The following is a 922,746-nucleotide window of genomic DNA, read 5'->3' as shown; positions in this document are numbered from 1 at the left end:
ACCGTCGGCATTCACTACGCGCCGTCGCGCGTTCCGCTTTCGCATGAAACGCAGGCGCCTTACGACGCGCTGGCGAAAGTGGTGGCCGACCTGCTGGAAGGCGTATCCGCAGCGCTGCCTGAGTCGGCGCGCGTCGTGGAAATCCCGGTGTGCTATGGCGGGGAACACGGACCGGATCTTGAAGAAGTGGCGCGCTCGTGTGGTCTCGCCACCGACGAAATCATCGCGCTGCACAGTGGCTCGCTGGTGGACGTGATGCTGCTCGGCTTTGCTCCTGGACATCCGTACATCGGCATGTTCGACGAACGCCTGTCGCCGGCCCGGCGCGCGACACCTCGTATGGCGGTTGCTCCCGGTTCCATTGGTCTCGCCAACCGGCAAACCGTCATCTATCCGATGACCCTGCCGGGCGGCTGGAATCTGATCGGCCGGACGCCCTGTCTGATGTTCGATCCGTCGCGCGATACGCCGTGTCTTGTGAACGCAGGCGACCGGATCCGCTTCATGCCGATCACGCCGGCGCAGTTTCAGGCGTATGGGCCGGCGAGCCGGCGTGCAGAGGAGGCGCGATGAGCATCGAGGTCATCAAGCCGGGGGCGTTGAGCACTTTTCAGGATCTCGGCCGCGTCGGCCATCAGCATCTTGGCATTCCGGTCAACGGTGTGATGGATGAACGGGCGCATCGGCTGGCCAATGCACTGGTCGGCAACGCGCCCGTTACGTCGACGCTCGAAATTACGCTGATGGGGCCGACGCTCAGATTTCACGAGAAGGCAACGATTGCGTTCTGTGGCGGCAATCTCGACTGCCAGCTCGACGGACAGCCGCTCTTCAGTCATTGCTCGTTGAATGTGCCGGCAGGCTGCGAGATATCGTTCGGCAATCGCCATGCAGGGCTGCGTACCTACCTCGCCGTGCGCGGCGGCTTCTCGATCGAACCGGTCATGGGCAGCACGAGCACGTTTGCACGCGGCGGTTACGGCGGGCACGCCGGCCGGCCTTTGAAGAAGGGCGACATGCTGTTCACACAGGAAAGCGCGGCGTGCCGTAGCGTCTCGCTCTTTCCTGAAACGGTTTTCGCCGAAGACGTGCTGTTATCGAATGACGCGCCGATCAGGATCACGCCGGGGCGCGAATGGCGATATTTCACGGCGAACGCAAGGCGGGCGCTCGAGCGGGAAACGTACCGGATCACCGCGCAGTCCGACCGCATGGGTTATCGCCTGCAAGGCCCTGGACTCAGTCTCATCGAGCCTCGGGAAATGGCGTCCGAGGCAGTGGGTTTCGGCGCGATACAGGTGCCTGCCGATGGTCAGCCGATCGTCCTGATGGCGGACCGCCAGACGACCGGCGGCTATCCGAAGATCGCGCACGTATGCGCCGTCGACTTGCCGCGCCTCGCCCAACAGATACCCGGCGACACCGTGCGCTTCGAGCTGGTCGATCTGGCAGAGGCGCAGCGCCTTCTTCTGTCCCAGGAGCGTAGCTTCGCGCAACTGGAGCAGCTGTGCCGCGCGTGATCGCGATCTGAGTCGCGGCTTCGATCGCGATTTCATCCGCAACCTCGGCGGGACGTAGTCCATCTTTCATCCTCACAACGGAACGCAAAATGCCCCACGTCCCAACCGCCACCTTTGACGCAGAGATCCCACCCGCATCCCTTTCGACCAAACACGTCGCTCGCAAGGCCGCGACCGCTGCAGCCGTCGGAACCGCGATCGAGTACTACGAATTCGGCGTCTACGGTTACATGGCCGCGGTAATCGGACCGCTGTTCTTCCCGTCGAACGATCCGACCGCAGCGCTGCTCTCGATCCTCGCGATCTTCGGCAGCGCATTCCTCATGCGACCCGTCGGCGGAATCGTGCTGGGACGCCTCGGCGACAAGCTCGGGCGCCGCGCCATCTTGCTAGTGACCGTTATCGGTATGGGTATTGCGACCGCTGTCGTCGGCCTGCTGCCGACCGCGGCGAGCGCGGGTGTCTTCGCTCCGGCTGCGCTTCTGGTCGTGCGTCTCGCGCAGGGATTTTTCTCGGGCGCGGAAGTGACCGGTGCCGCCGCTTATGTCGCTGAATCGGCGCCTCGCGGACGCCGCGGATTTTATGGCGCGTTCACGCCAGTCGGTGTGGCGCTGGGTGGCGCGCTTGCCGCGGCAGTGTGCGGGCTGACTACGGCTGCCATCAGTTCGTCGCAGTTGCACGACTGGGGCTGGCGGATTCCATTCCTTGCGGCTGTTCCGCTTGTGCTGGTGTCGGCCTATGTGCGCAAACGTGTGGAAGAGTCCGTCGCATTCAGGAAGACCCTCGAACACAGCGAGCCGCTGAAAGCGCCGCTCGCGGAAGTGCTTGCGCACCATCGTGCCGCCATGCTGAAAGTGTTCCTGATTTCGTTTGGACAAAACGCCGGCTACTGGGTGGGTTTCGTCTTCATGAACATCTACATGACCACGTACCTGAAGTACGACAAGACGAGCGTCTACTGGATCATGTCGATCGTCAGCATCTCGATGGCTGTGCTGATGCCGGTGTGGGGAGGGCTTTCCGACCGCATTGGACGCTGTCGCGTGCTTGCGGTCGGCTTTACCGGATACATCGTGCTGGTGTTCCCGATGATGATGCTCATGAACCATCAGAATCTCGCTCTCGCCTTCCTCGCGATGTTTATCGTCGCGCTGCCGATGCCGGTCGTTCAATCGGTGGGATATCCGACCTATGCCGAGCAATTCCCGACGCGGGTGCGTTACACCGGGATGGCCTTCAGCTTCAATTTCGGCACCATTCTTGGCGGCGGCGTGACGCCTTACATTGCGACCGCGCTGATCGGAAAGACCGGCAATCTGCTGAGTCCCGCGTTCCTGCTCGTCGGCGCGGCGGCCATCGGTTTGTTGACGCTTGTGAGGACGCGCGAAACGGCGGATTCCTCCTTGCTGTAAAGGCAATCCCGCCGGACGAAGCTCAGTCCAATATCAACTCAATCCAACTTGAAGACCCTGTCATGAACCAGGCCATCAGTGAATCGCCGCAGGGGAGAACCTTGCCCGGCTGGGCATCTACGCCTCGCGGTGCGAGAGCCCGCATTCGCGCCGGCTTTAACGGCAACACGAGCGGTATGGCGCCCGGCTTCGCACAGGGCAACCTCGTGATTCTGCCGCAGTCGTGGGCTGGCGATTTCATCGAGTACTGCTGTGCCAATCCCACGCCTTGTCCGCTCATCGGCATGACCGAGGTGGGGAGCAGTCTTGTTCCGATGCTGGGCGACGACGTCGACCTGCGCACCGACATTCCACGCTATCGGGTCTGGCGCGATGGCGTGCTCGTGGAGGAGCTGGAAGATATCTCTGCGATCTGGCAGGAGGACTTCGTGGGTTTCGTGCTCGGTTGTTCGCTGTCCTTCGAGCACGCTCTGGAATCGGCGGGTTTGCGCGTGCGGCACGTGGACGAAGGCAAGGTCGTTCCGATGTACCGCACCTCCATTCAGACGAAATCCGTGGGCGCTTTTCGCGGACCGATGGTTGTCTCGATGCGGCCGTATACGCCGGTCGAGGCGGCAATTGCCTATGAGGTTTGCCGGCAGTTGCCGGGCGCGCACGGTGCGCCGGTCCATATGGGTGACCCGGCGCTGATCGGGATCGCGAATGTGGACGTGCCCGATGAGGGCGAGCCGACTGAAATCCGCGCGGGAGAGATCCCCGTGTTCTGGGGCTGCGGAGTCACGCCTCAGGCAGCGGCGGTGGAAGCGCGGCCGCCGATATGCATCACTCATGCCCCCGGTTACATGCTGGTTTGCGATGTAAGGACGGAAGGTCTGACGCTGATTCGGTAATATCGGCCCCGCAGCGAGTATCCCGTCGCCGCAACGGCAGACGGGTTTGCCCTGCATTGCAGGATAGCCGCAGTGAACGTCTTTTTTTGTTCTACGCTATAAACGCGACCTTCCGTATCACGGCGATTGGAACAGGGCTCTGAATCTGCTGCGTTCGCAGATGATTCTCACGCATGCTGTCCGATGAACAGTCCAACCCGCCGGCGGTCGATCGTTAATCAAACGAATCATCTGACTACAACCCAGGCAGCCAGGCGTCGTCGCTCTGACGGCGGCGGTAGCTTGGCCCACCCGCCACATGGAGGATGAATATGTCGATTCGATTAGGAGAAGAAGCTCCCGATTTCACCGCCGAAACTACCGAGGGGACGATCCATTTTCACGAATGGATCGGCGACCATTGGGCGATCCTGTTCTCGCATCCAAAGGACTTCACGCCAGTTTGCACCACTGAGCTGGGATACATGGCGGGGCTCAAGCCGGAGTTCGACAAGCGCAACACCAAAGTTATCGGACTCAGCGTGGATCCCGTCAGCGATCACCAGAAATGGGTGAAGGACATCGAAGAAACCCAGGGACACGCAATCAACTACCCGTTGATCGGCGACGCGGATCTGAGCGTCGCGAAGCTCTACGACATGATTCACCCGAACGCGAGCGGCGGCGCGCGCACCGCAGTGGACAACGCGACGGTGCGTTCCGTGTTCCTCATCGGACCCGACAAGAAGGTCAAGGCGATGCTCGTGTATCCGATGAGCGCGGGCCGCAATTTCGACGAGGTGCTGCGTCTGCTAGATTCGCTGCAGCTAAACGCGAAACACACGGTGGCGACGCCGGTAAACTGGAAACCGGGCGAGGACGTCATCATTCCGACATCCGTGTCGGACGATGACGCAAAGAAGAAATATCCACAGGGTTTCAAGACCTTGAAGCCGTATCTGCGGTACGTACAACAACCGCGGTAACGGCCTGACTGAGCGGGGCGGCGAGCGCCGGGCAATTCGGGGCCGGCGCCCGCCGCGCATCCTGCTAATCCTGCTGCTTGCAGGGCGGTTTGGCGGCGCCGGTTGTGCCGCCGTCCTTAAAGGGCTCGCTGGCGCGGGCGACGGAGCGCAATTGTGCTGATTTTCCGGCAATTATTCGACCAGCAATCTTCCACCTACACCTATCTTCTCGCCGATAGCGCAACGGGAGAGGCCGTGCTGATCGATCCGGTATTCGAGCAGGTACGCCGGGATTCGGCACTGATCGACGAGCTTCGACTGCGCCTGCTTTACACAATCGACACCCACGTCCACGCCGATCACGTGACCGGCGCGTGGATGCACAAGCGCCGCACGGGCAGCCACATTGCGATATCGGCCGCGAGCGGCGCAGAGGGCGCGGACCGCTACCTGAGCCACGGCGACAGGTGCGGATTCGGCGCACGCTACCTGACGGTGCGCGCAACGCCTGGTCATACGAATGGATGCATCAGCCTCGTACTCGACGACGAGAGCATGGCGTTTACCGGCGATTGTCTGTTGATCCGCGGAACGGGCCGGACGGATTTTCAGCACGGCGACGCGCGCGCGATGTTCCAGGCTATCCACGAGCAGATTTTCACGCTGCCTGACGCTTGCCTGCTTTACCCGGCCCACGATTATCGCGGTCTGACCGTCACGAGTGCGGGCGAGGAGCGGCGCTTCAATCCGCGACTGGGCGGTGAACTCTGCGAGGAGGATTTCGCCGTCTATATGACGAATCTGCGCTTGCCGCATCCGAGGCAGATCGATGAAGCAGTACCGGCGAACCTGAAATGCGGCGTCGCCGTGAGCGATCCCACGCAAATGGCCGAACCCGGTTGGGCGCCGCTGACGTACACCTTTGCGGGCATCTGGGAAATCGATCCGCAATGGCTCGAGGAAAATCCCGGTTCGGTCCAGATCGTCGACGTGCGCGAGCCCGCCGAGTTCGACGGGCCGCTAGGGCGCATTCCCGAAGCCCGGCTCATATCACTTGGCGAGCTGGCCGGACGCGTCAGCGAGCTCGCGCGGGAGCGCCCGATCGTAACAGTCTGCCGGGCTGGCGGACGTTCAGCGCAAGCCACCGCGATCTTGCGGCAGGCAGGATTCGAGGCCGTCGCCAACCTCGCCGGCGGCATGCTTCGCTGGCGTGCGGAAGGCCGCACCGTCGAGAACGGCAGCATGTAGCCGCCCTTCGCCATATCGGTTTAGCGGTTCGCCGGGATCAGATCGTCCCGAACAGCGCTCGCGGGCGGTCTTTGAGTGTCCCCGTCAAGAGCCGTAGCGCGCTCACCAGTTGATCGCGGCTCGTCGCGCACGCGAGGTTGATCCGCACGCCGTGCTCGATTTCGGACCGGTCGACGGCAAACGCCGACGATGGCATCACCACCACGCCGCGCGCCTTGGCATTCGCGGCGAAATCATCCGCTCGCCAGGGCGGCGGCAACTTGAGCCACACGAACATGCACGCCGGATCGGTCTGCAGCAACGCCTGTGGCAGCAGCTCCCGCGCGAGATCCTGGCGCGCGCGGATTTCGGCGAGCTGCGCGTCCATGATGTGGCGCGCGGTGCCGTCCTCGATCCAGATCGACGCGATCAGCATGGATATCGGCGCGGGCATCCATGCGGTGGTGCGCACGGCCTCCGCGCAGAGCGCGGAACTGTCCGGCGGACTAAGCAGATAGCCGAGCCGCAACCCTGGCGCGAGGATCTTCGAGGTGGCGCCGATATGAAACGTCAGTTCCGGACAAAGGCTTGCGATCGTCGGCAAACGCTGCGACACCAGCGGCCCATAGACGTCGTCCTCGATGATCGCCACGCCATGCCGGCGTGCAATGTCGACAAGCGCCATGCGGCGCTCGAGACTCATCGTCGTGACGGTCGGATTCTGCAGATTCGGCACCGTGAAGATAGCCTTCACCGGCATACGCCGGCATGCGGCTTCGACCGCGTCGGTCAGCAGACCCTCGCGGTCGCTCGGAATGCCGACGATTTCGAACTGGAACACCGGCGCGAGTGCTTTCAGCCCGTAGTAGGTGAGTCGATCGGCGAGGATCACGCCATCCGTGCCGATCAGGCTGTTCAGCACCGCATACAAGCCGTGCTGCGCACCACTTGTCACGACCACGTGATCGGCCGCCGGCGCAAAGCCCGGCGCGGCGATCCAGCGCGCGCCGGCGGCGCGCGCCCATGATGGCCCCTGTGGCGGCTGGTATTCCTGCAGTTGCGGATAGCGCGGATCCTGCGGCAAGTCCGCGAGCGTGCGCGCGAGGCAGGTGAGAAATTCGCCGGTGGCCGGCCGGTTGACGGTCAAATCGATCGCCGCGTTGCTCGCCGCGTGCGCGTGCGCGGGCTCGACGCTCGGCATCGCGCCGCCCGTCACAAGCGAGCCGCGCCGTTTGCTGCCGATGACCAGCCCGCGCAACTGCAATTCTTTGTACGCGCGCGACACCGTCGATACGTTGATGCCCAGCTCAGTCGCGAGTTGCCGCTGTGGCGGCAGACGGCTGCCGGGCGGATAAACGCCGCTGCGAATCTCGTTCTCGATCGAACTGGACACCTCGGCATACGTGGAGCGCTTCGCCCGCGCCGGCGCACCGTTGGCGCGTTGCGCCGCGTCTTTGCCAGAAGCCATAAGTCAGATGTCTCCATACAAAATCGTCTTTGTCCGCAATTTTGCGGATGTGTGCCGATTCTATACCACACAAGTCTGACTGCAAGCCTCAGCCGGCAGGGTTCCTGGTAGATGGCGGCAACGCCGCGACACACCGCAAGGACTGCGCCAATGCCCATCCAGGGAAAATGCCAGGACCACACAAGACGCGTTTTAATTGCACACAAAAAAATATTGTGTGATTCTAGATATCAGAGTTTGTCCGGTGGCGTGTCCTTCGAAGCGCTGCCGGGCAGTGTCCCGGATCCGTCAGCAGGAGTTTTTCGATGCGCTTTCCACAGTCCACCGCACCCGAGGCCAGCCGGCAACTCGGCGCCGCCGCCGCCGGATATCTCGCGCGGATCGGCGCACCAACGCTGCAAGGGCGCAAGTAATGCCGGACATCGCTATCGTCGGAGCGGGATTCATCGGCCTCGCGAGCGCCGCGTCGCTGATGCGCGACGGCCATCGCGTCACGCTGTTCGATCCGTCCGGCGTGGGGCAGGGCGCGTCGTTCGGCAATGCCGGGACGTTTGCGCACTACGCGTGTATTCCAGTGAACAACCCGTCCGTGTTCCGCGATTTGCCGCGCTTCCTGTTGTCGAACGACAGTCCATTCCGGTTGCGTTGGCAGTATCTACCGCAGCTGGCGCCGTGGCTCGCGCGCTTCATGATCAGTTCGCTGCCGCGTCGTTATGAAGCGAGCGCGCATGCACTCGCCGCGCTGCTCGCCCATGCGCAGGACGGTTACGCGTTGCTACTGGCGGATGCGGAGCTGGCGCGTTTCGTACGGCCGCGCGAGTGTCTTTATCTGTATTCGAACGCCGCTTCGTTCGACGCCGCGCGAGCCGCACTCGATCTGCGCCAGAAACTCGGCGTCGCGTTCGACGTGCTTGCCGGTGATGACATCCGCGCGCTCGAACCGTCGCTGGCGCCCATTTTCGAGCGCGGTGTGCTGTTCCGCGATAGCTGGCATTTTTCCGATCCGCATGGCTTTTTGCAGGCGCTTTATGAACGGCTCGCGGGGCAAGGGCTGCAGCTGGAGCGTTCATCCGTCAGCGCAGTGCAGCCGTCTGCCAATGGCGCGAGCCTGACGGTCGACGGTGTCGCACGACGTTTCAGCCACGTCGTGATCGCGACCGGTGCGCGCTCCGCGCAGTTCGCCAAACAATGCGGCGATGCGGTGCCGCTCGACACCGAGCGCGGTTATCACGTGCGCTATCCGGGTGCGCAGCAACTGATCTCACGGCCGGTCGGCTGGGCCGAGCGGGGCTTTTACATGACGCCGATGAGCGACGGGATTCGTGTCGCGGGGACCGTCGAACTCGGCGGCTTCAGCGATACGCGTAATCGCTCGTTGCTCGACCTGCTGACGTTCTCGTCGAAGCGCGCATTGCCCGCGCTCGATCAGCCCGATAACAGTTGGCTCGGCTTTCGCCCGACCTTGCCGGACGGCGTGCCGGTGCTTGGACGTTCACGTGCAAGCGAACGGGTGATTTACGCATTCGGCCACCAGCATCTTGGATTGACGCTAGCCGGAGTGAGCGGGCGTATTGTCGCCGACCTGATCGCGCGGCGTGCGCCGCCGCTCGATCTCGCGCCGTACGCGGCCACGCGTTTTTAGATTTTGCCGGGGGCGTAGCAGCACAGGTTCACGTTTTATCGCAGGCATCGCAGGACGGTTTCGACGCGTCGCGCATCGGACCGGTCGATCAACACAACGCGCGACGTTGACATCTCGCAAGGAGCGCATCATGAATCGCCGCTATTGGCTTTTGAGTCTGGCCGTCTTCGCACTCGGCGCGCACACGCCGTTTTCGTGGGCCGCCGATCCTGAAGTGGTCAAGATTGGATTTGTCGGACCGTTGACCGGCCCGGTTGCTCGCGTCGGCAAAGATTTGCAGTACGGCGCGCAATTGGCGCTCGATGAAGAGAACGCCAGGCATCCCACGGTCGGCGGCAAGCCGGTCAAGTTCGTGCTCGACGTTCAGGATGACCAGGCGGATCCGCGCGTGGCGATTCAGGTCGCGCAGAAACTGGTCGACGACGGCGTGGTCGGCGTGATCGGCCACTACAACTCGGGGTGCAGCATTCCAGCCTCGACGGTCTACCATCAGTCGAATGTCGCGATGATTACGCCGGGTTCGACCAATCCGCAACTGACCAAGCAGGGCTACAAGAACGTGTTTCGCACGATGGGGCATGACGGCATCGGCGGCGTCGTCGCGGGACATTTCGTGGTCGAGCAGATGAAGGCGAAGCGCATCGGCATCATCGACGATCGGACGGCATTCGGGCAAGGACTCGCGGACGCGTTCGAAAAAGGCGCCAAGGAAGCGAACGGCAACATCGTGGATCGCGAATTCACCAACGACAAAGCGGTCGATTTTCGCGCCATCCTGACGACGCTCAAGAGCAAGAACGTCGATCTGATTTTCTTTGGCGGTCTGGATGAACAGGGCGCGATGCTCGTCAAGCAGATGCGCTCGCTCGGCATGCCCGCTCAGTTGTTCGGCGCGGGTGCGTTAAAGAGCAACGCTTTCCTGCAGATTTCCGGCACGGCGGGGGACGGTACGCAGGATCTGGAGCCGGGTCCGGCGCTGGATAAACTGCCTGCCGCGCAGGAGTTCGGCAAGCGTTACAAGGCGCGCTTTAACCAGGATGTCGAACTGTATGCGCCGTTTGCGTATGACGCCGCGCTCGCCATGATCAAGGCGATTCACGGTGCCGATTCGCTCGATCGCGCCAAGATTGTCGATAGTCTTGCGAAGGTCAATGTCACGGGCGTGACGGGCAAGATCACGTTTGATCCGTATGGCGATCTGATCAAGCCGCCTTACACGCTGTTTCAGGTCCAGCAGGGGCAGTGGAAGAGCGTCAAGACGGTGGGGGGGAGTGGCGTCTAGTTTCAGAATTCGGTGCGACTCGACACGATCATTCTCCGCGGCCATGCAGAGCAGAAACCTCCTGGAGGTCGAGGTCGTGTTCGAGCTCGTACAGCCGTTCATCGTTGAGCTGACTGGCGCGATGCATCCGTAGCAACTCCTGCCGCCCAGCGGCGATAGCGGCCAGTACGATGTCTCCGCTCAGCCGGTAGCCATTGCCTCGTTGGCCGTGGGAGGCGGAACTGGCAACAGTGCGCAAAGCAATCCGCCGGTGCCGGGATAGCCGGACACCGGCGGATTGCTGCGACGAGTAAAACAGGGGAAATTAGCGATCGACGCGCTGCTGAAGATGAGCCGGGTAGCGATCGCCTACCACTTTGATCTGCCGCAGTGCAGCTTCGATGGCGGACAAATCCTCAGCCGACAGTTCGACAGCAGCCGCACCGACGTTCTCTTCCAGCCGATGCAGTTTGGTGGTACCCGGAATCGGCACGATCCACGGCTTCTGCGCCAGCAGCCAGCCGATCGCGATCTGCGCCCGCGTGGCGCCCCGGCCGTCGGCGATCTTGCCAAGCACTTCGACGAGGCCCGCGTTGGCCTTGCGGTTTTCCTCGGAGAAGCGCGGCACGATGTTGCGGAAGTCGGTTTTGTCGAACGTGGTGTTCTCGGTGATGGCGCCAGTCAAAAAGCCCTTGCCTAGCGGACTGAACGGCACGAAACCGATGCCCAGTTCCTCCAGAGTCGGCAGCACCGTCTCCTCCGGTTCGCGCCACCACAGCGAATACTCGCTCTGCAGCGCCGCTACCGGCTGCACGGCGTGGGCGCGACGGATCGACTGAGCGCCGGCCTCCGACATGCCGAAGTGCTTGACCTTGCCTTCCCGGATCAGATCCTTGACTGTGCCGGCCACTTCCTCGACAGGCACATTCGGATCGACACGATGCTGGTAGAACAGGTCGATGCGATCGGTCTTCAGGCGCTTCAGCGATGCTTCGGCCACGGCGCGGATACGCTCGGGCCGGCTGTCGAGACCCTGGGTCACGTCGCCGTCCTTGAAGCCGAACTTGGTGGCGATCACCACCTGGTCGCGAAATGGCGCCACGGCCTCGCCGACCAGCTCCTCGTTAAGAAACGGGCCATAGGCCTCGGCGGAGTCGAAGAACGTGACGCCCCGCTCGAAAGCAGTCCGAATCAGTTTGATTCCTTCAGGCTTTTCAGTGGCCGGGCCATAGCCGTAGCTCAAGCCCATACAGCCCAGACCGATTGCCGACACCTCAAGACCGCTGTTTCCAAGTTTGCGCTTTTGCATGACTTTCTCCTTTCGAAATGTCCCGGGCGGATTGTTGCCGTTATCAAGCGTTAAAAAACCCGCCTTTAACTGGAATCCGCGCGTGTGGCATCTGCCGCTGGTAGCGCCCAATACGCACCAGTCGATGTTCAATGCCATCAAGCTTAGGCTGTTGCGCGTTGCTCAACAATCACGCTAAACTTCTACGGGGTGTTGAGATAAATTCAACTATGCTGCGTGTCGGCCTATCCGAATTGACTGCTTTTATCGCTATCGCCGACCAGCGAAGCTTCCGCGCGGCTGCACGCACGCTGGGGGTTTCGCCGTCGGCGCTGAGCCATTCGATGCGGGGTCTGGAGGCGCGGCTGGAGGTGCGGCTGTTTAACCGCACAACGCGATCCGTCGCGCTGACTGAGGCGGGCGAGCAGTTCCTTCGGCGGGTGAGACCGGCAATCGCGGACCTCGAAGAGGCGGTGAATCAGGCGGCGTCAGCGCACGACCGGCCATCGGGCTCGATCCGGATCAGTGCTTCAGAGGCCGCAGTAAGACCGCTCGTCCGCCATGTTCTTCCAGACTTTCTGGCCGCTTACCCGGATATCCACATTGAATTCGTCGTGGACACGCGGCTGGTCGATATCGTGGCCGACGGCTTCGACGCTGGCATACGCGTCTTTGACGACGTACCGCGCGATATGATCGCGATCCGATTTGGATCCGACATGCGTTTTGCCGCGGTCGCGTCACCGGAATATCTCTCGCGTCACGAGCCGCCAAAGGCGCCGCACGACCTTGCGCAACATCGTTGCATTCGCTTCAGATTCGACAGCGGGACCCTCTATCGCTGGGATCTCGAATACCGCGGCAAGAGCGCCAACATAGATGTGGCCGGACCGATGACCCTCGGCAACCTCAATCTCATGATCGAGGCTGCCCTCGCCGGAATCGGCATCGCATGGGTCCCGCAAGAAGAGGTGGCAGAGCATCTCGCGTCGGGTCGGCTGGTCCACTTGCTTTCCGAGTGGAGTCCTTCTTTTCCTGGCTTGTGCCTCTATTACCCGGCTAACCGCCACCCGCCCACCGCGCTAAGGTTGTTCGCACAAGCGGTGCGCGATTGGGCGAACAACCGATAGGCGTACCGGGATCCCATAGTGTTCGCGCTGGGATCTTTAAGGCCGACGTTTTAAACGACTCGTCGCCCTTCAATCGGATATCCGGGATCGGTATAACCCTGTGTTGAAACGTGGCCCGGTGCGACGAGGCTGCCGGCAAGCTTCTCGTCGTCCGCTCCGAACTGCAACTTCAGTGCTTCGACATAGCTGTCCCCGCCCCAAGGCCGCAGGCGGCACCGCGGCGATCGTGCCTGCCTGCTTTGCTCCCACCGGACTCACTCAAGAAGCAGCACTTCCACACCCATCGGCTCCAGGACGAATGGTTGGGCAACGGCGTGACCGGTAAGTGCACTACGGGCACCCACCAGGGGAAGTTGGACCTGGTTCGCTTCCTTCGCGAGGTTAAGCACGAACAACAGACGTTTTCCATTGCCCGACCGAACCGATAATTCCACGCCCGCCGGCAGGTTGTCGACGGCGCCAAGGTCAAGATCCGCTGCGATGTCGCCGATCAGCGTCCGGTAACCATAATCATCCAATACGCTTCCAATGTAGTAGGCCGTGCCGAGCCCATAGGAATTCCGGGTAATGGCGGCGCGCCTAGCGAAGAAGTCCGTTGAATAGACCGCGATCGTTTCGGCCGTCGTCGGAGACAGGATGTCGCACCACTGCGAACAGACCGCTTCCGACTTCCCGCGCAATACCAGACCCTGCTGATCGTTCCCGACCGGGTCATACTCATCGACCATCGCGCCTGCCATATCGCTCAATGCACCCGGCAGTGGCGCAGACAGGCAGACATTGTTCATGTTTTTCACGCCGCTACGGGTGGTGAAAATCACGGTCCCGCCCTGGGTGACGTAATTGCGCAGCTTGTCCACCACCGCTTCATTTTCGAGGAACAGGAACGGCGCTACGACCAGCCTGTAGTGACCCATATCGGCGGTCCAGTTGATCACATCTGTGCCGATGCCCAGCCCGAGGAATGCCTTGTGGAGTTGTTTGAAGTTGGCCAGATAGTCGAATCCGTCCGATTGCGGCTGAATCTTCAGCGCGTTCAATTGCTCGTGCGAAAACAGCATGGCTACGTCGTTGACTACGGTCGTGCCATCCAGCAACGGAGATAACCTCCGTACTTCCTCGCTGAAGCGGACAAACTCCTCGAAGCGGCGTCCGGGCTTGCCGTGATGGTCGTGCAGTCCGTGCCAGAACTGCTCCGCGCCGATGCGGGCAGTACGCCAGCGAAACTGCACAATGGCGTCCGCGCCACGCGCGACGCTCTGCCAGGCGTGGGCGCGAATCATGCCGGGATACGGCATGCGCGACATCGGGTGCCAGCAGCCGGGCGTGCCGCTCAGCTGCTCCATCACCCAGAAGTTCTTCTGCTTGATACCGCGCGTGAGGTCGTGCGTCAGCGCGCCATGATAGACGCGGGCCTTGCTGTCATTCGCGAGGTCGGTGCTCGGATAGTAGTCCACCGACGCGAAGTCCATGCTGTCGAACAGATCGTAGTAGTCGTTGACGACCGGATAGCCCCATAGGTTGTGCGTGATGAACTGTCCGCTACAGTTTTCCCGAATGAGACGGGCCTGGAAGCGGTTGAAATCGGCGACAGAATCCGAACAGAAGCGGTGGTAGTCGAGCAGATAGGACGGGTTCAGATAAGGCGACCCGCCAAGCGGCGTCGTAATCTGGGACCAGTCGCTATATTCGCCGCTCCACACGACCGTGCCCCATTCGCGATTGAGCGTGTCGAGATCGCCGTATTTGCGCTGCACCCAGAGCCGGAAATCGCTATTGGCCGCATCGCTGTGACTGTCATTGCCGATCATTTCGTTGTCGGTCTGCCAGCCGATCACGTGCGGGTTCCTGCCATAGTGCCGGGTCAGCTTTTCTACGATGATTTGCGTGTACCGTCGCAATGATGGGCTGTTATAGCAACGATGCAGGCGCACACCAGGGTACATCGGCTGCCGCTTGTTGTCCAATGGCAGGATGTCGGGACACTTGGCGACGAGCCAGTTCGGCGGCGTTGCCGTCGGCGTGCCAATCACCACCTGAATGCCATATCGTCCCAAGGTATCGATCGCCGCGTCGAGCCATGCGAAGTCGAACTCTCCTTCCTTCGGTTCAAGGCGAGACCAGGCGAATTCCGCGAGACGAACCAGCGTGATGCCCGCTCCCTGCATACGCTGCGCATCTTCTTCCCAGATAGTCGAGTTCCAATGCTCGGGGTAATAGTCGACGCCGACCTTCATAAAGGCTTCCTCAGTGGTGAGAATAGACGCCTGGCGCAATCAGCCAGGCCGGAAACGGAATAGACCGGTCTTCAACCCTTGGTGGCCCCGAACGTTAGACCGGCCACGAAGTGCCTTTGCATGGCAAAGAAGATCAGTATCGATGGCAATGCCGCCAGCAGCGAACCGGCGGAGACGAGGTTCCACGCGGTCGTCCATTGCCCCTGCAGCGCGGCGACGCCAACCGTCAGCGGCGCCGCATGGTCGCCCTGCGTGAGACAAAGTGCCCAGAAGTAGTCGTTCCACACAAACGTGAAGACGAGGACGGCGAGAGCAGCGAGTGCGGGACGTATCAGTGGGAGCACGATTTTGTAAAAGAGCTGCCATTCGTTCGCACCTTCCACGCGAGCCGCTTCGACGAGCTCGTAGGGCAACTCCTTGATGAAATTGCGCAAGAAGAGCGTGCAGAAGCCAGTCTGAAACGACAGGTGAAACAGGATCAGACCGCCGACCGAGTTGAATAGACCAAGCTTCAAGGTCAGGTCGCGAACCGGAATCATCAGCACCTGGATCGGTACGAAGTTGCCGGCCACGAAGGTCACGAGCACCGCTGCGCTGCCCTTGAACGGATACGTGGCGAGCGCGAAGCCCGCCATGGCGGACAGCACGATAGCGCCGACGACCGAAGGGAACGTAATGAGGCAACTGTTCCACGCATAGTGCAGCATCGGCGAGTCGACCAGCACGGTCCGGTAGTTTGTCAGTGCTGCAAATTGATGCGGCCAGCCCCAATAGTTGCCCTGCAACAGTTCATCTGAAGAGCGAACGGACGTGACCAGCACGGCAAGCAAGGGCAGCAGCCACACAGCCAGCGCAATGGGCAGCGAAACCTTGTAAAACGTGCGATTGGCTGGCTTCCAGTGGGCGATCGGTAATGGATACATAGACGCTCCGTGAATCAGTGGTCTGTACGCAACAGGCGGCGCAATTGATAGGCGATGAAAACCAGCATGATCAGGAACAGCACGACCGCGATCGCTGCGGAATAGCCGTAACGGAAATACTTGATCGCCTGGTCGTACATGAAATACGCGAGCACGGTTGAACTGTCGAAGGGGCCACCGCCTGTCATCACGGAGATCAGGTCGAAGCTGCGCAAGGCACCGATGATGGTCAGCGTGATTGCCATGAACGTGGCTGGCCGCAATTGCGGCAGCACCACGTGCCACAGCAGGCTCCAGCCGCGCGCGCCCTCGAGGCGTCCTGCTTCGATCACCTCGGGATTGATCCCCGTCAGGCCCGTGAGAAAGAGAATCATGCAGAACGGAATCTGCACCCAGAGCGCCGCGGCGATGATGCCGAAGGTTGCCATGTGCTCGTTGCCGAGTACCGGAATGCCGTGCCCCACGAGCACCTTCAGCAAACCGAAGGCGGGATCGTAAAACCAGCTGAACACCAGTCCCACCACGACGCCCGGGATCACAAAAGGCGCAAAGAAAAGCGATTTTGCAAGACGAATGCCGCGTACCGCCTGGTTCAGGTAGAGCGCGAAGGCAAGCCCGACGGGCGGTGCGAGCAGCGTCAGGATGAGCCACAGCACGTTATTCCCGAGGGCGGTGTAGAACGTATCCGAGTGAATCAGTTCGCTGTAGTTGGCGAACCCGACAAACGTTGCCGCTCCCATGCCATCCCAGCTGTAGAAGCTGAGCAGGATGCTACGAACGATCGGATAGATGACGTACACCGCGAACATCACGCAGGCGGGCGCGAGAAACAGCAGGGCAGCGCGGCGACGCCGCCGCGCGAGCGGAGACGCAACGATAGATGCAGACATGATTCGGCTCGATAAAGCGCGCATCGAGCGCGCACTCGTTGAAAGCGTATCGCTGCAGCGGAGGCGCAGGCCGCATCCGCTGCGCAGGCTCATTGCTTGTAGATGCGCGTTCGCGTCTCCTCGAGATGCGCGAGTACCTGATCGAGTGTCGACGGATCGCTGATGAAGCGCTGCATGCCCTTCATTCCCTCGTCGGCCATTTCCTTGGTCATGTCCCGGTCGTAGAACTGGGCAATGCCGCCTTTCGTGTTGGACAGGATCTTGAAGCCCGTCTTTGTGAACGGATCGTCGGAAACGCTCGCCTGGTTGTTCGCGGGCAGTGACCCGAATGCCTTGGCCCATCGTCCGTCCATTTCGGGCTTCGACATGAAGGCCAGAAAGCGGCGCGCGTCGACTTTATTCTTCGCCTTGGCGGGAATGTTCAGACAGTCTGCCGAACCGTCCTCCGCCACCTGAATCTTGGGATCCATGAGCGGAAACTGAAAATAACCGACCTTCGGCTTGACGGTGTCGGGCAACGCGCCGGCGATGAAGCTGCCCATCAGCATCATGGCGGCCTGGCCCTGTATCAGCAAAGGCTGAGACGAATCGAGCGTGTACGCGAGCGGGTTGTCGACAAAGTACTTGTTATCGATCAGGACCTTCCAGGCTTCATAGACTTTCTTGACACGCGCATCGGTATAGGGAACCTTGCCGTCCATCAACTGCATGTGGAACGCGTAGCCGTTCAGGCGCAGATCGATGTAGTCGAACCATGCGGCGAGCGTCCATGAATCGCGGCCGCCCACTGCGATGGGCGCAATCCCTGCGGCTTTGAGCTTCTTGCAGGCGTCGAGGAATTCATCCCACGTCCTGGGTTCGCCTTTGATGCCCACTTTGTCGAACAGATCCTTGCGGTAGAACATCCCCCATGAAAAGTAGTCGGTCGGCAACGCGTACTGCTTGCTTCCGTATGACGACGGCTCTTTCAGGGAGACAAGGCTGGCGTTCCAGCCGTTCTTCTGCCAGTCGCCGGACAGGTCTTCCAGCAAACCGCGTTCAACGTAATAGCGCATCCGCTCGCCCTCATGCCATTTGACGATATCTGGCGCCTCCGAAATCAGCCAGCCGGGAAGCTGGACCTTGTACGCCTCCTCCTCGATAAACGCAGCTTTCACGTTGACATCGGGATTTGCCTTCTGGAACTCGGCAATCGCTGTGTCCCAGAAGGCACGTTGATTCGCGCCCTTAAACGCAATATTGACCGTCAGCGTTCCGGCGTGAACCTGCGCGGCAAAGACCAGCGCCGCGCCGAGTAACGACAGGCGGAAAGCACTTTTCATTTTCGTCTCCTTAAATCTTGTTATGCAGCACAAACAGCGAGGCCATCCTGGTTAAAGAGGTGGCATGACGCAGGGTCGATTGCGAGGTGGACCGTTTCGCCGGGGCGGACCGGCGTATTGCCCTGGACCTTGACGAGCAGCGTCGTGCCGTCCGGGTCGTTGCAATGCAGATAGCTTTGCTCGCCAAGCCGTTCGATCAGCGATACCGCGCGCGTCAGGCTCGTCGCGCTCCTTTTCGCCGGGCTTGCCAGTTCTGTGTGGGCCACGGAAACGTGTTCGGGGCGCACGCCTAGCGTGACGGGTTGGCCTGGTTCCAGCCGCCTCGCGACGCTACTGACACGGACGGGTTCCTGCGAGCTGTTGAGGGTGACGGTGACGCTCGCGCCATCGACGTGCCTCACCCTGGCCGGCAGAAAATTCATCTGGGGCGAACCGATGAATCCGGCCACGAAGCGGCTGTTCGGCCGCAGATACAAATCCATCGGGGTGCCGATCTGGGCGATGCTGCCTGATCCGGCTGCGTCCCGGCTGACGTTGAGTAGTACGATCTTGTCGGCCAGCGTCATCGCTTCGACCTGGTCGTGCGTCACGTACACCATACTTGCCGCGCTGAAGCGGCGATGAATCCGCGCGATTTCCACGCGCGTCTGGCCGCGCAAGGTCGCGTCGAGGTTGGATAGAGGTTCATCGAACAGAAACACGCCCGGCTCGCGGACAATCGCGCGTCCAATCGCCACGCGTTGGCGTTGTCCGCCCGACAAGGCTGCCGGCTTGCGATCGAGCAGCGGCTCGAGCTGGAGAATCTTCGCTGCCTCCCGGACTTTGCGATCCACCTCGGATGTCGGCAATTTCTGGAGTTTCAGACCAAAACTCATGTTCTCCGCGACTGTCATGTGCGGAAACAGCGCGTAGCTCTGAAACACCATCGCGACGCCGCGCCTCGCTGGCGCGACCGTGTTGACCACCCGGCCGCCGATCGAAATCTCACCGACGCTTGGGTCTTCGAGCCCGGCGATGATGCGTAGAAGGGTCGATTTTCCGCAGCCGGACGGGCCTAGAAACACGCAAAACTCGTCTTCTGCGATGTCGAGATTGACGTCCCGAAGCACCGGCGGGTTTCCGTCGAATTCCTTCGAGATGCCTCGCAAGGATATGGCAGCCATCACGTCTCCAGATTTTGGTTTAACGTTAAACCAAATCTTCCGAAAAATACGGCCAATGGCCGTTCGGGAGGTCGATCAACGTCTATATGAGACGGAAAGTTAGCAGCGGCAGATTCGCTTGGCAAGCATTTTTTTTCGCCTATGGATAGGGCGACGGCTTCCCGCGTACGTTGGTAACATCGGAGTCTGCGACGAATTTGACGCGTGTGTGGGCGACAGCATAGGAATAGGTCGGGGGGAGAATGTCCAGGCGAGAAGGGTTGATGGCAACGATCAAGGAAGTGGCTGCGCTGGCTGGCGTTACGCCAACAACCGTGTCGAATGTGCTCCGGGGACGTGGGCGTGTTGGAACGGAAACGCGGGAAAGAGTGCTGGACGCGGTGGCCGCGAAAGGTTATCGCCCGAATTTGAACGCGCGCGCGCTCGTGGAGCGGCGCGCGCCAACGCTTGCGCTGATGCTGGGATGTATCACCAATCCGTTTTATCCGGAATTCACCTTGCAGGCTAACAACGCTGCACGCCGTCATGGGCGCTTTCTTCTGGTTTGCAATACGGACTATGAGCCCGACGGCGGGACAGGTTTTCTTGCAGACGTCGCAGGGTCGCTGTCGGATGGGATCCTCGTGGCTAATAACGGTGGTCTTCGTATCGACGAGCTAGCGGCAATCCAGGCCGCGGGTACGCCAGTCGTCATTTCCATCTGGGAGTCTCCTGACATCTCTCCGGGCATCCCTTGCGTCGCATTCGATTCCCGTAAGGCTGGCTTCATTGCAACGGAGCATTTGCTTGAACTGGGGCATCACCGTATCGGCGCTTTGATCGGGAGTGCAAAAAATGGCATTCATGGTGGACGATATGAGGGGTTTCGCGAGGCGCTTCGATCGAGGCGCGTCAAACATGTTCAGGCCGACGCGCGGTTTCTGACGGATTCGTACCAGGGGGGCTTCGACGCCGCTGTAGACCTGCTTAGGTCGCGTCCGGACCTGACCGCATTATTCGTTTCGAACGATTTGCCGGCGCTCGGCGCGCTCAACGCCGCAGCCACGCTTGGCTTGCGCGTTCCCGAGGATCTTTCGATAGTCAGCGTGACCAACATCGAATTGACCAGTCAGTCTCGGCCTGCTCTGACTACTGTTGCAATTCCTACTGCCGAGATGGCTGAGCAGAGCGTTGAACTGCTGATCAAGCTTGGTTCGGGAGCAAAGGACGTTCCGCAAATGATTCGCACGTCGGATCCGGTTCTTGTCAAACGCGCCTCGACAGCGCCAGTGAGGGACCGTTCCTGAATATGAAAATGGATCACCTTCTTGTCCGGCGTCGAGCGTGCCGGTCAGCCGAAACAGTTGAATGACCACTTGTCGCCCGATATCGACTGAGCGCCACCCGTTGCTCGCGGCGCTCGGTGAATCCGGCGTTACCTCCTGCCAGAACGACGACCCGATTGACGGAGGGCGCGCCAGGACCACGTGGCCGGGAGATATCCAAAGCGGCCACTGGCTTCACCGCATGGCTTTCGTCGCGGTAAGGTAGGCGGTGCGCTCAGCGGTGACCAACTGGCGACCCTCGACATGCGCGCGGAAAACCTGTTCGAAGAATTGTCGTTCTTCCGCCGTGAACTGCTCGGCGAGAATCACCCCGAGCGACGGAGCCCAAGGGTGGGGCGACGTGCCGAGCAGCACCTCCCAGGAGGTGACCGCGGAGGGGCGTACATCGATGTGGAATTCCATGTGAATGTCCGCGAATCCAGTATCGAGCGCGAAGCGGACCAGATCGCGTTCACTGTAGTTGGTCAGTGGACTCGCGGAAATCTTTTCCTCTGTATCGGGAAATTGCGCCGCTTTCCAGCGATGCAGAAGGCGGAAGAACGGTTCCTCGGATTCCGGGGGGAGCGTGTCGACGAAGGTCTTTAGAGAGCTTGCCTCGAATGCATCGTCGCGAAGAATAGGTTCAGCAATCGAGATTCGGCCACCCGGTCGCAGAATCCGGTGAAATTCCCGCAAAGCGGCAATCTTGTCGGGTACATAAGCGAGAACAGCCCGCGTCGTGACGGCATCGACCGAGGCGTCGTCAATGCCTTTAAGCGCGTCGGCGGAGCATTGAATGAAGGTGCACTGATCCCGGACATCGCGTTGAACCGCGAGCGCTTCCGCGTGACGAAGCAGGGGTTCTGAAATATCCGCCATGAGCACGCGCAGCGATGGACCGATGCGGTTGATGGCGCGCAAGCCAATCAGGCCATCACCGGAGCCGATGTCCGCGAGCGTCATGCCTGAAGCAAGCCGCGCGCCGTCGAGGACACGATCGGCGTGTTGTTCGAGTTCGGCATGGAGGGCGCGTTCTTGCTCTGGATCATCGGCGTGCCGGGTATGCAGGAGCCAATCGGACCACACATCGGATTGCGAAGGGGAAGCGTTGCTGTTCATTTCTAGTGGGCGCGTTCGTGGTCGGGTCGGAATCCGCTACGGGCGTGTCGCGGAAGGCTGAAGATTGGTGCCTTATTGGCAGGTGCCAGTCTACAGGTACGGTGAGGCGGCTATCGGCGGCTGCGCACGAAATCTAGATTGATTCAGCTTATGAGAACCTGAAGGAAGTCGCGTCATTGAAGAAATAGTTGCTTTTGTATCGGACGGCCATCTATTGCGAAAGATGACTAATCCAATCTGTTTTTTTTATCGCCCGGACAAGCGACGCCAGAGATAGCACAGCCGGGCTTACTTCGACGGGACGATTACCGTCGTCCCGCCGGCATGTCTACCTTGTTGATTTTCCAGAGATTTCGGATTGCAGAAGAATTAGGATTTTCGTTCGTTTTCTGTTGATGCGTATCGAGAGCGCTGGATTGCCTGTTCTCATCTTCCTCCGGTCGACACTTTCGCGCCTTCTTTCGCGTGCGCCTGCCGCATATATTGGTACGCGCGCATCGAGGCCGCTTCCGGTGTGCTTCAAGCAATCCCCGCTGCCAATGGCCACTCACAGCGCCAGCCCCGCGGCAAATCGACGATAACGACAGGAGACAAAGATGCCTGTACTCTGCAACGCAGGATGGGTGACACGAGGCTTGCTGATAGCGACTCGAGTCTTGAGGAATTTGAGGCTCCTTCAGCAGGGCGCCGCCGGCCGATTGTTGGCCGCGCTCGCCGGGGCCGCCGCTCTGATGGTGATGCTTGCCTGGCCGTTGGGCGCAAGCGCTGCCACAGGACTGGCAAACCTCCCGGCGGTCATGCCTGCCATGGACTGCCCGGCGGTAGCGAGCCTGGACTTGAGCGGGGTGACCGACGGCACAGTCACCATTACATCCGCGACGCTGCTCCCTGCGGGGACGAGCGTGGGGAATACCACACTGCCCACGCCCGTTTGCGACGTGAAGGGCAGTATCGGTCCCGGCGCCTCGCTTTTCGAGTTGCAACTGCCAACTCAGGGCTGGACGCAGCGCTATCTGCAGACCGGCTGCGGCGGCCTCTGCGGTAACCTTTCCATCAGTGCGCCGATGGCCACAACGTGTGTACCGGTCACCAACGGACAGATCGCCGTGGCCTCGACCGACATGGGTCACGAAGGGGGTTACGACGGCTCCTGGGCGCTCGACCCCAACGCAAAGATCGATTTCGCCTATCGTGCTGAGCACGCAACCTCGCAGGTGGCCAAGGCGATCATCAACAAGTTTTACGCCCGGCCGGCGAAGTATTCGTACTTCGACGGTTGCTCCGATGGCGGCCGTGAGGCGTTGATGGAGGCCCAGCGCTACCCGGAGGACTTTGACGGCATCGTGGCGGGTGCGCCTGCCAACGACCTCCTTGTGCAGAACACGTTTCATCACGCGTGGCCCGCGGCTGTGAACGTCGATCCGAAGACCGGCGAGTACATCCTGCTGGCGAGCAAGCTGCCGCTAATCCACGCGGCTGTATTGAAGGCGTGCGATAGCATCGATGGTGTCACCGACGGGGTGATCGACGATCCGCGGGCCTGCCACTTCGATCCCATGACGATGCTTTGTGCGAAAGGCCAAGCCGCGTCGACCTGTCTCTCGCAGGCGGAGGCGACTGTCGTGCGCCAGATACACGATGGGGCGACCGATGCGAACGGCACCCATCTCGAGCAGCCCATCTCGCGTGAATGGGGTTCAGAACTGAATTGGAATTTGTTCGTGCCGGATACGGACGCCGGGCCGAGCGGAACCATCGGCTTCGTTTTGCCATTCCTGCGCTACCTCGACTACTTCAACGGCTCCAACCCTGGCGCCACGATTACCGACCTGAAGTTCACGATCGATTCCTTCGTGAAGACGGTGCAGACTTCAAACTATCTCGCGGCAACCGATCCCGACCTGCGTCAATTCGCAAGTCACGGCGGCAAGCTGATCTTGTGGCACGGCCTGGAAGATCAACACATCTCCCCGCAGTCGACGATTCAGTATTACCACGAGATGAGAAACCTCATGGGTCACGAGCGGGCCGAACAGTTTGCCAGGCTTTACCTGTTCCCGGGAGTCGCCCATTGCGGTGGCGGAAACGGGCCGAACGTTTTCGACATACTGACGCCGGTGATGGCGTGGACCGAGACCGGTACGAAGCCGGGCAAGGTGGTGGCGTCGATCGTGGACACCAGCGGTCAGACCACACGTACTCGCCCGGTGTATCCGTATCCGACCGTGGCCCGCTACACCGGCTCCGGCAGCACGGACGACGCAGCGAACTTTGTGCCGTACACGCCGCTAGGCGACCCGCACGTCAATTTGCACTGGGTCGGTGAGTGGCTCTATTCACCGGGCTATGAGGCCTCGTGCCAGGCTCAGGGCTCGCAGCTCGTCTGCAAGGGCGGCAACAACTGGAGCAGTTACCACAAGAGCCAGAGACGCTGGGAAGATAACCCTGATCAGTAGGGAGACGCTCAGCCGAGCTGACTTACGCTCCTGCTACCCGTCCGTCTTGCGAGGCGCGGCGGGTAGCAGGAGGCTTGATTGGCTGGCGGGCAACCCGCGTTTCGAGCATCGTCTGCATTTCGCGCGAGTAACTCCGCGTATCGCCCTTGATGATGCCGTCCGTAGTGAACTCAGATCTCAATCCGCTACCGTGTCAACCCGCGTTGCGCGCCTGATCGCGCGTCGCAACGTTCTTCGCTGACGGCGCTGCGGCGGTCGTGTGCGACGCCACCTCGTTCTGGGCAATGATTTTCGCGATCTCGGCGTCGGCTTGCGCACCATACTGCGCAAATACATCGGTGTGATAGGCCGTCGTGACCGCGGCGCCGAGTTGCGTGCCGGAATCGTCACGGGTATCGGTATCGACCTGCATCGATAGGCCGATACGCAACGGATGCGCTTCGAGTTCATGCTGATCGAGCTGGATACGCACCGGCAGACGTTGGACGATCTTGATCCAGTTGCCCGTGGCGTTCTGCGCCGGCAACACGGCAAAGGCGCTGCCCGTGCCCGCTGAGAAACCCACCACCCGGCCGTGGTATTTGACGCCGGAGCCGTACACGTCGGCCGTCAGCACGACGGGTTGACCGATACGCATATGCCTGAGTTGCCCTTCCTTGAAGTTCGCATCGACCCACACACCGTCGAGCGGCACGATCGCCATCAGCGGCGTACCCGGCGCGACGCGCTGGCCGACCTGCACCGAGCGGCGGGCGACATAACCGGTGACGGGTGCCGGCAACGTGTTGCGTGCGTAGTTCAGATAAGCGTCGCGGACCTTCGAGGCGGCGGCCTGCACATTCGGATGCTGTTCGATCGTCGTGCGGTCGGTCAGTGCGCGATTGGCTTCGGCCTGCTGGCGGGCAGCGTCGAGCGCGGCCTGGGCGACGTTCACCGCATCGCGGGCGTGGGCGATGTCTTCGGCAGACACCGCACCCGTGCCGGCGACGGCCTCGCGCCGGTGCAGATCGTCGTTGGCGCGCGCGAGATCCGCCGCGCGTTGGGCCACCGTTGCCGCATAGAAATTGTTGTTCACGTAAAGGCCGCTGACCTGCCGCACGGTCTGGCCAAGCGTCGCCTCGGCGTTCATCAGCGAGACTTTCGCATCGGCGCCGTCGAGCGTGACGACCGGGTCGCCCTGTTTGACGATCTGCGTGTCGTCCGCGTTGACCGCCACCACGGTGCCGGAGACCTGCGGTGTCAATTGCACCAGATTGCCGTTGACGTAGGCGTCGTCGGTCGACTGGTGATAACGGCCGTACGTGATGTAGTACGCGCTGTAGGCCGCGCCCGCTGCCACCACGGCCATGCCGAGGAACGCGAGCAGCAGCTTGCGCTTGCGTGGCGGGGTCGCTTCCGGCGCGTTGTCTGCGGGTGCGGCCGGTGCGGCGCTGGTGTGCCCGATAACTGCATCGGTGTCCGCCGTCTTGCGGTCGGACGTGTGGGTATCGCTCATTTCAGTTCTCCTGACGGGTGTGCGAACGTGCCGTATCAACGTGCGGCGACGACGGGGCTGGATTGCGCGGCAGCGTCCGCGCGACGGGTTTCATCTTTCGAGGTATCGACATAACCGCCGCCGAGTGCGGAAGCGAGTGCGATCTGCTGGTCGCGGCGGTTCATCTTCAGATCGGCAACGGCCTGATCGGCGTTCAGCGCATTCATGTCGGCATTGAGCACGGTCAGCTGATTGGTAAGACCGGCTTTGTATTGCGTGATCGCCAGTTGGTCGGCGCTGCGAGCGGCGTCTTGCGCGGCTTGCGCATCGACGAGTTGCACATCGCTCGAACGGATTTGCGCGAGTTGCGTGGCAACGTCGGTCAACGCGGTAATCAGCGTCTGGTTGTAACCGGCCACCGCATAGTCGAATTCGGCGTAACGACCCTTCAGTTGTGCGCGCAATTCACCGCCATCGAAGATCGGCAGATGGATCGCGGCGCCCGCCGAACCCGTGCGGCTCGCGGCGGTGAGGAACCGGCCGAACCCGAACGCGTCGAGACCCATGGCCGCGCTCAGGTTGATGTCCGGGTAGAACTCGGCCTTGGCTTCCTTCACCTCGTGCGTGAGCGCATCGACGCGCCAGCGGGCCGCGACGATATCCGGGCGGCGGCTCACCAGATCCGCCGGCAGGTTGTCCGGCAGACGCACTTCGTCGCCCACGCCGAGCGTCGGGCGCGCGATTGTCAGACCACGATCCGGACCTGCGCCGAGCAGCGCGGCCAACTGGTAACGCGTGCTCAGAATGCTGCCGTCGAGGGCCGCGAGACTGGCGCGGCTCGTGGCGAGATTCGCCTGCGCGGTTTTGCGCTCCACTTCCGTGTCGAGTCCGGTCGCGATGCGACCCGCCGTGATGCGGTCGATCTGTTCGCGGCGCGTAACCTCCTGCTGCGCGATGTCGCGCAGCGCATACAGGCGGGCAAACTGGTTGTAGGTACGTGCAATCGACGTATTCAGCGTGAGCTTGACGGCTTCGGCGTCAGCCTGGCTTGCCTCCACCTGCGATACGGCCGCCTTCAGCGCTTCCCGGTTCTTGCCCCACAGGTCGAGGTCGTAGGAAGCGCTCAACAGTCCCTTGTTCTCGGTCTGCCACGAGCCGGCGTAGGGCGGCGGCACGAGCGCGTTGCCGCTGTACTGCTGGCGCGTGAGCGAGTAGTTCGCGTCGACGCGCGGCAGCGTGCTGGCCTTCGCGGTTTCGCTGAACGCCTGCGCTTGGGCGACCCGGGCGCGGGCCTGTTCGAGCGTCGGGCTACCCTTGAGGGCTTCGGCGAGCAGTGCCTTCAACTGCGCGTCACCGAACTGGTTGGCCCAGTCCGCCGCCGGCCAGTGACCGCTTTCGGCCGGCAGGCTCTGCGTGGTTTCGAAGTGCCGCGGCTCGGCCATCTGCTTGTCGCTGTGGATGCCGGCGTAGTTGGCGCAGGCGGAGAGCACGGCGGCGAAGATTACGGACACGCCCAGTTTCATCGCACGGGAGGCGCTGCCGGTTTGAGAAAACTGTTTATTCATTTTCTGACCTATCAGGTAATTGGGCAAAAAAAAGCGGACCTGCTTGACCCGGCTCATTCGCCGATGAACTTGCGAAGCAGGCGACGCAGCTCGTCGAACTCGGCACGGGTGAACTTCTTCAGGCGCGCGTTCAGCACTTGCGGTGCGATTTCCGGAATTCGGACGGCAAGTGCTTCACCCTTTTCCGTCAGCGTTAGATTGACCACGCGGCGATCGTCGACGCTACGCGAACGTTCCAGCAAATCCTTCGTTTCCAGCTTGTCCAGCGTGCGCGTCATGAGCCCCGTGTCTATGCCGAGCAACTTCGACAGTTCGAACGGTGTTGCCGCGACGCCGCGACTGAGTGACAGCACAATGCCCATCTGCTGGCTGCCGATGTCGAGGTCCTTGAGGGCCGCGTCCATCTCCGCCGTAATCATGTTGCGCGCCTGGGTCAGCGTGAGGCCGACGCTATCCGTAAGCATGAAACTTTCCTTCGTGTAGTGGTCCATGGTGCTCTCCTGTTTGTTGATTTTAACAATAGTTGCATAGTCAGATATATTCAAGAAGATTCTTGAACCCCACTCTTCGCGGCGGGTTGTTTTCCCGTCCACCGATCAATGACCGCCGGCGCCTGCTGCGCCCGCGCTCGCGCCCTTGCCGGGCTTCGTCACCCAGATCAGCGGGATGATCACGATGAAGATCACCGCCGACAGCCAGAAGATGTCGTTCAGGCCGAGCATGGTGGCCTGCTGGTTCAGTGACGCTTCGAAAAACGCCAGCGCTTTTGGCGTGGCGGCGTTGAGCGTCGTCTGCAGCGAGGCGATAGCGTCGACGAAATTCGGGTTGTTCACGCTCGTCTGTTCAACCAGTTGGGCGTGATGCAGGATCGTCCGGTTGTTCCAGCCGGTGCTCATCAGCGACGTCCCGACCGCGCCGGCGAACACCCGCACGAAGTTAGACAGGCCCGCGGCCGCGGGAATCTTGTCGGGTGACAGCCCCGACAGGATGATCGCGGTGAGCGGCGTAAAGAAGAGGGCGGTGGGAATGCCTTGCAGCAGCGTCGGCAGCACCAGGGTATAGGGATCGACGCCCGTCGTGTAATGCGAGCGCATGAAGAACACGCCTGCAAAGCCAAGGAAGGCCAGTGTCGCGAGCACCCGCATATCCGACTTCGGCATGATCTTGCCCAGCACCGGCGCGAGGATCACCGCGAAGATACCGAGCGGCGCCGTCACGAGCCCCGCGTCGACCGAGCGGTAGCCGAGAAAGCCCTGAATCCACTGGGGCAGGATCACCAGATTCGCAAAGAACACCGCATACGCCACCGAAATCGCCACTGTGCCGCCCAGGAAATTGCGTTGGGCAAAGAGCCGCAGGTTGACGATCGGCTTTTCCTCGGTCAGCTCCCAGATCAGGAAAAACACGAAGCTGATCAGCGCGAACACGCTCAGCGCCCAGATCACCGGGGAATTGAACCAGTCGAGGTCCTTGCCCTTGTCGAGCATGATCTGCAGCGACGCGACCCACGCGATCAGCGAGATCAGGCCGACCTTGTCTATCGGCAGTTTGCGGGCGGGCGTTTCGCGGTCGCGGTAGACCGCCCAGATCGTCCCGGCGGCGAACAGCCCCACTGGAATGTTGATGTAGAAGATCCACGACCAACTGTAGCTATCGGTAATCCAGCCGCCTAACGCCGGCCCCGCGATCGGCCCGACTGTTGCCGTCATCGCCCACAGCGACAGCGCGCTCGAACTCTTCTCCTTCGGGAACGAGCCGAGCAGCAACGCCTGCGACAGCGGCACGAGTGGGCCGGCCACCGCGCCCTGCACGATGCGGGCGGCGAGCAGCACCGGCAGGGTGGGGGCCATGCCGCACAGCCAGGACGAAAAGACGAACAGCAGGATCGCCCAGACGAAAAGCTTCACCTGTCCCACACGCTGAGTGAGCCAGCCGGTCAGCGGGATCGACACGGCGTTGGCCGCGGCGAACAGCGTGATCACCCACGTGCCTTCGTCGACCGATACGCCGAGATTGCCCGAGATCGTCGGAATCGCCACGTTGGCGATGGACGAATCCAGCACGTTCATAAAAGTGGCCAAGGCCACGGCGAGCGTGCCGAGCACGAATCTCGCACCGGTTAGAGGCGCCGGCGCGCCGGGTTGTGTCGACGGGTTCATCTTGCGTCCTGTAAGTTGATCCAGAGGTCAGCTACCCACTCGCCGGCAGCCGAATTTATCTGATAAGTCAGATAGTTGAGCAAAAAAATAAGCCCATCCCTCAGGGAATCTGCACGACAGTACGCGCAGGCCCCCTGACCTAGGCTGGGTGGACGGCGTGGTTCGTTGCCGGCCGTATTTCTGATGAAACATTATCTGATGATGCAGATATATTCAAGGATTTTTTATGTTGAGGTGTCACGGTTGCGTTGCGGCCCGCCTCGCGGGCGATGAATGGCTGCCGAAGACGCGCGGCGTCGATGCGTATTTCCTCGACCCGGCAGCGGCGTTGGAAAGACCGGACACGGCAGTTCAACCGGTCTTGTCGGCCACGCTGAAATTCCGCGTTCACCCGCCCCACTCATCAAGAGTCGGCAGCCCCGGCCCGCCGGCGTGTAAACTGCTGACTTTTTTGATTCTGGTGGTATGGTGCAAGTCCCACAGCGCACAGCTTTCAGCGGCCCGACGCTCATACGCTTACTTGCGCGCCTGACGGACATCGATGTTGCCGAATCCAGACAATCGCTCTCGGACCGGCTGAGCCAATGGCTCGGCTGGACCGACGCGATCGCGCTGTCCACGGCACTGAACGGCAATCCGCCTGCCGCAGCCTCCGGCGCGCGAGCCAACGGCCACGCCGAAGAGAACGAGTGCGCCCGTGTGCGCACCTCATTGGCGAATGCCATCGCCGGCGATAGCGCGTTCGCCGCCGCCAGGCGGCGCGGGTCCGCGCAAGCGCCCCTGCAGGACGCCCCTGTGGATGCGGCCGTCGACTACGCGGTTTTTCGTCAGCGCTATCTCTCCATGCAGCAGGCGATGGAGACGAGTATCGGCAACCTGCGCGGCCGCCTGCGGGGAATGCTGGCCACCAGGACGCCTGGCATGGCCCGGCTCGCGGCGGTGGATGCCGTGATGGAGCGCGCGCTGAGCGCGCGCGAGCAGAGTCTGCTGGGCGCGGTGCCCGGGTTGCTCGGCGGGCATTTCGAGCGTTTGCGCCAGGCCGGGCTGGAGACGCTGGCCGACGCTCAAGCCTGCGGCGCCGGCACAACGGTCACGCCCAACGCATGGCTGGACGTGTTCCGCAAGGATATGCAGAGCGTGTTGCTCGCCGAATTGGAAGTTCGTTTTCAACCGGTCGAAGGGTTGCTCGCGGCCCTTCGCACCAGCTAACTGGGACGCTATGTCCAGAAATCTTTTGAATCTTGTTGTTTTTGTTGTTGGTCTGGCTGCTGTGTGCTGGATCGGCGCCGGCTACGTCGGCTCGAACCCGCTGGCGCTGGCCGTCACTCTCTTGGTCGGCGCCTGCTACCTGGCGGGCGCGCTCGAGCTGCGACGCTACAGCGAGGCCACTTCCGCCCTGGCGCGTGCTGTCACGGGCCTGTCCGAACCACCGCTCAGCCTGGGCGCCTGGCTCGACCCGTTGCATCCGAGCCTGCGCAATGCGGTGCGCCTGCGCATCGAGGGTGAGCGCGTGGCCTTGGCCGGCCCGGCGATGACGCCGTATCTGGTTGGCTTGCTGGTGTTGCTGGGCATGCTGGGCACGCTGCTCGGCATGGTGGCGACCCTGCGGGGCACCGGCATGGCGCTGGAAAGCGCGACGGACTTGCAGGCTATCCGCGATTCGCTGGCCGCGCCGATCAAGGGGCTGGGATTTGCGTTCGGCACTTCGATTGCGGGCGTTGCCACCTCCGCCATGCTCGGGCTACTTTCCGCGTTGTGCCGGCGCGAGCGGATCCAGGCAGCGCAGATGCTCGACGTGAAGATCGCGACGACATTGCGCATCTATTCGCAGACCCATCAGCGCGAGGAAAGCTTCAAGCTTCTGCAGCGGCAGGCCGACGTGATGCCCACGCTGGTCGACCGGCTGCAGACGATGATGGCGGCTATCGAACAACAGAGCCTGGCCTTGAACGAGCGGCAGATCGCCAGCCAGGACGCCTTCCATGGCAAGACAGAGGCCGCTTACACCCGCCTTGCTTCCTCGGTGGCGCATTCGTTGAAGGAGAGCGTCGCCGAAAGTGCCCGCGTCGCCGGCGCGGCGCTGCAGCCGGTCGTGGAGGCCACGATGGCGGGTCTCGCGCGTGAGACGGCCTCGTTGCACGACACCGTCACGCACGCCGTGCAGCGGCACCTGGATGGGCTGTCGAGCGGCTTCGAGGCGACCACCACGACCGTCGCGGATATCTGGAACCAGGCACTGGCGGGGCACCGGCGATCGAGCGAGGCGCTTGTCCAGGACCTGCGTACCTCGCTGGATCGCTTCACCGAAACCTTCGAGCAACGCTCGGCCGGCCTGCTCGATGGCGTCTCCGTGCGCCTGGAAGCTACGGCGGGCAGTGTGTCGGAGGCGTGGAACCAGGCGCTGACGCGGCAAGAACACGCCGGCGAGAAGCTGGCAAGCCACAACCAGCAAGCCCTGGCGGCCGCTGCGGCGACCTTCGAGCAGCACTCGGCGTCGCTGCTACGCAGCGTGGGCCAGTCGCACGCGGACTGGCAGGCGGAATTGGCTTCGCGCGACGAGCAACGGCTGGCCGCGTGGACCGGGACGCTCGGTTCGATGGCCGCTGCATTGAGCAAGGAATGGGAGCAGGCGGGTACGCGCACCGCGAGCCGCCAGCAGGAAATCTGCGAAACGCTCGCGCAGACCGCACGCGACATATCGGCCCAGACGCAGGCGCACACGAGCAACACGATCGCCGAGATCGACCGGCTCGTGCAAGCTGCTGCGGAGGCCCCGAAGGCCGCGGCGAACCTGCAGGCGGAATTGGCTTCGCGCGACCAGCAACGGCTGGCGGCCTGGACCGAGACGCTCGGTGCAATGGCCGCTACGTTGAGTCGCGAGTGGGAGCAGGCGGGTACACGCACCGCGAGCCGCCAGCAGGAAATCTGCGACACGCTGGCGCAGACCGCACGCGACATATCGGCCCAGACGCAGGCGCACGCCAGCGACACGATCGCCGAGATCTCCCGGCTCGTGCAAGCCGCGTCGGAAGCCCCCCGGGCTGTGGCCGAAGTCGTCGCCGAATTGCGCCAGAAGCTCTCCGACAGCATGGTCCGCGACACCGCGATGCTGGAGGAGCGCAGCCGCCTGCTGGCAACGCTGGAAACCCTGCTCGATGCCGTGAATCATGCCTCCACTGAGCAGCGCTCGGCCGTCGACGCGCTGGTCGCGACATCGGCGGATCTTTTGGATCGCGTCGGCAGGCAGTTCACCGACAAGGTCGAGCTCGAGACCGGGAAGCTGGGCGCTGTTGCCGCGCAGGTCACCGGCAGTGCGGTCGAGGTGGCGAGCCTGGGTGAAGCATTTGGCGTGGCCGTCCAGTTGTTCGGCGAGTCGAACGACAAGCTGGTGGCCCACCTGCAGCGTATCGAAGCCGCGCTGGACAAGTCCCTCGCGCGCAGTGACGAACAGCTTGCCTATTATGTGGCGCAGGCGAGAGAAGTCATCGACCTGAGCATGATGTCGCAGAAGCAGATCGTCGAAGACCTGCAGCAGCTCGCCGGCCAGCGGGCGTCCGCCGGAGCTGAAACGGCATGAGCGAGGAAATCGACGGCGGCGCGGAGACGACTGCGCCGATATGGCCCGTCTTCGGCGACCTGATGTCGGTGCTGCTGGGCGCCTTCATGCTGATCCTGGTGGGCGTCATCGGCGTGCAGCTGGAACTTTCGAGCAGGCTTGCGCAAGAGGTCAAGCAGCGGCAGATGGAAACGCAGCGCCGCAAGACCTTGGAGCAGGCACTGGCAGGGCCGCTGGCAGCGGGCCGGGTGACGCTGGTCAACGGGCGCATCGGCATCAACGGCAGTGTGTTGTTCGCGCTGAACTCCGATCAATTGCAGCCCGAAGGCCGGGAGCTACTGAAGAGCCTGGCCGGCCCTCTGTCCAACTATCTCAAGGCCCGCGACGAAATCCTGATGGTGAGCGGCTTTACCGACGACCGGCAAGTGCGCGACGGCAACCATCGCTTTGCCGACAACTGGGAGCTGTCGGCCCAGCGCGCGTTGACCGTGACCCGTGCGTTGATCGATGCAGGGGTCCCCGCCTCCTCGGTGTTTGCGGCCGCGTTCGGCTCCGGGCAGCCCGTGAGCTCGAATGCCAACGACGAGGGACGGGCCAGGAACCGGCGAGTGGAAATAGCCCCTGTCCCGAGGCCGTCGACCGCGACGGTGAAGCCCCGTGAGTAGTGGCGGTAGTGGCGTGACAAGCGGCGCCCGGGCGAAGCTCGACGCATGGCGCGAGCAGGGCGCCGATCGCCTGGATCCCATCCGCTTTCATTTCATCGAGGCGCTGGACCGGCGGGCGGGCGGCCACAGCGGCGAGGCGCGACGTATCCTGGACGCCAGGCTGTCCAAACTGCTCGACGCCTATGCCGACGCTCTCGAGAGCGCCGCATTCAGGACTCGCGATGCCGGCCGCGAGGCATCGCGAGGCGTGCCCGCTCGCGGAGCGCTTGCCGGACTAGTCGATTACATCGCCAGCCATGCGCCGGCGGATGGCGGCGGGCCCGCAGCGGGTAACGTTGCGGGTAACGTTGCCCCGGCCGTGCCCCGGTCCGCCTCCTACCCGGAACTGGAGATGCTCGATTACTTCAGAGCACTCTCGTCCAAGGTCAGGGCGGAGAGGCAGGTGCGGCAGTCGCTGGAACAAGTGCCCGGGAATGCCGGTCCGCTCAACTCGAGTAGCCTCGTGCACCGGTCGCTCTCGCTGATGCGCGAGCTGTCGCCAGGTTATCTCCAGCAGTTCCTGTCGTACGTCGACGCCTTGTCGTGGATCGAGCAGATGAACGGCGGCGGCGCCTTGGCAAGTAAAGATGCGCCTCGCGCGGGGAGCGCCAGAAAGAGTGCTCGGGGCAAATCACGCTAGCGGCGTGAGTGCGGATCGGTATCGACGCCTGTCTTCGTCGCGTTGAGGGAAACATGGCAGTAGAATGCCCCGAAACACAGGGAGGCTGAGCGATGGCTAAGACGATGAGTGTGAATATCGAACAGTTGCGGCCGTTGCAAGCGACGGTCGGCATGATCGAGGTCGACGCGAAAAGAAAACACCTTTTGGCGATGAATGAAAAGGCTTTGAAAGCGTTCCTGAAAGGCGCGCCTATACCGACGGTGATTGGCAAAAATGACCGTCACTACGTCATCGATCATCACCATCTGGCTCGTGCACTGTGGGATGGAGGGATCACGAAGGCGTTCGCCTCGGTGGCGCAAGACCTGTCGGACCTTCCAGACAACAAGTTCTGGGACACGGTCATCGCGAAGCAGTGGGTTCATCCTTACGATGAGCGCGGCATCCTGCGGGCACTGTCTGCGATCCCGGAAGAGGTCTCAGGGCTCACGGACGACCCCTACCGGAGTCTGGCGGCCTTTGTCCGGGATGCCGGCGGCTATCTGAAAACGCCCGAACCGTTCGCCGAATTCCAGTGGGCAGAGTTCTATCGAACGCGTATTCCTATGTGGACGAACGAACTCCAGTTCAAAGCCGCAGTTGAGCAGGGCGTCCACCTCGCGTGGAGTCCTGACGCACGGACGCTGCCGGGTTTTACGTTGCGAAGCCGGAAATCCAGCTAGTTCCTGGTCAGGGGCGTTAGCCGCGATCCAATGATCGCGGTTCCCGTTGCCTGATTCGCTGACCAATGCTTCGGCATTCTAACGACTCTGATTAAACAGAGCTTGAACGCCTGGCTCCCCGTTTTGCGACTGACCCGACGCTCGTCGTGTCATCCAGCTTGTCATAACGGATGGCGAGATCCATGGACTGACGGAACATGTCGGTCAAGCGATCGCCTCCACTCATCCTCTTTACAAACGTAAGTTTGGTGACCCACCGCCGAGATGGCGGTTGTGCTTTGTTGCATGCGCAACGGCCTTAACTTCGTAAGGTACCCATCACGGTCCATTAACGCCCCGTCGTTAGCATGGCTTCATTCGCTGATCACCATGCCGTCATTCAAAACAAGGATGCAGAAACATGCAACGGGTACGTTCAGGGTTCCGCAAGAAACCACTCACGCAGTTCGTTCTGGCCTCGCTCTGCGCTACCGGCGCACAGCTTTCATTTGCGCAGACTTCAGGGGATCTCGGCTCAGTAGAGAGCACGGCAGTCGCGGCGCCTTCAACCGGCGCCACGGCTTCGGGCAATCCGCAATCGGCGCCGGCTCAGGCGCCGACCCAAGGCTCGCTGAGCGCGACCGAGCCGAAGTCGATCATTAGCCGGCATTACATCGAAAACAGCACGTCGCCGACCGCAAACTATAGCGACATCATCCAGATCGCCCCGAGCGTGTCGAACATCGACCCCAACGGTCCGGGCCTGATGGAATCGCAAAGCCTGTCGATCCGCGGCTTCCAGGACGGTCAGTACAACGTGACCTTCGACGGTATTCCTTTCGGCGATTCGAACGATTTCACGCACCATTCGACGTCGTTTTTCTCGTCACGCAATATCGGTGGCATTGCGGTGGACCGCGGTCCGGGCGACGCGTCGCAAATCGGCTTTGCGACCTTCGGCGGCACGATCGCGGTGCAGTCCGTGGAACCCTCGCTGACGCCGAAATTCACGGTTTTCGGCTCGTACGGCAGCTTCAACACGTGGCTGAGCGGCGCCGAGTTCAACACGGGTGACATGCAGCAGTGGGGCGACGCACGTGCGATCGTCGGCTACAACCATATCGCCAGCGACGGCTATCTGACCAACGCCGCACAGCGCCGCGACAACGTCTTCTTCAAGCTCGAAAAACCGCTAGGCGACAATACGCTGCTCACTTTGTATGCGGACTACAACCGCATCCATCAGAACGTGTCGCTCGGCGCGACGGCCGCGCAGATCCATCAATTCGGCCCGGACTACGGCCTGAGCGGCGATCCGGCGAGCCAGTCGTACTACGGCTATAACTTCGACCGCATCAACACGGACTTCGAGTACATCGACCTGAAGACGAAGCTCGCCGGCTGGAAGCTCGAAAACAAGCTGTACACCTACGCTTACTATCACGACGGCTTCAACGGTCTGGATCCGAACGGCGAAACGCCGAACGGCACCACCTTCGGTCCGAACAACGTGCCCGGCCAGCAGATGGCCAACAACTACCGCGCGTTCGGCGACATCGTGAATGCCGAACGGGAGATCGGGCCGGGCAAGCTGCAACTCGGCGCATGGATCACGCACCAGTCGAATTTCCGCGACAACATGAACGTGGACGATTCGCTGAATTTCGCGCTCGAGCAGCTGAACTTCACGATGCACGACACGTTCCTCACGTTCGAGCCGTTTATCCAGTACGAGTGGCAGTTGCCGCACGGGCTGACCGTGACGCCGGGCGTCAAGTACGTGTCGTTCAATCGCAATATCGACACGCCGCTCGATCAGGGCTCCGGCGCGGCGGTGAACTTCAGCCATACGTGGACAAAGGTGCTGCCGTCGCTGACGCTCCATGAGCAGATCAACCCGAACTGGAGCGCGTACATCCAGTATGCGCAAGGTTTCCTCGCGCCGAACCTCAATGTGTTCTATGTGCAGAATCCGTCCGTTTCCGGCCAGCCCGACCCCGAGCAGACCGATAACTACCAGATCGGCACCACGTACAAGACCGACCGCCTGACGGTGTCGGCCGACCTGTACTACATCAACTTCCGCAATGCGGTGACGAGCCGCGTCGTCGGCGGCAACGCGACATTCTCGAATGCGGGCGGCGCGGTCTACAAGGGCTTCGAATCGGAAGCCACCTTCTATGCCGGACTCGGTTTCAGCCTGTACGGCAACCTGACCTTCAATTCGGCCAAGCAGAAGAACACCAACACGTGGATGCCGAACGCACCGCAATCCACGGCCGCACTGGGCGTGATCTATGAACGCGGTCCGCTTTACGGCTCGCTGATCACCAAGTTTGTCGGCCATCAGTTCGGCGATACCGGCGATACGCAGCCGATCGGCGGTTTCACCGTGACCAATCTCTCCGCCGTCTACACGATCAAGAGCCCGGCCCCGTGGATGCACAACACGCGTATCGGCCTCGAACTCGACAACCTCTTTAACCGCACCAGCATCGACGCGCTCGCCGGCTATACCGCCGCCGCCGGCACGCCGCTGTACTGGACGATTCCCGGCCGCGCGGTTGTCGCCTCGCTGTCCACCGACTTTTAACTGGAGATTGATTCAATGAACGCCGACACCTTGCTGCATCTCGCGAACGATTCCGGCGGCGTGCTGTATGTGATTGCCGCGATGCTGTTCGTCGCGCTGACGATCATCGTCGAACGCTTCTGGTTCCTGCAACGCGTCGCGGCGTGCGGCCATGCCGCGCTCGATCAGGTCGACCGGCTCGACCAGCTCGACGCCGCGACGCTCGGCGGACTCGCGGAGCAATACCGCGACTTGCCGATTGCGCGGATCTTCTCGACGGCAGTGCGTCTTCAGGCCACGCACAATCGCGAAGAACTCGATGCCCGCTTCGAGGAAGTCATCATGCGCGAAGCGCCGCGTATCGACCGCCTGCTGTGGGTGCTCGACACGATCGTCACGCTCGCGCCGCTGCTGGGCCTGTTCGGCACGATCATCGGCATGTTCAACGCGTTCCAGGTGCTGTCGAACCCGGGCAACGCGCCGACTCAAGTGACCGGTGGCGTCGCCGAGGCGCTGATCGCCACCGCGTCGGGGCTCTTCGTCGCGATGATCGGCCTGGTGTTTTTCAACGGCCTGCATAACCGCGTGCGCGCGGTCGTGCATCAACTCGAAACGCTGAAGGCCGCGCTCGTCAACCGGATGGCCGGCGCCTCGCACGAGCACGCGAAAGCCGAGCGCGACGTTCCGCGCGCCGTCGCCGGGAAGCTCGTGTCGCAAGGGGCGTGACGATGAAGTATTTCGAAGCGCGCAAGGCTCGCATCGAGATCATCCCGATGATCGACATCATGTTTTTCCTGCTGGTGTTCTTCATCATGATCACGCTGCACATGATTCCGAATGCCGGCTTGAAGACACAGTTGCCGTCGAGCGCGAGCACGCAGTCGTTGCCGCCCGCGAAAGTGATGGTCACGTTGTCGGACGACGGCGCCGTCTCGGTCGACGGCCGCACGCTGACGCCCGCGCAACTCACGGCGATGCTGTCGGCGCGGCCCGATGCGTCGCATACGGTGGTGACCATTGCAGGGTCGAAGGAGGCGCGGATCCAGAACCTCGTCGGCGTGATGGATGCGTGCCGTGCAGCCGGCGTCTCGCAGATCGCGCTCGCCGCGCAGCCGGTAGCGAAGTGATATGGCGACGATTCCCGCTCACGTCACCCAGCCGGAACGGCGGCGCATCTATCTGGCGGCTGCAATTGCGTTGATTGCCGAGCTGGGTGTGTTCGCCGGCGCGTTTGTCATGTTGACGCACAAGCAGGCGCCGCCACCCGAGCCGCCGGTGACGATGCTGTCGCTCGCGTCTGCTCCGGCTGCGCAGCCGGTTGCGCCGCAGCCTGTTGCATTGCCGCGGCCCCAGCCGCCGGTGCGTCCGGTCACGCCCGTGCATCACGTCGAACATGTCGCGCCGCCGCGCCCGGCGCCGCGTGCTCCGGCGCCGCCCCCGCCGACACCGGCGCCAACGCCGGTCATGCCATCCGCCGCGCCGACCGACGCGCCGCCCACGCCGCCACCGCCACCGCCGGCGCCCGCGGCGGCACCTGCCGCGCCGGCCGCACCCAGTGCGAGCTTCGAGAGCGCGTTGCGCGCGGCGATTCAGGCCGCGTTGCAGTACCCGGAATCGGCGCGCATGGCCGGCATCGCCGGTCGTACGCGGGTTGCTTTTCAGTATCGCGACGGCGTGGTGTCCGACGTGAAGGTCGTCGTCTCGAGCGGTGTCGGCTTGCTGGATCGCGCCGCGCTCGCCGCCGTCAGGGATGCCGCCTGTCCGAAACCCGACCCCGCCTACGCCGGCAAGACCTTATCCGAACAACTGTGGGTTACCTTTAATCTCAACGAACACGAATGAAACAGATTCTTTCCGCCATCACGACTGTCTTCGCGCTTTCCGCCACCGGCACCGCGCTCGCCGCTGCGCTGCCGACCGGCGCACCGGTGCAGCATGTGCTGCTGATCAGCGTCGACGGTTTGCATACCAGCGACCTCGCCAATTTTGTTCAAGCGCATCCCAATAGCGCGTTAGCGAAATTATCGAAGCAAGGCATCGACTACACGAACGCTCACACTGTCGAGCCCGCCGATTCGTTTCCCGGCCTGCTGGCGCTCGTCACCGGCGGCACGCCCGCGGTAACCGGCGTGTATTACGACGACTCATACGATCGCGTGCTCGCCGCGCCGGGCAGCGATTGCAGCCGGCCCGGCACGCGCGTTCGCTACGACGAATCGCTCGACAAGAGCGCCGCCGACGGCCACGATACGATCGACCCGGCGAAGTTGCCGCGCGACCCGCAACACGGCTGCGCGCCGGTCTATCCGCATGCCTTCCTGCGCGTCAACACGATTTTCGAGGCAGTGCGCGAGGCCGGCGGTTATACCGCGTGGACCGACAAGCACCCGACCTACGAACTGGTCGAAGGGCCGTCGGGCCGCGGCGTCGACGATCTGTTCCTGCCGGAAATCGGCGCCAACTACGAAGGTCTCAGCAATGTCGCGACCCGCGAGATCACGGGTTCGCTCGCGCGTACCGAGGATTACGACGACATGAAGGCGCGCGCGGTCGTCAACGAGATCGATGGGATGACGCACGACGGCAGCCAGCACGCGCTCGTGCCGAGCGTGTTCGGCCTGAATCTGCAGGCTGTGAATGTCGCGCAGAAACTCTACGGCTATCGCGACGCGGAAGGCAGTCTGACGCCCGGCGTCGATCGCGCGATCGGACACGCTGACCATCTGATCGGCCAGTTCGTCAGCGAACTCGAGCGGCAGCATCTGGGCGACGACACGCTGGTGATCGTGACCGCCAAGCACGGCAACGGCCCGATCGATCCCGCGCGGCTCAACAAGATCGACGACCGCCGCTTGCAGAAGGTGATCGACGACGCCGCACCGGGCGCGCTCGCGCAACTGACGACCGACCACGGCGCATTGATCTGGCTGCACGACGGGTCGGCTACCGCACGCGTGAGCGCGGCGCTGCGCGCCCACGCGCAGGCGCTGGGCATTGCCGAGGTGCTGGGCGGCGAGCAGCTCGCGCTGCGCTTTCCCGCGCCGTCGCAGGACAGCCGCACGCCGGACATCGTCGTCGTATCGCGCGACGGTGTCATATTCGCGCCACCGAAGGATGGCAAACTCGCCGAGCACGGGGGTTTTCATCACGACGACACCGCGGTGGCGTTGCTGCTCGCCAGTCCGCATCTTGCCGAAGCAGGCCGTCACGTCACCTACCCCGTTTCGACGACCCAGGTCGCGCCGACCATTCTGGCGGCGCTCGGCCTGCCGCCCGCCGCGTTGCAGGCGGTCGCGCAGGAGGGCACGGCGGTGCTGCCGGCCGCGAACTGGGCCCCGGCGCGGCAACTGGCTCAAGATCAGCGAGGAACGCATCCACTTGGCAAGTGAACTGCCGCTTACCCGTCTACGCGGGACAACGCCGCACGTGCTGGTCGTCGAGGACGATCAGCATGTCGGCATGGAAATCACCGCGGTGCTCGAAGACTTCGGTTTCGAGGTCGAGGTCGTGCCGACCGGCCACCACGGTTTCCTGCGCGCGCTGAACGGCGACTTCGACGTGGTGGTGCTCGACCGGATGCTGCCGGATATCGACGGCCTGTCGATCCTGTCGACCTTGCGCAACGTCGGCAAGCGCACGCCGGTGCTGATTCTGAGCGCGCTCGGGGCGGTCGACGAACGCGTGCGGGGCCTGCGCGCCGGCGGCGACGACTACGTCACCAAACCGTTCGACGGGCTCGAACTGACCGCACGCCTGAACGCGCTGCTGCGCCGCCATTCGTCGGTGGCCGAGGCGTCGAGGCTGTGCGTCGGCGACCTCAGCCTCGACCCGGACACGCGCGTGGTCCAGCGTGCCGGCCAGCCACTCGAACTACAACCGCGCGAGTACAGCCTGCTCGAGTACCTGATGCGGCATGCGGGCCAGGTCGTGACGCGCGCGATGCTGTTCGAGTCGGTGTGGAACTATCACTTCAATGCGCAAACGAATGTGGTCGATATGCATATTTCCAATTTGCGCCGCAAGGTCAGTCTCAACGGGCGGTTGCCGGCGATGATCGTGACCGTGCGCAATGCCGGCTACATCATTCATGCAGACAGCTAGCCGCGCTTTGCGGGTGAATTCGCGGACGAATTCACGGGTCAATTTCAGCAGCGTCGGCTGGCTGCTGACTGTGTTCGTCAGTTCGGCGATCGCGCTCTTTGCGCTGCTGTACTGGCTGACGAGCAGCTATCTGCTTCATGAAGTCGACGAGCGGCTGCTCGGCGAGGTTGCGGAATTTCACTCGATTGGCCGGGCCGAAGCCATCTCGAACATTGCTGCGCTGAGCCGGCGCGACGTCGCCAATAGCCGGCCGTATGGCGTGTTCGACGCGAACGGCGCACGGCTCGCCGGCAATGTCGCGGCGTTGCCAAAGGAGCCGGATCGCAAGCCGTTCAACTACACCCAGGCGGTCCGCGACGGCAAGACGGAGATCACCGGCCATTACCGCGGCATCATCGTGCCCACCACGAGCGGCGTGCGGATCGTCGTCGGCCATTCGATCGACGAGATCATCGTCTTCGACCAGACGCTCGTGAAGACGCTGTGCGCCGGCGTGATGCTGACGACCCTGCTGGCCGTGGTCTGCGGCGCCGCGCTCAACCGCATGTCGAACCGGCGCATCCGCGCGATCAGCGAAACCAGCCGTGAAATCATCTCGGGCAAGCTGAACCGGCGTTTGCCGACGCGCGGCACGAGCCACGATCTTGACCGGCTCGCCGCGATCGTCAATACGATGCTCGACGAGATCGAGCGGCTTGTCGAAGAGGTGCGCGGCGTGTGTGGCGCGATTGCGCACGATCTGCGCACGCCGATGACGCACTTGCGCGCGGGACTCGAACGGGCGAGCCGGCGCGCGCGAACGACGGGCGATTACGCCGCCGCGATCGACAGCGCGATCGCGCAATCGGACGTTGTGCTCAACCGCTTCACGGCGCTGCTCAGAATCGCGGAAATCGAGGCGGGCGGGCGTCGCGCAAGCTTCGGACCGGTGTCGCTCGATACCGTCGTGCGCGACGTCGTCGAGCTCTATGAGCCGCTTGCGAATGCGCGGGGACTGTCGGTGTCGATGCAGGCGGCCGTGCCGGTGCACGTGATCGGCGATGTCGATCTGCTGTTCGGCGTGGTCGAAAATCTGCTCGACAATGCGTTGAAATTTACCCCGGCAGGTGGCGCCGTAGCGCTGGAAGTGCGCTGCGACGGGGACGTTGCCACGCTGCAAGTCGCCGACACAGGACCTGGCATCGAAGCCGGCGAACGCGAGGCGGTGTTCCGGCCTTTCTACCGGATTGGCGGCATAAAGGCGCAGGCGACGCCCGGGCACGGACTTGGCCTGAGTCTCGTCGCGGCGATAGCGCATTTACACGGCGCGCAGATTTCGATTGGCGACAACCTGCCGGGTTGCAAAGTGCTATTGGAGTTTGGCGAATATCAACGCTGACTCGCTCGCGAACGCCTTGACAGCGCGCGATCATCGTCTATAGTTCACCATATGGTGAAGTCTCCTGTAAATCAGCTCGATCGTACTTTTTCCGCCCTTGTGGACCCCACACGCAGGGCGATTCTCGCGCGTCTGGAGCAAGAGCCCGGCTTGTCGATCACGGAGATCGCCCGTCCGCTGCCGCTCAAACTCCCTGCGGTCATGAAGCACCTCGACGTGCTGAGCGACGCGGGTCTGGTGTCGCGCACCAAGCGTGGACGAACCGTGTCAGTGGAATTGATCGCAGGCCCAATGGAAGAAGCGATGGCCTGGCTGAAGCGCTACGAGCGGTTCTGGTCCGCCAGCCTCGATCGGCTCACCGACTTTGTGGAGGAGGATGACGAATGATCAAGGAGCAGCCGAGCCTGACCATTATCCGGCGCATCAAGGCGTCGCCGGCGAAGATCTACGCAGCGTGGACCCAGCCCGAACTGATGGCGCGGTGGTGGGGGCCCGACGGTGGGCCGGTGCTCAGCGCCGAAGCCGACCCGCGCGTCGGCGGGCGCTTTCGCGTGGTGTTTCAGACGCTGGACGGCGAAACGCACGATTGCGGCGGCGAGTACAAGGAAGTGGAAGCGGACCGGAAGCTCGTCTTCACCTGGGAGTGGGTCACCATGCCCGAGCGCCGGTCCCTCGTGACGATCAGGCTGCGTCCTGTCGCGGAAGGGACCGAACTCAATTTCACTCATGCCCAGTTCTTCGACGAGGTCGCGCGCGACAACCACTACGTCGGCTGGAACGGCGCGTTCGACAAGCTCGAAGCGTTCCTTGCCGAAGTGAACGGGACCGGTGACGCAAGCGCATAAGAGCGTGTCCCGGCAACACCGCCCGCGGTCCCCTTGTCCACGCCGCAAGATGTGATCTTCAAGTCAGATGCAACTCATGTCGAGGTCGATGATGAAGCTCTATTACGCTGAAACCCTGGCTCCCCGGAAAGCATGCGCCGTCGCCAAATATCTCGGCGTGCCGGTGGAATACGTCTTTGTCGATCTGAGGAAAGGCGAACAGACCGCGCCGGCCTATCTGGCGATCAACCCCAACGGCAAGGTCCCATGCCTGGTGGATGGCGACAAAAGCATCTGGGAGGCCGACGCGATCATCTGCCATCTGGCGCAGCGCGCGGGTTCAAGTCTTTGGCCAGCGGACGCACGCCAGACTGATGTCGTGCGTTGGCTCAGTTGGAATAGTCAGCATTTTTATCGGTATGGCGGATCACTTTACTTCGAACACCTTATCAAGCCGCAGATCGGGCTCGGCGACCCCGACCCGTCAGCGGTAGCGGAGGCGCAGGGCATGTTTCGCAAGTTCGCCGGCGTGCTCAATCAGCATCTCCAGGGCCGCAAGTGGCTGGTCGGCGATGACCTCACGATTGCCGACTTTTCCGTCGCCGTGACCCTTCCCTACGCCAAACGGGCGGCGATGCCTCTGGAAGAATTTCCGGAGGTTCAGCGCTGGCACGAGCAACTCAGCGCAATCGACGCATGGCGGGATCCGTTTCCGGCGAGACAGACCGCAAACGCATGAGTTTCTGCCCAGCTCGTCCTAACCCGCGCTTACTTTGCAAAGGATTGGAACATGGAAACGCACAGTGTTGTGTCACCGGATGAATGGATGAAGGCGCGGGTCGCATTCCTCGCCAAGGAAAAGGAATTGACGCATCGCAAGGACGCGCTGGCCGCCGAGCGGCGCGAACTGCCCTGGATGAAAATTGAAAAGGAATACGTATTCGATGGGCCCGATGGACAGGTCACGCTTTCGGACCTGTTCGACGGACGCAGCCAGCTCTTCATCAAGCACTTCATGATGGGTCCCGGCGTCGAGCACCAGTGCGTCGGGTGTTCGCTCGAGGTGGACCACATCGATCCGCTGCTGCCGCACCTCGAGAACAATGACGTGAGCTATGCCGCCGTGGCGCGGGCGCCAATCGCCGAAATAGAGGCGGTGCGTCAGCGGATGGGATGGCGCTTCCGGTGGGTGTCTTCCTCGCGCAGTGACTTCAACTACGATTTCAATGTTTCGTTCACAGCCGGGCAGGTCGCTTCAGGCAGAGCGCTCTATAACTTTCAGCTGGCACCGGACTGGGCCGCGGGAATGCAGGATCTCTCCGGCGATAGCGTCTTCTTCAGGAATGCGGCTGGCGAGATCTTCCTGACCTATTCGACATTCGGCCGTGGCGGCGAGCAGTTCCTTGGCATTTACGGGCTGCTGGACGTGATGCCGAAGGGCCGCAACGAGAACGGTCCGTTTCACTCGCTGGTCGATTGGGCCCGGCTGCACAACATGTATGGCCAGGGCGGAGTAGTCGAGAACAACGGCCGCTATCATGCCCCGGCGTGCGCCTGCGGCGTTCATACATAGGCTGAGCGATGTGCTGCGCGATCGTTGCGCTGGCGATGATCTTGCCGGGTCGCCTCTGAAGGAGCATGAGGCGCATGGCGTTGCCTACCCCATCGGCCGCACGCCGAACAACCACCCGTGAAGCACGAACGCAAACAAGGCCCATACAACAAGTCCGGAGACGATAACGATGCCGTCGCGTGCCGCGTTTGCCGGTGGATACGTCGTCCCTGCTAGCAGGTCGCGTCTGCGCGCGGCAATGAAATCGATGATGGCCCATAGCAGGAATGCGCCGAACAACACCACTGCTGACAGCGTGCCCGTCGCCAGCAAATGTGCGAAGGCCCACAGCAGCACGGCCAGAACCATCGGATGACCGAGCAGCGTCTTGAAGTGGTTGTTCGGGACATGCGCGGCAGGGAACAGGATGAACGCGACGGCGACCAACGGTATCGCTACGTGCCGCGCCCAGGTCGGCGGCGTCCACACTGACACGGGATGCGCGCGCGCCAATCCGTAGCCCCAGATGATCACCACCAGCCCGATGACAGAAACGATGGAGTAGATCGCCTTCCAGCGTTTCTCGCCAATCCGTGCGATCTGCGCGCTACGCCAGTCGTCGGCGAAGATCCGCACCGAATGCACGCCCAGAAACATCAACAATCCCAGAATCAGTATCGCCATGTCAGAGTCCACCGTGGATCGAGTTCAATTCGGTTTGTCGTAAGCAGGCGGCATATCGCCAACTTTCGCCGCCGGCCGTGAAAGCAGATCGCGATGCAATCACGCATCACAGGCAATCGTGCTTCGTAGCAAGCATAGGTGAAATTTACGCGCAGAGCTTGAGCATGGCATTCGAGCCGGCCATCACAACAGCGACGCAGCGAGCTTCGCGAAAGTGCGCTCATCCGTGCGATCGAAGGAAAGCGGCGTCACCGAGACGCGGCCCGAGGCCACCACAGCCGTTTCGCTATCCGGGTCGTTCGTGCGCGCGCCGCGTTGGAAACGCAGCCAATGGTAGGCCATGCCACGCGGATCGACCTGCGGCAGCACCTCGATATCTTCGACGAGTCCGACGCCTTGCTTCGTCGGCGTGAGCGGGCCGGCAGCCGCCGCGTCGACATCGGGGAAATTGATGTTCAGGCAGGTCGGAACTTCATGTTCGATCGCGAGCAACTGACGGATCACATCCGGCGCAAGCGCACGCGCGGTGTCCCAGCGCACCTTGTCGCGATCGCTGAAAGTCTGGCTCAAGGCGAACGACGGCAGGCCGAGTAACAGGCCCGTCATTGCCGCGCCTACCGTGCCGGAGAACATCGTCTCCACACCGAGATTGCCACCGCGATTGACGCCGGAGAGCACGAGCGTCGGCAGCGCGTCACGCATCAGATGACGCACGCCCATCACGACGCAATCGCCGGGCGTGCCCACGACGCCGAAACGCCGCTCGCCCTGGCGGCTGACCCGCAGCGGTGAATGCAGGCTGATCGAATGCGACGTGCCGCTCTGATCGTGCTCGGGCGCGACCACCCAGACTTCGTGTGCGAGCTCGGCGGCGACGGCTTCGAGCACGGCGAGACCGGGCGCGTCGATACCGTCGTCGTTCGTCAACAGTACGCGCGGCACTTTGGTTTCATAGGCAGACATCGTAGCAAGCTCCTCTCGATGGGTAGGGAAAGTTCCATTATGAAAGCCACCGCGCGGCCAGCGGCATCAGCACCGGCACGACGAACGCAGTGAACACACCGTTCAGGCCCATGCCGAGGCCGGCGAATGCGCCCATTGTCTACCATGCCTTATACACGTGCGTTCGGTAGCCACGAACGCGCTGACTAGACGCCGCTACCGAACAGCGACGTCTGCGTCTCCGGGCGTGGCGATTGCCGTGCCGGTTCCGCCTGCGACTCGTCGTCTTCCGCAGCAGCATTCATTTCCAGCGAAGTCTGTCCGGATTCGAGCGACAGCAGGAATTGTTTGTTCGCCAAGCCGCCGGCGAAGCCCGTCAGATCCCCGGAAGCGCCGATCACGCGATGACAGGGCGCGACGATCGAGAGTGGATTTTTGCCGTTTGCCGCCCCTACCGCCCGCACGGCTTTGACGTCGCCGATCTGCACAGCGATTTCCTTATAGCTGCGCGTTTCGCCGAACGGAATCGTCAACAACGCCTCCCAAACCTTCTTCTGGAAGCCGGTTCCTTCAAAGTCGAGTGCCAGGTCGAACCGGTTTCTCGTACCGGCGAAATATTCGTTCAGCTGCCGCTCGGCTTCGACGAGGATTGGCCGATCATTCGCTTCGACCATCGCATGCAGACGCACCCGGTTTGGTTTGTCGTTCTCCCACAGAATCGCGGTCAAGCGGTCGCCGTGTGCAACGAGCTTCAGCTTGCCGACGGGAGAGTCCATCATCTTGTACGCGTAGGTCATTTTGCTTAACTCCTGGCTAGTTGGCGGCGCAGATGGCGGGCCGCTAACGCGGGTTCGTGAACTCGCCATGAAATAGTGCCGATATTCGATAATTTAAACCACGGATTGTCTGAAGGCGCTTCGGATCTTGCTATTCAATTCCTCGCGTCTGTCTTCAGTGCGTGTTGGGGGGGATGCAATCCCCTTCAATCCATGGCTGTGCGCGCCGCAGATTAGAATCGATACCTTGGGCACGACGCTCAGCGGCAACCCTGACATCTTCTCTACGACTGTGACAAACACACTTGAACAACTGCGGGCCGGACAACTGACGGGGACCCGGCGACTTAAGCTGGCTTGCGGACTGAGCGAATTTCCACGCGAGATTTTCGATCTGTCCGACACGCTGGAAATCCTCGACCTGTCCGGCAATGCGCTTTCGGCGCTGCCCGCAGATTTGCCGCGGCTGAGCAAGCTGCGCATCCTCTTCGCCTCTGACAACCAGTTCGCCGAACTGCCGGAGATTCTGGGGCAATGCTCGCAATTGAGCATGATCGGCTTCAAGGCAAACCGCATACGCGAGGTGTCGGGCAGATCGCTTCCCGCTCAACTGCGTTGGCTGATCCTGACCGACAACGAGATTGAAGCGCTGCCTGCCGAAATCGGCAACTGTACACAGCTACAGAAACTGATGCTCGCCGGTAATCGCTTGCGGACGTTACCCGAGACGTTGGCCGCCTGCTCGCGGCTCGAACTCCTGCGTCTCGCGGCCAACAAGCTAGGCGGGCTGCCCGCGTGGTTGTTGCGGCTGCCGCGGCTTTCCTGGCTTGCGTATGCCGGCAATCCGTTTAGCGTTGCGCTGGAGACCGCAGCGCTGACCGACACGCCGATCGCCGAGATTCGCTGGGGCACGTTGAAACTCGAGGATCAGCTGGGCGAGGGCGCTTCCGGCGTCATTTACCGCGCGGAGTTTATTCGGACTACTGGGAGCACGTTCCAACCCGTTGCAGTCAAGTTGTTCAAAGGCACGGTGACCAGCGATGGTTTGCCGGACTGCGAGATGGCGGCTTGCATCCGTGCCGGCGATCATCCGAATCTGATTCCAGTGATGGGCAAAGTGAAGGACCATCCGACGGGCGCGCACGGGCTTGTGATGGAACTGATCGATCCGGAATTCAGAAACCTTGCCGGGCCGCCGAGCCTCGCGTCGTGCACGCGTGACGTCTACGGTCCGGACACCCGCTTCGATCTGACATCTGCGTTGCGCATTGCATATGGCATCGCTTCGGCAGCTTGCCATTTGCATCAGCAAGGCGTCATGCATGGAGACCTGTATGCCCACAATATTCTGCACTGCGGGCAAGGCCGCGCATTGCTGGGCGATTTCGGCGCGGCAGCTTTTTATGCGCCTGACGATCAAGTGCTTGGGCCCGCGCTTCAGCGGCTCGAAGTTCGGGCGTTTGGTTGTCTGCTCGAGGAATTGATCGATCGATGCGATCTGCGGGAGGAACAGCAGGGCATCGTGGCGAAGCTCCGGAAGCTGAAAGTGGATTGCATGAGCGAGCAAGTGGGCAGCAGGCCGCTGTTCGACGAGATCGCCTCCGGTTTGTCGGCGCTGACGAGTTCGATCTGAATGCGCTAATGCATGGCTCCTTCAGTCGAGTCAGTACAATAAGAAGCGTTTTTATGTGAAGGCGCGGCGACTGTCCGTCAGCCAGGGCCAGGAGGGGAAAAAGCGAATGACACAGAGGATGCGCCGCCGCGTGCTAGTTGCCGGCACGCTTGCAGCGGCCGGCCTGACAGGCGCGGCACGTGTCGATGCGATGCCGGGCGGCAAGTCGATGGTCGCACTCGTGTTGAAGTCTCTCGCTGACCCGTACGCGGTGGCCATGGCGAGCGCCGCGCAGAACTACCAGAAGCACTTCGCGTCGCAGTTCGATCTGACGGTTCGAGGAACGGCAGCGGAAACCGATACTTCCGCCCAGATCCGCATCGTCGATGAAATGGTCAACGCCAGGATGAATGCGATCGTTATCGCACCGACTGATTCGAAAGCGCTGACACTCGTCATCGCGCGGGGAGTCAAAGCCGGCATCATCATGGTCACCATCGACAACGCACTCGATGAAGCATCCCAGGATGCCGCGGGCATCTCCGTACCGTTCGTGGGTCCGAATAACCGGAAGGGCGCGATGGAGGTGGGTAACTATCTGGCGCGCAGACTCAAGGCGGGCGACGAAGTCGGGATCATCGAGGGCATTTCCGCCGACCGCAACGCGCAGCAACGCACGGCCGGCTGCAAAGATGCGATGAACGCGGCAGGCATGAAGATCGTCGCCATCCGGTCCGGTGACTGGGAATACGAAAAAGGCAAAGCGGCCGCGGCCAGGATGTTGAGCGACCATCCGCGAATCCGCGCGCTGTTGTGCGGCAACGACAATATGGCGATGGGAGCGGTCGAGGCGGTGCGCGACGAAGGGCGAACCGGCAGTGTGTACGTCACCGGCTACAACAATAGCGACGCCATCAAACCGTTGCTCGCCGACGGCCGGGTGCTCGCGACCATGAACCAGTTCGCCGACAGGCAGGCCGTGTTCGGCATCGACGTGGCGCTCAAGGCCATCGCCGAAGGGAAAAAGCAGAGCGAATTGTCGCGCTTCATTGAAACTCCGTTGCAACTGGTCGCGAAAGAGAACCTTTGAGCGCTGTCAGCGGGGCGGGCCGTCTGTGTCGCCCGGCTCGATCGAGGGTTGCGCTAACCGGTGCTCGCAATGCTCCCTGTCGGCGATGGCGCCCATGATCAGCTCGGCGATGGTCTTGCCCGATGCATGCCCGGTAGGCTGCACGACGGCGGTCACCGTGTACGGGAACGCAACATCGGCCGGCACGCCGTCGTAGACAATCAACGAGATGTCCGTGCCGATCTTCTTGCCGCTGTCGGCGATGGCCCGGAATGCGCCCGTGCCCGCAATGTTGTTGTCGATCAGCACGGCTGACGGCGGATCGGCGCGGTTCAGCAAGGCGCGCGTTGCTTCGTAGCCTCCCGTCCTGTCAAACGGGCATTCGACTATCAGCGATGCCTCCGGCTCGATATCCGCCGCGCGCAATGCGCTCAGAAACCCCGCGCGCCGTTGCGCCGCAAAGCTGATCGTTTGCGGCGCGCTCACCATGGCGATTCTGCGGTGCCCGAAAGCAATCAGGCGTTGAGCCGCCGCTCGGGCGCCCGCTTCATTGTCGAAGTCGAACCATCCGTACGGCACGGGGCTGTTGGTGCGGCCGTACGCGATAAACGGGAAATTCTGCTCCTGAAGAAAGCGGATCCGCGGATCGTCCATCAGCGTACGCGCCACGATCAGGCCGTCCACCAGCTTGCCGTCGACAAGGCGCCGGTACGTCTCGAGCTCCGCATTCGGCCGCGCCGAGACGATGAAGAGGTCGAGCCCCTTCGCTCCAAGACCTTCCGTCATGCCCGCGACGACTTCGCCAAACCGGGGGTCGCCCAGATCGCCCGCCCCGAACGGATAGATGATGCCCACGGCCTCCGCGCGGCCGGTCGCGAGGCGGCGCGCCGTCGGGTCCGCGTGGTAGCCCAGCTCTTCGGCGGCTTTTCTGACCCGTTCGCGGGTCGCTTCGCTGACATCGTCGTAACCGTTTAGCGCCCGGCTAACGGTCGTTCGCGAAAGACCGAGCGAGTTGGATAGCGTTTTTAAATTCACCTTCACCGTTGCACCCTCGTGAATCCCCCGTTTCCGGCTGCCAGCAAGGCTTGGCACACCGTTTCATGACAAAACACACCGCATGGTACAGCATCGCGCAAACGTTTGACTTCCAAACCGGTTTGACTTAGCATCCAAACCGGTTTTGTTGTGAATGTTTCGAAATATTACACGTTCTCTTCCACTCATAAGGACGCGGCCAAAATGGTATCTGTACGACTCTCACCTGCGGCGTCAGCCCGCACCCGCTTGCGCGCCGGCTTGGTGTCCGGTTCCCTGCTTGCCGTCACGGCGGTGCCCGCACTGGCTCAAACGGCTGCCGGGTTCCCAGCACCGACCCCGCACTCGCAGCAGGCCTATGACCCCGAAAGCAGCTTCACGATGCGCTGGACGCGTGCGGACGTCCGCCAGATCAAGGCGCAATCGCACACCGCGACGGCTGCGGACAAGAATTCGCTGCCGGCATCGCTGACCATGCCGGACATTCCGTCGGACTTTCCGCTGATCAACTCGAACGTCTGGGTGTGGGACACGTGGCCGCTTTCCGACGTCAAGGCGAATAACCTGAGCTTCAAGGGCTGGGAAGTCATCTTCTCGCTGACGGCCGATCCGCACGCGGGCTACTCGTTCGACGACCGTCACGTGCATGCTCGCATCGGCTTCTTCTATCGCCGGGCGGGGATTCCGGCCGCGCTGCGTCCGGCGAACGGCGGCTGGACCTACGGTGGGCACCTGTTCCCGGACGGCGCGAGCGTGAAGGTCTTCGGCACTGCGCCGATGACGCAGAACGCTGAATGGTCGGGCTCCGCGCGGATGCTGAACGGCAACAATGTCAGCCTCTACTACACCGCGCTGTCGTTCAACCGCACGGCTGAGGGCGGCCAGGACATCACGCCGCCGATCGCGATCATCACGCGCACGGACGGGCATATTCACGCCGACGACAAGCATGTGTGGTTCGACGGATTCGACCAGCACGACGCGCTGCTCGAACCGGACGGCAAGCTGTATCAGTCGCGCGATCAGAACGTGTACTACTCGTTCCGCGATCCGTTCGTGTTCGTCGACCCGGCGAATCCGGGCAAGACGTTCATGGTGTTCGAAGGCAACACGGCTGGCCCGCGTGGCGCCCGCACCTGTACCGAGGCCGACCTGGGTTATGCGCCTAACGATCCGTACAAGGAAGACCTCAATGCGGTGATGGATTCCGGCGCGACCTATCAGAAGGCGAACGTCGGTCTTGCGGTGGCCACGAACCAGCAGCTCACGCAGTGGAAGTTCCTGCCGCCGCTGCTGTCGGCCAACTGCGTCAACGATCAGACCGAGCGGCCGCAGATCTACATCAAGGACGGCAAGTACTACCTGTTCACGATCAGTCACCGGCCGACCTATGCAGCCGGCGTCACCGGTCCTGACGGCGTCTACGGTTTCGTCGGCAACGGCATTCGCAGCGACTTCCTGCCGTTGAACAAGGGCAGCGGCCTGGTGCTCGGCAATCCGACCGATCTCGATCAGCCGATCGGCGCGCCTTACGCGCTGGACCCGAATCAGAATCCGCGGGCATTCCAGTCGTACTCGCATTACGTGATGCCGGGCGGCCTCGTCGAATCGTTCATCGACGCGGTGGGTCCGCGCCGTGGCGGCACCTTGTCGCCGACCGTCAAGCTCAATATTCATGGCGACTCGACCGACCTCGACCGCAACTACGGCAAGGGCGGTCTGGGCGGCTACGGCGACATTCCGGCGAACGCCGACGCCAGCCCGGGCAATTCAGGCGGGAACAGCGCTCAATAAGGTGCCGTGCAGTCAAGCAGTCTGACGAAGGCCGGGCGGGTGGCGAGTCGGTTCGTTGCCCGCCCCGGCCGTTCGCCCGTTCGCCCATTCGCCCATGGCATGGCACTGGACGAGCGCCCGATCGTAGCCGTGTCCAACCGGCAAGCGCCAGTAGCGAGAACGCAGCGATGAAAGCCTGGATTCCAGATTTGTCTTCGTACAACGGACCCGCGTATCGCGCGGTGGTGGAGGCGATCGAAACGGCAATTGGATCCGGTCGCCTCAAGCCCGGCGATACCTTGCCTCCGCAACGGATGCTGGCGGACTTCCTCGGCTTGCACGTGAACACCGTCAATCGCGCCATCCGTGAGACGTCGCGCCGTGGCTTGACCGTCGGCAGCAGACGCAGGGGCACCGTCATTCTCAGGCTCTCCGCCTGATCGTTCGTCGACCCGATGAGCATTCATTGACTACGCGCGCGAGGCGTGGCGGTATCCCCGTTCACGCGCGTGCGCAGGTAGGAAAAAGGTAATCCATGTACGACCCGCAACGTCCCTTCATTTCCAAACCGCGCATGCTGACGGCTTGCCTGTTTGCACTGCTGACCGTTTCGGCCACAGCGTACGCTGCGCCATCCGCCCCGCTGGGCGTAGACGCTGCAGGCACCTCGCAATGGCGATCGGCGCTGCACTACACACCGCAACGCAACTGGATGAACGACCCCAACGGACTCGTCTTCTATAAGGGTCTTTATCACCTGTTCTATCAATACAATCCGGATGGAAATTCATGGGGCAACATGTCGTGGGGACATGCCACCAGCCGCGATCTCCTTCACTGGAGCGAGCAGCCTGTCGCCATGCATGTCACTGAAACCGAGGAGATCTTCTCCGGTTCCATCGTCGTGGATGCACACAACACCTCCGGATTGGGCCCGGCGAATTCGTCGCCGTTGATCGCGCTCTATACCAGCGTATACAAGGCCGGGTCCGGACATCAGCCGGGCACTCAGGCGCAATCGCTCGCCTACAGCACGGACGACGGCCGGACGTGGCGCAAATACGCGCACAATCCGGTGCTGACGCTCAACCCGGAATCGCAAAACTTTCGTGATCCGAAGGTTTCCTGGTACGCGCCGGGCGGTTACTGGCTGATGACTACCGTCGTTGCCGATGCACACGTGGTCAAGATGTACCGCTCGAACAATCTCATCGACTGGGATTTCCTCAGCGACTTCAGTCTTCCCGACATTCCTCATCGAGGGACACTCTGGGAGATGCCCGATCTGTTCCCGTTGCCTCTCGATGGAGACAGTCACAAGCAGAAGTGGGTGATGATCGTCAACGTCAATCCGTGGTCGATCGCGGGCGGATCCGGCGCAATGTATTTCGTCGGCGACTTCGACGGCAGGACGTTCACGCCGGAGAACGTGGCGCCGGCAGGTTCGGATCCCGCGCGCTACCAGTGGCTCGACCACGGCGCCGATTACTACGCAGCCGGAACCTTCGCCAATGCGCCGGACGGCAAGGCGGTCACGATCGGCTGGATGAGCAACTGGGACTACGCCGAACGCATACCGACCACACCGTGGAAGGGCGCCACGGCGCTTCCTCGCGAGCTCGCGCTGAAGACAGTCGACGGCATGCCGCGGCTGACATTCGAACCGGTGGAGCAATACGCGTCGCTCGTCAGCGAAGGGCCGGCCACGCGCATAAGAGAACTCAGTGTGTCCTCGTGCGTGGAGGAACTCGCCCCGTTTACCCGAGGCACTGTGCAGAACATCGACGTGACGATCAGCCCGCATTCGGCCCGGCGTGCCGGCCTCATCGTGCGAGGTTCGGCGAATGGCGATGTCGGCACGCGGATCTTCTACGACACCGCCAGCCAGACCTTGACGCTCGACCGTTCGAAGTCAGGCGAAACCGGCTTCTCGACTGCCTTCAGCAAGCAGCACATCGTCAAGCTGCCGCTGATGAACGGGCAGTTGCATCTCACCGTGGTGGTCGACAGGAATTCCGTGGAAGTATTTGCCGACCACGGCCGTACCGTCATCACGGATCTCGTCTTTCCGGCCGCTAACGATAACCGGGTTTCGGTCTTCGCCGACGGCGGCACGGCGACATTTAGCGATATGGCGATTACCAATCTTGTTCCGGCCAATTAGCAGAGTATGCTGGTGACAAACGACTTCTCGTGGGCGGCCAGCCACCGCTCGCTGAGACTTGCGCAGTGAAGCCGGCGCTATGCGTCGAAGAGCGAAGCAAAGCATGAAGCCGGCCGCGGCGCGATAACAACAAACTATATGGAGGCGACACATGTTGATCGGCGTACCGAAGGAAATCAAGAACCATGAATATCGCGTGGGTTTGACGCCGGCGAGCGTGCGCGAATTGACCAGCCGTGGTCATCAGGTGATGGTGCAGTGCGGGGCAGGCGCCGCGATCGGTCTATCCGACGAGGCCTACGCGGCGGCCGGAGCAACGTTGTGTAGTACTGCGGCGGAAATCTTTGCGCAGGCCGGCATGATCGTCAAGGTCAAGGAGCCGCAGCCTGCCGAGTGCGCGATGTTGCGGGCGGGGCAGATCCTCTATACGTACCTGCATCTCGCGCCCGATCCTGTGCAGACCGCCGCATTGGTGAAGTCCGGCGCGGTCTGCATCGCCTACGAGACGATCACCGGTCCGGGCGGCGGGCTGCCGTTGCTCGCGCCCATGAGCGAAGTGGCGGGCCGCATGTCGATCCAGGCCGGAGCGGCGCACCTGGAAAAATCGAAGGGCGGCATCGGCTTGTTGCTCGGCGGCGTGCCGGGTGTTGCACCGGCGCATGTGGTGATCATCGGCGCGGGCGTCGTCGGAACCAATGCCTTGCAGATCGCGGTGGGAATGGGCGCGAAGGTCACGAGTCTCGATACCAACGTGGATCGCCTGCGTCAACTGGATCTGGTTTTCGGCAATCGCATCACGACTCTCTACTCCAATGGCCAGAGTATCGAAGAGTCCGTGCTCGACGCCGACCTCGTGATCGGCGGCGTGCTGATACCGGGGGCGGCGGCGCCCAAGCTCGTGACGCGGAACATGATTGCGGGGATGAAGGCGGGCGCGGTTGTCGTCGACGTGGCGATCGATCAGGGCGGCTGCTTCGAAACTTCGCATCCGACAACGCATGCCAAGCCGACCTATCTGGTCGACGGCGTCGTCCACTATTGCGTGGCGAACATGCCCGGCGCAGTGGCCAGAACCTCCACTTTCGCGCTGAACAATGCCACGATTCGTCACGCGATCTCGCTTGCGGACAAGGGCTGGAAACGTGCGCTCAAGGACGATGCGCATCTGAAAGCCGGCTTGAACGTGTGCGAAGGGCAGGTGACCTACGAAGCGGTCGCAAGGGATCTGAACTACGTGTACGTCGCACCCGACAGCCTGCTAGGCTGAGGCCGGCAGCGATGCCGTGGACACGCGACGCGTGTCCACAGCACGATGATGAGTTGGGGTTGTCCGTTTGGCCTGCGGCTCGTCAGCCTTAAGCAACTGCGTCTGCCTCGCGCACGCGACATGATCGATGCGCGCATCCCTACTGCTTCACCTCGTCGTTTCTGGTTTCGTCTTTAGCCATGCTGTCATGGCTCATTGCGTCTTCCTTCATCGCCTCTTCTTTCATCCCGTCTTTGGCCATGCTGTCGACGCTCGTCGCATCGTGCTCCGTTGCCGTGGTCTCCTGACTCATTGCGTCTTTTGACGCCGGGTCGTTTGACGCGCTATCGGCAGCGAAGGCGCCCGCGCTTGCGAGCGTTACGCAACTCGCGAGAATGATGGCAGTTAGCTTGTTCATGATGTGATCCTTCAGTAATTCAATGGGGAGGCCGGAAATCTCAGGAGCGGCGGGGCGACGGTGCGGACCTCGTCTTGTCCTCAATCCGTTGTAACCCTGGCGCTTTCCAGTGTCCGACGGCCGGGCACTGTTTCCACATTTTTGCCTCGATGGACATGAAGGGAAGTGGGGATTCCCGCCGAACGGCATGGGTAAAAACCCGCCATGCAGGCAATGTGGAACGCTGCACTGCACCAGGCGTTCGATCGCTGTCTCCGGCAAAACCAATCTGAGTACCGTCGCTGGGTTTGCCCTACCGCAAGTGTAGGGGGGTGACCCATCCCAGGCTAAGTCGCTCTTGGTCAGAATCCAGATACGGGCTGATGTAAGAACGTAACCAGCCCGCATTCGCAGTAGAGCATGACGTCCAGCGCGTATCGCGCTGGCTGACCCCTGGGCTGGAGGTCATATGTTCAGTACCCGCGCATTTCTCAGTAGTGTTGCGACACTACTGTTACTGTTGTTCGCCATTCCTTCATTCGCGCAATCGTTCCGGGTGCAATGCCCGCCAACCACGCCGGCGCATCCGACGGCGCTGCTGCCCGGTGCAGGGGAGCCCGCCTACACCGGGCCGTCCTACACCGGACAGACTTCCGTGTCGACAGGCGTCGTCAACGGCGCGATCAAGTGCCAGCAGATCTCGGGCGGCGACGGTTACGCAACGATGGCCAACGGCGTGCAGACCTACCTGTTCGCTTTCGGCCCGTTGTCCGGGCTCGCCGACATCAAGGCGGGTCTTCCCGGCACAGAGTTCGCCTCGGTGTTCAACACCGTCGGCGATCCGAGAACGGACCCGACCTACAACGGCGCGGTCGGCCTCGTTCCCGATCCGGAATCCGTGCCTCCAGGCCAGCTGACCGGCCACGTCGATCCACGGCCGATCATGGATGTCGGCGTGATGAACGGCAACGAGCCGGCACCGACGATGGCGATCGACGAGGACGATGAGTTCTTCCTCACGCTGACGAACGTCGGGATGATCATGCGCCCCGACCTGTTCGAGAGGCACACGGTGCACTTCCACGGCTACCCGAACGCCTCGTCGTTCTATGACGGCGTGCCGGACGCGTCGGTGGCGATCAACATCGGCGCGAGCTTCACGTACTACTACCTCGCACCGGATGCGGGCACCTATTTCTGGCACTGCCACATCACGCCGCCGGAACACCTGCAGATGGGCATGGTCGGCCAGATCTTCGTGCGGCCGCGCCAGAACCGCGTGCCCGGCGGGCAGTCGCTGTACAACTCGCTGGCCGCGCAGCAGCAGGATCTGCGCACGGCGTGCGGCAACGACATTCTGTGCACGACGCCGCTGCCGCCGCAGAACAGCGTGCTCCACGTCAACAACAAGAGCGGCACGCCGACGCTGTACGCGTACAACGACGGCGACGGCTCGACCGCCTACGACGTCGAATACCCGGTGCAGATACACGGTTTCGATCCGAACTTCCACTTCGTGGGCATGACGTTCAATCCGGAGCCGTTCACCGACATGAAGGACAAGTTCTTCATGTTGAACGGACGCAGCTATCCGGACACCGTGAATCCGAACCCGCTCTCCACGCCGGTGGCGGACGGCACGCAGCATTTCTCACAGCCGCTGCCGACGCTGATCAACATTCCGGCCGGCGGCCGTGCGCTGCTGCGCATCTCGGACCTCGACGTCACCGAGTATCAAACTCTGGCGACGCTCGGCATTCCGATGCACGTGGTCGGGATCAATGCCCGCTTGTTGCGCGACATGTCCGGCAACGACATGACCTACAACACGAACTCGATCACGATGGGCGGCGGCGAATCGATGGACGTCATCCTCGACGCCAGCGACACGACGAAGTATCAGCCGGGCGCGATCTATTACCTGTACACGCCGAATCTGGATCACCTGGCGAACGACCAGGAGAATTTTGGCGGCTTGATGACCGAGGTCCATATCTGCCATGCGGTGGATCCGACCACGAAGTCCTGCACCTAGGAGAAGAGCCGTGGCCCACATCACTCACCACACATGGCGCGCGGCGCTCGCGCAGCTTGGACGGCTTGCGCGAGTCGGCGCGGCAACGTTCGCCGCGCTCGTCTGCATGCACGCGCAAGCGGCAGCGCCGGGTATCACAGGGACGCACTTCGATCTGAGCGCCGAGGCAAACCGCATCACCCAACCCGATGGTGCGAGCGTTTACTCGTGGGGCTATGGATGCCGCCTCGCGCCGGCCGGCTTCTCGCCGCCCACGATCGCGGGCGCGACCTGCCCGAGCATGCAGATTCCCGGTCCGACACTGATCGTCAAACAGGGCGACGTCGTCACGGTGACGCTCACCAATAACCTGCCGGCCGCGGCGGGCAACACGTCGATCCTCTTTCCTGGATTTCAGGTCTGCGCCGCGGCGTTGAACCCCGATGGAACCTGTCCGGCTGCGCTCACCGGCGTGCCCGGATTGCTGACGCGCGAAGCCGCCCACGGCGGCACGGTCACGTATAGCTTCGTCGCGGCGTCGCCTGGCACGCACGCGTACTACAGCGGCACGCAGGGCGATCTGCAGATCGAAATGGGCCTGTACGGCGCGATCATTGTTTTGCCGACCTCGGCGCCCGGGACGGTTGCAGTGCCGACGGGTTGCCGCGCGGTGGCGGCAACGCTGCCGGATGGGCAGACGGACTTCCGCAACGCCGCCGCGGCCTATAACCACAACGCGGCCTGTTACGACCGCGAGTATCTGTTCCAGTTCTCCGAAATAGATCCGCGCATCCATACGCAGGCGGAACAGCAGGCTGCGAACGCCTGCACGCAGCCAAACGGTTGCATGAGTGTCGAGACAGAGCCGTATCACCCAGCCTATTTCATGGTCAACGGCCGTTCGATGCCTGACGACATGGATCCGAACTATGCGGTGCAGTATCCGCACCAGCCCTACAACGGCAATCCACACATGCATCCAGGTGAACTGGTGCTGTTGCGGATCGTCGGTACCGGCCGCTGGCAGCATCCGTTCCACGAGCACGGCAATCACGTGCGGGTGCTGGCGCGCGACGGCAACCTGTTGCTGAGCAAGACGGACGCGACCAAGGTGGCCGGCCCCTTGCTGTTCACGACGACCACGACGCCGGGTCTCGCGATGGACGGGATTTTCTACTGGACAGGCAAGGGTCTGAACTGGGACGTCTACGCGCATAAGCCCGGCGACGGCAGTGTCTGCATTCCGGATGCGAACGGCTACTACACGGCAGACCCGCACGCGCCGAACTACTACGAGTGGTGCGCCGATCACAACAAGGCGCTCGAAGCCCATCCGTTCGGCAACGTCGGCAGCGGCGGCCCGGTCACGCTGCCTGACTCGCACGTCCTGACGAACGGCTTCTGGTATGGCGGCAGTCCTTACCTCGGACCGGACGCGACCATACGCGCCACGGCGCCCACCGGGACCACGCCGCCGAGCGGGACGGTCGTGAATCCACCGGGATCCGAAGCAGGTTTCGCATTCATGTGGCACTCGCATAACGAGCGCGAGATCACCACGAACAACATCTTCCCTGGCGGAATGATGATGATGATGCTCGTCGATCCACAGGTTTTCCTGATTGACGAATCCAATTAGAGGCGGGGAGAAGCGCGATGAGATCCACCCAGTTTAAGGCGACCCTCTTCGACGTGTTCAAGGCAGGGGTCACGGCGTGCGTTTTGCTAACGGCCAATGGCGTATCTTTCGCCCAGGTCGTCAATCTGACGGCGAAAGCGGCGACTGCCACGTTGCCCGACGGGCAGGCTGTGCCGATGTGGGGCTACACCTGTACGCCGGCTGCGGTGGCGCCGGCTACTTGTGCAGCGGCGAATCCGGGTGCCGGAGCGAACTGGTCGCCGGTGGTGATTACGGTGCCGCCAGGACCGCTGACGATCAAGCTCACCAATAGCTTGCCCGGCTCGGTGCCGACCTCGCTCGTCATCGCGGGGCAATTGGGCGGCGGATTGGGGACGACAGCGACAAGCATGCCGAGTCCCCCGCATCCGACACAAACCGCGACGACCTGGCCGATTGCGTCCAGCGCGACCGGCGCGACCTTCACGCCGCCCGCGCAAGGCCCTCGTGTCCAGTCGTTTGCAACCGAGGTGGCGACGGGCCAGACAACCTCGCTTACCTGGAACAATCTCAGCCCCGGCACTTATCTGATCGAGTCGGGAACGCATCCGTCGATCCAGGGGCCGATGGGGCTGTACGGCGTGCTGGTGGTGAAGACGCCGGTCGGCGGCAGCGTGAGCTGCCCGGTAGCGTCGCAGACCTATCAGGCCTATCCGAATATCTGCTATGACGCCGATGTGCCGCTCCTGCTGAGCGAAATCGATCCCGTGCAAAACGCTGCTGCCGCTGCGGCGGTGACGACGACGGGCTTCAGCGAAACCCTGGTGTGGTCGGGTCAGCCCGGCGGCTGCGGCGATTCGAAGTCGACGTCGTTCGGCACCTGCTATCCGCCGACGGTGAACTACGAGCCTCGCTACTACCTGATCAACGGTGTCGCCTTCGACCGTACGAACCCCAACGCCTCGGCATTTGCCGTCGCCGCGCCTGCGTCTACTGGCCAGGTGCTCGTGCGCTTCGTGAACGCCGGTCTGCGGATGCACGTTCCGTCGGTGGTGGGCGCGCAAACCGGCACGCCTGCTGTATCCGGTTTCTCGCTGATCGCAGAGGACGGCAATCTGTTGCCCGGCAATGCGCGAGTCCAGTCGGAAGTGTTTCTGGCGGCCGGCAAGACGCAGGACGTGTTGTTGAACGCACCCGCAACGGGCGCATTGGCGCTCCCGGTGTTCGACCGCGAATTGAGCCTGTCCACCAACAATCAGCGCGATGGCGGGATGCAGGGCTACATCAGCGTCAATAGCGGCGCGCTGCCGACCTCGTCAGCTGGCACGCCGAACGCGATCGCCAATCCCGACAAGTACTTCCTCGTCGCGGGCAACACGTTGACGGTGACGGACAAGTCGAAAGGCGTGATCGCCAATGACATCAATGTCTACGGCGTTCAGGTCAAGACCCAGCCTACCGGCGGCGTGCTCACGCTGAACCCGGACGGCACGTTCACCTACGTGCCGAACGCCGGCACGACGTCCGACAGCTTCGTGTATCAGGCGAACGGCAATCCCGCGGTGACGGCGACGGTGACGCTGGCCGCCTGTACCTCCGGTTCGGGCTGTCTGTCCGGTGCGCCGGTGGCCAACAGCGGCAGTTACACGAGCAACATCGCGTCGCGACTGCAGATCGGCGCGCCCGGCGTGCTCGCCAACGCGAGGGATCCGGCCGGGCTTGCGCTCACCGCAACTATGTCGGGCGCCGCGGCCGGCGGGACTGTCACGCTGAATGCCGACGGATCGTTCACCGCCGTACCCACGGCGGCGCCGGTCGGCAATGCGACGGCGAATGTGACGTTCCAGTACAAGGCCGTGAATTCGCAGAACACGTCGAGCGCTGCCGCGACCGTGACGGTGACGTTCAAGGGCGGCAGCGGACTGACCGTCAAGGTGCTGGATGCGCCGAGCACGGCGCCTGGCAAGACCGCGGTTCAGCTTGGCGACTACCGCTGGATCATCGAGGAAGACCGCACCTTCCAGATCGATCCTGCCTGCCAGGTGAACACGACACCGCGTCCGGCTACGTGCCCGCCGCTGCCGGTTCCCAGTCTGGGCGCAAGCTTCCACACCAGCTACATGCCTGTGGTGGCAGCAGGCTGTGTCGGCAAGGTCGCCTGCGAGTCGGGGCAGACGGTGTATGACCCGGCGACCAACTCTCACCTGCCGGCAGTGTGCGACATCGGCGACGGCGTGTGCCGCACGAGCGCTGCGCAACAGGTGCCGGTCGATCCGGCGCAAGTGGCGCTCGATCCGACCAAGCACTATTACATCTCGGTCTTGCCTGGTGATGCAGGCAACAGCTTTGGGAACGGTGCGGGCCTGCCGCAGCCGGTCGATCCAAGCAACCCCACCGGGGCAATGAGACAGTTCGATATCGCCAAGGACTGCCCGTCGGGTCCCGGCGGCGCGGATTTTGCGCCGGGCACGGGCAAGTGCGGCCACACCATGAGCGGTGCGCCGATCGCGCCGGGACAGAAGAGCGTCAACGTGCTGGCGCAACAGACGCCGATGGCGACCGCGAAGGTCTCGGTGTTCGTCTTCGAGGATGACGCCCCGCTCAATGGCGAAGTGGACGTTAGTGGCGGAACCGATGTGTTCGGTACGTCGCGCGAGCCAGGACTCGGCGGCTTTGAAATCAAGCTCTGGGATGACGCGGGCGGCACCGGCGACCCGACCGGACAGATGACTTACGACATGTTCAACATGCCGCTGTCCAATTCCTTGCAGGGGACTATCGATCCGGTCACCGGGCTGAATGCCTGCCCGATTTCGACGTCGACCGACGGTCTCGTCGGCATGGTCCCGACGTGTCCGAAATACGAGTCGGATGGCAAGACGCTGTCGCCGCTCGTCGGCCAGGCCATCATTGCCAATCTGATGCCCGGCCGGTACGGCATCGTCGCGACACCCGCGGCCGATAGAATCGGCAGAGGCGAGGAATGGCTGCAGACGAACACGCTGGACGGACAGAAGGGCCACGACGCTTTCATCAAGGTGGGCGGCCCGGCGTACTTCCAGGAATTCGGCCCGGCGGGTTTTCACGTCGCGATCGGCTTTGCCAATCCGAAAATCATCAATGCCCGCCTGCCGCTCCTCTGCACAGGCGCCGCAGCCGCGACGTGCAACAACGGGCTCAAGGGCAGGGTAACGAACCTGCACTACAGCCGTCCGCCGAACGAGAACCTCTACGGTGCAGGTTCGCGCACCTCGCTGGGTTTCACACAGTGCTACGTGAGCGTCGGCGATCCGGACGGAGAAGATGTCGCCTTCACCAAGTGCAATGCCGACGGAACCTTCAGCTTTAGCGGCCTGCCCCCTGGCACGTACAGAATCACGATCTTCGATCAATGGAACGATCAGATCGTCGATGGGCTCGCGACGGCGGTCAAGCTGGCGGGCGGCCAAACCGCGGACGTCGGGGATCTTTCGGTGCTCCAGTGGCACACGAATCTCTACACCCGGACCTTCATGGACCTGAACGGCTCCGGCGTCTCGCAGCCGAGCTCCCCGGGGCTCGCGCTGGTACCGACCAATGTCCGCTTCCGCGACGGCAGCTTTTCGAATTTCAACAACACCGACCTGAACGGCTATGCGTCGTTTAACGAAGTGTTCCCGCTGTTCAACTGGTACGTCGTCGACACCGATGAGACCCGCTTCAAGCAGACGGGCGTACACGTGGTCTATGACGCAGGCGGCCCACCCGACGGCACGCCTGGCGGGGGCGCCTCGACCATTGCCGCCAACTATGCCAACACGCTGGAATCGGCGACGGCGCACCTGCCGACGAACCTGCGCGTGCCGGGCGCGGTGTATTGCAACGATGCGGACTGCACCGACCGTTCGGGCACGAACCCGTCGACCGGCAGAGTCGATCCGCCGTGGGTGACCACGATGGGCTGGCAGGGCTTCTCCGGCCAGAGTTCCTTCATCGAATTCGGCAAGGCGCAATTTGGCGCGAATGAAAACGGCGGCATCAGGGGCGAAGTCATCTATGCATCGACGCGGCCGTTCGACGATCCGTCGCTGCTGATCCACACGAAGTGGACGCCTGACGTGCCGAACGTCACGGTGAACCTGTATCAGGAGGGCACTGCGGCAGACGGCACCACCAGCCTGACGCTGGTCGACACGACCAGGACCGCCAGCTGGGATGACTGGGCGCAGGGCTTCCGCTCGGACGGCGTGCCGAACATGAACTGTCCGGGACAGGAGACCAGCGACCCGTTCTTCTTCACGCTGAAGGACACCACCCAGTGGCTCGATCCGCAGCATCGTGCGCTACCGGCCCATTCGCAGTTCAAGTGCTACGACGGCATGCACGCGTTCAACCAGCTGCAGCCGGCGCCGTACGACGGCATGTACAAATTCCCCAGCGTAACGGGCAGGAATCCGACCACCGGCAAGCCGACCGCGACGAATTGCTCGATCTGCGTGGCGAATCCTTCTGGCGACGGCACGCAGATGCTGCCTGCCGGCAAGTACGTGGTCGAAGTGATCGTGCCGCCGGGCTACGAACTGGTGAAGGAGGAAGACAAGAACATCCTGATCGGCGACAACTACATCGCGCCGGTAACGCAGCAGTTCGGCGGCATCGGCAACATCTTCATCCTGCCAGACCAGGCTGCGGTGAATTCCACTTATAACCGGAACAATGCGCAGAATCCGACCCAGAATCTCGGATCCAACACGTACTCCCGGAATGAGGGCGACACGGGCAGCATCGAAACCTTCTGGCCTTGCGTCGGCGCGTTGCGAATCGTGCCTGACTTTATCAGCCTGTTCCCGGGCTCGCAGGAAGTCTCGCCGTTCGCGGGCGCCTCGCGGCACCTGTGCGACCGCAAGGAAGTGACGGTGTCGCCCCAGATGACCGTGCTGGCGAAGTTCTGGATCTTCAGTTCGACGCACGTCGCCGCGCACTACACCGGCTTCATGCTGGACGACTTCTCATCGGAGTTCGATCCGTATTCGCCGCAATTCGGCGAAAAGTTCGCGGTGCCGAACGTGCCGATCTCGATGAAGGATTTTGCCGGCAACGAAGTCGCTCGCACCTATTCGGACCAATGGGGCATCTTCAACGGGTTGAACTATTCGACCTGGCAGGTCAACCCGCCGAACCCGACCGGCTATGCGCCGACCATGATGGTCGCCTGCATGAACGACCCGGACTTGCCCGACCCGGCGCATCCTGGCCAGACGATTCGCGATCCCCTGTTCAACCCGGCGTACAGCCAGTTCTGCTACGAGATTCCGTTCATGCCTGGACAGACCCAGTATATGGATACGCCGGTGGTGCCGGTCTCGGCCTTCGCGGAAGGCTACGACCAGCCTGACTGCGCGTACCCGGATGCCACGCCCGCGATCGCCAGCGTCACCGGCGACTCGAGCGGCGGCGGCGCGGGCCCGTGGGTCAGCACGTTCGGCCACACGCTGACGATCAAGGCTCAGGGCAACCAGCAGGTGGTGAACCATGCGTACACGGGCCCGAGCGCGACCACGGCGCCGTTCAACCAGAAGTTCCTCACGCGCCACTATGGCTTCGGTGCGCAACGGGGAACGGTGACGATCGGCGGCATGCCGGCACCCGTGACTTCATGGAGCGATACGCAGATCACGGTGATCGTGCCTCCTTTGCTCGGGTCGCAGTCGAGCTGCACGATCCAGCAACGCGGCGTACTGACGCCTACGATGTGCGGTGAACTCGTCATCACGGCTGGCAACGGCAAGCGCTCGATCGATACGGTCACCGTCACGATCGGCGGCAAGCCGCCGACCTACGTGAACGGTGAGAACGCCACGAACAACGCGATCCAGACCGCCATCGACCAGGCAACCCCGGGCGACATGATCGTCGTCGGCCCGGGTGTCTATAACGAAATGCTGCTCATGTGGAAGCCGGTCCGGCTCCAAGGCGTCGGTGCGACCTCAGTGACGGTCAACGCGAATACGCATCCGTCGGGCAAGATGGACCCGTGGCGCAGGCAGGTTGGCTGTCTGTTCGGCGATGCATTGAACGGCGGCCTGATCTCGGCGAGCAATCCGTACGATCCGAACGGTACCTATTCCTGCTCGACGGCGATGCAACGCAAAGTCGACGGGATCCCGTTCGAACCCATCTCCGGCTGGGACTTCAACCTCAACGGCAATCTCGCTGAACTGCTGATCGAACCGACGCTGATGGGCGCGTATGAAGGCGCGGCAATCACTGTCCTCGGCAAGGGCGTGAAGGACGTGCTGGTGGGCGGCGTGCTGCAACCCGATCCGAACTGCACCGCGAACGGCATCTGCGCGCCGCTCACGAACAGCAACGCGGATTGCACGACGTATTCGAGCAACTTCCTGTGCAATCCGTCGCGGATCGACGGCATGACCTTCACCAACAGCTCGCAAGGCGGCGGCGGGATCTTCCTGCACGGCTGGAACCATTACACGGAGGTCTCGAACAACCGTGTCTTCGCCAACGCAGGGACGCTCACGGGCGGCATCACGGTGGGCCAGGTCGAAACACCCGACGGGACCATTGCCGGAGACGGTGTGACCCAGTTGCCGTTCCAGTTCAATGCGCATGTGAACGTGCACCACAACGCGGTCACCTCGAACGCTTCGTACGGCGACGAAATCAACTCGACCACGCCTTCGTCAGCGGGCGGTGTGACCTTCTGTACAGGTGCCGATTACTATCACTTCAACTACAACTGGATCTGCGGCAACATGAGCAGCGGCGATGGCGGCGGTGTCGCGCACTTCGGCTTCAGCTACAACGGCGACATCTCGCACAACTGGGTGCTGTTCAACCAGAGCAACAACCCGACATTGCCCACCTACGGCGGCGGTGTGATTGCCCAGGGCGTACCGCCTGACGGCACGTTCTGCGAGAACACGACCACGGACGTCGATTGCGCGCCTCAGCTTTCGGACGGCGTAGGCCCCGGCCTCGTGCTCGACGGCAATCTGATCGTCGGCAACACGGCGGAAAGCGGCAAGGGCGGCGGCCTGCGGCTGCAGAACGTCAACGGCACCGATGTGCAACGCAGCCCCAGCAACCAGAACGCGTGGTATCAGGTTCGCGTGATCAACAACATCATTGCGAACAACGTGGCCGGGTGGGCGGGAGGTGGCGTCTCGCTGCAGGATGCGGTGCGGGTGAGCTTCGTCAACAACACGGTCGTCTCCAACGACGCGACAGCGTCGGCAGGCGTGCTCTTTAACACCGCTGCCGCCGCGCAAGCCAACGTTGGGCCGCCGAACTGCACGACGGTGGGGTCGGAAACGACGTGCAATCCGATCACGACGTCGACTTACCAGCCGGCTGGGTTGGAGACCGCGCGCCATACGTCGAACTTCATTGCCGCGTTCACCAACCCGGGTGTGGTGTGCCCGACGGGTCAGCCCAACTGCACGACGTTCTCGAACCCGGTGCTGACCAACAATCTGATCTGGCAAAACCGCACGTTCTATATCACGGTGGGAGGGCCGAATAAGAACATCGCCGGCCTGCAGAACGCGGTCGCGTTGAATCCGTCGTTGAATCAGGCAGGCAAGGCGACGGGCTATTGCGATCCGAATGCGGTCTACTGGGATATCGGCGCGTTCGGCGACACCTCGGCCAGCAGCCGTCAGGCGGGTATGTCGATGAATCCGCAGTATTCGATTCTGACCGACGCGGGCGACTACCCTGGGGCGCATAACAGCAACCTGAATCCAGCGGTAGTGCACCAGTACTGCAACGGTTCGCGTGTGCCGCCGGAAGCGGGCGGGATCGGTATCACGGTGCCCCCGGGCATTTCGGATACGGTTCTTCCGAATCCGCTGTTCACCCTGATGCCGTCGGCGACGCCGGATGAAGGCAACCAGTGGATCAACATGTCGTACGGTCCTCTGTCGCTGTTCAACGAAGCGCTCACGTCGGGCAGCACTGGCTATAACGTCATGCTGGGCAACTACTCGATCAAGTCGGGTTCGCCGGCCATCAACAACGGCACGTCAGCCGGTGCGCCGAATCACGACATCTTCGGCACGCGGCGGCCGCAAGGCGCCGGATACGATATCGGTGCGGTCGAGTTCGTGCAGGCCGGCCTGTTCGGCGGCCTCACGATCGATCCGCTCGCATTGGGGAGCCAATCGGGCGGTCTGCTCGGCCTGTTGCAGGGCGTGGCGTCGACCTTCGGGGGGGCGCCGCTGCTGAATCCGGCGCAAGTGCTGCCGCCGGCCATACCGTGAAGGGGACGCTGCAATGAAACTTCGATCCTCCTCGACGTCGCCGGTAGTGCTGTTCGCGAGCAGCGTATGTCTGGCCGCGACCGTGATTCAAGCGGTCGCGGCCCAGCCGGGCGTACCGGCGGCGTCCACGTTCAGGCACTCGCCGTATTTGCCCGTGAGCATGTCGCAGCACGCGAAGAACTACTACGGGCTGATGAAGGGCATCGACAACCTGAGCGTGCGCCGTACCGCATCGGGCAATCTGATTCGCTTCAGCTATCGCGTGACCGATCCGGTGGCGGCGCACCTGCTCGGCGAGAAGACCGCGACAGCGTATCTGTACGGGGAAGCGAGCCATGTGTTGCTCGAGATTCCGGTCATGGACAAGATCGGCCAGCTGCGCCAGACCGGCCCACTGGAACCCGGTCAGGAATACTGGATGGTGTTTTCCAACAAGGGCAATCCGATCAAGGCGGGGGACCGGGTCGACGTATTCGTCGGCTCGCTCCATATCGACGGACTGATTGTCGAATGATCGCGGGACAGCGATCTGCTACATAAATAGAGGAGGTGGCTCATGACCCGGTTTCTTTTGATTGCGCTCTCCGCAGCCTCTGTGGCGGGTGCTCTGGCATCCGGCCCGGTTGCGTTCGCGGCCTCGACCGCAGGAACGGCCCAGGCCGCGGCGGCGAGTCATCTGAGCGCGGCGCAGATCGTCGAGCGGAACGTCGCGGCACGCGGCGGGCTTCAGGCGTGGCACGCGGTCAATGCAATGACGATGTCGGGGCAGATCGAAGCCGGCGGCAAGAAGAACACTAGGCTGCCGTTCACGATGACGTTGAAGCGGCCGCACAAGAGCCGATTCGAGGTGCGCTTCAACGATCAGACGGCGTTTCAGGTCTACGACGGCGCACAGGGCTGGAAAGTGAGGCCTTTCCTCGGACGCGATGAAGTCGAGCCCTATACGCCTGCGGAGGCCAAATCGGCCGCGGTATCGGCTGAACTGGACGGGCCGCTGATCGACTATGCGAGCAAGGGCTCGCGGGTCGAGGCGCTGGGCATGGAGCAGGTGGAAGGGCATCGCGCGTACGTCCTGAAAGTGACAACGAAAGACAATGCGTCACGTCGTATCTGGATCGACGCAAGCAGCTTTCTTGAACTGAAGATCGACGGCGAACCGCGCAAGCTCGACGGCAAGATGCACGACGTCGCCATCTTCTATCGCGACTACCGGAAAGAAAGTGGTCTCGTCGTGCCGCACACGCTGGAGACCGTTGTCACCGGCGGCAAACAGCCGCACAAGTTGACGATCGAGCATGTCACGGTGAATCCGCCGACGGACGACACCCTGTTTGCGAAACCGCAACTGGCGATGGCCAAAATGCCGAGCCACTAGCCGAACATCCGTGCGAGGTTCACGGCCATGACAAGAATCGTATTGTGGATGCTCGTCGGCTGCCTGACGATGGCGGTGTACGCGAGCGAGCAGATACCGGCGGAGCACGATCTGAGCGCGGACCAGATCGTCGAGAAAAACGTCGCTGCGAGGGGCGGCCTCGACGCATGGCGCAAGATCCAGACGATGGTCTGGGTCGGACACGTGGATAGTGCGAACGCCCCGGCGCAGGATCTGCCGTTCATGCTCGCGCTGAAGCGCCCGAACAAGACACGTTTCGAGATCACCGTGCTTAACCAGAAGGCGATCCGGGTATTCGACGGGCGGCAGGGCTGGAAGCTGAGTCCGAGCGTCATGGGCAGCGGAGATTTTCGGCCGTACACGATGGACGAGTTGAAGTCCGCGCATGACGAGCAGGTTATCGACGGCATGCTGATCGACCATCAGGCGAAGGGCGTCGATGTCACGCTCGACGGTATCGATAAGGTCGACGGACACGATGCCTACCGCCTTGGCGTGAAGCTGCCTTCCGGTGTGACCCGTCATGTGTGGGTCGACGCGCAAAGCTTTCTGGATGTGAAGTACGACCGCCAGGCGCGGGGCGCTCACGGGCCGGTCACAGTGGAAGTGAGGTACAGCGACTACAAGAACGTCGATGGGTTGCAGATACCGTTCACGATCGAAAGCGGCGCAGCCGCTTCCGGCAAGCGCGACAAGCTGACGATCGACAAGTTATCGCTCAATCCACCGCTGGACGACGCGATGTTCACGAGGCCCGCCTCGCAGGGCCACCGCAATTCGGTGTCGCTCGACGCCGGTGCCTCGCCGCCGGTGCTTCGCGCGATGACCCGGCCGACGCCGTAGCCATGGACTGCGCCCGGGTCAGCCAAGCCATCGCGCGGGTACGGCCGCGCGCGGCGCGCACGCTCGTTCAATGCGTGTTGCTCGCTGCGCTGATGGTGCCGGTGGGCAAGGCGAGTTGTGCTCCCGCAGCGCCGCCGGTCACGACAGCGAGCACAGGGGAAGCGATCTTCCAGACTGGCGTGCTCGGTTCGGGCGAACCGCTCGAAGCGATGCACGACGGCGGCGTGAACCTGCGCGGCGCGGCAGCGGCCTGCATGAATTGCCATCGGCGCAGCGGCCTCGGCTCCAGAGAGGGAACGACCAGCATCCCGCCGATCACCGGCCGGTATCTGGTCCATCCTCGCGCGGACAGCCCCGACGATCTCGACATACCCTACATTCCAGGCATGCGCACCAATCGCGAGCCCTACACCGACGCGACGATTGCAAGGGCAATACGCGACGGGGTCGACTCGGAAGGCAAACCGCTCAGCAATCTGATGCCGCAGTACACGCTGAACGACACCGACATGGCGGCGCTGATCGGCTATCTGAAGCATCTCGATCGACGCGCGCCGGCGGGTGTCACGGACACGGTACTGCACTTCGCGACGATCGTTACACCCGATGCGGATCCGGTGAAACGGCGTGGCATGCTCGATGTGCTCAAACAGTACTTCGACGATAAGAACGTGTTTCCGCTTGGCGCGACGCCGCCGCTGCGCTCGTCGCGCAAAATGATGTTCATGGTCAATCGCCGCTGGGAGCTGCACGTGTGGGCGCTGAGCGGTCCGCCGGCGACATGGCATGAACAGTTGAGGCGCTATCTGACGGAGCAGCCGGTGCTTGCGGTGCTGTCGGGACTCGGAGGCAAGAACTGGGCTCCGGTCCACGAGTTCTGCGAGCAGGAGGCTGTGCCGTGTCTCTTTCCCAATGTGGAAGTGCCGGTCGAAACCGACCACGATTTCTATTCCGTGTATTTCTCGAAGGGCGTGCTGCTCGAGGCGGATCTGCTTGCCAGGCGGATTCTCGATGAAGCCGGCAGCAAGCCGGCGCAAGCGGTGAGAAGAGTCTGGCAAGTCTATCGCGCGGGCGACAACGGCCAACAGGGTGCGCAAGCGCTTGCCGCCGTATTGAAGGGCCACGGCATGGCGGTGGCGAACCGCGTTCTTGCGCCGGGCGACAGCGTCGCGCGCGCCATGCATGGCATTTCGCGTGCGGACGTGCTCGTGCTGTGGCTGCGTCCGCCCGACATCGCGGCGCTTGGCCGCCTACCGCCGCCGTCGGACACGGTGTTCATGTCGGGGCTGCTGGGCGGGCTGGATAACACGCCATTGTCAGCGAGCTGGCGCGGCGTCACGCGCCTCGCGTATCCGTTCGACTTGCCGGACGGACGGCGTGTCCGTGTCGACTATGCGTTCGGCTGGTTCTCGATCCGCAAAATTCCGATGGTCGCCCCGCAGGTCCAGGCGGACACCTATCTCGCGTGCGGCCTGCTTGCCGAGACGCTCAGCCATATGGTCGATGCGTTCGGCAGGGAATATCTGATCGAGCGTATCCAGGACATGCTTGAACGCCGCATCCTGACTGGCTACTATCCGCGCCTGACGCTGGCGCCGGGGCAGCGCTTCGCGTCCAAAGGCGGCTATATCGTCCGGTTTTCCGAGCCGGATCGGGTACGGCTCGTCGCCGACGGTGCGTGGATAGTGCCGTAGTTTCGTGAGAACCGCGGGCGCCCATCGAAACGCGATGGACTGGAGCGCCCCCCTACCGCAAGAGTAGGACATTGACCCCTGTCGGACTTCATCGCGCGTTTGCAAAATGAAAGTGTGGCGTGCAGTGAGCAATGTGAACCGCCATTGATGCAGTCCCATGTTTTCATCACTCGTGTTGTAAGGCGGCCGGGAGACGGCGCAGGGGAGACGGCCATGCCAAAGGCTTGTATCGGCAATCAGGCGCTTTATCGTCTGCTTCGCCGCGGCGCGACAGCCGCGCTCGCGGTGCTGTGTCTGTTTCTGGCTTCCACCGCGCACGCGTTGCCCATCTTCGCACGCCAGACGGGGCAAAGTTGTGTGGCGTGTCACGCCGGTGGGCAATTTCCTGAGTTGACGCCCTATGGGCGAATGTTCAAGTTAAATGGTTATACCCTCGGCGAACGCACGATTCCGCTCGCCGTGATGGGAACGGTCGATGCGACCAAGACACGGCACAACAACGACGTTAACGGGAATCCGATTTCTCCCAAAGACGGCAATCTGACCTGGGATGCGGCGAGCATTTTCCTCGCCGGGAAGATCACCGACAAGATCGGCGCATTCGCTCAATATACCTACACGAACTACGATCACCAGAATGGCGACGGCCGGTGGATCGGTAAATGGGCATCGGACAACACCGATGTCCGTTACGTGGAACGGATCATCGGCGAAGCGAGCGACTTCATACTGGGCGTAACGTTGCACAACAATCCGACCGTGCAGGACGTCTTTAACACCGCGCCTGCATGGAGCTACCCCTACCTTTCTTCGTCGACGAGCGCGGTTGGGTCTCCGCAGTTTACGCCTCTCATCGAGGGCGCGTTGGCGCAGCAGGTCGTCGGCATCGGCGGCTACCTGTACTGGAACAAGTTGGTATACGCGGAACTGACCGCGTACAGCACCGCCGACGGAATCTGGTCGTTTCTGAGCCACGGCAGCAAGGCCGGAGACCTGGCCCACCCGCAGACCTATCTGAAAGGCTACAACCCGTATTGGCGCCTTGCGCTGACTCGCGAATGGGGCCCGCATAACATCATGCTGGGGACGTTCGGGTTGCTTGCCGACGTCTATCCCAACGATCCAAACGCTTTCCCGATATTCACGCAGGGTGTGACCCGCTATCGCGATATCGGTGTGGATGCGCAGTATCAGTACCTGCTGGAACCGCATACGATTACCGCACAGGCGCGCTACGTTCACGAGAATATCAGTGATCCGAATAATTTCGTTTTAGGCGACAGCCAGTCGGCAAATCTCAAATCGATGCTGCTGAAAGCGTCGTACATCTATCAGGCCAAGTACGGCGTGAGCCTCGCTTTCTTCAATGTGACGGGCAGCACCGATAGCGTAGCTTACGCCAGCAGCGCGAACTTTTCTCCTGCTACGCAAGGATGGATACCCGAGATCTTCTGGATTCCGGTGCAGAACATCCGGGTCGGCCTGCAATACACGCATTTCACTAAATACCTTGGATCCCGATCCAACTACGACGGTAACGGACGCAACGCGTCGGACAACGACACGCTGTTTGTCTACTTATGGGCCGCGTACTGGTGACATCGACGCCGGTGTTTGCCACTCAAGTCAGTCGTACTTGCCCCTGGAATAAAAGGAAGGTGCCTTGCGTTTTTGCAGTATCGGCGGAAACGAGGGCGTTGAAATACGCACTGATTGCGCTGCGCTTTGTCGCGCAGCCTTTAAGGGCAATAAGCGCAGTTTGGAGGTTCGTGACATGAACAAATTGGCGCAGTTCATCTCTCTTGGGATGTTGCTTGCCGGGTCGGGTTGTCACGACCTGGAACGGTCCAGGGCAGTCGATAACCCGTCTGTCCCCGGAAAGACAATTGCTCTGCAAGTCTGCTCGAACTGTCATGGCGTGAACGGCGTGTCGGTATCGCCGACCTTTCCCAAGCTGGCGGGGCAACGACGGGAATACCTCGTCGATCAACTGACGGACTTCAAGAATCATGCCCGAACCGACCCGAACGCCAAACGATTCATGTGGGGCTTTACCCACTTGAGCGAGGCGCAGATCAACGAGCTCGCTACGTATTTTTCAAGTCAGCACGCGGTTCTGGGTGAAGCCGGCGACCCGGCGCTCATTCACCAGGGGAAAGCGATTTTTGCATCGGGCCTGCCGGACAAGGGCGTCGCGGCATGCGTATCCTGTCACGGCCAGCACGGCGAGGGGAAGGACACGTTTCCTGGTCTGGCTGGGCAGCACGCGGACTATATCGTGAAGCAGCTGATGGTGTTCCAGCGCACCGAAGATAGGCCTCGTGGTGAAATCATGAAGTCGGTCTGCGCCAATATGTCGGAGCAGGACATGCGTGCCGTCGCGGCCTTCCTTGAGGCGTTTCCGCCGGAGACCGAGGCGTCGGTCAGTCCGCCGGCCGGCCCTGAGGCCAGTCAATGAGGAAGCTTGTTTTGTGTATCGCAGCGCTCGTGAGCGCAGCGAGTCGGACGCTTGGCCGTCTGGCCGGTTTGCGTGGCGCGAACGAATCGTGGATGGGCAGCAGCACCTGCAAGAACGTCAGCGTCATCGTTCGGATCGATGCGGTTGAGGGCGTCGCTAACGGTGCGGCGAACAGTTTGTGCTCCGTCCCCCGGCGGGCACTCTTTTTACAATCGGCAGCGCGCGTTTCGGAGCGAATCTTTTCGTAACGGTAAAGACCATGAACCTGCCACGATTGTCTCTTGATGCCGGCGTGCCGGACCCAGCGCCCGCGCCTCAAAAGGACGCCGCGATGACCGCGGCTCAAGCATCGACGCCGCTCGACGAGCGGCCGTTCCTGAAGCGTCTCGGCATGACCGACTGGCTGTTCGCCCTCGCGATGGTCGCGGGCGCGGGCTTCGCGCTGTCGCGCTATCACCCGTTCATGAACTACTACGACAAACTGGTGCTGGTGTGCGCCGTGCCGGTGTTCGTCGTGCTCGGCTGGCGCTGGAAGCCGGTGCGCCCGCTGATGGTGGGCATCGCCGCGCTGTCGCTGTTTGCGATCCAGCTCTATCAGGGCGATCTGACGCGCGCGGATAACGCGTTCTTCCTGAAGTATTTCCTGTCGAGCCAGTCCGCGATTCTGTGGATGAGCGCGCTCTTCGTATTCGCCACGGTGTTCTACTGGATCGGCCTGCTGTCGCGCTCGCCGACTGGCGCCGCGATCGGCTCGAAGATGACCTGGGCCGCGGTGCTGATGGGCTTCGTCGGCCTGATGGTGCGCTGGTATGAGTCGTACCTGATCGGCGCGGACGTCGGCCATATCCCGATCTCGAACCTGTATGAAGTGTTCGTGCTGTTCAGCCTGATCACCGCGCTGTTCTACCTGTACTACGAGCAGCACTACAACACCCGCGCGCTCGGCGCATTCGTGCTGCTGGTGATCGGCGCGGCCGTCGGCTTCCTGATGTGGTACTCGGTCGCGCGCGACGCGCAGCAGATCCAGCCGCTGGTGCCGGCGCTGCAAAGCTGGTGGATGAAGATCCACGTGCCGGCGAACTTCATCGGCTATGGCAGTTTCGCGCTGTCGGCGATGGTCGGCGTCGCGTATCTGATGAAAGAGCGCGGCGTGCTGGCCGATCGCCTGCCGGCACTCGACGTGCTCGACGACGTGATGTACAAGTCGATCGCCGTCGGCTTCGCGTTCTTCACGATCGCGACGATTCTCGGCGCGCTGTGGGCCGCCGAAGCGTGGGGCGGCTACTGGAGCTGGGACCCGAAGGAGACGTGGGCGCTGATCGTCTGGCTGAACTACGCGGCGTGGCTGCATATGCGCCTGATGAAGGGCCTGCGCGGCGCGGTGGCGGCCTGGTGGGCGCTGACCGGCCTGCTGGTGACGACCTTCGCGTTCCTCGGCGTGAACATGTTTCTGTCGGGGCTGCATAGCTACGGCAAGCTGTAAAAAGCGTAGCGCGGCGCTTGCCGCGCCGCTCGACCCGCTCACTCACGAAGGTCTAGCCGCTGGCCGTAAGCAGCCGCCGATAGCGGGAGAGTACGCGCGGAACATATTGGCGCGTCTCGGGCAAGGACGGAATGCGATAGCCGGCTCGAATCACCGCATTCTCTCCGGCGTTGTACGCGGCCAGCGCGAGTTCCATGTCGTCCTTGAAGAGATCGAGCAGAAAGCGCAGATAGCGCGCGCCCGCCAGCACGTTGTCGCGCGGATTGAACATATTGCCACCGGAAAAGCGCCGTGCCGTGTCGGGCATCAACTGCATGAGCCCCTGCGCTCCTTTGTCCGATACCGCGTTCGGGTTGTAGCTGGATTCGACGTCGATCATGGCTCGCAGCAGTTCCGGCTGGACGCGAAACGTGCGACTTGCTTCGTCGATCACATCCGCGAAACGTGCGATATCGATGGTGGCGCTGAACGCGGCATTGGTCCGCTTCGCGCCGCCTGCCGCCGGCGGATCTCCAGCCACGATGACGGTCAATCCCACCTTGCCGGGTGTGTTGGTCAGGACGATCGCGCCGTTGCTGTCGACCGCACCGAATATGTCCGCCTGCGCGACGCCGGCCGACGCCATACCGAGCGTGATCGATACCACTCGTATCGCGTTCATCGACAGGAAAGAAGGGCGCCTGCACATGTTCGATATCCCCTTGCGCTGTCATTGTGGTTCGCGCAAAAGGACGTCGGCAATGGGGCACTCTCCTCCTTTTCAAAGCGCCGCCTGGGGGGCTTTCACCCTGTGTGCAGAAACGTTACATCTGTAATGGATCGTTACGACGTCAGGATCATGCGGCGTTCGCAAGCCGCTTCAAAGAAAGAAAATAATTCCGGTGTAAACGATGGTCAATAGCAGGCACTGTTAATTATTTGCCGATTTACGCGCGAAGCATACTCCATTCGTGTTATTACCAATGTCAGATTCAGCCCGGGAATTATCATTTTTGAAACGTTTTGGGCCGGAATTTCTAATTCGATTTTACTTTTGTAGCGCACAACAACGCTGGGTGCGGGCCGCAGGCCGGTGGCGCGAACCTTGCGGATTAAGGCTGTACGGACGCTAAAGCAGTATTAGCACATGAATATGTTATGTTAAAGAAAGAAATATACAAGGAATTAGAAAGAAATAATTGAAAGAAGAATATTGGCCTGCCAAAAGGCAGCCTTCCGGTTGAGCACTCAACCGGCCATGTCGTACGAGGGGTGGGGATCGTGAATATCAAATATCGCGTACTGGTTGTCGAAGATCACGATCTGCTGCGCAACGGATTGTGTTCCATGCTTTCGGCGCAAGGCGATTACGACGTGGTCGGCGAGGCGAGGGACGGCAAGGAAGCCTGCCATCTCGCGATGACGCTCAACCCCGATCTGATCCTGATGGATCTGTCGATGCGCGGCATGAACGGCATTGACGCCAGCGCGGCGATCAAGCGCCGCTCGCCGCTCGTGCATATCGTCGCGCTCACTGTCCACCAGAACGAGGAGTACGTGCGAGAAGCGCTTCGCGCGGGCGTCGACGGCTATGTGCTGAAAGACGTTTCGTTCGATGAACTGATCGTTGCGATGCGCGCGGTGATGCAGGGGAAAAAGCATCTGAGCGCCGACGTCTACGGCTACATGGTCGACTCGTTCATTACCGGGCGCGAAGCCGTGGCGCCGAAGAAGGCCTGGGACATGCTAACGGCGCGCGAGCGCAGCGTACTGAAGCTGATTGCCGAAGGGCGCACCAACCGGCAGGTCGGCCAGTATCTGAATCTCAGCCCGAAGACGATCGAGAAGTATCGCGCCAGCGTCATGCACAAGCTCGCCATCGAGAATTTGACGGAGCTCGTGCTGGTCGCCATCAGCATGGGCCTGCTGACCTCTCTCGCGACCAAATGCGCCGAGCGCAGTACTGACGATACGCTAGTGCACTTGCCGGCGGCGCACACCGACCCATCGACTGAAGCGGGCAGTATCGCGGAATTGCCGGTGCCCCGGGTGAGCGGATCGGCGGCAGGGTGAGGCGCGGCGCGTCAGAGCGTCCAGCTCGCCGACACGAGCGTTCCGTTGTTGTCGGAGGAGTGAACCGAGAGAAAACCGCCCTGCGATTCGACTCGGTGTTGCATCCCGGTCAGGCCGAGACCGGTCGAACTCACTTCTTTCGAAGAGAGCGGACGCGTGTCGTAGCCGGTTCCGTTATCCTGGATCGTCAGCAACAGACCCGTCTCGATCCGCTGCAGCGCGAGCCGGATTGCGCTCGCGGCCGCATGCTTGACGGCATTGTTCAGCGCTTCCTGCGCGACTCTGAAGATGTCCGCTTTCAGATGCTCCGGCACATCCCGGTCGTCGACGTCGCAGTGAAAGTTCACCACGAGGTGCCCCGCGCCGCGCTCCACGCCCCGGCACAGCGTGTTCAGTGCCGCGGGCAGGCCCAGCCGCTCGAGGGCAAGCGGACGCAGCTCGCCGCATATCTGCCGCATCTCGCCGATGGTCTCGCGTATCTGCAACACGGTGGCGTCCAGCTTCTGCGCAGCGTCTTCGGCTTGTCCGCGGCGCAGACGCATGCGGGCGTCCTCGACCATCAGCTTGATCAGCGTCAGCGCCTGGCCCAGGCCGTCGTGCAGGTCGGCGGCAAGGCGTTGACGTTCCCGTTGCTGACCGATCATCAGATACTTCAGTCGATTGCGTGCCCCTGCCTCGGATGACTGAGCATCGTCCGTAAGCGGCGCATCAGGCGCAAGCGGTTCCTCGAAGAGCGTCAGGCGCGCGCGGTCCTCGTCCTGATTCTCTGCGATCAGTTGTTGATGAAGCATGAGCCGGGCCGGGCGGCCGGTGCGGCCGGCCAGCATCATACTGAACGAATGAAACTCGCGAGCGGGCTCCGCGGACAGATGAGCGGCGAGCGACGCGCGATCGCTCTCGGGCGCCATATCCAGCAGCCGGCGGCCGACCAGCTCGCCGCTGGCATAACCCAGCAGCGCCGCAGCGCTGCGGTTTGCGGACAGGAACAAGCCATCCGGTGACAGGATCGCGAGCGCTGCGCCGCGCGCGTCGGTGACGCCGCCCGCTTGCGGTTCGTCGAGCCGGACCGCGATCCCCAGCTTGCGCATCGCCTCGACGAGGTCGCGCAACTTCAGCTGTCGTCCCTCGGGCTGGCTTGCATGCATGGGGTCCCCCAGCGAGTTAGCTTAAGGAGAACTTAAGCTGCTAACGGATTGTAGGCCTCAGTATGCATACCTGCCAACGGGGCATGTCCGGACGCAAAGGGGGGGACACCCCGCGCGGCAGGTGGCGGGCTTTTCCTCTGGCAGGCATACCCTACTGCGCTTTGGGGGGCTTTATCCAATGACGCGCGAGAGCGGATTCATGAGACTGAACAGACAGGGCGGAGCGCCTGCGGCTACGCATTGGGCGACGCGCCTCGTTTCTTGTTCCGTATCCGGAGACCGCGATGAAGATCAACCGCACATGGATGATAGGCGTATTCGTGCTGGCCGGCACCGGGCTCACCAGCCTCGGCGCAATGGCGGCAACCGCCGAAGACATGGCCGATAGTGCAGCAATGGCGGTACAACATCAAAAGACGATGGCGGATATGCAGCCCGCTGCTGCCGAGGAGGCTGCCGATAGCGCGGCAATGGCGGCACGGCATCGCGAGACGATGGCGGCGCAACCTCACGACACCATGACCGACATGAAGCCGGCACCGGCTAAAGAGGCCGCCGACGGCGCCGCGATGCACATGCACCACCACAACATGACGGCGGGCACGATGCGCTCGACGGTCGAATACACGCTGCCTGCGGTCACATTGGTTCGTGACGACGGCAAGGCCGTCTCTCTGGTCGATGAGTTGAACGACGGCCGCCCGGTCGTCCTGACGTTCATCTACACGACGTGCACGACGATTTGCCCGATGGTCAGCCAGACCTTCGAGGAATTGCAGGGCAAGCTGGGTGTCGATCGTGACAAGGTCCATCTGGTGTCGATCTCGATCGACCCCGAACAGGACACGCCGGCACGCCTGAGAGCGTACGCCGCCCGGTTCGATGCGGGCCCCGAATGGCAGCACTACACCGGCACGGTCGAGGCGAGCATCGCCGCTCAACGCGCCTTCAACGTCTATCGCGGCGACAAGATGAATCACACGCCGGTGGCCTTCTTCCGCGCCGCGCCCGGCAAGCCATGGCTGCGCATCGACGGTCTCGCGACGCCGGCGGAATTGTTGAGCGCCTACCACGAAGTCGTCGCCTCGAACTAGTCGCGTGGGTTCTGGCCGGGAGCGAACAAAGTGGAGAAGAAGTATCGGGTACTGATTGCGGAAGACCAGCATCTTCTGCGCGGCGGCCTCTGCACGATGGTGTCCTCCCTGCCGGATTACGCAAGCGTCGGTGAGGCGACAGATGGACTCGAGGCGTGCTGCCTCGCCGGTACGCTGCGGCCCGATCTGATCCTGATGGATCTCTCGATGCCGTGCATGAACGGCATCGAGGCCATCGCCGTGATCAAACGGCAGACGCCGCAGATACGCATCATTGCGCTCACGATTCACTGCAGCGACGAGTACGTGCGAGCGTCGCTAGCGGCGGGCGCGGATGGCTATGTGATCAAGGATGCCTCGTTCGAAGAACTCGTCAACGAAATGCGTCTTGTGATGCAGGGCAAACGCAACCCGGCTTTCGACGGGCACAGACACCGCAGCGTGCCGCCCGAGTTACTGCCGGGCGTTCCACAACCGACGCAGGTATGGAACACGTTGACCGGCCGGGAACGTGCGGTGCTGCGGCTCGTCGCGGAAGGGCACACCAATCGCCAGGTCGGCGAGTATCTGAAACTCAGCCCGAAGACTATCGAGAAACACCGTGCAAGTCTGATGCGCAAGCTTGGCGTCAAGAATGTCACCGGTCTCGTGCGCATCGCGCTCGACATGGGCGTGCTCGCGCTGCCGAACCACCCAGACGATCTCATCGGCTTCCTCTGAGCAACGCCGGAACTGGAGGGTCTTTCCCCATCCCTTTGGACGGGTCTCCCTACTTCTTGCCGATATCGACCTGAACAAGAATGAATGAAACGGCTTCGGCGGCATCGGAGCGGTGAGTCGATAGAAGGGGAAGAACGTGCGCAACGAATTGTTCTCGATCGGGCCCGCTGTGCGCGTGAGCGCGAGTTGCCGTGCACGCGTTCAACAGGCGCTGCGGCGCAACGGCGGTTTCACGCTGCTCGAACTGCTCGTGGTCATGGTCATCATCGGATTGCTCGCCGGTCTCGTCGCACCGCGCTATTTCGATCAGGTCGGCAAGTCGAACGTCAAGATCGCGCGCGCTCAAATCGACTCGTTGAGCAAGGCGCTCGATCAATACCGGCTCGATATGGGCGCGTATCCGACGACCGAGGAAGGTCTCCAGGCGCTCGTGGTCAAACCGCAGGACGCGACGCACTGGAGCGGCCCGTATCTGCAGAAGGCGGTGCCGCCGGATCCGTGGGATCGCCCGTACCAGTATCGCTCGCCGGGTGAGCATGGCGATTACGACCTGTTCTCGCTCGGTAAGAGTGGTCAGGGCGGCGGCACCGGCGAGAACGCGACCATCGCGTCCTGGTAGTGTGCTGTCAGCAAGGAGAATCGACGTGAAGTACCTGCTGCGCGTCTTCGATACCAGCGGTTCAGTGCAGACGCTTCGCGTCGACTGCGATTCGTCCGCGGCTGCAACCGCGTTCGCGCGTGCGAGAGGCATGCGCGTGGTGTCGGTACGTGCCGATGCGCGAGGGGCGCGCCGCCGCGCGGGCTGGTCCGCGATGCCCGGCTCGCGATTTAACGTCGAACTGTTTGCGCGCGAGCTCGCCGCGTTGCTCGAGGCCGGCGTCGGCGTCGTCGACGCATTGCGCACGCTCGGCGGTAACGAACGCCGCGAAGCGTCGGCCGTGGTGTATCGCGACCTGCTGCGGCAACTCGAAGAAGGGCAGTCGCTGTCCGCGGCGCTCGAACACGCGAGCCATGTGTTTCCTGCGGTGCTGGTGGCGTGCGTGAAAGCCAGCGAACAAACCGGCGGTCTTGCCGACAGCCTGACCCGCTACTCACGCAATAGCGCACTGCTTCACGAACTGCGCGGCCGGGTGGTGTCGGCCGCGATCTACCCATCCGTTCTGCTGCTCGTGGGCGCAGCCGTCGTGCTGTTCCTGCTGGGTTTCGTCGTGCCGCGCTTTGCGACCTTGCTCGAACACAGCGGACGTGAGCTGCCCTTGCTGTCGCAACTGCTGATGGCCTGGGGCGGCATGGTGCATGCCCACGGAGCGGAACTCGCCGCCAGCCTCGCCGCGCTGGCTGTGACGATCGTTCTCGCGTTGCGCCGGGCAGCGGCGCGCAACTGGATCGCCGATCGCATGCTCGCGCTGCCTGGAATCGGCCAGCATTTCCGCGTGTTTCGTCAGTCGCAGTTTTTCCGCACGACCGCCATGCTGGTCGACGGCGGGATCCCCGCCGTGCGCGCCTTCGATCTCGCCCGCGGCCTGGTGAGCCGGGCCGACCAGGTGGCCGTCGCCGCCGCCATGCAACAGGTGCGCAACGGCGCAAAGATGTCCGACGCATTCCAGCAAACCGGCCTCGCCAACGCGATTACCTATCGTCTGCTGACCGTCGCGGAGAAGACCGGCGGACTGGGTCCTGTCCTCGACAGGATTGCCGCGTTTCAGGAGGCGCAGGTGTCGCGCACGATCGATCTGATTTCGCGTTTGATCGAACCCGCGATGATGATTTTCATCGGCGTGGTGATCGGCGGCATTGTCGTGCTGATGTACATGCCGATCTTCGAAATTGCGTCGAGCATCCAGTAGGCCGGCCTTGGGGAATACGCATGGACACGATCAGCGCGACACCGGAAAGCCCCAGCGTTGAGCTGCGCGACGCGCTGCGCGCGCTCGGCGAGCGGCACGGCTCCGGCATTCGCGCGCTGGAGGAATTGATGACGCAGTCAGCGCTCGGCGCCGACGAGATGGTCGTGCAGCTTGCCGAGCAGTTCCGCATGAAATCGATCGGCATGCAGGCGTTGAACCGGCTCGAAGCGGATTTCGATGTGGTTCCGTTCGTCGAGGCGAGCACCCGCTTGTGCGTGTGTTTTCGTCAACCGGATGAAGACGGCGCGCTGCTGTTCGTGATCGCCGATCCGCTCGATGCCCGCACGCGCGGCAGTGTCGAACACCGCATGCGCTCGCGGCCGACCGTGCCGTATAGCTGGGCGCTGGCCAGCGTCGGCGATCTTGCCGCGTGGCTCGCCGTGCGCGAGAAAGACGTGCGGGCGATGGATTCGCTCGCGTTCGACGATCAGGTTCAGCATGCCGCCGACCCGTCCTCGCTCGCGCTGACCTTGCAAGGCATCAGCAGCGACGACAGCGCAGTGGTGCGCCTGCTCAACTCCACCATCTATGACGCGCTGAAGATGATGGCGAGCGACATCCACCTCGAATGCCGCGCGAACGGACTGATGATCAAGTGCCGGGTGGACGGCGTGCTGACCGTGGTCGGCCGTGCCGAAGGCCGCGACGTCGCGGACCAGGTGTTGTCGCGCGTGAAGGTCATTTCCGAACTCGACATCGCCGAGCGGCGCGTGCCGCAGGACGGCCGCTTCAAGGCGGTGTACGCGGGCCGCGAGATCGACTTCCGCGTCTCGATCATGCCGAACCAGTTCGGCGAGGACGCAGTGCTGCGGATCCTCGACCGCTATCAGCTTTCGCAAGCCGCAGGCGGGCTGACGCTCGAGGCACTCGGTTTTCAACAAGACGATACGCGCTTCATGCGCTCGGTCGCGTCCATGCCCTACGGGATGCTACTGGTGACGGGGCCAACGGGCAGCGGTAAAACAACGACGTTGTACGCCATTCTCACCGAGATCAACGACGGCCTCGAAAAGATCGTCACGATCGAAGACCCGGTCGAATATCAACTGGGTGACATCCTGCAGATTCCGGTCAACGAAGCGAAAGGCCTCACGTTCGCGCGCGGACTGCGCTCGATTTTGCGGCACGACCCCGACAAGATCATGGTCGGCGAAATCCGCGATCCGGAGACGGCGCAGATTGCCGTGCAGGCGGCGTTGACCGGCCATCAGGTGTTCACCACGGTGCACGCGAACAACGTGTTCGACGTGATCGGCCGCTTCACCAATATGGACGTCGATCCGTACAGCTTCGTGTCCGCACTGAACGGCGTAATCGCGCAGCGTCTTTTGCGGCAATGCTGCGCGGACTGCGTGGTGGACGACACGGTCGACGCGGACACGCTGGTTCGTTCGGGCATCGATCCGGATACCGCGGGCAGCTACCGCTTTCGCCGCGGCGTCGGCTGCGCGGCGTGCCGCGGCAGCGGATATCGCGGCCGGCGCGCGATTGCGGAAGCGCTGCGGATGAACGATGAGCTGCGGCAACTGCTGTCGGAGCGCGCGCCGCTCGGGCACATCAAGGCAGCGGCGTTTCGGTATGGCATGCAGACGCTTCGCACGGCCGCCGTCGCGCTCGTGATGCGGGGCGAAACGACACTTGAGGAGATCAACCGTGTCACCATGGTTGAATAGTCGGCTAGCCATCGGCGGTTCGCTTGGTTCGATTGCCATCGGCGTCGGTACACGCGAGCTGGTCGTGGGCGCGACGGCGCCTCGCTGGATACGTTTGCAGCGCAAAACTTCCACGCCTGCTGAACCCGCGAGCATTGCGATAGCGGACGAGCAGTGTTTCACCGAAGCGGGCGTACTCGACGCGCTGAAGATCGCGTTGACCGCCGACCCTGCGCCGGCCGGGCAGAAGGGCACGTCAAAGCGCAGCGCACGTATCGTGCTGGACGATTTCTGGGCGAGCCACGCGATCTTGCGCGGCGACTTTCGCACGCTGCGCGCACGCGAAATCGAAGAAGTCGTGCTGGCTCATTTCGCCGATCTGTACGGGATCGATGCCGGGTCGGTGCAGGTGCGTTTTTCGGTGCAGCGCGGCGGCCGCGCGGTGTTTGCCAGTGCAATGTCCCGCACGCTGCACGACGGTATCCATGACGCGGGCGCGGCGGCGCGCGTCGACATCCGGTGCATCAAGCTGGGTCTTCCGGAAATGCTCAATCGTGTCGAAGCCGCTGCCGGCGCCGACGCGGCGATGCTGTTGTTCGTCGCGGATACGCTGCTGCAGGCGGTACTGGTCGAAGACAACCGCTGGGTCGCCTATGACGCGCAGCGCCTCTTTCCCGGCGACGCAAGCGATCCGGAGCGAATCGCGGCGCGGGCCGAGCAGGCGTTCGAACGCCTCGCGAGCCGAACCAGCGGCAAGCGCGAAGACTGCCGGATCCATCTGTACGGCCTCGAGATCGACCCGGCGCCGTTCGAAGGGCGCTTCTTCACGACGCTGCGGCCCGCGCAACCGCCAATGGATACGTCGGTCGCGCATCGTCTAATGGAGGCCGCGCGATGATTCCCCGCCTTCACATTGATTTCGGGCGGCACCGCGCGCTCACTGCACCTGTGGGCGTCGTGCTGTTGTGCGTCGCCAGCTTGCTTCTGCTCGTGTGCTGCGAACGCCTCTGGCATGCATACCGCGAAAACGACCGCGTGCAATCGGAACAGGAAATGCAACGCCATCGGCTATTTGCAAAACATCCGCTCACGGTGCAGCAGACGCCGGCCACCAGACTGGCGGAGAGCCAGAGTCTCGCGGTCCTGCGCGAATTGACGGTGCCTTGGCAAGACCTGCTGTCGATCGTCGAGGACTATCCGGATCACGACGTCGCACTCATCGGTATCGATCAGAGCCCCGCGCAAAGCCAGATCCGCATCACCGCGGAAGCGAAGAACTTCGACGCGATGATCGCGTATCTCAGGTATCTGCAGGCCAGCGTGCTGCTGCGTGAAGCAGTGCTCAACGATCACGTCATCGAGACCAACGTGCCCGGCACGCCGGTGCGCTTCCAGATCACCGCCATCTGGGGAAAATCATGAACCGCGATCAGTTGCAGGACAGGCTGCTCACCCTACGCTTCGAACTGCAGCGCTCCCTTGGGCTGCCCGGCCTGCTAGGCATGCTGTTGCTCGGTGCGGCCGTGGTAGTCGCGGCGGCGATTCCGCGCGTGGAAGGGCAGACGCGTGAACTGAGCGATCCGGCGTCGCTCGCGCAGACTGCAAAGGCCCGTCATGCAACGGCCGAACGGTCCGCGGCCGTGGAAACGGTCGCGCTCAATACGTTGCCCGAACTGTTTCCGGGGTTCGCGCAGAGCGCCGACGACATCGCGACGATCCTCGCCCAGGCCCGTGACAGCAATCTGACGCTCGGCTCGGCAGAGTATCTCGTGACGAACGATACGAGCGCGCATTTCGTCCGCTATCAGATGCTCTTGCCCGTCAAGGATCAGTACGGTTCGATCCGGCGTTTTCTGGCATCCGTGCTCAACAACGTGCCGAACGCGGCGTTGCGCGAAATCCATGTCGAGCGTCCCGCCGTGAACGGCAACGTGCTCGATGCACGCGTGCGCTTCGAACTCATCTATCGGGCAGCGCGGCCATGAAATCCGATCTCGTCAGGCGTGTGTTGCTCACCTTCTGCGGAATCGTTGCCGCTGGATTGAGCTTTCGCGAGCTGGCGCCCGCGATGCAGACGCCGGCGGTGGTTGCGGCCAGTGGCGCACATCGCGATGACGTGCATGCCCGGACGGTCGCCATGCATCGTGAAGGCGCGGCGCATGTGGTAGATGAGGCCAGCGCGGCAAGTGCCGCGAAGGCTGCCAAGGCCGCCAAGGCCGCCAAGGCGGCGCCGACGCCGCGCGACAGGCTCGTCGCGCTGCGTGCGCGGCTGTCTCTGGAGTCGGCGAACAATCCGTTTGTGGCGTCGTCATGGTTGCCGCCACCACCGCCGCCCGTGGAAGCACCGCCCGTTGCGGAGCCCGTAGCGCCGCCCACTGCGCCGCCCGTGCCCTTTACCTACCTCGGCGAGCTGGATGCAAAAGCGGCGAAACCGCAGGTGTTCCTCAGTAGCGGCGACCGCTTGTTGATCGTTTCGCCGGGTGAGGTCGTCGATGGACAGTATCGCGTCGAGTCGATTTCGGAAAACGACGTGGTGCTGACCTATCTGCCGCTGAACGAGAGGCAGGTGCTATCCACGCAAGCGAAGGAAAATAAATGAAAGCCGCATACAACCGGGGTGGAAGCCGCATCGGAGACGGCGGCTCGTCGATACACCTGTCGCCGGACAGACTGTCTCGTGACGATCGTCCCGCTTTCAGCTGGGCCACAAGGAAGCGCTCGGCACTGGCGATCGCGGTCGCGCTCGCCTTCAGCGGGTGCATTAATCCGCCGACCCGGCAGAGCGAGCCGAACAACGCCGAGCTGCAGATCAACTATCTGCGCGATCGCAATCACCAGGCCGATGCGCTGCTCGATGAAGCGGATCAATTGCGCAAGAACTATCAGTTCGATCTGGCCGTCCAGAAGCTCTACGCGGCGAGTCAGATCGATCCGACCAGCGAACGCGGACGCAAGATCGGCGCCGCGCTCGACCAGGATCGCCGCGATCTGGCGACCCTGCAGGAAGCGGACCGGATGATGCAGCGCGGTTCGTACGCGCTGGCGTCGGAACGCATACACCGTGTGCTCGCCCAGAACCCGACCAACGCGATGGCGCTGCAGATGCTCAAGGAAATCGATGATAAGCGCAGGCAGCAACGCTCGGCGAAGGAAGAGAATATTGCCGCGTCTTCGATCATGCGCACGCCGGTTACGCTGCAGTTTCGCGATGCGAATGTGCGCATGGTCTTCGAAGCGTTGTCGCGGACCTCGGGCCTGAATGTCATCTTCGACCGCGATGTCCGCGCCGACCTGAAGACGACGATTTTCGTCACGAACGCGTCGCTGCAGGACACGGTCGACATGATCCTGATGCAGAACCAGCTCGACAAGAAGCAGCTCAACGCGAATACGCTCTTCATCTACCCGGCCACCCCCGCCAAGCAGCTCGAATATCAGGAGCTGAAAGTGCGCACGTTCCAGTTGTCGAACGTCGATGCCAAGCAGATACAGGGGCTGCTGAAGAGCCTGCTGAAGATCAAGGAAGTCGTCATCGACGAGCGTGCCAACACTGTGACGATCCGCGGCACGCCGGACACGGTGCGGGTTGCCGAGGAGATGATCGCGGCGCAGGACCTGCCGGAACCGGAAGTCATGCTCGAAGTGCAGGTGCTGGAAGTGTCCCACGACCGGTTGACCGACCTCGGTATCGCGTGGCCGAATTCGTTCTCGGTGGCGACGCCGTCCACGGCGGACACGTGGGGCGCATTGCATCACCTGCCGATCAACGCGTTGAATGTCAGCGGCCTGTCGGCGACGGCCAACTTCAAGCTCAGCGATACCGACGCGAACCTGCTGGCGAGCCCGCGCATCCGCGCGCGTAACAAAGAAAAGGCGCGGATACTGATCGGCGATAAAGTGCCGGTGATTTCGAGTTCGAGCACACCGAGCACGAGCGGGCCGTCGTACGCGCAGATGATTCAGTACCTCGACGTCGGCATCAAGCTCGAAGTGGAACCGCAGGTCTATCGTGACGGCGATGTCGGCATCAAGCTCAACCTTGAAGTCAGCAACATCACCAAGACGATTTCCAGCAGCAACTCGCAGACGGGTCTCACGTCGCTCGCTTATCAGATCGGCACGCGCAGCGCATCGACGAGTCTGCGGCTAAGAGACGGCGAGAGCCAGATTCTCGGCGGCCTGATTTCGGATCAGGACCGCACGACGGCGGACAAGGTGCCGGGCCTCGGGCAACTGCCCGTGCTCGGACGCCTGTTCTCGGACCACAACGGCGATCACCTGAAGACGGAAATCGTGCTGCAGATCACGCCGCACATCATACGTCCGCAGCTTTCCGCCGACGCGGACACGCAGGAGTTGTGGTCCGGCACCGACGTCAACGTGCACGCCGACCAACTGCGGCTCGATCCGGTGGGCGCCGAAGGGGTTCAACAGCTGCCGGCTCCGGCGGCGCGGACGCCGGGCAACGTCGGCGGCGGCACGACAGGCGCGCCACGCGAACCGCATGCCGGCGCCGCGGGCCCCGGCACAACGGCGCCGCCGGGCAGCGCGTTTGGGCAGTTGCCTCCCGCACCGCGCACGACGCCGCCGCCGGTGCCATACGGCGGCCGGTTCTCGCCGCAGCCGAGTGCGCCCGCAGCGCCCGCTGCGCCACCGGCCGCGGTGCCGGTGCCTGGGGCGGAGCCGAGCGGCGCCGGGGCCGCGCCGGGCGGTGAAGCGAATGCGGCGCCGGCCGCCGCTCAGGCTCAAGCGCCGGCTCCGGCACCCGCTCAAGCACCGGCTCCGCCGTCCGCCTTTCCGCCGTCGAACGTCGTGATGCCGCCGGGCGATATACCGAGCGACAACCCGCTGCGTCCGATTCAGAACGGGTACTGAGCCATGAATGTCCAGCTCGATGCGGTTCGCTTGCGCGTCCGGGGACGCGCCAGTCAGCGTGGCTTCACGCTGATCGAGCTGGTCATTACGCTGGCGCTCGTGGGCATTCTCGCGCTCGCGATCATGCCGTTCTCGGAGCTGATCGTGCAGCGTCAGAAGGAACAGCAACTGAGCGCGGCGCTGCGTGAGATTCGCACCGCACTGGACGCCTATAAGGAAGCGAGCGATACGGGTCTGATCGAAAGGGAGGCCGACGCCTCCGGCTATCCGCCGTCGCTCACCGTGATGGTGACCGGCGTGAAGAACGCAAAAGACCCGAAAGGCGGGCTGCTGATGTTTCTGCGCCGGGTGCCGCGCGATCCGTTTTTCACGGGCGAAGCGGATGTCGCGGCGGAAGACACGTGGAACGTGCGCGCCTTCGGCGAGCCGCCGAACCCGGGCGAGGGCGGTGAAGAGTCTGTCGACAATTCCCGGGCCGGCAAGGATGTTTTCGACGTGACGTCGAAAACCGATCGCGTCGGCATCAACGGCATTCCGTACAAACAGTGGTGACGTGCATCATGAAATCCGTTCACGCGCGCAAAGTTAGTGGCTTCACGTTGATCGAACTGGTCGTCGTGATGGCGATCATCGGACTGCTGCTGACGATCGCCTTGCCCCGTTATATGCACAGCATCGACCGCGGCAAGGAACAGGTGCGTCAGCAGAACGTCGCGGTGATGCGCGACGCCATCGACAAATACTACGGCGATAACGGCCAGTATCCGGAAACGCTCGACGAACTGGTGACGAAGCACTATCTGCGTGCGATTCCAGTCGACCCTGTCAACGGCGATGATAAATGGGCGGCGATTGCGTCGCCGGACGAAAGCAAGACGGGCGTATACGACATCGCGCCGGCGAGTAGCCCGCAGGGGAGCTCCAAAGATCAGGCGGGAGCCGCGCAATGAACGAGGTGGCCTGGCCGATGCATCCGCGTGGGCGCACGGCGCGGCGTGCCGGACAACGACACAGGCAGCGGCTGCGGTTGCGCACCGTCACCACGCGCGAGGACGGACTTGTTCTGCTGGCGCTCCTGATTGCGTTGATGCTGATGTCGATCGCGCTGGCAGGCGCGCTCGACGTGTGGTCGTTGGAACGGCAGCGCGAACAGGAGAGACAGCTACTGTTCGTCGGCGACCAGTACCGGCTGGCGATTCTTCGCTACTACCGCGCAGGACGGGTGCTCCCCGCCTCGATCGACGATCTGCTCGACGACACGCGCTTTCCGACGCCCCTGCATCATCTGCGCCGCGCCTATCCGGATCCGGTCACAGGGAAGAACGACTGGGTCTTCATGCGACAGGGCGATCGCTTCTTCGGCATCTACAGCAGTTCCACCGATGCACCGATCAAGCTGGCGGGATTTCCGCTGCGCGATGAGGACTTCGAAAACCAGAAGACTTATGGCGGCTGGAAGTTTTTCTATTTGCCGCCCATCGTGCGCAACACCTATATGAACAACGGTGCCCTGAGCGCGCCCCCAAAGCCGGAGACCACTTTCAACCCGATGAACAGTACGTTGCCCAGTTTTAACGGGCGTAGTGTGGGCGGCTTGCGATGAGTGGGTCTATGCGATGGCGCAACTGCGCATTCGTTCGGATCAGCTTTCCGATAATGCGGGAGCCGGCGCGTGCGCCGCAGTACCTGACGGCGCGCCACCGCCACCCCCCATCGCATTCCGGTCGCTTCTCGGACTCGTCCCGAACCGCGCGCGATAAGTCCGCGAGAAATGCGATGGCGATTCGAATCCGCAGGCGACGCAAATCGACGTGATCGACATATCGGTCTGTTGCAGCAACTCGCGCGCGCGGCCAAGCCGCAACTGGAGATAGAAATGCGTTGGCGTGTCCTTCAGCGACGCGCAGAACAGCCGCTCCAGTTGCCGCCGTGTCACACCGATTTCCTGCGCGAGTCGATCCGGCGAGAGCGGCTCTTCCATATGCTGCTCCATCACGCTGATCACCTGAATCAGCTTGCGGTTGTGCACGCCGTAGCGCGCGGCAATCTCCATCCGCTGATGATCCGAGCGTTGCCGGATCCGGCTCACGACAAACTGCTCCGACACCGCCGAGGCCAGCGCCGCGCCGTGCTTGCGGCCGATCAGATCGAGCATCATGTCGATCGACGCGGTGCCGCCCGCGCAGGTGATGCGCCGCGCGCCGATTTCGAATAGCTCCTGGCTCGCATCCAACGCTGGGTAACGCTCACGGAATGCCGACAGGGCTTCCCAATGCACGGTCAAACTGTCCGAGCCGCCAAACAGGCCGGCTTCCGCGAGAATAAAGCTGCCGGTATCGATTCCGCCTAGCGTCGCGCCTGCGCGGTCGAGGCGCTTGAGGCAATCGCCCAGCGCGCGCGTATAGCAGGCGAGCGGTTCGAACCCCGCCACGACGAAGAGCGTCTGCGCCGCTTTGACATCGCCGATCGCGGCCTCCGCGTTCATCGAAATGCCGTTGCTGGCCGCCACCGGCGCGCCGTCGAGGCTCAGAATGTGCCAGCGGTAGAGATCGCCGCGAAAGCGGTTCGCGACCCGCAAAGGCTCGACCGCCGACATGAAGCCGAGTGCCGAAAAGCCCGGTAGCAGCAGGAACGAGATATCTTCGGGCATCGTGAGGGGACTCGACAGAGGAAAAACGTAGGCCGGACGTGGGGTTGCCGGACGCCGGGCCTCCGGGCGCCGGGCTTCCCGACGCGGGGTCTTCGGCGAGCGTAACAAGCCGCGCGCGGGCCGGCAAGGCACGCCAAAATTCATCGCGGCGGCTATGCTGCGCTGCATCGCGCGCCATGCTGGTTTTCCCTCATGGTCGCAGGCGGGCAAGAACGGGTCGCTGGCGGACGCTTCGGCGGAAATATGGGGCATTACCTTTACTTCACTCCTGGATTCATTCAGTACCTCGAGCCGTATCACGCATGTCTGGTGGGCCGCCTGTCCGCGGCCTGATTCGAAACACGCTGCAAAAACGTGTCCAAAGGGGGAACGTCATGAAGTTACGCGTCAAAGCCTTGCTTGCCCATCTTGCCCGCCTTGCTTGCGTGGCCGCCGCCGTCACTGCCGTGCCGGCGTTCGCACAAGATCCGGCCGCCTGCCGGGCCGTGCATTTTGCCGATATCGGCTGGACCGACATCACGTCGACTACGGCGCTCGCGTCGACGGTCTTCGAAGGGCTCGGCTATCAGCCGGTCACCACTGTCGCTTCGGTGCCGATCTCGTTCGCGGGCCTGAAGAGCAAACAACTCGACGTGTCGCTCGGCTACTGGTGGCCCGTGCAGGAAAAGGCCATCGCGCCGTTCGTCGACTCAAAATCCATTCAGGTGCTGCAACCGCCGAATCTGACCGGCGCCAAAGCGACCTTCGCCGTGCCGACCTATGAATATGACGCGGGGCTCAAGACGTTCGCCGACATCGCCAAACACCGCGCGGAACTCGACGGCAAGATCTATGGCATCGAGCCGGGCAGCAGCGCGAATGCGGCGATTCAGAAAATGATCGCGAACAATCAGTTCGGCCTCGGCGGTTTCAAGCTGATCGAATCGAGTGAAGCCGGCATGCTGGTGTCGGTGGATCGCGCGATCCGCGAGAAGAAGTGGGTGGTGTTTCTCGGCTGGGAACCGCATCCGATGAACATCCAGATCGACATGAAATATCTGACCGGCAGCGACGGCGTGTTCGGCCCGAACGACGGCGAAGCACGCGTTTATACCCTGACGTCCCCCGACTTTCTGACGCGTTGCCCGAACGCGGGCAAGCTCGTGAGCAATCTGCGTTTTACGACGCAACTGGAAAACGTCGTGATGCAGTCGGTGATGAACAAGGAAAAACCCACCGAGGCCGCCAAAGCGTATCTGAAGAAAAACCCGCAAGTGCTCGATGCATGGCTTGCCGGTGTGAAGACCTATGACGGCAAGGACGGCCTGCCCGCGGTGAAGGCGTATCTCGGTCTCTGAGCGACTTAAGGCCACTGAGGGCCACTGAGCCGCTGAGGCGCTGAGCCGCTGAGGCGAGCCAGCTTCGACACGCGCATTTTCAATTCACAGGATTTAGCACGCATGAATCATGAAGTCATCGTGACCTGCGCGGTTACCGGCGCAGGCGATACGGTCGGCAAGCACCCGGCCATTCCCGTCACGCCGAAGCAGATCGCGGAAGCCGCGATTGAAGCGGCCAAGGCAGGCGCCACGGTCGCCCACTGCCACGTACGCGACCCGAAGACCGGGCGCGGCAGCCGCGATCCGAATTTGTACCGCGAAGTGGTCGACCGGATCCGCTCGTCGGGCACCGACGTGATCATCAATCTCACCGCCGGCATGGGCGGCGACCTGGAGATCGGTCCCGGCGAAGAGCCGATGCGCTTCGGCGCCAACACGGATCTGGTGGGCGGTTTGACGCGGCTGGCACATGTCGAGGAACTGCTGCCGGAAATCTGTACGCTCGATTGCGGCACGCTCAATTTCGGCGACGGCGACTACATCTATGTATCCACGCCCGCGCAATTGCGCGCCGGCGCGAAGCGGATTCAGGAACTCGGTGTGAAGCCGGAGCTGGAAATCTTCGACACGGGACATCTGTGGTTCGCCAGGCAGCTGCTCAAGGAAGGGCTGCTCGATGCGCCGCCGCTGTTTCAGATTTGCCTGGGCATTCCATGGGGCGCGCCCGCCGACACGACGACGATGAAGGCGATGGCCGACAACCTGCCGCCCGGCGCACAGTGGGCCGGCTTCGGCATCGGCCGCATGCAGATGCCGATGGTCGCGCAGGCGATGCTGCTCGGCGGCCACGTGCGTGTCGGCCTCGAAGACAACATCTGGCTCGACAAAGGCGTGCATGCAACGAACGGCACGCTGGTGCAGCGCGCGGTCGAGATCGTCGAGCGGCTCGGCGGACGTGCGCTGACACCCGCGGAAGGACGCAGGAAACTCGGTTTGCCCGCACGTGGCGAGCGGCAGCTGGAACGCCGTGCGGCCGAACAGTACGCCTGAGTCAACACGGTTTCCAACGTGTTTCGCATCTGAAAACCTGAATTTGAAAAACCCTAAGGCAAAGGATCGTCAGCAATGGCAGTAATCGTCGATATCAAAACATTCGCAGCGATCGGGGCGGGCGTGATCGGCAGCGGCTGGGTGGCGCGCGCGCTCGCGCATGGTCTGGATGTGGTCGCCTGGGATCCGGCGCCCGGCGCGGAGAAGCAATTGCGCGAGAACGTCGCGAATGCGTGGCCGGCGCTCGAACGTGTGGGACTTGCAAAAGGCGCTTCGCCAGCGCGCCTGCGTTTCGTCAGCACGATCGAAGCGTGTGTGGCCCAGGCGGATTTCATTCAGGAGAGCGCGCCGGAGCGCGAAGAATTGAAGCTCGCCTTGCACGAGCAGATCAGCCGCGCGGCGAAGCCCGACGCCGTCATTGCATCGTCGACCTCCGGCTTGTTGCCGAGCGATTTCTACGCTCGCGCTGTCAATCCGCAGCGCTGCATCGTCGGGCATCCGTTCAATCCGGTGTATCTACTGCCGCTGGTCGAAGTGCTCGGCGGCGAGCGCACCGCGCCGGAAACGATCGACGCCGCGCTGCACATCTATCGTTCGCTGTCGATGCGGCCGCTGCGGGTACGCAAGGAAGTGCCCGGCTTTATCGCCGACCGTCTGCTCGAAGCGTTGTGGCGCGAGGCCTTGCATCTGGTCAATGAAGGCGTGGCGAGCACCGGCGAAATTGACGACGCGATCCGCTTCGGCGCGGGCATCCGCTGGTCGTTCATGGGCACGTTCCTGACGTATACGCTGGCCGGCGGCGATGCCGGCATGCGCCACTTCATGCAGCAGTTCGGCCCGGCATTGGCATTGCCATGGACTAAACTGGTGGCGCCGACGCTCACCGACGAACTGATCGATCGCGTCGTGGACGGCACCGCCGAACAGGTTGGTCCGCGCTCGATCAAGCAACTCGAGCGTTATCGCGACGACTGCATCACGAGCGTGCTGACGGCGATCAGCGAAGCTAAAGCGCGCCACGGTTTGCATCCGGACGAGTAACGCGTAACGCGTGGCGAAAGAAGCGCACCCTGCATCGGCCGAACCTCGCCGCGGGCCGATGCAGCCTATACGGACGAAGGAAACCATTGCACATGCCGAACAGCATCACGTTGCCCAGCTACCGCGACACAGTGCGCGCCGAATGGGTCGACTACAACGGCCACTTGCGCGACGCGTTCTACATGCTGATCTTCAGCTTCGCCACGGACTTGCTGATCGACCAGATCGGCTTGCCCGACTCCGTGCGCAAAGCGCGCAGCCGCTCGGTCTATACGCTCGAAGCACATATCAACTATCTGCACGAGATCAAGGAGGGCGCGCAGGTCCGCGTCGACATGCGAGTGCTCGCGCACGATGCGAAGCGTTTGCACCTGTACCTTGAAATGTTCGCCGACAACGGCGCCGAACCCGTAGCCGCCGGCGAGCAGATGCTGCTGCATGTGGATACGAGCGGACCGCGTGCGGCGCCGTTCGACCCCGACGTCGAAGCGCGCGTGCGGGCGCTGGCCGACGCGCATGCCGCGCTGCCGCCGGCCAGCTTCGCGGGCCGCGCGATCGGCTTGCCGGTCAAAGCGCCGAAAGGCGAGGGCAAGCATGCTTGAGCCGGCCATCGCCGCGTTCATCGAACGGACTGCGTCGATCTATCCGGCGCATACCGCGCGATTGCCGCCACCTGAGCAGCGCGCGATTTACGACCGCTATGCGGCAGCGTTCACGCCGCCGTTGCCGCCGGATGTGAGCACCGAAGACGCCGTGTTCAAAGCGCGCGCGGGGCATCCGATCAAGCTGCGTCTCTATCGGAATATGAGGAACACGGGAAACACGGGAAACAAGGCAAGCACACACAGCAGCGGCACCGTTTTGTACTTCCACGGCGGCGGCTTCGTCGTTGGATCGTTGGACAGTCATCAACTCGTCACCGCGCGTCTTGCAGCGGATACGGGTCTCGACGTGATCGCGGTCGATTACCGTCTCGCCCCCGAGCACCGCGCGCCTGCCGCGCACGACGATTGTCTGGAAGTCACGCTCGCTGCGCTTGAACGCCGTCTGCCTTTCGCATCGCTACAGAACCAGGATTGCCCGCTGCAACTCGCGGGCGACAGCGCCGGCGGCAATCTCGCCGCCAGCGTCGCGATGCGGTTGCGCGACCGCGGTATTCGGGGCGTAGAAGGGCTCGCACTGATCTATCCGATGCTCGGCATCGAGCCGCAACTGCCCGCGCGTGAGAGCGAAGCGCACGCGCCGATGTTCACGCTCGCCGACGTCCACGCGTTCCGCGATCTCTACTGGGGCAAGCTAACGGACGCCGCATCCGGCGTGCCGCGGCCGGCATGGACCATCCCACTCGACGCAAGCCGCTTCGACAGTCTGCCGCCGACGCTCGCAATCGGCGCCGAACACGATCCGTTACGCGACGATGCGCGCGTCTTCGCCGAGCGCGTCAGCGCGGCAGGCGGCCAGGCCGAGTGGTGGATCGGCATCGGACTCGTGCATGGCTGCTGGCGCGCGCTCGGATCGAGCCCCGGTGTGCAATCGATGCATACCGCGGTGTGCCGCTTCCTGTCCGCACATTCGGGCGCGTAGTCGCTAGAAGGGGTCGCTTCAGAAAACGGAAAATAATGCACGTTAAGCGGGCGACGCCCTTCTGGGTCGGGCTTCGGGCGAGCGGACCGTCCAGGCGATACAGGCCCGAAGCAAGCAGTCCGACGCCGGGCTATTGCCGTATCTTTCGCCTCCTGGCTGGGCACATATCAATCTGACGGGCGATTACGTATGGCGGCAAAGCCAGAAGCTTCAGGCGGGGAAATTCAGGCCACTGCGGCGACTTCCTGAAGCTTGGGTCGCTTGCTTTCCAAGCTGTCCCCGACGCGACCTCATGTCAGCGTTTCTTGATTCGGTCGCGTCGGTCATCACCGCCAGAAGGTAAAAGAACGTAAGGACTGTGAATTATTGTCAACGTTAATCGGAATCAGATTTTCCTCATGGAAATTTTCTTCTGAATCCGTTAGGTTCATCGCAGCGTAATAAAAAGGAATGCTCGTGATGTCCCGTACTGAACAACTCGCCGCGATCGGGCGGATTCAACCTTCCCGCACCACCTTCATTCCACCGTCACGTCCCTGACCCGGCCTGGTTATCCATTGGACGGGCAGACGGCTTTTCCGGCACTGCACGCATCAACCACTCCCGCCATGCTGGCTCCGGAGCGATGAAGCATGGCGGTTGCAATCAGGAGCGCGAGATGAACGACGAAGACGGCCGCGACATGGCGCGGCTCGGTGATATCACCGACCACGGCGGCAAGGTCATCGAGGCGGCCCCCGATCTGAAGCACATGGGCATTTCCGTCGCGCTGGAGGGGCATCTGGTCGAGTGTCCGAAGTGCGGCGGAACCTTTCCCATCATCGCCACCGGCAAGCGCACCCATCGCGGCATCCGCGTCGGCTATTCGTGCATGGCCTGACCCCTGGCGCTGTGACGCTGACCGACTACGATTACACCCGGCCGCGCGCCGATCTTGGTGTGAAGCACGAAGACCCGCGCGATACGGCGTTCGCCCATGCCGGGCATTACGTGTGGGGCGACCATGCGCAGCCGCAGGCGGGCGTGACGGGACTGTCCGGCACACCGAACCAGCCGCGTGACGAGGCGGACATGCTCGCGCGCGTGCGCATGGATGCGCTGCGCTGTCCCGGCTTGCGCGCGACGGGCAAAGGCAACCTGCGCGGCCTGGAAATGGCCCGGACCTTCCATCTCACCCACTATCCGCAGAAGTCGGCCAATCGCGAATACGTGGTGGTGTCGGCCACGCTCGATATCCGCAACCCCGATGAGGCGACCGTGCCGGCCGGCAGCGGCGCACGTTACCAGTGCGTGACGGAGTTCGAGATCCAGCCGGCCAACGCGGTATTCCGCAGCGCGCAGACGCTGGCGAAGCCCACGCGTGCGATGGAAACCGCGATCGTGACGGGACCGGATAATCAGGAAATCTGGACCGATGCGCTGGGACGTGTGAAGGTGCAGTTTCCGTGGGACAGGCAGGGCGGGAACGACCAGAATTCAAGCTGCTGGCTGCGGGTCTCGTCCTCGTGGCAGGGCAACCGCTTCGGCGCGCAGTACGTGCCGCGCATCGGGCACGAGGTCATGGTCGGCTACGTGAACAACGACCCCGACCTGCCGATCATCACGGGCAGCGTGGCCAACGCGTTCAACGAGCCATCCTGGCCCTTGCCGGACAACCATGCGCTGTCCGGCGTCAACAGCAATGAACTGGGCAACACCGGCCAGTCTGGCCGGCTCGCGTTTGACGACACGCAGGGCGAGATCCAGACGCAACTGGCGAGCGACTACGGCGCGTCGCAGCTGAGCCTGGGTTTCCTGCGGCGCATCGTCGGCAAGAAGGGCCGGCAGGACGCGCGCGGCAAGGGCTTTGATCTTCGCACCGACCTGTGGGGCGTGATCCGCGCCGCGATGGGGCTGCTGATCACGACCGAGGCGCGGCGTGATGCGCAGGGGCACGCGAAGGACATGAGCGAGACGGTCGCGCGGCTCACGCAGGCGCGCGATCTTCACGAGAGCCTGACGGGTCTTGCGCAGCGGCATGGCGCGCAGCAGCAGGACGCGGATCAGAGCGAGGTGACGCGGGCGATCAAGGCGCAGAACGATGGCATACGCGGCGGTACGCCGACCGACGACACCCCGTTTCCGGAGCTGCCCGAGCGGCATCTGCTGATCGCGAGTGCCGATGGCACCGAACTGACCACGGCGGGCAGCACGGATATTGCGAGCCAGGAAAACCTTGCTCTCACAACGGGCGGTCATGTCGGCCTCGCGGCGGGCAAATCGTTCTTTGCGACGCTGCGCGAAGGCTTCTCGCTCTTCGTGCATCAGCTCGGCATCAAGCTGATTGCGGCATCGGGCAAGGTGCGCATCGAGGCGCAGAAAGACAACATCGAGATCATCGCGCAGAAGGTCATCGACCTGATGAGCCTGACTGACTCGATCAACCTGAAGGCAGCAAAGGAGATCACCCTTCACGCCGGGGGCACGTATGTGCGGATCAGCGCCGATGAGGGCTACACCGTCTACACGAATGGCGCGCACCGCGTGCATGCCGGTGACCATCAGACGGACAGCGCGCAGACAAAGCCGCTCGTCCTGCCCGAGCTGCCGACAGGGGAAGTGACCAGCGAATGGGTCACGTTCGTGGACCATCGCACGGGCGAGCCGATCGCGGATTTTCCGTACCGGCTCGATGCCGGCAACGGTCACGTGGCCGAAGGCATCACCAATGCCCACGGGCGCACCGGTGAAGTGTGGACGCCGGTCAGCCAGCCCGTGCAGGCGCATATCCCCGATACGTCAGGCACGACCGATACCTATCACGTTCGTCACCTTGACGATGTGGACGGCAACGCATAACGATCACTGTCAATCCAACTCATGGCTGAACCGACCTATCGCCAAGCCGGGCGCTCAAGCACCCGCTCAACCCCCCAGGGAAAGACTATCCCTGTTTTGCCGCCCGAGGATACCGATTACCTCTGCGACCACATCTGCCATTGCAGTTGCAATGCGAAACTGTCCAGTAACGGGCAGGTACTGAAACAGCGCTGCGTGTCGAACAGCATTCGCCGCGAGTGCGACGCCGCGCACCAGGTCTGGAAGTACAAGGGCGAGGTCGGTTACAACATGGTTCCGTACTTCACGCGAGGCCTGCCGCCGATGCCGCTCATGTCGGCCGACGAGCCGGTCCGGCCCAGCGCGTTTCCGCTGGGCGTGGCGATGCGTGACGGCGTGTTCACGACGGGGGACCTGACAGGCAAGCCGCAAAAGGGCCTGCTGCGTATCCCCGACGTGATCATTGTCAGGGACATGCACAACTTCAGCCTGGAGCAGCCGAACATCGAGTTCGTGGTCGAGGTCAAGTTTCCTCCCGATGATTGGAGGGCGGGGCAGCGCGAAGCCTATCAAGCAATAGCGGGCGATCCGCATCGCCTCAAGGAAATGTCGCCAGGCCTGTGCAAATGCAGGCCGTGCGAGCAGCGCGAGAAGCAGCCTGCGACCGTCACGCTGCCGCAGGACCGCACGGCGGAAGACAAGACCCGGCAGTTGCGCGAGATCCGCGAACATAATGCCTACGTGGACGCGCATCCGATGCCGTACCTGTACGACAAATACCGGGAACCGACGCCGCTGGCAGACTACCTCAAGACGGGCGCGAAGGTGCTGGGCGTGATTGCGGTGACCTTCGTGGTCACGGCGGTGGCTCCGGAGGCCCTGCCGCTGCTGCTGGTGGTGGCCCGCACGGCGACGCCGTGAACCTGGCCGGCGCAGCGCCGCTCATTGAGATCAAGGAAACGCAGATGGACCTGTGGACGCAATACCTGAAGTACGAGAACGACTTCATCTATAACGACGCCGACAGTGGCCTGCGCAAGCTGTGCGTGGGGCTGTCGGGCACATTCTATTTCCAGGAGGGCGAGACGCGCGAGAAGCGGATCGCGGTCGCGCAATGTTTCGAGGTGTTCGAGCGGCTGTTCGCGAAGCGCCTGCTGTGGGTGCTGCCCACCGAGGATGTGAGCCGTCGCGCGCTCATGATAGGCGGCAAGAAGAAGATTCCCTCGATCCGAGAATACATCGGAACGATGGACCCGGACGATGAGCTTGACTGGGAGGTTTCTGGTGGACAGTCCACGCACGAAGCTAGTGACTGCTACGTCAGGGCACTCACAGCTCGAAAGTGGATGACAACAGGGACAAGTCCGACGCTATCGTGGTTGAATTTCGCGATGCCAGTCGAGGTGGTGTACGGGCCGGAAGGTCAGCCGAAGCTGTTCACCGACTTCATGCGGTTCTGCTGCGAGCAGTTGCGCCCAAGGCACGGTAGCGCTGGCCTTGCATCGCTGCTTCCAAATCAAAGTGACGAGTCGCTGGCTGACGAATTCGACCTACAGCAACGCTATTTCGGGCTAGACGTGGTATCAGATGGATACGGTTTGCGCACCAAGTTGCAACGCACGCTGAAGGGCATGAACTGGCTGACGTTTTTCGATGAAGATTTTCCGACCACGATCGGCAAGGCGGGCTGGGACACGCTGAGCGGGACACCGGGCGTGCAGGTCTGGAAGGCGGGGCAAACGTACGTGATCCATGCCGGGGACCAGCCGACGCTGGGGCCGGTGCCGGACGGTATCCCGCCGCTGTATAAGGTGGTGAGCGACGTGCTCAAACCGATGCGACTGACACCGATGCCGAGTTTCCACATCGGTTCGATGACCGGCGAGATCCGCTTTAACGGGCGCACGAGCGAGCTGTGGTCGCAACGGTTCGACGCGCCGGGGATCTGGCCACCGTATCCGGACCAGATCGAGTTCAACAAGGTTGATGAGAGCGTGAACGAATATGCCGTCGAGTCGAGCGTGCCGGCCGAGCCGCTGCCGCCCGCTGAGCTGCCGCCGCGCGTGAACATGATCAGCGCGTGGGTGGGGCAGCACTGCCCGCGCAGCGGCGACTGGCACAGCCCTTCCCTTCAAAAGACGGTGTGGATGGAGATGGGCGAGCCGATGCCGGGGCCGGAGTATGACCCGAAGGGCAACGCGGTCGTGTGGTATCTGCGCGATGAGCCGGCGTCATGACTGGCGCGGCACTTCTGATAGCTATGTGGTCACTGCATGGCCGTTGCAGGTTAGGTGGAGTCTAAGGATAACGAATGGAAAGCGATGAGCATGCCCGTCGATCGCAGGATCGCCGTAGCTTCGAATGGCGCGGTAACGCTGCGGGGCTGCGGCCGGGCCAGCCGGAGAAAGCCGGCCGGTTCCGTAAGACGCTCGACAGGGAGGCCGAGGAACAGGACGCGCGCATCCTGTTGCAGAGGCGGATTCATCCCTGCCATCCATGACGGTCACCTACAGGCGTCGGCGTCCTGTCGGGGACGGGTTCCCTGCGACCGACGGCGACCAATCGTGAACGAGAAGTTGTGAACACAGCCGACAGTTTCCGAGTCTCCCCCGTGCTTTGCGCGGCCGCCTGTCCGGACGGCGCCTGAACTATCGAAGGGTCGCCGAGCTTAGTGCTTTATCTTCCGTTTTCTGAAGCGACCTCTAGAAGCGTCGCGCCCGCCACACCTGCCGCCGCGCTACCCGCCGCCTCACGTTCCCTTTTCAGTGCCCACCAGCCTTCCGGCGCCGGAACTACGAATCTCCTGTATGGACGCCGTCTGACGCATCCCCTAGCCTGAGACTCCTGAAGGCGCCCTTCCGGCAGCTGGCTGCTGCGTGGGCGCCGGCATGGCGCGGCAGGGCCGCCCGACTGGGAGAACGACGATGCTCATGGCAATGGATGGAGGCGGCAGCGTCACGCCGACACCACCACCCCCGCCTTCGACTCACGACGTGTCCGCCGCCCAGCAGGCGGTGCAAAAAGCGTTGGGCGACAAGTCGCCCAGCGATGCTTCGGCTTTGCAGGACGCCGTCAGGAAGGCTGAGCAAGCCGACGCGCAGCTGAGCCGCGAAGCGCTCGCGCGCGCGGTGATCCTGATGCAGGCGCAGTACAACGCCGCGCATCAGCAAGCACAGAATGCGCAGGACCCGAAGGTCGATGCGATCACCGAGGCGGCCAGCCAGATCGGTCTCACGCACCAGTTCGACAGCGCCGCGCTGGATGCCGCGGCCAAAGCGCTCAGCGACAGCCCGCTCGTCATCGATAGCAGCACCAGCAACCCGCCGGTCACCGCGGCGAACGCACGCGCGGCGATCCAGAAGGGCCTCGACGGCGGCATGACGCTGACTGAGGCGGTCAACGCGGCGCGCGTGCAACTGGGCGGCAACGAACAGGACGAAACGGCGCTCGACGAAGCGGCGCTGGCGATCAAGGGCGACCAGATCGTCGCCGATCCGAATCACAAGGCCGGCGACGATCCGCTGAAAACCGCCGCGCAGCAACTGGCGGCTCTGAAGATTTTCACCGACCCGGTGCAGCAGGCGGCGCTGAAGGCACTGACGGTCGATGTTAAACCGACCGCCGATCTGCCCGCCGCCGCGCAGCAGGCGCAAAGCGCCTATGCGGCCTTGCAGAAGGACAAGGCGAGCCATGCGTCGGCCCAGCAGATCGCGCAGGACGACGAGGCCTACCATCAGGCGCTCTCCAGCGAACTGAACGCGGCCGCCGGCGAGACCGGCAACGACTGGCGCGGCGATCTGCTGCAGATCGACCGGCGCTGGCAAGCCGAACAGGCGGTAACGGATGCGAATACGGCGAAGGGCGTCGCGGATGCGTCGCCGGGTGCCGATGTGCGCAACGCGCTGAAAGCGACCGAGATCCTCGACGCCGCCGATGCGGCGCACGGTTTCGGCAATCCGGCCGGCAACCTGAAGGCCGTGCAGTCGCTGACGCAAAGTTTGCAGGGTCTCAAGACCGACGATCCGCTGTACACCGAGGTAACCGGCGACGCGCGTACCCAGGCGCTGCAGGCCGCGGCCTTGAAGGACATCGAAGGCGCGCATGGCGGTAAGCTCGACAGCGGGATTGCCACGACCGACGCGAGCCGCCTGCATCCGGCGACCCGCCGCGGCGGCGTGGTGCGGACGGTGTCGATTGCGACGTGGGGCGGCAGCATGGCGCTCGCGGCACACAAGTTCGCCACGCTCGGTGGGTTCGGCAAATGGGGCGCGTTGTTCAACACGATCGGGTTCGGCAGTTCGATCGTCGACGGCTCGCTCGACATCTCCAGCGCCCGGGCGGGCAGTGTGCCGCACGAGGCGACCTCCGGGATCAAGACGCTCTCGGCAAAACTGCTGTCGCCGCTCAGCACCAACCTGTTCGTGGCCGGCTATCTCACCGACGCGGTGTCGACCATCAGTCACGGCGGTTCGCCGTTGACGATCGCGACCGACCTCGCGACCAGTGCGTTCAATGTGGCGCTCGCGAACTATCCGCGTTATGTCGCTAGGGGCGGCGACCACATCTATGTGTTCCGTCCATCGACCGCGGGGAAGCTGCAAACCGGCGATATCCTCGGGTATGCGAAATATTCGGCGGACGGCGGCCTGTACTGGCATGAAGCCGACGGCAAGGGAGGATTCCTGCCCCGCGAAAAAGTGACGGCCGAGTCGCTGACCGTGGCCGGATCGAACGGGAAGTTTCTCGCTAGCGACGCCCATGTCGCGTCGCGCAAGGGACCGGGCGATCTGACCGACAGCCTGCTGGAAAAGACGCGCAGTGCCGGCAAGCCGACCCGCAGCGCGCGCAGCAAGCCGGTGCAACTGACGAATGTGGATACCAGCTTGCCGGCGCGCGCCGCATCGGATTCGAGGTTCCGCAAAAAGCCTGCTGTGCTGCTCGCGCTGGGGATCGGTTCGTTGCTGTCGAGCGTGGTCGGTACGGCCGCGCCGTTGTTCCTGAACCAGAGCGCGGCTACGCCGTCGGACGATAAGAAGAAAAAACCGGGCAGCGGGCCGTCCGGAACAACGCCGACTCCGACCCCCGCGCCGACGCCAACACCCACGCCGACGCCCACGCCTACTCCAACGCCCACGCCCACGCCCACGCCAAGTCTGCGCGTGGTGACGGTCAAGTCCGGCGATACGCTTTGGGACATCGCTGCCGACAACGGCGATACGCTCGCGCAGCTCGAGCCGCCGAACCCGCAGTTCGACTGGGCACTGCTCGACGGCAACCCGTTCACCCCGCGGCAGCCGGGTGAAGGGCGCGATCCGGACCTGATCGTGCCGGGCGATCGGGTGAACGTGCCGCAGCCGCAACACTAGCGCATGGCCTGCGCGTTTCGACCAGCGCCCGTTCCGCCCCACGCGCCGGACGGGCGCCGGAGCGGCGCTGTTTCAATCGTCCGTATCAGCGAACATCCGTAGTTTTATTTTCGTCGCGGAAATGGTCAGATGATGCGTTTCCGCGCGATCCCGGCGGGTGTTGCGCCATTCATCACCAAACCCACTTAATCGAGCCGGTTTTCTTCGTTTGTCCATACGGGGCGCTGGCCATACCCTCTACGCATCGGGCGACATTGTCGTCTCGACCTTGGTGTCTCATCATTCATCCCAGGAGCGGAGCGTAACGCCATGCCCAAGCTGCTATACATCGAGTGTTCGCCGCGCAAGCAGCATTCGGCATCGATCGAAGTGTGCCGGGCGTTTCTCGACACGTATCAAACGGCTCATCCCGACCACGCCGTCCAGACACTCGACATCTGGGCACTGACGTTGCCGGAGTTCGACGGCGATGCGTTGGCTGCGAAATACGCCGGCCTGCGCGGCGACGCGTTGACGCCACAGCAAGCGTCGGCGTGGCGGCAAATCGAAGCGCTTGCCGCGCCGTTTCACGAGGCTGACAAGCTGCTGTTCGGGGTGCCGCTGTGGAATTTCGGCATACCGTACCGCCTCAAGCAGCTGATCGACGTGATCTCGCAGAAGGACGTATTGTTCACGTTCGACGGTGCGGGATTTGCAGGCAAGCTGGCCGGCAAGAAAGCGGCGGTGGTTTACGCGCGTGGACTCGACTACGCGTCGCCGGGGTCTTTCACGCCGGCGCGCGAATACGACTTGCAACGGCCTTACATGGAAATGTGGCTGAAATTTGTCGGCGTGACCGATGTGCATCCGATCGTGGTGGAGAAAACGCTCTTCGGAGCGGACGGCGAGCCGGACCGCACGGCGGCGCTGAGCGCCGCGCGCGCGTTGGCGAGGGATTTTTGATGCGGCGTGCTCGCTGGTTAGCGCGCGGAAAATTAGTTCGGATCGCCAAGGGTTGGCAGCACCGCGTCGCAGATTTCATCGACGGTAGCAGGCTCGGCGCCAGGCGCCGCGAATACCGTGAATTCGACCTTCGGCAACGCCGGCAGTCGCGCCTCACTAGCGAGCGCCCGAAGTCCGTGCCCCAATTGGCCGCGCACGGCCGGCATCACGGCAAACCCGGCCAGTGCGGCGGCGCGCAGACCCGCGCTGCTCGGGCAGACCATCGCAATGCGGCAGCCGACGCCGGCCTGCGCGAGCGCGGTAAGCGCCGCTTCGCGATAGGGGCAGGGTTCGGGAAACAACGCCAGCGGCACCGGCAGCGCGGGGTCGAGCGCAGCGCCCTCGGCGAAGGCCCAGATGAGCGGCTCGCGCCATAGCAGGCGCCCTGGGCGCCCGTCGTGGCAGCGACCGCCGATCACCAGATCCAGGTCGCCTTCGTCCATGGTTTGCAGGAGGTGGGCGGGAATGCCGACCTTGACGTCGAGCGTGACGCCGGTGTGGCTGGTAGCGAAGGTTTGCAGCGCCTGCATCAATGGCGTGGTGACGATGTCCTCGGAGAGCCCGATGCGCACCGGGCCTTGGGGCGACACCCGGGTCAGTTGTGTCAGCGCATCGTGATTGAGGGCCAGGATGGCACGTGCATACCCCATCAGCAGTTCGCCGTCGGACGTCAGCGTGACCGAGCGCGTCGTGCGAAACAGCAGGCTTTTTCCGGCCTGTTCTTCGAGCCGCCGCAGGTGTGCGCTGATCGCGGATTGAGTCAGATGCAAACGGCTCGCTGCGCGCGTGAAGCCGCCTTCCTGAACGACGGTGACGAAAGATCGCAGAAGAACGGTATCAAACATGGTTCGCTCGAAGAGGCCTTTTGGACTCCGGCGATGTTACTTCGTTTTCAATTTACGAGAGTATGGTGAGATCTCTCACGTTCACCGGAGCAGTCAAATGCATGGCTTTTCGGTACCGTCGATCGATAAGGAACGCTACCCGGCCGGCGAGCAGCCCGCCGTAGCGGGCGCGCCGCCGAACGCCGACGGCCCGCCAGAACTGATCTGGCACAAGGACCGCGATCTCGCGGCCGATTCCGCCGCGCGCCGCTCGGGCGCGCAGTCGCATCTGATCCGCGAACTCGCGTCCGCGGCCACGCCGGCGGAGCGCATGCGGCTGTTCGCGGGTTTGCTGCGCATCATCGGCTTCAATACGGTGGCCTACGTGACGCTGCAGGTCGTCAAGGAGCGGGTGGCGCGTGCCTTCATGGTGGAGGGCCTGGTGCCGGCGCAATTTCGCGGCAACTACTTCCACGAACGCTACTTCGAAGTCGATCCGCGACTCGCTATCGGCCGGGTGCATGCGCCACCGGTCGTGTGGGACCTTGGGCAACTGAACAAGGCATGCCGCAGCCGCGGACGCGATCCGCGCGCGAATCGCTTCTTGCAGGAAATGGACGCCGACGGCATGCGCTCGGGCATCATGCTCGGCCTGCCGGTTCCGTCGACCGATCTCCAGGTGATCGTCAGTTTCACGTCGATGAACCCGAAACAGGGATGGATCGACAGCAGCATTCTCGCCCAGACGCTCGGGCTCGGCTTGTCGCTTCATCAGCTCGCCGCCGGATACCGGCGCGCGCTTGCGCAGCAGTCCGTGGCGACAGCGGTGTCGGAAAGGCAGCGGGCGATTCTGCTGTGCATCGCATCCGGTTTGTCGGACAAGCAGATCGCGCTGCGTCTGCATACGAGCGTGCATAACGTCGACTATCACTTGCGGCTGCTGCGCAAAACGTACGGCGTCGGCAATCGTGCTGAACTCGCGTATCTGGCGGGACGTCTGCGGTTGAATTGATGGATGTGGTGGACGCGGGTCCTGTCTCGCCGGGAGGACTTAGTGCGCGGCAAGCGTCGTCACGCTCAGGCAGCGCGTGCACCAGCGGTTGGGATTATCGGCGCAACGCACCGTGATGAATTGCCGCGCGTCCGGCGTCCGGCATTGTTGCCGGACCGGCGCGCTTGAGGACGCCATGTCTTTGCTTGAGGACGTCACGCCTTTCTCTGCGAGGCTTGCGTGCGGAGCGAGTGCCGCCGCGTCCGGCCCGCGTGCCGCTTGCCGCGCATTCGTATAAGCGCCGTCAATTACACGGGCCACATAACCTTCCCGATACCCGGTCGTGAAATTGCCGCTGTAGTAGCAGGAAAACGCGCCGCGCAGGGCGCCTTGCTCATCGCGTGTCTGTCCCGTCGAGCGTGCGAAGCACTGCGCCAGGATCGCACCGCTCGCGCTCAGATTGCGGCACGGCTCGAAAATCGTTTCGATCGTTTCGCCGAAGCGCGGCAGGTTGCGCACGTTGATCTGCCCGAGCCCGAGACTGAAATCGAAGCCGCGCGCCGCGAGCGCATGGGCGGTCGCCACTGCTTCGTCGTAGTTGCGCGGCTGGCGCTTCAGATGGCCGCCGACCACCCCGATCGCATACGGATTGAAACTCGACTCGACGCGCACCACCGCCGCCAGCGTCTGCGTATCGACGTGCGGTGCGCAGGTCTGTGCGAGTTCGGCAAAGCTCGCCGACGTTGCGCCGATCTGCTGCGCGGCGGCGCTGGGCGGCGCTGGGCGGCAGCGCGGCCAGCAGCGCCATGAGCGCCATCCATCCGAACCCGCGCACGGTGCTCATCGCAGCCTCAGCGATACGACAGGATCAAGCCGTGAATCAGCACGGACCAGCCGTCGAGCGTGACGAACAGCAGCAGCTTGAACGGCACGGAAATGGTGGTCGGCGCGATCATCTGCATGCCGAGCGCGAGCAGGACATTGGCTACCACCAGATCGACCACCACGAACACCAGATACAGCACGAAGCCGATCTGGAACGCCTTCATCAACTCGCTCAGCGTAAAGCTCGGCACCAGCACCAGCAGGTCGTCCTGTTGCAGATTCTTCGCGCGCGCCGCGGGCCACACGCTGGTGGCCGAGCGCACGAAGAAGCTGCGTTCGCGCTCCTGCGTGTGCTGCATCATGAAAGTCTCGATCGGCGGCGCGGCGGCGTCGAACAATTGCAGCACGTCCTGCACGTTCATCTGGCTGCCGACCGAGAAATTCTGCTGCTTCAGGTTGTCGCCGATATCCATGCCGACCGGCGCCATGATGTACACCGACAGAATCAGCGCGATGCCGTTCAGCACGATATTCGGCGGCACCTGCTGGATGCCGAGCGCACTGCGCAACAAGCCGAACACGACGACGAGCTTGGTGTAACTCGTCACCATCAACGCCGCGAACGGGGCGATGCCGAGCGCTGCAAGCAGCGCCACCATCGCAACGGGATTCGGCAGATTACCCATCGTGGCGTTCGTCCGTCGTACGCGCGTGCGGTGGCGTTTGCCCTTGCGTTTGCGCGGTTCCCGGCGCGAGTTCCGCGACCCGCACGCCGAGTTTGTTGCCGACCGCGATCAGATGCCCGTGTCCGACCAGCGTGCCGTTCGCGAGAATGCGAATCACGCCCTGGTTCAGCGGCTGATCGAGTTCGAGCACGAAGCCCGGCCGCAACGCCCTGAGCTGCGCGAGCGTCAGCGTGAGGCGTTCGAGCTCGAAGCTCGTCGTGACTTCGAGCGAGTCGAGCTGCAGCGCGTCGGCGGTGGTGTATTCGGCGCGCGTCGCGGTGGCACTGCGCTATACCGGCGCACCGTCGCTGCCGATGGTGGTGGCGCGCGGCGAGGGCGAAGCCGCGCGGAGAATTCGCGCGATCGCGCAGGAACGGCTGCGCCCGGCGGTGGCGAATGCCGGGCTGGCGGAAACCTTGTACGAGCAGGTGGCGCTTGGGCATTTCATCGACCGCGCGCATTTCCGCGAGGTCGCGGAACTGCTGAAGTGGGCGACCGGCGACGACACGTGAGGTGTGACGCGCGACGCGTCACGCACGAGGCAGCCGCGAACCCGGGCGGAGCGCAGCCCGCCGCGATGCTGCTGCACGACTTCAAGCCTTCACGAGGTCGGCAACTGCCCCGCGAGAAACGCCAGCTGGGTGCGGTTGGTCACGCCGCATTTCTGGCGCAGACGCCGCAGATGGTAGTCGACGTTGTGCGCGGTAGTGTGCATGCGCAACGCGATTTCCTTGTCGGACAGCCCGGCCGCCAGAAAGCCGAGAATCCGCATCTGCAGCTCCGACAATTCGGCCGCCGACTCGCGCCGGTTGATCGCCCGCACATACGCCGAAAAGCGCTGATGAATCGACAAACCCAGCGTCAGCGACTGCACCACGACGCTGTCGGTGATCCAGCCGGCGTGCTCGCTCGGCGCAGCGAAGCTGATGATCGAGCGCAGCCGCGTATGGGGAATCGGCAGGCCGAAAATCAGGCCGCTGCGGGTGCCGCCGTCACGCATTTCGTCGAACATCGCGCGCATGCCTGGCGGTGAGCCCGCGCGGCGCCACGTTTCGACGAGCCGCCGCAGATCCCAGACGTGCGGTGTGTTGCCCGCCAGCGCCGCGGCGAAGCGCGGATCGTGCCGGTGATAGCCGGCTTCGAAATAGTGCGGCGCGAGACTCGTCGACAGATAGCTGCGCGGGAAGTACAGCCGTTCCGGGCGGCCTTGCGCGTCGAGCTTCACCGTCAGATAGCCCAGTTCGCTGAAGCCGACGAGGCGCAGCATGCCGCGCACGAGCCGCATCCGCTCGTCGGTATTGCGGGCGGCGCCGAGATCGGCGGCGATATGGGTCTCGCCGCCCAGTTCGTCGCGACGGATCGTGCCCAGCAACTCCGCTTCGTCGTAGTAGAAGATGTCCGGCGTTTCGGCGGCTGGCGCTGCATCCGCCGCCTCGCCTGCCGGCGCCGCGATGGCTGCCGACGGATTGCTGTCGTAGCCGGCCGTCGCCATGCGGCAGACCGCGAGACCCGCGGGCTCGTTTAAAACGTCCATTCCATACGTCATACGCTCGCTCACCCTGTTGTCGTTTGGGACGCACCTCGGCCGCGGCGGATCGTGCCGCCCGATTTCCCGTAGCCAAGTGGTGGTTGCGGCCGTCTGCGTGACAGGGGCCGCGAGCGTACAGCGTCAGTCGCCGAGGATGCAGCCCGCGATATACGCGAGTTGCACCCGGTTCTGCGCGTTATAGATTTTCTTCAGTTGCCGCAAGTGATAGCCGATGATGTGCGCCGACATCGAGAGGGATTCCGCCATCTCACGATCGCTCAGCCCCTGGGTCACGAAACGCAGGATCGAACGCTGCACGTCGTTCAGACTGGCCGCCGTCAGCGACGGCATCAGATTGCGCGCGCGTGCCTCGATGAACGCATGCAGGCCCACGCCGATCGCATACGCTTCGCCGAGCGTGGTGTCGGCAATCCAGCTGCGGCCCGTTTGCGCGCTCGACAGCGTCATGATGCAGTGCTCGAGCGCGTTGCCTGTGGCCAGACCAAAACTCACGCCGCTATGCAGGCCTGCCTGCTTCGCGGCGGCGCTGAAGCGGCGCGCGAAGGTTTCGCAGCGCTCGGCCATCGGCGTCGAAAACATCGACTCCATGTCCCACGCGAACGGCCACTCGAAACGGCATGCGTAGGTCACCCGCGGATCGATCGCGAAGAACTGCTCGCGCCCGTAGCGCTCGGCCCAGCCGGGCGGCGAGTACGTATCGAACCAGGCGGCGCGGCTGACGAATTCGCCGATCCGCACGACGCGGCAATAACAGAGCGAGTCGAACCCCGCGTGCTGGATCGCTTCGCGCATCAGGGCTTGCCGCGCCTCGCTGCCGGGCGCTTCGAGCAGGCTGCGGCCGATGCCGGCCAACCCCTGTCCGCCGGCAGTCAGTGCTGCGTCGGGCGCTGACTGTGCGCCCTCGTGATCGAGTTGGGTGTCGCCGAAGGTGAATAAAGCGGTTTGCTCTTCGCCCGTTTCGCTCATTGAATGGTTTTCCGCTGGAACGCCGTGTTCCCTTTTGCCCGCTCCGCGGGCGCCTCCTGGGCCTGAGCGGAACTGGCCCGCACTCGCGCCGGATACGGGCAATCGAGCGCCAGGGCGTGCGTCAATTCTAAGAGCGAATCAATCCTCCGACAATTGAGGCTCACGTAGTTTTCGCAGTGTGGTGCGTATTCGTCTGACTGAAAACTACGAACCTTCGTGGCGTGGCCTCGGCCCGGTCAGCGCGAAGCGGCGATGTCTTCGCTAGCTGACGTTGAAATGGACGCGGATCTCAAGGCTGCTCTCGACCGGGTGCCCGTCCTGCATCGCCGGGAAGAACCGCCAGCCGCGCAGGGTTTCGATGAGTATCTGGTTGAGCCGTGGATATTGCGTCGGCCGGATGAGTTCGACGGCCGCGGATCCATCGGTATGAATCACAAACCGGGCGGTCGCGACGGTCTGGTACGCCTGCTCGCGAAGATCGTCGGGGACGGCCGGCAGCGGTTGTGCGATGGCGCGTGCTGTCGAATAGCCCGATGTCGACGTAGACGGCCTTTGCGCTTGCGTGCTGTTCGACGGATTCCCAGATAGTGGCAACGGTGGGTTGGCTGCCGCGGCTTCAGCGGTTGCAGCGGATTGAGTGGACGCGGCCAGGTTGGCAGGCGCGCTATTGGGCTTGACCAGCGTCGGTTCGGACTTTGCCGGGGCCGCCTGACTGGTGGGCTGCGTCTGAATGCGCCCGGCCTCGATCGTGGCGTGCGGCTGCGCGGGCATCCTGTGCGGCTCTTGAGCTGCGGGTGCCACAGGCTCCCGTGTGGCAAGCTGCGCTTGGCGAGGTTCCGTTATTTCAACGAGCGTCATCTCCAGCGGCGGCTCAGCAGGGCGCTCGTGCGCCGGGCCTGCGTGCAGGCCGCGACCCAGCAGAACGAGCGCTGTGCCCCACACCGCGCATGCCACTACGACGGCGCTCATGATCCTGAGTTTGCGGTTGTCGGCGCTGGTGACGACGCGTGTCCAGTGTCTATTCACGATGGACTGCGATAAGGAAATGCTCGGCGCCCGCACGGCGGGCCGCCAGCATCGCCTGCACGACCACGCCGTGGCCGCTGCCGTCATCCGCGGCGATCACGACGTCGTGATCCGGACGCAGCGTGCGCCGCACGGCGGCTTCGACCTGATCTGGACGAACCGCTTCGCGGTTGACGAAAATCGCGTTGTGGCGGTCGACGCTCACGGTAGGCGGTCCATCGACCGACAGTTGCTGCGCATGCCCTGACGGCAGGTTCACCTTCACGGCGTCGAGCCGCTGCATGGCGAGCGAAGCCAGCATAAACGTTGCCAGAAGAAAGAACATCACGTCGATCATCGGGATGATTTCGATGCGGCCGCGCTTCGCGGCCCGGGAGCGGCGAAATTTCACGGTCCGTCGCCCTGAGTTTCCGACGCGAGGCGAATCTCGCTGATACGTTCGTTGGCGAACGACTCGAGTTCGTCCATCAGCCTTTCCAGTCTGCGCGAAAAATAGTTGAACGCGAATAGCGAGAACAACGCAACCACGAGGCCGACGGCGGTCGCAACGAGCGACTGGGCGACGCCACCCGTGACGCCGCCCGGATCGACGAGACCGTTTCCGCCGAATAACTGGAACGAATGCATCATGCCGACGATCGTGCCCAGCAAGCCGAGAAGGGGCGCTGCCGTCACGATGGTCTCCAGTACCCAGAAGCCCCTGCTCATATCCCGCTCGATCTCTGCGGCGATAGCCCCGGTTTTCGCCTCGCGGTACCAGGTGGGTGCGCGTGTCTGCTGCGCGAGTGGGGCGCTAAGACGTCTGAATACATTTTCCATCGGTAACGGCTTCAGCCCATCATCGGGTCCGGTGGTGGCCGGCCGTGGATGTGCGTGCGTTCGAGGCGTCCGTGTGAAGCGCAGAAACACATAGGCGCGGTCGATCGCGATCGTGATCGACACAACGGCCAGCGCCGTGAGCGGATAGATGACCCATCCACCGAGTTGCACTGCGTTTAGCAAGTCTGTCCAGTCTTTCATTTCAGCGCCAGTCCGTCATACGTCAGAAGTTTTTGGTGATGCCGGCGTAGACGGCGAAGTGGGGGCCGTATTGCGGCGCCCCGACGCCGATGCCGGAGCCGTCCCGAAGTTCGTACACGCGATTGAATGCATTGACGAGCAGTAGCCGCGCGTCAAATTTGCCAATAAACGGATCGTTGAAATTGAAATGATGGATGACGCCGAGATTGACCTGCGTGTACACCGGCAGGCGATCCGTATTGGCGAAGCCGCTGCGCAGGCCGCTGCCGACGATGCCATCGAAGGTAAAGGTCGTCGTGCCGAGTGCGTAGGCGCCACCGAACGAAGCGGTGACGCGCTGGTCGTGGTCGAGGAAAACGTATTGGCTGCTGATGAACGCCAGTTTGTCGGCGCTGAAATTGAACTGCGCGGAGTCGATGTTCTTGCCTTGAGCGCGGCTGAGGGCAACGTTCACGTAGGCGGAAACGTTGTCCTGTTTGTAGTTTGCCGTGAATTCGACACCGTACACGCGGCCATACTGATAGTTGAACGGCGTGAAAATCAATGCGGTGCCGAACTGGCCTTCGTCGAGCAGGTTGGTCGATTTCTTGTAGTAAGCGTCGACCCCGACCGTGACCGCCGAGCTCAGCCGCTGCGTCACGCCAAGGTCGAAATAGTGACTACGCTCGGGCTGCACCGGATCGTTGCGACCGGAGACCTGCGCGGTCGTGCCGGCATAACGGGCAATGTCCGCATCGGATACCAGCTCGAACGCGGGCGGGGTGAAGTAGCGCGCATAGCCGGCGTGCACGGTGGTCGACGGCGTCAGCGCGTAGACGAGCCCGACTCGCGGACTGAGCTGGCTCGCGCTGACGTACTCATTCATCTTGTCGTAGCGCAGGCCGTAGTTGACGGTCAGCTTGTCAGTCACTTTCCACTCGTCCTGAACGTAGGCGCTATACAGGTAGCCCGTTTTGCTGCTCGAATCCGGAATACTGATGGGCTGGTCGGAAGACTGGTTGCCCGCATCGTCGACTGGAAACACCGTCAGGTTGTTGTCGAATACGGCGTGTTCCTGCTGGAAGAGTATGCCGGCGCGAATCGTATGCTTGTCGTTGAGCCGGTACGTCGAGTCGAATTGCACGCCGTTCGCGCGATCGCTGTGGAAGTCTTTCGACGCCACGCCATTGAACATCAGATCCCCGACCGGATCGGGATTGAACTGGGTACGCGAATATCGGGTGAACAACGCAAGTTGATAGTCGAGCGCTCCGCCGTTCGTCCCCTGCAGCGCGACCACGGCAAACTGGTTGAGCTCCGACTGCGTTTCGTCGAGCTGGCTCGAATCGAAATTCGTATTGCCGTTGAGCGTGAATGCGCTCGGCAAACCGGGCGTGTTGGGGATCTGGAACTGGTTGCTGGTCGTGCCGAACATCAGGCTGATCCGCGTCAACGGATTGATGATGTAGGACATCAATCCAAACGCATCGCCCTGGCGCGTGTGATCGTGCACCGGACTTGCGGCTGAGGTGGGACTTTCTATCCCCAGATTGTTCTCGCCAAGCGAACCGCTGAAGTAGTAGCTGAATGGCCCCTTGCTGCCGAACACATCGCCGCTGGTCCTGATGGTCTGATGGCCGCCGCCGAACACATCGATGGAGCCGCCGTTGCCGGTGTCGCCCGACTTCGTGCGGATATCGACGATACCCGCGGTCCGGTAGCCGTACTGGGCGGGTAGCGCGCCAGTGAGGAGGTTCATCTGATCGATGATCCGGCTGTCCAGCGACTGTCCGAACCCGCTGATGGGTTCGGGAATGATGACGCCATTGATCCGGTACTGCAGGTTCGCGTGGTCGCCGCGCACATGCAACTGGCCGAATGAGTCGCTGGCGACGCCGGGTGCCTGCAGCAGTACCTGGTTCAACGGCGTGTCCGCGCCCGCAGGCAAGGTGTCGATATCGGCCTGGCTGAACCGGTAAACGCTGCTGCCGGTTTCGGGCAACAGTCCGTTGCGCGCGCGGTCGAGGCGCTGGGCGTTGACCTGGACATCGAGTGTGTCGCTCTTCGTCAGCGCGATCGACACCGCGCTATCCTGGCCTGACGTCGTCGTCGCGATGCTGCTGGCGGTTGCAAAACCGGAGGCGCTGACAACGATCGCATAGGTGCCCGGCGCCACATGCGCGACCTGGAAATGCCCGCCCGCGTCGGTTTTCACGTCTGCAACGGACTTCCCGCTTGCATCCTGAAGCGTGACAGTGGCGTTGCTGATTGCCTTGCCCGAGTTGTCGGCGATGGCGCCGGTCACCGCGCTGTCGCCGGACGCCGCGTATGCGTGACCCGCAAAGGCGAACAACAGCAGCACGGCCTGGGAGACAGGATTGCGATTTCTCATTTTGTTGTCTAATTGTTAGATATGCAAACTATACGGTCGGCGTGGATGCCGGATATTGATTGAGTGGGGTGCTTTGAAGCGACCCCGATCATCGCAGCGCTGGGTTGCCGCTGCTGTGCCATGTCTTCGAGCTAGCGCTCGTGCAACGCCCGAAGAAGTGTGAATGTTATATCATAACGTTTTCAATTGAAACCGATTGTTCTTCATTGCCATGAACAAGCTCCCCGTTGCCGTCCTGTCAAGATTTCCTTGCGCGGGCAAGACGCCGCCGCTCAGGCACGTGTTGAAGCACGAAGGCGTTACCCTTCAGCACAGCGGCAACGGTCAGACTTCCAGTCCGCTTATGCGCGTGGCATTCCTGTTGGCAAACTCTCCTTGAGTTTCATTTCCTGGCACGCTAAATTGCGCGCTCGCAGATCTTTGCTGTTGCTCCTGGCGACGCAGCAGATCGTCTGGTTTTGTAACGAATGCGTAAGGATCCCTGATGTCGTATCGGGCAGGGCGCGAAAACGAAGAAACGCATGAGCGGTCGGCCGGACGTCATGGAGTCTCGCTGACTGGCTGGGTTGCGGTGGGACTTGCAGCCGTATTCGGCACGTTGAGCTTTGCGGAAGGCTTGCCGGTCGATCTGCGTTGGTGCGCGGTATTGGCGAGCGCATGCCTGAACGTCTTTGTCGTCGCAATCTGGAGCCCGTTGGCGGCGCGCGCGCAGCTCAAGCGGGCGGAGGCGGGAAGCTGGCGGCAGACTGCGAGGGTCCTGTGGCAAGTTATCCGGCAGGATCAGGATGCCGCGGGATTACATGCCATCGTCCGTTCCATTTGCTGGGAACCTTGGGGCGTGCCCGTATGCGCATGTCTTTCCGCGGCGATTGCCGCGGCGGCTTTCAGGCCGTTTGCCCCCGCCGCGCTAGTTCATGCGATGGTCTCGCCGTCGTTTGTCATTGCCAGCGGCATTGCGGCGCTGATCCTTGCCTTTCTCACCCTCGTCGCAGAACGCTTTTACGCACATGATGCGGATCGCTCGCATGCGCCGGAATCCGCGTCGCTCGCGGGCATGTTGCGCGTGGTGCTTCTGTGCGCGCTCGCTGCTGCCGTGTCGGCGGGGTGGTTTGTCTATTTGCACACGGCGCTCGATCTGGCCGTCCATGCCGTCGCGCTATTCAGTGCGGCAATCGCAATCGAGCTGGCCATCCGCGCGGGACTTCGCTGGTTCTCCGCCCCGCGCGCCGGGGCCAGCGCTGCCCACGTCCCCTCAAGCGTCCTGGCGGGTCTGTTGCGGTATCGTCGCTCGCCGCTTGCGTCGCTTGGCGCTGAGTTGCACACCCGCTACGGGATCGATCTGCGGCAAAACTGGGTGCTGCGGAGTTTCGTGCGCCTGTTGCCCGCAACGATCGCCGCAATGGCTGTGTGCGCGTGGCTGCTGACATCCATCGTCGTGCTGAATCCCGACCAGCGCGCGGTATACGAACGATTCGGCGCGCCGGTCGCGGTCTGGCCGCCCGGCCTCCATGTCGGCATGCCCTGGCCCTTCGGCAAGGTGCGCGTGGTCGACAACGGCGCCGTGCACCAGCTGATCGTCTCGGGCGGCGCGGACAGCAGCAGCATCGCTGCGCCATCGGTATCCGCCGACGGCCCGACGCCGGCGGACCTGAACCGTCTGTGGGACGTCCTGCATCCATGGGAGACGACTCAGGTGATAGCCGGTGCGAGCGGGGACCAGCAGAACTTTCAGATCGTCAACGCCGACGTGCGGCTCGATTACCGCGTGGGCCTGAGCGATGCCGCCGCGCGCGCGGCGCTATACCGGTCCGTCGATCCGGCCAGCACGGTCCGCTCGATCGCGAATCGCGAGGTGGTGCATTACCTCGCGTCACATACGCTGCAGTCATTGCTGGAGACGAGCCAAACCGCGATGGCCGACAGCGTGCGGCACGCTGTGCAACTGCAGCTTGCCCGGCTGGCGAGCGGCATCGAAGTGGTGGCGGTCGTGATCGAAAGCGTGCATCCGCCGGCGGGGGCGGCCGCGGCTTATCACGATGTGCAAGCGGCGCAGATTCGCGCGCAGGGTAGCGTCGCACAAGCGCGCGGCTTTGCGGCAGGCGTGCTCGGCAATGCGCAGCAGCAGTCGCTGGCGAGCGTCACTCAGGCGAGTGCGCGGGCGGGCGACACGCTGTCGTCAGCGCGGGTGCAGCAGATCAATTTCGACGCCGACATGGTGGCATACCGGCTTGGCGGTCCGGCTTTTGCATTCGAGTACTACCTGGGCAAGCTGCAAAAGGGATTGCAAAACGCGCGCATAACAGTGATCGACGATCGGCTCGTCGACGACAGGCGCGCCACGATCGATCTGCGCTCATTCACTGCCGGCGACCTGCCCGGCATCCGGCCCGGCAACTGATGCTTCGGGCATCGCCGAACGACCTTGCGTCGCACGTTAGATAAAGCTGTTTTCAGGGTGACATGATGAGTTTGTTCCATTCGCACCATGATGGCCAAGGGCATCACCATCACGGCGGCCATGCGCATGCGGATCATGGCGAGCCGCCGGAGCGCGGCCCCTTTTACCTGCGCGTGCTGCTCGCCGCGCTGTGTGTGATCGTTGCGATCGCGGTGGCGAGTTTCATTTCGGTGCGTGCGGGCGAAGCGTCGGTCATCACGCGCTTTGGGCAGCCGGTGCGCGTGCTGCTCGAACCGGGTCTCGCATGGCGCCTGCCCGCGCCGATCGAAGCGGCGGTGCCGGTCGACCTGCGCTTGCACACCACCTCGAGCGGCCTGCAGGATGTCGGCACGCGCGATGGCCTGCGCATCATTGTGCAGGCCTACGTCGCGTGGCGCGTGGCGGCGGATCCGAACGACGTGAGCCATTTCGTGCGAGCCGTGGGCAACCAGCCCGACGAAGCAGCCCGGCAAATCCGCTCGCTGCTCGGCTCGGCGTTGCAGACGACGTCGGCCGGTTTCGACCTCTCGTCATTGGTCAACACGGACCCATCCTGGGTGCGGATCTCGGCATTCGAAGACGCATTGCGCAGCCAGATCGACGCACAACTGTATTCGGCCTATGGCGTGCACGTCGTCCAGGTCGGTCTGGAGCGGCTGACGCTTCCCGCCGTGACGCTGGCGGCGACTGTCGGCCGGATGAGCGCCGAACGCGAGACAGTGGCCGCACAACGCACGGCCGACGGCAATCGCGAGGCGGCGCAGATCCGCTCGGATGCGGACCGTGACGCGCGCATTGCGCTGGCCGACGCGAATGTGAAGGCGGCGGAGATCGAAGCCCAGTCTCGCAAGGATGCGGCGGCGATCTACGGCAACAGCTATGCAGGCAATCCCAGGCTGTACACGATGCTGCGCTCGCTCGACACGCTGGATACGGTCGTCAGCGCCAACACGAACCTGATCTTGCGCACGGATGCAGCGCCCTTCCAGGCACTCGTTCAAGGTCCCGTCGACCTGAGGCCGGCGCAGCCGCCGCAGGCCGCGCCGGCCGCATCGTCCGCCTCGTCCACGTCGAAGAAAAGCAGGTCCGCGCGATGAGCACCGGCTCCGGCATGCCGTCGCTCGGCCCAGGCGCACAGGCCGTGCGCCTCTCGTTCTGGTTTGTCGTCGCAGTGGCCGTGCTTGCCGCGTGCGCATGGGCGGGGTCGAACATCCGGCGCATCCCGCCTGATAGCCGCGCGGTCGTATTGCGCTTCGGCGCATTCGTTCGAACCCAGGACGCGGGACTGCTGATTGCCTGGCCCCATCCGTTCGAGTCGGCGCTGCTCGTGCCGGGCAGCGCGCGCGTGCTCGAGCAGCGAATTCAGTCGCTCGAACGCGATCCGCGCGCGCGTGCTGCCGATTCCAATGTGTCGGAAGCAGCGCCTCTCGCGTCACCCGGCGAGGCAGGTGCGCCGGACGGCGGAGCCGAACCTCCGTTGGCGGGCGGCAACCCCATGTTGTCCGATGCGCTGGCCGGGTCCGGCTATGTGCTGACAGGCGACAACGGCGTCCTGCAGTTGCGCGCGACACTGTATTACCGCGTAGTCGATCCCTACGCCTACGTGCTGCAGAAGGACAGGCTCGCTTCAGCGCTCGAGCGGATCGTGTCCGCATCGGCGGTCGAGGTGGCGGCCAAACGCAATCTGGATGCGATTCTCGTAGCGCGGCCCGAGCAGTTGTCGGCGGATCAGCAGGTGGCCGTCAAGCGCGAGCAATTGCGCGGCGATCTCGCGCAGGAAATCGAACGGCATCTGCGGCAGCTCGATGCGCTGCACGCGGGACTCGGCGTCGAAGTCGCGCGTGTCGACGTCGAGGCAGCATTTCCCGCACCGGCCGTCAACGCGTTCAACTCGGTGCTGACGTCGCTGCAGGTGGCCGAGCGGAGCATCGCCGAAGCGCGCACGGCCGCTGAAAGAACGCGCCAGGATGCCCAGCAGGACGCCGACCGGATCGTACAGAACGCGCAAGCGAGCGCGGTCGAACGCGTGTCGAGCGCACAGTCCAGAACCTTGACGATCCAGCAACTGGAAGTGCCATTGCGAACGAACAGCGATCCGGGTTTGCTGGCGCGCGTCTATCGGGACCGCGTTCAGGGCATCCTGTCGAAAGCGGCAGGCGTGGCGACCGTCGATCCTCGCAATACATCGAATCTGATCCTGCCGGGGAACGCCAGATGAGCGCGAATGTCGAGCAAACCATCCCGAGGGGTGACGCGTGGCAGGCCGGTGCGGCAGGCCAGTTGCCTGCGGGGCCGGCAATTGCATTGTCGGCATCCGAGCAGCGGGCGGTGTCGCGGCAAATCGCGCTTGCGCTGCTGGCCGGCGGCCTGCTGGTGTTATCGCTGGCGTGGGGGCACTTCGTCTCGGGTGGAGAGGCGCTTGCGCAGGTACTGGCGGGACTTGCGTCGCTCGTCGTCGCGGGACCGGTGTTCGCCAGCGCGTGGCGAAGCCTGAAGACGCCCAGCCTGCACGGCGTGACCGATCGGCTGATCGCGCTCGCGATGCTGGCGGCGTGGGCAGTGGGGGACATGGCGACGGCCGCCCTGTTGCCGATCGTGATGACGTTTGGGCACGCGCTCGAAGAGCGCAGCGTGCTTGGATCGCAAGAGGCGATCCGGGCGCTCGGCAGGCTGACATCGGGCAAGGTGCGGCGCGTCGGCGCGGACGGTGCAATCGAAGAGGTGCCGTATGAAGCGGTGCGCGCGGGAGATCTGCTCGAAGTAGTGGCCGGCGCGCGGATTCCTGCCGACGGTGTCGTGCAGCATGGCCAGTCCAGTGTCGATAACGGACCGATCACCGGCGAGTCCGTGCCGCTCGACGTGGAGGCGGGAACCGCGGTATTCGGCGGCGCGATGAATCTCGACGGGCCGCTGCGCATCGAGGTCACGCATGCCGGCAAACAGTCGACGCTCGGCAAGATCATCGAACTCATGCAGCGCGCCGAGCAGGTGAAGCCGCCGATTACGCAGATACTCGAACGCTACATGGGCGGTTATCTTTGCCTCGTGCTGCTGATTGCGGCGATCGTGTGGTTCGCATCGTCGAATGCGTCGGCGATGCTGGCCGTCATTGTCGCAGCGTGCCCGTGCGCGCTGGTGCTCGCGGCGCCGTCGACGGCCATCGCCGGCATTGCCGTGGGCGCACGGCACGGCATCCTGTTCAGGAGTGCCGCGTTTCTGGACAAGTTTGCCCAGATCGATTCGCTGGTGATCGACAAGACCGGCACGTTGACCTACGGCGAGTTGCGGGTCGAAAACGTGTTCCTGGAGCCGGGCGCCGATCGGGCGCAGGTGCTCGAACTTGCGGCCCGGCTCGGCGGCAGTAGCGCGCATCCGGTGAGCCGCGCGCTGGTGCGTTACGTGACCGACGCCGAACCGGCTGGATGCGAGCGCGCGCCATTCGAACATACGCGCGAATTACGGGGGCTCGGCATTGTGGGTGAGACGCCGGAAGGTGTGGCGGTGCTCGGCCGCTACGGCTTGCTCACGGAACACGCGCACGCGTTGCCGGAGCCGCCTCGCGCGATCGAAGGACCTTGTGTCGGTCTTGCACTGAACGGCAGGTTCCTCGCATGGTTTGGTTTTGCGGATGCGGTGCGCGCCGAGGCGTGCGGCGCGCTGGCGCAATTGCGGGGTCTGGGACTGACGCGCCAGACCCTTCTGACCGGCGACCGCGAGCCGGTTGCGCGCAAGCTGGCCGCAGAAACCGGCATCGGACTGGTGGTGGCGCAAGCTCTGCCGCACGACAAGCTGGATTACGTCGTGCACGAAATGGCAGCCGGCTACCATCCGTTGGTGGTTGGCGATGGCTTGAACGATGTGCTCGCCATCAAGGCCGGCCCCACCAGTATCGCCATGGGCGAGCGCGGCATCGACATTGCGGTGGCGTCCGCGGATGTCGTGCTGCTCGGCGACGATCTGCGGCGTATCGCGACCTGCGTCCGGCTCGGGCGGCGGTGCCTGCATACCGCGACGATCAACGCGGCGATCGGGCTGAGCTGGACTGTCGGGGTGATCGCGCTTGCCGCGACGGGTGTGCTGAGCGCGGTTTGGGTCGCGCTGTTGCATAACCTCGGCACGTTCATTGTGATTGCCAACGCGGGGCGGCTGCTGCGCATGGACGACGATGCTCGGGTGATCGAGCGTGCGTGAGGTCGATGCCTGAAACCGGCGCCGCCTGCCGAACGTAGCTTACGACTACCACCGGGCCGGTAGAACCGGCAATCATCGGCCGCACGCAATCCACTATAGTTCACACCCAGCGGCCCGAAACCCGGCACCGCGCTCCACCATGCCATGGCAGGCCCTGCCTGCTTGCCATGCGCTCACAGGTTCCGAACCATCCGACCATCCAGGTTCTGCTCGTACGTGCGTTGCGCCCGTTCGTGCGGCTCGATACCGCGCGTAAAAGGCAAGCCGTTGCACACGAGGACTCGTGTTGCGGTTTGTAATTTTTCTCTAAGCCCCCGTAAGACGCATTTCGTTACTGTGGTGGCCGCATACCTAAGCGCACCGATTGCTGTCTTCTGATCGCGTCCGCGCGGCAGTCCAGATTACGTTAAAGCGTTGAACAGAAAACTATGGAAGAAACTTCATCACAGCGGCGTACAGTCAATCGCCCGATCGTTTGCACCCACAACCGATTGCTACCTCTCGTTGTCGCAGCGGTGGTGTTGGCGCTCGGCGGATGCGGCAAGGGATCCTCGGGCGCCCCGCCGTTTGCGATGGGCGGCGCGGCGCAGGTGGCTGAGGTCGGTGTCGTGAGCGTCGTGCCGCAGAAAGTCGTGCAGACCACCGAACTCTCGGGGCGCCTGTCGGCGCTCAAGGTAGCCGACGTCCGGCCGCAGATCAGCGGGATCGTGCTCAAGCGGCTCTTCACCGAAGGTTCGGATGTCAAGGCCGGACAATTGCTGTACCAGATCGATCCAGCCACCTATCAGGCTTCTTATGATCAGGCGAAGGGCACCCTGGCAAACGCGCAGGCCACGCTCGCATCGGCGAAGACAAAGGCCGATCGCTACGTCGAGCTCGTCAAGATCAACGCGGTCAGCAAGCAGGATTACGACGACGCCCTCGCTGCGGTGAACGAGGATCAGGCGACCGTCATCGCCGACCGGGCGTCGCTCGAATCCGCGCGGGTCAATCTGGAATACACGCGCATCAAGGCGCCGATTTCCGGGCGCATCGGCGCGTCGACGGTAACGGAAGGGGCGCTCGTCACGTCCGATCAGACGACGGCGTTGTCGACGATCCAGGCGTTCGACCAGATGTATCTCGACGTCTCGCGTTCGAGCATGGAATGGTTGCGACTGCGTAAGGCGTTCGCGGCCGGCCGATTGCAGAAGATGGGCGAAAACGGTGCGGCCGTGAAACTCGTCATGGAGGACGGCACCGAATACGGACAGACCGGCGTGCTGCAGTTTACCGGTATCACGGCCGATCCCACCACGGGCTCCGTCACATTGCGGATGATTTTTCCGAACCCGGACCAGGCGTTGCTGCCGGGCATGTTCGTGCGTGCGCAACTCAACGAAGGTGAGGATGACAAGACGATTCTCGTGCCTCAGCTTGCCGTGTCGCGTGCATCGAACGGCAACGCAACGGTGTATGTGGTCGACGCCGCCGACAACGCCAAACAGGTGATTGTGCAAGCGGATGCCGCCTATGGCGATCAGTGGATCGTCACGCAAGGACTCAAGGCCGGCGATCGCGTGATCGTCAGCGGCCTGCAAAAAGTGCATGCCGGAGCGCCTGTCAAGATCGCAGCTGATTCTGCGAGCACCGGTGCTTCGGCTGTGTCGGCCGTCGCGACGAAGCAATAGGCGGGGGCGGCATGGCAAGTTTTTTCATTAATAGACCGATTCTCGCGTGGGTGATCGCGATCGTTATCATGCTGATCGGCGCCGCGGCCACGACGACGTTGCCGATCGAGCAGTATCCGACCATCGCACCGCCGTCGGTACAGATCACGGCCACCTACCCGGGCGCTTCGGCCGAGACGGTCGCCGCGACGGTGACGCAGGTGATCGAGCAGAAGCTGAGCGGGATCGACCATCTGCTGTATATGTCGTCGACCAGCAGCTCGGCGGGCCAGGCGTCGATCACGCTGACTTTCCAGCCCGGCACCGATCCGGACATTGCCCAGGTTCAGGTTCAGAACAAGGTGAACCAGGCAACCTCCACGTTGCCTCAAACCGTGCAGGAACAAGGGGTTCAGGTCGCCAAGTCATCGAGCAGTTTTCTGATGATCGTGACCCTGTCGTCGCCGGGCGGCAGCCTGAATTCGATCGATCTTGGCAACCTGATTGCTACCCAGATCGAGGATCCGCTTACGCAGATCAACGGGGTGGGCGACGTCACGTTGTTCGGTGCGCAACACGCGATGCGCATCTGGGTGAATCCGGTGAAGCTGCATAGCTTCGGGCTCCTGACGTCCGATGTCACCACCGCCATTACGAATCAGAACGTTCAGTTATCGGTCGGCCAGCTGGGCGGCGCGCCGTCGACGGATGCGCAGGCGATCAACGCGACCATTTCCGCGGCGAGCCTCCTGACTACCGCGGATCAGTTCGAAAACATCTTGCTGCGGGTCAATAGCAACGGGTCGAAGATTCTGTTGAAAGATGTCGCCCGTGTCGAAGTGGGCGGCGATTCGTATGACACTTCATCGCGCCTGAACGGCAAGCCCGCTGCCGCGCTCGCGGTCAAACTCGCGACCGGCGCGAACGCAATGAACGTGCAGAAGGCGGTCCGGGCCAGGCTCACGGCGCTGCAAGCACAGTTGCCCAAGGACGTCGCGATCGACTATCCGTACGACACCACGCCGTTCGTCAAGATTTCGATCGAAGAGGTGATCAAGACACTGTTCGAAGCGGTGATCCTCGTGTTCCTCGTGATGTACCTGTTCCTGCAGAACATCCGGGCGACACTGATTCCGACGATCGTCGTGCCGGTGGCTTTGCTCGGTACGTTTGCGGTGATGTCGGCGGTCGGTTTCTCGATCAACGTGCTATCGATGTTCGCGATGGTGCTTGCCATCGGCCTGCTCGTCGACGACGCCATTGTCGTGGTCGAAAACGTCGAGCGGATCATGAGCGAGGAAAAACTCGAACCGAAAGAGGCGACTCGCAAGGCAATGAGCCAGATTACTGGGGCACTCGTCGGCGTGACGACGGTGCTGACCGCGGTGTTCATTCCGATGGCGTTCTTCTCCGGTTCGACGGGCGCGATCTACCGGCAATTTTCGATCACGATCGTTGCCGCGATGGTGTTGTCCGTCGTGCTTGCGTTGACGCTCACTCCGGCGCTCTGCGCGACGTTGCTCAAGCGCGCCGATGTCGAGCATCACGAGCGGCGCGGCTTCTTTGGCCGGTTCAACCGGTGGTTCGGCGCCGGCAATCGGCGCTATACGTCAGCGCTGGGCCGCATAGTCGGCAAGCCAGCGCGCTATATGATCGTCTACGCACTGATTGGCGGGGTAGTGGGTCTTTTATACCTGAGCTTGCCGTCATCCTATCTGCCTGACGAGGACCAGGGGATCGTTCTGGTCATGGTTTCCACGCCGGCGGGAACACCTGCATCGCGAACCCTCAAGACGGTCGAGGCGGTGGAAAACTATTTTCTGCACGATGAACCGGCCGTCGAGAAAATGATCACGGTCAATGGTTTCAGCTTCAACGGGCAGGGGCAAAACAATGCATTTGCGTTCGTTTCGCTGAAAGACTGGAGCAAACGGCGGAGCGCCGATCAACAGGCCGCTGCGATCATTCAGCGCGCGAACGCACATTTCGCAAAGAATCGCGACGCGCAAATCTTCGTGATGAACCCCGGCGCCATTCAGGGGCTCAGCAATCAAAGCGGCCTCGACTTCGAGATCGAGGATCGCGCCGGCCAGGGGCACGATAAATTGCTGCAGGCGCGTAACCAGCTCATGGCATTGGCGGCGAAGGATTCGTCGCTGGCGATGATGCGTTCCGCGGGGTTGGAGGACACGCCGCAATTCAAGGTCGATATCGATCGGGAGAAGGCGAGTGCGCTCGGTCTGTCGATTTCCGATGTGGACGACACGCTGCAGACCGCATTTGGTTCGTCCTACGTCAACAACTATATCGACACCGGGCGAGTTCAGAAGGTGTATGTCCAGGCAGACGCGCCATATCGGATGATGCCGGCCGATATCGGCCAGTGGTACGTCAAGGCAAGCTCGTCTTCGTCTTCGTCGGCAAGTTCATCCTCGACGTCGTCCTCGACATCGTCATCGAGCAGCACGACAACGAGCTATGACTCGACGATGGTGCCGTTCTCGGCATTCGCGACAAGCCGATGGACCTTCGGGCCGCCGCAGATCGAGCGCTATAACCGGGCACTCGCGATGGAGATGTCGGCGCAGACCATGCCGGGCGCGAGTACCGGCCAGGCGATGGCCGCGGTCGAAAAGCTTGCGAAGCAATTGCCGGCGGGATTCGGCGTCGAATGGACGGGGCAATCCTTTCAGGAGAAGCAATCGGGATCGCAAGCGACCTATCTGTACGCCATTTCGCTGGTTGTGGTGTTCCTGTGTCTTGCCGGTCTTTATGAAAGCTGGTCGGTGCCGATTGCCGTGATTCTCGTGGTGCCGCTCGGCGTGCTGGGCGCGCTGCTCGGCGCACATATACGCGGCTTGTCCAATGACGTTTACTTCAAGGTAGGTCTGCTCACCACGATCGGGCTTTCGACCAAGAACGCGATCCTGATCGTCGAATTCGCAAAGGAACTGCAGGCCCAAGGGCACAGCATGATCGACGCGATTCTTGAAGCTGCCCACCTGCGTTTGCGGCCAATTCTGATGACGTCGCTCGCATTCGTATTCGGGGTGCTGCCGCTCGTCATCAGCACGGGCGCAGGGTCCGCAGCGCGGCGTGCGATCGGTACCGGCGTCGCGGGCGGGATGATCACCGCGACCGTGCTGGCAATTTTCTTTGTGCCGGTTTTCTTTGTGGTGGTACGGAAGCTTTTCAACGAGCACGGACACGCAGCGGACCAGGATCAAGCGGGTAAGGGTGAAGCATGAAACTAAAAATACTGGGTGTGGTGTGCGCGGTAGCGTTGAGCGCCTGTTCGCTTGATCCGGTTTATCAGCGGCCCGCCGCACCGGTCGATTCGGCGTGGCCGACCGGTGCGGCATACGGAACCGGTGCGGCGCCGGTCAAGGGCGCGGCGGATAACGCACCGCTGGCCGCCGAAATCGGCTGGCGGGAATTCTTCAAGGACCCGCGCCTGCAGCGACTGGTCGAGCTTGCACTCGAGAACAATCGCGATATGCGAGTCGCGGCGCTCAACGTCGCCCAGTACGAGGCGCAATACCGGATTGCCCGCGCCAATCTCGCGCCGGCGATCGACGCATCGGGTTCGTTCACGCGTGAGCGTTCTCAGGGAACGGTGAGCAGCACGAGTAGCGCGAGCGTCGGCATGTCGTCATGGGAAATCGATTTTTTCGGCCGGCTGAGCAGTCTGAAGCGGCAGGCGCTTGAGCAATACCTGTCGACCGATGCGGCGCGCACGAGCACGCAACTCAGCCTGGTGGCGACGGTCGCCACTGACTACCTGCAGCTGTTGTCCGATGAAGCGCTGCTGAAGATCACGACCGATACGGTCAAGGCGGATCAGCAGACTTACGATCTGACGGTGAGCATGATGAACGTCGGCAGCGCTTCAATGCAGGATGTCCAGCAAGCGCGGAATTCTCTGGCGAGTGCACGGTCGAGCCTTGCCTCTTATACGCGGGCCGTTGCGCAGGACCGCAACAATCTCGTCGCTGAAATCGGCTGTCCACTCCCGGGCGATCTGCCGCAGGGCGGTACCTTGCTGGACAACGAGAATCTGCTTGCCGATATCGGGGAGGGCGTGCCCTCCGATCTATTGACCCGGCGTCCCGATATCGTCGAGGCCGAGCATACGCTGAAGGCGGCGAACGCGAATATCGGCGCGGCTCGGGCCGCGTTCTTTCCGAAGATCGAGCTGACGGCGGCAGCGGGTACTTCCAGTAGCAGTCTTTCCGGATTGTTCAAGGCCGGTAGCGGCGCGTGGAGTTTCGCTCCCACGATCTCCGTGCCGATCTTCGACTATGGAAGCAACAAAGCATCGCTCGATGTTGCCAAGGTCGAAAAGGACATCGACGTCGCGGACTACGAAAAGGCGATTCAGACTGCGTTCAAGGACGTCTCGAATGGCCTGGCCGGACGTGCGACGTACGTCGACCAGGTCAACGCCGACCGGGAGTACGTTGTGTCGGCTCAAAACTACTACGACCTGGCGCAGTCGCGTTACCGGAGTGGAACCGACAGTTTCCTCACCTTGCTGGATGCCCAGCGCACGCTGTACACGGCGCAGCAGCAACTGGCGACCGATACGCTGTCGAAGTTGTCGAACCTCGTGACGCTTTACAAGGCGCTCGGCGGCGGATGGACTCAGACGGGTACGTGACTCAATGACACGTAACCAGGCAGGCAATAGCACCAATGCTGATCGCGGTACCCGCCAGCGTCCCTGCGGCGAACGTTTCCAGCGACGTTGCGCAGCCTTGCAGCTGAAGCAGCACGACCAGTGCCGCCGAGATGATGAACCGCCGCATCTATCGATTCCTTTGTCAGACGTGTGGCGCCGCATGGAGTATTGAAGCGCCCATTGTTGTGGGGAGGCAGACCGCTGCCTTCCCGCGTCTGGATGTTCCATCAGCCGGGGTCAGCTTTGCCGTGCAGCGGTCGACAGGATGGCGATCCGCAAACACGTCCAGGATGAGCAGCGATACGTGTTGAATTGTCCGCATTCGACACTGTGTGAATGTCTGGAAAAAACAACGTACATCGCGCAGTCCTTACCAATTATTGGCGGCTCGCGCAGCACAACGACCTTAAGCAATCTTTGAAAATCTTTCGAAGATCACGAACCTGTAACGGAGCGGGCAAGCTCACACGTTGAACTCGCCGACCCGTCCGGGCCGCCCTATCTCTTGTACGACACGGCTCACAGCGCCGGAACGTAGATCGCGCGGATGCATCGACAGGCTGTGCGTGGGACTTCACTCGCGAAACGTGAAACCACCGGTAATCCCGCACGTTGTCAAAAGACGACGGCGCACGATGAATAGTGCGCTTAAATCGATTTGCGGCCGGCGCATGCGTTGCCGGTCCGATTAGCAGTGAATGGCAGAACCCGCAAAGGGTTCGACTATCGTCGCGCCTCTCATTCTGTACAACTTGTTCAGCAATATCAGTTTTCGGAGAATTGCCCATGAAGAAATCGCTCTTCACACTCGCAGCACTCGGCTCGTTTGCCGGTGCCGCCCACGCACAAAACAGCGTGACGCTTTACGGCCTGATCGACGCGGGGATTACCTACACCAGTAATCAGGGCGGTCACAGCAACTTTCAGGAAACGAGTGGCGGAGTCAACGGCAGCCGCTGGGGGCTGCGTGGGTCGGAGGATCTGGGCAGCGGGCTGAAGGCGATCTTCACGCTGGAAAGCGGCTTCAACATTACGAATGGCAGCGCCGGTCAGGGCGGCCGCGAGTTTGGCCGCCAGGCGTTCGTCGGTTTGTCGAGCGATCAGTACGGGGCAGTGACGCTGGGCCGTCAGTATGATTCCGTCGTCGATTATCTCGCACCGCTGTCGCTGACCGGCACGTCGTCGGGCGGCACGCACGCGGCGCATCCGTACGACAACGACAATCTGGATAACTCGTTCCGTATTAGCAATTCGGTCAAGTACCAGAGCGTCAACTACGGAGGACTAAAGTTCAGCGGGTTGTATGGCTTCTCGAATCAGTCGGGCGGCTTTGCGAATAATCGTGCATACAGTCTCGGTGCATCGTATAACTACGGACCGTTGAATGTCGCCGCCGGTTATCTGCAACTCAACAACAGCGGGTCTTCCACTAACACCAGCGGCGCGGTGAGCGACGATTCGACGTTTACCGCCCAGTCCCAGCGAACCTGGGGTGTCGGTGCGAACTACGCGTTCGGGCCGGCGGCGGTGGGGCTGGTGTTCACGCAGACACACCTGGATAGCCTGACGGGCATCGGCGCGTCGGCATCCGGCACGTCGAGTGGGCTTTCGTTGGGCGGTACCGGTGCGCGCTTTAACAACTATGAAGTGAACGCGCGCTACAACCTGACACCGGCCGTGACCCTTTCCGGCGCGTACACGTTCACGGACAGCAGGATCGACGGCGTGAGCCCGAAGTGGAATCAGTTCAGCCTGCAGGCGTCATATGCACTGTCGAAGAAAACCGACGTTTATCTGGAAGGCGTATATCAGCACGTGAGCAACACGGGCGGCAGCGGCATTCACGCGGTGATCAACGGGCTGAGCGCCTCGGATACGAATCAGCAGACGGCCGTTACGGTGGGCATGCGGGTCCGCTTCTGATCGGCACGTCTCAATACGCGGTTCAGCTTTCACAACGAGCGGGTCCGGCAAACGGCCGTTTGCCGGACCCGCCGCGAGCGATTTTCGGCCCACGGAATGGCGGACCCGGCGTCAGTCAACCGGCCTTTCCATCGATGCGTGGTGCAATCAGATAAGGTACGTATTTGACCAAATAGATCAGTAGCGCGGCGGACCAGCACGCCCCCGCCGCGTCGATCCATGCACCTGTCGCGCGATTGGCCACCCAGGGTCCGAAGACACGCAGGACCGCCGCAGCGATCATCAACCCGTAGCTCACTATCTCTGCGCGACCCGCAACGAGTGGACGCCCTGTATGACCCAGCACAGTGCGCGTGATCATCGCGATGATCGCGCATCCCATTGCTCCAACCGTCAGCGCGTGAATCGCAAGGGAGTGTGGCACGGCGCCCATCGCAGCCAACGCGAGCATCACCAGGCCGATCGGAATCCATGCGTAGGCCGCGTGCAGAACCCAGAGAATGGGCCGCGGAAGCACTCGCCACGAATACCAACCTGCGATTCTGATCGCGTGGACAGCGGCTGCGCCGCCGGCGCAGACGGCAATCAGCGTGGCGGGCGCGGCGATCGAGTCTGCAAGTAACGCCGCAATGACAGTGGGCGTTGCGAGCACTTCAACGAACTTCCATCGCTTCACCGAGAATCCGGGAATGGCATTCATCGTGAACATCGGGATCACCCGTCCAGCGATGACGGTCACGAACATGATCGCGAGTCCGGTGGCGGCATACGCCGCACGCAATGCAAGGTCCGGCCGGCCGTGCCACATCCACCAGTGAAAAAGCCCATTCAGCAGCCCGAGCGTTATCAGGGCCACGGGCAGGAACAGGTTGCGGCGATTGCGGGCGGCGATCAACACGCGCAGAAGCACGGCGGCCGCAACCGGCAGGAAGGCGGTATCGAGCAGTGCGGCAACAGGTTGCGGGCCGAACCAGAGCAGCACTCGGCCAGTGGCCCATAGCAACCAGAGCCACGCGAGCGGCGGTCCCCGCAGTGTATCGAGCGAGGTCCACGCCCGCACCGCTGTGAGTAAAAAGCCTACGATGATCGCTGCAGCAAATCCAAAGATCATTTCGTGGGCATGCCACATCATTCCGTTCAACGTCGTCGAACGGCCCGCGACCGGATAACCATGCAGGCCGAGCAGCCAGAGCGCGATGGCGATGGCCCCAAAAGCCGCACCGCCCAGATAGAATGGCCGAAATCCAAGTCGCAAGACCGGCAGACCGTCGGCGTCTCGCAACGACTTCGATGAAGCAGCCTCGCCGATCTTCATCATGCTCCCCAAAAAATTTTGGCGGTTGGCGCAATCAAAGTGCGCGGGCGACCGCATAGGCTGCCGCTTGCACACGCGAACTGAGCTTTAGCTTTCGCAGGATGTGCTGCACATGGATTTTTACGGTCGCTTCGGCAATGTTCAGCGCGCGTGCTATTTCCTTGTTGGTCCTGCCTTGTGTGATATGAGCCAGAATCTCGTCTTCGCGGGCAGACAGGCTATGAATCGGATCCTGATCGGCGGGCGGTTCGTCCACATTTTCTGCGATTTGCATTGACTGAAACGCGCTCACCAGCTTGCCGGTCATCTCGGGGCTGATCACCGGTTCGCCCGCCATCGCTGTCACGATTGCTGCGGCCATCCCGTCGCTGTCGACGGCCGCCACCCAGACCGCACAGCAACGCGAGCCCGAGCATCGTCGGGTACGTGGTGGTGTTGTCCTGCACCGCGAAACCGATACCGATGGCGGGGATCAACAGCGAGGCCGTTGAGATCGCCGTCCAGCGGCGGCCGCCGACGAGCGGCACCATGAACGAGTAGAAGATGCGCAGTGTCGCGCCGCTCAGGGCCGGCGCCGCCGCGAGCCAGAACAGCTGGTTGGTCGAGTACCTGAAGCCGAGCGTCGGCAGGCTCACGGCGACGACACTCCAGACTTGCCAGATTGCGAATGCGAGAAACAACGCAGGGACCGAGATCCACAGGTTGAGTCTGGCAATCGCCTCGCCTTCACGTTCCCAGAACGCCTTGTCTTCAGGCGACCATATCTCAAGCGTGCGGCCTTGCCGCGAGCTTATCGGCCGGGAGTTCATTGCAATTCTCCTGTTGGATGGCCGAGCTGTCCGGTGGCGCCGGTTCGGGGCCGTGTTGCGCACTGTCGCAAGTCCATGACGACGCACGTCATCCAGACCATGAGGGCGATGCAGAACGTCAGCATGGCGACGTCCAGCAGTGGCCAGGCCTGGTCGAAAATGGGGTTTGGCAAATGAGTCATGATGTGGCGCCCGTCGAATCGGTGAGTCCGATTGTGTGCGCCCGGTGTTCGGATGAATATCCGCCGAGTGGGTGCAACACGCGAGGCATTGGAACGATGGCCGTAGGCCTTTCCCTAGTTCTAAAGAACTAGGGCGCTGCTTGATCGTCCTCGAGTTGATATGAATCAATCGAGGCGGCAGCGATGCGAGATCGGGTTGGGCGGTGGTTCTTGCATGATTCATCGCTTGCGCGAGCGCGAGCGACGCATCCCCCAAGGGGACTTCCCGCGGGGCGTGCGTGGCTTCCGCAATCCCGAACGCACGCAGGCTTTCTTATCGAGCTTCGGTCCGATCCGGCTGCACGTCGCGCTCGAGCGACACCTGCTATGCGCCTGGACTGCCGCAGCTATCCGGCTGACCGGGCTCCGGTGCTGCCGGGGCAGCATGTTGCGCGCTTGCGAGCTTGCGGGAGTTCGCATCGTTGCGAAACAGAATCGGCTGTATCCGCGTTCCTCCGGCCGACGCTGCGGCGCGCACCATCTGCACGATCTGCTCGTGCGCCGGCGACTTGTCGCAGACAGGGTCCGCGTTGGCGGCGTCGCCGGTCAGCAGATAGGCCTGACAGCGGCAGCCGCCGAGGTCCTTGGCCTTTTCATCGCAACTGCGGCACGGCTCCTTCATCCAGTCGAAACCGCGAAAGCGGTTGAATGCCGCGCTCTCGTACCAGATCTCGCGCAACGGCATCTTCGTCACGTTCGGGAACGTGAGACCCGGCAGACCGCGCGCGGCATGGCATGGCAGCGCGGCGCCGTCCGGCGCGACGCCGAGGAACACCGCGCCCCAACCGTTCATGCAGCGCTTCGGCCGGTTCTCGAAGTAGTCAGGCACGACGAAAAAGATCTTGCAGCGCTCGCCGCGCGTGCGTCGATAGCGCTCCACCACCGCTTCGGCCGCTTCGAGTTGCTCGCGTGTCGGCAGCAGTTGTGCGAGGTTCGTTTTTGCCCACCCGTAGTATTGGGTATTGGCCAGCTCCAGATACTCGGCGCCCATCGCGAGCGCCATTTCAATGATCTTGTCGACGTGCGGCAGGTTGTAGCGGTGCAGCACGCAGTTGAGCACCATCGGATAGCCATGCTGCTTGATCGATGCCGCCACGCGCAGCTTCAGGTCGAACGTGTGCGTGCTGCTCAGGAAGTCGTTCAATTCTCGCGTCGAATCCTGGAACGACAACTGGACATGGTCGAGGCCAGCGGCCTTCAGGTCGCCGAGCCGTTTGTCGGTCAGGCCGACCCCCGATGTAATCAGGTTGGTGTAAAAACCGAGCTTGCGCGCTTCGCCGACCAGCACGTCGAGGTCGTCGCGCATCAGGGGTTCGCCGCCGGAGAATCCGAGTTGCGCGGCGCCTAGCGCGCGCGCCTCGCGCAGCACGTCGATCCATTGCGCGGTATCGAGTTCGAGGCTGTGCTCGGTGTAGTCGGTCGGGTTGTAGCAGAACGCGCAGTGCAACGGGCAACGGTAGGTGAGCTCTGCAAGCAGCCAGAGCGGCGGGGCGACGCCGTGCGCGGCCTCGGCCTGCTGTTCCTGTGCAACGGGGGGCGAGAGATCGGTCATGGCTTTACTCCAGCCGGCCGCGCGCGTGCGCTTCGGCTACGAAGGCGCGTACTTCGGCGGCGCGCAGGGTGTCGTTCATTGCGGGAAGGCCTTTTCGATCGAATCCAGCATGGTCCACAGGATGTCGAGCTTGAACTGCAGGATCGCGAGGGCCCGTTCCTGCTGGTCGCGCCGTGTGAAATGATCGAGCGTGACAGCGAGGCCGTGCAGGACGTCGCGCTGCGCGAGCGTGATCCGCGCGCGGAAATAGGCGAGGCCAGTCGCGTCGATCCACGGATAGTGCTCCGGCCAGCTAGCGAGGCGGTCGCGGTGAATCTGCGGGGCGAACATTTCGGTGAGCGACGAGCACACCGCTTCCTGCCAAGGCGCGCGACGCGCGAAGTTCACATAGGCATCGACGGCGAAGCGCACACCTGGCGTTACATGCTTGAGCGACCACAGTTCGTCGCGCGTGAGCCCCACGGCGTCGGCGAGGCACGCCCACGCCTCGATGCCGCCTCCCTGATCGCCGTAGCCGTCATGGTCGAGGATGCGCTGCACCCAATGGCGGCGCGTCTCACGGTCCGGACAGTTGGAGAGGATCGCCGCGTCCTTCAGAGGAAGGTTGATCTGATAGTAGAAGCGGCTCGCTACCCAGCCGCGAATCTGTTCGCGCGAGCAGCCGCCGTTATTCATCTTCACGTTGAACGGATGATGGATATGGTAGGCCGTGCCCTTGGCGCGCAACTGCGCTTCGAATTCGTCGCGGCTCCAGGCGGGCTGCGTCTCGCCGGTCTCGCGGACTGGCGCCGTGCCGAAGGTGTCCTGTGCGCTCATCTGGTCTCCACGCTCCGTTTCGCGTTCCGTGATTGAACAGCCGCTGCTCACAATTCGAATGTCATGCCGTCGCTGGCGACTTCGATCCCGTGTTCGGACAGCGCGCGGCGCCCGGGACCGCCCTCGACGAGGATCGGATTCGTATTATTGATGTGGATCAGCACCTTGTGGATGGTCCGGATGCCCGGCGAGTCGAGCACTTCGATCTGCACGCCGGGCAGCGCGGCATGCGTGATCGGCGTGTCGTCGAGCGCGATGCTACGATGGCCGACTCCGCAGTAGTGCGACAGGATCGGTCCGACCGGGAAGCGGGTGCGCAAGTCCTGCCAGACCGCGTCCGTGGTGGGACGCCGCCGCTTGTCGATGAGCCGGGCACCTTGACCTTCATGTTGCCCGACGCGCGTGGCGCATGCCCACATACAAAAGCCCCTGCGTAGAGCACGCGGCGTAAAGCGTAACCCGCCTCAAGGCACCTGCGCGCGACGCGGCGCTATAAGAGATGAAGGAAGCCGGTCGCCCGGCGCTGCCGCGATGGCGGTTCGGTCGTTGAGCGACGAAACCGGCAGTGTTCGCAGCGCCGGCCAGGCAGGCAAACCGGATTGGCGAAAAGTATTCGCAAAGCCGCCATTCGCGGCTCAAGCGGGCTTAACGCGTGGCGATATACATTGTGATTTCGAAACCGAAACGCATATCGGTGTAGCTAGGCGTTGTCCATTGCATGTTCGTACCTCCATTTTTTGGCCTGGACACAATGACATTGCCGCAGTCCGGGTCGCGGCGTCGGCCCCGTTTCGCGCCCAGCCTACGCAAGCTGCATGCCTGGAACGGATCGAAGCACCCGTTGGCGCTTCGGCAGGCATGGCTGCGGCGCGATGCCGACACGCCCGATGATGCGCCTAATCGGGTAGCCGGTAAAGAATTGTGCACACCGCGATTAGACCAATAAAGGCCCCGTTCGCCGCTATACCATCTGGAAAAGAGGGATCGCTTGGCCTACGCTTAAAGAGGCCGGCTTTATGGTGAAAAAGCGTAAAGCGGTGTCCATCCCCCTCAGCCGACCCGCCCTAACCAGGCAATCGACGATTTGAATCCAAACGCGTTCAGATCAAAGCGCATCCGATAGGGTTGTGCCATCCCGTATTCGACGCCGCCCGTGAAGCGGACGATGTCGCATTCGCATGACGAATACCCTAGGCAATTAAAAACCAGGAGACACTCATGCATCCATCCCGCAGTACCTTAACGATTTGTGCCTGCCAGTTTGCGCTGATGCTCGGTGTGTCCGCCGCATTCGGTGCGGACGAGGTGCAAAACGCTGCAACCAGCACGTCGGCGCCGATGCCGGATGTGCTCCGGCCGGTCACGCAGCAGCAACTCGACGCGGCTGGCGGCAGCACAGCCGACTGGCTTCATTCGAACGGGTCTTACTCACAGACGCGCTACTACCCCGGTGCGCAGATCAACAAGACCAACGTGGCAAGACTGAAGCCGGTTTTCATCTTCCAGACTGCCGTCAACGAGTCGATGGAAACGGCACCGATCGTGTCGCACGGCATCATGTTCATTACGACGTCGTTCAACCACGTGTACGCGGTGGACGCGGCGACCGGCAAGGAGTACTGGCATTACAAGCACAAGATGGGACCGATTACGACGTTCTGCTGTGGGCCTAACAACCGCGGCGTGGCGATCTCGGGCGACCGGCTCTTCATGGCAACTTTGGATTCCAGACTAGTCGCGCTGGATGCGAAGACCGGCAAGGTCCTGTGGGCGACCCAGATTGCCGACCCGGAACTCGGCTACTCGGAGACGATGGCGCCCGCCGTCGTCGAAGACAAGGTGCTGATCGGCACCAATGGCGGCGAGTATGGCATTCGCGGGTTTGTTAAAGCATACGACGCGGCGTCTGGAAACTTGTTGTGGACCTTCTACACGATTCCGGACACTGGACAGGAAGGCGTGTGGGCGACCAAAGACGCGACCGGCCGCGACATGAAGCGCGATATCAACGCCGAAAAGCAGCAGCTTGCGGCCAAGGGCGGTGACTTTTACAAGACGCTCGGCGGCGGCGTGTGGATGGCGCCCGCGATCGACCGGGAGTCGCGCACGGTGATTTTCGCGGTCGGCAACCCGTCCCCGGACCTGTATGGAGCGATCCGCCCCGGAGACAATCTCTATACGGATTCGCTCGTCGCGATCGACCTGGATACCGGCAAATACAAATGGCACTACCAGTACATCGCCCATGACGTCTGGGATCTCGACGCAGCGAGTCCGCCGATCCTTGCCAATGTCCGCGACACCAATGGCAAGATGATCCCGGGTGTGCTTGAGGGCGGAAAGACCGGACACGTGTACGTCCACGATCGGCGCACCGGCAAGTTGATCCGTTTCTCGCAAGCGATGATTCCGCAAGAGAACATGTGGACGCTGCCCACCGCCGCCGGCGCGCGGATGTTGCCGGGTGCCAATGGCGGGGTCGAATGGTCCCCGATGGCGTTCGACCCGAAGACGCGCCTCGCGTATGCGGCGAACCTGCACCAGCCGATGACCTATCAGGTTGAAGACGCCGCGTATCCAGGCGGCAGCAAGCTGTGGCTCGGCGGCGCGTTCAAGACGATCCCGTCCGAGGCGCAGTGGGGCAAGCTGGTTGCGGTCAATGTCGACACGGGCAAGGTTGCGTGGTCCTACAAGACTGAGCAGCCGCTGATCGGCGGCGTGCTCGCGACCGCCGGCGACCTCGTCTTCAACGGCGAGGGCAACGGCCTGTTCCGGGCATTCGACGCGTCCACCGGCAAGATGCTGTGGGAATTTCAGTGCGGTGCCGGCGTGAACGCGCCAGCGGTGTCGTACATGGTCCACGGCAAGCAGTACGTTGCCGTTGCCGCCGGCGGCAATACGCAGATCGACTTCAAGCGCGGCAATACGGTCGTTGTATTCGCGTTGCCATGAGCGAGCCCGTGGCGAACGCCGGCAAAGACGCGCGCGCGTGTCTGGGCGCGCGTTGGATCTGGACGATCTTGCTGTTGTGTTGCGTGAGCGCCGGGGGGCTTCCCACCGGCGCGTATGCGGACGCCGCTGCCGGCCATGCCAAGGCGCAGGTATGCGTGGCCTGCCATGGCCCGATGGGCAATTCCACCAACCCGGACTATCCAATTCTGGCCGGACAGACCGCTCGCTACCTCTACCTGGAACTGCAAGACTTCAAGGCGGGACGCCGCAGCGATCCACGCATGTCGCCGATCGTCGCCGGCCTGTCTCGTGACGATATGCTGGATCTGGCCGACTACTTCGCCGCGCGGCGCCCCGAACCGGTGCCGTACAGGGCCGATTCCATGAAAGTCGAAGCAGGGCGCCGCAAGGCGGCGGAGGTGCTGTGCACGATGTGTCATCTGGGCGGGTTCTCCGGGCAGAACGAGATTCCGCGTGTCGCGGGACAGTACGATCGATACATCGTCAAGCAACTGCAGGACTTCCGGGCGCGCCGGCGAACGAACGATGCGGGCAACATGACGAGTGTCAGCAAAGGGCTGTCCGACGAGGACATCGAAAACCTTGCCGCTTACGTCGCCAATCTGCAGTAGCGCAGCGGCGATGTTGCAGTGCCGCACGCAACGGACGTGAGCCGCTAAAGCGGGAGCGAGAGCCATGAGACAAACAACCGGATGGGTAGCGCATGTTGCGCTGCTGGTGGGCGCATACGGAGCCGGTTTACCGGCGGACGCGATGGCCGCCGACGCGACGCTGAACCAGCAATTGCTGGTCGCTGCCAGGAGCGGCGACGAAGTGGCGGTCCGGGCCGCACTGGAAGCCGGCGCGGTAGTGGATTCGCGCAACCGGATCGGCGACACTGCGTTGATCACCGCGTGCAAGAAAGGCCTAGCCGGGATGGCGCAGACCTTGATCGGGCATGGCGCGAACGTCCGCCAGGCCGACGTGTCGGGCGTGACGCCGCTGATGGCCGCGGCTTACGGCGGATACGACGAACTCGTCGCGTTGCTGCTCGCGCACGGCGCCGATCCAACCGCTACCGACCGGGTCGGCAAAACCGCGATGGAGTATGCGGCGGGGCAGGGACACACGGCCGTGGTGCAGCGCTTACTGGATGCCGGCATCGACGTCAACCGCATCTACAAAAACAACCTGACCGCGCTGATGTGGGCCGCAGGCTACGATCATCCTGACACGATCAAGCTGCTGCTTGCGCGCGGCGCCGATCCGGCGCTGCGCGATAACCGCGGGATGACCGCCCAGGACATCGCTGCGCAGACCGGCTCAGATCACGCGGCCGTGCTGTTGTCCGCGCACTAGCGAACCGGTTCGTCATCCTCATCGAGTGCAAGCGACCGACGCGAAATCCGGCGTGCCAAGTGAGGGTTTATCCGCTGGCGCCTCTGACGGAATATTCAGGAATCGCTATCTATACTGGTAGTTGATGTGCAACACCACGTCCGAGGACCGCCACCATGGTCAATTTGACAAGGCGCCAGTTCCTGACGCTCACCGCCACATCGCTGACCGGATCGAGTTTGGCCCTGATGGGCTTCTCGCCGGCACCCGCGTTGGCTGAAGTCCGTCAATACAAACTGTCGCGTACCACTGAAACCCGCAACACCTGCCCGTATTGTTCAGTCGGTTGCGGCATCCTGATGTACGGGCTGGGCGACGGCGCGAAAAACGCCACGGCCAGCATTATTCATATCGAAGGCGACCCGGATCACCCGGTCAATCGCGGCACGTTGTGCCCGAAGGGCGCGAGCCTCATCGACTTCATTCACAGCCAGAGCCGCCTGACGCATCCAGAGTATCGCGCGGCCGGCTCCGACCAGTGGCAGCGCATCTCGTGGGATGACGCGCTCGACCGTGTCGCGAAGCTGATGAAAGAAGACCGCGACGCCAACTTCGTCGAAACCACCGAAGACGGCAAGAAGGTCAATCGCTGGCTGACGACCGGTATGCTGGCCGCGTCGGCGAGCAGCAACGAGGTCGGTTACCTGACGCACAAGGTGGCCCGCAGCATGGGGCTACTGGGTTTCGACAACCAGGCGCGTGTCTGACACGGCCCGACGGTGGCAGGTCTTGCCCCGACGTTTGGCCGTGGAGCGATGACGAACCATTGGGTCGACATCAAGAACGCGGACGTGATTCTGGCAATGGGCGGCAATGCGGCCGAGGCGCACCCGTGCGGTTTCAAGTGGGTCACGGAAGCGAAGGCGCATCGCAAGGCGCGCCTGATCGTGGTCGATCCGCGCTTTACGCGTACGGCATCGGTTGCCGACTATTACGCGCCGATTCGCACCGGGACGGACATCGTGTTCCTGGGCGGGGTGATCAACTATCTGCTCACCAACGACAAGATCCAGCACGAGTATGTGAAGAACTACACGGACTTCCCGTTCATCGTGCGAGAGGACTTTGCATTCAGCGACGGGCTCTATTCGGGCTACGATGCCGCCAGGCACAGCTACCCCGACAAATCGACGTGGGACTATGAGCGTGGCGACGACGGCTTCGTGAAGGTGGACGCGACACTGCAACATCCACGTTGCGTGTACAACCTGATGAAGCAGCACTACGCGCGCTATACGCCGGAGATGGTCGAAAAGACCTGCGGTACACCTAAGGATAAATTCCTGAAGGTGTGCGAGATGCTCGCGACCACGGCCGTGCCGGGCCGCGCCGGCACGATCCTGTATGCACTTGGCTGGACCCAGCATTCGGTCGGATCGCAGATGATCCGTACGGGTGCGATGGTGCAACTCCTGCTTGGCAACATCGGCATCGCGGGCGGCGGGATGAACGCGCTGCGCGGACACTCGAACATCCAGGGGCTGACGGACCTCGGACTGTTGTCGAACCTGCTGCCGGGGTATATGACGCTGCCGTCGCAAGCTGAACAGGACTACGACGCATATATAACGAAGCGCGCGGCGCAGCCATTGCGGCCGAACCAGCTGAGCTACTGGAAGAACTATCGAAGCTTCTTCGTTAGTCTGATGAAAGCGTGGTGGGGCGACACGGCGACGGCTGGGAACAACTGGTGCTTCGACTACCTGCCGAAACTCGACAAGCCATACGATATGTTGCAGGTGTATGAACTGATGAGCCAGGGCAAGATGACTGGCTACATCGCGCAGGGCTTCAATCCGCTTGCTTCCGCGCCGAACAAGGCGAAGATGACCGCCGCTTTTTCGAAGCTGAAGTGGCTCGTGATCATGGACCCGCTCGCCACCGAGACATCGGAGTTCTGGAAGAACCATGGCGAGTTCAACGACGTCGATGCGTCGAAGATCCAGACCGAAGTGTTCCGGCTGCCGACCAGTTGCTTTGCCGAAGAACGCGGCTCGCTCGTCAACTCGGGGCGCGTGCTGCAGTGGCATTGGCAGGGCACTTTGCCGCCCGGCGAAGCGAAGAGCGATCTGGAAATCATGTCGGGGCTGTTCCTGCGCATGCGCAAGATGTACCAGGGGCAGGGCGGCAAGTTTCCGGACCCGATCGTCAATCTGAACTGGCCGTATGCGAATCCCGCAAGCCCAACGCCTGAAGAACTGGCGATGGAATATAGCGGCAAGGCGTTGGCCGACGTGGCCGACCCGAAGGACCCGGCCAAGGTGCTCGTGAAAAGAGGCGATCAGCTGGCGAGCTTTGCGCAACTCAAGGATGACGGCAGCACGTCGAGCGGCTGCTGGATCTTCTGCGGTGCGTGGACGCAGGCGGGCAACCAGATGGCGCGGCGCGACAACGCCGACCCGACGGGCATCGGGCAGACGCTCGGCTGGGCATGGGCGTGGCCGGCAAACCGACGCATTCTGTACAACCGGGCGTCATGCGACGTAAGCGGCAAGCCGTTCGATCCGACCCGCAAGCTGATCGCGTGGAACGGCAAGACCTGGGGCGGCGCTGACATACCGGACTACAAGGTGGACGAACCACCGGAAGCCGGCATGGGGCCGTTCATCATGAACCCGGAAGGGGTCGCGCGTTTCTTTGCGCGCGATGGGATGGCCGAAGGCCCGTTCCCTGAACATTACGAGCCGTTCGAGACGCCGCTTGGCTACAACCCGCTCCATCCGCAAAACGCGCAAGTAACGAGCAACCCGGCGGCTCGCGTGTTTCCGGGCGACCGTGCGGCGTTCGGCAAGGCAGCGGAATTCCCGCATGTCGCGACGAGCTACCGGCTCACCGAACACTTCCATTACTGGACGAAGCACGCGCGGCTCAACGCGATCACTCAGCCGGAGCAGTTCGTCGAGATCGGAGAGGATCTCGCGAAGGAAGTCGGCGTGGCGGCCGGAGACCGGGTGAAGGTGTCGTCGAATCGCGGGCACATGGTTGCGGTGGCGGTGGTTACCAAGCGCATCAAACCTCTGATGATTGACGGCAAGAAGGTGCAGACCGTCGGTATTCCATTGCATTGGGGCTTCAAGGGCCTCGCGAAACCGGGCTATCTGATCAATACGCTTACGCCAGTGGTCGGCGACGGCAATACGCAGACGCCGGAATTCAAGTCCTTCCTCGTGAAAGTCGAGAAAGCCTGACCACGTGAGAGGAGAACACGATGGCACTGCAATCGCTCGATATCAAGCGCGTGTCGGCCACTACGGTGCAGCCGCCGTCGGCGCGCGAGCCGGCCACGGGCAGCGTCGCGAAGCTGATCGACGTCACCAAGTGCATCGGCTGCAAGGCGTGTCAGACCGCGTGCATGGAGTGGAATGACCTGCGCGACGAAATCGGCACGAACACCGGCGTCTACGATAACCCGCCCGACCTGACCGAGCACTCGTGGACGGTGATGCGATTCGCCGAATACGAGAACCCGGATGGCAACCTCGAATGGCTGATCCGCAAGGACGGTTGCATGCATTGCGAAGATCCCGGCTGCCTGAAGGCGTGTCCTTCACCCGGCGCGATCGTCCAGTACACGAATGGCATCGTCGATTTTCATGAGGAAAACTGCATCGGCTGTGGCTATTGCATCACCGGCTGTCCATTTAACATTCCGCGCATCTCGAAGCGGGATCATCGTGTGTATAAATGCACGCTGTGCTCGGATCGCGTCGCGGTGGGCCAGGAGCCAGCGTGCGTGAAGACGTGCCCAACCGGAGCGATCGTGTTCGGCACCAAGGACGACATGAAGCAGCACGCGGCCGAACGCATCGAGGACCTGAAGGAGCGCGGCTTCGAGCATGCGGGCTTGTACGATCCGCCGGGCGTCGGCGGCACGCATGTGATGTACGTGCTGCACCATGCGGACAAACCATCGCTGTACCACGGGCTGCCGGACAATCCGACGATCAGCCCATTGGTCGGTTTGTGGAAGGGCGTGACGAAGCCGCTTGCATTGGGTGCGATGGCGCTTGCGGCGCTCGCGGGGTTTTTCCACTATACGCGCGTCGGCCCGAACGAAGTCACGCAAGACGAGGAGGCCGCTGCCCGCGACGAGGCGCGCCGCCCGAAGGAGGGTTCCGATGAAAGTTGACCAGAATGCGGCAGACGCGAACCGGATTGTTCGCTATACCGCTAACGAGCGCACCAACCACTGGATTACCGCGATCAGTTTCGTGCTGCTCGCGTTGTCCGGGCTCGCGCTGTTTCATCCGTCGATGTTCTGGCTCACCGCGCTTTTCGGCGGCGGACAGTGGACGCGCATCCTGCATCCGTTCGTCGGCGTGGTGATGTTCGTGTCGTTCCTGATTCTTGCGCTGCGCTTCTGGCATCACAACCTGCTCGACAGGAGCGACCTCCAGTGGCTCAGGCAGATCGACGATGTGCTTGCGAATCGCGAAGACAAGTTGCCCGAGGTCGGCCGCTACAACGCCGGACAGAAGCTGCTCTTCTTTCTGATGGTCGCATGCCTGATCTTGCTGCTGCTAAGCGGCATTGTGATCTGGCGACGCTATTTCTCGGACTACTATCCGGTCTCGGTGATACGGCTGGCGGCGTTGATTCATGCGGCAACGGCGTTCGTGCTGATCGTGGGGATCATCGTGCATGTCTATGCGGCGCTGTGGATCAAAGGCTCGATCGGCGCGATGACGCGCGGCACCGTGACGCTCGGCTGGGCGAGGAAGCACCATCCACGCTGGTTCCGTGAGAGCATCAAATAGGGTGACAAATAACGCGAAAGCTGACAAAAAATAAACCAGAAGTTGAGCATCAGATCGGGCGCGCGGTCCGGTGCAGCAGACGCTGAATACACCAAAAGCCTGCAACTATTTGCGGAAAAATGGGCTGCTTGCTATCGCGCGTGTACCGTACGCTTTCGAGGCGGTTTGTTGCGCTTGTACATGCGCGCTTCAGTCGCCAAACATGGCTTTTATGTCGCGTCCCGTCTGCTCGGCTTCCTCGATTAGCCAGTCGAGAAATTGTCTGGTTGCTGGGGAGTCAGCCACAGCCCGCTTCCAGCAAATGAAGTATGGGAACGGCATGGGTAGGGCGATCTTGAACGGCGCAACAAGTTCGTGTCGCTTGATGCTATCAATGGCAAAAAAGCCCTGTCCCAACGAAATGCCTCTTCCCCGAATTGCCGCATCGATTGCCATGCCGGAAACGGAGTAAGTGAGTGGCGTCAACGCCTCGGGCAGAGGCACTCCGACCGCATGCAGCCACTGTCCCCATGTTGGTGGTGACAGGTTTGCCCATCCCCACTCGACGTGAATCAGCGGGTAGCGCAAGATATCCGCCGGTTGCGAGACCGGCTTTTCCGCCTGCAACAGCGAGGGTGAAAACATGGGTGCAACTCTGTCCGTAAAGACGACGTGATAGGGCGTTCCGTCATTCGGTAGGGCCCCATACGTTAGCCGGACGTCAGCACTTCTCGCACCGATACTGGTTTCGTGATCGACGACCTCGACATGAACCTGTACGTGAGGGCAGATGGTGTGCCACGTGTCCAATCTGGAGGCAAGCCAATGGGTCGCGACTGACGGAAATGTCATCAGGGTGAGCCGGCGTCCCGTCTGCGCCTTGAGCGCCGCCTGGGCGCTATGGAAGCACTCGAACCCCCGGGAGATGTGCGAGTGGTACATCTCGCAGAGCGGGGTCGGTCGCAGGCCGGTGTTCTCCCGCTCGAAAAGCGCGACCCCGAGAAACTCTTCGAGGACGCGAATCTGCTGACTAATCGCACCGGGCGTCACGTGAAGCGCCTCTGCGGCCGCCACGACGCCCCCGTAACGAATGACGGCATCGAATATCTGCAAGGCTCGAAGAGGGGGAAGGCGGTTCATGTTGTTGACCTGGCAAATGCCGTGCGAAGCTAGTTTAGCTTACGGTTGCACATCGGCCTTGAACCACTTTTCCGACAGCCGCTTCACGGTACCGTCTGCAAGTGCTTCCGTGATGGCTGCGTCAAATTTTGCTTTCAGATCCGTATCCTGTTTGCGAAACCCAAGACCTTCTCCCGGCCCCCAAATCGCGCCACCGATCTTGGGTCCCGCGATCTGGATTCGAGCGGTTTCCTTGTTGTCGGCAATTCCGGCGTAGTAGGTGACGTCGTCGAAGGCCATGTCGACGCGTCCGTTGACCAGGTCGAGGTCACGTTCGGCCGAGGTCTTGTAGAGGCGTACGGAAGTGATGTCCTTGAAGTTGTCGGTGATGAACCTGGTGTAAACCGTGCCGGATTGAATGCCGATCGATTTCCCTCTCAGTTGATCGCGCAGCGGGGCGATCATGGGTCCGTCGGTTTTGGGGTCGCCAGTCAGCTTGAGGAAAGGAGTTTTTCCTGTCGTGTTCGCCCATCCATGGCCATCTATTGTTGCGAACGCGGCCGGCGTTGCAGCGTAGGGCTTGGAGAAGGCAATGGCCTTTTCGCGATCCGGCGTGATTGCAAGGGCGTCCATCACAACATCGAATTTTCCTGCCTGCAGGCCGGTAATGAGGCCGTCAAAGTCCTGGGCGACTGTTTCGCATTGCAGGTTGACCCGCTTGCACAGATTGTCGATTAATTCCGGTTCGAATCCCGAGATTTTTCCGTTCGGCAAGGTCAGATTCCACGGCGCATAACTGCCTTCCAGGGCAACCTTCACGGTCTTCCATTCCTTTGCTTGAGCGCCGTTTCCTGCCAGTGCCAGCACGCCGAGAAAGGTGACGAGAGAAGCCTTCAGGACGTTTGTGGAATTCATATTCACATTACACCTCCATAGTGTCGAATCAAGGTTGTGCCTGGATTGGAAATACCCGGATCGTCACGCTCCGCGGGATTGCGCGCGCTACCGGCTTCAGCTGTGCAACGTGCCGGCGATGTTTTCCACGATGCTCAGCAAGTCGCCCTGTTCGACGAGCCGGTGGACTCCCATCATGTCCGGATAGAAAAACCGATCGCCTTCTGCAGCCGGGGCGACCTGTCGAATTCGCGCATACACCGCCGCGGTTGCGGGTGATGCGTCGGCTGGATCGAAGAAGTCCAGCGCCTGGGCGGCGGTGAGCAGCTCGATCGCCAGCACGTGCTGCAACTTCTGCGAAGTTGCGTAGGCTTTTCGTGCCGCGTGATAGGCGAAGCTCACGGGGTCTTCCTGGTTGCCGCACGTCGGCACGCTGTCGACGCTTGCTGGTTGAGCGAGGGTGCGCATCTCGCCCAGCAATCCGGCCGCCGTGTACTGAATGATCATGTAACCGCTGTTCAGCCCCGGATCCTTCGCGAGGAACGCGGGCAGTTCGCTGAAGTACGGGTTGACGAGCCGGTCCGTCCGGCGCTCCGAGATCTTCGCGAGCGTGGTCATGGCGATGCAGAGGAGATCGCATGCGATGCCGACGAACGTACCGTCGAAGTTGGCGCCGGATATCGCGGTACCGTCCTCTCCGTCGGGATGGATGACGGGATTGTCGCCGCTCGACCCCGCTTCGTCGAGAATCGCGCCGTACGCGTCATTGATCGCCCGCTTGGACGCCCCATGTACCTGAGCAATGCCGCGAAGGCTGTAGGTGTCCTGGAGTCTGTAGTCGGCAAAGCGATCGCATAGCGCACTTCCGGCCAGCAGCCGCCGGATGTTGTCGGCGGTGTTCCTCTGGTCGACATGTTTCTTGACGGAGTGATACCGGGCATCCAGCGAGCGCGTGGTTGCCTTGAGCGGCTGCAGGGACATCGACGCGGCAATGTCGGCAACCTTCGAAAGCTCGGTCGCGTTGTAAAGCGCCAGCATTCCGATCGCGGTCACTGACGTGGTGCCGTTGGTGAGCGCAAGCCCCTCCTTGCAGCGCAGCGAGTGCGGCTGCAGCCCCGCTCGCTCCAATGCTTCGGCGCCACTCATGCGTTCACCGCGGCAAAAAGCCTCTCCTTCACCGATCAGCACGAGCGCCATATGTGCCTCGGGCGCAAGATAACCGACCGATCCGTCGCCCGGCGCGAACGGCGTGATGTCGTTGTTCAGTAGTCCGGCGATTTGCTGCAGCAATTCGAGGCTGACGCCGGAATAACCCTTGCCGAGGCTGTTCAGCATCATCAGAAGCGTGGCTCGGACAACTTCGCGAGGCAGCGGCTCGCCGACCGAGACGGCATGGGAGCGCACGATATTTCGCTGAAGCTGCTCGGCGTCGTGCGGGCTGATGACGCGTGTCGAATTTGCGCCAAAGCCAGACGTCACGCCATAGACAAGCCGGTTCTGGCTCAGAAAAAGGTCGACCAGGCGGCGCGAATTCAATACGCGCTCGCGATAGACGGGCGAAAACCTTATCTGCGCGCCATGTCTGGCTACGGCAATGAATTGCTCGATCGAAATATCGGATTCCCCGAGCTGAACTTCGGATATCCTGCTTGGTCGGGATTCGATGTGCGCCAAACTCATTCTGAATTTCCTCTGTCGAATGCATGAAATGAAGCGGCCGGAAAATCAGCTTCAAAGCGTGATGTTTGCCGGAGATCATTGCAGGGCAGAGTAGCGTCGGCGGCCTTGGCGCACAAACGATTTGATTTGAGCTTCGTGTTTAGATTTTCTAAAGTCGGATTTTGGTGATTTACCAGAAATTATCGAGATTTCGATTTTTGATCTATGTAAATGTTTTTCTTGAACTGCTGTTACGCAGCGGGCATTTGGCGATTAAACAATGCGAACTTTAGAGGTGGAAGAGGAAGGGGCGTTTGCTTTGTTGCCGACCTTCTCCTGCCCACTTCCAGCAATGGACATGGCGGCCAGATATCCGAACGTCAGTGCGGGCCCGAGTGTAATCCCGGCACCAATGTAGTGTCCGCCCACCGGCGAGTTCATATCGTTGCCGCAAGCGTACAGTCCGGGAATTGGACGGTTGTCGTGATCAAGAACTTCGCCGTGACTTCCGGTCACGAGACCACGGCTTGTACCGAAGTCCCCGGGCATCAGCTTGACAGCGTAAAAGGAGCCTCGCTCAATGGGCCCAAGGCAGGGGTTGGGTGAGTGTGTCGGGTCACCCTTGTAAATGTTGTAGGCGGATGATCCCTTGCCGAAATCTGCATCCACGCCGGTGGCTGCAAACTGGTTGTTGCGCGCGACGCTGCGTTCCAGCCCGCTGCGGTCGACGCCGATCTTGCCAGCAAGTTCAGCCAGCGTCCGGCCGCTGAAGAGGTATCCCGCCTTCTCATAGCGCCGCAGCGACAAACTGCCGGGAAGGATGACGCCAATACCGTACTTTTTTACTGCCGCCGCGTCGGCAATAAGATATGCCGGGATAGCGCCGGCATCGAACATCCCGAGAGTGAAAGCGTGGTACGACGCCGCCTCGTTGGTGAAGCGGTTCCCGTCCTTGCCCACTGCAATGAACCCGGGCTTGGGACGGTCAAGCATGAAGTGCCCCCACAACGTCTTATCGCCCGTCTCGTTCGACAACACGGACATTGGCACATAGAAACCCGTGTCCTCGGAGTTGTGGTCGAGCCGCCCCCCGGCCGACAGACCCAGACGAATACCCTCGCCAACGTTGCTAGGCAGTCCGAGTCCCAGCTCGACTGTGGGCTTGCGTGAGTGTTCCTGGCGCATTTCCTGGCTGCCCGGATACCCCCCGGTCGCAATGACCACGCCCCGGCGAGCGCGGATTCGAAGTGTGCGGCCGTCCCGAACCACTTCTGTGCCGATGACGGTACCGTCATCAATGATCAGCCTGGTGGCGGACGAGCGCAGCCAGATTTCGATCTGCCGAGCCAGTATCGTCTTGTACAGGCGAGCGATGAGAGCATTTCCGCCAACGAGCCGGGTGCCGCGGTGATAGCTCAGCCGATCCACGCCATAGCGGAAAAAGCGCTTTAGCACGTGGAAGAACGACCGAGCTGACTTCGTGAAGGAAAGGAAGTGGAGCAAGTCAACAAGGTCAAGCATCATCCCACCGAACGGTGCGAACGCCGGTAGCGGAGCGCGTAAATTCCTGAAGTGCTGACCAAGCTCGCGAGCGTCGAATTCTACCGGGGCATGGGCGCGACCGAACATGCCTCCCTCCAACTCGGGGTGGTAGTCCGGGTAGTCGACAGCCACTACCTCGAGCGCGGAGTTGCGCAACATGTAGTCGAGCGCAGTTCGGCCTTCCTGGATGTAGGCTTCCTGCAAAGAGCGGTCGACACTCGTACCGACAGTCCGCGCAAAGTATTGCCGCGCTTTATCAAACGAATCTTTGAAGCCAGCGGCCTGCATTGGCGCGCTGTCGACGAACCACATCATGCCCACCGACCACGCGGACGTTCCGCCGACCTGATCGGTCTTTTCAAGAACGAGCGGCTCGAGCCCCTCGTTCTTCGACACGATCGCAGCCGTCATGCCAGCGGCGCCAGCACCCATGATGATGACGTCGACCTCGCGGTCCCAGTTCTCCGTCGTTGCGGTGCCCATGGTGTTTGTCCTGTTTTAAAGAGTCTCTGACGGTCGCACCACACTAGCGTAGTGCGCATTGCGCTGTAGTTAAATAATTCTGTATCGAATCATGCGTAAAAGGATAGATTTATATCGAATAATGCGTTTCGGGGTGAACAATGTCAAGAAATTCCAGGGTATCCCCTGGCAAATCTTGTCGACGCCTCTTGCTACAGGTGCATACGTTTCCCGCCGGAGAACCTCTCGGAATTTCTTGACGCAAATCGTTCTATTGGCGATGATTCGATATAAAACAATAGTGGCGATTGCAGATCGGGACCTGCGTTTTCCGTTCGTCTGCAACGTGCGTGGGCGCAGGCAAACAATGCGTTTTTCAGCAACACGCAGCAACCATGTTGCTGCATGGGACCGGAGTAACCGCTAAAGCGCTAACTCCGGTCGACATAGGAGGAACAATGAGCAAGCTTCAGTTGTCCATCGCCGTAGGCAACTACGACCGGATCAGGCCGTTGGTCGACGGTGAGGTTCAAATCGAGGGTGTGGACCCGGTCTTCATGTTGCAGGATCCCGAGGAGATCTTCTTTCGCGCTTTCAGACACGCGGACTTTGATATTTGCGAACTCTCGCTTAGCAGCTACTCGGTGAAGACTGCTGCGGGGACCTCACCCTACATCGCGGTGCCGGTCTTTCCGTCGAGAGCCTTTCGACACACGTCGATTTATGTGCGCGCGGATAGGGGCATTAACAGCCCGGAAGATCTGAAGGGCAAGCGCATCGGGGTGCCGGAATATCAGTTAACGGCAAATGTCTGGGTACGCCTTTTTCTCGAGGAGGACTACGGTGTAAAGCCTTCTGACGTGACCTGGGTGCGCGGTGGATACGAAGATCCGACAAGGGTGGAGAAAATCTCGTTGAACTTGCCTTCGGACGTCAAACTGGAGAACGCGCCCGAAGGCAGGACGATCTCGAGCCTGCTGGCCGACGGGGCAATCGATGCCGTCATTGGACCGCGAGCGCCTTCATGTTTTGATCGTGGGCATCCCCAGGTCAAGTATCTGTTCGACGATCCGCACAACGCCGCAGCAGACTGGTACGCGCGTACGAAGCTGTTTCCGATCATGCACACGCTTGGCGTCAGGAAGACGCTGGCAGAGAGTCATCCCTGGCTGCCGGGTGCATTAATGAAGGCATTTGAGAAGTCTAAAGCCCTCGCGTTGGCACGGCTGAGCGATACGGCGGCCACCAAAGTTACCCTGCCGTTCGTTGAGGACCAGCTACGTGCCGCTCGCAAACTGATGGGTACGGACTTCTGGTCATACGGCTTTTCGGCGAATGAGCATGCGATTGACCGTTTTCTCGCCCGCCATTTTGCAGAGGGGCTGTCAAGTCGCCGGCTTGAACCGCGTGAGCTATTCCATCCGGCAAGCCTCGAAAGCTTTGCAATCTGAAGGAGAGCCTCTGCCTGTCAATCGGGCAGAGGCTCTGATTCGCATGGGACCGTCAGCAGCAGCGGCCGCGTTAAACATAAGACATCAACACAACAGCGTGCCGAGGTTGACGCTCCCTGTGCGCTCTCTTGTTGCGATGATTTTTTCATGGCCGTCCTTGCGGATCCGCAGTTCGATTGTCGAAGTCTGCTCAGTCAGACCCGAAAACCGGAAATCCCCGAAATGGTCAGTCGTTGTCGTGCGTTCGTCCCCGCCGGCGGAGTCGTGCAGCACAACTTCAACACCCTCCAGGTTTCGCAGATGACCGTCGCCCGTGGCTTCGCAGACGTTGCCTGCTACCAGATGGCTTAGAGCGTCATCGAGATTGCGGTAGAAGACGCGGGGCCTTGTACCAAACTCCGGGTGAATGACCGACAGGTGTTCCTTCTTCACCATTTCTTCCAGTTCTCTGTCTGGCATGTTTAGCGCACGTAGCGCCTTTGTCGGGCAGGCTTGTGCGCAACGCGGTTCTTTCCATCCGGCGTCAAGCAAGTGCGCGTCAAAGTTCCAGTTCTGCGGCACCTGTTCCTGTTCGTTCCATTCAATCATGCCGTAGGGGCACGCCGTCACCAGATCCCGTCGGCCGCGAGACTTCTCCGGGTCAATCACCACGACGCCGTCCGGGCGTTTATAGATTGCCCCATCGGCCGCTGCCTTAACGCATGGAGCGTTGTCGCAGTGATTGCACATCTGCGGAATGTAAGTCACGTCCACCATTGATCCCTCTCCCCGGACGTGGCGTTCGACACGAATCGTATCGAGGCCCTCTGGCGGGTGCGGTGCCGAATAGCCAGGGAACGCGTTGCCGGTGTACTCGTCTTTTGTCGAGATCACGCAGTTTCTGCAATTGATGCAGAGGGAAACGTCCACTACCAGTGCCCAGCCGGTCATGCTGCTTTCTCCATTGTTGCGTCCCATTTCTCTACCTCCACCCAGCAACTGTTGGGAATAATCCCGTCTGCGGTCGGGCTCATCTTTTGCCCTGGAGTCAGGAGGTTGAGACAACCTCCGCGATCGACGATACCTACCGAAGTCGGGATCAGATCGAGTTCGCCGCATGACTCGTTTCCGCGTGCAACGCCCTCCTTGACGAGTTGCGAAACGTCTATAGCGCAGATGACCGACGCCTGGGTGTTGTAGACCCGGACCAGATCGCCTGACCGCAGGCCACGCGCCGAAGCATCTTTGGGACCCATTCGCAGGACCCAGTATCGATAGCCTCCAACGTCCATCCGGTGCTCATTGATCGTGCTGATGTGACTATTCTTCCCATCAGCCTGGGTATGGAAGCTGTAGACCGGGTGATTGGTCACGAGTTGTAGCGGGAACCTTTGCTTCACACCGCTCTGGCGGTTGACATATCGGTTGACTGCCGGCCGCGCGGGATCGATCTGCTCGATACGGCGCAGGCTGGACGGAACAAACTCGAACTTGCCCGATTGCGTTGGAAGTCCCTGGCTGAATCCAGTCGAATACACGCCAGGAAGGGGATTCGCTTCCGGTAAGTCTTTGGTGCGGCCCTCTGCGAACCAGCGCATGTCCACCGGTTGCTTGTCATCGTCCTTGGGAGGCGGCACGACGTGATAGCCCTTCTGCAGAAATTTCTTCCAGGTGGTCTGCCTGGGTAGGTCCGTGGAGTTGAATATCCGCTCGCACCAGGTCAGTTCCGATCCACCGCCTTCCGAGTACATGCCGCCGTAGCCGAGTCTTGTCAGGATCTCCAGGAAAATTTGATAGTCTGACTTGGATTCGCCGAGAGGCTCGATGCATTTGTGCTGCATGATCATCATGCGGTGATTGAGCTGGCTCTGGGCATGCTGGATGTAGCCGCCACTGTTTGCCCACTCGGAAATATCGTCACGCTCGAGCGCGGTGCACGCTGGCAGGATGATGTCTGCGAACTGCGCTTCGTTCTCCATCCATACCGACTGATTGACGACGAATTCGAGCGATGGATGACGATACGCTTCGATCAGTCTGTTCGAGCCCGGAACCGTGCCGAACGAAGACGAGCCGTAGCGGTATAGCATGTGAACCCGCGAATAGCCCGGCTTGGGATAGGAGTATTGGCCGAATTGCCCTTCAATCGAGAAGCCGTCCCACAAGTAGCCATCCGCCGTTCCCTGCGTGATCGCCTCGGCAAACCGTTGGCGAGGGATAGACTGCTTCACCGGATTGATCGTGATGATGTGAGGCATGCGGCAATAGTTGTTGGCCGCGCTCGCGGTGTAGTTCAGGTCGCCCGAGATTCCACCCTCGGCGTAGCCGGGAAAGTAAAAGTTCAGGTCCTGGGGGGCGCCGATCTGAAGATTGCCAAAGTTGATCCCCGGCTTCCCCCATCCCTGCATTGCCATCATCATGACGAGGCTTCGCGTCCATTGGGCCCCCGTCTCGGTGCGGCATGCTCCGCCAAAGCCTGCGCCGAGGCCTCCCGCAGCGAGGTACGTCTTCCTTGACGCCCATAACTTCGCGAGACTGCGGACGTCTTTCGCGGGAATACCGGTTTCAGCTTCTTGCCACTCCGGCGTCTTCGGCGTGCCGTCCTCTTCACCGAGAACATAAGCACGCCATTCGTCGAAACCCGTCGTTTTCGATGCTATGTATTCCTTATCGTAGCTGCCGCTGATCATCCATTCATGCATGATGGCAATGGCCAGCGCCGAATCGGTGCCGGGCCTGATCGGTAGCCATTTTCCACCGAGGAACTGAGCGGACTGCGTCAGGTAGGGGTCGATGTGAACGAACTGCATCCCGAGCTGCTTGGCCCACAAGCGGCGCTCGGTGCCCTCGAACCCGGCGTACACCCCACTGGTCGACTCCGGATCGCTCGACCAGAAGACGATCACCTCCGCGTGTTCAAGACAGTCCACCGTCGTGCCGTAAAAGCTGGGCGTGCCCAGACGTAGACTGTTGCCGTAGTGATGCATGGCACCCCAGTACCAGCCTTCCCAGCTAATCGGGCTCATTTCGACGCGGGTGTATCCAATCAGGTTACCGAAGCGTTGCATAGCGCTTAGGTAGTAGTTGATGTTTCCCCACTGATGGTGGGCACCCGTGGCCATCGCGATAGCACCGGGACCATGCTCCTGCTTCATACGGCGGATTTCGCCTGCGACAATGTCGAGCGCTTCGTCCCAGCGGATACGCTCGTAGCCGGAAATCCCCCGGTTCTGAGGATTGCGTTCACCCTTCGGGTCGAAATCGACCCGCTTCATTGGATAAAGAAGCCGCTTGTCGGAATAAACGAGAGATTTGAGTGAGAGCGCGTGCGGGCTAACGGTTGCACGTCGTGCAGGCGAAAACTGGCGACCCCGTGCGGTGATGGTCCAGCTTGGTCCATCCTCCGCCGTCAGATCAATGGGCGTTGTCCGGATGATCTTGTCGTCCTTGACGAAGACAAAGACCGGCCCTCCATTGGTGAGCGTGACGTAACGGGTGGTCCCATCTTTCATCCGGGTACCCGTGCGCCAGGAGGCCGTCTTCATCGTGTTCACCAGTTGACCGAACCAGACGAGCGCCTGATCACTGCCGCCTTGCGTGATCTTGAAGTTCTTGAGCGCATCAATCAGGAACGCATGATCGGTCGTGGGCGCCAGCATCTGGCGTGCCGTGGCCGCATCCATAAAGACAAGCTCGGCGTCGGGCCGAGGAGTCACGCCCCAGCGCGCCGACACTGTGCCGTTTCTGAAATGCAACTGCCTCCCGAGGCTATTGTCCCGTAGCCGGAGCTGGATCACCCAGTTTCCCGCGCCAAGATGTTCACGCACGGGAGGAAACATGCGTGCCGCCATCCGTAGAGCGGTCGGCATCAACCAGAGTATGAGTACGAGGATGTGTCTTTGCATGGGAATCCTTCCTGAGCTGGCATGCGCCGGTCTCACTCGCCCGTTACACGTCGGTTTTGCGGTACCGCACCATAAAAGGCTCCGCAGATTCAGACGAATGCATCGGTACCTGTTGTATGATCTTCCTCGCGACGGATCATTTGCACAAAGATGATTCCATCCAAGATAGATTTATATCGAATGATGTGGTTCGGGACGAACAAAGTCAAGAATCCCAGGGAATGCCCTGGCGAGATGTATGTGATCGTCATATTTTTTGCCGATCGGCTCCGCGTCCCACTGGCCACCCTTATGTCAAGGAATGAACGAATGCCCAAGTCAAACTCTACTGCGGCCAAAGCAACTAGGGACGTTGCTGTACGACCGGGACCGGGAACGAAAGAATCTTCTGACGTATTTGATGATCGCGGCAGGACTGTGCCGTGGATGGCGCGAACGGTGCACAGGCTCTACGACGCACAAGCGCAGAAGATTCTTGACAGGGAGAACCTCGCTATCGCGTACTGGTATTACCTTCGTGTACTGGCAGAGCGCGGTGAACTGAACCAGCTGGAGCTCAGCAAGCGTGTGGGCATTGCATCCACCACGGCGGTACCTGCGTTGGATAACCTCGAAAAGCGTGGCCTCGTACAACGAACCCGGGACCCAAACGACAGACGAAAGTACTTTGTCACGCTGAAGGCTGAGGGCAAACGGCTGGTAGATGAAATGCTGCCCGAACTCACCGACATGATTTCGGCGTCAATCGACGGGATCACTCAGAGGGATATGCGTATTTTTTGGAAAGTGATGCACCAGATCGAAACAAACCTCACTCTGAAGTCCCAAGACGACACAGTCGTGGATTGAACTGGCGGTAGCGTTGAGGCTTTAAGCGGTGTGCCACTCTTTCATGTGCGGGTCCGCGAAAGCGCGCAGACTTTCCAATGCCATGGCCACCGCCGCGCGATTGACGTTCTCGGCGTGCCAGTAAACCGACACTGAGCCGAAGCCTTCGAGTTGAACCGGCAGAATACGAAGCGCGTTCAACTGCTCGAAGCGAAGCGCGGCCCGATGCGAGGCGACGCCCACCAGATCGGTGTTGTTCAGCAGCGTGAGATTGAGAATCGACGAATTCGATTCGACGCAGTGATTGGGCAGCGTGCGTCCCGCTGCCGCGAGCGCTGTCTCCAGCGCGTTGCGCACGGGCGTGCCCTGCGGCCAGACGATCCACGAATAAGCGAGCACATCGTCCCAGCCGGGCTTTGCCTTTTCCGTTATTGGATGATCAGGCCGTGCGACGAAGTTGATCGGCTCCGTATAGAGCGTCTCGGTCTGCAGCCGTGGATCATCGTACTGCTGACCCGAGCGGCCGACGACGATATCGAGTTCCCCTCGCGCAAGCTGCGGCATAAGCTGATTCATCGTACTTTCGACGAGCCGCACCTGCGCGCGCGGCATGCGTTCGAGAAGCCGCGACACGGCGAGCGGCACCGTGTCCGCCGCCGATACACCCGACGTCCCAATACTGACGAGGCCGCTGCCGCCCGCGCGCAGCGCCTGCATGTCATCACGGGCAATGTCGAGATGCGCTTCGATTCTGCGCGCGTGCTCGATTAGCGCCTCTCCGTACGACGTGGGCCGCAGACCGCGCGCATGCCTCTCGAAGAGGGGCAGGCCGACGTCTTCCTCAAGTTCCTTCAGCCATTTCGACAGCGCCGGCTGCGTCGTGTTGAGCGCGGCTGCCGATTGGCTGAGGTTGCCCGTGCTCGCGAGGCTCAACAGTACCTGCAGATGCCTCAGACGCAGGCGATAAGTCCAGTCCATTGCGCAGACCTTCAGTCACGAGTTTCGCGAATCCCGCTCCGCAGGCATATCCGAAACCGTATGGATTAGATGATTTCACCATTTTACTGGGCATAGCGCTGTCGCATATAAATCATTGTGCGGGATCTATTCAGCCGACGCGACCAGCTAGCGCGTTTGAACCGCGAGACACCACAAAGGAGACGCGAATGACGAGCAACTATCCGGGCGGATCGCGCGCGGCCTATTACGAGCAGATTGCCCAGCAGCGTATGGCCCCACTTTGGGAATCGCTGCACAACCTCGTGCCGAAAGCGCCGCAACCGAAAGCGCAGCCCGCCATCTGGAAGTACGCGCAGGTGCGCGACCTGGTGATGCAGGCGGGTTCCGTAATCAGCGCGGAAGAAGCCGTGCGCCGCGTGCTGGTGCTCGAAAACCCAGGCCTGCCCGGCAAGTCGAGCATGACGCCGAACCTGTACGCCGGACTCCAGTTGATCTTGCCTGGCGAGATCGCGCCCAGCCACCGGCATACGCAATCGGCGCTTCGCTTCATCGTCGAAGGCAAGGGCGCGTGGACGGCCGTCAACGGCGAACGCACGACGATGCATCCGGGCGACTTCATCATCACGCCGTCGTGGACATGGCACGACCACGGCAATCCTTCCGTGAAAGAGGGCGGAGAGCCTGTCGTGTGGCTCGATGGCCTCGATATTCCGCTCGTCGCGCAGATGGACGCCGGTTTCGCCGAGAACTACCCCGAGATGACGCAGCCGGTGTCGCGTCCCGAGGGCGATAGCTTCGCGCGCTTCGGCCACAACATGGTGCCCGTGCGGCATCGCGTGTCAGATCCCACTTCGCCGGTTTTCAGCTACCCGTACGAACGCAGCCGCGAAGCGCTCGACGCGCTGTACCGCAACGGCGAACTCGACGAATGGGACGGCGTGAAGCTGCGCTACGTGAATCCGGCCACGGGCGGCTGGCCGATGCCGACCATTGCGACCTTCATGCAATACCTGCCCGCGGGTTTCAAAGGCCGCACGTATCGCAGCACCGATGCAACCGTGTACTGCGTTGTCGAAGGCAAGGGCACGGTCAAGATCGGCAACGACGAATTCACGTTCGAGCCGCACGACGTGTTCGTCGCGCCGTCGTGGGCGCCCGTGCAACTGGCGGCGTTGGCGGAGAGCGTGCTGTTCAGCTATTCGGATCGTCCCGTGCTCGCCGCGCTGAATCTGCTGCGCGAAGAGCGCAGCTAGACGCATTCCTTTCCTTTCGACGCGCCGCATTGGCGGCGCGTGATCCATCCTTCATCTGTCGAGTCGAACTCATCATGACTTTTGTTTTCCCGCCCGAAGCGCCCGTCGCTGTTCCCGTCGCCAGTAGCGACGCTCAATTCGCTGTGCGCCGCGTCTATTGCGTGGGCCGCAACTATGCAGCGCATGCGCGCGAAATGGGCTTCGATCCCGATCGCGAGCCGCCGTTCTTCTTCTGCAAGCCAGCCGATGCCGTCGTGCCCGTCGCTTACGGTGAAACGCTTGAACTGGCTTACCCGTCGCAGACGCAGAACTACCATTACGAAGCCGAACTCGTTGCTGTGATCGGCAAGAGCGGCTCGGATATCCCGGTCGAACGGGCGCTCGATCACGTATGGGGCTACGCGGTCGGCCTCGACATGACCCGCCGCGATCTGCAGATGAAGATGCGCGAGATGGGCCGTCCGTGGGAGATTGGCAAGGCGTTTGACCGATCGGCGCCGATCGGGCCGATTCATCCAGCAAGCGAGGTCGGTCACGTCGAGAACGCCGGCCTGTGGCTGACCGTCAATGGCGAGACCAAACAGAAGAGCGACGTATCGCATCTGATCTGGTCGGTCGCGGAGACGGTTGCGTATCTGTCGAAGTTCTTCCGCCTCGAACCGGGCGACGTGATTTTCACGGGCACGCCCGAAGGCGTCGGTGCGGTGAAGAAGGGCGACACGATGAAGGTCGGCGTCGAGCGTCTTGGGGAAGTCACGGTGCGTGTGGCCTGAGATACGTAACCTGCATTGATCGGAGGTCTACTCGTGCAACTCCATAGCTTCTTCAACAGCTCGACGTCGTATCGCGTACGCATTGCGCTCACGCTCAAGGGACTCGCGTATGAGACGCTGCCCGTCAACATCCGCGTCGGCGAACATCGCGCAGCGGACTATGTGGCGAACGTGAACCCGTCCGCGTCGGTGCCCGCGCTGATCGATGGCGATTTCAGACTCGGCCAGTCGCTCGCGATCATCGATTACCTCGACCAGAAGTACCCTGAGCCGCGCCTGATTCCGCTAGAACCGGTACTGCGTGCGCGCGTGCTCGAGTTCGCTTCGCTGATTTCTTGCGACATCCATCCGGTTAATAACCTGCGGGTGTTGCGATACCTGGAAACGGAATTCAAGGTCACGCCCCAGCAGAAGAGCGCGTGGTATCGGCACTGGATCGCGCAGGGCATGGCAGGCGTCGAGCGCCTGCTCGAACGCAGCAACGCAGGTCCGTGGTGCTTTGGCGCGCAGCCGACGCTCGCCGACGTGTGCCTGGTGCCACAGATCGCCAACGCGCTGCGCATGGACTGCGATCTGAGTCCGTATGCGCGCAGTCTCGCCGTATATGAACACGCATCGGAACACCCGGCATTCGACGCCGCGCAGCCGCAGCGCCAGCCCGATTACATCGCTTGATTGGAGTAGCCATGAGTGAGACAAATAGCAACGGCCGGCGCGTGCTCGTGATCGGCGGCGGCATTGGTGGCTTGGCCACCGCGCTGGCGCTCGCGCGTCAAGGCATTCGCGTGCAACTGCTCGAGCAGGCCCCTGAGATCGGGGAAATCGGCGCAGGAATCCAGTTGGCCGCCAACGCGTTTAACGCACTCGATGCGCTGGGCGTCGGTGAGGCAGCGCGCAACCGCGCCGTATTCACGGACTACCTGAAATTGATGGATGCGATTGACGCAAAGGAAGTGGTGCGGATCGACGTCGGCGCCCCGTATCGTGCGCGCTTTGGCAATCCGTATGCGGTGATTCATCGTGCCGACATTCACCTGTCGATTCTCGAAGCGGTGAAGGATCATCCGTTGATCCAGTTCCGCACCAACACGCAGGTCTGCGAGCTCGAGCAGAATGCCGCCGGCGTGACTGTCATCGATCAGAACGGCGAGCGCTACCACGCGGATGCCGTGATCGGCTGCGATGGCGTGAAGTCGGCGATACGCAAGGCATTGATCGGCGACGAGCATCGCGTGACAGGGCATGTCGTGTATCGCGCCGTTGTTGAAGTCGAAAACATGCCGGAGGATTTGCAGATCAATGCGCCTGTGGTGTGGGCCGGTCCGCATTGCCACCTCGTGCACTATCCGCTGCGCGGCGGCCGCCAATATAACCTCGTCGTCACGTTCCACAGTCGCGAGAAGGAGGAATGGGGCGTGCGCGAAGGCGGCAAGCAGGAAGTGCTGTCCTACTTCGAAGGCATTCATCCGTTGCCGCATCAGATGCTCGACCGGCCGACTTCATGGAAGCGCTGGGCCACGGCGGACCGGGACCCCGTCGAGCGCTGGAGCTATGGGCGTGCGACGGTGCTCGGTGACGCCGCGCATCCGATGACGCAATATCTGGCGCAAGGCGCCTGCCAGGCGCTCGAAGATGCCGTCACGCTTGGCGCCGCCGTCGCTGCGACGGATGGCGATTTCGAAGCCGCGTTCAAGCTGTACGAGACCGCGCGTATTCCGCGCACGGCGCGCGTGCTGTATTCGGCGCGTGAGATGGGCCGTATCTATCACGCGAAGGGCGTCGAGCGACAGGTTCGGAATTCCCTTTGGGTCGGCCGCACGCAGGAGCAGTTCTACGACGCACTGCAATGGCTGCACGGCTGGCGCGCTGAAGAGTGCCTGAAGAGCGTCATCTGAGACGCGACGGGGTACCAGGCGGCAGGCTGGCTCAACGAAGGACGCGTCCTGTAAGGCGGTGGGACACCGCCCCGAGGACGCGTGGAGTAAAGTGCCTGCACTCCGTCAAGACGTCGGTTAGAACGTGTGCATGATGCCGAAGTAGCCGCCTTGCTGATTGTGGCCCGGCAGCGGTTGGGAATCGGCCGTCTCAACAGGGAAGACTGCGTTTTTGCCGTTGAACATCGCCCCGAGGGTCAGGTAGAGGAAGGTCCGTTTGGACAGGTTGTAGGTGGTGCCGATGGCAGCAAGATTTCCGGTGCCGCCGCCATGATTCACGTTACCGTGATACCAGCCGGCCTGGAAGGCGAGGGCAGCAGTTGCCTGATAAGAGGCACCAACCCACTCTTGCTGGCTCCGCGTCGCCCCATAGGGGTTAAAAGCAGTGGCAACCGTGTCGTGTCCTGACGAGACAAGTTGCTGATAGCCCGCGTAGAACTTCAGCGCATCCCACTGGTAGGTGGCGCCTGCCATGTATTCACGCGACGCGGCGTACAGGTCGGAGAACTTTCCTTTGACGTCGCGGATTTCTTCGTACACTCCGTACGCAGCAAAACTCGCGAGAGTGTACTGTGCGCTCACACTGAACTGACGTCCGCCCCGGAAATTACCTGCCTCGTTGCCAAAACCGTCTTGCACCCTGAAGGAGAAGCCAGCCCAATTAGGCGAATTGTAAGTGACGACGTTCGATCGGGGACCCCACGCTCGCCCGAAGGCAAAGTTGCCAACGCCTATGCCCACCTGTTCCCCTAACGGGTCAATGTACCAACCGGTTTCATCGGTGAGGCTCATAGCCCGTCCGAACCAGATACTTCCATATTTGTCATGGGACAAACCCACGTATGCATCGCGGGTAAAAATCGTGTCAGGCGGAATCTGACCCGTTCCGGAAGTGAAGAGGCTTTCTAGTTTAAAGACAGCGTGCACGCCTCCTCCGAGGTCTTCATCGCCTTTCAGGCCAAACCAGCTGTATCCGTACTGGTTGCTGCCGAACCTGAAATTGTTCTTTGACTGGCCGTTTGGCGTCGCGACGTTCGTGACGAAATCGAGACCCGAGACGACGCGTCCGTACAGGGTTACAGTGCTCTGCGCGTAGGTGTTGCAGACGCCGCACGTCATCAGCGCTGCACATAAAATTATCTTTCTCATTTCGTTATCCTTACCATAAAAAAGAATCTCCAGAAGTTTCCTTATGACCTCTTGCGGGTCTATGCATTCAGCTTGCCAAGTCGGGTTTGTCCGGAAGAGAATGGCGCAAAGCCCGGCTACTACTCTCCACTACGAGTTTTTGCGAAACGTTCTTAGCGCCGTTGGCAGATGGCGAACGGTGGTTGCGAGCAGAATCGCGCACGCCTGTACTAGCAGCTGAACTGCGGGCCCCGCACCAAGTGCCAGCACAAGTTGGCTGAGCTGCGCCATGAACAGCGCCGCGACCGCGCTAGCGATGACGCTGCCTTTTCCTCCAGTGAATGGCGTACCGCCGACAACGACAGCCGCGATGGCCGGAAGCAGATAGTCGTCGCCCGACGTCTGCGACGCGCTACCAATGAATCCGGCGAGGAGCATTCCGGCGGCAGAGAAGCACACCGCAGACGCGACGTAGGCACCAATCCTGTACCGCAGGACCCTCACCCCAGCGGCTTCTGCCGCGCGCGGATTTACACCCACGGCGACAAACCGGCGTCCGATCGCGGTTTTCCGGGTGATGAACCACGCTGTTATCACGAAAGCGAAGGCGAACAGGACATTGGCGGGCAAACCAATGAACTGAGCGTGCGAGATCGTCTGCATGATGGTCGGGACGTTGACTGGAACATTGCCGGTCAACGAACGGACGCCGCCAATGAGAAGCGCGTTGACTGCCAACGTTGCAACCAATGGTGTAATTGCGAACATCGAGACCAATGTTCCATTGACGATTCCAACAATCGCACCCACGCACACGGTGAAGATCACTGCGAGGACGATGGAGTCGAGACCAAATCCGGTGCGGGCCATCACCACGCCGGCAAGCGAGACTATGCCAATTGCTGACATGTCGAGTCCCCGCTGCTGGATGACCAGGGTCTGTCCCGTTGCGACAATTGCGAGGATGCCCGCGAACGGAAGCATGGCCAGAATCGAACCGCGGGTCATGGTGCCTGGCGCGACTACTGAGCTTACGGAGAAGAGAAGTATCAATCCGACCCCGATCCACCAGAACTCACTGAATGCTGGAACCCGAACTGACCTCGACCTCGCGAAAAATGACCGCAAGAGATCCGAAACCACGTCTGCCTGATTGCTCGTGACCTTTCTCATTTCGCCACCGCCATTTCTCTGCTCCTGGAATAAAGGGCGACAGATGCCAGGATCATTCCGCCCAACAGATAGGACTGCCACGAATCTCCAATGTCCAGAAATGACGTGACCACATTGACCTGGATGATGAGAAGAGCACCAAGCAGGGAGCCGACAAAGGACCCGCGTCCGCCAAACAGGCTTGCCCCGCCGATGACGACGGCTGCGATGCTAGCCAGCGTGTAGTTGATGCCTGCGCTCGGGTCGCCGGACCCTACTTGCGCCATCATCGGCACGGCGGCGATGCCAGCGAGGAGCGAGCAGCCCACATACGCGGTGAGCAGCGTTAGAGGTGGGCGCACGCCCGCCATACGAGCCGCTTCGAGCCGTGAGCCCACGCCACGAAACGCGAGGCCGAGCCTGGTCCTGAATAGGGCAAATTCAAGCGTGATGGCGAAAATGACCGCAACGATCGCGATAATCGGTATAAATCCCGCCTGCGTACCAATTGTCTCGACGATCGAATCGGCGATCAGCCCGCCCGGAACGGGGCGTAACAGAAGGGAAACCGCCTGCAAAGCCATGTAAGTCGCCAGCGTTGCGACCATGGGATGCAGTCGGAAGGGACCGACCAGTACCCAGTTCACTAGCCCGACTGCTATCGCGACGAGAAACACAATGACCCATCCCGACAGCTGATGCCCCAAAGTGGCTCCGTCGTTCAGGAAAAAGGACTGTATAACGACCATTAAGCCCATCAGAGGACCGACAGACAGGTCGATACCTCCAACTAGCATAAGCGCCTGCTGCCCGTATGCGACGATGGCCAGCGTCGCCACCAGTGCCAACATCCCGCTCAGGTTTCGCGCGGACAGATAGGTTTCGTTAACATGCGCTGCATAGATACCCAGAGCGCAGACTGCCAGTGCAAGCATGACAAGAGGGGCCCAGTCTCCGGAAGCCCACTTCCAGAATCCCGCAATGCTTGCCGAACCCCTCTCACGCTCAGTGGTCGCGGTAAGCACCGCAGACGTGATGTTGTTCTCGCTGACGGCCGCGTCGCGCAGTTCCTTTACGATGTGTCCGCGAGAGAAAATCAACACGCGGTCGCACAAACCTGCCACTTCCATCGCGTCCGAGGAGACGACGATGACTGCGGTGCCGGTTGCAGCGGCCTGACGAAGCACTTTGTAGATTTCCATCCGGGCGCCAACGTCGACGCCTTGCGTCGGTTCGTCGACGAGGAGGACCTCGGGTTTGCTTGCGAGGACACTCGCCAGGACCAGCTTTTGCTGATTGCCTCCCGACAGAGAGCGGATTGGCGTCTCAACGGACGGCGTCTTGACTGCGAAACCTGCTACTGCCAATCTGGTGCGCTTTGCTTCACTTCTCTGGCTGACCCAGCCCTTGATGGAGTCGAACGGGAGACTGCGGATCGAGAAGTTCTCGCGCACAGATAGTTCACCGAAGATGCCTTCCCTGTGCCGGTCGCCAGGGAGGCAGCGAATACCTGAAGCGGCGGCAGCCTGGGAATTCTGAAGTTTCGCCGGTTTCCCGTTTACGTTGACACTTCCACGGCTTCGGGCCAGACCGGCAAGGGCGCGCATGAACTCGCGCTGTCCATTGCCGTCTATGCCAGCCAGGCCCACGATCTCTCCCTTCCGGACTTGAAGCGATACATCGGTGAAGCCTGCACCGCGCAGCGACACCACATTGAGGACCGTGCCGACGCGGCCATTTCCAGCTTTAGCGGGAAACTCCCGGTCAAGCGCCCGGCCGACGATGAGTTCGACAATCTGCTGCTCACTGAGGCCAGCTGCGTCGTAGGTCCCTTGCCCTTGTCCATCGCGGAGCACGGTAAGACGATTGGCAATTTTTTGTACTTCGCGAATGCGGTGCGAGATATAGACGACTGAACAGCCTGACGCAGCGACTTGACAAATGCGTTCAAAGAGACGATCGACGTCCTCTGCCAGCAGATGTTCTGTCGGTTCATCCAGGACCAGAACCTTAGGTTTGGCGGCGAGTGCTTTTACGATCTCGACAATGAAGCGTTGTTCAGGATTTAAGCTCAAAACGCGCTCGCTCGCGTCAATCGCGACGTCGTCACTCCACTGCCGAAGGAGTTGGTGTGCCCATTCGCTTGTTCGCATAAGCGACGGACGTTGCTCCGCAGGCACGCCGAGGTAAAGATTCTCTGCGACGGTCAGATCGGGCATGAGAGCCGGCTCCTGTCGCACGATCGCCAACCCCAGTCGCCGCGCCTCGTCGGTGTCGCCCTTGATTTCTACGCCATTGATAACGACGCGCCCCTTTTCGGGGACGAGCGCGCCGGACGCGACAGCCATGAGAGTGGACTTACCCGCGCCGTTCTCGCCGACGAGACCGTGGACTTCTCCCGCGAGCACTGAGAACGTGACGTTATCAAGTGCCCGCACACCGGGGAAGATTTTGGTGACGCCGTCAATCTGCAGCAATGTGTTCTGGTCGTTCATGATTTATCTCGAGCGATTACTGCTCAAACACTGCCTTGAGCTTTTCTGGGTGGAGAGCTGAGGAAAGATCGGCATCAGGCGGCGCGCTCGGGTCGCACTTGGGATCGAGGCCCTTGGCGCTGTCGGCGTATGCGAAAGGAAGGATGGCGGGCGACTCGTTGTCTGTCGTGCCTTGATAGGCCGCTACCCCATGTCGCACTGCAAAGCGCACGTATGTCGTCGTGCCGTCGAGCGTGTAGTAGGGAAAGACGGCTCCAGACTTCTTGGCCGACAGGTAATGACAGTTCAGCTCGTTGTCGCTTGCGATCGTCACGATGGCCGGCACTGGAAGATGTGCCTGTTCGAACGCTTTCGCTGCTGCGAGCGCAGTCACCCCATAGTCCGTGACGATGGCGTTAATCTGGGGGTACTGCGCAATGAGGCCCGCCGTGGCCTTTTGTGCGTCCACGGGGTTCCAGTTCGTCACCACGAACTGATTGTTCAGGAGCTTCAGATCTGGGTATTTCTGGAGCCCTGCCTTCAGGCCGTCCATGAAATTTTGCGACGGTGCGGCGCCAGGCGATCCACCCATGAACACCACGTTGCCTTTCTTGAGATTTGCGCCGAGCCAGTCAGCCCAAAGGATGCCGATCTGCTTCGTGTCTCCGACAACGTTGACGACGTAGTCGCGTCCAGCTACTCCCGATATCTGTGCCGAATACGGTACGACTGCTACGCCGGCTTTCATGGCCGCTCGCATGGCCGGGAGTTGCACGGCACCAAAATCCGGCAGCATGATAAGGACGTTGACCCCTTGTGCCACCATGCTGTTGATGTCCGAGTTTGCCTTCTGCGGGTCACCGTTGGCATTGCTGTAGATGACCCGCTTGACGTTCTTGCAACGGCTTAGCTCATCCTTGACCTCGGCAAGGCCCGTTTTGCGCCAGGTATTGCCACCGTATCCGTCAGACACGCCAACAATCATCGGCTTTGTACCGCAGAGCGGGGTGATGTCGCCCTGGCGGTTCGTGAGGGAGTCGTCTGCCGCATGAGCTGCAGTGCAGATCAAACCTGCCGAAGCAAGCAGTCCGATTTTGAGAAGAGACTCCTGGACTCGTTTCTTGCGCGGGTGGATTCGGTCCTGCATTTTTGGCGCTATGGCTTGCCAGACCCGGAACTTATCGAACATGACGATCCTCGAATTGGGTGATGAAGTTGGATTCAATGTTGGTTGAGACGGATACCAGTGCATAGTTGCGCCCGAGCTGGACCCGGCCGGACAGTTGCCCGACCGGCAAACGCGTGCTCGTGCGCGATACGATTCGAGTCGTCCTCCTTGCTGTCATTAATTACGTAGTCCTTTGTTATGTGTATAGTCTGATCAAATCATTCGGACTCGGACTCGTCGGCCGCGGGACAGGTAAGGCTGTCCCGATTGTCACTGCATAATTAATTTGATACAAGATGATGCTATGACAAATCGATTTATATCGAATAATGTGTTTCGGGACGACCAAAGTCAAGAATCCTGGGGAATCTCCCTAGCGATGCAGAGGCGCGCGCCACGTTCTCAAAGCGAAACGGTCGAACCCGTGTTGGCGGATTGTTGACTCACCTGCAACGGAGAGTTGGCAAGATTGGTGCTTACCCTGGTGATTTTTACACTTTAGACTGCACTCAACCGTGGCAGAGAAGCTCCTTTGTAGCGCCACTAACAAAAATCGTTGAGGTACGTCGTTATGAAGTCGTTCACCAGGATGGTCCTTCTTGCTGCCCTTGCTGCAGCACCCGTTGCGTCGTTCGCACAGTCCAGTCAGTCGGTAAGTCGTGCGCAGGTGCGCGCCGAACTGGCGCAGCTGGAGAAAGCTGGCTACGACCCGCACGACTGGGTTCACTACCCCGAGAACATCCAGGCTGCTGAAGCAAAAGTCGCGGTACAGAACGCGACAGCCCAAGCTGCCGTCTCGGGATACGGCGGTGCTGATAACGGAACTTTCCGTTCGGGCACGGCAAGCGGTCTGTAGTATTGGGTGCTAAGGCGCCATTTTCGAAAATCGCGCAATTTGCGGCTGAGTCTTTCCCGCCTGCATCGGTAGGAAGCCTCGGCCGTTTTGTTTTATGTTCGCGCTGTTCAAGGCCCTGATGTGTCCAGCACAGACGTTAGCCTGCTAATCGACGACCGTGTCTTCGTTGGACTTCGCCGAGAGGTTTTGCGCGATCTGATGCAAAACCTCCCAGAAGATGAGCAGCTCGTTAGGGGCCACTCCATCAAAAGAGCCGGAGATCATGTGGATGATCTCCGGCATCATCTCATCGACCAGACGTCTGCCATCGTCAGTGAGGCCGACGTAGTACTTGCGCCGGTCCTTCGGATCGCGAGTCCTCCTCAATAGACCGCGCTTTTCCATGCTGTCCAAAGCGGGTACAGCGGTTGTCGAGGCGATTCCAACGCGCTTGCTCAGTTCCAGTTGATTCAGTTCGCCGCGTTGAGCCAGCACCCGCAGGTAGTACCAATGCGCGATGGACACTTTTTCGCGGTCGAGGATCCTCTGCGCCTGCACGTCGTAGAGCCGATGCAACGTTCGGGTCATCCATGGAACCGTTCTGCCCCGATCGTCGAAGATCTCGGGCGCTTCCTTTTCCGCTGAGCCGCAAACCGGCTCGACGGCATCCAGGGTCGTATCGATTGCGGTGGAGTGGGACTTAACCATTCGCTCATTCCTCGACATGTAGATGGGGTTCGGCGGGTAGCCGGGTCGCCCGGACCAGGGCTGCAGTCAAAGCGTTTCACCCAGGGAATTCCCTGCTGCACTTGACTTTGTTCATTCCAAAACACATCATTCGATATAAATCGATTTTGCTTGGAATCATCGTAACACAAATGATCTGGTTGAGAGAACGGTAGGCCGGTCGCGTGTTATGACTCTGTTCCGAGGCTGGGGCAGCGTTCGCGTCGTTTTGTATTGGAATAGGAGTGCTAACAAGCGGATGGTGCTGGAATTAGTCCGCCAACCCTGTTGGGCCCCTTATTGCCAGCCTGATTGCCGTTGGTTCGGAACCGTTCGAACCCTTACTTCACCACGTATGTCGAGGACTATCATGATCGAAAAACTGCCACTTTGGGAAGCCGTCAAGCGAGAAATGGAGGAGTATCAGTTCCTCGCTGGACCCGAACTGCAGCCCAAATGGGACGTTCCACAAAAGATTGCCATCAACGCGGCTGTGTCTGGCCGCTTTGAAACGACCACGTCACTTGAGGAATACGTGGATGCAGCGTCCAGCGTGATCGAGGCCGGTGCATGTGGCGTTCACATCGACTTTTCATGGATGACCGACAAACAGGGTCGACGCCTTGACCGGGACATTCCACCGGTCGAAGCCTATTCGGCTGTTCTGGAACCGCTCAAGGCGCGTTTTGGCAACGACTTCGTCCCGAACCTGAATGTGCTCCACGGAACGACCTTCGATATGTGCATGAGTCCAGCGCGTGCGGGACTGACTGAGGTAGCGCCGTGCGCTCCGGGTCACCCGGAAGCCTTCATGGTGCCGGCGATCGAGGCGCTCGAGGCCGCTGGTGTCAAACCGGAACTCGCCATCCATAGCTCCGGAGAGATTGAACTCGCGAAACGAAAGCTCATTGATACAGGTATCCTCAAGAAACCTTACAACTGGCTGCTTCTGTACGGACTGCCGTTCAACGTTGGTCGCACCCTGGTGTCGGGAACCTGGGTCAGCAATGCTCAGGACATGACCCGTCACATGTTCCTGATGGTCGATCAGATTCGCCAGATTGACCCAACCTCAGTCATCAGTGTTTGTGCGGCCGGGCGCGCAACTCTGTACATGACGACGCTTGCCACGATGATGGGGTTACACATCCGTATCGGGACGGAAGACACGCCGTGGAAGTACCCGAACAGCGACGAGCATCTCAAGGACAACCTTGAAATATTCAATATGGCGCGTGACATCGCTGGCTTGCTCGGACGCACTCCGGCAACCGCGAACGAGTATCGGGCGCTGGTTGGAAAGCCGACCCGCTAATAACACTTAACAACGGTGGCGCCGCGTTCGCGGCGCCACTTGCAAACGCGACTGTTCGTCCGGCTTTTGCATAAGATGGATCGCAGGGAAGACAGGACTCGCTTGTAGGCAGGGTGAGCAGTGCCTCTAGTGCGGCGACAACAACGCATGCCAGGACGGTCCGACGAGGCACGCCCGTTGTGTGTGTTTGACAGCGAAGGAGATTGACAAATGAGTGATCAGACAAATGGCGGAGAGCCTCCTGTGCAACTGTGGACTCGGGATGGGTTCATGGGCGCAATTTCTGTCGTTACCCGCTCGACATACGCGCCAGACTACCTTTCTGTGGAAGGTCCGCATGCACCGCGACGAGCAGTCCTTGATCGACTGATCCCTGACGATCAGGACGATGCGCAAGCCCTTCCGACAACCGTGGCTACATCCAGGCTGGGTGTCAAGTTGCTTGTGTCCGGTCGCCGCAAGCCAATGCCGCATGTGGTTCGAAATGTCGAAGCAGACGAAATTCATTTCATTCAGTCGGGTCATGTCAAATTCGAAACCGACGTTGGCTGTCTTACGGCCGAGGAAGGTGACTTTGTCTGTATCCCACGTGCGATAGCGTATCGATACGCGCCGACCGGCGACGCCATGCGCAGCATCATCGTCGAAAGCCCGTCAGCCTTGAAACTCTCACCTCCGGCGCCTACAGGAATGGTCAACGTCGCGCGGGACGTGACGTATGCCAAGGTTGATCCCGAAATTCCCGTGGGCGGACCGACAAAACTGATCTTGAAGACCACCGACGGTGAGAACACGGTGTTCACAATGCCGCATGACCCGCTCTCTCTAGGTCTGCAACTGTCGGAGTCGGTTCCCGTGTGGAAGCTGAATCTGAACAAGATTCAGGTTCTCACCTATTTGCCCGAAGGAGGGCCTCCAAGTCCGTTTCTGTCGTCCAGCGCGGGAGACGTGCTGATGTTTAACCTCAGTTCGCGCATCTCGAGTCGACCCCCGATTCATATCAATGCGGATTTCGATGAGGTGATCTGTTATGTGCGCGGACCTGGTATCTGGGGAGGGTGCTCGGAGCCTGGCACGTTGACCTGGGTGCCAAAGGGTGTCATTCACCACGGACCTGCCGAGAACGTTCCGGAGACCTATCAGGCGTGGTTGCTGGAAACGCGTGCGACGCTTCGCTGGACGCCCAAGGCGATTGCGGCCTCGCAGTTGATGGAAACAGGTGAATACGGACCACACCCGAGCGTGAGCAAATGACTCTAGCGCTTGTGCGCCTTGAAGGTGGCGTGCTGTGTGGATTATCAGGAAACCTGACAGGAGACTAGCGTGGAATCGCGACTTCAACAGTTTCTCGACGAGGCAGAGATCAAGCGCGTTCATATCCGCTATTGCCGGGGTATCGACCGGATGGACTGGGATCTCGTGCGCTCGTGTTATCACCCGGATGCGATTGATCGTCACGGGGCCTATAACGGCGGAGTGGAAGGGTTCATTGAATGGGCTGCGGAGTTGTTGCCGGCCTTTGAATGCACACAACACTTTACGGGCAACCAGTACGTGCAGATCGATGGCGACGTGGCGTACGCGGAGCACTATGCGCACGCATTCCACCGGACGAAGCCTGAAGGCGACAAGCCCGCCATGGACTGGGTCGTGAACATCCGGTACGTCGACCGGATGGAACGGCGAAATGGTGAGTGGCGCATCGCCGACCGTGTCGTGGTGCTTGATTCCCAGCGTTTGGACCCAGTCCCCGCCGACCTGGCGCCACTTGAGAACTCCAATGTTGGGCGGCGCGATAAGGATGATCCGTCGTACAAGTACGGGCTCGTCTGAAGTCCTGACGGTCAGAATGAAAGTTACTTAACGGTTTTGAGGAAGCAATGGAAAAACGTTTTCGTGTGGGCATTATCGGTCTGAGTGCCGAGCGTGGTTGGGCCACTACTGCTCATATTCCAGCACTGCGCGCCTTGTCGGATGTGTTTGAAATCGCCGGTGTGGCAAACACCAGTCTGGCGAGTGCGCAGGCCGCCGCCACCGCCTTTGACATTCCACGCGCCTTCGGGAACGTGGCGGAACTCGTCGCGTCTCCAGACATTGATGTCGTGGTTGTAACGGTAAAGGTCCCATACCATAGGGAAGTGGTCGCGGCGGCGCTTGAGGCTGGAAAGAGGGTCTACTGTGAATGGCCGCTTGGAAATGGACTTGCCGAAGCCACTGAACTCGCTCGTCTCGCGAATGAAGCAAAGGTGCTAGCCGTTGTTGGAACTCAAGCGATTGCGTCACCTGAAGTGCAATTCATTCGCAAGCTCGTTGCCGATGGGTACGTCGGAGACGTGTTGTCGTCGACCTATATCAGTGCCGGGGTCAGCTGGGGCGAACGCATCCCGCGCGGTGACGCTTATGCCATGGACTCCAAAAACGGCGCGACCCTGCTTTCGGTCATTGGTGGACATGCCATCGCGGCGGTGCAAAGTGTACTGGGGCCCGTCCGCGAGATTGATGCCGTATTGTCGCGGCGTCGGCAAACCGTGAGCATCGTCGAAACGGGAGAGAGCATCCCGATGAAGACGCCCGATCATGTGATGATTAACGCAGTGCTTCAGTCTGGCGCGCCTCTGTCTTTGCAGCTTCGCGGTGGTTTGCCGCGCGGAACCAGGTTTCTATGGGAGATAAATGGAACCGAAGGGGATCTGTGCATCACCGCAGCGATCGAACAGGTTCCTGTGGTGAACATCTCGCCGCTGCGCGTGGAAGGGGGGCGTAAAGGCCAGGACGGCTACATCGAGCTTGAGATACCGCAATCGTATTGCTTCGGTCTTAAGGATGCCGTAGCTGCCCGAAACGTGGCAGGAATATACCGGCTAATGGCAGACGATCTGCGCCTCGGAACCCACACGGCTCCCAGTTTTGATGATGCGCTCGGACTTCACAAGGTTCTATCCGCGATTGAACAGTCTGATCAGACAGGTCGACGGGTACGAGTCCGTTGATCGGCGCGTTGGTCGTCAACCGGCGTGATATACGCGGCCAGTGCGCCCCCTTCGTAATTGGCGGCAACCATCTTGCATGGGACCGGAGTAGGCGCTATGGGGCTGGAGTAAGCGCTAAAGCGCTAACTCTGGTCGACACAGGAGACAAACGATGAAACGTGCTTCGGTCGTCGACGTCCAGAGATTCATCGACGAGCACCCGTTCGACCGCTTTCAACGACTCATTTTTTTCATGTGCTTCGTGATTGTCATGCTGGATGGGTTCGACACTGCGGCAATCGGTTTCATCGCGCCGTCGTTACTTCATGAATGGCATCTCGCCAAGCCCGACCTCGCACCCGTCCTGGGTGCCGCGCTGTTCGGCCTCGCGTTCGGTGCGCTCGTGTCCGGCCCTTTATCAGACCGGGTTGGACGACGGTCCCTGATGGTCGGGTCCGTGTTCCTCTTCGGTGTTGCCTGTGTCGTGTCCGCGTTCTCGACGAGTATTGGTCAACTGACCGTGCTGCGCTTCATGACGGGCATCGGCCTCGGTGCGGCGATGCCTGGCGCGGTGACAATGATGGACGAGTTCTGCCCGACCCGACGCCGCGCAACTGTGACCAGCCTGATGTGCTGCGGATTCCCACTCGGCGCTGCTTTGGGCGGATTGCTTGCGGCATGGTTGATTCCCCATGCTGGCTGGCGAAGTGTTCTGATGCTGGGCGGGGTCGCACCGATACTTCACAGTGTCCTGCTATTGCTCAAGATGCCAGAATCGGTACGCTTCATGGTTGCAAATGGCAAGCCCGTAGCGCGCATTCGCGCAATTCTGGTGCGCATCTCCGATGAAGCAATCAATGCGCGCGGCTTCGCACTGACCGAGAGCGCGCCGGGAACGGGCGACAACGGGCTCGGCCTTGTGCTGTCGCGTTCATACATCGTCGGTTCATTGATGCTATGGCTCGCGGCCTTCATGGGCCTCCTGATTATCTACGCGTTAATCAACTGGATGCCAATTCTGCTGAAGGATGCAGGCCTGAGCCTGAAGAGCGCGACGCTGATCTCTGCTCTGTTCCCGCTGGGTGGTGTCGGCGCAGTGCTGTGCGGCGCGCTGATGGATCGCTTCAATGCAAATCTCGTGATTGCCGCGTGCTACGCGCTTGCTGCGATCAGCCTCGTTTGTATTGGAGAGACGGCAGGAAGCGTAAGCCTACTCGTGCCAATCGTACTTGTGTCCGGCGTGCTGATGAACACCGCACAAGCCTCAATGAATGCGCTTGCGGCTGCCTTTTATCCGACTGAGGGGCGTGGCACCGGTGTCGCGTGGATGCTCGGCATGGCCCGCTTTGGCGGCATCGCAGGCTCGTTTCTCGTAGCCGAACTCGTACGCTGGCATTTTACGTTTGTCGGTGTCTTCGCGACGATCGCTGTTGCCGGCGCCATCTCGTGTATCGCTTTGCTAGTCAAGCAGCTTGCACCGCCAAACGTCTTCAGAACGGCGCCGGACGGAGTCGGATCGCTGAGTCATTGACCTGCCGGTAGTGGTTGCCTCGCCATACCAGATGGTGCAGGGCATAACACCGGCGGCCGCTCTAGCGCTGCCGGTTCAGACCTTCGAATCCGGCAACGAGCGCATCGAGCAAGTGACGGACGGCCGGAACCATGCCTCGGCGTGTGGGGAAGATCGCATGTACAAGGCCCGGCGTGGTAGCCAGACCTGGCAGCAGGTGCTTCAGGCGGCCGGCCTGAATATCGGCCTCAACCAGCTCCCGGGGCAGCATTGCCACGCCGACGCCTGATATCGCCGCAACCCGAAGGCTGGCCAGGTCGTCGGTCGCCAGGCAGGGCTGATGCACCCATGATGTCGCGCGCCCCTCGACGTCGACCAGGTTCCAGACAAATCGCTCGCTATTGCTGGCCATGGCGAGGGTGGGCCATTCCTTCACGGATTCGATCGAGCTGGGCGCCGGATGGCGCGCCGCCAATTCGGGACTGGCAACCAGAATGTGGATCGACAAGCCCAGCTGGCGGACCGCGAGATCGGTATTCTCCAACGGCGGAAGCCTGACCCGGATGGCAAAGTCCAGGCCTTCCTCGACGACATCCACACGGCGGTTGGTTGCATCCAGCAGGACCCGGACTTCAGGGTTGTCTTGTACGTATCGCGCAATGATCGTGGAGACGCCGGACTCCAGTAAGGCCACGGGGCAGGCGATGCGGACGGTGCCCTGCGGCTTGGAGCGCGTGCGGTCCACGATATCTTTGGCGGCCTTTGCTTCCGCCACCAGCGCAAGGCAATGCTGGTGGAACTGCCGCCCGGTTTCCGTCAACGACAGACTCCGGCTGGTGCGATTGAGCAGGCGGACGCCAAGTTCTTCTTCCAGGGCGCGAATGCGCCGGCTGAGTTTCGACGTCTGCAGGCCGAGGCTGCGCGCGGCCGCCGTGTAGCTTCCATGCTCGACCACCTCTGCGAAGAGCCGAAGATCATTGAGGTCAGTGATTGCGTTCATCGGCAGACTTCAACTCCTTCTGATCGTTCTATTCATGGCAATGATGCGTTCCAATCCAAGATCTATGCGCGAGTTCGTTGCAAATATAGCATTCGTCTCGTCACCTGCACCTGCACCAGCGCCGAATTCGGTCGGTCGCACAGGTGACAAGCGTCGCATTTGCGGTCGCGGGAAACGGAGACGGACATGCTCACACACAGGCGTTGGGAATCATTGGACAGGGCGGAACTTGGCTGGCTGCGCGCGAAATACCATTTCGTGGTCAGCGCCGATGGTAATCCCGAGCATGCAGCGTTGGGTCCCCTGATCGTCTGGAACGATGACGAGATTGCTGCCGGCAGCGGATTTCCCATGCATGGGCATCGTGACATGGAGATCATCACCTATGTGCGCCAGGGCCTGCTCGGGCATCGAGACACCTTGGGATCAGACGGAACGATCCACGCAGGCGAGGTCCAGGTCATGAGCGCCGGCACGGGCATACGCCACACCGAGTTCAACAGGGGCGAGGTGCCGCTCAAGGTTTACCAGATCTGGCTGCTGCCTCGTGAAGCCGGCGGTGAACCCGCATGGGATACGAAGCCGTTTCCAAAAAGCGACCGATCGGGGCGCTTCGTAGTCCTTGCCAGTGGGTTCGCCGGCGATGAAGGTGCGCTTCCTGTTCGCGCCGATGCACGTGTGCTTGGCGCGATGCTAAAAGCAGGCGAAAGCGTTCGGTACGAGTTGGGTCCGGCGCGCCGTGCCTATCTCGTCGTGGCCTCGGGACGCATCGAAGTGAATGGCGAGCCCGTTGCGCCGCTGGACGGCGTGGCGATCACGAAAGTCGCTGCGGCGCAGATTTCTGCTCTTGAAGATTCCGAGCTGGTGATGGTGGACGCCGGCTAATTCCATTTTTTCTACTCCACCTGAACAAACTCATTTCTGGAGATCGTCATGGAACGTTTCAAATTTCTTCCGCTGTTGGGTCGCATCTTGATTGGGGCACCGTTTGTCATGAGCGGGCTGGGCAAACTCGCAGCGTACGCTGCGACGGTTGGCTATATCGCGGCCATGGGTCTGCCCGTGCCGCCACTCGCGTTCGTTGTAGCCGTGCTGACCGAACTGGGCGGCGGCCTGCTGCTGCTGTCGGGCTACAGGGCTCGCGCCGTGTCGCTGGCGATGGCTGTGTTCTGTGTGGTCACGGCGATTTTCTTTCACCACAACTTCGCAGATCAAAACCAGATGATTCACTTCCTCAAGAACGTGATGATGGCCGGTGGTCTCCTGCAGATCACCTACTTCGGTGCCGGCGCGTTCAGCCTGGACGCACGCTCCGGGCGGATCGCTTCGCGTGTTTCGCCTCTGAGCGCGAGCTAAAAAGGCAGACTTGTCGAGGCGATCGCCTGCTTGATCCCGTATGCGATCGTCTCGTCGTGACGTTTCTCTGTTCAATATGAAGAATTCCCGTTTGGCATGTATTGCCTCTGACGAAGTTCTGCAGAAGACGGAGCATTGTTCGATATGCAAACTACAGTCCATACCTCCGGTCCACTGCGGGACGCAAAAGCGATAGTCACGCCGCCGGCCGGCCACAACGTCGCCTGGTTATGTGTTCAACGTGGCGCACTACACATCGCAGACGAACGCATTTCCGACGAGCTTGTCGTGTTTGGCGAGTCCGAAGACGCTTTGGCATTCACAGCCGACGAAGACTCGGCGTTCGTCCTCGGGTCCGCGCTCCCACATCCACACAATCTCGTGCCTGGCTATTACTCGGTTCATACGTCATCAGAGGCTTTGCGTGCGGGGGAAGCCAGGATCAAGGAGATTGGGGCACAACTCCGTCGCCGCGGCCGCACCGGGTAATCTGCCAAAAGCGGTTTCGGCAGGATGCGAAGACTCTATCGGGAATACCTCATGCAAAACGTCCATGTTGGTCGCGCGGCCATTCCGGCCGTCGGCTTTGGCACTTACGGAATGAGTGCCGCCGACGTCTATCGACTCATTCCCGCAGCCCTTCGTGCCGGCTTCCGTCATGTCGACACCGCGCAAATCTACGGTAACGAGGGCGAAATCGGCGACTGCGTCGCCGTGTCCGGCATTCCAAGAAGCGAAATCTTTCTGACGACTAAGGTCTGGGTCAGCAACTACTCAAAGAGATTTTTCGAAGCGTCTGTCAACGAGAGCCTCCGAAAGCTCAAGACAGACTATATCGATCTGCTCTTGCTGCACTGGCCGGGATCGGACGTGTCGCTGGCCGAACAGATCGCAGGACTCAACGCAGTCGCACGCGCCGGCAAGGTCCGGCACATCGGCGTCAGCAATTTCAACCGCGCATTGATGGCGGAATCTATCCGCCTCTCTACGGTTCCTCTCGTGACGAATCAGTTCGAATACCATCCGTATCTGAATCAATCCTTGCTCATCGAAAGCACGCTGCAGGCGGGGCTTGCCGTGACAGGATACTGCGGCATGGCGATTGGCCGTGTCTTCTCGGACCCAACGCTCAAGGAAATCACGGCCCGCCATGACAAAACCATCGCGCAGATCGTCTTGCGGTGGCTTGTTCAACAGCGCGGGATTGTCGCGCTTTCGAGGACCACCCGGATCGATCGACTGGCGCAGAACATAGCGGTATTCGACTTTGAGTTGGATGGCGCGGACATGGCGGCGATACACTCGTTGGCGACGGCAGACAGCCGAATTGTCGATCCGCCCGGACTCGCCCCGCTGTGGGACAGTACGAGCGCTTGACTACATGTGCGCTGGAGTTGATGCCTGGTGCCGTGCACCAGGCGCTGAACAAGACGAAGGGATTGGAGGGTGCCGACAAAGGAGGGACTCGCTCTTCCTCGCGGCGCAAAGCATAAGCACACACGTTTTTGTAATAAACCATAAGCACGTAAAAGCCGGCCAACTTATGCTTTATTCGTCAAAGCCTGTCGAATAAAGCATAACGTGAACAAGTTTAAATAAGAAGCTGAACGGTAGGTTGTGGTTAAATTTCGGTGCTCGCGTGGGTATTTAAACCAGAAATCGATCGAATCTCGCGGAAGTTAACCAAAAAGCGAATTTATTTTCAACGAGCTCTAAGTGTTTGATTATGTGGGAAGGGATGTGCGAGAGATTGGTGGGATAAAACGAAACCTGAACGTCTAATCGCGAGAACCCCTCTAGAAATGTAGCGTGAAGTAGGATTAAGCAGAATTTGGAACGAGAGGCTGACGCCTGTTGAACGGACGGTAGGTTAGGCGTCTAATGTTCGGCCATTGCTGACATTCGATCCTCGTTGATCGTGAGGCAGGTTCGGGTCGCTCTTCTGCCATCCGGATCTCCGTAACCGCGAAGGCGCCGTTGAAAAAGATACAAAGCCCGCTTCAATCGATTTCATGCGCGGGTACTCGCCTGGTGTCTGCTGGTAATCATTATCGACGACTACGACCTCGCCGTAGCCGGTGCCGCGCTACCGTCGATCATGAAGGACATGGGCGTCCAGCAGCGTCACGACGATGCGCGCGCCGCTGGCGTCAATGGGGTGGCCCCGCGCACAGGCCCCGCCGCCGGGCCTCGACCGCTGCACGGATCTTGGAGACAAACTCCTCCCGCGAGATGACTCTGGATCTTCCGGTGCCACGTCTGGCCCAATTTCTTGCGGGTCTCCCCCGCACAGCGGCGTTTACTTCGGCTGCAATCGGATTCCGGCATCGAGCCGGATACACTCACCATTCACATAGCCGTTCTCGACAATGAACTGGGCCAAATGCGCAATCTCATCGGGACGGCCGAGGCGCTTGGGGTACAGCGGGCTGTCAGACAGCGCACGCACGGCATCGCTCGGCAACGAATCGAACATTGGCGTGTGAATCAGCCCGGGAACGATGGTGTTCACCCGGATTCCATAGCGCGACAGATCGCGAGCGATCGGCAACGTCATCGACACGACTCCGCCCTTCGAGGCGCTGTAGGCGGCTTGGCCGATCTGGCCTTCGTAGGCCGCGACCGACGCCGTGTTGATGATCACGCCACGGTCGCCGCTGGCGTCGTCGGGTTCGTTCTTGGCCACCTCCATAGCAGCCAGACGCAACACATTGAACGTACCTACTAGATTTACGTCGATGACCTTCTGGAAATCCGCAAGCGGGAAAGGGCCGTCCTTGCCGATCGTCTTGATGGCATTGGCAATGCCGGCGAAATTGCAGCACACGTGGATGGCACCGAAGATCTTGACCACCGCATTGATGGCCTCTTGAACGCTGGCCTCGTCAGAGACGTTGATTCTCGAATATATGGCGCGAATGCCAAGCTCGCCGACAATTGCCTCGCCGCGCGCGTCATCAAGGTCCATCACCGCGATCTTGGCGCCCAGCGCCGCGAAGCGGCGAACCGTCGCTTCTCCCAGACCGGACGCGCCGCCCGTCACGACAACCACCTTGTTAGCAATATCCATAATTCAGTGTCCCGATCTCCAGAAGTGGCTTGCAATCGCCCGGGAGGCTCTCCCGGCTGAGGGTAAACTTGATGGCACCGTCTCGTCCGCCTGGCTCAGGCACGCTCAAAGATTGCGGCGATACCCTGTCCACCGCCGATGCACAGCGTGACCAGCGCATATCGGCCGCCTGTACGGTGCAGTTCAGCGATCGCCTTTGTGGTGATGATCGCGCCAGTGGCGCCCACGGGGTGACCCAGCGAAATTCCCGAGCCATTCGGGTTGACTTTGGCCGGGTCCAGACCCAGTTCCCGGATCACGGCGCAGGCCTGGGCGGCGAAGGCTTCGTTGGCTTCGATAACATCGATTTCCGACACTTTGAGGCCCGTGCGTTCCAGCACCTTGCGCGTCGCGGGAACAGGCCCGATACCCATGTAGGCAGGCTCCACCCCCGCGTGCGCATATCCCACCAGGCGCGCAAGCGGCTTGAGGCCCAGCGCCATTACGCGTTCACTCGTTGCCAGCACCACGGCGCCAGCGCCGTCGTTGATGCCCGAGGCGTTACCCGCTGTCACCGTGCCGTCCTTTTTGAACGCGGGTTTCATGCCGGCTAGTACCTCCACCGTCGTGTCAGCGCGCACATGTTCGTCGGTATCGAACAGCACTGTGCCCTTCCGGGTCCTTACCTCGACGGGCACAATCTGTCCTTGGAAGCGACCTTCCGCAATAGCCACTGCTGCGCGGCGCTGGCTGTCGGCTGCCAGCGCGTCCTGCTCCTCGCGCGAGATGCGGTAGCGGGCGGCGACGTTCTCGGCGGTAATGCCCATGTGCATCCCATCCCACGGGTCATGCAGGATGCCGATCATATAGTCGATCAACGCCGCGTTGCCCATGCGGGCGCCATGGCGTGCGGCTGTGTCGAGATAGGGCCCGCGGCTCATCGACTCTGACCCGCCGCCGACTGCGATGTCGCAGTCGCCCTGCCCGAGGGCGTGCGCCGCTGAGACGATGGCCTGCAGGCCCGAGCCGCACAGGCGATTCACATTGAACGCCGGGGTTTCGACAGGGCAGCCGGCATCGATGGCCGCCACTCGGCTCAGATAGGCATCTCTGGGATCGGTGGGAATCACGTTTCCCATCACCACATGGCCGACGGCGTCAGGCGCCACGCCACTGCGTTCAATCGCGGCGCGCACGGCGGTCATGGCGAGGTGGGTGTTGGGCACATCCTTGAGGGCGCCGCCAAAGGTGCCAATTGCGGTGCGGGCGGTCCCGACAATGTAGATGTCGCGCTGGGACATGGCTTTTCTCCAGATTGCTTGAATGAATCAGTCAATTGCCACCAAAGTGGGGGGCTTCCCTGGCGTAGAAGGCTTCCACGCCGGCCCTGAAATCCTGCGTGCCCGCGCACCGCTCAAAAGCGGCGGCTTCGGCATTGAGCTAGTCGGGCAGACTGCGGTCGAACGACTCGCGCATCAGGCGCCTCATCGCACCGTAGGCAAGGGTCGGGCCGCACGTCAGATGCTGCGCCAGCACATCAGTCTCGGCCTCGAACCGACCCGCGGGCACGACCCGGTTCGCCAACCCCAGGCGCTCGGCGTCGGCAGCACCGAGGGTGTCGCCCAGCAGCACGAGGCTCAACCCGGCGCCTGCTGTCACACCGTGCACCTGGGCAATCATGAGGGCATTCATGACAATGCCTTCTTGAAGTGCCGGTGTTCCTACCGTCGGCCGCTCCCTCCCTGAACGTAGCCACGTCGCTACTATAGCCTTATGTTACTCATGAGTAAACATAGTACCCGCCAGTATACAGTGGACTTTTTGGTAACATGCTTATGGGGCGCTGACACCGCCAGCCGAGTAGCCCTCCAGTACGTATCGAAGCAATCTCATGGAGACGTTTGCTGACAACTAACCTGCGGTCGACAGTGCGCCGTCTCTGCTAACTAGTCGGCTCACCGGATCAAACTGCAAGCGCTGCCAACGGACCGAAGCAGGCGCTGGCTGAGTCGGCCGGAGTACGCTGCGTTCGGCTCGGCCGGGAACGTATGACAAATAGGAACCAAAAAGTGAGAAATACCGAGCAGGCGTCGCCTTGGCCAAGCCAGACGGAGCGCCAAAGGGAACGGGAAATGAAGCGTGAGGCCGTGCTTCGTACCGCCGCGCAGGTATTCAACGAGAAGGGGTTTCACGCCACCTCTCTTGATGAAGTGGCTGAACGCTTGCACGTCACTAAGCCGACGTTGTATTACTACGCAAAAAGCAAGGACGAAATCTTATTCGAGTGCGTTCGGATTGGATTGGAGATGACGCAGGCGGCAATCAACAGGGTATCCGAGTCGGGGGGGACGGCGGTCCAAAAACTGCAGGCCGCGATGCTCGAGTACGCCAAGATAGTGACCATGGATTTTGGAATGTGTCTCATCCGCGTGGGAGAAGAGGCACTGGTTCCAAAGAGTCGGAAAAGGCTTCGTCACCTGAAGGGAAGTATTGACCGTGAATTTCGTGGTCTCATCGAACAGGCAATCGCCGAAGGGGCATTGGCACCCTGCGATCCGAAAATTGCCGCATTCGTTGTAGCTGGAGCGCTGAGTTGGATCGGCCGCTGGTACCGCCCAGATGGCTCTCTTTCCGCTGACGAAGTTGCCCAACAAGCTGTTGCAACACTCCTAAACGGCCTATACGCTCGCGCCCCAAGCGCGCGCAATTAAAAGCGCGGTGCTCTCGTCAAAAAACCGGTTTCGCCTTGGAGCTTGTCTCGGGCGTACGCAGTGCCGGAGTGCCGTTCCCGATGACGATTCGGACAACCGGCTTGCCCGGCTACTACACCGCCAGCCAGATAGCGCGGTCCGCCGAGTCGCTCGTATTGTCGATGCTGAATGCTTTGACGAAATTCGCCACCGTCGGTTTTCCTGACGACCCAGCTTTGCCAGTGCTCGCGCCCAATGTCGCACACCCACGCAGTTCCATGCCGATCAGGTAACCACGTACTTGGCGAAGTACTCTAGAAACGGAGGCCGCCTGATGGGCCTTGGCGTGAGGCTTCCGGACCCGGTTCGCCTGTGACGGCCTCAATGAGCTTCCATCATGGGCACCCTGATGCCATTGCCCCGTGAGAGCCCCACGTCGTGCGTTATCGTTCCCTCCGCTCACTGGCGGGAGGCTTTCATATCATCCACCTGAACCAAAACGGTTACCGGCCCCCGCTAGCAACCAGTGAACGACGCTGGGCGTTTCTCGAAAAAGGCGTCCAGACAGACTTTGAAGTCGGTGGACGAGGCACACGCCCGGAAAGCTGCCGCCTCAGCATCGAGTTGGGTGCCTAGGTCACTGCCGAACGAGCTACGCATGAGACGCCGCAGATAGCCGAGGGCCTTCGTTGGGCCCTTCGCCAGGCGCTGTGCGAAAGCCTTGACCTCGCTATCTAGATCGGAGGCAGGTACCACGCGATTGACGAGGCCCAAGCGCTCGGCCGCTTCCGCGTCGAAGGTTTCACCGAGCAATGCGATTTCAAGTGCCCGGCGTCACCCTACCATCCGGGGCAGCGCCCAAGATGCACCGGCGTCACAACTGGCACCAATGTTCACGTAGGCCAGGTTGAAGCGCGTACCCTGCGCCGCAAGTACGAAGTCAGCCTGCAGCATGAGGCTCAGTCCTGCCCCGGCGGCAACGCCATGTACCTGTGCGATTATTGGTGCATCCATTGCTGCAAGCACGGTGAGCGCCTCGTGCAATGGGCCTATCAAATCGGCCGCGCCCTGCAGTGGATCGGCCTGCAAGGTCGCAAGGTCACCACCTGCCATGAAGCCCCGGCCCCCGCCACAAAGCACGACAGCACGAACAGACATGTCGTCGGCCAGAGTGCGGATGGAAGAAAGGAGGGCATGCGCCATTGGCACATCGATAGCGTTGAGTGCATTCGGTCTGTTGAAGCGCAGTGTAGCGATGGCGCCATCGCGCTCCAGTAGCAGGGGCGGGGGAGTGGGAATTTTTTTCATATGCAGATCACCTTTACCTGTGTTTGAGAATGTTCATCTATCAAAGCAGAGCGATACTTTGGTTCGGAGTATCCACGACTGCGACATTGTGTCGATGCCGATCAGGTCGGCCAGAGCCAGCGGCCCAATTGGATGATTGTAGGCTCACCGATCTCTTCGGGTAGCCTGAGCCCCTCGCCGAGCACTTGGAACGTCTCGCCGCTCCATGGGTAGACAAGGCGGCCAACGAGACTACTCTTTACGCTAACCGGCTGCTTCCCTATCAACCTGGACAAGACGCCTCTATTAACGCGCGTTGTCTCATGGCTCGTATCCAGGCAAAAAGTTTTCCCATAGTTCCATTACGGCGAACTAAAGGTCTGGGATTCATACTGCTTAGCTGTTAATGCGCCCAGTGAGGGGTATTTGGCCCGTTCGCCAACTGCGTTCGCACGGGGTGACACCCCCTGATGCCACCGCCTTCCTATCGCGCGGCAACGGCCATTCAGAACAAGTGGCGAATACCCACCATCACACCGGTTTGATTCACGCCTGGCAGCGGCGTCGCAGCAGGCGGGATCACCGAGGCGTCGAGCGCGAACGTTCCGTGGCGTTGGTTGAACATACGCCCTGCGGTGACATACGTCGCCGTTTGCTTGGACAAGAAGTACATCGCGCGCGCTGCGATCACGGAGGCTCCCGAGTCGCTACCGCTCACGGTCAAATGGCCGAACTGAGCGTCAAGAGCGATATCGGGACGAAGAAGATAGGTTCCACCGAACCACCAGAAGTTGCTGATTGCGTTGAAAACGGTCGCCGTTTGCGCTCCATGATTGATTCGATGGACAAATCCCGCGCCGATAGTCGAGTTACCAAACATCGCGTAGCCGTCGATGAGGATACGCGTATCGGTTTGCGAGCTACTGGGCAGAGGCGAGCCAGTGCCGCCCCCACCGTAGTTGCGATCGACGGCAGCCGCGACGCTCCACTTTTCCGTCTCATACTGCAACCTGGCAGACATCGCTTTGCAGGCCCGCCAGTCCGTGACCGATTGGGCGCAGCCTCCTGCCGCTGCGGAGGCTACCGTATCGCGGCCGAAGGAATACGTCGCACCCGCAGTCAGCCCAGATGACGTGAAGGTATAGGCTACCGCATTGTCCTTTTGCGAGGCTGCGAAGTAGGTATCCAGATCGAGGGCGCCAAAGACGTTCGGCCCCATCGTGTTGGCCTTCAAAGCCCAGTAGGCTTGTGAATACTGCCGACCGAAGGTTAACGTGCCCCACGGCCCCGAGATTCCGACATAGGCCTGCCTGCCGAAGAGACGCCCCCCTTGATTCAGCGTGCCCTGTGTTGGGGAGAAACCCGACTCCAAGTTGAACACTGCGCGAAGACCACCCCCCAGATCTTCTTTGCCTTGGAAACCCCATCGCGATGGAAGTGATCCCGTGAGCGGTGTCATGTGCACAAAGTTGGACCGCTGGGGACCGACATTCGTCACATACGCGACGCCTGTATCCACGACCCCGTATAGGCTGACAGAACTCTGTGCTTGCGATGTGGTAGACGCACATGCCGCGAGCGATGCGACCCCACACCAAACCAACCGACACCGTGCCAGGTTACTCCTGGGCCGATTCAGCCGTAAACGCATTCACTTGCCTCCATTTTACTAGTACACGTTTGATGGTTGGTAAATGTCTGACATCTGGTTCAAGCATATATAGACCGAAACTTAGCCGTAGTTGGTAAGGCATTACTTCATGGCAATTATTATTTAGGAATACATATCACATATGTTGTTGCTCTCGACCGGCAAGATACTCCGTCGTCAAACGTGAGGGCGATCGGGAAGGTGCGTATCTAGGTCGTACGAGGTATCAGCCTCCATTGGGCGTCACTCCCGTTGCCTTCTGTAATCGTCTGCTCGAGATTCGTGGAGCAACTTCCTTAGCAAAACTAGAGGAGTTTTGACTCGACACCAGTTAGTCTCCTCTGCTTTTCGGACTCGCGCGGGTACCGCCCAAGAAACAGGAAAGTAAAAATGAAAACGGTCGTCGATGCTGCGAGGATTTCAATAGCAAGCTCGTATCCTCCGGTCGGCACCATCCAAATGCGCGTGACAAAGGCTCTTTGCTAGCGATGACTCTTGCGCTGTCTCCTCTCTTAAAATGTTTAACTGATCTTTTAAGTAATTTACAAAGTTCGTTAATTAACGAACAACTTTGGATCGTTATTCTTGACATTAAGATCGCAACATCGATGCCATCCCACCGTTCCAGCAACAGTTCTTAAAAAGTATCTTGGGCATAGCCAGTGCCGAACCACCGGCGTAGGCGGCTCCCATAAAAGTCTCCAGCGTCGCCGCTAACGGCAAGACGCCTGGAAATGAAACCCCGAAACTGCGGCTAGTGCGTCCACGGGCTCCTGTAAAGTGAACGGTGGAGATCCAGTCAGCGAGCGCCGCCCTGGTGAGAGCCGTGCCGGCCATCTGCGCCGCACGGCCACTCGCCTCGAGTGAGGCGGCAAGGTCGCTCTCTAATCTAAATGTCGATCTATGGCTCCCGAGACAAGTCAACAAGTTTTAATACGAGATCCTTGGGAAGCTGACGACTATCGTAGACCGTCGTCAACCGCGAAATGTACCCAGTATTATCCAGCTCGAGGGTGGTGACGCCCACCTTAAGAGCTGAAGAGGGGCCCGCCCGCCATTCAAATCCACCGCCAAGGTCTCCCCCCACTATGTGGCGAAGCTGAGATCCAACTCCGAATGGTGCATCCGGAAGTATGCGATTGAGGTATCCCTCAATCGCCGAACGGCCAACAATCTCCGACCTGAGTGCACGGTCCTCGTAGATTGCGTCGTTGCTGAACAAGGAGGCGGCAGATCTAGCGTCGTCATTTCTGAACGCATCCGCAAGTTGTTGCGCAACGTTCCTTATTTTTTCCGAAGCCATCTCGCCGACAGCGTTTTCTTTGAAGTCTGTGGGAAATTTGTCTGAAGGCGTCCGCAGCTTATTGTATAAATTCGTGTCAAAAGTACTAGCGTCCAAATAATCTATCCATCGAACGATCTTTCCGTCTCTGATGTCAACCACGCCAGTAGCCGGGATTTTGCTGCCGAACCATTCAGGTGTATCCACGAATTCGACAATCGCGCTTTCCGGTCCGCCAACAATACGAATAGGGTACGACACGGCAGCTGGAGGAAGTGTTGCCATATAAGGTACCAAAAAGTCCTTAAACGCCACGAAACTAGGCCATTCATAACCGAGCACCGCATCGCTGTACGTAGCCATGTTGGGCGAAAAAAAACCAAGCAAACCATTGGCATCATGCGAGGTCTTCTCTATGAAGTATGATTTGAAGAAATTTTTGATAGGTGGAGTCGCGTGATCCGCCTGTACTATCGGAGGACTTACGGGTTGCGCTTTTGCCGGCGACAAGAATGTCGTCGTTGAAATGACGGCAGCAATTAGAACATCATAGAACCGTGACATGGAAAGTCTCCTTATGAGTTTTATACAATTTCATTTCCTCGCACGATTTCTCAATTTCAACGCAGATACTGGGAAACGCGAGATCAATTTGCTGCACCTTGCTCAACGTTCGGTCTAAGGTAAGTGCGATGCTCAGCCCTCGTGCGCTCACGCAACTCGAACTGCCCCGCCTTGTCGAAACACAGTCAAATATAAAGCTTTACACTCCTCCAGTGATCTCCGTGCCATGAGTACCTTGGACCGAGTCCTCAGTACTGGCATCGAATGGATGCCATCAATCCAACGTCACTCTCCCTGTCGAAAACTCGATTCGCAGGTTAAGGCTACCTTCATTAACAAGCCATGGCCGAACGGTGAACGAACGAGCGCCATGCTGATGCATGGGATCCGAGGCGGCGATTTCGCGCGCGTGCTCCATGGAGGAGGCACGGATTACGAACATTCCATCGCCGTCCCAGTATTTTTCATCGTCGGTCCATTGAGGCCCGGCGGCGACCAGAATGCCATCACGCTCGATTTTGCATTGATGTTCAAGGTGGGCTGGAAGGTTCTCCATGACCGGACCAATACCGTTGGTCGGCCTCGAAAAGACCACATAAAACTGCTTCTTGAGCATATCCTTGCTGGCTTCAAGAACCTGCTCTCGTGTAACACGCTTCGCTTCCACAATTGTCTCTCCTCTTAATAGGATTACTTAAAAATTTAACAATTCCCCACTTCGACCTATAACTCGGTCTTCTTTGGCTGAGAGGGACCCGCACATGGTGACGCGGCGGAGATGAATGAGACGCGGCACTCGATGTACGTTCCCCGTGTGCTTGAATCGGCGTTCCTGGCGGGCAATCTCTAGGGGGCGGCCGGGGCCGCGAGCGGGGTCACATCTAGTCCGGCTGGCTGCGGAGGTCGACGATGATCTTCCCCGGCGCGTCGGCGCGAAGCGCCTCAAAGGCGTCGATTGCGCTGTCGAGGGTGTAACGGCGTAGCAGGGGCGCGATAAGCAACCGACCGTCGGCCGCGGCCTCCATAGCGCTTGTGACGCACCGTGCATGGGCTTCAGGTTCCTCCAGGCCGCTGTAGCCGCGAAGGGTGATGCACTTGCGGTAGAACTTGAGCGTGTCGATCGTCGTCGGCCCGGCCAGGGCGCCGAAGCTCACGATGCGGCCGCCCACGGCGACGCGCTCCACGGCCACGCTCGTCCAGGCGCCGCCCAGTGGATCTACGATGACGCTGGGGACGATCTCGCCGAGGGCGTCGGTGAGATCGACCGGGTTGCCGGCCACGATGGGCACTCCGCCTGCGCGCCGCACGACCTCGGCCTTGCCAGGGTCGCGGATCTGACCAAGCGCTCGCACGCCGGCGTTCGCCAGCAGCGAGACAAGCATGGCGCCGATGCCGCCGGCGCTCGCGTAAACGAGCACGCAATCGCCAGCCTTGACTTCCGCGAGTTCGAACAGCCGCATGGCAGTGGCGCCGGCGGCGCCGCAGACTGCTGCGTACTCCAGCGGGAGGTCGCGCGGCGCCGGGAAAATAGCCGACTTTGGGACGACGGCACGCTCGGCCGCCACGCCCCAGCGCCGCACTCCCGTTCCGCTTCCGAACACGAGGACCGGTCTACCGTCCACCCAGCCTGAGCCTTCCACGCCCGGAACGTGGGGTGTTGGCGGGCGGAGGCCGCCGACGCCGAGCCACAGTTGGGCGTCCATGGAGTTGAGGCCGGCGTAGGCCATCTCGACTAGAACCTCGTCCGTCCCGGGAACGGGGTTCTCAACTTCGACGACGGCCAAGGGCGCCTGAGGCTGGAGGTACTGGAGCGCTCGCATCATGCAATCTCCGGTTGGCGTTGAAGGTTGAGGATCTGGTTCGTTTCCCGGCGGGTCGCCACGGGCCGGCCGACCTTCTTCGCCAGGGCGACGGCGCGCTCAACGAGCTCGACGTTGGTGGGTGTGTCGGCAGCGCGATAGTCCTCCAGCCCGATCCGCAGATGCCCGCCCCGTTCCATTGCGTATTCCGCAAAGCCGTTCTCGAAGGCGTTGCCCCCGAAGATGCCGACGTTCCAAGGTATGCCCGCGTCTTGAATCATCTCGAGATAGAGGTCAAGCGACGCGCGGGCACCGGGCAGGCCCATCAGCGTACGCGGGCCGCCGAACACAAGGCGGAAGATCGAGCCCTGAGGGATCTTGCCCGCGCGAGCGAAGGCCATGGCCGTCCGCAAGAAGCCGGGCTCGATGCAGCCGATCGAGGCTCCGATCCGGTTCCGGATGCAGAACTCGAACATGTAATGGGCGTCCGAGTTCGTGTTAATGAAGAGTTCGTCCGAAGACCCCGGAAGGCCGTCTTCGCCCAAGAAGGACATGTTGCTGGTGCCCATGTCGATCAGGCCCAGTCGCAGCAGCCCCGCATCCACCAACTCCTGCATATGCTGCGTGCGTGCCTCGATCGTGGTCTCGCCGCCGCCGCCCTGCATGGTCGGATAGAAGATAATGTCGGGATAGCGATCGATAACGGGCGCCCAGGCGTCGATGAGTGGCCTGGAGTCGTGTCGGCCGCTTCCCGGTGCGATCACCGGATCATCCGTGTGGGAGTGGAGGATCGTAGCGCCGGCCGCGACACAGGACAGAGCGTCGGCTGTCACCTCCTGAGGCGTCCGCGGGACGTGCGGCTGCACCTCTCGGGACGTGACGCCGTTGAGACAGACTTCGATGATCACGGGAGGATGGGACGTTGAATACATTGAATTTCTCCAGGTGTTTCCGTCAGATTAAAACCGGTGGCGGGCCGGCGCGAACTTGTTAGCCAGTCGGAGCGCACAGCAGGCGGTGACACTGTGCTCCGCCGTGGCGGAGAGGTGTTTGTTGAAAAGACTCTCACGACGCACGGCGATGTGCTGGATGGAGGAAGCCGACCGGTTCAAGCAAGCGTGCGTTGGCTAATGGCCCCGCGTCAATCGCATCAAAACCGAAGGGCCGGGCAGCTGCGGAGCAGCGTCTTTCGTCTTTGTGTCGTCGCAAGCAACGAGTTACGATTCGGGCGCCGGGCAAGCTTCTCTGTAGCTCCTCTAGCCCACGTGCGAGCGCGCTACCGACATTGCCTTTGCCATATTGGAGATGCCCATTTGAGTTCCTTTTCCAGAGCGCCACGATTGCGAACCATTTTGCACATAAAATATGCCGGCCCTCGGGAGCGTCAGGTTTTCAATTTACAGGCTCTCCGATATCGCAATCAACATGCACTTTATTGATGCGCCGTTTCCTAAAAGTTGATGATCCATGGACACTCTGATGAGCCTTCGAGTCTTCAGTACTGTTGCGGAAGCGAAGGGCTTCGCCGCCGCGGCGGACCGCCTAGGCATCTCGCCAGCGATGACTAGCAAACATGTCATACATTTAGAGGGAAAGCTTGCGACTCGGCTGCTACATCGCACCAGCCGTCATGTCAGCCTGACAGAAGCCGGCGTACTCTATTTTCAACAGGCAAAGGCGCTATTGGACGGGCTGGACGAAGTCGAGGCGGCGATGGCTAATGTTACGGTCGTCCCTAGGGGAACTTTAAGGTTCAGCGCACCCGTATGGTTCGCCAACACGAATTTCGCACGGATGGTCGCCAAGTTTAGTAGTCGATATCCAGACGTCGTCTTTGACATCGATCTCACCGGGAGGATCGCTAATCTCGTCGAAGATGGGCTCGACCTCGCACTTCGAACAGTCGATCCGATGTCGCTGGATCCCAGTCTAGTGGCGCGTCGTCTCGGCGATGTGTCGTTTCAGCTCGCAGCTGCGCCGACTTACCTCGATCGTGTGGGCCGCCCATCGAGAATCAGCGATCTGAATGGCCATGCCTTGCTGCGCTACAACGCGATGCGCGACTATCAGCATGTAATCATTGAAGGGCCGAACGGTCCTGAGACCGTTGGTTTCAGGTCGGTGATGGAAAGCAGCAACGATACTATGCTTCAACTTGCCGCAATTGAGGGGATGGGTATTGTATTTCTGCCCAGATGGATGATTGAGCAAGAGGTTGCGGATGGGCGGCTAGAAATCCTCTTTCCAGAGAGCGCTCAGATAAGAAGAAGCATCTTCGCTGTGTATCCCAGCCAAAAATACTTATCCGCCAAGGTTCGGCTTTTCATCGAATTCCTTGTGGATGGTGCGGGTCTCGGCGGTCCTTTTAGGACCGCCAGGCGCGAATCTCACGGCCCGAGGAGCGATCCCTACAACGACGCCGAATAGATTTACGCAAGCCACAACGACACCGGCATCCAGCGTTGCAAACATGAGGGTAACCATGGATCATTTTCCATTACCTGAGGCGAGCCCATCATGGCATCTCGGAAACCAACGCTGGCTCTCGAACCACCACAATCGGGTCAACGCAAGAAGGGGCTGTCCACCCGGCAACGGATGCGTGAAGCCGCCGTCGAGCTATTCGCGGACCGGCCTTTCGACGATGTGCAGGTCGGTGAGATCGCAGAACGTGCCGGCGTGACCCATGGCCTGATGTTCCACCATTTCGGCACCAAGCGTGGTCTATCTCGATAGCGTTGCATGAAATCTCGCGCCGGCTATTCGAATTGAGCCTTCCCGATCCGAACCTGCTGCCTTACGATCAGATACGGCAGCTTCTTCTCGATCATTTTCAGCTTATGGCGGACAACGAAACATTGTTGCTTGGCTATATGCGCGGCTCAAACGCCATGGCAGCTGACCCCGAGGCATGGGCCGTTTTGGATCGTCATCGCGTCGAAATGGAACGCTGGGCGCTCAAACTGGTCGGCTTCTCTTCGGAATCCCAACCGCTGCGACTGGTGATCCGTGCGGCGGCATCGGGAATGGATCAACTCAGCGTCCGCTGGCTCCAGGAGGGCCGGATCCAAAAGATCGAGGTACTGATCGAGGCCACGATCGAGCTGATCATCGGTGGGTTCCGCGCTGCCACCAAATTCGACCCGACGCTCGATGTCGAGACCGGTATTCGATTGTTGTCGGAACGAGGCAGTTATTCGGACCGAACCAAGCGCGCGGCGAGCCCTACCATAAAGTGGGAGCGGGCGAAATCGGGCTGATCCTTTCCGCTCCGTTGCCTTAAATGGACGTTTGTCGTAGCCGTGATCGCGTCGAGATCACCGATCCGAACGCCGGTGCGAAGCGGTGTGCTCGTTTCAGCGCGGCTAGAAGCCGACGTTATCGCCCCCCTTGAGCGCCAGGATTTGACGCGCCTCGGTCGGGGTCGCCACCTCGAGCGAAAGCGGCTCGAGGATTGAGCGGATCAGCCGCACCTGCTCGGCATTGGACTCGGCGAGCCGCCCCTTGCGGGTGAACAGCGAGTCCTCCAGTCCCACCCGGACATTTCCGCCGTTGATGGCGCCCATGGTGAGGAAGGGCATCTGTTGCCGCCCTGCGGCCATGACCGACCAGCGATAGTCGTCGCCGAACAACTTGTCGGCGATGCGCCTGGCGTGGAACAGGTTCTCGGTATCGGCGCCCTGGCCTCCCAGCAGCCCAAAGATCGACTGCACGAAGAGCGGTGGCGTCACCAGCTTGCGATCGAGAAAATGGGCGAGCGTGTAGAGGTGCCCTGTGTCATAGCACTCGAACTCGAACCTGGTGCCGTGGCGCTGGCCCAGCCGCTCCAGCACCTGCTCGATATCCTTGAACGTGTTGCGAAAGATCCAGTCGCGCGACGATTCGAGATAGGTCGGTTCCCAGTCGTGTTTGAAGGTCTTGTAGCGACCCAGCATCGGGTACATGCCGAAGTTCATCGAGCCCATGTTGAGCGATGCGAGTTCTGGCGACGCGCGTTCCGCGGCCGCCAGCCGATCGTCGAGGCTCATGCCCTGGCCGCCGCCGGTCGTGATATTCACGATCGCGTCGGTCGACTCCTTGATCCGTGGCAGAAACTGCATGAACAACGCCGGGTCCGCCGAGGGCTTGCCGGTATCCGGATCGCGGGCATGGAGATGGAGCACCGACGCTCCGGCCTCCGCTGCCTCGATTGCCTGCGTTGCGATCTCGTCGGGTGTGATCGGCAGATAGGGGCTCATCGACGGAGTGTGGACGGAGCCGGTGATGGCACAGCTGATAATGACCTTGGGCATCTGTTCTCTCTCCTTCAGCGCATCCAGGGGCGTGGCGGCGTCAACAGCGCATCGACCACTGCGCGGGAAAAGGGGGGCGCGCCTTCCGGCAGCGGGCCGGGCGGTCGCAAGGATTCGGGCAGATCGTCGCCCCAGGCCCAAAGCCCGCCGCGGGCGAGCGGGTGTTGACCCGTCGGATAGTCGGCGGTCATGAGATCGCCGTCCGCATAATGCTCCCACTCATCTCCGGCGGGATCCTTCCAATAGTCGAAGAATTGGCTGCCAAGGACATGCCGGCCGGTGCCCCAGGCGTGGGTCCAACCCCGGGCGCGCAGATGTTGCTGGCCCTGTCCGACGGCGTCGATGTCGATCGTCTCGGTCGATACGTGAAGGACCGCGGGCGCGGGGCCGGCGAGGAATGCGAGGCTATGGTGATCGGCAGGCGTGTCACCGCGGTCGAGTCGGAAAAAGCCGAGCGCCGGCGTTCCGTCTGCGACCGTGCAAAGATCCGAGGCGATGAAGCCAAAACGGTGCATGTACCATTCGGCGGTTCGCTGGAAGTCGGGGGTCTGCAGCACGACATGGCCCATCCGCAGCACCGGCGACGGTTCCGCGGACGAGCGTATCGGCGCATTCACGCGCACGTTCCGGTTGGGCGTGTTGATGCTCACGAACGGCGCGCGGATCGGTAGGGGGTCAAGTTCAGCTATCTCAGCCAGCAGATCGACACGCCGCCCGTCCGGATCGGTCAGGCGAACGCGCAACCCGCCGCCGGGACCATCGTTGGGTTCGATCGCCACGCCCTCGATTTGAGCCAGGCGTTTCAGATCGGCGACATCCTTCGCCACTAGCGCGAAGCCGACAAAGCTGTCCTCATCAGCCGGGATCACCTCGACGCAGAACGGTGCTTTCCCATAGCCGCGATAATGGCGGCTCCTGCCGCTCGTCTCCAGCGACACGAAGCCGAAATCGCGCAGGAAGCGGTCCATCGCATCGGGATCGCGCCGGTTGAAGACGACATGAGTCAGCCGATCGGCATGCAGGATCGGATCTTGATGACGGAGCAGGCTGTTCACTGGATGGATCCTCTCATATGGTTCGCGAACATCTCAGACAATGCGGGTTTCTTGGCCGCCGATCAGCTTACCGCTGCGCGTATCGCGCATCGTCAGCCGTAAAACGTCGCCCGGTTGCAGGAAGGTCGTGCGCGCTGTCATCTCAGCCCGAAGCGCGTCGCGACGCGTCTCGTCGGCCATGAGGTGGGCGGCCAGGATGTCGACTACCATAGGCGAACCCTTCGCGAGAACCCCGCCCGGGGTGCCGGTCAGGATCATGTCCCCGGGCGCGAGATCCATGATCTCCGACAGCTGGGTGATCGTCTCGGCGGGACGGAAGATGAGCTGATCGGAGCGCGCCGACTGCCGCTGCGTATTCCCCCAGTCGAGCGTAATCTCGAGTGCGTTCAGCGTCTCCGCCACCTCGTCGGGGTCCAACGCGAGCAGGATGGGACCTGCGGGGCAGAAACCGCGATAGCTCTTGCCCTGAAACCATTGGAGAAAGGACGCCCCGAACATCGTGTCGCGCGCGGAAACGTCGTTGCACAACACGACGCCGGCCACATAGTCGCCAATCGTTTCGTCGGTCACTTTGCAGGCTCCCGTGACCGCGCGCCGCATCACCACGCCTATCTCGACCTCATAGTCGAGCAGCTCCACCTCCCGAGGACGCACGATGTCGGCATAGGGGCCAGTGAGGCTTGAACTCGCCTTCATGAAGAACAGGTTCTGCCGCCGTAGGTGATGACCCGATTCGCCCGAATGCTCGGCATAGTTGAGGCCTTGGCAGACGAGCTGACCATCGCTCGTTACCGGGCTCAGCAGACTAGAGGCTGGCAGCCGGAAAGGAGGTTCCTCATGCACGGTCCCGCTCGACAAGGCATTGAGCAGCTCGCTGGTCTTTTGGGCATTCGTCAGAAGAGGCGCCACCTCGATCGTATCCGACGCGCTGCGAGGCGCATCGCCGACCAGGCGCCCCCAGCGAAAGGATCCGGCATCTTGATAGCGCAATAGGGATTCAGCCATTTTGGGTACTTTCTTCAGATAATTTATGGGTAGGAATACGTATTAGCTGGATCGACCGGGCGTTGACGTATTCATCTCAATGTTCGACGGTTGGGAATTACGGAACAGGAGCGCGCTCAGGTGGGCGTTCGAGGATTCCTCGAGCAACGCTAGTCGCTTGCTCACGGCGACGGGCCGAGATGCTCGCGCAGCGCTGCAGCGGCGTGCGTTGGCTAATGGCCCCGCGTCAATCGCATCAAAACCGAAGGGCCGGGCAGCTGCGGAGCGGCGTCTTTCGCCTTTGTGTCGTCGCAAGCAACGAGTTACGATTCTGGCGCCGGGCAACCTTCTCTGTAGCTCCTCTAGCCCATGTGCGAGCGCGCTACCGACATTGCCTTTGCCATATTGGAGATGCCCATTTGAGTTCCTTTTTCCAGAGCGCCACGATTGCGAACCATTTTGCACATAAAATATGCCGGCCCTCGGGAGCGTCAGGTTTTCAATTTACAGGCTCTCCGATATCGCAATCAACATGCACTTTATTGATGCGCCGTTTCCTAAAAGTTGATGATCCATGGACACTCTGATGAGCCTTCGAGCCTTCTGTACTGTTGCGGAAGCGAAGGGCTTCGCCGCCGCGACGGACCGCCTAGCAGGTTCAGGAAGAACCGCTCCATCACCGAGTTATCCCAATAATTTCCCTTGCGGCTCATGCTGCAAACCACGTGATGCTGCCTGAGCAATGTCTGGTATTCATCGCTCGCGTACTGGCTGCCCCGGACGCCCTTCTAAATGTCAAGTTGGTTCATCATTTTTCTGAACGCAAAGCGGCGCGCTTCAGGGGTGGGAGCGGGTTGCCCACCTGTCCTCCGCAAAAACTCGATCAAGACAGGGCGAGGGTGTTCAGCGGCGCCGCATCGCATATGACATGATGAACACATGATTGCGCTCATCAGGATTGTTGTTCAACTGCTACCCACGCGTTGCGCAAGGTCGTGGAACGTCACCGACTGCAGCTTAAGCAGTCTCAGATGCCCGGTTCGCTGGATGCCCTAAACGAGCAGTTCGAACGCGATGTGGCCACCGCTCTTTCTCGCGCGCCTCGAGCCCGTCTCGAGCGTCTAGCGCTCGCTCCGAAGAAACCTGCCAAGGTCACAATTACGACCCAAGTGTTCCTGCGCAACGCCGATGTAGTTGCTGAGGTCTTGCGCCGAGCGAATGGCGTCTGTGAAATATGCCGCAAGGAAGCACCTTTTATGCGCAGGGACGGAACACCCTATCTCGAAGTCCATCATCGCGTGCAGCTTGCCCTCGGCGGCGAGGATACTACGGAGAATGCCGTGGCTGTATGCCCGAACTGCCATCGCTGGTCTCATTTTGGACCCCCGAGGACTGAATCATAGACCCAATGTTCGTTACTCCGATCAGCGTGAGGACTGCCACCCAGCCCCCGAGCGGTGGCCGATCTGAGTCGGTAGCCATTGGACTCAGTGCGGCCATTTGCAGCCACCGACATACGCCCCCGCACTGACGGTCGGGCGTCGGCTCCGTCTCCGTTGTGGACATTCACGCACCGATCCGGTCGCGGCATCATCGGTTCAAGCTACCCGTGCCCTGCGGGCCTGCCGCATAACGTATCATCAAGGTCGGTAACGGATAGCAAGTCAAATATGAATAAAAATATTGTTGAAGAGCGTGGATATTTTTGGTGGCACGACGAGCCGGTTCCAGAAAATCAGTTCGCACCGGAGAGCTACGTTACTGGCGTGCTCACAGTCCGTGAAGATGGAAGTTCGAGGCTGGAACTTGATACGTCAATGCCTTCCGATATGCATTCAATCGAAAAGCTCGCGTCCGATCTGCAAGGTCAGGGGAAGCCACGCTCAATCTGCGGCATCCTGAAAGGCACCGGCCAGCGTATTTTGCTTGTTGATGCGGTCGGAGACGGAGGCCATTTCCACTCGAATCGGTTCTCCTATGAAAAATATCTTGCATCCTATTGTCTCGTTGGGACGAAGGCGATTCCATGGCAAGCAAATGGGATCAAATTTTCGAGAATGGAAGTCGATCTTGCAGGCTATGAGGACTGGCTCCGCATCGGGTCTATTAGGACCAATCGGACGGTGCGCGCTGTGACTGTAAAACAGCGCACACAGAAGGACGTCTCTTTTAGCCTCAATGATCGAAAGCTTACGTTCCAGTATGAGGTGCTAGGGCCGCACCGCGGAAAGCAGCAGACCCATGAAGTCACGCTCAAGGAGTTTGTGGTTTTGGCGTTTCGCTTCAAAAGAAGTATGCCCATCGAGGACATCCGGTCCGAGTTCCACTTTCTACAGGACCTATTCATCCTTCTGACCGATTCGCACTACGCGCTTGCTTGGCCGACCGTGTCGCCCGCACAAAGCAAGGATATTTACACGGCTTATTTCTTGCGGACCACGAGCGCGGCGCCAGCGCCCGCACATTACAAATGCCCGACCAATTTCATCCAGTTGCGGGAAAGTTTCGGTGCAATTTTCGATACTTGGAGGACGAAGCGCTCAACCTATGGTTCGGGCTTCTATTCGTATCTGAGTACGCGCAGGGATTTTCAACTCTATGTCGAAAACAGATTTTTAAATCTTGTTCTCGGCATGGAATCTCTGCACAGAAAGAAATTTGACGGTGCCAGTTGTTCAGCCGCGCTAGACGAAAAGATCGAGAGAATTATCGGTCAGATTAAACTCTCCCGGGACAAGAGGTGGCTCACCCGGATACTGGAACATGAGAAGGAACCTCGGCTGGAGCAGCGCATCTTTGAGTTGCTTCGCGACTTATCTCTTGGCTTTGAAGAAGAAAGGCTGCGAAGGTTCTCAAAGGCTTGCGCCGCTCGCCGAAATGATCTCTCCCACTTTGGCGGCGAGCGGGTAGGCCGCGTGAAGCCGAATTTTCTTGCAGAGTTGGACATAAGAAGCGACGCGCTTGCTGTTCTCTACCATGTGATCTTGCTGAAAGAGATAGGGATCGACGACGATTGTTTGCGCCAGTGGGTGTTCGAATCGTTCGGCTCCCACGCGAGAAAGCACGCGTTGGTCGCGACGGAGTTGCTAGGCGACGAAGTACTGCAGCCTACCGCTCACCATATCGCACCGGGCCGCGACGCGCAGTAACGGGTCCAGCAAGCATCCGGTGACCTGGAGATCTGATACTGCTGACACGGTGCGTGTCGAACGTCCGTTTAGCCTTGTCAGCTGACGTTACTTCCCCTCGTGTCGAATGTCCGCGCCGGGTCGGGAGTGCGAGTTCACTGATGCAGGATGCTGCCGTCGGGTTGGTCGATGCCACCATCGTCAGCAATCAGCCACATTGCTGACGCAGAACCCAGCCCATCTCAATGACGGCTAAGGCCGAAGGCGACGTACGAAACCATCGGTCGACAACTGTTGGCAGCAAGCGTTGAGGTGCGCATGTCTTCCTGCCTTTATCATCGATGGTTACTTTGATTGCGGAAAACTCCCCTCCACAAACGCGCGCGTCTGCGTGAGGTCCGTCTTCGCATACGCGGCCGTCGTCTGCACCGACGCGTGCCCGAGCAGCTGCTGGGCAACCGGCAGCGGCACCGCATGATCAACGACCAGCGTGCGCGCGTAGCCATGCCGTAGCCAGTGAGTGGACGCCGCGCGCAGCATGGCGAGCGTCACGCTGTCACCGGGCGCGACGCGGTCTTCCGCCGCATGAAAGACCGCCTTGACCTCGTCATAGAGGCCGCTCGCGCCGAGCGCGTCGCGCTTCTCGCTGTGGATGGGCGGCAGCCGTTCGAACGGAGCAGGGGCAGGTGGCAGTCCGCGCGCGAGCCGGTACGCGCGCAGCGGCGGCACGCAGACGGCGGGGAGCGGAATCGCCCGCAGCTTGCCGCCCTTACCGAGGACGTGCAGGGTCCAGTTGCTGTCGGCGTCGACATCCAGCCGTGGCAGTCCCAGGGCTTCGGACCAGACCAGCTCCGCGAGCCGCACCCCGCCGTAGCGGTACAGCGACCAGATGGCGCAGCGACGTGTCCAGACGGGCGGTGTGAGGCCGGTCGGCGCAGGGCCCGCGACGACCGCATCGCACAGCGCGACCACGCGGGCCGGCATGATGCGGGTGGGCATCCAGGCGGCCCGCGCGGCACCGCCCCCGGACAGATCGGCGGCCGGATTCGCGATCAGGTAGCCGGTTCTGAGCCAGTAGCGGAACAGGCTCGACACCACCGCGAGCGCACGGGATGCCACTGCGGCGGACCGCTGGCGCGGCCCACCAGGTTGTGCCCGACGCGCCAGATGATGGATGCCGGGGGGAGTTGCTTCGCCGATGGCAGGACCGTGTTCGACCTCGCGGCGGTACGCGAGCAGGTCGTGACGCGTCAGGTCCGACAGCGGCCCGAGCCGTTCGCGCTCGCACCACGCGATCAGGCGTCGCAGCTCAGCCAGGTACGCGCGCCGCGTGTGCGGCGAGCGGCCGGCGCGATCGCGCAGGAAGAGGATCACCGCCTGGGCATCGTCGGCTACGCCGAGCGTGTTCGTGACCATCGACGGATTGACGAAGCGGCCCGCCCGCGCGAGCCATCCACTGGCGGTAGGGGTGGCACTGGAGACATGGTCGACACGCGCGGCGACGGTGTGAGGCGGTTCGAGCGCCGCGAGCCAGACGGCCGTGGCGGCGGGCGGCACTGCGGCGCTCGCAGGCACCGGCGCGGTTCCGTCAGCGACCTTGTGGAAACGGCGCCGGTGCTGGTGCAGCACGCGTTCGAGGATGGTCCCGGGTGGGGGCGCATCGTCCGCCGCGACAATCCGCAGGCGCCCGCGGTCCCAGTACTCGACGGCGGCCTCGTGCTCAAGCAGCAGCGCGAACACGGCGGGGTGCTCGCGTTTCGCGTCGGCGAGCGACGGACAGCCGCGCTTCAGCCGCGACAGCGTCCAGCGGGTGTAGACCGGGTGGCCGGTCGCGCCCGCGACGTAGTCGAGCGCCGCCTCGATGGAATCCGGCAGCGGTTGCGGTGGCGACACCGCGGTATCGATCCAGTGAGCCGGGTTCATCGCGCCTTTCTCCGCGTTGCGGGGCCAGCCGGGGAGGGCGTCGCCGTCGGAGTCGATGCGGCCGGGGTCCTGCGGTGCCGGACTGGTGCAGGCTTCGCCGGGTGGCGGGTAGTGGCGTGCACGGCCTGCAGCAGGGCGCGATGCTCAGCAGCGACCGTGGCCAGTGCCGCGGCTTCGGCGGCGGCGCGCTGGTGCGCGTTGCGCTCGGCGGCGAGTTCGGTCAGCAACCGGTCACGTAACCCCTCGAGTGCGGCGGCCCGTTGCTGGGCCAGCGTGATCTGGCCGGACAGCCGCTCACGCTCGGCCTGCAGCGCATGCCGCTGGTGTCCGGTTTCCTGCAGCAGCTGCCGGGACAGGCCTTCGTAGCGGGCGTGAACCGCAGCGAACTCGTCTGCATGCATCTGTCTGGTCTGGGCGAGCGTTGCGGTGATAGTGTCCAGTTCCGCCTGCAGGCCCGCTGCAGACGTCCTGAGCGTCTCCGCACGCTCGGTGAGGCTGCGGCAGTCCGCGCGCAGGTTGGCCAGTTCGCTGTCGCGTGCACTCAGCTGCGCCCGCAGTTCGGCAAGTTCGACCCTCAGCATCTCGGTCCGCAACTCGGCGTCCCGCCGCGAGGCGTCCGAGGCTTCCGCGGCCTGCGTCGCTTCATCCCTGAGGCGCGCCACATCGTCGAGTTGAACGGCAACGGCGGCTTGCCAGAGCGCGCGCATCTGCTCGGCGATCGTGTCGGGCAGCCCGGGAATCGCGGCTTGCGCGAGGCCGGCGCGCACCACCTCCGCCTCAATCGTGTTCAGCGCGCGCGAGAGCATCGTCGGGTCGCCGGCACCGAGCCGCGCGCGAAGCTTGCGGACCGAGACGACCTTGCGGAAGCGCTCAGCGGTGGGCGGCGCGTGACCGGGGTCCATCTCCGCCTCGGCGAGCATGGCGAGCACGGTGGTGCGGATCTGGTCGGCGGTGACGGCGGCGGGGCGGCCCATGGTGGTACTCCAGCAGCGGCACGCCAGCGCGCCCGGGCGAAAACGGGTTCGGGCGGGCGCGGGCGGGCCATTCCAGCATAGATTACGCACAGGTCTGACGCCAGAACACCGTTTCTGTGCCGGGAATGGACAGGGTTGCCGTGATAACTGCCCTTATCACCGGCAAACGGCGCCAGGCCGGTACCGGGCCGACCGGGGCCCATCCGGCCGCGTGGTAGCCCGACCCGTCAGGTCCAGGATGCTCTGGTCACCAGGCAGGGTGACCCGTCAGGGTCAGTGGTTTGCGTGAAACCGCTTCCTTAGCTGGCCAGCTAAAGAAGCGGTTTTAGCTAAACAAACCGGCTTTTCAGCAGGGCAGTGTTGCTGGACCGGACGAAGCGGCGGTGGTGGTTGCCAGCATCGAGCTGGCAAGGCCTGGGGTTCCGGCCCGGTCGGAGCTCGCGCATACGGCCAATGGCCCGCGCAGCTGGACTGTCGCGCCGGGGATGGCAACCAGTCCGGCATCGGGCGGCGGGCGCTGGTGTATGCATTGCCGGGCCGCGGCGCGGACCGGCTACGGTTACGTCCCGCCGGTGAGGGCCCGCAGCACGGGGGATCGCTCCTGTCGCGGCTGCGGCTTGCCCAGCGTGATTCCGTGTCGGCAACGAGGCTGCTACGGTCAATTGACACACCGTGTACACGCGAAACGCAGTCGAAATGCGTCTATCGAGCAACGCGTAGCCAGCATCTCCAATTTCCGCAACGCAGCAGAGTTTGTCGGCATCAATCCCGAAATGCGGATACCCAAGTTTTGTCTACTTGATCAGGCAACGTACGTCCCATGCATGTGCCTGGCGGCGTTAATCACGGCTTCACGTCGGTCGAGGGCATCCATCGGAGAGACGGGCTCGCCCTCATGCTCTCCAGTACCAGAGATCCATCCGTTCCGGAAATGAAACCACGCGGCGATCTTCCACGAGTCGGCTACCGGGCCGAGTGCAGCCAGGATGTCCTTGATGACCGGCAGTGGTTGGCACATGGCGTCGAACTGGTAGCCGGCAAAGTATTCCTTGCCGCCGATCGACACGCTGAAGATGTGGCCACGGCGCTTCCAGCCGCTGGCCGGCTGCGCCCTGTTGGCGGGCGGTGCGGCCTGGAGCGCACTGATCTGCCCGGCCGTGAGCCAGTCGCCCCGCGCAAAGACGGCACGCATGGCTTCCTGACGCCAAATGCGCTCTTCGATGAGGGCTGTGACCGGCGCCGAGAGGCCCGTGATCGCGGTGGCAAGATCATCTGCCCGCTTGATAATCGCTTCCTCGAAAGACGTTTTCATCAGAACGGTCGCCGCCAGATTCTCCAAACCTTGTTTCAGGGAAGATACGATGGCCGGATCAGTGCCGGCTGGCAAGCGCAGGCTGAGCACGAGATCCGTCGTCGGGATATCTGTGGTGGATTGGTCATGGGCACGGATCATGGCTGCCTCACTTCATTACGCACAGTCTCTGGTATTCCTTGGGGTACTGTCACTCTGCAGTTCTTCTGCCAGCAGCTCGCGAACACGCTTCATGATCCAGGTGATCTCGGCCGGGGAAATGTCCCACTGTCCCGAGGACACGTTCCGGGTTACATCAGTTTCGATCTTGGAAAGCGTATCGCACGGTGACTGCACCGGATTCCCGGCAAGTTTCCGGCGGGCGTAGGATGCAAGCTGTCCGGCGAGGTCTTCGCATGCATCGTATCGTGTGGATAGCTCTTCAGCGGTCGACCCCGAGATAAGCTGATCACCGGCCCGACGGAGCAAGACTTTCGGCTGGTACCCACCAATGGCGCCCTGGGCGGATTCGCGAGGAAAGTCATCAGGAATGGCGGGAGAATTCATGGGCTCAACCCTCATTACGGGAGTGTGCATGTCGCGATGAAGATATTCGCAGTTATTGCGATGGAAGCCGGGTTTAAAGAAAAAACGACCCATCATATCGATGGCGAGCGGCGCGACATGGAGGACGATGCAGCGCCGGATGTCCTATTCCACGAAACCGGTCAGTCCTTCCTCAAGTCTCGCCATCACCTGGCTGTCGCCGGTGACCAGCACCGGGTCGGCTATGACGAGATGATCGCGTGACCATGCGGGGACCTCCTTCGTCGCGGTCGTCGAGCGCCAGCCATGCGTACGGCCGTCGGCGCATTACATCGGAGCAGACCTGTTTGCCTCGTGGCACCTCCGTGAACCAGTTTGCACCTATATCGCCATGAAAGGTCGCGCCGACGACACGGTCGCGCAGTCGGACGGGTAACCGGCGTGCGACTTTGAAGACGCTGCCGTAGACAACAACCGAGCTTGTCGAGAGGACGAGCCGAACGTCTGAATAGGGCGCCTGGAGTTCGACGAACAATCCGGCACGTTCGCGCACCATACCTCCGGGGGGATGCCACATATGGGCCGATCCCTGGCAGCCGCCAGACGTCTGCCGGATGCAGCACTCCGTCAAGATCCAGGTACAGGACTTGGCCGCCCGTTCACCCGGGCGGCCGCATTGCCACGGAGCACGCGTGTAGGTGCCGTGAAGCGCAAAGGGGCCACCAGCAGCCTTGGTGTGGCCTGAAAGCGTTAAGTATCCTGGCTGGCAGCAACAACGGTAGTGTCAAAGCGCCGCTCGCTTACCAGTTCGGGTGGAGACACAAGATAGCGCCGAATTCGCGTGCATGGCCTCAGCTCACCATGACTGGTCGAATACCATCTCCAGGGTTCGTCGCCTGCGTTTGGCTTGCGCTCCCGCCAGATGCCGGCAACCTGGTAAAGATGGAGGCCGATACCATCAGTGGCGCGATCCAGTACGTAGACGAGGAAGCTGTCTCGCTCGCATTCCGATACCGCCTCGAGCAATACTTCGGGACCAGCTAATAGCCATCCAGCCGGCTGCGAGGCATCACCGCGTCGTTTGTGCGATGCGATCACCAGAAAATTCAGGGGCTCGTCCGTCCACCCGACGCAGTCCCACGCCTGGTAGGGCGTCGCAAGTTGCTGTTTGAACGCGTCACGCTCGGCCCAGGTCGCATCCGTCACTAACATCCATCTTCCTTGAGGTAACTAACTGACATCCTGTCGACTTCCTGTCGTGCAATTCACCCGTCGTCCGTTCCCGCGGGCAACCAGTGCCCGCAACCAGATATCTTCGCTACATGGCCTCCGGCAGTCGTGTCCTGCGCGGGTACGTCTCACACGGGAAATCGCTGATGGTAACAAATGAATACTATAGATTGTAGTTCTTTAGTGTTCGAAATGAGTACATCAGGTCCTTTATGGGAGGACTTGCATGCGCTCCGAGGCCGAGTTCGGCAACGCACTGAAGCGACTTCGCGAAATAGCCAATGTCACGCAGGAAGATTTTGGGCTGATCTCCAGCCGGACGTACATAAGTACGATCGAACGGGGTCTGAAGTCGCCCACACTTGGAAAGATCGAGAAGTTAGCGGGAGTGCTTGGAATTCACCCGCTTACATTGTTGACCGTTGCCTACATGGACCGATTCACTCCGAAAGATATCGATCGGGTGACGAATGTTCTGCGCACACAGTTACTGGAAATCTTCGAAGAAAAGTGACAGTAACAGCGGCGTGTGACCGCGGTGGTTCTAGTTGACAATCTATACCTCTCCGTACTGGAAGTCGTCGAGTCCGCTCCGGCGGTGCTCGCTACTTTGGCCGCCCCGATTCGTCGAGGGCCTGGAGGCGGCGCATGCAGGAGTGCCGCGAGCCGGGCCTATCCCGTGTTCACTTCGCCCGGCCATTTTGGGTACCCATCCGAACTCTGGCTTTACAGCACTCGAAACCTAGCGGGCCGACTCCCTTCGACTGCCGTACAGCTCGACTTTCGATATGGTGCTGAGCTTGTGCCGCTGCGGCATTCCGTTATATGCGACGATGTTGCAATTGCGCTGCGAGAGTGGAGGCACAGATGGGACGGTCACTGATGGAAATGCGCAGTCTGGCTGCGGAGTTTCCCGATGCAACCAAGCGCATGAAGGCCTGCTTGAGGGCAGCAGGGCGTGTCGTGACGGATGAGCAAGTGGTCTGGGCGTGGTCCGAGTATTCGGAAAGCGTATGCGCCAGTTGGTTACTGCTTCCGGAGTCCGATGACGATTTGGTAGCGTTGCTTTTGAAGCATTGGCCGGCATGCGAGCTTCACGCGACAGGCTATATCGCGACGCTGACTGCGGGTGACTTCGGCGGAAGCCCCCAGCTTTCGCTGCCGGAGGAGGTGATTCGCAATATGGGATGGAAATGTGGAGATGAAGTGGAGTTACAGCGGCAAGGCGATAGTCTCGTTGTGCGCGGACATTGAAACCCTTGTCAGAGTTTGCCTACCGCAGCCGCTGGGATCACCACTGAACTCACTCTACGTGACTGGACACGCACTGCCACGCCAGCACGGATGCGTTGTCGAGCCGACGGCAGCTCCCGCCGGTTAGAGGACGTTCGCACAACGTCAGGCATCGACCGAGAAGGGGCACTCTCGGCCGCTCGATGCCTGACAGGCCAGGCTGAATGCGCTCAGTTTTTCGCACCCTGACGGGCCTGACGGATGGCCGCGATAACGCGGGCTATCGACCCCTTCAGTTGCGGACACAATCCCGCGCAGAGAATCAATCACGCCAGCAGGGCCGCGCCGTGCGCCCGCGGGTAGCCAGCGTTCGCGCAACCGGTGCGCCGCGATGCGGCCAGGAAGCCGCACAGCACGCAGGGCACGGGCAGCGATAGGCGCCCGATCGCGGCGGGAGTTTCATCGGACGTTGTCAACGGTGAACACGACTGCGCAGGGCCAGCCTCACGGCGACGTCATGCCCCGCTCATGCTTGGACTTGCTTGGAGAGGCGTGCCGCGCCAGTGGTAGCGGATCCAGTTCGACCGCGCGCCGATTGCGCAACGGTGCGCCGATCGGGTAGATCCTATGAGCAGGAGGCGTCGACGAACTGATACGTAAAATCAGCGTGTCAAGTCCTGTTCAAAGGAGAACATCATGCGCACGGATCAGACATTCATCACCCGCGGTGAAGAAGCAATACTTGCCGTGTCGCTAGAGTTGGCCGGGGCGAAGTGGAAGGTCGCGCTGCATGACGGCCGGCGCGAGACGCCCGCCGTGCACGCCGTCGTGCAGCCACAGGCCGCCGCCCGCGTGCAGGCAGTTCTGGACCTGATCGAACACCACAAAGAGAAGTGGTTGCTGCCTGCGGACGTGCGGGTGGTCGTGAGCTACGAGGCCGGTCAGGATGCCTTCTGGATCTGTCGTGCGCTGCAGGCGCGCGGCATCGAGTGCCATGTCGTCGATCCGGCGAGCATTCCGGTCGAACGCCACAAGCGACGCGCCAAGACCGACAGGCTCGATGTCATCAAGCTGGTGATTAACCTGCGTGCGTGGCTGCGCCGCGAGCGCGACCGAATGCACGTGGTGCATGTACCATCGCCGCAGGATGAGGCGTCCCGCCAGCTAATGCGCGATCGTGGGCAACTGCAAAAGGAAGTGCGGCAGCACCGCGACCGGATGCGCAAACTGCTGGCCACGCTGGGCTGCTGGGACGACGTCTTCCCGGACCCCGGCATGACGGTGGCCGCCATCGACCGGCTTGTCCATCACTCGACGATCTTCGAGCTGAATGTCGAAAGCTATCGGCGCCGCACAGCCAGCGACAAACAGAAGGAGCGACGCCGTCAATTACCCGCTGACAATCCGAACGGAGCGACAACCATGCCCAGCTAAACAGCGACAATCACCTCGGCCGACCGGTCAAGATGTTTGTCGGTAAACCGGACGTCCTGCTTGACGCTGTCCAGGCGAGTGCGTGCATTGCTGGTCGAGATGGCGTGGACCTGGCCGGAATGGTGCCGTCCTTCAGATAGCGCCACAGCGCAATCGCGAGGCGACGTGCGACCGCTACGGTGCGCGCGCCGCGCGGGTCGGCCGCAATCCGGCGACCGGCGCCGAGATCCAGATCCCCGCAGCGAAGACCGTCAAGATCACGGCGGGCAAGGCATTCAAGGATGCACCTGGTAGCATCGGTGGCGAGATGCTGCGACGTGCCGCGGCCCCTTCGATTCGCTGCACATCTATATAGACAGCCGTATGGAAAAGAAACGATCGCGGACCCGGCGCGAAACCTCGTGCCCAACGATCGGTGCGTTACTGCGCTACCGGACGCGCATCGTGCGCGTCATTGCGGAAGCCCGCGGGCAACGCGCGATGATCGAATCGCTCGACACCGCAGGCAGGACCTTTGTGAGCACGGTGAAGTGGGTCAGCCTGCGTGAGCTGGGTAATCAGCTTTTCTGAAGCTGGATATCTTCGCGGGCCGATCGGTCAGTCATTCAGGGATGCCTGCGGATCAGATACCTTGACTCTGTGGCAAGTGCTTGCTCATCCCATCGCACTGGATGCGGAAATTTGCTGCTCGTATACTGGCGCTGACATCGGCAAAGGAAAGAGTATGCGGCGCGTGATTGTCCGGTCGTCTCCAGTTCACGGCAAAGGCGTGTTCGCCATGCAGGCGCTCACGGTGGACGAGCGCGTGCTTGAGTACAAGGGTGAAATCACTTCGTGGCGCAATTGGGCCCTTCGGGCCCGACGCTGACCTTATCCTGCGCCGGGCGGTTGAACAGATTAGTAGCCCTAACAGGGCTTTTCAATCAGCGAGTCCAGTCGTAGAAAAATCGTTCTCACGTAGATCTCGGGCTTCCACTGAGCTTTGGCGAGCTCGGCAATGCCGCCGGAAAGAGAGCCATCTGTTGAGCCGAGGTGTCGTTTTAAAACCTCGGTGAGGTCCGAAGCGATGGTCTGTCGGGCTTCAGCAGTCAGTTCCGGACGTTCGACAAACAGCAGCTCGATTTGTGGCAAGGTCTATTCATCCTCGAGATCAAGAAACGACAAGGCTAGGCTGGTGAACCAAGGAACTGCCTACGCATATGTAACGCGCCGTCTACAACAAGTAGCCCGACAGCGGTCCAGATTGGAAGGTATGTCAGCATTTCGTGCGGCTTTATCCGCTCGCCGACTGCGAGCGCCACAAAAACGATGAGTACCGGCTCAAGATATCCGAGAAGGCCAAACAGGCTGAAGGGTAGCTTGCGACTCGCGAGAATGTAGGACATGAACGCAGCCGCAGTAAGCATTCCCAGTAGCGGTACAAGGACGTAAAGACCGGGCGCGCGCTCGAAGGCTGCACCGACATTGGGATCCTTGAAGATGAAGTAAATCGCCACAGGAAACATGAGGAGCATGTCGAACCAGAGACCGCCGAGATTGTCGGTTCCCAGGTTCTTGCGCAGGGCAAAATAGACCGGGAAACCTGAAGCCACGAAAAGGGCGACCCACGAGAAGTGGCCGACAACGTAAAATTGATGCAGGACGCCTAGCGCGGCGCTTGCCGTAGCCATATTCTGCAGAAGCGAAAGCCTTTCACGGTAAAAGACCCGTCCCACCAGCAGGAGGGTCAAAGGGAGCATGAAATATCCCAACGACAGGTCGAGGCCGCGATCATTGATGGGAGCCCAGAGGAAAAGCCATTGTTGAGAGCCGAGGAGTGCGCTGCTTGCGCAGAGTCCTATTACGAGCTGGGGCTCTTTTCTGATTCGCGCGAACAGAGCCGTGACGTGCCGTGACTCTTTTCCTACCACCATCAGAATCGTGAGGAACGGTAGTGTGAGAAGCATGCGCCAGGCAAAGATCTCTTTCCCATCAAGGGGGGCAAGAAGCGTTGCATAAAAGTAAAGGCCAGCAAAGAGGGTTGATGAAGCTAATGAAGACGCGATACCGAAGTTAAGCAAAACAACACCGTACAAGTTTTGGGAGTACTGGATGAGCCGTTGGAAAACGCACTCAGGAAGCTGAATGGTTCCAGATCGGACCATTTTCAAATTTGGACACCAGCCAGTCCTTGAACGCTACTGTCTTGGCCGGTGAAAAACGTGCAGAGGGCCTTACAAGATAGACCGCTCCCGAGCCATCGAGCTGCCACTCTGGAAGAATCCGGACGAGCTTGCCGCTATTCAGGTCTCGGCTCATGAGCCACTCGCCCGCGCCGAGGATGCCGACTCCGTCGCGTGCCGCGGCCAGCAATGTTTCGCTGTCGTTAGCGGTCAGCGCGCCTTTCGGCACGATTGTTTCATGCAGGTCTCCCTTGACCAGACGCCATTCCGGGAAGGTTGCGAGTCGCGTAAACCTCAGACAGCTGTGCCGGAGGAGGTCCTTGGGGGCGTCAGGCAAACCATGTCGTTCCACGTATTCGGGTGAAGCGCACAGAATACGATGGTGGTCACACAGTTTTCTCGCAATCAACCGGTTGTCACTGAGTTCACCGATTCGGATGGCGGCATCAAAACCCTCTGCGATGATGTCAACGAATCGCTCGCTGTAATCGGCAATGATGGAGACTTGGGGGTGCTTCTCAAGAAACTCAGGCAGCATCGGACCGATCCAGAGGCGTCCCATCGCGGCCGGAAGAGCGAGACGCAGGACGCCTCGAACTTCGGCGGCGCCGGACGAGGCCTCCTGTTCCGCCTCTATGATCGAGCCGATGGCGGACCTTAGGCGCTCGACAAGCTTCACGCCGGCATCCGTCATCCTGACATGCCGTGTAGAGCGCTCGATCAACCGCACACCCAGCCGTTTTTCCATTGCGGCAACCCGCTTCGAAACCACGGTTGGATGACGCTCAAGGTGCCGCCCGGCCGCGACGAAGGAACCTTCGGAAGCGACGGCAAGTAAGGCGGCAATCTCGTCTGTGTGCGTTGTATCGAGCGCTGTTTGATTCATGGTGTCAGAATGATCGCTCCTGCTGACTTACCGTTTTCAAGGTCGGAGTGCGCCGTTACTGCATCTGCCAGCGCGTAAGTACGCCAGATATGTGCCGAAATCGTACCTGCTGCCAGCGCGGACAGAACGTCCTTGGCGCGCTGCTGGTACTCGGCCGCGGTGCTCGTGTGGGCCACGATCGAAGGGCGCGTCAGGAAGAGTGAGCCTTTTGCATTCAACGTCGAGAGTTCCACCGGGCCAGGAGCGCCGCTCGACGCTCCAAACGACACGAGAAGACCGCGCGGTCGCAGACTGTTCAGTGACGCTTCAAAGGAGATCCGGCCAATCGGGTCGTAAACGACGTCGACTTTGCGGCCATCAGTTACCTTTGCCACCTCGTCAGCGAGCGTGGTGGGATTAAAAACAATCACGTGGTCGCAGCCTGCGTTCTTGGCGATCGGAACACTCGCGGGCTTCGATACGACGCCAATGACGGTTGCTCCCAGCGCTTTTGCCCACGGCGCCATAATCTGGCCTACGCCGCCGGCAACACCGTAAAGAAGTACGGTCGCTCCCTGTGCGACTGGAAACGTTGACTTCAGAAGATATTGTGCAGTAATACCCTTGAACAGAACTGCTGCTGCATCTTCGCAGGATACGTTGTCGGGAAGAGGCACGAGTCTTTCGGCAGGGAACAGACGTGCGCTTGCGTATGCGCCAATGGGACCTGTCGCATACGCGACCCGCTGCCCGACCTTGACGTTGTCGACGCCTTCGCCGACTGCGGCGACGCGACCCGCACCCTCAAGCCCCAGCCCGGAAGGTAGCGGGATTCGCACGGCTCCATTTCGCTGAGTGACATCAAGATAGTTCACGCCGATCGCTTCCTGCTCGAGCCAAACCTGACCTGCTGCCGGGTCGGTTTTTTCGCCGCTAATGACTTTCATCACATCTGGCGATCCTGCTTCGGTAATCCTGATTACGCTAATCATCGCGACTCCTGAGTGGACCAGTGGTTTTCCCTACGGAAACCATTCTGATAGCTGCATCAGATAAAAGCAATTATTGTAATTTGCATTTCAATGCTGCATCAGGCGCAGCAATATGAGCTATTTTCGTTGAAATGGTAAAAATTACCAATGAAGAGCGGCCGCCAAAACTGCCAGCGTCTTTGGGGGAAACCCTAGATAGCAAAATGATATCGGTAGTGGATACTACCAAAAACACCAACTCGGTAGCGAGAATTTTAATGGACCCGACTTCGACCTTCTCCGAGTACATCGAGGAAAGCTTCGCCAGACTCACTCCCGCCCAGCAACAGATGGCGCGATACATCCTTGATCACAAGGAGCAGGTTGCTTTCCGCACTGCCAAGCAACTGGCTGAGGACACCGGCCAGAGTGATGCGGCGGTCATCCGCTTTGCGCAGGCGATCGGATACGGCGGGTATATGGCGTTGCGGGAGTCGCTTCGCGAGAGCCTGCTTCAGCGGGTCGGAGAAAGCGGTATCCCCGAGCAAAGCGGACTAAAAAACGAGCAGGAGCTCAAATGCGCCATCTTCGAGACTGACGCTGCTCTTGTTCAGCAGACCGCTCAACGCAATGCCGACGAGACTGTCTCGCATGTTGCGAACATGATCGTTGGCGCGCGGCGCGTCTACATTAGCGCACACGGGACTTCCTACTCCCTCGCCGTTCATCTCGCGATGCAGTTGAATCACTGCATCGGAAAAGGCGAGGTCTTCAACATGGGCAATGGCGACCTAGCCGACCGGCTTCGCGGCGTTGGCAAGGAGGATGTGTTCATCGGGATAGGGTATCTGCGCTACCTGCCGTACACGATAGATCTCATGAAGGCGGCCCGCGATGTGGGTGCGCAGACTGTAGCAATCACCGATCGCGCTTCGTCTCCGCTCGCCGAAATAGCCGACAAAACGCTCTTTGTAGCGCGCTCGGTCAGCTCGCCAGCCTGGTGGTCGCAAGCGGGCACGCTCACCTTGACTAACTGGCTCATTGCACTGGTGCTGGAGCGCGACGCAGCAAATGCAAATGCCCAACTGACGGCTTCCGACGAGCACCTCAAGCAGCTGGGTCATTGGCAGAGCGCTGGCAACGATAAGGACGAGTTTTCGTTGGCGAACCGGGCGAAGCCCAAAAACTGACCGGATAGCAGCATCCGACCATATCAATCAACCTGCAGATTAAGTACTCCTACTGGACAATCATGAAAAAAACCGACCTAATTCGGAATGAAACAAGTTTCACCAGTCGTATTGATCGGCGCATGTTTCTCAAACAAACAGCAGCGGCCGGCGCGGCACTTGCGGCACGTCCGTTGTTTGCCAAGGATGCAGGCCAGGTGGTTGTGCGCGGACTGGGCGGAGCCTATCAGGACGCGATGGACGCGGCGGTCTACAAACCGTTTACCGCTGCGACTGGCATCGAAGTGATCGTACAGCCTTTGACCGCCGGGCAGATCCTCGCGATGGTAGAGGCTGGTCGTGTGCAGGTAGATGTGGCGGATCTTGGTGATCTGCAACTGCTGACGCTCGAAAAAGCCGGCGCACTGGAACCGATCGACTACGACGGCATGAAGCTGACCAATCCGTCCGACCTCCGCGCATCGGTGCGCGGAAGGAACATGGTTGGCAATCTTTATTTCGCGACGGTTGCATCAGCGTCGCTGGCCTGTCCTGCATGATCACGGCGAGCCATCGGCTGAATCTGACACTCTTCGGGCTTCTGACGTATGTCGAGCCCGTGCTGCTTGTTCTGGTGTCGCTTGCTCTCGGCGAGCGGATCGCCCATAACCAGTGGCTCACATACATTTCGATCTGGGTTGCGATCGCGGTGATGGTCGTCGAAGGCGTGTTGAAGTTACGTTACAGGCAGGCGCTATGATCACCTTTCCCCAGCCGGGCGATCATGCAGATAATGAGGCCAGTAGTCGATACGAGTAGCGCGTTGGCGTGTGGAAGTCGCCGGCGCGCGTTCGCAGTCGACAGACGGGCGTGGCGGCTTAGAGCGTCGCGTAGCTACTAACGGGTCCCAATACGCAACCCCAGCAGGCCTGGGATAGCAGCGGCACTTCGCTGAAGGATTCCAGCCTGAATTCCACGCTCTTCGGCTTCTTCGCAGCCGAGAATTCCCCACTGAACAAATCTGCCGCCAACGAAGCGGAACGGTTCAGGTGGCAACGATGGTATCGGTCGGGTACAGAACGGCAATCTGGCCCAGTAGTCTTTCTCGCGCAGGACGAGAGAAGCGAGGCACTGCCCGCCGATGTACGTAGGATTGACCCCATGATTCGAGTAGCCACAGGCGTAGTGCACACCCGATCCGCTGACGGTGCCAATCACCGGAAGGCGGTGAGATGATACGTCCACCCCGGCGCCCCAGATTTTGCGATACCGACATTGGCCAAGCCAAGAAGAAGACGTCGCAGTCCCCGTTCTGCACGTGCCGCCGAAGCGCGATCCGTTCGCAGACCAGTATACGTCGTGCTTCCTCCCTGGCTTATTGGCCCTGAGCCGGATCCCATGAGCACCTGGCCATCGACAGTCTTTCTGAAATAATGGATGAACATGCGGGAGTCAGCGAAGCCTTCCTCTCCCGTCCAGCGCATGTTTTGTAGCTGATCGTCTGTCTGCTCAGTCATGAGCGAATAAGATAAGAATACCGTTACATGCGAATTCAACTCTTTTCGTTTGACCAGCTCAATGTTGGTAGCAAGCACGACGTCCGCAGCGATGATCTCGCCGACCGGCGTCACGATGTGGTTCGGGGTTCCAGTTTCGAGCCCGGTCATTCGCGTCTGTTCGAAGATACGGACGCCTGAGGCTAAAGCGGCCCGACGCAGGGCCCGAGCAAGTCGCACAGGTTGAACCGTTGCTCCCTCGGGATAGAAAACTGCTGCGCGAAACACGGGTGACGTGCAGTACTGCGCTACCTCTTCAGGGGAGAGTAGTCTGGCCCTGTCGGGCTCGCCAAGTCTCACGGCCGCATCGACGCCGGTCTTCAGCTTTGCGTCCTGGTTGCGGGTGGTTGCCACCTTGACGTTTCCCGCCTCGCGCCACCAGACGTCGCGGCCGGGAGCGGTGGCAAATTTCCTGATCGCGTCCTGTGCCCGCGTTCCGGCCCAGGCGATCTGAAGCGCGGCATCGGGACCTAGGTTTGCCGATATACCAGCGAGCGACGCCCAGTACCCGTGGCATTTTCCGCCGTTCTTTCCGCTCGCGCCTGCACCACACACTGCGGCTTCAATCAGTTCGCCTGTTGGATCCGGGGCGCGTTCTTTCAGGAGGGCTGCGGTCCAGAGTCCTGTGAAGCCTCCTCTAACGATAGCCACATCGACGGACATCTTTCCTGCAAGTCGCGGCGTCAATGGGGCATCAGTGTCGGCGGCGAGCGCTTCTGTCAGCCACCACGAAGGATCACCTGAGTAATGCTCGGACGATTTGACGTTGAACGCATAGACCGGACGGAATGGCGCAAAAGACAAAGCGTGAGCGACCTGGCTGGCCGCTATCGGAGACAGTGTCAGACAAATGCCTGCACCTGAATCTCAACGAGGATGTCTTCTCGAGCAAGTCTCGACTCGACGGTGGCGCGGGCTGGCGGGTTCGCGGCGTCGACCGACTCGGTCAACGCAACATTCATCTCATCGAACGAGGCAATATTTTTCAGCCAGATGTTCGCGACTACAATCCTCGTTTTGTCGGTTCCGGCCATGTGCAGATAGGCGTCGATCTGGGAAAGGATGTCGGCGGTCTGCTCAGCGAAGCCGCTGCTGCGATCTTTGGCCGCCAAGCCAGAAAGAAATGCGAAGCCGTTCGTTACGAGGACCTTACTCAAACGACCAGTGACTTTGTGGCGGGTCATCACGACTACCTCAGTTGTTTGATAGCGAAGAAGGCCTGGCGCCGTCGAGATGATCTTAGAAAGAGACTATTTACGTCACGGTCTGGTGCACCCGCTTACATCAAATAGGCTGAAGCGGTTCGCGAAAAAACATCCCGGGAAATAGTCGCGTCTCTGCTCTTCTATGGCGTCTGCGATTCCGAGTGATACGCAGCAAGGTCACTATGCGTTCGGTGGGGCGCTCGCCAAAAACCCTTGATGCAGAACACTCGTGCACCCGGTGCAGCAATCAACTATTCCCCGACGGGCATTAAACAAGCAAACTGCAGAGAAGGGTGGCTGCAAAGCTCTACGACGACGGAAAGGCGGAGCGAACCACTGTCGCAGAGTTCGCGAGCCTGAAGCGGGCCATCGACTACCGGGAAGGTTCTGCATACCAGCGTGCGGTGTAAAGCGCGATTTCCGGGTGATTGAAGGCGTCTTATAGCTTTGCGACGTTTGTAGCAACATTCAGCAGGTCTAGCGCCATTTGATTATGCCCGTCTTGCGACGGGCGGAACCCTACCTACTTCTCCCCGGATGCTTCTGCGTAACGAAAATGTTCTGCCTGATGTGTGCTTTGGCCCGTGGCAAACTTATGGAGAAATCTGCTGCGGACAAAACGCACACCCCCCAACCGGACCTTATGGTTGCCTTGGTCTGATCATGATCGCGAGAGCAGGCGCAGCAGATGTGGCTCCACATCATCTGGATCATGATGTTCTTTATATAGGAGCATCGCGCTACGTCGATAGATGCGGGCACTCCCTGCGCGTGCCGTTGCAGTCTTACAGGAAGCGCGGAGAGAATCACGACATCGATCAATTGCGCATATCTGTCTGGTTGTCAGAATGGACTTCATTCGGGAGAAGAGTTCAACCCTCCGACTGGGCGACGCTGCAGTTATGCGAAAGTCTGGTTATCTTTGAGTATGTAAAGCGATTCGGACGCTATCCAATGCTGAACTAGTCACTGTCTGTTCCACGGTGAAGAGGACCATAATAGGCGGCCGCCGCGGCGCCTGCACCACAGCTCGAGCCACCGGTGTTGCAGTTGGGATTTCATGGGTTGCGGGTTACTCCGTGGTAGGTCGAGACACCGGAGACAAGCATGCCGTATTCGGAGATTGTCTTGCGGGCAACGAAGACTGCCCGCCGGCCTCGTGGATGCATGTGATCGGCGGGCAGTCTTCTGTGGCGGTGGAAGGTGTGACGCATGTGAGGCCAATCGGCGATTTGTGTCCGGCAATCTCCAGATTGTCTTTTTATCGTGATGGGTATCCCGTCTAGCTCGCCGCATGGCGTGTTCTGAGCCCATCTGCGCTCGGAGTCACGAGCCATCTCCGCATCCGGTCAAAGGTGGCGTTGATTATCGGTTCCCACACCACCATCCGTTCCAGTACTGCTTGCGTGACCTCTACAGGGGAGACTTCCCGGTCTTTATAGAGGCGCCTGAGGGTGGTTGCAGAAAGCGCGTGAAGTGAGGTCATGTCGATCCTGGGCTTGTTGAGCAATTTGCGCCCGAGTTGAAGGCGACGCCAGCTCGGGCCACAAATTTTGAAAATGACACGGCGTCGATTTTGAATTTGCTAGCCGATCAGTCGGTAAAGAGACCTAGATGCTCTCAAGAAACCACCCTGCAGTGAAGATCGGTTTTCAGGGAGTTGGTGCGTTTGGCTGGAGCTGGAATCCAAGGGCGGAGGCACGTCGCCTGAGGGCCGCGATGCTGCGCTGCCTTTGCTGTTCCTCGTAGCGCTGCTGCCCCTGGTCGACGAACGCTTCACCGCGGGTGAGCATGAAGTACACCATACGGGCGAGCTTGTGGGCCACCGCGGTGTTGGCGCGCGATTTGTCCGTGCGGGCGCACAGTCGCCGATAGAAGGCGCCGAGGGCCGAGTCGCTTCGCGACAGGCTCATCGCCGCCATTTTCAGCGCCTGCCGGGCGCGGTTGGCAGAGGGGCGGGTGCCTGAAGTCAGGGTCTTGCCGCCGCTGATTTTCGTGGCGGGGCACAGGCGCAGCCACGAACAGAAGTGCTTGACGTTGGCAAAGCGGCTCAGGTCCGGGCCAATCTCGGAGAGGATCGTCATCACGGTTGCCTCGGACAGGCCGTTGATGCGCGTGAGGTCGACGCCCGCCCAGCGCGCGAGCGCGGTACGCGCGTCGAAGCGTGGGGTGTTCTTCTGGCGCTTCTTGTCCGGCCCGACCAGCTCAACGTCGTGACTGCCTAGCGGTAGCAGTAGCGCCTCGATCCTGGCGTCACACTCGAGGATGTGGTGGGCGAGGCTGTCGAACATCGCCAGTGCCTGCCCGAGCACGAACAGGTGTTCCTCACGCCAGTTGCCAGTCAGCGCGCTGATGACGTCATCAGCACTGGCCTTGACGAGTTTACGCCGCCTCTCATGGCAAGCCCAAAGGAGCAGGTTATCAGCTAATATTTACTAGCTTTAGTATACGAAAACCCTGGCTTGTATGTAGCTCCCAGTCTTGTCTCAACTCGGGTCAAAAGGGTGCCACAGAACGTCGATATTGCTTCCCTATAGGCTAGCAAACTGCGGGGGGCTCGCCGCCTACAAGGCGGTGGGGAAAGTCGCCGCCCTCGCATCAAAAGCGTTCAGTGCTCATCTGCAGCATCGACCCTCAACGAATAGTATACGAAAACCATATATGGTATCGTATGCGCTAGCGCATCTGAATCGTTGTTTCGACTAGAAGGAGTGAACCTATGCCTATCGTACGCGTTGAACTGTCACCGGGCCGCACCCACGAGCAAAAGGCGAAGTACGTCGAAGAAGTAACGCGGCTGACGTCAGAAGTATTGAAATGTCCGGTCGAGTCTGTCGATGTGATGTTCATCGAAATTCCACCGACCGACTGGGCCCACGCAGGCAAGTTCTACGCGCAGCCAAAATGATAGTTGTCTCGATCCGAGATCGACTTGTGGCGGAGACCGTCTTCGCGTTGCGATCCCGGCGATCCATGCGGGCTCAGGACGCCTTGATGCCGCGCTGATTGTTGCGGAAATAGCCTTGGACCTCACGTTGCGTCTGCTCAATATGTTTACGCAGCAGACGCACGGCATTTTTCACATCACCTCCCTCGCACGCTTCGAGGATGTTCAGATGTTCGTCGTGCGAGCGATCGTGCTGCGCGGCCATAGTTACACGGAGTCGCAATAGACGGCCCATGTGCTCCTGAACGGAGCGAATGGTTGCGAGCAGGCGCGGACGATCAGACGGCGCGTAGAGTGTTTCATGGAACTGCACGTTCAAATCGCTCCACTCTTCGTTGTTCATGGCCGAGTGGTAAGCTGAAAGCAGTTCGCGCGCCCGAGCGAAGTCCGACGACGCCATATTGGGCACAGCGAGTTCGAGTGCTCGACATTCAAGCGCAAGTCGCATGTCGAGCATTTCGATGTAGTCCATCACCGTAAGAGTCGCAACGACCGCGCCGACGTTTGGCGTGAACTTTACGAGCCCCTCCGACTGAAGTCGCATAAGCGCCTCCCGCACCGGGATCTTGCTCACGCCGAGTTGAGCTGCAACCTCGTCCTGACGAATCGGCGAGCCTTCGGCAAGCTCGCCGTCGAGGATTCGGCGTTTCAGTTCAACGTAGGCGCCTTGAGTAGCGCTCATAGTCTTTTTGAGTACTTTTGTCTGGGCCATGTTCTGCTAGTCCTATCTTTTTCCGCCTTGCTTCGGATGGCGCGTTTCACGCCGCTGGGCAGATGCGACTTCTCACCTGGATACAGCACTGTGGCGGGGGGGATTTCATATACGATAATTATACTATCGGATACGCGTTGCCGTATGCTAGCGTGCGGTCTCTGAATCTGCCTGGCAGCCGGCCGACGGCCGCTAACAAATGGGTGTAGTGATGTGGCGAGCGCTCTAAGGACGCCGCGCGAGGCGCACGCAAATGGACGAAATATCCGCCGCGGAGCGATAGGTGGGTATTTTTGTCAGACATGCATCCCCATCGGAGAACGAGTCGGCGTGGGGAGTGTGCATTTGAACTTCGCAAAAAGCGAAATACGGCGCGCCGGGCTTGGAGGCGCGCCGTCGAGCGTGCGTTCAGCCGTTCACAGGCGGCAGTTGACGTTCGGAAATCATCTTCGTGCGGAGATAAGCCTCCAGCCCCTCTACGCCGCTCTCATGACCGTAGCCAGATTCGTTGACACCGCCGAATGGCGTCTCAACTTCATGCACTGATGTGCTATTGACGCCGATCTGTCCGGCATTCAGAGCCTCGCTTGCTCGCGCGGTCGTCGAACCATCCCGGCTGAACACGTAAGCTGCGAGTCCAAGCGTCAGGGAGTTTGCTCGCGCAACAACTTCGTCAAACGTATCGAAAGGCGAAATGGGGGCGATTGGACCAAACGGTTCCTCTTGCATCACCCGTGCGTGATCCGGGACGTCGCGCAGCACTGTCGGCGCATAGAAGTAGCCCGGGCGCTCAAGCCGCTGCCCGCCAGTCACCACGCGTGCGCCATTCGAGACGGCGTCACGGACCAGCGCATCTATCGTATCGAGGCGGCGCTCGGTAATCATCGGACCTACCTGCACGCCGTCGTCGAGTCCATTGCCAATCACCAGTTGTTTCGTGCGCTCGGCAAACTTGGTGATGAACTGCTCGTATATATTGCGATGAACGTAGAAGCGCGTTGGCGACGTGCAGACCTGTCCGGCGTTGCGGAACTTTGATGCGACCAGCGCGTTGACCGTGTAGTCGATGTCGGCATCCTGAAACACCAACACCGGAGCATGGCCTCCCAGTTCCATGGTGCAACGCTTCAAGGTCTCCGACGCGAGACGCTGCAGGAGCTTGCCGACGGGAGTCGAGCCGGTCAGAGAGACTTTCTTCGGAATCGGCGACCTGATCAGATGTTCCGATATGGGAGCGGGTGATCCAAAAACGATATTAAGTGCGCCGGCCGGCGCGCCTGCATCCTGGAAACAGCGCCCGATCGCAACGGCCGTGCCGGGTGTTTCATCGCTCGGCTTGATAATGATGGTACAGCCAGCGGCCAGGGCAGCACTGACCTTCAGGGCGACGTTGCCGGCAGGAAAGTTCCAGGCCGCGAACCCGAGCGCGGGACCGACGGGCTCTTTGAGCGTCAGCTGGCGAACTCCAGGTGTGCGAGTCGGAATGACGCGCCCATAGGCACGGCGAGCTTCTTCGGCATACCAGCGCACTGCATCGGCGGAAAATTGCACTTCACCGGCCGCCTCATTCAGGGGCTTGCCGTTTTCCTGGGTCAGCGTGCGCGCGATCTCAGATTTCCGTGCCTCCATGAAGTCTGCCGCACGGTTAAGCACTTCATAGCGCTCAACGGCAGTCAGCAGCTTCCACTGTAGGAACGCGCGCTGGGAACTGGCAAGCGCGCGATCGAGATCTGCTGGGCTTGCATTGGGGACGGACGCGATGATTTCGCCTGTCGCAGGGTTGTAAAGCGGAGACGTTTGGCCGTCGCTACCGGCAGTCCATTCGCCGTCGATGAGGAGCTGAAGTTTTTCGGAATACATGGGCAATCTCGCTGAATGGCGCGCGGCGAACATTCACCCGCCGTGCAATGGGTCGATAGGTTGAAGTGGTTATGCGGCGGCCCGCTCAGTCGCGGAGTTATACCAAGGGGCGGCGGAGGGGGCGAGCGGTGTTCGGCCACGCACGTCATCCGCAATCTTCTCTGCCATCATCAAAACACAGGCACTCAGATTGCCCGTGACAATACGGGGCATGATCGATGCATCAGCGACGCGAAGCGCGTCGACGCCCCGCACGAGCCCTCGCGGGTCTACGACTGCGTTGTCGTCCACACCCATTCTGCATGTACCAGACGGGTGATAGGACGTTCCGGTGCTGGACCGCACAAATGCTCTCAACTCGCCGTCCGTCTGCGCGTGTGCGCCCGGTGCGAGCTCTTCGCCGCGGACAGCGTCCCATGCGCTCTGCTTGATAATCCTGCGCGCCAGGCGGATGGCATCAATCATGTCTCTCATGTCGTCGGCTACGGCCAGATGATTGAAGACAATGTCAGGGGCCGCGCCAGGATCACCTGAGCGGAGACGTACATGCCCGCGACTCTTAGGTCGCGACAGATCCAACCAGAACTGAAAGCCTGGAATTGCCACCAGCCGGCCATTCTTCAAGAGGCGCGTGAGCGGCAGGAATTCGAACTGGACGTTCGGATAGTCGAAATGCTCGCTGCTGCGCAGGAAAGCCCCGCTTTCGAAGAAGTTTGTAGTGCCAAGACCGCGCTTGAACAGAATCCAATCCAGACCAAGCTTGACCTGGCCTAGTGGGCCAAGTTGAGAAACGAGTGAATTTTCACGCGTTGTCGCGTACTGAAGATTGACGCCAGGGTGATTTTCGAGATTTTTGCCGATCTGAGGCAGATGGATCTTCACATCGACACTGTGGGTGCGAAGCTCGTTGCCGTCGCCGATGCCGGACAGCATCAGAATTTTTGGCGAATTAAATGCCCCCGCACAAAGAATTACCTCGCGGCTAGCGCGCGCAACCGTACGCTCATCTCTGCGCTGATATTGCACCCCGGTGGCGCGATTGCCTTCGAGCAGGACGCGCTCAACCAATGCGTCGGTCGCTATGTGCAGATTGCTACGCTGGCTCGCTGCATCGAGGTAGCCCCGCGCTGCTGACCAGCGACGACCCTCGTGAATATAGGCCTGCGCGACATGCAGTCCTTCCTGCCGAAAACCATTGTGATCGGGCGTGATTGCGAAGCCAAGCTGCTCACCTGAGCGCATGAAGCACTCGTGGAGCTTGTGGTCGGCCTTGCAGCGGGAGATCCGCATCGGACCATCGCCGCCTCGCCAATCGTCTGCGCCACCGCTGAAACTCTCAAGGCGCCGAAAATAGGGAAGGCAATGTGAATACGACCAGTCGCCGAGTCCATCTGCCGCCCAGCCTTCGTAGTCGAGCGGATTGCCACGGTTATAAATCATCGCGTTGATGGTCGTGCTGCCGCCAATACCGCGACCCCGCTTTTCGTCAATCGAGCGCCCATCCAGATAGGGCTCCGGCCCGGCTTGGTAGTGCCAGTTCAGACGCTTGCTGGCATACGCGAAAGGGAGCGCAGCAGGCATGTCCACGATCAGGGAGCGGTCAGAGCCGCCGGCTTCGATTAGCAGCACCTGCACTGAAGCGTCTTCCGACAGCCTTGAAGCCATCACACAACCCGCCGCACCTGCTCCGACAACGATGTAGTCGTATTCCATTCTCTAACCTTTCAATGGCATTGCCGCCTCCGCCGGACACCTGCGCGGAGCTCTGCTCAGCAGCCTTCCAATTTTGTCGGGCTGTGCTTCTTAAGTGAAGTTATAGTATTCTTATATCCAGAATCGTATACCAAACAAATCTTCGGGGCTACACCGGAGAGCTAAAAATGGCAAGGGTAATCCAAGGACTCAGTGTCACGCATCGCTCCCATCGCTGGTCCGGCAACCGATTAGCTTCGATCGCCGTTGGCAGCGGAGCGTCACTGCTAACGATGCAGTCGGCCGAGGGTTGCGTGCGCTTGTACTTTTGACCCGCTTTGCCGAGGCAGCGGAGACATATCAAGGAGGAACTGCACCAATGTCGGATTCTGGACATTTCAAGAAGACCCTGTCGCTCGTCGATCTCACAATGATCGGTATGGGTACGGTATTTGGCTCCGGCTGGCTATTCGCCGCTAGCCACGTGGCGTCGCTAGCTGGACCAGCGGGGATTTTTTCGTGGGTCATCGCGGCAATAGCCGTGCTCACGTTAGGGGTCGTCTATTGCGAACTTGGAGCGGCGTTGCCCCGTACCGGCGGCGCCATCAGCTATTTGCACATTTCGCACGGACCGCTGATGAGCTACCTCATTGGCATGATTACGGTGATTTATCTGTCCAGCATGGTCGCGATCGAGGTCGTGGCTGCCCGTCAGTATGCTGCTGCCTGGATACCGGCGCTTAGCGTACCGGGAACCGGCAATGCAACGGCGCTCGGGTGGCTCGTGCAGTTTGCCTTTGTCTCGCTGTTCTTCTGGCTGAACTTCTCGAGCGTGAAAACGTTCGCGAGGGCCAACAACATCATCAGCGTTTTTAAGTTCGCAGTACCTGCGCTCATCGTCGTGATGCTGCTCTTTCATTTCAAGGCCGCTAACTTCCACGCTGCGGGATTTGCACCCTCCGGAATGTCGGGCGTTGAAACTGCCGTTTCGTCAGGTGGCGTCATTTTTGCCTTCCTTGGGCTCACGCCAATCGTCTCGGTGGCGAGCGAAGTACGCAACCCTCAACGCACGATTCCATTCGCGCTCGTCTTTTCGATCATATGTTCGGGGGTCATCTATGTCCTGCTTCAGGTTGCGTTTCTTGGCGCGATACCGACCAATCTCCTCGGCAACGGCTGGGCAGCTCTTGGTAAAACGTTCACCCTGCCGTTCCACGACATCGCGCTGCAATTGGGACTGACATGGCTGAGTTTTGTGGTGGTTTTTGATGCCATCATATCGCCGGCAGGTTGCGGGAATATCTTCTTCAATGCTACGCCCCGAGCAATCTATGCATGGGCAAAGTCTGGAACGTTCTTCCGGCTATTCACCCGGGTCGATGCGGAGTCTGGAATTCCGCGTCCAGCTATGTGGCTCGCTTTCGCCCTCTCGATCTTCTGGACCCTGCCGTTTCCCTCGTGGGAGGCAATGATCTCGGTCGTGTCCGCAGCGCTTGTTGTGAGTTACGCCGTTGCACCCGTGTGTGTAGCGGCGCTGCGGAAGAGCTGCCCGGAACTGAACAGGCCGTTCAAGGTAAAGGGGCTGGCTGTATTCGGCCCCCTTTCCTTCGTCGTGGCGACGTTGATTGTCTATTGGTCTGGATGGAGCAATCTCTACTGGCTTTTGGGTGTCCAGATCGTGCTGTACGTGGGCTATCTGTTCGTGATGCGTCGTATGCCCGTCGGCAATCTCAGCATGTTGCAGCAAGTACGGTGCTCACTGTGGCTTGTCGGTTATTACGCTCTCACGTTATTGGCCTCGTATCTGGGACCGTTCGGTGGAATCGGCGTCGTACCGCATCCGTACGATTTCCTCATGGTATGCGCGGTTGCTCTCACAGCCTATTACTGGGGCGCCAATACGGGCGTTCCACGTCAACTTGTTCGTCTCGAGGAAACCCCCGATGACCAAGAGATTGGCAAGCGCGCATCCCGTGGGTTCGCCCACAACTGGTCGTCATAAGCGGAGCCGCCCGTGCGGACGCCGTAATTTTAGGCACCCTTTCCCGTGCCTGATTTTCTGATTTTTTTTGGATCTATTCGAGGTAAATAACCATGCCAGATTTACAAGCGCAGAAATTCGACGTTGTCGTCATAGGCGGCGGCATTCTCGGATCCAGCGTCGCCTATAACCTTCTCGTGCAGGCGCCAGCGATGCGCGTCGCGGTAGTCGAACCGGACCCGACATACGAGTTCGCGTCTGCGCTGCGCTCTTCCGGTGGCTGCCGGGTGCAGTTCTCCTCGCCAGAGAACATCGCCATGTCGCTCTACAGCATTGATTTCATCAAGAATTTCGAGAAAACGATGACGGCTGGCGGCCGTCCTGCGCCGGTGGACTGGGTGCAAGGCGGGTACCTGTTCCTGGTGCCCCCGGAACGGGTCTCGCTGCTTGAGGGAAATGTCGAAATCCAGCGCAAGAATGGAGCGAAAGTCGATCTGCTGTCGCCTAGCGAGCTCAAGGACCGTTTCCCGTCGATCAACATTGAAGACCTCGGCGCCGGTGCACACACGCCGGACGATGGGTGGTGCGATCCCAACGGATTGTTGTGGGGTTTCCGACGTAAAGCGGTGGAGTTGGGCGCCGTCTACATCAAAGATAAAGTGGTGGCCGCCGAAGTCGCCGGGAGCAGCGCAAAGAGCGTCACGCTGGAGAGCGGTGCGACGCTCGCGGCCGACGCTTTTGTCAACTGCGGTGGAGCGTGGTCGGGCGCGATTGCAGAAATGTTCGGCATGGTGCTTCCCATTGTCCCGATGCGCCGGTTCGAACACTACTTTACCTGTGGTAACCCGATTGAACATCTGCCCTACGTTAAAGACCTTAGCCGTCTGGCGTTCCGCTCGGAGGGTAATGGATTTTCCGGCGGTCTCGTCGACAGTAACGAAAAGCGCGGCTTCAACTTTGAGGTGGACCACGACTACTTTGAGAACGTCGTTTGGCCGGCCGTCGCCCATCGCTTCCCGCCGCTCGAAGCTGCAAAGTGCCATCGGACGTGGTCAGGCTTGTATGAGCAGAACGACCTTGATGGCAACCCGGTTATTGGTGCATGGAATTCCCGGCTGGAAAATCTTTACACAGTAGCAGGCTTCTCGGGTCACGGAATGATGCACTCGCCTGCGGCCGGTCGAGGCATTGCAGAATTGATTGTGCACGGAGCATATCAAACCATAGATCTCACGCGGCTTGGCTATGAACGCGTCGAAACGAACACACCTTATCGCGAGGTCGGCATCCTTTGATTCGACTGTCTCAGCGAGTCACCGTCAGCGCTGATGGCTGGCTCGCCCTCCCTTGTCGAATCGATAGCGTAGCCCGGCCTACCTTGCGCACACAGCCCTGCCGGCGAAATGGTCTACGCCGTGCCGATGATATTTCGCAAACGCGAACCTGGGTGAGCGCCTTCCTTGATGCGCCGCAAATCTGGCGGCCATCGCTGGCGCAACCCTAGGGGTCAAAGCATGGCTATGGCTTACCGGTAGGTAAGCCTTGAACGAGATGACCTCATAGTTGAATGATGGTCGACCAAAACGTACTTGATTTAGGAAGAATGCAATGAATGATGTGGTGATTGTCGGTGCCGGAGCAGTGGGCTCCAGCATCGCCTTGTTTTGTAAGCGGCTGGACCCGGCATTGGATGTCACAGTGATTGATCGTGCACCGTTGGGCGCTTTCTCATCAACAGCGACTTCCGGGTCAGGCGGCGCGCGACGCCTTTTTTGCTGCCCGGAAAATATCGCGATGTCCAGCTATAGCATCGAGTTTGTGCAGCAACTCGATTCGCAGGCGGCAGATGATTTGGCGAAAGTAGACTGGCGCGCCCACGGGTATCTGTTTATCGTTCCGCCGGAAGGTTTGAATCTCCTCGAATCTAATCTCGAAGTGCAGCTTCGAATGGGAGTGAATGCGGAGTTACTGACCCCAGAACAGATTGCTATGCGATTCCCGTTGTTACGCGTCGATGATCTCGGTGCTGGCGTGTATTCACCTGAAGACGGTTGGTTTGACGCTCAAAAGTATCATTCGGTTATCGTGCAGCGAGCCCGCGAGACGGGTGTCAAGTTTGTCAAAGATGAAGTGACTGGATTCGAAGAAAACGGGCTGAGCGTAACGGCAGTGCGTCTGGCATCGGGTAACGTGATGTACAGCGATCATTTTGTGAACGCCGCAGGACCTTGGGCGCAGGAAGTCAGCCGCATGGTCGGCATGGCATTGCCTGTCAACCCGATGCGGCGCTTCGAGCACGTATTCACTGCTGACGTAGCGCAGCCGGACATGCCGTATGTAAAGGATTTGAAGGGGCTTGCGATACGTTCCGCCGGTGACGGATTTTCGGGGGGCCTGGTCAGTACCAAGGTGGAGCGCGGCTTCTCGCTGGCAATGGATGCCGAGTGGTTCGATCGCGTGGTGCGGCCGGCCGTAGAGTGGCGATTCCCTGGGATGGGGCGACTCGAACTTGCCAAATCCTGGTCAGGTCTCTACGAGCAATGCGACTTTGACGGTAATGCAATCATCGGCAGGTGGACCAACCGTCGTGAGAATTTCATTGTCGCCGCGGGCTTCTCTGGGCATGGTCTCATGCATGCGCCGGCGGCTGGACTTGCTGTCGCCGAGCTCATCGTAAAGGGGCGCTTCGAGACTCTTGACCTTGAGCGCTTCGGTTACGAACGCGTACAGCGCAACGAGCCGTACCGGGAGCGTGGCATCATTTGACCGGTATATGCGCCTGCCCTGCAAACAAAGCAGGGTGAGGCGCGATCAAAAAGCTCTAGTGGATTCTTGGAGCATCAGTCGTACCTAAGAATCGCGAGATGAGAAACATCAGGTCGCGTTTCCCGACTGTCCATCAACGACGCCGTTGGTTCCTGCAACGCATCTGCATAGCGTGACCTCGTCCCTCTAGCATTACTTCCGACCAGAGCCGTTGATGCGGAGGAGGTGCTTTCGACGCCGTTGGTGCGCTGGGCGGCGTTAAATGCAATATCAGTTTGTTTCATCTGGATTCCTTTTGGTAGGTCGAGGGCTGAATTTTCAAGCTCAATCATTGAGGCTCATGCTGTGTATCCGGTCGCTGGACGACACGTTCCTGCTTAGCACCCGGCGACGGGCGCGTTTTGTAATGCCGATGACCATCAGAACGACCGGTGCTATCAACAGGCCCTCAGCGAGCTCCGGGGCCACCGGTAAATGCAGTTCATGCATGGCGCGAAACGCTGCACCGGCGAGCGACAGTACGTAGTAGGAGATAGCCGCGACCGAAAGTCCTTCGACCGCGTGCTGTAAATGTAGATGATGGCGTGCGGTTCTCTCCATCCCCGCAAGCATGGTCGTAACGTCCTTTTCCTGACTGAGGTTCACGCGTGTGCGCAATAGGTCCACGGCCCGCGCGACGCGTTGCGCAGTTTGTTCATGTCTGTTCCAAACGCTGCGGCACGTCTGCATCGCCGGTGCGAACCGACGCTCCATGAACTCTGCAATGGTTGGCATGCCTTCGATACGTTCTTCACGCAACTCCTGAATCCGAGTGTGAACGAGCGTCTCGTACGCGCGGGAGGCGCTGAAGCGGCTGCCATGACCTGCCAGCGATTCAATGCGAACGGCCAGATGTGTGAGTTCCACGAGCAGTCCGGCATCGTCGGTAAGTGCGCCGGTTTCCTCCATGCGCCGCATAAGCGCTTGCAGCAACGAGTCTATGTCGTCCAGATCGCGAGCCACCTTTCGCGCAACCGGTAACGCGAGCAGTGCCATCATTCGATAGGTTTCGATTTCGTGGATCCGCTGCAGCAGTCGACCACTCTGCGCTTCACGAAAGTCGTCGTCGACAACAAGAAAACGCATGAATCCGTCTGCGCGAACAGTCCAGTCACAAAATACCTTGCCGCCGCCCATCACTCTGCTTCCGACGACGATAGGACCGTCGAACCAGCGAGACAAATCATCGCGTCCGATACCAGCCACACCCGAGGTAAGCAGTTCCATTCGCACAGCGACGATGCGGGTTCCAGCCATCTTCTCTAGCCACGCGCCCGGTAGGGTTGACGAAGTTTCCCCATCGAAATAACCGTTGTGATGTCGCGGAGCGACGAATGTGAAGGTTGAGAACTCGGTATGGCGCTCCCACTTAAGCTGACGGCCGCAGCCTAGCTGTGCCGCGTAGTGCGTGACGCCGTCAGTGGGGCTCGGTATGCCTGCGTTGTGGCACAAGGTTTGGAGCAACGCTTCGTGAAATTGGTTATGCGGGTCGTGCTCAACAAGTACCGCAAAGTGCTCAACCGAGACCGCAGTTGATATTTTGAGAAAAGGCCGTGCGTGCAATTCTCCGGAGAGAGCGCTCCGAAGTGGATGATCCATCTCCGAAATCTCACGGGTGTGCAGGCCAGGTCGCTGTTGCGTCGGCAATTGCATTGGCGTACTTTAAAGTATACGATAGATATAAATAGTAGTCTAATAGACGAGCCCTGTCTGATGTTTTTTTGCGACACCAGAGCGCTCGAGTTTGAACTGGTACAAGTCATGTCCTTGAAGCATCAAGCCGTCCTGCTGGAGCAGTTTGGTCCCCGAGAGTCGATGGAATACGACGTAGTCATCGTCGGGGGCGGCCCTGCGGGCTTGTCAGCAGCAATTCGGCTCAAACAGATGGCGCAGGAAAGGGGCGCCGAGATCGGCGTCTGCGTGCTGGAAAAAGGCTCGGAAGTCGGTGCGCACATCCTGTCGGGCGCGGTGATGGATCCGCGCGCGATCACCGAACTGATCCCGGACTGGAAAGAAATAGGCGCGCCGCTGACGGTGGACGTGACCGAAGACAAGTTCCTCTTCCTGACCGAAACCGGGTCCAAGAGCGTGCCAACCTGGGCGCTGCCAGACAACTTCAAGAACCACGGTAACTACGTGATCAGCCTCGCGAACGTCACGCGCTGGCTGGGTCAGCAGGCCGAAGCACTGGGCGTCGAGATCTTCCCGGGCTTTCCGGCGGCAGAAATTCTTTATAACGACGACTGCTCCGTCAAAGGCGTCGCGACCGGCAATCTGGGGATCGGCAAGAATGGCGAGCCGACCGAGAATTTCCAGCTCGGCATGGAGCTGCACGCAAAGTACACGCTCTTCTGCGAAGGCGCGCGCGGGCACCTCGGCCGTCAACTGAACGACAAGTTCAAGCTGCGCGAAGGCGTCGATCCGCAGGTCTACGGTGTCGGCATCAAGGAACTGTGGGAAATCGATCCGTCGAAGCACAAGCCGGGTCTGGTGATGCATACGGCCGGCTGGCCGCTGGAAAACGACACCTACGGCGGCTCGTTCCTCTATCACATGGACAACAACCAGGTGGTGGTGGGCTTTGTGGTCGGCCTCGGCTACACGAATCCGTATCTGTCGCCGTTCGAGGAATTCCAGCGCTACAAGACGCATCCGGCAATCCGCGCGATTCTGGGAGGCGGCAAGCGGGTGTCGTACGGCGCACGGGCGATCACTGCGGGCGGCCTGCTGTCGCTGCCGAAGCTGGTGTTCCCGGGTGGCGCGCTGGTGGGCGATGATGCGGGCTTCCTGAACGCATCGCGGATCAAGGGTTCGCATGCCGCGATCAAGACCGGCATGCTGGCGGCTGAAGCAGCATTCGATGCCGTGCAGGCAGGCCGCACCAGCGACGAGCTGACGGCCTATCCGGAGTCGTTCAAGACCTCATGGCTGCACACGGAACTGCATCGTGCGCGTAACTTCAAGCAGTGGATGAGCAAGGGCCTGTATCTCGGCACGCTGATGGTCGGCGTCGAGCAGAAGCTGCTGGGCGGGAATGTGCCCTGGACGCTGCATCACCAGCACTGGGATCACGAGATGCTGAAGCCTGCCTCGCAGTGCAAGCCGATTGTGTATCCGAAGCCGGATGGGAAGCTGACATTCGACCGGTTGTCGTCGGTGTTCATTTCGAACACGAACCACCAAGAGAATCAGCCTGCTCATCTGACGCTGAAAGATCCGTCGGTGCCGTTCAATGTGAACTGGCAAACCTATGCCGGGCCGGAAAGCCGCTATTGCCCGGCCGGCGTGTACGAGTTCGTGAAGAACGAGGAAGGTCAGGAACGTCTGCTTATCAACGCGCAGAACTGCGTGCATTGCAAGACCTGCGACATCAAGGACCCAACACAGAACATCGTCTGGGTCACGCCTGAAGGGGGCGACGGTCCGAACTATCCGAACATGTAGTTACGCCCACCGGCCCGTACGCGACGTATCTGATTACAACTGACGCACTACACCGTGCGTCTGCACTCCAAGGCGCAAGCTTGGCTCTGTGTCACTGACTTGCTTGCAGCCTTGCTTCAGCCCTGTCAGATACCCGGTCTGTCGCGTGAATCGAACTCTACGCATAGGTGGATGCTCGCGACGAGGTGACCAGCGCGGAGGAGATCAATCTAAAGGAATTGGACTCCTTCCGCGCTTAGTCCTGATGCCAGTGTGACCTATGCAGATTTTCCGAACTCTTCGCCCATTTCGATTGCTCGCGAATGCGCTGCGAGGGCGCCCTTCACGATTGCCGCTTTGATGCCGGAAGAATCGAACGAATCCAGAGCCGCTGCCGTTGTCCCGCCTTTTGACGTTACCCGTTCACGCAGCACGCTTGCCGGTTCGCTCGATTGTGTCGCCAGCTCAGCAGCGCCGACGAAAGTTGCTTGAGCCAGCTCTCGTGCTTGGGATTCGTCCAGCCCCAACTGAAGGGCAGCATCCTGCAACGCCTCAATGAAATAGAACACGTATGCGGGCCCGCTTCCTGAAATTGCGGTCACTGCGTCAATTTTGCTTTCATCACCGACCCATACCGTCCTTCCGGCACTGTCGAGAACCCGTGTCGCGAGTGTCCGACTGCTTTCATCCACGCCCGCGCTTGCAGCCAGGCCGGTTACGCCTTTTCCGATCAGCGCCGGTGTATTTGGCATGGTGCGAACAATACGGGTGTGGCCCTGAAGCCAGCGAGATAAATCAGCTGACCGGATGCCGGCAACGACACTGATGACCAGCTGATTTGCAGAGATCAGAGGCGCGAGCGATGTTGCGACATCGCGCACGATCTGGGGCTTTACGGCGAGCACGATTGCATCGAAATCAGCAATCCCCGCGTCCGGGGCAGCTGCGGTCGCGATACCCAAAAGCTGGGCGTTGCGTTCACGCACGTCGTCGTTGGGGTCAAACGCGCACAAGTCCGCGTTTGAGACGCCCCGTTTAATAAGTCCGGCAATGAGGGCCGACGCCATATTGCCGCCACCGATGAAAGCAATTTTCATAAGTTGCGCAAGATCCAGATTTAAAAGTTGTTCGTCAGCCTAATGCCGCAAGCAGCTCGGGCACGCAGGTGAACAGATCGTCGACGAGACCGTAGTCCGCGACGCTGAAAATAGGCGCTTCCGGGTCCTTGTTGATCGCCACAATGACCTTCGAGTCTTTCATGCCGGCCAGATGCTGGATCGCACCCGAGATGCCGACCGCCACGTACAGTTGCGGCGCAACGATCTTGCCGGTTTGCCCCACCTGATAGTCGTTCGGCACGAAACCAGCATCGACCGCAGCGCGCGATGCGCCCAGCGCTGCGTTCAGCTTGTCTGCCAGCGGTTCGAGAACCTTCGTGTAGTTCTCGCTACTGCCCAGACCGCGACCACCCGACACAATGGTCTTTGCCGATGTCAATTCCGGGCGGTCCAGCTTCGTAACCTCGCGGCTAACGAATTGCGAAATCCCGACGTCTGCCGGGGCTTCAATCCTCTCGACAGCCGCACCGCCACCTTCGGCGGCAACTGCGTCGAAGCCGGTCGAACGCACAGTGATGACCTTGATGGAATCTTGAGATTGAACCGTCGCGATTGCGTTGCCTGCGTAAATTGGGCGTTCGAACGTGTCGGCGGAATCCACAGCCATGATGTCGCTGATCTGCGCGACGTCGAGCTTCGCGGCGATGCGAGGCGCGACGTTCCTGCCGTAAGCGGTCGCCGGCGCGAGAATGTGGGTGTAGTCCTCCGCGATGTTCAGAACGGTGGCCTCAACGTTCTCTGCAAGACCCGCTTCAAGTTGCGGTGCGTCGGCGAGCAGCACTTTGCTCACGCCTGCAATCTTCGCTGCCGCATCCGCAGCAGCCTGTGCGTTGTGACCCGCGACCAGCACGTGAATATCACCGCCGATCTTCTGAGCCGCTGCAATCGTGTTCAGCGTCGCGGCCTTGATCGACGCGTTGTCGTGTTCTGCAATTACCAGATTCGTCATTTCGTCCGTCTCCGCGTTTTACTTAAAGCACCTTGGCTTCGGTCTTCAGCTTCTCGACCAGCGTCTTCACGTCCGGCACCATCACACCGGCCGAGCGCTTCGGCGGCTCAGCGACTTTCAGCGTCTTCAGGCGCGGCGTGACGTCGATACCCAGGTCTTCCGGCTTGACGATTTCCAGCGGCTTTTTCTTCGCCTTCATGATGTTCGGCAGCGTCACGTAGCGCGGCTCGTTCAGGCGCAGGTCGGTCGTGACCACGGCCGGCAGCGTCAGCGACAGCGTTTCAGCACCACCGTCCACTTCGCGCGACACCGTAGCCTTGCCATCCGCGACGACAACCTTCGAGGCAAACGTCGCTTGCGGCAGATTAGCCAGCGCAGCGAGCATCTGGCCGGTCTGGTTCGAATCGTCGTCGATGGCCTGCTTGCCCAGAATCACGAGCGAAGGCTGTTCCTTGTCGACCAGCGCCTTGAGCAGCTTGGCGACCGCCAGCGGCTGCAGCTCTTCGCCCGACTCGATCAGGATCGCGCGGTCCGCGCCGATTGCCAGCGCCGTGCGCAGCGTTTCCTGCGCTTGCGTGACACCGGCCGACACGGCGATCACTTCAGTCGCCACGCCTGCTTCGCGCAGACGCACGGCTTCTTCAACCGCGATTTCGTCGAACGGATTCATCGACATCTTTACATTGGCTGTTTCCACACCGGTGTTGTCAGCTTTTACGCGTACGCTGACGTTGTAATCAATGACTCTCTTTGCTGCGACCAGTATCTTCATTTCGGGTACCTTGACATGTGATGCCTTTACCAGGGTTCAGTTGACAATTTAGATCGTCATCAAGCGATAGTCATGAGGTTTGCATTGCCGCCGGCAGCGGCAGTGTTGACGCTCACCGAGCGCTCTGTGAGTAGTCGGTCCAGGACGTAGTCGGCTTCGGTTCCACTGCCAAGGTGTGATGGAACTGCTTGAACTGAAAGAATCGGGCCGGGCCGCTTGGCAATTTCTTGTGCCAACGTGATGAGAGTGTCGCTATCGCCTTCAAAAAGGACGGCGTCGCAAGGTGCGTCCACCTGCTTCGTGGTTGCTGCGAAGGACTTCAACGACGAGGGCAACACGGCAAACAGTTCTTCGCCAGCTTTCCCGGAAAACACGCTCCGATTGCCAGTAGCAAGAACCGCGGCGAACTGCTTGAGCGCGCCTGTTCTGGTCGAGGGGATGCAAAGCACTGTGCCGCGGTTATGAAGGCTGAAAGTATTTCGCTCACCTGTGGGGCCTAGGAGCTCGACCGAGGCTCCAACTACAACGTTGTCCAGATATGTGTCACAACGGGCGGCCAAGGCTGGTTCATGCTCCGCGATCAACCAATCGCGCAACGTCGATAATGCATATCGAGCTGCTTCTGTGGATACTGCCCCGTCGCGACCGCCTTTGACAGGCAACATGTCGCCTAACGACTTTGGCAATCCTGCAGGACGCGTGGCCAGCAGACGCTGCAGATACAGCGCGCCACCTGCTTTCGGACCCGTACCTGACAAACCCTCACCACCGAACGGCTGAACCCCCACCACCGCGCCGATCACATTGCGGTTCACGTAGATGTTGCCGACATGCGCGCGGCTGATCACGTGAGCAATCGTTTCGTCGATCCGCGTGTGAATGCCAAGCGTCAGGCCGTAGCCGGTCGTGCGGATCTGTTCGAGCAGCTTGTCCAGCTGGCTGCGGCGGTAACGCACCACATGCAGCACCGGGCCGAACACTTCACGCTTCAATTCGTCGATGCTGGCGAGTTCGATCAGCGTCGGCGGAACAAACGTGCCTTGTCCCGCGCCTTCCGGCACCGGCAGCTGCTCAACCTTGCGGCCTTTCTCGCGCATTGCCGCGACGTGCGCGTCGATACCGCGCTTCGCGTCGAGATCGATCACCGGGCCGACGTCGATCGACAGGCGATCCGGATTGCCCACCGACAGTTCGCGCATCGCGCCAGTCAGCATTTCCAGCGTACGGTCCGCAACATCGTCCTGTAGACAAAGAACGCGCAGCGCGGAACACCGTTGACCGGCGGAATCGAACGACGATTGCAGCACGTCCGCCACCACCTGTTCAGCCAACGCCGACGAGTCGACGATCATCGCGTTCTGGCCGCCGGTTTCGGCGATCAGCGGAATCGGCTTGCCGTCCGGATCGAGACGGCCGGACAACGTCCTGTTGATCAGACGCGCGACTTCGGTCGAACCGGTGAACATCACCGCGCGGGTACGCGGGTCGGCCACCAGCGCCGCGCCGACGGTTTCGCCATCGCCCGGCAGCAGTTGCACCGCGCCTGCCGGCACGCCGGCTTCGCGCAGGATACGCACGGCTTGTGCGGCGATCAGCGGCGTTTGTTCGGCCGGCTTCGCGAGCACGGTGTTGCCCGCAGCCAATGCCGCGGCCACCTGGCCCATGAAAATCGCCAGCGGGAAATTCCACGGGCTGATACACACGACCGGGCCGAGCGGGCGATGCGTGTCATTGGAGAACTCGTCGCGGATCTGCGTCGAGTAATAGCGCAGGAAGTCGATCGCCTCGCGAATTTCCGACACCGCGTTCGGCAGCGACTTGCCGGCTTCACGCACCACCAGACCCATCAGCGTGTGCATCTGCGCTTCGAGCAGGTCGGCGGCACGCGCGAGACAATCGGCGCGCGCATCGACCGGCGTGGCTTGCCAGATCGGCGCGGCGGCCACGGCATGCGCCAGGGCGGCGCTCACGTGTTCCGCCGTGGCCTCGACCACCGTGCCGACCAGATCACGGTGGTCGGCCGGATTGCGCACGTCGCGGGCGGCGCCGATGGCGATTTCGTTGTCTTCGAGCATCGGCGCGGCGCGCCACGGATGATGCGCGCTCACCAGCAGCGCCGACGACAGCGACGCCAGACGATGTTCGTTCGACAGATCGAGGCCCATCGAATTGAGGCGCTCGGCGCCGTACAGATTGCGCGGCAGCGGAATCTTCGCGTGCGGCGCGCCGAGCGGCACGATCTTCGACGCTTCGTCGACCGGGTCGGCGATCAGGTCCTTGATCGCGACGCTTTCATCGGCGATACGGTTCACGAACGACGTGTTCGCGCCGTTTTCCAGCAGACGGCGCACGAGGTAGGCGAGCAGCGTTTCATGCGTGCCGACCGGCGCATACACGCGGCACGGACGGTTCAGCTTGTCGCGGCCGGTGACTTCCTCGTACAGCGGCTCACCCATGCCGTGCAGGCACTGAAACTCGTACTGGCCGGGGTAATAATTGTTGCCCGCGAGGTGATAGATCGCCGACAGCGTGTGTGCGTTGTGCGTCGCGAACTGCGGATAGACCGCGTCGGGCGCGCCGAGCAGCTTCTTCGCGCACGCCAGGTACGATACGTCCGTATAGATCTTGCGCGTGTAGACCGGATAGCCTTCGAGGCCGTCCACTTGCGCGCGCTTGATTTCGGTGTCCCAGTACGCACCCTTCACGAGGCGCACCATGATGCGGTGACGGCTGCGGCGCGCCAGATCGATCAGGTATTCGATCACGAACGGGCAACGCTTCTGATACGCCTGCACCACAAAACCGATGCCGTTCCAGCCGGCCAGTTCAGGATCGAAGCACAGCGCTTCGAGCAGATCGAGCGAGATTTCGAGGCGGTCGGCTTCTTCAGCGTCGATGTTCAGGCCGATGTCATAGCGGCGCGCGAGGATCGCCAAAGAGCGAACACGCGGCAGCAGTTCGCTCATCGTGCGTTCCTGCTGCGAGCGCGAATAGCGTGCGTGCAACGCCGACAGTTTGATCGAGATGCCCGGACCTTCGTAGATGCCACGGCCGCCGGCTGCTTTGCCAATCGCGTGGATCGCCTGTTCGTACGACGCGTAGTAGCGTTGCGCGTCGGCTTCGGTGGTGGCCGCTTCGCCGAGCATGTCGTACGAATAGCGGAAGCCGCGTGCTTCGTACTTGCGGCTATTGGCCAAGGCTTCGGAGATGTTCTCGCCGGTGACGAACTGCTCGCCCATCAGGCGCATCGCCATATCGACGCCCTTCCTGATCAGCGGCTCGCCGCCCTTGCCGATCAGGCGCGTCAATGCCGACGACAGGCCGGTTTCGCTATTGGTCGTCACCAGCTTGCCGGTGATCATCAAGCCCCACGTCGCGGCATTGACAAACAGCGACGGCGCCTGGCCGACGTGCGACTTCCAGTCGCCCTTGCTGATCTTGTCGCGGATCAGCGCATCACGCGTGGCGCGGTCGGGAATACGCAGCAGCGCTTCGGCGAGGCACATCAGCGCGACGCCTTCCTGGCTCGACAGCGAAAACTCGTGGATCAGCCCTTCGACGCCGCCACCCTTGCTCTTGGTGCGCAGCGTTTCGACCAGCTTGCCGGCCATCGTCTGGACGTCGCCCGCGAGGTTCGCCGGCAAACGCGCCTGGCCCAGCAGGAACGGCACGCATTCCGGCTCGGGCCGGCGGTACGCAGCGGTGATCGCCGCACGCAGCACCGATTGCGGTTGCACGTTCTGCGCGAATTCGAGGAAGGGTTGAGAAGCGCCATCCTCTATATGGTCGATGGCTTCCTGCTGCTGTTCAGGCTCGGCGGCTTGTGCGCCAAGGAGTTCCTGCGGCACGACGCCGTTCTCAATCTGCTCGACGTACGAAACCACTGCCTGTTTTATCAACCAGTGCGGTGTTCGTTCGATGCTCGTTGCTGCGCGCTTTAGGCGCGAACGAAGATTGTCGTCAACTTTGACGCCCAAAGTTGTGCCGGGCATAAGCAGTCCCCTGAAGATGGTAGCAAACAAGATAATATATCGTTCGAATCGTATACTATGTGATTGCGGGGTGCAACCTCGTTTCAAAAAGTTGCACCCCCCGCGTAGCGAGTGATCTGTCTGCGCTGGCCCCTTCAACCGACGAAGGAGACCGACTGCATCGACCAGGGGAAGACACGTACAGGCGCGATACGTCTGGAACAGTCTGGGGTTCGATACAGGGAGGAGCCGAACTCGCAGCCAAGCCACGTCTACAAAGGCTTGGAGACGCCACATTCTCGCTTTCTGATCCGATTAACTGGGGAAGATCCCAGGGTTAAATTGTATTTTTGAAACGGTGCGTACCCTAGAAAAAACGGATACTATGCATCATCAGAGTATACGATTTTACATGAATCGGATGCTTCAAAGCGTCCGGTTTTGCGGCTTGGCGGCATCGCAACCCGGTGATGGAGGGGGGGCAAATCGAATTCGACATGACTGCTGCTGAAAACGACGCGTCGCGCATCTTTAACAGTTGCTGGCGACACGTTGCGCACGAAGTTCACGTTGTAAGTGAAGACAAATTAGGTGTTGGTCTATACGCGTGAGTACGCGGAAATCGTCGGAGATGACAATGAAAAAGCAGTCTGGAGTTTGTATTGCTGTCGCAGCTTTGGGGTTGATGACGGCTGTTGGAGCAAGCGCACAAGAGGTCGTGACAATTGGTCTTTCCGCGCCTCTGACCGGTCCGCAGGTAGCCGGCGGAAAGGATGTCGAGAACGGCGCGCGGCTGGCAATTGAAGATCTGAACAAGGAAAACCTGAAGATCGGCGGGAAGGCTGTCACGTTCAAGCTCGCGGCGGTGGATGACCAAGCAGATCCGAAAATCGGCGTCCAAGTCGCGCAGAACCTTGTTGACCGCGGTGTTATCGCCGTTGTAGGACCCTACAATTCGGGCGTAGCGATTCCGGCCTCGCAGATCTATAACGGCGCAAGCATCCCGCTGCTGCCGACCGCTTCGAATCCAGCGTTGACAAAGCAGGGTTTCAAAAACATCTTCCGTATCGGGGCCAGCGATTCGTCGCTTGGCGGCACGATGGCCGATTTCGCTTCGCAAACGCTGAAAGCGAAGACAGCCGTGGTAGTCGATGACCGCACAGCATATGGTCAAGGGGTAGCGGAAGAGTTCGAAAAGACGGCGAAGGCGCGTGGAATCCAGATCGTCGGTCAGGAATTCACCTCATCCCAGGCAACTGACTTCCGCTCGATCCTGACAACTATCAAAGCCAAGAACCCCGACGTGATTTTCTACGGCGGATACGATGCTCAGGGTGCTCCTATGGCCAAGCAGATGCGGGCGCTCGGCGTTCGCGCGAAGCTGCTCGGCGGCGACAGTATCTGTACAGCTGAAATGGGCAAGGTTGCAGGCGATGCCGCCTCGATCGTTTATTGCGCACAAGGCGGTGTTGCCCCGGACAAGACTGCGGAAGGACGCGACTATGTGAAGAGGTATCACGATGCCTACCACACGGATTTGCAGGTGTACGGCGTCAGCTACTACGACGGTGTGAAGCTGCTGGCCGACGCTATGGTGAAGGCTGGTACGACCACCGATAAAGCGAAGCTGATCGCGCAACTCGCGAAGACTAACTACAAGGGAATCGCCGGAACTTACGCGTTTGCCGACAACGGCGAACTGAAAGGTGCTCCGACAACGGTGTACGTAATCCGCAACGGCGCGCCTGTTCCGTACGCTCCTTAAATCTCGTTAATAGCCTCCGTTGCACGTCCATGAAAATCAGTCGTTCTATTTCGACCGTAGAGGTGCATACCAGCGGTGAGCCCTTCCGTATCGTGACGAATGGATTGCCACGGGCGAAAGGTAGCACCATCATGCAGCGCCGCACGTGGATGAAGGAGAATGCCGACGATATTCGCCGCGCGCTCATGTTTGAGCCGCGTGGTCACGTTGACATGTACGGAGGCTACCTGACCGAGCCGGTGTCGCCAAGCGCGGACTTCGGCGTCATATTCGTGCATAACGAAGGTTACAGCGATCACTGCGGACACGGGGTAATCGCGATAGCAACTGTCGCAGTTGAACTCGGGTGGGTCGAGCGCACGGTGCCTGAGACGCGAGTGGGCATTGATGCGCCGTGCGGCTTCATCGAGGCTTTTGTCAGCTACGATGGCGAGCAAGCCGGGCCGGTACGATTTGTGAACGTACCATCCTTTATCTGGAAGCGAGATGTGTCGGTTCTGACGCCATCGTTTGGTATCGTGACAGGCGACATTGCGTATGGCGGGGCGTTCTATTTTTACTTGGACGGCGCGCCTTTCGGTTTGGAGATTCGAGAAGACGCAGTCGAAAAGTTGATCGCGTTCGGGTCCGAAGTGAAGGCAGCAGCCAACGCTGCCTATTCTGTAGTTCACCCGGAAATCCCCGAAATCAACCACATCTATGGAACTGTAATCGCGAATGCTCCGCGACATCCCGGTTCCACTCAAGCGAACTGCATCATCTTCGCAGACCGTGAGGTCGATCGGTCGCCGTCGGGCTCGGGCACGTCGGGGCGGGTCGCACAGCTTTACCTGCGTGGCAAGCTAGCTTTTGGGGAAACGTTCGTCAACGAGTCGATCGTCGGTACGACCTTCAGCGGACGCGTCGTCCGGGCGACGGCAGTCGGCGATATTCCGGCCGTGATCAACGAAATCGAAGGCTACGCGCACATCTGTGGTTTTGCAAACTGGATTATCGACGAGCGGGACCCGCTTGCACACGGCTTCCTCGTCCGATAAGCCGCAACGGTCGGCCTGGCCTCGATGTCCGGTTGACGTGACAAAACCCTGCCACACACTTTGCGGCGCACTAACTTCCCATTCCGCAGCCGTCACGAGCTGCCTATTCGATCGATGATTAGCTAATCGAACAATCGGTACGGCTCGTACCGAGCTGGACAGCTTCTTCATAGGTGACACGGTGGCGCAAGTCAAATTCGAATCCTTGGCCGAGCGATTACAGAACATCCTTGAGAGAGCCGGTTGCTCAACGCGCGTCGCTAGACTGATCGCTACGAATTGCGCGTCCGCGGAACGCGATGGTGCGAAAAGCCACGGGCTCTTCCGGATGCCGGGCTATGTGTCGAGCTTAGTCGGGAACTGGGTCGACGGAAGGGCCGAGCCCATCGTCGACGATGTCGCACCGGGATTCATTCGCATCGACGCGGCTAACGGCTTCGCGGTGTCCGCGTTAGATGCGGGTGCGAAACTGGCGATCGAGAAGGCGAAGCGAAATGGCATTGTCGTCGTCGCGATTCGCAATTCCCATCATCTCGGAGCACTGTCGCTCGACGTCGAGCCATTCGCTGACGTTGGCCTCGTCGCGCTGGCGGTACTCAATTCGATGAAGGGTGTCGTACCGTATGGCGGCAGGTCGGCCGTATTTGGTACGAATCCGATGGCGTTCGCCGCGCCGCGCGCGTCGGCACCACCGTTCGTGTTTGACCAGGCGGTCTCGACCATGGCGCGCGGTGACGTCAGCATCGCGATGAACGAAGGGCGAACGCTAACGTCCGACGTCGGTGTCGACAAGCATGGTCTCCAGACCACCGACCCGGCCGATATTATCGACGGAGGCGCGCTACTGACTTTCGGCGGTCACAAGGGGACGACGCTCGCGCTGATGATTGAGATTTTGTGCGCCGCACTCGTCGGCGGCCAGTTCTCGTACGAGTGCGTGCTGGAAACGATGCCGGGCGCCGCGACGCCGCGAACCGGCCAGACGTTGATCCTGATCGATCCGACCGCCGGCAGCACAGGCCTGCCGCACTTCCAGATCCGCGTCGACGAACTAATGCAGGCCGTGATAGACGCTGGACTGCAGCGTGTTCCAGGCGACAGAAGGTTAATTGCACGGGCTCGTGCGATGGAGGACGGAATCGACGTCAGCAGAGAGGAGTTCGACATGCTTGCGTTGCTGGACAGAGACACCGGAATTCATTGAATCTAAGTTGACTGACGGACCGGTCGATTCTGCGTCACTCGTTGTTCGGTGCGGATGTTCATTGTCTCCGCTGCCCGGGTCGTAGGAATCTGAGATTCCAGATGTGGTTTGGCCGCGAAGATGGGCTTTCTCACATGCGATGAAGTCAACCGGAACATCAGAGGAATCCGGGGGGCGTACGAAACGAAACGTCTATTTCGCGCTGAGGGGTTATCCATCAAGAACGTTTGGATCTGCAACCCGGCGAGGATTCAAATCGACAGCAAATGAGCTAATTGGCTGGCTATAGTGCCTCACCATCCTGCACAACACTGAAATCGGCCTGTGCGATTGCCCCGAAGAACCTACGGAGTCGCAGGGCATCGATGCTTGTCGAGCCGGTACGAGGATGGCTAACTAATTATTGGGGATGCCGTCATGAAGAGCTTTGTTATAAGCAAGACCGCGTTGATATTGTTGACCGTCGCATTCGATGCATCGTCCTTTGCGAAAGCTGAGACGACGCAGATTGTGAAGTTGGGTGCCGTTGCTCCGCTCACCGGGGGCCTGGCGCATCAGGGACGAGACTCGGAGAATGGCGCAAAACTGGCGGTGGACGAAATTAACGCCAAAGGTCTGGTAGTCGGTGGCAATAAGGTGGTTCTCTGGCTTGAGCAAGAAGACGACGCCGCCGATCCCCGAACGGCAACCCAGATTGCGCAGAAGCTCGTTGACGATAAGGTGGTCGCGGTGATTGGTCACCAGACTTCCGGAACATCGATTCCCGCATCTCGGATCTATCGGGATGCGGGAATTGTTCAGATTACACCGGCTTCCACAAATCCGCTTTACACACAGCAGGGATTCAAGACGACATACCGTCTGATTGCAACGGATGCCCAGCAAGCACCCGCTTTGGCAACGTATGCCGCCAAGAACATGAATGCGAAGACCATCGCGATCGTAGATGACGCCACTGCATATGGCCAGGGGCTAGCAGATCAATTCTCGAACAATGTCCAGGCCCTTGGCATCAAGGTGCTTTCACGCGACGCCAGCACTGATAAGACGGTCGATTTCAAAGGAATTCTGACGAAAATAAAGGGCGAGAATCCGGACATCATAATGTATGGCGGAAGTGACGCTGCGGGAGCTCAGTTGGTGAGGCAGGCCGCTCAGCTCGGGTTGCGCGCAAAGGTCCTTTCCGGGGACGGATTGTGTACGGAAAAAATGGGCGAGATGGCCGGAGACGCTTCGAAGAATCTGGTGTGCTCTGAGGCCGGTCTTCCGCTGGAGATGATGCCCGGCGGCGAAGCCTTCAAGAAAAGATATGTACAGAAGTTCAATCAACCGATTCAGAGCTATGCTCCATTCGCGTATGACGCCGTCAATGTGGTTGTCGACGCGATGAAGCGTGCGAACTCCACGGACCCCGCAAGGATCCTCGACGCCATGCAGGCGACGCAGTATAACGGCGTGATCGGCAGGATCGCGTTCGATTCGAAAGGCGACCTCAAGGAGACAGGTATTTCGTTATACCAATTCAAGAATGGAAAGAAGAATCTGCTTCAGGTAGTCAGGATGTAAATCTCAATCGCCCCGGGGATGTTGAGGAAGGACCGCTTCGGCATGGAAACGTGCAATACGCGAGCGGGCCTCCTCGCCATTCCATATCCCGAGCTGATGCGGTAGGCGGGAGAATCCGCAGGAATCGGAATTTTCTCTTCATGGGCTTACCAGCTGGTTGCGCTGCCGATATCGAGCGTCACGTGAACTGAGACTTGACGTGCTACGAGACTTGGCATCCAAGGATCAGGCATGCAACTGTGAGGGCATGTCGGTGACATGTCTTTCTATCGATGGGGCTTTGGGGTTATTTCAAGATTTGACGTTTTGCGCCTGATCTCTTTCGCGATCAGGCGCTCCAATTCATTCGAAGTGGGACGGCGTACTCGCACGGTGCGGACGATCGGGTGCGGTCTCGGCTAGCGGATCGTTTCGACACCGACGGCGATTAGGCGGGTGCACGTGCGATGCGCGGTTTTGGGAACAAGAGCATGCCGGGACCATTTCGTGTCAGCGGACAAGGACGCGACGATGGCATTTAACGATGTTCCAATATCTGCCCGCACGGCGAGTCCATTTTTTGGGTCTGCCGTGAACATGCCGGGACGATCGGACCTTACCGGTTTTTATCTAGTATCCGCAGTGTCGTCGAGACGACGTGATTCCTCGCTTACTCGCGGGCTGCAGCCTTCTGCGGTTGCACGGGCTAAGGAGCATTAAATGGATATCTTCATCCAGCAGGTCCTCAACGGGCTGGTGCTTGGCAGCGTTTACGCCATCATCGCACTGGGCTATACGATGGTTTACGGCATCCTGGGCATCATCAACTTCGCGCACGGCGATGTGTTGATGGTGGGCGCGATGGTTGCGCTTTCAGCCATAGGCGTGCTGCAGAACCACTTCCCCGGCCTCGGCAATGTGCCGACGCTCGTCATCGCGTTGATCATCGCGGCAGTGGTTTGCTCGCTGGTCGGCTACACGATCGAGCGCGTGGCTTACCGGCCGTTGCGCAAGGCACCGCGTCTCGCCCCGCTGATCACCGCGATCGGCGTGTCGATCCTGCTGCAAACCCTCGCGATGATGATCTGGTCGCGCAACCCGCTGCCGTTCCCGCAGCTGTTGCCCACCGACCCGATCAACGTGATCAAGGCCACCGACACGACGCCTGGCGCCGTGATCTCGATGACTGAAATCGTGATCATCGTGGTGGCGTTCCTCGTGATGGGCGGTCTGCTGTTGCTGGTTCACAAGACCAGGCTGGGCCGCGCAATGCGTGCAATCGCTGAGAACCCGGGTGTCGCAAGCCTGATGGGCGTGAACCCGAATTTCGTGATTTCGGCGACCTTCATGATCGGCTCGGCGCTGGCCGCTCTGGCCGGCGTGATGATCGCGTCCGAATACGGCAACGCACACTTCTATATGGGCTTCATCCCGGGTCTGAAGGCCTTTACCGCGGCGGTGCTGGGCGGGATCGGCAACCTCGGCGGGGCAATGGTGGGCGGCGTGCTGCTCGGCCTGATCGAACAGTTGGGCGCCGGCTACATCGGCAACCTGACGGGCGGTGTGTTCGGCAGTAACTACCAGGACGTGTTCGCATTCATCGTGCTGATCGTCGTGCTGGTGTTCCGTCCGTCGGGCCTGCTGGGCGAACGTGTTGCGGATCGAGCATAAGGAGTAGACAGACATGACCTCAATTCAACCGATCGAGCCGTCCACGACGCTCATCCCTGAAAAGAACCTGACAAAGACGCTGACTGTCGGCATCATCACCGCGATCTTCGTGATCGCCGCGCCGATGATCATCGGTGCCGCCGGCGGCAACTACTGGGTCCGCGTGCTCGACTTCGCGATGCTGTATGTGATGCTCGCACTGGGCCTCAATGTGGTGGTCGGCTTCGCCGGCCTGCTGGACCTCGGCTATATCGCGTTCTACGCCATCGGCGCGTACACCGCGGCGCTGCTGAGCTCGCCCCACCTGACCTCGCAGTTCGAGTGGATCGCGCACCTGTTCCCGGGCGGCCTGTATACGCCGATCTGGATCATCGTGCCGATCGCGATGGGGCTGGCCGCGACCTTCGGCGTCCTGCTCGGCGCGCCGACCCTGCGTCTGCGTGGCGACTATCTCGCGATCGTGACCCTGGGCTTCGGGGAAATCGTGCGGATCTTCATGAACAACCTCGACCGTCCGGTGAACATCACCAATGGTCCGAAGGGGATCACGGGGATCGATCCGGTCAACGTCGGTGGTTTCAGCCTCGCGCAAACCCACTCGCTGTTCGGCCTGCAGTTCCCGTCGGTGTACTCGTACTACTACCTGTTCGTGTTGTGCGCGCTGTTCGTGATCTGGACCTGTACGCGTTTGCAGCACTCGCGGATCGGCCGTGCATGGGCCGCTATTCGTGAAGACGAAATCGCCGCCAAGGCAATGGGCATTAACACCCGTAACGTAAAGCTGCTGGCCTTCGCGATGGGCGCGTCGTTCGGCGGCCTGTCGGGTGCGATGTTCGGTTCGTTCCAGGGCTTCGTGTCACCGGAATCGTTCACGTTCTGGGAATCGGTCGTGGTGCTGGCGTGCGTGGTGCTGGGCGGTATGGGCCACATCCCGGGTGTGATTCTCGGTGCGGTGCTGCTCGCCGTGTTCCCGGAATTCCTGCGCTCGACGATGGGCCCGCTGCAGAACGCGATCTTCGGCCATGAAATCGTCGATACCGAAGTGATCCGTCAGTTGCTGTACGGCCTCGCGATGGTCGTGATCATGCTGTACCGCTCGGAAGGCCTGTGGCCGTCGCCGAAGCACGAAGACAAGATTGCGAAACTGGCGAAGCGCAGCGGCAAGAAGCCGGTGCGGGCGTAAGGGACAGGGAGAAAAATATGAGCGATAACATTCGACTGTCCGTCAAGGGCGTGAACAAGCGCTTCGGCGGCCTGCAGGCACTGTCCGATGTCGGCCTGCAGATCAAGTCGGGCCAGATTTACGGCCTGATCGGCCCGAACGGCGCCGGCAAGACGACCTTCTTCAACGTGATCACGGGTCTGTACACGCCGGATTCGGGCGAGTTCAAGCTCGACGGCACGGAGTACACGCCGACCGCCGTCTATCAGGTGGCGAAGGCGGGGATTGTGCGTACGTTCCAGAACATCCGCCTGTTCGGTGGCATGACCGCACTGGAAAACGTGATGGTGGGGCGTCACGTGCGCACGAAGCATGGTCTGATCGGCGCGGTGTTCCAGACGCCGGCCGAGCGCAAGGAAGAGCGCGAGATCAAGGAATGCGCGATCGAACTGCTGGAATACGTCGGCATTGCGCAGTACGCGGACTACACGTCGCGCAATCTGTCGTACGGTCACCAGCGCCGTCTGGAAATCGCCCGCGCACTGGCAACGGATCCGAAGCTGCTCGCGCTGGATGAACCGGCTGCCGGCATGAACGCAACGGAAAAGGTCGAGCTGACCAAGCTGCTCGACAAGATCCGCAGCGACGGCAAGACGATCCTGCTGATCGAGCACGACGTGAAACTGGTGATGGGTCTGTGCAACCAGATGACGGTGCTCGATTACGGCAAGGTGATTGCCCAGGGTCTGCCGCATGACGTGCAGAAGGACCCGAAGGTGATTGAGGCTTATCTGGGTGCGGGGGTCCACTGATGGCTACGGCAATGTTGAAAATCAAGGGCCTGCAGGTCAATTACGGCGGCATTCAGGCAGTCAAGGGCATCGACCTCGAAGTCGCACAGGGCGAACTGGTCACGCTGATCGGCGCGAACGGCGCGGGCAAGACCACGACGATGAAGGCGATCACGGGTCTGAAGCCGTACTCGGCAGGCGACATCGAGTACATGGGCCAGTCGATCAAGGGCATGCCCGCGCACGAGCTGCTCAAGCGCGGACTGGCGATGGTGCCGGAAGGCCGCGGTATTTTCGCGCGCATGTCGATCGTCGAAAACATGCAGATGGGCGCTTATCTGCGTAACGATACGGACGGCATCAAGGCGGACGTCGATCGCATGTTCGGCTTTTTCCCGCGCCTGAAGGAACGGGCGACGCAGTACGCGGGCACGTTGTCGGGCGGCGAGCAGCAGATGCTGGCGATGGCGCGCGCGATCATCAGCAAGCCGAAGCTGCTGTTGCTCGACGAACCGTCGATGGGGCTGTCGCCGATCATGGTGGAGAAGATCTTCGAAGTGGTGCGTGAGATTTCGAAGGAAGGCATCACCGTGATGCTGGTCGAGCAGAACGCGCGGCTCGCGTTGCAGGCGGCGAATCGCGGCTACGTGATGGATTCGGGTCTGGTCACGATGTCCGGCGACGCGAAGCAGATGCTGGATGATCCGAAGGTGCGGGCGGCTTATCTCGGAGAGTAAGCACTGATCTGACCGTTCTTCAGATGATTTCGATCTCGTAACCTTTGGTCGATTCCGTGCTCCGGATATCTTCTGCGCGGCGGTGCTGTCACCATAGAGTCCGGCCGGACGCTAATGGTAGTACCAATATCGAGTCACGCTATACAACCTCTCACTGATTCTGCCGTTCACTGCCATCCTCACCTTGTGCCGATACACAATCAGTTGTTCTTTTTCAAAGAACTCCTAAGCGGGAGGGCACACAGGTGCTTTGACTTCATTCACGACGAATGACGTGTACATTTCCTTGACGCTAGAGCAGCCGTTAATGTGTTGGCGCGCAAACTCGCCAAATGAAGACAGCGTCTCGGTCACAATTGTCAGTTGATAGTCATACTGTCCCGAGATGTTATAGCAGGCTAATACTTCGGAGAGCGGGCGGACTGCGGCCTCGAACGCTCTCATGTGTTCCATGCTCCTCTGAACCAATGTGACCAGAACCAGTGCAGTCACCTCATAGCCAAGTTGCTTCAGATCGACACGTGCGTGATATCCGGTGATTACGCCGAGCGACTCCAGCCGCTTTACCCGGCGCCAGCACGGAGATGTGCTGAGGTTGATTTTTTCCGATAGTTCAGCACTGGAGAGCCTCGCATCCGCCTGCAAAGCGGCAAGAATTTGCTTGTCTAATCGATCCAATGTTGGTACTGGACGATGCATTTCGTAACTCCATGGATGTGAAATGATTTGTCGCGTGTCGGGCATTATTGCGGAGCCAATTTCAGCAAGCAATACCAACTTATTCCGGGTAGCGTACCAACCAATGCAGCCTGAACCAGATGCAGCACCGGACAGGGCAGGGGCGGTACATGCCGATGTAATGGCTGTGTCACACCGGGAGGGGGCGGGAGGAAGTTCTGGGATGCACAGGCTACGCGCCAGCCGGGTCATGCAGTCAACTAGATTCCGGCATAGGTAACATACCGTTCGCCTCCGACCAGGGCGATCGAGCGGCATGGTGCTCCGACCGTTTCGAACATGGGGAGTTACCGCAGATCGGCGGTTCGTGATCATTCAAGATGCTTGATTAGGGGCCAGCAGGGGGATGGCCCGACTTTTACCTTCCCGCGAAAAGCTCGGCAGTCGACAGCCTTGTATCACCTTCGAACGCTGCCAGCACTTGCTGGTCGATCTCATCCAGCGTCGGCATTGAACGATTCGTTTCGCTGTTCCGGTCGTACGAGCAGATTTGTTGCACGCCAGCCAATATTTGGGTACTAAGAACAGCAAGCAATGCCGGACCGTTTCAGTATTCTCTTGGTGATCGCCATGCATTGCGAAAACGAGTCCAATTCCGCGCCTTTGCAGAGGCTAAGTAGCGTGACAGGTAGTGATAGATGCGCAACAAATTTTCAGCTGTTTGTGGATTTGCTGCGATCGAACATAAATAGGAAAGGTTGGTTATATGAACACGTTGGAATCAAAGAGCAATTTTCAGGATATCTTTCCGATTCAACCGCGAGATACCGTCTCCTCTCTGCCAACCTCGCTAATTAGAGAGGTGGCGGATGGGGCCATGAATCGTTCGGACATTCTGCCATTTTGGTTCGGCGAATCCGATCAGGTGACGCCTGACTTCATTCGGGATGCTGCTATCGAATCATTGCGCTCCGGCGAGACCTTCTATCCACAGAATCTTGGTAGGCCCTATCTTCGATCTGCACTATCGTTATACCTTACGCAACTTCATGGGTGCACGATCGATTCAGATCGACTCGCTGTCGTAAGCGGCGGTATTTCCGGGTTGATGCTTACAGCACAGACCATCATAGAGCCCGGTGACAGAGTAGTGGCTATCACTCCACTTTGGCCGAATATAGCCGAGATACCTAGAATCCTAGGCGCGAACGTCACGAGAGTTCCGCTGTCAGTCGTTAACGGTGCATGGGCGCTCGATGTCAACAAATTGATTTCGGAACTTACTGCCGGAACGAAGGTGCTTTTTATAAATTCGCCAAACAACCCAACCGGATGGATGATGACGGAGCGCGATGTCGACGAGATTTTGGCGCATTGTCGGAAACATGGTATTTGGATTGTTTCGGATGACGTATATCAGCGCCTAGCATACGATCAAGCAGTATTCTATGCCCCATCATTTTTGGATCGATATCAAGATGGAGATCGAATAATCTCGGTAAATAGTTTCTCCAAGTCTTGGTTGATGACGGGTTTTCGGGTTGGATGGGTCGTCGCTCCACCGTCGATTGTAAAGGCGCTAACTAAGATTATTGAATACAACACCTGCTGTATCCTTGAGGCGAGCCAAAGAGCCGCACATTCTGCACTGTTGCGTGGAGAAGATACTGTTCAGTCGTTACGTGCCGATTTACGCTCGAATCGAAAGGTCCTCGTCGACGGATTGTGCGAATTGCCGGGCATAGAAGTGCCGGGGGCAGGCGGGGGCATGTATACATTTTTCAAGATTGCGGGGATATCGGATACAACGGCGTTGGCGAGGAATTTGATCGATGTTTCGGGGCTGGGGCTGGCGCCCGGGGCGGCGTTTGGGCCGGAAGGGAGAGGCTGGCTAAGATGGTGCCATGCCGTATCAGGAGTTAAACTGAGGGAGGGGTTATCTCGGATCACTCGCTTCTTTGAGCACAATCGCATTGTGTGAATGACGGTGAGGTCAATTCGATCACTGGAAGGTCAGAAGCGAATAGTGCGCCTCTACAGGCGAGCGAATTAACGACACTTCGACTTGCACCCGGAGCGTCGCCATGACGCTTCGGTCTATCGTCGTCTGGACTGATGCCGAAATTGTCATTTTCTAAGTGCAATCCGGTATTCTCAGGTACGAACTCGAAGTTTAATAAAAATCAAGGATACCTAATATAATGTGACGGAGCCGTCTTTGTCTTGCTTCGACGATTGTTCACCCAGTCTGGAACATCCGCCTGAAGTCACATTTCTCCTGGGCCAGCGTAGCAATGGACGATATTAGTGTGCTTTTTCGGTCGCTTTTCCAGATGGCGGCATACGTTGCCAGCGGCAGGGCAGGGATCACCGTGAGTTCCTGCAGCGCCCCAGAATCGACCATTGGTGCGAGGCACTTCTTGGGCAAATAGCTGATTCCCATGCCCGAGACCGTGAGTCCGATGATGGCAACCACGCTGTTGCTGAACAGGGTGTTCTCATGGTTCACGCCGATTGAGCGGAGCCAACGGTTATAGAGCTGACCTGTTCCCGAGCGGCCATCCTGAGTCAGCAACCGGTGCGCTGCAAGCTCGTGCATGCGAAGCCGATGTGGCTGGCCGACAAGGCCGGGTTTGCACATCCAGACATTCTCGACCACGCCAACGCGTTTCGACAAGAACCGCTGTTCGTTGAACACATCGGGAACGATCATGAGGTCAATCTCGTCGGCAAGGAGCTTGTCGCGAAGCATGACGCTGACTTCGACGTACGGCTCAATAATCACCCGGGGATATTTGGCCTGGATCGCGCTTACCAGACGCGGTAGCCAGGTCATGGCCGTGAGTTCGGTGACCCCAATCCTGACGTGACGCTCCATGACCTCCGGGCGCTGGAACTGTTCGACCGCTGCATCCCGCTGCTCGAGCAGCCGCTTGGCGAGCAAGAACATCTCCTCGCCCTTTTCCGTCAACCGCGCTGAGCGTAACGAGCGATCGAACAAGGGCGTCTCGAACAGCGCTTCCAGCTCTTGCACCCGCTTGGATACCGCCGACTGCGTGGTATGCATCTTGTTCGCGGCGTGCGCGAACCCGCCTAGTTGCACGACCCAAAAGATTGTCTCCAGTTGCTTGAACGTCATCACGGCCAATCCCTCCGAACCCTCATGTATCGCGTCACGGAATGTATATCGATCGTATTTTGTCGCTTTTTTTGATCAAGGTCGAGTACCAGAATAGCTGCAATTCACTGTCGACTCCCGACGGCGACATAGAACGCGATAAGTGCTGCCGCACAGCTTCTCGCTTATCACCCGCTGCCGCCGAGTTTTCGTTGATCTGTTGCGGTGGCGCCTGGGGCGGCACTTTGTTGACTCACTCCCGGGAGCTCCAGCCTTCCCTGCCCGGTATAGCCGCAAGGCTGCTCGGGCCTCTTTCATGGAGATTTATGTATGTTGCTGACTGAAGAAGAATCCCGGATGTTGGTCGGGGACAGGGGTCCTGCAGTGAAAAAAGCCATGGAGATTCTGGTGGCATTGGGCGAGAGCTTCAGTGCCGCAAGGCTTGTTCCGGTCAACAACGTCCATATGGCGGGTTCTTCGGTGGTGGTCGCCGAGGAAGCCGGCACGAAGTTCGTTGAAGATATCCGAAAGCAAGGCGGCACGTTCGTCACCCGAGTCACTACCAATCCGACCGCTGTCGATCCCACTCAGTGGCAGGACATCGGCATTCCCGAATCGGACAGCGTCCTGCAGACCCGGCTGACCGACGCCTATGCGGGGATGGGGGCTAACACGTGCAATACCTGCATCCCTTACTTGGTGGGAAACACCCCGCGGTTTGGCGAGCACATGGCTTGGGGGGAGTCGTCAGCCGTCGTGTTTGCCAACTCTGTTTGCGGCGCCAGGACCAATCGAGAGGGGGGGCCTAGCGGACTTGCCTCGGCCCTCACCGGCCGCACCCCTGAGTATGGTTTCCATCTGAAGGAAAACCGCTACGGCAAATTCCTGATCAAGGTGGAGACGCCTCTCAATGACATGACTGACTATGGAACGCTCGGATATTTCGCCGGCAAGATCGCGGGACAGGATACGCCGGTATTTACAGGCATTCCTACGGATCCGACCTTAGAACAACTGAAAGCCCTGAGCGCTGCCTTGGCGGCTTCCGGCGCTGTGAGTATGTTCCATGCTGTTGGGGTGACGCCCGAGGCTCCTACGCTAGGCGAGGCGTTTGGTGGACGCGAGCCGGAGAAGATTCTCCTTTTCGGTCAGTCAGAGAAGGAACAGGCAGAGGCTGCGCTGAACAAGGAGTCCTCCAGCCATGTGGACTGGATTCTTGTCGGCTGCCCGAATGCTTCGGTGCAGGAGATCCGCGAAGTCGCTGACGCCTTGCAGGGCAGGAAGGTCCATCGGGACGTCTCCCTATGGGTCACGACGGCCGGCGCGATGTATGCCATGGCTGAGCGCATGGGCTATATCCGGACCATTGAGGACGCTGGTGGCATTGTCGTGCGAGAGACCTGTCCGTTCCTGGCCCGCAGCCGGGTCATCGCTCCAAAGAAGGGATATAGAACGCTGACCACCAACTCGGCGAAGATGGCATTTTATGCTCCCGGTCAATTTGGACTCCCTACCCACTATGGGAATCTGGATCGAGTGATGAAAGCAGCAATCAATGGTGTCTGGAGCTGATCAACATGACGGCAAATCAACTTGTCCTGAAGGGGCGCAAAATCGTCACGGGTAAGGCCAGCGGCGAGGCCGTCGTTACCAAGGAAGCCATTAGTTTTAATGGGGGCGTCGATAATTTCACCGGGTTCGTCACCGAGCCCGGGCACGAACTGGAGGGTGTCAATATTGCCGGGAAAGTCCTGGTGTTCCTCACGGGGAAAGGGTCTACGGGTGGATCGTACAAGATTTACGACATGGTATCGCGCGGGACCGCCCCAGCGGCCTTTATCCAGGCGCATCCAGAGCCCATCACCACGATCGGAGCGATTATCGGAAATATCCCGGTCATCGCTGGCCTGAACCAGGATCCGACGCTTGCAATTTCCAGCGGCGATTTTATCGAGATGGATGCGGATGCGGGCATCGTTTTGGTGACCCCTAAACAGCCGCTGCAAGAAGCCGTACTTCCTGTTCCGGCCGTATAGCAACTGCAGATTCGTTGGCGGTGATCCGACGTCGCCTCTTTCACGTCGCTCTCGCCGCCTGCTCGGCAGTGAGCTTCGTATTCCATGCGAGCCATTGATTTTCGAGAAATCTCGCCAGTCTCGATCTGATACGCGGGCAGATCCTGCGGTGATTTCGTCCTTGGTGGAGGTATTGGCATTCGTCGACGAACGAGAGCGAACTGGCAGATAAGCTTTTACCGGTGCGTGGATATGACGCTCGAGGAGAAAAGCAAGCGCGCGCTGCCAGGCGATCGGCTCGCAGTGATCAAGCTCTGGCAATGAAGCGGCCGCAGATGGCTAAGTTGAAAAGCGAGATAAGCAATTAGAAATTTGCAAATCATTAACGGGAAACGAGAGTTTGTCGAATTTGTTAGGAGATTAACGTGAATGGCCAGCCTTCTTTGCTCGGGCGCCTTGCCGCGCTCGACACCAACACCGTCTCAGACGCACTTGATTTCCTCGGCCTCCCGGGCGCCACGCATGGCCTGCGGCCGCTATGGGACTGCCCGAAGATTGTGGGCCGCGCCAGCACCATCCAGCTCGGTCCCAAAACCGATGCGAAGCCCACGGTGCATCTCATTTCGCCGGTGATCGATGCCGTCACCAGCGACGACCGGGTGCTGGTGATCGCTGGCGGCGTAGATGGCATCTCGTGCTGGGGGGACATTCTGGCTAATGCAGCATGCGCCAAGAAGATCAGAGGTTCCGTTATAGACGGGTACAGCCGCGACATCGAGGGCAGCGAGTCGATCGACTATCCCGTCTATGGACGCGGCGTCACCATGATCAGTGCGCGCAATCGCGTGATCCAGACTGGCTCGGGCGAACCGGTGCGGGTCAGGGGCGCGACGGTGCACCAGGACGACTATGTGATCGCCGACCGCTGCGGCGCAGTGTTCGTGGCAGCTGCACGTATCGAGGAGGTGCTCGAACTCGGCGAACGCATCGCACGCCGCCAGGACGGCATGGTCGCCGCCGTGCGCGCAGGCCGCTCGGTCGCCGAAGTCATGCACGACAAGGAGTTCGAAGCCATCAATCAAGGAGACGCGAAGTGAACACATCCGCTATTAGCGCAGAAGACCAGGAACTGGTCGCCCTGTTCGAGGGGCTGGATACGCCCGGAGTATCCGATGCTATGGACAAGTTGGGTCTGCCCGGCCAATGCATGGGCATCGCTCCGCTCGACAACTACAAGGGCACCATCGTTGGTACCGCATTCACCGTCAAATACGTCTCGGCCACCACACCGGCCGGTTCCGTGGGTGACTTTATCGACGACGTGGCCGAGGGCGACGTCATCGTGATCGACAACGACGGCCGAACTGACTGCACGGTATGGGGCGACATCATGACCCAGTACGCGTGCTTGCGCGGCATCCGTGCGACCGTCATAGATGGGGTGTGCCGCGATGTCTCCACGGCGCTGGGTGATGGATATCCGCTATTTACCAAGGGCCGCTTTATGCGTACCGGCAAGGATCGCGTACAGGTCGAGGCCGTGGGCGTGCCGGTCTCCATCGGCACGGCCCGTGTGACCGCGCGCGACATCGTAGTGGCGGACGCCAACGGCGTCGTGGTGGTACCGCGAGATCGCGCCCGCGAAGTGGCAGACGTGGCGCAGCAAATCGAAGGAGTGGAAGCCGAGATCCGTGCGCAGATTGCGCAAGGTAAGACCCTGGGGCAGGCGCGCAAGGCGCTGGGCTACCACACGTTGCAAAGGAAAGCATAATGTGCGCACTCCACACCTTCAGCGTCGCCACCCTTGAACTCGCTCGCAAATTGGGCTCGTCCACGCTCTACGAGGCTTCAGGCCTGCCGACCAGCGCTGTCGATCCCCTCGTTCGTACCATCTGGCCGGGCGCCTCCGTGGCGGGCCCCGCCTACCCCGTGGAATGTGCTCCGGGCGATAACCTGGCCATCCATATCGCTATGGAGAAGGCGCCGCGCGGAAGCATCCTGGTAGTGTCCACCCACGGCTTCGTTGCTGGCTATTGGGGCGAAGTGCTCACGGTCGCCGCCGAGGCGGCGGGCATTGCTGCCCTGGTAATCGATGGCGGTGTGCGTGACATCGCGGCGCTGACCGCGCGCCATTTCCCGGTGTTCTCGCGCGGGATCTCCGTGCGAGGAACTATCAAGGCCAGCGTTCCGTCGGTGGGGGAATCACTGAGTTTCACCGGCACGCCCGTTGTCCCTGGCGACCTGGTAGTGGCCGACGATGATGGCGTAGTCGTCATTCCCACCACGCATGTCGAGGCGACACTGGCCCTAGGCCAGGCTCGCTTCGACAAGGAAGCGCGGATCATGGACGAACTGCGCCAGGGCCGCACGACCCTTGATCTCCTGGGTTTGTCGCGCTGGAGAGAACGTACTTGACGGCATAAGTCTGCTTGCGGGATCGGATTCCTGCCACGACGTAGGAGGCCGTGAATTGTGAGGCCGCGGGCTCGGCGGCCGGGATAACGGCAATCTCGTTGAGCCTAGGACGAGTAAGTTGGCAACACAGGCCAGATTGCAGTCAGCGTGGTGAACTCGGGCGCCAAACGTGGCTGACGCTTTTCCCGCCAACTTTCTACCTCGCAGCGAATGGTCGAGAGTGCGGAGAATTCACTGTCAGCGCATACGACGGCGATCGATCCACACGGTGAATTTTGACAGCATCACCAGCGAGGTCAAGGTAAGGTGGCGACGCATCACTGCATCCAGTTTCTTGTTGACAACAAATCCCTGGCAGCTGTCCCGGTCTTGTGAGATGCCGAGGCTTTTCTCGCCCTAGATCAGATCAATTCTGGCCTGGCTCGGCTATCTGCGAATACAGACCTCTTTCCGAGGGCTGCAGACCATCTAGAGATTTCCCACGACCTGAATCTGGCATCTCAACGCTTGATGCGCCGTGCCGACCCACAGTTGTGACGGGTTCTGGTGATGGACGAGTACTTGCTGAGCAGCAACAGCCAAAGAATCAAGGTGATCCGCACGTGGCGGGCTAGGCGACGGGAGCCGGCTTCGCGTAGGGGTACGGCCCGCGAGAGGATTGATTTGTCGAACGTGAGAAGCGAGCCTACCGGTCGCTGCGTGAGTGGATGCTTTCATGCGATCCCTAAACCGCGTCCTCATGCTATTCCGCGATAGACGGATCGGAAAATGTCATTCGACCGTCAGACCCACGCATATTTAGAATGACTTATCGAAACCCATGGCGCACAGGGCGCCAAACCGGGATTTCGTTACGCCTACAGGAGACATGGAACATGGCTGTTCAAGGAAATTTGATTGGGGGCGAATGGGTCGGTGGCGATGCGACCTTCAATAGCCTGAATCCGTCGGACGTTCGCGATTGCGTTGGGACTTTTGCACAAGCGGACGCCGGACAGGTGCGGCAGGCCATCGCAGCAGCGCGTGCCGCGCAACCAGGCTGGGCAGCGCAGACGATTCAGACCCGTAGCGATTTTCTGCGGAGAGTAGGGATCGAGCTGGCAACGCGACGGGAAGAGATCGGTGAACTGGTCTCCCGCGAGGGCGGCAAGACGCGAGCTGACGGCATCGGCGAGGTAATGCGTGCGAGCCATGTTTTCCACTTCTTCGCTGGCGAGGCGCTGCGCTATGGTGGCGAGAACTTGCCATCCACGCGCCCGGATATCGGGGTCCAGACCAGCCGGGAACCGGTTGGCGTCATCGGATTGATCACTCCATGGAACTTTCCGATCGCCATCGCCGCCTGGAAGATCGCGCCGGCGCTGGCATTCGGCAACACGGTGGTGCTGAAGCCGTCGGAGGAAACTCCCGGCATTGCCGCTGAGCTGTTCCGCGTAATGGAGCGAAACGGGCTGCCGGCCGGCGTAGCGAATCTGGTCAACGGTGCCGGTCCTGTCACTGGAGCCGCCCTGATGGATGGCATTGACGCGCTGAGCTTTACGGGAAGCGTGCCGACAGGACACCTGCTCGCGCGTGCCGCCGTGGAGAATATGGTTCGCGTTCAACTGGAATTGGGTGGTAAGAACCCGCTCGTGGTGCTTGACGACGCGGATCTCCCCGCGGCCGTAGAGTGCGCATTGAACGGCGCCTACTTCTCCGCTGGGCAGCGTTGCACCGCGTCCAGCCGGCTCATCATCGCGGAGGGCGTGCACGACCGGTTCGTCGAGGCGCTACGGGCGCGCATGCGGTCCTTGAAGATTGGCCATGCCATGAATCACGACACGCAAATCGGGCCCCTGATCAACCAGCGCCAACTTGATATGGTGCAACGCTACATCGAAGCCGGAAAGCGCGAAGGCGCGGAGTTGGTGGAAGGCGGCCAGTTGATCGAACGCGAGACGCCTGGTTTCTACATGCAGCCCGCATTGTTCACGGCAACCCGCAACGACATGCAGATCAACCGCGAGGAGGTCTTCGGCCCATTTGCAGCGGTAATTCGTGTCAAGGACTACGACGAGGCGCTGCATACTGCGAACGACACGGCGTTCGGACTGTCGGCGGGCATCTGCACGACGTCGCACAAGTACGCCACGCATTTCCGCATGAATATCAAAAGTGGGCTGGCAATGGTCAACCTCCCGACGGCTGGGCTTGACTATCACGTTCCGTTGAGTGGCGCCAAGTCTTCGGGCTACGGGCCGTGCGAGCAAGGTAGCTATGCTGCCGACTTCTACACTCGCGTAAAGACTGCCTACGTCGGTCAGTAATCGTCAATCAAAGGAGACATACTCAAATGGACAAGATCGGATTCATCGGCCTGGGTCGCATGGGCAAGCCCATGGCCTCTAATCTCAGCAAGAAAGGGTACGAGCTGGTGGTGCATGACGTGAACGCCGCTGCCGTCGACGAGCTGGTGTCACTGGGCGCACGAAAGGCGGTCAACTTGGCCGAGATCGCGAAGGAATGCGGGATCGTCATCACCATGCTACCGAGTTCCGTGGAGGTTGAGCAGGTGGCGCTGAGTCCAGAGGGAATCTTTCACAACGCAAGGCCGGGCGGGATTCTTCTGGACATGAGCACCATCGATCCGCTTGCGACTGAACGCCTCCACGTGGCGGCACAACAACGTGGCCTGTCTGTCGTGGACGCGCCGGTCGGCCGGCTCGCCCAGCACGCTGACCGCGGCGAGTCGCTGTTTATGGTTGGGGCGAGCGATGAGGATTTCAAACGCATCGAACCGCTGCTGTACGCGATGGGAACGACCGTCTACCACTGCGGTGAGGTCGGGGCCGGCGGCCGCACAAAGCTGGTTAACAACTATATGGTGGTTGCACTGTGTCAGATGAACGGTGAGGCGCTGGCGCTGTCCCAGCGCTTCGGCCTGGACATCGCGAAGACACTGCAAGTACTCTTCGGCACCTCCGCGAGTAACGGGCAACTGCGCATGAACTTTCCGAACAAGGTGTTGGTGAATGATACGACGCCGGGTTTCACCATCGACCTAGCGCACAAGGACATGTCACTGGTTCTTGGTGCCGCGCACGCCTTGAAGGTGCCGATGCCCCTGGCGGCCGCGGTCTTCGAATCATTCAGTCTGGCGCGTGCCAGCGAGTATGGTCGCATCGACTTCACTGGTATCGCCGATGCCATCTGCGATCTGGCAAAGATCCCTAGAGCCCGGGTTCCGGAGGGTTGGAAAATCGACTAAGAAGTACTGACCCAACGAATTTTGAAATTACCGCAAGCAGTTAACGCAAGCGGCGGTTTTCATGAGCGCCTCGTGTATGGCCGCGAGGCGTTCGAATCGGGCACGCAAGCGCCTAAAGTTGTGCAGCCGAACAAAGGTGCGCTCGAAAGCCCGCCGGATTCTGCCGCGGCCTCGCCGTGGGACTCACCAGGACGGGGGGCCTGCGTGATGCTGGCGTCAGCATGCAGTGGCCTGCGATATTTGTCGTGGTCGTAGTCCGTGACGAGCCTGCACGGCGACGAGCTGCGACAGCGGCCATCCACGCTCGCCGCGAATGTGCGGGATTGCCAGAACGAGAGGAAGGGTCTGGCCAGTAACTCACGCCCGAGCAGCAACGCATGTCCTGCGAGGATGCATCTCTCAGGGAATGCCGGACAGCAGCTCGAACAGAACGCCGGTCAGCACGATTCATCGCCGCGCGGCTTCCGCCCGGCTTATCGGGCCCGGCGTGGGGCGTGGCTTCGGCGGTGACAAAAGCTGGCTGAATGAACGTCCAAAATCCGTATAGATGAACGCATCCCATTTTGCGCCAGTGTTTCGTGTGTACAGGTAGACAAAACTCTAGTCAAATAACGAATAGGTTGAGAGTGCGATGCGGGTTAGAAGTCCCCACGATTCTTTTTACTAGAGCACCTTCAGTGCCCAAAAAATGGAGACAGCACATGACTGCACCGAACAGACTGCGGCCGCTCGATTGCGCCCAGAGCCTCACTCGAGGCACCCAAGTCCACATCAGTTCGCGCGTGCTTCCTATGGATGCGAAGGGAGATGCGGCATGAGCACCCGAGCAGATAAGAGGGAAAAACTCAGCCCAATGGCACGTCGAGCGCTGGGAGCAGGTATCGTCGGCACGTTGATTGAGTGGTACGACTACGGTTTGTACGGTGCTGCGTCGGCGTTGATATTGCCGAAGCTGTTTTTCCCGAGCAGTGATCCGGAAACGGCAACACTGGCCGCATTCGCCACCTTTGCAGTCGGCTTCTTTGCTCGACCGGTAGGTGGACTTCTGATTGCGAACTTTGGGGATCGTTACGGGCGTAAGCCAGTCCTAGTCGCGACGCTCATACTCATGGGTTTGGCAACAACGTTGATGGGATTGTTGCCCACATTCGAGCGGGCTGGTCATTGGGCAATTGTACTATTAGTAATCCTTCGAATGTTGCAAGGCGCTGGCGCGGGTGCGGAGTTGGCCGGTGCGATGACATTGGTTGCTGAATACGCGCCACCAAGCCGTCGCGCATTTGTCACAGCCATTCCAAACGGTGCGGCGTCTGGTGGTGCACTGCTGTCTACTCTAGCATTCCTTGCTGTGGCTTCTATGCCAGAACAGACTCTGCTTTCGTGGGGCTGGCGAGTCCCGTTCTTACTTTCGGCCATATTATTTTTGGTAGCACTGTTCATCAGGCATCGAATCGAAGAATCTCCTGAGTTTTCGCGTGCACATCAGGCTGCAATAGAGAGAAACGCAAAGAGTCGAGTGCCGTTATTTGAGCTGGTGAAGTCCAAGCCGCGGACTATAGTACTAGGCATGCTTTCTGGAACAGCCCTCAATGTTGTCTTCTACGTTCTGGTGGCCTTCTCCATGTCTTACATGACAACACGCTTGGGAATTTCAAGAGCGGACTCTTTGGTTGCCATGGCCGTAACGACATTGGTTGGATTTGCCTCAGCTCCGATCATGGGCAATATCGCTGACCATATCGGGGCTGGCAATTCGTATCGCATCGGTGCATTCATGCTAGTGGTGGCAGGATTTCCGCTTTTTATCGCGATGCAAAGTGCCAATCTGCTTATCATCACTTCGGCGATGGCACTTTGTGCCTTCTTTGTCTATGGACCGATCATCGCAGGTCAAGGCGCCTTTCTATCGAACCTGTTCCCTACTGAGCTTCGCTTCACCGGCATTGCTGTGACACGAGAATTCAATTCAATTTTCGTTGCAGGCCCGACTCCCTTCATTGCGGCATATCTCGTCCAAGTACAAAACGGAAAGCCTTGGCTGGTATCCACCTATATGTGCGTGGGTGGCCTGATTTCCGTTATTTCCATCTCTCTGCTCATGCGCGACGCGCGACATACCTCAGCGTTGAGTCAGAAGCAAAAAGCCAAAGCCGAATTTCAATCAACCAACCGATAGAGATATTAAGAATGAATACGATGTGTATTGTTTCCACAACTGTCGTCGATTTGGAGGCTAAACACAGCGATATCGTCTTCAGCCTTGAAAATAGGCAACGTACCTTTCAGGAGCAGCTCGCACACGCACGTTGTCAAGGTTCGGCAGAAACCACCACTTAGATTGCGGCTCGATCCTTTCACCTCTCTACAGGTCAGAATCCATCGGCTTCGGTAACCTATGGCGCCGGCTTCAGCCAACGGAACGGACTGCCGTTGTTGGCAGAAGCCGACTTTGTTCGGGAATCGAAGATAGCAGCAATGGTACATCGAGTGGGCGGCTACCGATTTGATCGCAGGTTTCCCGATAAAATCCAACCTGGAAACGAATCGGCGGAGCCTGGACACCGCTTGGTTCGCTTCGGCCCCGCGCCCGCAACCTAGTCGCCTATCCACGTCGCTTCGCGCCAGTCGTCGGTCGCCGCACATACGCGCACACTTGCTACGAGGAGGTCCGTGGCATTCCGTGCGGCGGGCGTCGCGCCGCGTGTCGTGGGGCGCGCCAGCACGATGCGGCGCGCGAACGCCGGGTCGTCGATCGGTGCCGCGCAGAACGCGCCTGTAGTGAGTTCCTGGCGCGCGGCAACGCGCGGCATGATGCCCCGCCCATATCCCTCGGCGATTAGAACCTTCTGCACGGCCATGGTGTTGGCTTCGTCTGCGGTGGCGATCGTCACGCCCGCCGCCTTGCAACGCCTCTCGACCAGCAGTCGCAGACGATGCGGGTATCCTGGCAAGATCAAGGGCGTACGTCCGAGTTCCCGAAGCGGCACGGGCGCGTCTTCGCGCAGGTCGCCTGCGCCGCTCGCCACGAGGCTCAATGGCTCGATGACGAGATCCTTGATATCGATGCCGGGTGTCGGGTCGGGCTGATAAAGCAGCGCGACATCTATTTCGCCCGTCTCTAGCCAACGCGTCAGATGGTCCGTGTAGCCGACCGAAAACGTCGCACGGACCGCAGGATAGTGCGCGTGCAACAGCCGCAGGAATTCCGACACGATGATCTCGCAACTACTAGGCAGCAACCCGATACATATAGCGCCCGCCACCTGGCCCGGGACAGGGCGAATTTCGCTTTGCGCCTGATTGATTTCCTGCAGCGCGCGCCGCGCGTGTTCGAGAAAGATGCGCCCCGCGTCAGTTAATTGCATCCCAGTGCGGTCGCGGTCGAACAACGGCACCCCAATTTCTCCTTCTAGCAGCTTCAATTGCCGCGACACGGCCGATTGCACAATATGCAGCAGCTCCGCTGCGCGGGTTGTGCTTCGCGTGTCGGCGACGGCGAGAAAGGTGCGAATCTGGCGGAAATCCATGCTTCTCCTACTGGTGTCAGCGCTCGTGAATGAAGATGCTAAACCGACATGCCTTGATCTGTTTAAGTCATTCGACAATAAATTTCCATCTATTTTAAGATCAACGCAAGCGCGGTTCGCAGCACGCACTTCACTGCCTGATGTTGCTGCTTTCAACGGGCGAATACCAGTACGATTAAAACATGAAGGAGACACGATGCAACAGAAATCCGCCCGCCTGCGGCGCATCCAATGGATCGCCATCACGTTCCTGATGTTGGCAGGAATCGTCAATTACCTCGATCGCAGCACACTCTCGATTGCCAATCATTCGGTTTCTCATGAGTTGGGATTGAACGCCGCGCAAATGGGCATGTTGCTCTCGGCGTTTTCGTTTGCCTACGCACTCGTTCAGTTACCCACGGGTGTGTTGCTGGACCGTTTCGGCGCGCGGATCATGCTCGGGCTTGGGATGTTCCTTTGGTCGCTCGCGCAATTCGCCGGCGGTTTCGTTAATACCTTGCAGCAGTTCCTGGTCGCGCGCGTCTGTCTTGGCGTGGGCGAAGCACCGCAATTTCCGGCTGGCGCAAAGGTGGTAAACGAATGGTTCGCGCTTCGCGAGCGCGGACGTCCAACCGGTATCTTCATCGCGTCTTCGACGATCGGCCCCGGTCTCGCGCCGCCGATTCTGACTATGCTGATGCTGGCATTCGGATGGCGCAGCATGTTCGCCATCATGGGCGGGCTCGGCGTCGCAGTTGCGCTCGCGTGGTATGGTATCTATCGCAATCGCGCCGAAATCTCGCTCACGCGCGATGAGGTGGCGCATCTGGAAGAGGGCGATGTGACGGCGGAGCAGGAGAGCAAGCTGACGTTCGCTGAATGGCGCCGTGTTTTCGCCTATCCGATCACGTGGGGCATGATCTTCGGCTATAGTGGGGTCATTTATATGATCTGGCTTTTCCTGACGTGGCTGCCCGCGTATCTCGAACATGAGCGGCACCTGAGCATCGCGAACACGGGGTGGGTCGTGGCGATTCCTTATCTGTTTGGCACCATTGGCATGGTGGGCAGTGGCTTCGTGTGCGATGGCCTGCTCCGGCGCGGCGCCTCCGCGATCACCAGCCGCAAGTGGCCAATCTGCGTCGGCATGGTCGGTGCCGCACTCTTCACCGTGCCGGCGGCTTACACACCGAATTTGCCCCTCGCAATCGCATTCATTTCGTCGGCCATGGTGTGCCTGAATCTCGCGTCGGGCGCCGCGTGGTCGCTCGTCAGCGTAATTGTGCCGCGCAGGCTTGTCGCCTCGATGGGAAGTATTCAGAACTTCGGTGGCTATATCGGCGGCTCGTTCGCACCCGTGATTACAGGGTTGATCGTCGACCACACGGGTTCGTTCGTCAATGCGTTTCTGGTCAGTGCGTTCCTCGCGCTCGGCTCAGCGCTGATCTATCTGGTGTTCGTGCGTGGCGAATTTGGCGAATATGACGTTGTGGAAAAGCCCGTTGCTGCAGCATGAATCTCGGGTTGGCTGTGGTGCAAATAGCGACCAACGAATGAGTTGGGGTGTCGTGCTGACCGATGTGGAACATCGTTTATCTGGTGTGCTCGGTCAACACGCTGCGCGCACGGGGTCGTCACACCGACGAGGCGCTGCTCAAGCACGTGGCGCTGGTTCACCGGAACCACGTTGGATGTTGCGCGGACAAGCGCCCCGGGCTTGCGACACGCGAGATTCGTTCTTCTGTTTGGGGCCAGCTTGAAAGCCGCTTTTCTCGATGTTTGCGCCTGAATATTCGCCGTCGGAGCCGATCTCCGCGTCGTTGCCGGCGACATACGTGAAGCCTTCCGAGACGATAGCGAAGGGGAAAGTACGCATATCGCTTGCGAGCCTGTATCGATCCGTAGCGTACAAGTTTTAGTGCGTTGTGCCGCTAGGTCCGAGCAGCAGCCGCGAATTTCCTGCGTGGCAATTCGTTGACCCGGCTCCTGAACTGCTGTAGGCCATCCTTCTCGCCCTCCAGAGCGTTGAGAACAGAAGTCCATCCGTTTCCCGATGACCTCGCTCGAGCGCTGGGCCTATGATCTTCCCTGTTCCGAACATGTTACTGCCGCCAGCGTCGCGGCGTAGGCGAGCGGTCCACCGCTGAATTGTGCGTTTTGCCGTGCATGCAACGCGGTATTCCGCATCTTTAGGCTGCACCTAATCCCCGCTTTCGAACAATCAAATTCCAACCTGTTTTTGGTGTCGGCAACCTGCGTCCTACCTCGTGAACGAACGCGAGGCGACACTCAGGAACGATAGCCGAGACCTGTTCGTTCCTGCATCGAAGCCTGCTCTTGGAGATGGTTATGAACGGCCGGAAAGGATTGGTTAAATTAGGTGCGGCACTCAGCATGGGCGGAATCGCTCTGGCCTGCTCGGCCACTGCGGACGCAAGCGTTGTGGTGGGAGTGGCGGGTCCGATGACGGGGGAGTACGCGTCGGGGGGCGACCAGTTTCGCAAAGGTGCGGAACAGGCGGTGAAAGACATCAATGCGGCAGGTGGTTTGCTCGGGCAGCAACTCGACCTGGTCGTCGGCGATGACGTTTGTGATCCCAAGCAGGCGGTTTCCGTCGCCAACAGTTTCGTCAACAAGAAGGTGGCGTTCGTCGATGGCCACTGGTGCTCCAGTTCCACGTTGCCCGCGTCAGATGTCTACAACGACGCGCAGATTCCGCAGGTGACTGTGTCGACCAACCCCAAAATTACGGAGCGCGGCATTAAGGGAATTTTCCGTATCACGGGCAGGGACGACCAGCAGGGACAGGTCGCGGCGGACTATATCGCCGCGAACTTCAAGGGCAAGAAAATCGCCGTCATTGATGACAAGACGGCGTATGGCGGCGGTCTGGCGGACGAGATTGCAAAAGATCTGGCGGCGAAGCAGACACCCGTGGCGCTGCGCCAGTCGATCACGGCCGGTGAAAAGGACTACTCCGGTTTGATCAGCAAACTGAAGGCGAACGGCATTCAGATTCTTGCTTACGGCGGCTACTACCAGGAAGTCGCACTGATTCTGCGGCAGGCGGCGCAGGCAGGGCTCAACGTGACGGTCCTCGGCGGCGACACGCTGACGAACAATGAACTGGTGACTGCCGCAGGGCCGGAAATCAATAAGGTCCTGTTCACCTTCCCGCCCGACCCGCGTAAGAGTGCCGCAGCCGCAAAGGTGGTGGCGGCCTTTCGCGCGCAGAAGATCGAGCCGGAAGGCTACATGCTGTACTCGTACGCCGCCATGCAGGTTTTTGCAGAGGCTGCGAAGAAAGCCAACTCCACGGACTATGCGGCGATCGTGAAGCAGCTTCACAACGCATCGTTCAGCACGGTAGTCGGCCAGGTGGATTTCGACGCGAAAGGCGATCTGAAGAGCCCCGGCTATGTGGTCTACCGCTGGAAAGGCAACAACTACGACTATGTAAAGTGATACGTCCTGTCCAGTCTATGTAGTGAGGAAAGAGGCGGCACGTCGTTCTACTGCGCCGCCTCTGCAGCAGATTCACCGGAGAGGACATGAGCCAGGCACTGCAACAACTGATTAATGGGCTGACCTTGGGCGCTGTCTATGGCCTGATCGCGATCGGCTACACGATGGTCTACGGCATTATCGGCATGATCAATTTCGCTCACGGCGATATTTACATGGTGAGCGCGTTCATCGCCGTGACCTGCTTCACGCTGCTTGCAGGCAGCGGGATCTCGTCTGTCGTGGCGAGCATTGCAATTACGCTGATCGTATCGATCGCACTGACGTCCGTATTCGGCTGGACCGTCGAACGTGTCGGTTATCGGCCACTCCGCGGGTCCAATCGTCTCGCGCCACTGATCTCGTCAATCGGGATTTCCATCTTCCTGCAGAACATGGTTCAGCTTACTCAAGGCGCACGAGTCAAGTCTATCCAGCCGCTCGTGACGGGAGGCGTGAACCTTTTCTCCGGTCAACAATTTCATGGGCCATACGTCTCGTATGTGCAAATCCTCATTGTTTCGGTGACGATTCTGCTGATGTGCGCCTTCACGCTATTCATCAATAAAACCCCTTTCGGCAGACAGCAGCGAGCTTGTGAACAGGATCAGCGGATGATGCAGTTCCTCGGCTACAACGTCAATCGGATCATCGCCCTGACGTTCATGATTGGCGCCGCACTGGCGGCCGTCGCAGGCGTCATGGTGACGCTCTACTACGGTGTGATCGATTTCTCGATCGGATTCGAGGCGGGTATCAAGGCGTTTACCGCAGCCGTGCTCGGCGGAATTGGCTCGATTCCCGGGGCAATGCTGGGCGGTGTGATCATCGGTTTGATCGAAGCACTCTGGGCTGCCTACCTCTCGCCCGAATACAAGGATGTGGCCACATTCGTGATTCTGATTGTGGTCTTGATGTTCCGTCCATCCGGGCTTCTCGGCCGACCCGAAGTGGAGAAGGTGTGATGAGTTCGACAGTCATGCAAGAAACGAATCTACATTTTCGCGTCAGGGATGCACTTGGCGCGGCGCTGGTAGCGGGGCTCGTCGGCTTGCCCATGCTGGGTTTGACGACGCGAGATGGCAGCAATGGTCTCGAGGTTCAGACGCGATGGGCGCTGCTGGCGGCTTTCATCGCGATCGCATTTGCCGGGCGCATCGTCATGCAGCTTTTGCTGCAGCGTTTTAGTCTTTTTTCAAAGCGCCGGTCGCGCGCCAGACCCGCTCCTCAAGTCGCGGGTAACGGCTCGCTTGTCTGGGCCGGCGCCGGATGCGTGGCGTTCGCCGTGCTGTTGCCTGCGTTGTTCGCTGGAAACCGCTACGTCGTCGATACAGCGACGACCGTACTGATCTACGTCATGCTTGGCTGGGGCCTGAATGTCGTTGTCGGTCTGGCGGGGCTGCTGGACCTCGGTTATGTCGCGTTCTATGCGGTAGGCGCGTACACATACGGCCTGTTGTCGACGCATTTCGGCTTTGGTTTCTGGCAGTGTTTGCCGATCGCCGGCGGCCTCGCTGCGGCGTTCGGCATGTTGCTTGGTTACCCGACCCTGCGGCTGAGAGGTGATTATCTGGCCATCGTCACGCTCGGATTCGGGGAAATCATACGGTTGATACTCGTGAATTGGGGCGACGTGACAGGCGGACCCAACGGCGTCTCGTCCATTCCGAAGCCGACCTTCTTCGGGCTCCCCATGCAGGCATCTGGCGACGGTCCGACCTTCGCGACCGTGTTCGGCCTTGATTACTCGCCCGGCCAGCGAGTCGTCTTTCTGTACTACCTGATTCTCGCACTCGCGCTCCTGACGAACCTTCTCGTCTCGCGACTCAGAAGGCTGCCCGTTGGACGTGCGTGGGAAGCGGTGCGCGAAGACGAGATCGCCTGCAAAGCAATGGGGATCAATGTGACGAATGTGAAACTGTCAGCCTTTGCGACTGGCGCAATGCTGGCCGGATTCGCCGGCGTGTTCTTCGCCGCACGGCAGGGTTTCATTTCGCCAGAGAGCTTCACCTTTTCGGAGTCCGCCACGATTCTCGCGATCGTGGTGCTCGGCGGTATGGGGAGCCAGCTCGGCGTCGTCCTTGCGGCAGCCTTGCTGGTGATTTTGCCCGAGTTAGGGCGTGATTTCTCCGAGTACAGAATGCTGCTTTTCGGTGTTGCAATGGTCTTTATCATGGTCGTGCGGCCAGGCGGTCTGATCAGCCATCGCCGTGCGACTGTCAGCGCGCCTGGCGTGGAGGCAAAACGATGAACGCCTCCACTTCGCTGCTCAGCGTTGAGAATCTGACGATGCAGTTTGGCGGACTTCGTGCGATCGAAGACCTGTCCATGACGGCGCGCGCAGGAGAGGTGACGTCGGTGATCGGGCCGAACGGAGCCGGAAAGACGACGTTTTTTAACTGCCTGACGGGCTTCTACAAGCCGACCAAAGGCGCCATCACGTTGGGGCATCCCCGTCATGGGACGCTTCGGCTGGATGCGATGAAGAATGTCGACGTGGCGCGGATTGGCCAGGTCGTCCGGACGTTCCAGAACATACGGCTGTTCCCGCGCATGACCGTGCTCGAAAACCTGATGATCGCCCAGCACAATGTGTTGCAGGACGCGTCCAGGTTCTCGATTGCTGGCGCACTCAATGCGCGGTCGTTTCGACGCGCGAACGACAAGGCGATAGAAAACGCTTTGATGTGGCTCGAGCGATTAAGCGTTCGAGATATCGCCAACAAACCTGCCGGCGACATGCCTTATGGGGTGCAGCGTCGCGTCGAGATCGCGCGCGCGATGTGCGCAGATCCCATTCTGCTGTGTCTGGATGAGCCGGCTGCCGGCCTCAATCCGCGCGAGTCGGCAGAACTCACCGCGTTGTTGACCTCGCTCGCCAGGGAGCAGGGCATCGGCATATTGTTGATCGAACACGATATGAGCGTCGTCATGAAGGTTTCAGACCATATTGTCGTGCTCAATCACGGGAAGAAAATTGCAGAAGGCTTGCCTGCTGACATCAAGGTGAATCCTGAGGTGATCAGCGCATACCTCGGCGAGGACGACGAGACGTCGTCACTCGGTGAAGCAACGCAGGAGAAGTCAGCTCATGCTTAAGATTACCGAACTCAGTGCCCACTATGGCAGCGTCCAGGCGCTGCGCGGGGTGAGCCTTGGCGTGAAGACTGGCGAGATCGTCACGTTGATCGGTGCGAACGGCGCAGGCAAGTCGACGCTGATGAATACCATTTTCGGCTATCCACGGGCCAGTGGCGGCACGGTCGAATTCGACGGACAGAATATTTCGAAACTGCCTTCGCATGCGATCGGCAAACTCGATATTGCGGTTGTGCCCGAAGGGCGCCGTATCTTTCAGCGGATGACCGTGCTCGAGAATCTCCTGATGGGCGATACGTCGGGCAACCGCAGGACCGCGGATGATCTCGAGCGCATGTACGAGATGTTCCCGATCCTGAGAAGCAGAGCCTCGCAGCGTGCCGGCACGCTGTCGGGAGGGGAGCAGCAGATGCTCGCGATAGGACGCGCATTGATGTCACAGCCGAGATTGCTCCTGCTCGATGAGCCGTCGCTCGGTCTCGCGCCGATCTTCATCAAGAAGATTTTTTCGGTTATCAAAGAGTTGAACGAGCAGATCGGGATGACGATTCTGCTTGTCGAACAGAACGCTCATCACGCGCTGCGTGTGGCGCATCGAGGGTATGTTCTCCAGCACGGGCAGATTGCCCTCGAGGGGAGCGGTGCTGAGTTGCTGGCGAACCCTGCTGTGCGGGCGGCGTATCTGGAGGGCGACTCCGCTCAATTGGATGCGGCCTGAACGGTGATCTGGAGGGCGCGGGGTGCTCGCCCCCGCTTTTCGAGGTTAGAGGCAGGAGAATTGCGGCAATTCTCCGCAGAGGATGGTGCTCTATAGGTGAGTTGAGCACCATTGCGGAAAAGGGTTGTCCGGCCTGCGTAGGGGCGCCTGCCCTCAAGAAATGTGCAGAATTCCGCGAAAACTAGCCGAGCCCTCTCAAGACCGGAATTCCGCAAAGATCCAGAATGCTGTAAACCGAACCGATCGCTGCCACGGGGATTGCGTTCCAGAATGGGATGCGATCCCTGAGCCTGCCTGCTGGGATTCCACGGGATGATGGCGGCATATACGGAACGAATTCAAGCGTAGGCCACCAGCGCGGCACGCTCAATAAACTGGTTTTTATGGAGTTTTCGCATGAAAGTGCTCATCGTTTTCGCTCACCCCGAACCCAAGTCGTTCAACGGTGCGCTGAAAGACACGGCTGTCTCGACCCTGAAAGCGCAGGGGCACGAGGTTCAGGTAACCGACCTGTATCAACTGAAGTGGCGGCCCGAACTCGGCGTCGAAGACTTCGTGGGTGAGCGTCTCAATCCTGACTTCCTCGATCTCTCGGCGGAACAGGAACATATGTTCGGGATGTCCACGAAACCGACGCCTGACGTCTACGCCGAGCAGCAGAAGGTGCTCTGGTCCGATCTGATCATCTTCCAGTATCCGATGTGGTGGTTTGGGATGCCGGCGATTCTGAAGGGCTGGGTGGATCGCGTGATGACCCGCGGATTCGCCTACGCGACCGGGCGAAAATACGAGACCGGTATGTTCAAGGGCCGCAAGGCGATGGTCTCGACCACGACGGGAACGGCCGCGAGCCTTTACGAGCCGGACGGTGTCGACGGTGATATCAATCACATTCTCTGGCCGATCCACAACGGGATCTTCAATTACCTTGGCTTCGATGTGCTGCCGTCGCATGTGTCGTGGATGCCTGGCCGTGTGAGCGCCGAGGAGCGGCAAGCGTACCTCGACTCCTACGCAGAGCGGTTGCGTGCGCTCGAGAGCACGGAGCCCTTGTTCTTCCATCCCTTTGCGGACTTCGGTCCTGACCAACGTCTGAAGCCAGGTGTCGTGGCCCGTTCCGGCTTCCAATGGAACCCGGCCCTCGGCCAGTCGCATGACGATGCGGCAGAAATGTACACGCCGAAGAAGATTGCGAAGGCGGGATGATCCGGTGTGACGTCGGGCCGCAGCCGCTGTCGAAAGCTTCTGTGGCCCAGCATCGAAACTGACCAGGAGTGAAACGCATGATGGAAAAGCTGCCCATGTTTCAGAAGCTGCACCACGTCTGCATCGTGGTTCGTGACATTGAGAAGGCCGTGAAGTATTACGAGTCGATGGGAGTCGGTCCGTGGACAGATTTCCCGCCGATGGATGCGTACGAACTGGACGGCTACGATCGTCCAGCCTTTCTGAAGATGCGTTATAAGTTCGCGAACATCGACAACGCCCAGTTGCAGCTCTGCCAGCCGGGAGACGGAGATACACCGCAACGACGTTTCCTGGAGTCGCGCGGCGAGGGTGTTTTTCATCTCGGCTTCTCTGTCGAGAGCTGTGACAAGGCGGAGGAACAGGCAGCGAGCGCCGGACTGGATGTCCTGGCACGCGGGCGTCTCGATGATCGAAGCGGCTTCACGTACTTCAAGACGGTCAACGAAGGCGCTGGGGTCACGTTGGAGGTCCGGGCGCCGAGTACCAAGGCAACTCAAGGCATCAAGTCCTGATACGCTTGCAAAGCGCTTCCCAGAATTCTTCTTCGCACCCGACAAGACAGTTCTAACAGCGCCGGGCAATCATTGCCCGGCGAGCAGTTCCTGTGATTCACCATCGAGGTGATCCCCCGGAAGCCACTCGGCGGTCGGGGGCAATGCCGCGGCCGTGAACGCGAAGCGTTGTGCAAGGCAACGCGTGATCCTTTCGTTATCCCAGTCGCCCTAACCCTGACCGAACTCAGAACTGCCCCGCGGCATACCGCGGGGCATCGTCATTTTTATCTCATGACGAACGGGTTTGCAGTCTTGACCCCCGTATTGATCCAGACGCTCTTCGTTTGCAGATACTCGCGGATCGCGTCGATACCGTTCTCGCGGCCAAGTCCCGAATCCTTGTAGCCGCCGAACGGCGACATGTAGCTGACCGCGCGATAGCTATTCACCCAGACCATGCCGGCCTGCAGCTTTTCGGCGACACGAATGGACCGCCCGATATCCTTCGTCCAGACACCTGAGCCCAGACCGAAGCGCACGTCATTGGCCAGTGCAACCGCCTCGTCTTCGTCTTTAAACTTGATGATCGACAGGATGGGACCAAAGACTTCTTCCTGGGCGATCCGCATCCTATTGTTGACGTCACCGAAAATGGTTGGCTCGACGAACCACCCATTATCGCATTCCGGTGCACTGCCAGGCTGCCCACCGAGCAGCAACGTTGCGCCTTCCTGCTTCGCGGTTTCAATGTAAGACAGGACTTTCTGGTATTGAGGACGCGTCGTTACCGGCCCGACCTGTGTATCCATACTTGACGGGTCGCCCATTTTTGCGGTCCGTGCCAGCGTCAGGAGTTTGTCGACGAACGTGTCGTAGATGCTTTCTTGCAACAACAGCCGGGAACCGGCAATACAAGTCTGGCCGGTCGCGGCGAAGATGCCTGAAACCGCGCCATTCACTGCGTCTTCCAGATCGGCATCCTCAAACACGATGTTGGGTGACTTTCCACCGAGTTCGAGACTAACGTGTTTGAACTGACGCGCTGCTGCCTCGTTGATCGCGCGCCCTGTGGAGTCTGCGCCGGTGAACGTGATCTTCTTGACTAGTGGGTGTTCCACCAGAGGCGAGCCGACGTCCGCACCGAACCCGGTCACGACGTTCACGACTCCCGGCGGAAAGCCGGCCTCGGTGAAGAGCTTCGCAAACTCAATCGTGGACGCCGAAGTGAACTCGGACGGTTTGATCACAACCGTGCAACCTGCGGCCAACGCGGGCGCAATCTTCCATGTGGCTAGCAAAAGCGGAGAATTCCACGGCGTGATGGCGGCTACGACACCCATCGGTTCATTGCGCGTGAAGTTGAAGTATCCCTTCTTGTCGAGCGGAATGACGGCGCCCTGAATCTTGTCCGCCAGACCGCCAAAATAGTAATACCACTGGGGCAAATACTGGCACTGCCCGAGCATCTCCGCCATGAGCTTGCCGTTGTCCCGAACTTCGAGCTCGGCAAGCCGCCTGGCGTCCCGCGCGATCAGGTCGCCGACCCGATGAAGCAGCAGGCCTCGCTGGCTCGGTGACATCTGTGACCATGGTCCTGTGCTGAATGCGGTATGCGCCGCTTGCACCGCCCGATCGACGTCGGTCCCGTTGCCTTTTGCAATCTGCGCCCAGGTTTCTCCCGTGAACGGATTTTCCGTATCGAACCATTCGCCCGAAGCTGGTTGGCATGATTCGCCGTTGATATACATCTGAAATCGTTGCATGACTCTCGTCTCCAATTGATCTTCAATCAGGCGCCAACGGGCAGACGTCGCTGGGACTCAGCCAGGATTTCCTGCGCCTTCAAAATGACCGGCCTGTCTACCATGCGACCGTCCACAGCAACGGCCGCGCCGTGGGATGCTGCTGCGCCTTCGACAACCCGGTGCGCCCATTCGACATCTTTCTCGCTGGGGATGAACGCGGCATTGACTGCGGTCACCTGCCTGGGATGAATACAAAGCTTGGCGCCGAAGCCGAGCCGCCTTGCACGGATCGTGTCGCGGGTGATCTGTTCGGGATCGTCGAGTGTGGTGCTGACCCCGTCTACCGGCGGCAGCAGGTTGCCGATGCGAGAGGCGAAGACGATCTGTGAGCGGAAGTACAGAAGCTGCTCATCGTCGCCGTCAATTCCGAGGTCGAGCTGGAAATCCACATTGCCGAATACGAGTCGGGTGGTCAGCCGGTGTTGGGCGATAGCGACCACATTCCGAAAACCCTGAGCGGTCTCGATCATCGGCAGGATGTCGGTCGGCTTGCCCGCGAACTCGCACAGGAAGATATCGTCGATGCGTTCCGTCTTGGGCAGCATGACGGCGGCGACGGATGGTGCACGACATACGGCGATGTCGTCGCGAAACCACTCGCTGTTCACATCATTTACCCGCACTGCCACCGGCGTACTGTTTGTCGAAAGCCACTCGGCGAGGGCCGCCCGCGCGATCTTCTTCTCAGTAGGAGGCACTGCATCTTCCAGATCGATAACGACCACATCGACACCCGACGCAGCCGCCTTGGCGAACCTGTCCGGTCGGTTGCCGGGAACGAAGAGATAGGAGCGGGGTGCAAGGTCAGCCATGTTGGGCCTCCAGTTTCGATTCGGGGAGCAGTTTGGGTACGACGGTTGCATCGGTAATCGTCCATACCGATGTGATTGAGCGCTTGAGTTCGTCTTCGGTGGCCGCATTGCCATACAAACCCAGCGTCATCGTTTTGTGCTCGAGTTCAGCGCGCGTGAGCGTATTGCCCGGATCGCCCTTGGGATCATCCACGCGGCCCTCGAAGGTGCGGCCATCCTTCGTCTGAACGATGACCTTCCCAATCCAACGTGACGGATAGGCCGTATCGACTTCAGGGTCGAGCACCATCGAGACTTTCTTGCAGAAGTGCGCGATCCTGCTTTCCTTGTAATGGCCGTCGAACTCACGCACACCCGCGTGGCCGAATTCCGCTACCAGAGCGAGCACGGTGCCCATGGAGAACTTTGCCTGATGGACCGTCTGAGGATCGGTTACCGGTCCAAGGACATCAATCGCAGCCTGGTGAACATGGGTCACCACCGTCTCGATGTCATCCGGCACGAGCTTCTCGCGCTGAATAACCTGCAGCAGAGCATCGGCCGCCGGATGAGTGTGCCGGCAGGAAGCGTGATACTTGAAAGACGTTTCGATCAGCGCCCATCGCTTGCCGAGGGCTTCGGCGAGTTTGTCCGGATGCGTTTGCGTGGACATGCCGGCTCCCATACCTTTCGCGCCCTCGAAGATGTCCTTCGCACCGGTGAAGCCGTCGGCCGCCAGGTAGGCAGCGAGAAGACCGTTCGCTGCGGCCTTGGCCGTGTGGAGTTGCTTGGAGTCTGCGGCGTCTTTCAAAAATTCCCAGAGTCCGGCTGCCTGGGTGCCGGCGGAGCCAAACGCATTCACCATCTGCTCGTCGCTCAATCGCAAAAGATTACCGACTGATGCTGCAGCCGCGATCGTCCCGACCGTACCGGTGGTATGAAAAATCTTGTAGTGCGACCGGCCGACGAATTCACCAACACGGATGCCCACTTCATAGCCTGCGACAGACGCTGCGATGAACTCTTTGCCACTTCTGCCAAGCGCTTGTGCGGCGGCCCACGCTGCGGGGAAGACGACGGTTGCCGGATGCAGGACCGAACTGTTGTGAAGGTCGTCCTGTTCAGCGAAGTGCGATGCTGCGGCGTTGATCATCGCCGCGAAGAGCGGGCTGGTCGTTCGGCGGGAGATCAGTACTTCGCAGGGACCGGACTGCGGCCCGAAATCGAATGCGTGCTTCTGGATCGACTCGACGGGTCGCGCTTCGCGGCCAGCCAGTGCTGATCCGAACCAGTCAAGGAAGAGGTCTTCCGTGCGTGCCACCACGTCCTTGGGGATCTGTTCAAACTTGAGATTGGCCGCAAACGAAGCAAGAATCTGGGTGTTGCTCATAACAGGCTTACCTTAACTGGGGGAGTTAGATCACGGCCGCTTCACGAAGCTCGCGGATGGCATGGGTCGAAAAGCCCAGTTCACTCAAAAGGGCTTCGGTGTGCTGGCCTAACGCGGGCACGGCGTCCAGTCGAACATCGGATGCTGTACTCATGCCTGGCGGCAGCAGGGCGGGAATGGAACCGGCAGGTGAGTCGATGTTCACCCAGCGATTGCGTTCCTTAAGCTGTGGATGCGACCACACGTCAGGCATATCATTCATTCGCGCATTGGCGATCTGCGCGCTATCCAGCCGACTGATGACTTCTTCCGAAGTCAGTTTGCTGAATGCGGCGACAATGATTTCGCGCAGTTCCTCGCGCGCTGCTACACGCTTCGAGTTGGAACTGAAACGAGGATCGATGGCGAGCTCGGGTTCCAGCAGAACCTGTGAGCAGAAGACACCCCATTCACGTTCGTTCTGCAATCCCAGCATGACTGTCTTTGCATCGCCGGCGGGGAAGGGGCCATAGGGGTAGATGGTCGCGTGAGCGGCGCCGGCACGAGGTGGCGGGGATGCGCCATCGAACGCGTAGTAGAGGGGGTACGTCATCCACTCCACCATGCTCTCGAGCATCGAGACATCGATTTCCCGTCCCACGCCGGTCTTCGATCGTTGCAGAAGCGCGGCGAGGATGTTCGTGTAGGCGTACATCCCTGCAGCGATGTCAGCAATGGAGCAGCCGGCTTTTGCCGGTGAGTCCGGGCCACCGGTAATCGACAGGAACCCGGACTCACTCTGGATCAGCAGGTCGTATGCCTTCTTGTCCCGATAGGGACCATCGGATCCGTAACCGGAGATGTTGCAGACAATCAGGCGGGGATACCTGTCACGCAACGCCTCATACGACAGCCCCAGTCGCGCCGCGGCGCCGGGTGCCAGGTTCTGCACCAGCACGTCGGTGTCCTCAAGCAGGCGCTCGAAAATATCCTGCGCTTGCGGGGCCTTGACGTCCAGCGTGAGGCTCTCCTTCGAGCGGTTGCACCATACGAAGTGCGAGGCCATCCCATGCACGCGCTCGTCGTAAGCGCGCGCGAAGTCGCCGACACCAGGGCGTTCGATCTTGATCACGCGTGCGCCAAGATCTGCAAGTTGACGGGTGCAAAATGGTGCTGCAATCGCGTGTTCGAGGGTGATGACCTTCACGCCGTCCAGCGGTTTCATGTCCGTCTCCTCAGAAAGAGCGCGGCAGTCCGAGCAGATGCTCGGCTACATACGAAAGAATGAGATTGGTCGAGATCGGCGCGACCTGATAGAGCCGTGTTTCGCGGAATTTGCGTTCGACGTCGTATTCGTTCGCAAACCCGAAGCCACCGTGGAACTGCAGGCAAGCGTTCGCGGCTTCCCACGAAGCGTCCGCGGCAAGCAGCTTGGCCATGTTGGCTTGCGCGCCGGCCGGTAGTTTGGCGTCGAAGAGCTCGCAGGCCTTATAGCGCATCAAGCTCGCCGCTTCGACGTTGACGTGCGCGCGAGCGATTGGAAACTGCACGCCCTGGTTTTGTCCGATCGGGCGACCGAAGACGACGCGTTCCTTGACGTACTTGCAGACCTTGTCGAGGAACCAGTACCCGTCGCCGATACATTCAGCGGCAATCAGTGTCCGCTCGGCATTCAGACCATCAAGGATGTATTTGAAGCCTTTGCCTTCCTCACCGATCAGGTTTTCGGCTGGAATTTCGAGGTTGTCGAAGAAGAGCTCGTTAGTCTCGTGATTCACCATGTTCGGGATAGGGCGGACTGTCATGCCTTGTTTGATCGCCTGATGCAGGTCGACCAGAAATATGGACATGCCCTCGGATTTCTTCGCGACCTGATCGATTGGTGTGGTTCGCGCGAGCAGAATCATCAGGTCGGAGTGTTGAACCCGCGAGATCCAAACCTTCTGTCCATTGACAACATAACGATCACCCTTGCGAACCGCAGTCGTCTTCAGTTTGGTGGTGTCGGTGCCGGTCGTCGGCTCGGTCACGCCCATCGACTGAAGCCGCAACTTTCCGCTGGCGATTTCCGGAAGGTACCTGGCCTTTTGCTCTGCCGAGCCGTGCCTAAGGAGTGTTCCCATGTTGTACATCTGTCCGTGACACGCGCCGGAATTGCCACCGCTGCGGTTGATCTCTTCCATGATCACCGAAGCTTCGGTCAGTCCGAGCCCTGAGCCGCCAAATTCCTGTGGAATAAGGGCAGCCAGCCAACCGGCGTCGGTCAGGGCTTGCACAAAGGTCTCCGGATAGGCTCGCTCCTCGTCGATCTTGCGGAAATACTCGGCGGGGAAGTTGGAACACAAATCGCGAACGGCTTCGCGAATGTCCTGATAGGGGTCAACGTTAGCCAGCACTTGTCTCTACTCCTCGGAGTTCATTTTTGAAAAACATACGCGGGTGCCGTGAGCGTCGCCTCAGCATCGACGCACAGCACGCCATCGGAATTGGCTGCCCAGAGCTTCACTTCGGCCGATCCGGGGGCGCGGGCTGCGTAGAGATGAAACGGGGCCTGGTCAAACAGCGGGTTGACCGCTTTGAACGAGAACGAAGCTATCGATTCACCGGGAAGGCTGCGCCGCACGAGATCGATCAACAATGTCGCAGTCAGCGGCCCGTGGACGACCAGCGCCGGATAGCCTTCCTGCTCCTGGGCATAAGTGCGGTCATAGTGAATGCGGTGTCCGTTGAAGGTATCGGCGGAGTAGCGAAAGAGCAGGACCGGGTCGGGCACGATCTCCCGCTTCCAGGTGAACTCCGCCGGCGCGACCGGGCCGGTTGCCGCGGTGTACGCAGTCGTCACGAACTCGCGGTACACGACGTCCTGTTCTTCAGAGACCAGTGGACCTTCGAGGTCTTCCAGTTCGTGACGCAGACGTACAAAAACGAGCTTTCCGGTGCGTCCTTCTTTGGCGGCTACGTCAAGAATTTGCGACGTCCTTGTGACTTCGCTGCCAACCACGAGTGGACGCTCGAACTGGACGCGGCTGCCCGCCCACATGCGTCTGGGCAGTGGCACCGGCGGCAGGAAACCCCCGCGTGTCGGATGTCCGTCCGCGCCGACCTGTGACTGCGAAACAATGTGAGGAAACAACGCCCAGTGCCACAGCGCAGGCAACGGAGAGCCGGCACGCGGGACGTCCTGATAGTTCAGCGTCGCAGCGAGTTGTTGCGCGAGACGTGGCGAGACGAATTCGCGTTCGGCCTGTGTGCGGCCGATCCAGGTGCGCAGGTAGTTGAGTTCAGCAGTCATGGGGGCGTCGGGTAGCGTCGTTCACGCTAGATTGACGCACCGGCCTGCTGACTACAATTTGTGTCTGGAGAAGAGGGCTTTAAACGCAGACTAACTGCTGACGTTCACGCCAGCTGGGGCTCATGATCGGTTTTGCACTTCTGCGTGAGGAGGTCGACCAGTTCCCGCGCGAAAGACGGCAACAGGTCGAGGTTGCGCACGCAGATCAGCAGATTGCGCGTCGCCCAGTCGTTCTCGATTTCAACGAGCCGGATGTTCATGGTTTTGACGTAGCGTATCGCTGACGAGCAAGGCAACACGCCGATCCCGACGTTAGCCTCGATCATTCGGCACAACGCTTCGAAGTTACCTACTTCAATTCGCACCTGAAGTTTCTTGTGCATGTCGCTTGCTACGCGGTTCAGAAAGGTATGAATCGCGCTAGCTTCGGGCATTCCGACGAAGTCAAACCCGCTTGCCTCTTCAAATGGAATGGACGTCTTTCTGGCGAGGGGGTGCGAATTCGAGACCGCCAATATGAGCCGGTCTGAGCGGTACGGCAGGACTTGCAGAGATTCGGGCCTGACATTGCCAGCGACTATCCCGACGTCCGCAGTGCCTTCACTGACTGCGCGCACCACGTCATGGCTCAACCGTTCGCGAAGCTCGACGTTTACGTCGGGGTGTTCGGCGAGAAAGTCACGCAGGTCGTTAGGTAGGAATTCAGTCGTAGCCGTGGTGTTCGCAAAGATTCGGACATGACCTTTGATGCCGCGCGCGTACTCCTGCATGTCGCCACGCAACTGTTCGAGCTGCGACAGGACGAGCCGGGCGTGGTGAAGGAACGCCTGACCCGGTGGCGTGAGAGTAACTCCCTGGCTGGTTCGATACAGCAGTTTGGCTCCTATGCTTTCTTCCAGATTTTTGATCCGGGTGCTCGCTGCGGGTACGGACATATGAAACCGCTCGGCACCCCGAGTCAAGCTATCCGTCTCAGCAATACATGTGATGAGACGAAGATCAACCAGATCGAAATGCATGGCCATGATACGTGCTCCGAATGAAGAGATGCCCCGTAGATCAAGTGTAGCAAATAGCAGAAATCCGCAAATCAGTATTTACGATGTTCTCAATCATATTTTCTAGAATCTCTATAGTGGCGGGCTATTGGAGATGGTTTGCGTGATCTGAATTTTTGTAATTATGCGAAACTCCGCAAAATTCAGGGCGACTAGATCAAGACCGGAACAATTTCGCGCTGGACAATCGGTTCAAGGTAGCTTGCAGCGCTCGTCAGGGCGGCAATGCAGCCCAAACCATTCAATCTGGAGAAAGCGATGTTGATTGCGCCGTTCAAAAACGAGCCGTTCGATTTGTTCGACACCGAAAGTGCCAAGGCAGACATGCAGCAGGCGCTGAAAAAAGTACGTGCTGAGTTTGGCCAGACCTATCCGCTAGTGATCAATGGCGAGCGCGTGCAGACCGAAGCGACACTCGTCTCGACGAATCCGTCGAATCCGGACGAGGTCGTGGGCTATACCGCCAAGGCGACGACGCGGCACGCGGACGCCGCGCTGGAAGCAGCCTGGGCGGCCTTCGAATCGTGGAAGCGTTGGAGCCAGGAAGATCGGTCGCGCGTCATGTTGAAGGCCGCGGCAATCATGCGCCGGCGCAAGCGCGAACTCGAGGCATGGCTGGTCTATGAAATCGGCAAGAACTATGTCGAAGCGAGCGCCGAAGTCGCGGAAATGATCGACTTCACCGAGTACTACGCACGTCAGGCGATCAAGCACGTCGGCGGCCTCGGCTCGCTGATTGATTACTCGGGTGAGGAGAACGAGAGCTTCTACATTCCGTTGGGCGTGGGTGTGACGATTTCGCCGTGGAATTTCCCGATGGCGTTGATGACCGGCATGACGGTCGGCGCGATCGTGGTGGGTAACACGGTTGTTTGCAAGCCTGCGGAAGATACGGTGGTGTCCCTCGCCAAGATCTTCGACATCTTCGCCGAAGCAGGTCTGCCGCCTGGCGTGGTGAATTATCTGCCGGGTACCGGACGCGAAATCGGGTCGTATCTGGTTGCCCATCCGAAGACGCGCTTCATCAACTTCACGGGCTCGCTCGCAACCGGCGCCCAGATCAACGAGTCCGCCGCAAAGCTTGTCGAAGGCCAGAAATGGTTCAAGCGGGTTTTCCTCGAGCTGGGTGGCAAGGACGCCATTCTAGTCGATGAAACGGCCAATCTCGATGACGCAGCGACTGCAGTGATCCAGGCGGCGTTCGGCTATTCCGGCCAGAAGTGTTCGGCCTGCTCGCGTCTGATTGTGGTGGATTCGGTCTATGACGCCTTGCTCGAGAAGGTCGTTGCGAAGACGAAGGAACTCGTTGTCAACGAAGCCAAGGATAATCCGAGTTTCGGTCCGGTGTGCAATGAGCTGCAGTACAAGAAGGTGCTGTCGTATATCGATATCGGTCATACCGAGGGCAAGCTGCTGACCGGCGGCAAGGCCGTGGAAAATGCAGCGGGCTATCTGATCGAGCCGACCATCTTCGGCGACGTGTCGCCCCGCGCGCGCATTGCACAAGAGGAGGTGTTCGGACCGTTCGTCGCCGCGATCCGCGTCAAGGATTTCGAGGAAGGTCTGGCCGTGGTCAATGACACGGTCTACGGGCTGACCGGTGCGCTCTTCTCGAACGACCGCAGCCGCATTGAACGAGCCCGCCGCGATTTCCACGTCGGCAATCTGTACTTCAACCGCAAGTGTACGGGCGCGCTGGTCGGTGTTCAGCCGTTCGGCGGCTTCAACCTCACGGGTACCGATACCAAGACGGGTGGTCCCGACTACCTTCTGCAGTTCCTGCAAATGAAGGCAGTGGCTGAACGTCTGTAAGCGTGCGTGTTTCGGGGCGCCACCGACAGGCGACCCCGGTTCACACGGTAGGCTTTTCAAACAAACGGGATGAACACAATGGGCTTCATTGCAGACCGCATTGGCCAGATCGCCCCTGCGCAGACGATGGCAATGGCAGCAAAAGCGGCAGAACTGCGCCGTGCCGGGAAGAACGTCATTTCCCTGTCGCAAGGCGAACCAGACTTTCACACGCCCGAGAATATCCAGGCGGCGGCGGTTCGTGCGATGCGTGAAGGCAAGACACGCTACACGGAGGCCGCGGGTATTCGGGAGTTGCGCGAGGCGATCGTCGCGAAACTGAAGCACGACAATGGAGTCGACTACCCGGTGGATGGAGTCAGCGTGTCCGTCGGTGCGAAGCAGGCGATTTTCGCGGCCTTTTTCGCGACTCTTAACCCGGGCGATGAAGTGATCATGCCCGCGCCGTGCTGGGTCTCCTATCCGGAGATCGTCAAAATGGCGAGCGGCACGCCAATCGTCGTGGCGTGCGACGAAGCGGCAGGCTTCAAACTGACGGCTGCTCAGTTGGAGACGTCGATCACGCCGCGCACCAAGTGGCTGATGCTGAATTCGCCATCGAATCCGACCGGGGCGGTTTACTCGGTTGAGGAACTCCGCAGCATCGCAGAAGTACTGCGTCGACATCCCCATGTCTGGGTGCTGTCGGACGACATCTACGAAAAGCTCATCTATACCGGAAGCCCATTCGTCAATATCCTGAATGTGGCGCCAGAGTTGCAGGAGCGGACGCTCATCATCAACGGTGTGTCCAAGGTGTACTCGATGACAGGCTGGCGGATCGGCTATTCCGCCGGACCGGCTGCGCTCATCCGCGCCATGAATCTCGTGCAAGGCCAGATTGTCACCAGTGCGTCATCGGTGTCGCAATACGCAGCGATCGAAGCGCTGACGGGGGATCAGTCATTCGTAGAGACATCGCGATCGGCTTTCGACGAACGCCGGAAGCTTGTGGTCAAAACGCTGAGTGACATACCGGCACTCCACAGTAACGAGCCCGAGGGCGCCTTTTATGCTTTTGTCGGCTGCCATGGTGTCATTGGAAGCCGTACGCCGAGCGGCAGGCTTCTGGAAAATGACCAGGACTTTGTCATGTACCTGTTGGAAGAGGCGAACGTGGCGGTGGTTTCGGGTTCTGGTTTTCTGCTTTCGCCGTACTTCAGACTCTCTTATGCCGCATCACTCGACGACTTGAACGAAGCGCTGAGCCGGATTCGCGCCGCGTGTCAAAGCCTCGAAACTGTAGCGGTCTGATAGTCTGTTATCCACATACTGCTCGGCTCTCAGGAGCCTAACGAGCCTTCGAAGGTAAATCATGAACGAAAGGATTGTCATCACGGGCGGTGGTGCAATTGGTTGTTCAATCGCGTATTTCCTCAGCCTCCGGAAGACGCCAGGACGTGAGATCTGGGTGATCGAAAAAGATCCGACTTACAGAATCGCGTCATCGTCGCTCTCGGCCAGCTCGATCCGGCAGCAGTTTTCAACGCCCATCTGCATTCAGTTATCGCAATTCGGCTACGAATTCTTCTCCTCCTGCGAGCGGGAGAAGGCGCGGTACGGTGCGGGTGTCGATCTGGTGGATTGCGGCTATCTGTTCGTGGGCAATGCGCAGCAGGAGAGCGTGCTCCGTCGGCGCAGCTCAGTCGCCAGATCGTTAGGGGTCGAGCTGCAGGAACATTCCGCTGAAGCGTTGCGGCAGCGATACCCGTGGATGAACGTCAGCGATCTGACTTATGCCGTTGAAGGCCTTGCAGGTGAGGGCTGGTTCGATGGCTACAGTGTCATGCAGTGGTTCAGAAACCGTGCGAGAGAGGCGGGCGTTCATTTCGCCACGGGTGAAGCGGCGGCCTACCGTACACGCGGAAACCGGATCACCCATGTCGAACTGACGGATGGGCGGGAAATCTCCGGGGACACGTTCGTGAATGCTGGCGGAGCGTGGTGCGCGCCTCTTGCAAAGAGTGTAGACGTCGATCTGCCGGTTCGGCCGAGACGGCGTTCGGCATTCGTCGTGTCATGTCCGACGCCGATCCCGGATATGCCGATATTGATCGATACGTCTGGTGTGTACCTGCGCAGGGAGCAGAACCATTTCCTGTGCAGCGTCTCGCCTTCGGCGGAGATGGATCTGGATAACCTGCCGCTCGACGTGCAGTTTTCCGAGTTTGACGAGATCATCTGGCCGACGCTGGCAGAGCGGATCCCTGCGTTTGAAGCGCTACGCGTGGAGCACGCATGGGCTGGCTACTACGAATACAACATCCTTGACCAGAACGGCATCGTCGGTCAGTCGGGCCCGGAAAACTCGTTTGTGGCGGCCGGTTTCAGCGGTCACGGCATGATGCACAGTCCGGGCGTCGGTCGTGCAATGGCTGAACTGTTGACTTTCGGCGAGTACAGAACTTTGGACCTCTCGCCGCTATCGCCAGCGCGGCTCACTTCGGGCCAACTTGTGATCGAAGAGGGCGTTTACTAGCACCAGGCCGGCGGCTGATCAGTGTGGATGCAGGCCACGCCCTCGTGCGTTTCGATACTGTCGGGGCGTGAGGTGCGTGGCGGACTTGAACTGCCGTGTAAACGCGCTGTGGTCCGCGTAGCCGCAGTCCGTCGCGATATCCGTAATGCTATGGTCAGTCGTTTCGAGCAGCTTGCACGCGTGGTCGATCCGTAATTTCATCAGCAGTTGCTTGGGCGTCAGATGAAACACTTCACGGGTCAGGCGTTCCAACGTGTCGACAGAGATGGAGGCGCGTTCCGCCGCCTCAGTGACCAGGATGTTCTGTCCGAGGTTCTGTTCCAGATAATCCAGATATTCCAGTAAGCGGCGATAACCGTGATGCCGTTCGTCGGGGCGAGGCAGATCGCGCGAGATGCCGATCAGTCCGATCGCTTGCCCGTCTTCGTTGAGAACTGGAAACTTGGAGCTGAGGCACCAGTATCGATGCCCCGACCCTGACGAGTAGAGGCGCAGGCGATCGACAATCGGAGACTGGGTTTCGATAACGTTCAGATCTTGCGCATTGGTGCTTGCACCGGTCACGGGAAATAGCTGGTCGGCCGTCTGGCCAATGACATCGTCGCGCGCCATCCCACTTCGGTTGATGAGCGTTTGATTAACCGAAAGGTAGCGCGCCTGGGCGTCCTTGATGTAATAGAGCACGTCCGGAAAACAATCGAAGACGCGCTCGAGCATCTCGGGCTGCCGGTCCAGCTGTCGAAAGACCTCCACCAACATATCGGAATAGGCCTTGGCGGGCATAAGGGGATCAGCGCAAAGTCACAGTGATCCCGATTGTACAGGGGGTGTAATCCGGGGCGGGAGCGAAGAAAGCGGTGGGGCAGCAGCTAGCCGCTCCACCGCTTTTCTGCAGGAGTCCGCGCCTCGGCTCTTATTGGCTGGCGTGCGCCTTGGCGCCGAGCAATGCTTCACGGAAACGGCTTCGCAGGTACGGACCGTCACGTGGGGGGAGGGCGGTCGGTTCGGGGTCGGTTCCGACCTTTACCGTGGCGAGCACAGGACCCGACGCCTTCAGAATGACGTCGACATACTCCTCGAGCTCGCCCTCGGCGTAGATCGTCGTCGCCTTTTCGAACCCGGCCGCGCGCGCGATTGCCGTGATGTCGACGCCGCGCCCCGCGTGGGCCAACTGCATGCCCGTTTCCGCGTAGTGTTCGTTGTCGATCACGACGATCGAGAGATTGGCCGGCCGATCAACGCCTACGGTCGCGAGCGACCCGAGGCCCATCATCATTTCACCGTCGCCAACGAACACGATCACGCGCTTCTCAGGTTGTGCGAGCGCAATGCCGAGCCCAAAGGAAACGGCTCCGCCCATCGCACCCCAAAGGTAGAAGTTCTGTGGCGTGTCGCCGGCGGCGGCCACATCGAACGTCGGATTGCCAAGGCTGGTTACTGCCAGAACGTCCTGCTGCCGATCGCGGAGAATCCGCTTCACCGTCAGTCGACGGTTCAGGGGCGTCGTCTGCTGAGTCATGTTCGTGCTCACTTGTTAAAGTTTTTGGTGCCGATAACGCGCTGTCCGATCAGGACAGCGACCATCCGGGAGGTGTTGTAGCCAAAATTCAGTGCGGCGCGCACGGTCTCAGGGACGTCGGCGGGATCATCCGCGCGGTAGACATAAACGCCGGCCGATTCGAGGGCTTCCTGGGTCGATTTGCCCATGGCGACCTGCCAGGGATTGAATTCGCCCCACTCTCCACGCATCGTGACCAGCATCACGATGGGCATGCGGCATTCGTGTTGCAGCGAGAGCATGTTGATGCAGTTGCCCACTCCGCTTGACTGCAGCAGCAGTACGCCGCGCTGGCCACCGACCCATGCGCCGCCCATCATGGCCACCCCTTCTTCTTCGGTGGTCAGCGAAACCGCATGGATTTCGGCGTCTGCTTCACAGAGTTCGATAAGACGTTTGTGCCCCGCATCAGGCACGTATGCCACTTGCCGCACGTCGGCGGCTTTGAAGTGCTCGAAGATTGTTTCCGGCCAGTTGACTGACATGATGACGAGTTTTGGTAGGTTGATGAAAACGGGTAGCCGTCGCGCCAAGCAGGGCTGGTCGATTGCCGTGCTTTGATGAGTGATAGCGTGCATCAGCAAAAGTCGTCGCTCAATTACTGATTGCGGAAGACACGTTTAGGCTGGGGTTAACGGGATTTGTCGATGCGGATTCACGCGCAGATCCTTTCCGGTTTGGCTTGCGCGTGCATTCGAGCGGCTGAAATGCGGCGTTCCAGAATGCCGAATTCCAACCCTTGGTTTGAGTGAGCACACTAGCGTGCAAACCGATTGGAGAGGGAACCATGAAGATTGTTGTGCCAGTCAAGAGAGTGGTCGATTACAACGTGAAGGTCCGGGTCAAGTCGGACGGCACGGGTGTCGATATCGCGAACGTGAAGATGTCCATGAATCCGTTCGACGAAATCGCGGTTGAAGAAGCCGTGCGTCTGCGGGAAGCGGGTGTGGCGACAGAAGTGATCGCCGTGTCGGCAGGGGTGACGCAGTCGCAGGAAACGCTGCGTACGGCGCTGGCGATCGGCGCGGACCGCGCGATCCTGATCGAGTCGAACGAACATCTGCAGCCGCTGGGCGTCGCCAAGCTGCTCAAGGCGCTGGTCGACAAGGAGCAGCCGCAACTGGTGATCCTCGGCAAGCAGGCCATCGACGACGATTCGAACCAGACCGGCCAGATGCTGGCTGCGCTGGCTAACCTGCCGCAAGTCACGTTCGCCTCGAAGGTGGTCGTCGCTGACGGCAAGGCAACGGTGTCGCGCGAAGTCGACGGCGGTGCTGAAACGCTGTCGTTGACGCTGCCCGCTGTGATCACGACCGATCTGCGTCTGAACGAGCCGCGCTACGTGACGCTGCCGAACATCATGAAGGCGAAGAAGAAGCCGCTGGAAACGATCAAACCGGAAGATCTGGGTGTCGACGTTACGCCGCGCCTGAAGACGCTGAAGGTTGTCGAGCCGCCGAAGCGCTCCGCCGGTGTGAAGGTGCCGGATGTGAAGACGCTGGTCGAGAAGCTGAAGACCGAAGCCAAGGTGCTGTAAGGAGACGGACGAAATGACGAACCTGGTAATTGCAGAACACGACAATGCGTCGATCAAGGCCGCGACGCTGAATACGATTGCAGCCGCGCAGAAGATTGGTGGCGATATTCACGTGCTGGTGGCAGGTCACAACGCGCAGGCCGCAGCGGATGCCGCAGCGAAGATCGCAGGCGTGAGCAAGGTGTTGCTGGCTGATGCGCCGCAACTCGAGGCAGGCCTGGCAGAAAACGTTGAAGCGACGGTGATGAACATCGCGAAGGACTATTGGCACATCCTCACGCCGGCGACTGCTTACGGTAAAAACATCGCACCGCGTATCGCCGCGAAGCTGGACGTCGCACAGATCAGCGACATTACCGCAGTGGACAGCGCAGATACGTTCGAGCGTCCGATCTACGCAGGCAACGCAATCGCTACGGTGCAATCGGCTGACCCGATCAAGGTCATCACGGTCCGCTTGACCGGTTTCGACGCAGTGGCAGCAGAAGGCGGCAGTGCAACGGTCGAGAAGATCGAAGCCGCAGCCGACACCGGTCGTTCGCAATTGGTGAGCCGCGAAGTGACGAAGCTGGATCGTCCGGAACTGACCTCGGCGAAGATCATCGTCTCGGGTGGCCGGGGTCTCGGCAACGGCGAGAACTATACCAAGGTTCTCGAGCCGCTGGCTGACAAGCTGAACGCAGCGCTGGGCGCATCGCGCGCGGCAGTCGATGCAGGCTTCGTGCCGAACGACTATCAGGTCGGCCAGACCGGCAAGATCGTCGCGCCGCAACTGTACGTGGCAGTCGGCATCTCAGGCGCGATCCAGCATCTGGCCGGGATGAAAGACTCGAAGGTGATCGTCGCGATCAACAAGGATCCGGAAGCGCCGATTTTCAGCGTCGCCGATTACGGTCTGGTGGGCGATCTGTTCACGGTCGTGCCGGAGTTCGAGGCGGCATTGTCCTGAGTGTAGTGCGAAGACAGGTCAACGTGTGAAGAGGGGACCGGTGAGCAATCTGAGTGAGATGGGACATGTCCGAGCGGAGGCAGCCTTGGCCGCTAACGCCGAGGATGCCTCCATTTGGCGGTGGTTTGCTCCGCTCCTTGAAGAGAGGAGAATTCGGTGGTGCTGCAGTGGCGACCGTTGGCTCGTGAGCGTCGATAACAGGCACGTTGCTACGGATACCAGCTTTGACAATGCTATCCGCATCGCAAGGGACGCCACGCAACGATCAAAACAAACACTATCGCAAAGGGCCGCGGCGGGGGCCACGCATTGCTCGATACAAAAAGAGGGCCTCTTCGGTTCCGGGAAGGGCTGAGGCGGTTCCCGACTTTCGACTGTGCGAAAACAAATCCAGCTGTTTACCGATCCAGAGGAAGGAAGCCGCGCAATGTTAAGTGTCCTCTGCTTGGCTGAGAGCGTCCGCTCACTGACTTCAGGCAGCCGTTCGACCTGATTTCATAAAGGGCTGCTCAGGACCCGCTCGAGTCATTTGAGATACCCGCTCTGGACGCTTGGCGTACGAAAAAATCCGGATCCTGAGGGCGCACCCCATGACGCACGCACGAGATTGAAAATCCGACGTGCATCAAGATGCACCCCTATCGCTAACTCTCGTCCGACTTCGCTATCCTTTCCCGATACCGCGTCCTTGTCCGCGCTACGCGCGTGGTACGCGGGCGTTGGCTCGCGCGAGGCGCTCGAGCGCTATTGCCCGCAGGCGCTCGAAGGCGGCCAGTCGGCGCGCGGCGTGATCGGCCGGATTCGTCGGCAGCTCGCCAGTTTCGCCCTCAGCCGGCATCGCGCCGATCTGGCCCGGCTGTTTCAGTGCGCGGTGAGCGAACGGACCCGTTACCGCAAGGCCGCGACCCGTACGCTGGACATCCTGCCGGCGCTTGCGGTCCCGCAACCGCAGGTGAGCGATCCGATCGGTGCCTGGCTGTCGCCTCGCGTTGTCCCCGTGCTGCATCAGTATGGCATCCGAACGCTAGCCGATTTGACGGTGCGCATCCCCCGACGCCGGCGCTGGCGGCGCACGATTCCCGGACTCGGTGTGCGCAACGCACATCATATTGAAACCTTCTTTGCAGCCCACCCGGCGCTAACCGAAAGCGCCCGCGCGCTGATCGTGATGACGACGCCGGAGTTCGTGGTGCCGTGGGAAAGCATTCGCGTGCCGCACGAAGTTGACGGTTCGCGCGGCGCCTTCCGCGCACCGAAGCCGATGTGTGCACTCGAAGCCGATAACGACTATCAGGCGATCAGCGCTTGGCTCGAACGACACGAGGCCGTCGAAACGCAGCGCGCCTATCGTCGTGAAGCCGAGCGCCTGCTGCTCTGGGCGATCGTTGAGCGCGGCAAGGCGCTGTCTTCGCTGACCAGCGAGGATGCGACCGCTTATCGTGCTTTCCTGCGTCACCCCACACCGAAAGTCCGCTGGATCGCCCCGTCTCGGCCGCGATCGTTGCCGGAATGGCGTCCCTTCACGGGAGCGCTGTCGCCAGATTCCATCGCCTACGCGCTGTCGGTGCTCGGCGCGATGTTCCGCTGGCTGATCGAACAACGCTACGTGCTGACGAATCCGTTCGCGGGCCTCAAGGTACGCGGCGCGCAGCGCACTGGTCAACTGGACATCTCGCGCGCCTTCACCGCCGGCGAATGGGAACTTATCCGGACGCTTGCCGACGGGCTGGAGTGGTCGCATGGCTGGACGGTGCCTGCCGCGCAGCGCCTGCGCTTCCTGCTCGACTTCGGTTACGCGACCGGCCTGCGCGCAGGCGAGCTGGTCGGCGTGGTGCTCGGCGGCATCATAAACGGCACGCACGGCGAGCAGTGGCTTCACCTCACCGGTAAGGGTGCGAAGGCCGGCAAGGTGGTATTACCGCCGCTCGCGCGCTTTGCGTTGGACCAGTACCTGATGCAGCGCGGTCTGCCTGTGAGTCCCGCACGCTGGGCACCGGATACGCCGCTGCTTGGCCATCTCGATGAACCCGGCGGCATCACCACACCGCGCCTGAGGGAGGTGCTGCGCCGGTTCTTCCGGACCGCTGCCGACGCCATCCAGGCCGACCATCCCGCGCTCGCCGACAAGCTGCAGCGAGCGACGCCACACTGGTTGCGGCATACGCACGCGACACACGCACTGGCCAACGGTGCGACACTAACGACCGTGCGCGACAACCTGCGTCACGCGTCAATCACGACCACCTCGATCTACCTGGACGACGACGAAGTCCAGCGTACCCGGCAGATCGAGCGGATTTTTACGCGACGATAGCCGCCGGCATGAGCACTGTCCACGAGACCATCTATCCGGTGCTGCCTGCAGAACCCGGCGCGGCGGAGCTGAAAGCAGCGTTCACCCCAAGTGCCGCGGAAATCCGCTTCGTGCGCCGGCAATCCCGGCAGGAAGCCAGCGCGGTCCTGATCATGGTGCAGTTGAAGCTGCTGCAGCGTCTCGGTTACTTTCCGATGCTCGTGGATGTGCCGCCCGTCATTATCGATCACATCCGAAGTGCGATGCGGGCCCGCGCGCTGTCCCGAGCGGCGATCGCGCTGTACGACGTGTCCGGCACCCGCATCCGTCACCAGAAGCTGCTGCGCCGCTGGCTCGACATCCGGGCGTTCGATGCGAGCGAGACAGCGTGGCTTACTGAACTCGCGTCGACGGAAGTTCGGACAAAGATCGAACTACCCGATCTCATCAACGTGCTGATCGAGGAATTGGTCCGACGCCGGTATGAGCTGCCGCCGCTGGCGACGCTGCAGCGCATCGCCACGCAGGCGCGCAACGATTTCAACGAAGCGATCTATCGGGCCATCGCCGGCGCACTCGATGCAACACTCATCGAACGGATCGACACGCTTCTCGTCGTCAAGGCCGGCAAGTCTGGTTGGGACGATCTGAAACAGGAGCCGAAGCGACCAGCCGCGCAGGCGATTGCCAGCTTCCTCAAACATATCAACGGGATCAGGAAACTGGCGGAAGGTTTGCCGGCGCCGCCTGCGATCCTGTCTGTCGGCAAGCGGGCCCAACTGGTCACCGAAGCGCGGGCACTCGACGTCGCGGAACTGCGCTCACTCAAGACCGCGAAGCGTCATGCGCTCGCTGTCCTGTTCATCCAGGCGCAGTTGCAGAAGGCGCTTGATGATATTGCCGAAATCTTCATCAAGGTTGTGCGCAAGTTGGAGTCCTACGCGAAGGTCCGGCTGCAAAAATATCAGCTCGAACACACTGACGTACTGGAGGGACTGGTCGGCCAGTTTCGGGACGTCCTGCAGATCCTTCAGGACGAAGAGGTATCGGAACGCGAACGGTTGCCGAAAATCCGCGAGACGCTCGGCGACCCGACCGAGGCGCTCGCGCAGTGTAACGAGCACATCGCCTATGCCGGACAGTTCGACCTGCCATTCGTGCTCGTGCCGTACCGCAACCAGCGCGCGCTGCTGTTCCAGTGCCTGGACGGGCTGCCGCTGCGATCGAGTTCGCAGGACCGTGCGGTACTGGTCGCACTCGCGTGGCTACAAGGCTTTCGGAACGCGCACCGCGAATACCTGCTGCTGACGGAGAACGGCCTCGCGAACCTGCCGCTGGACTGGCTTCCGGAAAAATGGGAGCGCGCGGTGTTCCCGCACGGCCGAGATAGCCGGATGCTGCACCGCCGGTTCTTCGAGCTGGGGGTCTTCAGCCAGATCATGCGGGAGCTAAATGCCGGCGATCTTTACGTCGAGGGTAGTGATCGCTTCGATGATTATCGGGTGCATCAGGTCTCTGATGAGGAATTCCGGTGTGAGCTGCCGCGCTACTGCGAGATCGTGGGCTTGCCCACGGACGGCAAGACCTTCGCGAAGGATCTGCGAGACAAGCTTAACGCGGCGCTCGACGAGACAGATGCGAATTTCCCGGCAAACGACAGCATCGAGTTCGTCGATCAGGAACTCGTCATTCACAAGCCGGGCAAGGAGCCCGAGCCGCCGAACCGCACGCTGATCGACCAGGCCATCACGGCGTCGATGCCGCAGATCAGCATCCTGGATCTACTCACTGAAACCGAGCAGTGGCTGGACCTGCATAAACTGTTTGGACCGCTGTCCGGGTTCGACGCGAAGATCGACGATCCGCGCAAGCGTTTCATCACGACGCTGTTCTGCTACGGCTGCAACCTCGGCCCCAGCCAAACGGCGCGCTCGGTGAAAGGGCTCAGCCGCAAACAGGTCGCCTGGCTGAACTTGAAACACATCACGGAGGAGCGGCTCGACAAGGCGAATGTGAAGGTGATCAACGCGTACAACCAGTTCGCGTTGCCGAAATACTGGGGCAGCGGCAAGCGCGCGTCGGCCGACGGCACTAAGTGGAGCCTGTACGAGCAGAACCTGCTGTCCGAGTATCACGTTCGCTATGGGGGATACGGCGGGATCGGCTACTATCACGTGTCCGACATGTACATCGCGCTGTTCAGTCACTTCATCCCGTGTGGCGTCCACGAAGCCGTCTACATTCTCGATGGGCTGATTCTGAACGGTGCCGACGTCAAGCCCGACACGATCCATGGCGATACGCAGGCACAAAGCGGTCCGGTCTTCGGTTTGTCGTACGTGGTGGGCATCAACCTGATGCCGCGCATACGCAACATCAAGGACCTCGTGCTGTACAAGGCGGACCGGCGTCGCAAGTACAAGCACATCGACAGCTTGTGCCGCCAGTCAATTGACTGGGCACTGATCGAACGGCACTATCTCGACATGATGCGCGTTGCGGTGTCGATCAAGGCAGGTAGGATGACGCCGTCGACGATCCTGCGCCGCCTCGGCTCGGAGAGCACGAAAAACAAACTCTACTTCGCGTTCCGGGAGCTGGGGCGCGTGATCCGCACGCTGTTCCTGCTGAAATATCTGGATGACCCGGAGCTGCGTCGCACGATTCACGCTGCGACCAACAAGAGCGAGCAGTTCAACGACTTCACGCAGTGGCTAATGTTCGGCGGCGAAGGCGTCATCGCCGAAAACGTCCGGCACGAGCAGCGCAAGGTAATCAAGTACAACCACCTCGTCGCGAACATGGTGATCCTGTACAACGTGCAGTGGATGTCGCGCAAGCTAAAGGAACTGCAGGAGAAGGGGCATCCGGTCGACGCCGAGGTGCTCAAGGTGCTGTCGCCGTACCGGCGGGAGCACATCAACCGGTTCGGGGACGATCTGCTGGATCTCCAGCGCCCCGTTCCACCGCTAGATTCGACCATCGATTTCGCATTTAAATCAGCAGCTTAGTCTGAGATGCGGCGGATTTTTAACGAATCCCGGTCAGGCCTCTTTTCTGGAACAAGTGCTGCAGACGCACCCGCAATTAACTTCTTCTCAAGAAGTGTGCCATTCGAGATTGAATATTGCTCGTTCTGGAGATTTTCGGAAAAATGTTCTATCTTAGGTAGCGGGTCAGTGTAATCTACCAACACGCAACGCCGGTCTGGGGGTGGTTTTTGCCGATGGCCAGCGCAGGTGTCGAGATTGGACACGAAGCCGGGGCGAGCCCTCATGATTCGCCATCCTCTCTGAGCGGCGAGCTGAACACTCACATTTTCGCGCAAACCTATTGATTCGTAGTCCTAAATAATTACGTACATGCAAAAAACTGGCCATCACGCCAGAGGAGGAATGACCGCGACAGTATGAATCAGGAAGTTTAAAGCCGCAGCGTGCGAGGCTGCGGCTTCGCCGGACGAATTGTCCGGAAGAACAGTGCACGTGAACTACAGTGAACGCAAAATCATTATAGTTCGCAAGCGCTGGGAGTCAACTCGTTCATGGAGATTGCTATGTCTATCCCCAACGCTTCAGATCGTCTACGTTCTCGCCAGATGAACTGCTCTAAAGGAAGGCTTTCTGGTTGTGGAGGGCCAGCGCGATCTCGCGGGAAACCGACCTCGAGCCAGGCCAGTGCAATAGTTCAACTAGTTTCGACCCTTCAGGCGCATCCTGTTTGCGCGAACCTCATCTCCGGGCCTCCTGAAACCGGAAAAAGTGCCGTGGTGCGCGTCGCCGTCCGGCGGGCGGGAAAGGAGCCCATCTTCTATCAGTGCACTAACGGTTCGAGCGCAAACCGGAATCTGAAAAACATGATTAGTTTGATAGAGGTCGGGGGGTGCGAACCCGATGGATCAAAAGTGCTCGTTCTGGTTGTCGAACATGTCGAGCGATCAACCTGCTGCGAAGCATTGATCGGGGCGACCAAGCGAATGGCAGCGGAAGCGGGCATCGCTGTGGTATTCGAAGTGGCCGACGATGTCCGTGGAAGCGATGCGGTACACGCCTATTGCCGTCGTACGCGACGCTTATTTACCAGCGCTCCCCGGACCATTACCCGTATGTCGAGTCGGGACGCGCAGGAGATGACCCGCAACTGTTGGAGACTCCAGTACCCGGGGCGATACACGCCCGAATACCTGTCCGAAACACTGAGGACAATATCTGACGGCAAGGTGGGTGTATTTCCTGATGTCTGGCGGTTTGCCGTGACGCTGTTCGACAATGCAACCTTTGTTGAGCCCGCTCGACTTTGGGAGTACTTGCGTCCGGCGGACGAGGCCGACGGTCAAACTGTGGACAAGCCACATTGGCCGTGGCCATTTTTTCCAGACAGGCGCCTGATCTTCGAAGTGGAGGCGTTTCTTGATACTCTTGGCGCCGTTTCATAGAGGGCCAATAAAACTTGATGGTCTTCGTTTGCGCCGCCAGGACGTTAGAAGTGCAGCGCAGAAATTTGCACCTCACAAGTCGTTGGCATGGTCGATGCTCGTTCATCTTTGCCTCCGGTATCCGGTCGAGGGCGACAACACGTCCTCGGCTCCGCCGGTGATCGGAGGCGGCGATGGATCGCGCTTTGCTCGCAAGGGAAGAGCTGTTGACATTTCCCTGAGTTCTTCAGCCTCAAAGTTGGTTGTTGCGCGAGCCATTATCTAATCCAGTCTGCATGTTACGGGTGCGCGCCACGATCGCACCATTAAGATAATTTTTGTGACTATCAGGACGTGTCGTCCACTGAGCGACCGTGTCCGGCGCCGTTTTGTCCGGATCGATGCCTGATCTGGATGTGGATAAATGCCTGAATATCATCGCCAAGAGCTTTTGAGTAGTTCAAGAAGAGGGCGCTTTCCACCAATACGGTAGAACTTGACGGATCGGGCTCAGAGCCCCGTGCAGTATGGGTTTCCGCATGGTTGGTAAGGGAGGTCGTTGACTTTGTCGTTTTGATTTGCCAGCATGATATGCATCTCCGCAGTTCCAGTCGTCGCGCTATTACGCGTCATTCGCAATCGGCAGCGCGGTCACTGCGCCTACGACAAGCATGCAGGTTGTTGACTGCCTCTGCGCTAGCCACTTATATGCTCCGCACTTACCGAACCCGGTGTCCTGCACTAATCGAGGGGAGGTCCAAGTTCTGCTCGTGGAGTGTTGTGTCGGCTGTTCATTTTTGGTGAGTTCTTTCACTACTTCGGGTGGGTAGTTCGCACATTCCCAGTTTGCTCTCGCCTCAAGGCGTCCTTCTGGCATTCCGGATTCGGATTGCTGAAACGTTAGTGAGAGTCCGGTGACAGATGTTCTTCCAATATCCGTTTCTTAAACTTGTGAATCCGCGCTACTCGGGTCACCTCGGATGCGAATCCGTTGGTAGCTACAGGACAGAATCGGTTGTGCTTTGGGTTTTGCTGACCCGCACGCTTGTCTTCGAGATGGAGAATCGTCGATGTTGAATATCGCAGAATTCGATCAATATATGAATCGGCATGCTTTGAGCGATACCGCCAGGAGGTTCATTCACGATGTTCGCAGCCAAGCAACCGTCATCGACCTTCAGGAGCGACAGAGGAGCAATTCGGTCGTTCTCCTCTATTCGCGCAAGATGGGTAACCGGCAAATTGTCACGCGCAGCCGGACGCTGCTTGCGACAGCGGCGCGATGGCACGAATTCGATCGCGAGGTCCTCGAATACTATGTCGAACCACACCAGTTGACATTCGAAACCTGCGACGAAAATGGCGTAGTGCAGAACCGTGCACAACACACCTTCCGGTTCCTGGTGCTAGGGCGTTGTGAAGCATTACTGGAGGACTGGCGTGAGGAGAGTGATCTCATCGCGCTGGAGCGCAAGGATGCCGCGCGCGCCATCAAGGTCGGCAGGTTCTTCCGTGACGAAAAAGGGTGCTGGCACGATCGCAATGCGGAGGCGTTCTGTCAGGAACTGGGGCTCGGTTATCGCCTCAGAACCAGCCGCAACATCCCGCAGCGTTTCCTTGAGAACATCCGGTTTCTGCAGGAATACATGGATGACAGAACGGCACCGATGTCCGAGGAATCCCGCACCCGTCTTGAACAGGCTGTCTCCGAACAGTCCGTCACGTTTCAGGAGCTCCTCGGCGAGCATGGCTTTGGTGCGGATGAACTGTTCGTCGCCATCGCACAGAGGGTTGTCCATGTCGATCTGTTTGAAGACAATCTTCGCGACCCGGGGCAACTGTACCTGCATCGGGACCTAGGCCAACGCGAGGTTTTCCTGGCGTTACGCGAGAGCGAACAGGATCAGCCGCCGCTGCCACTTCCGGCAGTGGGGATACTTGAACCTGGCAGCAGTATCGAATACGGTGAAAAGAAATGGCAGATGGTTCTTGCGACATCCGGAGACCGACCGGAGGCGCTGTTTGAAAGCAGAGATGGCCACCAGCTCGTGCTTGCGACGGACGAAGCAGAGCAACTCGTCCTTCAACAGAGCAATCAGGCGGAACGGAACGCGCTGATCGAAAAAGGGCGCCGCCGCACGCTCTTTGATCTCGGTAGTCGCGCCAAGGAGCAGGCGGTGCGCAAGCTGATTGCGGTTCGCGAGGGTACTGGAGACTACTCGCGTGCGACGATGATACGCGCCCGCCGGATTGTGAACGAAAGCAGATCAACGATCGAGGCCCTGATTGTGCTCGCGGGCAGGCATGCCGATAAGGGATCCAGGGGCCCAAGGCTTCCCAAGGTGAGCGAAGAGTTTGCACAGCAGGCGATCATCGAGCATTACAACAAGCCGGCCGCCCAAACATCGGGCAAGAAAGCATTCGACAAATACCAGGTGAAATGCGTTGCGTCAGGGATTCCGTACATGTCCTACGTGACATTCCTCAAACGTGTCGGTGTCCATGCGAATCCCCTGCTGCGAAGTGGCAAGCGCGTAGCTTACAGGGACGGCGACATTCCGCTTACGCTCGACATCAGGGAGCCGGTCCACGGGCTGATTCCCCATGAGGTGCTGTACTGCGATCACACGTTGCTGAATCTGGCAACCGCAGGTCCGCAGCGTCAGGACTGGGGCAAGGTATGGCTATCCGCTGGCACAGATGGTCATATTCCCCGCGCCCGGGCGATGTACCTGAGTTATGGCGCACCCTCCAGCATGTCAGTGTTGATGCTGCTGCGGGACTACGTCCGGCGGCACGGACGATTGCCTCGGATGATTGTTGTGGATGGCGGCAAGGAGTTCCGGTGCGCTGCATTCACGAAGTTCTGTTCCATCTTTGGTATGGAGGTCAGATATCGCGGACCGGGGCGTCCGCGAGGCGGTGGGCCCATTGAGAGACTGTTTGGCGTGACGGAGCAGGAGTTCCTTTCAGGCCTCGAAGGCAATACCGCGCAGCTGAAGGAGGCACGGCTAACGACTAAATCAGTCCAGCCCAACCATTTCCGCATATGGACCTTTCCAAACCTTTACCGCGCTCTCGAACATTACCTGTTTTCCGTACGCCCCGCTGTTATCCATCCGGCAATCGGCATGACGCCGGCGGACTACGAAGCATTTCGACTCGAACAGACGGGTCATCGGAAACACGTTTTGGTGGCGTTCGACGAAAACCTGCTACTGCTGACCTGTCCCAGTCCGCCCCAGATGATGCACAAGGTGTATGCGCATCGTGGCATCTGGGAGAGTGGCCGCTTCTTCTGGCATACCGATTTCTCGCGGCTGTCCGGGAAGAAGCTTGAGGTCCGCGTTGAACCGTGGTGTGCGAACGTGCTGTATGTGTACACCGAACGCAAATGGGTTGTTGCCGTTGCGCGCAACGTCGAACCTTATCGCGGCCGGACCCGCTATGAAGTCGAGCAGGCACGACGTGACGAGAAACGCATGAACCGGGCGGCCGCAGCGCGTGAGCAACGGTCGCCTGAGCGAGCCAGACGGATGGTCGAACTGCTCGACCCGCTGAACTTTAGCGAGACCACTGCAAACCAGCAACGGGTCATGGCCGCGTTATATGCGGGCCTCGGCATGACCACAGCGGCAGCACTCACTGGAATTGTCCCTGATCTCCCTCCGCCGCCCGATGGGGCAGGACAGACAGGCATCATTCCAGGTACCACCCGACCGTTCGGCCCGGTCATAGCCGATCAGTTGTCGCGTCCGGCAATTGAGGAGGGCGCTCTAGCAGAGAAGGAGATGCACGATGAAGAAACTGCTTTTATCTGAACACACTCGCAAGATATCGCTCGATGAGCGGATGAATTTCGCGAAGATGTCGCGTGATGACGCCTGCCAGTTGCCGGATGACCAGAAGCTGCGGTACTTCTTTTCCTTGCAGGTCTCTCACGTCAAGCTGGACAGCGTCGAGGCCAACATTGCCCGTCATCTTGGGCCGTATTCAGATGCGAGGATTCTTACGCTGATTGGCCCTCCAGGGGCGGGGAAGACCTCCTTTGCCGAAAACGCGCTGGCGAACCGGATGAAGCCAGCAGCGCCTGGTCTCCTGCCTTTCCTGCTGGTTGCTGCGCCGGCTCACGGCAGCGTGAAGGTGCCGTGGAGCAGTGTGTATCGCAAAATACTCGCAGCAGGCGGCGAGCCGATGATCGACTTCAAGCGCGGTACCTTCATCGAGGGTGATCGTGTCCGCACGTATGGTCCGGCCATTAAGGCCCTTGATACGCTCCGGTCCGCAGTTGAGAGCATGCTATTGCACCGACAGACACGGGTGCTGGCGCTTGATGAAGTATTGCACCTGTTGCGCTTTGGCAATTACGAGGCGCTGATGGACACGTTGAAAAGCCTGGCGGACGCCACTGATTCCCAGTTGCTGCTGATCGGTTCGTATGACCTCTTCAGCCTGGTGTCCAGTTATGCGCAGGTAGGTCGTCGCAGTGAGGTTTTTTACCTCGACCGCTATCGCCGCTATGCAAAAGACGAGAAAGGCAAGGACATCGCCAATGAAGGCGACATCAAGGAATTTACCCGCATCATCGGGCTTCTCCAGAAGCGCTGGCCGCTCGTCTGGGTACCGAACTTTACCGAAGTAGCTGCGGATCTGCTCGAGGCCACGTTGGGTATCGTGGGTCTCCTGAAGGACTTCATGATGCAATGCCTCGTACTGCAAATCGGCAATGGGGGTAGGTGGAGGGCAGAATTCGTCAGGAAGTCGCTGAAGCCAGCGAGCGTGCTGAGCGGCATTCGGCGCGAGTTTGAAAAGGGGGAAGACATGATGCTCAAGGCAGGATACTCCCAGTTCTCCGTCGACGACGAAAAGCTTGCCAGTATCTCGGAGCGAATCGAGCGCGTCACCTGAACCTGGTGTGTGCTTTTGTTCCGGCAAATTCCTTGGTGATTGTTATGGATAACCTATCTGTCTTGTACCAGGTTCAGCCAATCTCCGTGGGACAGTGGGACTGCGAAGGGCTTGTTAGCTACCTGTGCCGGCTGGCCAACGCACATTCGGTTGCCGTCGATGATCTGGTCAACCGGTGCCTGTCTCCATGCTCGGGATACGATTTCCGGAAATGGAGGCACTTCTCCTGGTGGAACCGCAGTGTGGCCGTTTCCCTGTTTGCACCCGGACGTACGGAAAGGCTGGAAACGGCTCTGGCGATCGCGACAGGACTGTCTGCTGTGCGTCACCTTTCGCTTGCTGCGCTCCTGCCGGCGCTGGACCTGGCGGGGATGGCCGCCGATGGAGCTCGTCATTGTCCTGAATGTTTGCGTGAGAGGCCGTATCCGGCAGCGTTTCGCCCGATACTTTGGGATGTCAACGTCGTTACCGTATGCCCGCGACATGCGATCCGACTCGCTTCTTCACGATGCGGAAGTCCTCCAGCGCGTTATCTCGGATTGTGGTGTCGACGGCAGGTGCCCGGTGTGTGTGCCAGATGCGGTAGTCTCGGCCTGTCGTGTGGATGTATTCCGGTCGAGACAGCGGCCGGTGTCGAAATGTGGGTAGCCAGTCAAACCGGAGAGATGATTGCAGCTGTTTCTGGGGGCGAGCAGTTTGCGCCTGAGCGCGTTCAACAGGGGGTTCTCGCGATGGCTACGCGGATCGGAGAAGGGCGTCCCTATCGTGCAGCGGCCATCTGCGGCTTCAGCAAAGCGCGGCTATTCGACTGGATCAACGGCAATAGGCGTATCAAATTCGCGCCACTGCTCGCGCTATGTGCGGCGGCAGGTAGCGACATAGTTTCTGCACTTCGGGGGCAACCAAATTATACGTTGACCGGAACCTTCCGATACGTGTGCCATCGTCGGCCGTTAGAAAGGCCATCAACAGTCGAGCGAAGACGCGCTGTCCTGGCAGCCCTGGAGGCCCCCGTATGCCCGTCCGTTTCGGTCGTAGCGAGGCAACTGGGGATTCACAGGACAACGCTCGAGCGAACTTGTCCGAATGAGGTGCATCTGCTTGTTGAACGCTTACGGACATCACGGCGGGCCGAGGCCATACAGCGCCGTGTCGAAGCAACCGCGCGCCTTGAAACGGCGATCAGCCATCTCAGGGGAGCGGGAAAGCCAGTTACGGTGCGCAATCTCTATCTTGAGTCTGGCATCCTGATATTAAAGGGTTCGCGATTTGAGCCGATATTGCTTGCGCTTTGCCCAAACGGTCCCAAGTTTGTGAAGGAGGAGAGTCGTGAGATCTAACACTCGCGCGTCATTGATGTTGAGTCTTCCCGCTTCCAGCGGAAGTTGCTCAACGCGACTTTACCCTTTGGCTCCCATGGCGCTTGGCACCGACCAATGTGAAAGCATCTTCAGCTATCTTTCGCGTCTGGCAACGGCGCACCATGTATCAATCGCGCGGCTTGTGCAATATCTGGACGAAGTCGCGGGCCATAAGCAGAGCCGATGGTTTGCCCACTTGTCGCAGGGAAAGACCAGTCATCGCGGCGACACACTCATTCCTGGCCTGATTGCCGCAACCGGGCGTCCGGAAATCTCAGGATGCACGTTTGAATCGCTTTCCGCAGTAACGCATTTTCGCAATTCCCTCAGACCGGATAGACCACGCCATTGTCCGGCCTGCGTGGCAGAAGTTCCATTTCCCGGTGCGTGGAACAGACTGATCTGGGAAATCCAGTTTGTCCATACTTGCCCGATTCACGACCGGTTTCTGGTGAGCAGCGCTTGCGGTCGCAGGCCGGAACAGTGGGAGTATCAGAGCGGACGAGCGCTACGCCCCGGCGTCTGCCGTTACTGCGGGTCTATTGCGTTCGGTTGCGTGCCAGACGAGGTTTGCCCGGCGACACCCACACAGCGGTGGGTCGCTGTCGAAGTCGGGAAACTGATAGCTGCGTCGTCCGGTGGCGAGCGGTTCACCCGTGAGGCAATGCTCCACGGTTTGCACACGGTGATCAAAACGGCGTGGAGCAACGGCGCTGAGGCAGATCGGGCATTGGGACTACCTAAAGGACACTTAAATTGTGTGCTAAGGGGCAGTAGTACGCTGAGTCTCCAGGTTCTGATCGCAATAAGTTCACACGTCCGCGCTCAACCTGTCAGTGTTCTGCGCGGCCAACTGCAGGCTGCTAGTATGACGATCGAGCCAATCGTTCTCGAACGACAGCACCGGCGGCGAGCCACAAAGAGCAAGGCTGAAATCGAGAAACTCCTGCCTGCAACACTCGCTGAGACACCGGACATAACGTTTACGGCTCTTGCAGGGAAGCTGGGCGTGAATGTGACAAGGTTGACCCAGTTGTTTCCGGAATTGGTGTTTGAGCTGCGTGAAAGGCGCCTTTGCCTGGTTCGACGGCGCAGATGGCTGCGGCTTCTAAGGATTGGGCGCAATCTGCGTGCGCTCAAAGCGCGATTTGAACACGACGGGCTCGTGTTCAATCGGAGCAATCTGTTCGAGCACGGCAAGACCATGTTTTATAGAGGGGGGGCAGAGGAGCGACTGTTTCTCTGGGTAAAGGAAAGAACGCCCGTTTGAAGTCGTTGCGTCTGTAACCGGTGGCAAAGCGATAGATGACCTTGTTCACAAAGTTAAGCGATAGATGACTTTTCCAGGAATAAAGCGATAGGTGATTTTATGTGTCAACTTATGCTTTATTCGTCAAAGCCGCACGCACCTGAACCCCGCATAGACATACTGATAGTGCGGCTGAAACCAGTTGCGGAAAGCCGGCCGCAACATGCATCGCGCAGTGCGCGCCGAGCCGCCTTTGAGCACGTAATGCTGCCCGTCGAAGAAATTGGCGGAATAGCCGGGATAAAACGGAAACGCTTCGAAGCCCGGCAGCGCGTCGAATATCGTCGAGGTCCACTCCCAACCATTGCCGAACTGACCTTCGACGCCGAATGCGCTGACGTTATCCGGATATGCGTCGACCGGCTGCGGGTCCCAGCTTCGGAAATCGAAATTGCCCGACGCGGCGTGCGGTGCGCCGTGGGCCGCGCGTTGCCATTGCGCCTCCGTGGGGAGTGTCTTGCCGGCCCAGCGCGCGTAGGCGCTGGCTTCGGCGTGGCTGACGTACACAGGCCAATCGAGCGGCAGAGGCACCTCGTCGAACATCGTGCGTAATGTCCATGCGCCGTCTTTGCCGCGCTCGCGGTCTTCGCTGCGCTGTGACCAGCAGGCGGGGTGTTCGATCTGCCCGGCTTCCTTCCACGCCCAATCCTTGTTCGACCACCACTTCGGCTCACGATAGCCGCCCGCCTCGATGAACTGGCGAAACGCGCCGTTCGTCACCATGTGGCGATCGATCTCGAAGGCGGGCACATCGACGCGCAATTCACCGAACTCGTTGTCCCAACCGAAGCGGCCACTTTCGCGCGCCATGCCGAGCACCGCCGATCCGGCCGGCACGCGGACCATCGACGCGTTGATCGCGCCGCGCTCAACGCGCGTTGCCGCCGGTTCGCGTAAGTCGGCGATCTTTTGCGCTAGCGGCAACTGATGCAGCATGTAGGCGAGCGTTTCGGCATGCATCAGCCGATGCTCGATCGCAACGTTCAGCAACTGCCCGGCCGCACCGCCTTGCGCATCATCGTGGCCGATACGAGCCGAGTCGCTCAGCGCACCGAGCGCACGGTCGATCTGCTCACGGGCGCGCAGCCCATAGCCGCGCACGACCTCGAGCGACGGCCAGTCGCCTGGTTGATCGGTGGGAAAGCCGCCGTCGACGGGATCGATACCGAACGCGAAGAGCTGGTCGAGGTGCGGATCGAACGCGGGCAGGTCGCACAGACGCTGATCCAGCAGGTTGCGGTCGAAGGCTTCCAGATGGCCGATGTAAAACACAATCCGGTGACGCTCGCGGATCGGCCGGTCATACAGAAACTCGGGTTTGACAATGGAGAACAGTGCGTCGGTGACGTGACGCGCGTCGATCAGACGCTGGACGAGCGGGTGATGCGGGGCGGGGTCGCGATTCATGTCGCCAAGCCTCCTTGCGGGGGACGGACTAAAGACTGTACCCGCTCGCAGGAGCCATGCCAAGGCGAAAGCGCACCGAAAAGAGGTAGACGGGAACGTGGCGGCGCGGGCCAGGTCCTTCGCGTCCGGCTTAAACCTGCCGCAAGCCTTCGAGATCGACGATCCGGATGTGCTTGCCTTGCGTGTCGATCAGTCCGCGCTTTTGAAATCTTGACAGGGTACGGCTGACGGTTTCGAGCGTCATGCCGAGATAGCTGCCCATGTCTTCGCGCGTCATACGCAGGTTGAATTCCGCCGACGAATAGCCGCGTTGCGCGTTGCGCTCCGACACGTCGAGCAGGAACGCCGCGACGCGTTCGTCCGCCGACAACGAGCCGAGCACCATCATTTGCGCGGCTTCGCGGACGATCTGTTCGCCCAGCAGTTTGTGCAGCCGTTCCTGCATCGAACTGATTTCGCGGCACAACGTTTTGAGCGCCGTGTAGGGGACGATGCAAACAGTGCTGTCTTCGAGCGCCAGGGCGCTGCATGCGTGCACGTCTTCGCTGATGCCGTCGAGGCCGAGCGCTTCGCCGGCGAGGCGCAGGCCGGTAACCTGTTCCCGGCCGTCACGGTGCGCCATGACGGTTTTCATCGAACCGGACCGCACGGCGTACAGATTGTCGAACGGGTCGCCGCTGCGGTACAACGCTGCGCCGCGCTGCACCGAGCGCGCTGTGCAAATCAACGCTTCGAGTTTCGGCAGTTCATCTGGAGACAGGCCTTGCGGCATGCAGAGCTGCCGCATCGAACAGTTCGAACAACGCGCGGCGCTGCGCCCGCTCGCCCGCGGCGGCGCAGCACGACCGCGGCCGCGCGCGGATGGAGCAACAGCGGAATCGGCGGTAACAGCGGTAGGAGTCAGCATGTTCAGCAGCCATTTGTCGGGTAATGACTGATTGTCCCACCGCGTACGGCCCGCGTTTCGCGGCAAAATGACGCGTTCGCGCAGCGAGGCTGCTTGCGCGATGTCACGCTCGCGCTTCTGCTTGTGGTGATGTACTGCTATGCGTCCGGTTGAGCGCCGGCTTCGCTGCTCTTGCCCGCAGCGGAGGGGATCAGCAGCACCGGCAAGCTGGCCTGGCGCACGCAGCGCTCGGCGACGCTGCCGAGAATCAGGCGCTGAAAACCGCGCCGGCCGTGCGTGCCCATTACCAGCAGGTCGGCGTTGAAAGCGGCGGCGGCTTTCAGCACCACGGTGGACACGTCGTCGAGCGACGATGCTTCGCCCACCGCGAGCTCGCCTTTCACACCCTGATTGCGCATGGCCTGCGCGAATTCCGCGCCGAGTTCCTTGCCTTGCTCGACCAGCCGGTTGCGAAGAATCGAAGGGTCGTAGCCGGGCGCTTCGAAATACATCGGCGTGTTTTCGACGACGTAGAACGGTTGCAGAACAGCGCCCGTGGATTTGGCGAGCGCCAGCGCTGCTTCGAACGCGCGGCGCGAGGTATGGCTGCCGTCGACCGCTACGAGGATGCGTGTGTACATATCAACTCCCGTCTGTAGGATTCGGGTGTCGCGGCCATTGCGCACGACCGTGTTCATTGACGATTCATTACCCATGTGAGCTTAAATGATTGCTGAAAAAGGCGCACCCTGAGCAGGATGTCAATCAAACACTTGTCAAATTGTGCTGCTTCGATTGATTGCATGACAAGTACCGCGCAGCAAGCGTTTCCGGCCTGCGCGTCAATCTGAAACGCCTGCGCGAAATCAAGATAGCCCCGGGTTTGCCTTACAATCAAAGCCTATTCAGACAAGCTGGCTCAGCACCGCTGATGAACGAGCGCAAAACGACGGCCTTGCCCGACAAGATCTACGGCGACATCCTCAATCGGATTCTCGAAGGCGAGTACAAGGAAGGCGACCGGCTGCCTACCGAGCACGCGCTAGCCGAGCGCTTCGAGACCTCGCGGCCGACCGTACGCGAGGCGCTGGCGCGGCTGCGGGCGGACGGCATCATCATGACCCGGCACGGTTCCGGCACCACGGTCGCGCGGCGCCCCGATCCGGACGTGCGCCGTTTCGCGCCGCTCGAAACGCTGTCCGACATCCGCCGCTGCTATGAATTTCGCATCGTGACCGAAGCGGGCGCTGCCGAACAGGCCGCGCTCAAAGCCGACGCCGACGACATCGCCTCGATCGAGCGCGCGTGGGACGAACTGGAACGCATCATCGAAACCCAGGGCATCGGTGCAAAAGACGATTTCATGTTCCATCTGGCGGTGGCGCGCGCGTCGAAGAATCCGTTTTTTATCACGGTCATGTCGTTCATCGAAGAACAGATCCTGTTCAGCATGAACTTGTCGCGCAATCTGTCGCTCGTGAAGACCGTCGAGCGGCAGCGGCTCGTGCAAGCCGAGCATCGGGCGGTGCTGGAGGCGATCCGTCGCAAGGACGGTCCGGCCGCCGGTCAGGCGATGCGAGCGCACCTCGAAAATGCGCTCGACCGGATGTTCGGTTCCTGAACTTCGCCACACGCCGACATCGGACCGCCGCATTCGCGGTCCGGTATCGGCCCGGGCTTCTTGTGGCTACGCTGCCACGGCCATCGGCCCGAACAGGGCAGTGCGGGTTTTCGGGCTGACCGCGATATCCAGCGCCACCGCGCGCTCCACGCCGATCTGCAACGGCGAGCCGAGCCGGCTGATCTCGATGCCGGTTTTGCGCAGCAGCCGCTCGATCGGGGTGGTGGTGACCGTGACGTAGCGCGTAATGCCCATCCGGTCGGCGAACGTCACGAGCTCGTGAATCGCCTGCATCGTGAGGTCGGCAAAACCGAACGACTGTTCCTCACCGCCCGTTTCGATCGCAAACCGGCTCAATTCCCAGATATGCCGCCCGACCGGCGCCGCCGCGCCGTGCAGCAACTGCGGGAAAGTGTCCTTCAGCATGTTCGGGCCCTCGGTCGGCATCAGGCGCCAACAGCCGCGCACGTGGTGGTCGTCGCCCTGAATCAGCATGTAGTGCGGCCCGAGCGCGTCGTAGCCGTCGATTTCCATGCCCGCGATGGTCGGGATGTCCCACCCGAGCCGCCCGTGAAAAACCCGAGCCCGCAGGCGGTACATCTCGTTGATGTCCGCGTTGTCAAATTCCTGACGCATTCCAATCCGGATCGCTGTTTGCATGACGTTCTCCTGAACGTGTTGGGTTACCCAATACGCAAGAAAACTTATGCATTTTGAATCGTTCTGCCACCTACCTACCTGGATAGGTGTGCATGCTTATCGGGTAAAGCAAAATCGAGATAAGCATCTGTAATCAACCGACAGGACACGACATGGAAATTCTCGAAAATCACTGGCAACCGCAAACCGGCATCCAGCCCCGCCCTGCGGAACCGTCGTCAGCGGTGGATCGCGTTCTGATCATCGCTTACCGCAAGAAGAAAAAAGAGAGCCAGCGCCGCTTCTGGGCGCGCTTCGGCGTGACGCAATCGCGCGGCAGCCGGTTCGAATCGGGCGCTGAAATCCCGGCGCCGGTGTCGATCCTGCTGGGCCTTTACTTCACCAAGACCGTTTCCGACGCCGATCTCGGCCGGGCCGAGCGGGTGCTGCACAGCCGCGACGCCGCCGCCTTGCTCAACCCGGGTCAATAAGTCCGAGCTGCGCGGCGATGACGGCCGCCGCGCGCCGCGAATTCACACCGAATTTCGTCCTGATGTTTTTCATGTGGAAGTTCACGACGGCTTCCGAACAGCTCAGGATATGGGAAATTTCCCAGGTGGATTTGCCGCGCGCGGTCCATTTCAGACATTCGCGTTCGCGCGGCGTGAGTTTGGGCAATAAGGTCTGGGTGTGCGTATTCAAATGGCGCTGACTGGTGTCGATCACCAGATCGCGCACTAGCACGAGATTCGGCAGGGCTACGTCGACATGGCGCCAGAATGCCTCGGTCGGATTGCTGTCATTGACGAAGCACATCATGCCGGCCTCCTGGTTCGGCCCATGGATCGGCAACGTCACCCCGGCGCGCAAGCCGTGCGAGCGGGCTTCCTCATACATCGATTGCTGCGGGGCGGTCATGAAAATGTCCGGTGACCAGATCAGCGGCGTTGCGCGCGTCGCGCAATGCGCAACAGTCGGGTCGATGTGCATGAGCCCCTGCTCGTCATAGGTGCGGCGCCACGTCGGCGCATAGGTGCTGCGCACATAGGCGTCTTCGAGGCGAATGGTCGGGCGCGGCAGCATGGCGATCAATATCCGATCGAAACCCCATGTGTCGGCAAGCCTTGCGATGGCACCGAACCATTCCGCTTCATCCGCGGCGTTCAGTAACGGAGCCATCTGCTCGATAAAGTGTAGCGACAATTTAACTCTCTCAGATCGCAAACTACCCGTTGCGGTTAATTGCGGTACGGCCTGCCGTCCGGCTGTTTTATCGCCACAATCTATCACTAAAAATTACTTTGCAAATCCGGCCTGGATTTTGAAAGAAACGGCTGCGGCGTGGCTTGTGCGAAGGAACACACGATTTGCTCTTTATATCGGATTTTTTTGGTTCCGTTGCTATAAACACAGGAATATAGCGGTTAATTTTTCGCGGCTTGGCCCAGCCGCTTTCGATTGGTAAGATACATTTTCAATCACACGGACAATCACTGCACTTACGGGAATTCGGAAAAAAAGACCTTAATTCGGTTTTATCAGGAAATTAATGCTGGATTCTAAGCAGGCCGCAAACGTTTTCAAAGTTGTTTGATACCTATCCGCGCCCGGTGCTACCTTAAACGTCGAACCCCGTTCCCGTTTGAGGCGTCATGAACGATTCTCCGATCCTCGACTGCGAGTTCGCCGCTTCGGTCATGGCGGTGCCGCCGCTGGCACGCCGCGCCGATTACACGCTGGATGCAGTTGAGAATCGCACACTGATCCGCCACGTCGAGGCTGGTGGTGTGCGCACCCTGCTGTACGGCGGCAACGCGAATCTCTATCACAGCGCCGTCAGCGAATATCGGGACTTGCTGGACCTGCTGGCCGACAGCGCGGGCCCTGCCACACGCGTGATCCCGGCCATCGGCCCGGACTACGGCAAGATGCTCGATCAGGCGCGCATTCTCGCGCAAACCCGTTATCGAACCGCGATGGTGTTGCCGCTCGGCGGCTTTACGACCTCCGAAGGCGTCGCGGCGGGACTGACGCGCGTCGTCGACGCGGCGGGCATTCCGCTCACGCTGTACATCAAGAGCGAAAGCTATGTTGAGGTGGAGACGCTGGCGCGCCTGATCGAGCGCGGCACGCTGCTGGCCGTGAAATACGCGATCGTTCGCGAAAATCCGGCGGACGACCCCTATCTGCGCCGCTTGCTGCAAAGCGTGCCGGCTGCCAAAGTGGTGTCGGGCATGGGCGAGCGGCCGGCGCTCGTCCATTTGCGCGAGTTCGGTCTTGCCGCCTGGACCACGGGCTCGGGATGCATCGCGCCGCGCATGGTCATGGCTCTTCTGCACGCTGTCAAAACGGGAGATCATGTCGAGGCCCAGCGCCTATACGACGCGTTCATGCCGCTCGAAACCCTGCGCGACGAAATCTCGCTGATTCGCGTGTTGCACGACGCGGTCACGTTCTCGAAGATCGCCGACATGGGGCCGATCCTGCCGCTGCTCAGTTCGACGCCGTCCGAACATCATGCGAAGATCGGCCATGCGGCGCGGGCATTGCTCGCGTTGGAGCGTCAGTTCGCGGGGTCGTCCGCGGCGCATTGACGGCGCATTCGCCTCGCGGCGGCTCGCCGGGTGCGACGAGCAGAGCGTCAACCCGCTTCCGCCTGCAACCTTCAATCACCCAAAGCACAAGCATGAGCGATAACAGCCGACGCTATCCCGATCCCGCCATTCATATCCTCGATCAGCGCTTCAAGGCGCTGACCCTCGCGTCCGCTTCGGTCGAATGTCTGTATCAGGGCGCGCGCTGGTCGGAAGGGCCGGTCTGGTTCGGCGACGGCCGCTATCTGCTGTGGAGCGACATTCCCAATGACCGCATCCTGCGCTGGGATGAGCCGAGCGGCACGGTCACGACGTTTCGTCAGTCGTCGAACAATGCGAACGGCAACACGCGCGATCGCGCGGGGCGCCTCGTCACATGCGAGCACTTGACACGCCGCGTGACACGCACCGAATACGACGGCTCGATTAGCGTGCTCGCCGATCGTTATCGCGGCAAGCGCTTCAATTCGCCGAATGACGTGATCGTGAAATCGGACGGCTCGATCTGGTTCAGCGATCCGACCTTCGGCATCGACAGCTTCTATGAGGGCGAGCGGCAGGCGTCGGAACTGGCCGCGTGCGTCTATCGTATCGATGGGCAATCCGGCGAAGTCACGGTGGTCGCCGACGACGTGCTGGGACCGAACGGACTCGCGTTTTCGCCGGACGAGTCCGTGCTGTACGTGGTCGAATCGCGGGGCGAGCCGCGCAAGATTCGCGCGTTCGATGTCGGCGGCAATGGCAGCGCGCTCTCGAACAACCGCGTGCTGATCGACGCCGGGCCGGGCACGCCGGACGGCTTTCGCGTCGATATCCACGGCAATCTGTGGTGCGGCTGGGGCATGGGCCACGATGAGCTCGACGGGGTGCGCGTCTTCACGCCGCAAGGCGAGTTGATCGGCCACATTGCCTTGCCGGAGCGCTGCGCGAACGTCTGTTTCGGCGGGCGGCATCGCAACCGGCTGTTCATGGCGGCAAGCCATGGGTTGTATTCGCTTTATGTGAACACGCAGGGGATGCAGGGCGGGTGAATACCCGGTCGAATTCGAAGTTGCCTAACAAGTACTAATTCAAGTCGCCATCGGGCCTCGGGTTTGCCCTTGGTTAGGCCAAAAAAATCATTGAAAGATAAAGACTTGCGGCATAAATAGCTGATTTTCCGAGCAGCGCCGTACTAGCATTAATTTGCTTGACATCAGCAGTTGGGCTTCGCTATGTTGCATTGATAGAAAGACACCGCCAGCACCGCATTCGACCGGCGGACTTCCATACGAAGAAGCGAGGAGACGCAATGACTGTTTCTGGCAGACTGGCGCTCAGGCTGGTGTCCGTATGTCTCGCGGCGAGCGCCGCCTTTGCATCCGCGGCGCACGCGGCCGATCCGGTAACGCTCAACATCGTCGACGTCGCCGGCGATCTTCAGCTCACACAAAAGGGCTTCGAGGCGTTCAAGGCGAAGTATCCAAACCTTATCGCCAACCTCACGTTCACGAACGCGCCGGCGCCGCAACTGCCCGGCAAGATCAAGGCGATGCAGGCCGCGGGCCGCTCTGACATCGACCTCGTGCTGACCGGCACCGACGCACTGGCCGCCGGCATCGAACAGAACCTATGGATGAAGTTGCTGCCCGACAGTGCGGCGGCATTCCCCGGCGTGCTCGACAGATACGCGCCGGGTCCGCGCAAGATGCAGGATCTCGCGCAAGGCTTCGGCCTCGAAGTCGCGTATATGCCGGCTGGTCCGCTGATCGAATACAACCCCGCCAAAGTCAGCGATCCGCCAAAGACGCCCGAGCAATTGCTGCAATGGTGCAAGGCCCATCCGGACAAGCTGATCTACGCACGCCCGGCGAATTCGGGTCCGGGCCGCACGTTCCTGATGGGGCTGCCGTACGTGCTCGGCGATAAAGATCCGCAAGACCCGATTCACGGTTGGGACAAGACGTGGGCTTTCCTCAAGCAACTGAACGATTGCATTCCTTACTATCCGGGTGGCACCTCGGCGGTGATGAAAGAACTCGGCGAGGGCACGCGCGACATGACCGTGACGGTGACCGGCTGGGACATCAATCCGCGCGCGCTCGGCATCGTGCCGGAGGAGTTCCGCGTACAGGCATTCGACAACATGACGTGGGTGAACGACGCGCACTACATGGTGATTCCAAAGGGCGTGCCGAAGGAAAAGCTCGACGTGCTCTACAAGCTGATGAACTTCATGCTCGAACCGGCACAGCAGGCGATGACCTATGACGACGGTTACTTCTATCCCGGTCCCGCGATCAAGGGCGTGAGCGTCGAACAGGCGCCGGCGCACAGCCAGGATGTGCTGAAGAAGTACGGGCGGCCCGAGTACGCGAAGCTGCTAGCCGAGCGTCCGCATGTATTGCCGCTGAACGCGACCGCGATGGTCGCGGCTTTCAGGAAATGGGACAGCGAGGTCGGCGCGCAGAAGACCAGGTAGTCGGCCATGTAGTCCGGTGAGGCCGTCGCGATTCGCGCGTCATTCGTATCGGGAAACCGCCATGAACCATCACTTTGAGCAGTTGCGGCTCGACTCGGTGAGCCGCAGTTTCACGAATGCGGAAGGCCACGCGATCGCGGCGTTGCAAGGGCTCGATCTGAATATCCGGCGCGGCGAGTTTATCGCGTTGCTGGGACCGTCGGGCTGCGGCAAATCGACGGCACTCAATTGCATCGCCGGTTTGCAGCCGTTAAGCGGCGGCGGCATCTGGCTCGACGACCAACGCATCGACGTGCTGCCGCCGGAAAAGCGCGGCTTCGGCATGGTGTTCCAGAACTATGCGCTGTTTCCGCACATGACGGTGCTCGACAACGTCGGCTTCGGTTTGAAGATGCGCGGAGTCGGCAGGAGCGAAGCCGTGCGGCGTGCGCGTGAGGCGTTGCAGCTCGTACAACTGGTCGGTCATGAACGCAAGCTGCCCGGCCAACTTTCGGGCGGTCAGCAGCAGCGCGTGGCGATTGCCCGGGCCATCGTGATCGAACCGCCGCTGATCCTGATGGACGAACCGCTGTCGAATCTCGATACGAAACTGCGCATCGAAATGCGCGCCGAGATTCGCCGCATCCATAGCCAGCTTGAACGCGCGACCCTTTACGTGACGCACGATCAGGACGAAGCGTTGTCGATGGCGGACCGCATCGTCGTGATGAAAGAGGGCGTGGTACAGCAGATCGCGACGCCGAAAGAGGTCTATACGCGGCCGCAGAACTTGCACGTCGCGCGCTTCATGGGTTATCGCAATGTGGTCGAATTCACGCTCGAAGGCATGCAGGGCGAAGGCGTTGCGGTAAGCGCGAACGGCGTGCGTCTGATCGGCACCCCGATGGCCGGTTTCAATAGCAAGCGCGTGAGCGTCGCGCTGCGTCCCGAGGATATGGAACGTGCCGGACCGGGTGCGGAAAACGCGTTCGACGCGTTGGTGACCACGGTCGAATACGGCGGGCACGATTCGCTATTGCGCGTGAAGACGGCATTCGGCGAGTTGTGGGCGCGTATCGCGGGCGAGTTCGAGCAAGGCGAGCGAATCGGCTTGCGCGTGGCGCCGTCACGCACGCTCGTCTATGACGAAGACGCGCCATGAGCACGGGCATGCTGTCGCCGCCACTTGCGCCGCGCGACACCAAAGCGTGGCTGGTTGCGCCTGCTTTGATCTTCGTCGTCGCGTTGTTCATCTATCCGTTTGCGTATGGTCTGGTGCTGTCGTTCCGGCCGATGAACGGCGGCGGCCTGTGGGCCAACTATCTGGCGTTCTTCACCGATACGTCGATGTGGCCGACCATCATCGTCACGTTGAAGCTCGCGGTGCCCGCGACGCTCATCAATGTCGGCGTGTCGGTCCCGGTGGCGTTCGCGCTGCGCCGCAATTCACCCTATCAGAAGTTCGTCACGACGCTGCTGGTGATTCCTGTCACGCTCGGAACCGTGCTGATCGCCGACGGCATGCTCACGTACTTCGGCCCGAACGGCTGGTTTCCGCAAGCCTTGCAAGGCCTGCATCTCTATACGGATGAAGTGCGTCTCACGCATAACTTCTGGGGCGTGCTGATCTCGCTGATCGTGTCGGGCTTTCCGTTTGCGTTTCTGTTGACGCTGTCGTACGTAACGGGCATCGATCCGACGCTGGCAAGCGCCGCGGCGACGCTCGGCGCGAGTCCGTGGCAGCAGTTTCGCCGCATCTATTTGCCGCTGCTGGTGCCGGGTTTGACGATGGCCGCGTGCCTGTCGTTCGTGCAGGCATTCTCGGTGTTTCCATCGGCGGTGCTGCTCGGTGCGCCCGCCGGCCCGACGCGCGTGATGTCGATTGCCGCGGCTGAAGCCGCGTTCGAGAGCTACGACTATTCGCTTGCATCCGCGATCGCGATGGTGATGGGCTTCGTGCAATTGGTGGTGGTCGCCGCGATGCTCGGCGCCCGCCGCTTTTTCTACAGCGGCCCGGTGACGGGAGGCAAAGGCTGATGGCAACCGATCACCACGTGGCACATCCTTCGTGGGCCGCGTCATCGTCAAACGGCGATGACGGCGCCCGGCAACCCAGCAAGCGCATCAAACAACGCGGCAGTTGGCCGGGCCGCGCGTGGCTCGTGCTGGTGTGGGGCGCGATGGTGTTTTTCCTCGTCAACGTGGTGCTGCTGATCGCGACGGTCGCGGTCAACTCGGTGGCGACGCGCTGGTTCGGCACCTTGTTGCCGCAAGGCTTCACGCTGCATTGGTACGCGCAGGCGTGGCGCGACTTCCAGTTGGCGAGCGTGTTGTGGGTCACCGTTGAAGTGGTCGGCGCGGTGGTGCTGTTGTCGGTTCTGCTCGGCGTACCTGCGGCCTATGCGCTTGCGCGCGTGCAATTTCCGGGCAAGCGCATTGCCATGCTGATTTTCCTGCTGCCGTTGATGGTGCCGCCCGTCACGTACGGCATTCCAATGGCGACCGTGATGTACAAAATCGGTCTGGCGGGCACGCTCGGCGGCGTGATTCTCGCGAATCTCGTGCCCGCACTGCCGTTCGTGATTCTGGTGATGACGCCGTTCATCGAACAGATCGATCCGAATCTCGAAGCGGCGGCGCGCATTTTCGGCGCCAACACCTTCCGCTATTTCCGCTACGTGCTGCTGCCTTTGCTGGTGCCCGGCATGCTGGCGGCCGGCCTGCTCGTGCTGGTGCGCACTATCGGCATGTTCGAGCTGACATTTTTTACGGCCGGCCCCGCGACGCAAACATTGGTGGTCGCGTTGTACTACGCTGTATTTTCAACCGGCGTGCGCGCACCGCAGTCGATCGACGCGATGGCGATGATCTACATGGCGATCACGCTGATCTGGGTGCTGATCGCGCTGCAATTCGTCAGCCCGACGCAGATCGTGTCGCGTGTGAAGGAACAGAAGCGCTGACGCAAATTGAACGGACATGGTGGAGCAGACGTTGACGAAGAGAAAAACGCCAGAAGAGTTGCGCAGCCATCGCTGGTATGGGGTGAACGATATGCGTTCGTTCGGCCATCGCTCGCGCACCGCGCAAATGGGCTATAGCCGCGAGGAATATGCGGGCAAACCGGTGATCGCGATCCTCAACACGTGGAGCGAGATCAATTCTTGCCACACGCATTTCAAGCAGCGTGTCGAGGAAGTGAAGCGCGGCATCTGGCAGGCCGGCGGCTTTCCGGTCGAGCTGCCGGTGCAGACGCTCGCCGAGCCGTTCCAGAAGCCCACCACGATGCTCTACCGCAACTTCCTCGCGATGGAGGCCGAGGAGACGCTGCGTTCGTATCCTGCCGATGGCGCCGTGCTGATGGGCGGTTGCGACAAAACCACGCCCGCCTTGCTGATGGGCGCGATCTCGATGGATCTGCCGGCCATCTTCCTGCCCGCCGGGCCGATGCTGCGCGGTAACTGGAACGGCGCGACGCTCGGTTCCGGATCGGACACCTGGAAGTACTGGGCCGATCTGCGCGCGGGCAAGATCACCGAGGAGGACTGGCAAGGCGTCGAAGGCGGCATTGCGCGCTCGCCCGGCCACTGCATGACGATGGGCACCGCGTCGACGATGACGAGCGCCGCCGAAGCGCTCGGCTTCACGCTGCCCGGCTTCGCGTCGATTCCCGCGGTGGATTCGCGGCACGCGCAGATGGCGGCGAAAACCGGCATGCGAATTGTCGAGATGGTATGGGAGGACCTGAAGCCATCGGACCTGATCACCGCCGGTTCGATCGACAACGCGGTGACCACCTGCCTCGCGCTATCCGGCTCGACCAATGCGATCGTCCACATGATCGCGTTAGCGCGCCGCGCGGGCATCGATCTGACGCTCGATCGCTACGACGCGCTGGCGCGCCGCACGCCGGTGCTCGCGAACATCCGTCCGACCGGCGCGTATCTGATGGAAGACTTTTTCTACGCGGGCGGTTTGCCGGCGATGCTCGCCGAACTGGGCGACCTGATCGACCGCTCGCAGCAAACCGTCAACGGCCGAACGCTCGGCGAAAACCTCGAAGGCGCGAAGATTTTCAACGACGACGTGATTCGCCGCCGCAGCGCACCGCTGCTGCCGGATAACGGCCTCGCGGTGCTCCACGGCAACATCGCGCCTGACGGCGCCGTCATCAAACCGGGCGCCGCCGAGCCGAGGCTGCTGGTGCATACCGGGCGCGCCGTGGTGTTCAAGGATTACAACGACATGGCCGCACGCATCGACGACGACGCGCTCGACATCGACGAAAACAGCGTGATCGTGCTCCAGCACGCTGGGCCGGTGGGTGCTCCGGGCATGCCCGAATGGGGGCAACTACCGATCCCGCGGAAGTTGCTGCAAAAAGGCGTACGCGATATGTTGCGCATATCGGATGCACGGATGAGCGGGACGAGTTACGGCGCCTGCGTGTTGCACGTCGCGCCGGAGTCGTTCATCGGCGGGCCGTTTGCGTTGGTGCAGAACGGCGACCTGATCGAACTCGACGTGCCGCGACGCAAGCTCGATCTGCTGGTATCCGACGACGAACTGGCGCGCCGCAAGGCCGCCTGGGTCGAGCCCGCGCCGCGCTTTACACGCGGCTACGGCGCGCTGCATCAGGTACATGTGATGCAGGCGAATAAAGGATGCGATTTCGATTTCTTGCAGCGCGGCGGCGCGAACGCGGAGGCGGACGCAGCCGGCGAGCCGGAGATTCACTGAGTTTGCTTAGGGCCGTTCAAAACCGCAATCGGTGACCCAATCAATAGCCCACGCGATATACGCGCCCCGTTTGCGCGCCTTCGACGCTGCGCACATAGGCCAATGCCGCGCGCTGAGCCGTCACGGGCTCGAAGCCACGGAAGTAGGGTGCAAAAGCGTCGAGCGATTCGGTCAGCACCGTCGGGCTCACCACATTGATGCGGATGCCGCGCGGCAGTTCGATCGCGGCGGCCCGCACGAAACCTTCCAGGGCCAGATTCACCGTGGTTGCATTCGCGCCTTTGCGAATCGGCTCGTCGCCGACGATGCCGCTCGTCAGCGTGAACGAGCCGCCGTCATTCACGTATTGCTGGGCGGCCAGCACCACGTTGATCTGGCCCATCAGCTTGTCGCGCAGTCCAACCCAGAACTGTTCGATGCTCATCTCCGGCAGCGGGCCGAAATGCAGCTTGCCGGTGGTCGTCACCACGCCGTCCACTTTGCCGATCTCGCGAAAGAGCCGCTCGATGCTCGCCGGGTCGGTGCTGTCGACGCGATACTGGCCGCGTGTCGCGCCCACTTCGATGACTTCATGGCGCGCCTTCAATTCCGCTGTCACTGCCTGGCCGACGGTGCCGGTTGCGCCGATCACCACGATCTTTTTCATCTGTTGCTCCGTTGAGGGTTAAATGTGCAGGCCATTGTGTCGGTATTGGATGAGCGGAAAAAGCCTCTATGGCGTGCAGGTCCTGCAACCAGGGGTTTCTAATCCAGACATTAAGCGCACACCGCCATTCAAACGGTATGCGCTTAATAGATCCTTTATTAATAGGTGTCTGCGGCTAGATTCAAACGTATGAGTAAGCCACGCGCAAAGCGGGAACGATTTATGTCGCCCGATGTAATTCAATCACGCGCGTGGGCCGGAGATGATTAAGGGCGTAATGGCTGCGGCCGCGTTCGCTGTGGCTGCCGACCGGGCGCGGGTCGTCGAACTGATGATCGGCTGAATATGCCGCTTGCGGTTCGATCATGCCTTTGTCGATCACCGTGTAGCCCGGTTCGAGCGCCAGCAGCAGATGATTGCCGCCGACGCGGCTGTCGAAGCCGGCCATGCCGTCGTGCGACTCCGGCACGCTGTTGCTGAGGGTCGCATTGCTGGTGATGATTTCGTCGACGGCAATCGGGCTGTGGCTCGCGATTCGTGCAGCCTCGCGGTTCTTGCCGTCGGTGTCGACGGTGCTGTCGTGCGTGCGATCGTTGTGCAGTTCCGCCGTGCTTGGGCGAGCGGCGCCCGGAAGCCTGGCCGCGTCTGCTCGCTTGTTGATATCGGTGCTGTTCATCATGTTTTCTCCGGTGAAGAGGACATGGTTGAAGTACAGCAAAACCCGTTCCGTAAAGCGCGACGCCTGTGCGCGTCCGAGTTGCGCCGCGACTGCGTCGCGGCTAGGCGGAAGGGGGCTTTCACCTGGCGATTGCGCCCGAGATTCTTTTCGTTTTTTTTAATGGACGCTTATTTTCTACAGAGTATGATCTTACTCCGGCGAGCGGAGCGCTGTTAAATCGACGACATTTGCCTGGCTGTTTCAGCATGGCGGGCATGGAACGGCGGCGCGCTAACTCAAAACATTTTACGGGGCCGTCAGGGCGGGTGACACATGCATTTCGATGCTGCATTCACACATCGCGGCTACTTGCTGAATTGCGCGCCGGCGCGCGCGGGCGATGGCAGTTGGCAAGCTTATGTGGTCATCTCTCGCTCGAGCGACGGCGAACTGGTCGCCAACCGTTTTTTTCCCACCGATCTGCGCTTTCCCGACGAAGCAGCCGCCATTGCGCACGCGCGCGACTGGGCGGTGCGCTGGATCGACGCGAGCAGCGTCACTATCTGAATCGCATCCAGCGGCGGCGGGCTGCGCGCGGTTGCGGCGCGGCAACCGCGCAGCCACTACATGGCAGCCGCGCGGCGTCGCGCGAGCTGCGGAAAAACGCGGTAATCTCTCGGGACAATCACTCCGAACCGTGCCCACGGCACGGCGCCGTCCTTTTATGCCTAACGTGCCTTCCCACAACTGGGGTCTCGAACAGATCGTCGCGGACCTGCGCGCGTCGCGCGAAGAATTGCATCGCACGCGCCATCCACTCGGCATTCGCGAGTTGCCGTCGCGCGAAGCCGTGGCCGGCATTGTCGCCGGCCTGCGGGCGGCGCTGTTTCCCACGCATTACGGCGCCCCCGATCTGACCGACGAAACCGTCGATTACTACGTCGGCCATACGCTCGAAAGCACCCTTCGATTGCTCGCCGAACAGATTCGCCGCGCACTGCGCTTTCTGCCCGAATTCGGCGAAACGCCCGAGGCGGAACTGAAGGAGCGCGCCTTCAATGTCGCGCGCGAGTTCGGCACGCAGTTGCCGGGCATTCGCGCGCTGCTGGTCAGCGATATTCAGGCCGCCTTCACCGGCGATCCGGCCGCGCAGCACATCACCGAAATTCTGCTTTGCTATCCGGGCGTGTGGGCGATGACGCACCACCGTCTCGCGCACGCGCTGCATCGGCTCGGTGTGCCCTTGCTGGCGCGCTTCATCAACGAGATCGCGCATTCGGCGACCGGCATCGATATTCACCCGGGCGCGAGCATCGGGCCGAGCTTTTTTATCGACCACGGCACGGGCGTCGTGATCGGCGAGACCGCGATCATCGGCGAGCGCGTACGTCTGTATCAGGCGGTGACGCTCGGCGCGAAGAGCTTTGCCGCCGATATCGACGGTACGCTGGTCAAGGGCAACGCACGCCATCCGATCGTCGAGGACGACGTGGTGATCTACGCCGGCGCGACGATTCTCGGCCGCGTGACGATCGGGCGCGGCTCGGTGATCGGCGGCAATGTGTGGCTCACGCATAGCGTGCCGCCGGGCAGTAGCGTCTCGCAAGGCAAGATTCGCGAAGGCGACCGTAGTGATGAGGCGCGCCGTTGATGTGCGCGTTGGCTTGCGCGTTGGTGCGCAGTTTGCCGTTTCCCGGTTGAGGAGCGAGTCCATGTCGCGCGGCCGTGTTCATATGCCTCGTTGCGCGATTGCCGGCGTCGAAGCGACGGTGGCCGAAACCGCGCACTCGTTTCCACGTCATTCGCACGATCGCTTCGGAGTAGGTGTGATCGTCAGCGGCGGACATCGATCGGCGAGCGGGCGCGGTGTGGTCGAAGCGCGCGCGAACGACGCGATCATGGTCAATCCCGGTGAAGTGCACGATGGCAGTCCGCTCGATGAGCGTGGCCGTGCATGGCGCATGCTGTACTTCGAGCCTTCTTTGCTGGACAGTGTGGCCGGAGAACTGGGCGCGTTTTCGACGCAGGAGATCGAGCTTACGCAGCCCGTCGCGCGGGATCCATTGCTGAAAGTGCTGTTTGAGCGGCTCTTCGCGGTTTCTGTTGAAGCGCAATTCGTGCCCGACGATCTGGTGCGCGAAGAAGCGTTGCTTGGGTTGCTGAGGTATCTTGTGAGGCGTCACGCGACTATGCATGCGCGTTCGTCTTCGGTGGGTGCGTTGGGGCCGATTGCACGTGCCAAGGCTCGTATTGATGATGATCCTTCGTCAGCGCTTACGCTTGCTGATCTTGCTGTGGATTCTGGCTTGAGCCGATTTCAATTGCTGCGAGGCTTCGCTCATGAGATCGGGCTGCCGCCTCACGCTTATCGGATGCAGCGGCGTGTTGGGCTCGCGAGGCAACTCATCGCGCGTGGTGTACCGCTTGTGGATGCTGCTGCCGCTGCTGGGTTTTCTGATCAGAGTCATATGACGCGGGCTTTTGTGCGGCTGCTTGGGGTTACGCCGGCGGGGTATGCTGCGGCAATGCGGTGAGGTTCTTCTGGTTGCCTACGGCGTTGGTCTTTTCTTGTTCCGTTTGTCTGTGCGGTGCTTCGTTCTCTATGCCTACGGCGGTGCCTTTCCTTGCTTTGTTAGTGGTTTATTAGCGTTGCCCCTGTGCGGGGCGGCACCTACTTTTCTTTGCCTGCCGCAAAGAAAAGTAGGCAAAAGAAAGCGGCTTTACACCGCCAGCTCTTAAGCGGGTCTCCTGGCTTGGAGGCGGTAGTGGAGCATCTGGAATCTGTGTTCTCGCACACTCCGCGCTGGTGACAAAGCAGTCATGCTTCCGGCGGCGCTGCGCGCGCCGACAGGTCCTTCTCAAACCATGCGCCAGCTGCGCGCCGACAGGTACTTCTCAAACCGCACGCCGGGTTCGAGCCCGCAGGTACTTCTTAAACCGTACGCCGGGCTCGTGCCCGCAGGTACTTTCTGAAACCGTTTGCCCGGTTCGCGCCGGCAGGCACTTCCTAAAGCCGTAATCCAGCTTTGCGTCGGCGGGTACTTCCTGAACCGTACGCCAAGCTCGCGTCGCTGCAATTTCGTTCAAGACCTTCCGCCTCCCCCGCCTCTAATCTGCTTGCTCACTCCAACGAATAAGGATGGCAGCATGAATTCGCGCTATGCGGGATACCTGTTCTGCGCGCTGGCGATGATCGGCGTCGGCAGCACGGTGGTCGTCAGCAAATCGATTGCGGCGGGATTGCCGCCGTTCAGCGCGACCGCGTTGCGTTTTGCGATTGCATTTCCGGTGTTCGTGCTAGTGATGCGCTGGCGCGGCGTGCGCTGGCCGCGTCTCGATCGGCGTGACACGCTGCTGGTGATCGCCCAGGCCGGCGCGGGTAGCGTCGGTTATACGGTGTTGCTGATCAGCGGTATGAAGCTTGCTTCGGCGGCCGATGCGGGTGTGATCGCAGGTACCTTGCCGGCTGTCTCCGCGCTGGTCGCGATGCTCGCGCTCGGCGAGCGGCCCGCACCCGCGTTGATCGGCGCAATCGTCCTCGCGACGTTGGGTGTGCTGATGTGTACCGTGCATATAGACGATTTTGCCGCGCCGCATGCGGCCAGTTCGCTGACGGGTAACGCGCTGGTGTTCGCGGCGATTGTCTGCGAGGCACTGTTCATCCTGCTCAATCGCAAGTTGCGCACGCCCGTTGCGGCGTTGCCGTTGTCGGCCTTGATGTGCGGTATCGGCTTCGCGGTCGCGATCGTGCCGGCATGTTTCGAAAAACCCTGGAACCTGCCGTTCGATGCGAACGCGCTGAGCGGCGTGGTGTACTACGCGCTCGTGCCGACCGTCGCCGGCTTCGTTCTCTGGTATGCGGGCGCCGCGCGTATCAGCGGCGCGGAGGCGGGGCTGATAACCGCGCTCGTGCCGGTCAGCGCGGTCGCGTTGGCCGCTGTCGTGTTGCGCGAGCCGGTCAGTGCGGCGCAACTCGCAGGCGTCGCGTGCGTGCTCGGTGCAGTGCTGCTCGCTACGTTCGGCCAGATGCGTACGGCGCGCAGCACAGCGTAAGGCGCGGCTCGAGCGACATCGGGAGGCATCGAGCGGCGGTTCAAGACTGCGGCATGAAGCATGGCCGCATTGCTCGCCGCGTTGGCCGGATACGGGCGACGCGCGGCAACGCCAGAGGAGCACTAAGTGGCATTCGATGCCGTAGCGCTACCGGTCTCGCCGCTTACGTATTGGCGACCGAGACCACGCCCGGATTACCGACGATCGCCAGAAATTCGCGACGCGTCGACGGATCGGTTCGGAACGTGCCGAGCATGCGCGAGGTGACCATCGTGACGCCGGCCTTATGTACGCCACGTGTCGACATGCATTGATGTGCGGCTTCGAGAATCACGCCGACGCCTTCAGGTTGCAGCACGTCGTTCAACGTGTCGGCGATCTGCACCGTCATTTTTTCCTGAATCTGCAGACGCTTGGCGAACGCATCGACGAGACGCGCCAGCTTCGAGATGCCGACCACCCGATGTCCCGGCAGATAGGCGACATGCGCGCGGCCGATGATCGGCACCATGTGATGTTCGCAATAGCTTTCGAAGCGGATGTCTTTCAGCACGATCATTTCGTCGTAGCCGTCCACTTCGGAGAAGGTGCGGGCGAGGAGCTCGCGCGGATCGATCTGATAGCCCGCGAAGAACTCATCATAGGAACGCACCACGCGCGCCGGTGTATCGAGGAGACCCTCGCGCTGCGGATCGTCGCCGGCCCAACGCAGCAGCACGCGTACCGCTGCTTCAGCTTCCGCGCGGCTTGGGCGTTCCGGTGCGGCTGCGGGTTTGGTTTTCTTTGCCTTGCTGCTGGTCATCCGTCGCTCCTCTGGGATCGCGCGTCGACGCTAAATGGAGCGCGCGGGTTCAATGAGTGAGGCCATTGTTCCATGTTTTGCACCGGGTCGTGCTGATGTCACCGTTCGCTGTCGGGGTGCGTGGCTATTTCGGCCACTCGTCCTTAGCGTCGTTGAAGAGTTCGGCGACGACGCCGCGCAGCCAGCTCGCACGCGGATCGTTATGAAACTTGCGATGCCAGTGCTGCCGCAGATCGAAGCGCGGCAACGGTAGCGGCGGTTCGACGAGCGTGATCGACGCGTGCTCCGACACGTACGCGAAGCCGATCGCGTGCGGCACTGTCGCGAGCAGATCGGTGCGCGCGAGGATGAACGGCAGGCTCATGAAGTGAGGCGTTTCGAGTACGGCGCGGCGCTTGATGCGTTTCTTTTCGAGGTATAGCTCGAGCACTTCCTGGCTGCGTCCTTCGGCGCGGACCACCGCGTGGCCTGACGCCACGTACTGGGGCAGCGTGAGTGGCGCTTTTGAGAGTGGGTGACCCGTGCGCATCAGGCAGATGAACCGATGGGTAAAGAGACGTTGCTGGAAGAAGTTGTTGCCGGAGAGGTCGGGGAAATAGCCGACGGCCAGATCGACGTCACCCGATTCGAGTCCGCGTTCGACATGCGAGGGCGACAGCGACACCGAGCGCAAATTTGCGTTGGGTGCGCGTTCGGCGAAGAGTTGCAGCAGACGCGGCAAGAAGACGATTTCGCCGACGTCGGATAGCGCGATGGAGAAGGTGTGGGTGCTGGTTGCGGGGTCGAAGTCTTGCACGTCGAGCATGCCTTTTTCGATACGCAGGAGCGCGTCACGGGCAGCGGGGAGGATCGCCAGCGCCCGCGGTGTGGGTTCCATGCCGCGGGATGTGCGCACGAAGAGCGGGTCGTCGAAGTACTCCCGCAAGCGGCCTAGTGCGGTGCTGACGCGTGGTTGGCTTACTCCTAGCTGCTCCGCCGCGCGGCTGACATTGCGGGTGTCTTCCATTGCTACCAGGTAGGGGATCAGGTTTAGGTCTAGAGATAGGTCTGGCATTTTTTTGCCTGCGGCGCGATGGAGGGGTATTCGTTATTTGTATAGAGGGTAGGGGGTTAATTGGTGGGTTGGATAGTGGGGTAAGCCTGGGGTTTGGTTTTCTTTTTTGCCTGCGCGGCGCTTTCTGTCTGTGTGCCTATGGCGGTGGGTTTTTCTTTCGTTATTGGTTTATTAGCGTTGCCCCTGTGCGGGGCAGCACCTACTTTTCTTTGCCTGCCGCAAAGAAAAGTAGGCAAAAGAAAGCGGCTCACACCGCTAGCTTTGAAGCGGGTCTGCTGGCTTGGAGGACGCAGTGGAGCATCTGGAATCGGTGTTCTCGCACACTCCGCGCTGGTGACAAGGCAGTCATGCTTCCGGCGGCGCTGCGCGCGCCACCGCGGTACTTCACAAAACCGACCTCCATTTTCGCGTCAACATTTTGCCCCGCGCGGTGGCTCACCCTTGCGTCCCCCATGCCTCGGCGCGGCGCTCGCGTTTTGTCCGGCGCGGTGGCGCGCCGTTGCATTGCCAATCCTCACTGTCGTACCGGCTCTTCGCTACGCGTGATGGTCCGCACTCGTACATTCGGGTGCTTCGCCAAGGCGAAGCCGATGGCCCCCACCGCGCGCAAACGAAGCCACTGGCTTCCCCGGCAGACCGTTCCGGCGAGCACGCAGTGCGAGGCCGGAAAAATGAAGCGGGAGGCGCGTACGCCCAATCGGTTTTGAGAAGTACCGCTGCGGCGCGCGCAGCGCCGCCGGAAGAATGACTGCCTTGTCACCAGCGCGGAGTGTGCGGGAACACCGATTCCAGATGCTCCACTGCCTCCTCCAAGCCAGGGGACCCGCTTAAGAATTAGCGGTGTGAAGCCGCTTTCTTTGCTTACTTTCTTTGCGGCGGCAAAGAAAGTAAGTGCCTGCCCCGCACAGGGGCGACGCTAATAGACCACTAACAAATCAAGGAAAGGCCACCGCCGCAGGCACACAGACATAAAGCGCCGCGCAGGCAAAAAACCAGGCAAAGACCACCGCTGTAGGCAAAAAGGGAAAACCCCCCGGAAGGGCAAAAAAATCGAGGAAAGGACCACCGCCGCAAGGCACACAACCAATGCCGCCGCCAAAGGCAAAAACCCGCAAAACCCTACCCCAATCCGGTAGGCAAAAACCTATGATTAAGGATTCCCCTGCCTTGACAACCCGCCCGAAGGGCAACCATAATCCGCCGGAACGTTCGCTAATCGAATCACAGTTCATATAGCGAACAAACCCAAGGCGATGAACCAGCGCTTCCGCCCGGCAAGCATAGCCGGGCAAAACGGCCCGGAGACCGTCCCGCATAAAGCCCGCCTGCAAAGGCGAAAGCCAAAGCGGCACGCAGCGCCCTAAAAGGAAATTCGACATGATCAACAAGATTTTCGAGTCACTTCAATCGGCGGTCGCCGACGTCCACGACGGCGCCACCGTCATGATCGGCGGCTTCGGCACGGCAGGCATGCCGTCCGAACTGATCGACGCGCTCATCGAACAAGGCGCGCGTAACCTCACCATCGTCAACAACAACGCAGGCAACGGCGACATCGGCCTCGCGGCGCTGCTCAAAGCCAAACGCGTGAGCAAAATCATCTGCTCATTCCCGCGCCAAACCGATTCGTATGTGTTCGACGCGCTCTATCGCGCCGGCGAAATCGAACTCGAACTGGTGCCGCAAGGCAACCTCGCCGAACGCATCCGCGCAGCAGGCGCCGGCATCGGCGGATTCTTCACGCCGACCGGCTACGGCACCAAACTCGCCGAAGGCAAGGAAACCCGCCTCATCGACGGCAAGCACTACGTGCTCGAAGCGCCGCTGCACGCTGACTTCGCGCTGATCAAGGCGTACAAGGGCGATCGCTGGGGCAACCTCGTCTATCGCAAGACAGCCCGCAATTTCGGACCGATCATGGCAAGCGCGGCCAAAACCGCGATCGTTCAGGTGTCGAAAGTGGTGCCGCTCGGCGCACTCGATCCGGAAGTGATCGTCACGCCCGGCATTTTCGTGCAGCGCGTGATCGAAGTGCCGCAAGCGGCACATCAAAACGCAGCCGCCACCGCCGCCTGACCCGGAGACCGACATGAAAAAATTGACCCGCGATGAAATGGCCAAGCGCGTTGCGCTGGATATCCCCGAAGGCGCCTACGTGAACCTCGGCATCGGCGTGCCAACGCTGGTAGCCAACCACCTCGCCGCCGACAAGGAAATCTTCCTGCACAGCGAAAACGGTCTGCTCGGTATGGGCCCCGCGCCCGCGCCCGGCGAGGAAGACGACGAACTGATCAACGCCGGCAAGCAGCACGTCACGCTGCGCACGGGCGGCGCCTACTTCCATCATGCGGATTCGTTCGCAATGATGCGCGGCGGCCATCTGGATTTCTGCGTGCTCGGCGCTTTCCAGGTGTCGGTGAAGGGCGACCTCGCGAACTGGCATACCGGCGCGCCCGACGCCATTCCAGCCGTCGGCGGTGCAATGGACCTCGCGATCGGCGCGAAGCAGGTCTACGTGATGATGGAGCACCTGACCAAGCAGGGCGAAAGCAAGATCGCCGCCGAATGCACGTATCCGGTAACGGGCATCGCCTGCGTCAATCGCATCTACACCGATCTGGCGATGATCGACGTCACCGGTCAAGGCCTCGTCGTGCGCGAGATCTTCTCGGACATCGATTTCGATGCACTGCACAAACTGACCGGCGTGCCGCTGATCGACGGCACCCAATCGGCTCGCGCGGCGTAACCGTAAAGCGCGGCTAAAAGCGGCGCCGAAAGGCGACTCGAACGTCACACCGCCACACAAACGCGCATGAGGCACGCTCCATGCGCGTGACGCGACAGCACAAATGACGCCCGGCCGCGTTCGGCGCACAATACGCCGCAACGCCGTGTGCGGTACGCTGTCTACTGTCTAAACGGACTGTGCGTAAGGCGCGTCTCGCAGCATCCCGAGCGCCGCGACAAAACCTTCACCTTCGATTCCCTCGATCATCGTCCATCATGCTCGACTCCAGCGCCCGTCTGACCGGACTCCTTTGCGGCACGCAGCCGATGAACGACATCTGGGCGCCGCGTGCCACCCTGCAACGGATGCTCGATGTCGAAGCGGCGCTCGCCCGGGCAACGGCCGCGCATAACGTGATTCCGCAAACCGCGGTAGCCGCGATCGAAGCAGCCTGCCAGGCCGATCAACTCGACGCCGACGCGCTGGCGCGCGACGCGGCGCTCGGCGGCAACCTCGCGATTCCGCTCGTCAAGCAACTCACTGCGCGTGTGAAAGCCGCCGATGCCGAAGCGTCGAAATACGTCCATTGGGGCGCGACGAGTCAGGACATCATCGATACGGCGACGGTGCTGCAACTGCGCGACACGTTCGATTTGCTGGACCGTGGCTTGCAATCCACCTGCGACGCGGTGGCGAAGCTTGCCGCCACGCATCGCGCGACGCCGATGATCGGCCGTACGTGGTTGCAGCAGGCACTGCCGATCACCCTCGGTCTGAAATTCGCGCAATGGCTCGATGCGCTGCTGCGCCACCGCGAACGGCTCGATGCGCTGCGCGCGCGCGTGCTGGTGCTGCAATTCGGCGGCGCGGCGGGCACGCTGGCCAGCTTGCGTGACGCCGCACCGCAAGTCACGCAAGCCCTCGCTCAAGAACTCGATCTCACCGTGCCCGCTTTGCCGTGGCACACGCAACGCGATCGCATCGCCGACACGGCCTCGTTGTTCGGCATGCTGATCGGCACGCTCGGCAAAATCGCGCGCGATATTTCGTTGCAGATGCAAACCGAAATCGACGAACTGGCCGAGCCCGCTGCGGCAGGCAAGGGCGGGTCGTCGACGATGCCGCATAAGCGCAACCCGGTCGGCTGCGCGGCGGTGCTGACCGCCGCGACCCGCGCCCCCGGGCTGGTTGCCACAGTGTTCGCCGGCATGGTGCAGGAACACGAGCGCGCGCTCGGCGGCTGGCAAGCCGAATGGGACGCGCTGCCCGATCTCGCGCGCCTGGCAGGCGGCGCGCTCGCCAACATCGAACAGATCGCCACCGGCCTGAACGTCAACGTGCCGCGTCTTGCCGCGAATCTCGACGTCACGCACGGATTGATTCTCGGCGAAGCGGTGATGCTCGCGCTCGGCGACAGCATTGGCCGGCTCGATGCGCATCACCTGGTCGAGCGCGCGTCGAAGGCGGCGATCCGCGACGGTCAGACGCTCTTCGAGGTACTCTCGGCGGACCCCGCCGTCACCGGACATCTTCCGCTCGAGCGCTTGCAGAAGCTGCTCGACCCCGCTCAATACGTCGGCCAGGCACACGCTTATGTGGATGCCGCGCTGGCACTTCATACCACGCGCGCCAAGCGCGCCACCTCCAAGGAGTAACCGGCATGCCCTACGCCGCAGTCAACGGCACCGAGCTTCATTATCGAATCGACGGTGACCGCCACGGCAACGCGCCGTGGATCGTATTGTCGAATTCGCTCGGCAGCGATCTGTCGATGTGGACGCCGCAAGTAGCGGCGCTGTCAAAACATTTCCGCGTGCTGCGCTACGACACGCGCGGTCATGGTCACTCGGAAGCGCCGAAAGGCCCGTACACGATCGACCAGCTGACCGGCGACGTGCTCGGCCTGATGGACACGCTGAAGATCGCGCGCGCGAATTTCTGCGGCGTGTCGATGGGCGGCCTGACCGGCGTCGCCTTGGCCGCGCGCCACGCGAATCGTCTTGAGCGTGTCGTGCTGAGCAACACCGCCGCTCGCATTGGTTCGCCCGAAGTCTGGGTGCCGCGCGCCGCGAGAGCCCGCACGGAAGGCATGCTCGCGCTGGCGGATGTAGTATTGCCGCGCTGGTTCACCGCTGACTTTATCGAGCGCGAGCCGGTCGTCCTGGCGATGATCCGCGACGTGTTCGTGCACACGGACAAGGAAGGCTACGCGTCGAATTGCGACGCAATCGACGCTACCGATCTGCGCCCTGAAGCGCCCGGCATCAAGGTGCCGGCGCTGGTGATCAGCGGCACGCACGATCTGGCCGCGACGCCGGAGCAGGGCCGCGCACTGGCGGCGGCGATTCCGGGCGCGCGTTACGTGGAGCTGGACGCCGCGCATATTTCCAACATCGAGCAAGTGGATGCTTTCACGAAGACCGTGCTCGACTTCCTGACGGGGCCGCGATGAACGACGAAGACCGTTACGAAGCCGGACTTGGCGTGCGCCGCGCGGTGCTGGGCGACGCGCACGTCGACCGGTCGCTGGCGAACCGCACGGAGCTGACTGAAGAATTCCAGAACCTGATCACTCGCTATGCGTGGGGCGAAATCTGGACGCGCGAAGGCTTGCCGCGTCATACGCGCAGCCTTCTGACGATCGCGATGATGGTCGCGCTCAATCGCAGCGAAGAGCTTGCTTTGCATTTGCGCGCCGCGAAGAACAACGGCGTCACGCGCGAGCAGATCAAGGAGGTGTTGTTGCAAACCGCGATCTATTGCGGCGTGCCGGCCGCTAATTCGGCGTTTCACCTCGCCGACAAGCTGTTCCGCGAAGACGACGCCGCAGCGACGCCGTAACGATGACCGCACGAAGCGCGCGCAGGCAACACGGCGCGCGCTTCAAGCAGTTCTGCTTTCGTTCCCGACTGCCGCATCAGCCGGCAACTGCAAGCGCACCGCGCGCAACACTGTATCCTTGATGACCTCGCGCCAATGCGCGAGCGCCGCCTTGTCCATCAGCGGCTCGCCGAGAAACGCGCCCAATGTGTATTGATTGGCGTTATAAAAATAGCCGAGCGACGCAATCATGATGTACACATCGCGCGCCTCTACGTCAGCGCGAAACACGCGCTGCGCCTGGCCCGCATCCAATAGTTTCTGTACGACCGAAATCGCATAGCCCGAAATCTCCTTCAGTTTCAGCGACTTCTTCGCGTGCTTGCCCTGATGCAGATTCTCGCTCGACAGCAGCGTGACGAACTCGGGGTGATCGAGGTAATACTGCCAGACGAATTCGACCATCTGCTGCAAGCCGTGCGCGGGATCGCCGAGATCGAGATCGAGCTTGCTCTCGGCCTCGTTGAACTGCGTGTAGATCGTCTCCAGTACTTCGACGAACAACTGCTCCTTGCTGCCGAAGTAGTAATAGATCATGCGGTCGTGCGAACGCGCGGCCTTCGAAATACTTTCGACGCGGCCGCTTGCATAGCCTTGTTTCGCAAAGACCTTGATTGCCGCTTTCAGAATCTTGGCGCGCGTGTCCTGCGCCTGTTTCGCACGGATACCGGTAGCGCCCGGCTTGCGGGCGGCAGAGGGACTCATGGCGGTCTCGGTTCCCTTTGTTGGCGACTAATTAAACGACATGCACCGCGGGCAGAGTGGGCGGTAGCGCGCTTTCATCATACAGCCCGCATCGCACGCGGCGGACTGCGCTGCACGAACATGTGCTTCGGCGTAGATTGGCTTGTGATCCACGCGAGGATGCCGCGCCGCAGCATCCGGGGGTAGCCTGGAAACACGTTTGGAAGCAGACCGGGAAACACATTGCACAGTCTATTTTGATCAGTTAGATTTCAAGCAAGTTTGGTGTAGTGGATACTACACGAACGGTGAGTGACCGCAACATTCAAAAAACGGGCCACGCGAACATCCCTTTAAACACGGGCTATTCGTCAGCCGGGCAGGACCGATTGTAATGTCGTCGTATGGGAACCCCACCATGACAGAACATACGAAGGTCGATTTCGGTGCGGAGAGCGTCGACGGCGAAACCGCCTCGACGCCGGGTCCCACTGTGCTGGAAAAAGCGGCGCCACGTAACGAGCGGATGGCGTCGAACAAGATCGAATGCAATGCGTGTCCGGTGTTGTGCCAGATATCGGAGGGCCGCACCGGCGCATGCGATCGCTATGCGAATGCCGATGGCCGGCTGATTCGCGTCGATCCGGTGGTGTTTCTTTCGCGTGCGGTTTCATCGTCGGAAGCGAGTGCAAGCAGTACAAATGCCGCGGTCGAATTTGGTGCATCTTCCGAGGCGCCGGATCCCGCTGCGGAACAGGCGCTGTTTGTCACCGGTATCGGCGCATCGTCCACTTATCCTGACTACAAGCCCGCGCCGTTTATCGTTTCTTCGAAGCTCGACGGCGTCGATATGATTACCGTCGTCACCGAGGGCATTTTCAGTTATTGCAGCTTCAAGGTGAAGATCGATACCGACCGCTTTCTCGGGCCGGAGCAATCGAACGTGCGTTGCCACGGCGAGATCGTGGGCCATGTGACCACCGCGGAATATGGCTCGCAGATGCTGAGCCTCGGCGGCGTCCATCATCTGACCGGCGGCAGCAAGAAAGAAGGCCGCGTAACCTGCGACATGATGCTCGCACTCGGCAACAAGGAAGCGGTGGAGTTGACCATCGACGGCGGCTCGAGTCTGGTGATTCGCGCGGGCGCGGCGCCGATTGTCGACGGCATCGAAGAGCAGCGCATGCGCGTGGGTTGCGGCTCGGCCACCATCGGCATCTTCGCGAAACAATGGTTCGGTCATGCCGATGAAGTGGTCGTGGTCGACGATCACATCACCGGCGTGCTGACCGAACATCAGGCGGGCCGATGCCTCGGCATGACGCGTTCAGGTGTGAAGATTCGCGGACGCAAGTCGACGCCGGGCCGCTATTTCCAGGTGGCGAATCCCGGCACCGGCTGGGGCGGCACCGACATTCAGGACCCACTGGCAATTGTCGAAGGCTTCGACCCGGCGGTGGCGAAACCCGGTATGCGTTTGCTGATGGTGTCGACTACCGGCGAACACGCGCAGTGGTACGAACTCGATCGCGATCTGGTGCCGCGCATGGCGTCGATGCCCGACCCGGTGCGCAGCACGGTCGACCGGATTGGCGAAAACTGCGAACCGTCGCTGGCGACCGTGCTGTTTCTCGGCGGCGCAGGTGGCAGTCTGCGAGCGGGTGCAACCGAGAATCCGGTGCTGCTGACGCGCGCCATCAAGCAGAAACGGGTGAACGTGACCTGTGGCGGCGCGCCTGCCTATGTGTGGCCTGGCGGCGGCATCACGGTGATGGTCGACGTTTCGCGCATGCCTGACCGATCGTTCGGCAGCGTGCCGACGCCCGCGATCGTCGCGCCGATCGAATTCAGCATGACGTATGACGCGTATCGCGATCTCGGCGGCCATCTCGACGCGGTGCGCTCGTTGGCCAGTGTGCTCGCAAACGGGCCGGAACATACGGAAGGTGCGCCGCTCGCGCGCCGGACGTTGCCGCGCAATCCCGACAACCCATGGCCGCACGCCATGTCGCCGATGCCCGGATGAAGGCGATAAACGCGATGAACGCAACCCGCATTCGACTCGACGCGGCACGCTGGCATTGGCAGCATGGGCCGATCGATCTGATCCTCGGCGCGGATGGCGAACCCGCGGCGGTGCAGACCGCGTATGAGGCCTGCTGGACGCGTTTTGTCGACGTGTTGCCCGAGTTGGTCAGCGAGCTTAAGCGACTTCGACAAGCGCTGCCGAATGACACCGCGCTCAACGAATGTGAGTTGAAAGGCAAGGTAGCCCGCCGCATGTGGAGCGCATGTTTTCCTCACCGCGCACGCTATATCACACCCATGGCGGCCGTGGCGGGTAGTGTCGCTGATGAACTGATCGCGGCGTTCGCGCGGCCCGGCGTATCGCGCGCTTTCATCAATAATGGCGGCGACATTGCGTTGCATTTGACAGAAGGGCAGCAGTACCGCGTCGGCGTATTTGCCAATCTCGCCGATCTCGCCGAACTTTCAGGCGCCAGGCTCACGGGCGAGCAAGCGCTAAATGCAAACCTCACACTCGACGCCGGCATGCCGGTCCGCGGTATCGCGACCAGTGGCTGGCGTGGCCGCAGCTTCAGCCTCGGTATCGCCGACAGCGTGACCGTGCTTGCTTGCAACGCCGCCACTGCCGACGTCGCCGCGACAATGATCGCCAACGCAGTCGACTGTGATCATGCGGGCATCGTGCGCCGCCCGGCGTCGTCGTTGAAAGACGATAGCGATCTCGGCGACATGCTGGTGACCGTCGACGTGCCGCCCTTGCCGCAGCCGCTGATCGATTTCGCGCTGACCCGTGGTGCCGGAACGGCTCAGCGTCTGCGTGAACGAGGCTTGATCGAAGGCGCCGCGCTGTTCCTGCAAGGGCAAGCGCGCGTCGTCGGCATGATTCAGCAAGGCGCGGCGCTTCTGACGCATCGCGCTCAAAAACCAACGGAGGCTCCGTGTTCGAAATACGCCGCGTGCTGACGCACGTCGAAGACATCTTTCACGAGTTCGGCCCCGCGCCCGCGCGGCCGTTGCGGCGTGGCGCGATTGCCGCGGTGATGACGAACCCGTTCGCCGGGCGCTACGAAGCGCACATCGAACCCGCCATGGAAGCGCTCAAGCCGATCGGTTTCGACATGGCGCAGCGGCTGCTCGCGGCGATGGCCGTGCCGCACGCTTCGATCGAAAGCTATGGCAAAGGCGCGATCGTCGGCTCGCGCGGCGAACTCGAGCACGGCGCGCTGTGGCATGTGCCGGGCGGCTATGCGATGCGTGAGTTGCTGGAGAAAAACGGCGTGCCGACCAACGCGATCGTGCCGTCGACCAAGAAGGTCGGCGCGCCTTCCACCTCGCTCGACGTGCCGCTCACGCACGTCAACGCGAGCTACGTGCGCAGCCATTTCGATGCGATCGAAGTGCGCGTGCCCGGCGCGCCCGCCGCGGACGAGCTGGTGTATATCCTCGTAATGAGCACCGGGCAGCGCGTGCATGCGCGGGTCGGCGGCCTTGCGAAAGAGGCGATCGTCGGCAAGGACGGCTTGCGTTGAATGCCTCATGAGCGCCTCCTGAACCACGAACCGAACATACGCACTGAACGTAAGCAACACGCGCACCCAAACACGGAGAGCGAAATGGCAATCAAGCTTCGCAAGCTGGTCGTGCAGGTCGATGAAGTACGCATTGAAATGGGGCAGGCCGTCAACCCGCCGGCACGCCGTGCGGTAGCGATTGCGGTGATCGAGAATCCGTATGCGGGCCGCTACGAGGCCAGGCTCGATGCACTGATCGAAGCCGGCGAGGAACTCGGCGGCTTGCTCGGCAACAAGTGCGTCGAGGCACTCGGCATCAAGCCGGCCGAAGCGCAAAGCTACGGCAAGGCGGCTATCGTCGGCGAGGCGGGCGAACTGGAACATGCCGCGGCTATTCTGCATCCGAAGCTCGGCGCGCCGCTGCGGGTTGCGGTCGAGAAGGGGGCGGCGCTGGTGCCGTCGGCGAAGAAAATGGGCACGCTCGGCACCGCGATCGACGTGCCGCTCGGCCACAAGGACGCCGCCTTCGTGCGCAGCCATTTCGATGCGATCGAAGCGCGCGTGTCGGACGCGCCGCGTGCCGATGAAATCGTCGTGGCGGTCGCGGTGACGGCGTCGGGACGGCCGCTGCCGCGCATCGGCGGCTTGCAGGTGAGTGAGATCAAGGGCGAAGACGGTTTGCGTTGAGTTGGTTCGCTGTTAGTGTCCTGCCGTTGACGCGTGCGCGCATGGTGCCGCACGCGCTGCAACGTCTGCTGTCCGTTCGTCGCGTATCGCGCGGCGTGACCGAACAGCAAGCTGCCGAGGGTCACGATGTTTTCGAATTTGCTGGTACAGCTGGTCAACGGACTCGCCGACGCGTCGACGCTGTTTCTCGTCGCCGCCGGTCTGTCGCTGATCTTCGGCGTGACGCGCATCGTCAACTTTGCGCACGGCTCGTTCTATATGTTCGGCATCTATGTCGCATATAGCATCGCGAGCCGCTTCGGCCATACGGCGGGTGGGTTCTGGTTATCGGTGCTGGCGGCCGCGCTGGTCGTGGCTGTGCTTGGCGCGCTGGTCGAAATGATTGTTTTGAGGCGTATTTATCAGGCGCCTGAGTTGTTTCATTTGCTGGCGACGTTCGCGCTCGTGCTGATTTTTCGCGACGCCGCATTGTGGCTGTGGGGTCCTGAAGACCTGTTCGGACCGCGCGCGCCGCATCTGGCAGGCGCGGTCGATTTCCTCGGTCATCCGCTACCCACTTACGATATCGCGCTGATCGTGATCGGACCGGTGGTGTTGCTGCTGCTGTGGTACGCGTTGACGCGCACGCGCTGGGGCACGCTGGTGCGTGCCGCAACGCAGGATCGCGAGATGCTCGGCGCGCTCGGCATCAATCAGGCGTGGTTGTTCACCGGCGTGTTTTTCGTCGGCGCGTTTCTCGCCGGTTTGGGCGGCGCGCTGCAAGGGCCGCGGATGTCGGCGAATCTGTCGCTGGATCTGGAGACCATCGGCAATGCGTTTGTCGTGGTGGTGGTCGGCGGGATGGGTTCGATTCCGGGCGCGTTTGTCGCCGCGCTGCTGATCGCGGAGATCAAGGCGCTGTGCATCGGCATCGGCCACGTATCGGTGTTCGGTATCGATCTGTCGTTGAGCCGCTTCACGCTGGTCGCCGAGTTTGTCGTGATGGCGGTGGTGCTGGTGGTGCGGCCTTGGGGCCTGCTCGGCCGGGCGAGCGCTGCCGTGCGGGGCATGGCGGCGCCGGAGGCGCCTTTGAGGCCGGCGGGCAAGCGTCTGAAGTGGCTGGCGGCGATCGCGCTGGTGGTGCTGGTATTGGCGCCGCTCGCGGCGAACGCGTTTCCGTACATGCCGGTACTGCTTGTTGAAATCCTCATCGCCGTACTGTTCGCCACGAGTCTGCATTTCATCATGGGCCCGGGCGGCATGCATTCGTTCGGTCATGCCGCTTACTTCGGCCTCGGCGCATACGGTGCGGCGCTGTTTCTCAAAGTTTTGAATCTGCCGATGGAAGCCGCGTTGCTGCTTGGACCGTCGCTCGCGGTGGCCGGCGCGCTGGTATTCGGCTGGTTTTGCGTGCGCCTTTCCGGCGTTTATCTCGCGATGCTGACGCTCGCGTTCGCGCAGATCGTCTGGTCCGTGGTGTTTCAGTGGGACGCCGTGACGGGCGGCAGCAACGGCATTCTCGGTTTGTGGCCGTCGAACTGGCTGTCGTCGCCGGTGGCTTTTTACTATGTGACGCTGGTCTGCGCGGTGATCGGCGTGTGGCTTCTGCGCAAGATGCTGTTCTCGCCGCTTGGCTACGCGATGCGGGCGTCGCGCGATTCGGTGTTGCGCGCGGAGGCGATCGGCATCGACGTGAAGCGCGTGCAGTGGGCGGCGTTCGTGATTGCGTCGCTGTTCTGCGGATTGGCTGGATCGCTGTACGCGTTTTCCAAGGGCACGATTTCGCCGGAAGTGATCAGCGTGGGCCGCTCTGTCGACGGCCTTGTGATGGTGCTGCTCGGCGGCTTGCAGACACTGACGGGCCCGATTGTCGGCGCAGCGGTGTTCACGTGGCTGCAGGACACCGTCGCGCGGCAGACCGATTATTGGCAGGCGCTGCTCGGCCTCGCGATCCTGCTGCTGGTGATCGCGTTTCCACAAGGGATTGTCGGCTTCATCCGCGAGCGTTCTGGCGACGACGATACCGCTGAAGAAAGCGTCAAGTCGCCACCGCAAGCTACCGCGATCAAGGAGGGGCTATGAGCTTGCTGCGCGTCTGCGGCCTGTCCAAATCGTTCGGCGGCCTGAAAGCCGTCGACGATGTTTCCTTCGATCTCGAAGCCGGTCAGCTGCTCGCCTTGCTCGGCCCGAACGGCGCGGGCAAGTCGACCTGCTTCAACATGGTCAATGGTCAGTTGCAGCCATCGTCCGGATCGATTCGACTCGACGATCACGAACTCGTCGGCATGCGGCCGCGCGATATCTGGCGGCTGGGCGTCGGACGCACGTTCCAGATCGCCGCGACCTTCAACTCGATGACCATCCTCGAAAATGTGCAGATGGCCTTGGTGTCGCGTGAACGCAAGATATTCGGTCTGTGGAAATCCGCGGGCTCGCACTACGCCGATGAAGCACTCGCGTTGCTCGAGCAGGTCGGCATGGCTGCCGATGCGCATCGCGCATGCGGCGTGCTCGCTTATGGCGACGTCAAACGCGTCGAACTCGCCATCGCGCTGGCGAATCGGCCGAAGCTGCTGCTGATGGACGAGCCCACTGCCGGCATGGCGCCGAAGGAGCGCAACGACTTGATGGCACTGACCAAACGTCTCGTGACGGAACATCGAATCGGCGTGCTGTTCACCGAACACAGCATGGACGTTGTATTCGCGTACGCCGATCGCATGATTGTGCTCGCGCGCGGCAAGCTGATCGCCGAGGGTGACGCGCAAACGATCCGTAACGACGCACGCGTGCAGGAGGTCTATTTCGGCACCGGCAAAACCTTCCGGCCGCACGCGCCGCTGCATGAAGCGGCAGGCGGTCATCAAGGACAAGGAGCGCTGCAATGAGCGAGCCGATGCTGAAAGTCTCCGGCCTCAACGCGTTCTATGGCCGCGCGCACATTCTGTTCGACGTCGGCCTCGAAGTCGGCCGCGGCGAAGTTGTGGCGCTGATGGGCCGCAACGGCGCGGGCAAGTCGACCACGATGAAAGCGGTCATGGGCTTGCTGCCGCGTCGCCAGGGTGAAGTGCGTTTTCGCGGTCAGAACATCACGACGTCGCCGCCGTATCGAATCGCACGCATGGGCATGGGCTTCGTGCCGGAAGACCGCCGCGTGTTTGCCGATCTGACCGTGATGGAAAACCTCGATACAGGCCGTCAGCCGCCCCGCGAAGGCGCGCCGCAATGGACGCCCGAAAAACTGTTTCGCCTGTTTCCCAATCTCGGCGAAATGCCGAAACGTCCGGGTGGCCAGATGAGCGGCGGCGAGCAGCAGATGCTGACCGTGTCGCGCACGCTGATGGGCAATCCGTATCTGGTGCTGCTCGACGAACCGTCCGAGGGGGTGGCGCCCGTGATCGTCGAACAGATGGCGAACATGATTCTCGAACTCAAGCGCGAAGGGTTGTCGATTCTGTTATCCGAACAGAACCTGCACTTCGCCGAGCTGGTCAGCGACCGCGCGTATGTGCTCGAAAAAGGGCAGATCCGTTTCAGCGGCGCGATCGGCGAACTCGCAAAGAACGAAACAGTCAGGCGCGCTTACCTGAGCGTGTGATTCCATCGGCGGGCAGTCGTTGCGAAAGGAGAAGTAGATGGCAGCAGAGACGTTGACAGGCTTGTCGGGCAAGGTCGCGGTAACGAACATCGGCCTGCTGTTATCCGGCGACATCGACCAGCCGATTCTCGACGCGGACACGCTGGTGATCGACGACGGCGTGATCGTCGCAGTCGGTCATGAACAGGATTGCGACCTCGAAGGCGCGCGCACGACCGTCGATTGCAAAGGCACTACCGTTGCGCCCGGCCTGATCGATTCGCACGTCCATCCGGTGTTCGGCGACTGGACGCCGCGTCAGAATCAGATGGGCTGGATCGAATCGAATCTGAACGGCGGCGTCACCACGATGATCTCCGCCGGCGAGGTGCATTTGCCCGGCCGCCCGAAAGACGTGCTCGGCGTGAAGGCGCTCGCGATCACCGCGCAACGTTCGTTCGAAGGAATGCGCGGCGCGGGTGTCGGCGGCGGCGTGAAGGTGATGGCCGGTGCGCCGGTGATCGAAAAGGGCATGGTCGAGGAAGACTTCAAGGAGCTTTCGGAAGCGGGCGTGAAGCTGCTCGGCGAAGTCGGCCTCGGCAGCGTGAAGGGCGGCGAGGAAGCGGCGCAGATGGTCGCGTGGGCGCGCAAGTATGGAATTCAAAGCACGATTCACACGGGCGGTCCGTCGATTCCAGGCTCGGGCCTGATCGACCGGGACGTGGTGCTTGCCGCGGATGCCGACGTGATCGGCCATATCAACGGCGGCCACACGTCGCTGTCGTATCGGCATGTATGCGATCTGTGCGAGCAATCGAGCCGCGCGCTGGAGATCGTCCACAACGGCAACGAGCGGATCGCGTTGCTCACCGCGCGCCACGCGATCGAACTCAAATGTCCGCACCGGATCATTCTCGGCACCGATAGCCCTGCCGGTTCCGGCGTGCAACCGCTCGGCATTCTGCGGATGATCGCGCTGATCTCGAGCCTCGCCGACGTGCCCGCTGAAATCGCCTTCTGCTTTGCGACCGGCAATACGGCGCGGCAACGCAAGCTGCGGCAAGGCCTGATCGAAGTGGGCCGTCCCGCCGACCTCGTTTTCATGGACCGTGCGCAGCACACGGCCGCCGATACGCTGCTCGAAAGCGTGCAGCTCGGCGATATCCCGGGCGTCGGCATGGTGATGATCGACGGATTGATCCGCTGCCGCCGCAGCCGCAACACCCCGCCGGCGACCGAAGTGCCGGTGGTGATCTGAACGCCCGCCGCACGGCGTGACCAACTCCTTCATGAACCACCCGGCGACCCTCACGCTGAAGGTGAACGGCGCGACGCATTTCGTCAGCGCCGCTGCCGACACGCCGCTGCTTTATTTGCTGCGCAACGATCTCGCGCTGAACGGCCCGAAATTCGGCTGCGGCCTTGGCGAATGCGGCGCGTGCACGGTGCTGCTCGACGGCATGCCGACGCGTTCCTGCGTAACGACCGCGAAGGTCGCATCGGGCCGCGAGATCACCACGCTAGAAGGACTGGGCACGCGTGCCGCATTGCATCCGGTGCAGCAGGCGTTCATCGAAGAACAGGCCGCGCAGTGCGGCTATTGCCTGAACGGCATGATCATGACCGCCAAAGCGCTGCTCGATCGCGATCCGCATCCGAGCGTCGACACGATCCGGCGCGAGTTGTCGCGCAACCTGTGCCGCTGCGGCACGCACGTCGAGATCGTGCGCGCGGTGCAGCGTGCCGCTGAATTGCTCGCCGCGCAAACGGCGGCGCAATCGGTCGCGCAAGACGGAGCGCGCGCATGACCGGGCCGGATTTCAGCGGCGATCGCCGGTCTGTGGCGCCGTCGCGGCAGCAGCTCCATGACGCGCAGAACGTGCTGATCGTCACGCGGCCGCCGCAAGCGCTTGTGAGGCCGGCCATCGGTCAGCCGGGGTCGCGTTCGTCTTTTGTGCCCACGGACGCGGACCTGTTCGTCGTCGTGCGTGACGACGGCAGCGTGGTCGCGTTCAACGGTCATGTCGATCTCGGCACGGGCATCGGCACGGCGCTCGCGCAAATCGTCGCGGAAGAACTGGACGTGCCGTTGACGCGCGTGTCGCTTGTGCTTGGACACACCGGCGAAGTGCCCAATCAGGGGCCGACGATCGCGAGCGCCACGATCCAGATTTCGGCGGTGCCGTTGCGCCAGGCGGCGGCGCAGGCAAGGCAGTTTCTGTTGGCGGAAGCGGCTTCACGCTTCAACGTGAGTGCGGACAAGCTCGAGGTGCGAGACGGTGTGGTTTTTCACCGCGACGACGACACAGAAAAAGGCATCGCCTACGGCGAATTGATCGCGGGACGACGTATCGAACTGACGTTGACCGGCGACGCCCCTTTGAAATCGCCGGACACGTACAAGATCGTCGGCAAGAGCACGCCGCGCGTCGATATTCTCGCCAAGGCCACTGGCGAATTAATCTTTGTCCACGACGTGCGCGTGCCGGGCATGTCGCACGGCCGGGTGGTGCGGCCGCCCTATGCGGGCGTCGCGCAGGGCGATTTCGTGGGCAACAGCTTGCTGCATGTCGATGAAGACTCGCTCAACGATTTGCCTGGCATCGTCAAAGTGGTGGTGATTCGTGACTTTGTCGGCATCGTGGCCGAGCGCGAGGAGGTCGCGCAGCAGGCGGTGAAGCGGCTGAACGTGCGATGGAAAGCGGTGGAAGGTTTGCCGCCGCTCGAAACCAGCGAAGAAGTGGAGGCTGCGTTACGCGCGAATCCGTCGACGCGCCGTGATCTGGTGATCGACGGCGATGTCGACGCAGCGCTCGGTGATGCCGACGCGCGCTCGCTGGAACGAACGTACGTGTGGCCGTTCCAGATGCATGCGTCGATCGGGCCGTCGTGCGCGGTGGCCGACTATCGCGACGGCATGCTGAAAGTCTGGTCGGGCACGCAGAATCCGCATTCGCTGCGCGCCGATCTTGCGTTGCTGATGACGCTCGACGAAGCCCGCATCGAGATCGTCCGCATGGATGCGGCGGGCTGCTACGGCCGCAATTGCGCGGACGATGTCGCCGCCGACGCCGCGCTATTGTCGCGCGCGGCCGGTGCTCCGGTGCGCGTGCAACTGTCGCGCGAAGACGAGCATGCGTGGGAACCGAAGGGCGCCGCGCAATTGATGGATGTGCGCGGCGCTTTAAGTGCTGAAGGCGAGCTGGCAGCGTACGATTTCGCGACACGCTATCCATCGAACGACGCGCCCACGTTAGCGTTGCTGCTGACCGGCACGATCTCCGCGCAGCCACAGGTGTTCGAAATGGGCGACCGCACGGCCGTGCCGCCGTACGACTACCGCACGATGCGCATTGTCTGCGACGACACGCCGCCGATCGTGCGAGCGTCGTGGTTGCGTGGCGTCTCCGCGTTGCCGAATACGTTCGCGCACGAATCGTTCATCGACGAACTCGCGGCCGAGGCGGGCGTCGACCCGGTCGAATTTCGCCTGAAGCATCTGACCGATCCGCGCGCGATCGATCTGGTCAAAGCGGTGGCCGGGAAGGCGGGCTGGGAACCGCGCAACATCGCGTTGAAAGAAGCGGACGAAGGCGACATCGCGCGCGGCAGAGGTTTCGCCTATGCGCGCTACGTGCACAGCAAATTCCCGGGTTTCGGCGCGGCATGGTCCGCGTGGGTCGCCGATATCGAAGTCAATCGCAAAAGCGGCGAACTCGCGGTGACGCGCGTGGTGGTCGGCCAGGACACCGGCACGATGGTCAACCCGGACGGCGTGCGCCATCAGATTCACGGCAACGTGATCCAGGCAACCAGCCGCGCGTTGAAGGAACGCGTGACCTTCGGTGAGAACGCCGTGACGAGCCAGGAGTGGGGCGCCTATCCGATCCTGACGTTCCGTGAAGTGCCGGTCATCGACGTCGTGATGATGCCGCGCCACGGCGAGCCGCCGATGGGCACCGGCGAATCGGCCTCGTTGCCTGGCGCGGCGGCGATTGCCAACGCACTGTACGACGCAACCGGCGTGCGTTTTCGCCGGCCGCCGTTCACACCCGAAACGATTCGCGCCGCGCTCGCCGATGCGCAGGCCGACGAAGCGGCCGCGCGCAAAAAGAAGCGTTGGCGGCTGGGCTTTCTCGGCGCGCTGGCGACTGGCGCGGCCGGCTGGCTCGGTGCGCTGGCTTTGGCGCCGCAGGCCATTGCGCCGATCGCGCCGCCGCTTGCGAGCGCGTTCGCACCGGCGCTGGTCGCGCGCGGCAAACTGCTTGCTTCGTTGGGGAATTGCGCCGTTTGCCATACCGCGCACAACGGCGTGCCGAACGCCGGCGGCAAGCCGCTCGACACGCCGTTCGGCACCGTCTACAGCACCAACATCACGCCCGATGGACAGACCGGCATCGGCACATGGTCGCTGGAGGCGTTCGTGCGCGCGATGCGGCAGGGCATCAGCCGTGACGGACATCATCTATACCCCGCGTTTCCGTACACGTCGTTCAGGAACATCTCCGACGACGATCTGCAAGCGCTCTATGCGTACCTGATGGCACAAACGCCGGTGCGCTCGCGGCCGCCCGAAACGAAGCTGCTGTTTCCGTTTAGCGTGCGTCCGCTGATGACCGCATGGAATGGGCTGTTTCTCGGCCGCAATACGTTCGCCGCCAGCGCGACGCAAAGTGCGCAATGGAATCGCGGCGCCTATCTGGTGAACGGCCTCGGCCATTGCAGCGCATGCCATACGCCGCGCAACGCATTCGGCGCCGAGCAAACCGGCGCCGCCTTTATGGGGGGCGGCATGGCGGAAGGCTGGGAAGCGCCCGCGCTGACGACGCTTTCGAATGCACCCGTGCCTTGGAGCGAGGACGAACTGTTCAGCTATTTGCGCTTCGGTCACGCGCCGCTGCATGGCGTGGCGGCCGGCCCGATGGCGCCGGTCGTCGGCGATCTGGCGGCGCTGCCCGACAGCGATATTCGCGCAATGGCCACTTATCTGGCGTCGCTCAATCCGCTCGAGCCCAATGCCGATCCGCGGGCGTTGGCGCGTCAGTATGAGCAGGCCAGCGCAATCATGGGCACCGCCTCCGGCCTCGGCGCACGGCTCTTCGACGGCGCCTGCGCCGCCTGTCATCACACCGGCAGCGGGCCACAGTTGTTCGGCGCGCATCCGTCGCTGGCGCTCAACACGAATCTGCACAGCGCGACGCCTGACAATCTGATTCGCGTGATTCTCGAGGGTATCGGCTCGCCTGCGCGGCCCGAACTCGGTACGATGCCGGCTTACCGCGACAGTTTCAACGACGCCCAGGTGGCCGAACTCGTTTCATATTTGCGTCAGCAATTTGCCGGCGGCAAACCCGCATGGCAGGACGTCACGGCGAGCGTCGCCAGAATTCGCGCGACGCCACGGGCCGAATGAATCGCTAAACGCTCCAACGCTTGATAAAAACTACCGGCATTCCCGCCATTCTTTTAATAACGGAGAAACGCATGACCACGCGCGCAGGATGGATCTCTCGCCTCACGGTTTCGCTTTCGGTCTCGACGGCACTGTCGCTGACCGCCTTCGGCGCGAGCGCACAGACGATCAAGATTGGCGAAATCAACAGCTACAAGGCGCAGCCCGCCTTTCTCGGGCCTTACAAGAACGGCTGGAATCTCGCGCTCGAACAGGTGAATGCGGCGGGTGGCGTGCTTGGCAAACAGCTCGAAGTCGTGTCGCGCGACGACAACGGCAATCCGGGCGACACGATCCGCGTTGCGCAGGAGTTGATCGCACGCGAGCAGGTGCAACTGCTGTTCGGGGGCTTCCTGTCGAACACCGGCCTTGCGCTGACCGACTTCGCGAAGCAGAAGAAGATTTTCTTCCTCGCTGCCGAACCGTTGACCGACAAGATAGTTTGGGCGGATGGCAACAAATACACATACCGTTTGCGTCCGTCGACGTACATGCAGGTCGCGATGCTGGTGCCTGAAGCCGCGAAGCTGAAGAAGAAGCGTTGGGCGCTGGTGTATCCGAATTACGAGTATGGGCAGTCGGCGGTGGCGACGTTCAAGAAGCTGCTGACGGCCGCGCAGCCTGACGTGCAGTTTGTCGCCGAACAGGCGACGCCGCTCGGTAATGTCGACGCGGGCGCGGTCACGCAGGCGATTGCCGATGCGAAGCCCGATGCGATTTTTAACGTGCTGTTTGGTGCCGATCTTGGCAAGTTTGTACGCGAGGGCAATACGCGTGGTTTGTTCAAGGACCGGAGTGTAGTGTCGTTGCTGACTGGCGAGCCGGATTATCTTGACCCGCTGGGGGCTGAAGCGCCTGGCGGCTGGATCGTGACCGGCTACCCCTGGTATTCGATCGATACCGCGGCCAACAAGAAGTTCGTCGACGCGTATCAGGCGAAGTACCACGATTATCCGCGACTGGGGTCGGTTGTTGGCTATTCTGCTTTGATGTCGATTGCGACTGGGATCAGGAAGGCTGGGTCCACCGATCCTGACAAACTTGCTGCCGCGTTTAAGGGGCTCGGGGTTGAGACGCCCTTCGGGCCGATTACTTATCGGGCGCAGGATAATCAGTCGACTATGGGGGCGTATGTGGGTGTGACGGCCGTCAAGGACGGGAAGGGGGTGATGAGTTCTTATCGGTATATTGATGGTGCTAGTGTGCAGCCTTCCGATGCTGAGGTTAGGAAGTTGCGGGCCGCTGAATAAGGGTTTGGTTTCGCGTAGCGAGTGGTTGGGTTTTTTGCCTGCTCGGCGCTTTAAGTCTGTGTGCCTACGGTGGTGGCCTTTCCTTGCTTTCTTATTGGTTTATTAGCGTTCCCCCTGTGCGGGGGGGCACCTACTTTTCTTTGCCTGCCGCAAAGAAAAGTAGGCAAAAGAAAGCGGCCTTACACCGCCAGCTCTTAAGCGGGTCCCCTGGCTTGGAGGAGGCAGTGGAGCATCTGGAATCGGTGTTCCCGCACACTCCGCGCTGGTGACAAGGCCGTCATCCTTCCGGCGGCGCTGCGCGCGCCGTAGCGGTACTTCTCAAAACCGATGGGGTGTACGCGTTTCCCGCATCATTCTTCCCGCCTCGCACTGCGTGCTCGCCGGAACGGTCCGCCATGAAAACCAGAGGCGTTGTTTGTGCGTGGTTGGAGCCATCGGCTTCGCCTCGGCGAGGCGCTGAATTGTGGAAGTGCGAGCCACTTCGCCGAACGAAACGCAGCCGCGAATTACAACCCATCTCGCCGAACAAAACGCGGCCGCGAGTTACGCGAGCGCAGCAAAGGCAATCCATAACGCTTGAACAACCGCAGGCATGGAAGCGCCGCTAGCGCAGCGAAGACAAGCCGTTATGCCTGGATAACCACAGGCACGGAAACGCCCGACGGTTTTGAGAAGTACCGCCACGGCGCGCGCAGCGCCGCCGGAAGGATGACGGCCTTGTCACCCGCGCGGAGTGTGCGAGAGCACCGATTCCAGATGCTCCACTGCCTCCTCCAAGCCAGGGGACCCGCTTAAGAATTAACGGTGTGAAGCCGCTTTCTTTGCTTACTTTCTTTGCGGCGGCAAAGAAAGTAAGTGCCTGCCCCGCACAGGGGCGAAGCTAATAGACCACCAAGAAATCAAGGAAAGGCCAACGCCGCAGGCACACAGCCATAAAGCGCCGCGCAGGCAAACACCCAACCCCAGCCGCTACGCGCAAAAAAACTCCTATTCCTCAGCATCATGTTCAATAACAAACCGCTTTAAATAGGCAAGCACAGCGGCCTCCATAGCCCGATGATCAGCCGTGCTCTTAGACCCAGCATTCTCCTCATCGCCGAACAGCGTGGAAGGCGCATTATGCACATCCACCTCCTGGCCTTCGCGAAACACGCGAATCTCATGAACATCTTCGGCGTATTCGGCGATCCAATGCACGCCTTCGATATGCACGCCTGCGCGAACAGTAGGTATCTTCATGGGCGTCTCCCGGCGGGTCGGACCACGGCGCCAACCCTCGCTATCACCATACGCCGTCCAGCTAGCCGGCGCGAGCCTTGCCCGGCAATTTCCTGAGGTTTTGCCGTGTAACCGGCCGCTTCCAGCAGTCGCGGGGGCATCACTAGCGCAGCGCGCGGTTGACGGACCACGGCGCGTTCAAGTCAAACCCGAGTCAAACCCGAGTCAAGCGCGCCGCGGTCTTTCCAGCTCCTTATTGCACCGTCGCGAGCACGTCGCCGACAGTCTTGAAGATGTGCGCGATCTGCTCTTCGTCGATGATGAGCGGCGGCGAGAACGCCAGGATGTCGCCGGTAAAGCGCACCAGCACGCCCGCTTCGAAGCACTTCACGAACGCTTCGTAAGCCCGCGCGCCCGGCGCGCCGTCGCGCGGTTCCAGTTCGACACCCGCGATCATGCCGAGATTGCGGACGTCCTTCACATGCTTCGCGTCGCGCAGCGTGTGAGCCGCCGCTTCGAACGTCGGCGCGAGTGTCGCAGCACGCTCGAACAGGCCTTCGCGGCGATACAGATCGAGCGTCGCCACCGCTGCGGCAGCCGCGGCCGGGTGCGCCGAATACGTATAACCGTGGAACAGTTCGATCGCGCCTTGCGCGCCGCTGTTGACGATCGTGTCGTGGATCGTGCGGCTCGCCGCCACCGCGCCCATCGGGATCGCGGCATTGTTGATCGCCTTCGCCATCGTGATCAGGTCCGGCGTCACGCCGAAGTATTCGCTCGCCGTGGCTTTGCCGACGCGGCCGAAACCGGTAATCACTTCGTCGAAAATCAGCAGGATGCCGTGCTTCGTGCAGATCTCGCGCAGCTTCTGCAAATAGCCTTGCGGCGGAATCAGCACGCCCGTGGAGCCCGCCACCGGTTCGACGATCACGGCGGCAATCGTCGATGCATCGTGCAGCGTGACGATGCGCTCGAGTTCGTCGGCGAGATGCGCGCCCCATGCCGGCTGGCCCTTCGAAAACGCGTTGTGTTCGAGGTTGTGCGTGTGCGGCAAATGATCGACCGCCGGCAGCAGCGCGCCCGAGAAGGTCTTGCGGTTCGGTGCGATCCCGCCGACCGAAATGCCGCCGAAGCCCACGCCGTGATAGCCGCGCTCGCGGCCGATCAGTCGCGTGCGCTGGCCTTCGCCGCGCGCACGGTGGTACGCCAGCGCGATTTTCAGCGCGGTATCGACCGATTCGGAACCGGAATTCGTAAAGAAGATCCGGTCGAGGCCGTTCGGCATCAATTCGGCGACTTTCGACGCGGCTTCGAATGCGAGCGGATGGCCCATCTGGAAGGTCGGTGCGAAGTCGAGCGTCGACAGTTGCTGGGTGATCGCGGCGACGATTTCGTCGCGGCCATGGCCGGCATTCACACACCAGAGACCCGCGCAGCCGTCGAGCACCTCGCGCCCGTCCGTGGTGCGGTAATACATGCCCTTGGCCGATTCCAGCAGGCGCGGCGCAGCCTTGAACTGGCGGTTGGCGGTGAAGGGCATCCAGAAAGACGACAGGTCGTCGATGACGGGGCGCGAAGTCATGGTTTTCTCCTCGAAGTGGTAGCGAAACTGTAGCGTCCGCGGTTTAATGGCGGCATAAACAGTTGCAGCAGTGTGGCGCTAACTGTGTTGGTGAAATTGCGATAACTGTGCCGATTGCCTGGATCCCCCGGCCGCCTGAACCTGACCGGCAGAACCTCGCCAGTAGAGCCTGGCCGGCCGCACAAACCTCCGTCCTTACATGATCGAACTGGAACTTGAGCGCGACCGCCGCGCGGCCCCGACGCTCGTCGAGCAGGTCGTTCAAGGCTTCGCGCGCGCCATCGAGGCGCAATCGCTGCGCGCCGGCGCGCTGTTGCCGTCGGTGCGTCAACTGGCGCAAAGCCATGCATTGAGCACCTTCACGGTCACCGAGGCATACAACCGTCTGGTTTCGATGGGGCTGGTGGTGGCCCGGCGCGGTTCGGGTTATCGCGTGGCGGCGCGCGCGCCATCCGCGCGCGTCGCGACGACCGATTGGCAACCGCCGAGCCTGACCGCGACGTGGCTCTTGTCCGATGTGTTCGCCGACCATTCGGTGCCGATCAAGGCGGGTGGCGGCTGGCTGCCGAACGAGTGGATCAACGAGACCGGTTTGCAGCACGCGTTGCGCGCCATGAGCCGGGTGCCGGCGGCGCGGCTTGGCGATTACGGGCATCCGTACGGCTTCGCGCCGCTGCGCGAGCGGATCGCCGAGCAACTGGACCGGCGCGGCTTGCCGGTCGACGTTTCGAACGTGTTGCTCACGCAGGGCGCCACGCAGGGGCTGGATCTGATCGTACGTACGCTGCTGCGGGCGGGCGACGCCGTGATCGTCGAAGATCCCGGCTACTGCAATCTGCTGCAGATTCTCAAGCTGGCCGGGCTGGTCGTGCATGGCGTGCCGCGCACGCCGGCCGGCGTCGATACGGACGTGCTCGAGGCGCTGGTCGCGCAGCACAAGCCGAAGGCGATTTTCGTCAACACCACGCTGCAGAATCCGACCGGTGCGACCTTCGGCATGTCGGCCGCGTTCCGTCTGTTGCAGATCGCCGAGCGCCAGTGCATGTGGGTGATCGAGGACGACGTCAGCCGTGAACTGGCGCCGCCCGGCGCGCCGCTGTTCGCCGCGATGGAAGGCTTGCAGCGGGTGTTGTACGTCGGCGGTTTTTCGAAGACGGTGACGCCGGGGCTGCGCTGTGGCTACGTGGTCGCCGAACGCGCGGTGCTGCGCGAACTGGCGCGCACGAAGATGGCGGTGGGGTTGACGTCGTCGGAAGCGATCGAGCGGATCGTCGACAAGGTGCTGCTCGAAGGGCGCTACGCGCGTCACGTCGAAGCCGTGAACGAGCGGCTCAAAGTGGCGCATGCGACCGTCGAAGAGCGGCTCGACTCGCTCGGGCTCGAACTGTTTCACCGGCCGCGGGCCGGGTTGTTTCTGTGGGCGCGCCTGCCAATCGAGGCGGAGCGGGCCGGCGAGGTGGCGACGGCCGCGCTCGCGCACGGCATCTGGCTCGCGCCCGGCTCCTATTTCCGCCCCGACGATGCCCCGAGCGCCTGGTTCCGTTTCAACGCGCCGTACTCGACCGACGACGCGTTGTGGCGCTTCATCGAGCGAGTGGGCCAGGATTCAGGGCAGGACTGGGTTTAGACCGTGCGCTAGCGGGCGGGGCGCCGCCTAGCTGAACAGCTTCAGCGCGATCGGATACAGCGTCAGCACCAGCAGCAGCGCCATCGCTACGTTGAAGATGCGCAGCCGCTTCGGGTCCGACAGCACGCGCCGCATGGCCGTGCCGAAGCCCGCCCACAGGCAGATGCACGGAAACCCGACCACATAGAAAATGATCGCCATCGCCAGTGCGTTGAGGCTGTAGCTCTCGCTGAGGTGAATGGTGGTGGCGGCGGTCAGCACCATCATCCATGCCTTCGGGTTCACCCACTGGAAGGCGATGGCTTCGTGAAACTTCATCGGCCGGCGCTCGCCTTTCTTCACCTTCAGTTCGCCCGACGTGCCGATTTTCCACGCGAGATACAGCAGGTACGCGACGCTCGCGACTTCGAGCACCGTGTACAGCACCGGGAAGTGCACGAACGCTTCACCGAGACCGATGCCAACCGACAGCATCAACAGCACGACGCCTGCACTGATGCCCGACACATGCGGCAGCGTGCGGCGAAAGCCGAAGTTGACACCCGAGGCCAGCAGCATGGTGTTGTTCGGGCCGGGCGTGATGGTGGTGACGAGCGCGAACAGAATGCCGGCGGGCAGCGCGCTGAGGCTGAGGAATGACATGGGTGGCTCCAGTGTCGATAGGGCTTTCAGGCATTCTAGCGACACCGGCCGGTACAGTACCGGTACGGATTGTGAGATGGTGTCCGGTACGGAGGTGGCGGCAAGTGGACCGATCCGGTCGCCGAATGCTGCATGACCGATCGGCTGATCCAAGGGTGTGATCGCCGGGACCTCATTGAATGGCCCACGGCGGACGTGGATTGAATGCAGAGAGAAGAAAATCAGTCATAACCCGGACCTTCGCGGGGGGAGCCCGGTCCGGCGCGCGAACCAGGTGTATGCCTCCAAGGTCCGCAGTGCGGGCTTCGAGCGTAATCTGCTCCAGCGCACCTTGCCGGATTGCATCGGCAACGATGAACTCGGGCTCGTAAAGAACGCCGAGACCGGCAACGGCCGCTGCGACGAGTGCATCGCCGTTATTGGCTCGCATGGTGCCCTTGACGGCCACGCGCTTGTCCCCGTCCTTGCCGAACCGCCATTCGTCGGGCCGCGAGATGTTGGAAAAAGAGACGCTCAGGCAATTGTGGCCGCGCAGATCGGACCAGAGCCCCGGGCGTCCATGCCGCTCCCAGTAGCCCGGAGCCGCGCAGACAATCATCGCGCTCTCTGCGAGCCTGCGGGAAACGAGACGGTTGTCCTTCAGACGCCCAACCCGGATGGTCAGATCCCAACCCTCGTCCATAAGATCAACGACGCGATCGTTCAATCCGAGATCGATGGTGACCCCGGGATGCTTGTTACTGAAGACAGGAATCAGCGGCGCGACGTAGCGCACGCCAAACGAAAGTGGCGAATTCAGCCGCAGCAATCCGCTCGCTTCCACGCGCTGAGACGCGATCATCGCCTCCGCCTCTTCCAGGTCGGGAAGGAGACGGGTGCACGTTTCCAGGTATTGCTGGCCCGCTTCGGTGAGCGTGAGCTTGCGCGTGCTGCGGTGAAACAGACGCACGCCCAGCCGTTGCTCCACCGCATCCAGGTGCTTTGTCGCCATCGCGGGCGACAGGCCGAGCTGCCGGGCGGCCGCGGAAAGGCTTCCGGCAGTAGCTGCACGGGAGAACACCTGCATTCCCGTAATACGATCGAGCATTATGATTTCTCACTATGGTTAAAAACTGAATAACCAAATGGATATATTATCGCCTCACAGGTGAAACTGTACATTGCTGTCTATTCTGATTTGCCAAAGCTATCCGCCCGGAAACCGTCGCGGCGATGACGTCCAAAGCGATCGGCGACCTGCCGGTCGGCGCAGCCGGCCCGGGCTTCGGCTGGGGACTCGGCGTGGCCGTACTCAGAGATCCGGTTGCGGCGAAGTCGCCAGTGAGCGCCGGCGCCTGGAACTGGTCTGGCGTGTACGGCACGAATTTCCAGGTGGACCCCGCTGCCGGCATTTCCGTTGTGGCGTTGACGAAGCCAGCCGTCGTGGGAATGACCGGAAATTTTCCAACGACGCTGCGCCGCGCAGTCTACCAGGGGGGTGTAATGAAGGCTTATCAAATCCAGGCCGGCGCTGGCATTGGCGGACTTGAACGTGTCGAACGCCCAAGCCGGGACCCCGGTGCCCACGAAATCAGGGTGCGCGTGGACGCTGCCGCACTGAACCATCGTGACCTCAGTTTCGCGCGGGGCCAGTTTTATAGCCCGCCGAGCTACCCGATTGTCCCGCTCGTCGATGGATGCGGGGACGTCATCGCCGTTGGGGAGGCGGCCACCCGTTTCAGGACAGGTGATCGTGTCATCACAAGTTACTACCCGCGATGGATTGACGGTGCACTGTCCCCTGGCAAGACAGCCGTGTCCTTCGGCGCCCAGTTCGACGGCACGCTCGCCGAAGAAATCGTGGCAAGTGAGGAGGCTTTCGTGCTGGCGCCACGCAGTCTTGATGCCATTACGGCTGCCACGTTGCCTTGCGCCGGCGTGACGGCATGGAATGCGTTGTTCGTCGCAGGCGCGGTCAAACCCGGTGGCAGCGTGCTTCTGCTGGGAACCGGCGGTGTCTCGCTTTGGGCGCTACAGCTTGCCATAGCCGCTGGCGTCTTCACGATCGTGACATCGTCCCAGGACGAAAAACTTGAACGTGCACGCTCGCTTGGCGCGAATGCGACCGTCAACTACCGGACCAGCCCGGAATGGCAGGACGAGGTCTTGCAGCTCACCGAGGGTGCCGGGGTCGATATCGTGGTCGAGGTCGGTGGCGAAGGTACGCTGGCGCGCTCCCTGAAGGCCGCGGGACCCGGTGGGACGATTGTCGTGATCGGCCGGGTCAGCGGCGGCGGTGGTGTCTCGATCGAGCCCGGCGCGCTCATCGGTGGCGCAAAGCGCCTCGTCGGCATAACGGCAGGTAGCCGCGCGATGCTCGAACAGCTCGTCCGTTTCGTCGACGTCAACAAAATCAATCCCGCTGTCGACAAAGTCTTCCCGTTCGATGAGGCTCCGTCTGCCTATGAGTATCTCGCGAGAGGGCGGCATTTCGGCAAGGTGGTGGTCGACATGCGCGCGTAGCGCGACGTTCGTTTTCCGTTCCGGTAACGGGTGCCTTTCCACGCGTAGTTCGGCTGTGATCGTCAGTGAAGCCATCTGCAAAGGAGTCATGTATGAGATTGACGTCAGCGTTGCTGGTGGCGGGGATTGCAATTGCCGTTAGCCCGGCATTCGCCGCGGACCCCGTTCGGATCGGCGTCACAACCATCTTGAGCGGCCCGAATGCCGATCGCGGACAGAGCGAGCAGTACGGCGTCGAATTGGCATTACAGCGCATCAACGAGTCCGGCGGCGTGCTCGGCAGGCCTGTCGAGGCGTTCTACGCCGATAACGCTGCCGATCCGGCAACCGGCATTGCGGTGGCGAAGCGACTGATTGAGCAGCAGCATGTTTCCGTGTTGTTGGGCGCGCTGGCGACACCCGTCACGCGGGCAGTGATGCCGGTAGCGAATGCTGCGAAGGTGCCGTTTGTGATCGACATTTCGGCCGGGCAGGAATTCGTCGACGCCGCCGGTTCCGGTGGTTACGACTACGTTTTCAAAACCAGCCCATCCGATGGCGATGTTGCGACCGCGATGATGCAGTGGCTGAAGGCCCGCAACGCCAGACGTATCGTTATCCTGGCCGATGACAATGACTTCAACCGCGCCAACGCGGTGGCTATGGAAAAGGCCGCGACGGCCGCACACATCGAGACGTTGGCCAGCGAGACCGTCGCGAAGGGAACCACGGATCTTGCTCCGCTCCTCGAGCGATTGAAGGCGCTGCAGCCAGATCACATCGTTACCCTTCTTGGCGTGTCTAGCGGGGCGTTTTTCCGTGCTTATGAGCAAATCGGCGGAGGCACCCCTATCGCGGGTCGCATTGATTTCACAGCGGCGATTGCGAACTTGTCGCCCCGGTTCGTGGCGGCTGGCGGGCTTGATCGGGCCGCAGGAATTTCAGTATTTACACCCTCGGCTCCCGGGGCCGGCGTGCAGGCGTTCGCGGCCTCTTATCGAGAGAAATACGGGCTCGCTCCGACCCAGCGGTCGCTCTTCGCGTTTGAGGCGACCGGGCTAGTCATCGACGCGATCCGTCGCGCGAAGTCGGACGATCCTGTCGCCGTACAGCGGGCGCTGCGATCGACACAGATGCCGTCTATGCTTGGCGGCACCTTTGCGATGGACGAGCACAATCACTCCCACGTCATGATGCAGATCGTCGGAATACGGGGCAGCAAGCTCGCGGTGCTCGAACAGGTCGGGAACCAGGTTGCCTGGACCGTGTGCACGCGCCGCACAAGTTTGCGCGCCGCATACGTGTGCCATGCCGACGGTTGCCTTTTACCGGGTAGCCATTTCCGGATGCAGCGGAGAAAGCTGATTACGGGTCGCGTCTTCCAGACTGACAATCGATTGAGCAATGGCTTCCGTCGTTGCGAGCGTATTGATGGCGCCTGTGCGCAACGCTCCCAGGACGGCGGTTGTCTTGGTATTTTCGCTGGCGACCGCAATAACGTTCGGAATGCGCTTCAGGTCTTCCAGGCTAAGACCAATGACCCGGTCGCGAACGGGAGTGACAACTGGACGGCCGGCAATATCGATGAAGTGGTAGCCCATCAGGTCCCCGACTGCTCCGCACTTGCGGAGTTCGGCGATCTCGTCTGGTGAAAACCAGCCGGTGCGGACCATGTTGCTATCTTCATTGATGTCGCCGACCCCAACGAGCGCGATGTGCGCTCTACGTGCCTTGTCGAGTGTAGGTTTGACGGCGTCGTTGTGAAGCAAGCCCTCGCGGACGTCGGGGTCGCCCACCAGGGCCGGCGCGTAAAGCGTCTCGCTGCCACCTCCAAAGCGGGCAGCAAGCCGGCGGCTGATGTGGTCGGCATTCATGACGTCGCCACCCCGATAGAACCCGCCGATGGCGCAGACGAAGGTCGGAGAGCGCTGCGTTGATGAAATCGCGTGCTCCGAGATCTCGTTGATATTACGGCCGATACCCACGGCAACGATCATGTCGTTGGTGAGAATGCGATCCAGATGACTGGCGACCAGGCCGGCAAGTAGTTCGCGCTGCTTGTCCTGGTCCTTGTGATTGATGGACACGATCGCCTTTTCGATCCCGAATCGATCGATCAACTCGCGTTCGAGATCCCGCGTATCACGTGGATGGTGCCTGACGCGAATTTCAACAATGCCTTCTTCCTGCGCACGCTTCAGAAGACGACCTATCTTGGCTCGAGAAAGCGAGAACTGTTTCGACAGATCTTCCTGTGTAAGCCCGTCGACATAGTAAAGCGTCGCCAGACGAGTCAGTTCGTCGGTGGTCATATGTTTTGTCTCATTCCCATTCGGCTGGATATAACGTGGCCTGCCGCGGAGCCGGTGGGCTATCGACTGATGACCTGGTCAGCCAGTTCACGCAGTCTTGTTGTTGCGGGGTAACAGATGGCCATCTTCGTATTCCTTGATGCGGTTCACCTTCGGGACGGAGCGTCCGCCGTCGAAGCTTGCACCAAGCCACGTGTCGACAATCGCTTTCGCGAGCTCGGGTCCGACAACGCGAGCGCCAATTGTAATGATTTGCGCGTCATTGCTCTTGCTCGCCCGCTCCGCCGAATAGGTGTCGTGGCATTGCGCGGCGCGAATGCCGTGCACTTTGTTAGCGGCGATCGCCATGCCGATCCCTGTTCCGCACATCAGAACGGCGCGATCAAACTCGCCTTGCGCAACCCTTTCGGCCACTGCGAACGCAATGTTCGGATATTGAACAGGCTCCGCCTCGTATGTTCCGAAATCGGTGACGTCCAGTCCCCTGCCGGTCAAATGTTGCTTGATCAGTTCCTTCAGGTCAAATGCGGCTTCATCGCACCCGATTGCCAGCTTCATATTTAACTCCAGTTATCCAGGATTGCTCAATGTACGATTGAACAAATGTACATCGATGATCAAATTCTCAATCGTGCGCGTGCGAATGTCAAGATCGCCGGTATGCGTTTTTTCTGTGGTCAGTTCTGGGCCAAATCGAATGTCATCGCCGCGTTGCAGCAAATCTGAAAGCTGAGTGGCGTTAGGGGTAAACCACGTGTCCGCCGTAATTGACAGGTGTGAAGCGGAAATCTACGATGTCATCCAACTGCTCAAATGTTCAACAACGAGCAAATGTTAGGAGACAAAGTGGACGACCTTCTTGTTGATGCCAGTGGTGTACAGAAGGCATTCAATGGTGTCAGGGCACTCGAGGATGGCCGTTTGAAACTGCGGCGCGGGAGTGTCCACGCGCTATGCGGTGGGAACGGAGCCGGAAAATCGACCTTCTTGGGCATCGTCATGGGTATCACCCAGCGCGATGCCGGAGAAATCCTGTTTAAGGGACAAAGCGTCAATTTTCAGACGCCGGCTGAAGCGCTCGACAATCGCATCGCGATCATTACCCAGGAGCTTTCGCCGATTCCCGGCATGACCGTTGCCGAGAATCTGTATCTCGGTCGCGAACCCCGCAGGGCCGGTGTGCTGGTTAAATTCGCGGCGCTCGCGAGGCAAGCGCAGGAACTTCTGGACCGGCTTGCTTTTCCGGTCGACGCCCGCGCACGCATGTCGTCGCTGAGCCTCGCTCAGATCCAGTTAGTCGAGATCGCGAAGGCGTTCAGCCGCGACTGCGATGTGATGATCATGGACGAGCCGACTTCAGCTATCGGCGAGCGCGAGACCGAGGTGCTGTTCAACGCGATCCGTAACCTGACGGCGCAGGGCACCGGAATCATCTACGTTAGCCACCGGCTTTCGGAAATATTTCAGATCGCGGACGACTACACGGTCTTTCGCGACGGCCGGTATGTCGACAGCGGACGCATCGCCGACATCGATCGCTCCTATCTGGTGAGCACGATCGTGGGCCGCAAGCTTCATTCTGCCGAGAAGGTTCGCAGGCCTGTGGGCGAGCCCGTCCTCGAGTCGGCAAGTCTTTCCAGGGAGTCCGAATTCAACGATATCTCGCTCACTGTTCACCAGGGAGAAATCCTTGGCATCTATGGGCTCATGGGCGCGGGCCGCAGCGAATATCTCAACTGCATGTATGGACTGACCCGTCCCGACAGCGGTGAAGTCAGGCTCAAGGGCCGCGCATTGCCGGTTGGCCGCCCCCGCAAGGCCATTCAGGCAGGCCTGTCGCTCGTGACGGAGGATCGCAAGGAGACGGGGCTCGTACTGTCGGCGTCCGTGCGCGACAACATCTCGTTCTCCGCCTACGACCGCCTGTCGCGCCTGTCGCTGATCAACCGCCGGAAGGTGAAGGCTCTCGTCGATACGATGGTCGAGCGCATGCGGATCAAGACAAGCTCGGTGTCGCTTCCGGTCTCGTCGATGAGCGGGGGAAACCAGCAGAAGGTTGTACTCGCGCGTTGTCTTTCAACCGAGCCCACGTGCCTGCTGTGCGACGAACCGACCCGGGGCATCGATGAGGGTGCCAAGCGCGAGGTCTACAAGCTGCTCGACGACTTCGTATCGAAAGGGGGCGCCGCCATGGTGGTGTCTTCCGAGGCACAGGAAATTCTGGATGTCAGCGACCGCATCGCCATTTTCAAGTCGGGGCAGTTGGTCACCGTGATCGACGGCCATACCACCACTCAGGAAGATCTTCTGCACCTCGCATCATGAATACTCATACCACTTCCCTGAAAGTCCCGGCGAGCCAAAGCCGCTCCGCACATATGCGCGATATCTACCGGCGCTATGGCATCGTCGCCGTGCTCATCGTCCTGTGCATCGTGCTGTCTTTTGCAAACCAGTACTTTCTGACGCTGGGCAACATCGCGGACATCCTGCGGCAAACCTCGATTAACGGCATCCTGGCCGTGGGGATGACTTATGTCGTGCTCACGGCGGGCATCGACCTGTCCGTTGGTTCCACGCTCGCCCTTGCCGGCATCATCAGTGCCAGTCTGATGACCGGCGCGCATCCGCACGGCGCGGCATTCGGACTGGTTGCAGGGCTTGCCGTAGGCGCTGCCGTTGGCGCGATCAACGGCTTGCTCGTTGCCCGGCTCTCCATTCCTCCTTTTGTTGCAACGCTCGGCATGCTGAGCGCGGCGCGGGGGCTGACCTATATCTATAACGATGGCATGCCGGTGACCGACCTGCCGGACGCATACCTGACCATCGGCACGGGCGCGATTGCCGGGATACCGGTGCCGATCATCGTTTTCGCTCTCGTCGTCGTGCTGTTCTGGTTTGTCCTGCGCTATACGACTTACGGCCGCTACGTTTATGCAGTGGGCGGCAACGTAAAGAGCGCCAAAACGAGCGGTATCTCGACCGGCAAGATTATCTTTTCCGTCTACGTGATCGGCGGACTGCTGGCCGGTCTTGCCGGGATTATCCTCGCCGCGCGCACGACATCGGCTTTGCCGCAGGCCGGCGTGTCCTATGAACTCGATGCTATTGCGGCTGTAGTGATCGGTGGCACGAGTCTTTCGGGCGGCACGGGGTCGCTCGGAGGAACCGTCGTTGGCGCGCTACTGATCGGCGTCATCAATAACGGACTGAATCTGCTGGGCGTGTCGTCGTATTACCAGCAAGTTGTAAAGGGCGTCATTATCGTCGGCGCCGTCCTGCTCGATGCTTCGCGCAAGAAGCAATAACGTCAACCCAAAAGCAACAATCTGGAAATATTCAGGAGACTTCGATGATTTCGTGGAAAAAAACTTTGCTGGCCTGCGCAGTGATGGGCCTCACCTGTACTGTCGTGCAGGCCAAACCTATCCGTATCGGGGCGGCGGTGTATGGTCTCAAGGGCGAGTTCATGCAGATGTGGACCAACGCGCTTAAGGCACAGCCCGCGGTCAAGGACGGTACGGTGCAGATCACGGTATTCGACGGCAACTATGACGCGCTCACCCAGAGCAATCAGTTCGACACGATGATCACGCAGAAATACGACGCGATCATTTTCGTGCCGATCGACAAGGCGGCGGGCGCCGCCGCCGTGGCGAAAGCCGCCGCGGCGCACATTCCGGTCATCGGATCGAATACCCTGGTGTCCGGCGACAAACTCACGTCCTATGTTGGTAGTAACGACGTGATCGCGGGACAGATGGAAGCGGAGGCGATCGTCAAGGCAATCGGCGGCAAGGGAAATGTGGTGATCCTCGAGGGTCCGATCGGCCAGTCCGCGCAGATCGATCGTTCGAAGGGCATCCAGGACGTGCTGTCGAAGACGCCAACCGTCAAGGTGCTCGAGCATAAGACGGCGAACTGGTCGCGTGCCGAATCGCTGGCGCTGGTCGAGAACTGGCTGACCGCCCATCCGGGGCAGATCAGCGGCATCATTGCGGAGAACGACGACATGGCGCTCGGCGCCATCCAGGCCCTGAAATCGAAGGGCATCGATCCGAAGAAGGTCCCGGTCGCCGGCATTGACGGAATTGTCGACGGTATCGCGGCAGTCAAGCGCGGCGAAATGACGACCTTCTTCCAGGACTCGCAGGCGCAGGCGCAAGGCGCACTGGATGTCGCGCTGCGTACTGTCGTCGGTTCGTCTTACAAGCCGCGCTCGGACGTCTGGGCGGGATACGGCGCGAAGATGCCTTGGGACGACGGTACTGCGAAGTCCTACGCGGTGCCGTGGACGCAGGTCACGCCGGCAAATGCCCAGGAGATTCTCAACAAGATTCCCAAGAGTAACTAATCAAGGAGTGGAGCGATGTCGGTCAATTCAACGACCCCTTTTGATATCACGGACCGCGTCGCGGTCGTGACCGGCGCGGCAAGCGGTATCGGGTTTGCCGTTGCCGAGTGCCTTGCTGCCGCGGGTGCGCGCGTTGCGCTGCTCGATATCAACCCGGCCGTCGAGGCTGTGGCCCGGACGCTTCCAGGTGGCCTGGAGCGGCACGTGGGTATCGCGGCGGATATCACTTTCGCCGGGATCTCGGATGCCTTGGTGCGGCGCGTGACCGAAACGTTAGGTCCCGTCGACATCCTGGTCAACAATGCCGGCGTCGCTCTGCTTGAGAACGCGGAAGCATTGTCCGAGGAGGCCTGGGACCGGACGATGACGATCAACCTCAAGGCCCCCTTTCTTCTTGCGCAGGCCGTCGGCAAGCAGATGCTGGGCCGAGGTGCTGGCGGCCGGATCGTGAATCTGGCTTCCCAGGCGAGTGTCGTCGCACTGGAGCGCCATGTGGCGTACTGCGCGAGCAAGGCGGCAATCGTCGGCATGACAAAGGTACTCGCGCTCGAATGGGCAAAGCACGGTATTACGGTCAACGCCGTTTCACCCACGGTCGTCGATACCGAACTGGGCAGGAAAGCCTGGGCGGGTGCGGTGGGCGAAGCGATGAAGGCTAAAATTCCCGCAGGGCGATTCGCACGCCCCGACGAGATCGCCGCGTTGATCCTTTACCTGGTCAGCGACGCGGCCGCTATGGTCAACGGCGAGAATATCGTGATTGATGGCGGCTACACCGCCCAGTAACAATACTCAAGATGTAAAGGAACGGTATGAATCGCGTCATTAACAATCCTGATCTCGTTGTCGAGGACATGCTCCGCGGCATCCTCGCGGCGCACCCGGAGCTGCGTGCCGCACCGGAGAATCCTCGCGTTGTCTCGCATGCGCATGCTCGCCAGAAGGACCGTGTGGGCATTGTGACCGGAGGGGGATCAGGCCACGAACCGGCTTTCATCGGTTATGTCGGGCGCAACCTGGTGGATGCCGTGGCCATCGGCGAAATCTTCTCGTCGCCGACTGCGAAATCATTCTTCGAGGCTTTCAAGGCGGCCGACAGCGGCGCCGGCGTAGCGTGCCTTTACGGCAATTACGCCGGCGACAATATGAACGTGAAGATGGCAATCAAGCTGGCCGAGCGCGAAGGCATTCGCGTGCGCACGGTCGTCGCAAACGACGATGCCGCCTCGGCGCCGAAAGACGAGATCGAAAAACGGCGCGGCGTTGCCGGCGAAATCGTGATGTGGAAGGTCGGCGGCGCGCGGGCGGCCCAGGGCGCCACGCTCGATGAAGTGATCGCCTCCGCACGCAAAGCGGTGGATTCGACCCGCTCGATCGGCGTCGGCCTGTCCGCCTGTACGATCCCGGCGGTCGGCAAGGCCAACTTCGTCATCAAGGACGGCGAAATGGAAGTCGGCATCGGCCATCATGGCGAACCGGGTATCCTGGTCCAACCCACCGTTCCTGCGAGAGACATGGCGAGGCTGATGCTCGACAGGCTGTTGCCGGATCTGCCTTTTGCCAGAGGCGACAAGGTGTCGGTGTTGCTGTCCGGTCTCGGCGCGACGCCGGTGATGGAGCAATACATCCTGTATGGCGAGGTCGCCGATTATCTGCGCGAAGCGGGCATCGATATCCAGCTCTCGTTTGTCGGCAATCTTTTTACGTCCCTGGAAATGATGGGGGTCACGCTGACGTTGACGAAACTCGACGACGAACTGAGCGCCTGCCTGGCGCATCCATGTCAAAGCATCGGACTCAATGTGGGAGACGCACGATGACTGAAATCGTTAAATTGGCCGACGCGGGCGGAGTCGTCGTCGATCTGGTTCGCACCATCAATGCGAATCGCCAGTATCTGAGCGAAGTCGACGGCGCGATTGGTGATGGCGATCATGGCATCAACATGAGCAAGGGCTTCACCCAGTGTGGGGAGCATCTTGCGGCACGCGGAGCGGTACCGTCGCTCCAGGTGGCCCTGGCTGATCTGTCCTCGGCACTCATGGACGGCATCGGTGGCTCGATGGGGCCGCTCTACGGGACTTTCTTTCTCAGTATGAGCGACACGTTCGCGGACCACGCCGAGCTCGATAAATCCCTTTTCTATCAGGCGCTCGTTGCCGGCATCGCTTCTGTCCAGGAGATCGGCGATGCGAAGGTCGGCGATAAGACGCTGATCGACACGCTTGTTCCCGCGCGTATGGCGTATGGGGCGGCGTTGGAAGAGGGCAAGAGCTTCCGGGAGTGTATCGATGCGATGGTGGTTGCCGCGGAAGCCGGGATGAATTCGACTCGCGACCTGCGCGCCCGTATCGGACGCGCTGCCCGGCTAGGCGACCGTTCGATTGGCGTCCTGGACGCCGGTGCATGTTCCTGCTTCCTGATCCTGCGCAGCATGGGCGAATCGATCACGCATCTGCTGGACAGTACGGCGGTGCCCGCTGCCTGACGTCGTAACCGAACCCGAAGACTGGATGCCGGAGCCTCGTCGAGAAAACGCACGGGGCTTCAATATATTAATTTAGGTATACGAAATAGTGGTGACTCATGGATCATGCTAATCCGACCCGGACAGAACTTGCCAATGCAGTGCGGTTTCTGGCGATCGACGCCGTCCAGGCTGCGAATTCTGGACATCCCGGCATGCCGATGGGGATGGCGGATATTGCCGAAGTACTCTGGCGCAAGTACCTGAAGCATGATCCTGCGGTTCCGGATTGGGTTAACCGGGATCGCTTTGTGCTGTCAAACGGTCACGGTTCGATGCTGCTTTATGCCGTGCTGCATCTGAGCGGCTACGGCCTGTCGATAGACGATCTGAAGGGATTCCGGAAGTGGCAATCGGTTACGCCCGGGCACCCGGAACGCGGTCTGACGCCAGGGGTCGAGACGACCACTGGCCCGTTAGGGCAGGGTCTTGCCAACGCAGTCGGCATGGCGCTGGCCGAACGGTTGTTGGCCGCTGAATTCAACGAACCGGGATTCGATATTGTCGATCACCACACGTATGTGTTTCTCGGTGACGGCTGCCTCATGGAGGGCGTCTCGCATGAAGCCTGCTCGCTCGCCGGCACATGGCATCTCGGCAAACTGATCGCGTTTTACGACGACAACGGCATTTCGATCGACGGCCATGTCGAGGGCTGGTTCACCGACCAGACCCCGATGCGCTTCCGTGCGTATGGCTGGCATGTCGTCGAGGGTGTGGACGGACATGATCCGCTGTCGATCGAGCGGGCGATCGAGGCAGGGCGAGCGGAACGTGACCGGCCGACGTTGATATGCTGCAAGACGGTGATCGGACATGGCTCGCCCAATCGCGCCGGCACGCACGACGTACATGGCGCTCCGCTTGGCGCCGCTGAAATCGCGGCCACGCGGGAGCATCTTGGCTGGGATCACGCGCCATTCGATATTCCCGAGCCGATTCGCAGCGCATGGGATGCGCGAGCAGCGGGCCGTGAGAGCAACATGGCATGGCGCACGCTGTTCGAAGCCTATCGTACCCACTTTCCGGAAAAGGCCGGCTACTTCGAATCCCGTATGCACGGTAGTCGCCGCGAGCGATCCGCCGACGTGATCGAAAGCCTGCTGGAGGACGGTGACTGGTTCGAGCAGACGATGGCGACCCGCAAGGCGTCGCAGAAGTGCCTTGATCTGCTGGTTGGCCGACTGCCTGAACTTCTGGGCGGCTCGGCGGACCTCGCGCCCTCGAATCTCACCATGGTGCCGGCTTCCCGTGCGCTCATACCCGACAGCGCGAACGGATCTGGAAACTATATCCATTACGGCGTTCGCGAGTTCGGCATGACCGCGATCATGAACGGCGTTGCCCTCCATGGTGGTTTTCTTCCGTATGGCGGGACCTTCCTGGTGTTTTCCGACTACGCGAAGAATGCGCTTCGTATGGCGGCGTTGATGCACCTGCAATGTATCTACGTCTTCACCCACGATTCGATTGGTCTCGGCGAAGATGGGCCCACCCATCAACCGGTCGAGCACGCGGCAATGCTGCGCCAGATTCCGGGGATGAGCGTATGGCGTCCGGCGGACGCGGTCGAAACGGCATTTGCGTGGGCAGCCGCACTGGAAACAACTGACGCGCCGACCGCGCTGCTGCTTTCGCGCCAGAATCTGCCGCCGCTTCCTCGTACCTCGCAGGCAAAGGCACAAATCCGGCAGGGCGGTTATGTGTTGTCCGAGGCCTCAGACGGAAAACCGGACATCGTTCTGATTGCGACCGGTTCCGAAGTGGAGCTCGCGCTGAAGGCGCAAACAGTGCTCGCCGAGCAGGGCATTGCCGCACGGGTCGTATCGATGCCATCGACCACGACCTTTGATAGCCAGCCGCTTGCATACCAGCTTTCCGTTCTGCCGCCAAAGATCCGGCGCGTGGCAATTGAAGCGGCCGCTGGCGATTTCTGGCGGAAGTATGTCGGCTTGAGCGGCGCCGTGATCGGGTTATCGCACTTTGGCGAGTCGGCGCCAGCCGAGACGTTGTACGAAGAGTTCGGTATTACGGTGGACGCGATCGTGGACGCGGTGAGTCGCACGCTCGAGATGGAAGCTGGGATCGTTGATTAGTTGTATCGAGGTGCTGAGCCTGCCGACTCACCCAACCCGATCAAGGTGTTCCAGACACTGTGAGGACACGGCAGCGCGTCCTCCAGTTCCGTCTTTGTTGCGCCGCCGCGTCGTGCCCGAAAGTGCCAGAACGGCCGACGCCAGAACGGTGTCGTGATCGTTCTCGATATCAATTTAACGACGTTCGCCGCACGGCGACATTACTTCCTGGAAATGACATGGCGCTGATTTCATTGCGGCAGTTGCTGGACCATGCGGCGGAGCACGCGTATGGCGTGCCGGCATTCAACGTCAATAACCTGGAGCAGGTTCAGGCGATCATGCAGGCGGCCGCTGACTGCGATAGTCCGGTCATCATGCAGGCCTCCGCCGGCGCACGGAAATACGCCGGCGAAGCGTTTCTGCGGCACCTGGTCGTTGCGGCGATCGAGACTTATCCCGACATCCCGGTCGTGATGCATCAGGATCATGGGGCATCGCCGGCTGTTTGCCAGGCCGCGATCCGCAGCGGATTCAGCAGCGTGATGATGGACGGTTCACTCATGCCGGATATGAAAACCGTTGCGACCTACGACTACAACGTTGAGGTGACGCGGACTGTGGTGGATATGGCGCATGCCGTCGGGGTGTCAGTCGAGGGGGAGCTCGGATGTCTGGGTTCACTCGAATCGGGAATGGCAGGGGAGGAGGACGGCTCCGGTGCCGAAGGCGTGCTGACCCACGACATGCTGCTGACCGACCCCGAGCAGGCCGCCGACTTCGTGCAGCGTACCGGGGTCGACGCGTTGGCAATTGCTATTGGTACGTCGCACGGCGCCTATAAATTCTCCCGCAAACCGTCGGGTGATATTCTCGCGATCGACAGGATCAGGGAGATTCATCGTCGCCTGCCCAATACGCACCTGGTCATGCACGGATCGAGTTCCGTGCCCCAGGAATGGCTTGAGATCATCCGCGAGTTCGGCGGTGAAATCCGGGAAACGTACGGTGTTCCGGTGGAAGAGATTTGCGAGGGCATTCGCCACGGTGTACGCAAGGTCAACATCGATACGGACATTCGCCTCGTGATGACCGGTGCAATACGGCGCTCACTCGCACAGCGTCCTACCGAGTTCGACGTGCGTCGATTCCTCACGGACGCACTCGAGGCGGCACGGGACCTGTGCCGTTCCCGCTTCGAGGCATTCGGCAGTGCCGGACAGGCGCACAAGATCAAGCCGGTTGCGCTGTCAGCGATGGCGGGGCGCTATGACCACGTGCATCGCGGGTAGTGGATTTCGCTGGCATGAACGCGCGATGCGTTTAGCGGACTCAGGAATCTTGTCGGGATCAGATCAATGAAAGCACAGTTATTGGTGATTTTTGGCGGCACGGGAGATCTTGCCATGCGCAAGCTTCTTCCCGCGCTGTATCAGAACCACCGGGAGGGAACGCTTCCGGACGGCATGCGTATCGTTGGCGTCGGCCGTGATGGGCTGGATCGGAACGGCTACCTCGATAAGGTACGTGATGCCTTTCGTCAGTTCCTGCCCGCCATCGGCTTCGACGATGCACATTGGACCACGTTCTCATCGCGCCTTGAATTCGTTCAGATGGACGTGCTGGTGTCTGCGGACTACGCACGGCTCGCTGCAACGTTGCGATGGCAGGACAGCCGGGGGCATATCTTCTACCTTGCCACTCCGTCGGAACTCTTTATTCCGATATGCACCGAACTGAACCGGGCAGAGCTGGTTTCCGCCACGTCGAAGGTCGTCCTCGAAAAACCGCTGGGCCATGATTTGCCCTCCGCTCAACAGATCAACCGGGAGGTCGGTGCGATATTTCGCGAGCACCAGATCTACCGGATCGACCACTATCTCGGCAAGGAGACCGTTCAAAACCTGTTTGCGCTGCGGTTTGGCAATGGCATGTTCGAACGTCTCTGGAATCGCGACGGGATTCGTGATGTCCAGATCACGATTGCCGAGCAGGTAGGCGTCGAGGGGCGTGGCGCGTTTTACGAGCGCACCGGTGCAATGCGGGATATGGTTCAGAACCATCTATTGCAGCTACTGTGCATACTCGCTATGGAGCCGCCGCTGAGTCTCGAAGCGGACGCAGTACGCGACGAGAAGCTCAAGGTTCTACGCTCGCTCAAGCCGCTCAGCGCGGCCGATGTGGCACGGCAGACCGTGCGTGGCCAGTACACGGCCGGCGAGATGCATGGCGAGCCGGTGGCCGGTTATCTGGACGAGCCGGACATTCGTGCCGATAGCCGCACGGAGACATTCGTCGCGCTGAAAGTGGAGTTGAACAACTGGCGCTGGGCAGGCGTGCCCTTTTACCTGTACACCGGCAAGCGCCTGCAAAGTCGTGTTGCAGAGATCGTCGTCAATTTCAGGGATGTACCGCATTCGGTGTTCGGCTCGTCCGCGACGGCGGGTCGGGGCAACCGTCTCGTGATCCGGCTGCAGCCGGACGAAAGTCTGAAACTCTACCTGATGACCAAGGCGCCGGGTGACGAAATGACGGTCAGGCCGGTGAGTCTGAACCTCGAATTTTCTTCGGCATTCTCGACCAGACGAAGGGATGCCTACGAACGGCTTCTGCTCGATGTGATCCGGGGCAGACTCACGCTGTTCATGCGAGGCGACGAACTCGACGCCGCATGGCAATGGGTCGATCCTGTGATCGATGCCTGGCGTCAGCAGGATCCTCCCGAGCCCTATGCTGCCGGCGGCGTGGGTCCTGACGCAGCCCTCGCGCTGGTTGGACAGGGCAGCGCCGCACCATACGACGCGTGAGAGTCTATCACTGCTGTATGCATGTCGACGGAGCCTCTCTACGCCCGTTGATTCCAAATCGATCGTCAGACAGTTCCTGCCAAGCGGACCGAACATGAACCACATCGCCACCACCAGGCACATTACGCTATCCTCATTTCTCGCGAACGCAACACGTGAGGAGCAGGTCCCCGCGGAACTGATCATGCTCATCGAAGCCGTTGCCGATGCGTGCTCATCTATCGCAACGGCTGTCGAGCGGGGCGTCTTCGATGGCGCATCCGGAAATGCCCATTCCGAGAACGTTCATGGAGAGGCGCAAAAGAAGCTCGACGTCGTGTCGAACGACATCATGATCGGCGCGGTCGAGTCGGTCAGCTGTCTCCGCGGACTGGCGTCAGAAGAACTCGAGTCGGTTCAGATGACCGGGCATGAGCATTCCACGGATACTCCTGACTATTTGCTCCTTTTTGATCCGCTCGATGGATCCTCCAATCTCGAGATCAACGGCATTGTCGGAAGTATCTTTTCCGTGCTGGCTACTCCGGCGTCTGGCGGCGCAATCGACGAGAGCCATTTTCTGCAGCCGGGTGTGAAGCAGGTCTGCGCGGGGTATGCGATCTACGGTGCGACGACGATGTTTGTGCTGACCACGGGGCACGGCGTCGACGGGTTCACGTTCGATGGGGAATCGGCATCATTCGTGCTGACCCATCCACAACTCCAGATTCCCGAAAATACCCGCGAATTTGCGATCAACATGTCCAACGAGCGCTACTGGGAAGAGCCTGTGCGCCGCTATGTCCGTGAGTGTGTCGCGGGCGCCTCGGGGCCGCGACAGACGAATTTCAACATGCGATGGATAGCATCCATGGTCGCGGAGGTGCATCGAATCCTGATGCGTGGGGGCGTTTTCCTCTATCCACGGGACAACAGGAATCCCCAGCTTGCTGGGCGGCTGCGGTTGACCTATGAGGCCAATCCGATGTCGTTCATTGTCGAACAGGCCGGCGGGATGAGCACAACGGGCGAGACCCCGATCATGGAAGTTCAGCCGGACCATGTCCATCAGCGCGTTCCCGTTATCCTTGGGTCAAGGCTGGAAGTGGAGCGCCTGCTTCGATACCACGACGAGGCCGCGGTCGCTTGAGCTTGCGTTTTTTGACGAAACTTCATTTTATCGATCGCTATGAAAATATCTTCGTCCTCCGCATGGTCCTCGCTGCAAACGCATTACGAGAAGATTCGCGATGCGCACATGCGCGACTGGTTCGCCCCCGAGAACGATCCCGCCCCTACCCGTGCTGAGCGCTTTGCGTTCGCGGGCGGCGGTCTCGCGGCCGATTTCTCGAAGAACCGCATCACCGACGAAACGTTGCAACTGCTGGTGCAACTGGCCCGCGAAGCCGGCGTCGAGAAGCGCCGCGACGCGATGTTCGCGGGCGAAGTCGCCAATCCGACCGAAGGCCGCGCCGCGCTTGTCCGCACTGCGCGACGCGATCAGGACATCCGCGCCGAGTTCGGCAAATGCCCTGGCCGTGGCGAGACCGATTCCGGAACTGCCGCCGACGACGAGTACCTTCGTCGATGCGAGTTTGCTCATGATGAATTTCCAATTTTCAGGTTGATGCGGGCTTCCTAAAATCCTGGATGGACTGCAAAGGTCGATTCAGTCGCATCGTCGTTTACGGCGCAGACGCACTTTCTTCCGCCGTCGCGGCGGCGCCGCTCCAGTTCGGGTAGTCGCCGTATCCGCGTTCGGTGCCGCCAAACAGCGTACTGCCGTCGAAGCCGGCAAGCGGCAGTCCCTCGGCCAGGCGGCGGGGAAAGTCGGGGTTTGCGACGAACGGGCGGCCGAAGGCGACCAGGTCCGCGTAGCCGTGCGACAGGACCCACTGGGCACGGGCATTGTCGTACTTGCCGGCAACGATGACAGGGCGCGTGAAGCGTTCGCGGATGGTCTTGCGAAATGCTTCGGTAAACTGGGGAGCGTCGTCCCAGTCGGCTTCGACGAGATGCAGGTAGGCGATGCCGCGCGCCTGCAGAAACTCGGTCGCTTCGAGAATCGTCGGCAGGATGTCCGGGCAGTCCATGCCGCGGGCGGTCAGGAACGGCGCGAGACGGATGGCGGTGCGCTCCGCGCCAACTTCCTCGGCCACGGCGTCGACCACGTCCTTCAGAAAGCGCAGCCGGTTTTCACGCGAGCCGCCGTATTCGTCGGTGCGTACGTTGGAGGTCGTGCGCAGGAACTGGTCGACGAGATAACCGTTCGCGCCGTGAATTTCCACGCCGTCGAAGCCCGCGTCCATTGCGTTGCGTGCGGCGCGGCGGAAGTCGGCTACCACGTCACGGATTTCCTCGATGGACAACGCGCGCGGCGTCGGACACGCGACCATTGCGCCTACGCCCGTCGCCGGGTCCACCTTCCAGATCTGGCCGTCGAAGGGAATCGCGGACGGCGCGACAGGCAGTTCGCCGTCGTGGAAGTCCGGATGCGACATACGCCCGACGTGCCACAGTTGCAGGAATATCCGGCCGCCGGCGGCGTGAACCGCATCGGTGACGAGACGCCATCCCGCGACCTGCGCGGCGCTGTAAATACCTGGCGTGAACGAATAGCCCTTGCCCTGCGGAGAAATCTGCGTAGCCTCGGTGACGATCAGCGCCGCCGATGCGCGCTGCGCATAGTAGCGCGCCATCATCGCATTGGGCACGTCGCCCGGCTGCGTGCTGCGCGAGCGTGTCATCGGCGCCATGACGACGCGGTGCGGGAGCTGGAGCCGTGAAATAACGGTCGGCGTGAAGAGTGGCGAAGCGGTGGACGTCATGGTGAAAATCTCCGGATGCGTGGGTTAATGGGGAATCGCGGTGGTTCGGCGGGATAGCGGATTAATGGGCTAACGGACTAACGAATTCAACGGCGACGCCAGCCGCCAGCCGGACGAAAAGCTGGCGTTCTCTGGTAAGAAGAACCTTGGCGAGCTGGTGCGCGAAGCCGTCCCGGTTCAGGCGATTCACCAGCGCGGCCCATTCGGCGCCTTCGCCAACGCGGAATGCGACATGGTCGATGCGCGGCGCGGCCCTTGCATCAGCCCGACTGCGCCGGTGAAAAAACGCACGGCGCTCTGGATATCCCGGGTGACGATGGTTGCGTGATCGAGCTTCATGGGGCGTTGCGGATTGAGGAAGTGCGCCCATTGTGCAAACGCGGGTCCACTTTGATAATTGATTTATCTTTTGAAGGATTTTCAATAAAAATCGAAATATCAGAGAAAGCCTCGCCGATATCCGGCTCTTCGTTGAAGCGGCAAACCTCGGCGGTCTTTCCGGTGCCGGGCGCAAGCTGGGCCTGTCGAAGGCGGCTGCGAGCGCGCGTCTCGTCAGGCTGGAAGCGAGCTGAACACGAGGCTGTTCGGGCGGACAACGCGGCAAATGCGCCTGACCGAGGAGGGGCGGACATACCTTGCCTACTGCTTGCGGGAGCGGCATGAGCGGGCGCGGCAGTAGGGCTGAAGCGCTCGGGCCGATTCGCGTGGCCACCATGGTGTCCGTATTGCCGGCGGTTTCCTGTCTCAAGCGCGTCAAAACGACGTTCGCATGCCCAGCCCGGCAGAATCTCCTATCGACTTGTCGGAAACGCGGTCGCGCATATAAGCGAGGTAGACATCAGTAAGCTTTGACAGCGGATAGTCGTAGCCAACTGCCCAGGTGGCTCGCACCGGATCGTTGCGTCCCTCGCTTTTGGCATACACATACGATGCGAGGAAAGCGCCAACGCCAAAGGGAACCGATGCGCCGATCTGGCCACTGTTCGTGTTCAGGTTGCCGTTCGAAATTGAATCGTGCACGTATTGATAGGACGCCGTCACCCTGGCAAAATTTGCGTTATAGCTAACACCGACGAACAAGGCATCCTGATTGCTGAAGCCCGGGATGCTGGCGCTCAGGTCGCCAGGCACCTTGTCGTATTTCGCTTGCTGGAACGCGACGGTCGCACTGAAGGGTCCATGGCCATAGACAACGTTGCCGCCCCATTGGTTCGCGCCGGGATGGCCGGCTTCATTACCCGCAGCGTAGATCAAGCCGGCGTGCAGGTCGGCACCCGTTGGCGTGGTGTACATCACCGAATTGCTCCAGCCGTTGTCACCCACCAGACCCTGCCCGGAAACACCCTTGTACATCTGGATGAGTGTTGGCGAGAAGCCGAACGACGTACCAAATGGATTGAATCTGAGCGCCGACACGTAGTAAGGGGTTGTATTACGTCCGAGCAACACCGAACCATAGGGTGTGGTTAGTCCTACATAGGCATTGCGTCCGAAGAAGGTATCGCCGCTGAAGCGTCCAGTCGCTCCAGTCGACGGACGTATAAACGCCTCCAGCGCGAACACCGCGGCATACCCCGCGCCCAGATCTTCGCGACCGCCCATGCCCCAGAAACTGGTGCTCATTCCGCCCGAGTTCATAGCGTATGCGCGCGCGCCACCCAGCGCCCGTTGGGTACCTGCATATACGTCGAGAATTCCATAAAGTTTGACGCTGGATTGCGCGAGAGCGATGTTCGAACTACAAAAGAATGCGGCCGGAACTATGACGGCCTGGATGCCGGTCTTCCAAAGCCGTTCGGTTTTAATTTTCTCTCGCATCTAAAATAACCTTGAATTTTTAAATTAGTTTTGCTAAATATGGTATTTGACAAAAAGACGTAAAAACATGTTTAGAGTCTTTTGTTATCCCGATTAGGTGTGTATTCAGATCAATGGCTGGGTGCTTCCCGCGACTGGCGATGTTTCTTCCCAGGTGACTGATGCAGTCCGACATGAAGTGACGCTGGACGGCTGCCGGGCCAACAAAATGCCATCGTGGAAGGCACGGTGTGCCAGCCTAAGCCTCCAGGTCAGAACACACTGCGGATTCCTACGCGCCCAACAGCCTGTTTCTGGTTTCCAGAAGGATTGAAGCCTGCGATCTGGGCCACCCGCGCGTCACCTGCCGTCTTTTGGAACACGCCAAGCACATACACCGACGTCCGCTTTGAGAGGGCATATTCGGCCGTCAGATTGAACTGGTTGTATTTCGGCTGGCTGCCAGTCGCATGATCGCGACCAGTCGTGTACGTGTAGCCCGCTCCGATCGTGACAGCTGGCGTTGGATTGAAAAGACTGGACAGCTCGTAGTTCTGGAACGTCGCGTCATGCCCCGCGCTGCCCTGCTGGAAAATCGTGTTCGTGAAGTCGGCCAGGAAACGCAGCGACCCCAACACCTGATATGACGCCCCAACGCCAAACACCTTCTGCGCGCGCGCCGCAGCCAGGAAGTCGCCGTAGACAGCATTCGTGAAACCCGGGTAGTTCTGGTAACCCTGCGTCGATACTCCCGGATTGTTGATGCGCAGATATCCAACCCCTGCGCTGATCGGCCCCGCTGCATACGTAGCACCTGCGCTAAACGTCGAGTTGTTCGAGAATTGCCCAGCGATACCTCCAAACGAATAGAGTCCCCCTAAGGTGACGCCGGCAATCGTCGGGCTGCGGTATTTGACGGCGTTCGAGATTGGAAACCCGTTGTCGGTGTTGTCCATATCGTTGGGGTGAGCGAGGTAATAGCCACCCATGTTGCCGTTTAGCGTATACGGCTCCACGAAATCCACGATTGAATCCCACTGGCGCCCGAGTGTCACGGTGCCGGCCTGTATGCTTTGGATACCCACATAGGCGTTGCGTGAGAACGCCAGTCCGCTGCCAAGGCGCCCCGAATTCAGATCGAACCCGCTCTCGAGCCGGAATATGGACGCCAGGCCACCGCCCAGATCCTCCGTTCCGCGCACGCCCCAACGGCTGCCTGCCGTCACGCCGGACGCGAGCTGGTACAGGTGACTGCCTTGCACGTTGCTGACGATATCGACACCGTCTTCCACGATCCCGTATAACGTGACGGCGCTCTGTGCATGCGCTAGGGGCACCATGGCCACGGAGCAGATAATTGCCGCAAGTTTTTTTCGCATATGAACGTCCATTTTTCGGAGGGTAGGAAATGAATTCGTTTTAAATAAATACAATTAGTACAGCAAATCTATTAATCCAGATCACGGGCATGGTCGTTTTCATGGTCCCGGGAATCAAAGAAGCTACCTATGCTGTTCGCCGGGTTCAGTTCGAATCACTACCGACAAACCGTACGACATGGCCGGAATTTCGCATTCAGCGTTTCGCGAATTCAAGTCCGCACGCTGACTCATACCACCGTTCCACATAGGGCGATCACGGATGTTCCAGCGGGATCCGAATCACCAGGCCGAGCGCGATAGAGCCAGCGACCACGGCAAAACCCTGCTGCAATCTCGGCCCGCTTAACCGCCGTGCGAACATGCGCCCAATCAACATTGCGCACACGGCGCCAACGGCAAACGGAATGGCGATGGGCCAGTCCATATGACCTTGCAGTGCTGCCGACGCCACGCCTGTGACCGATACAAGCGCGATAACCGCGAGCGAAGACGCGACGATGGACTGCATCGGCAGATCGGTCGATCGTCTCAGCGCAGGCACGATCACGAAGCCACCGCCTACCCCCAGCAATCCCGAAAGAAAGCCCGCCGCGGCACCCCACACAGCCAATATGCGGGCGCATGGCAGCGTCCAGATCAGGTGGCCACGCGCTGTATCGAGGCGGCAAGGTACGGACGATGAGGACACCGCCGCGCCTTGCAATCCGCTAGCGCTGGCCCTGCGGAACATCTGGAGTGCTGGGCGCTGCCTGACTGACGGAAAGCTGCAGACCGAATAACAGCAGCGGCACGGCAATGATCGCGCCGCCCGCGCCGGTCAGCGCGAGCGTTGCGCCGACGCATGCGCCGAGCGCTGCGCTTGTCAACGGGATGGCGCTCATGCTTGAGATTTCGTTGATCCGGCGAGCCACTCCCGGCCCTTCAACATGCCGTTCCAGTACAGCCACGGAAGGACGGCTGTCTTCAGATGCCAGGCAAGCGCTCGCGGCACGGTTGGGTCGAGCGGAAACGTTGGCAGCAACTTGCCGCCATAACCAAACTCCGCCAGCACGACCTTGCCTTTCTCAACGGTTAGCGGACACGCGCCGTAACCGTCGTAGCGTGCCGACAGAGGCTTGTTCTCGCGTGCGGCCAGCAGGTTTTCCGCCACGACAATAATCTGCTTGCGAACGGCAGCGGCCGTTTTCGCATTGGGCGCTGAACACGCGTCGCCGAGTGCGAAGATGTTCGGATAACGCGGATGCATGAGCGTCGCGTGGTCGACTTCGCACCAACCGCCCTGGTCGGCGAGCAGGCTGTTCCTGATCACGTCCGGCGGAGCTTGCGGCGGAACGACATGCAGCATGTCGAACGGCTTCTCGATACGCACCACATTGGCGGCGCCGTCCTTAACGCTGAACGTGGCGATCCGACGAGCGCCATCGACCCTTATCAGGTTCGAACCGAACGCGAGCGACGCACGATAGCGTTCGACGTACTTCATCAATGACAGCACGAATGCGGCGACCCCGAACAGCACGTCGCCGGCGAGATTGAATTCGATGTCGATATGGTCGAGCACGCGCTGTTTGAGCCAGTGATCGCAGGAGAGATACAGTGCTTTTTGCGGCGCACCGGCACACTTGATGGGCATGGCCGGCTGCGTGAAGAGCGCCTTGCCATGCTTCAGCTCATTGACCAGCCGCCACGTGTAAGGAGCGAGGTCGAACCGGTAATTCGACGTCACGCCGTTCTTGCCAAGCGTTTCTTCCAGGCCGTCGATTTTTTCCCACGCAAGCCGCAGACCGGGACACACGATCAGGTACCGATAGCCGACCAGTCGCCCGTCGTCGAGCCGGATACGAGCCTGCTCAGGCTCGATGTCAGTCGCGCTGGCACGTAGCCAGCGTGCCTTGTCGGGCATCACGGACGACATCGGCCGCATGGTGTCGTCGATGTCGAAGGCGCCGCCGCCGACCAACGTCCATGCCGGCTGATAGAAGTGCCGGTCATCAGGTTCGACGATTGCAATGCGCAAATCGGGGCGGCGGCGCAACAGGCTTGCCGTCACGCCGATACCAGCGGCGCCACCGCCTATGACAACCACGTCGAAGGTTTTTGTGTTGCCCGCGGAAACCTGGTCACGGACTGCTGCGTTCGCGCTCATTGGGGTACTCCTGCTTTAAAGCTCATTGTTATCGACCTGCCTGGGCGTCAGAACGTGTTCAGCGGAAGCTTCAGGTAGCTCACACCATTTGGTTCGGCCGGCGGGAAAACGCCCGCGCGGATGTTCAGTTGAATCGAAGGAATGATCAGCGCCGGTTGGCCCAGGGTGGCGTCGCGCGCAGTGCGCATCGCGACGAACTCGTTGACGGTGATGCCGTCGCGGACATGGATGTTCGCTGCACGCTGCGCGGCGACCGTCGTTTCCCAGTGCGCTTCACGGCCATCGGGCGGATAGTCGTGGCAGGCAAAAAGACGCGTCTGCGGCGGCAGGCTCAGCAGTTTTCGAATCGATTCGTAGAGCTTGCAGGCGTCGCCGCCGGGAAAATCGCAGCGGGCGGTGCCGACATCCGGCATGAACAACGTATCGCCCATGAACGCGATGCCATCGAATAGATAGGCGACATCGGCGGGCGTATGACCAGGAACATGCATCACGCGTCCAGTCAATGCGCCGACCTGAAACGTATCGCCATCCGCGAACAGATGATCGAAGGGCGAGGGTCCTGACGGCGTCAGCGGTTCAAGATTGAAATACCTTTCGAACACCGCCTGCACCGAGCGAATGTGCTCGCCGATGGCGATCGCGCCACCCAGTTGCTTCCTGAGATACGCCGCCGCCGAGACGTGATCGGCATGGGCGTGTGTTTCGAGCAGCCATTGCACCTGCAAATTCTGCGCGGTCACGAAGCGGATCACGCGATCGGCCGAGTGCGTCGACGTGCGGCCGGACTGCGGCTCGTAGTCGAGAACCGCATCGACGATCGCGCAGGGTGAACCCGCCGCTTCGTACACAACGTAGGTCACGGCCGACGTCACCGGGTCATGGAATGCTTCAACGCATGGCTTCATGGCGTGATCCAGAACTGACCGGCGTCAGCCGGGGTAGCCGCGCAGCACAGCTGCCGCAGCGCGAAAATCGGGCGTGAGCGGTCGATCGCGATCCAGAAACGTCACCTTGCTGCGCAGCGCGGTGTAAAGATCGGCCGTGGCTGGCGACAGTGTGAATCCAGGCTGCTGCTTACGCAAATCGATGGCCTGGCCTGCATGAATTAATTCGACGCCCAGCAGCATGAAGCTGTTGTCGATCTGCTGTTGCACGCGCGTGACCACGCGCGGCGCGTTCGTGGCGATATCCTCGATGCCGCCGGCTACCGGCAGGTAGTCCATCGAGACTGGGATTGCCAGCTCCTTGTTCTCTTCTGCAAGCGCCACCGGCGGCTTCTCCATTGCACCGAACGCATGCACGGTCTGATCCGTGCCGAGGAAACGCGACAGGCCGCTCAGTTGCGGATCATTCAGCTTGATGATGCGTTGCGCCGATGCGAGCGAGTTATGCGCCAGAACGAGGCCCATCTCTTCGAACGACAAGACCCAGGGCAGCGGCTCGAAATTCGCGCTGGGCAGCACCGCGCCTTGCACTCCATTGGCATCCACGTAACCGTGGCTGTCCTGCCAGCGTGCGGAGTGTGCCTTCACGCCCACGGCAACGCCGGGATTGTCGTCGGACGAATTGAGCTGGATGTTCAGCAGCGCCTGCGTCTCGTCGTACACACGTTCTTCTTCACCCAGCAGATAGACGCCGTCGCGGAAACTTAACGGATCCTGCAGCGCGCGCTTGTCGTCGCGATTCCAGATGCTGCTGCCGGCCAGCAGCGTGCGCAGTTCTTCACCGGCTCGCATGGTGTACGGGAACGGGCGCAGCCCCAACGTGTCCTGCCGGAACGGCGACACGTTGCCGTTGAAGCCTTGCAAGCTCAACGCGTAAACCAGCCTCGTCATCTTCAGCAGGCGGCCCATGTCGTTCAATGCCAATGCCGCCATGCCGGCCGAATAGGCGTTGGAACTGAGAATCGCAAGGGCGTCCTTGCCGTACGGCTGGATCGGCGCGATGCCGGCCGAGCGGAGCGCGTCGGCCGCGGGAATCTTACGTCCCTGATAGTAGACGTCGCCTTCGCCCAGCATGGCCAGGCCTACGTGGCTGAGAATCGTGATGTCGGCCTCGCCGATGGAGCCGCCCGACGGCATCGCCGGCGTGATTCCGCGATTCAGGAACTGGACATAGGTGTCGACAATGCTGGTCTGCACGCCAGCCCCTCCATCGAGCATCGCGTTCAGCCGTGCCGCCATGGCTGCACGCGCCACTCTGACGTCCATGTCGGGACCGACGCTGCCCGAGTGGGCATGAATCAGCCCGACGTTGAAGCGCCTGGACGAGTCGATGATTTCCTGGGTGAGTTTGCCGTGAGCGTCGACCATCGAGCGGTCTTTGTTCTCTCCGACGCCAGTGGTCAGCCCGTAGATCTTCTGCCCGTCCTGTGCGGCAGCGAGCAGGACCTGATGCGCGTCTTCGACTCGCTTGAGCGCGTTGGGTGCGATGCGAACGGAGTCCCCAGCGGCGATTTGCGCGATGAGCACGGGCGTAGCGGAATGGCCGTCGAGTACGACGTCAGCGAAAGACAAAGAGGCATGCAGCAATGCGGCCATCATGAGCGCGCATCGGACGGGTCGTAACATGATTCGGTTTCCCTTCTTGTTTAATGTTGATCTTGATGTGGCATGCAGGCGATGGAAATCAACGCGACGATGCTTGCGGCCATGACGTACCAGGCGGGTGCAAATGCGTTACTGGTGCTTTCCGTGAACCACGTCAGGATGGCCGGAGCGAAGCCGCCGAAAATCGTGACGGCGGCATTGTAGGAAAGCGACATGCCGGTGGAGCGCACGCGGGTCGGAAAGAGTTCGGAGAGCGCCGAGGGCGCCACGCCGGTGAAGATCGCGACCATCACGCAGAACACGGTCTGGACCACGACCAACACGCCGAGGGTATGTGCCGACTGTAGCCAGGCAAGCAGCGGATAGACGCCCGCCAGCATCAGCAGTGCGCCCCAATTCAGCAGGGTGCGCCGGCCGAAGCGGTCGGACAGCGAGCCAGCATAGACACACGTTGCCGCCATGAAGCAGTTGCCGATCAACGCCGCGAGGAACGCCTGCCGGCCGGAGAAGTGCAGCGTTCGCTGCACGTAAATAGGTATGAAGATGATGAGCGCGTACACGCAGACGGCCCACAACACTGAGAAGCCAAAGCCGGTTGCGAGCGCTTTCGGATAGTCGCGAACCACTTGCAGCAACGGCGTCCTGCCTGCCTGATGCGCCCGATGCCGGCGATCCATTTCCGCTTCGAACTGAGGCGTTTCATGAAGCGTTTTGCGCAACCAGAGACCGACCGGCGCAATGGCGAGACCGAGGATGAACGGAACGCGCCACCCCCAGTCGCCGATCTGCTCACGGGTCAGAAGCAGCGTAACGGCCGTGGCGATCAGGGCACCGAGAATGTTCGAGATCGCCATGCTCGCCTGTAGCCACGACGCGTATTTACCCTTCTTGCTCGGCGGCGCATGTTCGATCAGGAAGGCCGCGGCACCACCGACTTCCCCGCCGGCGGAAAACCCCTGCAGCATACGTCCGCAGACGATGAGCAACGGCGCGCCGAAGCCGATCGCCGTATAAGGTGGCGCGAATGCGATGATCGCGGTGCCCAGCGCCATGACGAGGATCGTGACGGTCAACGCGGCCTTGCGGCCCGCGCGATCGCCGTAGACACCGAGTACGAGTGCGCCAAGCGGGCGCACGACGAATCCCAAACCGAATGCAAGAAACGCCTGCAGCAGCTCGGCGCCGGCATCGCCATGACGGAAAAAATTCTGGGCGATATATACCGCGAAGAACGCGTAGACCGAGAAGTCGTACCACTCCAGCGCATTACCGATGGACGCAGCCAGGACCGCACGTCGCCCGGTTTTCAAGGAGCCCTGCGCAGGCGGGACGTCGTCGGTTGCGACCGTTTCCGCGATGGGGTTCATATTGGACATGGGATTAAATCCGGATGTAGGGCAGGGATTTGCGTTCGGCTTCATCGAGTGCTTCGGGGTAGCCTGCATCGGCATAACGCATGACGCCCATCGACGTATCGTTGGTCATCGAGAGTTGCAGGCGCTCGTCCGCTGCCGGCGTTCCGTCCGCGACCACGGTCACGCCGGCACTCGTCATGTAGCCGCTGTAACCGCCGCCGCCGGAATGGATCGCGACCAGATCGGCCATCGACGAGCAGTTCACCATCGCGTTCAGAAGCGGCCAGTCTGCAATGGCGTCGGAGCCGTCGAGCATGTTCTCGGTCATGATGTTCGGATGCGCCATCGCGCCTGCGTCCAGATGGTCGCGCGTGAATGCAACCGGTCCGCCAAGCACGCCCTCGCGCACCATCCGGTTCACGGCGAGCGCGAGTTCAGTCCGTTCGCCATGACCGAGCCACGCAATGCGCGCCGGTAAACCTTCGAACGGAACGTACTGACGCGCGAGACGGATCCAGTTGACGACGATCGCGTTGTCTGCAAAATGCTCGAGCAGGTAGTCGTCGATCTTGCGGATGTCGTCGGCATCGTTCGACAACGCGATCCAGCGGAACGGTCCGATTGCACGGCAAAACAGGGGCCGCAGGAACGCTTCGGTGAAGATAGGAATCTCGAACGCACGCTCGACGCCGCCTTCCTTCGCATGCGTGCGGATCAGATTGCCGTTATCGAAGACGATCGCGCCGCGGTCCTTGAAGCCAAGCATTGCGCTCACATGACGCACGATCGAGGAACGGCTCGCGTTCATGAGCGCGGAGATATCGGTGGCACGCAGTGCGCGGACTTGATCGAGCGTATGGCCTATCGGCACATAGCCGTAGACGAGATCGTGTGCGGCGGTCTGGTCGGTCACGATGTCGGGTATAACGCCGCGAGCAAGGATATCGGGGTAGATCCCGGCGGCATTGCCGAGCAAACCGACCGACAATGGCTCGCGTTTTGCCTGGGCGTCGCGGATCATCGCAAGCGCTTCGTCGAGGTCTCGCGCCTGCTTCTCGAGGAAGCCAATTTTCATCCGTTTATCGATGCGTTCCTGATCGACTTCCACCGTCAGGATGGCCGCACCCGTCATGCGGCCCGCAAGCGGCTGCGCGCCGCCCATGCCGCCCAACCCGGCCGTCAGGATAAAGCGGCCGCGCAGGTCGTTGTCGAAGTGCCGTTCGGCGATGCGCGAAAAGATCTCGTAGGTTCCCTGAATCACGCCTTGCGAACCGATGTATTGCCAGTCGCCGGCGGTCAGTCCGCCCCAGCAGATCAGGTTCTTCTGTTCGAGATCGTAGAAATTCTCGGCCTTCGCCCACTGGCCGATCATGTTGCAGTTCGCCATGATGACGAGCGGCGCGCGTGCATGGGTGCGCAATAGGCCGATGGGCTTGCCGGACTGCACGACCAGCGTTTCATCTTCGTTCATCGTTGTGAGCGCATGGACGATCGCATCGTGCGAGGGCCAGTCACGCGCCGCACGGCCCAGTGCCGCATAGACGGTCAGTTGAGCCGGGTCTTCGCCCACCGCCAGCACGTTTTCCAGCAGACGGAGCAGGGCCTCTTGCCGCCAGCCTTTGCAACGCAGTGTGGTTCCGGAGGTGACGTTGAATTCGCGTTTCATAGTGGGAGTCCCTTTAGTCGGCGAGTGCGTAGCCGGACAAGCTGATGCCAAGCGCTTTCTCGACCGGCGGGTAAACCGCGGGATCGCGCACTGACGATGACAACGGGAAATGTGCCTTGTGGACGTGCAGCACCAGAATCTCCATGCCTTCCTTGAGCTGGCCCGCGCTGACCGGGCGTCCGGCGGTGTCAAGCGTGGTGATCACGTCGGGATAGCTGGCGATGCGCGTGCCGTGCGCATCTTCCACAGCCATGTGTTCGTTCATCACGTGGATCAGGCAGCGTTGCGCTCCGGTGCCGATTTCGACCACGCCGACATCGAAGGCTTCATCGGTGTACTTCAGCGTGTTGCGCACGACCTTGCCGCTGCCGATGATCGCGCCTTGTGTCGCCTTACAGATTGCGTCGACCACCGCGCTTGCGCCTTTGTGTTCCGCCGCGACAATCGCTTCACCCAGCGCGAGCGCGCGGCTGATGCCGCCGGGCGCCGCGTGCTCGCGTACATAGCTGGCGCGCATCGGATTGCGGCAACTGGCGATAAAACCACCCGACATATCGGAGGCCTTGCGCAGCACAGGCGACACTTTGGCTGTCGCGCCGCGCACGACAAGTTCCATATAGGCGTGCTGCGCGCGGTTGCCGCCGGCAGCGGCCTGGATCATTGGTTGCGAACTGGAGGCGAGGCCGAGCGAGCCCATGTCGCCGGTCGGATGGGCGCGAATGTCGCCCACGGCGTCGACGACCTTCGTGCCGAGCAACGCAGAAGGCAGCCAGCCGTTGAGCGTGCTCGACATGCCGTTCTGGCCGATGATCAAGCCGTGGATCGGCGCGCCCAGTGCATCCTGCACGAGCTGCACGGCTTTCACATAGTCCGCGCCGAGCATCTCCCATTCGGTGAGGCCGCCGGGTGCGCCGATTGCGGCGGCGGTGGCGATCCAGGCGTCGTCGGGCACCTCGTCCATCGATACCAGCTCGGGGCGTCCGATCGTTACCGCGAGTGTGCCCAGTTCACGACCGTGTTCGGCCCAGCCGCCGCCGCCGCAGGCGAATACCGAGCCGCCTTTCACGGCCGCTTCAACGTCTTTCAAGTTCAGGATGCGTCCCATGTCTTTCCCCTCCGTTTCATTAAGAAGCGCTCGATCCGCGTAGGCTTGTTGCCGACGGCAGCCTGATGGACGAGATCCGCGATTGACGCGGCAGGCTCGTTGCGACAGGTCGGCCGCGTCATCCAGCGATCGAATGGGGATGAGTCTAGGAAGCCAATATTTATGCTCGTTAATGCTTTTTTAGGGGTTGTGCATAACGTTGTGTTAATCGTTGAACGTCAAAAATCGTCCGGCAGATCGGGGAGAAGGCCGGCCGGCCAGGCCCATTCGGCAGTTCATTGACGCTTTGTTGGCATCGCCTCAAGTGTATTGACAAAGGCTTGGGCGGATCTCGACATGGGCGCCATAACCGCATGGAGGACGCTCACTGGAGCAGAGAGCGTGGGGAGGACAGGACGCACGACGACATTGGGCCAAAGCGGCCCACTCACGGTCAGTTCGTCGACCAGTGCGATGCCCACGCCTGCCTGCACGAGTGCGCACGCAATGTGGGCCTGCTGCACTTCCGTCTTGAATGGTGGCGTGGTCCCGTCGTCCCGGAACATTTTCCGAATAATCTGCCCGAAGGGGATGTCGCTGCCATAGCCGATAAGCGGCTGATTGACGAGATCCCTTGCACGTAACGTTTCTTTTTGTGCCAGCGGATGGGCGGCGGGGATAACGGCGACGATCCGGTTTTCATACAACGGGACGGCCTCGATCAACGGGTGTGTCTCTTCGAGAAACGCAATGCCTATGTCGACCTGATGCGTCAGCACGGCTTGTCGCAACACTCCGGGAAGCATGGTGTGCAGAATGATCCGCGCGTCGGGAAAGCGCTCGTAGAACTGCGCGATCGCAGAAGGTATCAGCGACTGGCCAAGGTTCGGGCTACACGCGATTCGCAGGTGCCCCATGCGGTTTTCCAGCAAATCCTCGGCTACTTCGTTCACGCGTTGTACGGCCCGGTAGACGACCTCGACCTCGGCGACGAGGCGCCGCGCCTCAGGGGTCGGGAAGAGTCGGCCTTTGATGCGCTCGAACAGGCTCAACCCCAAACGTTGCTCCGTATAGGAAATGAGTCTCGACACTGCGGGCTGTGAGACGTGCAGCAGCGTTGCAGCGCCGCTGATGGAGCCGGTTTGCATGATGGCGCGGAAAACTTCGATTTGCCGCAGGTTCAGGTGCACAGTCTTAACTCCATGTTATGGATAGAGATTAAAGAAGCATAAGACATTAACTCTTCTTTCCCCCAGACTTTGTCAATATTCACGCGGACGAGTGGCTACCCAAAGGGGCAAGAAATGAGTGACTTTGATTTGACGATTCGGGGCAACCTCGTCGATGCGAACCATATCGTGATGGACGGCTGGCTGGCGGTACGCGCTGGCCGTGTGGCCGCGCGAGGTACAGGCAGTGCGCCGGCGGCGAAAGAAACCGTCGACGCACGCGGGCAGTGGGTGATGCCGGGTGTCGTCGACGGGCAGGTGCATTCGGGCAGTCAGGCCAACCAGGAAGGCTTGGGCCACGCATCCCGTGCGGCGGCGGCGGGTGGTGTGACCGTGATGGTGGACATGCCGTACGACGACCCCGAACCTGTGGCGTCGCGCGCGCAACTTGATGCAAAGATCGCCGAAGTGGAACGCGACTGCCACTTGGACGTCGCGCTGTTCGGTACGCTCAACGACAAACACGGGCTGCAGGCAGCCGCCGGACTGATCGATGGCGGTGTCTGTGCCTTCAAGTTCTCGACCTTCGAAGCCACCCCCGGCCGTTTCCCTCGCGTGGAAGAGGACGACCTGTACGAGGCGTTCCGGCTAATCGCGCCGTCGGGTCTCGTGTGCGGCGTGCACAACCAGATGCAGGATCTGACGCGCAAGAACGTGAGCCGCATGATCGAAACCGGCGACACCGGCTGGGATGCCTTCATGCGTGCGCATACGCCGCTGATCGAAAACCTCGCGACGGCGCTTATCTATGAAATCGGCGCCGAGACGGGCGCACGCGCGCATGCGGTGCATGTCTCCACATCGCGCGGTTTCGAGCTTTGCGCCATGTACCGGAACGCCGGCCATCAGGCGAGCATCGAAACCTGCGTGCAGTATCTGATGCTCAATCACGAAGAGCACACGAAGCGCTTCGGCGCGAAGACCAAACACTATCCGCCGATTCGCCCGAAAGCGGAGACCGAACTGCTGTGGAGTCATATTGCGAACGACGCGTGTACGTTCGTCTCCTCCGATCACGTGAGCTGGGGACTCGAGCGCAAGGGCAATCCGAACGTGTTCAGGAACTCATCGGGTGGTCCGGGGCTGGAAACGTTGCTGCCGGCATTCTGGACCGGGTGCGAAAACCACGGCATTTCCCCGACGATGGTCGTCAGGCAACTCAGCCGCAATCCTGCTCGTCACTTCCTGCTGCACGATCGCAAGGGCACTTTCGACGTGGGCGCGGATGCCGATATCGTGATCCTCAAGCCTGAACGTTACGCCTTCGATCCATCGCGCAGTCTGTCCGCCGTGCAGTGGAGTTCGTTCGAAGGCACGGAATTTACCGTGCGTGTCGCGGCGACTTACTGCCGCGGCAAACAGGTCTTCGACGGTACGCGCGTCGTCAATCAGAAAGGCGATGGGCGTTTCCTGCGCCCGGCCTCCATTAACCGGGCTGGTACGTTGCCGGCCGCTTCATGAGCAAACCCGCTGCCATGTCCAACACTCATTTTCCGCCGATCAACGCCGACCGTCTCAATGCCCGTGTCGAACGGCTCAGCCAGTTCACGCGTGCCGATGTGCCGTGGACACGTCGGGCGTTTTCCCCTTTGTTCGAGGAAGCGCGCGCGTGGTTGCGCAGCGAGTTCGCCGGGGCGGGCTTGAGCGTGTCGCAGGATGCAGGTGGAAACCTGATCGGCCGGCGCGAAGGCTCGGGGCATTCGGGCAAGCCGATCATCACCGGCTCGCACTGCGATACGGTTGTCGGCGGTGGCCGCTTCGATGGAATCATCGGTGTGCTAGCGGGCATCGAGGTCGCACAGACTTTGAACGAGCAAGGCGTCACGTTGGATCACCCATTCGAAGTGATCGATTTCCTCTCCGAAGAACCGAGCGACTACGGCATTTCCTGCGTCGGCAGCCGGGCATTTTCGGGTGTGCTCGATGTGGGGATGCTGGCTTCGAAGAATGTCGCCGGCGAAACACTCGCTCAAGCGCTGCGGCGCATAGGCGGCGACCCCGGCGCGCTGACCCGGGCACTGCGCGGGCCGGACAGCACGGCGGCCTTTGTCGAGTTGCATATCGAACAAGGGCCGGTGCTCGAAAGCCGGCAGTTGCCGATTGGCGTCGTCACGAACATCGTCGGGATTCGCCGGATGCTGATCACTGTCACGGGACAGCCCGATCACGCGGGCACCACCCCGATGGATATCCGCCGCGACGCGCTGGTCGGCGCCGCACGGCTGATCGATGGCGCGTACCGGCTCGCCTCGACATGGAACGGCCAGCCGGACTATGTGGTGGCGACGATCGGCCGGATTGCGATGACGCCGAACGTGCCGAACGCGGTACCGGGGCATGTCGAACTGATGCTGGAGGTCCGCAGTGACAGCGATGCGATCCTCGACCGCTTTCCGGAAGACCTGATGGCACGCGCTACTGCCGATCTCGCTGCATTGCGCGTGTCTGCAAGCGCGGAGCATGTGAGTCGCGCCAAACCAACCGATTGCCAGCCGCTTGTGATGGATGCCGTCGAACGCGCGGCAGGAGCGTTGGGATACGCGACCATGCGCCTGCCGAGCGGCGCAGGGCACGATGCGGTGTACGTCGCGCCAACCGGACCCATCGGGATGATTTTCATCCCGTGTCTGAACGGGCGCAGTCATTGTCCGGAAGAATGGATCGAGCCGCAGCAGTTGCTCGATGGCACGCGAGTTCTCTACCAGACGATCCGTGAACTGGATGCTATCTTGTGATGTTTCGATGCATGCGCCGTCCGGCAATTCCCGGTTTCCCCATGCCTGAAACATGACCCGGCGTACGGCGTAGTCATTCGTCCAGTACGTCGCGCCGATATTCGATCGTCAGGTCGTGCAAAACTTAACTCATGGAAAAGCCGATGCAATCGAAGACTCATTGGGAACACGTCTACACGGCGAAATCTTCGACGGAAGTCAGTTGGTATCAGCCGCACGCGACGCTGTCGCTGGATCTGATCCAGCGAATCGGCATCGGGCGGAATGCCGCGATCATTGATGTCGGAGGCGGTGCATCGACGTTGACCGACGATCTGGTCGCTCGCGGCTATGGCAACCTATCCGTGCTGGATCTATCCGGCGAAGCACTGGCCGTGGCGCGCCGTCGGCTCGGGCAGAAGTCCAGGCCTGTACAGTGGATCGAGGCTGACGTCACTTCTGCGTCATTGCCAGAACGATTCTTCGATGTCTGGCATGACCGGGCGGTGTTTCATTTCCTCACGGACGAGGCCGACCGCCGCGCATATGTCGATCAGGTAAATCGGGCGGTCAAACCGGGTGGCCACGTGATCGTCGCCACCTTTGCACTCGACGGCCCCCCCGAGTGCAGCGGTCTTCCGGTCGTCCAGTACGATGTGGATTCTCTACACGGAGAGTTCGGCCCGGCATTCGAGCTGGTCGCACACGACGACGAAACACACGTCACGCCGGGAGGGCGAATCCAGCACTTCATCTATTGCCACTGCGTAAAGCTGCATTGAGTTGAATCTGTCACCTTCGTCGGGAAGCCATGATCGATTCAATAAACGTAATTACGCTGTGCCGACAGTATCTGCGCTAGCGCATCAAAGCGCGCGCAGTCTCCCGCAGACCGTGCGCGGTCGGTGCCAGCCGCGGCAGGGCCAGCCTGAGTCAGGCGTGATGCAGTTCCTGGGGCGGCTGCGGAGAGCAAAAAACGTGACGCTAATGTGAGATGGACGACCTTGGTGAAGGTGTGAAGTCAGTAGCCGAACCCAGGTCGGTCGGCAGATCGGTGGTCTGATGTCCTGTGCCAAGTCGATCGGAACGCTGATTCTGCTAAAGAGATCGCTTCATCTGCCGTTAAGCATGTCATCGTACAACTATGGATTGGCAAAGCGGCATGCGAAACGTATCGGTTCGAAATAGTCTCCTGGCTGTGTTCCTGATCTTTGCCGCGATGATTTTGCTGGGCGGGGTGATCGGCATCACCACGCTCAGTCGCGCGAACAGCAATCTCGCGCGCATCCATCAGATTGCGACGCAGGAAATTCTCGTCAACGACGGATACAAGGATTCCACACGCACCCGCGCCGCGCTGACGCGAGCCTACTCGGCCCTGAAAGAGCGCAACGACGAGACGACGCGCGACTCGGCGTTGAAAAGCGCCGAGACCACACTGAACCGCGCGGCCACGGAAACGGACTCGTTTCGTCACGCGGTCGCATTTCGCGGTCAGGACGACGAGTTGAAGCGGCAACTGATCGAAGCGTCGGTCAATCTCGCGGCGATCCTGAAGAAAGCCGCCGATGCCCTGCGTGCCGGCGATACGAACGCCTACGCCACGATCAACGATCGCGACATTACGGCGGCGGGCGCAGCGTATTCGGTGAACGTCGAGAAATTCCAGAGCATGGCGAACACGCTGTCGAGCGACGCCATCGCGCAGGTCGATCGCGAATACACGTGGGTCGTCAGCCTGGTCGGATTCGGGGTGGGCGGCGCGCTTGCGCTGATCGTCGCCACGCATTTCGCGCTGCGGCGCATCGTGACGGCTCCGCTGAAGGACGCCGCAGACCTGCTCGATCGAATTGCGGCGAACGATCTGACGGCGCGCATTCCCGAGGCGAGCGGCAATGAGATCGGTCAGCTATTCGCGGCGATGCAGCGGATGCAGCGTGGTTTGTCTCAGACCGTGGCGAACGTGCGCAATAGTTGCGAGGCTATTTACAGCGGAGCGCGGGAGATTGCTGCGGGCAACCTCGATCTGTCGAGCCGCACGGAGCAGCAGTCCGCGGCGCTGGAACAAACCGCGGCCAGCATGGAACAACTGACGTCGACCGTCAAACAGAACGCGGACAACGCACAGCAGGCAAGTAGACAGGCTTCGAACGCGGCGGATGTCGCGCAGGGTGGCGGCGAAGTCGTGGAGCGCGCCATCCAGACGATGAATGCAATCAGCCAAAGCTCTCGCAGGATCGCCGAGATCACCGGGATGATCGACAGTATCGCGTTTCAGACCAATATCCTCGCGTTGAATGCAGCGGTCGAGTCGGCGCGGGCGGGGGAGCAGGGACGTGGCTTCGCCGTGGTCGCAAACGAGGTGCGCAGTCTCGCGCTGCGCAGCGCGGATGCCGCGCGCGAGATCAAGGCCTTGATCGGCGCGTCGGTCGAGGACGTCGCGAACGGCAATAGTCTTGTCGCCCAGGCGGGGCAGTCGATGAAGGACATTGTCGGTGCGGTGCGCAGCGTGGCGACCATCATGAATGAAATCAAGGCAGCGACGATCGAGCAGAGCGCGGGCATCGAACAGGTCGGGCAGGCGGTGACGCAAATGGACCAGGTCACCCAGCAGAATGCAGCGCTCGTCGAACAGGCCGCCGCTGCCGCGAGCGCGCTCGAGCAGCAGGCGCAGTCAATGACGGATGCCGTCTCGGCATTTCGTCTCACCAGTGAATAGGTACTACGAATGATCAAGGCATAGCACTAGCCAAACAATTGTTTCCCAGGCAAACCATTAGCGTCGTTCCAGGCACCAATCGCGTGCGCTTACGTCAGGCGATTTCAATCATTTTCAAACGGAGTGTGAGCATGAACCTTAAAGGCATCCTGGGTGCAGGCGCAATCATGTTGGCTGGTGCTGCTGTGTCTTGCTCCTCACCGGCCGCAACCTACGCGTACGTATCGAATGCGGATAGCCAGGATATCTCGGTCTTCAGCCTCGACAAATCGAATGGCTCGCTTGCGGCAGTGGAGACCGTGGCTGTCGCCGGAACGGTGATGCCGATGACGTTTTCGCCCGACCATCTCCGGCTCTACGCCGGACTGCGCTCGAAGCCGTATCGCGTGGTGAGCTTCGCGGTCAATCCGCTCGACGGCCGGCTGATCGAACTCGGCAGGGCGTCGCTCGCGGAGAGCATGGCGTATGTCTCGACTGACGCGACCGGCCGCTACCTCTTTTCCGCGTCATACGGTGGCAACCTTCTGGCGGTGAACCGGATCGGCGCAGATGGTGTGGTCGGCGAAGTGCGGCAGACCGTGAGCACCGGCCCGATGGCGCACGCGATCCGGAGTGCCCCCGATAACCGCTACGTGTTCGCGTCGGTACTCGGCTCAGATGCCTGGCTGCGTCTGAAGTTCGACGCATCGAACGGGCAGTTGACCGAGGACGCTACGCCTGCGTATTCGTTGCCGCCAAAATCGGGACCGCGCCACTTCGTGTTCTCTGCGGATCATCGCTTTACGTACCTGATCGATGAGCTCGACGGCAAGCTCCACGTGCTTGCCTTCGATGGCGCCCGCGACACCGTCAAGCCGGTTCAGGCGGTCTCCATCCTGCCAGCCAATTTCTCGGGCGACAAGCCATGGGGAGCGGATCTCCACCTGACCCCGGACGGGCGCTTCCTGTATGCATCAGAGCGCACATCGAGCACGCTCGCGGCGTACAAGGTCAACGCGGCCTCGGGTGAACTGACGCGCATCGGTACGTACCAGACCGAAAAACAACCGCGTGGCTTCAATATCGATCCGTCGGGTAAGTACTTGCTGGCGGTGGGTCAGTTGTCGACGAACCTGAGCGCTTACCGCATCGACCGCAAGACGGGTGCGCTGAGCGCGATTGGGCAATATCCGGTAGGTAAGGGGGCGAACTGGGTCGAAATCGTCGAGTTTGACGGAACCAACACCAATTGAGGTTTGGGTTTCGGATGACTGTGCCGCGGGCACCGAGTCCGGGACTCGGGCTTGTCAACTCATGCCGCAACACGGCGTCTACAGCCCCCAGATGATGTCGGCATTCTGCTTGCGGGCTTCGCGCATCATGTCGAGAAACGGCCAGGCTCGCCGCGAAAGTCCACCGCCCGATTCCTGGTGGCGCTCGCGGGAATACTGCAACGATTCAAGTGCGATCTCCGCTTTGTCGTCGTCCGAGATCGCCGCTTCAAGGCGGCCGATTGCGCCGGGCAGTTCGTCGTGCAGGATGACCCCGCGTGTATCGAGCCGCTTGCCGACAAGGCCCAGCAGATACTGGGCGAGATCCCTGAGCATCACTACGTCGGGCGTAGCGGGCGATTGAAACGTGATCAGCATGATGGCTCCTTGTGACCTGGCGCGATCCGAGGCAGTGGGCGATCGTCTCCGGTGACGATCGCCGGGGCCTTCAGCATGACCGGCTTTGCGCATCGAAGCGGAGCGCGGCTTCCCCATGGGCGCGCAATCCGGGCGAGTCATCCTTGTAATTTCATCCGGACTGCTCCTGCTCAAATGTCAGTCACGCGAAGGCCTATCTCCATTTTATGTCATGACGTGATGCATTCAAGCTGGAAGGGCCTTCTTTTATATCACAATGAAATATAATCGCGACAACACGTTCTTTCGTTTCGCGAGGGTTTGACCGTAAGGTGTGCTCCCGTCTCGCGTGATGTCGTCCACCCACATTCCCGGTCCAATCTTGTCCCGCTACGCTGCCATCCGCTGGTTTTCCAGCTTTATCCCCAATCCCGTTGCGCTCCGGTGGCCGGAACGCCTGAGATCGTGTCTTGGCGCGTTGCTTGGGATCGCGCTTACCGGCGGAACCATGCACCTCCTGCTCGGACCGGCTGCAAGTATTCCGTTCCTCGTCGCGCCGATGGGCGCCTCGGCCGTGCTGCTGTTCGCGGTTCCCGCCAGTCCGCTGGCGCAACCGTGGTCCATCATCGGCGGCAATCTCGTTTCTGCCACGATCGGCGTCGCCTGTGCGCGCTGGATTGCCGACCCGCTCGACGCGGCCGCGCTGGCCGTCGCACTGGCGATTTGTCTGATGTTCGCGCTACGCTGTGTTCATCCGCCGTCTGGAGCGGTCGCGCTGACCGCGGTTCTCGGTGGTCCAACCGTTCATGCGCTCGGCTACCGTTTCGTCGCGGAACCGATTGCCATCCAGTCTGCGGTGCTTCTGTGCGCCGCCATCGTGTACCACGCCGTCACCGGGCATCGTTACCCGCACGCCGTACACCAGAGTTCGGGCAAAGGCGCGGTGGGATCGCCCGCAACGTTGAAGGAGGGTTTCACACGCGCGGACCTCCAGGCGGTCCTGAGCCGGCGCGGTGAATGGCTGGACATCGATCTCGACGATCTGGAGTCCTTGCTGCGCGATGTCCAGTTGCAGGCCTATGCGCGCACGTTTAACGAACTGACCTGTGCGGACATCATGTCGCGCCCGGTGGTCGCTGTGTCAGCGACCACCAGCGTGTCAGCGGTATTGAGTTTGCTGAAACAGCACGGTATCAAGGCGCTCCCGGTCATTGACGCGAACCAGCACCTGATCGGCATCGTGACCCGAGCGGACCTCGTCGAGAAACCGACGTTCGGTAGTGTGTCCGTTCTGCTTCCGCTGTTACAACGCTGGTTCACGCGCAGTACGGCTTCGGCACCGGTTGTCGGCCCATGGATGAACGCCGACGTTCGTACCGTCGACGTGACGACACCCATCGTCGAGCTGTTGCCCATTTTCGCCAACTACGGGCACCACCATATCCCGGTACTGGATGCCGGGGCGCAACTCGTCGGGATGATCACGCAGGCAGATCTCATTGCGGGTCTTTATCGCCAGGCGTATGTCCGGCAGCGACGCGCGGGATAACAGGGTCCCTTGTCGCAGACATAAATGTCATGACGTGATATAAATGCGGTTTGACCCGTTTCGATGGAGTCCCGATGAAAACACTCGCTCGCGGCTTGACCAAGGCGGACTTTGAGCAGCTATCCGAGTTTCGCTATCAGATGCGGCGCTTTGAGCGCTTTTCCGAACAGGCCGCCCAGGGCGAAGGCATTACGCCGTTGCAGTATCTGCTGCTTCTGCACATCAAAGGCTATCCGGAGCGCGACTGGGCGACCGTCGGCGAACTTGCCGAGCGGCTCCAGGCGCAGCACCACGGCGTGGTCGCGCTCGTGTCGCGCTGCGAGGCACTCGATCTCGTCCGGCGCAAGATCAGCGATACGGATCGCCGCCAGGTCGAGGTTCATTTGCTGAAAGCGGGCGAACAGGTACTCGCGCGCCTCGCCGAGATGCATCGTGCCGAATTGAAGTCGCTCGAAGGCGCCTTTAATGTTCCACGGATTGATTTTTGAGTCGCCATGAGTCTCGACACCCTCGACCCCCATAAGCGCGACTTTTCCGTCAACGCGCGGCTTCCCGGCATTTCGGCGCTTGCCGCCGGCATCGGCGCGCTCAGCACGCTCGCAGCTTTTGTGCTGCTAAGCCTGATTCACCTCTTCACCAACCTTTTCTTCTTTGGCGCGTTTTCGTTCGCGGACCGGTCGCCGGCACAGAACACACTCGGCGGCTGGGTGATTCTGATACCGGTGGCTGGCGGCCTGATCGTGGGCCTCATGGCCCGCTTCGGGTCCGAAAAAATCCGCGGGCATGGCATTCCGGAAGCGATCGAAGCCATCCTGTTCGGCAAGAGCCGCATGTCGCCGAAGGTCGCGATCCTCAAGCCGCTGTCGTCCGGCATTGTGATCGGCAGTGGCGGGCCATTCGGCGCCGAAGGCCCGATTATCATGACGGGTGGCGCCCTCGGTTCGCTGATCGCGCAGTGCGTGAAGCTGACTTCCGCGGAGCGCAAGACGTTGCTTGTCGCCGGCGCGGCAGCGGGGATGACGGCGGTCTTCGGCACCCCCGTGGCTGCCGTGCTGCTGGCGGTTGAACTGCTGTTGTTCGAATGGCGGCCTCGCAGCTTTTTACCGGTCGCATTGGCCTGCGCCGTCGCCGGGTTTGCACGGGCCGCATTCTTCGGTACGGGCCCTCTGTTTCCGCTCGAAACGGCGCCGCCCGATGCGCTGTCGCTCGTGTCCTGCGTCATTGCCGGCCTGCTGAGCGGGGCGCTGGCTTCCGGTCTGTCAGCCGCGCTGTACAAGACGGAGGATCTGTTCGGCAAGCTGCCGGTTCACTGGATGTGGTGGCCCGCGCTTGGCGGCCTCGTGGTCGGGATCGGCGGATTAATCGAGCCTCGTGCGCTCGGCGTCGGTTACGACGTGATCGGCGACTTGCTGCATCAGCACATCGTGCTGCAAGTCGCTGCCGCCATTCTGATCGTGAAGGCAGTCATCTGGGTCGTCGCGCTGGGCTCCGGAACGTCGGGCGGGGTTCTCGCTCCGCTGCTCATGCTGGGGGCAGGGCTTGGAACCGTACTCGGTCACGTGCTGCCGGGCGGCGAGCCCGCGCTGTGGCCGCTCGTTTGCATGGCGGCAACGCTTGGCGCCACGCTTGGGGCTCCGCTGACGGCGATCGTATTCGCATTCGGACTGACGCACGACAGCAATGCGTTGTTGCCCTTGCTGGCCGCCACGCTGGTCGCGCACGGCTTTGCGACGGTGGTCATGCGGCGCTCCATCATGACGGAAAAAATCGCCCGCCGCGGATATCACATTTACCGCGAATATGGGGTCGATCCGCTCGAGCGTCATCATGTCGACGAGGTGATGTCGCGTTCAGTCGAGACCATCGATGCCGACATGCCCGTACGTGACGTGCTCGCGCTGTTCTTCGGTGCGACACAAACACACCGCGCCTATCCGGTTACGAACAAAGGCGCCGTGGCCGGCACCGTCGATCGCGCCGCACTCGAACGTTTCCGCGGCGACGAAACCGGCCCGGTGCTCGACGCACGTGTTGCCGACGTGTTGCGTGGCAGCACCCCGGTCGTGGCGTTGCCCGGCGAGACGTGCCGGCTTGTCGCAACCCGGCTCGCTGTACATGGTCTTGAACGGTTGCCCGTGGTCGCCGACCGGGAGACCATGCGTCTGGTCGGCATCGTCTCACGAAGCGATCTGGTCAAGCCGTCACTCGCGCATTTTGAAGAAGAGCACAAAAAAGAGCGATTCCGGCGTGTGAAGTTCAGCCGGAACACTAAGCGCTTCCCTCCGGTGCGACGGGCGGGATAAAACAGTCGATTTGTCGGTGCCGCCGCGGGACGGGTCCGCTACACGGCTCGGGAACGCGGGTGGCAGAGGCGACATCTATCTCCACATCGGAAGTCCAATCGAACCAGTCCTCCGGGCGGGGGATGACTTGCGATGATTACTGGGGAGAAGCCTCATGAAACTAATCCATGCCGGATGGGCAGGCGTGCTGGCGTTTGTTAGCCTGGCCGCGTGGGCGCAATCTGCCGGCCCGACGGACCCGCAGATTGCGGCGATTGTGGTGACGGCCAATCAGGTCGATATCGACGCAGCGAAACTCGCGGAGTCGAAGACCGGAAAGAAAGACGTCAAAGCGTTCGCGCAACTCATGGTTACCGACCACAGTGCCGTCAACCAGGCGGCCACAGATCTCGTTCACCGGCTGAAGGTCACGCCGGAGGAAAACGCGACGAGCCAGAGCCTCGCGCAAGGCGGTCTCGCCAATGTTGCGACGCTGAAGAAGCTCGATGGCGCAGCATTCGACCGGGCGTATATTGACCATGAAGTGACCTATCACGAGGCGGTTCTTGACGCGATCGACAGGACCTTGATCCCGAATGCGCAAAATGCGGAGTTGAAAGCGCTGCTGGTCAAAGTCCGGCCGGCCTTTGTCGCCCATCTTGAGCATGCCAGGATGATCCAGGCGTCGCTGGGGAAGAGCGGTGGCTAACCGTTTTGTTGCCGTTCCATGCAGATGCCGGGGCACGACACGACGAGGCTTTGTGCTCGCTTGCACTATCGTAGCCGGTAGCCTGCTTGTAACAGGGCGCGATACGGATGCGGCGCCGGGGACATACCTCGTCACGATCGAGGGGATGCGATTCAATCCGCAGACGCTGACTGTGCAGCACGGAGACCGTGTGGTGTGGACCAACAAAGATCTGATTCCGCACACGGCAAGCGCAAACTCCATGGCCTTCGATTCGCGCAGCATCGCGCCGAATGCCTCCTGGAGCTACGTACCGCGCAAGGCCGGCAACTATCCATACGGGTGCAGTTTCCACCCCACGATGCAAGCGCTGCTGATTGTGCGGTAACACGGAACGGCGAGGCACGCATGACAAACCTGGTTGCGGCATATACGACACCTTCCGTGGACGACGAGCAGGCCATCGTGCGCCGTATTGCCGCCGGCGACCAGAGCGCCTTCGAACTGCTGATGCGTCGGCACAATCGGCGCTTGTACCGGCTCGCGCGTGCCACGCTGCGCAATGATGCGGAAGCCGAGGACGCGCTACAGGAGGCGTATCTATCAGCCTACCGGTCGATTGGGCAATTTCGAGGCGAGTGCGCGCTGCTCACCTGGCTCTCGCGACTGGTGCGCAATGAATGCCTTGGGCGGCTGCGCCGATACGCACGTCGTCAGAACGTGATTCCAATCGTGAATATGGACACTGACGTGGATGCTGATGCGATGGCCGCACCTGATGCGGGGCCGCCAGAGGCGGAAGTTGCGCGTGCGGAAATGCGGGCTTTGCTCGAGCACAAGCTGGACGAACTCCCCGATGCTTTCCGCACGGTTTTCGTACTTCGCTCCGTTGAGGAAATGAGTGTGGAGGAAACCGCGGCGTGCCTGGGCATTCCCGAGGCTACCGTACGTAGCCGCCATTTCCGGGCGAGAAGCCTGCTACGCGAATCGCTGGCGCGCGAGATCGATCTCGCGGAGCGCGATCTGTTCGAGTTCGGAGGCGCTCATTGTGACCGGGTGGTCGCAGCAGTGTTGTCACGTGCGACGAAGGACCCGGACGAAGGCGGCTAACATTAGACGGAAGGGGCACGTGCCGCCTCTCCCGCCGCCAGGCCTTTAGAACGTCTGCCGGATACCCACGCGCACCAGTGTCTGCGCATTGTTCGCTGACGAAATGCCGTTGCCCACGTCGCCAACCGAAGCCGTCGCGTTGACAACGTTGCCGAATGCGTCGAGCGTCTTGCCGCTTGCCTTCTGATAACCGACCAGCCCATAGAGGGCAGTGCGCTTGGACAGAAAGTAATACGACGCGAAGTTGAACTGGTTGTACTTTGGAGCGGCCCCGCCGTTGATCGAACTGCCTTGCGTGTAGTCGTAGCCGGCGGCCAGGCGCAACGCGGACGTCGCCTGATACGCGACGGTCAGGCCCGCCGAGTTGAAAGTTTCCTTGGCCGTGAACAGCGAGAAGCTGCCAGGCGTGTACTGCGTATTGCTGTACGACACACCCAGCGTCACGAGGCCGATCTGGTACGTGCTCGCGGCGGCGATGATCTGCTGATTCCTGGCCGACGCAAAGCCTTCGTTGATCGACGACGCGAACGTGCCGTCATACGCGCCCGTCCACGCACCGCCGTTGGCCCCATAGGCGTTGTTCGCCTGCATGTAGGCCGCGCCGATCGCGAACGGACCATTCGTGTACTGGCCGCCCAGGCTCCACGTGCTCTGGTTCTTGACGCTGCCCGCCTGATTGCCGAATCCGTACAGCGCGCCGAACTGGAACCCTGAGAATGACGGGCTCGTGTACTTGATCGAGTTGTTCTCGCGCGCCTGATTGTCGATATTGTCCAGATCGCCTGGGTGCGCGCCCATGCCGGTGAGGAACGACCCGGCGCCGATCGTGCCGACGAAATCGACGATCGGATCGTACTGCCGGCCCAGCGTGAGCTTGCCGAATTTCTCGCTCGACAGACCCATCCATGCTTGGCGGCCGAACTCGCGGCTGCCCTGGCCCAGCTGTCCGGTGCCGATGTTAAAGCCGTTCTCCAACTGGAACACCGCCGCCAGGCCACCGCCCAGGTCTTCCTTGCCCTTCAGACCCCAACGGTCGCCTGACCAGGTGCCGCTCGCAAACCCATAGTTCGACGCGTTGCTATAGACAACCGGTTTGCCCGGCGCGCCTTTGGTCTGGGCGACACGTTGGCCGCTCGTATAGCCCAGGCCGGCGTCTACGATCCCGTACAGAGTCACGCTGCTCTGCGCGTGTGCGGCGAGCGACATGCTGCTCAATGCGAAACATGCCAGTGCGGTCCTTTTCATCATGATAAGTACGCCTATTTATAGAATAAAAAACATCGAATTGATTCAGTTACACGTTCCGTCAGGACTTCATGCGTGTGCGTCTACTGCCTACGATTTGCGCCCGCCCCATGGTTCAGCCAGCGGCAGCTTGCGTCTGCTCCGCGAATACCAGCCAGTTCGCCACGCGGGTGGCGAGCGCATCGACGTCTTCGAACACCTCCGCGCCACTTACCAGCGGTGCGTCGAGCAGGGTAAAGACAGGCTTGTTCCACTGCAGGCCAAGCGCCATTTCGGACAGCGTACCCAGCCCGCCTCCGATCGCGATGAGACAGAGCGAGGCGCGCGCAATCAACGCATTGCGCGTAATACCCATGCCGGTCGGCAGCGCCACGGTAAGAAACGGGTTGGCCTCGTTTGCATCGTCCTCGGGCAACAGCCCGATCACGATGCCGCCTGCGCGCGCCGCACCGAACGCGGCTGCCTCCATCACACCGCCTTTGCCACCGCAGAGAATGGTCATGCCGGCGTCGGCCAATGCATAACCGAGGCTTCTTGCTGCCTGCAACTGTTCCGCCGTGGCCTCCCGCGGGCCGATCAATCCGATCGGCATCGCATGCCGCGTCGGGCCTGTCTGGCGGAGCGCCAGTCTCCGCAGCGCCAGCTTGGCGGCGTTGGACCATTCAGTGTTGTCGTTGCCTTGCAAGGCATTCCCCCAGTGCCAGAACACTCGTACAAACGGCCATCAGCACCAGTGAAAGCGCGGCGGCCTGCGGAAAATCCGTCTGTCCATCGGAAAGTTTCAGATACATCAGTAGCGGCAGGATATTGATCTGCGTCCCGGCGAGCGCGAGTGCGGTACCGTAGGTCCCCAGTGCAATCGATGTGACGAGGCACCAGGCCGAGGCGATCGAAGGCCACAGTTCCCGCAACGCCACGTCGAAGAGCGCCCGCAGCGGCGATGCACCCAGCGTCAGCGCGGCTTCGATGGGACGGCGGTCCAGGTTGGCAATCGCCGGATAAAGCATCAGCGCAACGCGTGGAATCAGGTAGTACGCGTAGGCCGCGACCAGACCCGCGGTCGTATAGATCAGCGCCCCGACCGTGGCCGGGTCGGCGCCCATGCGGGCGAAGACACTCGTCACGAAGCCGGCGCGGCCGAAGGCGAGGATGAACCCGTACGCAATCACCAGACCGGAAAACGCCAACGGCACGCCGAGCAATGCCAGCAACCAGCCGCGCCGCTGCGGCGGCTGTCCGGCCAGCGCCATCGCAAGCGGCAGCCCCACCGCCAGCGACACGGTGCCGGCGGCGAGCGCCAGCGCCAGCGAGTGACCGAGCGCACTGACTACCAGTGGATCGTGGGCCAACCGCACGAAGGCCGCGCCGTTCCCCTCGGCCGCCGATACCAGCAATGCGCCGAGCGGCAACGCAAAGAACAGGGCGAGGAGGAGGCCCGCCGGGACGGCGCCGAAGCGGCGCGCGAGCCCTTCGTTCATCGAGGAGGTACCCATCTGCCGCCCCTTATTTCGCGAGCGCGGCCTGCGCCCACAACTGGTCGACTTCCGCCTTCTTCGCCGCGGCCTTGACCACGTCGAGCGGATGCACCTGCGGCACGTCGGGCATCTTCGCGCGGATGTCCGTCGACAACTGCACGTCAGGCACAGCGGGACGCACGTAGCCTTGCGCGAACAGCGCCTGGCCGACGTCGCTCATGACCAGATTCAGCCAGAGCCGCGCCGCGTTCGGATTCGGGCCGTCCTTCACGAGACTGATCGCGTACGGTGCGGAAACCGTCGCTTCCTTCGGGATCACCACCTCGACGGCGTCGCCCATGCCGTCGGCGTACTTCGCTTTGAGGCCGTCGTTTTCGTAGCCGATCAGGATCGGAATCTCACCCTTGACGAACTTCGCGTACGGGGTGGTGCCTTCGACGCGCATCACGTTGCCCGCCTCACGCAACTTGCCGAAAAAGTCGGCGCCCGGCTTCGGATTGTCGACGCTGCCGCCGAACGCATAGGCCGCCGCGAAGACCGCGACCTGTCCCTGTCCGGTCGAACGCGGGTCCAGATAGACCACCGAGTTCCGGTACTCGGGCTTGAGCAGATCGGCCCAGCCGTGCGGGACATCCTTCACCAGCTTGCGGTTGATCAGAAGGGCGATGTTCAGCGAATGAACCGTGAACCAGCGGCCATCGCGCTCGCGAAACACCGGCGGCAGTTTGTCGAAATTGAGTGGCTTGAACGGCGCCACCACATCCTTGTTGACGGCGTCCAGCGCGGACGCGGCAAAGTAGTACGCGGTGTCGGCCTGCGGACGCCGCCGCGACTTGTCTAGCGCCACCACCGTCGCGGCCGAGCCGATATCGTTGTATGTAATCTCGACTTTCGGATAGCGCTTTCTGAACTCGGCGAACAGCGCCTTCCAGTTGGCCCATTCGGGACCGGTGTCGAACGACACGACGAGCCCCTCGTCCGCCGCCTTCGCGTACAACGCGTCTTCTCCGGGGTAAAGGGGGGCGGCCGGCGCGGCATGAACGCCGGGCGCGGCAGTCAGGAGCGACAACGCACAAACGACGCCGGCGATACGGCGGACTCGCGACAAAAGACTAAGCCCTGCAAGCATTCTGGTTCTCCGTCAAACAAGGTGATTTAGCTAAATTGACTGGCCTGCGCGGGCAGCACGCGCAGATGTTCGGGGGCGATGGCGATGGCGTGTTCGGCAAGACGGCGCCCTTCGCACAGCAGCGGTTTCTGAGTGGAATCCGGAACGAAGTCGTAGCGGCATGTCGCGCCGAAGTAACGCACCTCGGCGCGGCGGCCGCCGAGCCGGTTGACCGCGCTCGCCGGCGGATCGGGCTGCACGTGCTCGGGGCGAATCAGTACCTCGACCTGGTCGCCGGGGCGGAACGCACCGGTATCGGCGGACAGCAGCGCAAAGGAAACGTCGACCGTGCCGTTCGCTATCACGCGTCCCGGCATCACGCTCGAATGACCGACGAAGCGCGCGACCTGGGTCGATACCGGCCGGTCGTAGAGACGCTCCGGTGTATCCACCTGCAACACACGCCCGCCGTCGACCACGGCCACGCGGTCCGCCAGGCTCAACGCCTCGTCCTGATCGTGCGTGACCAGCAGGGTGGTGGCGCCGCATGCGCGTTGCAGCGTGCGAATCTCGTCGCGTAGCTGCTGGCGGATGCCGGCGTCGAGCGCGGCAAGCGGTTCGTCGAGCAGCAGCACCTTCGGTTCGAACGCCAGCGCGCGAGCCAGCGCGACGCGCTGCTGTTGCCCGCCCGACAGCAAGGTCGTCCGCCGCCCGGCGTGTTCGGCAAGACCGACCCGTTCGAGCATCTCGAGCGCGCGCGCCCGGCGTTTCGCGGCATCGATGCCGCGCATCCGCAGCCCGTAGGCCACGTTGTCCACCACGTTCAGATGCGGGAACAGCGCGTATTGCTGGAACACCATGCCGACCTCGCGGCGCCATACCGGAACGCCCGCCACGTCGCGCCCATCGATCGCAATCCGTCCGCGATAGCCGTCCAGCAGGCCCGCGGTCAGCCGCAGGATCGTCGACTTGCCGGAACCGCTGCGGCCCATCACGGCCAGCAGTTCGCCTGGCGTGACCGACAGCGTGACGGCGTCGATACCGTGTTGCGCGCCGGGATAAGTAAAGCTCACGTTTTCGAAATGGAGGCTCATCGTTTCATTTCAGTCGTTGAACAGTGTGGATCGATACCAGGGTCGCGATCACCGCCAGGCACAGCAGCACCACGGTGGCGGCGCACGCCATGCCGGTCGCGCCGTAAAACGCCTGCAGCAGCACCACCGGATAGTTCCGGTAGCGAAAGCCGGCGATCAGGTTGGACACCTGGAATTCGCCGATCGACAGCGCGGCCACCATGACGAGTCCCGAGAACAGGCTCTGCCGGAGGTTGGGCAAGACGACCGTGAAGAACTGCCGCAGCGGCGTGGCGCCGAGCGTCGCGGCACACGCTTCGAGGCGCTCGATATCGAGGTGGCGCAGGTCGGCGAGCAGCGTCTGCGTGAGGTACGGCAAGGTCAGCACCGTATGGGCGGCAATCAGCAACGGCAACGATCCGAGCCACGGCAGCGTGTCGCCGCTGAAGATGGCGATGTAACCGAAACCCAGCGTGAGCGCAGGCACGCCCACCGGCAGCAGCGCGACCAGCCGCGCCGTCATACCGCGCCCGGAGAGCGAGCGATAGTGCAGCGCATACGCGAGCGGCAAGCCGATCACGGCAGCGGCACAGCAACAGGCCAGTGCGACCATCAGGCTCACGCCGAAAGCGCGCCGGAAGCTCGTGTTGGCGGCGAGGTCCGCGAACCAGTGTCCGGTGACGCCGGTCGGCAGCAACGTGTTGGTCCACGTTTCGCCGAACGCGCCGATCAGCAGCAACGCGATCGGCAGCAGCATGTAGATCGCAAAGAGCGCCACCACGGCATGAAGCGCGACGCGCCTGATCGACGTGAAGCGCCTGCTGCTGCGATGAGCAGGAACACGAGGCTGAATAGCCGGCGCGGCGGGGGTTTGCATGCAGGCATTCCTTGGGAAACGGACTGAGTCCCCACGTCATGACTGGACTCAGTGAAAGGTTTCGAATTGCTTGCAAGTGTGCGGATACGACATGGCGTCGTCATGAAAAAAACGTACAAAACACGCATTGCGCTGTGCGCATCCGGAACACTTCAACGCCGAACCGCTGATGAAACACCTTTACCCGAACCTCACCGAATTACTCTCGTTCACCAGCGCTGCCAAACATCTGAACTTTTCCCGCGCGGCGCGCGAACTGGGTCTCACGCCGAGCGCCGTCAGCCGGCAGATCGCCAGCCTGGAGACTTCATTCGGCGTGCAGTTGTTTATTCGCGACGGCCGTCACCTGGTGCTCACCCGGGCAGGCAGCCTCTACCTCGCGCGGGTCGCCAACCCGTTGCGCGACATCGGCAACGCGTCGCTTGAATTAATGAGCGCCGGCGGGCAGAGCGACCTGTTGACGATCGCAAGCGTGCCGACCTTCACGACGAAATGGCTGATTCCCCGGCTACCAGACTTCTTGTCCAGTACGCCTGGGGTCACGATCAGTTTCAGCCGGCACCTGGCGCACGGCGATCCGTTCCCGCTGGATCTGGATGCCGCCATCCGCTACGGCGCCGGCAATTGGGAGGGGGTCCAATGCGATTACATCGACGGCCGCACTTTTCTGCTGGTCTGCGCGCCCGATTTTCTGCAGAGGCACGCGTTGCGCCGGCCGCAGGACGCAGTGAACGTCCCCCGGCTATTGCATGGCCAGGCTGAGCGGGTATGGGGCCAGTGGGCCGAGTTCTACGGCGTGTACGACATGCAAGTGCTTGCGGGCCCGCGTTTCGAGCAATACGCCGTGCTGATCCAGGCGGCTCAGGCTGGCCTCGGGCTTGCGCTCATCCCCGCCTTTCTGGTGCGCGACAACCTCGCCGCCGGCACGCTCGTGGAACCCCTGACGGCCCCGATCGACGTCGACCATGGACACTATCTCTGCTATTTCACGGAACGCATCGAGACACGACCGGGTTTGAAGCGCTTTCGGGAATGGATGTTGTCCCGAGTCTGATGCGAATGACGCCCGAACGCTCTTTTCGCGACTACCAACCGGCCTGCGCCGGGATCGAGTCGACTGAACCCGTCGCGAGCGCAAGCGCCGCCGCTGCCGACAGTGCGCCTCTGTAACTATCCACGTCCGCGTTCTTTGCCGCCAGCAGCTGATTCTGCGCAAGCTTCACTTCGACATTTTCCGCTCTGGCACCTCTGCCGGTCCCAATGTGCATACAGATCTTTGAGTAAGTAACGAGTAAGTCCAACCGTTCTAGAGTCGATACCGCTTCATCTTTCTACTCCAGGAATCGACGTGGGAAAAACCCTTCGCTGTGGGCACGCGCTTCTGCCGGCTATCGCCTCGTTCTGCTGGCCCGCCGGCGCCGAAGGGCTGAGCAGCAAATATGTCGATTACTATTACGGTGTCCGGTCGTCGGAGGCACGCGCCGGGCGCCCGGCGTACACCGGAAAATCGACCTTCGACATGTCGGTGGGAACCCGCGTCGACTACACGTTCACGCGCCACCCGATCGCGATCCGCGATCCTCGATGCCGACGTGTCGCATGCCGGCAGCGGTATGGCCGACAGCCCGCTCGTGGGCAAGCGATTCACTCCACAAGCCGGACTCGGCTACCTTGACGAATTCAATTGAGTACCGCCGCATGTCGCGAGTCGCATTGATCGAAGACCACGAACGCCTCGCCGGGATGATTCGCCACGCCTTGTCTGCGGCGGGAATCGAGACCGATGTGTTCGGCAACATTTCGGAGGCTCGCTATGGCGTGAGCCGGGCCGACTACGCGGTGCTGATCATCGATCGCGGTTTGCCGGACGGCGATGGCCTGGCTTTTCTGCGGACCTTGCGCGCGGCGGGCCAGACGACGCCGTCTCTGATGCTGACTGCTCGCGACGCGCTGCACGACCGCATCGACGGACTGGAAAGCGGCGCGGACGACTACGTGACCAAGCCGTTTGCGATGAGCGAACTGGTCGCGCGGGTGCGTACGTTGATGCGCCGTCCGGCGGCGCTGACCGAACTGGTGGCATCGTTTGCCGACCTCACCGTCGATCCGCAGCAGCGCGCGCTGCGTTGCGGCAGCCAATCGGTGCTGCTTGCGCCTGCCGAGTTGCAGATCGCGCTGTGCCTCGTGAAGGCGGCGGGTGCAACCGTGCGGCATGCGGCGCTCGAGCATGCCGCCTGGGGACTCGGCGAAGCGGTGACGCCTAATGCGCTGGAAGTGACGCTGCACCGTCTGCGCAAGAAGTTGTCCGCGATCGGTGCGACGACACGGCTCGCGAATATCCGCGGCGCGGGTTTCGCGCTGCAGGCTGCCGCGGGCTCTGCTGAACAGCGCTAACCTCAACTGCGACCGGTCCACCATGCTCATCGACCATGCTTAATCACTGGATTCGAAGTTTGTCCGCGCGCCTTTGGGTGACCAGCATTGTCGCGCTGGCGATCTGCCTCACGGTGCTGGCGACGATCACCATCTATGCGTTCAATCATTTCCCGCAGCGCACGCTGGGGCGGCACGAGGAGATGGAAAGCGCCATGGACATCACCGCTGGCCTGCGTTTCGACGACGCCGGCCGGCCGGTCTCCGTGCAGCTTTCGGAGGAGGCCGCGTGGCTCTACGAGGTGCTGCCCACGGAGCGGAAGTACCGGATACTCGATGAACGCGGCAACCTGCTGCTCGCATCGGGCAGCGCCCAAGGCGGCGGAGCATGGATTGCAGGCGATCTTTCAGAAGCGGTCGGCAAGATTCGGCGAGTGGAGATCGGGACGAAGCCATTCGAGGTCCTGACGTTGAAGGTTCAGCATGGCTCCGCGACCTTCTACGCCCAGACTGCAGCTTCGGAGCGGTTTGTCGACGCGCTCGTCGGCGCGAAGGTCAAGCAGATTCCTGCGATCGTCAAGACGACGATTTTCGTCGCCACGATCATTTTCGGCCTGACGCTGACGTTTACCGTGCATCGGGTACTCAGGCCGCTCAGGGAGGCATCGCGCGCCGCCGCGCGTATCACGCCGCGTAACCTCACCACGCGACTTTCGACTGGGGGCGTTCCGAGCGAAATCAAACCGCTGATCAACGCCTTCAACGAAGCTCTCGACCGGCTCGAAAACGGTTTCGCCGTTCAGCAGCAGTTTCTCGCGTCAGCCGCGCATGAACTCCAGACACCACTGACTTTGATCCGAGGCCAGATCGAGTTGCAACCGGAGATCGAAGACAAGGAATTGCTGCTTCGCGAAATCGATCTGATGGCTCGGCAGGTTCGGCAGTTGTTGCACCTCGCGGAAGTCAGCGAGTCGCAGAACTTCAGTTTCGGCGAAGTGAGCATTGTCGACGTCGCACAGGACGTGGTGGCCTATCTCGCCCGCAAGGCCGACAGAAAGGAGGTCAAGCTGCAGTTCGAAACACGGGTTGCGCCGCCGTCGATCTGGGCGGACAGGAGCGCGTTGTTCATTCTGCTAAAGAACATTGTCGAGAATGCGATCAATGCGTCGCCTCTTAAGGGCACGGTATTGCTGGTCGTCGACGGCGTTTCGGTGCAGGTCCAGGACGAAGGGCAGGGGATCAAACAGGAGTATTTGCCATTTCTCTTCAAGCGGTTCTGGCGTGCGCCTGATGCCGGACACGAAGGCGCCGGCCTTGGACTGGCAATCTGCAAGGAGATTGCCACGGCTCACGAATGGCGTTTGACCGTGAGCAGTCTGGTTTCGGGGACGCGGTTCGTGGTCTGGTTTTCGTAGCGCTGTGCAGGCGGAGTATTCCATGCAGATGCCGCGCTGATCGCGTTCCGCCGTCCTACGATGCTCCGGTTTCGGCTTGTGAGCGGCCTTTCCCTGTCAGGCGCGCAGACAAGTCCGTTGCCGAAAAATCCGTCCCTGACAACACTTCCACGATCGCGTCGAACACCAGCCGGATGCGCGGCGGCACGGGCCCCCGTTGCGGCCGGTACACACAGATCGGCCAAGGCTCGGGTGCCAGCGCGTCGAGCACGCTCACCAGTTTGCCGGTGCGCAGATAAGGCTGTGCGAGATAGCCGGCGAGTTGACCGTAGCCGAGACCGGCCAGCACGGCCTGGCATTCGGCTTGAGGATCGTCGGTCACGAAGGCAGACGGCTCCGGTGTGAACTGCTCGCCTTGTGCGAACTGCCATGGCCATTTGCGGCCCGTATTGCGGTCCAGCAGCGCGGTGATCGGCACCTCGCCGAGCTGCTGCACGGTGTCCGGCCGTCCGGCGCGGCGTATTAGCTTCGGCGTCGCTACGACAAAAAAACTGGCCTTGGAGACGGAGCGGACCACGAACCGGCTGTCCCGCATGAAGCCGACTCGAACACCGATATCGATCCGCTCTTCGATCACATCGCTAATCTGATCCGACAAACGCACGTCGAGGGTGATGCCTGGATGCTGCTGCGCGACGCGCGTCAACACGGGCATCAGATGAGTTTCGCCGATCGCCTTGGGCGCGGTAATCCGCACGAGGCCGCGCAAGCCGGCCTCGGCATCCGGGCGGCCCGGTTGCAGCAGGTCGTCGGTCTGCCGGACGAGTTCGCGGGCGCGCGCGGCCAGCGCCTCGCCCGCTTCGGTTGCGCGTACGCGCCGCGTATTGCGGTGAAACAGCACTTCGCCGACCAGCGATTCGAGCTCCTGCACGGCTCGCGTGACCGACTGCGGCGAGGCGCCCAGGCGCGTGGCGGCGTCTTTGAAACTGTTCGCTTCGACAGCGGCGCAATAGAGTCTCAGCAATTCCAGACGGTTCTGCATCGTGCCTCCCGCATGGTCAATGACGCGTTCGATGATTCCAGATTATGGAATTGTCAAATCGTATCATTTCCATTGAGCGGTGCCATCGCGGCTCCCATAATCAGCTCACACCAAGGCACTTCGCCTTTTCAAAGGAGCGGATCATGAGTCACGGTATCGAAGGAAAAGTAGTTGTTATCACGGGTGCAAGCAGCGGTTTGGGTGAAGCGACGGCGCGTCTGTTGTCGTCGAAGGGCGCGGCACTGGTGCTGGGCGCGCGGCGCCTCGACCGGCTCGAAAAGATTGCCGGGGAACTGCGCGCGGAGGGCGGCAAAGTCGAGGTGCTTGCCACCGATGTCACACGCCGCGCCGATGTGGAGGCGCTGGTCGCGCTGGCAGTCGAACGCTTCGGCAAGGTCGACGTGATTGTCAACAACGCCGGGCTGATGGCGATCGCGCCGCTGGCCGAGACCAAGGTCGACGAGTGGGAGCGAATGATCGACATCAACGTCAAGGGCGTGCTGTACGGCATCGCCGCTGCGCTGCCGGTGTTTCAGAAGCAGGGCAGCGGGCACTTCATCAATGTCGCGTCGGTGGGCGGGATCAAAGTGTTCAGCCCTGGCGGCACCGTATACAGCAGCACCAAGTTCGCGGTGCGGGCGATATCCGAAGGATTGCGGCACGAAGTCGGCGGCGCGATTCGCACGACCATCGTGTCGCCGGGCGTCACCGATTCGGAGCTGAAGTTGGGCAGTTCGCACGAAGCCAGCGCGAAGATGCTCGACGAGTTCTATCAGCAGGCTATCCCTGCGGACTCGGTGGCGCGGGCGGTGGCGTATGCGATCGAGCAGCCGGCGAACGTCGATATCAACGAGATCGTGCTGCGCCCGACCGTGCAGGATTTTTGAAGCGGAGCCGCGGTTGCTGAAGGGGCCGTTTCACGGACCCTTCCTCTGCGCTCGCGGATGCTTACTGAGCGCCGAGCTTCTTGATGAGGACGTCGAGTTGCGACACCTCGTCGTCGGTCAGGTCGGTGAGCGGCGCGCGCACCGGACCTGCGCTATGGCCGACCAGCTTTGCGCCGGCCTTCACGATGCTGACCGCGTAGCCCGCACGGCGATTGCGGATCGCCAGATACGGCAGAAAGAATTCGTCGATCAGCTTGCCCACCGTGGCGTGATCGTCCGCGGCAATCGCGCGGTAGAAGTCCATCGCCGTCTGCGGGATGAAGTTGAACACCGCCGACGAGTACACCGGCACGCCCAGCGCCTTGTAAGCCGCGGCGTAGACTTCGGCGGTCGGCAATCCGCCGAGGTACGAGAAGCGGTCGCCCAGGCGCCGTCGAATCGTCACCATCGCTTCGATTTCACCGACGCCGTCCTTGAAGCCGATCAGGTTCGGGCAGCGCTCCGCGAGGCGCTCGAGCATGTCCGCGTTCAGTTTCGAGTTCGCGCGGTTGTAGACAATCACGCCGATGTTCTTCACCGCCTTGCAAACCTGCTCGACGTGCGCGGCAATCCCTTCCTGCGACGCTTCGGTCAGATAGTGCGGCATCAGCAGTACGCCGTTCGCGCCCAGGCGCTCGGCTTCCTGAGCATAGTCGATCGCCACGCGCGTCGGACCGCCCGCGCCGGCGAGAATCGGCACCTTGCCCTTGCAGGTTTCGGTCGCGGTACGAATCACGTTGGCGTAGTCGGTTTTGGTCAGCGAGAAGAATTCGCCTGTGCCGCCCGCGGCGAAGAGCGCCGTCGCACCATAGGGAGCAAGCCATTCGAGGCGCTCGGCGTAGGTGTCGGCGCGGAACTCGCCCTGCGCATCGAAGTCGGTGACGGGGAAGGACAGCAGGCCTTCGGAGATGATGGTTTTGAGTTCTTGAGGGGTCGTCATGGCGTAGGCAGGTCTTTTTTTGGTAAGAAGCAGCGGCCATCAGGACCGCTGCCGAAAGAATGTTTTGACTTAGCGTACGAGAGACGGGCGCTTATTATCGAACTTCCAGTTCGGAATCAGGAACTGCATGGCGATGCCGTCGTCGCGAGCGCCCAGGCCGTGTTGTCGATACAGCGCGTGGGCCTTGTCCAGCTCGTCCAGATCGAGCTCGACGCCAAGGCCGGCCTTTTCCGGCACCTTCACTTTGCCGCCCACGATCTGCAACGGATTGCGGGTCAGGCGCTGACCGTCCTGCCAGATCCAGTGGGTATCGATGGCGGTGATCTTGCCGGGCGCGGCAGCGGCGACCTGGGTGAACATCGCGAGAGAAATATCGAAGTGGTTGTTCGAATGCGAGCCCCACGTCAAACCCCACTCATTGCACATCTGCGCGACCCGCACAGAGCCTTGCATCGTCCAGAAGTGCGGGTCGGCGAGCGGAATGTCCACCGATTGCAGCTGGATGGCGTGGCCCATCTGGCGCCAGTCAGTCGCAATCATGTTGGTGGCCGTCGGCAAGCCGGTTGCGCGACGGAATTCAGCCATCACTTCGCGGCCGGAATAACCGTTCTCGGCGCCGCATGGGTCTTCCGCGTAGGCCAGTACGTGATGTTTGTCGCGGCACAGACGAACTGCTTCGGAAAGCGACCACGCACCATTCGGGTCAAGCGTCACGCGCGCCTTCGGGAATCGTTCGGCAAGTGCCGTCACCGCTTCGATTTCGGCGTCGCCGGGCAGCACGCCGCCTTTGAGCTTGAAGTCGTTGAAGCCATAACGCGCTTGAGCGGCTTCAGCGAGGCGCACCACCGCTTCGGGCGTTAGGGCTTGTTCGGTGCGAAGGCGCTCCCAATCGTCGCGGCCGTCTGCTCCGTTTGCGTACGGCAGATCGGTTTTGTTCCGGTCGCCGATGTAGAACAGGTAGCCGAGCATTTCGACTTCGTCGCGCTGCTGGCCTTCGCCGAGGAGTGCGGCAACCGGTACGCCCAGATGCTGTCCGAGCAAATCGAGCAACGCTGCTTCGAGCGCGGTCACTGCATGGATGGTCGTGCGCAGGTCGAAAGTCTGCAAGCCGCGTCCGCCGGCGTCGCGGTCGGCGAACTGCGTGCGCGCTTGGTTGAGCACGGCCTGAAGGTTGCCGATCGACTGACCCACGACGAGCGGCCGCGCATCGTCGATGGTCTTGAGAATGGTCTCGCCGCCGGGGACTTCACCGACACCGGTGTTGCCGGCGCTGTCCCGCAGAATCACGATGTTGCGCGTGAAGAACGGGCCATGTGCGCCGCTCAGGTTCATCAACATGCTGTCACGACCGGCGACTGGAACGACCCGCAATTCGGTGACCGTCGGCGTGGCGTTCGATTGGGAAGTAGGGGTGGACATAAGAGTTGGACCAGGTAAGTTAGGAATCCGACCGGCAGGTGCCGTCCTGGCGTGCAGCGCCGGGCGCGGATACAAGCGCGGATACAAGCATCGAAAAGAAAGCTGGAAGCGCGTTGCTCATGATGTGCTATTCCTTGCAGTCAGTGGGCTTTGCTATGGATTGCTTGCGCCAGCGCGTCACGCTTCGAGAACCGATTGCGGGTGAGGAAGCCGGCTGCCGCAGCGATGAGCGACGCCACGCCCAGCCCGTACAGGCCGCCGGAAATCGAACCGGTGTGCTGCTGCAGATAGCCGAAAGCGGCCGGCGCGAAGAAGCCTCCGAGGTTGCCGACCGAGTTGATCAATGCAATCACGCCGGCGGCGACGCGTGCGTCCAGATAGCCCTGCGGAATGGGCCAGAACAGTGATGCGGCAGCCTTGAATCCGATCGCGGAGAAGCAGATCGCAACGAACGACAGAACAGGATTGCCGGACGTCGAAGCAAACAGCCCGCAAGCCGCGATGACGAGCGCTGCCGCGAGCCATGCCTGCTGGAAGCGCCACTTCGCCGACAGCACCGCGAAACAGTACATCGCAACCATGGCAATGAGCCACGGTATCGCGTTGAACATGCCGACTTCGAAGTCCGAGAGTCCGCCCATCTTTCTGATAATCGTTGGAAGCCAGAAGGTGGCTGCGTAGATCGTCAGTTGAATCGCGAAATAGAGGAAACAGAACAGAAGGATTTGCGGGTCCTTCAGCAGTTTCGCCGTCGGCAGGCGCGCGGCGCCGAGCGCGTCGCGCTCGGCCTGCTCTGCGGCGATGGTCGTGGCGAGAATCGCCTGTTCGTCGGCCGTCAGCCATGTGGCGTCGCGAATACGCGATTTCAACAACATCCAGCTCACGGCGCACAGGATGACCGAAAAACCGCCTTCGACGAGAAACATCCACTGCCAGCCGTGCAGTCCCAAACCGCGGATCGACAGAAGCGCACCCGTAATCGGACCGGAAAGCACCGATGCCAGCGCCGAGCCGGCGAGGAAAACCGCGACGGCCTTGCCGCGCTCTTTCTGCGGCAACCATTGCGTGAAATAGAAAACCACGCCGGGGAAGAAGCCGGCCTCGGCGACACCCAGCAGGAAGCGCAGCACGTAAAACGACGTGTCGTTCCAGACGAACGCCATGGCTGCGGCCACGAGACCCCACGTGCCCATGATGCGCGTGAGCCAGGCGCGGGCGCCGTACTTCTGCATCAGAACGTTCGATGGCACTTCGAACAGCGCATAGCCGATGAAGAATAAACCGCTCCCGAGTCCATACGCGGCGGCGCCGATGCCCAGATCCGCCTGCATATGCGAATTGACGAAACCAATGTTCACGCGGTCGATGTAGTTCGCGATAAACATGATCAGGAAGAGCGGCAGCACGTGCCGCTTGACCTTGGAAACCGCGGATTCGAGCGGGCCGGTCGCGGTGGCGAGAGCAGAGGTCAAGGTTGTCTCCAGTGTCGGCCGCTTCGACGGCCTGATCGAATGCAGCGCGCCGCATCCGGCAGTAGCGAAACATACCTCGCCAATGCGCGCGAGATACGTTGTCTGACGACAGTCTACTTTTTTGGTCTGCACTTTCCAATAAGGTGTTTACCCTGCCATCGTACGCCTTGTATGGCACTGGTAAGGTGGGGTGTGCCGTTCCGGTGCTGAATTTCACACAGGTAAACTAAGACGTCTGATGACTAGGATTTTACCTGTCGTCGATTTGGACTGCGCTATGATGACCCTGTCGAGACGTCAGACGACGTTACGCGCACACGCAACGTGTGCTTTTCCAGTTGATGAGTCCACAAGCGACAAAATGAGCAGCCTAACTGAGAAGGTGGTGGCCACCCTTTCCGACGAAATCCGCCGCGGCACCCTGAGGCCGGGAGACCGGATTCCGACCGAGGTCGAGATGATGAAGCAGCTCTCGGTGAGCCGCTCCGTTGTTCGCGAGGCGATTTCGCGCCTGCAGGCGGCGAAAGTGGTCGAGACACGTCACGGCATCGGCACATTTGTATTGGCGCCGGCCGCGGAAGAGTCCATGCAGCTGCCTGCCGCCGACCTTTCCAACATGCTCGATGTGATGGCGATCATCGAGTTTCGTATCGATGTCGAGGCCGCATCCGCCGCTCTGGCGGCGGCGAGGCGCACCGAGCAGAATCTCAAGCAGATTCGCAGCGCGCTAGAGCGTTTCGAGTCCGAACTGGAGCGACGGAGTACCGATGTGCTGGCGCACGACATCGAGTTTCATCTGCAGATCGCGCGAGCCAGCGGGAATCGCTACTTCTTCGACGTTCTCAGTCAGCTCGGCCGCGCGGTGAGCCCGCGCACGCGGCTCGGCTCCGCCGAGATCGCGGAGCTCGACCATATCGAGCACCTGCGCAACGTGCTGAGCGAGCATCAGATGATTTACCGGGCAATCGAACGCCAGGACCCGGACGACGCGCGTGCCGCCATGCGGATGCACCTGAGCAACAGTCGCGAACGGCTTCGGCGCGCACATGAGTTGAGCAAAGCGGGCGGGTAGAGGGCGGGGATCCAACAGCACGCTGTCCGAGACGGAAAAGCCGTTGCTTCGGCAATGTTTATACGCTGTTGACACGCCTGAAATTGAAGCATATGATGACGTTGTATCAACACTGTATAAACAGTTGGTTGATCATAGGGCACTAAACTACAACGAAGGGAACGGGCTCGCGCACGGTTTTTTAGGGGAGCGAGTTCGAAAGGACAAAGATGATGACTATTCAAACCCTTAAGCGCTGGGGGAATAGTCTTGCGGTTCGAATTCCGGCGAGTGTCGCAGCTGAGGCGGCATTTACGGAAGGACAGGAGGTAGACGTTCAGGTGCAGGACGGACAGGTGTTGGTGCGTCCGCACACGGCGATCCGGCGTTTTTCTCGCGAACGGTATTTGCAGCAGCTCCGCGAGCGAACGTTGGAACCGCATGAGAGCGTCGACTTTGGCGAACCGCAAGGCTCGGAAATCGGTGGACCCGATGACCCGGCGCGATTCGACAAATGGTAAACAACAATGCAGAACGGAGTACCGGAAGCAGGCGACATCATTCGGCTCTACATCGGACCGAGCAAAGGTAACGAACAAGACGGGTATCGAGCGGTTTTAGTGCTTACTCCCGTCGATATTAACGAACTGACCGGACGCTTTACGGGGCTGCCCATCACTTCCACAGTGAGAGGGTGGGAGACGGAGATTCCACTCTCTAGTCTTGCTCGGCCCGGTGTGGCGCTCGTGGACCAGATCACGACTCTTTCCTTCAAGGCTAGAGAGTTTCAATCGAGGGACGAACGAGCGACGGATGAGGAGATGGAAGCCGCCAGATACGCGGTAAAAATGTTCCTCGATTTGTAAAGGAAAGGGCGCCCAAAAGGCGCCCTTTTTGTTGGGTTAGCCGTTCCAAGGCCGCAACCTTGGGGCGTCACATAAGGCATTGCCCCGGCACCTGCGGACTACGACGATCCCTTGCTGCGCTCCGTCGACAGCCAGCCTTCACTCACGCCAATCTGCGCCACCTGTTTCGCGACTGCATCGGCCAGCCGCCTGGCGTCCGCCGACACGCCGGCTCGCTTCGTTTCGGATACGGCATGCAAGCCGCCGCCTACCGCTGCCGACGTGGCGATACTTCCTGCGGCTGCGCCGACCCCGGCTGTTTCCGCCATGCCCGGTGCCTTGCCGCTGTCGGCGGTGGCATCGAAACGCTGCACCAGCCGCGGCGCGCCGCCCGCCGGTTTATACAGAATCTGCACCGAGCTGCTGACCTGGCTCTTTCCCGCGCCCAAGCCGATCAGGATGCGGCGCCGGCGATTGCCCGAGTCGATCGTGTCGAAGCTGCCTTGCACCAGCAAGACGTTCTGATCGGCGGGCGCCGGGATATCCGAACGAATCGCGCGCAGCCCCATCGACTGCAACTGATGCACGATCTCGTTGGCCACCTGCTCGCGCACGTCGATTGCATCGGCGGATTGTTTCTCCGTGGCGGACGTGCCGTCGATATGCGACTTCAACTTCTGCAGCATGCCGCCGTCCAGTTTGACCTGATCCGGATTGCTGTCGAAGGTGTAGACATAAATGTTGTCCGGCCGCACTTGCGGCTCGCCGCCGTACTGGCTTGCGTTGGTGATACTGCCGGCGCAACCGGTCAGCAGCGCGCTGCCGCACACCAACGCGACGCATGCAAAACGAGCGGCTTTCTTTCTGAGGAAACTAACTGAAGTCAACATGTTCGCCCTGTCGTCGGCACGCTGGTGCCGTGATGTTCAAACGTATCGTCCGATGATTGGGCAACCGTAGGATCGTTCATCATCGGCGATCTCATTCGCACGTGAAACGCTCTGGATCTCATGCGCTTGTTCAGGCGCACCGGCGGCGAAACGAAGTATGGGCGAGTGACTTCCCAAACTCCATTCATCAATTGTGTCGCGCTATGTCATGGCGAAACGGCGGCAACGGGCGCGTCGATTCTCGCGCGTTCTACTCGACGCGGAGGGTAGGGAATTGGACTTAACAGCCGACGACGGGTGGCAGAAAATCGACTTCGACAGCGGGTGGCTGGAAGTCGTCGGATGCCGCCTGCGCAATACCTGGCATGAACGTCATCTCACGACGAGTTGCATGCCGCAGCAAAGGACGAAGACGAGAAGGGCAGCGGCGACTGCCATGTTCAGTGGGTAGCGCATGATTCACCCGACGCTAGCGTTGCAGAGCTTTTATCCTAATCAACTGATGGAAGATGAAAAGCGAGCAGTGGGCGGCTATGTGCGAAAGCTAACGTAACGCGCCGCCTTAAACCGCTGTTTTTGTGCGGGAGCGCTTCCAACTGCACCGGCGTTGCGCCGGGTTGCAATGCCTGTTGGTGACTGCATTGCAACCCGCAAGTGCGCATCTTACGCGCCGCGCCGGAGGGCGTGACGGTGACTTGTTACTGCGGCACGGCAGGCGGTTGCATGCCCGCCGGCGTGCCGCGTGGCAGCTTGTTCGCCGCGGCCAGATCCTCCGTGAGACTGGTGCGCAGCGTCGCGATCGCCTGGTCCGGGTTGGCCGGCTTCAACTGCTCACGAGCGAGCGAGTCGTACACGTAATGGCGCAGCATCGGATCCTGTGTCTTGTTCAACACCTCGTGATATACCGCGACGATGTCGCCTTCGCGTCCGGTCATCGCATACAGACGGCGCAGCTGTTCCAGATCGTTGACCACCGCGAAGCCCGGACCCATCGGCCCGTGCGGCGGCAGCGCGTCGCCGCGCGCATGGTCCGCCGCGGGCGGCGGTGGCGCTTCCTGCGCAAGCGCGGCGCCCGCGGCAACGGTCAATACAGCGGCCAACGCCGCGCTCACCAATCTTTTATTCATGATGTCGCTCCCATTGAGACAACACCGGCGCTACAGTGCGCCGGCGCATCAGCAACGATAGTCGACATGACGTTTCGCGGGGTTACTGACGCCGCGTTGTAACTTACCAAGCCTTGCAGGCAGCCCGGCCGAACCGATCAAACGAGCTGGTATGGCGGCCGACGCCAGGGTGTGCCCGCTGGCGCAATAACGCCGGATAGCGCATGATTGCAACGATGTGCCGTCCGACCCCACAAGCAGCAGGCGTTCGCGGGACGCGCGGCACACGCGAGGCCACCGGTCATATGTTGAGAGAAGTGCAGCGCGGCGATGCCCGGTCGGCGAGTATCCAATACGTTAAGGAGAATTTCGCATGGACCGACCTGACGCCGCCAATCCGTTTGGCGATTTCACCAAAATGCTGGAACAGTTCAAGCTCCCTGGCTTCGACGTGCCCGCCATCATGGAAGCGCGACGCAAGGACGTGGAAGCGCTGGTTCAAGCCAATCAAACCGCTTTTCAAGGCATGCAGTCGCTCGCGCAGAAACAGGCGGACATGCTGCGCGCCACGCTGGGCGAATTGCAATCGCTGACGGGGCAGTTGTCGACCGGCGGCGCGGCGCCTTCAGCGAAAACCGCCGAGCTGATCCAGCAAAGTTTGCATAAGTCGCTTGCCGATATGCAGCAGCTCGCGCAGGCCGCGTATCAAACGCAAGCCGAGTCGTATGCGGTGATCGCAAAACGTGTGGAAGAAAACGTGCAGGAGCTTAAATCGCTTTTGCAGCAACAGAAGAAGTAAGGGCGCGTCGCATGGCTCGATTCGAGCACGACGTGGTCTGACGAAGTATCGATGCCGCGGGTCGACCATCGGGTCACCCGCGGTATTTTTTTGCCTGAGTAACGCAGGTTCAAACAGGCGGGTCCGAACAGGCCTTTTCTATTCATACAAAAGCTGTTCGATCCGACTGTTATCGTCAGATGAAAACGGTAATTTAAGGCCAATTTCTCAGCGCCTGCTTACATATGTATCGACATGCGCGGCGCTTCGATATTTTTCTGCATCCGCCCGGGGTTTTCGCACACCTGTTCGCTTTAAACGGCATGTAGCGCGAATATATGCGCCGAAGCGCCGCCCCTTGTGAATTCTGTCCCCCAAAGTCAAACACGCTCGAACGGCGCCAAGGCCGCGGAAGGTTTGAATCGCGTCGCAAACGATTGCAATGTCATACCGCGATGCCTAAAGTTTCGCGTCGCCACTCCGTAGACGTATTCACGCAACCCCACTGGTGTGAATGCAGAACCGGCGCCACCGGTCGGGGAGTGCGCCCCTAGTTCGTCGTTTGTGGTCGGTTTTGCGCCGGCCACGAGCGTTCTACCTCGAAGGAATTCTCGTGAAACCGATGCTCTCTACAGGCATTGCTCGCGCAATGCTCGGGGCAAGCTGCGTGCTGTCGTTTGCCGCACATGCCACGCTCGGCCAGAACGTCAGCACTGTCGACAGCGATCAAACGCACATGCGTGCAGTCGCTCATACGGCCACCGCGCAAAGCGCGTATTCAGTGCACCTGATGACGATGCCGTCCGGCACGCTGGTGCGCGAGTACGTTGCAGCCAACGGTATCGTCTTCGGTGTCGCGTGGGAAGGTCCGACGCTGCCGGATCTGAAGTCCATGCTGGGCGCCGCATTCGACCAATACGTCGCCGCCACCGCGACGCGCCGGGGAACGCCGCTCGCGGTCTCCAACAGCGATCTGGTGGTCTACTCCGGCGGCCATCTGCGCGCGTTCTCCGGCCATGCCTATCTGCCGCAAGCGGTGCCCGCGGGCGTCGATGTCGGCGTCATTCAATAACGGAGCGAGTCATGCGTCATACGTCTTCGTTCATCACCTTGTTGTGCGCGGCGCTGCTCGCGCTTCTGGTCAGTGCTTGCGGCGGCGGCTCCAGCGGCGCGACCACGTCGAGCAACTCCGCGACGCCGTCCGGTTCCTCCACCTCGGCCAGCACGTCGGCTGGCCCGACCGTCACCAATACATCGCCCGCGCCACAAGTGGTGGCGGCCAATGCGGTGCGCGTCAGTGTCGATTCCGGCGTGAGCGGCGTGCCGAACATGCCGTTCGTCAGCGTGACGATTTGCGCGCCCGGCACCAGCCAGTGCCAAACCATCGATCACGTGCTGGTGGATACCGGTTCGTGGGGCTTGCGCGTGTTCGCGGCGCAATTGCCCGCATCGATGACATTGCCGCAGCAGAAGGACGGCTCGGGCAAACTGGTCGCCGAATGCATGCAGTTCTTCGACGGCTACACGTGGGGCCCGGTGAAGCTTGCCGACGTGCAGATCGCCGGCGAAAAAGCGGCCTCGTTGCCGATCCAGGTGATCGACCCGAGCTACGCTTCGGTGCCGGGCGACTGCTCGGGCGTCGGCTCGCCGCGCAATACGCCGGCTGCCTTGCAGGCCAACGGCGTGCTCGGCATCGGCGTGTTCAAGCACGACTGCGGCGCGAGCTGCGTGCTGCAGGCGGTGCCCGCCACTTACTACGGCTGCAACGGCTCGGCTTGCACCGGGATTCCGCTGGTCGAAGCGTTGCAGGTGGCCAATCCGATTCCGTACTTCACCACCGACAACAACGGTTCGATCCTGAGCCTGCCGACGGTGTCGGGCGGCGCGCAGGCGGTTACCGGGCAACTGGTGTTCGGCATCGGCACGCAGGCCAACAATTCACTGGGCAATGCGCAGGTGATCGGCGTGAGTCCGTCCACCGGCACCTTCACGACGGTGCAGAACGGCACGACGTATTCGCGCAGTATTCTGGACAGCGGCTCGACCGGTCTGTTCTTCCAGACCAGCGCGTTGCCGGTGTGCGCGAGTCCGAATAGCGCGTACTACTGCCCGGGCTCGACCCAGCAGTTGAGTGCGATGATCCAGGGCGTGAACGGCATCACGAGCGCGGTCACGTTCAGTGTCGGCAACGCCACGTCGATCTCGCAGACGTACGCCGGGGATGCGGCGCTGCCGTTGCTGGCGGGCCCGGCCTTCGTGACGTCGACGATCTTCGACTGGGGGTTGCCGTTCTTCTACGGCCGTAGTGTGTACGCCGCCGTCGAGCAGCAGACGACGCCGGGCGGCACCGGTCCTTACGTCGCGTATTGAGCGCTATCGGCGCCGCGCGGCGCGCTTGTGCGGCGCCGTCTTTGCGATGGGCCCGGACTGCAACGGCGGTTCTGACGGCGCCACCGCCTGAGCCACCGCCTGAGCCGCTGGCGCTTGCGCGGGCTCCTGCGATATCGCGGTCTGCGCAACCGGTTGAGCGGGCTGTAGTGGCGCGATCGCCCGCGCGGTCCGCCTGAGCTTTTTCACTGTGCCGGCGTCGGCGGCCGCCGGCGCTACCGCTTCGCGCGTCTGCGACTTATCGCCTGCCGCCGCAATCACCCGATGCACGAAGCGCAGCTTGTCCACCACCGGCGAGGCCAGCGTGAACGGATAGCCATCAGGCATCCCGAGGCTGCGGTTCAAACTGTTCAGCGCGTAGGTGAGCGGAAACCAGCGCTTGATCAGATTTTCGAAGCTGGCGTCTTCGACCGGCGTGCGGTCGGTCAGCGTCGGCTCGCTCGGGTCGTCGGGCAACAGCGCGACGCCGTACGAGGTCGCCGTATCCAGTACGTCGACGATCAACAGGTAGTGCGCCCACGTCTCGGCCCAATCTTCCCAAGGGTGCATCGTGGCATATGCGCTGATGAAGGACGCCTGCCAGTCGACCGGCGCGCGGTCGCGATAGTAGGCCGTCAGCGCCTTGCCGTAGTCGGCGCGTTCGTTGCCGAACAGCTTGCGAAACGGTTTGAGCCAGCGCGGGTTGTGCTCTACCAGTTGGCTGAAGTAGTAGTGGCCCGTCTCATGGCGGAAGTGGCCGAGCAGGGTGCGATACGGCTCGCCCATCGCGGTGCGGACTTTTTCGCGGTAGGCGTCGTCGGCTTCGGCGATGTTCAGCGTAATCAGGCCGTTGTCGTGGCCGGTCATCACCCGTTCGCCGTCGTCGCCGTCTTCGAGGAATTCGAAGGCGAGGCCACGCTCCGGGTCGTCCTGACGCGATTGAACCTCGAGGCCGAGCGCGGCCAGCGTGTACAGCAGGCGCCGTTTCGCCACTTCCAGCCGGTACCAGTAGAGCCGGTTGTCCGGCGCGCCCAGATTCGGAATGGTGCGGGTCAACTGGCAGGCGCGGCACAGCGTGTCGGGCGACTCGGCGGGGATCATCCAGTTGCAGACGTTTTCGACGGCATAGTTGTGACACTGCCGGAACAGCGCGCCCTCGTCACGCGGATGCAGGCTGCGCCAGCGCGCTTCGCCGGCCTCTTCGAAGGCACTGATTTCGGCTAGTTCCGGCACATAGCCGAGCAACGCTTCGCACCGTTCGCAGCGAACGTTTTCATAGAACACAAGGTGCGAGCAGCGACTGCAGTGGAAGGTTTTCATCGATCGGAGACTCCGCAATCTTCATGCCGTATTTGCCAGACGTCACTGGTTTAACGCACATTACGTGCATGATCGTGCATCGGCGCTGCGCCGCTTTGGTGCGCCGGGTCAGAAAAGGCAGTGGAAAGACGCGCTGTTCGATCGACCGGACGGTCGGCGGGCGCGGCAGACTTCAAAGAAGGCTGTGATCCGGGCAGTACAGACAATTCACGCGGTTTTTCAATCCACGGCATGAAGCTTGCTTTTTGGCGGGCTGCCATCCCTTGTCCAGGAGTCCAGTGTGTCTATACGCGTCGCGTTGAATCATGTCACACATTATCGCTACGACAGGCTGGTTGCACTGTCGCCTCAGGTCGTGCGTCTCCGGCCGGCGCCTCACTGCCGGACCCCGATCCTGTCGTATTCGATGCGGGTCGAGCCGGCCGGGCATTTCATCAACTGGCAGCAGGACGCGTTCGCCAACTATCAGGCGCGTCTGGTGTTCCCCGAGAAGACGCGCGAATTCAAGGTGACCGTGGATCTGGTCGCCGAGATGGCCGTCTACAACCCGTTCGATTTCTTTCTCGAACCTTCCGCCGAGGCATTCCCCTTCGAGTATGCGCCGGGCCTCGCGCTGGAACTTGCGCCGTACCTCGTCAAGCGCACCCCGACGCCGCGCTTCGCCGAATTTGTCGCGAGTATCGACCGGACGCCGAAACGCACCGCCGACTTCCTCGTCGAACTGAATCAACGCCTGCAGCACGAAATCCGCTATCTGATCCGCATGGAGCCGGGCGTGCAGACGCCCGAGGAAACGCTGACCAGCGCGGCGGGTTCGTGCCGCGACTCCGGCTGGCTGCTGGTCGAGACTTTGCGGCAACTGGGTCTGGCGGCGCGTTTCGTGTCCGGCTACCTGCTGCAACTCGCGCCCGATACCAAAGCCATCGACGGCCCGAGCGGCACCGAAGTCGACTTCACCGATCTGCACGCCTGGTGCGAGGTGTACTTGCCGGGCGCCGGCTGGATCGGCCTCGATCCGACTTCCGGCCTGCTCGCGGGCGAAGGACACATACCGGTCGCCTGCACGCCGGAACCCGGCAGCGCGGCGCCGATTTCCGGCGCGGTCGACGAATCCGAAGTCGAGTTCGAGCACACGATGTCGATCGAGCGCGTGCTGGAAACGCCGCGCGTCACCAAGCCGTACAGCGAGGAGGTGTGGAGCGACGTGCTGCAAATGGGCGCGCAGGTCGACGAGCGCTTGACCGACATGGACGTGCGCCTGACGATGGGCGGCGAGCCGACCTTCGTGTCGGTGCGCGATCGCGACGCCGCCGAATGGAACACCGACGCGCTCGGACCCACCAAGCGCGGCTATGCGGTCGCGCTGATGGCCAAGCTGCGCGCGCGTTACGGCGCGAACGGCTTTTTGCATATCGGCCAGGGCAAGTGGTATCCGGGCGAGCAGTTACCGCGCTGGGCGATGTCGCTTTACTGGCGCGCCGACGGCGAGCCGTGCTGGCAAGATCCGTCGCTCTTTGCCGACGAACGGGAGCCTGGCACCTACACCGCCGAGGACGCGCAGCGTTTCCTCGCGCATCTGGCGGGCAAGCTGTCGGTCGACAAGGAATGCATCCACGCCGGTTTCGAGGACGTCTGGTACTACCTGTGGCGCGAGCGCCGTCTGCCGGTCAACGTGGATCCCTTCGATGCGCGTCTGGACGACGAACTCGAGCGCGTGCGTCTGCGGCGCGTGTTCGACACCGGCCTGGTTGCCGCCACCGGCTACGTGCTGCCGCTCGCGCGCGAACGCGACGTGCCGCATCAGCCGCCGACGTGGGTCACGGGCCGCTGGTTCCTGCGCGACGAACGCATGTACCTGATCCCCGGCGACTCGCCGATGGGTTATCGCTTGCCGCTCGACTCGCTGCCGTGGGTGTCGAAGACCGACTATCCGTATCAGCACGCGCACGATCCGTTTGCGCCGCCGGTGCCGTTGCGCTCGGCCGCGCAATTGCGGATGCAGTACGAAGGCGAGTCCCGCAACATGACCGCCGCCGATGCGCGCAATGCGGCGGCGTTGTCTTCGTCGGCGGCGGATTTGCTGAGCGGCATGCCGGGCAGCGGCGCGTTGGCCTATGCGCCGGACCAGCAACGCGCGCCCGCGCGCGGCGAATCGGCGAAGGAAACGATCCGCACGGCGATCTGCGTCGAAGCGCGCGACCCGAAGCGCGCGGCCGGTCCGAAGGCCGAGACCGAGGCGTTCGGCAGCGGCCACAAGCTGCTGCATGTGTTCATGCCGCCCCTCACGGAACTCGACGACTTTCTCGAGTTGCTCGCCGCGATCGAAGCGACGGCCGCCGAGTTGCAGATGAAGGTGGTTGTCGAAGGCTATCCGCCGCCGCGCGACGCCCGCCTGAAAGTGCTGCAGGTGACGCCGGACCCGGGCGTGATCGAGGTGAACATTCACCCGGCGTCGAGCTGGGAGCAGTTGGTCAGTCACACCGAGTATCTGTATCAGTCGGCGCATGAAACCTATCTGAGCACCGAGAAGTTCATGACCGACGGCCGGCATACCGGCACCGGCGGCGGCAATCACTTCGTACTCGGCGGCGCGACGCCCGCCGACAGTCCGTTCCTGCGCCGTCCCGATCTGCTGGCCAGTTTGATCGCGTACTGGCACAACCATCCGTCGCTGTCTTATCTGTTCTCCGGGCTGTTTATCGGGCCGACCAGCCAGGCGCCGCGGGTCGACGAAGCGCGCAACGATCAGGTGTATGAACTGGAGGTGGCGTTCCGCGAATTGCAGCGGCAGATCGACCTGCTCGGCGGACGTGAAAGCGCGAATTTGCCGGCATGGATGATCGACCGGTCGCTGCGCAACATCCTGATCGATGTGACCGGCAACACGCACCGCGCCGAGTTCTGCATCGACAAGCTCTATTCACCGGATGGCCCGACCGGCCGGCTTGGCCTGCTGGAATTGCGCGGCTTCGAAATGCCGCCGCACGCGCGCATGAGTCTGGTGCAGCAGTTGTTGCTGCGGGCGCTGGTGGCGCGTTTCTGGCACACGCCGTACACGCAGCGGCTCACGCGCTGGGGCACCGAACTGCACGACCGCTTCCTGCTCGGCACCTTCGTGAAGATGGATTTTGACGACGTGCTGGGCGAACTGAACGAGGCCGGTTTTGCGTTCGACAGCAGCTGGTTCGCGCCGCACTTCGAGTTCCGCTTCCCGCTGGTCGGCGAGACCACGGTGAACGGCGTCTCGCTGACCATCCGCAATGCGCTCGAACCGTGGCACGTGATGGGCGAGGAGGGCTCGGCGGGCGGCACGGTGCGGTACGTGGATTCGTCGGTGGAAAGGCTCGAAGTGCGCGCGCTCGGCTTGAACGGCAACCGCCATGTGCTGGCCGTCAACGGCGTGCCGGTGCCGTTGCAGCCCACCGGCCGCGTCAGCGAGTATGTGGCCGGCGTGCGTTTTCGCGCGTGGTCGCAGCCATCGGCGCTGCATCCGACCATCGGCGTGGACGCGCCGCTCACTTTCGATCTGGTCGATACATGGAGTGGCCGTTCAGTAGGCGGATGCCAGTATCATGTCGCTCATCCGGGTGGACGCAGTTACGAGACCTTCCCGGTCAACTCCTACGAGGCGGAAAGCCGGCGGCGCGCGCGCTTCTTCGCGTCCGGGCATACGCCGGGGCCGCTCGCGGTGGACACGCCGCAGCGTAGTCTGGAGTTTCCTTTCACGCTGGACCTGCGCTACTGGTAAAACGCAGCACACCTTTAAAACGACACGACCTTGGCCTTTCAATCGACTTTTCCCTTCGAAACGTCCGCGGCTCGCGCGGACGCTTCATCCCTGCTGCGGCTGTTGCCGGCCTACGAAGGACATTGGGACGAGTTGCGTGACGCGTCAGGAGCACTGCGCGAACCATGGCGGCAATTCTTCGAGCGCCTCGGCGAAGACGGCATCGCGGGGCTGGAGCACAACTGCGAGTCGGTTGCGCAGCAGATCCGCGATAACGACATCAGCTACAACGTCTACTCGGACAACGGCGAGCCGCGGCCATGGGCGCTCGACCTGCTGCCGTTCCTGATCAGCGAGGCCGAGTGGGCGCATATCGAGCGGGGCGTGACGCAGCGCGCGCATCTGCTCAATGCGATCGTCGCCGATATCTACGGCCCGCAGACCCTGCTTCAGCGCGGGCAGTTGCCGCCCGCGCTGGTGTACGGGCATTCGGGTTATCTGCGCTCCGTGAGAGGCTTCACGCCGCCGGGCGGCCAGTATCTGCAAGTGGTCGCGCTCGATCTGGCGCGCCCACCGAGCGGCGATTGGACCGTGATGGCGCACCGCACCGAGGCGCCGTCCGGCCTCGGCTACGCGCTGGAAAACCGGCTGATCGTGTCGAGCCTGTTCGCCGATCCGTTCCGCACGATGCGCGTGAGCCGCCTCGCGCCGACCTATTCGCAGCTGATCGCGACGCTCGTGCAAGCGGCGCAGGCAACCATGCGTCACGACACGGCGGCACAGGACCACTCGCCGCATATCGCGCTGCTCACACCGGGGCCGTTTAGCGAAACCTACTTCGAGCACGTGTTTCTCGCGCGTTATCTGGGCGTCACGCTGGTCGAAGGCAAAGACCTGACGGTGCGCGACGACATGCTGTATCTGAAGACGCTTGCCGGTCTCGAGCGCGTGCACGTCGTGCTGCGCCGTCTGGACGATGCGTTCTGCGATCCGGTCGAACTGCGCGCCGACTCGACCATCGGCGTGCCCGGTCTGTTGCAGGTGATGCGCGCGGGCAACGTGATCGTTTCGAACGTGCCGGGTTCGGGCTTCGTCGAATCGCCGGCATTGCACGGTTTTCTGCCGGGCATCGCCGAAGTCCTGCTCGACGAAGATCTCGTGTTGCCGAGCGTGCCGACCTGGTGGTGCGGCGAAGAGGCGGCGCGCGAGCACGCCTTCAGGCGTCTGGACGAAGCGTTCATCGTGCCGACGTGGCCGGTCGCGCCGCGCGATGCGCCACCCGGCATCCAGCAGGGCAGGCAGCGGCTCGCATCATGGCGCGAACGCATCGAAGCCATGCCCGACACCTTCACGATCCAGCAGCCGCTGCGCTTTTCATGCACGCCGCGCTACGAAGACGGCACGCTTGGCCGCCGCCCCTCGGTGCTGCGCGTCTATGCGATTGCGGATTTCAACGGCGGCTGGCATGTGATGCCAGGCGGCTTCACGCGGATGGCCGCCGAGCGCCAGGCGACCGTCTCGATGCAGTTCGGCGGCAGCAGCGTCGATACATGGGTGCTGTCGAGCCAGCCGACTTCGACCTTCACGCTGCTGCCTTCGCCGATGCAACCCGCCGACCTCGCGCGCAAGCATCGGACCGTGTCGAGCCGCGCGGCGGAAAATCTCTTCTGGGCCGGACGCTACGGCGAACGCTCCGAAAACAACGTGCGGCTGTTGCGGCTGATTCTCGACTCGCTGGAAGGCAACGACGCCGACGCGATGTTCCCCACGCTCGTCGAGCTCGCCGTGTACTGCGGTCTCGTGCAAGCCGGCGATATGTTTGCGCCGCATTCGCCGCAAGCGTTCGAGCGCGCGCTGGTCGCGAATCTGAGCGAGACCACCGGCGCGGCGAGCATCGGCCAGAACCTCACCAGCCAGGCGCGTTCGAACGGTGAAGTGCGTGGGCGTTTGTCGAACGATCATTGGCGCACGATTCTCGCGGCGCGTAACGACTTCCGCGATGCGTTGCAAACGCTGATGCCGGCTACCGGCTCGAACGGCGGGGCATCGCAAGGCAACGGCCGCGGTGAGCGCATCGAGCGCATCGATCGTTATGATCGCGTGACGCTGATGAATGCGCTCGAACACCTGTCGGTGCAGTTGTCGGCGATCAGCGGCGCGCAAGGCGACCGCATGACGCGCGACGAAGCCTGGCGCCTTCTGTTCGCGGGGCGGCATATCGAACGTGTGTCGGCGATGACGTCGATTTTGCGCGTGGTCGCCGACAAGGGCCAGCTCGCGACGCCCGCCGGCTTCGATCTGCTGCTGCAACTGTTCGACAGCACGCTGACGTATCGCTCGCTCTATCCGGGCCGCTTCGAGGTACCTGCCTTGCTCGATCTGCTGGTTATCGAGCCGACCAATCCGCGCGGCCTGTATGGCGTCTACGAGCGTCTGCGCAATAAGCTCGACGAGATTTCCGCGGCGGCGGGCAGCATGCGGCATCGTCCGTTCGCGGAACTGATGCCGCCCGCTGCGTCGTTGCCGACGCTCGAACGCCTGTGCGCGACCGACGAAGACGGCGCTTACGTCGACCTGATCGCGGTATGCGATCAGATTGGCGGCTTCGTCGGCGCGGCGGCGCACGAGATCAGCGCGCGCTATTTCAGTCACGCGAGTACGGTTGCATCGCAGGTATGGTCATGAAGAGTCCGCAAACCGTGTTGTCCGTATCGCATCGCACCACCTATCACTACTCGACGTACGTCGAGACCGCGCAGCATCTCGCGACGATCCGGCCGATCGTGTGCTCGTGGCAGCGCGTGGTATCGCATAGCGAGCGGATCGAGCCGGAACCGTCGTATCTGCATAGCCGTATCGATGCATTCGGCAACGACGTACTGTACTTCGCGTTGGACGCGCCGCACGAGCGCCTGCAACTGGTCAGCGAAACGACGGTGGCGCTCACGCCGCGCTGGACCGACCTCGACCACGACGCGACGCCCGAATGGGAGGATGTGGCGGACGCGCTGCGTTTTCGCGTCGGCGGCCAGTTCCGGCGCGAGGCCGAATTCTGTTTCGCGTCGCCGAATATCGTGCCGCGGCCGTCGCTGCGCGACTATGCATTGCCCAGCTTTCCACCGGGCACGCCGATCGCGGCGGGCGCGATCGATCTGATGCACCGGATTCACGAAGACTTCGAGTACAAACCGTCCGCGACGATGTTCGATACGCCCGCCGAACGCGCGTTCGAGTTGAAGAGCGGCGTGTGCCAGGACTTCGCGCAAGTGATGATCGGCTGCTTGCGCTCGCTGGGTTTGCCGGCGCGTTATGTCAGCGGTTATCTGCGTAACGATCCGCCGCCGGGGCAACCGCGTCTGATCGGCGCGGATGCGTCGCATGCGTGGGTGTCGGTGTATTGCCCGGGCAGCGGCTGGATCGATCTCGATCCGACCAATGACGTGCTCGCCGATATGGATCACGTGACGCTCGCGATCGGGCGCGATTACAGCGATGTGTCGTTGCTGCGCGGGATGATTCTTGGGGGCGGGGCGCATCGGGTGGAGGTGGGGGTCACGGTGTTGGCGCTGTAACGGTAGTCCTTCAATCCTCCCGCAAGCGCATCTTGGCTATCGTTGCCTCCCACAAACTGAAAATCTTCCAGAAACCCGTGTGGGAATTGGCTCCCATGGAAGTTGGGGCGCGCCAAAGGGTTCGGCAGCGGCTTTTGTCGCGGAAGTTCAACGCTCGTCGGGTCCAGACGTGAGCGCTGTTTTGTCGGCAGGGTGCTCGTGGCGTATGCACAAAATTTCGCATGCGAAAAGCGTCAGAAACCCCCAAAAAGTCGTAGATTGTGAAACAGGAGGCATATTTTTGCAGCAAGTGCAGGGATATGCTTTACAACTGAGCCGACGTCAAGTCGGCTTCGTTGCATCTAGACGCAACTTTGAAGGTCCCAGTTCGACCCACTACGGACCCTCGACCTTCTCTATACCGGACGTTCGCAGATTGCACCCAACGCCCCAGCACGTACGATCAGTGTCGGCTAGCCCCGCCGGTCAATTGCCGCGAGCCGATAACGAAACATCTCATCGAACGCTATAGCTTGGTCATGAGGCCAGGATGTGAGAGTTAAACACGGTAGCCGATGCAAGTTCGAGTTTCGTAGGAGCTTCAAATTCCGCTTCCATAAAATCGAACATGGCAGGCGAAACTTCAAACGAAAACGTTTCGCCCTTTTCGGAGTTCCTTGTCATAACCCGACTGCGGCGTATGTCATGCGGTGCGGTGACATAGTGAAGCTTGCTCGAAATGCCAGCGTCTCTGGCTTGTTCGGCAAACGCCGAACGATTTCTCGCCTTCATGAAACCAAGATCCAAAACAACGCTTCCGCCATTTTTCGCTATTTGCTCAGCGGTGCGCCAGATTTGACGCTCGCAGCGCTGCACTCGCTCCATGATCCAGCTCAAACTAATCGGATCTGGAAGGTCTGGGCCATACAACTGGGCCATCCACTCGTCAATCGAGAAGCGCGTGCCCTCAGATGCGGCCGCGAGCGTACGCGCGTAAGAAGACTTGCCCGCGCCTTGCGGCCCAAAAACAATATGTATCTCTGCCATGAACCTGCCTTCCCCGTGTTATTCGCCCAGATGGCTCATGGCATGTTACGCGATGAGCTACAGCAGTGGGCCCACTTGATTGTCGATTGTCATCAATTCAGATGCATGAGTCGAACGTCGCGTGTTGGCCGCACTGAGCCCGACGACGACCGGCTCAGGTCGACCCACAAGAGACGACCGATTTTCTCGATTGCGGACGCTCGCGAAATAGCATTTGACAAACCCATTGGCGCACCTCGCATTGCTCGAAATCGGCCACTCGCAGTCGTCCAGACGTGATGGTGGGCAACCACCACATCACATTTGCCGGAACAAGTGCGCGTATTGTTTGCTCACCGCGACTGCTCCGCTACGACCGCGCAGCTTCAGCGACGTCTTTCCCAGCGCACTTACAGACGCACTTTCCACCTGATCGACATTCACCACGGTGCTGCGGTGTACCTGCCAGAAGCGCTCGGGATCTAGCTGCACACTCAGATCCTTGAGGCTCGAGCGAATCAGCAACTCGCCGCTGCGCGTCGTGACAACGACGTACTTGTCTGCAGCCTCGAAGAACAGTACATCTTCGACCGGTACCATCCGGACGTCGTTTCCGCTGGATGCGCGCAGGTAGCGTAGCGGCGCACCGTGGCCGTCGTCCTGTGCGCGTTTCCCGCCCTCGAGGTCACGCGTAATCCGCTCCAGTTGACCGAGCAGGCGTTGCAGGTCCGCCTGAACGTTACCCCCGAGAGTCTCGTCCGGTGCCGTGTGCCGAAGCTGCGCCCGTACCCGCTCGATGGCACGCGTGAGCCTCGCCGCATCGACGGGCTTCAGAAGATAGTCAATGGCTGCTGCGTCGAATGCAGCGAGCGCATATTTGTCGTAGGCCGTCACGAACACGATCTGCGGCGGCGCCGCAAGCGTTGCGCACGCGCGCGCGACGTCGAGACCAGTCGCGCCGGGCATCGAGATATCAAGAAACGCAACGTCCGGTCGCAATGCACCGATTCGCTCGATTGCATCGTGGCCGTTGCCAACCGTCGCCACGATCTTTAACTCAGGCCATGCCATCGCCAATTCCCGCTGGAGCGCGGCTGCTACCAGCGGTTCGTCTTCCGCGATCAGCGCGCTCGGGGCGCCGGATGTACCTGCCGAACGAGTCATGCTGCCATCGTTTGGAGCCGAAGCCCATGCTTGTGGGGTTCTCATGAATTCATACCCTCCCCACTAGATTTGTCATCCACCGGAAGCACGACTCTTGCGACGACGCCGTGCGGCAGGTTCTCGCTGAGGGCCAGCGACGCGTGCTCGCCGTACAGCGCTGCAAGCCGATCGCGTACGTTTGCGAGCCCGACGCCCGAACCCTGCGTGGCCGGGGTCGCACCGAAGCCCTGACCCGTGTCGCTTACGGTCAGTTCGACGTGCTGTTCACCGCGAATCGCGCACACCTCGATCCGTCCACCCGCCACAGCGACCTCGATACCATGCTTCAGCGCATTTTCGACGAGCGGCTGCAGAAGCATGGGGGGAACCGGTAGAGTCGCGCAATCGGCGGGAAGATGCAGCGCATAGGAGAGCCTCGAGCCGAGGCGTATTGCCTGCACGCCGAGCATCGAATCGAGTGCCGCGAACTGGTCCGAGAGCGTCTCGCACTCGGCTCTCGACGCTTCTAGCGTTGCCCGCAGCAGTCGATTGAAGCTGCCTAGCAGTTCTCTTGCCCGGGGTGGATCGGATGCGATCAAGCTGTCGAGGGCCGCAAGTGTGTTGAAAAGAAAATGCGGCTCGATCTGCGCTTGCAACGCCTGCAAACGGGCGCGCAGCGCGGCTTTTTCCGCGGTTTCCTTCAATAGTGCAGTGCGAACCACCTGCTCACTCAGACCGGCGATCCTGGCTCTCGACCAGCCGTACCAGGTGGCCAGCAGGGTCGCTACCAGTGCGATCCAGCCAGTCGTGGCGAGCCCTTTGGTGGCGAAGGTCTTGTTGATGTCGAGGCCCAGCACTGCGCTAGTCAGCCCCAGCCCAATCACAGTGCCGCCGCCGACCGCTGCGACCATGAGAACGGCGAGTCGTGGCGCGGTCAGTGCGTCTCGACGCTGGAGACGAAAGCGGCCGAGCTGGATCAGCAGCATGATCGACAGCCCGATGGCTTCACTGGCGACAAGATTTTTGCCGAAGCCGGTGCCCACGCCGGCCATGGTCAGTCCGGCCGCGATCAATGCATTGCCGCCTGCGACCACCAGCACGGCCTCGTGCGCGTACTTGGACAGCAGTTGTCTTCCCGGGATAGGCCGATCGACGGAGGTGTCCGGGCGTTTGCTGTTGCTGCAGGAAGTCATGCAATCCATCCAGTGACGATGATGTTCAGCAGGCGGTGCGGCGTAGCCACTGCCGCGATACCGGCCACCACCAGACCGACAAACGAGCCTCGCATGGCGTTTTTGTGCCCGCGAACGTTGCCTTGCCGAATGGCCCAGATTGCACGCGCGATGCTAACGAACGTCAGCAGCGACAGTCCGTGCACCCAGGAAAAATGGCCGGGATTTAACGCCCGGATGCCGAACGAACTGAGCCCAGTGACTAACATAGTTAGCGCCCAGATGCGACCCAGCATCCTGTGGCGTGCGGTACCTTTTTCGAGCAGGAGCAGAGCTGCTCCCAGTATGACAGAAAGGGTTGCAGCGACAAGATGCACGGCGACGGGGGTAGGCATGCTGGACTCCCTGGCAGGACGAGCGAACTCGATGGCCGGAGTCTGTGCGGTAGTCAGATTCTTTTCGAGTCTCTTGCGACGAAGCGTGCGAATTCCGTCGCCAGTGGTGGTTGGAGTGTCGCGAGAGCCCGTCTGGGGCAGGTTCAACGCGAACGAAGACACACCGGCGCAAATCTTGCACAGCGAAGAAGAGCTTCCCTGCGCTGGCGCGCGGGCGAGCTACGAGGTCAGCAAGCGGGATCTCGTTGCGTTTTCTTGCCAGACGCCGAAGAACGAAATCGTTTATGAAAAGATGATCATTCACGGCGATACGCTCGTCGCCGTGCAATTCACCTATCCCGTCGCGGAGCAGGCGACCTGGTCGCCCGTAATCAAGCAAATGGCGGGTTCGCTGCGTACCGAGTAATCACGATCCGTACGCTGGCTCGCCGCACCGTCGCCGGTGTTGACCGCGACGCTGCCGCTTCAGTAGTCGTACACATGCTCCGTAACCAGGCCGTCCTTCCCGGCTGCCGCCAGAAAATCGGACAGGCCGCGAACCGATATCAGCAGCGCGACGCGTCGAGTATGGGCAGGCATTGTCAGTGATTGCTCGAACAACATACGGCCGCTACCGGGCGGCAACGCGGCGTCGTCTTTCATCCATACCGTGACCAGGATCTCCGATGTGTTGCCGGCGATATCGGTGAGATGAATACCCTGTTGCGCGAGCGATGTCGCCGCAAGCCTGAAGTCGAAATAGCGCGGCAACGCAAGTAACGCCCGACCGTCTGGCAGACGGGCAAGCACGCTGACGTGAGCCGGCGCCGACCAGCCATCGGGCAGGTGGTCCACGACAACATTGGTCGTCATCAGGGCCGGCGTGTAGGTGGCCCGCGTTGCCTTTTCGATCAGTTTTCCATACACAGCCTTGATCGCGTATTCGGTGGTCAACGCGTAGCGGCGTTCCCATTTGCGCACGAGCCCCGGCCCCCACATCGGGACGTCGCTCCAAAGGTGGCGCAGCCGCGCGCTGAAGTCGAACAGGTACCAGGGCTCCTGACGGATAAAGTCCACGTACTCCTGAGCCGCCTGAGCGCCATAGCGGTCCTCGTCGGTGAGCTTTTTCCCGCCGAGCAGCCAGCTCGCGCGGCCCACGGTATTTTCGTAGACGGAGCGCAGCGCATATTCCACGGTCGTGCTCGATGCGATCACCCAGATCATCACGTGGTAACCGGGATTGAGCGGATAGCTGTCGTGCATCTGCTCGCGCGTGACGGCCGCGTAGCTCGACCAGAGCTGGCCGATCTGGTCGAGAAACGGAAAGTCGTGCGACGGCGCGGTTTGCACGATCCGCGCGTACTCCGCGGGACTGTGCACGAGATACCACTCCGGAAAGGTCAGCAGCGTCTGCTCAGTGCCGCGGCGATCCGCTGCCGGCACGGGGCTTTGATATGAAGTGCCCGGTGTCTCGGACGCCGTGGAGGACGCCGCCGCATGCGCAGCCGGCGTGGCGAATGTGAGCGCGACGCCGATGGCGAGAAGCGCGTTCCGCAACTGCCGCATCATGCAGCCTCTCCATGGCGCATGAACGCCATCAGGATGTTGTCCGACGGATCGCCTTGCTGGGTCAGGCGCAAGCCAGTATGGCGAAAGCCTGCCGCTTCGACGCGCGAGATCCAGTCGTCCACACTGGCGAAATGACGGAGTTCCGACCGATTGGTTTCCCACGTTTCGCCGAGCCCCGCATTGAAGACCGTATGGGCAAGCGAAACGAACGCGTCCATAGTCGGCGTCGTGACATCGTGATCGCGGACCACGAAAAAGCCACCCGGACGGACGATCCGCGCGATCGAGTCGAGAAACGGCGCGAGCTTCGCCGGCGCCATGTGGTGCAAGCCGACGAAGCAGCTCACCAGATCCGCGCTAGCCGCAGGTAGCGCGATGGGCGCGTAGTCGCTCAAAGGCTGGAACTCGCCTATTGAGCCGATCTGCCCACGCTCGACGATATCGACTGGGCTCATTCCCGGTCGCACATCATTAACCAGAGTGACGTGGCCTTTGAGGCGCAGATACTTCTTCATGGCGCGAACGTAGCGCCCTGTCGTACCAATCTCGACATAGTCTTGCAACGGCGCATCCCCCAGCAGCATGGCGGCTTGCCGGCCCATTTCCGCTTTCTGCATCGACAGGGACGGCAGCGCGTGCGTGAGCATCGCGAGGCGCGGCGTGATCGATTTGAGGCCCGCCTGAATTGCGCGATAGATGCGCTCGTCGCCAACGTGTTCGGCTGTCGACGTCTTGATCAACGTATGCAGACGGTCCTCAGGCAGCACGTTGAAAATATTCTGCAGGAACGCATAGAAACGATCGGCTTCACGCTCGTTACGATAGATCGTGGCGAACAGGGCGCCGTCGCTCTCCTCCTGCGTCGCCGTGACGGCGGGCAAAGTGGCTGGCGATGCGGCAGCCGACAAGGGCGTCGCGTCAAGCGCGCCTCGCTCAGGAGCATAGTAGCGATCCCACAGCGCGCCACGCAGGCGGTATTGCGGATCGAACTGCTGCTTGAGTGCAAACATTTCGCGTGCTCGCGGATAGGCGCGATGGAACTGCTCGCGCGTCGCGTGCAACTGGTAGGGCAGATAGTAAGTGCCGCCCACGGCGAGCACCGCGTCGATCAGTTCGCGCGTCCATACCGCAACGCGCTCCCTGGCATTCTCACGAGTGCGCTGCTTGTAGTAGAGCACGAAGGCAAACGTCTCGCCGCGCGCCCACGCCATGACGGTGCGGTTGTCGGCGAGCGCATGGCGGATCGAAATGTTGACTGCGTTCACCCGATGCCGCGAGAGGATCGCCGATAGCGCCTCGGCAAATCGCGTGACGGCGTCCACGGGCACGAAGTACTCCTGCAGCACATACGTGCGCCGGCGGCGCCCCACCGGCTCGAGTTCGGCGACGTCGTAACCGGCTTCGTAATTGCGCCAATGCACCTTCTTGCCGAAATGCAGCAGAGGGTCGTACAGAAACTCGCGACGGAATTTGCCGAGCGGTGTTTCAGTAATTGCCCATAGAAAGTATTTCGCAGCAAGAAAACCGCGACTGAGCGGTTGCAGCCGCGCCGACGTGGCCGGCTCGTCGGTGACCGTCCAGCTGATCGCCCGGCCGCGCGTGTAGCGCGGCGGATAGAGGTCGAAATTGTGGAAGATCACATCTTGATGGCTGCGCACGTTTGTATCGAACCATGCCTTGTAATCGGCAGTGCGCATCTTGCGGTCGCTGCGCTTGACCCGCGTGTTGGGCACTAGGTCGAGTTCCACTTCGGTGATGATGCCTACGCCGCCATATCCGCCGATCGCCGCGTTGAACAACGTGGTGTTCTCGGACGGGGTGGCGTTGACTACTTCGCCGTTGGCGAGCACGAGCGTAATCGCCCGCACCGACAGCACAACCGGGCCCAATCCCATGTATCGCCCGTGCGCGTTAACCGACAGCGCGCCACCCACCGTGAAGTTCGCGTAAGTCTGCATGATCTTGACAGACAGGCCGTGCGGATCGATAAAACGCTGGATGTCGCACCAGCGGATGCCGGCCTGCACGCGAATCACCGACGTGTGCGGCTCGAACCGGAGCACACGGTTCATCTTGCGCATATCGAGATGCAGGGTGCCTGGACTCGCAGTGTGCCCCCCCATGCTGAAGTGGCCGCCGCCTATCGACACTGGCAGATTGGTCTGGGTGAGCGCCTCGATGACTTCCTGCGTGGTGGTGGGCGTAGCGACTGAAAATACGGGAATCTGGTTCAGCTGAGTGACGTCGTTGACCGTTGCCATATCTGCATCACTCCGCGATGTTGACTTTGAGGTAATCCGAGCGGGTCGTCGGATCGGGGCCAAAGCGGTTTTCGTGATCGACGCCGCGGCGCAGCATCTGGATCAGCACCCAGATCGGCCCGAACACCGGGACGATGGTGGTCAGTAACGACCATCCGCAGCGGCCGATGTCGTGCAGGCGTTGGGTCGAGAGCGCGCCCGCGCTCCAGAGGAAGACGATCGCGAAGAGGGCCGCGCCCATCTCGCCAAACCAGGAACCGGCGAGACTGCCGAAGGCGGCGCACACGAGTGCGGCGATGATGATCCGGGTCAGCCATTCGCTGCGGGTAATGCGACCGCGGCTCAAAAAGAAAGCGGAGGCGAGGGTAGTTAATAGCATTTTTATTTTTGCCTATTCCCGGGAGTCAATTGGCGATTCCTGAAGCAGTCAAAAGGTTTCAAGCTTCGGCGCGCAAGTTTAAGCGGACTTGATATTATCGGTCGATCTCAATCTTGAGAAAACTGGCTGAGCGTAACTGTACATAAATATTTGCCATGGTAAGTCTGCCGCCAAACCCATAAAGCATAAAGAGAATGTGTGAGACTTCATGAAACTTTATAAAATCGCGATCGCACTGGTCGCTATGCCGATCATTGCGCTGGTCGCCGTATTAGGCGGCGCGGATCTGATCGCCCATAGCCGCGAGCGGGACGTCGCGCGGAGCGCGGCGCCGGCCGGATCACGCTTCGTGCGTGCGGCGGACGTGGACATGCTGATACAGGAGCGCGGCCCCGCTAACGGACAGCCGATCGTCTTCATCTCTGGCGTGGGTGCCTGGAGTTCGACGTGGCTTCCGACCATGGACTATCTCGGTCGGGCCGGCTATCACTGCATCGCGGTGGACCTGCCGCCTTTTGGGTACACCAGCCGGCCTGCGGCCAATACATACGACACGGGCCACCAGGCGTTGCGCATTCTCGGGATGCTCGACACGCTGAAGCTTTCGCCGGTGATTCTCGTTGGCCATTCGTTCGGTGGGCGAGCCACGGTCGAAGCGTTGATGACCGAACCCGGGAGATTTAAAGCGGCGGTGCTGGTGGACGTTGCGCTGTCTATCGATCCGCCGCCAACTGACCGTGGGTTGGCCGGTAAGCTGATTGAGCTACCGGTCGTCGCGCGACCGGTGATTGCTGCGACGGCAACCAATCCACTGCTCACCGGATGGTTTCTACGGAAGTTCACCTCGCGTCATGACGCGCTGACGCCTGACCGGATTGCCGTCTACCAGCGACCGCTTTCGCTGGTTGGAACAACGGAGGCTTACGGAAACTGGCTGGATGCATTTGTCAATGATCCAGACCGCAGCAGAAGCAGCCGCTCATCGGACTACGCGTCACTGACAATGCCGGTCGAAGTGATCTGGGGAGCGACCGACGGAGTGACGCCCGTTAGTGAGGGACTACGCCTGTCACGACTGTTGCCTGACGCGCGCATGGAGGTGTTGCCTGGAGTCGGGCATATACCTCACGTCGAGGATAATGCAGCTTTCAATCGCGCGGTTGAGAACTTCCTGATCCGCCTGCAGGGCGTGCAGGCGAACTGATTTCAATGGTGCTAGCGGGCACAAGCCGGCCACAAAGGGACGCTCGCTTGCGAACGTAAAGCACGTGTTCGTCAAAGCGGCAGCTCGGCTGAACAACCGCGCAGAGAACAGCCATCAACCGACACGCGAACGCGAGCGCCGTGCGTGGCTTTCGCGATCCGAAACGCACACAGAAATTTCTCTCGTGCTTCGGGCCGGTCCGGCAACATTTCGCGCTCAAGCGGCATCTGCTGCGCGCTTCACTCTTTCGCAAACAACTCGCAGCCCGGTTCGTTGCATGGCGCGAATTCGCCGAACTCGCCCAAAGTCCGTCGACGGCTTTCTGACAGTCGTCACACCTGCCGTCGTGCCGGCTCACTCTCGGTAACTTGACAAAGCCTTTCAGGGGTGTCTTTAGGATTCGGAATTTTACACGCCAGCATCCGACGGGGAACGCGCCCGTCATTCTCCAGGCTCTTCCCGGATGGTCGACGGGAGCAGCGAAGATCGACTACTGAGAGGGCGCGGCGCGTCAACGGCCTTGATCAGGGAGCGTAGTAGTTCAATTCATCGATCCGCGCACGGATCGCGTCCACATTGAGTGCCTCGATATCGGCGCTCGCCATCGATCCCCGGTCGGCTCGCCATGGACCGTTATCGGCTTGACGCTGCGCTTCGCGATAAGCCAGCCACTGACGTTGGGCGTTGCGGATCAGCGTGCGCGATTGCGGATCGGCGTTGCGCATGATCCGTTGATACACGTCGTTCATGCGTTTGTCGTACGCAAGGTAGGCCTGGTGCGAACAGTCGGTCATGCCCGCCGTAGTCTGCCCCGCTGGCGTGCCGAGACATGCCTCGACCTGAGCCTCGATCGGATCGACTTTCTTTTGCGCCGACGCGATGGGCACAGCAAGGACCATCAGGATCAAAAAACTAGCCGTTCTTCTCATCATCCGCCCTCATCCGTCGATAGCTGTAAATGTGCAATTACGCATGTTGCCAGTGGCCAGGCATAAGGTGTCGTTCGAATTTCGTAGGATCGTCCGTATGGTTCCCGGCTGTCGTATCGTTCGATCCGGTTACGGAGTGTCAGAGATCGATTCGCGCCAATGCCGCCAGGGCACGATGCCGCAGGCACATCGTCTGTGGCCGTCCTGACGGGACCGGTGCGTGGCCGTGCCGCCTCGTCGAACAAACGGACGTTCATTGCCGGGTGCCGCGGTTCGCGGGCCCGGGCAGCGCGGATCGCGACGCCGTGTAACCCGCCCCATCGGATGCGCCAGATGCGCGCGGAACGGCTTTCGGCGGCTGATATCGGCGTGCGTCCGGATACCAGTGCCGGTGGCATTCCCGGCAGCGGTACTGGAGCCTGTGCGTGGCGCGATGCATGATCGGCGTGATCATGCGGCTCGCACACCGTGGGCAGACGAGGCCATCGGGCAGCGGCAGCAGATGACGGCGGCTCGCGTGCAGCGAAGCTTGATAGCCGCACGATCGACACTTCAGCACCGGGTTGTCGGGCTCGTTGCGCCGCCGGTAGTGGAGGTGCGCGGCGCCGCAGCGCAGGCAGCACAACCCCCTGGGCCGCCGCGGAAAAACCAAGCCGGTAGCGTGGCCGGGAGGCGAGCGGCACGCCGGACTGCCCGCACCACGCGGCCAGATCGTCCGGCAGGGGCGCGAGCCGTTCGCGATAACGCGCAAACAGCTTCGAATCGTGGATTTCCGGAACCGTGGGCTGTCGAGTGTAGTGGTGGTGACGCAGTATTTTCATCTTCCGAGAGCCATCCTGGCACTCAAGCGTTTGGGTGTACGCGAAGTCAGTGGTGCGTATCCAGGGTTCTGGGAAGTCCGGGATATCTATTCCACTATGCGCGAAGTACCTGCCCTTGTCTGGTATGGCATCCGGTCGTGATAGCACCATCTTCAGGCGGTGTTTGATGGTAATGCAAAGGAGTTTGTATGGCCCAACTGGTAGGAAAAGACGACCGCACGACGACCGGTGGATACGTGCTCGGCGCGAGTTCGACGTCCTTTGACGAAGGGTGTCCGATTTCGCAACACGGCGATCTCGCGACATGCGGCAAGTGCAAAGGAACATTTCCGATTTTCGGAACGGCCAGCACTTGGTTTGATGAAGGCGTGCGGCACGTCAAACACACTAGGTGAAGCGAGCGGACTTTCATTTTTCGTGCGATGAGCGCTTTTAGCCATCTTCCTCCGGTACGCCGATCGGCTTCTCTCTGGAGCCGGAACTTTGCCGCCCGCGCGGCAAAATTCACAAAAACTTGACTCTGTGCGTATGCACATATAGACTGCGCAGCATGAACCGTCCTCTCTCTTACGACGAATGCAACTGTTTCGCGCTGCGCCAGGCGGCGCGGCACGTCACGCAGATCTACGAACGCCATCTCGGGCAGGTCGGCCTGACGGCCGCGCAGTTCACGATCCTTGCCAAACTGGCGCGCACGCCTAATACGCCGATGGTGGACCTCGCCGACGCGATGGTAATGGAGCGCACCACGCTGGTGCGCGCGATGAAACCCTTGCAGCGCGACGGTCTGGTGACCGCGGAATCGGCTGAGCATGACGGTCGCACGTATCTGTTCAGTCTCACGGCAAAGGGCGAGACGACCTTCGACCAGGCCGCCGTCGCCTGGCGGGCCGCGCAGGACGAGTTCGAACAAAAGTTCGGCCACGCGCGCGCAAAAGCGCTGCGCTCCGAATTGTTCAGCATCACAGGCTAGAAGGCGCACAGCACAAGCTCGTTCCGACGGGCTTCAGTACGTCTGATTGTGTGCATACGCACTCACAGGAAAGGAGGCACGGCGATGGAAGGCCTACTCGACGACGACTGCTTTGCGATCCGCCAGGCCGCGCGCTACGTATCGCAGCTTTACGACCGCCATCTGGCGCATGTCGGTCTCACCATCACGCAGTTTTCGCTGATGGGGCGCTTAAGGCGTGTAGGCCCGATGACGATGAAGCAACTGGCCGAAGCCATGCGCATGCAGCGCACCACGCTGGTCCGCACGATCCAGCCGCTGCGGCGTGACGGACTGGTGTCGAGCGAGGCGCTCGGTGCGGACCCGCGGGTATTGTCGATCGCACTGACCGCTGCCGGTGAAGAGCGGCTCAAGGCAGGGCGTGAGCATTGGTACGCGGCACAAGCCGAATTCGAGCACCGTTTCGGCGAGCAACGCGCGGCGGCATTGCGTGGCGAACTGTTCGCAATGACGCGAGATTCCATCTGAAGCCCGCTGCTAGCGGAGCAAGGCCGGCGCAGTGAAAACGCGCTTTTTTTCAGTCTAACCAGTGCATACGCACATTTAATCATGTCCACTACACCTTCGACTCTTGCACCGCCCAGCGCGGCGAACGCCGCCAAAGCCGCACGGCGGATTCCGTGGATGCTGCTCGCGATTATCTCGGTTCTCGTCGTGCTCGCGATTGCCGCGTCGTACTGGTTTATCGCCGGCCGCTTTGTGGAAACGACCGATGATGCGTATGTCGGCGGCGACGTCACCGTGATGGCGCCGAAGGTGAACGGTTTTGTGACCGACGTGCTGGTGCGCGACAACCAGTTCGTGCACGCGAACCAGGTGCTGATCCGGCTCGACGCGCGCGATTACGACGCCCGCCTCGCGCAAGCCACCGCCGAAGTGCAGAGCGCGCAAGCCGCGGTCACCGAATTGCAGGCGAAGAAATCCTTGCAGCTCGCGACCATCAACGAGCAGGCCGCCGAGGTCCGCGCGTCGAGCGCCGAGTTGACGCGCAGCGCGGCCGATCAGACGCGCTATCGCGAACTGGTGAAGGACGATGCGGTATCGAATCAGGTCGTCGAACGCGCCGAGGCCGATCTGACCAAGGCGCACGCCGCGGTCGACCGCAGCAGCGCGGCATTGACCGCGGCGCAACGCCAGATCGCCGTGCTCGACGCGCAGATCGGCGACGCCGAGGCGCGCATCGCAACCGCGCAAGCGGCGCAGCGGGTCGCGGCATTGAACGTCGAGTACACGACGATCCGCTCGCCGATCGACGGCTATGTCGGCAATCGCACCGCGCGCGTCGGACTGCTGGCGAATACCGGCGTTTCGCTGCTCACCGTGGTGCCGTCGAGCGGACTGTGGATCGACGCCAACTTCAAGGAAGACCAGTTGAAGAAGATGCACGTCGGCGACAGCGTCGACGTCGATCTCGATGCTTCGAGCAAACGGATTCACGGCGTGGTCGAAAGCCTGGCGCCCGCGACCGGTGCGACCTTCAGCGTGCTGCCGGCGGAAAACGCCACCGGCAACTTCACGAAGATCGTGCAGCGCGTGCCGGTGCGGGTGCGTCTGAACGTGCCCAAAGAGATGCAAGGCGTGCTGCGTCCCGGCTTGTCGGCGGCGGTGAAGGTCCATGTCGACGCCAACAACGCACCGGTCCACGGATAAAGCCGATCATGAGCCACGCCCACTTCGCCAATCCCGCCGACCAGCCGACGCGCACCAAGGTCTTCGCGTTCGCGCTGATGTGCCTCGGCTTTTTCATGGCGACGCTCGATATCCAGATTGTTGCGTCGTCGCTCAAAGATATCGGCGGCGGTCTGTCCGCGAGTCAGGATGAACTCTCGTGGGTCCAGACCTCGTATCTGATCGCCGAAATTCTGGTGATCCCGATGTCCGGGTGGCTTACGCGCGTGTTCTCGACGCGCTGGCTGTTCGCGTTCTCCGCGCTCGGCTTCACGATCACCAGCATGCTGTGCGGCCTCGCATGGGACATCAACTCGATGATCCTGTTCCGCGGCCTGCAAGGCGCGCTCGGCGCGGCGATGATCCCGACCGTGTTCACCACCGCGTTCGTGCTGTTTCCCGGCAAGCAACGGCTGATCGCGTCCACCACCATCGGCGCGCTGGCGTCGCTCGCGCCGACCGTCGGTCCGGTGATCGGCGGCTGGATCACGTCGCAATGGTCGTGGCATTGGCTGTTTTATTTGAACCTGGTGCCGGGCATCGCCGTCACGCTGATGGTGCCGAAGTACGTTCACATCGACGAGGTCGATCTTTCGCTGCTGAAAAAAGGCGATTATCTCGGCATTCTGCTGATGTCCGGTTTCCTCGGCTGCCTCGAATACGTGCTCGAAGAAGGTCCGCGCAAGAACTGGTTCGGCGACGACGTGATCGTGTTGTGCACATGGATCTCGGCGATCTGCGGTTTTCTGTTCATCGTGCATGCGTTCACGGCGAAAGAGGCGATCGTCGATTTGCGCGCGCTGGCGATTCGCAACTTCGGCATCGGCAGCTTGCTGTCGTTCATCACCGGGATTGGGATTTTCTGCGCGGTGTTCCTGACGCCGGTGTTTCTGTCGCGCGTGCGGGGCTTCGATTCGTTGCAGATCGGTTTGGCGTTGCTGTCGGTCGGGTGCTTTCAACTGCTGGCGCTGGCCGCCTATTCGACGCTGGCCCGTTTTATCGACATGCGCTTGCTGATGATAGTGGGGCTCGTGCTGTTCGGCGTCGGCTGTTATCTGTATGTGCCGTTGACGAATCAGTGGGGCTGGCAAGAACTGCTGATTCCGCAGGCGCTGCGCGGCATCGGCCAGCAGTTCTGCATTCCGCCGATCGTCACGATGGCGCTCGGCTCGCTGCCGCCATCGCGGCTGCGTTCGGCAAGCGGGCTGTTCAACCTGATGCGCAATCTCGGCGGCGCGATCGGTATCGCCGTCAGCAGCACGATGCTCAACGATCGCTTGAATCTGCATTACGAGCGGCTCGACGAGCATGTGAGCGCTGGCCGTCCAGTCATCGAATCGATTTTGCAGCAGCAGAGCGCGCATTTCGCGGCAGTCGGCGGCGATGCGCTCAATGCGGCGAACGCGGGCCTCGGTGCATTGCATGCGGTGTTGATGCGCGAAGCGCTCGTTCTGACCTTCTCCGACACTTTTCTGGCGTTGTCGCTGTGTTTTGTGGTCGGCTTGCTCAGCGTGGCGTTTTCCCGCCCGTTCGGCAACACCGCGCCGCCGCCCGACGCTCATTGAGGAACCGGCATGAAATCGATCGTTATGAAAGCGCTGGCGAGCGCGGCGCTGCTCGGCCTCGCGGCGTGCGCGGTACAACCCGCAACGCACGCGGACTTGCCGCATACGGTGCAGACGGTTGCGCCGAGCGCGTGGAACGTCGACGCGCCGCAAGACAGCGTGAACGCACGGACCTGGTGGACGCAATTCGGCGACCCGGTGATGCACCAACTGGTCGAGTCGGTGCTGACCGGCAATCTCGACGTGCAGGCGGCAGTGGAGCGTGTGAAGCAGGCGCAGGACCTGACGACGCAAACTCGCGCCGCACTGTTGCCGGAACTGAACGCCAGTGCAAACGCTTCCGACTCACGCCAGAACACGCCGCCGCCGCTCGGTTACGTGCGTCAGGCCGGTGTCGGCCTGACCGCGAGCTGGACGCCGGACGTATTCGGCGGCGAACGTCTCGCGGTACTCGCGGCGCAGGCGCAAGTGTCGGGACGTCAGGCGGCATTGAATCAACTGCGCCTCGCGCTCGCGGCGAACACCGCGGCGGCTTATATCGATCTGCGCTGGGCGCAATCGCAATTGCAGATTCTTAGCGACAACGAGCAGATCCGCGCCCGTGCGTTGAAACTCACGCAGGAGCGTCTGCATTACGGGTTGTCGACGCAACTCGACGTCGCTCGCGCGCAGAACCAGTTGCAGGATTTGCAGGCGCAGATTCCGCGCATGCAGTCGATCGTGCAGCATCAGCTGAGTTTGATCGCGGTGTATTCGGGGCGTACGCCGGAGAGCGTCGATAACTTGCTGCTCGCGAATGCGCGCGATATTCCGGTGCCCGCGCAAAGCGTGCCGCAGACGCTGCCGTCCGAAGCGCTGCTTCAGCGTCCCGACGTCCGCAATGCGTATGCGACGGTCGAACAACGCGCGGCGGAAGTGGGCGTGTCGAAAGCGCAGCGCTATCCGCAGTTCAAGCTCAATCTCGCCGACGGCCTGCTGGCGTCGTCGTATCTAGGCTTGCCGACGCTCACCGACAACCTGTTCAGCGCTGCATTGAACGCGACGAGCCCGATCTTCAACGCCGGCCGCATCACCGCGAACATCGACGCGAGCGAGAGCCGGATGCGCGAATCGCAACTCGGCTTGCAGCAAACCATGCTGCAAGCGCTCAAGGAGATCGAAGACAACCGCAGCGATCTGGTGAATGGCGCCGTGCAGGTGGAACGCCTGGGCGGCGCGCTCGATGCATCGGATCATGCGCTGCGGCTGTCGAGCGAACTGTACAAGGGCGGCGCGTCGAGCTTCCTCGATGTGCTGGCCGCGCAGGAAGCGTATCTGCGCGACGCGGAATCGCTGAATCAGGCCAAACGTGAGCATGCGCTTGCGGCGGTCGCGTTGTACCGGTCGCTGGGTGGCGGCTGGGATGTGCCTGACACGGTCACGGCCGCATCGGCGAACTGACCTGCGGGTGCGGCAAATGCAGTGGTCGATGCACTGGCAAACGTAGTTGTAGTCCAACTGGAGAGAAACGATGAGTACGCGAGAAGTGGTGATCTGCAATCCGGTGAGAACGCCGATCGGCGCGTTCGGCGGATCGCTGAAGGAGGTGCCCGCAACCGAACTCGGCGCGATCGCGGTACGCGAGACGCTGCATCGCAGCGGTCTCGATGCGGCTGCGTTGGCGTCGGTCGTGCTGGGCAACGTGATTCAGGCCGGCAACAAAATGAATCCGGCGCGCCAGGCGTCGATCGGCGGCGGCGTGCCGGTGGCTGTGCCGGCGTTGACGGTCAACCGCGTGTGCGGCTCGGGCGCGCAGGCGATTGCGTCGGCCGCGCAAGAAATCTGGCTAGGCTTCGGCGATGCGGCCGTGGCAGGCGGCATGGAAAACATGGACCGCGCGCCGTATCTGCTCGACGGCGGCCGCTGGGGCTACCGGATGGGCAACGCGCAAATCCATGACAGCCTGCTGCGCGACGGTCTGAACGACGCGTTTTCCGGCGAACATTCCGGCTGGCATACCGAGGACCTCGTCACGCAATTCGAGATCACGCGCGAAGCGCAGGATCGCTGGGCCGCGAACTCGCAACAGCGCTTTGCCGCGGCGCAGGCGCGCGGCGATTTCAACGTTGAACTGGTCGCGGTGGAAACGCAGGGACGCAAAGGCCCACAGCGTTTTACGAGCGACGAACAACCGCGCCCGGACACGACCGTCGAAACGCTGGCCAAACTGCGTCCCGCATTTCGTCCCGATGGCACGATCACCGCGGGCAATGCACCGGGGTTGAATAGCGGCGCGGCGGCGATGCTGGTCGCCGAGCGCGGCTTCGCCGAAGCGCGCGGCATCGAACCGTTCGCGCGGCTGGTGGCCTATGGCGTGGCGGCAGTCGAGCCGGGCATGTTCGGCCTCGGTCCCGTGCCGGCCGTGCAGATGGCGCTGGCGCGCGCCGGCTGGCAGTTGCAGGATGTCGAGCGCTTCGAGATCAACGAAGCCTTCGCCGCCGTGCCGATTGCTGTGGCGCGCAAACTCGGCATCGCGGAGGAACTGATCAACGTGCAAGGCGGTGCGATCGCGCACGGTCATCCGATCGGTGCAACCGGTGCGGTACTGACTACGCGCCTGCTTCACTCGATGCGCCGTGACGGCCTGAAACGCGGCATTGTCACGCTGTGTATCGGCGGCGGGCAGGGGATTGCGCTGGCGTTAGAACTGATCTGAACCTGGCAGCGCGCGCCGCGTTGCCTCGTCTTGCGCGGAGTCCGCCAACATATTGGCTCCGCGCAAGCCACGGCTTTGCCGATCGGATGCGCTTTGCATGACTCGCGAAGTTTTATAAGCGAATCGGCGTCCGGCTTCTATTAAAAATTATTCTCCAGCAGCAGTTTCGTTTAGCATCGTTGCCACTTTCACAAGAACACAGAGAGACATGGCCCTGATCGCACGAAACCTGCTCGGCATTGCCGTTCTACTGCTCACCGCATTCATCTTTTCCACCAACCGCCGCGCGATTCGCTTACGAACTGTAATCACGGCACTGCTCATGCAAATCGGCATCGGTGCGTTCATTCTCTTCGTGCCGGTCGGCAAGACGATCCTCGCGGCCGCCGCGTCGGGCGTCAATCACGTGCTCGGATACGGCAATGCGGGCATCGAATTCCTGTTCGGCGGCCTGGTGCAATCGAAAATGTTCCAGGTGTTCGGCGACGGTGGCTTCGTGTTTGCCGTGCGCGTGTTGCCGGCCATCATCTTCGTGACCGCGCTGATCTCCGTGCTGTACTACATCGGCGTGATGCGCTGGATCGTGATCGTGCTCGGCACACTGTTCCAGAAGTTGCTCGGTGTATCGAAGCTCGAATCGTTCTCGGCGGTCACCACGATCTTTCTTGGCCAAAGCGAAATGCCCGCCGTGGTCAAGCCTTTCACGCGCGACATGACCGGCGCTGAATTGTTCGCCGTGATGTCGAGCGGCATGGCGGCCATTGCCGGTTCGGTGCTCGCGGGCTATGCCGGCCTCGGCGTGCGAGTCGACTATCTGCTTGCCGCGTCGTTCATGGCCGTGCCGGGCGGTTTGCTGTTCGCCAAGATCATCCACCCGTCGACCGAACCGAGCCGCGTGCATCTCGACAACCTCAACTTCGACGAGAAGCGTCCCGCCAATGTTATCGAAGCAGCGAGTTCCGGCGCGACGGTCGGGCTGAAAATCGCGGTCATGGTCGGCGCGATGCTGATCGCATTCGTGGGTCTGATCGCATTGCTGAACGGCATCGTGAGCGGGGTCGGCGGCTGGTTCGGCCACCCGCAACTGTCGATGCAATCGGTTCTCGGCACCGTGTTCGCGCCGCTGGCCTATCTGATCGGCGTGCCATGGCATGAGGCCGCGCTGGCGGGCAATTTTCTCGGCCAGAAGATCATTCTCAATGAGTTCGTCGCCTATGCGTCGCTGTCGCCGTATCTGAAAGATGCCGCGAGCGTGAGCGCAGCCGGCCTGCAGGCGCTCGATCCGCGTACCATTGCAATTCTGTCGTTTGCGTTGTGCGGCTTCGCGAACTTCGCGTCGATCGCGGTGCTGACGGGCGGCTTTAGCGCCGTCGCGCCGGAGCGCCGTTCGGAAGTCGCGCGCTACGGCCTGCGTGTCGTGCTCGCCGCAACGCTCTCGAATCTGATGAGCGCCACGATTGCGGGCATGTTCGTTACGCTCAATTGAATCGAGGACCGCTGCATGAACATGGAACAACTGCTGGAACGCGCGGGTGTCGTGCGAGAAAGAGCCTACGCGCCATATTCGAAATTCAAGGTCGGCGCTGCGCTCCTGACCAAAGACGGCCGCGTATTCGATGGCTGCAACGTCGAAAATGCTTCGTACGGACTGTGCAATTGCGCGGAACGTACGGCGTTTTTCAGCGCCGTCGCCGCGGGCTATCAGCGTGACCAGTTCGCCGCGCTCGCGGTAATCGGCGATACGGATGGACCCATTGCACCCTGCGGCGCGTGCCGCCAGGTGATCATCGAACTGGGCGGCCCCGAATTGCCGATCCGCCTCGGCAATCTGCGCGGCGCCACGCGCGACACCACCGCGCGCGAACAACTGCCGGACGCCTTCTATCTATGAGCAAGCACAAGGTTATCTACGACACCGATCCCGGTGTGGACGATGCGATGGCGCTCGTTTTTCAGGCGCTGCATCCGGACATCGAACTGCTCGGTCTCACGAGCGTATTCGGCAACGCCACGATCGGGACCACAACGCGCAATGCGCGGTTTCTGACCGCGCGTTTTGCGCCGCACGTGCCGGTCGCACAGGGCGCCGCGGCGCCGCTCAAGCGCGCGGCGCCCGAGCCGCTGGCCTGGATTCACGGCGACAACGGGCTCGGCAACATCGCGCTCGACACGCCCGACCTGGCAACTGTCGATGCGCGCCCCGCGCACCGTTTCATCATCGACACGGTGCGCGCCCATCCTGGCGAAGTCACGCTGATTGCGGTCGGCCCGCTGACGAACCTCGCCTTGGCGCTCGGCGACGATCCGCAGATCGCTCCGCTCGTCAAGCAGGTGGTCATCATGGGCGGCGCATTCGGCACGGATGGTGTGCTGGGCAACGTGACGCCCGCAGCGGAGGCGAATATTCTCGGCGACCCCGACGCCGCCGACATCGTGTTCGGTGCGCCATGGCCGGTTGCGATCGTCGGGCTCGACGTCACGCAGCGGACCATCATGAGCCACGACTATCTCGCGTCGATCCGCGATCGCGGTGGCGAGGCGGGGCGTTTCGTGTGGGATGTGTCGCGGCACTACGAGGCCTTTCACGAGCAAGGCGCGCAACTCGCCGGGATTTACGTGCACGATTCGTCGGCCGTCGCCTATGTGCTTGCGCCGCATCTTTATACGACACGCAGCGGTCCCGTGCGCGTGCTGACGGACGGCATCGCGGTGGGCCAGACCATCCAGAAGCCGTCGACGATGCCGGTGCCCGCACCCGCCTGGGACAGCCGGCCCGCGTGCAAGGTCTGTGTGGCCGTGGATGTGCCCGGGATGCTCGCGCTTTACGAAGACACTGTCTGCGGCACGCTCAATGCGAGTTCTGCACAGCCGGCGCCTGGATCGTTCTTTGCGTAAGGCGAGACATCGTACGGGCGCTGGAATTGATCTGAAGTAATAAGCGCTGCAAGAAGCGATGCATGGCCGCGAGCCGGTCATGCATGCGCGCCGGTGCGGATCGGCAAACTTTGCTACATTCTGCACACGCACTGCGTACGCGGCGCGCGAGGCGCGCCCATCGGCGCGGGACGCGTGACCCAATCTATCGAGAGGCGAAAGATGCGAATTCTAGTAGTGGGTGCGGGCGCCGTGGGCGGCTACTTCGGCGGACGGCTCGCCGCAGCCGGCCAGGACGTGACCTTCCTGGTGCGCGCCGGCCGCGCGGAAAGACTCCAGCGTGACGGTCTCGTCATCCACAGCCCGCGCGGCAATCTCACGCTGCGCGAGCCCAAAACAATCCTCGCCGGCGTCAGCGCGGAGCCGTTCGATCTGGTTCTGCTGAGCTGCAAAGCCTACAGTCTCGACGACGCGATCGATTCGTTCGCGCCGCTGGTCGGCGAGTCGACGCTGATTTTGCCGATGCTCAACGGCATGCGCCATATCGACGTGCTGGCGGAAAAATTCGGCGCGTCGCGGGTACTGGGCGGTCAATGCGTGATCGCCGCCACGCTCAACGCCGAGCAGCAGGTCATGCATCTGAACGAGATGCACGCGATTACTTTGGGCGAACTGGAAGGCGGCGTGTCGGCTCGCGTACAGGAGATCGCCGACGCGATGGCCGATGCGAATTTCGATGTGTCGGTCAGCGATACCATCCTGCTGCGCATGTGGGAAAAGTGGGTGTTCCTCGCGACCCTGGCTGCCGGCACGTGCCTGATGCGCGGGTCGGTCGGCGAGATTCTGGCCGCGCCGGACGGCAAGCGCATCATCGAAAATCTGCTCGGCGAGTGCCGGGCAGTCGCCGAACAGAACGGCTTCACGATGGGCCCGGACTTCGACGGGCGTGCGACCCAGACGCTCTTCACGCCTTCGCCGCTGACGGCTTCGATGCTGCGCGACGTCGAAAACCATTCGCATACCGAGGCGGATCATATTCTTGGCGATCTGATCTCGCGCGGCGGCGATGCGCAAAAGGGCGAGCACGGGTTGTCGCTGTTGCGCATCGCCTATAGTCATCTAAAGACTTATGAGGCGCGCCAGACCCGCACGTCGTGAGCGTGGCGGATATCGCCGCATGCATAAGCAGCCTGACGATCGGAGGTAAAGCATGCCGAGTCCAACCGGATCGGTGCCCGCGCTCAGCGCTGCGGCGGCCACGATCTTCTCGATCGGCATCGTGTTTCTCGGCTATTGGGGCGTGCACGAGCCGACGAAATGGCGCTTCAGCGATTTCTTCGTGGTCGGGTTCGCGCTGATCGGCTTTGCCTGCCTCGGGCTCGTGCCGTGGATGGCGACCAGCCCCGTCGCGACCGAAACCAGCGACGCCCGCATCCGCGTCGCGCGGCATCTGTTTCTCGCCGGCGTGGCGGCGATATGGCTCGCGGTGGCGCTGTCGGTCATCGCATAACGCGCGGCGCACCAATAAACGCGCGCGCCTTGCAGCCAACAAGGCGCGCGCGTCGTTACCGCAAACAAGGCTTAGTGCTCGATCTGCCGGTTCCAGCGCGTATCCCATTGCGCGCGATGCGCATTGATCGTGTCCCAATCCACCACCGTCACCTTGCGCACCAGATCCTCGACGTTGCCGAGGCTTTGCTGCATCGGCGGCGTCATCTTCGCGAGACGGTTGGTCGGAATCTGCTTGCCGGCCTCGGCGGCTTTTGTCTGAGCCGGCGCGGACAGCAGGAACTGCGCGAGCTTTTGCGCCAGTTGCGGGTCCGGGTTGTTGTTCACCACGCACAGATCGACCAGCAGCAACACCGGACCTTCCTTCGGACTCACATACCCGACCGGAATGCCCTTGTCCTGCAAATCGCCGACGGCGGTCGGCGTCAGCGGGAAGAGGCCGGCTTCGCCGGTCTGAACCATTTCGGAAATCTTCGCCGAATTCGGCACGTATTCGACGACGTTCGGGCCGACCGTGCTCGCCCACTTCGTGAAGCCGGGCTCGACGTTCTGCTCGCTGCCGCCCATCAAGCGGTTGATCGCGAGAAAGCCATGCAGGCCGAAGGTGCTGCTCGAAGCGGACTGAAACACCACTTTGCCCTTGTATTTCGGATCGGCGAAATCCATCCACGAGGTCGGCGGCGCCCAGCCTTTTTCAGTGAACAGTTTCTTGTTGTACGCAATGCCGGTCATGCCGAGTTGCACGCCCGCGCCCATGTCGTCCTTCATGCGCGCGAACGGATAAAGTTCTTTGAGCACCGGCGAATCGTCGAGCTTCTTGCACACGCCCATGCTGACCGCGCGCGCCATCACGCCGTCGTCGAGAAATACCACGTGAATCTGCGGATTGGCTTTATTGGCGAGCAGCTTGGCGAGAATGTCCGACGAAGTGCCCGGCACCACGACCACTTTCACGTTGTTGGCTTTCTCGAAGTCGGGCAGCACCTGGCTTGTGTAAGCCTTTTCCATCGGCCCGCCGTTCATGCCGATGTAAATCGTTTTGGTCTCCGACCACGCCGGCGCGGCCGCGCCGAACGCGCACAATGCGGCTAGCGCCGCGATCGTTCTGAACAGTTTCATTGTGGGGCTCCTGAGTTTCACTAAAGGATGGCTAAGCAATGACTAAGCGACGGATGAGGTAGAAACAGCAGCAAAGCGGTCGATCGAGAACGCGTCGAGCGGCGTGGCGGTCGAACCGTCGATGACGAGATCGGCAAGTATTTCGCCGACACCCGGCGCGAGCAGAAAGCCGCCGCCCGAAAATCCGAACGCATGCAACAGACCCGGCACCGTGCGGCTCGCGCCGATGATCGGATTACTGTCGGGCGTATTGCCTTCGACACCGCTCCACGTGCGGATCAGCAGCGCGTCGCGCAGTGCGGGCAGCAGCGCGCACGCGTCGCGCATCACGGCGCGGGTCGTTTCCGTCGACGGCTGACCGTATTCGCCGTCGCCATGTCCGCGTCCGCCGCCGATCACGCAATTACCGCGCGCCACTTGCCGTGCGTAGATACCGCCGCCGTACACGCCCAGGTTGTGCGTGATGAAGAGCGGCAGCGGCTCGGTGACCCACATGTTCGGATAGATCGGTTTCATCGGTACCGTTTCGCCGAAGTAACCCGCCACCGTGTTGGCCCATGCGCCGGCCGAGTTGATCAGCCAATCGGCGCTGATGCGCGCATCGCCGGCGCGCAATTGAAAGCGCGTGCCGTCGTGATGGACGTCGGTCAACTCGGTTTGCTCGCGCACGTCGGCGCCCGCGGCTCGCGCGGCACGCGCAAAGGCGGGCGACACGAGACGTGGATTCGCGTGGCCATCGCTTGCACATAACGAGCCACCGATCGCTGCTGCGCCCAGCCACGGATAACGTTGGCGGAACGCCGCGCCGCCGGTCAACTGTGCTTGCAGTCCGTGATCGCGCGCCATGTCGGCCCACGCTTCGAGCGCGGCAAGATCGGACTCGCTGCGTGCGAGCCGCAAATGTCCCGACACGACAAATTCGCCATCGATGCCGATCAGTTCCGGCAAGCGGTCCCAGACGCGCCGCGCACGCATCGCGAGCGGCATCTGCTCGACCGGACGGCCCTGGCAGCGCACGCCGCCGTAGTTCACGCCGCTCGCTTGCGCGCCGCAATAGCGCCGCTCGAACAGGCCGACGCGCAACCCGCGCCGCGCCAGCGCCAGCGCCGCCGATGCGCCGACCAGGCCGCCACCCGCAATCGCGACGTCGTAGTGCAGGGTGTCACTCATCGCGCGCCTCCTCGGGAATCTCGGCGACGTCATCGGCATACAGCGCGGGCGACAGCGGAATCGGTTTGACCGGCGGTTGGCTGCGCAAGCGGCCGACCGCTTCGAGCGGGCGGCCGGTTTCGTTGCTCAGAAGCGTCAACGCGGCTTCACCGCACATGCGTCCCTGGCAGCGGCCCATGCCGACGCGCGTGAGCGCTTTGAGCCGGTTGATCTCGTTCGCCTCGCCGGCGCGGATGCAGCGCCGCAACGTGCCCGCATCGACTTCTTCGCAGCGGCACACGGTCATGTCGTCGGGCCATTGCGACGCGCAATCCGCCGGCGGCGCGAACGCGGCTTCGATGCCCGCGCGAAACACGGCGATGCGTTGCAGGCCGCGATCGAGCGAAGCTGCATCACGCCTGCCAGGGCCGCGTGGATGCGCGATGCCGAGGTCGTCGAGCAAGGCCAGCGCGGTGCGGCGGCCGGCGAGTTCGGCGGCGTCGGCGCCCGCGATACCCGCGCCATCGCCGGCGAGATAGATGCCGCGCACGGCGCTGCGGCCGGCAGCGTCGAGTTCGGGCAGCCAGCAACGGTTCTGTGCGTCGAAGCGGAAGCGGCAACCGGCCAGATCGGCGAGCTGCGTTTCAGGCTTCAGGCCGAAGCTGATGCCGACCGCGTCGCACGCGATGGTTTCGGTTTTTGCGCTACCACTTGTCAAGCGCCATTCGATCGCACTCACGCCTTGCTCGCCGTGAATGCCCACCAACGTCACATCGCGTTTGATCCGCACGCCGCGCATTGTCAGCCAGCCGACGTAATACAGGCCTTTGGCGAACGTCGACGGCAGCCGTGCGAGTTTCGGCGCCGCGGTGATCTGCCGCGACAGCGGGCTCGTGTCGAGCACGGCCACCACCTGTGCGCCCGCTTTCACGTACTGATACGCCACCAGATACAACAGCGGCCCCGTGCCCGCGAGCACGACGCGCTGACCGATCGCGCAGCCCTGTGCCTTCAACGCGACCTGCGCCGCGCCGAGCGTGTAGACGCCGGGCAGCGTCCAGCCCGGCACCGGCAACACGCGATCGGTCGCGCCGCTCGCGACGATCAGATGCGAGAACGGCACACTGACCTCGCGTCCCGCGTGCAACGTATCGAGACGGCCCGGTTCGCACGCCCAGGCCAGCGTGTCGGGGCGATAGTCGAGATGCGGCAGCAGCGCGGCCATCGTCGTGTGCAACGCGTCGGCTTTGTGTGCTTCGAAACCGTAGAGGGCTTTCTTCGAGCGCTTGAAGTCGCCGTTCAATGGTGGCTGCCGATAGATCTGTCCGCCCCAGCGCGCGTTTTCGTCGAGCACGATCGGCTTCACGCCGGCCGCAACGAGCGTCTCGGCGGCGCGTACGCCTGCCGGTCCCGCGCCGACGATCACCACGCGGCGTTCGTCGCTCATTGTGGGTCTCCGTTTGCGGCGGTAGCAGTAGTGGCAACGGCAGCAAGCCGCGTGACGACGCGCATGCCCGCGCTAACCAGCGTGGAGCAGGCGCGCAAACGCGTGCCGTCTTCGGTACGCATCCAGCAGTCCTGGCACGCGCCGATCAGGCAGAAGCCCGCGCGCGGCGCGCCGCTGAACTCGCTTTCGCGTACGCGCCGCTGATGCATCAACACGGCGGTCAGCACCGTGTCGCCCTGCAGCGCGGTGACTTCGTGGCCATCGATAAAGAAGCTCAGCGGTTCACGCTGCGTCTCGGCGAGGCGAACGAATTGCGCATCGCGCCTGGGCGCGGCAGCATCGGAAAACGGCAAGTTCGACGGCATGGGAGAGAAGGCAGTAGAAGACATCAGTGCTGGCCGATCAGAATCCGGTTGAGCCCGTATGCGCGATCGAGCAGCAGCATCGCGCCTGCGGTGATGAAGATCACCAGCGCGGACACCGAGGCCATCATCGGATCGATCGATTCGGTCGCATACATGTACATGCGGACCGGCAACGTGACGGTTTGCGGCGACGTGACGAAGATCGACATCGTCAGCTCGTCGAAGCTGTTGATGAACGCGAGCAGCCAGCCGCCGGTAATGCCCGGCAGAATCATCGGGAATGTGACGCGGCGAAACGTGGTCCATGCATCGGCGCCGAGCGAGTGCGCCGCATGTTCGACACTGTGGTCCAGACCGCCGACCGAGGCCAGCACCAGCCGCATCACGAACGGCGTGATGATGATCATGTGCGCGAGCACCAGCCATGCAAATGAACCGGTTGCGCCGATCAGCGCAAAGAAGCGCAGCAGGGCGATGCCCAGTACGAGGCCGGGAATCACCAGCGGCGACAGCAGCAGGCCGTTCAGGAAAGCGCGGCCCGGAAAGCGCGCGCGTCCGATTGCGAGAGCCGCGGGCAACGCGACGATCAGCGACAGCGTCGCCGATGCGAACGCCAGCTTCAAACTGTTGAAGAACGCCGAGATGAAATCGGGGTAGTTGAGGATCGCGCGGAACCAGCGCAGCGATACGCCGTGCGTGGGCAGCGTGAGGGTTTCGTCGGGCGTGAAAGCAACCAGCACGACGATCACGAGCGGCGCAAGCACGAACGCAATGACGAGCGTGTGGAAAATCAGCGCGATAGGGCCATTTTTTCTCATGATGATCCCGCGGGGTTATCCCATGCTTCTGGCGTACCTGCGTTCCAGAACCCGGTAGTAAGTGAGCATCACGATCAGATTCGCGACCAGCAACAGGAGCGCGATGGTCGCGCCGAGCGGCCAGTTCAGCGAGCCGAGGAATTCGTCGTAGACGGCGGTGGCGGCCACTTTCAGACGTCGTCCGCCGAGCAGGCCGGGGATGGCGAACGCGCTCGCCGACAGGCCGAACACCATCAGACTGCCTGACAGAATGCCCGGCGTGAGTTGCGGCAGCACGATGCGGCGCAAGGTGGTGGCGGGCGAGGCCATCAGCGAAAGCGCGGCGTTTTCAGTTTGCGGATCGAGCTTCTGCAATGCCGTCCACACCGGAATTACCATGAACGGCAGCATCACGTGCACCAGTGCGATGACGATCGCGAAGGTGGTGTACTCGAGCTTGTACGGCCCGAGTCCGACGAGACCGAACGCCTGATTCACGAGGCCGTTAGTGTTGAGCAGCATGCTCCAGCCGAACGCGCGCACCACGACGGAAACGAGCAGCGGCGCGAGAATCACCAGCAGAAACATCGAGCGATACGGATCGCGCATGCGCGACAGCACGTACGCTTCGGGCGTGCCGATCACAACGCACAACAAGGTGGTCAGGAAGGCGACGCCGAAGGTACGCGCAAAGATCGTGTGGAAATACGGCGACGTCAGCACTTCCGCGTAATTGCCGAACTGGAACGCCGCAAGCGGGCCACTCGCCGGATCGAAGCGGTAGAAGGTCAATACCAGCGTCATGACGAGCGGCACCAGCACGAGTGCCGCGAACAGCAGGAAAGCGGGCGCGCACATCAGCCACAACGGCAGAAAAGCTTGCCACGGCGCGCGGCGCGCGTTGCCGGGTTTCGCGCTGCGGTGGTTCGAAGCGGGCAGCGTACTAGCCATGATGCGCATCCCGTTGAATGAAGCGGATCGCCTCGCTGTTCCAGTCGACGCCAACCGCCGCGCCTTCCGGCAGCGGCTCGGTGCCTTCGTTCTGGCAGCACACCAGCACTTCGCCGAGCCGGCTATCCACGCGATACAGCCACTGGCTGCCGAGGAAGAAGCGGCTTGTCACGGTGGCCGGCATGCGTCCAGCGTTCGGCGCGCATAGCCGCAGTTTTTCCGGGCGGATGCACAACATCACCGCGTCGCCGACATCGACGACGCGCTCGCGGACCGGCAGTTGCGCGGCGTGGCCGGTCTCGGCGAGGTCGTGTCCCAGGTCGATGCGGATCGCGTCGCCGTCGCGCGCCACCACCGTGCCCGGCAACATATTGGCCTTGCCGATGAATTGCGAAACGAACTTGTTCTCGGGACGCTCGTAGGCTTCGTACGGCGTGTCGATCTGCGTGATGCGGCCGGCTTCCATCACCACGACGCGATCGCTGATCGACAGCGCTTCCGACTGGTCGTGCGTGACCATGATGGTGGTGGTGCCGATCTTGCGTTGAATCGAGCGCAGTTCGAACTGCATGTCTTCGCGCAGCTTGGCGTCGAGATTCGACATCGGCTCGTCGAGCAGCAGCACCGGCGGGGCGATCACGATCGCGCGGGCAATCGCCACGCGTTGCCGCTGGCCGCCGGACAGTTCGCGCGGAAAGCGATGCGCGAGCATGTCGAGCCGCACCAGCGCCAGCGCCTCGCGAACGCGCTCCTTGCGCTCGACCTTGTCGATGTTGCGCATTTCCAGACCGAAGCCGACGTTATCGGCGACGCTCATATGCGGAAACAGCGCGTAACTCTGGAACACGATGCCCAAGCCGCGCTTGTTCGGCTTCATGTGCGTGATATCGCGGCCGTCGAGCGTGATCCGGCCGCGCGTCGTCTCGACGAAGCCCGCGATCATCTGCAGCGTGGTGGTCTTGCCGCAGCCGGAGGGTCCAAGCAGCGAAACGAACTCGCCTTTTTCCACCGACAGGTTCACGTCGGCGACTGCCTGCAAATCGCCGAACGATTTCGCTACGTCCGTGAGCGTGAGGAACGACATGATCTGGCCTTTTGATGGTTCGACACCGGTTGAATCGACAACTGTTCCGATTGAGCCGACTCTAGCTAGCCAAATTACATCGCGTCAATTTCAAATTCCGTTTGGCGGTATAAAATTTGAAAAAATTTCGATGAATGGAATGTAATCGCGATGATGCGAGTTATCTGTTCCGCTGCGTGGTGTCCGGAAAATCCCTATGATGAATGCAACGCACGCAGTGGTAAGGGGCACGGCGAAGATTCCATTCAAAGATAAAACCCTCTATAGTGTTCCGGTCAATGAAATAAATTGGGAAAACCGACATGAATCCTGCCGCCAAACGAGATGCGGATGCCGGGTTGGCTCAAACGGGCGGCGCGCCCGGCCCCGGCATGCTGGAGCGCGCGTTCGCGGTCATCCGCGCGTTGTCGGAAGCGCAGCCCGACGGCGGCCGCGTCACGCGTCTGGCGAAAGCGGTGGGCCTCACGCAAGGCACCGTGCACCGCATCCTTCACGCGTTGATCGCCGAAGGCATCGTCGAACAGGACGAAAGCTCGAAGCTCTATCGGCTAAGTGTCGATTTCTTCGCACTCGCCGCGCAGGCCGGCAATCCGAGCGGCATGCGCACGCTCTGCCGTCCCGCCTTGCTGCGGCTTTGCGCGAGCCTGGGCGACACGATTTTCCTGTTGGTGAAAAGCAGTTTCGACGCAGTGTGTCTCGACATCTGCGAAGGGCCGTTTCCGATTCGCTCGTTCACCGGCGATATCGGCGGGCGCGTGGCGCTGGGTGTCGGGCAGGGGAGTCTGGCGATTCTCGCGTTCCTGCCGGAAGCGGAGCGCGAAGAGATCATTCGTTTCAACGTGCCGCGTATTCGCGGCTACGGCGTGCTCGACGAAGTGTATCTGCGCACCGAGATCGAACGCGTGCGCCAGCTGGGTTACGCGGGGCGCAATAGCGGCGTGCTCGACGGCATGGCGGGCGTGGCGGTGCCGATTCTGGATCGCACCGGCGTCGCGGTGGCGGCGTTGAGCGTCGGCACGCTCGCGGCGCGTCTGGGCGACGATCGCCTGCCGATGGTGGTCGAATTGCTGCGGCGCCAGGCGGAGGCGATCGGCCCGCAAACCAATCCGTTCGACGTCGCGTTGCGCCGGCCGATGCACGGTTTGTCTCGCGCCATGACCACCGAGCGGATCACGGGGTAGGCGCTTCGCTTTAGCGGTCCCCCAAGGGGACTTCCTTCGGGACGCCCCCCGAGGGGACTTCCTACGGGGCGTCGCTCACGCGAATGCACGCGACGCGCGTCGCGCTCGCTCCGTGCGTGACAGGCTGCGGAATCTCCTGTGCGCAGGCCTCGACCGCATCCGGGCAGCGCGTGCGAAACGCGCAACCGGAGGGCGGGCTGAGCGGCGACGCAATCTCGCCGCGCAGCAGCAGATGACGGCGCGCGCGTTCGACGGCCGGATCGGGCACCGGCACCGCCGACAACAACGCGCGCGTATACGGATGGCGCGGCGTGCCGTACACCTCGCGCTTGTCGCCGAACTCCATCACACGTCCCAGATACATCACCAGCACGCGGTGGCTGATCGCCTTGACGACCGCGAGATCGTGCGCGACGAACAGCAGCGACAGCGACAATTCGCGTTGCAGATCGCGCAGCAGGTTGACGATCTGTGCCTGAATCGACACGTCGAGCGCCGACACCGGCTCATCGCAGATCACCAGTTGCGGCGCGCCGATCAACGCGCGCGCGATGCCGACGCGTTGACACTGTCCACCCGAAAACTCATGCGGATAGCGGCGCAGATGCTGCGCGTTGAGGCCGACACGTTCGAGCATCGTCAGCACGCGCCGCTGCGCGTCGGTGCGGGAGACGTCCTGCCCGTACGTGGTGAGCGGCTCGGCGACGATCTGTTCGATCGTCATGCGCGGATCGAGCGAGGCGAGCGGGTCCTGGAAAATCATCTGTACGTCGCGGCGCAAACGCGAGGTGTCGCGGCGCGCATCCGGCAGTACGGTTTCTTCACGGAGCCAGCGCACGCTGCCGCTCGCCACCGGCGCGAGTCCGATGATCGCGCGCGCCAGCGTGGACTTGCCGCAACCCGATTCGCCGACGAGACCCACGGTTTCGCCGCGCCGCACGTTGAACGACACGCCGTCCACCGCGCGCAGCGTCGCTTTGCCGGACCACGGAAAGCCGCCGCGCGGCACGCCGAATTGCACCTTGAGATTGTCGACCGACAGCAACGTTGCCGGATCCTGACTTGCAGTTGAAGTGGCGTTCATGCGTGTTGTGCCTCGATGATTTCCAACGCGGGCCGATGACACGCGCGCAGCGCGCCGTCGGCGCTTGTCTGCGATGCCGTTAGCGCCGGGCGCGATTCGCGGCACCGATCGCTGCAATACGCGCAGCGCGGCGCGAACGCGCAACCCGCGCCGACTTCGCCGGGCAGCGGCGGATTGCCGGGAATGGTTTGCAGCGGACGGTCGTCGTCGTCGGTCAGGCGCGGCAGGGCGTTCAGGAGGCCGATCGTGTACGGATGAGTCGGCGCGGCGAACAGCGCGGCGGCGCTCGCCTGCTCGACGGTCTGGCCGGCGTACATCACCATCACGTCGTCGCACAAACCGGCTACCACGCCCATGTCGTGCGTGATCAGAATGATCGCGGTGCCGCGTGTGCGATTCAGTTCGCGCAGCAACTCGATGATTTGCGCCTGCACGGTCACGTCGAGCGCGGTGGTCGGCTCGTCGGCGATCAGGATTTCCGGCTCGGAGAGCAGCGCCATCGCGATCATCACGCGCTGGCGCATGCCACCGGAAAACTCGTGCGGATACATGGCGATGCGGCGCGCGGCGTCGGGAATGCGCACCGTCTCGAGCGTTTCGATCGCGCGGCGGCGCGCTTCGCGGCGCGACATCTTGCGATGCAGTTGCAGCGTCTCGGTCATCTGCCGTTCGATCGTCAGGAACGGATTGAGCGAGGTCATCGGGTCCTGGAAGATCATGCCGATGCGGTCGCCGCGAATCCTGTTCAGCGCGGCTTCGTTCATCGTCAGCAGGTTCTCGCCGCGATAGCGCGCCTCGCCGGCCACCTTGCCGTTGCCGGCCAAGAGGCCCAGCAACGCCATCACCGTCTGGCTCTTGCCGGAGCCCGATTCGCCGACGATGCCGAGCGTGCGGCCGGCTTCCAGCGAAAACGACACGCGTTGCACCGCGTCGACGGGTGCGCCTTCGCGGCGCGTGAAGCGCACGCTGAGGTCTTTGACTTCGAGTAGCGGCATGTCAGCGGTCCTTCGGATCGAATGCGTCGCGCAGACCGTCGCCGACGAAATTCACGCAATACAGCGTCACGCACAACATCACGGCCGGGCACAGCAGCAGCCACGGCATCGATTCGAGCTTCTGCGCGCCGTCCTGAATCAGCACGCCCCAGCTCGTCATCGGTTCCTGCACGCCGAGACCGAGAAACGACAGCACCGATTCCGTCAGCACGATATTGGGCACCGTCACGCTCGCGTACACCACCACCACGCCGAACAGATTCGGCACGATGTGGCGCGCGATGATCGAGCGCGAACTCACGCCGATCGCGCGGGCGGCGTCGATGAATTCGCGCGAACGCAGCGACAGCGTCTGGCCGCGCACCACGCGCGCCATGTCGAGCCACGAGAATGCGCTGATGGTCAGCACGACCAGATAGAACGCGCGGCCGAACATCGTCATCATCAGGATGGCGATCAGCATGTAGGGGATCGCGTACATCATGTCGACGATGCGCATCATCACCGCATCGACGCGTCCGCCCAGATAACCGGCGGTCGCACCGTACGCGACGCCGATCAACCCCGACACCAGCGTGCCGAGCAGACCGACTTCCAGCGACACCCGCCCGCCTTGCAGCGTGCGCGCGAGCAGGTCGCGGCCGAGTTCGTCGGTGCCGAACCAGTGCATGTTCAGCAACGTCGGCGGCAGACTGATTGCACTCCAGTCGCTGTCGATCGGATTGTTCGGCAGGAACCACGGACCGACGACGCAAGCGATCACGATCAGCAGCAACACGACGAAACCGGCAAACGCCGCGCGATTGCGCACGAAGCGCATGGCGGCGGTGGCGAGCGGGCCGCGCGAACGCGGCGCCTTCGCGATGGCCGCGAGCGGATCGAGCGCCGCGGCAGTCGATTGAATTGAGCGGGGCATGGATCAGTACCGGATGCGCGGATCGAGCCACGCATACGCGAGGTCGACCAGCAGATTGAACAGTACGGCCACGGCGGTCGTCAGCACGACAAGGCCGAGCACGAGGGTGTAGTCGCGGTTGATCGCGCCGTTGACGACCAGTTGGCCGAGGCCGGGCAGCGCGAACACCGATTCGGTGACCACCGCCGCGGTGATCGACGAGATGCAGATCGAACCGAGCAGCGACACCACCGGCATCAACGCGGGCTTGAGCGCATGGCGCAACACGATCGTGCGGCCCGGCAGGCCTTTGGCGCGGGCGGTGCGGATGAAATTGCCCGTCAGCACTTCGATCATGCTGCCGCGCATCACGCGGGCGATCGCGGCGACGTTGATGATGGTGAGCAGCACGATCGGCAGCACGCGATAGCGCCACTCGCCTTCGCCCCAGCCGCCGGCCGGCAGCCAGCCGTGGCCTTCGGAGGTCTTCAGCAGGATCGCGAAGATCCACACCAGCACCGGGCCCAGCACGAACGGCGGCACCACGTTGCCGATATTGCCGAGCACCATGACCAGGTGATCGATGAAACGGTCGCGCCGCACGGCGGCCAGCGTGCCGAGCGTGACGCCGATCACGACCGCGATCGGCACCGATACGCCGCCTACGCCGAGACTCACCGGCAACGCCTTCCACACCAGATCGTTGACCGACCAGTCGGCGTAGCGGAACGACGGGCCCAGGTCGCCGTGCAGCAACGAGCCGAGGTAGTGGAGATACTGCAGCCACAACGGTTCGTCGAGGTGGTACTTGGCATTGAGGTTCGCGAGCACGGCCGCCGACAGGTGTTTCTCCGTGTCGAACGGCCCGCCGGGGGTGAGGTGCAGCAGCAGATAGCACGCGGTGATCACGGCGAGAATCGTCGGGATCGCCCAGAGCGTGCGGCGCAGCGTATAGGCCAGCATGACGGGGCTCCCGCGCTTAGTGCTTGATCAGATACATGTCTTGCGTGGCGCGCTGGTCGACGTAATTGGTCGACGTGTAGCCGCCCACATACGACTTGACCAGCCGGTCCGCCGAGTACTGGAAGAGCGATACCAGCGGGTAATCGTTCATGGCCAGATCGTGCGCCTGCGTGAGCAGGGCGGTGCGCTTCGCGTCGTCGAGTTGCTGGTTGCCTTCATCGACCAGTTTGTCGACTTGCGGATTGCAGTAGCGTTGATCGTTCTGCACGCTGTTGCAGCGTATCAGATCGAAAAACGAGTTGGCGTCGTTGTAGTCGACAAACCAGCCGTCGCGCGAGGCCTGCACCTTGCCGTCGTGGCGTTGCTTGAGCAGTACCTTATATTCGACGTTTTCGAGCCTGGCGGTCACGCCGAGCTTGGTGCGCCATTCCGACGTGGCAAACAGCGCGACCTTCTTGTGCAGGTCGTTGGTGTTGTAGGTGAGCGTGAACGTCAGCGGCTTCGCGTCCGAATAGCCTGCGGCCTTCAGCAGGTTGCGCGCATAATCGACGCGCCTGGCCATCGGCCAGCTTGCCCAGTCAGGCGTGAAGACGTTCGCGCCTTCCGTACCCTTGGCGATCAGGCCGTACATCGGCACCTCGCCGTCGGACGTTAGACGCCTTGTCAGCAGGTCGCGGTCCAGCACCATCGCCAGCGCCTGGCGCACGCGCTTGTCCTTGAATGCCGGGTCTTCGTTGTTCAGGCTGTAGTAGTAAGTGGCGATCTGCAGGCCGGTTTTCAGTTCGGAGCCGAACTGCTTGCTCACCTGCGAATAGATGCCCGACGGAATCGAATACGTGTAGTCGAACTGGCCGGCCTGATACATGCGCATTGCCGTTTCGTCGTTTTCGATCGGCAAATAGGTCACTTTCGTGATCACGACCTTGCTGGCGTTCCAGTACGTGCTGCTTTTCGTGCCCACCAGCCGGTTGCCCGGCTGCCAATCGGTCAGCGTATACGGGCCGTTGCCGACGAAATTGCCCGGGCGGGTCCAGTCGCCGCCGAACTTCGTCACGGTCGCGCGATTGACCGGGGCCATGGCCGGCATGGCGGTCAGTTGCGGGAAGAACGCGGCGGGCACTTCGGTGGTGACTTCGAGCGTATACGGATCGACGGCGCGCGCGGCGAGACTCGAGAGCGGCGCCTTGCCGGCGAGGATCGCCTTGGCGTTCTTCACGAACTCGACCAGCACCGTGTATTTCGAACCCGTCTTCGGATCGAGCACGCGTTGCCATGCATAGATGAAGTCAGCCGCCGTGACCGGCTGGCCATTGCTCCAGCGCGCATCGTGGCGCAGCTTGAAAACCCACGTATCCGGCCCGGTGCGCGTCCACGATTGCGCGACGCCCGGCACTATCGCGCCGGCCGCGTCGATGCGCGTCAGGCCTTCGAACAGGTCGAGCGCGATCGTGTCGCCGGTCCAGGATTCGATATGCGCGGGGTCGAGCGATTCGGTTTCGGACGGCACCTGGCGGGTGAGCTCCTGGCTGGCGGCAAGCGTGACGCCAGCAGGCACCGTGACGGCGAAGGCGGCAGGCTGAAACGTAAGGACGAGCGCGGTCAGCGCCGTCGCGTAGGCGAACGGGGTTTTCATCGATTGAGATCGCAGGGAAAGGTCGAAAGAGGAACGCGCTGACGCCAGGGCGCCCGGTTTTATCTGCGTTGCTCGGGCCGGGGCGGCCCTTGTTGCTTGTCCGACATGCAGGATTCCTTACATTTAGTAATGCGGGCAATCCCTGGCCGGATCAACCGGAAAAGGTGCCTGCTTTTTAAAACAGTCTCGGTGTGCCCACCCAGACGACCACCGACTCGATACGAGCGGCATTCGCCCAGCTATGGGGCACCGTCGATTCGTAATGCGCACTGTCTCCCGCGTGCAACACGAACGTCTTGCCTTCCAGCGTCAACGACACTTCGCCGCTGATCACATACATAAACTCTTCACCTGCATGCGTGGTGACTTCCGAGCGCTTCTGCCCGGGCGGCATCCTCACGAGGATCGCTTCGAGCTGACGACCGCCCGTCAGGTTGGTCAACCGTGCGAACAGATTGGCCGAGTCCGCAAAACCGAAAAACTTCAACTGATCGCCGCGGCACATCGTGCGCTCTTCGCTTGGCGTGTCGACGAAATACTGCACCGTCACCCCGAGCGCGTGGGCAATCCCGGCCAGCGAAGTGATGGACGGTGATGCCAGGCCGCGTTCGACTTGCGACAAAAACGGCTTGGAAATACCGGCCGCGGTTGCTGTGTCGTCGAGCGTGCGCTTTAGCCGTTGCCGCAGCGCGCGGATCTTGCTGCCGAGTTCGAGAGCCGGATTGTTCTTTTGAATTGTCGTGACCATAGCAGGAGGAAATTAGCCCGTCAAAATTTGTTTGATATGGGTAAATATGGTTTGATTGCGCTCCAGGCCGGGGTGGCGGGCCGTTCAGCACCCGGTTGCGCAAGGGACCGCATTTTCGAGACAGCACTCTATGTTGCCAGAAGCGAAAAGGGCTCCCGCCGATTTGGCTGGCGCGTGATGGGAATTCGAAAGGCATTTGGGCAGGAGCCTCACTATGCACAGCGCGCGTCCGGCTATGCAGATTGAGTATCAGAGGCCATTAAAGGCATGACGTCAAAGACTATTTTTCTCCGCGGCGTGATCGCCAAACGAACGCCGGATGGCGTGTAAGGGCAGGTAATCGAACGGGATCAGTGAATTCCCTGAGTGACGAAGAATGCTTCTATTTGCTGAATCTCCCCCGCTTGGCGGAGGGCGCAGGTGTTCACATCACACGCCGACCCTGCCGCTTTTGTCATTCCGCGCGCAGCGATCCTGCGCGGCGGAGCTTTGTCGGCACGTTCCATCCGAGCGGTTGCCGGCGTAAGGATACGACCATCACTGCTGATTCTTTCCGTTTTGGCCTGCGTGCAGGCCGCCCGGCGCGGCCGCCGTCTGCCGTCCGCCAGATCCCCGTTACGCGCGATGCTTTATTTATCATTGAGCCCGCTCCGCCTGACGGAGTTCTGGTCCCATGTGGCGCAGCGTCCTCCAATCGCCCAAGGGGACTTCCTTCGGGGCGTACCGCGTGGCGGGCTTCTATCCCTTCCCCTGGTTTTTCTGCCTGTAGTGGCGATTGCGTGCACGGATGAGCGCACAGATGAGTGCGAGCGCGAGTGCGCCGATGCCGCCATCGCCACTTTCCGCCCCATCGACGCGGGGCCTGCCACGCTCCGCCGGTCAATTTCCAGAAGCATGCTGTTGAGCCCGGTGCTCGCGCTGCTGTATACGAAGCTCGCGAAGAGCGGCAAGGATGTGCCGGTGGCGGTGAAGTACGCGATCGGCTTCGCGGTGGTGGCGGCCGGCTTCTTCGTATATGCGGCCAGCGGCAATTACGCGGTGAATGGCCGCGTGTCGTCGTGGTTCATGGTGGGCGGCTACGGCTTGTACTCGCTTGGCGAGTTGCTGGTTAGCGGGCTGGGCCTCGCGATGATCGCGCGCTACGTGCCGGCGCGCATGAGCGGCTTCATGATGGGCGCTTACTTTGTGGCGACCGGCGTATCGCAGTATCTCGGCAGCGTGGTCGCGAATTTCGCGCAGATGCCGGCGGGCAACCTGGATCCGCTCGAATCGTTGCCGCTGTACACCAAGCTGTTTAACGGGTTGGGCTGGCTCGCGGCGGTGGGCGCGCTGATCGCCGTGCTGCTGTTGCCGCTGATGCGCAAGCTCTCGCGCGAGCATCAGCGTTGCGGCGACGAAGCGCGTGAGAACGCGCGGCAAACGGATGCGCCGGGCGTGGTGACGGAGTAAACGTGTTGCACGTCGAAAGCGGCGTGCGGGCCATTATTCAGCAGTAAAAACGCTCGCCAGCACTGCTTGACGGAAGCATAAAAAATGGCGCGCCACGCATGACGTGGCGCGCCATTTTTGCGTCTATGGGCGCTTGTCGAAGCGGGTTGCGCTTACTCCGGCATCTTCCGGAACGACACCGCAATCCGGTTCCAGCCGTTGATCGCGATTACCAGCATCGTCAGATCGGTAATCTCCTGCTCGGTGAAATGCGGTTTCACCGTTTCCCACACCGCATCCGGCACGTGGGTTTGCGAAATCAGCGTGACTGCTTCGGTCCATTCGAGCGCGGCGCGCTCGCGTTCGGTGAAAAACGGCGTCTCGCGCCATACCGCCACTGCGGCCAGACGCCGCTCGGTTTCGCCGCCCTGGCGCGCATCCGTCACATGCATATCGACGCAGAACGCGCAGCCGTTCAGTTGCGACGCGCGCAGCCGCACCAGTTCCGCGAGCGCTTTTTCGATACTGCTTTTGCTGACGGTTTCTTCAAGCGCCAGCATCGCACGGGTGCCGCTCGGGCTGGCCTTGTAGAAGTCGAGACGTGATTGCATGACCTGCTCCTTATCGAAAGTGTCCGCTTCAAGCGGGCGACGGAGGTAAGCTTACGATCTGTATTGGTCGTTCGAAATGACCATTTCTGGATTATTTTAGGTAACCATTCGGATGGACATCCATATCGCGGTCGAAGGTCGTCACGATCTGTCCGGACAGATCTACCGGCAACTGCGCGCCGGAATTCTCGAAGGCCGGCTCGGCGGCGGCACGCGGCTGCCGTCCACGCGCGATCTCGCCACGCAACTGGGCGTGTCGCGCAAGACCACGCTCGACGTATTCGAGCGGCTCCTCGCCGAAGGCTATCTGAACGCTCGCGCCGGTTCAGGCACCTTCGTCGCCGATGGGCTGGAGCGCTTGCCGGTGGAGCGCTCGCCGCACGCGCGAGCAGCCGTCTCCGCGCGCGAGCAGGCGTGGGCCAAAGCCAAAGGCAATGCCCGCGCTCGCGCCCAGCCGCTATGGGAGCAGATGCCCGACACCTTGCCGTTGCCGCGGCCTACGGTGCCGTCACCGCAAGACTTTGTTGGTGGCACGACCGACAAATCGCTGTTCCCCTTCGACGTCTGGCGCCGCTGCATGAACCACGCATTGCGCGCGCAAGCGCGTGGCCGAGGCATCTATCACGATGCGGCCGGCGAACCGGAGTTGCGCCTCGCGATCTCGCGCTACCTCGCGTTCAACCGCGCGGTGGCGAGCAATTGGGAGGACGTGATCGTCACGCAAGGCGCGCAACACGCGCTCGATCTGCTGGCGCGCATCACGCTGCGGCCAGGCGATGTCGCGGCGCTCGAGGACCCCGGCTACACGCCGGCCCATGCATGCTTCACGGTCACCGGCGCGCGCGTCGTGCCGGTGCCGGTGGATAACGAAGGTCTGATCGTGCGTAAGCTGCCGGACAAGGCGCGGCTCGTCTACGTCACGCCGTCGCATCAGTTTCCGCTCGGCATGCCGATGAGTCTCGAGCGGCGCGTCGAGTTGCTCGAATGGGCGCAGAAACGCGGCGCCGTGATCATCGAGGACGATTACGACTGCGAGTACCGCTTCGAAGGCCGGTCGATGGAGCCGTTGAAGAGTCTCGACCGAGCGGGGCTGGTTGCGTACGTGGGCACCTTCTCGAAGACGATATTTCCGGAGCTGCGGGTCGGCTATGTGGTGCCGCCGGCGTCGCTTTTTGGGCCGCTTTTCAAGGCCCGCCAGATCGCCGACTGGCACGGCTGCACGCTCACGCAAACCACGCTCGCGACCTTCATGCTCAACGGCGACTTCGCCAGGCATCTGCGGCGCATGCATAAGATCTACGCGGCGCGCCGCGCGATGCTGCTGGATCACTTGCACGGCGACCTTGCGCCGTGGTTCGAGCCGATCGTGCCGACCGCGGGCATCCATATGGCCGCACGTCTGAAAGCGCCTTTGACCGAAGCAGCGATTGTGAGCGCCGCGCGTGAAGCATCGATCGGTCTATACGGACTCGCGCCGTTCCATCTGCGCGCGAAGCCGCAGCCCGGCTTGATCTTCGGCTACGGCGGCATCGCCGTCGAGCATATCGACGCGGCGCTCACCACGCTTGCCGGCATGTTGCCGCGCCTCGCCGGCTAAATGCGCGCGCTGACAACGCCCTGCGATTTTCCGTCGCAGACGAAGGAACGCCGCCCCTTGCAGAGATTTTCGCTGCAGGGGGCGTGTTTTTTCTGCCGCGCCACTGACTGCGATCGCGCGGCCGATGGATGCGAAAGTGCCTGTTTCCATGCATCGAAACGCGCTGTAACGCGCGTTACGTGTTCGTATTGCAGCGCTCTTCGAAGCGCGCTTACCCGCGAAATACCCGCTAAAACAAGCATCAAAATGTGTTGCGCAGTCTGCGCCGCGCAACAAACCTTGGCTGTTATACACAAAAGAGTCGCGCAAATCCTATTAGCGCTTGTAGAATCCGGCGTTGAAGCGTGCGCATACCGTGTGCGCTTCGTGCAATTCACTGACCACAACAGGTAGGAGAAACATGCCGACTTCCGCAAAAAAGGTGGCCAAGAAGGCTGCTGCCCCGGTACCGACCAAGAAGGTTGCAGCAAAGAAAGTTCCTGCGAAGAAAGCCGTCGCAGCTAAGAAGGTCGCCGTGAAGGCGTCCAGCGCACCGTCGCCGATCAAGGACACCTTCACGAAGGCCTCGCTGGCTGCACACGTCGCTGAACGCGCTGCTGTGGAACCGAAGACCGCCAAGGCCGTGCTGGCCGCGCTCGAAGACACGATCCTCGGCGCCGTGCACAAGAAGGGCGCTGGCGAATTCACGCTGTCGGGTCTTCTGAAGATCGTCGTGCAAGCTGTGCCGGCGAAGAAGAAGCGCTTCGGCAAAGACCCGTTCTCGGGCGAAGAGCGTTGGTTCCCGGCCAAGCCGGCTAGCGTGCGCATCAAGGCACGCCCGCTGAAGAAGCTGAAAGACGCAGCAGCAGGCTGATCGCGCTTCATACGTTGCCGCGGGTTTTTTAACTGCGGCGAACGCGTGAGCCGACCGGCAATGCAGGTTGTCTGAATCCCCGCGGGTGTGAATCCGCGGGGATTTTTTTATGCGCGTTCCCGGTGGTTTTACGAGTTGCCCGGAAACGCGCCGGAAACGTGCCGCGAACCTGGGGCGAGTTCGGTGCGAGTTCGGTGCCGAGGCGGCGCAGGTTCGGGTCTAATTCTGAGATGGCCGCCGCGGTGCCGAGCATGCACCGTACTAGCGCATCATGGGCCGCCGCAGTACGATGGCAGCGAGGCCATGCTGGTCGGGATGCGCTGTTCGCGTGCATGCGCGGCGTTTTACACGCGAAAAGGCGCAATGGCATAGCGCTTGCTTCAACGATTGTCGAACACCGAATGCGCAGCGCATTCGCCTTCTATCCGACAACAAGAGCGGGGCGTGACATGCGATGCTATGACGAGATGCGTCATCACGACGATGCCGTGCGGCCACACTACGCACGCTTCGAACGATGGCTGGTGAAGCAGGGTAATGAAGCGATCGCGCGCAAACGCGCCGAAGCGGACCTGCTATTCCGCCGGGTCGGCATCACCTTCGCGGTAAACGGCGATTTGTCGGGTACCGAGCGGTTGATTCCCTTCGACCTGATTCCGCGCATCATTCCGCGCAGCGAATGGCAGACGCTGGAAGCGGGTTTGCGACAGCGCGTGCAGGCGCTCAACCTGTTCATCCACGACGTTTATCACGAGCGCAATATCGTGCGCGCCGGGATCGTGCCGGCCGAGCAGGTCTATACGAACGCGCAGTACCGGCCCGAAATGCAGGGCGTGAACGTGCCGCTCGGTGTTTACGCGCATATCGCCGGAGTCGACGTGGTGCGCGCCGGCGACGAGGGCGAGTTCTACGTGCTCGAAGACAACCTGCGGGTGCCGTCCGGTGTGTCCTACATGCTGGAAAACCGCAAGATGATGATGCGGCTGTTCCCGGAGCTGTTCGTGCAGAACCGCATTGCGCCGGTCGCGCACTATCCCGATCTGCTACTCGATACGCTGCGTTCGGTGGCGCCCGAAGGCGTCGACGATCCGGTTGTCGTGGTGCTCACGCCGGGCATGTACAACTCCGCGTATTTCGAGCACACGTTCCTCGCGCAGCAGATGGGCGTCGAACTGGTGGAAGGCAAGGATCTGTTCGTCGACGACAACTACGTGTTCATGCGCACCACGCAGGGGCCGAAGCGCGTCGATGTGATCTACCGCCGCGTCGACGACGACTTCCTCGATCCGCTCGCATTCCGTAACGATTCGGCGCTCGGCGTGCCGGGTTTGTTGACCGCGTATCGCGCCGGGCGCGTCGCGCTCGCGAATGCGATGGGCACCGGCATCGCCGACGACAAATCGATCTACCCGTACGTGCCGGAGATGATCGAGTTCTACCTCGGCGAAAAGCCGATCCTCAACAACGTGCCGACCTACCAGTGCCGCAAGCCCGACGATCTCGCGTACACGCTGGCGCATCTGCCCGAGCTCGTCGTGAAGGAAGTGCACGGTGCGGGCGGCTACGGGATGCTGGTGGGACCGGCCTCGACGAAAGCCGAAATCGAATCGTTCCGCGAGCGCCTGATCGCGCGCCCGGCAGGCTATATCGCGCAGCCGACGCTGGCGTTGTCGGCGTGTCCGACTTTTGTCGAAACAGGCATCGCGCCGCGCCATATCGACTTGCGGCCCTTCGTGCTGTCCGGCAAGACCGTCACCATGGTGGCGGGCGGGCTGACGCGCGTGGCGTTGCAGGAAGGCTCGCTAGTCGTCAATTCGTCGCAAGGGGGCGGCACCAAGGACACCTGGATGGTCGACTGACGGGCTTGCGGTTGCGCTCGCTCATGCGACCACATCCGCAACTCAACAAGCCGGCGACGCACCCCAAACGCCGCCGGCGCACACGGATAACCAGCGCGGGCCTTTTTCAAAGGCTTCGCGTCATCAGATACGGAACGCCGTCATGCTAAGCCGCACCGCCGATCACCTCTTCTGGATGGCACGCTACATGGAGCGCGCGGAGAACACCGCCCGCATGCTCGATATCAACCTGAAGGCGCAGTTGTTGCCGCAGACGCCCGAGCAGGAAGCGCGCGCGCAACGCTCGGTGCTGCGCATCTCCGAACTCGAAACCGCGTTCGCGCAGCGCTACGATGAACCGACCCGTGAAAACGTGCTCGATTTCATGGTCGCCGATTCGACCAATCCGTCGAGTATTCATTCGTGTTTGCAGGCCGCGCGCGAAAACGCCCGCGCGGTGCGCGGCACGTTGACGACCGAGTGGTGGGAAACCATCAACGACACCTGGCTGGAATTCAACGAGCGCACCGCGTCCGGTCAGGCCGCGGGCAACCCGGGCGCGCTGTTCGAGTGGGTGAAGTTCCGCTCGCATCTGTCGCGCGGCGTGACGATCGGCACCGCGCTGCAAGACGACGCGTTCTTCTTCACGCAGCTCGGCACCTTCCTCGAACGGGCCGACAACACCGCGCGGATTCTCGACGTGCGCTTTGCCGACGTCGAACCGAATTCACGCGACGCCGCGCGCCAGCTCGAAGATTTCTACTACTGGACCTCGATTCTCAGTTCGGTGTCGGCGCTCGAAATCTATCGCAAGGTGTATCGCGATGTCGTGACGCCGGCGCGGGTGGTCGAGCTGATGATCCTGAACCAGCAGATGCCACGCTCGCTGCTGGCGTCGCTCGAAGGCGTCTGCGCGAATCTGGCGATGCTGCGCACGCAGGGCTCGAACCAGTGCGAACGCTTCGCCGGCAAGCTGCGCGCCGAGCTGGTGTACTCCGATATCCGGCAGATTTTCGAAACCGGCCTGCATGCCTATCTCACGCAGTTCCTTGCACGCGTGTTCGAACTCGGCAATCTGGTCGCCCGCACCTATCTGATGCTGCCAGTCGCCTGACGGAGTTTTTTTATATGTACCTGACGATCCGCCACGACACCGCCTATCGCTACGAAGCGACGGTCCATTATTCGATCCAGCAACTGCGTCTGACGCCGGCAAGCGGCGCCTCGCAGGTGGTGCGGCGCTGGAGCATCGATGCGCCCGGCAAGCTCGACGCGACCTTCGACGCTTACGGCAACGTGCTGCACACGCTGGTCATCAACAAGCCGCATAGCGAGATCCGTCTGCATGTGGCCGGCGAAGTGGACACGATTCCGCTCATCGACGGTCACCTGCCCGACGGCGTCGGGCCGATTCCGCTCGAGCACTTCACCTGCGCGACGCGCCTCACCGAGGCCGACGCGGCAGTCCGCGAACTGGCCGAATCGGTGCCGGTCCTGACGACCTCGAGTGGCCTGATCGAACTGTCCGAACAGATCATGCAGCGCGTGAAATACCGCTCGGGCATCACCGAAGTGACCAGCACCGCTGCGCAAGCGCTCGCCCTCGGCAACGGCGTGTGCCAGGACCACGCGCATCTGATGCTGGCCTGCTGCCGGGCGCGCGGCATTCCGGCGCGCTACGTGAGCGGCTACATCGAACCGGGCGACGTGCCTCACGCGGCGAGCCACGCATGGGTCGACGTGTGGCTCGACGGCCGTGGCTGGATTTCCATCGACGTGACGCATGCCGCGTTTGCCAGCGAAAGCTACTGCCGGCTCGCCGTCGCGCGCGATTACGAAGCCGCCGCGCCGGTGCGCGGCCGCCGTATCGGCGGGCTGGAGGAGGAGTTGAAGGTGTCCGTGACGGTCAGTGCGCAGCAGTCGCAATAGCGGCTAAGAGCGGCTTGCGAGGTCCGGGAGGGGCGGCGCGAACGCGCGTCAGCCCGCACAGCCATGCAGAAAAGGCCTGCAAAGGCCCTAATACGCGATAAAGGCGCATACGCGCCGCATTACAATAGTGGCGTTCTGTCGTTTTTTGCGGGTACTTTTTCTTATGACTTACTGTGTCGCGATGTCTGTCGACGATGGGCTCGTGTTCCTCTCGGACACACGCACCAACGCGGGCGTCGATCACATCAGCACGGCGCGCAAGATGTCGGTGTTCGAGATGCCGGGCGAACGCATGCTCGTGCTGCTCGGCGCCGGCAATCTGTCGCTGACGCAAGCGGTGCTGCACGAACTCACCGAGCCGGCCGATGCCGCCCAGCCAACGCTCTGGAGCGCGCCGACCATGGCCGACGCGGCGCGCGTGATCGGGCGCGCGGTGCGTTGCGTGCACCAGCGTGAGGCTGAGGCGTTGCAGGAATTCGGCGTCGACTTCAATTGCAGCTTCATTCTGGGCGGCCAGATCGCGGGCAACCGGCCACACCTGTTCATGATTTACTCCGCGGGTAATTTCATCGAAGCGTCGGCCGTGAATCCGTATTTCCAGATCGGCGAGGCCAAATACGGCAAGCCGATCATCGATCGCGTGCTGACGCCTTCCACGCCGCTCGACGAAGCCGCCAAGTGCGCGCTGATCTCGATGGATTCGACGCTGCGCTCGAATCTGTCGGTCGGTTTGCCGCTCGATCTGCTGGTGTACCAGAAGGATTCGCTGCGCGTCACGCGGTTTGTCTCGATCGATCACGACAATGCGTACTTCGAGATGATTCACCGCACGTGGGGCGAGCGGCTGCGCCAGGTGTTCGGCGAGATTCCCGATCCGGACTGGCAGGAGTCGCCCAATGTGCCGCTGCAGCAGCGCGAGCGCACGCTGGTGCTGCATCGCGCGCCGGTGGGCGCCGACGGCATCGAGCATGAACTCGAAGTGAAGCCGGCGCAGACGCTGGCGCAGTCGGACAAGGCGAAGGTTCAGCGCCGTTAGTCAGGGGTAGTCGGTTCGTCAGATCAAAGGGCACAAGCGGGGCACCGCTGCCGAGCGTCATACCAAGGTCGTCGCGAGCCTGCCAAAGGTTTCGCTGGCGGCCTTTTCTTTTATATCCGCTGTTGATCCGTATTGGACGCGCAATGCATGCATGCGTGGGCGTCCTGCCGTGCTTCGCGTGTGCTGACCGGCGCCGCTCCCCCCAAACCACGGACGAAAAAAAACCAGCCACAGGCTGATCGCCCGTGGCTGGTTTTCAACTGCGTGTTGCTTCAGCAGTCCGTCAAGCTCGATTAGAACTTGTGGCGGATGCCCAGGCTGACCACTTCTTGCGAGCTGGTAGCCGAGTTGTAGCTGTACGAACCGACTGCTGCGCCTGCGTTGACCAGCGTGCCGTTCGAAGCGCGCTGTTGGCCGCTTGCGTGTTGGTACGCGCCAACCAGGTAGATGTCCGTGCGCTTCGACAGGTTGTAGTCGCCGCCCAGCGAAACCTGGTGATAGGTTGCGCTCGAGTCGCCGGTAGCCTTCGTGTAGATGTAGCCCACGCCCACCAGCATAGCCGGGGTAGCCTGGTAGCCCAGGTACGCGCCGCCGACGTTGTACTTCTCGGTCGAACCGAAGCCCGAGTTCGCGTCCGGCTTGTATTGCGCGTTGCTGTAACGCAGGCTGACCGTGAACGGACCCGTTACGTATTGCGCTGCCACCGAAGCGATGCCGATCGACTTGGCTGCCTGGTAGAAGCTGTTGACCTGGTTGTCGAACGTACCGTCCGACGTGCTGCCGTTCCAGCCTGCCGACGGCGGCGTGCCAGCCGTGCGGCCAGCCAGCGTGTTTGCGTTGTCGGCGCGGAAGTAGCCTGCAGCGACGCTGAACGGACCCGTTGCATACGTTGCAGCGCCCGACCACGTTTGACCCGAACCCGTCTGGCCAGCCACGCCGCCGAATGCGTACATGCCTTCGAACTGGAAGCCGCCCCACACCGGCGAGGTGTACTTGATGGCGCTGTTCGTGCGCGAGGAGTTGTCGTTGTTGTCGACGTCGCCCGGCGTGGTGAAGGTAGAACCGAAGTAGTTGTCTGCCGTCAGCGGTTGAACCAGGTCAACCAGCGGATCGTACTGACGACCGGCCGTGACCGTACCCCACTGGTCGCCCGTCAGGCCGACGTAGGCTTGACGACCGAACATCCTGCCGCCTTGACTCAGCTTGCCGTTGTTCACGTCAAAGCCGTTTTCCAACTGGAAGATTGCCTTCAGGCCACCGCCCAGGTCTTCCGTGCCCTTCAAGCCGAAACGCGGGCCTTGCAGGTTGCCGCCGACCAGGCCGACTTGATTGGCGTTGTGGCCAGAAGCGTCGACGGTGTTGTGTGCGTACTGGATCGATTCATCGATCAAACCGTACAGGGTAACGCTGCTTTGAGCATGTGCCAGGCTGGTGACGCTCAGGAGCGCCAGCGAGAGGGTAGACAGTGCGATTCGTTTCATCCATTTCTCCACGCAGATGATTAGTTTCTTTGTTGCGGAAAGGAGAATAGCTCACCGTCTCTATCGACAAGAACAGGAAAAAAAAGAGTGTCTCCAAAAAGTGACAAAAGCTGCAAAGCCTTGTATTTAAAGCCCGTTAACAATTGTTGCTGTTTCAGCAATATTGATTCGTCGACTGAGCATTATTGTTGTTTTGTTGACAGTGAAGGTTGCAGCACATGCAATTCACACACTTGTTTGAAGGTTTTTTGTAACCTAGTCGTCTAAGTTTTGTGTCAGATCCGTAGCGTTCGCATAAAAGTTGGAATGCTTATCAGTTGACGAACGCGCTGGACAGCGCTTTCAGGTTGTGAGCATGCACCACGAATGAGCAACGCATGAGCTTGCGATCTTCGGGGGCTCACATGTCGCCTCGCAGCGTTGGCATGAGGCTTTCGCCTCATGCATCGCTTGCGTCGTTATCCGCGCCAAGGCGCGCCACGGTGGCGACGGCAATCCCGGCGGCCGCTGCCAACAGGACCGAGCCCCATGGATGCCGCCTGACATAGCGATCCGCCGCGACGGCTTTGCGCCTCGCCTCCACCAGCGTGACGGCCGCGGCGCGGGTGGCTTGCGCTTCCGCGTGCACGACGCCGCGGCCGATCTTGACTGCTGTGGTGCGCGCCGACGTTTTCTGCCGTGGTTGGTCCGTCGAGGAAGCCGTGCCTCGAGCGGAAGCGGGACTTGCCGCGGCCGCGGCGCCGGCCACGCGAGCGACGTCGGCGCCGCTGGTCGCGCGCTGGTTCGCATGTGGCACCGCATCCGCCGATACCGTCGACGCGGCCAGCACCGAAGCAAGTTTCGCGCGGCTGCCTGGGGGTGGGTTGTCCTGCATGCCCCATTCGCCGCGCGGGTCGTGCAGGCGGCCGCGCGCCGCCGAGAATTCCGCGCCGAGCAGCAGCACAGCTGCCGAGAAGTACAGCCACATCAACAGCACCGCGAGCGAGCCGGCCGCGCCGAACGAGCTCGCCATCCCCGCATGAGCGATATACAAGGCGAACAGCTTCTTACCCGTCGAGAACAGCACGGCCGCAACGATCCCGCCGACAAACGCATCGCGCCACTGCACCCGGGCATCGGGCAAGAACTTCAGCAAGCCGGCAAACGCGAACGCCAGCACCAGCAAACCGACCCCGAGTTGCAGCAGGTTGCCGATCACGACATACGGAGAGTCGCCCCAGAGCCACTTGCCGATGAACGTGATGACCGTATCGAGCACCAGCGAGACGATCAGCAGGAACGCGACGCCCAGTACGAGACCGAACGAAATCAGCCGGACCCGGACCATCGCGATCACGCTCGACGAGCGCGGCCCGGTGTTGGGCCACACTATATTGAGTGCGCTGTTGAGCGACGAGAAGGTGGCGGACGCGCCGATGGCCAGCATCGTGAACGAAATGATCGCTGCGACGCCGCCTGCATTGCCGCTGTGATGCGCGTTCTCGACGATGGTTTGCACGCCGGCGGCGGCCTGGTCGCCGAGCAGGCCATGGATGTGGTCGAACAGTTCGCCGCGCGCGGCTTGCGCGCCGAAGAACCAGCCGGCCACGGCAATCACCATCACCAGCGTCGGCGCCAGCGAGAAGGCTGCGTAGAACGCGATGCTGGCGGCCATGGCTGCGCAGCGGTCGTCGGAAAACTGTTTGAATGCGCCGATTGCCCAGTTGGCCTGCTTGCGGGCCACCATCTGGAGGTTGTCGACGGAAAGCGTGTCCATGTCCATGGTCGTCTTCTCAATGGAATCCTGGCGGCGGATGCGGCGTTGCGCCGTTGAGGCGGTCTCAAAGCAGCTTTGCATTGGCAAACCTTGTGCCTGTCACTATAACAAGGCGGTATGCGGGTCTCGTTGACGCGCGCGAGTCAGGTGTGCCGTTAGAATGCCGGTGGATCCTCACATTCTTGTCACTATGCACTCACACGAACTCGTACAGGAGCTGGACGTGATTCCAGCGGAACGACTGGCCGCGCATCTGCCCGCGCAGGTCGTCGCGCAGTTGCCGGCCCGGGGCATCACGGTGTTCGCCGTCAGCGACGACGCCTCCGACACCGCCGAATTTAGCGCCCGTTATGGCTTCGGCCTGGAAGACTGCGCGAACACCATCGTGATCCGCTATAAGAAGGAGGGCGCCGAGCATTATGCGGCGCTGGTCTCGCTGGGGTCGTTGCGTCTGGATATCAACGGAGCGGTGAAGGCTGCGCTTGGCGCGCAGCGGCTTTCGTTTGCCAAGCGGGAGGTTGCTGTTGAGCATAGTGGAATGGAGTTTGGGGGGATTACTGCCTTCGGTTTACCGGAGGATTGGCGCGTTCTCGTCGATGCTGCTGTTATGGAGCGTGCACAGATTGTGATGGGGGCAGGGGTTAGGGCAGCTAAGTTGCTGCTGGCGCCTGATGTTTTGCGGCAGTGGGGTCGATGTGAGGTTGTGGAGCTGACCTTGCCGGTAGCTTGAGGGTTTGCTTTTTTGCCTTTGGCGGCGGCATTGTCTGTACGCCTGCGGCGGCGGTCTTTGCTTTCGTTTTTTGCCTGCGCGGCGCTTTATGTCTGTTTGCCTACGGTGGTGGCCTTTCCTTGAATTGATATTGGTTTATTAGCGTTCCCCCTGTGCGGGGGAGCACCTACTTTTCTTTGCCTGCCGCAAAGAAAAGTAGGCAAAAGAAAGCGGCTCACACCGCCAGCTTTGAAGCGGGTCTCCTGGCTTGGAGGAGGCAGTGGAGCATCTGGAATCGGTGTTCTCGCACACTCCGCGCTTGTGACAAGGCAGTCATGCTTCCGGCGGCGCTGCGCGCGCCGTGGCGGTACTTCATCAAACCGCCTGGCGGTTTGGGCGCCTGCGCCTAGTTCGGCGCGGTGGCTCGCACTCGTGTCCCCCATTCCTTACCTAGGCGCTAGCGTTTCTCTCGAAGTGGTGGCCCGCATTCCCACTTCGGCGCTTCACCGAGGCCAAGTGGCCTGCACGTCCACAATTCAGCGCCTCACCGAGGCGAAGCCGATGGCTCCCACCGAGCGAAAAACCAATCACTGGTTTCCTCCACAGACCGTTCCGGCGAGCACGCAATGCGAGGCGAGAAAAATGAAGCGGGAGGCGCGTACGCCCAATCGGTTTTGAGAAGTACCGCTGCGGCGCGCGCAGCGCCGCCGGAAGTATGACGGCCTTGTCACAGGCGCGGAGTGCGCGAGAATGCGGATTCCAGATGCACCACTACCTCCTCCAAGCCAGGGGACCCGCTTAAGCGCTGGCGGTGTAAAGCCGCTTTCTTTTGCCTACTTTTCTTTGCGGCAGGCAAAGAAAAGTAGGTGCTCCCCCGCACAGGGGGAACGCTAATAAACCAATAACAAAACAAGGAAAGGCAACGCCGTAGGCACACAGCTAAAAAGCGCCGCACAGGCAAAAAAATCAAATAATCAGACGTGAAATCTTGGTTCCTTCCAGCGACACGCCTGCCATCAACCCACCGTTAGTCAGCACAAAAGCTTCAACCGGGCTAGTAGCGGTCGACGTATCGATCGCGCCATTCGCGCCAACCTTCAACACGGCGACCGTCGCGTCAGCGCCCGCAGCCCACCCTTGGCTGCCGAGGAATGTATCGAGCGCTTCCTGCGTCATGAAGAGAAAAATGAGCGCTTTAGATTGCGCGCCGATCTGCAAACCAAACGAGCCCGCGACAGTGCTGTAGTACCCCGCCGTGCGTCCGCCAACTCGCAATGCGCCTTCGCCATATTGCGCGCCGACCCAGAAGCCGGCCGAGATGACGGACGGAAACACCAGCACGCCGCGCGCCTTCGCGACGAGTTCACGTGAGCCGTCGACGTTCGCGTAGAGCCGCTCGAGGGTTGAGTCGACGCCGGCATTGATCGTGTCGCGCTTGCCCGCGTTCGCCGAAGCAGACGCGCTCGAAGACGGAGACGTGGTCGTGCAGCCGGCGAGGCCGAGACCCGCAGTTGCCAGAACGGCACTGGTGGTCGTGATGAATTGTCGTCTGCGCATGATGTTCTTCCTATGCGTTCGTTATAAGAGGTCCGGCTGATTGCTGTCCTGTTTTACCCCGCCGAGATCGTCCGGCGTCAGGCATGTGACGCAATTCTGATGCAGCAGTTCCCGTGCCTGACCGCCAACGCCACCTCGCGGTCCGCGCTCAGCGCCCGGCGCGCCGGCGAAAACCCCAGCAGCCGGCGAGCGCCGTGAAGCTCACCACCATCCGCATCATGACCCGGAAGCCATGCCGGTTTTCCGCCAACGGGATGCCGCCGGGGTTCATGCCGAACCGACCGGCGATGATGTTGATCGGTAGAGCGAGGACCGTGACGAGCGTCAGCGTGAAGAGCGTGCGATTGCTTTGTTCGGTAAGACGCGACAGGAACTGGTCTTCGATCCGGTCCACTTCTGTACTGCTTCTTCACACGATCGTCGCGAGCGGGCCGGCCTGATCGCGCAGCAGATGGATCAGCAGTTCGGCCGGCGCGCCGAAAATTTCGCCTTCACGGACCGACGCGCGCAATCTGTCGATAGAACGCAATTGCGTCAGACGCGCGACGATCATGAACCGCTCGTGGGTGTACCCCCACAGCGTGGCGGTGTCCGCCGGACGGCCCCCGGTCAGGGTCGCCGCGGCGGACACGATAGCGTCACCATTGCGGTGCAAAAGCGCGCTTCGCGCCTGTTTTGCCGGTTACTGCACGGCTGGCTTGATGTTCTGATTGTGACGGAACAGGTTGTGCGGGTCGTAGCGGCTCTTCACCGCGACGAGGCGTTCGTAATTCGGTCCGTACGCCTCCGCCACCCGGCCACCTTCCTCCTCGGTCATGAAGTTGACGTAGACACTGCCCAGCGCGAACGGCGCCGACGCTTCGAAGAACGCTCGCGCCCAGGCGACGCAGCGCTCATCCTCGCTCGCGCCATCCCAGCGGCCGTGCACGTTCATCACGTATTGCGTGTCGCGATTCGGATAGGCGGTGGCCTCGGCTGGCGCGCGGGCGGTCTGGCCGCCGATCTGCCCGAAGAAGATTTCGCATTGCGTCGACGGCAGCTTGCCGATGGCATCGAGCAGCGCATCGATCAAACCGTCCGACACGCCGGCCAGATTGTGCGACTTCCAGTAATTGCGCGCGCCTGGAGCCAGCAACGGATCGAACGCTTTTTGCCACATCGCATACGGCATCGCGCCGAGATGTTCGCCGTACGGTGTGCCGAAGCCGCGTATGGCCTCCACGGCGGACGGTCCATTTTCAATGGGTCCGGTGTAGCACATCGCGAACACGATCACCGGCTTGCCGTGCACTTCAGGCGGCAGGAACGGCAGCGGCGGCGCCAGCCGCAGAACGGCCCATGCGCTCAGGTCTTCCGGCATGTTTTCCGCGGCCGTGCGGTATTGGATGAGGGCGTTCTTCGCCTGATCGAGGGGCAGTACGACGAGGCCGCCGTACACCTGCGGTCCCACCGGATGCAGCGCGAACTCGAATAGCGTGACGACGCCGAAATTGCCGCCGCCGCCGCGAATCGCCCAGAAAAGATCTTCGTGCGAGTCGGTGCTCGCGTGACGCAATTCGCCGTCGGCAGTAACCACATCCGCCGAAACCAGATTGTCCACCGACATGCCGTATTTGCGGCTCAACCAGCCGAATCCGCCGCCGAGCGTGAGCCCCGCCACGCCGGTAGTCGAGTTGATGCCGAGCGGGGTGGCGAGTCCGAATGCTTGCGCTTCATGGTCGAAATCGCCGAGCGTCGCGCCCGGCTCGACATACGCGCGCCGCGCCACTGGATCGATGCGCACCGATTTCATCGGCGACAGGTCGATTACGAGGCCGTCATCGCAAAGCGCACTGCCGGCGATGTTATGGCCGCCGCCGCGCACCGCCAGCGGCAGGTCGTTGTCGCGCGCGAACGCCACGCCGCGGCGGACGTCGGCCACGCCGGCACAGCGCAGAATCATCGCCGGATGCCGATCGATCATCGCGTTCCAGATGCTGCGCGCTTCGTTGAAACCGGCGTCATCGGGCAGCAATAGCTGGCCCCGCGTCGCGGCCTTTAATTCTTCAATGGCATTGCTGGACACACTCACCATGGCACACCTCCAGACACAGTAGGACACTTCTCAGAACACTATTCAGCTGACCAAAGCAAAATGAACCGTTCTGAAAAGACTTTGTTTGCGTCCAGTAAACGGGCCTGTTTCCTTAAGTCAAACGTAGGTAAACCCGCGTTTTCGCTGCATGCCGCGCGAAAGCTGCTGCGATGGGCTTCTGCGCGCGACGGCGGCGATGGCGGCTCAAGCGCGCGCACGCGATGGTGGGAACGCTTCGGGAAAAGACCGGGTGGGGAAGTGTTGGGTGAGCGACGTCGTGGTGGCTGCGCGACGACACCCCGGTGCCGGAAGGCGCGATCTTTGCGGCCTGCTTGCAGCGTGTTTGCGTCTGCGTTTGCGTCTGCGTTTGCGTCTTACACATCCATCGCCGAGTCGCATCGCACGCGTATGTCGAACAGCAGCGCGATATCGGTGAGGGCGTACAGCAGTGGGAACGAGTTCAGCTCGGAGTAAGGCAAGGCGAGGTTGAAGCCGGTGGAAAACGAGTTGTACGTAGAAGACACTTTGAGCGCCGATGGCTTGCGCGGCACGTCGAAGACGAGATCGACCGTGTAGCCGCCACCGCCTCGCGCGGGCACCCACACCATGCAACGGATGCCGACCAGATGGCCGAGGGGGAAGCGAAAGCTCTCGCTGTCGTGACGCAGTCCGCCCCACACCGCGTCACGCGAGCGGAACGCCGCGCTCAGCAGCGCGCGCGAACCGTTCTTGAAGTGCGCGAAGGCGGGAGCCGTCAGCAGTTCATCGAGGCTGACCATCGCGGCCGCTGTGCCGTCCTCGCCGACCTCGATGTCCAGATACGAGCCGATCGCATGCTTGAAACCCTCATACAGCTGCTTGTGCAAACGAGCCGTGACGTTGGGTTCGCGCGTGGCGTCGCTCAGCGCAAACCAGACGCGTTCGACGCAGGCCGCCTCGCCGATATGGCCGGGCAGCAATTGCTCGTTGTCGCGGTCATCGAAGGAACGGCGGCCAATCGGATAAGGTAATTCGTCGACCGGCAGGTAGCGGTCGGTCGGCCGCCATGCCCGCACGCTAGTGTCGACGGTAGCCGGCGCGGCCGGTGTCGCGAGCGATGCCGCCAGCGCCGGGGTATCCGCCGACGGCTCCGTGCTCGCAGCCGGGTCGGTTGCCGCAACAGCGGCTTGCTGGCGCATCGCTTTTCCACCGAGCCAGGAGACGAGCACGTATTCGGCGACCAGTGTCCCCACGCCGCAGAGCAGTCCGATCAATAGTCCAAAGTGGGCTTTGACCAGCAAGATGACAACTACAGGAATCGCAAGAAAGTAAAACACGGTATTCCCCGTTTGAAAAATCCGGCCGCATTCGTGATGCGCCAGTTTCTCCCCTGATGAATCCTGCAGCCCCAGGATGCCACTGCGTGCAATTGCATCAAGACAGGCTTCAACGAAACCGCGCTGTACTACGCGTTGCCCACGGCCTCGATCGTCATATCGAGCAGCGCCCGCAGCCGTCCCAGCCCTCGCAGGTCGCGGTGATAGCCGAACCAGACGTCGCGGCCCGGCGGCGCTTCGTCCAGTTCGATGCGCGCAAGTCCGGGCGTGCTGTCGCCGAGCGGGCACGGCAGCACCGCGAGGCCCGCGCCTTCCGCGCACATGCGTGCCTGCGCGCCGCGATTGTTGCTGCCGAAGGCGACGCGCGCTTGCGGCAGCATTCGCTTGACCCAGACGACGTCGGGCAGTGAGCCGAACGCGCTGTCCATGCCGATGAGCGTCTGACCGGCGCCGTCGCCTTCACCCGTGTATGCCGCCGCCAGATCGGCGCGGCCGTACAGCGCGTAGTCGATGTGCATCAGCTTGCGCTGGATGACATCCGCCTCGTCGAAAGGCGTGATCCGAAATACCAGATCGGCCTCGCGACGCGCCAGATTGTAGCGGCGCGAATCGGTGACGAGTTCGATCGACACCTCGCGATGTCTTTCAAGAAACCGCGCGAACACCGGTGTCAGCACATGAACGCCGAACCAGTCCGACGACGAAACCCGTAGCGCTCCGGTGAGTTGCTGTTCCTTGCCGCTCAGCGCGCGGCTGAAACCCAGCGCTTCTTCTTCCATGCGCTCGGCGTAAAGCATGACCGCGCGGCCCTCGTCGGTCAGCACGAAGCCGTCGCGGGTGCGTTGAAACAGCGTGTGACCGACGGCCGACTCCAGCGCGCGCAGGCGCCGTCCCATGGTCGGCTGGGTCTGTCCGGCGAGCCTGGCAGCCGCGCCGAGCGTGCCGCCGCGAGCGATTGCCAGAAAGATACGGACATCGCCCCAGTCCAGTTTCGAGCCATTCATTTTCGTTTGCGTGCTGTGCAGAAGTGTCGATTTACGTACCTTTTCGCATGGACGATTATGCACGTATCGACTCGTTCGCAGTCGACACCGCAGCCAACATCCCAGGAAGCCATCATGTCCATGCAAGCCCTCGTTCTGAAGCAATACAGCGGTCCGCTTGAACTCACCGAACTGCCGCGGCCCGAGCCGGCGCGCGGCGAAGTGCTGGTGCGCATCGCCGCGAGCGGCCTGAATCCGCTCGACACCAAGATTCGCGCCGGCGCTGCCGGGCACGCCAGACATCCGCTGCCGCTGGTGCTGGGGATCGACATGGCGGGCGTCGTCGAGGCGGTAGGCACCGGCGTCAGCGCGTTCAAAGCAGGCGATCAGGTATACGGAATGACCGGTGGCGTCGGCGGCATGCAGGGTTCGCTCGCGCAATATGCAGCCGTCGATGCAGACCTGCTGGCGTTGAAGCCGTCGAATCTGTCGATGCGCGAGGCCGCTGCGCTGCCGCTCGCTTTCATCACGGTGTACTCGGGCATCGTCGATCGCGCGCGCTTGCAGCCCGGGCAAACCGTGCTCGTGCACGGCGGCGCGGGCGGTGTCGGCTATGTGTCGGCACAATTGGCGAGCGCGCTCGGCGCGACTGTCTTCGCGACGGTCAGCGAACGCGACCGCAGCGTGATCGAGGCGCTGGGCGCTACGCCGATCGATTACCGGGCGCAGTCGGTCGAGCAGTATGTGGCGTCGGCGACGCGAGGTGTGGGCTTTGACCTGGTCGTCGATACGGTGGGCGGGGTGACGCTGGATGCTTCGTTCGCCGCGGTCAGGCACTTCGGCCATGTGGTGAGCGCGCTCGGTTGGGGCACGCATGCGCTGGCGCCGCTGTCGTTTCGGGAAGCCACGTATTCGGGCGTATTCACGCTTCATGCGCTGCTGTCCGGCGAAGGCCGCGCGCATCACGGCGAGATGCTGCGGGTGGCGACGCGGCTGGCGGAGGAAGGCAAGCTCGCGCCTCGCCTCGACGCGCGCCGCTTCGATCTGGGTTCGGCGCAGCTTGCTTATGATGCGCTGACCGACGGCAGCGCCCGCGGCAAGATCGTGGTCGAGGTGGCTTGAGCGGGGCGGGACTGTTTGAGCTGAGCTGAGCGGCGCGCTGTCCCGCTGGCGCTTAATCGGCCCTCGCCGCGTAGAACCCCAGTTGTCGCAACACGCCTTCGCACGCCTTGTTCGAAGTGCCAGGCAATCTGCTGTCACGTCATTTCGACGCAAGCCTAACCTTCGCCCACATTTTGCTCTTATGGGAGGCGGTGCCGGTGGCGCGTCGATCGCATTGTTGCTGCCGCTGGCGCACTTCAACAGTCCCGCGGTGATGTTCGGTTTGCTGTCGCTGGCGGCGCTGCTGCTTTTCTCGGCGCACCCGGCTCCGACGGTCCGGTTCTGATCGATTACCGCGTGCCGATTGGTTCCCACTCGCCGCGGTCTTTCTATTCAGCGATGCATCGAATTTCGTCAATGGACATATTTTGTATGTCGGTGGCGGCGTAATTGCGGCGCGTTGATTCGAGCGCCGTATTCAGCGTAATACTGACAGGCCAAGGGCAATTGGATGGCAGTGTAAACCCGCTCGGTTTGCACTGTCTGTGTGATTGCCCTCACTCCCGTCCTTCTAATCTCTCCCCTATGTTCGGATAAACGCTTATGTGAAGCATTCGAACGCTTCATCGTCGTTTCGCCGCCTATTTCCCACTTCGAAAACAGACCCCGGTCGCGCCTTCATGCGGCTTCTGCGCCACGGCTCGGCCCCAAAGAACGACCGCTTGATTCCTATGCCGAGGCGGGCTGAATGTTAAATAAAAAGAATCATTCGGACTACATGATCAAAGAAAAAATGTAGCGGTTTTCAAGATCGAGAAATGACGATATTTGACGAATCGACTACGAATTTAATTGAAAAAAGGTTGGCGATATCGCTTTGCGTGGGGTAACGCACGGTCGGTGAGTTGAGCCCCGCATAACGTGAACTTCCATCAAGTCCTGCTGTGATCTTTCCACGACTTTGTTCGCGCACAGCCAACGGTTTCTCTCGGGGCATATCAAATCGGACCGGGATTTCCGCGAGAAAGATGCCGGGCGCTACGCGATTTTCGAGTGGCGCGAAGCACTGGTGAACAGGTTCTGACGTTTCATTTTCGACGGTGGACAGAGATTCGCTGGCTATATGAATCTGACTTTGGGATATGGTTAGGAGACAGAAATGAAAAAGTGCAACGGGGAAACAAGGGCATTGGGGACACGCAAGGCGGTCCTGGCAGTTGCCGTGAGTCTGTATGCTGCGATGGCTGGTGCTCAAACCAATCCGGCGACACCTGTCGCGCCGTCGACCGACTCGGCGAGGCTAACGCTGACGCAAGCTTTGCCGGCCGATTGTCCGATAGTCGACACGATTGGTTGCAAGCGCGAATACGACGGTTTGGTGGCGGCCGACGGGACTGGGATGACTGCGGCCATTGGCTCGACATCGGCGGCCGGTTCACAGAACGGCAACGGGAACGGAAAGGGGAACGGGACTTCGTCGGACGGCGCGGGCGATAGCGTTGCGGGGAATGGGACTGCGTCGGGGCCGGGAGAGTTTGGGGCGGGGAGTTCCGGTAGTGGCCGCAGTGGCAATGGGGGGACGGGGTCGGCTGGTGGTGGTACTGCTACTGGCGGCGGTAGCGCTGGTACGGGCGGGAAGGGCGCTGGTGGCGCAGGCGGAACAGGTACGGGCGGGAAGGGCGCTGGTGGCGCAGGCGGAACAGGTACGGGCGGGACGGGCGCTGGTGGCGCAGGCGGAACAGGTACGGGCGGGACGGGCGCTGGTGGAACGGGTACCGGAGGCAACGGCGGCACGGGAGGTAACGGCGGTCAGGGTAACGGAGGCCAGAGCGGCGGAGGCCAGGGCAGCGGCGGTCACGGCAACGGCGGTCAGGGCAGCGGAGGTCAGGGCAGCGGAGGTCAGGGCAGCGGCGGCCAGGGCAGCGGCGGTCAGGGCAGCGGCGGTCAGGGCAGCGGCGGTCACGGCAACGGAGGTCAGGGCAGCGGAGGTCAGGGCAGCGGCGGCCAGGGCAGCGGCGGTCAGGGCAGCGGAGGCCAAGGCAGCGGAGGCGAGGGCAGCGGAGGTCACGGCAGCGGCGGTCACGGCAGCGGCGGCCAGGGCAGCGGCGGTCAGGGCAGCGGCGGTCACGGCAGCGGCGGTCACGGCAGCGGCGGTCAGGGCAGCGGAGGCCAGGGCAGCGGCGGTCACGGCAGCGGAGGCGAGGGTAACGGCGGTCACGGCAGCGGGGGCCAGGGCAGCGGCGGCCAGGGCAGCGGGGGCCAGGGCAGCGGCGGTCAGGGCAACGGCGGCCAGGGTGACGGCGGTCACGGCAACGGCGGTCAGGGCAGCGGAGGCCAGGGCAGCGGCGGCCAGGGTAACGGCGGTCACGGCAGCGGAGGCGAGGGCAACGGCGGTCAGGGCAACGGAGGCCAGGGCAACGGAGGCCAAGGCAACGGCGGTGGTCACGGCCACTGACGCGGCGAATTTCGTTCAGCGCGCGGCGGTCGGCGAAACGGCCTCTCGCGCAGACGCCCTCGCCTTGGAGACATGAGCGGACACCAGGACGGCCGTTCTTTGTCACGCGCATGTATCCAACACAAAGCACAAAAGCACAAAAAGCAAGCCGCAAAAAATCCCCTTGACAGATATGCCTTCGAATCAAAGGCAATCTCGTCGAGGGGATTACTCAAGACCTCTCACATTCCAACCACCACCCGGCAAAGCGCTCAGGCAACCCTCGCCGCTCCACCTGGATTCCCCGCTCCTGCTCTACCCAAAAACTTTCTCCCCGGCAGCGTTGTCACCCTTACGCGCGCCACCGCTAAAACGCGTTCGTATCTTCGCATTGGCACATGGAGCACCGGCCGTGTTTAAAATGTCGTGGCTTCGCGCGCGCTGATGTTCGACAAACGCTCGCTCGCGTACCGCAACGGCCCATTCATAACGGAGTTCGCGTTGAATCACAAACAGGCGTCGTTCCCGCAAACGTCATTGCGAATCGCGGCGGCGCAAGCGCAGCCGGTATCCGGCGACGTATCGGCAAACCTGGCCAGAACGGTCGAACTAACCGGCGTCGCCGCTGATCGCGGCGCGAAACTGGTGGTGTTTCCGGAGAAATTCCTGAGCGGCTACGAGCCCGACCTGATTGCCGGCGACCCAGCGAAATATGCGTTCGACGCACACGATGCGCGGCTCGATCCGATCTGTGAAGTCTGCCGCCAGCGCGAAATCGCGGTAGTGGTCGGCGCGGCGACGCGTACCGTTGACGGCCTTTATATTTCTTCGCTGGTGTTCAGCCGTTCCGGCGAGCGCATCGAGCCGTATCACAAGCAATATCTCTATAGCGGCGAGACGCGGATTTATCGGCCGGGAACGCAAGGCGCCATGCTGGAGATCGACGGCTGGCGGCTCGCGCTCGGCGTCTGCTACGACTCGGGTTTTCCGGAACACGCGCGCCTTGCGGCAACCCACGGTGCCCACGCTTATCTGGTGAGCGCGCTCTTCAGCGTGAACACCGGCTACCACCAGTCGCGCATCTGGTTTCCCGCGCGTGCTTTCGACAACACCATGTATGTGCTGATGTCGAATCACGTCGGCACGACGGGCGGCTGGGAGACGTGCGGCGCGAGCGCAATCTGGAGCCCGTATGGCGACGTGGTGGCGCAGGCAAGCCGTGATCGCGCAGAGGTGATTTCGGCGCTACTCGATCCAGCGGTTCTAGCCGATGTCCGCGAGCGTGAGACGGTGCTCGCGGATTTCAACGCGCGCGGTGACGAGAGGCCGGGTGCCTACGTGGTGCGTCGTCTGGACTAGACATAGCTGCCATGGTCACCGCTGCCAGATTTAACGCGCTGGTCGCAAGCCGATCTGCCGCATGCTATCCGCTACAATGATGCGCACTACCCACCTGGAGACTCGCTTTGAAATCTATTGTCGCTCTGGTCGCCGCGGCTGTTCTTTCTTCAACGGCGATGGCCGCTGCACCCACTACCGAAACGCTCCCGTCCGGCGTAGTCGTTCAGCATATTACGCAGGGCACGGGTGCCCAGCCGACGGCTGACGATGTCGTGAAGGTCAACTACCGCGGCACGCTCGCCAACGGCACGGAGTTCGACAGTTCCGCGAAGCACGGCGGTCCGGCAACCTTTCCACTCGGACGAGTGATTCCTTGCTGGACGCAAGGCGTGCAAAAAATGAAGGTCGGCGGCAAGGCCAAGCTGACCTGCCCGGCGGCCACCGCCTACGGTGAGCGCGGTGTCGGCCCGATTCCACCGAACAGCGACCTGACGTTTGAAGTCGAACTGGTCGGCATCGTCAAGTAATGCCGCGTCAGCTTCGTTAAGATCAAGCCCTTCTTCGGACACCGAAGCGGGGCTTTTTCTTTTAGGGACATTGGATGTGCCCACAGCAGTTTATCTGCGATGAAGCTTGAGGAGACGGGGTGTCTCACTCATGCCGATCGTGGTCAATAGCACATGTATTTTGCTGCGAATAAGCTTGCGCCGTTCTGGACTTGCGCCTTCTCTCCAGCGGTCGAGTTTCATTGAGTGATCCTTTCCGCTGGAGCGCGGCGGCAGTGAAGATCGGAATTGGAGAGTAATGCGACAAGAGGATGCCCGCTTGCATTGCGAGTGGCTTGTCGATTAAACAAAGCATACAGGACTCGCCAAACAGCAATAACAACAACCTGATTTAGCTTCTGCGTCTCCAGATGCGCGAAGCCGGCGGCGCGAACTATGTCGATGGTGACGAAATGCCCCCGCGCGCCGCGGCACGGCAGGTCTTCAAGGAGCGAGTGGACGAGGTCTTTTTTCAAGTCCGGCTGTTCTCGGTCGTTTACTTTCTACTCATGTGCGAACGTGGCACGAACCGCTTCGCGCACTCGAGAAGACCCGCCGCTATTCGCCGCACGTCAGGAGCGCCTGTCATGAACATCGACTTTCACTATGGGGTCGTCTATATCGTCGCTCGCATCGGCGGGATGACGGCCTGCGAAGCGCTCACGGTGGCGCACGCGTGCCAGTATGTCGACGATGCGACGACCCACGGAATACTGCGCTTCTCAGGCGGCGAGACCTTTGAACGTTTTGCCACCGCGCACAAGCTTTTCGACTATTCCAACACCGAGAACGACCAGAATAGGCTGGTGTGGACGCCATTCCATTTTCTGCCTGCCGGCGAAGGGGAAACCCTGGAAGATAGGGCGGTGTGCCGGGCGGATAGTGCGATCGCGCGCGAGATCGTTCGACGGGCGATCCGGCAGAAAGGGACCGATACGGCGTTGCATCGGTTGGGTGTGACGCTTCACACCTACGTCGATACCTGGGCGCATCAAGGGTTCGCCGGTATCGAAAGCCGGATGAACCGGATCCGTCTGCTGGAGGCCGAGGATTGCACGCCGGAAAACTGGCTTGCGCACCTTACCCGCGCCACGCGCCATCTGATCGACCGAATCGAGTCCGATGTACTGACAGCTGCGCTGCCAGTCGGCCACGGCGCCGCATTGCACTTTCCCGACCAGCCGTGGGCGATATGGAATTACATCGATGGCAGAGGCGTGCGTGTCGAAAGGCACAATCTGCCGGCGTTCGTGCAAGCGGCGGAGATGACTTGCCGCGCGGTTCGCGCTTATGTTGCAGGACGGGAAGATTTCGAATTTCAGCCCGGCATGCCGGATAACGTGAAAGAGGCGCTCACCGAACTTCTCGCTACCAATCGGAACATGGACGACAACAAGCGCTTGCAAACCATTTGCGATGCGGTAAAAGCCGGCGCCATTCCCGGCTTGCGCGAGTCCATTCCGGACTATGTGGCCAAAGGTTTTGACTCCTGGAAGTTCAAGGCGACGGGTTTGCAATCCGACGATGATGGTGTGGACCGCCCGCAGTGGACTGAAGATTTCGAGAGAAGCGACTACCGGCGCTTTCACGATGCCGTCAAAGAGCACCGTTTCGTGACGACACAGGAAATCCTGCCGGCTCATGGACTGCGGATCGCGTAGATGAGCCGACTCCGAGGTGGGAATAAGCCGGCAATAAACCGGCAATAAGCGCCGGCCTGGCTGGTTATTGCGCCCGGGCTGCCTGACGCTGGGCAGCCTGTTCTTCCGCATGTTTCCTAGCCATGTGTCTTCCCACCAGGCACCCGCCTACCGCGCCCACTACCGCGTGATGCCCCGCATAGTGCCCCGCGACCCCGCCGACGACCGCGCCCTTGACGCAGCCGGCAGCATTCGCCGTGCCGATGGTGGCCGAGGCGGCGGAGGTGAGTGCGGCCGTCGTGAGGGCGGCCTTGATAAAGCTAGCTTTCATCTGAATGTACCGTGCTGTCGAGTTTGTCGAAGATGGCGCGTTAGGGCGTCATTTCAATAGCCGCCCCAGCGGCCGCGCTCATGCCATTCATGCTCGCGCCATTGTTCGCGGCGCCATTCGTGTTCGCGCCATTCGCGACGCTCGCGCCACTCGCGGGCTCTCCAATCGCCGTCGCCATCGCCGCCATACGCGACCGTTACCGGAGCCGCTCCGTAAGCAACCGGCGGTGCAACATAAACGGGCGGGGGCGGTGCATAAACGTCGACCGGAATGCCGACTCCGATGTCCACATTCACGTGCGCCGACGCCACCGACGATGCCGCCAGAACTGCCAGACCAAGTGCCGCGCCAACGATCTTCTTGTTCATTTCCCTTCTCCTTGCACATTTGCCGGTTACTGCGCCGGTTACTGGTTTGCCGCTGATTTGCTGCTGGGTACGGTTCGGAGTGTAGGAGGGCAATGCGGACACAGGTGAAACAGCTCTGCGAGATTGGTAACGCGTCGTTACCAGGATTTTGGCCAGGATTAAAGCCGTGCCTGGCCGGCAACGGCAAAGCCTGGTTATCAGGTTCGCCTTTTTAACACCGACTGGCGCGCAATTCCACTCGCGCGACAAAAAAATAGCCGGACAGGCTTTGAATCTCCGGATGCTTGCCTATAGTAGAAGCGACTATTGCCGCAATGCACAGTGGCCGGGCTTCTCTTGATAGGTACGACGGGGAAACAAACATGATGCCGACGAACGCTGTGATTTATCGAACCCAGACTTGCACGCCGGAGTCGTTACGAACGCTTGCCGGCTACCTCGAACTGGCGCTCGACGAAGGCGAAAGCGTGGTTCTGATGCGCATCGGCACAAACGTGCGCAGCGTTTATGTCGGCGATCCGTCCGGTACATTTGAAGATTTGACGGATCACGGCGTAGTGGCCGCCTTTCAGGCGGACGAGATGCTGGCGTTGACGCAGTTGGGGTTGAACCGGATAACCGCGGACGATCAGCAGTACCGGTTCATGCGCAGCGTGAGGTACATTGCCGACCGCCAGGTCGTCGTTTTTACGCCGACGTAAGTGGCTGGCCAGTACATGGAGAGGCAAAAGAGTGTGGCTTTTTGAGCAGTGGCCCTGAAAGGTTCGTACTCCACTGGAAGCATCATTACATCAAACCGCTCTCTTTGGAGTTGAATGGATCTGCCTTTCTCACGCCAATCGTGGCATAGTTCGGTCGATTACCACATAAGGAGCAATCAAATGCCCACGTTAGAGCAAATCCAGGCCAAGCTTAAGAAGCTCCAGGCGCAAGCTGACGTCCTTATCGCCAGGAAAGCACAACTCGCGGTCGACCAGATTCGCGAACTGATGATCAAGCATGGTCTGACTACTGCGGATATCGAAGCAAAGGCCAAGGCGAAACGCGCGGCGAATGCGTTGCACGCCCGCGCTGCGAATGGCAAGGCAAAAGCCGGCGCCAGTGCAAACGTCAAGAAGGTGGCCAAGTATCGTGACGACAAAACCGGCGCGACGTGGACCGGTCACGGGCGAGCACCGGGCTGGATTGCCGGCGTGAAAGACCGGACTCAATTTCTGGTCGCGGGCGCGAGCGAACTGAAGTCCGTGGCCAAGGCTGCGGTAACGCACGCCGCCGGTCGCAAAGGGCAACCTAAAGGCGCACAGCCGCCGAAGTACCTCAACCCGAAGACCGGCGCCACCTGGAGTGGACGTGGTCCTGCGCCGGCATGGCTCGCGGCAGTCAGAGACCGCAGCAGGTTCCTGATCGACAGCGCCGCAGCAGTGACCGGTGGCACGGTCGGCAAGAAGGCGGCAGCCAAAAAAGTAGTGGCGGCGAAAAAGACCGCGGCTTCTAAAACGGCGCCGAAGAAAACCAGTGCGGCGGCCAAAAAAGTAGCGGCAAAGAAAGGCACCGCAAAACCTGCTGCAAAGAAGACTGCAACGAACCGCACGGCGGCAAGAAAAGCACCGGGCCGCAAGGCAGGCAGTAAAGGCAAAGCCGGCGTAACGGCCACGACGGCAGCGCCGGCAACGTCGGCGGTGCAAGCGAGCGCGTGAGTGCAGGAGTAGCGAAGTAGATGACTAGCACGCTCGACTCAAACCAGCAGGAGGACCAGGTCGTCCTGCTGGACGCTGTTCCGCATCCGGCAGCCGATGCTGCCGAGCCGTTCATTGTCGCCAGCGACCGGCGAGTGATTGTGTCGTATCCGATTGCGGAATCCGACTTCGAACGGTTCGGCCCATTCGATTCCGACGACGACCCGTTCTGCGCGGTTCTATTTCCGGACGCGGTTTTTCATCGACTCGGGCCACCCGGCGGCGACGATCTCGACATTCATCCGCTTGCACCACACGGTTTGAATGCGTATTCGGTTCACGAAGTGACGAATTCGTCGCTTGCCGCGGAGATTTCGGCCGTCACCTCTCCAGAGCCCACGCGGCGCCATTTCGTGATCACGTTTCAGGACTCGACGTTCGAATGCGTGGCCTCGGACTACGCGGTGGTCGGCGTATTTGGCGCGGGTGAAATTGCCAGCCGGGAAGCGTTCTCGCTGGTCCGGTAGCGCCGTTCATCGTTACCGGACCTTTCTCGCGTGATTACATCGCCCGAAAGCTTTTGCATTATTTCGGGCGAACTATGCAATCCGCACGCAATGACCGTGCAACTCAATGCGGCTTGCACGGAATGACGAATTTCCAAATCGATGCTGAATGAATGCTCAAGGATTTTTTTGGGAATTGTTTTTGAAATGTGTTAAAAAATATTCCGTGGCCGTATATTGACATCTAGTCTTCACGCAGTGGTGACAGACTGCGGTCAACGAATGGCGTGCAACAGAGTTCAAAACAACGCTTTCGAATACATATATAAGAAATATCACGAGGCATCGAACGCTCGAGCGCGGCGGGTCTGAATTCAGGCGCGTGGCGTGAAGAGCCGGCACGTATCACATCGAGTGACGCGTGCCTCGGTGCAGCAGCGGTCGTCGCGGATCGGATTTGCCGGCGCGTAGGCAAATCGCATGGGCCTGATCCCCGGCAGTACGGCCGCAAGGCGTCCGCATTGGCGGGCGCGGTATCGGTACGCATTTGCTTCGCGCAAGTGCATGCGAATACGCCATGCCCATCGAAAAACTCCTTGTTCCGCTACCGGCGGGCCTGAAAGTCTACGTTGAACGTCACGTATTCGATCCGGCCTTCGAGAGTGTCATTCTGATCAACGGCGCGCTTGCTACCACTGCGTCGTTCGGACAGACAATCAAATACCTCGGCGAACGCTATAACCCAATTTGTTTCGATTTACCTTATGCAGGGCAATCGAAAGCTCATAACGTTTGCGACTTCGTTCTTACAAAAGACGATGAAGTCGACATTCTTCTGCATCTAATAGGCGTATTCGAACCGAGTTTCCTGTTGTCGGTGTCGTGGGGCGGGGTGGCGTCGCTGCTGGCGTTGTCACGGGCGCGCACCAGCGTCAGGCGCGCAGTGATTGCATCATTCTCGCCGCGGCTCAACGAAGCGATGACCGCCTACGTGACTGCCGCGCGCGACCACATCGCCGCCGGCGAAAATCTGCAGGCCGCGCAACTGCTCAACGATACCGTGGGCCGTCATTTGCCGCGCATCATGAAGCTCTACAACTATCGCTATCTGTCCACGCTGCCGCGCGAAGAGCAGGACCAGGTGGCGTTCCACGTCGACCAGATTCTCGCGATTCGCCCTGAGCATTATCTGCACGAATTCCGCAACATCGACTGCGGGCTGAAATTCATCAACGGCGAACTCGACGAATACACCACGCCGGAGGACGTCCGCTCGCTCAGTTCGCATCTGAAGCGCGCGGAGTTCACCACGATCGAGCAAGCCGGTCACTTTCTGGATCTCGAAGGCCGGCCCGCGCTGCGGCAGGTTCGCACGGCGATTCTCGATTACTTCGGCGCCGCCCCGGTGCAGCAGTCAGGCCGCGCGCCCGTGAAGCGGTTGCGGTGGCGCAAGCGAACCTCGCCTCGGCGCAGGTCCAGCTCGACGCCGCGCGCGCGCTCGGCGGCAAGTTCCCGATCGAGGCCAGTCCTCCGGTGCTGCAGGCGGCCGCGCAACTGCGGCTTGCTTATCGAAATCTGCAACGTACGACGATTGTTTCTCCCGTCGACGGCACGGTCGGGCAACGTTCGGTGCAGATCGGTCAGCAGGTCGGCCCGGGGCTCGCGCTGATGTCGATCGTTCCGCTCGAACGTCTGTGGGTCGAGGCCAACTTCAAGGAAGGGCAGATTCGCAGCATGCGCGTGGGGCAGCCGGTGCGGATCGTCTCGGATGTGTATGGCTCGCAGGTGGTGTATCGCGGCCGCGTAGAAGGATTCTCGGCGGGCACCGGCAGCGCCTTTTCGATGCTGCCGTCGCAGAACGCGGCCGGTAACTGGATCAAGGTCGTGCAGCGCGTGCCGATCGTGATTTCGCTCGACCCCGCCGAACTCGCCGCGGATCCGCTGCGGCTTGGGTTGTCGATGCAGGTGTCTGTCGATACGCACGTGCGCAGCGGTCATCTGATCGGCAACGATACGTTGGTGGCGGCGCAAAGTACTCGCGTGCACGACAATGTCTCGCGTGAGGCCGATGCGTTGATTGCGAAGATCATCCGGGAAAACAGTGACCGTGGCGCTGACAATTAGAAGTTTGCGCGGCTGGATAGGTGCCGGTTCTTCGGCAGTATTTACCAGCGTTAGTTGCCGGGATCGATCACCGGTTTGTTTGGATCCGCCAGTGTTTTATAGGGTAGTTGCGCTGCATGCGGGTTGGTCGTCGTGTCGTCGATGACGCGCTCGACGTCCGCGGTTTTCGCGAGTTCGGCCAGGAACGTTGGCTTGTCGAATCCGGGTGCAACGCAACCCTGCACGTAAATGAAGCGACGTTGCAGCGTGAGCCACAGCGTCGACTGTTCGCGCCAATGGGTCGCGAAGTTGATGTTGGCGAGACGCCGCTGGACTGCCTCGGCGATTTCGACGTCGTAGAGGTATGCGTTCGATAAACGGCAACGGCCTTCCACCCAGCAGCTGTTGCCGCGCTCGATCCGGTAATGACTGTCGGCCAACCACTCCTGTTCGGTTTCGAGCGGACCTAAAGGCACCGGGCATCCGCCGATCGCTTTGGAGATCTGGAAGAAAGGGTCGTGGCCACGGTTGACGCGTGGGTCTTCGGCGTGGGCCTGGCAAGTGAGCGCGCAGATCAGCAGACTTGCCAGAGTGCGACGGATCGGATGTTTCATTCTTTCGTCTCCGGTTTTTGGGCGCTTGCTCCACGGGTTGAAGGCGGGGCAGCCGCCTTCGATCATGACCTCATTGGCCCTTGCGTCGATTCTCGACGGCGAACTTGATCAACTCGGCCTGGCCTTCGATATCGAGCTTGCGCTTCAGATTCAGCCGGTGTGTCTCCACGGTGCGCACAGACAGGTCGTTGCGTTGAGCGATCTGTTTGCTCGATAGACCTTCCGCGAGTGCATCGAGGATATCGCGTTCGCGCGGGGTGAGCCGTTCAATCGGCGATTGCGTCGCCGACGCCTGAATCAGGCGCGCGCCCAGGCCCGCGCTGAAAAACGTCTTGCCTTCGAGCACCGCGCCGATCGCCTGGATGATCTCGGTCGCGGGAGAGTCCTTCAGCACGTAGCCACTGGCTCCCGCGCGTACCGCCTGGGTCACGTACTCGAGGTTGTCGTGCATCGACAGCATCAGCACGCGAATCGCCGGGAAGCGTTCATGAAACATGCCGGCTAGCGCGATGCCGTTCATGCCGTTCATCCCGACATCCATCAGCACCAGATGAGGTTCGTGGCTGGCGGCGAGCGCGAGCGCTTCCTGCGCATTGCCCGCTTCGCCGACGATCTCGATGTTGCGCACCGCTTCGAGCCGGGCCCGCAAGCCGTCGCGCACGAGCGGATGATCGTCGATCAGGACCAGACGTGCGATGGCGGATGAGGTGTCGTTCATAGTCAGTTTCCCTGCAAGGCCGGCAAATGAGGCGCGTGCGCTCCCAATGGTACGCGCGCGGTCACGATCGTATGGCCGGTTTGCGAATTGAGCGACAGCTTGCCGCCCAGCGCGTCCAGCCGCTCGCGCATATTGCGTAGTCCGACACCGGCGCGTGGGCCGACGAACGCATGTGCCACGTCGAAACCGCGCCCGTTGTCGGAGATCGACAGCGTGACGGCATCGTTCGATACTTCGAGCGACAGTGCCGCGTTCGATGCTTGTGCGTGCCGCACGATATTCGTCAGCGCTTCCTGCGCAATGCGGAACAGCGCGGTGTTGACCGCTTCCGGCAAAGCCGCGGCGTTCGTGTGCGTGATCTGCGTGAAGCCGATCGCGATACCCGACTCGTCGCTCAGTTCTCGCGTGAGTTGTTCCAGCGCGGCCGCTACGCCGAGGTCGTCGAGCATCGACGGACGCAGCGCGTGGGAAATGCGGCGTACTTCGCGCAGCGTGTCGCCGAGCCGCGCGAGGCTGGTCGAGAGCGCGGCTTCCGCTGCGGGCACGTGCGTCTCGCTGCGTTCGAAGCGCGCCAGCGCCGATTCGAGCAGCAGCTTGGCCGACACCATCATCTGACTGATACCGTCGTGCAGTTCACGCGAAAGCCGCGCGCGTTCGTGTTCCTGCGACTCGACCACCTGCTGCGCGAGCCGTTTCAATTTTGCGTCGGCGCTGCGGTATTCGGTGACGTTGAGCACCAGCGCGCATAAGGCGATCACGGCGAGTCCGGCCAGTGCGATCGCGTCGATCCACTTCATTGTGCGATCGATGTTCGCCGCCGCGCCCTGGTCGATGTGCGCGAGCGTCGTATCCACGTCGTCCAGATAGATGCCGGTGCCGATCATCCAGCCCCATCGTTCGAGCGGCACCACATAGCCGAGTTTCGAGGCGAGCTTGCCCGTCGACGGACGATGCCAGACGTAACGCACATAGCCGCCGCCGCGCGAGGCGGCGGCGAGCAGTTGTTGAATCGTCGGCGTGCCTTGCGGATCGCGCAGCGCCCACAGATCGCGTCCGACCAGATCGGGCTCACGCGGATGCATCAGCGAACGGCCATGCATGTCGTAGACGAAGAAGTAGCCGTCCTGGCCGAAATCCATTTTCTCCAGGATGTCGAGCGCGCGGGTGCGCAGCGTCGCATCGTCGCGCGCATTGTCGCGTCCGGCGTTGTAGAGCGGCGCGATCGCGGTGGTCGCGAGCTCGACGTAGTGCTTGAGCTCGATTTCCTTGCTGGCCATGTATGCGGCCTGCGTCGTGGCGTGCTGCGTTTCGGCGAGCGCCGTGGCTTCGTGGCGCACGCCGATTTCGATGCTGGCGATGGCGGCCAGAAAGGGCACGATAGCCAGCAGGAAGATCTTCGCTTTGAGTTTCATCGTTGAAAAGACGGCCGACGGGCTACGTAGTATTGCGTAGCCGGCTTACGTAGTTGCGCGCTTGTGAGGACGCTCACGAAGGCGAATACTACATCCCCACGGCGTGCCGCGCCTTTCGGCCGGGCGCGCCTTCTTGCGCACAGTCGCGAATCCGGGCCGGCCCGGCATATTTATAAAATCAGCAGGAGACACATGAACCTCGTTTCAAGCTTAGTCCGCGCACCGTCGCAAGGGGGAGCGTTCACCTTCGCTGCTCTGGTGGCGTGCCTGCGAGCCGGCCATAACCCGCGGTGTCTTTCCGCATTCGTCTGAACGTTCGATCGACGAATTGGATAAGCCGTCGCGCCAATCCATTCTCGCGCTGTGCAACAAGCAAACTCCGGTTTTTCCGCCTGATAGCAGGTAACCGGTTGTCCGCGTGCCGGACCACAAGTCATGTCACGCGGTTTCGATAATAGACTTAGGAGAAGTTCGTGGAGACCTCCCAACCGGCCGGCCGTTCATGGCTATGGCTTATCTTGCTGATTCCGTACATCGCGCTTTTGTGGCTGCCGTTCTATAACGATACGCGTCCCTCGTTTGCCGGCTTTCCGTTCTTCTACTGGTATCAGTTCTTGTGGGTGCCGTTGACCTCGCTACTGATTTACGTCGTGTATCGAGGTGTCAAATGAGCGATCTGAATCCTGTGAATCCGGTTGCGATGACCGTCTTTATCGCGTTCTTTGTTCTCGTCACCGTGATCGGTTTTTTTGCCGCGCGCTGGAAGCGGGGCGACCTGACGCAGTTGCATGAATGGGGCCTTGGCGGCCGCCAGTTCGGCACGGTGATTTCATGGTTCCTCGTGGGCGGCGACTTCTATACCGCCTATACCGTGATCGCGGTGCCCGCACTGGTGTACTCGGTGGGTGCGTATGGTTTCTTCGCATTGCCGTACACGATCATCGTCTACCCGTTCGTGTTCGCGGTGATGCCGAGGCTGTGGAAAGTCGCGAAGGAGAAGGACCACATCACGGCAGCCGACTACGTGCAGGGCGAATATGGCGGCAAGTGGTTTCCGGCTGCGGTTGCGCTGACCGGCATTGTCGCGACGATGCCGTATATCGCGCTGCAACTGGTGGGCATGCAGGTTGTGATCAAGGGCTTGGGCGTGAGTGGCGAAATGCCGTTGATCGTCGCCTTCGTGATTCTTGCGTTGTACACGTACGCCAGCGGCTTGCGGGCGCCGGCGATGATCGCGTTCGTGAAGGACATCATGATCTACATCGTCGTGATCGCGGCGGTGTGGCTGATTCCGTCGAAGCTCGGCGGTTATGCGCATGTGTTCGATGCGGCCGATACGTATTTCAAGGCCAAGGGTGGCGCGACGGGCATCATCCTGAAGCCGGCGCAATTTACCGCGTATGCGTCGCTTGCCTTGGGTTCGGCGCTGGCCGCGTTCATGTATCCGCATACGATGACGGCGGTGTTGTCTTCTTCGTCCGCGAGTACGGTGCGTAAGAATGCGATTTTCTTGCCGGCTTATACGTTGTTACTGGGGCTGATTGCGTTGCTTGGGTATATGGCGATTGCGGCCGGCGTGCATGTGAAGTCGGCGTCCGACATGGTGCCCGCGCTGTTCAACACGCTGTTCCCATCGTGGTTCGTCGGCTTTGCAGCTGCGGCGATCGCGATTAGCGCGTTGGTGCCCGCCGCGATCATGTCGATTGGGGCGGCCAATCTGTTCACGCGGAATTTGTGGCGTCCTCTCGTCTCGCCGGATATCACGCCCGCGGCGGAAGCTTCTACTGCGAAGATTGTTTCTCTGGTCGTCAAGTTTGGCGCGCTGTTGTTTATTGTGTTTTTGCCGACGCAGTATGCGATTGATTTGCAGTTGCTGGGTGGGGTTTGGATTTTGCAGATCTTTCCGGCGATTGTTTTTTCTCTCTATACGCGGCGGTTGAACACGCCGGGGTTGTTCATGGGGTGGCTTGTTGGGATTGTCATTGGGACTGGGATGGCTGTTTCGCAAGGGCTCAAGCCGGTGTTTGCCATGCATTTTGGCGACGCTGTCTATCCGGTTTATATCGGGTTGATTGCTCTTGTGGCTAATGTTGTTGTTAGTTTTGGTGTCTCGGTGTTGTCTTCTCGGAGAGTTATTGCCGCTGTTTGAGGTTTTTTTTGCCTGCGCGGCGCTTCTGGTTGTACGCCTGCGGCGGTGGCCTTTCCTTGCTTTGTTATTGGTTTATTAGCGTTCCCCCTGTGCGGGGGGGCACCTACTTTTCTTTGCCGCCGCAAAGAAAAGTAGGCAAAAGAAAGCGGCTCAAACCGCTAGTTCTTAAGCGGGTCCCCTGGCTTGGAGGAGGCAGTGGAGCATCTGGAATCGGTGTTCTCGCACACTTCGCGCTGGTGACAAGGCAGTCATTCTTCCGGCGGCGCTGCGCGCGCCGTGGCGGTAGTTCATCAAACCGCGCGCCGGTTTGGGCGCTCTGCGGTACTTCGCAAAGCCGCCTGCCTGTTTTGGGTGCCGTCGCGGTACTTCATCAAGCCGCCTGGCGGTTTGGGCGCCCGCGCCTGGTTCGGCGCGGTGGCTTGCCCTCCAAAACTTCGGTGCTTCGCCGAGTCAAAGTGGCTCGCACTTCCACAATTCAGCCCCTCGCCGAGGCGAAGCCGACAGCTCCCCCCAAATCAAAACGAAGCCCCGCGTTCCTGGCAGAGCGTTCCGGCGAGCACGTAGTGCGAGGCGGGAAGGATGACTGCCTTGTCACTAGCGCGGAGTGTGCGGGAACACCGATTCCAGATGCTCCACTACCTCCTCCAAGCCAGGGGGCCCGCTTAAAAACTAGCGGTTTGAGCCGCTTTCTTTTGCCTACTTTTCTTTGCGGCAGGCAAAGAAAAGTAGGTGCCCCCCCGCACAGGGGGAACGCTAATAAACCAATATCAATTCAAGGAAAGGCAACGCCGTAGGCAAACAGAAGAAGAGAAAAAGCCACTACCGCAGGCGTACAGACAACAAGCGCTGCGCAAGACAAACAGCGCTGGGCAAGACAAACAGCGCTGCGCAAGGCACACAGAACAAGAAAAGACCAAAGCAAAACAAAAAACCATCTGCCGCACCGCGGCCCCCAGGCTAGCAATAGCTATCGACGCCAACCCCATCCCAGGCCAGAATGCCACTAACGTACAGAGCGGCGAGTGCACAACACTCGCCTACAACGACAGCGCCGGAGGTGCCACCCGCATGCTGAATCTGAAACGTGTTCCAGGCAACAACAAGCACAAGCCGACAGTCAAGGCCGCCCCCTGCATTGCCGGTCTATGCCTCCTGCTCGCATCGACCGCGGGCCACGCTCAGGAGTTCGCTCTGTTCGGCGGCGGCTCGCGCGCCGGCAACACGAACACCTACACCTGGGCAATCAACTATCAGGAAGGCCTGGGCCAGTACTTCGCCGCCAGCTTCACGTGGCTCAACGAAGGCCACATCCCAAATCATCACCGCGATGGCCAGATGATCCAGCTATGGGGTCATATTCCAGTAGGAAACCCGCAGTTCGTCCTGCAAGCGGGCATCGGTCCATACCGCTACTTCGATACGACCACGGCCGTGCAAGGGGGAAGCTATTCGGACACCCACGGCTGGGGCGTGGTCTATAGCGTGCGCGCCGCATACTACGCGTCGAATCAATGGATCACGCAACTCCAGTTGAACCGTGTGCATGTGCAACGCGGGCCGGACGCGACGAGCGTGATGTTCGGCGTCGGCTATCAACTGGACGCCCCGAACTCGCCCGGTCCGCGCGATTGGGCCAGCGGCAGCGCGCACAAAGTCACAAATAACGAAGTGGCGGTGTATGCCGGCGAAACCATCATCAACTCGACCAGCTCGCCAACCGCGCTAGGCGGCGCGATCGAGTACCGGCGCGGCCTCGCGAAGTACCTCGACGTCACGGTCGGCTATCTTCACGAAGGCAGCAGCAAGGTGGCGCGGCGCGACGGTTTCACCAGCCAGCTGTGGGCAACCCGCGCGTTTCTCAACGACAAGGTCACGCTGGCGCTCGGCGTCGGCGCGTACTATGCGATCAACGAATACGAGGGCAGTCTCACGCCAGGGCCAGGCGCCGGGAAGTTCTCCGGCCTCGTCACGATCGCGGGTTCATATCGTTTGACGGACCATTGGGACGGACGGATCGAATGGAATCGGGTCGTCACCCGCTATGACCGGGATTCGGATGTGATTTTTGCCGGCCTGGGATATCGGTGGTAAAAAAGCCGATACCATTTGGATCGCGCCCCAGAATAGCGAAAAAGCCCAGGCGAGCTTAGCTGCAAGCAGTCTTCGAAAACCGATCGTAAAGATCCACAAAAAAACCGGAGAAGAGCATGAAAGCCAGCACCATCGCCGAACGGGAGGCCCTTGGCCGTGCCGCCCGCGAGCGCTCGAAGCGTTCGAGCCACCGCACGGTAGGCGAACTGAAGCGCAACCCGATCGAGTTGCTCAAACAAAGCAGCGAGGGCCGTGTCGAAAACCTCGTGCCGTTGCGCTATGGGCGCATGGCCGTCTCGCCGTTCACCTTCTTTCGCGGCACCGCGATTCTGCAAGCCAACGATCTGAGCCAGGTTTCCGACACGGGCCTCACCATGCCGATCTGCGGCGACGGCCACCTGATGAATTTCGGCGGTTTCGCCACGCCTGAGCGCCAGCTCGTATTCGATTTGAATGACTTCGACGAAGCGGCGGTCGGTCCTTTCGAGTGGGACCTGAAACGTCTGACCGCGAGCCTCGTGGTCGCCGCGCGGCACATGGGTTTGAGCCGCGGCGCGGCGGAGAATCTGGTGATGACGGCCGTCACCGAATACCGCGATCGCATGGCGCAATATGCGCAATGCGGTGCGCTCGAACTCTGGTACGACCGCATCACCTTCGACCGGATGGCGGAAACCGCGCTGACCCCGGAGCGCCGCCGCACCGTGCGGCGCGGCCTGGAAAAGGCCGCGAACCGCACTCACGAAAGCTTGCTGGAGAAAATGGCCGAGCGCAACGGCGACCACTGGACGATCCGCGATGCACCGCCGGCACTGTTCCACGTGCTGGGCGCGAACACGCTATTCACGGCGGCAGAGGCCGAAGCGTACAAGGGCGCCAACTCGCGCAAGATGCTCGAACGCATGTGGGGCGACTACCTGAAGACGATGTCGCACGACCGGCGTGAGTTGCTGAGTCATTTCACCGTGCAGGATATCGTGTTCAAGGTGGTGGGCGTCGGCAGCGTGGGTACACGCTGTATGGTGGTGCTGAGCGTCGATCACATGGACAAGCCGCTGTTCCTGCAAATCAAGGAAGCGCGGCCATCGGTGATCGCGCAGCACTACAAGTCGCCGGCCGCCAAGCACGAAGGCGAACGCGTCGTGCAAGGGCAACGTATGCTGCAGGCCGCGAGCGACATCTTCCTCGGCTGGGCGAGCGGGCCGATGGGGCGGCATTTTTATTTCCGGCAACTGCGCGACATGAAACTGTCGGCGAACCTCGAGTTATTCGACACTGACCTGCTGGAAGGCTATGCACGGCTGTGCGGCTGGATCATGGCGCGCGCGCATGCGAAGGCGAGCGGCAAGGCCATCGAAGTCAGTTCGTACATTGGCCGCGGCGATCAGTTCGCGGAAGCGCTCGCCGGCTATGCCGCCGCCTATGCAGACCAGGTGGAAAGCGATTATGAAGTGTTCATGAAGGCCTGCCGCAGCGGCGTACTGCAGGCTCGCACGGAGGAAGACATGGCGGCGGATTTTCGCGTGTAGCGGTGATTTTTGCGCGGCTCGCAGCGTGCCGGGAGGCGAGTTGCAGCCGCAGACGCAGACGCTGTGTTCAGGTGTCGATACGCGCTTCACGCAGCGTGACGAAACGCAATTGCTGGCGGCGCGCCGCGTCGATCACACGCGGCAGGACCGCGAGTATCACTGGTTTGCCCTCGACGGTCAGAGCGGCATTGCCGTCGTGCAGCAGCAGGATATCGCGCGCGGCGAGGCCGTCGAGCAAGCGCGCGGCGACGACGTGCGGATCGCGCTCGCGGGTATCGAAGCCGCGCCGCGTCCATGCGGCGAGCCGCAAATCGAGCTTCTGCAACACGGGTTCGAGAAAGAGGTTGCGCAGACCCGCCGGCGCGCGGAAGAACATGGGCCGCTCGCCGCCCAGTTCTTCGAAGGTGCGCTGCGCGGCGTCGATCTCACGCGTGAGCGCGCCCGGAAACGTCACCGAAAAGGTGTGCACGTGGACCTGCGAATGGTTTTCAAGCGCATGGCCGCGTGCGACGATCTCGCGCGTCAGCGCCGGATAGCGCTGCGCTCTCGCGCCGATGCAGAAGAACGTGGCGCGTACGCCGTAGGCGTCGAGCAGATCGAGTACTTGCGGCGTGACCTCCGGGTCGGGGCCGTCGTCGATGGTCAGCGCGATGGCGTCGGCATTGCGCGCGCCGGCGGGCAGCCGCGTCCAGTTCGGACCCAGCAGCGAGGTGCGCGGCAACAGGCCTGCCACCGTGAAAATGGCGTGATTCGCGAAGATCGCGGCGAGCCACCAGGGCCACGCGGACGGCGCGAGCAGCCAGCCGGCCAGTACGGCGACGTGCCATGCGGCGGTGGCGCTCAGCATCGCGGGATAGCCGGTGCGCGGCCAACGGCGGCGCGGCGCGGCTTCGGCGCCAGCCGCGTTGCGTGGCGGCGGGGAGAGTTCGGTCATTAACGGTGCTTCCGGGTGCTTCCAGTCTTCCTTCCTCCGTCCTGGGGAGGAAGGCCTTGCTTCGCGCGCATCGCGCACAACGGCAAACGATACCATTGTTGCGCCGTTCGACGCCGGAGGGCATAAGAGGCGGTAAATAATGAAAGCACGCTGAAAGACGTTATGCTTCGCGACGGCTGCGGCGTAATCTGCGGCTTAATGCCGGCAGCCGCCTGGCCTATCCATCTGTGCCTATCTGTGCTCATTTTGCCGGTTTCGCCGGTCATTCGCTCATGCGTTTGCGTCACATCGAAATCTTTCACGCCATCATGCGCACGGGGTCGCTGTCGAAAGCGGCGGAGCTGCTGTGCGTCTCGCAGCCTGCCGTCAGCAAGGCGCTCGCGCACGCGGAGCGCAGTCTCGGCTTCCCGCTCTTCAACCGTGTGCATGGCCGGCTGCAAGCGACGCGCGAAGCGGAGTTGCTGTTCTCCGAATCGCAGAAGCTGCAAGCGAATCTCGACGGCATTCGCCATCTGGCGCGTAACCTGGCGTTGCAACCGGAAGGGCATTTGCGCATCGGCTGTTTGCCGAGTCTCGGCTTGAGTCTGATTCCCCCGGCGGTGCAGGCGTTTCGGCGCGCTTATCCGCGCGTGTCGCTGAAAATCCAGACGCGTCATATGGAGGAGTTGCTCAACGCATTGCTCACGCGCGATCTCGATCTCGCCGTGGCATTGAACCCGCCGGCGCGGCCGGGCATTGCCGCGATCGAACTGGGCCGTACGGCGATCGTTTGCGTCTGTGCGCCCGACGACCCCGAAGCGCAACAGCCGCTCGACCTGCCGGCCTTTCTCGCCCGCGACTGGATCAGTATCGGCAATAGCGATCCGCTCGGCGAACTGATCGGCAACGCGCTCGAGGCCCAAGGGCTCGATGAAAACGTGGCCGCCGTCGAAGCGCAAACCTGGTATGTGGCGCGTGCCTTGGCTGCGCGCGGCATCGGCTATGTGCTGCTGGACGAACTCACGGCGAAGAGCGGCGCGGAGCCGGTCGCGATCCGGCCGGTAATCCCGGCACTGTCGGTCGGCGTGTTTGCGCTGTGGCGCGACGGCGGCATGGATTCGCAAGCCGGCAACGCGTTTCTCGACGTGTTGCGCGCGCCGTTCGTGTAACGCGCTTGCCGGACGTCTTAACCCTGGGTTATGGAGCAGTGCATCTGCTCATTTGATGTGTGTATTTCGTCGCGCCACACTCGCAGCCAACAGTTTCCAACAGCGATGGATTTTTATGCGGGTGTGTGTACTCGGTGCAGGCGTGGTCGGTTTGACGAGCGCTTATCAATTGGCTCGCGACGGCCACGACGTGACGATTCTCGAAGGCCGCGACGGCGCCGCGCTCGAGGCGAGCTACGCGAACGGCGGGCAATTGAGCTATCGCTACGTCGCGCCGCTTGCCGATCCAGCGGTGTTGCCGCACTTGCCCGCGTGGCTGCTGCAAAGCGATTCCGCCTTGCGCTTCGTGCCGCGGTTCGATCCGCAGCAATGGCGCTGGTGTCTGTCGTTTTTGCTCGCGTGCCGCGGCAGCCGCGCCAGGCAAACGGCGCTGGAGTTGTTGCAATTGGGCGCTTTGAGCCGCGACGCATTGCATGATCTGGTGCAACGCGAAGCGATCGACTTCAACTATGCGCGCAACGGCAAGCTCGTGGTGTATCGCGATGCGAATGCGTTCGACGAGGCGCGGCGCAAGATGGACTATCTGGCGGCAGCCGGTTCGGAACAACGCGCGCTCGACGCTGCCGCCTGCGTTGCGCTGGAGCCCGCGCTCGAACGCGCGCAAGCCTTGCTGGCCGGCGGCATCCACACGCCGTCCGAAGAGGCCGGCGATTGCCACAAGTTCGGTGTGGCGCTGGCCCGCGTGCTGCAAACGCGCTACGGCGTGACGATGGTCTACTCGATGCCGGTTCAGTCGATCGTGACCGAGGACAACGCGGCGCTCGCCGTGCGCACGTCGCAAGGCGAAGTCCGCGCGGATGCATTCGTAGTCGCGTTGGGCAACGGCAGCGCGCCGTTGCTGCACTCGCTCGACATGCGCCTGCCGATGTATCCGCTCACCGGCTACAGCCTGACGATCCCAGGCACGCCCGGCCATGCGCCGCGCGTGAGCGTGACCGATCTGCATCGCAAGGTGGTGTATGCGCCGCTCGGCGAGCACTTGCGGATTGCGGGCATGGTCGAAATCGCCGGCATGAATGTGGCGCAACGCGACCGGCGCCTCGCGTTGCTGAAGCGCCAGGCGCAGGAAATTTTCCCCCACGCCGGCGACTACGGCGCCGCGCAGGCCTGGTGCGGTCATCGTCCGGCTACGCCCGATAGCAAGCCGCTCATCGGCGCGACGCCGTATCGCAATCTGTGGCTCAACACGGGGCACGGCGCGCTCGGCTTCACGCTGGCGTGCGGCAGCGCGCGCGTGATCGCCGACGCGATCGCCGGCCGCGCGGCGCCGCTCGATCTCGACGCCTATGCATGGCAACGATAAGCGCCCGGCTCATCGCGCCGTTCAACTTCACTGCATGGCAACCCAACAGCGCCGCAACAGCGCCGCAACTAGCATTCAACTACCACACGCCGCTTCGGCACATTAAAAGGAGCCGTCATGAAACTCGCAGCAGCACTGACATCGATCGCCATCGCTTCTACGCTGATCGGCACCGCACGCGCCGAGGAGCCGAGCGCCACGCTGAAAAAGATCCGCGAAACCGGCGTGATTTCGCTTGGCGTGCGTGAATCGTCGGTGCCGTTTTCGTACTACGACGAACAGCAGCAGGTGATCGGCTATTCGCAGGCGATCGCCTTGAAGATCGTCGACGAGGTCAGGAAGGCGTTGAACCTGCCGAACCTCAAGGTCAAGGAAGTGCCGATCACGTCGCAGAACCGGATTCCACTGGTGCAGAACGGCACCATCGATATCGAATGCGGCTCGACCACGCACACCAGGGAGCGCGACAACCAGGTCGCGTTTTCGAACAGCTTCTTCCAGTACGGTGTGCGCATGATCGTGAAGAAAAGCTCGGGCGTGAAGGACTTTTCCGATCTCGCGGGCAAGACCGTGGTGACGACAGCGGGTACGTCGGAGGAACGCCTGTTGCGGCAGATGAACAACGAGAAGGGCATGAATATGCGCCTGATCAGCGCCAAGGATCACGCGGAATCCTTCCTCAACGTGAAGACCGGGCGTGCCGTCGCATTTGTGATGGACGATCCGCTGTTGTATGGTGCTAAAGCAAAAGAAGCGGATGCGAACGACTACCTGATCACCGGCACGTCGCCGATGTCCGAGGTGTATGGTTGTATGTTCCGCAAGGAAGACCCGGGCTTCAAGAAACTCGCCGACGGCGTGATCGCGCGGCTGCAAACCTCGGGCGAGGCGGCCACCCTGTATCAGAAGTGGTTCACGCAGCCGATTCCGCCGAAGGGCATCAACCTGAACTATCCGCTGTCGGCGGATATGAAGTCGCTGTTCGCGAACCCGAACGACCGCGCGCTGGATTGATCGATTTTGATCGGTCGCGCGCTTCAGTCCGCGCCGTTGAGTCCGGCATGTTCGCCTGCAGCCAGTCTGCAAAACAAGGAGATGTGCTGTGACAGTAACGGGAATCAAGAAGGTCGCGCTGGTGACGGGTGCGGGCAGCGGCATTGGCCGCGCCTGTGCGCTGAAGCTGCTGGAACACGGCTATAGCGTTGTGCTCGCCGGCCGTCGCCAGGCGGCGCTCGACGCGGTCGTCCAGGAAGCGCAGCAGTTGGGCGGCGACGCGCTCGCCGTGGCTTGCGACGTGACGGACGCCGCCAGCGTCGCCGCGCTGTTCGACACGATTCGCGAGCGGCGCGGCCGGCTCGACGTGCTGTTCAACAATGCCGGCCGCAACGGTTCGCCTGTCGATATCGACGAACTCGATATCGACGAATGGCGCTCGGTGGTCGACACCAATCTCACCGGCGTGTTTCTCTGCACGCGCGCCGCGTTCGGTCTGATGAAAACGCAGACGCCGCGCGGCGGCCGCATCATCAACAACGGCTCGATCTCGGCACACGCGCCGCGGCCGAACAGCATCGCCTACACGGCGACCAAGCACGCGATCACCGGTCTCACGAAGGCCGTTTCGCTCGACGGCCGCAAGTACGACATTGTCTGCGGCCAGATCGACATCGGCAATGCCGCAACGGACATGGCCGAGCGGATGGCGCGGGGCGTGCCGCAGGCGAACGGCGAGATCGCCGTCGAACCGCTGATGGACGTGCAGTACGTGGCCGACGCGGTGCTGCATATGGCGGACTTGCCGCTGTCGGCGAACGTGCAATTCATGACCATCATGGCGAGCAAAATGCCTTTCGTGGGCCGAGGCTGATCGCCATACCACAGCAGCGTTGCATGCCAGGCGCCGCCGCACGCGGCGCGGAAAGTCAACTTATACTGAACGCTTCCCGCCATCCGGAAGCCATTCGCCGTGCCCCGAGCCACGCCCAAGGACGACCCGAAACCGGTGCCGCCCGTGCAGCCCGATCTCGACGATTGCTGTCATAGCGGCTGCTTTCCATGTGTCTTCGATCTTTACGATGACGCACTCGATCGCTATCAGGCCGCGCTCGCGGAATGGCAGGCGCGGCGGGTGCAACAGGCGCAACAGGCACAACAGGCGCGGCAGAGCAAGCCGCGCGCACGCCGCTGAACGACGCTTACGTTTCACGTCAAGGCCGCAGCCATACCAAACGTCCCCGTCATGACCGACCTTCAGCCCGCCCGTATCGAAACCTTCAGCGCAGCGCACGTCGACCCGCATACCCTGGATGACCTGCACAGCTTCGTGCAGCGTTATCCGCGTCTGTTCGTGTTGACCGGCGCGGGCATCAGCACCGACTCCGGCATTCCCGGCTATCGCGACGACAACGGCGAATGGAAACGCTCGCCGCCGATCACGTTGCAGGAATTCCTCGGCACCGTCGCGATGCGTCAGCGCTACTGGGCGCGCAGCATGGTCGGCTGGCCGGTGGTCGCCGACGCGCAGCCGAACGCCGCGCATACCGCGCTCGCCCGGCTCGAAGCGGCCGGTCATGTGCCGACGCTGGTCACGCAGAATGTCGACGGCTTGCATCAGCGCGCGGGCAGCCGCGAGGTGATCGAATTGCACGGCGGGATCAACGGTGTGACGTGTCTCGACTGCGGGACGCAGCACGCGCGCGCATCGATCCAGCAGACGCTCGAAGCCGAGAATCCCGCCTTGCTGAACGTCACCGCCGAAACCGCCGCCGATGGCGACGCGCATCTGGAATGGCACGATCTCGAGGCGTTCCGCATTCCGGCGTGCTCGCACTGCGGCGGCTTGTTGAAGCCGTCGGTGGTGTTCTTCGGCGAAAGCGTGCCGCGCGAGCGCGTCGAAGCGGCTTCGCATGCGCTCGATGCGGCGGACGCGGTGCTGGTGGTCGGTTCGTCTTTGATGGTCTATTCGGGCTATCGCTTCTGCGTGTGGGCGCAGAAGCAGGGCAAGCCGGTCGTCGCGATCAATCTTGGGCGCACGCGGGCCGACACGCTGCTGTCGCTGAAAATTGCCGCGCCTTGTGCGGATACGCTGACTGCGTTGGCGGGCCGTTTGGCGCTGGATTGAGCGGGTTTGACCCGGCAGGTCGAAGAGCGCCTCGCGCCGCAATCGCCGATAATCACGCTCCCCGCGCCACACCGATCCAACCAAAACAACCGCCACGGTACAAAGGTACAAAGGAACGCCGATGTTGACGACGATCGAACAGCTCGAAGCAATCTACGGTCAGCCACACGAACGGGCGGTGCGCAAAGAGATTCCCTACGTCAACGAAGACTATCGCGCGTTCATCGAAGTCGCGCCGTTCGTGGTGCTCGCCACCGCCGGTCCTGATGGCCTCGACTGCTCGCCGCGCGGCGACGCGCCGGGTTTCGTGCGCATCATCGACGAACGTACGCTCGCGTTGCCGGACCGCATCGGCAACAATCGCATCGACAGTCTGCGCAATATCGTCGCCGAGCCGCATCTGGCTCTGCTGTTCATCGTGCCGGGCGTCGGCGAAAGTTTGCGCGTGAACGGCCGCGGCCGCATTTCGAACGATCCGGAATGGCTTGAGAGCTTCGCCGTTGACGGTAAACTGCCGCGCACCGTGCTGTTGATCGACGTCGACGCGGTGTACTTTCATTGCTCGAAGGCATTGGTGCGCTCGAAACTGTGGGATCCGGCGCAGCATGTGGAACGCTCGCGCTTGCCGAGCGCGGGCGAGATTCATCGGCGCATCAACGGCGCGAGTTTCGATGCCGCTACCTATGACCGTGAACTTGTCGAAAGACTGCGCACGGGTCTGTACTAGAACTGAAGCTGAACATGACCGATTTCCATCCCGCGCTGCGGCAACATTCGCCGTCCGCCGAACGCAATCGCGAACCGATCCTCGCGGTATTGCGCGCGGTGTTGCCGGCCGCCGGCCGCGTGCTGGAAATCGCCAGCGGCACCGGCCAGCACGCAATCTGCTTTGCCGGCGCGTTGCCCGGCCTCGACTGGCAACCGAGCGATCTCGACGCCGACGCGCGCGCATCGATTGCCGCGTGGACCGCGCATGCAGGGCTCAAAAACGTGCGCGCGCCGCTCGCGCTCGACGTGCATCAGCCCGATTGGGGCACCGAAGCGCTCGGTACGCTCGACGCGGTAGTCTGTATCAACATGATTCACATCTCGCCATGGACCGCGGCGCAAGCACTGTTTGCCGGCGCGAGCCGCCGGCTCGCCGATGGCGGCGTACTGTACCTGTACGGTCCTTACAAGCGCGGCGGCGCGCATACGTCGCCGAGCAACGATGCGTTCGATCGGCAATTGCGCAGCCGCGATCCCGCATGGGGCGTGCGCGATATGGAAGCCGTGGTCGCGTTAGGCGGATCGGTCGGTTTGCTGTGCGACGAGCCGATCGCGATGCCGGCCAACAATTTCAGCCTGGTATTCAGGAAACGGCGGGGTACGGCGCGAGTCTGACAAGCGTTCGGCTGGATGCGAACGATACGGACGCTTAGTGGGCGGCACGCAGTGGAAAACCCCATTCGCTGCCCGCCACCAAGCGGCAAGCCCGCATTTCTTTTATCCTTTCACCCTCGACGTCCCGCCGACGGTCATTCCGGCGCGACGTCCCGACATTTTTATGGACTCTGGAGAATTCACATGGGCAAACAGGCAATCGGCGTGGTGGGGCTAGCGGTCATGGGCCGCAATCTGGCGCTCAACATCGAGAGCCGCGGCCACGCGGTGTCGGTGTTCAACCGTAGCCGCGGGAAAACCGACGAACTCATCGCCGAATATCCGGACAAGAAGCTGGTGCCGGCCTTCACGCTGGAAGCGTTCGTGGAGTCGCTGGAAAAGCCGCGCCGCATTCTGCTGATGGTCAAGGCAGGCGAGCCGACCGACGCCACCATCGCTTCGCTCAAGCCTTTGCTGGACAAGGGCGACATCCTGATCGACGGCGGCAATACGCACTTCACCGACACCATCCGCCGCAATCAGGAACTGGCGAAAGCCGGTCTGCACTTCATCGGCACGGGCGTGTCGGGCGGCGAAGAGGGCGCGCTCAAAGGCCCGTCGATCATGCCGGGCGGCCAGCGCGACGCGTATGATCTGGTCGCACCGATCCTCACCGAAATCGCCGCGAAGGCGCCGGATGGCGAGCCGTGCGTTGCCTACATGGGACCGGACGGCGCGGGCCACTTCGTGAAAATGGTGCACAACGGCATCGAATACGGCGACATGCAGTTGATCGCCGAGAGCTATGCGGTGCTCAAGCAAGTGGCGGGTCTGTCGAATGAAGAACTGGGCAAGGTCTACACCGAATGGAATCAGGGCGAACTCGACAGCTACCTGATCGAAATCACCTCGAAGATTTTCGGCAAGAAAGACGAGGAAACCGGCAAGGATCTGGTCGACGTGATTCTCGATCGCGCCGCACAGAAGGGCACCGGCAAGTGGACCAGCCAGAACGCGCTCGATCTCGGCGCGCCGCTGCCGCTGATTACCGAAGCCGTGTTCGCACGCGTGCTGTCGTCGCTGAAGACCCAGCGCGTGGCCGCGAGCAAGGTGCTCGAAGGGCCGAAGGCGAAGCCGCTCGGCGTCGAGCGTGACGCGTTCATCGAATCGGTGCGCCGTGCGCTGTACTTCAGCAAGGTGATTTCGTACGCGCAGGGCTTCGCGCAACTGCGGGCGGCGTCGGAAGAATATAAGTGGGATCTCGACTTCGGCACGATCGCGAAGATTTTCCGCGCCGGCTGTATCATCCGCGCCCGCTTCCTGCAAAAGATCACGGACGCTTATACGAAAGACAAAGCGATCGCCAATCTGCTGCTCGATCCGTACTTCTGCGATATCGCCGCGAATTACCAGTCGGCGTTGCGCGACGTGGTGATCGCCGCGATCAATGCGGGCGTGCCGGTGCCGGCGTTTGCCTCGGCCATCGCGTATTTCGACGCTTATCGTTCGGAGCGCCTGCCGGCGAACCTGGTGCAGGCACAGCGCGATTTCTTCGGCGCGCATACGTTCGAGCGCGTCGACAAGCCGGGCAGCTTCCACGCGAACTGGAGCTGAGCGTTTGAACCGCGGCCCGGCGCGCGCTTGCCATAAGGCGCGCCGGGTTGCCGCAGTGATTGAAATCAGGGCAGGCAATTATTACTGAAAGCTATTATTCAGATAGCATGCGGATGTTGCCGGCCTCAAACTGTTGCGAAAACCGAAATAGAGATTCGTCGTTTCAGGGGTTTCCCCTAGATGTCGACGCTCCTAAACTTGTTCTTAAGCGCTACGAGACATGGGTCCCGAAGCGAAATCAAAACAAGTTTTGGAGGTTAATCATGAAGACGCTTATTTCCGCAGTTGTCGTTGCCGCCGCTTTGGCCGCTCCTGTTGCTTCGTTTGCCCAATCGAACCAGCCCGTGACGCGTGCCCAAGTGCGCGCTGAACTGGTGCAACTCGAAAAGGCCGGCTACAACCCGAATGGCGATCGCATCGACTATCCGGCCAACCTGCAGGTCGCACAAGCACGTGTCGACGCACAGAACGGTACTGCTCAAGCCGTGAATAGCGGCTACGGCGCACCGATCGCCGGCAGCTCGCAAGCCGGCCGCCCGATCAGCGGCAACGACCGTCAATCGGTTTACTTCGGCAACTAATTTGCGCCGAAGCTGATGCAAACATCGCCTGGCTAACAGGTGGTGCGCAATAAAAAAACGCCGACCCGTTTCCGGGCGGCGTTTTGTCGTTTACGGCTTGCCTGAGCGCTTTGCGAGAAACCTGAGCCGCGGTTTAGCGGTTCAGACCGGCTTGGCTGTTTAGCGACTCGGCAACTTAACGAGCCGGCAAGTGCGCAATCCCTTCATTGCTCGTCAGATTAAGCTGATGAATCCGCCGACGGGTGTTGTTCAAATGCGCCTGCGCGGATGCGACCTAATGCAAGGTGCGATGCCGGCGGCCGATATCGTCGAACAGCGCGCGGCTCGGTTCGAGCGCGAGCAGCCAGGATTCATCGTATCCGCTCAGATTGTCGAGCGCCTCGCGCAGCCGCTCGATCGCCACGGCGGGAATCTCGACGCTAGCCTCGACACCGCTCGACAGGCCTGCGATGCTGGCGAGCTGCACCAGCGCGTCGGCGGCTTCGGCCACGTCCACTGCGAAAACCAGATGGGTGTTCAGCAACTCGACCAACCCGGGCGACGCCGCAACATCGTCGACGTTGAGTTGCACGGCCAGAAAGGTGGCTTTGTTCATCCCCGACTCCTCACAGAACCTGAGCGTTTTGCGTACGGCGCGTTGCGGCAGCATCACTGAGTATAGGCGAGGCCTCAAAGGATTCAATAAGTCGCACGAATAGCGCGGCGCGGGCTTGGGACGGCCGTGAGGCTCGCTGTGAGCCCCGCTGTGAGCCCTATAATGGGGCAGTCGAAACACGCGGTTTCGCTGCCCGGGCTGGCCTGTGTACCGGATGAACAGCGGGAAGGCCGTACCGTGCTCTGCAACCGTCAATTCCCTATGAAGATCATTCGCAGCAAGAGCTTCACCGCGACGCGGCCATGGGGAGCGCTCGATATCGCCAACATGGGCGGCATCACGACGCGCCTGCATTGGACCGATCAGCCGTATAAATGGCACGTCAATGACGGCGAGGAGGTGTTCGCCGTGCTCGATGGCCGCGTCGAGATGCGTTACCGCGAAGCGGGTCTCGAACAGTCGACCATTCTGGAAACGGGCGATGTGTTTTACGCGTCAGTCGGCACCGAACATGTCGCGCACCCGATCGGTGCGGCGCGCATTCTGGTGGTCGAGGCGCAAGGCAGCGTCTGAAGTTCGCAGCAGTGCCGGTCCAGGCGCGCGCGGCGGGCATAATGCGTGTTGCCGCTTTGGTTGAACACTACACTGCGCTTTGCCGCGCACGCTGGCAGATCAATTGAATCAACGTGTCGAGGATCATCACATGACAAGACAATGGCAATTCACGGGGACGCGGTTTCTGATCGCGGCCACGTTTGGCGTCGTGCTCGGCGGCTGTACGACAATGCCGTGGGAGAGCACGCCGTTCTACAGCAGTACGCCGAGCCGGCCGACCACCCTCAGCACGGTCCCCGTGCCGGCAGGTTTCTATCGCGTCAATCCGGGTGACACGCTCGCCGGCATCGCCTCGGCGTTCGGCCGTCGGCCGCAGGACCTCGCTACGTGGAACGGTCTGGCGCCGAACACCGCGGCCGTCAATCCAGGGCAGGTGCTGCGTGTTGCGCCGCCGATGGCCTCCGGCAGCGTGGTGACGCCGCCGGTCAATGTGGCCGGCGCGAACGGTCCCGCCGCCGCTCCGCAGCAGGGCGTGCTGCTGTGGCCGTTGCGCGGGCCGGTGCTCAAAGGCTTCGCACCGGGCAGGTCGAACGGCATCGTGATCGGCGGGCACCCCGGCGATCCGGTCAAGGCGGCCGCCACCGGCCGGGTGGTGTACGCGGGCTCCGGTATCGAGGCGTACGGGCCGCTGATCATCATCAAGCACGACGATTCGCTGATTACCGCCTACGGGCAAAACAGCACGCTGCTCGTCAAGGAAGGCGACGCCGTCGCGCAAGGCCAGACCATCGGCGAGGTCGGCGTGGATAACCGGGGTGTGGCGTCGATCCAGTTCGAAGTGCGCCAGAACGGTCAACCGGTCGATCCGCTTGCCTGGTTGCCCAAGTCCGGCGGCTGAGTTCAGTTCACTCGCCGGGAACCAGCGCGAGATGGCGCGCGCGGGTTTTTAGCGCGATTCTCCGCGCTGCGGTAATTGAAATACACTCTGCGGTTCAACAGCCGGAGCCGCGCCCGCCAGATGAAGCTTTCGAAGCGCACGCCGCCGGCCGCCACGGGCCGTCAAACAGAGGATTCTCACAATGATCGATTTACGCAGCGATACCGTAACCCGTCCGACGCCGGCCATGCTCGCCGCCATGTCGGCCGCCGAAGTGGGCGACGACGTCTGGGGCGACGACCCGACCGTGCTGCGTCTGCAAGCGAGCGTCGCCGAGCGTACCGGCAAAGAGGCCGGCCTGTTCTTCCCGAGCGGCACGCAAAGCAACCTGGCCGCGCTGATGGCGCATTGCGCGCGCGGCGACGAATACATCGTCGGCCAGTTGGCGCATACCTATAAGTACGAAGGCGGCGGTGCCGCGGTGCTCGGCAGCATCCAGCCGCAGCCGCTCGAAAATGCCGCCGACGGTTCGATTCCGCTCGACAAGATCGCCGCCGCGATCAAGCCGATCGACAATCATTTCGCGCGTACGCGGCTGCTTGCGCTGGAAAACACCATCGGCGGCAAGGTGCTGCCGGCGGGTTATGTCGCGGAAGCCGTGCAACTGGCGCGCCAGCACGGGCTGTCGGCTCACCTCGACGGCGCGCGTGTCTACAACGCGGCGGTCGCGTCCGGGCAGCCGGTCGCCGCGCTGTGCGGGCCGTTCGATTCGGCATCCATCTGCTTTTCGAAAGGCCTGGGCGCGCCGGTCGGCTCGGTGCTGGTCGGCAGCCGGGCGCTGATCGAGCTCGCGCATCGCTGGCGCAAGGTGCTCGGCGGCGGCATGCGCCAGGCGGGCGTGCTGGCGGCTGCTTGCCTGTATGCACTCGATCACCATGTCGAGCGTCTGGCCGACGATCACGCGAACGCCGCGCATCTGGCTTCCGGCCTCGCCGACATCGGGCAGGTCAAGGTGCAGTCCGTGGCGACCAACATGGTGTTCGCGCAGTTTCCGCAGCAGCACTGCGCGCCGCTCGAAGCGTGGCTCAAGGAGCGTGGCATTCTTACGCAGATGCTGTACGCGTCGCGATTCGTCACGCATAAGGATGTGTCGCGTGCCGATATCGATACGTTTATCGCGGCAGTGAAGGGGTATTTCGCCGCGCATTGAAGCGGCGACGCGTTGGAACACTGAGGCAACAAAAAGCGGGCGCACTGTCGCGGCAGTGCGCCCGTTTTGTTTATTCCGCCGCCGCCTTTGCGTGCACGCCGGCTCGATGCGACGGCGCCAGAAGCCGCAGCCCGCTCGCAAGGCTCGCGGCGCCGGCGAAGAAAGCACCGGCGCCTAGCGCGAGCGTCGGCCCGTGCCGGCCCGCAATGCCGAAGCTCAGCGCGACCAGCGCCGCGCCGGTGGTTTGCCCGAGCAGCCGCGCGGTCGCGACAATGCCGCTGGCGCCGCCGCTGCGCTCGGGCGGCGCGCTCGCCATCAACGCTTTGAGATTCGGCGACTGGAAGAAGCCGAAGCCCGCGCCGCACACCGCCATCCGGATGCCGATATCGAGCACGTGCGGATGCACCGGCAACAACGCGAGCGACGCCATCCCCGCCGACATCACCGCGAGGCCGATCGCGCCGAGCAAGCCCGGCGGATAGCGGTCGGACAGACTGCCCGCCAGCGGCGCGGCCAACGCCACCACCACCGGCCACGGCGTCATCAGAAAGCCGGTCTCGACCTGGCTGCGATGCAGCACATCCTCGAAGTAGAACGGCAGCGACACGAACGCCAGCCCTTGCGCGGCGAACGAGCATACGGCAGTCACCGCCGACAACGCGAATACCGGCCGCTTGAACAGATCGACGGGCAGCATCGGCGCCGGGTGTCCCGCCTCACGCCGGATCAGCAGCAGCCCGAACACGACGGCAACCGCCGCGGCGCTCAGCACCCGTTGCGCCGGCGCTCGCTGGGCGGCCTCGCCGAGCGCGAAAATCAGCGCCGCGAAGGTGATCACGTTGAGCAGCGCGGCGACCGGGTCGAAGTTGTGCGTGCCGCGCTCGGTGTGCGGCAACGCCGGCCATGCGAAGGCGAGCGCCAGCAGACCCAGCGGCACGTTGATCGCGAACAGCCACGGCCATGCCGCCACCGACAGAATCAGCGACGCCACCGTCGGCCCGACCGCGAACGACACGCCGACGATCAGCGCGTTGGTGCCCAAGCCGCGGCCGAGCCGATGCGGCGGATAGAGAAAGCGGATCAGCGCGGTATTCACGCTCATGATCGCGCTCGCGCCGAGTCCTTGCAGCACGCGTGCGGCGGCCAGCTGCGGCAACGTTGAGGCGAGCGAACAGGCCAGCGACGCCAGCGTGAACAGCGCAATGCCGCCGATATAAATGCGCCGATGCCCGACGATGTCGCCGAGCGCGGCGAGCGGCAGCAGCGTCGCGACCATCGCGAGCTGGTACGCGTTGATGATCCATACCGACGCGGCGGGCGCGGCGTGCAGATCGGCGGCGATGGCGGGCAGGGCGGTGTTGGCGATCGCCGTGTCGAGCGTGGCGAGCGCGACGGCCAGCATGATCGCGGCCATCGCGCGGCGGTTCGCTGCGGACATCGGGCCGTCCGCCGGGTAGGTATGAGCGGAATGGGCGCTGGGTTTGTCGGACAAGGCGTGGCTCGTCGGGTTAAGCATGCCGAAGCGCTGGCCGCGCCAAGGGTGGCGCGGTGCGCAAGCGGCAGGGTTGGGTGTGGAGTGAAGCGCGCGTGGCCTGAGTGCGGCGGTCAGGGCGGCTGGCGCAGCGAATGTAGCGATTGTTACAGAGACGTGGAAATCGTGCTGAGAACGCGGCGGCAGGGGTGGCCGTTTTGCTGACGTTTTAATGCAACTAACGGTCAAGCCCGCGCCGCGTCTTCGAATTCGGCGGGCGACCGCACGATACAGGCTCGCGCGGGAAACACGTTGAGCAGGCGAGGCGGCCTGATTCGACCACATATCGCCGGCATCGAGTCGTTCATCCGCACGTCACACGGTAGAAAAATAATCGCGCTGCATCTCATCGAAGCGCGCACCCATCGCTCGCCGGCGTTTGCCTGATCGTTTGCCTCTTTTGCACACCGATGCACGCGCGCAGTGCCATGAATGCGCCGCTTGCACCGCGCGCGTGCGCAAAACCCGCGAAGCACCGGATGTCGGCGGGCATGGCATGTGCGTGATAGCCGCTCGCGCTCGCGGATGTCCGCGGGCCGTAAAATGTTCTACTCTGCTTGTTAACCCGCCTGACCGGCACGCGCCTCCCGTCCGTCAACTGTGCGGTTTGCGTATGCCGCGTCGCTTTCTCCCGGAGGCTTCGATGACAGCCGTCGATCTGGAATTCGACCAGCTCAACAGTACCGTCGACGCGCTACGGCGCTCAATTTCCAATCGCATGATGTACGGCGTCGGCAAAGACGCCGTCACGGCTCACCCGCACGACTGGCTGCACGCCGCCGCGCTGACCGTGCGCGACCGGCTGGTCGCGCGCTGGATGAAGACCACACGCCTGCAATACGAACAGGACGTGAAGCGCGTTTACTACCTGTCGATGGAATTCCTGATCGGGCGCACCTTCACGAACGCGTTGCTCGCGCTTGGCATCTACGATCAGATGAAGGAAGCGCTCGCGAGTCTGGGCGTCGACATGGAAGCGCTGACCGATCTCGAGCCGGATGCCGCGCTCGGCAATGGCGGCCTCGGGCGGCTGGCCGCCTGCTTCCTCGATTCGATGGCGACGCTCGGCATTCCGGGCTTCGGCTATGGCATCCGTTACGAATACGGCATGTTCCGTCAGGAGATCGTCAACGGCGAGCAGGTCGAAGCGCCGGACTACTGGCTGCGCGCGGGCAATCCGTGGGAGTTTCCGCGGCCCGAGATCAAGTACATGGTGCACTTCGGCGGCCGCACGGTGCAGCGCGGCGAGCATGTCGAGTGGATCGACAGCGAGCATGTGAACGCCACCGCCTACGATACCGTCATTCCCGGCTACGCGACCGGCGCGACGAACACGCTGCGGCTATGGTCGGCGCGTGCGACCGAAGAGCTCGACCTCGGTGCGTTCAACCGCGGCGACTACCGTAACGCGGTCGATACGAAGAATATGTCGGAGAACGTGTCGCGCCTGCTGTACCCCGACGATTCGACGCCTGCCGGCCGCGAGTTGCGGCTTCGCCAGGAGTACTTCTTCGTCTCGGCGACGATGCAGGATCTGATCCGCCGCTATCAGCGCACGCATAGCACGTTCGGCCGTTTCGCCGAAAAAGTGGCGGTGCATCTGAACGATACTCACCCGGTGCTGGCGATTCCTGAGCTGATGCGTTTGCTGGTTGACGTGCATCACGTGCCGTGGGACAAGGCTTGGAAGCACATCACGCAGATGTTCTCGTACACGAACCACACCTTGATGCCCGAAGCGCTCGAAACGTGGGACGTCGAGACGCTCGCGCGTCTGCTGCCGCGCCATCTGGAGATCATCTTCGAGATCAACGCGGAGTTTCTCAAGCATGTCAGCGAGCATTCGGGGCATGATGCCGAGATGATCCGCCGCATTTCGCTGGTCGACGAATATGGCCAGCGGCGCGTGCGGATGGCGTATCTGGCGATCGTCGCGAGTCACAAGGTGAACGGCGTGTCGAAGCTGCATTCGCAACTGATGACGCGCGATATTTTCGCCGACTTCGCGCGCATCTTTCCGGAGCGCTTCACCAATGTGACCAACGGCATCACGCCGCGGCGCTGGCTCGCGCAGGCGAGTCCGTCGTTGTCGTCGCTGATCGATCAGCAGATCGGCAAGCACTGGCGCAGCAATCTGTTCGAGTTGGAGCAGCTGCGCGATTTGCGCAACGACTCAGCGTTCATCGACGCCTTCCGTGAAGCGAAGCGGCAAAACAAATTGCGGCTCGTGCAGCGGCTCGCGCATCACACGAAACAGCACTTCGATCCCGACGCGCTGTTCGACCTCCAGGTCAAGCGCATCCACGAATACAAGCGGCAATTGCTGAACGTGCTGCACGTGATCGTGCGCTACAACCAGATTCGCGCGAACCCCGAGCGCGACTGGGTGCCGCGCGTGGTGATGTTCGCCGGCAAGGCGGCGTCCGCGTATCGAATGGCGAAGACGATCATCAAGCTGATCGGCGACGTCAGCGAAAAGGTCAACCACGATCCGCTGATCGGCGACCGGCTGAAGGTGGTGTTCGTGCCGAACTACGGCGTGAGCGTGGCCGAGCTGATCATTCCGGCGGCCGATCTGTCCGAACAGATTTCGATGGCCGGTACCGAGGCGTCGGGCACCGGCAATATGAAGCTCGCGCTCAACGGCGCGTTGACGATCGGCACGATGGACGGCGCGAACATCGAAATCTGCGACGCGGTGGGACGCGAGAACATCTTCATCTTCGGCCACACCGCCGACCAGGTGGACGACTTGCGTGCCACCGGCTACCGGCCGCGGCAACTCTACGAGGAGAATCCGGAACTGCGCATGGCGCTCGACCAGATTCGCTCGGGCTTCTTCTCGCCGGACGATCCGCTACGGTTCTCCGACATCTTCCATACGTTAGTCGATTGGGGCGATCACTACATGGTGCTCGCCGATTTCGCGGCGTTTGCGAAGGCGCAGGACGACGTGGATGCGCGTTTCGTCGACCAGCGCGCGTGGGCCGGGAGCGCGATCGAAAACGTTGCGGGCATGGGGCAGTTTTCGTCGGATCGCACGATCGGCGAATATGCGCGCGACATCTGGCATGTGAAGTCGCTCAATATGGAGTGACGGCGCGCGGTTGTTCGCTTCAAAGAAAAAGGCCGGTTCGAGAGAACCGGCCTTTTTTCTAGCGTTCGATGATTATCACGGCGCGAACCTCTCGCGCTCCTTCGCGGCATACAGACCCAGCTGTCCGCGCGGGAAATCGAACAGTACGTCGCTGTTCTGCATCGCCGTCAAGCCGACCACGATACGGTTTGCATCCGGTTTCGCCTTGACAATCTTGACCTGCGCGCTCTCATAACGATGCACCCATGGTCCCGTGCCGATTGCTATTTCGTTGTTGCCCTGATTGAGCACCTTGCCTTCTTCGTCGTCGCCGGTCCAGTTCGGCGCTTGGTCCGTTTCGATGCGGATCATGCCGGTGCTGCCGGTTGCGAACACCAGCGGCGCGCAAAAAGTCATCTTGTTGGCGACATTCACGCAGCCTCTCGGCCATTGCGCTGTGCCGTCTTTCGACAACGTCATCGGCACCATCGTGTAGTCCTTCGTGATCGCGCTCGACGGGCTCAACACCATGTACGGTTTCGCGAAGTCGCCAACGGCAGCGACGACACGCCGCCGGCGCTCGCGTAGTTCGAGCCGGGCAGCACCGACTTCAACACCCGCACGCCTTGCGTGCCCGTATCGAGCGCGACGTACACCGGCTTGCCGTCGAGCTGAACCGGCAGGCCGAGGCGCGCGTGATCTTGGTCGGCGCGCTCCACCTGCAGCGGAATCAGCAGGCCGTTATTGCCGCCGTTGATCAGCGCGGCAGTCGAGGCCGGCGGGATAGGCGTGGGGAAGGTGGTCGAGCACCCGGGTCAGCGCGACGCTGGCGAAGGTCGCGGCCAGCGCCACCGCGGCGCAATGACGAAAATGATGACGAAAATGCCGGAAGTGCCGGTGGGTGGCATTGAGAGACGACAGGAATATAGGATCACGCTTTGCAAAAAGGCGGGTCCCTGGCGAAGGCGAAGCAACGTGAGTTGATACCTGTCCACTCTAGCGATGCGCGCCTCAACTACGCGCAAAAGCTGCTGCGCCGCGAATCAATTTTGTGTTAGCGCGTGGTGTCTGAATGTGCCACTTGAGCGCGCCACGCCGAGCGCTTTGCGAATGGCTCAAGCGGTAGGCGCGGCAGCGGCCGCCTTCGCTTCATGCACGGCCACGGCGACCCGCTCGACGAATTCGCGGTCGATGCTCGACAGCGCCTCACGTTCGCCATTGGCGGTCTGCACCATCAGACGATGGGTAATGTCCTGCGTCGCCCAGGTGAGCCAGCCGACCACCGCCAGCATCGTGCCGCACACGATGCCCGCCGGCGAGTGCAATATCGCGCCGGCAATGGCGCCGGCCAGCCCGATGAGCGAGATCGTAGACGGTAAGACTTTGTTCTTTTGTACGGTGACAACCTGCACGTCCAGAATGTCGCGCAGCGGGAACACCTGGCCGGCGGCTGAAAGCGCGTTACGCGTGACCGACACGCCACGATCATTGAAAGGGGTTTCCATCGAGTCGAATGCAAGCGGTGGCAAAGGGCGCAGCGTACCAGACTTTGGTTGACTATTATTACGGGTTTTTGAGTCTCTCGCAGAGCCACTGACGATCCGCTCGATGACGACGTTCCGGCGCTGTACGCGTGCCGGTGCGCTGCGGCGGGCTGCCGTCGGTCCATGCTGGCCGACGCGGCGTGAACAGGGTGGCGCAGGCCGCGGAGGGTAGCAGGCTCCGAGCGGTACTATAGGTCTAACTTTCTTCGAAATTCAATCGTAAATGGTGCATATGGCGAGTCGATGTATCTCCGCAAATAGTTCGGCAAGAATTCACCTGAATAAGAACGCACGATTCAAACGCATTTTCGCTTTGGCACAGAGGTATGCGTCAAAGCAGGGGATCCTGGTGCGAGCGTAGTTCTGGACAACATCCATTGTGAATATTGTCCGCTGGATGAAGAGCGAATCAAATGATGTCGTTGCCGCGCGATGTTGCAACTTCATGAATTCAGGCTCGTCGGATTGTGCAAATTGACTTAGGGCAGTAGAGCCTTGACAACGGCTTAATTGCTTCTACCATCGAGTGACTGACCGGATCCAGGATGAGTCGAAGGCTGTCTTCCTCTTCCTGACGTGGGAAGCTGCGCTCGAAGATGAGCAGCCGTAGCAGCGATCCGGCGTTTGGCGCGGTTTGAGGTAGTCCGCGAGCAATACATGTCCCTACACCCACGTTCTCCGGAAGACCGTTGAGTTTTTCCCCGGCTGGATGATTGGGGTGCTGTCTCGACAAGCTCCGAATACGGCTTACTGCTGAGTTTCGGATGCGCAAAGCTGGTGGCCGATGCTGCGAGGGCGCGTAGGGAGAAACAACATGTTCACTCGATTCCAATCGGGGTTCCGGGTGCTTGTTCTGATGCTCATCGCCATGGTCGGTACGTCATCCGAAACAATGGCGCAAACAACCCGGCAACTGGTCACTCAGGTTGTCGATGAGCGACAGACCGTCGAGCTGACCGGCAATATCCGGCCCGAGGCAAGTGCAGAGAACGATCGCGGGCGTGTCGACGACACGCTCGTGCTCGACCACATACAGCTTCTGCTGAAGCGCCCAGCCGAGACCGAAGCCGCTCTCGTGCGCTTTATCGATCTTCTCCACGATCCGAAGTCGTCCTATTTCCACCAGTGGCTCACTGCCGAGCAATTCCGCGTGAATTTCGGTCCGGCAGACGCAGATGTGAGCATGGTCAGGAATTGGCTTTCCAGGCATGGACTAACGGTGAACGGCGTGCAGGCAAGCGGCATGGTGATTGACTTTTCCGGGACCGCGGGACAGATCCGTGACGCGTTCAAGGCCGATATCCATCGGCTCGACGTGGGTGGCGCCGCGCATATAGCGAACATGAGTAATCCGCGGATTCCGGCCGCGCTTTCCGCGGTGGTGAATGGGATCGTGTCGCTGAACGACTTCCTGCCGCACACGAATTTCAAGTCCCGGCCCGAATACACGTACATCAATGGCAACTCGACCTATCACGCAGTCGTTCCGGCCGATCTCGCGACGATCTACAATCTGAACCCGATGTTTCGTTCCGGCATCTCCGGCCAGGGACAGACGATCGTTGTGATCGAGAATACCAACGTGTTTAGTCCCGCAGACTGGGCGACGTTCCGCTCGGCCTTCGGACTATCCGGCTACACGTCCGGCTCCTTTACGCAAATCCATCCGGCGCCGGCCGGCGGCGCTAACAATTGCCTGAATCCCGGCGTGGTTGCCGGTACCGAGAGGGAAGCCGAGCTCGACGCGGAATGGGCGAGTGCCGCAGCCCCAAGCGCCGCCATCGTGCTCGCGTCCTGCGCAGATACCAGCACCACGTTTGGCGGCCTGATCGCGCTCCAGAACCTCGTGAACAGCAGCAACCCGCCGGCGATCGTCAGCATCAGCTACGGCGAATGCGAAGCGAAGAACGGCGCCGCAGCCAACGCTGCTTACAGTGCCGCTTACCAGCAGGCGGTTGCCCGCGGTGTCTCGGTTTATGTCTCCGCCGGTGACGAAGGGGCCGCGAGCTGCGATGCCGGTCTGGCCAATGCGACTCATGGAATCGGAGTCAGCGGCCTCGCGTCGACGCCGTACAACGTCGCGGTCGGCGGCACCGATTTTGCCGACACCTATGCCGGGATCACCGCCTCTTACTGGACCGCGACCAATGCAGCGGCTTACGGATCGGCGATATCCTATGTCCCCGAAATTCCGTGGAACGATTCCTGCGCCAGCGTCCTGATTGCCGCCACAAGCGGCTACTCCGCGACCTATGGCACGACCGGTTTTTGCAACAGCGCGACCGGCAAGGCCTATTATCTGACGACGTCGAGCGGCAGCGGCGGGCCAAGTGGCTGCGCGGGGGGGACGCCGTCGGTGAGCGGTGTCGTCAGCGGAACATGCCGCGGCTATGCCAAGCCGGTGTGGCAAACGCTGCTCCTGCTGCTGGGCAACCCGGCCGACGGTGTGCGTGACCTTCCTGACGTCTCTCTTTTCGCGGCCAACGGAGTTTGGGGCCACTACTACGTCGTCTGCGATTCTGATACGGCGAACGGCGGCGGCGCCTGCACGGGAGCGCCGAGCGGGTGGTCTGGCGGCGGAGGAACGTCGTTCGCCGCGCCAATCTGGGCCGGGTTCCAGGCTTTGGTGAACCAGAAGACTGGCGCCCGCCAGGGTAATCCGGATCCGGTCTTCTATACCCTGGCGGCCACGGAATATGCAGTGGGCGGGACGATCACCTGCAATTCGAGTCGAGGTAACGGTGTCGCTAGCAGCTGCATCTTCTATGACGTCACGCTCGGCGACATGGACGTGAATTGTTCAGGCACGAACAATTGCTATGGCCCGAGCGGCAATTATGGTGTCCTCTCCACGAGCAACAGCCGCTACTCGAAAGCTTATGGCGCCGGTGTCGGCTGGAACTTCGCTACCGGCATCGGCACGGTCAACGTCACCAATCTGGTGAACGCCTGGCCGCGTTGACCGGTTCGATGAGCAAGGTGTGGAAACGAGGTTGGGGTGGGGGCACCGGGGGCATTGTCATATGAAACTCTTTGCGTCGTAGCAGTGCGACGGACGAAGCCCTTTTTAAAAGCCGCTGGACCGTGCTAATGATCGCGACGCGTGCCAGTCGCACCTTGCGCCACCGGAACCTCTCATCGTGCAAATGGTCTATATACGATATCGCCCTTTTTCCGGGGGTGTCCAAAATGGCTGCCACGCAATCAGGGGCCATGCCCCTCTCAGAGGCGGACGCCCGGCGCCAGTTGCGCCGCGCTGTCATCGCCAGCACGATTGGTACCACGATCGAATGGTACGACTTCTTCCTCTACAGTACGGTCACCGGCCTGGTTTTCGCGAAGCTGTATTTCCCAGGATCGGATCCGCTCGTCGGCACACTGCAGGCTTTTCTGATCTACGCCGTCGGCTTTGTAGCGAGGCCGGTCGGCGCGGCCATTTTCGGCCACTACGGCGATCGCATCGGACGCAAGGCCACGCTGATCGTCACACTGTTACTGATGGGACTCGCCACGTTTGCCGTGGCCTTTGTTCCCACCTACGCGGTGATCGGCATCTGGGGCGCCGTCGCGCTTACGGTGCTGCGCTTCATCCAGGGTGTGGGCGTCGGCGGCGAATGGGGTGGCTCGGTCTTGATGTCGATGGAATGGGCGCGCACCAACGCGCATCGCGGCTTCGTCGCCTCCTGGCCGCAGTTCGGTGTGCCGGCGGGACTGTTCCTGGCAAACCTGGCAGTGCTGGCCATGAGCGAGATCTCCGGCAGCGGTTTCCTCACGTGGGGCTGGCGAGTGCCTTTCCTGCTCAGTATCGTACTGGTCGCGATCGGCCTCTACATCCGCTTGAATATTCTCGAGACGCCGATCTTCGCGCGGCTCCTCGCTGAGCGCAAGATCGAGAAGACCCCGATGCTCGAGGTGTTGCGCCGCCAGCCGAAAGACATCCTTCTCTCGGCTTTTGCGCGCATGGCCGAACAGGCACCTTTCTATATTTTCACGGCCTTCGTCTTCACCTATGGCGTCTCGACACTGGGCGTGACACGCAACCTGTTGCTGACGGCGGTGCTGGCGGCTTCGGTGCTGGAATTCGGCACCATCCCGCTCTTCGGCCATGTGTCCGATCTGATCGGGCGGCGGCGAATGTACATGATCGGCGCCGCCGCCGTCGGCGTATTCGGCTTCCTCTATTTTGCAATGGTCGACACCAGGAATCCGATGTGGATCTTCGCGGCCATCGTGCTCTCGCTGGTGCCGCATTCGATGATGTACGGTCCGCAGGCCGCTTTGATCGCCGAATCCTTCACAGGGCGGCTGCGTTACAGCGGCGCGTCGCTGGGCTACCAGTTGGCTTCGGTCATTGCCGGCGGCCCTGCGCCGCTGATTGCGACCGCGCTCTTCGCTTACTACCATTCGGGCTATGCAATCGCGGGCTATGTCCTGGCGTGCGCGGTGCTCAGCCTGATCGCCGCTTCGCGGCTGGGCGATTACACGAACAAGGACATCTCGCGGGAATACGACGATCCGCGCGCGATGAGCGATAGCGGACACGCCACCCCGGCTGCATGATTCATCAGCTTGGCGCGGCTTGTGCCAATACGCCGAGGTAAGTGGCCCAGGCCGGGACCAGCTGTTGATGTTCGTTAATTCCGGGAGCGGATGAAAAACGGGGGAGGGGCGCTTTCACTTTTGAGCGAACTCTGGCGATCGAAAGTGAAGGAACCGCTTGGCGAAGCAAGTCTCCAGTCTCCCGTCGAGCAGCTCGACCCGTGTTTGCAACAAGTAATGGGCGCCCTTCATTGACCACCTCATTTGTTGACGTTTTGTAAGCCGTCGATTTATCAAATGATTCATGACCGATTCGGCAGACGCCGACGATACTCGACGGCCGGCCATGCGAGCCCGTTGATGGTCGATAAGGTCGTAGCGATTATTCACGAGGAAGGACAACAACAATTGAGCGGCTGCGCGAGAGGCAGTACCTGCGCAAAGTTCATAGAACCTTGGCAAAGAGCCGATTTCGAACTTCAGCGAAGCGATGAGCGTGCGTACGATCTCTATCGCCGCGTCACCCCTCCCACGCCATAGCTGGTCGCGCACGCGACTTAATAGTCGCTCGCATCGTTGCATGACCACGGGTCGTTGTAGCAGAGGAAGCGTGTACGCACAGAGCGCCGATCTCACAGAATGAAGTTTCATGCCGATGTGAAACCAATCGAGAATCCTCGGCGCGACGCAAGGCGCAACTGACGTCACTAGCGATCGCATCCCCCGAGCGCCATCTGTGACCACGTCAACCGTAGTGGTCAGAACTCAGCCACACTGATCGAGCGCGGCCGCGACCAGCACGCGTGTCAGGCTCGGGCGCTGGAGTGCGCACGCAAATCGTCGAGCCGCTATCCCATCACATTCGACACGGCCGGCGATAACTTCAAACCTGCGCACATCTTCCCACGGGACCGCGGTGATCACGGTGCAGTCTATTGCGAGGCGCAAGTGCCTGGCACCGTTGAGAGGTCGAGTTCCCGCGAACCATCCAACGTGGAACTGATCATGTTCAATGTGTTCACCGCAGTCGAGAGTTTCCCTGCGAACAGTGGCGTGAGACAGGGTGTGCAGCCCGGCGAGGTCAGCAACGTTGCGCGCAGCAGATCTGTACGAAACAGAGGCGCCTTCCTTCGCGCACAGGTACGCAAGTTCTGGCGTGCGCCGTCCCGGTAGCAGGGTTTCTATTGGACACTCGGAGAATCGCAAATCCGACGAGTGATCGTTTTCGTCCAGCGGTTCGGGGGTGCGCAAGCAGGATATGACGCGGGGCACGCGAACTCTGACACTACCCAAGGCGGTCGCAAAGACGCGAGGGCGCCAGTCTTTTATGCGGCGGTATCGTCCGCAATGTCTGCAGCATCGGCGCTGAGCGTCGTAGGCGCGGATCTGGTCCTAGGCCACCGCATGTTGAAGGCTAGAAAGCAGACTTTTTCCTTCGGACATCGACAATCCAAAATCAGCCAGGGTAGCTCCCTCGAGCGGGCGCTGAAACGTAGCTAACGGCACTTTCTCATCGGTACCGTCCCGCTGCAGGTAAATCGTCCAATGCATATCCATTTGTCACCTCGGTTCACGGGTGTCAAAGGTAGCTTAGTGCAAAGTGTCGTGCTCCCCCAGTTTTTGTCCGGTCCCTTGCAAGCCGAACTCAAGTGTCACCGAACTCCGCCTGGGCCGGTGACGCACGCATCGAGATTGACCTACGACGCGAGCAGCGCCTGCACCTGTACCGGGGCTCCCGGCTTGCCTGAAACTTGCGGCGCAATCACGAGGTAGCGGTGCCTGTCGCCAGCAGTGCCCACGCCGGGCGCGACCAACTGGCGGATCTGGCCGAGCGCATTCACAATCGCAGAGCCGGCTGGATTGGTCATGAAGTTCGCCAGCGCTTCTATGTTGCCGGTGCCGTCAGAGTTGTCTGCGAGGCCCAGCACATACGCTTGCTTTGGCTGCAGGCCCGTGACGGCCGCCTGAAGGACCTGCACGAGACCTTGGTCGAACAATGCGACAGTCGTGGGTGCGCTAGCGACGTCCGCCGACTTGCCCGAGCCCACGGGAACCAGGACCAGATGCGTACTCTGCCCGGCGAGACCGAGCGGCTGCGTATTCTGCGTGCCGTCTCCTTCCGGGACCGCATTCGGTACATAGGTGACAGCCTGCGGCGCCTGGCCGATGGGCACGGTCGCGATTACCCTGTTCGTCAGCGTATCGATGGCGGTCATCGCGTCGGCATTTTCAAGGCCGACGTAGATACGGCTGCCGTCACCGGACGGCCACAGCCCATGCGGCAGGTTGCCGACGGAAATCGTCGAAACCTGCGAGAAGTCGTCGGTTCGGAACACCTTGACCTGGTTCAGGCCTCCGACGGTCACATAGGCGAACGTACCGTTAGAGTTATGCACGATGTTCACATGATTCGTAATTGGGCCCGTGTCGAGTGTCCTGATCAGCCCGAATGGCGGCCGCGCCTCGAACACCTGGGTCTTGCCCACATCCTTGAGCGTAAACCATATCTGCTTGCCATCCGGGGTCGCAGCGATGTCCGGGCAGAAGGGGCTTGCCTGCTTCACCGTACCGACAATCTTGTGGTCAGCAACCGAGATGACCTCCGTTTCGGGGTTGAACGATGAACACACGTAGCCATACTTCCCGTCTGGCGAGAAGATCTGCATGCCCGGGCCGGCCGGCACGGTGATCCGGGATTTCTCTTCAAACGTTGTACCGTCAAGCACGGCCACATAGTTTTCGCCGCGCACAGTCACCCAAACCTCCTTGCCGTCAGGCGTAAAGAAGGCTTCATGAGGCGAGCGGCCAACGTATGTGACGTGCTTGACTGCATTCGTCTGCGTATCGATGAAGGAGACCGAGTTCGAGCCGATGGACACCACAGCAATTGTGCGATGATCGGGCGAATACCCCATGCCGTGCACGAGCAACTGGCCTTTGTACAACGGGCTGAAGTTGCCTGGCGACGGGTCTCCCAGACGAATCACTCCGACCACCCTGTTGTTCGCCGGATCGATAACGGAGACGGTGTTCGAGAATTGCTCGGCGGCATAGACGCGGTCATGGTGGCTGACCGGAATATCTGGGTCGGACGACGAACCAGGGGCCTGTCCAGCCCATGCGAACTGGGCTGCAGCCAGTGCCGCCATGGTCAGCGCCGATGTAAGAAGGGACGTGTGTTTCATTGCGGCTCCTTTTGCGTGTGGCTCAGCATGTTCATCTGCATGCCGTGGTGGGACATCGCGTGTGCGTCCCCCGCGGATGAGGAAGCAGGCTCTTGCTGATCTGGTGCGGGTGTCGACGGCGGCAGGGGCTGACCAAGCGCGAGGTGCATCGCAACAATCTCCTGTTGTTGCTCGACGACGATTTCCTGCGCGATGCGACGCAATTGCTCGTTGCGTCCATAGCGCAATTCGGCCTGTGCCATGTCAATGGCGCCCTGGTGGTGAGGGACCATCATCGCGACGAAATCCCGGTCAACATCGCCCGTCGGTCTGATAGACATGTCAGCCATCATCTTCGTCATCGCGGCGTCATTCTCTTGAAGAAACGGCGCCTCGTCTGAGCTTGCGGCCTGCGGTCCAGCGGCGAACGACGGGGGTATTCCAACTCCAGACATGGCAAGTGCGACGGCTACCCTCAGTACCACTGGGACAGACAGACGGATCGAGACTGGCATAAGGGTGTCCCTCCTTTTTCGTGTTGGCACATGCTTCAATGGAGTGAACCCATCGGGCGTCGACTTATTCCGAACGTCGAGAACTAATTTTGTTGTTCAGCGCAGTGACTGTTGGAGGGCGGAAGAGGCCCCGTAGCGGAAATTGCCCGGCGCCGCCTGTGAAAAGCTCTCCGACTGCATGATCGAGCATCGCTTCAGGGCGAAGAGATTGATGCCGTCCACATCCGGTCGGAACTGCGGAAATCCAACCAGTATCGGGACGGTGCACAGCGCTATGCGTACGATCGAGTAGAACTGCGCTCCTGCCGCCCTCCCTGGAACGTATCGGACGTGCCCAAAATATCAAACGTCTTCCGGGAACAACCGAGTGGCCCGTCTGCTGCTTCCGGATGCACGACGGACGGGGCTCAGGCAGGTCCGTCTCATCAGGCTGTGTTCGACCCACTTCGGTCGTTCGCTGTGGGCTCGGTCAGCGGCGGATATCTGAGGATTGTGTTGAAAAAGTCGCCCGTGGTTCGGAATGTTCGGTATCCTGGAAGACATCGATCGACGGGAGTGATTCGTCATGATGGGTCAACTGGGCCGCGGACAGGACAAACTCTTCTACTCGTTTAACCTCGATAATCACGTCCCTCGCGAACACCTGTTGAGAGGCATCGATCACTTCCTTGATCTGCGCGATCTACGCCAGCATCTCGCGCCGTTCTACAGTCCGATGGGGCGGCCATCGATTGATCCGGAGCTCATGATCCGCATGTTGATCGTCGGCTACTGTTTCGGCATCCGGTCCGAGCGCAGGCTATGCGAAGAGGTACATCTGAACCTGGCGTATCGATGGTTCTGTCGCCTGGGCCTGGAGGACGCCGTACCCGAACACTCGACATTCTCCAAGAACCGCCACGGTCGCTTCCGCGATAGCGATGTACTACGCCATGTGTTCGAGTCGGTGCTGGGTCGGTGCATGTCCGAAGGGCTCGTAAAGGGTGAAGGATTCGCGATTGACGCAAGCATCATCAGAGCCGACGTGAGCTCTGCACGCGGTGTTCCGGGTTCCGGGCCCATCGACTGGGGTTGCGTCAAGGGACAAAGCCGTGCAGTGCGCGAGTATCTGGAAGCATTGGAAGAAGCGAATCCAGCGGGCACCGAAGCGGCGGAGATGGCAGAGACATTGCCCCCTCCAAAGAGGATATCTCTGACGGATCCCGCCGCGAGCTGGACAGCGGCCAAGGGTGGCTTGCCGTTCTTCGCCTACTCGACCAATTATCTGATTGACCTGCAGGCAGGGATCATCGTTGACGTCGAGGCGACGCCCGCGAACCGTTCGCACGAAGTGGAATCAACCAGGACGATGATTGACCGCGTTGAGCGGCGGCATGATCTCAAACCTCGACGTCTTGCAGGCGACACCGCGTATGGCTCGGCAGCGATGCTTGCCTGGATGATCGAAGAGAAGGAGATTGCACCACATGTTCCGGTCTGGGATAAAACGACGCGCAAGGACAATACATTGTCCAGCAGCGAGTTCCTATGGGATGAACTGGCCAATGAATATCGCTGTCCCACCGGGCACGCACTACGCAGTGATCGGCGCAAATTCACGAATCCGCGCTCGCGCGTCACGAAGGCTGACACGATCATCTATCGGGCAAGTCAGCTCGACTGCGAGAGCTGTTCGATGAAGGATCGCTGCTGTCCGAATACACCATTCCGCAAGATCGCCCGCAGCATCCATGAAGCTGCGCGTGACGAAACGAGGCGTATTGCGAAGACGCCTGAATACAAGCGATCTTGCCGTGAGCGAAAGAAGGTGGAAATGCTCTTTGCCCATCTCAAACGCATCCTGAAACTGGACCGTTTGCGACTGCGAGGTCCAAGCGGTGCTCATGATGAGTTCCTGATGGCAGCGACTGCGCAAAACCTGCGAAGAATGGCCAAGCGGTTCATGTCAGGAAGCAAGCAGATGAACCAGGCAGTTGCATGACGAGAAATGAGGATCGTTGCCTCGCCCAAGTTCACCGCTTCGCCGATCGTCACAACTCGATAACGTCGTGCCAACTCCAGCGCCCTGATCCAAAACAAGACTTTTTCAACACAATCTCGCTGACGGCGGCCCTTCGTCGGACGATGCCATCCGGCGGGTCGTCGGGCAGTTGCGGTTTGCATGTGCATTGGCACGCGCGGCGTCGCATTGTCTCACTGCACACCCGGGTTACTGATGGATCGGCTGAAGCGTCGATCTGCTTTCGTTAAGCCAGAAGATAAGTTCATTGACACGCATGGCCTTCGCAAACAACCAGCCCTGTCCATACTGGACGCCTCTCTGCACCAGATATTCGACCTGGATATCGCGCTCGACGCCCTCCGCCACGATTTCCACCCCCAGTTCGTGTGCCATCTCGATGATATGAGGCGCGACGACGCTGGATGCTGCGTCTTGTGCAATGGTGTCGATAAATGACTTGTCGATTTTCAGGACATCGATCGTAAAGGTTTGCAGATACGATAGGCTGGAATACCCGGTTCCGAAATCATCGATATAGACAGGGTGGCCAGCATCCCTGAATGCCGCTATTGTTTGCCGCGTTGCGTCGGCATCCATGAAGCTTCGCTCCGTTGCTTCGATTCTGACCTGAGCAGGTCGAATACCCGTTTCCTGCAGCCGGGCCGTGAGAACGTTCAGGAAACGGCGCGTTCGCAAATCCTCGCTGCTCACGTTGATTGAGACGTAGAACGAAGGACGCGAGCGCAAGAGCTTCGACAGCTCGTCAATCGTCTTGTCCAGTACGAGGTCAGTCAACTGCTGAATAAGACCGTTTTGCTCTGCGACCGCGACAAAGACTTCCGGCGAGATGTAGCGTCCGTTCAAGTTCCACCTGACGAGCGCTTCCACGCCAACGCATTCGCCGCTCGTGAGGCGGACGATTGGCTGGAAAACCACGTCGAGTCTCTTGCGTGCTATGGCCCATTCGAGCGTCGCAGGGAAGGAGAGTTGCCGCGAGATTCGCCTGAACGCAATCCAGCCAAGCACACCTCCGACAACGACACCAATCGAAAGCCACATCACGAGCAAACCAGGCCAGTGACCCACGAGGCTACTGCGCGGAGACTTGACTACCACCCCGAGGGGCCGGCTTGACGAACGGGCGACAGCGTAGTGCCATTGTTCGTTGTTCACGTGCCCAGCCAGCTTCCATGCGTTGAGCATGTCGTCGGCGTCCGCACCAGGTGACAACGCAAGGATTGTGTTTGTCTCGACATTGATCGCTGCGATCGGTCTTCGGGCGGGGTCGATAAGATCGACGTAGGACTGCGGGTCGATCGAGACATAATTTCCATTGCGGCCAATCTGAATATCCTGACGCTCGTCGCTGAGGGGGTTCTTCTGCCTGTACCAGAGCAGATAGCCGTCCTTGCTCCGCCAATCGGGCGGAGGCATCGTCAGATGCTGCGCCCGAACGTCGCCTAAAAGCGGTGAGCACAGATATTGTCCGCCACCGTAAGCACCAGCGTCCTGCACGTACCGGTAATTGAAAGCCACGCGGGCAAACTGCGCGATCCGGACGGGAGAGCAGAGACCGCCGGGGAGCGCCTCCATGTCCGCAATAGCAGCGAATGCCTGGTAGGTGACAAGCTCCGTGCGCATCACAGCTTTCGCGGCGAACTGCTGCAGATCTTCTTGCTCGCGACGTTCTGCATCCTCGTCGGCGATATAGATGCTGGTCAGTACTGGGGCAACCGTGGCTATGCAGCCCAGTGCGACAGCAGCAGAAATAAGCGACAGCCGCTTGATCATCTCGCAAGTCCCGTCGTGAATGACCGTAAGAGAGGCTTCGCGCCACAAGTGCGGCATGCTCAGGGTCGAACGCGTGGAATTACGATGCCAGCATGAAGAATAGTATCTGGAGCTATTTTTTCAACGCGTTTGATTTGTGCGCCCTATATCCGCTCCTGGGCGAATGCGAACAGCCGATCTCGCAAGGAGGCAGTGGCTGCGTGAGGCCGCCAAATCGGGCGTCGCCACTGATGGGTCGAAGTCGGCGCGGCCAGTTGTCTTCGGCCTCGCCCACTCCGTGCCTGACTACGGCAGATTACATGCCGCCAAATGGCTTCTTCACCGTCAGCTTGTTGGTCACCGACGCCACTCCGGGAACGCCCCTGGCGATCGCCTCGGCCTTGCCGATCTGGGCAGCTTCCGTGACCGTGCCATTCAGTGTCACCGCGCCGTCTTTCGCGATGACACTGATGTCTCCGGCGCTGATTTCCTTGTCCTTCCCGATGGCGGCATAAATCCTACGGCGCAGGGCACGGTCCGCTTTCCTGCCCGCGGGTGCCACAGCGCCCGATGCCGCCATCACGGACGCACCTTGCGCACTGGCCGGTGCACTGGCTGCGTCACCGGTCTGGGACCACGCCGTCGTGGACGCTGCAACGAACCATGCGGCGACCAACAGCTCGAGTGCCTTGATTGTTTTCATGGATTACTCCGGTTTATGAAGGTGACGAAATCAGAAGCTATGGCGAATGCCGACCATGGCCGCACTGGTGGAGACGCCCGGCGCAACCGGAGCCCCATAGATGATCGTCTGGTTCATCGTCCCCTTGTTGTCGACATAGCCGACTTGCGCGTACACCTTGGTCCTTTGGGACAGGTTGTATTCGGCACCCACTGCGATTTCGCTCGAGTGATTCGCTGAATGGTTCCGGTCCTTCAGGTAGTAGTAGCCGGACGTGATCTTGAAGTGCGGATTGAATTGGTAGCCGAGGCCACCCGACACCATTTCGAAGTCAACGGTGTTGCTCTTCGCCGGGTTCTTGCCGATGCCGTACGAGGCGGACATAGAAAACCCGCTGATCGTATACATCGCACCGAAATAGTAGAAGCGGTTATTGCTCTGGCCTGTCGCAGGCGCAGCCGGCGCCGCCGGATAGGTCAGCGGGAACGGATTGGTGTCATGTCCGTTGTAGTACACAGCGGACAGGTTCAGACCGTAATTCGAATACTTGAGCACAGCCGATTCACGCGTGCCGCCCTGGAACTGTCCCGCGACGCCACCCGGCGCGTACTCAAGCGCAAGCGATGCACCATAGAATTTCGGCGAATTGTAGACCAGCGCGTTGCTGTCATAGAGGGCGCCGATTGGAGCGTTCGTGCTGGTGCCGGGCCAGCCGGCCGCCTGATTGATGCCGAGCCACGCAGTCAGGATACTGCCGAAATACTGTGCGCCGCGTACGTCGGTTTCCGCCATCGCGTAGATCATCGGGATGATCTGCCGGCCGGCGTCGAACGTGCCAAACGGCCCGGATGCCCCGACCGTTGCATACTGGTTGAAGATTGCGGTCGTGCCCGGCGTGTCGGACAGACCGAACTTGCCGTTCGTGGTGTTGAACGTGCCTTGCAGCTTGAAGGTGATCTTGTAGCCACCGCCGATGTCCTCGCTTCCCTTCAGGCCCCAGTAGCTGGCATAGATGCCGCCGTCCTTGAGTTGATAGACATGCCCCTGGTTTCGCGCGGTCGGCAGGAACGTTGCCGCCGAGGTACTTTGATACAGGAGTCCACTGTCGAGTACGCCATAGAGCGTGACCGAAGACTGGGCATGGGCTGCGGTGGAAAAAACTATCAGCACTGCCAGGCTGCCTGACTTCAATTTCATTGTGTCTCCTCCAGGTTTGAGGCGTGCCGGGTGGACCCGGCAGTTTATGGTTTGTTACTCGAATGAAACTGTGTTGCTGCCGCGCCGGTGTCTCAGGCCGACAGGTAGTAATCGCCGAACTGATTCCGTAACCGGTTCTTGAGCACCTTGCCCGTTGCACCGAGCGGAACCGAGTCGACAAACACAACGGCATCGGGCTTCCACCACTTCGCAAGCCGGCCGTCAAAGAACGTGAGCAGTTCGTCCGCGACGAGCGCGCTGCCAGGCTTCTTCACGATCAGCAGCAGTGGCCGCTCGTCCCACTTCGGATGCCGCGCGGCGATGCATACCGCCGTCGTGACTTCGGGGTGCAGGTATGCGACGTTTTCGATGTCGGTCGAGCTGATCCATTCGCCGCCGGACTTGATGACGTCCTTGCTGCGATCCGTAATCTGCATGAAGCCGTCGGGATCGATCCTGGCCACGTCGCCGGTCGGGAACCAGCCGTCGCGCAGCGGCGGTGTGTCGTCACCGCCGAAATATTCCCGCGTGACCCAATGACCGCGCACGAGAAGGTCGCCAGTTGCGGTACTGTCCCACGGCAACGCCTTGCCTTCCAGGTCGACGATTTTCATGTCGATGCCGAACACCGGGCGCCCCTGCTTCGCCTGAAGCGCGTAGCGCTCTTCCAAGGACAGAGATACCTGATGTGCCTTGAAACTGCAGACGGTGCCGACCGGGCTCAGTTCCGTCATGCCCCATGCATGCACGACGTCGACGCCATGGCGCGTCTGGAACGCCGCCGTCATCGCCGTCGGACAGGGAGCGCCGCCGATAATCGTGCGCCTCATCGACGAAAACGAACCCGTGATCGCGTCGACATGCGCGAGCAGTCCTTGCCAGACTGTCGGCACGCCGGCCGACAGCGTGACCCGTTCGTCCTCGATCAGTTCATGGAGCGACCTGCCATCCAGCGCCGGCCCCGGAAACACCAGCTTCGCACCCACCATGCAGGCGATATACGGCAGTCCCCACGCGTTCACATGGAACATCGGCACGACCGGGAAGATCACATCGCGCGCCGAACAGTTCAGCGAATCCGGCAGCGCCGCCGCGTAGGTGTGCAGCAGGGTCGAGCGGTGGCTGTATAGCACCCCCTTCGGATTGCCGGTCGTCCCGGACGTGTAGCACAGCGATGACGCGCTGTTTTCGTCCAGCAGCGGCCAGTCGAAAGCGTCGCTGTGACCGTCGACGAGATCCTCGTAGCACAGCAGCATCGTGGACAGGCCATGGTCTCGCGGCATGTGCGCGCGATCTGTCATTGCAACGAAGACCTTCGGACTTTTGACCCGCGGCGCGACGCTCTCGATCAGCGGCAGAAACGTCAGGTCAAAGAACACGACGCGATCTCCCGCATGCTCGATGATGTACGCGAGCTGGTCGACGTGGAGCCGGGGGTTGAGCGTATGCAACACGGACCCGGCCCCGGACACGGCGAAGTACAGCTCCATATGCCGGTAGCCATTCCACGCCAGCGTGCCTACGCGCTCGCCCGGCTGGATGCCGAGGCTTGCGAGGGCGTTTGCCATGCGGCGCGCGCGTTGCGCAAGATCCCGGTACCGATACCGGTGAATGTCGCCTTCGACCTGTCGCGACACGATTTCCTGTCCGCCGTGATGGCGTTCAGCATGCGTGAGCAGCGAAGCGATCAGCAGCGGTTGCTGCATCATCAAACCTTGCATCCTTGTTCCCCTGAATGGCTGTGTGTTCCCGCGCGGCCCGGATCACGATGCCGCATTGCACGCGGGTGCCGGCGCCGGACTGGCGACTGGATCCTCGAGACTCACGAACAGCTTTCCGTCGATGGCCCGGACTGGGAATGTCGTCAGGCTCAACCCACTTGCACCCGGCATGCAACCGGTGCGGAGGTCGAAGCGCAGACCGTGCGCCGGGCAGCTCAGCACGCACCCGTCGAGATGACCGTTCGCGACCGAGGCCCCCTGGTGGGGACACGAGTCGTCAATCGCGTGGATCGTGCCGTCGATGTTAAAAAGGACAACTCCGCGGCCATTGATGAAGGCCAGTTTTCGCTGGCCTGGTCCGAGTTCATCGACCGCACCAACCGGTATCTGATCAGACGAGTTCATGGATCAGTGTCTCCGCCATAGGCCATTCACCAAACCCTGCAGCTGGATTCAGGTGACCGACTTCGCCGAGGTCGACGAGACGACTGCCCCAGTGTTTCGCCATCGCCGCGGTACGCTCGAACTGCGCGAGCGGATCGTTGCGGCTCGCACCGACAATGCTCGGAAACGGGAGCGGCTTTCGTGGAATCGGCTGCCAACCGTTCTGAGCGAGCGCATCGAAGGCCGGATAGGCTGGCGGCAGCGGCGTCTCGAGGTCGGCCGGAGCGGCGAGCAATGCACCGTGAATCCTGCGGCTGTGCTGCTGGGCCCAATGCACCGTGATCATCACGCCCGCGCTATGCGCGACCAGGATCACCGGGCCATCGATTTTCGCGAGGGCAGCATCGAGCGCCGCAACGCGCGCAGCGCAACTGAGTTTGTCGTGCTCGAGCGGTGGCACCGAGGCCGCCTTGGGCAACTTCCGCTCCAGCAGAGTTTGCCAGTGCTCCGCGACGTAGTCGCGCAAGCCGGGCACCATCAGAATGGTCGGTGTCGTATCGAGGGTCATGAAGCGGTCTCCGGCCCGATCAGTACGGCTTGTCGCCGATAATTCCGGCACGCTCCATCTTGCGATGACACGGCGGGTAGTCCATCACTGCATAGTGCTGCGTGCTGCGGTTGTCCCAGATCGCGATGCTGTTGGGTTTCCAGCGCCAGCGGACCTGGTACTCGGGGATGTAGGCCTGGCTGATGAGATAGCGCAGCAGGTCACTCGCGCCCGGATTGGCGTCCTGCCCGAAGCGCACGCGCGCCGGCGTGTGGTAATTGGTGAAATGGGTGGTGAAGGCGCTCACGAACAACACCTTCTCACCGGTCTCCGGGTGCGTGCGCACGACCGGATGCTCAGCGTCCGGGAATTGCGCTTTAAGAGCGAGACGTTTTTCGATCGGCATCGCGGCTCCGAAGCTCGCCTCGATGCTGTGGCGGGCGCGCAGGTCCGCGATCTGGGTCTTGACGTGGTCCGGCAGGTTCTCGTAGGCGAGGACCATGTTTGCCCACATCGTGTCGCCGCCGACTGGCGGGCACTCCACGCAGCGCAGGACAGCGCCGAACTGCGGTGCCTCGCGCCAGGTGGCATCCGCGTGCCACGCGTTTTCATACCGGTCGTTGGGCTGATCCGGGTTCTTATAGATGCGCACGAGGCCCGGATGTTCCGGGTCGCTGCCGGCGACGGGATGGTCCTCAAGTTCGCCGAAACGGCGCGCAAACGCAACATGCTCAGCGCGCGAGATGCTCTGGTCGCGCAGGAATAGCACCCGGTGTTTGAGCAGTGCCGCGCGGATCTCGGCAAACAGGCCGTCATCGTCGATGGCATCGGCGAGATTCACCCCGAGCAGTTCGGCACCGATGGCACACGTCAATTGTTCGACTCGCATGACCTACTCCTCAGATAACGAAGACCGACGAGCCGGTCGTCTTGCGCGTTTCGAGGTCGCGGTGGGCCTGCGCCGCGTCCTCCAGCGCGTAACGCTGGTTGAGTTCGATCCTGATGCGGCCTGCGGCGACATGCCCGAAGAGTTCGCCGGCGAGTTCGTTCTTCTCGACGGGGTCGGCAATGTAGTCCGCCAGCGCGGGCCGCGTCAGGTAGAGCGAGCCCTTCATCGCCAGCATCTGTGGATTGAACGGCGGGATCGGCCCGGACGCCGTGCCGACGCAGACCATCAGGCCACGGCGCCTGAGCGAATCGAGCGATGACTCGAAGGTATCCTTGCCGACGCTGTCGAACACGACGTCCACGCCCATGCCATTGGTCAGTTCGCGCACACGCTTCGCGACATCCTCCCGGCTGTAGTAGATGATGTGATCGCAGCCGTGCGCGCGGGCCACCCCGCCCTTGGCCTCGTTCGATACCGTGCCGATCACGGTGAGACCCAACAATTTCGCCCATTGCGACACGATCAGACCGACACCGCCGGCGGCGGCATGCAGCAGGATGGTGTCGCCCGCCCTGAAGTCATGAATGCGGCGCATCAGGTACGACGAGGTCAGGCCTCGCATCGTCATGCCGGCAGCCGTCTCGCAGGAGATCGCATCCGGCAGCTTGATGAGCGGCGCCGCCGGGACCAGGCGTTCAGTGCTGTAGGCGCCGAGTGTGTTGAGAAAGCCGGTGTAGGTCACGCGATCGCCGACCGCGACGTTGGTCACGTCGGGGCCGATTGCCTCGACCACACCTGCAGCTTCGACACCCATGCCCGCAGGAAGCGGCACGGGGTACAGGCCGGTGCGGAAGTAGGTGTCGGCGAAATTCAGGCCCACTGCCTCATGGCGCAAGCGAACCTGTGCGGGGCCGGGGTCGCCCACTTCAACGTTTTCATAGCGCAAGACTTCGGGACCGCCGGTTTCATGGAAGCGCACTGCTTTTGCCATGTCAAATCTCCTATTCATTACTCGAACTGCAAATTTATTTCGCCTGTGATGGGCTGCCCAATTTGCTCTCAGGCGCACTTGCCAGGTCTAAAGCTCGCGGGTGACCGTCGGGTCAGCCCCCGGCCTGTTCACGCAGAGCACTCACGCGATCAACGTCGACGCCATAGTTCCGCTTGCCGATGAAGAAAGCGACTGCCGCGACCAAAGGTGCAAACGGCACGAGTTGCAACGCACCCAGGAGCCCGATCCGGTCGGCCACGATGCCCGTCAGGACGGCAGCGGGTGCCAACCCCAGCAGGTTGTTCGCCAACGTCAGGGTGGCAAACGCCGACGCATGGATCGACGGTGGGGTGAGATTCGCCACCATCGCACCCGAGGGGCCGGTCGCGCCTGCGCAGAAGAACATGCCGGCGCCGATCACGATGAGCTGTGCCGGACCAGCCGGCATGCGGAAACCGATCGTGAGCAGCACGAAGCAGATCAGGCAGAAGGCGACGGCAGTGCTCCACGTCCTTTCCCGCGCATGCTTGCTGAGCCGGTCAGTCAGATTTCCGCACACCACCATGCCGAAAGCGGTGGCTAGCACGAACACGGCCGCGCTCATGGCAGCCTTGCCGGCGGGCATGCCGTAGTAGCGGTTCAGGAAGCTGGGCATCCACGCCCATACCGCTGCGGGAACCAGCAGATGGATGCCGCTGCCAATGTAGGCACAGACAACCGACTTTGTCGAAAAAAGCCCTTTCATCAGCGCGCGGAAGCTCATGCGCACACCGGCGCCTTGCGTCTGACGGCCCGCGTTTGCCGGCTGCAGCGGCGCGAGCCGCTTTTCGGTGATGGCAAACCGGTAGAAAACGACCAGCATGATCCCCAAGGCCGCCATTGCACCGAACGCCGCGCGCCAGCCCAGGTGAGCCGCGACTGCACCACCTAGCGCCATGCCCAGCACTGAACCGAACGCCCCGCCGGCCATGAACGCAGCGGTGAGCGTAGCGCGTAGCCGTGCCGGAAAGATGCTGAGGACAACCGCAATGCCGACACTGCCATAGGCGGCTTCACCGATACCGACGAAGGCGCGCGCGAGCAGCATCTCGTTATAGTTCGTCGAGAGCGCACAGCCGAGCGTCGCGAGACTCCACAACGACGCCATCAGGACAATGCTTTTCACGCGGCCCCAGCGGTCGGCGAGCACCGACAGCGGAAAGGTGAGCACGCCGACCATCAGCGCGACCACACTGCTTAGCGAACCCAGCCGGGTGTCCGAAAGGTTCCATGTGGCCTTGAGCATCGGAAACACCGCATTCAACACCTGCCGCGACATGTAGTCGGAGAGCAGCAATCCCACCGTCAGGACAAATACCACCCATGCATACGCGGGCACGTCTTTTTGCGTAGTCGAAACATCGGCCGTGGTGGGCTCGGCATGCGTGAACATGAGTCGTCTCCTTCGTGTCCAGCTCGTTGGCGACCGCCTTTGCCCTGGAGGGCAAAGGGGGGCCTTTATGGGTACCGCGCAATCCTCTCCGGCATGCCGGAAAGCCCTACCTTTGGAGCCCGACATCCGCGAAACGTCAGCCGCGCTCCAATCCCTTACGCCGCGCGCAGCGGCAGGTTCTTCACGCCCGCCTTGCGGTTCGGCGCCATGCCATTGGCCGCAAGTGTCTCGTCGACCGTCTTGTACTGCACACCGATCTTGTAGATCTCGCGCGCTTCCTTGCCGCTCGCGATCTCACGGCCCAGTTCGCGCGCCACCCGCACACACTGCTCGATCTGCTGCACCGAGCTCATGCGATTGCCGTGCTGGTCGATGATCGTGTCCTCGATGCCGCAGCGCGGGTGCAGGCCCATGGCCATCGCCATCATGTTGAACGGCAGGACGTTCTTCAGCAGCGACTCGGCCGTGACCGTGCCGCCGTCCGGCGCACGATGGACGAAGTTGAAGAAGTTGAACGGGTTCGGACCGTCAAAGCCACCGCCGATGCCGATCCACGTCAGGTTCAGCGGCCCCTTGTAGGCGCCCTTGCGCACCAGGCGGTCGAGCGTTTCGAGCGCATGGATACCGGTGAGCTGGAAGTGCGGCTGGATGCCCGCGGCCTGCAGGCGGCGAAGATGCTCCTCAACCCAGGCCGGACCCGCGGGCACCGTCATTTCGCTGTAGGCGGCCATAAGCGCAGGATTGGCCAGCGACGTGCCCTCCAGGTACTCCGGATAGAGCAACTCCATGATGTTCATCTGCGTGGTGTTGATCGCGACCGTCACCTGATCGGGCTTCGGCTCGAGATCGGCTAGCATGTGACGCGTGTCGTCGGACAGCCACTTCGCGGCCTGGCCGTCGTCTTCCGGTGCAAACGAGATCGAGCCACCCACCTGGATGATCATGTCCGGCACGGCTGCACGCACACCCGCGATCAGTTCGTTGAACTTCGACAGGCGCTTGGAGCCCTTGCCATCCAGTTCGCGCACATGTAGGTGCAGCACGGTCGCGCCGGCCTCGTAGCAGTCGACGGCCTTCTGGATCTGCTCCTCCATCGTTACCGGAATGTCTTCCGGAAAGTCCTCGGGCATCCATTCCGGGCCGTACGGAGCGGTCGTGATGACAACCTTGTCCTGGTTCTCGGGGTGCAGCGAATCGTCGAGGAATTGCATCGTGTTCTCCAATAGGGGGACGGTGTTCCGACGCTCGCGACACGGCTGGCCGCATGAAGACTGGTCGGAACATGATGAACCGTTGAGATCCCACGATACGGCAATCCTGCGTTACACTTTTATGATATAGCGCCATTCTTTTAGCATTTCATGCCACTACGCGTTAACACCGGTGCGTGCGGTAGACATTCCAATACCAGACGCAGGGAGGCCGCCTGCGAGGCATATGCGGAGACAAAGCGATGGAAACGATGTTGCGCTCGGTAGCCATGAGCGGCTATTTCGATGTGACGCGGCGGGTCGGACTGAACCCGGTCGAGCTTGCACAGCAGGTCGGGATCGATACCGCGGCGCTTGCGAATCCGGACGATCGAATTCCGGCAGCCGCTGCGTGCCGGCTGCTGGAACTTACGGCCGAAAAGGCGTCATGCCCGACTTTCGCGCTGCAGATGGCCGAGACCCGGCAGAAGTTCGGCACTGGTGTGGTCAATGTCCTGCTCGCGCACAAGCGCACGCTGCGCGAGGTATTGCTGGCCACGGCTGAATACCGGCATCTGTTGAACGAAGCCCTGGCTGTGTACGTCGAGGACGTGGGCGAAACGGTTACCATCCGCGAAGAACTGGTCGTCGAACCGGGTACCCCAACGAATCAGGCGATCGAACTCGCGGTCGGTGTCCTCTGGCGCCACTCCAGCGCTCTGCTTGGCGATCATTGGAAACCACGCTCGGTCCATTTTGTTCATCAGGGATCGAAAGACCTGACGTTTCATCGAAGGTTTTTCGGCTGTCCGTTGGAGTTCGGCAGCGATTTCAACGGCTTCGTGTGTGCGGCCGCCGATCTCGACTACCCGAATCCCTCCGCTGACCCGGAACTGGTGCGATATGCCGAGAGCCTCGCGGATTCACTCAACGTGACCGGTGTCGATTCGACCGCGCTGGAAGTGCGCAAGGCGATCTACTTGTTGCTGCCCGTCGAGCAGGCCACCGTCGAACTGGTTGCCCGCCATTTACGTCTGAGCGTTCGCACCATGCAGCGCCAACTTGAACTTGCGCATACCAGCTTCTCGCGTCTGGTCGAGGAAGTCAGGGGTGAACTTGCCGTGCGCTATATGAGCAACCCACGCTATCCCATCGGGCGGGTTTCCGCACTGCTAGGCTATTCGCAGCAGGGTTCCTTCACGAACTGGTTTAATTCACGCTTTGGTGTGACGCCTCGTGACTGGCGCAACAGCCATTTGAAATGATCGCGCTGCGCCTTGGCGCCTTCGAAGGTTTCGGTCGCAAGCCGGTCGTCAATTCACCGAAAGCTCAGAACCACAAATTACCTGGCCCCCCGGCGCAGACATCCGCCGCTCAATAGTCGACTCGTCCTGCTCAGACAGTGCAACGAGGCCTGTCGACCCGGACAGTTGTGTTCATCACCCGCGAGCGTCTGAACGGATAAACCTTCACTGGTCGCGCAAATGGCCGCGAACGACTAATAACTCGTCTCGAGATTTGACCGCTTCTATGGCCGTAGTAGGCTCTGAAGCAGCCGTTGCAACTGCGACGTTCCGAACGACGGCTTCGGGTCGAGAGTGTGAGTTCGCTGATGCAGGAAGCTGCCGTCCGGCTGTTCGATGCCGCAACCGTCAGCAATCCGCCACATTGCTGACGGAGAACCCAGCCGGCCCCAATGTCGGCATTGGCCGAGGAAGGAACGTTCATCTTCGCAAATCGAGTGACTGTTTAGTGGGTGGAGCCGACGTCTGAACGTCCGCGCGTCGCGACCGCCGAATGTCGCCTCCTGGCCGCACTGAGACGGCCGCTGTGCGACGAGGCGCCAGCAAGGGAGGCGCGCCGTCACGCGATCCGGCAGCTTGTGCGGCAACAGGCCCGGCTTCGAAACTGCCCTCCAAACCGTTCCCGCGGTCGGCGACGGTGAGCTGACGGACTGACACGCCCTGCTCGCTCACGCCCTTTCCTTCGACACTGCGTAACGGTGACACCATACAGAAAGAAAGGCCCACAGTACGACATTCCTATCTTGCCGGAACCCAGACATTTGACTCTAGCCTTGACACTGAAGACGTTCACAGTTCGAGGTGAGCAATCAATCGCGTCCCTGTGCGACGCCAAAACCACTAGCCCCAAATGGTTGTCCATGGGCCGTTACGTTGCCATTCCGCGTCCATGCTCCTCATGTTGCAGTTAAAGCTTTACAGCGCCACCGAGAGCGAAACCGCCGTCAAGTTCAACTACATGTGCAAGGACGGCTCCCGCGCAAAACAGCAGTACATCTCGGAGAAGACCGGGCAGGTCGTGGAGCGTGCGGACTTGCAGAAGGGATATGAGTTCGAGAAGGACCGGTTTGTCGTGTTTTCTTCAGACGAACTGAAGGCGCTCGAAGAGGGCGGAAGTCACGTGGTTGAAATCGTGGCCTTCATTCCGGAGAAAACCGTCGACCCTCTGTACTACGACAAGGCCTATTTCGTGGCTCCGGACAAGCGAGGCGGAAAGCCCTACAACCTGCCCAGGGAAGCCATGCTCAAGAGCGGTCGCTGCGCGGTGGCCAGATGGGCCTCCAGGGGCAAGACGCATATGGTGCAGATTCGTCCCACCGAAGACGGCCTGGTCTTTCAGCAGCTGCTCTTTGCCGACGAGGTGCGCTCGTTGAAGGACTTGCACATCGAGCAAGCCGAGATTTCTGAGCCTGAGCTTAAATTGGCATTACGGCTCATCGACCAGATTGCCGAGGAGAACTACGACCCGACGCAGTACGAAGACGAGGAAAAGAAGCGCGTTCTCAAAGCGATCGACGAGAAGATTGCCGGCAGGCAGATTGTTACGCCCGAACAGGTGGAAGTGTCCGCTACCGGGCAGGTCATCGACCTGATGGATGCGCTGCGCGCGAGCCTGGCCAAAGGAGGCAAGGCCAGGCCGCCTGCCACCAGAGCCAAAGCTTCTGCCGGCGATGTCGCGGCCGTTGCCACGAAGGAGCGCAAAGGCGTCAAGGGCGCCGAGAAGGCTGAGCAACCACCTGCTCGGGTACGGGCCCGGAAGTGACGCGCCACGCTTTGGAGCATCACTACTCTCTGCGCAGTCTCCAGTCCCTGCTTGGTATATCGCGCAGAGTTTTGACCGGCCTGGTCGAAGCCGGCTTTGTGACCCCTGCCCGCGGCCCCCGGAACGAACTGCGCTTCAGCTTTCACGATGCTGTCCTGCTGCGTACGGCCTTTCAGCTCCAGACGGCCAACATTTCTTCGCGCAAGATATTGCGCTCGTTGACGCGCCTCAAAGCTTCGCTCCCGGATGAACTGCCCTTGACCGGGATTCGAATCACCGCTGTTGGCAACACCATCGCCGTGCGGTTAGGTCCCGACCAATGGGATGCCGAGTCGGGCCAGCCGCTGCTCGACTTTGAGGTCGCTCCCTTGAAAGGTGACGTGGCGTTTCTGGACGGCTCCCCTCGCAGCGCAAAGGAGGCTCACATCCAGGCCGAGGAGTGGTTTGAGCTCGGTGAGCAACTGACCACCACGGACCGGCAGGGGGCCGAGCATGCTTATCGGAGAGTCCTGGAGCTGCTGCCTGTGGCGCACTATGGCGCTTACACCAACCTGGGCGTTCTCCTGTGTGAAGAGGGACGCTGCGAAGAAGCGCTGGCAGTGTTTGACAGGGCCTTGGAATTCTTCCCGGACGATTGCCAGCTGCACTTCAACCGCGCCGTTGCGCTGGAAGAGCTGGACTGCGCCGACGAAGCGCTGAATGGCTACGGAAAGTGCCTCGCGATTGAGCCAGACTACGCGGATGCACACTACAACCTTGCAAGACTCAAGGAACTTCGAGGGGACAAGCAAGGCGCGCTCCGACACTACAACGCGTACCGCCGTATCCAGGGCTCTTGAACGTCGCTATCGGCAGATGAGCGCGCTAGTTTGTGAAGTTCGGAATGAGTTGTCGGCGTTCGATTATTGAACGCCGAGCTCAACAACGTACGAAGTTCAGGCGACTACGACTATTGCTCGCCGGGATCTGGATCGTCTTTACCACCACCACCTTCACCATCTTCACCACCACCCTCAACGGGCGGATCAGTTACATCAGTTAATTCAGGCGGGGGAGGTGCAGTTACAACTGCAACGGGTTCCTCACCCGGCTCCGGCATGGGGTCGCCAGATAACGATGGCTCGAGTCCGGGGGTTAACAGGTCGACCACCGTGCCCATCGGGTCGATTATTATTGGATCGGGCACAGGCGGGTCATCCCCCGGGTTCACCGGGTCGATTACTGGAACTGGGCCAGCGGACAAACCATCTTCGTCATTCGTAGTCATGTCAAGCCTCACAAGGTTTACGTTCGATATCCGTAAGCACCCCCGGAGATTCTTTCCAAAATGCAATGCGCGTCGCCGACGTCGGTCCGAGCCATCGCCGGCATTCCTGCACAGCGTGAGCGAGCAAGCAGTTTCACACAGTTCGTTGGATGAAAACCGCGAGGCCTTGGCCTACTCGATGCCGGTGTGTTGCCTAACGAACGAACGGGATTCGGCCCCTTGAATCGCCCCTTGTGCAGGCGAGCCATGGACGGGTTAAAGGATCAGATCCCGGGCCAAGACAGGCTTTCGAAAATGAAGTCTTACCACTCAGTGAGACCATCATGTCTGACTAACTGCAAACCTTCGTCGCCACGCTGCTCGTCATCCTTGCTACGTGACCTTCACGGAAGCTCCGGACTGATTGGCGTCGTAGCCTATGCGGGGCGCGATATGAAATTCTCGTTACAGGCCAATGACTTGCGTGTGTACGGGTAATGTTATCCACAAGTCTATGCACGGAATCTGTGGATAACCGGGAACTTGCGCACAGGCCACCTCAGAAATTCTGATTCATTTGTGAAATCGCGCAGCGCGACCCGCCCACCACAACCACCGTGTCTCCTCCTGTCCTGTTGGACTGGATTCGCCCGCGCCTCACCGACGCGGGGCCTTTCTATCTCTTGGGCAATACCCGTTGAACCGTCGCGGCGATCTCGTGTGGCAAGCCGCTCAAGAGGCGTTGAAGCTGTCGACGCCGACACAATATCGACCCACATGCCGACATCGGACTGACCAGTCTGCCAATTAGAAAAAGATCCCGGCAGCAACGATTCGCGGCCCGCTCTGGTGGTCCAGCCGAATTTCGGTATCCTGGTCAAACTGGCGTCGGCGACAACACCGCACACATCTGAAGGACGCATTTTCCGATGAAAAGGTAACTTGCAGGCCTGTTACTCACGCGCTCCCGTTATCTCACAGGGCTTGCGGCGCCGCCAACAGATAACACCATACAGATCGAGATTAGAAGTACCTCAAGGTGGCGATCAGGCGGCAATGCTGCCTGCTGCGAACAGTTCCTGCCGCCCAATTGCCTCTGAGGCAACCTCATTCGTCGAGGGGTGAACTTTCGCGACTTGGTCGCGGTGTCACGAAGGTGGGGTAGTCATTCGCTTCAGGGTCACACACACACCGATGAGGACTTGTTCAGCGATTTATGGGTAGACCTCAGCGCGTCAGTAGGGGAGGGTGACCCATGCCAGGCTTCATGACTCCGCTGCACAATCGAAGTACACCCGTCAACAGACTGTGTCGGCGCTGGCCTAACAGTGGAGGGAGAGATTATGCAGCCGCTAGCCGATGAGCACATCACACCTAGGGGAGGTGTCAGGAATTTCGTGTGCTGAGGTCGGTTAAAAATCTCAGCTCATGGCGGCGGTGAATCGCTCTCCAAACAGAATGGCGAACTGATTGACTGCTTGCCGCCCGGTGATAGGTGGCATCTTCCAATCCTTTTCGATGTTGCGCAAGGCCAGATACAGCAGTTTACTGGCGGCTTCGTCGCTAGGGAAGTGGCCGCGATTCGTTTGCGGCTCGCGAGAGTTACCAGAACTGAAACGTTTTTTTGCAGTGGTATGCCGTTTGGCGGAGCCCCCCGCAAAGAAATCGATCACTTAGCCCCCGTGGCATGAACCTCGCTAAAGCAGATGCTCGTCTTCGCTGCGACTGCTTAAGTTTCACGGACTTACACGCTCGCTCAGGCATTTGTGGAAGCACCGGCCTGAACCTGCAAATACCAGGGATAAACAAGAAAAATGAGGAATAGCTTTCTCGCCAGTTCGTGTTCGACAGCCGCTTGCTCAGCAATATTAGCGCTGTGGGTTGCCGTACCCATGCCGGCAATTGCTACCACTCCTGACGTGGGTGTGCCGCCCCCGGAGCCACCGGCATTAGCTTTGCCGAACACCCCGACGCCGCCGAGCGCGAAGCCCTCGCCCAATGGTCCGTCCACGATTAGCAACTCCTCGACGCTCAGCAATTCAGCCACGTTGACCGCGCCTGGCGTGCCTAATGGTGTGCCAATGCCCAACGGAGCCAAGTCGGCCGACGTCACGGATAAGCGTTCGCTCACAGATTCGCTGGGCGGCATCGTCACCAATCAGACGTTGACGCTGGTGGGACAAGATTTCTATGAGTTTTTCGCAGAAAGTTGGCGGGACCAGCCACTGAGTGAGCGTTACATCGTGTCCATTCACGAACGCCCGTCGGCCCGCTGGGGCAGTTTGGTCTGGGTGGAATTCGAGCAGGGGCGCGTGTTTGAGGCCTTCCTGCCGCCCGCACGCGTCGACGTCAAGGCCGTTGCGCAGCGAGCGGCCGATACCGCTTATCAGAACGTCGTGCAAGCGGACATCGCTCGCTTGCTGTTTCACGACGCGGACCTGGCAGCAGATGAAATGTGACCGGTGGATAGACCATGTCAAACAGATATCTTTTAATCACTACCGTTGCAGCGCTCCTGGGCCTAACAGGTCCATGCCATGCCACCGGACTTATCTACGAGCCCGTCGACCCGTCATTTGGCGGGAACCCGTTGAACGGTCAGGTCCTGCTCGACATTGCTAATGCACAGAACAAATACAAGGACCCCAGCACCACCGCCCTCGGTGGGTTCGCCGCCCAATCCCCGCTGGAGCAGTTCAACAGCCAATTGCAGCAGGCCATTCTGTCGCGAGTCGCCTCGTCCGTGACGAATTCGATTGTCGGCCCGAATGGACAACTTATTCCCGGAACGATACAGACCGGCAATTTTTCCATCACCATCTCTCAGATTAGCAAGGGCATCCTGCAGATAACCACGACGGACAAGAGCACAGGGGCCACGACGACTTTTCAGGTAAGCCAATGAACCAGACCGCTCCCCCTATCGTCTCCGCGTTGAGGGCACGGTGTGCGCGTGCCGCACTGCTGATGGTCTGGGCTGGCGTTGCGCTGCTTGCCGGGTGCGCCACCGTCCCCTCAACCGTCGATGACAATGTGCAATTGACGCCAGCGACCGAAGTGACGCGCGACCTGGTGCACTTGCCGCCGCCCAAGGGCAAAGTCGTGGCGGCCGTCTATGGCTTCAGAGACCAGACGGGTCAGTACAAGGCGGCGCCGGACAGCTCGTTTTCCTCCGAGGTCACGCAAGGTGGGGCGTCATTTCTTGTCAAGGCGCTGCAGGACTCCGGGTGGTTCACGCCGGTAGAGAGGGAAAACCTCCAGAATCTGCTGACCGAGCGAAAAATCATGCGCGCGCTCGAGACACCCGAGGACAAGAACCGGCCGGCGCCGAGGATTGGCGCGCTTCTCCCTGCGAGCGTGATTATCGAAGGGGGCGTGGTCGCTTACGACACGAACGTGCGCACTGGAGGTGCGGGGGGTGCGTACCTGGGAATCAGGGCGTCACAGCAATATCGGGTCGACCAGGTCACCGTTAACCTGCGCGCCGTCGATATTCGTAGTGGCCAGATTCTCAATAGTGTCTCAACGACCAAGACGGTCTATTCGTTCGAGGTGTCGACCGGCGTGTTTCGCTTCATCGGTTTCAAGGACCTGCTGCAAGCCGAAATCGGCGTCACGCGTAACGAGCCGCAGCAGCTCTGCGTGAAGGCCGCTATCGAAGCCGCCGTCGTGCATCTCATCGTGCAGGGCCTGAGCAATCAAAACTGGACCCTGAAGAGCGAGTCGGACTGGAACGACCCCACGATTCAGAAGTATGTGCGTGTGAACCGGGACTACGACATGGGCATGGACGCCCTGGTGTCCACGGCTGCGCCAAGTCCGCAGCCGGTGCCTCTTTCAGGCAACTGAGCGCATCGAGCTTTCCCACAAACCTGTCACCCGGTGGTGGACACCATGACCTTGAAAACATCGCGACTAAGACTGGGGCCGCGGGCGTGCTGCGTGCCGCTCATCGCGGCGGCGCTCCTGGGCGCAGCCAGTGCGTATGGCGCCGGCGACCTATCCGACGTATCGGATTTCGGTCCGCCTGAACCGGCCTTTAGCAATGGCCGTCAGTTTGCCGGCATCAATCAGACAGGCACGGCCAACTCAGCTCGCGTTGACCAGGTCGGCCTAAACGGCATCTCGGTCATGCAGCACGGGGCGAGCAATGTCGCCCTGGCGTCGCAGGCCGGACAGCTCAACTGGGCATCACTGTCGCAGTCCGGCCTGGGCAACCAATTCACCGTGTCCGAGTTCGGTACGAGCAATCGCGTAGCGGCCACGCAAAGCGGGAACGACAACGCAGCGACGGTGGGACAGGCCGGCACCGCGAATCGAGCCCAAGTCGTGCAAATCGGAAATTCCAATACCGCCAACGTGCAACAGACCGGCACGAATTTAGGTGTGGCCGTGCGCCAGACCGGCAACGGCAGCATCGCAACCGTCGTCCAGCATTAGGGCCAGCTGGCGTAGCGCTTTTTTGGGCCCGTCGCTCTTGTGGAGTTCATCATGCAACGAAAGGCAATCCTACTCGCAGTAAGCTTGCTGGCTGTCGGCTATTCGCAAGCGTATGCGCAGTCATACAACGAAAGTGCAACGGTCAATCAGTACGACGCCGCGCAACTCGCGACGGTCGACCAGTCCAACGGCCAGAACGATACCGTGACGATTGAACAGCACTACTTCAATAACTACGCAGCGGTGTCGCAAGCGATCACCCTCGGCAACACGGTGCAGGTCTATCAGGATGGCATACAAAATGGAACCTTGGTCGCGCAAGCCAACGAGGTAGGAGACCAGGACTACGTGACCCAGTTGGGCACCCAAAACAGTGCTGGCGTGCAGCAACAAAACGGTGGGTATAACACTGTGAACGTCTACCAGGCTGGCACTCAAAACGCCGCTGCGGTGACGCAAAACAACGAGTGGGGAGACCTTACCAACGTCAATCAGTATGGCGTCTATAACACCACAGGCCTGCTGCAAGAAAACGGCGGCGGTAACACGGCTACCGTCACGCAAGACAGCACGGGGTCGGGTTATGGCAATGCCGCCTATGCGACGCAGGAGGCGGCCTTCGGTTCCAATGCGACGGTTTCCCAGACCGGGGGCCTGAACTATGCTGAAACTTATCAAAGCGGCTCGTATGACAACCTGACTGTGGCGCAGAACGGGTTGGGCAACACCGCGTATGTGACGCAAGTGGGCAACTATAACGGCGCCACGGTCAACCAGACCGGCACGGGCAACTGGGCAAGCATCGCCCAGCACTAGTCGTTAGCAGGAAAGGCGGCCGACATGTCCGGCTGCCTGCATCAGCCCACCGCGTGTGGGGCGTCTGAAAGGAGCGCAAAGTGATAGCTGACACCAATTTGCACGTCTGGTTCGACGTGAACTCGAACAATGGCCAGACCCTCATCGTGCCCTACGTAACATCTGCACACGACGTCCGGCTCCGGTACGAGTTGAAGGTCCTGAATAGCGGCGAAGCGGGGAGTTCGAACATCTCGCAGGAAGGCACGCTAAGTGTGCCGGCTGGAAAGCCTAAAGCGGTTTCGTCGGTTCAGGTAACGCCGCAAGTCGGGAGTAAGTGCGAAGTTGACCTAACCCTGGGCGACGGTGACCAGCAGGCGGGGCAGTATTCTTTTGATTGCGGCGTGAAGAAGTAAGAGGCTATGGAATCTTGCGCTTCCGACGGAGCCCCACGAACTGCGCTTCAGCTTTCACGATGCTGTCCTGCTGCGTACGGCCTATCAGCTCCAGACGGCCAACATTTCTTCGCGCAAGATATTGCGCTCGTTGACGCGCCTCAAAGCTTCGCTCCCGGATGAACTGCCCTTGACCGGGATTCGAATCACCGCTGTTGGCAACACCATCGCCGTGCGGTTAGGTCCCGACCAATGGGATGCCGAGTCGGGCCAGCCGCTGCTCGACTTTGAGGTCGCTCCCTTGAAAGGTGACGTGGCGTTTCTGGACGGCTCCCCTCGCAGCGCAAAGGAGGCTCACATCCAGGCCGAGGAATGGTTTGAGCTCGGTGAGCAACTGACCACCACGGACCGGCAGGGGGCCGAGCATGCTTATCGGAGAGTCCTGGAGCTGCTGCCTGTGGCGCACTATGGCGCTTACACCAACCTGGGCGTTCTCCTGTGTGAAGAGGGACGCTGCGAAGAAGCGCTGGCAGTGTTTGACAGGGCCTTGGAATTCTTCCCGGACGATTGCCAGCTGCACTTCAACCGCGCCGTTGCGCTGGAAGAGCTGGATTGCGCCGACGATGCGCTGAATGGCTACGGAAAGTGCCTCGCGATTGAGCCAGACTACGCGGATGCACACTACAACCTTGCAAGACTCAAGGAACTTCGAGGGGACAAGCAAGGCGCGCTCCGACACTACAACGCATACCGCCGTATCCAGGGCGCTTGCTAGACTACCCAACGAGATACTCACGCCCTTCGAGCAGCCGGCGCAACAGCCTCAAGCATACCAAGGAGGTTGATTAATATAATCACCTCCACTTATATAGGACTCTTAATCAATAATCACAAGAAAACTATCTTCGCCTGAGACGTTAGCCAGAAAAGACCGTTTAATCCGAGCCGGGATTGCGATTGCCTGACCGCCGGCGCCTGGCAGCAACCACGCCGCTCACCACAGACTGATACTCGGGACTTGTTCAGCATGTTTCACATCCCGAAAGATTCAACGTCGGATACCGGCCCTAGCTTCGGGCTGGCTACCCGGAGACAAAACAGGTTCGAACCCCATAATTTATTAATCAGTAGGCAATTGGGCGGACACCACCGTAATATCAAAAGTAACTAAACGTATCCAAATGTTACATTTAGTGAGGTTGACCAGGTAGCGAATGCCCAGAACGTTTTCAACGGTACCTGCGCGAGCCGCACGAGATCTTTTGTTAAACAGTCCTCTTAGCTGACACGACAGGCAATTCGGATGAATCAAAAGTTTGTGACTGCTGGCAGAGCGATTATTGCCTACATCGTGGGAATTACGACGGGTGCTATCGCGTTTGTCCCATTGCTCGTTGTTATCAGTTCGCGAGGCGGCGAAGCGTTTCCCGTGTCCCGTCCCGACCAAGGACTGCTAGCCTATTTGTTTTTTTGGCTACGTGTCGAGCTGGGTTCGATCCTTGTGACATTTATGTTACCTGCTGTGCCGATGTTTCCGTTTTTTGCCGCAGCAATGGTCTTCGCTCGGTGGAGACAAATAAGTCACTGGCTTTATTACATTATGCTTGGAGTCGTCATGGCGACGTCACTGTGCCTCACTGTATCGACCGGCGGCCACGCACCGGCGCTATTGCATAGCGAAATCCCTATTCGCATTGTTCTTCTATTAGCAATGCCGGTTGGGGTATTTGGAGGAGCAGCGTGCTGGTTATTCCTGCGGATGACATATTCAGAAACATGACCACTTTCGAGTCCGCTGCATCAAGCGGCTCATTGATTAAAAAATTGTTTCATATCAAAGGGACTGGCCCGACCAATTCCAAACTGAAAATCTGATAAAAACTTCTGTGCGAGATACCAAATGGCTCAGTCTTTAACATATGCGCAGCTGGAGCAGCTTCGCGGAATGGTGAATTCAGGCGATGTCAGCGGGTTTTACAACTATATGGCCGGTTTGGGATATAACTGCGCGACGTTGGCAAATGGGCTGGTTTCTGGAACAAGTTTTTCGGGATCGGGGAATTGTCTGTTCCCATCAAAAATCCTCTCAATTGCCGCTCCGCTTCGAATACTTCGTGAAGAGGAGCCCTTGCGAGCTGGGCGTCATACAGCGCCAGCAGCGCCTCAAAGTCGCTGATTACCTCGGACGCGAGCCGCCACTCCCCCGTCTCATGAGCGTGCGCCAAGGTGTTCTCGACTGCATATTCGGCGATCTTGAACTGCTCCACCAGTTGGCCACCATAACCAGCACGCTGCAGATACCAGCTCAGGTATGCCGCGCGCATAAGTTCATTGACCAGGTGGCCGTTGCCATGTCCGTCGCGGCATGCGACCAGCGCAAGATGACAGGACAGCGACCGTTCACTGGCGGAGGCGCGATCCATCGGCAATAGAAGTGCTTTCGTCAGCGGCCTGCGGGCTCGGCCGGGGGACCTGTTTCGCCTGGAAGACATTTTTTCGACATTGCGACGCCGGGAAGCGATTGATTATAGCGAACCCATATCAGAGATACGGCCGCGACGACAATCAAGGGCCGAGTTCGACCCGTTTAAGACACTCGGACACGATTGGCGACGGACTGCAGTCGGGTCAATATGAGTCATCTACCCATATCGCTTCGCCTGCTGTTCGTCGACCATTGCGGCCAGCAACCGGTGCGCTGGCCGTGGGCGGACGATGGCTGCGCCAGTGAGACAACCCGGTATTTGAATGCCAATCAACGTTAGCCCTGAGGCGGGAAACGACGGTGCTGGTGGCTGTGGCGGCGGCCACAACAGCGGTTGTTGGCAACCGCGAACGGGCGATTGGCGTGAAAGGAATGAAATGCTTCTGGAAGAGGCTTGCGCGAGGGATCCGACAATTTCCTGGGACACTACGCGCCAGCGCACATATCGTGTTCATGTCAATACAATGATTGTCGTTGCCGGCCATCGGGCGCTTTGCCGCTCAGCCGGGCACCAACGATGCCTGCGATGCGGCGCCGCGACAACGGCTGCGGCCGACCATGAAGTTATGTCGATTGCCGCGCATAAGGGAGCAGAGACAAATGAACGTCATCGATACTTGGCTCATCGCGTCCATAAGTAACGTGGCCATTCACTCTCAAGGCTTCACCCATGTAGTCGAAGCGGTCGTGAACGCGTACCTGTCCAAGGGCGTGGTGTTGGTTGCACTGCTGTGGTGGGTCTGGTTCAGGCCCGAACGTGCGGAAGGTCCTGACGGCGAGGCCGTCCGGCGACACCATCGCGAACTCGTCGTGATCGCCATCGCGAGCGGCCTCGTCGCACTGGTGGCCGGCCGCCTGCTTGCGCACTACCTGCCGTTTCGCCTGCGGCCGATGTATGAACCGGCGTTGCGTGCGTTCTATCCGGAGGCCAACGTGGAGGAGCCGGTGCTGCGAACGTGGAGTGCGTTTCCGAGCGATCACTCCATGCTCTGGTGCGCGGTCGCTATGGGCATTTTCCTCGCCTCGCGGCCCGTGGGGATCTACGCGCTGTTCCACGCCGTGGTGCTGATCGGCCTGCCCCGCATCTATCTCGGTTTGCACTACCCGACGGACGTGCTGGCCGGTGCGGCGCTCGGCATCGGCATCGCATGCGTGATGAACGCCAGGGCGATACGCACGCGCATCGCCGCACCGATACTGGCGTTCGCGCAGCGCTATCCCGGCGTGTTTTATGGCGCCGCGTTCGTGCTTAGTTTCGAGTTGGCGACACAGTTCGATGAGCTGCGCGTGTTGGCGCATGCCCTGACACATGGGATGTCCCACGCGTTGTAGCTGGTCGGGAAGGTGTGGAGGGGGAGGCGCTCATCGCCCCCTGCTGGAATCGCTTCCTTGATCTGCGAGATCTGCGCCAGCACCTCGCACCGTTCTACAGTCCAATGGGTCGTCCATCGAATGACCCGGAGCTCATGATTCGCATGCTGATAGTGGGCTACTGCTTCGGCATCCGGTCCGAGCGACGTCTATGCGAAGAGGTGCATCTGAACCTCGCATACCGGTGGTTCTGCCGGCTAGGTCTGGAGGACACCATACCGGAGCACTCGACGTTCTCAAAGAACCGTCACGGGCGCTTCCGCGATAGCGATCTGTTGCGTCACGTGTTCGAATCTGTGCTGAGTCGCTGCATGGCCGAGGGACTCGTCAAGGGCGAAGGATTCGCGATTGACGCAAGCATCATCAAGGCGGACGCGAGTCCTGCTAACGGAGTGTCGGGAACAGAGCCTATCGACTGGGGACGTGCTGACGGACAGAATCCGGGAGAGCAAACTCACCGGTGCCGGATTGAACGTGTCATTGCGGGAAAAGCGGGCGTAACTGCCTGTACAGGGCCCGGAACGATGCCAGCCGTGCCGACAGTGTCGAATGCCGCTCAGCGTCAGGAAAGAATTCCTCCAACACCAGCGGCGCACGGATTACGACCGAAAAATCGCCGTCAGCCGCAAGCCAGCCGAGACGTGCGGCTCCAAGCGCAGCGACGGACTGGACATCCGGCTGCCGGCGTGTGGGTACCCCAAAGGCATCAGCGACCAACTGTGCCCAGTGTGCACTGCGTGCGCCTCCACCAATAAGAGTGAGCGCGGTTTCGCGGGTGCCGTCCGCATGCAGGGCGTCGAAGCCGTCCGACAAAGCAAACGCGACGCCCTCAAGCACCGAATAGGCAAGCGTCGCGCGATCGGTCGAATCGACAAGTCCACAAAACACGCCCTGGGCGTACGGATCATTGTGCGGTGTTCGCTCGCCGGAAAGGTAGGGTAGAAACAGTGGGGCTTTGGCGCGACGGTCCGCGCTGACACTCTCGACCTCACCCAGCAAACTTGCTTCGTCGGCCGAAGTGAGGTTGCATAGCCAACGAACACAGCTGGCCGCAGACAGCACGACGCTCGTTCGGTGCCACCTGCTCGGAATCGCGTGGCATAGCGCGTGGACCCCTAGAGGTGGGCTCGGCCGAAACTGATCGGTGACGACGGATAGGACTCCCGATGTACCGAGCGACAGGAATCCATCCCCGGCCTCCGCTGCGCCCACGCCCAACGCGCTCGTCGCGGTGTCGCCCCCGCCCGCAGCAACGATTACGTTTGCGGGCAGGCCAAGTTCGCTGGCGACGCTGCGACGCACGACGCCGGCCGCCCGGCACCCTTCTTCAATCGGGGGCACCTGCATGCGTGTCATGTCGCAGGCCTGCAAAAGCTCGTCAGACCACTCGCGGCGCGCAACGTCGAGCCAAAGGGTTCCGGACGCATCTGATGGGTCCGTGAGCTTTACGCCGGTCAAACGCAGACGTAAATAGTCTTTCGGCAGCAGGACGCACGCCAGTTTCCGGAAGTGCTCCGGCTCGTGGCGTGCTACCCATAGCAGCTTTGGCGCCGTGAGCCCTGGCATTGCGCAATTGCCCGCGATTTCGTGCAGCCCTGGTGCGCGCGCCGTTAGTTCATCGCATTCGCTGACGCTGCGCATATCGTTCCACAGAATCGCGGGGCGCAGCGGCCGGTCATTGGCATCAAGAAGAACAGCGCCGTGCATCTGACCGGAGAGGCCAATGGCCTGGATACGCCCAAACGCGTCGGGGTAAGTCTTACGCAGCGCTGATAGAGCAATCCGCGTGGCTCGCCACCAATCCTCTGGATCCTGCTCGGACCATCGAGGCCTCGGTCTGGATATGTCCAACGGATGGCGCACGGTCCCGACGACAAGTCCGTCGCTGGCCAGCAGAAGGACCTTCAGTTCGGACGTGCCGAGATCAATGCCAAGAAACATTCTTCGAACTCGATGAAGCCTGTCGTTGCAGCGGGTAAATTATCAATCACCCGTAACGCAGCGGTGGTCAGTCTGGATAGCGTGCGCGTCTCGAAACCAGAGAGCATTCTAGTTCACGTCAGGCTCGTCGCCTCAGGGGATTGGGAGGCGCAGACACAAGCCAGGTGTAGTGATGAAAGCCGCGCTCGATACCGTAGGGTCAACCGGCAAGGTTATCAACGCGTCGACAAGCTAGCTCGTTCCAGCGCAGTGTTCGGGTCCAGGACCTCGGTCTCGAGCCGAATCTCGTCGCCATGGAGCAGCCACCCGGGGGCAGCCGCTGGCGTCGCTCGTTCGGTTTTCATCGGCAATCGCGCGTGGCAAAGTACGGCACGCCGCGCGATGCTATCGCATCCCGGGATGCGCTTACCGGATGCACCTTTTAGCCATCCCCCGGAAATCGTCGCCGCGTCCAACGAGACTTTCTTCCCGTTCCAACTGTTTATAACCACGGAGACGAATCTTGTCTTCTCCCCCTAGAGGTCAAAATTAGTGGACATCAGGACCACGTCGCGAATGGTCATGCCGCGTTGCCGCGTCAACATGAACATGACCACCTCGGCTACCTCGCTGGCCTCGATCAGGCTGCCCGATTCTTTGGCCTCTCTCAGTTTTTCCTCCGGCCAGTCGGCGAGCAGTGCGCTAATAACCGGGCCGGGCGAGACGGAGCCGACGCGAATTCCGTGTTTGAAAACCTGGTGCCGCACCGTCTGAACAAAGCAGTTAATCGCCCATTTGGACGATGCATAGACCGGCTCCCAGGGCGTCGGAAAGTGAGCAGCCAGGGAACTGGTCACGATAATGTCGCCGGTCCGCCTTCCGATCATGTGCGGCAAAACATCGTGAACATTCTTCATCACAACGTGGTGCGAACGGCTCCTCAGGGTCGCGCGCTGCGGATCGACTGCGCTTGCGCCATTGCCGCCGCCTCCAATGCTTTGGGCGACGACGCCCGGTGCATTCGAGCCGAGCGTGGTGATGACGCCGTTGTTGCCGACGGTCACCACATTGCCGTTGCCTCCTGTCCCGCCACTACCGCCGCCGGTCCCATACGATCAGCGTGCCCGCGTAGTTCTTGTCCAGATAGTCGAAGTCGCTGCCATGGTGTACCCGGTGGTGCTAGCGGGTTCCGGTGGCGATCCGAATGCCGGAAGTGGCGGTTCGGGAAACGTCCTGAACCTGACAGTGGGCACGGGTTCGTTGCGCAGTCCTACGACTATCAACGTCAACAACACGAGCGGGAAAGCCGGTGCGGGCATTTACATGCTGTCCGAAGGCGCCCGAGGCGGCAACGCAACCTATAGCAACGGCACGTCGCCGGCAATGTGCAGTTCACATGCACGCATTGGGACGGCGATACCTTCGTAATCAGTCCCTCGGGCGAAATGGCACCCCGGAGGCCAAGCATGGCATGCCGTCGCAGTAAGCTGCGACATCTGTACGCGATGCGCGCCTGGTACGCCGGCATGCCGGTTCGCAAAGCCGTGGAACGCTACCTGCCGAGCCGCATCGGGGCAGGGCAGTCGGCGCGTGGCGTCCTGGGCAGCATTCGCCGACGGCTGGTGAAGGTCGCGCGCCAGGCCGGCCGGATCTCGCCACGGTTTTTGAGCACCCTGACGGTGAGCGTTTGCGGGAGGCAAAGGCGGTCGCAGACGCGATGCGGCGGCAGAGCAGGGCGTCAGCCTGAATCGGCTGGTGAGTATGAAGCTCGCTGCGTGAGCGTCGGGCACGTCATACTGTGCCCGCACCGACTTCCCAAAAGAAAAACGCCCCGCAGGGCGTTTTCAAGAACCGCGGGACAGCAGGGAGCTCGCGCTCCCCGCCGACAACACCCGATCAGAACTTGTGACGGATACCGACGCGGAATGCCAGCTGGTTGTCCGCGCCCGTGCCCGACGTGCTGAAGTAGCTCGTGCTCGAACCGATCTGCGCTTGCAGATCCTGCGTGCCGTTGTGGCCTGCGGCGATCTGGTAGATACCCAGTGCATACACGTCCGTGCGCTTGCTCAGTGCGTAGTCGATGCTCAGGTCCGCCTGGTTCCAGTGGCCCCTGTTGGCATTGCTCAGGTGCATGTACGTGTAGCCTGCGCCTGCCGTCAGCGCCGGCGTGAACGCGTACTTCGCGCCCGCTTCGTATGCAGCGAACGTCGTCGTGCCGCCCGTGACCGGCTCGAAGCGCGTGTTCGTGTACAACGCCCACAGCGTAGCTGCACCGATCGAGTAGCGGCCGCCGACGCCGAACGTGCGCAGATCGCGGACGTTGCCCGTCGACACGTTGGCGATGGTCGTCGAGAACGACGGCGTCGATTGGCTCGGGTAGCGGATGTCCGTGTACGCCGCGCCGATACCGAACGGGCCGTTCGCGTAGTTCAAGCCGAAGCTGTATGCACGCGACGAACCTGCAACCGGTGCTGCGGTCGTGCCGCTTGCCGGCGAGCCGGCAAATGCGCCAGCCTGGTTCGAGAAGCCATACATCATGCCGAAGGTCAGGCCCGAGAAATTCGCGCTGCTGAACTTGACCGAGTTGTTGATGCGGCTCGACGTCAACTGGTCGACGTCGTTGATGTGGTAAGCGTAGTTACCCGCGACGGTTTGGCCACCGGTCGAGTAGTTGCCGCCCAGGTAGTCCGTCGAAAACGAGTACTGGCGACCGAACGTCAGCGAGCCGATGTCGTTCTTCGACAGACCGACATACGCTTGACGGCCGAACAGCGCGCCGCCCTGGCCGAGCGTGCCGTTGCCGCTGTTAAAGCCGTTTTCCAACACGAACAGTGCCTTCAGGCCGCCACCGAGGTCTTCGGTGCCGCGCAGGCCCCAACGGCTGCCTTGAGCAACGCCGTCGTCGTACTTGAAGAGCTTGTCGTGGCTGGTGCCCGACTTGGAGTTGTTCACGTAGCTGATACCGGCATCGATCAGGCCATATAGCGTGACGCTGCTTTGCGCATGGGCGGCACTGGCGAAGACGGCGAGAGTAGCGGCGGTCAATACTTTCTTGTTCAAGACATTCTCCGATTAAAAATTAAGCGATCGCGACGCCGGCTCTCCGGCAAGGTCGTGCGATGGGGCGAAATTTAAGGGAACGCAGAGTAAGGTATGTGACAGCTTTGCTTATTTTTGTCATGTGTCGCGCCGGAGCGACACTCAGATGGCTTCGCTAACGGAAATCGCGCATATCGCCCGCGTATAAGCTTTTCCCATTCCGTGCGGATATGCGAATGAAAAACGATTGGTTCCAGGGCGCCGCGGCGGCATGCGACGATGCGCCCCTATCAATCAGAATCACTTGAGGGGAAACGCATGCAACGCCGGACAATCATTCAAAACCTGCTGGTTATAGCCGCCGTTTCGTTGACGGCAACGTTTGCGCACGCCGACGACAAACAACTCAGGATCGGTACGATGAGCGGCCCGGATGCACAGATCTGGTCGGTGGTGACCAAGGTGGCGGCGCGCAAAGGACTGAACGTCAAGGTCATCGAATTCAACGACTACGTGCAGCCGAATGCCGCGTTGGACGCCGGCGACCTCGACGCCAACGGATTCCAGCATCAGCCGTTTCTCGACAGCCAGATCAAACAGCGCGGCTACAGGATCGTCAATGTCGGTCTGACCTATGTGTCGCCGATGGGCTTCTACTCGAACAAGCTCAAGTCGCTGAAGGACTTGGCCGATGGGGCGAAGGTCGGCATCCAGAACGATCCGTCGAACGGCAACCGTGCGCTGCTGCTGTTGCAGAAGTATGGCGTGCTCAAGCTGAAGCCGGGCGTCGGTACGAACGGCGTCAACGCGACGCCGCTCGACGTCGCCGAAAACCCGAAGAAGATCAAGCTGGTGGAGCTCGACGCCGCGCAATTGCCGCGCGCGCTTGGCGATCTCGACGCCGCATCGATCAATACCGACTACGCGGTCAAGGCCGGCCTGCAACCGACCCAGGACGCCATCGCGATCGAAGACCTCAAAGGTCCGTACGCGAACCTGATCGCCGTGCGTGCGCAGGATCGCGACAAGCCGTGGGTCAAGAAACTGGTAGCGGCCTATGAATCGGACGAGGTGCGCAAATACATCGATACGCAGTTCAAAGGCGCGATCGTTCCGGCGTTCTGAACGATCTGGCCGATCTGGCCTGGCTGCGCCCGTATGAAAGCAAATCGCCCGCTACTCAAGCGGGCGATTTGCTTCATAGCCAAAGACTTGCAGGCCAGCGGCCGAGCCGCGGCCCGGGTTGCCGGTTAATTGCTCAACAGCGAGCCGCTTCTGAACGCCTTCGCGCCGGCAATGCGCGCGAACTCCAGCCCAGCCGTCGCAAAGCGCGTCAGATGCCGTGCATACAACACGCCGGCCACGCTGCTCTTCAACGTCACCACGCGATCGGTCAGCGGATCGACGATATCCGCGATCTCATGACCCACGTCGACCCAGGTGCCGACTTCGCAGCGGTACACCAGCACGCCGCTGATCGACGCGACGAGCGGCTCGGCGCCGGCCAGCGGCGTCGCGGCGAATTCGAGCGCCGGCAGCGGCGCGGGCGTGCCGTCGATCACGCCGCGCGACGTCAGGTACTCGATGATTGCTTGTGCATCGCGATCGGCGTACTCGTACGACACCTCGCGCTGGCCGCGCAGTTCGATCGTCACCGAGATCGAGCCGTTCGGAATCGGGAAGCGGTCGCCGTAACGGCTGCGCAGATCCGACCAGCAGAAGCTGTGGATTTCGTCGAACGGATTGCCCACCGAATTCAGCGCGAGCAGCGACGCCTTGGCGTCCAGATAGCAGGCGAGCGGCTCGACTTCCGGCCACAGATCGGGGTTCGTGTAGAGGTGCATCGCGGCTTCCCAGTCGCAATGCAGATCGAGCACGACGTCGGCGTCGCAGGACAGCTTTTGCAGCGCCAGACGTTGCGATTCGAGTTCGGTTTCCGGCTTTTGCTCGTCGAGCGCCTCGCGCATCGCCGCGCGGATCGCGAGGCGATTGGCGTCGATGTCCCCGGTCAGGCGCGCCTCGATGCCCGGCTGCACCAGCGCCGACAGTTCGTAGAAGTTGCGGTTGAAGTTCTGCGCGGTGTTGGTCTCGAAGCGGCCGCTCAGGTGGCCGAGAAAGTGCTGATTCAGCCCGATAGGATTTGCCACCGGCACGATCACGACCTCGCCGCGCATCTTGCCGGCGGCTTCAAGCGCCGCGAGCTTGCGGCGCAACGCCCACGACACCAGCATGCCGGGCAATTCGTCGGCATGCAGCGACGACTGGATGTAAATCTTCTGCCCGCCGCCGGGACCGTAGTGAAAACTCGTCAGGTTACGGGCGGTGCCGAGCGTCGGGGCAATCAGCGGATGGGTTTGGGTTTGCATGGTTTTGAAAGTGCGCCGGCCAGTGAGGCGTGCCGTGCTATGTCGTTGATTACAAGGGAAAGAGTGCTTCGTGGTCAGTCTACGGCGGGCCGTCGCGCGGCACCTCGATCGCACGATCTTAGCCGATATGGTGCTGCACGTGGTTTTGTGCGGCGTTCTGTGGATCGCCGTGCAAACGAAACGGGCCCCGCGTGTGGCGGGGCCCGTCTTCGTTACGCTTCCCGCCGGCGCGCTGTCAGGCACGCCGTGCTGGATTAGCTGCCGTACACGTCGAAGTCGAAGTACTTCTTCTCGAGCTTCTTGTACGTACCGTCCTTAATGATGTCGGCGATGGCCTTGTCGACCTTCGTCTTCAGATCGGCGTCTTCCTTGCGCATGCCGATGCCGGCGCCATTGCCGAGGATCTTCGGATCGTCCAGATCCTTGCCGACGAAGTCGAAGCCTGCGCCGCGCGGCGTCTTCAGGAAGCCGATCTCAGCTTGCACCGCGTCTTGCAGTGCAGCATCCAGACGGCCCGACAGCAAGTCGGCGTAGACCTGATCCTGGTTCTGATACGGCACGACCTTCGTGCCCTTCGCTTCCCAGTACGTCTTCGCGTAGGTTTCCTGGATCGTGCCTTGCTCGACGCCCACCGTCTTGCCCTTGAGCGAATCGGCCGTCGGCAGGATGCCCGAACCCTTCTTCGCCACGAGGCGCGTCGGCGTGTTGAACAGCTTCGCCGAGAAAGCGATCTGCTCGGCGCGTTGCGGCGTCATCGACATCGACGACAGCACGCCGTCGAACTTCTTCGCCTTCAGTGCCGGGATCATGCCGTCGAAGTCGTTTTCGACCCAAACGCATTTGGCTTTCAGGCGTGCGCAGATTTCATTGCCGAGGTCGATGTCGAAGCCAACGAGCTTGCCGTCCGAGCCTTTCGACTCAAACGGGGGGTAGCTGGCGTCAACGCCGAAACGGATAGTCGACCAATCTTTAGCGTGTGCGCCAATCGAGACGGTGGCAAGCAGAGCAACCGTCAAAGCCGCTAGCAGTTTTTTCACTGTTTAACTCCTCGGTGTAGTTCAAATACTCCCGCATGCGGTTGTGCCGCGGCGGGACGCCCGGCGCGACTCACGACCGGACTTGGGTTTAAGCTGCCGGCCGGGGCGGCCAGCAGCGCGCGCCAAGCTTATCAGGTCAAAAAGATTGAGTAGCTAGTGAAACACCGGATAGCGGGCGAGAATAGCGTCTAAAGCCTGAATAGGGTGGAGATTTGACGGCGTCGCCGATGCACGCTGCATCGCGGTTATGCATCGCTTACTGCCTTGTAAAGACGCTGTAAAGAAGTTGGCTAATGCCTGGATTCGAAGCGAATTGCGGCGTCGACTTTCGGCGTCTGTACTGGCGTCTTTAACGTTGCCGATTGGCATGCTATAAAAACCGCCTGATTCCTTACCGGACGAATTCGCGAGTTCAGGGCTGACGACGCCGCTTCAGGCGCGCTAGAGCGCGCACTCTGAACGCCCCGGTTTGGTTAAAGATCCTGCGATACCGTCCGTTATATATAGACGAGCGCGTTTAGTGCATCTTGCCGGCAGCCTGTTTCTATCGACCCCGGCGAGGCCCGACCAAAAACGCGCTTGCTGGCGCTATGATCGACGCACCGCGCGCGTACCGCGCGGTGTAAGCAATATCTGTCTGAACAAGGTCATCGAGCACCGCGCCGGCAGCCGAATGCCGGGCGGCTGCGGACTCTGGTCGTTACGGCATCCTGCCGAATGGTGTTGATTGAATGCACACGATTTGGAGGGCAGATGAAATGCGCTGCGGCATCCCATCCTTCTGGCGGCGAATCGCATCCGGTGCAAGACGCTCGAAGCCATCGCGCAACGGCGCTTTTCCCGGTTTTCTGACACTGCTGCCAAGCGCCGTTTTCTGCGCGAGCCTTTTGTCGGCGGCGCCGGTTGCCGCTGGCGAGAAGGTCCTGCGTGTGCTGGCATGGCCGGGGTACGCGGACAGCGACGTGGTCAAAGCTTTCGAAACGCGTTTCCACGCCAAGGTGGAAGTCACGCTGGTCGATTCCGATGAGGCGCTATGGGACCAGATGCACGCCCAGGGCGCGCCGCAATTCGACGTGCTGGCAGCCAATACCGCCGAAATCCAGCGCTATACCCGTGCGAATCTGCTGGCGCCGCTCGATCTGGCCAGTCTGCCCAATACCCGAAGACAATTGCCGCGTTTTCAGGCGCTGTCGTCGATCGCAGGACTGACCGCGGCAGGCAAGGTGTACGCCATTCCATTCACGTATTCGTCGATGGGGCTGATCTATGATCGCAAGCAGTTCGCCGTTGCGCCGCGCTCGATGCGCGAATTGTGGAACCCGCGTTACCGCGGCAAGGTCCTCGACTTCAACAGTGCCCAGCATAATTTCTCGTTCACGGCGCTGGCGCTGGGTTATCCCCATCCCTTTCAGCTCGATGCCGCGCAGATGCGCCTGATCGCTCACAAGCTGGTCGAATTGCGCCGCAATTTGCTGACGTATTACACGCTGCCGGAAGAGGCGACCGCGTTCTTCATCCAGCATAAGGTTGCCTTGATGTTCGGCAACTATGGCACCCAGCAGGTCGCTTTGCTGCGCCGCGCCGGCGCGGACGTGGGCTATGTGATTCCCGACGAAGGGGCGCTCGCGTGGCTCGACTGCTGGTCGATGACGAGTTCGGCGGCCGATCGTCCGCTCGCGCTCGCGTGGATCAATTACATGCTCGAACCGTACGTGAGCGAATTGTTGACGCAGCGCCAGGGGCTCGCCAACACGTTGACGGCGCCTGCGGAAAACAGCGACGACGCGCACATCATCTGGATCGGTCCGGTGGAGGATATCCAGCGGCGCGAGGACCTGTGGAGCAAAATCGTGTCGGGAGACCGGTCGGAGCGCTTTTGATCATGCGCCCAGGTCTCACTTTCAAGTTATCGGTGCTGCTTGCGTGCATCGGTGTGCTTGCGTCTGGAGCGACCGGCTATTACGCGTATCGCGCCAATCGCACGATTGCTGATATTGCCGAGACGGAAGAAGCCGCGGCAGGTACGCATCGCTCGGTTCGCGGCCGCCTGATCATCACGGCGCCCGCCTTGTTTGGACGGATGTTTGTCACGCCGATTGTCACCGCGTACCTGAAGCGATATCCCGACACGGAAGTCGAGTGCCGCTTCCTGGATCGGGTCGTCAATATGATGGATGAAGGTATCGACGTCGCCATCCGCATCGGCCCGTTGCAGGATTCCAGTTATCAGGCCATGCCGGTTGGGCGGGTTAGGCGCGTGGTCTGTGCGTCGCCTGCGTATCTGGAACAGCATGGCGTGCCGCTCGCGCCTGACGATTTGACGCAACACGTTCTGATATCGGCGGTTGGCGTGACGCCGTCATCCGACTGGCGCTTTGCGCATGAAGACGCCCCGATCAGTGTTCGCGTGCGTCCGCGATTGACCGTCGCGACTAACGACGAGGCGGTCATCGCGGCGCTCGACGGATTCGGTATCACGCGCCTGTTGTCATACATGGTGGCGCAACATCTTGCCGAGGGCCGTCTTGTCGAGGTATTGCGCGAGTATGAATCCACTGTGCTGCCCATTCATGTCATGCAGCACGAAGGTCGCCATGCCGCAGCGAAAGTCCGCGCATTTCTCGACATGGTTACTCAAGCGCTTCGTGACAACCCGGCCTTGCGGTGATGCCTTTTATCGTTCGTCGGCTCCAGGGAAAAGATTCGAGTTCGAAATGTTGATTCAGTGCTTGACCTTCCCGCGAAGGGAAGGTTGATCCTTGCAGGCATCGAAACCCACAAGGAGTATTTCCATGATCAACACCGAGTTCGCCCTCTTCGATTTGCCGTTTTTCGGCATGACCCATGCCGGCCACGAAGGCCCGATTGAACACGCCCCGCATCAAGTCAGCGACGATAAGGACGTCGACTCAAAATTCGTCAGCCGGCAGGTTCAACGGCAAGCTGGCGCTTCGAGCCGCCCCGCGCGGATCGAAGCGAGCGACACCACGGGTTATGCCGCTCCCGGTGAACGCATGGCGCTCGCTATCACCGGCATGACCTGCATGTCGTGCGTGCGTCATGTCGAGCATGCGCTTAAGCAAGTGCCCTCGGTTGCGAGTGTGAGCGTCGATCTCGCCGCCCGTCGTGCGCATATCGAAACGCTCGGCGCTGTCGATCCTGCGTCTCTGATTGCTGCCGTCGAGGAAGCCGGATACACCGCCGTGCCCGTTCAAGGCGATGCTTCCAAGGAGGGCGGTCATGAATAAGTCCGTCACTTTCGATCTGCCCATCTCCGGCATGACATGCGCCAGTTGTGCAGGCCGCGTCGAGCGAGCCCTGCGCAAGGTTAGCGAGGCGGAGGACGTCAGCGTCAATTTCGCCACTGAGCGGGTGCGTCTGCAGGCTCCGTCCGGCAGCCTGCCCGCGTTGCTCCAAGCCGTGGACACCGCTGGGTACGCCGTTCCCAGTGAACGCGTCGAACTGGCTATCGCCGGCATGACTTGCGCGTCCTGCGTGGGCCGGGTAGAGCGGGCGCTTGGCAAGCTGCCTTCGGTCAAGAGCGTCAGCGTCAATCTGGCCAACGAGCGTGCGCATATCGAAACGTTTGGCACGATCGATCCCGCGATACTGGTCGCTACCATCGAAAAAGCCGGTTACTCCGCCAACCCGGTCCAGGACCGTGAGGTGATCACCGGCAATCAACAGCAGCGGCTCAACAAGGAACGCTGGTCACTGGTGCTGGCGTTTGTGTTGTCCGCGCCGCTCGTACTGCCCATGCTGGTGGAACCGCTCGGGCTGCACCGGATGTTGCCCGCGTGGGTTCAGTTCGCTCTGGCGACGCCCGTGCAATTCATCTTGGGCGCACGCTTTTATGTTGCAGCCTGGAAAGCCGTGCGGGCTCGCGCAGGCAATATGGATCTGCTGGTAGCGCTCGGCACCAGCGCCGGCTACGGCCTGAGTCTCTACGGCTGGGCGACCGCCGTAGAGGGCAGCATGCCGCATCTGTATTTTGAGGCGTCGGCGGTCGTCATCGCCCTGGTTCTCCTCGGCAAATATCTGGAAAGCCGCGCCAAGCGCCAGACCTCCAGTGCCATTCGCGCCCTTGAGGCGTTGCGTCCGGAACGCGCCGTCCAACTGGTGGATGGCGAAGAGCGGGACGTCTCCATCAGCGCATTGCGCATTGATGATCTTGTCGTGGTCAAGCCGGGTGAACGGTTCCCGGTAGACGGCGAGGTGGTCGAGGGCCAGAGCCATGCTGACGAAGCGCTGATCAGCGGCGAAAGCCTGCCCGTGCCAAAGCAGCCCTGCGACAAAGTCACGGGCGGCGCAATCAACGGCGAAGGACGCTTGCTCGTCAAGACTCGGGCATTGGGCGCGGAAACCGTCCTGGCACGCATCATTCGTCTCGTGGAAGACGCGCAGGCAGCGAAGGCGCCGATCCAGAAGCTGGTGGATAAAGTCAGCCAGATATTCGTGCCGACCGTGCTGGTGCTCGCCCTCATCACCCTGGTGGGATGGCTGCTCGCCGGCGCGTCGCTGGAAAGCGCCGTGATAAATTCCGTGGCCGTTCTCGTCATTGCATGTCCTTGTGCGCTGGGTCTGGCAACGCCGACGGCGATCATGGCAGGGACCGGTGTCGCTGCGAAATATGGCATCTTGATCAAGGACGCCGAGGCGCTTGAACGCGCCCATGAAGTCACCGGGGTAGTTTTCGACAAGACGGGCACGTTGACTTCGGGCGCGCCGCGGATTGCTCACTTGCGCGCGATCGATGGTAACGAGGACGATCTGCTGCAATGGGCTGGGGCGCTTCAACGTGGCAGTGAACATCCGCTGGCCAAGGCGGTGCTGGACGCTTGCAAAGAACGAAATCTGGATCTGCCGGCCGTACAGGACAGCAGATCGCTGGCCGGACGAGGTATCGCCGGAACGGTGTCGGGTCGTGACCTGGCGCTGGGTAACCGTCGTTTGCTGGAGGAGACCGGCTTGCAAGCCGGCGCCTTGGCGGAGTCGGCGCAAGCCTGGGAAGCTGAAGGACGGACCTTGTCCTGGCTGATCGAACGTGGTGCGCAATCGACCGTCTTAGGCCTGTTCGCGTTCGGCGATACCCTTAAACCCGGCGCGCAGCAGGCGATCAGACAGTTGTCGGCACGCAGCATTAGCAGCCATCTGCTGACGGGCGACAACCGGGGCAGCGCTCGTGTCGTCGCACAAGCGTTGGGAATCGACGACGTCTATGCAGAGGTCCTTCCCGAAGACAAAGCGGCGACCGTTGTGAAGCTTAAGAAGGCCGGAGTGGTGGCAATGGTCGGCGACGGCATCAACGACGCACCGGCCCTGGCAGCCGCGGACATCGGCATTGCCATGGGCAGTGGCACCGACGTGGCAATGCACGCCGCCGGGATCACCTTGATGCGCGGCGACCCGCGTCTGATTCCGGCGGCATTGGAAATCAGCCGTAAAACCTACGCCAAGATTCGTCAGAATTTGTTTTGGGCGTTCGTTTATAACCTGATCGGTATTCCCTTGGCGGCACTTGGTTTGCTCAACCCGGTATTGGCCGGCGCAGCAATGGCGTTGTCCAGCGTCAGCGTGGTAAGCAATGCGCTGCTGCTCAAGACCTGGAAGCCGAAGGATATTGAGTGAGTTTTTTTAACGATTCCGAGGACTGATGGAGAGCCGCAATGAATATCGGGCAGGCAGCCAAAAGCAGCGGTCTAAGCGCGAAGATGATCCGCTATTACGAATCCATAGGATTGCTGGCGACAGCGCATCGAAGTGATAGCGGTTATCGCCTTTACAGGCAGGATGACCTGCATACGCTGGCATTCATCAGGCGCTCGCGAGATCTGGGTTTTTCGCTGGAAGAAGTAGGCAAGTTGCTCACGCTCTGGCAAGACCGCCAGCGAGCCAGTGCTGAAGTGAAAGCGTTGGCGCGAGAACATATTGCAGCCTTGAACCACAAAATCACCGAACTAACCGGTTTGCGCGAAATCCTGCAGGACCTGGTCGAGCATTGTCATGGAGATAATCGCCCCGATTGCCCGATCCTCAAGGATTTGGCTTCGGGTAGCTCCTGTGTGCAGTGACCGCTGGCGATAGCACATGTCGGTCTGTGTCATTGATGTTTTACTTTTATGACGGCTAGATAGAAAGCTCAGTGCCGACCGCGCGTACTTAGGCGCCGAGGCTCTCATGACGAGAAATTCTTTTGGCCTGCCGCTGACCCGGCCCCGATCGTTCGCGTTGTGATAAAGGCGCAGACCAACTGGCTCGAACGGTTGAACTTGGTTTTTTAAGCATGCGCTATGTGCATATGCACTTAACGCGACAAAGACGACCGTATGACCAGGTGCTCGATTGGAAACATGAGCGCAGCTCTATGGAAACGCGCTTGATTGCGTCTCCCTGGAGGAAATTCGTTGACTTTGGAAGCGATCGCTTCCAAAATTGGAGCATGAAAGCGACAACCTCACAATCCCATTCCATATCAAACCCTCGCGGCCGCCCGCGCGAATTCGATATGAACGAGGCCTTGGACAAAGCGATCCCGGTGCTCTGCGAGCGCGGTTTCCATGGGACCTCGATCAACGATCTCGCCGATGCAATGCAGTTGACGGTGGGGAGCATCTACAAGGCATTCAGGGACAAACGCGATGTGTTTCTCGCGGCCCTGGATCGTCAATCATCTCTGCGCGATGCTCAGCTTCGCAAAGCGGTGGGCGCAGCCAGGTCGGGACGGGACAGGGTGCATGCGGCGTTGTTGTTCTTCGTGGGACTGTCGCATGGCGCCGAAGGCGTTCAAGGGTGTCTCATCATCAGCACGGCCGTGGAATTATCAACGTCCGATCCAGAGATCGCTGAACGTGTCGGCGATCTGTTCAGACGACGTGAGGCATACATGGCCGAACTGATTCAACAAGGACAGGCAGACGGGTCGATTCCGGAAAGTGTCGATAGCGAAGGCACTGCGCGATTGATGCTCTGTCTACTGCAAGGGTTGCGTGTCGTGGGCAAAACGGGCAGAACGCGCAAGGAGCTATTGACAGTCGCCGAAGCCGCAATGAAAACCCTGGATTGATTTTTTTTGCCAATTTAGGAAACAGTCATTTCCTTTATCAACTATTTGATTGGAGATTCGCATGACAACTGAAACGGCCATTACCGATATTCCATTACCAACGCATAGCATACCTGCGTGGCTAACCTTTCTGCTCGCTGGCGCCTGCGGTCTGATTACCGCCAATGTCTTCTACGCGCAGCCTTTGATTGGTCTGATCAGTTCCAATCTAGGCATGGCGCCTGAAACCGCGGGGCTGATCGTTACCTTGACGCAGTTGGGTTTCGCGGCCGGTATGATCCTGATCGTTCCGCTAGCTGACCTGATCGAAAACCGCCGCCTTGTCGTAGGCATGATCAGTGTCAGTGTCGTCGCACTGGCCAGCGCTGCACTATCAACACATCCGCAGGCGTTCCTGGTCGCTGCGCTGTTCATTGGTCTCACTTCGGTCTCGGTGCAGATTCTGGTGCCATTTGCATCGCACCTTGCCCACGAGTCCGTGCGCGGCCGAACCGTAGGCAACGTCATGAGCGGCCTGATGCTCGGCATCATGCTCTCGCGTCCGCTCGCCAGTTTCCTGGCGGATCTCGGTTCGTGGCACACCGTCTTTGTGCTCTCGGCAATCGCCATGGTTTTGCTGGCCATTTCGTTGCGCATTGCCCTCCCCGAACGTAAGCCTCATGGCAAGCTGACTTACGGACGCTTGCTAGCCTCAATGCTGACGCTTGCGCGTACGACGCCCATCTTGCGGCGGCGCGCCATTTACCACTCGTTCCAGTTCGCTGCCTTCACGCTGTTCTGGACCGTGATCCCTTTGGTGCTGACAGGGCCGACTTTTCGCCTGTCGCAGTCCGGTGTCGCACTGTTCGCTCTCGCGGGTGTAGCCGGGGCTATCGCTGCTCCGATTGCTGGCCGGATGGCGGATCGTGGTTTGAGTCGGCCTGCGACGGGCTTGGGGATGCTGTCAGTTGCCGTGGCATTCCTGATTACTCATATCGCGACGCCCGGATCCACGCTTGCATTGGCATTATTGGTAGTCGCTGCCATCCTGCTGGACTTCGGCATCACGACGACCCTTGTAACGGGTCAACGCGCCATCTTTGCCTTGGGGCAAGAGATACGGGGGCGACTCAACGCCGTGTACATGACTACCTGGTACATTGCCGGAGCGATGGCCTCGGCGGCAGGCGGATGGGCCTATGCGCAAGGCGGATGGGCACTGACTTCCTGGGTCGGGCTGGCACTTCCCGTCGCGGCACTGTTGTACTACGCGACGGAGAAGTGACACGGGCTAACAGGGGGGATGAAGTCATGGCACTACATCGCCTGCGTTCAGGTCTCGTCATACCCGCAAGAAGGTGGCGTCGAAATCAACCGTGTCTCGACGTCGCTTGAAGTTATTGGATCAATGGCAGTGGTCATGGCCTCGCAAACGTATCTGTAACGGCAACAGCACGAGCACCAGCAGCATGCCAAACTGAGGCATGCTGCGTGGCGACCGTCGCCATGAAGATGCCCATCGAAGTGGTGGCGAACAGATGCAGCGCGGTGCCGACCATGAACAGCGCCACGGAGCCTTCAATTGGCACATGCAGTGCTCCGCGCACCACGAAGGTCAACGAAAACGCGGCCACCACCATCACCACCAGTCCGATCGACCAGACTTTCGCCAGCATGATCCCCGCTGGCGTGATGGGCATCACCAGCAGGTGTTCGATCGTGCCGTGTTCCCGCTCGCGGATCAGCGCAGCACCGGTCAGGATGATCGACAGCATCGTGACGTTGTTGATGATCTCCATCAGCGCGCCGAACCAGCTCTGGTCGAGGTTCGGGTTGAAGCGCATATGCACGGCGAGATCGACAGGCGGCGGTGCGGTGTCCCGATAGCGCGCGACAAACCCGTCGATCTCGTCGGTCACGATCTGCTGCACGTAGCTGCTGCATGTGAATGCCTGGCTCATGCGCGTCGCATCGACGTTCAACTGAATCGCGGCAGGCCGTCCGGCCAGCACGTCGCGCTGGAAATTCGGGGGGATGTCGAGTGCGAACGTGTATTCGCCCGTGTCGAGCCCGTGGTCGACCTGCGGCGCGGTGATCGTCAGCGGCACGCTGAACTGAGGTGGGAAGAACGCCGAAGCGATCCGCGCGGACAACGGCGAAATCAGCAGGAAATTGAGCAGCGTCAGCAATACATAGGGCACCTGCTTGCCGAACAGAAACTCGCTGCGCGTAACCGGGGTGACGTACAAACTGGCGATGGGTGGAAACGCGGCGAGCAGACGGGAACTGGAAAGCAACCGGAAGGCGTATGCCCGGTTGTTGCGGGAGTTGCTCACGTTTCCGGACAGCGGATAGATGCGTCAGGGTGACACTACTGGAGTCATGCAAGGCGGGCTTTAGCGGCTATGCGCCCGAACGTTCATGTGAGCGGCGCGCGCAGTTTCGTCAAAGTGCCAGGCGGGGCGGCACATACGCTCCGTAATTGGGGCCGATGCCCGAAGACTGCGGGATGTCATAGCCGGTGAGGAAATGGCCCTTGATGTACTTGCCGCTGCCGCTCGCGACGCTATCGATGTAGAACGCCGCGAACGCAACGATAGGCTCATAGGTTTTCTCAACGATGTTGCTCACGATGGGAACGTAGACGACCGTGCTGGTCGGAACGGAGTTGTAAATCGTGTCCTTGACGCCGGGCTGAATGTAGATGCTGTTGCCGATGCTGAGCGGTGCAGGGTTGCCGTTCGCGATCAGCCCGCGGATCGTCGGGGTATCGTTCGCGACGCTCAAAAACGAGGTCCACTGGCCGGCCTGGCATGAGCCGCCGTAGGTCTGCCCGTTGCCGATCTCGAATTCGTATGCCTTGCCGGTCGAGGGATCGATTTTCGGTTGATTGGTGCTCGAATTCCAATACGTGTTGTACACGCACTGACCGAGCGCGACCGGGAAGAGTCCACCGGCGACGGTGCCGGGCGCCGCGGCGACGGCGGCCGCGGTGGCGGTGCCGTTCGTGCTGGCCAGCCCGAGCAACGAGCCGAACGCCAGGCTGATCGCGCCGCCGTTCTGGTTCGCGCTGCGCGTCACCGTGACTTGCACCGCGGTGGCGTCGTAGGTGCCGGGCGTAATCGTCGTTGCCTGCAAGGTCGACGGCGAGCCCGCCAGGTTCCAGTAACCCGTTGTCACGGTTGCGCTCGACAGTGTCGTATTGTCCGACGCGTTGAGCGCGATCGCGGAGGTCGCCGCCTTCGACCCCGCGGCCCAGCCAGGCGTGCCGGAGCCTGCTGCGACGAGCTTCGAGGCGCCGGCAAGCGCCGCTGCGTCTGCGGCATTCTGCAACTCGTTGCGCACCACGCTCACACGCGCCAGGTTGATCGCAAACGCGCCGAACATCAGCAACGGGATCAGGAAAGCGACGAAGAACAGGACAACCGATCCTTGCTGCCGCCGGCGCGACGGCGATGCGTGCCGGCCTCGCGGGCGCGGGCGCCGGGCGACCGCGGCGAGGGCAGCCGATGCGGAGGATGCGGACGATGCGGACGATGCGGATAACAGGGATGACACCGCCGCGGCGGCTGCGCAAGGGTTCGAGCGGGCTACGCGTGCGCACATGGTCCGATCACTCGTAGTTCATCACGGTGACGGCCTTGATCGTGACGGGCCCCGTGAGTGCACTGAATATCGTGCCGAGCACGAACCCTTGATACGTGTACGTGACCGTTACCGTCAAAGGCGAGCCCGACGTTTGACTGACCCACGTGGCGGCCGTGGTCGCAGCGGTCGCCGTCCCGCCCGTCACCAGATTGTTCTGCGTATAGTTCAGCGCGACGGCCTGGATCTGCGTGCTGGTCCACGGCGTGGCGCGCAGCACGACACCCGCGCGCGCCGCTTCCCGGCTCGCATTCGTGATCACGGCCTTGTCGCACAGGATCATGCTCACATCGATGATGCCGAACAGCACCATCATCAGGAAAGGCAGCATGAGCACGAACTCGAGCGCGGCAATGCCTCCTTCATCACGCAGCAATGAAGGGCAGGGCACTTTCATTTCTGGGTCTCCGCGTCATGCGGCATTTCGTCCGCGGGCAGCGCACCCAGACGAGCCAAGCCGGGACGAACCGCGGACGGATCGCCGCCCGAGGCGCCGAGTCTTGCTCGAAGGATTTGATAGAACCGCAGGTTGTCATCGACCGATGCGGGGGGCAGGTCGGCCTGCAAGATCTGTTTCGCCGCGTTCGTGTTGCCGAGCAGCGCATACGCGAGCGCGAGGTTCTGGCGCGCTTGTGGCGGGGCGCTGGCGAGGCCGGCGATGTCGAGCAGCACGTTGGCGCCTTCCCGTGGCTTGTTGGCGAGGATCAGCGACAGGCCGAGGTCCGCCGTCAGGCCCTGCGCTTCGGGATGCACGCGCAGCGCGGCGCGGTAGACGGTTTGCGCTTCATCGTGATGGCCTTGCAGATCGAGCGCCGTGCCGAGACCCTCGGCTGCGACCGGGTTGTCCGGATGTTCGGCGACGAGAGCACGGTAAAGCGCCGCGGCATCGTCGAGTCGACGCTGCCGCAATGCGACCCGGGCCAGGCCGAGTTTCGGTCCCGGATTGGCCGGTGCGGCGCTCGCCGCACGCGCGTAGAGCATGCGTGCGTGTTCGAGCTCGCCCGCCTGGTACAGCGTGTCGGCCAATCCAAGCTGGGCTTCGAGCGAGTTCGGCTCGGCCTGCAAAGCCTTGTTGTACAAGCTCGACGCGAGTTCGGTGCTGCCCGAGGCGAGCGCGCTGTCGGCAAGGCGCAGGTCGCTCACTGCATCGACGTTACGCTGCATCGAGACGGGCCGCGGATTGAAGCTGCCTTCGCTTGCACATCCTGCAAGCAGGGTGACGGCGACCACTGACGCGACGGCGAGCGAGTACGAGGCAATAACGTTCTTCATTTGAACACCGCAAGGAGGCGAATGACGGCGGGGCCGGCCGAAATCAGGCCCACCGTCGGCAACACGAACAACATCATCGGCATGGTCATCTTCGGGGCAAGCTTTGCGGCCTTTTCTTCGAGGCTGAAGATTTGCGCGGCGCGTTCGGCGCGAGAGAGCGTGCGCAGCGACTGTGTGATCGGCGTGCCGTATTGCTGCGATTGAATCAGCGTCGTCACGAGTCCGCGCACCGACGCCAGGCCGATACGGACCGCCATGTTGCGCAGCGCAGTGGCGCTGTCGCCGCCGATTTGCAACTCGTCGGCTGTCACGGAGAACTCGTCCGCGAGCGGTAGGCAGATCGGCTTCAGTTCGTGCGCGACACGCTTGATCGCGACGACGAGGCTATTGCCGGCATTCGTGCAGATGACCAGCAGGTCGAGCGCATCCGGCAGGCACGATGCGATGGCCCGTTGCCTGCGCCGGATCAGAAATCCGAGCACGTACTCCGGCGCGATCATGCCGACGATGAACGCCGCGGCCATCATCAGGACGCGAAACACGAAGAGTTCGCCGAGGCGAGGCACGTGCGCGCCGAGCACGATCGCGACGAGCGCGAGCAGGGCGCCGATGACGATTTTCAGGCCCACCATTCCCGACGCCGCGCGCTGGTCGCGAAAGCCCGCACTGGCGAGCTGCCGCGCGAGCGTCTCGCGCTGGAACGCATCGATGAGCGGCACGCGTTCGCCGATCAGCGCGACCCGCCGCGCCACCCGTTGCCGCATGTCCGAAAGCGCATGCTCGTCGACGGCCGACTCGGCCGCGCTGCGCGCGGCGGCTTGCCGCACGCGTTGCGCAATACGATATCGCGTACTGCCCGTGCGGAGCAGAATCAATACGACGGTACCGATCAGGACGATCAGCAACGCGAGATTGGTGACAATACCGGCATCCAGTGTGTTCATCGCGATGTATCCAGTTTTGACATCTTGCGCACCATCCACAGCCCGAGCGTCAGCATCACCGCGGCGAGCGTCATGATCTTGTGCCCGGCGCGCGTATTGAACAGCAGCTCGATGTACGGCCGGTTAATGACATACAGGATGCCTATGATCGCGAACGGCACGGCCGAAATGATGTTGGTCGAGAGCCGGCCTTCGGCGGTCAGCGCCTTCGTCTTCAACCGGACGTCGCGCCGGCTGCGGATGATCGCCGCGAGGTTTTCCAGCGTCTCGGCCAGATTGCCGCCCGTCTCGCGCTGCAGCAGCAAGCACACGCCGAAAAATGAAAAGTCGGCGATCTGCAGCCGCTTCACGGCTTGATCCAGCACCTCGTTCAGATCGGCGCCAAGGCGAAGGGCATCGCCCATCGTGCGAAAGGTGGCGCGCACCGGCTCGTCGGCCTCGCGGCCCGCGGTGCTGATCGCCTGCACGACCGGAATGCCTGCGCGCACCGCGCGGATGATCAGATCGAGCGTGTCCGGAAAGACCGTCAGGAAGCGTGTGCGAAACCGCTCGATCAGGAAACGATAGGTCGCGCGCACGGCAAGCAACGGCAGGCCGACGATCAGCAACGGACGCATCCAGACGGGCGGCGAGCCCAGCTTGACGCCGACGAGCGCGGCGATGACGATGACGATCGCGACCAGCGCAATCAAACGGATACCGCCCGCGCCGCTGACCGAGCGCACACGTTCCAGATGTTGATGCAGCCACGCGAGCAGGCCGCCGTCGCCGCGGCGGGAGCGCTGCCGGCTAAACAGCTGCCCCGGCGTGTCAGGGCCGGCTTTGCGCTGGCGAGCCACGACTGTCGCCAGTTCATCGATCCGGCTGCGGATGCGGGGCGCCGGCCGGCGTCGCATCATGTCGCGCAGCGACGCGACCATCAGGCCCGCAATCAGGATCGCGAAGAACGCGGCGGCCGCGACGACATCGGCGGGCGTCATGGCCGCATCGCCTCGAGCAACTGCTCTTCGAGACCGTAGTACGCGGCCCGTGCGATGAACACCGGGCGCAGCGACGACGATTCGTACACGCCGCGCACTTCGTCCTGGTATGCGCTCGTATCAAAGCGGAACGTGAAGAGGTCCTGAGTGATGACGACGTCGCCTTCCATGCCGGCAACCTCGGTGATGCGCGTCACCCGGCGCATGCCGTCGCGCATCCGTTCGATCTGCAGGATCAGGTGTACCGCGCTCGCGATTTGCCGGCGGATCGACAGCAGCGGCAAATTGCCGTTCGCCATCATCACCATGCTCTCGAGGCGGGTGATCGCATCGCGCGGGGTGTTCGCATGGATCGTCGTCATCGAGCCGTCGTGGCCGGTGTTCATCGCCTGCAGGACGTCGAACGCCTCCGGGCCGCGTGTTTCGCCGAGGATGATGCGGTCGGGACGCATCCGCAACGCATTGCGCACGAGGTCGCGCTGCGATACGGCGCCGGTCCCTTCGGCATTCTCCGGGCGCGTCTCGAGGCTCACGACATGCGGTTGCTGCAATTGCAATTCGGCCGCGTCTTCGATGGTGACGATCCGCTCATGCTCGTCGATGTGATGCGACAGCGCGTTGAGCAACGTCGTCTTGCCGGAACCCGTGCCGCCGGAGATCACGATGTTGAGCCGGCACGCACCGGCGATCTTCAGCATGCGCATCATCGCGGGCGACAGATTGCCCTGCTGCGCCATGCGGGTCAGGGTGATGTTGCGCTTGGAGAACTTGCGGATCGAGATCGACGCGCCGCGAATCGCGATCGGCGGCAGTACGACGTTGACCCGGCTGCCGTCGGCGAGGCGCGCATCGACCATCGGGCTGCTTTCGTCGACGCGGCGCCCGACCGCGGCGGCGATGCGCTGCGCGACGTTGATCACATGCGCGTTGTCGCGGAACTTGAGCGGCGTCAGTTCCAGCCGGCCGTGCCGTTCCGCATAGACCTGGTCCGGGCCGTTGACGAGGATGTCGGTCACCGCTTCGTCGGCGAGCAGCGGCTCGATCGGGCCGACCCCGAACATGTCGTTCAGTATTTCGCCCACGATCAGCGTCTGCTCGGCCGCCGTCACGTTGAGCCGCTCGCGCGCGACCACTTCGGTCGCGATCTGCTCGATGCCCGCGCGCACCTGATCGCGCGACATCATCAATGCGGCCGACATGTTCATCGAAGCGAATACGACGGTGCGGATCGTCTTGAAGGTGCCCGAGCGGATCAGTGCTTCATGCCTGTTGACCGGGACGGCCGCGTGCACCGGCGTCGCGATGGGCTGCGGGCCGGCGTCCAGACTTGTGTCTGCTCCTGTGTCCATGCCGCTGTCGGCAAGAGGCGACATAACCGCGGTGTTTTTTCTTTTGCCGAACGTCATGCCCGGCTCCTGTTCCCGACGAGGCGCGCATACCAGGGCCGCTTCGGCGGCGCGCTCTCCGATCGGCCGGTCAACGTGTTCGCCAGCTCGACGATGGCCGATGTAAAAGGCGTCGGCTTGCCGGCCGCGATCGGTTCGCCGAGATTCTCGGCCTCCGCGAGCGTTTTCGGTTCGTAGGGCAGCTCGTGCATCGACGCACGGCCGAGCGCACGCTGGAAATCGGCTGTAGCGACGCGGCCCGCAACGGGTTCGTGCGGGTTGTTCAGCAGCAGCGAGATCGTCGGGTTGCTGTCGCGGTCTTCGATGAACCGGAGCAGCCGCGCCGTCTCGCGGGCGGCATGGACGGACCGGTCCGACGTGATATAGACGGATGAGGATGCGTCGAGTGCCTCTTCGGCGACATTGCCGGTGAGGCCGGACAGGTCGAGCATCACGTAATGGAATTGCCGTTTGAGCGTATTGATCAAGTCGGAGACCGTACCGGGACGACGCGTGAAATCGTCGCCGTAGGGCAGTTCGGACGAGAGTACGCGCAGGTGATTGCTCTTCTGAACGAGCATTCGATTGATCAGCGGCGCATCGACGCGCTGTGCGTTTTGCAGCAGGTCGGTCAAGCCGTTGTTGGTGGTCAGCCCTAACATCGAGTTGGCGGCCCCGCCGTGAAAATTCAGGTCGACATATGCGATGTGCCGATGCGTGACGTCGGCCAGGTGGCGCGCGAGCGACACCGCGATGGTGGTTGTGCCGACGCCCCCGCGTGCGCCGACAAAGCTGATGGCCCGGCCGGCGCGCACGGCGGCGGCCGGGTCGCGTGCCGCCAGCGCGCGCTGCAGGAGGCCGACCGACAGCGGCTTGAAAAGATAGTCCTGGACACCGGCAGCGAGCAGGCTGCGATAAAGATCCACGTCATTGCGGTCTCCGACCACGACTACGGCGACCGATGGCTCGCAGACGTCGGAAAGGCGCGCGAGATCGCTTAGCGGCATCGCAGACCCCGATAGATCCACGATCAGTTGCCTGGGTGAACGATCGAGTTTTTGCAGCAGTTCGATCGCGTCGTCGATCGTTCCCTTGCGCACCCATGCGTTTGCGATCGACTGGTCGACAATCAGACTCTGCACCGCGGTTTCGCTGTCGCGGTCGGATACGACGGCAAGCAGATCCTGGGCGCTGATTGCGCTGCTGCTCTTGAGTTGAAGGAGTGATTCGAGGGCGCTCATTGAAATGCTCCGCAATCAATGCGTCACGTTGGAGGTCGTCGAGGTCGCATTGAGCGGCGTCGCGCGCCCTTCGTCGTAACGGCGCGCCGCGCTTGCGCCGAGCGCCGCGTCGGCGCCTGCATAAGGAATCGGCTGGACAAGGTCGGCGGGGCGCGCGAGCATGATCGCCAGATTGGTGTACGTGGCGCAGCCGAACGCGACGCCGGGACGCCCGAAGCCCGCGTCGACCAGATGCGACGGCTGCTCGAGTTTCGCGCAATCGGGCGGCACCGCGCGAGCGCCGTCGAACCCGACCACCGACGCGTCAGGCATGCCGAGCGGCGGAGGTGCCGACATGCAGCCCGGGAGCACGGCGAGCAGGATGAGGGAGGATAGGCGCGCAAACATGGCATGACTCCATCGGTTCAGTAGACGAAGCCCGCTGCGCCGACAAGGCGCGGGGCGTCGCCGGACAGCGGATCGATCCCGAGCGAACGCTGCAGCACGTATTCGACGTCGCTGCTTGTATGCGTGACGCTGTCGAGCGGCTGCCGCAGTTGCCCGGGATCGGCTGGCTGCACGATATAAGGCGTGACGATGACCACAACTTCCGTCTTGTTGTCCTGATAGTTCTTCGACGAGAACAGCTTGCCGAGTATCGGCAGCCTGCCGAGGCCGGGAAACTGCGCGAGGATGTTGCTCGTCTTGCTTTGAAGCAGACCGCCGATCGCAAAGCTCTGCCCGCTCGACAACTCGACGGTGGTCTCCACGCGGCGCACGGTCAGCGCGGGAATCTTGATGCTGTCGAGCGTCACCGAGTTGGTCGAGTCGATCTCGCTGACTTCCGGGCGCACCTTGAGGCTGATCCGGTTGTCGGCCAGCACGGTGGGCGTGAAGTCGAGCGACACGCCGTAAGGCTTGAACGCGACCGTAATGGCGCCCGTCGTGTCTTGCGCGACAGGGACCGGGAACTCGCCGCCTGCGAGGAAGCTCGCGGTTTGGCCGGACATCGCGGTCAGATTCGGCTCGGAGAGTGTCGTGATGAGACCCTCCTGATCGAGCGCATCGAGCACCGCCTCGACGTTGACCTTCCCGGTATGAAAGCCCGCGACCGTCGAGAACGCGCCGGTCGACGACAGAAGGAAGCGATTCGTCACCGTGTCGATCAACTGGCGGCCGCTGAAGAGCCCGCCGAAAAAGTTGCCGACCGAGCCGAGCGAGCTCCAGTTGATGCCGAGCTCCTGCGTGATGTTTCGATCGACTTCGGTAATCCGTACGTGCAGACTGACCTGAATCGGATGATTCAAGGTGAGCCGGTTGACGAGCGTTTCCTTGTCGCGCAGGTACGGTGTGAGCGATTGTGCGACCGCGTCGGCATCCGCCGCGCTCGGCACGCGGCCGGCAATCATCATCGAGCCGGGTGCGCTGGTGAGCGTCAGGTGCAATTGCGGGAAGCGCGCATCGAGCATGCGCTGCACCGACTGCGTATCGACGCTAACTGCAATGGTTTCGCGCAGGATCGTCCGATTGTTCGCGCCGAGCGCAAAGAGCGTCGTCGTTCCCGCTTTCTTGCCGAGCACGAATACGGTTTGAGGCGTCGGCACGTGCACGTCGGCGACTTCCGGGTCCGCCACGAATACCGCGACGGCCGGCTCCGAGAGCTTGACCATCTCGCCTTTACCCGCCGGCACGACCATTGTCGGGGCGGGGTCCGCGGCGCACGCGCGGTTCACGTTTGCGACGAAGCCGCACGCGATTGCTGCGCATGCGACGACCGTCGATGCAAATCGACGCCTCGAGCGAAGGACTGAGCAAACAAAATACGACATGGACGTTCCTGTCTGAAACCTGGTCACGTACCGATGCAGGCGAGGCACCGTGGTACGCGTACTGCTTTCTTCTTCCATTGCGACACCGTTGCAGCTGTCCCGCTACCGTGCGAGCGGCTGCGCGCCGGTCCCGGTTTGCGCGGCTTCGAGCGGCTGCGCCGGCAAAGGCGTGGACGCTTGCGACGACTGTCCGCCAGGCGGCAGAGGCGGCAGTCCGGGCATACCCGTGGTGCCGCCGGCCGACGCGGCGCCTGACGCTTCGCTCGATTGCGAGCCGCGATAGACGATCACGGAAGGAGGGGCGGCACGCCCATTTGCCGTGCCGCGCTTCGTATTCATTTGCATCGCATGCAATGCGCGCGACACGTCGCCGCCCCATACCGGCGGCGTTTGCGGTTCTGTCGTGGCGGCGGCAGGCGGCTCGCGCCGGTCCTCGGTCGCGAAGCTGCGCAACGCGAGCGATAGCGTGCCGAGGTGTGTCGCGACCGTGATCACCTGGGCGGTGCGGGGCGTCACCTCGAACGTGACCGTGCGCGCACGCGTATCGGCGTGCGCGGCGTCTTCCTTCGGGCGCTGAAACGCGGAGCCGACCGCGAGCACGCGCACCCGATTGACCACCGTCTCCGATTCGACCGCGCGGCTCGCCTCGGCGGTGTCTTTCGCCGATTCGCCCAAGGTCTGCGTGAGCAGCACGTCGACATAGTCTCCGGGCTGGATCAGCCCCGCATTGCCCGAGACGTCGTCGATCGCAACCGAGATCGCGCGCATGCCGGGTTTGAGGGCGGCGGCGAGAAAGCCCGGCGCGTTGGGGGAGATGACATCGGCGGGACCGAGCGGCGTGCCGGCGTGTACCGCGTGGCGAAGCAGGTCGCCCTTGAGGTCGTTGTCCGCGCCGTCGGCGGCCGCTTGCCCTTCGACGAGCGCGCCTGCCGGGGCTTGTCCACGCGGCACGCTTTTCCATGCGAGGTCGCTGTCGCGCAGCAGCAGACCGTCGGGCAGATCCGCGGCAGCGACGCGAATGCGGTCCATCCCATGCGAACTCGCCGCAGCCGGATGCGACGCCGCGACGAAGAGGGCGCGCAGAATGAGTGCGCCGATGATGGCGACGACGATGAGGCCGGCGAACTTGACGATTCTGGACATGGCGACGTGCTGTCCTAGACGATAGGCGCGCTATGCGCGAGCGGCGCCCACACCGCGGCGCCCCCACCCAGCGCGAGCGCGATGCCGTAAGGCACACCGCGCGCGCGCGACAGACATGACAGCCAGCGCAAGGCGCCGATGCGGCGGTGCAGCGGGTCTGCCGCGATGACCGCAAGGCCCAACATCAGGCCGCAAACGGAGACGATGACGAAGACCGGCGCCGCGAGCGATGGGCCCGCCCACAGAAAGACCGCTGCGGCGAGCTTCGCGTCACCGCCGGCGATCCATCCGAAACGGAACAGCAACGCGGACACGGCGAGCGCTGCCGCCGCCAGGCCGACGTGGCCGAAAAACGCAGCGACGCCGATTGGAACGAGCGCTGCTGCGACGCAATAGAGACCGGCGACGATGACCACCGCGCGGGTGGGCAGGCGCCGGAAGAGCAGATCGGAGACCGCCAGTGAAGTCAACACGAGGCAGGTCGCCAGCTTCACTGAGTACAGCATCTTGGTTTGCCTTTGGCGGAATCATGCGTTTTTTTGCGACGGACATGACGAGATGTTCGATGAACGTGTATTCCCGCCATGTCGATCGCGATGACGCTTAGACGATGGACGTTACCTTGGTGATCAGAGCGGTAAATACGCCCAGGAGGGCCGGGCTGAAGTACACGCCAACGCCCACGACCGCAGTGACGACGATACCCGCGAGTACTGAGTACTCGAGTGCGCTGACGCCGCGTTCATCACGCGACAGGGACTTGATGAATTGCAGCATAAGTAGCTCCTGGTTAGAGGCTTTCGATCATGGAAACGAGTTGACGGAAAATCCGGGTGGCATCTTCCAAGCGTGTTATCGGCAGAGTCAGACCAGATCTTTAGGATTCAAGACAGATCTGCCGTTGCGCGCTGAAACACTCGTGAACTAGATAGTAGCGACGCGCTCAGCGAATTGATGCCGCGATATGAGGGCAAAGAACGATGCTATTCGGATAATTGTAACTTGACATAAGATAAATTATCAACATCCATCGTGTTACGGCAAAGCTGTAATGTCGTACCTGGGCAAAGCTGAAACGTCGCATGTCATGCTGGCTGACCTTTGACGGGAGGCTCGCATGACGACATCCGGGACGATCACCATGACGATGCGCGAGGTTGACCGGCTCAGGACGATCCAGTCGGTGGTCGATGGCATGCTGATGACGTGGCAGGCCGCAGAACGGCTCCATCTGAGCCGGCGTCAGGTTGAGCGGCTGACCGTGCGCTATCGCAGCCAGGGCGCTTCGGGACTGCTGTCACGGCATCGTGGCCACCCGAGCAACTACCAGTTGGCAGACGGCGTGGCCGAGCGCGCATTGAACCTGATCCGGGATCGTTACCCGGATTTTGGGCCGACGCTCGCGTGCGAGAAGCTGCGTGAATGTCACGGGCTGGCGCTGTCGAAGGAAACGGTGCGGCACCTGATGACAGATGCCGGCTTGTGGATTCCACGCCGGCAGCGGCCGCCGAAGATCTACCAGCCGAGAAGCCGTCGTGCGTGTCTGGGCGAGCTGGTGCAGATTGACGGCAGCGATCACCGCTGGTTCGAGGAACGGGCGCCGGCGTGCACGCTGCTGGTGTATGTGGACGATGCGACCAGCCGGATCATGGCGCTGCACTTCACGGCGACCGAATCGACCTTCAGTTACTTCGAGGTGACCCGGGTGTATCTGGAACAGCATGGCAAGCCGGTGGCGTTCTACAGCGACAAGGCGAGCGTGTTCCGCTCGACGCAGACGGCAACGACCGAGCGTCAGGTCAGCCGGCTGGTGCGGCGCTACGAGGCTGCAGGACCGGCTGGGCTCGTGTCGGCACGGCGTGGGCAACCGGGTAACCGCGAACTGCCGGTGGATGTCCGTGCGCGGGCGATGGCGCTGGTGCGTGAGCGCTACGCCGATTTTGGGCCGACGCTGGCGTGCGAGAAGCTGGCTGAATGTCATGGCGTGGTGCTGGCGAAGGAAACCGTGCGGCGCTGGATGCGTGATGCCGGGCTATGGATTCCACGCAAACAGCGGCCGCCGAAACTCTACCAGCCGCGAAACCGCCGCGCCTGTCTGGGCGAGCTGATCCAGATCAATCGCAGCAAACATGGTGTCTCACTCACTCTCGCTGAAAGCTTTGAATGGGACAGCGCACTTGGCGCACTAGACGACAGATACGCGTATGGAGAGCCACGCTTCATTGCTTACGGCTTGATTGGCGAACGCGTCTACTGTGTGGTCTATACATTGCTTGGTGAAACGCTACGCGCTATCAGCCTTCGCAAGGCAAACAAACGTGAGGTGAATGATTATGTTGAGCAAGCGCACTATCGTGATACCGACTGAGGAGGAAGATGCGGCGATCAATCTTGGAATTGCGGCAGATCCCGATGCGCGCGAGCTGAGCACCGAAGAAATTCGGCGTATGCGGCCTGCGCGTGAAACGCTCCCCCAGCGGATCGGCGAAGGTGCCGCGGCCGAATTGTTGAAGCGCCGCGGCCGGCCACCGGCCGACGTTACCAAGGTCGCAACGAGTGTGCGCTAAGGTCGCGATGTGCTCGACGCTTTCCGGTCGACCGGCGAAGGCTGGCAGACACGGATGAACGACGCCCTACGCGACTACGCCAAGTCGCACGGCATGATGTAACGAAAGCCCGCTTCGGCGGGCTTTTTTCTTGTTCTTCTACCCTTGTATTGGATCGACGAGGTCTGGCCCATCAGGGCCGGACCGGTTGACTTTGCGGGACACGGGAAACCAGGTGAACGCGCCGGGCGGTTCGGCCGCGGATCGAGCGAGGTGAACGGCGCGTTCGGCGGAGGTTGCCGGGTCCAGGTACTCGCGAGCGACGTCAGCCGAGAACACGACTGGCCGCCGGTCATGGACGTCGACCAGCCCGGCGCCGGCATCTGCCGTCACAATCACGAAGCCGTCACCTTCCCGTTGCTCCATGTCCGCATGAACATTGGTCAGGCCGGCGACGTACAGTGGTTCGCCGCTTTTCGCCTGGATGGCATAGGGCTGCTTGCCGTTGCTCTCCGTTTTCCATTCGTACCAGTAGTCGGCCGGCACGATAATGCGGCCGTTTTTCCACATCGCTGCCCATGCCGAGCTGGTCGCCTTTTCGATCTTCGCATTGATCATCTGCGGAATGCCCTTCGCGACGGCCCACGCGGGCCGGTACCCCCAGTGCAGCAGGCGTACGACGCCGTCCGGATAGATCACAGGCTGACGACTGCCCGGCGCTGCATTCCAGCTCGGGGTATCGGCGGGCGGCGAGTCGTTCAGGAGCGGCCAGCGCGTATCGCGGTCGCTGGCGAGAGGGACCAGGTAGTCGATGCCGTAGCGGGCTCGAGCATAACGACCGCACATAGGGCCTCCTGGTCGTGAGCAGGATTGGCCACAGGGGCCTATATCAGATACTCGCACCATCCAGCAATCGTCGTCCATTGCGGACAACGCCAAAGATTTATCTTAGTTCACGGGCATTCGCGTCCGCGGCATCTCGCAGCCATTTTTAATCACAATAGCCCTGAAACGCCAGATATTCCCTTGTCGGCACTCCTGGGCCTATCTTCACTGGGTCGCCCGCGATACTGTTTTCGTTGCCACCGCCTTGCGCAAGCTCTCTAAGAGGGACTTGCAGTCCAGATTGTGTGCTCGTATCTAGAACCAGAATTAACTTCGGTCTTTCGCCCTGTGTATTTAACAGTTTGCAGTAAGGATATTTTTGTCCGATAAATACTTGAGCGGCTGCGTTGGCAGTCCCAACGTTTGAGAGAATAATTTTCACATCGCTCAATTTGACCAAATCTTGCTTTCCTTTGGGTGTAAACGATGGCCACAATAATTCATTGTTAGAGATATTTTGCTAATCTGTCTCATTCGGATTCCCGTTTGCCGCGAACAATTGCTGGTGTAAGCCAGCATATAAGGCGGCACCCACGATTAATATTCAAAAAATATTTTTCATAATCAACCTCTCTTTTTAAATTTTGATTGGGCGGTTAAACGCAGGGTCGCAAAATGCTACAGGGTATGGCCGACCTTCAGCCTTACCCGCTTACTTAGGCGTGTACATTTGCATTGGACGTGACGGTCGGTCCAGATCGATGTAATGTAAAGAGACTGCGGTGGGTGCACAGCAGATCAATCACCACTTAAATCGTTGGCGACACGAAGTACTACTTACGCAAACGAGGTAATACTTGTCATGCTGCCGTCCGATTGAGTGCTTTGGCCCGCACGTTACAACATGCTGATCCTTATGTGTCACTTACTACTCGACCCAATGGACCTGCGAGCGCAGATGCCGCAATTGCCGTTGCACCCCTCGTAGCAACTAACTGTAAAAGTCGCTAGCGTCGAAAGTCTACGGAAAGCGTTGATAGATCTCGAAGATCCTGGTAATTATCTTAGGCGGTGGACGAGTACGTCGTGAGGATATTTATCAGCAAAATCAGACAACACTGCCGGCGGTCGCAGACATTGATGCTTGCGCTCGTAACGTCCACTTAATCCCTCCCTGCAGTGATAAGTCCTTCTGACGGAACGAGTTGCAAAATCAGAAGGCTCGATGAACGTCTTTTCCTGGGGCCATAGCGGGTCAGTCGCGCCCCTCGTCTCCAAGCCACGAGGCAACACGAAAGAAGCATCGCCCTCCTCGCCCGGCGCTGTTTACTGGCGATTCCGGACGGATACGCTGACGAATGGGATAAAGCGACGCCGATCGAGCGCATCGAGTCGTCGCTAGAAACGCGGCTTGCGGTGTTGATTGCCAAGCCGGAAAAAGACGGCTGCGACTTCAAAGGGGGCGATTTGCTCATGCGGCCGGTCGAGCGCATGGCGCGTGTCCACAAGTACTGCGAGACAGGCAGGGAGAGCGATCTAAACCCCGCCATTGAGGCGCGCAACACGGCGCCGCGCAAGGCTAAGGCAGTACGCAACGAATTCAGCGACGAGCAGCGGGACAGGATCGTCGCGGTCTTCCGTGATTCGCTGTTCGATTATCAAAAGGTCTGGTATCGCCAGCGCGATCAGCGCACACGCAATATCCTGAAATCGCGGCAGATCGGCGCGACGTGGTATTACGCCCGTGAGGCATTGATTGATGCGTTGGAGGCAGGCCGGAACCAGGTTTTTCTATCGGCCAGCAAGGCACAGGCGCATGCGTTCCGGCAGTACATGTGCCAGTTTGCGCGCGAGGCCGCAGACGTTGACTTGTCCGGTGAGCCGATCCTGTTGCCGAACGAGGCGATGCTTTACTTTCTTGGCACGAACGCCCGCACCGCGCAGAGCTATCACGGCAACTTCTATTTCGATGAGTATTTTTGGGTCGGCTGGCTTTCGCAAGCTGAATAAGGTTGCGTCGGGCATGGCGATGCATAGCAAGTGGAGAAAGACCTATTTTTCCACGCCATCGAGCATGCAGCATGAGGCCCATTCCTTCTGGACTGGCGATCATTTCAACCGTGGCCGCGCCAAGGTCGATCATCTGTATCTTGACGTAACACACAAGGCGCTTGCACGCGGCCGGCTTTGCGAGGATCGGCAATGGCGCCAGATCATGACGGTCGAAGACGCCGTGGCCGGCGGTTGCAATCTGTTCGACCTTGACGAGCTGCGGCTTGAATACAGTCCCGAGGAGTATCTAAACCTGTTGATGTGTCACTTCATTGATGACACGGCATCGATTTTCCTGCTCGCCGACTTACAGCGCTACATGGTGGATTCGTGGGGGCTGTGGGATGACTTCAAGCCAGTAGCGCCCCGCCCTTTCGCTTACCGGCCTGTATGGGTCGGCTATGACCCTGCCCTATCCGGCGACTCGGCCGGCTTGATCGTGGTGGCGCCGCCGGCGGTGCCGGGTGGCGAGTTTTGCGTTTTGCACAAAGAGCAATGGCGCGGGATGGACTTCGAAGCCCAGCCCGATGCGATCAAACGCACCACGCAAGATTTCAACGTCGAATATATGGCAATCGATACGACCGGCATAGGCCAGGGCGTGTACCAGCTCGTTCGCCAGTTCTACCCGAACCCGGTCGCGCTCAACTACTCGCCAGAGGTTAAGGGTCGGCTCGTATTCAAGGGCTTGTCGGTGATCGGTAAGGGCTGACTCGAGTTTGATGCGGGATGGACGGACCTGGCGCGATCCTTCATGGCTACCATCCATCACTTGATGGAACCGGATATCAATCAGGAAGTGTATGGCCTGCCCGAATATCACGGCGCGCTGCACGCGGCATAGTTGAACGAGTCGGCTACGCTGTTTCGTCGTCGCTACTATGAAAACGGATCGCATATCAGTCACCGCCCGCACCTCATTGACGAGCTGCGTCAAAACAGCAGGAACAAGAACAACGCAGGCGGAAAGGAGGGACCGCGCTTAGAGCCGCAAACTAACTGGTAGCTCGTGCAAGCTTCGCGTAGTTGACAGGCCAAGCCGACGCCGCTTCCACAACGATCCGCTTCAAATTCTCTCGTTGGAATGACTTTTCGTATGTGACGGTCGCCAGTACCAGTTCATCGGTGCCGCCCACAGCCAATTTCCCAAACCTTCGGTCCATGTCGTCGTCGAACGCATCCCTGTGAATGTGAGCGATCAAAGCCACAGCGAAACCAGCATGAGCACACGCAAACCAAAAATACTGACGTGCGATAACGCCGCGCCATTCAACGAATTCCTGTACTACGCCCGGGGGCTCTCCATGCGGCACCTGTGCCGGACGCGTGGGCGACATGAACGCACGGTCAAGGACTGGATGAACGGACGCGCCGTGATTCCGCCCTGGGCAGTCGCCGAGCTACGGCTGCAGGCGCTTGAATACGAGTTGATGCGCGACCAGATGGGGTTCACCGCCATCGAACGGGAAGCCGAGCAACCGCAAGGTATTCCACGCCGCTTCCTGATCCCACCGGCCAACGATCCGTTCTGCACCGTTCAGTTGACGCTCGACATCCGGTCGGCGGCAACCGCGTCACGTCCGCCCCCTGACTCGACGTACGCGCAAGGCGGGAAATAACGTAGTTACAAAAACAGGTCGGCACAACATGTTTTTGTAACCACAATAACTATATGAAAACCATCCATGAAAACGACCCACGACCAGGCCAAAAGTGAAGCCAACGAAGGGAAGCACGGTGTTTCGCTGGTTCTCGCCGATACGATCGACCGGTCGTCCGTATAGTGCGCGCCCGACAACCGGAAGGACTATGGCGAATTGCGCGAAATTGGCTACGCCGTGTGATCGATGCCCGCCTCTATTGCGTTGTGTTCACGCAGCGCGGCGATACCTTCCGGGTTATCAGCCTGCGCAAAGCCAACAACCGGGAGATTGAACGCTATGAAGAAGCAACCCAGACTGATCCGTAACACGCCCGAAGAAGAAGCGGCGATCGAGCGCGGCATCGCAGCCGACCCGGACACGTTCGAGCCGAGCGATGAACAGTTCGCGCAGATGAAACGGCGCGGCGGCCGCCCGAAACTCGCGCACCCCAAAGTCGCGGTAACCGTTCGATACGACGCGGAGATCATCGAGCGATTCAGGGAAAGCGGCGAAGGCTGGCAAACGCGGATGAACGACGCGCTACGCGACTGGCTCAAGACTCACCGCACATGACGATCAGCGGAAATCGACCGGCTGTATGAAAACGCAAAAGTACTCGGTTTTCGGGTGTCGTTTTACCCTTCCCGAGTTGCTGCCAAGCCAATACGGCGCGATCTGAAGGGGCGATTTAGAACGCCGCATTCAGCACACGTTTTCACACGGCTTCGACCCACACCAGACGTTCACAGGTACCTGGATAAGCCGGGCCAATTAAGCCTCGAAAACGTTCCTCAAAACGCTCTTTACGCGATAACCTTTACCCTTTGCCGGGGAAGGCTCCAGTACGTAATCCGCAAATATATTTTTATTCGAATATTCGGAAAGTGGAATCTCCTTCCAGTCATGCGAATCTTTGAATTCCCATGCCCTTTTCAGTCGCAAGTAGCGATCAAGTTTCTCGATGTACTGCTTGAGTGCCTGGTCCGGGCGAATATCTGCTACAGGTATTTGTTCGTTACCTGCTTTTTTGCTTGCGCCCGGGATTAACGAAGTCTTCAGATTACCCAGGAATGGAAATTTATTTTCTGGCAGGCGGGGGCGCAACGAAGATCGAGATCCGTTGCCGTAGACGGTGTGCGCATCCATTACTCTCTCGATTGTCTGGTTCCGCGTCGCTGCATGTTCCCCGATTTTGAATGAAGGCGCACCTTCGTAGTATTTGAGAACCACTGCCCGATAGCCGGCAATTTTGCATCCTACCAACGCTTTGAGATCAGAGCACGCCCCATAATAATTTTTGATCTCTTTGGCTGTCGCTACGACGATGCTGGCGTCCTCTGCGGGCGGTTCATAGTCTTCCGGTCCGGCCGAATAGCAGGAATCTACGCAGACTTTCCTGAGGTTATAGCGATACTCAATGGCAAACTTGGCAATTGATGCACCCAAAATAGCAGGGTCAACTTCCGAAGTATTGATATTTCCGTGCATACCAATATATAAACCAAGCGTCTTTGGTGCGCAGTCCGTGTCAATTCTATCGAAGGATTCAGTAGCGGCGGCCATGAACACCGTAAAGCTGTCAACAGCGTTCCATTCTCCTCCGTCGCACAAAACGTTGACAACTTCTTCTCTACCGAGAAATTTTCGCTGCAGCGTTTCGAAGCTATCTCTCATTTCTCCCGTTGGGTCATTTCTTAATATCGTAATGGCCAGAATGCGATCGTATCCTCTCATTGCTCCACCTTTAACCAATTTAGGGAGTTTCGGCAACTACACATTCCTTGCGCGCTTTATTGTACGCGGATACCCCGGAGGAGGCACCACGCTGAAAGTGTTCTCGCGTCCGCATCGATGTTGGTCATTCAATGAGCGTCGCAGCCGGACCGCGCTCCGGCGCCGTCCTGTCCTGCAGCAATTGGCCGATTCCAGCCGTTCATGGACTGATTATAATTCGCGCGTGGACAGCCAGAAACACCCCAACTCCTGCCGCCAGAATGTCTGGCGCCGATCTAGCGTGGCGCCGACGCGCTTTGCTGCCGCAAACGCAGTTTTCAGCGCTTCAGCGGGATCATCCGAGAATATGTGATCAATTGGCATACGCTCCGGCACGACAACACCCCGGCTGGGCAAAGCCCCTGCTTGCAACGGCCGACAAAGTTGCGGAAACCGAGGCTGTCATGGCCGGACTCGGCATCGATTCCGATCGCCCGGATCACGCTGACACGGGCGATCAGATGTGGACAGGACAAGCTGTCAGGCATTCCAGCCACGCCAACTATTTGCACCAGAGCCATTCTCTTTTCACACGCGCGCAATCGATCTCGCGTTCATGCGCATTGAATTGATTGCAATCAGAAAGAGCAACACTGGAGGCGCCGCCATGCAAGAGTCGGCAGGTTGGCCTGGCAAAAGCTGAGCGCTACCCGTCAGCAGGAGCGCCCGTCGTTAAGCTTTGTGTTCGGCCTCTTTCGGTCCCAGGCTGTGACTGACCCTTCCCTCTGTTGTTAAATGCATTGCAACAGTGCCGAATCAGACTACCCGTTTGCGTAGTTGGTAAACGGGAAAAACTGACCTAGAGTAATCATCAGACTTATACGAATACAAAAAGAGGATGCTGGGCGACAGATAACGACGTTATCGGGGTGTACATACTTGCATTTCTCGACCGGGAAAATTGCGCACATCGGGCGTGTGACGCGGCCCTCGTTGGAGGGGAGTCTCGATGGTCCAATCCTGCCTGCGGGATATAGGCCGTTTGCGGCTCTGTCATCTGCTTGATTCAGGTTCCCTGACGAAAGGCCAATTGTGCTCAATCGGCGAGGTGTTGTTGCAACCGGATCAGTTCGACGACGAACAACACGCGTAGCAGGACAACCCGCGGCGACCGCGATGAATATCGGGCCATAACCCGGAAGACCGTCCGGTCCGGCCCCCGTCGACGAAACTGTTTCGTTGTTTTCAGCATCAGCGCATGAAAAATTTCCATCCGTACTGCCCGGGTCAGGGCACTTTTTTGGAGCGAGCAATGAATCTATGGAGTCCGGAACAAGTCGCCACGGCGCAACGAGCCAACATGGACGCATCGTTCGCTTTGGCGAACAAGGCATTCGAGAGCTTTCAGAAACTGGTCGAGCTAAACCTGCAAACCATCAGGTCGGGTATCGCAGAAACCGAAGAGGTGGTGCTTAAGGCATTCGTGGGGAAAAGTCCGCAAGAATGGAGCACGCTGCAGGGTAGCGTGACGGAACGGGTTGCTCCCCGGCTTCAGTCGTACTACAGCCAGCTGCACACCATCGTATCGAATTCCCAACTGGAACTTGGCAACGTTGCCAGCGAGCAGTTCGCGGAGCAGCAGCGCAAATTGCAAAGTCTCATCGACGATGCAACACAAGATGCACCGGCTGCCGCGGAGAGCGCCATCACCGCCCTGAAGTCCGCGATTGCCGCCACGGGAACCTGGTATGAGGCCACGCGCAAAGCGGCGCAGCAGGCGATCCACGTCGCCGAAAGCAATGCCGAGGCGGTGAGCACCGCAGTGTCGAAAACGACAAAGCGGGCGATCGAGCAAGCCACGCGCGCCACATCGAAGTAGTCGCTGTCGCGATACGTTGCCATTGCGCTGCGTTCGCAACGCTCCAGTTTTACGATGCGGGCACACCGGAAAGGCACATGGCGGTCCCTACGCCGCGGCGCCATTCAGTTCCTTGATCGGGTAAAAACATGACGAAGCAGATCGCACTTGTCACGGGAGGCACCGGTGGAATCGGTGAAGCTATCAGCGTCAAGCTGCACGACGCCGGCTACACGGTCATCGTCACCTACTCGCCGCACAACACCGGCATCGACACGTGGCTTGCCCGCATGGAGGCCAACGGACGCGGATTCCACGCCTGTGGCGTCGATGTGGCCGATTATGAATCGTGTGCAACATGCGTCGCCGGAATCCTGGCCGAAGTCGGTCCCATCGACATTCTGGTCAACAATGCCGGCATTACCCGGGACGCAAGCTTCAAGAAGTTGGACAAGGTCAACTGGGATGCCGTGATCCGCACCAACCTCGATTCGGTGTTCAACATGACGAAGCCCGTATGCGATGGGATGGTCGAGCGCGGCTGGGGCCGCATTATCAATATCTCGTCGATCATCGGCTCCAAGGGCGGCTTTGGGCAAACCAATTACGCAGCAGCCAAGGCGGGCATGCACGGCTTCACGAAATCGCTGGCGCTCGAGGTGGCCAGGAAAGGGGTGACCGTCAACACGATTTCGCCCGGCTTCATCGCCACCCGGATGGTGACGGCAGTGCCGCAGGATGTCCTCGACACAAAAATCATTCCCCAGATCCCCGTCGGACGCCTGGGACAACCCACGGAGGTCGCTGCGCTCGTCCTGTACCTGTGTTCGCGCGAGGCGGGCTTTCTGACTGGAGCGAATATCGCCATCAACGGCGGTCAGCATCTGCAGTGAGCCGAACTCCCGACGCCCGGAAACGCCGCGTCGCGCCTCAAGGTTCCCCGCTCACGTCCGCGCGTCGCTTTGCTGGAAGCCACACCGTGAAGCACGCCCCCTCCCCCGGCCTGCTTTCCACGACGATCCTGCCGCCGTGCTTTTCGACAATGCCATACGAAACCGATAACCCCAATCCGGTGCCTTGCCCAACGGGTTTCGTCGTGTAGAACGGGTCGAATATCTTCGCCTGCACGTCGGCCGCCATGCCTACGCCGGTATCCGCAATGGCAATTGACACGCCATCGCCGTCGCGACGCGTGCTGATCGTAATGATGCCCCGTTCGGGAATCGCCTGAGCGGCGTTGACAAGCAGGTTCATCAGCACCTGGTTCACCTGCGACGGTATGCACTCGAGCGGCGGCAGGTCGCCGTAATGCTTGACGACTTCTGCCTTGTACTTGATTTCGTTGCGCACGACATTCAGCGTCGCCTCAAGGCCTGCATGCAGGTCGACCACACACCAGTCTTCGCTGCCCGCGCGTGAGAAATCGCGCAGGTCCTGCACGATACGCCGGACACGCGAGGTGCCCTCGATGGATTCGTCGATCAGCGTGCCGATGTCCTCGCGAAGATAGTCGAGATCGGCATCTTTACGCGCCTGATCCATGCGGGCTCGCCTAGCAGGATCCAGTCCGGCGAGCATCGAGTCCTGCAGCGCCATGACATCGAGCAGCCTGCGCACCCACGTTTTCAACGTCCCAAGGTTGGAATCAACGAAACCGATCGGGTTGTTGATTTCGTGCGCGACACCGGCAGCGAGCTGCCCGATCGACGCAAGTTTCTCCGATTGCAGCAATTTGACATGCGCTTCAGCCAGCTCGTCGATCAGGCGTCGTTGCGCCTCCTTCTCCCGCTCCAGTTCGATCTGGGCGCGCCTGCGCTCCTCGATTTCCTGTTTCATCAGGCGCTGGGTACGTTCGAGCGCGCGCGTCATCTTCTTGTTGTCGCGCAGCGCATCTTCAAGTTCGCGAGTCCGGTGCCGAACCTGGTCCTCGAGCGTGACCGCCATCTGGAACAGGCTGAAGTCGGAGCCGCAAACGACCGTACTGCGCTCGGCACGGTCCATCAGCGACCGGACTATTTTGTTCAGACGCACGACCTCCGCTTGCAGGACAACGCATTCGTCCGATGCAACGGCGACAGACGATGCTTCAGGCATGCTAACCCTCCCCTCCGCCGCCGAACGCGATGCCGGTCAAGGTCTGGTTGACGTGCACGCCGCCGTATTGCTCGCCGTACGTACTGAAACCCGCTGACCGATTTTCCTGAAACAACCGCCCCGCGATATCGCGTGTGCCCTTTTGCAACAATTCCAGGTGACGCAAGATGCAGTCCCATGCGAGTACGAGCTGAGGCTCACCCAATTCACTGCGAAGCTCACAGAACATCGTACGCAGATTCTCCGTGAGATCGAGGCCGCGAGCGACGCGCAGCACAAGGCCCTCTTCAATCGCGCAGTAAAACGTGAGACTGCCGTCGGCGTTCAGCTTCTGGATCGATCGCACATAGTCGGTACCATCGATCAGGACGACGACCGGCGCCGCCGCAAAATGGCCCGGACAAAGATCTTCCACGCGTGCGCCGATCAGGCGCGCATATTCCGCCGCAGCCGGCAGACCGTTGATTTCGCTGACGGTGCGCCGCTCCGCATCGGCGCCCGTTACCACGAGCCGTTCATCGCCGGAACGGAAATGCTGCGTCTTGAAGGTCCGGAATGGCAGGGTCGTCGAGGCGACAACCAGTACCGCGCAATCGCGGTGAAAGCGCCCCTCATGAAACACGTGAGTCTGCTCAAAATTCAGGTCGTCGCCCGCCGATCCGCCGACCAGCGAAATGTCGCCCAGCGCGTTTTGCAGCGTGCGGGTGACCGGCTCTTCCCTCACCGACAGGCCATCGATCAACAGCAGCGCAAAGGTGTCTGTACTGCGGGCCCCAGGCGCTTTCCTTTCCAGGTCGTGTAACGCATCCAGCGCACACGCCTGACCACCTGCAATCGTGAAGTTGCGCAAATCGCCCAGTCGCCCGGTGACGGCCGTGAACGACGCACGCGGCAACGCCACCGCCACGAGGCTGTGGTCGAGATAGCCAGCCGGGCCGATTTCGCCGGCCGTGGTGCAACCGACGACCTCCGTGCCGTCGAAGCAACGGCCAATTTCATCCGCGAGCGATTCGAGGTCGAAATGGCTCGAGCAGAAGAATAGGACCAGGGCGCCGTCGCATGCCTTGAGCGCGGCATGTACTTCCCGGACGGCTTCACGCGCATCGGGATTCGTCGACTGCGCGACGATGGAGGGAGAAGCTGGAGAGGTCATGACATATCTCCTGTTGCAGCGTGATTACGCCGAACGTCTTGACGCGTAGGTGTCCGCGCCCCTCAGATTGCGACGAATCGGAAACCGGACCGTGAAGGTCGTCCCACGGCCGGGCTGACTGGCGACGTCGATACATCCGCGATGGCGTTCGACGATGCTGTGGGAGACCGAGAGCCCCAGGCCGGTGCCATGCCCCACAGGCTTGGTCGTGAAGAATGGATCGAAAATCCTGCTGGCCACATCGGCTGACATGCCAACGCCTGTATCGGAGATAGCGATCGACACCGTCTCGTCATCGCTCTTCGTGCGGATCGTGATGACGCCCCGCTCCGGAATTGACTGCGCCGCGTTCAGAAGCAGGTTCATGAAAACCTGATTCAATTGAGGCGGCAGGCACTCCACGTTCGGCAGGGAGCCATACTCCCGCACCACCTGCGCCTTGTACTTGATCTCGTTGTGGACCACGTTAAGCGTACTCTCAAGTCCCGCATGCACGTCCACGATGCTCCATTCGTCGCTGCCGGGGCGCGAGAAATCGCGCAGGTCCTGCACAATGCGGCGTACGCGCACCGCACCGTCGATCGATTCGTCAACCAGCGTAAGGATATCGTCACGCACGTAGTCGATGTCGGCCTCCTTCCACGCCGCAACGTGAGGCGCGCGGGCATCGGGATCGAGCCTTCCGACTAGAGATTCATGCGCCGACACGACCTGAAGCAGACGCTGAACCCAGCTCCTGAGCGTGTTGAGGTTGGCATTCACGAAGCCGATCGGATTGTTGATCTCATGCGCGACACCCGCTGCAAGCTGACCGATCGATGCGAGCTTCTCCGATTGCAATAGCCGGACGTGCGTGTCTTCCAGTTCGTGGATCAATCTGCGCTGCTCATCCTTTTCCCGTTCGAGCCGCGCTTGCACCTCCTTGCGTTCCTCGATTTCCCGCTCCATTTTCTGCCGGGTGAGCTGCAACGTATGCGTTGTCCGCTCGTACTGGCGGAGTGCCCCTTCCAGTTCACCGGTCCGCTTCCTGACCAGCTCCTCCAGCGTATCGGCCATGCCCCGCAGAAATGTCGTGCGCGCGTCGAAGCGCGATACCATCAATGTCACAGTCAGGATCGCCAGTGTGAACATCGTAATCGTCGTGGCAAGCCATTGCGCATTGATCCCATTGGCCGCTCCACATATTGCCCCAGGCAGAAAATGTGCTGCCGCCATGGCCGTGTAGTGCATGCCGGTAATGGCGATACCCATGACAGCGGCCGCGCCAATCCGTTTGGCAACCACGCGCTGCTGGTTGGGCGCGCTCAAGGTATGCGCAATCCATAACGCGGCGGTCGACGCGGCGATAGCAATTGCGATTGACGCAACGAACAGGGCCGGGTTGTAATCGATCCCCGGCGTCATTTTCATCGCAGCCATGCCGGTATAGTGCATGCCGGCAATGCCCAGACCCATGAGGATGCCGCCCATCACCAGATGGATACGCGTCAACTTCGCGCGCGTGACCACGCTGAGCGCGAAGTAAGAGATCAGCACCGCAATCGCGAGTGATGTGCCGGTCAGGCGCGAGTCGTATCCCAACGGAATCGGCAGCGAAAAAGCGAGCATGCCGACGAAATGCATGGTCCAGATGCCGGTCCCCATCGCCGCCGCCCCGCCACCGAGCCAGGCGTGTTTGAGCTTCGGCTTTTCCAGTACGGAAATGAACCCGGCCAGGTCGAGTACCGTATACGCTGACAGCGTCGCGATAATCAGCGACAGCGAAACTAGCCAGAAATTGTATGTGCCGTGCATATGCGGTAGCTGAAACGGAATGGGCGGGTCAGGTCGTTACGCAATCACATTGCGCAACCCGGCCGCGGTCGGCTTATTTCGATGCGATCACTGGCGAGCGGCGCCGGATTGCGCAGATTTCGTCCCAGGGGTCGCAGCCGAATGGACCAGAATGGCAAAGGGCGCGTTTTCCTGCGCCTCGAAGCGCCGCACCTGCTCAACCTGATGCGCGGACATGACGCTGTCCTTCGTCATCAGCAGGACACCTCGGCTGGTACGCAGATCGTCGGCGAGACGCATCCCCTCGGCGAGCTGCGATCCGCTAATCTGCGAGACCGGCGTTCCCAGGCCTAACGCAGACGGATCCTTCATCAACGTCAAAAAGCGATCGATGATCTGCGGGTCGTAGCGGATGCCCGCCTGCGACTTGAGCAACGCGATCGCCTGCTCCATGGTGACAGGCTGTTTCACGAGGCCGCCGCGACGCAGGCCCTCGAAATCCCGGGCCACCGACAGGATCCGCGAGCCCAACGGAATATCGTCCCCAGCGAGACCGTCCGGTGTGCCGCGCCCGTTGAACCGCTCGTACTGGTGGCGGATGATGTATGCAACCTGATCCAGTTGCGCAACCGGCGTCAGCACCATCTGTGCGCGCAGCGGATGCTGATAGAAAAGCTGGCTCTCCTCCGCCGACAGGCGGTCGAGCGACTTGTGCAACAGTTCGTCGGGCAGCGACAGCTTGCCGATGCCATGCAGCAGGCCGGCAAAGAACACGTCCTGTGCCTGCAAACCGCTCATGTCGAATGCCAGAGCCAGATGCCGGGCGACCTCGCCGATCCGCATGGATTGACCGCCCAGCACGCCGCAGCGCAGTTCGATCATGCTCGCGCAGACCTGAACCATCGTCGTGAAATTCTTTTTTAGATCCTGCTGTGCGTCTTCGAGGAACATCACGGTCTGACGGATCTCTTCCGTGCGGGACAGCACCTGGGTTTCGAGCCGGGCATTGAAATCCCGTAGTTCGTCGTTCTGCTTCTGCGTAAGTGCGGTTAGCCGCGCGGTTTCGTTGCGAAGCCGCGCCTGCTCGAGTGCCTGCGCGATCGTCAGCAGCAGATCCTGGTCATCCCATGGCTTGTTGAGGTAACGGTAGACGCCGCCCTCATTGATTGCCCGGATTACCGAGTCGATCTCCGAGTAGCCGGTCAGCAGGATACGCATCGTATCCGGGTAGAGCGCCTGCGCGCGTGCGAGGAATTCCGCCCCACTCATATGCGGCATGCGCATGTCCGAGACGATCAGGTCGACCTTCGTCGACGCGAGCACGTCGAGCGCCGCGGCGCCGCTTTCCGCAGTGAGCACCTCGTACCGCGGCGTTCTCAGCAGACGCCTGAGCGCCGACAGGATACCCGGCTCATCGTCGACGAGCAGCACAACGGGGACAGTCGCGGCATCCCGGTCCGGAACCGCATCTGCCTGCGCGAGCGGCAGCCCGATTTCGGCTGTCTCATCCGCGAGAAGAGCGCTCTCCACTTCCGCAGGATCCGCCATAATTTGCCCCCATTTTGATCTGTCCGCCTCTTCTGCGTTATCGGCCTATAGCGATGGCCCTGTAGTAGGGAAAACGCCAGATCAATTGCAAAGGCGCTGCCATCGGCCCGGTCCCGAAGAGGGCAACCTGCTTCGGGACTGCAGGTGCGCTGTCACGCGTCACACCACCCGCTTCCTCGCTTCGTGTAGGAAACCGCTGACAGGCTACTTCCATCTCCTACGCGATGTTCAGCGCCACCTGATTTGAATCGGGAATGTCCTGGCCGATACTTTCCTCACAAGAAAGCATGTCTGTCATCTGCGGCGCATCTTGACCCAGCGTCACGCGACTGGCTTTCATGAGGAGACCCGTCATGTTGAACGATACGTTGCCTGTCCAATCCGGAAGCGTCGATGAATCCGGCACCTCGCCACTGCTTGCCTCGACCGCTTCGCGGCATATCGCGAGCGCCGCCGAGGAAGAATTCGATGAAATCCTGGCACTTGCCCGCGAATCCGGCATGTTGATCACGCTCGACGGGCAGATAGGTCGGGAGCGGTACCAAAGCATTACGGGTTCGCTTGCATCGCTTCGGCGCTTCGTGGCGGCATTGTGCCTGATCCGCACGGACCGGCCCGTGAGCTCGCCCTCCCAGCACGGTGCGAACGTGATTCCCGTCGGTCTACCCACGCCTTGATGGATGTTGACGCCGCAAGGTGGCCTGTTGTCAAACCGGTACGAGAATCCCGGCATCTTTCACTTTTAACGGAGCTCAGGGTGAGTCACGCTGCGAAAGATCTGCTCGAACTTCAGCGCTTTGCCCAAGGCGGCGCCGGTGCTCTCACGCAACACCTGTTGCGCGCAATAGCGAACAGCCTCATCACACCGGGCGTGGCTGACGCTCGCGACGGTTGCCAGCAAACGTCGCCCGGCGAAGCAAACGTTTCAATCAGGAATACAAAATTAGCGGCGTGAAAGCCGACGATGGCCAGCGAGATCATGCATAAAGGGGAAACGTCATGAATAGCCGCGAAACACTGGAGTCGATCCGTGAGGTCAATCTGTCGTACATCGTGCTTGCGCAGCGCCTGCTCTGGGGACAAGCACGACCGGGCACGTCGATATGCGCACGAAGTGCTCCGCGATGCCTGCCAGGCATCGCCCAGCCGACGCCGTGCGGCCGTGCGTGCCCATCACGACAAGCTCCGCGCCCTCGCGTTGCGCGCAGCGATGCAGGCAACTCGGGATATCGTCTGGCGCGCCTTGCGTTTCTTCCATTTCGGCAGCGCCCGGCACGCCGCGATCGAATCAATACCTGTGCCTGACCTTTTATATGCCCGGCATCACCGGGTAAGGTTCGGTATGGTCTTCCACCCGCTTCACGCCGGGAATGCTTTCTGCGGCGACACGAACGGCCTGGACCGCCTCCATCGAGTGAAAGATGCCCCATAGGTGGACAACCCCATCGCTCACGACGATGTTGCGTCCGGCAAACGCCCAATTATGGCCCGTCATTTCACCCATCAGCGCCGCACGAATCTCCCGATCCGAGAGGGCCACGTCCGGCGCCGGCTGTTCCGGAAGACTGGCCAATGCCTGCACAAGATTCGCGCGGCTGACGATGCCCACAAGCTGACCCGCCTTTGTCACAGGAACGCGTTTGATACGCCGCCTTTCCAGGATGTTGGCTACCTGGCTCAGAGGCGTGTCTTCATCAACCGAGATGACGGGGCTGGTCATCACGTCCTGAACTGTTTGCGCATGTGTCTTGATGTAGTCTTTGGCATCATTGCTCGACGAAAAAAGATCGAGCCACCAGGAGCGCCGGCGCTGATCGGTGCCGATCTCTTCCCGGTGTAGCAGGTCGCCTTCGCTGATCATGCCTACGACATGTCCTGCCGCGTCGATCACTGGCGCGCCGCTGATTCCCTTGTCCACCAGCATCCTGGCAACCTCGCTCACGGTCATGTCGGGTTTGGCGGATACGACGTTACTGGTCATTACATCTGATGCACGCATGGCAACGCTCCTTGGCTGTTTCGTTTCACTTCTTCATTCACACTACGTCCGCAAATGCCGTCAACTTTTGACATGGATCAGCGTTGAGGCCGATATAGATCGCTTGTCTGCAACACCGGTGTGACATGAGCCCATCTGGCGGACCGCCTGCCTCCTCGATACCACTGCCCTCGCCCGCCGCGGCAGTGGCCGTGCGCCCGCACGCGATTCACGCGGCGCAGGCGGTTAAAGCGACAATGTCCTTGCCACCTTGAGCTGCACCCAAACCATGCCTTCGCGCAAACCGGCGAGCACCGCTTCGCGTTCGGTCGGAAAAACGCCGCTGTGCGTGAATTCGTGTTTGAAGACGCCTTCCGGCGCATTGTGGCTGAGCTGGATCGAGCAATAGAAGCCGCCAGTCGTCTGATGCGTTGCCACCGACACCGACCAATCGTTGTCGCAGACGCTACCCGAAAGTGCCATGAGTGACTCCTGATCTTTCGGCCGCGCGGAGCAGATGCCGCTCCAAAGAAGCGCACTCCGCTGCGCACCGCAAGTTAGCCTACTGTCAGATTGCCGACCACCGCATGCCCACCCGCCGACCATGCAGCGCCGCGCCCGGCCGAACGCCCGGCTTCGGAGTCGACCTTGCCGGTCCGCGCGACGGTGCCTTCGCGCACCTTGATCTCGATGTGTTTCGCTTCACGCTCGGCGTGCCGTTGCAACGCCTGGCCAATCTGATCGCCGATATCCTGGGCGGCCGCGTCGCCGCCTATCCGGATCATGTCCGACTTCATTGCCTGCTCCTTGATTCAGCCATGAACATTGGACCGCGTTGCATTGCTCGCCCGGCCTCGCTGCGCTCCTGAACAGGTCGCCGGATCTGCTCGCGCAAGCGGCGCTGTCTAGGCGACCTCGATGATCACCTTCAGCGCATGCGTGTCGGCCGCGCGCCCAAACGTGTCGTAAGCGCCGACAACATTCTCGAGCTGGAAGCGGTGTGTAATAAGTTTTGCGGGATCTATGCGGCCGGCGCGAACAGTCTTGAGCAGCATCGGCGTGCTGACGGTATCGACGAGGCGCGTCGTAATCGCTATGTTGCGATCCCAAAGCTTATCGAGGTGCAGATCGGCCTTGACCCCGTGCACGCCGACATTCGCGATCACGCCGCCGGGCGCGACTATCGCTTCGCACAACTCGAACGTTGCAGGTATGCCGACTGCCTCGATCGCACAATCGACGCCGGTCTGTTCGGTCAACTTCATGACTTCGTCGACCGGATCCGCCCGGCCGATGTCGATACACCCGGTTGCACCGAACCGGCGCGCAACTTCAAGGCGGTTCGGATCACGATCGATCATCAGGATCTGCGCAGGCGAATAAAACTGCGCGGTCAGGAGCGCCGCGAGCCCGATCGGTCCAGCCCCGACGATCGCCACCGTGCTGCCGGGCTGCACCTTGCCGTTCAGAACACCGCATTCGAAGCCGGTCGGCAGGATGTCCGACAGCATCACCAGCGCCTCTTCGTCGGCGCCGGCGGGAATCGGGTACAGGCTCGTGTCGGCGTGCGGAATGCGCACATATTCGGCCTGGGTGCCGTCGATCTTGTGGCCGAGAATCCAGCCGCCGGTGGTGCAGTGTGAATACATGCCGCGCCGGCAATAATCGCATTTGCCACACGACGAAATGCACGAAATCAATACCCGGTCGCCCGGCTTGAACGACGACACCGCCGAGCCGACCTGCTGCACGATACCAACCCCCTCATGGCCGAGGATGCGCCCCGGCTCACAGCTCGGCACATCGCCCTTCAGAATGTGCAGATCGGTGCCGCAAATTGTCGTGCGCGTCATCTTGACGATCGCATCGGTCGGCGCGGCGAGCGCGGGAATGGGCCTTTCGTCGAGCGATTTCTTGCCGGGACCGTGATACACCAGTGCTTTCATCTGCTGCCTCCGTTGATCGAAACGAACCTGCTATATGACAGGCTCCAGAATGGCGGACGCCGCGACGATTAACTTGTATCAAGCGATACGTATCGTCCGGAGCGCGGCGAAAACCGTAACCTCAGCCGATTGCGGCCGTCACCGCATATGCATGCCGCCGTTGATCGCGAAGTCCGCGCCTGTGACGAAACCCGCGTCGTCCGAACAGAGAAACGCGACGAGCGCCGCGATCTCGTCAGGTTGACCGAGCCGGCCGACCGGTATTTGCGGCAGGATTCTGGCGTCCATGACGTCCCTGGGAATCGCGGCGGTCATCGCAGTCGCCAGATAACCGGGCGACACCGTGTTGACTGTCACGCCATGTTTCGCGACCTCCAGCGCCAGCGACATCGTGAAGCCGTGAATGCCGGCCTTGGCCGCCGCATAGTTGGTCTGACCGAACGCGCCGCGAGCGCCGTTCACCGAGCTGATGTTGACGACACGTCCGAACTTTCGCTCGACCATCCCTTTTAGCAACGGTTTGGTCATATTGAACAGTGAATCGAGATCGGTGCGCAGCACCGCATCCCAATCGTCCTTGTTCATCTTGGCGAAGGTCGAATCGCGTGTGATGCCCGCATTGTTGACGAGCACGTCGACCGAGCCGAACTCCTTGAGCACGCGTTCCGCGCAATGCGCACAAGATTCGAAGCTGGTCACGTCCGCCTCGTACGCATGAAAACGGCGGCCGGCATCGCGTTCGTGCATGAGCCAGGTGGCGACGTGATCGTTGCGCTCGGAATGCGACATGGTGACAACCATGCCGGCATCATGCAAACGCCGGCTGATCGCGGCGCCGAGGCCGCCCATACCGCCGGTGATGAAAGCGACTCGCTTAGCCGACATGGCGTGCTCCTTGTTGTTGCCGGGCTTCGTGACCGAAGCTCGGCATCCGGAGTGCGAGTGCCAGGTTCGCTCGATGCACATCAAACGGTGTGATGAATCCAGTTGCCATGGTGCTCCTCCGTCGTGTCCAGATGAATTGCATAGGCGCCGCGCGGTTATCTCGCAGTCGCAGTCGCAGTCACAGCAGCAGTGCGTCCAATGTAGATGACGCCGATAGCGGCGGGTTGACGTGTATCAAGCGTATGGCGTGCCGCCGCGAATACCGCCTGTGAACGGTCCATCACGCGCCTTGAACAACCCTCAGGCGTGGGCTGACGCTTCCTTGATCAGCAACACGGGACACGTCGAGTGCCGCACGAAACGCTCCGCGACACTGCCGATCACCATGCGTCGCATACCGCGCCGCCCATGCGTGCCCATCACGACAAGCTCCGCGCCGAGCCGCTCGGCGCAGCGAGCGAGACAACTGGCAATGTCCTCGGCGATGCCTTGCGTTTCGACGATCTCCGAATCGCCCGCCACGCCGAGCGCCTGCATCTTCGCGCAAGCCTCGTCGAGGAAGCTGCGCCCTACCTGGCGCGCCGTGTCGGTCAGCAGATGCGGATCGCATGCCCCCGCGTACGTGAAAGCCGCGGACTGGTCCAGTGCATAGACCGCCGTCAGCTTGCCGCCCGACAGTTTGGCCATCCGGATGCCCTCGTCTACCGCACGTTTCGACGCTTCACTGCCGTCCACAGCCACCAGAATATTTGCGTACATGACGCTCTCCTCATCGAGTGTTGGAACAAACAGGCGCGGCGCCGCAACGGACGCAAGCTTGCCTGGCATCGCGCTCAAACCGGGCGCCGGTCGAGTTTCCGCTCAGCGACATCGAATGCAGCGCGTACCGCTATGTTTGGATCGGCGTTCAGGCAATGCTCGATCGGGACCAGCTCCCCGTTACGCATGATCAGGTCGAGCCGCGCGTCGAAAACCGGACTGCGGATGTCGGCGGCAGGCACGCCGGTTCCGCCACCTTGGGACCGTTCACGAATGGCCTCGATCGCCAGGTGACAGCCCGCGATAGCCTTGCTGAACCGTTCGAGGCGCAGCAGTTGCGTAGCCGCCTCGCCCTCGATCTGCGACGTCCCGGCAAAGCCGAGATAGACGATTTGCATGCCGACACCCATTTCTGTTCTCCCAGACGTGCCGCGATTTCTCTAGTGGGGCCGGCTTCTTTCGCGACTACAGGAAGTTCGGCGGTACATCGTTGCCGGCAAGGTCCGACGAAGCTGCCGATTCCACCGTTTCTTTGCGGAACTTCAGATTCATTCGCCGGGTGTGCGTGGGCGCTCGGGCGTGACTCCCCAAGGCGGCCAGGTCGCCGTGGTAGCGACATATGACTGGCGGCATGATTGAATAATCGGCGCGAACGGCGCGGGGTAATTGACTTGTGTCAAGGCATTGGCTGGCTGCGCGTTGGCCCGACACACGCGGAAAACAAAGGGGGGTTCCGCCGACGAAATCGTCGGCCGCCATTACGTGAAAAGAGCCGAGTCCGCGCCGCCAATCGCCCGCGGCGGATGAGCCGGATCGCGCGATGTCACGGCAATCGAGCGCGCGCTCTCATGATCGGTGCTCGATCCAACTCAATCGGCACGCCGGCGCCGCGGGTATGGTGGATCAACATCTGCCGTGCGCCTCCGGGCGGCCCGGCTGCATACGGATAGCGACGAACATGAAAAGGAATATCGACGTGCAAAACTCTGATCAGCGTCCCGAACGAGCCCTTACCGCTGAAGTTGACCGCAACCACGCAGAGGACGCCAGGTTCTATCTCGTCGGCGGCGGCATCGCTTCGTTAGCGGCGGCGGCCTTCCTGATCCGCGATGGGCATGTGCGCGGCGGTGACATCACCATTCTGGAAGCGCTCGACAAGCCGGGTGGCAGCCTCGACGGCGCGGGTTCGGCGGAAAGCGGCTACGTCGTGCGCGGCGGCCGCATGCTCGAAAGCAAGTATCTGTGCACCTATGACCTGTTCTCGTCGGACGCCACGGGCGCCTGGCCCCTTTGGAAAACGATCGCCGCAGGCCGGCCCGAGTTCGGCCACCCGGCCGTTTTCGCGGATCATATCGACGAGTCGAAGTGGCTGTCGTTCACGGTGACGTTGCGCGACCCGACGCTGTTCCGCCTGATCCGCGACATGACGGGCAATACGCCGGGTGAAGGCGGGTTGATTACCTTTGCGGAGTCGAGCTGGCTTGCCTCCATCGTGGTGCCGTATCAGCCGCATTTCATCGGCCAACCTGCGGACGTGCAGGTGCTGTGGGGCTACGGTTTACGGGTTGACCAGCCCGGCGATTTCGTCAGGAAGCCGATGTCGGCATGCAGCGGCCGCGAAATGCTGACCGAAATCCTTGGCCATCTGCGGATCGAAGCAGAGGCATCCCGCATTCTCGAGCACGCCAACTGCATTCCGTGCATGATGCCGTTCATCACGAGCCAGTTCCTGCGGCGCAGCAAAGGCGACCGGCCGGACGTGGTGCCGGACGGCTGGCAAAATCTGGCGTTCACGGGACAGTTCTGCGAGTTGCCCAACGATGTCGTCTTCACCGTCGAATACTCGGTGCGTTCGGCGCAGAATGCGGTGTACGCGCTGCTCGGACTCGATCTTGCAGCACCGGAGGTCTACAAAGGCAAGCGTGATCCGCGAATCGTGTACAAGGCGTTTTCGACGTTCGGGGACCGCTAGCGGTCGCTGTGCTGCGGCCTCCTGCGGGAACCGCGCGGCACGGTTGCATCGTTCAGACGCCTGCCGCGGCGCCCGCCGCGAGTTCCACGATATCGGCCGTGATCTCATCCTGACGAACCTGCCGGTAGCTTTGCGTGAGTTCGGCAAGCGTCTCCTTCACATTGGCGCGCGCGGCCAGCATCGCGCGCATTCGCGCTTCGTTCTCCGAGGCGAACGACAGCATCAACGCCTCGCATAACTCGACATACACATAGGCTTCGACCAGTCCGGCAAGCAGAGGGTCGACGGGCAACGTGAGTAACGGCGGCTGGGCGCGCCGCGCAACGGAAAATCGCGAAAAATCGAACGGAATCAGGCTGTGTTCGACGATCTCGCTGTGCGCGGCGATGCCCGGCATGGCGTGAACGACCGAGACATGGGTCACCCCGCGATCGCCGAGACGGGCATAAAGCGCATCGGTGATCCGGCTTGCGAGCGCCGGCACATCGTCGGCATGGGAGGCCGCGGGAGAGCGCCAGGCAAACGGCAGGCGGCGTTCGTTAGCCACAATTTCGCCGCGCGTCCCCACGAGCAGGAGTTCGCTCTGCGCCGACGCCAGACGAGACAGCGCGTGGTCGAGGATCTGCTCGTTGAACGAGCCGACGAAACCCTGCTCCGCGCACAGCGCGATGACGATCCGCGCGCCGTGCTCCGGCACGCGCGCAGGTTCACCCGAAGCGTGGGTCAGCGCGGCGCCGATCGCAGCGCCGACGGTCGAGGCCGAGGAACGGATGCCGGGCAGCCGCCGTTGTGCTTCGCGCGAACGTGCTGCCGCAATGCCGCGCATCGCGCCGATGACGGCGTCCAGTTGCCGGGCGGTAGCGCTGCGCGATTCGATTTCGGTGAGTTTTCCGCTCATTGCCCAACCCCGCTGCTTGCCGTGCCGCTGGCGGCCGTCGGCGCGAACCGCCGCACCAGATCGCGAACCGCGGCGACGAGCACCGCTTGCACACCGGCGCTCAACGGCGCGGGCGACGACAGCGAAAAGCCTTGCGCAATTTGGGCTTGCAGGCGCTGGGTGTCCAGATGCGCAGCCAGTTGCGTGCGCACTTGCGCGACGATCCCGCTCGGCGCCGAATCGAACACACCCTCCGCCAGTGCCGACAGCAACGCGATCTCGTCGAGCGTGCGCAATGCGCTGAAACGCGGCTGCGCGATCAGCGCGCGGATGCGTTCCCCACGGGCGATCTTGCCGGCGACATGCGCGTCCGTCAGCCCCCCGAACCGGCTGAACATCTCCAGCTCCAGGAACTGCGCGTAATCGAGACGCAAGCGTCCCGACACCCCTCGTAAAGCCGGATGCTGAGCCTTGCCGCCGACACGGCTCACGCTCAAGCCCACATCGACCGCCGGACGCTGGTTCGCCGCGAACAGCGCCGCGTCGAGCACGATCTGCCCATCCGTAATCGAAATGAGATTGGTCGGGATATACGCGGACAGGTTGCCCATATCGGTTTCCGCAATCGGCAACGCCGTCAGCGAGCCGCCACCCAGTGCGGCCGACAGCTTCGCCGCGCGCTCGAGCAGGCGGGCGTGAACATAGAAGATGTCGCCGGGATAGGCCTCGCGCCCCGGCGGCTCGCGCGTCAGCAGCGCCAGCTCGCGATGCGTCGCGGCATGTTTGGTCAGGTCGTCGACCACGACCAGCGCGTGCTGTCCACGATCGCGAAAATACTCGGCGATCGTGAAGCCCGCGAACGGCGCGATCCATTGCAGCCCCGGCGCCGACGCCGCGGGGGCGACAACGAAGATGCAGCGCTCGGGTGCACCGTACTGGCGCACCGATTCGATGACGCGCTGTACAGCCGTCATGCGCTGGCCGACCGCGACATAGACGCAGATCATGTCCGAATGCTTCTGGTTGACGATCGTGTCGATGGCCAAAGCGGTCTTGCCCGTGGCACGGTCGCCGATGATGAGCTCGCGCTGTCCTCGGCCGATCGCGAACAGCGCGTCGACGAGAAGCACGCCCGTTTCGACCGGCTCGCTGACCAGATCGCGTTCGATAATCGCCGGCGCCGGCCGTTCGACCGGCATGCGCATCTCGGCAACGATGGGATCGTCGCGGTCGAGCGGCCGCCCGAGCGGGTCGATCACACGCCCCAGCAGCCCGTCGCCGACCGGCACTTCCAGCACGGTGCCGGTGCGGGTCACGCAGGCGCCCGCTTCTACGGCGGTGCCGTCGTCCAGCAGCACGGCACTGATGACGTCCGCGTCGAGCGTGTGCGCGAAGCCGGTCGCGCCGCTTTCGAAGCGCAGCAGTTCGTTGAGGGCCGCATCCGGCAGTCCTGAGACAAATGCGATGCCATCGCCAAAACGCTCAACGCGGCCGAGCGTCTGCGCGTGCGGCTTCACGACGGTTCGGGCGAGTGCGTCGCGCTGGTCCGCGAGCCAGCGATCGTCGGTCATGTCAGCGGGGCCCATTATCGCCACTCAGTAACGCTGCTCTGATCTGCGCGAGATCCGCCTTGAAACTGTTGCGCACTACCGCGTGGGCAGCCGTCAGTTCCAATCCGGCGATCAGCGAGGGATCGACCTCTATCTGAAGGGCAACCGGCCTGCTCAGACAGGTCGCGAGCGCGGCGCGGCAACTCTCCTGCTCCTGCAAGCTCAGCGCGCGCGGCGCAGCGAGTGAAAGCGCCACGCCATGTGCGCCGAGTTCTGCGCGAACCTTGGCGGGCAGTTGCGCGACCCCGTCGACGAGACCGTCGACAAAACCGCTCACGCGCGTACTGTCAGGCAGCCGCTCAAGCAGCTTTGCCGCGATATCGACGGCGAGCTGCGTCGCCCGGTCCGCGACACGTTTTTCCTGTTCGAGGTGCGCGGCCTCGGCTTCGGCGGCGGCTGTCGCGCGCAGCCTGTCCGCGTCCGCATGCGCCGCCGCCAGCAGCGCGGCCTTCTCGCCCTCGACCTCCGCAGCGATCGTTTTCATGCCCTCCGCCCGAGCGGCAACAAGGTGCTGCGTCTCGCGCGCCGCCGCCTCGCGTTCGAGGACTGCTGCGAGCTTAGCTGCGTCGGCGTCCGCGATCAGCGCCTGGGCCGCTTTCTGACGCTCGGCGATGATGTCCGCGACCGGACGGAACAGGAAGCGCGCCAGCAGCCAGATGAGCACGAGCGCATTGATCGTCTGCAGCGCGAGCGTGGACCAGTCGATTCGCATGGCCGCCGCCTATTTGACGAACGGGTTGGCGAACAGCAGCAGCAAGGCGATCACCAGGCAATAGATCGCCATCGTTTCGATCATCGCAAGCCCCACGAAGAGCGTGCGCGACATGGTTCCGGCCGAGTCCGGCTGCCGCGCGATCGCATCCATCGCGGCTGCGACCGCACGGCCTTCGGCAAGCGCCGGCCCGATCGCGCCGAACGACACGGCGAGCGCCGCGGCGGCGATGCTGACAACTTCGATGAGGTTATTCATGAGATTTCGCCCTTTTTTATGCTGACCTGTTGATCGGTATCGCTGATTGCCGCACCGATGAAAACCATCGCCAGCACGGAAAAAATATAGGCTTGCACGGCGCCGGTCAGCAGGTCCAGCGCCATCAGCGGAATGGGTACGAGCAGACCTGCGAGCGACAGGATGATGCCGATCACGAACACACCGCTCATCACGTTGCCGAACAGGCGAACGACGAGTGAGAACGTCCGGGTGATCTGCTCGACGACGTTCAACGGGATCATGATCCAGCTCGGTTCGGCGAACGCCGCAAGGTAGCCGGCCGTGCCGCGCATGTGGATGCCGTAGAAGACCGTGGCGCCCAGCACGATCAGCGCCAGCGCGGCATCGGTCTCGATATGCGCGGTCGGCGGCGTGACCCCGGGCACCAGCGCGGACCAGTTGGCGATCAGCACGAAGACGAACAGCGTGCCGATCAACGCACGGTAGGTGGCGGGCCCGGTTTGCATGGTGTCGCGAATCTGCTGGTCGATCGTCACGACCAGCAGTTCAAGCGCGGTTTGCCGCCGGGTCGGCGCGATCGACAGGCTCCGGCTCAGCAAGACCGCCCCCACGGTCACCAGAATCATGATCGCCCAGGTGACGAGTACCGGCTCCGTAATGGATAGCGGACCGAGATGCAGCAGCGGCGCGGTCGCCAGCGGTGAGGTGGTCACTGGCCACCTCCATGGCGGCGCACCGCGACAGCACGCGCCAGCAGAAACCCCATCGTGCCCGCGAGCAGCGCGAGCGCGCCGGCATGCGCGAGCATCAGCAGCAGCGCGCTGGTGAGCGCGAACCTGGCAAGCTGCAAGGCCAGTGCGGCCATCGCTTTGCCCGCTGCGAACAACGGCCAGTTCCAGCGCAGTGACATGAAGTGCCACGCGCCGGCCAGGGTTCCGATTGCGAGCCCCAGTGCGAGTTGGGTCGCCGTCGACGGTAGTGGATTATTCATGATGGTTCCGTTGCTGGCGATGCATCCATTTCCATGCCGACCAGAAGCCCACCGCCGCGCCGATCATCAGGAGCGGCGCCGAGAAGAACACGCGCGTGCCGAAGGTCCGGTCCAGCCAATGTCCCAGCGCGAGACCCATGAGCGTCGGCAGGACGATGGCCCAGCCGAGGATACCGATCTGGCCGAGCCGGCTGCCGAGCGACGGCTCCGGCTCCTCGCGCCCGCGCGAATCGCGCTCGGCGGCCTGCCGGGCCGCGTCGGCGGTCCGCTGGTCGCGCAGCTTGTGCTCGTTGGCGTGGCGCCCGGTCATCGCAGCGTGCCTCCAAGGCTCTCCGCAGCCGCGCCGTCGGCGCCTGCGCGCGGCCGCAGATAGCGCAGTATCTGGCGCACGGCGCGCGCATGCAGCCGCAACTGGTCGACGCGGGCGCGCCGCGCCGCATCGGCCTCGCTGGCGTGGCGGCTGCGAACGCCGGCTTCGAGGCCTTCCAGGGCGTCGCCGGGGATCGCTTCCCTGCATGCAATGGAGACCTTCGTTCCGTGCGATACCAGCAGCACCCCGCCATCGATCGCACAGAAGTGGAGCGAGCCGTCCGCACACGTCCAGCGGACCACTGAGGGCGTCAGCAGCGTGACGAAGTCGGCATGTCCCGTGCGGATGCCGAACGAGCCGCTTTCATCTTCCGCGCGCAGGGAGACGATCTCGACAGCGTCGAACCACACCTGTGACGGTGTCGCCAAGGTCAGCGTCAAAAGTGTGCCGCTCATGTCGACTGCTCCGTGGCCAGGGCCACGCCGTCTTGCGCTGTGGTTTGCTCTTTAAGGCGGCCTTCGTCGAGTGTGCCGATCATGTAAAGCGAGCTTTCCTGCCACGTATCGCACTCGCCTGCCAGAATCGCCTTGCAGCCGGCGATCGTATCGGCGAGCGCCACCGAACGGCCCGCTTCGCCCGTAAAGGCTTCGGTCACGGCGAACGGCTGCGTCAGGAAGCGCTGCAAGCGCCTCGCACGCCCCACGAGGGTGCGGTCCTCGGCACCCAGTTCCTCGATACCGAGCAATGAGATGACGTCCTGCAACTCACGATAATGTTCGATGATCCGGCGCACCTCGGTGGCGACCGCCGCGTGCTCCTCGCCGACCACCAGCGGATCGAGCAGGATCGACGACGAAGCAATCGGATCGATCGCCGGATACATGCCTTCGGCCGCCATCGAACGCGACAGCACGACCATGCTGTCGATGTGCGCGGCGATCGCGGTCACTGCGGGGTCGGTGAAATCGTCGGCCGGCACGTACACCGCTTCGATTGCGGTGACCGAGACGTCGCCGACCGACACGATGCGCTCCTGCAGGCTTGCGACTTCGCTCGCGAGCGTGGGCTGGTAGCCGACTCTGGACGGCATGCGTCCCAGCAAGCCGGACACCTCCGCACCCGCCTGCACGAAACGGAACACGTTATCCATCAGCAGCAACACGTTTTGCCGGTGTTCGTCGCGGAAATACTCAGCGATCGTCAGCGCGGTAAAGGGCACGCGCCAGCGGGCTCCAGGCGGCTCGTTCATCTGTCCATAGACCAGCACGGTGCGCGCCAGCACGCCGGACGTGCGCATATCGAGCAGCATTTCGTGCCCTTCCCGTGAGCGTTCGCCGACCCCCGCGAATACGGAAATCCCTTGATAGCGCTCCACCATCGCATGGATCAATTCCATGACCAGCACGGTCTTGCCGACCCCTGCACCGCCGAACATCGCCGCCTTGCCGCCCTGGGCGAGCGGCGCGAGCAGATCGATCACCTTGATGCCCGTGGCGAAAAGCGTCGTGGTGCCTTTCTGCGACGCGAGCGGCGGCGCCGCGCGATGAATCGGGCGGCGCTCGATCTGCGCGGATAAGGCTTCGCCGTCGTCACGTGTCGCCCCGGTCACATCCAGCAGCCTGCCCAGAACAGTTTCGCCGACGGGCGCTTCGATGGGGCCGCCGCGCACGCTCACGCGGGCGCCGCGCCGCAATCCCGCCGTCGATTGCAGCGCTAGCGCCCGCACGGTTGTTTCGCTCAGGTGAGCTTGCACCTCTGCGAGAACCGGCGCGAGGTCGTCCGAGAGGATGAGGAGCGCGTCGTTGACGGGGGGAAGCGTGTCGTCGACAAACATGACGTCAACAACCGCGCCACGCACGGCGAGCACATACCCGTCGGTAGCGGCTGACGGAATTGTCGAAGGTGGTGCTGCCGGATGAGCCGACATTGTTGGGCCTCCATACGGCCGCGTTCGAACAGTCGGAAGATACCGCCGCAGCCGGCCGACAAACTGATCTTCATCAAACCTGCTGGAAATGACCCCTTAAAGAGGCGTGGGCGGGAAAGCGGTTTCTCCGATGCCCGTCAGGATGAAGCGCCGATGAACGGCAGGAAGTTCATTTCGACTGCGCGAATCTGTTCGGCGCAAGTGCTGTACAGCCAGCCCGGATTGCCGTCGGCGCGATACATGCCCCGGCACATGGCTTTCAGTCTGATCGTCGAGGCGCCGCTGTCGTCGGTTGTCCTTGTCGCCCATATATAGACCGCGCCGTAGGTATGCGGCTCGGCCGTTTCGATTGCCGTTTCATCCGCGCGGCGGATCGGCGTTATCGAGTGTTGCGCGACGTACGTCTTCGTCCGGCTCCATAGACGATCGCAGTCCGCGCGCGTAGAACAGTTCATCCACGCGTGGGCACGCGCCTCTTCGAGTTGGATCTCGGCATCGCGGAACTCAGCAATGCGTGCCTGGGTCGTGCATGCCGCAAGCCCCACGACGGCAAGCACGAGAAACAGCCTGTTGTTCATATCCGCTCGACCCCTCGACGAATCAGCACATCCATTCAAGCGCTTTGAATCTGGCGATGTGTCCTTTGAGCACGCGGACAAAAAACGGTCAACGCGGCGTCTGCGCCTCGTCGCGCTACTGCGGCTGTGACTTTGCATTCGGCAACCGCCGGCTTGCCCGCAAGCTTGCGCATCGCCCTCATCGCTTTGTCAGCGCCTTGTCCGGCGAAGCTGCAAAAGAAAGCAATCTGCGGGATTCGCTGTGCATGCCACGAGCATAGGTGCGCTTCAGCGGGTTCTTATGATCCATGTCAAACGACGGACTTGCCCGTCATCACACCGGCTGAGCCGGCTTTCCCGACGGCGGCCGACACCGTCACCGATATATGACTGATCCAGATCAATCGACCGGCCGTCCCGAAGTGACCTAATCACTGTGTCTTAAAAACCAGTGAGGGCGTGTCATGAAGAATCTAGCGGACTCATTTTCGAGGTCGTCGACTCCCGGACCGGCTGTCCAGACCAATGCCCAGGCGGCGAAACCCTTGCAGCTCGGCCTGCTGACGGCGCTTGTGATCGGCTCGATGATCGGCAGCGGCGTGTTTTCGTTGCCGCAGAACATGGCGTCGGGCGCCGGCGCCGCTGCCGTACTGATTGGCTGGCTGATCACCGGTGCGGGCATGTTGATGCTCGCTTTCGTCTATCAGACCCTGACGACGCGCAAACCCGATCTCGACAACGGCATCTACGCATACGCGCGCGCCAGCGCCGGCGAGTTCGTCGGCTTCAACTCGGCTTGGGGTTACTGGGTCAGCGCGTGGATCGGCAATGTCGGCTATCTCGTCATCGTCTTCGGTACGCTCGGCTATTTCTTTCCGGTGTTCGGCGACGGCAACACACGTGCCGCGGTGTTGGGCGAGTCGATCGTGCTGTGGATCATGCACGCGGTGATTCTGCGCGGCGTGCGTAGCGCTGCCATTCTCAATGCGGTGACCACCGTGGCCAAGGTCGTTCCTCTGCTGCTGTTCATTGTGCTCGCGCTCGCCGCCTTCAGAAGCCATATCTTCACGCAGGACTTCTGGGGCAGCCCGAAGCTCGGCGGCGTGTTCACGCAGGTCAAAAGCACCATGCTGATCACGGTCTGGGTGTTCATCGGCATCGAAGGCGCCAATGTGTTCTCGGCCCGCGCGCAACGTCGCGAGGATATCGGGCGCGCCACGATGCTCGGTTTCGTTGTGGTGCTGCTGTTGCTGATGGCGGTGTCGCTGTTGTCGCTCGGCATCGTCTCGCAGGGCGATCTGGCCGCCATGAAGAACCCGTCGATGGCAGGCGTGCTCGACCAGGCCGTCGGCACCTGGGGCGCGGTGCTGATCAGCCTCGGGCTGCTGGTGTCGGTCGGCGGCGCGCTGCTCGCATGGACCTTGCTGGCGGCGGAAACGCTTTTCACGCCGGCGAGCGGCGGCGTGATGCCGGCCTTCCTCGCGCGCGAAAACAGCCACGGCGTACCGGCCAATGCACTGTGGGTGACGAATGGGCTCGTGCAGCTGTTCCTGATTATCACGCTGGTATCGAACGCGACCTATCAGGCGCTGATTTCGCTCGCGACCTCGATGATCCTGATCCCTTATCTCTTCTCGGCGGTGTACGCCACCCGCATTGCCATGCGCGGCGAAGGCTACGCGGTGACCGACACCGTCCGCGGCCGCGACATGCTGATCGGTGCGACCGCGAGCGTCTATTGCTGCTGGTTGCTGTATGCAGCCGGCCCGAAGTATCTGCTGCTTTCCGCCCTGCTCTATGCGCCCGGCGTGCTGCTGTACGGGTGGGCGAAACGCGAACGCGGCGCAGGTCTTTTCAAGCCCTTCGAGGCCGTCATTCTGGCCGCCCTGGTCGCGCTCGCCGCCATCGCCGCATGGCTGCTGGCGAGCGGCGCACTAGGCCTGTAAACCGCTAATCAAAAGGAAAACTGCTATGGCACCCGGCGTCTACTCCGAAGTCGGCACCTTGCGCAAGGTCATGGTCTGTCGGCCCGGGCTCGCCCAGGCGCGCCTGACGCCTGCGAATTGCCGCGAACTGCTGTTCGACGATGTCTTGTGGGTCTCCAGGGCCAGGACCGATCACTACGCTTTCGTCAGTGCGATGCAGGAGCACGGCATTGAAGTGCTCGACATGCATGACCTGCTGGCGGACCTTCTGCAAGGCCGGGAAGCACGCAACTGGGTGCTCGAACGCAAGCTGTCGGCGGGCACCGTCGATCTGGAATTATCCTCGCAGCTGTTGCCGTGGCTCGACGAGATGAAAGCCGACGAGCTCGCCACCCGGCTGATTGGCGGGATCGTGCGGGCCGAACTGCCGTTCAAGCCCGCGGGCCTGCTGTCGCAATGCACGGAACCTGCCGGTTTTATCCTTCCGCCGTTGCCCAATACGCTCTTCACCCGCGACAACAGTTGCTGGATCAACGACGGCGCCGTACTCGGCTCGATGTACTGGCCGGCACGCCGCCAGGAAACGCTGTTGAGCGCGGCGATCTACCGCTTTCATCCGCTTTTCAGCGGCGGCACGCGTATCTGGTGGGGCGACCCGGAGCTCGATCACGGCGGCGCCACGCTGGAAGGCGGCGACGTCATGCCGTTATCGCGCGACGTCGTACTGATCGGCATGGGCGAGCGCACTTCGCCGCAGGGCGTCGCGCAACTCGCGCGGTCCCTGTTCGCGAGCGAATCGGTGAAACACGTGATCGCCGCCCAGTTGCCGCGCTCGCGCGGCGCCATGCATCTCGATACGGTATTCACCTTCTGCGACCGCGATCTGGTCACGATCTTTCCGGACGTTGTCGACGGCATCCGCTGCACCAGCCTGCGGCCCTCGCATGAGCCGGGCAAGCTCGATGTCCGGCTCGAGACCGCGCCGTTTCTCGATGTCGTTGCCCAGGCGCTAGGTATTAAAACGCTCCGCGTCGTCGCCACCGGCGGCGATACATGGGAGGCCGAGCGCGAACAGTGGGACGACGGCAACAACGTGATTGCGCTCTCGCCAGGCGTGGTGGTCGCGTACAACCGCAACGTCTACACGAACACGCTGCTGCGCAAGGCGGGCGTCGAAGTCATCACGATTCCGAGCGGGGAACTGGGGCGCGGGCGCGGCGGCGGACATTGCATGACCTGCCCGATCGAACGCGACCCAGTCTGAGACCCCTTCCGCCTCCCCTATTTCAAGGAACCGCACACCATGGCATTCAACCTGCGCAACCGCAGCCTGCTGAACATGCAGGACTTCTCCCCGCGCGACATCCGTTTTCTCCTCGACCTTGCCGGGGAACTGAAGCGCGCGAAGTACGCCGGCAACGAAGTCGCACGGCTCAACGGCAAGAATATCGCGCTGATTTTCGAAAAGACCTCGACCCGTACGCGCTGCGCCTTCGAGGTTGCCGTGCACGACCAGGGCGGCCATGTCACCTACATCGATTCGGCGAGCTCGCAGCTTGGCCGCAAGGAGTCGCTCAAAGACACGGCGCGGGTGCTCGGCCGGCTCTATGACGGGATTGAATATCGCGGCTTTCACCAGAGCGTGGTGGAGGATCTCGCCATGTATTCGCATGTTCCCGTATGGAACGGTCTGACCGACGAATTCCATCCGACCCAGGTGCTCGCGGACTTGCTGACGATGCAGGAATTCGGTGAAAAGCCACTGCACGAACTGTCGTTCTGCTACCTCGGCGACGCCCGCTTCAACATGGGCAATTCGCTGCTGATCGGCGGCGTGCAGATGGGTATGGACGTGCGCATTGCCGCGCCGCGCGAACTGTGGCCGCACGACGACCTCGTGGGACCGATGCGGCGCCTTGCGGAACGGACCGGCGCTCGCGTAACGATCGTCGAGGATCCTCATGAGGCCGTGAGCGGCGCCGACTTCGTCTATACCGACGTATGGGTTTCGATGGGCGAGCCGGTGGAGGCCTGGGGGCCACGCATCGAGCGCCTGCGGCCCTACCAGGTCAACGCGTCGTTGATGAAAGCAACCGGCAAACAGCGCACCCACTTCATGCATTGCCTGCCCGCCTATCACAATCTGGAGACCGAAACCGGCCGGCAGATTCACGAGCACTTCGGTCTGTCCGAGCTCGAAGTCAGCGACGAAGTCTTCGAATCGAATGCGTCGATTGTGTTTTCGCAGGCTGAAAATCGCATGCACACGATCAAGGCGGTACTCGTCGCGACACTCGCTTAAGGAACCATCATGCGCATTCTGATCGCACTGGGCGGCAACGCCCTGCTTCGACGCGGCGAGCCGATGACGATGTCCCACCAGATCGCCAATATCCGCCGCGCCGCACTGCAGATCGCGCGGCTTGCCGACGGCAACCAGTTGATCGTCGCGCACGGCAACGGGCCCCAGGTCGGTTTGCTGGCATTGCAGGCCGCCGCCGCGGGTGCGGCTGGCGCGGCGCCGCTGGACGTGCTCGACGCCGAGTCGGAAGGCATGATCGGCTATCTGCTCGAGCAGGAACTGGCCAACGCCTTGCCGCCGCAGCGGCAGGTGGCGACGCTGCTGACGCGCGTCGAGGTCGACGGCGGCGACCCGGCCTTCCTTCACCCCACCAAACCCATCGGTCCCGTTTACGCGGAGGCGGAGGCGGAACGTCTGGTCATCAGCAAAGGCTGGGCCGTTGCGCCGGACGGCAACGGTTTCCGGCGCGTCGTCGCGTCGCCGAAACCGCAACGCATCGTCGCGCTTGAGCCCATTCATTGGCTGCTCGACCACGATGCCGTGGTGATCGCAGCCGGCGGCGGCGGAATTCCGGTCACGGTCGCGGCGGATGGCCGGACCCGCTGCGGCGTGGAGGCCGTGATCGACAAGGATCTGTGCAGCGCGCTGCTGGCGGCAGACGTGGACGCCGATCTGCTGCTGATCGCCACCGACGTGGACGCGGTTTATGCCGACTGGCACACGGCGAGCGAACGCGTGCTGCACGAGGTGACGGTGGCGGGACTTCGGTCGATGTCTTTCCCTGCCGGCTCTATGGGACCGAAGGTCGAGGCGGCGTGCGAGTTCGCCACCCGCACTGGCCGGCCGGCAGTCATCGGCTCGCTCGACCACATCGAGGAGATGGCAAGCGGTACGGCGGGCACGCGCGTCACGCGCGCGTAAGCAGCGTTCAACGATCGGTTATCCCGTGGTTATCCCGTTTCCCCGCCCCCACTTCGATTGACCGAGATCAAAGGTCGGGGCCGGCGGGCGGCTAAAGTCCAAACATCAGGCAATTGCTGCGCCGCACAATCCGGGCGCGTCTTTTGCTGTGTCAGCGCAGTGCATCTGGCTTCCAGGCATGTCCCGCGTCCGGAACATTGTTGCTGACGTGATCGTCGTCTCCCAGTGGTTTCGCGCTTATCCAGCGATACCGTCGAACCAGGCGCAGTCGAACGCAAAGGAATCTCAATGGACACCCGCACGCGAGCTGTCAGCGCCGCCCTCCCCACCCCAGTGGGCGGCGCTGCGCCCAGCCTCGATAGCAAAACGTTTCGCGATCTGGACCACGCCAAGGAGGCGCTCATCGCGCGCATGACCGCCGGTCTCTCGCCGGCGGCGCTGGGTGCGGCGCTGTCCGATTGGCTTATTCATCTCGCGGTCGCGCCGGGCAAGCAGCTCGAACTGGCGTCGCTGTGCGTGTCGAATGTGAGGCGGCTATCCGAATATCTCGTCCAGCTTGCACTCGGGCGGACAGCGCCTCTTTTGACGGCGCCGTCGCCTGCCGACCACCGGTTTCGTGCCGACGCGTGGCAGGTCGAACCATACCGCCTGTGGCAGCAAAGTTTCCTGCTTGCCGAGCAGTGGTGGAATACGGCAACCCGCAACGTGCCGGGCGCCACGCGCCACCACGAGGACGTCGCGGCGTTCGTTGCGCGCCAGTTGCTCGACATAATGGCGCCGGCGAATTTCCCGCTCACCAACCCCGAAGTTCTCCAACGCGCGGCGGCCACACGCGGCCTGAGCCTGGCACAGGGTGCCCGCAATGCGTTCGACGATGCGAACCGCGCGGCCTGCGGCAAGCCCGCCGCCGGGATGGAGCAGTTCAAGGTCGGCGTGAACCTGGCTGCCACGCCCGGCAAGGTCGTGTTCCGCAATCACCTGATCGAGCTCATCCAGTACGGCCCCGCAAGCGAGGCGGTTCTCGCCGAACCCGTCCTGATCGTGCCGGCGTGGATCATGAAGTACTACATCCTGGATCTGTCGCCGCACAATTCGCTGATTCGCTACCTGGTCGAGCAAGGCCACACGGTGTTCTGCATTTCGTGGCGCAACGTGGAGAGCGAAGACCGCAATCTGGGTCTCGACGATTACCGGCAATCAGGCGTGATGGCGGCGCTCGACGCCGTCTCGCGGATCGCGCCGGACCGGCGCATTCATGCAACCGGCTATTGCCTCGGCGGCACCTTGCTGTCGATCGCCGCGGCGGCGATGGCCGAAGCCGGCGACGAACGGCTCGTCTCGATCTCGCTGTTTGCCGCGCAGACGGACTTCACCGAGCCCGGCGAACTGCAACTTTTCATTGACGACAGCGAAGTCTATTTCCTCGAAAGCATGATGTGGTCGCAAGGCTATCTTGCCGCCGACCAGATGTCCGGCGCGTTCCAGTTGCTCCAGTCGAACGATCTGATCTGGTCGCGCGTGATTCGCGACTATCTGCTCGGAGCGCGCGAACCGGCGATCGACCTGATGGCCTGGAATGCCGATGCGACCCGCATGCCGTACCGGATGCATTCGGAATATCTGCGGCGCCTCTTTCTCGATAACGACCTGGCTTCTGGCCGATACGTGGTCGATGCGCGGCCTGTCTCGATTCGCAACATCCGCGCGCCGATGTTCGTGGTGGGTACTGAGAGCGATCACATCGCGCCATGGCAATCAGTCTACAAGATCCACAACCTGTCCGATACCGACATCACGTTCGTGCTGACGAGCGGCGGTCACAACGCGGGCATTGTCAGCGAGCCCGGGCATCCGCACCGGCACTTCAGGATGAAACTCAGCGCGGCCAACGACCTGCGTATCGGCCCCGATGAGTGGGTGACCGCCGTCACGGTGCAGGACGGATCGTGGTGGCCGGTATGGAGCGACTGGCTCAAAGCGCATTCGGGTCCGCAGCGCGTGGCGCCGCCGCCGATGCCGGCCGGCGAGAACGGTCAGCCGCTGGCGGACGCGCCCGGCACTTACGTTTTCCAGGTTTAGGAGGCGCTTGTGAACGACAACCTGTTGCGCAACCGGACTTTCGATGAACTGGCCATCGGCGAATCGGCGTCACTCGTGCGGTTAGCCATGCAGAACGATATCGACCTGTTCGCCGCCGTGTCCGGCGATATCAACCCCGCGCATGTTGATGCGGCTTTCGCATCGGGCGACCTGTTCGGTCACGTGGTGGTCCACGGCATGTGGACCGCCGCGCTGATCTCCGCCCTGCTCGGCACGAGGCTGCCCGGCCCGGGCACCATCTATCTCGACCAGACCTTGCAGTTCCGCCGCCCAGTCGCGCCAGGCGACACCGTCACGGCGAAAGTGACAGTGAAGGAAAAACGCCCGGACAAGCGCATCGTCCTGCTCGACACCTGTTGCACGAATCAGGCAGGCGACGTGGTGTTGCTAGGCACGGCGACCGTGATCGCCCCTTCAACACCGGTTGTGTGGCCGTCCGCGCCGCGCCCCGATGTCTCGGTACGGCGGCACGACCGCTACGAGGCGTTCATCCACGAGGCGCGGACCCGTCCCGCGTTGCGTACCGCGATCGTCCATCCGTGCTCCGTGGAAGCCATCATGGCGGCGCTCGAGGCCCGCGACGAAGGCCTGCTCGAGCCCGTGCTGGTCGGCCCGGAGGCAAAAATCCGCGCTGCTGCGGAGGCGGCCGGCGTGAGTCTCGACGGCACGCAGATCGAGGCGGTCGAGCACAGCCACGCGGCGGCCGCGCGCGCGGTCGAGCTGGGCGCGGCCGGTCAGGTTGCCGCGTTGATGAAAGGCAGCCTGCACACGGACGAGTTGCTCGCCGCGGTCGTCGCGCCGGCATCCGGCCTGCGCACCGCGCGGCGCATCAGCCATGTCTATGCGATGGACGTGCCGGCCTATCCGAAGCCGCTGGTCGTCACCGACGCCGCCGTCAATATCGCGCCGTCGCTCGAACACAAGCGCGACATCTGCCAGAACGCGATCGACCTGCTGCATGTCATGGGCGTCGAACTGCCGCGGGTCGCGGTGCTCGCCGCAGTGGAAACGGTCAATGCCAGAATGCCGACCACACTCGACGCGGCCGCCCTCACCGTGATGGCCGCACGTGGCCAGATCGCCGGGGCGCTGGTCGACGGCCCGCTTGCGTTCGACAACGCCATCAGCTTCGCGGCGGCGAAAACCAAACAAATCAATTCGCCGGTGGCGGGTCAGGCAGACATTCTGCTGGTCCCTGACCTGGAAGCCGGCAACATGCTCGCCAAGCAACTCACGTACTTCGCCGGCGCCGACGCGGCGGGCCTTGTGCTCGGTGCGCGCCTGCCGATCATCGTCACGAGCCGCGCCGACAGCATGCGCGTGCGCCTCGCTTCCGCGGCGCTCGCCAAGCTGGCAGCCGAACGCACGCCGGGAGGTCCGATCCGATCATGAGCGCCCCACTCCTGCTGACGTTCAATCCCGGCTCCTCAACCATCAAGATCGGCTTATACAGCGTGCTGGACCGCGCGGCGTCGAGAATCGGTCATGGCTTGATCGATTTGCGGCATCAGCCGTTACGCCTTCATCTCGTCCACGGCGGCGGGGCGAACGACATTCCGCTCAAAGCTGCCGTCAACGACGACCTTCACGAGGTCCTCGACGAGACGCTCGGATGGTTCGCCGCACACTTTCCTCTCGACGATCTGGTTTGCGTCGGCCATCGCGTGGTGCACGGCGGCGATCGTTTTGGCGGGCCCGTGGCGATCGACGACGCAACGCTCGCGGCGATCGCCGCGCTCGTGCCGCTCGCCCCGCTGCACCAGCCGCAGAGCGTGCGGCTCATCCGGGCCATCCGGCATCTGCGGCCGCATCTCCTGCAGACGGCGTCATTCGACACGGCATTTCACCGCACCCAGACCGATCTCGTGCGGCGCTTTGCGATTCCGCGCCCGCTCTTCGATCAGGGCATCAAGCGCTACGGCTTTCACGGTCTCTCTTATCAGTTCGTCATTGGCGAGTTCGCGCGTCAGTTCCCGCTCCGCGCGCGCGGCAAGGTCGTCGCCGCGCACCTCGGCAGCGGCGCCAGTCTGTGTGCGTTAGAGGCGGGGATGAGCCGCGACTCCAGCATGGGTTTTTCGACGCTCGACGGCATCCCGATGTCGACCCGCTGCGGCGTGCTCGATGCCGGTGTCGTGCTCCATCTGCTCGACCAGAAGGCCCTCGACGTCAAGAAAGTCGAGACGATGCTGTACGAGCAATCCGGCCTGCTCGGCGTTTCCGGCATCAGTGCGGACAGTCGTGAACTGCTGGCAAGCGAGCGTCCCGAGGCTCGCGAAGCCCTTGATCTCTTTGCGTTCCGCATTGCCGGCGAGACGGCGCGGCTTGCGGCCACACTGGGCGGTCTGGACAGTTTCGTGTTCACGGCCGGCATCGGCGAACACCAGCCTGAAGTGCGCGCCGCGATAGGCGAGCGGCTCGCATGGCTGGGCGTCGAGCTCGACCCGCACGCCAACGGCAGCAATGACCGCGTCATCAGCAGCGCGCGTAGCCGGGTCACCGTGCTCGTGCTGCCCACCGACGAGGAGCAGATCATCGCCGATGAGGCTGTCACGGTGCACCACCGCGAGGCGATCAAGCCATGAAGCCAATCATCGATCTGTCGGGCAAGCGCGGACTCGTTGTCGGCATCGCCAACGAGCACAGTATCGCCGCCGGCTGCGCGGCGTCGTTTCGCGAGGCCGGTGCGGAACTGGCCGTGACCTACCTGAACGAAAAGGCCGAACCTTTTGTCCGGCCGGTCGCCGAGGCGCTCCAGGCGGCAATTGTTATGCCCTGCGACGTACGCGTTGCCGGGCAACTGGAAGCGGTGTTCGAGCGACTCTCGCACGATTGGGGACGACTTGATTTTGTCCTTCACTCGATCGCGTTCGCGCCCGGCGACGACCTGCACGCGAGCCTTGTCGATTGCTCCGCCGACGGCTTCGCACTCGCGATGGACGTGTCGTGCCACTCGTTTATCCGCATGACGAAGCTCGCGCTGCCGCTGATGTCCGGCGGTGGCAGCCTGATGACCGTGAGTTTTTATGGCGCCGAGCGCGCAGTCGATCACTACAACGTGATGGGACCGGTGAAGGCGGCGCTCGAGTCGAGCGTCCGCTATCTGGCCGCCGATCTGGCGGCTCGCCGCATTCATGTCCATGCGATCTCCGCCGGCGCGGTGAAAACACGTGCCGCGTCGGGTATCGACCACTTCGACGGATTGCTCGATGAGGTCCGCGCGCGAACGCCGGCACAGCACCTCGTCACGATCGAGGAAATCGGCCGGATCGCCGCCGTGCTCGCGAGCGACGCAGGCATGACGCTGACCGGCTCGACGGTTTACACGGACGCGGGCTTTCACGTCGTGGCCTGACCGCGGATTGCGCCCGGCGCAACGCAGATCGAGTCTCGGGTGCTAGTCGGGCGCTAGCGCACCGTTGATCTGAATCAACGCCGCCGGCCACCCGGCTCATAGACTCAGATCACGCGTTCCTGCGCCACTCTTCCACTTCTGGAGCGTTGTAATGACCTACAAGACCATCGTCGTCCATCTGGATATGAGTCAGCACGCGCATCCCCGGTTCGAACTCGCGCTGCGGCTCGCCAGGCAGTTCGGCGCCCATCTGACTGGCGTGTTTGCGGTGTTCACGCCCGATTCGCGCTCGCTCTACGTGATGGCCGGAACCGCCGAATACTACCGCGCGCACGCGCAGCTGCGCGCGGAACGCCGCGGCGCGCTCGAGCGGCTCTTTCATGCGGAGTTGAGCCGCGCGGAGGTCGCCGGCGAGTGGATTGCCGTCGAGGCCCCAGCAAAGCTCGCGGTGCCGTATCGCGGCCGGTGCGCCGATCTGATCATCGCCGGCCAGGACGACCCGAACGATCCCGAGTCATATGTCGGCGACTATTTCCCTGAAAACCTGATCATGACCTCGGGCCGTCCCGTGTTGCTGATGCCTTACGCCAGCAGCGTCACGTCGCCCGGCACCCACGTGATGGTCGGCTGGGACGGTAGCCGCGAAGCCACCCGCGCGGTCCACGATGCGCTGCCGTTCATGCGCGCGGCGAAAACCACCACGGTCGTCACCGTCAACGGCGCGCGTGGCGAGCCGCGCCCACCCATTCCGGGCGCGGACATCGCGACGCTCATCGCCCGGCATGGCGTCAACGTCGAGCTCAAGGATATCGAAGCCGGCACTGGCGCGTCGATCGGCGACGCGCTGTTGTCGCAGGCATCCGGGATCGGTGCGGATCTGCTCGTGATGGGCGGCTATGGCCATGCACGCTGGCAGGAACTGGTGATGGGCGGAGCGACCCGCACCATCCTCCAATCGATGACCGTGCCGGTACTGATGTCGCATTGAAGAACTGAAGCACCGAGTCGGTTCCATTCAGGAGAGTTCGCCATGTATCAGCAGATTCTGGTCGCCGTCGACGGCAGTGAAACGTCCACGCGCGCCCTCGACGCAGCGTTGCAGCTCGCGCACGACGCCGGCGCAAAACTGCAGCCCCTTTTTGTCGTAGACGTCCCGTTAATGTCGTATGACGTGCCCGGTTACGATCCGTCCTACGTCCGCAATGCACTGCTGGAGGAAGGCGGACATGTGATGGACAACGCTGTCGCGAGCATGAAGCGAGCCGGTGTGCAAGGCACGCCGCGCATCGTCGAAACCGACCCGGCAGGCGACGACATCGCGCATTGCATCCTGCGCGCGGCAAACGAATTCAAGGCCGACGTGGTGGTGATGGGCACACACGGGCGGCGGGGTTTCCGGCGGCTGGTGCTCGGCAGTGTCGCCGAACGTTTTCTGCGCGTCGCGCGGTGTCCAGTACTGATGATCCCGACGCACAGCGGCAAACCCGTGGCAAGAAGCGCACAGGCGGCCGAACCCGTCAAGGAGCCGTCATGACCTGCAAAACCCTGCTGGTGCATCTCGACGACAGCACCCATAGCGCCGCGCGGATTGAGTTCGCGCTTGAACTGGCCAGCCAGCACGACGCGCATCTGATCGGCCTGTATGTGGTTTGTCAGGATATGACGCAGCCGATGTTTCTTCACGGCGAAGGCGCGTGGATCGCGATTCGCGAAGCGCAGCGCGATACCAACCTCAAAGGCGCGCAAGCGCGTTTCCTGGCGGCGGCGGAACGAGCCGGACGGAGCGTGGAATGGCGGGCGCCGGCAGGGCCGGCGGTGGAAGCGGCGGTCCTGCACGCGCGCCGCGCCGATCTCGTGATCCTCGGCCAGTATGATCCGGACAACCCTTCATCCTACATCGCACACCATTTTGTCGAGGACGTGCTGATGAGCTCGGGCCGCCCGGCCATTGTGCTGCCCTATGCCGGGGCTATCCGTTCGTTTGCCGAAAACGTGCTGATCGCGTGGGACGGCGGCCGCGAGAGCGCCCGGGCCATGGCCGATGCGTTGCCGGTGATCAAACGTGCGAAATTCGTCACCGTGATGACCGTGCAGCGACACCACGGTAGCGAAGCGCCAGCCGGCATCGACGTCGCCGCATGGCTCGAACGGCACGGCATTCAGGCGGGATTTTCGGCCGTGCCCAAGGTGGCCGGCGTCCCTACAGGCGCAATGCTGCTGAACATGGTGGCCGATCGTCATATCGATCTGCTGGTGATGGGCGCGTATGGACATGCACGCGCGCAGGAACTGCTGCTCGGCGGCGTCACACGGGTCATGCTGGAATCGATGACCGTGCCGGTACTGATGTCGCATTGACCGAACCATTCAGGCATTGCGCGAACGTGACCCTCGCGCGACTCAAAGCGCCCGGTTTTCAGGGCGCTTCTTTTTTGCCCCCCGGCGCACCGGTTTGCCGCCTCGCTATTGCAGGCTCACAGGCTCGACGGTATCTCGTCCATGTCCCGTTCGCGCCGAACCAGTAGAACGGGCATCGCGGCGCACCGCAAAAACGCCTCGGCGACACTGCCGAGCAACAACCGGCCGATGCCGTGCCGCCCATGCGTGCCCATCACCACCAGATCGGCCTCGCACTCGTCTGCCACGCGGCACAGGACGGTGGCGACGTCTTCGCCGTACGCGTCAATGGTCCGTGTCAATCCGCGCACGTTGCGCTGTTCAAAAAGCGCGCGGGCATCTTCGAGCGTCGCCATCGCGGCTTCGGTCGCCGCTGTGCCGTGCGGCTGCTCGTCGATCAAGCCAGTTCCTATATCGACCATCTGCGCAGCATGTTCGGCGACAAATACGGCCGTCACCATCGCCTGCGCGGCCTGAGCGATTTTTAGCGCTTCTTCGAGCGCGAGCTGCGCGGCCTGGCTGCCGTCGATTGCTACGAGAATCCGTTTGTACATGACCTTCTCCTTGACTTCGCCGTCCTGAACGGCCACGGCTATTAGGGCGACGCGCTTTCAGTCTGCGGTTCGCCGGTCGGAACAGGCTTGATGCGGATCAAGGGCGGAGGCTCTGCCGTTCGCCAGCATTCGTGCACGGTGCGGCTTCCATGGCGTCCTGGCGGGATACTGGCACGATCCGTGCGAACCGCGCACAATAGCGGCGCACGCGTTGTTCCGATTGCATCTAAAGAAAATGACGGTGACGTTTCCCGCTCGGCGCCCGCTCTGTAAGCGAGTGTCGCGCATTGCCACCATCCAATGAGGCGTACATGCCTTTTCGCGATAACACGCCCTTCGCCACAAAATCGCCTGCGCACAGGCAGGTTGTGCCACCTGAGCGGCGCCCCAAGCTTGTCGCCGCGGTCACTTTTGCTGTCGTTCTGGTGGTTGCGCTCGCTGCGTGGCGCTGGGTCGGTGAGCAGTCATCGCGCGCCGCCAACAGCCGCTTCGATCAGCGTACCGCGCAAATCACCGCTGATCTGCAGCGCGAGTTCGCCACCGGCGAATCGCTACTGCGCGGCGCGCGCGGCTTGCTCTGCGTCGCGCCGGCGGTCGATGCCGATACATGGCGCCGATATGTCGCGCAACTTGAACTCGATCTGGGCGAGACGTCGTCTGCTGTCCGCGCGCTCGGCTATGCCGATGTTGACGCCGGCGGCATCGCCCGCCTGACGGGCAAGGCTGGTAACGTGGCCGCACAGGACGCCGCGTCGCAACCGGTCGCGCCGGTCACCCTGATGGCGCCGGGCACCGCCGATGCGATGCCAGTCGGCTACGACCTGGCTAGCACGCCCACGAGCCGGACGGCGTTGCTGCGTGCCATCGACACAGGAGCAAGCGCGCTCGACACCGGCGCAGCGCCGTTCGGCGACATCGGCTCGAACCCCCACCCGCGACTTTACGTCTATTTTCCGGTGTATTCGGACGCCGGCGTGCCGCCCACGCCACAAGCGCGGCGCGCGGACATCAAGCGACTGCTGGTGGCGGCGCTGGACACCGGCCGCGTGTTCGATAACGCCCTCGCCCGGCAACGCAGCATCGACCTGCAGGTATTGAGCGGAACCCCCGCTATGCTGCTTTATTCGTCCGCCACCGGGGAAGACGAACCCGCGGAGACCGCACCCGTCATGCGTAAAACCGCCACCTTGCGCGTCGGCGGCGAACCTATCACGCTGGCCTATACCGCGAGCGGCCGCTATCTGAGAGCCGAGGACGAATTTGCAGAAACCGCGGTACTGATCGCCGGCGTCGCCGCAGCCTGCCTGTTCAGCGCCATGGCCTTCCTGATCGCCGGCGAACGCGGCGGCGGATCTGCCGCGACGAGCAAGGCGCGCAGCCAGTTGACCCTGAACGAGGCACGTATGATGGGGATCATCCGTTCGTCGATGGAAGCCATCATCACTATCGACGAACGGCAGAACATCGTCATCTTTAATCCAATGGCTGAACAGGTTTTTGGATGCAGTGCAATGGAAGCGGTCGGCGCCTCGCTCTCGCGCTTCATTCCCGAGCGTTTTCGCGCGGGGCATGAGCGGCACGTCGAACAGTTCGGCGTAACCGGCGTTTCCGACCGGCAAATGGGCAAACAGCGCGTGCTGTACGGCTTGCGGAGCAACGGCGAAGAGTTTCCTATTGAAGCGTCGATCTCGCAGATCCGCGACGGCGACGGCAAGCTGTACACGGTCATGCTGCGCGACATCACCGAGCGGGTCAAAGCGGAAAATGCGCAGCGGCAATCGCGCGAGGAGTTGCGCGAACTCTCCGCGAATCTGCAAAACGTTCGCGAGGAAGAAAAAACCCGCATTGCCCGCGAACTGCACGACGACCTTGGGCAGCAATTGACCGCCCTCAAGATGGACCTTTCTTCGGTCGAGCAGCAGCTTGAAACCACCGCCGAACCGCGCGTGCTGCAGCAACTGCGGGGCATGCGCCGGCTGATCGACGCGACGGTCGCCTCCGTGCGCCGTATCGCTGCCGACCTGCGTCCGGTCATGCTCGACGATCTCGGCCTGATTCCCGCGATCGAATGGCTCGCCAATGACTTTACCAACCGCTACGGCATCGAGGTGGAACGCCGGATCGAAGTCGGCGACACCCGCTTTACGCCGGCGGGCGCGACGACGCTATTTCGCATCGTGCAGGAAGCGCTGACCAATGTCGCGCGGCATGCGCAAGCGACGCTCGTCACGTTGACGGTGCATGTCGAAGGCGGCGTTTGCGTCCTGCAAATCGCGGACAACGGCCAGGGCACGCGCCACGCCACCGCCTCCACCGAGAAATCGTTTGGTTTGCTCGGAGTCCGCGAGCGTGCGCACATGCTCGGCGGCACGGTCGAAATCCACACTTCCAACGGCAAGGGCTTTGCGCTGACCGTTACCTTTCCAGTCTCGTCGGTGCAACAGCAGGAGATGCAAACATGACACGAGTGCTGATAGCCGACGATCACGCGTTGGTGCGTGATGGCCTGCGGCATATCCTGCAAGGTGCAAGCGGCTTCGAGGTGGTCGGCGAGGCCAATGACGGCGTCAGCACGATTGCGCTGATCCGCTCGAACGCTGCGGAGGTGCTCGTGCTGGATCTGTCGATGCCGGGGCGAAACGGCGTTGAGCTGATCAAACAGATCAAGGACGAAAAACCCGCACTGCGGATTCTCGTGCTCACCATGCATGCGGAGCAGCAGTATGCGGTACGCGCTTTCAAAGCGGGGGCATCGGGGTATCTAACCAAGGAAAGCGCCAGTGCCGAACTGGTGACCGCCGTTACCAAAGTCGCATCCGGGGGCGTCTACGTGAGTCTCGCGATGGCCGAGCGTTTTGCGCAGAGCCTGAACGAGCCCGCCGACACGTTGCCCCATCAACGCCTGTCCGACCGTGAGTTCGATGTGTTCCGTCGCATCGCCGCAGGGCAAACCATCACCGAAATCGCTACGGAATTGTGCGTCAGCAGCAAAACGGTGAGCACCTACAAAACGCGCATCCTCGAAAAAATGCAGATGCCGCACGAAGCCGCGCTGGTGCGTTACGCGCTGCGCCACAAGCTGCTCGGCGAAGACGACGAAATCTAGGTCCGGGGCGGCGCGCCGGCCGCCGGACCACATCCGCTCCCCACATCCATTCGCCGATCGCCCGGCTTCATCCGCCGCCGCATTCGCGGCGTGTAGGAAATCCCCTACACGCCTTCGCACTCGCCTACCCGAAGTTCGTTCGCCGCCGATTCTATTTCGAGACAGCGCGACCGATACTTTGAGTCATGAACTCAAGCCCGGCCCAGCAAGCACTGCGCGTCTTCCTCGTTGAAGACGCGATTCCGATCAGACAACGCATGGTCGCGCTCCTTGGCGCAATCGACGGTGTCGAGATTGTCGGCGAAGCCGAGGAACCCGGCGCCGCGCTCACCGGCATCGACGCTACCGGCGCCGACGTCGTGGTCATGGATTTGCGCCTGATCGGCGGCACCAGCATGGAACTGCTGCAGGGCCTCGCGCGGCGCATCTCGCGGGTGATCATTATCGTGCTGACGAATCACTCAGGTACGTGGTTCAGGCAAGCGTGCCTCGCGGCCGGCGCGCAGTACTTCTTCGACAAAACGAACGAATTCGATCTTGCATGCAGCACGATCACGCGGATTGCCCACGAGCGTTGCGCGCGTGGCCTCAATGATTCAACTAGCTAGGAGCACACCATGTCTGACGTCGCCGAATATTCCGAAATCATGCCGCTTCAGCGTGTCTCGCGGCCGGCTTCAGGCAATTCCGCGCTCGCAACGTCAGTGCCGACTCGCCGCGCCGCGCGCTGTTCAAACTGCACGCTGCGCTCGATCTGCATGCCACAAGGCTTGACGCCAGCCGAACTGGAGCGCATCGAGTCGCTGATCTGCGTTTCCCGCACGATCAAACACGGTGAATCGCTGTACCACGCCGACGATTCGTTCCAGAGCATCTATGCGGTCCGCGCCGGCTCGTTCAAGACCGTCGTCATGCATCGCGACGGCCGCGAACAGGTCACCGGCTTTCATCTGGCGGGCGACTCGCTCGGTCTCGACGGTGTCTGCTCAGGCCGGCACAGCTGCGACGCGATAGCGCTCGAGGACAGCAACGTCTGCATCATTCCGTTCCATCTGCTCGAAGTCATGTGCCGTGAGGTGAAGGTCGTGCAGCAGCACGTCCATCGTCTGATGGGCGGCGAGATCGTTCGCGAGGCGAGCCTCATGATGCTGCTCGGCACGATGTCCGCCGACCAGCGGGTCGCCGCATTCCTGCTGAACCTGTCTGGAAGGCTCAAGACACGCGGCTATTCGCCGGCGGAATTCAATTTGCGCATGACGCGCGAGGAGATCGGCAGCTACCTCGGGATGAAACTCGAAACGGTCAGCCGCATGTTTTCAAAATTTCAGAAAGACGGCCTGGTCGATACACACGGCAAGCAGATCAGGATTCTCGACCTCGAGGGCCTCGCGCGCATCTAGTCCGGGCAGAGCATGCACGGCTCGTCACCGCTGTTCGACGCGATACCGCTGCGCGCCACTGCCATGGACGAATCGTCGGACGGAAGGAGAAACATTGCCTTGATATGAGTCAATCGCGGGCACGGCACCGCCTTTACACTGAACTCGCAACCCTTCCTGGAGTGTGTCCCGTGAACGCCCCGCCCCTGCGCTATCTCCCTGCAAGCGCACTTACGCTGTTGCTGGCAGCAAGCGGCGCAGCGCTCGCCCAGTCCGAGCCGACGGCGCTGGTCGATCAACAGCATTGCATGTTCTGCCATACCCGGGACGCGCCTTTTCTCGCGCCGTCGTTTCAACAGATCGCCAACCGTTATCGCGGCGTGCCGAACGCCGACGTCATGCTTGAACACAAGCTGCGACTTGGCGGCAAGGCCCACTGGGGCGATATGGCAATGCCTTTGGCGGCGGAGCGTGGCGGCCCGTTGACGTCCGGGGATGCCCACACGTTGATCCAGTGGGTTTTGAGTCAATAGGCACCCCGCTTGTTTGCACATGTTCGCACCATGCACGGAGAACATCATGCGCCTCACCATCCACCTCGACACGTTCGACCGTGTCAATCCCATGGCATTCGTCATCCTGTGGCTCGACAAAGACACGCGCCAATGGTCGCGCGAGGGGCATATGGGGCTCAAGTTGCCCGAATGGGGCGCCTTGCACGTCGATTGCGGCAACACGCTCGTCTGCGGACCGCACGATTCGACGCCCTGTTGCATACTCGAAGGGCTCGATCTGAACGCCGGTTCCGGACCATTCGAGGGCGAGACCGGACGTGCGCAATGGTGCTCCGATGCGGGCAGATCGCTGATGACGGGTCATTGGCACGTGCAATGTGTCGACAATGAAAGCACGCAGCCGGAAGACGGCATCTTTGCCGCCGATGACAGCGAATAAGCGTTGCCGCCCCGGCCACCAGGGTCGAGTACTACTGCGGGACTGATTGCCGGTCCTGACCGTGTATCAGGTATCGTCTCCCGCGGTAGGGTTCAGCAGGATGACGAAGCAGGCAACACCGGCAACCAGCGCCGCCGCGCCAAAGCGAACGAAGTCCGTACTATCGAACAGCAGGCCGCGGATCAATGCCGTCAAACCGGCTAATGCGACAAAAACGGCAACCGCCGCCACGACGATCCTCGGTTCTGCCCGGACCATGATTTCTCCCTTGGCTCAAGGCGAGTGATTTCGCATCGACGCGGCTGTTCGCGAGCCGTCGATCACGAATTGATCATCGATCCAGCCAAGGTATTGTTATTGATTTGCATCAAGGTCTGGATACTTCACTTCATTTGCAAGCGGGTCTCGCAAAACCGAGGGACCATTCAACAGGAGAAAGCCGACCAGCGCTCGGCGCCGTTCTTCTCTTGATATGGATCAAGCGCATCGCCGGCCTGACCGTCATAGTCGACTTACGCCCACGCTGATTCATCGAAAACATCGAGATTAAGCGGTCCGGCGTTCCGACGTTCGATCGTGATGTGACCGTTGTGGGGCACCCGTCTTGACGTCTTCAAGACCGCCGCGCAATCGATGTCCACCACGGGCGCCCCGTTCTCACGAATGGAGTGCCGGATCTGGCGCGCGATTTGCTTAAAGTTGCACCCATACGGTTCTGGCGAATGACCAGACCTGACTCGCAGGAGGAGACAATGCGCGATGATGTCCATCACGCCACGACGGCAGTCGCACCGCGTGAAGCGGCCTGGCTCACGCCATCCATTCAGAAATCACACGAGCGCTCGCAGACATTCGGCTTGAGTGCCTCGATGCGGCCGGACTACGACGTCCTGCCGGCCGCGGAACTCGCGTTGAAGCTGGAGCAAAGCCGCATTCTGTGCGCGCATGCCACCCCGGTGATGGAAACGCTGCACGAACAGATCGTCAACACGCAGAGCATGATCGTGCTGACCGACGCCGAAGGGCTGATCCTTCATTCGATCGGCGACGATGACTTTCTGCGGCGAGCAGAGAAAGTCGCGCTGCGCCCGGGCGCGAACTGGGCGGAAGACCGGCAAGGCACTAACGCAATCGGCACGGCGCTCGCGGAGCGATGCCCGACGGTCGTGCATGGCGCGCAGCACTACCTGGCAGCCAATCGCTTCCTCACCTGCTCCAGCGTGCCGATCCTCGATCCGTACGGCGATCTGATCGGCGTGCTCGACGTCACCGGCGACCATCGCAGCTACCACCAGCACACCATGGCGCTGGCGAAAATGTCCGTGCAGATGATCGAGAATCATTTATTTACCAACACCTTTCGCGAAACCTTGCAAATTGCCTTTCATGGGCGGCCCGAATTTCTCGGCACCTTGATGGAAGGCATCGTCGCGTTCACCTGCGATGGCCGCTTCCTGTCGGCCAATCGCAGTGCGCAATTCCAACTCGGCCTGCCGCTCGCCGGATTGCGCGCGCATACCCTGTCGTCGCTATTCGGCCTCACCAGCGCGCAACTGATCGACCGTTTGCGCGTCAGCCGGGACCGGCACCTGTCGCTGAATCTGAACAACGGCACAGTAGTTTGCGCGCACGTCGAGTTCCGGCGTGTCACGCGCGTCGACGACGGCTGGCCGCCGGAGGTGCAACGCGAAGCACGACCGGCGCACCGGGCCGAGCCGCCACCGCCGCCGGCCGCGAGCGCACTGTCGAGACTCAGCTATCTGGACACCGGCGACCCGCAGATCGCGGCGGTGATCGCCAAAGTCCGCAAGGTGATCGGCAAGGACATTCCGATCCTGATTACCGGTGAGACGGGTACCGGCAAGGAACTGCTCGCCCAGGCGATCCACAACGACTCGCCGCGCCGCGCGGGTGCGTTCGTCGCGGTCAACTGCGCGTCGATACCGGAAACGCTGATCGAATCCGAGTTGTTCGGCTATGAAGAAGGCGCCTTCACCGGTGCACGGCGCAAAGGCGCTGTCGGCAAATTGCTGCAGGCCAACGGCGGCACCTTATTTCTCGACGAGATCGGCGACATGCCCTATCCGCTGCAGGTGCGGCTGCTGCGCGTGCTGCAGGAGCGGCTGGTCAATCCGCTCGGCTCCGCGAAGTCGATTCCGGTCGATATCGCCATCATTTGCGCAACCCACCGCGATCTGCGTGAAATGATCGCGCAGAACCGCTTTCGCGAGGATTTGTATTACCGCCTGAATGGGCTGGTGGTGAAATTGCCGCCGCTGCGCGAGCGCACGGATCTGTCCGCCGTGATCCAGAAGATGCTTCAATGCGCGTCTTCCGAAAGCGCTGACGGGCAGCGTCTGAGCGTCGCCGATGAGGTGATGACGCTGTTCGAGCGATGTGCATGGCCCGGTAATTTTCGCCAGCTCGGCAATCTTCTGCGGACCGCCGCCGCCATGGTCGATGCGGACGGCCAACTCCGGCGCGAGCATCTGCCCGACGACTTCTTCGACGACCTGCGCAGCGCTGCCGCCGCGCCTGCGGGCCCCACGGAAACCTTACCGCTATCAAGCGGGCGGCTGGAGGACGTCGCAGCCAGCGTCATCGCCAGGACGGTTGCGCAGCACGGCGGCAACGTGTCGGCCGCCGCTCGCGCGCTCGGCGTCTCGCGCAATACGATCTATCGCAAGCTACCCGCGCAAGGCCCGGACAACGCCGACGACGCGGTCTGACCGCTTGCGTCACAGGTGCTCCAATTTGCAACAGTGGTGTACTCGAATTGAACAGCGCGTTGTTTGCCGCGCCGGGTCGGATGGTCCGTTTTTGCGCGGCAAGGAGTGCGCTCGTGTCCAACAATGCATCCGTTCGGGATGCAAAACGCTTTTGGGGAGTCGAGTGCGTCCGAAGCACCGCTTGACACGCCCGGCATAGACCTTGCGTTTGATCGATATGACCGCTTCCTCGATGCGGTTCCTCAATCACATGTCGTATCCAAGGAGACAGCCATGCAATGGACCACCCCCGCCTATACCGATCTGCGTTTCGGTTTTGAAATCACGATGTACATCGCCAATCGCTGAAGCATCGAAGAAGCGCCGCCCGCCTCTCGCAGTGAGTGAGCGTGCGCGGTGGCGCCCGGAGCATGGCTCATGAAGATCAAGATTCTTGGCTCGGGTGCGGGCGGCGGACTGCCGCAATGGAACTGCAACTGTGCGAACTGCACCCAGGCCCGCAACCAGACCGGCGGCGTGTTGCCGCGCACCCAATCGTCGATTGCAGTGAGCGGGAACAGCGTGGACTGGATTCTGATCAACGCATCGCCGGATCTGCTCGCACCGTTGCGCGCGAATCCGGAACTGCAACCCGCCCGCTCGATCCGCGACAGCGGCATCGCCGCCGTCGTGCTAATTGACGCGCAGATCGATCACGTCACCGGTCTGCTGATGCTGCGCGAACGCACGACGCCCCTGCCGCTGTATGCCTGCTCACCCGTGTTCGACGACCTCTCGACCGGCTTGCCGATCGTGCCGCTGCTCGATCATTTCTGCGGCGTCGAGCGTCACGAGATCGCGCTCGAACAACCCTTCACGGTCGCGCCGGTGGAGGGCATCCGCTTCACCGCGTTGCCGATCGAGAGCAAGGCGCCGCCTTATTCGCCGCGCCGCGCCGAAGCCGCGCCCGGCGATAACATCGCGCTGCTGATCGAGAACGTCGCCACAGGTGCGCGCGTTTTCTATGCGCCGGGTCTCGCGGCCGCGCCGGAAGCCGTGCTCGAAGCGATGCGCTCTGCGCAACTCGTGCTGGTCGACGGCACCTTCTGGTCCGCTACGGAGATGATCGACCTCGGTCTGTCCACTCATCACGCGGCGGACATGGGCCATCTTGCGCAGTGCGGCTATCAGGGTCTGCCAGGCATGGTCCAACTGCTCGACGCGCTGCCCAATGCAACGCGCAAGGTGCTGATTCACATCAACAACACCAATCCGATTCTCGACCCGCATTCCGCCGAACATGCCGTGATACGCGCCCGCGGTATTGAAGTGGCACGCGACGGAATGCAATTTCAGGTATAGCCATGAACGCCCCGCTGCCCACCGCTGTTGCCCACACCGCCCCCTGGCCGCCGGGCGAATTCGAAGCGCGCCTGCGCGCGCTCGGCGCGCACTATCACATTCATCATCCGTTCAATCAGCGAATGAACAGTGGCCAGTGTTCGCCAAAGCAGATTCGCGGCTGGGTTGCAAACCGCTTTTACTATCAGATCAACATCCCGCTCAAGGACGCCGCGATCCTGTCCAACTGCGACGACCGGCAGACGCGCCGCCTGTGGATCGAGCGGCTGCACGATCACGATGGCTACGGCGGCAACCCCGGCGGTATCGAAGCGTGGGCGCACCTCGCCGACGCGGTTGGCATCGACCGTAACGCATTGTGGTCACTCGAACAGGTGCTGCCCGGCGTGCGCTTCGCGGTCGACGCCTATGTCAATTTCGCGCGGCGGGCGCCGTGGCAGGAGGCGGTCTGCTCGTCGCTCACGGAGATGTTCGCGCCGCAGATCCATCGCGACCGACTGGCCGGCTGGCCGGACCTCTATCCGTGGATCGACTCGCACGGGTTGCAGTACTTTCGCAGCCGCATTCCGCTCGCCCAGCGCGATGTCGAGCACGGGCTCGCGGTCACGCTCAGCCACTTCAAGACACTGGACGCGCAACAGCGTGCCCTCGACATCCTGCGCTTCAAGCTCGACATTCTCTGGTCGATGCTCGACGCCATCGAAAAGGCGTACCCCGTATGAACGCCCCACACCTCGACCACTACGCCAGCCTGCGACCGCGTCTGCGCACGATGTTCCGCCTGCAATGGGAAGACGCGCAGGATGCCTACGTATTGCTGTACCCCGAAGGCATGGTCAAGCTCAATCCGAGTGCGGGCGAAATTCTCGCGCGCTGCGACGGAACCCGCGAACTGGACGACATCATCGGCGAACTGGAAGATCTGTTCGGTGCGTCGGACCTTGCCGCCGACGTGTATCGTTTCATCGACCACGCGCGGCAACGCGGCTGGCTGGACTGACATGACCATGCCGACCGGCACCGCGCCCGAAACCGCGGGCACTCGCCCTTCCCCGCCGTTGTGGCTGCTGGCTGAACTCACGTACCGCTGCCCGTTGCACTGCGCGTTCTGCTACAACCCCGTCGACTTTGCCAGTCACGGCGCAGAGCTCGATACCGGCAGCTGGCGCGACGTGATCACGCAGGCGCGCGCCCTGGGCGCCGCGCAAATCGGCTTCTCCGGCGGTGAGCCGCTGGTACGCGACGACCTCGAAACGCTGGTCGAGCATGCGCGTGGATTGGGCTTCTATACGAATCTGATTACCTCGGGTGTCGGGCTCAACGAGACGCGCATCGCCCGTCTGAAAGAGGCCGGGCTGGATCATATCCAGCTCTCCTTTCAGGACTCGACACGTGAACTGAACGATTTCGTCTCCAGCACGAAGACCTTCGAGCTGAAACACCGCGTAGCGCGCCTGATCAAGACGCACGGCTACCCGATGGTGCTCAATTGCGTGCTGCACCGTTATAACCTGCCGCACGTCGGGCAGATCATCGAGATGGCGCTCGAGATGGGCGCCGACTACCTCGAACTGGCGAACACACAATACTACGGCTGGGCGATGCTCAATCGCGACCAGTTGATGCCGACCAGCGAACAGTTGCAGGAGGCCGAGGCCACCGTCAAACGGTACCGCGAACGCGTCGGCGATCGCTGCCGGATCCTGTTCGTGGTCCCTGACTATTTCGAGGCACGTCCCAAGGCATGCATGAACGGCTGGGGTTCGGTGTTTCTCGGCATCGCACCCGACGGCACCGCGCTACCATGCCACGCGGCACGCTCGCTGCCGGGTCTGGACCTGCCCCGCGTGCAGGACGCTTCACTGGCGGAGATCTGGTACGGCAGTCATGCGTTCAATGCGTTTCGCGGCGATGGCTGGATGCGCGAGCCATGCCGCAGCTGCGACGAGCGCGAGACCGATCACGGCGGCTGCCGCTGCCAGGCGTATCTGCTGACCGGAGACGCCGCGGCCGCCGACCCGGTGTGCGCGAAGTCGGCGCATCACGGGCACATCGAGCAGGTGGTGACCATGGCGCGGCGGCCGGCACGTGACGACGCCGCGCAGCCGCTGATTTTCCGCAGCAGGGACAACTCGTTGCGGTTGGGATAAGGCTGCGGATTCGATTGAAACTGAGCATAAGGCTCGGCATGCCGCCTGTTGACTGCTCGTACGTCGCGCCGCCTTCCGCGAACACCGGTTCCCACTTGTGCAAAGAAAAACCCGGCGATCCCCGTGAATAACGGCGGACCGCCGGGCCGTTTGCCATCGCGGCTATCGCGGCTATTGCGGAGTCCGCGCGTTGAGCGGCGTCGTGGACGCTTTCGCGCTATCGTCCGTCAGCCTGGTCGTGCCGGCGCTATAGCCGTTCGAATACAGCAGAAACGCCATGATGTCCGCGTAGTCCTGCGGTTTCATCTTGCCGGGGCGGTCCGCCGGCATATTGTTCGCCATATATCCGTATACGCCGCCGATGGTGAGCTTCGCGTTAGCGGCCGGCGCGAAGGCCGGCCCGCGTAACGCGGGTGCATTCAAACCTTGCAGGTCGGGACCGTGGCATTTCGCGCACGAACTCGAGTACAGGGTCTTGCCGTGCGCGACCTGCGCGCGATCGAAGCCGGGGGCGTCGGCGGGTGCGCTCGTATCGACCTTGATGAAACCGCCCTGCTGCGACGCATGACCGCCGGCCAGTGTCATTCGCCATGCCGCGTCGCTGCGGCCCGGGCCGTCGCGATAAGCAAACGTAGCCGCGGGTGGCCGGGCGGCCTGAGCCGTCTCGGGGAGCGTCCACTTGCGGGTCAACGCCGCCAGCCTGCCATCGGAGGCCATCTTCTCCAGCGCGGCGTCGATGCGCGGCTGCAGCGCCGCGCCGTTTTTCCCGAACGCGAACACCAGATGCCAGTCGGCATACGGCGAGGCAGCGCCGGCAATCTGGAAGTGCCGCTCCGGATGCGCGATCGTATAAGCCACCACCGCCGGATACCAGACGATCGCGCGGTGCGCATGCCCGCGCGCCACTGCGTCGACGGTGAGCTCCGCCGTGTTCTCCAGGTCGAGCCTGACGTTGGGTTGCTGCACGGCGATCAACTGCGCGGGGCTCGCATAGGTTGCCGCGACGACTTCCGCGCCGCCGGACTGCGCTGACGATTCGCGCGTGGTGACGCTGACGTAGCCGGAGTGCAGATAGCCGCGCGAAAAGGTCAGCTTGCTGCCTGAGCCATCGGCGACTGTCGAGCGCGGAAAGCCGGCGATGACGTCGCATTTGCGCGCAAGCGCCTTGTTGAGTTCTTTCAGCGACACGCCGTCGTCGTCGCTGCCGTCGAATCCTCCGGGGGCGAGCGACAGCGCGATACCCGCCGTGCGAAACGCCTCGCGTGTCACCGCCTCGTCGAGCGCGGTCGACGGACTGCCGGGAAACGTGCAGACGCGGGTGCCCGCGCTAGCGAGTGCGGGCGTCAGCGCGCCGGCGGCCAGCAGTACGCTGGCGAGAGCAAACGAATTAAGTCGAGTCTTCATGATCTTGCTTCCGGGAAAAGCCGGGCCGCCACAACTGGATGGCCTGCGCAAATGTGCGTAGGGCAAACGGGTCGCGGCAGCCAGGTGAACATCAGCCGTGGTTGAGCGCAAACACGTACAGCGTGCCGCCGCGTGGAACTTTCTCCGCCGCCTTCGCCATCGGACCGCCCCAGATCGGGTTCGCGCCGCCGTAACCGGCGAGGATGGCGACATACTCCTGGCCATCGACCTCGAACACCGACGGTTGAGCGACGATCCCACTGGCGAGTTTCGGGCTTTGCCACAGCACCTTGCCGGTCGTTTCATCGAACGCGTACAGGTGGCCGTCGAGCGAGCCGCTAAAGGCGAGCCCACCCGCCGTGGTCGCTACGCCGCCATTCCACGGCAGCTTGCTCCAGTGACTCCAGACTTTCTTGCCGGTGTTGACATCGATCGCCTGCAGTTCGCCATAACCCTTGCTGCCGGGCTCCGGTTTGATTTCGAAGCCTTCGCCGAGGTACGGCAGCCCCTCCATATAGTTCACCGATTTGCCGGACAGCGACATGCACGCATGTAGCGCGGGAACGATCGCAAGATGCTTGTCCGGATCGTACGAAACCGACCACCAGTTCTTGCCGCCGAGGAAGCTCGGACAGGTTTCGATCGTGGTGCCGGCCTTCGGATATTTCGACGCGTCCTGGATCGGCGCGCCGTCTGCCGTATAGCCTGTCACCGAGCTTGCCGTGACGAAGGGCTTCGCGTAGATCAGCTTGCCGGTGCCGCGGTCGATCGCGTGGAAAAAGCCGTTGCGGTCCGCATGGATGATGGCGTCGTACTCCTTGTCCTGGTACTTGATGGTGGCGAGCACCGGCGTATTGACGCCGTCGTAGTCCCACGTGTCATGTTTCGTGTACTGGTAGTGCCATTTGAGGTTGCCGGTTTTCGGATCGAGTGCGAGCAGCGAGTCGGAGTAGAGGTTGTCGCCGGGCCGCAGATCGGCGAGCCACGGCCCGGGGTTGCCGACGCCCCAGTAGAGCGTTTTCGAGGCGGCGTCATAGGTGCCCGTCAGCCAGGCAGGTGCGCCGCCGTGCTCCTGCATGCCGTTCGGCCACGTGTCGCCGCCCTTCTCGCCGGCCGCCGGTACCGTAAAGCGCTTCCACAGCACGCTGCCATCGTCGGGATTCAACGCCGCGATGAAGCCGCGCGCGCCGTATTCCCCGCCTGCGCTGCCCACCACCAGGGCGCCGTCGAGCGCGAGCGGCGCAAGGGAGAACGCGTAGCCCAGACCCGGCTCGAACATCTGCTTGCGCCACGCGAGCGCGCCTGTCTGCGCGTCGAGCGCGGCGACGTCGCCGCTCAGCATCGCGACGTAGACGTTCTTGCCGTACAACGCCACACCGCGGTTGATCACGTCGCAGCAGGCGGTCTTGAACGATTCCGCGCCGAGCTTGGGTTCGAACTTCCAGAGTTGCTTGCCGGTTGCCGCGTCGAACGCGTACACGTTGTCCTTCGGCGTGCTCACGAACAGGTAGCGGCCATTGACGATCGGCGTGGCTTCGAAACCCTGCTGCAAATCCGCCGGGAACTTGTAGCTCCACACCTGTTTGAGATTCTTGACGTTGGCGGCGTCGATCTGCTTGAGCGGCGAATGCGCCTGGCCGTTATAGGTGCGGTAATAGGTGAGCCAACCGGGATCGCTTTGCGCGGCTGTCAAACGCTCATAGGTGACGGCGGGATAGTCGCCGGCTGCGGCAGCCGACCCGAATACCAGACTGACCGCGGCGGCCACGCCGATCGCAAGCGCCGTGGGCCGCGTCGCCGAAGTTAAACGTGCTTTCATCCTTGTCTCCTGTTGAGTTGTCGACGCGAGGCCGTGCGGCGGCGCCATCGTCTAGTGAACGCAGACTGGCTGCCGACCATTCAAGGCAAGTCGCGTGCCATTGGCAGTCGCGTCGCCGCGAGCCGTAGCGGCTCACGAAGGACGAGCGCGGCCGCGCCGTTGAACGCCCCCCGCGGCGTGACATCCGGTGTTGCACACTGGCGCAGTCGAGCGAGGATGTGTTGCTAAAAATGACAGTTGCTACGCGGGCGGATTGAACGACTCGCGCTCAATCCACTCGCCGCGATGGGTCCGCCGCACGCGGTGCACGGCATCCATACGCGACTGACGCCTATCGCGATGCGGCCAGAATCGAATGGCACGCTTCTCGCTGAACGCTCCGCACGATGAAGAGCGTCAGCACTGCGGGTGCGTGGAGGCAACGCATGCTTTCTCCATCGAGACCAGCTACACAATCATTGGAGGAGTCCAGCATGAATCACGCAGATATGCAGTTTCTCGATGTCGAATTTCCGTATGCGCGGCAGTACGCCAATTTCATCGGCGGCGAGTGGGTTCCCCCGGTGCGCGGCGAATACTTCGACAATGTGTCGCCCATCACCGGCGAACCCTTCACGTCGATTCCGCGCTCGACGGAAGAAGATATCGAGCTCGCCCTCGACGCGGCTCACCGCGCCCGCAAGGCGTGGGCCGACACCGCACCGGGCGTGCGCGCGAATATCCTGAATCGTATTGCGGACCGCATGGAGCAGAACCTGTCGCGCATCGCGGTCGCGGAAACGATCGACAACGGCAAGCCGCTACGCGAAACGCTCGCCGCCGACATTCCGCTCGCGATCGATCACTTCCGCTATTTCGCCGGCTGCATCCGCGCGCAGGAGGGCACGATCTCCGAGATCGATGCGGATACCGTGGCCTATCATTTTCACGAACCACTGGGTGTGGTCGGCCAGATCATTCCGTGGAATTTCCCGATCCTGATGGCGGTGTGGAAGGTGGCACCGGCGCTGGCCGCGGGGAACTGCATCGTGCTCAAACCTGCCGAGCAAACGCCTGCGTCGATCCTGGTGCTGATCGAACTGATCCAGGATTTGCTGCCGCCGGGCGTGCTGAACGTGGTCAACGGATTTGGCCTTGAAGCCGGCAAGCCGCTCGCGTCGAGCAAGCGCATCGCGAAGGTCGCCTTCACGGGCGAGACGACCACGGGCCGCCTGATCATGCAGTACGCGAGCCAGAACATCATTCCGGTGACGCTCGAACTCGGCGGCAAGAGCCCGAACATTTTCTTCGCGGACGTGATGGACCAGGAAGACGGTTACTTCGACAAGGCGCTCGAAGGCTTCGCGATGTTCGCGTTGAACCAGGGTGAAGTGTGCACGTGCCCATCGCGTGTACTGGTCGATGAAAAGATCTACGACCGCTTCATGGAACGTGCTTTGAAGCGCGTTGCCGCGATCGCGCAGGGCCATCCTCTCGATACGAAAACGATGATCGGTGCGCAGGCTTCGCAGGAACAGCTCGAAAAAATCCTCTCGTATGTCGATCTCGGCAAGCAGGAAGGCGCCGAATGTCTGATCGGCGGCGAACGCAACACGCTCGCCGGCGAACTGAGCAAGGGCTACTACGTGAAGCCGACCGTGTTCCGCGGCCACAACAAGATGCGCATCTTCCAGGAAGAAATTTTCGGGCCGGTGGTATCGGTCACGACGTTCAAGACGGAAGACGAAGCCCTGGAAATCGCCAACGATACGCTCTACGGTCTCGGCGCCGGTGTGTGGACGCGCGACGGTACGCGCGCCTATCGCTTCGGCCGGCAGATTCAGGCGGGCCGGGTGTGGACCAACTGCTATCACGCGTATCCGGCGCATGCGGCATTCGGCGGCTACAAGCAGTCGGGCATCGGTCGCGAGACGCACAAGATGATGCTCGACCACTATCAGCAGACCAAGAATCTGCTCGTCAGCTATAGCCAGCAGCCGTTGGGTTTCTTCTAACGCCGCCTGGTCCGGAGCGGCGTGAGGGCCGCTCCGGACGTTTCGTTTGCTTGCCGTTTGCTTGCCGTTTGCTGTCGACCGCAAACCACTCCGTTCTACTTCCACGCATACCGCAAGCACACCCCATATCCCGCGCGGCGCCGCCATCCCGAGAAACTGTTCGTTGGTTGTAGCATCGGCCGAGAACGAACGGCCAGGTCCATTGAAGAAACGAAGCGTTATATAACGCGAAGGCAAGCAGCCGTTCTGACCGCTCCCAGGTCACGCACTTTATCTACGATCAAAGCGCGAACAACCTCCCCAGATGCGGCTCGCAATCCTCCACACCTGCGAGGCGCAACGCGTGCCAGGCCATCGCGAAGTTGCTCGATATCACTGGCCTGCCGATCCTTGCCTCCAGTTCTGGAATGAGCCCGGCGACGCGCAAGCTCGTGCACGACACGAAGACGGCGTCCACGTCGGCGCTCTGTGCAAGGTGCTCGACGGCGGCTCGCAGGGACGCAGCGTCAATCCGCGCAACTTCGTTGTCGTTCGCATGCTCGAACGACGCCATACGCGTGACGCCGACACCCCGCGCCTCGATGTAGTCGCGCATATAGTCGTTGATCGCGCGCACATAGGGCGTCAACAGTGCGGCGCGCCGGACGCCGAGTGCGCGCAACGCAGCGAGCGCAGCGGTGATCGGCGTGGTGCATGCAACACCGGGACGCGCTTCGCGGATGCGCGCGAACACGTTTTCCTCGCCGATGACCATCGATGCCGACGTGCAGCCAAACGCCACGACATCGATCCGCTCGGCCGGGCGAATCAGCGCCACCGCCGGCGCAATGCGCGCGTCCATTTCCATCAGCCGTTCGGGCGTGATGTCCGCCGAGTTGTACACGCGGCTTTCGTAGAACGCTACGCCATCCTGCGTCAGCAGCTTGCGCCATTCGTGTTCGATCGTATGATCGGTGGCGAGCACCACGAGGCCAATGGCGGCACGCCGGCAGATGCCGTCGTCCAGTACGAAATCGAGTCTTGCGTAGGCGTCGTCCTGCAGTGCACTCGTGTTCATTTCAGTGTCATCCCTGTCATGTCGATCTCGGGTTGGCGACCGGCCATGATGTCGGCCAGCAGTTTCGCGGTGCCGCACGACATCGTCCACCCCATGTGTCCGTGCCCGGTGTTCAGATACAGGTTCCTGTGACGCGTGCGGCCGATCAACGGCATACCCTCTGGCGTCATCGGGCGCAGACCGGCCCAGTAGGACGGACTGTCATAGTCGGCGCCGCCGGGGAACAGTTCGCGTGCGGCCTGCAGCATGGTCGTGAAGTCGGCGGGCGTGTGGCGGGTGTCATAGCCGGCGAATTCCGCGGTTGCAGTAAAGCGCAGCCGCTGGCCAAAACGCGCCCACGCCACGAGGTGGTTCTCATCGACGCCGCCAAGATCCGGCGGACGGTGATCCGGCCCGACCGGGAAAGTGGCCGAGTAACCTTTTACCGGATACACCGATAGCCGATAACCCAAGGGGCGCGCAACGATCGGCGACCAGCAACCGAGCGCCAGCACGAACTCGTCACCTCGCATGAGTCCCGCCGGCGTATGCACGCCGACTATCCGGTCGCCGGACGCCTCGATTGCACTGATCGGCGTATCGAATTCGAAACGCACGCCAAGGCGTTCGCACGCCGTCTTCAAGGCGCGGGTGAACAGGTGCGCATCGCCGCTCTCGTCGGTTGGGCAATAGATTGCGCCGGCAATCCTGTCGCGCGCAGCGCCAAGCGCCGGTTCCCGCGCGACGACCTGCGCCGCATCGAGCGTTTCGAGCGGCAGGCCGTTGTCCTTGAGGATCGACATGTTCCGCGTGCCGCGCGCGAAAGACGCTTCGTCGCGATAGAGATACAACAGGCCGCGGCTGATGCGGTCGTATTGCAGATTCTCGGCGGCAGTCAGCTGTTGCAGTTGGGTCTGCGCGTAGCGGCAGAGCCTGACCTTGCGCGTCGTGTTCACGCGGGAGCGCTCCGCCGTGCAGTTTCGCAGGAACTGGAGGCACCAGATCCACATGTGCGGGTCCGCGTTGAGCTTGAGCCGCAGCGCCTGCCCTTCGACGAAAAGCGACTTCAGCAGGATTTTCGGCGCACGCGGAGACGCCCAGGTATACGAATGTCCCGGCGCGACCAGCCCGGCGTTGGCAAAACTGGTCTCGAGCGCGACGCCCGGCCGGCGCTCGATCACCGTGACCTCACGGCCCTCTTTCGCGAGGTACCAGGCGGCCGTGACGCCTGCGATTCCGCCCCCCAGCACTACGCTTTTCATGCGTGACTCCCGTGTCGACCGGAGTTAGCGCTTTAGCTGTCGACCGGAGTTCGCGTGTCGGCTGGAGTTAGCGCTTTAGCGCTTACTCCAGCCCCATAGCGCGTTACTCCGATCCCATGCAAAGCTGCTAGCCGTTCAAATATAGCGCCGGCGACACTTCGAATGGTGGTTTATACGCGGATACCCTATCCCGTCCCATGTGCGGCGAGACCTATCATGAAAGGAGCACTTTCGTAACGGCGCCGCGATGAGCCTGCCAGACAAGCCGTTGATCTGGCGGATCATGCAGTGCACGCGAACGCACGTTTTCGTCCGTTTTCTGATGTCACCGGTCTATCCGCGTGGCGGATCGCTTCGATCCCTTTCACAATAAGGAGCCGCTAACATGATTGCTCAGAAGAATGGCACGCCCGACGCAGTTCGCGTTTTGCGGCGAACGACAATCGCGGCCATGGCCGCTCTGGCCGTGCTCGCCGGCACGGTCCCAGGTTTGGCGCGAAGCCAGGGCGCCACCATCAAGATCGGCGTGCCGGTGCCGCTGTCGGGCAGCAGCGCCAATGCCGGCCAGGACATCGTCAACGGCGCCAAGCTGGCCGCCGCCAAAATCAATGCGGCTGGCGGCGTGCTCGGCAAGCAGATCGAGCTAGTGCCGGAAGACGACGCCTGCGACGCGCAGACAGCGGTGCAAGCGGCGCAAAAACTCGTCGATGCAGGCGTTGTCGCAGTGGCCGGCGGCTACTGCTCCAGCGCGGCGCTGCCGGAATTGACGACATTTCACCGCGTCGGCATTCCCTACGTGATGGACGCGTCGACCAATCCCAAACTGACCGAGATGGGCTACGAGAACGTGTTCCGCACGATCGGCCGTGACGACGAGCAGGGCCCGTTCGCGGCCAACTTCATCAAGAACTTCCTGCACGCGAAACGTGCGGCGGTCATCAACGACAACACGACCTATTCCAAGGGCCTCGCCGACAACACGGTGGAAGCCCTGAAGAAGAACGGCGTCGATGTCGTCTACGACGATGCGATCACGCCCGGCCAGATGGACTACTCGCCGACGCTGACCCATGTCGCCTCGCTGAAGCCGGACGTCATCTATTACACCGGCTATTTCGCCGAAGCCGGGCTGATGGTGAAGGAGGCGCGGCAACTGGGCCTGAAGATGACGCTGATGGGCGGCGACGCCACCAACGACCCCACATTGATGAAAACAGCCGGCCCAGCGGCTGACGACATGGTCATCACCACGGCGCCGCTGGCGCAGTTCCTGAGCGCCGCGCACGGCTATGTCGACGACTATACGAAGGCCTACGGGCAAGGGCCCGGCCCCTATTCCGTCTACGAATACGATGCCGTCGGGGTCACCGCAAAAGCGATCGCGAACGCAAAATCGACGGCGCCCGCGGCGATCAGTGCTGCCCTGCACAAGATCTCGGGCTACCAGGGCGCAACTGGGACGATCGGCTTCAACCCGAAAGGTGACCGCAGCAACGCGGTGTATATCGTGATCACCGTGCGCGGCGGCAATTTCACGCCTTACCAGCGGCTTGATTCAAGCGGGCACTGGGTGGCGATGAAGTAGGCCCTGTCGCGCGCCGCGCCCGGCCATGAGCACCTTTTTCCAGTTCGTCGTCGAAGGGCTGACGACCGGCTCTTTCTATGCCCTCGTCGCCCTCGGCTACACGATGGTCTACGGGATCATCCGGCTGATCAACTTCGCTCACGGCGACTTGTTCATGGTCGGTGCGTTCGTCGGCTGGACTGGTTTGACGGTGCTTGCCGCGGCCCACCTGCCACTCGCCCTGGCCCTGCTGATTGCGCTCGTCGCTTCGATGGCGGTCACCGGCGCACTTGGCCTCGCCATCGAGCGGCTTGCCTACCAGCCGTTGTTGCGCGCGCCGCGCCTGTCGATTCTGATCACCGCGCTCGGCGTTTCTCTCGCGCTGGAGAACGGTGTGCTGCTGCTCTACGGCGCCGGCTTCAACACCTATCCGCACGTGCTCAGCCAGGCAGGATTCGATCTCCACGGTGTGCAGGTCACCTTCACACAGATAGGCATCATCGTGGTGAGCCTTGCGCTGATGCTGGCGCTGTATTTCTTCGTCCATCACACGTTCCTCGGCACGGCGATGCGCGCGCTGGCGATCGATCAGGACGCGGCGCGTCTGATGGGCATCGATGTCGAACGTCTGATCCAGCTGACCTTCCTGCTCGGTTCGGTGCTGGCTGCGGTCGCAGGGGTCATGGAGGGGCTCTACTACACGCAGATCAATTTCTTCATGGGCTTCGTGCTGGGTCTGCGCGCTTTCACCGCCGCGGTTCTCGGCGGCATCGGCAATATCCCGGGTGCGATGGCCGGCGGCATCCTGATCGGCCTGCTCGAAGCCTTCGGCGCCGGCTATGTCTCCTCGCAGTGGACCGATGTGCTGGTGTTCGGCGTGCTGATCGGTGTGCTCGTGATAAAGCCGACCGGCTTGTTCGGCGAACGCGTCGTCGAAAGGATGTAGGCCATGAGCGCGACGCAGGCTTCAGCGCGTTGGCGCCGCCCTGCGGCCGGCGCCGGTCTTCTTGCCGCCGCCGTGGCGCTGCCGGCTGTCGCCAGCAGCTATGTCGTCGATGTCGGCCTGACCATCGCCACCTATTCGATCCTCGGCCTCGGGCTGAATATCGTGGTCGGTTATGCCGGGCTGCTGGATCTGGGCTATGCCGCCTTCTTTGCAATCGGCGCCTACACGACGGCGCTGCTGGAAACGCTGCTGCACTTCTCGTTCTGGGAAACGCTGCCGTTCAGCCTTGCGTTTGCCGGCGCTTCGGGCATCGTCATCGGCTACCCCACTCTGCGCCTGCGCAGCGACTACCTGGCGATCGTCACGCTTGGGTTCGGCGAGATCACGCGCATCATTGCCACCAACCTGCGGATCACGGGCGGCCCGAACGGCATCTACGGCATCGAGAGCCCCAGCCTGTTCGGTTACGAGATCAGCTCGCCCCATGCGGTCTACGAACTGGGCATCGTGTTCCTCGTGCTGGTGCTCGTGTTCGCGATCCGGCTCGGCCAGTCGCGGCTCGGCCGCGCCTGGACCAGCATCCGCGAGGACGAGTCGGCGGCCGAGGCCGTAGGCGTGCCGACGCTGCGCGTCAAACTGCTTGCCTATGTGATGGGCGCATTGATCGGCGGTTTTGGCGGCAGCCTGTTCGCTGCGCGCTTCGGGACCATCGACCCGACGGGTTTCACCTATCTGCAGTCCGTCACGATCCTGATCATCGTCGTGCTGGGCGGCCGGGGGAGCATTCCTGGCGTGATCCTGGGCGCCGTGATCGTTGCCGGCCTGCCCGAGATGCTGCGCTTTCTCAATCTGTGGCGCATCTTCGGCTTCGCGATCGGGCTGGTGATCCTGATGCTGCTGCGGCCTCAAGGTCTGTGGCCGGCGCCGCTGCGCCGCGTGGCGCCGCCGCGCGAGGGCGCCGGCGCCGCAGCGCCCGTGCCCCAGGAGACCGTCACCGAAGAGATCCTGCTCGACGTGCGCAACATGCGGCGCCGCTTCGGCGGTGTGCTGGCGGTCGGCGATGTCAGCTTCACGGTGCGCAGCGGCGAGATCCTCAGCCTGATCGGTCCGAACGGCGCCGGCAAGACCACGGTGTTCAACTGTCTCACCGGCGTGACCCGTCCGACCGGCGGTCAGGTTCTCTGGCGCGGCGCCTCGCTGGTTGGCGGAGCACCGCATCGCATCGTCCACCGCGGCATGGCGCGCACCTTCCAGGGCATCCGTCTGTTTGCCAACATGACGGCCTTCGAGAACGTGCTGATCGGCATGGACCATCGGCTCCGAACGCAGCTGATCGCCGAGCTGCTTGCGCTCCCCTCCGCTCGTTCCGAGGCGGCCGATCACGCGACAGAGGGCCTCGGCTGGCTCAGCTTCGTCGGCCTCGGCCCCCGGGCGGGCGAACGCGCGGCCGACCTGCCCTATGGCGATCAACGCCGGCTGGAGATCGCCCGTGCGCTCGCCAGCAACCCGCGTCTCCTGCTGCTGGACGAGCCGGCAGCGGGGATGAATCCGACCGAGAAGCACGCGCTGATGGAATTGATCCGGCGTATCCGGGATCTTGGCGTGACGGTGCTGCTGATCGAACACGACATGATGCTGGTGATGGGCGTGTCGGACCGGATCATCGTCATGGACCATGGCGTTATCATCGCCGAGGGTCCGCCAATCGAGATCCAGGCCGACCCGCGTGTGATCGACGCCTATCTCGGCACAGCCGGGATAGACGAAGCGGCCGACGATGCCGCCGGGGAGAAATCGCTGTGGGACTCCTAGAAATCCGCGATCTGCATGTGAGCTATGGGAACGTAGAGGTTCTGCATGGCATTTCGCTGGACGTCGCGGAAGGTGAGATCGTGGCATTGCTCGGCAGCAACGGCGCGGGCAAGACCACTACGCTACGCGCCATTTCCGGCCTGATTCGCCCACGTGCGGGACAGATCGTGATGGCCGGGCACCCGCTCACCGGACTGCGTGCCCACCAGATCGTGGCCTTGGGTCTCGGTCATGTGCCGGAAGGCCGCCGCATGTTCGGAGCGCTGACAGTCGAGGAAAATCTGCGGCTCGGCGGTTATCTGATCCGGGCCGACGGCGCCTTGCTGGAACAACGAATGACCGAGGTCTATCAGACTTTCCCACGGCTCGGGGAGCGACGCAGCCAGTTGGCGGGCACGCTCAGCGGTGGCGAACAACAGATGCTGGCAATCGCGCGCGCCCTGATGCTGCGGCCACGCGTCGTCGTGCTGGACGAACCGTCCATGGGGCTAGCGCCGAAGCTGGTCCGGGTGATCTTCGGCAAGATCGCCGACATCTGCAACGAAGGCACCTCGATCCTTCTCGTCGAGCAGAACGCACGCCAGGCACTGCGCATCGCTCACCGGGCCTACGTGCTGGAAAGCGGCCGCATCGCGCTCGCCGGCGCTGCCCGGGATCTGGCGCAAGATAGCCGGGTCCGCGCAGCGTATCTGGGCGGCAGTGCCGTGGCGACAGATTGACAAGTCAAGACCGCGCCACGGGGAGTGGACCATCGCGCTCAGCGGCGATCACGCTCGGTACGGCAACTACAGCGTAGGGAGCGCAGTAGTTCAATGCCGGGCGTTGCTCCAGTGCGGCCAGTAGTGACGGTGATCCAGCTGCCTGAGCCGTTTTCGACGCATTTGCTCCCGGTAATAGTGAGCGGCGACGAACACGGGTGCCATCGCCAGCACGAACGAACCCACAACGATTGCCACTGCTTCGCTCATTGGAACCTCCCTCCATTGCAGACCTATCCGCTTCACTGCAGGTGCTGCCCTCCGTTGATCGCGATGTTGGCTCCAGTCACGAAGCCGGCTTCGCGCGAGCACAGATACAGCACGAGTGCGGCGACTTCGTCGGGCTGTCCGAGCCGGCCGACCGGAATCTGCGGAATGATCTTCGTCTCGCGGATTTCCTCGGGCACCGCCATCACCATCTTCGTCGCGATATAGCCAGGCGAGATCGTGTTGACGGTGACGCCCTTTTTCGCCACCTCAAGCGCCAGCGATTTCGTGAAGCCATGCATGCCGGCCTTCGCCGCCGCATAGTTGGTCTGGCCGAACCCACCCTTGGAGCCGATGATCGACGACACGTTGATGATGCGGCCCCAGCCACGCTCGACCATGCTGTCGCACACCGGCTTCGTCATGTTGAACACCGAATCGAGGTTGGTCCGGATCACCGCGTCCCAATTGACCTTGTCGAGCTTCCTGAAGCTGGCGTCGCGCGTGATGCCGGCGTTGTTGATCAGGATGTCGACCGGTCCGACTTCAGCTTTAATTTGCGCCACGCATCTTTCGCACGAGTCGTAGTCGGCGACGTCGACCGCGTATGCGCGGAACTGTCGTCCCTCGGCTTCCATCCGTGCGAGCCACTCGTTTGCACCGGTGTTGCCCGGCGAACAGGTGACGACGACCGCAAAGCCGGCGTCATGCAGCTTGATGCTGATCGCTTCGCCAAGTCCGCCCATTCCACCCGTCACCACCGCGATCTGCTTTGCCATCGAATCGTCCTCATAAAAGTTGGCGTCATGCTCATCTGGAGCAACACTGCCTTCAGTCCAGGAATTGGACGCGCTGGAAGCCGGGATTCCCTATCCATAAGGAATCCTTCATATATTACAAAAACCATACCGCGGGCATCGCTGCCCGCGCCAGTTCTATCGCTTCGCGCCCGCTGCTACGGGAGCCTGCTCGGCGTTGCCTCGCACGGCCTTTGACGCTGTGGCCGTGACTGCATCAAAATTACTCCCGGCAACCTGCACGGCCTGTTGCGTCGTTTTCTGCAGCGTTTCGTACAGGGTCGTGGTGGCGGTAATCGCGGATTTCCACGCAGCAATCGCTGCTTCGGAACCTGCGGGAGCACTCTTCGCCGCTTCCTCCACGAGTGCCTGCACGCGAGCGTTGTACCGCTCGCACTGCGCCTGTGCGAGTTGTGAGACCTCAGCCTGAGTGGCCGACGCGATGTCGAACACCTGCCGGCCGTAAGACAGCGATTTTTCCGCGAAAGGCCCGGTGAAACCTGCTTGCAGCGCGAACCACTGCTGCGGGTCTGTCGTGCCGGGCACCTTCGTCATGTGCTCCTGCGTCTCGGCCAGCGTGGACCTGACGACCTGCAGGTTCAGCGCGACCAGTTTTTCGACGCCTTCAAAAACTTTCCCGGTCAACCCGAAGAATGCGTCGAGGTTGGCCTTTGCGGCAGCAATATGCTCGGGACTCAATATAGTCATTGTTGAATTCCTCAAAACTCGGTCCGGCGCGCGAAACCCCGATCGGACGGGTGTGTTGCGGCGGATCGCGATGCTGGATAAATCGAAGTGCAAGGACGCCTGCCAGACAGCACGCGTCGCGAGGACTTCGGACGGTCGTTACATCAACAGGCACTACAACTTAAACCCCAACTGGGACACTTCGTTCATGACTGTTGCTTCGGCGCGCTCGCCGTGTGGTGCAGCGGCACTTGTGTCGAACATGAGGGACAGCAAACGCCGCGATTTCATTCAGGACAGGACGATGGACGCCGCAGACGTCTAGCGCATCCGGGTGACGGCCTTGAGAATGGAATCGCCGTCGCTTGTGACATACGGACGAGGACGTCCCGACGTGAGGTTTTCCAGTGAGATGAGTTGACGCTCCAGCAGCGTATCAAGCTCGGCGCGGCCCAATTCGATCTGGTCCGGTGCGCTCTTGATGAGCATTAACGTCGCGAATTCATGGGGACTCAGCATATCGTCTCCTCGATTTAGTCTGTCTGCGCGGGAAGTATTAATTACGCTCTCCAGCGTGAATGCCCAGCAAATATTTCTGCCGCCTCCGTAAAGCGATCATTCGAGAAATCGAATCACGGAGCCGTCATCATAACCGCTCAATTTTCGAATGCAATATGTGGAATGCTTTTTATTGACGCAGCATTTCGTCTGCTGATTACGTTTGGATTGCATGGTAGCGCGTTGTCACCCGCAACGCCACCGCCGATGCCAATAGATGCCACGACTGGCATGGTCCACGGGTTGAACTGGACGACACACCGATGTGTGAGTCAATGGTCTAATTAATGGTGCCAGTTTATGTTGAATGCATCGAATTAGTTTATATTTGAATATTGTATTTATAGGTTAGCGTTTTCTTGAAGCGGTCATTCATAGCTCAATATTGCGAAATATTTATTACACCGCACGTGAATTTGCTATGTTGCCCGAATTTCGATCAGTGAAAAGACTCGACAACCGTTGACTTCTGCCACGGTCGCGAAGGAATGGGAGAAAGCTGTACGATCGGCAAAACGGCCGGGCCTATGGCTCCCACAAGAGGGCCGGATCGACCCGTACTGGGCTTGGGGGCGGTACGTTCTGCGTCTCGCCATAGAAGACAACGGGACGGGTTTCGATCCGATGGCAGTCGACGTTTATCGCGGCACTGGCATGCGCAGTATGCAAACGCGCGCGGCTCGGCGTTGAGTTTGCGGTGCTGTCCACGACCGGGTCGACCGTCGTGTCGCTCGCGTTGCAACTGCGCACTCCGGAGCCGGTGTCACTTCGAGCGGATGCGCGTGGCCGCTGACGCGGTTCAATGCTTGCAGGATCAAGATGGCATCCTGGCGGACTAAAGGATCGCCGATCGCGTTGCAGATCCTCACCAGGCCATCTTCCCCTAATCACGGACGTACACTGCGGCGGTGCTGTCCGCATACAGGCGTCGCCATTCGGGAAGCGCGTCGATCATAACCAGAGCGGGACTGTGGGCACTGAGAAGCGCCCATCGAATCCGGTATTTCTCCACGATCTGCTCGAAGGCAGCGCGATTCGGCGAAAAGGCTGTGACGTAGTCAGCGAGAAAATGATCCCCATACATGTCGGCACGGCCGTCGATGAACGGCTTGATGCCCTTGAATATCAAATAGCCGCCAAATTCATAGCTATTGATCACGGGCTCATCCAGGATGCCGACCGGAACGTGATCGAGCGCCGTGACCGGCGACACGTGATCGTCAGCACGCGCGAGAGGGTGTGCCATGCGAAGTGTCGTCAATAGCGCCAAGCAAACCAGGCCAGCGACGGCCCCGCGTAGCGAAAGGAGGTGGCCCGGGCTGCCAGGCTCGTTGCCACCAAAAGCCAGACCAAGGGGCCTCGCCAGAAGTAGCGCGCCTACGACGCCGGCGAGCATTTGATGCCGACTATGGCGAAGCGCAAGATGCAGCAGTGCGATAAGCGTGAGAAGCCGGGGAATCGGCAGCCGGATTCCCCGGGAAAACGCGACGTAGAGCACCGTCATTAACGCCAGCTCCAGCGGCTCAAGCGTTTGAAAGGTCGTCGGACCCCACTCGCCAATGCTGCCGATCTGCGTCATGCGCATGAGCTGGAACGGAAACAGCAGCCCATGCCAGCCGTTCGGCGTGACAAGCGACATCCCGATTGCCGCCGCGAGAAACACGCCCCAGCCACGCGCGAGCCTGCTCCGCCCCTCCTTCGCTTCGATCCATGCTTCGAGGGCGAGCGGCACGACAAGCGCAAGGCCGAAAACGAAGCTGCCATGGAGATTAGCCCAGGCCAGCATGAGCGGAAGGAGAAGCGGCGATGGCGCCACGCCTTTGTCGCTCGCCAGAAGCAGACCCGTGGACCACAACACCAGGATCGGCAATGCGAGCATGTGCGGGCGCGCAAGCAGGCTGCCGCTGATACACGCCGCGCCGAGGATAAATACGACAACGGCTGCCGGCTGCCGTAGCCAGCGTGCGAGGTAATGCGCGAACACGCCGAACGTGATGGCAGTTGCCGCGCCGAAAAGCATAACGATGCCGTCCCAGCCAGCGGCTTTCCAGGCGAGTGCCATGAAAGCCTCGGACAGCCACTCATGCGCCACCCACGGCGCGCCAGCAAACGTATAGGAGAACGGATCTGCGTGCGGGACCGCACCGGTCTGAAGCACCCACAGGCCTGTTGCAATGTGCCAATAGGTATCGCCGTCATTCAGTAGCGCTGGGGTGAACAAGACAATACCGTAGCCGATTACCGCGGCGACAATTGAAAAGGACGGCCTGCTCCACGAATCAGCAATCCTTGTTTTCGCAAGAATGAGTACGCTCTTCAATTGGGCTCCCCTGCTGTTGTCTTCGCCTTTTGCCGCCAAAGGCCCACGGAAATTGTTGTGTGCGCACCGGGCAGGCCGGATTCGTTCGAGGCGATCTAGCCGCGATTGGTCCACGTTCTAGCGATATGTCCAGCGACGGTGCGTGACAAAAGTGAGCGGTGTTACCGCGCAAACGACCATCGCAATCCCGATCCATGGCCCTGCTCCCGCAACCTGCGCGAGGTAGGACACCAGTCCGGTCAAGGCCACCCCGCCAAGCGAGACGGCGATAAATCGCCGGACGTTCCGTAGACGAAGCGAAGACGAAAAGCTCCAGAGCGTGTTCACCAGGTATGACCAGCACGTCGCGCATGCGAACGCAATCGTGTTCGCCAGAGCCTGCGACGCACCGGCGTGCGATATCAGCACGACAGCCACGCCGACATGCAGGCCTGTCGCCAGCAGTCCGCACACACCGAAGCGGACCAGCCTTATCAACTCCGTGTTGTTTGTCATGCCTGCGTCACTTCACCGTCAGCACGGCAAGCAGCGACACGCCGCACGGCAACCTGCCATGTGAAACCCAGCGCCGCTCGGCGCTGAAGATACGGTACAGAAGCGTGTTCAGCACACCGGCCGGGGTGGCATCGCCGCTCGATCTGTCGTGCTTAAGCAGACGGTCGATAAAACGTACGGCAATCGCCAGCGGAAGCAGCAGCGTGTTGAAATACGTGATGCGTTCGATGCGATACCCTGCTTCGTCGGCGCACGCCGCCAGCGTTGCTTGACTGTAGCGTCTGTGGTGCTGAAGAAACACGTCGTGTGCGCTCCATAGCCACTGATACGCCGGCACTGTCACGACGACTTTTCCGCCGGGGGCCAGCACCTCCCGCATGCGCGCAAGCGAACCGACATCGTCGGCGATGTGTTCGAGGCAATCGAAAAAACAGATCAGGTCGAAGCGTTCGAGGTCGAACGGCAGATCATCCGGACAGCGGCCCGCGCGGATGTCGAACCGCTCACCGGTGTTTTTTGCCGTGAGCCTGCGCGCCGTTTCGTCCATTTCGATTCCACTCACACTACCGAATTCGGCCAGCATGTCCAGGTTGCCGCCTGTGCCCGAGCCCACTTCGAGCACGCGCGCGTGAGACGGCAACGCAAGGCGGCGCAACACCGAACTCAACACATCGCGCCGGCCGCGAAACCACCAATGTTCGGCCTCTGTTTCGGCCATCTGCAGATAGGCATCAGGGGACATGATTCATGCCTCCATGACTTAGCGAGCAGCAAACCGCACACGCTGCGCGATACGCTTGCGTGAGGATTCGAGCCGCAATGTATTCGACATGCGCGAGTTATTGCGCGCGACAGGCAACGTACTGACTTTGCTCTTTGCCTGATAGCGGCGGCGCACGAGATAGACTGGCCTTCCCTTCGTCTCGTAGTAGATGCGTCCGATGTATTCGCCGACCACGCCGATACCGATCAGTTCGATACCGCCCATGAACAGCATCACGGAAAGCAGTGACGCATAACCCGGGACCGGGTTGCCGAACCACAGCGTACGGCCGATGATGAAACCGCCGTAGACAAACGCCACGGTGGCGATCGCAAGGCCGATATAGCTCCAGCTGCGCAGCGGCACGGTGCTGAAACTCGTGATGCCTTCGAGCGCAAAATTCCACAGCCGCCATCCGGAGAATTTCGAATGACCGGCGCTGCGCGGCTCGCGCTGGTACTCGACAATCACGGTCCGATAGCCGACCCACGCAAACAGCCCTTTCATGAAGCGGCGCCGCTCCGGCAAGTTTCGCAGTGCATTGACGACCTGGCGGTCCATCAAACGAAAGTCGCCGACGTTTTCCGGCAGCTTCACTTCAGACAGTGCATTGTGAACGCGATAATAGATCGCGGCGGCGGTACGTTTCGCGAAGGTGTCGCACGCCCGGTTGCTCCGTTTGGCGGCGACCACTTCGGCTCCTTGCCGCCAATGTTCGACCATCACCGGAATCAGGCTCGGCGGATCCTGAAGATCCGCGTCGATAGGGATCACCGCGTCGCCGCACGCTTCGTCGATACCGGCCGTCAGTGCCGCCTCCTTGCCGAAGTTTCGCGTCAGGTCGATAACGCGTATGCGCGCGTCGCGCACGCTGGCGGCGATCAGCTTGTCAAGTGTCCCATCGCTGCTGCCGTCGTTGATGCAGACGATTTCAAAGCGCGTCAATGCGATCCCTTCGAGAACCGGCACGATCTCGCTAAAAAAATGACCTACCGCCTCGCCCTCGTTGTAGAACGGCACCACCAGTGAAATCAGTGGAATATTGTTTTTTTCAGACATGACTACCTCCCCGTAATTCTGATTTGCCGCTATATGCCGGATGAACTTGTGCGGATGTGGTTTGCACATCGCGCACGTTTGTCTCAGGCGTTTCCTTGTTTCGTGAAATCCGTACGTGTCCGCGCGGCGAGCACGACCGTCATACCGTCGAAAACCGCGACGGCAACGCGCGTGCCCCCCAATGCCGGCGTGGTATGGATCGGGCTGTCTGCAATCCTGATCGACGTGAGCCTCATCTCATGGTCCTCACTCGTCGGCGTAGCGTTGGAAGACCGGGGCCGCGCGCCGTTCCCGCGCAATGCGCCGCAGTAGCATCCAGAGCGTTGCCAGCGAAATCAACGGCATGAACTGGAATGGCCCGCAAGCAATGATCAGCATGCCCGCGAGCGGAGCGAACCACAGCACGACCAGCCATTCGCGCTCGCCGCGTTCCCACCCGGCGACCAGCGCATGCCGGCAATACCATGCGATCAGCACGCCATACCAGGCGAGATCGTAGTCGTAGAGATAAGGGCTCACGAGCAGGCTCGCACAGATCAACGTTGCCGCGCGCAGCGCGTACGAACATTCACGGCTCCACGCGTAGCACACTGCGGCCGCGGCGATCAGCGCACAGGCGCCCTGCGCCGCGTAGGCAAGCACGGCCGGCGCATGAACCAGCGTCACAAGCGCAAATACGGTCGGCACGCGTGCAAGCGTGGCGTGTGCGGATTCGATGCTCTGGGTGGCAATCCCCGTGTTATGCAGGAATGCGCTTAGCGTGCCTGTGCCGAAAGCGAGCACCGCAAGCGCGAGTGTCGACGCCGCGGTCAACACGAACGCAGCCAGCGAGCGCCATGAGCGGGAGCACAGCAGCGCCAGTGGAAACAGCAGGACCAGTTGCGGCTTCATGCACAGCAGGCCCAGACAGATCCCGGCCGCGACAGGCCGGCGGCGCGACAAGGCGAGCCCGCATCCCGCGAGCGCGGCCGTCAGCAAGCCGTTTTGTCCGACGCTGATCACGAAAAGCGCACCAGGAAACAACAGCGCCGGCAAGATGGCGTGCCGGTCTGGCACGATGGTGCGGATTACCTTGACGAACAGCACATACGCGCCGCCGAGCCATACCACCGCGGCTGCCTTATAGGGAAGCAGCGCGAGCGGAAAGACCAACAGCAGGGCATTGGGTGGATACAGCCACGGCAAGATGCCGTTCACCGTGCCGAAGGACGGCACCGCGCCGATCTCGATCGCGGACAGCGCCTGGACGTTATAGGCGTCGGCTGCGTGCCCATGCAGTGCAAGAACTGCGGCGCTCCAGAACGGCAGGAAATCCACCATGAATGGACTCATGCCGCCTTGCTCGTTCAGCCGGGCCAGATAGATTGATATGAACAATGCATAGCACCCAAATACGACGATCGGGTATAGCCGCAGACGATCCGCGTTGAGCCAATGCGGGCGCCGTGCCGGACCCGCTGCCCGCAATGCCGGCAGCGGCCGGCATTTCGGCGACGCATGGCGGAACACGTGCAGGTTCATACCGCCCCCTGCGTTTCGAGCCGCGTGCGCCGCACGATAGCAAGCAGCACAAGCAGTAACACGACCGGTCCGATTTGCGGCAAGAGAGTCAAGCGATTGAAGTATTCGTAGAGCGGCAGCAGCCACGCGAGTACCAGAACGGCCTGCTCGCCGCGTTGCCAGCCCTTTTCAAAGCCAGACACCGTAAGACAGGCGAGCGCAACACCAAGCCATGTCAGCTCGTAGAACCATAGGTAGGGATTGGCAAGCAGCGTTGCCACCGCAATTGCCGCGGCTCGCATACGCAGATCGTCTGTGTGTTGCCACACATAGCACACGGCAACAGCCGCTATCAGTGCGACGCCGGCTTGTGCGGCATAAGCCACGGCGATCGGTGCATCCGCAAGACGCAGCGCGGCAAACGGCGTCGGGGACGCAAACCAGTACGGCACCCGATGCTCGAGCACCAACTCGCGCGCCACCCTGGTGCTGGCCATGAACGCGCGGAGCGATTGCGTGCCGCACACCAGCACACTGAGTCCAGCAAACACAGCAGCACTGATCGCTGCAATCCACATGGTTTTCCACGCGCGCGCTGCGATCAACACAAACGGAAACAGCACGGCCAATTGCGGTTTAACCGCCAGCAAGCCGATGCAAATACCTGCTCGCACGGGATTTCGCTCGGTCCATCGAACAGCGAACGCCATGAGCGCGGCGGTAAACAATGCATTCTGCCCAACGACGGCTGCGACAAATACGCCCGGATACGCAAGCACGACGAGCCCCGCGAGCTGTGGGCGGCGAAAGTGTGTGGCGAAACCGCTAACGCCTAGCGTGCCGGTTGCGAACAGCCAGGCGCTGACGAACACGAACAGCAAATAGCTGAGGGTGTAAGGCAGCAGGGAAAGCGGTGTGACGAGCAGCAGCAGTGTAGGCGGATAGAGCCACGGCAAAAAACCGTGACTCACGTACTCACCGAATAACGCCGATTCGGCTCGTGCAAACGCCGGATAGTCGTAAACCGCTGCGGGTGAGCCGTTCAGCATCACGTGCGATGCAGTCCAGAACACCGAGAAGTCAACGCCGGGCCGAGCGGCTTCGGCAATCATGAAGCCGCCGCTCGTCCAATACCACGCCGCGAGCAGGATGGCGCAAAGCACCAGCATCGTGCAGCTGTACAGCAGCACGCGTTCCCGTGTCAGCCAGCCATGGACACAACGTTCTGAGCCGAGCGTTGCTCGATTTGCAAAGTACATGATCCCCGCCTTGCATGAGAGCCGGAAGTTTCTTGACTCATCCGGTCTATCTGATTTTTGTTTCTATTCCTAAGCGAACGAATTGATCGTCGCGCGCTTCCGGTCGATTCATTGTTGTAGGAAATATTCCGACTTTCAACCCATCGTTTTCCTCATCGGACCTGGCGCCTGCCGAAATCACGCGTCGGAGCGCAAATTCGATGAGATTTCGAGCGTCTGGGAGGGGGCATGTTTCGGCATTGAAACAGTTCGTGTCGGCGAGCTTGTGGAAACGCCCCCGATCCCATTTGCGCCGGCGTCCGATCCGGACCAGGGTAAATCGCTAGATATTCGCCGCAGCGCCCCGAACGGCGGGCCTCTCCGCGATTGGTCGCCCAGCCAACTGTCCCCCGAAAATGTCGCAAATTCGAGGCAACCTGTGCGTCCGGAACAGGACCGAACAACAGGCAGATCAGCGTCACCTCCGTATTTCCTGGGATTTGGAGCAGCTGGCCCAGTGCTTGCGTAGGAAAGAGCGCGGAAGTCGACGACGTGACGACCGGCGCGATTCAGGCAGGAGCTACGAGGGAGAGCCTGAGTCGCGAGCGGAGTCAGCCACGGGGATGTCTCTTCACCTACGCTGCTGCGGGAATCAAAGACAGCACGAGTGTGGATAGGACAGGTGGTAGTCGCCGATTGACTAGCGGGCTCCGGTTTCGGCCGGAAGCCAATAACGAGCAACGGAAGTTGAGGACCACGACATGAAGAACCATCAAACGAAGCGACGGCCGCACCGTCGCAACAGCGACTCAGGCTACACGTTTCCGGTCGCAATCACATCGATCATCCGCTGCGCGTACCACCGCGGCGGGGATGTTCTCTACGGGCTGCGCGTCTGGCAAATCGCCTCGCACGCGGTCCCTGGTCTGTTTCCTCGCTCAGAATCTTCCGCCATGACCGGTTTGCACACTTACGTGCATATGCCGACACGTCTGGCCTAGACTCGGAACACCAGTTTTTTCCGCAGTGCCAGTAGTTCCTCCCCTCAGCCTATTCAGGTCAAGGGTTCATAGTTAGTTATCCGAAAGGAGATTGCCATGCAACATATCATCGCCCAAGCCAAGCGTTTCGTTCGTGACGAAGATGGTGTAACCGCCATTGAATACGGATTGATCGCCGCCCTGATCGCAGTCGTCATCATCGGTGCAGTTACAACCGTCGGCAAAGATCTGAATTCGATCTTCACGACGATTGGTAATGACCTATAAGCCGTGCGCCGACGGACGAAGTCAACCTGTTGATTCGTCCGTTTTCGCCGGAGCCTTCGATTCTGACCTCACTCCATAACATCAAGAGGAGCGATCCATGAATGCGATGAGAGTAACGACACAACGCGTCTCGATACGGCCGTTTTTCCAGGCCGGAATAGACCGCATCAGACGTTTCGTGCCGGATGAACAAGGTGTGACGGCCATCGAGTACGGCCTGATCGCCGCACTGATTGCGGTGGTCATCATCGGTGCAGTAACGCTGGTTGGGACAGATCTGAACGCGGTGTTCACCACTATCGGAAACAATCTGTAGAGACGGGATTTGACGGGCGAACGGTTTTGCCGTCTCTCCCGTCTTCCTCAAGGTCATTGCGTGTTCCGGCGTCAAACGGCGCCGACAACGAGCCAATTCGGGAGACAGCCATGCGTGCGTGGAGCGACATTGTGAAGCAACTGCTGCAGGACGACGGCGGTGTCACTTCGATCGAGTACGCGCTACTCGGCTCGCTCATTGCGATGACGATCCTCGGCGCGGTCGTCTCGCTGGGCAACTCGGTGGGCAATCTCTATCAGCGCATCGCGACCAAGGTCACGGCGGCGCTTTCATAAACGCAGACAAAACCCATCGAGCCCAGTCATGTTACTGCCCCCACAACCCATTCCGCCGTGCGTAATCGCTCTGGCAATCGTGACAGCCAGCACGGACCTCACCTGCCGGCGGATTCCGAACCGGGTCATCGCGATTGGCCTTGTCGCTGCGCTTGTAGTGCAAGTCTGGCTGCATGGCCTGCTTGCTGGAAGTACGGACTGGCTGGCAGGCGCCCTGACCGGGTTCGCGGTGTTGCTGCCGTTCTATCTGTTGCGGGGCATGGCGGCCGGCGACGTGAAACTGCTGCTGACGATCGGCGCCTGGGTCGGACCGGCGATGACCGTCCATATCGCCCTGGCAACGTTCGCCATAGGCGGGATCTGGTCGCTGTGGGTCACTTTGCGTCACGGCAGCACGAGGCAACTGCTCGTGAATCTCTGGTGCATCGTCAGTAGCGCGTGGCGCCCTGGACGACAGCGTCCAGGGAATATTGAGTACCAGCAGGTCGAATCGGTTGGATCACTTCCCTATGGCGTCGCCATTGCCGCAGGGACGTTAGGTGTGTTGTTCGCATCGGCTGCATAGCCAAACAATCCGGGGGTTGCCGCCAGCAGGGGCAGCCAGAGCGGTACAGCCTGTGGCGCCGGTCGCAAACCGGTGCTGGAGAAAAAAGCGATGAACCAGCAGAACATTGAAAGCGGGAGTGGCGCGCAGGTGACTCACCTCCCGGAGCCTGCGCCGTCGTACGGGCGTCATGCGGAGGAATCCACCGTGTCACTGCGTGCTCCGCGCACGCTGGCCGAAACCGGACTGCCGCAGGAGTTCGTGACACGGCTCGTCCTCAAGTCCGCCCTGCTGCACGGCAAGTCGAGCTTCGCGGATCTCGCCGAGCGGCATCGGCTGTCGGTGGGCGTACTCGACGACGTGCTGGCATTTCTCGTGCGCGAACACCTTGTCGAAATCACTCACCGCGGCGCGAACGACATCGACGTGCAGTTTCGTCTCACGGACGGCGGCCGCGTGCTCGCGCAAGACGAAATGACGCGGTGCAGATATTGCGGCCCCGCTCCTGTCCTGTTCGAAAGCTATGCGCAAAGCGTGCGCGAACATTCGGTTCGTTGGGTGCGCATCACGCAAACCGACGTGCATGCGGCATTCCGGGACGTGGTCATCGAGCCCGCGCTGCTCGATGCAGCCGCTGCCTCGCTCAATGCCGGGCGGCCGTTGTTGCTGCACGGCCTCGCCGGCAGCGGCAAGACGTTTCTCGCGGAGCGGCTTGGACTGCTGCTGCGCGGCAACGTGCCGATTCCTTATGCGTTCTACGTCGGCGGCGAAATCGTGCAGCTATATGACCCGCTCGTGCACAGCGACGCGCCCGAGCAGAGTCAGGCGACAGGCGGCGACCGGCGCTGGCGCATGTGCCGCCGCCCGGTGGTGATCTCGGGCGGCGAGCTGACGCTCGAAGGGCTCGACCTCCGCTATGACGCCGCAGCCGGTTTCTATCAGGCACCGCCGCACATGAAAGCAAACATGGGGCTGTATATCGTCGACGACCTCGGTCGCCAGCGTGTTGCGCCTCATGATCTGCTGAATCGCTGGCTGATGCCGCTCGATCGGGGTGTCGATCAGTTCACGCTGCAATCCGGCTCGCGCTTCGTGGCGCCGTTCGACGTATGGCCGGTGTTCTCCAGCAACCTCGCTCCGTCCCAGTTCGACGAGGCATTCCTGCGCCGGCTCGGTTCGAAGCTGTACGTCGGACCGTTATCGATCGACGACTATCACGCGGTCTTCAACGCCCGTTGCGCTGCGCTCAAGCTTACCGCTACCCAGGCCGCGTTCGATTACCTGCTGCACAACCTGCACTTCCCGAGCGGCCGGCCGTTCCTCGCCTGCTATCCCGGCGATCTGCTCGACCTGGTTTCCGCCGCGGCGCACTACCACGGCGCGGCGCGCGAAGTGACGGAAGACGGTCTGCGCGATGCATGGCACAGCTATTTCGGCACCGCGATGGAGCACGACAGCCCTTACCCACCTACGGCCGACCGGCCGGGCCGACAGTTGGCCGCCGGCTGACCGGCATGTGTCCAACGACCTACGCAGGAGTATCACCATGAAAAACAGTCGCGCTTTAGTCATGCTGGCCGTCGCCATCCTGGCCGGTCTGGCCGCTGTGATCTTTGCTTCCCGATGGCTGATGCAAACCTCGTCGAGTGCGATTACGCCCATCGCGGTCGCGGCGGGTGACGTCAATCTCGGCGAGCCGCTCAATTCCAACCTGATCCGCACCGTCAACTGGCCGACGGGTAGCGTGCCGCCGGGTGCATTCACCGATCCGAAAGCGCTCGAGGGCCGCGTGGTGCGCACGAGTCTCGGCCGTGGCGAGCCCGTGATCGAATCGAAGCTCGCGCCGATCGGCACCAAAGGCGGCCTCTCCGCCGTCATCGGCGAAGGCAACCGCGCCATCACGGTCCGCGTGAACGACGTGGTCGGCGTAGCGGGCTTCGCGCTGCCGGGCAACTACGTCGACGTCATCGTGAACACCCAGGAGCCGGGCAAGAGCGACGCGCAGCAAAGCATCTCGAAGATCGTGCTGGAAAAGATCCTGGTGCTCGCGGTGGCCCAGCAGGTCAATCGCGACGACACGCAGCCGAAGGTCGTCAACGCCGTGACGCTCGAAGTCTCACCCGACCAGGCGGAAAAACTCGATCTCGCGCGCAGCGTCGGCACGCTGTCGCTGGTGCTGCGCAATCAGGTCGACAAGGCAACGCTGCCAACGGGCGGCGCCACAAAGATCACGCTGCTCGGCACACCGGTAGCCGCACCGGCCTCGGCCCCTGCTGCGCTGCCCGCACGCCCGGCGCGCGTGCACTACGCCGCGCGACCAGCGGCGAAGCGGGACTGCGTCGGGGTGCTCTCGGGTGTATTGGGCAGTGTCGAATGTTTCTAGGCCGGAGGCGGCGGCATCTGCGAAGACGGGCCGCTGCAACCGCCACCATCAAGGCAAATTCAGGGCAAGTAACCGAAGTAACGATCGACCGAGGTCGGCAAACGGGGGCAGGAAAAATGAAAACGAAACGGGGTTTCTCATCCGGTAGTGCGATGCGTAGCCGCTCGCTGGGCGGCGTCGTGCTCGCCTCGGCGCTGTGCACCGGATTGCTTGTCGCGCAAAGCGGCGCGGCGCAGGAAGCGGCCGAGGTTCCGGCGCTCGCGAAGGTCAGGCCGAATGTGCCGTTGCCGGCGGGCCGCGGGCCGATGCCGATGATGGTCAGCATGGCGCCCATGCCGGCCGGCGGAGCAGCCGGCGCCGCTGCCGCCGCGCCGCTGCGCGGCCCGAACTGCAGCGGCGATATCCACGAAGAGACCAGCGTCGTCGTGCCGGTCGGCAAGTCGACACTCCTGCCTCTCGCGGAACCGGCACGCGCCCGCACGCTCGGCAATCCGTCGATCGTGCAGGCCACACTCGTGTCGCCGCGCACGCTCTACCTCGTCGGCATGGCGGTCGGCACGACCAACATGATCGTTCAGGGACGCAGCGGCGGATGCCAGATCATCGACGTGATCGTCAACATCGACGCCAATGGCGTGCAGCAATCACTTGGGCAACTGTTGCCCGGCGAGCGCGGCATCCGCGTATCGACCGCAGCAGGCAACCTGGTGCTCGGCGGACACGTGTCGAGCTCGCCGGCCGCCCAGCAGGCGATGGAGATCGCAAAGGCCTACGCGAGCGCGCAGCCCACCCAGCAATCGCAGACCGCGTCCGGCACTGCCGGCAATGGCGCCAACATGACACAGCAGAGTTCGAGCACCAGCAAGCCGGCCGACGTGATCAACATGATGACGGTCGATGCGCCGCAACAGGTGATGCTCGAAGTCAAGGTCGCCGAGGTGTCGAAGACGCTCATCAACCAGATGGGCTCGGCGCTCAACATTCAGGGCGGCTTCGGCTCATGGAGCGGCGCGCTCGTGAGCAACCTGCTGGCCGGCGTAACGAGCGTCATTTCGGGCAGCAAGGCGAACAACCGCCCGTTCAGATTCGCCGTCGATGCGCAGAAAACGGACGACCTCGTCAAAATCCTCGCTGAACCGAATCTCGTCGCGATCAGCGGCCAGGAGGCCACCTTCCTCGCCGGCGGCAAGATCTTCATTCCGGTGCCGCAGAGCAGCAGTACCGGCGCGACGACCATCACGCTGCAGGAAGAGGAATTCGGCGTCGGCCTGAAGTTCACGCCGACTGTGCTCTCCAATGGCCGCATCAGCCTGAAGGTCGCACCCGAGGTGTCCGAGCTGTCGCCGACCGGCATCACGCTCAGCGCGACTAACGTGAGCGGCGTGTCGATCCTGCCGCTCATCACGACGCGCCGCGCCTCCACCGTGGTCCAGATGAGCGACGGCGAGTCGTTTGCGATCGGCGGACTGATGAAGAGCAACGTGACCGGCGCGCTGAAAGCGGTGCCCGGCGTCGGCGAAGTGCCTGTGCTCGGTGCACTGCTGCGCAGCACGTCGTTCCAGCAGGACCTGACGGAACTCGTGTTCATCATCACGCCGCATCTCGTCAAGCCGCTGCAAACCGCGGACCTCCCGTTGCCGACGGATAGCTTCTCGCAGCCCAACGCAGTGGATGTCTACGCGACCGGCAACATGGAAGGCCGCCACCCGAAAGTGACTGCCGCGCCTGCCGGTGCTACCCCAGCCGCTTCGCCCATGCCGGCCCCCGCCTCGGTGAGCCCGCAAGCACCGCCGCCCTCGCCCGCACCGGCGCCGCAAACGCCCGCCGCACCCGTTGCAACAGCGTTGCCGCCGTCCGACCCGCAGGCCGAGGCGCGGACCGCCGCCAGCACGAGTCCCGTCCCGGACCCGACGCCCGGCACAGCGGTACCGCTAGTGGACACGCCGCCGTCCGCGGCGGCCGAGCAGACAGCTCGCGCCGCCCGTATTGAAAGCGCCGCCGCACGGATCGCCGCCCGTCAAGGGCGCCAGGAAGTCGCCAAAGCGGACGCGTCGAGTCACGCGGTCGAACATTGATGTGATGCCAAGGGGAATCTCATGAAACACCAACACTTTGCTTTCGCACGCTGGGCCGCGCTCATCGTGCCGGTCTGCGCGGCGCTGGGTGGTTGCATGTCCAGCACGCCGATCTGGGATGCGCATTTTGGCCAGGCGCTCAAAGCCGTTACCCAGGCGCAGATCATCGATCCGCACGCGGCAGAACATGTGCAGTCAACGCCGGGCGTGGACGGCAAGTCCGCAGCCTCGGCGATGGACACCTATGACAGATCCTTTCAACAACCCTTACCGGCACCGAACGCGTTTGTCATCGGCATCGGAAACGGGGGCGGCGGGGGCGGCGGTCAGTAAAGACAACATGCACCGGGGGACGTCATGAATCGCGTAAAACAATCAGGGAGGTACGGTGCGGCTCGTCGGAGCGAGCGCGGCGCCGTGTCGATCATCGTCGCGTTGTCGCTCGTGGCGCTGATCGGCTTCGTCGGCCTCGCGCTCGATCTCGGCAAGCTGTACGTCACCAAGAGCGAGTTGCAGAACAGTGCCGATGCCTGCTCGCTGGCAGCCGCACGCGATCTCACCGGTGCAACACCGTTGTCGGTGTCCGAAGCGGCCGGTATCGCCGCGGCTCACGCCAACAACGCCTTTTTCCAGAGCACCGCCGTTGCGGCGCTGACCGACAGCACCGTCACCTATAGCGATTCCACGAGCGATGCATTCGAAAGCAAAGACTCGATCACCTACTCGCTCGCCAACGTCAAGTATGCGCAGTGCACGACGCAGTTGACCGGTATAGCGAACTGGTTCATTCAGGTTCTCGGCTTGCTGCCGGGCATGAGCGCAGCCAACGCCGCGAAGCTGGCGAGTTCGTCGGTATCGGCCGCCGCGGTCGCCACGGTCGGCGCCGCGCAAACCACCTGTGCGATCCCGGTGTTCATCTGCACGCCGGCATCGGCCGGCGCGTCGTCCTACACGGCGGGCCAATGGCTGACCTCCAAGATAGACACTCAGGGCAACGGCACGTACGGCGGCGGCAACTTCGGCTGGGCCAATCTGACGCCGGGCAGCAGCGGCGCAAGCTCGCTGGGCTCGCTGCTGTCCGGTTCCGGTCAATGCAACCTGCCGGCGAACGGCACCACGATCGGCACCACCGGCAACAAGGCGTCGCTCGACAAGGACTGGAATACGCGCTTCGGCATCTATGGCGGCGGCTCGAGCGGCGTGCCCGACTTTACCGGCTACGCGTACACCACCACGTCCAATCCCACCGGCAACGCCTACCCCGATTTCGTGCAACAGCGCAAAGCGTACGCGCCGTACCAGGGGGACAACGTTACGAAGTACAAGACGCAAGGCAGCGCCGCCGCGCAATCCGTGTACAAGAACGGCGCCGATCGCCGGCTGGTGCTCGCGCCCATGGTGGACTGCACCGGCTTTGCGACCGCCGGTACACACCAGGCACCGGTTTCCGGCTGGGCCTGTGTGCTAATGGTCAACCCCATGCAGCAAGGCGGCAATATCGACGCGGTATTTCTCGAGTACCTCGGTCTATCGAATTCGGCGGGCAGCCCGTGCGCGACTCAAGGTGCGCCGGGTGCCGGCACCGGCGCCGGGCCGCTCGTTCCCGTGCTGGTGCAATAGGAGCGCGTCATGAGAAGAGGTTCGTTGTCAATGCGGAAGATGCGTGGCGTGGCCGCGGTCGAGTTCGGGATCGTCTTGATACCGCTCGTCCTGCTCGTCACCGGCGTAGCCGAATTCGGCTACGCGATCTACCAGTACGAGGCGCTCACCAAGGCGACGCGCGACGCCGCGCGCTATCTGTCCGAGTTTTCGCCAAGCGACATTTCGTATCCGGTTACCCAGGCGCAATGCCTCGCGGTATATGGCACCACCGACTGTAGCGGGTCCACGCTGGTCAGCGGTCTCAAGACGAGCATGGTGGTGATCTGCGACCGGGTGAATTCGACGGGCTGTCCGGGCATGTCGTTCAGCAATGTGCCGACCTACGACTCGAACAACGGTTCGAGCTCGGGCACGCCCGCGGGCAGCGTCAACCTGGTCGCAGTCAAGATCACAGGCTTCAGCTATGCGCCGATCGAGCCTTTTCGCGGCATCTCCAAGCTCAATTTCAACGACATCACGACCGTCATGAGGCAGGTGCTATGAACACGCCCTCTCCACAGCGCTCCTCGTCACGGCGGCGGCGTCAACGCGGCGCCGCCGCCGTCGAACTGGCGCTGGTCATGGGTATTTTCCTGACCCTGCTGATCGGCGTCTGCGAGTTCGCGCGCGTGCTGTTCTACTGGAATACGGCTAGCGAAGCGGTTCGCCTTGGCGCCAGGACGGCCATCGTGTGCGACGCCGACGCGAGCGCCATCAAGACGAAAATGACCGCGCTGCTGCCGTTGCTTGCTGCATCGAACATCTCCGTGTCCTATGCGCCTTCCGGGTGCAACTCTGATGCGACGACCGCCCGGAGCAGTTGCAGCACGGTCACCGTCAGCGTAACCAACGTCAGCGTGAAAACCATGATTCCGTTCGTGCCCCTCACGCTCAAAATGCCGCCGCTCACTACCACCCTGCCGCGCGAAAGTCTCGCGACGTCGACGGGCGGCACCGTCTGTCAATAACTTCTAATAGCCAGGCATCCACGACCATGATCAACATTCTCATCACTTCGGAAGACGCCACGCGGCTTTCCCAAATCGTGCGTCTGATCGGCGAATGCGGCAACTACCGCACAACCCGGGTGGCCGGCCGACCGTCGTTGCTGGTCGAGCGCGGCGACAGCCTGGACGCGTTCGACGTGCTGATCGTCGACGCGTCGTCGCTCGAAGCCGCCGAGCTTCCGGTCGTCGGCAAGTTGTGCCATCGACGCCCTCAGGTCACATGCATCCTGCTGATTCCGGATGCGTCGCCGCAGACGTTGATCGAAGCCATGCGCGCCGGCTTTCGCGACGTGCTCGGCTGGCCGCTCGACAAGTGCTCGCTCGGTGAAGCGCTGTTGCGCGTCGAGAGTCAGCGGGCGCTGCACGGCGCGCACGAGACGCAGATCATTTCGTTCCTCTCCTGCAAGGGCGGTGCGGGAACCAGCTTCATCGCCAGCAACGTCGCGCATGCGATCGCCGACAGTCAGCAAAAACGTGTGCTGCTGATCGACCTCAACCAGCTATTCGGCGACGCCGCCTTTCTTGTCACCGACGAAAAACCGCCGTCGACGTTGCCGCAGATGTGCGCGCAGGTCGAGCGGATGGACGCGGCCTTCTTCGACGCCTGTCTCGTGCACGTGACCGACACGTTCCATATACTCGCCGGCGCCGGGGACCCGATCAAAGCCTCGGAGATCAAGGAAGAAAGGCTCGAATGGATTCTGGGCGTCGCCGCTCCCCGCTACGACCTGGTGATCTTCGATCTCGGCCAATCCATTAATCCGCTTTCCATACTCGCGCTGGATCGCAGCGACCAGATTCATCTCGTCTTGCAGGCGAGCATGCCGCATGTACGAGCGGGCCGGCGTCTGCAGGAGATTCTGGCATCGCTCGCCTATCCGCCTGACCGTACCCGGTTGCTGCTGAACCGGTACACGCGCCATGGGGAACGCGCGCGTGCCGCGTTGGAGGAAGTTCTCGGCATGCATCCCTATCAGGTCATCCCGGAAGATACCGAAACCGTGTCGGAATCCGTGAACCACGGCGTGCCTGTAGCGAAGCTGAGCCGCAATAGCGCCGTGTCGCGCAGTCTGCTTGCGCTCGCGAGCAACATCGTCAGCCTTTCGGCGGGATCCGAGGGGGCGAGAGTAAAGGGCGAGCCGCGGCTCACCCGCTTCTTCGGCCGCAGTCCGGCACCGAAACTCAAGACCATGTGATACACCACAGGAGACCATCATGTCGCTGCGTGAACAGATTTCCGCTCAACGCGTGCAGCCGTTCGCCGAGCGCGAAAACGGGCAGTACTCGCCGAACCACATGGCACGGAGTGCCTACCAGAAGCTGAAACGGGAAATACATCAGTGCGTGCTCGAGCGTGTCGAACTGGAACGTCTGGCGCGAATGCCGCCTGAGCAGGTCCGCCACGAAATCGGCGCGCTCATTACGCGTATTCTCGAAGAAGAGAAAGCGCCGGCCAACGATCTTGAACGCCGGCAGCTGGTTATCGACGTCTACGACGAGATGTTCGGTTTCGGTCCTCTGGAAAGCCTGCTGCGCGATCCGACGGTGTCCGACATTCTCGTCAATACATACCAGCGTACCTATGTCGAACGTAAAGGGCGGCTCGAACTGACCGACGTGACGTTCTACGACGACGCGCACCTGATGAAGGTCATCGAAAAGATCGTGTCGCGCGTCGGACGCCGGATCGACGAATCGAGCCCGATGGTCGACGCACGTCTTCCCGACGGCTCGCGGGTGAATGCCATCATTCCGCCATCCGCGGTGGATGGACCGCTGCTGTCGATCCGGCGCTTCGCAGTCAATCCACTGCAGGTCTCCGACCTGATCCAGTTGCAGAGCCTCACGCCGCCGATGGCGGAAGTGCTCGATGCACTGGCGCGCGCGAAGGTCAACGTGCTGGTGTCGGGCGGTACCGGCAGCGGCAAGACGACACTGCTCAACGTCCTGTCGGGCTTCATTCCGGACGACGAGCGCATCGTGACCATCGAAGACGCAGCGGAACTGCAAATGCGGCAGCAGCATGTGCTGAGGCTCGAAACACGTCCGCCGAACATCGAGGGGCGCGGCGAGATCACCCAGCGCACGCTGGTGCGCAATGCCCTGCGGATGCGGCCCGATCGCATCATCCTGGGCGAGGTGCGCGGAGCGGAGGCGCTCGACATGCTCAACGCGATGAATACCGGCCACGAAGGGTCGCTTGCCACCATCCACGCGAATACCCCGCGCGATGCGCTTACACGCCTCGAAAACATGATCAACCTCGGGGGCCTGTCGCTGCCGACCAAAACCATGCGCCAGCAGATTTCATCGGCAATTTCGGTTGTGGTCCAGGCTGCCCGGCTGACCGACGGCCGGCGCAAGATCGTCAGCATCCAGGAGATCACCGGCATGGAGGGAGACGTCGTCAACATGCAGGAGATCTTCACGTTCAAGCGAACCGGTATCGATGAGAACGGCATCGTACGGGGGCGGTTTTGCGCGACCGGCGTGCGGCCCAAATTCGCTGAGCGCTTGCAGGCATTCGGCGTCGCGTTGCCCGATCAGACCTACGACCCGGGACGGCACTTCGAAACCACGTGATCCGGCTGACCCGATCCGCTTATTGACTCGCAGCGGTCTCAGGAGACCTGCATGAACCCGATCTTCTACGCATTCGCCATCTTGCTGTTCCTCGCGGTCGTGCTCGCGCTCGAGGGGGGCTATCAGTGGTGGAACAATCGTCACGGCCCTGCCGCCCGTCGGATCGAATCGCGTATCCGCGCACTGTCCGCCGGCGGGCAAGTTCACAAGGAGCGCCTGACGATCCTGAAGGAACGCATGCTGAGCGAGTCGGAACTGCTCGACAAGCTGCTGATGCAGGTGCCTCGCATTCAGACGCTCGACCTGTGGATCCAGCAATCGGGACTCAAGTGGTCGATTGCGCGGTTGCTCGGCATGAGCCTCGTCTTGCCTGCAGCCGTGTTCGCCGCCGCTACGTTCGCGCCCATACCGACGACGTTCGCTGCACTCGGCGCATCGGTCGCGTCGGCCCTGCCGTTCCTGTACGTGACCCGGCGGCGCAGCCAGCGGCTGCGTCAACTCGAACGCCAGTTGCCTGACGTCGCCGACATGATTAGCCGCGCGCTGCGCGCGGGACATGCGTTCTCCGGCGCGATCGGCATGGTGAGCACCGAGTTCGCCGAGCCGATGGGGGGGGAATTCCGCATCACGTTCGACGAAATCAACTACGGTGTCTCGCTGAACGAGGCCTTGCTGAATCTCGCGACGCGCGTGCCGATCCGCGACCTGCGTTACTTCGTAATCGCCGTCCTGATTCAGCGGGAGACGGGCGGCAATCTCGCGGAGGTGCTGGACGGCATTGCGACGCTGATCCGCGAGCGCCTGAAGCTGTTCGACAAGATCCGCGTACTGGCAGCCGAGGGCAAGTTGTCGGCGTGGATACTTGGCCTGCTGCCGTTCGGTACCGCGGGGTTCATGATGGTCCTTAACCCCACCTTCCTCGACGTGCTGTGGCAAGACCCGGCCGGCGTGAAAATGCTCGAGGCTGTGACCTCCTCCATGTTATTCGGCGTGCTGTGGATGCGGCGCATCGTGAAAATTCGCGTCTGACGGCGCTTGCGCACAGGCGTGCCGCAGATCAAGATATTAAGGAGCTGTCATGCAAACGCTCGACTCGATGCATATGCTGTTGCTAGTCGGCCTCTTCGCCGTGGTGTTTGGCGGAGCATTTGGCGCAATGCTTTTATTCTCGCCGCGCGATATGCGCCGGCGGATCGAACAGGCGGGAGGCACGAACCTGCCTATGTCTGAACCCGGCGCCGTGCCGACAGGGACCGCATGGCTCGAAAAGCTCGCCGAGATTTCGCAGCCGATTTCGAAGCTGTCGATCCCGGCTGAAGGCTGGGAAAACTCGGCACTGCGCGTGCGCATGATGAATGCAGGTTGGCGAACGCCGGGGGCCGCAGCCCTGTATTTCGCCGCTAAAACCGTACTCGCGCTCACGCTGCCACTGATTGCACTCGCCTCGCTGGCAAACACGTCGCTCGCGGTGCAGCAGTACATGTTGATGGCCACGCTCGCCGTGCTCGCCGCGATCGGCTACTACCTGCCGAACTTCGTGCTTACGCGCCGCATTGCGTGGCGCAAGCGTGCGATCTTCGAAGATTTTCCCGACGCGCTCGACTTGTTGACCGTCTGCGTCGAAGCGGGTCTCAGCCTTGACGCGGCGTTGATGAAAGTGGCAGGAGAAATCGAATTGCGCAGCCCGGTGGTAGCCAGCGAACTCCAACTGATGCTACTCGAAATGCGCTCAGGTTTTACCAAGGAGAAGGCGCTGCGCAATCTGGCTCTACGCACGGGTGTCGAGGACGTCGATTCCTTTTGCGCGATGCTGATTCAGGCCGAACGTTTCGGCACCAGCATCGGTTCCTCATTGCGTGTGCTTTCGGACACGCTGCGCACACGTCGCCGGATGCGCGCCGAAGAGCAGGCGTCGAAGATCGCGCTGAAATTGCTATTTCCGCTCATTTTCTGCATCTTTCCTGCCCTTCTCACCGTCCTGCTGGGGCCTGCATTTATCCACATCTACCGGACTCTTCTGCCCACCCTGGGCGGCGGCTAGCGGGTAGGTTGGTAACGAATAATGCTTCCGAGTCGTATTTCCCCGGGGAAAGTACCAATATATCCGCGGGTGAATCGGGACGTTAGCCCCGTACAGGAGCTTCGCGGACCTCGCTGTGACGGCGGCATCGATATTCTTTTTTTGCGGCGTCCGCATCGAGTAGCATCAGGTACCGAACGTCGTTGCACAGCCGATTTTCAGGCGTGCAACAACGCAAAAAGAAGGGGGGAATATCGTGCCAAAATCACCTGACCGTTTTCGAACGAGCTCCTGCGTGACGGCCGGCTCGGCGCAGTCCGCTCCCCCGCTCCAACCGGACACCCAACGTCGTCTGATTTGCGTGGCTCGCACACCGAGCGACGTGCTCCTGGCAAATATGCGCGCAGTCGGCTGGGATGTGACCGTGGCGAAAACCGCCGTCGGTGCGGAAGCCGCGACGAAGAAAACGGGCGTCGCGGCAGGTCTCATCGATTTCGACGGCTTCGCACCGCGCGACTTTGCTGCCCTCAAGGCGTGCCTGAGCCAATCGACCATCGGCTGGGTAGCCGTTACGGCCGAAGGCCAACCGGCAAGCCGCGCGGTGCGCGAACTGATTCGCAATTATTGTTTCGATTACATCACGCTGCCGCTGTCGCCTGACTCGATTTCCCATGTGCTCAGCCATGCCCGAGGCATGGCGGCGCTGGATTACCTTGATAATGCCGCCGAAGCCGCCCTCCCGGGCGACAACGAGATGGTTGGCACCTGCGATGCGATGCAGCGGCTTTTCGGCACAATTCGCAAGGTCGCCAACGCAAATGCCAGCGTGTTCATTTCCGGCGAATCGGGCACCGGCAAAGAAATCACTGCTCTCGCGATCCACCAACGCTCGCCGCGGCGCAAGGCGCCGTTCATTGCGATCAATTGCGGCGCCATTCCGCAGCATCTTCTGCAGTCGGAACTGTTCGGCTACGAACGCGGCGCGTTCACCGGCGCGGAGCAGCGCAAGATCGGCCGCATCGAATCGGCGAACAGCGGCACCCTGTTTCTCGATGAAATCGGCGACATGCCGCTCGCGGCGCAGGCGAGCCTGTTGCGCTTCCTGCAGGAAGGCAAGATCGAGCGGCTCGGCGGCAACGAATCGATTCCCGTCGACATACGGGTCATTTCTGCGACCCACGTCGACCTCGAAGCCGCAATACTCGATGGGCGCTTCCGCGCCGATTTGTTCCATCGTCTGTGCGTGCTGCGTATCGACGAGCCGCCGCTGCGCACACGCGGCAAAGACATCGAAATACTCGCGCATCACGTCCTGCAGAAGTACAAGACCGAAAGCACCCACAAGATTCGCGGCTTCACGCCGTCGGCGATCGACGCCATGTGCAACTACCCATGGCCCGGCAATGTGCGCGAACTGATCAATCGCGTGCGCCGCGCGCTCGTAATGGCTGAAGGCAGGCTGCTGACGCCCCATGATCTCGACCTCGAATCGCCGATCGACAAGGAAACGACGTCGCTCGACCTTGTCCGCGAAGTGGCCGAACGCAACGCGATCGAATCCGCATTGCGGCGCCACGATTACCGGGTGGGCAAAGCGGCGACGGCGCTCGGAATCTCGCGCGTCACGCTGTATCGGCTGATGGTCGCGTACGGCATACACGGCGCTGAAGCTACGGCTCCGGACGATTCGGATAAGGAGCTGAACGAGGACGCCTCCGCCTGATGTGCGCCTGTTCCGATCTCATCAAAACGAAATGGTGTTTGAAACGTACCCGGGTCGCCGAAACGGCCGGGTCAGGAAATACGAAGCGACGGCACCCTTGCCGCCGCTTTCGTCATGCCGCGACGCTCCGCGCTCAATGCGCTGCCCCGGTGGCGACGGCCCATATCTGGCGGTGGCACTCAAACGACACGGTGGCGCTATGTTGTTCGAGATGGCTCACGCCGCTTGTCACTTCTGATTTGATCGCGGGCTGCATCCCCTTGCGCTTGCAGTAGCTGGCTGCCGCGGACACCGCTTTCTCGTGCGCTTGCGCCCATGCAAGACTGGTGCCGGTCGCTTGCGCCGTCACCACGTAGACGTCGGGCTTGTCGCTCGCAACGACGTCAGTCACCGAAGAGCAGCCTGTTGCAACACCGGCCGCCATCAAGGCAACCGTCGAACAGGACAGCACGCTTCGCTTCACATTTGCGCGAATCGCGGCAAGAACATTCGCAGCGGCAAGCGGAGATCCGCAAAGTTTCTTCTGCATAAAAAGATGCGGGGTTGACATGGGGGTAACCTGCCGATATTTCTCGTTCACCGGGTCGCGTCGGCAGTACACAGCGAAGCAGGTAGAACCTGCTTCCAGTATCGGCTATCCCGCATGAATGATCAGCGGCCGTTTGATGAACGCAGTTTCCCGCTTTTCGCTACAATTTCCCGTGGTGCGCGGTACGAGGAACAATCCAACGTCACTAGCGGCGCTGTGCGCGATCGCGAGAAAGCGCCGGGGCCTCGGGATCTGGACAAAGCGGTTCGTTGCGCCGGACGCAGGCTGTTCGAAATTTTGTTATCATCGAAAATGCATTAAGAGTCGGTAACACACCGACGCCAACCTGCCCCTCCCGGGCAAGGTGGAAGCCTTCCTTGAAGGCAATGCGGCCGATAGTCGGCAACGAAGCGGGAGCGGCGTAGCTTGCACCGGTTCGATTCATCTCTTCCCGGAGTCGCTATGCATCACGCAACGTCCTGCCCATCTTCCTCGACCGGCACCAGCGGTACTGAAGACGATTTCGAAAATTGTCTTCCAGGCTTTCGATTGACCCATATTCTGAACGTCGTCTCCGGTCCCGATCTGGACATCGTCGACCAGATTCTGGACTGTATGAAGGATGAGCAAGCCTGTGTTTCCGGCTGGACGATAGTGCGTAGAGGTGACCTGCTTGATCAGCGAATCAGCTTGCAGGGTACCAGCGAGCAACGTGTGCGATCAGTGCGTGAACAGCTCTTGCGGCTCGATAAAGGACTTAGGATTCGTCTTGAACACCAGTTCAATCGGCAACACCATTCGGACGTGAAGTTGTCTGCACATCCATGAACGCCGAGGGAGGCGCGCTAAACCAGTTCACGTGGTCCACGCAATGGAATACAGCAAGCCCTATTTAATGTAACGATGAAATGCACATTCAGACATTCAAAACGGATGCGGGCATTGCTAGAATTTGCGGCACCCGCGAGCGGGCTGATCTGCGGCTTCACTGTGGCGAGTAAGTGACAGGTAAGCATAAGTCTGATTTCATCGGCGCTCAGTGACCGTGCGACGATAGAGAAAACGCAGAACTGATAGGGACAGGCGAATCAAACCATCTTCAGACTTGCAATTCTGTCTGTATTATTTCAAACATTACAATACTCAAATTATGTCGCCTGTTGCAGTGTGCTGAAGCGGAAAGCGTCGAACGAAAAGATATGCAAAGGGAAGTTGAGATCATGCGGATTTGCGTTCCTTGTGAAAATTCCTTGAGTCGCTTGCCGTCGGATGTGCGGCGGGCTGCGAGGAGTAGCAGAAGATGACGGCCCATTCGCTGTCGGTTTGCCAATGGCTGCTGATGACGGTGTGTTGCTTCGCCACGATTTATGGCGTGTTTGCCGCTTTGGCAATGCCCTTCTTCGGCACAGAACGAACCGGGAACGCGCCCGTTGATGGAACTCGACCGGCGGCTCCCGCCGTCAGCGTGCTAAAGCCGCTCTGCGGCGCGGAGCCTCGGCTGTATGAGAATCTGGCGACGTTTTGCGAGCAGACTCATCCGTGCTCTCAACTTTTATTCGGCGTGTCGTCGCCGAGCGATCCGGCGATTGCTGTTGTTCGGCGTTTGCAGGCTGCGTATCCGCAGGTCGATATACAGCTTGCGGTCGATGCAAGCGTGCACGGCAGCAACCTCAAGGTCAGCAACCTGATCAATATGGCCGGCCTGGCGCGGCACGACATCATTGTGATCGCCGATAGCGACATCGCTGTCGAACCGGACTACCTGGCAACGGTGTCGGCGCCGCTGGCTGATCCGGAGGTGGGTGTCGTGACCTGCCTTTACCGGGCACAGGGTGTCGGCGGCTTCTGGCCGCGCGTCGGTGCGCTTTTTATCAATGAATGGTTCGCACCTTCGGTACGTGTTGCCCATGCAGGAGGCTCGCGGCGCTTCGGATTCGGCGCGACCCTCGTGCTGCGTTGCGCGACACTCGCGCGTATCGGCGGATTCGCGGCGATCAAGGATTCGCTTGCGGACGATTATTGGCTCGCCGAGCATGTCCGCGCCCTTGGCCTGCGCACGGTTCTGTCCGAGGTGATGGTGGCCACGGATGTCATCGAACCCACCTTTGCAACGTTGTGGCAGCGCGAAACGCGTTGGTTGCGTACTATCCGCTCAGTTAACCGGTTCGGCTTCGCGAGCCTCTTTATCACGTTCACGACACCGTGGGTGCTCGCCGGCGCGCTGCTCGCGCTTTATTTCCATGTAGGCGCGGAGGCCGGCTTGCATCCGCTCGCGGCCAAGGCGATGGTGGTCTGCACGATCGTGAGCGCTCTGTCGCGCGTGATGCTGCATGCGCGCAGCGCGCGCCACTCGCGCTCCTTCTGGCGCGATCTCCCGCTTGTGCCGCTGCGCGATATCCTGCTGGCCGCACAGTGGCTGGCCGCGGCATTCGGCTCGAACGTGATGTGGCGCGGGGAACGCGTACCGGTGGATAATCGCGTCACGCGGCCACGCCCGAGGATCATCAAGGCTTCCGACGGCAGATAAGCATTCAAGTCCAACCCGGCGCCCGATCAAGCCGGTGCGGCATCATTCACACAAACAATCATTGCATCCCAATCTGATAGGCGAAGCATTCATGAAAACCCTGTTCTTGCAGGCGCCGTCGTACGACGGTTTCGATGGTGGCGCGGGTTCGCGCTATCAGGCCAAACGTGAAATCCGCTCGTTCTGGTATCCGACGTGGCTGGCGCAGCCCGCCGCACTCATCCCCGATAGCCGCGTACTCGACGCCCCCGCCGACGGCCTGTCCGTCGACGCCTCGCTCGACATCGCGCAGCAATACGATCTGGTGATCATCCACACCAGCACGCCGTCCTTCCCCACCGACGCACTGTTCGCCGAAGACCTGAAAAAGCGCAAGCCTGCCGTGCTGATCGGCATGGTCGGCGCGAAGGTCGCGGTCGATCCGCACAATTCGCTGACCGCGAGCGAGGCGATCGATTTCGTCTGCCGCGAAGAGTTCGATTTCACCTGCCAGGAAGTGGCCGAGGGCAAGCCGTTCGCGCAGATCCTGGGCATGAGCTATCGCGCGCCCGACGGCTCGATCGAGCACAACGCAGCGCGTCCGATCCTCGAGAACATGGACGAGCTGCCGTTCGTGGCGCCGGTCTACCAGCGCGATCTGACGATCGACAACTACTTCATCGGCTATCTGAAGCACCCGTACGTGTCGATCTACACGGGCCGCGGCTGCCGCTCGAAGTGCACCTTCTGCCTGTGGCCGCAGACGGTCGGCGGCCACCGCTACCGCACGCGCTCGGTCGAGAACGTGCTCGAAGAGGTCAGGTGGATTCGCGACAACATGCCTGAGGTCAAGGAGATCATGTTCGACGACGACACCTTCACCGACTTCAAGCCGCGCGTCGAGGAGATCGCCCGCGGTCTGGGCAAGCTGGGCGTGACGTGGTCGTGCAACGCGAAGGCGAACGTGCCTTACTCGACGCTGAAGATCATGAAGGAAAACGGCCTGCGCCTGCTGCTGGTGGGCTACGAATCGGGTGACGACCAGATCCTGCTGAACATCAAGAAGGGGCTGCGCACCGACATCGCGCGCCGTTTCAGCGAAGACTGCCGCAAGCTCGGCATCAAGATTCACGGCACCTTCATTCTGGGGCTGCCGGGCGAGACGCAGGACACGATCCAGAAGACCATCGAGTACGCGAAAGAGATCAATCCGCATACGATCCAGGTGTCGCTTGCCGCGCCGTATCCGGGCACGACGCTGTATAACCAGGCGGTCGAGAACGGCTGGCTCGAAGAGAACAAGGTCATCAATCTCGTCAGCAAGGAAGGTGTGCAACTCGCGGCGATCGGCTATCCGCATCTGTCGCGCGACGAGATCTACCACCAGCTCGAGAACTTCTACAAGCGCTTCTATTTCCGGCCCTCGAAGATCTGGGAAATATTGCGCGAGATGCTGACGAGCTGGGACATGATGAAACGGCGCCTGCGTGAAGGCGTCGAATTCTTCCGGTTCCTGCGCGCCCACCAAGCGTGATGGAGAGCGTAGCCGGTGGCCGCGCGCAGCCGAATCGGCAACCGCAGCGCAGGCTGATCATCACGGCTGATGACTTCGGTCTGCATCGGCGTGTCAACGAAGCTGTCGAGCTCGCCTGCCGGGACGGCGTACTGACCGCGGCAAGCCTGATGGTCGGCGCGCCCGCTGTACAGGATGCTGTCCAGCGGGCGCGGTCTCTGCCGGGCCTGCGGGTCGGTTTGCATCTGGTGCTTGCGGATGGCGCGGCAACCCTGCCGCGCGCCATGATCCCGGCGCTGGTCGACGCCCAGGGGGTGTTCGGCGACAACATGGTGCGCGACGGATTCCGTTTTTTCTTTTTGCCGAACGTGCGCGCGCAACTCGCGATGGAAATCCGTGCCCAATTCGATGCTTTTGCGAGAACGGGTTTGCCGCTCGATCACGTCAATACGCACAAGCACTTTCATATGCACCCTACGGTACTCTCGCTGATTCTGGAGATCGGCAAAGAGTACGGCATGCGGGCGATGCGTCTGCCTTGCGAGTTCGATACACCTTTGTGGCTCAAACCCTGGGTTTCGCATATGCGCGCGCGGCTCGATCAGGCCAACATCGCGCATAACGATTACGTGGTCGGCATTGCCCGCACGGGACAGATGGACGAGAGCACGCTGCTCGATGCGATCGCTCGCCTGCCCGCTGGCGTCGGCGAAATCTACTGTCATCCTGCCTCGCCGGGGGACGGCGCGCTTACGGCGGGAATGCGGACATACCGGCATGCGGACGAACTCGCAGCGCTGCTGTCCACGCGCGTCGCAGCGGCACTCGATGCCGCGGGCACCGTGCGTGGCGGTTTCGCTGACCTGTCCGCCCACCGTTTGCAAGCGGCATGAAGTGGCTTCAGTGGGCCGGGCTGCCGATCGGCATCGGGGTGCTGCTCGCCCTCGCCTTGCATCATGGCATCGGCGACGTGATGCATGTGATCGGGCAAGCCGGATTTGTCCTGTTATGGCTGGTACCGCTGCATGCGTTGCCGTTATTGCTCGACGCCCATGCGTGGCGGCTTCTGCTCGGCAAGCGGGCGTCACTCGGGTTTCTGTGGTGGGTCGCCACCGTGCGCGAGGCAGTCAGCCGTTTGATGCCGGTGGCGAGCATCGGCGGTGAAATTGTCGGCATCCGGCTGGCGCGATGGCGCGTGCCCGACACCTGCAGCGTGAGCGCATCGGTCATTGTCGAGGTACTTGTGACGATGGCCGTCCAGTACGCGTTTTCCGCGCTGGGGATTGTGCTGATCGTCGTGTCGGCACAGCACGCAGAGGCGCTGCGCAGCATCGGCGTGGCGTTTTTGCTCTCCATTCCGCTGCCGGTCGTGGCGATCGTGGTCGCACGCCGTGGCGGCATTTTTCATGCGATTGAACGCTGGGCGGCCGGCTTGCTGGGCGACGCGCATCCGCTATTGCGGAGCATCGACGGCAAGCAGCTCGACCTGGAGATCGACGCGCTGATGTCTCGCGGCGGGCTGTTGTTGCGCAGTTTCCTGTGGCAGTTTGCGGGTTACGCGCTAGGCGCGCTCGAGACTTACTGGGCACTTGCCATGCTGGGGCATCCCGTGTCGCTAAGCGGCGCACTCGCGATAGAGGCGATTACCCAGGCGGTTCGGCACGCGGCATTTTTCATTCCGGCTGGGCTCGGTGTGCAGGACGCCGCGGTTGTGTTGCTCGCGCAGATGTTTGGGGTCGATCGCGATGCGGCGCTTTCGTTGGCGCTGGTTAAGAGAATGCGCGAGGTCGTGTTTGGATGTATGGCGCTTGCGTCGTGGCAACTGGCTGAGATCGCGCGCGAGCGGATTGTTCGTTCGCGAGATGGCACCGCACGGCGGGAAGCGCGCGAGTCGGCGCTTTAGTGAGGGGTGAACTGCAACAGCGTTGCAGTGGGGTTTTGATAAGGTTGTTGTTTGCCTGCGCGGCGCTTTATGTCTGTGCTTTTTTCGGCGGTGTCTTTCCTTGATTTGATATTGGTTTATTAGCGTTCCCCCTGTGCGGGGGAGCACCTACTTTTCTTTGCCGCCGCAAAGAAAAGTAGGCAAAAGAAAGCGGCTCAAACCGCTAACATTTAAGCGGGTCCCCTGGCTTGGAGGAGACAGTGGAGCATCTGGAATCCGTGCCCTCGCACATTCAACGTAAGTGACAAGGCAGTCATTCTTCCGGCGACGCTACGCGCGCCGTGGCGGTACTTCATTAAATCGCCCGCCATTTTTGCGCCCTGCGGGACTTCACAAAACCACCCGTCAGTGTCGGAGCCTGCACTTGCTGTGGCGCGGTGGACGGCACGTGCATAGAGCTTTCACCTGTCGCAGTACGATCGCCCTTCATCTGTCTTGGCATCACGCCGAGGCGAAGCCGATGGCCCCCACCGCGTACAAACGAAACCACCGGTTTCCCTTGCAGACCGTTCCAGCGAGCACGTAGTGCGAGGCGGGAAGAATGATGCGGGAAGCGCGTACGCCCAAACGGTGTTGAGAAGTACCGCCACGGCGCGCGCAGCGCCGCCGGAAGAATGACTGCCTTGTCACTTACGTTGAATGTGCGAGGGCACGGATTCCAGATGCTCCACTGTCTCCTCCAAGCCAGGGGACCCGCTTAAGAGCTGGCGGTGTAAAGCCGCTTTCTTTTGCCTACTTTTCTTTGCGGCGGCAAAGAAAAGTAGGTGCTCCCCCGCACAGGGGGAACGCTAATAAACCAATATCAAATCAAGGAAAGGCCAAAAAACTAAAGCATCCCCACGACGCAGCCGTAAACAAGTAATCCTCCCACTTATTTAGCCGTCGACCATGGAAACTCCAGCAGAATCCCAAGCGGCGAAGCCCGCATCGGTGCCCGTACCAGCACCAGAAACCGCATCACCAGAACTAACCCTGGAAGCGGTACCGATAGGCGTCCCCCTCGATTGGCCGATCGCCGACTCCGACGGCACACTCCTCTTCGCCAGCGGCACGACCCTGGCGACACCAGACGAGCGCAAATTCCTGTTCGAAAACTTCCACCCGCACCGCAGCGACTTACTGGCCCCGAGCACACCCCAGGAACCGACACCCCAGCAGCAAGCAGAAGCAGAATCAACCGAAAAGCTAACAATCAAAGACATGCACCTGACAATAGGTGCACTAATCGGCCTGCGAACCCAAATCGGCAGCGGCACCCAGATGCACCCATCCCGCATCATCGGCTTCGCGCCAAACCACGCGCTATTCATAACACCGCCCCTCCATGAAGGTCGGCCACTCCCACTAGGCCTCGGCGAGAACGTAGAAATCGTCGCCATAGCGAGCCAGGCCGTATTCCGCTTCGTCTGCACGGTAGAGGCAATCTGCCGCGCGCCATTCAACTATGTCGTGCTATCAAAACCCGGCGTGATCCGCCGCCTGCGCGAGCGCAAATCGATCCGTGTCCGCACGCACCTCGCGGTACGCTTTGGCATCGGCGAAACCGGGGAAACCTATGAAGGCGTCGGCCTCGCAAAAGGCATCAGCGCACTGGGCATGTCGCTGATCGCGTCATGGACCCTGGCAGCAGTCGGCGAACGCCTACGCGTATCGTTCCGGCTCAAATCAGCAGATATCGACACGCAAATCGAAACCAGCGCTGTGATCCGCAACGTGCAGAAAGGCGGCTCGCCAGGCGAGCCATCGACCCACGGGCTCGAATTCGATCAACTCGATGCAACCCAGCAGGTGGCGATGAAAGTCTTCATATTCGACCGTCAAGACGATGTGCTGTATTGGTCGAATGGCTTGAAATAAGCGCACGGAAACGCGCGGCACAACTGCGCGCGCCGTTTAGCCGATCAACTCTTCCGGCGTGACACGCGTCGCGCCCCACGCATCGGCGAGCGCTTCGCAACGGCCAAGCCGGATCGCCTCGCGCTCGAAGTCGACGAATACCACTTCATCTGCATCAAGTGGGCGCTTCGGTTGATCGCTACTGCGGCCGTCGGTCAAAATCCACAGCCAGCGCTGCTGTGCGGGCTTGCGGCGCGCGGTGCGCTCCAGCAACTGCGCAGCCTTCTGTACGCCGGACGCGAGCGGCGTACCGCCTCCACCACCCACCGGCCGCAACCACCGTTCGTTCCACCAGCGCGGCACCGCGGGACCGAACCGCAGATCCGCTCGAGCTCCGCCAAAACACACCAGCGCCGCCTCGGCGCGCGCGGCGCTTGCCCGGTCGAACAACGCGATCAGCAGGCCTTTGGCGAGCGCAAGGCGCTGTCCCGCCAGCATCGAACCGGAACAATCGAGGACGAAGCAATGCAGCACGCCGCCCTGCGGCGCCTCGGGCACGAAGCGCAGATGCTCAGTACGCAGCTTCTGCCGCCGCATCGCGGCGAACGTCTGCAGCCACGCAATGCGCTTGCCCGGCGCGTCTTGCAATCGGCTGCGCGAACCCACGCCTGCACCTTGTCGCCATCGAAAACCGCTATGCGAGTCAGCGGCGGCACCCTTCCGATGGCTCAGCGTTTTTTTGCGCTGAGCGGGATGATGCCTTTGACCTGCGTGATGCCGGACGGCTCGGGCGGCAGGTAGCCCCAATCGCTATCGCCGGCAGCGGCTGCGGACGAGGCAACATCTTGCGAAGAAGCCGTGTCGGCATCGAAAGAAGCCTGGCTCTGCGCTGCGTTATCATGCGCCTCGCGATCGTGCCGCCGATGCATCAGTACCGCTTCAGCGACACGCTCGACGTGCTCCGTTGTCACAGCAGCCGCCTGTTCAAACCCCGCCAATGCCCGCGCCGCGCGCAACATCACGAGATCGGCGCGCAGCCCATCCACTGCCGCGGCAATGCATAGCGTGCTGACATGCGCATGCACTGCATCGTCGAACACGAGTTGAGGCAGCGCTTCGCGTGCCGCGCGAATCCGCTGAACGTACGCCTCCTGCTGCTGCGCGTACCCCGCACGAAAACCCGGCGGATCGAGATCGAACGTCAGCCGCGCTTTCACGATCTGCTGACGCACCAGCGGCTCAAAACAATTCTGCAATTCGACCATCAACCCGAAGCGGTCGATCAGCTGCGGCCGCAACTCGCCTTCTTCCGGATTCATCGTGCCGATCAGCACGAAGTGCGCGTCGTGGCTATGCGACACCCCATCGCGTTCGACGCTATTCACACCGCTCGCCGCCGCATCGAGCAGCGCGTCGACGAGCGCATCGGGCAGCAGATTCACTTCATCGACATACAGCACGCCGCGATGCGCTTTCGCGAGCAGACCCGGCGAAAAGCGCACCGAACCATCGCGCAACACGGTTTCGATATCGAGCGTGCCGATCAGGCGATCTTCGCTGGCGCCGAGCGGCAAATTCACCAGTTGCCCTTCAGGCAGCAGTTCGGCGAGCGCGCGCGCCGCAGTCGATTTCGCCGTGCCGCGCGGCCCGCTGACCAGCACACCGCCCAGGCCCGGATCGATCGCGGCAAGCAGGAGCGCCTGCTGCAACGGCGCCTGGCCGATCAGCGCGGCAAATGGAAAAGCGGGCCGTTGCGTGGCTGCGTTCATGTTTGCATTCCTTCTATCTGCTGCTCACTCGCGAGCAGATGCTGTTCGACTTGCACGCGATAGTCGCCGGGCGCTTGCCACAAGCCACGCTGCATCGCTTCGAGCAGACGCTCGCAAACCGAATGCAGCGCATGCGGATTGTGCCGCTGCATGAACTCGCGTGTATTGGCGTCGTTCAGATAGGCATCGGTGACGAGCGCATATTGATGATCGGCAATCACGCGCGCGGTCGCATCGTAGCCGTACAAATAGTCGACAGTCGCTGCGATTTCGGCGGCGCCTTTGTAGCCGTGGCGTTTCACGCCGTCCAGCCATTTCGGATTGACCACGCGCGAGCGGATCACTCGCGCGATCTCCTCACGCAGGGTGCGCACGCGCGGCGCGGCCGGATTGCTGTGGTCGGCATGATAGACATGCGGCTGATTGCCCGCCAGATGCCGCACCGCCGCCACCATCCCACCTTGAAACTGGTAGTAGTCGTTCGAATCGAGCACGTCGTGCTCGCGGTTGTCCTGATTCTGCAGCACCACGTCCAGCGCCGCGAGGCGCGTGCCGAACGCATGGCGTGCTTCTTCGCCGGCGCTTTTCTGCGTGTACGCGTAGCCGCCCCACGCCTGATATGCGTTCGCGAGATCGGCGTCGGTTTGCCAATGCTGCGAATCGATCATGTCCTGCAAGCCCGCGCCATACGCGCCGGGCCGCGCGCTGAACACGCGCCAGCCGGCGCGCTTGCGCGCTTCGGCCGCGTCCATGCCGCGCGCGATGAGCGCATCGCGTTCGCGCAGCACGCGTGCGCGGATCGGGTTCAGATCCTCGGGTTCGTCGAGCTCGGCCACCGCTTGCACCGCCGCATCGAACAGGTGCATCACGTTCGCGAATGCATCGCGGAAAAAGCCTGACACGCGCAACGTCACGTCGATGCGCGGCCGGTCGAACACCTCGATCGGCATGATCTCGAAGTCGGTCACGCGATGACTGCCCGGCGCCCACTTCGGCCGCACACCGAGTAAAGCGAGCGCCTGGGCGATGTCGTCACCGCCGGTGCGCATCGTCGCCGTGCCCCATACCGACAGGCCAATAGCGCGTGGGTAGTCGCCGTGTTCCTGCAGGTGCCGCTCGATCAGCTGCTGCGCGGATTTCAAACCGAGCGACCACGCCGCTTGCGTCGGAATCGCGCGCGTATCGACCGAATAGAAGTTGCGGCCGGTGGGCAAGACGTCGGGGCGTCCACGCGACGGCGAACCGCTCGGCCCCGGCGGCACGAAGCGCCCTTCGAGACCGCGCTTCAGATGCCGCATTTCTTGCGGCCCGCATGCATCGAGCCGTGGCAGGACGTCGTTGCGCAGGCGCTCGATCACGCGTTCGGCTTGCGGCAGGGTTCCAGCCGAAGGCGCTAAAGCGTGAGTTTCGTCGCCACACACGCGTCGCAACATCTCGGCCGCCAGCAACTCCAGGCGCTCGCGCGTATCGCCGCAGTGCCGCCACGGTGCATCGCTCACGCGCTGCAAAATATCGGGGCGCGGTCCATCCCACACCGCCGACCAATCCACCGACAACGGATCGAACAGATGATCCATCCGAAGATCGCGCGCCAATGCATCGATCAAGCCGGCTTTTTCAGCCTGTCCATCGCCGACCGGAAAGCGCCCCAACGCCAGCAACGTATCACGCCGTTGCACACCTTCCGGCGAACGCCCGAACGTGTGCAAACCATCGCGAATCTGTGCTTCCTTCAACTCGCACAGCCACGCATCGACGCGCGTCAGCAGCGCGTCCTCATCATCCTGCCCATCCGGCTCCGCGAGACTCAGCTCTTCATGCAGCCGATGCGCCACGATGGTCGCGAGAATCGTGCGCCTCAATAGCCTGGCGCGGCGCGGATCGACCATCAGCGCTTCATAGTATTCGTCGACCTGGCGCTCGAGATCCTGCAACGGCCCATAGCTTTCGGCACGCGTGAGCGGCGGCATCAGGTGATCGATGATGACGGCCTGCGCGCGGCGCTTCGCCTGGCTGCCCTCACCGGGATCGTTGACGATGAACGGATAAAGATGCGGCAGCGGTCCAAGAATCAGATCGGGCCAGCACGTATCGCTCAACGCGACGCTCTTGCCCGGCAGCCATTCGAGGTTGCCATGCTTGCCGACGTGCACGACCGCGTCGATGCCGAACTGATGGCGCAGCCAAAAGTAGAACGCCAGATACGCGTGCGGCGGCACCAGTTCGGCGTCGTGATAGCTCGCGTAATCGCCCTGTTCGCGCGAACGCGACGGCTGAATGCCGACGAACACGTGTCCGCAGCGCCAGCCCGCGATCGTGAAACGGCCGCGCCGTAATGTCGGGTCCTGCTCGGGCGAGCCCCAACGCGCGTTCAGTGCATTGCGCGCTTCAGCAGGCAGCCGGTTGAAATACAACAGATAGTCGTCGAGTGCGAGACTTTGCAACGCGGGCCGCAAGTCGCGCACGACCGGATCGTTGGTCACGCCTTCGGTCAGCTTCTTCAACAGCGCGTCGCCGTCCACGGGCAAATCGCTCAAGCGATAACCTTCATCGCGCAGCATCGACAGAATGCCGACTACCGACGCCGGCGTATCGAGCCCCACGCCGTTGCCGATGCGCCCTTCGCTCATCGGATAGTTGGCGAGAATCAGTGCGAGTTTCTTGTCGTCGTTATCGAGCGTACGCAGACGGCACCAGCGGCGGCTCAGTTCGGCGAGAAAGCCGACACGTTCGAGGTCCGGTTGATAGCGGACCACATCGACCTCGGTATGCGGGCAACGATATGCGAGTCCCTTGAAACTGATCGCCCGCGTGATAATGCGGCCGTCTACTTCCGGCAGCGCGATATGCATAGCGATATCGCGCGAGTTGAGGCCTTGATTGTCCTTGAGCCAGTCTGCGCGATTACCGCCGCTCAGGATCACCTGCATGACCGGCGCGTCGCCGGCCAGGGCGAGCGGTTCGGGATCGTCGATCGCCGATGCGGCGAACGCGGTCGTGTTCAGAACCAGCGCGACATCATGCTGCGCGCACAACTGCTGCACGACTTCCCGGCTCATCGCGTCTTTCAGCGAGGTAATCGCGATCGGCAACGGATTCACGCCCTGTGCTTCGAGCGCATCGATCAGCGCGTCGAACACGGCCGTATTGGCCGCCTGCAAGTGCGCCTTATAGAACAGGATCGCCGCAGCCGGCGCATCCTGGCGCCAGCGCGCCTGCCAGTCGGCCATCGTCGGCGTATCGTGGACGGGATGGTAGAGCGTCGCGGCCGGCAACGCGCGCGGCGGTGCGGGTTCACGCCCCCAGCCGAATGAGCGATACGCAATGCAGCGCAGGAACGCCTCGGCATTCTGCGCGCCGCCTTCGCGCAGATAGCGCCATAACTGATGGCACAACGCGGCATCGGCTGTGCTGCGAGCGAGCAGATTCGGATCTTCCTGCAAATCGCCGGAGAACATCGCGAGCGTCTGCTTCTTGCGCTCGGCGAGCGCGACCACCTGTTCGATCCCGTAAGGCCAATACGCCTCGCCACCGAGGTGATCGACTACGACTACACGCGCATGCTGCAGCACGTCTTCGACATAGAAATCGACCGACGCCGGTTGCCGCAAATAAGTGACATTCGCGAGCCGCACGCTCAGGAAGCCCTCGCCCAAGCGAGGAAACACGCTGGCGAGCAGCGACAGCGTCGTATCGGCGGAGCTGAGCACCACGATATCGGCGGGCTGCTGATCGATTCGGATCACGCCTTGCGTATCGTCGACAAAACCGCCCGGCGTAGTGCGCAGCAGATGCATGACCGATTACGCCTGTTGCGGTTCAGCGCTCGACACGGCGCCCAATGCAGCGTCGAACGCACGTTGCAGCACGGCCTGATCAAGGTCTTCACCGATCAGCACGAAGCGGCTTTGCCGCCCCTCGCCCGCTTCGTCAATTTCACCGATTTCGCCGGCCTGCCAGCGGCGATCGAAGTAACTGTCGAAACGACGGCCCACGCCTTGAATCACGAGCCGCATCGCCGCGCCCGGCAACGCCGCAAAACCTTTGACGCGGTAAATCGTGTGCGTTTCGACCAACCCTTGCAGCGCGGCGATCACCGCTTCACGCGATGGCGCACTCGCGTGCACCGTCACGGAATCGAATTCGTCATGGTGATGGTCGGCGTCGTCAGCCGAACCATGGTGGTCGTGACGCAAGTGGATCGTTTCTTCGGAGGCGGCTTCGAGGCCGAGCAAAGTGTGCAGATCGAGTTGACCCATCTGCGCGCGCACGATCTTCACTTGCGGCGGAATCTCGCCACGGATGATGGTTTCGACAGCGGCTTGCTGTGCGTCGTCGAGCAAATCCGTTTTGTTCAGAATCACCAGATCGGCTGCGGACAGTTGATCTTCGAACAGTTCGTGTAGCGGCGATTCGTGGTCGAGATTCGGATCGGCCTTGCGCTGTGCATCGACGGCGTCCGGATTCTCAGCAAACTGGCCGCTCGCCGCGGCGGGGCCGTCCACTACCGTCACCACCGCATCGACAGTGAAACTGCTTTTGATCTGCGGCCAGTTGAACGCCTGCACCAGTGGCTTCGGCAGTGCGAGACCGGAGGTTTCGATCAGCACATGATCGATCTGCTCGCGGCGCTCGACGAGCTTTTCCATCACCGGGAAAAACTCTTCCTGCACCGTGCAGCACAGGCAGCCGTTCGCGAGTTCATACAGTTGCCCTTCGGTTTCGACGCCGTTTTCATCGCAGCCGATGCCGCAACCCTTGAGGATTTCACCGTCGATGCCGAGTTCGCCGAACTCGTTGACGATCACCGCGATGCGCTTGCCGCCCGCATGCTGAAGAATGTGCCGCAGCAGCGTGGTCTTGCCGCTGCCGAGAAAGCCCGTGACGATGGTGACGGGGATCTTGCGCATTTGAGTTTGCATCGTTGGGTCCATCCGAAGAGGTTGCACGTTCACACGCCGGCGGCCCGCGTCCTGATGCGCTTCACGCTCGAGCCCAGCACAAACCAGTGCCAGGCAAGCAAACACGAAAACAAAACACGGGGACGACAGCGGGGACGAAAAACGGCGTTGCCGCGGCAACAGAAAACAGAAAGCGTGAACGAGGTCATGAACGAGCCACCGCATCCCCGCGGTGTTCATCCGTCATAGTCTGGCCGGTATCCGGGCTGGCGAAAGCGCCGCTTCACCTTCCCGCGCGAGTGATTTCTCGCTCAGTGGTTATATGCCGACGCGGCCTTGCGCGTGGACATCGAAGCCGGCTCCGCGGCGCCGGAGAACGCATCCAGGCACCGCTTTTCGCTTACCGTTGCGGGGGCAGCACAGGTTGACCCGATCCATAGCAGGCGGGCGCCCTGTTTCCCGTTTAACTGCATGCGCACGAGCGCGCACACGAGCACCAAAGTGCGTGCGAGTGTAGGCCCGCAGTCCCGCGCCGTCAAGGAAGCGCGGGCCGCGCCGGCGCCTTATCGAGCGTGCTGGCGAGCGCCGCCATGTGCTATCGTATGCGCGCGTTTGGTGCTCGCACATGCGTTCGCATGTGCAGTTAAACGGGAAACAGGCAGCGCTCGATCGCGCTCAACCTGTGCTGTCCCCGCAACGGTAAGCGACCTGCGGCGCCTTGGCGCCGCGCATGCGTTTTCGATGTCACTGTCTGACGAATCAGACGGGAAGGCAAAGCGCATGAGGCCGCCAGCCCGGATACCGGCCAGACGCGGAGGCGGCGAACGTCACGCCGCCGGCTGCCTGAATCCGCGAGGGACGGATGGGAAGGCGCTGAAGCACGATGTGACGCGCCCGTTTGCGATTGCCGAGGAATCGCGGCGAGCGGCGTTGTCGTCGTGCGTAATCTGTCGCACCGCATGAGCGCTAATTCCGCCTGGATCGTCTTCACGGCCCGCCCGTCCCCCCTTGTCACGACATGGCACGCGCCATGCACGCCGCGATGAGCCGCGCCTGGCTGATCGGCGCCGGCCCCGGCGACGTCGAACTGATGACGCTCAAGGCGACTCGCGCGTTGGCGCAGGCCGATGTGGTGCTGGTCGACGATCTGGTGAATCCCGACGTGCTGCAGTTCGCCCGCGCCGACGCGCTGGTCGTCTACGTCGGCAAACGCGGCGGGCATCCGTCGACGCCGCAAGCTGGCATCGTCGCGCAAATGCTCGACCATGTGCAGGCCGGGCGCAGTGTCGCGCGTTTGAAAGGCGGCGATCCGTTCGTGTTCGGCCGTGGCGGCGAAGAGCAGCAGGCACTGCATGCAGCGGGCATCGAGGTGGAAATCGTCAACGGCATCACGGCGGGAATCGCGGCGCCCGCGGCAATCGGCATCCCGGTCACGCATCGCGATCACGCGCAAGGTGTGGTGTTCGTCACCGGACATGGCGCCGGAAGCGGTGAGCCGGACTGGGCGGCGCTCGTTGCCACGCGAATGACGCTTGTGATCTATATGGGTATGCGGCGGCTGAACGATATCGTCGGCGCAATGCTCGCGGCCGGCATGGGCGCCGACACGCCTTGTGCCGCGATCGAATCCGCTACGCGTCCTGAACAAAGGCATGCGCTCGCGCCACTCGGCGGCTTTGCCGACGCAGTCACGAACGCCGGGCTCGGCTCGCCGGCGATCGTGGTGATCGGCGGCGTGGCGTCGCTGGCGTTGGAGCGAGCCGTCGCTCACGCTAATGCGGTGGACGCGCAATGAAAGCGCTGAGCGTCGGCATCGGTTGCCGCTTGCACAGCTCGGCCGAGCAGATCGATACCGCCGTACGCGCGGCGCTCGGCCCCCATGCGTTCGACAAAATCAGCGCGATCGCCACCATCGACGTCAAAGCCCACGAAGCAGGCTTGCTCGAATTCTGCGCACGTCACGCATTACCATTGAAACTATTCAGCCGTGAGCAAATTGCGGCATTACCCGTTGCCGATGCCGAGCCTTCGGCGGCGGCACGCGAACACCTCGGCGTGGACGGCGTCTGCGAACCCTGTGCCTTGCTCGCTGCGGCCGCCGCTCAACCCCATACACCCGATGCACGCCTGATCGTGCGCAAAACCGCACTCGACGGCGTCACCGTAGCGATCGCTTCGACCGCTCACGCCGGCATCGACCAGACACGCAACGACTCCAACGAACAGGACCTTCCATGAAAACCGATCCCGAATCGCATCAACGCATGACCGAGCGCCGGCGCGAAGGCCACGAAAAGAAGCAGGCCGCCGCCACCGTCGAAAAGGGTCTGCTGATCGTCAACACCGGCACCGGCAAAGGCAAGACCACGGCCGCATTCGGCATGGCCGTGCGAGTGCTCGGACACGGCATGCGTCTGGGCGTCGTGCAATTCATCAAGGGCGCGCTGCATACCTCGGAGCGCGACTTCCTCGGCGCGATCGCCAATTGCGATTTCGTCACGATGGGCGACGGCTATACGTGGAACACGCAAAACCGCGACGCCGACATCGCCACCGCGCGCAAAGGCTGGGACGAAGCGCGCCGGATGATCGAAAGCGGCGACTATCAGATGGTGATCCTCGACGAACTGAACACGGTGCTGAAGTACGAATACCTGCCGCTCGACGAAGTGCTGTCCGTACTGAACGCGCGACCGGCAATGCTGCACGTGGTCGTGACCGGCCGTCATGCGCCGGACGCGTTGATCGAAGCCGCCGACCTCGTCACCGAAATGCGCATCGTCAAGCATCCGTATCGCGAGCAAGGCGTGAAAGCGCAGCGCGGCGTGGAGTTCTGAGCGATGTCCGCGCCCCCCAAGGGGACCTCCTTCGGGGCGTGCCCCGCCCTGTTCATTAGCGCGCCGGCTTCGGGTCAAGGCAAGACCACGATCACAGCAGGTTTGGCGCGCTACCACCGGCGGCTGGGGCGGCGTGTGCGCGTGTTCAAGACCGGTCCGGACTTTCTCGACCCGATGATTCTCGCGCGTGCCAGCGGCGCGCCGGTGTTGTCACTCGATCTCTGGATGGTCGGCGAAGCGGCATGCCGCAATCTGCTCGCGCAAGCGGCTGCAGAAGCCGATCTGATCCTGATCGAAGGCGTGATGGGACTGTTCGACGGCACGCCGAGCAGCGCCGATCTGGCAACGGTATTCGGCGTGCCGGTGCTCGCGGTAATTTCAGCGAAGGCGATGGCGCAGACCTTCGGCGCAGTCGCCTTCGGTCTCGCGCAATTCAGGCCGCAGGTGCCGTTTTACGGCGTGCTGGCCAATCGCGTCGGCTCTGCAAGGCACGCGCAAATGCTCGAAGAGGCGTTGCCGCCAGGCCTGCGCTGGTGCGGCCACATCGCCGGCAATGATGAAATCGAGTTGCCCGACCGCCATCTCGGCCTGCACCAGGCCGCGGAGATCGACGATCTGGACACGCGCCTGGATCGCGCCGCCGATGCGCTCGCGCAAACCGCGCTGGCTGAATTGCCGCCGCCGGTCGAATTCGGCGCACCTGCGAATGAAACGCTGCCGCGTCTTCTGGAAGGCAAGCGCATCGCGATCGCACGCGATGCGGCGTTCTCGTTCATCTATCCGGCCAACGTCACGCTTTTACAAACACTCGGCGCGCACGTCGACTATTTCTCGCCGCTCGCCGACGAAGCATTACCTGAACAGACCGACGCCCTGTACCTTCCGGGCGGCTATCCGGAACTGCACGCCGCAGCGCTGGCAAGCAACGCGCGCAGCGCGACGACGATTCGAGCCCATGCGGCAGCGGGCAAGCCGATCGTCGCCGAATGCGGCGGCATGCTCTACCTGCTCGATCGACTCACCGACACGAGCGGCGCCACCACGCCGATGCTCGGCCTGCTGCCGGGCCACGCGACGATGCAAACGCGCTTCACCGCGCTCGGCATGCAACAGATCGACAGCCTGCACGGCCCGCTGACCGGCCACACCTTTCACTACTCGAAGCTGACGACGCCGCTCACGCCGCGGCGTTCGGCCACCCGGCCGCAAAGCGACGCGCCCGGCGAGGCCGTGTTTCGCGCCGGCTCGATCGTCGCGACTTATATGCACGCTTATTGGCCCTCCAACCCGGCCTTCACGGCCGCCCTGTTCCATGGCGAAGCCTTTTAACGATGCCGAGCGCGAGGCCGTCTATCGCGCGATTTACGAACGGCGCGACATGCGCCACTTTGTGCGCGACCCGGTCGATCCCGCCGTGTTGCAACGTCTGCTCGACGCGGCGCATCACGCGCCTAGCGTCGGCTTCATGCAGCCCTGGCGGATCGCGCGCATCACCGATCCGGCCTTGCGCGCCGCCTTGCACGAGACCGTCGAAAGCGAACGGCTCGCCACCGCGGATGCGCTCGGCAAGCGGCGCGAAGCGTTCATGAAGCTGAAAGTCGAAGGCATGCTGGAATGCGGCGAACTGCTGGTGATGGCGCTGATGGACGGCCGCGAGCGGCACATCTTCGGACGCCGCACCTTGCCGGAGATGGATCTCGCGTCGGTGGCGTGCGCGATCCAGAACATGTGGCTAGCGGCACGCGCGGAAGGCCTGGGAATGGGCTGGGTGTCGCTCTTCGACGTCGAGACGGTGTGCGCGCTGCTGCATATGCCCGCGGGCGCACGGCCGGTGGCGATCCTGTGTCTCGGCCACGTCGATCAGTTTTACCGCGAGCCGATGCTGGAAACCGAACGCTGGGCGAGCCGCATGCCGCTCGCCGACTGCGTGTTCGAAAACCGCTGGCCGGACGATGAAGCGCCGGAATAACGCCTGGGTTTTACTGCGCTTTACTGGGTTTTAGCGCGTTTTACTCTATGACCGGCTTGACCGATACCACTTCCGGCACGCCGCCCGCCCGATCGGCGCGCAGCTTCACGCGCCAGTCCGGCGGCGCGTCGAACGGAAATTTGGCCAATGCGCTTTTCACGAGGGTTGCCATCGCGTGCAGCGGATCGGCGTCGCGATCGCTGCTCATCGCGCTGACCTTGTAGACTTCCTTCCCGCTCGCCCGCTCGAAGAACCGCAGCGTCAACGAGTGCTGGTACGCTCGCCCGCCGAACAGCGAAAACGACGGCTCGGCCGGACGGCCGCACCCGCCTGCCGCGCAATCCCCTGTATTGACGCCAATCGTGGCCGGCCGCGTGGCATAAGCGATCGACAGTAGATAGCGCGCCTGCTGCGCCGTCGCGTCGACGAAGCCATTCTTCGCCAGTTCATCGCGCAGCAAGGCTTCGAATTGCGGATGATCCCCACCGGCATCCTGCGACGGCATGCGCGCAATCGCATAGGTGCGCTCGCCTTGCAAGGCGGCCGCCGGATTCGCGGTGTGCACGTCGGCGTTCAGGCCCGCGCAACCGGTGAGACTCGCTGCGGACAGCGCGGCGCAGATCAGTATCGCTTTCACCATCTTCTCGCTTCGATAAGGTGCGTGTTCATGCTGCATGAGCGTGGCCGAGCGTAATATTACGGCGCATCAGGCTGAAGTTCAGGCTGCGTGTCCTCTAACGCCGGCAGACAAATCGTAAAAGCCGTTCCCTTGCCCGGCGCGCTGACCACTTCCACGTCACCGCCATGACGCGTCACGACGGTTTTGACAAACGCCATCCCCAATCCCGCGCCGCCGACTTCGGGCCGCTCCGCCTCGTGAAAGCGCCGGAACCGCTCGAACAGACCCGCCTGCTGTTCCTCGGGAATGCCGTAGCCTTCGTCGCGGATCGTACACGACACGCGGTTTGCCGCGCCCGGTGCGGCCTTCGACACAAGGCTGCCGGGACTACTTAAGTTGCTTAAGCCGCACGTGATCCGCGTATCCGGCGGACTGTATTTGACCGCATTGTTCAGGATGTTGACGAGAGCGCGCGTCATCAGCGAACGGTCGGCGCAGATCCAGTGGCCGTCGTCGCCATCGTTATCCGTTTCCAGCGTGATGCGCTTGGCATGGGCCTGCGGCCAGACTTCGTCGCTGGCGTCGATCACCAGTTCCATCAGGCTCACCGGTTCGAGCACATAGGTTTGCGATTCGGCGCGCGCCAGTTGCACGAAATCGTCGGCGAGCGTCAGCGCGCGTTGCGCATAGCGTTCGATGCGCTCCAGCAAACCGCGCGCAAGCGCCGACTCGCTACGGGCGCGCTCGATCTCCACCAGTGCCAGAATCGACGCCTGCGGCGAGCGCATATCGTGCGACAACAGCCGCAGCGCGTCTTCGCGCTGACGCTCGGCCGCATGCAGGGCCGACACGTCGACCAGGCCCGCGATCCAGCCGGTCGTCTCGCCTTGCTCATTGGTGCAGTTCGCGTAACGCAGCAAATGATCGCGCTCGTCGGCGTCGCGCACCTCGACGCCCTGCGCCATCAGCGCGGCAAATTCGCCGCGCGCCGGGTCGAGCAGCGCGGGCCAATGGGCGTGCGCAAACAGATTGTTTTCGGCATCGGATGAAGCGCCGTTGTGGATGGTCTTCACCAGCGTCAGGCCGCCCAGCACCGTCTGCATCGGCTGGCCTTCCGGCGTTGCCAGGCCCAGACGCGCGAAATGCGCCTTAGCCGCGTGGTTCGCGATCAGCACGATCCCTTGCACGTCGCTGACCAGGATCGGCTCGGGCACGCTATCGAGGCTGTCCCACACGAAACGCTTCATGTCCTGCACGCGCTGCGCGGCCCGCGCCATCAGCGCCATATGCTGCTCCAGCACGTCGCCGCTGAATTCACGGCGGCGCTGCGGCGTTTCGGGCAACAGATGCGGTTCGTCGGCGAGGCGTTGCAGCTCTTCGCGCAGATAGGCCATCGTCATTTCGAGGCGCCGCCAGTTCCAGATCGGATACACGACGATCACGCCGACAATCGCCGGCACCGGCGACATCCACAGCCGCACGCCGTACAGCAGGGCCGCGCTGCCGGCGGCGGCAAGCAGACACAGCGCGCCGGTCAATAGCAACGAACGGCGCGGCGACAACACGAGGAAACCCGCCAGCAGCGCGGCGAGCGGCACCAGCGACACGGCGAACAGCAGCCACGGCTCGGCGGGCTCGATCGCGCGGCCGGTCAGCAGCGTGTCGAGCACGTTCGCATGGATATAGACGCCGGGCAGCGGACCCAATTCGCCGGACACCGGTGTGGCAAAGCGATCGTACAAACCGGATGCGGTCACGCCGATCAGCACGATGCGTCCGCGCAGCTTCTCCGGCGGCACGACGCCCGCGAGGACGCTCGCGAAGCCCAGTGTCGAATAATTCTGCGCGTTCGGACCGAACGGGATCAGGAAACGGGCTTCGCCCGGAGACTCCGTAGCCGCCGCGTGGCTGGCGGAAAGCTTTTGCGGGCGCTCGCTCAATTGCAGCGCGCCGCGCTCGACTGCCTGCGCAACCGGCACCATCAATTGCGGCCAGCGCGACGCCGCGTCGCCTTCGAATTGCGCGACGCTGCGCACGATACCGTCGCTGTCGACTTCAAGATTGATATGGCCGAGGCCGGCGGCGGCATGCGCGAGCGGCGGCACCGGGTCGACTGCGACGCGCCGGCCGGCGTCGTCGAGCGGACTGAGCAGCATCGGCAGATAGGTGGGGCTCAGCGCGATGGCCCGTGCCAGTTGGGCGTCGTCCGGATTGGCTTCGGTGAACAGCACGTCGTAGATCACCGCGGCGGGTTTCGCCCTGGCGAGCTGTTCGAGCAGCCGCGCGTGCACGCTGCGCGGCCATGGCCAGCGGCCGAGCTGCGCGATGCTGGCGTTGTCGATTTCGACCACCACGATAGCGGGCGACACGGGCTGCGCGCGCAGGCTCAGGAAGCGGTCGTAGACCAGATGATCGACGCTCGCGGTCAGCCGGCCAAGCGAGCCGAGCAGAATCACGATGAGGCCGAGGCAACCGATGCCCACCCATTCGAACAGGAAGCGGCGACCGGCGCGCCTTCCGAGGCGCGCGCGCGGGTCGAGGCTCAGGCGCGGGGATGGGGTCGGCAAGACTGTGGTTCGTTCCCGAGGTGTGCAACAGGTTCTTTTGGGGACTCAGTCTGCGATTCTATCGGCATCAGCGCGCAAGTGTGAACGAACGGATCGAACTGCTCTTCTCGTAGAAGCGGCCGTTTTCGAACTGTTCGGCGACGACCGTCCAATAGTAAACGCCGCGCGGCAGATTGCTCACGACCAGTTGCCCGCTCGTCAGATCGGTGCGATCGATGATCGGATGGCGCAGATCGTCGGACGTCGCCAGCACGAAACGGAAGCGCGTCTCGACATTGGAGCGGCTGACGAACCAGCGGAATTCGTAGTCGCGGCTGCCGGCGCGCGGCCCCGCCGACACATCCAGCCCAAGCTGGCGCCGGTCGAAGCCGTACACCTGCGGCAAACCTTCGAGCCCATGGTCGTCGATCGCGGCGATGCGCACGAAATAGGTGCCGTCGGCCAGTTCGCCGAAGTCCGCATGCGGCGCGCTCACGCGCAGATCGCGGATCAGGTCGAGCTGATCGGCATCGCGCGCGATCTGCACGCGGTAGGCCACCGCGCGCGCGGCCGGCACGAGGTCGAAGGCGACCGCCTTGCCGTCCTGCACTTTGGCTGGATCGGTCAGCGCCGGCGCGGGCAGCAACTCGACCGGCGCGCCGATCTCGCCGCCCGTGCGCGTAATGCTGCCAAAGCGCGCCTTGACGAGTTGCGCGGATGCCTGCAACGGCACGCCCGGCGGCGGCGCCTTCGCGTAGCCGTCGGCGCCGGCGGGATCGACACCGACCGCGCCGTCCTGCACTTCCACTGCGGTGGTGTGCGCGTCGCCGTCGTAGGCAACCTTGAAATGGGTGCCGCGCACGCCCGCGACGACCGAGGGCGAACGAATCTGGAAGCGGTCGTCCTTCCTGGTTGCATGCGTGACCTGGCTGTCGACTTCGCCACGATGCAGATCGAGGACCCGGTCGGCCGCGCCGGTCAGTGCGATGCTCCGGAGCGTGTCGATGTCGAGCATGGCATCCTGCGACACCGACACGTGCGAGCCGTCCGGCAACTCAAGCGTGACGAAGCCGTTATGGCCGGTGCGGATGTGGTCGCCTTCGCCGAGCGTCGCGCCGATTATCACCGGGGTGTACGGATTCTTGCCGAACGCGCGCTCGGCCGGACCGCTCGTCGCGATCACGCGCGCCGATTCCGGATCCTGCCTGAGCCGGCCGGCCGGCAGCCGCAAGGCGATGCCAGCCGGCATGCGGCGCGGCGCAGGCACATGATTCAGGCGGCTCAGAAGTGCCCAATCATCCGGATCGCGCATATAGCGGCCGGCAATGTCGTATAGCGTGTCGCCATCGTGGGTGACGTAGGAAACATAGACTGGCGCGGCGGGCGTCGCGTGTGGCTTCGGCAGGCGGGACGATTGGGCGTCGGCCAACGCCGGTGCGAAGCACGTGATGGCGATCAGACCTGAGCCCAGCACTGCACAGACCCGGCGGCCCGGCGAGCGCGCGAGGCCGCGCGCTGCCGCGTCGAAGGAAAGCGTCACGCGCCCCCCGCTTCGGAGCGTACATCATCGCCCGCGACGGACGCGCCGGACTCGATCCGTTCGAGCCGGTAGCCATAGCCGTAGATCGGCGTCAGACGATAGCCGTGCTCCGGGCGCAATCCCAGCTTGCTGCGCAGCATCGACACGTGGGTGTCCATCGTGCGCGAGGGGATGTCGGTCGCCTGCTTCCAGATTACGTCGAGAATGTGCGCGCGGGACAGCGGCCGGCTCAGATGCTGGAACAGCAGCAGCGCGAGTTCGAATTCCTTCTGCGTCACGGCCACCGTCGTGCCGCGCACCACCACGTGCTTCGCGCCCAGATCGAACTCGAATTCGCCGAAGACTTCCTTCGCCGCGGCCGGCTTCAGGTGATACGCGCGACGCAGCAGCGAACCGACGCGCGCCAGCAGCACCGCCCCCGAGACCGGCTTGACGACGTAATCGTCCGCGCCGGTGTTGAGGATCGACGTAATGTCAGTTTCACGGCCGCGGCTCGTCATGAACAGCACCGGCAAACGCTCCGACAGGCTTTCGCGCACCCAACGCAGCACCTCCTCGCCGGACATGTCGGGCACGTTCCAGTCGAGCACCAGCAGATCGAACGTCTGGCGCCGCAACTGCCGCACCAGTTCACGGCCCGCGCCGTACGCATGGCAGATATGGCCGGCCGCCGACAGCGTTTGGCATACAAGATCGGCCTGGGCCGGATCGTCATCAAGGACTGCAATTCTCATAGAACCCCGCAACGCGACATCGTCCTTCGTATCTGGTGACCGGTAGGCCGGTCGATGGCCGGGATGACGGCTGCAACACCGTCGAACCGGCCTCTCGTTTCATCCCCAATTTCGCTCTTTTTCGATTATCGGACGCCCGGCCCCCGCGCCGGGTTTAGATCCGTCGCCGCCTTGCCTCGAAATTGGCGCGTATTTTTGCTTTGTCGCGCCAATAGCCGAGGAGGCGAATCATCATCATCGAAACTGGCCGTGCTTTTTTTCCGGATGCGATTAAGCCGCTATCCGGCCGGGCTCGGTGCCTCGCGAGCCGCTCCCTGATTTCCCCCAAGCTCTCTCAGGCTCTCTCTCGGGCACGCCTGGGTATTCAAATATCGACCTCTATGGGTCGTGTTTCGGGTTAGCTGGTCTCGCCCGCACGGTGAATGGCCCCGTCTGCCTTGTCGTATCACGCTGTGTCCCGCATTCCGGAAACAACAATTTGACAATTTGCGAGACAGTATAAGAACAGTCCCAAATTAAATGGTTTAAAGATTGTCAGATGGGGTTTGATAATGCATCGGGGCGGCTTTGACATTTAAACCGCTCGCGCAACCTCATCGCCCCCCTTCAATCCCCGGCATCGGCGCGAACAACGCATCGAGATCGTCGTCCGAGAACTTGGTGGCGCCGGCGGCGTCTTCGGACAGAATGCTGTCGGCCAGTCCCGCCTTCTGCTCCTGCAACTCGACAATCTTCTCTTCGATGCTGCCCGCCGCAATCAGCTTGTAGACGAATACCGGCTTGTCCTGCCCCAGCCGATGCGCGCGGTCGGTCGCCTGATTCTCGGCGGCGGGGTTCCACCACGGATCGTAGTGAATCACCGTGTCGGCGGCGGTCAGGTTCAGGCCCACGCCGCCCGCCTTCAGGCTGATCAGGAACAACGGCACCTCGCCCTGCTGGAACCGCTCGACCGGCGTGATGCGGTCGGCGGTGTCGCCGGTCAGAATCAGATAGGGAATCGCGGCTTCCTCGAGCGCCTCGGCAATCAGCGACAACATGCCAGTGAACTGCGAGAACAGCAACACGCGCCGTCCTTCCTCGATCAGCTCCGGGAGCATCGACAACAGCAGATCGAGCTTGGCCGAACGCGTGACGCGCGCGCCCTTCTCGACCTGTTTTACTTTCTCGCTCTTCTCGCCCGCCTCTTTGTCAGCCTTGATCGACTTAACGAGGCGCGGATCGCAGCATACCTGGCGCAGTTTCAGCAAGGCATCGAGCACGATGATGTGACTGCGCGCGAGGCCCTGCGCGCTGACCGCCGCGCGCACTCGTTCCTGCATCGCCGTGCGCACGGTTTCATAGAGATCGCGCTGCGCGCCTTCCAGATCGACCGAGCACACGATGGTGGTCTTGGCGGGCAATTCCTTCGCGACATCGTCCTTGCGACGGCGCAGCATGAATGGCCGGATGCGGCGCGCCAGCAACGCGCGGCGCACGCCGTCGCCGCTCTTCTCGATCGGGTTGCGCCAGCGTTTGGTGAAGTCTTTCTGGCTGCCGAGAAAACCCGGCAGCAGGAAGTCGAACTGCGACCACAATTCGCCGAGGTGATTTTCCAGCGGCGTACCGGTCAGACACAGCCGATGCCGCGCGCGCAACCCGCGGATCGCCTGCGCGGCTTTGGTGGTCGCGTTCTTGACGTACTGCGCCTCGTCGAGAATCAGCAGGTGATAGTCGTGCCCGGCAAGCACCTTCTGGTCGCGCCATAGCAGCGCGTACGTCGTCAGAATCAGCTCGTGTTCGCCGATCTGCTCGAAGCGCTCTTTACGCTGCGGACCGTTCAGCACCAGCACTTTCAGTTCGGGCGCGAAGCGGCGCGCTTCCTCGCGCCAGTTGTGCACGAGCGTGGTCGGCACCACGATCAGCGCGGGACGGTCGAGCCGCCCGGCTTCCTTCTCGGCGAGAATGTGCGCCAGCGTCTGCACGGTCTTGCCGAGCCCCATGTCGTCGGCCAGCACGCCGGCCAGATCGTGTTCGCGCAGAAACTGCATCCAGTTCAGCCCCTGCTGCTGATACGCGCGCAGTTCCGCTTGCAGGCCACGCGGCACCGGCACCTCGTGCAGACCCGGCCCGGCCTGCAGGCGCTGCGCCAGCCGGCGGATCGAATCTTCGCCCTGAAATTGCCAACGGCCCGTGCTGTTCAACGCTTCCAGCCGGCCTGCATCGACGGCGGGCACGCGCAGCGCGGCGCCGTCGGCAAGCGCGCCGCCCAACGCGTCGAACAGGTCGACCAGCACGTGCACCACCGGTTTCAGCCGGTCGGCGCGCAGCCGCAGACGCTTGTTCTCTTCCGTCTTCAGCTCGATCGGCTCGTCGTCGGCGATCGCTTCCAGCGCGCCGCCCAGCCAGCGCCGGTCGCGCCGGAACAGATCGGCCAGAAGCGGCTCGAGCCGCACGTTGCGCTCGCCGACCTGAATGCCCATCTCCAGATCGAACCAGCCGTCGCCGGCCTGATGCGCGGTGCCGTCGATCGCGTCGATCTCGATGATGTTGTAGCGGAACTCCGGCGCCATGGTGACGCGCCAGCCTTTGCTCATGAGGTCCGGCACAGCGTCGTTGACGAAGGCGGACCACGCGTCGGCATCGGGCAGGCCGAGCATCGTGTCGGGCAATAGCCGCGAGGCGTAGACGCGGCTGGTCGGGACGCGTTGCAGACCGGTCTTGCGTAATTCGAGCAGGCGTTTCTTTTCGACCTCGTAGCGACGCCGGATATGAATCACGTCGCCGCCCGGCACCGGCACCAGCGTGACGCTGCTGTCCACGTTGATGCTGATGCCCTCATAGTCGAAGCTGACGGCGGCGAGCTCCATCGCCTCGGACTTGCGCTGACCGGTTTTGCCGCCGGACGGCAGCGCGTGACTATTGAGCGTCAGCACCGGCACCGGATCGACGTCGATCACGCGGATCGCCGACGCGTCGTGCGCGGGGGGCAGCGGCAAATCGGGCGCGATTTCACGCAGTACCGCGGCGACCAGCGGCGCTTCGGCGAGCGAGATCGGCGGCATCGCGAGGTAGTCGGGCAACTGCTGGAACGGCAACGACAACTCGACGATGCCCGCCTCATTCGAGACGCCGTCCACATACCAGACCGGTTCGGTGGGCAGCACCATGCTGGCGCGCGGCTCGGTGCACAGCACGGGCCGCAGCCGCTCATCCGCAAGCGGCTCCCATTCGATCCGACCGGGCCGGTCGGCGCCGCGCGACAACGGTGTCGGCCCTTGACGGCCGGGTTCGGGTTTGAATTCGAAGAACAGACGCCCCGTCGCGATCAGCTTTTGCAGCATTTCGGCGCCGCTCGTGCCGCGCAGAATGAACTGACCGAAATCTTCACGCGAGCGGCCCAGCCACAGGCCGCGCAGGATCGACAGATCCTCGTCGGAGACAAACTTCGGTTGTTTCAGCAGCGCCGCTTCCACGTTGCCCCACGGCTCGTCGACTTCGAAGATCGCGCCGTCCGGTTTGCAGCGCGCCTTGTACAGCACGACCTCATGGCGCATGTGGAAGTTGGACCAGTTGAGCAGATACGCCAGCGTCTGGGTCCGCGCGGCACTCGCCTTCTGGGCGACGGCGTCGGCGGCCTCGGCGCGCGCGCGAAAACGCTCGAGCCAGCTGACCAGTTCGGGACGCACGCCGGACGGCGGCTGCGCGTTTTCCCCGGGCTTTGTGCGCGGATAATCGGCTGCCTCGTGCTCGTCCGTGCCGACGTTGGTGATGTGATCCATCTCGTCGTGATACTCGAGCTCGGCGAACAAAAGCGCGGCGACATGCTTGCAATTGCGACCCACCGGGCAGCTGCAGTCGCTCTGCGCCCAAGGTGAACCGCCATCCGTACGAAACCGCACCCGTGTGTGGTACGGAAGGGTTCGCGTGCCTTGCACATCGCCGCTGAGCGAGGCGCCATGCCATTTCACGTTCGTAACGGCGCCAACCGAGCGCGCTTTGGCCACGGTGTGGTCACCGAGCCATTCCGCAATCCGTTCCCGATCAAAGAAAACTGACGACATCAGGGTTCATCCATGTTCAAGCCGGCGATGGCGACCGCGCGCAGACGAAAAAATCGACGCGGCAGGCGGCGTGCTGCGCCTGTCGGCGGGTTTCTGCCCGGTATCGATCGCCGGTGGTAACCGGCCATTTTACGCGTTGGACGAAATTGGCTGTGGAGGCGGTTGCGCGGATTTGCGGCGCAGATGGCCATGACTGCCGCACGACCTGCGGAAACAACGGCCCAGCCTAGACTGCGGCACCAGGCGGCGGACCGGCTTGGCTGCCGTTTTCTGCGTCGGGCCAGGTGTCGCCGCGCTCGGACGCGCCGGCACTGACCTCCAACCCTGCCGCGGCGAACACCTGAACTAACGCGGGCGCCGGCGCTTCGTCGGTGACCAGCAGATCGACAGCGTCGGGGCCAAAGGCGTGAACCAGTGCGCTATGGCCGAATTTCGCGTGATCCGCGGCGACCACGCGCCGCTCCGCCTGCGCGAAGGCGGCGAGCGAAAACGCGACGTCGGCGGGCAGCGCGTCCATGAAACGCCCTTGCATATCGATTGCAGTGACCGAGACGACCGCGTAGCGCACGTGGAACTGGCGGAGAAAGGCGAGCACGCCGTCGCCGAAGGCCGCGGCGTCATCCGCGCGCAACTCGCCGCCCGCGATGAACACGCGATTGCCGTTGCGCGACGCCAGCGTGCGGGCGACCTCGATGGAATTGGTCACGACGGTGAGCCGCGAGCGCGCGCACAACGCCTGCGCGATATGCAGGCAGGTGGTGCCGCCTTCGAGGATCAGCGAGTCGCCGTCTCGCACCAGTTCGCCGATGCGCGCGCCGATCAACTGCTTGGCCTCGCGGCTCGCCACCATGCGCCGCTGGAACGGCGGCTCGTCGAGGCGCTCGGGCAGCATGATGCCGCCGTGAACCTTGACGAGCAGGCCGTCGGCGATCAACGGCTTGATATTGCGGCGGATGGTCTCGTCGGACACCTCGAAGCGGCCGGCCAGATCGGCGATCGTGCAGGTGCGCTGCTCGCGGACGAGGCGCAGGATCTCGGCTTGGCGTTGGGTGGAGAACATGGCGTCTGAGCGGTGGCTATCCGGCGAGTCTAGCAAAAGCCGAGGCGCGACGGACTAAAAACCCACAAATTACCAAACAAAACCACATTCCGTTTTTGAATGGCGATTTCTGCTCGTCATGGGGGCCGTGTTTGTGGGAGTCGAGGCTGGCAGTGCCAAGTCGCCGCCTATGTGCGACGCCGGCATGACATACCTGTCACCACAACAACAGCCGTTGCATTTCGTGTTTTTTTGCGGCAATCTGTACAAATATTTTCAACTTATTCCCACACATGTCCACACCCATTCCCTCTCACGCCCGCGTCGCCATCGTCGGCGGCGGCATCATTGGCTGCTCGGTCGCCTATCACCTCGCGAAATTGGGCTGGACTGACGTGGTTCTGCTCGAACAGGGCCAGCTGTCGTGCGGCACGACCTGGCACGCGGCCGGCCTCGTCGGCCAGTTGCGCGCACAGGAAAGCATGACGAAGCTGATCCGCTATTCGACCGCGCTCTATGCCGAACTCGAAGCGGATACCGGCCTCGCGACCGGCTGGAAGCAATGCGGCTCGCTGTCGGTAGCGCGCACCGCCGAGCGGATGACGCAGCTCAAGCGCACTGCCGCCGTCGCACGCGCTTACGGCGTGGCGTGCGAGGTGATCGGCCCGCGGGAAGCCGGCGAGCTGTGGCCGGTGATGCGCACCGACGACCTGCTCGGCGCCGTCTGGCTACCCGGCGACGGCAAGGCGAATCCCACCGATCTGACCCAGGCGCTCGCCCGCGGCGCGCGTATGCGCGGCGCTCGCATTGTCGAAAATACCCGGGTGACGGCGATCCACACGCGCACGGCGCAAAGCGGTGCAGCGAATGGCGCCCGCGAAGTCAGCGGTCTCGCGTGGCGCAACAAGGACGGCGAAGCAGGCACGATCGGCGCGGACATCGTCGTCAATTGCGCCGGTCAATGGGCCAAGGCGGTCGGCCGCCTGTGCGGCGTCACGGTGCCGCTGCATTCGGCCGAGCACTACTACATCGTCACCGAACGGATCGCCGGCGTGCACCCGGACCTGCCGGTGATGCGCGACCCGGACGGCTTCATCTATTTCAAGGAGGAAGTCGGCGGTCTGGTGATGGGCGGCTTCGAGCCGAACGCGAAACCGTGGGGCATGAACGGCATTCCGGAGAATTTCGAATTCCAGTTGCTGCCCGACGACTGGGATCAATTCGAGATCCTGATGGAGAACGCGTTGCAGCGCGTGCCGGCGCTCGAAACAGCACAGGTCCGGCAGTTTTACAACGGTCCGGAATCGTTCACCCCGGACAACAACTTCATGCTGGGCGAAGCGCCCGAATTGCGACGCTTTTTCGTCGGCGCGGGCTTCAATTCGATGGGCATCGCGTCGGCGGGCGGCGCGGGCATGGCGCTCGCCGAATGGATCGTCGCGGGCGAGCCGACCATGGACCTGTGGCCGGTCGATATCCGCCGCTTCGCGCGCTTTAACGGCAACGACACGTGGCTGCACGATCGCGTCAAGGAAACACTCGGCCTGCATTACGCGATGCCCTGGCCGAATCGCGAACTCGACAGCGCACGGCCGTTTCGCCGCTCGCCGCTCTATTCGCTGCTACGCGATGACGGCGCCTGTTTCGGCAGCAGGATGGGCTGGGAGCGCGCCAACTTTTTCGCGCCGACGCCCGAACAGGCGCAGATCGACTACGCGTTCGGTCAACAGAACTGGTTGCCGTGGAGCGGCGCCGAACATCGCGCGTGCCGCGAAGGCGTTGCACTGTTCGACATGACGTCGTTCACCAAATTTCTGGTCAAGGGACGCGACGCGCAAAACGTGCTGCAAGGCATTGTCGCGAACGATGTCGCCGTGCCGCCGGGCACTACCGTCTACACCGGCATGCTCAACGAACGCGGCACCTATGAATCGGATTTCACACTGACGCGCCTCGCCGACGATCAATATCTGCTCGTCACCGGCAGCGCGCAAACCACGCGCGACTTCGACACCATCGAAAAAGCCATTCCGCACAACAAGCACTGCGCACTGGTCGACGTCACCGGCCAATACGCCGTGCTCGCTGTCATGGGACCGCGCTCGCGCGAGCTGCTGCAAAGCGTCTCGAAGGCGGATTGGAGCGACGCGGCGTTCGCCTTCGGCCAAAGCCGCGAAGTCGATCTCGGTTACGCGACGGTGCGCGCCGCCCGCCTCACCTACGTCGGCGAACTCGGCTGGGAACTGTACGTGCCGGTCGAATTCGCGGTCGGCGTGTACGAGACGCTGCACGAAGCCGGCAAGCCGTTCGGTCTCGTCAATGCCGGCTACTACGCAATCGATTCGCTACGTATCGAGAAAGGCTATCGCGCGTGGGGCCGCGAACTCACGCCGGACACGAATCCGTTCGAAGCGGGTCTGTCGTTCGCATGCAAGCTCGACAAGGACATCCCGTTCCGCGGCCGCGATGCGTTGTTGAAGTTGCGCGCCGGACCGCTGCGCCGTCGCATGGTGGTGCTCACGGCCGACGGCGCCGCCGATCGCATGTTGTGGGGCGGCGAAGCGATTCTGCGCGACGGCAAACCGGTCGGCTTCGTCAGTTCGGCGGCCTTCGGGCACACGCTCGGTTGTCCGGTGGCGATGGGCTATATCAACAATCCGGGCGGCGTTGCCGATGCGGCGTATCTGAACAGCGGGCAATACGCGATCGATGTCGCCGGCGATTTGCTGCCGGCGACCGTGCATCTGAAGGCGCCTTATGATCCGCGTTCGGAGCGGGTGAAAAGCTGACGCGCCGGCTATCGACACCTTCAATTGACGCTGCCAGCCGGCGCGCTGCCGTGCGCGACGCGGCCGGCAGCGGCCGCTTGAGCGGCGAGCGCTTCCTTGTGATGCTCGACCTGTTGCGCGAAGACCGGGCTGACGTCCGGATACGATGCATCGGTGACGTAGTTAAGACCGTTCTGTTGCGCTTCGATCAATTCCTGGTACACCTGAGCACGTGTCTTGCCTTCGGCAAATGCACTCGACGAAGCCGCGAGCACCACAAGGGACAACGCGGCAAATGTGATCTTCTTCATGATGAACTCCAGTGAGTTTTGTGCGGGTTTGCATGAGGGAGAACCCCGCGTTTCCGGTTTTTATTCCTGCTTTGCCGCGCGAAAAAAAACATACTTCAAGCGCGGAATAAAGCGTCGCGCGAATGGGTTTGCCTGCTCTTTGGCGGTATCGCAGCGGTGTCGCAAATAGTGTGTCGAGCGCATGGAATAAACCCATGCGTACGCGTGTTTGCCATTCGATAGCTGAAATTCGACGCGTGCAGGCCACCATGAATCCAATCGACTCCCACCCCGATGCGCCGCTTTCCGAAGCGGACATTCAGGCGTACGCCGACGGCACACTGACACCGGAACGCGCCACATACCTGAGGGACTATCTGGGGAAGGATCCGGAGGAAGCGCGCCGGGTGGCGTTCTACGGCAGACTGAATGCGCAGATTCAGCAGGCCTTTCAAACAACCGACGAACCGGTAACGAACCGCGCTGCAGGCTGGCGCGGCTCACTCCGCCGGCTGACGACTGCGATGCGCGACAGCAAGGCCGTGAAGACGATAGCGGTGCTCGTTCTGGTACTGGCATCCGCGAGCGGTTGGCTCGCCGCGACCCAGGTATCCGCTCAGGCGCTCGACAACGCCGCCGTGATGGCGCTGGCGGAATCCGCCGCCGGGCAGGTTTCCGCTGCGTTACCGACGCGAACCAGTGCGTCGGCGCCCGAGCTCGCAGCGGTCGGTTTGCGGCTCGTCGACGAAAGAACCTTGGCGCTCGGGGTGTTCCAGCGGGCCAGCGAATTCGTCTATCTGAATGCGGACAGCCGGCCCGTGGTGTTGATTTCCACCCTGGCGCTGCTGACGCCGTCGCAACCGCAATGGGCCGCGCGCCGGATCGGCGATATCCGCCTGCTGACCTGGACCGCGCAGCGGCAGCGTTTCGTGGTCGCCGGCGACGCCCGCACCCACGGCCTGATGCGCGCCGCCGACGTGATGACGATGCGATGACCCCGGCAGATGCTCCACAGCCGCTTAACCAGCAAGGGAATAAAATGCGCCCACGCGTGTTTGCACCTGAAATGCGCGTGGTGACTCAACCGATGGCCGCCCACCCGGCGCCCGCCGAGAAGCCCAACGATTGGGATGAAAAATGGATGTCCGTGACGAGTTGATGGAGCATGTGCCGCGCTTGCGGCGCTATGCGCGAGCGTTGATCAACAACCGGGATCTGGCCGACGATCTGGTGCAGGACACCCTCGAACGCGCGCTTGGCCGCACCGGCCTGTTCCAGCAAGGCACCGATCTGCGCGCGTGGTTATTCACGATCATGCATAACGTGTTCGCCAATCAGGCGCGCAAGGCTTCAGTGCGCGCCGTGCATGTCCCGGTCGACGATGAAAGCGTCCATGAAAGCGAATTCGCCGTGCCATCCGATCAGACCCGCTCGCTGGAAATGCGCGACCTCGACTATGCGTTGCAGCGCCTGCCCATGGAGCAGCGCGAAGTCGTGCTGCTGGTCGGCCTCGAAGAAATGAGCTACGCCGACGTGGCGCTCGCGCTGAACATTCCGATCGGCACGGTAATGTCGCGGCTTTCGCGCGGGCGTGAGCGGCTTCGGGCGTTGATGGCGGGCACGCAGCCCGGTGCGAAATTACAGGTGGTGCGATGAGCGACCAACACATGCCGATCGGCGAAGAAGACCTTCACGCGTACGTGGACGGCACGCTGTCCGATGAGCGCCGCGTCGAGGTGGAGCGCGCGCTCGAACAGAGTCCCGAGTTGGCCGCGCGCGTCAGCGATTATTTCTCGCTGAATAACATGTTCCATGAACGCTATGACCGCGTGCTGAGCGAGCCTGTGCCCAAGCGCCTGCAAGCGCCTTCGGCCCATGGGCGCCGCTGGCGCATCGCCGCCAACTGGCCGCAGTTCGCCGGCATGGCCGCGGCTTTGGTGCTGGGAATCGGCATTGGCGTGGGCACGCATATGGGACAGGACGTCATGACGCCGCTCGCCAGTCACTCGGACACGCGCACCGTCAGTGCGGACGGCGCCGAAGGATTCGCGCGGCAAGCCGCGCTGGCGCATGTGGTCTACATGCCCGCCATCGAGCGGCCAGCCGATCTCGGCGCCGATCACGAACAGGATTTCGTGCAGTGGCTGTCCGACCGGCTGGGCACGAACGTGCATCCGCCGATGCTCTCGAAGAGCGGTTTCAACCTGTCGGGTGGCCGTCTGTTGCCAGGCGCAGATGGACCGACCGCGCAATTCATGTACCGCGGCCCGAACGGTGAGCGCGTGACGCTGTGCATCTCGCGCCGTCAGGTGAATGCGAACACCACCGCGTTCAAGCTGTATCAGGACGGGCCGGTGAACGTGTTCTACTGGGTGGACGGCGATTTCGGTTACGCGGTGTCAGGCGGTATCGACCGCAAGGTGCTGCTGCAACTGTCGCATGACGTGTATTCGCAGTTGACCGGCGCGGCGCCGGGCTGATTCGCTGCTGCGCGTCAGCTTCCGGAGTCGCGGCCGCGATCGAGCGACGCCGCGCGCATCGCGTCGCTCGGGTTCGTGAAGAACTGCTGGCGCAATTGCGCGATCTGCGCGTCACGCTGTTGCGGCGGCAAATCCTGTTTGTCGATTTGAGCGCGCTGGCTTGCATAGTCCGCATAGCGGGCCTGCCAGGCGTCGTCGGCTCGCTGCATCTGCACGACGCGCTCCGCCGCTTCAGGGCCGAGCGTCTGCGTGATCTGCGCGCGTAACGTATCAAGTGAGGTGCTCTGCGTTTGTGCCTGCTTCTGCGCCTGCGTTTGTGCCTGACTGATTGCGTCGATCGATGCCTGCTGTTGCCGAAGACGCTCACGCGCCGCGCGCGTTTCCGGCGGCAATGCTGCATCTAGCGCGGCAAGACGCGCGGCTTTCTGCGCGTCGCTCAACGATGTATCGGCCGCGATACGCAGGCGCGCCAGATCGGCGTGTTGCTGGTGCGATTGCCCGCCGAAGAACGGCTCGTTCCAGTCGCCCATCAACCGGGTGCCCAATGCATCGCGCTGATCGAGCGCGAGTTGCAGCGCGTCCAGATCCATCTTTGCGCCGCTTTGCTTCGGCGCTTGCGGCAACTGCGCGAGTGCGGTGTTATAGGCGTTGTAGCGCTGCCAGACGGCCAACGCTTCGTCGGCGGCCGGCGTGCCGTCGAGTTGCGCGGCAATCTGGCGGCGCACTAACGCGTCGAGCCTGGCTGCCGGGACTTCGTTTTGCGTCGTCAGAAAGTAGTCGAAGAAATCGCGAACCACGCGGGCGTGGGTCAGATGACCTCGGCCATCGGTCGACAGAGGCGGCGGCGTTGAACCTTCCAGCGAAGCGGGTAACGCGCCGATCGTTGACGCGCTGGCGGCCGGGTCGGCGCTCGATACACGCGCCGATTGCGCGGAACTCGCCGCATTGACCACATGCGCAGCGGACGCATGATGCCCGGACCGCGCGCCGCCCAACCACAACGCCGCGCCAGCCGTCAGCGCGCCCACCGCCACAAAAGCCAGCCACCGGCTGCGTGTACTGCCCTGCTGCTCGTCGAGCCGGCGCATCCGCTCAAACGCCCTGCGTCTTCAGCCGGTTCGCCTGCGTGCGGATCACGGCGACCGGGTCCGCCGCATTCGCGCCGCGCACGCCGAGCAACTGGTTGATCTCGTCCAGATGGTTCCACTTGTAGCTGGTGCCGAGCACCTTGCCATAGAGCGCGCTGCACACGGAGACCAAGCCGTCGTTCTGCCCTGACTGGCGGCTCACCATGACGGCGCCGGTGCCATACAGTACGAGCGTCGAGGCATCGAGGAGATTGGCGGCATCGATCGGTGCGACGCTTGTATCGGTGGCGACTTGAATGCCGAGCACCGAGGTTGGCTGAATGGCGCTGCCCGCCCATGAGTACAACAGGTGCGTGTTGCCGTTGACGGTCTCGGTTGCCGCGCCCGTTTGACACGAACCGGGTGCGCCGAGCCCCGCGCTCGGATAGCGCGTGTCGTATGCCGAGGCGTTCGCCGTGGTCAGCGTTTGGAGCGCCGCCACCGCGTCCTGATTCGTGTTGTGCGTGCTACTCGTCAGGATGCCGAATATATTTGCAAACGCCCCGATGATCGGTGTCGACAAACCGGTCGGATCTTTCTGCAGCGCGTCCTGCGCGAAATCGGCGAACGCCGAGCCGCGATGCGGCGTGCCGATGGTCGTCACGGAGGCGACCAGTTCAGGCGCTACCGCCGCAACGTAGCGCGACGTCAAACCACCCTGGCTATGCCCGATCAGGTTGACCTTCTGCGCGCCGGTTGCGGCGAGCACCTGCTTCACATAAGCGAGCAGTTGTTCGCCACGGCCGTTGGGGCCGTCGTCGCTCTGGAAGCCCGACAGGTTCGCCACATACACCGTCGCACCATGCTGCTGGAGATCCGGCTGGATGCCGTACCAGTAGTCGAGCACGCCGAGGTATTTGTCGGTGCCGGTGAGGCCGTGCACGAGGATGATCGGATAACGGGTTGCCGCGTAGTCGTCGGTGCTGGTGCTTGAAGTGGCGGCGACCGCGCGATCGATGCCGGCCGGCGTCGCGAGTGTCAGAAGAACGGCGAGCGGCGCTTGAGTGAGTGCAGCAGCGATTGTCCAGGCGACGATGCGAGAACCCTTCGATTTCGGCATAGGACGGCCTCCGGTTGCGAAGTCCGCATTTAGCTATGGAAATCGGTTGAGGGCAATAGAGCGGGAACTCCAAATTGATTATGCTGCGGTGCGGGTTGAATGGCGGGTTGAATGTTTATCGGGGTGTTGCGATGCGGCGGGCATGCAGCGAATTCAGTTCGATGATGCTGCCTGCATCCGGGTTTGACTTGACGATCTCGCGCGGCGTAACCCCCAGCAACCGATTCATCCAATGCGCCATATGGCTCTGGTGCGCAAAGCCCGTATCGAGCGCGATCTGACTCGCGCTCAGCTTGCCTTCCAGCAAGAGCGTTTTCGCCCGTTCGACACGTCGTTGCACCACGTACTGATGCACCGGCATGCCAAGCGTTTCGCGAAACAGCACCTTGAAATGCGGCACGCTCAACGCTGCATGCCCGGCCAGTTCGGTGAGCGTAAGACGCTGATCCAGATGCGCTTCAATGAAATCGATTACGCGCGCGGCCATTTTCGGCGCGAGCACGCGGCGCTTGTTGTCGAGCATCGGCGCGCCGCCGACCAGACGCACGATCATCGCCGTGCACAGGCTCTCCGCGTAGAGCGGATCGGACGCATCGTCGGCTTCGAGCTCGGCGCGTAAAGCCCACGCGAGATGCTGAAAGCGCGGGTCGCGCATCTGAAACTGCGGACGAAGCCGTGTTTCGCTCGACTTCAGCTCCAGTTGTTCGACGGTCCTGCGCGCGAAGTCTTCGGCGATCCACACGCTGAAAATCGTGCAAGCGGATTCATCGCTCCACTGCCCGTCGAGCCCCGCGGGAACCACATCGGCGTCGCCATGCGCCTGAATCCGCGAGTAGCGACGTTCGTTGCACATGCAAAGCGCACGGACCGGCGCGCCGACATGCACGCCCACACGATGATGCTTGAGCGCCGGAATCCGGTGCAGACCGGCGGCCACGCTAACCAGTTCCGCGCCAAAGCCCCGCCAGCCGAGCGCCTTGCTGGAACGCAAGGCGATGCGGGAGCCACTGTGCGGCTGCGGCATGGGTATCACAGCATTCATTGCGTTCCCTCGTAGATGGCGGCCAATGTAGCTGCATTGTGCGGTGTTTTACGCCGTTTCGCCTAGCTTGCCCTCAATCTTGCCCCTGTGCTCAATCGCGTGCCGCGACGCCGCATAAAAACCAGTCATCCGAATCTGCGCACCACGATCCTTGCCCGCGCGTTTCCTGATTCGCGCGTCCCTATGATGACAGCACCCCAGGTCCACAAGGAGTCCACCGTGTTGGTGATTTTTGGAGCAGCAGGCAATGTAGGTCGAGTGAGCGCAGCGGCATTGCGCCGGGCAGGCCGCGAGGTACGCGCGGTGGTGCGCAATGAGCGGCAAGGCGAACTGCTGGCGGAAATCGGTTGCGAGATTGCTCTCGCCGATCTGCTCGATCCGCCATCGGTTGCTCGGGCTATCGAGGGCGCGTACGCGGTGCAGATGCTGTGTCCCGTGCCGCATGCGGACGCCGATCCCGCCGCCACGATGCGCCGCATGATCGACGTGGGCGCCGCCGCATTGCGCGCCAACCCGCCGCAACGCGTACTCGCACTGTCCGACTATGGCGCGGAGCACGCAAACGGCACCGGCATCACGACGTTGTTTCACTACCTCGAAGCGCAACTCAAACCCGTCGACAGTCAGTTGATCTTTTTACGCGCCGCCGAACATATGCAGAACTGGGCTCGCGTGTTGCCGATCGCGCTCGCGAAGGGTGTGCTGCCGAGCCTGCATCATCCGTTGAGCAAGCTGTTTCCGACGGTCGCCGCACAGGACGTCGGACTGCTCGCCGCCGAACTGCTGCTCGACGACCGGCTGGCCAACGTATCGCCACGCGTGGTCAGCATTGAAGGCGCGGCGCGCGTCAGTGCGTTCGACGTTGCGCGCACATTCGGCGCGTTGGCTCACCGTGAGATCGTCGCGCACGCCATGCCGCGCGGCGAATGGGCCGCCATGCTCCAGGGCGCCGGACTCGGCGCGAACTACGCGCGCCTGATCACCGATCTGTACGACGCGCACAACGCCGGCCGCATCGATGTCGAAACGGAAGTCAGCGAACGGCGCTTCGGCGCCACGGCCCTCGCGGACGTGTTCGCTTCGATCCTGCCGCGGGTCGAAGCGGTTGCGGCGACTCGCTGAACGCACACGTGATAGGAGAAACAGCATGCACACCTGCCCTCTGCTACGCCTGTCGATGGAATCGCGGAGCGCGGCGGCGAAGCCACGCGTCGATGCGCGCATAAGAGATAGCACCCGCCGCTGGCTGGCGATGCTGCTGGTCAGTGTCGCGGGACTGCTCGGCTGGCGCGCGCTTCGGAACGCGCTCGATGCGATTCCCGATAGCAACGACGACTTCGGTCTGTTTTAAGTTGTCGTGACGCGAAGCGAATTGAAGTGCGCCTGGAAACTGTCTGAATGTCTAAATCGACGCTGCAACGCCGGTCGCCATTTGCAAAAATGGCGGCCGGTGCGTTTGCGTCACTTACTCGTTCTCGTCGAAGTAATGCCCGAACTTCAACTGCTTGGTGCGGATATAGCGCTCGTTTTCCTCGCGCATCGGAATCGCCAGCGCGACCCGCTCGCACACCGGGATGCCGTGCTTCGACAGCGTGTCGAACTTCTCCGGATTGTTGCTCATCAAGCGCACTGACGTGACCTTCAGCGTGCGCAAAATGCCTGCCGCCGAATCGTATTCGCGCGAGTCGTCGGGCAAGCCGAGATCGAGATTGGCCTCGACGGTGTCGCGGCCCTGCTCCTGCAGCGCGTACGCGCGAATCTTGTTCGACAGGCCGATGCCGCGCCCTTCGTGGCCGCGCAGATACAGCAGCACGCCGCAGCCTTCGGCCGCGATATAGCGCAGCGCCAGATCGAGCTGCTCACCGCAATCGCAGCGATACGAGCCGAGCACGTCGCCCGTCAGGCATTCGGAATGCAGGCGCGTCAACACGGACGACTGGTTCCCGACATCGCCCATCACGAGCGCGAGATGTTCGGCACCGCTTTCGACCACGCGGAACACGTAGGAGGTGAACGTGCCGTAGCGCGTGGGGAGCGTGGCGGTGGCGTCGAGGACGACGCACTCGCCGCTGATTTCGCCGTCTGCTGCTTGCGACGGATCGTGAGACGTGAGCATGGCGTTGGACAATGGTGCTGACATGAACCCGATAAAACCGGGGATAAGGTATGGACTGGGAGTTTACCGCTAATCGGCTCGCCGCACCTGTAAGTCCATACGCCGCGCACGGAACCGGTGCGCGCGCTGCACTGATACCTCACATAGACGCGCCGCGCGCCCCAGGTATTCCCGATGTACCGAGTGACGCGTCGAGCCTATACTGGAATCGCCTGTCCCTCACGACAGCACGCCGCGCCGGTGTGCTGCACTGCGAAACGGAGCCGCTCCATGACAAGCGTTGCACAACTTCTTAAAACGAAACCGAACAACACCATCGTCTATACGGTCGGGGCCTCGGATTCTGTCTACGAGGCGATCAAGCTGATGGCCGAAAAAGGCATCGGCGCGCTGGTCGTGACGGACGGCGACAGCATCGCCGGCATCATCACGGAGCGCGACTACGCGCGCAAAGTCGTGCTGATGGACCGTTCGTCCAAAGACACGCCGGTGCGCGACATCATGAGCAAAGCGGTGCGCTTCGTACGCCCCGACCAGACCACCGAAGACTGTATGGCGTTGATGACCGAACGCCGTATGCGCCACTTGCCGGTGATCGACAACGATCGACTGGTCGGCATGGTGTCGATCGGCGACCTGGTGAAGAACATCATCGCTGAACAGCAGTTCACCATTCAGCAACTCGAGTTCTATATCCACGGCGAACGGCCCTGACGTCCACCGCGAGCCGCTGGAAAAGACGCAGCGAAGGCACAAAAAAAGCCCAATCCTTGAAAAAGGTTGGGCGAAGCTACCTTGCGGCAGCGGAGGTTCCTTGAATTGTGGAGCGCGCCGTATGCGGCGCGCATGTTTCTCGCTACTTCAATTTTAGTTACCGAAATAAACCGACTTCGAACCAGCCGACAGTTGGGCTGCCGCGCCCGACTGCGACGAACCGCTCATCGGCGCACCGTAACCGCTGGTATCGGCGACCGGTTCCTGCGTTTGCGCGACTGCCGGGTTTTGCGCCTGAACGCGACGCTCGGCGGCCTGGATGTCGGCCGGATAGTTCGTGTCGTTAGTGAGGGCGGGGTTGTAGCCGGCCTGTTCCAGTTGGATCAATTCACTGCGCACTTGTGCGCGGGTCACGGGTTGCTGGCTCGATTGAGCGAACGAAGCGACCGGTGCTGCGAGAACCACTGCAATGGCGACTGCCTTGATGAGCGACTTCATGATCACTTACCTCCAGACTTGGTTTTTTGCTTCGCTCGACACACCATGTGAGAAGCGAGTAAGTGCAGTCTAGTCACCAGGTCTCCGAGGGAAAACCCTTAATTCCGAGATACATAATTGTTCAAATCGCAAAAATGCGTCAAAACTTCCCGTTCGCCAGTCGTGGAGCCGTCGCTTTACCGTAATAATTGTCGGGATCGTAACCCTTTGCATCTGATGTTTCGAAAACCCGCTCGTGCTGAGTGTGTTTTGCCGCGACGCGCGCTGCCGGCAGTCAAATTTTCGCGGTCGTGGAATCGGTGGAACGCGGCGCCTGCAGCAGCTTTCTCGGTCCACTGACGAACACGCTGCCCGGCGCGAAAAACCGCAGCGGCCGATGCATCTCGCGCGACAAGCCGATGCGCGTCGTCACCCCAACCGGCATCTCGTCCGTCTCGATCACGCCGATCCACAGGCCGCGTCCCTTGCAAAGATCGCGGCCGTCGAATGCCTGTCCGATGCCCAGCGCCGTGGTCAGCCGGCCTGGACCACGCGCCAGATCCCGCAGCGGCACGCCGGGCCGCCGCGTCTCCATCAGGGGCAGTCCTTCGAGCGGCTCGATCGCGCGAAACAGAATCCCCGCGCCGACCTCCTCCGCTTCGGCAGACATGTTGAGCATGTACGAAAGTCCGTAGGTCAATCGCACGTAGGCATGCCCGCGCGCGAGAAACATCGAGCCGTTATACGAACGGCGGCCGGAAAACGCGTGGCTGGTCGAATCGCCGACCGGATAAGCCTCGGTCTCGACGATCCGTCCACTGACGCGGCCTTCCGGCAGATCGTGCACGAGGTACTTGCCGACCATGAAGCGCGCCAGCTCGACCGTATCGAGCGGCAAATCGTCACGAAACAATGGAATGATGGGGAGCGGCGGATTAGGCATGCGGTTCGGCCTTGTTTGGAGCGCGCCGTGGAAGCGCGGTAAGCGATGGCGCGCCATCGGCCTGTTTTCATCGGCCGATTCGTTGTACCAAAACCTCATTTCGGTACAGCGGCGCATTCACCATGGCACTAATTGGAGTATCGTGTCTTTCCGGTCGTCAGCACAGCCTCTGCCGGCATGCGTGAGCGCCGGCCCGCTTGATCAGCAGACAGATTGCAAGAAATCGCACGACCCGCAGCACTGTTCCATTCAGTTTCGATCCCGAAGTACCCGCTGGTGTAGTACCCCGGCCCCATCCAGGGGCCGTCGTATTTATGACAACAGGAGAAAGTCGAATGAAAGCATTCACCGGAATCAAGATGGTCGGCGGCGCTCTGATCGTTCTGGCGTCGCTCAATGCGTATGCGCAAAGCAGCGATGCAGCAGCTGCTCCCGCAGCTGCGTCGTCGGCAACCTCCACGAAGGCGGCCAAGGCAGCCAACCGCGCGCTGGGACGTAAAGTGCGCAGCACGCTGTCGAAGACGAAGGGCCTGAGCGTGGCCAACATCGTGGTGCGCGCACGCGGCGGCGCGGTGACGTTGGAAGGCACCGTGCCCGAACAGGCGCAAGTCGATGTGGCGACTCAGGCGGCGCAAGGCGTGGCCGGCGTGACGTCGGTGAAGAACGCGCTGACGATCCGTCCGATCGGACAGTAAGCCCGAAGCAGTCTGCTGTAGTGCTATACCCGGGCGCAATGCTTCTTTACGGGGCGTTGCGTCCGATTCGATTCTTGCGGTTCCTCCAGTGCGGCAAGCACCTCGACCGTTCAGCGCCGCTGGCATTCCGGCCGGCGAAACTGCACGGCAGTTTTCCGCGCAATCCCGCGGATCCCATCCTTGAACACAGAACAGGCGCCGGTCGCCGTAGAGCGGTCGAATCCGCGCCGTCGCGATACAACGCACAACTGGCAAACGCGCGGCCAGAACGAATTATCCTTTATAATTTAATGTGTTAGGGCATTTTATTGAGACGATGGATCAGCATTGTCGCCCGCCTGAAGCCTGGTTGCGCCTGAAGCCTGGTTGCCACTCGTTGGCGCCTGCCGCGCCAGTCAAATACAAGCATTAGAAAGGAAACCCCGAATGACCACGCCCGCCACTGTTTTGCCCCGCTGGACCATTGCCGCGCCATTCGTCGCATGGATCGTGCTGGGCGTGGCGTACGCCATGCCGGGCCACGCGGTGCTGCTCGCGCTGGTCGGCGCAGCGCTGTGCGCCGCGGTCTTCACGGCGGTGCATCATGCGGAAGTCGTCGCGCATCGGGTCGGCGAGCCTTTCGGCACGCTGGTGCTGGCGGTGGCCGTCACGGTGATCGAGGTCGCGCTGATTGTCTCGGTGATGCTGTCGGCCGGCCCGGAAAAGGCCGGTCTCGCGCGCGACACGGTATTCGCGGCGGTAATGATCGTCTGCAATGGGATCGTGGGCATCTGTTTGCTGGTGGGCGGCATCCGGCATCGCGAACAGGACTTTCAGATTCGTGGCGCAAACGCGGCGCTGGCGGTGCTCGCGTCGTTGTCGGTGCTGACCATGGTGATGCCGAATTACACGACCACCAGCGTCGGCCCGGTGCTGTCGTCGTCGCAACTGGCGTTCGCGGGCGTTTCGTCGCTGGTGCTGTACGGCGTGTTCGTGTTCGTGCAGACCGTGCGGCATCGCGACTATTTCCTCGCCGACGTGCCCGATGAAAACGTCCATGCCGCGCCGCCGAGTATCGGCGTCGCCATGGCGAGCGGCGGCTTGTTAATGGTGTGCCTGGTTGCCGTCGTGTTGCTGGCGAAGGTGTTGTCGCCGGTCGTCGAAACCGCGGTAAAGGACGCTGGCGCGCCGCCGGCGGTGGTCGGGATCGTGATTGCGGCGCTCGTACTGCTGCCCGAAGGTCTCGCCGCGGTGCGCGCAGCGCGCGCGGACCGCTTGCAGAACAGCCTGAATCTCGCGCTCGGTTCGGCGCTCGCCAGTATCGGGCTGACCATTCCGACCGTTGCCGTGGTGTTTTTGTGGACCGGTCAGCCGCTTGTACTGGGTATCGACGGCAAGGAAACCGTGCTGCTGATACTCACGCTGCTGGTCGGCACGCTCACGCTCGGCACCGGCCGCACCACGATTCTGCAAGGCACGGTGCATCTGTCGCTGTTCGCGGCTTATCTGTTTCTGTCGTTCGCGCCGTGACGGCGCGTCATGCACGACATGCACGACGTGAAGGTCCTGGCTCGGGACCTTACTCTTCCCAATGCGCCGCGATCCAGTCGCGAAACAGATTCAGCTTCTGCTGATGCGCGACCGAGTCGGGATAGACGAAGTAATAGCGCCAACCGGTCTTGAGCACCGTATCGAATGGCCGCACCAGACGCTTGGCCGCCACATCGTCGTCGATCAGCGCAAGATCGCTGATGGCGACGCCGAAGCCCTGTAACGCGGCGTTGGTCGCCATATCGAGCGTGTCGAAGCTCGGGCCATGCTCGGCGTCGATCGCGTGCGGGTTCGCGGCACCCAGTTCAGTCACCTTGGCGAGCCACATCTTCCAGTCGCGGTGATCGCGCGTCGGATGCAGCAGCGTGTGGCGCGCCAGATCCGCGACCTGATCCAGCGGCTTGTCTTTCAGCAGATCGGGCGCGCACACCGGCGTCAAACGCTCCTCGAACAACGGCACCGTCCGCACGTCCACCCCCGGCGACGATCCATAGATGATCGCCGCGTCGAACGGCTCGAGCTGGAAATCGACGTCGTGCTGCCAGGTGGTGGTGATCTGTACATGCAGATCGGGATACTCGGCCTGGAAGCGCATGATCTTCGGCAGCATCCAGCGCATCACGCAGGTCGGGACTTTCAGCGCGAGATCGGTGCGCTGGCGCGTGAGGCGCAGCGAAATCTCCTCGATGCGCGCGAAGCTCTCTTTCACCGCCGGCAGCAGCAATTCGCCTTCGGCGGTCAGCGTCAAACCCTTCGCATGGCGCTTGAAGAGCGGAAACTTGTAGTAGTCCTCGAGCGCGATGATCTGCCGACTGACCGCGCCTTGCGTCAGACACAGATGGTCGGCGGCGCGCGTAAAGCTGCGGTGCCGCGCGACGGTTTCGAAAATCTGCAGCGCATTGAGCGGCGGAAGACGTCGCATCGAAGTAGTCCAGGATCAGAAAAAGTCATTGCGCGGACGAGCAACGCCGAATGCCGCTACGCCCGTTGAGCCTCCAAGCATACGCGATTCGAAACTCCCACACGAGATACGCGCCAGTCCAGGCGCATGCATTCCGCTCATGGCGCGACCATGAATTGCGATCCGCTCACGGTGTCTTGCACCGACTCTGGGCAAAGGTCCTCGGCTGCCGCACCAGAACCGAGCTTTCCTCATACCTCGGCAGGCGTCCGGTCGCGGAAAAATCATGGACGTTAACCCGCATACGCCAGTGCATCGGCGTTCCCGCTGCGTCGAGCGAACCCGCTGCAAGCAGCGTGCAACGGCTTGCGCATGAGATTACGTCATGGCCGCCATGCGCATATTTCGTTTGTTGGAGGATTTTGGCAAACCTAGAGTGCATCCACACGCAACGCTTGCGCAATGCGTGAAGGACATCGCAAACGGGCAACCGGGCAGTACAGCGGCAGCGGTCGCGGCGAGTATCGACAGGCAACAGGCGTTCAACACGGGAGACCGCCATGCAAGAGATTAAACGGGGTAGAAGGCAGGCCATCAAGACGATTGGTGCAGCGCTCGCGGCGTCCGCGTTGCCGATGCCGTTCGTCAATCTGAAAGCACAGGAACACAACTTCTCCGGCAAGACGCTGCGTCTTCTGACCTGGTCGGACGACACCGGCGCCGCCGCGCTGCGCAACATCGCCGCGACCTTCACGGCGAAGACCGGCGCCAAGGTGATCGCCGATCGCGCCGACGGTACCTCCGGCATGGTCGCCAAGGTCAAGGCCGCGGGCGAGCGCCCCACGTACGACGTCATCACGCTGGCCGGCGTCGGCGCGGCAGGTCTCGGCGACGCCGGTCTGCTGATGAAGCCCGATCTCGACAAGCTGCCGAACCTGAAGGACGTCGCGCCGCAATATCGCACGGGTGCGAACGGTTTCGGCGTCGGCTATCTGCTGTGGTCGGACGGCCTGATCTACAGCACGTCGACCGTCAAGACAGCCCCGTCTTCGTATGAAGCGCTGTGGGATCCGAAATACGCGGGACGCGTGTTCCTGCCGCCGCCGGAATGGGCTGAAGCCGTGGACCTCGCGATCATCGCCGCGAAGATGAACGGCGGCTCGCAGCAGAACATCGAGCCGGGTTTCAAGAAACTGATGCAACTGAAAGACCGCGTGATGACGCTCGGCGAGAACCCGAACCAGGTGGCCGATCTGTTCCGCACCGGTTCGCTGGATATCGGCGGCATCTATTCGCCGGCCTTCTTCCCCGATCAGATCCGCAAGCCCGAGTACAAGATGGGCGTGACCTACGGCATGAAGGAAGGCTTCGCCACGCAGTTGATGTTCACGGTGATCCCGAAGTCGCATCCGGGCGACATCGACCTGATCCACGCATTTATCAACCATTCGCTCGACGCCGGCGTGCAAGGCCGCATGGCTGCCGACGTGCTGAACGGCCCGGTCAACTCGAAAGCGGTGATTCCCGCCGAGAGCCGCGCGTTCGTGCCGAGCCCGCAGCAGATCGCCGAGAAAGCCGTGTTGCATGACGACAAGGCGCTCGCCGTCGTGCAGCCGGCGTGGATCAAGCGCTACACCGAAATTTTCTCGGCATGAGCACGATGCTCGCGCGCTTGTCGCGGCGTGCTTCAGCAGTGTCGGACGTACCTTCGGGAACCGCGTCGGGCTCGCCTCGCGAGCCCGCGTTCGACGCGCGGGAAACCGCGCTGGCGAAAGCGCGCCCCTGGCTGCTACTCGCGCCGATCCTGCTGTTTCTCGCCGTGCTCGGCGCGGCGGCGCTGGTCGTGCTGCGCATGAGCTTCGGCACGCAAGGCGGCGAATGGCGCGGCTTCACGCTGCAAAACTACGCTGACCTGCTCGACGGCTACTTCCTGAAGTCGTTGTGGCTGACGTTGAAGCTCGCGTTTCAGAGCATGATTTGCGCGGTCTTGCTGGCGATTCCCGTCGCATTGGCGATGGCGCGCACCGAGTCGCGGCTAGCGCGGCGCCTGCTGCTGGCCGGCGTGCTGCTGCCGCTGCTCGTCAATCTGCTGCTGCAAGGCTACGGCTGGTTGATCATTCTGGGGCCGGCCGGTTTGCTCAATCACGCGCTGCTCGCAAGCGGCCTCGTCGAGCGGCCGGTGATGTGGCTGTATCGCGAGCATGGCGTGTTGCTCGGCCTGATTCAGACGGCGTTTCCGCTCGCCGTGCTGCCGTTGTCGAGTGCGATGCGCGCGGTGTCGCGCTCGTATGAAGAAGCTGCGGCCACGCTCGGCGCGACGCGCTGGCAAACCTTGCGTCACGTATTGCTGCCGCTGGCGATGCCCGGTTTGGTATCCGGCGCGCTGCTGGTGTTCGCGTACAACGCCAGCGCGTTCGCCGTGCCGCTGTTGCTAGGCGGACGCCGCGTGCCGATGCTCGCCGTGCTGGTGCACGACCAGGTGGCACCGTTGCTCAATTGGCCCGCGGCATCCGCGTCGGGCGTCGTGTTGATGGTCGCGACGCTTACAGTGATGGCGCTTTCGCAGCGCCTCGTGCGCCGTACGCAACGTCTCGCCGAGGAGCCTCACGCATGAGCATGCCAATTCAAACTGCGCGCCTGCCGCGTTTGCGGACGAGTTTGCCGGCCACCATGCCCGGCCAGCTCGGCAAAGCCGCGGCGCTGCTCGCCGCGATCGTGCTGTTTCTCGCCGCGCTGCCGATCCTGACGATGATCACGATGTCGTTCAGCGCCGCCGACACGCTCGAATTCCCGCCCCACGCGTACGGCCTGCATTGGTATCGCGCGGCCTGGCACAGCTTCGTGTCGCCGGACGCGAGCGACTCGCTCTCGATGGGCGCCGCGCTGAGCACGAGCCTGATCGTCGCGTTATCGACGATGCTGATCGCCACGCTCGTCTCGGTGCCCGCCGCCTACGCATTGAGCCGCTACCGCTTTCGCGGCAAACCCGCGGTCGAACAACTGGTGGCATTGCCGCTCGTCTATCCGCTGGTGATGCTCGGCTTGTCGCTGCTGCTCGTGTTCAATGTGTTGCCGATCGAACTCGGCGTGTTCCGCCTGATCATCGCGCATGTGATTCTGGCGCTGCCGTTCACGGTGAAGAACTGCGCGGCGTCGGTTGCGTCGATCGGTCCGGAATTCGAAGAAGCGGCCTGCGTGATGGGCGCAAGCCCGGGCCGCGCGCTCGTCGACGTGATCCTGCCGCTGATGCGCCCCGGCATCCTCGCCGGCATGCTGTTCGCGTTCATCGTCTCGTTCAACGAGTTCACTGTCACCTTCTTCCTATACGGCATCGATACGATGACGCTGCCGGTGTGGCTCTACAGCCGCACGGTGTCGTCGCTCGATCCGACCGTGTTCTGTTTCGCGGTGTTCATCGTCGCCATCGACTTCGCGCTGATCTGGCTGCTCGAAAAGCTGATCGGCGATGAAGGCGTTGCGCTTTGACGGTCCCTACATGCTGGAGCATTCGATGACCCATCTGACCTTGCAGGCCGTGACCAAACGCTTCAACGCGGCCCATGCCGTCGACAGCGTCGATCTGAGCGTGCCCGACGGCAAGCTGGTGTGCTTTCTCGGACCGTCAGGTTGCGGCAAGACGACCTTGCTGCGGATGATCGCCGGCCTGGAAACGCCGAGCTCGGGCAGCATCGATTTCGCCGGCCGCGACATCACGCGCTTACCGGCCAACCAGCGCGACTTCGGCATGGTGTTCCAGTCGCTCGCGCTGTTCCCGCATATGACGGTGGCGCAAAACGTCGCGTATCCGCTCAAGCTGCGCAAGACGGCGAAGGATGCGCAGGCGCAGCGCGTGGCTGAACTGCTGGCGTTGATCCAGTTGCCGCACATGGCGAACCGGCCGGTCACGCAACTCTCCGGCGGCCAGCGGCAGCGCGTGGCGATCGCGCGCGCGATCGCGTCGCAACCGAAACTGCTTTTGCTCGACGAACCGCTGTCCGCACTCGACGCCAAGCTGCGCGAAGCGATGCAGGTCGAAATCCGCCTGCTGCAACAGCGCCTGGGCATCACGACGATCATGGTCACCCACGACCAGCGCGAAGCGATGACGATGGCCGACGAGATCGTGGTGATGGAAAAAGGCCACATTGCTCAGGTCGGCAAACCGCTCGATATCTACCGCGACCCGGTGAGCGAATTCGTCGCCGACTTTATCGGTCTCGGCAATATCCTGCCGGTCACTTACGACGGTGCGGGCGGCGTGAATCTGCCGGGCGGCCGGCGCATTGCGGTCGCGCAACCGGCACGCGTGCCGGAATCGAACAGCGATATCCGTCTGCTGATCCGGCCGGAAGACGTGTGCGTCAAATCAGCGTCCGCCGATGCGAGCCCGAACCGCCTTGCGGGAACGGTCACGTTTATCCGCGACGTCGGTGCCTCGCTCGAAGCGACCATCGACTGCGCCGGCTTCACGCTGACCGCCGCGACCACGCCACGCGAGACGCCGGGGCTCACGCTCGGCATGCCGGTGCTCGCAGAATTGCCACCGCATGCGTGCAAACTGATCGCCGCCCGCGCGGCTCATTGAAACCCATTCCAATACCGACGTTTTCGACAGAGGAAAGACCATGAACCAGCCCCAAGTTGCTCGATCGAACGCGCGCCGCGTGTTCGCCACCCTGGCCGCGACGTTGGCCTTCACCGGCTTCGGCGCACTGTGCGCATTCCCGTCGGCCGCGAACGCGGATGCACTCGACACGATCGCCAGCTCCGGCACGGTACGCATCGGCGTGTTCGAGGATTACCCGCCGTTCGGCTCGATCGGCCCGGACATGAAGCCGATGGGCTACGACATCGACGTCGCCAACCTGATCGGCAAGACGCTCAACGCGAAGGTCGAACTCGTCCAGGTGACGGGCGACAACCGCATGGCCTACCTCGCCGACCACAAGGCGGACATGCTGCTGTCGGTCGGCCAGACACCGGAACGTGAAAAGGTGATCGACTTCTCGCAGCCGTACGCGCCCTACTACCTCGCCGTGTTCGGCCCGAAAGCCCTGCCTGTGAAAAACGCCGCCGACCTCGCCGGCAAGTCGATTTCGGTCGCCCGCGGCACGCTGGAAGACCTGAGCGTCAGCAAGATCGCGCCGCCCAGCGCGACCATCAAACGTTTTGACGATCCGAACGGCGCAATTTCGGCGTTTCTTTCTGGTCAGGTACAGTTGATGGTGGTCGGCAACGACGTCGGCGCTACGATCCTCGCGCGTCATCCGGCGAACGATCCGGAGCAGAAGTTCTCGCTGTTCAGCTCGCCGGATCATGTCGGTCTGAACAAGAACGAGCCGCGTCTGAAGCAGAAAGTCGACGAAACGATTGCCAGGGCCCGCAAGGACGGCACGATGAACGCGATTTCGCAGAAGTGGCTGCGTACGCCGCTGCCGGCCGACCTCTGAACCTTTTTTGCGCGGACCGGCACGCCGGTCCGCGCCGGAGTTTGACCTCACGATGAGCGCCACCCCATGACCTATGCGTTCGATTTCAGCGGCTTCGGCCTCTATGCGGGGATGCTCGCGCGCGGCGTCGCCGTAACGTTGGGGCTCACGGCCGTGTCCACCCTGCTCGGCGGGCTGGTCGGCATTGCCGGCGCGAGCGTCGCGGTGGCCGGGCCGAAGTGGGCGCGCTGGGTGGTCGCGAGCTATGTCGAGCTGATCCGCAACACGCCGTTCATCGTGCAGTTGTTTTTTATCTTTTTCGGTTTGCCGAGCCTCGGCATTCATATCGACGAAGTACAGGCCGCGATTCTGGCGATGACCGTTAATCTCGGCGCCTACGCGATCGAGATCGTGCGCGCCGGCATCGATTCGATTTCGCGCGGCCAGGTGCAAGCGGCGCAGGCGCTCGGCCTGCATGGCCGCCAGGTATTTCGCTATATCGTGCTGCCGCAGGCGGTCGCCAACGTGTTTCCCGCGCTGTTGAGCCAGGTGCTGATCGTGATGCTTGGCTCAGCGGTGGTGTCGCAGATCTCGGTGCCCGATCTGACTTACGCGGCCAACTTCATCCAGTCGCGCAACTTTCGCTCGTTCGAGAGCTATCTGATCATCACCGCAACGTATCTGCTGCTGTCGATCCTGTTGCGGCAATTGTTGAACCGGTTTGGCCGCGGACTGTTCGCCGGCCGCGCAGCGAGAGGCGCCGGCAGCGCCCCGCGTAACTGGCGCACGCGCTTTGCATGGCGCGGCGCGCGCACCCTGCCGACGGAGCGTTGATCATGGTCGAATTCACACTGTGGGACATCGCCCGCAATCTGCTGCTCGCCGCCCGCTGGACGGTGCTGTTGTCGTTGATCGCATTTGTCGGCGGCGGCATCGTCGGACTGCTGCTGTTGGCAATGCGCGTTTCGCCGTTGCCGTGGCTGCGCCGCATCGTCGTGGTGTACGTCGAAGTGTTTCAGGGCACGCCGCTCCTGATGCAGCTGTTTCTTGCGTTCTTCGGGCTACCGTTGCTGGGTGTCGATGTGTCGCCCTGGGTGGCGGCAGCCGTCACGCTGACGCTTTATACGAGCGCGTATCTGGTCGACATCTGGCGCGGCTGTGTCGAAGCGGTGCCGCGCGGTCAGTGGGCGGCCGGTGCGAGTCTCGGCATGACGTTCAGTCAGCAACTGCGCTATATCGTGTGGCCGCAGGCGCTGAAAATCGCGGTTGCGCCAACGGTCGGTTTCCTCGTGCAAGTGGTGAAAAGCACCGCGCTTGCGTCGATCATCGGCTTCACCGAGTTGACCAAGACCGGCACGATGATTACCAACGCCGCGTTCCGGCCGTTTCCGATCTACGGCATGGTCGCGATGATTTACTTCGCGATGTGCTTTCCGTTGACCTGGTATGCAAGAGTGCTGGAGAAGCGGCAGAAGGTCGGGCAGCATCGGTAAGACTTATGCACCAGAAAAAGCGGCAACCGTCGTCCTGCACGGTTGCCGCTTTTTTTGCCTTTCTTTTTGCCTTCCCGGCGTGATTACCGCGCCGCTTGCGTCGACTTCCGCAGCTTCGCCACCTCGTCTGCGCTCACCGCCGGTGCACCGTTGCTCCACCCGGCGCGCACGAAGGTCAGCACGTCGGCGATCTGCTGGTCGTTGAGCACCGGTGCGTACTTCGGCATCGGATATGGCGCCGGAATACCGCCGATCACCAGATCGCCCGTGCCGTTCAACGTCACGTTGATCAGCGACGACGGATCCTTCTCCAGCAGGTTCGGATTGCCGGCCAAAGGCGCCAGCATCGGCGCGAAGCCTCGCCCATCGACGCCGTGACAGTGCATGCAATACGCCGTGTAGGCACGCGCACCGGCATTGTTCGCGGGACGGTTCAACGACACCCTGGTCGCCTGTGGATCGTACGTGTAAGGCGACGCGCCGCTGCCACCGGCCGGCGGCAACGACTTCAGATACGTCGCCATCGCGGCGATGTCGGTGTCGTTCATGGCCTGCGTGCTGTTGTTGATCACGCTGGTCATCGAACCGAACGCCGATGCATGGCGATTCGCGCCGGTCTTCAGGAACGCCGTCAGATCCTGCTCGTTCCAGCGACCGAGGCCGACGTTGTGTTCGCCGCTCAGGTTCGCGGCAAACCAGCCGTCGAGCAGGCCGCCGGTCAGGAACGCGCTGCCTGATTCATCGAGCGCCTTCTCCTGGAACGCGATGCCGCGCGGCGTATGACACGAGCCGCAGTGCCCCAGGCCCTGGATGAGGTACGCGCCGCGATTCCACGCGACATCCTTGCCCGGCTTGTCCTGATAGACACCCTTCTCCAGGAATATGAGGTTCCAGATCTTCAACGGCCAGCGCATGTTCAACGGCCATTTGATATCCGGCTCGCGGTTCGCCTGCTGCACCGGTGCGACGCCGCTCATGAAGAACGCATACAGCGCTTTCATGTCGTCGTCGTTGACCTTCGCATAGGACGGATACGGCATCGCCGGATACAGGTTGTGGCCGTCTTTCGCGACGCCTTCACGCATCGCTCTCGCAAAGTCCTCCTCGGTGTAGCTGCCGATGCCGGTAGTCTGATCCGGCGTGATGTTGGTCGTGTAGATCTGGCCCATCGGCGTGGCCATCGGCAGGCCGCCCGCGAACGGCTTGCCCTTCGGCGCCGAGTGGCAGGCAACGCAATCGCCGACTTTCGCCAGATACGCGCCGCGTTGCACCAGCGCCTGATCGGCCGCCTGCGCCGGAGCTTGCGTCAGGAACGGCAGCGCCACGCAAAGCGCCGCACCGAAACCCTTGAGTGTGTTTTTCATGTCGCGCTCCTGTCGATCGGAGTTAGCGCTTTAGCGCTTACTCCGATCCCATGCAAAGCTGTTAGGCGGTTTGCAGTTGACTACCGACGGGCAATTGCCGCAGCCGCTTGCCGGTGGCCGCATAAATCGCGTTCGCCAGAGCGGGCGCGAGCGCCGCCGTGCCCGGTTCGCCGATGCCGCCGGGCGCTTCGCCGCTCTTCACGATATGCACCTCGATGTCCGGCGTCTGATCGATGCGCAACATCCGGTAGTCGGTGAAATTGTTCTGCTCGACGCGGCCGTCCTTGATCGTGATCTCGCTATAGAGCGCCGCCGTGATGCCGAAGATGATGCCGCCCTGCACCTGCGCTTCGACCGTATTCGGATTGACCACCATCCCGCAATCGACCGCGCACACCACCCGGTTCACCGTCACCTCGCCCTTATCGACCGTGACGTCGGCGACCATCGAGAAGAAGCTGCCGAACGCATGCATCACCGAGACGCCGCGCCCCTGGCCTTTCGGCACAGCCTTGCCCCACTTCGCGGCCTGCGTCGCGGTGTTGAGGACATTCAGCGCGCGCGGCGTTTTACCAAGCAGGTCCTGACGATATTTGACCGGATCGACTTTCGCCTGCACGGCGAGCTCATCGATAAAACTCTCGACCACGAAGGTGCCGCGCGTCGGGCCCACCCCGCGCCAGAACGCTGTCGGCACCGCGTGCGGTTCCTGACGCACGTAGTCGACCAACTGGTTCGGCAAGTCGTACGGCAGGTCCGCCGCGACTTCGACAGCATCCGGATCGAGACCGTCCTTGAACGCGGGCGGCGCAAAACGCGCCATGATCGACGAGCCGACAATCCGGTGCTGCCACGCAACCGGCTTGCCGTTCGCGTCGAGCCCGGCGGAGATCCTGTCGTAGTAGTACGGCCGGTACATGTCGTGCTGGATGTCTTCTTCGCGCGTCCAGACAACCTTCACCGGCGTCGAAACCTGTTTGCCGACCTTGACCGCTTGCGTGACCATGTCGAATTCGAGCCGCCGGCCGAAGCCGCCGCCGATCAGATGGTTGTGCACGATGATCTTGTCAGCAGGCAAGCCGCTGACCGCTACCGCGGCATCCACCACCCGCGTCGGCACTTGCGAGCCGAGCCAGATATCGCAGCCGTCGGGCCGCACGTGGACCGTGCAATTGATCGGCTCCATCGTGGCGTGCGCGAGGAACGGCTGCTGATAGACCGCATCCACGCGGGTCTTCGCGTTTGAAAACGCGTTGCCGACGTCGCCCTCTTTACGCGCCACCGCGCCATTGCGCTGCGACGCATTGGCAAGATCGTCGACGATCTGCTTCATCGAGATATTGGCGCCCGCGCCTTCGTTCCACTTGATATCGAGCGCCTGTACGCCGCGTTTGGCCGCCCACGTATGGTCGCCGATCACCGCCACTGCATTGTCGAGCTTGACGACCTGGCGCACGCCGGGGATCTTCTTCGCGTTGGTATCGTCGACGCTCGCCAGCGTGCCGCCGAACACCGGGCAGTTCGCGATCGCCGCATAGACCATGTCCGGCACGCGCACGTCGAGGCCGAATACCGCGGTGCCGTCGACCTTCTCCGGCGAATCGAGGCGCCTGGCCGGCGTGCCGATCAGCTTGAAATCCTTCGGGTCCTTCAGCTTGACGTTTTGCGGTGCGGGCAGTTTCGCGGCGGCTCCGGCCAATTGCCCGTAGCCGACACTACGATTGCTGGCCGTGTGAATCACCTGGCCCGCCTGCGCATGGCAGCTGGCCGGATCCACTTGCCATTGCTGCGCGGCGGCGCTGATCAACACGGTACGTGCGGCCGCGCCGGCGCGGCGCATCGGCTCCCACGCATAACGGATCGACGTCGAGCCGCCCGTGAGCTGGCCGCCGAGCAGCGGGTCCATGAAAAGCTTTTCGTTTGGCGGCGCATGATCGAGCGTGACCGAGTCGAGCGGCACTTCGAGTTCTTCGGCGATCAGCATCGGAATCGACGTATAGACGCCCTGGCCCATCTCGACCTTCGGAATCACCAGCGTGACCTTGCCCGCCGTGTCGATCTGGATGAACGCGTTCGGCGCGAAGACGCCGTTTTGCGGCGCTTCGTTGGCGTCGCCGCCGATCACCGATTTGCCGGCTTTCTGATCCTGGCTGGCGGCCGGCATGCTGAAACCGAGCAACAAGCCGCCGCCCGTCGCCGCACCCACCGTCACGCTGAACTTCAGGAACGTGCGGCGCGAAATTCCACCCGCGCCACCCTTGCCGCCCTTCGACGGCTGCGCGCCGTTTTGTGCATCGAGCAATCCCTGGGACATGGTCAGGCTCCCTTCGCGGCTTGCTTGATCGCCGCGCGGATGCGGTTGTACGTCCCACAGCGGCAGATGTTGCCGGCCATGGCGGCGTCGATGTCCGCATCGGTGGGATTCGGGTTGCTCGCCAGCAGCGATGCCGCCGACATCACCTGCCCCGACTGACAGTATCCGCATTGCACGACATCCAGTTGCCGCCACGCCTGCTGGACCTTCTGTCCGGCAGGCGTGCTGCCGACCGCTTCGATGGTGGTGATTTTCTTGTCGCCGACCGCGGCCGCCGGCAGCACGCACGAGCGCACCGCGACGCCGTCGAGATGTACGGTGCATGCGCCGCATTGAGCAATGCCGCAGCCGAACTTGGTGCCGGTCAAGCCGACGATGTCGCGCAAGACCCACAAGAGGGGCATGTCGGGCGGCGCGTCGACGGTATGGATCTGGCCGTTGATATTAAGCGTTGTCATAGGCGGCTCCGAGTGGGGTTTATTGTTTATCAGGCTGTTTAGACGGGGACGTTGAACCAAAACGCAAAGACGTGCCGTGTTTATTCGACAAGCCGTACTAATACGCAGCCAGACTGGTGTGCAATTGAAACGGAAGATCATGCACAGCGCGAGAGCGCCGGAAGGGACGGGGAAATTGTAGCCGCCGCGAAAGAAGTTCGCCGCCACGTCATACAATTTCGCGCGGGCAAACGGTCCGCCCCGCCGTGCGCTGAAGCTGAAACGAGATTCAAATCAATGCATTAGCATCGGCTCATTGGCTCGCGCCAACGCAGTTCGCGCGATTACTGAATTCTTCTTGATTCATTGCTGAGCGATTTTGTTAGGATGGGTTTGGCTTGATCCGATCACCCGGTTTGATCCGGCCTGACTATCCGACAGGAGCGCGACAGGAGCGACACCATGAACGACCAGCAAAGCATTCAATTCCTCTCGGAGATTCGCAGGCCGCTATTGGCGCTGCACAAGGCGATTCTCGATCACGAACGCGCGTCGTACGAAAAGGAGTTCGGCCCGGTGACGCCGGCGGCATTCCTGCAGGTGCTCATCAACGGTTCGGGGTTTCGCTGGCTCACGCCGCTGTCCACCGTCATCGCGAACGTCGACGAGACTCTCGACGACAAGGAAGCCGATTCGGCCGACCGGCTCGCCGCCGTTGAAGGGGTCACGGGTCTCTTTTCGGCCGAGCAGCCCGACAATGCTTTTCTGCCGCGCTATCTGCCGCTGTTGCAGGCTGATCCGGCGATCCTGCATCACCACGGCCAGGTCGCGCAGCTGCTGCGCGGCGTCGACGCCAGCTAGCCGGTTGCGCTACCTGGCTCGCTTCATCGAGGTTAGCCGAAGAAGCCTTCGGCTCCCGAATATCCTCACCATGGCAGAGCACGCATTCTGAACGATAAAGCGTCGTCCACTTGCCCGGAGAATCGGCTCGCCCTGGATGATTACCAGGCTTTCCGGCTCTGTCTGACACAACGACACCTTATTTAAAGGCAATTTGTGCTCGATTCGTAATAGTTCGCTGTCCCGATACTGCTCAGAGGTCAATCGAGCGGTGTGATGTTTGCAATTGCCTGGCTTTGCTGAATAAAACAAAGGTGAGGTTTTGCGGGATGTACTCAACGGATGCACTACGTAAGGCCAATCAACCCACTTCGCGCGAGCCTGTTAAGGTAAGCGAACTTTCTCGGGATCCTCACCGCTATGCAAAACTGGCCGCTTGCCGACAGCTATACGTTCCGCGATCAAACCGTGCGCTTTCACGTGACCGGCAACGGCCCGCCGCTGGTGCTGATTCATGGCACACCGTTTTCTTCGTATGTGTGGCATCGCATCGCCCCGCATCTCGCGCAGATTCGCACCGTCTATTACTACGACCTCCTTGGCTATGGCCAATCGCAACAGTGCGATGGCCAGGACGTGTCGCTCGGCGTGCAGAACGTGCTGCTGGCAGCGTTGCTCGCGCATTGGCAACTGAAGAGTCCGGACGTCATTGCGCATGATTTCGGCGGCGCGACTTCGTTGCGCGCACATCTGATCGACGGTTGCGACTATCGCAGTCTCACGCTGATCGATCCGGTCGCCGTCGCGCCGTGGGGTTCGCCGTTCGTGCGGCACGTGCGCGAGCACGGCGACGCGTTCGCCGGACTGCCGCCGACTATCCACGAAGCGGTGGTGAAAGCGTATGTGCGCGGCGCCATCGCACGCGATATTCCGGACGAGGAACTCGCGCCTTACGTGAGGCCGTGGCTCGGCGAAACCGGACAAGCCGCGTTCTACCGGCAGATCGCACAAATGGATCAGCGCTACACCGATGAAGTCGAAGCGCGCTATCCGCAGGTGCGCTGTCCGACGCAAATCCTGTGGGGCGAAGCGGACCAATGGATTCCGCTCGAACGCGGCCGTCAACTAGCCGGTGCGATACCGGAGGCGCGTTTCCAGGCAGTGGCGAAGGCCGGTCACCTGATGCAGGAAGATGCGCCCGAGGCGATCGTCGCGGCGGCGCTGCGTTGGTTCGATTGAATACGCGTGGCCGATACCCGATACCGTTCGGTATCGGATCCGGACGCTCAGATGTGACACAGCATCGGCCCGGCGAATCGCTAGCGGGGCCGATGCTTTTAGATGCGCTGCGAGAATCGCAGGTTAAACGCTTCTGTGCTGAGTTGCGCCGAGTCGTGCTGAGTTGCGCTTAGCCGCGCCCTTGCGGCAAATACGGCATCGGATCGATCGGCTTGCCATCGCGGCGCAACTCGAAACCGACTGAGACGCGCGAGTTCTTTTCGTCGCCCATCTCGGCGATCTGCTGCCCTTGCATCACAATGTCGCCGGTCCTGACCAGCAGCTTGCGGTTATGCGAGTAGGCGGTCAGAAAGTCCTTGTTGTGCTGGACGATAATCAGACTGCCGTAGCCGTTCAGACCCGTGCCCGCGTACATCACTTTGCCGTCGGCCGCGGCCCGCACCGGGTCGCCCGCCTTGCCGCCGATCTCGATGCCACGCGTTTCGCCAGCCTGGAAGCCCTCGACTACCTTGCCGCCCGCCGGCCAGGCCAGCGAGACGCCTTTCGCGTGCCGCATGGTTTGCTGCGCGACTTGGCGCGCATCAGCGGCGCTGGGCGCGGCCGACTGCGTGGCTGCCGCCGCCGGCGCCGATGATGACTGAGCCGCTAGCGGCACAGCCGGCGCGGACGCAGCCGCAGCCTTCGCGGCGGCCGCCGCCGCGTTGGCCGCCTGTACCGTTTCAGGCGAGGCGACGTGCAGCACCTGCCCCGGCTTCAGTCGCGAGGACGGCCTCAGGCCATTCCATGCCTGCAATTGTCTGGCACCGCAATTGTGATGCTGCGCGATACGCGCCAACGTGTCGCCACGTTTAACGCGATACACCAGCTGCGGCGCCTTCTTGAGCGGCGCGCCGTCATTGGCTGTTGCCTGAGCCGCGCCACCCGCAGCCGCGTCGGACGCGGGCGGCGCCGAAGCCACCGTGGCCCCCGAAGCCGCCGCGCCGGACGCAGCCGACGCACTGGATGCATCACCCGTCTGCCCCACATTCGCACAACCGCTGACCGCCAGCGCGACCCACACGCCGGCCAAACTGGCCATCATTGTTCTGTCGAAACGCTTTCCCAACATGTTCGACTCCTGCTTTATTCATTGGCGAGCCGGGGTGCCGGCGTGTCGCGAGCGATGCGCGCGTTCGTACGACGCGCTGCGATCCATGCGACACGGCGAGGCCGCCTCGTGCGGCGCCCACCCATGCCCTGCCGTTTATTCAAGTCCTGTCACCCTCAGCGGGTTGCCCTAAAACCGGCGATCTTCCGCGAAAAGGGCCAGATTGCCGATTAAAATTCCACCGGAATTGTAAAGTGCATTTTGCAAAAAACGCGCCGTGCCAAACACTCTGATACAAACCTTACGCACGGTATCGCAGCCGGTCGCTGGCTGGGCGTCGCACAATGCGCCTGAACACCATCGGAAAAGCCGGCAACAGTTCCGCCTCGACGAACGGACGATAACCTTGGCTTTAACGGCAAAAGGCCGCCAGAACTTGAATCGGCGGTCGGAGCGAGGGCAAGCGTGGATGAAACGCGTGAGGGAAATACGGCTTGCGCCCACTGAGCGCAATCCACAAAGGTCAACGCAACGCTTTCACCGCATCCGCCGTCACGTCGGCTGGCTGACGACCCCACGTGGCACGCAGATAATATTTGACGCAGGGTGCGTCGAATTTTGTCCGCTATCGCGCAGATAACGGATCGGGTATGAACGGTTATTGTGGCGGTTTTTTGCTGCGGTTTTTATGTCCGCTACCATTGGGCGATGTAGTCAAACATGATCGCGCCACGCGGCCCCAAAGCTTTCACGTTTGCGGCGCGGAGGGCAACCCAAGGTTCTTTGTCACGGGGCGTAACGAGCGCGCGTACTTTAGACGGATCGGTCGCGCGGCGGATGCGCGGGCCACGTCGATGCTCATCCGGTACGTACGATGACCGGTCGAACGCTGGCGCAATTGATTGCGTGGGGTTTTGACAAACGGCGGGGGCGGCTGTGGAAACAGCCTTGATTTCAGCTTGATCGTTCTTCATGATACAGTTCCATAAAATGCAGTATTTGATGACCCGCACAATAAGAGCTATACTGATTTCCTATTGTGCGGTTTTGCGTTGGTTGCCACCACCGAAACCCTTTTTTTAAGCCCAGTCTAAAAGCTGGGCTTTTTTCTTATTAAGCCGCCATTTCCTGCTGCACTTGCTGGCAGGCAACGATTTCTGCTTCGAGCTTTTTAGTACGCGCCTCATCCGCCTTCACTGCCTGAAGGAGTTTGTTTCGCTTGGCCTGGTAGGCCAGGCATTTATTTTTATTTGCCTGATACATAGCCTTTGAACACTCTTTACAGAAATAAACCAAACCGTCCCTGCTTGTCCGGTTTTTACTAAACTCAGATCGCTCTTTTTCCTTTTGGCATACCCGGCAAACCTTTTTTGGTAGCGAAGGCTGCGCCTTTAGGTTACTGACATGGTGTTGACTCCGTTCAATTGTTAATGCTGCACCACCCATCCTATGCCTCGATAATTATTTTCCCTGGAGGTGCAAGTCGGGTAAAAATCAATGAAAAGTCTCTGCTGAATAATTCGACGTTGAATCAACGCGAAAACGCCCCAACCGGCGACAAGGCAACATGACGTTTATTTTTTAGCAGGGTTGTTACAGACGGAATGCATTGCGCATGATCTGCATCTCAAATATCGCGCCCGTGAATTCCTCAGTTAAAATCGGCTCATTCAGCGGGGGCACAATGAGCGATAACCTGTACACATTCGGCATACACCGAAACCTTAAACCTGCGGACCTGTTCGCGTACGTGGCACTTGATGAGACCGCCAAGCAACTCGGTCTGGACGATCTGACAGCAGCGGCGGCAGTGCTATTAGGGCAGGCAGATATACCGGTGGCCGGTAACCGAAGGCACGTCAGTTGCCTCCCTCACCGCTCGCAAGCTGCTACCGTTCAAAGTCGCCGTGCGTTTGCCGATGATTACATCGGTTGGTCTAAAGGGCGTCCGCATCGCTTTCAGGCGGAACCTTGGTGCGTTCGTCGGTCGGATGGTCCCTGTGGTTGGGGAGGTATTTCTGGCGATCGATGCGATACAGATCATGCGCCATACTTTGACGACCTATAACCGCCTCGCGAAGCCTGAGGACAGGCTGCTTTAATGGAAAACGATATCTGGAACAGGCTTGAAGCCTTTACCCGCGAGGAGTTGGGTCGTCCCATCTTTGGCGGGCCGCTGAAGTTGACGCCATCCAGCAGGTTCGAAGAAGACCTTGGAGTGACCGGCCTTGATGCTGTGGAATTTATCGACAAGTGGGCCGCGACGTTCAACGTACAGGCGCAAGGCTTTCCGTATAGACGCTACTTCGGCCCCGAAGGCCAGCAACTGCTTTCATCGCTGATCGGGTTGTTCTCCAAGCGTCACCGCAGGCCGGACCTCGTGCCGCTGACCTTGGGAATGCTGGCTGAAGCCATGCGACGCGGGAAATGGGACACCGAAGAGATCAAGGCGGCGTGCGGGGGAGCAACGGCTTAGACAAAAAATGGCCCCTAAATATCAGGGGCCGAAACGAGCCAGGGGGCACCTAGCTTTTTTGCAATTAATTGCAGCGGGGCGTTTGTCAATCGTCAGGCCTGGCCTTCGGGCCGGAGCCATCATCACTGACGCCCGCGTAATTGATTACACGACTACTGCAACTGCATTGGCGAGCCCCATGAAGGGCTTGCGCGCTATGCCCCCGCAGCGCTGACAAGCTCGCGTAGAATCCGGGTCTGTAGTCCCGCGCCGGGGGCGGGGCAACCCGAAGGTTAAAAGCAGATAGTCAATTTGTCACCATGCACGGCGCTGCCGCCTGGAAGACCCAAAAGATTCTGGATTTTGCGCGCGAGCAGGGTTTTGCGTGCGGCATGGCCCGCCTCAACCGCCTCTTGGGCCGCGATGCCAAGGGCAATGCACTGCCCGCGAAGGTAGAATGACTGCAACTGATTGCACCGCCAAAGGGGCCGCTAGCCATGCGGCCTTTTTGCTTTGGGGCAATGGCGGGGTAAAACGGTTTATGGCGGATCGACGGATTGGCTGTAACGCCTACGGTGTATGGCTTCTGCGGTTTGGTGTTAGTTACTGAAGAAAACCACCTTCGACTACCGGCGCGCCGACGGCAGTTGGCAGCGTCAGAGCCGCGAGACTTACGACCGCGGCAACGGCGCCACGCTGCTGCTGTACGATCCGCGCCGGCGCACGGTCGTGCTGACGCGGCAATTCCGTCTGCCGGCCTTCATCAACGGCCACCACGGCATGCTGATCGAAGCGCCGGCGGGACTGCTGGAAATGGCGTCACCGGAAGCCAGGATTCGTGCGGAAGTCGAAGAGGAAACCGGCTATCGCGTGCACGACGTGCGCAAAGTCTTCGAAGCGTTCATGAGCCCGGGATCGGTGACGGAAAAGCTGCATTTTTTTGTCGCCGAATACGATGCCGTGGCGAAGGTCGGCGCAGGCGGCGGGATCGCTGACGAAGGCGAAGATATCGAAGTGCTGGAACTGCCGGTGAACGAAGCGCTGGCGATGATAGAGCGCGGCGAGATCGTCGACGGCAAGACGATCATGCTGTTGCAGTATGCGACGCTGAATCTGTTCGGCGAGTAAGCATGGGCGACTTCTAATGGCGCCCGCTCGAAGTATGACGCGCGCCCGCCGCTAGAACTTGTGCCGTATCGCCGCGCGCACCACCACCTGCTTCGACGTCGATGAAGGCGCCTGGGTGCCGGGGATAAAGGCGTCGTCGAGAATCGAATACGTCGAGTCGCCGGTCACCCGCTGATACGCGCCCTGAATGTACACGTCGGTGCGTTTGGACAAGTTGTAGTCCGCCATCAAGCCGAACGAGTGGATCTTCGGCTTCACGCCGCCGCTCGATGCGTCAAAGGTTTCCATCGTGTACACATACTGTGCGCCGACGAACAGCATCGGCGTGATCTGATACTTGCCGTTCACTTCGAAGTTCTGATACTTGAGCGAGTTCAGCAATACGCCGGGCGGCACCAGCGGCGTGACGCCGAGATAGCCGTTGCCGGTCGGATCCCGGTAATTCGAGTTGCTGTACGAGAAGCCGGCAGTGGCCGGCCCGAAGGTGTAGTTGATGCCGCCGCCGAACACGCGCATGCGGGCGGCGATGAAGCTGGCGTCGTTCGCGGTGATCGCGCCGTTTGAGCCGTTGCCGGCATTGTCGGCCTGCAGATACGCGGCCGCCACCAGCAGGCCGCCATAGGCGTACTGGCCGCCGAAACTGTACGCGCGATTGTTCGCGAAGTTCGTATCGTTGCTGAAACTGTAGGTGCCGCCGAACTGGAAGCCGGAAATCTGCGGGCTGGTGTACTTGACCGTGTTGTCGAGGCGGAACGTGTTGTCGGTGTTGTCGTTATCGTAGGGATGCGAGAACAGCGCGCCGGCCCAGTTGCCGTTGGCCGTGGTCTGCGCCAGATAATCGACCACCGAGTCGTACTGGCGGCCGAACGTCAATACGCCATATCGCTCCGCGCTCAGGCCGACAAAGGCCTGGCGGCCGAACATCCGCCCCCCCTGGCCGAGCCGCCCGGAATTGACGTCGAAGCCGTTTTCCAGTTGAAAGATCGCCTTCAGCCCGCCGCCCAATTCCTCCGAGCCCTTCAGACCCCAGCGGCTGCCTTGCGCATCGCCGCTTGCCAGTTCATAGACATGGCCGCGGCCGGCATTGTTGGTGTAGTTGATGCCTTCATCGATGACGCCATACAAGGTCACGCTGGTCTGGGCGAACCCGGGCGCGGCAAATGTAACGGACACAGCGGCGGAGACAGCCAGCGCGAACACTTGCTTGTTCATGAAGATCTCCCTGCACTCGAGCAATGGGACAACTCGACCTGACCGCTTTCTTATGACGCTCTGACAACGCCGTTATCAACCCCGACCCAATTTAAAGAAATCCTCACACGCCGATAGCCTGCCGTCCATCAGGTGTCGCTGCCATATCTCAAAACGTTGCGAAATCTCCACGAGCGCTCTTGGACGGCTGTTGCAGCGGCACATATTCAGGTAAATGGCGCCGCGCCGCCCGCACTTGAGCCCGCCGTCAGATGGGACATGGTCTGGCATCGCATGGCTGCAAGCGTTTTTGTCACCCAAACAAATATAATTGAAAGTTTTTGCGGCGCCGCAGCGGAACTCCCCGCTTTCGAACGAGTCATTTTACTGCCCCTGCAGCCGTGCCTTGTGTGCCGGCTTGAAAGCGGCGACGCGGGTCGCGCATCCGCGGGGCGGCCATCCGCGGGGCGGCCATCCGCGGGGCGGCCATCCGCCGCACCCAATCCAATTCAAAAGCCTTGTGAGACGCCCGCCGCGCTGGACTAGCGCGCCGTCTCATGGGGCTGCCTGATGCATGACCTGGCACCACACAATGCAAAAGTCGCAATCCCGTCTCATCGAGCTCGATTTTTTTCGCGGGCTGGTTTTACTGATCATCGTCGTCGACCATATCGGCGGCAGCATCCTGTCGCACGTCACCCTGCATGCGTACGCTTTATGCGATGCAGCCGAAGTGTTCGTGTTCCTCGGCGGCTTCGCTACCGCAACCGCCTACGCGGCGCTGGCCGAACGGCGTACCGAGGCGATCGCGCGCAGCCGCTTCTTGCGGCGGTCGCTGGAAATCTATCGCGCGTTCCTTGTCACAGCCGGCTTGATGCTGCTGGTCAGCGCGGTGCTCACCGCGTTCAGCATCGACGGGCCCAATCTCGCCACCACCGATCTCGACGATCTGATCGACGCGCCCGTGGCCGCCTTGCGCGATATCCTGCTGTTTCGCCGTCAGCCGTATCTCGCTTCGGTGCTGCCGATGTACGCGATCTTCGCCCTGCTGGTGCCGATGATTCTGCCGCTCGCGCGCAACAAGCCGTTGCTGTTGCTGGCGGGCAGCGTCTCGTTGTGGGCCGGCGCCCCGGCGATCGACGCCTATTTGCCCGCCGCGCCGGATACGCATTGGGACTTCAACCCGTTCGCCTGGCAACTGCTGTTCGTGCTCGGTGTGCTGGCGCGTTGCCAGCCGGTCTATCAGCGGGTCAGCGCGCACCGTTTGGGTTGGCTGCTCAGCGTGCTGGCGCTCGCCGTGGTCGCGGCCGCCGCGTACTACAGGCTCTTTATCGAACGCGAGCCGCTCGACGGAAGCTTCAAGCAGAATCTCTCATACTTGCGCGCGGTGAATTTCCTCGCGATTGCCTGGCTGGTCGCGAATCTGATCGAGCTTGGCTGGGCGAAGAAGCTCGCGCAATGGTTGCCGTGGGTCGGCATGATTGGCCGCAAGGGACTGTTGTGCTTTATCGCCGGCGCGGTGATTTCGCTGGTCGTCGATTCGGTGCTGTATGCGGCCACCGACGGCTATCTGAACTATCCGCTCGGCCTCCTCGCGGACGCGTTCGCGGTGGGCGCGTTGTTCGTTGCCGCGAAAGCGTCGGAGCCGTTCACGCGCTTCTGTGCCCGGCTCACTGCCCGGCGCCTGGGCACTTCGCCCTGAGAGCGACGCCCCGCGCCTGCGATCGCTCGCCGCATTGCCGTCGCCACTGCCCGCGCCCACTGCCGATACTGATAGCATCATGGCCGCGCGCGACCTGCGCGGTCGCCTCCTACCCTGACATGCGCTTACTTGCTGCTGTTGAGCCCCGCGATCTATGCGAACGAGCCGCCTCTTGCTTCGGCGGCCCGCCGTGTCGGTGTATTCGGCGACTGGCAGTTCGATCCGCGGGTCTGGCATGCGCTCAACTATCCCGCGCAATGGGAGCGCTATATGAGCCGTCCCTACCGTCTGCCCATGTTCATCGCCGCCGGCGACGACGACCTCGCTATCCAGGCCGACGCGTCGTCGCTCTACACGCATCTTCGGCTGGCGGGCAATCCGGCGTCGCTGCGCATCATCGACGGCGGCCACACATGGGATGTGTGGCGCGCATTGCTGCCGGCCGCGCTGAAATACACGCTCGGCTGCGTGAAGCCGGCTTCGCACGATCAGGAAAAGTGAGCTTGCGAATCAGGTGTCGTTCCTGATCGCGGGACAACTGGCCGGCGTGCAACTATTGCACGAGATCGGTCCACAGCACCATGAGCACGGTCATGAGCGCGGGCCCGATGAACAGGCCCAGCAGCCCGAACGTTTCCGCGCCGCCGAGAATGCCGAACAGCACCAGCAGGAAGGGCAAACGCGTCGAGTTGCCGATCAGGACCGGCCGCACGAAATGCTCGGCGATGAACACCACGATAGAGCCGAACACCGCCAGGCCGATGGCGGCGGCAACGGAGCCTTGCGAGAACAGCCACAAGGCCGCGAGGAAAAACGTGATCGGCGCGCAGAACGGCAGCATCGCGGCGATCGCCGTGACGAGTCCGAGCAGCGCGGCATGCGGCAAGCCCGTGACGAAATAAGCGATGCCGATCAACGCGCCCTCGCCGAATCCGACCACGACCAGCCCTGACACCGTGCCGCGCACCGCCGCGGCCATGCGCTCGACGAGGTGCGCACCGTCGTCGCCGAAGCCGCGCCGCACGCCTTTGAGAATCGCCCCGGACAGACGCGGCCCCGTCTGAAAAATCACGAACAGCGTGACCAGCATGAACGCGAACACCATCACGCCGTGCGCCGCGCGCGCGCCGAAGTGCCGCCCGAGCGTCATCACCGTGGTGCTGTGCAGGCCTTTCATCACTGCCGAGTCGCGTAACGGCTGAGCGAGGTTGGCTTGCCACCACGCCGAAATCTGTTGCACGCCGAACGGCAAACGCTCGATGAAGCTCGGCATCGCGATGCCGTTTTCCTGCGCGGCGCTGAACCAGTCCGACAGGTCGCGGGCTTCGCGTAACGCTTGTGCGATGCCGATGCCGACCGGCAACACCACCAGCAGTGCGATCGCGAGCGTCAACAGCGCGGCGATCAGCGTGGTGCGGCCGGTGAACCAGCGGCTCCCCTCTACCTTGCGCAACAGTGGCCACAGAGCGATCGCGATGACGCCCGCCCAGGCCACCACCGCAATGAAGTCCCGTACGACCCATAACGCCAGCAGCACCAGTGCGATGTACAACACGAGCGACGCGGCCTTCTGCTTTTTCAGGCAACTGGGTGTCGGCGATTCGGGCGGAGCAACCGGGGGGAGTGAAATCATGTGACCTCTTGTCGATATGTGCGCGAGCCGACCGGAAAAATGCAAACCCGCTACACTTGCATTGCACGGCCGCTCAACCATATTCACATCTTAAAGGAAGCGCCGGCGCCCTTTACAGACGGCCCCTCTCGTCGCGCTGCATACAACACTGCGTTGCAAAAATCCGCGCTATCGCAAAATCTGATTCGATAATGCCCGCGAAGCCCCGTCGTTTCGCGTGAATGCGAATGTCAAGTTTCATTGTTGCTAATTCGGGAACAGTGTTTCAACTGCGGCACAATGGCTATCCAGGGCGCGTGGGACTACATTCGGCGGACCACACTACGGAGCCGACCATGATGACCATAGAGTCCATCCCCCTTGACGGTGCCAATGGCGTACGCATCGAGATTCTCGAGCGCTCCGACACGACGCTGGTGATCCGCTGGGTCGAGCCTGGGCGCTGCCATTATGGCGAGCAGCGGTGGCGCCGGCGGTCGGCGCACACTTCCGGTACATGCGCTGTGTCGCGGCGGAAGATTCGCCGCGGAGATGCTGTTTTTAAACCGGCTGAGCGGCCGGCGCCTTCTAATGCTTCGGCGATGATTTCAGCTGAGGTGTTGTGCGCTCTCGCTGATGAAGTTTGATTTTTTCGTTTTTCTTCATTCTTCTTTCTGATTTTGTTTTGTTTTTTTAGTCGTGCAAATGTTGCACGCGGTGGCTTTCTCTGTTTGCCTGCGCGGCGCTTTTTGGTTGTTTGCCTATGGCGTTGCCTTTCCTTGCTTTCTTATTGGTTTATTAGCGTTGCCCCTGTGCTGTTTGCCTGCTCGGCGCTTTTTGTCTGTGTGCCTCGGGTGTTGGCCTTTCCTTGATTTGTTATTGGTCTATTAGCGTCGCCCCTGTGCGGGGCCGGCACTTACTTTCTTTGCCGCCGCAAAGAAAGTAAGCAAAGAAAGCGGCTTCACACCGCTAATTCTTAAACGGGTCCCCTGGCTTGGAGGAGGTAGTGGAGCATCTGGAATCGGTACTCTCGCACATTCGGCGCGGGTGACAAGGCCGTCATTCTTCCGGCGGCGCTGCGCGCGCCGTGGCGGTACTTCTTAAAACCAATGGGGCGTGTGTGCCTCCGGCATCATTCTTCCCGCCTCGCACTGCGTGCTCGCCGGAATCGTCTGCAAGGGAAACCAGTGGCTTCGTTTGTGCGCGGTGGGGGCCATCGGCTTCACCTCGGCGAAGCGCTAAATGGTGGGAGTGCGGGCCACTTCGCCGAACGCAACGTAGCCGCGAGTTAGGCGAGCGCAGCAGAGGCAATCCCTTACGTTTGAACAACCGTAGGCACGGAAGCGTCGCTAGTGCAGCGAAGACAAGCCACTACACCTGGATAACCGCAGGCACGAAAACGACCGACGGTTCTGTGAAGTACCGCCACGGCGCGCGTAGCGCCGCCGGAAGTATGACTGCCTTGTCACCGGCGCGGAGTGTGCGGGAACACCGATTCCAGATGCTCCACTGCCTCCTCCAAGCCAGGGAACCCGCTTAAGAATTAGACAGTATGACTCCCGTGAGGCAAGGGCTGGCCTGCCGTGAGGAATCAAACGCGGGTTAGCATTGCTACCAGAGCCGCACGGTGCGGACGGGCCGCACCCGGCGAATTCCGGCACGGAGGCCAGCATGGAACACGATAGCACGCTGTACGTCGGTTGCGACGTTCACAAGGATTCGATCACGGTTGCCTATGCACTCGATGCGGGCGAGGTTGAACTGCTCGGCAAGACCGGTACGAGGCAGGCCGATATCGATCGCCTGTGCAAGCGCCTGCAGTCAAAGGCGCCACGCATCCGGTTCGTCTACGAGGCAGGCCCGTGCGGCTACGGGCTTTACCGTCAACTCGTGAACAAGGGTTTCGACTGCATGGTGTGCGCGCCATCGCTGATTCCCAAAAAACCAGGCGAGCGGGTCAAGACCGATCGGCGTGATGCCGTGAAGCTCGTGCGCTCACTGCGCGCTGGCGACCTGTCAGCCGTGTACGTGCCCGGCGTGGACGACGAAGCGTTCCGCGATCTGGCGCGTACCTGGGTCAGCGCCAAAGATGATCTGAAGCGTGCACGGCAACGGCTGAAGGCTTTCCTGCTCTCGCATGGGGTGCGCTATACAGGCCGTGCCGACTGGGGACCGGCGCACCAGCGCTGGCTGGGCGCGCATGCATTCGACAGTGCATGGCAGCAGCTGGCGTTCGAGGAACATCGGCGCACCATCGAGGACCGCCTCGCTCAATGCGCGCGACTGGAGGCCGCGTTGCGCGAAGCGGTCCCCAACTGGCGCTTCTATCCGGCCGTGCTGGGCCTGCAGACCATGCGCGGCGTGCAGTTCACCACGGCCGTGGGCATGCTCGCGGAGCTGGGTGACCTGTCGCGTTTTGCCCATCCGCGCCAGCTGATGGCCTGGCTGGGCGTGACGCCCTCGGAACACTCGTCAGGCGAGAAGCGCCGGCAGGGCAGTATCACGAAGAACGGCAACAGCTACGCGAGAAAGCTGCTCGTCGAAGCGGCCTGGAGCTACCGGCATACGGCCCGTGTCAGTCCCGACATCCAGCGCCGCCACGAAGGTATCCCCAAGCCGATCGTGGATCGCGCCTGGGACGCACAGGTGCGGCTGTGCCGACGCTATCGCAAGCTCATCGCGCGCGGCAAGCAGAAGAACATCGCGGTGGTCGCGGTTGCCCGCGAACTGGCAGGTTTTATCTGGGACGTCAGCCGGCTCGCGATGTCGCTGGCCGTACCGCACGAGGTGCGCCTGGCATGATGCAACATCCAGCCCCGTTGCCCCAACCTGACACTGGAGGAGTTTCCTGAAGGCGGCGTAGCCCGGCACACGAGTAACCCGCGACACCGCTACGCAACGGATTGCATCCGACTTGCGGCTTTAGATTGCGGCAGGCTCATTGGGCGGACCTCTGTAATGCGGTACCCAACCCGCGGATATCAGCGTGATCCACCGTCGAGATGTACTGCTACGTCGCCCTCAGGAAATTCAGGTAAATATGAATTTGAGAAACCGAAAAACCGATCCCGATTGACACCGGGAGTCATATCAGCGGTGTGAAGCCGCTTTCTTTGCTTACTTTCTTTGCGGCGGCAAAGAAAGTAAGTGCCTGCCCCGCACAGGGGCGACGCTAATAGACCACTAATAAATCAAGGAAAGGCCAACACCCCAGGCGTACAACCAGAAGCGCCGAGCAGGCAAACAAACCCAGGAAAATTCCCCAAATTGCGACCTTGCGCCACGCCCGCCGCCTGCGTTAATGTGGGCCTCATTGCGGCAAGTCACCCCGACCACGCCACGGGTCGCGCTATAGTGACCCGCAATCCCACCCATCGCGCTGCGAGCCCTTCAGCGCCGTTAGAGGCCATACCATGGCAGAAGACACCCCCGAAACCGGCGTAGCAGTGACAGCGGCGCCCGCTGCCTCACTAGTTGCGCCGCAACAATTCTCCCTCGACGTTCTGCTCGAAAAATACGCGAAAGGCGACGAGCAATCGGCCGACGACGTATTCAAACGCGTCGCCCACGGCGTCGCCCAAGCCGAACCGGAAGCGCTGCGCGAATCGGTGGAAGCACGCTTCGTCGACAATCTGCGTCACGGCGCGCTCGGCGCCGGCCGCATCATGAGCGCGGCCGGAACCGGCATCGCAGCCACCCTCATCAATTGCTTCGTGCAACCGGTCGGCGATTCGATTCAGGGTGTCGACGAGCAAGGCCTGCCCGGCATTTACGTGGCGTTGCTGCAAGCCGCTGAAACGATGCGCCGCGGCGGCGGCGTCGGTTATAACTTCTCCGCTATCCGGCCCAAAGGCGCGCGCGTTCATACCACCAGTTCGTCGGCGTCTGGACCGTGCAGCTATATCGATGTGTTCGATGCGTCATGCCGCACCGTCGAAAGCGCCGGCTCGCGGCGCGGCGCCCAAATGGCTGTGCTGGATTGCAATCATCCCGACCTGCTCGAGTTCATCGAAGCAAAACATTCGAAAGGCCGCTGGAACAATTTCAATGTGTCGGTCGCGGTCACCGATGAATTCATGCGCGCCGTCGAAGCAGATCAACCCTGGCAGCTCGTCCATCGCGCAGATCCGTCGCCCGCGTTGCGTGCCGCCGGCGATGTGCGGCAACGCGACGACGGCTTGTGGGTCTACAGCGAGAAGCCTGCCCGCGAAATCTGGGATCGCATCATGCGCTCCACCTACGATGTCGCGGAGCCCGGTATCGTGTTCATGTCGCGCATGAACGAGGACAACAATCTGCGCGCGCTCGAAACCATCCGCGCCACCAATCCGTGCGGCGAACAGCCGCTGCCGGCGTACGGCTGCTGCAATCTCGGTCCGTTGAATCTCACGCGCTTCGTGATCGATCCGTTCGCGCAAATGAAAGGCGGCAAGCCTTCCTTCGACTGGGACGGGCTCGCCCAACGCACGCGCACGCAAGTGCGCTTTCTCGACAACGTGCTCGACGTCACGCTGTGGCCGCTGCCGCAGCAATACGACGAATCGCGCGCCAAGCGGCGTATCGGCGTGGGCTTCACCGGGCTCGGCGATACGCTGGTGATGCTCGGCCTGCGCTACAACTCGCAGGAAGGACGCGATTTCGCGGTGCGCATCGCACGGCTGATGCGCGACGAGGCATATCAGGCGTCGGTGGAACTGGCGCGCGAACGCGGCGCGTTTGCGCTGTTCGACGCCGAGGGCTATCTGGCGGCCGGCACATTCGCGTCGCGTCTGCCCGACGACATCAAGGACGCCATCCGCCGCGACGGCATCCGCAACAGCCATTTGCTGTCGATCGCGCCGACCGGCACCGTCAGTCTCGCATTCGCGGACAACGCGTCGAACGGCATCGAGCCCGCCTTCTCGTGGACCTACACGCGCATGAAAGTGATGGCCGACGGCGGCCGCGAATCGTTCGACGTCGAAGACTATGCGTATCGGCTCTATCGCGAACTCGGCGGCGATGTCAAAACGTTGCCGGACTATTTTGTCAGCGCGCTCGAAATGTCCGCGCGCGACCATCTCGACATGATGGCCGCCGTGCAGCCTTACGTGGATACGTCGATCTCGAAGACGGTGAACGTGCCGGCGGACTATCCGTTCGAAGCGTTCGAAAGCCTCTATTTCGACGCGTGGAAAGGCGGGCTCAAGGGCCTTGCCACTTACCGGCCCAACGAAACGCTCGGCGCGGTGCTGAGCGTGAGCCCGCAGCAAGTGGACGACACCCTGGCCGAAACGGACCTCGATCCACTGCGCATCGCGATCGACCATCGGCCTAAGGGTGAATTGCCGGCGATCATCGAAAAAGTCGAGTATCTGACGCAAGCCGGCAAAAAGTCGCTGTACGTAGCGGCGTCGTTCATTGAAGTGACGGGACGGCTCGGCGGCGAAGATGTCACGATCGAGCGCCCTATCGAGTTCTTCATCCCGACCGGTCAACGCGACGAGTCGCAGCAATGGATCACCGCTACGATGCGCTCACTGTCGCTCGCCGCGCGCGGCGGCTTTGTCGCGCGTAACTTGCAGGATATGCGCAAGGTCTCGTGGGATCGCGGGCAGGTCCGGCTCGGCGAGGTGCAACGGCTCGACGGCCATCGCACGCCGCGTTGGCACGATTCGGAAGTCGCGGCGCTCGCTTTTGCGATCCAGCAGATTCTGCATCGGCGCGGCTTCCTCGACGCCGAAGGCAATCAGGTGCCGTCGCGGATGCTCGCGCGCCTGCCGCGCGGGCAGATGAAGGCCGAAACCGCGCTGGCGGCGGATTTCGGCATTCGCCCTCATCCGGGCGACGCTGAAGAGGCCTCCGCGCAACCCGGTGGCGCGCCTGGACTGCACACCATGCTCGGACGCAAATGCGGCTCGTGCGGTGCGAATGCGGTGATCCGCAAGGACGGCTGCGATTTTTGCACCGCCTGCGGCGAAGTCGGCGCATGCGGCTGAGCGTGCCACGCGCGCCGGAGCACCCACGGTGTGAGTGCCGCTTCAGATCGGCGTCAATACCGCGCCGCCCGCAAAGTGCCGTTTCGCGTTAGCCAGAAAATTGTCCACTGAGGCCGTGATCGCTTCCGGCGAGCGGCCGCCCACATGAGGCGTCAACACGACGTTGCGCAGCGCCAGCAACGCCTCGGGCGGATGCGGCTCGCCCTCGTAGACATCGAGCCCCGCGCCGGCAATCGTCCTCGCGGTCAGCGCCTCCGCTAACGCAGCCGTATCCACCACGCTGCCGCGCGATACGTTGACCACGAAGCCGCTTTCCCCCAGCGCCTCCAGCACGGTCCTGCCGATCAGATGATGCGTGCCGGCGCCGCCGGGCGTCGCCACCACCAGAAAATCGCACCATTGCGCGAGGCCCACGACGCTGTCGACATAGCGCAGCGACGAGCCTTCGCGCGGCTTGCGGTTGTGATAACCGATTTCCATGTCGAAACCGGCGCCGCGGCGCGCGATCTTCTCGCCGATGTTGCCGAGCCCGACGATACCGAGCCGCTTGCCGGAGACGTTCGGCTGCATCGGCAGCACGTCGCGCCAGATGCCGTCGCGGGTCGCCCGATCAAGTTGCGGTACGTCCCGCACCACCGCCAGCAGCAATGCGAAGGCGTGGTCGGCCACGCAATGATCGTTGGTGCCGGCGCCATTGACGAGCACGATATCGCGCGAGCGGGCGTGGTCGATAGCCAGATTTTCGAAACCGGCGCCGAGCGCGCTGACAAATTCGAGCTGCGGCATCCGATCGATTTCAGCCGCCGTCAGACCGGTCGTACCGTTGGTGAGTACGGCACGGACGGTGCCGCCGCGCTGCGCGATCGCGGCGGCGCGCTGAGTGGAATCGGGAGCGTAGACGACGTCGAAGGCGGCCTCGACACTGGCGCGGCTCGCTTCGTTCAAGTGAATCAGAACCAGCAGGGATGGCTTCATGACCTGGACGCGTTATTTATTAACGGGAGGTTTGGACAGCACGTGCAACAGGCGTGAGTTTAACAAGGCGTACGGCGGCGCGCAGACTCGCATCGGGAGCGAAGGTGCCTGCGTGGGGTCCCACGCATCAACCGTCTTCAGCCTTCTAAAGTCCGCCGCCGTCGCGCCGTTATTCTCATGGGTGGAGCAACGTAAATGCGCTTCGTGGCGCGTCTTTCTGCATCCCGGACCCAAGCCGTCCTAAAATAGCCCGAACTCCGACCACGGGACCCTCATGCTGGATACCCTCCCGCGCGGCCCAGTGCCCGCCAACGACGCCCCGCAGGAAGTCCCCTTGGGGGACGACTCCGAGATGTTCGAACTCGCGCCCGTCTCCCTCTGGCTCGAAGACTTCAGCGGCGTACACGCATTGTTCGACACGTGGCGGGCGCAGGGCGTCACGGATCTGCGCGCGCATTTCGCCGAAGACCCGAGCCGCGTCGCCGAATGCGCACATAGCATTCGCGTGATCAAGGTCAATCAGAAGACTCTGACGCAATTCGAAGCCGCCGACTTCGCCGCGCTCAACGGCAATCTTGCCGCGGTGTTTCGCGACGACATGCTGAAGACTCACCTCGAGGAACTGTGCCAGTTGTGGGCCGGGCAATCGCAGTTCACGAGTCAGACGGTCAACTACACGCTCGGCGGACGGCGGCTCGACGTGCTGCTCAAGGGCGCCGTGCTGCCCGGCCACGAAGAACGCTGGGACCGCGTGCTCGTTTCGGTCGAAGACATTACCGAACTGGAAGGCGCGCGGCATCGCGTAACGCTTGCCGAACAGTATGTGCGCGGCCTGTTCGAACATTCGCCGGTATCGCTGTGGGTGGAGGATTTCAGCGCGGTCAAGCGCCTGCTCGACGAAGCACGCTCGGCCGGCATCAGCGATTTTCGCGTGTTCACCGACGTGCACCCCGAGTTTGTCGAACGCTGCATGCAGGAAATTCACGTGCTCGATGTGAACCAGCACACGCTGGAGATGTTCGCGGCGAAAGACAAAAAAACGTTGCTGGCACGCCTGCCGGACGTATTCCGCGACGACATGCGCCCGCATTTCCGCGAGCAATTGATCGACCTGTGGGACGGCAAGCTATTCCAGCAGCGCGAAGTACTCAACTATTCGCTCGACGGCAACGAGGTGCACGTGCACCTGCAATTTTCGGTGCTGCCCGGTCACGAACGCGCATGGGACCTGGTGCTGGTGGCCCTTACCGACATCACGGCGCGCAAAAAAGCCGAGGCGTATCTGGAATTTCTCGGCAAACACGACGTGCTGACCAAGCTGCGCAACCGCTCCTTTTATGTGGACGAACTGAACCGGCTGGAGCGCAAGGGACCGTGGCCGGTGACGATCGTCATGGCCGATCTGAACGGCCTCAAACGCGTGAACGATCAACTCGGGCACGCCGCCGGCGATGCGCTGCTACGGCGCGCCGGCGAGGTGCTCGCCAAGGCGATGGATACGCCGTTCCATGCAGCGCGCATCGGCGGCGACGAGTTTGCGATCCTGATGCCGGATACCGACGAGCGCGGCGGCGCCGCGATGATCGATGCGATCCGCCAACTGGTCGATCTGAACAATCAGTTTTATCCGGGCTCGCTGCTGAGCTTTTCGATGGGCGCGGCGACCTGCCAGCGCGGCGATCGGCTTGAAGCCGGCGTGCAGCGCGCCGATCTGCTGATGTATGAGGAAAAGCGCGCGCACTATGCGAACCACCAGAGTTCGGGCGCATAGAGCGACAGAGCGCTGGAACGTGGGTCGTAGGCCGCGTGGGCGCGATGGCGGTCGGCGGCTGGCCGGACGGATTTGGCCGGACGCCCGTCCGCTATAATCGCTAGCCCTGAAATTGTCCGCGGCAAGCCGCGGTTTGGAAAGAAAATCATGTCGACGATCCCCGCCTGCCCCCAATGCGGCATGGAAAATACTTACCCGGACGGCGACAACTACGTCTGCCCGGATTGCGCTCACGAATGGCCGATGACGAACGCCGCCATCGCTGACGACGCCGACGACCGCGTCGTCAAGGACGCCAACGGCAACACGCTCGCCGACGGCGACGCCGTGGTGCTGATCAAGGACCTGAAAGTGAAAGGCTCGTCGATCACCCTGAAAATGGGCACCAAGGTGAAGAGCATCCGCCTTGTCGGCGGCGATCATGAAGTCGACTGCAAGATGGACGCAGGCAATTTCATGCTGAAGGCGGCCTATCTGAAGAAGGTCTGACGCACGCCCAACGCACACCTGACCCAACCGGGGAACGGCACCGATGCTTTCCCACGTATTCGCCGGCATTACCGATTTCGAGCGCGCTTTCGGCTTTTATAGCGTGCTGATGGACACGCTGAATCTGAAGCTGAAGTTCCGCGATGACAACGCGTGCTGGGCCGGCTGGATGGCCGCGGATCAGCCACGGCCGCTGTTTCTGATCGGCAAGCCCTACGACGGCCGGCCGGCCGCAGTCGGCAACGGTCACATGGTGGCGCTGCTGGCCACGGACCGCGCGACAGTCGATCGCGCGCATGCCGCGGCACTCGCTCACGGCGGCGCCTGTGAAGGACCGCCGGGATTGCGTCCGCAATATCACGCGCACTATTACGGCGCGTACTTTCGCGATCCAGATGGCAACAAGCTTTGTGTGTGTTGCCACGAACCGGAAGCGCCGGCAGCAAACCCGGCGTCAAACTAAGCGCCAACTGAGGGCCAACTAAGCGCGCGGAAAGCGCAATTCGAAGCGCATCACGCCCGGCACCGGACACACCACGCGCGCGCTGCCGCCATGCAGATGCATGATCGCCTTGACGATCGCGAGCCCCAACCCGTTCGATTCGGTGAACTCGCTGCGCGCCGCGTCAGCGCGATAGAAGCGATCGAACAGACGGTCCAACTGCTCGCGGGGAATCGGCTCACCGTCGTTTTCGACCGTCACGGTCGCGCCCTGTTCGTCCTGCACGCCGCTCAAACGCACGACCGTATCGCACGCGCCATATCGCACCGCATTGACGACGAGATTGTTAATCGCACGCCGGCACAGCATCGGATTGACCGACGCCACGCCCTCGGCGTCGACGCTGAAGCGCATGCCGCGCTCGTCGGCGGGACCTTCGAAATAGTCTGCGATCCTGGCGAGTTCACCGTGCAGATCGACCGCCTCGCGCTCGATCGACAACGTCGCATGATCCGCATGCGCAAGAAACAGAATGTTCTCCGCGGTGTGGCTCAAACGGTTCAGTTCCTCGAGATTCGATTCGAGCAATTGCTGGTACTCGTCGGGCTCGCGCGGTTTTGCGAGCGTGACCTGGGTCTGGCCGATCAACGCGCCGACCGGCGTGCGGATTTCATGCGCGAGATCGGCCGAAAACTGCGACAGGCGCTGATAGCCATCGGCGAGACGGTCGAGCATGGCGTTGAAGGCATGCGTGAGCTGGCGCAATTCGACCGGCGCGGCCTCGCTGTCGAGCCGCACCGACAGACTCGCCGGACTGATCTGCGCCGCACGTGTGGCGATCTCGCGCACCGGCCGCAAGGCGCGGCGCAGCACATAGTAGGCGAGCAGCGTTGCGGCCAGCATGCCGGTCAGCGTCGCCAGCACGATGCGATTGCGGTACGCAGCGAGCATCTGCACTTCGTGCGTCATCGGATGCGCGGCGATGATTTCGACTGCGGTGCCGTCCTCGCGCGCTTTGGTTTTGGCGATCGCCCAATGAACCGGCACGCCGTCCGGCAGCACGGTCTGACGGATGTCGGCAGGGGTCGGCAATCGCCCCGCCGCGCCGGCCTGCAAAGGCGGCACCGCGACCTTGCCCGGGTTGACGTCGATGAACGGTGCTTCGCCCGGCCTGCGAAACAGCAGCACGTCCTCTTCGGCGCCGAGCATGGTTTCGAACAACAAGGGCCGATTCTTCAATTCGCTGACCGAGTACAGGTCGCGCACGATCCGGCTGAAATGCTCGACGCGCCCGGTAAGCACCACGTCGGCGCGCTGCCGCAACGACACTTCGGCGGAATGATAGAAATAAGCGCCGAGCGTGCCGATTACCACGCACGCGATCGATGCGAACAGCACCGTGGTGCGGGCCGTCAGCGAACGCTCGGTCCACAGTTTCATGAGCCGTCGCCGAAGGTATAGCCGATGCTGCGCACCGTATGGATCAGCTTCTTTTCGAACGGATGATCGATCTTGGCGCGCAGCCGCTTGACCGCTACGTCGACCACATTGGTGTCGCTGTCGAAGTTCATGTCCCACACTTCGGACGCGATCTGGGTGCGCGACAGCGCTTCGCCCTGCCGTCGCACCAGCAGATGCAGCAGCATGAACTCCTTGTTGGTGAGCGGAATCTCCACGCCTTCGCGCGTCACCTTGCGGCGCAATACGTCGAGCTTGAGGTCGGCGATCTCGAACACGTCGCTCTCGCGGATCACGCCGCGGCGCAGCAGCGTGCGGATACGCAACACCAGCTCGGTGAACGAGAACGGCTTGACGAGGTAATCGTCGGCGCCGAGCTCGAGACCGCGGATGCGGTCGCTGACATGATCGCGCGCGGTCAGGAAAATCACCGGCAAATCGCGCCGCGCCCGCAAGGTGCGCATGATTTCCCAACCGTCGATGCCCGGCAGCATCACATCCAGCACCACGAGGTCATAAGGGTGTTCGAGTGCCATATGCAGGCCATCCGTGCCGGTGCGCGCGAGATCGACCGCGTAGCCGCTTTCGCGCAAACCCTTCTTAAGATAGTCGCCGGTTTTCTGATCGTCTTCGATAACGAGGATGCTCATGATGCTGAATGCTCCAGCCCAGGCGCTGATCCCCGGGCATTGGACGTAGATATGGCGGTCATTCTACGTGTGCGCCACGCGCCGTTCATGACGTTTTTGTCATCCGTCTGTCACCCGCCGGAGCCGACCGCTCGCTTAATCTGCCCCTATCCCTCACCACCCAGGAGCAGATTCATGAAGATCGTTTCCGCGAATGCACTGCGCGCCATCGTCGCCCCTGCACTCGTTGCCGGCGCCTTGCTTGCGGCAGGACCGGCTGCGCAAGCCCAGAACACCGCGCCCACCGGCGTGCGCGGCACGGTCACGTCGCTGTCGGACGATCTGCTCAAGGTTCACACGCGCGACGGCAAAGACGTCGACGTGAAGCTCGCTAAAGACACGCCGATTCGCGGCGTCGCGATCGCCAACGTGAACGATATCAAGCCGGACAGCTATGTCGGCACGGCCGCCATCCCGCAAGCCGACGGCACGCTGAAGGCGCTCGAAGTGCACGTGTTCCCGGCCAGCATGCGCGGCGCCGGCGAGGGTCACCGCCCCTGGGATCTGGGCTCGAACAGCACGATGACCAACGGCACGGTCGGCTCGCTGGTGGTCAGCAATGGCCGCACGATCACCGTCAAGTACAAGGACGGCGAGAAGAAGATCGTGATTCCGCAAGACGTGCCGATCGTCAGCCTCGAAGCGGGCGACCGCTCATTGCTGGTGCCGGGCGCGAAAGTCGTGCTGTTCGCGCACAAGGAAGCCGACGGTTCGCTGGCGGCGAACTTCATCTCCGCAGGTGAGCATGGTCTGACGCCGCCGATGTAATACGGCTTGACCGGTTATTCAAACGGCCGCGTCCTCCGTTGCTCACGACGGCGCGGTTTCCGATTTCTCCGACTTCGTCGGCTTCGCTTAGCGCCGTCCACCATGCCTGAACCGCAAAAGCGCCTTGTCGTCCATCCGCTCTTCGTACGAATCACGCATTGGATCAACGCGTTTGCGATGGTCTGCATGGTGATGAGCGGCTGGGCGATCTACAACGCGTCGCCGTTCTTTCCGTTCAGGTTTCCGCTGTGGGCGACCGTCGGCGGCTGGCTGGGCGGCTCGATTGCCTGGCATTTCGCGGCGATGTGGCTGCTGTGCGCGAACGGCCTGCTCTATCTGGCGTATGGCATCGGCCGCGGGCATTTCCGCCGCAGGCTCTTGCCGGTTCGTCCGCGCGATGTAGTGCGCGATGCGGCGCTGGCGATGCAATTCAAGCTGCCGCACGATACCGGCAAATATAACGCGGTGCAGCGCGCGCTCTATCTGTTCGTGTTGCTGCTCGGCGTGCTGCTGGTCGCATCGGGACTGTCGATCTGGAAGCCGGTGCAGTTCTGGTGGCTTAGCGCGCTATTCGGCGGTTTCGATTTCGCGCGGCGCGTGCATTTTGTCGCGATGGCGGGCGTGGTCGGGTTTGTCGTCGTGCATCTGGCGCTGGTGCTGCTGGTGCCGCGCACACTGCTGCCGATGTTGACCGGCCGCGCCAAACACGCCGCGCACGAAGGGACCCGGGCATGAGCACATCTGAACCGACAGGCGCAACAGGCGTGCGCGAAAAGCGCATTGTTCCAGCCGACCATCAGCCGCAAATCGAGCGCTTGCAGCGGCGCCTGTTCCTGCGCTCGTCGCTGTCGATCGGCGCACTCGCGATGCTGTCCGGCTGCAACATGCAGGACGGCGATTCGGTCGACAAGGTGCTGTGGGCGATGTCGCGCTGGAACGATCGCGTGCAAGCGTGGCTCTTCGACCGTAACAGGCTCGCGCCGACCTATTCGGCGAGCGAGATTACCAACCCGTTTCCGTTCAACGCGTTCTACCCCGAGTTCGACGCGCCGGATATCGACGGCTCGACGTACCAGCTGGAAGTGTCGGGATTGGTGTCGGACAAACGCACGTGGACTCTCGATCAACTGCGCGCGTTGCCACAGACTTCGCAGATCACGCGCCACATCTGCATTGAAGGATGGAGCGCGATTGGGCAATGGCGAGGCATACCGTTTCGCACCTTCCTCGAACGCATCGGCGCCGATCTGACTGCGCGCTATGTCGGCTTCAAATGTGCGGACCGCTATTACTCGAGCCTCGACATGGCGACGGCGCTGCATCCGCAAACCCAACTGACGCTCGATTTCGGCGATGCGCCGCTGCCCGCCAAGTATGGCTATCCATTGAAGCTGCGCGTGCCGACCAAGCTCGGCTTCAAGAATCCGAAGCACATCGCAGCGATCTTCGTCACCAACACCAATCCCGGCGGCTACTGGGAAGACCAGGGGTATAACTGGTTCAGCGGTTTATAGACCTTGAGCGAGTGCGTGCTTCGTTTATACAGCCGTCACGTATCGTGCAACCGGCTTGACCACGCGCGGCGGCGCGTCGGGCGCGGTGTGCATGCGTTTGACTTCTTCGCCCGGGCTCAAGCCGAACAGGCGCTTGAACTCGCGGCTGAATTGCGACGCGCTTTCGTAACCGACACGCGCCGCGGCCGCGCCCGCGTTCAAACCATCCTGCACCATCAACAGACGCGCGTGATGCAAGCGCGTGGTCTTCACATACTGCATCGGCGATGTCGAGGTCACCGACTTGAACTGCGCATGAAACACGGCGAGGCTCATGCCTGCTTCGGCGGCTAGCGTATCGACATCGAGCTGGCCCTGATAGTCGGCATGAATGCGCCGCAGCGCCTTGGCGATGCGGCCGAAATGATTCTGATGCGTGAGCGCTGCGCGAATCGCATCGCCCTGCTCGCCGGTCAACACGCGGTAACAGATTTCGCGGACGACGCCCGGCGCGAGAATGCGCGCATCGAGCGGCGAGGCCAACGCTTCCATCAGACGATGCACGGCGTTGCTCAAGGCCGGATCGAGCGGCGTCGAATAGATGCCGAGCGGCTCGTTCTGCGCGGCGCCTTGCGCTTCGTTCAGCGCCATCAGCAACTCCGCCACCATGGTCAGATCGACGCGTACCGAGATTCCGAGAAACGGCTCTTCCGGGCTCGCTTCCGTCTCGCATTCGAACGGCAGCGGCACCGACAGTACGAGATACTGTTGCGCGTCGTACTGGAACACCTGCTCGCCGATGAAACCGCGCTTGCGGCCCTGGCAGACGATCACGATACTCGGCTCGTAAAGCACCGGCCTTCGTTGCATCGGGCGACTGGCGCGCAGCAGACTGACACCCTCCAGACTGGAGCGCGTGACGCCATCGACGGGCGCCAGCGCATCGAACAGCGCGACCAGACGCTGCTGATCGGGATTGGCGGAAGCGGGTTCAACGGCAGGTGTGGACATGACGATATGGTGACGCAGGAGAGAATAGTGCTTGAAATTTAGCACCAAACATCCTACCGCGCTGCTCGCCAGGAGTTTTAGGCAAATCTTCAAGACATTCAGGTATTCCCGGGCTCGCTCCCGGCTCCTACTATGGGAACCCTGCCGGATCATCTTTTTCCGCGCTGCGCCGGGCCCGGTTGGCGATTCACTCATTCGGTGAATTTGTCGGCCGCCGCCGGCGCCGTGATCCTGGTTCCTGACAAGGATTGGCGCATCGGCGACGCGTGTCGCCATCGTCGGCGCCTTGTGACATCACCCTCTTTGCTGGAGTTACCCATGAGCACGACTTATGCCTATGCAGCGACCGACGCCACCGCGCCGCTCGCCCCGTTCGAACTTCAGCGTCGCGAACTGCGCGCCCATGACGTGCAGATGGAAGTCCTGTTTTGCGGCGTGTGCCATTCCGATTTGCATCAGGCGCGCAACGAATGGAAGAACACGGTTTATCCGGTCGTGCCGGGCCACGAAATTGTCGGCCGCGTGACCGCGGTTGGCGCGGACGTGACGAAATACAAGGCAGGCGATCTGGTGGGCGTGGGTTGTCTGGTCGATTCGTGCCGCACGTGCGCGAGTTGCGAGGAAGGTCTCGAACAGTATTGCGAGAACGGTTTCGTCGGCACGTATAACGGCGTGGACCGTGTGGACGGACAGGTCACTTACGGCGGCTATTCGACGCAATTGGTGGTGGACGAAGCGTTCACGCTACGTGTGCCGGAGAATCTCGACCCGGCGGGTGTTGCGCCGTTGCTGTGCGCCGGGATTACGACTTATTCGCCGCTGCGGACCTGGGGTGCTGGTCCTGGCAAGAAAGTCGGGATTGTTGGCCTGGGCGGCCTGGGTCACATGGGCGTGAAGCTGGCCCGCGCGATGGGCGCGCATGTGGTGTTGTTCACGACGTCGCCGTCGAAGATCGAGGATGCCAAGCGGCTTGGCGCGCATGAGGTTGTTATTTCCCGGAATCCGGAAGAGATGCAAGCGCATCTGAATAGCTTCGATCTCATTCTGAATACTGTGGCTGCGCCGCATGATCTGAATCCGTTTTTGAATTTGCTTCGACGTGATGGGACGATGACGTTGGTCGGGGCTCCTGAACATGATCATCCATCGCCGCAAGTGTTCAATTTGATCTTTAAGCGTCGCCGGCTTGCTGGGTCGTTGATCGGCGGAATCGCCGAGACGCAGGAGATGCTGGATTTCTGTGGCGAGCACGGGATTACTTCTGATATTGAAGTTATTCCTATGCAAGGGATTAATGAAGCATACGAGAGGATGCTTAAGAGTGACGTTAAGTATCGGTTTGTGATTGATCTGGATTCCCTCCGGAAGTAGTTTTTTTTTGCCCGCGCAGCGGGGTGGTTTTGCGCCTGCGGCGTGGGTTCTTTCTTGGTTTTTTTGCCTTTCGCGGCGCTCGTTGTCTGTTCGCCTGCGGCGTTGGCCTTTCCTTGATTTGTTATTGGTTTATTAGCGTTCCCCCTGTGCGGGGGAGCACCTACTTTTCTTTGCCTGCCGCAAAGAAAAGTAGGCAAAAGAAAGCGGCTTTACACCGCCAGCTTTGAAGCGGGTCCCCTGGCTTGGAGGAGGCAGTGGTGCATCTGGAATCGGTGTTCTCGCGCACTCCGCGCTGGTGACAAGGCAGTCATCCTTCCCGCCTCGCACTGCGTGCTTACCGGAACGGTCCGCCGGGCAAACCAGTGGCTTCGTTTTTGGTTTGGTGGGGCCATCGGCTTCGCCTCGGTGAGGCGCCGGAACTTTGGAATGCGAGGCACCACACCGGGCGAAACGTCGCCGCAGAAACCGGCGGGCGGTTTTGTGAAGTAATGCCGAACGCCGAGACCCGAAGCCGCCAGGCGGTTTGACGAAGTATCGCCGAGCGCCGAAACCAGCGGGCGGTTTTGTGAAGTACCGCTACGGCGCGCGCAGCGCCGCCGGAAGCATGACTGCCTTGTCACCGGCGCGGAGTGCGCGAGAACACCGATTCCAGATGCTCCACTGCCTCCTCCAAGCCAGGGGACCCGCTTCAAAGCTGGCGGTGTAAAGCCGCTTTCTTTTGCCTACTTTTCTTTGCGGCGGCAAAGAAAAGTAGGTGCTCCCCCGCACAGGGGCAACGCTAATAAACCAATAAGAAAACAAGGAAAGGCACCACCGAAAAAGCACAGACAAAAAGCGCCGCGCAGGCAAAAAAGAGAAAGCCACCGCAAAGGCAAAACCCCAAACCAAATGGAGTTGAACCGTGATTGACAGAATAACTGCAATGCGCACCTTCATCCGTATCGTGGATACAAACAGCTTCACCCGCGCAGCGGAGTCCTTAAACATCCCGAGGGCGACAGCAACAACGATCGTCCAGAACCTGGAAGCAATGCTAGGCACCGCCCTACTAACCCGCACGACGCGGCGCCTGAGCATCACCCCGGAAGGCGCCGCCTATTACGAACGTTGTGCGCAAATCCTCGCCGACATCGACGAAATGGAAGCGAGCCTCCGCCATGCAACGGACAACCTGACCGGTCGTCTGCGCATTGAAATGCCCGGTGCCGTGGCAAGCGTCCTCGTCCTCCCGGCGCTGGAGGACTTCCACGCCCGCTTCCCTAACCTCGATCTGGCCATCGGCATCAGCAACCGCGCAGTGGATCTAATAGCCGAAGCGGTCGACTGCAGTATCCAGCTAGGCGAATTGCCAGACTCGAACCTGATCGCGCGCCAGCTGGGAACCCTCGAGCACGTGACATGCGCAAGTCCGGCCTATCTTGCGCGTCACGGCACGCCGCTGAATCTCAGCGACTTGACAGAACATGTCGCGGTAAATTGCATGTCGCCACACACCGGCCGCGAAGTGGACTTCGACTTCGAAGTGGATGGCGAAGCGCAGAATGTAAAGGTAAAAGGCTTCGTCAAAGTCAGCGACGAGCAGGCCTATCTGACCTGCGGCCTGCAAGGCCTGGGCCTGATACAGCCCGCGCGAATCGCCGCGCAGCCCTACCTCGACTCGGGACAGTTGCGCGAAGTGCTGCCGCAATGGAAACCGGTGCCCATGCCGGTCTCGGTCGCGTATGTGAAGAATCGCCGCGTGTCGCCGCGCGTGCGGGCCTTCGTCGACTGGCTCGCGGAACTGTTCGAGCAAGCCGAGCACGTCGATCAGGACCTCTCGCGCGTCCGTCAGTTGTTGCGCGGCCTGCATCCCGCTTAAGCGCAACTATGCGGGCTCGATGCAGGCTCGCAACCGAACGAGTACGTCATTTCGGCAATGTGACCGGCACCGGCCGCGTCAGCAAATCGACGTAGAAATTGAAAAAAACCGGATTGTCGAAGCGTTTGACGATCGTCATCTTCCGCAAACCCGCCGGCGGCGAACTCGCATAACCCGTTGACTTGCCGTCATTCGCGCCGAAGCTCATATCCACATCCACCCATTCATCCTCCGTCTGCGTGGCGAACGACGGATGCATCAGGTACGCCAGCGTCAGCGTGTCCCAGATGTTCGTCGTGTAGTTCGGATTTGTTTCGAAGCCGTTCTTGCCGTCGAAACCATAGCCGTTCAATGTCTTGAACAGTTGCGTGATGATGGTCTGCCTGGTCGGATCGTGCGCAACTCGGTCGTACAGCGCTTTGTCCATCTTCACCGTATCCGTCACGTCGAGCGGCACCACGACCTGTTTGATCGGCAAACGCAACACGGTCCTGGCCGCTTCCGGATCGAACCACCAGTTGAATTCCGCGGTAGGCGTTGTGTTGCCAGGCACGTCGATCGCGCCACCCATGTAGACGATCTGCTTGATCAGCGGCACGATCTCGGGATGCTGACGCGTAGCGAGCGCGATATTCGTCAGCGGCCCGATGGCCAGAATCGTCACCTGACCAGGATACTGCTTGACCGAATCGACGATGAAATCAACCGCGCTCCTGCTCTGCAACGTGGTGTGAGTGGCGAAGCCGTCGGGTGGCGCAATCAGGTCGCTGTCCGATTTCGGCTCCGGCTTATTCCATGCGCCGAGATAACCGTCACCACCAGGGAATTGCTTCAGCTCGGCCTGAATAGTGGCGAAATCATGCGATAACGCATAATTGGCGCCCGCATACACGCCGATCTGATTTTCGACGCCAAGCCGTTCAACCGATTTCAACGCGTCGGCTACGCCTTGCTTAAGCCATTGATTGCCGGATACCACCGTAATACCGAGTACTTTCAGCGATCCCTGCGCCTGCAATTGCGCGGCCATTACGCCGAGCTGGCCGTCGTCGCTCAGTGTGTTGTAGTCGCTATCGATAATGACTTTAGGCGGATCGGCTTGTGCATTGAGATTGTTGCCACCACACGCGGAGAGCGCCGAGACGGCCGCCACACTTGCCACGCACGTCAATGCCACGAACATTCGCTTCACTGATGTCCCCTTTTCATACTGCCGCGTTTCATGAATAAGGAGTCCATCATAGACGTAAACATGACGAAATAAAATCGTCAGGTTTAATGCGTCATTCATGGAATCAGCTTCCTTCGTCTGAGATCATCGAAAATACCGATAAACATCGTTTCGGTATCGATAAATTCATGAAAACCGAAGCGCCGCGCTTTCGAGCCGTCGCCGAACATGTCGTAATCCCACGAGAAAACGAAATCGGCAAAACGCCATGACGAGACGTCTCGATACGGCACCGCCTGCAAGCCATGTTTCGCGGCGATTGCATTCCACAAGGGCTCTTTATCGGCCATGACCGTATCGAGCGACATCGGCAGCGGCGGCGCCACATCGAGTTCGAAATAACGGGCGATCTTCGGCCACATGTCGTTCCAGCGGAACAGATCGCCGTTGTTGATATTGAACGCATGGTTTGCGGCGCGCGGCTCGGTCGCAGCCCAGATAGTTGCGCGCGCAAGCAAGCCGGCGTCGGTCATTTCGAGCAGCTTGTCATAAGCACCGGGTTTTCCGGGAAAACGCAACGGCAAGCCGAGCGCTTTCGACATCGATGCATACACCGCAAGCGCCACCGCCAGATTCATCGGATTGCCGAGCGCAAAGCCGCCCACCACCGAAGGCCGGATCGCCGACCAGCTCCAGCGTTTGCCCTTTTGCCGCGACTCGAGAAACGTCTGCTGGTCGAACATGAACTCAGGCGGCATGAAGTGCGCGTCGTCCTCACGCGCCGGCGTCTTGAAGGGGCCGAGATGGCCGCCGTACACCTTGTAGCCCTGCATCAGACTCACGTGCTGCAAGCCCGCCGCCACCGGTTCGATCGCATCGATCACGTTGACCAGCATCGCCAGATTCGGCGGCACCAGTTCGGTCCAGGTCGGGCGATCCTGATAGGCGGCGTAGAACACGTGCGTGACATGATCGAGCGAGCGCAACCTGGCCTGACTGTCGACGGGATCGAGCAGATCGACTGCGATGTACTGCACCCGCTCCTTTGCCGCGCCCCCGCGACGCGCGAGGCCAATGACCGCCCAGTCGTCGAGTGTTGCCAATTGATCGACCAGATTGCGGCCGATCACGCCCTGTGCGCCCACTACCAGAGCGACTTTCTTTGCTACGTTCATTGTCATGCTCCCGATAAAACTTTTCGTTGCGACGGCCCACGCCGTGCGGTAACTGAAAGATATCGGCGCGACAGCGCTTTCGGTAGACTGCCGGATGGCATATCACCTGTGAATTGAACTCACGATGGCACGTTTGGATGTGAACCGTTCCGGCGAACTCGAAGTGTTCGTGCGTGCGGTCGAACTGGGTGGCTTCTCGGCAGCGGCGCGCGCGTTGGGAATGACCCCGTCCGCAGTCAGCAAACTGGTGGCGCGGCTCGAAGCCCGGCTGGGCGCGCGCCTCGTGAACCGTTCAACGCGCAATCTGCAACTCACGCCCGAAGGCTGCGTGTTCTACGAACGCGGCGTGCGTGTGCTCGCCGAACTCGACGAAACCGAGCGCGGCGCGGCCACCGGCGCGACGCTTCGCGGCCGTCTGCGCGTGCACGCGAACGTGCCGCTCGGACGGCACTACCTGCTGCCGCTGGTGCCGGCGTTTCTCGAAGCGCATCCCGACATCACGCTCGATATCGTGCTGACCGATCAGGTCGTCGACTTGCTGGAGCAGCGCACCGATGTCGCGCTTCGCAGCGGTCCGTTGAAGGATTCGCAACTGGTGGCGCGCAAGCTGGGCGATGCAAAAATGGTGATTGTCGGTGCGCCGGCCTATCTGGCGCGCCATGGCACACCGCAGACTCCCGTTGATTTATCCGCGCACAACCGGCTCGGCTTTGGTTTTGCAAGGGCTGCAAACGGCTGGCGGTTGCTCGACAGCGAACAACGCAGGATCGACGTGCCGGTCGAAGGCAACGCGCAGGTCAGTGACGGCGAAACGCTGCGCCAACTGGTGCTGGCCGGCGTGGGACTCGGCCGCCTTGCCGCCTTTCAGGTGCGTGAAGACGTGGCCGCCGGCCGCCTCGTCGTGCTGCTCGAAGCGTTCAATCCCGGCGACAGCGAGCCGGTCAACGCACTCTATCTCGGCCAGGGCGGCCATCTGCCCGCGCGTGTGCGCGCGTTGCTCGACTTTCTGGTGGAGCGGATGCGCGTTGAATGACACGCGCATCCATTTTCCGATGCAGATGAGCGACGAGAGCGGCAAGTTTGGCGGCGAGAGGCCCGCAGGACACGAGGCACGCCGCCGGATCGGTCCTACCCCGGCGACTTTCCTGTTCAAGTAGCGCGCCATCAAGACGCGCGTTTCAGGCTATCAAGGCTGGCGTACCTGCGCTGACGCACCCGGGCATGCAGGGTCTTTACCCCAATGACCGTCGCACACGCGCCAGCGGCACAACTGGTCTTCGAAGAAACCGCGTTGGCCACACTCCTTCACCCGCTCGGCCAGCTTTGCGTTGCCGGGGGCCGCGGAAGCACTCACCTTGGTGGTGTCGCCGCCAGCCGCTTTCACGTCGGCCGGTTTGGTTCGCGCCACCAACGCCGCCAATAGATCGGCATCCGAATCATCTTTCGAAGCCTTACCGTTGCCGGTAGCCGTGCGTGGTTTCTTCGTTTGAGCGACCTCGGTCGGCGCGCTCGCGTGCTTGCCGTGAGCCGCCGCGGTTTCATGCTTCGTATTGCTGGCGACAGCCGTTGCAGGTTTGCCGTGTTTCGCCGCGGGCACAGTCGCAGCCGACGCGGCCGTTGCTGACGCAACAGGTGTGGGCGAGCTGCTCGGCTCGGCACCGTCGGCAAGCGCGCGCGACAGGCGGCTGCCGTCCCCGCTTGCGGAGGCGGCGGCGGGCTTGGCCTGGTTGTCACTGTCCTCGGCGACGATGGTCGCCGCCTGCGATGACGCAGCAGCCGGGGCCGCCGCTTTCGCGGTGACTTGCACGGCGCCGCTCGCACCGGACGCCGACGCGGCTTTCTCCGCACGATTCGGTGCGGCCGGCGTAGCCGACGCTACCGCTTCAGTCTGCGTACGCTGCTGCAGATGCCACGCGCCCCAGCCACCGGCGGCGATCACCAGCAAGGCGACCAGCGCGAGCGGCGTTTTTGACCGGCGTGGTTTATCCGTAGGCGGCGCGACGCGGCCTTCGAGGTTCGCAAGAATCCGCGAACCATTGCCATCAGCGCCTTTAGCTTTATCGGATAACAGGCTAGGCGGGGCTTTGGAATTCGAACTGTCCGGCGCACTCATTCACTGTCTCATTGAATCCTGGTTTAATTCGCCGTGATAATACGTTCCGGCTCGTCTCCGAGCAGGCCTGATTCTAAGAGCAAGCTTTACAAAATACAATTGTTTCCAATTTCCGGGGTCGCCTTTGATTGCCGTTGTACTTGTTGCCTATTTCGCCATCGCTGTCGTGATCGCCGCAATGCTGCTATTGCCGGCGGTACGCGCCTCTTTATTAGGCGCCGCGCTCGATATTCATGGCCGTGTTATGCGCCGGGCATCGCGAGGCGCATCGCGCGCTCGCGGTCAATTAGCACGCTCGGCAAAAATTTCGCAATCGACCGTGATCGATATGCAAAATTTACTGGCGAAGCGGCGCTTGCTGATTTTTACCACCGCAGGTATTCTTGCGACGCCGCCATTGGTGGCATTGGCATTACGCGGCCGGCAATTATTCCAATTCGATGACACTGCACGGGTACCTGACGAGAAAATTGCTGCGTTATTGAATGGCGAACAGCTCGTGCCCCCGCCGCCGCTGCCGCCGGAGGTATTCGCAACGCAGGAAGTCGAGCAGATTCGACCCGCGCTAAAAGATGCGAGCCGCGACTGGAATTTGCTCGACGCCGACTTCAGGACGCGTTTATTGCTCGTCTACAAAATCATGCACGAGCAGTACGGGTATGAAATGGCATTGCTGGAAGGTTATCGCAGTCCGGAGCGGCAAAACCGGCTGGCGCAAATGGGGGGCAACGTCACCAATGCCGCAGCGTTTCAGAGCTATCACCAATACGGTCTTGCCGCGGACAATGCGTTTTTGCGCAACGGCAAGCTCGTCATTTCAGAAAAAGATCCCTGGGCCATGCGAGGCTATCAGTTATACGGACAGACGGCCGAACAGGTCGGTCTGACGTGGGGCGGCCGCTGGAAAATGATGGATCTCGGGCACGTTGAATATCACAAACCCGGCTTCGTGCTGGGACGCGGCCATTAAGGCGAAGCGGGCAATAAAGAGGTTGGCAATGGGGCGTTCAATCAATTTTTCTGGCGAAAGGCGGCAATGCCGTAAGCATAACGGCATTGCCGGAATTGCGATCCTCGGGGCCGTCAACTCCGGATTTAACAATTCGTCCGCATTCAATTTCGCCTGACTCATGCTTTCATTTACTTTCAAACGCGTTGCCCTGATCGTGCCCGCGGACCGGACCGGTGTGCCCGCCATGTTGTTTGCCACACCACGCGCCACAACACATATCACCAAGACCTGAACGGCTTATGCGACGCATTCTCAACGTGTTGACCCACCCACGCACGCTCTCGATCATCGGCTTGCTCGCGCTCGCTGCCGTATTGTTCATCGGCGCCGATACCTTGCAGATCGACCTGATGTGGCCGGCCATCGTGCTCGGCGCGGTAATCGCGCTATGGCTGCTGGTCTGGCTGGCGCGCCGCCTGCGCGCACGGCGCGCGAATAACAAGCTCGGCGAAATGCTCGAACAGCAAGCCGAAAAGCAGACCGAAAGCGGACCCGCGCCGACGCCCGCGCGTCAAGCCGAACTCGACGTGCTGCGCACGCGCCTCGTCGATGCGGTGAAGACCATCAAGACCTCGAAGATCGGCCAGGTATCAGGTGGCTCGGCGCTTTACGAACTGCCCTGGTACATCGTGATCGGCAACCCGGCTGCGGGCAAGAGCAGCGCCGTGCTGAATTCCGGCTTGCAATTCCCGTTCGCCGACAAGAACAACGCGGTGATTCACGGCATCGGCGGCACGCGTAATTGCGACTGGTTCTTCACGACCGAAGGCATTCTGCTCGACACCGCCGGCCGCTATTCCGTGCATGAGGAAGATCGCACCGAGTGGCTCGGCTTCCTCGGTTTGCTCAAGCGTTTCCGGCCGAAGGCGCCGATCAACGGCATCATCGTGACGGCGAGCATTGCGGAATTGACCAGCAGCAAGCCGGAGTTCGCGATCAACCTCGCGAAGAATCTGCGCCAGCGCGTTCAGGAACTGACTGAGAAGCTCGAAGTATTCGCGCCGGTGTACGTGATGTTCACCAAGGCCGACCTGATTACCGGCTTCACCGAGTTCTTCAGCGGCAGCGACCGTCACGAATACGACCGCGTCTGGGGCGCCACCCTGCCCTACGAGCCGGACGAGAAGCGCGACGTGGTGGGACTGTTCGACGAGCATTTCGAAGCGCTGTATGACGGTCTGAAAGAAATCAGCGTCGCGCAGATGTCGATCAACCGCGGCAACAAGCTCTCGCCGGGCCAATTGAGCTTTCCGCTCGAATTCTCGGCGGTCAAGCCCGCATTGCGCGCGTTCCTCGCGACGCTGTTCGAAAACAACCCGTTCCAGCACAAGCCGATTTTCCGCGGCTTCTACTTCACCAGCGCCTTGCAGGAAGGCGAAACCAACAGCGCTGCCGCCACCCGCATCGCCAACCGTTTCGGCCTGAGCACCGACAGCCTGCCCAAGCCGCATAGCGCGTTCTCGAAGAACGGCTTCTTCCTGCGCGACCTGTTCTCGAAGGTGATTTTTGCCGACCGTCAGACGGTCAAGCAGTTCGCCAGTCCCGCCAAAACGCGCATGCGCTATGCGACGTTCTTCGGCTTCGTCGCGGTGCTCGCGTTGGCGCTCGGCGGCTGGACGTGGTCGACGATCGGCAACCAGCAATTGACGGCGAACGTGCAGGCCGACCTCGACAACGTGGTGCGCTTGCAGCAGAACCGCAACGATCTGCAATCGCGCTTGCAGGCGATGGACATTCTCGAAGACCGTATCGACCAGCTCGAACAGTTCCGCCGCGACAAGCCGCTCGCGGTGTCGCTCGGCCTGTATCAGGGCGATCGGCTCGAACAGCATCTGCTTACCCAGTATTACAACGGCGTGCGCCAGATCCTGCTCGACCCGGTGTCGCAGAATCTCGCGTCGTTCCTGAAGGACGTCAACGCGCATCCCGACCAGCTCGCACCGCTGAACCGCACGCCGGACGCCGCCGCGATTCCCGTGTCCGCGCATACGGCGATGGCGGCGAACAGCCAGGGCGGTCTGTATAGCGATGCGTCGCCGACCAACGTCGAAGACGCGTACAACGCGCTCAAGACCTACCTGATGCTCAGCGACAAGCGTCACGTCGAAACCGCGCACCTGACCGATCAGGTCGCGCGCTTCTGGCGCGGCTGGCTCGAAACCAATCGCGGCAACATGCCTCGCGACGAGATGATCCGCAGCGCCGAGCGCATGATCACGTTCTACCTGTCGCGCGTTTCCGACGACGATTGGCCGATGATCGATCAAAACCTCTCACTGGTCGATCAAACGCGTGAAAACCTGCGCCGTGTGGTGCGCGGCATGCCGGCACGTCAGCGCGTCTACGAAGAAATCAAGGCGCGTGCGTCGACCCGCTTCGCGCCGATGACCATCGCGCGCATCGTCGGCGAAAACAATACGGCGCTGGTGGCGGGCAGCTATGCGATCCCCGGCACCTTCACGCGTGAGGCGTGGTTCCAGTACGTGCAGCCGGCGATCCGCGATGCCGCGACCAAGGAATTGCAGGCAAAAGACTGGGTGCTCAACACCTCCGCGCACGACGATCTGACGCTCGAAGGCAGCCCCGAGCAGATCCAGAAAGCGCTCGTGGCGATGTACAAGACCGAGTACGCGATGCATTGGCAGAAGTTCATGCAGGGCATTGCCGTGCAGAGCTTCGGCAGCTTCGGTCAGGCGGTGGATGCGATGAACCGCCTCGGCGATCCGCAGGATTCGCCGATCCGCAAGGTGCTCGAAACCGCATACGACCAGACCTCGTGGGATAACCCGTCGCTCTTCAACGCGGGCCTCAAGCGCGCGCAAACCGGCGTCACCAGTTGGTTCAGGAACTGGTTCTCGCGCGCGCCGACCGGTCAGATCAACGCCAACATCGACATCAACGGCAATCCGGTCGACATGCCGATGGGTCCGATCGGCCAGGAGTTCTCGGCGCTGGGCCGCATCGTCGTCACCGGCGACAACGGTTCGATGCTGAAAGGCTACATGGATACGCTCTCGAAGGTGCGCACGCGCTTTAACGTCATTAAGAACCAGGGCGATCCGGGACCGGGCGCGCGCCAGCTGATGCAGCAGACGCTCGACGGCAGCGGGTCCGAGTTGGCCGATTCGTTGAAATACGTCGACGAGCAGATGCTCACCGGCCTCACCGATTCGCAACGCAAGGCACTGCGTCCGCTGCTGGTGCGCCCGCTGATGGCGGCGTACGCGGTGGTGATCCAGCCGGCCAGCGTCGAAGTCAACAAGGTGTGGAACGCGCAGGTCTACCAGACCTTCCAGGGGTCGCTGGCGAGCAAGTATCCGTTCTCGGGCGATGCGAAGGTCGAAGCCGGCGCCGGCGAAATCGCCCAGGTGTTCGGGCCGGACGGCGCGATCGCGAAGTTCGTCGGTACCACCCTCGGGCCGCTCGCGGTGCGCCGCGGCGACACGCTCACCGCTCGCACGTGGGGCGATATGGGCCTCGCGCTGACGCCTGACTTCACCAGCGGCTTCGCGCGCTGGGTGGCGCCGCTTGCAGGCGGTGCGGCGAGCTCGGCTCAAAGCTCGTCCGAACCGCAGACCGTGTTCCAGATCCTGCCGCAGCCGAGCAGCGGTACGACGGAATACACGCTCGCGATCGACGGCCAGCAACTGCGTTACCGCAATACGCCGCCGCAGTGGACCAACTTCGTGTGGCCGAATCCGTCGGGCTCGCCTGGCGCGACGTTGAACGCAACGACCTTCGACGGCCGCACGCTGCAACTGGTCAACGAGCCGGGCCGCTACGGTCTGGAGAAGCTGATCAACTCGGCGCAGCGCAAGCGCCGTCCGGACGGCACCTTCGATCTGTCGTGGACGCAAGGCAACGTGACGGTGGCGGTCAGCATGCGCATCATCAGCACCTCGCAGGCATCGGGCGGCAGTGGCAGCGATGCGCCACAACAACAGAGCCTGCGCGGCTTGCGGCTGCCGTCGTCGGTGGCGGATGTGAGCGCGGCGGCTAATTCAGTCAACGCGACGGCCAGCGGCGCAACGGGTGCAACGGGCGCTTCGCCCGCACCTGCGCCGGCTTCGCAAGCGGTACGGCCGGCCACGGCCGCCGCCGCGGTTTCGAATACTGGGGGTGCGCAATGACGCAAACCGTGCAGGCGCAAATCGCCTTCTTCGGCAAGATTCCGTCGCGCGGCGACTTCGTAAAGAGCGCGCATAACCCGCAATTGCTGGCGACGCTCGATCGCTGGATCGCGGAAGCGATGGAGCTGCTCACTGACGATCCGCGCTGGAAGATCGTCTACGAAAACGCCAGGCCGATGCACTTCGCGTTCCTCGGTTCGCGCAGCAAGCTGGCGATTGCCGGTCATATGGTGGCGAGCCACGACCAGTCGTCGCGGCGCTTTCCGTTCCTTGCCGCGACCGCGCTGGAAGTCGAAAAGCCACTGACGTTTCTGGCGCGCAGTCCGCTGGCGTTTGCGCGCCTGTGGTCTCGTGTCGCGTCGCAAATGAAGCCGTTGCTCGACACCAGCGAGCCGGCCGGCGCATTGCAGGCGCTCGGCGAAACGCAGGTGCCGATCGAAATCGGCGGCCCGGGCAATCCGCACGACGGCACCTTCAACGATTTCGTCGAGCATCAGACGCTCGCCGGCCTCGAACAGATGCTGCTCGCGAGCGGTCATCCGGTGCGGCTGCGCGGCGCGATGCTCGCGCTCGGTTCGCTCTTGCGTCCGGTGATGCAAAGCGGTTCGTCGCATCTCGAACGCGGGCTGACGCTGCCGCTGCCAAACGATCCGTTCTACCGCAGCCTGGTGGCGGCATTCTGGCTCGAACTGATCGCACCGTTCGTTTCGCAGGCGGATTTCGAACTGGCAATTTTCATCGGTACGATTGCCGAGCGTGAGCGGCTCATCATCGGCTTTAACGGCGCGTCGGCCAAAACGCTGCATAGCGTGGTCGATCCGCAGTCGTACGCGGCGCATAACATCGATATCGACGATCCCGAGTGGATCGACGAACATGCACAGAACGACCATGGCATCAGCAAGCTCGTCAGCTACCTCGACCAACCGCAACTGTCGCTGCGTGTCAGCATCGACACGTTCCGCGAAGCATTCACGGGAGAGTGACACGATGCTGAGCAAACCCACGCGTATCGCCGCGCTGCTGGCGGGGCTTCTGGTGAGCGCCCTCGCGCATGCCGACAATGACGGTCCGGCACGCGTCACGCCGGTCGACAACAGCGGCATTGCGATTCACACGACGATTTTGCCGGCGCAGGCTTCGGCGTCATCGGGCAATACGGCGCCAGGTCTTGCTGTGGCCAGCGGCTCGACGGGCACAGGCACCGGTGCGATCAGCGCATCGCCGCCGCCCGCCAATGCGATGCCGGGCCAGGTGGTGGTCGGCGGCAAGGTGCCGGACGAAGCAACCAAGGCGGCCGTGCTGGCGCGTTTGCGCGATACCTATGGCGCGGCCAACGTGGTCGATCAGATCGAGGTTGCCGACGTGGCGACGCCGCCGAACTGGTCCGCCAACGTGCAAAAACTGATCGGCCCGCAGTTGAAGCAGATCAGCAAAGGCCAGTTGAAGATCGACGGCACGCAGATCGACGTGAAAGGCGAAGTGCATAACGAATCGCAGCGCCAGCAACTGGCGAGCGATATGGCCAATGCGCTGAATCCGACCTACACAATCAGGAACGGTCTGCGGGTGAGCGCATCGGAACAGGGCCTGCTCGATCAAACCCTGGCGAATCGCACGATCGAGTTCGAGACCGGCAGCGCGACGCTCACGCCGCAAGGCCGCGCGATTCTCGATCAGATGGCCGCGGTGCTGCAAAAGATGACGACCAGAACGGTGGCGATCATCGGCCACACCGATAATTCGGGCAATCGCACGTCGAATATCGCGCTGAGCCAGGCGCGCGCGGATGCGGTGAAGGGTTATCTGGTCGCCAAGGGCCTCCCGCCCCAGCAAATGACGACGACGGGCGTCGGCCCGGATCAGCCCATCGCATCGAACGATACGAACGATGGCCGGGCGAGGAATCGGCGAATCGAGTTTCGTGCGGGGTCCTGAGTTGTTGCCTGCGCGATGTGTTTAAAAAAAACCTGGCATGCGTGCCAGGTTTTTTTCTTTGCGTCCGAACCGAACGTTTTAGCTTTTCTCGTCGGGCTTGACGCCCAACAGTTCGCGAATGTGCGCGAGCGAGCCATCGTCCTTCACCACCGAGGACAGCCACTGATGCAAAGGCATATCCGCACATTCCGCCGCCTTGTCGGCGAGATAGGCCGCCGGATTATGCGGCTCGGTGCTGCGGAAAAACTTGGCCACCGCGCGCAACTGCGCGACTGCCTGCGCACGGCTCTGGATTCCTGCAATCGGACTAGTCGACATGGTCGTCAACACGGGCTCCTCGCGTTGCGGTGACGTCTTGAAGGTAGGCTCGGCACGTTCGCGCTCTTCCGGCTTCGGCGCTTTCGGCGGCACCGCCTCGGCACTCACGCCAAGATCGCGTGCGAAGCGTTCGGCCAAACGGTAGACGCTGTCATACGCGTCCTTGGCCTGACGGAAGCTCGGCGCCGAATCGGCGGCGCGCCGGTCCAGTTCCTGTTCGAGCGCGAGCATCGCGGCTTCGAACGCTTTCAGATCGGCCAGCAACGCCGAATAAAACGCGGGCGGCGTGGCGCGTTTCGACGCGTCGATCTGCTCGATCGACGGCTTGCCGCGCGCGATATCGTCGGCGTGGTCCGGATCGCGCTTGACCGCTTGCGCGACATGCGTGGCCACGTCCCAATCGATCGTGCTGTACGAGTTACCTTGGGATGAAGTCAGCGGCATCGCGCGCAGGAGTTCGCCGGTGCGGCCGACCAGCCACGCGACGTTGCCGAGGCGGTACTCGGTATCGTCGCCTTCCGGCAGCGGATGCACATGATCCCAATAGCGTTCGCACAGGCCTGCCAGCAATGCATAACCTTGCGTGAGACCGGTGACGCCATCTTCGATTGCAAGCGCTTCGGTCAGCCAGACGGCCAGCCGCAAATCCTTGGTCTGGGTTTGCAGCAGGCTGCTACAGCGTTCGACGACGAACGGCCAGTCGGCCTCCTTGATATCCGTGACCCATTCGCCCTGATCCAGCGATGGGTCTTCGAATCGGCGCGCGTGCTGGATCGCATCGAAATCGGCCGAGAACAGCAGATCTTCGCCACACGGCGAGGATTCGTTGATCGGGGCCAGCAGCGTATTCAGGTTGGTCGGCATGACAGAAAGCAATAAGTATCCGGTACGGCATTAAAACAGATTGGCGAGCGAACGGGCACGCCTGCTCACACAACCGTGTATTCGAACTCACCCGCATCGCTCGCATGCACCGCGATGCGTTCAATGGCGGCGCCGTTCGCGATGCGTTCCAGCACCTGCTGCGCGACTTCAGGCAAGAGCGTGCCGTTCAGAATGTGATCGACGTTGCGCGCGCCGGAATCCACTTCGGTGCAGCGCGCGAGCACCGCATCGACCAGCGATTCGTCCCAGTCGAACACTGCCTTGTGATTCGACTCGATGCGGCGGCGAATCCGCTCCAGCTTCAACTCGATGATTTCGACAAGCACGTCATCCGAAATCGGATAGTACGGCACCACTTTCATGCGGCCGAGAAACGCCGGTTTGAACGCTTTATACAACTGCGGGCGCAAGGTCCCGGCGAGTTCATCGGCGTCCGGCAACGCTTCAGCGCTCTTGTTCAGGCACGCCTGCATCACCGCTTGCGAGCCGACGTTCGAGGTCAGAATGATCAGCGTGTTGCGGAAATCGATCTCGCGTCCTTCGGCGTCGTCCATCGTGCCCTTGTCGAACACCTGGAAGAACATTTCGAGCACGTCCGGGTGCGCCTTTTCGACTTCGTCGAGCAGCACCACCGAATACGGATTGCGCCGCACCGCTTCGGTCAGCACACCGCCCTCGCCGTAACCGACATAACCCGGCGGCGAGCCCTTCAGGCCCGACACGCTGTGCGCCTCCTGGTACTCGCTCATGTTGATCGTGATCATCTTGCGTTCGCCGCCGTACAACACATCGGCGAGCGCGAGCGCGGTTTCGGTTTTGCCGACACCCGACGGTCCGACGAACATGAACACGCCACGCGGTTTGTTCGGATCTTCGAGATTCGCGCTGGCGGTGCGCACACGCTGCGCGATTGCTTCGAGCGCGTGGTCCTGACCGATCACGCGCGCGGCCAGCAGCGGCTGCAGATTCAACACGGTCTGGATTTCGTCCTTGACCATGCGGCCGAGCGGAATGCCGGTCCACGAGGCGACGATTTCCGCAACCACGTGGCCGTCAACCTGCAACGGGACCATCGGTTGAGCGCCTTGCAATGCGTGCAATTCCGCCACGCGCGTGGCGAGCGTTTCGCGCGCTTGCTGCGCCTTTTCGGCCTGCCCGGCGTCCGCGCTGCTCACACGCGCCGCGTCGATTTCCGCGCGCAAGCCGACGATCTCCGTGACCAGCGCGCGTTCCTTGTCGTAGCGGGCTTCGTCTCCGGCGAGATCCTTTATGTCTTCTTCGCGCAGACTGCGGAGTTCTGCGAGCCGCTCGTCGTGCAGCGCGCCGCTCGCCACTTCGCGTTCCAGCGCGGCGATTTCGGCGTCGATACGTTCGAGGCGCTTCTTCGTGTCGTCGATCGCGGCAGGCGTCGAGCTATGCGCGAGCGCGACCTTCGCGCAAGCGGTGTCGAGCACGCTGATCGCCTTATCCGGCAACTGACGGCCGCTGATGTAGCGATGCGACAGACGCACCGCTTCGGTGATCGCATCGTCGAGCACGCGCACGTTGAAGTGTTTTTCCATCAACGCCGCCATCCCGCGCAGCATCGCCGCGGCCAGCGTCTCGCCCGGCTCCTCGATCTTGACGACCTGGAAACGCCGTGCCAATGCTGCGTCTTTCTCGAAGTACTTCTTGTATTCGCTCCAGGTGGTCGCCGCGATGGTGCGCAACTCGCCGCGCGCCAACGCCGGCTTCAGCAGATTCGCCGCGTCGTTCTGCCCGGCCTGGCCACCGGCGCCGATGATCGTATGCGCCTCGTCGATAAACAGAATGATCGGATGCGGGCTCTTCTTGACCTCGTCGATCACGTTCTTCAGGCGGTTCTCGAACTCGCCTTTGACGCTCGCGCCTGCTTGCAGCAGCCCCATATCGAGCACGTGCAGCGCGACGCCCTTCAGCGGTGCGGGCACGTCGTCCGCCGCAATGCGCAGCGCGAGTCCTTCGACCACCGCCGTTTTGCCGACACCCGCTTCGCCGGTCATGATCGGATTGTTCTGCCGGCGGCGCATCAGAATATCGATGGTCTGGCGAATCTCGCCTTCGCGGCCGATCACCGGATCGATCTTGCCTTCGCGCGCACGCTGGGTGAGATTGCTGGTGTAGGTATCGAGCGCAGGCGTTTTCGACGGCGCGCCGGGCGCCGAATCCAGCGCCGCCGGGTTCTCGTCACCGTCAGCCGGGCTTTCTGTTACGTTGCTGCGCTCGACTTCACGCGAGCCCGCGGTCAGTTCGTCGAACTTGTGCTTCAGATCCGTCACGCGTACGTCGCGCAGCAGCGGCGACATCCGCTCGGCAAACTGCGCGAGGTCAGGCGCGCTCAGCAGCGCCAGCAGCAGATGCCCCGAGCGAATCCGCCCGATCCGCGAATCGAGCGACGCGATCAGCCACGCCTGTTCGAGCAGTGCGATCAGATGCACCGAAAACACCGGCGTGCGCGTGTTGCCCGTTTTCAGGCGCTGCAATTCGCGTTCGAGATCGGCGCGCAGCGCGTGCGCATCGACCTTGCTCGCGCGCAGCACCAGCGCGACATCGCTCGCCGGTTCATCGAGCAGCGCCAGCAGCAAATGTTCGAGGTCGACCTCGTAGTGACCGCGCGCGAGACAATTGTTCGCCGCCAGCAAAGCCGCCTGCCGGCAGGTCGGATTCAGTTTGGCGATCAGGGTGTTGAGGGACGTGCTCATGTCGTGCGATCCGGGTCCAGGTTCTATCGTTATGGTCAGTGAATCACGTGCAATTCGTAGCGGGCATCCGCGCGGTCACGGTCGGCTTCCCTGGTGCACAGGAACGCGTCCCAACCGAGGCGCGCGCCGTTGCTGAGAATGCTCGGGCCCACTTCCGCACGGCGCAGCACCAGCGAGACCTCGTATTCGAGCGTCACGCCGGCGAGCAGCGTCAGCATGCGTTCGAGCGCGACGGCGCGCTCGGCGCCGGGTAAGAACGCCTCGTAGTCCTGCTTGTCGAGCGGCCCGATCACGAGCCGCGCGCGCATGTCGCGCTGCCAGACCCGTTCGCCCGCCAGCGCGGTCGCGCCGAGGGTCGCGTTGATACTGCCGAGCACGGTCAATTGATCGCGCGGCACGTCGTACCATTTGCCGACGAACTGCTCGACGCGCACCGGCACCTTGAAGTACTCGGAGAGCGTGCGCTGCAGATATGCCGCCGACACCGGCCGATGCCGCGCGGCCAGCGCGTAGCCGGCAATCGCTTCGTCGAATAACGCGCCGTCGCCGCTTTGCAGACTGTTGCGCGTGTCGTCGTCGGCGACGCCGGCCAACGCGAGCAACAGCGGCAGATAGCGTTCGTCGCGATCCAGTTCGTAATGAAACGGCAGCCGGTATTTCTTCCACGCCGCGTAAAACAGCGCGGTCGCTCGATTCGAAAACACGTCGAAGAACTCGCGCGCCGCGCGGTCGCGCCTGATCTGCTCGCGCTCGATGATCTGCTCGGTATAGTGCAGCGGCAATGCGCCCTGCCCGCCGAGCAAACCGAAAAACGCCGGCGTGATATCGACCTTGTGAAGCGATCCGTCTTCGAGCGCGGCCGTGCGCTGCGGCTTCTCTTTCAGCGCCGCGCCTGCTTCATCGTAAGACTGCGCGCTGTGGATTTCGCTCGGCGGAAACGACATCGACAGCGAATTGCGAAAGGCAATCCGCTGCGCGACGATTTCGCCGGGACGTCCGGTATGTGAGGGCGCTTGCTGTGCGAACCACTTCTCGAGAATCCGCACCGCCTGAAAAAACTCGAAGCGATGCGGTTCGTCGAGCAGTTGCCCGACTACGCCAGGATCGATTCGCCGCTGCGCGGTTTGCATCGCAGAATCTCCTCGCCGGTGCGCTTCGACACGACGACCAGTTGCACAAAGCTGTTCAGATGCACGTACAGCCCAAAGAAGGTATCGATCACGCGCACGAACGACGCGAGACTGGTGCCGACGAAATGCTCTTCGTCGATCGTCAAACGGATCTCGATACCCCGCACGAAAGTCGCGAACGGTTTGCCCGGCAGCCATTGGACGGCCGCGCGCTGCTCGATGCCCACGAGTCCGTCGATATGCCGCGCCGACACCGCTGTGCGCCGCAAATCGTACAGCACCAGCATTTCCTTGAGCGCCGACAAGCCGCTATTGGCAAGCGACACATGATTCAACGCCAGATGCGAAATCAGCCGCCAATGCGCGGCGCGCCCGCGTTCGAAACGCACGCTCGGTGTCGGCCTGCGCAGCATGGAAATGCTGCCGGTCAGCGAGCCGCCTTCGAGAAACAGATCGCCGCCTTCGAGACCGACCGCGAGACCCGCCGGCAAGTCGCGGTTGGTGCAGGTCAAGTCGAGGCTAAGCGTATCGGTTTGCGGGGCAGCCGGTTCGAAATCGATATCGACGATCGAAATCTCGGTCTCGTAGCCGGGACTTTTCTGCGCGACCCAATCGTTGCGCCGCGCGAACCAGTAGTGCCCCGCACGCGCCGCTTCGCCATGATGCAGCGAATAGAACGGCCGGAATTCGATCACCGATTCTTCATGCGCCTGCTGCCTGACGAGCTGCACTGAATCGATCGAATAGACCTCGTAGGCAAATGCCCGGCGCGATTCGGCGATCACCGGATACGAAATCGCCTGATGGCTGATCCGGATCGGCTCGCCGTGTTGCTCGAACAGATTGACGACCGGTGTGCAGAACAGCCGGAAATGATGCGCCGACAACGAATCGAGCAACCGCGCAACGTGCGAGTCGCTGCGCACCTCTTTGAGTACGACGTGCAGCGTCAGGCGCTGGCAGCGGCCGCTTGCGCGCGTCATCGCCGCCAGATCGAAGTCGGTGAAATTGAATTTTTCGGGGAAAGCGAAGTATTCGGTCAGCAGCCGGTACGCCGGATGCGACTTGGCCGGATAGTCGATCAGCGCGTCCTGCTCGTCGAAACCCGCCTGCACGAGCGGTGACGTGCGCAGTTGCGTCCACACGCCGCGCCGGTCGGGTTCCACATAGGTGGCCATGGCGTTGACGAACAGGCAATCGGCCAGCGCCGCGATAAACGATTGTTCGCCGTGCAGGTGCGTACGCAGCGTGCCGACTTTCAGCGCGGACAGATCGAGTTGCGGGGCCGTCGATTCGAACGTGATCGACACGATCGCCGTGGCGTTGCCCGGTAAAACGGTCGCGCTCGGCGCCATCGCCACCGACGTATACTTCGCCTCCGAAATACGGATCGGCGCCAGCGTCACATCGTAGGCAGTGCGGAACCGGCATTGCACGCCGCGAATCGGCCGCGATTTGAGTTCGGTGCCGCGCTCGACCAGGACCGGCTCGGTCAGATGACTGAGTGCCGCGGAGGCGCCCAACTGCGCGATCGAGCACGACGGGAACGGCCGCAGGTAGTGCGGATACAGCACTTCCAGCAGCGCTTCGGTGAATTCGGGGTAATCGTCGTCGAGTTTCTTGTTGATGCGCGCGCCCAGCAGCGCGAACGATTCGATCATCCGCTCGACGTGCGGGTCCTCGCAGTGCTCGCCGGACATCGCCAGACGCGCCGCGATCTTCGGATAGCGCTCGGCGAAATCGCGCGAATAGCGCCGCAGAAATGACAATTCGCGCTCGTAATACGGCAGCAACTCTTCCATCGATCTATCCCCGGACCTAAACCATCTCCGCCCAAACCTATCGCCGCCGTTGCGCGTAACGGCAGCATGAAAGCGGTACAAAAACGCTGTACTAAAACGCGGTACTAAAGCTTCGCGCGTGCGCGCGTCACCGAGTATTGCAACGTCGAAGGCTGCAGCATCGCATCGAAACTCACCGGTTCTTCCGCCGGATGCACGACCAGCAACGCCTGAATCGCAAAGTTCAGCGCATTGGTGGATTGCTCGTTCAGTTCGAGCGTTACCGCGACCTGCTGTAAGCGCGGCTCGTGCCGCGCGATTGCCTGTTGAATCGATTTACAGATGAACGTGCGGTCGTAGTGGCTCGCGAGGCTCAAGCCCGCGAAATCGTTCAGACCGTACGTCAGCACCGAGCGCTGACATTCCGGCAGCGCCGCCAGCTCGTGCTCGGTCAGGGCGATCCGCGTGTTCAGGATCGCCTCGACGTCGCGCGCGACGGTGCTCTTCAATTCGTCCAACGACAATTGCCGCATCGCCGGGGAAGCCGGCAGATGCGGTTCGTCGTCGAACAGCTTGTCGAGAAAGCTGGGTTCGAAGCGCTTCATCAGATACCGAAGAACCGGTTCGATGCGAGGCGCGCACGGCATGCGCAAGCGGATTCACACCGTGCGCGCCCTGGCATCAGACCGCGTACGTCTTGTCGTTCTTCGTCAGGCTCCACGCGCCTTGCGCGTTGCCGCCCTGGTTGCCGCCGATCTTCTGCTGCGTGTACTTCCACTGGACGGCCGCGTACTTCAGCGAGAACTGTTCGCTCGGCAGGCCCTCGCCCACCACGCTCGGCGTCACGCTCGAGATGATCACGTACTTGAGCTTCACTTCGAGGTACTTGATGCGGTTGCCTTCGCCGTCCGAACGCATGAAATCGATCGTCACTTCGTCGAACGTCGTGCCGCCCGATGCGTGTTGATAGATCAGCGGGCTGACCACGTCGATATCTTTCGTGAACTGCATGTCAGCATGTTCGCAGCGCTCGGACGTGTGACCGCCGGCCGTCGAAGCCGTAGCCGAACGCGGTTGCGTGATCGAGTGGCTCCACGAATCGATTTCGATCCAACCAGCATGATCTTTATCGGCAGACTCGCCCTTGATCGCCGGATTGCCGAATTTTAAATAGATGTCCTTCATAACTCATCGACTCCCCAAAGAGGTGGTTTTAACAGCCTACCCGTGCGGCCCGCACGGGTTTTCTGACTTCGTTTATGAATTTGCAGGTTTCGGCAGGTCAGCGACAAGCCGCAAAGAGATCGAGAGCTCGTCCAGTTGAAAGTGCGGGCGCAGGAACGCGACCGAACGATACGCACCAGGCTTGCCCGGAATCTCCGAGACCTGTATCGATGCCTCGCGCAGCGGGAACTGCGCTTTCTGCTCCTGAGTCGCGTTGTCGTCCAGCAGCACGTACTGCGAGATCCAGCGGTTCAGGAATACTTCGACGTTTCCGGCCGACGCGAAACTGCCGATCTTGTCGCGCATCATCGCCTTCAGGTAGTGCGCAACGCGCGATACCGAGAAGATGTACTGAAGTTGCGCGGACAACACAGCGTTCGCATTTGCGCTGTCGGTGCTGTATTTCTTGGGTTTTTGCACCGATTGCGCGGCGAAGAACGCGGCGTAATCCGAGTTCTTGCAGTGCACGAGCGGAATGAAACCAAGGTCGCTCAGTTCTTTTTCACGACGATCGGTAATCGCGATTTCGGTCGGGCATTTCAGCGCGACTTCGCCGTCGTCGGTCTTGAACGTGTGGGTGGGCAGGTCTTCCACCAGGCCGCCGCCTTCCACGCCGCGAATCGCCGCGCACCAGCCGAAGTCGTCGAATGCGGCCGTCAGGCGTGCCGCGAAGGCCCACGCTGCGTTACACCACAGGTATTTGCTGTGATCGGTGCCGTCCACCTCTTCAACGAAGTTGAAGCCTTCCGCAGTGGCGCCGTCTTTCGGATTGAACGGCAGGCGGCCGAGAAAACGCGGCAACGTCAGGCCGACATAGCGAGAATCTTCAGCGTCGCGGAACGACTTCCACTTGGCATACTCGACCGTGTCGAACACCTTGCCGAGGTCGCGCGGCTTGCCGAGATCGGCGAAGGTTTCGAGGCCCAGCAATTCCGGCGACGCCGACGCGATGAACGGCGCATGCGCGGCCGCTGCCACGTGCGACATCTGCTCGATGAAATAAACGTCTTCCGGCTGACGGGTCACTTCGAAGTCGCCGATGATCGTGCCGAACGGCGCGCCGCCGAAAGTGCCGAACTCTTCTTCATACACCTTCTTGAAGAGCGCGCTCTGATCGAATTCGATCGCGGTCTTGAAGTCGCGCACGAGGTCGCGCTTGGGCGCGTGCAGCGCCTTGATCTTGACCGTCGAGCCCGTATTGCTTTCCTTGCACAGATAGTCCAGACCGCGCCACGTGCTTTCCATGCGCTGGAATTGCGGTGCATGCATCACCGCGCTCAGCTGCGAGGAAATCAGGCGGTCGAGTTCCGCGACGCGCGCGTCGATCGTGGCCGACAGGTTATCGGACATCACCACAGTGCCGTCGAGCACCTGATGCACGAGTTCCCCGATCAGGTCTTTCGCGCGCGCGTGTTCGGAATCGGACTTCGCCACGCGGCTTTTCTCGACGATTTCGTCGAGCAGCGTGGATTCCGTGCTGCTTTGCGCGGTGGCGACCTGGGCTGCTGCCGTTTGCTGGTTCATCTCACACCCCGTACTTATTCGCCCTGCTTGTCATGATCCGGCGCGCCGGCGTGCTGGTCCGCTGCGTTGCCCTGGTCTTTCGCCAGGGTTTGCAACTGCTGCGTATTGTTGAGCACGTCGCTCAGCAGGTCTTCGAGCTTGTCGTTGCCGGCCAGCTTGTTGCGCAGGTCGGCCAGCTTCGAACGTGCGTCGAGCAGGCGCCGCAGCGGCTCGATCTGCGCGACCACTTCATCCGGATTGAAATCGGCCATCGACCGGAAGCGCAGGTCGACGGCAAATTTGCCACCGGCTTCGCTCAGGCGGTTTTCCACCTGAAACGCGGCACGCGGCTCGATCGCTTTCATCACGTCGTCGAAATTGTCGCGATCGATGTTGACGAACTTGCGATCGCGCAGCTTCGGCTGCTCGACTTCGGACTGCCCCGCCAGATCGGCGACCACGCCGACGACGAACGGCAACTCCTTCACCTCAATCGCATCGCCGCGCTCGACCTCATAGGTCAGCTGAACGCGGGGCGGCCGCACCTTTTGCAAGCGTTTTTGAATGCTTTCTTTCTTCGCCATCGTCGGCTCCCGGATGCAGATGAATCAGGCGTGTGGATCAGCGCAGTGCGCTGAACGGATCGGACGCACCGCCGCTTTTTGCGGCCTTGACGGGTGCTGCCGGCGCCGCTGCGGCAGGCGCCGCTGCCGCAGGCGCGGCCGGGGCTGCCGGCGTGGCAGCCGGAGCCGCCGCGCTGGTGGTCGTATCCGGCGTATCCGCGGGCTTGCCCTTCACGACGCGATGAATGATGCGCTTCTTCTTCGGCGCGGGCTTGTCGCTCGGATCGGGCGGGAACAGCGTGGCCTCGCCGAGCGTGTCGCGCAGTTGCTTGGCGAGCGCCTGCGCGTCGGACTTCGCATCGCCCGCGAGCGACGCATCCTGACGCAGTTCGCCGAGCGATTGCGTGGCGACGCGCAGGCCGGCTACAGCCAGCACGCTCTTCGCCTGACGGTCGGTTTGATCGCGTTGCAGCGCTTCTTGCGCGGCGACGATGGCCTGGCCGTAGTGAGCTTGCGTGAACTGGATCTGCGCAATGCGCGACCACGGTTCTTCACGGGTTGGGTCGGACTTGGAAAGTTGTTGATATAGCGCGATTGCGCGATCCTGATCACCGCCCTTGGCGACGGTATCGGCATCCGCGAGTTGCTTATTAAAAGCCTCCGGTGTGGTCGCTGCGTTGTTGCCCTGTGTCGCGCATCCGGCAATCACGCCGCATGCCAACACTACCCCGGATAGTTTTACTAACAGACGGTCATTCATCGTTTTTCACCGACGTGCGAATTTTTTAATTCAAGGAGAAACCGGAGTTTTGCTTTGCTTCAAGTGCGCGGGTATAGTACAGGCCAATTTTCGATAATTCAACTTTCGTGTGAAGAAGCATTGCACAAAAAAAATGCATGCGGATGATTTAAACGAAACATGCAGAAATTGTTTCCTGGTGCAATAGCGGCATTGCAAGGAACGGAAAAAATTTCCGCCCGGCCGGCGGCAAGCATGTAAGTGCTGTGACAGCAATGCGCTTTGCATAAAGCGGCAATACGCGGCATAGCGTTGTTGCTGATTGCCGCCAATTGCCGGATTGGTTTCGTTATTGGTGTTTTGACGGGGGGACGGCGTCGAGCCGGTCGATGTATATGAATTCGCGTCTTGTTCGCCATGCATCGCTATTGATTGCAAACACTGCTGTGTGCGCGCTTCTGGGCGGCTGCGCGGCCGGCGTGACCGTGCTGGGCGCCGCTGCCAACGCGGCTTTGCAGGCGAGCGGGCTCGGCAAGCCGGACCTGCCCGATGCACAAAAGCCGCCGCGCAATGTCGGTCTCACGTTATATGCCGCGCCGAATCTGAATGCCGCCAATGATAAGCGTCCATTGGCGCTGGTCGTACGGCTTTACGTGCTGAAAGACCCCACTTCTTTCCAGCAGGCGCCATTCGACGCATTTACCGATCCGGCGAAGGAAAAGACCATACTCGGCGGCGATTTGCTGGGTGTGCGTGAAGTGACGCTGATCCCAGGTCAACGCTACGTCGTCACCGAAAAAGTCTCGCGCGAAGCGCAAGCATTCGGTATCGTCGCTCTATTCCGCGACCCCGCGATGCAGCGCTGGAAATTTGCCTTCGACCCGGCGAAGTCGGAGAAATCCGGCATAATGATCGGCCTGCATAACTGTGCAATGACGGTGACCAACGGCACTGTGATCCCGCCTGAACAAGGATTGCCTGCGCAACCGCTGAATATGCTCTCTTCAGTAAGTTGCGGTTAAAGATGTGCTGAAAATACGATTTAACAGTTTTTAGAGAATTAACAATGCAGCGCTCGAATCGGTTATCGCCGGGCGCGCCACAAGCTGAACGCATATAACAGGTTTGAGATGAGTTATTCCGCAAAAGTGCTCTGGGGGGAAGGCCTTTTTCTCAGGCCGCAGCATTTTCAGCGTCAGGACGCCTATCACGAAGCACGCCTGTTCGAATCGATCCAGGCGATCCAGCCATACAACTGGGGCGTGCGTTCGGTGCGTCTCGACCGCGATGCGCTCGGCAGCAATGTGCTGCGGGTGAGCGAACTGTCGCTGGTGTTTCCGGACGGCGCGCTCTATTCCGCGCCGCAAGCCGATGGCCTGCCACCGCCGATCGCGCTCGACACCCTGCCCGACGGCATCAACGAATTCACCTTTTATCTCGCGCTGCATCCGCTGCGCGAAACCGGCGCGAACTATTCACAAGACAGCAACGCGGGCTTCGTGTCGCGTTACGTCAGCGAACAGACGCCGGTGGCCGACCATTTTACGGACGCCGCCGAAGCCGACATCACCTTCCTGAAGACCCGCGTCAAACTCATTGCGCATAGCGAGCCGCGCGACCAACTGCTGTCGGTGCCGCTCGTACGCGTGCGCCGCACCGCCACCTCGGGCTTCGAGATCGACGACAGCTTCGTGCCGCCCTGCCTCGCGATCGACGCGTCGGCGATTCTGCATCAGCGGCTGCGCCAACTGATCGACGCCTTGCAGGCCAAGGTCAACGCACTGTACGGCTTTCACCGCGAGCCGACCAAGAACATCATCGAGTTCCGTTCCGGCGACATCGCGTCGTTCTGGCTGCTGCACACCGCGAGCGCGGCGTTTGCGTCGCTTGCGCATCTGTACCAGCATTCGGCGCTGCATCCGGAACGCCTGTTCCAGGAACTGCTGCGCCTTGCCGGCCAGTTGATGACGTTCTCGAAGGGCTACGCGCTGTCCGATCTGCCCGCTTACCGGCATGACGATCCAGGCCCGGGCTTCGCGCGGCTCGATACGATCCTGCGCGATCTGCTCGAAACCGTGATCTCGACGCGCTACTTCGCGATCGCGCTCGAAGAAGTACGGCCGTCGTTCCATGCCGGCCGGCTCGACTCGGGCAAGATCGACGACAAGACCATGTTCTATATCGCCGTGTCGGCGGACATGCCGACCGCGGAACTCGTCGAAGCCGTGCCCGCGCGTTTCAAGGTCGGCGCACCGGACGACGTCGACAAGCTGGTGCTCTCGGCCATGCCTGGCGTGCGGCTCGTGTATACGCCGCAAGTGCCGCCGGCCATTCCGGTACGGCCGGGCGCGTGCTACTTCTCCTTCGAATCGCGCGGCGCCCTGTATGACCGCATGTTGCAGGCCCAATCGGCGATGATCTACGCACCGTCGGGCATCAACGATCTTCAACTCGAACTGATCGCCGTCACATCATGAGCTACGCGCCTTCCCTGTTTGGCGGCAGCACGCCTGCCGCGACGCCCGCTCCCACTGCCGAGCCGAGCTACCAGGTTCGCTCGCTGCTCGATCTGCTGTACGACGGCTTCTTCATGCTGTTCCTGCTGAAGAACGGCCGGGAGCCCGGCGACGCGCACGAATTCAGCCAGCGCATCCAGCAGTTTCTCGGCGACTTCGAACGCGGCGCGAAAAAGCTCAACGCATCGGCTGAAGACGTGTATGCGTCGAAGTTTGCGTTCTGCGCGGCCATCGACGAATCGGTGTTGTCGTCGACGTTCAGGATCCGCACCGAATGGGAACGCCGTCCGCTGCAACTGGTGCTGTTCGGCGAGCAGCTGGCGGGCGAGAAATTCTTCCAGTATCTCGAGGAATGCCGCGCGCAGGGCGCCGCCCGGCTGCAATCGCTCGAGGTGTTTCATATGTGCCTGCTGCTCGGTTTTCAGGGCAAGTATCTGCTCGAAGGGCCGGAGAAGCTCGCGTATCTGACCGCGCGGATCGGCGATGAAATCGCGCATATGAAGGGCAGGCGCGCGCCGTTCGCGCCGCATTGGCCGCTGCCGGATCAGGTCGCGCACCGGCTCAAGCGCGAGGTGCCGTTGTGGTCGATCGGCGCGGTGTTCGCGCTGGTCGGGCTATTGGCCTACCTCGGTTTGAACACGTATCTGCGCGATCAGACCTTGCGCACGCTCGCGCCGTATTCGCAAGTGGTCAAGCTCGGACCGCAGTCGGCTACGCTGACGATCTCGTTGCCTTGATTGCAGTTAAGGGAAGTTAGGGGAAGTTGCGTCCGGCACGACGGCGGGTCAATGGCTGATCATCCACGGCCGGCCGCCGGGATTGGTCTTGAGGTCGCCTCGCATCGTCCCGCCTGTGGACGCCTTCGACCCGCACCCGCACCCCGGCCCATGACGGTGCTTATACTCACCCGAACGCTGCGGCGCATGCGCTGCGCGCTCGTTGATCTGATGACCGGCAAGCACGGCCGCCGGCATCAGCGATAACGCCGGCAGGCTCAGCATGCGCTGCGCCGGTGCGGCGCAAGCAGGGCACACGCAGGCCGTGTCGCGCTCGGCGACACGGCGTATCGCCGCAAAGGGACCGCAGGTATCGCAACGGTAATCGTAAGTCGGCATGGTGCTGTCCTCTGAAGCTCCGTCGATCGGCATTCGCATCGCCGGCAATTTCGGGTGGCCGCCGTACTGATTTCGCGGCGGCCTCGGCACGCGCTATCGCGCACGCTCAACAACGCGTGCGTCAGGCCAGATCCGGCGACAGCGGCAGATCCACCCCACCTGCAATATGCTTGACCGGCCCCGCCGAACTCGGCCGGATATCGAAGTCGAAGATCTGCGTGGGCAACCACAGCGTGGCGCACGCGTTCGGCACATCGACCACGCCGCTGATATGCCCTTGCACAGGCGCCGTGCCAAGAATCGAATAGGCCTGTGCGCGCGAATAGCCGAACTTCGTCAGATATTCGATCGCATTCAGGCAAGCCTGCCGATACGCGATATGCACGTCCAGATAGTGCTGCCTGCCCTGTTCATCGACGGAGATGCCTTCGAAAATCAGGTAGTCGTTGTAGTTCGGCGTGATCGGGCTCGGCTTGAAGATCGGATTCCTGATGCCGTACTTCGCCATGCCGCCCTTGATCAGCTCGACCTTCATATGCACCCAGCCGGCCATTTCGATCGCGCCGCAGAAGGTGATTTCACCGTCGCCCTGACTGAAGTGCAGATCGCCAACCGATAGACCCGCACCGTCGACATATACCGGGAAGTACACCTTCGAGCCCCGCGACAAGTCCTTGATGTCGCAGTTGCCGCCATGCTCACGCGGCGGCACCGTCCGCGCCCCCTCTGCAGCGGCTTTGGCGTGGGCGTCGCCAGCGAGCCGTCCCATATGCGCCGTCGCCGCGAACGGCGGATTGGCGAGACCCGGCACGCGTTGCGGATCCGTGGCGATCAGCGCCACCTCGCGCTCGTTCCATGTGGCCAACATCTTCGGGTCGGGCAGGCAGCCGATCAGCCCCGGGTGAATCAGCCCCGCGAAGTTCACACCGGGAATATGACGCGAACTGGTATAGAGGCCGTGAAAATCCCAGATCGACTTTTGCGCCTGCGGAAAATGATCGGTCAGGAATCCGCCGCCGTTCTTCTTTGAGAAGAAGCCGTTGAAGCCCCACTGGCTTTCCTGCCTGGCGCCGATATCAAGCAGATCCACTACCAGCAGATCGCCCGGCTCCGCGCCCTTCACGCCCACTGGTCCCGATAGAAAGTGCACGATCGAGAGATCGATATCGCGTACGTCGTCGGCACTGTCGTTGTTCTTGATGAAACCACCGGTCCAATCGTATGTCTCGAGAATGAAATCATCGCCGGGATTGACCCAGCAGGCCATCGGGATGTCCGGGTGCCAGCGGTTGTGGACGTTCCCGTTGTCGTAGGCCGACTGGTTCAGGTCGACCTTGATTAGCGTTTCAGCCATTGCAAACCCTCCTCTTGAAAATAGCGGACACTCGGCTTACACCGACAGGTACTCGCGGATCTTCGCGGTGTCGGCGGCGCTGCGCGAACTCTCGTGCACGAGCCTGCCGCCTTCGATGACGAACAGCCGATCGGCGACGTCGAGCGCAAAACTCAGCACCTGCTCCGACACGACGATCGTGATGTCGCGCAGCTTGCGAATCTCGTTCAGCGCTTTGGCAATGTCCTTGATGATCGACGGCTGGATGCCCTCGGTCGGCTCGTCGAGCAACAGCACCTTGGGCTGGGTGACGAGCGCGCGGGCGATCGCCAGTTGTTGCTGCTGGCCGCCGGACAGGTTGCCGCCCTTGCGGGCGCGCATGTCGTAGAGCACCGGGAACAGTGCGTAGATTTCCTCGGGCACGGCCGTCGTGGGGGCATTCTCGAGACCGGTCCGGATGTTCTCCTCGACGCTCAGCGTGGCGAAGATCTGCCGCCCTTGCGGCACATAGGCGATGCCTTTAGCGACCCGCCGGAAACTCTCGTCGCGCGACACCTCCTCACCGTCCACCTGCACCGAGCCTGCCTTGAGCGGCAAAATGCCGATCAGCGACTTGAACAGCGTGGTCTTGCCCATGCCGTTGCGCCCCATGATCGCCACGGTTTCGTTGCGGGCGGCATTGAAGCTGATGCCGTGCAGCGCTTCGCTCTGGCCGTAACTGACGAATACGTCGTCGACATTCAACATGCTGGGCTCCTCGTCGGCCTGAATGGCCCAGGCCTAATGGCCCAAATAAACGTCAATCACGCGCGGATCGTTTTGCACCTGTTCCATCGCCCCTTCGGCGAGAATCTTTCCCTGGTGCATCACCGTGACCTTGTGCGCGATCTGCTCGACGAACGCCATGTCATGCTCGATCACGATCATCGAGCGGTTCTGGCAGATCCGTTTGAGCAGTTCGGCGGTGATTTCGCGCTCGCGCACACTCATACCGGCAATCGGCTCGTCGAGCATCAGGAGCTCCGGCTCCTGCATCAGCAACATGCCGATTTCCAGCCACTGCTTCTGCCCGTGCGATAGCAGCCCAGCCTCGAGATCGAGCTGGTTTTCAAGGCCAATCTCGCCGGCCACGCTGCGCACGCGGTCGAGCACATCGTCGCTGCGCCGGAACGCGAGCGCACCGAACACGCCCCGTCCACTCGGAAACGACACCTCGAGGTTCTGGAACACAGAGAGGTTTTCATAGATCGACGGCGTCTGAAACTTGCGGCCAATCCCTTTACGCACGCGGCGAAACTCCGGCAGCCGCGTCATCTCCTCATTGCGGAACTTGATGCTGCCTTCGCTCTCGCGCGTCTTGCCGCAGATCAGATCGAGCAGCGTGGTCTTGCCGGCGCCGTTGGGACCGATCACCACGCGCAACTCGCCGCGATCGACATACAGGTTCAACGAATCGATGGCCTTGAAACCGTCGAACGACACGCTCAGCCCTTCTACGGCCAGCACGAAATCGGTATTGCTCATGAGGCGCTCCTTGCGCTACGGCGCGCGAGCCACGGTTTGAGATGGCTGTCGTAGAGGCCGGCGAGCCCGTTCGGAAACGCCATCACGACGCCGATGAAGAGCGCGGCCATCAGGAACAGCCACAGGTTCGGGAAACTCTCGGAGAACCACGTCTTGCCGAGATTGACGAGCACCGCGCCGTAGACCGCGCCCACCAGCGACATGCGCCCACCCACCGCGGCATAGATCACCATCTCGATGGACGGCACGATGCCCACGAACGACGGCGACATGAAGCCGACCTGCAGCGTGAACATCGCCCCGCCGATCGCCGCGAGCGTAGCGGCGATGCAAAACGCGAACACCTTGAACATGGCGACGTCGTAGCCGGAAAAGCGCACCCGGTCTTCCTTGTCGCGCATCGCGAGCAGCAAGGTGCCGAGCTTGCTGCGCTGGATATGCCGGCAGCAGAGGATCGCCACGAGCAACAGCACCGCGTTGACGAAGTACAGGATCAGCTTTGCTCCATCGCCGCGAATATCCCAGCCGAGCAGCGTGCGCAGATCGGTGATGCCGTTCACGCCGCCGGTATAGCCCTGCTGGCCGATGATCAGCACCGACAGGATCAGCGCCACCGCCTGCGTGATGATCGCGAAGTAGACGCCGCCCACGCGCCGCTTGAACATCGCGAAGCCGACCACGAACGCGAGCGCACATGGCACGACCAGCACCGCCGCCAGCGCAAACGGCAGCGAATGAAACGGCTTCCACCAGAATGGCAAGGCGGTCAACTGATTCCAGTCCATGAAGTCGGGAATGCCCGGCGTCGACTGGATCTTCGTGCTGATCGGGTCCGAAGCTTCGAGCTTCAGGAACATCGCCATGCAGTAGCCGCCGAGGCCGAAGAACACACCCTGCCCGAGGCTCAGCACGCCGCCGTAGCCCCACGCCATCACGAGCCCGACCGCGACGAACGCATAGGTCAGATACTTGCCCATCAGGTTCAGGCGGAACACATCGAGCGCGAGTGGAAATACGACGAGGATCAGCAGCGCCAGCACGACAATGCTGCCGTAGCCATCGCTCGTCAGCCAGCGCTTCAGCGCGGGCCGCAAGCCGGCGCGGGCCGCAGCGGGGTCCGGCGCGGCGGACACACCGGCGGAAGGGTTCAGCTGGTCCATACTCGTTTCTCCGGGCTGAAGCGATTGAAAGTACAGCGCAGTGGCACGGTCAGTGGCGCAGTCAATGAGCGATCAGGCACGGCGCACCTTCGAAGCGAAGAGCCCTTGCGGGCGCATCATCAGCACGAAGACGATGGTGAGCAGCGTCACCACGCGAGCCGATGAGCCGGTCATGAAAAATTCGCTGATCGACTGCATCTGCGCGATGCCGAACGCGGACGCCACCGTGCCGAGCAGACTCGCCGCGCCGCCGAAGGTCACCACCAGGAACGAATCGACGATGTAGAGCGAGCCGCTGGTCGGTCCCGTCGAGCCGATCGCGGTGAACGCCGCGCCCGCCACGCCCGCTATCCCGCAGCCGATCGCGAAGGTCAGCCGGTCGGTCTTGCGGGTATCGATGCCGGCCGCGTTCGCCATCTGCCGGTTCGCAACCGTGGCGCGCACCCGCAGCCCCCAGCGCGAACGGTAAAGCGCCAGCAGCACGCCGCCCGTCATCAGCACCGCGAGGCTCATCACGAACAGTCCGTTGATCGGAATGTCGAGCCCCTGCTTCGGCGACCACGAACCCATCAGCCAGTCCGGCAAGGTCGGGCTAACCTCCTTCGGGCCGAACACCGAGCGAAACACCTGCTGCATCCCGAGGCTCAAGCCCCAGGTAGCGAGCAAGGTGTCGAGCGGACGCCGGTACAGATGGCGGATCAGCGCCCACTCCGCCACCCAGCCTGCCGCAAACGCCAGCACGAAGGCCGCGCAGATCGCGAACGGAAAGTACATCGGCGCAAATCCGTGCCAGTAGTTGTCGGCCAGTTGCGAGAACATGTAGATCGTGTATGCCCCGATCGTCATGAACTCGCCGTGCGCCATGTTGATGACGCCCATCTGGCCGAAGATCACCGCCAGCCCCAGCCCCATCAGCAGCAGCACGCTGAACAGGCTCAGGCCGGCAAAGCCCTGCATCAGCGTGACGTTAAGAATGTCCGAAGCCGACATGCTTCTCTCCTCGAAATGATCCGCGCGCGCTCACGCAGCAGCGCACCTGACTCGCAGCTGATTCGTGCTTTACTGATAACCCTTCGGGAACGGGTTCGGCTCGATCAGATCGGGCGATTCGGCCACTACCTTGAACTGGCCGTCCGCCTGTGCCTGACCGATGCGCGTGCGACTCCACAAGTGATGGTTCGGGTGAATCTTCACGTAGCCTTCCGGGGCGGTCTTCAGCTCGATGCCGGGCGATGCGGCGACGACCTTGTCGACGTCGAAACTGCCGGCCTTTTCCACCGCCGCTTTCCACAGCCATGGGCCGAGATAGGCCGCCTGGGTAACGTCGCCGATCACCGACCTGGATCCATACCTGGCCTTGAACGCCGCGACGAATTTCTTGTTGTTGTCGTTGTCGAGCGATTCGAAATACTTCATCGCCGAGTAGAAACCCGCGACGTTTTCGCCGCCAATGCCAAGCACTTCGTCCTCGGTCACCGAGATGGTCAGCAGGAACTGCTTGTCCGCCGTGATGCCGGCCGCCTTGAGCTGCTTATAGAACGCGACGTTCGAGCCGCCGACGATGATCGCGTAAATGCAATCCGGCCTGGCGATCTTGATCTTGTTGATGAGCGAGTTGAAGTTGGTGGTACCGAGCGGGTAATACTCCTCGCCGACCACCTTGCACCCGGTCAGATGCTGCTCGATATGCTTGCGGGCGATCTTGTTCGACGTGCGCGGCCAGATGTAGTCGGAGCCGATCAGGAAAAAACTCTTTGCCTTCCTGGTCTGGTTCGCCCAGTTCAGCCCCCAGAGAATCTGCTGGGTCGCCTCTTGCCCGGTGTAGAACACGTTCTTCGATTGCTCGAGCCCTTCGTAGAAGGTGGGGTAGTACAGGAGGCCGTTATCGCGTTCGAAGATCGGCAGCACCGCCTTGCGCGAGGCCGAGGTCCAGCAGCCGAACACCGCGGCCACGTGATCGTTTTCGAGCAGTTTCTTCGATTTCTCCGCGAAGGTCGGCCAGTCGGACGCGCCGTCTTCCTGAATGATCTTGATCTGACGGCCGAGAATGCCGCCTGCCGCATTGATCTGTTCGATCGCGAGCCGTTCGGCCTGAATCGAGCCGGTTTCGGAGATCGCCATCGTGCCGGTCGCCGAATGCAGCTGGCCGACGGTCACTTCGGTGTCGGTCACAGCCAGGTGCGTGGTGTTGACCTTCGCGGTCGGATACTGCTGAGCCCGCGCGATGCCGGACATCGCCAGCGCGGGCGCGGCAGCGAGGCCCATCAACAGTTTACGGCGCAGCGCCGAAGGCATGCCGGGCTTGTGCCGATCGTCGTGTGACATCGAATTCTCCTTGTAGTCGTGGTCGGGCGACCCGCGCTGGAAACCGGCTGACGGTGTCGACGTCACGAAAGGTAGGTAGCCAATTTGCGCGGCCCAATACGTCAGTTGACGTAGGGCGCGGCGAAATTACGCTCCCTATAATCGCGTCGGCATGGCACGCGAGCCGTGGCGCCGAGGCGCCGCCGATGGCACGACGGTGTCGCGCCGGCCGCGAATGGAATGCAATTTGCATGACCGCACCGCTAGCCCCGGAACCCGCCGACGAAAAGTCTCGATGCACCAAACGGAATCACAAACCCCGCGCCCCGCCGACCCGGTCACCCAAGCTGGGGCATCGCGTCCCCCGTCCGGCGGCACGCAGCGCATTGTCAAGATTCGCCGCGACTACAACGCATGGGTCGGCGACGAAACGCTCGAGGATTACGCGCTGCGCTTCACGCCGCGCACGTTCCGGCGCTGGTCGGAGTTCCGCGTTGCCAATACGGCGATCGGCGCGGTGTCGTTCCTCGTGCTGGAGGCAATCGGCGGCGCGCTGGTGGTGAACTACGGCTTTACGAACGCGGTCTACGCGATCCTCGCCGTCTCGGTGCTGATCTTTTTGACCGGCATACCGATCAGCTACTACGCCGCGCGCAACGGCGTCGACATGGACCTGCTCACGCGCGGCGCCGGCTTCGGCTATATGGGCTCCACGCTGACCTCGCTGATCTACGCGATCTTCACCTTTGTATTCTTCGCGCTCGAAGCGGCCATCATGTCGCTCGCGCTCGAGCTTTATCTGAAGGTCCCGCTATCGGTCGCCTACGTGATCAGCGCGCTCGTCATCATTCCGGTGGTGACCTTCGGCATCACGTTCATCAACCGCTTGCAAGGCTGGACCCAGCCTTTGTGGATCGTGCTGCTCGTCGTGCCGTACGCCGTGGTGCTGTGGCGCGAGCCGCACGTGCTCGCTGAATGGGTCACCTTCGGCGGCCTCTCGGGGGACGGCCACGACTTCAACCTGGTCGCGTTTGGGTCCGGCTGCACGGTGGTGTTCTCACTGATCGTGCAGATCGGCGAACAGGTCGACTATCTGCGTTTCCTGCCGCCGCGCACACGCGAGAATCGCGTCCGCTGGTGGATCGCGCTGATTTCGGCCGGCCCTGGCTGGATCGTGCCCGGCGCATTGAAAATGCTGGGCGGCGCCTTTCTGGCCTTCCTCGCGATCCAGCACGAGATCGATCCTGGCAAGGCCGTCGAGCCGACCCAGATGTATCTGGTCGCGTATCACTACGTGTTCCACTCGCCCGAAGGCGCGCTCGCCGCGATGACGCTGTTTGTGATCGTCTCGCAACTGAAGATCAACGTCACCAACGCGTACGCCGGCTCGCTCGCGTGGTCGAACTTCTTCGCGCGGCTCACGCACAGCCACCCGGGGCGCGTGGTATGGCTCGTGTTCAATGTGCTGATCGCACTGCTGCTCGTCGAGATGGGCGTATTCGAAGCCATCAGCAAAGTGCTCGCACTCTATGCGAATCTGGCGATTGCCTGGATTGGCGCGGTGGTCGGCGATCTTGTGGTCAACAAGCCGCTCGGTTATAGCCCCCCCGGTGTCGAGTTCAAACGGGCACACCTGTACGACATCAATCCCGTCGGCGTGGGCGCCATGGTGATCGCCTCGCTGATTGCCGCGTTGTCCCACGCGGGCCTCTTCGGCGCGAGCGCTGAAGCACTGTCGTCCTTCATCGCGCTGCTGGTCGCCTTTGTCTGCTCGCCGTTGCTGGCGATCGCCACGCGCGGGCGCTTCTATCTGGCGCGCGACGGCCGCGACCTCGAAGCGGGCGCGGTACTGCGCTGCGTGATCTGCGAAAACAACTTCGAGCGCGAAGACATGGCGCACTGCCCGGCCTACGCCGGTTCGATCTGCTCGCTGTGCTGCGCACTCGACTCGCGCTGCAACGACTCCTGCAAGCCTCACGCGCGACTACCGGCCCAGTTCGGCAAGTCGATGCATGCGCTGTTCCCGCGGCTCAGGCTCGGGCCCGCCGGCCTACGGCTCGCGCAGTACGCCGGTCTGCTGATCGTCGTGCTCGCGCTGCTCGGCGGCGTGCTTGCCGTGCAGTGGTATCAAAGCGTGCGAACCCTGCCCGATCTCGACGCTACTGTCCATGACGTGCTGCTGCAGGGGTATCTGAAGGCCTTTTTCGCACTCGCGCTGGTCGGCTGCATCGCCGCGTGGTGGCTGGTGCTCGCCAACGAAAACCGCAAGGTCACGCAGGAGGAATCGCAGCGGCAAGCCGAGCTGCTGATGCAGGAAATCGAGGCGCACCGCAAAACCGACGCTGCGCTCCAGCAGGCGAGCGCCGCCGCCGAATCTGCCAACCGCGCGAAGAGCCGCTATGTGACGGGTCTCAGTCACGAGTTGCGCACGCCGCTCAACAGCATCCTCGGCTACGCGCAACTGCTGCTGCAAGGCACCGACGAACTGGCGCCGGCCCGCCGCGATGCGGTGGCGACCATCTATCGCAGCGGCGAGCATCTGTTGGCGCTCGTCGACGGCTTGCTCGACGTCGCGCGCATCGAGGCGGGCAAGCTGCAACTGAACGTGACGGAGATTTCGCTGCCGGACTTCGTCACGCAGCTCTCGGCGATGCTCGAACCGCAGGCCACCGACAAAGGACTGCACTTCGATTTCCAGACTACCGGCCGCATTCCGGAAGTCGTGCGCGTCGACGAGAAGCGGGTGCGGCAGATTCTCATCAATCTGATCGGCAATGCGATCCGCTTCACGTCGAGCGGTTCGGTGAAGGTGCGCGCCGGTTATGCGTGGGAGACCCTCACCTTCGAGATCACCGACACCGGCCCCGGCATGCCGGCCGCCGAACTGGAGCGCCTGTTCCTGCCGTTCGAGCGCGGCGCGGCGGCGCGCGAACATGACCACGGCGCCGGCCTCGGCCTGACGATCTGCCGCCTGCTCACGGAACTGATGGGCGGCAACCTCCAGGTGCAAAGCGAGGTGGGCAACGGGACCCGCTTTATCGTCAAGCTGTTCGCGCCGGAAGTGCGCGCGCCCCAGTTGCTGGCGAGCGGCCCGCTCGATGTCAAGGGGTACGACGGGCCGCGCCGCACGGTGCTGGTGGTCGACGATCTCGCCGAGCAGCGCCGCATCGTCACGCATACGCTCGCGCCGCTGGGCTTCCTGGTGGTGGAAGCGTCCGGCGGACCGGAGGCGTTGCAATGGCTCGGCACGGGGTCGGCCGACATCATCGTGATGGACGTCTCGATGCCGAACATGGACGGCTTCGAGGCAAGTCGCCTGATTCGCGACAACCAGTTGTCGGTCGCGCCGATCCTGATCCTGTCGGCCAACGCCTTCGCCGACGATCGCGACAAAGGGGCCGCGGCCGGTTGCGACGACTACCTAGCCAAACCATTGCACATTCCGCTCCTGCTCGACAAACTGGCCGCACTGCTGCAGCTACAGTGGATCGTCGAGTCAAGCGACCCAGCGCCGCCAGCATCCGCCGTTTCGCTGGCCGACGTGCCGGCGAGCTTACCCGCCCCCCTGCGCGAGAGACTGCATGCGCAACTTGAAATGGGCTACGTGCAGGGCTTTATCGAACAACTCGACGCAGCGGAGCGCGGCGCGCCGGAGCTCGCTACCCTGCTCGAACCGTTGCGCACCCTCGCGCGACGCTTCCGGCTGACTGAACTCGCGCAGTTGCTCGCGCCTACCCGGCAGGTCAATCCCGATGCATGACGAATCCCTGCTCCTGCCCCCCGACACGCAACCGGAACTGCCCGACGGCAAGCCGGTCGTGCTGATCGTCGACGACACGCCCGATAACCTCGCGCTGCTGTCCGATACGCTGCAAGCGTCCGGCTACGCAGTGCTGGTCGCGCTCGACGGACAGTCCGCGTTGCAACGCCTCGCGCGCATCACGCCGGATGCCGTACTTCTCGACGCGCTGATGCCCGGCATGGATGGCTTCGAAACCTGCCGGCAGATCAAGGCCGATCCCCGCAACCGGCATCTGCCGGTGATCTTCATGACCGCGCTGACCGACAGCGAACACGTCGTGCAGGGCTTTCGGGTCGGGGGAATCGATTATGTGACCAAGCCCGTGAAGCCGAGCGAGGTCAGCGCGCGCATTGCCGCGCATGTGCAGCGCTCGCGCCAGCAGCGCCAGGCGGACATGGTGCTCGAGATCGGCATGCGCGCGGCGCTGATTGCCGCCGCGAACGGCGAAATCAGATGGCAGAGCAACCTTGCGCGGCAGCGGCTCGCGCGCTATGGGTCGAGCGGTGCGCAGGCTGAGGAGAGCAATGACAGCGCGCGGGACAACCCGGTGGACGACGCCACGCGGCTAGCGGACCCGCTGGCCGAAGCCGGACCGCGCCTGCCGCCGGTGCTGAGTCAATGGCTGGCGCGCTGGATCGAAACGGGCTGCGACCTGCAAGCCGCCTTCGAGACGGCCGCCGACGGCGTGCGCCGCGTCGCGCGGGTACTCGGCCGCGCGACGCGAGGCGACTGGGTGATCCTGCTCGAGGAATTCGACGATGCCGCGCACACCAGCGCGCTCGCCGCACAATTCAGCCTGACGGCCCGCGAAGCGGAAGTCCTGCTATGGCTGTCACGCGGCAAGACCAATCGCGATATCGGCGACATCCTCGGCATGGCGCCGCGCACGGTCAACAAGCACCTCGAACATGTGTTCGGCAAGCTGCATGTGGAAACCCGCGCGGCGGCGGCAGCGATCGCCGCCAAGGCGAGCACGCGGTATTGAAGATCGACGCTTGATACTCAATGCCCGAGGCTCGCCGCCAGCAGGCTCGCATCGCTGGATCCCGCGTAGCGGCGCAGCAGGTCCGCCTGTCATGCAACCAACCTGCCGCGCCCTACGTCAACTCGCTTACTGCGATTCTTCCGCCCACACCGCATTTTCCCGCGCCATCAGCGCCGTCGACGCCGCCGGACCGAATGTGCCCGCCGTATAGCCGCGCGGACGGTCGCCCGATTTCTGCCAGCCGGCGAGAATCGGCTCGGCCCACGCCCATGCCGCTTCGAGTTCGTCGCGGCGCATGAAGTGCGTCAGGCGCCCGCGAATCACGTCGATCAGCAAACGCTCGTACGCTTCCGCGCGACGCTCGGTGAACGCCTGCTGCAAATCGAGGTTCAGATTCACCGGCAGCATGTGCATGCCGCTGCCGGGTTCCTTCGCGAGCATCTGCAACTGGATCGATTCTTCCGGCTGCAACTGGATCACGAGACGGTTGCCGTAGTTGCGCCCACCGCTCGGAATGATCGAGAACGGCAACTCGGAAAACTCGATGACGATCTCCGACACCTTCTTCTGCATACGCTTGCCGGTGCGCAGGAAAAACGGCACGTTGGCCCAGCGCCAGTTGTTGATATGCGCGCGCAAGGCGACGAAGGTCTCGGCGCGGCTGTTTGCCGGCACGTTGTCTTCCTCGAGGTAGCCCTTGACCGGCTCGCCGTTCACCGCGCCTGCCGTGTACTGGCCGCGCACGGTATCGCGGGCGATATCTTCGGGTGTCATCGGACGCAGCGAGCGCAGCACCTTGAGCTTTTCGTCGCGCACCGCATCCGGATCGAGCGACACCGGCGGCTCCATCGCGACGATGCACAGCAGTTGCAGCAAGTGGTTCTGCACCATGTCGCGCAGCGCGCCGGTTTTGTCGTAGAAGCCCGCGCGGCTGCCCACGCCGACTTCTTCGGCCACGGTGATCTGCACGCGCTTGATGTACGGCGCCTGCCACAGCGGGCCGAAAATCGCGTTGCCGAAACGCAGCACCATCAGGTTCTGCACCGTTTCCTTGCCGAGGTAGTGGTCGATCCGGTAGATCTGTGCTTCGCTGAAATGCTGGCCAACCGCTATGTTGATTTCCTGCGCCGACGCCAGATCGTGGCCCAGCGGCTTTTCCAGCACGACGCGCGAATGCTCGTCGACCAGCCCCGCCGCCGAGAGGTTGTCGCAAATATTCGTGAACAGATCCGGCGAAGTCGCGAGATAGAACACGCGCCGTACCCCGGGGCGTGACACCGCCTTCAGACGCGCGTAATCCTCGACCGAATCGACGTCCATGCGCACGTACTCGAACAGCGCGAGGAATTTGTCCCACGCGGCGGCATCGAAGGCCTTCTTGTCGATGAAGGGCTTCGCCTTCAATTCCATGAATTCGTTGATGTACTCCTCACGCGACCACGGCTTGCGGCCGATCGTGAGAATGCGGGTATCCGCCGGCAGATTGCAGTGCAGATGCGCCATGTAGAGCGCCGGCAGCAGCTTGCGAAACGACAGGTCGCCGGTGCCGCCGAAAATGATCATGTCGAGCGGCAGGTCGGGGGTAGCAGAAGCGTGTTGGGTAATCATAGCGCGGTCGCACCGTCGTGATAGGCGTCGAGTCAAAGGACAGGGGGCAAAAGCGCCGGCTGACCGGCACTTTTTTCTGGCAAACGCCTATGTTGCAACGTTTTGAGATTGTTTGCACGGCAACATGTGCCGCAGGTTGGCGCAATATGCCAACTTGGCTCGTAAGACCAGCCTTTTCCGGACCCTTTGCCGGGCCGTTTGCCGAGTCTTTTTCGAACCGTCCGGACGACCCTGCTCAGCCGCCGGACAAGGCCTCGCGCGCTACCCGGCATGCCGCCAGATCCCACGCCGCGCAGCCGACGCTCTTGAACACAATCGGTTTCCTGGACGGCAACGACGCGGCGTTTTCCAGCACCGCGGCAATTCCGCCGACCTGCGACCAGTCCACGCCTGCCTGGATGAAGTCACCGGCTTCGTGTTTCGCGCCGGCTGCGTCGTCGACGAAAAGCGCGCTGCCCGCGATCGTGCGCGCGCCGATCTCGACCATCGCCGGCGTGAACGCGCCGACGCCGATCACGAGCCGCTCTGCCCGCGGCGCTTCGTCGTAGACGGCTTGCTTGCTGGTGGTCAGCGCGATCACGACGTCGATCGAAGCGGGGACGCGTGCATCCGCCAGCGGTTGCAGTTCGCGTACCTTGCTACCCTGGGCGCGCTGCGCGGCGCAAAACGCTTCGGCCCGCGCGGGCGCACTGCCCTTCACCCACACGCGCGCTTCGGGAAACAGTTCGCCGATCGCTTCCAGATGGTTCACCGCCTGCGTGCCGGTGCCGATCAGCAGGAATTCTCGCGGCGTGGCCGCGGCCAAGGTCCTGATACCGAGCATCGACATCGCCGCCGTGCGCCGTCCTGTCACCGTCGGCCCGTCGAGAATGAACAGCGTCTCGCCGGTGTCGGCGTCGAAGGCCATCACCTGGCCGTGGATCGTCGGCAAGCCGCGCGGCCCGTTGCTCGCGCACACGTTGACCAGCTTGTGAATGGCGAGATCGGGCGCGGTGGCCGGCATCGACAGCATGATGCCGCCGTCGTTGAGCGGCACGACGAGCCGCTCAGGGCTCGCGATGCGCTGCTGCGCGTAGTCGATGCTGGCGCGCTTCAATGCGTCGACGAGCGCCGCATACGGGATCAGCCGCGCGGTGGCGGCGGTGTCGAAAATCTGCGTGGTCGGGCGAGTCATAGGCGGGTTCATTCAATCCTTGCAATGGGTTGCACAATGGGTTCAGTCAACTCAGCGCACCAGAAAACCGTAAGTCAGCGGATCGCGTTCGTCGACGATCCAGTTGGCGAATCCATACACATGCGCGTCGCCCTCGATCTCGGGGATCACCGCGTCGAAGCGGTCGAGCTTCGTCTGCGACAATACGCGGCCCCGAAAAATCGTGCCGATCACCGATTCGTTGACGAGCGTTTCATTGCGGCCCAATTCGCCGCGCAGATAGAGTTGCGCGACCCGGCCCGCGGTGCCGGAACCGGTCGGCGAACGGTCCACCTCCCGGTCGGCGAACACGCAGCAATTGGCCTGCGTCGAGCCGGCGTGACGCGGCGCGTTGTCGATGATCGTGCCGTAGATATGGTTGATTTCGGGAATCCGCGGATGTTCGACCTTGAAGGCCGCGTTCGCCGCCTGTTTGACCTCGGCGCCGAACTGGATCAGGCGATCGATCTCCGCTTCGCGCACGTTCAGATCGAACGGCTTGCCCGACGTGTAAAAATAAAACGCGCCGCCGAACGCGATATCGCCGCGCACTTCGCCGAAGCTCGGCGTCTGGACCGTCACGTCGCGCTGCCAGATGAACGACGGCACGTTGACGAAGCGCACGTGGCCCGCGTGATCGCCGTCCCACTGCACGAAGGCTTCGATGAAGCCGCACGGCGCGTCGATGCCGACGCGCGTTTCCGGTTCGCTGCGCTCGACCCAGCCGAGCGCGACGGCAGCGGTGGCGAGTGCGATCACGCCGTGACCGCAGTGATCGCTATAACCCTCGTTGTGCACGAAGATAATGCCGAAGTCGGCGTTTTCGCTGACCGGCCCGGTCAGATAGCCGCCGTACATATCGGCGTGGCCGCGCGGCTCGAACATCAGCGCGCGGCGCAAATGATCGGCGTGTTCCTTGAGCCATGCGCGGCGCTCGACAATGGTCTTGCCGGGAAACTTCGGCAACCCGCTCGTAACAATGCGAAACGGTTCGCCGGCTGTATGCACTTCGACCGTGCTGATCATGCGGTTCAGTTTCATGCGTTGGTCATCCTGCGCCTGGACAATGGAAAAGCAATGAAAAACGTCAGCAAGCGAACGCTGTCGCGCTCGTTGCTTTGCGCTAGCCGGCAGGCGCTTCGCCCGCCTGGCGCGACGATTGAATCACCATCAGCAGGTCGCCAGGCTCGATCGGACATGGCTCGTCTTCGTAGAACGACAGCATCCTGCCCGCGCGCACCAGGCCGACCACCACCGCGCCTGGCAGCGCATTGCTCCAGCGGCCGATTTCGAGCACCGTAGCGGGACGTTCGAGCAAGGTGACACGGCCGCGCGTCGACAGCAGATCGTTGACGAACGGTACGAGATAGTTGCTCCCCACCGCGTCGGCAAGCAGCAGCCCGCCGATCTTGGTCGACGAAACGATCACGTTCGCGCCGGCCTGGCGCAACTGACGCTGAAAGGTTTGCTCCTGGATCCGCACGACGATCCTGGTGTCAGGCGCGACGCTGCGCACGGTCAGCGTCAGCAGGATCGCGGTGGCGTCGTCGGTGACGGCGATAATGACCGCCTTGGCGATCCGCACCTGCGCCTGCTGCAACAGATCCTCACGCGACGGATCGCCGAGCAGGCCCGCGACGCCGAGCGCCGTAGCCGCTTCGAGCGCCGCCTGCTGCGAATCGATCACGACGATCGATTCCGTGGCGAAGCCGCTTTCCAGCAGCTCGCGCACCGCGACCGAACCGCTCAAGCCATAGCCGCACACCACAACGTGATCGCGCAGCTGTTTTTGCAGGCGTTTCATGCGAAATTCCTCGATGACGCGTTGAATGACGAACTGGTACGCGGTGCCCAGAAACACGAACCAGATGACGATGCGGATCGGCACGATGAAGAAGGCGTCGATCAGCCGCGCGCGGGCGGTGACCGGCACGATATCGCCGTAACCGACTGTGGCGACCGTGACCATCGTGAAGTACATGAGATCGATGACGCCGAGCACTTTGCGGTTGGCATCGCGCAGGCCGTCGCGGTCGAGATAGAGCACGGCGAAGGCGAGCGCGCAAAGTCCGACCACGAGGTAGAAGCGCTGCAGCAGCACGCGCTGCGGCGACGCCGCTGGGCGCGTGAACAGCGTGCGGGCGCGTGGCGCCTGCCAGGGCGTGCGGGCACGGCGCGGCAGGCGAAAGCGTGGCGGACGTTGCTCCAGACGTTGCTGCGGGTGTGGCTCCGGGTGTGGCTCCGGGTATGACTCATTAGGCACGCGGCGGCTCCAGGAGTCGAGAACAAGCGATTCTACGACGCGTGGCGCGCGTTGAGGCCGAATCCCGGCCCGCTCGCCTAGCGCGCGCCTCGGGTAAGCGTCATACCGCGCCCGGCGTAAAAACGCGCCATCGTCGCGAACGGCAGATACACATCCGCCTGGTGCGGCGCGACGCCCGACGGGTTGTGAAACCACACGCCGCCACGGTCACGCCCGTGTAGCAAAATCAGATGCCCGCCCTGGCGCTGATTCGGCCGTTCGGGATAGCGGATCTCCGGGCTCACGGAGACGATCGTCAGCGTATCGCCGTCGATGCGCGCGGCGATCTCTTCGAGCGGCGCCTGCGGCAACACCTCGACCTGAATGCCGAACGCCCCGCCGATCCAGTCGGCGAACGGCCGGTAGATCAAACCGTCGACACCGCCGTCATCGCGCATCCGGTACACACCGTGGCGCAACGCTTCATCGAGCAACGCCGCACGCGGCGCGTGTTCGATGCGCCAGTAATCGAGCGCGGATTCGAGGCATGTCAGGCCGCACAGGCGCCGGGCCCAGAACCGGTAACGCTCCGGCTCGGTGAAACCGCTGCGCTGCCAGGCGGGATCGTCGCACGGGTCGGCCTGTTGCTCGACGATGTGGCGCACCCATTCAGGGCTGCCCCATTGCGTGTAGTACGGCACCTCGGTGTGGCGTAGCGTCGGTTCGTTCATGGGTCGTCGCGCGAAAAGTGAAGAGAGAAGTTTTTACAGCATGCTGCGGGGCCGTTGCATCGTGCCGTCGAAGAAACGCTGCAAGCGGAACGCCGACAGATCGAGCGACGGCTTGCCGCCGTCGTTCATCTCGGCGAGCAGTTTGCCGACGATCGGCCCCATCGCGAAGCCGTGACCGCAGAAGCCGGTGGCGATCGTCAAACCGCTGACCTGCGGCGGCGCATCGATCACCGGAATGCCGTCCGGCAACACGTCGATCAGACCTGCCCACGACTCGACCACCTGGGCGTCCTTCAACGCGGGAAACAACGCGCGCAGTTTCTTCAACGCGCGCGGCGCGTGGCTTACGTTCGGCTGCGGATGCGGGTCACGCGGATGCAGTACACGCTCATCCTTCGGCACCACGCCCGGCAGACGGTCGCGCAGATCGCGCAGGCATGCGCCGTTCAGATGGAAGCTGAACTTCTCGCGCTGGGTCCACAGTTCGGGCAGAAACCACTTGAGCGCGCGGAAATGGCCGAGCGTCATGTCGACGTCGACCTGCATGTCGTCGGCGAGATTGATCGCGCCGTTCGCGCGTTGCCGCACGCCGAGGCCGTGGCCCCAGAAGGTCGACGCAGTGACGCGCGGCAACGGATTGGTGCGCATGCAGGTGCCGCGCACCGCTTGCTGCGGCAACGCCAGCCCGAGCGTGGCGAGCAAGCGCCAGCTGCTCGCGCCGGCCGCGCAAATGAAGCGCGACGTGCGAATCGTGCCTCGTTCAGTCACCACGCCTGCAATCGCGCCGCCCGCTCGCTCGACACCGACCACGCCGCAGCCTTCGAAGAACAGCGCGCCGGCTTCGGCCGCCCGCGCCGCGAAGGCGGCTGCGGCGCGGCGGGGTTCGGCCTGGCCGTCGCTCGGGGTGTAGAGGCCGCCGAGCGCCGGCCCTTGCATACCGGTCACGATCGTGTCGATCTGCTTGCGATCGAGCTTGCGTGTGTCGAGTCCGTACCGGCGCGCGACGTCCATCCATTGCTGGAATGACGTCCAGTCGCCTTCATCGGTCGCAACGTAGAGACAGCCGCCCTGACGCCACTCGAGATCGAAATTCAGCTCGCGTTCGAGTTCTTTCCACAGGCGGATGCCCGCCATCATCAGCGGCACTTCGGCGGCTTCGCGGCCCTGCTGGCGCACGAAGCCCCACGCCCGCGACGACTGCTGCCCGGCAATGCGCGATTTGTCGAGCACCACCACGCTCAGGCCGCGTCGTACGAGATAGTAGGCGGCGGCGCAGCCCATGATGCCGGCGCCGGCGATCACGACGTCGGCATGCCTGGGGAACGGTTGGTCGGCACGCGTGAAACTCGCGTGCAGCGGGTAAGTCGTGGTCATCGGGCGGGCGGGTTTTAAGTGTGGGCGTAATCTTCGCAGGCGGCTCGTTTGTCTGCAATGCCGCCACGCTTAAAGAACCAGACGGTGACGATTTTGGCGCTGACGGGCGGCGGGCGCGATACGCTTCTTACAGCTAATGCAGGTCAATGCAGGTGAGCGACGTTTATTCGTATCACAGATAATTGTCGCTTATTCGCCAGACAGATATTTCGCAAATATCCGTCACACGCATATTTGACAAATATGCGCGAGACGAATAAAGTGCATTTATTCGTCTCGCGGATAATTTGCCATGATCCACCTCGTCGCCACGCCGGACCAGATGGCCCAGCTGCTCGCCGCCGGCCGGCGCCAGGCCGGCCTCACTCAGGCGGAAGCCGCCGCGCGGATCGGCGTCAGCCAGAGCCGCATCTCGGCGCTGGAAACCGATGCCGCCGCCCTCACCCTTGTCCAGCTGCTGGCGTTGTGCGGCGCCTACGGCTTGCAATTGCAGGTGCGCGACAAGATCCAGCCGGCGCCTGAGCCGGCGCCTTTGGTCGAGTGGTAAGCATGGGCCGCCAAACCCATTCGCGGGCGCTCTCGGTGTGGGCCAACGGCGAGCGCGTCGGCGCCTGGCGCATTCCCACCCGCGGTTCCATGGAGTTCGCCTACGATCCCGCCTGGGTCGCATCGCCCGCGGGCCGCCCGCTGTCGCTGTCGCTGCCGTTCACGCCCAGCAATATCGCGCTCAAAGGTGCGCGGGTACTGAATTATTTCGACAATCTGCTGCCGGACAGCGAGGCGATCAGAAAGCGCATCGCCCAACGCTACCAGACCGATACGCTGGACGCCTTCGACCTGCTGCAAGCCATCGGCCGCGATTGCGTGGGCGCGGTCCAGCTGCTCGCCGAAGCCGACGCGCCGGCCGGCGTCGAGCGGATCGAAGGCACGCCGCTTTCCGACAGCGAGATCGAAATATTGCTGGCGCGCACCGTCGGCAATCCAGCGCTTGGCGCACACGAGGAGGCGGACGATTTCCGCATCTCGCTTGCCGGCGCACAGGAGAAAACCGCACTGTTATGGCACGAGGGTAAGTGGCAACGGCCGCATGGCGCCACGCCCACCACCCATATTTTCAAGCTGCCGCTCGGGCTGGTCGGCAACAGGCTGGCCGACCTCAGCACCTCGGTCGAAAACGAATGGCTGTGCCTGCGGATTCTGCGCGCCTATGGCCTGCCGGTCGCGAACACCGAGATCATGACCTTCGGCAAGCAGCGGGTATTGAGCGTCGAACGCTTCGACCGGCAATTGCATTCGAGCGGGCAATGGTTGCTGCGCCTGCCGCAGGAAGATTTTTGCCAGGTGTACGGCGTGCCGTCACACCGCAAATACGAAAACGAAGGCGGCCCGGGTGTGCTGGACCTCGCACGGATTCTCCAGCAATCGGTTACCGCGCAGCAGGACATCGAGACGCTGCTGGCAAGCCAGATCCTGTTCTGGCTGCTGGCCGCGCCGGACGGTCACGCGAAGAACTTCAGCATTCGCCTGTTGCCGGGCGGACAGTACCGCCTAACGCCGCTTTACGACGTGATGTCGATCTGGCCGGTGGAAGGCAACGGCCCGAACCAGTGGTCATGGTTCAAGGCCAAGCTCGCCATGGGGATGTGGTCGAGGAGCAAACACGACGCGTTCCGCGACGTGCAGCGGCGTCACTTCAATACGATGGCGCTAAAGTGCTCATACGGTGCGAACGCCGAGCCGCTGATCCAGCGGCTGATCGAACAGACGCCGGCGGTGATCGAGCGGGTCTCGGCCGAATTGCCCGAACGGTTCCCAGGCAAAGTCGCCGAGCGCATCTTCAAAGGCCTGAAAAACTCGGCGGCCAAACTCGACAAGATGCCCGCCGCATAAAGGTATGAATGGATGATGAACGGCTGATGCGCGCGGCGGCGCGTCCTCGTTCCAGCGCGCCGCCGCACCTGCACGGACGAACCCGACACATTTCTCTACAGATGCGCAGAGGTTTCATCGGTAAAATGCATTCGATGCCGGATGCATAACCGAATGTATAAACGAATCGCCGAACGTGTCCGCTTCGAGCCCCACAGTGACCGGCCGGTGACGGTCATACAAAATTGCAGACCGCGATATTTTTTACGGTACATTTGCTGTCCCCTGCGTAGCCTCGCCCATGCATGGCAAACGTTCATGGCGGTGTTTCGCGTGTCGTATCGCGGTCCCTACAGCCACCCTTCAAGACGGCGGATTTTCACGCAGTATGGCCAACGAAACAAACTCACCTGACTCCATGGCAGTCGCCGAGCGTGTGCGCGAGTTGATGAGCCGGCATGGCATCGGCAAACGGCAGCAAACCACGGAGTTGTGCCGCATCCTCGATCTGAGTTTTTCGCAGGGGCACCGCAAGCTGCGCGGCAACAGCCCGTGGACCCTGTCACAGATAAAGAAGGTCGCCGAGGTGTTCGGCGAACCCGCGGCGCAGCTGTTCGGCGCACAGTCGCTCGATCCCGGCATGGTCGGCGCGATCGCTCAGGAAGCGGTGTTCAGCATCGGCGCGATCGAACTGGCCTGCACCGCGTGGGTCGGCGCCGCGCTCGAACCCGGCAGCCGTCCGGAATTTGTCGCGTACTCGAAGCTCGGCCAATGGCGCGTCACGCGTCACGACGGCACGCTTTACCAAAGCGCGTACGAAGTCCACAAGATCGAGATCTATCCGCGCCGCGCCGAGACCGACAAGCCGACCATCGCCGTGGTCGACGACGATCAGGCCTCCGCGGACAACCTGCGCGACTACCTGGAGCGCAGCGGCTTCACGGCGGTGGCGATCTATGGCCTCGCGGCATTCACGGAGCAACTGCAAACGCAGATCTTCGACGGCGTGGTGATCGACTGGCTGTTCGGCTCGCAAACTTCCGCAGCGGCGATTCGCGCGGTGCGCGCGTCGGAAAATCCGGACGCGCCGATTTTCGTGCTGACCGGCGAATTGCTGACCGGCAAGGCCAGCGAATCCGAGATCAGCCAGGTGATCCGCAACTACGACGTCGCCTGCTATGAGAAGCCGGCGCGTATGGCGATCCTCGTCGCCGATCTGTCCAAGCGGCTCAACCGGCCCTGACGCGCTGGCAGGTGACGGTGGACGCGCGGTGTTCTCCCCCCGCGCCCACGTCCACGCCGCCCACGCGCCGAATCAAACCCTATGCCGCGAAGCCAACGCACGCTGCAACGCGTTGCGCAGTTCCTCGTAATGTACTGGCTTTAATAACGCGTCGAAAAACGGCTGTGATCCGGCCGCTCCGCCCTCACCCTGCCCGGCCGTTGCACCCGCCGTACCCGGCTCCGGCGCATAGGCGCTGACCACGATCACCGGCACACCCGCCGACGGCCCGCCGCGCGCGGCGAATTCCGCGAGAAAGGTATAGCCGTCGCGCCCCGGCATATGCAAATCGAGCAACACCACGTCGCAGCGCCGCGCATCGAGCCATGCAAGCGCGTCGTCGGCGTTGGCGACGGCGTGCGCGTCGATCTCCATGTGCGCGACCATTTCGCTGAGCGACTCGCGAATCAACCGGTTGTCGTCGACGATCAGCACGCATGGCCGCGCGCCGCCCGGCTCGGCGTGCGCCGCCACGTCGGGCGGCGCGGCGGCAGCGACCGGCGTGACCGGAATCGTCACCGTGAAGGTCGTGCCCTCGCCCACCGTGCTGGCCACGTCGACCGTGCCGCCGAACAGCCTGACCAGTCCCTGCACGATCGTCAGTCCCATGCCCGCGCCCTCGAAGCGGCGCGTGCGCGACGCATCCAGCTGCGTGAACTCCTGGAAGATCAGTGGAATCTGCGCGTGCGGCACGCCCGGCCCCGTGTCGCTAACCACGAAGATCAGCGCCATCGGCTGTTGCTTCAATTGCACGCGCACCGTGCCGGTTTCGGTGTAGCGGATCGCGTTGGTGACGAGGTTGTTGACGATCTGACGGATGCGGTGCGGATCGGAATCGACAAGACCGGTTACACCGCTCGCCTCGCTTTCGAGCTTCAGCCCGCGCGCGGCAGCCGACATCGCATGCTCGTCGACAATCGACGCCAGCAGCTCGCGCGGTTCGACATGTTCGTGGCGCAATTCGAGCTTGCCGGCGCCGAGGCGCGCATAGTCGGTCAGGTCTTTCATCTGCGCTTCCAGATGACGCGCCGCGGTTTCGAGCCGCTGGATCACCTTGCGGTCAGCCTCGGAATGAAAGTTGAAGCCCAGCAATTCGATCGACGACACGATCGCATGCAACGGCGTGCGCAGTTCGTGACTGATCATGCCGAGAAACGCATCTTTCGCGAGACTCGCCTCGCGCGCGGCGCGGCTCGCCTGGTGCTCCGCTTCGAGCGCCGCATGCTGCTGATGCATCAGCCGCGTGCGGCGGCGGCCGTTGAGCACCAGCAGCAGGGTCGCGGCCGCCGACAGCAACAGCAGCAACAGTCCGCCGGCGAACAGCAGGCGGCGCTTGCTGATGAAATCGCGGTTCATCGCTTCGCGGTCCGCCACATCCGCGATACGGCGGCTCAACGCGAGATCGTTGATCTCGTTCCAGTGCGCACGCAACGCCGCGACGATCTGGTTGGCGCGTCCGCGGTCCTGCGGCAAGGCATCGACCTCAGGCCCGATACCGCCGAGCAGATGATCGAGCGACTGGATTTCGTCCACTTGCCGTTGCAGCAGCGCGAGCTGGGTGGTCAGCCGGCGCGTCGAACCGGCCATCACGTGCAGCTTCGATTGCAGCAACTGGTAGCGCAGCACCAGCCGCGGATAGTCGTCGTCGACGCCCGACTGGTACAACAGCAACTGGTTCTCGAAGCGCGCGTAGGCAATCTGCAATTGCGCGGCGTCCCAGTAGAAACCGTCGTAAGTGCCGGCCAACTGTTCGGTGGCGCGCGGATTGAACAGGTTCGCGTACAACAGGTAGCCGATCGCGCCGGCCGGCGCTGCGAGCGCGGTCAACCAGATCAGTACATAGAGGAAACGGCGCAAGGGGCTGCGCGCTATTTGACGATGAGAGCCTTGATCTGCCATACGAATTTCGAGTCGCTCGAGGCGCCCGCCGGATCTGCGGGGAATGCGTCGCGCGGATAGATAAGAAACAGCGGCCCGAAGTCGCTGATCTTCAGACGCTGCCCGTTCATGCTGTATGCAACGACCACGCCGTAGCGATCGCAGTCCGACACCGGCACGGTGTACGTATAGTCGTCGAACGTATGGATCTCGACTTCGCTGCCGTATGCGCCGACCGTCTTCAGGATATCCGCCAGCAGCGGCCCTGTGAAGGTGGAGCGCGGCGTCCAGGTGGTCGAGGTCGTGATCGAATGGACCGGCAGCGCGAGCAGTTGCGCCTCGGTGAAGTGATACACCCCGTGCGACGCATCGGTGGTCTTGCCGATTTTACCCGTCACGTCGAGCGCTAACGACTGCGCCTGCGCGCCCCATGCGGCCAGTGCCAAAATCAGGCCCATCGCCCAGTACGCACTTTTCCTGCCGACCATCCCTGCGGTCATCCTGGTCATCATCTTTCTTGTTCCGTTGTTATTTGCTTTTTGTGGGCGGCTTCGCACTGCATCGACTCGCGCCGATTCACCGCGCTTGCTGCCTTTTGCTTGCTGCCTTTTGCTTGCTGCCTTTTCCCAGACCGCTTCGCCGCCTTTCGACGCGTACCCCGTCCGGCGACGCGCGTCAGCCCCGACGCGCGATCTTTGAACCGCATGCATAATATCGCCAAATTTCTGTGTCTCAAAAACGGGGCGTACGGCCGTGCTGCTGCTGCGCGCCGTTCGCCGTCACCGTGACACCCGCCACACCCTGGCAACACGATGCAATAAGAGTCATGAACAAGCCGGTTTTGCCCCTGACGTACGAACAACTCGACCACTGGATCGAATCGCTGCAACCGGCGTTGCTGGCGGAGCGTTTCACGATGGCGATCGGCATTCTGCGCGGCGGCGCGCCGCTCGCGCTGATGGTCTCGCATGCGGCCGGCACGTCGGTCGCGTTCCTGCGCTACGACCGCAAGACGCGCACGGCGGCCTGGGATTCGACGCTGCCGATCCCGCCTGCGGGCGCCAAAGTGCTGCTATGCGAAGACATCGCGGGGCGCGGTTTTACGCTGGCCGATTGCATCGCGTTTCTTGAGCGGCAAGGCCTCGACGTCAGGACGCTGACCGGCGCAGTCGACGACCTGAGCCGCATTCAACCCGATTACGCGATCGATGCGCGCGGCTACTTCGCGCTGTTCCCGTGGGAGCGTCAGGCGTACACCGAGCGTTATCGCGAAGATTGGGAGCGCGTCGAAGCAGGCGCCGCGCACACGATGGCCGACGACCATGAATACGCGACCTACGCGATCGATCTCGACGGCATTCTGCTGCCCGACGTGCCGCTCGCGCGCTATGACGAGGATCTGCCCGCCGCGCTCGCCGAACGCGACGCGCTGCTGCCTTTCGACGTGCTGCCCGGCATCGATCTGCAGCGGGTTCGCACGATCATCACCGGCCGGCCGGAGCTGGATCGCGCGCGCACCGAGGCATGGCTCGCGCGGCATGGCTTCGGTCATATGCAACTGGTGATGCGCACGCCGGACACGCACGACGAAAGTCCCGCCGGCACCGCCGCTCACAAAGCCAGCGCGGCATTGCGCGGCGGCGTCACGCATTTTGTCGAGAGCGATCCGGTGCAGGCGCTGCTGATCGCGCAGCAGGCGCCGCTGTTGCGGGTGATCTGGTGGGACGCGCACACGCAAACCGGCACACTGGTCAGCGCGCGCGCGTGGCACTGAGCGGGCCCCACGCTTCTTTCGCTTCTTTCGCTTCTTTCGCTTCTTTCACTTCTTTCGCTTATTTAACTTCTCTGGTGTCGCGCAGATGCAGATGCCGCGCGGCCCGCTGCGAAGCGACGATGATCAGCTTCATCGTCGCGCGCGTGGCGCCGACGAACAGCTTGCGTGCGATCCGCTCGTCGAAGGTATCGAAGTCGACCTCGGTGAGAATCACGCACGGCGCCGCCTGGCCCTTGAAGCGGTAGATCGACTCGAACAGCACGTCGCCTTCGCGATACTCCGGGTTGCCGAACAGATCGTACTTGCCGGTGAAACTGCGCAGCCGGTGCGGCCCGAGGTGATCCTGCGCGGTCATCGCCGAGCCTTCGCGGCCGCGAAACGACAGCACCGCGATGTCCTGCTTGCGAAAGCCGAGTGACAGCGCCTGCGTGATCGCGCGCTTGGTGGCATCGATGCTGCCTTCGGCGGCGTTCGCTTCGTCATAAACGGACAGCGAAATATCCGAGCCGTCGAACGGACTGCCCGACGCAAGACCCGCCGCGACCGGCACCGATGCGCCGACCACGTCGCGCAGGTAGTCGAGAATATCGCGCGGACTGCGGTAGTTGGTGGTCTCTTGCAGCGTGGTCCAGCCGGGCAAGGCGACCGGCTCGCGCATATACAGATTCTGCAACGGGTCTTCCAGCCACCACCACGCAGCGCCGGGCTGCAACAGACGCTCGAGCGCGGCCACCCAGGGCTGCTGGAAATCCTGCCCTTCGTCGACGATCAGCACGTCGAACTGCCAGCGCGCGTCGACCGGCGTTTCGGCAAAAATCGTTTCGAGCTGATTGAACACGTTGCCGGACTGGAAATCCGGCTCGCGGCCCGCGCTGCGCGCGATCCAGTCGCACAGTTGGTGGTAGTTCGCCACCTTCGCCTCGGGCGGCGCGACCCGCGCGATGTGATCCGCCAGCGGCCGGTTGAAGCACACGTAGAGCGGCCGCTGCCCACGCGCCACCGCGTCCTTCATGACCTGCACCGCCAGTTGGGTCTTGCCGGAACCGGCCGTGCCGATCACGCGCAACCGGAACGGCGCGAATTCGAGCCGCCGCGCCCAGCTCGCGAGACCGCCGGCCAGCCGCGTGACGAGCGTGCCGGCCTGCCCGACCAGTGCGCTGGTATCGGGCGTGAGCGCGAGTTCGTCGGCGAGAAAATGGTGGATCTTCGGCGCGCAGGCGAGGCGCGGCTCGTCCGCCGGCAAAGCGTCCCGAACGGTCGCCGCGAGCCGGTCGCGGCGCGTCGCGTCGACGATGCGCGCGGGGTTCACGCCGGCAATCGCCGCGTCCTTGACGATGTGGTCCGGGCAATACAGCAGCTCTTCGATGAAATAGGTCGCCGCGCCGAACGCCGCGGTAAAGCGCCGGTGCATCCTTTCGACGGTATGCGCGAGCGCGATCGCCACGTTGCGTTCCGTCTGCAGGTAGACCTTGACGAGCCCCTTCGGCGTTTCGCGCAGGAAGCCGGTTTTCTGCTCGACGATCATCACGCGCCCCGACGGGCCGACGATCACGAAGTCGGCCTCGCCGAACACCGAAAAGTTCTGATTCAGCCGGGTCCAGTGCACGCCGTGATAGACGGTGTAATCGTGCGGTAAGGCTTGTTCCAGCAACGCGAGGGTTTCGCGTTCGCGTGCCGCCGCGCCGGTGGCGGCGAGGCTCTTCCAGTCGTCGGGGACAATGCGGGCCATGCGGTGCCTCGTCAGATTCGGGTGCGCTCATTGTACGCAACGCGCGCGCCTTGCCGGCGCGGCGGATCACACCGGGTCTGCCAGGGCGGATTGCGCCCCTAAGCGCCCCTAAGCGGCGCAAAGCCGCCGGCATCGTGTATCGTTACCGGTCGAACGCCGCGCGCCGTGCGTGGCTTGCCAACTGTAAGAAAAAAGGATTTACCGGATGATTACGATCTGGGGCCGCGCCAATTCGGTCAACGTTCAGAAAGTTTTGTGGTGTTGCGACGAACTGGTGCTGCCGTACGAGCGCATCGATGCAGGCCTGCAGTTCGGCCGCAACAACGAACCCGAGTATCTCGCGATGAACCCTACGGCCAAGATACCGACACTGGTCGACGACGACTTCGTGCTGTGGGAATCGAACTCTATTTTGCGTTATCTGGTGCAGCAATATGGGGAATCGAGCCCGCTGTACCCGTCCGAGCCGAAGCTGCGCGCGAGCATCGACCGCTGGCTCGACTGGTCGCTGACCACGCTGCAACCCGCCGAGCGCCCGGTGTTCTGGACCCTCGTGCGCACGCCGGCCGGCGAACGCGACGCCGCCAAACTCGCCGCCGATGTCGACGCGGTCGCCTTGCTTTGGCGGCTGCTCGACACGCATCTGCAAGGCCGTTTCTTCCTCGAAGGCGAGAGGTTCACGCTGGCCGAGATCGTGATCGGCGCGTACGCGAAACGCTGGTTCGGGCTGGACGGTATCGAACGGCCCGCGCTGCCGAATCTGGAGCGCTGGTATTCACGGCTTGCAACGCGCCCGGGCTTCAAGAAATACATCGACTTCCCGTTGACCTGAACCTGGCTGAGCCCGCGTGCGGGCGGCTGCCGTCGCCAACCTGCCGTGCTGTCACAGCCGGGCGCGATGGCCTTTATAATCGACGCATGAAGACCGCCAAGCCCGCCGCGACCGCCGACCAGGTCACACCCGCCACCGCCGCTCATCATGAGCATGGGCACACGCACGGCGATTCGCCGGAAGCCGCCTTGGTGCTGGCTGAAGAATATTGCCGCGAGCGCGGCGAGAAGCTCACGCCGATCCGCCGCAAGGTGCTGGAATTGCTGCTGAATTCCGGGCGCGCCACCAAGGCTTACTCGCTGCTCGACGACATGCGGCAGATTCATCCCGGCTCGGCGCCGCCCACGGTTTATCGGGCGCTCGATTTTCTGCTGTCGGCGGGGCTCGTGCATCGGATCGAATCGATCAACGCGTTCACCGTCTGCCACGATCTGACGCAATGCCAGCACGGCATTCTGGTGGTCTGCCAGCAATGCGGCAACGTCACCGAATTGCACCAGCCCAAGCTGCGTCAGGCGCTCGTCGCGCAAATCGAAGACGCCGGCTACCGCCTTGCCAGCGATGAAATCGAATTGAAGGGATTGTGTTTCGCCTGTCAGGCAGCGGAAGCCGCAGCCGCTGCTGCGGCTGGTTCGGCGACGCCGGTGGCCGCCGCCAAATAAGGGCGGTATTTCCGGCCGCGGTTTCCAGGATCAAGGCACTGGAATTGGCGGTGAAGCTGATCAGCCCGCCGCGCGGGCGTCGATCGCGTCGTGCAGCAGCGTCACGAGGGCTTCCGGCAACGCCGGTTTGGTCATGAAATGCTGGAAGCCTTCGCCAATGCTGCGCAGCCGGTAAGCGTCGTCGGTGTGGCCCGTGAGCGCCACGGCGACCGAGGGCGCGAGATCGCCGCGAATCTCATGATCGCGCAGCCGCTGGATCAGATAGAACCCGTCCATGGCCGGCAATTCGAGGTCGCATACCACGGCGTCGGGCAACACCCGCAGCGCCGCCTCGACGCCCTCTTCCGCATCCGCCACCGCGACGACGTGCGCGCCCTCTCCTTCGAGTAATAAGGTCAGCGATTCCCGGCTATCCGGGTCGTCTTCGACGAGCACGATCGTGGCCTGATCGAGTCTCAATGCTCCGTTCATTTTCCGTTGTTGCTCAAAAAAACCGATTAGGCCGTCAGACGCGGCCAGGGTATTGCTCTGCTGTTGCTGCTTACCGCCGCATTGGGCGGCTGCCGTATTGCTGTTCATGATTCCGACTCGCTTTCACGCAGCGAGTTGCACGCAGTGGCCGCGATTGTAAAACATGGCCTGAGCGCAACACGGTGCGCACACTAACGCGCCAAAAAGACACGTCGATGAAATCCACATTCACCCGTCAGCCAGCACATTGCGTGCCTCGCCGGTTTCACACCGGCGGCCGCTTGCCTATATGCCTGCAGGAAGCCGGTAGCGCCACCTGCTAACCGCGGCGCTATCATCGCGTCTGCAAGCCCGCATCGGCCGCGTCCAGCCGCTGCGGTACAGCACGCAATGCCATTGCCACCTTTCCGCTCTCCCAGCCAAGGCCGCCCGACACCATGTCCGATCTCGATTCCGCGACGCTCGAAGCGCTCCGCCATGTCAGCACCGCCACGTTGACCACCCAGCTATTCAAACGCGGCTTACGCAATACCTTCATGCAAGGCGTCGCGCCACTCGCCGCGCATAGTGGCGCGAATCTGGTGGGACCGGCGTTCACGTTGCGCAATATTCCGTCGCGTGAAGACATCGACGTGCTCGAACTGTTTGCCAATCCCGAGTACGCGCAGCGCAAATGCGTCGAGACGATTCCGGCCGGCCATGTGCTCGTGCAGGATTGCCGCGGCGAGCGCGGCAGCGCGTCGTTCGGCTCGATACTCACGCAACGATTGCAGGTACGCGGTGTGGCCGGCATGGTGTCCGACGGCCCGGTGCGCGACAGCACGACGATCGCCGCGCTCGGCATCCCGGTGTTCTGCGCGGGCGCCAGCGCGCCGCCGAATCTGATTCGCCACCATGCGGTCGATATCAATGTGCCGATCGGTTGCGGCGGTGTAGCTGTGTTTCCCGGCGATGTGATCGTCGGCGACGCGGACGGCGTGGTGGTGATCCCGCGCGAAATGGCCGCCGACGTCGCGCAAGCCGCTGCCGAGCAGGAGCAACTCGAAGAATATCTTACCGAACGTATTCGTGAAGGCGCGGCACTGCCCGGCACGTATCCGCCGAACGACACGACGAAAGCGGCTTACGAGGTGTGGAAAAAAAGTCGCGACGCCTGAGTGCTACGGTTCACTTCTGCGGCGCCGCACGCCGTGTGAATTGGCACGGCATGTAAAAAGTAAAAAACCCCCGGCATTTACCGGGGCTCACTGAAGCTCGCACACCCCGCTCCGAGCGCAAACGACTATCGCTGCGGCCTGATGCCGGACGTCAGCAATGCCACCGCATGCCGCGCGATTTCTTCGCCGCCGATATTGCGCCGCACCGGATCATTGCGCCACAGCTTGGAAGTGGCCAACGGCAGAATCGTCAGCCCGAGCAAGCTGACAAACACCAGTGACGGCTCCAGCCCCGCATTCAGCCGCCCTTCCTTTTGCCAGCGCGCAATAGACGACAACGCCGCCTTCTGATGCGCGTCGCCGAACCGTTCGTGCATGCGCTGCCGCAACAAGCCGCCGTCGCTGATCACTTCGCGCACCCACAGCGACGGAAACCACGGATGGTCGGCCGCCACCTGCACGAGCCGCTGCGCAAGCTGCGTAATTGCCGCCACCGGATCGTCGGGATTTTCCTGAAATGGAACGCCCAGCGCCGCGCGCAGCGGGACGAAACGCTCGTCGATTAGCACGTCGAGCAGTTGATCGCGCGTCTTGAAGTAGTAATGCACCATCGCCGGCGTGAAACCTGCCTCGCGGGCGATCGCCCCGAGCGTGGTGTCGACGATCCCCTGCCTCGCGAACAGCGCCAGCGCGGCGTCCAGCAGGCGGCTGCGCTGCTCCGGACCGCGCGCCGCGCCTGAAGGCCGGCCGGGCCGGCGGGCCGGCGCGCTTTTTAACCCAAGCTCGTCGGACAGGTCTTCGGACAGCTCATTGTGCGGATTACTGGCCATTACTTTCGATTTGACGACTGAAGAGATGTCGCATATATTAATCTCCAAATTAATTAATTTCAACGCAGTGGTGCCAATGGATCAATCTACAACGACTCAACCTGCCGAACTGACGAGCGCGAGCGATCATCCGCCGATCCGTCTGCTGTTTCCGGCGCTGCTGCTCGTCATGCTGCTCGCCGCGCTCGATCAGACCATCGTCTCGACCGCGTTGCCGACCATCGTCGGCGAGTTGGGCGGCCTGAACAATCTGTCATGGGTGGTGACCGCCTACCTGCTCAGCTCGACGATCGTCGTGCCGCTGTACGGCAAATTCGGCGATCTGTTCGGCCGCAAGATCGTGTTGCAAACGGCGATCGTGTTGTTCCTCGCCGGCTCCGCGCTATGCGGCATCGCGCAGGACATGACCCAGCTGATCGTACTGCGCGCGCTGCAAGGGCTCGGCGGCGGCGGTCTGCTGGTGGTGACCATGGCCGCCATCGCCGACGTGATTCCGCCAGCCGAACGCGGCCGCTTTCAAGGCGTGTTCGGTGGCGTGTTCGGTCTCGCGACGGTGGTCGGACCGCTGCTCGGCGGCTTCCTCGTCGAGCACTTGAGCTGGCGCTGGATTTTCTACATCAACCTGCCGCTCGGCGTGATCTCGCTGGTGGTGATCGGCGCGGTCTTCAAACCGCACGTCCAGCATGTAAAGCACACCATCGACTACATGGGTGCCGCCTTTCTCGCCGGCGCGCTGACCTGCATCATCCTGTTCACGAGCCAGGGCGGCACGATCTTGCCGTGGTCATCGCCGCAATTGTGGCTCACGCTGGGCATGGGACTGGTGGCGATCTGGGGCTTCATCCACGAAGAGCGGACCGCCGTCGAACCGATCATGCCGCTTGAACTCTTCAAACAGCGTACGTTTTTGCTGAGCAGCCTGATCGGTTTCATCGTCGGCGTGTCGATGTTCGGCGCGGTGACGTTCCTGCCGCTGTATTTGCAGGTGGTCAAAGAATCGACGCCGTCGCAAGCCGGCATGCAGATGCTGCCGATGATGGGCGGTCTGTTCGTGATGTCGATGGTGACTGGCCGCGTAATCAGCAAGATCGGCAGGTACCGCATGTTTCCGATCGCGGGCACGTTCCTCGTGGCTGTCGCGATGTTGCTGCTCGCCCGCTTGCAGATCGGCACGCCGATCCACGTGATGTATATCGACATGGGCATTCTCGGTTGCGGGCTTGGCATGGTGATGCAGGTACTGATTCTCGCCGTGCAGAATTCCGTCGAGTTCAAGCATATGGGCGTGGCCACTTCGGGCGCCACGCTGTTCCGCTCGATCGGCGGCTCGATCGGCGTGGCCGGCTTCGGCGCGGTATTTTCGAACGGCCTCGCCGCGCGCCTCGAAAAGCTGATTCCGCCCGACACCGAATTGCCGCACGCGCTTGGGCCCACCGCGATCCATCAACTGCCGCAAGCATTGCGCGACGATTATCTGCAGGCGTTTGCCGGCTCGTTGCACACGGTCTATCTGTCGGCCGCGTGCGTGGTGTTGCTCGCTTTCGCACTCGCGTGGTTCCTGAAGGATCATCCGTTGCGCAAGCACTGATCCGTTATCGCGCTGCGCCGCCTGGCGCCTGAATCACGAGGTCGAACGCGCCCCGCTTCGACCTCGTTTCGTTGCATCGTCACGATTTCGTCCTACCAATCGCGCCGCCGCACCGTCACGCCGCGACTTCACCTGCGTCGTGAAAAAACCACCGGCCCATTCGTTCTGCCGACATACGCAGTGTTTCGTCGTACCGACAAATGTGTTTTTCGTACAAAAGGTAGGTGAGAACGTCGATTGACGTTCTCACGGAAACACCACATATTTAACGCAGCGGCACCGCATAGCAAGGGCATGCGGCCCAACGCTCTCCAGCGCATGTAGATCGTGATTTACGCGGACATTACTCCGGCCTCAGCACGATCTGGAACATGCCGTACGGGCATTGTTTCCCACAGGTGGGTCCACAGCATGTCCACCCAGACACTAATCGGCCATAGTTTTCCGACGCCTTGCAAACGCTGCGGCGGCGCGCTGTACCGGCAGGTCGATTACTGCCCATATTGTGGCGCGGTACATCCGCTCGAAGGGGCGCCGCACAAACGCGTCGAGATTCCCGGCAGCCGTGCCAGCGCGATGAACACATCGCCGCAAACGAGCGGCTTCGAATCCACACCGCCGACCGAAACCGGCCACGACGCAGACATCGGCGAGGCCGTTCGTGCCGAGGCCGCGATGCAAGCCCCCATCCTCACCTCGCCTGATGCGCCCATTCCGCCGCTCGCCAATCCACCGCATTGGGGCAGCGGGCGCGGACCATCGGCGCGGATGATGCTGGTGGGGGGCGCGGCGACCGTCGTAATTGGACTAGCGTATGTCGGCTTTGCACTATTCAGCGACAACCACGAATGGCAGAACAGCACGAGCGACCAGGCCGCCGAGACCAATCGGGACGCCACGACGGCGACCGGAACGATCGCGCTATATACACCGGCCACACCGGGTCAGCCGCCTAACCAGGCTAACCAGGCTAACCAGCTTAACGAGACTACTCAGGCCAGGCAAATCAAGCCGGCCAATCCGCCAACGGCCGCTCCGCCGACTGCGGCAATTCCAGCAGCCCCTGTCGTCACGGTAAAACCGCCGGCAGCGCCGCAGTTCCGCGATGCCGCGCAAGCCGTGCAAGCAGCGCGGACAGCCCTACGCGCCAACGATCTCTCCACGGCGCAAGCGGCGCTGGGCGCGGCGCAAACGCTGCAACCGGACAACGCCGACGCGCAGAGCCTGCTGGGCGAGTTGAAGCCATTGGCCGCGCGCCGCGATACCGCGTTGCAGACGGCACAAGTGTGCGCCGCGCAGCAGTTGTGGCTGTGCGTGCGTCAACACGCAAACGATGCACTCACGATCGACACCGGCAACCCCACCGCGAAAACCCTTCTCGAGCGCGCGATTCGCGAAACCGGTTGGGCGCCGCTCACCCCGCACGCCGCGACAGGCAGCCCCGCGCAAGCCGGGCATCAGCAGGCACAACAGCAAACCCAGCTGCAGTCGCAGTCGCAGCAAGTTCAGTTGCAAGTGCCGTTGCCCAAGGGCATGCCGGCGGACAGCAGCGCATTGGCGGCTGTGCCAGCTCGATGAAAAATCATACGGATAACGAATTGTATAGCTGTTTGCACGACCGGTTAAACGACTAATCGCACGGCCACTGAGCGGAAACAGACGGACAGTGCATGCGCAACGCACTGAACATGACATGGCAAAGCGGCTTACCGACGCTTCGCTCGCGCCGATGCGCAAGCCTGTTCAAACCTGACCGATAGGTAGATAGACCATGCTAAAGAGACTTCTGGCGGGATGGCTGGGGCTGGTACTGACGGTCATGTTTTCGTTTGCTTTCGCCGAGCCTGCGCACTACAAGATCGTCACCGGTCCAGAGCGAGGCACCTATATCCAGATCGGCCAGGATCTGTCGAAATGGGTTGCGGGACCCGCGGGCATCGATCTCGAAGTCATGGCCTCCAAGGGCTCGGCGGAAAACGTGCAGCGCATGCGCTTCGAGCAAGGCGTGAAACTCGCGCTGGTGCAATCCGACGTGTATCAGGCCTACATCGATATGGCCAACGCGGGCAACGCCGATGCGGGCACTGCGATCCGCCCGTTGCGGCTCATCATGCCGCTGTACGACGAGGAAATTAACGTCGTGGTGCGCGTGGATTCGCCATTGAAAACCTTCGCCGACATCAAGGATAGGTCCATCAGTGTCGGCCTGATCGGCAGCGGCACCGCCCAAACAGCGACCACCTTGTATCACCTGATGTTCGGCCAGGCGATTCCGGAACAGAACGTTCAGCATATGAGTAACGAAGATGCGCTGGCAGCCCTGATCGCCAGGAAGGTGGACGTCGCGATCATCGTCGTCGGGCAGCCGGCCAAACTGTTCAACGACATGAACGCCGACCTGCTGCAACAGATCCGCCTTCTCAAGGTCGATCCCGCCGCGCCCGAAACCAGCCGTGCAAAGCAGACGTATTTCCCAGCGACGATCCGCGCGAGCAGCTATCCGAACTGGCTGAAAGAAGACGTACCCACGCTCACCGTCAAGGCCTTTCTCGTCACCTACGACTACGGCCTGCGCGATACCGTCGGCAAGCTGAGTCGCTTCGCCGATTCGTTGTGCGCCAACTTCGACAATCTGCAGGAGCACGGGCACCCCAAGTGGAAGCAGGTGAAAATCGAATTGCCGACCCTCGTGCGCGGATGGAAATACTACGGACCGGTCGAAAAGCATTTGCGCGCGTGTCTCGCGAACAAGAGCGCGGCGATCAGCGCGACGGCCACGCAAGCCGCGCAGAAACCGCGCGCCCTCTGCACGGAACAGGAACGCCTGCTTCTGCTGTGCAAATGAAAGCTTCCGCGAGGGCGGGCGTTTTCAGACAACAGCCATTCTTCGCAGCGAACGGTGGCGGCGAAGACGGATCGACGATGATTCGTTTTACGAAACGTCGATCTCCTCCTGCTTCAGCCTGACGCAGCGCCGGCGTTCAGATAGACCTCGAGGTCGCCGGATACCGTGGAGAAGCGCTCTACCAGGAAGTCGAGAAGCGCCCGCACACGCGGCGCCATATAGCGGCTACGTTGATACAGCGCATGCACGGGAACATCCGGCGACCGCCACTCCGGCATCAGGATAGTCAATCGCCCCGCGCGCAGATCCGCTCCGATGTCCCAGATCGATTTCATCGCGATGCCATAACCCGCCACCGCCCACTCGCGTGCGAGCGCACCGTCGTTTGTCTCGCGAGCATTGGTCAGGGGCACGGTATAAGTCTCGACCTCGCCGCCGCGCGTGAAGCGCCAGTCGTTCGCAGGCCCGGACGCCGACCCGAGGACGATGCAATCGAAACGCTCCAGATCCTGCGGGCGCTCGGGCACGCCGTGCGTCGCGACATAGTCGGGCGACGCACACAGCACGCGTCGATTGAGCGCGAGGCGTCGCGCGACGAACGAGCTGTCCGGGGGCACGCCAAAGCGGATGGCAAGGTCAATGTCGTCGTGCAACAGATTCAATAACGAGTCCGACAGCACCACCGCGAAAGTGACCTCCGGATATTGCGCGTTGAACTCGTCGAGCCAGTCCTTGAGGACGTGGCGGCCGAAATCCGACGTCGCCGAAATCCGGATCTTTCCGCGCACCACGCTCCGGCCGGCCTGTAGCGCTGCATGAGCGTCGTCAAGGGACTGAAGCGCCTGCTGACAATGCAGCAGATACATCCTGCCCTCGTCCGTGAGCCGCAACTGGCGCGTCGTGCGCTCGAAGAGCCGCGTATGCAAGGCCGCCTCCAGTTTGACGAGACGCGCGCTCGCGGCCGCAGGGGAGAGTCCGAGCTTGCGCCCCGCCGCCGACAGTCCGCCAAGATTTGCCGCTTCAACAAAAAGCCGGATGTCGCCGAGGTTGTCCACGATACTTCCGCTTTTTTTGAAAATGATTCAAATGGTATCCCAATTATCAAATGGCACCGGGCTGCGCACAATGCATCACATCAGCCTTTTCCCGAAGTCAGATGTCGTGCGCAACGCCAATGCAAGTTCATCCCGCAGCAAGGAGCAGAAAATGTTTGTTTATCGCGGCTCGACCGCCTTGATTACCGGAGCATCCAAAGGACTTGGAAAAGTCTTCGCAGAGACCCTTGCCGAACGCGGTATGAACCTGGTGCTAGTCGCCCGTTCAGGCGACGTTTTGCAGGCTCTGGCGGAAGACCTGGCTGCCCGGTACGGCGTGCAATCCGTCGCGCTCAACGTCGATCTCGGCGATCCCGATGCAGCCATTCAGATCGGCGAGGAACTCGAGCGCCGCGGCATACAAGTGGACCTGCTGGTGAACAATGCGGGGCTGGGTCTGACCGGCAGCTTCCTCTCGCACGATTTCAGGAAAAAACAATCGGAGATCCAGGTCAATGTTCAGGCAGTCGCCGCTCTCAGCCACCTGTTCGGTAGCGGCATGGCAAAACGCGGCAAGGGCGGCATCATCAACCTCGCGTCCAACGCGAGCTTTCAGCCGATCCCTTATATGGCCACCTACGCCGCGACCAAGGCTTTCGTTCTTCACTTCAGCGAGGCGCTGCAATTCGAACTCGCGGGTACCGGCGTTCATGTGATGGCAGCTTGCCCAGGGCCTACGGCAACGAGCTTCTTCGATGGCGTGTCGACCAATGTGTCGCCCAGAGACATGGACAGCTCGGAATCAGTGGTTCAAAAAACACTCGAGGCCTTCGACGGAAGGAAAGCCGTCGTCTACCCGGGGCGCACAAGCGTGCGAGTCGCTACCTGGTTGTCGCGCCTGCTTCCCAGAGCACTCGTTGTTCGCATCGCCGCGATGGCCAGCGGCAAAATGGGGCTTCACAACTGAACGCATTGGATTGCCCCCGAACGGACCTGCAGATTTACCGATAGCGGCCTTTCAACGAGCGCGGCGCGGGTAGCAGAGTACCTCAGCGTCGCTCATCGTGGCCGGATGTTGCGAGCCTCCGTCTGACGTGTTTCGCGAGTATTCGATTATCATTTGACAATCGCATCGCTTGAACGACCCGTTAGTTAGATATGACGAATATAGGCAAGACATTGATAACTGGGGTGCTCCTGGTTGAGTTGGGATTCGCCTCTTACTTACTGTTCCCTAAAGGTGATCAATCGACGCCAGAAGCCGACGCCGGGATGGGCAACTCCGCGGTAACGGCTGGGGTCGATTCCCGATTCGCCACCGCTCATGTCACTGCGGGAAGTGTGATTGGCGCAGCGCCGCCTGCCAGAGGCACGGACAGCATCGCAGCGGCACCGCAGCCGTCGCCGGCGAGGAAAGTGGTGCCTGACCCCGTTCCGGCCGCAGCGCCGCCTGCCAGAAGCACGAACAGCATCGCAACGGCACCGCAGCCGTCGCCGGCACGGAAGGTGGTGCCTGACCCCGTTCCGGCAGCCAGGACCGTTGCACAAGCCCCGCCATCGGAAACACAGTCGCATCAACAGCCGCCTCATACACTCGCATCGGCCGACGCCCAGGCGTCCGTCAACTCGAAGGCAAACCCGGCGCCGCGAATCGAGCCTGGCCGCGACGGCCTGTATCGCCACGGCTCGAACCCGGTCGCGTCGGCGATGACGGACCAACTGGTCAAGGAGTCGGCCAAACTCGATCCGGCGCTGCCACCGCCACCGAACCAACCCGGCAGTAGCGACCTGCATCGCCGCGGCTCGAACCCGGTCGCGGCGGCGATGACGGAACAACTGGTCAGGGAGTCCGCCAAACTCGATCCGGCGCTGCCACCGCCGAACCGGCCCGGCACTCAGTAAGCAATTGATCTGCGAAGCTTCGGCTGTCTCGTGCACGGACTTTATGTAACGCCCGCTCCCGTTCCTGAGACAAGGCGAGCGGCCAGAAAGTCAATCAGCACGCGCACGCGACGCGGAACCGGACGGCCCCCCGTCCACAACAGATGCACGGGTACGGGCTCGGGCTCGAACGCGTCGAGCACCGTGACCACCTGACCCGCGTCGAGAAGGTTTTGCACCTGGAAGATCGGTGCCCGACCTATCCCCGCTCCAGCGGCAGCCGCCGTATTGCAGGCTAGCGCGCTCGTGGACCGGAAGCGCCCCGCGACCTCGACTGCGCCGCCTGCCCGGTTGAATTTCCATGTTTCATGCAGAGCATGCTGGCGCAGGATGCAGTCGTGCGCGGCAAGCTCGGACGGATGGACCGGGTAGCCGTGCGAGACGAAATAGGCCGGCGAGCCGAACACAACACGCCGCAAGGTACCCACCTGCCTCGCACGCAGATTCGAGTCCGGCAGATGACCAAGGCGGACCACGAGATCGATGTTGGCTTTGGCGAGGTCGAGATGCTGCTCGGCGAGCACGAGCTCAGCCCTGACGTTTTCGTGAATCGCCAGAAACTGCGCGACCAGCGGCGAAACGAATTCAGCGCCGAATGCCGTTGGAGCGCCGACGCGAATACTGCCGCGCAACTGGGTGGCGTGCTCGACGATCTCATCGCGTGCGGCCACGATCTCTCCAAGTGCGGGCCGCAGCCGCGCGGCGAACTTCAGGCATGCCGCGGTTGGCTGCACACGGCGCGTCGTTCGGTGGAATAAGGTCGTGTTCAGATCGCGCTCAAGCGCTGCAATGGCGCGGCTCACCGACTGCAGCGTTCGCCCCAGCGATCGCGCCGCTGCGGTCAGACTCCCTTCGTCGACGATCGCCAGCAGCACTTCATATTCGTCTCTGTTCATGCGCGTCATTCTCTCGTTTACTGGAAGAATGTGTGACGGCTCGCGCAGCTATGCGCGATCAGGCCGCCGCCGTACATTCTAGCCATGTCGACAACCAACCAGATCCGACGGAGGCGATGAATGACTCAAGCAAACGAGAAGGAAATGCCGATGAGCTATAGCAACCGGTTCAACCTCGCCGATGCACGCCGCGTCGTGGATGCGGCCGAAGAGGAAGCAACGCGTTACGGTTGGCCCATGGTGATCGCTGTCGTGGACAGCGGCGGGCACCTGGTACTTCAGCAACGACTTGATGGAGCACAACTCGGCAGTATCGACGTTGCAAGACAGAAGGCCGAAACAGCCGTGCTGTTCCGGCGTCCCACGCGCGTTTTCGAAGACGCGCTCGCGCAGGGAGGACGCCACCTACGCCTGCTCGGCATGAATAACCTGGTGCCGCTCGATGGGGGCATTCCATTGATATGCGACGGTGCCGTGGTCGGCGCCATCGGCGTGTCGGGCATGCGTTCCGACCAGGACGCGCAGGTTGCCCAAGCCGGCGCCGACGCGCTGCCGGAAGCGAAGCCATGAGGAAGGCACCGGCCTCAGGGGCGAATCGCGACACGCCCGTTGCCACCCGTTTTTATATCGCGCCCACTCGCCTGCCTTCCACGCGGTAACGCCCCGGGCTCTGTCAAAAGCCAGCTATTCCTCACAACGGTAGGCGGCGATCCCGGCAACACCGTCTCACTAGATCTCGGGCCTGAGCGCTCGCCGGGAGCCGACGATGTCGTGGTCGCGATCGAGGCCGCGCCGAACTTCCGTCGGCGCCCCTGAACAGCGCTTCGAATCTGGCAATAGCAGCCGTTCTTCGCTTTCAGACCCCTTGGGCAAGATGCCATTACAATCCAGCACTTCGATCCAGCAACCGTGATTTGCGCCATGAGATACCTCCTTGCATTGACACTCGCGGCAGTCATCGCTGCCGCAAACACGACCGCTACAGCCCAAACATCTGGGGGCGGCGATACACCCAAACTGCAGTGCGCCATCGGGTATGTCACCGGCGTCGGTGGATCGGCACAGAGCTTTCGTGAATACCTTACGACGTCCGACAGAGACAAATATCGCTACCTTGCAGACAACCCGATCCAATGCAAGGTCTCCGACGAGGGTCGCGCGTCTGCCTGTACCGGCATCACAAGCCTTCGGCATGAAAAAGTCAGCGTGTACGACGACATCGACAGCGAGACGATGGCCGTAGTCGCGCGCGTGGAACTCGAACACGGGACATATCCGGTGATTATCGTTGTGCGAAAGCAGGATGTGAAATGCGAGGAGTGAATGCCCTCACGGCGCTAACCGATGACGATTCCGATGGGTCGTTTGGCCCGTCGGGCCCCCTGGACACGGCCGGCCATCTGTCAGCGGGGCGAGGTCGAATTCGCTACCGCCCCTGCTGCTGAAGATACTGTCGGACGTCGCTCATTGTCACACTCCCCTTGTGGGCCGTATCGATCTGATCGAAGTGCCTGGCGACGTAGCCGAGACCCTGGGTTTGGGCCTGCGCCTTCGTAACCGCTGCGCCATTGCTAAGCGCAGAGTTCGCGCCCAACCTCGCTTCGAGCCGCTGTTGGGCCTGCTGCTGCAGTGTCGCGCCAGTCGACGGCGCGATCGGCGCAGCACGATTCTGAGGGAAAAACGGGCCGTCGACGCCCCGGGCCCCGTTGGGCGGCGTCGCGGGTGCCACCGCCTGAGGCGGTAGCGCATACGCGCTGCCGATCAGGCTGCCAAAGACGATCAACGGGGAGATACGCCGCAACATATCGATAAGAGACATGATTACTCGCATTTGTTGAGTGAACGGAGTTCCACGAACGAGGCACATCCATCAGAACAGTCAGGGCGCGCTTACCTGCGCCGTGGCGGTCGGCTGACCGGCTGGGCTTTCGTCGCGCCACGGCGGCGGCAGAGTCCACAGCGCGAGCGCATCCGGAAGCGGCGTTCCCCGGTAGAAGCGCACCAGATCCCTTTTCATCAGCGGGCGCGCGACGTCGTCCAGATAGATCATGTGTCCGCCCTGGAAGAAGTTGACCTGCAAGTCCGGATTCAGCCCGGGTACCGTCTGAAGCCGCGCCAATTGTTTCTCGGTATTGAAGAACGGCGTGGCCAGATCATGGAAGCCATTTTCCGCGAGCACCTTGAGTTGCGGATTCAGTGTCAGTGCGCCCAGCAGATCCGGAATCGTATCGGGCAGAGGCTGTCCGTCGTGCGAGAAGTCCCACACCTGAATGATATTGTCGTTCAACGGCAGATAGGTTGCGTTCGGCGCCGTATACCCGAGGTAGTCAGGCATCTGCGTCGCAAGCGCAGTCGTGAACGGCTGGGAGATCAGGATATCGGACGGATCGCCGTCGTTTTGCAGACGCGGATCGGAATTCGGCAACGACACGCGCCCGTCGTACCGGCCTATCGTCGTGCCCGGCAAGAGGGTTGTCGAGAAAGGATTGGCGTTGAAGTAGCCTTGCAGTGCCTGCACGGTCAGACCGGATGGCAATGTCCACGCCTGAAGCGTTCTGGAACTCGGGAACACCGGCGTACCCAGGGCGTCGGGTATGCCGAGCTGACTGAGCACCCACGACTGCGAGTACCGTCTGAACCGGCTGTACTCCGCCGAGACGAACAGGCTGGCCTGCAGCGCGAAAAGGTCCTGACTGATCGGCGCAGGCGATGCCTGGTTATAGTAGGCCGCGACTAGTGCGTAGCCGGGAAAATAGCCGGCCAGGGTATCCGTATCCAACGCAAGCGCGCTCGTCGAGTTCGTGATGGCGACCGCCTCGATCGCATCCGCAAAATAGTTAAGGATTGCAGATTGCAGAACGATCCCCGTCAGATGCACGCCGGCGGATTCCAGCGCCAATGCCAGCATATCGGTGCGAGGCGTGCCGTAAGACTCGCCATACAGGTAAATCGGGGAACTGCTGCGATTGTTGACCGTCAGATAGCGCTGGATGAAATCGCGCATGATGTTGACGTCCGCGTCGGTGGTCCAGAACTTCTGGTTCGTATTAGGCAGAATCGCCTCGGAAAGCCCCGTTCCGGGTGGGTCGATGAAGACCATGTCCGTGGTGTCGATCAGGCTCTCCTTATTGTCGACGAGCGGATAATTCGGCCAGTTGTTACCGAACAGCGGATCCGGCGTCGCGACCCGCGTCGGCGCAAACGATCCGAGCCGCAACCAGATCGAGGAGGAACCCGGACCGCCGTTGTAGACGAAGGTGACAGGGCGCGGCGCACCGTTCGTACCCGGCGCGGTATACGCAACGTAGGACATCGAGGCTTCGGGGTTGCCGTTCGAGTCGGCGGCCGTCAAATGCCCGGTGGTCGTTGTGTAATTGACCGGCGTCCGGCCTAACGTCCATTGGTAGTGCATGACTGCCGCCTTCTCCGCAACCTGAGACGGCGCCAGACCGTCTGTAGCATTGCCCGAGTAGGCGACCGGATCGATATAGGTTTGATTACCCGTCTGCGCTTGCGATTGTCCGGCGGTTTGCTGAGCCGCGGCAGTCTGCTGCATGCTGACAGCCGAACCTGAGGACGAACCGCCGTCCCCTCCGCCGCATCCTCCGAGAAGCATGATCGCGACCGCCAAAGTCCCTAAGGCCGGCAACCTGCGTGAACGACGATGGTTATTGCCGGTAAGACGCTCGTCTCGTTTCATCTCTATCCTTGGTGGTGGGTTCAGATACCTTTTCACAAAGGCCGTTACCGCCGATGAAAATATATCGGAGTTCGAAATATCTGATATGCATCATGGGCGCGCAGCGGTGAAGAGCCAACTTACTTCAAAGAGCATGGCCGGAGTTTGGTCATGCAATACGATTAGAAAGCCTAAATATCTAGTTTGAATATTCAGGCTCTTTTCAGGATATTTGCCCGCAAGCGAATTCGTATATTGGCGGCAGATAAAAAATAGGTGACGCTACGGGAGTTTGTCAAGGACGTGACGGATTTCCGTAATTCCAGTGACGACGGGTTATACGTAAACCCGCCATGAGTCGAGGAGTCTGGCGCAAGATCGCCGGGCATTCATTACAGGCTAAAATATTTTCGTCTGAAAAACGTAATGATTAATCGGCGCCCTACCCGCTCGCTATTCACTTCAGCTGCGCACCTTCGCGGAAGTTGAGACATCCATCGCCCGTTGCAGCGCCTCGTACACCTTCGGCCGGTTGCATTGCGATACGTTAAAGCGCAGGAAACCAGCCGCCGACTGCGACGCGCTGAACACATTGCCCGGCGCGAACACCACGTTGTCTGCCAGTGCGTGACGCGCGACGTCGGCGGCATCGAGCGCATCCGGCAGACGCGCCCACAAGAACATGCCGGCGCGTGGCCGCGTCCATATTTCGAGGCCTGCATATCCCAACCGCCTGACCGTCTCGCCCATTGCATCCGCGAGCCTGGTCCGCATCGCTTCCAGATGGCGCCGGTAAGTGCCGTCCACCAGCAACCGATGCACCACGCTCGCCGCGAGCTGGCCGTTGCCGAACGACGTCGCCAGCTTCAGGTCGATCAGCGGCTCGACCCATGCGGCACGCGCCGCGATATAACCGCAACGCACCGCCGCGGACAAGGTCTTCGAAAAGCTGCCAATCGACACCACGCGCGCGAGGCCGTCGAAAGCGGCAAGACGTGGCGCGGGTTCGTCTTCGAAGTCGGCGAAGATATCGTCCTCGACGATCAGCAGATCGTGCTCGCCCGCCAGCTTCAACAGCCGATGCGCGATGGCCGGCGCAAGCGTGGCGCCGGTCGGATTGTGGATCGCCGAATTGGTCACATACAATCGCGGACGGTGTTCGATCAACGCCCGTTCGAATGCCGCCAGATCGGGACCGGACGGCGTGTAAGGCACGCCGACAATGCGGGCGCGATGCGCGCGCAGCAGCGCCTGGAAGTTGAAGTAGCACGGATCGTCGATCAGAACGGTGTCGCCGGGTTCGAGCAGAAAGCGGCACACGAGATCGAGCGCGTGCGTGCCGCCGTCGGTCAGCACGATCTGCTCGGGTGGCGCCTCCACGCCGTGCTGCGCGAGCCGCCATGCCAGTTGCTGACGCAGTGCGGGCAGACCGCGCGGGATCGCGTATTCGGCGAGCGGCGACTGCGGATCGCGCGCCACCGCTCGCAACGCGCGGCGCACGCCGTCTTCCGGCAGCCATGAAGCCGGCATCCAGCCGCAGCCCGGCTTGAAGACCTTCGCGCCGGCCTCGAGCGACTGCCGCGCCAGCCACAGCGGATCGACTTCGCGATCCAGCCGCGGCCCGAGGTCGGCGAGCGCCAGCGGCGGCGCATGACCCGACACGAAAAACCCGGAACCGCGCCGCGCGACGATCGCGCCTTCCGCCACCAGCCGGTCGTACGCTTCCACCACCGTCGACTTCGACACGCCCAGCGCCTCGGTCATCGCGCGGATCGACGGCACGCGCGCGCCCGGCATCAGCGAACGGCTGGCGATGCGCTCGCGCAAGCTATCCATCACCGCACCGACGCGCGTGCGTGAAGCCACCCCATTGGAATTACTGTCCACCATCTGTACTGCTCCATGTTCGGTACAGTTTGCACGAATTGTACTGATCCGTAGCTTACCCTTTACGGGCGCAAAGCGGATGCTATGGGTTCTCTTTGAATGGACTCTCCCGATGGACAAGACAACCAATGGCTGGCTCAGCGGCCTCGCGGGCGTGCTGATTTTCAGCGGCTCGCTGCCGGCCACGCGTATTGCCGTGCAGGGCCTTGACCCGGTGTTTCTGACAGTCGCCCGCGCGACGATCGCGGGCATCCTCGGCCTTGTGCTACTGCTCGCCTTTCGCGAGGCTCGCCCGGCGCGGCGCGACCTGCTGCCGCTGGTGGTGGTCGCGCTCGGTGTGGTGGTCGGCTTTCCGCTCTTGACGGCGTTCGCGTTGCGCCACGTGACGTCGGCTCATGCGGTGGTGTTTATCGGGCTGTTGCCGCTCGCCACCGCGATCTTCGGCGTGCTGCGCGGCGGCGAGCGCCCGCAGCCGGCGTTCTGGCTGTTCTCGACGCTCGGCAGCGGCGCGGTGGTCGCCTTCGCATTGCGCCACGGCCTCGACGCGTCGCCGATCGGCGACGCGCTGATGCTGGCGGCGATCATCGTCTGCGGCCTGGGCTATGCCGAAGGCGCGCGGCTCTCGCGTCATCTCGGCGGCTGGCAGGTCATCTCGTGGGCGCTGGTGCTGTCGCTGCCGGTGATGCTGCCGCTCGCATGGTGGGCGCGGCCCGCATCGCTTGAAGGCATCAGCCACGCGGCGCTGTGGGGCCTCGCCTACGTGTCGCTGTTCAGCATGCTGATCGGCTTCGTGTTCTGGTATCGCGGACTGGCGCTCGGCGGCATCGCGGGCGTCGGGCAATTGCAACTGCTGCAACCGTTCTTCGGCCTGTTGCTGGCCGCGCTGCTGCTGCACGAACAGGTGCCGCCCGCGATGATTCTGGTCACCATCGTGGTGGTGGCATGCGTGGCGGGAGCACGGCGCTTTTCCCGAAGCGCGCCAGTGCGACCGGCGGCCTAGGGATTGCCGGTCAAAACCTATCAAGCCTGGAGTTTCGATTGTTTTTTTAAGCTGGCGCTGAGTTTATTGGCTTTGTTAGATACGTGTCATTGCTCTGACAAATGACAAGCAACTAACCAAAACTCAGCGCCACGATGCCGACCGCCTTTGCCCAAACCGTCGAAGCCCGCTTCGCCGAACTCACGCCCACTGCCAAGCGGATCGCCAGCTATCTGCTCGCGAATCTCGACCGGCTGGGCCTCGAGACCGCCGATCAGATCGCCCAGCAGGCAGGCACCAGCGGCATCTCTGTCGGCCGGTTCTTGCGCAGCGTCGGCTACCGCAACCTCGACGATCTGAAGCGGGAACTGCGCGGCACGCAGGAACGCCCGTGGATGATCACAGACCGGCTCGACGCGTTCCGCCGCGCATCCGGCGAACCCGGCGAAGCCGCCCAGGCCGGCAGCGTCAGCGCGCCCAACCCGGCCCTCGCCCGCTCGCTCGAACTCGAAATCGGCGCGATCCAGCACGTTTATCAACTCGCGCAATCGCCGATGTTCGCACGCGTGGCCGAGCGCATTTCGAACGCCGATGCCGTCTACATTCTCGGCATTCAGTCGACACGCGGCATCAGCAACGCGTTCTACAGCTACCTCGAATATATCCGCCCGCGGGTGTTTTATTCCGACGGCATGTCGGGCTCGTACGTCGATTCGCTGAACTCCGAGTTCGCATCGCCCTACCTGATCGTCACCGACACCCGCGCCTACTCGATGATCGCCCGCCGCTACTGCGAGGCCGCCACGCGCCGCGGCCTGCCCTTCGCGCTCGTCACCGATATCTATTGCCCATGGGCACGGGATTTCCCGGGCGATCTTCTGCAGGTCAAAACCGACGTCGGCCAGTTCTGGGACTCGCTTAGCCCCCTCACGTGCCTGTTCAATCTGCTGATTACCGCCATCGTCGAACGGCTCGGACCGACGCTGGACGAACGCGTCGCCCGCAATCGCGAACTGCAAGGCGAACTCAACCAGTTCGATCTCTGAACCTTCTTCCACCTGTCATGACCGACCATCGACTCATCGAGATCACACCCACGACCCACGGCGTCGACATCGACCTCGTCTACGCGACGCCCCGCAATCTCACCGGCAAGCCGATCTACAAAGCCGCGCACTGCCTGCTGCTGGAACCGGCCGAAGCGGCGCTGCGCCGCGCAGTGGAACTCGCACGCAACGTCGGCACGACGCTGCGCATTTTCGACGCCTACCGTCCACCCCAGGCGCAGCAGGTGCTCTGGGACGTTCTGCCTGATCCGACTTACATCGCGGACCTCAGCCGCGGCTCGAACCATAGCCGCGGCACCGCGCTCGATGTGACGCTCGTCGATGCCAACGGCGACGAACTCGACATGGGCACCGGCTTCGATGCCATGACGATCGAATCCGAGCACTTCCATCCCGGCTTGCCCGAGCACGTGCAACGCAACCGCATGCTGCTGCTCGGCGTGATGCACGTCGCGGGCTTTACGCACATCAAGAGCGAATGGTGGCACTACGAGCTGCCTGGCTCGCGCGCGTTGCGGCTGATCGACAACAGCGAAAGCGGCCCGTTGCGCTTGATGTAATTCATCGTGTTTGCAGGTCCGGTCGTCCTCTCTGGCTTTTCAACATTCCTCACGGAGCGAGTATGAAACTGGTTTTGCGCAATGCGCTGGCGGTGGCCGCCGTCGCGTCGGCTTTGGCGCTGTCGGTGGCGGGCGGCCCCGCTCAGGCGGCGACGCCGAAAGATATGTTCGTCATGGCGACGCTGCTCGATGAATTCACCACGCTCGATCCGGGCGAAATCTACGAACTTGTGCCGGAAGAATACGTGGCGAATACGTACGACCGGCTGGTGCGCGTCGATCTGCGCGATCCGTCGAAATTCAACGGCGACGTCGCGCAATCGTGGACTGTCAGCCCCGACGGCCTCACCTTCACGTTCAGGATCCGCCCGGGTCTCAAGTACCACTCGGGCAATCCACTCACGGCCGACGACGTGGCATGGTCGATCCAGCGCACCGTGCTGCTGGACAAGGGTCCGGCGGCCGTTCTGCAAGGCATCGGCCTCGCGAAAGACAACGTGCTGCAACGCGTGAAGAAGATCGACGACAGCACCGTCAGCGTGACGACCGATCAGAAATACGCACCGACCTTCGTGCTCAACGTACTCGGCTCATGGCCCGCTTCGGTGCTCGATCAGAAGCTGCTGATGTCGCATCTGAAGGGTAACGACTTCGGCAACGACTGGCTGCGCACCAACGAGGCCGGCTCCGGCGCCTACAAGCTGATCAAGTGGACCGCCAACGACAGCATCGTGCTGCAACGTTTCGACGGCTACCGCGTGCCGCTCGCGATGAAACGCATCGTGTTGCGCCACGTGCCCGAAGCGGCCAGCCAGCGTCTTCTGCTGGAAAACGGCGATGTCGACGTCGCGCGCGATCTGAGCCCGGACGACCTCGCGACGCTCACGAAAAGCGGCAAGGCTCGCGTGACGCCCGTGCCGCAAGTGACGCTGATGTACCTCGGCCTGAACGTGAAGAATTCGAACCTCGCCAAACCCGACGTACAGGAAGCGATGAAGTGGCTGATCGACTACAACGGCATCCAGGATCACGTCGTCAAGTCCACTTATAAGGTGCACGAGACCTTCCTGCCGGAAGGCTTCCTCGGCGCGCTGAATACGAACCCGTATCAGCAGAACGTCGCCAAAGCCAAAGCACTGCTCGCGAAAGCCGGATTCGCCAACGGTTTCACGGTGAAGATGGACGTGCGCAACGACTATCCGTACAACGAAATCGCGCAAGCGGTGCAGGCCAATCTCGCGCAAGGCAACATCAAGGTCGAGATCATTCCGGGCGACAACAAACAGACGCTCGCGAAATACCGCGCCCGTCAGCACGATATCTATATCGGCGAATGGTCGGCCGACTATATCGACCCGCACAGCAACGCCCAGGGCTTCACATGGAATCCGGATAACAGCGACGGTTCCAGCTACAAGATGCTTGCATGGCGCAATGCGTGGGACATTCCGCAGCTGACGAAGGACACCAACGCGGCACTGGCTGAATCGTCGACCGCCAAACGCGCGCAGATGTATCAGACGATGCAGAAGGAAGTTCTGGCGAATTCGCCCTTCGTCATCATGTTCCAGAAGGTCGCGCAGGTGGCGTACCGCCCGGGCGTGAGCGGTCTCGACGTCGGTCCGATCAACGATCTCGTGTCGTATCGCGATCTGAAGAAGCAGTAAGCGCCATAGCCTGAAGCGCGGCTTTTATGGTTGCGCTTCAGGCAAGGAAAAAATCACCATGTCGACTCCCGTCACGCCCGTTACGACCCTCGACCGCGTGCGCGCGCTCTCCGCCGGGCACGGCAGCGTACGCTGGACCTTGCGTCTGCTGCGCTGGGCACTCACGCTGCTGATTACTTTTATCGGCTTGCTCGCGGTGACCTTCGTCATCGGCCGCAAGGTGCCGATCGATCCGGTGCTGGCGGTGCTCGGCGATCGCGCGTCGGCGCAAGCGTATGTCGCGATGCGTATCGAACTCGGCCTCGACAAACCGCTCGCGGTGCAATTCCTCATCTACATGCGCGCCGTGCTGCACGGCAATCTAGGCATGTCGCTCCTAACCGCGAATCCGGTCATCGACGACATCAAGCGCGTCTTCCCCGCCACGCTCGAACTCGCCACGCTATCGACGATTCTCGGCGTGCTCGTCGGTGTGCCACTCGGCGTGATCGCCGCGGTCCGCCATAACCGCTGGATCGATCACGTCGCGCGCTTCGTCGGTCTGATCGGCAGTTCGGTGCCGGTGTTCTGGCTCGGCCTGATGGGCTTGCTGCTGTTTTACGCGAAGCTGCATTGGGTATCCGGCCCCGGCCGCATCGATCCAGTGTTCGACGGCATGGTCGACACACATACCGGCAGCCTGCTGATCGACGCGCTGATCGCCGGCGAATGGGAAGTGTTTTTCAACGCGCTGTCGCATATCGCGTTGCCCGCCGCCATTCTCGGCTATTACTCGGTCGCCTACCTGAGCCGGATGACGCGCTCGTTCATGCTCGATCAACTCAGCCAGGAATACATCACCACGGCGCGCGCGAAGGGCTTGCCCGAGCGCCGCGTGATCTGGCGTCATGCTTTCGGCAACATCGCCGTGCCGCTCCTCACCGTGATAGCGCTCGCCTACAGCTACCTGCTCGAGGGCTCGGTGCTCACCGAGATCGTGTTCGCGTGGCCTGGCATCGGTTCGTACCTGACCGGCGCGCTGCTCAACGCCGATATGAACGCGGTGCTCGGCAGCACGCTCGTGATCGGCATCACCTTCATCGCCCTCAACCTGCTGACCGACGCGCTTTATCGCGTGTTCGATCCGCGCGCCCGTTGATGTTCCGGAGACTCACGCCGTGCTTCCTTCCACCCACGATTCAACCCAGGACTGGCCGATGAACGCCCCGCCCCGACACTGGAAAGACTGGCTGCTGAGCGAGACGCCGGGCTCGCGCAAACAGGCTGCGCTCGGACTCGCCTATCGGCGCTGGCGGCGTTTCGCCGGCAATCCGCTGTCGGTGTTCGGCTTCGTGATTCTGGCGCTGCTGATTATCGTCGCGGCGATCGGGCCGTTGCTCGCGCCGCACGATCCGCTGCAGCAGGTGCTGGCGGACCGGTTGTTGCCGCCGGGTTCCGTGTCGCATTGGCTCGGCACCGATCAACTCGGACGCGATATCCTTTCGCGCCTGATTTACGGCTCGCGCCTGACGCTCTCGATCGCGATCCTGGTGGTCGTGATCGTCGTGCCGGTCGGCTTGCTGGTGGGCACCACGGCGGGTTTCTTCGGCGGCTGGATCGATAACGTGCTGATGCGCATCACCGACATCTCCCTCGCCTTTCCGAAGATCGTGCTGGCGCTCGCGTTCGCTGCCGCGCTCGGCCCGGGCGTCATCAACGCGGTGATCGCCATTTCGATTACCGCGTGGCCCGCCTATGCACGGCTTGCGCGCGCAGAAACGCTGCGCATCGTGCAAGCCGATTTCATGCACGTCGCGCGTTTGCAAGGCGCCTCGCGCCTGCGCTTGCTGACGCGCTATGTGGTGCCGCTGTGTTCGTCGTCTGTGATCGTGCGGGCGACGCTCGACATGGCCGGCATCATTCTGACGGTGGCCGGTCTCGGTTTTCTCGGCCTCGGTGCGCAGCCGCCCAGCCCGGAATGGGGCTTCATGGTGGCGTCAGGCCGCAATGTGCTGCTCGACGCCTGGTGGGTCGCGACGATTCCCGGCTTCGCCATTCTGCTTGTGAGCCTGTCGTTCAATCTGCTCGGCGACGGCCTGCGCGATGTCTTCGATCCCCGTCATGGAGGCTGATATGAGCACCGATTCCAGTCCGCCGCTGTGCGAAATCGACGACCTGCGCGTGGGTTTTCGCGGCCACGACGGCACGTTGACCGAGGCGGTACGCGGTCTCTCGCTGACCATCAACAAGGGCGAACGTCTCGGTATCGTCGGCGAATCGGGTTCGGGCAAATCCCTGACCGGACGCGCGTTGCTCGGCCTGCTGCCGCCCGCCGCGCATTGCACGGCGAAAACGCTGCGCTTCGACGGCCAGGATCTGCTCGCGATGCCGCCGCGCAAACGGCGCCGCTTATGCGGCCAGCAAATGGGCATGATCCTGCAGGACCCGAAATATTCGCTCAACCCGGTGATGACCGTCGCGCAGCAAATGCGCGAAGCGTTTGCGCTGCACGATCCGACGCTGGGCCGTAAAGCGATGCACGAGAAGATCGTCGCCGCGCTCGCCGCGGTGCATATCCGCAATCCCGAACGGGTTGCCGACGCCTATCCGCACGAACTGTCCGGCGGGATGGGACAGCGCGTGATGATTGCGATGATGGTGTCCTCAGGACCGCGCCTGCTGGTCGCCGACGAGCCAACCAGTGCGCTCGACGTGCTGGTCTCGGTACAAGTGCTCGGCATTCTCGATGAAATGATCGCGAAGCACGACACCGGCCTGATTCTGATCAGTCACGACCTGCCGCTGGTGATGTCGTTCTGCGACCGCGTCGTCGTGATGTACGCGGGACGTGTGGTCGAGACGTGCGCCGCGCGCGATCTGGTGCATGCGCAGCATCCGTACACGCGCGGCTTGCTGGCCGCGAATCCGCCGCTCGTCAATCCGCCGGACGAATTGCCCGTGCTCGCGCGCGATCCGGCATGGCTCACGCAATCGACCGGAGTGCCGGCATGATCGACGTTCAGGATGCGCGGATCCGCTTCAAAACAAAGACCGGCTATTTCGACGCGGTAAAAGACGCCAGCTTTCACGTCGATGAAGGCGACGTATTCGGCCTCGTCGGCGAATCGGGCTCCGGCAAGTCGACCATCTTGCGCGCGTTGACGGGTCTTGCGCCGCTGGCAGGCGGACGCATGCGGGTCGGCCGGCATCTGCTGGGCGAGAAGATCGACCGCTCGTTCAGGCGCGAGGTGCAAATGGTGTTTCAGGACCCATACGCGTCGCTGCATCCGCGCTTCACCGTCGATCAAACCCTGCGCGAGCCGCTGACGATCAACGGCATCGACCGGCAGGAAGAACGGATCGTGCAAGCCCTGCTCGAAGTCGGACTCGGGCCGGCGTTCCGCTTTCGTTATCCGCATCAGCTTTCAGGCGGTCAACGTCAGCGTGTTGCGATTGCGCGCGCGCTGATTGTCGAGCCTCGCGTGCTGCTGCTCGACGAGCCGACCTCCGCGCTCGACGTCTCCGTGCAGGCCGAAATCCTGAATCTGCTGCGGCGTCTGCATCGCGAACGCAAGCCGACCATGGTGCTGGTCAGCCACAACTTCGCGGTGGTCGGCTTTCTATGCCAGCGCGTCGCGGTGATGCGTAACGGCGAGATTGTCGAGCAGCGTGATATCGCGCAGATTCGTGCGCAGCAGGTCGAGCATGAGTACACGCGCAGCCTGCTGCTCGCGACCGAAGGTTATCAACGCAAGGCGGTTGAAGCGATCGGCGTGGATGCGGCGTTGTAGCACGCCCGGCGAACCGGTATTTCCGCAAGCGAACGCTTGAGCGCATCGAAGCAGCCGCGCGCCACATTGCGGTATTCTCACCGGCTCGTTCAGAAGGAGGATTCATGAAGCTTTCGATTTGCCTGGCGGTTGCCGCCCTCGCGCTGTCCGCCACCGCGTACGCGCAAACCTCGCAGACCTATCGTTTCGGCGAAGGCCAAACCACGCTGCCGTCCGGCGGTGCGCATCCGGCACCCGCACCGGGCACGCAGGCGCAACAGCCGCAGCCACCCCAGCAGCCCGCCGGACAGGCGCCGGCCAAGACCGAACCGAAGCACAAGGCAAAACATCACCGGCATCATCGCGGGCACGTGACGCAGCCTGATACGTACTCGCATAGCTGATCGCCGAAACGCATGCCTCGTGCATGCATGCGCTTGCCTTAACGGTTGCAGAGCCCGGCAAAGCTGCATGGCCGGGTTCGCCGCGGGCCGAGTCGCTCCGGCCGCTCACGTAGGCATATGCTGATACCGCCTATTCGTCGCGGCGATTTTTGACTCGCTTCAAATCCGCGCGCGCTGCGGGCATAGTGAAACGTATCCGCAGAGACACCGGCCACTACAGGAACACGTATGAGTACCGCCCGCCACGCGCTTTCTTCGACCGATCCGGTCCACACCCCGTCCGCCGCGCCGCTGATTCGCGACGCCACCGAAGCCGATCTGCCCGCGATTCAGGCGATCTACGCGCACCACGTGCTGACTGGCGTCGCCTCGTTCGAGGAAACGCCGCCGTCCGTCGACGACCTGCGCACGCGGCTCGCGTCGGTCCGCAGTCACGGGTTGCCGTACATGGTGGCCGACATCGACGGCGCAGTTGCCGGCTACTGCTACGCGACGCCCTACCGGCCGCGCGCCGCGTATCGCAACACCATCGAAGATTCGATCTACGTCGGCGATGCGTACCGTGGCCGAGGCCTGGGGCGCGTGTTATTGCGGGCGTTGATCGAACGATGCGAAACCGGGCCGTGGCGCCAGATGGTCGCCGTGATCGCCGACGGCGGCAGCGGCGGCTCCCTCTCGCTGCACGGGCAACTGGGTTTCGAACTGATCGGCACGTTGAAGGCGGTCGGTTTCAAGCATGGCCGGTGGCTGGACACCACGTTGATGCAGCGAACGTTAGGCGCGGGCGATGCGACCGTGCCGGACGACGTCGCGCAGGGGCGCGGCTGAAGCGCCGGGATTCTTCAGTACGCTTCTCGCGGCCGGTTGCGCACTTCTCGCGGCCGGTTGCGCAGTGCCGCGGTATAAGTCACCGGTCAGTCTTTCGACGGCACGCCACCGCATATTGCGATGTATGGCGACGCGACCTATGGCTACCGCGCTGGTGGCCGCACTTGCAGCCGCGTTAAAATCCCCCCATGCCCAATACGCCGCCCCCCGCTCCCCCCCTGTCCGCCACCCCGAACGAAGTCCCCGGTAGCGACACGCCGCGCAACGAATACACCGTCGACGAACTCGCGCGCGTCACGGATACCACCGTGCGCAACGTGCGCGCCTATCAGGACCGCGGTCTGCTCGCGCCGCCGGAAAAGCGCGGCCGGGTAGGCGTATACGACGACACGCATGTGTCGCGTCTGAAGCTGATCAACCATCTGCTCACGCGCGGCTACACCCTCGCGAACATCCAGGACCTGATCAAGGCAGTCGACGAAGGCCACGATCTGCGTTCGATCCTCGGCCTGGAAACCGCGATCGGCAGCCGCTGGTCGCGCGAGCGGCCGAAAAAATACTCGCTGATCGAACTGCTGCAAATGTTCGGCGACAAAGCCTCGCCGAGCGCGCTCGGCAAAGCTGTCGATCTGGGATTGCTGGAACGCAATGGCCTCTCGTTCGTGTCGGGCAGCCCCACGGCGCTCGCCGCCGGCGCGACCATGGCGAAGGAAGGTATTCCACTGGCCGACCTGCTCGACGCCGTCGGCATCGCCCGGCCGCATTTCAATGCGGTCGCCAAGGCGCTGGTCGATCTGGTGGTTCGTCAGCTCGATCGCTACGACCCGGACGCGCTGCCGCCGCCCGCCGACGTGCCCGCGCTGGTCGACGCGATCTGGCGGGTGCGGCCGTTGGCGATGGTGCTGGTGGAAAGCGAAATGAATCGCGCGCTCGAGGAAGCGTCTGGCGACTATCTCGGCGACCGCGTCGCGGCGATCATGGAAAAGAAGCTGGGCCATGCGCCTGAGGGCACACCCGCGGAGCACGCCGCAATCAAAAAATCCAAACCCAAAAAGTAGCCGCGCACGCCGATACGCCTCGGCGTTCAGGCGCGTCATATTCAAATCTCCATTGCTTCGTTTGATCGGCGGGACGTCCGTGCGACGATCCCCCGATGTCGCCGCAACGCCTTTATAGCAGTGTCCACATGCACCGCGTCGCACCCCACCGCGGGACGTTGCGCGCCTGCACGGACCACGCTGAACGGACGGCACAGAACCAATCGAACGCAATGGAGATTCGCCAGATGGCCCGTCACACCCCTATTTCGCTTCACCTTGCCGCTGCCTTGCTGGCTGCGTTCACGACCTTCAGCGCCGCCGCGCAGAGTGCCGGCGGCGAGCCGGCCAAGGTGCTGCGCATCGGTTATCAGAAAGCCGGGTTGCTCGCGGTGCTCAAGGCGCAAGGCTCGCTCGACGAAAAGCTCAAGCCGCTCGGCTACAGCGTCAAGTGGTTTGAATTCCCAGCTGGCCCCCAACTGCTCGAGGCGCTAAACGCGAACAGCGTCGATTTCGGCTACACCGGCGCGCCGCCGCCCGTGTTCGCGCAGGCCGGCGGCGTGCGCTTCGTGTATGTCGGCGCGGAGCCGTCGGGACGTCATAGCGAAGCGGTGCTGGTCCGAAACGATTCGGCGCTGCATAGCGTGGCCGATCTGAAAGGCAAACGCGTCGCGCTGCAAAAAGGCTCGAGCGCGAACTATCTGCTCCTCGAAGCGCTGAAGAAAGCGGGCCTGCGTTACGAGGACATTCGCCCGGTGTATCTGCCCCCCGCCGATGCGCGCGCCGCCTTCGAAAGCAGCGACGTCGACGCGTGGGTGATCTGGGATCCGTACTATGCGTCCGCGCAACAGGCGCTGAAAGCGCGCACGCTGGCAGACTACTCGGCGCTCAACGGGCCGTACAACTTCTACGAAGCGACGCGCGACTTCGCACAGCAGCATCCCGAGGTGGTCGGCGCGATTCTTGGGCAGTTACGCACTGCCGGGTTGTGGGTCAATGACCATCCGACCGAAACCGCCGCATTGATCGCGCCGAAGGTCGGTCTGGATCAGAAGCTGGTCGAAACCTGGGTGCGCCGCTTTCCATACGGCACCACGGCCGTCACCGAGGAGATCGTGCGCTCGCAGCAGGTGGTGGCCGATGCGTTCTACGGTGCGCATCTGATTCCGCAGAGGATCACGGTGAAGGACAACGTCTGGCAGAACCGCGACGTGGCGGCAGCGCTCGCGGCTAAGTAACTCGACAGCCGCGCACGCCTCCTTGGCGATGCCTGGCTGAGCAAAAGCGGACCGGCGGGTCCGCTTTTTTTACGACCTTCCGCCCTTAAATGTTTTCACATAACGAGAAATTGTGTCGTTTGTCTTAGAGCCGGCCATCTAAACAGCCGCTTGCGTCATCCGTTGTCAGCCTCTATTGTTACATCACGCAATGTAACAGTTAAGAGCGAACAAAAAAGGAGGCGGATCGGATGAACGCACGCATGATGCCCCACGACGCCGCGGCGCCCGACGCGTCCGCGTCCATCGATACCGATATCGCGATTATCGGCTCCGGCTTCGCGGGTCTGGGCATGGCGATCCGGCTCCGGCAAGCCGGCATGACCGACTTCATCATCGCCGAAAAGGCCGATTCGGTCGGCGGCACCTGGCGCGACAACCACTACCCCGGCTGCGCCTGCGACGTCCAATCGCACGTCTACTCGTTCTCGTTCGCCCCGAATCCGCACTGGACCCGCATGTTCGCGCGCCAGCCGGAAATTCGTGCTTATCTGCAAGACTGCACGCAGCGCTTCGGCATTCAGCGTCATCTGCGCTTTGGTCATGAACTGGCGAGCGCGATCTATGACGAGACGCGTCACCGCTGGCAATTGACCTTCGCCAACGGCCGGCAATGGTCGGCGCGGGTGCTGATCTCGGGCATGGGCGGGCTGTCGCGCGCGGCCACGCCAGACCTTCCCGGCATCGAAAAATTCACGGGCAAGGCGTTCCACTCGCAACACTGGGACCACGCCTATCCGCTCGAAGGCAAACGCGTCGCCGTGATCGGCACCGGCGCGAGCGCGATCCAGTTCGTGCCGCAAATCGCGCCGCGCGTGTCCCATCTGAACCTGTTCCAGCGCACGCCGCCGTGGATCATGCCGAAGGCCGACCGCCCGGTGAAACCGCTCGAACAATGGCTGTTCCGGCATCTGCCGTTCACGCAGAAGATCATGCGTTCGGCGCTCTACTGCATGCTCGAATCGCGCGCCTTCGGCTTCGCGATCCACCCTTCGCTGATGAAGACCGCGCAGAAAGTCGCCGAGCGGCATCTGCGCCGCCAGGTGCCCGATCCGCAATTGCGCGCGACGCTCACGCCCAACTACACGATGGGTTGCAAGCGCATTCTGATTTCGAACGACTACTTCCCCGCGCTGTCACGCCAGAACGTCTCGGTGACGACCACCGGTATCGCCCGCGTCGAAGAAGACGCGGTGATCACGACCGACGGCGCGCGTCATCCGGTCGATTGCCTGATCTTCGGCACCGGCTTCCAGGTGGCCGATCCGTTTCCGCCGGGCGTGGTGCGCGGGCGCGGCGGCGTCGATATCGTCGATACGTGGCGCGATGGCGCGCATGCGTATCTCGGCAGCACACTGCCCGGCTATCCGAACTTCTTCATGATCGTCGGTCCGAACACGGGGCTCGGTCACAACTCGATGGTGTTCATGATCGAGTCGCAGGTCGAGTACATCCTGCGCGCGTTGAAGACGATGGATGCCGAAAGCACCGACGCGATCGAAGTGCGTGCGCATGTGGAGCGCGCGTACAACGAGCAGATCCAGCAGAAGCTCGGTCGCGCGATCTGGTCGACGGGCGGCTGCAAGAGCTGGTACCTCGATCCGAAGACCGGCAGGAACACCACCCTGTGGCCGGGATTCGCGTACAAATTCCGCCAGGCCACCCGCACCTTCAGCATGGGCGATTACCTCGCGTATGCGCCCGCGGCGCAGACGGTCAGCGCGCATCTGGCGTCGCAGGCGGCGCACGTGCACGGCAACGCAACCGGCAACACAGCTGCGGCGACATCCGCCGAAGCGACCTGACGCATCAACGAGTACACGCAAAAAATAACCAAAAAATACAACGACAGGGCACCGTTCAGAGAGGACAGGAGATAAGCCAATGAAGAACTTCACCGACAGAGTGGCCGCGATCACCGGCGCAGGCTCGGGCATGGGCCGTTCGCTCGCGATTCAGCTGGCGCGCGAAGGCTGCCACCTGGCGCTCGCCGATCGCAATGCCGCGAGCCTCGCCGAAACCGCGAAGCTCGCGCAGGCCGCCGCGCCGCATATCGTTGGCGCGCCGCTGCGGATCACCACGCGCGTGCTCGATGTCTCGGACCGCGCTGCGATGTTCGACTGGGCCGCCGAAACGGCCGCGCGGCATCAGCGCGTGAACCTCGTGTTCAACAACGCGGGCGTAGCGCTGTCCAGCACGATCGAAGGGATGGATTACGCCGATCTGGAGTGGATCGTCGGCATCAATTTCTGGGGCGTCGTGCACGGCACCAAGGCGTTTCTGCCATATATCAAGGCGTCCGGCGCGGGGCACATCGTCAATACGTCGAGCGTATTCGGCCTGTTCTCGCAGCCCGGCATGAGCGGCTACAACGCGACCAAATTCGCGGTGCGCGGCTTTACCGAAGCGCTGCGCCAGGAACTCGACCTGATGAAGTGCGGCGTGTCGGCGACCTGCGTGCATCCGGGCGGCATCCGCACGGGCATCGCGCAATCGAGCCGGATCGCGTCGAATATGGTCGGCTTCATGCTGGAAAACGAACAGCAAGGCAAGGACGACTTCGAGAAGTTCTTCATCACCACCGCCGACCAGGCCGCGCGCACGATTCTCGACGGCGTGCGCAAAAACAGGCGGCGCGTGCTGATCGGCCGCGATGCCCGCGCCGCCGACTGGATGGCGCGTACGCTGCCGGCGGCCTATCAGGCGCTGGTCGTGATGCAGACGCGCCGCATGAAGCGCATCGCCGAAAAGCACGCGCGCCGCGCCGCGCAAGTGGACGGCCGGCGCGCCTGACGCAGCTGTCCCGATCGAACCAGTCAGTCAGATCAGCAGCACATAAAGGATCACAAGGAGAAAGGCCATGATGCCGGTTCGCCGCGACCTTCGCTTCAACTTACCGCAGGAACGTGCCTGCGATTGGCACGTGCAAGGCTCGCATGTGACACATTTCTTCAACGCGCTTTCGCTGCTATTCCCTGCCGGCGAGCGTTTCTTCATGGACAGCGTGCGCCACTACCGCGACCAGATCGACGACCCGGCGCTGAAGCAGCAGGTGCTCGGCTTCATCGGCCAGGAAGCGATGCATACGCGCGAGCACATCGAATACAACGATCTGCTGCAGGAAGCCGGCTTGCCCGCGCACAAGCTCGACAAGCGCCTGTGGGCGATTCTCAACTTCGGCCGCAAGGTCCTGCCGCATTCGTATCAACTCGCGGTAACGGTGTGCCTCGAGCACTACACGGCGATGCTCGCCGGCTTGCTGCTGGAAGACGCCACGCGTATCAGCGGTTCGGTCGAAGGCTATGCGCAGATGTGGACCTGGCATGCGCTCGAAGAAACCGAACACAAGTCGGTCTCGTATGACGTCTGGAACGCCGTACTCAAGCCCGGCCTCGGCCGTTACCTGCTGCGCACCGGCACGATGCTCGCCACCACCGTGACGTTCTGGCTGATCGTGTTCGACTACCACGTGCGCCTGATCGTCGCCGATCGCAAACGCGAGGGCCGTATTCGCGGCATGTGGCGCGTGGTGAAGTATCTGTACGGCCCGCGTCATGGCGTGTTTCCGCGCATCGCCGGTGAATGGCTGAGCTTTTTCCGGCCGGGATTTCATCCGTGGGATCACGACAATCGCGCGCAACTCGCGCGTATCGACGGCCTCGTGGCCGCCGTCGACGCCGCCAATGCAGCGACGCCGAGCGCACGCAAGGCCGCACGGCGCGGCATGCAGGCGGCCGTGTGATCAGCACCGGCCGGGCAACGGCGTAGGCAACAGCGCGGGCAACGGCGGCCCTGATAGCACCGTCAACGCGCGCGCGGCAGGCGTGTGAACAACGTCGGATAGTCGATCACCAGGCCGTCTTCATCGACCTTCATATTCGCCGTGAAATTGCGGAAGATGCCTTCATAGCGATACTCGCGATTCAGCTCGATACACGAATAGGCCTGCTCGACCCGCGTGACCTGCAAATCAGGCGTCGAAATGTACGCCACGGAGATCGGCTGACGCTCGCCCACGGCCAGTTGCAAGCGGCGGATCGGCAGCGTGTTGGTGAACGGCGTGGCGGCAATATCGATGTCGATGCATCCCTCGATCGAACTCAGCACGAGGCCGTGGCCGTCGCGCCAATGGCCCGCGCCGTCGCCGTGCAATTCCAGTTCGCCACCGCCGACGATCTTCAGCCACGCATAGGTGGTGCGCCACTGCGAATCGCAGTGCACCTTGTAGTGCAAGCCGTAGGCCTTGCCGTAGCGCTGTCCGACCACGGCGCTTTCGACCGCACAGCCGTCGCCGCGGGCATCGAACACCAGATGCTCGACGCCGGCGCCCTCTTCCGATGCCCATCGTATTTCACGCATCAGCAGGTCTCCTTGTGAAACGGCGTGGCGAAGCTGTGGGTCCGCGTGCCGAACTCCTATCGTAGCGCGAACGTAGCGCGAAAGCTTTCGGTTCGCCGACGTTTCTCATGGCGACGCGCGGGTTTCGCTTCAATGCCGCGCCAATGTCGCAAATAGCCACTATCAACGCGCGGGAATGCCCGGCGCGGCGCCGGTGGCCTATGCTCGCGGTTCAAACCAAACCTGACCTGCCACGTGCGTCTGTCCGCTCGCGTCGAGCTCGCTCATCGAAATTAAGCCGCCCTTTCGCCATGCATGCCGCCGCTACCGAAGCACAATCCGCCGCCTTGCGCACGCTGTTGCGCAGTCTCGGCCAGATCGTGCTGCAATCGAACGCTTTCACCGGGGCGTGCCTGCTCGCCGCGTGGCTATTATGCGATCCGCGCCTCGCTTGCGCGGCGCTGATGGGCGCGGTCTCGGCAAACGTCAGTGCGGTGCTGGCCGGCTATCGCGAGGCCGACACGCGTGCCGGCCTGCACGGCTTTAACGGCGCGCTGGCCAGCCTCGCCGCTTTCAGCTTCATCGCCGACAACGCGACCGCCGCCGCGGTGGCGATTCTCGCCGCGACCGGGACGGCATGGCTGCTGGAGCCGTGGTCGCGCTGGTTGCGCGCGCGTGGAGTCGGCGTTTTTTCGAGCCCCTGTCTGATCGTGACGTGGTTCTGGCTGCCGCTCGCCCATAGCAGCGCTCAGCAAGCGAGCCTCGCCACCGCGCACACGCTCGGCAGCTCGCAATTGACCAGCGGCTTATTTGCCGGCTTTGCGCAAATCGGCTTTGCGTCCGGCGCGCTGCCGGGTTTGCTCGTGTTGCTCGGGATTGCGGTGGCGTCATGGCGGCATGCGCTGTGGGCGCTGGCCGGCGCGGCCCTCGCAAGCGCCGCGCACCTGCTGCTCGGCGCCAGCGCAAGCTCGTTCGATGCGGGCCTGTTAGGATTCAACGGCGCGCTGACCGCAATTGCGCTCGCCGATTGCTGCGTCGCGGCGACGCTCGGCGGTGTGGTACTTTCGGCCGCGCTGCAAACGGCTGCGGCTTTCCATGGATTGCCGGCCATGACTGCGCCATTCGTGCTCGCGACGTGGAGCGTGCAAGGGTCGAGCCGCCGCTTCACGCGTAACGTGGCGGCGCCCGAGCCGGAGCACCCTGCAACAGAGCGGCCCGTCACGCCACCGGCATCGGCCACACGCACAGGTTAGCCGCGCTACCGCAAAGCAACATCAGGAGACAGACATGTCGTTCACCCACACGCCCGCCGGCCGCGTCGCCGAGACGGGCCCAATGTCCGCAGCGGAGCAACAGACCCGCGTCGATCTCGCCGCCGCGTATCGCCTCGCGTCGCTCAACGGCTGGGACGATATGATCTACACGCATATCTCCGCGAGCGTTCCCGGCGAACCCGGCCACTTCCTGATCAACCCGTTCGGCCTCGCGTTCGATGAAGTCCGCGCGTCGAACCTGGTGAAGATCGATATCGAAGGCGACATCGTCGGTGCGAGCGAGCATCCGGTCAACGCCACCGGCTTCGCGCTGCACGCCGCCGTGCATGCGGCGCGCGCCGATGCCTTCTGCGTGATGCACTTGCACAATACGGCCGGCGTCGCGGTTTCCGCACAGCCGGCCGGTTTGCTGCCGGCGTCGCAGCACGCGCTGCGCTTTTACGGCCAGCTCGCGTATCACGACTACGAAGGCCCCGCCTTCACGCCGGCCGAGGGCGAGCGCCTCGTCGCGCATCTGGCCGACAAACCGGCGATGCTGTTGCGCAATCACGGCACGCTGACCGCCGGCCGCACCGTCGCGGAAGCCTACGTGCTGATGGCGACGCTGATCAAGGCGTGCGAGATCCAGTTGCAGGCGCAAGCCTGCGGCGCGGAACTGGTCGTGCCGCCCGAAGCGGTAGCGGCACGCACCGCCGAACAACTGTACGACGGCGGCGCGGTGGAAGGCGCACTGGAATGGCCCGCCTTGCTGCGCAAACTCGACAGGATCGATCGCGCTTATCGCGATTGAATTCGCACGTTCACTTCCTTAATCACGGAGACACGCAATGCCCACGTTTCATATCGAACTCTTCGAAGGCCGCTCGCTGGAACAGAAACGCGAGTTTGTCAAAGCCATTACCAAAGCGACTTGCGAATCGCTCGGCGTCGAGCCGAACTCGGTGGATATCATTCTCACCGACGTGAAACGCGAAAACTGGGCGACGGGTGGGCGCTTGTGGTCCGACGCTAAAGCGTGAACATCCACCGGCGTCGCCAAACGTCGATCCGTTCGCCAGGAAAATAAGCGAGGACAGTAAAAAATGAATCTCAGAGCGCTACAGTGCTTCGTGATTCTCGCGGAGGAGCTCAATTTCAGTCGCGCAGCCGAGCGCTTGCATATCGCGCAACCGGCTCTGAGTCAGCAGATCCGCTTGCTGGAAGAGCGGCTTGGCACACAACTCGTGGACCGGACACGGCGGCCGCTTCACTTGACGGAGGCCGGGCACTATCTCCGCACGGAGGCGCGTCAAATTCTCGCTTCCTGGGAGCAGGCGACGCTCGGCGCTCAGGAAATCAGCATCGGCAGGCGCGGATGGTTGAGCATCGGTTTCACGCGATCCGCGATGTACAGCATCCTGCCACCCGCGCTCAAAGCGTTCCACCAGGCTTACCCGCAAGTCGAACTCAAGCTCTTCGAAATGCTGACCGAAGAACAGACCGATGCGCTGCGCGACATGCGCATTCACATCGGTATCGGGCGGCAGCCGCTGCCGATTGCGGGCTGCACTTCCTATCCGCTTCTGCGTGAGCGCGTGATGGTCGCGCTCGCGCCGGACCATCCCCTTGCCGGACGCAAGAAAGTGCGTATCGCCGATCTCGCCGATACGCCGCTGATCCTCTACCCGAAACATCAGAACGCGCAATTCAAGCATTCAGTGCAATCGCTGTACCGCGATGCCGGCATCACACCGTTCGTCGCGCATCAGGCCTATGAAATCCAGACCGCTATTGCACTGGTTGCGGCAGGATTGGGCGTGACCTTCGTGGGCGAGTCGGTTGCGAGGCATGGACGTGCCGACGTGGTGTTCCGCCACCTCGAGGGCCCCGGCGCGTCGCAACGCACAACGCTAGCCGCCACCTTTCGCACCGACGACACCTCCTCCCATCTGCGCGCCTTCCTGGCCTGCCTCCCCAAGCCGCTTGCCGACGCCACACTATAAGAAAAAATCTATACAAGAATAAGCAAGCTGTCTTGGACTCGCCGTCCACGCGTTCTTATCATTGACGTCACGCTTTAGCCTGACGCCATCGCCACTCGCGACCGGCCCGAAAGCGCGGCCTGCGCGGCCATGAGGAACTGCCGGCAACGATCCGGCGGTCAGACGACAAGAACGCGGCAACGGCCACAGCCGTTGCCTGCAAGGCAGGAGACAGCATGACCCATTTCGACGAAGCGGCGACCATGCGAAAAGTGTACGGGCGGCTCATGCCCCTGCTTTTCGCCATGATGTTTTTCAACTATCTGGACCGGATCAACATCGGCTTCGCAGCACTCGACATGAACCGGCAACTGGGCTTCAGTCCGGCCGTGTTCGGTTTCGCCGGCAGCATCTTTTTCGTCGGCTACATGCTGCTGGAGGTGCCGAGCAACCTGCTGCTGCATCGCGTCGGCGCGCGTCGCTGGATCGCCCGCATCCTGCTCACCTGGGGCGCGGTGGCCGCGGCGACCGCCTTTGTCTTCAACGATTCGAGCTTCTACGTTTTGCGCTTTCTGCTGGGCGTGATGGAAGCCGGCTTTCTGCCGGGCGTGGCGGTCTATCTGACCAAGTGGTTTCCGGTGCGCTATCGGGCCCGCGCGGTGGGCGGCTACATCGTCGCCGGCTCGTTTTCGGCCGTGCTGGGCGGTCCGATCTCGACGGCCTTGATGACCTACGCGAACGGCATCCTCGGTTTGCAGGGATGGCAGTGGATGTTCATCCTCGAAGGCGTGCCGGCGATGCTGCTGGGCCTGCTCACGCTGCGCATCATGACCGAGCGCCCCGCCGATGCAAGCTGGCTCGCCGACGACGAAAAACGCTGGCTCGAGTCGACCCTCGAGGCCGAGCGCAAAGCGCTTGGCGGACAGGCTCATTTCTCGCTGCTGCGGGTGGCGAACGACATCCGCGTATGGAGCCTGGCGTGCCTGTTCGGCTGTGCGCTGGTCGGTATTTATGGCCTGTTCCTGTGGCTGCCGCAGATCGTCAAAAGCCTCGGCCACCTGAGCAACCTCGAAGTCGGCTTTCTATCGGCCGCGCCGCCGCTGCTGGGCGTGTTGGGAACGTTCGTGATCAGCCGCAGTTCCGATCGCACCGGTGACCGCAAGAAGCATCTTGCGTTCGTGTACGGCATGAGCGCACTGGCGATAGCGGGTAGCGCCTACGCGCCAAACCCGGTCATCGCTTACGTGCTGCTATGCCTGACCGGGCTGTTCATCTACGCCGGCAACCCGTTGTTCTGGAGCCTCGCGTCGTCGTTCAGAACCGGCGCAGCGGGCGCTGCAACGATCGCGCTCATCAATACCGTCGCGCAGTTCGGCGGCCTGGTCGGGCCATGGAGCATCGGGCTCGTGCGCAATGCGACGGGCAACTTCAAGCTGGCGCTGCTGACGATCGCGGCTTTTCTGGTGGTCGCGACGATCATCGCGCTGGTCATGCGCGTCACGCCGGCCGAGGACGAGACAGCCTCGCTCGCGGCCGCCGACCCAGCGCCGCGGACCTGACTTCAATCGCAATTCAATCGCAACGCCGACAGACAACGGATATCCAGGAATGATCATCGATTGCCACGGTCACTACACGACCTCACCGCCACAGCACGAGGCCTGGCGCGCGAAGCAGGTTGCCGCCCTGCAGGACGGCGTGCCGCCGCCACCGCGGCCGGTTATCAGCGACGACGAGATTCGCGAAAGCATCGAAACAGGCCAGCTCCGAATCCAGCGCGAGCGCGGCACCGACCTGACGATTTTTTCGCCGCGCGCGGCCGGCATGGGCCATCACCTCGCCACCGCCGATGCCAACGCATCCTGGTCGAGCGCATGCAATGACCTCGTGCACCGCGTGTGCACCCTCTTTCCGCGCAACTTCGCCGCCGTCTGCCAATTGCCGCAAGCGCCGGGCGTGCCGGCCGCCAACTGCATCGCCGAGTTGCGGCGCTGCGTGGAAGAACTGGGTTTCGTCGGCTGCAATCTGAACCCCGATCCGTCCGGCGGACATTGGGCAGGGCCACCGCTTACCGACCGCTCGTGGTATCCGCTCTACGAAGCGATGGTGGAGCTCGACGTGCCGGCGATGATTCACGTCTCGTCGTCGTGCAATCCGAATTTCCACGCAACGGGCGCGCACTACATCAACGGCGACACATCCGCGTTCATGCAACTGTTGACGGCCGATCTGTTCGCGGACTTCCCGACGCTGCGCTTCATCATCCCGCACGGCGGCGGCGCGGTGCCGTATCACTGGGGACGCTATCGCGGGCTGGCGCAGGACATGAAGCGGCCGCTGCTCGACGAGTACCTGTTAAAGAACGTGTTCTTCGACACCTGCGTCTATCACCAGCCGGGCGCCGAGCTGCTCGCCAAGGTCATACCGGTCGGGAACATCCTGTTTGCGTCCGAGACCATCGGCGCGGTCCAGGGCATCGATCCCGAAACCGGGCACTACTACGACGACACGCGACGCTATATCGACGCCATCGCCTGGCTCAGCCCCGCGGACCGGCAGCGTATCTATGAGGACAACGCCCGCGCGGTGTATGGGCGCTTGTCGCGTCAACTCGAACTGCAATTTTCAGCGGAAGGTGCTGCGATATGAATCCGATCGGATGGCGTGAATACGAGTCCGCACCGCAAGCGAGCGCCGCCACGCTCGAGGCCCTGCGTGAGCTGGCGGTCTCGCTTCTGAGCGACAACATGGCCCGCGCGAGCGGCATGGTCGGCCTGCGTCCCTTTCATCAACCGAAGCCGATGGCCGGAACCGCGGTCACGGTGCGCACGCGGGCCGGCGACAATCTGGCGATTCATCGCGCATTCGACTTTTGCAGGCCGGGAGATGTGCTGGTGATCGACGGCGCCGGGGAACTCACGCAGGCGTTGATGGGCGACATCATGGCCAGTTTCGCGGAGAGCCTGGGCGTGCAGGGTCTGGTGATCGACGGCGCGATCCGCGACGTCGGCGCGATACGGAGACGCGATTTTCCAGTGTACGCACGTGCTGTCACGCACCGTGGCCCATACAAGAACGGCCCGGGGGAGATCAACGTGCCGGTGACCGTCGGCGGGATGGTCGTCCATCCTGGCGACGTTATCGTCGGCGATGAGGACGGCTTGCTTGCGATTCCGATCGGCGACGTGGAAACGGTGATCGAAGGCGCGCGGCGCCAGGCCGCGAAGGAAGCCGCGGCGCTAAGTTCGATCGTCGACGGTTGCTTCGATCGTTCATGGGTGATTCCGCACCGCGACCGGATGATGAATGGCTGACGTGCGGGCGAGCGCCTGTTATTCTGCGTCGCGTCGGCATCATCCACTCAACCCTGAACAGAATCGGTCCGTCATGCCGGAACATCTAGACGCTTCAACCCTCATCGAACGCGCGAAGCGTGCTGAAAGTGCCGCCAGTGCGTCATGCAGCTGTATGCGAACTTCGTTGGACGGCTGGCAATCCCAGCCGCTTTCCCGAGACGAGACACAGTTTCGTGAGATCGGCACGCTCGTATCGGATGACGATCCCGAGCCCAGCTTCAGCGAGTTCCTGCCGGGAAAAACGAGTTACTGGTCTGCCGATGCGCCCATCGCGCCGCGTTACTTTCCCTACAACCGTTGTGCTGTGTGGGAATGTTCACACTGCAGCCGTCTCTATTTGCGTTATACCGAAGGCGGCGGATACTTCGTCGATCGCAGGATCCGCGCCGTGCAATCAGCCTTGATTCAAGACGTTCCTCTGTGACGGGTTGAGCGGTCGAGATACTTTGCCGCGGCCCCCAACCCTTGTAGACGGGAATCGAAACACGTCTGGCGCCCGCGCGATCACCGACCGGCCGAGATTGCTCAGGCTTGTTGCGCGCCCCTAACGGGACAGTCGGCGTTGCTGATAGCGGACCTGGCTAGCCCCGCAGAACTCGCGCTACAGCACGTATTGCAAAGCCAGGTCGAAACCGATGACGACTAGCGAACAGCCGAGGCCTGCGAGGAGATTCGCGACCCGATGTTCGAAATCGTGATCCCGGCTCATCCACGCCCCAATCAGGAAAATGCCTTCAAAAACGACCTGGAGCGCAACGAACACAAGCATCAGCAGAAACTCGTAACCCATGAACCTGAAGTTCGCGAAGTTCATCACGTAATCGAAGATCCACCTGCCGACCCTATGCACCTCATATACCAGCAACAGGATCGGAAAGAGGTAACTGGCAACATAGGTCGGCACGCTTGCGTGCAGCAGTTCCAGGTGAAAGTGACGAGCAGCTTGCATATCCCCTCCTGCGCCGGCGTTTTGTGCTCAAAAAAACTTTTTGTTTAGTTGCGCGGCCACGGATCCTGCTGATCCGCGTTTGCATCGCGTGACCGGCCGCTCATCGAAAAGCGCAGCCGAACTGCTAACTTTCCGTCTCCGGAATCGTTTTGACGATCATCGAGAATAATTTGCCGAGATCGTCTTCAAGTTTTACCCCGTCGAACGGATCACGATTTGCTCCAAAGGCGGCATCGACTTCCGCCCAGTCTTCGTTTGTCAAAAGACGTCTGGCGGCCGGCAAAATCAACGTCTCTTCCATACACCGGTGGTCTGCATAGAACTCTGCATACTCTTCCACCACGGCTCGCAGCTCCCGAAGTGCAGGGGCACCCTTCAATTCATACCGGGTCAGCGCGTGCTCGATATTTCTCAACTTCATATCGCCTCGAGCGTGCTGGGACTCCAGTTCCGTAAGGACGTAGTCAAATTCATCCGTCCGATCCCGCAGCGGCGTGAACAGGTAACGATCCTCTTTAGGATGGTGCACCTGCTGAGGGTACTCACGGATGTAATAAAGCATCGCCCGAAGCACCATCAGGCCCGGTACGGGCGCACCTGCTGCCAGGAGACTCACAAAGCGCCGCATGCCCTCTACCACGTTCGACATCTGCTCGTGTTCATGAAGGATGACGGTTATGGCACTACGCGGTCCCAGAGACTGCATATCACACTCCGCAGCGGTACATGAAAAGCATTGGCGAATCGATTTACTGCTTCACACCAGCCGCATGAGCAGGAAGCTGCGCCGATACCTTAATGCTAGTCATCCTCCGCTCGACATCAAAGCGCACTAACACCACTGCCTTGATGGAGATCAACGGCTGTGCGGACATGGTGGCGCATGGGGTCGGCTCCCGTCGATCGGATGAACTGGCAACCGCTTATCTGGATTGCGGATAGCCGGCAACGCGCGCTTCCGCCTCGACCGCATCGGCAAGCGCCGCCATCGTCGCGAATTTGAACGTCGGCGTCGTGACCCCGGAAGGCGTCGGCGTCGCGCCGAAACCCTTCATACCTTGCCGGCGTTCGATCCAGCACGTCGAATAACCCAGTCCGGTCGCCACGCCGATATCGTGATATTGGCTCTGCGCCGTATGCAGGATCTCGCCGAACTTGTAGCCGAACGCCGCCTGGCGTCCACGGTTGTACGCAAAGAATTGCGGATCGGGTTTGGCGACACCGGTCTCGTCGCACGTCACGGTATCGTCGAACGGATCGCCGAGCGTATAGGCGTAGGACGAAAGCGCCACGCGATCGGCGTTCGTCATGGCCACCAGGCGAAAATGTTTGCGCAGGCGTTTGAGCGCATCGACCGAATCGCTGAAGGCCGGCCAGTCGAGCACATCGCGCTGGAATGCCGCGGCGGTTTGCGCGTCGTCGGGCAGGCCCAACTCTTTTGCGAGCGACAAGTAAACATTCGCCATCTCCTTGCTCGAACGGCCCGGATGCTTTTCGCGGCCACGCATGTAGGGCTGAAAGATCTGGTCATCGGTCAGATCTTTTGCCGCGTTGCCGCCAAGCCGGCGCACCGAGGCGAGAACCCCGCTTTCAAAGTCGATCAGCGTACCGACAACGTCGAAAGTCAGAACTTTGAATTGAGTCAGTTTCATTTCGTAATCCTTTGAAGTCCGTAAGTCATGTTCAGTGAATGACGCACCGCACTACCGCGCGTTTCACAAAAATATACGGGGCGATCTTATTGACAGCAATTCCCTAATTGTTGGACCTGGCATAACATGAAGTTATGCCTAGTCTCCGCAGAAAACTACCCAGCGCGAACGCATTGTTCGTCTTCGAAGCCGCCGCCCGTTGTGGCAATTTCACGCGCGCGGCGCAGGAGTTGTACGTCAGTCAGCCGGCCGTCAGCAGAATGCTCGCGCGCATGGAAGATCATCTCGGCGTGCAGTTGTTCGAGCGAGTGCGCGGCGGGATTGAACTGACGGAAAACGGCAAGATCCTCTACCGCAAGATCAGCGAGGGATTTGGCGGAATAGAAGACGCGATCCGCGAAATCGAAGCGCGCGCCACCGGTGTGGAAACCGTCACGCTATCGGTATCCACGGCGTTCACCACGCACTGGCTGATGCCGCGGCTGAATCGCCTCAATCAGGCGTTCCCGTCGATCGATCTGCGCTTCCAGCTGATTTCGGGGCGCATCGGCGGCCCGCTCGTCGACGTCGATCTCGGCATGCGTTTCCTGAAGGAAGAGGAATTCGACGCCAACAGCGCGCTCGTGATGCCCGAGACGCTGCTGCCCGTCTGCAACCATCGCTATTACGTACAGATGCAGCAGGAAGCCGGCCGCGAAAAGGGCGACACGGTGATCGTCATGGACGACGAAGAGCGCGGCTGGCACGAGCGCTTCACGGCGTTCGCGGAACATCGGCGGCGTGCGGCACACATGCTGAGTTTCAACGACTACGCGATCGTCGTGCAGGCCGCGCTGCTCGGCCAGGGCGTCGCGCTCGGCTGGCTCAACGTGGTGGCGCACTGGTTGTGCGAAGGCGCGCTGTTGCCGGCCGAAAACGAAATCATCGTGACGAACCGGCGCTTCTGTGTCGTGTCGCCCCCCCATCGGCCGATGCGGCCGATCGTGGCAAGCTTGCGCGACTGGATCATCGAAGAAACGCGGGCGGATATGCACACGGTCGATCGCACGTACCCGGCGCTCGGCATCCGCGCCGCGCTAAAAAAAACCGGACTGGTGCTCGGCTGAGCGCTCGGTATTCATCGAGACAACTGGCGACGCCGCTCTCGTTGCTCTCGCTGCGCGCTTCATGCTGGAAACGGATTGCGTGCCACCATGCGTCGCCGTATTCGCCGCCGCGCGCTCGATAAACATGCTGGGCGTCATGCCGCAGCATCGTTTGAAATGGCGGCCGAAGTGGCTCTGATCGAAGAAGCCGACCTCGGTCGCGACGACGGAGCCGGGCACGCCTTCGAGCAACAACGTCTGCGCGCGTTGAATCCGCAAGCCGCACAGATACCGGTACGGCGACGATCCGTACTGCTGGCGGAACACGGTCGCGAACCGCGAAACGCTGAGCGCGGACAACTCGGCAAGCTGCGCGAGCGTCACCGGCTCCGCGAAATGCGCTTCGATAAATGCCCGCGCAGCATTGAGCGTGATGGACTGTTTCATGACGTCGCGATTTCGGAATGGGCGGCCGGGCGCTTCGCAAAACGCGCGATGGAAAACGCGTCGAGCGGAATCGGCGTGCTGCCTGTGTCGGCCAGTTCGGCCAGCGTCTCGCCTACCCCCGGGCCGATCTGGAAACCCGAGCCGCAGAAGCCGAACGCGTAGTACAGGCCGTCCACCTTGCTGCTCGGTCCGATCACCGGCTCGCCGTCCGGCAGATAGCTCTCCACCCCGCTCCAGACGCGAATCACATGCAGCGGCGCCATCGCGGGCACGAGGCGGCGCAGCTGCGCCAGCTGACGCACGGTGTTGCGCGGCACGACCGAAGCGCGAGACGTGGCGGCATCCGCCGGGCCACCGGGACCGCCGCCGAGAATGATGTTGCCGCGCGGAATCTGGCGGAAATAGATGCTCTCTTCCTTCACCGACGTGAAGACTCCCATCGACGACCTGAACACGTACGGCACCGGCTCCGTGACGGCCATCTGCGGCCCGCTCGCGGTGAGCGGCACGGATTCGCCGAACTGCTCGCTAAGCCGGTTCGCCCAGGCGCCCGCGCAGATCACCAGTTGCGCCGCGCGATAGACGTCGCCGCGCGCGCTCTCCACGCGGAACCGGTCGCCGTCCTTTTCGACCCGGACGATCTCGGTGTTCTCTACGATCCGCGCGCCGAGACGTGCAGCTGCGCGGCCGAACGCCGGTGCGGCGAGACGCGGGTTGGCGTGGCCGTCGAGCGGCGAAATCGACGCCGCCAGCACCTCGCGCCCAAGGAACGGAAAGCGCCGGAACATCGCTTCGCCGCGCAGCACTTCGAGCTCGAGACCATACGCGCGCGCGTCGATCGCGTACTGGTCGATATTCTCCACGTCCTTCCGGTGGTAGCACACGCGCGTATGGCCCGACGGCAGGAACTCGATGTCCTCGCCGAGCAGCGCCGCGGAGCGGTGCCAGGTCCGCAGCGCGCGGTTCGCCATCGCCAGTTGCGGCAGCGCACGGCCTTGCCGGCGAATCCCGCCGAAGTTCACACCGCTCGCCTGTTGGCCGGTGAGCCCACGTTCGAGCAGAATCACCGAACGGTTGCGCTGACGCATGAAAAATGCGGTGCTCGTTCCCATGATGCCGCCGCCAATCACGATCACGTCGGCTTCGGTTGCGTTCACCGCGTTCACCGCGTTCGTCGCGTTCGTTGCGTTCGTCGCGCTCATTCGCTCACCTCCTCGACGAGCGCCACGGGCAACGGCTTGACAGGCGCTTGCCCGCGCAGCCGTCCCACCGAGGCCAACGGCACCGACGCCGCCGCCGCGATCACCTCAGCGCCCGCGTGGCCGCAATAGCGCCCCTGGCAGCGGCCCATGCCGACGCGCGAAAACGCCTTCGCCCGATTGGCCTCCTGCGCACCGGTCTCACGCACAACGCGGCGCAACTCGCCCGCGGTAATCGCCTCGCAGCGGCAGACGATTGTTTCGTCCGGGATCGACGCGGCGAATTTCGCCGGCCACGGAAAGGCTTCCCGCAAACCCGCGGCAAAGCGCGTGAAGCGGGCGAGTTCGGCGCGCAAGCGCTCGACGCCTTCGACCCGCATGCCGTGGTCGTGCATCGCCGCGAGCGCTGCCAGGCGGCCCGAACGCTCGGCGGCGTCCGCGCCGCGAACCCGTGCGCCATCGCCCGCCAGGTAGATGCCCTTCAGGCTGCTGCGGCCGTCCGTGTCGATTTGCGGCAGCCATTGCTGGGTACGTTCGTCGAACAGAAACCGGCAACCCGCGAGGTCCGCAAGCTGTGTTTCGGGCCGCAGGTGATAACCGAGCGCGACGGCCTCGCACGCGAGCTCGAAGCGCTCGCCGCCCTGCAACGCGACTTCGACGCCGCTCACGCCGTCTTGCGGCGAACCTTTGATTTCGATCGGCTGCACGCCGCGATGAACCGGCACGCGCGCCTGCGCCAGTACGCGTGTCAACGCAATACCCTTTCTGAGCGCGGACGGAATCGCCAGCAGGCGAGGCAGCGCGGCAACGCGCTGGATGAACGTCGACGTATCGAGCACCGCGGCCACCTGCGCGCCTGCCTTCACGTATTGCGCGGCGACGAGATACAGCAGCGGGCCGCTGCCCATCATCACGGTGCGTGCGCCGATCGCGTAGCCCTGCGCTTTCAGCGCGACCTGCGCGCCGCCCAGGCTGTAGGTGCCGGCGAGATGCCAGCCCTTGACCGGCATCAACCGGTCCGTCGCGCCGCTGCAGACGATAAGAGAATCGAACGCCAGCGTCCGGTACTGCGTGCCGCTCACCAGATGCACGGTGTTCGGCGTGATGTTCCAGACCAGCGTCTCCGGCAGATAGTCGAGCTTGCCCTTCAGCGCATCGAAACTCTGATGCAACGCGGCGGCGCGCGCAGCCTCGGTGCCGTACAGCGTCTCATAGCTGCGCGAAAACCCTTCCGGTTGCCGCCGGTAGATCTGGCCGCCGTCGCGCCGGCCTTCGTCGATGACCGTCGGCCGCAGCCCCGCTTCGACCAGCGCCTGCGCGGCGCGCACACCCGCCGGGCCGGTACCGATGATGACTACACGCGGGGCCATATGCCCTCCCCGGCCTCGGCCAGCTTCGTGACGATCGACATGCCCGGCACGGCGGGCGTACTGCAGGCGCGAACGCGCTCGCCTGCCGCCGTCCAGACCCAGCAGTCCTGACACGCGCCCATCAGGCAGAACCCGGCACGGCGGCCGTCGCCGAATTCGGAGTCGCGCAACGTGGTCACGCCGGTCAGCAACGCGACCATCAGCGTGTCGCCCTCGGCGGCCTGTTGCACGACACCATCCACCGTGATCGGAAAGGTCTTGCGGCCCGTCTCCGCGACCCGCACAAATCGTCCGTTCATGCCGGGGTCGCCTCCGCGGTTTGCAAGCGGTTCAATTCGGCCGCCGGATGATGGCAAAGAATCTCCGCGCCCGAAGCCAGCTTCTTCAGCGACGGCGGCGTCAGATTGCACATCCCGTCGATTCGCACCGGACAGCGCGCGCTGAACGAGCACAACTCGGGGATGTCGGCATTCGGCCCCAGCGGCGGCAAGGCGGCCGCGCCGATCTCGCGGCGCGCGTCGAGCCAGCCGGGCTTCAGCGCGGGAACCGAATCGACCAGCAGCTCCGTGTACGGGTGATACGGCGGCGCCGCGAGCACGTCGCGCTGCCCGGCTTCCACGCGACGCCCCGCGTACAGCACGATCACTTCGTCGCAGATCGCGCGCACGGTCGAGATGTCGTGGCTGATGAACATGTACGACACGCCAAGTTCACGCCGCAATTCACCCAGCAAGTCGAGGATCGCCGCGCCGACCACGGTATCGAGCGCGGACGTCACCTCGTCGCACAGGATCAACGCGGGATCGGCGGCAAGTGCGCGCGCCAGATTCACGCGCTGCTTCTGACCGCCGGACAGACCCGCAGGCGTGCGTGTCGCGATCGATGCCGGCAGCTTGACCAGATCGAGCAGTGCCAGCATGCGCTTCTTCGCGGCCGAGCCACTCAGATGGTGATAAAAGGCGAGCGGCCGGCCGAGGATATCGGCGATCGAATGGCTCGGGTTCAGCGCGGTGTCGGCGTTCTGGAACACAATCTGGATCTGCCGGTACTGCTCCGGCGTGCGCTGCGACAGTTGCGCGGGCAGCGGCTTGCCGTTGAACAGAACCTCGCCGCGGGCGCGATCGACGAGGCCCGCTACCACCCGCGCCAGCGTCGTCTTGCCGGAGCCGGATTCGCCGATTACACCGAGCGTGCGGCCACGCGGGATCGACAGACTGACGTCGTCGAGCACCCGCACGGCGGGTAGGCCCTCGCTGTCCAGCCGTCCGTAACCCGCCGCGAGGCCGCGAATTTCCAGCAGCGGCGGCAGCGCGCGGCCGGTCTTACCGCCCGGCGTGTCGAGTTCCATTTCCGGGCGGCGTGTCGCGGCGAGCAGCTGGCGCGTGTAAGCATCGACGGGCGCGTCGAGCACTTGCGCGACCGCGCCGTTCTCCTTCACCGCGCCGCCGTTCAACACGACAATGCGGTCGGCCATTTGCGCGACCACCGCGAGATCGTGCGAAACATACACAGCGGTTGTGCCGAGTTCGCGAACCACTTTCTTGAACGCCGCGAGCACTTCGATCTGCGTGGTGACGTCGAGCGCGGTGGTCGGCTCGTCGAACACGACGACAGCCGGATCGGTAATCAGCGCCATCGCGGCCATCAGCCGCTGTAACTGCCCGCCCGACACCTGGTGCGGATAGCGATCGCCGATCGTCTCCGGCGCGGGCAGCGCCAGCGCGCGGAACAGGCCGATCGCCTTGGCTCGCGCAGCGTCTTTTGTCATCAGGCGATGCAGCAAGGCCGGCTCGGTGACCTGATCCATGATCGTGCGCGCCGGGTTGAAACCGGCCGACGCGCTCTGCGCGACATACGCCACGGTCCGCGCCCGCAACGCGCGACGGCCGTTCGTGTCGAGCGACAGCACCTCCACCTCGCCGACTCGCACCGAACCGCCGCTAATCGAACACCCAGCGCGCGCATAGCCGAGCAGCGACAGCGCGATGGTCGTCTTGCCCGAGCCGGACTCGCCGATCAGCGCGAGCACCTCGCCCTTCTTCACCGAAAAATCGACACCCTTGACGATTTCGGTCACGGGACCCGGCGCCGCACCCGCGACGACTCGCAGGCCCTTCACTTCAATCATGTCGTGAGCCGCCATCACGCACCTCCTTGACCACGGCCACGGCGCCGCAGGTTGTCGATCAGCAGATTCATGCCGATGGTCAGCGTCGCGATCGCGACGGCCGGCATCAGCACGGCGGGTGCGCCCTCGGACAAGCCGCCGATGTTCTCGCGCACCAGCGAACCCCAGTCGGCGTTCGGCGGTTGCACGCCGAGGCCGAGGAAGCTCAGCCCGCTAAGCAGCAGCACGATGAACACGAAGCGCAGGCCGAAATCGGTGAGCATCGGATGGATCATGTTCGGCAGCACTTCGACACGCGCGATGTAGAAGATCCCCTCGCCGCGCGCTCGCGCCACCTGCACGTACTCGAGGCCCATCAGGTTCACCGCCAGCGAGCGCGAAATACGGAAGGCGCCGGGGATATAGGCCAGCGCGGCGACGGTCATCAGCATCGGGATCGACGAACCGAACGCGGCAATCACGACAAGCGCGAGAATCTTGCTCGGAATCGAAATGATCGCGTCGAACAGGCGGCTCAGGATCTCGTCGACCCAGCGTCCGGACACGGCCGCCAGCAGCCCGAAAAACGTGCCGATCACGCTGGCAAGCACGGCCGCCGCCAGCGCGAGGCCGACTGTGTAGCGCGCGCCGTAGAGAATCCGGCTCAGCATGTCGCGGCCGAGATAGTCGGTGCCGAGCGGATAGGCCGCGCTGTAGGTGCCGAAAATCTCCGTCGAGGTGAGCGCACCGCCCTTGTACGGCGCGACCAGCGGCCCGATGAAAGCGACGATCAGCCAGAATGCCACCAGCGCGAGGCCGATCAGACCCAGCACGGAGAAGCGGTGAACCAGCCGTTTGAACACGCCTTGTTGCAGCGCTGCCGCGTCCGCTACCGGCGGCTCGACGACGAGCTCGTCGCGGCTCACGTCGTACAGTTCCGTGCCGGCGTGGGGCACGTGGGGGTTGGTAGGTCGGCTCATCATTGACGCAGCCTCGGGTTGGATACGATTTGACACAGGTCCGCGATCAGCACGAGCGCGAGATACGCCGCGCAGAACACCATCACGCACCCCTGGACGAGCGGCATGTCGCGGTTCGTGACGGCGTCGACCATCAGGCTCGCGAGACCGGGATAGTTGAAAATCGACTCGACGATCACCACGCCGCCGAACAGATACGACAGGCTCATGGCCACCGCGTTGGCGATCGGGCCGATGGTGTTCGGCAGCACATGCCGCAGCACCACGCGCACCGGCGAGGCGCCCTTGAGCACAGCCATTTCCACGTACGACGAATTGAGCTGATCGAGCATCGCGGCACGCGTCATACGTGCCATCTGCGCGACGATCACGCAGCACAGCGTCATCACGGGCATCGCGTAGATCCGCAGCAAGGCGCCGAACGAATGCACTTCCGACAGATAGGACAGCGCGGGCAGCCAGCGCAGCTTGACGGCGAAGATCAGCACGGCGATCGTCGCGACCAGGAATTCCGGCACGGCAACCGTCGACAACGTCAGCACATTGAGCGCGCGGTCGAGCAGCGAGCCGCGGAACATCGCCGACGCAATCCCGATCAGCAACGCGACCGGCACCGAGACGAGCGACGTCAGCCCGGCGAGCACCAGCGAGTTGGGCAGGCGCGTGGCGATCAGCTGGCTGACCGGCAGGTTGTTCGACAACGAGGTGCCGAAGTTGCCGCTGACAATATGAATGAGCCACTCGAAGTAGCGTTGCAGCGCCGGCTGGTCGAGTCCGAACTGATGCCGCAATGCCGTCACGGCTTCGGGCGTCGCCGCCTGGCCGAGCGCCTGTTGCGCGGCATCGCCGGGAAGCAGGCCGGTGATGGCGAACACGATCGCCGAGACCAGCAGCAGCGTAAGCAGCGCGAGGCCGAGGCGCGCGGCGATGAGTCGTTGCGCGTGTGCTTTCATCGAGAGTCGCCTCCTGTGTCGACCAGAGTTAGCGCTTTAGCGCTTACTCTGGTCCCATGCATAGTTGCGGTCGACCAGAGTTAGCGCTTTAGCGCCTACTCTGGTCCCATGCATAGTTGCGGTCGACCAGAGTTAGCGCTTCAGCGCTTACTCTGGTCCCATGCATAGTTGCGGTTAAAACCGCACGCCACCAAAGTGGCGTGCGTATTGCCGGGTTTGACTTTCCAGTCCATCGGACTGGAAACTCTTCCTTCATGCAGCTCAGGCGTCGAAGCGCAGGTGCCGAAACTCAAGCCTCGAGCCAGACGTTTTCCGCGAACATGAAGCCCATCAGGCCGGCCAGCGGAATCGAGCCGAGGCCCTTGAGTTTCGTCGTGTAGGCATCGAGCGAGCTCTGGAACAGCGGAATGCCGACGCCGCCGTTTTCATGCACCAGCACCTGCATGTCGCCGTAGATCTTCTTACGCTTCGCATCGTCCGGTTCGCCGCGGGCCGCGACCAGCATCTGGTCGAACTTCGGGCTCTTCCAGTTCGCTTCGTTCCACGGCGCGTCGGACTTGAAGAACTGCGTGAAGATCACGTCGGCGCTCGGACGCGCGTTGATATTGCCGAAACCCAGCGGATGCTTCATCCAGTGGTTCGACCAGTAGCCGTCGGACGGCACGCGCGACACCTGCAGATTCAGACCGGCTTGCGGCGCCACCTGCTGAAGGAACATCGCCATTTCAACCGATCCTTCCGCCGCCGGCGACGCGAAGATCTGGATCGGCGTGCTGCCGACCTTGGCCTTCTGGAAATGGAACTTCGCCTTGTCCGGATCGAAAGTGCGCTGCGGCAAACCGGCCAGGTAGTACTTGTTGGTCGGATCGATAGGCTGGTCGTTGCCGATCGCGCCGTAGCCCTGGAAGATCGCGCGGCGCATCTGCTCGCGATCCTGCAGGTACATCATGCCTCGACGAAAATCGTCGTTGCCGGTAATGCCGCCTTCGTCGCGAACAATCAGGTCGGTGTACTCGCCCGTCTTCGTCTCCAGCACGGCGAAACCGCCGGCGCCCTTGATCTGGGCGGTCGAGCGCGGGCTTACCGCGTTGATCAGTTGCACGTCGCCCGAGAGCAATGCGTTCACGCGTGCGGATTCGTCGCCGATGCCGATCAATTCGACTTCGTCGAGGTGCGGCAGGCCCGGCTTCCAGTACTTCTCGTTCTTCACACCGACCGTGCGCACGCCCGGCGAGAATTCCTTGACCTTGAACGGGCCGGTGCCGACCGCCGTTTTGAAGTCCGTGGTGCCGTCCTTGATGATGAGGAAATGCGAGGTGGCGAGAATCACCGGCAGATCGGCGTTCGGACCCGCGAGCGTGATCGTCACTTCGTTCGGGCCTGTCGCCTTCACTTCCTTGATCTGATCGGCCAGCGTCTTCGCTTTCGATGCGGTCGCCGGATCCTTGTGCCGCATGATCGAATACACCACGTCGGCGGGCGTGAGCGACTTGCCGTCGTGGAACTGCACGCCGGTGCGCAGCTTGGCGACCCACACCGTCGCATCTTTCGTTTCCAGCGATTGTGCGAGCGCCATCTTCGCGCCCAGATGCGAATCGAGCTCGGTCAGGCCGTTGTAGAACATGTTGCAACGGACGTAGTCGGTGCCGAGCGCGCCCTTCGCGGGATCGACCGTATCGGCTGCGGACGCGGACTGCGTCGCCACCCGGATCTTGCCGCCCTGCTTCGGCGTGGCTTGAGCAAACGCCGCGCCGCTCGCGGCGAGCAAGCCGGCGCCCGTCACCGACATCATGCCGGCGGCGGCCATCGCGCGCAGCACGTCGCGCCGCGAGGCGCCTTTGGCCGTCAACTGCTCCAACCCGGTGTCGAGTTGGACAGCGCCATGTTGCGAGTTTTCCTTATTCATCGAACGATTCTCCGCGAGGGTTGCAGGGATGGTTGCGTGGTTTTGACTTACAAATAAACAACGAGGACTCAATAAAAAATGTCTTTGATGCGGTAATACGTCCCCACCAGCGGCAGGAACCAGGGTTTGCCGGTGTGGCCGGGAATGGCGGGCCACTCGGACGCGCGCCACGGATTGCGCTCTTCGTGGCCGTCCATCACCTCGGCCATCACCTGGCCCATATGCGTCGACATCTGCGTGCCGTGGCCGCTGTAGCCCATCGAGAAGTAAATGCCGTCATGCTGGCCGGCATGCGGCAGACGATCGGCGGTCATATCCACCAGACCGCCCCAGCAGTAATCGATGCGGGCGTTCGCCAGCATCGGGAACATCCCGGCAAGACCTTGCTGCAGAATCCGGCCGCTCTTCGCGTCGGACGGCCGCTCGGACGCCGTGAAGCGCGCCCGGCCGCCGAACAGCAGGCGTGAATCGGGTGTCACGCGGAAGTAGTTGTGCATCAGCCGTGTGGTGGTGTACGCGCGCCGGTTCGGAAACACCTGCGCCAGCAGTTCCGGCGGCAGCGGCTCGGTCACGACGATGAACGAACCGACCGGTGCGAGACGCCGCCGGTACCAGCCGAACGGCCCATGCCGCGACGGTCCGGTGGCGATCAGCACCTGCTTCGCGCGCACTTCGCCGCGCGCCGAGGCGACGCGGTAGCCACCGCTGCCGTCCTTGACGATCGCGGAGACCGCGGCGTTCTCGTAGAGCTTCGCGCCGCGGCGGACCGCGGCATCGGCAAGACCGACCGTGAACTTGCCCATGTGCATCTGGCCGCCATGCCGTTGCAGCAGTCCGCCGTGAAAACTGTCCGACTGGATTTCGCTGCGAATCCGCTCACGGCCGATCAGTTCGATATCCGTATCGACTTCGCGCCGGATCAGTTCCGCGGTCTTCTCCAGATGCGCCAGGTGATGCGGCTTCGACGCCAGTTTCAGCTTGCCGGTGGCCGCATAATTGCAATCGATGTTTTCTTCGCGAATCAGACGCTCGACGGTGTCGACCGCATCCGAATACGCGCGATAACATTCGCTCGCCCGCTCCACGCCGAGTTGCGCGACCAGCGCGACGAAATCCTGCGCGACGCCGGTATTGACCTGCCCGCCGTTACGGCCGGATGCGCCGCCGCCGATGCGCCCGGCGTCGAGCACCGTCACCGATGCGCCGCGCCGCCCGAGCGCCTGGGCCGCCGACAGCCCGGTAAAGCCGCCGCCGATCACGACCACGTCGGTCTGGCCGTCGACCGGACCTTCACACGCCGAGAGTAGCGGCGGCGCGGTGTCGAGCCAATAGGAGTCGAGCTTCATCCGGTCTGTCCTTGATCAGGCAATGAGCGTGGCGGTGGATGTGCAAACAGCGCTTACAGGCCGAGTTCCGCGGCGAGATGCGGAATGTCGTTGACTTCGTAGTATTGGTAGTACGGCGTCGACGGTTCGTGGCCACGGTTGACGAAGGCCTTGTGCCTGATGCCCAGGTCGTGTGCGGTCATCAGGTCGTAGCGCAGGCTCGACGACACGTGCAGCACGTCTTCCGGATTGCAGTCGAGCTGGTCGAACATGTATTCGAAGCCTTGCATGCGCGGCTTGTACGACTGCGCCTGCTCGGCCGTGAAGACCGCGTGAAACGGTGCGCCGAGCTTGTCGACGTTGCTCTGGATCTGGTTGTTCGAGGCGTTCGACAGGATTACCAGCTTGTACTTCTTCGCCAGACGCGAGAGGCCTTCCGGCACGTCCGGATGCGGACCCCAGGTCGGCACGGCCGTGTAGATCTTCTCTGCTTCCACTTCATCGAACTCGACGTTCATACGCTTGCAGGCACGGCGCAACGCGTTGACGACCACGTCGCGATACGGCTTCCATGCGCCGAGCACTTCGTCGCGGCGATAGCCCGCGTAGAACGCGACGAGTTTCTCCAGATCGTCGGCGTTCAGTACGTGGCCGAACATTGCGCGGGTCATGTCGGCCATGCGGAACTTCGTGAGGGTGCCGTAGCAATCGAAGGTGATGTATTTCGGTTCGAATTCGATCATGGTGTCAGTCCTATCGTTGAGATGAACTCGCTGCGAGTTCAGTGGCGAAAACAGGGAAAGCTCATTCCTGTGAAAGATTTAATCAGCGCAAAAACATAGATGTTCCTGATTCGAACGCCGCCGGTGACACAAAACATTCGTTTTGAGGCCGTCGCACAGCAGAGTCTGCGGCGGTCGGGCGGAAAGGCCCGTCCGTGCTGGCTTGGCGGCCCGCTCAGGGTAATCGCCAGGGCAACCGTCAGGGCCGCAGATCGATCAGCACGCTCTTGAAGCGCAGATTCGCCTCGTAGGCCTGGCGGCCGAGGTCCTTGCCGATGCCGGAGCGCTTGTAGCCGCCCGTAGGGATCATGAAGTCCGAGGTGCGGCCGTAGCGGTTGACCCACACCGTGCCGGCCTCGAGCCCTCGCACGAAGCGCAGTGCGCGGCCGAGGTCGGCTGTGTGCACGCCCGCAGCGAGGCCGTACTCGGGATGCTGGGCGAGCGCGAGCGCTTCTTCTTCGGAGTCGAAGGTTTGCAACGTCAGCACCGGGCCGAACACTTCCTCGCGCACGGCCTCGGAGTGGGCCGTGACGTTCGTGAGCAGCGTCGGCGTGTAGAACGCGCCGGCTAAGGCACCAGCGGCACCAGCGGCCCCGCCGTCGGCCCGCACGCCGCCGTAGCGCAGCGTCGCGCCCGCTTCCAGGGTGCGCCCGACAATGCCTTCGATGCGCGCCGCCTGCGGCGCGGAAATGATCGGCGAGAGCGTGGTGCCCGCCGTCCACGTCGCACCGGGCTTCAGTTCGGCGAAAATCTTGCCGATGCGCTCGGCCAGCGGGTCCGCCAGGCTTCGCTCGACCAGCAGCCGCGAGCCCGCCACGCAGACCTGTCCGGCGTTGCCGGTGATCGCGCCGGCAATGCGGCGCGCCACGTCGTCGAGCCGTGGGGCGTCGGCGAAAACGATTTGCGGACTCTTGCCGCCCAGCTCCAGCGTGACCGGCTTGGTGCCGCTGCCGGCACAGGCCGCCATGATTGCGGCGCCCGTGCGGGTGGAGCCGGTGAAGGTGACCTTGCTGATCTTCGGATGACGCACCAGCTCGTCGCCGGTCACGCGCCCGTCGCCCTGCACCACGTTGAAGATGCCGGCCGGCACGCCCGCCTTCACGGCCAGCTCGGCGAGCCGCAGAACCGAAAACGGCGTCATCTCGGACGGCTTGAGCACGACCGCGTTGCCCGCCGCCAGCGCGGGCGCGATCTTCCACGACGCCATCACGAGCGGGAAATTCCACGGCGCGATCGCGCCGATCACACCGTACGGCTCGGCGATCGTCATGCCGAGATGATCGTGGTCGGTCGCGGCCACGTCGCCGCCCAGCTTGTCGGCGAACTCCGCGTAGAAACGGATGCCCTCGGCGGTGAACGGCACGTCCCAGCCGATCGCCTGGCTGATCGGGCGGGTCGAGCCGAGCGCTTCCAGGCGGCCCAGCGCCGTCGCGTCGGCTTCGACCAGGTCGGCGAAACGGCGCAGGATTCTGGCGCGCTCGCGCGGCGCCATCCGCGCCCAGCCGCTGGTTCGGAACGCCTGCCACGCATTCTCGACCGCACGATCCACCATTTCGGCGCCGGCGAGCGGCACGGATGCGTAGATCACGCCGTCCGAGGGGCGCGCCACCTCGATGCGACGATCGCCGCTACGCGCGTCTTCGTCGACATATTGGCCGCCGATGAAATGCCCGCTGCGAATCGCGACGTCGTCCGGATTGAAACTGTCCATGAGAAAGGTTTCCTGAGTGGCTTGCCGATGGGCTCGGGCAGCGCGTCTGGACGACGCCGCCGGCATAACGAAATCGTAGGGCCGCGAGCGCGGCATATGTCGCCGACAAAAATCCCCGTTCAGCAGAACACGCCTGTTATGAACGCCTGGACCAGGCGTTTTGCATTGAACTTCGCTGCGGGGCTTGCGAACGCCCGTGATAAAAAGATCGTCCTAGTCACACTGCGCGCCGGATGACAAAGTGACGGCGTAAGTCTTCAGCCATTCAGGGAGTACGGCGTGTCCGAACCGATTACCTACAGACGCTTCACCAACGACGATATCGCCGCCGCGCACGCGCTCACGGTCGAACTGAAATGGCCGCATCGCGCGGACGACTGGAGGTTCGTCGCGCAACTCGGCATCGGTTTCGTCGCGGAAGACGCGAGCGGGGTGATCGGCACGGCGTTGTGCTGGAAGTTCGGGGCGGACCGGGCCTCGCTGGGGATGGTAATCGTGTCGCCCGCGCAGCAAGGGCGCGGCATCGGCAGGAGCTTGATGGAGCGGGTGCTGGAAGAACTCGGCAGCCGGGTCACGTTCCTCCATGCCACCGTAGCGGGCCAGCCGTTGTACGAAAAGCTCGGCTTTCGCGCGGTCGGCACGCTAGACCAGCATCAGGGCGCAGCGTTCCAGCCGCCCCTCGTTTCGCTGCCGCCGGGCGAGCGTCTGCGCCCGCTCGGTTCGAGCGACACGGCGCGGCTGGTGGAATTGGCGTCGCAGGCGAGCGGGCTGGACCGCAGCGAAGTGTTGCCCGCGTTGTTGAGCGCCGCTGACGGCATCGCGCTCGACCGCGACGGCGAACTCGTCGGCTTCGCCCTGTTTCGCCGCTTCGGCCGGGGTTTTGCGATCGGACCGGTGGTCACGCCCGCGTCGGCGGATTCGAGCCGCGCCAAGGCGCTGATCAGCCACTGGCTGGCGCTCAACGAAGGCGTGTTCGTGCGGATCGATACGCCGGGCGAGAGCGGGCTGACCGAATGGCTGGAACAACTGGGGCTGCCGCGCGTGGATACGGTCGTGAAAATGGTCCGCCATGCCGCGCCGGACGGCGTGCCCAACACAAACAGCCTCGGCAAGGACGCCGCTTATCTGCAGTTCGGCATCATCAACCAGGCGATCTGCTGATTCATCATGGCCTTCCTTTATAAAGCCGACCCGGCGCGCGGCGCGCAATGGGCCAAACTGTTCGCGCAAAAGGCGCCGGACTTGCCGTTTCATATCTGGCCCGATCTCGGCGACCCGGCCGCGATCCGCTACCTCGCCGCCTGGCAGCCGCCTGACGATCCCACCCGCACCTTCCCGAATCTCGAAGTCGTGTTTTCGGTCGGGGCCGGCATCGATCAGTTCGACTTGTCGGGCGTGCCGGCGCATGTGCCGGTCGTGAGGATGATCGAACCGGGGATTGTCGAAGGGATGGTGGAATACGTCACGCAGGCCGTGCTGACGATTCATCGCGATCTGTTCGACTACGGTCTTCAGCAACAGCAGCAGGTCTGGCGGGAACAGCCGCTGAAGCCGGCGAACGAACGCCGGATCGGCGTGCTGGGACTGGGTGTGCTCGGCACCGCGGCGCTGGAACGGCTGCGCCTGTTCGGTTTCGCGTGCGCGGGATGGAGCCGCTCGCCGCGCGAGATCGAAGGGGTCGATTGCTATGCGGGCGAAAGCGCGCTCGACGATTTTCTCGCCCGCACCGATATTCTGATCTGCCTGCTGCCGCTGACGCCCGCCACACGCGGCCTGCTCGACGCAGCGTTATTCGCGAAGCTGCCGCGCGGTGCGTCGCTGATCCAAACGGGACGCGGACCGCATCTGAATCAGCAGGACCTGCTCGCGGCGCTGGACAACGGCCAGCTGCACAACGCGATTCTCGACGTTACCGACCCCGAGCCCTTGCCCGCCGGTCATCCGCTGTGGGTGCATCCGCGCGTGCGGATCACGCCGCATATCGCCAGCGCGACGCGGCCCGAAACCGCCGTCGACGTGGTGCTCGATAATCTGCGCCGGCATCGCGAAGGCCTGCCGATGGTCGGTCAGGTCGACCGGACCCAGGGATATTGAAGCCACCTTGAGCACGGCATGGCCGGGCCGGGTCCGCTTTTCAGTGTCCGCAGCAGAAAATGCTAAGCACGTGCAGCAAAACGCGTCGCGCGCGCTTTTCAGGCAATTGTTTAGCTGAGCGGGCAATCGTCGCAGGTCAGTAGTATGGAACGGTCAACAGCCCTCTTCCGCGACGAGAAACCACCATGCCGATTCATTCGCTTATCGAAGCCGACCGCAAGCATCTGATTCACCCGGTCATCAACTACCGCGCGCACGAAGCCCGTGGCGTCACTGTCCTCGAATCCGCCAGCGGCGCGTTTCTGCGCGACGCGGCAGGTAACGAACTGCTCGACGCCTTCTCCGGCCTGTGGTGCGTGAACGTGGGCTACGGCCAGCAGAGCATCGTCGAGGCCGCCACCGAGCAGATGAAGAAACTGCCCTACGCGACCGGCTATTTTCACTTCGGCTCGGCGCCGGCGATCGAACTGGCGGAGAAGCTGGTCGAGGTGTCGCCCGCTTCGCTGCAGCACGTGTACTTCACGCTCGGCGGCTCGGACGCAGTCGACTCCGCGATTCGTTTCATCACGCATTACTTCAACGCGACGGGGCGGCCGTCGAAGAAACACATCATCGCGTTGCAGCGCGGCTACCACGGTTCATCGTCGATGGGCGCAGGGCTTACCGCATTGCCGGCGTTCCATCGGAACTTCGATCTGCCGTTGCCGACCCAGCATCATCTGCCGTCGCCGTACGCGTACCGCAATCGTTTCGCCGACGACGCCGCGTTGATCGCCGCCTCGGTCGCCGCCCTCGAAGCGAAGGTGGCGGAGCTCGGCGCGGACAATGTCGCGGCCTTCTTCTGCGAACCGATTCAGGGCTCGGGTGGCGTGATCGTGCCGCCGGTCGGCTGGCTGAAAGCGATGCGTGAAGCCTGCCGCAAGCTCGGCATTCTGTTCGTCGCCGACGAGGTCATCACCGGCTTCGGCCGCACCGGTCCGCTGTTTGCGTGCCAGGCCGAAAACGTCGAACCGGATCTGATGACCGTGGCGAAAGGATTGACCGCCGGCTATGCGCCGATGGGCGCGGTGCTGATGTCCGACGAAATCTACCAGGGCATCGCCGACGGCGACGCCGAGGCGATCGTCGGTCATGGCCACACGTACTCGGCGCATCCGGTCAGCGCGGCAATCGGCCTCGAAGTGATGCGGCTGTATCACGAAGGTGGCCTGCTCGCCAACGGCGTGGCGCGCGCCCCGCGTTTCGCCCGGGGCCTGGACGCGCTGCTCGCGCATCCGCTGGTCGGCGACTCGCGCCACCGCGGCCTGCTCGGCGCGCTCGAACTCGTCGCGGATAAAGACAGCAAAGCGGGCTTCGATCCGTCGTTGAAACTGTCCGATCGGATCGCCGCCGCCGCGTATGAAAACCGCCTGATCTTCCGCGCGTTTGGCGACAATATTCTCGGCTTTGCACCGGCGCTGTCGTACACCGAGGCGGAGTTCGATCTGATGTTCGAGAGACTCGAAAAGACCCTCGACGACGTTCTCGCGCAAGCCGATGTCCGGGCCGCGCTTAAGGACAAAAGCCATGTCGCTGCGTGCTAGAGTAGAGGATTCTTAGAGACCCATTCATCCATCGCCGGAGCGATAACGTTACGATGAGCAGCGACTGCAAGCTGGACCGGATTGACCTGCGCATACTTTCACAGTTGCAGAAGAAAGGCCGCATAACGAACGTCGAGCTTGCCGACGCGGTCGGCCTTTCGCCCAGTCCTTGCCTGATCCGCGTCAAGCGTCTGGAGAAAGCCGGCTACATCATCGGCTACGGTGCGCAGATCCAGCTCGAAAAGCTCGGCGACGTGCAGATCGTGTTTACCGAAGTCACGCTCGCCGATCATCGGCGGGAAGATTTCATCAAGTTCGTGAATGCGATCAAAGACGTCGACGAGATCGTCGAGTGCCATCTGGCGAGCGGCGGCTACGACTACCTGCTGAAGTTCGTCACGCGCAGCGTGAGCCACTATCAGAGCATCGTTGAAGGCTTGCTGGAGCGCGATATCGGCATCGAGAAATACTTCAGCTACGTGATCATCAAATCGCCGTTCGTGAAGAGCCACTACCCGCTCGAAACGCTGTTCTCGCAGAACCACAACTAGTACCCGCCCCGCCACACGATAGCCGGCACCCGTTATGGATAATCGCTGAACCGGGATGCCGGTGCGCTTTCCGTTGTCGCCGGCGTATAACCCGGCACGCTCGCGCGAAACTGATTGAGCAAACCGTTATCGACCTGCGAAAAGCCTTTGAGCTGGAGTTGCATCAACACACGCGTGCCGGTGCTGGGCGACGTGGTCGAACTGGTGGCGTTGGTGTACTTCTCGAACGCGACGCCGAGCGACCAGCAATCCGCGTCGTATTGAAGTCCCAGCAAACCTGCGATCAGCCGATGGGCGCTCATGTCGTAATTGACACGCGCGACACTGACCACGTTGTGCGATAGCGGCCATTGTTCGGACACGATGAACTGATTGACCGGTTGATAGTCGAGCGTGCTGTTGGCGCGCGTGTAGCGATACGCGACATTCAACACCTGCCGTGCGGCCGGCGACCAGCCAAAGCCGGCTTCCGCATGCGTGAGGTAGTGGTTAGCCTGACTGTACTCCACCGCCTGTTCCGCTGAAAAACCCTGGCCCAGCTTGTACGACGCGCCGCCGATCACACTCGTGCGCGCAACGGTGCCAATTGCGTCGTCTGTGTTGAGGGTCACGCGCGGCGTGCGAAAGTCGTACTGCTCCGCAAGGACGAAACGGGCCCGTTCGTCGCCGCTCGAAGGATCGATGAAACGCGAAGTCAGTGCAGCCGTGACGCGGTTGGCATCGGACACCCGGTCGTTGCCAACGAAGCTATTGGGCATGAACAGTTCCGCCAGCCCGAAATCGGCCGTCGCCGTATCGAACAACGGCGCGAACGACTGGTTGCGGTAAGGCGTGTACACATAGAACAGCCGCGGTTCGAGCGTCTGGATGGTCGACTGCCCGAAGATCCGCACGCTTCGTTCGAAACGCATGCCCGAATCGAGGCTGAATGTCGGCACGTTGACGTCGAACGTCTTCGGCTGCCCGGCAGGCGCATCCGATCCGATCGACGTCAGGTCATACGCGGCGAAATGCCATGCGAGCTTCGGCGTGATGAACCAGCCCGGACGCTCGATCGGATAGCTGACGTAAGGGTTGAAAACGAAACGGCTGCCTTGCGTCGCATCGGCCGACGAGATCGTGAAGCGCGTCGCATCCGCCTCGGCGCCAAAGTCGAAACCCCCTACGTTGTAGCGCGCATAACGGACATTGACCTGCGGTTCGCGGTTATAGGTCGAGTCGCTTGTAAAAGCTTGCCAACGTTGCTCGCGAGCCAGCACGCTCCACGGCCCGTTTGAGTAAGTCAGACCCGCTTCCTGCTGATACAGCGTGGTGGAACCCGTCGGGAACGCGACACCCGACGCGAGATCGGTCACCACCGTCGAGTCCGAGACCCGGTTGTAGTTGACGTAGGCGCCAAAGCCCGAGCCGAGGTTCCAGTTCTGATTCAGCGCAATCGAGTAACGGTCGGTTCTGGTGATCGCATCGTGCGGCAGCCATGCGACCGAGATCGACCCCGAATCGTTCGGCTGCAGATAGCGGTAGTCCGCCGTCAACATCTCGCCTCTTTTCGACATGCTGCGAGGCGTCAAGGTTAAATCGTAGTTCGGTGCGAGGTTGAAGTAGTACGGCAGCGCGACGTCGACGCCGTTGGTCGAACTGATCGAGAACGTCGGCGGCAGGAAGCCGCTGCGCCGCGCACCGGACAATGGAAACGACAGCCACGGACTCGCCAGCAGCGGCACACCTTGGAAAAACAGCACGCTATTGTGCGCGATCCCCTCGTCGTTGCCGCTATCGATGTCGAATTCGGACGCCTTCAGATACCACGCGGGATCCGACTCGCATTGGCAGGTGCTATACGTACCGTGATGAACGACAGTGCGCTCGTTGTCGACCAGATCCACGCGTTGAGCGCTACCCCACCCTCCGGTCAGATGAAACCGGTACTTGGGCACGCTGATGTAGCCTTCGTTCGCTTCGACGTAAAAATGCGCGTCGGGTCCATCGAACACATTGCCATTGTCGACCAACCGCACCTGCCCATAAGCGTCGGCCTTATCGCCGTCGACGTCGTAGTGCAGCGCATCGCCCTTGACGATCGACGCGTACCGCCGCAGTTGCGCGTGACCCTTCAGCGAAACGTCCGTGCCGGTCGTGGTGGTCACCGAATCGGCCACGACCGAAGTAGCGGGCTTGTCGCCCGCCCGTAAGGGTTGCTCGGTCAGTTGCGGCTCGAACCGCAGGCTCCAGACGCCGTCGAGCGGTTCCGGGATCGCAGACGCGCCAACCAGTTGCGCATATCCGGCAAGCGGCACGCATCCAGCCGTACCCAGCATGAACGAAATGAGAGGCCTTAAGCGTAGGCGTCGAAATACACCGCGTAGTATCAAAACAGATAAGTTTCGGAAAGGATGGCAGACGCATCAAGGCGAACGGAAGCCCTGACGTGCGTCAGGATGAACAGCGGCGAGTGCGCGCCAAGCTATTGGAGCGTGACGTCGTTAGAGCGGGAATCCGCCACCCCTGCCGCGCCCGCTGCGCCACCCAGCGCCTGCAGCAGATACGGAATCTGGTCTGCGGGCAAAGAAAACGATAGCCCCGCGCTAGCGGATAGACGGAACCGGATCACCACCATTTCCATGCCGTTCAGTCTGCCGACTTCCCAACCCTGGCAGTGCAGCGCGAAGCCCATCTCCTGATTGTTATGAATCACGCGGTCGGCGTGCTCGATTGCGTTGGGGAGCGCGACCAGCAGGTCATTGAGCACCGAACGGTGGAGTGCCGCCGTGGGTTGATTGCCGTGTATCAGCAGATATTGACCATCCGCTGTCAACTGCATATTGGTGATCGAATTCAGCATGAAGGTCGACGGATCAGGCACGGCGTGCGCCCTCCTGCGTGCGCGCGGAACGGTCCACTGCCCGGCCTTGCGCTGCGCTCACCGTGTTGCCGGACGCGTCGCGCAGCGTGCGCATCGACGCCATCGCCAGACGTGCTGAAAAGATCGGCGACGAGCTGACGCGTAAGACAGCCGCAAGAATCGCCGGTGAAAGAAATTCGATCATGATCAATTCTCCAAATGGTGCTACGCAGGTAGCGGAAGCCGACCATTTGACGATACCAGCGCAAGCACGGCTTCAGGTTACGCGTGCCCTACGCTTCCTTCGGATCTGTAACGCATTATTTCGACGCTCGCACTGTAATCCGCACCGGCCCGAGCAGCCGGCGCGACGCACACGTTAGCAACCCTAATGGGCGGAAAGTTTTCGGTAACAGATAGCACGGAAGCGCGATCCTATACTTCGCGCTTTCCAGAGCCATGGAACATCGCTTCGAATGCATCGCTCGCGCTCGAGCGTTCTCGTTTGCGCTTCGCGCGCTGCATCAGGACAGAACCCCAAGATGAATCTTCAAGCTTTAACGAGCCGTATCGCGGGCGCGCTCTCGCTCGCCGGCATCACGCTGACAGCCGGGTCGGCCCACGCGGCAGAGCCGTTCGTCGTGCAAGATATCCGGATCGAGGGACTCAAACGCATCGAACCCGGCACCCTGTTTGCCTATCTTCCTATCAAGCAAGGCGGCATGTTTAGCGACGACAAGGCTTCGGAAGCCATTCGCGCACTCTATGCCACCGGTTTCTTCAACGAAGTGCGCATTTCGACTGAAGGCCATACCGTCATCGTTCAGGTTCAGGAACGACCGGCGGTCGGCACGATCGACTTTGCCGGCATTCACGAATTCGACAAGGAAAATCTGACCAAGGCGCTCAGTTCGGTCGGGCTGTCGCGAGGCCGTTACTACGACCGGGCGCTGGTCGACAAAGCCGAGCAGGAGTTGAAGCGCCAGTACCTGACGCGTGGCTACTACGCCGCTGAAGTCACCACCACGATCACGCCGATCGACCGCAACCGGGTGGCGGTGCTGTTCTCCGTCGCGGAAGGCCCGAGCGCGAAGATCCGCCAGATCAACTTCATCGGCAACAGCGCATTCAGCACGGACACGTTACGCGACGAAATGCAGATGTCCACGCCGAACTGGTTCTCGTGGTACACGAAGAACGACCTGTACGCGAAAGACAAGCTGACCGGAGACCTGGAGCACATTCGCTCGTACTACCTGAACCGCGGCTATCTGGAGTTCAACTTCGAGTCGACCCAGGTATCGCTTACGCCGGACAGGAAGGAAATGTACCTGACGGTCACGCTGCATGAAGGCGAACCGTACACGATTTCGAGCATCAAGCTCGCAGGCAACCTGCTCGATCGCGAGCCCGAGCTGACCAAGCTTATCACGATCAAACCGGGCGAGCGCTTCTCCGCCGAAAAACTTCAGGCCGCCACCAAGGCCGTCGTCGACAAGCTCGGCGAGTACGGCTATGCGTTCGCCACCGTCAATGCGCAGCCGCAGATCGATCAGGAACATCATAAGGTCGACCTGACGCTGCAAGTGGACCCGAGCCGCCGTGTGTACGTGCGTCACATCAACGTGGTCGGCAACACGCGCACGCGCGATGAAGTGGTGCGCCGCGAAATGCGCCAGCTTGAAAGCTCATGGTTCGATTCGAACCGCCTTGCGCTGTCGAAAGACCGGGTCAACCGTCTCGGCTACTTCACCGATGTCGACGTCACCACGGTCCCGGTAGAAGGTTCGCCCGATCAGGTCGATGTGGACGTCAAGGTGAGCGAAAAGCCGACCGGCGCGATTACGCTGGGCGCGGGCTACTCGTCGACGGACAAGGTGGTGTTGTCGGCCGGTATCTCGCAGGACAACGTGTTCGGCTCGGGCACCAGCCTCGCCTTGAACGTGAACACCGCGAAGACCTACCGCACGCTGACTGTTACGCAAACCGATCCGTACTTCACGGTGGACGGCATCAAGCGGATCACCGACGTCTACTACCGCACGACCTACCCGCTCTATAACTACACCGATACGAGTTTCCGGATCCTGACCATCGGCGCCGACCTGAAATTCGGCATTCCGTTTTCCGAAGCCGACACCGTCTATTTCGGCCTCGGTATCGAACAGAACCGGCTGACGACGGATTCCTTGACACCTCAGAGCTACAAGGACTACGTGGCGGAATTCGGCCATGTGGTGAACAACGTGCCCATTACGACGGGCTGGGCCCTGGACAATCGCGACAGCGCATTGGTGCCCAGCCGGGGCTATTTCCTGCAAGGCAATGGCGAAGTCGGCACCCCGGCTGGCGGCACCGAGTACTACAAGGCGGACGTTCAGGCGCAGTATTACTATTCATTCGCGCGCGGCTTCATTCTCGGCCTGAATCTTCAAGGCGGCTACGGCAACGGCTTCGCGGGAAAGGCGTATCCGATCTTCAAGAATTACTATGCGGGTGGCATCGGCTCGGTACGCGGCTACGATTCGGGTTCACTCGGTCCTACCGACAAGACGACTGGCGACCCGATCGGCGGCTCGCGGATGGTCGTGGCCAATGTCGAGATGACGTTCCCGCTGCCGGGCAGCGGCTGGGACCGGACGCTGCGCGTGTTCACCTTCATGGATGCGGGCAACGTCTGGGGCGACGAAGGCAACAGCACGGGCGCCAACGGCTTGCGGTACAGTTACGGCGCGGGTCTCGAGTGGATCTCGCCGATCGGCCCGCTCAAGCTGTCTCTTGGCTTCCCGCTGATCAAGCATGCCACCGACAAGTACCAGAAATTCCAGTTTCAGATCGGCACATCGTTCTGATCGTGAATGCCCGCGGTCTTTGCATGAAGACCGCGGGCATGACACGCACCAACGCACCAACGCGCCATCCGGTCGCGTGGTCAGGCGCTCGCCAGGTCTGAATCGATTCGCAACCCGTTCAAAGCTCAGCATCTTCGCCCTCCTGCTCCGATTTCACAAAGTCTCCTCAATTTCGCCATTGTTGCTCCGACATTGATACCTATCATTCGCTCATCATCAGAGCGACTGCGTACGGTCCGCTTTCTGAGTTCGATATGTCGTTCCAAAGCAGCGGATGGTTGAAATGGCTGAACGTGAACATCGCACAGACTGCAACCGTCGATTCCGGTTGGGAGGTCACGCGGATTTATGACTATCAGCCTTCTTGTAGTCGAACCGGACCCATCAATCCGGGATCAGTTGCGCTTTCACCTTCATAAGAACCAGATCGCGCTCTCGGTACTGTATAGCGCGGCTCAGCTTGTCAGCCGGGTGGAACTGGAGTGTCCGTCAGCGATTCTGTTGCGCGCCGAGCAGCCGATGATCGAGGCGCGCGAGGCGCTCCGGCAACTACGGTTAGCGGGCTACGACATGCCCATATTCGTGCAAAGCACCTCCGGCGAGATCGTCGATAAAATCGTCGCTTTCGAATTGGGTGCGGACGACTATATCGTCGATCCCGTCGATCCGTACGAATTGACCGCCAGGATCAAGCGCGCAGTGCAACGCTGCAACCGGACGCTTTGCGACGCGCCGGAAATTCGTGAGAAGGTTTCGTTCGGCAGTTACCAGATAGACTTCGCCACGCGCCGGCTGCTCAGGAACGGCTGCGAAATCTCGCTGCGATCCGGCGAGTTTGCCTTACTCAAGCTGTTCGCAAGCAACCCGATGCGAGTATTGACGCGCTCGATGGTCAACAGCCAGCTAGGAAGGGCTGAGAGCCAGAAGGCCAGTCTGGATGTTGCGGTCTGCCGCTTGCGCGGCGTGATAGAGGCAGATCCGTCCGCCCCCAGGTTCATTCAAACCTTGCGCGGACGAGGCTATATGTTCGTACCATCGCCGGAGTCGCCACCCTCGCATGGTGCGCGCGAAAGTGCGGGTTTTGCCGGGCACAGGGAGTTTGGCGAACGAGGCACTGGGGCCGTATGACGACCGGGTCGATATGAACAGCGATCGATTTGCAACGCGCGTCGTGGAAAAGGCGTGACGCTCACGCTGCACGATGGAAGATACTGAAAGTTTCCCGCGAGCGGGATCGCACGGCACTTTGCGTGCTTGCCGCCATGCAGCGCTATTTGCGACCTTCCGCCACCGCTAGCTGCATCATGGGCAACGTCATTGCGGCGTCGATCACATCGATAATGTCGATATCGCCGAAATAATCGGCATACAGGTCACCGGTCGCTGCCAGCAGGCCACCGAATCCGTAGTGGAAATCCGCCGGAACAATTGGCCTGAACCCCGAGGCATAGTGGGCCCATGACGCGCACCCGCCCAGATCATCCGCGACGCCCGCGGGAGCGCTGCCGTTGCCGCGGGCGAAAGCATTGATGCTCTCCAGGCGCAAACCATGGCGGATCGAAGGGCAGCAGATCGTTGCCACGGCCAGGACGAGTATAAGGATGCGCATAAAAGAAACACCGAAAGAAACACCGAAAGTTAAGCCTGGAAGTCAGACAGCCATAGGACACCGAAGTTTTTTGGTTAAATTACCATCCCTTTCCGCTGGACTGAAATACCCGCGACAGCGAGATTCAACAACGCTCAGGCGCGCCGCAGACGCACGCGGCCCGCAGGCGTAGCGGGGTCGTCCGTCAGAGTGTGGCGCAGACCGTTGCGATGCATCCGCACGCGCTCCCTGATCTCGGCCTCGGTCGCGGCGCCCCGCACGGCAATGCAAGAGTACTCACCGTTGCGGTCGATCCACTCGACGATCCGGCAGCACTCGCCCCACGGTTGCATGAGCGGCGCGGAAACGCGGCAGCCGCGTATCTTCACGACGTCCGTAACCCGCGCTGCGCTAACACCGCTTTCCGCCTTGCCGCGGGCTCCGGCAGCGGTGACTGTCTTTCGGCCGGGCCGGAAACCGCGCGACACGGCACGGTTCACAGGTGAGGAAACTTGCATGAGATTGCTCCACTGACGGAACTGACCACCGGATATGGCCTCTTGGTCAGGCCACCGTAAAAGTGCCACACCATCTTATCCAGACAACGCGCAGACACAACGAAGAAAGGATGGAGAAGTTGTGGAGATTCGTCGGCAACGGTGGATCGACGTCGCATTCATCTAGAATTCAGCCATGCAAAGTGAAACGATCCGTACTCGCCCGAGCCGCCCTTTCGGGGTCTTTCTCTCCCACGCGCGGCAGCGGCGAATGAAGATGCGCTTTGGCATTACCTGGAAAATGTTCCTCGCGGTATTAGTCGCTTGCCTGGCGATTTCTTTAACGATGGGCTACGCCGTGCGCGTAAGCTTCGAAAACGGTTTCCTGCATTACGTTCGGGAGCGCAACGCGGGGCGCATCAAAGCCGTCATGGCGAAGGTGACGAGTGAATACGCCGCTCGCGGTAACTGGAATTTCCTGCGCGAGCATCCCGACGCATGGCTCGCGCTGCTGGACGGCGCCGCACACGACGCGCTGCGCGAAGAGCTTGCCACCGCGCAACTGGGCAAGCCGCCGGCCTGGCGAAGCTTTCCCGGGAGCGGCAGCGTTCAGCAACTGCTCGGACCGCTCTCGGGTCCGTCTGAAGGACCGCACTGGGGCATGCGCCTGCCGCCGGCGCCGCCGTCCAATCCCGGCATCACGATGGAGCGTGACCGTGTATCGGCAAGCGGTGTCGTGGGCGGCGACAGCAGCTATGACCGGCCGCTCCCTTCAGCCCCTTCGTCCCCGTCGCATGACGGCATGCTCCGTAACACGTCACCCGAGGGTCCGCCCGTCACACTCTACGACGCCAGCCACGAACTCGTGGCGAGCAACGGCCAGCCTCCGCCACCCGGCAGCACGATGAGACCCGTTGTCTACAACGGCAAGGTAGTGGGCTGGCTCGCCGTGACCGGGCCCGATACCCTTTCGGACGCCGCCGACATCGCCTTCCAGGCGCAGCAGCAGCGCGCGACCCTGGAAATCGCGGGCGTTGCTGTCGTGCTCGCGGCGCTAGTCGCACTGGTACTTGCGCGCATCGTTCTCGCCCCGGTCAGACGTTTGATGAATGCGACCCATCGCCTTGCCGGTGGCGACTACACCGCACGGGTGCCGGCCGGCAGACGCGACGAGCTTGGCCGGCTTGCGTGCGACTTCAACGTATTGGCCGATTCGCTGCATAAAGCCGAGCGTTCCCGGCGCGATTTCATCGCGGATATTTCACACGAGTTGCGCACGCCGCTCGCCGTGCTCCGCGGCGAACTGGAAGCCATAGAAGACGGTGTGCATGTGTTCGATCACGATTCGCTCATTTCACTGCAAACCGAAGTGAACATGCTCAACAAGCTCATAGAGGATTTATACGAGCTTTCTCTGAGCGACGTCGGCGCACTCAGTTATCGCAAAACGCCAACCCATGTCGGGCAACTGGCGCGGGCTTCGATCGAGGCCATGCGGGAGTCGTTCAAGGCGAAACGAATTGAACTCGACCTGACCTGCATGCCGGCAATCGCCAACACAACTTTCGCGGTCGATCCCGCGCGTTTCGTACAACTGCTGAAAAATCTGCTGCAAAATTCGTTGCGTTATACCGATCCGGACGGCCAGGTGCGGGTGTCGCTTTCGCAGAGCGCCAGCGGCTGGCAACTTGACGTGCAGGACTCGCTGCCCGGTGTGCCCGAGGCCGCGCTCGGGCATCTGTTCGACCGCTTCTATCGCGTGGACGAATCACGCAGCCGTCAGAACGGCGGCGCGGGCCTGGGCCTCTCGCTGTGCCACGCTATTGTGACGGCGCATGGCGGCACGATCGACGCCAAGGCCTCGCCGCTAGGCGGCGTCTGGATCACTGCCCGCTTTCCGCCGGAAGGAGACTGACATCATGACCGAAGGGCGCCCTTCGCACATCCTGATCGTCGAGGATGAACCCAAGCTCGCCGCCGTGCTCGAAGATTATTTGCACCTCGAGGGTTTCATCACCACGATCCTCGACGACGGCCATCACGTAATGCCGTTCATTCGCTCAACGCCGCCGGCGCTGATGCTGCTCGACCTCATGCTGCCCGGGCGCAGCGGCATGGATATCTGCCGCGAGCTACGGCAATTTTCGGCATTGCCCGTCATTATCCTGACCGCGCGTATCGACGAAATCGACCGCCTGCTGGGTCTCGAGATCGGTGCCGACGACTACGTCTGCAAACCGTTCAGTCCGCGCGAAGTGGTCGCGCGCGTCAAGGCGATCCTGCGCCGTGCCATGCCTGCCGCCGCCGCTGCGGACGGTTTGCCGCAGGCGCCACGCGGTCTCGAAGTCGACGAGCAGTTTCATCTTGCTTTACTCGACGGCAAGGAGCTCAAGCTCACGCCGCTTGAATTGCGGCTCCTCGCGCTACTGATGAAATCGCCGGGACGCATTTTTTCTCGCGACTACCTGCTGACCCACCTCTACGCGGATCACCGGGTGGTCACCGACCGCACCGTCGACAGCCATATCAAGAACCTGCGCCGCAAGCTGCAGGGAGCACGGCCGGACAGCGAGCCGATCGCGTCCGTGTACGGCGTGGGTTACCGTCTGGAAATCTGATCGATACGAGCGGATGACTCAATGCCGTCCTCATCCGGCGCGAGCCATGTTCGAATTCAGCTCGCCTGGCCCGCCGCCGTTGCTGGCTCAGGCGGCGGGCTCCATTGCGCGAATTCCTCGCTCAGAAAGTCGACGCACACCCGCACCTTTGCCGATTGCGCGAGCCGCGCCGGATACACCGCCCACAGGTTCGCGGGTTGGCTGACATCAGGAAGTATCTGCTGCAACTGGCCGCTTTCGAGCAGCGGCCGCACGTCCCACATCGAGCGCAGCACGATTCCGCGACCGGCCAACGCCCATTGCACGGCCACTTCGCCGTGATTGGTGGACAACGGCCCGGTGACCTTGATCGACACCGTTTCGCCGCGCGTTGTTAAACGCCAGAGACCGAATGGATGATCGCGCTCCTTGATCGCGAGACACGCATGCGACGACAGATCGGCGAGTTGCCGCGGCGTGCCGTGCCGCGCGAGGTACTCGGGCGACGCGCACAATACCCGATGATTCGACGCGAGCCGCTTCGCGATCAGATGCGCGGCAATTTCGTCGCCGATCCGGATATCGAGGTCGAAGCCCTCGGCGCCCACGTCGACGAGGCGGTCGAACAGATCGAGCCGCACGCTCAGCTGCGGAAACCGGTCCGAGAAACGGGCGAGCGCGGGCGCCACGTAACGGCGGCCAAAGCCGAAGCTGCTGGAGATGCGCAACTTGCCGCCCGGGATGCGGCGGGTGGTGGAGACGTCTTCAACGAGCTGCTCGACGTCGTCGAGAATTTTTTCGGCCCATGTGTAGACCCGCTCACCCGCTTCCGTGATCGCGACTCGCCGCGTGGAACGGTGCAACAGTTTCGTGCCGAGCGTAGTCTCGAGCACATTGATTCTTTTGCTGACGTACGCCGCCGAGACCGACAAAGCCTCGGCCGCCGCGCTGAAACTCGATTTGCGCGCCACTTCGCAAAACACGCGCAAATCGCCGAGATCGGGTGATGGGACGGTGTTCATAGGTCGTTTACTTGCACATGAGTTTGTACACGAATCGTGCACAGTGGCTTAACTAAAGCGACCATTCTAAGCTTAATTGACTGGAATAAAATAACCGCTGTCGAAACCTCGAAAGCCCCGTTGGAGGAGCAGGAACATGTCGAAGAAATATCGGATCGCAGTCATCCCCGGCGACGGCATCGGTGTCGAAGTGATGCCGGAAGCCGTCCGCGTGCTGGATATCGTCGGCAAGCGCTTTGGCATCGAACTGGAATACCAGCACGTCGAATGGGCGAGCTGCGCGTACTACGCGCAGCACGGCAAGATGATGCCGGACGACTGGAAAGCCCAACTGCAATCCGCCGACGCGATTCTGTTCGGCGCGGTCGGCTGGCCCGACACGGTGCCCGACCACATCTCGCTGTGGGGCTCGCTGCTGAAGTTCCGGCGCGAATTCGATCAGTACATCAACCTGCGCCCTGCCCGTCTGTTTGCCGGCGTGCCTTCGCCGCTCGCGGGGCGCAAGGCCGGCGACATCGATTTCTGGATCGTGCGCGAGAACACCGAGGGCGAGTATTCGTCGGTGGGCGGTGTGATGTTCGAAGGCACGGAGCGCGAATTCGTGTTGCAGGAGTCCGTGTTCACGCGGCACGGCAGCGAGCGCGTGCTGAAGTTCGCGTTCGATCTCGCGCAACGGCGCGAGCGCAAGAAGATCACTGTCGCGACGAAGAGCAACGGCATCGCGATCAGCATGCCGTGGTGGGACAAATGCGCGGCCGGCATCGCGGCGCAGTACCCGGATGTGACGTGGGACAAGCAGCACATCGACATTCTCTGCGCGCGTTTCGTGCTGAACCCGGACCGCTTCGACGTGGTCGTGGCGACCAATCTGTTCGGCGACATCCTGTCCGATCTCGGTCCGGCCTGCACCGGCACGATCGGCCTCGCGCCCTCGGGCAACCTGAATCCCGATCGCAAGTTTCCTTCGCTGTTCGAACCGGTGCACGGCTCGGCGCCCGACATCGCCGGCAAGAACATCGCCAATCCGATCGCGATGATCTGGTCGGCCGCGATGATGCTCGACTTCCTCGGCAATCACGAAGGCCGCGAACGCGAGGCGCACGACGCGATTCTGGCGGCGATCGAAGCAACGCTGATCGAAGGTCCGCATACCGGCGATCTCGGCGGCAAGGCGAGCACGACCGAGGTCGGCCAGGCGATCGCGGCGAAACTGGCTTAAGCGACGTTGAGCAAAGGAGAATCAAGGGGAACCGTATGGCACGTACTTTTGAACTGAGCGAGCTGATTCGCTCCGACAATTTCATCGACGGACACTGGATGCCGGCGCAAGAAGGCGCACGCTTTGCCGTCACCGATCCGGCCACCGGCAAAACGATCGCCCAGGTCGCCGACAGCAGTCCGGCCGACGCACGCGCCGCCACCGACGCCGCCGCCCGCGCGCTGCCGGCGTGGCGCGCATGGCTGCCGAAACAACGCGCGGCGGTGCTGCACCGCTGGCATGCGCTGATCGTCGCGAATCAGGACGCGCTCGGCGCGCTGATCTCGCTCGAACAGGGCAAGCCGCTTGCCGAAGGCAAAGGCGAAGTGGCGTACGGCGCATCGTACGTCGCCTGGTTCGCTGACGAGGCCACCCGCATCTACGGCGATCTGATTCCGCAGCAGCAGCGCGGCAAGCGCATGACGGCCGTGAAGGAGCCGATCGGCATCGTCGCGGCGATCACGCCGTGGAACTTTCCGCTCGCGATGATCGCGCGCAAGATCGCCCCGGCGCTCGCCGCCGGTTGCACGGTGATCGCCAAACCCGCCGAAGACACGCCGCTCACCGCCTCGGCGCTGGTCCTGCTCGCGCACGAAGCCGGCGTGCCGGCGGGCGTATTGAACCTGATCACGGCGTCGCGCGATCACGCGGTTGCGACCGTCGCGGACTGGCTGCATGACGCGCGCGTGCGCAAGATCACCTTCACAGGCTCGACGCCGGTCGGCAAATATCTCGCACGCGAATCGGCGGAAACGCTCAAGAAACTGTCGCTGGAACTGGGCGGCAACGCGCCCTTCATCGTGTTCGACGACGCGGACCTCGACGCTGCCGTCACCGGCCTGCTTGCCGCCAAGTTTCGCAATGGCGGCCAGACCTGCGTGTGTCCGAATCGCGTGTATGTGCAGGCGGGTGTGTACGAGCGTTTTGCTGGCATGCTGGCCGAGCGTGTCGGCTCGTTGAAGGTCGCGCCCGCCACCGATCCCGCCGCGCAGATCGGCCCGATGATCAACCCACGTGCGCTCGACAAGATCGCCCGCCACGTCGACGACGCCGTGTCGCACGGCGCGCGCGTGCTGACCGGCGGCAAGCGCCTGCCCGAACTGGGCGCGCACTATTACGCGCCCACCGTGCTCGCCGACGCCACCGCGGACATGCAGTTGAATAGCGAAGAAACCTTCGGTCCGATCGTGCCGCTGTTCCGTTTCGACGACGAAGCCGAAGCCGTCCAGGCCGCCAACGACACGCCGTTCGGCCTCGCTGCGTATTTCTACAGCGAAAGCGTGAAGCGCATCGACCGCGTGTCGCGCGCACTCGAGGCCGGCATCGTCGGTATCAATGAAGGCGCGGTCGCGAGCGAGGCCGCGCCGTTCGGCGGCGTGAAGGAATCGGGCTACGGACGCGAAGGCTCGAAGTACGGTCTGGACGACTATCTGTCGATCAAATACCTCTGCCAGGGCAATCTCGAATGAGCACCGAAATGAGCACCGAGGCCTATCCCATCGAAGTCGAATTCCCCGACATTTCGGCGCATGAACACTCGCCGTCCGGCATTGCCTACGTCCATACGTTCGACTCGGGCGCGCCGGGAGCGCACGTGATGATCAACGCGCTGACGCACGGCAACGAAGTGTGCGGCGCGATCGTCGTGGACGCATTGCTGCGCCGTGGTTTGAGGCCGCGGCGCGGACGCCTGACGCTGGCCTTTGCGAACGTCGCCGCGTATCGCAGCTTCGATCCCGCGAAGCCCGACGCGGCCCGTTTCGTCGACCAGGACTTCAATCGCGTGTGGACCGCCGCGGTGCTCGACGATACGTCGCGCACGTCCAGCGAACTGGCCCGCGCGCGAGAAATGCGGCCGGTGATCGACAGCGTCGACGCCCTGCTCGATCTTCATTCGATGCACGAGAAAAGCGCGCCGCTGATCGTCTCGGGACCGTTGCAGAAAGGAATCGACCTTGCGGTAAGGCTCGGCACACCGGCCACCGTGATCTGCGACGAGGGTCATCCGGAAGGCCGGCGGATGCGCGATTACGAAGGGTTCGGTGAGCCGGACAGCTCGAAAAACGCGCTGCTGATCGAGTGCGGCCAGCATTGGGAACAGAGCGCGGTTGCGGTCGCGCGCGATACGACCGCGCGTTTTCTGCTGCTGGCGGGCGTGGTCGACGAGGCGGATCTGCCGGCCGGATGGATTGCACCGCTGCCGTCCGGTCAACACATCGTACGCGTGACGCAACCGGTGGTGGCCGAGAGCATGGATTTTCGTTTTGCGGCGCCCTACACCGGGCTGGAAATTTTTCCGCAAGCCGGCGCCGTGATCGGCTGGTCGAACGGCGCGCCCGTGCTCACGCCATACGACAACTGCATGCTTGTGATGCCGTCGCTGCGGCAACTGCGTCCGGGCGTCACCGTCGTGCGGCTAGGCAAGGTCGAACAAACCATCGCAAACAGCCGGTGAGCTGACTCCCGCACATTCAAAAGGCAACGTGAGCATGAAGGTTCAACACATCAAACAAAGCGTGAATCTGCAGAACCTCGAGGATTGGGGCACAGCAGGACTGCCCGGCACGACGCCGATTCAGGTGTCGGGCGTGCAGCGGGTGATCAAGGGCAGCGAATCCATCGACACCGGTATTTTCGAGTGCACGGCGGGCACCTACCGCCGTTCAGTGAAGCAGGCCGAAGTGATGCACTTCATCGCGGGCCGTGGACGGTTCACACCTGATAACGAGGAGACCGTGCACTTTGCAAGTGGCGACACGCTGTTCTTCGAAGCCAACACGGACGGGCTTTGGGAAGTCGAAGAGACCATGCGCAAGGTCTACGTGATTTTTTGAAACCGGGGCAGACGCGGTGTGCGTGAGCCAGCACGCGCCGCGCCCGCCCGCATGACTTAAGCGCCTAAAAACGCCAGCAGATCGGCATTCACCTTATCCGCCTCGACCGTGCACATGCCGTGCTGGCCACCCGGATAGACCTTGAGCGTCGCATTCTTCACGATCGTTGCGCTCTTGCGGCCCGCCGCGTCGATCGGCACGATCTGATCGTCGTCGCCGTGCAGCACCAGCGTCGGCACGTCGATCTTCTTCAGATCTTCCGTGTAGTCGACTTCGGAGAACTGCTTGATGCAGTCGTATAGCCCTTTGATCGAGCCTGCCATGCCCTGTGCCCAGAACGAATCGATCACGCCTTGCGACACTTTCGCACTCGGGCGGTTGTAGCCGTAGAACGGCAGCGCCAGGTCCTTGAAAAACTGCGAGCGGTCGTCCACAACACCCTTGCGGATGCCATCGAACACCTCGATCGGCAAGCCACCGGGATTCGCCTCGGTCTTGAGCATCAGCGGCGGCACGGCGCCGATCAGCACGGCTTTCGCAACGCGCGTCGTACCGTGACGGCCGATGTAGTGCGCGACTTCGCCGCCGCCGGTCGAATGGCCGACCAGCGTTGTGTCCTTCAGGTCGAGATGCTCGATCAGCGCGGCCAGATCGTCAGCGTAAGTATCCATGTCGTTGCCGTCCCACGGCTGGCTCGAACGGCCATGGCCGCGCCGGTCGTGCGCGATCACGCGAAAACCCTTGCTGCCGAGGAACAGCATCTGGGCATCCCAGGCGTCCGCGGACAATGGCCAGCCATGCGAGAACACGACCGGACGGCCGCTGCCCCAGTCCTTGTAGAAAATCTGCGTACCGTCTTTCGTGGTGATCGTGCTCATCTTTCGACTCCTGTTGGGGTGAAGTCTGCCGTCGCCGGCAGGTGGATGAAGCGTGTCTTTTCAAACCATTCGCGCGACTCAAGCAGGCTGCCCGGCACGGATCGCACACGTTGCGACGTCCGTCGCATGGTAGAAGCAAACGATCCGGTTGGCTAGCTAACAGGCTAGTAGAAAATCGCCGGCGGCGGCGTTATTGCTCAAGCGAACACATAGTGGTGCCGACGCCGTCGTAACCGTTCATCGCGGTCCTGCGCCCGCCCTCTTCCCGTCGTTCGATCCCCGGCCTGGCCATGCCTCTCATGCCGCCGACCTTTGCTGATGATGCGTTGCGCAGGTACGCGGCCGCGTGTGGCAAGCAACTGTTTATTTCGATCGCATAGCCGGCGAACGCGGCTACAGGTTTGACATTCAACGCAGCAGGGGGAAACGCCGATTCGGGACCGCCCTGCACATCGCCCATCGAGGCATCTTCAACTGCATACCTCTGTACGACTCCAGCAGGCCCGGTACTTCCCCCACGATGAAACACCTGATCATCTGTGGGCTTCCGGGCGTGAACCACGTTGCTGCAGCGCGGTCGATTGACGCAGTGGGCACGTCAAACAGTGGCAACGCGCGCAAGTACGCAATCAGGAAAACTTGATATTCATCAACGATTTAGCGTCTCAAAAACCAGATTCAGCACAAAACAACGCGGTTTTTTGACGCACGTCGCGCCGCAGCAAAAAGTTCCGCCATCCCCTACTCTTGCGCCATCTGCCCAGCGCAGTGCGCATCGACAACGGTCGGCGCGCGTAGTCCGCCCACGGGCATCACGCACTTCACGCTTATGAACTCCGCACTCACGGCATTCGATCTCGCCCGCATTCAGTTTGCGTTCACCGTCTCGTTTCATATCGTTTTTCCGGCGCTGAGCATCGGCCTCGCCAGCTTCATCGCCGTACTCGAATGGCGCTGGCTCAAAACCGGCAAGGCGTACTACAAAGATCTTTGCCTGTTCTGGTCGAAGATCTTCGCAGTCGCCTTCGGTATGGGCGTCGTCTCCGGCGTCGTGATGAGCTATCAGTTCGGCACCAACTGGTCGGGCTTCTCCAGTTTTGCCGGTCCTATCACGGGGCCGCTTCTAATGTACGAGGTGATGACCGCGTTCTTCCTCGAAGCGGGTTTCCTCGGCATCATGCTGTTCGGCTGGCAGCGCGTGAGTCCGCGCGCTCACTTCGGCGCGACGCTGATGGTGGCGATCGGCACGCTGATCTCGACCTTCTGGATCCTCGCCTCGAATAGCTGGATGCAGACGCCGCAAGGCTTCGAAGTCGTCAACGGCCAGGTCGTGCCGCTCGACTGGTTCAAGATCGTTTTCAATCCGTCGTTCCCGTACCGGCTGGCGCACATGGCGCTGGCGGCATTTATCGTCGCGGGGCTGGTGGTGTCGGCGGTGGGCGCGTGGCATCTGTTGCGCGGACGGCGCGACCCGGCAGTCAGGAAGATGTTCTCGATGGCGCTCTGGCTGCTGCTGATCCTCACGCCGGTCCAGGCGTTCGTCGGCGATCAGCACGGTTTGAACACGCGCAAGTATCAGCCGGCCAAGATCGCCGCGATCGAAGGTCTGTGGGAAACCGAGAAAGGCGGCACCGCGCTGAACCTGTTCGGCATTCCGGACATGCAGGCGGAAACGACGCGCTATGCGGTGTCGATCCCGCACCTCGGCAGCCTGATCCTCACGCATAGCTGGGATGGCGAGATTCGCGGCCTGAAGGAATTCGCGCCGCAAGACCGGCCGAACTCGACCGTGGTGTTCTGGAGCTTCCGCATCATGGCCGGGCTTGGCGTGCTGATGATTCTGATGTCGGTGGCCGCGTGGGTGCTGCGCCGTGGCGACCGGCTGTTCGAGGCGAAGTGGTTCCAGCGGCTCGCGGTGGTGATGGGACCGACCGGTTTCATCACATTGCTGGCCGGCTGGGTCACCACTGAGGCAGGCCGTCAGCCGTGGGTGGTGTATGGCGTGATGCGCACCTCGCAAGCCGTGTCGCCGCTCACCACGCAGCAGGTCGGCATCTCGCTGATGGCGTTCGTGGTCGTCTACTTGCTGGTGTTCGGCACCGGCATCTATTACATGCTCAAGCTGATGCGCTCGGGCCCGGCGCTGCCGGGGCAGACGCCGCACGGCGTGCCGGAACACTCGCCGGATCACACCGCGCGCCGCCCGCTGTCCGCCGCCGATCAGCTGATCGACGCCGCCTGAGCGTAACGGCTTTCCAACCGGCTTCCCTACCCGCTTCACTACCTGCTGACGAGATAGAAAATGGATGTAACCGTAGTGTGGGCCGCGATCATCGCACTGGGCCTGTTCATGTATGTGGTGCTCGACGGCTTCGATCTGGGCATCGGCATCGTGTTTCCGTTCTTCCCTGACGAACAGGAACGCGACCTGATGATGAACACCGTCGCGCCGGTGTGGGACGGCAACGAAACCTGGCTGGTGCTCGGCGGCGCGGGCCTGTTCGCGGTATTTCCGGTGGTGTATTCGACCGTGCTGTCCGCGCTCTATCTGCCGCTGATCTTCATGCTCGCGTGCCTGATCTTTCGCGGCGTGTCGTTCGAGATTCGCGCCAAGGCCAAGCGCACAAAGCATATGTGGGATCTGGCGTTCATCGGCGGCTCGGCGGGTGCGACGTTCTTCCAGGGCATCGTGCTGGGCGCATTCCTGCAAGGCATTCCGGTGGTCGATGGCGCCTATGCCGGCGACGCCTTCGGCTGGCTCACGCCGTTCAGTCTGCTGACGGGTCTGGGTCTGATCGTCACCTATGCGTTGCTCGGCTGCTGCTGGCTGGTCGCGAAGACCGAAGGCGATCTGCAACGCCGCCTGCATCGGGTGGTGTGGCCGCTGACGATCGTGCTGCTCGGGTTCATCGCGATAGTCAGCTTGTGGACGCCGTTGCAAGATCCGAATATCGCGCAACGCTGGTTCGACGACGGCCTGTTCTACCGCCTGCTGCCGGTGCCGTTCCTCGTGGCGATCTGCGCGTTCTTCATGCGTCGCGCGGTGCGCGAGCGGCATCACAACACGCCATTCGTGCTGGCATTGGCGCTGGTGCTGCTCGGCTACCTCGGGCTGCTGGTGAGCCTGTGGCCGTATGCGATTCCGTCGAGCATGACGCTCTGGCAAGCAGCCGCGCCGCGCTCGAGCCAGATGTTCACACTGGTCGGCGCGGCAGTGATTCTGCCGATCATCATCGGCTATACGACGATGGGTTATTGGGTATTTCGCGGCAAGGTGCGTCATGGCGACCAACATCACTATCACTAAGCACTCGGGCGGCCATGCCGCTCGCCAATCCGTCCGCAAACTACCGGGCTGGTTGTGGTTCGTCGCGCTGTGGTGCTTCGGCGTGGCCTCGGCGATGTCGCTCGGTTATGCGTTCAAGCTTCTAATGAAACTGACGCTTTTTGCTGTCAAATAGAGCCTTGTCTGGCGTGATTTCACCCGCCGCGCATAACCTTCGGAATCCTGCATGGACGGCTTAAAAAAACGGGGCATGCGGCTCGTCTACGTAGCAAGCCGGAACCTATGCGCGGGAGACCTGCCTTACCTGAAACGCTGGTTCATCGAACCCGCCGGCGATCGTACAAATTGTCAAATAGACACTTAGAGGTCACTTAAGCGGCAACCCGCAAGGCGCGCCGCACCACCGATCGGCTTATGATCGCGGGGTAGCAAGCGATGACGGGATTCACAGGGAGTAGCCTCCGCCGTCAAGGGGGCTCGCAGCAAAGAAAAGGCCACACGCCGCGGCATGACGCAACCCGCGGCGGACTGACGGACGGGTGTGCGACGGGGGTCGCACCATCCGCGCCTGCATCGGCACAACCACAGCCACAAGCTGAGCGGCTCAATCGAAGTACAACGAGCAGCACAACGGCGGTAGTCCACAACGCGCAGGCCCGACTCGCGGAGACATCATGAAGTTTCTAGTGGCCGACGACCATGAACTGATCCGGCAAGGCGTCAAGGGGCTGTTGCGCGGGCTCGATCCCGATGCCCAATTCGACGAGGCCGACAGCTGGGAAACCCTTGCCGCCGCGGCGCGGCCCGACGCCGATCACGATCTCGCGATCGTCGATCTGCATATGCCGGGAATGAGCGGCGCCTCATCGCTGGAAGTGCTGTTGAAGGCGAACCCCGCATTGCCGGTGGTCGTGCTCTCCGCCGAAGAATCGCCCGACGAAATGCGCGCAGTGCTCGCAGCCGGCGCGCTCGGCTTCGTGCCGAAGCGGCAGCCCGCCAGCGTCATGCTCAAGGCGATCGAGCTGGTGCTGTCAGGCGGTGCATACGTGCCGATGGAAGCGCTTAGCCTGCTGGGCTCGCGCGAGGCACAGGCCGCCCCTCTGCATGCCGAAGTGCCGGCTGAGGCGTCCGCTCAGGCGTCCGGCCAGGCGGGCGCCTCACTGACCGAACCCATCGTGCAAATCCAGGCGTTGCAGCCGCACCAGCAGCACTTGCTGGAGAACCTGTCGCCGCGGCAGCAGGACATCATGCGGCTCGTCCATCGCGGCTGGACCAACAAGATGATCGCGCGTGAACTGGGGGTCGCCGAAGGCACGGTCAAGGTGCATCTGTCGGTGATCTTCCGGGCGCTGGGCGTGCACAACCGCTCGACGGCGATCGCCGTGATCAACGGCTGGCTGGAAGCCGGGAAAACCCTGTAGCGGCACCTGCCGCGGTAGGCAGCGTACGCGCTGCCTACTTTTGCGACTCGCTCTGGGATTGGCTCTGCGTCTGATTCTGCGTTTGGCTTTCCGACTCGCTGCTCGTTTCGTTCCTGGTTTCGCTCCTCGCTCCGCTCTGCGATCTCTGCGGTTCGCCGGCACGCCGCTCGACGGTGGCCGCCGCCCGCCCCTTATCCAGTTCGGCCTGTTGCCACAGCATTTCCAGCGTGCGCCGCAAACGCGCCGGCGTGACTGGTTTGTGCAGCACCGGAATCCCCTGCAAGGCCAGCGCCGCGAGTTCCGCCGACGCCATATCGCCGGTGATCAGCAGCGTCACCACGCCGTCGTGGCCGCCATGCGCGAGCACATTGCGCACGGCCTTCAGCGCCTGCGCGCCGGTCCGATGGTTCGCCAACTGGTAATCGCATAACACGGCATCCGGCACGAAGCCGTCGCCAAGCGCCCTGAGCGCGTCGGCTTCGTCGCGTGCGCCGCGCACGCTGCAACCCCAGCGCGCCAGCAGACTGGCGAGGCCTTCGAGAATCGACGGGTCGTCGTCGATGCACAGCACGCGCCGCCCCTGCGCCGATGGACCGCCCGTCACCGCTTCGTTCAGACTCGCGACAATCCCGCCGGCCTCGCCCGCCTGCACCGGAAAGCGGAACACCGAGCCACGGCCCGGCGCCGAGCGCACCTGCAATTCGCCGCCGAGCAAACCGACCAGCCGTTTCACCGTCGGCAATCCCAGGCCGTGTCCCTGGCGCGCGTCGCGCTGTGGATTGGCCACCTGATAGAACTCCTCGAAAATGCGCTCATGTTCTTCGGGCGGGATGCCGATGCCCGAATCGCGCACCTCGATATAGCCGCCCGAAGGCTGCCCCGAGCGGCGCAAGCCCATCCAGATCGCGCCCTCGTCGGTATAGCGCACCGCATTCGAGAGCAGATTGCTCAGCACGCGTTCGAGCAGCACCGGATCGTCGTGCACCACCATCGCGGTCGGCGCGATCCGCAGCGCCAGCCCTTTGGCCGCCGCCTGTGGCCGATACTGGCTGCCGACCCGCTCGAACAGTTCGGAGAGCCGGAAATGCAGACGAAGCACCTGGGTCACACCGCTTTCGAGCCGGGCCAGATCGAGCACCTGATTGAACAACTGGTTCAGCGCCTCCACGTTATAGACGATGTGCTCGGCGGTCTTCGCATGCTGCACGGGCGTCGCCGCCGCATCGTTGAGCGAGGCCGCCAGCAGGCCGATCGCGTGCAGCGGCTGGCGCAAGTCGTGGCTCGCGGCGGCAAAAAAACGCGTTTTGGCGAGACTGGCTTCTTCGGCGACACGCTTTTGCGCGGCCAGCGACTCCGCCAGATATTGCTGATCCACCCGCGCCTGCACGACACGCTGGAACAGCTTGCGATAACTCAACGCATAGACGTTGATCGCACAGAAGAAAAACGCGAGGACGATCGCGAGAATCGTGCGGTCGAACGTATGCGAGCCGAAATGCAACACGATCGACGGCAACAGCAGGAAGGGAATCGAAGTCGAAAAGTTCAGCAGATCGAAGCCGTTCGCCATGAACACGCCCGCCGCCAAGGTGACCATCATCACGGTATGCAGCAGCGGCAAGTCGGTTTGCGGGCTCTGGAACGCGAACCAGACCGCGACGCCCGGCGCGCTGTACAGCAGCATGCCGCGCAATGCATGCAGATTGATCCACGCGCGCGGCGTCACGAGGTTCGGATAGCGGCGATTGCAGATCCACAGCGCGAGGCCGGCGCAATTGGCCGCGGCATAGAACCCGAAGCACGCGATGAACAGCGCCGGCGACGGTGGCTTCGGCCAGTAGATCGCCACCAGCACGGCGATCGAAAACCAGTGCGAAAAAAACGCGATCGGGTCCTGGGCATACAGCACTCGCACCAGGTCTTCGTCGATCGCATGCTGCATGGGGTCGGCCCGCATCGTGTGGTCTCCTTGGTCGGGCACGGCAAATTCGATGGCGTGGCGCGAAGCGTCAGCCGCGAAGCAGGCGTCGCGGGCCGGCGGTGCTGCGCACAGGTGCGGCATGGTTCGTTTGCGTGCGCGCAGCGTTTTGGTGCAGCGCACTGCGCGCGACAACGGGTAAGACGGCCCGGCAAGCGCTCTTTTGAATTGGTTTTTGAGATGGTTTACCCAGCAGTTTACCCATCAGCTACCACTTAATCCATATAGGCGAAGCCGTCGCCGGAAACCATACTGGTTTCACATTCCAGCGCGGCTTCAAATCTTCAACCACCCTTTGCCCGACTGCAGTTCAGGCGCACCGCGCTCCTTGCCTTACCCCTTATGGAGGCTTTCATGGGCGCAGTTCCGAGCCACGAGTTCGTCCGCAATCTCGACGAGGCGATCCTGCCCGACCTGTGGCGCCGGCGTACCCAGCTGTCCGCCGATGAAATGGTGTCGATGGTCGAGCTGGTCAGGCGGGCGCTGCGGACCTATCACCCGCTCGAATTGCAGGCGCTCGGCGAAGACAAGGAAGAACTGGTCGCGCAGTTCATCTACTCGAAGGTGCTGCGTCTCGCGCCCGGTCACACGGAAACCCATGCCTGCGCCGACAGCGCGCCGTCCAACGGCTACGCACTGTGCGCGTACTTTCGCCGCTATCTGATCGACTGCCTGCGCAGCGCGGGCCACCAGCGCAACGTGTCGATGGAAAACGAAGGCATGGTGCAGGAAATCGATCTGCACGCGCATGCGCTGGAAGACCCGGTCGAAAGCGTGCTGTTGCAGCATGGCCTCGACGAACAGCGCGTGCGGTGCGCGGCGCGCGCCTTTATCGAAAGCCTCGACGAACCCGAGCGCATTGTGCTGGCCGGCAGCCTCGGCTGGTGCTCGGAAGGTAAAGGCGGTCTGTCGGCCGTCGCGGCTCAGCATCGTGTGCCCTCATATCACTATCGCGCCGTCAAACTCGGCGTCACCATGAAAAAGACGGCCAATGCCGCCGATTTTTCCAACACCAAGATCGGCCGCTGGCTCACCGACGTGCTCGGCATCGAGATCGACCTGGACAATCGTGCCGCGATTCTGCTCGTACTGAACCTGCTCGCCGCCGAATCGAGCGACAGCGAAATGAATGAAGTGGCCGCCTAATTGCCCTGAACAAACGGCTCCGTCCGGTCGCCGGCTTTCCAGAACACAGCAGAAGCAGCACAGATGGCCTGCGCGCCACGTACGATGCGCCTTTTTTTGTCGTTGCGCACCGCCTACGATAAAAAACCAGCGGCCGCGCACCGTCTTCCTTCCGAACTCCGGGCTCCCCCACCCGGCTCCAACTCCTGACGAGGTGGTCGTGATGAACCGCTTATCGAGCGCCATGACGGCGCTGCAGCCGCATTACGAAGTCGTGGTCGTGGGTTCGGGCTATGGCGGCGCGATTGCCGCCAGCCGCATGGCGCGCGCCGGGCGTCAGGTGTGCGTGCTGGAGCGCGGACGGGAATTCATGGCCGGCGAATTTCCGCGCACACCGCTCGAAGGCGCCGCGCAGGTGCAATACAACACCAGCCTCGCGCAGATCGGCTCGCCGCTCGCACTGCTCGAAGTGCACGTGAATTCCGAAGTGAATGCGGTGGTTGGCTGCGGGCTGGGCGGCACTTCGCTGATCAACGCGAACGTCGCGCTCGAAGCCGATCCGCGTCTGTGGGACGATCCGCGCTGGCCGGCCGCGCTGCGTGGTGACAAGGCAGGGCGCGACAGCGGCTACACGCTTGCCCGCGCGATGCTGCAACCGTCGCCGGTGCCCGACGATTATCCGCCGCTGCCGAAACTGCAGGCGCTCGAACAATCGGCGCAAGCGCTCGGTATGCAGGACCGCTTCTACCGGCCGCCGATCACCGTTACTTTCAAGACCGGCAAGAACGCGGCGGGCGTCGATCAAAACCGCTGCGTCGGCTGCGGCGATTGCAATTCGGGCTGCAACTACGACGCGAAGAATTCGACCCACATGAACTATCTGCCCGATGCGGTCGCGCACGGCGCGCAGATTTTCACGGGCGCCGCGGTGCATTCGGTGGTGCGCGACAAAGACACGCAGAAATGGATCGTGAACTATCAACTGGTTAGTCTCGGCCGCGAAAGCTATGGCGCGCCCGACATGTTCATCAGCGCCGATATCGTGATCGTGGCGGCCGGCACCATCGGTTCCACCGCGCTCCTGTTGCGCTCCAGCAAGGCCGGGCTGCCGCTGTCGAAGCAACTCGGCGAACACTTCACCGGGAATGGCGACGTACTCGCCTTCGCGTACAACACCGACCAGGTGATCAACGGCGTCGGCTGGGGCGCGCACACGGCGGGCGAGATTGCGCCAGTCGGGCCGACCATCACCGGCATCATCGACCATCGCAACACTAAAGACGTAAAAGACGGCTTCGTGATCGAAGAAGGCTCGCTCGCCGGACCGATCGGCGTGGCGATGATCGGCGTGCTCGGTGGCGCCGCGCCACTCGAAGGCGTGGACATTCCCGCGCCGCGGCCAGCGGACGAACCACTCGGCGCGCCCGCGCGCGTGATCGAGAGTCTCCTGCACGGGCCCTACCACGGCGCGCTCAACCACACGCAAACTTACCTCGTGATGGCGCATGACGACGAGAGCGGCCAGATTCGCGTGGATGAAAAAGGCAGTCCGCGCATCCATTGGCCGAACGCCGGCAAGCAGCCGATCTTCGAGACGGTCGAAAAGACCCTCATCGACTCGACAGCGCCGCTTGGCGGCGACTTCCTGCGCAATCCGATTTCCGCCGATATGGCCGGCAACCGCGTCGTCACCGTGCATCCGCTCGGCGGTTGCGGGATGGGCGAAGACGCGGAGCACGGCGTAGTCGACCACGCGGGCCGCGTGTTCAGCGGCGACGCGGGCAAGGCGGTGCACGAAGGTCTCTATGTGATGGACGGCGCGGTGATGCCGATGTCGCTCGGGGTCAATCCGCTGCTGACGATCTCCGCGCTTGCCGAGCGCAATTGCGCGTTGCTCGCGGCGTCGCACGACTGGCACATCGACTACGAGTCCCAGGGGGACGCCGCCACGCCGCCGCCCAGCAAAATCGGCCTGCGTTTCACTGAAACGATGGTCGGCACGTATACGCCGACGGTCGCGGGCGGCGCAGTTGCTACGAGCCCGATCAAGTTCACGTTGACCGTCGAATCGGACGATCTGGCCGACATGCTGAACAATCCGCAACACGAGGCGCGCACGGCCGGCACGCTGACCTGCCCCGCGCTTTCCGCGCAACCCATGACGATCACCGACGGCACCTTCAACCTTTTTGTCGTCGATCAACCGGACGTGGATCAGCGTGACATGAACTACCGCATGACGCTCAATGCCACCGAAGGCAAGACGTACTACCTGACTGGGCGAAAGATCATCACGCGCACGTCGCCGATCAATCTGTGGGAACAGACCAACACGTTATACGCCGAGATTCGCGAGTCGCCACAAGCCGATGCGTCGGTGTCCGGCAAAGCGACGCTGATCATCACGCCGGAGAACTTCCTCAAACAGCAGCGCACGCTGGAAGTCACCAACGCACCTGACCTGAAGACGCGCCTCGAATGGACCTTGAAGTTCGGCAAGTTTTTCGCGGGTGTGCTGTTCGCCGAATACGGCGGCGTAGCCGCGCCCCTGCAGTTTTTTGACCCGAAGATGTCACCGCGTTTGAAGCGGGCACTGCGTGCGCCGGCGCCGCAAGTCTTCTTTTTCGACACGCCCGACAAGACGCAACTGAGGCTCACGCGCTACGTCGACAGCGCCAACCAAGCGGCGCGTCCGTTGCTGCTGATCCACGGCTCGGGTGTCTCGAGCCGGATCTATTCCACCGATCTGGTCGCGACCAACCTGGTGGAATATCTCTGCGCGGCCGGCTACGACGTGTGGCTCGTCGATCTGCGCGTCAGCATCGAAATGCCGAGCGTGCTGGTGCCGACCAACGTAGACAAGGTCGCTCGCGAGGACATTCCGGCCGCCGTCGCGAAAGTGCGGGAGTGGACCGGCGCGCCAAAAATTCAGGCGCTGGGCCACTGCATGGGTGGGCTGGCATTGAGCATGTCGTTGCTGTACGGCCTCGAGGGCGTGCGCTCGGCGGTCATCTCGCAAGTATCGGCGCATCCGGTGCCGGGCACGCTGGAACGCATCAAGTGCGGCCTGCATATACCGGACATCATGGAGCATCTCGGCGTGCTCGACCTGAGCGCGTACACGCAGCACGAGAAGTGGCCCCACAACCTGCTCGATGAAGCGTTGAAGTTCTACCCGCTCAACCACAAACAGGGCTGCGGCAATCCCATCTGTCATCGTGCGACCTTCCTTTACGGCTTGCTCTACGAACACGAACAATTGAGCGAGACGCTTCATTCGAATCTGCAGGAACTGCTCGGCGTGCATGACGTCGAGGTGTTCAAGCATCTGGCCGCCATGGTGCGGGCGGGCAAGGTGGTCGACGCCGCCGGGAAAGACGTCTACCTCGGGGGGATGAACGGCATGAAGGGGCTCGAGGGCATGCGCCTGCCGATCGGTTTCATCCATGGCGATAAAAACGAAACCTATTTGCCGAAAAGCACCCAGATTACCTATGACATGCTCGTCGAGCGTTTCCCTGAACAGCCGTATGAGCGGCATCTGATTCCCGGCTACGGGCACATCGACTGCATATTCGGCAAGAACGCGGCAGTGGATGTTTATCCGGTGATCGCGAGGTATCTGGACGCGCATTGAGCCGCGCGCGCACGGCCACGCTCAGAACAGCTTGCCCGGATTCAGAATGCCGTGCGGGTCCAGCGCATGTTTGATCGCGGCCATCGCGGCCAGCTCGGCAGGCGAACGCGATATCGGCAAGAACTCCCGCTTGAGCAAACCGATCCCGTGTTCCGCCGACACCGAACCATGGAGCGGCCCGAGCATCTCGTAGACGAACGCATAGACCGCGTGATGCTCGACGCCCGGTATCGAATGGCCGTCGACCGTGACATGCAGATTCGAATCGCCGATATGGCCGAAGAAATACGATTCGTTGCCCGGCCAGCGCTGATCGAGCGCCGCGCGGCAACGGTCGACGAAGGCGCCGATCTCGCCGATCGGCAAGCTCACATCGAAGTTGATCGCGTCCAGCCGCACCGGAAACTCCGCGGTGCATTCGCGAATCGCCCATAACGCCCGTACGTCGGCGACCGATTGCGCGATCACGGCGTCGCGAATCGCCTGCGCGTCGAGCGCTTCGGTCAACGCGGCGGAGAAGCGTTCGCCGTCGTCTCTAACGTCGAAGCTCGCGTGTTCGATCAGTGCATAAAGCGGGTGTACGTCTGCGAACGGCGAACGCGCGCCCGTCAGCTTCACGCCGAAATCGTAGAAATCCGGCCACATGATCTCGAACGCGCCGATGTCGTTGCCAAAGCGCGTCGACAAGCGGCGCAGCAGGTTCACCGCGGCATCGTAATCGTCGAGTGCGACCAGCGCCGTGTGCCGCGCCGTGCGTGGCGGATGCAGCCGCAACACCGCGCGCGTAATCACGCCAAGTGTGCCTTCCGAACCGATGAACCAGTGTTTCAGGTCGTAGCCGGTGTTGTTCTTGACCATCTTGCCCAGCGACGTCAGCACGTCGCCGTTCGCCAGCACGACTTCCAGCCCGAGCACCTGATCGCGCGCGGTGCCCGACTGGATCACGCGATTGCCGCCCGCGTTGGTGGCCAGATTGCCGCCGATCTGGCACGAGCCGCGCGCGCCCAGATCGAGCGTGAGTTCGAAGCCCGCCTCGGCGGCGGCTTCCTGCGCGGTTTGCAAGGTGGTGCCGGCGCGCACCGTCAGCGTGGCCGAGGCGGCATCGATTTCTTCGATACCGCGTAAACGTTCGAGCGACAGCGCGATATCGGTGGCGCGCGCGATCGCGCCGCCGGCGAGGCCGGTCATGCCGCCCTGCGGCACCACGGGTTGATGCGCCGCGTGGCAGATGGCCAGCGCGCGCGAGACTTCTGCCGTGCTGCGCGGCAAGAGCAGCGCTGCGGGGCGTGTCGGATCGTGGCGCGTCCAGTCGGTCAGCGCGCGTTCGCCGATCTGCTCGCCGACGCGCACCGCGTCGTCACCTAGCGCGGCGCGCAACGCGTCGAGCGTCGCGCCAAGCGGTGCTGCGCTGTTTCCCATGTCGTTATCCGTCATGCAGTCGTTCCCTGTGCTACCTTCTTCCGATAACCCATCGAATCGTTGATGCGCCCGAGGATGTAGTCGCCCGCGGCGACCGGTTGATACTTGAGGTCGGCGTCGCTCGTGCCGAGTTCGCGCGGATCGACCGTCGCGCCGTAAGTCGGATCATAGAATGTCGCAATCGAATAGCGCTCGCGCCCCGATGCATTGATCACGCGATGCAGCGTCGAGCGGAACCGGTCGTTGGTCCAGCGCGCCAGCAGATCGCCGACGTTCACCACGAAGCTGCCTTCGATCGGCGGCGCCTCGACCCACGTATCGTTGGCGATTTCGCGCACCTGCAAGCCGCCCACCTGATCCTGCCACAACAACGTGATGCAGCCGTAGTCGGTATGCGGCGCGACGCCGAACTGATCGGCGTCCGATTGGGGCGGCTGCGGCGGATAGTAGACCATCTGCGTGCGCTGCATCCGCTTCGTGTAGCGCGGCGCGAAGAAATGCTCGTCGACGCCCAGGCTTACCGCCACCGCCCGCAGCAGATCGGCGCCGCATGTCGCCACCGCTTCGTAATAGCCATAGAGCGCGGGACGCAATTCAGGCATGAAGTCCGGCCAGTTGTTCGGCCCGCGCAGCGCCTGGCCGGCGAGCACATCGGGATCGTCCTCGGGCAACTCCAGTCCGATGCTGAAGAACTCCTTATAGTCGGGGCGCTTCGCCTGATACATGGTCGCGTCGCCGAGCGCGTTGAAACCGCGATGCCTTTGATTCACCGCCGCGCGCCGCTTGGTCTCCACCGGAAACGCGAAGAACGTGCGCGCCGCCTGTTCGGCCGCATCGATCGAAGCTTGCGGCACGCCGTGATTGACGATGTAGAAAAAGCCGATCGTCGTGCACGCTTCGCGGATTTCATGGGCCACGCGCTGCAAAGCTTGCGGATCGCCGGCGCGAACGCCGGCGAGATCGATGATCGGAATACGGGTCACGGGCATCGCTTAGCTCCCTGAAGTCCTTGAAGGGCCGGCCTGTTCAACTGACGAAAGAGGCTTGCCAACCACGCTCGATAAACTCGTCATAGCGGCGCGCGCCTCCTGTACCCCAGTTGTATATACCGCCAAAAGCACACCCGCAAGTGACGTCGCAACGCTTCAAGTAAGGGCTTTTCTCTACTCGCGTGTTTATTTATTTCGCAGGAAAACTGCGGTATATACTGCATCGCATGACTCGCGCCGAGCCCGTCTTATGAGCCGCTTGCGCGCGACACCGCTTTGCCAACCGGAGAATCCCATGAGCATCCTTGCAGGCTGGAAGTGTCGTTTGGTCATGCTGGCGTTGTGCGCGGCAAGCGTCAGCGCCCACGCTGAAGACCAGCTCGCCAAAGTGAAGAAAGCCGGCGAACTGGTGGTCGGCACCGAGATGCAATTCGCGCCCTTCGACTTCCTCGAAAACGGCCAGCAAGCGGGCTTCAACAAGGATCTATTCGCCGAGGTCGGCAAGGAAATGGGCGTGAAGGTACGCTTCATCGACTTGCCATGGCCGAGCGTGCTGCCGGGTCTCGAAGCGGGCAAGTTCGATATGGTCGGCGGTCCGCTGACGGTGACCAAGGCGCGCATGGAGCGCTACACGTACACGCTGCCGATCGCGGACGCCACCGACGCGCTGCTCAAGCGCGCGAACGATACGTCGGTCAAGCAATCGTCGGACATCGCCGGCAAGACGGTCGGCGCGGGCAAAGGCTCGGCGCAACTCGACCAGCTGAAGAGCTACGTCACCACCTTGCCGAAGCCGCCTGAAATCCGCGAATACGTCGACAACAATCAGGCCTATGCCGATCTGGCCGCCGGCCGCATTGCGGCAGTCGCGAACTCGATGACCAACATCGCCTATGTCGCCAAGCAGCGTCCGGAAACGTTCGCGGTCGTGCAGCCGCCGTTCGGCGCGAAAGTGTACTTTGCCTACTGCCTGCGTAAAGACGCGGACAGTAAGCCGCTTGCCGATGCCTTCAACGCCGCGCTCGTGAAAATGCACAACGACGGACGTCTCGCGACCTTGCAGAAGAAATGGTTCGGCGTCGCGATGGACGCACCGACTACGATGCCCACGCCGAATTACTGATGTCTTGATGCACGCGATGCGGGCGTCTTGGCGAGCCGCATCGCCCTCCCCGTTCTAGCGAGTGCGACGCTTATGTTCAGCACGACCGTCTTCGCCCAGGGCTTGCCGCTGCTATTGCGTGCGGCGCTCGCCACCATCGGCATTTCGCTGACGGGCCTCGTGATCGGCTTCTTCGTCGCGATCGGCGTGTGCGCGGCGCGGCTTTCCGTGAAGCGCGCGGCGCGCATGTTCGGCGGCGCCTATGTGTTCTTCTTTCGCGGCGTGCCGATGCTGGTGCAACTGCTGCTCGTGTATTACCTGCTGCCGTTCGCCGGGATCAATGTGTCGCCGGTGGTCGCGGCGATCAGCGCCGTGTCGCTATGTTCTGCGTCATACATCGCCGAGATTCTGCGCGGTGGTTTTCTCAGCATCCCGCCGGGCCATATCGAAGCCGCTCGCATGCTCGGGCTTTCACCGTTCGATATGCTGCGGCGGATTCTGGTGCCGCAAGCTTTTCGTCTGACGCTGCCGTCGCTCGTCAATGAAATGGTGCTGCTGATCAAGGCGTCGTCGTTGATCTCGGTGGTGGGTGTCGCCGAGTTGACGCGCACCGCGCAGAACATCGCGGCCAGTACTTATCGACCGCTCGAAGCGTACCTTGCTGCGGGGCTGATTTACTTCGTGATCTGCGGTGCGCTCGCGCTCATTGCGCATGCCGCCGAATATCGTTTGCAGCACGCCTGAGCCCAAGCCGGACGTTGACACCAAGCCATGCAAAAGCTCGACCCCACCGTCATCACGCACAATCTTCAACCGATCGCCGCCGGTCTTGCGACGACGCTCGGCACGTGGACCGCGGGCGTCGCGATCGGCATTCTGATCGGCTTTCTGATCGCCGTGCTGCAACTCTTTTGCGGACGCTGGGTGCGCGGCGCTCTACGCTTTTATATCGAAGTATTTCGCGGCACGCCGTTTCTGGTGCAACTGTTTTTGTTGTACTACGGCGGCCCTTCAATCGGCCTCACGCTCGAACCGATGACGGCCGGCGTGCTCGGCCTCGGCCTGTACGGCAGCGCATATTTCGCCGAAGCATTCCGCTCCGGTTTCCAATCGGTGCCGCCGGGACATCTCGAAGCGGCGTCCTGCCTCGGACTCACGCGCTGGCAAGCCGTACTGCGCATCCAGCTGCCGCAAATGCTGGTGCTGATCGTGCCGGCGCTGACCAATCTGATCATCGTGCTGAGCAAGGAAACCGCGGTGCTGTCGATCGTCACCGTGCCCGAACTCACGTTCGTGCTGACCGGCATCGGCTCGGCTACCTTCGCTTTCGTCGAAACGCTGCTGGCGCTGTGCGTGTGCTATCTGGCGCTGGTCGAGCTGACTTCGCGCGCCGGCATGTGGGCCGAGGCCCGCATCGCGCGCTTCATGGCATGAACGGAATCCGGACCACCCTATGAACGCCATCGCCGACATGCCCTCCTCCACGTCCACCGCTGCCGTCGATACGCCGCCCGGCACGCCGCTGATCGAAGTGCGCGACTTGCGCAAACGCTTTGGCGAAGTCGAAGTGCTGCGCGGTGTGGATCTCGAGATCGCCCGTTCCGAAGTGGTCTGCATCATCGGACCGTCGGGCTCGGGTAAGAGTACGCTGCTGCGCTGCCTCGCCGCGCTCGAAACCTACGACCAGGGCGACGTGCGCATCGAAGGCGAACTGCTCGGCTATAGCGAGCGCAACGGCAAACGCGCGCGAGCGTCGCAAAGCGAAATCAATCGCGTGCGGCGCAACGTCGGCATGGTGTTTCAGCAGTTCAATCTATGGCCGCACATGACGGCGCTCGGCAACGTGATGGAAGCGCTGCTGCGCGTGCGTCATCTATCGCGCGACGAAGCACGCCGCCGCGCCGACGCGATGCTGGAAACGGTCGGCCTCGCGCACAAGGGCGATGCGTATCCTTCGAAACTCTCGGGTGGCCAGCAACAGCGCGTCGCGATTGCACGCGCGCTGGCGATGGAGCCGCACATCATGCTGTTCGACGAGCCGACCTCGGCGCTCGACCCGGAACTGGTCGGCGAAGTGCTGCAAGTGATGAAGCAACTCGCGCGCGACGGCATGACGATGGCGGTGGTCACACACGAAATGGGCTTTGCCGCGCAAGTCGCCGACAAGGTCATGTTCATCGACCAGGGGCGCATCGCCGTCCAGGGCAAGCCACGCGAAGTCTTTCACGATGCCGGGCAACCGCGATTGCGGCAGTTCCTGCAAAACTACTTCGACCGCAACGCCTTCTGGGCGCGCGGTCCCGACGAGGCGGAGCCGGTATGAGCGCGCTCGTGTTGGCCACCGCCTCACACGGACTGTAGCGCGAGGGCCGCCGATGTCCGCTACTGTTCGCAGCAAAGCTCACGACAAGCCGCTTCCTGCCGCGGCGATGAAAACCGCGCGCGTGACATCCGATGCGCCGGCTGCGCGCTACGAGCAGGTCAAAAGCCATATTCGCCAGATCATCGAGTCGGGTGCGCGGCAAGCGGGCGACCGTCTGCCTTCCGAACTCGACCTGGTCGCGACGCTAGGCGTATCGCGCATGACGGTCAATCGCGCGCTGCGCGAACTCGCCGACGAAGGCCTCGTCACACGCGTATCCGGCGTCGGCACTTTTGTCGCGCAAACCAAGCCGCAATCGACGCTGCTGATGATCGCCCATATCGGCGACGAGATCCGCTCGCGCGGCCATGAATACAGCTACGACACCGTGCTGGCGCAACGCGAAACCGCGCCGGTGACGGTGTCGAACGCGTTAGGCCTCGCGCCGGGTGCTTCCGTATTTCATGTGATCTGCGTACATCGCGAGAACGGCTTGCCGGTGCAGCTGGAAGACCGCTACGTCAATCCGGCGATCGCGCCGGATTTTCTGCAGCAGGATTTCGCGGCGATCCGGCCGTCGGAGTATCTGTACGATATCGTGCCGGCGCATGACGTCGAGCATGTCGTCGATGCGGGTTTGCCGACGCGCGCCGAAGCCGAGTTGCTGGAGATTCGCGCAGAGGAACCGTGCCTGACGCTCATGCGCCGCACCTGGACGAGCGGCGTCGCGGTGACGTTCGCGCGGTTCGTGCATCCGGGCTCGCGGTATCGGCTGGGTTGCCGCTTCTCGCCGGATATGTCGCAACGGCAAGGCTAGCGGCGCAAACGCCGCGCGCGTTCGTTAAACGTTCCCCGCCAGATGGAAACGCGACGCCGGATGCCACAACTGCACCGAGGTCGCGACCGCTTCACCCACCCACGTACGGCGCCATAGCTGCAAGCACGGCTCGCCGATTTCCATCATCAGATGCCGTCGCACATACGCATCGGGCTTCTGCGCATAGATGCGAAACTCCGCGCGCTGGATCGGCGCGAGCCGCACCATGTAGTGATTCGGCGTCTCGACGGTGAAGTCCTGTTGCAGGTAATCGGGGAAGACCTTTGGATTGACGTAGCGATCCTCGTACTGGATCGGCTCGCCTTCTTCGCTGTGCACGATGCACGAGTGAAACGCCGGGCCCTCGGCGAGACCAAGTGAGTCGAGCGCCTGCGGGTCGTCGCTGGTTTCGAGCGTCAGCACGCGCGCCGAGTGACGATGCCCGCGCGCGGCGATTTCGTCAGCGATATTGCGGATTTCCAGTACCGTCGATTCGTAGCGTTGCGGCGCGACGAAGGTGCCCGATCCCTGCACGCGCGTCAGCACACGTTCGGTGGTCAGTTCGCGCAGCGCGCGCGACACTGTCATGCGCGCAACGCCGAATTCCTTGACCAGTTCCGTTTCGGACGGGATCAGCCCGCCCGGTTTCCAGTCCCCTTCACTGATCCGTTTGAGCACGTAGCGTTTGATCTGCTCATAGGCGGGCATCGCCTTGGCGGGGGCCGCATGGCCGCGGCCTGGGTGGTCTTGAGTGTCTGCGGTTTGCGCGTTTGTAATGTTGTTCACGTCGACCTCGTGGGTGGTACGCAATACGCCGGTTCACCAGCTGGTAAGCCCGCTCACCGGCACTGTCTCCAATCAAGCTGTAGGGGTTGCCGGTGGGCCGCCGGTGGGCCATCGTTGACGGCCATGGCAGCGCCGGCGGCACAGCCGGCCACGCTCGCCAATCCGGCCAGGTCCGCAGCAGCGGCAGCGGTGGCGGCAGCGGTGGCAAGCGCAGGCCGCATCTTACCCGGGTTCGGCAGCGGTGGCGGCGCGCCGTCGGCGATCATGCGAAACGCGATGGTCATATCGTCGGCAAGCGGCCGGTCGTCGCGATAGGTCGGCACGACGCGGCGCACGCGCTGCCAGAGCGCGTCGGTATGCGGCGCGCGCGGCGCGTCGACGGTTTGCTGGTCGTAGGCCTGCGCCGCCGCCAGCAATTCGATCGCGACGATGCGCCCGGCGTTGTCGATGATCTCCAGCGCTTTGAGCGCGGCGGGCGTCGCGTGGCACAAGTGGTCTTCCTGCAAGGCGGACGTGATGCCGCCGTCGAGGCTCGCGGGCATCGCCAGACGCCGGTTCTGCGCGACCAGCGACGCCGCCGTGTACTGCGCGATCATGAAACCTGAACAGGTGCCGCCCGGCTCGGCGAGAAACGCCGGCAAGCCGCTGACGAGCGGATTGACCAGACGATCCAGACGCCGCTCGGCCATTGCCGCGACTTGAGCGATCGCGGTGGCGAGACTGTCCATCGCCAGCGCGATCGATGCGCCCACCGCATGCGCCTGCGAATAAACGCGCGGCGCTTCCGGCGTGCCGGCGACGATCGGGTTGTCGGTAATCGATGCGAGTTCGCGATTGACCACGTCGGCGGTCGTGGCAAGCACGTCGCGCGCGGCGCCGTGCACATGCGGAATGGTCCGCATGCTCAACGGGTCTTGCGTGCGCTGGCCGGCCGCCGCGGCGAGAATGCCGCTGTCGGCGAGCGCCGTGCGCATCCGTTCACCGACCAGGTTCAAGCCGGGCGAAATGCGCAACGCCAACGAATCGGCATCGAACGCGGCGAGCTGGCCACGCAGATTCTCGAAGCTCATCGCGGCGACCATGTCGGTCCAGTCGAGCAAACGTTCGGCGCGCGCCAATGCCAAGGCCGCGAGACCTGTCACGCACGGCGTGCCGTTGATGAGGCTTAAGCCCTCCTTCGCTTCGAGCACCAGCGGTTCGAGGCCAAGCAGTTGCAACGCGTCGCGCCCTTTGAGCCGTTCGCCGCGATAGCGCACATAGCCTTCGCCGATGCATACCAGCGCGATATGCGCCATGTGGCTCAGATAGCCGACCGAGCCGAACGCCGGCACTTCGGGCAAGCAATCGGCATTGAGCAGCGCGACGAGTTGGTCCGCGACTTCGAGGCGAATCCCCGAATGTCCGTGTGCAAAGTTGTTGACGGCCGCCGCCATGATCGCGCGCGCCTCGGCGGCACCGAGCGGCACCCCTACGCCAACCGCGTGGCTCATCAGAATGCTGCGCGACAGCGTGCGCTGCTCGGCCGGCGAGACGATCACGTCGCACAACGCGCCGACGCCGGTATTGACACCGTACGCGCGAATCCCACGCTCGACGATCTGTTCGACAAGCACATGCGCCGCCGCGATGCGCGCGCGGGCGTCGGCGGAAAGCTCGAGCGGCTCGCCGGCGGCAACGGCCGCCACCTGGCGCCAGTCGAGAGGACGATCGGAACGGATCACGGCCATGATATTGCCCGTCAGGTGGTCAGTTAGTGGTGCGGTCGTGGTGGCTCGACACGAATTGCCTGAAGCGCTCGGACTTGCATTCGACGAAGACTTCGTCGGGCGTGCCGTCGGCTTCCACCTGGCCTTGATGCAGGAACAACACGCGATTCGACACGTGGCGCGCGAAACCCATTTCGTGCGTCACGACCAGCATCGTGCGGCCTTCTTCAGCGAGCGAGCGCATCACGCGCAATACTTCGCCGACCAGTTCCGGATCGAGTGCTGAAGTTGGCTCATCGAACAGCATGACCTTCGGATGCATGGCCAAAGCACGTGCAATCGCCACACGCTGCTGCTGGCCGCCCGACAGATGCGCCGGATAGTGGCCGCGCTTTTCCGCGAGGCCCACCTTCGCGAGCAGCGCTTCGGCCTCTTCAACCGATTCGGCACGGCTGCGTTTTTGCACGCGCATCGGCCCTTCGATCAGATTCTCCAGCACGGTCATATGCGACCACAGGTTGAAGTTCTGAAACACCATGCCGAGTTGCGAGCGCACCCGGTCCACCTGGCGGCGGTCGCTTGGTTGCAGCTTGCCGTCGCCGCGGCGCTTCATTTTCAGCTCTTCGCCGGCCAGCGCGACCGAGCCGTCGTCGGGCGTTTCGAGCAGATTCAGGCAGCGCAGAAAGGTACTCTTGCCTGAGCCGCTCGCGCCGAGAATCGAGATCACGTCGCCTTGATGAGCGTCGAGCGAAATGCCTTTGAGCACGTGATGGTCGCCGAACGACTTATGAATGTTCTTGACCGACAGTGCAACGGGTGCCGTAGCGTTCATGGGAATCTCCACAGGATTAGCGGCCGTTCAGGGCGCGGCGCGACGTGCTTCGGTGGTGGTGGAAACCGGGCGGCTCGGTGCGGCTTGCGTGGGCGCCGCGCGCAGATGGCGCGACAGACGCGTTTCGAGCATGCCGAGCAGGCGCACGATGACGAAATTCAGGAACAGATAGATCAGCGCGGCGCAGATGAACACTTCAGTGGTGCGATACGTTTGCTGAATGATCTGCTGCGCGACGCCGGTCACTTCCCACACGGTGACCAGGCTCGCGAGCGCGGTCGATTTGACGAGCAGCACCGCTTCGGTCGAATACGCGGGCAGACACTGACGCAACGCAATCGGACCGATCACACGGCGCAGCAACGCGAAGCCCGACAGGCCGATCGAATAACCCGCTTCGATCTGACCGACCGGCACGGCCATCAACCCGCCGCGAATGATTTCGGCGGTATATCCAGCCGTGCACAACGCGAGCGACAGCACCGCGCACATATACGGCTCGCGCAGCACCGGCCACAGGAAGCTCTCGCGAATCACGCCGAACTGGCCCATCCCGTAGTACACGAGGAACATCTGGATCAGGAGCGGCGAGCCGCGGAACACCAGGATATAAGCACGCGCAAAGCGATTCGGCAGCCAATGCGGCGACACGCGCATCGTGACGATCACGAGCGAGAGCAAGCCGCCGAGAATCAACGAACAGAAGAACAGCCCGAGTGTGGTCGGCACGGCCGCAAGCAGTTGCCGCAGCGTGTCGAGCAGGAAATCGAAGTCGAAATTCATGATGTCCGCTCGTCGTCAGTTGCGCGCGAAGTTGCGCTTGAAGGACCGGCCCACGTGTGCTTCAGCACGGTTGAAGACCCGGTTCGAAATGCTGGTCATCAGCAGATACAGCGCGCCGCCCACCACGAAGAACGTGAAGTATTGGTGTGTGGAACCCGCCGCGACCTGGCTAGCACGCAGCAGTTCGGCCAGACCGGTGACGGAAATCAGCGCCGAATCTTTCAGGCTCAATTGCCACACATTGCCGATGCCGGGCAACGCGAAGCGCAGCACCTGCGGAATCAGGATGCGGCGCGCCATCGTTAGCGTCGACATGCCGATCGAGCGCGCCGCTTCGAGTTCGCCGCGCGACACCGCGAGCACCGCCGAGCGGTACACCTCGGCCTGATACGCGCCGGAAATCATGCCGACCGCGAGCGCGCCGATCACGAATGGCGGCACGCCGACAAAACCCTCGGCGCCGAACCACTGGCCGACGGTGGTCACGAGCGTCGAGCCGCCGAAATAGAACAGATAGATGACGAGCAGTTCAGGCACGCCGCGAAACACGGTGGTGTACAGATCGCCGACGACGCGCAGCGTACGAAAGCGCGCCAGCTTGGCCGCCGCGATAAGCGCGCCGAATACGGCGCCGACAGCAAGCGCCGCGAGCGTCAGCGCGACCGTCATCAATGCTGCCAGCAGCAACGCGCCGCCCCAGCCTTCCGGCCCGAAGCCGAGCATCTCTATCAGAGCCATTCCCTACCCCTCATCCATTACGACGGATACGACGGATCGAACCAGACGGCAGGCGCAGCGTGACGCCGCGCCTGCCGCTACAGCTGTACGCGACGACGCATCAAGGCGTGACGTCGGTCTTGAACCACTTGTTGGAGAGTTTCTTGACCGTGCCGTCGGCGAGCGCGGCGCTGATCGCCGTGTCGAATTTCGCTTTCAGATCGGCGTCCTGCTTGCGGAACGCGAGACCTTCGCCCGGGCCCCAGATCGGGCCGCCGATCTTCGGGCCCGCCATCACGATCGATGCGGTTTCTTTCTTGTCGACGTTCGCGGCGTAGTAAGTCACGTCGTCGAACGAGGCGTCGATGCGGCCGTTGGCCAGATCCAGATCGCGCTCGGGCGAAGTCTTGTAGACGCGGATCGTGGCGACGTCCTTGAAGCCGTCGTTGATGAATTTGGTGTAGACCGTGCCCGACTGGATGCCGATTGTCTTGCCCTTCAGCTGCTTGCGCAACGCGTCGACGGTCGGTTGATCGGTTTTCGGATCGCCCGACAGCTTGACGACCGCGGCGGTCGGCGCGGCCTTCGGCAACACTTTCGCGTCAGTCACGGCGAAAGTCGCGGGTGTGGCGGCGTAAGGCTTCGAGAACGCGATGATCTTTTCGCGCTCGGGCGTGATCGAGATCGCATCCATCAGGACGTCGAACTTGCCGGCTTGCAGACCGGGGATCATGCCGTCCCAGTCCTGGGCAACGAGGTTGCACTGCAACTTGATGCGGGCACACAGGTTGGCGACCAGCTCAGGCTCGAAGCCGCCCAGCTTGCCGCCCGGCAAGGTCAGGTTCCACGGCGCGTAGCCGCCTTCCAGCGCGATCGTCACTGTCTTCCAGTCTTTCGCCTGCACCGGTGCCGCGAAAATGGTCGCGGCGCCGAGGACGGCGCCCATCAATGCTTTTGCTAACGTCGTGCGCTTGAACTTCACGTCGAAACTCCTTTGATTGAGGAAACCGTCGAGACGGATTTTTTTAACTGCTGCTGAATTTGTATAGACAAGTCTGCATGAGTCAAAAAGCCATCGCAAGCGGATTTTCTGGAAATCGCCCGAATCATCGGGTAAGCCCCTAGCCGCCCCGTCTTGCAAGGCTCTTAAGGAAGTATTGAAAGGATGGAGGCCGTGCAC

815 protein-coding genes, 37 pseudogenes and 3 riboswitches (1 of these 855 cut by a window edge) are annotated in these 922,746 nt (G+C 61.9%); of the genes and pseudogenes, 487 read left to right on the top strand and 365 right to left on the bottom strand.

Going from position 1 to position 922,746, the window contains the following annotated elements; all coding sequences use genetic code 11:
- From pxpB to AC3WOG_RS33140, 6 genes are all read left to right on the top strand, one after another.
- Nucleotides 1-573, top strand: the 3' portion of a protein-coding gene (gene pxpB / locus AC3WOG_RS33165; protein ID WP_492581960.1) for a 5-oxoprolinase subunit PxpB. Its footprint begins 195 nt before the window's first position; 573 of the gene's 768 nt are visible here — the last part of the coding sequence; its start codon lies off the left edge, out of view; its stop codon occupies nt 571-573.
- Nucleotides 570-1,520, top strand: coding sequence for a 5-oxoprolinase subunit C family protein (locus AC3WOG_RS33160; protein WP_492581959.1), 951 nt, complete (start codon nt 570-572; stop codon nt 1,518-1,520). The genes pxpB and AC3WOG_RS33160 overlap by 4 nt, the downstream gene beginning before the upstream one ends.
- A gap of 89 nt (nt 1,521-1,609) precedes the next feature.
- Nucleotides 1,610-2,932, top strand: coding sequence for an MFS transporter (locus AC3WOG_RS33155; protein ID WP_492581958.1), 1,323 nt, complete (start codon nt 1,610-1,612; stop codon nt 2,930-2,932).
- Between the two features lie 62 nt (nt 2,933-2,994).
- Entirely contained in the window at nt 2,995-3,822 is an 828-nt protein-coding gene (locus tag AC3WOG_RS33150; protein ID WP_492581957.1) for a putative hydro-lyase, read from the top strand.
- Between the two features lie 311 nt (nt 3,823-4,133).
- On the top strand, nt 4,134-4,787 hold the full coding sequence (locus tag AC3WOG_RS33145; protein ID WP_492581956.1) for a peroxiredoxin: 654 nt from the start codon (nt 4,134-4,136) through the stop codon (nt 4,785-4,787).
- A gap of 156 nt (nt 4,788-4,943) precedes the next feature.
- On the top strand, nt 4,944-6,014 hold the full coding sequence (locus AC3WOG_RS33140) for a rhodanese-like domain-containing protein (protein ID WP_492582536.1): 1,071 nt from the start codon (nt 4,944-4,946) through the stop codon (nt 6,012-6,014).
- A 37-nt stretch (nt 6,015-6,051) separates the two neighbouring features.
- On the opposite strand, the gene AC3WOG_RS33135 is transcribed toward AC3WOG_RS33140, so the two are convergent.
- Nucleotides 6,052-7,461, bottom strand: a complete 1,410-nt coding sequence (locus AC3WOG_RS33135; RefSeq protein WP_492581955.1) for an aminotransferase-like domain-containing protein — start codon at nt 7,459-7,461, stop codon at nt 6,052-6,054.
- 412 nt (nt 7,462-7,873) lie between these two features.
- Between AC3WOG_RS33135 and AC3WOG_RS33130 the strand changes: the two genes are divergently transcribed.
- Together AC3WOG_RS33130 and AC3WOG_RS33125 are read left to right on the top strand one after the other, a co-directional pair.
- Nucleotides 7,874-9,103: an NAD(P)/FAD-dependent oxidoreductase gene (locus AC3WOG_RS33130; RefSeq protein WP_492581954.1), complete on the top strand. Its 1,230-nt coding sequence runs from the start codon at nt 7,874-7,876 to the stop codon at nt 9,101-9,103.
- A 130-nt stretch (nt 9,104-9,233) separates the two neighbouring features.
- Nucleotides 9,234-10,385, top strand: a complete 1,152-nt coding sequence (locus AC3WOG_RS33125) for a branched-chain amino acid ABC transporter substrate-binding protein (RefSeq protein WP_492581953.1) — start codon at nt 9,234-9,236, stop codon at nt 10,383-10,385.
- A gap of 304 nt (nt 10,386-10,689) precedes the next feature.
- On the opposite strand, the gene AC3WOG_RS33120 is transcribed toward AC3WOG_RS33125, so the two are convergent.
- Nucleotides 10,690-11,673, bottom strand: coding sequence for an aldo/keto reductase (locus AC3WOG_RS33120; RefSeq protein ID WP_492581952.1), 984 nt, complete (start codon nt 11,671-11,673; stop codon nt 10,690-10,692).
- 209 nt (nt 11,674-11,882) lie between these two features.
- Between AC3WOG_RS33120 and AC3WOG_RS33115 the strand changes: the two genes are divergently transcribed.
- Nucleotides 11,883-12,782 (top strand): LysR family transcriptional regulator, encoded by a 900-nt coding sequence (locus AC3WOG_RS33115; protein ID WP_492581951.1) that lies wholly within the window; start codon nt 11,883-11,885, stop codon nt 12,780-12,782.
- Between the two features lie 50 nt (nt 12,783-12,832).
- On the opposite strand, the pseudogene AC3WOG_RS33110 reads toward AC3WOG_RS33115, so the two are convergent.
- The 6 genes and pseudogenes from AC3WOG_RS33110 to AC3WOG_RS33085 all read right to left on the bottom strand — a co-directional run.
- A pseudogene (locus AC3WOG_RS33110) lies at nt 12,833-12,973 on the bottom strand (aldo/keto reductase); the annotation flags it as partial.
- Nucleotides 12,974-13,036: 63 nt separating this feature from the next.
- Entirely contained in the window at nt 13,037-15,019 is a 1,983-nt protein-coding gene (locus AC3WOG_RS33105; RefSeq protein ID WP_492581950.1) for a beta-galactosidase, read from the bottom strand.
- 71 nt (nt 15,020-15,090) lie between these two features.
- Nucleotides 15,091-15,942 (bottom strand): carbohydrate ABC transporter permease, encoded by an 852-nt coding sequence (locus AC3WOG_RS33100; RefSeq protein ID WP_492581949.1) that lies wholly within the window; start codon nt 15,940-15,942, stop codon nt 15,091-15,093.
- A 14-nt stretch (nt 15,943-15,956) separates the two neighbouring features.
- Nucleotides 15,957-16,832: a carbohydrate ABC transporter permease gene (locus tag AC3WOG_RS33095; protein WP_492581948.1), complete on the bottom strand. Its 876-nt coding sequence runs from the start codon at nt 16,830-16,832 to the stop codon at nt 15,957-15,959.
- A gap of 89 nt (nt 16,833-16,921) precedes the next feature.
- Nucleotides 16,922-18,154: an ABC transporter substrate-binding protein gene (locus tag AC3WOG_RS33090; protein WP_492581947.1), complete on the bottom strand. Its 1,233-nt coding sequence runs from the start codon at nt 18,152-18,154 to the stop codon at nt 16,922-16,924.
- A gap of 20 nt (nt 18,155-18,174) precedes the next feature.
- Entirely contained in the window at nt 18,175-19,317 is a 1,143-nt protein-coding gene (locus tag AC3WOG_RS33085) for an ABC transporter ATP-binding protein (RefSeq protein ID WP_492581946.1), read from the bottom strand.
- A gap of 263 nt (nt 19,318-19,580) precedes the next feature.
- Here AC3WOG_RS33085 and AC3WOG_RS33080 point away from each other — a divergent pair, with 263 nt between their 5' ends.
- On the top strand, nt 19,581-20,603 hold the full coding sequence (locus tag AC3WOG_RS33080) for a LacI family DNA-binding transcriptional regulator (protein ID WP_492581945.1): 1,023 nt from the start codon (nt 19,581-19,583) through the stop codon (nt 20,601-20,603).
- A 213-nt stretch (nt 20,604-20,816) separates the two neighbouring features.
- On the opposite strand, the gene AC3WOG_RS33075 is transcribed toward AC3WOG_RS33080, so the two are convergent.
- Nucleotides 20,817-21,740 carry a class I SAM-dependent methyltransferase gene (locus AC3WOG_RS33075; RefSeq protein WP_492581944.1) on the bottom strand — a complete coding sequence of 308 codons (924 nt, stop codon included), beginning with the start codon at nt 21,738-21,740 and terminating at the stop codon, nt 20,817-20,819.
- A gap of 596 nt (nt 21,741-22,336) precedes the next feature.
- Between AC3WOG_RS33075 and AC3WOG_RS33070 the strand changes: the two genes are divergently transcribed.
- Nucleotides 22,337-24,196, top strand: coding sequence for a tannase/feruloyl esterase family alpha/beta hydrolase (locus tag AC3WOG_RS33070; RefSeq protein ID WP_492581943.1), 1,860 nt, complete (start codon nt 22,337-22,339; stop codon nt 24,194-24,196).
- Nucleotides 24,197-24,389: 193 nt separating this feature from the next.
- On the opposite strand, the gene AC3WOG_RS33065 is transcribed toward AC3WOG_RS33070, so the two are convergent.
- The 4 genes from AC3WOG_RS33065 to AC3WOG_RS33050 all read right to left on the bottom strand — a co-directional run bounded on the left by AC3WOG_RS33065 (nt 24,390) and on the right by AC3WOG_RS33050 (nt 29,394).
- Nucleotides 24,390-25,691 (bottom strand): HlyD family secretion protein, encoded by a 1,302-nt coding sequence (locus AC3WOG_RS33065; RefSeq protein WP_492581942.1) that lies wholly within the window; start codon nt 25,689-25,691, stop codon nt 24,390-24,392.
- Nucleotides 25,692-25,726: 35 nt separating this feature from the next.
- Nucleotides 25,727-27,235: an efflux transporter outer membrane subunit gene (locus tag AC3WOG_RS33060; RefSeq protein WP_492581941.1), complete on the bottom strand. Its 1,509-nt coding sequence runs from the start codon at nt 27,233-27,235 to the stop codon at nt 25,727-25,729.
- 53 nt (nt 27,236-27,288) lie between these two features.
- Nucleotides 27,289-27,726 (bottom strand): MarR family winged helix-turn-helix transcriptional regulator, encoded by a 438-nt coding sequence (locus tag AC3WOG_RS33055; protein ID WP_492582535.1) that lies wholly within the window; start codon nt 27,724-27,726, stop codon nt 27,289-27,291.
- Nucleotides 27,727-27,831: 105 nt separating this feature from the next.
- A complete protein-coding gene (locus tag AC3WOG_RS33050; protein ID WP_492581940.1) occupies nt 27,832-29,394 on the bottom strand; it encodes a DHA2 family efflux MFS transporter permease subunit in 1,563 nt (520 codons plus the stop codon).
- Between the two features lie 465 nt (nt 29,395-29,859).
- Here AC3WOG_RS33050 and AC3WOG_RS33045 point away from each other — a divergent pair, with 465 nt between their 5' ends.
- The 16 genes from AC3WOG_RS33045 to AC3WOG_RS32970 all read left to right on the top strand — a co-directional run bounded on the left by AC3WOG_RS33045 (nt 29,860) and on the right by AC3WOG_RS32970 (nt 45,425).
- Nucleotides 29,860-30,603 (top strand): DUF3348 domain-containing protein, encoded by a 744-nt coding sequence (locus AC3WOG_RS33045; protein ID WP_492581939.1) that lies wholly within the window; start codon nt 29,860-29,862, stop codon nt 30,601-30,603.
- A gap of 10 nt (nt 30,604-30,613) precedes the next feature.
- Nucleotides 30,614-32,971, top strand: a complete 2,358-nt coding sequence (locus AC3WOG_RS33040; RefSeq protein WP_492581938.1) for a DUF802 domain-containing protein — start codon at nt 30,614-30,616, stop codon at nt 32,969-32,971.
- Nucleotides 32,968-33,615, top strand: coding sequence for an OmpA family protein (locus tag AC3WOG_RS33035; RefSeq protein ID WP_492581937.1), 648 nt, complete (start codon nt 32,968-32,970; stop codon nt 33,613-33,615). Before AC3WOG_RS33040 ends, AC3WOG_RS33035 begins: the two co-directional genes overlap by 4 nt.
- The gene (locus tag AC3WOG_RS33030; protein WP_492581936.1) at nt 33,608-34,294 is read left to right on the top strand and encodes a DUF2894 domain-containing protein; all 687 of its coding nucleotides are present in this window, start codon (nt 33,608-33,610) and stop codon (nt 34,292-34,294) included. Before AC3WOG_RS33035 ends, AC3WOG_RS33030 begins: the two co-directional genes overlap by 8 nt.
- Nucleotides 34,295-34,386: 92 nt before the next feature.
- Entirely contained in the window at nt 34,387-34,998 is a 612-nt protein-coding gene (locus tag AC3WOG_RS33025) for a ParB-like protein (protein WP_492581935.1), read from the top strand.
- 400 nt (nt 34,999-35,398) lie between these two features.
- Nucleotides 35,399-37,570, top strand: coding sequence for a TonB-dependent receptor (locus tag AC3WOG_RS33020; RefSeq protein WP_492581934.1), 2,172 nt, complete (start codon nt 35,399-35,401; stop codon nt 37,568-37,570).
- A gap of 15 nt (nt 37,571-37,585) precedes the next feature.
- Nucleotides 37,586-38,275 carry a MotA/TolQ/ExbB proton channel family protein gene (locus tag AC3WOG_RS33015; RefSeq protein ID WP_492581933.1) on the top strand — a complete coding sequence of 230 codons (690 nt, stop codon included), beginning with the start codon at nt 37,586-37,588 and terminating at the stop codon, nt 38,273-38,275.
- 2 nt (nt 38,276-38,277) lie between these two features.
- Nucleotides 38,278-38,676: an ExbD/TolR family protein gene (locus AC3WOG_RS33010; RefSeq protein WP_492581932.1), complete on the top strand. Its 399-nt coding sequence runs from the start codon at nt 38,278-38,280 to the stop codon at nt 38,674-38,676.
- Nucleotide 38,677: 1 nt separating this feature from the next.
- Nucleotides 38,678-39,391, top strand: a complete 714-nt coding sequence (locus tag AC3WOG_RS33005; RefSeq protein WP_492581931.1) for a TonB family protein — start codon at nt 38,678-38,680, stop codon at nt 39,389-39,391.
- A complete protein-coding gene (locus AC3WOG_RS33000; protein ID WP_492581930.1) occupies nt 39,388-40,938 on the top strand; it encodes an alkaline phosphatase family protein in 1,551 nt (516 codons plus the stop codon). Before AC3WOG_RS33005 ends, AC3WOG_RS33000 begins: the two co-directional genes overlap by 4 nt.
- Complete coding sequence (locus tag AC3WOG_RS32995) at nt 40,928-41,650, top strand: response regulator transcription factor (protein WP_492581929.1); 723 nt, start codon at nt 40,928-40,930, stop codon at nt 41,648-41,650. Before AC3WOG_RS33000 ends, AC3WOG_RS32995 begins: the two co-directional genes overlap by 11 nt.
- Nucleotides 41,637-43,028, top strand: coding sequence for an ATP-binding protein (locus tag AC3WOG_RS32990; protein WP_492581928.1), 1,392 nt, complete (start codon nt 41,637-41,639; stop codon nt 43,026-43,028). Before AC3WOG_RS32995 ends, AC3WOG_RS32990 begins: the two co-directional genes overlap by 14 nt.
- Nucleotides 43,029-43,079: 51 nt before the next feature.
- The gene (locus tag AC3WOG_RS32985; RefSeq protein WP_492581927.1) at nt 43,080-43,415 is read left to right on the top strand and encodes an ArsR/SmtB family transcription factor; all 336 of its coding nucleotides are present in this window, start codon (nt 43,080-43,082) and stop codon (nt 43,413-43,415) included.
- Nucleotides 43,412-43,873 (top strand): SRPBCC family protein, encoded by a 462-nt coding sequence (locus tag AC3WOG_RS32980; RefSeq protein WP_492581926.1) that lies wholly within the window; start codon nt 43,412-43,414, stop codon nt 43,871-43,873. Before AC3WOG_RS32985 ends, AC3WOG_RS32980 begins: the two co-directional genes overlap by 4 nt.
- Nucleotides 43,874-43,961: 88 nt before the next feature.
- Nucleotides 43,962-44,591 carry a glutathione S-transferase family protein gene (locus AC3WOG_RS32975; protein WP_492581925.1) on the top strand — a complete coding sequence of 210 codons (630 nt, stop codon included), beginning with the start codon at nt 43,962-43,964 and terminating at the stop codon, nt 44,589-44,591.
- Nucleotides 44,592-44,642: 51 nt separating this feature from the next.
- Nucleotides 44,643-45,425 (top strand): DUF899 domain-containing protein, encoded by a 783-nt coding sequence (locus AC3WOG_RS32970; protein WP_492581924.1) that lies wholly within the window; start codon nt 44,643-44,645, stop codon nt 45,423-45,425.
- Nucleotides 45,426-45,509: 84 nt separating this feature from the next.
- On the opposite strand, the gene AC3WOG_RS32965 is transcribed toward AC3WOG_RS32970, so the two are convergent.
- The 4 genes and pseudogenes from AC3WOG_RS32965 to AC3WOG_RS32950 form a co-directional block, all read right to left on the bottom strand.
- Nucleotides 45,510-46,088: an NnrU family protein gene (locus AC3WOG_RS32965; protein ID WP_492581923.1), complete on the bottom strand. Its 579-nt coding sequence runs from the start codon at nt 46,086-46,088 to the stop codon at nt 45,510-45,512.
- Nucleotides 46,089-46,271: 183 nt separating this feature from the next.
- Nucleotides 46,272-47,051 (bottom strand): 5'/3'-nucleotidase SurE, encoded by a 780-nt coding sequence (gene surE / locus AC3WOG_RS32960; protein WP_492581922.1) that lies wholly within the window; start codon nt 47,049-47,051, stop codon nt 46,272-46,274.
- A gap of 37 nt (nt 47,052-47,088) precedes the next feature.
- Nucleotides 47,089-47,184, bottom strand: a pseudogene (locus tag AC3WOG_RS32955) (LrgB family protein); the annotation flags it as partial.
- A 52-nt stretch (nt 47,185-47,236) separates the two neighbouring features.
- Complete coding sequence (locus tag AC3WOG_RS32950; RefSeq protein ID WP_492581921.1) at nt 47,237-47,827, bottom strand: methylated-DNA--[protein]-cysteine S-methyltransferase; 591 nt, start codon at nt 47,825-47,827, stop codon at nt 47,237-47,239.
- 271 nt (nt 47,828-48,098) lie between these two features.
- Between AC3WOG_RS32950 and AC3WOG_RS32945 the strand changes: the two genes are divergently transcribed.
- Nucleotides 48,099-49,439 carry a leucine-rich repeat-containing protein kinase family protein gene (locus AC3WOG_RS32945; protein WP_492582534.1) on the top strand — a complete coding sequence of 447 codons (1,341 nt, stop codon included), beginning with the start codon at nt 48,099-48,101 and terminating at the stop codon, nt 49,437-49,439.
- Between the two features lie 106 nt (nt 49,440-49,545).
- Nucleotides 49,546-50,508: a substrate-binding domain-containing protein gene (locus AC3WOG_RS32940; RefSeq protein WP_492581920.1), complete on the top strand. Its 963-nt coding sequence runs from the start codon at nt 49,546-49,548 to the stop codon at nt 50,506-50,508.
- 6 nt (nt 50,509-50,514) lie between these two features.
- Here the strand turns inward: AC3WOG_RS32940 and AC3WOG_RS32935 are convergent, their stop codons facing one another.
- Nucleotides 50,515-51,528: a substrate-binding domain-containing protein gene (locus AC3WOG_RS32935; RefSeq protein WP_492581919.1), complete on the bottom strand. Its 1,014-nt coding sequence runs from the start codon at nt 51,526-51,528 to the stop codon at nt 50,515-50,517.
- Between the two features lie 198 nt (nt 51,529-51,726).
- Between AC3WOG_RS32935 and AC3WOG_RS32930 the strand changes: the two genes are divergently transcribed.
- From AC3WOG_RS32930 to ald, 4 genes are all read left to right on the top strand, one after another.
- Nucleotides 51,727-53,316 (top strand): glycoside hydrolase family 68 protein, encoded by a 1,590-nt coding sequence (locus AC3WOG_RS32930; protein WP_492581918.1) that lies wholly within the window; start codon nt 51,727-51,729, stop codon nt 53,314-53,316.
- Nucleotides 53,317-53,483: 167 nt separating this feature from the next.
- Nucleotides 53,484-53,735 (top strand): GntR family transcriptional regulator, encoded by a 252-nt coding sequence (locus AC3WOG_RS32925; RefSeq protein ID WP_492581917.1) that lies wholly within the window; start codon nt 53,484-53,486, stop codon nt 53,733-53,735.
- A 95-nt stretch (nt 53,736-53,830) separates the two neighbouring features.
- Nucleotides 53,831-55,459, top strand: a complete 1,629-nt coding sequence (locus AC3WOG_RS32920) for a glycoside hydrolase family 32 protein (protein WP_492581916.1) — start codon at nt 53,831-53,833, stop codon at nt 55,457-55,459.
- 151 nt (nt 55,460-55,610) lie between these two features.
- Entirely contained in the window at nt 55,611-56,726 is a 1,116-nt protein-coding gene (ald, locus tag AC3WOG_RS32915) for an alanine dehydrogenase (RefSeq protein ID WP_492581915.1), read from the top strand.
- Nucleotides 56,727-56,865: 139 nt separating this feature from the next.
- Here ald and AC3WOG_RS32910 read toward each other — a convergent pair whose 3' ends face one another.
- The gene (locus AC3WOG_RS32910; RefSeq protein WP_492581914.1) at nt 56,866-57,123 is read right to left on the bottom strand and encodes a pentapeptide MXKDX repeat protein; all 258 of its coding nucleotides are present in this window, start codon (nt 57,121-57,123) and stop codon (nt 56,866-56,868) included.
- Between the two features lie 448 nt (nt 57,124-57,571).
- On the opposite strand from AC3WOG_RS32910, the gene AC3WOG_RS32905 reads away from it, so the two are divergent.
- The 10 genes from AC3WOG_RS32905 (at nt 57,572) to ccsB (ending at nt 76,869) form a co-directional block, all read left to right on the top strand.
- Entirely contained in the window at nt 57,572-59,137 is a 1,566-nt protein-coding gene (locus tag AC3WOG_RS32905; RefSeq protein ID WP_492581913.1) for a multicopper oxidase domain-containing protein, read from the top strand.
- Nucleotides 59,138-59,147: 10 nt separating this feature from the next.
- On the top strand, nt 59,148-60,755 hold the full coding sequence (locus AC3WOG_RS32900) for a multicopper oxidase domain-containing protein (protein WP_492581912.1): 1,608 nt from the start codon (nt 59,148-59,150) through the stop codon (nt 60,753-60,755).
- Nucleotides 60,756-60,772: 17 nt separating this feature from the next.
- A complete protein-coding gene (locus tag AC3WOG_RS32895; RefSeq protein ID WP_492581911.1) occupies nt 60,773-68,995 on the top strand; it encodes a cadherin-like domain-containing protein in 8,223 nt (2,740 codons plus the stop codon).
- Between the two features lie 13 nt (nt 68,996-69,008).
- Complete coding sequence (locus AC3WOG_RS32890; protein ID WP_492581910.1) at nt 69,009-69,509, top strand: hypothetical protein; 501 nt, start codon at nt 69,009-69,011, stop codon at nt 69,507-69,509.
- A gap of 42 nt (nt 69,510-69,551) precedes the next feature.
- Nucleotides 69,552-70,370, top strand: a complete 819-nt coding sequence (locus AC3WOG_RS32885) for an outer membrane lipoprotein-sorting protein (RefSeq protein WP_492581909.1) — start codon at nt 69,552-69,554, stop codon at nt 70,368-70,370.
- Between the two features lie 27 nt (nt 70,371-70,397).
- On the top strand, nt 70,398-71,234 hold the full coding sequence (locus AC3WOG_RS32880) for a LolA-like protein (protein ID WP_492581908.1): 837 nt from the start codon (nt 70,398-70,400) through the stop codon (nt 71,232-71,234).
- Nucleotides 71,235-71,236: 2 nt separating this feature from the next.
- Nucleotides 71,237-72,928, top strand: coding sequence for a c-type cytochrome (locus AC3WOG_RS32875; protein ID WP_492581907.1), 1,692 nt, complete (start codon nt 71,237-71,239; stop codon nt 72,926-72,928).
- Nucleotides 72,929-73,027: 99 nt separating this feature from the next.
- Nucleotides 73,028-74,527, top strand: a complete 1,500-nt coding sequence (locus tag AC3WOG_RS32870; RefSeq protein ID WP_492581906.1) for a cytochrome C — start codon at nt 73,028-73,030, stop codon at nt 74,525-74,527.
- 175 nt (nt 74,528-74,702) lie between these two features.
- Entirely contained in the window at nt 74,703-75,386 is a 684-nt protein-coding gene (locus AC3WOG_RS32865; protein ID WP_492581905.1) for a c-type cytochrome, read from the top strand.
- Nucleotides 75,387-75,717: 331 nt separating this feature from the next.
- Nucleotides 75,718-76,869, top strand: coding sequence for a c-type cytochrome biogenesis protein CcsB (gene ccsB / locus AC3WOG_RS32860; protein WP_492582533.1), 1,152 nt, complete (start codon nt 75,718-75,720; stop codon nt 76,867-76,869).
- Between the two features lie 52 nt (nt 76,870-76,921).
- Here the strand turns inward: ccsB and AC3WOG_RS32855 are convergent, their stop codons facing one another.
- Nucleotides 76,922-77,557 carry a lytic transglycosylase domain-containing protein gene (locus AC3WOG_RS32855; protein ID WP_492581904.1) on the bottom strand — a complete coding sequence of 212 codons (636 nt, stop codon included), beginning with the start codon at nt 77,555-77,557 and terminating at the stop codon, nt 76,922-76,924.
- Between the two features lie 572 nt (nt 77,558-78,129).
- Here AC3WOG_RS32855 and AC3WOG_RS32850 point away from each other — a divergent pair.
- Nucleotides 78,130-78,921, top strand: a complete 792-nt coding sequence (locus tag AC3WOG_RS32850; RefSeq protein WP_492581903.1) for a response regulator — start codon at nt 78,130-78,132, stop codon at nt 78,919-78,921.
- A gap of 11 nt (nt 78,922-78,932) precedes the next feature.
- Here the strand turns inward: AC3WOG_RS32850 and AC3WOG_RS32845 are convergent, their stop codons facing one another.
- Nucleotides 78,933-80,066: a sensor histidine kinase gene (locus AC3WOG_RS32845; RefSeq protein ID WP_492581902.1), complete on the bottom strand. Its 1,134-nt coding sequence runs from the start codon at nt 80,064-80,066 to the stop codon at nt 78,933-78,935.
- Between the two features lie 518 nt (nt 80,067-80,584).
- On the opposite strand from AC3WOG_RS32845, the gene AC3WOG_RS32840 reads away from it, so the two are divergent.
- From AC3WOG_RS32840 to AC3WOG_RS32780, 13 genes are all read left to right on the top strand, one after another.
- A complete protein-coding gene (locus AC3WOG_RS32840) occupies nt 80,585-81,160 on the top strand; it encodes an SCO family protein (protein WP_492582532.1) in 576 nt (191 codons plus the stop codon).
- A 30-nt stretch (nt 81,161-81,190) separates the two neighbouring features.
- A complete protein-coding gene (locus AC3WOG_RS32835) occupies nt 81,191-81,880 on the top strand; it encodes a response regulator (RefSeq protein ID WP_492581901.1) in 690 nt (229 codons plus the stop codon).
- A 169-nt stretch (nt 81,881-82,049) separates the two neighbouring features.
- Nucleotides 82,050-82,499 (top strand): type II secretion system major pseudopilin GspG, encoded by a 450-nt coding sequence (gspG, locus tag AC3WOG_RS32830; protein WP_492582531.1) that lies wholly within the window; start codon nt 82,050-82,052, stop codon nt 82,497-82,499.
- Nucleotides 82,500-82,524: 25 nt separating this feature from the next.
- Entirely contained in the window at nt 82,525-83,727 is a 1,203-nt protein-coding gene (locus AC3WOG_RS32825) for a type II secretion system F family protein (protein WP_492581900.1), read from the top strand.
- A 20-nt stretch (nt 83,728-83,747) separates the two neighbouring features.
- The gene (locus tag AC3WOG_RS32820) at nt 83,748-85,460 is read left to right on the top strand and encodes a GspE/PulE family protein (RefSeq protein ID WP_492581899.1); all 1,713 of its coding nucleotides are present in this window, start codon (nt 83,748-83,750) and stop codon (nt 85,458-85,460) included.
- Nucleotides 85,441-86,337: a hypothetical protein gene (locus AC3WOG_RS32815; protein ID WP_492581898.1), complete on the top strand. Its 897-nt coding sequence runs from the start codon at nt 85,441-85,443 to the stop codon at nt 86,335-86,337. The genes AC3WOG_RS32820 and AC3WOG_RS32815 overlap by 20 nt, the downstream gene beginning before the upstream one ends.
- On the top strand, nt 86,334-86,861 hold the full coding sequence (locus AC3WOG_RS32810) for a PilN domain-containing protein (RefSeq protein WP_492581897.1): 528 nt from the start codon (nt 86,334-86,336) through the stop codon (nt 86,859-86,861). The genes AC3WOG_RS32815 and AC3WOG_RS32810 overlap by 4 nt, the downstream gene beginning before the upstream one ends.
- Nucleotides 86,858-87,424 carry a hypothetical protein gene (locus AC3WOG_RS32805; protein WP_492581896.1) on the top strand — a complete coding sequence of 189 codons (567 nt, stop codon included), beginning with the start codon at nt 86,858-86,860 and terminating at the stop codon, nt 87,422-87,424. Before AC3WOG_RS32810 ends, AC3WOG_RS32805 begins: the two co-directional genes overlap by 4 nt.
- Before the next feature lie 83 nt (nt 87,425-87,507).
- Nucleotides 87,508-88,038, top strand: a complete 531-nt coding sequence (locus AC3WOG_RS32800; protein WP_492581895.1) for a hypothetical protein — start codon at nt 87,508-87,510, stop codon at nt 88,036-88,038.
- Nucleotides 88,035-90,314, top strand: coding sequence for a secretin GspD/PilQ domain-containing protein (locus AC3WOG_RS32795; RefSeq protein ID WP_492581894.1), 2,280 nt, complete (start codon nt 88,035-88,037; stop codon nt 90,312-90,314). Before AC3WOG_RS32800 ends, AC3WOG_RS32795 begins: the two co-directional genes overlap by 4 nt.
- 3 nt (nt 90,315-90,317) lie before the next feature.
- Complete coding sequence (locus tag AC3WOG_RS32790; protein WP_492581893.1) at nt 90,318-90,866, top strand: type II secretion system protein; 549 nt, start codon at nt 90,318-90,320, stop codon at nt 90,864-90,866.
- Nucleotides 90,867-90,874: 8 nt separating this feature from the next.
- The gene (locus AC3WOG_RS32785; RefSeq protein ID WP_492581892.1) at nt 90,875-91,264 is read left to right on the top strand and encodes a type II secretion system protein; all 390 of its coding nucleotides are present in this window, start codon (nt 90,875-90,877) and stop codon (nt 91,262-91,264) included.
- A complete protein-coding gene (locus AC3WOG_RS32780) occupies nt 91,261-91,917 on the top strand; it encodes a type II secretion system protein (protein WP_492581891.1) in 657 nt (218 codons plus the stop codon). Before AC3WOG_RS32785 ends, AC3WOG_RS32780 begins: the two co-directional genes overlap by 4 nt.
- Before the next feature lie 39 nt (nt 91,918-91,956).
- Here the strand turns inward: AC3WOG_RS32780 and AC3WOG_RS32775 are convergent, their stop codons facing one another.
- Nucleotides 91,957-92,964 carry a GlxA family transcriptional regulator gene (locus AC3WOG_RS32775; protein WP_492581890.1) on the bottom strand — a complete coding sequence of 336 codons (1,008 nt, stop codon included), beginning with the start codon at nt 92,962-92,964 and terminating at the stop codon, nt 91,957-91,959.
- A 374-nt stretch (nt 92,965-93,338) separates the two neighbouring features.
- On the opposite strand from AC3WOG_RS32775, the gene AC3WOG_RS32770 reads away from it, so the two are divergent.
- The 13 genes and pseudogenes from AC3WOG_RS32770 to AC3WOG_RS32710 all read left to right on the top strand — a co-directional run bounded on the left by AC3WOG_RS32770 (nt 93,339) and on the right by AC3WOG_RS32710 (nt 107,083).
- A complete protein-coding gene (locus AC3WOG_RS32770; RefSeq protein ID WP_492581889.1) occupies nt 93,339-94,301 on the top strand; it encodes a choline ABC transporter substrate-binding protein in 963 nt (320 codons plus the stop codon).
- A gap of 102 nt (nt 94,302-94,403) precedes the next feature.
- The gene (gene cdhC, locus AC3WOG_RS32765; RefSeq protein WP_492581888.1) at nt 94,404-95,333 is read left to right on the top strand and encodes a 3-dehydrocarnitine:acetyl-CoA trimethylamine transferase CdhC; all 930 of its coding nucleotides are present in this window, start codon (nt 94,404-94,406) and stop codon (nt 95,331-95,333) included.
- A gap of 75 nt (nt 95,334-95,408) precedes the next feature.
- Nucleotides 95,409-96,374: an L-carnitine dehydrogenase gene (locus AC3WOG_RS32760; RefSeq protein WP_492581887.1), complete on the top strand. Its 966-nt coding sequence runs from the start codon at nt 95,409-95,411 to the stop codon at nt 96,372-96,374.
- Nucleotides 96,375-96,466: 92 nt separating this feature from the next.
- Nucleotides 96,467-96,976, top strand: coding sequence for a thioesterase family protein (locus tag AC3WOG_RS32755; protein WP_492581886.1), 510 nt, complete (start codon nt 96,467-96,469; stop codon nt 96,974-96,976).
- Nucleotides 96,969-97,958 (top strand): alpha/beta hydrolase, encoded by a 990-nt coding sequence (locus AC3WOG_RS32750; protein ID WP_492581885.1) that lies wholly within the window; start codon nt 96,969-96,971, stop codon nt 97,956-97,958. Before AC3WOG_RS32755 ends, AC3WOG_RS32750 begins: the two co-directional genes overlap by 8 nt.
- 79 nt (nt 97,959-98,037) lie before the next feature.
- A pseudogene (locus tag AC3WOG_RS32745) lies at nt 98,038-98,301 on the top strand (hypothetical protein); the annotation flags it as partial.
- Between the two features lie 315 nt (nt 98,302-98,616).
- The gene (locus AC3WOG_RS32740) at nt 98,617-98,838 is read left to right on the top strand and encodes a PAAR domain-containing protein (RefSeq protein ID WP_492581884.1); all 222 of its coding nucleotides are present in this window, start codon (nt 98,617-98,619) and stop codon (nt 98,836-98,838) included.
- Nucleotides 98,826-100,796 carry a type VI secretion system Vgr family protein gene (locus AC3WOG_RS32735; RefSeq protein ID WP_492581883.1) on the top strand — a complete coding sequence of 657 codons (1,971 nt, stop codon included), beginning with the start codon at nt 98,826-98,828 and terminating at the stop codon, nt 100,794-100,796. Before AC3WOG_RS32740 ends, AC3WOG_RS32735 begins: the two co-directional genes overlap by 13 nt.
- 21 nt (nt 100,797-100,817) lie before the next feature.
- A complete protein-coding gene (locus AC3WOG_RS32730; RefSeq protein ID WP_492581882.1) occupies nt 100,818-101,696 on the top strand; it encodes a VRR-NUC domain-containing protein in 879 nt (292 codons plus the stop codon).
- The gene (locus tag AC3WOG_RS32725) at nt 101,693-103,012 is read left to right on the top strand and encodes a type VI immunity family protein (RefSeq protein ID WP_492581881.1); all 1,320 of its coding nucleotides are present in this window, start codon (nt 101,693-101,695) and stop codon (nt 103,010-103,012) included. The genes AC3WOG_RS32730 and AC3WOG_RS32725 overlap by 4 nt, the downstream gene beginning before the upstream one ends.
- Before the next feature lie 74 nt (nt 103,013-103,086).
- A complete protein-coding gene (locus AC3WOG_RS32720) occupies nt 103,087-103,275 on the top strand; it encodes a hypothetical protein (protein ID WP_492581880.1) in 189 nt (62 codons plus the stop codon).
- Between the two features lie 424 nt (nt 103,276-103,699).
- Nucleotides 103,700-106,141 (top strand): LysM peptidoglycan-binding domain-containing protein, encoded by a 2,442-nt coding sequence (locus tag AC3WOG_RS32715; protein ID WP_492581879.1) that lies wholly within the window; start codon nt 103,700-103,702, stop codon nt 106,139-106,141.
- 309 nt (nt 106,142-106,450) lie between these two features.
- Nucleotides 106,451-107,083, top strand: a complete 633-nt coding sequence (locus AC3WOG_RS32710) for an FMN-dependent NADH-azoreductase (RefSeq protein ID WP_492581878.1) — start codon at nt 106,451-106,453, stop codon at nt 107,081-107,083.
- Nucleotides 107,084-107,115: 32 nt separating this feature from the next.
- Here the strand turns inward: AC3WOG_RS32710 and AC3WOG_RS32705 are convergent, their stop codons facing one another.
- A complete protein-coding gene (locus tag AC3WOG_RS32705) occupies nt 107,116-107,967 on the bottom strand; it encodes a LysR substrate-binding domain-containing protein (protein WP_492581877.1) in 852 nt (283 codons plus the stop codon).
- Between the two features lie 97 nt (nt 107,968-108,064).
- Between AC3WOG_RS32705 and AC3WOG_RS32700 the strand changes: the two genes are divergently transcribed.
- Entirely contained in the window at nt 108,065-108,958 is an 894-nt protein-coding gene (locus AC3WOG_RS32700; RefSeq protein WP_492581876.1) for a helix-turn-helix transcriptional regulator, read from the top strand.
- A gap of 39 nt (nt 108,959-108,997) precedes the next feature.
- On the opposite strand, the gene AC3WOG_RS32695 is transcribed toward AC3WOG_RS32700, so the two are convergent.
- The 3 genes from AC3WOG_RS32695 to AC3WOG_RS32685 all read right to left on the bottom strand — a co-directional run bounded on the left by AC3WOG_RS32695 (nt 108,998) and on the right by AC3WOG_RS32685 (nt 110,677).
- Nucleotides 108,998-109,690: a lytic transglycosylase domain-containing protein gene (locus AC3WOG_RS32695; protein ID WP_492582530.1), complete on the bottom strand. Its 693-nt coding sequence runs from the start codon at nt 109,688-109,690 to the stop codon at nt 108,998-109,000.
- 98 nt (nt 109,691-109,788) lie between these two features.
- Nucleotides 109,789-110,448 carry a type III secretion system export apparatus subunit SctR gene (gene sctR, locus AC3WOG_RS32690; protein WP_492581875.1) on the bottom strand — a complete coding sequence of 220 codons (660 nt, stop codon included), beginning with the start codon at nt 110,446-110,448 and terminating at the stop codon, nt 109,789-109,791.
- The gene (locus AC3WOG_RS32685) at nt 110,441-110,677 is read right to left on the bottom strand and encodes a FliM/FliN family flagellar motor switch protein (RefSeq protein WP_492582529.1); all 237 of its coding nucleotides are present in this window, start codon (nt 110,675-110,677) and stop codon (nt 110,441-110,443) included. The genes sctR and AC3WOG_RS32685 overlap by 8 nt, the downstream gene beginning before the upstream one ends.
- 55 nt (nt 110,678-110,732) lie before the next feature.
- On the opposite strand from AC3WOG_RS32685, the pseudogene AC3WOG_RS32680 reads away from it, so the two are divergent.
- A pseudogene (locus tag AC3WOG_RS32680) lies at nt 110,733-110,999 on the top strand (EscU/YscU/HrcU family type III secretion system export apparatus switch protein); the annotation flags it as partial.
- Nucleotides 111,000-111,088: 89 nt separating this feature from the next.
- Here the strand turns inward: AC3WOG_RS32680 and AC3WOG_RS32675 are convergent.
- From AC3WOG_RS32675 to AC3WOG_RS32650, 6 genes are all read right to left on the bottom strand, one after another.
- Nucleotides 111,089-112,021, bottom strand: coding sequence for a helix-turn-helix transcriptional regulator (locus AC3WOG_RS32675; RefSeq protein WP_492581874.1), 933 nt, complete (start codon nt 112,019-112,021; stop codon nt 111,089-111,091).
- A gap of 135 nt (nt 112,022-112,156) precedes the next feature.
- A complete protein-coding gene (locus AC3WOG_RS32670) occupies nt 112,157-113,002 on the bottom strand; it encodes an autoinducer binding domain-containing protein (RefSeq protein ID WP_492581873.1) in 846 nt (281 codons plus the stop codon).
- Between the two features lie 261 nt (nt 113,003-113,263).
- Nucleotides 113,264-113,773 (bottom strand): energy transducer TonB, encoded by a 510-nt coding sequence (locus AC3WOG_RS32665; protein ID WP_492581872.1) that lies wholly within the window; start codon nt 113,771-113,773, stop codon nt 113,264-113,266.
- A 247-nt stretch (nt 113,774-114,020) separates the two neighbouring features.
- Nucleotides 114,021-114,419: an ExbD/TolR family protein gene (locus AC3WOG_RS32660; RefSeq protein ID WP_492581871.1), complete on the bottom strand. Its 399-nt coding sequence runs from the start codon at nt 114,417-114,419 to the stop codon at nt 114,021-114,023.
- Complete coding sequence (locus AC3WOG_RS32655; RefSeq protein WP_492581870.1) at nt 114,416-115,048, bottom strand: MotA/TolQ/ExbB proton channel family protein; 633 nt, start codon at nt 115,046-115,048, stop codon at nt 114,416-114,418. The genes AC3WOG_RS32660 and AC3WOG_RS32655 overlap by 4 nt, the downstream gene beginning before the upstream one ends.
- A 22-nt stretch (nt 115,049-115,070) precedes the next feature.
- Nucleotides 115,071-117,419: a TonB-dependent receptor gene (locus AC3WOG_RS32650; RefSeq protein ID WP_492581869.1), complete on the bottom strand. Its 2,349-nt coding sequence runs from the start codon at nt 117,417-117,419 to the stop codon at nt 115,071-115,073.
- A 484-nt stretch (nt 117,420-117,903) separates the two neighbouring features.
- Between AC3WOG_RS32650 and hflK the strand changes: the two genes are divergently transcribed.
- The 7 genes from hflK (at nt 117,904) to AC3WOG_RS32615 (ending at nt 130,356) form a co-directional block, all read left to right on the top strand.
- Nucleotides 117,904-119,817, top strand: coding sequence for a protease modulator HflK (hflK, locus tag AC3WOG_RS32645; protein ID WP_492581868.1), 1,914 nt, complete (start codon nt 117,904-117,906; stop codon nt 119,815-119,817).
- Nucleotides 119,818-119,879: 62 nt separating this feature from the next.
- Nucleotides 119,880-120,953, top strand: coding sequence for a protease modulator HflC (gene hflC, locus AC3WOG_RS32640; protein WP_492581867.1), 1,074 nt, complete (start codon nt 119,880-119,882; stop codon nt 120,951-120,953).
- Complete coding sequence (locus AC3WOG_RS32635) at nt 120,950-122,074, top strand: SPFH domain-containing protein (RefSeq protein ID WP_492581866.1); 1,125 nt, start codon at nt 120,950-120,952, stop codon at nt 122,072-122,074. Before hflC ends, AC3WOG_RS32635 begins: the two co-directional genes overlap by 4 nt.
- On the top strand, nt 122,071-124,047 hold the full coding sequence (locus AC3WOG_RS32630) for a heavy metal translocating P-type ATPase (RefSeq protein WP_492581865.1): 1,977 nt from the start codon (nt 122,071-122,073) through the stop codon (nt 124,045-124,047). Before AC3WOG_RS32635 ends, AC3WOG_RS32630 begins: the two co-directional genes overlap by 4 nt.
- Before the next feature lie 491 nt (nt 124,048-124,538).
- Nucleotides 124,539-125,717 (top strand): efflux RND transporter periplasmic adaptor subunit, encoded by a 1,179-nt coding sequence (locus AC3WOG_RS32625; protein ID WP_492581864.1) that lies wholly within the window; start codon nt 124,539-124,541, stop codon nt 125,715-125,717.
- Nucleotides 125,718-125,728: 11 nt separating this feature from the next.
- On the top strand, nt 125,729-128,944 hold the full coding sequence (locus AC3WOG_RS32620) for an efflux RND transporter permease subunit (protein ID WP_492581863.1): 3,216 nt from the start codon (nt 125,729-125,731) through the stop codon (nt 128,942-128,944).
- Entirely contained in the window at nt 128,941-130,356 is a 1,416-nt protein-coding gene (locus AC3WOG_RS32615; protein WP_492581862.1) for an efflux transporter outer membrane subunit, read from the top strand. The genes AC3WOG_RS32620 and AC3WOG_RS32615 overlap by 4 nt, the downstream gene beginning before the upstream one ends.
- Before the next feature lies 1 nt (nt 130,357).
- On the opposite strand, the gene AC3WOG_RS32610 is transcribed toward AC3WOG_RS32615, so the two are convergent.
- Nucleotides 130,358-130,504, bottom strand: a complete 147-nt coding sequence (locus AC3WOG_RS32610; protein ID WP_492581861.1) for a hypothetical protein — start codon at nt 130,502-130,504, stop codon at nt 130,358-130,360.
- A gap of 659 nt (nt 130,505-131,163) precedes the next feature.
- Here AC3WOG_RS32610 and AC3WOG_RS32605 point away from each other — a divergent pair.
- Nucleotides 131,164-132,300 carry a porin gene (locus AC3WOG_RS32605; protein WP_492581860.1) on the top strand — a complete coding sequence of 379 codons (1,137 nt, stop codon included), beginning with the start codon at nt 131,164-131,166 and terminating at the stop codon, nt 132,298-132,300.
- Nucleotides 132,301-132,415: 115 nt separating this feature from the next.
- On the opposite strand, the gene AC3WOG_RS32600 is transcribed toward AC3WOG_RS32605, so the two are convergent.
- From AC3WOG_RS32600 to pqqA (AC3WOG_RS32570), 7 genes and pseudogenes are all read right to left on the bottom strand, one after another.
- Entirely contained in the window at nt 132,416-133,615 is a 1,200-nt protein-coding gene (locus AC3WOG_RS32600) for an NnrS family protein (RefSeq protein WP_492582528.1), read from the bottom strand.
- A gap of 34 nt (nt 133,616-133,649) precedes the next feature.
- Nucleotides 133,650-133,991, bottom strand: a pseudogene (locus AC3WOG_RS32595) (LuxR C-terminal-related transcriptional regulator); the annotation flags it as partial.
- A 1-nt stretch (nt 133,992) separates the two neighbouring features.
- A pseudogene (locus tag AC3WOG_RS32590) lies at nt 133,993-134,424 on the bottom strand (nitrate/nitrite transporter); the annotation flags it as partial.
- A gap of 546 nt (nt 134,425-134,970) precedes the next feature.
- The gene (gene pqqE / locus AC3WOG_RS32585) at nt 134,971-136,197 is read right to left on the bottom strand and encodes a pyrroloquinoline quinone biosynthesis protein PqqE (RefSeq protein ID WP_492581859.1); all 1,227 of its coding nucleotides are present in this window, start codon (nt 136,195-136,197) and stop codon (nt 134,971-134,973) included.
- Between the two features lie 75 nt (nt 136,198-136,272).
- A complete protein-coding gene (gene pqqC, locus AC3WOG_RS32580; protein ID WP_492581858.1) occupies nt 136,273-137,013 on the bottom strand; it encodes a pyrroloquinoline-quinone synthase PqqC in 741 nt (246 codons plus the stop codon).
- A gap of 47 nt (nt 137,014-137,060) precedes the next feature.
- Nucleotides 137,061-137,354 (bottom strand): annotated as a pseudogene (locus AC3WOG_RS32575) (hypothetical protein); the annotation flags it as partial.
- Between the two features lie 304 nt (nt 137,355-137,658).
- Entirely contained in the window at nt 137,659-137,733 is a 75-nt protein-coding gene (pqqA, locus tag AC3WOG_RS32570; RefSeq protein ID WP_013342881.1) for a pyrroloquinoline quinone precursor peptide PqqA, read from the bottom strand.
- A 549-nt stretch (nt 137,734-138,282) separates the two neighbouring features.
- Here pqqA (AC3WOG_RS32570) and AC3WOG_RS32565 point away from each other — a divergent pair.
- From AC3WOG_RS32565 to AC3WOG_RS32540, 6 genes are all read left to right on the top strand, one after another.
- Complete coding sequence (locus tag AC3WOG_RS32565; RefSeq protein ID WP_492582527.1) at nt 138,283-139,965, top strand: pyrroloquinoline quinone-dependent dehydrogenase; 1,683 nt, start codon at nt 138,283-138,285, stop codon at nt 139,963-139,965.
- Entirely contained in the window at nt 139,962-140,597 is a 636-nt protein-coding gene (locus AC3WOG_RS32560; protein WP_492581857.1) for a c-type cytochrome, read from the top strand. Before AC3WOG_RS32565 ends, AC3WOG_RS32560 begins: the two co-directional genes overlap by 4 nt.
- 64 nt (nt 140,598-140,661) lie before the next feature.
- The gene (locus AC3WOG_RS32555; RefSeq protein ID WP_492581856.1) at nt 140,662-141,324 is read left to right on the top strand and encodes an ankyrin repeat domain-containing protein; all 663 of its coding nucleotides are present in this window, start codon (nt 140,662-140,664) and stop codon (nt 141,322-141,324) included.
- 155 nt (nt 141,325-141,479) lie between these two features.
- Entirely contained in the window at nt 141,480-144,551 is a 3,072-nt protein-coding gene (gene fdnG / locus AC3WOG_RS32550; RefSeq protein WP_492581855.1) for a formate dehydrogenase-N subunit alpha, read from the top strand.
- Nucleotides 144,552-144,571: 20 nt separating this feature from the next.
- Complete coding sequence (gene fdxH / locus AC3WOG_RS32545) at nt 144,572-145,492, top strand: formate dehydrogenase subunit beta (RefSeq protein ID WP_492581854.1); 921 nt, start codon at nt 144,572-144,574, stop codon at nt 145,490-145,492.
- Nucleotides 145,482-146,120 (top strand): formate dehydrogenase subunit gamma, encoded by a 639-nt coding sequence (locus tag AC3WOG_RS32540; protein ID WP_492581853.1) that lies wholly within the window; start codon nt 145,482-145,484, stop codon nt 146,118-146,120. The genes fdxH and AC3WOG_RS32540 overlap by 11 nt, the downstream gene beginning before the upstream one ends.
- A 189-nt stretch (nt 146,121-146,309) precedes the next feature.
- Here the strand turns inward: AC3WOG_RS32540 and AC3WOG_RS32535 are convergent, their stop codons facing one another.
- The 4 genes from AC3WOG_RS32535 to AC3WOG_RS32520 form a co-directional block, all read right to left on the bottom strand.
- The gene (locus AC3WOG_RS32535; protein ID WP_492581852.1) at nt 146,310-147,239 is read right to left on the bottom strand and encodes a LysR substrate-binding domain-containing protein; all 930 of its coding nucleotides are present in this window, start codon (nt 147,237-147,239) and stop codon (nt 146,310-146,312) included.
- Between the two features lie 39 nt (nt 147,240-147,278).
- Nucleotides 147,279-148,133, bottom strand: a complete 855-nt coding sequence (locus AC3WOG_RS32530; RefSeq protein ID WP_492582526.1) for a transporter substrate-binding domain-containing protein — start codon at nt 148,131-148,133, stop codon at nt 147,279-147,281.
- Nucleotides 148,134-148,229: 96 nt separating this feature from the next.
- Entirely contained in the window at nt 148,230-149,792 is a 1,563-nt protein-coding gene (hutH, locus tag AC3WOG_RS32525; protein WP_492581851.1) for a histidine ammonia-lyase, read from the bottom strand.
- Nucleotides 149,793-150,044: 252 nt separating this feature from the next.
- On the bottom strand, nt 150,045-151,796 hold the full coding sequence (locus tag AC3WOG_RS32520; RefSeq protein WP_492581850.1) for an FAD-binding protein: 1,752 nt from the start codon (nt 151,794-151,796) through the stop codon (nt 150,045-150,047).
- A gap of 437 nt (nt 151,797-152,233) precedes the next feature.
- On the opposite strand from AC3WOG_RS32520, the gene AC3WOG_RS32515 reads away from it, so the two are divergent.
- Nucleotides 152,234-153,226: an ABC transporter substrate-binding protein gene (locus AC3WOG_RS32515; protein WP_492581849.1), complete on the top strand. Its 993-nt coding sequence runs from the start codon at nt 152,234-152,236 to the stop codon at nt 153,224-153,226.
- An 84-nt stretch (nt 153,227-153,310) separates the two neighbouring features.
- On the opposite strand, the gene AC3WOG_RS32510 is transcribed toward AC3WOG_RS32515, so the two are convergent.
- Nucleotides 153,311-154,156, bottom strand: coding sequence for a 4Fe-4S dicluster domain-containing protein (locus AC3WOG_RS32510; protein WP_492581848.1), 846 nt, complete (start codon nt 154,154-154,156; stop codon nt 153,311-153,313).
- The gene (locus AC3WOG_RS32505) at nt 154,153-157,110 is read right to left on the bottom strand and encodes a molybdopterin-dependent oxidoreductase (RefSeq protein ID WP_492581847.1); all 2,958 of its coding nucleotides are present in this window, start codon (nt 157,108-157,110) and stop codon (nt 154,153-154,155) included. The genes AC3WOG_RS32510 and AC3WOG_RS32505 overlap by 4 nt, the downstream gene beginning before the upstream one ends.
- Before the next feature lie 309 nt (nt 157,111-157,419).
- On the opposite strand from AC3WOG_RS32505, the gene AC3WOG_RS32500 reads away from it, so the two are divergent.
- The gene (locus tag AC3WOG_RS32500) at nt 157,420-157,959 is read left to right on the top strand and encodes a MarR family winged helix-turn-helix transcriptional regulator (RefSeq protein WP_492581846.1); all 540 of its coding nucleotides are present in this window, start codon (nt 157,420-157,422) and stop codon (nt 157,957-157,959) included.
- Nucleotides 157,960-157,980: 21 nt separating this feature from the next.
- Here AC3WOG_RS32500 and AC3WOG_RS32495 read toward each other — a convergent pair whose 3' ends face one another.
- Nucleotides 157,981-158,916, bottom strand: coding sequence for a LysR substrate-binding domain-containing protein (locus AC3WOG_RS32495; RefSeq protein WP_492581845.1), 936 nt, complete (start codon nt 158,914-158,916; stop codon nt 157,981-157,983).
- Nucleotides 158,917-159,104: 188 nt separating this feature from the next.
- Here AC3WOG_RS32495 and gtdA point away from each other — a divergent pair, with 188 nt between their 5' ends.
- The 4 genes from gtdA (at nt 159,105) to AC3WOG_RS32475 (ending at nt 162,819) form a co-directional block, all read left to right on the top strand.
- The gene (gene gtdA / locus AC3WOG_RS32490) at nt 159,105-160,151 is read left to right on the top strand and encodes a gentisate 1,2-dioxygenase (protein WP_492581844.1); all 1,047 of its coding nucleotides are present in this window, start codon (nt 159,105-159,107) and stop codon (nt 160,149-160,151) included.
- Nucleotides 160,152-160,225: 74 nt separating this feature from the next.
- Nucleotides 160,226-160,924, top strand: coding sequence for a fumarylacetoacetate hydrolase family protein (locus AC3WOG_RS32485; protein ID WP_492581843.1), 699 nt, complete (start codon nt 160,226-160,228; stop codon nt 160,922-160,924).
- A 33-nt stretch (nt 160,925-160,957) separates the two neighbouring features.
- Entirely contained in the window at nt 160,958-161,599 is a 642-nt protein-coding gene (gene maiA / locus AC3WOG_RS32480; RefSeq protein ID WP_492581842.1) for a maleylacetoacetate isomerase, read from the top strand.
- 11 nt (nt 161,600-161,610) lie between these two features.
- A complete protein-coding gene (locus tag AC3WOG_RS32475) occupies nt 161,611-162,819 on the top strand; it encodes a 3-hydroxybenzoate 6-monooxygenase (RefSeq protein WP_492581841.1) in 1,209 nt (402 codons plus the stop codon).
- Between the two features lie 117 nt (nt 162,820-162,936).
- Here the strand turns inward: AC3WOG_RS32475 and AC3WOG_RS32470 are convergent, their stop codons facing one another.
- The 4 genes from AC3WOG_RS32470 to AC3WOG_RS32455 form a co-directional block, all read right to left on the bottom strand.
- Entirely contained in the window at nt 162,937-164,007 is a 1,071-nt protein-coding gene (locus tag AC3WOG_RS32470; protein WP_492581840.1) for a porin, read from the bottom strand.
- A gap of 129 nt (nt 164,008-164,136) precedes the next feature.
- On the bottom strand, nt 164,137-164,994 hold the full coding sequence (locus AC3WOG_RS32465) for an ABC transporter permease (RefSeq protein ID WP_492581839.1): 858 nt from the start codon (nt 164,992-164,994) through the stop codon (nt 164,137-164,139).
- A gap of 161 nt (nt 164,995-165,155) precedes the next feature.
- Complete coding sequence (locus AC3WOG_RS32460) at nt 165,156-167,633, bottom strand: ATP-binding cassette domain-containing protein (RefSeq protein ID WP_492581838.1); 2,478 nt, start codon at nt 167,631-167,633, stop codon at nt 165,156-165,158.
- 16 nt (nt 167,634-167,649) lie between these two features.
- Nucleotides 167,650-168,801, bottom strand: a complete 1,152-nt coding sequence (locus AC3WOG_RS32455; RefSeq protein ID WP_492581837.1) for a substrate-binding domain-containing protein — start codon at nt 168,799-168,801, stop codon at nt 167,650-167,652.
- A gap of 550 nt (nt 168,802-169,351) precedes the next feature.
- Here AC3WOG_RS32455 and AC3WOG_RS32450 point away from each other — a divergent pair.
- Complete coding sequence (locus tag AC3WOG_RS32450) at nt 169,352-169,636, top strand: DUF4148 domain-containing protein (protein WP_492581836.1); 285 nt, start codon at nt 169,352-169,354, stop codon at nt 169,634-169,636.
- 144 nt (nt 169,637-169,780) lie between these two features.
- On the opposite strand, the gene AC3WOG_RS32445 is transcribed toward AC3WOG_RS32450, so the two are convergent.
- Nucleotides 169,781-170,323, bottom strand: a complete 543-nt coding sequence (locus AC3WOG_RS32445; RefSeq protein WP_492581835.1) for a MarR family winged helix-turn-helix transcriptional regulator — start codon at nt 170,321-170,323, stop codon at nt 169,781-169,783.
- A 388-nt stretch (nt 170,324-170,711) separates the two neighbouring features.
- Between AC3WOG_RS32445 and AC3WOG_RS32440 the strand changes: the two genes are divergently transcribed.
- The 5 genes from AC3WOG_RS32440 to AC3WOG_RS32420 all read left to right on the top strand — a co-directional run bounded on the left by AC3WOG_RS32440 (nt 170,712) and on the right by AC3WOG_RS32420 (nt 176,156).
- Nucleotides 170,712-171,656: a 3-keto-5-aminohexanoate cleavage protein gene (locus tag AC3WOG_RS32440; RefSeq protein WP_492581834.1), complete on the top strand. Its 945-nt coding sequence runs from the start codon at nt 170,712-170,714 to the stop codon at nt 171,654-171,656.
- Between the two features lie 210 nt (nt 171,657-171,866).
- Nucleotides 171,867-172,910 (top strand): homogentisate 1,2-dioxygenase, encoded by a 1,044-nt coding sequence (locus tag AC3WOG_RS32435; RefSeq protein ID WP_492581833.1) that lies wholly within the window; start codon nt 171,867-171,869, stop codon nt 172,908-172,910.
- 69 nt (nt 172,911-172,979) lie between these two features.
- Nucleotides 172,980-173,489: a nuclear transport factor 2 family protein gene (locus tag AC3WOG_RS32430; protein ID WP_492581832.1), complete on the top strand. Its 510-nt coding sequence runs from the start codon at nt 172,980-172,982 to the stop codon at nt 173,487-173,489.
- A 47-nt stretch (nt 173,490-173,536) separates the two neighbouring features.
- Nucleotides 173,537-174,646, top strand: coding sequence for a Gfo/Idh/MocA family protein (locus AC3WOG_RS32425; protein WP_492581831.1), 1,110 nt, complete (start codon nt 173,537-173,539; stop codon nt 174,644-174,646).
- A gap of 151 nt (nt 174,647-174,797) precedes the next feature.
- Complete coding sequence (locus tag AC3WOG_RS32420; protein WP_492581830.1) at nt 174,798-176,156, top strand: MFS transporter; 1,359 nt, start codon at nt 174,798-174,800, stop codon at nt 176,154-176,156.
- A gap of 61 nt (nt 176,157-176,217) precedes the next feature.
- Here AC3WOG_RS32420 and AC3WOG_RS32415 read toward each other — a convergent pair whose 3' ends face one another.
- Complete coding sequence (locus tag AC3WOG_RS32415; protein ID WP_492581829.1) at nt 176,218-177,135, bottom strand: LysR substrate-binding domain-containing protein; 918 nt, start codon at nt 177,133-177,135, stop codon at nt 176,218-176,220.
- A gap of 186 nt (nt 177,136-177,321) precedes the next feature.
- On the opposite strand from AC3WOG_RS32415, the gene AC3WOG_RS32410 reads away from it, so the two are divergent.
- The 3 genes from AC3WOG_RS32410 to AC3WOG_RS32400 all read left to right on the top strand — a co-directional run bounded on the left by AC3WOG_RS32410 (nt 177,322) and on the right by AC3WOG_RS32400 (nt 179,868).
- A complete protein-coding gene (locus tag AC3WOG_RS32410) occupies nt 177,322-178,020 on the top strand; it encodes a pirin family protein (RefSeq protein ID WP_492581828.1) in 699 nt (232 codons plus the stop codon).
- A 48-nt stretch (nt 178,021-178,068) separates the two neighbouring features.
- Entirely contained in the window at nt 178,069-178,491 is a 423-nt protein-coding gene (locus AC3WOG_RS32405; RefSeq protein ID WP_492581827.1) for a DoxX family protein, read from the top strand.
- A 540-nt stretch (nt 178,492-179,031) separates the two neighbouring features.
- A complete protein-coding gene (locus tag AC3WOG_RS32400) occupies nt 179,032-179,868 on the top strand; it encodes an aldo/keto reductase (RefSeq protein WP_492581826.1) in 837 nt (278 codons plus the stop codon).
- 733 nt (nt 179,869-180,601) lie between these two features.
- Here the strand turns inward: AC3WOG_RS32400 and AC3WOG_RS32395 are convergent.
- The 4 genes and pseudogenes from AC3WOG_RS32395 to AC3WOG_RS32380 form a co-directional block, all read right to left on the bottom strand.
- Nucleotides 180,602-180,673, bottom strand: a pseudogene (locus AC3WOG_RS32395) (hypothetical protein); the annotation flags it as partial.
- A 117-nt stretch (nt 180,674-180,790) separates the two neighbouring features.
- On the bottom strand, nt 180,791-181,561 hold the full coding sequence (locus tag AC3WOG_RS32390) for an SDR family NAD(P)-dependent oxidoreductase (RefSeq protein ID WP_492581825.1): 771 nt from the start codon (nt 181,559-181,561) through the stop codon (nt 180,791-180,793).
- A 95-nt stretch (nt 181,562-181,656) separates the two neighbouring features.
- The gene (locus AC3WOG_RS32385; RefSeq protein ID WP_492580138.1) at nt 181,657-182,841 is read right to left on the bottom strand and encodes an acetyl-CoA C-acyltransferase family protein; all 1,185 of its coding nucleotides are present in this window, start codon (nt 182,839-182,841) and stop codon (nt 181,657-181,659) included.
- Between the two features lie 139 nt (nt 182,842-182,980).
- A complete protein-coding gene (locus tag AC3WOG_RS32380) occupies nt 182,981-183,232 on the bottom strand; it encodes an enoyl-CoA hydratase/isomerase family protein (RefSeq protein WP_492580137.1) in 252 nt (83 codons plus the stop codon).
- Nucleotides 183,233-183,609: 377 nt separating this feature from the next.
- On the opposite strand from AC3WOG_RS32380, the gene AC3WOG_RS32375 reads away from it, so the two are divergent.
- On the top strand, nt 183,610-184,251 hold the full coding sequence (locus tag AC3WOG_RS32375) for a TetR/AcrR family transcriptional regulator (RefSeq protein ID WP_492580136.1): 642 nt from the start codon (nt 183,610-183,612) through the stop codon (nt 184,249-184,251).
- Between the two features lie 80 nt (nt 184,252-184,331).
- On the top strand, nt 184,332-184,523 hold the full coding sequence (locus AC3WOG_RS32370; RefSeq protein WP_492580135.1) for a hypothetical protein: 192 nt from the start codon (nt 184,332-184,334) through the stop codon (nt 184,521-184,523).
- A gap of 223 nt (nt 184,524-184,746) precedes the next feature.
- On the opposite strand, the pseudogene AC3WOG_RS32365 reads toward AC3WOG_RS32370, so the two are convergent.
- The 6 genes and pseudogenes from AC3WOG_RS32365 to AC3WOG_RS32340 all read right to left on the bottom strand — a co-directional run bounded on the left by AC3WOG_RS32365 (nt 184,747) and on the right by AC3WOG_RS32340 (nt 191,745).
- Nucleotides 184,747-185,538 (bottom strand): annotated as a pseudogene (locus AC3WOG_RS32365) (enoyl-CoA hydratase/isomerase family protein).
- Between the two features lie 484 nt (nt 185,539-186,022).
- Complete coding sequence (locus AC3WOG_RS32360) at nt 186,023-187,120, bottom strand: porin (RefSeq protein WP_492582525.1); 1,098 nt, start codon at nt 187,118-187,120, stop codon at nt 186,023-186,025.
- A 949-nt stretch (nt 187,121-188,069) separates the two neighbouring features.
- Nucleotides 188,070-189,014: a nuclear transport factor 2 family protein gene (locus AC3WOG_RS32355; protein WP_492580133.1), complete on the bottom strand. Its 945-nt coding sequence runs from the start codon at nt 189,012-189,014 to the stop codon at nt 188,070-188,072.
- Nucleotides 189,015-189,288: 274 nt separating this feature from the next.
- Nucleotides 189,289-189,681 carry a YciI family protein gene (locus tag AC3WOG_RS32350; RefSeq protein ID WP_492580132.1) on the bottom strand — a complete coding sequence of 131 codons (393 nt, stop codon included), beginning with the start codon at nt 189,679-189,681 and terminating at the stop codon, nt 189,289-189,291.
- Between the two features lie 214 nt (nt 189,682-189,895).
- Entirely contained in the window at nt 189,896-190,837 is a 942-nt protein-coding gene (locus AC3WOG_RS32345; protein ID WP_492580131.1) for a quinone oxidoreductase family protein, read from the bottom strand.
- Complete coding sequence (locus AC3WOG_RS32340) at nt 190,834-191,745, bottom strand: beta-keto acid cleavage family enzyme (RefSeq protein WP_172175093.1); 912 nt, start codon at nt 191,743-191,745, stop codon at nt 190,834-190,836. Before AC3WOG_RS32340 ends, AC3WOG_RS32345 begins: the two co-directional genes overlap by 4 nt.
- A 547-nt stretch (nt 191,746-192,292) precedes the next feature.
- On the opposite strand from AC3WOG_RS32340, the gene AC3WOG_RS32335 reads away from it, so the two are divergent.
- The 3 genes from AC3WOG_RS32335 (at nt 192,293) to AC3WOG_RS32325 (ending at nt 194,073) form a co-directional block, all read left to right on the top strand.
- Nucleotides 192,293-193,240 carry a LysR family transcriptional regulator gene (locus AC3WOG_RS32335; RefSeq protein ID WP_492581824.1) on the top strand — a complete coding sequence of 316 codons (948 nt, stop codon included), beginning with the start codon at nt 192,293-192,295 and terminating at the stop codon, nt 193,238-193,240.
- Nucleotides 193,241-193,330: 90 nt separating this feature from the next.
- Nucleotides 193,331-193,549: a helix-turn-helix domain-containing protein gene (locus AC3WOG_RS32330; protein WP_216675202.1), complete on the top strand. Its 219-nt coding sequence runs from the start codon at nt 193,331-193,333 to the stop codon at nt 193,547-193,549.
- 32 nt (nt 193,550-193,581) lie between these two features.
- Entirely contained in the window at nt 193,582-194,073 is a 492-nt protein-coding gene (locus AC3WOG_RS32325) for a hypothetical protein (protein WP_492581823.1), read from the top strand.
- Between the two features lie 105 nt (nt 194,074-194,178).
- On the opposite strand, the gene kce is transcribed toward AC3WOG_RS32325, so the two are convergent.
- From kce to AC3WOG_RS32305, 4 genes and pseudogenes are all read right to left on the bottom strand, one after another.
- Nucleotides 194,179-195,105 carry a 3,5-dioxohexanoate:acetyl-CoA acetone transferase gene (kce, locus tag AC3WOG_RS32320; RefSeq protein WP_492581822.1) on the bottom strand — a complete coding sequence of 309 codons (927 nt, stop codon included), beginning with the start codon at nt 195,103-195,105 and terminating at the stop codon, nt 194,179-194,181.
- A gap of 14 nt (nt 195,106-195,119) precedes the next feature.
- Complete coding sequence (locus tag AC3WOG_RS32315; RefSeq protein WP_492580125.1) at nt 195,120-196,160, bottom strand: VOC family protein; 1,041 nt, start codon at nt 196,158-196,160, stop codon at nt 195,120-195,122.
- A 33-nt stretch (nt 196,161-196,193) separates the two neighbouring features.
- Nucleotides 196,194-197,165: a fumarylacetoacetate hydrolase family protein gene (locus AC3WOG_RS32310; protein WP_492580124.1), complete on the bottom strand. Its 972-nt coding sequence runs from the start codon at nt 197,163-197,165 to the stop codon at nt 196,194-196,196.
- Between the two features lie 632 nt (nt 197,166-197,797).
- Nucleotides 197,798-197,923, bottom strand: a pseudogene (locus tag AC3WOG_RS32305) (IS3-like element ISKpn18 family transposase); the annotation flags it as partial.
- Nucleotides 197,924-198,175: 252 nt separating this feature from the next.
- Here AC3WOG_RS32305 and AC3WOG_RS32300 point away from each other — a divergent pair.
- Complete coding sequence (locus tag AC3WOG_RS32300) at nt 198,176-198,547, top strand: HNH endonuclease (protein WP_492581821.1); 372 nt, start codon at nt 198,176-198,178, stop codon at nt 198,545-198,547.
- A 267-nt stretch (nt 198,548-198,814) separates the two neighbouring features.
- Nucleotides 198,815-200,293: an ApeA N-terminal domain 1-containing protein gene (locus AC3WOG_RS32295; protein WP_492581820.1), complete on the top strand. Its 1,479-nt coding sequence runs from the start codon at nt 198,815-198,817 to the stop codon at nt 200,291-200,293.
- A 324-nt stretch (nt 200,294-200,617) separates the two neighbouring features.
- Here AC3WOG_RS32295 and AC3WOG_RS32290 read toward each other — a convergent pair whose 3' ends face one another.
- From AC3WOG_RS32290 to AC3WOG_RS32275, 4 genes are all read right to left on the bottom strand, one after another.
- Nucleotides 200,618-202,195: a tyrosine-type recombinase/integrase gene (locus tag AC3WOG_RS32290; protein ID WP_492581819.1), complete on the bottom strand. Its 1,578-nt coding sequence runs from the start codon at nt 202,193-202,195 to the stop codon at nt 200,618-200,620.
- The gene (locus AC3WOG_RS32285; RefSeq protein ID WP_492581818.1) at nt 202,192-203,169 is read right to left on the bottom strand and encodes a DNA-binding protein; all 978 of its coding nucleotides are present in this window, start codon (nt 203,167-203,169) and stop codon (nt 202,192-202,194) included. The genes AC3WOG_RS32290 and AC3WOG_RS32285 overlap by 4 nt, the downstream gene beginning before the upstream one ends.
- Nucleotides 203,170-203,971: 802 nt before the next feature.
- The gene (locus tag AC3WOG_RS32280; protein WP_492581817.1) at nt 203,972-204,622 is read right to left on the bottom strand and encodes a hypothetical protein; all 651 of its coding nucleotides are present in this window, start codon (nt 204,620-204,622) and stop codon (nt 203,972-203,974) included.
- A gap of 15 nt (nt 204,623-204,637) precedes the next feature.
- Nucleotides 204,638-205,027, bottom strand: a complete 390-nt coding sequence (locus tag AC3WOG_RS32275) for a hypothetical protein (RefSeq protein ID WP_492581816.1) — start codon at nt 205,025-205,027, stop codon at nt 204,638-204,640.
- Between the two features lie 36 nt (nt 205,028-205,063).
- Between AC3WOG_RS32275 and AC3WOG_RS32270 the strand changes: the two genes are divergently transcribed.
- Entirely contained in the window at nt 205,064-205,270 is a 207-nt protein-coding gene (locus AC3WOG_RS32270; RefSeq protein WP_492582569.1) for a hypothetical protein, read from the top strand.
- Here AC3WOG_RS32270 and AC3WOG_RS32265 read toward each other — a convergent pair.
- Together AC3WOG_RS32265 and AC3WOG_RS32260 are read right to left on the bottom strand one after the other, a co-directional pair.
- Entirely contained in the window at nt 205,200-205,562 is a 363-nt protein-coding gene (locus tag AC3WOG_RS32265) for an HAD domain-containing protein (RefSeq protein WP_492581815.1), read from the bottom strand. The genes AC3WOG_RS32270 and AC3WOG_RS32265 overlap by 71 nt on opposite strands.
- A gap of 194 nt (nt 205,563-205,756) precedes the next feature.
- A complete protein-coding gene (locus tag AC3WOG_RS32260; RefSeq protein ID WP_492581814.1) occupies nt 205,757-206,218 on the bottom strand; it encodes a hypothetical protein in 462 nt (153 codons plus the stop codon).
- 244 nt (nt 206,219-206,462) lie between these two features.
- Here AC3WOG_RS32260 and AC3WOG_RS32255 point away from each other — a divergent pair, with 244 nt between their 5' ends.
- From AC3WOG_RS32255 to AC3WOG_RS32230, 6 genes and pseudogenes are all read left to right on the top strand, one after another.
- On the top strand, nt 206,463-206,750 hold the full coding sequence (locus AC3WOG_RS32255; protein WP_492581813.1) for a helix-turn-helix domain-containing protein: 288 nt from the start codon (nt 206,463-206,465) through the stop codon (nt 206,748-206,750).
- A 353-nt stretch (nt 206,751-207,103) separates the two neighbouring features.
- A complete protein-coding gene (locus AC3WOG_RS32250) occupies nt 207,104-207,490 on the top strand; it encodes an AbrB/MazE/SpoVT family DNA-binding domain-containing protein (protein ID WP_492581812.1) in 387 nt (128 codons plus the stop codon).
- A 675-nt stretch (nt 207,491-208,165) separates the two neighbouring features.
- Complete coding sequence (locus AC3WOG_RS32245) at nt 208,166-208,903, top strand: ATP-binding protein (RefSeq protein ID WP_492581811.1); 738 nt, start codon at nt 208,166-208,168, stop codon at nt 208,901-208,903.
- A 178-nt stretch (nt 208,904-209,081) separates the two neighbouring features.
- Nucleotides 209,082-209,258 (top strand): annotated as a pseudogene (locus AC3WOG_RS32240) (HU family DNA-binding protein); the annotation flags it as partial.
- An 8-nt stretch (nt 209,259-209,266) separates the two neighbouring features.
- A complete protein-coding gene (locus tag AC3WOG_RS32235; protein ID WP_492581810.1) occupies nt 209,267-209,473 on the top strand; it encodes a hypothetical protein in 207 nt (68 codons plus the stop codon).
- A gap of 61 nt (nt 209,474-209,534) precedes the next feature.
- Nucleotides 209,535-209,771 carry a hypothetical protein gene (locus AC3WOG_RS32230; RefSeq protein WP_492581809.1) on the top strand — a complete coding sequence of 79 codons (237 nt, stop codon included), beginning with the start codon at nt 209,535-209,537 and terminating at the stop codon, nt 209,769-209,771.
- A gap of 38 nt (nt 209,772-209,809) precedes the next feature.
- Here the strand turns inward: AC3WOG_RS32230 and AC3WOG_RS32225 are convergent, their stop codons facing one another.
- The 4 genes from AC3WOG_RS32225 to AC3WOG_RS32210 are packed head-to-tail and all read right to left on the bottom strand — an operon-like array spanning nt 209,810 to nt 212,922.
- Nucleotides 209,810-210,034, bottom strand: coding sequence for a tautomerase family protein (locus AC3WOG_RS32225; protein WP_492581808.1), 225 nt, complete (start codon nt 210,032-210,034; stop codon nt 209,810-209,812).
- 35 nt (nt 210,035-210,069) lie between these two features.
- Complete coding sequence (gene rarD, locus AC3WOG_RS32220; protein ID WP_492582524.1) at nt 210,070-211,047, bottom strand: EamA family transporter RarD; 978 nt, start codon at nt 211,045-211,047, stop codon at nt 210,070-210,072.
- Entirely contained in the window at nt 211,016-211,951 is a 936-nt protein-coding gene (locus AC3WOG_RS32215) for a LysR family transcriptional regulator (protein WP_492581807.1), read from the bottom strand. Before AC3WOG_RS32215 ends, rarD begins: the two co-directional genes overlap by 32 nt.
- Entirely contained in the window at nt 211,948-212,922 is a 975-nt protein-coding gene (locus AC3WOG_RS32210; protein ID WP_492581806.1) for a quinone oxidoreductase family protein, read from the bottom strand. The genes AC3WOG_RS32215 and AC3WOG_RS32210 overlap by 4 nt, the downstream gene beginning before the upstream one ends.
- Before the next feature lie 257 nt (nt 212,923-213,179).
- On the opposite strand from AC3WOG_RS32210, the gene AC3WOG_RS32205 reads away from it, so the two are divergent.
- From AC3WOG_RS32205 to AC3WOG_RS32195, 3 genes are all read left to right on the top strand, one after another.
- Nucleotides 213,180-214,091: a MurR/RpiR family transcriptional regulator gene (locus tag AC3WOG_RS32205; protein WP_492581805.1), complete on the top strand. Its 912-nt coding sequence runs from the start codon at nt 213,180-213,182 to the stop codon at nt 214,089-214,091.
- Nucleotides 214,092-214,153: 62 nt separating this feature from the next.
- Complete coding sequence (locus tag AC3WOG_RS32200) at nt 214,154-214,630, top strand: twin-arginine translocation signal domain-containing protein (RefSeq protein ID WP_492581804.1); 477 nt, start codon at nt 214,154-214,156, stop codon at nt 214,628-214,630.
- Entirely contained in the window at nt 214,627-214,830 is a 204-nt protein-coding gene (locus AC3WOG_RS32195; protein WP_492581803.1) for a hypothetical protein, read from the top strand. Before AC3WOG_RS32200 ends, AC3WOG_RS32195 begins: the two co-directional genes overlap by 4 nt.
- 454 nt (nt 214,831-215,284) lie before the next feature.
- Here the strand turns inward: AC3WOG_RS32195 and AC3WOG_RS32190 are convergent, their stop codons facing one another.
- From AC3WOG_RS32190 to AC3WOG_RS32180, 3 genes and pseudogenes are all read right to left on the bottom strand, one after another.
- Nucleotides 215,285-216,430 (bottom strand): NAD(P)/FAD-dependent oxidoreductase, encoded by a 1,146-nt coding sequence (locus AC3WOG_RS32190; protein WP_492581802.1) that lies wholly within the window; start codon nt 216,428-216,430, stop codon nt 215,285-215,287.
- A 38-nt stretch (nt 216,431-216,468) separates the two neighbouring features.
- Nucleotides 216,469-216,810, bottom strand: a complete 342-nt coding sequence (locus tag AC3WOG_RS32185; protein WP_492582523.1) for a RidA family protein — start codon at nt 216,808-216,810, stop codon at nt 216,469-216,471.
- A gap of 1,673 nt (nt 216,811-218,483) precedes the next feature.
- Nucleotides 218,484-219,221 (bottom strand): annotated as a pseudogene (locus tag AC3WOG_RS32180) (transposase); the annotation flags it as partial.
- A gap of 329 nt (nt 219,222-219,550) precedes the next feature.
- On the opposite strand from AC3WOG_RS32180, the gene AC3WOG_RS32175 reads away from it, so the two are divergent.
- On the top strand, nt 219,551-219,739 hold the full coding sequence (locus tag AC3WOG_RS32175) for a 4-oxalocrotonate tautomerase (RefSeq protein WP_492581801.1): 189 nt from the start codon (nt 219,551-219,553) through the stop codon (nt 219,737-219,739).
- A 73-nt stretch (nt 219,740-219,812) separates the two neighbouring features.
- Here AC3WOG_RS32175 and AC3WOG_RS32170 read toward each other — a convergent pair whose 3' ends face one another.
- The 3 genes from AC3WOG_RS32170 to AC3WOG_RS32160 form a co-directional block, all read right to left on the bottom strand.
- Entirely contained in the window at nt 219,813-220,490 is a 678-nt protein-coding gene (locus AC3WOG_RS32170) for a GntR family transcriptional regulator (protein WP_154566709.1), read from the bottom strand.
- A gap of 408 nt (nt 220,491-220,898) precedes the next feature.
- Nucleotides 220,899-222,350 (bottom strand): NAD-dependent succinate-semialdehyde dehydrogenase, encoded by a 1,452-nt coding sequence (locus tag AC3WOG_RS32165; RefSeq protein ID WP_492581800.1) that lies wholly within the window; start codon nt 222,348-222,350, stop codon nt 220,899-220,901.
- Between the two features lie 69 nt (nt 222,351-222,419).
- Nucleotides 222,420-224,063, bottom strand: coding sequence for a choline dehydrogenase (locus tag AC3WOG_RS32160; protein ID WP_492581799.1), 1,644 nt, complete (start codon nt 224,061-224,063; stop codon nt 222,420-222,422).
- A 358-nt stretch (nt 224,064-224,421) separates the two neighbouring features.
- Between AC3WOG_RS32160 and AC3WOG_RS32155 the strand changes: the two genes are divergently transcribed.
- The 3 genes from AC3WOG_RS32155 (at nt 224,422) to AC3WOG_RS32145 (ending at nt 228,789) form a co-directional block, all read left to right on the top strand.
- Nucleotides 224,422-226,044 carry an APC family permease gene (locus AC3WOG_RS32155; RefSeq protein WP_492581798.1) on the top strand — a complete coding sequence of 541 codons (1,623 nt, stop codon included), beginning with the start codon at nt 224,422-224,424 and terminating at the stop codon, nt 226,042-226,044.
- Nucleotides 226,045-226,136: 92 nt separating this feature from the next.
- Complete coding sequence (locus AC3WOG_RS32150) at nt 226,137-227,318, top strand: NAD(P)/FAD-dependent oxidoreductase (RefSeq protein ID WP_492581797.1); 1,182 nt, start codon at nt 226,137-226,139, stop codon at nt 227,316-227,318.
- Between the two features lie 313 nt (nt 227,319-227,631).
- Entirely contained in the window at nt 227,632-228,789 is a 1,158-nt protein-coding gene (locus AC3WOG_RS32145; protein ID WP_492581796.1) for an NAD(P)/FAD-dependent oxidoreductase, read from the top strand.
- A gap of 74 nt (nt 228,790-228,863) precedes the next feature.
- Here AC3WOG_RS32145 and AC3WOG_RS32140 read toward each other — a convergent pair whose 3' ends face one another.
- Entirely contained in the window at nt 228,864-229,121 is a 258-nt protein-coding gene (locus AC3WOG_RS32140) for a hypothetical protein (protein ID WP_492581795.1), read from the bottom strand.
- A complete protein-coding gene (locus AC3WOG_RS32135) occupies nt 229,114-230,427 on the bottom strand; it encodes a DUF3422 family protein (RefSeq protein WP_492581794.1) in 1,314 nt (437 codons plus the stop codon). Before AC3WOG_RS32135 ends, AC3WOG_RS32140 begins: the two co-directional genes overlap by 8 nt.
- 162 nt (nt 230,428-230,589) lie before the next feature.
- Here AC3WOG_RS32135 and AC3WOG_RS32130 point away from each other — a divergent pair, with 162 nt between their 5' ends.
- A complete protein-coding gene (locus tag AC3WOG_RS32130) occupies nt 230,590-232,272 on the top strand; it encodes an electron transfer flavoprotein-ubiquinone oxidoreductase (RefSeq protein ID WP_492581793.1) in 1,683 nt (560 codons plus the stop codon).
- Nucleotides 232,273-232,529: 257 nt separating this feature from the next.
- Here AC3WOG_RS32130 and proC read toward each other — a convergent pair whose 3' ends face one another.
- Genes proC through putA form a run of 4 tightly spaced genes read right to left on the bottom strand, consistent with a single transcriptional unit; the run spans nt 232,530 to nt 239,082 of the window.
- A complete protein-coding gene (gene proC / locus AC3WOG_RS32125; protein ID WP_492581792.1) occupies nt 232,530-233,348 on the bottom strand; it encodes a pyrroline-5-carboxylate reductase in 819 nt (272 codons plus the stop codon).
- 34 nt (nt 233,349-233,382) lie between these two features.
- The gene (locus AC3WOG_RS32120) at nt 233,383-234,318 is read right to left on the bottom strand and encodes an electron transfer flavoprotein subunit alpha/FixB family protein (protein WP_492581791.1); all 936 of its coding nucleotides are present in this window, start codon (nt 234,316-234,318) and stop codon (nt 233,383-233,385) included.
- Nucleotides 234,319-234,340: 22 nt separating this feature from the next.
- Entirely contained in the window at nt 234,341-235,090 is a 750-nt protein-coding gene (locus AC3WOG_RS32115) for an electron transfer flavoprotein subunit beta/FixA family protein (protein ID WP_492581790.1), read from the bottom strand.
- Between the two features lie 59 nt (nt 235,091-235,149).
- Nucleotides 235,150-239,082: a trifunctional transcriptional regulator/proline dehydrogenase/L-glutamate gamma-semialdehyde dehydrogenase gene (gene putA, locus AC3WOG_RS32110; RefSeq protein WP_492581789.1), complete on the bottom strand. Its 3,933-nt coding sequence runs from the start codon at nt 239,080-239,082 to the stop codon at nt 235,150-235,152.
- 616 nt (nt 239,083-239,698) lie between these two features.
- Here putA and AC3WOG_RS32105 point away from each other — a divergent pair.
- The 8 genes from AC3WOG_RS32105 to AC3WOG_RS32070 all read left to right on the top strand — a co-directional run bounded on the left by AC3WOG_RS32105 (nt 239,699) and on the right by AC3WOG_RS32070 (nt 248,973).
- Complete coding sequence (locus AC3WOG_RS32105) at nt 239,699-240,826, top strand: branched-chain amino acid ABC transporter substrate-binding protein (protein ID WP_492581788.1); 1,128 nt, start codon at nt 239,699-239,701, stop codon at nt 240,824-240,826.
- Between the two features lie 29 nt (nt 240,827-240,855).
- On the top strand, nt 240,856-241,863 hold the full coding sequence (gene lhpH, locus AC3WOG_RS32100; protein WP_492581787.1) for a trans-3-hydroxy-L-proline dehydratase: 1,008 nt from the start codon (nt 240,856-240,858) through the stop codon (nt 241,861-241,863).
- A gap of 181 nt (nt 241,864-242,044) precedes the next feature.
- Nucleotides 242,045-243,067, top strand: a complete 1,023-nt coding sequence (locus tag AC3WOG_RS32095) for an Ldh family oxidoreductase (RefSeq protein ID WP_492581786.1) — start codon at nt 242,045-242,047, stop codon at nt 243,065-243,067.
- 402 nt (nt 243,068-243,469) lie between these two features.
- Complete coding sequence (locus AC3WOG_RS32090; RefSeq protein ID WP_414693526.1) at nt 243,470-244,633, top strand: branched-chain amino acid ABC transporter substrate-binding protein; 1,164 nt, start codon at nt 243,470-243,472, stop codon at nt 244,631-244,633.
- Nucleotides 244,634-245,332: 699 nt separating this feature from the next.
- Complete coding sequence (locus AC3WOG_RS32085) at nt 245,333-246,283, top strand: branched-chain amino acid ABC transporter permease (protein ID WP_492581785.1); 951 nt, start codon at nt 245,333-245,335, stop codon at nt 246,281-246,283.
- A gap of 13 nt (nt 246,284-246,296) precedes the next feature.
- Nucleotides 246,297-247,466 carry an ABC transporter permease subunit gene (locus tag AC3WOG_RS32080; RefSeq protein ID WP_492581784.1) on the top strand — a complete coding sequence of 390 codons (1,170 nt, stop codon included), beginning with the start codon at nt 246,297-246,299 and terminating at the stop codon, nt 247,464-247,466.
- A gap of 17 nt (nt 247,467-247,483) precedes the next feature.
- On the top strand, nt 247,484-248,257 hold the full coding sequence (locus tag AC3WOG_RS32075) for an ABC transporter ATP-binding protein (protein WP_492581783.1): 774 nt from the start codon (nt 247,484-247,486) through the stop codon (nt 248,255-248,257).
- A complete protein-coding gene (locus tag AC3WOG_RS32070; RefSeq protein WP_492581782.1) occupies nt 248,257-248,973 on the top strand; it encodes an ABC transporter ATP-binding protein in 717 nt (238 codons plus the stop codon). The genes AC3WOG_RS32075 and AC3WOG_RS32070 overlap by 1 nt, the downstream gene beginning before the upstream one ends.
- 225 nt (nt 248,974-249,198) lie before the next feature.
- Here the strand turns inward: AC3WOG_RS32070 and AC3WOG_RS32065 are convergent, their stop codons facing one another.
- Nucleotides 249,199-249,672, bottom strand: coding sequence for an Lrp/AsnC family transcriptional regulator (locus tag AC3WOG_RS32065; RefSeq protein WP_492581781.1), 474 nt, complete (start codon nt 249,670-249,672; stop codon nt 249,199-249,201).
- Nucleotides 249,673-250,417: 745 nt separating this feature from the next.
- Between AC3WOG_RS32065 and AC3WOG_RS32060 the strand changes: the two genes are divergently transcribed.
- On the top strand, nt 250,418-251,632 hold the full coding sequence (locus tag AC3WOG_RS32060) for a pyridoxal phosphate-dependent aminotransferase (RefSeq protein ID WP_492581780.1): 1,215 nt from the start codon (nt 250,418-250,420) through the stop codon (nt 251,630-251,632).
- A gap of 258 nt (nt 251,633-251,890) precedes the next feature.
- Here AC3WOG_RS32060 and AC3WOG_RS32055 read toward each other — a convergent pair whose 3' ends face one another.
- A complete protein-coding gene (locus AC3WOG_RS32055) occupies nt 251,891-252,790 on the bottom strand; it encodes a LysR family transcriptional regulator (RefSeq protein ID WP_492582522.1) in 900 nt (299 codons plus the stop codon).
- 309 nt (nt 252,791-253,099) lie between these two features.
- On the opposite strand from AC3WOG_RS32055, the gene AC3WOG_RS32050 reads away from it, so the two are divergent.
- The 8 genes from AC3WOG_RS32050 (at nt 253,100) to AC3WOG_RS32015 (ending at nt 262,622) form a co-directional block, all read left to right on the top strand.
- Nucleotides 253,100-254,341 carry an aconitase X gene (locus AC3WOG_RS32050; protein WP_154566407.1) on the top strand — a complete coding sequence of 414 codons (1,242 nt, stop codon included), beginning with the start codon at nt 253,100-253,102 and terminating at the stop codon, nt 254,339-254,341.
- Nucleotides 254,342-254,346: 5 nt separating this feature from the next.
- Complete coding sequence (locus AC3WOG_RS32045) at nt 254,347-254,805, top strand: aconitase X swivel domain-containing protein (RefSeq protein ID WP_492581779.1); 459 nt, start codon at nt 254,347-254,349, stop codon at nt 254,803-254,805.
- A gap of 404 nt (nt 254,806-255,209) precedes the next feature.
- Nucleotides 255,210-255,881: an RraA family protein gene (locus AC3WOG_RS32040; protein ID WP_492581778.1), complete on the top strand. Its 672-nt coding sequence runs from the start codon at nt 255,210-255,212 to the stop codon at nt 255,879-255,881.
- A gap of 11 nt (nt 255,882-255,892) precedes the next feature.
- Entirely contained in the window at nt 255,893-256,555 is a 663-nt protein-coding gene (locus AC3WOG_RS32035; protein WP_492582521.1) for an RraA family protein, read from the top strand.
- A complete protein-coding gene (locus AC3WOG_RS32030) occupies nt 256,555-257,199 on the top strand; it encodes an RraA family protein (RefSeq protein ID WP_492581777.1) in 645 nt (214 codons plus the stop codon). The genes AC3WOG_RS32035 and AC3WOG_RS32030 overlap by 1 nt, the downstream gene beginning before the upstream one ends.
- An 875-nt stretch (nt 257,200-258,074) precedes the next feature.
- Entirely contained in the window at nt 258,075-259,505 is a 1,431-nt protein-coding gene (locus AC3WOG_RS32025; protein WP_492581776.1) for an aldehyde dehydrogenase family protein, read from the top strand.
- 26 nt (nt 259,506-259,531) lie between these two features.
- The gene (locus AC3WOG_RS32020; protein WP_492581775.1) at nt 259,532-260,446 is read left to right on the top strand and encodes an NAD(P)-dependent oxidoreductase; all 915 of its coding nucleotides are present in this window, start codon (nt 259,532-259,534) and stop codon (nt 260,444-260,446) included.
- A gap of 814 nt (nt 260,447-261,260) precedes the next feature.
- Nucleotides 261,261-262,622, top strand: coding sequence for an MFS transporter (locus tag AC3WOG_RS32015; RefSeq protein WP_492581774.1), 1,362 nt, complete (start codon nt 261,261-261,263; stop codon nt 262,620-262,622).
- Nucleotides 262,623-263,040: 418 nt separating this feature from the next.
- On the opposite strand, the gene AC3WOG_RS32010 is transcribed toward AC3WOG_RS32015, so the two are convergent.
- Complete coding sequence (locus tag AC3WOG_RS32010; protein ID WP_492581773.1) at nt 263,041-263,973, bottom strand: LysR family transcriptional regulator; 933 nt, start codon at nt 263,971-263,973, stop codon at nt 263,041-263,043.
- A gap of 196 nt (nt 263,974-264,169) precedes the next feature.
- Here AC3WOG_RS32010 and AC3WOG_RS32005 point away from each other — a divergent pair, with 196 nt between their 5' ends.
- Nucleotides 264,170-265,471: an MFS transporter gene (locus tag AC3WOG_RS32005; protein ID WP_492581772.1), complete on the top strand. Its 1,302-nt coding sequence runs from the start codon at nt 264,170-264,172 to the stop codon at nt 265,469-265,471.
- Between the two features lie 138 nt (nt 265,472-265,609).
- Here the strand turns inward: AC3WOG_RS32005 and AC3WOG_RS32000 are convergent, their stop codons facing one another.
- The gene (locus AC3WOG_RS32000; protein ID WP_492581771.1) at nt 265,610-265,831 is read right to left on the bottom strand and encodes a hypothetical protein; all 222 of its coding nucleotides are present in this window, start codon (nt 265,829-265,831) and stop codon (nt 265,610-265,612) included.
- A 518-nt stretch (nt 265,832-266,349) separates the two neighbouring features.
- Here AC3WOG_RS32000 and AC3WOG_RS31995 point away from each other — a divergent pair.
- The 7 genes from AC3WOG_RS31995 to AC3WOG_RS31965 all read left to right on the top strand — a co-directional run bounded on the left by AC3WOG_RS31995 (nt 266,350) and on the right by AC3WOG_RS31965 (nt 273,036).
- Nucleotides 266,350-267,420, top strand: a complete 1,071-nt coding sequence (locus tag AC3WOG_RS31995) for a branched-chain amino acid ABC transporter substrate-binding protein (RefSeq protein WP_492581770.1) — start codon at nt 266,350-266,352, stop codon at nt 267,418-267,420.
- Nucleotides 267,421-267,506: 86 nt separating this feature from the next.
- A complete protein-coding gene (locus tag AC3WOG_RS31990; RefSeq protein WP_492581769.1) occupies nt 267,507-268,424 on the top strand; it encodes a branched-chain amino acid ABC transporter permease in 918 nt (305 codons plus the stop codon).
- Nucleotides 268,424-269,710 (top strand): high-affinity branched-chain amino acid ABC transporter permease LivM, encoded by a 1,287-nt coding sequence (livM, locus tag AC3WOG_RS31985; protein WP_492581768.1) that lies wholly within the window; start codon nt 268,424-268,426, stop codon nt 269,708-269,710. The genes AC3WOG_RS31990 and livM overlap by 1 nt, the downstream gene beginning before the upstream one ends.
- Nucleotides 269,707-270,558: an ABC transporter ATP-binding protein gene (locus AC3WOG_RS31980; protein ID WP_492581767.1), complete on the top strand. Its 852-nt coding sequence runs from the start codon at nt 269,707-269,709 to the stop codon at nt 270,556-270,558. Before livM ends, AC3WOG_RS31980 begins: the two co-directional genes overlap by 4 nt.
- Nucleotides 270,551-271,276, top strand: a complete 726-nt coding sequence (locus AC3WOG_RS31975; RefSeq protein WP_492581766.1) for an ABC transporter ATP-binding protein — start codon at nt 270,551-270,553, stop codon at nt 271,274-271,276. Before AC3WOG_RS31980 ends, AC3WOG_RS31975 begins: the two co-directional genes overlap by 8 nt.
- 396 nt (nt 271,277-271,672) lie before the next feature.
- A complete protein-coding gene (locus AC3WOG_RS31970) occupies nt 271,673-272,482 on the top strand; it encodes an NAD(P)H-dependent oxidoreductase (RefSeq protein ID WP_492581765.1) in 810 nt (269 codons plus the stop codon).
- Between the two features lie 77 nt (nt 272,483-272,559).
- Nucleotides 272,560-273,036 (top strand): VOC family protein, encoded by a 477-nt coding sequence (locus AC3WOG_RS31965; protein WP_233465178.1) that lies wholly within the window; start codon nt 272,560-272,562, stop codon nt 273,034-273,036.
- 266 nt (nt 273,037-273,302) lie between these two features.
- Here the strand turns inward: AC3WOG_RS31965 and AC3WOG_RS31960 are convergent, their stop codons facing one another.
- From AC3WOG_RS31960 to AC3WOG_RS31930, 7 genes are all read right to left on the bottom strand, one after another.
- On the bottom strand, nt 273,303-274,781 hold the full coding sequence (locus AC3WOG_RS31960; protein WP_492582520.1) for an aldehyde dehydrogenase: 1,479 nt from the start codon (nt 274,779-274,781) through the stop codon (nt 273,303-273,305).
- Nucleotides 274,782-274,807: 26 nt separating this feature from the next.
- Nucleotides 274,808-275,635: an HpcH/HpaI aldolase/citrate lyase family protein gene (locus AC3WOG_RS31955; protein ID WP_492581764.1), complete on the bottom strand. Its 828-nt coding sequence runs from the start codon at nt 275,633-275,635 to the stop codon at nt 274,808-274,810.
- Nucleotides 275,628-277,004 carry an MmgE/PrpD family protein gene (locus AC3WOG_RS31950; protein ID WP_492581763.1) on the bottom strand — a complete coding sequence of 459 codons (1,377 nt, stop codon included), beginning with the start codon at nt 277,002-277,004 and terminating at the stop codon, nt 275,628-275,630. The genes AC3WOG_RS31955 and AC3WOG_RS31950 overlap by 8 nt, the downstream gene beginning before the upstream one ends.
- Nucleotides 277,005-277,029: 25 nt before the next feature.
- Nucleotides 277,030-278,208: a CaiB/BaiF CoA transferase family protein gene (locus AC3WOG_RS31945; RefSeq protein ID WP_492581762.1), complete on the bottom strand. Its 1,179-nt coding sequence runs from the start codon at nt 278,206-278,208 to the stop codon at nt 277,030-277,032.
- Nucleotides 278,209-278,218: 10 nt separating this feature from the next.
- The gene (locus AC3WOG_RS31940) at nt 278,219-279,379 is read right to left on the bottom strand and encodes an acyl-CoA dehydrogenase family protein (protein ID WP_492581761.1); all 1,161 of its coding nucleotides are present in this window, start codon (nt 279,377-279,379) and stop codon (nt 278,219-278,221) included.
- Between the two features lie 20 nt (nt 279,380-279,399).
- Nucleotides 279,400-280,275, bottom strand: coding sequence for an HTD2 family dehydratase (locus tag AC3WOG_RS31935; protein WP_492581760.1), 876 nt, complete (start codon nt 280,273-280,275; stop codon nt 279,400-279,402).
- A 104-nt stretch (nt 280,276-280,379) separates the two neighbouring features.
- Complete coding sequence (locus tag AC3WOG_RS31930; protein ID WP_492582519.1) at nt 280,380-281,294, bottom strand: LysR substrate-binding domain-containing protein; 915 nt, start codon at nt 281,292-281,294, stop codon at nt 280,380-280,382.
- Between the two features lie 297 nt (nt 281,295-281,591).
- Here AC3WOG_RS31930 and pruA point away from each other — a divergent pair, with 297 nt between their 5' ends.
- The 3 genes from pruA (at nt 281,592) to AC3WOG_RS31915 (ending at nt 285,663) form a co-directional block, all read left to right on the top strand.
- The gene (gene pruA, locus AC3WOG_RS31925; RefSeq protein WP_492581759.1) at nt 281,592-283,145 is read left to right on the top strand and encodes an L-glutamate gamma-semialdehyde dehydrogenase; all 1,554 of its coding nucleotides are present in this window, start codon (nt 281,592-281,594) and stop codon (nt 283,143-283,145) included.
- Nucleotides 283,146-283,223: 78 nt separating this feature from the next.
- The gene (locus AC3WOG_RS31920) at nt 283,224-284,438 is read left to right on the top strand and encodes a pyridoxal phosphate-dependent aminotransferase (RefSeq protein ID WP_492581758.1); all 1,215 of its coding nucleotides are present in this window, start codon (nt 283,224-283,226) and stop codon (nt 284,436-284,438) included.
- Nucleotides 284,439-284,499: 61 nt separating this feature from the next.
- On the top strand, nt 284,500-285,663 hold the full coding sequence (locus tag AC3WOG_RS31915) for an NAD(P)/FAD-dependent oxidoreductase (RefSeq protein ID WP_492581757.1): 1,164 nt from the start codon (nt 284,500-284,502) through the stop codon (nt 285,661-285,663).
- Nucleotides 285,664-285,681: 18 nt separating this feature from the next.
- On the opposite strand, the gene AC3WOG_RS31910 is transcribed toward AC3WOG_RS31915, so the two are convergent.
- From AC3WOG_RS31910 to AC3WOG_RS31900, 3 genes are all read right to left on the bottom strand, one after another.
- Complete coding sequence (locus tag AC3WOG_RS31910) at nt 285,682-286,446, bottom strand: helix-turn-helix domain-containing protein (protein WP_492581756.1); 765 nt, start codon at nt 286,444-286,446, stop codon at nt 285,682-285,684.
- A gap of 130 nt (nt 286,447-286,576) precedes the next feature.
- Nucleotides 286,577-287,182, bottom strand: a complete 606-nt coding sequence (locus tag AC3WOG_RS31905) for a thiamine pyrophosphate-dependent enzyme (RefSeq protein WP_492581755.1) — start codon at nt 287,180-287,182, stop codon at nt 286,577-286,579.
- 8 nt (nt 287,183-287,190) lie between these two features.
- On the bottom strand, nt 287,191-287,706 hold the full coding sequence (locus tag AC3WOG_RS31900) for a thiamine pyrophosphate-binding protein (RefSeq protein ID WP_200620161.1): 516 nt from the start codon (nt 287,704-287,706) through the stop codon (nt 287,191-287,193).
- 302 nt (nt 287,707-288,008) lie between these two features.
- On the opposite strand from AC3WOG_RS31900, the gene AC3WOG_RS31895 reads away from it, so the two are divergent.
- From AC3WOG_RS31895 to AC3WOG_RS31850, 10 genes and pseudogenes are all read left to right on the top strand, one after another.
- Nucleotides 288,009-288,758 carry an electron transfer flavoprotein subunit beta/FixA family protein gene (locus AC3WOG_RS31895; RefSeq protein ID WP_492581754.1) on the top strand — a complete coding sequence of 250 codons (750 nt, stop codon included), beginning with the start codon at nt 288,009-288,011 and terminating at the stop codon, nt 288,756-288,758.
- Between the two features lie 13 nt (nt 288,759-288,771).
- Nucleotides 288,772-289,707, top strand: a complete 936-nt coding sequence (locus AC3WOG_RS31890) for an electron transfer flavoprotein subunit alpha/FixB family protein (protein ID WP_492581753.1) — start codon at nt 288,772-288,774, stop codon at nt 289,705-289,707.
- Between the two features lie 640 nt (nt 289,708-290,347).
- Nucleotides 290,348-292,021, top strand: coding sequence for a site-specific integrase (locus tag AC3WOG_RS31885; protein WP_492582518.1), 1,674 nt, complete (start codon nt 290,348-290,350; stop codon nt 292,019-292,021).
- A gap of 8 nt (nt 292,022-292,029) precedes the next feature.
- Complete coding sequence (locus AC3WOG_RS31880) at nt 292,030-295,011, top strand: Tn3 family transposase (RefSeq protein WP_492581752.1); 2,982 nt, start codon at nt 292,030-292,032, stop codon at nt 295,009-295,011.
- A 545-nt stretch (nt 295,012-295,556) separates the two neighbouring features.
- Nucleotides 295,557-296,435, top strand: a complete 879-nt coding sequence (locus tag AC3WOG_RS31875) for a hypothetical protein (RefSeq protein WP_492581751.1) — start codon at nt 295,557-295,559, stop codon at nt 296,433-296,435.
- A 1,049-nt stretch (nt 296,436-297,484) separates the two neighbouring features.
- Nucleotides 297,485-300,235, top strand: coding sequence for a TnsB C-terminal domain-containing protein (locus AC3WOG_RS31870; RefSeq protein ID WP_492581750.1), 2,751 nt, complete (start codon nt 297,485-297,487; stop codon nt 300,233-300,235).
- Nucleotides 300,213-301,322: an AAA family ATPase gene (locus tag AC3WOG_RS31865; protein ID WP_492581749.1), complete on the top strand. Its 1,110-nt coding sequence runs from the start codon at nt 300,213-300,215 to the stop codon at nt 301,320-301,322. Before AC3WOG_RS31870 ends, AC3WOG_RS31865 begins: the two co-directional genes overlap by 23 nt.
- A gap of 44 nt (nt 301,323-301,366) precedes the next feature.
- Entirely contained in the window at nt 301,367-302,662 is a 1,296-nt protein-coding gene (locus AC3WOG_RS31860) for a TniQ family protein (RefSeq protein WP_492582517.1), read from the top strand.
- Between the two features lie 16 nt (nt 302,663-302,678).
- Nucleotides 302,679-303,122: pseudogene (locus AC3WOG_RS31855) on the top strand (TniQ family protein); the annotation flags it as partial.
- A gap of 429 nt (nt 303,123-303,551) precedes the next feature.
- Nucleotides 303,552-303,953 carry a hypothetical protein gene (locus tag AC3WOG_RS31850; protein ID WP_492582568.1) on the top strand — a complete coding sequence of 134 codons (402 nt, stop codon included), beginning with the start codon at nt 303,552-303,554 and terminating at the stop codon, nt 303,951-303,953.
- A gap of 123 nt (nt 303,954-304,076) precedes the next feature.
- Here the strand turns inward: AC3WOG_RS31850 and AC3WOG_RS31845 are convergent, their stop codons facing one another.
- The 3 genes from AC3WOG_RS31845 to AC3WOG_RS31835 form a co-directional block, all read right to left on the bottom strand.
- Nucleotides 304,077-305,399, bottom strand: a complete 1,323-nt coding sequence (locus AC3WOG_RS31845; RefSeq protein WP_492581748.1) for an SUMF1/EgtB/PvdO family nonheme iron enzyme — start codon at nt 305,397-305,399, stop codon at nt 304,077-304,079.
- A 130-nt stretch (nt 305,400-305,529) separates the two neighbouring features.
- Complete coding sequence (fnr, locus tag AC3WOG_RS31840; RefSeq protein WP_492581747.1) at nt 305,530-306,306, bottom strand: fumarate/nitrate reduction transcriptional regulator Fnr; 777 nt, start codon at nt 306,304-306,306, stop codon at nt 305,530-305,532.
- A 137-nt stretch (nt 306,307-306,443) separates the two neighbouring features.
- Nucleotides 306,444-306,926, bottom strand: a complete 483-nt coding sequence (locus AC3WOG_RS31835; RefSeq protein ID WP_492581746.1) for a universal stress protein — start codon at nt 306,924-306,926, stop codon at nt 306,444-306,446.
- Between the two features lie 290 nt (nt 306,927-307,216).
- Between AC3WOG_RS31835 and AC3WOG_RS31830 the strand changes: the two genes are divergently transcribed.
- Nucleotides 307,217-307,906 (top strand): FadR/GntR family transcriptional regulator, encoded by a 690-nt coding sequence (locus AC3WOG_RS31830; protein ID WP_492581745.1) that lies wholly within the window; start codon nt 307,217-307,219, stop codon nt 307,904-307,906.
- Between the two features lie 66 nt (nt 307,907-307,972).
- On the opposite strand, the gene AC3WOG_RS31825 is transcribed toward AC3WOG_RS31830, so the two are convergent.
- Nucleotides 307,973-308,566 carry an acyl-homoserine-lactone synthase gene (locus tag AC3WOG_RS31825; protein WP_492581744.1) on the bottom strand — a complete coding sequence of 198 codons (594 nt, stop codon included), beginning with the start codon at nt 308,564-308,566 and terminating at the stop codon, nt 307,973-307,975.
- 152 nt (nt 308,567-308,718) lie between these two features.
- On the opposite strand from AC3WOG_RS31825, the gene AC3WOG_RS31820 reads away from it, so the two are divergent.
- Entirely contained in the window at nt 308,719-309,036 is a 318-nt protein-coding gene (locus tag AC3WOG_RS31820; RefSeq protein WP_492581743.1) for a helix-turn-helix domain-containing protein, read from the top strand.
- Here AC3WOG_RS31820 and AC3WOG_RS31815 read toward each other — a convergent pair.
- Nucleotides 309,020-309,724, bottom strand: a complete 705-nt coding sequence (locus AC3WOG_RS31815) for a helix-turn-helix transcriptional regulator (protein ID WP_492582516.1) — start codon at nt 309,722-309,724, stop codon at nt 309,020-309,022. The genes AC3WOG_RS31820 and AC3WOG_RS31815 overlap by 17 nt on opposite strands.
- Nucleotides 309,725-310,197: 473 nt before the next feature.
- Between AC3WOG_RS31815 and AC3WOG_RS31810 the strand changes: the two genes are divergently transcribed.
- The 7 genes from AC3WOG_RS31810 (at nt 310,198) to araD (ending at nt 318,319) form a co-directional block, all read left to right on the top strand.
- Nucleotides 310,198-311,139 (top strand): dihydrodipicolinate synthase family protein, encoded by a 942-nt coding sequence (locus AC3WOG_RS31810; RefSeq protein ID WP_492581742.1) that lies wholly within the window; start codon nt 310,198-310,200, stop codon nt 311,137-311,139.
- A gap of 92 nt (nt 311,140-311,231) precedes the next feature.
- A complete protein-coding gene (locus tag AC3WOG_RS31805) occupies nt 311,232-312,170 on the top strand; it encodes an SMP-30/gluconolactonase/LRE family protein (RefSeq protein WP_492581741.1) in 939 nt (312 codons plus the stop codon).
- A gap of 260 nt (nt 312,171-312,430) precedes the next feature.
- A complete protein-coding gene (locus tag AC3WOG_RS31800; RefSeq protein ID WP_492581740.1) occupies nt 312,431-313,600 on the top strand; it encodes an extracellular solute-binding protein in 1,170 nt (389 codons plus the stop codon).
- Between the two features lie 61 nt (nt 313,601-313,661).
- The gene (locus AC3WOG_RS31795; RefSeq protein WP_492581739.1) at nt 313,662-314,741 is read left to right on the top strand and encodes an ABC transporter ATP-binding protein; all 1,080 of its coding nucleotides are present in this window, start codon (nt 313,662-313,664) and stop codon (nt 314,739-314,741) included.
- Nucleotides 314,738-315,616: an ABC transporter permease gene (locus AC3WOG_RS31790; RefSeq protein WP_492581738.1), complete on the top strand. Its 879-nt coding sequence runs from the start codon at nt 314,738-314,740 to the stop codon at nt 315,614-315,616. Before AC3WOG_RS31795 ends, AC3WOG_RS31790 begins: the two co-directional genes overlap by 4 nt.
- A complete protein-coding gene (locus AC3WOG_RS31785) occupies nt 315,616-316,542 on the top strand; it encodes an ABC transporter permease (protein ID WP_492581737.1) in 927 nt (308 codons plus the stop codon). The genes AC3WOG_RS31790 and AC3WOG_RS31785 overlap by 1 nt, the downstream gene beginning before the upstream one ends.
- A 16-nt stretch (nt 316,543-316,558) precedes the next feature.
- Nucleotides 316,559-318,319, top strand: a complete 1,761-nt coding sequence (gene araD, locus AC3WOG_RS31780; protein WP_492581736.1) for an L-arabinonate dehydratase — start codon at nt 316,559-316,561, stop codon at nt 318,317-318,319.
- Nucleotides 318,320-318,359: 40 nt separating this feature from the next.
- Here araD and AC3WOG_RS31775 read toward each other — a convergent pair whose 3' ends face one another.
- Nucleotides 318,360-318,965 (bottom strand): short chain dehydrogenase, encoded by a 606-nt coding sequence (locus AC3WOG_RS31775; protein WP_492581735.1) that lies wholly within the window; start codon nt 318,963-318,965, stop codon nt 318,360-318,362.
- A gap of 220 nt (nt 318,966-319,185) precedes the next feature.
- Nucleotides 319,186-319,641 (bottom strand): DUF3005 domain-containing protein, encoded by a 456-nt coding sequence (locus AC3WOG_RS31770; protein WP_492582515.1) that lies wholly within the window; start codon nt 319,639-319,641, stop codon nt 319,186-319,188.
- 315 nt (nt 319,642-319,956) lie between these two features.
- On the opposite strand from AC3WOG_RS31770, the gene AC3WOG_RS31765 reads away from it, so the two are divergent.
- The 4 genes from AC3WOG_RS31765 to AC3WOG_RS31750 all read left to right on the top strand — a co-directional run bounded on the left by AC3WOG_RS31765 (nt 319,957) and on the right by AC3WOG_RS31750 (nt 323,676).
- The gene (locus tag AC3WOG_RS31765) at nt 319,957-320,190 is read left to right on the top strand and encodes a hypothetical protein (RefSeq protein WP_492581734.1); all 234 of its coding nucleotides are present in this window, start codon (nt 319,957-319,959) and stop codon (nt 320,188-320,190) included.
- Nucleotides 320,191-320,347: 157 nt separating this feature from the next.
- Complete coding sequence (gene epsC, locus AC3WOG_RS31760; RefSeq protein WP_492581733.1) at nt 320,348-321,274, top strand: serine O-acetyltransferase EpsC; 927 nt, start codon at nt 320,348-320,350, stop codon at nt 321,272-321,274.
- A 61-nt stretch (nt 321,275-321,335) separates the two neighbouring features.
- Nucleotides 321,336-322,157, top strand: a complete 822-nt coding sequence (locus AC3WOG_RS31755; protein ID WP_492581732.1) for an AraC family transcriptional regulator — start codon at nt 321,336-321,338, stop codon at nt 322,155-322,157.
- 613 nt (nt 322,158-322,770) lie between these two features.
- Nucleotides 322,771-323,676, top strand: coding sequence for a DMT family transporter (locus AC3WOG_RS31750; RefSeq protein ID WP_492581731.1), 906 nt, complete (start codon nt 322,771-322,773; stop codon nt 323,674-323,676).
- Nucleotides 323,677-323,839: 163 nt separating this feature from the next.
- Here AC3WOG_RS31750 and folE read toward each other — a convergent pair whose 3' ends face one another.
- From folE to AC3WOG_RS31735, 3 genes are all read right to left on the bottom strand, one after another.
- Nucleotides 323,840-324,478, bottom strand: a complete 639-nt coding sequence (gene folE / locus AC3WOG_RS31745) for a GTP cyclohydrolase I FolE (RefSeq protein ID WP_492581730.1) — start codon at nt 324,476-324,478, stop codon at nt 323,840-323,842.
- A gap of 124 nt (nt 324,479-324,602) precedes the next feature.
- Nucleotides 324,603-325,532 carry a LysR family transcriptional regulator gene (locus AC3WOG_RS31740; protein WP_492581729.1) on the bottom strand — a complete coding sequence of 310 codons (930 nt, stop codon included), beginning with the start codon at nt 325,530-325,532 and terminating at the stop codon, nt 324,603-324,605.
- Nucleotides 325,533-326,467: 935 nt separating this feature from the next.
- Entirely contained in the window at nt 326,468-326,917 is a 450-nt protein-coding gene (locus AC3WOG_RS31735; RefSeq protein WP_492581728.1) for a hypothetical protein, read from the bottom strand.
- On the opposite strand from AC3WOG_RS31735, the gene AC3WOG_RS31730 reads away from it, so the two are divergent.
- The 5 genes from AC3WOG_RS31730 (at nt 326,910) to pcaC (ending at nt 331,104) form a co-directional block, all read left to right on the top strand.
- Entirely contained in the window at nt 326,910-327,608 is a 699-nt protein-coding gene (locus AC3WOG_RS31730) for a 3-oxoacid CoA-transferase subunit A (protein ID WP_492581727.1), read from the top strand. The genes AC3WOG_RS31735 and AC3WOG_RS31730 overlap by 8 nt on opposite strands.
- A gap of 13 nt (nt 327,609-327,621) precedes the next feature.
- The gene (locus AC3WOG_RS31725) at nt 327,622-328,281 is read left to right on the top strand and encodes a 3-oxoacid CoA-transferase subunit B (RefSeq protein WP_492581726.1); all 660 of its coding nucleotides are present in this window, start codon (nt 327,622-327,624) and stop codon (nt 328,279-328,281) included.
- 257 nt (nt 328,282-328,538) lie between these two features.
- Nucleotides 328,539-329,918: a 3-carboxy-cis,cis-muconate cycloisomerase gene (locus AC3WOG_RS31720; RefSeq protein ID WP_492581725.1), complete on the top strand. Its 1,380-nt coding sequence runs from the start codon at nt 328,539-328,541 to the stop codon at nt 329,916-329,918.
- 5 nt (nt 329,919-329,923) lie between these two features.
- Nucleotides 329,924-330,715 (top strand): 3-oxoadipate enol-lactonase, encoded by a 792-nt coding sequence (gene pcaD, locus AC3WOG_RS31715; protein WP_492581724.1) that lies wholly within the window; start codon nt 329,924-329,926, stop codon nt 330,713-330,715.
- Nucleotides 330,712-331,104, top strand: coding sequence for a 4-carboxymuconolactone decarboxylase (pcaC, locus tag AC3WOG_RS31710; protein ID WP_492581723.1), 393 nt, complete (start codon nt 330,712-330,714; stop codon nt 331,102-331,104). Before pcaD ends, pcaC begins: the two co-directional genes overlap by 4 nt.
- Nucleotides 331,105-331,146: 42 nt before the next feature.
- On the opposite strand, the gene AC3WOG_RS31705 is transcribed toward pcaC, so the two are convergent.
- Nucleotides 331,147-331,848 (bottom strand): TetR family transcriptional regulator, encoded by a 702-nt coding sequence (locus AC3WOG_RS31705; RefSeq protein ID WP_492581722.1) that lies wholly within the window; start codon nt 331,846-331,848, stop codon nt 331,147-331,149.
- Between the two features lie 397 nt (nt 331,849-332,245).
- Here AC3WOG_RS31705 and AC3WOG_RS31700 point away from each other — a divergent pair, with 397 nt between their 5' ends.
- The 11 genes from AC3WOG_RS31700 to AC3WOG_RS31650 all read left to right on the top strand — a co-directional run bounded on the left by AC3WOG_RS31700 (nt 332,246) and on the right by AC3WOG_RS31650 (nt 346,311).
- Nucleotides 332,246-333,853: a 6-hydroxynicotinate reductase gene (locus tag AC3WOG_RS31700; protein ID WP_492581721.1), complete on the top strand. Its 1,608-nt coding sequence runs from the start codon at nt 332,246-332,248 to the stop codon at nt 333,851-333,853.
- Between the two features lie 14 nt (nt 333,854-333,867).
- Nucleotides 333,868-334,818 (top strand): UPF0280 family protein, encoded by a 951-nt coding sequence (locus AC3WOG_RS31695; protein WP_492581720.1) that lies wholly within the window; start codon nt 333,868-333,870, stop codon nt 334,816-334,818.
- Nucleotides 334,794-335,384 (top strand): amino acid synthesis family protein, encoded by a 591-nt coding sequence (locus AC3WOG_RS31690; RefSeq protein ID WP_492581719.1) that lies wholly within the window; start codon nt 334,794-334,796, stop codon nt 335,382-335,384. The genes AC3WOG_RS31695 and AC3WOG_RS31690 overlap by 25 nt, the downstream gene beginning before the upstream one ends.
- Nucleotides 335,385-335,468: 84 nt before the next feature.
- Nucleotides 335,469-336,053, top strand: a complete 585-nt coding sequence (locus AC3WOG_RS31685) for an amino acid synthesis family protein (protein WP_492581718.1) — start codon at nt 335,469-335,471, stop codon at nt 336,051-336,053.
- 126 nt (nt 336,054-336,179) lie between these two features.
- Complete coding sequence (locus tag AC3WOG_RS31680) at nt 336,180-338,114, top strand: ABC transporter permease (RefSeq protein ID WP_492581717.1); 1,935 nt, start codon at nt 336,180-336,182, stop codon at nt 338,112-338,114.
- Complete coding sequence (locus AC3WOG_RS31675; RefSeq protein WP_492581716.1) at nt 338,111-338,920, top strand: ABC transporter ATP-binding protein; 810 nt, start codon at nt 338,111-338,113, stop codon at nt 338,918-338,920. Before AC3WOG_RS31680 ends, AC3WOG_RS31675 begins: the two co-directional genes overlap by 4 nt.
- Complete coding sequence (locus tag AC3WOG_RS31670) at nt 338,917-339,630, top strand: ABC transporter ATP-binding protein (protein WP_492581715.1); 714 nt, start codon at nt 338,917-338,919, stop codon at nt 339,628-339,630. Before AC3WOG_RS31675 ends, AC3WOG_RS31670 begins: the two co-directional genes overlap by 4 nt.
- Before the next feature lie 37 nt (nt 339,631-339,667).
- Nucleotides 339,668-340,867 carry an amidohydrolase family protein gene (locus AC3WOG_RS31665; RefSeq protein ID WP_492581714.1) on the top strand — a complete coding sequence of 400 codons (1,200 nt, stop codon included), beginning with the start codon at nt 339,668-339,670 and terminating at the stop codon, nt 340,865-340,867.
- A 31-nt stretch (nt 340,868-340,898) separates the two neighbouring features.
- Entirely contained in the window at nt 340,899-341,417 is a 519-nt protein-coding gene (locus AC3WOG_RS31660; RefSeq protein ID WP_492581713.1) for a (2Fe-2S)-binding protein, read from the top strand.
- Nucleotides 341,414-345,022, top strand: a complete 3,609-nt coding sequence (locus AC3WOG_RS31655; RefSeq protein ID WP_492581712.1) for a molybdopterin cofactor-binding domain-containing protein — start codon at nt 341,414-341,416, stop codon at nt 345,020-345,022. Before AC3WOG_RS31660 ends, AC3WOG_RS31655 begins: the two co-directional genes overlap by 4 nt.
- A gap of 71 nt (nt 345,023-345,093) precedes the next feature.
- Nucleotides 345,094-346,311: an ABC transporter substrate-binding protein gene (locus AC3WOG_RS31650; protein ID WP_492581711.1), complete on the top strand. Its 1,218-nt coding sequence runs from the start codon at nt 345,094-345,096 to the stop codon at nt 346,309-346,311.
- A 987-nt stretch (nt 346,312-347,298) separates the two neighbouring features.
- Here the strand turns inward: AC3WOG_RS31650 and AC3WOG_RS31645 are convergent.
- Both AC3WOG_RS31645 and aptA read right to left on the bottom strand, forming a co-directional pair.
- Entirely contained in the window at nt 347,299-347,550 is a 252-nt protein-coding gene (locus tag AC3WOG_RS31645; protein ID WP_341318191.1) for a hypothetical protein, read from the bottom strand.
- A 232-nt stretch (nt 347,551-347,782) separates the two neighbouring features.
- On the bottom strand, nt 347,783-349,111 hold the full coding sequence (aptA, locus tag AC3WOG_RS31640) for an omega-aminotransferase AptA (RefSeq protein ID WP_492581710.1): 1,329 nt from the start codon (nt 349,109-349,111) through the stop codon (nt 347,783-347,785).
- Between the two features lie 199 nt (nt 349,112-349,310).
- On the opposite strand from aptA, the gene AC3WOG_RS31635 reads away from it, so the two are divergent.
- Nucleotides 349,311-350,738, top strand: a complete 1,428-nt coding sequence (locus AC3WOG_RS31635; RefSeq protein ID WP_492581709.1) for an aminotransferase-like domain-containing protein — start codon at nt 349,311-349,313, stop codon at nt 350,736-350,738.
- Between the two features lie 27 nt (nt 350,739-350,765).
- On the opposite strand, the gene AC3WOG_RS31630 is transcribed toward AC3WOG_RS31635, so the two are convergent.
- On the bottom strand, nt 350,766-351,380 hold the full coding sequence (locus AC3WOG_RS31630) for a LysE family translocator (protein WP_492581708.1): 615 nt from the start codon (nt 351,378-351,380) through the stop codon (nt 350,766-350,768).
- A 172-nt stretch (nt 351,381-351,552) separates the two neighbouring features.
- Entirely contained in the window at nt 351,553-352,467 is a 915-nt protein-coding gene (locus tag AC3WOG_RS31625) for a LysR family transcriptional regulator (RefSeq protein WP_492581707.1), read from the bottom strand.
- Between the two features lie 395 nt (nt 352,468-352,862).
- Here AC3WOG_RS31625 and AC3WOG_RS31620 point away from each other — a divergent pair, with 395 nt between their 5' ends.
- Nucleotides 352,863-353,882, top strand: coding sequence for a zinc-dependent alcohol dehydrogenase family protein (locus tag AC3WOG_RS31620; RefSeq protein ID WP_492582514.1), 1,020 nt, complete (start codon nt 352,863-352,865; stop codon nt 353,880-353,882).
- A 92-nt stretch (nt 353,883-353,974) separates the two neighbouring features.
- Nucleotides 353,975-355,009, top strand: a pseudogene (locus tag AC3WOG_RS31615) (ABC transporter substrate-binding protein); the annotation flags it as partial.
- 177 nt (nt 355,010-355,186) lie between these two features.
- On the opposite strand, the gene AC3WOG_RS31610 reads toward AC3WOG_RS31615, so the two are convergent.
- Together AC3WOG_RS31610 and rpiB are read right to left on the bottom strand one after the other, a co-directional pair.
- Nucleotides 355,187-356,173, bottom strand: coding sequence for a sugar-binding transcriptional regulator (locus AC3WOG_RS31610; protein ID WP_492581706.1), 987 nt, complete (start codon nt 356,171-356,173; stop codon nt 355,187-355,189).
- Between the two features lie 87 nt (nt 356,174-356,260).
- Nucleotides 356,261-356,731 carry a ribose 5-phosphate isomerase B gene (gene rpiB, locus AC3WOG_RS31605; protein WP_492581705.1) on the bottom strand — a complete coding sequence of 157 codons (471 nt, stop codon included), beginning with the start codon at nt 356,729-356,731 and terminating at the stop codon, nt 356,261-356,263.
- A 45-nt stretch (nt 356,732-356,776) separates the two neighbouring features.
- Between rpiB and AC3WOG_RS31600 the strand changes: the two genes are divergently transcribed.
- From AC3WOG_RS31600 to AC3WOG_RS31545, 12 genes and pseudogenes are all read left to right on the top strand, one after another.
- Nucleotides 356,777-356,899, top strand: a complete 123-nt coding sequence (locus tag AC3WOG_RS31600) for a hypothetical protein (protein ID WP_492581704.1) — start codon at nt 356,777-356,779, stop codon at nt 356,897-356,899.
- A 120-nt stretch (nt 356,900-357,019) separates the two neighbouring features.
- Nucleotides 357,020-358,498 (top strand): sugar ABC transporter ATP-binding protein, encoded by a 1,479-nt coding sequence (locus AC3WOG_RS31595; RefSeq protein WP_492581703.1) that lies wholly within the window; start codon nt 357,020-357,022, stop codon nt 358,496-358,498.
- Nucleotides 358,495-359,481, top strand: coding sequence for an ABC transporter permease (locus AC3WOG_RS31590; protein ID WP_492581702.1), 987 nt, complete (start codon nt 358,495-358,497; stop codon nt 359,479-359,481). The genes AC3WOG_RS31595 and AC3WOG_RS31590 overlap by 4 nt, the downstream gene beginning before the upstream one ends.
- Nucleotides 359,482-359,525: 44 nt before the next feature.
- The gene (locus tag AC3WOG_RS31585; RefSeq protein ID WP_492581701.1) at nt 359,526-360,527 is read left to right on the top strand and encodes a substrate-binding domain-containing protein; all 1,002 of its coding nucleotides are present in this window, start codon (nt 359,526-359,528) and stop codon (nt 360,525-360,527) included.
- Nucleotides 360,528-360,542: 15 nt separating this feature from the next.
- Nucleotides 360,543-361,313: a GolD/DthD family dehydrogenase gene (locus AC3WOG_RS31580; protein WP_492581700.1), complete on the top strand. Its 771-nt coding sequence runs from the start codon at nt 360,543-360,545 to the stop codon at nt 361,311-361,313.
- Nucleotides 361,314-361,339: 26 nt separating this feature from the next.
- A complete protein-coding gene (locus AC3WOG_RS31575; RefSeq protein ID WP_492581699.1) occupies nt 361,340-362,347 on the top strand; it encodes a dihydroxyacetone kinase subunit DhaK in 1,008 nt (335 codons plus the stop codon).
- Nucleotides 362,344-363,015 carry a dihydroxyacetone kinase subunit DhaL gene (gene dhaL, locus AC3WOG_RS31570; RefSeq protein ID WP_492581698.1) on the top strand — a complete coding sequence of 224 codons (672 nt, stop codon included), beginning with the start codon at nt 362,344-362,346 and terminating at the stop codon, nt 363,013-363,015. The genes AC3WOG_RS31575 and dhaL overlap by 4 nt, the downstream gene beginning before the upstream one ends.
- 98 nt (nt 363,016-363,113) lie before the next feature.
- Nucleotides 363,114-365,150 carry a transketolase gene (gene tkt / locus AC3WOG_RS31565; protein WP_492581697.1) on the top strand — a complete coding sequence of 679 codons (2,037 nt, stop codon included), beginning with the start codon at nt 363,114-363,116 and terminating at the stop codon, nt 365,148-365,150.
- 218 nt (nt 365,151-365,368) lie between these two features.
- Nucleotides 365,369-366,421 carry a class II fructose-bisphosphate aldolase gene (gene fba, locus AC3WOG_RS31560; RefSeq protein WP_492581696.1) on the top strand — a complete coding sequence of 351 codons (1,053 nt, stop codon included), beginning with the start codon at nt 365,369-365,371 and terminating at the stop codon, nt 366,419-366,421.
- 66 nt (nt 366,422-366,487) lie between these two features.
- Nucleotides 366,488-367,936 (top strand): glucose-6-phosphate dehydrogenase, encoded by a 1,449-nt coding sequence (zwf, locus tag AC3WOG_RS31555; protein ID WP_492581695.1) that lies wholly within the window; start codon nt 366,488-366,490, stop codon nt 367,934-367,936.
- Nucleotides 367,937-368,039: 103 nt separating this feature from the next.
- Nucleotides 368,040-369,065 carry a class 1 fructose-bisphosphatase gene (locus AC3WOG_RS31550; RefSeq protein WP_492582513.1) on the top strand — a complete coding sequence of 342 codons (1,026 nt, stop codon included), beginning with the start codon at nt 368,040-368,042 and terminating at the stop codon, nt 369,063-369,065.
- Between the two features lie 39 nt (nt 369,066-369,104).
- A pseudogene (locus AC3WOG_RS31545) lies at nt 369,105-369,437 on the top strand (phosphoglucose isomerase-related protein); the annotation flags it as partial.
- Here AC3WOG_RS31545 and AC3WOG_RS31540 read toward each other — a convergent pair.
- The 3 genes and pseudogenes from AC3WOG_RS31540 to AC3WOG_RS31530 form a co-directional block, all read right to left on the bottom strand.
- Nucleotides 369,420-369,518 (bottom strand): annotated as a pseudogene (locus AC3WOG_RS31540) (SDR family oxidoreductase); the annotation flags it as partial. The pseudogenes AC3WOG_RS31545 and AC3WOG_RS31540 overlap by 18 nt on opposite strands.
- Before the next feature lie 82 nt (nt 369,519-369,600).
- The gene (locus AC3WOG_RS31535) at nt 369,601-370,743 is read right to left on the bottom strand and encodes an alkene reductase (protein WP_492581694.1); all 1,143 of its coding nucleotides are present in this window, start codon (nt 370,741-370,743) and stop codon (nt 369,601-369,603) included.
- 186 nt (nt 370,744-370,929) lie between these two features.
- The gene (locus AC3WOG_RS31530) at nt 370,930-371,082 is read right to left on the bottom strand and encodes a hypothetical protein (protein ID WP_492581693.1); all 153 of its coding nucleotides are present in this window, start codon (nt 371,080-371,082) and stop codon (nt 370,930-370,932) included.
- Between the two features lie 98 nt (nt 371,083-371,180).
- Between AC3WOG_RS31530 and AC3WOG_RS31525 the strand changes: the two are divergent.
- Nucleotides 371,181-371,389: pseudogene (locus AC3WOG_RS31525) on the top strand (LysR family transcriptional regulator); the annotation flags it as partial.
- Between the two features lie 107 nt (nt 371,390-371,496).
- On the opposite strand, the gene AC3WOG_RS31520 reads toward AC3WOG_RS31525, so the two are convergent.
- The 10 genes and pseudogenes from AC3WOG_RS31520 to AC3WOG_RS31475 form a co-directional block, all read right to left on the bottom strand.
- Nucleotides 371,497-372,561 carry a porin gene (locus AC3WOG_RS31520; protein WP_492581692.1) on the bottom strand — a complete coding sequence of 355 codons (1,065 nt, stop codon included), beginning with the start codon at nt 372,559-372,561 and terminating at the stop codon, nt 371,497-371,499.
- Between the two features lie 251 nt (nt 372,562-372,812).
- A complete protein-coding gene (locus AC3WOG_RS31515) occupies nt 372,813-373,919 on the bottom strand; it encodes a porin (protein WP_492581691.1) in 1,107 nt (368 codons plus the stop codon).
- A 256-nt stretch (nt 373,920-374,175) separates the two neighbouring features.
- Nucleotides 374,176-374,803 (bottom strand): annotated as a pseudogene (locus tag AC3WOG_RS31510) (TSUP family transporter).
- Entirely contained in the window at nt 374,800-376,068 is a 1,269-nt protein-coding gene (locus AC3WOG_RS31505) for an NAD(P)/FAD-dependent oxidoreductase (protein WP_492581690.1), read from the bottom strand. Before AC3WOG_RS31505 ends, AC3WOG_RS31510 begins: the two are co-directional and overlap by 4 nt.
- Nucleotides 376,069-376,115: 47 nt before the next feature.
- The gene (locus AC3WOG_RS31500; protein WP_492581689.1) at nt 376,116-376,976 is read right to left on the bottom strand and encodes an MBL fold metallo-hydrolase; all 861 of its coding nucleotides are present in this window, start codon (nt 376,974-376,976) and stop codon (nt 376,116-376,118) included.
- Between the two features lie 24 nt (nt 376,977-377,000).
- On the bottom strand, nt 377,001-378,641 hold the full coding sequence (locus tag AC3WOG_RS31495; protein ID WP_492581688.1) for an HAL/PAL/TAL family ammonia-lyase: 1,641 nt from the start codon (nt 378,639-378,641) through the stop codon (nt 377,001-377,003).
- 20 nt (nt 378,642-378,661) lie between these two features.
- Complete coding sequence (locus tag AC3WOG_RS31490) at nt 378,662-379,987, bottom strand: MFS transporter (RefSeq protein WP_492582512.1); 1,326 nt, start codon at nt 379,985-379,987, stop codon at nt 378,662-378,664.
- 13 nt (nt 379,988-380,000) lie between these two features.
- Nucleotides 380,001-381,641 (bottom strand): thiourocanate hydratase, encoded by a 1,641-nt coding sequence (gene ertB, locus AC3WOG_RS31485; RefSeq protein ID WP_492581687.1) that lies wholly within the window; start codon nt 381,639-381,641, stop codon nt 380,001-380,003.
- Nucleotides 381,642-381,654: 13 nt separating this feature from the next.
- Nucleotides 381,655-382,746, bottom strand: coding sequence for a thiohydantoin desulfurase (gene ertC, locus AC3WOG_RS31480; RefSeq protein ID WP_492581686.1), 1,092 nt, complete (start codon nt 382,744-382,746; stop codon nt 381,655-381,657).
- Nucleotides 382,747-383,021: 275 nt separating this feature from the next.
- On the bottom strand, nt 383,022-383,915 hold the full coding sequence (locus AC3WOG_RS31475) for a LysR family transcriptional regulator (protein WP_492581685.1): 894 nt from the start codon (nt 383,913-383,915) through the stop codon (nt 383,022-383,024).
- A 114-nt stretch (nt 383,916-384,029) separates the two neighbouring features.
- On the opposite strand from AC3WOG_RS31475, the gene ertD reads away from it, so the two are divergent.
- The 5 genes from ertD to AC3WOG_RS31450 all read left to right on the top strand — a co-directional run bounded on the left by ertD (nt 384,030) and on the right by AC3WOG_RS31450 (nt 390,619).
- Nucleotides 384,030-385,415 (top strand): hydantoin-5-propionate amidohydrolase, encoded by a 1,386-nt coding sequence (ertD, locus tag AC3WOG_RS31470; protein WP_492581684.1) that lies wholly within the window; start codon nt 384,030-384,032, stop codon nt 385,413-385,415.
- 14 nt (nt 385,416-385,429) lie between these two features.
- Nucleotides 385,430-386,689: an N-carbamyl-l-glutamate amidohydrolase ErtE gene (gene ertE, locus AC3WOG_RS31465; RefSeq protein WP_492581683.1), complete on the top strand. Its 1,260-nt coding sequence runs from the start codon at nt 385,430-385,432 to the stop codon at nt 386,687-386,689.
- Nucleotides 386,690-386,832: 143 nt separating this feature from the next.
- Entirely contained in the window at nt 386,833-387,450 is a 618-nt protein-coding gene (locus AC3WOG_RS31460; protein WP_492581682.1) for a class I SAM-dependent methyltransferase, read from the top strand.
- A 380-nt stretch (nt 387,451-387,830) separates the two neighbouring features.
- Nucleotides 387,831-389,387, top strand: coding sequence for a methyl-accepting chemotaxis protein (locus AC3WOG_RS31455; protein ID WP_492581681.1), 1,557 nt, complete (start codon nt 387,831-387,833; stop codon nt 389,385-389,387).
- 167 nt (nt 389,388-389,554) lie between these two features.
- A complete protein-coding gene (locus AC3WOG_RS31450) occupies nt 389,555-390,619 on the top strand; it encodes a lactonase family protein (RefSeq protein ID WP_492582511.1) in 1,065 nt (354 codons plus the stop codon).
- Between the two features lie 78 nt (nt 390,620-390,697).
- On the opposite strand, the gene AC3WOG_RS31445 is transcribed toward AC3WOG_RS31450, so the two are convergent.
- Nucleotides 390,698-391,015, bottom strand: a complete 318-nt coding sequence (locus tag AC3WOG_RS31445; protein ID WP_492581680.1) for a DUF1840 domain-containing protein — start codon at nt 391,013-391,015, stop codon at nt 390,698-390,700.
- A 361-nt stretch (nt 391,016-391,376) separates the two neighbouring features.
- On the opposite strand from AC3WOG_RS31445, the gene AC3WOG_RS31440 reads away from it, so the two are divergent.
- The 6 genes from AC3WOG_RS31440 to AC3WOG_RS31415 all read left to right on the top strand — a co-directional run bounded on the left by AC3WOG_RS31440 (nt 391,377) and on the right by AC3WOG_RS31415 (nt 396,623).
- A complete protein-coding gene (locus tag AC3WOG_RS31440) occupies nt 391,377-392,543 on the top strand; it encodes an HPP family protein (RefSeq protein ID WP_492581679.1) in 1,167 nt (388 codons plus the stop codon).
- Nucleotides 392,544-392,617: 74 nt separating this feature from the next.
- Complete coding sequence (locus AC3WOG_RS31435) at nt 392,618-393,031, top strand: MarR family winged helix-turn-helix transcriptional regulator (RefSeq protein WP_492581678.1); 414 nt, start codon at nt 392,618-392,620, stop codon at nt 393,029-393,031.
- A gap of 6 nt (nt 393,032-393,037) precedes the next feature.
- On the top strand, nt 393,038-394,846 hold the full coding sequence (locus AC3WOG_RS31430) for a chloride channel protein (protein WP_492581677.1): 1,809 nt from the start codon (nt 393,038-393,040) through the stop codon (nt 394,844-394,846).
- 154 nt (nt 394,847-395,000) lie between these two features.
- The gene (locus AC3WOG_RS31425) at nt 395,001-395,534 is read left to right on the top strand and encodes a DUF4142 domain-containing protein (protein ID WP_492581676.1); all 534 of its coding nucleotides are present in this window, start codon (nt 395,001-395,003) and stop codon (nt 395,532-395,534) included.
- 52 nt (nt 395,535-395,586) lie between these two features.
- A complete protein-coding gene (locus AC3WOG_RS31420) occupies nt 395,587-395,901 on the top strand; it encodes a cupredoxin domain-containing protein (protein ID WP_492581675.1) in 315 nt (104 codons plus the stop codon).
- 20 nt (nt 395,902-395,921) lie between these two features.
- Nucleotides 395,922-396,623, top strand: coding sequence for an RNA polymerase sigma factor (locus AC3WOG_RS31415; protein ID WP_492581674.1), 702 nt, complete (start codon nt 395,922-395,924; stop codon nt 396,621-396,623).
- 45 nt (nt 396,624-396,668) lie between these two features.
- Here the strand turns inward: AC3WOG_RS31415 and AC3WOG_RS31410 are convergent, their stop codons facing one another.
- From AC3WOG_RS31410 to AC3WOG_RS31385, 6 genes are all read right to left on the bottom strand, one after another.
- Nucleotides 396,669-397,868, bottom strand: coding sequence for a porin (locus AC3WOG_RS31410; protein ID WP_492582510.1), 1,200 nt, complete (start codon nt 397,866-397,868; stop codon nt 396,669-396,671).
- Nucleotides 397,869-397,983: 115 nt separating this feature from the next.
- A complete protein-coding gene (locus tag AC3WOG_RS31405; RefSeq protein ID WP_492582509.1) occupies nt 397,984-398,460 on the bottom strand; it encodes a TIGR00725 family protein in 477 nt (158 codons plus the stop codon).
- Nucleotides 398,461-398,530: 70 nt separating this feature from the next.
- Entirely contained in the window at nt 398,531-399,361 is an 831-nt protein-coding gene (locus tag AC3WOG_RS31400; protein WP_492581673.1) for an ABC transporter permease, read from the bottom strand.
- A 10-nt stretch (nt 399,362-399,371) separates the two neighbouring features.
- Entirely contained in the window at nt 399,372-400,472 is a 1,101-nt protein-coding gene (locus AC3WOG_RS31395) for an extracellular solute-binding protein (RefSeq protein ID WP_492581672.1), read from the bottom strand.
- Nucleotides 400,473-400,498: 26 nt separating this feature from the next.
- The gene (locus AC3WOG_RS31390; RefSeq protein WP_492581671.1) at nt 400,499-401,545 is read right to left on the bottom strand and encodes an ABC transporter ATP-binding protein; all 1,047 of its coding nucleotides are present in this window, start codon (nt 401,543-401,545) and stop codon (nt 400,499-400,501) included.
- Nucleotides 401,546-401,549: 4 nt separating this feature from the next.
- Entirely contained in the window at nt 401,550-402,401 is an 852-nt protein-coding gene (locus AC3WOG_RS31385) for an ABC transporter permease (RefSeq protein ID WP_492581670.1), read from the bottom strand.
- A 169-nt stretch (nt 402,402-402,570) separates the two neighbouring features.
- On the opposite strand from AC3WOG_RS31385, the gene AC3WOG_RS31380 reads away from it, so the two are divergent.
- Nucleotides 402,571-403,455, top strand: coding sequence for a LysR substrate-binding domain-containing protein (locus AC3WOG_RS31380; protein WP_492581669.1), 885 nt, complete (start codon nt 402,571-402,573; stop codon nt 403,453-403,455).
- A 31-nt stretch (nt 403,456-403,486) separates the two neighbouring features.
- On the opposite strand, the gene AC3WOG_RS31375 is transcribed toward AC3WOG_RS31380, so the two are convergent.
- The gene (locus tag AC3WOG_RS31375) at nt 403,487-403,624 is read right to left on the bottom strand and encodes a hypothetical protein (RefSeq protein ID WP_492582567.1); all 138 of its coding nucleotides are present in this window, start codon (nt 403,622-403,624) and stop codon (nt 403,487-403,489) included.
- A 125-nt stretch (nt 403,625-403,749) separates the two neighbouring features.
- On the opposite strand from AC3WOG_RS31375, the gene AC3WOG_RS31370 reads away from it, so the two are divergent.
- The 3 genes from AC3WOG_RS31370 to AC3WOG_RS31360 are packed head-to-tail and all read left to right on the top strand — an operon-like array spanning nt 403,750 to nt 406,189.
- The gene (locus AC3WOG_RS31370) at nt 403,750-404,076 is read left to right on the top strand and encodes a MipA/OmpV family protein (RefSeq protein ID WP_492581668.1); all 327 of its coding nucleotides are present in this window, start codon (nt 403,750-403,752) and stop codon (nt 404,074-404,076) included.
- Nucleotides 404,077-404,099: 23 nt separating this feature from the next.
- Nucleotides 404,100-404,795: a response regulator transcription factor gene (locus tag AC3WOG_RS31365; protein WP_492581667.1), complete on the top strand. Its 696-nt coding sequence runs from the start codon at nt 404,100-404,102 to the stop codon at nt 404,793-404,795.
- Between the two features lie 59 nt (nt 404,796-404,854).
- A complete protein-coding gene (locus AC3WOG_RS31360; protein ID WP_492581666.1) occupies nt 404,855-406,189 on the top strand; it encodes a sensor histidine kinase in 1,335 nt (444 codons plus the stop codon).
- 55 nt (nt 406,190-406,244) lie between these two features.
- Here AC3WOG_RS31360 and AC3WOG_RS31355 read toward each other — a convergent pair whose 3' ends face one another.
- Nucleotides 406,245-407,210, bottom strand: coding sequence for a LysR family transcriptional regulator (locus AC3WOG_RS31355; protein ID WP_492581665.1), 966 nt, complete (start codon nt 407,208-407,210; stop codon nt 406,245-406,247).
- 143 nt (nt 407,211-407,353) lie between these two features.
- Here AC3WOG_RS31355 and AC3WOG_RS31350 point away from each other — a divergent pair, with 143 nt between their 5' ends.
- Nucleotides 407,354-408,097 carry an SDR family oxidoreductase gene (locus tag AC3WOG_RS31350; RefSeq protein ID WP_492581664.1) on the top strand — a complete coding sequence of 248 codons (744 nt, stop codon included), beginning with the start codon at nt 407,354-407,356 and terminating at the stop codon, nt 408,095-408,097.
- Between the two features lie 61 nt (nt 408,098-408,158).
- Here AC3WOG_RS31350 and kdgD read toward each other — a convergent pair whose 3' ends face one another.
- The 3 genes from kdgD to AC3WOG_RS31335 form a co-directional block, all read right to left on the bottom strand.
- Complete coding sequence (gene kdgD / locus AC3WOG_RS31345; protein ID WP_492581663.1) at nt 408,159-409,076, bottom strand: 5-dehydro-4-deoxyglucarate dehydratase; 918 nt, start codon at nt 409,074-409,076, stop codon at nt 408,159-408,161.
- 69 nt (nt 409,077-409,145) lie between these two features.
- Nucleotides 409,146-410,495 carry a glucarate dehydratase gene (gudD, locus tag AC3WOG_RS31340; RefSeq protein WP_492581662.1) on the bottom strand — a complete coding sequence of 450 codons (1,350 nt, stop codon included), beginning with the start codon at nt 410,493-410,495 and terminating at the stop codon, nt 409,146-409,148.
- A gap of 140 nt (nt 410,496-410,635) precedes the next feature.
- Nucleotides 410,636-411,967: an MFS transporter gene (locus AC3WOG_RS31335; RefSeq protein ID WP_492581661.1), complete on the bottom strand. Its 1,332-nt coding sequence runs from the start codon at nt 411,965-411,967 to the stop codon at nt 410,636-410,638.
- 361 nt (nt 411,968-412,328) lie between these two features.
- Here AC3WOG_RS31335 and AC3WOG_RS31330 point away from each other — a divergent pair, with 361 nt between their 5' ends.
- From AC3WOG_RS31330 to AC3WOG_RS31320, 3 genes are all read left to right on the top strand, one after another.
- A complete protein-coding gene (locus AC3WOG_RS31330; RefSeq protein WP_492582508.1) occupies nt 412,329-413,039 on the top strand; it encodes a FadR/GntR family transcriptional regulator in 711 nt (236 codons plus the stop codon).
- Between the two features lie 209 nt (nt 413,040-413,248).
- A complete protein-coding gene (locus AC3WOG_RS31325; protein ID WP_410836581.1) occupies nt 413,249-413,539 on the top strand; it encodes an AbrB/MazE/SpoVT family DNA-binding domain-containing protein in 291 nt (96 codons plus the stop codon).
- 6 nt (nt 413,540-413,545) lie between these two features.
- Nucleotides 413,546-413,884, top strand: a complete 339-nt coding sequence (locus AC3WOG_RS31320; protein ID WP_492581660.1) for a type II toxin-antitoxin system PemK/MazF family toxin — start codon at nt 413,546-413,548, stop codon at nt 413,882-413,884.
- A gap of 98 nt (nt 413,885-413,982) precedes the next feature.
- On the opposite strand, the gene AC3WOG_RS31315 is transcribed toward AC3WOG_RS31320, so the two are convergent.
- Complete coding sequence (locus AC3WOG_RS31315) at nt 413,983-414,753, bottom strand: DUF4410 domain-containing protein (protein WP_492581659.1); 771 nt, start codon at nt 414,751-414,753, stop codon at nt 413,983-413,985.
- 698 nt (nt 414,754-415,451) lie between these two features.
- Nucleotides 415,452-415,880: a hypothetical protein gene (locus AC3WOG_RS31310; protein ID WP_492581658.1), complete on the bottom strand. Its 429-nt coding sequence runs from the start codon at nt 415,878-415,880 to the stop codon at nt 415,452-415,454.
- Nucleotides 415,881-416,232: 352 nt separating this feature from the next.
- Between AC3WOG_RS31310 and AC3WOG_RS31305 the strand changes: the two genes are divergently transcribed.
- From AC3WOG_RS31305 to AC3WOG_RS31295, 3 genes are all read left to right on the top strand, one after another.
- Entirely contained in the window at nt 416,233-416,658 is a 426-nt protein-coding gene (locus tag AC3WOG_RS31305; RefSeq protein WP_492581657.1) for a phasin family protein, read from the top strand.
- A 601-nt stretch (nt 416,659-417,259) separates the two neighbouring features.
- Nucleotides 417,260-417,709, top strand: coding sequence for a DUF2844 domain-containing protein (locus tag AC3WOG_RS31300; protein WP_492582507.1), 450 nt, complete (start codon nt 417,260-417,262; stop codon nt 417,707-417,709).
- Nucleotides 417,710-417,720: 11 nt separating this feature from the next.
- Complete coding sequence (locus AC3WOG_RS31295; RefSeq protein ID WP_492581656.1) at nt 417,721-419,007, top strand: DUF3443 domain-containing protein; 1,287 nt, start codon at nt 417,721-417,723, stop codon at nt 419,005-419,007.
- A 252-nt stretch (nt 419,008-419,259) separates the two neighbouring features.
- Here AC3WOG_RS31295 and AC3WOG_RS31290 read toward each other — a convergent pair.
- Nucleotides 419,260-420,324 (bottom strand): annotated as a pseudogene (locus AC3WOG_RS31290) (zinc-binding metallopeptidase family protein); the annotation flags it as partial.
- 50 nt (nt 420,325-420,374) lie between these two features.
- Entirely contained in the window at nt 420,375-420,584 is a 210-nt protein-coding gene (locus tag AC3WOG_RS31285) for a hypothetical protein (protein WP_492581655.1), read from the bottom strand.
- Between the two features lie 20 nt (nt 420,585-420,604).
- Between AC3WOG_RS31285 and AC3WOG_RS31280 the strand changes: the two genes are divergently transcribed.
- The 3 genes from AC3WOG_RS31280 to AC3WOG_RS31270 are packed head-to-tail and all read left to right on the top strand — an operon-like array spanning nt 420,605 to nt 427,623.
- Nucleotides 420,605-424,072: a transglutaminase family protein gene (locus tag AC3WOG_RS31280; RefSeq protein WP_492581654.1), complete on the top strand. Its 3,468-nt coding sequence runs from the start codon at nt 420,605-420,607 to the stop codon at nt 424,070-424,072.
- 30 nt (nt 424,073-424,102) lie between these two features.
- The gene (locus AC3WOG_RS31275) at nt 424,103-426,736 is read left to right on the top strand and encodes a circularly permuted type 2 ATP-grasp protein (RefSeq protein ID WP_492581653.1); all 2,634 of its coding nucleotides are present in this window, start codon (nt 424,103-424,105) and stop codon (nt 426,734-426,736) included.
- Nucleotides 426,733-427,623, top strand: coding sequence for a transglutaminase family protein (locus AC3WOG_RS31270; RefSeq protein ID WP_492581652.1), 891 nt, complete (start codon nt 426,733-426,735; stop codon nt 427,621-427,623). The genes AC3WOG_RS31275 and AC3WOG_RS31270 overlap by 4 nt, the downstream gene beginning before the upstream one ends.
- A 516-nt stretch (nt 427,624-428,139) precedes the next feature.
- Here the strand turns inward: AC3WOG_RS31270 and AC3WOG_RS31265 are convergent.
- The 4 genes from AC3WOG_RS31265 to AC3WOG_RS31250 all read right to left on the bottom strand — a co-directional run bounded on the left by AC3WOG_RS31265 (nt 428,140) and on the right by AC3WOG_RS31250 (nt 431,338).
- On the bottom strand, nt 428,140-428,649 hold the full coding sequence (locus tag AC3WOG_RS31265; RefSeq protein WP_492581651.1) for a P-loop nucleotide/nucleoside kinase family protein: 510 nt from the start codon (nt 428,647-428,649) through the stop codon (nt 428,140-428,142).
- A 297-nt stretch (nt 428,650-428,946) separates the two neighbouring features.
- Complete coding sequence (locus AC3WOG_RS31260) at nt 428,947-429,792, bottom strand: LytR/AlgR family response regulator transcription factor (protein WP_492581650.1); 846 nt, start codon at nt 429,790-429,792, stop codon at nt 428,947-428,949.
- Nucleotides 429,793-429,833: 41 nt separating this feature from the next.
- Entirely contained in the window at nt 429,834-430,964 is a 1,131-nt protein-coding gene (locus AC3WOG_RS31255) for a sensor histidine kinase (protein ID WP_492581649.1), read from the bottom strand.
- On the bottom strand, nt 430,961-431,338 hold the full coding sequence (locus AC3WOG_RS31250) for a DUF2306 domain-containing protein (RefSeq protein ID WP_492581648.1): 378 nt from the start codon (nt 431,336-431,338) through the stop codon (nt 430,961-430,963). Before AC3WOG_RS31250 ends, AC3WOG_RS31255 begins: the two co-directional genes overlap by 4 nt.
- Before the next feature lie 115 nt (nt 431,339-431,453).
- On the opposite strand from AC3WOG_RS31250, the gene AC3WOG_RS31245 reads away from it, so the two are divergent.
- Nucleotides 431,454-431,744: a hypothetical protein gene (locus tag AC3WOG_RS31245; protein ID WP_492581647.1), complete on the top strand. Its 291-nt coding sequence runs from the start codon at nt 431,454-431,456 to the stop codon at nt 431,742-431,744.
- A 59-nt stretch (nt 431,745-431,803) separates the two neighbouring features.
- Here AC3WOG_RS31245 and AC3WOG_RS31240 read toward each other — a convergent pair whose 3' ends face one another.
- From AC3WOG_RS31240 to AC3WOG_RS31230, 3 genes are read right to left on the bottom strand one after another with little or no spacing between them, the layout of a single operon-like run.
- Nucleotides 431,804-432,886, bottom strand: a complete 1,083-nt coding sequence (locus tag AC3WOG_RS31240) for a hypothetical protein (protein ID WP_492581646.1) — start codon at nt 432,884-432,886, stop codon at nt 431,804-431,806.
- Nucleotides 432,883-435,147: an FAD-binding protein gene (locus AC3WOG_RS31235; protein ID WP_492581645.1), complete on the bottom strand. Its 2,265-nt coding sequence runs from the start codon at nt 435,145-435,147 to the stop codon at nt 432,883-432,885. The genes AC3WOG_RS31240 and AC3WOG_RS31235 overlap by 4 nt, the downstream gene beginning before the upstream one ends.
- Nucleotides 435,148-435,154: 7 nt before the next feature.
- Nucleotides 435,155-435,526, bottom strand: a complete 372-nt coding sequence (locus AC3WOG_RS31230) for a DUF805 domain-containing protein (protein WP_492581644.1) — start codon at nt 435,524-435,526, stop codon at nt 435,155-435,157.
- Nucleotides 435,527-435,734: 208 nt separating this feature from the next.
- On the opposite strand from AC3WOG_RS31230, the gene AC3WOG_RS31225 reads away from it, so the two are divergent.
- Complete coding sequence (locus AC3WOG_RS31225; protein WP_492581643.1) at nt 435,735-436,730, top strand: alpha/beta fold hydrolase; 996 nt, start codon at nt 435,735-435,737, stop codon at nt 436,728-436,730.
- 43 nt (nt 436,731-436,773) lie between these two features.
- Nucleotides 436,774-437,056: pseudogene (locus AC3WOG_RS31220) on the top strand (IS6 family transposase); the annotation flags it as partial.
- Nucleotides 437,057-437,254: 198 nt separating this feature from the next.
- Here AC3WOG_RS31220 and AC3WOG_RS31215 read toward each other — a convergent pair.
- A complete protein-coding gene (locus AC3WOG_RS31215) occupies nt 437,255-437,662 on the bottom strand; it encodes a lysozyme inhibitor LprI family protein (RefSeq protein ID WP_492581642.1) in 408 nt (135 codons plus the stop codon).
- A 1,006-nt stretch (nt 437,663-438,668) separates the two neighbouring features.
- Between AC3WOG_RS31215 and AC3WOG_RS31210 the strand changes: the two genes are divergently transcribed.
- The 12 genes from AC3WOG_RS31210 (at nt 438,669) to AC3WOG_RS31155 (ending at nt 449,804) form a co-directional block, all read left to right on the top strand.
- The gene (locus AC3WOG_RS31210; RefSeq protein ID WP_492581641.1) at nt 438,669-438,875 is read left to right on the top strand and encodes a PAAR domain-containing protein; all 207 of its coding nucleotides are present in this window, start codon (nt 438,669-438,671) and stop codon (nt 438,873-438,875) included.
- A 155-nt stretch (nt 438,876-439,030) separates the two neighbouring features.
- Nucleotides 439,031-439,453: a MarR family winged helix-turn-helix transcriptional regulator gene (locus tag AC3WOG_RS31205; protein ID WP_492581640.1), complete on the top strand. Its 423-nt coding sequence runs from the start codon at nt 439,031-439,033 to the stop codon at nt 439,451-439,453.
- Nucleotides 439,454-439,537: 84 nt separating this feature from the next.
- Entirely contained in the window at nt 439,538-439,960 is a 423-nt protein-coding gene (locus AC3WOG_RS31200) for a MarR family winged helix-turn-helix transcriptional regulator (RefSeq protein WP_492581639.1), read from the top strand.
- A gap of 81 nt (nt 439,961-440,041) precedes the next feature.
- Nucleotides 440,042-441,142 carry an HlyD family secretion protein gene (locus AC3WOG_RS31195; protein WP_492581638.1) on the top strand — a complete coding sequence of 367 codons (1,101 nt, stop codon included), beginning with the start codon at nt 440,042-440,044 and terminating at the stop codon, nt 441,140-441,142.
- 8 nt (nt 441,143-441,150) lie between these two features.
- Nucleotides 441,151-442,725 (top strand): DHA2 family efflux MFS transporter permease subunit, encoded by a 1,575-nt coding sequence (locus tag AC3WOG_RS31190; RefSeq protein ID WP_492581637.1) that lies wholly within the window; start codon nt 441,151-441,153, stop codon nt 442,723-442,725.
- Between the two features lie 9 nt (nt 442,726-442,734).
- Nucleotides 442,735-444,165 (top strand): efflux transporter outer membrane subunit, encoded by a 1,431-nt coding sequence (locus tag AC3WOG_RS31185; RefSeq protein ID WP_492581636.1) that lies wholly within the window; start codon nt 442,735-442,737, stop codon nt 444,163-444,165.
- A gap of 70 nt (nt 444,166-444,235) precedes the next feature.
- Nucleotides 444,236-445,420, top strand: a complete 1,185-nt coding sequence (locus AC3WOG_RS31180) for a thiolase family protein (protein WP_492581635.1) — start codon at nt 444,236-444,238, stop codon at nt 445,418-445,420.
- Between the two features lie 208 nt (nt 445,421-445,628).
- Complete coding sequence (locus AC3WOG_RS31175) at nt 445,629-446,906, top strand: NupC/NupG family nucleoside CNT transporter (RefSeq protein WP_492581634.1); 1,278 nt, start codon at nt 445,629-445,631, stop codon at nt 446,904-446,906.
- 15 nt (nt 446,907-446,921) lie between these two features.
- The gene (locus tag AC3WOG_RS31170; RefSeq protein ID WP_492581633.1) at nt 446,922-447,311 is read left to right on the top strand and encodes a cytidine deaminase; all 390 of its coding nucleotides are present in this window, start codon (nt 446,922-446,924) and stop codon (nt 447,309-447,311) included.
- On the top strand, nt 447,308-448,315 hold the full coding sequence (locus AC3WOG_RS31165) for a nucleoside hydrolase (protein ID WP_492581632.1): 1,008 nt from the start codon (nt 447,308-447,310) through the stop codon (nt 448,313-448,315). Before AC3WOG_RS31170 ends, AC3WOG_RS31165 begins: the two co-directional genes overlap by 4 nt.
- Before the next feature lie 201 nt (nt 448,316-448,516).
- Nucleotides 448,517-449,452 (top strand): 2-dehydropantoate 2-reductase, encoded by a 936-nt coding sequence (panE, locus tag AC3WOG_RS31160; protein WP_492581631.1) that lies wholly within the window; start codon nt 448,517-448,519, stop codon nt 449,450-449,452.
- Between the two features lie 52 nt (nt 449,453-449,504).
- A complete protein-coding gene (locus AC3WOG_RS31155) occupies nt 449,505-449,804 on the top strand; it encodes a hypothetical protein (protein ID WP_492581630.1) in 300 nt (99 codons plus the stop codon).
- A 71-nt stretch (nt 449,805-449,875) separates the two neighbouring features.
- Here the strand turns inward: AC3WOG_RS31155 and AC3WOG_RS31150 are convergent, their stop codons facing one another.
- The 7 genes from AC3WOG_RS31150 to AC3WOG_RS31120 are packed head-to-tail and all read right to left on the bottom strand — an operon-like array spanning nt 449,876 to nt 456,715.
- Nucleotides 449,876-450,922 (bottom strand): ABC transporter substrate-binding protein, encoded by a 1,047-nt coding sequence (locus AC3WOG_RS31150; RefSeq protein ID WP_492581629.1) that lies wholly within the window; start codon nt 450,920-450,922, stop codon nt 449,876-449,878.
- Between the two features lie 42 nt (nt 450,923-450,964).
- Nucleotides 450,965-452,092 carry an NAD(P)/FAD-dependent oxidoreductase gene (locus AC3WOG_RS31145; RefSeq protein ID WP_492581628.1) on the bottom strand — a complete coding sequence of 376 codons (1,128 nt, stop codon included), beginning with the start codon at nt 452,090-452,092 and terminating at the stop codon, nt 450,965-450,967.
- Nucleotides 452,085-453,518 carry an FAD/NAD(P)-dependent oxidoreductase gene (locus AC3WOG_RS31140; RefSeq protein WP_492581627.1) on the bottom strand — a complete coding sequence of 478 codons (1,434 nt, stop codon included), beginning with the start codon at nt 453,516-453,518 and terminating at the stop codon, nt 452,085-452,087. The genes AC3WOG_RS31145 and AC3WOG_RS31140 overlap by 8 nt, the downstream gene beginning before the upstream one ends.
- Nucleotides 453,515-453,907, bottom strand: coding sequence for a (2Fe-2S)-binding protein (locus tag AC3WOG_RS31135; protein ID WP_492581626.1), 393 nt, complete (start codon nt 453,905-453,907; stop codon nt 453,515-453,517). Before AC3WOG_RS31135 ends, AC3WOG_RS31140 begins: the two co-directional genes overlap by 4 nt.
- The gene (locus tag AC3WOG_RS31130; RefSeq protein WP_492581625.1) at nt 453,907-454,701 is read right to left on the bottom strand and encodes an ABC transporter permease; all 795 of its coding nucleotides are present in this window, start codon (nt 454,699-454,701) and stop codon (nt 453,907-453,909) included. The genes AC3WOG_RS31135 and AC3WOG_RS31130 overlap by 1 nt, the downstream gene beginning before the upstream one ends.
- 15 nt (nt 454,702-454,716) lie before the next feature.
- Complete coding sequence (locus AC3WOG_RS31125; protein WP_492581624.1) at nt 454,717-455,631, bottom strand: ABC transporter permease; 915 nt, start codon at nt 455,629-455,631, stop codon at nt 454,717-454,719.
- The gene (locus AC3WOG_RS31120) at nt 455,624-456,715 is read right to left on the bottom strand and encodes an ABC transporter ATP-binding protein (RefSeq protein WP_492581623.1); all 1,092 of its coding nucleotides are present in this window, start codon (nt 456,713-456,715) and stop codon (nt 455,624-455,626) included. The genes AC3WOG_RS31125 and AC3WOG_RS31120 overlap by 8 nt, the downstream gene beginning before the upstream one ends.
- Before the next feature lie 302 nt (nt 456,716-457,017).
- Between AC3WOG_RS31120 and AC3WOG_RS31115 the strand changes: the two genes are divergently transcribed.
- A complete protein-coding gene (locus AC3WOG_RS31115) occupies nt 457,018-457,896 on the top strand; it encodes an IclR family transcriptional regulator (protein ID WP_492581622.1) in 879 nt (292 codons plus the stop codon).
- A gap of 61 nt (nt 457,897-457,957) precedes the next feature.
- On the opposite strand, the gene AC3WOG_RS31110 is transcribed toward AC3WOG_RS31115, so the two are convergent.
- From AC3WOG_RS31110 to AC3WOG_RS31085, 6 genes are all read right to left on the bottom strand, one after another.
- Nucleotides 457,958-458,980 (bottom strand): ABC transporter ATP-binding protein, encoded by a 1,023-nt coding sequence (locus AC3WOG_RS31110; RefSeq protein ID WP_492581621.1) that lies wholly within the window; start codon nt 458,978-458,980, stop codon nt 457,958-457,960.
- Nucleotides 458,977-459,975, bottom strand: a complete 999-nt coding sequence (locus tag AC3WOG_RS31105; RefSeq protein ID WP_492581620.1) for an ABC transporter ATP-binding protein — start codon at nt 459,973-459,975, stop codon at nt 458,977-458,979. Before AC3WOG_RS31105 ends, AC3WOG_RS31110 begins: the two co-directional genes overlap by 4 nt.
- 1 nt (nt 459,976) lies before the next feature.
- Nucleotides 459,977-460,891, bottom strand: a complete 915-nt coding sequence (locus AC3WOG_RS31100; RefSeq protein ID WP_492581619.1) for an ABC transporter permease — start codon at nt 460,889-460,891, stop codon at nt 459,977-459,979.
- Between the two features lie 3 nt (nt 460,892-460,894).
- A complete protein-coding gene (locus tag AC3WOG_RS31095) occupies nt 460,895-461,833 on the bottom strand; it encodes an ABC transporter permease subunit (RefSeq protein WP_492581618.1) in 939 nt (312 codons plus the stop codon).
- 16 nt (nt 461,834-461,849) lie between these two features.
- Nucleotides 461,850-463,466, bottom strand: a complete 1,617-nt coding sequence (locus tag AC3WOG_RS31090; protein WP_492581617.1) for a peptide ABC transporter substrate-binding protein — start codon at nt 463,464-463,466, stop codon at nt 461,850-461,852.
- Nucleotides 463,467-463,641: 175 nt separating this feature from the next.
- Nucleotides 463,642-464,214 (bottom strand): helix-turn-helix domain-containing protein, encoded by a 573-nt coding sequence (locus AC3WOG_RS31085; protein WP_492581616.1) that lies wholly within the window; start codon nt 464,212-464,214, stop codon nt 463,642-463,644.
- An 894-nt stretch (nt 464,215-465,108) separates the two neighbouring features.
- On the opposite strand from AC3WOG_RS31085, the pseudogene AC3WOG_RS31080 reads away from it, so the two are divergent.
- Nucleotides 465,109-465,663 (top strand): annotated as a pseudogene (locus AC3WOG_RS31080) (POT-type proton-dependent oligopeptide transporter); the annotation flags it as partial.
- Nucleotides 465,664-465,815: 152 nt separating this feature from the next.
- Here AC3WOG_RS31080 and AC3WOG_RS31075 read toward each other — a convergent pair.
- Complete coding sequence (locus tag AC3WOG_RS31075; RefSeq protein WP_492581615.1) at nt 465,816-466,253, bottom strand: carboxymuconolactone decarboxylase family protein; 438 nt, start codon at nt 466,251-466,253, stop codon at nt 465,816-465,818.
- Between the two features lie 112 nt (nt 466,254-466,365).
- Between AC3WOG_RS31075 and pdxR the strand changes: the two genes are divergently transcribed.
- The 6 genes from pdxR to AC3WOG_RS31045 all read left to right on the top strand — a co-directional run bounded on the left by pdxR (nt 466,366) and on the right by AC3WOG_RS31045 (nt 473,506).
- Nucleotides 466,366-467,850: a MocR-like pyridoxine biosynthesis transcription factor PdxR gene (pdxR, locus tag AC3WOG_RS31070; protein WP_492581614.1), complete on the top strand. Its 1,485-nt coding sequence runs from the start codon at nt 466,366-466,368 to the stop codon at nt 467,848-467,850.
- Between the two features lie 400 nt (nt 467,851-468,250).
- The gene (locus AC3WOG_RS31065; protein WP_007177969.1) at nt 468,251-468,703 is read left to right on the top strand and encodes an HU family DNA-binding protein; all 453 of its coding nucleotides are present in this window, start codon (nt 468,251-468,253) and stop codon (nt 468,701-468,703) included.
- 449 nt (nt 468,704-469,152) lie between these two features.
- Nucleotides 469,153-470,562 (top strand): circularly permuted type 2 ATP-grasp protein, encoded by a 1,410-nt coding sequence (locus AC3WOG_RS31060; RefSeq protein WP_492581613.1) that lies wholly within the window; start codon nt 469,153-469,155, stop codon nt 470,560-470,562.
- Nucleotides 470,563-470,704: 142 nt separating this feature from the next.
- The gene (locus tag AC3WOG_RS31055) at nt 470,705-471,655 is read left to right on the top strand and encodes an alpha-E domain-containing protein (RefSeq protein WP_341318248.1); all 951 of its coding nucleotides are present in this window, start codon (nt 470,705-470,707) and stop codon (nt 471,653-471,655) included.
- A 14-nt stretch (nt 471,656-471,669) separates the two neighbouring features.
- Entirely contained in the window at nt 471,670-472,470 is an 801-nt protein-coding gene (locus tag AC3WOG_RS31050) for a transglutaminase family protein (RefSeq protein WP_492581612.1), read from the top strand.
- Between the two features lie 163 nt (nt 472,471-472,633).
- Nucleotides 472,634-473,506 carry a proteasome-type protease gene (locus tag AC3WOG_RS31045; RefSeq protein WP_492581611.1) on the top strand — a complete coding sequence of 291 codons (873 nt, stop codon included), beginning with the start codon at nt 472,634-472,636 and terminating at the stop codon, nt 473,504-473,506.
- 293 nt (nt 473,507-473,799) lie between these two features.
- On the opposite strand, the gene AC3WOG_RS31040 is transcribed toward AC3WOG_RS31045, so the two are convergent.
- Nucleotides 473,800-474,987, bottom strand: coding sequence for a porin (locus tag AC3WOG_RS31040; RefSeq protein ID WP_492581610.1), 1,188 nt, complete (start codon nt 474,985-474,987; stop codon nt 473,800-473,802).
- 439 nt (nt 474,988-475,426) lie between these two features.
- Entirely contained in the window at nt 475,427-476,749 is a 1,323-nt protein-coding gene (locus AC3WOG_RS31035) for a YihY/virulence factor BrkB family protein (protein ID WP_492581609.1), read from the bottom strand.
- Between the two features lie 184 nt (nt 476,750-476,933).
- On the opposite strand from AC3WOG_RS31035, the gene AC3WOG_RS31030 reads away from it, so the two are divergent.
- Nucleotides 476,934-477,473: a YbaK/EbsC family protein gene (locus AC3WOG_RS31030; protein WP_492582506.1), complete on the top strand. Its 540-nt coding sequence runs from the start codon at nt 476,934-476,936 to the stop codon at nt 477,471-477,473.
- Nucleotides 477,474-478,418: 945 nt separating this feature from the next.
- On the opposite strand, the gene AC3WOG_RS31025 is transcribed toward AC3WOG_RS31030, so the two are convergent.
- From AC3WOG_RS31025 to AC3WOG_RS31005, 5 genes and pseudogenes are all read right to left on the bottom strand, one after another.
- A complete protein-coding gene (locus AC3WOG_RS31025; RefSeq protein ID WP_492581608.1) occupies nt 478,419-479,009 on the bottom strand; it encodes a BPSL1445 family SYLF domain-containing lipoprotein in 591 nt (196 codons plus the stop codon).
- Nucleotides 479,010-479,157: 148 nt separating this feature from the next.
- Nucleotides 479,158-479,607, bottom strand: a pseudogene (locus AC3WOG_RS31020) (CorA family divalent cation transporter); the annotation flags it as partial.
- 84 nt (nt 479,608-479,691) lie between these two features.
- A complete protein-coding gene (locus AC3WOG_RS31015) occupies nt 479,692-481,083 on the bottom strand; it encodes an FAD-binding oxidoreductase (protein WP_492581607.1) in 1,392 nt (463 codons plus the stop codon).
- 374 nt (nt 481,084-481,457) lie between these two features.
- Nucleotides 481,458-482,399 carry a hypothetical protein gene (locus AC3WOG_RS31010; RefSeq protein WP_492581606.1) on the bottom strand — a complete coding sequence of 314 codons (942 nt, stop codon included), beginning with the start codon at nt 482,397-482,399 and terminating at the stop codon, nt 481,458-481,460.
- 128 nt (nt 482,400-482,527) lie between these two features.
- Nucleotides 482,528-483,403 carry a LysR family transcriptional regulator gene (locus AC3WOG_RS31005; RefSeq protein WP_492581605.1) on the bottom strand — a complete coding sequence of 292 codons (876 nt, stop codon included), beginning with the start codon at nt 483,401-483,403 and terminating at the stop codon, nt 482,528-482,530.
- Nucleotides 483,404-483,517: 114 nt separating this feature from the next.
- Here AC3WOG_RS31005 and AC3WOG_RS31000 point away from each other — a divergent pair, with 114 nt between their 5' ends.
- The 6 genes and pseudogenes from AC3WOG_RS31000 (at nt 483,518) to AC3WOG_RS30975 (ending at nt 488,785) form a co-directional block, all read left to right on the top strand.
- Nucleotides 483,518-484,504: a zinc-dependent alcohol dehydrogenase family protein gene (locus AC3WOG_RS31000; RefSeq protein ID WP_492581604.1), complete on the top strand. Its 987-nt coding sequence runs from the start codon at nt 483,518-483,520 to the stop codon at nt 484,502-484,504.
- Nucleotides 484,505-484,685: 181 nt separating this feature from the next.
- A complete protein-coding gene (locus AC3WOG_RS30995; protein ID WP_492581603.1) occupies nt 484,686-484,829 on the top strand; it encodes a hypothetical protein in 144 nt (47 codons plus the stop codon).
- Between the two features lie 31 nt (nt 484,830-484,860).
- A pseudogene (locus AC3WOG_RS30990) lies at nt 484,861-484,947 on the top strand (gluconate 5-dehydrogenase); the annotation flags it as partial.
- 695 nt (nt 484,948-485,642) lie between these two features.
- The gene (locus tag AC3WOG_RS30985) at nt 485,643-486,938 is read left to right on the top strand and encodes a hypothetical protein (protein WP_492581602.1); all 1,296 of its coding nucleotides are present in this window, start codon (nt 485,643-485,645) and stop codon (nt 486,936-486,938) included.
- A 423-nt stretch (nt 486,939-487,361) separates the two neighbouring features.
- Nucleotides 487,362-488,276 (top strand): carbon-nitrogen hydrolase family protein, encoded by a 915-nt coding sequence (locus AC3WOG_RS30980; protein ID WP_492581601.1) that lies wholly within the window; start codon nt 487,362-487,364, stop codon nt 488,274-488,276.
- Between the two features lie 158 nt (nt 488,277-488,434).
- On the top strand, nt 488,435-488,785 hold the full coding sequence (locus AC3WOG_RS30975) for an FKBP-type peptidyl-prolyl cis-trans isomerase (RefSeq protein WP_492582505.1): 351 nt from the start codon (nt 488,435-488,437) through the stop codon (nt 488,783-488,785).
- Nucleotides 488,786-489,003: 218 nt separating this feature from the next.
- On the opposite strand, the gene AC3WOG_RS30970 is transcribed toward AC3WOG_RS30975, so the two are convergent.
- Nucleotides 489,004-489,279, bottom strand: coding sequence for a hypothetical protein (locus AC3WOG_RS30970; protein ID WP_492581600.1), 276 nt, complete (start codon nt 489,277-489,279; stop codon nt 489,004-489,006).
- A gap of 111 nt (nt 489,280-489,390) precedes the next feature.
- Between AC3WOG_RS30970 and AC3WOG_RS30965 the strand changes: the two genes are divergently transcribed.
- Nucleotides 489,391-490,464 (top strand): DUF6765 family protein, encoded by a 1,074-nt coding sequence (locus AC3WOG_RS30965; RefSeq protein WP_492581599.1) that lies wholly within the window; start codon nt 489,391-489,393, stop codon nt 490,462-490,464.
- Between the two features lie 64 nt (nt 490,465-490,528).
- Here AC3WOG_RS30965 and AC3WOG_RS30960 read toward each other — a convergent pair whose 3' ends face one another.
- A complete protein-coding gene (locus AC3WOG_RS30960) occupies nt 490,529-490,774 on the bottom strand; it encodes a hypothetical protein (RefSeq protein WP_492581598.1) in 246 nt (81 codons plus the stop codon).
- A gap of 53 nt (nt 490,775-490,827) precedes the next feature.
- The gene (locus tag AC3WOG_RS30955) at nt 490,828-491,142 is read right to left on the bottom strand and encodes a hypothetical protein (RefSeq protein WP_492581597.1); all 315 of its coding nucleotides are present in this window, start codon (nt 491,140-491,142) and stop codon (nt 490,828-490,830) included.
- 362 nt (nt 491,143-491,504) lie between these two features.
- On the opposite strand from AC3WOG_RS30955, the gene AC3WOG_RS30950 reads away from it, so the two are divergent.
- The 6 genes and pseudogenes from AC3WOG_RS30950 (at nt 491,505) to AC3WOG_RS30925 (ending at nt 495,448) form a co-directional block, all read left to right on the top strand.
- Nucleotides 491,505-491,843, top strand: a complete 339-nt coding sequence (locus tag AC3WOG_RS30950) for a hypothetical protein (protein WP_492581596.1) — start codon at nt 491,505-491,507, stop codon at nt 491,841-491,843.
- A 180-nt stretch (nt 491,844-492,023) separates the two neighbouring features.
- The gene (locus AC3WOG_RS30945) at nt 492,024-492,839 is read left to right on the top strand and encodes an H-NS family nucleoid-associated regulatory protein (RefSeq protein ID WP_492581595.1); all 816 of its coding nucleotides are present in this window, start codon (nt 492,024-492,026) and stop codon (nt 492,837-492,839) included.
- Between the two features lie 20 nt (nt 492,840-492,859).
- Nucleotides 492,860-493,345, top strand: a complete 486-nt coding sequence (locus AC3WOG_RS30940) for a hypothetical protein (protein WP_492581594.1) — start codon at nt 492,860-492,862, stop codon at nt 493,343-493,345.
- Between the two features lie 556 nt (nt 493,346-493,901).
- A pseudogene (locus tag AC3WOG_RS30935) lies at nt 493,902-494,720 on the top strand (alpha/beta fold hydrolase); the annotation flags it as partial.
- Nucleotides 494,721-494,767: 47 nt separating this feature from the next.
- Nucleotides 494,768-494,851: pseudogene (locus tag AC3WOG_RS30930) on the top strand (hypothetical protein); the annotation flags it as partial.
- 102 nt (nt 494,852-494,953) lie between these two features.
- Complete coding sequence (locus AC3WOG_RS30925) at nt 494,954-495,448, top strand: HlyD family secretion protein (protein WP_492582566.1); 495 nt, start codon at nt 494,954-494,956, stop codon at nt 495,446-495,448.
- A 50-nt stretch (nt 495,449-495,498) separates the two neighbouring features.
- Here AC3WOG_RS30925 and AC3WOG_RS30920 read toward each other — a convergent pair whose 3' ends face one another.
- From AC3WOG_RS30920 to AC3WOG_RS30910, 3 genes are all read right to left on the bottom strand, one after another.
- A complete protein-coding gene (locus AC3WOG_RS30920) occupies nt 495,499-496,041 on the bottom strand; it encodes a hypothetical protein (RefSeq protein WP_492581593.1) in 543 nt (180 codons plus the stop codon).
- A 70-nt stretch (nt 496,042-496,111) separates the two neighbouring features.
- The gene (locus AC3WOG_RS30915; RefSeq protein ID WP_492581592.1) at nt 496,112-496,759 is read right to left on the bottom strand and encodes a response regulator; all 648 of its coding nucleotides are present in this window, start codon (nt 496,757-496,759) and stop codon (nt 496,112-496,114) included.
- A gap of 2 nt (nt 496,760-496,761) precedes the next feature.
- A complete protein-coding gene (locus AC3WOG_RS30910) occupies nt 496,762-498,171 on the bottom strand; it encodes a cache domain-containing protein (protein WP_492581591.1) in 1,410 nt (469 codons plus the stop codon).
- Nucleotides 498,172-498,644: 473 nt separating this feature from the next.
- Between AC3WOG_RS30910 and AC3WOG_RS30905 the strand changes: the two genes are divergently transcribed.
- From AC3WOG_RS30905 to AC3WOG_RS30890, 4 genes are all read left to right on the top strand, one after another.
- The gene (locus tag AC3WOG_RS30905; protein WP_007177944.1) at nt 498,645-498,842 is read left to right on the top strand and encodes a DUF3311 domain-containing protein; all 198 of its coding nucleotides are present in this window, start codon (nt 498,645-498,647) and stop codon (nt 498,840-498,842) included.
- Nucleotides 498,839-500,320, top strand: coding sequence for a monocarboxylate uptake permease MctP (gene mctP, locus AC3WOG_RS30900; RefSeq protein ID WP_492581590.1), 1,482 nt, complete (start codon nt 498,839-498,841; stop codon nt 500,318-500,320). The genes AC3WOG_RS30905 and mctP overlap by 4 nt, the downstream gene beginning before the upstream one ends.
- 1,068 nt (nt 500,321-501,388) lie before the next feature.
- A complete protein-coding gene (locus tag AC3WOG_RS30895; protein WP_492581589.1) occupies nt 501,389-502,411 on the top strand; it encodes a hypothetical protein in 1,023 nt (340 codons plus the stop codon).
- A gap of 116 nt (nt 502,412-502,527) precedes the next feature.
- The gene (locus AC3WOG_RS30890) at nt 502,528-503,940 is read left to right on the top strand and encodes a DUF2252 domain-containing protein (RefSeq protein ID WP_492581588.1); all 1,413 of its coding nucleotides are present in this window, start codon (nt 502,528-502,530) and stop codon (nt 503,938-503,940) included.
- Between the two features lie 67 nt (nt 503,941-504,007).
- Here the strand turns inward: AC3WOG_RS30890 and AC3WOG_RS30885 are convergent, their stop codons facing one another.
- Nucleotides 504,008-504,874 carry a polysaccharide deacetylase family protein gene (locus AC3WOG_RS30885; RefSeq protein ID WP_492581587.1) on the bottom strand — a complete coding sequence of 289 codons (867 nt, stop codon included), beginning with the start codon at nt 504,872-504,874 and terminating at the stop codon, nt 504,008-504,010.
- Nucleotides 504,875-505,146: 272 nt separating this feature from the next.
- Between AC3WOG_RS30885 and AC3WOG_RS30880 the strand changes: the two genes are divergently transcribed.
- The 10 genes from AC3WOG_RS30880 to AC3WOG_RS30835 all read left to right on the top strand — a co-directional run bounded on the left by AC3WOG_RS30880 (nt 505,147) and on the right by AC3WOG_RS30835 (nt 514,063).
- Nucleotides 505,147-506,022 carry a LysR family transcriptional regulator gene (locus AC3WOG_RS30880; RefSeq protein WP_492581586.1) on the top strand — a complete coding sequence of 292 codons (876 nt, stop codon included), beginning with the start codon at nt 505,147-505,149 and terminating at the stop codon, nt 506,020-506,022.
- Between the two features lie 115 nt (nt 506,023-506,137).
- Nucleotides 506,138-507,385 (top strand): D-amino acid dehydrogenase, encoded by a 1,248-nt coding sequence (locus tag AC3WOG_RS30875; RefSeq protein WP_492581585.1) that lies wholly within the window; start codon nt 506,138-506,140, stop codon nt 507,383-507,385.
- Between the two features lie 117 nt (nt 507,386-507,502).
- Entirely contained in the window at nt 507,503-508,399 is an 897-nt protein-coding gene (locus AC3WOG_RS30870) for a glutamate/aspartate ABC transporter substrate-binding protein (RefSeq protein WP_492581584.1), read from the top strand.
- Nucleotides 508,400-508,487: 88 nt separating this feature from the next.
- Complete coding sequence (locus tag AC3WOG_RS30865; protein WP_492581583.1) at nt 508,488-509,252, top strand: SDR family oxidoreductase; 765 nt, start codon at nt 508,488-508,490, stop codon at nt 509,250-509,252.
- A gap of 99 nt (nt 509,253-509,351) precedes the next feature.
- Entirely contained in the window at nt 509,352-509,573 is a 222-nt protein-coding gene (locus tag AC3WOG_RS30860; protein WP_492581582.1) for an oxidoreductase-like domain-containing protein, read from the top strand.
- A gap of 51 nt (nt 509,574-509,624) precedes the next feature.
- Nucleotides 509,625-510,506 (top strand): NAD-dependent protein deacetylase, encoded by an 882-nt coding sequence (locus AC3WOG_RS30855; RefSeq protein WP_492581581.1) that lies wholly within the window; start codon nt 509,625-509,627, stop codon nt 510,504-510,506.
- A 121-nt stretch (nt 510,507-510,627) separates the two neighbouring features.
- Nucleotides 510,628-511,233 carry a pyridoxamine 5'-phosphate oxidase family protein gene (locus AC3WOG_RS30850; RefSeq protein WP_492581580.1) on the top strand — a complete coding sequence of 202 codons (606 nt, stop codon included), beginning with the start codon at nt 510,628-510,630 and terminating at the stop codon, nt 511,231-511,233.
- A gap of 14 nt (nt 511,234-511,247) precedes the next feature.
- Nucleotides 511,248-511,889, top strand: coding sequence for a DUF938 domain-containing protein (locus AC3WOG_RS30845; protein WP_492581579.1), 642 nt, complete (start codon nt 511,248-511,250; stop codon nt 511,887-511,889).
- Between the two features lie 183 nt (nt 511,890-512,072).
- Entirely contained in the window at nt 512,073-513,482 is a 1,410-nt protein-coding gene (gene gnd, locus AC3WOG_RS30840; RefSeq protein WP_492581578.1) for an NADP-dependent phosphogluconate dehydrogenase, read from the top strand.
- 263 nt (nt 513,483-513,745) lie between these two features.
- Entirely contained in the window at nt 513,746-514,063 is a 318-nt protein-coding gene (locus tag AC3WOG_RS30835; protein ID WP_492581577.1) for a DUF4148 domain-containing protein, read from the top strand.
- A 274-nt stretch (nt 514,064-514,337) separates the two neighbouring features.
- On the opposite strand, the gene AC3WOG_RS30830 is transcribed toward AC3WOG_RS30835, so the two are convergent.
- Nucleotides 514,338-514,658, bottom strand: coding sequence for a hypothetical protein (locus AC3WOG_RS30830; RefSeq protein ID WP_492581576.1), 321 nt, complete (start codon nt 514,656-514,658; stop codon nt 514,338-514,340).
- Between the two features lie 261 nt (nt 514,659-514,919).
- Between AC3WOG_RS30830 and AC3WOG_RS30825 the strand changes: the two genes are divergently transcribed.
- The 3 genes from AC3WOG_RS30825 (at nt 514,920) to ltaE (ending at nt 517,300) form a co-directional block, all read left to right on the top strand.
- Nucleotides 514,920-515,231 carry a cupin domain-containing protein gene (locus AC3WOG_RS30825; protein ID WP_492581575.1) on the top strand — a complete coding sequence of 104 codons (312 nt, stop codon included), beginning with the start codon at nt 514,920-514,922 and terminating at the stop codon, nt 515,229-515,231.
- Between the two features lie 130 nt (nt 515,232-515,361).
- Entirely contained in the window at nt 515,362-516,111 is a 750-nt protein-coding gene (locus AC3WOG_RS30820; RefSeq protein ID WP_492581574.1) for a peptidoglycan DD-metalloendopeptidase family protein, read from the top strand.
- Between the two features lie 181 nt (nt 516,112-516,292).
- On the top strand, nt 516,293-517,300 hold the full coding sequence (gene ltaE, locus AC3WOG_RS30815) for a low-specificity L-threonine aldolase (RefSeq protein ID WP_492581573.1): 1,008 nt from the start codon (nt 516,293-516,295) through the stop codon (nt 517,298-517,300).
- A gap of 70 nt (nt 517,301-517,370) precedes the next feature.
- Here ltaE and AC3WOG_RS30810 read toward each other — a convergent pair whose 3' ends face one another.
- The gene (locus AC3WOG_RS30810) at nt 517,371-518,738 is read right to left on the bottom strand and encodes an MFS transporter (protein WP_492582504.1); all 1,368 of its coding nucleotides are present in this window, start codon (nt 518,736-518,738) and stop codon (nt 517,371-517,373) included.
- A 736-nt stretch (nt 518,739-519,474) separates the two neighbouring features.
- Here AC3WOG_RS30810 and AC3WOG_RS30805 point away from each other — a divergent pair.
- On the top strand, nt 519,475-521,928 hold the full coding sequence (locus AC3WOG_RS30805) for a glycogen/starch/alpha-glucan phosphorylase (RefSeq protein ID WP_492581572.1): 2,454 nt from the start codon (nt 519,475-519,477) through the stop codon (nt 521,926-521,928).
- A 75-nt stretch (nt 521,929-522,003) separates the two neighbouring features.
- Here AC3WOG_RS30805 and AC3WOG_RS30800 read toward each other — a convergent pair.
- Together AC3WOG_RS30800 and AC3WOG_RS30795 are read right to left on the bottom strand one after the other, a co-directional pair.
- Nucleotides 522,004-522,834 (bottom strand): annotated as a pseudogene (locus AC3WOG_RS30800) (hypothetical protein).
- A 188-nt stretch (nt 522,835-523,022) separates the two neighbouring features.
- Nucleotides 523,023-523,412 (bottom strand): DUF6232 family protein, encoded by a 390-nt coding sequence (locus AC3WOG_RS30795; RefSeq protein ID WP_492581571.1) that lies wholly within the window; start codon nt 523,410-523,412, stop codon nt 523,023-523,025.
- A gap of 853 nt (nt 523,413-524,265) precedes the next feature.
- Here AC3WOG_RS30795 and AC3WOG_RS30790 point away from each other — a divergent pair.
- Both AC3WOG_RS30790 and AC3WOG_RS30785 read left to right on the top strand, forming a co-directional pair.
- Nucleotides 524,266-526,413 carry a S53 family peptidase gene (locus AC3WOG_RS30790; RefSeq protein WP_492581570.1) on the top strand — a complete coding sequence of 716 codons (2,148 nt, stop codon included), beginning with the start codon at nt 524,266-524,268 and terminating at the stop codon, nt 526,411-526,413.
- Between the two features lie 227 nt (nt 526,414-526,640).
- Complete coding sequence (locus AC3WOG_RS30785; RefSeq protein WP_492582503.1) at nt 526,641-528,011, top strand: MFS transporter; 1,371 nt, start codon at nt 526,641-526,643, stop codon at nt 528,009-528,011.
- A 1,676-nt stretch (nt 528,012-529,687) separates the two neighbouring features.
- Here AC3WOG_RS30785 and AC3WOG_RS30780 read toward each other — a convergent pair.
- Entirely contained in the window at nt 529,688-531,175 is a 1,488-nt protein-coding gene (locus AC3WOG_RS30780) for a YncE family protein (RefSeq protein WP_492581569.1), read from the bottom strand.
- Nucleotides 531,172-531,609 carry a DUF305 domain-containing protein gene (locus tag AC3WOG_RS30775; protein ID WP_492582502.1) on the bottom strand — a complete coding sequence of 146 codons (438 nt, stop codon included), beginning with the start codon at nt 531,607-531,609 and terminating at the stop codon, nt 531,172-531,174. Before AC3WOG_RS30775 ends, AC3WOG_RS30780 begins: the two co-directional genes overlap by 4 nt.
- A gap of 625 nt (nt 531,610-532,234) precedes the next feature.
- Here AC3WOG_RS30775 and AC3WOG_RS30770 point away from each other — a divergent pair.
- The gene (locus AC3WOG_RS30770) at nt 532,235-533,650 is read left to right on the top strand and encodes an IS1182 family transposase (RefSeq protein WP_492576091.1); all 1,416 of its coding nucleotides are present in this window, start codon (nt 532,235-532,237) and stop codon (nt 533,648-533,650) included.
- A gap of 228 nt (nt 533,651-533,878) precedes the next feature.
- Here the strand turns inward: AC3WOG_RS30770 and AC3WOG_RS30765 are convergent, their stop codons facing one another.
- From AC3WOG_RS30765 to AC3WOG_RS30720, 10 genes are all read right to left on the bottom strand, one after another.
- On the bottom strand, nt 533,879-535,462 hold the full coding sequence (locus tag AC3WOG_RS30765; RefSeq protein ID WP_492581568.1) for an EAL domain-containing protein: 1,584 nt from the start codon (nt 535,460-535,462) through the stop codon (nt 533,879-533,881).
- Between the two features lie 295 nt (nt 535,463-535,757).
- On the bottom strand, nt 535,758-536,144 hold the full coding sequence (locus tag AC3WOG_RS30760) for a BON domain-containing protein (protein WP_492581567.1): 387 nt from the start codon (nt 536,142-536,144) through the stop codon (nt 535,758-535,760).
- A 30-nt stretch (nt 536,145-536,174) separates the two neighbouring features.
- Nucleotides 536,175-537,320 carry a porin gene (locus AC3WOG_RS30755; RefSeq protein ID WP_492581566.1) on the bottom strand — a complete coding sequence of 382 codons (1,146 nt, stop codon included), beginning with the start codon at nt 537,318-537,320 and terminating at the stop codon, nt 536,175-536,177.
- Between the two features lie 92 nt (nt 537,321-537,412).
- Entirely contained in the window at nt 537,413-539,041 is a 1,629-nt protein-coding gene (locus AC3WOG_RS30750; protein ID WP_492581565.1) for a 3-(methylthio)propionyl-CoA ligase, read from the bottom strand.
- A 42-nt stretch (nt 539,042-539,083) separates the two neighbouring features.
- Nucleotides 539,084-539,446, bottom strand: a complete 363-nt coding sequence (locus AC3WOG_RS30745) for a Rieske (2Fe-2S) protein (RefSeq protein ID WP_492581564.1) — start codon at nt 539,444-539,446, stop codon at nt 539,084-539,086.
- Nucleotides 539,433-539,993, bottom strand: a complete 561-nt coding sequence (locus tag AC3WOG_RS30740; protein WP_492581563.1) for an RBBP9/YdeN family alpha/beta hydrolase — start codon at nt 539,991-539,993, stop codon at nt 539,433-539,435. Before AC3WOG_RS30740 ends, AC3WOG_RS30745 begins: the two co-directional genes overlap by 14 nt.
- Nucleotides 539,994-540,012: 19 nt before the next feature.
- Nucleotides 540,013-540,861 carry a TauD/TfdA dioxygenase family protein gene (locus AC3WOG_RS30735; protein WP_492581562.1) on the bottom strand — a complete coding sequence of 283 codons (849 nt, stop codon included), beginning with the start codon at nt 540,859-540,861 and terminating at the stop codon, nt 540,013-540,015.
- Between the two features lie 10 nt (nt 540,862-540,871).
- Entirely contained in the window at nt 540,872-541,852 is a 981-nt protein-coding gene (locus tag AC3WOG_RS30730) for a quinone oxidoreductase family protein (protein ID WP_492581561.1), read from the bottom strand.
- 112 nt (nt 541,853-541,964) lie between these two features.
- Nucleotides 541,965-543,284 (bottom strand): MFS transporter, encoded by a 1,320-nt coding sequence (locus AC3WOG_RS30725; protein WP_492581560.1) that lies wholly within the window; start codon nt 543,282-543,284, stop codon nt 541,965-541,967.
- 155 nt (nt 543,285-543,439) lie between these two features.
- Nucleotides 543,440-544,495 (bottom strand): beta-keto acid cleavage family enzyme, encoded by a 1,056-nt coding sequence (locus AC3WOG_RS30720; RefSeq protein ID WP_492581559.1) that lies wholly within the window; start codon nt 544,493-544,495, stop codon nt 543,440-543,442.
- Between the two features lie 242 nt (nt 544,496-544,737).
- Here AC3WOG_RS30720 and AC3WOG_RS30715 point away from each other — a divergent pair, with 242 nt between their 5' ends.
- The 3 genes from AC3WOG_RS30715 to AC3WOG_RS30705 all read left to right on the top strand — a co-directional run bounded on the left by AC3WOG_RS30715 (nt 544,738) and on the right by AC3WOG_RS30705 (nt 548,379).
- Nucleotides 544,738-545,739 carry an AraC family transcriptional regulator gene (locus tag AC3WOG_RS30715; protein WP_492581558.1) on the top strand — a complete coding sequence of 334 codons (1,002 nt, stop codon included), beginning with the start codon at nt 544,738-544,740 and terminating at the stop codon, nt 545,737-545,739.
- A 928-nt stretch (nt 545,740-546,667) separates the two neighbouring features.
- Nucleotides 546,668-547,540: a non-homologous end joining protein Ku gene (gene ku, locus AC3WOG_RS30710; protein ID WP_492581557.1), complete on the top strand. Its 873-nt coding sequence runs from the start codon at nt 546,668-546,670 to the stop codon at nt 547,538-547,540.
- On the top strand, nt 547,537-548,379 hold the full coding sequence (locus tag AC3WOG_RS30705; RefSeq protein WP_492581556.1) for a tetratricopeptide repeat protein: 843 nt from the start codon (nt 547,537-547,539) through the stop codon (nt 548,377-548,379). Before ku ends, AC3WOG_RS30705 begins: the two co-directional genes overlap by 4 nt.
- 110 nt (nt 548,380-548,489) lie before the next feature.
- On the opposite strand, the gene AC3WOG_RS30700 is transcribed toward AC3WOG_RS30705, so the two are convergent.
- From AC3WOG_RS30700 to AC3WOG_RS30690, 3 genes and pseudogenes are all read right to left on the bottom strand, one after another.
- A complete protein-coding gene (locus AC3WOG_RS30700) occupies nt 548,490-548,807 on the bottom strand; it encodes a hypothetical protein (protein WP_492581555.1) in 318 nt (105 codons plus the stop codon).
- Between the two features lie 1,400 nt (nt 548,808-550,207).
- A pseudogene (locus tag AC3WOG_RS30695) lies at nt 550,208-550,375 on the bottom strand (IS256 family transposase); the annotation flags it as partial.
- Between the two features lie 167 nt (nt 550,376-550,542).
- Complete coding sequence (locus tag AC3WOG_RS30690) at nt 550,543-550,833, bottom strand: hypothetical protein (protein WP_492581554.1); 291 nt, start codon at nt 550,831-550,833, stop codon at nt 550,543-550,545.
- Nucleotides 550,834-550,867: 34 nt separating this feature from the next.
- On the opposite strand from AC3WOG_RS30690, the gene AC3WOG_RS30685 reads away from it, so the two are divergent.
- The 8 genes from AC3WOG_RS30685 (at nt 550,868) to AC3WOG_RS30650 (ending at nt 556,196) form a co-directional block, all read left to right on the top strand.
- Entirely contained in the window at nt 550,868-551,245 is a 378-nt protein-coding gene (locus AC3WOG_RS30685) for a curli production assembly/transport protein CsgE (protein WP_492581553.1), read from the top strand.
- Between the two features lie 14 nt (nt 551,246-551,259).
- Nucleotides 551,260-551,691, top strand: a complete 432-nt coding sequence (locus AC3WOG_RS30680; RefSeq protein WP_492581552.1) for a curli assembly protein CsgF — start codon at nt 551,260-551,262, stop codon at nt 551,689-551,691.
- Nucleotides 551,688-552,635, top strand: coding sequence for a CsgG/HfaB family protein (locus tag AC3WOG_RS30675; protein WP_492581551.1), 948 nt, complete (start codon nt 551,688-551,690; stop codon nt 552,633-552,635). The genes AC3WOG_RS30680 and AC3WOG_RS30675 overlap by 4 nt, the downstream gene beginning before the upstream one ends.
- A gap of 93 nt (nt 552,636-552,728) precedes the next feature.
- Nucleotides 552,729-553,226: a hypothetical protein gene (locus tag AC3WOG_RS30670; RefSeq protein ID WP_492581550.1), complete on the top strand. Its 498-nt coding sequence runs from the start codon at nt 552,729-552,731 to the stop codon at nt 553,224-553,226.
- Nucleotides 553,227-553,277: 51 nt separating this feature from the next.
- A complete protein-coding gene (locus tag AC3WOG_RS30665; RefSeq protein ID WP_492581549.1) occupies nt 553,278-554,042 on the top strand; it encodes a hypothetical protein in 765 nt (254 codons plus the stop codon).
- A gap of 80 nt (nt 554,043-554,122) precedes the next feature.
- On the top strand, nt 554,123-554,437 hold the full coding sequence (gene csgH, locus AC3WOG_RS30660) for a curli-like amyloid fiber formation chaperone CsgH (RefSeq protein WP_492581548.1): 315 nt from the start codon (nt 554,123-554,125) through the stop codon (nt 554,435-554,437).
- A 130-nt stretch (nt 554,438-554,567) separates the two neighbouring features.
- A complete protein-coding gene (locus AC3WOG_RS30655; RefSeq protein WP_492581547.1) occupies nt 554,568-555,191 on the top strand; it encodes a tetratricopeptide repeat protein in 624 nt (207 codons plus the stop codon).
- A 528-nt stretch (nt 555,192-555,719) separates the two neighbouring features.
- Nucleotides 555,720-556,196 (top strand): hypothetical protein, encoded by a 477-nt coding sequence (locus AC3WOG_RS30650; protein ID WP_492581546.1) that lies wholly within the window; start codon nt 555,720-555,722, stop codon nt 556,194-556,196.
- Between the two features lie 184 nt (nt 556,197-556,380).
- On the opposite strand, the gene AC3WOG_RS30645 is transcribed toward AC3WOG_RS30650, so the two are convergent.
- Nucleotides 556,381-556,839, bottom strand: a complete 459-nt coding sequence (locus AC3WOG_RS30645; RefSeq protein WP_492581545.1) for a hypothetical protein — start codon at nt 556,837-556,839, stop codon at nt 556,381-556,383.
- Between the two features lie 662 nt (nt 556,840-557,501).
- Here AC3WOG_RS30645 and AC3WOG_RS30640 point away from each other — a divergent pair.
- Both AC3WOG_RS30640 and AC3WOG_RS30635 read left to right on the top strand, forming a co-directional pair.
- Nucleotides 557,502-558,233 (top strand): phosphatase PAP2 family protein, encoded by a 732-nt coding sequence (locus AC3WOG_RS30640; RefSeq protein WP_492581544.1) that lies wholly within the window; start codon nt 557,502-557,504, stop codon nt 558,231-558,233.
- A 50-nt stretch (nt 558,234-558,283) separates the two neighbouring features.
- Nucleotides 558,284-558,691: pseudogene (locus AC3WOG_RS30635) on the top strand (transposase); the annotation flags it as partial.
- Between the two features lie 58 nt (nt 558,692-558,749).
- On the opposite strand, the gene xylB reads toward AC3WOG_RS30635, so the two are convergent.
- Complete coding sequence (gene xylB, locus AC3WOG_RS30630; protein WP_492581543.1) at nt 558,750-560,213, bottom strand: xylulokinase; 1,464 nt, start codon at nt 560,211-560,213, stop codon at nt 558,750-558,752.
- A 515-nt stretch (nt 560,214-560,728) separates the two neighbouring features.
- Nucleotides 560,729-561,118, bottom strand: a pseudogene (locus AC3WOG_RS30625) (SDR family oxidoreductase); the annotation flags it as partial.
- 235 nt (nt 561,119-561,353) lie between these two features.
- Between AC3WOG_RS30625 and AC3WOG_RS30620 the strand changes: the two are divergent.
- On the top strand, nt 561,354-561,620 hold the full coding sequence (locus AC3WOG_RS30620) for a hypothetical protein (RefSeq protein ID WP_492581542.1): 267 nt from the start codon (nt 561,354-561,356) through the stop codon (nt 561,618-561,620).
- A 68-nt stretch (nt 561,621-561,688) separates the two neighbouring features.
- Nucleotides 561,689-561,912, top strand: a pseudogene (locus tag AC3WOG_RS30615) (integrase); the annotation flags it as partial.
- Nucleotides 561,913-562,088: 176 nt separating this feature from the next.
- Here the strand turns inward: AC3WOG_RS30615 and AC3WOG_RS30610 are convergent.
- Complete coding sequence (locus tag AC3WOG_RS30610) at nt 562,089-563,252, bottom strand: porin (protein ID WP_492581541.1); 1,164 nt, start codon at nt 563,250-563,252, stop codon at nt 562,089-562,091.
- A gap of 297 nt (nt 563,253-563,549) precedes the next feature.
- On the opposite strand from AC3WOG_RS30610, the gene AC3WOG_RS30605 reads away from it, so the two are divergent.
- Nucleotides 563,550-564,356, top strand: a complete 807-nt coding sequence (locus AC3WOG_RS30605) for a MetQ/NlpA family ABC transporter substrate-binding protein (protein ID WP_492581540.1) — start codon at nt 563,550-563,552, stop codon at nt 564,354-564,356.
- A gap of 125 nt (nt 564,357-564,481) precedes the next feature.
- Here the strand turns inward: AC3WOG_RS30605 and AC3WOG_RS30600 are convergent, their stop codons facing one another.
- The 3 genes from AC3WOG_RS30600 to AC3WOG_RS30590 form a co-directional block, all read right to left on the bottom strand.
- Nucleotides 564,482-565,597 (bottom strand): succinylglutamate desuccinylase/aspartoacylase family protein, encoded by a 1,116-nt coding sequence (locus AC3WOG_RS30600; RefSeq protein ID WP_492581539.1) that lies wholly within the window; start codon nt 565,595-565,597, stop codon nt 564,482-564,484.
- 254 nt (nt 565,598-565,851) lie between these two features.
- Nucleotides 565,852-566,634: an ABC transporter substrate-binding protein gene (locus AC3WOG_RS30595; protein ID WP_492581538.1), complete on the bottom strand. Its 783-nt coding sequence runs from the start codon at nt 566,632-566,634 to the stop codon at nt 565,852-565,854.
- A 700-nt stretch (nt 566,635-567,334) separates the two neighbouring features.
- On the bottom strand, nt 567,335-567,604 hold the full coding sequence (locus AC3WOG_RS30590; protein WP_492582565.1) for a hypothetical protein: 270 nt from the start codon (nt 567,602-567,604) through the stop codon (nt 567,335-567,337).
- On the opposite strand from AC3WOG_RS30590, the gene AC3WOG_RS30585 reads away from it, so the two are divergent.
- From AC3WOG_RS30585 to AC3WOG_RS30555, 7 genes are all read left to right on the top strand, one after another.
- Nucleotides 567,564-568,514, top strand: a complete 951-nt coding sequence (locus AC3WOG_RS30585; RefSeq protein WP_492582501.1) for an extracellular solute-binding protein — start codon at nt 567,564-567,566, stop codon at nt 568,512-568,514. The genes AC3WOG_RS30590 and AC3WOG_RS30585 overlap by 41 nt on opposite strands.
- A 2-nt stretch (nt 568,515-568,516) precedes the next feature.
- The gene (locus AC3WOG_RS30580; RefSeq protein ID WP_492581537.1) at nt 568,517-569,302 is read left to right on the top strand and encodes a LysR substrate-binding domain-containing protein; all 786 of its coding nucleotides are present in this window, start codon (nt 568,517-568,519) and stop codon (nt 569,300-569,302) included.
- A 124-nt stretch (nt 569,303-569,426) separates the two neighbouring features.
- Complete coding sequence (locus AC3WOG_RS30575; RefSeq protein WP_492581536.1) at nt 569,427-569,882, top strand: heavy-metal-associated domain-containing protein; 456 nt, start codon at nt 569,427-569,429, stop codon at nt 569,880-569,882.
- On the top strand, nt 569,875-572,262 hold the full coding sequence (locus AC3WOG_RS30570; protein WP_492581535.1) for a heavy metal translocating P-type ATPase: 2,388 nt from the start codon (nt 569,875-569,877) through the stop codon (nt 572,260-572,262). Before AC3WOG_RS30575 ends, AC3WOG_RS30570 begins: the two co-directional genes overlap by 8 nt.
- A gap of 38 nt (nt 572,263-572,300) precedes the next feature.
- Nucleotides 572,301-572,705, top strand: a complete 405-nt coding sequence (cueR, locus tag AC3WOG_RS30565; protein WP_492581534.1) for a Cu(I)-responsive transcriptional regulator — start codon at nt 572,301-572,303, stop codon at nt 572,703-572,705.
- A gap of 293 nt (nt 572,706-572,998) precedes the next feature.
- Nucleotides 572,999-573,697 (top strand): TetR/AcrR family transcriptional regulator, encoded by a 699-nt coding sequence (locus tag AC3WOG_RS30560; protein WP_492581533.1) that lies wholly within the window; start codon nt 572,999-573,001, stop codon nt 573,695-573,697.
- Between the two features lie 61 nt (nt 573,698-573,758).
- The gene (locus AC3WOG_RS30555) at nt 573,759-574,961 is read left to right on the top strand and encodes an MFS transporter (RefSeq protein ID WP_492581532.1); all 1,203 of its coding nucleotides are present in this window, start codon (nt 573,759-573,761) and stop codon (nt 574,959-574,961) included.
- A gap of 150 nt (nt 574,962-575,111) precedes the next feature.
- On the opposite strand, the pseudogene AC3WOG_RS30550 reads toward AC3WOG_RS30555, so the two are convergent.
- The 13 genes and pseudogenes from AC3WOG_RS30550 to AC3WOG_RS30490 form a co-directional block, all read right to left on the bottom strand.
- Nucleotides 575,112-575,835, bottom strand: a pseudogene (locus tag AC3WOG_RS30550) (ABC transporter permease); the annotation flags it as partial.
- A gap of 286 nt (nt 575,836-576,121) precedes the next feature.
- Nucleotides 576,122-577,282, bottom strand: a complete 1,161-nt coding sequence (locus AC3WOG_RS30545; RefSeq protein WP_492581531.1) for a pilus assembly protein TadG-related protein — start codon at nt 577,280-577,282, stop codon at nt 576,122-576,124.
- 7 nt (nt 577,283-577,289) lie between these two features.
- Nucleotides 577,290-577,718: a TadE/TadG family type IV pilus assembly protein gene (locus AC3WOG_RS30540; RefSeq protein WP_492581530.1), complete on the bottom strand. Its 429-nt coding sequence runs from the start codon at nt 577,716-577,718 to the stop codon at nt 577,290-577,292.
- Entirely contained in the window at nt 577,715-578,593 is an 879-nt protein-coding gene (locus AC3WOG_RS30535; RefSeq protein ID WP_492581529.1) for a tetratricopeptide repeat protein, read from the bottom strand. The genes AC3WOG_RS30540 and AC3WOG_RS30535 overlap by 4 nt, the downstream gene beginning before the upstream one ends.
- A complete protein-coding gene (locus AC3WOG_RS30530; protein ID WP_492581528.1) occupies nt 578,590-579,537 on the bottom strand; it encodes a type II secretion system F family protein in 948 nt (315 codons plus the stop codon). Before AC3WOG_RS30530 ends, AC3WOG_RS30535 begins: the two co-directional genes overlap by 4 nt.
- Nucleotides 579,534-580,517 (bottom strand): type II secretion system F family protein, encoded by a 984-nt coding sequence (locus AC3WOG_RS30525; RefSeq protein ID WP_492581527.1) that lies wholly within the window; start codon nt 580,515-580,517, stop codon nt 579,534-579,536. Before AC3WOG_RS30525 ends, AC3WOG_RS30530 begins: the two co-directional genes overlap by 4 nt.
- Nucleotides 580,514-581,923, bottom strand: a complete 1,410-nt coding sequence (locus tag AC3WOG_RS30520) for a TadA family conjugal transfer-associated ATPase (protein ID WP_492581526.1) — start codon at nt 581,921-581,923, stop codon at nt 580,514-580,516. Before AC3WOG_RS30520 ends, AC3WOG_RS30525 begins: the two co-directional genes overlap by 4 nt.
- Nucleotides 581,920-583,143, bottom strand: coding sequence for a CpaE/TadZ family protein (locus AC3WOG_RS30515; protein ID WP_492581525.1), 1,224 nt, complete (start codon nt 583,141-583,143; stop codon nt 581,920-581,922). Before AC3WOG_RS30515 ends, AC3WOG_RS30520 begins: the two co-directional genes overlap by 4 nt.
- A gap of 15 nt (nt 583,144-583,158) precedes the next feature.
- Nucleotides 583,159-583,530: a CpaD family pilus assembly lipoprotein gene (locus AC3WOG_RS30510; RefSeq protein ID WP_492581524.1), complete on the bottom strand. Its 372-nt coding sequence runs from the start codon at nt 583,528-583,530 to the stop codon at nt 583,159-583,161.
- A gap of 17 nt (nt 583,531-583,547) precedes the next feature.
- Nucleotides 583,548-584,819 (bottom strand): type II and III secretion system protein family protein, encoded by a 1,272-nt coding sequence (locus AC3WOG_RS30505; RefSeq protein WP_492582500.1) that lies wholly within the window; start codon nt 584,817-584,819, stop codon nt 583,548-583,550.
- 234 nt (nt 584,820-585,053) lie between these two features.
- On the bottom strand, nt 585,054-586,094 hold the full coding sequence (cpaB, locus tag AC3WOG_RS30500; RefSeq protein WP_492581523.1) for a Flp pilus assembly protein CpaB: 1,041 nt from the start codon (nt 586,092-586,094) through the stop codon (nt 585,054-585,056).
- A gap of 14 nt (nt 586,095-586,108) precedes the next feature.
- Complete coding sequence (locus AC3WOG_RS30495) at nt 586,109-586,600, bottom strand: A24 family peptidase (RefSeq protein WP_492581522.1); 492 nt, start codon at nt 586,598-586,600, stop codon at nt 586,109-586,111.
- A gap of 97 nt (nt 586,601-586,697) precedes the next feature.
- A complete protein-coding gene (locus AC3WOG_RS30490) occupies nt 586,698-586,871 on the bottom strand; it encodes a Flp family type IVb pilin (protein WP_492581521.1) in 174 nt (57 codons plus the stop codon).
- Nucleotides 586,872-587,211: 340 nt separating this feature from the next.
- On the opposite strand from AC3WOG_RS30490, the gene AC3WOG_RS30485 reads away from it, so the two are divergent.
- From AC3WOG_RS30485 to AC3WOG_RS30475, 3 genes are read left to right on the top strand one after another with little or no spacing between them, the layout of a single operon-like run.
- Nucleotides 587,212-588,462: an ISNCY family transposase gene (locus AC3WOG_RS30485; protein ID WP_492581520.1), complete on the top strand. Its 1,251-nt coding sequence runs from the start codon at nt 587,212-587,214 to the stop codon at nt 588,460-588,462.
- Nucleotides 588,428-588,661, top strand: coding sequence for a hypothetical protein (locus AC3WOG_RS30480; RefSeq protein ID WP_492581519.1), 234 nt, complete (start codon nt 588,428-588,430; stop codon nt 588,659-588,661). The genes AC3WOG_RS30485 and AC3WOG_RS30480 overlap by 35 nt, the downstream gene beginning before the upstream one ends.
- A 9-nt stretch (nt 588,662-588,670) precedes the next feature.
- Entirely contained in the window at nt 588,671-588,763 is a 93-nt protein-coding gene (locus AC3WOG_RS30475) for a BrnA antitoxin family protein (protein WP_492581518.1), read from the top strand.
- Nucleotides 588,764-588,799: 36 nt separating this feature from the next.
- Here AC3WOG_RS30475 and AC3WOG_RS30470 read toward each other — a convergent pair whose 3' ends face one another.
- Nucleotides 588,800-589,486: an SOS response-associated peptidase gene (locus tag AC3WOG_RS30470; protein WP_492581517.1), complete on the bottom strand. Its 687-nt coding sequence runs from the start codon at nt 589,484-589,486 to the stop codon at nt 588,800-588,802.
- Nucleotides 589,487-589,631: 145 nt separating this feature from the next.
- A complete protein-coding gene (locus AC3WOG_RS30465; RefSeq protein ID WP_492581516.1) occupies nt 589,632-589,925 on the bottom strand; it encodes a hypothetical protein in 294 nt (97 codons plus the stop codon).
- Between the two features lie 893 nt (nt 589,926-590,818).
- Between AC3WOG_RS30465 and AC3WOG_RS30460 the strand changes: the two are divergent.
- The 4 genes and pseudogenes from AC3WOG_RS30460 to AC3WOG_RS30445 form a co-directional block, all read left to right on the top strand.
- Nucleotides 590,819-592,226 (top strand): annotated as a pseudogene (locus AC3WOG_RS30460) (terminase large subunit domain-containing protein); the annotation flags it as partial.
- A gap of 511 nt (nt 592,227-592,737) precedes the next feature.
- Nucleotides 592,738-593,136 (top strand): hypothetical protein, encoded by a 399-nt coding sequence (locus tag AC3WOG_RS30455; protein WP_492581515.1) that lies wholly within the window; start codon nt 592,738-592,740, stop codon nt 593,134-593,136.
- Between the two features lie 221 nt (nt 593,137-593,357).
- The gene (locus AC3WOG_RS30450; RefSeq protein WP_492581514.1) at nt 593,358-593,486 is read left to right on the top strand and encodes a BrnT family toxin; all 129 of its coding nucleotides are present in this window, start codon (nt 593,358-593,360) and stop codon (nt 593,484-593,486) included.
- Complete coding sequence (locus AC3WOG_RS30445) at nt 593,458-593,733, top strand: BrnA antitoxin family protein (protein WP_492581513.1); 276 nt, start codon at nt 593,458-593,460, stop codon at nt 593,731-593,733. Before AC3WOG_RS30450 ends, AC3WOG_RS30445 begins: the two co-directional genes overlap by 29 nt.
- Before the next feature lie 198 nt (nt 593,734-593,931).
- Here AC3WOG_RS30445 and AC3WOG_RS30440 read toward each other — a convergent pair whose 3' ends face one another.
- Both AC3WOG_RS30440 and AC3WOG_RS30435 read right to left on the bottom strand, forming a co-directional pair.
- The gene (locus AC3WOG_RS30440) at nt 593,932-594,930 is read right to left on the bottom strand and encodes a hypothetical protein (RefSeq protein WP_492581512.1); all 999 of its coding nucleotides are present in this window, start codon (nt 594,928-594,930) and stop codon (nt 593,932-593,934) included.
- A gap of 174 nt (nt 594,931-595,104) precedes the next feature.
- A pseudogene (locus AC3WOG_RS30435) lies at nt 595,105-595,284 on the bottom strand (rolling circle replication-associated protein); the annotation flags it as partial.
- A gap of 847 nt (nt 595,285-596,131) precedes the next feature.
- Here AC3WOG_RS30435 and phaP point away from each other — a divergent pair.
- Nucleotides 596,132-596,752 (top strand): TIGR01841 family phasin, encoded by a 621-nt coding sequence (gene phaP, locus AC3WOG_RS30430; protein ID WP_492581511.1) that lies wholly within the window; start codon nt 596,132-596,134, stop codon nt 596,750-596,752.
- 128 nt (nt 596,753-596,880) lie between these two features.
- The gene (phbB, locus tag AC3WOG_RS30425) at nt 596,881-597,624 is read left to right on the top strand and encodes an acetoacetyl-CoA reductase (RefSeq protein ID WP_492581510.1); all 744 of its coding nucleotides are present in this window, start codon (nt 596,881-596,883) and stop codon (nt 597,622-597,624) included.
- A 37-nt stretch (nt 597,625-597,661) separates the two neighbouring features.
- On the opposite strand, the gene AC3WOG_RS30420 is transcribed toward phbB (AC3WOG_RS30425), so the two are convergent.
- The 5 genes from AC3WOG_RS30420 to AC3WOG_RS30400 form a co-directional block, all read right to left on the bottom strand.
- Nucleotides 597,662-598,825 carry a histidine kinase gene (locus AC3WOG_RS30420; protein ID WP_492581509.1) on the bottom strand — a complete coding sequence of 388 codons (1,164 nt, stop codon included), beginning with the start codon at nt 598,823-598,825 and terminating at the stop codon, nt 597,662-597,664.
- A 1-nt stretch (nt 598,826) separates the two neighbouring features.
- The gene (nosP, locus tag AC3WOG_RS30415) at nt 598,827-599,978 is read right to left on the bottom strand and encodes a nitric oxide-sensing protein NosP (protein WP_492581508.1); all 1,152 of its coding nucleotides are present in this window, start codon (nt 599,976-599,978) and stop codon (nt 598,827-598,829) included.
- A gap of 24 nt (nt 599,979-600,002) precedes the next feature.
- Nucleotides 600,003-601,772: a histidine kinase gene (locus AC3WOG_RS30410; protein WP_492581507.1), complete on the bottom strand. Its 1,770-nt coding sequence runs from the start codon at nt 601,770-601,772 to the stop codon at nt 600,003-600,005.
- 87 nt (nt 601,773-601,859) lie between these two features.
- Entirely contained in the window at nt 601,860-603,299 is a 1,440-nt protein-coding gene (nosR, locus tag AC3WOG_RS30405) for a response regulator c-di-GMP phosphodiesterase, NosR family (protein ID WP_492581506.1), read from the bottom strand.
- Nucleotides 603,300-603,516: 217 nt separating this feature from the next.
- On the bottom strand, nt 603,517-603,639 hold the full coding sequence (locus tag AC3WOG_RS30400) for a hypothetical protein (protein ID WP_492581505.1): 123 nt from the start codon (nt 603,637-603,639) through the stop codon (nt 603,517-603,519).
- A gap of 73 nt (nt 603,640-603,712) precedes the next feature.
- Here AC3WOG_RS30400 and AC3WOG_RS30395 point away from each other — a divergent pair, with 73 nt between their 5' ends.
- The 3 genes and pseudogenes from AC3WOG_RS30395 to AC3WOG_RS30385 form a co-directional block, all read left to right on the top strand.
- Nucleotides 603,713-603,976 carry a hypothetical protein gene (locus AC3WOG_RS30395; RefSeq protein WP_492582499.1) on the top strand — a complete coding sequence of 88 codons (264 nt, stop codon included), beginning with the start codon at nt 603,713-603,715 and terminating at the stop codon, nt 603,974-603,976.
- Between the two features lie 80 nt (nt 603,977-604,056).
- A complete protein-coding gene (locus AC3WOG_RS30390; RefSeq protein ID WP_492582498.1) occupies nt 604,057-604,254 on the top strand; it encodes a hypothetical protein in 198 nt (65 codons plus the stop codon).
- Between the two features lie 44 nt (nt 604,255-604,298).
- Nucleotides 604,299-604,364 (top strand): annotated as a pseudogene (locus tag AC3WOG_RS30385) (flagellar transcriptional regulator FlhD); the annotation flags it as partial.
- On the opposite strand, the gene AC3WOG_RS30380 reads toward AC3WOG_RS30385, so the two are convergent.
- The 8 genes from AC3WOG_RS30380 to AC3WOG_RS30345 form a co-directional block, all read right to left on the bottom strand.
- Entirely contained in the window at nt 604,336-604,557 is a 222-nt protein-coding gene (locus AC3WOG_RS30380) for a universal stress protein (RefSeq protein ID WP_492581504.1), read from the bottom strand. The pseudogene AC3WOG_RS30385 and the gene AC3WOG_RS30380 overlap by 29 nt on opposite strands.
- Before the next feature lie 51 nt (nt 604,558-604,608).
- Entirely contained in the window at nt 604,609-605,298 is a 690-nt protein-coding gene (locus tag AC3WOG_RS30375; RefSeq protein WP_492581503.1) for a CBS domain-containing protein, read from the bottom strand.
- 225 nt (nt 605,299-605,523) lie between these two features.
- On the bottom strand, nt 605,524-605,760 hold the full coding sequence (locus AC3WOG_RS30370) for a UDP-glucose 4-epimerase (RefSeq protein WP_492581502.1): 237 nt from the start codon (nt 605,758-605,760) through the stop codon (nt 605,524-605,526).
- A 74-nt stretch (nt 605,761-605,834) separates the two neighbouring features.
- Nucleotides 605,835-606,074: a BON domain-containing protein gene (locus tag AC3WOG_RS30365; RefSeq protein WP_492581501.1), complete on the bottom strand. Its 240-nt coding sequence runs from the start codon at nt 606,072-606,074 to the stop codon at nt 605,835-605,837.
- 108 nt (nt 606,075-606,182) lie between these two features.
- Nucleotides 606,183-607,223 carry a zinc-dependent alcohol dehydrogenase family protein gene (locus tag AC3WOG_RS30360; protein ID WP_492581500.1) on the bottom strand — a complete coding sequence of 347 codons (1,041 nt, stop codon included), beginning with the start codon at nt 607,221-607,223 and terminating at the stop codon, nt 606,183-606,185.
- Between the two features lie 138 nt (nt 607,224-607,361).
- Nucleotides 607,362-608,108 (bottom strand): beta-ketoacyl-ACP reductase, encoded by a 747-nt coding sequence (locus AC3WOG_RS30355; protein ID WP_492581499.1) that lies wholly within the window; start codon nt 608,106-608,108, stop codon nt 607,362-607,364.
- Nucleotides 608,109-608,408: 300 nt separating this feature from the next.
- On the bottom strand, nt 608,409-608,867 hold the full coding sequence (locus tag AC3WOG_RS30350) for a universal stress protein (RefSeq protein ID WP_492581498.1): 459 nt from the start codon (nt 608,865-608,867) through the stop codon (nt 608,409-608,411).
- A gap of 74 nt (nt 608,868-608,941) precedes the next feature.
- Nucleotides 608,942-609,277 (bottom strand): hypothetical protein, encoded by a 336-nt coding sequence (locus tag AC3WOG_RS30345; RefSeq protein ID WP_492581497.1) that lies wholly within the window; start codon nt 609,275-609,277, stop codon nt 608,942-608,944.
- A gap of 566 nt (nt 609,278-609,843) precedes the next feature.
- On the opposite strand from AC3WOG_RS30345, the gene AC3WOG_RS30340 reads away from it, so the two are divergent.
- Complete coding sequence (locus tag AC3WOG_RS30340) at nt 609,844-610,839, top strand: oleate hydratase (RefSeq protein WP_492581496.1); 996 nt, start codon at nt 609,844-609,846, stop codon at nt 610,837-610,839.
- 52 nt (nt 610,840-610,891) lie between these two features.
- Here AC3WOG_RS30340 and AC3WOG_RS30335 read toward each other — a convergent pair whose 3' ends face one another.
- The 10 genes from AC3WOG_RS30335 to AC3WOG_RS30290 all read right to left on the bottom strand — a co-directional run bounded on the left by AC3WOG_RS30335 (nt 610,892) and on the right by AC3WOG_RS30290 (nt 618,084).
- Nucleotides 610,892-611,737, bottom strand: coding sequence for a F0F1 ATP synthase subunit gamma (locus AC3WOG_RS30335; protein WP_492581495.1), 846 nt, complete (start codon nt 611,735-611,737; stop codon nt 610,892-610,894).
- Nucleotides 611,734-613,302, bottom strand: coding sequence for a F0F1 ATP synthase subunit alpha (locus AC3WOG_RS30330; RefSeq protein ID WP_492581494.1), 1,569 nt, complete (start codon nt 613,300-613,302; stop codon nt 611,734-611,736). The genes AC3WOG_RS30335 and AC3WOG_RS30330 overlap by 4 nt, the downstream gene beginning before the upstream one ends.
- Nucleotides 613,289-614,038: a F0F1 ATP synthase subunit delta gene (locus tag AC3WOG_RS30325; protein ID WP_492581493.1), complete on the bottom strand. Its 750-nt coding sequence runs from the start codon at nt 614,036-614,038 to the stop codon at nt 613,289-613,291. The genes AC3WOG_RS30330 and AC3WOG_RS30325 overlap by 14 nt, the downstream gene beginning before the upstream one ends.
- A gap of 9 nt (nt 614,039-614,047) precedes the next feature.
- Nucleotides 614,048-614,296: a F0F1 ATP synthase subunit C gene (locus tag AC3WOG_RS30320; RefSeq protein WP_492581492.1), complete on the bottom strand. Its 249-nt coding sequence runs from the start codon at nt 614,294-614,296 to the stop codon at nt 614,048-614,050.
- Nucleotides 614,293-614,991 carry a F0F1 ATP synthase subunit A gene (locus AC3WOG_RS30315; RefSeq protein WP_492581491.1) on the bottom strand — a complete coding sequence of 233 codons (699 nt, stop codon included), beginning with the start codon at nt 614,989-614,991 and terminating at the stop codon, nt 614,293-614,295. Before AC3WOG_RS30315 ends, AC3WOG_RS30320 begins: the two co-directional genes overlap by 4 nt.
- The gene (locus AC3WOG_RS30310) at nt 614,988-615,269 is read right to left on the bottom strand and encodes an N-ATPase subunit AtpR (RefSeq protein WP_492581490.1); all 282 of its coding nucleotides are present in this window, start codon (nt 615,267-615,269) and stop codon (nt 614,988-614,990) included. Before AC3WOG_RS30310 ends, AC3WOG_RS30315 begins: the two co-directional genes overlap by 4 nt.
- A complete protein-coding gene (locus AC3WOG_RS30305) occupies nt 615,262-615,579 on the bottom strand; it encodes an AtpZ/AtpI family protein (RefSeq protein WP_492581489.1) in 318 nt (105 codons plus the stop codon). Before AC3WOG_RS30305 ends, AC3WOG_RS30310 begins: the two co-directional genes overlap by 8 nt.
- Nucleotides 615,576-616,034 (bottom strand): F0F1 ATP synthase subunit epsilon, encoded by a 459-nt coding sequence (locus tag AC3WOG_RS30300; protein WP_492581488.1) that lies wholly within the window; start codon nt 616,032-616,034, stop codon nt 615,576-615,578. Before AC3WOG_RS30300 ends, AC3WOG_RS30305 begins: the two co-directional genes overlap by 4 nt.
- Nucleotides 616,031-617,506, bottom strand: a complete 1,476-nt coding sequence (atpD, locus tag AC3WOG_RS30295; RefSeq protein ID WP_492581487.1) for a F0F1 ATP synthase subunit beta — start codon at nt 617,504-617,506, stop codon at nt 616,031-616,033. Before atpD ends, AC3WOG_RS30300 begins: the two co-directional genes overlap by 4 nt.
- A 137-nt stretch (nt 617,507-617,643) precedes the next feature.
- A complete protein-coding gene (locus AC3WOG_RS30290; RefSeq protein WP_492581486.1) occupies nt 617,644-618,084 on the bottom strand; it encodes a hypothetical protein in 441 nt (146 codons plus the stop codon).
- 443 nt (nt 618,085-618,527) lie between these two features.
- On the opposite strand from AC3WOG_RS30290, the gene arcD reads away from it, so the two are divergent.
- The 11 genes from arcD to AC3WOG_RS30235 all read left to right on the top strand — a co-directional run bounded on the left by arcD (nt 618,528) and on the right by AC3WOG_RS30235 (nt 631,021).
- Nucleotides 618,528-620,009: an arginine-ornithine antiporter gene (gene arcD / locus AC3WOG_RS30285; protein ID WP_492581485.1), complete on the top strand. Its 1,482-nt coding sequence runs from the start codon at nt 618,528-618,530 to the stop codon at nt 620,007-620,009.
- Nucleotides 620,010-620,034: 25 nt separating this feature from the next.
- Nucleotides 620,035-621,252 (top strand): arginine deiminase, encoded by a 1,218-nt coding sequence (locus AC3WOG_RS30280; RefSeq protein ID WP_492581484.1) that lies wholly within the window; start codon nt 620,035-620,037, stop codon nt 621,250-621,252.
- Nucleotides 621,253-621,291: 39 nt separating this feature from the next.
- The gene (gene argF / locus AC3WOG_RS30275; protein ID WP_492581483.1) at nt 621,292-622,290 is read left to right on the top strand and encodes an ornithine carbamoyltransferase; all 999 of its coding nucleotides are present in this window, start codon (nt 621,292-621,294) and stop codon (nt 622,288-622,290) included.
- A 9-nt stretch (nt 622,291-622,299) separates the two neighbouring features.
- A complete protein-coding gene (gene arcC / locus AC3WOG_RS30270) occupies nt 622,300-623,211 on the top strand; it encodes a carbamate kinase (protein WP_492581482.1) in 912 nt (303 codons plus the stop codon).
- Between the two features lie 288 nt (nt 623,212-623,499).
- Nucleotides 623,500-625,290, top strand: a complete 1,791-nt coding sequence (locus AC3WOG_RS30265; RefSeq protein WP_492581481.1) for a PHA/PHB synthase family protein — start codon at nt 623,500-623,502, stop codon at nt 625,288-625,290.
- 9 nt (nt 625,291-625,299) lie between these two features.
- Nucleotides 625,300-626,703 (top strand): bifunctional enoyl-CoA hydratase/phosphate acetyltransferase, encoded by a 1,404-nt coding sequence (locus AC3WOG_RS30260; protein WP_492581480.1) that lies wholly within the window; start codon nt 625,300-625,302, stop codon nt 626,701-626,703.
- The gene (locus tag AC3WOG_RS30255; RefSeq protein WP_492581479.1) at nt 626,700-627,893 is read left to right on the top strand and encodes an acetate/propionate family kinase; all 1,194 of its coding nucleotides are present in this window, start codon (nt 626,700-626,702) and stop codon (nt 627,891-627,893) included. Before AC3WOG_RS30260 ends, AC3WOG_RS30255 begins: the two co-directional genes overlap by 4 nt.
- Before the next feature lie 8 nt (nt 627,894-627,901).
- Nucleotides 627,902-628,663: an enoyl-ACP reductase FabI gene (fabI, locus tag AC3WOG_RS30250; protein ID WP_492582497.1), complete on the top strand. Its 762-nt coding sequence runs from the start codon at nt 627,902-627,904 to the stop codon at nt 628,661-628,663.
- 151 nt (nt 628,664-628,814) lie between these two features.
- Entirely contained in the window at nt 628,815-629,651 is an 837-nt protein-coding gene (locus AC3WOG_RS30245; RefSeq protein WP_492581478.1) for a universal stress protein, read from the top strand.
- Between the two features lie 42 nt (nt 629,652-629,693).
- Nucleotides 629,694-630,197 carry a universal stress protein gene (locus AC3WOG_RS30240; protein ID WP_492581477.1) on the top strand — a complete coding sequence of 168 codons (504 nt, stop codon included), beginning with the start codon at nt 629,694-629,696 and terminating at the stop codon, nt 630,195-630,197.
- Nucleotides 630,194-631,021, top strand: a complete 828-nt coding sequence (locus AC3WOG_RS30235; protein ID WP_492581476.1) for a universal stress protein — start codon at nt 630,194-630,196, stop codon at nt 631,019-631,021. The genes AC3WOG_RS30240 and AC3WOG_RS30235 overlap by 4 nt, the downstream gene beginning before the upstream one ends.
- 116 nt (nt 631,022-631,137) lie before the next feature.
- On the opposite strand, the gene AC3WOG_RS30230 is transcribed toward AC3WOG_RS30235, so the two are convergent.
- Nucleotides 631,138-631,614 (bottom strand): universal stress protein, encoded by a 477-nt coding sequence (locus tag AC3WOG_RS30230; RefSeq protein ID WP_492581475.1) that lies wholly within the window; start codon nt 631,612-631,614, stop codon nt 631,138-631,140.
- A gap of 311 nt (nt 631,615-631,925) precedes the next feature.
- Here AC3WOG_RS30230 and AC3WOG_RS30225 point away from each other — a divergent pair, with 311 nt between their 5' ends.
- The 6 genes from AC3WOG_RS30225 to AC3WOG_RS30200 all read left to right on the top strand — a co-directional run bounded on the left by AC3WOG_RS30225 (nt 631,926) and on the right by AC3WOG_RS30200 (nt 637,053).
- Nucleotides 631,926-634,076 carry a sensor histidine kinase gene (locus AC3WOG_RS30225; protein ID WP_492581474.1) on the top strand — a complete coding sequence of 717 codons (2,151 nt, stop codon included), beginning with the start codon at nt 631,926-631,928 and terminating at the stop codon, nt 634,074-634,076.
- Nucleotides 634,073-634,720 carry a response regulator gene (locus AC3WOG_RS30220; protein ID WP_492581473.1) on the top strand — a complete coding sequence of 216 codons (648 nt, stop codon included), beginning with the start codon at nt 634,073-634,075 and terminating at the stop codon, nt 634,718-634,720. The genes AC3WOG_RS30225 and AC3WOG_RS30220 overlap by 4 nt, the downstream gene beginning before the upstream one ends.
- Nucleotides 634,721-634,905: 185 nt before the next feature.
- Entirely contained in the window at nt 634,906-635,328 is a 423-nt protein-coding gene (locus AC3WOG_RS30215; protein ID WP_492581472.1) for a response regulator, read from the top strand.
- A 9-nt stretch (nt 635,329-635,337) separates the two neighbouring features.
- A complete protein-coding gene (locus AC3WOG_RS30210; RefSeq protein ID WP_492581471.1) occupies nt 635,338-636,120 on the top strand; it encodes a helix-turn-helix domain-containing protein in 783 nt (260 codons plus the stop codon).
- A gap of 218 nt (nt 636,121-636,338) precedes the next feature.
- On the top strand, nt 636,339-636,632 hold the full coding sequence (locus tag AC3WOG_RS30205; protein ID WP_492582496.1) for a c-type cytochrome: 294 nt from the start codon (nt 636,339-636,341) through the stop codon (nt 636,630-636,632).
- Between the two features lie 46 nt (nt 636,633-636,678).
- Complete coding sequence (locus AC3WOG_RS30200) at nt 636,679-637,053, top strand: DUF3564 domain-containing protein (protein ID WP_492581470.1); 375 nt, start codon at nt 636,679-636,681, stop codon at nt 637,051-637,053.
- Nucleotides 637,054-637,119: 66 nt separating this feature from the next.
- On the opposite strand, the gene AC3WOG_RS30195 is transcribed toward AC3WOG_RS30200, so the two are convergent.
- Nucleotides 637,120-637,311: a DUF2964 family protein gene (locus AC3WOG_RS30195; protein ID WP_492581469.1), complete on the bottom strand. Its 192-nt coding sequence runs from the start codon at nt 637,309-637,311 to the stop codon at nt 637,120-637,122.
- Nucleotides 637,312-637,805: 494 nt separating this feature from the next.
- On the opposite strand from AC3WOG_RS30195, the gene AC3WOG_RS30190 reads away from it, so the two are divergent.
- The 6 genes from AC3WOG_RS30190 (at nt 637,806) to pqqE (AC3WOG_RS30165) (ending at nt 643,273) form a co-directional block, all read left to right on the top strand.
- Nucleotides 637,806-639,782, top strand: a complete 1,977-nt coding sequence (locus tag AC3WOG_RS30190) for a sigma-54-dependent Fis family transcriptional regulator (RefSeq protein ID WP_492581468.1) — start codon at nt 637,806-637,808, stop codon at nt 639,780-639,782.
- Nucleotides 639,783-640,055: 273 nt separating this feature from the next.
- Complete coding sequence (gene pqqA, locus AC3WOG_RS30185; protein ID WP_006410019.1) at nt 640,056-640,130, top strand: pyrroloquinoline quinone precursor peptide PqqA; 75 nt, start codon at nt 640,056-640,058, stop codon at nt 640,128-640,130.
- A 69-nt stretch (nt 640,131-640,199) separates the two neighbouring features.
- Complete coding sequence (gene pqqB, locus AC3WOG_RS30180; RefSeq protein ID WP_492581467.1) at nt 640,200-641,123, top strand: pyrroloquinoline quinone biosynthesis protein PqqB; 924 nt, start codon at nt 640,200-640,202, stop codon at nt 641,121-641,123.
- Between the two features lie 2 nt (nt 641,124-641,125).
- Nucleotides 641,126-641,845 carry a pyrroloquinoline-quinone synthase PqqC gene (pqqC, locus tag AC3WOG_RS30175; RefSeq protein WP_492581466.1) on the top strand — a complete coding sequence of 240 codons (720 nt, stop codon included), beginning with the start codon at nt 641,126-641,128 and terminating at the stop codon, nt 641,843-641,845.
- Complete coding sequence (gene pqqD / locus AC3WOG_RS30170) at nt 641,842-642,123, top strand: pyrroloquinoline quinone biosynthesis peptide chaperone PqqD (RefSeq protein ID WP_492581465.1); 282 nt, start codon at nt 641,842-641,844, stop codon at nt 642,121-642,123. The genes pqqC (AC3WOG_RS30175) and pqqD overlap by 4 nt, the downstream gene beginning before the upstream one ends.
- Nucleotide 642,124: 1 nt before the next feature.
- Nucleotides 642,125-643,273 carry a pyrroloquinoline quinone biosynthesis protein PqqE gene (pqqE, locus tag AC3WOG_RS30165; protein ID WP_492581464.1) on the top strand — a complete coding sequence of 383 codons (1,149 nt, stop codon included), beginning with the start codon at nt 642,125-642,127 and terminating at the stop codon, nt 643,271-643,273.
- A gap of 171 nt (nt 643,274-643,444) precedes the next feature.
- On the opposite strand, the gene AC3WOG_RS30160 is transcribed toward pqqE (AC3WOG_RS30165), so the two are convergent.
- Together AC3WOG_RS30160 and AC3WOG_RS30155 are read right to left on the bottom strand one after the other, a co-directional pair.
- Nucleotides 643,445-644,677, bottom strand: a complete 1,233-nt coding sequence (locus AC3WOG_RS30160; protein ID WP_492581463.1) for a c-type cytochrome — start codon at nt 644,675-644,677, stop codon at nt 643,445-643,447.
- Nucleotides 644,678-644,768: 91 nt separating this feature from the next.
- On the bottom strand, nt 644,769-646,496 hold the full coding sequence (locus tag AC3WOG_RS30155; RefSeq protein WP_492581462.1) for a methanol/ethanol family PQQ-dependent dehydrogenase: 1,728 nt from the start codon (nt 646,494-646,496) through the stop codon (nt 644,769-644,771).
- A 473-nt stretch (nt 646,497-646,969) separates the two neighbouring features.
- Here AC3WOG_RS30155 and adh point away from each other — a divergent pair, with 473 nt between their 5' ends.
- A complete protein-coding gene (gene adh, locus AC3WOG_RS30150; RefSeq protein WP_492581461.1) occupies nt 646,970-648,490 on the top strand; it encodes an aldehyde dehydrogenase in 1,521 nt (506 codons plus the stop codon).
- Between the two features lie 280 nt (nt 648,491-648,770).
- On the opposite strand, the gene AC3WOG_RS30145 is transcribed toward adh, so the two are convergent.
- Together AC3WOG_RS30145 and AC3WOG_RS30140 are read right to left on the bottom strand one after the other, a co-directional pair.
- On the bottom strand, nt 648,771-649,547 hold the full coding sequence (locus AC3WOG_RS30145; protein WP_492581460.1) for a maleate cis-trans isomerase family protein: 777 nt from the start codon (nt 649,545-649,547) through the stop codon (nt 648,771-648,773).
- Nucleotides 649,544-650,788, bottom strand: a complete 1,245-nt coding sequence (locus AC3WOG_RS30140) for a D-amino acid dehydrogenase (protein WP_492581459.1) — start codon at nt 650,786-650,788, stop codon at nt 649,544-649,546. Before AC3WOG_RS30140 ends, AC3WOG_RS30145 begins: the two co-directional genes overlap by 4 nt.
- Nucleotides 650,789-651,239: 451 nt before the next feature.
- Between AC3WOG_RS30140 and AC3WOG_RS30135 the strand changes: the two genes are divergently transcribed.
- From AC3WOG_RS30135 to AC3WOG_RS30120, 4 genes are read left to right on the top strand one after another with little or no spacing between them, the layout of a single operon-like run.
- Nucleotides 651,240-652,373, top strand: coding sequence for a branched-chain amino acid ABC transporter substrate-binding protein (locus AC3WOG_RS30135; protein ID WP_492581458.1), 1,134 nt, complete (start codon nt 651,240-651,242; stop codon nt 652,371-652,373).
- A gap of 25 nt (nt 652,374-652,398) precedes the next feature.
- Nucleotides 652,399-653,298: a branched-chain amino acid ABC transporter permease gene (locus AC3WOG_RS30130; RefSeq protein WP_492581457.1), complete on the top strand. Its 900-nt coding sequence runs from the start codon at nt 652,399-652,401 to the stop codon at nt 653,296-653,298.
- A 3-nt stretch (nt 653,299-653,301) separates the two neighbouring features.
- Nucleotides 653,302-655,110, top strand: a complete 1,809-nt coding sequence (locus AC3WOG_RS30125; RefSeq protein ID WP_492581456.1) for a branched-chain amino acid ABC transporter ATP-binding protein/permease — start codon at nt 653,302-653,304, stop codon at nt 655,108-655,110.
- Nucleotides 655,098-655,829, top strand: coding sequence for an ABC transporter ATP-binding protein (locus AC3WOG_RS30120; RefSeq protein WP_492581455.1), 732 nt, complete (start codon nt 655,098-655,100; stop codon nt 655,827-655,829). Before AC3WOG_RS30125 ends, AC3WOG_RS30120 begins: the two co-directional genes overlap by 13 nt.
- Before the next feature lie 90 nt (nt 655,830-655,919).
- Here the strand turns inward: AC3WOG_RS30120 and AC3WOG_RS30115 are convergent, their stop codons facing one another.
- From AC3WOG_RS30115 to AC3WOG_RS30070, 10 genes are all read right to left on the bottom strand, one after another.
- Entirely contained in the window at nt 655,920-656,078 is a 159-nt protein-coding gene (locus tag AC3WOG_RS30115) for a hypothetical protein (RefSeq protein WP_341319207.1), read from the bottom strand.
- Between the two features lie 32 nt (nt 656,079-656,110).
- A complete protein-coding gene (gene phbB / locus AC3WOG_RS30110; protein ID WP_492581454.1) occupies nt 656,111-656,854 on the bottom strand; it encodes an acetoacetyl-CoA reductase in 744 nt (247 codons plus the stop codon).
- 156 nt (nt 656,855-657,010) lie between these two features.
- The gene (locus AC3WOG_RS30105) at nt 657,011-657,580 is read right to left on the bottom strand and encodes a phasin family protein (RefSeq protein ID WP_492581453.1); all 570 of its coding nucleotides are present in this window, start codon (nt 657,578-657,580) and stop codon (nt 657,011-657,013) included.
- Nucleotides 657,581-657,880: 300 nt separating this feature from the next.
- Nucleotides 657,881-658,078, bottom strand: coding sequence for a hypothetical protein (locus tag AC3WOG_RS30100; RefSeq protein ID WP_492581452.1), 198 nt, complete (start codon nt 658,076-658,078; stop codon nt 657,881-657,883).
- Nucleotides 658,079-659,000: 922 nt separating this feature from the next.
- The gene (locus AC3WOG_RS30095) at nt 659,001-660,476 is read right to left on the bottom strand and encodes a hypothetical protein (protein WP_492581451.1); all 1,476 of its coding nucleotides are present in this window, start codon (nt 660,474-660,476) and stop codon (nt 659,001-659,003) included.
- 78 nt (nt 660,477-660,554) lie between these two features.
- Nucleotides 660,555-660,932 carry a GtrA family protein gene (locus tag AC3WOG_RS30090; RefSeq protein WP_492581450.1) on the bottom strand — a complete coding sequence of 126 codons (378 nt, stop codon included), beginning with the start codon at nt 660,930-660,932 and terminating at the stop codon, nt 660,555-660,557.
- 7 nt (nt 660,933-660,939) lie between these two features.
- Nucleotides 660,940-661,674, bottom strand: a complete 735-nt coding sequence (locus AC3WOG_RS30085; RefSeq protein WP_492581449.1) for a class I SAM-dependent methyltransferase — start codon at nt 661,672-661,674, stop codon at nt 660,940-660,942.
- Between the two features lie 18 nt (nt 661,675-661,692).
- On the bottom strand, nt 661,693-662,754 hold the full coding sequence (locus AC3WOG_RS30080; RefSeq protein ID WP_492581448.1) for a glycosyltransferase: 1,062 nt from the start codon (nt 662,752-662,754) through the stop codon (nt 661,693-661,695).
- 246 nt (nt 662,755-663,000) lie between these two features.
- Nucleotides 663,001-664,275 carry a glycosyltransferase family 87 protein gene (locus AC3WOG_RS30075; RefSeq protein ID WP_492581447.1) on the bottom strand — a complete coding sequence of 425 codons (1,275 nt, stop codon included), beginning with the start codon at nt 664,273-664,275 and terminating at the stop codon, nt 663,001-663,003.
- Entirely contained in the window at nt 664,272-665,513 is a 1,242-nt protein-coding gene (locus AC3WOG_RS30070) for a glycosyltransferase family 87 protein (RefSeq protein ID WP_492581446.1), read from the bottom strand. The genes AC3WOG_RS30075 and AC3WOG_RS30070 overlap by 4 nt, the downstream gene beginning before the upstream one ends.
- A 740-nt stretch (nt 665,514-666,253) precedes the next feature.
- Here AC3WOG_RS30070 and AC3WOG_RS30065 point away from each other — a divergent pair.
- The 17 genes from AC3WOG_RS30065 (at nt 666,254) to AC3WOG_RS29985 (ending at nt 681,348) form a co-directional block, all read left to right on the top strand.
- Entirely contained in the window at nt 666,254-666,493 is a 240-nt protein-coding gene (locus AC3WOG_RS30065) for a hypothetical protein (RefSeq protein WP_492581445.1), read from the top strand.
- A 96-nt stretch (nt 666,494-666,589) separates the two neighbouring features.
- On the top strand, nt 666,590-666,760 hold the full coding sequence (locus AC3WOG_RS30060) for a Flp family type IVb pilin (protein ID WP_492581444.1): 171 nt from the start codon (nt 666,590-666,592) through the stop codon (nt 666,758-666,760).
- 106 nt (nt 666,761-666,866) lie between these two features.
- Complete coding sequence (locus AC3WOG_RS30055; protein ID WP_492582495.1) at nt 666,867-667,076, top strand: Flp family type IVb pilin; 210 nt, start codon at nt 666,867-666,869, stop codon at nt 667,074-667,076.
- A gap of 110 nt (nt 667,077-667,186) precedes the next feature.
- Nucleotides 667,187-667,372, top strand: coding sequence for a Flp family type IVb pilin (locus AC3WOG_RS30050; RefSeq protein ID WP_492581443.1), 186 nt, complete (start codon nt 667,187-667,189; stop codon nt 667,370-667,372).
- A gap of 28 nt (nt 667,373-667,400) precedes the next feature.
- Nucleotides 667,401-667,937 carry an A24 family peptidase gene (locus AC3WOG_RS30045; RefSeq protein ID WP_492581442.1) on the top strand — a complete coding sequence of 179 codons (537 nt, stop codon included), beginning with the start codon at nt 667,401-667,403 and terminating at the stop codon, nt 667,935-667,937.
- A 90-nt stretch (nt 667,938-668,027) separates the two neighbouring features.
- The gene (locus AC3WOG_RS30040; protein WP_492581441.1) at nt 668,028-669,425 is read left to right on the top strand and encodes a DUF8689 domain-containing protein; all 1,398 of its coding nucleotides are present in this window, start codon (nt 668,028-668,030) and stop codon (nt 669,423-669,425) included.
- A 37-nt stretch (nt 669,426-669,462) separates the two neighbouring features.
- Complete coding sequence (gene cpaB / locus AC3WOG_RS30035; RefSeq protein WP_492581440.1) at nt 669,463-670,299, top strand: Flp pilus assembly protein CpaB; 837 nt, start codon at nt 669,463-669,465, stop codon at nt 670,297-670,299.
- Nucleotides 670,300-670,415: 116 nt separating this feature from the next.
- On the top strand, nt 670,416-672,374 hold the full coding sequence (locus tag AC3WOG_RS30030; protein WP_492581439.1) for a type II and III secretion system protein family protein: 1,959 nt from the start codon (nt 670,416-670,418) through the stop codon (nt 672,372-672,374).
- A gap of 21 nt (nt 672,375-672,395) precedes the next feature.
- On the top strand, nt 672,396-672,707 hold the full coding sequence (locus AC3WOG_RS30025; RefSeq protein WP_492581438.1) for a hypothetical protein: 312 nt from the start codon (nt 672,396-672,398) through the stop codon (nt 672,705-672,707).
- Nucleotides 672,708-672,731: 24 nt separating this feature from the next.
- A complete protein-coding gene (locus tag AC3WOG_RS30020; protein ID WP_492581437.1) occupies nt 672,732-673,994 on the top strand; it encodes a TadE/TadG family type IV pilus assembly protein in 1,263 nt (420 codons plus the stop codon).
- 9 nt (nt 673,995-674,003) lie between these two features.
- On the top strand, nt 674,004-674,519 hold the full coding sequence (locus tag AC3WOG_RS30015; RefSeq protein WP_492581436.1) for a TadE/TadG family type IV pilus assembly protein: 516 nt from the start codon (nt 674,004-674,006) through the stop codon (nt 674,517-674,519).
- Entirely contained in the window at nt 674,516-674,983 is a 468-nt protein-coding gene (locus AC3WOG_RS30010; RefSeq protein WP_492581435.1) for a TadE family protein, read from the top strand. The genes AC3WOG_RS30015 and AC3WOG_RS30010 overlap by 4 nt, the downstream gene beginning before the upstream one ends.
- A gap of 26 nt (nt 674,984-675,009) precedes the next feature.
- The gene (locus AC3WOG_RS30005; RefSeq protein WP_492581434.1) at nt 675,010-676,218 is read left to right on the top strand and encodes a CpaE/TadZ family protein; all 1,209 of its coding nucleotides are present in this window, start codon (nt 675,010-675,012) and stop codon (nt 676,216-676,218) included.
- A 19-nt stretch (nt 676,219-676,237) separates the two neighbouring features.
- Nucleotides 676,238-677,605 (top strand): TadA family conjugal transfer-associated ATPase, encoded by a 1,368-nt coding sequence (locus tag AC3WOG_RS30000; protein WP_492581433.1) that lies wholly within the window; start codon nt 676,238-676,240, stop codon nt 677,603-677,605.
- Between the two features lie 51 nt (nt 677,606-677,656).
- Nucleotides 677,657-678,634: a type II secretion system F family protein gene (locus tag AC3WOG_RS29995; RefSeq protein WP_492581432.1), complete on the top strand. Its 978-nt coding sequence runs from the start codon at nt 677,657-677,659 to the stop codon at nt 678,632-678,634.
- A 49-nt stretch (nt 678,635-678,683) separates the two neighbouring features.
- Entirely contained in the window at nt 678,684-679,646 is a 963-nt protein-coding gene (locus AC3WOG_RS29990; RefSeq protein WP_492581431.1) for a type II secretion system F family protein, read from the top strand.
- Between the two features lie 232 nt (nt 679,647-679,878).
- Nucleotides 679,879-681,348, top strand: a complete 1,470-nt coding sequence (locus AC3WOG_RS29985; RefSeq protein ID WP_492582494.1) for a sigma-54 dependent transcriptional regulator — start codon at nt 679,879-679,881, stop codon at nt 681,346-681,348.
- A gap of 133 nt (nt 681,349-681,481) precedes the next feature.
- Here the strand turns inward: AC3WOG_RS29985 and AC3WOG_RS29980 are convergent, their stop codons facing one another.
- A complete protein-coding gene (locus tag AC3WOG_RS29980; protein WP_492581430.1) occupies nt 681,482-681,928 on the bottom strand; it encodes a hypothetical protein in 447 nt (148 codons plus the stop codon).
- A gap of 258 nt (nt 681,929-682,186) precedes the next feature.
- Nucleotides 682,187-682,297: riboswitch (SAM-I-IV-variant riboswitch) on the top strand.
- Between the two features lie 42 nt (nt 682,298-682,339).
- On the opposite strand from AC3WOG_RS29980, the gene AC3WOG_RS29975 reads away from it, so the two are divergent.
- The 6 genes from AC3WOG_RS29975 to AC3WOG_RS29950 all read left to right on the top strand — a co-directional run bounded on the left by AC3WOG_RS29975 (nt 682,340) and on the right by AC3WOG_RS29950 (nt 689,695).
- Nucleotides 682,340-682,705: a hypothetical protein gene (locus tag AC3WOG_RS29975; protein WP_492581429.1), complete on the top strand. Its 366-nt coding sequence runs from the start codon at nt 682,340-682,342 to the stop codon at nt 682,703-682,705.
- A 472-nt stretch (nt 682,706-683,177) separates the two neighbouring features.
- A complete protein-coding gene (gene hpnI, locus AC3WOG_RS29970) occupies nt 683,178-684,404 on the top strand; it encodes a bacteriohopanetetrol glucosamine biosynthesis glycosyltransferase HpnI (protein ID WP_492581428.1) in 1,227 nt (408 codons plus the stop codon).
- A 91-nt stretch (nt 684,405-684,495) separates the two neighbouring features.
- A complete protein-coding gene (gene hpnJ, locus AC3WOG_RS29965; protein ID WP_492577734.1) occupies nt 684,496-685,917 on the top strand; it encodes a hopanoid biosynthesis associated radical SAM protein HpnJ in 1,422 nt (473 codons plus the stop codon).
- A complete protein-coding gene (gene hpnK / locus AC3WOG_RS29960) occupies nt 685,917-686,789 on the top strand; it encodes a hopanoid biosynthesis-associated protein HpnK (RefSeq protein WP_492581427.1) in 873 nt (290 codons plus the stop codon). Before hpnJ ends, hpnK begins: the two co-directional genes overlap by 1 nt.
- Entirely contained in the window at nt 686,786-687,799 is a 1,014-nt protein-coding gene (locus AC3WOG_RS29955) for a lysylphosphatidylglycerol synthase domain-containing protein (protein WP_492581426.1), read from the top strand. Before hpnK ends, AC3WOG_RS29955 begins: the two co-directional genes overlap by 4 nt.
- Before the next feature lie 927 nt (nt 687,800-688,726).
- On the top strand, nt 688,727-689,695 hold the full coding sequence (locus tag AC3WOG_RS29950; protein ID WP_492581425.1) for a flagellar brake protein: 969 nt from the start codon (nt 688,727-688,729) through the stop codon (nt 689,693-689,695).
- 36 nt (nt 689,696-689,731) lie between these two features.
- Here AC3WOG_RS29950 and AC3WOG_RS29945 read toward each other — a convergent pair whose 3' ends face one another.
- The 4 genes from AC3WOG_RS29945 to cobW all read right to left on the bottom strand — a co-directional run bounded on the left by AC3WOG_RS29945 (nt 689,732) and on the right by cobW (nt 696,365).
- The gene (locus AC3WOG_RS29945) at nt 689,732-690,271 is read right to left on the bottom strand and encodes a vWA domain-containing protein (protein WP_492582493.1); all 540 of its coding nucleotides are present in this window, start codon (nt 690,269-690,271) and stop codon (nt 689,732-689,734) included.
- Nucleotides 690,272-690,402: 131 nt separating this feature from the next.
- On the bottom strand, nt 690,403-691,443 hold the full coding sequence (locus AC3WOG_RS29940) for a magnesium chelatase ATPase subunit I (protein WP_492581424.1): 1,041 nt from the start codon (nt 691,441-691,443) through the stop codon (nt 690,403-690,405).
- Complete coding sequence (gene cobN, locus AC3WOG_RS29935) at nt 691,440-695,240, bottom strand: cobaltochelatase subunit CobN (RefSeq protein WP_492581423.1); 3,801 nt, start codon at nt 695,238-695,240, stop codon at nt 691,440-691,442. Before cobN ends, AC3WOG_RS29940 begins: the two co-directional genes overlap by 4 nt.
- A gap of 6 nt (nt 695,241-695,246) precedes the next feature.
- Entirely contained in the window at nt 695,247-696,365 is a 1,119-nt protein-coding gene (cobW, locus tag AC3WOG_RS29930) for a cobalamin biosynthesis protein CobW (protein WP_492581422.1), read from the bottom strand.
- A gap of 214 nt (nt 696,366-696,579) precedes the next feature.
- Nucleotides 696,580-696,860, bottom strand: a riboswitch (cobalamin riboswitch).
- A gap of 80 nt (nt 696,861-696,940) precedes the next feature.
- A riboswitch (cobalamin riboswitch) is annotated at nt 696,941-697,168 on the top strand.
- 218 nt (nt 697,169-697,386) lie between these two features.
- On the opposite strand from cobW, the gene cobA reads away from it, so the two are divergent.
- Genes cobA through bluB form a run of 5 tightly spaced genes read left to right on the top strand, consistent with a single transcriptional unit; the run spans nt 697,387 to nt 701,150 of the window.
- Nucleotides 697,387-698,139: a uroporphyrinogen-III C-methyltransferase gene (gene cobA / locus AC3WOG_RS29925; RefSeq protein ID WP_492582492.1), complete on the top strand. Its 753-nt coding sequence runs from the start codon at nt 697,387-697,389 to the stop codon at nt 698,137-698,139.
- Nucleotides 698,136-698,582: a cobalamin biosynthesis protein gene (locus AC3WOG_RS29920; protein ID WP_492581421.1), complete on the top strand. Its 447-nt coding sequence runs from the start codon at nt 698,136-698,138 to the stop codon at nt 698,580-698,582. Before cobA ends, AC3WOG_RS29920 begins: the two co-directional genes overlap by 4 nt.
- Nucleotides 698,579-699,181: a cob(I)yrinic acid a,c-diamide adenosyltransferase gene (gene cobO / locus AC3WOG_RS29915; RefSeq protein WP_492581420.1), complete on the top strand. Its 603-nt coding sequence runs from the start codon at nt 698,579-698,581 to the stop codon at nt 699,179-699,181. Before AC3WOG_RS29920 ends, cobO begins: the two co-directional genes overlap by 4 nt.
- 3 nt (nt 699,182-699,184) lie before the next feature.
- Nucleotides 699,185-700,510, top strand: coding sequence for a cobyrinic acid a,c-diamide synthase CobB (locus tag AC3WOG_RS29910; protein ID WP_492581419.1), 1,326 nt, complete (start codon nt 699,185-699,187; stop codon nt 700,508-700,510).
- A complete protein-coding gene (bluB, locus tag AC3WOG_RS29905) occupies nt 700,494-701,150 on the top strand; it encodes a 5,6-dimethylbenzimidazole synthase (protein WP_492581418.1) in 657 nt (218 codons plus the stop codon). The genes AC3WOG_RS29910 and bluB overlap by 17 nt, the downstream gene beginning before the upstream one ends.
- A gap of 40 nt (nt 701,151-701,190) precedes the next feature.
- Here the strand turns inward: bluB and AC3WOG_RS29900 are convergent, their stop codons facing one another.
- The 6 genes from AC3WOG_RS29900 to AC3WOG_RS29875 all read right to left on the bottom strand — a co-directional run bounded on the left by AC3WOG_RS29900 (nt 701,191) and on the right by AC3WOG_RS29875 (nt 711,689).
- Nucleotides 701,191-701,826 (bottom strand): DUF4136 domain-containing protein, encoded by a 636-nt coding sequence (locus AC3WOG_RS29900; protein WP_492581417.1) that lies wholly within the window; start codon nt 701,824-701,826, stop codon nt 701,191-701,193.
- A gap of 20 nt (nt 701,827-701,846) precedes the next feature.
- The gene (locus tag AC3WOG_RS29895) at nt 701,847-704,336 is read right to left on the bottom strand and encodes a CHASE2 domain-containing protein (RefSeq protein ID WP_492581416.1); all 2,490 of its coding nucleotides are present in this window, start codon (nt 704,334-704,336) and stop codon (nt 701,847-701,849) included.
- A 67-nt stretch (nt 704,337-704,403) separates the two neighbouring features.
- The gene (locus tag AC3WOG_RS29890) at nt 704,404-705,855 is read right to left on the bottom strand and encodes a FecR family protein (protein ID WP_492581415.1); all 1,452 of its coding nucleotides are present in this window, start codon (nt 705,853-705,855) and stop codon (nt 704,404-704,406) included.
- Entirely contained in the window at nt 705,852-706,589 is a 738-nt protein-coding gene (locus tag AC3WOG_RS29885) for a response regulator transcription factor (protein WP_492581414.1), read from the bottom strand. The genes AC3WOG_RS29890 and AC3WOG_RS29885 overlap by 4 nt, the downstream gene beginning before the upstream one ends.
- Before the next feature lie 593 nt (nt 706,590-707,182).
- A complete protein-coding gene (locus AC3WOG_RS29880; RefSeq protein WP_492581413.1) occupies nt 707,183-710,629 on the bottom strand; it encodes a DEAD/DEAH box helicase in 3,447 nt (1,148 codons plus the stop codon).
- A gap of 226 nt (nt 710,630-710,855) precedes the next feature.
- Nucleotides 710,856-711,689, bottom strand: coding sequence for a DeoR/GlpR family DNA-binding transcription regulator (locus AC3WOG_RS29875; protein WP_492581412.1), 834 nt, complete (start codon nt 711,687-711,689; stop codon nt 710,856-710,858).
- A gap of 272 nt (nt 711,690-711,961) precedes the next feature.
- Between AC3WOG_RS29875 and AC3WOG_RS29870 the strand changes: the two genes are divergently transcribed.
- Nucleotides 711,962-714,457: a GcvT family protein gene (locus AC3WOG_RS29870; protein WP_492581411.1), complete on the top strand. Its 2,496-nt coding sequence runs from the start codon at nt 711,962-711,964 to the stop codon at nt 714,455-714,457.
- A gap of 20 nt (nt 714,458-714,477) precedes the next feature.
- Here AC3WOG_RS29870 and AC3WOG_RS29865 read toward each other — a convergent pair whose 3' ends face one another.
- The gene (locus AC3WOG_RS29865) at nt 714,478-714,747 is read right to left on the bottom strand and encodes a DUF4148 domain-containing protein (RefSeq protein WP_492581410.1); all 270 of its coding nucleotides are present in this window, start codon (nt 714,745-714,747) and stop codon (nt 714,478-714,480) included.
- Nucleotides 714,748-714,995: 248 nt separating this feature from the next.
- Here AC3WOG_RS29865 and AC3WOG_RS29860 point away from each other — a divergent pair, with 248 nt between their 5' ends.
- The 3 genes from AC3WOG_RS29860 (at nt 714,996) to AC3WOG_RS29850 (ending at nt 717,206) form a co-directional block, all read left to right on the top strand.
- Nucleotides 714,996-715,721: an anti-sigma factor family protein gene (locus AC3WOG_RS29860; RefSeq protein ID WP_492581409.1), complete on the top strand. Its 726-nt coding sequence runs from the start codon at nt 714,996-714,998 to the stop codon at nt 715,719-715,721.
- 142 nt (nt 715,722-715,863) lie between these two features.
- Nucleotides 715,864-716,382, top strand: coding sequence for a sigma-70 family RNA polymerase sigma factor (locus AC3WOG_RS29855; protein WP_341319361.1), 519 nt, complete (start codon nt 715,864-715,866; stop codon nt 716,380-716,382).
- On the top strand, nt 716,379-717,206 hold the full coding sequence (locus AC3WOG_RS29850; protein WP_492581408.1) for an anti-sigma factor family protein: 828 nt from the start codon (nt 716,379-716,381) through the stop codon (nt 717,204-717,206). Before AC3WOG_RS29855 ends, AC3WOG_RS29850 begins: the two co-directional genes overlap by 4 nt.
- Before the next feature lie 14 nt (nt 717,207-717,220).
- On the opposite strand, the gene AC3WOG_RS29845 is transcribed toward AC3WOG_RS29850, so the two are convergent.
- The 3 genes from AC3WOG_RS29845 to AC3WOG_RS29835 form a co-directional block, all read right to left on the bottom strand.
- The gene (locus AC3WOG_RS29845; protein WP_492581407.1) at nt 717,221-718,294 is read right to left on the bottom strand and encodes a lipase secretion chaperone; all 1,074 of its coding nucleotides are present in this window, start codon (nt 718,292-718,294) and stop codon (nt 717,221-717,223) included.
- Between the two features lie 4 nt (nt 718,295-718,298).
- Nucleotides 718,299-719,393 carry a triacylglycerol lipase gene (locus tag AC3WOG_RS29840; protein WP_492581406.1) on the bottom strand — a complete coding sequence of 365 codons (1,095 nt, stop codon included), beginning with the start codon at nt 719,391-719,393 and terminating at the stop codon, nt 718,299-718,301.
- A 115-nt stretch (nt 719,394-719,508) separates the two neighbouring features.
- Nucleotides 719,509-720,435: a helix-turn-helix domain-containing protein gene (locus AC3WOG_RS29835; protein ID WP_492581405.1), complete on the bottom strand. Its 927-nt coding sequence runs from the start codon at nt 720,433-720,435 to the stop codon at nt 719,509-719,511.
- A gap of 219 nt (nt 720,436-720,654) precedes the next feature.
- Between AC3WOG_RS29835 and AC3WOG_RS29830 the strand changes: the two genes are divergently transcribed.
- Nucleotides 720,655-721,557 (top strand): NAD(P)H-binding protein, encoded by a 903-nt coding sequence (locus AC3WOG_RS29830; RefSeq protein WP_492582491.1) that lies wholly within the window; start codon nt 720,655-720,657, stop codon nt 721,555-721,557.
- 25 nt (nt 721,558-721,582) lie between these two features.
- A complete protein-coding gene (locus AC3WOG_RS29825) occupies nt 721,583-721,786 on the top strand; it encodes a hypothetical protein (RefSeq protein ID WP_492581404.1) in 204 nt (67 codons plus the stop codon).
- A 114-nt stretch (nt 721,787-721,900) separates the two neighbouring features.
- Here the strand turns inward: AC3WOG_RS29825 and ribA are convergent, their stop codons facing one another.
- On the bottom strand, nt 721,901-722,551 hold the full coding sequence (gene ribA / locus AC3WOG_RS29820; RefSeq protein ID WP_492582490.1) for a GTP cyclohydrolase II: 651 nt from the start codon (nt 722,549-722,551) through the stop codon (nt 721,901-721,903).
- Nucleotides 722,552-722,821: 270 nt separating this feature from the next.
- On the opposite strand from ribA, the gene AC3WOG_RS29815 reads away from it, so the two are divergent.
- Nucleotides 722,822-723,265: a CBS domain-containing protein gene (locus AC3WOG_RS29815; protein ID WP_492581403.1), complete on the top strand. Its 444-nt coding sequence runs from the start codon at nt 722,822-722,824 to the stop codon at nt 723,263-723,265.
- Nucleotides 723,266-723,418: 153 nt separating this feature from the next.
- Here AC3WOG_RS29815 and AC3WOG_RS29810 read toward each other — a convergent pair whose 3' ends face one another.
- Together AC3WOG_RS29810 and AC3WOG_RS29805 are read right to left on the bottom strand one after the other, a co-directional pair.
- Complete coding sequence (locus AC3WOG_RS29810) at nt 723,419-723,763, bottom strand: DUF4148 domain-containing protein (RefSeq protein WP_492581402.1); 345 nt, start codon at nt 723,761-723,763, stop codon at nt 723,419-723,421.
- A gap of 274 nt (nt 723,764-724,037) precedes the next feature.
- On the bottom strand, nt 724,038-724,685 hold the full coding sequence (locus tag AC3WOG_RS29805; protein WP_492581401.1) for a DNA-3-methyladenine glycosylase: 648 nt from the start codon (nt 724,683-724,685) through the stop codon (nt 724,038-724,040).
- Nucleotides 724,686-725,020: 335 nt separating this feature from the next.
- On the opposite strand from AC3WOG_RS29805, the gene AC3WOG_RS29800 reads away from it, so the two are divergent.
- Together AC3WOG_RS29800 and AC3WOG_RS29795 are read left to right on the top strand one after the other, a co-directional pair.
- On the top strand, nt 725,021-725,380 hold the full coding sequence (locus tag AC3WOG_RS29800) for a BON domain-containing protein (RefSeq protein WP_492581400.1): 360 nt from the start codon (nt 725,021-725,023) through the stop codon (nt 725,378-725,380).
- A gap of 426 nt (nt 725,381-725,806) precedes the next feature.
- Nucleotides 725,807-726,889, top strand: coding sequence for a calcium:cation antiporter (locus AC3WOG_RS29795; protein WP_492581399.1), 1,083 nt, complete (start codon nt 725,807-725,809; stop codon nt 726,887-726,889).
- A 49-nt stretch (nt 726,890-726,938) separates the two neighbouring features.
- On the opposite strand, the gene AC3WOG_RS29790 is transcribed toward AC3WOG_RS29795, so the two are convergent.
- On the bottom strand, nt 726,939-727,832 hold the full coding sequence (locus AC3WOG_RS29790; protein ID WP_492581398.1) for a LysR substrate-binding domain-containing protein: 894 nt from the start codon (nt 727,830-727,832) through the stop codon (nt 726,939-726,941).
- A 539-nt stretch (nt 727,833-728,371) separates the two neighbouring features.
- Here AC3WOG_RS29790 and AC3WOG_RS29785 point away from each other — a divergent pair.
- The 7 genes from AC3WOG_RS29785 (at nt 728,372) to AC3WOG_RS29755 (ending at nt 734,733) form a co-directional block, all read left to right on the top strand.
- A complete protein-coding gene (locus AC3WOG_RS29785) occupies nt 728,372-729,466 on the top strand; it encodes an ABC transporter substrate-binding protein (protein WP_492581397.1) in 1,095 nt (364 codons plus the stop codon).
- Nucleotides 729,463-730,425: an ABC transporter permease gene (locus AC3WOG_RS29780; protein WP_492581396.1), complete on the top strand. Its 963-nt coding sequence runs from the start codon at nt 729,463-729,465 to the stop codon at nt 730,423-730,425. The genes AC3WOG_RS29785 and AC3WOG_RS29780 overlap by 4 nt, the downstream gene beginning before the upstream one ends.
- Nucleotides 730,422-731,297: an ABC transporter permease gene (locus tag AC3WOG_RS29775; RefSeq protein WP_492581395.1), complete on the top strand. Its 876-nt coding sequence runs from the start codon at nt 730,422-730,424 to the stop codon at nt 731,295-731,297. The genes AC3WOG_RS29780 and AC3WOG_RS29775 overlap by 4 nt, the downstream gene beginning before the upstream one ends.
- Before the next feature lie 25 nt (nt 731,298-731,322).
- On the top strand, nt 731,323-732,396 hold the full coding sequence (locus AC3WOG_RS29770) for an ABC transporter ATP-binding protein (protein ID WP_492581394.1): 1,074 nt from the start codon (nt 731,323-731,325) through the stop codon (nt 732,394-732,396).
- 40 nt (nt 732,397-732,436) lie between these two features.
- Nucleotides 732,437-733,261, top strand: coding sequence for a transporter substrate-binding domain-containing protein (locus AC3WOG_RS29765; protein ID WP_492581393.1), 825 nt, complete (start codon nt 732,437-732,439; stop codon nt 733,259-733,261).
- A 66-nt stretch (nt 733,262-733,327) separates the two neighbouring features.
- Entirely contained in the window at nt 733,328-734,074 is a 747-nt protein-coding gene (locus tag AC3WOG_RS29760; protein WP_492581392.1) for an amino acid ABC transporter permease, read from the top strand.
- A 2-nt stretch (nt 734,075-734,076) separates the two neighbouring features.
- Nucleotides 734,077-734,733 carry an amino acid ABC transporter permease gene (locus AC3WOG_RS29755; RefSeq protein ID WP_341319379.1) on the top strand — a complete coding sequence of 219 codons (657 nt, stop codon included), beginning with the start codon at nt 734,077-734,079 and terminating at the stop codon, nt 734,731-734,733.
- An 83-nt stretch (nt 734,734-734,816) separates the two neighbouring features.
- On the opposite strand, the gene AC3WOG_RS29750 is transcribed toward AC3WOG_RS29755, so the two are convergent.
- The 3 genes from AC3WOG_RS29750 to AC3WOG_RS29740 all read right to left on the bottom strand — a co-directional run bounded on the left by AC3WOG_RS29750 (nt 734,817) and on the right by AC3WOG_RS29740 (nt 738,869).
- Entirely contained in the window at nt 734,817-736,097 is a 1,281-nt protein-coding gene (locus tag AC3WOG_RS29750; RefSeq protein WP_492581391.1) for a c-type cytochrome, read from the bottom strand.
- A gap of 61 nt (nt 736,098-736,158) precedes the next feature.
- Complete coding sequence (locus AC3WOG_RS29745; RefSeq protein WP_492581390.1) at nt 736,159-738,411, bottom strand: xanthine dehydrogenase family protein molybdopterin-binding subunit; 2,253 nt, start codon at nt 738,409-738,411, stop codon at nt 736,159-736,161.
- A gap of 2 nt (nt 738,412-738,413) precedes the next feature.
- Complete coding sequence (locus AC3WOG_RS29740; protein ID WP_492581389.1) at nt 738,414-738,869, bottom strand: (2Fe-2S)-binding protein; 456 nt, start codon at nt 738,867-738,869, stop codon at nt 738,414-738,416.
- A 441-nt stretch (nt 738,870-739,310) separates the two neighbouring features.
- Here AC3WOG_RS29740 and AC3WOG_RS29735 point away from each other — a divergent pair, with 441 nt between their 5' ends.
- Together AC3WOG_RS29735 and AC3WOG_RS29730 are read left to right on the top strand one after the other, a co-directional pair.
- The gene (locus AC3WOG_RS29735; RefSeq protein WP_492581388.1) at nt 739,311-739,709 is read left to right on the top strand and encodes a hypothetical protein; all 399 of its coding nucleotides are present in this window, start codon (nt 739,311-739,313) and stop codon (nt 739,707-739,709) included.
- A gap of 399 nt (nt 739,710-740,108) precedes the next feature.
- A complete protein-coding gene (locus AC3WOG_RS29730; protein ID WP_492581387.1) occupies nt 740,109-740,927 on the top strand; it encodes an alpha/beta fold hydrolase in 819 nt (272 codons plus the stop codon).
- A gap of 169 nt (nt 740,928-741,096) precedes the next feature.
- On the opposite strand, the gene AC3WOG_RS29725 is transcribed toward AC3WOG_RS29730, so the two are convergent.
- The 3 genes from AC3WOG_RS29725 to AC3WOG_RS29715 form a co-directional block, all read right to left on the bottom strand.
- On the bottom strand, nt 741,097-742,032 hold the full coding sequence (locus AC3WOG_RS29725; RefSeq protein ID WP_492582489.1) for a peptidoglycan DD-metalloendopeptidase family protein: 936 nt from the start codon (nt 742,030-742,032) through the stop codon (nt 741,097-741,099).
- Nucleotides 742,033-742,709: 677 nt separating this feature from the next.
- Nucleotides 742,710-742,988, bottom strand: coding sequence for a hypothetical protein (locus tag AC3WOG_RS29720; RefSeq protein WP_492581386.1), 279 nt, complete (start codon nt 742,986-742,988; stop codon nt 742,710-742,712).
- 139 nt (nt 742,989-743,127) lie between these two features.
- A complete protein-coding gene (locus AC3WOG_RS29715; RefSeq protein ID WP_492581385.1) occupies nt 743,128-743,460 on the bottom strand; it encodes a hypothetical protein in 333 nt (110 codons plus the stop codon).
- Between the two features lie 169 nt (nt 743,461-743,629).
- On the opposite strand from AC3WOG_RS29715, the pseudogene AC3WOG_RS29710 reads away from it, so the two are divergent.
- From AC3WOG_RS29710 to AC3WOG_RS29695, 4 genes and pseudogenes are all read left to right on the top strand, one after another.
- Nucleotides 743,630-744,116, top strand: a pseudogene (locus AC3WOG_RS29710) (STM2901 family protein).
- Nucleotides 744,116-744,490 (top strand): DUF1493 family protein, encoded by a 375-nt coding sequence (locus AC3WOG_RS29705; RefSeq protein ID WP_492581384.1) that lies wholly within the window; start codon nt 744,116-744,118, stop codon nt 744,488-744,490. The pseudogene AC3WOG_RS29710 and the gene AC3WOG_RS29705 overlap by 1 nt, the downstream one beginning before the upstream one ends.
- A 299-nt stretch (nt 744,491-744,789) precedes the next feature.
- Nucleotides 744,790-744,930 carry a hypothetical protein gene (locus AC3WOG_RS29700; protein ID WP_492581383.1) on the top strand — a complete coding sequence of 47 codons (141 nt, stop codon included), beginning with the start codon at nt 744,790-744,792 and terminating at the stop codon, nt 744,928-744,930.
- A 142-nt stretch (nt 744,931-745,072) separates the two neighbouring features.
- Nucleotides 745,073-745,597: pseudogene (locus AC3WOG_RS29695) on the top strand (NUDIX domain-containing protein); the annotation flags it as partial.
- Nucleotides 745,598-745,648: 51 nt separating this feature from the next.
- Here AC3WOG_RS29695 and AC3WOG_RS29690 read toward each other — a convergent pair.
- Nucleotides 745,649-746,809 (bottom strand): porin, encoded by a 1,161-nt coding sequence (locus tag AC3WOG_RS29690; RefSeq protein ID WP_492581382.1) that lies wholly within the window; start codon nt 746,807-746,809, stop codon nt 745,649-745,651.
- A 571-nt stretch (nt 746,810-747,380) separates the two neighbouring features.
- Between AC3WOG_RS29690 and AC3WOG_RS29685 the strand changes: the two genes are divergently transcribed.
- Nucleotides 747,381-748,490 carry an OpgC domain-containing protein gene (locus AC3WOG_RS29685; protein WP_492581381.1) on the top strand — a complete coding sequence of 370 codons (1,110 nt, stop codon included), beginning with the start codon at nt 747,381-747,383 and terminating at the stop codon, nt 748,488-748,490.
- Between the two features lie 129 nt (nt 748,491-748,619).
- Nucleotides 748,620-748,991: pseudogene (locus AC3WOG_RS29680) on the top strand (esterase family protein); the annotation flags it as partial.
- A 52-nt stretch (nt 748,992-749,043) separates the two neighbouring features.
- Here AC3WOG_RS29680 and AC3WOG_RS29675 read toward each other — a convergent pair.
- Nucleotides 749,044-750,123 (bottom strand): AI-2E family transporter, encoded by a 1,080-nt coding sequence (locus AC3WOG_RS29675; RefSeq protein WP_492581380.1) that lies wholly within the window; start codon nt 750,121-750,123, stop codon nt 749,044-749,046.
- A gap of 338 nt (nt 750,124-750,461) precedes the next feature.
- On the opposite strand from AC3WOG_RS29675, the gene AC3WOG_RS29670 reads away from it, so the two are divergent.
- The 3 genes from AC3WOG_RS29670 to AC3WOG_RS29660 all read left to right on the top strand — a co-directional run bounded on the left by AC3WOG_RS29670 (nt 750,462) and on the right by AC3WOG_RS29660 (nt 756,080).
- On the top strand, nt 750,462-750,749 hold the full coding sequence (locus AC3WOG_RS29670) for a DUF3331 domain-containing protein (protein WP_341319474.1): 288 nt from the start codon (nt 750,462-750,464) through the stop codon (nt 750,747-750,749).
- Between the two features lie 1,024 nt (nt 750,750-751,773).
- Entirely contained in the window at nt 751,774-752,904 is a 1,131-nt protein-coding gene (locus AC3WOG_RS29665; RefSeq protein ID WP_492578406.1) for an IS110 family RNA-guided transposase, read from the top strand.
- A gap of 611 nt (nt 752,905-753,515) precedes the next feature.
- A complete protein-coding gene (locus AC3WOG_RS29660) occupies nt 753,516-756,080 on the top strand; it encodes an adenosylcobalamin-dependent ribonucleoside-diphosphate reductase (protein ID WP_492581379.1) in 2,565 nt (854 codons plus the stop codon).
- A 42-nt stretch (nt 756,081-756,122) separates the two neighbouring features.
- On the opposite strand, the gene AC3WOG_RS29655 is transcribed toward AC3WOG_RS29660, so the two are convergent.
- Nucleotides 756,123-757,055: a 2-hydroxyacid dehydrogenase gene (locus AC3WOG_RS29655; RefSeq protein WP_492581378.1), complete on the bottom strand. Its 933-nt coding sequence runs from the start codon at nt 757,053-757,055 to the stop codon at nt 756,123-756,125.
- Between the two features lie 274 nt (nt 757,056-757,329).
- Between AC3WOG_RS29655 and AC3WOG_RS29650 the strand changes: the two genes are divergently transcribed.
- The 3 genes from AC3WOG_RS29650 to AC3WOG_RS29640 all read left to right on the top strand — a co-directional run bounded on the left by AC3WOG_RS29650 (nt 757,330) and on the right by AC3WOG_RS29640 (nt 759,778).
- Nucleotides 757,330-758,826, top strand: coding sequence for a sensor domain-containing diguanylate cyclase (locus AC3WOG_RS29650; protein ID WP_492581377.1), 1,497 nt, complete (start codon nt 757,330-757,332; stop codon nt 758,824-758,826).
- A 147-nt stretch (nt 758,827-758,973) separates the two neighbouring features.
- Nucleotides 758,974-759,315, top strand: a complete 342-nt coding sequence (locus AC3WOG_RS29645; RefSeq protein WP_492581376.1) for a zinc ribbon domain-containing protein YjdM — start codon at nt 758,974-758,976, stop codon at nt 759,313-759,315.
- A gap of 43 nt (nt 759,316-759,358) precedes the next feature.
- The gene (locus AC3WOG_RS29640; RefSeq protein WP_492581375.1) at nt 759,359-759,778 is read left to right on the top strand and encodes a VOC family protein; all 420 of its coding nucleotides are present in this window, start codon (nt 759,359-759,361) and stop codon (nt 759,776-759,778) included.
- A gap of 18 nt (nt 759,779-759,796) precedes the next feature.
- On the opposite strand, the gene AC3WOG_RS29635 is transcribed toward AC3WOG_RS29640, so the two are convergent.
- The gene (locus tag AC3WOG_RS29635; protein ID WP_492581374.1) at nt 759,797-761,197 is read right to left on the bottom strand and encodes a heavy metal sensor histidine kinase; all 1,401 of its coding nucleotides are present in this window, start codon (nt 761,195-761,197) and stop codon (nt 759,797-759,799) included.
- Nucleotides 761,194-761,865 (bottom strand): heavy metal response regulator transcription factor, encoded by a 672-nt coding sequence (locus AC3WOG_RS29630; RefSeq protein WP_492581373.1) that lies wholly within the window; start codon nt 761,863-761,865, stop codon nt 761,194-761,196. The genes AC3WOG_RS29635 and AC3WOG_RS29630 overlap by 4 nt, the downstream gene beginning before the upstream one ends.
- A gap of 174 nt (nt 761,866-762,039) precedes the next feature.
- Between AC3WOG_RS29630 and AC3WOG_RS29625 the strand changes: the two genes are divergently transcribed.
- From AC3WOG_RS29625 to AC3WOG_RS29615, 3 genes are all read left to right on the top strand, one after another.
- Complete coding sequence (locus AC3WOG_RS29625; RefSeq protein ID WP_492581372.1) at nt 762,040-762,672, top strand: hypothetical protein; 633 nt, start codon at nt 762,040-762,042, stop codon at nt 762,670-762,672.
- A gap of 102 nt (nt 762,673-762,774) precedes the next feature.
- Nucleotides 762,775-763,407 carry a cytochrome b/b6 domain-containing protein gene (locus tag AC3WOG_RS29620; RefSeq protein ID WP_492581371.1) on the top strand — a complete coding sequence of 211 codons (633 nt, stop codon included), beginning with the start codon at nt 762,775-762,777 and terminating at the stop codon, nt 763,405-763,407.
- Nucleotides 763,404-764,186 carry a molybdopterin-dependent oxidoreductase gene (locus AC3WOG_RS29615; RefSeq protein ID WP_492581370.1) on the top strand — a complete coding sequence of 261 codons (783 nt, stop codon included), beginning with the start codon at nt 763,404-763,406 and terminating at the stop codon, nt 764,184-764,186. Before AC3WOG_RS29620 ends, AC3WOG_RS29615 begins: the two co-directional genes overlap by 4 nt.
- 24 nt (nt 764,187-764,210) lie before the next feature.
- On the opposite strand, the gene AC3WOG_RS29610 is transcribed toward AC3WOG_RS29615, so the two are convergent.
- Nucleotides 764,211-765,176, bottom strand: coding sequence for an AraC family transcriptional regulator (locus tag AC3WOG_RS29610; RefSeq protein WP_492581369.1), 966 nt, complete (start codon nt 765,174-765,176; stop codon nt 764,211-764,213).
- Between the two features lie 318 nt (nt 765,177-765,494).
- On the opposite strand from AC3WOG_RS29610, the gene AC3WOG_RS29605 reads away from it, so the two are divergent.
- Together AC3WOG_RS29605 and AC3WOG_RS29600 are read left to right on the top strand one after the other, a co-directional pair.
- On the top strand, nt 765,495-766,547 hold the full coding sequence (locus tag AC3WOG_RS29605) for an NAD(P)-dependent alcohol dehydrogenase (protein ID WP_492582488.1): 1,053 nt from the start codon (nt 765,495-765,497) through the stop codon (nt 766,545-766,547).
- A 901-nt stretch (nt 766,548-767,448) separates the two neighbouring features.
- Entirely contained in the window at nt 767,449-768,405 is a 957-nt protein-coding gene (locus AC3WOG_RS29600) for a LysR family transcriptional regulator (RefSeq protein ID WP_341315897.1), read from the top strand.
- Nucleotides 768,406-768,451: 46 nt separating this feature from the next.
- Here AC3WOG_RS29600 and AC3WOG_RS29595 read toward each other — a convergent pair whose 3' ends face one another.
- Entirely contained in the window at nt 768,452-769,597 is a 1,146-nt protein-coding gene (locus AC3WOG_RS29595; protein WP_492581368.1) for a nucleoside hydrolase, read from the bottom strand.
- 95 nt (nt 769,598-769,692) lie between these two features.
- Nucleotides 769,693-770,751, bottom strand: coding sequence for an SDR family oxidoreductase (locus AC3WOG_RS29590; RefSeq protein ID WP_492581367.1), 1,059 nt, complete (start codon nt 770,749-770,751; stop codon nt 769,693-769,695).
- Nucleotides 770,752-770,875: 124 nt separating this feature from the next.
- Here AC3WOG_RS29590 and AC3WOG_RS29585 point away from each other — a divergent pair, with 124 nt between their 5' ends.
- Nucleotides 770,876-771,784, top strand: coding sequence for a LysR family transcriptional regulator (locus AC3WOG_RS29585; RefSeq protein ID WP_492581366.1), 909 nt, complete (start codon nt 770,876-770,878; stop codon nt 771,782-771,784).
- 153 nt (nt 771,785-771,937) lie between these two features.
- On the opposite strand, the gene AC3WOG_RS29580 is transcribed toward AC3WOG_RS29585, so the two are convergent.
- Nucleotides 771,938-772,864 (bottom strand): hypothetical protein, encoded by a 927-nt coding sequence (locus tag AC3WOG_RS29580; RefSeq protein ID WP_492581365.1) that lies wholly within the window; start codon nt 772,862-772,864, stop codon nt 771,938-771,940.
- Nucleotides 772,865-772,988: 124 nt separating this feature from the next.
- Here AC3WOG_RS29580 and AC3WOG_RS29575 point away from each other — a divergent pair, with 124 nt between their 5' ends.
- The 4 genes from AC3WOG_RS29575 to AC3WOG_RS29560 all read left to right on the top strand — a co-directional run bounded on the left by AC3WOG_RS29575 (nt 772,989) and on the right by AC3WOG_RS29560 (nt 779,944).
- The gene (locus tag AC3WOG_RS29575) at nt 772,989-773,834 is read left to right on the top strand and encodes a M15 family metallopeptidase (protein ID WP_492581364.1); all 846 of its coding nucleotides are present in this window, start codon (nt 772,989-772,991) and stop codon (nt 773,832-773,834) included.
- Between the two features lie 281 nt (nt 773,835-774,115).
- On the top strand, nt 774,116-778,006 hold the full coding sequence (tssM, locus tag AC3WOG_RS29570) for a type VI secretion system membrane subunit TssM (RefSeq protein WP_492581363.1): 3,891 nt from the start codon (nt 774,116-774,118) through the stop codon (nt 778,004-778,006).
- A complete protein-coding gene (gene tagF, locus AC3WOG_RS29565) occupies nt 778,003-778,992 on the top strand; it encodes a type VI secretion system-associated protein TagF (protein WP_492581362.1) in 990 nt (329 codons plus the stop codon). The genes tssM and tagF overlap by 4 nt, the downstream gene beginning before the upstream one ends.
- Before the next feature lie 4 nt (nt 778,993-778,996).
- Nucleotides 778,997-779,944: an OmpA family protein gene (locus tag AC3WOG_RS29560; RefSeq protein WP_492581361.1), complete on the top strand. Its 948-nt coding sequence runs from the start codon at nt 778,997-778,999 to the stop codon at nt 779,942-779,944.
- 78 nt (nt 779,945-780,022) lie between these two features.
- Here AC3WOG_RS29560 and tssA read toward each other — a convergent pair whose 3' ends face one another.
- The 9 genes from tssA to AC3WOG_RS29515 form a co-directional block, all read right to left on the bottom strand.
- Nucleotides 780,023-781,126 carry a type VI secretion system protein TssA gene (tssA, locus tag AC3WOG_RS29555; RefSeq protein WP_492581360.1) on the bottom strand — a complete coding sequence of 368 codons (1,104 nt, stop codon included), beginning with the start codon at nt 781,124-781,126 and terminating at the stop codon, nt 780,023-780,025.
- Between the two features lie 65 nt (nt 781,127-781,191).
- Entirely contained in the window at nt 781,192-783,867 is a 2,676-nt protein-coding gene (gene tssH / locus AC3WOG_RS29550; protein ID WP_492581359.1) for a type VI secretion system ATPase TssH, read from the bottom strand.
- A 35-nt stretch (nt 783,868-783,902) separates the two neighbouring features.
- Nucleotides 783,903-784,997, bottom strand: coding sequence for a type VI secretion system baseplate subunit TssG (tssG, locus tag AC3WOG_RS29545; RefSeq protein WP_492581358.1), 1,095 nt, complete (start codon nt 784,995-784,997; stop codon nt 783,903-783,905).
- Nucleotides 784,961-786,799 (bottom strand): type VI secretion system baseplate subunit TssF, encoded by a 1,839-nt coding sequence (tssF, locus tag AC3WOG_RS29540; protein ID WP_492581357.1) that lies wholly within the window; start codon nt 786,797-786,799, stop codon nt 784,961-784,963. Before tssF ends, tssG begins: the two co-directional genes overlap by 37 nt.
- A gap of 104 nt (nt 786,800-786,903) precedes the next feature.
- On the bottom strand, nt 786,904-787,383 hold the full coding sequence (gene tssE, locus AC3WOG_RS29535) for a type VI secretion system baseplate subunit TssE (RefSeq protein ID WP_007176945.1): 480 nt from the start codon (nt 787,381-787,383) through the stop codon (nt 786,904-786,906).
- 76 nt (nt 787,384-787,459) lie between these two features.
- Entirely contained in the window at nt 787,460-787,963 is a 504-nt protein-coding gene (locus AC3WOG_RS29530) for an Hcp family type VI secretion system effector (RefSeq protein ID WP_006052923.1), read from the bottom strand.
- A 72-nt stretch (nt 787,964-788,035) separates the two neighbouring features.
- Nucleotides 788,036-789,526, bottom strand: coding sequence for a type VI secretion system contractile sheath large subunit (gene tssC / locus AC3WOG_RS29525; protein WP_492581356.1), 1,491 nt, complete (start codon nt 789,524-789,526; stop codon nt 788,036-788,038).
- 14 nt (nt 789,527-789,540) lie between these two features.
- A complete protein-coding gene (gene tssB, locus AC3WOG_RS29520; RefSeq protein ID WP_492581355.1) occupies nt 789,541-790,089 on the bottom strand; it encodes a type VI secretion system contractile sheath small subunit in 549 nt (182 codons plus the stop codon).
- A gap of 37 nt (nt 790,090-790,126) precedes the next feature.
- A complete protein-coding gene (locus AC3WOG_RS29515) occupies nt 790,127-790,828 on the bottom strand; it encodes a tetratricopeptide repeat protein (RefSeq protein WP_492581354.1) in 702 nt (233 codons plus the stop codon).
- A 374-nt stretch (nt 790,829-791,202) separates the two neighbouring features.
- Between AC3WOG_RS29515 and tssJ the strand changes: the two genes are divergently transcribed.
- From tssJ to icmH, 3 genes are all read left to right on the top strand, one after another.
- Complete coding sequence (gene tssJ, locus AC3WOG_RS29510) at nt 791,203-791,829, top strand: type VI secretion system lipoprotein TssJ (protein WP_341319476.1); 627 nt, start codon at nt 791,203-791,205, stop codon at nt 791,827-791,829.
- A 108-nt stretch (nt 791,830-791,937) separates the two neighbouring features.
- Nucleotides 791,938-793,284, top strand: a complete 1,347-nt coding sequence (tssK, locus tag AC3WOG_RS29505) for a type VI secretion system baseplate subunit TssK (protein WP_492581353.1) — start codon at nt 791,938-791,940, stop codon at nt 793,282-793,284.
- Complete coding sequence (gene icmH / locus AC3WOG_RS29500) at nt 793,281-794,060, top strand: type IVB secretion system protein IcmH/DotU (protein ID WP_492581352.1); 780 nt, start codon at nt 793,281-793,283, stop codon at nt 794,058-794,060. The genes tssK and icmH overlap by 4 nt, the downstream gene beginning before the upstream one ends.
- A gap of 48 nt (nt 794,061-794,108) precedes the next feature.
- On the opposite strand, the gene AC3WOG_RS29495 is transcribed toward icmH, so the two are convergent.
- The 7 genes from AC3WOG_RS29495 to urtA all read right to left on the bottom strand — a co-directional run bounded on the left by AC3WOG_RS29495 (nt 794,109) and on the right by urtA (nt 800,780).
- The gene (locus tag AC3WOG_RS29495; protein ID WP_492581351.1) at nt 794,109-794,438 is read right to left on the bottom strand and encodes an FmdB family zinc ribbon protein; all 330 of its coding nucleotides are present in this window, start codon (nt 794,436-794,438) and stop codon (nt 794,109-794,111) included.
- 121 nt (nt 794,439-794,559) lie between these two features.
- Nucleotides 794,560-795,792 (bottom strand): formamidase, encoded by a 1,233-nt coding sequence (fmdA, locus tag AC3WOG_RS29490; RefSeq protein WP_492581350.1) that lies wholly within the window; start codon nt 795,790-795,792, stop codon nt 794,560-794,562.
- A 36-nt stretch (nt 795,793-795,828) separates the two neighbouring features.
- The gene (gene urtE, locus AC3WOG_RS29485) at nt 795,829-796,518 is read right to left on the bottom strand and encodes an urea ABC transporter ATP-binding subunit UrtE (protein ID WP_492581349.1); all 690 of its coding nucleotides are present in this window, start codon (nt 796,516-796,518) and stop codon (nt 795,829-795,831) included.
- Nucleotides 796,519-796,551: 33 nt separating this feature from the next.
- Nucleotides 796,552-797,295, bottom strand: a complete 744-nt coding sequence (gene urtD / locus AC3WOG_RS29480) for an urea ABC transporter ATP-binding protein UrtD (protein WP_492581348.1) — start codon at nt 797,293-797,295, stop codon at nt 796,552-796,554.
- Nucleotides 797,292-798,455, bottom strand: coding sequence for an urea ABC transporter permease subunit UrtC (urtC, locus tag AC3WOG_RS29475; RefSeq protein ID WP_492581347.1), 1,164 nt, complete (start codon nt 798,453-798,455; stop codon nt 797,292-797,294). Before urtC ends, urtD begins: the two co-directional genes overlap by 4 nt.
- 72 nt (nt 798,456-798,527) lie before the next feature.
- Nucleotides 798,528-799,445: an urea ABC transporter permease subunit UrtB gene (gene urtB / locus AC3WOG_RS29470; RefSeq protein ID WP_492581346.1), complete on the bottom strand. Its 918-nt coding sequence runs from the start codon at nt 799,443-799,445 to the stop codon at nt 798,528-798,530.
- Nucleotides 799,446-799,514: 69 nt separating this feature from the next.
- Complete coding sequence (gene urtA, locus AC3WOG_RS29465) at nt 799,515-800,780, bottom strand: urea ABC transporter substrate-binding protein (RefSeq protein WP_492581345.1); 1,266 nt, start codon at nt 800,778-800,780, stop codon at nt 799,515-799,517.
- Nucleotides 800,781-801,054: 274 nt separating this feature from the next.
- On the opposite strand from urtA, the gene AC3WOG_RS29460 reads away from it, so the two are divergent.
- Together AC3WOG_RS29460 and AC3WOG_RS29455 are read left to right on the top strand one after the other, a co-directional pair.
- Nucleotides 801,055-804,519 carry an ATP-binding protein gene (locus tag AC3WOG_RS29460; protein ID WP_492581344.1) on the top strand — a complete coding sequence of 1,155 codons (3,465 nt, stop codon included), beginning with the start codon at nt 801,055-801,057 and terminating at the stop codon, nt 804,517-804,519.
- Nucleotides 804,512-805,546: a response regulator transcription factor gene (locus AC3WOG_RS29455; protein WP_492581343.1), complete on the top strand. Its 1,035-nt coding sequence runs from the start codon at nt 804,512-804,514 to the stop codon at nt 805,544-805,546. Before AC3WOG_RS29460 ends, AC3WOG_RS29455 begins: the two co-directional genes overlap by 8 nt.
- Nucleotides 805,547-805,672: 126 nt before the next feature.
- Here the strand turns inward: AC3WOG_RS29455 and zwf (AC3WOG_RS29450) are convergent, their stop codons facing one another.
- The 6 genes from zwf (AC3WOG_RS29450) to AC3WOG_RS29425 all read right to left on the bottom strand — a co-directional run bounded on the left by zwf (AC3WOG_RS29450) (nt 805,673) and on the right by AC3WOG_RS29425 (nt 812,693).
- Nucleotides 805,673-807,154, bottom strand: a complete 1,482-nt coding sequence (zwf, locus tag AC3WOG_RS29450) for a glucose-6-phosphate dehydrogenase (protein WP_492581342.1) — start codon at nt 807,152-807,154, stop codon at nt 805,673-805,675.
- Nucleotides 807,155-807,389: 235 nt separating this feature from the next.
- Entirely contained in the window at nt 807,390-808,328 is a 939-nt protein-coding gene (gene lhpI / locus AC3WOG_RS29445) for a bifunctional Delta(1)-pyrroline-2-carboxylate/Delta(1)-piperideine-2-carboxylate reductase (RefSeq protein ID WP_492581341.1), read from the bottom strand.
- A gap of 51 nt (nt 808,329-808,379) precedes the next feature.
- Nucleotides 808,380-809,387, bottom strand: coding sequence for a trans-3-hydroxy-L-proline dehydratase (gene lhpH, locus AC3WOG_RS29440; protein WP_492581340.1), 1,008 nt, complete (start codon nt 809,385-809,387; stop codon nt 808,380-808,382).
- 82 nt (nt 809,388-809,469) lie between these two features.
- Entirely contained in the window at nt 809,470-810,555 is a 1,086-nt protein-coding gene (locus AC3WOG_RS29435) for a potassium channel family protein (RefSeq protein ID WP_492582487.1), read from the bottom strand.
- Nucleotides 810,556-810,686: 131 nt separating this feature from the next.
- On the bottom strand, nt 810,687-811,319 hold the full coding sequence (locus AC3WOG_RS29430; RefSeq protein ID WP_492581339.1) for a cysteine peptidase family C39 domain-containing protein: 633 nt from the start codon (nt 811,317-811,319) through the stop codon (nt 810,687-810,689).
- A gap of 33 nt (nt 811,320-811,352) precedes the next feature.
- Entirely contained in the window at nt 811,353-812,693 is a 1,341-nt protein-coding gene (locus tag AC3WOG_RS29425; protein WP_492581338.1) for an NAD(P)/FAD-dependent oxidoreductase, read from the bottom strand.
- A 292-nt stretch (nt 812,694-812,985) separates the two neighbouring features.
- Here AC3WOG_RS29425 and AC3WOG_RS29420 point away from each other — a divergent pair, with 292 nt between their 5' ends.
- From AC3WOG_RS29420 to AC3WOG_RS29410, 3 genes are all read left to right on the top strand, one after another.
- Complete coding sequence (locus AC3WOG_RS29420; RefSeq protein WP_492581337.1) at nt 812,986-813,240, top strand: helix-turn-helix transcriptional regulator; 255 nt, start codon at nt 812,986-812,988, stop codon at nt 813,238-813,240.
- 2 nt (nt 813,241-813,242) lie between these two features.
- Entirely contained in the window at nt 813,243-814,583 is a 1,341-nt protein-coding gene (locus tag AC3WOG_RS29415; RefSeq protein WP_492581336.1) for a type II toxin-antitoxin system HipA family toxin, read from the top strand.
- Between the two features lie 367 nt (nt 814,584-814,950).
- Nucleotides 814,951-815,805 carry a helix-turn-helix domain-containing protein gene (locus AC3WOG_RS29410; RefSeq protein ID WP_492581335.1) on the top strand — a complete coding sequence of 285 codons (855 nt, stop codon included), beginning with the start codon at nt 814,951-814,953 and terminating at the stop codon, nt 815,803-815,805.
- Nucleotides 815,806-815,877: 72 nt separating this feature from the next.
- Here the strand turns inward: AC3WOG_RS29410 and AC3WOG_RS29405 are convergent, their stop codons facing one another.
- Entirely contained in the window at nt 815,878-817,743 is a 1,866-nt protein-coding gene (locus AC3WOG_RS29405) for an ATP-binding response regulator (RefSeq protein ID WP_492581334.1), read from the bottom strand.
- Nucleotides 817,713-818,231, bottom strand: a complete 519-nt coding sequence (locus tag AC3WOG_RS29400) for a putative pterin-binding protein (protein WP_492582486.1) — start codon at nt 818,229-818,231, stop codon at nt 817,713-817,715. The genes AC3WOG_RS29405 and AC3WOG_RS29400 overlap by 31 nt, the downstream gene beginning before the upstream one ends.
- Before the next feature lie 317 nt (nt 818,232-818,548).
- Here AC3WOG_RS29400 and AC3WOG_RS29395 point away from each other — a divergent pair, with 317 nt between their 5' ends.
- Complete coding sequence (locus tag AC3WOG_RS29395) at nt 818,549-819,496, top strand: phosphoribosyltransferase (RefSeq protein ID WP_492581333.1); 948 nt, start codon at nt 818,549-818,551, stop codon at nt 819,494-819,496.
- 58 nt (nt 819,497-819,554) lie between these two features.
- On the opposite strand, the gene AC3WOG_RS29390 is transcribed toward AC3WOG_RS29395, so the two are convergent.
- Nucleotides 819,555-821,225, bottom strand: a complete 1,671-nt coding sequence (locus AC3WOG_RS29390) for an ATP-binding domain-containing protein (RefSeq protein ID WP_492581332.1) — start codon at nt 821,223-821,225, stop codon at nt 819,555-819,557.
- 205 nt (nt 821,226-821,430) lie between these two features.
- On the opposite strand from AC3WOG_RS29390, the gene AC3WOG_RS29385 reads away from it, so the two are divergent.
- Nucleotides 821,431-822,057, top strand: coding sequence for a glutathione S-transferase family protein (locus AC3WOG_RS29385; protein ID WP_492581331.1), 627 nt, complete (start codon nt 821,431-821,433; stop codon nt 822,055-822,057).
- Nucleotides 822,058-822,143: 86 nt separating this feature from the next.
- Nucleotides 822,144-822,719 (top strand): Fur family transcriptional regulator, encoded by a 576-nt coding sequence (locus tag AC3WOG_RS29380; RefSeq protein ID WP_492581330.1) that lies wholly within the window; start codon nt 822,144-822,146, stop codon nt 822,717-822,719.
- 60 nt (nt 822,720-822,779) lie between these two features.
- Here AC3WOG_RS29380 and AC3WOG_RS29375 read toward each other — a convergent pair whose 3' ends face one another.
- The gene (locus AC3WOG_RS29375) at nt 822,780-823,298 is read right to left on the bottom strand and encodes a response regulator (protein ID WP_492581329.1); all 519 of its coding nucleotides are present in this window, start codon (nt 823,296-823,298) and stop codon (nt 822,780-822,782) included.
- Between the two features lie 329 nt (nt 823,299-823,627).
- Between AC3WOG_RS29375 and AC3WOG_RS29370 the strand changes: the two genes are divergently transcribed.
- Nucleotides 823,628-824,347: a ribonuclease activity regulator RraA gene (locus AC3WOG_RS29370; RefSeq protein WP_492581328.1), complete on the top strand. Its 720-nt coding sequence runs from the start codon at nt 823,628-823,630 to the stop codon at nt 824,345-824,347.
- A gap of 125 nt (nt 824,348-824,472) precedes the next feature.
- Here AC3WOG_RS29370 and AC3WOG_RS29365 read toward each other — a convergent pair whose 3' ends face one another.
- Nucleotides 824,473-825,177 (bottom strand): TetR/AcrR family transcriptional regulator, encoded by a 705-nt coding sequence (locus AC3WOG_RS29365; RefSeq protein ID WP_492581327.1) that lies wholly within the window; start codon nt 825,175-825,177, stop codon nt 824,473-824,475.
- A gap of 76 nt (nt 825,178-825,253) precedes the next feature.
- On the opposite strand from AC3WOG_RS29365, the gene AC3WOG_RS29360 reads away from it, so the two are divergent.
- From AC3WOG_RS29360 to AC3WOG_RS29350, 3 genes are all read left to right on the top strand, one after another.
- Nucleotides 825,254-826,765 (top strand): MDR family MFS transporter, encoded by a 1,512-nt coding sequence (locus AC3WOG_RS29360; protein WP_492581326.1) that lies wholly within the window; start codon nt 825,254-825,256, stop codon nt 826,763-826,765.
- A gap of 411 nt (nt 826,766-827,176) precedes the next feature.
- Nucleotides 827,177-828,343, top strand: a complete 1,167-nt coding sequence (locus AC3WOG_RS29355) for a tetratricopeptide repeat protein (protein WP_492581325.1) — start codon at nt 827,177-827,179, stop codon at nt 828,341-828,343.
- 193 nt (nt 828,344-828,536) lie between these two features.
- The gene (locus AC3WOG_RS29350; RefSeq protein WP_492581324.1) at nt 828,537-829,610 is read left to right on the top strand and encodes a TAXI family TRAP transporter solute-binding subunit; all 1,074 of its coding nucleotides are present in this window, start codon (nt 828,537-828,539) and stop codon (nt 829,608-829,610) included.
- 113 nt (nt 829,611-829,723) lie between these two features.
- Here AC3WOG_RS29350 and AC3WOG_RS29345 read toward each other — a convergent pair whose 3' ends face one another.
- Nucleotides 829,724-830,665 (bottom strand): LysR family transcriptional regulator, encoded by a 942-nt coding sequence (locus AC3WOG_RS29345; RefSeq protein WP_492581323.1) that lies wholly within the window; start codon nt 830,663-830,665, stop codon nt 829,724-829,726.
- A gap of 31 nt (nt 830,666-830,696) precedes the next feature.
- On the opposite strand from AC3WOG_RS29345, the gene AC3WOG_RS29340 reads away from it, so the two are divergent.
- Nucleotides 830,697-831,611 carry an SDR family NAD(P)-dependent oxidoreductase gene (locus AC3WOG_RS29340; RefSeq protein ID WP_492581322.1) on the top strand — a complete coding sequence of 305 codons (915 nt, stop codon included), beginning with the start codon at nt 830,697-830,699 and terminating at the stop codon, nt 831,609-831,611.
- A 452-nt stretch (nt 831,612-832,063) separates the two neighbouring features.
- Nucleotides 832,064-832,546 carry a hypothetical protein gene (locus tag AC3WOG_RS29335; RefSeq protein WP_492581321.1) on the top strand — a complete coding sequence of 161 codons (483 nt, stop codon included), beginning with the start codon at nt 832,064-832,066 and terminating at the stop codon, nt 832,544-832,546.
- Nucleotides 832,547-832,587: 41 nt separating this feature from the next.
- On the opposite strand, the gene AC3WOG_RS29330 is transcribed toward AC3WOG_RS29335, so the two are convergent.
- A complete protein-coding gene (locus AC3WOG_RS29330) occupies nt 832,588-833,481 on the bottom strand; it encodes a LysR family transcriptional regulator (protein ID WP_492581320.1) in 894 nt (297 codons plus the stop codon).
- 120 nt (nt 833,482-833,601) lie between these two features.
- Here AC3WOG_RS29330 and AC3WOG_RS29325 point away from each other — a divergent pair, with 120 nt between their 5' ends.
- Together AC3WOG_RS29325 and AC3WOG_RS29320 are read left to right on the top strand one after the other, a co-directional pair.
- Nucleotides 833,602-834,051 carry a GlcG/HbpS family heme-binding protein gene (locus tag AC3WOG_RS29325; RefSeq protein WP_492581319.1) on the top strand — a complete coding sequence of 150 codons (450 nt, stop codon included), beginning with the start codon at nt 833,602-833,604 and terminating at the stop codon, nt 834,049-834,051.
- Between the two features lie 351 nt (nt 834,052-834,402).
- Nucleotides 834,403-834,804 carry a hypothetical protein gene (locus tag AC3WOG_RS29320; protein ID WP_492581318.1) on the top strand — a complete coding sequence of 134 codons (402 nt, stop codon included), beginning with the start codon at nt 834,403-834,405 and terminating at the stop codon, nt 834,802-834,804.
- Nucleotides 834,805-834,907: 103 nt separating this feature from the next.
- Here AC3WOG_RS29320 and AC3WOG_RS29315 read toward each other — a convergent pair whose 3' ends face one another.
- The 3 genes from AC3WOG_RS29315 to AC3WOG_RS29305 form a co-directional block, all read right to left on the bottom strand.
- On the bottom strand, nt 834,908-835,300 hold the full coding sequence (locus AC3WOG_RS29315) for a 2-oxoglutarate dehydrogenase (protein WP_492581317.1): 393 nt from the start codon (nt 835,298-835,300) through the stop codon (nt 834,908-834,910).
- A 60-nt stretch (nt 835,301-835,360) separates the two neighbouring features.
- The gene (locus AC3WOG_RS29310) at nt 835,361-837,181 is read right to left on the bottom strand and encodes a S10 family serine carboxypeptidase-like protein (protein ID WP_492581316.1); all 1,821 of its coding nucleotides are present in this window, start codon (nt 837,179-837,181) and stop codon (nt 835,361-835,363) included.
- 441 nt (nt 837,182-837,622) lie between these two features.
- Entirely contained in the window at nt 837,623-839,050 is a 1,428-nt protein-coding gene (locus AC3WOG_RS29305; RefSeq protein WP_492581315.1) for an aminotransferase-like domain-containing protein, read from the bottom strand.
- Nucleotides 839,051-839,159: 109 nt separating this feature from the next.
- Between AC3WOG_RS29305 and AC3WOG_RS29300 the strand changes: the two genes are divergently transcribed.
- From AC3WOG_RS29300 to AC3WOG_RS29230, 15 genes are all read left to right on the top strand, one after another.
- The gene (locus tag AC3WOG_RS29300; RefSeq protein ID WP_492581314.1) at nt 839,160-840,047 is read left to right on the top strand and encodes a DMT family transporter; all 888 of its coding nucleotides are present in this window, start codon (nt 839,160-839,162) and stop codon (nt 840,045-840,047) included.
- Between the two features lie 134 nt (nt 840,048-840,181).
- Nucleotides 840,182-841,072: a sap1 transcriptional regulator SapR gene (gene sapR, locus AC3WOG_RS29295; protein ID WP_492581313.1), complete on the top strand. Its 891-nt coding sequence runs from the start codon at nt 840,182-840,184 to the stop codon at nt 841,070-841,072.
- A 17-nt stretch (nt 841,073-841,089) separates the two neighbouring features.
- Nucleotides 841,090-841,653 carry a D-alanyl-D-alanine dipeptidase gene (ddpX, locus tag AC3WOG_RS29290; protein WP_492581312.1) on the top strand — a complete coding sequence of 188 codons (564 nt, stop codon included), beginning with the start codon at nt 841,090-841,092 and terminating at the stop codon, nt 841,651-841,653.
- Nucleotides 841,654-841,715: 62 nt separating this feature from the next.
- A complete protein-coding gene (locus tag AC3WOG_RS29285; RefSeq protein WP_492581311.1) occupies nt 841,716-843,320 on the top strand; it encodes an ABC transporter substrate-binding protein in 1,605 nt (534 codons plus the stop codon).
- A gap of 58 nt (nt 843,321-843,378) precedes the next feature.
- The gene (locus tag AC3WOG_RS29280) at nt 843,379-844,458 is read left to right on the top strand and encodes an ABC transporter permease (protein WP_492581310.1); all 1,080 of its coding nucleotides are present in this window, start codon (nt 843,379-843,381) and stop codon (nt 844,456-844,458) included.
- A 58-nt stretch (nt 844,459-844,516) separates the two neighbouring features.
- Entirely contained in the window at nt 844,517-845,431 is a 915-nt protein-coding gene (nikC, locus tag AC3WOG_RS29275; RefSeq protein ID WP_492581309.1) for a nickel transporter permease, read from the top strand.
- A 1-nt stretch (nt 845,432) separates the two neighbouring features.
- Complete coding sequence (locus tag AC3WOG_RS29270; RefSeq protein WP_492581308.1) at nt 845,433-846,311, top strand: ABC transporter ATP-binding protein; 879 nt, start codon at nt 845,433-845,435, stop codon at nt 846,309-846,311.
- The gene (locus tag AC3WOG_RS29265; protein WP_492581307.1) at nt 846,308-847,090 is read left to right on the top strand and encodes an ABC transporter ATP-binding protein; all 783 of its coding nucleotides are present in this window, start codon (nt 846,308-846,310) and stop codon (nt 847,088-847,090) included. Before AC3WOG_RS29270 ends, AC3WOG_RS29265 begins: the two co-directional genes overlap by 4 nt.
- Nucleotides 847,091-847,194: 104 nt before the next feature.
- Nucleotides 847,195-847,473, top strand: a complete 279-nt coding sequence (locus AC3WOG_RS29260; RefSeq protein WP_492581306.1) for a hypothetical protein — start codon at nt 847,195-847,197, stop codon at nt 847,471-847,473.
- Between the two features lie 228 nt (nt 847,474-847,701).
- Nucleotides 847,702-848,301, top strand: a complete 600-nt coding sequence (locus tag AC3WOG_RS29255) for a GNAT family N-acetyltransferase (RefSeq protein ID WP_492581305.1) — start codon at nt 847,702-847,704, stop codon at nt 848,299-848,301.
- Nucleotides 848,302-848,489: 188 nt separating this feature from the next.
- On the top strand, nt 848,490-849,359 hold the full coding sequence (locus AC3WOG_RS29250; RefSeq protein WP_492581304.1) for a MerR family transcriptional regulator: 870 nt from the start codon (nt 848,490-848,492) through the stop codon (nt 849,357-849,359).
- 227 nt (nt 849,360-849,586) lie between these two features.
- Nucleotides 849,587-850,576 (top strand): sulfonate ABC transporter substrate-binding protein, encoded by a 990-nt coding sequence (locus AC3WOG_RS29245; protein WP_492581303.1) that lies wholly within the window; start codon nt 849,587-849,589, stop codon nt 850,574-850,576.
- Nucleotides 850,577-850,806: 230 nt separating this feature from the next.
- Nucleotides 850,807-852,420, top strand: a complete 1,614-nt coding sequence (locus tag AC3WOG_RS29240) for a flavin-containing monooxygenase (protein ID WP_492581302.1) — start codon at nt 850,807-850,809, stop codon at nt 852,418-852,420.
- Between the two features lie 79 nt (nt 852,421-852,499).
- Nucleotides 852,500-853,408 carry an SDR family NAD(P)-dependent oxidoreductase gene (locus tag AC3WOG_RS29235; RefSeq protein ID WP_492581301.1) on the top strand — a complete coding sequence of 303 codons (909 nt, stop codon included), beginning with the start codon at nt 852,500-852,502 and terminating at the stop codon, nt 853,406-853,408.
- Nucleotides 853,409-853,475: 67 nt separating this feature from the next.
- Entirely contained in the window at nt 853,476-854,357 is an 882-nt protein-coding gene (locus AC3WOG_RS29230) for a metal-dependent hydrolase (protein ID WP_492581300.1), read from the top strand.
- 62 nt (nt 854,358-854,419) lie between these two features.
- Here AC3WOG_RS29230 and AC3WOG_RS29225 read toward each other — a convergent pair whose 3' ends face one another.
- On the bottom strand, nt 854,420-854,974 hold the full coding sequence (locus AC3WOG_RS29225; RefSeq protein WP_492581299.1) for a putative glycolipid-binding domain-containing protein: 555 nt from the start codon (nt 854,972-854,974) through the stop codon (nt 854,420-854,422).
- A 290-nt stretch (nt 854,975-855,264) separates the two neighbouring features.
- Here AC3WOG_RS29225 and AC3WOG_RS29220 point away from each other — a divergent pair, with 290 nt between their 5' ends.
- The 8 genes from AC3WOG_RS29220 (at nt 855,265) to AC3WOG_RS29185 (ending at nt 861,968) form a co-directional block, all read left to right on the top strand.
- The gene (locus tag AC3WOG_RS29220) at nt 855,265-856,206 is read left to right on the top strand and encodes an urea transporter (protein WP_492581298.1); all 942 of its coding nucleotides are present in this window, start codon (nt 855,265-855,267) and stop codon (nt 856,204-856,206) included.
- A 34-nt stretch (nt 856,207-856,240) separates the two neighbouring features.
- Entirely contained in the window at nt 856,241-857,017 is a 777-nt protein-coding gene (locus AC3WOG_RS29215) for a class II aldolase/adducin family protein (RefSeq protein WP_492581297.1), read from the top strand.
- A gap of 37 nt (nt 857,018-857,054) precedes the next feature.
- Nucleotides 857,055-857,246, top strand: coding sequence for a 4-oxalocrotonate tautomerase (locus tag AC3WOG_RS29210; RefSeq protein WP_492581296.1), 192 nt, complete (start codon nt 857,055-857,057; stop codon nt 857,244-857,246).
- A 63-nt stretch (nt 857,247-857,309) separates the two neighbouring features.
- Nucleotides 857,310-858,209 (top strand): LysR family transcriptional regulator, encoded by a 900-nt coding sequence (locus AC3WOG_RS29205; RefSeq protein ID WP_492581295.1) that lies wholly within the window; start codon nt 857,310-857,312, stop codon nt 858,207-858,209.
- Between the two features lie 215 nt (nt 858,210-858,424).
- Complete coding sequence (locus tag AC3WOG_RS29200) at nt 858,425-859,747, top strand: MFS transporter (RefSeq protein WP_492581294.1); 1,323 nt, start codon at nt 858,425-858,427, stop codon at nt 859,745-859,747.
- A gap of 49 nt (nt 859,748-859,796) precedes the next feature.
- A complete protein-coding gene (locus AC3WOG_RS29195) occupies nt 859,797-860,837 on the top strand; it encodes an amidohydrolase family protein (protein ID WP_492581293.1) in 1,041 nt (346 codons plus the stop codon).
- Complete coding sequence (locus AC3WOG_RS29190) at nt 860,834-861,502, top strand: RraA family protein (RefSeq protein ID WP_492581292.1); 669 nt, start codon at nt 860,834-860,836, stop codon at nt 861,500-861,502. Before AC3WOG_RS29195 ends, AC3WOG_RS29190 begins: the two co-directional genes overlap by 4 nt.
- A gap of 73 nt (nt 861,503-861,575) precedes the next feature.
- Nucleotides 861,576-861,968: a hypothetical protein gene (locus AC3WOG_RS29185; RefSeq protein ID WP_492581291.1), complete on the top strand. Its 393-nt coding sequence runs from the start codon at nt 861,576-861,578 to the stop codon at nt 861,966-861,968.
- A gap of 177 nt (nt 861,969-862,145) precedes the next feature.
- On the opposite strand, the gene AC3WOG_RS29180 is transcribed toward AC3WOG_RS29185, so the two are convergent.
- From AC3WOG_RS29180 to AC3WOG_RS29170, 3 genes are all read right to left on the bottom strand, one after another.
- Nucleotides 862,146-862,493, bottom strand: coding sequence for a hypothetical protein (locus AC3WOG_RS29180; RefSeq protein ID WP_492581290.1), 348 nt, complete (start codon nt 862,491-862,493; stop codon nt 862,146-862,148).
- Between the two features lie 124 nt (nt 862,494-862,617).
- The gene (locus tag AC3WOG_RS29175; protein WP_492581289.1) at nt 862,618-863,199 is read right to left on the bottom strand and encodes a hemerythrin domain-containing protein; all 582 of its coding nucleotides are present in this window, start codon (nt 863,197-863,199) and stop codon (nt 862,618-862,620) included.
- Between the two features lie 217 nt (nt 863,200-863,416).
- A complete protein-coding gene (locus AC3WOG_RS29170; protein WP_492581288.1) occupies nt 863,417-864,145 on the bottom strand; it encodes an HAD-IA family hydrolase in 729 nt (242 codons plus the stop codon).
- Between the two features lie 134 nt (nt 864,146-864,279).
- On the opposite strand from AC3WOG_RS29170, the gene AC3WOG_RS29165 reads away from it, so the two are divergent.
- Nucleotides 864,280-865,251 carry a LysR family transcriptional regulator gene (locus AC3WOG_RS29165; RefSeq protein ID WP_492581287.1) on the top strand — a complete coding sequence of 324 codons (972 nt, stop codon included), beginning with the start codon at nt 864,280-864,282 and terminating at the stop codon, nt 865,249-865,251.
- Here AC3WOG_RS29165 and AC3WOG_RS29160 read toward each other — a convergent pair.
- The 11 genes from AC3WOG_RS29160 to AC3WOG_RS29110 all read right to left on the bottom strand — a co-directional run bounded on the left by AC3WOG_RS29160 (nt 865,222) and on the right by AC3WOG_RS29110 (nt 878,010).
- Nucleotides 865,222-865,677: a helix-turn-helix domain-containing protein gene (locus tag AC3WOG_RS29160; protein ID WP_492581286.1), complete on the bottom strand. Its 456-nt coding sequence runs from the start codon at nt 865,675-865,677 to the stop codon at nt 865,222-865,224. The two genes, AC3WOG_RS29165 and AC3WOG_RS29160, sit on opposite strands and share 30 nt — an antisense overlap.
- Nucleotides 865,674-866,879, bottom strand: coding sequence for an NAD(P)/FAD-dependent oxidoreductase (locus AC3WOG_RS29155; RefSeq protein ID WP_492581285.1), 1,206 nt, complete (start codon nt 866,877-866,879; stop codon nt 865,674-865,676). The genes AC3WOG_RS29160 and AC3WOG_RS29155 overlap by 4 nt, the downstream gene beginning before the upstream one ends.
- The gene (locus AC3WOG_RS29150; RefSeq protein ID WP_492581284.1) at nt 866,876-868,246 is read right to left on the bottom strand and encodes an FAD/NAD(P)-dependent oxidoreductase; all 1,371 of its coding nucleotides are present in this window, start codon (nt 868,244-868,246) and stop codon (nt 866,876-866,878) included. Before AC3WOG_RS29150 ends, AC3WOG_RS29155 begins: the two co-directional genes overlap by 4 nt.
- Nucleotides 868,231-868,545 (bottom strand): (2Fe-2S)-binding protein, encoded by a 315-nt coding sequence (locus AC3WOG_RS29145; protein WP_492581283.1) that lies wholly within the window; start codon nt 868,543-868,545, stop codon nt 868,231-868,233. Before AC3WOG_RS29145 ends, AC3WOG_RS29150 begins: the two co-directional genes overlap by 16 nt.
- On the bottom strand, nt 868,542-870,389 hold the full coding sequence (locus AC3WOG_RS29140) for an ABC transporter ATP-binding protein (protein ID WP_492581282.1): 1,848 nt from the start codon (nt 870,387-870,389) through the stop codon (nt 868,542-868,544). Before AC3WOG_RS29140 ends, AC3WOG_RS29145 begins: the two co-directional genes overlap by 4 nt.
- Complete coding sequence (locus tag AC3WOG_RS29135) at nt 870,389-871,336, bottom strand: ABC transporter permease (RefSeq protein WP_492581281.1); 948 nt, start codon at nt 871,334-871,336, stop codon at nt 870,389-870,391. The genes AC3WOG_RS29140 and AC3WOG_RS29135 overlap by 1 nt, the downstream gene beginning before the upstream one ends.
- Nucleotides 871,333-872,286, bottom strand: coding sequence for an ABC transporter permease (locus AC3WOG_RS29130; protein ID WP_492581280.1), 954 nt, complete (start codon nt 872,284-872,286; stop codon nt 871,333-871,335). Before AC3WOG_RS29130 ends, AC3WOG_RS29135 begins: the two co-directional genes overlap by 4 nt.
- Before the next feature lie 289 nt (nt 872,287-872,575).
- A complete protein-coding gene (locus AC3WOG_RS29125; RefSeq protein ID WP_492581279.1) occupies nt 872,576-874,192 on the bottom strand; it encodes an ABC transporter substrate-binding protein in 1,617 nt (538 codons plus the stop codon).
- Between the two features lie 68 nt (nt 874,193-874,260).
- Nucleotides 874,261-875,538 (bottom strand): NAD(P)/FAD-dependent oxidoreductase, encoded by a 1,278-nt coding sequence (locus tag AC3WOG_RS29120; protein ID WP_492581278.1) that lies wholly within the window; start codon nt 875,536-875,538, stop codon nt 874,261-874,263.
- Between the two features lie 53 nt (nt 875,539-875,591).
- The gene (locus AC3WOG_RS29115; RefSeq protein ID WP_492581277.1) at nt 875,592-876,260 is read right to left on the bottom strand and encodes a haloacid dehalogenase type II; all 669 of its coding nucleotides are present in this window, start codon (nt 876,258-876,260) and stop codon (nt 875,592-875,594) included.
- A 238-nt stretch (nt 876,261-876,498) separates the two neighbouring features.
- The gene (locus tag AC3WOG_RS29110; RefSeq protein ID WP_492581276.1) at nt 876,499-878,010 is read right to left on the bottom strand and encodes an aldehyde dehydrogenase family protein; all 1,512 of its coding nucleotides are present in this window, start codon (nt 878,008-878,010) and stop codon (nt 876,499-876,501) included.
- A gap of 279 nt (nt 878,011-878,289) precedes the next feature.
- On the opposite strand from AC3WOG_RS29110, the gene AC3WOG_RS29105 reads away from it, so the two are divergent.
- The 4 genes from AC3WOG_RS29105 to AC3WOG_RS29090 all read left to right on the top strand — a co-directional run bounded on the left by AC3WOG_RS29105 (nt 878,290) and on the right by AC3WOG_RS29090 (nt 882,238).
- Nucleotides 878,290-879,171 (top strand): GNAT family N-acetyltransferase, encoded by an 882-nt coding sequence (locus AC3WOG_RS29105; protein WP_492581275.1) that lies wholly within the window; start codon nt 878,290-878,292, stop codon nt 879,169-879,171.
- A gap of 6 nt (nt 879,172-879,177) precedes the next feature.
- The gene (locus AC3WOG_RS29100; protein ID WP_492581274.1) at nt 879,178-880,104 is read left to right on the top strand and encodes a 2-hydroxyacid dehydrogenase; all 927 of its coding nucleotides are present in this window, start codon (nt 879,178-879,180) and stop codon (nt 880,102-880,104) included.
- A 185-nt stretch (nt 880,105-880,289) separates the two neighbouring features.
- Nucleotides 880,290-881,687 (top strand): aspartate aminotransferase family protein, encoded by a 1,398-nt coding sequence (locus AC3WOG_RS29095; RefSeq protein ID WP_492581273.1) that lies wholly within the window; start codon nt 880,290-880,292, stop codon nt 881,685-881,687.
- A gap of 53 nt (nt 881,688-881,740) precedes the next feature.
- Nucleotides 881,741-882,238, top strand: a complete 498-nt coding sequence (locus tag AC3WOG_RS29090; RefSeq protein WP_064265480.1) for an Lrp/AsnC family transcriptional regulator — start codon at nt 881,741-881,743, stop codon at nt 882,236-882,238.
- A 32-nt stretch (nt 882,239-882,270) separates the two neighbouring features.
- Here the strand turns inward: AC3WOG_RS29090 and AC3WOG_RS29085 are convergent, their stop codons facing one another.
- The 3 genes from AC3WOG_RS29085 to AC3WOG_RS29075 all read right to left on the bottom strand — a co-directional run bounded on the left by AC3WOG_RS29085 (nt 882,271) and on the right by AC3WOG_RS29075 (nt 885,285).
- On the bottom strand, nt 882,271-884,556 hold the full coding sequence (locus tag AC3WOG_RS29085; protein WP_492581272.1) for an LPS-assembly protein LptD: 2,286 nt from the start codon (nt 884,554-884,556) through the stop codon (nt 882,271-882,273).
- Between the two features lie 146 nt (nt 884,557-884,702).
- Nucleotides 884,703-885,101: a hypothetical protein gene (locus AC3WOG_RS29080; RefSeq protein ID WP_492581271.1), complete on the bottom strand. Its 399-nt coding sequence runs from the start codon at nt 885,099-885,101 to the stop codon at nt 884,703-884,705.
- Nucleotides 885,094-885,285 (bottom strand): hypothetical protein, encoded by a 192-nt coding sequence (locus tag AC3WOG_RS29075; protein ID WP_492581270.1) that lies wholly within the window; start codon nt 885,283-885,285, stop codon nt 885,094-885,096. The genes AC3WOG_RS29080 and AC3WOG_RS29075 overlap by 8 nt, the downstream gene beginning before the upstream one ends.
- Nucleotides 885,286-885,622: 337 nt before the next feature.
- On the opposite strand from AC3WOG_RS29075, the gene bamA reads away from it, so the two are divergent.
- Nucleotides 885,623-887,932, top strand: a complete 2,310-nt coding sequence (gene bamA / locus AC3WOG_RS29070; RefSeq protein ID WP_492581269.1) for an outer membrane protein assembly factor BamA — start codon at nt 885,623-885,625, stop codon at nt 887,930-887,932.
- A gap of 348 nt (nt 887,933-888,280) precedes the next feature.
- The gene (locus AC3WOG_RS29065) at nt 888,281-889,060 is read left to right on the top strand and encodes a winged helix-turn-helix domain-containing protein (RefSeq protein WP_492581268.1); all 780 of its coding nucleotides are present in this window, start codon (nt 888,281-888,283) and stop codon (nt 889,058-889,060) included.
- A 142-nt stretch (nt 889,061-889,202) separates the two neighbouring features.
- Here the strand turns inward: AC3WOG_RS29065 and AC3WOG_RS29060 are convergent, their stop codons facing one another.
- Both AC3WOG_RS29060 and AC3WOG_RS29055 read right to left on the bottom strand, forming a co-directional pair.
- Nucleotides 889,203-889,541: a hypothetical protein gene (locus AC3WOG_RS29060; RefSeq protein ID WP_492581267.1), complete on the bottom strand. Its 339-nt coding sequence runs from the start codon at nt 889,539-889,541 to the stop codon at nt 889,203-889,205.
- Nucleotides 889,542-889,675: 134 nt separating this feature from the next.
- Nucleotides 889,676-890,038, bottom strand: coding sequence for a DUF2866 domain-containing protein (locus AC3WOG_RS29055; RefSeq protein WP_492581266.1), 363 nt, complete (start codon nt 890,036-890,038; stop codon nt 889,676-889,678).
- A 250-nt stretch (nt 890,039-890,288) separates the two neighbouring features.
- Between AC3WOG_RS29055 and AC3WOG_RS29050 the strand changes: the two genes are divergently transcribed.
- Both AC3WOG_RS29050 and AC3WOG_RS29045 read left to right on the top strand, forming a co-directional pair.
- A complete protein-coding gene (locus AC3WOG_RS29050; RefSeq protein ID WP_492581265.1) occupies nt 890,289-891,932 on the top strand; it encodes an ATP-binding protein in 1,644 nt (547 codons plus the stop codon).
- Between the two features lie 4 nt (nt 891,933-891,936).
- Nucleotides 891,937-892,635 (top strand): response regulator, encoded by a 699-nt coding sequence (locus tag AC3WOG_RS29045; RefSeq protein WP_492581264.1) that lies wholly within the window; start codon nt 891,937-891,939, stop codon nt 892,633-892,635.
- Between the two features lie 56 nt (nt 892,636-892,691).
- Here the strand turns inward: AC3WOG_RS29045 and AC3WOG_RS29040 are convergent, their stop codons facing one another.
- Nucleotides 892,692-893,636: a LysR substrate-binding domain-containing protein gene (locus AC3WOG_RS29040; RefSeq protein ID WP_492581263.1), complete on the bottom strand. Its 945-nt coding sequence runs from the start codon at nt 893,634-893,636 to the stop codon at nt 892,692-892,694.
- Nucleotides 893,637-893,772: 136 nt separating this feature from the next.
- Between AC3WOG_RS29040 and AC3WOG_RS29035 the strand changes: the two genes are divergently transcribed.
- Genes AC3WOG_RS29035 through AC3WOG_RS29020 form a run of 4 tightly spaced genes read left to right on the top strand, consistent with a single transcriptional unit; the run spans nt 893,773 to nt 897,728 of the window.
- Nucleotides 893,773-894,855, top strand: a complete 1,083-nt coding sequence (locus AC3WOG_RS29035) for a tartrate dehydrogenase (RefSeq protein WP_492581262.1) — start codon at nt 893,773-893,775, stop codon at nt 894,853-894,855.
- 35 nt (nt 894,856-894,890) lie between these two features.
- Nucleotides 894,891-896,363: an NAD-dependent succinate-semialdehyde dehydrogenase gene (locus tag AC3WOG_RS29030; RefSeq protein ID WP_492581261.1), complete on the top strand. Its 1,473-nt coding sequence runs from the start codon at nt 894,891-894,893 to the stop codon at nt 896,361-896,363.
- 8 nt (nt 896,364-896,371) lie between these two features.
- Nucleotides 896,372-897,349, top strand: a complete 978-nt coding sequence (locus tag AC3WOG_RS29025) for a M14 family metallopeptidase (RefSeq protein WP_492581260.1) — start codon at nt 896,372-896,374, stop codon at nt 897,347-897,349.
- Between the two features lie 34 nt (nt 897,350-897,383).
- Entirely contained in the window at nt 897,384-897,728 is a 345-nt protein-coding gene (locus AC3WOG_RS29020; protein ID WP_492581259.1) for a cupin domain-containing protein, read from the top strand.
- Nucleotides 897,729-897,784: 56 nt separating this feature from the next.
- Here AC3WOG_RS29020 and AC3WOG_RS29015 read toward each other — a convergent pair whose 3' ends face one another.
- Complete coding sequence (locus AC3WOG_RS29015; RefSeq protein WP_492581258.1) at nt 897,785-898,606, bottom strand: alpha/beta fold hydrolase; 822 nt, start codon at nt 898,604-898,606, stop codon at nt 897,785-897,787.
- A 190-nt stretch (nt 898,607-898,796) separates the two neighbouring features.
- The gene (locus tag AC3WOG_RS29010) at nt 898,797-899,066 is read right to left on the bottom strand and encodes a hypothetical protein (RefSeq protein WP_492581257.1); all 270 of its coding nucleotides are present in this window, start codon (nt 899,064-899,066) and stop codon (nt 898,797-898,799) included.
- A 369-nt stretch (nt 899,067-899,435) separates the two neighbouring features.
- On the opposite strand from AC3WOG_RS29010, the gene AC3WOG_RS29005 reads away from it, so the two are divergent.
- The 4 genes from AC3WOG_RS29005 to AC3WOG_RS28990 all read left to right on the top strand — a co-directional run bounded on the left by AC3WOG_RS29005 (nt 899,436) and on the right by AC3WOG_RS28990 (nt 903,313).
- Nucleotides 899,436-900,848 (top strand): cytochrome ubiquinol oxidase subunit I, encoded by a 1,413-nt coding sequence (locus tag AC3WOG_RS29005; RefSeq protein ID WP_492581256.1) that lies wholly within the window; start codon nt 899,436-899,438, stop codon nt 900,846-900,848.
- 60 nt (nt 900,849-900,908) lie between these two features.
- Nucleotides 900,909-901,913, top strand: coding sequence for a cytochrome d ubiquinol oxidase subunit II (gene cydB, locus AC3WOG_RS29000; protein ID WP_492581255.1), 1,005 nt, complete (start codon nt 900,909-900,911; stop codon nt 901,911-901,913).
- Nucleotides 901,888-902,067: a hypothetical protein gene (locus AC3WOG_RS28995; RefSeq protein ID WP_492581254.1), complete on the top strand. Its 180-nt coding sequence runs from the start codon at nt 901,888-901,890 to the stop codon at nt 902,065-902,067. Before cydB ends, AC3WOG_RS28995 begins: the two co-directional genes overlap by 26 nt.
- Before the next feature lie 499 nt (nt 902,068-902,566).
- Complete coding sequence (locus tag AC3WOG_RS28990) at nt 902,567-903,313, top strand: response regulator transcription factor (RefSeq protein WP_492581253.1); 747 nt, start codon at nt 902,567-902,569, stop codon at nt 903,311-903,313.
- Nucleotides 903,314-903,347: 34 nt separating this feature from the next.
- Here the strand turns inward: AC3WOG_RS28990 and AC3WOG_RS28985 are convergent, their stop codons facing one another.
- Complete coding sequence (locus tag AC3WOG_RS28985) at nt 903,348-905,270, bottom strand: ATP-binding response regulator (protein ID WP_492581252.1); 1,923 nt, start codon at nt 905,268-905,270, stop codon at nt 903,348-903,350.
- Nucleotides 905,271-905,645: 375 nt separating this feature from the next.
- Here AC3WOG_RS28985 and AC3WOG_RS28980 point away from each other — a divergent pair, with 375 nt between their 5' ends.
- Nucleotides 905,646-906,437, top strand: coding sequence for a hypothetical protein (locus tag AC3WOG_RS28980; RefSeq protein WP_492581251.1), 792 nt, complete (start codon nt 905,646-905,648; stop codon nt 906,435-906,437).
- 202 nt (nt 906,438-906,639) lie between these two features.
- The gene (locus tag AC3WOG_RS28975; RefSeq protein WP_492581250.1) at nt 906,640-910,053 is read left to right on the top strand and encodes an alpha/beta fold hydrolase; all 3,414 of its coding nucleotides are present in this window, start codon (nt 906,640-906,642) and stop codon (nt 910,051-910,053) included.
- A gap of 21 nt (nt 910,054-910,074) precedes the next feature.
- Here AC3WOG_RS28975 and AC3WOG_RS28970 read toward each other — a convergent pair whose 3' ends face one another.
- Nucleotides 910,075-911,487, bottom strand: a complete 1,413-nt coding sequence (locus tag AC3WOG_RS28970) for an FAD-binding oxidoreductase (RefSeq protein ID WP_492581249.1) — start codon at nt 911,485-911,487, stop codon at nt 910,075-910,077.
- Nucleotides 911,484-912,461, bottom strand: a complete 978-nt coding sequence (locus tag AC3WOG_RS28965) for an isopenicillin N synthase family dioxygenase (protein ID WP_492581248.1) — start codon at nt 912,459-912,461, stop codon at nt 911,484-911,486. Before AC3WOG_RS28965 ends, AC3WOG_RS28970 begins: the two co-directional genes overlap by 4 nt.
- Before the next feature lie 295 nt (nt 912,462-912,756).
- On the opposite strand from AC3WOG_RS28965, the gene AC3WOG_RS28960 reads away from it, so the two are divergent.
- The 5 genes from AC3WOG_RS28960 (at nt 912,757) to hutC (AC3WOG_RS28940) (ending at nt 916,742) form a co-directional block, all read left to right on the top strand.
- Nucleotides 912,757-913,584 carry a transporter substrate-binding domain-containing protein gene (locus tag AC3WOG_RS28960; protein ID WP_492581247.1) on the top strand — a complete coding sequence of 276 codons (828 nt, stop codon included), beginning with the start codon at nt 912,757-912,759 and terminating at the stop codon, nt 913,582-913,584.
- Nucleotides 913,585-913,656: 72 nt separating this feature from the next.
- Nucleotides 913,657-914,307, top strand: a complete 651-nt coding sequence (locus tag AC3WOG_RS28955) for an amino acid ABC transporter permease (RefSeq protein WP_492581246.1) — start codon at nt 913,657-913,659, stop codon at nt 914,305-914,307.
- A 27-nt stretch (nt 914,308-914,334) separates the two neighbouring features.
- Nucleotides 914,335-914,997 carry an amino acid ABC transporter permease gene (locus AC3WOG_RS28950; protein WP_492581245.1) on the top strand — a complete coding sequence of 221 codons (663 nt, stop codon included), beginning with the start codon at nt 914,335-914,337 and terminating at the stop codon, nt 914,995-914,997.
- A 19-nt stretch (nt 914,998-915,016) separates the two neighbouring features.
- The gene (locus AC3WOG_RS28945; RefSeq protein ID WP_492581244.1) at nt 915,017-915,886 is read left to right on the top strand and encodes an amino acid ABC transporter ATP-binding protein; all 870 of its coding nucleotides are present in this window, start codon (nt 915,017-915,019) and stop codon (nt 915,884-915,886) included.
- 52 nt (nt 915,887-915,938) lie between these two features.
- Entirely contained in the window at nt 915,939-916,742 is an 804-nt protein-coding gene (hutC, locus tag AC3WOG_RS28940; protein WP_492581243.1) for a histidine utilization transcriptional repressor HutC, read from the top strand.
- A 24-nt stretch (nt 916,743-916,766) separates the two neighbouring features.
- Here the strand turns inward: hutC (AC3WOG_RS28940) and hutC (AC3WOG_RS28935) are convergent, their stop codons facing one another.
- The 6 genes from hutC (AC3WOG_RS28935) to AC3WOG_RS28910 all read right to left on the bottom strand — a co-directional run bounded on the left by hutC (AC3WOG_RS28935) (nt 916,767) and on the right by AC3WOG_RS28910 (nt 922,512).
- Nucleotides 916,767-917,450, bottom strand: coding sequence for a histidine utilization transcriptional repressor HutC (gene hutC, locus AC3WOG_RS28935; protein ID WP_492582485.1), 684 nt, complete (start codon nt 917,448-917,450; stop codon nt 916,767-916,769).
- 131 nt (nt 917,451-917,581) lie between these two features.
- Nucleotides 917,582-919,255, bottom strand: a complete 1,674-nt coding sequence (locus AC3WOG_RS28930) for an HAL/PAL/TAL family ammonia-lyase (protein ID WP_492581242.1) — start codon at nt 919,253-919,255, stop codon at nt 917,582-917,584.
- Between the two features lie 19 nt (nt 919,256-919,274).
- A complete protein-coding gene (locus AC3WOG_RS28925) occupies nt 919,275-920,066 on the bottom strand; it encodes an ABC transporter ATP-binding protein (protein WP_492581241.1) in 792 nt (263 codons plus the stop codon).
- Between the two features lie 27 nt (nt 920,067-920,093).
- Complete coding sequence (locus tag AC3WOG_RS28920; protein WP_492581240.1) at nt 920,094-920,849, bottom strand: ABC transporter permease; 756 nt, start codon at nt 920,847-920,849, stop codon at nt 920,094-920,096.
- A gap of 15 nt (nt 920,850-920,864) precedes the next feature.
- On the bottom strand, nt 920,865-921,587 hold the full coding sequence (locus AC3WOG_RS28915) for an ABC transporter permease (protein ID WP_492581239.1): 723 nt from the start codon (nt 921,585-921,587) through the stop codon (nt 920,865-920,867).
- A 100-nt stretch (nt 921,588-921,687) separates the two neighbouring features.
- Nucleotides 921,688-922,512, bottom strand: a complete 825-nt coding sequence (locus AC3WOG_RS28910; protein WP_492582484.1) for a transporter substrate-binding domain-containing protein — start codon at nt 922,510-922,512, stop codon at nt 921,688-921,690.
- Nucleotides 922,513-922,746 lie beyond the last annotated feature (234 nt).

It is taken from the genome of Paraburkholderia sp. FW306-02-B (genome assembly GCF_058782725.1).
The sequence above is the reverse complement of the archived record's forward strand: the minus strand, read 5'-3'. Positions and strand labels throughout refer to the sequence as shown.

Bases quoted from the DNA above. Each gene is read 5' to 3' on its own strand.
- AC3WOG_RS31910 (WP_492581756.1), bottom strand. From the start codon at position 286,446: ATGCCCGCCAAGGCCTATTCCGATATGTTGGTGGAGGTCTTTCGACAG.
- AC3WOG_RS30640 (WP_492581544.1), top strand. From the start codon at position 557,502: ATGAACGTCATCGATACTTGGCTCATCGCGTCCATAAGTAACGTGGCC.
- AC3WOG_RS29190 (WP_492581292.1), top strand. From the start codon at position 860,834: ATGAATCCGATCGGATGGCGTGAATACGAGTCCGCACCGCAAGCGAGC.
- AC3WOG_RS32820 (WP_492581899.1), top strand. From the start codon at position 83,748: ATGGACACGATCAGCGCGACACCGGAAAGCCCCAGCGTTGAGCTGCGC.
- AC3WOG_RS31395 (WP_492581672.1), bottom strand. From the start codon at position 400,472: ATGCTTGCAGGGCTTAGTCTTTTGTCGCGAGTCCGCCGTATCGCCGGC.
- AC3WOG_RS32760 (WP_492581887.1), top strand. From the start codon at position 95,409: ATGGCAGTAATCGTCGATATCAAAACATTCGCAGCGATCGGGGCGGGC.
- AC3WOG_RS32340 (WP_172175093.1), bottom strand. From the start codon at position 191,745: ATGTATTCAACGTCCCATCCTCCCGTGATCATCGAAGTCTGTCTCAAC.
- AC3WOG_RS29280 (WP_492581310.1), top strand. From the start codon at position 843,379: ATGTCGACTCCCGTCACGCCCGTTACGACCCTCGACCGCGTGCGCGCG.
- AC3WOG_RS29920 (WP_492581421.1), top strand. From the start codon at position 698,136: ATGAAAGCGCTGAGCGTCGGCATCGGTTGCCGCTTGCACAGCTCGGCC.
- AC3WOG_RS29125 (WP_492581279.1), bottom strand. From the start codon at position 874,192: ATGAATAAGGAAAACTCGCAACATGGCGCTGTCCAACTCGACACCGGG.
- AC3WOG_RS32655 (WP_492581870.1), bottom strand. From the start codon at position 115,048: ATGAAAGACTGGACAGACTTGCTAAACGCAGTGCAACTCGGTGGATGG.
- AC3WOG_RS30455 (WP_492581515.1), top strand. From the start codon at position 592,738: ATGAGCACACGCAAACCAAAAATACTGACGTGCGATAACGCCGCGCCA.
- AC3WOG_RS31695 (WP_492581720.1), top strand. From the start codon at position 333,868: ATGAACGCAACCCGCATTCGACTCGACGCGGCACGCTGGCATTGGCAG.
- cpaB (WP_492581440.1), top strand. From the start codon at position 669,463: ATGAAAAACAGTCGCGCTTTAGTCATGCTGGCCGTCGCCATCCTGGCC.
- AC3WOG_RS31490 (WP_492582512.1), bottom strand. From the start codon at position 379,987: ATGAACCCCATCGCGGAAACGGTCGCAACCGACGACGTCCCGCCTGCG.
- AC3WOG_RS32750 (WP_492581885.1), top strand. From the start codon at position 96,969: ATGCTTGAGCCGGCCATCGCCGCGTTCATCGAACGGACTGCGTCGATC.
- AC3WOG_RS32780 (WP_492581891.1), top strand. From the start codon at position 91,261: ATGAACGAGGTGGCCTGGCCGATGCATCCGCGTGGGCGCACGGCGCGG.
- AC3WOG_RS32485 (WP_492581843.1), top strand. From the start codon at position 160,226: ATGACTTTTGTTTTCCCGCCCGAAGCGCCCGTCGCTGTTCCCGTCGCC.
- AC3WOG_RS29720 (WP_492581386.1), bottom strand. From the start codon at position 742,988: ATGAAGAACGATCAAGCTGAAATCAAGGCTGTTTCCACAGCCGCCCCC.
- AC3WOG_RS29310 (WP_492581316.1), bottom strand. From the start codon at position 837,181: ATGAAACGAGACGAGCGTCTTACCGGCAATAACCATCGTCGTTCACGC.
- AC3WOG_RS31030 (WP_492582506.1), top strand. From the start codon at position 476,934: ATGCACTCACACGAACTCGTACAGGAGCTGGACGTGATTCCAGCGGAA.
- icmH (WP_492581352.1), top strand. From the start codon at position 793,281: ATGAGCTACGCGCCTTCCCTGTTTGGCGGCAGCACGCCTGCCGCGACG.
- AC3WOG_RS32005 (WP_492581772.1), top strand. From the start codon at position 264,170: ATGCAACAGAAATCCGCCCGCCTGCGGCGCATCCAATGGATCGCCATC.
- AC3WOG_RS32905 (WP_492581913.1), top strand. From the start codon at position 57,572: ATGTTCAGTACCCGCGCATTTCTCAGTAGTGTTGCGACACTACTGTTA.
- AC3WOG_RS31230 (WP_492581644.1), bottom strand. From the start codon at position 435,526: ATGCTATTAACTACCCTCGCCTCCGCTTTCTTTTTGAGCCGCGGTCGC.
- AC3WOG_RS33100 (WP_492581949.1), bottom strand. From the start codon at position 15,942: ATGTATCCATTACCGATCGCCCACTGGAAGCCAGCCAATCGCACGTTT.
- AC3WOG_RS29940 (WP_492581424.1), bottom strand. From the start codon at position 691,443: ATGAACGCAGCCACGCAACGGCCCGCTTTTCCATTTGCCGCGCTGATC.
- AC3WOG_RS31600 (WP_492581704.1), top strand. From the start codon at position 356,777: ATGTACATCGATGATCAAATTCTCAATCGTGCGCGTGCGAATGTCAAG.
- AC3WOG_RS30820 (WP_492581574.1), top strand. From the start codon at position 515,362: ATGACAAGACAATGGCAATTCACGGGGACGCGGTTTCTGATCGCGGCC.
- AC3WOG_RS28910 (WP_492582484.1), bottom strand. From the start codon at position 922,512: ATGGGCGCCGTCCTCGGCGCCGCGACCATTTTCGCGGCACCGGTGCAG.
- AC3WOG_RS30040 (WP_492581441.1), top strand. From the start codon at position 668,028: ATGAACCAGCAGAACATTGAAAGCGGGAGTGGCGCGCAGGTGACTCAC.
- AC3WOG_RS29715 (WP_492581385.1), bottom strand. From the start codon at position 743,460: ATGGGTGGTGCAGCATTAACAATTGAACGGAGTCAACACCATGTCAGT.
- ribA (WP_492582490.1), bottom strand. From the start codon at position 722,551: ATGCTCACGTCTCACGATCCGTCGCAAGCAGCAGACGGCGAAATCAGC.
- AC3WOG_RS32890 (WP_492581910.1), top strand. From the start codon at position 69,009: ATGAAACTTCGATCCTCCTCGACGTCGCCGGTAGTGCTGTTCGCGAGC.
- AC3WOG_RS32740 (WP_492581884.1), top strand. From the start codon at position 98,617: ATGAACGACGAAGACGGCCGCGACATGGCGCGGCTCGGTGATATCACC.
- AC3WOG_RS32250 (WP_492581812.1), top strand. From the start codon at position 207,104: ATGGGACGGTCACTGATGGAAATGCGCAGTCTGGCTGCGGAGTTTCCC.
- AC3WOG_RS29050 (WP_492581265.1), top strand. From the start codon at position 890,289: ATGAAGATGCGCTTTGGCATTACCTGGAAAATGTTCCTCGCGGTATTA.
- AC3WOG_RS30155 (WP_492581462.1), bottom strand. From the start codon at position 646,496: ATGAAAGCACGTTTAACTTCGGCGACGCGGCCCACGGCGCTTGCGATC.
- AC3WOG_RS32920 (WP_492581916.1), top strand. From the start codon at position 53,831: ATGTACGACCCGCAACGTCCCTTCATTTCCAAACCGCGCATGCTGACG.
- fdxH (WP_492581854.1), top strand. From the start codon at position 144,572: ATGGCACTGCAATCGCTCGATATCAAGCGCGTGTCGGCCACTACGGTG.
- AC3WOG_RS32000 (WP_492581771.1), bottom strand. From the start codon at position 265,831: ATGCGTACTTTCCCCTTCGCTATCGTCTCGGAAGGCTTCACGTATGTC.
- AC3WOG_RS31750 (WP_492581731.1), top strand. From the start codon at position 322,771: ATGAATTCGCGCTATGCGGGATACCTGTTCTGCGCGCTGGCGATGATC.
- AC3WOG_RS31815 (WP_492582516.1), bottom strand. From the start codon at position 309,724: ATGGCTCCGTTACTGAACGCCGCGGATGAAGCGGAATGGTTCGGTGCC.
- AC3WOG_RS30700 (WP_492581555.1), bottom strand. From the start codon at position 548,807: ATGACTACGAATGACGAAGATGGTTTGTCCGCTGGCCCAGTTCCAGTA.
- AC3WOG_RS30545 (WP_492581531.1), bottom strand. From the start codon at position 577,282: ATGTGCGCACGCGTAGCCCGCTCGAACCCTTGCGCAGCCGCCGCGGCG.
- pqqB (WP_492581467.1), top strand. From the start codon at position 640,200: ATGAAGATCAAGATTCTTGGCTCGGGTGCGGGCGGCGGACTGCCGCAA.
- urtD (WP_492581348.1), bottom strand. From the start codon at position 797,295: ATGAGCAATACCGATTTCGTGCTGGCCGTAGAAGGGCTGAGCGTGTCG.
- AC3WOG_RS32530 (WP_492582526.1), bottom strand. From the start codon at position 148,133: ATGAATTCCACAAACGTCCTGAAGGCTTCTCTCGTCACCTTTCTCGGC.
- atpD (WP_492581487.1), bottom strand. From the start codon at position 617,506: ATGTCGGCTCATCCGGCAGCACCACCTTCGACAATTCCGTCAGCCGCT.
- AC3WOG_RS32700 (WP_492581876.1), top strand. From the start codon at position 108,065: ATGCATGGCTTTTCGGTACCGTCGATCGATAAGGAACGCTACCCGGCC.
- AC3WOG_RS30335 (WP_492581495.1), bottom strand. From the start codon at position 611,737: ATGAGCGGAAAACTCACCGAAATCGAATCGCGCAGCGCTACCGCCCGG.
- AC3WOG_RS29065 (WP_492581268.1), top strand. From the start codon at position 888,281: ATGACTATCAGCCTTCTTGTAGTCGAACCGGACCCATCAATCCGGGAT.
- urtB (WP_492581346.1), bottom strand. From the start codon at position 799,445: ATGTCGGCTTCGGACATTCTTAACGTCACGCTGATGCAGGGCTTTGCC.
- AC3WOG_RS30785 (WP_492582503.1), top strand. From the start codon at position 526,641: ATGGCTGCCACGCAATCAGGGGCCATGCCCCTCTCAGAGGCGGACGCC.
- AC3WOG_RS30320 (WP_492581492.1), bottom strand. From the start codon at position 614,296: ATGAATAACCTCATCGAAGTTGTCAGCATCGCCGCCGCGGCGCTCGCC.
- AC3WOG_RS29690 (WP_492581382.1), bottom strand. From the start codon at position 746,809: ATGAACAAGCAAGTGTTCGCGCTGGCTGTCTCCGCCGCTGTGTCCGTT.
- AC3WOG_RS31380 (WP_492581669.1), top strand. From the start codon at position 402,571: ATGAAACACCTTTACCCGAACCTCACCGAATTACTCTCGTTCACCAGC.
- AC3WOG_RS30010 (WP_492581435.1), top strand. From the start codon at position 674,516: ATGAACACGCCCTCTCCACAGCGCTCCTCGTCACGGCGGCGGCGTCAA.
- AC3WOG_RS31515 (WP_492581691.1), bottom strand. From the start codon at position 373,919: ATGCGAAAAAAACTTGCGGCAATTATCTGCTCCGTGGCCATGGTGCCC.
- AC3WOG_RS32665 (WP_492581872.1), bottom strand. From the start codon at position 113,773: ATGCCCGCGCAGCCGCACGCCACGATCGAGGCCGGGCGCATTCAGACG.
- AC3WOG_RS30115 (WP_341319207.1), bottom strand. From the start codon at position 656,078: ATGAGCGAAGCAGTGGCAATCGTTGTGGGTTCGTTCGTGCTGGCGATG.
- AC3WOG_RS31225 (WP_492581643.1), top strand. From the start codon at position 435,735: ATGAAACTTTATAAAATCGCGATCGCACTGGTCGCTATGCCGATCATT.
- AC3WOG_RS30505 (WP_492582500.1), bottom strand. From the start codon at position 584,819: ATGGTCGTGCCGGCGGGTAAAGGCGAGATGGTCAAGCTCTCGGAGCCG.
- AC3WOG_RS30790 (WP_492581570.1), top strand. From the start codon at position 524,266: ATGTTCACTCGATTCCAATCGGGGTTCCGGGTGCTTGTTCTGATGCTC.
- phbB (WP_492581454.1), bottom strand. From the start codon at position 656,854: ATGGCAAAGCAGATCGCGGTGGTGACGGGTGGAATGGGCGGACTTGGC.
- AC3WOG_RS30825 (WP_492581575.1), top strand. From the start codon at position 514,920: ATGAAGATCATTCGCAGCAAGAGCTTCACCGCGACGCGGCCATGGGGA.
- livM (WP_492581768.1), top strand. From the start codon at position 268,424: ATGAGTTCGACAGTCATGCAAGAAACGAATCTACATTTTCGCGTCAGG.
- AC3WOG_RS30950 (WP_492581596.1), top strand. From the start codon at position 491,505: ATGATGCCGACGAACGCTGTGATTTATCGAACCCAGACTTGCACGCCG.
- AC3WOG_RS32910 (WP_492581914.1), bottom strand. From the start codon at position 57,123: ATGAACAAGCTAACTGCCATCATTCTCGCGAGTTGCGTAACGCTCGCA.
- AC3WOG_RS29320 (WP_492581318.1), top strand. From the start codon at position 834,403: ATGAGATACCTCCTTGCATTGACACTCGCGGCAGTCATCGCTGCCGCA.
- arcC (WP_492581482.1), top strand. From the start codon at position 622,300: ATGCGCATTCTGATCGCACTGGGCGGCAACGCCCTGCTTCGACGCGGC.
- lhpH (WP_492581340.1), bottom strand. From the start codon at position 809,387: ATGAAACTGAACCGCATGATCAGCACGGTCGAAGTGCATACAGCCGGC.
- AC3WOG_RS30985 (WP_492581602.1), top strand. From the start codon at position 485,643: ATGAAAAAGTGCAACGGGGAAACAAGGGCATTGGGGACACGCAAGGCG.
- AC3WOG_RS30135 (WP_492581458.1), top strand. From the start codon at position 651,240: ATGGCCGCTCTGGCCGTGCTCGCCGGCACGGTCCCAGGTTTGGCGCGA.
- AC3WOG_RS33095 (WP_492581948.1), bottom strand. From the start codon at position 16,832: ATGTCTGCATCTATCGTTGCGTCTCCGCTCGCGCGGCGGCGTCGCCGC.
- AC3WOG_RS30580 (WP_492581537.1), top strand. From the start codon at position 568,517: ATGCGCCCAGGTCTCACTTTCAAGTTATCGGTGCTGCTTGCGTGCATC.
- AC3WOG_RS30855 (WP_492581581.1), top strand. From the start codon at position 509,625: ATGACCGACCTTCAGCCCGCCCGTATCGAAACCTTCAGCGCAGCGCAC.
- AC3WOG_RS28920 (WP_492581240.1), bottom strand. From the start codon at position 920,849: ATGAATTTCGACTTCGATTTCCTGCTCGACACGCTGCGGCAACTGCTT.
- AC3WOG_RS31210 (WP_492581641.1), top strand. From the start codon at position 438,669: ATGGCCCAACTGGTAGGAAAAGACGACCGCACGACGACCGGTGGATAC.
- AC3WOG_RS30140 (WP_492581459.1), bottom strand. From the start codon at position 650,788: ATGAAAAGCGTAGTGCTGGGGGGCGGAATCGCAGGCGTCACGGCCGCC.
- tssF (WP_492581357.1), bottom strand. From the start codon at position 786,799: ATGGAAGAGTTGCTGCCGTATTACGAGCGCGAATTGTCATTTCTGCGG.
- AC3WOG_RS29255 (WP_492581305.1), top strand. From the start codon at position 847,702: ATGAGTACCGCCCGCCACGCGCTTTCTTCGACCGATCCGGTCCACACC.
- AC3WOG_RS32800 (WP_492581895.1), top strand. From the start codon at position 87,508: ATGCAGACGCCGGCGGTGGTTGCGGCCAGTGGCGCACATCGCGATGAC.
- AC3WOG_RS32150 (WP_492581797.1), top strand. From the start codon at position 226,137: ATGCCAGATTTACAAGCGCAGAAATTCGACGTTGTCGTCATAGGCGGC.
- AC3WOG_RS30770 (WP_492576091.1), top strand. From the start codon at position 532,235: ATGATGGGTCAACTGGGCCGCGGACAGGACAAACTCTTCTACTCGTTT.
- AC3WOG_RS32560 (WP_492581857.1), top strand. From the start codon at position 139,962: ATGAGCGAGCCCGTGGCGAACGCCGGCAAAGACGCGCGCGCGTGTCTG.
- bamA (WP_492581269.1), top strand. From the start codon at position 885,623: ATGAATCTTCAAGCTTTAACGAGCCGTATCGCGGGCGCGCTCTCGCTC.
- AC3WOG_RS31835 (WP_492581746.1), bottom strand. From the start codon at position 306,926: ATGTACACACGCATCCTCGTAGCGGTCGACGGCAGCCATACCTCGCGC.
- AC3WOG_RS32415 (WP_492581829.1), bottom strand. From the start codon at position 177,135: ATGAACGCAATCACTGACCTCAATGATCTTCGGCTCTTCGCAGAGGTG.
- AC3WOG_RS32465 (WP_492581839.1), bottom strand. From the start codon at position 164,994: ATGACCCGCGGTTCGATTCTGGCCATGCTTCCGTTCGCGGGCATCCTC.
- putA (WP_492581789.1), bottom strand. From the start codon at position 239,082: ATGCCCGGCACAACTTTGGGCGTCAAAGTTGACGACAATCTTCGTTCG.
- AC3WOG_RS30760 (WP_492581567.1), bottom strand. From the start codon at position 536,144: ATGAAAACAATCAAGGCACTCGAGCTGTTGGTCGCCGCATGGTTCGTT.
- AC3WOG_RS29020 (WP_492581259.1), top strand. From the start codon at position 897,384: ATGAAGGTTCAACACATCAAACAAAGCGTGAATCTGCAGAACCTCGAG.
- AC3WOG_RS30235 (WP_492581476.1), top strand. From the start codon at position 630,194: ATGACCTGCAAAACCCTGCTGGTGCATCTCGACGACAGCACCCATAGC.
- AC3WOG_RS30090 (WP_492581450.1), bottom strand. From the start codon at position 660,932: ATGACAAACAACACGGAGTTGATAAGGCTGGTCCGCTTCGGTGTGTGC.
- AC3WOG_RS29425 (WP_492581338.1), bottom strand. From the start codon at position 812,693: ATGACCACGACTTACCCGCTGCACGCGAGTTTCACGCGTGCCGACCAA.
- AC3WOG_RS32435 (WP_492581833.1), top strand. From the start codon at position 171,867: ATGAGTGATCAGACAAATGGCGGAGAGCCTCCTGTGCAACTGTGGACT.
- AC3WOG_RS30105 (WP_492581453.1), bottom strand. From the start codon at position 657,580: ATGACTATATTGAGTCCCGAGCATATTGCTGCCGCAAAGGCCAACCTC.
- hflC (WP_492581867.1), top strand. From the start codon at position 119,880: ATGATGAGTTTGTTCCATTCGCACCATGATGGCCAAGGGCATCACCAT.
- AC3WOG_RS30765 (WP_492581568.1), bottom strand. From the start codon at position 535,462: ATGATCAAGCGGCTGTCGCTTATTTCTGCTGCTGTCGCACTGGGCTGC.
- tagF (WP_492581362.1), top strand. From the start codon at position 778,003: ATGACGCAAACCGTGCAGGCGCAAATCGCCTTCTTCGGCAAGATTCCG.
- AC3WOG_RS31050 (WP_492581612.1), top strand. From the start codon at position 471,670: ATGTACCTGACGATCCGCCACGACACCGCCTATCGCTACGAAGCGACG.
- AC3WOG_RS29365 (WP_492581327.1), bottom strand. From the start codon at position 825,177: ATGGCCAGTAATCCGCACAATGAGCTGTCCGAAGACCTGTCCGACGAG.
- AC3WOG_RS32885 (WP_492581909.1), top strand. From the start codon at position 69,552: ATGACCCGGTTTCTTTTGATTGCGCTCTCCGCAGCCTCTGTGGCGGGT.
- AC3WOG_RS30350 (WP_492581498.1), bottom strand. From the start codon at position 608,867: ATGTACGCAAATATTCTGGTGGCTGTGGACGGCAGTGAAGCGTCGAAA.
- AC3WOG_RS31665 (WP_492581714.1), top strand. From the start codon at position 339,668: ATGGCAGCAGAGACGTTGACAGGCTTGTCGGGCAAGGTCGCGGTAACG.
- AC3WOG_RS29515 (WP_492581354.1), bottom strand. From the start codon at position 790,828: ATGAATGACCGTCTGTTAGTAAAACTATCCGGGGTAGTGTTGGCATGC.
- AC3WOG_RS29840 (WP_492581406.1), bottom strand. From the start codon at position 719,393: ATGCCGAAATCGAAGGGTTCTCGCATCGTCGCCTGGACAATCGCTGCT.
- AC3WOG_RS32445 (WP_492581835.1), bottom strand. From the start codon at position 170,323: ATGGTTAAGTCCCACTCCACCGCAATCGATACGACCCTGGATGCCGTC.
- AC3WOG_RS29865 (WP_492581410.1), bottom strand. From the start codon at position 714,747: ATGAAGAAGATCACATTTGCCGCGTTGTCCCTTGTGGTGCTCGCGGCT.
- tssA (WP_492581360.1), bottom strand. From the start codon at position 781,126: ATGCCGACCAACCTGAATACGCTGCTGGCCCCGATCAACGAATCCTCG.
- kdgD (WP_492581663.1), bottom strand. From the start codon at position 409,076: ATGACGACCCCTCAAGAACTCAAAACCATCATCTCCGAAGGCCTGCTG.
- arcD (WP_492581485.1), top strand. From the start codon at position 618,528: ATGAAGAATCTAGCGGACTCATTTTCGAGGTCGTCGACTCCCGGACCG.
- panE (WP_492581631.1), top strand. From the start codon at position 448,517: ATGCGAATTCTAGTAGTGGGTGCGGGCGCCGTGGGCGGCTACTTCGGC.
- AC3WOG_RS33160 (WP_492581959.1), top strand. From the start codon at position 570: ATGAGCATCGAGGTCATCAAGCCGGGGGCGTTGAGCACTTTTCAGGAT.
- AC3WOG_RS30490 (WP_492581521.1), bottom strand. From the start codon at position 586,871: ATGCTGCAATTCATCAAGTCCCTGTCGCGTGATGAACGCGGCGTCAGC.
- AC3WOG_RS31300 (WP_492582507.1), top strand. From the start codon at position 417,260: ATGCTCTCTACAGGCATTGCTCGCGCAATGCTCGGGGCAAGCTGCGTG.
- AC3WOG_RS31980 (WP_492581767.1), top strand. From the start codon at position 269,707: ATGAACGCCTCCACTTCGCTGCTCAGCGTTGAGAATCTGACGATGCAG.
- AC3WOG_RS29760 (WP_492581392.1), top strand. From the start codon at position 733,328: ATGACCTATGCGTTCGATTTCAGCGGCTTCGGCCTCTATGCGGGGATG.
- AC3WOG_RS32245 (WP_492581811.1), top strand. From the start codon at position 208,166: ATGCGCACGGATCAGACATTCATCACCCGCGGTGAAGAAGCAATACTT.
- AC3WOG_RS31250 (WP_492581648.1), bottom strand. From the start codon at position 431,338: ATGCCTACCCCCGTCGCCGTGCATCTTGTCGCTGCAACCCTTTCTGTC.
- AC3WOG_RS33025 (WP_492581935.1), top strand. From the start codon at position 34,387: ATGGCTAAGACGATGAGTGTGAATATCGAACAGTTGCGGCCGTTGCAA.
- AC3WOG_RS29370 (WP_492581328.1), top strand. From the start codon at position 823,628: ATGTCCGATCTCGATTCCGCGACGCTCGAAGCGCTCCGCCATGTCAGC.
- AC3WOG_RS29635 (WP_492581374.1), bottom strand. From the start codon at position 761,197: ATGAAACTGTGGACCGAGCGTTCGCTGACGGCCCGCACCACGGTGCTG.
- AC3WOG_RS29100 (WP_492581274.1), top strand. From the start codon at position 879,178: ATGGCCTTCCTTTATAAAGCCGACCCGGCGCGCGGCGCGCAATGGGCC.
- AC3WOG_RS31790 (WP_492581738.1), top strand. From the start codon at position 314,738: ATGAGCACGGGCATGCTGTCGCCGCCACTTGCGCCGCGCGACACCAAA.
- AC3WOG_RS30540 (WP_492581530.1), bottom strand. From the start codon at position 577,718: ATGAAAGTGCCCTGCCCTTCATTGCTGCGTGATGAAGGAGGCATTGCC.
- AC3WOG_RS30845 (WP_492581579.1), top strand. From the start codon at position 511,248: ATGACCGATTTCCATCCCGCGCTGCGGCAACATTCGCCGTCCGCCGAA.
- AC3WOG_RS32055 (WP_492582522.1), bottom strand. From the start codon at position 252,790: ATGACGTTCAAGCAACTGGAGACAATCTTTTGGGTCGTGCAACTAGGC.
- AC3WOG_RS29095 (WP_492581273.1), top strand. From the start codon at position 880,290: ATGCCGATTCATTCGCTTATCGAAGCCGACCGCAAGCATCTGATTCAC.
- AC3WOG_RS31495 (WP_492581688.1), bottom strand. From the start codon at position 378,641: ATGTTACGACCCGTCCGATGCGCGCTCATGATGGCCGCATTGCTGCAT.
- AC3WOG_RS30715 (WP_492581558.1), top strand. From the start codon at position 544,738: ATGGAAACGATGTTGCGCTCGGTAGCCATGAGCGGCTATTTCGATGTG.
- hpnK (WP_492581427.1), top strand. From the start codon at position 685,917: ATGGAGAGCGTAGCCGGTGGCCGCGCGCAGCCGAATCGGCAACCGCAG.
- AC3WOG_RS30305 (WP_492581489.1), bottom strand. From the start codon at position 615,579: ATGACCGGGCGCCACGCCAACGAGCACAAGCTGCGCGACCAGCGGACC.
- ku (WP_492581557.1), top strand. From the start codon at position 546,668: ATGCTCCTCATGTTGCAGTTAAAGCTTTACAGCGCCACCGAGAGCGAA.
- AC3WOG_RS30720 (WP_492581559.1), bottom strand. From the start codon at position 544,495: ATGCAATTCCTCGACGATTCGCTGCACCCCGAGAACCAGGACAAGGTT.
- AC3WOG_RS29415 (WP_492581336.1), top strand. From the start codon at position 813,243: ATGGGCCGCCAAACCCATTCGCGGGCGCTCTCGGTGTGGGCCAACGGC.
- AC3WOG_RS30805 (WP_492581572.1), top strand. From the start codon at position 519,475: ATGACAGCCGTCGATCTGGAATTCGACCAGCTCAACAGTACCGTCGAC.
- AC3WOG_RS32205 (WP_492581805.1), top strand. From the start codon at position 213,180: ATGGACCCGACTTCGACCTTCTCCGAGTACATCGAGGAAAGCTTCGCC.
- AC3WOG_RS32015 (WP_492581774.1), top strand. From the start codon at position 261,261: ATGAGCACCCGAGCAGATAAGAGGGAAAAACTCAGCCCAATGGCACGT.
- AC3WOG_RS29230 (WP_492581300.1), top strand. From the start codon at position 853,476: ATGATGCCGGTTCGCCGCGACCTTCGCTTCAACTTACCGCAGGAACGT.
- AC3WOG_RS31530 (WP_492581693.1), bottom strand. From the start codon at position 371,082: ATGAAGCTCGATCACGCAACCATCGTCACCCGGGATATCCAGAGCGCC.
- urtE (WP_492581349.1), bottom strand. From the start codon at position 796,518: ATGTTGAATGTCGACGACGTATTCGTCAGTTACGGCCAGAGCGAAGCG.
- sctR (WP_492581875.1), bottom strand. From the start codon at position 110,448: ATGGGTAATCTGCCGAATCCCGTTGCGATGGTGGCGCTGCTTGCAGCG.
- AC3WOG_RS29355 (WP_492581325.1), top strand. From the start codon at position 827,177: ATGTCCACCCAGACACTAATCGGCCATAGTTTTCCGACGCCTTGCAAA.
- AC3WOG_RS30220 (WP_492581473.1), top strand. From the start codon at position 634,073: ATGACACGAGTGCTGATAGCCGACGATCACGCGTTGGTGCGTGATGGC.
- pcaD (WP_492581724.1), top strand. From the start codon at position 329,924: ATGCCCTACGCCGCAGTCAACGGCACCGAGCTTCATTATCGAATCGAC.
- AC3WOG_RS31115 (WP_492581622.1), top strand. From the start codon at position 457,018: ATGAATCCTGCCGCCAAACGAGATGCGGATGCCGGGTTGGCTCAAACG.
- AC3WOG_RS32650 (WP_492581869.1), bottom strand. From the start codon at position 117,419: ATGAGAAATCGCAATCCTGTCTCCCAGGCCGTGCTGCTGTTGTTCGCC.
- AC3WOG_RS32605 (WP_492581860.1), top strand. From the start codon at position 131,164: ATGAAGAAATCGCTCTTCACACTCGCAGCACTCGGCTCGTTTGCCGGT.
- AC3WOG_RS29675 (WP_492581380.1), bottom strand. From the start codon at position 750,123: ATGATTTCACTCCCCCCGGTTGCTCCGCCCGAATCGCCGACACCCAGT.
- AC3WOG_RS29975 (WP_492581429.1), top strand. From the start codon at position 682,340: ATGCATCACGCAACGTCCTGCCCATCTTCCTCGACCGGCACCAGCGGT.
- AC3WOG_RS30520 (WP_492581526.1), bottom strand. From the start codon at position 581,923: ATGACGTTCGGCAAAAGAAAAAACACCGCGGTTATGTCGCCTCTTGCC.
- AC3WOG_RS32635 (WP_492581866.1), top strand. From the start codon at position 120,950: ATGAGCACCGGCTCCGGCATGCCGTCGCTCGGCCCAGGCGCACAGGCC.
- AC3WOG_RS30370 (WP_492581502.1), bottom strand. From the start codon at position 605,760: ATGGCACTTTCGGGTAGCGTCTGCGACAACGATTGGTCGGTGTCGGTG.
- AC3WOG_RS30045 (WP_492581442.1), top strand. From the start codon at position 667,401: ATGTTACTGCCCCCACAACCCATTCCGCCGTGCGTAATCGCTCTGGCA.
- AC3WOG_RS31800 (WP_492581740.1), top strand. From the start codon at position 312,431: ATGACTGTTTCTGGCAGACTGGCGCTCAGGCTGGTGTCCGTATGTCTC.
- AC3WOG_RS31355 (WP_492581665.1), bottom strand. From the start codon at position 407,210: ATGCAGAACCGTCTGGAATTGCTGAGACTCTATTGCGCCGCTGTCGAA.
- AC3WOG_RS29300 (WP_492581314.1), top strand. From the start codon at position 839,160: ATGGACAAGACAACCAATGGCTGGCTCAGCGGCCTCGCGGGCGTGCTG.
- AC3WOG_RS31025 (WP_492581608.1), bottom strand. From the start codon at position 479,009: ATGCGCAGACGACAATTCATCACGACCACCAGTGCCGTTCTGGCAACT.
- AC3WOG_RS32420 (WP_492581830.1), top strand. From the start codon at position 174,798: ATGAAACGTGCTTCGGTCGTCGACGTCCAGAGATTCATCGACGAGCAC.
- cpaB (WP_492581523.1), bottom strand. From the start codon at position 586,094: ATGTCCAGAATCGTCAAGTTCGCCGGCCTCATCGTCGTCGCCATCATC.
- AC3WOG_RS30890 (WP_492581588.1), top strand. From the start codon at position 502,528: ATGAAAGCCAGCACCATCGCCGAACGGGAGGCCCTTGGCCGTGCCGCC.
- AC3WOG_RS29005 (WP_492581256.1), top strand. From the start codon at position 899,436: ATGAACTCCGCACTCACGGCATTCGATCTCGCCCGCATTCAGTTTGCG.
- AC3WOG_RS29885 (WP_492581414.1), bottom strand. From the start codon at position 706,589: ATGAGAATTGCAGTCCTTGATGACGATCCGGCCCAGGCCGATCTTGTA.
- AC3WOG_RS30835 (WP_492581577.1), top strand. From the start codon at position 513,746: ATGAAGACGCTTATTTCCGCAGTTGTCGTTGCCGCCGCTTTGGCCGCT.
- AC3WOG_RS31315 (WP_492581659.1), bottom strand. From the start codon at position 414,753: ATGTTGACTTCAGTTAGTTTCCTCAGAAAGAAAGCCGCTCGTTTTGCA.
- AC3WOG_RS32950 (WP_492581921.1), bottom strand. From the start codon at position 47,827: ATGACCTACGCGTACAAGATGATGGACTCTCCCGTCGGCAAGCTGAAG.
- cobW (WP_492581422.1), bottom strand. From the start codon at position 696,365: ATGCAAACTCAAATGCGCAAGATCCCCGTCACCATCGTCACGGGCTTT.
- rarD (WP_492582524.1), bottom strand. From the start codon at position 211,047: ATGGTCCGATCTGGAACCATTCAGCTTCCTGAGTGCGTTTTCCAACGG.
- AC3WOG_RS29740 (WP_492581389.1), bottom strand. From the start codon at position 738,869: ATGACAACGCTTAATATCAACGGCCAGATCCATACCGTCGACGCGCCG.
- AC3WOG_RS31425 (WP_492581676.1), top strand. From the start codon at position 395,001: ATGAAACTAATCCATGCCGGATGGGCAGGCGTGCTGGCGTTTGTTAGC.
- AC3WOG_RS30025 (WP_492581438.1), top strand. From the start codon at position 672,396: ATGAAACACCAACACTTTGCTTTCGCACGCTGGGCCGCGCTCATCGTG.
- AC3WOG_RS32970 (WP_492581924.1), top strand. From the start codon at position 44,643: ATGGAAACGCACAGTGTTGTGTCACCGGATGAATGGATGAAGGCGCGG.
- AC3WOG_RS31645 (WP_341318191.1), bottom strand. From the start codon at position 347,550: ATGAAGATACCTACTGTTCGCGCAGGCGTGCATATCGAAGGCGTGCAT.
- AC3WOG_RS30675 (WP_492581551.1), top strand. From the start codon at position 551,688: ATGAACCAGACCGCTCCCCCTATCGTCTCCGCGTTGAGGGCACGGTGT.
- mctP (WP_492581590.1), top strand. From the start codon at position 498,839: ATGAGCGATCTGAATCCTGTGAATCCGGTTGCGATGACCGTCTTTATC.
- AC3WOG_RS29060 (WP_492581267.1), bottom strand. From the start codon at position 889,541: ATGCGCATCCTTATACTCGTCCTGGCCGTGGCAACGATCTGCTGCCCT.
- AC3WOG_RS29995 (WP_492581432.1), top strand. From the start codon at position 677,657: ATGAACCCGATCTTCTACGCATTCGCCATCTTGCTGTTCCTCGCGGTC.
- AC3WOG_RS30780 (WP_492581569.1), bottom strand. From the start codon at position 531,175: ATGAAACACACGTCCCTTCTTACATCGGCGCTGACCATGGCGGCACTG.
- ccsB (WP_492582533.1), top strand. From the start codon at position 75,718: ATGACCGCGGCTCAAGCATCGACGCCGCTCGACGAGCGGCCGTTCCTG.
- AC3WOG_RS31310 (WP_492581658.1), bottom strand. From the start codon at position 415,880: ATGAATAAAAGATTGGTGAGCGCGGCGTTGGCCGCTGTATTGACCGTT.
- AC3WOG_RS32795 (WP_492581894.1), top strand. From the start codon at position 88,035: ATGAAAGCCGCATACAACCGGGGTGGAAGCCGCATCGGAGACGGCGGC.
- AC3WOG_RS32930 (WP_492581918.1), top strand. From the start codon at position 51,727: ATGGTATCTGTACGACTCTCACCTGCGGCGTCAGCCCGCACCCGCTTG.
- zwf (WP_492581695.1), top strand. From the start codon at position 366,488: ATGAAAGCACAGTTATTGGTGATTTTTGGCGGCACGGGAGATCTTGCC.
- AC3WOG_RS29385 (WP_492581331.1), top strand. From the start codon at position 821,431: ATGATTACGATCTGGGGCCGCGCCAATTCGGTCAACGTTCAGAAAGTT.
- AC3WOG_RS31435 (WP_492581678.1), top strand. From the start codon at position 392,618: ATGAAAACACTCGCTCGCGGCTTGACCAAGGCGGACTTTGAGCAGCTA.
- AC3WOG_RS31955 (WP_492581764.1), bottom strand. From the start codon at position 275,635: ATGGCTGACCTTGCACCCCGCTCCTATCTCTTCGTTCCCGGCAACCGA.
- AC3WOG_RS31105 (WP_492581620.1), bottom strand. From the start codon at position 459,975: ATGCCGCTACTCGAAGTCAAAGACCTCAGCGTGCGCTTCACGCGCCGC.
- AC3WOG_RS31870 (WP_492581750.1), top strand. From the start codon at position 297,485: ATGTTGAATATCGCAGAATTCGATCAATATATGAATCGGCATGCTTTG.
- AC3WOG_RS30410 (WP_492581507.1), bottom strand. From the start codon at position 601,772: ATGCACGGCACATACAATTTCTGGCTAGTTTCGCTGTCGCTGATTATC.
- AC3WOG_RS31520 (WP_492581692.1), bottom strand. From the start codon at position 372,561: ATGCGAGAGAAAATTAAAACCGAACGGCTTTGGAAGACCGGCATCCAG.
- AC3WOG_RS29950 (WP_492581425.1), top strand. From the start codon at position 688,727: ATGGAAACTCCAGCAGAATCCCAAGCGGCGAAGCCCGCATCGGTGCCC.
- AC3WOG_RS32070 (WP_492581782.1), top strand. From the start codon at position 248,257: ATGGCTACGGCAATGTTGAAAATCAAGGGCCTGCAGGTCAATTACGGC.
- AC3WOG_RS29175 (WP_492581289.1), bottom strand. From the start codon at position 863,199: ATGCAGTCTCTGGGACCGCGTAGTGCCATAACCGTCATCCTTCATGAA.
- AC3WOG_RS32775 (WP_492581890.1), bottom strand. From the start codon at position 92,964: ATGCCCGAAGATATCTCGTTCCTGCTGCTACCGGGCTTTTCGGCACTC.
- pqqD (WP_492581465.1), top strand. From the start codon at position 641,842: ATGAACGCCCCACACCTCGACCACTACGCCAGCCTGCGACCGCGTCTG.
- AC3WOG_RS30355 (WP_492581499.1), bottom strand. From the start codon at position 608,108: ATGTCGGCTAAGCGAGTCGCTTTCATCACCGGCGGTATGGGCGGCCTC.
- sapR (WP_492581313.1), top strand. From the start codon at position 840,182: ATGCCGACCGCCTTTGCCCAAACCGTCGAAGCCCGCTTCGCCGAACTC.
- AC3WOG_RS32475 (WP_492581841.1), top strand. From the start codon at position 161,611: ATGAGTGAGACAAATAGCAACGGCCGGCGCGTGCTCGTGATCGGCGGC.
- AC3WOG_RS32175 (WP_492581801.1), top strand. From the start codon at position 219,551: ATGCCTATCGTACGCGTTGAACTGTCACCGGGCCGCACCCACGAGCAA.
- AC3WOG_RS31045 (WP_492581611.1), top strand. From the start codon at position 472,634: ATGACTTACTGTGTCGCGATGTCTGTCGACGATGGGCTCGTGTTCCTC.
- AC3WOG_RS32705 (WP_492581877.1), bottom strand. From the start codon at position 107,967: ATGTTTGATACCGTTCTTCTGCGATCTTTCGTCACCGTCGTTCAGGAA.
- AC3WOG_RS31500 (WP_492581689.1), bottom strand. From the start codon at position 376,976: ATGAAGCCATGCGTTGAAGCATTCCATGACCCGGTGACGTCGGCCGTG.
- AC3WOG_RS30070 (WP_492581446.1), bottom strand. From the start codon at position 665,513: ATGTACTTTGCAAATCGAGCAACGCTCGGCTCAGAACGTTGTGTCCAT.
- AC3WOG_RS29185 (WP_492581291.1), top strand. From the start codon at position 861,576: ATGCCGGAACATCTAGACGCTTCAACCCTCATCGAACGCGCGAAGCGT.
- AC3WOG_RS31825 (WP_492581744.1), bottom strand. From the start codon at position 308,566: ATGCAAACAGCGATCCGGATTGGAATGCGTCAGGAATTTGACAACGCG.
- pqqE (WP_492581464.1), top strand. From the start codon at position 642,125: ATGACCATGCCGACCGGCACCGCGCCCGAAACCGCGGGCACTCGCCCT.
- AC3WOG_RS30480 (WP_492581519.1), top strand. From the start codon at position 588,428: ATGTTGAGCAAGCGCACTATCGTGATACCGACTGAGGAGGAAGATGCG.
- AC3WOG_RS29325 (WP_492581319.1), top strand. From the start codon at position 833,602: ATGACTCAAGCAAACGAGAAGGAAATGCCGATGAGCTATAGCAACCGG.
- ltaE (WP_492581573.1), top strand. From the start codon at position 516,293: ATGATCGATTTACGCAGCGATACCGTAACCCGTCCGACGCCGGCCATG.
- AC3WOG_RS31995 (WP_492581770.1), top strand. From the start codon at position 266,350: ATGGGCGGAATCGCTCTGGCCTGCTCGGCCACTGCGGACGCAAGCGTT.
- AC3WOG_RS29360 (WP_492581326.1), top strand. From the start codon at position 825,254: ATGGATCAATCTACAACGACTCAACCTGCCGAACTGACGAGCGCGAGC.
- AC3WOG_RS29765 (WP_492581393.1), top strand. From the start codon at position 732,437: ATGAACCAGCCCCAAGTTGCTCGATCGAACGCGCGCCGCGTGTTCGCC.
- gtdA (WP_492581844.1), top strand. From the start codon at position 159,105: ATGACGAGCAACTATCCGGGCGGATCGCGCGCGGCCTATTACGAGCAG.
- AC3WOG_RS30735 (WP_492581562.1), bottom strand. From the start codon at position 540,861: ATGCGAGTCGAACAATTGACGTGTGCCATCGGTGCCGAACTGCTCGGG.
- AC3WOG_RS33070 (WP_492581943.1), top strand. From the start codon at position 22,337: ATGCCTGTACTCTGCAACGCAGGATGGGTGACACGAGGCTTGCTGATA.
- AC3WOG_RS31725 (WP_492581726.1), top strand. From the start codon at position 327,622: ATGAAAAAATTGACCCGCGATGAAATGGCCAAGCGCGTTGCGCTGGAT.
- phaP (WP_492581511.1), top strand. From the start codon at position 596,132: ATGAAAAATTTCCATCCGTACTGCCCGGGTCAGGGCACTTTTTTGGAG.
- AC3WOG_RS32450 (WP_492581836.1), top strand. From the start codon at position 169,352: ATGAAGTCGTTCACCAGGATGGTCCTTCTTGCTGCCCTTGCTGCAGCA.
- AC3WOG_RS29605 (WP_492582488.1), top strand. From the start codon at position 765,495: ATGAGCACGACTTATGCCTATGCAGCGACCGACGCCACCGCGCCGCTC.
- AC3WOG_RS31895 (WP_492581754.1), top strand. From the start codon at position 288,009: ATGAAGATTGTTGTGCCAGTCAAGAGAGTGGTCGATTACAACGTGAAG.
- AC3WOG_RS29085 (WP_492581272.1), bottom strand. From the start codon at position 884,556: ATGCTGGGTACGGCTGGATGCGTGCCGCTTGCCGGATATGCGCAACTG.
- AC3WOG_RS31880 (WP_492581752.1), top strand. From the start codon at position 292,030: ATGAGCACTGTCCACGAGACCATCTATCCGGTGCTGCCTGCAGAACCC.
- AC3WOG_RS29875 (WP_492581412.1), bottom strand. From the start codon at position 711,689: ATGTTCTCCACCCAACGCCAAGCCGAGATCCTGCGCCTCGTCCGCGAG.
- AC3WOG_RS31960 (WP_492582520.1), bottom strand. From the start codon at position 274,781: ATGCAACGATTTCAGATGTATATCAACGGCGAATCATGCCAACCAGCT.
- AC3WOG_RS31295 (WP_492581656.1), top strand. From the start codon at position 417,721: ATGCGTCATACGTCTTCGTTCATCACCTTGTTGTGCGCGGCGCTGCTC.
- AC3WOG_RS33125 (WP_492581953.1), top strand. From the start codon at position 9,234: ATGAATCGCCGCTATTGGCTTTTGAGTCTGGCCGTCTTCGCACTCGGC.
- AC3WOG_RS30685 (WP_492581553.1), top strand. From the start codon at position 550,868: ATGCCCAACGGAGCCAAGTCGGCCGACGTCACGGATAAGCGTTCGCTC.
- AC3WOG_RS28955 (WP_492581246.1), top strand. From the start codon at position 913,657: ATGTTCAGCACGACCGTCTTCGCCCAGGGCTTGCCGCTGCTATTGCGT.
- AC3WOG_RS28925 (WP_492581241.1), bottom strand. From the start codon at position 920,066: ATGAACGCTACGGCACCCGTTGCACTGTCGGTCAAGAACATTCATAAG.
- gnd (WP_492581578.1), top strand. From the start codon at position 512,073: ATGGGCAAACAGGCAATCGGCGTGGTGGGGCTAGCGGTCATGGGCCGC.
- AC3WOG_RS31655 (WP_492581712.1), top strand. From the start codon at position 341,414: ATGACCGGGCCGGATTTCAGCGGCGATCGCCGGTCTGTGGCGCCGTCG.
- AC3WOG_RS31965 (WP_233465178.1), top strand. From the start codon at position 272,560: ATGATGGAAAAGCTGCCCATGTTTCAGAAGCTGCACCACGTCTGCATC.
- AC3WOG_RS30980 (WP_492581601.1), top strand. From the start codon at position 487,362: ATGTTCGACAAACGCTCGCTCGCGTACCGCAACGGCCCATTCATAACG.
- AC3WOG_RS30310 (WP_492581490.1), bottom strand. From the start codon at position 615,269: ATGAATAATCCACTACCGTCGACGGCGACCCAACTCGCACTGGGGCTC.
- AC3WOG_RS29460 (WP_492581344.1), top strand. From the start codon at position 801,055: ATGCACCAAACGGAATCACAAACCCCGCGCCCCGCCGACCCGGTCACC.
- AC3WOG_RS29530 (WP_006052923.1), bottom strand. From the start codon at position 787,963: ATGAAGGACATCTATTTAAAATTCGGCAATCCGGCGATCAAGGGCGAG.
- AC3WOG_RS32710 (WP_492581878.1), top strand. From the start codon at position 106,451: ATGCCCAAGCTGCTATACATCGAGTGTTCGCCGCGCAAGCAGCATTCG.
- AC3WOG_RS30575 (WP_492581536.1), top strand. From the start codon at position 569,427: ATGATCAACACCGAGTTCGCCCTCTTCGATTTGCCGTTTTTCGGCATG.
- AC3WOG_RS29815 (WP_492581403.1), top strand. From the start codon at position 722,822: ATGACAAGCGTTGCACAACTTCTTAAAACGAAACCGAACAACACCATC.
- AC3WOG_RS31075 (WP_492581615.1), bottom strand. From the start codon at position 466,253: ATGCAATCACGTCTCGACTTCTACAAGGCCAGCCCGAGCGGCACCCGT.
- tkt (WP_492581697.1), top strand. From the start codon at position 363,114: ATGGATCATGCTAATCCGACCCGGACAGAACTTGCCAATGCAGTGCGG.
- AC3WOG_RS32120 (WP_492581791.1), bottom strand. From the start codon at position 234,318: ATGACGAATCTGGTAATTGCAGAACACGACAACGCGTCGATCAAGGCC.
- AC3WOG_RS29585 (WP_492581366.1), top strand. From the start codon at position 770,876: ATGGCACGTTTGGATGTGAACCGTTCCGGCGAACTCGAAGTGTTCGTG.
- AC3WOG_RS31765 (WP_492581734.1), top strand. From the start codon at position 319,957: ATGCATTTCGATGCTGCATTCACACATCGCGGCTACTTGCTGAATTGC.
- AC3WOG_RS32010 (WP_492581773.1), bottom strand. From the start codon at position 263,973: ATGGATTTCCGCCAGATTCGCACCTTTCTCGCCGTCGCCGACACGCGA.
- AC3WOG_RS28950 (WP_492581245.1), top strand. From the start codon at position 914,335: ATGCAAAAGCTCGACCCCACCGTCATCACGCACAATCTTCAACCGATC.
- AC3WOG_RS33090 (WP_492581947.1), bottom strand. From the start codon at position 18,154: ATGAAAAGTGCTTTCCGCCTGTCGTTACTCGGCGCGGCGCTGGTCTTT.
- AC3WOG_RS29990 (WP_492581431.1), top strand. From the start codon at position 678,684: ATGCAAACGCTCGACTCGATGCATATGCTGTTGCTAGTCGGCCTCTTC.
- AC3WOG_RS29170 (WP_492581288.1), bottom strand. From the start codon at position 864,145: ATGAAACTGACTCAATTCAAAGTTCTGACTTTCGACGTTGTCGGTACG.
- AC3WOG_RS32030 (WP_492581777.1), top strand. From the start codon at position 256,555: ATGTGCGCACTCCACACCTTCAGCGTCGCCACCCTTGAACTCGCTCGC.
- AC3WOG_RS31285 (WP_492581655.1), bottom strand. From the start codon at position 420,584: ATGGCAGCCCGCCAAAAAGCAAGCTTCATGCCGTGGATTGAAAAACCG.
- AC3WOG_RS29805 (WP_492581401.1), bottom strand. From the start codon at position 724,685: ATGCCTAATCCGCCGCTCCCCATCATTCCATTGTTTCGTGACGATTTG.
- AC3WOG_RS31120 (WP_492581623.1), bottom strand. From the start codon at position 456,715: ATGTCGTTCCTCACGCTCACGGACGTAGCGAAATCGTTCGGCGATTTG.
- tssE (WP_007176945.1), bottom strand. From the start codon at position 787,383: ATGAAGCGCTTCGAACCCAGCTTTCTCGACAAGCTGTTCGACGACGAA.
- AC3WOG_RS29615 (WP_492581370.1), top strand. From the start codon at position 763,404: ATGAGCACATCTGAACCGACAGGCGCAACAGGCGTGCGCGAAAAGCGC.
- AC3WOG_RS32170 (WP_154566709.1), bottom strand. From the start codon at position 220,490: ATGGCCCAGACAAAAGTACTCAAAAAGACTATGAGCGCTACTCAAGGC.
- hutC (WP_492582485.1), bottom strand. From the start codon at position 917,450: ATGCCCGCCTATGAGCAGATCAAACGCTACGTGCTCAAACGGATCAGT.
- AC3WOG_RS33035 (WP_492581937.1), top strand. From the start codon at position 32,968: ATGAGCGAGGAAATCGACGGCGGCGCGGAGACGACTGCGCCGATATGG.
- AC3WOG_RS31625 (WP_492581707.1), bottom strand. From the start codon at position 352,467: ATGCTCGATCGTATTACGGGAATGCAGGTGTTCTCCCGTGCAGCTACT.
- AC3WOG_RS33085 (WP_492581946.1), bottom strand. From the start codon at position 19,317: ATGGCTGCCATATCCTTGCGAGGCATCTCGAAGGAATTCGACGGAAAC.
- AC3WOG_RS31810 (WP_492581742.1), top strand. From the start codon at position 310,198: ATGAACGATTCTCCGATCCTCGACTGCGAGTTCGCCGCTTCGGTCATG.
- urtA (WP_492581345.1), bottom strand. From the start codon at position 800,780: ATGTCACACGACGATCGGCACAAGCCCGGCATGCCTTCGGCGCTGCGC.
- AC3WOG_RS31170 (WP_492581633.1), top strand. From the start codon at position 446,922: ATGAACATGGAACAACTGCTGGAACGCGCGGGTGTCGTGCGAGAAAGA.
- AC3WOG_RS30125 (WP_492581456.1), top strand. From the start codon at position 653,302: ATGAGCGCGACGCAGGCTTCAGCGCGTTGGCGCCGCCCTGCGGCCGGC.
- AC3WOG_RS30255 (WP_492581479.1), top strand. From the start codon at position 626,700: ATGAGCGCCCCACTCCTGCTGACGTTCAATCCCGGCTCCTCAACCATC.
- AC3WOG_RS30680 (WP_492581552.1), top strand. From the start codon at position 551,260: ATGTCAAACAGATATCTTTTAATCACTACCGTTGCAGCGCTCCTGGGC.
- AC3WOG_RS31065 (WP_007177969.1), top strand. From the start codon at position 468,251: ATGCCGACTTCCGCAAAAAAGGTGGCCAAGAAGGCTGCTGCCCCGGTA.
- AC3WOG_RS32105 (WP_492581788.1), top strand. From the start codon at position 239,699: ATGAAAAAGCAGTCTGGAGTTTGTATTGCTGTCGCAGCTTTGGGGTTG.
- cdhC (WP_492581888.1), top strand. From the start codon at position 94,404: ATGAATCATGAAGTCATCGTGACCTGCGCGGTTACCGGCGCAGGCGAT.
- AC3WOG_RS30920 (WP_492581593.1), bottom strand. From the start codon at position 496,041: ATGAAACATCCGATCCGTCGCACTCTGGCAAGTCTGCTGATCTGCGCG.
- AC3WOG_RS29115 (WP_492581277.1), bottom strand. From the start codon at position 876,260: ATGATCGAATTCGAACCGAAATACATCACCTTCGATTGCTACGGCACC.
- AC3WOG_RS30380 (WP_492581504.1), bottom strand. From the start codon at position 604,557: ATGGAAGAAACGCAAGGCGCGCCAGACGATATCCCGAGTTGCCTGCAT.
- AC3WOG_RS31670 (WP_492581715.1), top strand. From the start codon at position 338,917: ATGAGCGAGCCGATGCTGAAAGTCTCCGGCCTCAACGCGTTCTATGGC.
- AC3WOG_RS32085 (WP_492581785.1), top strand. From the start codon at position 245,333: ATGGATATCTTCATCCAGCAGGTCCTCAACGGGCTGGTGCTTGGCAGC.
- tssB (WP_492581355.1), bottom strand. From the start codon at position 790,089: ATGGCGAAGAAAGAAAGCATTCAAAAACGCTTGCAAAAGGTGCGGCCG.
- AC3WOG_RS32405 (WP_492581827.1), top strand. From the start codon at position 178,069: ATGGAACGTTTCAAATTTCTTCCGCTGTTGGGTCGCATCTTGATTGGG.
- AC3WOG_RS31215 (WP_492581642.1), bottom strand. From the start codon at position 437,662: ATGATGAGAAGAACGGCTAGTTTTTTGATCCTGATGGTCCTTGCTGTG.
- AC3WOG_RS29180 (WP_492581290.1), bottom strand. From the start codon at position 862,493: ATGCAAGCTGCTCGTCACTTTCACCTGGAACTGCTGCACGCAAGCGTG.
- AC3WOG_RS32730 (WP_492581882.1), top strand. From the start codon at position 100,818: ATGGCTGAACCGACCTATCGCCAAGCCGGGCGCTCAAGCACCCGCTCA.
- AC3WOG_RS29845 (WP_492581407.1), bottom strand. From the start codon at position 718,294: ATGCGCCGGCTCGACGAGCAGCAGGGCAGTACACGCAGCCGGTGGCTG.
- AC3WOG_RS32290 (WP_492581819.1), bottom strand. From the start codon at position 202,195: ATGAACCCGGCTCACTGGATCGATACCGCGGTGTCGCCACCGCAACCG.
- kce (WP_492581822.1), bottom strand. From the start codon at position 195,105: ATGCCCAAGGTCATTATCAGCTGTGCCATCACCGGCTCCGTCCACACT.
- AC3WOG_RS30850 (WP_492581580.1), top strand. From the start codon at position 510,628: ATGTTGACGACGATCGAACAGCTCGAAGCAATCTACGGTCAGCCACAC.
- AC3WOG_RS32425 (WP_492581831.1), top strand. From the start codon at position 173,537: ATGGAAAAACGTTTTCGTGTGGGCATTATCGGTCTGAGTGCCGAGCGT.
- AC3WOG_RS31845 (WP_492581748.1), bottom strand. From the start codon at position 305,399: ATGAATCGCGACCCCGCCCCGCATCACCCGCTCGTCCAGCGTCTGATC.
- AC3WOG_RS33010 (WP_492581932.1), top strand. From the start codon at position 38,278: ATGAAGTATTTCGAAGCGCGCAAGGCTCGCATCGAGATCATCCCGATG.
- surE (WP_492581922.1), bottom strand. From the start codon at position 47,051: ATGTCTGCCTATGAAACCAAAGTGCCGCGCGTACTGTTGACGAACGAC.
- AC3WOG_RS29625 (WP_492581372.1), top strand. From the start codon at position 762,040: ATGAAGATCGTTTCCGCGAATGCACTGCGCGCCATCGTCGCCCCTGCA.
- AC3WOG_RS32840 (WP_492582532.1), top strand. From the start codon at position 80,585: ATGACCGACATGAAGCCGGCACCGGCTAAAGAGGCCGCCGACGGCGCC.
- AC3WOG_RS31390 (WP_492581671.1), bottom strand. From the start codon at position 401,545: ATGAGCCTCCATTTCGAAAACGTGAGCTTTACTTATCCCGGCGCGCAA.
- AC3WOG_RS31635 (WP_492581709.1), top strand. From the start codon at position 349,311: ATGATCGAACTGGAACTTGAGCGCGACCGCCGCGCGGCCCCGACGCTC.
- AC3WOG_RS29305 (WP_492581315.1), bottom strand. From the start codon at position 839,050: ATGGTGGACAGTAATTCCAATGGGGTGGCTTCACGCACGCGCGTCGGT.
- AC3WOG_RS30485 (WP_492581520.1), top strand. From the start codon at position 587,212: ATGACGACATCCGGGACGATCACCATGACGATGCGCGAGGTTGACCGG.
- AC3WOG_RS31125 (WP_492581624.1), bottom strand. From the start codon at position 455,631: ATGGCTAGTACGCTGCCCGCTTCGAACCACCGCAGCGCGAAACCCGGC.
- AC3WOG_RS31830 (WP_492581745.1), top strand. From the start codon at position 307,217: ATGAACGAGCGCAAAACGACGGCCTTGCCCGACAAGATCTACGGCGAC.
- AC3WOG_RS31575 (WP_492581699.1), top strand. From the start codon at position 361,340: ATGAATCGCGTCATTAACAATCCTGATCTCGTTGTCGAGGACATGCTC.
- AC3WOG_RS28980 (WP_492581251.1), top strand. From the start codon at position 905,646: ATGGGCGCAGTTCCGAGCCACGAGTTCGTCCGCAATCTCGACGAGGCG.
- AC3WOG_RS30965 (WP_492581599.1), top strand. From the start codon at position 489,391: ATGAACATCGACTTTCACTATGGGGTCGTCTATATCGTCGCTCGCATC.
- AC3WOG_RS30755 (WP_492581566.1), bottom strand. From the start codon at position 537,320: ATGAAATTGAAGTCAGGCAGCCTGGCAGTGCTGATAGTTTTTTCCACC.
- AC3WOG_RS31055 (WP_341318248.1), top strand. From the start codon at position 470,705: ATGCTAAGCCGCACCGCCGATCACCTCTTCTGGATGGCACGCTACATG.
- AC3WOG_RS32510 (WP_492581848.1), bottom strand. From the start codon at position 154,156: ATGACCGGCTGGGCACTGGTAGTGGACGTTTCCCTCTGCATCAATTGC.
- cobN (WP_492581423.1), bottom strand. From the start codon at position 695,240: ATGCATCTGCTGCGCACTACGCCGGGCGGTTTTGTCGACGATACGCAA.
- AC3WOG_RS29420 (WP_492581337.1), top strand. From the start codon at position 812,986: ATGATCCACCTCGTCGCCACGCCGGACCAGATGGCCCAGCTGCTCGCC.
- AC3WOG_RS29315 (WP_492581317.1), bottom strand. From the start codon at position 835,300: ATGTCTCTTATCGATATGTTGCGGCGTATCTCCCCGTTGATCGTCTTT.
- AC3WOG_RS32255 (WP_492581813.1), top strand. From the start codon at position 206,463: ATGCGCTCCGAGGCCGAGTTCGGCAACGCACTGAAGCGACTTCGCGAA.
- cueR (WP_492581534.1), top strand. From the start codon at position 572,301: ATGAATATCGGGCAGGCAGCCAAAAGCAGCGGTCTAAGCGCGAAGATG.
- AC3WOG_RS29590 (WP_492581367.1), bottom strand. From the start codon at position 770,751: ATGAACGTAGCAAAGAAAGTCGCTCTGGTAGTGGGCGCACAGGGCGTG.
- AC3WOG_RS32130 (WP_492581793.1), top strand. From the start codon at position 230,590: ATGTCCTTGAAGCATCAAGCCGTCCTGCTGGAGCAGTTTGGTCCCCGA.
- AC3WOG_RS29770 (WP_492581394.1), top strand. From the start codon at position 731,323: ATGACCCATCTGACCTTGCAGGCCGTGACCAAACGCTTCAACGCGGCC.
- AC3WOG_RS33020 (WP_492581934.1), top strand. From the start codon at position 35,399: ATGCAACGGGTACGTTCAGGGTTCCGCAAGAAACCACTCACGCAGTTC.
- AC3WOG_RS29785 (WP_492581397.1), top strand. From the start codon at position 728,372: ATGCAAGAGATTAAACGGGGTAGAAGGCAGGCCATCAAGACGATTGGT.
- AC3WOG_RS32345 (WP_492580131.1), bottom strand. From the start codon at position 190,837: ATGATGCGAGCGCTCCAGTACCTCCAGCCTCAGGCGCCCTTGGCCGTC.
- AC3WOG_RS31140 (WP_492581627.1), bottom strand. From the start codon at position 453,518: ATGAGCGACGAACGCCGCGTGGTGATCGTCGGCGCGGGACCGGCAGGC.
- AC3WOG_RS31620 (WP_492582514.1), top strand. From the start codon at position 352,863: ATGAAGGCTTATCAAATCCAGGCCGGCGCTGGCATTGGCGGACTTGAA.
- AC3WOG_RS29015 (WP_492581258.1), bottom strand. From the start codon at position 898,606: ATGAGCACGATCACCACGAAAGACGGTACGCAGATTTTCTACAAGGAC.
- AC3WOG_RS33040 (WP_492581938.1), top strand. From the start codon at position 30,614: ATGTCCAGAAATCTTTTGAATCTTGTTGTTTTTGTTGTTGGTCTGGCT.
- hutH (WP_492581851.1), bottom strand. From the start codon at position 149,792: ATGAGTTTGGCGCACATCGAATCCCGACCAAGCAGGATATCCGAAGTT.
- AC3WOG_RS30975 (WP_492582505.1), top strand. From the start codon at position 488,435: ATGGCCGCTGCACCCACTACCGAAACGCTCCCGTCCGGCGTAGTCGTT.
- AC3WOG_RS31035 (WP_492581609.1), bottom strand. From the start codon at position 476,749: ATGGACATGGACACGCTTTCCGTCGACAACCTCCAGATGGTGGCCCGC.
- AC3WOG_RS31590 (WP_492581702.1), top strand. From the start codon at position 358,495: ATGAATACTCATACCACTTCCCTGAAAGTCCCGGCGAGCCAAAGCCGC.
- AC3WOG_RS31090 (WP_492581617.1), bottom strand. From the start codon at position 463,466: ATGAAAACCCCGTTCGCCTACGCGACGGCGCTGACCGCGCTCGTCCTT.
- AC3WOG_RS32140 (WP_492581795.1), bottom strand. From the start codon at position 229,121: ATGATTGAGCTTGAAAATTCAGCCCTCGACCTACCAAAAGGAATCCAG.
- hpnI (WP_492581428.1), top strand. From the start codon at position 683,178: ATGACGGCCCATTCGCTGTCGGTTTGCCAATGGCTGCTGATGACGGTG.
- AC3WOG_RS32265 (WP_492581815.1), bottom strand. From the start codon at position 205,562: ATGGTGCGCGAACGTGCCGGATTGTTCGTCGAACTCCAGGCGCCCTAT.
- AC3WOG_RS29330 (WP_492581320.1), bottom strand. From the start codon at position 833,481: ATGAACAGAGACGAATATGAAGTGCTGCTGGCGATCGTCGACGAAGGG.
- AC3WOG_RS29750 (WP_492581391.1), bottom strand. From the start codon at position 736,097: ATGAAAAACACACTCAAGGGTTTCGGTGCGGCGCTTTGCGTGGCGCTG.
- dhaL (WP_492581698.1), top strand. From the start codon at position 362,344: ATGACTGAAATCGTTAAATTGGCCGACGCGGGCGGAGTCGTCGTCGAT.
- AC3WOG_RS32610 (WP_492581861.1), bottom strand. From the start codon at position 130,504: ATGCGGCGGTTCATCATCTCGGCGGCACTGGTCGTGCTGCTTCAGCTG.
- zwf (WP_492581342.1), bottom strand. From the start codon at position 807,154: ATGATTACCCAACACGCTTCTGCTACCCCCGACCTGCCGCTCGACATG.
- AC3WOG_RS31610 (WP_492581706.1), bottom strand. From the start codon at position 356,173: ATGACCACCGACGAACTGACTCGTCTGGCGACGCTTTACTATGTCGAC.
- AC3WOG_RS30100 (WP_492581452.1), bottom strand. From the start codon at position 658,078: ATGCTGAGTCCCCATGAATTCGCGACGTTAATGCTCATCAAGAGCGCA.
- AC3WOG_RS30080 (WP_492581448.1), bottom strand. From the start codon at position 662,754: ATGTCTGAAAAAAACAATATTCCACTGATTTCACTGGTGGTGCCGTTC.
- AC3WOG_RS31915 (WP_492581757.1), top strand. From the start codon at position 284,500: ATGAACGAAAGGATTGTCATCACGGGCGGTGGTGCAATTGGTTGTTCA.
- AC3WOG_RS31900 (WP_200620161.1), bottom strand. From the start codon at position 287,706: ATGTCAGTCAACTGGCCGGAAACAATCTTCGAGCACTTCAAAGCCGCC.
- AC3WOG_RS32210 (WP_492581806.1), bottom strand. From the start codon at position 212,922: ATGATTAGCGTAATCAGGATTACCGAAGCAGGATCGCCAGATGTGATG.
- AC3WOG_RS31235 (WP_492581645.1), bottom strand. From the start codon at position 435,147: ATGGCAACGGTCAACGACGTCACTCAGCTGAACCAGATTCCCGTATTT.
- AC3WOG_RS31015 (WP_492581607.1), bottom strand. From the start codon at position 481,083: ATGGTGAGTGTGTCCAGCAATGCCATTGAAGAATTAAAGGCCGCGACG.
- AC3WOG_RS29655 (WP_492581378.1), bottom strand. From the start codon at position 757,055: ATGAAGCCATCCCTGCTGGTTCTGATTCACTTGAACGAAGCGAGCCGC.
- AC3WOG_RS32115 (WP_492581790.1), bottom strand. From the start codon at position 235,090: ATGAAGATACTGGTCGCAGCAAAGAGAGTCATTGATTACAACGTCAGC.
- AC3WOG_RS29135 (WP_492581281.1), bottom strand. From the start codon at position 871,336: ATGATGAGCCGACCTACCAACCCCCACGTGCCCCACGCCGGCACGGAA.
- AC3WOG_RS29945 (WP_492582493.1), bottom strand. From the start codon at position 690,271: ATGCGGCGGCAGAAGCTGCGTACTGAGCATCTGCGCTTCGTGCCCGAG.
- AC3WOG_RS28945 (WP_492581244.1), top strand. From the start codon at position 915,017: ATGAACGCCATCGCCGACATGCCCTCCTCCACGTCCACCGCTGCCGTC.
- AC3WOG_RS29580 (WP_492581365.1), bottom strand. From the start codon at position 772,864: ATGAGTGCGCCGGACAGTTCGAATTCCAAAGCCCCGCCTAGCCTGTTA.
- epsC (WP_492581733.1), top strand. From the start codon at position 320,348: ATGCCTAACGTGCCTTCCCACAACTGGGGTCTCGAACAGATCGTCGCG.
- AC3WOG_RS29955 (WP_492581426.1), top strand. From the start codon at position 686,786: ATGAAGTGGCTTCAGTGGGCCGGGCTGCCGATCGGCATCGGGGTGCTG.
- AC3WOG_RS29455 (WP_492581343.1), top strand. From the start codon at position 804,512: ATGCATGACGAATCCCTGCTCCTGCCCCCCGACACGCAACCGGAACTG.
- AC3WOG_RS29645 (WP_492581376.1), top strand. From the start codon at position 758,974: ATGTCGACGATCCCCGCCTGCCCCCAATGCGGCATGGAAAATACTTAC.
- AC3WOG_RS31455 (WP_492581681.1), top strand. From the start codon at position 387,831: ATGCGAAACGTATCGGTTCGAAATAGTCTCCTGGCTGTGTTCCTGATC.
- AC3WOG_RS31730 (WP_492581727.1), top strand. From the start codon at position 326,910: ATGATCAACAAGATTTTCGAGTCACTTCAATCGGCGGTCGCCGACGTC.
- AC3WOG_RS29610 (WP_492581369.1), bottom strand. From the start codon at position 765,176: ATGTCCACACCTGCCGTTGAACCCGCTTCCGCCAATCCCGATCAGCAG.
- AC3WOG_RS29245 (WP_492581303.1), top strand. From the start codon at position 849,587: ATGGCCCGTCACACCCCTATTTCGCTTCACCTTGCCGCTGCCTTGCTG.
- gudD (WP_492581662.1), bottom strand. From the start codon at position 410,495: ATGTCCACCCCTACTTCCCAATCGAACGCCACGCCGACGGTCACCGAA.
- AC3WOG_RS33050 (WP_492581940.1), bottom strand. From the start codon at position 29,394: ATGAACCCGTCGACACAACCCGGCGCGCCGGCGCCTCTAACCGGTGCG.
- AC3WOG_RS33120 (WP_492581952.1), bottom strand. From the start codon at position 11,673: ATGCAAAAGCGCAAACTTGGAAACAGCGGTCTTGAGGTGTCGGCAATC.
- AC3WOG_RS32540 (WP_492581853.1), top strand. From the start codon at position 145,482: ATGAAAGTTGACCAGAATGCGGCAGACGCGAACCGGATTGTTCGCTAT.
- proC (WP_492581792.1), bottom strand. From the start codon at position 233,348: ATGAAAATTGCTTTCATCGGTGGCGGCAATATGGCGTCGGCCCTCATT.
- AC3WOG_RS29755 (WP_341319379.1), top strand. From the start codon at position 734,077: ATGGTCGAATTCACACTGTGGGACATCGCCCGCAATCTGCTGCTCGCC.
- AC3WOG_RS30190 (WP_492581468.1), top strand. From the start codon at position 637,806: ATGCGCGATGATGTCCATCACGCCACGACGGCAGTCGCACCGCGTGAA.
- pcaC (WP_492581723.1), top strand. From the start codon at position 330,712: ATGAACGACGAAGACCGTTACGAAGCCGGACTTGGCGTGCGCCGCGCG.
- AC3WOG_RS31820 (WP_492581743.1), top strand. From the start codon at position 308,719: ATGGAAATTCTCGAAAATCACTGGCAACCGCAAACCGGCATCCAGCCC.
- AC3WOG_RS29650 (WP_492581377.1), top strand. From the start codon at position 757,330: ATGCTGGATACCCTCCCGCGCGGCCCAGTGCCCGCCAACGACGCCCCG.
- AC3WOG_RS30065 (WP_492581445.1), top strand. From the start codon at position 666,254: ATGAAGAACCATCAAACGAAGCGACGGCCGCACCGTCGCAACAGCGAC.
- AC3WOG_RS30020 (WP_492581437.1), top strand. From the start codon at position 672,732: ATGAATCGCGTAAAACAATCAGGGAGGTACGGTGCGGCTCGTCGGAGC.
- AC3WOG_RS30265 (WP_492581481.1), top strand. From the start codon at position 623,500: ATGGACACCCGCACGCGAGCTGTCAGCGCCGCCCTCCCCACCCCAGTG.
- AC3WOG_RS32050 (WP_154566407.1), top strand. From the start codon at position 253,100: ATGTTGCTGACTGAAGAAGAATCCCGGATGTTGGTCGGGGACAGGGGT.
- AC3WOG_RS30085 (WP_492581449.1), bottom strand. From the start codon at position 661,674: ATGTCCCCTGATGCCTATCTGCAGATGGCCGAAACAGAGGCCGAACAT.
- AC3WOG_RS32195 (WP_492581803.1), top strand. From the start codon at position 214,627: ATGATCACGGCGAGCCATCGGCTGAATCTGACACTCTTCGGGCTTCTG.
- AC3WOG_RS30030 (WP_492581439.1), top strand. From the start codon at position 670,416: ATGAAAACGAAACGGGGTTTCTCATCCGGTAGTGCGATGCGTAGCCGC.
- AC3WOG_RS30225 (WP_492581474.1), top strand. From the start codon at position 631,926: ATGCCTTTTCGCGATAACACGCCCTTCGCCACAAAATCGCCTGCGCAC.
- AC3WOG_RS32020 (WP_492581775.1), top strand. From the start codon at position 259,532: ATGGACAAGATCGGATTCATCGGCCTGGGTCGCATGGGCAAGCCCATG.
- AC3WOG_RS30725 (WP_492581560.1), bottom strand. From the start codon at position 543,284: ATGTTCACGCATGCCGAGCCCACCACGGCCGATGTTTCGACTACGCAA.
- AC3WOG_RS28915 (WP_492581239.1), bottom strand. From the start codon at position 921,587: ATGGCTCTGATAGAGATGCTCGGCTTCGGGCCGGAAGGCTGGGGCGGC.
- AC3WOG_RS31740 (WP_492581729.1), bottom strand. From the start codon at position 325,532: ATGCCAGACCTATCTCTAGACCTAAACCTGATCCCCTACCTGGTAGCA.
- AC3WOG_RS30470 (WP_492581517.1), bottom strand. From the start codon at position 589,486: ATGTGCGGTCGTTATGCTCGAGCCCGCTACGGCATCGACTACCTGGTC.
- AC3WOG_RS29235 (WP_492581301.1), top strand. From the start codon at position 852,500: ATGAAGAACTTCACCGACAGAGTGGCCGCGATCACCGGCGCAGGCTCG.
- AC3WOG_RS32330 (WP_216675202.1), top strand. From the start codon at position 193,331: ATGGCATCTCGGAAACCAACGCTGGCTCTCGAACCACCACAATCGGGT.
- fnr (WP_492581747.1), bottom strand. From the start codon at position 306,306: ATGCTGACTCCTACCGCTGTTACCGCCGATTCCGCTGTTGCTCCATCC.
- AC3WOG_RS30195 (WP_492581469.1), bottom strand. From the start codon at position 637,311: ATGGTCCGGGCAGAACCGAGGATCGTCGTGGCGGCGGTTGCCGTTTTT.
- AC3WOG_RS32965 (WP_492581923.1), bottom strand. From the start codon at position 46,088: ATGGCGATACTGATTCTGGGATTGTTGATGTTTCTGGGCGTGCATTCG.
- AC3WOG_RS29260 (WP_492581306.1), top strand. From the start codon at position 847,195: ATGAAGCTTTCGATTTGCCTGGCGGTTGCCGCCCTCGCGCTGTCCGCC.
- AC3WOG_RS30245 (WP_492581478.1), top strand. From the start codon at position 628,815: ATGACCTACAAGACCATCGTCGTCCATCTGGATATGAGTCAGCACGCG.
- AC3WOG_RS32770 (WP_492581889.1), top strand. From the start codon at position 93,339: ATGAAGTTACGCGTCAAAGCCTTGCTTGCCCATCTTGCCCGCCTTGCT.
- AC3WOG_RS29145 (WP_492581283.1), bottom strand. From the start codon at position 868,545: ATGAACGGACGATTTGTGCGGGTCGCGGAGACGGGCCGCAAGACCTTT.
- AC3WOG_RS29620 (WP_492581371.1), top strand. From the start codon at position 762,775: ATGCCTGAACCGCAAAAGCGCCTTGTCGTCCATCCGCTCTTCGTACGA.
- AC3WOG_RS29200 (WP_492581294.1), top strand. From the start codon at position 858,425: ATGACCCATTTCGACGAAGCGGCGACCATGCGAAAAGTGTACGGGCGG.
- AC3WOG_RS31970 (WP_492581765.1), top strand. From the start codon at position 271,673: ATGAAAGTGCTCATCGTTTTCGCTCACCCCGAACCCAAGTCGTTCAAC.
- AC3WOG_RS29030 (WP_492581261.1), top strand. From the start codon at position 894,891: ATGGCACGTACTTTTGAACTGAGCGAGCTGATTCGCTCCGACAATTTC.
- AC3WOG_RS32990 (WP_492581928.1), top strand. From the start codon at position 41,637: ATGCAGACAGCTAGCCGCGCTTTGCGGGTGAATTCGCGGACGAATTCA.
- AC3WOG_RS32060 (WP_492581780.1), top strand. From the start codon at position 250,418: ATGAACACGTTGGAATCAAAGAGCAATTTTCAGGATATCTTTCCGATT.
- AC3WOG_RS30535 (WP_492581529.1), bottom strand. From the start codon at position 578,593: ATGAAGAACGTTATTGCCTCGTACTCGCTCGCCGTCGCGTCAGTGGTC.
- AC3WOG_RS29225 (WP_492581299.1), bottom strand. From the start codon at position 854,974: ATGCGTGAAATACGATGGGCATCGGAAGAGGGCGCCGGCGTCGAGCAT.
- AC3WOG_RS32470 (WP_492581840.1), bottom strand. From the start codon at position 164,007: ATGAGAAAGATAATTTTATGTGCAGCGCTGATGACGTGCGGCGTCTGC.
- AC3WOG_RS32505 (WP_492581847.1), bottom strand. From the start codon at position 157,110: ATGCAAAGACACATCCTCGTACTCATACTCTGGTTGATGCCGACCGCT.
- AC3WOG_RS31535 (WP_492581694.1), bottom strand. From the start codon at position 370,743: ATGACGTCCACCGCTTCGCCACTCTTCACGCCGACCGTTATTTCACGG.
- ertD (WP_492581684.1), top strand. From the start codon at position 384,030: ATGAGTGACTTTGATTTGACGATTCGGGGCAACCTCGTCGATGCGAAC.
- bluB (WP_492581418.1), top strand. From the start codon at position 700,494: ATGGCGAAGCCTTTTAACGATGCCGAGCGCGAGGCCGTCTATCGCGCG.
- AC3WOG_RS29670 (WP_341319474.1), top strand. From the start codon at position 750,462: ATGACCATAGAGTCCATCCCCCTTGACGGTGCCAATGGCGTACGCATC.
- AC3WOG_RS29405 (WP_492581334.1), bottom strand. From the start codon at position 817,743: ATGGCAGATCAAGGCTCTCATCGTCAAATAGCGCGCAGCCCCTTGCGC.
- AC3WOG_RS30880 (WP_492581586.1), top strand. From the start codon at position 505,147: ATGCGTTTGCGTCACATCGAAATCTTTCACGCCATCATGCGCACGGGG.
- AC3WOG_RS28970 (WP_492581249.1), bottom strand. From the start codon at position 911,487: ATGACGGATAACGACATGGGAAACAGCGCAGCACCGCTTGGCGCGACG.
- AC3WOG_RS30645 (WP_492581545.1), bottom strand. From the start codon at position 556,839: ATGGATCGCGCCTCCGCCAGTGAACGGTCGCTGTCCTGTCATCTTGCG.
- AC3WOG_RS32385 (WP_492580138.1), bottom strand. From the start codon at position 182,841: ATGTCCCAGCGCGACATCTACATTGTCGGGACCGCCCGCACCGCAATT.
- AC3WOG_RS30895 (WP_492581589.1), top strand. From the start codon at position 501,389: ATGCTGAATCTGAAACGTGTTCCAGGCAACAACAAGCACAAGCCGACA.
- AC3WOG_RS29040 (WP_492581263.1), bottom strand. From the start codon at position 893,636: ATGAACACCGTCCCATCACCCGATCTCGGCGATTTGCGCGTGTTTTGC.
- AC3WOG_RS31330 (WP_492582508.1), top strand. From the start codon at position 412,329: ATGAGCAGCCTAACTGAGAAGGTGGTGGCCACCCTTTCCGACGAAATC.
- AC3WOG_RS29395 (WP_492581333.1), top strand. From the start codon at position 818,549: ATGAACAAGCCGGTTTTGCCCCTGACGTACGAACAACTCGACCACTGG.
- AC3WOG_RS32280 (WP_492581817.1), bottom strand. From the start codon at position 204,622: ATGATCCGTGCCCATGACCAATCCACCACAGATATCCCGACGACGGAT.
- AC3WOG_RS31000 (WP_492581604.1), top strand. From the start codon at position 483,518: ATGTCCATGCAAGCCCTCGTTCTGAAGCAATACAGCGGTCCGCTTGAA.
- AC3WOG_RS29055 (WP_492581266.1), bottom strand. From the start codon at position 890,038: ATGCAAGTTTCCTCACCTGTGAACCGTGCCGTGTCGCGCGGTTTCCGG.
- AC3WOG_RS30300 (WP_492581488.1), bottom strand. From the start codon at position 616,034: ATGAGCGGCACACTTTTGACGCTGACCTTGGCGACACCGTCACAGGTG.
- AC3WOG_RS32390 (WP_492581825.1), bottom strand. From the start codon at position 181,561: ATGGATATTGCTAACAAGGTGGTTGTCGTGACGGGCGGCGCGTCCGGT.
- AC3WOG_RS31205 (WP_492581640.1), top strand. From the start codon at position 439,031: ATGAACCGTCCTCTCTCTTACGACGAATGCAACTGTTTCGCGCTGCGC.
- AC3WOG_RS31150 (WP_492581629.1), bottom strand. From the start codon at position 450,922: ATGAAACTGTTCAGAACGATCGCGGCGCTAGCCGCATTGTGCGCGTTC.
- AC3WOG_RS32025 (WP_492581776.1), top strand. From the start codon at position 258,075: ATGGCTGTTCAAGGAAATTTGATTGGGGGCGAATGGGTCGGTGGCGAT.
- AC3WOG_RS30420 (WP_492581509.1), bottom strand. From the start codon at position 598,825: ATGCCTGAAGCATCGTCTGTCGCCGTTGCATCGGACGAATGCGTTGTC.
- AC3WOG_RS32075 (WP_492581783.1), top strand. From the start codon at position 247,484: ATGAGCGATAACATTCGACTGTCCGTCAAGGGCGTGAACAAGCGCTTC.
- AC3WOG_RS32235 (WP_492581810.1), top strand. From the start codon at position 209,267: ATGGAAAAGAAACGATCGCGGACCCGGCGCGAAACCTCGTGCCCAACG.
- AC3WOG_RS32135 (WP_492581794.1), bottom strand. From the start codon at position 230,427: ATGGATCATCCACTTCGGAGCGCTCTCTCCGGAGAATTGCACGCACGG.
- AC3WOG_RS31850 (WP_492582568.1), top strand. From the start codon at position 303,552: ATGACGATCGAGCCAATCGTTCTCGAACGACAGCACCGGCGGCGAGCC.
- AC3WOG_RS31920 (WP_492581758.1), top strand. From the start codon at position 283,224: ATGGGCTTCATTGCAGACCGCATTGGCCAGATCGCCCCTGCGCAGACG.
- AC3WOG_RS32855 (WP_492581904.1), bottom strand. From the start codon at position 77,557: ATGTGCAGGCGCCCTTCTTTCCTGTCGATGAACGCGATACGAGTGGTA.
- AC3WOG_RS33075 (WP_492581944.1), bottom strand. From the start codon at position 21,740: ATGAACAGCAACGCTTCCCCTTCGCAATCCGATGTGTGGTCCGATTGG.
- AC3WOG_RS30650 (WP_492581546.1), top strand. From the start codon at position 555,720: ATGAATCAAAAGTTTGTGACTGCTGGCAGAGCGATTATTGCCTACATC.
- AC3WOG_RS31795 (WP_492581739.1), top strand. From the start codon at position 313,662: ATGAACCATCACTTTGAGCAGTTGCGGCTCGACTCGGTGAGCCGCAGT.
- lhpH (WP_492581787.1), top strand. From the start codon at position 240,856: ATGAAAATCAGTCGTTCTATTTCGACCGTAGAGGTGCATACCAGCGGT.
- AC3WOG_RS29825 (WP_492581404.1), top strand. From the start codon at position 721,583: ATGCACACCTGCCCTCTGCTACGCCTGTCGATGGAATCGCGGAGCGCG.
- AC3WOG_RS29775 (WP_492581395.1), top strand. From the start codon at position 730,422: ATGAGCATGCCAATTCAAACTGCGCGCCTGCCGCGTTTGCGGACGAGT.
- AC3WOG_RS31660 (WP_492581713.1), top strand. From the start codon at position 340,899: ATGAACCACCCGGCGACCCTCACGCTGAAGGTGAACGGCGCGACGCAT.
- AC3WOG_RS30515 (WP_492581525.1), bottom strand. From the start codon at position 583,143: ATGAGCGCCCTCGAATCACTCCTTCAACTCAAGAGCAGCAGCGCAATC.
- AC3WOG_RS30055 (WP_492582495.1), top strand. From the start codon at position 666,867: ATGAGAGTAACGACACAACGCGTCTCGATACGGCCGTTTTTCCAGGCC.
- AC3WOG_RS33105 (WP_492581950.1), bottom strand. From the start codon at position 15,019: ATGAAGGTCGGCGTCGACTATTACCCCGAGCATTGGAACTCGACTATC.
- AC3WOG_RS32045 (WP_492581779.1), top strand. From the start codon at position 254,347: ATGACGGCAAATCAACTTGTCCTGAAGGGGCGCAAAATCGTCACGGGT.
- AC3WOG_RS31270 (WP_492581652.1), top strand. From the start codon at position 426,733: ATGAAGAGTCCGCAAACCGTGTTGTCCGTATCGCATCGCACCACCTAT.
- AC3WOG_RS30400 (WP_492581505.1), bottom strand. From the start codon at position 603,639: ATGAAAGCCAGTCGCGTGACGCTGGGTCAAGATGCGCCGCAGATGACA.
- AC3WOG_RS30530 (WP_492581528.1), bottom strand. From the start codon at position 579,537: ATGAACACACTGGATGCCGGTATTGTCACCAATCTCGCGTTGCTGATC.
- AC3WOG_RS32310 (WP_492580124.1), bottom strand. From the start codon at position 197,165: ATGGCTGAATCCCTATTGCGCTATCAAGATGCCGGATCCTTTCGCTGG.
- AC3WOG_RS30230 (WP_492581475.1), bottom strand. From the start codon at position 631,614: ATGTACAAACGGATTCTCGTAGCAATCGACGGCAGCCAGGCCGCGCAG.
- AC3WOG_RS30620 (WP_492581542.1), top strand. From the start codon at position 561,354: ATGGTGTACCCGGTGGTGCTAGCGGGTTCCGGTGGCGATCCGAATGCC.
- folE (WP_492581730.1), bottom strand. From the start codon at position 324,478: ATGACCAGCAGCAAGGCAAAGAAAACCAAACCCGCAGCCGCACCGGAA.
- AC3WOG_RS29220 (WP_492581298.1), top strand. From the start codon at position 855,265: ATGCATGCCGCCGCTACCGAAGCACAATCCGCCGCCTTGCGCACGCTG.
- AC3WOG_RS32515 (WP_492581849.1), top strand. From the start codon at position 152,234: ATGAGCAAGCTTCAGTTGTCCATCGCCGTAGGCAACTACGACCGGATC.
- AC3WOG_RS31860 (WP_492582517.1), top strand. From the start codon at position 301,367: ATGGATAACCTATCTGTCTTGTACCAGGTTCAGCCAATCTCCGTGGGA.
- AC3WOG_RS32940 (WP_492581920.1), top strand. From the start codon at position 49,546: ATGACACAGAGGATGCGCCGCCGCGTGCTAGTTGCCGGCACGCTTGCA.
- AC3WOG_RS32495 (WP_492581845.1), bottom strand. From the start codon at position 158,916: ATGGACTGGACTTATCGCCTGCGTCTGAGGCATCTGCAGGTACTGTTG.
- AC3WOG_RS32455 (WP_492581837.1), bottom strand. From the start codon at position 168,801: ATGTTCGATAAGTTCCGGGTCTGGCAAGCCATAGCGCCAAAAATGCAG.
- tssC (WP_492581356.1), bottom strand. From the start codon at position 789,526: ATGAACCAGCAAACGGCAGCAGCCCAGGTCGCCACCGCGCAAAGCAGC.
- AC3WOG_RS29130 (WP_492581280.1), bottom strand. From the start codon at position 872,286: ATGAAAGCACACGCGCAACGACTCATCGCCGCGCGCCTCGGCCTCGCG.
- lhpI (WP_492581341.1), bottom strand. From the start codon at position 808,328: ATGACTCGCCCGACCACGCAGATTTTCGACACCGCCGCCACCGCGCGG.
- AC3WOG_RS29880 (WP_492581413.1), bottom strand. From the start codon at position 710,629: ATGTCGTCAGTTTTCTTTGATCGGGAACGGATTGCGGAATGGCTCGGT.
- AC3WOG_RS29340 (WP_492581322.1), top strand. From the start codon at position 830,697: ATGGTATCCCAATTATCAAATGGCACCGGGCTGCGCACAATGCATCAC.
- urtC (WP_492581347.1), bottom strand. From the start codon at position 798,455: ATGGACCAGCTGAACCCTTCCGCCGGTGTGTCCGCCGCGCCGGACCCC.
- AC3WOG_RS31110 (WP_492581621.1), bottom strand. From the start codon at position 458,980: ATGAACGCCACTTCAACTGCAAGTCAGGATCCGGCAACGTTGCTGTCG.
- AC3WOG_RS32165 (WP_492581800.1), bottom strand. From the start codon at position 222,350: ATGTATTCCGAAAAACTTCAGCTCCTCATCGACGGCGAATGGACTGCC.
- AC3WOG_RS30740 (WP_492581563.1), bottom strand. From the start codon at position 539,993: ATGACCCTCGATACGACACCGACCATTCTGATGGTGCCCGGCTTGCGC.
- tssJ (WP_341319476.1), top strand. From the start codon at position 791,203: ATGAATTCGCGTCTTGTTCGCCATGCATCGCTATTGATTGCAAACACT.
- AC3WOG_RS31890 (WP_492581753.1), top strand. From the start codon at position 288,772: ATGACGAACCTGGTAATTGCAGAACACGACAATGCGTCGATCAAGGCC.
- AC3WOG_RS31630 (WP_492581708.1), bottom strand. From the start codon at position 351,380: ATGTCATTCCTCAGCCTCAGCGCGCTGCCCGCCGGCATTCTGTTCGCG.
- AC3WOG_RS31460 (WP_492581682.1), top strand. From the start codon at position 386,833: ATGCAATCGAAGACTCATTGGGAACACGTCTACACGGCGAAATCTTCG.
- AC3WOG_RS31785 (WP_492581737.1), top strand. From the start codon at position 315,616: ATGGCAACCGATCACCACGTGGCACATCCTTCGTGGGCCGCGTCATCG.
- AC3WOG_RS29240 (WP_492581302.1), top strand. From the start codon at position 850,807: ATGAACGCACGCATGATGCCCCACGACGCCGCGGCGCCCGACGCGTCC.
- AC3WOG_RS29350 (WP_492581324.1), top strand. From the start codon at position 828,537: ATGCTAAAGAGACTTCTGGCGGGATGGCTGGGGCTGGTACTGACGGTC.
- AC3WOG_RS31755 (WP_492581732.1), top strand. From the start codon at position 321,336: ATGTCGCGCGGCCGTGTTCATATGCCTCGTTGCGCGATTGCCGGCGTC.
- AC3WOG_RS30915 (WP_492581592.1), bottom strand. From the start codon at position 496,759: ATGAACGACACCTCATCCGCCATCGCACGTCTGGTCCTGATCGACGAT.
- AC3WOG_RS30555 (WP_492581532.1), top strand. From the start codon at position 573,759: ATGACAACTGAAACGGCCATTACCGATATTCCATTACCAACGCATAGC.
- AC3WOG_RS30015 (WP_492581436.1), top strand. From the start codon at position 674,004: ATGAGAAGAGGTTCGTTGTCAATGCGGAAGATGCGTGGCGTGGCCGCG.
- AC3WOG_RS31445 (WP_492581680.1), bottom strand. From the start codon at position 391,015: ATGCTGATCACGTTTCAATCGCCCGCTACGCCCGACGTAGTGATGCTC.
- AC3WOG_RS29705 (WP_492581384.1), top strand. From the start codon at position 744,116: ATGGAAAACGATATCTGGAACAGGCTTGAAGCCTTTACCCGCGAGGAG.
- AC3WOG_RS30240 (WP_492581477.1), top strand. From the start codon at position 629,694: ATGTATCAGCAGATTCTGGTCGCCGTCGACGGCAGTGAAACGTCCACG.
- AC3WOG_RS30075 (WP_492581447.1), bottom strand. From the start codon at position 664,275: ATGAACCTGCACGTGTTCCGCCATGCGTCGCCGAAATGCCGGCCGCTG.
- AC3WOG_RS32215 (WP_492581807.1), bottom strand. From the start codon at position 211,951: ATGAATCAAACAGCGCTCGATACAACGCACACAGACGAGATTGCCGCC.
- AC3WOG_RS29380 (WP_492581330.1), top strand. From the start codon at position 822,144: ATGAAGACCGCCAAGCCCGCCGCGACCGCCGACCAGGTCACACCCGCC.
- AC3WOG_RS32600 (WP_492582528.1), bottom strand. From the start codon at position 133,615: ATGAAGATCGGCGAGGCTGCTTCATCGAAGTCGTTGCGAGACGCCGAC.
- AC3WOG_RS29685 (WP_492581381.1), top strand. From the start codon at position 747,381: ATGCAAAAGTCGCAATCCCGTCTCATCGAGCTCGATTTTTTTCGCGGG.
- AC3WOG_RS30830 (WP_492581576.1), bottom strand. From the start codon at position 514,658: ATGAACAAAGCCACCTTTCTGGCCGTGCAACTCAACGTCGACGATGTT.
- AC3WOG_RS29110 (WP_492581276.1), bottom strand. From the start codon at position 878,010: ATGGACAGTTTCAATCCGGACGACGTCGCGATTCGCAGCGGGCATTTC.
- AC3WOG_RS31350 (WP_492581664.1), top strand. From the start codon at position 407,354: ATGAGTCACGGTATCGAAGGAAAAGTAGTTGTTATCACGGGTGCAAGC.
- AC3WOG_RS31905 (WP_492581755.1), bottom strand. From the start codon at position 287,182: ATGACTCAGCAGACGACGCCCCTGAACCGTCGACTGACGGTGAAGCGG.
- AC3WOG_RS28930 (WP_492581242.1), bottom strand. From the start codon at position 919,255: ATGGCCGTGATCCGTTCCGATCGTCCTCTCGACTGGCGCCAGGTGGCG.
- AC3WOG_RS32400 (WP_492581826.1), top strand. From the start codon at position 179,032: ATGCAAAACGTCCATGTTGGTCGCGCGGCCATTCCGGCCGTCGGCTTT.
- AC3WOG_RS29390 (WP_492581332.1), bottom strand. From the start codon at position 821,225: ATGGCCCGCATTGTCCCCGACGACTGGAAGAGCCTCGCCGCCACCGGC.
- AC3WOG_RS29835 (WP_492581405.1), bottom strand. From the start codon at position 720,435: ATGAATGCTGTGATACCCATGCCGCAGCCGCACAGTGGCTCCCGCATC.
- AC3WOG_RS29075 (WP_492581270.1), bottom strand. From the start codon at position 885,285: ATGATCGAATTTCTTTCACCGGCGATTCTTGCGGCTGTCTTACGCGTC.
- AC3WOG_RS29700 (WP_492581383.1), top strand. From the start codon at position 744,790: ATGCACGGCGCTGCCGCCTGGAAGACCCAAAAGATTCTGGATTTTGCG.
- AC3WOG_RS30130 (WP_492581457.1), top strand. From the start codon at position 652,399: ATGAGCACCTTTTTCCAGTTCGTCGTCGAAGGGCTGACGACCGGCTCT.
- AC3WOG_RS31405 (WP_492582509.1), bottom strand. From the start codon at position 398,460: ATGCCGATCGGATTGATCGGCCCGCGGGAGGCCACGGCGGAACAGTTG.
- AC3WOG_RS32155 (WP_492581798.1), top strand. From the start codon at position 224,422: ATGTCGGATTCTGGACATTTCAAGAAGACCCTGTCGCTCGTCGATCTC.
- ald (WP_492581915.1), top strand. From the start codon at position 55,611: ATGTTGATCGGCGTACCGAAGGAAATCAAGAACCATGAATATCGCGTG.
- AC3WOG_RS29160 (WP_492581286.1), bottom strand. From the start codon at position 865,677: ATGAAACAGTCCATCACGCTCAATGCTGCGCGGGCATTTATCGAAGCG.
- AC3WOG_RS29410 (WP_492581335.1), top strand. From the start codon at position 814,951: ATGGCCAACGAAACAAACTCACCTGACTCCATGGCAGTCGCCGAGCGT.
- AC3WOG_RS33130 (WP_492581954.1), top strand. From the start codon at position 7,874: ATGCCGGACATCGCTATCGTCGGAGCGGGATTCATCGGCCTCGCGAGC.
- AC3WOG_RS28965 (WP_492581248.1), bottom strand. From the start codon at position 912,461: ATGCCCGTGACCCGTATTCCGATCATCGATCTCGCCGGCGTTCGCGCC.
- AC3WOG_RS29495 (WP_492581351.1), bottom strand. From the start codon at position 794,438: ATGCCGACTTACGATTACCGTTGCGATACCTGCGGTCCCTTTGCGGCG.
- hutC (WP_492581243.1), top strand. From the start codon at position 915,939: ATGTCCGCTACTGTTCGCAGCAAAGCTCACGACAAGCCGCTTCCTGCC.
- AC3WOG_RS30940 (WP_492581594.1), top strand. From the start codon at position 492,860: ATGACTAGCACGCTCGACTCAAACCAGCAGGAGGACCAGGTCGTCCTG.
- AC3WOG_RS30870 (WP_492581584.1), top strand. From the start codon at position 507,503: ATGAAACTCGCAGCAGCACTGACATCGATCGCCATCGCTTCTACGCTG.
- AC3WOG_RS31180 (WP_492581635.1), top strand. From the start codon at position 444,236: ATGAGTACGCGAGAAGTGGTGATCTGCAATCCGGTGAGAACGCCGATC.
- ertB (WP_492581687.1), bottom strand. From the start codon at position 381,641: ATGAAACGCGAATTCAACGTCACCTCCGGAACCACACTGCGTTGCAAA.
- AC3WOG_RS32985 (WP_492581927.1), top strand. From the start codon at position 43,080: ATGGTGAAGTCTCCTGTAAATCAGCTCGATCGTACTTTTTCCGCCCTT.
- AC3WOG_RS32080 (WP_492581784.1), top strand. From the start codon at position 246,297: ATGACCTCAATTCAACCGATCGAGCCGTCCACGACGCTCATCCCTGAA.
- AC3WOG_RS30775 (WP_492582502.1), bottom strand. From the start codon at position 531,609: ATGTCTGGAGTTGGAATACCCCCGTCGTTCGCCGCTGGACCGCAGGCC.
- AC3WOG_RS32975 (WP_492581925.1), top strand. From the start codon at position 43,962: ATGATGAAGCTCTATTACGCTGAAACCCTGGCTCCCCGGAAAGCATGC.
- AC3WOG_RS30060 (WP_492581444.1), top strand. From the start codon at position 666,590: ATGCAACATATCATCGCCCAAGCCAAGCGTTTCGTTCGTGACGAAGAT.
- AC3WOG_RS29430 (WP_492581339.1), bottom strand. From the start codon at position 811,319: ATGAACGAACCGACGCTACGCCACACCGAGGTGCCGTACTACACGCAA.
- AC3WOG_RS30330 (WP_492581494.1), bottom strand. From the start codon at position 613,302: ATGGGCCCCGCTGACATGACCGACGATCGCTGGCTCGCGGACCAGCGC.
- AC3WOG_RS29195 (WP_492581293.1), top strand. From the start codon at position 859,797: ATGATCATCGATTGCCACGGTCACTACACGACCTCACCGCCACAGCAC.
- AC3WOG_RS29630 (WP_492581373.1), bottom strand. From the start codon at position 761,865: ATGAGCATCCTCGTTATCGAAGACGATCAGAAAACCGGCGACTATCTT.
- adh (WP_492581461.1), top strand. From the start codon at position 646,970: ATGAATCACGCAGATATGCAGTTTCTCGATGTCGAATTTCCGTATGCG.
- AC3WOG_RS31580 (WP_492581700.1), top strand. From the start codon at position 360,543: ATGTCGGTCAATTCAACGACCCCTTTTGATATCACGGACCGCGTCGCG.
- AC3WOG_RS31100 (WP_492581619.1), bottom strand. From the start codon at position 460,891: ATGCCCCGCTCAATTCAATCGACTGCCGCGGCGCTCGATCCGCTCGCG.
- AC3WOG_RS31240 (WP_492581646.1), bottom strand. From the start codon at position 432,886: ATGATGCGGCAGTTGCGGAACGCGCTTCTCGCCATCGGCGTCGCGCTC.
- AC3WOG_RS30000 (WP_492581433.1), top strand. From the start codon at position 676,238: ATGTCGCTGCGTGAACAGATTTCCGCTCAACGCGTGCAGCCGTTCGCC.
- phbB (WP_492581510.1), top strand. From the start codon at position 596,881: ATGACGAAGCAGATCGCACTTGTCACGGGAGGCACCGGTGGAATCGGT.
- AC3WOG_RS30525 (WP_492581527.1), bottom strand. From the start codon at position 580,517: ATGACGCCCGCCGATGTCGTCGCGGCCGCCGCGTTCTTCGCGATCCTG.
- AC3WOG_RS31505 (WP_492581690.1), bottom strand. From the start codon at position 376,068: ATGAGCGCGAACGCAGCAGTCCGTGACCAGGTTTCCGCGGGCAACACA.
- pqqC (WP_492581466.1), top strand. From the start codon at position 641,126: ATGAACGCCCCGCTGCCCACCGCTGTTGCCCACACCGCCCCCTGGCCG.
- AC3WOG_RS31060 (WP_492581613.1), top strand. From the start codon at position 469,153: ATGCGATGCTATGACGAGATGCGTCATCACGACGATGCCGTGCGGCCA.
- AC3WOG_RS32790 (WP_492581893.1), top strand. From the start codon at position 90,318: ATGAATGTCCAGCTCGATGCGGTTCGCTTGCGCGTCCGGGGACGCGCC.
- AC3WOG_RS32620 (WP_492581863.1), top strand. From the start codon at position 125,729: ATGGCAAGTTTTTTCATTAATAGACCGATTCTCGCGTGGGTGATCGCG.
- pdxR (WP_492581614.1), top strand. From the start codon at position 466,366: ATGGACATCCATATCGCGGTCGAAGGTCGTCACGATCTGTCCGGACAG.
- AC3WOG_RS31400 (WP_492581673.1), bottom strand. From the start codon at position 399,361: ATGGGTACCTCCTCGATGAACGAAGGGCTCGCGCGCCGCTTCGGCGCC.
- AC3WOG_RS30290 (WP_492581486.1), bottom strand. From the start codon at position 618,084: ATGAACAACAGGCTGTTTCTCGTGCTTGCCGTCGTGGGGCTTGCGGCA.
- AC3WOG_RS31990 (WP_492581769.1), top strand. From the start codon at position 267,507: ATGAGCCAGGCACTGCAACAACTGATTAATGGGCTGACCTTGGGCGCT.
- AC3WOG_RS30360 (WP_492581500.1), bottom strand. From the start codon at position 607,223: ATGAAAGCACTGGTGTATCACGGTCCCGGCAAGAAATCGCTCGACGAA.
- cobO (WP_492581420.1), top strand. From the start codon at position 698,579: ATGAAAACCGATCCCGAATCGCATCAACGCATGACCGAGCGCCGGCGC.
- AC3WOG_RS29150 (WP_492581284.1), bottom strand. From the start codon at position 868,246: ATGGCCCCGCGTGTAGTCATCATCGGTACCGGCCCGGCGGGTGTGCGC.
- AC3WOG_RS28985 (WP_492581252.1), bottom strand. From the start codon at position 905,270: ATGCGGGCCGACCCCATGCAGCATGCGATCGACGAAGACCTGGTGCGA.
- tssM (WP_492581363.1), top strand. From the start codon at position 774,116: ATGCGACGCATTCTCAACGTGTTGACCCACCCACGCACGCTCTCGATC.
- AC3WOG_RS31720 (WP_492581725.1), top strand. From the start codon at position 328,539: ATGCTCGACTCCAGCGCCCGTCTGACCGGACTCCTTTGCGGCACGCAG.
- AC3WOG_RS31700 (WP_492581721.1), top strand. From the start codon at position 332,246: ATGACAGAACATACGAAGGTCGATTTCGGTGCGGAGAGCGTCGACGGC.
- AC3WOG_RS29910 (WP_492581419.1), top strand. From the start codon at position 699,185: ATGTCCGCGCCCCCCAAGGGGACCTCCTTCGGGGCGTGCCCCGCCCTG.
- AC3WOG_RS29265 (WP_492581307.1), top strand. From the start codon at position 846,308: ATGATCGACGTTCAGGATGCGCGGATCCGCTTCAAAACAAAGACCGGC.
- AC3WOG_RS29140 (WP_492581282.1), bottom strand. From the start codon at position 870,389: ATGGCGGCTCACGACATGATTGAAGTGAAGGGCCTGCGAGTCGTCGCG.
- AC3WOG_RS31865 (WP_492581749.1), top strand. From the start codon at position 300,213: ATGAAGAAACTGCTTTTATCTGAACACACTCGCAAGATATCGCTCGAT.
- AC3WOG_RS30910 (WP_492581591.1), bottom strand. From the start codon at position 498,171: ATGAAACTCAAAGCGAAGATCTTCCTGCTGGCTATCGTGCCCTTTCTG.
- AC3WOG_RS29090 (WP_064265480.1), top strand. From the start codon at position 881,741: ATGAGCAGCGACTGCAAGCTGGACCGGATTGACCTGCGCATACTTTCA.
- hflK (WP_492581868.1), top strand. From the start codon at position 117,904: ATGTCGTATCGGGCAGGGCGCGAAAACGAAGAAACGCATGAGCGGTCG.
- AC3WOG_RS32805 (WP_492581896.1), top strand. From the start codon at position 86,858: ATGAACCGCGATCAGTTGCAGGACAGGCTGCTCACCCTACGCTTCGAA.
- AC3WOG_RS33045 (WP_492581939.1), top strand. From the start codon at position 29,860: ATGGTGCAAGTCCCACAGCGCACAGCTTTCAGCGGCCCGACGCTCATA.
- AC3WOG_RS32160 (WP_492581799.1), bottom strand. From the start codon at position 224,063: ATGGAATACGACTACATCGTTGTCGGAGCAGGTGCGGCGGGTTGTGTG.
- AC3WOG_RS31040 (WP_492581610.1), bottom strand. From the start codon at position 474,987: ATGAAACGAATCGCACTGTCTACCCTCTCGCTGGCGCTCCTGAGCGTC.
- AC3WOG_RS30605 (WP_492581540.1), top strand. From the start codon at position 563,550: ATGCAACGCCGGACAATCATTCAAAACCTGCTGGTTATAGCCGCCGTT.
- AC3WOG_RS31200 (WP_492581639.1), top strand. From the start codon at position 439,538: ATGGAAGGCCTACTCGACGACGACTGCTTTGCGATCCGCCAGGCCGCG.
- AC3WOG_RS31145 (WP_492581628.1), bottom strand. From the start codon at position 452,092: ATGAGTGACACCCTGCACTACGACGTCGCGATTGCGGGTGGCGGCCTG.
- AC3WOG_RS28960 (WP_492581247.1), top strand. From the start codon at position 912,757: ATGAGCATCCTTGCAGGCTGGAAGTGTCGTTTGGTCATGCTGGCGTTG.
- cobA (WP_492582492.1), top strand. From the start codon at position 697,387: ATGAGCCGCGCCTGGCTGATCGGCGCCGGCCCCGGCGACGTCGAACTG.
- AC3WOG_RS32615 (WP_492581862.1), top strand. From the start codon at position 128,941: ATGAAACTAAAAATACTGGGTGTGGTGTGCGCGGTAGCGTTGAGCGCC.
- tssG (WP_492581358.1), bottom strand. From the start codon at position 784,997: ATGCAAACCGCGCAGCGGCGAATCGATCCTGGCGTAGTCGGGCAACTG.
- AC3WOG_RS31585 (WP_492581701.1), top strand. From the start codon at position 359,526: ATGATTTCGTGGAAAAAAACTTTGCTGGCCTGCGCAGTGATGGGCCTC.
- hpnJ (WP_492577734.1), top strand. From the start codon at position 684,496: ATGAAAACCCTGTTCTTGCAGGCGCCGTCGTACGACGGTTTCGATGGT.
- AC3WOG_RS31130 (WP_492581625.1), bottom strand. From the start codon at position 454,701: ATGAGAAAAAATGGCCCTATCGCGCTGATTTTCCACACGCTCGTCATT.
- AC3WOG_RS30145 (WP_492581460.1), bottom strand. From the start codon at position 649,547: ATGAACACGAGTGCACTGCAGGACGACGCCTACGCAAGACTCGATTTC.
- AC3WOG_RS32200 (WP_492581804.1), top strand. From the start codon at position 214,154: ATGAAAAAAACCGACCTAATTCGGAATGAAACAAGTTTCACCAGTCGT.
- AC3WOG_RS30995 (WP_492581603.1), top strand. From the start codon at position 484,686: ATGGGAGGCGGTGCCGGTGGCGCGTCGATCGCATTGTTGCTGCCGCTG.
- AC3WOG_RS29790 (WP_492581398.1), bottom strand. From the start codon at position 727,832: ATGCGACGTCTTCCGCCGCTCAATGCGCTGCAGATTTTCGAAACCGTC.
- ertE (WP_492581683.1), top strand. From the start codon at position 385,430: ATGTCCAACACTCATTTTCCGCCGATCAACGCCGACCGTCTCAATGCC.
- AC3WOG_RS31975 (WP_492581766.1), top strand. From the start codon at position 270,551: ATGCTTAAGATTACCGAACTCAGTGCCCACTATGGCAGCGTCCAGGCG.
- AC3WOG_RS29250 (WP_492581304.1), top strand. From the start codon at position 848,490: ATGCCCAATACGCCGCCCCCCGCTCCCCCCCTGTCCGCCACCCCGAAC.
- AC3WOG_RS29285 (WP_492581311.1), top strand. From the start codon at position 841,716: ATGAAACTGGTTTTGCGCAATGCGCTGGCGGTGGCCGCCGTCGCGTCG.
- AC3WOG_RS31085 (WP_492581616.1), bottom strand. From the start codon at position 464,214: ATGGTCACGACAATTCAAAAGAACAATCCGGCTCTCGAACTCGGCAGC.
- ertC (WP_492581686.1), bottom strand. From the start codon at position 382,746: ATGGGACGCATCCTGAACTTGAAAGACGTTGAAGCGGCCGTGAAAGGC.
- AC3WOG_RS32565 (WP_492582527.1), top strand. From the start codon at position 138,283: ATGCTCGGTGTGTCCGCCGCATTCGGTGCGGACGAGGTGCAAAACGCT.
- AC3WOG_RS29215 (WP_492581297.1), top strand. From the start codon at position 856,241: ATGTCGTTCACCCACACGCCCGCCGGCCGCGTCGCCGAGACGGGCCCA.
- AC3WOG_RS32875 (WP_492581907.1), top strand. From the start codon at position 71,237: ATGGACTGCGCCCGGGTCAGCCAAGCCATCGCGCGGGTACGGCCGCGC.
- AC3WOG_RS30280 (WP_492581484.1), top strand. From the start codon at position 620,035: ATGGCACCCGGCGTCTACTCCGAAGTCGGCACCTTGCGCAAGGTCATG.
- AC3WOG_RS31705 (WP_492581722.1), bottom strand. From the start codon at position 331,848: ATGAGTCCCTCTGCCGCCCGCAAGCCGGGCGCTACCGGTATCCGTGCG.
- argF (WP_492581483.1), top strand. From the start codon at position 621,292: ATGGCATTCAACCTGCGCAACCGCAGCCTGCTGAACATGCAGGACTTC.
- AC3WOG_RS29665 (WP_492578406.1), top strand. From the start codon at position 751,774: ATGGAACACGATAGCACGCTGTACGTCGGTTGCGACGTTCACAAGGAT.
- AC3WOG_RS32185 (WP_492582523.1), bottom strand. From the start codon at position 216,810: ATGACCCGCCACAAAGTCACTGGTCGTTTGAGTAAGGTCCTCGTAACG.
- AC3WOG_RS32630 (WP_492581865.1), top strand. From the start codon at position 122,071: ATGAGCGCGAATGTCGAGCAAACCATCCCGAGGGGTGACGCGTGGCAG.
- AC3WOG_RS29735 (WP_492581388.1), top strand. From the start codon at position 739,311: ATGAACGACCAGCAAAGCATTCAATTCCTCTCGGAGATTCGCAGGCCG.
- AC3WOG_RS30875 (WP_492581585.1), top strand. From the start codon at position 506,138: ATGCGGGTGTGTGTACTCGGTGCAGGCGTGGTCGGTTTGACGAGCGCT.
- AC3WOG_RS32295 (WP_492581820.1), top strand. From the start codon at position 198,815: ATGAATAAAAATATTGTTGAAGAGCGTGGATATTTTTGGTGGCACGAC.
- AC3WOG_RS31935 (WP_492581760.1), bottom strand. From the start codon at position 280,275: ATGACTGCTGAACTCAACTACCTGCGCACCTGGATCGGCCGCACACAG.
- AC3WOG_RS29810 (WP_492581402.1), bottom strand. From the start codon at position 723,763: ATGAAGTCGCTCATCAAGGCAGTCGCCATTGCAGTGGTTCTCGCAGCA.
- AC3WOG_RS32065 (WP_492581781.1), bottom strand. From the start codon at position 249,672: ATGCATCGTCCAGTACCAACATTGGATCGATTAGACAAGCAAATTCTT.
- AC3WOG_RS29855 (WP_341319361.1), top strand. From the start codon at position 715,864: ATGGATGTCCGTGACGAGTTGATGGAGCATGTGCCGCGCTTGCGGCGC.
- AC3WOG_RS31680 (WP_492581717.1), top strand. From the start codon at position 336,180: ATGTTTTCGAATTTGCTGGTACAGCTGGTCAACGGACTCGCCGACGCG.
- AC3WOG_RS32440 (WP_492581834.1), top strand. From the start codon at position 170,712: ATGATCGAAAAACTGCCACTTTGGGAAGCCGTCAAGCGAGAAATGGAG.
- AC3WOG_RS30945 (WP_492581595.1), top strand. From the start codon at position 492,024: ATGCCCACGTTAGAGCAAATCCAGGCCAAGCTTAAGAAGCTCCAGGCG.
- AC3WOG_RS31430 (WP_492581677.1), top strand. From the start codon at position 393,038: ATGAGTCTCGACACCCTCGACCCCCATAAGCGCGACTTTTCCGTCAAC.
- AC3WOG_RS30750 (WP_492581565.1), bottom strand. From the start codon at position 539,041: ATGCAAGGTTTGATGATGCAGCAACCGCTGCTGATCGCTTCGCTGCTC.
- AC3WOG_RS33065 (WP_492581942.1), bottom strand. From the start codon at position 25,691: ATGAGCGATACCCACACGTCCGACCGCAAGACGGCGGACACCGATGCA.
- AC3WOG_RS31770 (WP_492582515.1), bottom strand. From the start codon at position 319,641: ATGAACAGCACCGATATCAACAAGCGAGCAGACGCGGCCAGGCTTCCG.
- AC3WOG_RS32810 (WP_492581897.1), top strand. From the start codon at position 86,334: ATGATTCCCCGCCTTCACATTGATTTCGGGCGGCACCGCGCGCTCACT.
- AC3WOG_RS31320 (WP_492581660.1), top strand. From the start codon at position 413,546: ATGCAGAACGGAGTACCGGAAGCAGGCGACATCATTCGGCTCTACATC.
- AC3WOG_RS29025 (WP_492581260.1), top strand. From the start codon at position 896,372: ATGAGCACCGAGGCCTATCCCATCGAAGTCGAATTCCCCGACATTTCG.
- nikC (WP_492581309.1), top strand. From the start codon at position 844,517: ATGAACGCCCCGCCCCGACACTGGAAAGACTGGCTGCTGAGCGAGACG.
- AC3WOG_RS32355 (WP_492580133.1), bottom strand. From the start codon at position 189,014: ATGTCACGGTTCTATGATGTTCTAATTGCTGCCGTCATTTCAACGACG.
- cydB (WP_492581255.1), top strand. From the start codon at position 900,909: ATGGATGTAACCGTAGTGTGGGCCGCGATCATCGCACTGGGCCTGTTC.
- AC3WOG_RS30810 (WP_492582504.1), bottom strand. From the start codon at position 518,738: ATGTCCGCAGCGAACCGCCGCGCGATGGCCGCGATCATGCTGGCCGTC.
- AC3WOG_RS29745 (WP_492581390.1), bottom strand. From the start codon at position 738,411: ATGTCCCAGGGATTGCTCGATGCACAAAACGGCGCGCAGCCGTCGAAG.
- AC3WOG_RS28995 (WP_492581254.1), top strand. From the start codon at position 901,888: ATGGCGACCAACATCACTATCACTAAGCACTCGGGCGGCCATGCCGCT.
- AC3WOG_RS32720 (WP_492581880.1), top strand. From the start codon at position 103,087: ATGGAAAGCGATGAGCATGCCCGTCGATCGCAGGATCGCCGTAGCTTC.
- AC3WOG_RS33080 (WP_492581945.1), top strand. From the start codon at position 19,581: ATGGCAACGATCAAGGAAGTGGCTGCGCTGGCTGGCGTTACGCCAACA.
- AC3WOG_RS31365 (WP_492581667.1), top strand. From the start codon at position 404,100: ATGTCGCGAGTCGCATTGATCGAAGACCACGAACGCCTCGCCGGGATG.
- AC3WOG_RS29120 (WP_492581278.1), bottom strand. From the start codon at position 875,538: ATGAAGCTCGACTCCTATTGGCTCGACACCGCGCCGCCGCTACTCTCG.
- AC3WOG_RS32520 (WP_492581850.1), bottom strand. From the start codon at position 151,796: ATGGGCACCGCAACGACGGAGAACTGGGACCGCGAGGTCGACGTCATC.
- AC3WOG_RS33115 (WP_492581951.1), top strand. From the start codon at position 11,883: ATGCTGCGTGTCGGCCTATCCGAATTGACTGCTTTTATCGCTATCGCC.
- AC3WOG_RS31650 (WP_492581711.1), top strand. From the start codon at position 345,094: ATGACCACGCGCGCAGGATGGATCTCTCGCCTCACGGTTTCGCTTTCG.
- AC3WOG_RS31450 (WP_492582511.1), top strand. From the start codon at position 389,555: ATGTTGGCTGGTGCTGCTGTGTCTTGCTCCTCACCGGCCGCAACCTAC.
- pqqC (WP_492581858.1), bottom strand. From the start codon at position 137,013: ATGAGCGCACAGGACACCTTCGGCACGGCGCCAGTCCGCGAGACCGGC.
- AC3WOG_RS29210 (WP_492581296.1), top strand. From the start codon at position 857,055: ATGCCCACGTTTCATATCGAACTCTTCGAAGGCCGCTCGCTGGAACAG.
- AC3WOG_RS31305 (WP_492581657.1), top strand. From the start codon at position 416,233: ATGGACCGACCTGACGCCGCCAATCCGTTTGGCGATTTCACCAAAATG.
- AC3WOG_RS29560 (WP_492581361.1), top strand. From the start codon at position 778,997: ATGCTGAGCAAACCCACGCGTATCGCCGCGCTGCTGGCGGGGCTTCTG.
- AC3WOG_RS29780 (WP_492581396.1), top strand. From the start codon at position 729,463: ATGAGCACGATGCTCGCGCGCTTGTCGCGGCGTGCTTCAGCAGTGTCG.
- AC3WOG_RS31385 (WP_492581670.1), bottom strand. From the start codon at position 402,401: ATGCAAACCCCCGCCGCGCCGGCTATTCAGCCTCGTGTTCCTGCTCAT.
- AC3WOG_RS30955 (WP_492581597.1), bottom strand. From the start codon at position 491,142: ATGAACAAGAAGATCGTTGGCGCGGCACTTGGTCTGGCAGTTCTGGCG.
- AC3WOG_RS30510 (WP_492581524.1), bottom strand. From the start codon at position 583,530: ATGTTTGCGCGCCTATCCTCCCTCATCCTGCTCGCCGTGCTCCCGGGC.
- tssH (WP_492581359.1), bottom strand. From the start codon at position 783,867: ATGAGCACGTCCCTCAACACCCTGATCGCCAAACTGAATCCGACCTGC.
- AC3WOG_RS29800 (WP_492581400.1), top strand. From the start codon at position 725,021: ATGAAAGCATTCACCGGAATCAAGATGGTCGGCGGCGCTCTGATCGTT.
- AC3WOG_RS30730 (WP_492581561.1), bottom strand. From the start codon at position 541,852: ATGGCAAAAGCAGTGCGCTTCCATGAAACCGGCGGTCCCGAAGTCTTG.
- AC3WOG_RS31265 (WP_492581651.1), bottom strand. From the start codon at position 428,649: ATGGCAGAGATACATATTGTTTTTGGGCCGCAAGGCGCGGGCAAGTCT.
- AC3WOG_RS32715 (WP_492581879.1), top strand. From the start codon at position 103,700: ATGCTCATGGCAATGGATGGAGGCGGCAGCGTCACGCCGACACCACCA.
- AC3WOG_RS30365 (WP_492581501.1), bottom strand. From the start codon at position 606,074: ATGAAGTCGGACATGATCCGGATAGGCGGCGACGCGGCCGCCCAGGAT.
- nosR (WP_492581506.1), bottom strand. From the start codon at position 603,299: ATGGCGGATCCTGCGGAAGTGGAGAGCGCTCTTCTCGCGGATGAGACA.
- AC3WOG_RS31005 (WP_492581605.1), bottom strand. From the start codon at position 483,403: ATGAATGGCTCGAAACTGGACTGGGGCGATGTCCGTATCTTTCTGGCA.
- AC3WOG_RS30325 (WP_492581493.1), bottom strand. From the start codon at position 614,038: ATGCGAATCGACTGGTCCACGCTCGCGCTGCAGACGATCAATGCGCTC.
- AC3WOG_RS29375 (WP_492581329.1), bottom strand. From the start codon at position 823,298: ATGAACAGCAATACGGCAGCCGCCCAATGCGGCGGTAAGCAGCAACAG.
- AC3WOG_RS29155 (WP_492581285.1), bottom strand. From the start codon at position 866,879: ATGAGCGCGACGAACGCAACGAACGCGACGAACGCGGTGAACGCGGTG.
- ddpX (WP_492581312.1), top strand. From the start codon at position 841,090: ATGACCGACCATCGACTCATCGAGATCACACCCACGACCCACGGCGTC.
- AC3WOG_RS31175 (WP_492581634.1), top strand. From the start codon at position 445,629: ATGGCCCTGATCGCACGAAACCTGCTCGGCATTGCCGTTCTACTGCTC.
- AC3WOG_RS31135 (WP_492581626.1), bottom strand. From the start codon at position 453,907: ATGTCTTCTACTGCCTTCTCTCCCATGCCGTCGAACTTGCCGTTTTCC.
- AC3WOG_RS30215 (WP_492581472.1), top strand. From the start codon at position 634,906: ATGAACTCAAGCCCGGCCCAGCAAGCACTGCGCGTCTTCCTCGTTGAA.
- AC3WOG_RS32755 (WP_492581886.1), top strand. From the start codon at position 96,467: ATGCCGAACAGCATCACGTTGCCCAGCTACCGCGACACAGTGCGCGCC.
- AC3WOG_RS30200 (WP_492581470.1), top strand. From the start codon at position 636,679: ATGCGCCTCACCATCCACCTCGACACGTTCGACCGTGTCAATCCCATG.
- AC3WOG_RS29870 (WP_492581411.1), top strand. From the start codon at position 711,962: ATGTCCACACCCATTCCCTCTCACGCCCGCGTCGCCATCGTCGGCGGC.
- AC3WOG_RS29205 (WP_492581295.1), top strand. From the start codon at position 857,310: ATGAATCTCAGAGCGCTACAGTGCTTCGTGATTCTCGCGGAGGAGCTC.
- AC3WOG_RS32370 (WP_492580135.1), top strand. From the start codon at position 184,332: ATGACGATTCGGACAACCGGCTTGCCCGGCTACTACACCGCCAGCCAG.
- AC3WOG_RS31410 (WP_492582510.1), bottom strand. From the start codon at position 397,868: ATGAAAAGGACCGCACTGGCATGTTTCGCATTGAGCAGCATGTCGCTC.
- AC3WOG_RS32675 (WP_492581874.1), bottom strand. From the start codon at position 112,021: ATGGACGTTTTAAACGAGCCCGCGGGTCTCGCGGTCTGCCGCATGGCG.
- AC3WOG_RS31190 (WP_492581637.1), top strand. From the start codon at position 441,151: ATGAGCCACGCCCACTTCGCCAATCCCGCCGACCAGCCGACGCGCACC.
- AC3WOG_RS29795 (WP_492581399.1), top strand. From the start codon at position 725,807: ATGACCACGCCCGCCACTGTTTTGCCCCGCTGGACCATTGCCGCGCCA.
- AC3WOG_RS33005 (WP_492581931.1), top strand. From the start codon at position 38,678: ATGGCGACGATTCCCGCTCACGTCACCCAGCCGGAACGGCGGCGCATC.
- AC3WOG_RS31415 (WP_492581674.1), top strand. From the start codon at position 395,922: ATGACAAACCTGGTTGCGGCATATACGACACCTTCCGTGGACGACGAG.
- AC3WOG_RS30050 (WP_492581443.1), top strand. From the start codon at position 667,187: ATGCGTGCGTGGAGCGACATTGTGAAGCAACTGCTGCAGGACGACGGC.
- AC3WOG_RS33015 (WP_492581933.1), top strand. From the start codon at position 37,586: ATGAACGCCGACACCTTGCTGCATCTCGCGAACGATTCCGGCGGCGTG.
- AC3WOG_RS32300 (WP_492581821.1), top strand. From the start codon at position 198,176: ATGCCCGGTTCGCTGGATGCCCTAAACGAGCAGTTCGAACGCGATGTG.
- AC3WOG_RS32555 (WP_492581856.1), top strand. From the start codon at position 140,662: ATGAGACAAACAACCGGATGGGTAGCGCATGTTGCGCTGCTGGTGGGC.
- AC3WOG_RS29850 (WP_492581408.1), top strand. From the start codon at position 716,379: ATGAGCGACCAACACATGCCGATCGGCGAAGAAGACCTTCACGCGTAC.
- rpiB (WP_492581705.1), bottom strand. From the start codon at position 356,731: ATGAAGCTGGCAATCGGGTGCGATGAAGCCGCATTTGACCTGAAGGAA.
- nosP (WP_492581508.1), bottom strand. From the start codon at position 599,978: ATGACCTCTCCAGCTTCTCCCTCCATCGTCGCGCAGTCGACGAATCCC.
- AC3WOG_RS32895 (WP_492581911.1), top strand. From the start codon at position 60,773: ATGAGATCCACCCAGTTTAAGGCGACCCTCTTCGACGTGTTCAAGGCA.
- AC3WOG_RS29035 (WP_492581262.1), top strand. From the start codon at position 893,773: ATGTCGAAGAAATATCGGATCGCAGTCATCCCCGGCGACGGCATCGGT.
- AC3WOG_RS32285 (WP_492581818.1), bottom strand. From the start codon at position 203,169: ATGGGCCGCCCCGCCGCCGTCACCGCCGACCAGATCCGCACCACCGTG.
- AC3WOG_RS29730 (WP_492581387.1), top strand. From the start codon at position 740,109: ATGCAAAACTGGCCGCTTGCCGACAGCTATACGTTCCGCGATCAAACC.
- AC3WOG_RS32845 (WP_492581902.1), bottom strand. From the start codon at position 80,066: ATGCATGCAAGCCAGCCCGAGGGACGACAGCTGAAGTTGCGCGACCTC.
- AC3WOG_RS32880 (WP_492581908.1), top strand. From the start codon at position 70,398: ATGACAAGAATCGTATTGTGGATGCTCGTCGGCTGCCTGACGATGGCG.
- AC3WOG_RS31875 (WP_492581751.1), top strand. From the start codon at position 295,557: ATGTCTATCCCCAACGCTTCAGATCGTCTACGTTCTCGCCAGATGAAC.
- AC3WOG_RS30885 (WP_492581587.1), bottom strand. From the start codon at position 504,874: ATGACCGAACTCTCCCCGCCGCCACGCAACGCGGCTGGCGCCGAAGCC.
- AC3WOG_RS29270 (WP_492581308.1), top strand. From the start codon at position 845,433: ATGAGCACCGATTCCAGTCCGCCGCTGTGCGAAATCGACGACCTGCGC.
- AC3WOG_RS32275 (WP_492581816.1), bottom strand. From the start codon at position 205,027: ATGAATTCTCCCGCCATTCCTGATGACTTTCCTCGCGAATCCGCCCAG.
- AC3WOG_RS33135 (WP_492581955.1), bottom strand. From the start codon at position 7,461: ATGGCTTCTGGCAAAGACGCGGCGCAACGCGCCAACGGTGCGCCGGCG.
- AC3WOG_RS29010 (WP_492581257.1), bottom strand. From the start codon at position 899,066: ATGGGCGATGTGCAGGGCGGTCCCGAATCGGCGTTTCCCCCTGCTGCG.
- AC3WOG_RS31930 (WP_492582519.1), bottom strand. From the start codon at position 281,294: ATGCATTTCGATCTGGTTGATCTTCGTCTCATCACATGTATTGCTGAG.
- AC3WOG_RS32785 (WP_492581892.1), top strand. From the start codon at position 90,875: ATGAAATCCGTTCACGCGCGCAAAGTTAGTGGCTTCACGTTGATCGAA.
- AC3WOG_RS32500 (WP_492581846.1), top strand. From the start codon at position 157,420: ATGCCCAAGTCAAACTCTACTGCGGCCAAAGCAACTAGGGACGTTGCT.
- AC3WOG_RS32260 (WP_492581814.1), bottom strand. From the start codon at position 206,218: ATGTTAGTGACGGATGCGACCTGGGCCGAGCGTGACGCGTTCAAACAG.
- AC3WOG_RS29900 (WP_492581417.1), bottom strand. From the start codon at position 701,826: ATGCAGCATGAACACGCACCTTATCGAAGCGAGAAGATGGTGAAAGCG.
- AC3WOG_RS33145 (WP_492581956.1), top strand. From the start codon at position 4,134: ATGTCGATTCGATTAGGAGAAGAAGCTCCCGATTTCACCGCCGAAACT.
- AC3WOG_RS30960 (WP_492581598.1), bottom strand. From the start codon at position 490,774: ATGAAAGCTAGCTTTATCAAGGCCGCCCTCACGACGGCCGCACTCACC.
- AC3WOG_RS29860 (WP_492581409.1), top strand. From the start codon at position 714,996: ATGAATCCAATCGACTCCCACCCCGATGCGCCGCTTTCCGAAGCGGAC.
- AC3WOG_RS32380 (WP_492580137.1), bottom strand. From the start codon at position 183,232: ATGAATGCCCTCATGATTGCCCAGGTGCACGGTGTGACAGCAGGCGCC.
- tssK (WP_492581353.1), top strand. From the start codon at position 791,938: ATGAGTTATTCCGCAAAAGTGCTCTGGGGGGAAGGCCTTTTTCTCAGG.
- pruA (WP_492581759.1), top strand. From the start codon at position 281,592: ATGTTGATTGCGCCGTTCAAAAACGAGCCGTTCGATTTGTTCGACACC.
- AC3WOG_RS30445 (WP_492581513.1), top strand. From the start codon at position 593,458: ATGAAGAAGCAACCCAGACTGATCCGTAACACGCCCGAAGAAGAAGCG.
- AC3WOG_RS29045 (WP_492581264.1), top strand. From the start codon at position 891,937: ATGACCGAAGGGCGCCCTTCGCACATCCTGATCGTCGAGGATGAACCC.
- AC3WOG_RS31185 (WP_492581636.1), top strand. From the start codon at position 442,735: ATGAAATCGATCGTTATGAAAGCGCTGGCGAGCGCGGCGCTGCTCGGC.
- AC3WOG_RS32535 (WP_492581852.1), bottom strand. From the start codon at position 147,239: ATGAACCGCCTTCCCCCTCTTCGAGCCTTGCAGATATTCGATGCCGTC.
- AC3WOG_RS32410 (WP_492581828.1), top strand. From the start codon at position 177,322: ATGCTCACACACAGGCGTTGGGAATCATTGGACAGGGCGGAACTTGGC.
- AC3WOG_RS30665 (WP_492581549.1), top strand. From the start codon at position 553,278: ATGCAACGAAAGGCAATCCTACTCGCAGTAAGCTTGCTGGCTGTCGGC.
- AC3WOG_RS31255 (WP_492581649.1), bottom strand. From the start codon at position 430,964: ATGACTTCCTGCAGCAACAGCAAACGCCCGGACACCTCCGTCGATCGG.
- AC3WOG_RS32865 (WP_492581905.1), top strand. From the start codon at position 74,703: ATGAACAAATTGGCGCAGTTCATCTCTCTTGGGATGTTGCTTGCCGGG.
- AC3WOG_RS31165 (WP_492581632.1), top strand. From the start codon at position 447,308: ATGAGCAAGCACAAGGTTATCTACGACACCGATCCCGGTGTGGACGAT.
- AC3WOG_RS32460 (WP_492581838.1), bottom strand. From the start codon at position 167,633: ATGAACGACCAGAACACATTGCTGCAGATTGACGGCGTCACCAAAATC.
- AC3WOG_RS30495 (WP_492581522.1), bottom strand. From the start codon at position 586,600: ATGCTGTACTCAGTGAAGCTGGCGACCTGCCTCGTGTTGACTTCACTG.
- AC3WOG_RS30560 (WP_492581533.1), top strand. From the start codon at position 572,999: ATGGAAACGCGCTTGATTGCGTCTCCCTGGAGGAAATTCGTTGACTTT.
- xylB (WP_492581543.1), bottom strand. From the start codon at position 560,213: ATGTTTCTTGGCATTGATCTCGGCACGTCCGAACTGAAGGTCCTTCTG.
- AC3WOG_RS29640 (WP_492581375.1), top strand. From the start codon at position 759,359: ATGCTTTCCCACGTATTCGCCGGCATTACCGATTTCGAGCGCGCTTTC.
- araD (WP_492581736.1), top strand. From the start codon at position 316,559: ATGGTGGAGCAGACGTTGACGAAGAGAAAAACGCCAGAAGAGTTGCGC.
- AC3WOG_RS30795 (WP_492581571.1), bottom strand. From the start codon at position 523,412: ATGGAAACCCCTTTCAATGATCGTGGCGTGTCGGTCACGCGTAACGCG.
- AC3WOG_RS31805 (WP_492581741.1), top strand. From the start codon at position 311,232: ATGAGCGATAACAGCCGACGCTATCCCGATCCCGCCATTCATATCCTC.
- AC3WOG_RS28975 (WP_492581250.1), top strand. From the start codon at position 906,640: ATGAACCGCTTATCGAGCGCCATGACGGCGCTGCAGCCGCATTACGAA.
- AC3WOG_RS32925 (WP_492581917.1), top strand. From the start codon at position 53,484: ATGAAAGCCTGGATTCCAGATTTGTCTTCGTACAACGGACCCGCGTAT.
- AC3WOG_RS31945 (WP_492581762.1), bottom strand. From the start codon at position 278,208: ATGAAACCGCTGGACGGCGTGAAGGTCATCACCCTCGAACACGCGATT.
- AC3WOG_RS32335 (WP_492581824.1), top strand. From the start codon at position 192,293: ATGAGCCTTCGAGTCTTCAGTACTGTTGCGGAAGCGAAGGGCTTCGCC.
- AC3WOG_RS33000 (WP_492581930.1), top strand. From the start codon at position 39,388: ATGAAACAGATTCTTTCCGCCATCACGACTGTCTTCGCGCTTTCCGCC.
- AC3WOG_RS31950 (WP_492581763.1), bottom strand. From the start codon at position 277,004: ATGAGCAACACCCAGATTCTTGCTTCGTTTGCGGCCAATCTCAAGTTT.
- fmdA (WP_492581350.1), bottom strand. From the start codon at position 795,792: ATGGCTGAAACGCTAATCAAGGTCGACCTGAACCAGTCGGCCTACGAC.
- AC3WOG_RS31775 (WP_492581735.1), bottom strand. From the start codon at position 318,965: ATGAAAAAGATCGTGGTGATCGGCGCAACCGGCACCGTCGGCCAGGCA.
- AC3WOG_RS31260 (WP_492581650.1), bottom strand. From the start codon at position 429,792: ATGACTCGTTCGGCAGGTACATCCGGCGCCCCGAGCGCGCTGATCGCG.
- AC3WOG_RS33155 (WP_492581958.1), top strand. From the start codon at position 1,610: ATGCCCCACGTCCCAACCGCCACCTTTGACGCAGAGATCCCACCCGCA.
- AC3WOG_RS30745 (WP_492581564.1), bottom strand. From the start codon at position 539,446: ATGAACTCGTCTGATCAGATACCGGTTGGTGCGGTCGATGAACTCGGA.
- AC3WOG_RS29165 (WP_492581287.1), top strand. From the start codon at position 864,280: ATGCCTAGTCTCCGCAGAAAACTACCCAGCGCGAACGCATTGTTCGTC.
- AC3WOG_RS32670 (WP_492581873.1), bottom strand. From the start codon at position 113,002: ATGAGCGAAACGGGCGAAGAGCAAACCGCTTTATTCACCTTCGGCGAC.
- AC3WOG_RS30005 (WP_492581434.1), top strand. From the start codon at position 675,010: ATGATCAACATTCTCATCACTTCGGAAGACGCCACGCGGCTTTCCCAA.
- AC3WOG_RS28990 (WP_492581253.1), top strand. From the start codon at position 902,567: ATGAAGTTTCTAGTGGCCGACGACCATGAACTGATCCGGCAAGGCGTC.
- AC3WOG_RS31195 (WP_492581638.1), top strand. From the start codon at position 440,042: ATGTCCACTACACCTTCGACTCTTGCACCGCCCAGCGCGGCGAACGCC.
- fba (WP_492581696.1), top strand. From the start codon at position 365,369: ATGGCGCTGATTTCATTGCGGCAGTTGCTGGACCATGCGGCGGAGCAC.
- AC3WOG_RS30375 (WP_492581503.1), bottom strand. From the start codon at position 605,298: ATGCGTGCATCAGATGTAATGACCAGTAACGTCGTATCCGCCAAACCC.
- AC3WOG_RS31675 (WP_492581716.1), top strand. From the start codon at position 338,111: ATGAGCTTGCTGCGCGTCTGCGGCCTGTCCAAATCGTTCGGCGGCCTG.
- AC3WOG_RS29400 (WP_492582486.1), bottom strand. From the start codon at position 818,231: ATGACCAGGATGACCGCAGGGATGGTCGGCAGGAAAAGTGCGTACTGG.
- AC3WOG_RS30570 (WP_492581535.1), top strand. From the start codon at position 569,875: ATGAATAAGTCCGTCACTTTCGATCTGCCCATCTCCGGCATGACATGC.
- AC3WOG_RS30210 (WP_492581471.1), top strand. From the start codon at position 635,338: ATGTCTGACGTCGCCGAATATTCCGAAATCATGCCGCTTCAGCGTGTC.
- AC3WOG_RS33055 (WP_492582535.1), bottom strand. From the start codon at position 27,726: ATGGACCACTACACGAAGGAAAGTTTCATGCTTACGGATAGCGTCGGC.
- AC3WOG_RS32980 (WP_492581926.1), top strand. From the start codon at position 43,412: ATGATCAAGGAGCAGCCGAGCCTGACCATTATCCGGCGCATCAAGGCG.
- pqqE (WP_492581859.1), bottom strand. From the start codon at position 136,197: ATGACCGATCTCTCGCCCCCCGTTGCACAGGAACAGCAGGCCGAGGCC.
- AC3WOG_RS31095 (WP_492581618.1), bottom strand. From the start codon at position 461,833: ATGCTGGCCTATACGCTGCGCCGCACGCTCTGGGCGATCCCGACGATT.
- aptA (WP_492581710.1), bottom strand. From the start codon at position 349,111: ATGACTTCGCGCCCCGTCATCGACGACCTGTCGTCTTTCTGGATGCCC.
- AC3WOG_RS30345 (WP_492581497.1), bottom strand. From the start codon at position 609,277: ATGGGTGTCGGCATGCAAATCGTCTATCTCGGCTTTGCCGGGACGTCG.
- AC3WOG_RS32145 (WP_492581796.1), top strand. From the start codon at position 227,632: ATGAATGATGTGGTGATTGTCGGTGCCGGAGCAGTGGGCTCCAGCATC.
- AC3WOG_RS29660 (WP_492581379.1), top strand. From the start codon at position 753,516: ATGGCAGAAGACACCCCCGAAACCGGCGTAGCAGTGACAGCGGCGCCC.
- AC3WOG_RS31685 (WP_492581718.1), top strand. From the start codon at position 335,469: ATGGCAATCAAGCTTCGCAAGCTGGTCGTGCAGGTCGATGAAGTACGC.
- AC3WOG_RS31325 (WP_410836581.1), top strand. From the start codon at position 413,249: ATGATGACTATTCAAACCCTTAAGCGCTGGGGGAATAGTCTTGCGGTT.
- AC3WOG_RS30600 (WP_492581539.1), bottom strand. From the start codon at position 565,597: ATGCAAACCCAAACCCATCCGCTGATTGCCCCGACGCTCGGCACCGCC.
- AC3WOG_RS30160 (WP_492581463.1), bottom strand. From the start codon at position 644,677: ATGAAGACTCGACTTAATTCGTTTGCTCTCGCCAGCGTACTGCTGGCC.
- AC3WOG_RS33150 (WP_492581957.1), top strand. From the start codon at position 2,995: ATGAACCAGGCCATCAGTGAATCGCCGCAGGGGAGAACCTTGCCCGGC.
- AC3WOG_RS33060 (WP_492581941.1), bottom strand. From the start codon at position 27,235: ATGAATAAACAGTTTTCTCAAACCGGCAGCGCCTCCCGTGCGATGAAA.
- AC3WOG_RS31155 (WP_492581630.1), top strand. From the start codon at position 449,505: ATGCCGAGTCCAACCGGATCGGTGCCCGCGCTCAGCGCTGCGGCGGCC.
- AC3WOG_RS32270 (WP_492582569.1), top strand. From the start codon at position 205,064: ATGAAGATATTCGCAGTTATTGCGATGGAAGCCGGGTTTAAAGAAAAA.